Below are 922,746 nucleotides of genomic sequence, written 5' to 3'. Positions count from 1 at the left end.
CCAAACTTCTGTTCGCCAAGTGCAATGGCAGTTGAATCGTTTTCAATAAAAACCGGTAAGGCAATGGCCTGTTGAACATAATCAACCAACGACTGATCCTTGCATTCAAGGAAAGTATAATTTACCCCTCTGGCGGGATCAACGAAGCCTGGCATGGTAATGCCTACGCCTAATATTTTACTTTTATCTACACCAGAGCTAGCTATAAAATTATTGATTTCAGTTACCAGATACTCTGGTGTTAAATCATAGAGCTTAAGTTCATGTTGTACAATTTCGGCAACAAAGCAATTGTTCATATCCAGTATGCCGATTTGTATGTAAAACTGGCTCATAGCTACCGACACAATGTAATGAGTATCTGGTATTAATGAGTACTGTAAAGGTTTACGACCACCGCTTGAACTAGCATAGCCTTTTTCTATAACATAACCTTCTTTAATCAATTCATTAAGAACCTTAATGGCATGTGGAATGCTTTTACCTATATAGTTACTAATATCTGAGCTCGATAAAGTTTTATTGTAATACATACACTTAATTGCCTTCGCATTATTTAATAAAGCAGATACGTTCTGAGTAACCATTATTGTAGAAAAGATTAAAGATTTACATATTTAGTTTTTTTCCGATAAACAAACAAACTTTTTTAAAATTTTAAAAAGAGCTATATTGTTTATACTTACTTTAAGAATAGAGATCGCGTAAGCTCATCAGCTAATCTTTTTCACAGTAAATACCACCATAAATATACAAAGCTTTGGTGATCAGTGAGTAATTGCTTACCTAATTAAAAGATATGTCTTCTTAATAAGCTATTCCACCTCTCCTTTATTTCGTCGGTAATCCTGATAGAACCGGCATGCCTTGCCAAACTTCTTCGTTGTTATGTTGGTTTATATTCCCTTTTCCGCATTATGCAAGTGCTACATTAAAGAGCTTTTTGCATTTTCAAGTTGTTTATTATTTCCGCAACATCAGCAAGCCTCCTACAGCTTAAACTTTATACCACCGTTAACTACAAATCCGTCAAGAGGTGCGTAAATATCTCTAAATACAGGATTCGTGATGTTGCCTGTGTAAATGGTGTCAAATTTAATTTGACGGGTATCCGTTAGGTTTTCTAAGTTAATAAACAATGAAAAACGTTCCCATATCTTTTCTGCCATCAGCCCGGCTGTCCAATAGCTTTTACCTGTACTGCCATCGTTAAGCCGTTGCCGACTAAAATAATAGGCTTCAACACCAATTTTCCATTGATCTTCTATCTCATACATCAGCACATTATTAAGCCTATGGCGTGACACCAACGGATAAGTAGTCATTACATGATTGGTATGTTGCATTACATCGGCAAGGGTATAACCTAAAAAAAGCTTGAAGTCGCTATAAGTTAGCTTGATGTTAGTTTCCATACCTTTGGTGTTCAAATCACCGGAGGGTTGCTCATAAGCCAGATTACCATTAGCAAGCGACGTCAGGAGAATAGGTTTATCAATACGGGTATAGAAAAACAATTGGTTAATGCTTACGCCTAACGCATCATCAAACAGAGCCGTACGGTAGTTAACATCATAATTGGCACCGTATGATCGTTCGGCTTTAGTATTTGCCACATCAACAGGCAGTACATTCCGGAACTGAATACGTTCTGCATCCTCAGTGAACACGGTTGGTGCTTTATAACCCAAGCCGCCACCTAAGCGGGTAGAAAAATGTTCGTTAATTTTCCATAGTCCTGATATTCTAGGTAAAAAGAAAAAGCCATAATCATTATGATAGTCGCCCCGAATGCCGCTTTCCAGAGTAATCTTTTCACTTATGTTAAGGGTATTTTGTACAAAACCACCAATGGTATTGTAGGTGTAGCTGCGAAGGAGAAAACTGCTGTTTCGATCTTCACCAAAATGGTCGGTTAAAAAGTTAAGTCCTGCTATCCACTCAGCTTTTTCACCATTGCGGATATAGTTTGCTTCACTATAAGATGCTACCTGAACACCCGAAAAGCGGTAGTTGGGTAAAGTGATTGTACGATCAAAGTAACTGATACTGTTTTTAAACGTCAGCTTCTCTTTCTTATTCAGTTCATGAGTAAGTTGTGCCTGACTACTATACCGGCCTGTTTTGTTACCTTCAAAATAGGAATGTTCCGCATTGCCCCTTCCTTTGATATAATCCAGATCGCCACCGATGCGGTTTTCGGCAGTTAGATTAACACCCACGTTCAAGGTGGTACGTGGGTTAAAGTAAACCCACAATTTAGGATTCAGCGTAAAACGGTTAAACTTTGGTATGGCTGTTAAATCAATGTTTGACGGATCATAAGGTGAACCATGATTATAAGCTGCATAGATGGTGGTACCCACTTTTTGAAACTTTTGCGCGTAAAACACGCTGGCGTCCAACCCTTTTGCCGATGTACCATTTAGTAAAACGTTAAACTGACGTTCATCAGTTGAAGTTTTAGATACCAAGTTTACCAAGCCTGCAATTGCGCCACCGCCGTATAACGTAGAGGAAGATCCTTTAATAACTTCTACCTGCTTTAAATCCAGCGGTGCAATTTGCAGCAGCCCTAAGCCGCCCGAAAAGCCTGAATATAGCGGAAAGCCATCCCTGATAATTTGCGTGTATTTACCATCTAATCCTTGTATGCGGATGCTGGAGTTACCGCTGGTGGCCGATGTTTGCTGCGTTTGTATACCAGTGCTTTCGGCTAGTAACATGCGGATATCACCCGGCTTCATGTTACCTTTTTCCTCTAGCTCTTCACCTGATATTACTTCAACCCGGGTAGGAATATTGGCAATTGTACGGCTGCTGCGCATAGCTGATATGGTCACTCCCGTAAGCTCCTCCCCTTCACCTTTACCAGTTGCTTGCAGTTGGATCAGTAAAGGTTCAGCATTGTCTAGTGGAAAAGTTAGCGTATCTCGTTTATTTTCGTAACCCATGTACCGGAACTCAATAATTTGTACGCCATCAGGAATGTTTGTCAAAAGAATGCAACCAGCTGTATCGGCAGCAGCGCCATTCGTTGTACCTTGTAAAAGCGCCGTAGCCCCCATCAAGGTTTCGCCTGTTTTACCATCTTTAATAATGGATTTTAATGTATTTTGAGAAAAGCCTATAGCAGTATAAAGCAGTGCTGCAATGAGCACAGAAAATCGTTTCATTAAATTATAAGATTAAGTTAATACCAGAATTTTAGCCTGTGAAAAAGCTTTAAGATGATGTATTAACTTAGTTGAGGAGGTTGCCAAATAGCCAAGGTAATTTCTTTGAGGTCAGGCTGGCGATAAGGCGTGTACGTAGGCACCAGTTTTTCAGCAACAAGCGCTATGGTGTAACTACCAGGTTTAGCTACAATAAAGCCAACACATGAGCCACAGGTAAAGAAGGGTGAACAATCTTGACACTCTTTTTCTTTCCCGTTACGGCTTTTAGTCAGCTCTTTTTTAGCGCCATATGAGGCCTCACATTCCTGATCTGCACAGCATGGTTTTGCCGAAAAAATCAGCACCAGCATAGATAATATCAGGCAAATCAGTTTCACTTTGCAAAAGTAGGTAATTCATCCGAGTATTGGAAAGATGTTATACGTATTGCCTTGTGTACGCTTCGCCTAATATTTTTAGAAAACGCTGCCACATTTTTAATTAAATTTCCTATTAAAAAGGAGCTGGTTGATTTCTTTTAAAACGAACAACCGTCCGGTTAATGTAAGGGAATAAGGCGATGATAAGCAAAGTAAAAATGAGTAGCCAGGTAATTAGTACGAAGTAGTCCATTGCCGAGCTTAACTGCGCATGGATGGTAAGCTGTTTGGTTAATAAACGGTTAGCAGCTCCAGCAGCTTGTCTTTTTAAAACCCCATGAGCAATCAAATTTTTGCTCTGTTTAATAATGGTTTGCTTTACAAAAGGATTTACGGCGGTTATCTGCTCTTTTAGCGCATTCATGTGCATTCCTTTATTTAACAAATCAAAATAGTTAATAAAGGCAATGCTGGCGTAAAAGCCAAAGCATCTCACAAACAAACAAATACCCGCAGCAGTATCAACCATTTGTACCGGAACGGCAGAAACCATAAATATGATAGTTGGCGATATTAATAACCCAACACCGAGCCCATGCAGAAATAATGGAATAAAGTAAGTTGATGGCTCGCCCTGCATACCGAAAAGAAAATACATCCAGGTGTGGAATATCAACAGACTGACAAAACCATAAATCCAGATTAGCCTGATAGGTCGTTGCTGAAGCAGCATGGAACACGAAATAATTACTCCGAAAATTATACCTGCAATATTAAACAGGTTCATGTAAGATACATGCGCCGGATCAAACCCCAATGGACCGGAAAAGAAAGCGTTAGTAAAATTTAAGGTAAACCGGCAGAGATAGAGTACGAAAAGGATTCCCCACCTAAAATAAAATTGCGGTATCTGAAAACTTGCAGTTTGAAATAAGGCCGTTTTAACGCGTTTTGCCTGACAAGAAAAATCAATAACAAAAAGGCAGCAAGTATTACGGCATACAGTATATACTTATCTTCGAGCCAGTAACGTTCTTGCCCGTAAACTAAAATGTAGCCTAGCAAGCACAAAAACCATCCAAAACAAATAAAGCTTGACCAATCGAGCAGATACAAGGGAAACTTAATATTTAAGCGCACATTGTTCATTGTTGCACCCAGCAGAATGAGACCTGGTAGGTAAGAAAAAATTGCTCCTTTATAAATCACATTGAAATTGAATGCATCAATTAAATCGGCTGTGATAAAATTATTAAAGGGAATCATGCAAACCAGCATCCCAAAATAAACTGAATAGCTTATTGCCCTGCCACGTTCACTGCTTAGGCGGTTAAAGATAATAGACATGCCCAAGTTGGCCGTGCTTGTTAACCCCATTCCCTGAATAAAGCGAAGAATAAGAAGAATAAGTAAACCATGTGTATAGTAACAGGCAAAAGATGTTACTACTTGTAAAATCGTGAATATGAAAAAGTACTCTTTAGTAGCCAGATACCTAAAAAAACGCTTTTCTAATATAAAAAAGCTGGTATAGCCAGCGTAATAAACCAGAACAGAATACTGTACGTCGGCCGGTTCAATACCGTAATAACCAGCCGCCGCATTGATATTGGAAAGAGGAAGGAAGAATAATACTAAACTGGGCAGAATAACAATAAACATGGTAACCCTGATGAGCCACATAGGCACCCAAGATTTAAATAACGGTATTACTTCTTTCAACGCTCAACTTTTTTGATACTCACGTTTACATTCATACCGGCTGCTAAACCCTCAATTTTAGTTTTGCTATCGGTTAGTTTAATGCGTACAGGTATTCGTTGTACAATTTTTACGTAATTGCCAGTTGCATTATCGGGAGGACTTAAGGAAAAGCTTGAACCAGTTGCTGGCGATAAAGAGATGATTTTACCATTAAACTTTTTACCGGGAAAAGCATCAGCCTCAATTTCGGCTACTTCTCCGATATACATATGCGCAACCTGAGTTTCTTTATAATTGGCTATCACCCATTTATCAGATTCTTTATCTATAATGTAAGTTAATATTTGCCCGGCATCAATCATCTGCCCTTTCTCAATGGTTCTGCGGCCTACCCGGCAAGTGTAAGGGGCTGTTACAACCGTGTAGCTCACATCCAGCTTACTTCTTTCTACGGAGGCTTCCAGCCTTTGAATATCTGCTTTCGTAACTTCTTGTTGGGTTTTCACATCCTCAACTTTTGATATCGAAGCATTATAATTATTTTGTGCAGACTGGTAATCAGCCAAAGCAATATCAAGATTGGCTTTATTACTTTCCAACTGCTGTTTTGTGGCCGATTCAGCCTCGAAAAGTTTTGTTGAACGGTTGTAATCCTGCTGTTGCTTAACCAAACGTGCTTTAGCAGCTGCGATAGACGAATGCCCAGCCAGAGCAACCTGACTTAAAGTACGAACATTACTTTGGAGAACCTTTAATTGTGCTTGTGCATTCAGCAATGCTGCTGCGGTTTGCTGTTGCTGTATTTTAGACTCGCGACTGTCAATAACCAGAAGTGTGTCGCCCTTTTTTACTTCCTGGTTTTCTTCAAAACTGATTTTAACAATAAACCCACCTGCACGGGCTATTACAGGGTTGATATATTCTTGAACTTGAGCATCGTTTGTTTCTTCAAAATGATAATAATCCCACAAAGAAACAATGCCCCAAATAAAAAGAGCAACAGTAATCACGCCGGCTATCCAGGCAGTAACTTTGGTGATTATCTGATCGGTTACGGTATATTTATTATTTTTATTGGTCATAAGTTACCTAATACATTTTGGAGTTGATAATATTGTAGCTGGGCTGCAACCTCGGCGCCAACCAGATCAAAATTGGTTTGTAAGAGTTGCACATCAGCATCTAAAAGGTCGGTAATTAGCGATGCTTGATTGAAATAAGTGTTTCTGACAATTCTGTAATTCTCAGTTGCCTGGGCAACATTAACCTTAGCAACGTCCACCTTAGTCAGCGATTCTTTAAAACGTAGATAAGCCTCATTCAACCGCTGACGTACCTTATCCTGAACATCAGATGCAATTATTTGCTGTTTTTGAACCTCAATAGCAGCTACCTTTTGCTTATGTGTATTCAAATAAAATCCGGATATAGGAAATGATACCCTAACTCCGGCCACGCCCAATGAATAGATACTGGCATAATAGGGATAAAGAAAGTTTTCCGGATAAGCATATTGAAAGTTACTATACAGTCCTACTTTGAGCGAAACATTAGATTTGATGTTTTTTAAGCGAATTTCACTGAGTGATGTTTCTCGGCTTGCTAGCCTAGCATCATAGGCATGCGCCGTTAACAACGCTAAATACTCATCATATGATTTAAGGTCAAATTTGCCGGTTTGCAAATCATCAACCGGTATAATCACTTGGTTGTCCGGTTGCCCTATTAGAATGTTTAACTTCTGATTACCAATGAGTATATCATTCTCTATCTGTAAGAGCGACACGCGTTGATGCGATACTTTAAGTTCTGCACGCAACAAATCACTTTTTAAAATAGCACCTTGTTGCAGAAACACCTTGATTTTAGCCAGTTGCTTTTCCTGATCTTCAATATTCTTGATAACTAAAGATTTGAATATGTAGCTCTTTTTTAAATCCAAGTAATAAGCAGCAGCCAGCAACCGAACATCTGCCGCAGTAGATTGCTGACGAATTATTTCAAGATCTTTCAGTACATTCTGCTCTGCTATTTTCAGGTTTGTTTTGCTACCGTTGTAAATGTTCAAATAACCATCTACGCCTATTTTGTAGCGGGTATGAACTATAGCATGCTGAATGGGTGAATTAAATATACCATTGTTATATATAGGAAGATTAGATGCCTCCTCAAAATTGCCAGATGTTGTGATTTCCGGTAATCTTTCAGCTTTCGAATCCAGAATACTTTCTTTAACCTGATCTACCTGTAACTTTTTTACCTGGTTGGTTTTGTTGTACCTATCAGCCATTTGCCACACCGTTGGCAATGACAAATGAAGTGCAGAATCTGCAGGTTGCTTTTGCTGGCAGTAAGCCTGAGTACAAACCCAACTACACATTGCAAAAAGGACGAATTTCTTACTTGTACACATTTTTAATCAATGCGAAATTATAGCTCTTCTCAGGATGAAATTCTTCTTAATAAGCCATATATTTGATGATTCGGGCCAAGCTGTGATCTGCTGAATTAGGCTCATCAATATGGTTTTAAACAGCCTTTGCTTTGGTACTATAATAAAGGCTTTAGATATTTTTTATGGGGTTAATAGCATCACTGCCTAGTATTGACGAGTGGCCGCAATCTGCTTATGTATTACACGAAAAGCTGGAAAGATACATCCCTGTTCATCAGCATAAAAAAGGACAGTTATCATACGTAGAAGGAGGAATTGCCTACGTACACATTGAAAACAAAACTTTTGTTATACCCGCCCGCCATTACTTTTGGATACCGCAAGGTTTAGAACATATTTTAAAGGTTAGTCATTCTGCCACAGTTTTGCGGTCTATTTTCTTTTATGCTTTTGATGATGATAAAAACCCATTTTACAACCAGGTAGGCATCTATCCTATTAATGATTTGTTGTTACAGATGATTAAATACACCGATAAGTGGGAAGGCCCCATAGGGCCGAAAGATAGCCGCTATCAATTTTTAACCACGATTAAAAATATATTACCTGAAATCAGCACCCGTGTACTTCCAATTGCCCTGCCCACTACTGATAATGAACGGATGCGCGTAATTATGAGTTATATTGATATTCATATCTCCGACCCTCATACCATCCAAAGTATTGGCGATCGCTTTGGCCTAAGCAGGCGTTCACTTTCCCGTTTGTTTCAAGCTACGTTAGGCATATCGTTCTTGCAATATTTGAAGCTATTGAGAATGGTTAAAGCTTTTGAAATGATATTACAAACTAATATGTCTATGAGTGAAATAGCCTATGCCATTGGTTACCAAAGCTTGTCTTCATTCAGTAACACTTTTTATCAGTTCACCAACCTGCGGCCATCAACCGTTAATAATGTTCAATAATAAGCTATTATAAAATCATCTCTGTTGAAGTACTCTGAAATGTATTGAGAAACATTGGAACTGACTGGTAAAGCTACCCAAACTCAACAAATCGGATCTGAACTCAATTTGAGGAATTGCAGCTAGACATAGGGCAATTTACAAATAGCTTTAAAGTTTGTAATCTTGATTATGATAGTAAACAGTATTAGGAAAGCGCCACAGTAACTAATTACCTAACTATAATCCACATAACTATCTATCGCCAAACAACCAGGATTTAACTTTTAAATTTTCATCACTTTTGCTATTGCATGTTAAACTATCGTCAGCTATTATAGTCCTGCCTTTATTGCTCATTTAAACATTCCGGCAAGTTGTTTTGTTAATAGGGCGGTTTAGATGATTACGTTAAAGATTCGATTATGAAAAAATATTTCAGTAAAGAAGCATTCAAGAATGGAATAACCGTATTAAAAGCTGCTTTTAATGGGTTTATGGATGACCGTGCGTTAAAGTACAGTGCATCCTTAGCTTATTACACCATTTTCTCGTTAGCTCCACTCCTTTTGTTGATGATTTCGCTGGCTGGTATTTTCTTGGGGAAAGAAGCTATTCAGGGAAAAATCTTTTCTGAAATCAACGGATTGGTTGGCAATGAGGCTGCCAAGCAAATTCAAGATATGATTAAAAATCTGGAATTATCCGGTAAATCAACTTTATCAGTAATTATCGGGATTGTTACTTTGTTAATAGGTGCCACTTCCGTGTTCGGTGAAATACAAGACTCTATAAATATTATCTGGAAAGTTAAAGCGAAACCTAAACGGGGCTGGGTGAAATTGCTTAAAGACCGGTTGTTATCTTCTTCACTAATTATCACTTTAGGCTTTTTGTTGCTGGTATCCTTAGTGGTTAATGGCGCTTTACTGGCAGCAAGTGATGTATTAAAAAATTTCCTTCCAGATATTACTGTCATCATCTTTAACATCATTAATGTGGTTATTAGCTTTATCGTTATCACTATACTCTTCGGTGTAATTTTTAAAGTATTGCCCGACGTAAAAATTGGGTGGAAAGATGTTCGTTCAGGTGCAATATTTACGGCGGTGCTCTTTATGATCGGAAGATTCATTATCGGGATTTATATTGAAAAATCGGGTACCAGTTCAACTTATGGTGCAGCCGGCTCCCTGATTGTTATTTTACTATGGGTTTATTATACGGCTGCCATATTGTACTTTGGTGCAGAATTTACCAGAGCTTACGCCGATTTCTCGGGTGCCAAAATTGAACCGGCAGACTACGCCGTTCATGTGGAAGAGAAAGAAGCAGAGAAAGATGTAGATGTATTGCCACCACAACACAACATTGGAAAAAGCAGTTAAGAATAAAGGCTTTTGAGCAGTGCTCAAAAGCCTTTATTCTTATATAGGTGTAAAAACTAATTTGAACCGTCGTTAAAAGTTCTGTTCCCCGGCAAGCCACTCGGCTTGTTTAAACCAACTACTTGATAGCAAAATAGCTAGCGGTCGGTTTGCTTGCAATTTGTTAAGATAGCTTAATAATTTCTTTCACAAGAGGCTATGCACATAACACTAAGCCTCCAGGGTGTAAACCTTTAAACTCCCGCAACAGCCTGTTATATAAAGTTTGATTTGTTACAGCTACTTATAAATATGTAAACACTTCAATGACAATCTAAACCAACTGCAATCTCGTACAAGGGTCTAGCAATTAGCTGTTTAATGACAGCGAGTTACTGACCATTTCGACCTATATGATACTCTTTTGGAATAAATTGATTGGTGATAAAGCCAAATTTACTATTGAAGCCCGCATATTTCATTCCGTATGCCTGTTGGTGTTAATCGCTCTTGTAGTTAATGTACCTTACAACTACCTAATGGGTACGCGTAATTTAGCTATCGTGATGTTAGGCATTGTGTTAGGCGTTGTAGCCATTTATTATTCATCCAGAATTAAACTGTTGTACAATGCTTCTGTTATTGCGTTTCAGATATACAATAACCTGCTGCTTATTGCCATATACTATTATAACTCTGGCATTCACGGTCCATGTTATGGTATGTACATTGTGTCTTTCTTTATAGGAGTGATTATTGTACCCAAGAAGCAGTATTGGCTCTGGCTTCCACTTAATGTTCTTACTATTTTTGGTTTACTGTACTATGAAGCCACTCATCCTGGTTGGATTATAAACAGCTACCCAAATCCATCTGCCCGTTTTTTTGATTATGGTTTTACCTACATTTTTATTGCAGGAACCATTATGCTGGTGGCAGCATACATCAGGGAGGCACTCCATCAAGAACACACCCAAGTACAAGAGAAGGCTCAAACCTTGGAAGAAACCAATCGCACTAAAGACAAGCTTTTATCCGTATTAGCCCATGATCTTAAAGAACCATTAGCTTCTATACAGGGTTTTCTGGAACTACTTGCAAGTTACAAATTAGAAGAATCAGAACGTATTGACATTGAGCGGCAGCTGCTAAGTCGTACCAAGGACACTTCTTACCTGCTATCTAATGTATTAGCCTGGACTAAAGGACAAATGGCTGCTGTAGAAGTCAAATTATCATCTTTACACTTACAAAAAACATTAAGTAATACTCTCAAACTGGTTAAAGGTATAGCCGAAGAAAAACATTTGGAGTTTGAATACCACCTGAGCGATCGTATCTGCATTGTAGGCGACAAAGATTTAATGCAATTGATTATCCGCAACTTAGTAACCAATGCTATCAAATTCACATACTCTGGGGGTAAGATTGTAGTTAACACAGAAATTAAAGAAAACAAGTGCTTAATTATGGTAACCGATACAGGTTCTGGTATTCCTGTAAGCAAACAATCCAGCATTTTTTCGTTAGCTGCTCGCTCTACTTTCGGCACGCAAAAAGAAAAAGGTGCAGGTTTGGGCTTAGTTCTGTGTAAAGAGTTTACCGAACTGCAAGGCGGCCAAATAGGGTTCATCAGTAAAGAAAATATAGGCAGCACATTTTATGTGAGTATGCCGCTATGTCAAAACTTTGTAGCTGCACAGTTAGAAGACCGAGTTGAGTGTTAATGCCAAGTAGTTTAGTTAGCGCTTCTCTTTACGCTATAACTCTTGATACTTACACCTGGAGCAAAATCATCCTTTGTCGCCAGTCTGCTATACTAGGCTCTTTCCTTAGATGGGCAACCGTTCAGATAGAAACACGTATACATCACTTGACAATTAGAAGAAACCTTATTTATGTTACCTGCTTATTTTAAAAATACTTCTATATCGAAAAAGTTATACTTCTCTGTTGGCATTATGGCTTTCCTGATTATTGTAGAGCTATGTGCGCTCAGCTTTGCCTTGAGTACTCTTTCGGCCATAAGGGCTTTTGTGGGTGGTGAAGGTCTTTGGTCAAAAGCACAAAAAGATGCTACGCAGCATTTACGTCTTTATGCTTATTCAGGCAACGAAGATGATTACTATAGTTTTCAGCACTACCTTAAAGTGCCTTTGGGCGATGGTAAGGCCAGAGTGGCACTGGAAAAACCCGAACCAGATATTAGTTCTGCACGGCAGGGCTTACTGGAAGGCCGGAACCATCCTAATGATATAGATGGTATGATTAAGCTCATGCTTAGGTTTCATGACAATGCTTATTTGGCCCAAACTATCCATTATTGGACCCTAGCAGAAAATTCATTAAAAAAACTGATCCCACTAGCTAATCAACTTCACCAGGCTACCCGTGCTGGTACCTTAACTGAAGCGCAAAAAAACATATTCCGAAACAAGATAAATCAGATCAATGATGAGATTACGCCTATGGAAGATGGATTTTCTTTTACGCTGGGTGAAGGCTCGCGCTGGTTAGAAAACTGGGTACTCCGAATACTTGTGTCTCTCGCTTTAACCGTAGAAGTTACCGGCATTCTCATTGCTGTATCCGTAAGTCGCAGTATACAAAAAGGGCTTAGTGCCGTTGTTTCTGTTGCTGAAAGAATGGCAAAAGGCTTACTCGACCGCAGGGTTCAAGTATATTCAAGTGATGAGATCGGGCGGTTGGCTACAGCCTTCAATACGATGGCTGGTCATCTGGATGGCACTGTTTCCCAATTACAAGATTCGGAAACTAGGCTTCGTTCCTTTTTTGAAAGTTCAAGAGCTTGCCATGTTTTATTAGATAAAGAACTTAACATCAGCGCCTTCAATAAACCGGCTGTTGAATTTGCACGAAAGCATTGCAATCTTGAATTAAAACAGGGAATACCAGCTCATCAATGGGTGCAAACCGACCGGCTGTTAAGTTTTATGACCCATTGCGAAATGGCGATGGAAGGACAATTAGTTGAAATTGAGACAAAAATCATATACAGCAATGGCGAAAATATTTGGTGGTCGTTAATATTTGAGGGCGCTTGTAACACAGCCGGAGAAGTTATTGGTGTTTCTTATCATGCAACTGATATAACCCGTCGTGTGCAGCAGGAGCAAGAAATCAAAGCTCAGAATGAAACCCTAAAGCAAATTGCTTTTATACAGTCGCATGAAATGCGCAGGCCAGTTGCCTCCATATTAGGCTTGATAAACATTTTTGAAGTAGAAGATTACGTAGTAACGAAGGATGAATTGCTCCTGTTGAAAAAAGCTACAGAAGAATTAGACGCACAAATTCACAAAATTGTTGATGATATTAATTTTAAAACTGTTTAAAAGCATAAACGTACCAGCATCTGTAAACTAGAACAATTGCCCTTGCTCCATACCTGTACCCGATTGCACCTGCTGAAAAGTACGGATCATGCCGATAAGTTCTGCACCATACAGTGTAGCCTTTTGGGTTCCCACTCCTTTCATGCTGCCTAAAGCTTTTAGTGTAGCTGGTAATCGTTCAGCGATAACCTTCAGCGTTTTTTCGGTTAATACCATGTTCGGCATTACTTTTTCCATAACTGCCCGCTTTTCCCGCCATTCTATAAATTGCAAAAACAACTTTTCGTTTACAGGTGCACTTAATGCTATCAGGAAAGAACGCTCGTGGGTTTTTAGACTGCTTTGAACAAGAGTTAAATAAGTATTGGTACTAAACGGTTGTATAGAAAAAGCTTCCATTAAACGAACACGATTCATCAGCCAAACCATCAACCGGTCGGCCTTGGCGGCGATATCTTTTGACGTTCCGATCAGTTCGGGCAACTGGCGGTATAAATCTTCTATAGCTAGCCGTAACTTTTCCAGAAAATAGGATGCGGCTTGCTGGCTGCGCTCGGATTTCAATTGCCGTACAAATTTTTCGGCAACTTCTGTAACTTCTTTTTGTAAATCGGGCAACAAGCCTTCAAAGCTTTGTAGCAGAGTTTTCAATTCGCTAAGATTAAACAGTTCGGTTAACAAAAATAACTGATAACGTTCTCTGTCATGATTTAACCTGCTTTGATCGGGCTGCAAAGCTTTTGCCTGTTCATTAAATCGGGCAACAGCTGGATCTCCTATAATATTAGCTGCCATAATTGGATTGCGCAACACCATGCCACTTAAGCTTCGGCAACGGCTTAACGCTACATAAGCTTGCCCGTGTGTAAACGCCTCACTTACATCAATAATGGCCTGATCAAAGCTAAGTCCCTGGCTTTTATGAATAGTTATGGCCCAAGCCAACTTTAAAGGAACTTGTGCAAAGCTACCTGCCTTGGTTTCTGCGATGGCTTCACCCTCTAACTCGTATTTTACGTTGGTCCATTCTACAGCCTCAACAACAATTTCGTGGTCGTCCTCGCCGCACTGTACAAAAACAGTACTGCCGGCAATGTTGGTTACCTTTCCGATCTTTCCATTGTAATAACGCTTTTCGGCCGAACCATCATTTTTGACGAACATAACCTGCGAGCCAATTTTGAGCTTTAAACCCGTATCTGTTGGATAGGCATCTTTAGGAAACTCTCCACTAATGGTGGCGCTAAATTCATACTCCTGTCCAGCTAAAGCTTCCAAAAGTTCCTGATTTATTTTTTGTGCTATACCGTTATGGGTAGTTAGTGTGATATAGTTATCTACTGTAGTCGGGCGAAAATCCGGGATGTATCTGGCATTCAGCAGAGATAGGTTTTCGGCACTCACCTGCTGATTGCGAACTTCATTTAAAATATCAACAAACGCCTGTTCCTTTTGACGATATACATGCTCCAGTTCAATGCGCACGTAAGGCGTTTTTTGCAGAACCAGTGAACTGAAAAAGTAGGGCGTTGTATAGTAAGGCCGCAAAATACTCCATTCTTCCTCTCGGATCACGGGGCTAAGCTGTGAAAGATCACCAATAAGCAATAGTTGCACACCACCAAAAGGATAAGCTGAACCTTTAATATTTCTTAAAATTAAATCTATATGGTCTAATACATCTGGCCGCACCATACTGATTTCATCCACTATTAACAGCTCCAGACTAGCCAGCAATCCCTTCTTTTCTACATTGTAGTGCAGTTCAGGCTGTTCAATGCCGCCAGGCACTAATGGGCCAAATGGTAATTGAAACAACGAGTGAATGGTCATGCCGCCGGCATTAATGGCAGCTACACCTGTGGGTGCCACAACCGCCAGCTTTTTAGGCAGCTGCTTTCTAATTTGTTGTAAAAAAGTAGTTTTACCAGTACCCGCTTTACCCGTTAAGAAAACCACCGTGTTGGTAGATTCCAGGTAATCATATGCCAACTGCATTGTAGGATTAAACTCACTCATCTCAGTTGCAATGTTACTATAATCTCTAAGATTTAACGATACTAAAACGTATAAGCTGCATTATCAAAATAGAGGAAACAAAAAAGCCCCACATGTATGCTTGATTGAGATTGGCTGATTTGCAAATCTGAGATATAGTAAAAAAACTTAAATTACTCAAGTTAGAATTACTAACTGCTATTCAGTAATGTTAGGAATTGAATTGTATATTCGGTAATTATGACAGATTGGGAGCCTATATCGTTACATGAACTTCTTGATAAAATTCAAAAGACAGAAATAGATTTAAAAGATGAACTGTGGAACTTTTGGCAATTAATCAAAGTTTATCCAACCAAATGGATAGAAAAAGAATATGGTGGCAAAGGCGGTGGATTTTGGATTGTTGCAATCTGTGGAACAAAAGTTATCTGGTATAATGATATTGAAGAAGGCTTTAACATTTCAGAATATAAAACCTTCGGCGAAATAAAACAATATGTTTCCAATCAGGATAAGCTAAGCTGGCCTGTAATTCAGTTATTTAACTTAGTTAAGTTTAGCAGCAATGATACCAGTCAAGCAGAACCATAAAAAAAGTTAATATAACAAAAAAGCCTCTCATTTTCATGAAAGGCTTTTGGGTAAATGATGGGGCTCGAACCCACGACCCTCAGAACCACAATCTGATGCTCTAACCAACTGAGCTACATCTACCGTTTGGAGAGTGCAAAAGTATAAATATCCTTACTATTTGCAAGCTATTTTTTTAAAAAAATTATCGCTAGTGCCCGACACTAAATTCCTATCATTGCAGCTGAAATTATGATGATTGAAATTTTTACTGATGGGGCATCAAGCGGCAATCCGGGTCCGGGTGGCTATGGCGTAGTGTTACGTGCCGGTCAGCATTACAAAGAGTTGGCCGAGGGTTTTCGTAAAACTACCAATAACCGTATGGAACTGTTGGCGGTAATTAAAGGTCTGGAAGCCTTGAAAAGTCTTAATCAAACGGTAACTATCTATTCTGATTCAAAGTATGTAGTAGATGCTATTGAAAAGCGGTGGGTACATGGCTGGTTGCAAAAAGGCTTTAAAGACAAAAAGAACAAAGATTTATGGCTGCGCTACCTGGAAGTAAGCAAACTTCACCAGATACGTTTTGTATGGGTAAAAGGCCATGCTGGTCATCCTGAAAATGAGCGTTGCGACCGCTTAGCGGTAGCAGCATCTCAACAAAGAGAGTTGCTCATTGATACGGTGTTTGAAGTAGAAAACAGCAAGCTGGGTTAGTTACCCTTTGTTCCTAATTCTATTACTTGCAAATCGTGTATTTTATCTGCGGTGATACTGAACTTCATCAAGGTTTTGACTTTATGCCAGCCCTGCTTACCGGCAGCACCAGGATTTAAATGCAGACAACTAATTTTCTTATCGTACATTACCTTTAAAATATGAGAGTGCCCGGTAATGAATAGCTGTGGTGGATTGGCGTAAATTTCAGCCCGAACTTCCGGATTATATTTACCTGGATAACCGCCAATGTGCGTGATCCAAACATCTACCTGTTCGCACATAAAACGTAGGTTTAAGGGGTAGATTTGCCGTATGTCTTGTCCGTCGATATTACCATATACGCCACGCAGGGGTTTGAAGGCAGCTAATTGGTCAGCCAGTTCAAGGGTGCCAAAATCGCCAGCGTGCCATATTTCATCACAATCAGCAAAATGCTTAAATACGGCGTCATCCAGGTAACCGTGCGTATCAGAAAGTAAACCAATGCGAATCATTTTAGAATATAGAATGAAGCTTACAGTACAAAAGGGTTAATTTAAAATATAGTAAAAAAGCTTTGCAGTAATTGTTTGTACTGGTTGCTGTATTGTTTAGGAGCATCGTAGATAATGAACCTAGTATTTAACAATTCAATTGCCTCTGCTCCTATTACTAATATTTCACGGTGAGCTGCCGAATGCGGATAAGAGCCTATATTAATTATTTGCTGCAAATGTAAACCGCATTGTTGAACTAAGTCTTTCACCAATGCCGAAGTTTGCAACGGCAGTATCAGCCATAAGGTACCTTTTGGCTTTAAATGCAAGCTGCATTGCTGTATTAACTGGTGGAAAAAACTATTACCGGCATGTTTAGCCAGGGTTTTGGCTTCGGCAGGCGAATGCAACGATTGTATATAAAACGGCGGATTAGAAACAATTAAGTCATACTGCTTATCTGGGAACTTGGTAAAGTATTCCTGAAAACTTACCGGAGCCAGCTGTAAACGATCAGTATAAGGCGAATGCCTGAGGTTAGTGGTGGCGGTTTGTGCAGCACTTTCATCCATTTCAACGCCAGTAATAGAAGCTTGGATAAATCGCTGAGCCAGCATTAAGGCGATGACACCAGTGCCGGTACCAATATCTAATATTTCAGCATTAGATATGGTTTCCGCCATAGCACCCAGCAGTACACCATCGGTATTAATTTTCATGGCGCAGCCGGTTTGGTCAACACTAAACTGCTTGAATTGGAATATTTCAGGCATTAGTTATCGCTGATAAATTTCCAGCGGCAAACCATCAGGGTCTTGAAAGAAGGTAAACTGTTTGCCGGTACACTCATCTATCCGGATAGGCTCAACAGCTACGCCCAAGTTGGTAAGATGTTGAACTGCCTCTGCTACATCATCAACTTCAAAAGCTAAGTGACGTAAGCCTGTGGCTTCGGGGCGTGAAGACCGTGCGGCAGGCTCAGGAAATGAAAAAAGCTCGATCTGGTATTGCGCGGCAACTTCCAGATCAAGCTTGTATGATTTTCTTTCGGCACGATAAACTTCCTGAACAATAGTTAAACCTAATACTTCCGTATAAAACTGTTTCGATTTGGCATAATCGGAACAGATAATAGCTACGTGATGTATGCGGTTTAACTTTAACATTATTCGCCTAAAGTTACATGCAGTACGTTATCGTAAACCAGTTTAATATCGGTGATGTTGCCAAACAAAGCTTCATCCACAAACAGATTGCCGTGGCTGGCTACGGTACCCAACAGAGTATAATCTGTATCACAAGTAGCCATCATTTCCACAAAGCGGTCTTGATCTTCAGGTGATACACTTACCACTACCCTGCCCTGTGCTTCGCCAAACAGGAAAGCATCTTTACGGATTTCACTATCTGTAGCAATGTCAAAACCTAAACCCAACGGCATAGAGGCTTCCAACAGGGCAATGTACAAACCACCATCCGCTATGTCATGAGCAGACTGGATAGCTTTATGTTTAATTAGTTCTTTTACCACCTGCTGCATGGCATATTCTTTTTCCAGATCGAAATATGGCGCTGGTGCAGCCTGAATTTTATGGTAAGATGCTAAATATTGCGATGATGCAATATCATTTTGTGATTCACCAATCAGATAAATAAAATCGCCCGGCTGTTTGAAATCAGCCGTCATGATATTATCAATATTATCCAGTACGCCCAGCATACCAATAGTTGGTGTCGGGAACACCGGACCTTCATCTGACGATTGGTTGTAAAAACTTACGTTACCGCCAGTAACCGGTGTATCAAACCTGCGACAGGCTTCGCCCATACCTTTAATAGCGCCTACAAACTGCCAGAATACTTCAGGCACATAAGGGTTGCCAAAGTTTAAGCAGTTGGTAATCGCTACCGGTTCGCCACCAGCGCAGGTAATGTTACGAGCAGCCTCGGCTACTGCAATAGCGCAACCTTTTTGCGGATCGGCGTTTACATAACGTGAGTTACAATCTACTGTCAGGGCAATAGCTTTATCAGTTCCTTTTACCGCCACTACAGCAGCATCACATGGTCGATTAGTAGTCATGGTAGCCGTACCCACCATAGAATCGTATTGGTCGGTTACCCAACGTTTAGAAGCTATATTCGGGTGTGCTATTAAATGCTCGGCCACGTCTTTTAAATCGTCGGGTACGGACACATCGTTAATGTTGAATTTCTGGTATTCTTGGTAGTAAGCCGGTTCGCGGTATTCGCGGTCATAAACCGGGGCACCACCACCCAGCACCAAATCTTCGGCAGGTACATCAGCAACCTGTTCACCGTTCATATAGTACACCAGGCGTTTCGTATCAGTTACCTCACCTATCTGTACGCAGTTCAAATCCCATTTATCGAATACGGCTTGTACGTCGGCTTCACGGCCTTTTTGTACCACAATCAGCATACGTTCTTGTGATTCAGAAAGCAGAATCTCGTAAGGCTTCATGTTTTCTTGGCGCATAGGTACTTTATCCAAGTCGATGCGCATACCATGTTCACCTTTAGCCGACATTTCAGAGTTTGAGCAGATAATACCTGCCGCACCCATATCCTGCATACCAATTACAGCACCAGTCTGGATAACTTCCAGCGTAGCTTCCAGCAATAGTTTTTCCTGGAATGGATCACCTACTTGTACAGCAGGTAAATCATTTACCGAATCTTCGGTAATATCTTTTGAGGCAAAAGCAGCACCATGAATACCATCTTTACCGGTAGATGAACCTACGATGTAAACCGGGTTACCTACGCCGTATGAGGTAGCTGAAACAGTTTCCCCTGCTTTAACAATACCGGCCGACATGGCATTTACCAGTGGGTTAACGTTATAGCATTCATCAAAAAACAATTCGCCACCTACGGTTGGTATACCGAAAGCATTACCGTAATCGCCAATGCCTTTTACTACACCTTTTACCAACCATTTGGTACGATCAAGGCTCAGGTCACCAAAACGCAATGAGTTTAGTTGCGCAATTGGTCGAGCTCCCATGGTGAAAATATCACGATTGATACCACCTACGCCGGTAGCAGCACCTTGGTAAGGCTCTAAGGCCGAAGGGTGATTGTGTGATTCTATTTTAAAGGCGCAGCCAATACCATCGCCCAGGTCAACCAAACCAGCGTTTTCTTCGCCTGCCTTGGCCAGCATACGTGAACCATCGCGGGGTAAGGTTTTTAGCCACTTGATGGAGTTTTTGTACGAGCAGTGCTCGCTCCACATAACGGAGAAGATGGATAATTCGGTAAAGTTAGGCGTACGTCCTAAAATTTCTTTGATACGTTCAAACTCTTCGGGTAATAATCCTAAATTTTTTGCCGTATCAACGGTAGTTAAATCGTTTTGCTCCACAATATGGGTGTTTTGATGGATGAAAGCCCAAAATTAGAAAAATGCTGTTAATGCCAGCAGGTAAATGTTCATTTTTCATTTGAACGTACGTCATCTGTCCATTTTAACTATGCCGTTTATACTACCTTGTTTCAAGTGTTCATCTTTTGAGCATGAATAGAATGAACACCATAAACCCTAATAACTGCGCAATGTAACTTTCTTCAAGCATACCTAAGATACTTACCGGTGTTACATGTTACAGAGTGTAACACCCTGTAACACTGCCAAACCATTGGCAGTGGTGGCAACGGTTTGTCAGTAAATGATATAGTTTGGTTATTTTAAGCTTAATGTACGCTTAAATAAGCCAGCCTTGAAGATTGAGTACTCTATTGAAATGACTGCGTAATATTCACTACTGAACAATGGTTTACCCTGCTAGGTTATCTTGATCCAACTCCTCTTTAGGCTCCCAAAGCTCAATCATATTACCTTCCGGGTCGAGTACATGAACGAATTTACCATAGTCATATTCCGCAATTTCATCAACAATGGTTACGTTAGCCTTTTTTAATTCATCTACCAGTGCAACGATATTTTCTACCCGGTAATTAATCATGAACGGCTTGGTTGAAGGATTAAAATATGGAGTATTCTGCGGGAATGTGCACCAGGTTGTAGATCCTTTTATGGAAGGATCATCGGCCTGCCGCCACTCGAACGTTGTTCCATATTCACTAGCAGCTATTCCCAAGTTTTTAGCATACCAATCGTTCATACTCTGCGGATTATCGCATTTAAAGAATATACCACCAAGGCCGGTTACTTTTTTCATTTTTTACAGGTTGTAAGGTTAAAGTTCGATATAATGAAACGGAGGCTAATACTGTACATCATTTTAGCAGTTCATACCTTATAAATGATTACAGATTAATCAAGTACTTATTTGTGTACCATCTCTGAAGCAATTTCTGTTAATTTTCAGAAATCACCAAACCTATTTTCTATTTAACTAGGGTTATTTCAAACAGTTGCAAGTATTCGTACCAACAACCTATAAGCATTTATGTAAAACCGTATTAACATACTTAAGGTACTATCATCAAACAACAAAAGCGCCTATGTGCGCTTCTGTTGTTTGATAATAAGGATTAGAAAATTATTGATTAAGTTGAAATACAATAGGTACTGTAAACTTAACCCTAACCGGACGGCCATTTTGCATACCGGGCTTCCAGGCAGGTGCTTTTTTCAACACCCGTAAAGCTTCAGCATCCAGTTCGGTAGCCACGCCTTTTAATATATTGATATCAGTTAAATGGCCATCTTTTTCTACCACAAAGCTTACCAACACGCGGCCTTGGTTTTCGGTGTCCGGATAGCGTAAGTTGCGTTGTAAAAATTTACTCCAGGCATCGCTGCCGCCAATGGGTTCTGGCAATACATCTACACCGTTTATCTCGTAAGGTGTGTTATCAGCTGTTTCTGTACCAGTACCTGTTGTGGTAGTGGTTACACCAGGCGTACCTGTGGTTGTGTTCTGTACTGTTGCTTTACCATCTCCGGCATTATCTACCTGCCCTATGACTTTATCTTTTAGTTCGCTGATAGTTGGCGGCTCATTAGTTACCGGATCATTAGTGACCAATGGCACTTTAAACGCCTTTACAGCAACATTAGGTGCTGCCTGTGCCGTAGCTGGTTTAATTATACTTTTTGGTGGATGTTCATGGTTGATAACTGCTTCTTTCGGCTTCTCCTTTTTAATTTCAGGCCGAGAAATGTAAGGTGTAATAGTTACCACGGTTTGAATATCCTTGTCTACTGTTTTATGCTTGAAAACAATACTCAACGAAACTGCTGCCACTGTAATACCGACCATTGTGGCGGCTAAAGCTTTCAGCATGTTGTCGCCATAGTGTACCCTTAGGTCATAAGCGCCGTAGTTTTTGTTTTTGTCGGCAAATACAAGATCGAGCCACTCGCGCTTGTATAAATCAAATTTTACAATATCCATAATATTAGAATTTAATTTTGTTTACAATACATATTTAAGAATTATATTCTAAATAATAGAATTTATCTAATTTTTGTTTTGCTATAACCTTGTAATATCAATCAAGTAGAAGCTTGACAAACATTTCACTTAGAATGTTAAGATTATATTAAGAAGTACCACTTGCAATTATTTTACATTAAACTTTTCTAATTCGCCCTGTATTTATGCACTTATTTATATTTTTGCTGCGAATTTTTCAATAAATCAGCTAAAAAGATGTCAAACATTCGTTTTCAAGCTTTACAATCTGTTTTAACGCGGATAATTCCTGAAGTTAAAACACCGGGAACCAAAATTTCCGATTATTATGCCGCCAACGTTTTCGACAAAAAGAAAATGCGGGAATATGTATCTAAAGAAGCTTACCAAAGTCTTATTAACTCGATTGATAACGGCGAGCCGATTGCACGTGACGTTGCCGAGCAGGTAGCTTCAGCGATGAAAGCTTGGGCTATGAGCAAAGGCGTTACTCACTATACACACTGGTTTCAACCACTTACCGGCACTACTGCCGAAAAGCATGATGCTTTTTTCGAGCCAACTGCTGATGGTGCTATTGAAAAATTTAGCGGCGATGCGTTGGCTCAGCAAGAGCCTGATGCTTCCAGCTTCCCGAATGGTGGTATTCGCAACACTTTTGAAGCCCGTGGTTATACCGCTTGGGATCCTTCATCACCAGCTTTCATCATGGGCCCTACGCTGTGTATCCCAACGGTATTTGTTTCTTATACCGGTGAAGCGCTCGATTACAAAGTGCCCCTGTTAAAAGCATTAAATGCTTTAGACAAAGCTGCGGTTGAAGTTTGCCATTACTTTGATAAAAGCATTGAAAAGGTAAATGCATCATTAGGTATTGAGCAGGAATACTTCCTGGTTGATTTGGCTTTATTTAATGCTCGCCCGGATATGTATTTAACCGGCCGTACTTTATTTGGTCACATGTCGGCTAAAAACCAGCAATTGGAAGACCACTACTTTGGTTCAATTCCAGGTCGCGTTTTTGCTTTCATGCAGGATTTTGAAACTGAAGCCTTATTATTAGGTATTCCGTTAAAAACCCGCCACAATGAGGTAGCCCCATCGCAATTTGAGTGTGCGCCAATTTATGAAGAAATCAACCTGGCTATTGACCATAACCAATTGCTGATGGATGTTATGGACCGTGTTGCCCGCAAGCATAATTTCAAAGTGTTGTTACACGAGAAGCCTTATGCCGGTGTAAATGGTTCTGGTAAACACAACAACTGGTCGATGATTACCAATACTGGTAAAAACTTGTTATCGCCAGGTAAAACGCCTAAGAACAACCTGATGTTCCTGACGTTTTTTGCTAATACCATTAAAGCGGTACATGAGCATGCCGATTTGCTACGCGCTTCTATTGCTTCTGTAAATAATGATCACCGTTTAGGTGCCAACGAAGCGCCGCCGGCCATTATCTCTATCTTCCTGGGTAGCCAATTGAACGAGGTACTGGATGAGATTGAAACTTCACGCATCAGCAAAAAATCAAAAGATGAAGCTTTGCTGTGGCAGAACATCCCTAAAATCCCGCAGATTTTAAAGGACAACACCGACCGTAACCGTACTTCACCTTTTGCCTTTACCGGTAACAAATTTGAGCTGCGCGCCGTAGGTTCATCCGCCAACTCTGCTTCACCCATGACTATCCTGAACCTGATTGTAGCCGATCAGTTAACCAAGTTTAAACTTGAGGTAGATAAGCTGATTAAAAAAGGTGAAAAGAAAGATGTGGCTTTATTAACCATCATCAAAAAATACATTAAAGAATCTAAAGCTATCCGCTTTGAAGGTAACGGTTACAGCAGCGAATGGGAAACTGAAGCCGCTAGCCGTGGTCTATCCAACATCAAAACTACACCTAAAGCGTTAGATGCGTTGGTAACTGAAAAAACCGAGAACTTATTTGAAGCTACTGTTGTATTCAGCAAACGTGAAGCTCATGCCCGTCATGAAGTTTTGTTAGAGGAATACTACAAAAAACTACAAATTGAAGCTCGTGTAATGGGTGAGCTGGTAAACAGTTTAATCATTCCGGCTGCGGTCACTTACCAAAGCAAATTGGTTGAAAATGCCAAAGGCTTGAAAGATTTAGGTTTGGACGAAAGCACTTACTCAGCGCAGTTAGACATTATCAAGAAAATTGCCGAGCACGTTAACTTCATCAAATCAAATGCCGACCAAATGGTAGAAGCAAGAAAATCTGCCAACGGTATTGAAGACGCCCGTGAAAAGTCGATTGCTTATGATGAAACCGTTAAATCGTTCTTTGACCCTATCCGCTACCATGTAGATAAATTGGAGCAATTGGTAGATGACTCGTTATGGCCTTTGCCAAAATTCAGAGAGTTGTTGTTTATTAAATAACACACCTTGCTTAACATAACAAAGCCTCTGCTAAGACAGCAGAGGCTTTCTTGTTTAAAATTAGCCGTTAGTTGCCTGTATATTCTGGTTAGTTAAACCCCTCCCAGCCATTGCGCTGTCCAGCCGCACCCCTCCCCAAGGAGGAATTTGTAAGTAAAACTTAATGCAAGCACAATAAGCTTGTAACAAAATTTTTCGGCAACCTAATGTTGGTATCTCTTTTTAGCAATTCAATTATTTTGCTTTCAATGCTTTTAAGCACATTCAACCTGGCATATTTAACATCAGCCTCGCTAAATCGTAAAAAACTTACACCAAAGCTTTCTAGTTTTTGGTGTAAGTTTCGTCTTTTATAAAAGCAATCTCATTGTGGTGTGACAATCCGTCAATTTCAATAGCTAACATTAAATCCTTGCAGTAAAAATCAACTATATAATTATCCAAGCAACGTTGTCTATCAAAATCAAAACCCAACATCTTATCTTATTTTAGTTCATTCCATAGCAACACCTCGCCATAAGTCATATCCTTACACAGTTTACGTGCTAGAGCCTTTAATTCGGGATTACAAGGAATGATCTTGACCGTAAACAATTATTGAGCATAAACAAAAACATCCCTCCCTAGGGAGAGGTGCGGTTGGATAACGCGATGGCTGGGAGGGGTTAATTAGCTATTAACTAAATATGATAATTACTAACCAGCTATCATCAGTAACTTACCGAGCAAAAATATCTGTTTGCTTGTGCTGCTGAATGAACACTTGCCGATATTGCGTAAGCAAGGCCGACTTTGAAATAAAACCTACAAACTGGCCGTTTTTCACAACCGGAAGCTGCCATACATCCAACGCATCAAAAGTATCCATTACACTATTTACCGGCTGGTTGTACTCAATTACAGCAGGTGGCAGTATCATCAAATCAGATATACAAGCATTGGCTTTCTGCGAATCAAATAACTGCTTCCGTATCAAATCCATTAATACTACACCCTCCAATTTACCACTACCATCTACTACCGCATAAATATTAGCGTTACCACCTGATAGTACTTTAATAAAATCAGGCAAGGCCATATCTTTATTTACAGTAGTGTACTGGGTATTAATCACATTATCCAGGCTAATGGCATTTAGCATGCTATAGTCCTGATCGGGGCTGATGTTCTTTTCATGAATCAGTGTGTGCCAGTACATGTTGTGCGGATTAAACGCTCTGGCTATGATATATGATATAGCCGACACAATCATGAGCGGAATGAAGAGTACATAGCCTCCGGTTATTTCAGCAATCAAAAATATAGCAGTAAGCGGAGCATGCAATACACCGCTCAAAGCACCGGCCATACCCACTGCTATAAAGTTACTGGTGTTTAAATGAATCAGCCCGGTTTGATTGATACCATAGGCCAAAAACAAACCTAAAAAAGCACCGGTAAACATAGTAGGCGCAAACGTACCGCCATTACCGCCCGAACCCAAGGTAATACCGGCTGCTACTACTTTAATTAATACCAAAGCCGCAATAAAGGCAATCATGAAAACTGGTTGTGATAGCCAATTGCCATATAAACACTCTTCTTTTAAAACCTCTATGTTGCCGTTTAAAACCTCCTGTAGGTAATGGTAGCCCTCGCCTAGCATGGGTGGAAATAACAAAATAATCAATCCCAGCAGTAAACCACCAGCTAATGCGCGTATGTAGCGGTTGTATTTAAGAAAGATACCTTTCTCTAACTTATCAGCTACTTTAGTAATATACACGGCAGTTAAACCACTTAATACTCCTAACATGGCATAAAAAGGTAAAGCTTGTATCAGCCAACCTTCTGTTATTAAATGAAACAACTGTCTTGAATGTAATGCCTTCCCTACCACTACCCCGGTAGCTGATGCAATTAGCAACGGAATAAACGTAGGTATCGTAATTTCACCAATCAGAATTTCCAATGAAAACAGCACACCGGCGATTGGACTGTTAAACACAGCTGCTATACCAGCAGCAGCGCCAGCAGCCAGCAATACCGTTTTCTCGTAAGCGCTCAGTTGAAAGAAACGGCCCACATTGGAACCAATAGCCGCTCCGGTACTTACAATTGGCGCTTCCAAACCCGACGAGCCTCCGAAGCCCACAGTTAGAGAACTGGTAATTAAATGAGAGTACACATTGTTAAAGCCAATATTAGCTTTATCTTTTTTTATGCTAAGCAAGATGTTGCCTATCCCTTTGGCTATACGGTCACGGTTAATCAGGTGCTGATAAACTACGGTAAACAATATACCCAATGCCGGCAGGAAAACATAAATGAAATGATATGGCAAGTTGAGGGCAATATTTCGGCTTACCTCTTCCATTACATGAACCAGATATTTAAGAGCAACGGCAGCCAAGCCGCCCATTAAGCCTACAAAAACACTGCAATAAATTAAGAAGTTCCGCTGGCTTTTTTGTTTGAGGCGCCAGTTGGTAATATATGGTAATGGATTCTTCATGGTAAATAAAGTACACTAAAGCAACAAGAACGCAAAGTAACGATTTTACTGCCTAAAGCTAATGCTAACACCTATATTTGACCATGATTTCACAGCAAAGATATGATCAGCGAGGCGTATCCGCTTCCAAAGATGATGTACATAACGCTATCCGGAATATTGACAAAGGACTATTTCCTAAAGCATTTTGCAAAATTGTGCCTGATATATTAAGCAACGATCCTGCGTACTGCAATATTATGCATGCTGATGGTGCGGGCACCAAATCATCTCTGGCTTATACGTACTGGAAACAAACACATGACCTTTCGGTTTGGCGCGGTATTGCTCAAGATGCAATTATTATGAATTTGGATGATTTGCTGTGTGTGGGTGCTACCAACAACATTCTGCTGTCATCAACCATAGGTCGTAATAAAAACCTGGTACCCGGCGAAGTGATTGCAGCTATCATTAACGGTACAGAAGAAATTCTAGAAGAACTACGCAGCTCTGGTATTGGTATTTATTCAACTGGCGGCGAAACAGCCGATGTGGGCGATTTAGTACGCACCATTATTGTGGATTCTACCGTAACCTGCCGCATGAAACGCGATGAGGTCATATCAAACGACCGTATTCAGGCTGGCGATGTAGTGGTAGGCTTAGCCTCTTACGGGCAGGCTAACTATGAGCATGAATATAATGGCGGCATGGGTTCTAACGGTTTAACTTCAGCCCGTCATGATGTATTCAATAAAACTATAGCCAATCAGTTTCCGGAAAGCTTCGACCCGGCGGTACCCGAAGATCTGGTATTTTCAGGGAGCAAGCAGCTAACCGATTTAGTTGATATTGGCAATGGTCAAACTATAACTGCTGGCAAACTCGTGCTCTCACCTACCCGCACCTACGCGCCGGTAATTAAAGCGATACTTGATTCTTACCGCAGCCAGATACATGGTATGGTACATTGTAGCGGTGGCGCGCAAACCAAGGTGCTTCACTTTATTGAAGGGCTGCATGTGGTTAAAAACAACTTATTCCCGGTACCTCCATTATTCAAATTGATACAGCAAGAATCGGGTACTGATTGGCAGGAAATGTACAAGGTGTTTAACATGGGCCACCGTATGGAGCTGTATGTGCCTGAAAGCATTGCCGCCGAACTGATTCAGATTTCGAAAAGCTTTGGCATTGATGCGCAAGTTATTGGCCATGTTGAAGCTGCCGAAAAGAAGCAGGTAACTGTACAATCAGAATTTGGCGAGTTTATTTATTAGTAACTATTGAAATCAATCTACTTTCTAAAGATTTCTTCTTAAATAAAAAAGCCCGGCTTGTTAAACAAGCCGGGCTTTTTTTATGGCAGCAGTTACGTTTAGAAGCTGTAACGTGCACTGATTTGACCTCTCCAACGAGAAGCAAAATCATTAATGTTGTATGGTCTTAAAGTACCATTAATAGTTTGGAACTTAGTTTTGTCAAAAGTAAAAGTTGGATTAACAGTTTGTGATACTACGTTGAATAAGCTTACATATTGGTTGCTTAAGTAGTATGCATTACCCCATTTTTTATTTAACAGGTTAGTTACGTTCAAGATATCAGCTGTAACTGATAAAGCATGATTTTTGTAAACTTTAAACTCTTGGCTAAGCTTTAAATCAAAGTGATTTTCCCAAGGCATACGGTCAGCGTTACGCAATGAGTTAGTACCTAGGTGTTCTCTCAAATATTTGTTAGAACCAGCGAAAGCTAAGAAATCTGCCCATTGTTGTGCTGGAGTAACAGTAGCACCATTAACAGTAAGGTTAACAAATTGAGCTTGGCTTAAAGAAGATGGAATGTAAGCTAAGTTAGCAGCACTTGAGCTGGTAGTAGCATCATCACCAGTTACGTTTTTGCTATACAGGTATGAGAAAACCTGACCAGACTGACCAGTATAAACCAAACCTACAGTAGTTGCTAAATGGTTGTGAGCATAAGTAAACCTTTTAGAGATATAACCAATAACTCTTGATCCTGGATCATAGTTCGATCTTGCTAAATCTAGGTTATTCAAACCATTTACGTTATAAGCAAAACGCCAGTTGCTAATCGCTGTTGAGCTGGTACCATCGTTCAATGAAGTTGAACGACCGAAAGTATAAGCCAACATACCAGACCATCCATGGCTCATTGGCTTCTGGATTTGCGCAGTTAGGTTATATGCATAACCTTTGCTGGTGTTAGTTAAATAAATAACATCCGTATAGCTGTTATTGATACGGGTAAAATTGTAGAACGGACGAGTTGTACCACCAATGTTAACTTTGGTTGGAGTAGCATTCACGTTTAAGTTCTGATAAGAAATATCGTTAATCTTTTTAGTGTATAAACCTTCCAAAGTACCAATCAAGCCCCAGAAACCTAATTTCTGATCAACCGCGATGTTACCACGAACAGTTTGAGTAAACTTAAAGTTTTTGTCAGTCAAGTCAATTTCGCTGGCAGCATTGCTGGCACCTAACTGAGCACCCAAGTGCGGATCGCTAGGATTGTAGTTGAAAGAAACAGTTGATAATTTAGGGTTGGTAGCTGCACCTGCAGAAAACTTAGTGATCGTAACACCAGTACCACCATATTGATTAGAAACCCATACAAACGGAACACGACCGGTAAACAAGCCAATACCACCACGTACTTGAGTGCTGGCATCACCGTTTACATCCCAGTTAAAGCCTACACGTGGTGCAAACAACGGGGTAGATTTAGGCGCCTGATTAGTTTTCACACCATATTGCTGTGCAATAGCAGTAGCATTAAATGCAGTGTTTTCAGCAGGATCATTCAAAAATACAGGTAAGTCAACACGTACGCCGTAAGTCAACTTGAACTTGTCGCTCATGCTCCATACATCTTGTGCGTATGCGCTTAACTGTGTTGCTTTCAAAACCTGGTTGGCATTATCGTTACCGCCAGCATTTGAGTAGTAAGCACTGTAGCTTGTAGGTGCTAAGTTTGATTCAAATTGAGCTATAGAGTTGTAGCGGTATGAACCATAGTAGTACTGAATAAATACATTGTTTGATTTATACAATAAGTTATCAGTACCGAAGGTAAAGGTATGATGGTTTTTGTATAAAGTAAAGTTATCAGTTAAAGTCCAGGTATCCTGGTTCAGGCTGTTTCTAACTGATGAACCGTCACCACCAAAATAGTAGCTTAGGTTATTATCCAAAATGTACACTGCAGGAAAATCAGAAGTAGATCTTTTATCGCGGGTTGCAGTGTAAGTTAAACGCAATACGTTTGATGCACTATTGCTGAAAGATGAATTTAACTCAGCTACTGAAGTGTTGGTTTTGGTTTTGAAAGTATAAGCGTTGCTGCCAAAAGTAATAGATGATGCACTACGGCTAATTACATCATTAGTACCATCAGTATAGCTGTGGCGCAAAGTTAATTTGTGCTTATCGCTGATGTTCCAGTCGATACGACCAAACCCGTAGTGTGAACCTTGAGTTTTGTTAACATTACCGTAGCTATCGCCAATATCAAAATTGTATTTGTTCAATACAAAATCATGCAGTTGTTGCAGCGTTGTTGTGCTAAAGTTTGAACCTGAACCACTTTGAGCAGGGTCAAAATTCAATGGAGTGCTGTTGTCGATTCTTTCATAGTTACCAAAGAAGAACAATTTGTTTTTGATGATTGGGCCACCAAAGCTTGCACCATAAGTTTTATTTCTGAAAGTTTGGTATTTTAAACCAGTAGTTACGCTTTTACCAATAAAATTTTGGTTTTGCAGGTAACCATACAAGGAACCATGAAATTGGTTAGTACCACTCTTGGTAACCGCATTCATACCACCACCAGTAAAACCACCTTGAGTAACGTCATAAGGAGCAAGTACTACCTGTAACTCTTGAATAGACTCCAAAGGAATAGGGTTTGCACCAGCCTGACCACCGTTGGTACCAGAACCAGCCAAACCAAATACGTCATTGCTTGTAGCACCATCTATCGTAAACTGATTGTACTTATTGCTTTGACCGGCAAACTCCATACCTACCGCAGAACCGTCAGATGAACTGGTTCTTGAAATACTTTGAGGAGTTAAACGGGCAAAATCCTGAATGTTACGGTTAACAGTTGGTAAACTTTGTAATTGCTGCAAAGACACGTTGGTTGACGGACCGGTTCTTTCCGCACTAATTACACTACCTTTTTTGGTAGCTTTTACATTTACTTCAGCCAGTGATTTACCTTCCTCAGCTAAAACGGCATCAATTTTTACCGGCGTACCTAAAGTAACATACAGGTTGTCAAATCTACGTGCAGTAAAACCTACGAAAGTTACTGTTACTGTAAACGGACCGCCTGGCTTAACGTTAGGAATAACAAACTGGCCATTGGCCCGGCTCACTGTACTGTACTTTGTACCAGTTGGTACATCCAGCGCTACAATGGTAGCACCGGGCAGTGTTTCGCCTTTTGCATCCCTAACTACACCCGTTAACTGACCTGTGGTAATCTGTGCAAAAGCACCCACAGCTGTAAACAGGATAAGAAATAAGAGAAGTAAATTTTTTCTCATGCTTGTTTTGTGTTTAATGAAACGTTTAAATTGTTTTAAAATTCAACGCAAATATAGATAATGTGTTGATTTTGAATGTTAAGTTATTGTTAACAATTGCCAATATTTTTTAACAATCACCTATTTTAATGTTAACATTTCCAAAATGCTTACTCAAAATTACAATGCTGTTAATTTTCGGGTACTTACTACCATATTTTGTGTGGTTTTTTCCCCAACTCATGTAAAATGACTTTATAGTGTTAGTTGCACTTACAAGCAGCAGGCTATATTTTTTATTGTTTCAGGCTTTTTATTTAGCTTTGGCGTCGAACGAAAGAAATACAAAAAATAATGAACTACGATGTAATTGTTATCGGGTCTGGTCCTGGCGGTTATGTAGCTGCTATCCGGGCCTCACAACTCGGCTTTAAAACAGCTATCGTTGAAAAAGAGCTGCTGGGCGGTATTTGCCTTAACTGGGGCTGTATTCCAACCAAAGCCTTAATTAAAAGTGCACAGGTTTTTGAATATATCAATCATGCTGCCGACTACGGTATTAAAGTAGAAGGTAAAGGTGAGCCCGATTTTGAGGCCATTGTTAAGCGTAGCCGTGGCGTAGCCGATGGCATGAGCAAAGGCGTTCAGTTTTTAATGAAGAAAAACAAAATTGACGTTATTATGGGCTTCGGTAAACTGAAGGGCCAAGGTAAAGTTGAGGTTAAAAGCGCTGATGGTGCAGTAAGTGAACATTCAGCCAAACACATTATATTAGCCACAGGTGGTCGTTCACGCGAGTTGCCTAACCTGCCTCAGGATGGCAAAAAAGTAATCGGTTACCGCCAGGCTATGACGTTGCCTACACAACCCAAATCAATGGTGGTAGTAGGTTCAGGTGCTATCGGTATTGAGTTCGCTTATGTTTATAATGCTATTGGTACCAAAGTTACCGTAGTAGAGTTTTTAGACAACATCGTTCCATTGGAAGATGAAGAAGTATCAAAAGCACTGGCCCGCTCATTGAAAAAACAAGGCATCAACATCATGACTTCTTCTACTGTAGAGTCGGTAGATACCAGTGGCGAAGTGTGCAAAGTAAATGTTAAAACCGCCAAAGGTGTTGAAGTACTGGAAGCTGATATCGTATTATCAGCCGTAGGTATTGCTACCAACCTGGAAGGTATTGGTCTGGAAGAAGCTGGTGTTAAATTTGACCGTGGTAAAGTACTGGTTGATGATTACTACCGCACCAATGTAGAAGGCGTTTATGCTATTGGCGATATTGTAAAAGGTCAAGCTCTGGCCCACGTAGCTTCTGCCGAAGCGATTACCTGCGTTGAAAAAATTGCTGGTTTACATGTAGAACCTATCAATTACGGCAACATACCGGGGTGTACTTACTGCTCTCCTGAAGTAGCTTCGGTAGGTTATACTGAAAAAGCTGCTCGCGAAGCCGGTTACGAAATTAAAGTTGGTAAGTTCCCATTCTCAGCATCAGGTAAAGCTAGTGCAGCCGGTGCTAAAGATGGCTTTGTGAAAGTAATTTTTGATGCTAAATATGGCGAGTTTTTAGGCGCGCACATGCTGGGCAGCAACGTTACCGAAATGATTGCCGAAGTAGTTGCCGCACGCAAACTGGAAACTACCGGACATGAAATTATTAAAACTATTCACCCGCACCCTACCATGAGCGAAGCGCTAATGGAAGCTACTGCGGAAGCTTATGGTGAAGTAATACACTTATAATCTTTTAAGAGAAAAGGTTCGTAAGTCGAAAGAGTCCGTAAGATGGCAGATTATATTAATTTGTCTTCTTACGGACTTTCTTTTTTATATTCTTTAAATTACGAACATCTTCTCCCCTACAAACCTTACCATGAAGCTGTACACTATTGATACTGGATTATTCAAACTGGATGGCGGCGCCATGTTTGGTGTGGTACCTAAAACCATCTGGCAAAAAACACATCCTGCTGATGAAAATAACCTGGTTGAGCTGGCCATGCGCTGCTTACTGGTTGAGGATGATAACCGGTTGATACTGATAGATACCGGTATAGGTAACAAACAAAGCGAAAAGTTTTTGAGCTATTACCACCTGCATGGTGATGATACGCTAGATCAATCATTAGCCAAACACGGCTTTAGCCGTAGCGATATTACCGACGTTTTTTTAACTCATCTGCACCTAGATCATGTAGGTGGTGCTGTAAACCGCGATGGCGAACAATTAGTTCCGGCCTTTCCTAAGGCTACCTACTGGAGTAATGAGCAACATTGGGATTGGGCAACCCATAATCCTAATGCTCGCGAAAAAGCGTCATTTTTACCAGAAAATATTTTACCGTTACAACAAAGCGGCAGACTAAAATTTATTCCCATACAAAACAATACCCAATTTACTACGCACATGCACATCCGTTTTGTATCGGGCCATACTGAAAGTATGATGCTGCCAGTATTGCAGTACAAGGGCAAAACTATTTTGTATGCGGCCGATTTATTTCCGACTACCGGCCATATCCCGATTGCGTATGTAGCTGCGTATGACATGTTTCCGTTGCAGGCCATACAGGAGAAAACTGCTTATTTGGAGGAAGCTATACAGAATGATTTTGTATTTTACTTTGAACATGATGCCGCTACTGAATGCTGTACGCTGCAAACTACTGAGAAAGGTATTCGGGTGAAAGATGTGTTTAAACTGACAGACATTTAAACCTACAACCTTAAGTTGGTACGAATTGTGTGGTAAATACGTGACGTTCAAAGCATAAATAATTATTAACAGTATTGCAAATATCATGTAACTGACTATAATTATTAATAACAAATGTGTACTTTTGCGCGTTCAATTCTAAAACAAGAATCGAGGTAATAAATTAGATGAGACAACTCAAAATAACCCAATCCATTACCAACCGTGAATCGCAGTCACTGGATAAGTACCTGCACGAGATTGGTAAGGTTGACCTGATAACTGCCGAAGAAGAAGTAATATTAGCTCAAAAGATTCGTGAAGGTGACCAGGCTGCACTGGAACGCTTAACCAAAACTAACTTGCGTTTCGTGGTATCTGTAGCTAAACAGTACCAAAACCAGGGTCTTACTTTGGGCGATTTAATTAACGAGGGTAACTTGGGCTTGATTAAAGCTGCCAAGCGTTTTGATGAAACCAAAGGGTTTAAATTTATATCATACGCTGTTTGGTGGATTCGTCAATCCATATTACAGGCTATTGCCGAGCAATCACGTATTGTACGTTTGCCTTTGAACCAGGTAGGTTCGTTAAGCAAAATCAGCAAAGCTTTTTCTAAATTGGAGCAGGAATACGAACGTGAGCCCTCACCTGAAGAACTGGCCGATATTCTGGAAACTACGGTTGACAAAATATCAGACACACTAAGCAACTCAGGCCGCCACGTATCTATGGATGCGCCATTCGTGCAAGGTGAAGAAAATACTTTATTAGACGTACTGGAAAACCAGGAGCCTAATACCGACTCTATATTAATTAACGAGTCATTATCTGAAGAAATCAAGCGTTCACTATCTACTTTAACTGAACGTGAGCGTGAAATTATCGTCTTGTTCTTCGGCTTAGGCACTAATCATCCGCTATCGCTGGAAGAAATTGGCGAGAAGTTCAATTTAACACGCGAGCGTGTACGTCAAATTAAAGACAAAGCTTTACAACGCTTACGCCATACTTCACGGAGTAAAATTTTAAAATCATATTTAGGTTAACCCTGATTTACGAAGGCCCCCGGTAAACAACCGGGGGCTTTTTTGTTTTATACTATATATGATGGAACCAGCCCAATATGAACAGCTCACTGCCGAGCAAGCCATAACCTACCAGCAGGAACTTCGGCATCAAATTAAACTTGAGCCGTTAAACAAGCCTGTTCGTATTATTGCAGGTTCTGATATATCTTTCAATAAATACTCGGAAGTTGTTTATGCCGGCATTGTGTTGTTGAAATACCCTGAAATGGAAATCATCGGCCATGCCACGGCTATTAGTCGCACTACATTTCCGTACATATCCGGGTTGCTGGCTTTCCGAGAGGTACCTGCCCTATTGGAAGCCTGGAACAAACTAGAAATTAAACCTGATGTACTGGTGCTAGACGGGCAAGGTATTGCCCATCGCCGCCGTATGGGTATTGCCTCGCATTTTGGTGTTATTACCAATACGCCTACCATTGGCAGCGCTAAAAGCAGGCTGTTTGGCCGCTATGAAGAGCCAGCTAATGAACCCGGTTCCCAAAGCCCCATGTATGATCGTGATGAGGTAATCGGCATAGCCTTGCGTAGCAAAAAAAACTGTAATCCTATCTTTATTTCGCCAGGCCATAAAGTAACTCTGGAGCAGAGTGTAGAAGTGATTAAAAATTGCTTAAAAAGCTATCGCATACCCGAACCAACCCGGCAAGCGCATATTTTAGTTAACAAAGTACGCGTTGAAAATAGCTCGAACAACTCCGGCATACAACAATTTGATTTATTTAGCTAATTAGCTGTAACATAAAGTAACTTAACGCCGACTAATAGGAACACATTCACTCCATGTTAAAAGGCGGCCAATTGGCTTTATGTATCATCACACTACTGCTTAGTTTAACGGCAGCCGCCAAGCCTTGTCTTATAATCAAAAATGGTTCGGTACAAACTTTTACCGACTCGGTTGAAACGGATGATTTCAAAACCTTTACTATCCCAATTAAGCGAGCCGGTAACCTGATTATTGTAGAAGCCCAGGTAGATTCAATTGCGGGTAACTTCGTGCTGGATACGGGTGCGCCTTATTTGGTTCTGAATGCCACTTACTTCAGAGATATGCCTCATTTTGGCGATCGCGAATCGGCAGGAGTTAACGGTAACTCGGCTGGTACGTTCCGAACTGAAGTGCATAACTTCTCCTTAGGCTTTGATTTACATTACAATAAATTGATGGCCGATGTTGCTGACCTATCAGCTATTGAAAACAGCAAGAAAATAAAAATACTAGGCCTACTAGGCACTCAGGTTTTTGAAAAGCTAGCCATTACAATTGATTTGTTCCATAATGTGCTGTACCTGCATAAAACTGATGCCAGTGGTAATATCTTGCCCGAAGAACGCGTATTTGCCCAACCTCAAATCAGTACTCCTTTCAAGTACATGAACGATGTGATTTTTATTAAAGGCACTATCAATGAAAAAACATTGTGGCTCGCTTTTGATACTGGGGCTGAAAGTAATTTATTGAGTTTTGATGTCCCCGGTAAAGTGATGAAGTACATGCAAATCATCAACAAAGCAAAGCTGGTCGGTATAGGCGGCTGCAAATACGACATTTTCTACGCGCAGTTTGATCACTTCACTATCGGTAATTATTTGTTTACTAATAATCGTATTTTAATTACAGACTTAAATCAATTGGGTAAAGCCTACGGCAATTCTGTAGATGGCATATTAGGTTACGACTTTTTCTCGCGTGGTATATTCACGCTCAACTTCGTAAAAAAAGAATTTGAAATGTACATTTACAAGCACTAACGATAACATGAACCGGCTGAAACGTTTTATATGGGTATTCATTACGCTGTGCAGTTTACAAGTTGCCGTGGCTCAGCACCATAATCAAATACGCATTGCACATAACCGTTTAGTCTTGGAACTTGATATGCGTTCGAACAAGGCTGAAATTGACAGCCTGTTGAAAGCCGCTGGCGCTAAAAATTTAACAGCCAACATGATTTTAAGCGGCAAAGTTACCCCCAGTAACACTAAAGGCTGGAAAATAAATAAGCTTAAAAAATTTACTATTCAGCTGGAAAGGCCGCTTTATAAATCTGACACGCAATTGCAGGTTAATCCTTATGTAATTACCAGTAGCATTATTAACAACATTTCAGCTCCAGGTTATCCTGGTGAGGTTTTGTACGGCATAAACAACTTTTTAAAAGCTACCATACATGAATTACCATCGGGTTTAACCCGCTTCTTTTTACCAGGGTACACTAACGCACGCCGCGTACAAGTATCGGGCAATTTTAACAGCTGGACCACGCTGAAAGGATTAATGACCAGAACCGATAGTGGTTGGATTACTGACATCCGGCTGGAACCGGGCGTATATGCTTATAAATACATTATTAATGGCCATTGGATAAAAGATGCCAGCAACAGCCTGACAGAGCCCGATGGTTATGGCGAATACAACTCTATTTACTACCGATATAATTACACATTTAAACTAGCTGGGTATAACAATGCCAGCCGCATTTCAGTAGCAGGCAACTTCAATAAATGGAACGCTAACGAACTAGTGATGATGCACAAAGGCAATGCTTGGGAAAAGCAGCTTTACCTGCACGAAGGTGTTTACCTGTATCGTTTTATGGTAAACGGGCAATGGATAAAAGATCCGGCTAATAAAGATACGCAGATACAAAACAATACATTAACCTCAGTTTTAAAATTGGGCGAAAGCCTAGTCTTCAGGCTTAACGCATATCCGGAAGCTCGTAATGTATTTCTGGCTGGTGATTTCAACAACTGGAACCCAAGTATGCTCAAGTTACAAAAAACAGCTTTAGGATGGCTACTACCCTACACCTTACCCGCTGGTAATTATAATTACAAGTTTATTGTAGATGGTCGATGGATAACCGATCCGCAAAACCCACACACTTCCATATTGAATGATAATCAAAATTCATTTTTAACAGTAAGGCCCAATCATACTTTTGTTTTAAAAGGCTATGCTTCGGCCAAAATGGTGCGTTTAGCTGGCGACTTTAACGATTGGAACCCGCAAGGCTACACGCTTGAACATGCAGGCAACGAATGGCACATCAGTATGCGTTTACGACCCGGAAAATACCGCTATAAATTTATTGTTGATGGGCAGTGGATATTAGACCCAGGCAACCGCCAGTGGGAACAAAATGAATACAATAATGGTAACTCCGTATTGTGGATAGAACAATAAATTATCCAACTCACTATTTAACACAATAACCATCTCCGGCTATCGTTCAACTTCCAATACCAGTTTAGTTTTTCAACCTTAATCTAATATCAGTAACTGCACATGCGCAACTTCCGTATTCTGCTGTTCCAGTTTTATAAGCCTCTATTTTTTTGGAATTTGTTGTTTAGTGTAGCAGGTATTGCAGATTTATGGATCAATGGTTTCGGACAATTGGTGGGTAGTTTCATTGTCAAATTTGTAGGCTATGCGGCTTCCGTTGGCTTTCAATACTACTTTTCACCGCAGGTATATTACTACTATCATAATGCAGGTTATCGTTTAAAAAACCTTTATGCCGGTGCATTCGCGCTCGACTTTTTCATGTATCTGTTATATGTCTTTCTTTTTTATATTATCAGTTTCATTGGATGTTAAAAGTTGATAGTGTACAATTAGCCTACCATGGCCGCAAAATTTTGCAAGACGTTTACCTGGACTGTAAACCCGGTGAAGTAACCGGTTTATTGGGCCGTAATGGCTGCGGTAAATCAAGCTTGTTAAAAATCATTTTCGGTACACTTACACCTGATTTCAAACACATCAGCATTGATGATCAAGTAACCCCAAAAGGCTACATACAAAGTAAAATAGCCTACTTACCACAACATAACTACCTGCCCCGTTATATTATGATACAACAGGCTGCCCAAATGCTGGTTGACCCAAAAGCCTGGAATGAGTTTGCTGCACATAAGATTTACCAACAGTATAGCCGAAAACTATCCAGAGAGTTATCAGGCGGTGAGTTGCGCAAGTTGGAAACACTCTTGATATTATACAGCAAAGCTGATTACATTTTGCTGGATGAGCCTTTTACACATATATCGCCGGTTCAAGCCGAAGAGATTAAGCAAATCATCCGTAGTCGCGCTGCTTACAAAGGCATTATTGTAACCGACCATCAGTACTACAATATTCTGGAGGTAAGTCATAAAATCATTTTGCTTGATAATGGCTGTACAAAATTGATTAAACACCCTGATGAACTAATAACTTACGGCTATCTTAGCGGCAAGTAATATCATTGAATTATGACTATACCTATGTACCAGGCTGATGCCTTTACCAGTCAGCTTTTTGGTGGCAACCCGGCAGCGGTATGTCCGCTTACCGAATGGTTGCCTAATGAAACCATGCAGAAGATAGCAGCCGAAAACAACTTGGCTGAAACTGCTTTTTTTGTAAAAACAGATACCGGTTACCACTTACGTTGGTTCACACCAGAATTAGAAATAGACCTATGCGGCCATGCCACCCTCGCCAGTGCGCACATCATTTTTACCGAGCTAGGACATCATGATAGTGTAATCCGGTTCACAACCGAGAAAGCCGGCGAGCTGATTGTTACTAAAATTGATGGACGATACACCCTGGATTTTCCATCACGCCCACCCTTCCCGGCCGAAATGCCGGATGGTCTATTAGAGGGCATTGGCAATAAAGTACCTAAAGCCATATTACGCTCGCGCGATTACTTTTTGGTTTATGAGGATGAACAGGATATTGCCGATATGGTGCCTAACCATTCGCTGCTGGCCCACATTGATGCCATTGGCATTATAGTTACGGCTCCCGGCCGAGAAGTGGACTTTGTATCACGCTTTTTTGCACCCGCATGCGGCGTACCTGAAGATCCGGTAACTGGTTCGGCTCATTGTAACCTGATCCCGTATTGGGCCGAAAAGCTGGGCAAAACGGAATTACATGCCTACCAGATATCCGCCCGCAAAGGCGAGCTTTGGTGCGAACTGAAAGGCGACCGCGTGTTGATGAGCGGCCATGCCGTTACTTACCTGAAAGGTGAAATCTACGTATAAACTTACAGGCTAAATACTGTTTGCTACCTAGCTAAAAACGCTATTACTATACATGGTAATAGCGTTTTTAGTTATAATCTTAAACCCAGCAAGTTGGTTATCTTTTGGTAAGTCATTCGTCTTACCACCAACACCCTGATGTCCTATACTGGATATTGTTTTCTAAATGTTATAAAAGCACTATTAGCTATATAAAACTAATTTTTTTAGTTAATTTAGTGCTTTAAAACTATTGATAGGTACGGGTGCATATCCATGCAGTTAACGAAATTAGAAGTTAAAGGCTTTAAAAGCTTTGGTGATAAAATTACAATAAACTTTAACGAGGGAGTTACCGCCGTAGTAGGTCCGAATGGCTGCGGCAAATCCAACGTGGTAGATTCTATCCGTTGGGTATTGGGTGAGCAAAGCACACGTATGTTGCGTTCTGAAAAAATGGAGAACGTAATATTTAACGGCACCAAATCGCGCAAGCCTGCTAACCTGGCCGAAGTATCTTTGACCTTCGATAATACCCGAAACGTACTTCCTACTGATTTTTCGCAGGTCACTATTACCCGAAAGCTGTATCGTACGGGCGAGAGCGAGTACCGTTTGAACGACGTACAATGCCGTCTGAAAGATATTACTGACCTGTTTCTGGATACTGGTATTGGTCCCGATTCCTACTCTATCATTGAGCTGAAGATGATTGATGAGATCATCACCAATAAAGAAGGTTCGCGCCGCAACTTATTTGAAGAGGCCTCAGGCATATCCAAATACAAACTGCGCAAAAAGCAAACGTTCAATAAACTAAAAGATACCGAAGCCGATTTAGCCCGGGTAGAAGATTTGCTTTTCGAGATTGAAAAGAACCTAAAAACGCTGGAAAACCAAGCCAAAAAAACGGAGCGTTATTATCGTTTAAAGGAGCAGTATAAAACGCTGAGCATTATGCTGGCTTCGTTCCGGCTGGCGGCTTTTAGTGATGCCTTGATTCGTATTGACGAACAGGAACAAAAACACCGAGCTGATAAAACAGCTATTGTTTCGCACATTGATACTATTGAGGCTGGTTTGCAACAGCAAAAGCTGGACAACCTAACCAAGGAAAAAAACTTATCGGTACAGCAAAAAGCCACGAATGATCTGATTACTAAAATCAGGACTTACGAGAGTGAGAAGAAAATCAAGAATGAGCAGCTGAAATTTCAGCGTGATAAAGAAACTCGTTTGACTGATGAACTGGAACGAGATCGAGAACAGTTAAACCAGGTTATATCCAGCATTAAGCGCCTGAATGAGGAAAAACTTCAGGAAGAGGAAACTTTAGAAGCCTTAAGCAATAAGGTAGATGATTTGCAGGAAGCGGTTGATGATTTGCGCCATGAACAAACTGATACCCGGCAGGAGCTGAACGAGATTACCAGCATTAACAACCGCCTGCAAAATCAGATTTACAAAGCCGAAAAAGACTTAGACATATTACGCATACAGCAGCAAGCTCTGGAACAAGAAAGCCAACGCAATACCGAAGATGCGGCTAGTCGGGAAGTGGAACTTTCGCATTTCAACCAGCTGGTAGCCGAACTGGAATATCGGACCGAAACCGTAAAGGGCGAGCATGAAGCCGCTATAGCCTACGAGCAACAGTTGCAGGAACAAATTAAAGCAACCGAAGGCAGCATTACAGCTATCAAAGAAAACACGGTGCAGCATAACCGACAGCTGGATGCCAAACGCAATGAATATAACCTGACTAAAAGTTTGGTGGATAACCTGGAAGGTTTTCCGGAATCTATCCGCTTTCTGAAAAAGCAAACGGATTGGGCCAAGCATGTTACTTTATTTAGTGATATTCTTTTTTGCCGTGAAGAATACCGGGTAGCTATTGAAAACTACCTTGACCCGTTGATGAATTATTTTGTGGTGGAAGATTACGATAATGCCATACAGGCTATCAATCGACTCCGTAAAGCATCACGAGGTAGGGCACAGTTTTTCATCCTGAACAATTATAAAGCATTGCCAGCCCCAACTACACCTTCGCACCCCGCTGAATGGCTGCCCGCGTTGAGTGTTGTTGAAGTTGACCCTGTTTATCAGCCTTTATGCAACTATCTGCTGCGCAACGTCTATCTGGTTGATGATGCCGGCGAAAACGACCTGAACAACTCACCCGTACAAGCCGGTGTGGTATTGCTGGGTAAAAGCGGAAAGTTCAGCAAATCGGTATTTAGTATGGCGGGCGGCTCGGTAGGCTTGTTTGAAGGTAAACGTATTGGTCGGGCTAAAAATTTGGAGAACTTGGCTAAAGAGATCAGCCATACAGAAAGCCAGATTGCTACCTTGAAAAGTGAACAGGAAACTTTGCAAAGCAAGCTGGTTGCCTTGAAAGCCTCTGGCAGAACTACCGAAATTCAGCAAAGGCAACAGGAACTTAACCGCTTGCACACCGAAATGGTTACGGTGACTACCCGGCGCGAACAGTACCAAACGTTTATCACCAACAGCCGCAACCGTAAAGAAGATATTACCCGCAAAATAAACAGCATGCAGGAAGAAGAACAAAAGCTGCAACCTGAACTGATGGAGCTGAAAGCCCAACAGCAGATACAAAGTGATTTGTTGCTGGATAAGCAAGAAGCTTTAAATGAGCTGAACGAGTATCTATCAGTACAATCAAGCGCTTACAACCAGGAAAACATTCGTTTTCATCAGCAGCAAAATAAAGTTTCGGGCCTGAACAAAGATTTAGAGTACCGCGAAACCCAGCAGGATGGTTTAGAAGTTCGTATCAGCAACAGCAGTACGGAGTTAAAAAAAGTACAGGCTACCTTGCTGGAGCTAGCCAATCAAACTGATTTTTCGGATGATGATTTGCTGGAGATGTATAGTGAACGAGACTTGCTGGAAGAAGCCACGCGGCAAGCCGAACAAGATTACTATTCTTCGCGCGGGCAGATTACCGACATGGAAAACCAGCTAACCCAATTGCGCCGTAATAAAGACCAAGCGGATGTAATTGAAAACGAGTTGAAAGACCGTCGTACGCAATTACAACTGGAACTAAGTGCCTTAAAAGAACGCCTTTCTGTTGAGTTTAACTTAGACATTCAGGAGCTGATGGAAAGTGAACCGCCAGCCGATGAAAACGAGCAGGAACTACGCGAAAAAACTGAAAAGCTGAAAAAACAGTTGGATGATTTTGGCGCTATTAACCCAATGGCGTTAGAGGCTTTTAAAGAAATGAACGACAGATACGAGTTCATTCAAGCCCAAAAGAAGGATTTGATGGAAGCTAAAGCCTCGCTCCTTTCTACCATTCAGGAAATTGATGATACCGCTAAAGAAAAGTTTATGTCGGCCTTTATTATGGTGCGCGAAAGCTTTATTAAAGTGTTCCGATCATTATTTAATGAAGAGGACTCCTGCGATTTGATTCTGACTGATCCTGACCATCCGTTAGAGTCGGACATTGACATTATTGCCAAACCCAAAGGTAAACGTCCGCTATCTATCAATCAGCTATCGGGCGGGGAAAAAACATTAACGGCTACCGCTATTCTGTTCTCCTTATACCTGCTTAAGCCGGCGCCTTTCTGTATTTTTGATGAGGTTGATGCTCCGTTGGATGATACTAATATTGATAAGTTCAATAACATCATCCGCAAGTTCTCCTCCAACTCTCAATTTATCGTAGTATCGCACAATAAAAAAACCATAGCTAGCACCGATGTGGTTTATGGTGTAACTATGGTTGAACAAGGTATATCGCGCGTAGTGCCGGTTGATTTACGACAACTAGCGGACTAATCTTTCTTAGTTTTTACGGTGTTGAGGCTGATTGATCACCATTCCTTTAAATGGATCAGGACTCATTTTCTCGTTCATAGCTCTTACAGCCTCATCTGATAAAGTAGAGTTCGTATTCGTACTTAACACCTTGTTGTTAGTTAAAGAGTAACTACTTTTATCCATATAATTTAAGGCATGTGCCAGCATGCTTTCATTCGGGTCGCCAAAGTCTTTAGTGATATCATCACCTGTTTTATACCCTGGAAAAGTAGCACTTCCCGGAACCATACCTTGGTAATAATCTGCCTGCCCGGCAGCATTGCGGTTTTCAATTTCAACCAGGTATAAATCATAGCTACCTACTGGTATCGCAAAAAACGCTGTTGGTTTACCGTAAGTAGTTTGCCCAATAATTTGCACATTCATTACAGGTTTCAAATTATTAATCAGCAGCTCACTGGCTGAAGCTGTATTGCCGGTTACCAGAAAGAAAACCCGACTTAAGTTCAGGTTACCAACTTTTGCAAACTTTTGTGTGTTATTGGCTGTGCTAAACTCTCCTTTATTAATCTGGTACTTTTTAGCTAAAAAAGGATAATCATCGTTCTGCAAACGCTTGTTGAAATACTCGGTAAACATAGTAGTGCCATTTTGGGCAGTAGGCACTATCCAGTTGGTTAAATAAGCTGAAGTTTGCACGCTACCACCACCATTGTAACGCAAATCCACTACCAGTTCAGTAATGCCTTTGGTGGAAAAGTAGTTAAAGGCTTCATCAATTTTGGCCTTAGCATTGGAGGATAAATCAGTAAACTGGTTGAAAGCAAAATAACCTACTGTTTTGCCGCCAGCTGTAGTAAGCGTTGTATATTTCAACACCGGATTAATGGTGTAGCTTGCGCGATTCACTACTGCGTTAAAAGTACTACCATCTGGCTTTTGCAACGTTAAAGTAATGCTATTGCCCGATAACGCATTTACTACATACAGCAAGTTTGCATCCTTACTCGGGGTTGAACTATTAGGATCATAGTAAATATTGGTACTGTTATTTACCGCTGTAATTTTGTACCCGCGAACTAATCCTGCATTGCCGGCAGGCGAACCAGCATAAACGTATTTTATCCGTAAATCATTGTAAGCCTGGTAAAACACTGAAAAACCAAAATCGCCACCTGTACCGCCTATTACTGTAGCCGCCTGACCTTGATCTATATAAGAATACTTGGCTGTACCCGGGTAGCTGGGATCATACTCATAAGCCGAATTGGTTGTGGTATTAATTTTCAACTGCGATAAGGCATCAACCTCGGCCTGCAAGGCAGCCAAATCAGTACTGCCGGTATATTGCCTTGGGTTAAAAGTGTTGTAAGCCGGCATGGCATCGTACCATAAGTATTCCTCTTGCGCATAGGCGTAAACAGAATCTTTTAGTAAATCAAGCGCGCTAGCCTTAGTAGTGGTGTTAGAATTGGTAGTAACTTTATCTTTTTTACAAGAAGAAAATACAACCAGTAAAAGTAACAAGAAGTAAAAATTTCTGTGCATATTGTAAAACCTTAAATTTTACTAATATACAAACATTTAAACTTTTAAATAACTAATTCCACAAGCTTCAGCACATAATTGATCGGTTTCGTTTGTACCGATCATCACTAAATCACGACGCTCTAAATGATGATCGGTAAGTAACAGATGTATAATATCCGGTTCGGGCTTGGGAGCCACTTCGTCGGCAAAATAACAAACCAGGTATTTTTCTAAACCTTGCCAATCAGTTTGCTTGATCTTGTTCAGTTGCTGCTGCGGATTACCGTTGGTCACAATAAATATCTTTTTACGATCAACCACGATTTCCTGTAGCAAGGTTAGCATATCTTCAAACAACAAAAGCTTAAGCGGCAGCTGGGCAGCCGTTTTCAGATGCTCAAAGTTAAAGCGGTATTTTTCGTCCAGTTTAAAGCGTTGCTGCACCCGGTCAAAAACCGCATTAGGCCCTTCCTGATCGTAGGTTTGCACCATTAGTTTTACTAACACCTGGGCATCTAGCATTTCAGTATATTCCAGAAAACCGGCGAACAAATAATATACCTGATACCAATAATCTTTTTGCGGATAAAGCACATCATCCAGCTCAAAAATAAAAGCCTTTGTACGCGGGTCAATATCCTTGTAACTAATCATAACGCTGTAATTAATTCGATGCCATATTCGGTAAACAACTGGTGGGCCGGGGCTAAAGCCTGTGCTTCTTCTGGCCGAAGTAAGTACACGGTTTCAATTTGATGATCCAGGCAGAAAGCCAGCATCTGGTGCGGATAGGTATCCTGCTGCGGATTGGGCAGATTTAGCATTTTGCCTGATTTTAGCATTAGCTCCGGCAGATCCGCATAATCACCTAACAATACCGATGCTGAATTTATATTCTTTTTAAGCTGGTAAGCTTCGGCCCTACTAGCCGCTGTAATTAGTGTGTACACGTTTAATCCTGATTTGGAACAATCAACCCGTCTTTCATCATCACCTTACGGTCAGATAGGCCAGCTAGCTCATCATTGTGCGTTACAATAATAAAAGTTTGATTAAACTGGTTGCGCAGGTTTACAAACAACTCATGCAAATCACGCGCATTGGCCGAATCCAGATTACCCGACGGTTCATCCGCTAAAATAAGGGAAGGCTTGTTAATCAGCGCACGTGCTACAGCTACCCGCTGCTGCTCGCCACCCGAAAGCTGGGCTGGTTTATGGTGAAGACGATCGCTTAAGCCCAGCATATCCAGCAATTGTGCAGCACGTTTTTCGGCATCTGCCCTGCCTGTACCCGCAATAAACGCCGGGATGCATACATTCTCAATGGCATTAAATTCGGCTAGCAAATGGTGAAACTGAAAAATAAAACCCAGGTTACGGTTCCGAAAATGGCTTAGCTGTTTATTATTTAAACGACTGATATCTACATCATCCATAAAAATCTGTCCGGAGTCAGCCTGATCAAGCGTACCAATGATGTTTAACAACGAGCTTTTACCAGCGCCCGAGGCCCCGGTAATGGTTACAATTTCACCTTGCTGTACTTCCAGGTTAACCCCTTTAAGTATTTGCAACTTCCCGTACGATTTTTGAATGGACTGCGCTTTAAGCATGGTGCAAAAATAAAAATAGCTACAGCAAATTATCACAGCAGCCGCATTTATATATAGAAATTGACACTTAGGTTTTTTTAATACAACTGAAATTGTAGCTTTACCGCAAATTCTTCAAATAAGACATGAATATTCACGAATATCAGGGTAAAGCCATTCTGAAAAGTTTTGGCGTTAGGGTACAGGAAGGCATAGTGGCCGATACTGTTGAACAGGCTGTAGAAGCTGCCCAAAAAATGAAAGAAGATTTCGGCTCAGACTGGGTAGTGGTAAAAGCCCAGATACATGCCGGCGGCCGCGGTAAAGGCGGTGGTGTTAAATTGGCTAAAAACCTGGATGAGGTTAAAGAAAAAGCCGGTGCTATTTTAGGTATGCAACTGGTTACTCCACAAACTGGCCCAGAAGGCAAAAAGGTACACAAAGTACTGATTGCTCAGGACGTTTATTATCCTGGAGCGAGTGAAACTAAAGAGTATTACATGAGCGTATTGCTTGACCGTGCTAAAGGTCGTAATATCATCATGTACTCAACCGAGGGTGGTATGGATATTGAAGAAGTAGCACACTCTACCCCTCACCTGATTCATAAAGAAGAAATCGATCCAACTGTTGGCTTACAAGGTTTTCAGGCTCGTAAAATTGCCTTTAACCTAGGCTTATCAGGCGATGCCTTTAAAGATATGGTAAAATTCATTACTGCTTTATACAAAGCGTATGATGCTACCGATTCATCACAGTTCGAGATTAACCCGGTACTGAAAACATCAGACAATAAAATTTTGGCGGTTGATGCTAAAGTAAACCTGGATGATAACGCTTTATACCGTCACCCGGATTTTGCGGCCATGCGTGATACCAACGAGGAAGACCCTATGGAGGTTGAAGCTAGCCAATCAAACCTGAACTACGTAAAACTGGATGGTAACGTAGGTTGCATGGTTAATGGTGCCGGCTTAGCTATGGCTACCATGGATATTATTAAAATTGCCGGTGGCGAGCCTGCTAACTTCCTGGACGTAGGTGGTACTGCTAATGCACAAACTGTAAAGGCAGCTTTCAATATCATTTTGAAAGACCCGAACGTAAAAGCTATTCTGATTAACATTTTTGGTGGTATTGTTCGTTGCGACCGTGTTGCACAAGGGGTAATTGATGCTTACCAAGAAATTGGCAACATTCCGGTGCCTATCATTGTACGTTTGCAAGGTACTAATGCTAAAGAAGCTAAAGAACTGATTGACAATGCAGGCTTAGAAGTATTCTCAGCTATTTTATTGAAAGAAGCTGCAGAACGCGTTAAAGAAGTTTTAGCTTAATTATTTTGCTTAACACATATAAAAAGGGAACACAAAATGTTCCCTTTTTTTGTTACTTAATTTATTGACACGGCAATTACATGTTTAAACATATAATTTTAGATATTTGATTCATCATAATTTAACAATCATAAAGCTATGGCAACTACAAAATGGGTAATGGACCCGCTACACTCTGAAGTTCAGTTTAAAGTTAAACACTTGGTTATTTCTACCGTAACTGGCTCTTTTCGCAAATTTGAAGGTGAAGTAGTAACCGAAAGTGACGATTTCCAAGATTCGGAAATTGATTTTTCGTTAGACATAGACAGTATTGATACCACACAGGAAGCCCGTGACCAGCATTTAAAAGGAGCTGACTTTTTTGATGCAGAACAGTTCCCAAAAATCACTTTTAAATCTACCTCATTAAAAAAAGTAGATGGCAGTGATTATAAATTGAATGGTAACTTAACCATTAAAGGGGTAACTAAACCTGTTACCTTGAATGTAGAGTTTGGTGGATCAGCCGATGATTTTTATGGCCAAACTAAAGCTGGCTTTGAAATTACAGGCAAAATTAGCCGTAAAGAATTTGGCTTGACCTGGGATCCTATCACCGAAGCTGGCTCAGTTGTGGTGGGTGATGAAATCAAATTAATTATCAACGCCCAGTTTACTAAACAAGCCTAAACTTTAAGTATTATTTATAGATTTGGAGAAAGCTGCTTTGTGTAAACAAGCAGCTTTCTTTTTTAACTATCTACTCGATCAACATAGGCTTTGCTAATTACCTCATTGGTAATGTGATGCACAACCTGATCCAGATCTTGTGCGCATTGTTGCACCAGCTGAATCACTTCTTCCTTCTCCTCCACTGTTTGTACTTCATTAATTAAGTTCGATAAGCCTAAAATGGAAGCTACCGGCTTTCGTATTTCATGCGAACTTAACCAGGCAATTTCCTGCAACATTTTATTCTGCTGTTTAATACGCTCTTCTTTTTCTTTACGCTCGGTAATATTTTTATGTACTGCTATGTAGCCCGTATGCATACCACAGTTGTTAAACAATGGTGTGTATTCAATATTTACCCATTGCGTAGTGCCTGTTTTAAGGTGATGCATAATGTCTAAAGTAAAGGTTTCCAGTTTTTTCCTTCGCTCAACAATATACTCAATGGTTTTAGCAGGTATCTTATCCCCTCCTAAAAACAGCTTGGGCTCATGCCCTACCACTTGCTCAAACTTATATCCGGTATAATCTTCAAAAGCTTTATTCACCCAGGTAATACGTTGGTTAGTATCGGTAACCACAATCATGTTATTCACCTTGGTAATAATTTCAGCTAAGCGCCTATTCTCTTCATTGGCACGTTTTATAGCATCAATATCTTTTACCGCGCCAATCAGCTTTACGGGTTTGCCGTCTTCATTATACATGAAGTAGCCTTGGTCAAAAATGTACTTATAAGTACCCTCGCCACAGTTGATGCGATACTCACAGCCCCAATTAGTATCACCCTGCTGAATAATCTGTTTTTGGGTTTGTACTACGGCTTGTACATCTTCCGGATGAATCAGTGAACGCCAATCTTCTATATTATTACCTATTCCGCCGGTTGTATCTTGAATGAGGTGGGCTAAACTGGTATTATAACATACCGTACCCTGCTCTACATCGTACTCGTAAATAACATCTTGCGTGGCTTTAGCTACAATATTATATCTCTCGAGGGCATGCTTAAGCTGTAAATCGCGTTCTTTACGTTCTGAAATATCATTGTAATACACAACTATGCCATCTTCGGTAGGATAAGCGGCCACGTCATGCCATTTATTGATGTACTGCCAGTATGCTTCAAATTTTACCGGAACTCTTTCCCGTAATACTTTCTCATACTGTTCATAAGTGATTCGCTCCTCAATACCCGGAAACGCGGTTTTCAACTCTTTACCTACAATGTAAATGTTAGACATACCCGTTTCTAACTCAAATTTCTTATTGACCTTCGTGAATACCAAATCTTTGTTCAGCGCATAAAAACCTTCATTAATACTGCTTAACGTATCTTCCAGGCTCACCAAATATTTGTTCTTTTCTAGCTCCAGTAGCTTAAGCTCAGTAATATCCTGCATGGAGCCTATTACGCGGCACGGAGTTCCCGATTTATGCTCTAGTTTAGCTAACTGCCGTACATACCTTAACCGGCCATCAGGTAAGTTATAACGATGCACAAAGTCCATCGGCTCACCTGTTGATAACAGTAACTCCAAAGCATTAATTGCCAATGCATGATCATCCGGGTGTAAGTGATTAAAATACAGCTCATACAAGTTTACATCCGTATCAGGTTGGGTCATGGTAATAGCATATACCTCATCAGACCAAAACAACTGTTTATTTTCAGGATAAAATTCCCAACCACCTATTTTTGCTATTTTTTGTGTTTCGCTCAGCTTGGCTTTTTCTTCAGCCAGGTCATTATTCAAGCTTTGTAGTTTCTGCTCATAAATTACTTTCTCCGTTACATCCTGAGCGGTTACCATAACGTGAGATTTATTTTCAAAACTAATCGCCTGCGAACTGATAGCAACCATGATTTGTGTTCCGTCTGCCTTGATATGAACCCAAACTCCTGATTGACGTACCTTTATAGTAGCTTTTCTAGTATCATCAATCATTCTTTCTATATCTTCAACCGGTCGAATATCCAACAAAGTCATTTTTGAAAATTCTTCTTTAGAGTACCCATATTTTTGGATGGCAGCATTATTAACCGAGATAAATTTTAAGGTTACCTGATCATAAATCCACATCGGCATAACATTGTCTTCAAATAACAGGCGATACTGTTTTTCGCTGGAAATCAGTTCCTTATCGTTCAGGCTAATCAACTTGATAATTGATACACCGGCAACTATAATGGATAAAACATCTTTAATGCTGTTTAAAAACAAATAAACAGAAGAACTTAAATGCTCTTGAAAAATGAATAATAACTGATCACTTATGATGATCCATAAAATGCTTATAGTTAAATAAATGACAGCTATTCGAAAAGCGCCAGATTTCATCAGTAATAATTAATAGTTTTCTAGAGGTTTGTGTGCAAATTGTATTTCTTGAAAAAGCCTTTACAATTAGATAAGCTGTCTGATTATGAAGGTTTAGTAAGATTAGGCTCTTATACGAGAACTATTAATTCTGGTTTACCCAAATGTTATCTAATGCGCTAAACTTTACAGATAAAAACAATTTTTGCTGCTTTTTATTTAGAACTATGACTCACGAGTAATATCCGAAGTAATATGTTGATTAAAATATATCCTGAAAATCCAAATCCGAAAGCTATTGAACAGGTAGCAGCAGTATTACGCAAAGGTGGCCTGATCATCTACCCTACCGATACTGTTTATGGCTTAGGGTGTGATATCACCAACCCTAAGGCTATCGAAGCTATTGCACGCATCAGGCAGATTAAGCCTGAAAAAGCTAACTTTTCATTTATATGTTATGATTTGAGTAACATATCAGCTTATACCAAGCCTATTGATAATGTAGCGTTTCGGGTGTTGAAAAAAGCTTTACCCGGCCCTTTTACCTTTATTTTTAACGCCAGTAATAATGTACCTAAGCTGCTTAGTTCTAATAAGAAAACAGTAGGTATTCGTGTGCCTGATAATAATATTGCACGCGAGATTGTAAAAGCACTGGGCAACCCTATTGTATCATCCTCTATTCGGGATGAAGATGATATTATTGAGTACTCTACCGATCCGGAGCTGATTCATGAGAAGTATGAAAATCTGGTTGATTTGGTGATAGATGGCGGTTACGGCGGCAATATTGCCTCCACAGTGGTGGATTGTACCAGCGGTGACTTCGAGGTTATACGTGAAGGTAAAGGCGATTTGGAGATGTATTTGTAGCTACAAACTTCTAAACAGGTAAAAAGAAATTATAGATAAAAGAAAAGCGATGTTTAATAACATCGCTTTTCTTTTATCTGGTTTAAAGGTTGTTTAACATTATACAACCGGAGACTTAATAGATTTTACAAATTCAGGTATTTTTTCCAGATAGTTTTCGGTAGCCAAAAACTTCACAAAGGCGCTGCCTACAATGGCACCATTGGCATAAGCAGTAGCTTTCTGGTAAGCAGCATGATCGGCAATACCGAAACCAATTACAGTAGGGTTTTTCAACTGCATATCTTTAATGCGTTGAAAGTAACTCTCTACTGTATCTGAAACCTGTAAACTACGCCCTGTAATAGAAGCTGATGAAAGCAGGTAAATAAAGCTATTACTCAACTCATCTATCTTTCGGATCCGGCTTTCAGCCGTTTGTGGCGTTACCAGAAAAATGTTGCTGAGGTTGTGTTTGGCAAAGATGTTTTTATACAATTGCTCATACTCGTACATAGGCAGGTCGGGTACAATTACGCCATCTACGCCCACTTCAGCTGCTTTGGCACAAAAACGCTCAACCCCATACTGCACCATAGGGTTGGCATATCCCATCAGCAATACCGGAATGTTTACCCGCTGGCGTAAATCTTTTAATTGTTCAAACAGTACGTTCAAGTTCATCCCTTTATCCAGTGCTTGCTGCGAACTGTGCTGAATAGTAGGTCCGTCAGCTACCGGATCAGAATAGGGAAAACCAATTTCCAGAAAATCAACACCTGCTTTTTCCAATCCTTCGGCTATATCTAACGTGGTATTCAGTTCAGGATATCCGGCAGTAAAGTAAACGGATAGCAGATTATTCTTCTTTACGTCGAACATGTGGTTCAACCGGTTGGCAAGTACAGTTTCCATATTACTAAAAGCCGAAATGTTTAATATAAGTATTCAAATCTTTATCGCCTCTGCCCGATAAGCAAATTATTACGTTGTCTTCTTTCTGGAACTGCATTTTTTCCAGGTAAGCAAATGCGTGAGCCGATTCAATAGCAGGAATAATACCTTCTAATTGCGACAGTAATAAGCCGGCATCTAAAGCTTCATCATCGGTAATGCTTACGTATTGTGCACGCTGTACTTTATGCAGGTGTGCATGCTGCGGACCAATACCCGGATAATCCAACCCCGCTGAAATAGAATAAGGCTCGACCACCTGGCCATCTTCCGTTTGCATTAAAATGGTACGACTGCCATGTAAAATACCCTCACGACCTAAAACCGAGGTAGCGGCCGAATGGCCCGTATCAATACCCTTACCGGCCGCTTCAACGGCAATTAGCTTTACACTTTCATCATCCAGAAAATGGTAAAACATGCCCATCGCATTACTGCCGCCACCTACACAAGCCAGCACATACTCAGGCAAAAACTTGCCGGTATGCTCCAGCAATTGTTTTTTGGCTTCTAACGAAATAATAGATTGAAAACGCGCCACCATTTCCGGGTAAGGATATGGACCTACTACCGAACCAATGATGTAATGCGTATCCAGTGGGTTGTTAATCCAATCACGCATGGCTTCATTGGTAGCATCTTTCAGCGTTTTGCTGCCTGAGGTAGCCGGTATTACTTTAGCCCCCAGCATTTTCATACGGGCAACGTTTGGAGCTTGACGCTCCATATCTACCTCGCCCATATACACTACACACTCAATACCTTTTAAAGCACAAACGGTAGCGGTAGCCACGCCATGCTGCCCGGCACCTGTTTCGGCGATGATTCGCTTTTTACCTAAGCGCTCGGCCAACAGTATCTGCCCGATAGCATTGTTAATTTTGTGCGAACCGGTATGATTTAAATCTTCCCGCTTCAGGAAAATATTGGCTCCGTACTTTTCAGACAACCGTTTAGCCAGGTACAACGGTGAAGGCCGACCTACATAATCTTTCAGCAATGATTCGAACTCGCTTCTGAAACTAGTATCGTTGGTTATGGCTTGGTATTGCTGCCTTAATTCTTCTATATTCGGGTATAGCATTTCCGGAATGTAGGCTCCGCCAAAATCTCCATAATACCCCTGTTCGTTAACCGTATATTTCATGTTAGTTTGCTCTTAATAAAGTAAATGCCTCACGTAACTGCTGGGTGTTTTTCATACCCGGTTCGGTTTCAAAGCGGCTATTCAGGTCAACACCGTAAAATGCAGGGTGTTTAATTTCCTTCACCTTTTCTATATTTTCCAGGCTTAATCCGCCACAAATAAAGAAAGGCACCTCCCCATGGTAGTTATTCAGTATATCCCAGTTAAAAGTTTTACCCGAACCACCATGCCCCTCGGTTTTGGTATCAAACATAAAGTAATCTACATAACCCATGTAGGCATCCAGTTGGCTGAAATCAAATTGGTCATCTACCCCAAAAGCCTTAAATACCGTTACCTGATCGCGCAAAGCGTTGCAAAACTCCGGACTTTCATTGCCGTGCAGTTGTACGGCATTAAAGCCAAACTGTTGTATCAGCAAACGAATTTTATCAACCGATTCATTCACAAACACAGCGGTTTTGTAAATAGATTCCGGTAAAGCTTCCAATACATCAGATGGCAATGCTGCAATAAAGCGAGGCGAAAGGTCGTAGCAAATAAAGCCCATATAATCAGGCGTTAATGAAGCTACCTCCTTAATATTGTCGGGGCTTTTCATCCCGCATACTTTAATTTTCATTTCAGCTTTGCAGTAATTGTTTAAAGCTGTTTAATGCCTTGTGACTTAATAAAACTTTTTCGGCTTCATAAAAGCTATCGGCAAAAGTTTGTGTTGGTTTTATGGTTCTGATTGCTAAAGCTGCGTTACAAAGCACTACAGTATTTTGTGCTGTTGTGGCCTCCCCATTTAAAACTTTCATAAAAATATCAGCCGATTCAGCTACAGTATGGCCGCCTGTAATTTCAGCAGGATTCAGTTTATCAAATCCTAATGCTTCCAGACTGTTAATCTTTTCGCCATCTGCCGAAAAGGTTTTAAAGTCGCCGGTTAACGATACCTCATCATACCCATCCAATGCATTAACAATGGTATAGTTGGTATTCGATTTCTGGTACAGATAGGCATACAAACGAGCCAGTTCCAGATTATAAACACCTACCATCTGGTGGTTAGGCCGTGCTGGATTTACCATAGGGCCCAACATGTTAAAAAAGGTTTTTACCCCTAGCTCGCGCCGGATGGGTGCTACCGTTTTCATAGCCGGATGAAACAACGGCGCATGTAAAAAACAGATGCCAGCTTTATCTAAGCTGCTGTTCAGCTTGCTTTGATCATTCGTAAACTGATAGCCTAAATATTCCATCACGTTAGATGAGCCGCAACCTGAAGATACGCCGTAATTGCCGTGCTTGGCTACCTTATAACCTGCCCCGGCTACTACAAATGAAGCCAGGGTAGAAATATTAAAAGTATCTTTTCCATCACCGCCGGTACCACATAAGTCAATTAACTTGTCGGCTTCTAAATGAACCGGCAGACAAAGCTCCAACATGGCATCCCGAAAACCTTCCAGTTCATCAACCGTAATGCTGCGCATGCAGTAGGCGGTCATGAAAGCCGCCATTTGCGATGTGTTGTACTGCCCTTGTGCTATGCTGGTCAAAATTTCTTTCGACTGCTCACGGCTAAATGTTTTATGCTCAAATAAATGATTTAATATCGCTTTCATATCCTCGCCTCCCTAACAGAGGCCCTAAATATTATTTTTATTGTTTCCTGATTTTGGTTTTAACGTTTTGCTCCACACTCAGGAAAACTTGGAGACAAAAACAAAGGGTTGCCTTACGGGCAACCCTTATCCTTATATCATTTTAACAAACAGGAGATTGCCTTACGATTACTCGTTTAGCCACCACCAATTGTTATTTTTCACTTGCATATCTTTATGTGGCAAATATGATTATTGTTTTTTCGAAAAGCAAATCCATAATAATATTTTTACCCTCAAATATTGCACTCCGGTAATTACTTTCACTACAGCATGTCTATTAAGAAACAAGCGGTTAACCCGCAAGACGACTTAGGATTCGGTACCCAAGCCGTGAGTCAGCGTGTAATTAACCGCGATGGCAGCATTAACGTTAACCGTCGCGGACTGCCTCTTTTCAGCACCATTGATAATTACAATACGTTGATTACCATGAGCTGGAAAAAATTCTGGCTGATAGTAATCGGCTCTTACCTGAGTACCAACCTCATTTTTGCATGTTTCTATCTTATTTTAGGCGTTGAAAACCTGAACGGAGCCGATGGAAACTCTCCTGTTACACACTTTTTTGATGCATTCTTCTTTTCGGCACAAACTATATCTACGGTAGGCTACGGCCACATCAGCCCTAAAGGTTTTGCCACTAATTTGGTAGCTGCGCTGGAGTCTATGATGGGATTACTGGTATTTGCCTTAGCTACCGGTTTACTGTACGGGCGCTTTTCCCGACCTTCGGCTAAAATGGCTTACAGCGATGTTATGCTGGTGGCGCCGTATTTGAATGATAGCCGCGGGCTGATGGTACGGGTAGCCAACCGCCGCCGTAACATGCTGGTTGATTTAAGTGCCGAAATCATCTTCTCTTATAACGAAATGGTGAATGGTAAACCAGTACGCCGGTTTTACAACCTGAACTTAGAACGTAGGCAGGTTAGCATCATGACCCTAAGCTGGACATTGGTGCACCCGCTGGATGAGAGCAGTCCTCTTTACCAGATGACGCATGAAGATTTGGCCAACGGTCAGGCCAACTTTGCGGTGCTAATTAAAGCGTTTGATGATACCTTTTCGCAAACGGTACATTCACGAACTTCTTACCAATACAATGAAGTGGTTTGGGATGCTAAGTTTGCACCAGCATTTTATACAGAACCCGATGGTAGGGTTACATTAGACCTAACTAAAATCAGCAACCATCAGATGATACAACTACCATAAAGAAACTGATTTAACTTTTAAGAAACCTCTGTTTCAGTTAGTGGTTACTCTACAAACGACAACAACAATGGAACAGAAACCCACACAACTACCCGGAGAAACTCAAGAGCATCAACCCGGCATAGAGGCTGAAATGAGCCTGAAGCCTGAATATATTAACCCGGATTATAAAGCTGCTGATAAATTGCAAGGTAAAGTAGCTTTGATTACTGGCGGTGATAGCGGCATTGGCCGTGCCGTAAGTGTACACTATGCTAAAGAAGGAGCCGATGTAGCTATTGTATATTTGGATGAAGACCAGGATGCGGAAGAAACCAAACAATTGGTAGAACAAGAAGGCCGCCGTTGCTTGCTGATTAAAGGCGATATACGTGAAAGCAGCTTTTGCAAAAGTGCTGTTGAAAAAACCGTAGCTGAGTTAGGTAAGCTAAATATATTGGTCAATAACGCAGCCGTACAATTTCCGCAGCAGGAGTTGGAAGCCATTAGTGAGGAACAACTGGAAAACACTTTCAGAACTAATATTTTCCCGCACTTTCATTTTGCATCGGCTGCTCTGGAGCATTTACAGGAAGGTGATAGCATAATCAATACCACTTCAGTAACTGCTTACCGTTCATCACCTAACCTGATTGATTATTCATCCACCAAAGGTGCGATATTAACATTCACCCGTTCGTTGGCTACCAATTTGGCTAAAAAGAAAATCAGGGTAAATGGCGTAGCCCCAGGTCCGGTTTGGACACCACTGATTGTATCCAGCTTTCCGAAAGAAAAGATTGAGAACTTTGGTAAAGAAACTCCTATGGAACGTGCAGGTCAACCGTCAGAAATTGCGCCGGCTTATGTTTTCTTAGCTTCAGAAGATGCTTCGTACATCACCGGCCAGGTTATCCATATCAATGGCGGCGAAGTAGTGAATGGCTAGAAGTAAATAGGTAACTAAAACCTATTCAGATCATTACGAACGTTAGTGAAACAATGTCTATAAAGTTTATGCTATTTTTTAGCTATCCATACAGACATTGTTTCACTAACGTTTGTAGTGACTTTTTTTATTTCAGTAAAGGATCTTTTTCCTTGGCGAATACATTGTAAACCAGCTTATCTAACCAAGCTGGAAATAGCTTGCTGAGTGTTACGGTAAGTTTACCTTGCCCGGTCATAATTAAAGTGCGGGCACGAGTTTCAATGCCATCCACAATAATTTTAGCTACTTCTTCAGCCGTCATCATTTTTTCTTCTTCCAGGCTACTTTCCCCCTGCTGCTGAGCATTCTTATTTAAAGCGGTATTGCGAATGTTAGATGCTGTAAAACCCGGGCAGGCTGTAAGTACATGCACACCGGTTTTCAGGTTTTCTACCCGCAAGCTATCCAGAAAACCATTCATAGCAAATTTAGATGCTGAATAGCCAGTGCGCCCAGGTAAACCTTTATAACCCGCAATAGAAGATACCCCTACAATGCTGCCTTGAGTTTTTATAATTTCTGGTAAAGCATACTTGGTGCAATATACCGTTCCCCAAAAGTTCACATCCATTAGGGTTTTCAGCACCTTCAAGTCCAGATCTTTAAATAAAGCACGCATAGACATACCAGCATTATTCACCAGCACATCTATTTTACCAAAAGTAAGTACAGCTTGCTTTATTAGGTGGGCACAATCCTCTTCCACGCTTACATCACATTGTACAGCTAAGGCCTTTACGCCAAACTGCTTTTCAATATCCTGAGTAATCTGGCAAAGGGTAACGAACTGCCGGGCACCCAGCACTAAATTAGCACCGCGGCGGGCAGCTTCATAAGCCAGTGCCTTACCAATACCTGATGAAGCGCCGGTTATAATAACGATTTTAGATTTTAAACTCATATAATGCAGCAGACCCGCGACCTAAACCTTTTAGGCGTAACTCCGGCATCTTGAATAAATATTTAGTCGCAAAAATAAGCATTGCACCATAAAAGTATTTGATATGCTGCCAACTATATTTATTTGTTTGCCGGGCTTGCTGCCAGATAATGAAAGTTTTGGCAAAGTAGTAGTTTTTAAACCCGGCTAAACGTATGCGGTATGATAAATCAATATCTTGCCCGTAAACCGGAAAACGTTCATCAAACACTCCGATTTGCGCAATTACAGATTTACGCAGCAACATATAGGTATTGCAAATTACATCCACCTCGGTGCTTTCAAAAGCTTCAACCCAGCCGCCCTGGTAGTAGTTGCTAAACAAACGGGTTTTCGGGAACAGTCTGGATAAGCCGGTGTATTTAAAAAAATGTATCCATGCCTCAGGCATACCGTTTTGAGCATCCATAATATGGTTACCTTCGGCATCCAGCATACGAACTGTTAAACCACCCGTATCGGCATGGGCATCCATAAAATCCAGCATCTTATGCAAAGCATCGGCATTGCTAATGGTATCTGGGTTGGCCAGCAACAGGTACTCGCCTTGTGCTGCCGCCATAGCTTGGTTGGCTGTTTTGGTAAACCCCTGGTGTTTATCGCTACGGAGCAATGTTACCTGCGGAAACTCATTTTTCACCATTTCTGCAGATGAATCATCCGAGGCATCATCTGCCACTATGATTTCACTATCGATAGTTTGCAAAGCCAGCTGCAACTCATTCAGCGAGTGCCGTAACGGCTTGCATAAGTTATGGTTAACGATAATGACAGACAGTTTCATATGTTATCGGGCAAGTGAGTTCTCGTAAGGTACGCGGGTTGTAATTGACCGGCCTAAGGTAATTTCATCCACGTACTCTAACTCACCTCCAAAGGCTATGCCACGGGCAATGGTAGAAAGGTTAATGTTAAAATCTTTTAGTTTTTTATGTAAATAGAAGACGGTAGTATCCCCTTCCATTGTTGCACTTAGGGCAAATATCACTTCTTTCACTTCTCCGTCTCTAATTCGTTCAATTAATGAATCCACCTGAAGATCAGTTGGGCCTACACCATCCATGGGCGAAATAAGGCCGCCTAGTACATGGTACACTCCACTGTACTGATTTGTATTCTCTATAGCCATCACATCACGTGTATCTTCCACCACGCAAATGGTTCCTCTATCTCGCCGGTGTGAAGAGCAAACCTCACAAACGGTATAATCAGATATGTTATGGCAAACCCGGCAATGCTGTATTTCATTGCGCAGCTTGGTCATGGAACGGCTAAAACGGTCAACATCTTCTCGGTCTTGATCCAGCAGGTGCAACACCAAACGCAAGGCCGTTTTTTGTCCGATACCTGGTAATTTAGTAAACTCTCCTACTGCATTCTCTAACAACTTCGACGAAAAATTCATACATCAAATATAATAAAAATGGGCTGCATTCTCAGTCAGTACAAGGTCAACAAGCCCCCTACCTAGCTGTTTACTCACCTGTAAAATGCTCACAAATTGTATTACCGTATAGCAGCTTTAATAGTTTTATATTAGCTTGCATAAGTTAAACTTTTACCTCATTTTTTTGCATGGCGCCCGGAACACTGCTCTTATTTATAGCCGGATATTTTCTGGTTCTGATTTTAATTTCTTATTTCACGTCCCGCAACACGTCGGATAATGATACCTTCTTTGTGGCCAATCGTAACTCCAAATGGTATTTGGTAGCTTTTGGTATGATTGGTACTGCCTTAAGCGGCGTTACATTTATATCGGTGCCCGGCAAAGTAGGTGCCCCTACCGGCGATCAGTTTGCATACTTTCAGTTCGTGTTAGGCAATGCCGCAGGCTTTCTGATTATAGCCGGCGTTTTACTGCCGCTATATTACCGCATGCAGCTTACCTCTATTTACAGCTATATCGAAAGCGCATTAGGGCGCTGGAGCTATAAAACCGCGGCTACTATATTTTTAATCAGCCGCACTATCGGATCCTCCTTTCGGCTGTACCTGGTAGTGATTGTATTACAGAAGTTTATTTTTGACAGCTACGGTATCCCGTTCTGGGCTACGGTACTAATTTGCTTGCTGCTGATCTGGTCGTACACGTTTAAAGGCGGACTCAAAACCATCATCATTACTGATAGTTTACAGACGCTGTTCCTGGTATCATCAGTTTTTTTGTCGATCTATTTCATTTGCCGCAGTATGCACTTTAATGTAGCAGAGGCTACCGAGGCAATCAAAAACAGCAGCTATTCCAAAATATTCTTTTTCAACAATTTTGTAAGCAACAAGCTACATTTCAGCAAGCAGTTTATAGGAGGCTTGTTCATTACGGTTGCTATGACTGGGCTGGATCAGGATTTAATGCAGAAAAACCTGAGCTGTAAAAACATCGGCGAAGCACAAAAAAACATGCTCAGCTTTACGGCAGTATTCGTGATTATCAATATATTCTTTTTGAGTGTTGGCGCTTTGTTGTACTTATACGCAGCACAAAAAGGTATTCAGGTTGAAAAAACCGATTACTTGTATCCCACTATTGCTTTAAAGTATTTAGGCCTGCTGCCAGCTATCGTTTTTATGCTGGGCCTCACCGCTGCTACTTTCGCCACTACCGATTCGGCCTTAACCGCTTTAACCACTTCTTTCTGTGTTGATTTTTTAAACTTCAACAAACAGCAAGACATTAACAGCCGTACAATGGTCAGAACCCGGCACTATGTGCACATTTCGTTTTCGGGATTGATGTTTCTGACTATTCTGTTTTTTAATAGCGTAAACAATGATGCCGTAGTAAGTGCAATTTTTACGATGGCCTCCTTTACTTATGGGCCATTGTTAGGTTTGTACGGGTTTGGTTTATTGATGAGTAACCGGCAGGTAAGTGATAAGTTAGTACCCTTTATTTGCATACTATCGCCGGCTATATGCTACTATCTGAAACTAAACTCAGCTGAGCTTTTTAACGGATATGTTTTTGATAATGAGCTTATCTTAATCAATGGTTTTATTACCTTTGCAGGTTTGCTACTTACCTCAAAAGCTAAAAGCCGGGTAGTAGCCTTGTAACTTACTTGATGAAAAATAAGATATGACAGGTGAAGAAAAAATAAGAAAAGCGTTCCAGAACCAAGACTGGCACGAAATAAAAGTAACCGACTCTTGGCAGATTTTCAAAATCATGGCCGAGTTTGTAGATGGCTTCGAGAAACTGGCGAAAATTGGGCCTTGTGTTTCCATCTTCGGTTCGGCACGTACCCATAATGATAACCCTTACTATAAGTTGGCAGAAGATTGCGCCCGCCTGCTTACCGACCGTGGCTATGGCGTAATATCAGGCGGTGGCCCTGGTATTATGGAAGCAGCTAACAAAGGCGCTTACGAAGCCGGTGGTAAATCGGTAGGGTTGAATATTGAGTTACCGTTTGAGCAATTTCATAACAAATACATTGACCGGGATAAACTACTGGAGTTTGATTACTTCTTTATCCGTAAGGTAATGTTCATGAAATACTCGCAAGGCTTTATCATTCTACCAGGCGGTTTCGGCACCATGGATGAATCATTCGAGGCAATTACGCTGATACAAACCGGTAAAATTGCCCGCTTCCCCATTGTATTTGTTGGGGTAGATTACTGGAAAGGTTTATTCGACTGGGTAGAAGAAAAAATGCTAAACACTGAGCATAACGTTAGCCCGGATGATTTAAACTTGTACAGGGTTGTGGATACAGCAGATGAAGCTGTAGAACACATCTTCCGCTTCTACGAAAAGTATGTACTAAAACCAAACTTCTAATTAGCAGAAGTTTACTCCTTTCCTTTAAAAAACATTGTTATACCAGGCCATAGTGAAATAACAACGTTGCTTAGAATTGTCCAGCAGCGTTCAAACAAAACTTTCACTATGGGCTGGCACTGACAATAATATTTCTCTTCTCTTCCCTCCCTTCTTCCAGTCATTTTAAAATCATATAAATTCAATTTGATTAACCCTATCAAACTTTCTGTAGCTTTGTACTGTAATAAAAAATATTACAGATGAACGGCAGATTTCAGATAGCAATACACATCATGACTTTACTAAGCTTAAGTGAAGGGGAATGTCTATCGTCTGATTATATTGCCGGAAGCATCAATATCAATCCGGTACTGGTTAGAAAAGAGCTAAGTAATTTACGCCAGCATGGTTTGGTAACCAGTAAAGAAGGCAACAGTGGCGGCTATAGTATAGCCAAGTCAGCGCAGCTAATCAGTATGGCCGATATCTATCAAACAGTAAAGCAAAACACACTGCTGGGTCAAGCCCGTAATCAGCCTAATCCGAAATGTCCGGTGGGTAAACAGATTAACCAGCACCTAAACAGCTTATATACCGATGTTGATACGGCTGTTTTGCATAAACTAAGCCAGCAAACCTTGGCAGACTTCAATCAGCAATTTCATTAGCATTTTAACATAAACTACAACAAACAAAAATTACAATTAACATGAAAGTAGCAATTATTGGCGCTACCGGCTTTGTCGGTAAAAATGTAATAAACGAAGCATTAAACCGGGATTACACCGTAACAGCTATTGCCCGTCACCCTGAAAAGCTGGAAACAGAACACGCACAACTAACCAAAGTAGCAGGCGATGTTTTTGCTGTTGATGCTTTAGCGCAAATATTAAAAGGACACGATGTGGTTATCAGCACCTTTAACCCAGGGTGGACTGATGCCGATTTGTATAACAACTTTATAAAAGGTTCAGAAGCTATTCAGCAAGCCGCTAAGCAGGCTGGTGTTGAACGCCTGTTGGTAGTAGGTGGAGCCGGAAGTTTGTTTATTAACGGAGAGCAACTGGTAGATTCGCCACAGTTTCCGGCTGATTGGAAAACCGGTGCAACTGCAGCACGCGATTACCTGAACAACTTACGCCAGGAACAAGAATTAAATTGGACGTTTTTAAGCCCTGCTATAGAGCTTTATCCAGGTCAGCGTACCGGTCAGTTCCGTATAGGCACCGAAGAGCCGGTATTTGACGAAGCTGGCAAATGCGCCATTACTGCGGAAGACTTAGCCGTAGCTTTAATTGATGAAGTAGAAAATAAACAGTTTATCAAGCAACGCTTTACAGTAGGCTACTAAAATAAAGAAGGCCATTGCTACTATAACAATGGCCTTCTTTATTTTTATGCTTTTACAAATTTAGCAGCTACCCACTCTTTACTCTTTTTATGGCTGATATAATGCATTTGGTGCTGTGCAGCAGCCTCTTTGATAATCTCCAAATCAGGCGATTCGTAAAAACCACTAAAATAAATTTCGCCCTGAGGTTTTAGCACTTCGCCATAACGTTGCATCTGATCGAGCAGGATATTGCGGTTGATGTTAGCCAGAACTATATCATACTGTTCATCAGGAATTACTTCCTTCGAACCACATATGATATTTACCCCTTCCACCTGGTTGAGTGCTGTATTTTCTTGCGTACTGTTGTAGCACAATATATCATAATCGATAGCGGTTAAATCAGTAGCACCTAGCTTGGCGGCCAGTATGGCTAATATGCCGGTACCACAACCCATATCTAACACCTTTTTCCCTTTAAAATTAGTTTCCAGCATACTCGCCATCATCAAACTGGTAGTTTCATGATGGCCGGTACCAAAAGCCATTTTAGGGTCGATAGTGATTTCGTATGGAAAATCTGGTTTCGATTCATGAAACGTTGCCCTGACCCGTACTTGATCGGCAATTTCAATAGGCTGAAAATTGCTTTCCCATACCTCATTCCAGTTTTTAGCAGGCAGTAAATTTACATCATACGAAAAGGTAATTAAGCTATGGTAAGGTTCCAATGCTTCATCTACAGCTGCTTTACTAAACGCCGGCGATTGTATATAAGCCTTAAACCCAAAATCAGCTTCTTCAAAAGTAGCAAAGCCAATTTCAGCCAGTGCGTTAATCATTAAATCCTGATAATAATCTTCAGGGGTAATGAGAGTAAAAAGCAGTTCGTAGTAATTCATGATGTGTTGCGAGTGATCTGTTGCGGGTTGCCGGATGAAAAGTTGCGAGTAAAAATACGGGCAGTCTATAAGAAGTTGCAACAATCTACAACCTGTTACCAACTGCCCGCAACTTGATTAATTAAATACCTTAACGATATCCAGGAAATCGCGTGATTTCAAAGAAGCACCGCCAATAAGGCCACCATCAATATCAAGTTGTGCAAAAAGCTCAGGCGCATTTTTAGGATTACAGCTGCCACCATACAAAATAGTAGTTTGATCGGCCACTTCCTGATTATAGTTATCAGCAATTTCGTTGCGGATAAAAGCATGAATTTCTTGTGCTTGTTCGGCAGTAGCGGTTTTACCAGTGCCAATGGCCCAAATGGGTTCGTAAGCAATAATCACTTGGCTAAACTGCTCGGTTGATAAACCGAATACGCCTTCTTTCAGCTGTGTTTTAATCACATCAAAATATTGTTCAGCTTCGCGCTCATCTAAAGTCTCGCCGATACAAAAAATTGGTTTTAAACCATTGCTTAATGCCACTTCTGCTTTTACAGAAAGCAATTGATTATCTTCATTAAAATACTGACGACGTTCAGAGTGCCCTAAAATTACGTAAGCTGCACCGGTTGACTTTACCATTTTAGCTGATACTTCACCAGTGTAAGCACCCGATTCTTTCTGATGAGCATTTTGTGCACCAACAGCAACCTTATCAGTGCCTTTAGCCAGTTGTACCAGGCTATGTAAATGAATAAAAGGCGGGCAAACCACTACTTGCTGCTGTCCGGTTATTTCATCTTTTACCATGTTTACGATTTCAGAAAACAGGCTTAAACCTTCGTTATAATCCAGGTTCATTTTCCAGTTCCCGGCAACTATTTTTTTTCTTGTCATATTAAAAATTTCTATAGGGTTGTGTTAAATTGAATATGTCTTGCAGCAGCTGTTTCTCCACATCATCCAGTTGCTTATTACGTCGGGTGTAAACCCGTTCAATGGTTTCGAATACTTTATCCATCCGGTACACCTCGTACCCGTGGGCACCGCCCCAGGCAAAATCAGGCACGTAGTTACGCGGGTAACCAGCACCAAAAACATTGGCGCTTACCCCTACTACCGTACCGGTATTAAACATAGTGTTGATACCGCATTTGGCATGATCGGCCATAACCAGGCCACAAAACTGCAAGCCGGTTTTACGGAAGTGTTGTGTGGTATAATCCCACAGTTTTACTTCTGCATAATTATTTTTCAGGTTGGAGTTATTGGAATCGGCTCCGATGTTGCACCATTCGCCCAATACCGAGTTACCTAAATACCCCTCATGGCCCTTAGAGGAATTTCCCCAAAGCACGGCATTATTGATTTCGCCTCCAACCCTGCATCTCGGACCAATGGTGGTAGCACCATAAATCTTTGCTCCCATCTTGATCTGCGAGTTATTACATAAAGCCAGGCCGCCGCGTACATGAGTGCCTTCCCAAACCTCCGTTTGTTTACCCAAATAGATAGGCCCATTGTTGGTATTAAAAGTAGAACACTCTGCTACAGCATCTTCTTCCGCAAAAAAATGATTACCAATAATGGTATTGGTATTACTGATTACAGCACTGGTGCGGCCTTGTGTTAGCAGTGCAAAATCGCGCCGAAGTTCAGTGTCATTCTTTCTGAAAATATCTTCCGGGTAACGGATGCTGACAACGGCCGCGCTGTAATCAATTTTCCGGTCAAAAGCTTGTTCAGAGTTAAACTCGCGAGCATCATTTTCTGATAACCTTACAGCCAGCAATTGGTTATTATGGTACAGTGCTTCACCGTTCTGCAGCTTATCTATAGCTTCCAGCAAGTGTTCGTCGGGGCAAACCGCACCATTAATAAACAAGTTTTGTGCTTCTACCTGGATCGGGAATTTAGCTTTAAGGTAAGCTGGCGTATGGTATGAAAAACTAGTGTTCAGGTACTTGGCCCACTTTTCGGCTATGGTTAATATACCGATGCGCAGATTGGCTACCGGACGCGTAAAAGTAAGCGGCCGTAAGGTGTAATGTGCGTTATCGTCGAACAGGATAATAGCCATGATGAGCAAAAATAAAAAAAGTCCCGGCGGTTAAGGCCGGGACTTTTAAATATTGTAGTACAGAAATTACTTTTTGTTGTAACGGCTGCGGAATTTATCAATACGTCCTGCAGTGTCAACCAGTTTCATTTTACCGGTATAGAACGGATGCGAGGTGTGAGAAATTTCTAATTTAACCAATGGATACTCATTGCCGTCTTCCCATTGTACGGTTTCACGGGTATCGATGCATGATTTAGTGATAAAAGAGTAATCGTTAGACATATCTTTAAAAACCACTAATCTATAGTTTGATGGATGCAGGTCTTTTTTCATGTATTTACTTTCCTTTCAAAAGAGGCGCAAATATAGTTAATGTTATGATATTATAAAATAGTTGATTACAAATATTTGTATAGTTTTCAACAATGCTCTAAAAAACTAAAAATTGAACCTAAAAGTTTGCAAAATTAGTAAAGATGAATCCACTACTGACAAAACAATGCCACCTCTGCCAATGGTTTGTCAGTGTTACAGGGTGTTACACACTGAAACATGTAACACCTGTAACACTGACAAGATCGCGTCAGTAGGTGTTTATTAGATATTGATTATCATCTGTATTACATGTTTGACTTTATCTACCTCTTCCAGCGGTAAAGGAAAGTTTAAAACCTCATCTTTGCGCCTGCTATAATTAGCATCGAAATTCAACACGAACTTATTGCATGACTCAAAAACGCTACTACTTTTTAATACTGCTGCTGGGTACCCTTTCTACGTTGGGGCCCTTTTCTATCGATATGTATTTGCCGGGCTTCCCGGCTATTGCTAAGTACTTACATACTTCGGTTGCTGAAGTTTCTCTGTCTTTATCCAGCTTTTTTGTCGGCATATCGGCCGGTCAGTTGCTGTACGGTCCTTTGCTTGATCGTTTCGGTCGTAAAAAGCCTTTACTGATTGGCTTGGTACTTTACATTATTGCATCAGTAGGATGTATATCGGCCAAAACCATCGAAATGCTGATTGCTTTACGCTTTTTACAAGCCATTGGCAGTTGTGCAGCAGCGGTGGCTTCGGTAGCTATGGTTCGTGACTTATTCCCGGTTAAGGATAACGCCAAAGTTTTCGCCTTGCTAATGCTGGTAGTGGGCGCCTCTCCCATGATTGCCCCTACTGTGGGCGGCTACGTAACAGCCGCTTTTGGCTGGCAATGGGTGTTCATCATTCTGGCAGTAATTGCCGTACTGATCCTGGTTTCTGTGGTAGTAAGCTTGCCTGATAGCTATCAACCCGATCCTACCTTTTCACTTAAACCCGGCCCCATCCTCAAAAACTTTCAATCGGTTATTATCGAACCTCAGTTCTACACTTATGCTATTGCCGGAGCTATGGCCTTTTCGGGATTATTTGCCTATGTATCGGGGTCACCATTAGTATTTATGGATGTATTTCGGGTAAATGGCAAAGTGTACGGTTGGATATTCGCTTTGCTATCAGTAGGCTTTATTGGTTCTAGCCAGGTAAATAACCTACTGCTGAAAAAATATGACAGTGAGCGCATTTTACCTGTGGCTTTTTTGATGCAGATGATTGTTTCTGCTATATTTTTTGCAGGTGCGAGTTTAGGCTGGTTCGGTTTGTACGGAACTATTGTGATGCTGTTTCTATTTTTAAGTTGCCTGGGCATTATCAACCCAAATGCTTCGGCACTTTCTATTGCGCCGTTTTCAAAAAACGCTGGTACAGCCTCCTCATTAATGGGCGCTATGCAGTTAGGTTTAGGCGCATTAGCTTCGGCAGGTGTAAGCTTGTTTAACACACGTTCGGCTATGCCAATGGCAGCCATTATAGCCGGCACATCCCTTATCGGTGTACTGGCTTTATTTATCGGACGCAAAAATATTAAGGAACACTTCAAACCTGATCCGGCAGAAGAAGCCATTATGGTACATTGATTCTGTCTCTATGAAAAACAGCTACTCACCAGTAACTACCCACCATTCACCATAATATTTATACCCTTTCTAAATATAACAAAAGCATGACTGTTGATAGCTAAATATGGCGGCATATAGCTAACTTTAAGCTAAAACTTTACTTACCTTTGTGATGTTAATTTGATGAGTATGAATCTTCCGATATATTTAGATAACAACGCCACCACACCTATGGACCCACGGGTGCTGGAAGCTATGCTGCCATATTTTACCCAAAAGTTTGGTAATGCAGCCAGCCGTAATCACCATTTTGGCTGGGTAGCCGAAGAGGGCGTAGATTATGCACGCGAGCAGGTAGCTAAACTGATTGGCGCCAGCGAAAAGGAAATTATTTTCACCTCGGGCGCTACCGAGTCAGACAACCTGGCTATCAAAGGCGTATTCGAGATGTACAAAGATAAAGGTAACCACATTATTACTGCGGTTACTGAACATAAAGCTGTTTTAGATGCGTGCAAACACGTTGAAAAATTAGGCGGTAAAGTAACTTACCTGCAGGTACAAAAAGATGGGTTAGTTGACCTGGAAGCTTTAGAAGCAGCCATGACTCCTGAAACCATTTTGGTTTCAATCATGTACGGCAATAACGAGATTGGTGTTGTTCAGCCGGTAAGAGAAATTGCTGACATTGCCCACAAACACGGTGCCCTGTTCATGACCGATGCTACACAAGCAGTAGGTAAAATTCCGGTTGATGTCAATAAAGACGGTATTGATTTACTGGCTTTATCAGCTCATAAAATGTATGGACCTAAAGGTGTAGGCGCTTTATACGTTCGTCGTAAAGGACCAAGAGTGAAAGTTACCGCTCAAATGGACGGCGGCGGCCACGAGCGCGGTATGCGTTCAGGTACCTTAAATGTTCCGGGTATTGTAGGTTTAGGTAAAGCTTGCGAACTGGCATACAACGAAATGGAGAGCGAAGCTGCACGTTTATCAGCCCTGCGAGATAAATTGCAAGCTTCTTTAACAGAGCTGGAAGAAAGCTATGTAAACGGAAACGTTGCACACCGTTTACCACACGTAGCAAATGTTTCTTTCAAGTATGTAGAAGGCGAAGGCTTAATGATGGCGATGAAAGATTTAGCGGTATCATCAGGTTCAGCTTGTACTTCAGCTTCATTAGAACCATCTTATGTATTAAAGAGCTTAGGTTTATCAGACGATTTAGCACACTCTTCTATCCGTTTTGGTTTAGGCCGTTTCACTACCGAAGAAGAAGTAGATTATGCTATCGAGGTAACTAAAAAAGCAGTTACTCACCTTCGCGAACTTTCACCATTGTGGGAAATGTTTAAAGAAGGCATCGACCTGAACTCTATTGAGTGGGCAGAACATTAATTTTAGTTTCAGATTTCGGATGTATAGTTCGAGTTTGGAATGTAAATTGAGATATAATTTTTAACTGATGTTGTAAACTATCAAACAAAGTAATTTACAACATCAGACAACATTAAACTTAAATTTTAAAGCTATGGCTTATTCAGATAAAGTAATTGACCATTACACTAACCCTCGTAACGTGGGTACTTTAGATAAAAGCAGTACCCAGGTAGGTACTGGCTTAGTAGGTGCTCCTGAATGTGGCGACGTAATGCGTTTGCAAATTCAGGTAGATGAAAACAATGTAATTACCGATGCTAAATTCAAAACCTTTGGTTGCGGTTCGGCTATCGCTTCTTCATCATTAGCTACCGAATGGCTAAAAGGTAAAAGCATTGACGAGGCTATTACTATCGACAATATGGACATTGTAGAAGAGTTGGCTTTACCTCCGGTAAAAATCCACTGCTCTGTATTAGCTGAAGATGCCATCAAAGCTGCCATTAACGATTACCGCGTTAAAAACGGCTTAGCCCCTATCGAGCTGGAAAAATCACACCATTAATTATGGTTACGAGTTTCGGGATGTCGGTTGCGAGTTTTAATACGCAACTTTATTTAGTTTAATATTTTACCCGTAACTCGCAACTTCTTAACACGCAATTACTATGGTTACTGTAACAGATAAAGCGAAAGATAAAATTGAACACCTGATGCAGGATGCAGAGCTGGATAGCTCGTATTTTTTACGGGTATCAGTTCAGGGCGGCGGCTGTTCAGGCTTATCCTACAATATGGATTTTGATAATGAATCCCGTAAAGGCGATCAGTTTTTTGAGGATAAAGGCGTCCGTATAGCACTGGATATGAAGTCATTTTTATATTTGGCCGGTACAGAGCTTGACTTTTCAGATGGTCTGAATGGTAAAGGTTTTAACTTCCATAATCCTAATGCCAGCCGTACTTGCGGATGTGGCGAAAGCTTTTCGGTATAAATTTATATTACACTCCGATATTAAAAGGGCATCCATAGATGCCCTTTTTTGTTTTTGTTACTAAATACTCTAAGTTTGTTAATTATAAGCCAAAAATTTAAACTTTGATGAACCCGGTTAAAAGACCAACCACTGTTCCGCAGTTGATACGGAATGTAGTAGCAAATATTCATCCCGACACCCATCCATTCTTAACGCACAAAGTAAACGATAGCTGGATTGATATATCTTATCGTGAAGCCTTGGAAAAGATTGATGCCATTTCGGCTTGGTTTTTAGAGATGGGCATTCAAAAAGGTGACCGCTTAGGATTAGTAATAGAAAACGGTCCTGAGTATATTTACTACGATCAGGCCCTGCAACAAATTGGTGCTATTAACGCTTCCATATACCCTACCCTTACCGAAGCCGAAACTGAATACATCATTAATGATTCGGGTATGAAAGCGTTGCTGATTGGCAACCCATTTTTGTTGCGTAAGGTATTGAAAGTAGCTAACAACTGCCCATCGCTGCTGCGCATTATCCCAGTTTTTGATGATTACGAAAAATATACAGAAAAGGTAAGCCTGAATGCCGGCGTAATCAGCTTTAATGAAATGCTGGAAGAAGGCCGCGCTATAGTAAGCCAATACCATCAAGCAATTGATATTGCACGTGAGGCCATTTTACCGTCTGATCTTTCTTGTCTGATTTATACTTCAGGCACCACAGGTACGCCCAAGGGAGTTATGCTGATGCACAGCAACTTTGTGGAAACGGTGTGGTCGGGTTTGTTCCAGATTTCAAATGTGGATAAAGATGATACCTTCCTATCATTCCTGCCCTTATCGCATGTGTTTGAACGGGCAGCTACCTACTATATGTGTTTGGGTGCAGGCAGCCGTATTGCTTTTGCGCAAAGCCTAGAGCTACTGGCCAAAAATATGGTAGAGGTACAGCCTACCATCATGAACTGCGTACCTCGTTTGCTGGAGCGTATTCACGATCGTGCCATGAAAAACGGCAGCACTGCCGGAGGTATCAAAACTAAAATATTCAACTGGTCGTTTGATGTGGGCCGTAAGTACCGCGAAGCATTGGAAAGCGGTAAGAAGCCAAACTTCCTGTTACGTAAGCAACGGGAGTATGCTGAAAAATTGGTATTCAGCAAGATTAAAGAAAAAACCGGTGGCCACTTAAAGTTCCTGATTTCGGGCGGTGGTGCATTGCCTAAAAATGTAGGCGAGTTTTTCGGCAACATTGGTATTCCGGTACTGGAAGGTTATGGTTTAACAGAAACCACGGGTCCGGTATGTGTAACTGAATTTGACCGCCAGGTGTATGGTACCGCAGGACGTATTTTACCGGGTACTGAAATGGCAATTCAGAATATTGAAACCGGCAAAATCTACACCATTCAAACACATGATTCATTAGACCCGAACTTGATATCTGAAGAAGGTGAAATCATCATGAAAGGTGTTGCGGTGATGAAGGGATACTGGAACAAGCCGGAAGAAACCAAAGCTGCTATTGACCCGGAAGGCTGGTTTCACAGTGGTGATATTGGCCGTTTTTACAAAGGCTATCTGCAAATTACTGACCGTTTAAAAAACATGCTGGTAAATGCTTATGGTAAAAACATCTATCCTACACCAGTAGAAAACGCTTACCTGAAAAGCCCTAAAATTGAACAGATATTTTTGATTGGCGACCGTCGTGAATACGTAACTGCTATTATCGTTCCGCCTAAAGAATCATTACAGGAAACCTTTGGTTTCGATGAAGCTTGGTTTGAACAACCCGATGCCTTTGTGCATGATAAACAGGTAACGGATTGGTTGAACCAGGATATTCGTAAACTAAGTAACGGTCTGGCTAAGTTTGAACGTATTAAAAATTTCAAAGTGAAACGCAATTCTTTCAGTATGGAAGAAGGCGAAATGACCGTAACCTTAAAAGCCAAACGTAAAGTGATTGAAAAAAAATACGCGCAAGTAATTGATGAGATGTATATGCAAGAAGTGGATGCGGATTAGCTAGAATAAACAATATAAAACACGTCATTACGAGCGATAGCGTGGTAATCTCTGCGAAAACATAGTATTGTACTGAAACCTTCTCAGAGATTGCTTCGTTCCACGTAATGACGTGTTTTTGTTTTTATAGCTCACCAACCATGCTCAGTTCCGACGACATCAAATTTTATCTCAGCATCTTCCAAGGCCTTAGTTTGTCGGATTTAACAGAACTGTTTAACCTAGCACATACACGCCATATTCCGGCAGGAGGAATTTATATTGATGAAGGCTCAACTGCTAAAAAGTTAGGGTTGATACGCCAAGGATTAATACGGGCTTACTGCATCAAACCTAATGGCGATGATATTACCTTGCTTATACGCTGGGAAAACCAGTTTGTAGCATCACATGATAACATCATTCTGAACCAGCCTTCCCGTTTTATTTACCAGGCACTGGAAGATACTGTTTTGATGGAACTGGATTATACCCGAATGGAAAGCATTCTGGATCATAACCCCAAATTATCTTCGCACCGCAACTTCTTTTTACTACGCATGTTAGCCGAATCGTTGGAAAGAACAGAAGCATTTGTGCTGCTCACGTCCGAAGAAAGGTACCTGCAACTTATTCAAGAAAAACCGGATATTTATAACCGTGTACCTAACAAATACCTGGCTACCCTGCTGGGCATTACACCGGTATCTTTAAGCCGTATTCGCAAAAGAATCACGCATCAGCCTAAGCATTAATTAACCTTTGTTAATTTTTCAACGTATTAAGCATGCTTAACTTTGCATAAGTAATCAAAGAGAAGTTATGCAACAGATGCTTAGAATATTAATTGAACTTTTCACTATGTCGGCTATCCGGTATTTTGTGATTGCCGGACTACCATTTATCGCTTTCTATAAAGTACTCACCACTTGGTTTGCCAAATCAAAAATCCAGAAACGAGATGCAGATATTAAAGATTTCAAGCGTGAAATTTTCCATTCGGTACAAACCTCAGCAATATTAGGTATTATAGGCTTTATTGTTTTATTCAGCCCTTTAAAAAACCATACGCTTGTTTACACCGATATAAACGCCTACCCGCTATGGTGGATTGGAGTTAGCCTAGGCTTAAGCCTTGTTGTGCATGATACCTATTTCTACTGGATGCACCGTATAATGCACCACAAAAAGCTATTTAAATTAACGCACCTGGTGCATCACCAATCTACCAACCCTTCGCCTTGGGCATCGTATTCTTTCCAGTTTATCGAGGCTTGGGTAGAAGGTGCTGTGCTGTTTGTTATTGCCTTTTTATTTCCTATACATCCTTTAACCATACTGTTGTTTACAGTACTGGGTTTTGTAATTAATGTTTACGGGCATTTAGGTTATGAAGTAATGCCACGTTGGTTAAGACATTCTTTTTTGTTTGAAATCATAAACACGTCGGTATATCATAACCTACACCATAGTAAATTTAAAGGCAATTACGGCCTGTATTTTCGTGTTTGGGACCGCCTATTAGGTACCGAACACCCCGACTATGTAAAAGAATATGACCGCATACAGGAAAATCGCTTTGGCGCTGAACTCAGTAAACAAGCTTTAAATAAATAATTTTCTTACCTGAATTTATAAGTTAAAGGGTACATTGAACAATCTTGATCAATGTACCCTTTTTTATGAAAACAGAAAAAGAAAAGATGTTAGCTGGCGAGCCTTACCTAGCTAACGACCCTATACTGGTAGCTGAACGCAAAGCTGCTAAAACTTTGCTGCATCGTTTAAATGTTACCGAATACGTGTTTAACGACAATGCCAAAATCATCTTACGCGAACTACTCCCCAATGCACCAGAGGATTTATACATAGAGCCGCCCTTTCATTGCGATTATGGTTATAACATGTATTGCGGCACCAACGTCTATTTCAATGTGAATTGCGTGGTGTTGGATGTAATGAAAGTGACCATCGGCAATAATGTGTTCTTTGGCCCGGGCGTACAAGTTTATACAGCCACTCATCCGTTGGATGCACTGGAACGCCGTTCAACCGAGTTTGCTAAGCCAATTACCATAGGTAATGATTGCTGGATTGGTGGTGGAACTGTTATTTGTCCGGGAGTAACTATTGGTGACGCTTGTGTGATTGGCGCTGGCTCGGTAGTTACCAAAGATATTCCCGATCACTCTCTAGCTGTAGGCAACCCAGCGAAAGTAATCCGAAAAATATAATTCAAACAGCTAAGCTCATTCTTTTGCCTAATACATATTGTTGGTTGCGTAAACCATTAGTATAAACTATATTATTACTTTTGCCTTTTTAAAGCAAAGTTTATAATTTATGAGTATTGCAGCCTTATCGGAACAGGAAATTATACGCCGGGAGTCGTTACAGCAACTACGCGGATTGGGCATTAACCCCTATCCAGCCGAAGCTTACCCGGTAAATGCCTGGGCGCAGGATATCGTTAATCATTTTAATACTGAACCTGATAAATATAAAAACGTAACCCTGGCAGGCCGCATCATGTCTCGCCGTATTATGGGCAACGCCTCTTTCGCCGAGTTGCAGGATTCAACCGGCCGGATACAAGTTTATATCAAGCGCGATGAAATTTGCCCCGGTGAGGATAAAACGCTGTACAATACCGTATTTAAAAAGCTGCTGGACATTGGCGATTATGTAGGCGTTAAAGGCTACGTATTTTTAACTCAAACCGGTGAAATTTCTATTCACGTACATGAGCTTACCATTTTATCTAAATCATTGAAGCCGCTTCCGGTGGTTAAGCGTGATGATAACGGTAATGTATACGACGGACTAACTGATCCGGAAACTCGTTACCGTCAGCGTTATGTGGACTTAACCGTTAATCCTGAATACAAGCAGATTTTTGTTAACCGGTCTAAAGTCATCAACACTATGCGCAACTACTTCAACGGCCAGGGCTGGATGGAAGTAGAAACGCCTATTTTACAAGCGGTACATGGTGGTGCAGCGGCTCGTCCGTTCAATACGCACCACAACACATTGGATATGCCACTTTATTTGCGCATAGCTAATGAATTGTATCTAAAACGATTGATTGTAGCCGGCTTTGATGGTGTTTATGAGTTTGGCAAAATGTTCCGCAACGAGGGCATGGACCGCACCCATAACCCTGAATTTACGGCCATGGAAATTTATGTAGCTTATAAAGACTATATCTGGATGATGGCCATGGTGGAAGAATGTTTGGAGCAAGTAGCCATAGCTGTACATGGTTCACCATCGGTGAAAGTAGGCGAACAGGAAATCAACTTTGCCGGTCCTTATGAAAAGCTGTCGATGTATGACTCTATTTTGAAATACACCGGCATTAATGTATCGCAAATGGATGAAGCACAACTACGCCAAACCTGCCGCGATTTAGCTATTGAGGTAGATAGTACCATGGGCAAAGGCAAGCTGATTGACGAAATTTTCAGTGCTAAAGTTGAAGCTAATCTGGTACAGCCAACCTACATTACCGACTACCCTATTGAGATGACGCCACTGGCTAAAAAGCACCGTACAGAAGACGGCTTGGTGGAGCGTTTCGAATTATTTGTGAACGGCAAAGAGATAGCCAATGCATACAGCGAACTGAACGACCCATTAGACCAGCGCGAACGCTTTGAAGAGCAGCTATTACTAGCTGGCCGTGGTGATGAGGAAGCTATGGCGATGGATGAAGACTTTTTACGTGCACTGGAATATGGTATGCCGCCAACATCAGGCTTGGGTATTGGTATTGACCGTTTGGTAATGCTAATGACTAATCAAAGCACTATTCAGGAAGTATTGTTCTTCCCGCAAATGCGTCCGGAAAAGAAAGCTAAAGTAGTGACCATTGATGATTTTGTGAACATCGGCGTTCCGGCTGAGTGGGTTCCGGTTATCAATAAAATGGGCTTTAACACAGTTGAAGAATTGAAAGCAGCCAATCCTAACAAAGTATTTAATGATTTAGGTGGTATGCGCAAAAAGCTTAAACTGGAGTTAGCTATACCTTCAAAAGAGAGTGTGATGGCTTGGTTCGCTTAATTAAAGCAAACCACCATACTATATAATCTGCCCATTGTGGCCGTGTATATTCTTGATCGATTTCTGTTTGCTGTTGGGTATGAACGAAAACTAAACAGCTGGCAGCTTCCAATTAAGTTTAACGGCCACAATGCGGATTGTACAAATAACGATAACCGCTATTGTTTGCGCCAGGCGTTCGTCAAGCCATACTAAGCTAAGCCAGTAAATAACGCCGCCAATTATACAAGCGGTTGCATAAATCTCTTTCCTCCGAAATATCATCGGAATTTGATTCAATAAAATATCCCTGATTACCCCACCGAAGCAACCGGTGATAGTTCCGAGTGCCACACAAATAACAGGGTGCAAGTTTTTAGCTACGCCTTTCTGCATTCCAATTACGGTAAACAATCCCAGTCCTAAAGCATCAAAGAAAAAGAGTGTTACTTTCAGGTTCTTAACTGTTTTCTTAAATAAAACAGTAATTATCCCTGTAGTAATAATTACGCCTAACGTAGTTAAATCCAGCATCCAGCTAACGGGTGTTACTCCAATCAGCACATCACGAATGGTACCGCCACCAATTGCGGTAACAAAGCCCATAATGAGTACGCCAAATAAATCAAGTCGTTTCTGCATAGCTGCAAAAACACCTGAAATTGTGAAAGCAATAGTTCCTAACAGTTCAATGATAGAAGTAAAGCTGTTGTAAGGCATATAAACGCGTATTTATTTAGGGTGGAAGAATAAGATGCAATATTTAACTAAAATTTAAAACACACCTAACCTTCACTTTATCAACTCCTGTTAGTTTTACGAAAAACAGGAATAAATATATGAACTCTACACTGGAAATTACTGATAGCGAATTTTTGATTAAGCTGGACCGTAAAAAGTTCAACGTGAACTTTATTCGCACGCTGCTTAAAATTGTGGAAGTAGCCAGTCCATCATCTTACGATGAGTTTACCCAATCTGAAAGATTTATAGCAACTACCAGTAGCTATAACCATGCTGAACCTGATTACTTCAGTAGTTTAGACGAGAAATAAATAAGGCTTAAATGTGTATCATTTAAGCCTTATTTATTGTTTTTTAAAAGTTTCGGAAGCCGCCTCGTTGTACCTGCTGCTTGTCCATTTGTGCCATCTGACCTTTCATCATTTTAATCTGCTCGGCCAGTAGTTTATTCTTATCATCCTTAGCAGCTTCCTGCAAGTACTGCTGCGCTTCGCGTTTATTACGCTTTGCCATAGATATACCTGCCAGGCTTAGTTTAGCCAGTGCGGTATTGTGCGACATGGTCATGCCTAATGATAAAGCTTTTTTAAAGTATTTTTCTGATTTTAACGGAGCTTTACGTGATTCTATTAAGCCTACTAGCAGGTTATAATAACCATGCTGACCTTTGTATAATTGCTTTTCGTAATCAGTAATCTTTAAAAGCCATTTTTCGGCTTCATCTGTATTTTCTTTGCGCAGAAAATATTGCGCAACAATCATGTTTTCGTTAAAAAAGTAGCTTAATAATATCAAACCACCTATTAAAAATAACGGTATTCCCCATCCCCAATGTCCAAACACACATAACGCTACAGCCGCGCCCATCACCACACAGGCAATTATTAACCGAACAATATTAGATATCATTTGTAATTTTGTTATTGAGCGCAAATATCCGTTTAATAATACTTTTAAACAATTACCTGTACAAAAATTTATGGCGATAGAATTAGAATCATCCTGGCTTGAAGTTTTACACGATGAATTTGAAAAAGATTACATGCTAAAACTAAAAGCTTTTTTAAAAGAAGAGAAAGAAGCTGGGCAAAAAGTATATCCTAAGGGCGTCGATATTTTCAATGCTTTCAATCATACACCATTTACCAACGTTAAGGCAGTTATTCTGGGGCAAGATCCTTATCATGGCCCAAACCAGGCACATGGCTTATCATTTTCAGTGCAAAAAGGGGTTACAGTGCCGCCTTCGTTACGTAATATTTATAAAGAATTACAGGATGATATACCCGGTTTTCAAATCCCGAATCATGGTAATCTAACTGAGTGGGCCGATCAAGGCGTTATGTTGCTGAACGCCACGCTAACGGTACGTGCAGGTAAACCGGGCTCCCATCAAAAAAAAGGTTGGGAAATATTTACCGATACGGTTATCCGCAAAATATCTGATTTGAAGGAAGGCGTTGTATTCTTACTGTGGGGCAAGTTCGCGCAGGCTAAAGCAGAACTGATTGATACCCATAAACATCATATCCTCACTGCGGCTCACCCATCTCCCTATTCAGCCGATAATGGCTTTTTTGGTTGCCACCATTTTTCCAAAACGAACGCCATTCTGCAACAGGAAGGAAAGCAGCCGATTGATTGGCAAATACATTAAAAGCTTACTCCAATGTTCAATTTGAATTTGTGAAAGATTTTAAATTGAACTTTTACAGTTTTATAAATTCAAAAGTGGTAAGTTCTACTCTGTTTATTTAATTGGGCATTCGAAACTTGAATTAAAGATTAGTATTCCAGTGGTACAATAGGTTCCTTTTTGCTGGTGGACATAATCATCATTGTTTGGAAAGTTTTAACCACCGGAATCCGGCTAATTTTTTCCATAATGAGCTGTTCATACTGTTTAATATCATGTACATATACCTTAAGTAAGAAATCACACTGTCCAGTTACGTGGTGACACTCGGTTACTTCTTTAATTTTTTGAATTTCATTCAAAAAAATTTCAATTGTATTGCTTTTATGAAAATCAAGCGATACCTGAATGAAAGTTTTAATACCCAGCCCAAGTTTTTCTTCATCAACCAGCGCGTGATAACTTTTAATGTATTCTGCATTTTCCAGCTTACGTACCCTTTCTAACGTTGGTGCGGGTGATAAACCTATTTCGTTAGAAAGTTGGAGATTGGTAATGCGGCCGTTCTCCTGTAATATTTTCAATATTTGCAGATCAATTTTGTCTAATTCAGCAGCCATGTTTGCAAATATAATCGTGTAATTATCAAAATAAAATTTTTCATCTAACTAGTTAAACAAAAACATATTCTTATAGTTTTTATATTTTAGACGAGCCTAAATATTATATTAGAAACATATAAATGCACACGTTTACCGAAGAAAACTATTTGAAAGCCATCTATCATTTGCAATGCGAAACACATAGCGCCAGTACAAATGATATTGCGGCAGCTTTACATACCAAAGCCGCTTCAGTTACGGATATGTTAAAAAAGCTGGCTGATAAGAAGCTGATTAACTATGCCAAATACCAGGGTGTAAGCTTAACCGACGCTGGCCGGAAGGTAGCTTTACAAATTATCAGGAAACACCGATTATGGGAATACTTTTTGGTAGAAAAGCTAAAGTTTAAATGGGATGAAGTACACGAAATGGCTGAAGAACTGGAACATATATCATCAACCGAGCTGATTAACCGTTTGGATGAGTTTATGGATTGCCCAAGGTTTGATCCACACGGTGACCCGATACCTGATAGCAGCGGAGAAATTACCGCACAGCCATTTACCAGTGTGTTGCATTTGCCGGTGCATCAAAGCGGTATCATAGCTGGCGTGTCCGACCATTCTGTTAGCTTTTTACAATACCTGGAAAAACAACAGCTTACCATTGGCCGGAAGATCAAAATTACTGAAGCTACAGATTATGATGTATGCATACAGCTTACAGACGAAAATAAAGAACTAAACATCAGCCGTGAGGTGGCTAAAAAATTATTGATTGCTATATGAGTACAATATCTACTTCTACAGATCGCGAATCGCTTGGTAATGTACATAACTCCGTAGATACGGAAACCAAGACCGGCTGGCGCAAGTTTTTGGCCTTTATAGGGCCGGCTTACCTGATCTGTGTTGGTTACATGGATCCGGGCAACTGGGCTACCGATTTACAGGCAGGTAGCCAATTTGGTTATCGCCTTATATGGGTATTGTTGTTATCTAACCTTATTGCGCTTCTGTTGCAATCGTTAAGTGCACGTTTAGGTATTGTGCGAGGGGTAGATATTGCACAGGCTTCCAAAAGCACTTACAACCGTTTTATAAACTTTTGCTTGTACGTGCTGGCTCAAATTGCCATTATAGCTTGCGATTTGGCTGAAATTATTGGTATGGCTATTGGCTTGCAACTGCTCTTTAACCTACCGCTAATTTGGGGCGTGATGGTAACCATGTCAGACACCATTTTACTGTTGTTGCTACTTAACAAAGGCATGCGCAAGCTGGAAAGCTTTATTGTTTCGCTCATTTTTATAGTGGGCTTATCTTTCCTGGTGGAAATGATTATCGTAAAGCCTGATATGCCTGAGTTAATGGCAGGTTTTGTACCGCATGAGCTTAACCATGATGGCTTGTATATCGCAATTGGTATTATTGGTGCTACCGTAATGCCGCACAACTTGTACCTACACTCTTCACTCGTACAAACTCGTAAAATTGACCGAACCGATGAGGGCATACGCAGTGCTATCAAATTTAACTTGTGGGACACTACCATTGCTTTAAACCTGGCTTTCTTTGTGAATGCCGCAATTTTGGTACTGGCTGCCAGCGCTTTTTTTAGGAATGGTTATCATCAGGTTGCTGAAATACAAGACGCACATAAACTACTGGATCATATTTTCGGTTCATGGGCACCAAAATTATTTGCTATAGCTTTAATTGCTTCTGGTCAAAGCTCAACCGTAACTGGTACACTGGCCGGGCAAATTATTATGGAAGGGCACTTAAACCTGCGCATTGCTCCTTGGCTCAGGCGCTTACTTACCCGGTTGTTAGCTATTATTCCTACCTTCTTTACCCTGCTATATGCCGGTGTTGATGGCTTAGGCAAGTTATTGGTACTAAGCCAGGTAGTATTAAGCTTACAGTTGGGCTTTGCCGTAATACCTCTCATCCATTTTACATCAGACAAGCAGCTGATGGGCAAATTTGCCCTGAAAACGTTAACTAAAATAGCAGCATGGGTATGTGCTGCACTTATAGTAGTTTTAAATGCACGTTTAGTTGTAGAAGAAATTGGCAAGTGGGCAGCAGCCAATCCATCATCAGCCAACCTGGTACATTTTGTGATTGCACCTATTGCTGTTGCCGTTGGTGTGTTGCTATTGTATGTGTTTATTAAGCCATTTGTTAGTAAAACCGCTATTAAGCCAGTATCAAGCTTACCACATGGCTTAGCTATAGCCATCCAAGACCTACAGACACACCATTACCAGCACATTGGTATTACTATAGACTTTTCAAAGAATGACCAAGACACCATCTCACATGCCCTCATGCAGGGTGGCAAAAAGGCTGATTATACCCTGATGCATGTGGTTGAAACTGCCGGTGCACGTTATCATGGCAAACAGGTGATGGATTACGAAACACAAAGTGACTTTAACAATCTGGAACAGTATGTAACCGCTTTGAAAGAATTAGGCTATAATGCCCATTCCTGCATTGATTATGGTAGCCGGGCTAATGCCATAGCCAAGATGGTTAAAGCTCAGAAAGTTGATTTTCTGGTTATGGGGTCGCACGGGCATAAGGCCGTTAAAGATTTAATATATGGCACAACTGTTGATACGGTACGCCACCTGGTAAATGTGCCGGTATTGATTGTAAAACCACAGAAAAAATAATTCGCATATTTGCAGCCAACCATGAGTGAACAACTATATATAAAAAATAAGAAAGCCTACTTTGAATACCATATACTGGATGAATACACAGCCGGCATTAAGTTGCTCGGTACTGAAATAAAATCCATCCGGGAAGGTAAGGCAAACCTGAATGACGCTTTCTGTACATTTATCAGCGAGCAGCTTTATGTGCGTAACCTGCACATTTCCGAATATTCACATGGTTCATTCTATAATCATGAAGCTAAGCGCGACCGGGTATTGCTACTTACCAAAAAAGAATTGAAAAAGCTGCAAACCCGTGGCGAAGAAAAGGGCCTTACCATTGTGCCCTTAGCCATGTTTATCAGCGAGCGTGGCTTCGCCAAATTGAAAATAGCTCTGGCTCAAGGTAAAAAGACTTTCGACAAACGCGAAACCATGAAAGAGCGTGATGTAAAAGTAGAAATGGATAGAGCCATGAAACGCTAAGTGCACTTTGGGTTGCGAGTGAGTATTTGCAGGTAGTCATATTACTTTACTAAAAAAAGTGATACTCACCTTTATTTCCAAATATTATAACACAACGCTCGCAGCCCCAAATTACCATGCCTTATCACCCACTAAAGGCACAAACCGAAAAGTATCCAGCACTACCTTTTCGTAGTCATTTTCACCAACTTTCAGGATAGTTACCATTTTTTGTTCCTGTTCATTACCTACAGGTATTACCAGCAGACCGCCTACTTTAAGCTGTTTCAGCAAAACTTCAGGTACGGTTGGTGCACCGGCAGTTACAATAATTTTATCATAAGGTGCATGGGTTTCTATTCCTCTGGAACCATCACCCAAATAAAAATGTGGCTTATACCCCATGTAAGGCAGCACCTGTATAGTGCGCTCATATATTTTTTCTTGCCGCTCAATGGTATAAACGTCAGCACCCAGTTCCAACAAAACACAAGTTTGATAACCCGAACCTGTACCTATTTCCAGCACCTTATCGCCGCGTTTTACATGTAGTAATTCAGATTGGTAAGCTACTGTATAAGGCTGTGAAATGGTTTGCCCCTCACCTATCGGGAATGCAATATCTTTATAAGCCTGGTTCCAGAACGTTTCATCAAAAAAGTAGTGACGAGGCACTTTACCTATGGCATATAATACGTGTTCATCCTCTATACCTTTCTTCATCAAGAGTTCAACCAAGCGTTTGCGCGCACCTTTTTCGCGGTATTTGTCAATAAACTTATAAGCCATTTGTAAAGCAAATTTAGGCAAATTGTGCAGGCATCTGCTATGCTAAATGGCATTAACCCCATTATAAAAGGTAATCACTTGAGCGTTAGCCTGATTTTTTTCTTCACTTGTAGCATTAACTACACAATGCCCATAATGGTAAACAAATACCTTTTACAATGAAGAACCTCAATCTTAATGGCTTATTTATCAGCCCAATACTAGTAGCATTACTAACTATTCTAGGCTGCAAAAAAACCAGTAATGTGATAGAAGCAGACGGTGCAATTAAAGATACAGGCAGTGTGGCTGCCGATGGCTGTGGCTGGATAATCGTTATTAACTCCATTTATTATCACCCTGATAATTTGATGGGCAACTATGAAGTTAATAACCTGAATGTTCATGTAAAATACACCTTGGATAACTCAACTAAATTTGGCTGTGGAATTAATGCGAATACTTTACCGGTAATTCACATTAAAAGTATTGAGAAACGCTGAACTAATACGGATCCACATCCGGCTGTACAATGCAGCCTTTGCTGAGCTTAGTAGTTTGAAATTGCAGAATCACCTCACGAATAAGTAGCTTTACCTTGGCAATAGATACACTATCTTTTTCAAACTTAAGCATGATAGATTTGATGTACATATTCCGTATTCGGCTAATAAGCGGAAACTCCGGACCAATTACACGCTCACCAAAATGCTTACGTAATTCATTAGCCAGGTATTCTGATTGATGATAAAGCTGCTCGGCATCTTTATGCTTTACATACAACTGAATTATGCGATAAAATGGCGGGTACTTAAAATTACGGCGCTCGTCAATTTCGGTCAGGTATAAATCTTTATAATCATTGGCAATTACCTGCTCTATTACCCTATGGTGCGGGTTATACGTTTGTATCACTACCTTACCGGTTTTACCACGCCTACCAGCTCGCCCGCTTACCTGAGCCAGCATCTGGAAACTGCGCTCATTAGCCCGGTAATCAGGGTATTTAAGCAGGCTATCGGCATTAATAATAGCTACTACGGTAACGTCCGAAAAATCCAGCCCCTTAGCTACCATTTGGGTACCTACCAGAATGTCAATCCGTTTTTCTTCCAGATCGTTTAACAAAGTTTGGTAAGCATTGCGGGCACGAGTGGTATCGAGGTCCATACGGGCTATACGTGCTTCGGGCAACAATATGCTCAACTCATCCTCTATCTTCTCAGTACCAAAACCTTTATACTCCAAATGGGTAGAACCACAAGCCGGGCATACCGTCATGGATTCTTCCTTGTAGCCGCAGTAATGACAATGCAAATGGCTACTGCTTTTATGATAAGTTAAGCTAACATCGCAATTAATACAACGAGGGGTAAAAGCACACACCCGACAAATTAATACAGGTGCATAACCTCGCCTGTTTTGAAACAGAATCACCTGTTCTTTATTGTTCAGCGCCTGCTGCATATCTTGCATCAATACGCTGGTAAAATGTGATTGCATGGTTTTGCGCTTAGTTTCTTCGGTAATACTCACTACCTCAATTTGAGGCATGCTTACACCACCAAAACGCTCCGTTAATTCGGCAAAGCCATACTTGTGGTTACGGGCATTAAAATATGTTTCGAATGCTGGCGTGGCCGACCCTAACAATACCTTAGCCTGGTAACGGCTGGCCAGGTAAATAGCAGCATCACGGGCATTATAACGTGGTGCAGGGTCAAATTGCTTGTAAGAGGTTTCGTGTTCCTCATCAATGATAATCAACCCTAAATTATCAAAAGGCAAAAATACCGACGAGCGTGCGCCTAGTATTACTTTGTACTGGTGGTTAAGTACTCTGTGCCAAACCTCAACCCGCTCATTATCATTAAACCGGGAGTGGTACACCCCAATATCATTACCGAAATACTTACGCAAACGTTCAATAACGTGCGTAGTTAATGCAATTTCAGGCAACAGATACAATACCTGTTTACCAGCCTGAATAGCTTCTTCCACCAGCCGGATGTAAATTTGAGTTTTGCCCGATGAAGTTACGCCATGCAGCAATACTACATCTTTTTCCTGAAATTGCTGCCGTATACTATCCAATGCCCCTTGCTGCGCTTCATTCAGCTGAAAAGTAGCCGCTTCTTCAAAGTTTTCGTAATATAAGCGGCTAACGTTTTTTTCTTCGGCAATCAGAATCTGCTTATCCGTTAATGTTTTTACCACAGCAGCATTGGCGCCACTGGCTTCCATTAAATCGTTTTTAGATACCAGCTCCTGCTCGCGCGATAACTTGATAAAAGCCAACACGGCATCAGCCTGCTTAGGCGCCCGGCGTTCCAATTGCGTAAACAAAGCACGCAACATATCCGGATCACTGTAAATCGGATTTAACTTAATATAGGTGCGTTTGCGGGGCTTATACTTTTCATTAACTGCTTCTGAAATATGAATGATGTTCTTCTCGAACATCGTTTTTAACACCGGCATAACAATTTTTTGCCCCAGTAGCTTTACAATATCACTAATGGTAAGCTCGGGTTGTAAATCCAATGCATCTACAATCAGAAACTCTTTATCATGCAACGTAGATCGGTCAACACTTTCGTCCGGATTGAGCATGATACGGGTTTCACTAGCCAGCTTAAAGGCGGCAGGCAGGGCAGCATTCATGACCTCGCCCGTATAGCACAAGTAGTAATCAGCCAGCCATTGCCAAAATTGTAATTGCTGTTCAGTAACGATGGGGCTATCATCCAGCACATCCATCAAATACTTGGCTTCGTATCTTTCGGGAGCTCGTTCGGTTAAACTATGAATAACAGCGGTGTACAATTTGCTTTTACCAAACTGCACCACTACCCTTTTCCCTACCGCTACAGCATCGTTTAACTCGAACGGCACACGGTAGGTGTAATTTTTAGCAATAGCCAAAGGCAATACCACCTCGGCAAACCAAGTTTTGCGGCTGGATGTATTGTGAGTATCGGCTAGTTCAAGCATATCATTATTATCGGTAACGGATGGCGGCCAATGCCAAAGTAATCCAGCCGGCTATAAACAGCAAGCCGCCTACCGGGGTAATCGGACCTAAAACATGCAGCCAACTCCATTGTAAAATACTGCTGCAAGACAGCAAATACAACGATCCGGAAAAAAACAAAATACCTAAGCTAAATAAACAGTAACTGGCAAAAATGAGATTGTTTTTAAACCGACCAAAGGTTGACAAAAACAATAACGCAAAAACATGATAAAACTGATATTGCACACCGGTATTCCAAATTTGAATTTGCTGCGGTGGCAAGGCTGCTTTAAGAGCATGGGCGCCAAAGGCGCCGAGTATAACAGCCAGCATACCAAACACAGCCGCTGTTAAAATGATTTGTTTGTTCATATGGGGTTAGCTGGCAGCTAAATTAACCAAACCCAACAATTACTTTATAGCCACAAAGTAAAAAATCTACCTTTGTAAGATAAGCTTACTTTTTGTATGAAACGATTAATTATTACCACACTGATACTTTTGATTGTTACGGTAATGATTACAGTTACCTACTTTAAAAGCCTGAATGTACCAGGCAGGCTCAATCATCAAGTAATTAATACTATTCCGAGTACGGCTGCACTGATATTGAAGTTCAACAATGATCAAGGCTTTCACGACATCTACGATAGCAGTACCATATGGCAGACTGTTATAGGCGAACAGAATATACACGAGTTGAAAGCTTTGCAGCAGTATGTAACCCACAACTCATTGCTTAAATCCGTACTTGCTAACCAGAACATTTATCTTTCATTGCACCCGCAACAAGGTGACACCACCGATTTCCTGATCACTTTACCAGCTGGAAAACAGCAAAGTGCAAATGGTTTCAAGCAATTTTTACACCCAGGTACCACTAATAAAACCAGCGGCCTGGTTGTGGTTAATGGCACAACCAAGCCCACCATATACAGCTTGTATTTGGATAGTGTAAAAAGAAACTTTTACTTTGTTGAGAAAGCAAACGCTGTTATTTCAGGTAGCTTTTCGTTAAGCTTGGTTACTGAGAGTGCCCAGTATTCGTCTAAAAAAGCTACAACCATATTTACTTTATTGCCTGAAGAGCAAACCTCCAATTCGCTGGCTAATTTGTACGTTAATTACCAGCAGCTTAAACCATTGCTCAACCAGTGGTATAGAAACCATGACGATCCGGATTTAGTTAAGCCTTTGCAATTGCTACCTGCTACCGCAGCGCTAAGCTTGAACTACAAGAGCGATGCCTTGATGTTTAATGGTTTTACTACACTGAAAGATCAACAAGCAGTAAGCTACCTTAATTTGTTTCAATCGCTAAAGCCGGTGGTGAACGAACTGAAAAACATTTTTCCGGCTACTACGGCGTATAGCAGCAGCTTTGCAGCAGAAGATGTTACCCATTTTGAACAATTGCTAAGTGACTGGCAAAACAAGGCCGGTCTGCGTAACAGCAAACTGGCTTTATACAAAAAAATCAAATCAGAAACAGGTGTTAGTTTTGAAAAAGAATTTAACTCCTTACTGGGGCATGAATTTGCCGTGGTTACTACGCGCTTTCAGGAGCGGCTAGCCATTATTGCGTTGAAGAATGGTTCAAACTTACGCCCGGTAATTACCAACATTAGCAGCATGGCAGATGATGGACTGACCGGACAGTTAAATTATGACCGACTGCCTTTCTACCTGCTTGGCGATGCTTTTGCTTTTTTAAGAAGGCCCTATTTCATGATTGTGGATAATTACCTTATTCTGGCTAATACGCCTATAGAGTTAAAAAATTACAACGACAATTACTTAAACGGACGTTTTCTAAGCAAAATAGATGAGTATAATTCTTTCGATGATTTATTAGCGGAACGTTGTAACATCTCCTTCTTTATTCATTTTAAAAATGCCGATTATGTGTTAAAAAACACCTTAAAAAAAGCTTTTTACAAGAATTATCAGCAGCATAACGGCGGATTTAAGAATTTTTATGCTGCTTCCTATCAGCTTACCTCTTCAGACCAACAATTTTATACTGCCTTTTGTGCAAAACTAAATCAAGCCGGTACTGTTCAATCTACAATTAAATAATTTAACCCTATATGTGCAAAAGTATAACGTTAAGCAATACGCTATAAACGTAAATGCTACGTTACTATACTTTGCTCATACGATTAAATTGTGATAATGAGAAAGACTTTACTACTACTACTTCCCTTCTTGTTTTTTTATTTAGTGGGCTTTGCACAACGTTTTCAACAGTATAACAGTGGCACTTTGTACGGCTCGTTTGAAAATCCATCGCAAGCAGCATTCATACCCGATTCCAGCAGGCAATTTGCCTCCAACTTCTTTGTTCCCAACTTTTATATTAATAGTTACCTGAAAGGTAATGCACAGGCAACATTGAAATCAAGAGCTTTTCTGGGTTATTACAACAATAAAAATTTAGAAATTGGGCAAGGTCGTTTGAACCCGACGCATGCAGATTTAAACGTTTATGTGTTTATGTTTAAAGCCTACACCAGTTCAAACGGCAAACAAGAAATCGGCGTGTCATACCAAGTACGGGCTGATGGTCGGGCGAATGTAACTGATGAAACTATTGCATTGTTTAATGGAAGTCCAAGCTTTACTCAACCTAACTATACTAATGTTTTTAACAGCAATGGCTCCTACGAAGCTTACCATCAGTTTAGTGCTACCTACCGCGAGCAGGTAACCAAAAACTTTTCGGTAGGTGTAAAATTAAGCGCCTTGTTGGGTGTAGCTTATAACAAGATCGATATTACAGGTTCATCTATTCAATTTAGTCGTGAACCTGGCAACACAAACGGATACTACAACAATGCAGAGTGGGGATTGGCAGGTTCATTCCGGAGTAACTTTTTACCAGGAGAATTTAATGTACATAAAAAAATTGAATCGTTCCAGAACCCCGGTGCAGCTATTAGCATAGGCATGACCTATGTAGCTCCAGGCGGTATTATACTACAAGGTAATTTACGAGATTTGGGCTTTATACGCTGGCGAGCCAGAGGTGGAACTTTTATTGATAATTTTGATAACAGAACCACACCAGCACACATTATAGGTTTAACTACTCCAAATCGTGAGAGCAATGTAGTGAATAGTTTAGGTGATATGGTTAATGCGGCTCCTGTTTACACCAGCTTTAATGCTCCTATTACTGGATATGCTGACTTCTCGGCCGCTAAAAAGTTTATGTTTGGTGACGATTTAACTTATACGCCTACCTTAATAGTTTCTAAACAAACCTTTAGCCAAAACTTAGGCGGCGCTTGGGTGAATAATGTGAAATACAAAAGCGTAGGTGCTACCGTCAGTGGTATTTACAATTACAAAACATTTGATTTAGGTTTGCAATTAGCCTACCAGACCCCTAATGCTGAGTTCTTTATTGGTAGCGAGCAATTAACCCGATCATTAAACTTTTTAAATGCTAGTAGCGGTAATAATCTATCAGCCGTCAACAACTCGGCTGCCTATTCAGGTGCAGGCGTTTACCTGGGCTTTTCGTTAAAGTTTGGCCGCCTGATTGAACGCTGGCGCAATGAAACTTACAGTCCTACAGGTGGCGAGCAAGGTCCGTTAGGTAAAGCATGGACACGTATATTCCATACTAACTAAGACAATCAAGCAAGAAGAAAATATTTAGGCTTTTTTGCCGGCAACGAAATCTTTCAAGTAAAAAGGCTCGAAATAAGCCAGATCCTCAAACTGTGCTGTTGTAAAGCGATGAGCTGCAGGCGAGGTTAAATGCCGGGCAGAGTTTATGAAATTATCGTCAAACAAGGCATTAGGCTGTTGTGACAATACTGTTTTGCACTTAGCTGCACCATCGCCAAAAAACAATACTTTTTGATGATGCAGTAATTCAGCAAAACTATTTTCATCAATGATTTCGGCCGAGGTTGATTTTACCCGATCACCTTGTATATCAAAGATTGCGGTATAAACTTCCATACGCCGGGCATCAATCATGGGGCAAAGCAGTACGTCCGTATCGTTTATGGAAGAGCTTATGCCTGCGGCCATAGCCTGTAAAGTTTCTATAGCAATAAGAGGTTTATCTAAAGCAAAACATAAGCCTTTAGCTGTAGATACCCCAATACGCAAGCCCGTATATGAACCTGGGCCACTGCTTACGGCTATACCATCTAGCTCAGATAGTTGTTTACCGCTTGTTGTCATTACCTCTTCAATAAAAAGAGTAATGACTTCGGCATGAATGTTACGCTCATTTAATTCTTTAACAACTAAAAGGTTTCCATTTTGCGCTAAGGCAACAGAGCAGGCGGTAGTAGCTGTTTCAATTTGCAGTAGTAAAGCCATAGTAGTTTAAGGTACCGGATCATGCCCGTGGCCACCCCAAGGGTTGCAACGTACAATCCGCTTTAAAGTTAGCCATCCGCCTTTAAAAGGTCCATATTTTCTTATAGCTTCTAACCCGTACTGTGAACAGGTAGGCGTGTAACGGCAGGAAGCACCTAATATTGGCGAAATCAAGAACTGATAGCCTCTGATTAGGGCAATAAACAAGGCACCCAAAGCTGCTTTAATGGGTTTCAGCAAACTTTGCATGGATTTGTTCAGTAAGTTGAGCCAGCAGTTTCAGCATCTTTTTTTCCATAAACACAGAATCAGTAATTTCCTTACCAATATAAGAAACAGATAAGATAATCTGCTGCTCTGACTGAGGTAGGCCAGCATACAAGTTTTGTTGTTTATGCAAACGGTATGCTTCACGCATACGGCGTTTAATCAAGTTACGGTCAACAGCGCGTTTATAGCGCTTTTTGGCTACAGCAAACAATACTTGCACCGGTACAGACTGATGCGGAACGGCCATCCATGAAATACGGTATGGATAGCACAAAAAGGAAGAGCCGCTATGAAAAAGCCCACTAATAAGCTTTTTATTACATAACCGCTCTTCCTTTTTAAAAGTGTACATGATTGCTTTACATTACTAACCGGAACAAACTAAAATATTGGTTCCGGCCTCCGATGATGCGGAGAAAGCAACCCTAAATTATGCTTTATGACGACGCTCGTCAGAAACAGATAATCTTTTTCTGCCTTTAGCTCTTCTTGAAGCTAATACTCGTCTGCCGTTGGCAGTTGCCATGCGCTCACGGAAACCGTGTTTATTTCTTCTTTTACGTTGAGACGGCTGAAACGTTCTTTTCATGATTGTAAAATTGTATTCGTTATTGCTTAAAAAACGGAGCGCAAATGTAGTATTTTTATTTTTATGTTCAAATATAAATGTTACTATTTGTGTTTGTTACCAATAGCTAAAACCTTCCTTATTTTAACACCTTTGCTATTTATGAAAATACTTACTGCAATCCTGCTCTCCTTATACTTATTGCCTTGCATGGCACAGCCATCTTACAAAATTTACAGTACAGCCCGCCAAAAAACAATTACTGTAGATGACCTGATTAATGACATGGGCAAAGCCGATGTACTATTCTACGGTGAAGAACATAACGATTCTATTGGCCATATTGTAGAGTTAGCCATATGGACTAAACTTGCTGCGAAGTACCCCAAGCAAGCTGCCTTATCCATGGAGATGTTTGAAACCGATTGCCAGCCTGTTTTAAACGAATACCTGAACGGACTAATACGCGAAAAAAACATGCTGACTGATGCCCGTGCCTGGCCTAATTATAATGACTATCGTCCTTTAATAGAGTTAGCTAAAGAAAAACACTTGTCGGTGATAGCAGCTAATGCACCTGCACGTTATACCAACCGCGTTAATCGTTTGGGCTTGGCCAGCCTGCAACAACTGGATGCTACAGGTAAAAGCTGGCTTCCTCCCCTGCCAATTGATACTGCTACGGGTGCTTACTACAATAAATTCAGCAACATTATGGGTGGACATGGCAGTATGGGCGGTATGCAGCTTTACCAAGCACAAAATTTATGGGATGCTACCATGGGCTGGTCAATAGCCCGGTATTATCAGACACATCCGGGTAGTAAAATATTGCAGATAAACGGCGGCTTCCATAGCGAAGAAAAACTGGGTGCCGCAGCTCAGGTAAAGCATTATGCACCTCAGCTACGTGTACTCAATGTTGCCGCTTATGCCAGCGAAAACTTTAACCAACCCGACTGGAGCAAATTAAGCAAAATGGCTGATTATATTATACTCACACCACCACAGCTTAACAAACAGGAAAACTAAACCTATTGCTTTTTAGCCAGCAAGTCTCGTATTTCGGTAAGCAGTATTTCTTCTTTAGATGGTGCCGGAGTTACTGTTGGAGCCACAGCCTCTTTTTTCTGAAAACGGTTTATGGCTTGAATAACAACAAACAATGCCAGGGAAATAATAAAGAAAGAAATTACCTGTGATAAGAAGTTGCCATATTTAATAGCAGTGCCCGGTACTACTAATTGGCTCAGGTTAGAAAGGTTGGCAGCTTTAAGCGCTGGTGTAAGTATAGCTGGGGTAATAATATCTTCTACCAATGAACTTACAATTTTACCAAAAGCACCACCTATTACTACGGCTACAGCCAAATCCAACACGTTGCCTTTAATGGCAAATTCTTTAAAATCTTTAATAAACGACATAGCTAATCTATTGGGTTTTGCATCAATATTTGAACCTAAAACTACTAGAATAATTTGAGGAATACCAAACAAATAAATAGCTTTAACCTTTTACCCAATAAGCCAATCCAAATTTATTTATTGCTATATACAAGCTATTGGTGTATTTTTGGCCAGTCAACTTATGTTAAAGCAAAATCTTCAACAAAAACTATTACAAAAACTTTCTCCACAGCAAATTCAATTCATCAAGCTGTTACAGGTACCTACTGTATCGTTGGATACTCGTATAAAAGAAGAATTGGAAGATAACCCAGCGCTGGAAGATTTAAGTTTAACAAACATGAACGAACCGGAAGAGCAATATCCGGATCGTGACCCCGATGATGACTACAGCAGCCAAGACGAGAGTAGTGAATACGACGAGTTTAATATTGACGATTACCTGCAAGAAGATAACGTAAACGAATATGGCTCGCGCTACGACCAAAATGGTGATGATGAGGAAGATCGTAAAGAAATGCCCATTGCCATACAGAGTTCCTTTTTTGAAAACCTGCAAAACCAGTTAGATCTGGTACCTATGGATGACCGCCACTTCGTGATTGGGCAACAAATTATAGGTAGTTTAGATGATGACGGCTATTTGCGCCGCCCCATTATGTCGTTAACTGACGACTTGGCTTTTTCACAAAATGTAATGGCCGAAGATGAGGAAGTGGAGGAAATGCTGAAGATAATTCAAAGCTTTGATCCGCCGGGTGTAGGTGCCCGCAGCTTACAAGAATGCTTGCTGATTCAATTACGGCGCAAAGATGTTAATGATCCTATTATCAAAAAAGCAATTCTGGTAGTAGAACACTACCTGGAAGAGTTTACCCGTAAACATTACGATAAGCTGGAAAAAGCATTAAACATGAACTCGCTTGAACTGCGGGGCGTAGTTAATGAAATTTTGAAGCTGAACCCTAAGCCAGGCGACTCTAACGAAGTAAATACCAAGCAACAGCAAGTAATTCCAGATTTTCATATTTCGAATAACGATGGTGTGCTGGTATTAACCCTGAATGCCAAAAATGCTCCCGAACTTCGTGTAAGTCGTTCTTATCAGGAGATGTTTGAACATTACGATAAAGCTTCACAACGCGATAAAAAGATGAAAGAAGCTGTCCAGTTTGTAAAACAAAAGCTGGATTCGGCCAAGTGGTTTATTGATGCAATCAAACAACGTCAGCAAACTTTGCTGAAAACCATGAATGCCATTATGCAGTACCAATATGAGTTCTTTTTAACTGGTGATGAAAAGAACTTACGGCCCATGATATTGAAAGATATTGCCGACCGTATCGGTATGGATATTTCAACTGTATCACGTGTGGCCAACTCTAAATATGTGCAAACTGAACATGGTACGTATTTGCTTAAATCTTTCTTCTCAGAAGCTATCCAAACCGAAAGTGGTGAGGAGGTATCTAACAAGGAAGTGAAAAAAATATTGGAAGAACATATAGGCCGGGAAGATAAACGCCATCCGCTGGCTGATGAAAAGTTAACCGAAATTTTGAAAGATGCTGGTTACAACATAGCCCGGCGTACGGTAGCCAAATACCGTGAACAAATGAACATTCCGGTTGCACGACTGCGTAAAGAGTTATAAAAGTTATACATAAAAAAGACCGACTCTAGAAAAGTCGGTCTTTTTATTTATTGTGCAGTTTGCCCTTGTATAGCCGCTCCTATTCTTTCTACCAACTCATCATCTAACGTTCCTTCCTGCTGTTCCCAACACTCTATTTCTTTACAGGTATGTACCAGCGTACACAGATGTTCGTTGTTAGATACTACTATATAAGCATCATTGCAGGGAATAACCAGCATGCTGCTAAAATCGCCGGTATCATAAAAATCAACTTCAATATGAAATGACTGCTCTGACTGCTTCTGGTCAAAGTCTAAGTCGTCTAAATTATCTTCGCTCATAGTAAGTTTACAATTGATTATAGGTATAGTTTTAACAAGGCTTTGTCAACGTATCTGTAAATACTATGTTTAATCTACTGCCTTACTCAAGCTTTCCAAAGAAAGGTGCAAATGAACGTGCAGAAAACAGCTGCTTTTATGCGGTAAAAAGCGATCATTAATCCAAAAATGGGTTAGCATCAAAATATTTTCCATCATCACACTCGTGAATGTGCTATTGAATATCAGTTGATTAGATCAAATAATTTGCTTAAACATCTTTATTCATCCGCCTACATAGCCGTATTCATTAAATTTTTCAACCAAACTCCATTTTTTTTCTATATTTGCGGTGGGTAAGTCTTCTACGACCAGCTCCTCTTGAACTCCCCCAGGGTGGGAACGCAGCAAGGGTAGAGAGTTGAGCGGTGCGATAGAAGTAGCTTACCCATTTTTATTTTCTTACCTTTAGGTTGATGCAGTTCCTGCTAGCTATCAATAAACATTATTTATCATTTCAGCATCATTCTGCTCATGCAGCTAATCATTTTATATAATTCGGTGTTAAACTAATAGCAAAATATAGCACTGATGAATATTGAACTGGAAACCGATGCCAACGAAGGCTGCTTTTATATTGACGATCAAGGCAATCGTTTAGGCGAAATGCGCATGCCTTAATGGATGACCATACTATGGACATTTACCATACAGAAGTAGCAGACCAGTTACGTGGACAAAATATGGGCAAAAAGCTGGTAGAAGCCGGTGTAAATTATGCCCGTGAAAATCATTTGAAAATAGCACCATCGTGTACCTTTGCGAAAACAGTTTTTGCCCGGAATAAAGATTACCGGGATGTACTCGCCTGATTGATTATTACTCATGTTAGATTTAATTATTATTGGTGGCGGCCCTATTGGCTTAGCCTGCGGACTAGAAGCTGAAAAAGCAGGTCTGAAGTTTTTGATACTGGAAAAAGGGACGTTGGTTAATTCATTGTATAACTACCCTGCAACCATGACCTTCTTTTCGACTTCAGAACGGTTGGAAATAGGCGGACTGCCTTTTGTAACTACGCACCCTAAACCCAACCGCGGTGATGCGCTGGAGTACTATAGACGTTTGGCTTTATCGCGCCAGCTACCTTTACACTTATTTGAAGAAGTTACGTCGGTACAGCCTGCTGGTGAGGGTTACACCATTACCACCAAGAAAGCTCAATACCAAAGCCGTTACGTAATTGTAGCTACCGGCTTTTATGATATATCAGTTAATTTGGACATACCCGGTGAAAACCTGCCTAAAGTGAAGCACTACTATCAGGATCCGCATTATTACACATTACAAAAAGTAGTGGTGGTAGGTGCCAGTAACTCGTCGGTTGATGTAGCGTTAGAAACTTACCGCAAAGGTGCCGAAGTAACCATGGTGATTCGAGGTAACGAAATTGGTAGTAGAGTAAAATACTGGGTTCGGCCCGATATTATTAACCGAATTAAAGAAGGCAGCATACAAGCTTATTTTAATTCAAGGCTGAAAGAGATTCGAGAGAACGAAGTTGACATAGAAACACCGGATGGTGTGGTTACCATTGCTAATGATTTTGTAATGGCCATGACGGGTTATAAACCCAATTTCGATTTTTTAGGTGCTGTAGGAATTAACCTTTCTGATGATGGTAAATACATTCCGCAGTATAACCCTGATACAATGGAAACCAATATGGCTAACATTTACCTGGCTGGTGTAGTGGTGGGTGGTATGGATACGCACCTGTGGTTCATTGAAAACTCACGTATTCATGCTGAAATGATTATGAACGATATTGTGCGTAAACGAAACATAAACGCTTAAAAAACAAAATGGTGAATAGTACCTAAATATTCACCATTTTACTTATACAGTAATTTACTTATTTACTGCTCACTACTACGGGCTTGCTATAACGGGTAGCTCCCCAACGGCCTTTAATCAGCTCAAAGCCGCCGAACAATACCGCACCGAAAGCAGCATCAGCCAACAACATATTACGTTCGAAAGGCAACGCCATAAATAATGATTCGCCGTAGCCCGATAATCCTTTAGCATACAAATTGCCATGCAACCATGGGTCAATATCCGTAAGCAGCCAATGTACCGCTACGCTAGCTAACGAAGCTAACAACACATTAGTAATGTTCACTTTTTTAATCAAGCTACCAATTAATATCATAATCATGAAGCTTGCATACAGCCACAATGAACTGGTATTAAACCATACTATTTTTGAAGTGTACAGATAATTGATAAAAATATCGGTAATAAACAAAGTAGCAATTAGCACCAAAGCAGCCTTAAACTTGTTATTAAAATAAGCTCCGGTAAATAAAGCCATAGCACCCAGCGGTGTAAAATTACTAAACGCCCAAAAGTTAAAACTTACCAGGCGCATAGCTCCAGTTGAAATTATAAAAGCCAATATAACCAGCAGCAATGCACCAATACTCAAGTTTACTCTTTGTAACGACATATTAAGAATTTTATAGCGCAAATTTATTATAAATACGCCATTTAACGCTTATAAAGACATTCGTTTTTTGCGGTTTTATGCTGATGCATATTAACCATAACTAGAATATATTTTCATTAAAGGAAAACTATACTCTCTTTACCAGTGTTTACCCTTTACCTATAAAAACATAATATGGCAACTACAGCATTAGAAGAAACCACCTTTTTTAAAGGTCCGAGTGAAGAAGAAAAAGGTCCGATTAACCTGGAATGGCCTGAACGCTATATATCCATTGCAGCTGGTGTAAAATTAGCTTTCTCCGGCTTAACGCATATCTTTTCCAGTCCGTTTACCAGTATTTTAAAAGTGGGTGCCGGCGGTTATTTGTTAAACCGGGGTGTTACCGGCCATTGCGAGTTATACTCACGTATGGGTAAAGTAAATACCAACCCTGTTAATGTAAATATTCGCACCTCATTCACCGTAAACAAACCACGTCAGGAAGTTTATGATTTTTGGCGTAAACTGGATAACTTGCCTAAGTTCATGAAACACTTACAAACGGTAGAATTGATTGATGAGAAACGCTCACATTGGGTATTAAAGTTACCAACTAACGTAGCTAAAGTAAGCTGGGATGCTGAAATTGTAAATGATGAACCAGGCAATGCTATCGGTTGGAGTTCGTTACCAGGCTCAACCATTAACAATGCCGGCAAAGTACGTTTTGAAGACGCAACTGAAAGCGAAGGCACCGTAGTAGATGTGGTAATCTCTTATACTCCTCCTGCTGGTGGTGTAGGTACTGCACTGGGTCATGTTTTGAATCCATTATTCAAGAAAATGGTGGATGAGGATGTACGTAACTTCAAACAATATTTGGATGTTGAAGGCACACACTATACGTTAAATGATACCCATGCTGATGAGGCTCATAACCACAATAGCGCTGTATTATAAACTGTTACAAGTTTAATTATAATAACAAAGCCCACCATAATTATGGTGGGCTTTGTTATTATAGCATATACTAAATTATGAAACCGGATTCTATTAACTTATTTTAATACAAAGGCCGTGTATCAGGCTGCAAGTAAAAATTTAATAAGATTGAATCACCAGCATGGGTTTGTAGATGTTTTACATATCGTGACCAGTAACCTATAGCTACTCCCCTCACCTTTAACTTTCCGACCTCAATGTTACTGTTATAATAGTTGGCTCGGGTTCTTATCAGTTTTGATTGAACAATTTTGCCAGCTTGTACTTGGTAAATCACCTGAAAAGCTGCACTCATTAAAGGTTCATGAATCTTATTTGCCTCAAAAAAACTACTGCTTATTACTGCACTATCACTTACACGAGTTCTTTTAAAATAATGCAATGTGTAATGTCCTCTTTTTTTGCTGTTACAGGAGTTTATAATAACGACTAAGAACATTAAAACTACTATCAGGCGATATTTAGACTTCATGTACTACTAAAATAATAAAGCCGCTTTGCATAAGCAAAGCGGCTTTATTATTAAACTATCTAGTAATAATTACTTTACAGCATCAATCACAGCTTGGAAAGCTTCTGGGTGATTCATAGCTAAATCAGCTAATACTTTACGGTTTAATCCGATTTCACTAGCGTTTAATTTACCCATTAACTGAGAGTAAGAAATACCATGCTGACGAGCACCAGCGTTGATACGCTGAATCCATAAAGCGCGGAACTCTCTTTTTTTAGTTTTACGGTCGCGGTAAGCGTACTGTAAACCTTTTTCAACTGTGTTTTTAGCAATGGTGTAAACCTTGCTGCGTGAACCATAATAACCTTTGGCAAGGTTCATGATTTTTTTCCGGCGTCTTCTCGACGCAACTGCGTTAACTGAACGTGGCATTTTGTTGCTTTTTTGGTAGTGAGTGTCCGAAACTTAACGGAGCTTAGTTACTCGAATACCTGGTTAAAAATTTAAATGAATTACTTTCCGATACAAAGCATACGTTTTACGTTACCTAAATCAGCGTCAGCAACTAAGCTGGTCTGACCTAAAGCACGCTTACGTTTAGTTGACATCTTGGTTAAGATGTGGCTTTTGTATGCGTTTTTTCTTGCAATTTTACCGGTTCCAGTAAGCTTAAAACGCTTTTTAGCACTGGAATTGGTTTTCATTTTTGGCATAACACTTATTTATTTAATGTCTACGCTTCCACAGCGTATTATCTTTACATAGACCCCGGTTAAGAGGCTATCATTAATGTCACTACTTTTTAGCTGATTTAGGGCCAACAATCAAGAACATCCGTTTACCTTCCAACTTAGGTAATTGTTCAACTTTACCTACTTCTTCCAATGCTTGAGCAAACTTCAAAAGCAAAATTTCACCTTGCTCTTTGTAAACAATAGCACGGCCTTTAAAGTGTACGTAAGCTCTTACTTTTTCTCCGGCTTCCAAAAAGCTAATGGCATGCTTTAGTTTGAAATTAAAGTCATGATCATCAGTATTCGGGCCGAAACGGATTTCTTTAATAACGGTTTGCTTGGCGTTACTCTTGATCTCTTTCAGCTTCTTCTTTTGCTCGTAAATGAATTTATTATAGTCAATTACACGGCAAACCGGCGGAACTGCATTTGGAGATATTTCAACCAGATCCAGCTCCTGTTCCTGTGCTATAGCCAGCGCTTCGCGGGTAGGATATACCCCCTGCTCCACGTTATCGCCCACCAAACGAACTTCCGGAGCTTTGATAAAATTATTAATGTTATGCTCAGCTTCCTTTTTCTTAAAAGGAGGCCGTGGACCTCTGCTGAAATTTGGTTTGTTTAATGCCAAGTGTTATACTGTTATTTCTTTAATTAATTGTTGTTTAAAATCTTCTATACTAATGCTGCCCAAATCTCCTACGCCGTGCTTACGAACAGAAATCGTGCCATCGGCTGCTTCTTTCTCGCCTACAATCAGCATGTACGGAACTTTCTTGACTTCAGCATCCCGGATTTTCCGGCCTATTTTTTCATCTCTGAAATCAATTAGCCCGCGAATATCGGAAGTTCTTAGCTCATTTGAAAGTTTTTTTGCATAATCTTCATATTTTTCCGAAATAGGCAAAATCACATACTGTTCGGGCGATAACCACAGCGGGAAGTTACCTGCACAGTGCTCAATAAGCACAGCCACAAAGCGTTCTAATGAGCCAAATGGCGCACGGTGAATCATTACCGGGCGATGTTTCAGGTTATCACTACCGGTATATTCCAGTTCAAAACGTTCCGGCAAGTTATAGTCAACCTGTATAGTACCTAACTGCCATTTACGGCCCAATGCATCCTTCACCATAAAGTCCAATTTAGGACCGTAAAATGCAGCTTCACCTAACTCTACTACAGTAGGCAAACCTTTTTCGGCAGCGGCTTCCATAATAGCCGTTTCAGCCAAGTGCCAGTTCTCGTCGGTACCAATATATTTTGCTTTATTTTCAGGATCGCGCAGGGATACCTGTGCAGTGTAATCTTCAAAACCTAAAGCCGAAAACACATACAAAACTAAATCAATCACCTTCTTGAATTCCTCCTTCACCTGGTCAGGGCGGCAGAATAAGTGAGCATCATCTTGTGTAAAGCCGCGTACACGGGTTAAGCCGTGCAACTCACCACTTTGCTCGTACCGGTAAACGGTACCGAACTCAGCAAAACGTACCGGCAAATCTTTATACGAACGCGGTTTAGTTTTATAAATTTCACAATGGTGCGGGCAGTTCATCGGTTTTAAAAAGAACTCCTCACCTTCTTGCGGGGTTTGTATAGGCTGGAAACTATCCTTACCATATTTTTCATAGTGGCCAGAAGTTACATACAAACTTTTATGGCCAATATGTGGGGTAATTACCTGCTCGTACCCGGCGGCTACTTGTGCGCGTTGCATAAAGTTAACCAAACGTTCGCGCAAGGCGGTTCCTTTAGGCAACCATAGCGGCAAGCCCATGCCTACCTTTTCAGAAAAGGCAAACAATTCTAATTCTTTACCCAACTTACGATGGTCGCGTTTTTTGGCCTCTTCCAGTACACGCAAGTATTCAGTTAATTCGCTTTGCTTAGGGTAAGTTACGGCGTAAATACGGGTAAGCTGCTTGCGGGTTTCATCACCACGCCAGTAAGCTCCGGCTACGTTCATCAGCTTTATAGCTTTTACAAACCCGGTATTAGGAATATGCGGGCCGCGGCATAAATCGGTAAAGTTACCCTGGGTGTAAAACGTAATAGAACCATCGGGTAAATCTTTAATCAAATCCAGCTTGTACTCGTCGCCTTTTTCGGTAAAGTATTCAACCGCTTCGGCTTTACTTACCGGTTTGCGGATATAATCTTGTTTGGCTTTCGCCAGTTCCAGCATTTTGTCTTCAACCGCTTTAAAATCCTCTTGCGAAAAAATACGCTCGCCAAAATCTACATCATAATAAAAGCCGGTTTCAATAGCCGGACCAATACCGAATTTAGTACCCGGATACAAAGCTTCAAGCGCTTCGGCCATTAAGTGAGCGGATGAATGCCAAAAGGTAGATTTACCTTGTTCATCATTCCAGGTGAGTAGCTTTATATTAGCATCATTTTCAATAGGTCGGCTGGCATCCCAAACCTGGCCATTTACTTCAGCTGCTAAAACGTTACGGGCTAAACCTTCGGAAATGGATTGTGCAATCTGCATGGAAGTGATTCCTTTGTCGTACTGACGTACGGAACCATCAGGAAGTGTAATGTTAATCATCTACAACTATGATTTTTAATTTATTAAATAAATATACTAAAAATATATCACTTACGAAAGTGATTTATATGGTGTGGCAAAAATAGAATTATTGTTGAGATTTTGAACAGGAGAGTTTTTCAATATTGCTTGCTTTTGGTTTCCTCACGTCTATCTATTATATATTTCCCCAACCATTAGCCAGTACATCAGCAATATGCATGGTTTTGATAGGTAAGTTATTTTTATTAATATACGTTTGCAGATGCATCAAGCAGGAATGATCTGTTGAGATAATATAGTCAGCTTGAGCAGCTAAAGCATTTTCTACTTTTTGCTGTGCTAATGCGCTTGATATAGCATCAAACTTTACCGAAAAGGTACCACCAAAGCCACAACACGTTTCGCTATTTTTCAGTTCCACAACCTCCAAGCCATACACCTTGGATAAAAGCTGACGAGGTTCATCCTTAATTTTACATTGGCGCAAAGCGCTGCAACTATCATGATAAACGGCCCGGCCTTCCAGTTCGGCGCCGAAATAATCATATTGTAAGATGTTAACCAGAAAGTCGGACAGCTCATAAATGTTACCCTGCACAGTGCGGCACTTATTGTGTGCAATGGTATTGGTAAACAAATCGGTATAGCTATTGCGAACCATACCGGTGCAGGCTGCTGAAGGTGAAACAATAATGTCTTCTTCGGTAAAGTCGTTTAAAAATTTACTGCCTAGCGCTTTGGCATCGTCCCAAAAGCCGGTATCAAAAGCTGGCCTTCCACAACAGGTTCGTGCCGCCTTATAATGCACATCACAGCCAGCCTTTTCCAATAACTTAACAGTATTGAACCCTGTATCCGGAAAAAACTGATCAACGTAGCAGGGTATAAACAATTCAACCTTCATCCTTATCTTACCAAATTATTCAGCGTTCAATATTACATATTCCTTTTGCTTTTTTTGCACACCCAGCAAGGATAACAATAAAACCAGGCCTGCTAAAAAGAAAACACTTAACGTTAACGCCGAATTACGCATGCTGTGCGTAAGTGATTCAATAAAGCCGAAAGTAAATAAGCCAATTACGATAGCCAGTTTTTCGGTAACATCATAAAAGCTAAAATAAGAAGCAGTGTCGGTAATATTTTGCGGCAGGTATTTAGAATATGTTGAACGCGAAAGGGACTGGATCCCCCCCATTACCATACCTACTACTACCGCCAGTATATAAAATTGGGTAGCGTTAGCTGTAAAGTAAGCTGCTACACACACACCGATCCAGATGATAACTACACCTATCAGCACCTTAACGTTACCATATCGGTCTGATAGTTTTGACATCAGGTATGCACCACCTATAGCTACTAATTGTATTATTAACACAACACCAATTAAACTTGCATCCGGTAATTTCAACTCTTTAGCACCAAAGTTGGCAGCTACCAGCATGATGGTTTGCACGCCCATAGAGTAAAAAAAGAAAGCTGTTAAATAACGTATCAGCACGGGCATATTCTTGATTTTTTGCCACACTTTGCCCAGCTCTTTAAAGCCGCCACTTATTACATTATAGTTTTGACTTCCAGTATTTGGCTCACCTTTAGGTAAACGATTAAAAGGTATTTGTGCAAAGCCCAGCCACCAAATACCTACCAGCAAAAACGACAAGCGTGCTGGCAATGTACCATCGGTAATATGAAACCACTCTGGTTTTAAAACGAACACGAAACATATAATTTGCAACAGTACACTGCCTATATAACCATACGTAAACCCTTTGGCACTAACACCATCTTGTTGATCTATACTGGCTATTTGAGGCAAATAAGAATTGTAAAACACGGCTCCACTACAATAACCAATAGCAGCCAAAGCAAAAAACAGCATACTTATTTCGAGTGTATCCAGTTTAAAAAAGAATAAGCCACAGCAAGCCACCCCTCCTATCCAGGTAAAGAGTTGCATGTAGTTTTTTTTATTACCCCGATAATCGGCAATGGAGGTTAAGATGGGCAATATTAACACTACTAAAAAGTAAGCTGCAGCCAGCACGTAGTTAGATAAGGCTGTATTCACAAACGGATGACCGAAAAACATAACTGTATCACCATGTTCTTTAGTGGTGGTTATAGCGGTATAATAAGCTGGAAATATAGTAGAAGTTATAACCAGATTGTAAGCCGAATTAGCCCAATCGAACATCGCCCAGGCACGAATGGTTTTCGGGTTGTTTTTGATTTCCATGTGTGATGGCTAAGTTATAGAAATTGTTGGGCATAAAAAAAGCCTTGTTGTGTACAAGGCTTTTAATAACTGTGCGGAAGAAGGGACTCGAACCCCCACGCCTCGCGGCGCCAGATCCTAAGTCTGGTGCGGCTACCAATTACGCCACTTCCGCAGTTAGGATTTGTGCTGGCAAAGATAGTGTTAAATACCAGATTGTAAAACTAATTTGCATTTTTTGCTTGAACAGCAAATCTTTCCGTGTATAATATTGACAATCAACGTAGTATTAAAAATAAGATTTAAAAAGCGTTCTTATCACCCTTTACCGTACCCCAAAACGTCAGGAAAATAATTTTTAAATCCAGTAAAAACGACCAGTTTTCCAAATACCATACATCGGCTTCTACCCTTTGCAGCATATCAGCAGTGGTTTTAGTTTCACCCCTTAAACCGTTTACTTGTGCCCAACCAGTGATACCCGGCTTTAAAAAATGCCGAACCATAAACTTGTCAATCAGTTTAGAATATTCTTCAGTATGTTTCAGCATGTGAGGGCGTGGGCCAACCACCGTCATGTTGCCCAATAATACGTTGACAAACTGCGGCAGCTCATCCAAGTTTGTACGGCGCATAAAGGCACCTATTTTCGTAATACGAGCATCACCACGGGTAGCTTGTTTGTTATCTGAATCGGTATTTACCTGCATGCTCCTGAACTTGTAACAATTAAATGCCAAATTATCACGACCAGAACGTTTTTGAACGAAAAACACAGGTCCGGGCGAGCTCAGCTTAATCAATATGGCCATAATTGGAAACAACCAGCTAAAAACAAACAGGATAATAAATAGAGAAAACGCCATATCAAACAGTCGTTTAAAAAAGCGGTTTAGCATATTCTCCAGCGGCTCAGGCCTGATAGAGATCACCGGTATGTGGCCAAAGTTTTGCACGAATGTTGGCCGGTGGGTATAATAAAATTCGGGCACCAACTTAAAGCGAATTAAATTCTGGTCGGCCGCCATCATCAGCTGCTCTATTTTATCTGATTGGCTATTCGGTAGCGTACAAAATATCTCATCAATGTTATGGCTCTTTACATATTGTATGCATTCATCCGTATGGCCGAGGTACAAGCTGACATTTGCAATAGGGGTATTATCATCAAAAAAGCCTACAATTTTATAACCTCTTTCGGGGTTGTAATTAATGAAGTTATATAAATCGGTACCTATGCGGCCGGCACCAATAATTACGGCCTTCCTGAAATCTGTCAACAATGCCCGGTCGCTTTTACGTATAGCTAGAAAAATCAACTTCCATAAGCCCAGCAATATTGCAAACAGGGCTAATGAGTAAAACAGATACTGACGAGTAATATAGTAAGCTTTTGTACCAATAATGATTAGTACGGTAAAACAGATTAAGCTGAGAAATAATAAATAGGTTTTAAACACGCCCCGGTAGGTATGTATAGAATCTTTTGTAAGTACCTGTTCATAAAACCGGGTAATATTGGCAGACAATAGCCAAATTAGGTTGAACACCAAAACTATGGGCAAATAGTTTTTGTTATTGATCCAGATGATATATGATTTATCAACAATTAGATAAGCCAGTATCATGCTTACATTCAAAACGACATAATCAATAGAAAGATTTATAGCCTTGATGAAGGTAGCGTATCTGTGACTCATGTTAAATTAATTTGGTACGATCAATAGTTTGATAGGAAAGGCTTTCTAAAGTTTAAAATCTATTTTCAGATAAAGCGTCAAATTTAAGATAGCTGGAGCTTTATATTACTGCTAAAGTAAACTTCTGGCATATAAACCCCTGCTTTTGTGTAGGCATCGTAATCAACTTGTTCATTAATTGTGATAATCAAAATTTAGAATTGTTCTATAAAAGTATCAACTATTATCATATTTAAAGAATAATTAAAATCTATTTATTGTATAGGAAACCAACTTGCTAAAACATAATTACTGCGCAAATTTCTTTATACCTATTCGGTACTTTTCTATTTGAAAACACACCTGTTTTTAAAGTCATGCAGCATTAATATTTGTTGTTATATTTGCCTGCATTTACTATGAAAAAATACCTGCCCTACAGTAAAACAGCACGTTTATATATTGTACTTCTCCTATTGCTTACCGGAAGCTCCGCTTCCTTTGCTCAGGTACAATATCAACCTTACAGTTATCAGTTCTATCAGAAGTTAAATGATTCTGTTTACTCTATTCACACCCGCTTTCATAGTTCCTTAAAACCCTACCTGATTACTGACAGTACCTTATATCAGCGATATAATGACTTGATCAACTATGGAACTGATACGGTAAACCACCATAGCTGGTTACACCGAAAACTGTTTAATGAACATTTAATCGACATCCGTAAATCTGACTACACCTTCTTTGCCGACTTCTTGCCGGATTTAACCATAGGGCGCGATTTTTCAAACTCGCGCACCACCTGGCTTAACACCAGGGGATATCAAGTAGGTGGAACTATTGGTAAAAAATTCTACTTTTATAGCAGCGGCTTTGAAAACCAAGGTGTTTTCGCCAATTACTTAACCAATTATATTGATCAGCTAAATATTGTACCTGGCCAGGCTTATGATCGTAATCAGGGTAAACGCACCAAAGATTGGTCGTACGTTACGGCGTTGATTTCTTACACCCCTAATAAGTACCTGAACATTACAGCCGGACAGGATAAAAACTTTATTGGCGATGGCTATCGTTCTTTATTATTATCAGATAATAGTTCACCTTATCCCTTTTTTAAATTAACCGGTAATTTAGGTAATGTGACCTACATGGTCATGTGGAGCTACATGCAAGACCCGATGGCTAGCAAATTGAGCTTTGATGTGGGCTACCGTAAAAAATGGGGCGTATTCCATTACTTGGATTGGAACGCAACCAATCGACTATCCTTAGGCTTTTTTGATGCTGTAATTTGGGCTGATGCAGATGATGCAGGCCATAAGCGTGGATTTGATTTTTCTTACGGCAACCCTATCATCTTTTTACGCCCTTTGGAAGCCAGCAACGGATCGCCGGATAATGCATTTTTAGGCTTTAACGGCAAATACAAGATATCAGATCAAATAACTGCTTACGGGCAGTTTGCACTAGACGAGTTTGAAGCCAAAAACTTTTTTTCGGGTAAAGGCAGCTCACGCAACAAGTATGGTTTGCAGGTAGGGGTACGTGGGGCAAATGTATTTGGCATCAAAAACTTGAATTATTTGGCTGAGTTTAACGAGGCTTCACCTTATACTTATAGTCAAACCAGTTCCATCATCAATTATGCTCAGCAAAATGAACCACTGGCTCATCCTTGGGGAGCTAATTTTAAGGAAGCTGTTGGCCTGCTAAATTATAGCTATAAGCGTTTCGATTTTTCCGGAGAGTTTGATTACGGGTATTACGGTCTTGATGTAAACAACATGAACTACGGTAAAGATGTATTCTTAGATTATCGTACACAAGCCCGCTACACTGGCCCGTTCGACCCTACCCTGTTTAACAATGCTTATGCTACCAACGGCAACTATATTGGCCAGGGCTTAACTACGCATATGTATTATGCAGAAGGTAAAGTAGCCTACCTGCTTAACCCCAAATACAATTTGCGAATTGAGCTTGGTGCTTTATACCGCCGCGAAACCAATACCAGTTTCACCGATAATACACGAATGCTGACCATTGGGGTACGAAGTTCATTCCGCAATTTATATCAGGATTTGGCTAGTTACCGGACGCATTAATATGCCTAAGCCAGTTGCCTTAATTCTGTTAAACTGGAATACAGCAGCCTACACAGCCGATTGTATTTCTTCATTACAGCAATATTGTAATCCAGAGCTATTTGATATTATAGTTGCTGATAATGGCTCAACCGATAATTCTTTGTCGGTATTACAATCCCAATTTCCTGATCTCATTTTTATAGATAATCAACAAAATTTGGGCTTCGCTAAAGGCAATAACCGAGCTTTAGCCTATAGCCTTCAACATGATTACACCTATTCATTATTATTGAATACAGATACCCTGGTTGATGAAGATATTGTTTATAAGCTAAGCAAGCACTTAAATCAGCATCCGGAGGTAGGTGCCGTACAACCAGCCATTTACTGGATGCATGAAAAAAGTAAGATTTGGAATGGTAAAGGCCGGTTTAATAAAATATTAGGTTTAACCATATCTGACACCCAAAAGCCTCAACTTACTCAAGCAGACGCCTACGAGATTGCCGAATGGGTAACCGGCTGTTGTATGCTGATCCGGAATGAGGCTTTAAATAAAAGCGGGTTATTTGCACCAGCATTCTTCTTGTACTTTGAGGATGTAGACTTATCATTCCGGTTGCGTGAGGCAGGATACGAATTGCATTATTTGCCTTCTTGCAAAATGTACCATGAAGCCGGAGTGTCGGCTAAGAAAGGCGCACCTAAAAAAGAAGGCTTTCTAAGTCCGATTATTCATTACTATATCAGCCGTAACCATATCTGGATTTTGCGCCGTTATGGTAACCCAGTTTTTTATTTAGTTTACCTGCTTTATAATGGAAGTTACTATTCAGCATTATGGGTATATTTTAAGCTGCGAAGTCGTAATGAAAAGGCTTCTAGTTTGATTAAAGGCTTAAAAGATGGGCTTTTTACACCAAAAGCTTTAATTTGGCCCAAAAATTAATCCAATACAGCAACCCTGATGTTTTTGTTTACGCTGGTTTTTATTACCTCTTTTGTTGTAGCTGTCAAGGAAATTTATGGTGGAAACCGACAAGGTATATTTGTATTTCTAATATTTGGCTTATCTATTTACACTACCGCTATGTCGGTTGCCTACTTGTTAGGGTTAAAAAGTATCATTCCATTTTTTCAGTTTTTTAAAGAAATACTCGTACTCATTGTACTGGCTTTAAATATTGTTAATCTAAAAACACGCCCCCGATTTCATTTGCTGGATTATGCTTTATTGGCTTTTTTGGCTTATACCTGCCTGTACGCCATTTTACCTATTGGCGAACAAAGCTTTGTAAACAGATTAATAGCGTTAAAAAGCACATCGTTCTTTGTGGTGGTTTATTTTACAGGCCGCTTATTTGATGTTCGTACCATTTACATTAGTAAATACTTTAACTACGTCATTTTACTCACTATTGCAGCAGGTGCTATTTTGGTAATGGAGGTAGTTACCGATCGGCAATTGCAAACCCAAACTGGCTATGCCGATTACACCTACTACTTTTTCAATTTTGAACCTAGCGGTAATTATGGTTTAAGCTGGACTTTTGAATCAGAAGGTGGTTACAAGCGTTTTGCCAGCTTTTTTGCTAACCCACTTGAGCATGCGGCAGCTACCCTGCTGGCTTTATCGGTAATAGGTGGGTTATATACCCGTGATGATAATAAACTAAGCATCAATACCATGGGCATTCTGGCTTTAGGAGCCTCTTTCCTTTCTATCTTGTTTGCCCTATCACGTGCTCCCTTAGCCAGCTATTTTTTAATTATTTACGCCTGGGCTTTAATTACCAAACGTAAATACATTACTAAAACTATCCATTTAGGCGCCGGCTTGGCTGGAGTTTATTTAATTTATCTATTCACCAGATTCGAAAGTAATAATACGGGATTAGTTGAAGTATTAATGAACACCGTTGATTTCAGTAATCCATCCAGCGTAGGTCACCTGGTAGAATGGGTACAGGGCATTTTAGCCATGATTGAGAAACCTTTGGGTCTGGGCTTAGGTTCATCCGGTCGTGTAGGTGGCAGTTTGGGTGAAAATATAGGAGGCGAAAACCAATTTATCATTATCGGTGTACAGGCTGGTGTGTTAGCTTTATTACTGTACATGTACATTTATGTTGTATTTATCAAAACCGGTTTAAAATGGCTACCTAAACTAAAGGGTAAAGAAAGAAAGCTGTGCATGACGGTAGTACTGCTAAAAATTGGATTATCTATCCCACTGTTTACCTCCGAGGTTGAATCTTCTTCTTATATTTCATACATGAACTGGTTTTTGTCTGGTTTACTTATCAGCGTGATTATGCAACCCCAATTACCTCAACTCTATACGGAACATGATAATTGAAAAGCTGATTAGAAAACTAAAAGGGAAGCAGGATTATAAGTGGGAAAGCTCTTACGCAGCCCGCGACCTTTTCAGCATTACCAGCGTAAGGCTTATGCAAGTGGTAAGAGGATTGTTTTTAAAGCCTTTCCTTAAGAAATCATCCGGTTTGTTGTTTGTAGGGCATCGTGTAAAAGTAAGGCATGGTTACCAATTAACAGCCGGCAAAAACTTGATATTGGAAGATAACGTCAGCATTAATGCCTTGTCAGAAAATGGTATTCAGTTGGGTAATCAGGTATCTATTGCTCGGGACTCTATCCTGTTTTGCACGGGTATTATTGCACAGAAAGGAACAGGTATTACTATTGGCGACCGAACAGGTATTAATGCAAGGGCTTACTTTGGCGGCCAGGGAGGAATTACTATAGGTAATGATGTAATCATGGGACCTAACGTACAGATATTTTCAGAAAACCATAATTTTTTAGATTTAGTAATTCCGATTAAAGATCAAGGTGTTGCCAGGCAATCTGTTATTATTGGTAACAACTGCTGGATAGGTGCTGGGGCCACCATACTGGCTGGAGTTACCATTGGTGATGGTTGCGTGATTGCAGCCGGCAGTGTAGTTAATAAATCTGTACCTCCAAATTCCATAGTAGCGGGTGTACCAGCTAAAGTGATTAAACAGCGGGAGGATCTGTAGCATATGCCCAAACCTCTAATTATTGGCATAGATATACGTGACCTGCATGTGGCTAAAACAGGTACCCAAACCTACCTGGCCGAACTATGTGCTGCGTTTAAAGCGCTACAGAGCTCAGAAGTTCAATTTAAATTTTTGGATAGTAATTTTCCGGTTTATACCGGCAAAAACAAAGCTTTGAAGTGGATTGAGCACTTCAAGTATCAACTATGGAAACAAGTTCTTTTACCACTAAAAGCTTGGATGAACAGCTGTGATATTGTTTTCTGTACAGATAATTTTGTGCCTATCATGCATCTGGGATACCAAACCATTCCGGTTTTCCATGATGCCTTCTTTTTTGAATCGCCGGAACAATATGGTAAATTATGGTTATGGTTGTACAAAAAAACAGCTCTTCCTGCAGCCAGAAGGTCACCATTTATAATTACCCCCAGTGCACACGCCCAAAAGCAGATCCATCATTTTACCCAAATATCCAACCAGCAACTAATTGTTGTACCAGAAGGCCCTAAAACATTATCGCATCCACCCACTAGTACAGGACATGAGCAGGTATTAAACCAATATGCTCTAAGTCCGGGCAACTATCTTTTACACGTGGGTTCCATGTTTAAGCGGAAAAATATTCCGGCATTAATCCAAGCCTTCGGAATATTGAAAGAGCAAGGCTATCCTGATCTAAAGTTGGCACTGGCAGGTCCGCTAACATCCAGCAATACAGAGAATGATTATCAGCTCATTTTAGATGCTATTGAAAGCTCGGTTTTTAAGCAAGACATTATAGTTACCGGGTACTTATCGAATGATGAACTAAGTCAGCTTTATCGAAGTGCCTTATTGTATGTATTTCCCTCTGTAAATGAAGGCTTTGGCATACCTGTGTTAGAGGCATTCAATTTTAACCTGCCTGTATTAGTAGCTAACAACACCAGCCTTCCGGAAGTTGGCGGTAATGCTGTTTTAACCTTCAGCCCCTTTGATGTAAATGATATAGCTATGCAGATACAAAGAGTTTTGGAGGATGCTGATTTACGTAAAACAATGATTGTGAAAGGTCAGGAACGCTTAAAAGAATTTTCCTGGCAAAAAACAGCTTTGCAGTTGATTGAGGTGTTCAAGAAAGCAGCATACCTGCAATAATATGCTAGATGCAGAACTTGGGGCTTGAGGAATTAACAATACATCAACTGTTTTGAAATACCTGTACGTGCTGATCAGCAACCTTTTCCCAATTGAATACGCTTAACGCCCGTTGTTGAGCTTTTTCTGCCAAACTAAGCATTTCAGGGTAATGACTTTCACAGAAGTTTATTTCCTTCGTAAGCGATTCAATATTACCTTGCTTGAATTTACGGGCCGTATCTAAAACAGCATACTCATTTTCTTCAATATCACTCACAATAAGTGGAACCTTCAGCCCCATTACGGTTAAAACTACAGGAGAAAGCCCTTCCACATCCGACGGTTGGATATAACAATAAGCATTTACCATTAGCGTATTGGTATCATCCCCATACACATAACCCGGAAATATAATTTGACTATCAGCCATATTGTGCAAATCGCTTTCGTATGGCGAAGGGTTGGGCGAACCGCCAATTAAAACCAGCTTCTTCGTTGAGTCCGACTTTTTAAACGCGGGTATCAAATAATGCAACCCCTTATCGGGTATAAAACGGCCAACAAACAAGTAGTACTCGCCTTTAGTCAAATCTAATTTCTGTAAAATGTCGGTATTAGCCTTACTGGTATCTACTTCGCTGCCAAAGGGGATAAACTCATATTGTTTTTTGAAGCGCTCTTCAAAAAGCCGCTTGGCAATTACATTATCAAAAATAACCTCGTTCGGTAAGTGAGCTGTTAGAAAAGCGGATAACTTCAGATACATTTTACCATACCAAGGCCACTTATCACGTTTCCAATCTACCCCATCCTGACTAATGAATACCTTTTTTCCAAACAGCCTTAATGGCAGCGCCCAAATACTATTACCTCCATTTTGAATATGCACAATATCGGCTGTATTGTGCCAGATAATATCAAATGTGCACCGGAAAGAATGCCATAATGTGTCAAAACCTTTCTTAGGTATAGTTTTGATCGTTTTTATTTTTACACCCTGGTACTCTTTAACATCCACAAATACATCAGGGTACCTTCTGTTGTAGGCAACAACACTGTGTCCTCTTTTTACTAATCTTGGGAAAAGTTCAATAGCAAATTTATCAGCACCAGCGGCACCTTTTGCCGGCGGCATAGAACGAAAACCAAAAGCAGCAATACGCATATCTGATATATGCCTAGTGTTGAATAAGAGTACCCTCTTTTTCAGAAGAAATATTCTCTTTTAGGTAATCGGCGAAGTAATCTTGCACATATTCGCGTAACGCTATTTTCCATTCGCGCATAATGTTCATATTTCTGAGCTGCAGCTTTTTATTAATAAGCCTTTCTGAGGGTGGTCGGGGTGCAAAATAGGTATCTTCAAAATAGCCGGAAGGCACTTCATGAAAAGCTACCTCATTTTCCATACCTAATATTTTAACCAGTTCCTGCGCCACTTCAAGTCTGCTGGTTTCACCATTACAAACCATGTTATACAAGCCCCAGTACTCGTTTTCAATCAATAACTTTACATTTTTAGCAAAATCAACAGTAAAGGTAGGTGTACCATCTTTATCGTTTACAATATGCAGGCTACGGTTGCCGCTAATAAGTTGTTTAATTATTTTATTAATAAACTTTTTATCTTTTTTTGGTCCTCCCCCCATCATCCAGCCAGCGCGGCATACCACATACCGTTTTGCATTTTCACGAACATAACGTTCACCCATGTATTTGGAACGAGCGTAATGGCCAAGTGGATTAGGTTCATCCCAATCGTCGTAAAAATCTTTTTTACCGTCAAATATGCCTGCCGTACTAATATAAAGTAGTGGTATGTTTAACTTATTAGCTATAAAAACAGCATTTTCTACCGATGTGGTGTTGGTTAAATATGTATCATCCGGATTAAGTTCGCAAAACTCCAGATCCGTATAAGCGCCTAAATGAAACAGATAATCGGGGTTGAAAGCTTCTACATCACTTTTATACTTTTCAAAATCTCGAAAATCTAAAAAGTTAAGCCATTTTTCATTTACATCTTTATCAGTACATTTAAGTTCATAATCATTATTAAATATGCGATAAAAGGCTTCCCCAAGCATTCCACCTGCACCCGCGATGTAAATTCGTTTTTTCATGTAAAATGTAAAGCTACTACAACACTTTGGTTTAGTGTTCTACAAGCAGCAGAATATGTTTTTATATAAATAGTGCTAACCCCAAAAATAAGCTTTTTTTACTGACAGCAAGAATGTTTTTTTAAACACAACTTTAACCACCATGCAATATATGCCGCTTTTATGCTGGCACATGCCAGTATCAATAACGCTCAAACCATTCATTTTATGTTTATTACTGACTGAAAAATGTGGTATTTTGAGCTACTTATTTATATAAGAAGGCTTAACATTACATTATACATAAATAATAAGCTTTTTGTTTATTAAGCATCCCTCCATATAATCATTTTATTTTATTCATCTTTACCTTCGCTATTGAATTTCTTGTTGTAAATGAATATTCTTGTTGTAAACTGGACCTGGTATCCAAGTGGTGGTGATTGGACATATGTTGAAAATGTATGTAAATTATATGAGCAGAAAGGACACCATGTAATTCCGTTTTCAATGAAAGATGAAAGGAACTACCCTTCTGCTTATAGTAACTACTTTATTGAAAACATTGACTATAAAAAAGTAAATAAGCGAAGCTTAACAGCCGGATTAAAAGTAGTTAGTAAAAGTATTTATTCTTTTGAAGCACAAAAGAACTTAGAAAAGCTATTAACAGATGTACATATAGATTTTGTACATATCAATGTTATTCATCACTACATCACCCCTACTATCTTAAAAATTATCAAAAAAAGGAACATTCCGATTATCTGGACTTTTCACGAATATACACCTCTATGTCCTGATAGTACCTTTATAAGCCACGGGCAAGTATGTGAAAAATGTTTTGGTGGAAAGTTTTACCAGTGCATTACCCATACTTGTAAAAAAGGTTCCCTTTTAGCCAGCACCGTAGCTGCTCTTGAAAATTACGTTCATAAATACCTTAACTACTATGCCTATGTAGATTATTATGTATGCCCCTCTGTGTTTTTATACGAGAAGTTTAAAGCTTTTAACTTTTTCACCGATAAACTGGTGCAGCTTTATCATGGATACGATTATGCTGAAATTGAAACTGCGAAAGCTACTACACCTGCCAGCAAAGAAAAATATATTGTCTTTGTAGGTCGCCTCGAAAAAATAAAAGGAGCAAATACATTATTGGTAGCTATGCAGTATTGCCCAGGAGTACAACTCAAAATACTGGGTACAGGTACGCAGGAAGAAGAACTTAAAGCATTTGCCTCTACTCATCAGTTAACGCAGGTTAACTTTTTGGGTAAACAAAGTAGGCAACAAACTTTGCAGATTATTAATAATTCTCAGTTTTTGGTTTGTGCGTCAGAGTGGTATGAAGTTTTAGGCTTTACAATAGTTGAAGCTATGGCTTTAAGTAAGCCGGTCATCGGATCGGCTATTGGAGCTATACCTGAAATGGTGATTGACAATTATACAGGACTGTTATACGAGCCCGGCAATGCTATAGAGCTGGCTGATAAAATCAAACTTCTTAATGCTAATCCTGATCTGGTAGCAAAATTGGGTGAAAATGCTTACAAACATATCACTCAACTTATCAACACGGAAAAACACTTTGCGGGTTTACAACAATTAATACCATCCTTATAATCAACTGCTAATTTCCTCTACCACATTCAGGTTCATTTTAAACAAGCTGAGCTTACACTATAATTTAACTACCAACGTTCAAGATTCGATAATTTTGTTGTGACTTCATCAAGTAAAAAATCTTTTTTAATCTTAGTTATCTTCCACATACAACAGACTTGGCACTATAGTCTTGTAGCTACAGACTAATTTAATATTTTATATTTGCACCTATCAATTTAATGTAGTTTTTACATGCGCATTCAACATCTACTTATTATACTCTTTTTCCTGCTGATTCAATTTCCTCAACATCTCGCTGCTCAAGGTATGTCTATGGCTGATATACCAAACTTGAAAGTAAGTCAGCTTAATGATGAACAAATTACACAAGCCTGGAAAAAACTTCAAGCTTCTGGAATTTCTGAACAAGATGCCTATAAATTGCTAATTCAAAAAGGTGCTCCTGCTACTGAAGTGGAAGCTTTGAAAGAACGAGTGACACTGTTAGGTTTAAACAAGCCTATTGCCGCTAAACCCGCCGCTACTGATAACAAAAATATTGATTATTCAAGAGGCACTAATGACTCTGTTATCGTACCTAAGCCGGTTAAACCTGAACCAGCTCCACCAGCTCCGCCTATACTTAACATTTATGGAACCGACTTTTTTAACCAGACTACTATTAAGTTTGAACCTAATTTTTCTTTGGCTACACCCAAAGGCTATGTACTAGGTCCTGGTGATGAAGTTATTGTACTTTTAACCGGCCTTAACGAAAGCACAGTTCGTACCAAAGTTACACCAGAAGGAAATCTTCAAATTCCGTATGCCGGTATTGTTTACGTAAATGGCTTTACTATTGAACAAGCTACTAGCCTAATCAGGAGCAAAATGGTTAAAGTTTACCCGGCATTAAATTCCGGGCAAACCCATTTGGCCGTAAACTTGGGTAATACTCGAACTATCAAGATTACTATAGTTGGGGAGGCTAAAACGCCAGGTTCGTACACCTTATCCTCTCTATCTACCTTATTCAATGCCTTGTACACTTCTGGTGGCCCTACTCCAAATGGTTCATTACGATACATTGAGCTCATTAGAAACAACAGGGTTTATAAAACAGTTGATTTCTATGCTTTCTTACAAAAAGGTTTATTAGATGGCAACATCCGCTTAGAAGATCAGGATGTGATTCACATTCCTGTTTATCGTAAAAGAGCAGGAATCAGTGGCGAGGTAAAAAGGCCCGCTTTATATGAGTTGAAGGATAATGAAACTTTAGAAGATTTAATTAGCTACGCTGGTGGTTATACTGATGTTGCTTATAAAGGCATTGCCAAAATAGATCAGGTGGCTGCTAAGGAAAGAGAAGTAAAAGATGTACCAGCTAATCTTTTTTCTAACTATGTTCCGCGTAATGGCGATATGGTAAAGATTGGTGCAATTACCAACCGGTACACAAACCGTATAGTGCTGGAAGGCGCTGTTTACCGCCCTGGAATATATGAGCTTACCGCTGGTTTAACGCTGTCGCAACTCCTCAAGACTGCCGAAGGTTTAAAACCAGAAGCTTACATGGAGCGTGGCTACATCAAACGGACCTTACCTAACCTGGAAAAAGATTTCATTTCTTTTAAACCAGGAGATATATCAAATGGATTGAACGATGTTGCTTTATTGCGCGAAGATTCGGTAGTTATATTGAATCGTGACGTATTTGTTAATAACCAGAAAGTAACCGTAAATGGATTTGTTAAAAAACCTTCTATTTTCACTTATCGAAAAGGATTAAAACTGGCTGATGCAATTGCTATGGCAGGTGGTTTTAGCAATGAAGCAGCTGATCATCATATTGAAATCTCCCGCATTATTAAAAACGAATCGGATAGTGTGGCTAACCAGCTAGTGAATACGTTTGTTGTAGACATAGATGATGTTACCGCCCATAATCAAGATATAGAGCTACAGCCAATGGACTACATTTACGTTCCAAGATTGGTTAATTACCGTTCATTAGGAAACGTGAGCGTAAAAGGTGAAGTGGTATTTCCAGGCGACTATGCTGTACAGAAAAGAGATGAAACAGCACTTGACTTTTTGAAGAGAGCTGGTGGCATTACCCCATATGGTTCCGTTGAAAATGCACAGGTATTTCGTAGAGGCACTCGTGTTAACCTAGATTTGACGGCTAAAAACGGTAACATTAAAAACAACAAGGATATGATTTTACTCCCTGGCGATAGTATTTACATTCCAAGAGTAATATCGTATGTTGAAGTATCAGGGGCTGTTAATAATCCACAGTACATCAGCTATCACGGACGCAGATTTAAATATTATATTAACGCAGCTGCCGGTGTAACACAAAATGCACGCTTAAAAGGCTCATATATCAAGTATGCTGACGGTTTAAACAAACCGGTGAGACACTTTTTATTTTTCCGAAACTACCCTTCTGTAAAACCTGGAAGTAAGATTGTGGTTCCGGAAAAAACTCCAGACAGCAGGTTCAAAATCAATTTTGGCGATTTAGGTGGTGTGGCCGCAATACTTACCGCCATAGTAAGTTTAGTAGCTATTATACATAAATAAGCACATGATTCAGGAAAATATTCCCTACCCCTACGAACCAGAGTTTTCATTTAAAAAACTATTTAATGATCGATTAAACGACATTAAATATGTTCTACAATTTAGAAAAACATTGGTAGCTGTATTAATTGTAGGTGCTGCCTTAGGTGCTTTAACTGCGTGGCTCTGGAAACCTACCTATACTGCCCGCCTCACATTTGTAGTTGATGATTCGAAATCATCAGGAGGTAGTAGCGGGTTAGCTGCTCTAGCTGGGCAGTTTGGTTTAAATATGGATTTACTAGGTGGAACTAACGGCGTTTTAGCTGGCGATAATGTGCAGGAACTTATAAAAAGCCATAAACTAATTAAAGCTACTTTACTTACAGCTTATGATAATAGCCAAACTCTAGCTGACCGCTATGCTGCGGTAAATAAACTCAATAAAAAGTGGCTTAAATATAGCCCGAATGGGAAAATTGTTCGTTTTCCATTAAACGGTGATCACAACAGTCGCTTACAAGATAGCTTATTGCATGAAATGACCACACTGATTTTAGGTGGTGAATTTGGCATTACAAAAACAGATAAGAAATTAGGCTTTTTCGAAATCAACACTACCATGAAGGATGAAAAATTGGCTCAGCTTTTCTGCATCCGAATGATTAAACAAGCAACTGATTTCTTTATCAGCACTAAGACTAAACGTGTTCGTAATAATATTGCTCGCTTGCAACACCGTGCAGATAGTATCGGTATGATACTGAACCGAAGAACGTATAATGTATCCTCAGCCAATCAGAACTTACTTAATCTAAACCCAGCCTATACTAGTGTAAATGCTAATATAGAGGTTAGGGAACGTGATAAAATTGTGTTAAGTACCATCTTCTCAGAAACAGTTAAAAACCTGGAAGCCAGCAAAGCTACGTTAGCACAGGAAACCCCAACAGTACAGATTGTGGATGAGCCAGAGTTACCATTAAAGAAGAACAGGTTAAAATACTCTTTAGCGATACCAGCTGGAATGCTGCTGGCTGCACTATTGTTAAGCTTCTATCTGCTACTTACTCGTAAGCAACCAGTAACAACTGAGTAAATTTTATTTATCATCATCGGTTAAGCTCTATTTGGAAATATTCAATACTAAAATCATCTGCATACAAAAAGAGCAAAAATGAGTAACATTTTTGCTCTTTTTGTATATTGACAATCTGGTACAGATGACTAAAATTTGCCTCTGTAAATCATGTAATAAATAGAATTACATTCCACTAAAGGTTTATTGAAATCTTATAAGTTCATGTATTCTTTTTCAGTGGTAGAAATATGGTGATTCAATTTAAGTGGTTTAACGTTATCTAAAATATCCTCTTCTACTGTAATAACTGTTTCCTCCTCATTAGGCAGATACTTCTTGATGCTAAATGTATAAATGCTTAAAGCTAAATTCAGGCTAATTACAGCAATTTCAATTGTAGCTACTAATTGGTTATTACCAATGCCCTGGCAGAAAATAGCGATCAGCATAGCAATGAGTGTTGTAGTAACCAGCGTTAGTGTAGCTTTGGTATGATTCATACCAACAAATAATAAGCGATGATGTATATGATTGCGGTCAGCTTTAAACGGCGATTCATTACGCATAATACGGATGGTAAAGATACGAAGTGTATCAAATACAGGCACAATAGTTACTGCGAATGGAATAGCTATAGGTGCAGATATAAACAGACTATTAACGTAAACTTGATTAGCTGTAGCAATATTCAAAAACTTAATACTTAAAACGGCTGACAAAAAACCAAGCATAAGAGACCCTGAATCTCCCATAAAAATCTTTGCAGGAGAAAAGTTGTAGATGAGAAAGCCTATTAATGATCCGGCTAAAGAAAGACATATGTAAACCCAGCCAAGTTCATTACATGAATAAAACAAATAGGCATATAGTAAAGAACCAACTACACCCAATGATCCGGCCAAACCATCAATGCCATCTATTAAATTGTAGGCATTAGTTACACCAACAATTAAAAATACACTTAAACCGATACTGAAAGGATAAGACAAATGATGAATTTCTAAAAATCCTCCCAAGTCCATGATGCGTACATCCCCCAAAATCACAATCACGAAAGCTGCTAAAAATTGGGCCAGGAACTTTTTCAAAGGATCAACTCCTATGATATCGTCCTTTATACCAATAATAAATATGATTACCCCTCCCGCTAACAGATAATTGCACTCCTTTAAAGTTTCCGGTTTTACAAAAAGAGCAAGTGCTATCAGGAAGCCCGTAAAAATGCCCAAGCCACCTAAGTTAGGCGTAATAGATTTATGAATTTTGCGCTTTTCGTGAGGAGCATCAAACAAGTTCTTTTCATGAGCAATTTTTATTATAGAAGGAATTGAAAATGCAACAAGAACAAGGCTGGTGATAAAGGTAAATAATAATGTCATTGACGGTCTAGATTATGCATGTAAAATTAAGAACTATTTTATAATAAGGACAAATAATTGTATTAATAATAAATCTTAATACATTGTATTACTTCATTAACAATAATCAATGCACTATTTTAATCTCAATTATTATGCGTACATAACAAAAATTAATATAATTGATTTACCAGCTATCAATAGCTATTTTTATGAAAAGACATTTTGGTACTATCAGGTTTATCATAAGCTATTCTCTAGAAATTAGTGTTTTAAAACCGATAAAGAATATGAATTTTGCTCCCTTAAACAATCAAACATACTGCCACTATAGTATCAATACCTATATAAATTAAACTTATACCACAGTAATAAATTAACTACAACAACAAAGTTAAACTATGAATTACAATATGCGCATTTTATTTTCATTTATAGCATTATACGCTATTAGTTATAATTATGTAACAGCTCAAGAAAAAAATTTTGAGCAATGGTCATCAAAGGCTCGAGAACAAACGCAAAGTGTACCAGTTGCTGGCGCGCTTACGGTAGAAGCTTTTGGAGCAATAGGTAACGGCAACGCTGACGATACTCAAGCTTTCAGAACTGCCTTTACTTATGCACGAGATCATGATTTATCCGTCATCAACTTATCTAGCGGTAAAAAGTATAAAATCAGTAATAATATTGATGTAGATTATCGAGGTCAAGGTCAGCTAGAACGTCGCGGATTACAGCTTAATGGAAATGGTGCTTCTATATTCCTTTCTGTTAAAAATGGCAATAATGGGTACTTTGCTTTTAATATTCTGACTGATGATCGACCACAGCAGAACACTAAGTTTAACATTAACAATGTTTGGTTTTACACAGATAATGTTAATCGCCCTAATGGAATTTATAACAGCCATGCTTGTTTCACCACAATCAACAACTGTGTATTTTACCAGTTAGGTACAGCTATTAACTTCCAGTATGCCGGCATGTGCCGGTTTGACAATTGTTACTTTTGGGGATGCGTTGATGGCATAAAAACTTACCGCTGTAAAGACTCTTATATTGATGGCTGCCATGCTTTCGCCTGTGATAAGGCTTTTACAATTGAAGGTGTAAACAATGCTGGCTCAGACGGTAACATATGTGTGGTAAATAGCGTGGCTAATTCCAGTACTCAATACAACTTACGAATGAAAGGCTTATACACTCCAATGATAGCTAATTGCGTATTGGAACAATCTCCCATGAACTTGTTTGTGGAATCATGCCAGTTTGGCAAGTTAAGCAATGTATTTTCCGGACCAGGGAATATTGCTTTTGTATCTACCGGAAGTGATTTAACGAATGATTATTGGAACATTGCTAATTTGGATGCTCAAGGTAAAATAGAACTTGGCGGTTTAAAATTCAGTAATGTTACCGGCTTTAAAGTACATGGTGTAGGCTCTGCTAATAACGAGGCTAATGCAGCCATACAACTAAGTAACTGTGACGAAGTTAATTTTACGGCCTTAACTATTCGTGATAGTCGTGACCAGTTAGCTTGGTCTATGGCCTTTGCTCCAAATTGTTCATCCATTACCATCTCTAACTTAAATGCAGATAGAAGCATATTGATGAAAGGCTCCTCCTCTCAACGCCCTGGACGCTTCTTTCTGACAGGTTCAATTATCAATGGCATTGTTATTACTGAAGATAAACAATACAAAGCAAGTGAGATATTTGAATACATTGATTCAGGTAGTAACACCTTCCACAGCAACAAACCAAATAATCATTAATTCTTTATTCATAATGTGCTATAGCTTATGGAAGTTATTGTATAAGCTATAGCACATTGTATAATCATCTGACCGATTAGTTACAATAGTCTACTATGTATAACTGCATTGTTTATAAGCAAAGAGATGCAAATAAAATACTTCCTTAATGATTTAAACATCTCTCCAATCACTAATAGCCTGATAATACAAAATTGCTAAATCAGATTTTTGGCGATTACCTTAGATTTTAGTTATCCCGCTGACTACTGTATTTGCCAATAAAAAAGCTATTCCTTTTTGGGAATAGCTTTTTTATAATTTAATAACATTAGCTTTTAAGTTTAAAAGCAACCTTAAAGCTGTCTGTATCTTTATTACTTTCCTTTACACTGTATCATGACCTTAACAGTTTTCACAATAATACTCAAATCAGAATTTAAGTTGATATTCTTCATATATTGCATGTCATAATGAATACGGTCGCACATTTGTTCAACGTTTTCAGCATAACCATAATGAACTTGACCCATTGAAGTTAAACCTGGTTTCAAATACAACAACTTTTTATAATCAGGCACCTTTTCAACAATCTTTTCAATGAAGTGCTGACGTTCAGGACGAGGACCTACAACGGACATATCACCTTTCAAAACATTCCAGAATTGAGGCAATTCATCTAGTCTTGTTTTTCTAATAACCCTTCCCCACTTTGTAATACGTGGATCATTATCCTTAGATAATTGAGGCCCTGCTAACTCCGCATTAATATACATACTACGGAATTTGTAGATGTAAAAAGGTCTTCCATTACGACCTATTCTCTCTTGTCTATAAAAAGCCGGACCTCTAGAACTAGCCTTGGTAATTAGGTATAACATGATAAACACAGGAATACCACTTAGCATAACTAATGATGCAAACCCAACGTCAAAGCCACGTTTCAATAATTTAACCCTTAATCCTACTTCCGATTTAGATGAAATTTGCAAAACCGGCACGTTGTGATAATTTACTAACTTAGCGTAGTTGTTATCGAGTATTAAATCTGATACTACTTTGATACTGATAAAATTAGTTTCACCAAAGTAAATCAGCTTATTTAATAAGTCATTATCAATTTTTTTGTAACAGATAAAAACTTCGTCGGGAGCTTTTGATAATAAGTTATTGTACAACTCACTTTCTGACATATCCATCATCTTCTGTTCTGAAATGATGTCCAAAAGGTTGTAACCATATTCAGGGTGATCAGAAAACGACATTAATAATCTTTGTGCAATATCCTCATCACCAATGATTATAACTTGTCTATTATTGTAACCCTTTTTACGAATATAGTCCAGAAAAAAGAACAGTGATGACCTAAATACTAGAATAAGCACTAAAAAGAACACATAGCTTGTAAATAAAAATACTTGCGATACAGCATTCAATTTTAGTATGTAAATAATAGCAAACACAATAGATAAGTGATAAGCCAACGTTATTAAAAACTTATTTAGGTTATCTCTTAAAATCAAAGGTCTTCTAACGTAGTAACTCTTTGATAATGCGGAAGTAGCAACCCATATTGAGTTTGCCAACACTATAAATATTGATTCAGTATTTGTTAAAATAACTGAACCAGTTAGCAATAACTGAGCTGCATACAGTGCAATATTTAACAATATTAAATCAAATGTAAATACAAAACCGGGGAGATACTTGGAATAACGTATTGACATGAGTTTTAAATTAAATTATATTATTAATCATATTTGCAAATGTCTCATCAATATACATACCAAGTTATAAATTTTGCAATCAAGTATTCTTTATAGTATTAATGTTCTCAAGAAACGAGCTAAACTGTTGTTTGAACCTTGCTGTTGAAAACTGAGCTGCATGTTCAGCAATAACTTTAGGATCAAATATTTTATCATTATTATCAAAATATTTTACAGCTTTTTGTATTGATTCTACATTGGGTTCTTTAAAAAAAATACCCGTTACGTTTTCAACAACTGTCTCTAAAGCTCCACCTTTTCCATAAGCTATTACCGGAGTACCGCAGGCTTGTGCCTCAACTGGCAATATGCCAAAATCCTCCTCTGCTGCAAATACAAAGGCTTTTGCTTTTGATAAATATTGTTTCAATTCATTAAAAGGCTTGTAACCTAACAGTATAGTATTAGGTGCTGCCAGCTTTTTAACCCGATTGAAGTCTGGCCCATCCCCTATTACAAAAAGCTTTTTATCGGGCATGCCGGCAAAAGCTTGTACTATGAGATCAATGTTCTTATAAGGCACAAACCTTGAACAGGTAAAGTAATAATCATCTTTATCTGTAACCATTCCAAAATCTTCGGTAGCTACATTAGGATATATTACTTCGCTTTCACGGTTGTATAGCTTTTTTATACGCTTGCCAATGTATTTAGAATTAGCTATAAAGTAATCGACACGGTTTACACTGATAATATCCCAGGTACGTATGCGATGAAGTATGAGTTTAGCCAGCATACCTTTAACCCCCGTTTGCAAGCCGGCTGCTTTCAAATATTGATGATGCAAATCCCAGGCATAACGGATTGGCGAATGGCAGTAACAAACATGCACTTGCCCTGAATGTGTTAGTACTCCTTTAGCTACCGCGTGTGAAGAAGAAATAATCAGATCATAGGATGCCAGATCGAACTGTTCTACAGCTAAAGGAAATAAGGGTAGATATGTCCTATACCTGGTTTTGGCAAAGGGTAATGATTGTATAAATGAAGTGGTAACACGATGATTTTGTAAACCCAGCTTTTGAATAGTTTCTGGTTGTGCAACCAAGGTATAGATATCAGCATCAGGAAATAATGAGGCTATCTCTTTAAAAACATTTTCCGAGCCACCAATAATGGTTAGCCATTCATGTACTAATGCTACTTTCAATTTTAATTAATTTATAGTTAAAAATCGGGTTACTTAAAGCTATCATGATAGAAGCTCGTTGAAAATACTGATATGTTGCTTAATAGCTTGTTGCCAGGTAAATTCAGCCACATGCTTTTTGCCTGCAGCTACCAATTCATTTTTCAATTGATCATCCGTTAAAATACGAGTTATTGAATCAGCTATATTTTGAGCATTTAGCGGATCAAAGTATACAGCAGCATTACCACATACTTCAGGAAGGCAGCTTGCGTTAGATACTGCTACCGGGCAATTGTTAACCATAGCCTCTAGTGATGGCAGACCAAAGCCTTCATATATAGAAGGGAATACAAAGACAGAAGCATAGTGATATAAGCTATTCATGTCTTCATCAGCTACAAATCCAGTAAAAATAATTTTGTTTGCTAAACCAGGTTGTTCTTCTATCCAGTTAAATAAAGCAGTATCTCCTGTTATAAAGCCGTCCTTTTTGCCCACAATCACCACCTTATATTGCTCTTGCAGGGCTTTATCTAGTAATAAATATGCCTCTAGAAGCTTTCTTAAATTTTTATGCGGCTTTACATTACCCACATATAACAAGTACTGCTTGGGTAACTTATACTTGAATTGGAGTTCATTTATATTACCAATTTTAGCATCACTATTTACTCCATTATGAACAACATTTATTTTTGTTGCAGGTACCGCAGTATATTTTATAAGTTCGTTTTTTGAAAAGTTAGAAACAGTTATAATGCGCTTGCTTAACTTGACTGCTGCACTAATTACCAGCTTGGCATATACTCGTTGAGGCAAGCTTAACTGACTACTAAATGCTAAATGATATACATCATGAATTGTAACAACCCTCTTTTTTCCTTTTATAGGTAGTAATGGAACATTATAATGTGGCGACCAAAACAAATCGCAACTTGGAATTAGTTTTCTTAATCCTAATTGCTCTTTAATAGAGTATATAGGTTCATAAAAGGGAATTATACTTACTTGGCGTTGAAATTGAGTAAGCTTCGCTGGATCACCTAGTAAAGTAATTTGACAAGTACCTATTAAACCACCCAAAATATTTTTTAGATAAACGCCGATACCAGAAGCATCGATCATACGAGCATCAACAACCAAATGCATAACAGAGTAATAATTTGATGTCCATCATCTTTTCAGATTAAATAGCAACTGTATTATAGTTTATAGCTACTTTTTACTATTAAATTACAGCTCCGCTACTTTCAGTATTCAAAGCTAAAGTTGGCTTTTCAGAAGTTTGTTTAGCATGTTTTAAAGCTAGATTAAACAGAAATAGAACTCCAAAAATTATGAAGTTTAAGTAAAATCCAAAAAATCCAGCGGTTATAGGTAGCGAGCCAATAAATCCACCTGCGGTGAAAGCAACAAAAACAGCCATATTATTTCCTGTAACAGCAGCAGTTTTGATTTTTTTATCAATATACCGCATAGAGTAGCCCATTAATATACCCAATATGATTACACCTATAATACCAAAATTTAAGTATACCTCACCAAAGGTACCAGGCCTTATGCCAGGGTGTTCAGTTATGCTATAGCCTGCCATTGTAGCGGTTACTTTTCCAATTGACCATCTGGTACGGTAAGCAGATAAACTACTCGGTATGAAAGACATGAATGCAGCTAGGTAAGTTTTTCCATAAAAATAATTACCATCCCATAAGGACAATACCCAAGATAGGTCCCTTACATCAGAAAACGAGTTACCATAAAATATTTCAGCCAAAATACCAGCACCACCACTACCCGACCGGAAAAAACTTAAAAGTGTTATTAATGATAACGCGCCAACCCCAGCTATGGCTAAGGTGATCAACTTAATCCGACCATGTTTTCTAAAGTAAATCCAATTAGTGAAATATCCCAATAAAGGCCCAACAGCACCGCCCCTTGAACCAATAAAAAGCGTTGCTGCAATAAAAACGGCAAATAAGACTTTATCATATCGTTTATTAAACACAAATATTCGCGCCAGAATCAAACCACTTGCTATGCCTCCGATAGAATTGGTTAAATTGAAAACAGGTCTTAATCCTTCATTCAATAAAAAATACCCTCTAGGATTGTTAATCATTCCTGCCCGAAAAGCCAACAGGAGTACAAATGTTAGTAATGCTATGTAAATAGCAATTAACACAGATGGAATGATTTTACTTTTTATTATCGATTCAGTCATATAGCCTATGCTGAGCTTTAAAGGCATCATCAAAAACCAGTTAATCGGATGCTTATAAGAATATATTCTAAAGATAGTTCCCCCTACAAAAATGCTTAAAAATCCGGTTAATGTAATGAAGAATGAGGCATCGATACTTCTTTGTGCCAAAGCTAAATTACGTTCGCCTATGGTAAGTACATTAGGAATAGCTGATGCAAACGGATACATAAGCAGGAAGGTAAAAAAGTAACTCATGAACAACGAAAAATGCCAGAAGTCAATTAACCAACCTGTTCTTTTATAAGAAAAATACCAAGAAACAAAAAAAGCTATAATTAGAACAATATCAACAGTCATTAGCACGGGGCTAATTCTGATTATACCATAAAAGAAATCATAATTTTCCATGAACAGACCACTATCCCAAGCTTTCCAAAGTACCAATTAACAATGATAACTGATCAGTGTTATTTAATGTATTTTGGTTAATTATATTACCTGATTCAATTACGTGCACAATACAATCCTCAAATTCTTTGCTGTTTTCCGGATTAATATAAGCTCCTTTCTCAAATGTAGCTTCTCTCAATTCAGGAATATCAGTTACTACGACATTTGTACCACATAGCATAGCTTCACGTGCGGGCATTCCAAATCCTTCGTAGCTTGATGGGAAAACAAAGAGCTTTGCACCGTTGTAAAGATAAGGCATTAATTCGTCAGATACATAACCTAAGCTCATTACCTCTCCCGGATATGACTGAATCATGCTTTGGATATGTTCAGCCTTCCATCCTTTTGAACCCACTAATAAAAGCTTATAGGGTTTAAGTTGCTCCCTAACTTTTAAGTTGATAAAAGCTTTGATGGTTTTATCCATATTTTTACGTGGCTCTTGAGTAGATACCGTTAAAAGATAAGGATAGTTAATATTTAACGATTTCAGCTTTTCCTGAACAAGACCATCTTCTATCACCTTGTATGGCTTATCCATAATAGGATGTACAACCAACGTAGTATCAATATGGTGATACTGCTTCAGTTTATCCGCTGTTCCGTAAGAATTAGTAATAATAACAGAGGCTTTTTTGATATCCTTTTCAAAAAATAGTTTATCTGTAACTAACCTCAACCGGCTCATAGTTTCGGGTGCTATAATTGCATTTAAATCATGCACTACCGAAACTATCTTTTGGGCTTTGATAAACAGTGGCACAAAAGCATCTCCCGCAAAAAAAATATCGGGTTTATCTTGATTGATTAGCCTGAAGGATAATAATTTTGACCATACCATGGGTTTTATTTTACCCATGCGCGCATTATCCTGGTAAACAGTTATTTTATCTGCTCTTAAGCTACACTCCAAAGGCTTATTGGTGTATATGCTAAATATTATGCTTTCAGTATTGTCACATATGTAATTTAGCAAGTTTAACACATACTTTCCTACACCAGTAAGTTTGCCTTGTAACAGACGGCCATCAACGCCAATTTTTATCATATGATTAAATTGCTAGTTCTTTTTCAACAGCATTCAACGCTTCTGAAAAAAACTCCCCTTTAATTAGCTTCTGTTGTATGCTAATACAATTGTTCTTTAATATCACATACTCTTCGGCCGGAACGTTCAATGTATTCAAATCTTTTAGTGTATCGATCAGAATACCAATTTTATTTTTTTGAAGCAGCTGGCCTATTGCTGATGACCGGGGTGCAATTACCGGCAAGCCAGCAGCTAAATACAAAGAAACTTTATGCGGATTATTAAATTTTAAGTAATTACCTAATATCGCATCTAGTTCATTAATATCATCTCCATCCCAAATCAAACCAAAATCACCTTTTAAATGCTGAACAATTTCATCGGGTGGATAAACACCACACCACTGGGTGTTACTTCCTAGTGTATTTTCTTTTATCAGGTTAGGTCCGTATACATTAAATTTACAGTTTTGAATATCGCCTAAGTGATAAATGAAATTGCTTTTGTTTAAATTACCTGCAAATGCAACAGTATTCAACTTGGTTGATGTTCCTTGTTGTAAGGGAGCCTGCTTTGCTAAATAGTCAAATATACCTAGAGAAACCATTTTAGAGGTAACACCTTTACTCTTGAGCCACTGCAACATAAGCGGGTTATGTACAACTAAAGCATCATAATAATTTAAATTATTAACCTCTTTGGCAACTAAGGCCTCATCAGTACCTCCCAAACGTAATGATTCCACATCATGAATTATGCAGAAGAATTTAATGCCTTTTAAATTTGCAGCTTTAATAAAGTATTTAAACACATTATTCAGCATAGGATATTGTATGCCAATTAATGATCCTTTTTCAACCTTAACTAGAAATTTGCATATAGCAACAAAAGCATTCAAATAAAATTTAGCTTTTCTGCCAGCTTCGTTATTTACCGTTAAAGTATAATCCTGGTAACCAGCAGCAGTGAAAATTTTATTACAGTCAGCTACCGCTTTAGTTGACGCTGAATTATTTATTTTATCACTATACTCAAATATAGTGAACTGATATTTGTGTTTAAACATGGAAAGGTGTATGGCCGAAGAAAATTAGTCTTGAAAAACATCTTTCACTTTTTTCAAAGCCGAACCAATAATCTGGTGCATATCATAATACTTGTATTCGGCTAAACGCCCCCCAAAAATAACTTTGCTTTCCTGATCGGCCAAATCCTTGTAATTTTTGTAGATATCATTATTCCTGGTATCATTTATTGGATAGTAAGGCTCTTTCTCGGCTGTCCACTCCTGCGGATATTCTTTGGTAATAACTGTTTTTGGCTGTGTACCAAATTCGAAATGCTTATGCTCAATAACACGGGTATAGGGTACTTCACGCTCGTTGTAATTCACCACCGCATTACCTTGGTAATTATCCGTTTCTAAAGTTTGGTGTTCAAAATTTAAACTGCGATACTGTAACTGGCCAAATTGATAATTATAATATTGGTCGATGTTGCCGGTAAATACCACTGTATCAGCTTGGCTCTCCCACTCTTCACGGTTTTTGAAAAAATCTACATTCAGTTTTATTTCAACGCCTTCAGTTAAAGCCTCGGTCAGTTTATTATATCCCCCAATAGGAATACCCTGATATTTATCGTTAAAGTAGTTGTTATCGTAAGTAAAACGTACTGGTAAACGCTTAATAATAAACGCTGGCAACTCAGTAGCTGGGCGGCCCCATTGCTTTTCAGTATAGCCTTTAATTAACTTCTCGTAAATATCGGTTCCAACAAGTGATAGAGCTTGCTCTTCTAAATTAGCCGGTTCTTTAATATTTAATTGATCAATTTGCGATTGAATTTTAGCTTTAGCTTCTTCAGGTGTACGTACTTTCCATAATTGATAGAAAGTATTCATATTAAAAGGTAAGTTATAAAGCTCATCTTTATATACTGCTACAGGGCTGTTCGTATAACGGTTAAATTCTACAAATGAATTTACGTATTCCCAAATATGCTTATCATTAGTATGGAAAATATGCGCACCATATTTATGTACATTAATTCCTTCTACATTTTCACAATACACATTGCCGCCTGCATGTGACCGCTTGTCGATAATCAAACACTTTTTGCCACGCTGTTTAGCTTCATGTGCAAATACTGACCCAAATAAGCCAGCGCCTACTATTAGATAATCATAGGTTTTGGTAGTTTCCATTCAATTGTTTTTATAAGTGATGATATTAAAATGTATCCGGACGCATTAAGTTTACACGTGCCCTACTGACAACAAAGCTAACTAAATCCGCGATATTAAAAATTGAGTTAAATGTTTTAAGTCCCAATTTGAATGCCGGTCCTGATGGCTTAGCTTTTCTTACTACGTATAACAAGTAAGACAAAACCACCATGTTAAAAAATTTCTTATCGAAGTATCCTGATTGATTGTTAGCTAAAACAAGCTTTTTTAACCATTGTAGATATTCATTTAGTTGGTTTAAATTTAAAGCTTCTACTTCAACCAGGCCCAACTTTCTGTGCATAAGTAATTCATGCTCTGTATAAGATAGTATACCTAGCTTTTTTAAGAAATATTGATACATATTATAGTGTATCTCATCTAATACAGCCCTATTACTTGCTTTGATAACAGAAACGTTAAAACTATGAACACGATATTTTAACAATATCTCCGGGACATTAGCAAACTTGATGTGATCTATTGCTTTCACCCACATGCCATAATCTTCTGCATTAGTAAAATGTTCATCATATCTTAACCCATGCTTTTCAAAACTTTCCCGCCTGAACATTACTACCGGGTGAAATATAGGATTTAGGAAAAATAGCCGTACTTTGATATGTTCATGTTCGGTAGCGGCACGCATGATATTACTTTCTGAACCAAACGTTTGCACCCAGCTGCCTACAAAATCAACATCAGGGTGTTGTTCTAAAAACTGAATTTGTTTTTCAAATCGTTGCGGATGAGATATATCATCCGCATCCATGCGTGCTATATATTCTCCCTGAGCCAAGTCAAGCCCTTTGTTTAATGTTTTAACTACCTTTAAGTTTTGCTCGTTGGTAATAACTTTTAATCGGGTATCTTGATATTGTTGTAGTATTCCAAGCGTCCCGTCAGTTGAAGCATCATTTAGAACTATAAGTTCAAAATCTTTATAGGTTTGATTTAATATACTATCAACAGCTTCTTTAATATATTTTTCTGTATTGTAAACAGGGAGAATTACGCTTAATTTAGGCATTTATTTTCGTGAACGTTTTTTAAACAAAAATTTATTGAAGATGTTTTAATAGATGTAAATTTTACAACAATAATCACGAGAGAATAAAATTTCAGCAATCATCTTGCTTAACTATATTGTTCTGACTAGTAAAATTTATATCATCTTCGCTGTACAAAACTTTATATCACTTACTCTTACATCTATTATTTATATAATGAGAATTGCAATATTAATGTTAGCTCACAAAAACATTGAACAATTGGATAGGTTACTCAACAGATTAACCCAAGATTTTGATGTTTACCTGCATTTAGACCAGAAGTGGCAAATTAACGAAAAACACTTTGATAAATATACCAATGTATTTCTAACAAAACGATATACTATCAATTGGGGCAGTTACCAACAAGTACAAGCTGATGCTGAATTATTTACTCAAGCTTTTAAGAAAAATTATGATTACTATCTACTTATTAGTGGTCAGGACATTCCAATCAAATCAAATAAACAGATTATTACATTTTTAGAAGAAAACAAAAATGTAAGTTTTGTTGATCATGAAGCCTTTCCTAAAAAGGCATGGGCCAATGCTTTTGATGGTGGTTATACCAGGGTTATATATTATTATGGTTTCGATTTTAAAAAGAATTTTACTGGCCTTGTACTTAAAAAAGCGCTTGCATTAGTTAGGCATATTCAGAAGTTAACAGGTATTAAGCGCAAATTACAACCTTTAAAGTATTATGGTGGCTGGAACTGGGTTAACTTGAACCGATCAGCCATGACACATATTGTAACTTACCTGGAAAAACATCCAGAGTTTTTAGAATCATTTAAGTACACACTATGTGGTGATGAAGTTTGGATACAAACTGTATTGATGAATTCTGATAATAAAGTTATCAATAAAGAACTACGCTATACAGAATGGATACCTGGTGCTGAAAACCCCAAAACAATCACTATGCAGTCTTTTGATAATATTAAAACATCTGAAGCGTTGTTTGCCAGAAAATTTGAGCCAGATGTTGATGCAGCTATCATTGACAAAGTTTATGAACTAACAGCATAGTAACATTAAAAGGCCGTATCTATATACGGCCTTTTAATGTTACATTACGGATATTACGCCAACGCAACGATATGGTATCGTACAAATGCACGTATGATGGTACAGTTACTTTATCATAACCATAACTTAGCTCAACAGCCTGCTTTGCAAAAGAACCAATAGGTAAATTCTTATTTGCTTTCAGGAAGCGGGAAACATGATAATCAAAAAGCTTTCTATCAGTTACACGCTTGAAGTAATGAACAATATAATCTTCAGAATCAATTATCTGTGTATAGTTTTGTAACACATAGGATAAAGCATATTGTTCAATATGAAAAATCTTCCCCTTCTTATAAAGTTGATCAATTAAGTCTAACACATCATTAATCAGGTAAGCATTATCCTTACTGATACCGGTAAAACCAGAATTCCACATACGGGCAGTAAGTGGTATTTTGATTTCTTGCCCATTTAATACAAATGTGTTACTCCTAACTACTTTGCGTAATTCCAGCCAGAAGCTGTTTTCATGCTCATCTCCCCCCTCAATCAAGTCATATTCATCAATATTCATCACACTAACATCCTTGGTTATTTTGTTAAACAAAGGCCAAGGGTTTTTAGTAAAAAAGGTATCACCATCTAAAAAAACCATATCCGCAGGATATTTATCCATGCAGTGTTTCATTACACAAGTTTTCACCCGATGTACGTAACCATCTGGCTTGCGGTACTCAGTAATTTGACTTGATGTGAGTACTTCAATATGAACAGGAAAATCTTTTAAATATTTTTTAAATAACGAATCATCATCAGTATAAATAACAATCTGCAACCCACTAAAATCACCGTTTATATGATGATATAATGTATAAAGACAAAAAATAACCTCATAGTGCAGATTCTTACTTCCATGAGATAAAAAGACAATATTTTTGCTTACAGGCGATCCTTGAGGAGAAGTAGTCATATTGTTAACAGTAGGTAAATATCTAGTTTATATAGTTAAGATGCTGTGATAACCAGTTAGTCAGGTTTGCTGCATGCTTCAAAAGTGCAAATATAACGTTGTAAATATAAATGTGTTATGCACAAATACACAGACTATAATAGTATTATTGCACAGTTAAATCATTCTTATGATTAGTTTTTGCAATATTTTTTAGAGCGTTGTTTAATTTATTCCTTAAAATAACTCTCCGTAAATAATATAAATTAACCTTTTCAAACGGCGTCCTTTTGAAATGACGCCAGATATATTTTAATTGAATTAGCGGATTATAATCTGTATCAATAAGAATAGCTATTAAATCTTTTAGATTTAAAGTTTCGGCTTTATCTTCTTGTTCTTGTGAAACTTTCGGTGCCAATAAAGGAAGTTTATCTTTCCACTTTTCTGTTATTATACGCTGTGTATCAACCCATCCTTTATTGAAAGATCCGAATGAGAAATGTTCTAACAAAAGATTATAGGTGACTACTACTTTCCCTAAAACAAAGTTTTTTATTGAAAAATCAATATCGTATCCATGAAAACCATGTAAATAATCTTCTGAAAACTTAGTTTCTGCCCAAGCAGATTTAGTTGCTGCAATAAACATTCCATCTAAAGTACATACTTCGGCTAAGGTTTCTTTATAAGGATTTTCATAAACTAAAGATACGCTGTTATCACGTTGACGCTGTAAATGATTTTGCCTGTTTAAGCCTGAATTTGCCAAATGTACACTACTAGGATTATTAACTTTTGCAGCGCAACCTAATACACCTATCAACCTGGCACCTGAAGATAAAAAATCATTAATGAGCACTTTTCCCCATGCTTGGGTATGAAATTTTATATCTTCATGGCTAAAGCATAAATATGGATATTTAGCTTTCTGAGCGCCTATGTTATAGGCCTTAGCAATAGGATACTTGTAAACCTCATTTTCAATGATGATTACTTCATGTTCTACACCTATAGTTTCATTTATATTAATTAATATTTGCTCTCTTAAGCTTTTGCTTACAGAACATATAATTACTGAAATCATATATTATTTAAATTTTAACTATAAGAACTGTTAAATAAGCATATTAAATATTACTGAACAAATATGCAAAATCAATTATACTTTTTAACTAAGTTGAATGCTCAGCTTAGATTTCCACTTATACCAATTGTTTTTTAATCCAACATCCCAAATTTTTATTGCTCTATAACACTTCTGCTATTAGCTTGTCGAACAGGTATTTAAAGCCTCATAAGTTTGTATAAGATCAGGAAACATTTTCAACTTATACAACCGGTTATAATTTGTAATAATGACATAACTACTAATAGATTACTATTCGGGAGCTTCTATTTTCTTTAACTTAAGTTTGATTAAAAAGCTCTGATATAATTGTTCAACGAGATGATCTTTAAACACCAACCATTGCACTAACAAATAAGTTGCACCACAACCAATTATTGACAGAGCTGTAATAATCGGCATGCTAATATTTAATTTACGGACCGCTATAACTATAGGTATAAATAACAAAGATGTTAATGTAGCCTTATAAGCTGTATCCCATTTAAATTTGAAAGAGTAACTCTTTTTAACAAAGTATATGTACAACAATGTTACAACCAATTCAGTAACTACATTGGCGATAGATGCGCCAACATCACGAAATTTCGGCACTAATAAAAAGTTCAGACTAATAGCTACTATCATGCCGCCAACAACCGAGTACACCATTTCTTTATCTCGCCCGGCAGGTATTAGTATTTGTAACCCCCAGAAATAACCTAAACCAATAAGCACGGGCAATAATGCTAAAATTTGCATACTTAAGGTACCTGCCATAAACTGTTTACCTGAAAATAAGGTAATGAATTCTGGCGCTAGCAGAGCCAACCCTACAAATGAGGGTATTGAAAAGAACAAAATGAAGTGTAAAGATTTATCAAGCAGGCCTTGTAGCTCGTTATAATTTTTTGTTGCAAACTGATGAGCCATTTTTGGCAATGTAACAGCACCTACCGAGGTAACAAAGGGTATAGCTATTTTAGAAAGCTTAACAGCTGCAGAGTATAAACCGACTGCCTGAGGATCGGCTAAAAACCCTAATAACACCACATCCAGCAATGTGTACATACTAGTAGCTACATACAAGCCAAATATTAATAACAATGGCTTTATATGCTGTACCAAATTTAACGATTTGAAGGTAATTTTAACTTTAGATTGTACAGTAACCATGTTGTATGCATTGTTAGCTACAGATGAAAAGATGCCGATGTATAAATAAATAATTACATCAGTACTATCTTTAACAAAAACATACAACAAAATCAAAGAGATAAGCTTAACAGCTACAGAGCGTATAGCAATCATTCTGAACTCTTCTAAACCAGTATAAAGCCAATCGATGGTAGTAAAACCTAAAAAAACACTGACTGCTGCCGTTAAATATAGTTGTCGGTCTGCTTGAAAATAGGTTAAAAACCCAATGACACTAACATATATTACAGTTAGCGCCATGCTCATAATAAATGCTATGGTAATTAGCTCAGAGAAAACTTTTGATTGTTTTTCAATATTCCCTTTGTACTTGGCAATTTCCCTTGTGCCATATGTAGGTATGCCCAAGTTCGAGACCAATATGAAATACTGAGCAAATGAAGTTATAAATTGGAATTTACCAATTCCTGTTGGACCTAAAATACGTGAGGCATATGGAAAACTTAAAATCGGGAATAATATATTAAATACTGTTAGCAGTAGATTATATATGTAATTTTTTTTCATTGTAGGTTTGTAATGAATCTAGTTGTTAAACTACAGCCTTTATTCATATTACTTTAATACTGAAAACTTTTAAACATGTGATGCTTAAGTTAACAATACTAAAAACTTAAGTTAAATTGTGATGAACACAATTAATAGCCATTAATATTATAAGGAAAACTGAAAGGCTTGGTTGCAGGTAGTACAATATACATCGGTAATGTATATTGTACTTGAAGTTTGCAAGAGTTTTATAATAGTCTAGCTAAGATAGAAGCCCTTGCAAAGACTTTCTTACAATCATTATTAAAGTAATTAAAAACAATCCTAAAACACCACCAATCACACCACCTTTAATTTTACCAACGCTGGTACTTGGCAGAGGATATATAGGCCCATCAATTACCTGTATTATTGGGCGTTCTTTTCTTAAACCAATTTTTGCGAGTTCTAAATTATTTACTGCTTCCAAATAAAGGGATTGTGTTGATTGTACATCAACCTGCTTTCTTTGTGAAGGTAAGCGTAAGCTCTGCAAAGATGGGTTTGGATTTGGATTAGCATCGCCTGCTGATGCTACATTACTCATAGAGCTAGTGAGCATTCTACGTAAACTATCAACCTGCTTTCTAAGAATATTTATATTGTCAAGTGAACGCTGCGTTTTGGTTTGCACATAAAATGAATTCACATTAGCTACTACTTTATCTGCAAACTCCTTAGCAAAATACTGATCTTTTGATTTAACACTTACCTTTACAATATTCAACTTTACATCAGGCCGTGCTATGGTTAAATAACTACCATTGATATCTCCCACAATACCTGCCAATACACTGTCGTGAGCTAATGTAAACTGAGTAGGAGTTATTGAAAAATCAATATTCTTGATTTTAGGATTAGTTTTAGCCCAGGCTGAACGCAAGTTGTTGATTTTGATATATCTATTTACAAGCAAGTCTTTCTTTCCTGCAAATACAGCTGGTGTAAGTAATGTTTTTTCTATCATTAACCTGGATTTGTACAGCTCAATAATATTGTCTCCTTCAAACAATCCACTACTGGCACTTACATCTAATCCCATTAGTGATGCCACACCAGAATATGCCCCACCACCTCCAGCTTTATTATCTCCGATATCCAATACAAAATTACAATCAGCTGTATAAACTGGTTTCTTGAAAGTTGCATAGGTTACGCCTAATACAATGCCAACAATAGTTATTAAAGCAATTAGCTTCCATCTTGCCGAAAGATAAATAGTAAGACGCTTGAATTTACCAGCTAATTCCTTTAAGGTTATTTCGTCTTGATCTACCGGTATTGTCTGCTCCTGCATTATCTTGTTATGCTAATTAAACCTAAAACTACAGCCACCAATGAAGTTAAGCTTCCGCCAATACCTACAACTTCACCTAACGAAATTCCTCTTCTTTCAGATCTTTTAGGAACAAAAATCTCACTTCCTGGTTTCACACGTGGTCGGCTATTAAAAACAAAGAATTTACGGGTGCCTTTTACTGTACCATTAGGATATACCACGTAAGCACCTCTTCTTAACGCTGAAGATGAAAAACCACCTGCATTTACAATGTAATCTTTAAACGATTTTGAACCATTGTAAACAATAACGCTTGGATATAATACCTCGCCGTTTACACGAACAACTTGTTGCTTTTTGGGTACTCTGATTACATCACCATCCTCAACCAATAAATCAGTTTTTGACCCTGGCTTTTTGATAATAGTTTCTAAGTCAATACCTACGTAATCATTCCTTAATTGATCATCGCTGATAGCTGATGAGCCATTCACATTTTGTTGTAATGTTCTTAAACGCTGCACACGTTCACGTTCCAGCGCTACTGTATCTACTTTAAATTTATCCACACCAAGTATAGCAGCGTTTGTTCTCTTCAACGTTCCACCTGAAGGATCGGCTGAGGCGATCAATCCGCCGGCACGATTTACTATATCAGATATTTTTTCATCTTTCTGCATAATAGTATAAGGCCCCGGATATAACACCTCTCCTTCAATCTTTACAGTTCTTTGTTTTTCAAAGCCAGGTTGAGTAAACACCGACACTACATCATAAGGTTGCAGTACAAAGTTGGCGCTTGATAAACTTAAAGGATTAGATACATCTACAGTAAACACCTTTGATACAGGCGAGTTAAGCTGCATTGGATCTCCGGTGGTAATACGCCGAGCAACTTCAATTCGCTTGGTACTAGCTCCTTCAGCAAAGCCTCCAGCCTGTTCAATTAAGCTTTCTACAGTTAAACCTTCAGCATATGAAAAGTCACCTGGCCTTCTCACCTCACCTTTGATACTTACAGTAAAGCGGTCACGCAAATCAAATAGTGATGGGATTGTAATTACATCTTCTCGTTTCAGAGCAATGTCTGGAGTTGTTTGTGCTAATATTCCTTGTAAATCAAAAGAAATTGATTCTGTGGTATTATCAGGCTTTAATCGCGTAATGTATCCTCTTTGTAAGTATGCATCTTCTTTTAATCCAGATGCCTTAGTAATTAACTGTGATAAAGTTAATCCAGGATTTAGCTCATACTCACCCGGTCTGAAAACAGCACCATTAATAGTAACGCGATTTTGAAAACGATTTAATATGGCATCAACCGTGTAGCGGTCTCCACGTAATGGAATGTAATTGCTGTAATCATCTTCAAAAATATCTGATATTCTGCGCTCTTGATTACTTACCTGTATCACTTTTATTTTAGCAGTATATGCTGTATCAGTAAAGCCACCAGCAAAACCAATTACATTTTGCAAAGTTTCACCTGGTAATACTTCAAAAATAGCAGGTCTTTTAACTTGCCCAGCCATTTGAACACGTACGCGGTAAGTAGGTACCCGTATAATATCCTGATCGCGAAGTGAAATATTATCTTTTTGATCCGCTTTTAATAAAAAGTCATACACATCCAGTCTTCTAACGATTCTGTTATTTCTGATAATCTCAATTTGACGAAAAGAACCATTTTGGTTAGGACCTCCCGATTGATAAAGTGCATTAAATGCGGTAGCCAAAGAAGGCAAAGTATAAGTACCAGGTCTGTTTACCTCACCCGTAACAATAACCTTTATACTACGGATATTGCCTAAGGTAACATTTACAGTAGTACCACTGCCTATAGCATAATGACTGGCTATCATTCTCCTTTTTATTAAAGTTGTAGCTTCCTCAACAGTTTTGCCAGCAACATTCACGTCGCCTACGCCAGGAATATTAATACTTCCCTCGGGAGATACTGTTAAATGCCAGTTAACTAATGATTTTCCATATACGTTGATATTAACCTGATCATCTGGGCCTAAAACGTAGTTAACAGGCGTAGCAATACGCAAGTTTGGTTCAAAACTCAAATTTCTCCCGCTAAATAAATCTGTACCGAAAACTTTAAGGCCTTGGTTTGAAGCCGGTTTTGCAACTTCAGAAGTATCAGGCAAATAATTTAACTTCCGCCCCGATGATGTATCTGGTACTAGAGTTGATGACGAACCATTTAGTTGTTTAATGCGAGATTGAAAACTATTAATTTGAGTTTGTGAAGCACCTTTAGCCTGCAAGTACTGCACTACATCTTGACCAGCGCTGCTAGCCTGAGCTAAAATTTGCTTGATTTGTACATCAGATAAGTTTTCGACATTGATTGCAGAAAGGTTTTGTGGAAGATTTTGTGCAATAAGGGAAGTTGATAAACTCAGACACAAAAAAGTAAAAATAATGGTAAATAACCTTAGAGAAGACTTCATGAAATTTAATAACCCTGTTTTACCTAGTAGATAATGTTTGAACCTAAACAATTTTTCGTCAATAAATTTTTATAGTATTATTAGAGAAAATTGCTTTTATACCGAAATAATTTATTTCAAGCCATAAAGATAGATATTTTATTTCTGACTTGCGAAAGCGTAAAAAGTTAATACTTAATTGAAAATATTTTAACCATTAGTATAACTATAGATTTTATGAATACACAACTTATTGTTCTTTCTTAGAAAACTTTGCCTAAAATCATTATAGCTATAATTACTATTTTGTATATATCTCATCTTATATATGCTGCTAAGTATTCCTGAGATTTACAAGTTGTTTAGAAGTTGTAGGCCAACCAATCCACCTAAAAACTTTGTATTTAGAACCTGTAAGTTATACCCAATTCTGCATGTAAATTAAACACATCATTGTGTGGTATATAATACTTTTCAGGGGTATAATCCTTCAAAATCCATTGGTAGTTTAACGATTTTATTTCCTGCAGTTTGGCATTAAAAAGTAAATTTTTGTAAGTCCATTCTCCTTGTAGAGCAAACGCATAGTCTACCCATTTTCTGCTGTTGCTATTAATATTAGGGAAATAAAATCTATAAAAATCTACATCATGCTCGTATCTTTCAAAGGATACCCCAAGCTTTTTCAATCCCATAACCCAGCTTACATCCATTGATTGCAGGTTACCACCTGAACCCGTACCCGCTCCTAAGATTTGTCCTTCATTAGTTTGCCCAGCTTTAACCTGCGAATGTATATACCACCCTCCCGCATCTCTTATTAGATAATCAGGTGTTTGTGACAACTGAGTAATTTCTGTACTGACTAAAATACCTTGCTGCCCTTGCGTTGAAGCCAATGGTATTAATTTACGTAAACCAAAAACATACGCTCTTGAATGTCCCGGCGAGCCAATAAAGTCGTGATAATTATAAGCATTATCGTTTAAGCCAAAATCAAAATATACTTCTGCTTTTGCCTTGGTAAATAACCAGCGAGTGTAGAAAGAAAGCTGCTGATCGCGGTCGAATGGGTCTCCGTCGTTAGTATCCTTCTTTTGAAATGGCGTAAAAAACGGAAAGTAAGCGTTAAATTTCTCTACATCTGTATGGTATGCATTAAATGTTCTTATCATACCAAAAAACAATCCAGGTACCCACTTAGGCTGATAACTAATGTTATAACCAGTATAGTAGCGCCATTCATCTCTTTTAGGTACATACAAGTTTGTGCCTGTAGAGGTAGAAGTTACATCAAGCGGAGAGCGATTAGTACCTTCTAACCTACCAGCTATCAATTGGCCTTCAAACGACCCTATAAAAGTATGTATTGGCCGAACTGTGTTTAAAACTAAGTGCTTAAAACCAGGCGCATTGTTACTCATAATCAATGCGTTCCTCAATCCTGGTCCCCACCATAAATTTTCGTTTGATAATCCGAAAGATACAGGTCCGAAGGTTAAACGGATACTACTTTGACCCCATGATGCTTTGGTATACTGCCCATCAGCTAACTTTTCAGGCTGATCAATAAGGTTATGATAACTATAATAGCCAGCTATATCCTGATCACTGTGCCCAGAAGCAAAACCTGCAAAATTTGAATTTTGAGCATACACATACTCCGGCCTTAACTGAATGCTTAATGGCCCTAGTTTAACAAAGAAACCACCGCTTACCATCGTTTGATACCCTCTTGCAGGTATCATTAAGCCATCATTCCAACCATAAGGATGATTAGAGTTATATTGCTGTTGCCAGGTTAAAGGAAGTATTTGAAAGGTGCCGTACCCTTTTGCAAATGAAACCGGACCTATTGAACCAGGCCAATTACCGTTGTGTACAGTACTATCCGGATCATAAATATCATGTACTTTCAATGCTTTACTCTGAAAAATTGGCCGAGATGTAAATGATAAAGTTGAATCAACTTTTCCGACCAACTGCTGCCTGCGATAATAATCATCCAGTACTGGAGTACCAACAGGCAATGATTGTGCTCTTACTTTAGCTGCACCAAAGCAACACAGTGTGGCTATGCTTATGGTAACAAATTTTTTTTTCATGCCTCTTGTTAAAATCTATAAGTTAAACCAGCCTGCACTTGTAAATTATAGGCTATTTTACCATCTACCCAGTATGGATCTTCCGGATGTTGTATCAAATACCATTGGTAATTAATAGATTGAACGCCTAATATTTTAGCATTAAAAATAAAGTTTTTGTAGTTCCATTCGCCCGTAGCTCCAATACTTAGGTCAACCCAATGCCGCCTGGTATCACCACTATCATAATAGGCATAATAGTAAAAATCATCATTATGCAGATACCGTTCAAATTGCAACCCAATTTTTTTCAGGCCTTTAAACCAACTAATATCCAAAGTTTGTAAATTAGCTCCTGGTCCGATGCCAGCACCTAATGATTCTCCCCTGTTCGTGTAACCTTGCCGAACGTATGAATTCACATACCATTCATTACCTGCTACTATCTTATCTACTGAAGTTTCCGCCATTTGCGTAGCTTCTACGCTAATCATGATGTTTTCATTCCGACTACGGTTAAATGGCAATATTTTTCTTAGACCAAAAATGTAAGCACGTGCATCTTGCGGATTAAGAAAGGTATTACGCAACGTATTCGTGTTATTATTTGTACCATATTCAAAGTACACTTCGGCCTGCTCTTGTTTCCACACCCAACGGGTAAATATTGAGCTACGTTCATCCCGCTTGTTAATTGGATCTTCGGCTGAAACTTTGCGGTAAGGTGCAAAAAAAGGCAGGTAACTACTCAATCCACTCAAATCTTTGCTATAGGTTTGTGCACTACGTGTCAAACCAAAAAACAACCCCGGAACCCATTTAGGTTGCCAAGTTATTACTAAGCCTGATAGATAACGCCAGTCGGTAGGTTTAGGCACATACAACGGGTTACCAAAAAACGTTCGGCCTGGTGCTAACGGATCATACCCTGAATTTTCTAATCTCCCCGCTATGAACTGGCCTTCAAAAGATCCGATTGGAGTTTGAATAGGTTTGGTAGTATTTAATGTTAAATGTTTAAAACCTGGCGCACTATTACTCATGAGTAATGAATTACGAAGACCTGGCCCCCACCATAAGTTTTCGGTAGATAGACCGAATGACAAACTTTTGTAGTTTAAACGGATACTACTTTGGCCCCAATAAACACGAGCATACGGATTCAGACCAAAACGTACAGGCAAGTCGATGTTATTGTAGATATCATAATAACGTGCAGCTATAACTTCGTAATGATTAGTGTTAAATGCATCAAAATCGCTATTAGCAGCTAACACTATTTCTGGCCTGAACTGAACAGTTAATATACCATACTTGGCAAAAAAGCCAGCACTACCCATAGTTTGTAATCCTCTAGCAGGTATCATGGCGCCGTCATTCCAGCCATAAGGATGATCGGAATTTATCTGCGTCTGTAATTGCAGGGGCAAAAGCATGATGCTAAATTTACCATTTACAGACTGGTAGGTTGTAGCCGGATCTAACTTGTTAAAGTTTTTTTCAGTATTATCAGGGTAAAAAACATTCCTATTCCTTGTATCAGGAAAAAATGGCCGCGCTGTGAAAGACGTTAATGAGTCTGTTCCATTGAGTAACTGCTGCCTTCGGTAATAATCATCCAAAGCTGTTGAGCCTACCGGGATGGATTGAGCATGCGCAGCCAATTGTGCACATGCAAGCATAATGCATGCCCATACACTCTTTTTTAATATCATAACGCGATTGCTTTTATTTGAATGTTATCAACAGACCAGCTTTCATCACATTTCGGATCAGACGCATTCTTTTGTATTAAATGATCCAAGCATTGCAACTGTACAGTTGAACTACTATGACTAATCACTTTATCTATCTTGTACAATGTTGTACCATAGGAGGTCGCATTACAGGCTGGTGGTAAACCAGTTTGATAAGAACCTATTTTAGGATTGTGATTGTTGTTTGGATAGTTGTTTGGATAAGATTGTGGCGGACAGAATACGCCAGGGTTGCAATATAAGTTTGAAAAGGTCGTATTAAAATAAATATTGCCATCTACTAGCATTTGCCAAATATCGGGTCCATCCACACCATCAATGCCTAAGGTGTTGCCATCCCAGTTATCATGTATGTACAAGTCAAAAGATATTTCAACCATATCATGCTTGGGCAAATTAGGAACAGATAACGTAAATTGACCATTATTATAACGGCCTAAAACTTTTGTACCATTGTAAGTTTCGGTTACGCCTCCGTTAATGTTATTTAAATTACCTGATTCAAAATTGTTGGTATATACTACTGTTTCACTTTTAGTATCCTTTTTACAGGAATATAAACAAACAGCTACCAATAAGCTTAGAAAAATTGTAAAGCAAGCAACTCTTCGTATATTTTTTATCATAGGTAGTACTAGTTAATAGATTTTGTGCGTTATAACAGAGTTTAATGTGCGTTTAGTAAACAAGTACTAAAATCATTAAGTTTCTAATAAGGCATTCTGGTAATTAAATGTAGTGTTGGTGTTTACGCAATATGAAGTTCCCTTGTTGCTTGTTAGCCTGTATATGCCAAAGTTGATGTTTTTTTTGAAAGGCACCAAATCTTTGAAGTTTCAAAAAGAAGTTTACTCTGTAGAATGTTAATAATTATTTTACATTAAAACTAAAGATATAATATTTAATTTAGGTATTTACAACTCACATTCTTATATAACATATTTCTTTTTTTGTTTAAAAGTTATCAACCTACTATATAATTTAAGTTGTAAATAGTTCCAGCAAATTCTAATTCCATAAAGCTTCTTCAATGTTTGTAATAATTCCCAATAAATAATAGGATTTACTTTAGCTCTACTAGTTAAATACAATACATAGCTGAGCACATAGTTGCGTAATGAGTCGGAATTAAAATATTTACTGTTATTATTAGCCTGTACAATTCGAGCTAACCAGTTTAAATACCTTCTGTAATCGTTTTTTGTTAATTGCACAACACTTCTAAAACCTAAGTTGATATGCATTTCCAGATCATTATCTGTGTAGCGCAACTGCATCCTATCCAGTAAAATTTTGTATAGTCCTAAATTTATTTTATGAAGTATAGGCCAATTAGATGCTTTTTTTATAGAAATATTAGTATCATGTATTCTGTATTTAAATAAAATTTCCGGTATTGCACCAAATTTTAATTTATCCATTACGGCAACCCACAAGCCATAATCTTCGGCATTAGCATAGGCTTCATCATAACAAACATTAAACTGTATAATGCTTTTTCTTCTAAACATGATAGATGGATGAATAAGCAGGTTCAAAAAAAGCAAACCAGCTTTAATACTTTCATGATCTTCATAGGGTCGCAAAATGTAATTCTGAGTTCCGAATACCTGTACATACGATGAGCAAATATCCACTTCGGAATGTTCAAGCAAGTAAGATAGCTGACGTTTGAATCTTTGCGGTAATGATATATCATCAGCATCCATGCGAGCAATAAATTCTCCTTGTGCTAAACTCAAACCTAAATTTAAACATTTTACCACTTTTAAATTTTCAGCGTTATGAATTAGCCTAATTCTTTTATCAGTAAATGTTTCAAGTATCTGTTTGGTGTTATCTGTTGATGCGTCATTGATAATGATTAATTCAAAATCTGTAAAAGTTTGATTTAAAACGCTTTCAATGGCAGCCTTAATATATTTTTCTGAATTATATACGGGCAGAACAACACTTATTTGTGGCATCTGAAAAATTCTAACTTTATAAATTACTTACCTAAACTGCTGTTTAGTTTTTAGCAAAATATCAAATATGGGTTTTACCAGTGTAGGAAATAAAAAGTTCAAAGCAAAAGGAATTGATTTTACATCAACACCTAATTCATTACAGTATTTTAATCTGTTTTTGAAAGATATCTTATTATCAAGCATCAAGAAATAATACCAACATACCCTATAGGGAGATGGATCTTCTGATTTTTTGTCAAAAAAGCCTTGATGATGTGGATTATTATGATAATTTATAGTTGTTGTAACCCATTCATCTGTAAATGTACCTTCCGAGAAGTGTTCCATCAAAACATCATACACTACACCTACTTTATATTTTTGCCCTACTCGTAAACAGAAATCAATATCATAAACGTGAAATCCTTTCAACTCCGACGAGAACTTAAATTTCTTCCATATATCTTTCTTTGTAACTAGAAAAACGCCGTCTAGGGTTTTCACAAAATCTATCTGAGCATTAATCTGCCTGGTATCATGAATTTTCTCTCCATTACGTTTATGCTGAATCATGTTAACTCTGATATGATCCAAATTTGGATGATACCAGCCTGTTGGTAGAGGTGTTTTTGAAGTAGCTCCAGCAATCCCTATCAAACCTAAGTCAGGAACTTCATTAAAATGGTTTAAGATGTTTTGCCCCCAATTAGTCGTTAAAAATTTTACGTCATCATGCACGAAGCAAAGTATATCATGCTTAGCCCTTGCACCTCCAATATTGTAGGCCTCAGTTATTCCGTAAATGCCAGGATTATCAATTTTTATAATTTCATGAGGCACACCGATTGTTTCAAGTATATTTTGCTCAACCTGTTTAAAACAAGCTTCTTTATAGGAAGAGATAACTATAGAAATCATAATTACTAGTTGAATTTTACAGAATTCAAGAATAATTGAAGATATAAATCAATCAGCATTTTGTGGAAAAAGCAGTTTTTTTATACCAGAAACTTTGGCGGCGTTTTTAGCTAGATTTCCCACAACTGGAAAAAGAAACTTTAATATCACAAATAATGAGTACTTATCTGCCCCTAAGTTATTTACATATAAAAACCTGTTTTTGAATGATATTTTCCTCTCCAATAAAAAGATGTAATAAGGACTTCTGTTTATTCCTTTAAAGCTATCTACTTTATCAAAAAGGTAATATTTATCTTTATTACGATGATATTTGATGGTTGCAATAATCCAATCATCACTAAAGTTACCTGGTGAAAAATGCTCTATTAAAACCTTATAAGTTACAGCAATTTGATATTCCTGCGCTATTCTTAACGAAAAATCAATATCATACAAATGATAGCCTTCAATGCTTTCATCAAATGGTATTTTTTTCCATACATCCTTTTTAGTAACTAAAAACACCCCATCTAAAACTTTTACAAAGTCTATATCTGAACCATTAAATGATGTATGAACTTTTTTGTTGCCTGCTTTATCACGTTGAATAATATGGATTTTATTTTTATCCAATTCATAATGGCCCCAGCCAGCAGGCAAAAGGGCTTTACTTTTTGCACCGGCAATACCAATTAAACCTAAACGAGGCTCTTTTTCAAAGCATTGTACAATATGTTCACCCCAATTTTCACTATGGAATTGAATATCCTCATGTATAAAGCAAAGTATATCGTACTGTGCTTTTGCAGCACCCATATTATACGCTTTAGTGATACTGTATAAACCGGGATTATCTATTTTCACAATTTCATAAGGCACTCCTACTGTATTGTTGATAGAACTTTTAACTTGTTCAAAATAGGCTTCTTTGTATGAAGAAATAATTATCGAAATCATGAATTAGTAGAGTAAAATAAGCTTATCAAACATAAAACAACGCTAATCAACTTTAACCAAGCTATCAATTATCGTTATGATTTGTTCACCAATAATGGCAATATCATATTTATTAATTATTTGTGACGCTTCACTTCCTTTTAGTATTCTTAAAATATAATCATCCGCAAGTTCTAATATACTTTTAGCCATTTCCAGAATGTCACCATAAGGCACCTTGATCCCACCATGATCATTAACTATAAGCTCAGGGATTCCACCAGATTGATCAAAGAAAACGATAGGTTTACTTAGCGCAGCGGCTTCTAAGGCCACTAATGGAAATGGGTCTTCTCTTGATGTTAAAGCGAAAACATCAAACACTTGAAAATAATTTTGTGGATCTTCTTTAGAACCTATAAACAATATTGAGTCAGTTACATTTAGCCGTTTAGCTTCATATTGATACTGACGATTAAACTCCGCACTAACATTTCCAAGCCAAAGTAACTTGATGAAATTTTTAGGTCTTAACTTATTTAGCCAGTAAGCTAATTGTACAAATAAATCAACACCTTTTCTCCAGTCTGTACTACCGGCTCCCCCAATTATAAAGTTATTGCTTATATTTAATTGCTCTAAAATAGCTTCTTTTGGTATGGAAGGCTTTTTAAATTCTTTCAATGCAACAGCTTCATATACTAAGCTTATTTTTGCTTCATTGATATCATAACTATCAACAAGATTCTTTTGAGTGCTTTTTGAAACTGCTATAAACTTATCCACCGCATTTACATGATGTTCTGGCAATCCATCATCAAATAGCATACTTAACGCATACTCATTTTCATGAACATGGCAAATAACTGGGCATTGAAAAGCAATTTTCAGATCATTTGCAATGGTTAACGCTACAGATGTATTTAAATATACTAAATCAAAATGTTGATTAATTAACTCAGAAGGGAATGGCGAGTCAGGAAGTACTGGCTCTCTTCTTTTAAAAATACTATTTAGCCCTTTTCTTGCAGGAGTAGTATTTACACCTTCCTGCTTATTCATCATATACGTTGGAGCTATCTCTTGAAAATCTTCGTGAAGTACTCCTCCATTTTGGAGTAATATGGTAATATCATACCGATCATGCTTTTTTATCCATTTTAGAAAACGAAGGAGAACAATGGGTGCCCCTGTTCGGGTAGCATCATGTGAAACAAAAAGCAACTTCTTTTTCATCAAGGTTCAACTCTAATGTGAAATTATTATTATCTAATAGCTACTAGGCTTTAATAGTATATTAAAGTAATTTCCATTCAGCGTTTTTTATATTGACCGAACCTACGTACTTCAGTTCAGGAACTTTTGAATTATCAACGTTTTTTGCTTGAAAATTAAACCGCAAACAATCTAAATAAGAATTGAAGTCATTGACCATATCTCCTAAAAAACAAGAAACCGAGTATTCACCACTTAATAAAGGCAAATCCGTTATTCGTAATGATACTTCACCCGATGAAGCTTTACCTCTGGTACCATAATTAGATGAATGCATCCGTGGATTAGTCGTAAAAACAGGTTGAGCTAGTGAATTGTTAATTAAAATTCCTATAACAGGAGGCTGTAAAGAAAATGGCGAATTAAATTTGAAGTTCATATAAAGATTTCCTTTCTCAAGTTCATCTTCATCTATCATCGCATACATAATTTCAGGTTTAGTAATTTCCTCCTTTTTGTTAACAAACCTTACACCTGCTCCTGAATCCAAGTAACGGCTTACTACACTGTTAATGTTTCCGGTATTAACCAAGCAACCATTTTTCATATAAATACCTTGGTTACACAATTCCAGAATACTAGGCATGTTATGACTTACAAACAAAACTGTACGGCCTTCACCTTTACTCACATCTCCCATTTTCCCTAAACACTTTTTTTGAAATTCGGCATCTCCTACGGCTAACACTTCATCTACTATTAAGATTTCCGATTCAAGATGTGCAGCTACAGCAAAGGCTAGCCTTACGTACATTCCACTACTATAGCGCTTTACGGGTGTATCTATATATCGTTCCACTCCCGAAAAATTGACTATTTCATCAAATTTTCGGTTTATTTCACTTTTGCGCATTCCTAAAATTGCGCCATTCAAATAAATATTTTCTCGTCCGGTAAGTTCAGGATGAAAACCTGTACCTACTTCCAATAAACTGGCTATTCGGCCGTGAGCTTTCATTGTACCTGTAGTGGGGGCGGTAACACGGCTTAATAATTTCAACAGTGTGCTTTTACCAGCACCGTTGCGGCCAATAATACCTACAGCATCTCCTTGCTCTATTTCAAAGTTAATGTCCTTTAAACTCCATACTACATCACTATTCCCCTTCTTGCTTCGATCATTAGCCTCACCAATTTTTAAGAATGGGTCCTCTTTGCCTCGTACATTATTCCACCAACGATGTAAGTCTTGTGATAATGTTCCGGTGCTTATTTCTCCAAGCCTATATGCCTTAGATATATTTTCTGCTCTTATTACCTTTGCCATAATTCTTTTATGTCAATAGTGACAATCCCGAAATACATTAAAATACATTAAACGGTATCAATAAATGTACGTTCAACCTTACTAAAAATAATTACGCCAATGAAGGTAATTATCAATGTAATCAACGCACTTAACCCTAATGATTCCCATGAGAATGAGCCTGCTCCAAAAAAACCATATCGAAAAGCTTCTAGTATTGGTGTTATAGGATTTATGCTGATTAACCATTTATATTGTTGTGGAGCAGCAGATAAAGGATACACTACGGTTGTTCCGTACATTAAGAGTTGTACACCAAAACCAACTAAAAATATTAAGTCGCGATATTTAGTTGTTAATGAAGATACAATCATACCTAGGCCCAGACCCTGTAAAGCCATTAACAGTACTAGTACCGGGAAGAGCAAGGCATAACTGTTCATGTGAAATGTTCCATCAGTTATAGCATACCACAGCATAAAGAAAAGCAACATTAAAATTTGTACAGCAAACTTTATCAGACTGCTACATACAATACTTAACGGCATAATCATTCTTGGAAAATACACTTTTCCGAAAACATGTGCATTCTCTCTGAACACGGATGCTGTCCGGTTTAGACATTCTGAAAAATAATTCCACCAAGTTATACCAGCAATGTAGAATAATGGACGTGGGATACCATCTGTAGCTATCCCCGCTAATGAGCCGAATATATAGGAGTAAATAAAAGTTGTAAAAAGCGGTTGTACAAAAAACCATAATGGTCCAAGAACAGTTTGCTTATAGAAGGAAACGAAATCTCTTCTTACTAATAGCCAAAATAAATCACGGTAATGCCAAACATCCAGCAGCTTTAAATCAAACATGCTGCCCAAAGGTTGTATATCTATATTCCAATAACCTTCAGCATCTTCAACAGGATCAATTGTATCTATCTTATTCATTTATATTGTGAGCACTCCTAAAATCCTGAAATTGATTACAATTCTGAATTTACTTTAGGACAATTAAGTATCAGCATAGAAACAGATTTGTTGTCCATGTAATTACAAAAAACCTGTTTTACATTACTCCCGGTTTAGGGTTTACAAATATACTATAAACATTAAACACATCAACATTTTTAGTTAATGGTTAATTAACACTGCATTAGTAAACATCCGATTTATACTTCCTCATACTTTATTATAAACTAGCTAGCATGCGTAATTATCTCTTCTATTGCAGCAATAGCAGATTTTAAATAAGTACCGCTTCTTAATTGGGGGCTTATCAGTGAAATATTCCTTTTGAACATCTGATACTGCATACCGGTAACTTGAATATTATTCAATTCTACAAGGCTGTCTATCAAAATGCCTAATTGATGCTTTTGTATAAACTGTCCAATTGCTGAATTCTTAGGAGCTATAACGGGCAAACCTGCAGCAATATAAAGTGATAACTTATGTGGGTTGTTATACATTAAATAACTACCATATACATCATCTAACTTATCTATGAACTCTCCATCCCATATCAAACCAAAATCCCCATCTAGTTTGGATATAATATCATTTGGACTATAAGCCCCTTTCCAAGATATGTTTTGATTGGTACAACCTTTCTCAGTCAAGAAATTAGGGCCATATAAATTAAACTGCTTATTAACTGCTTGTAAAGAATAGATGAAAGTACTCTTGGTTAGATTTCCCGCAAAAACTATTGTTATTGATTTTTGATTAAATAAATGCTCTGATGGTATTAATTCTTGATCTGATAGGTAATCAAAAATTTGTAGAGCCAGCATTGGTTTTATTACACCTTTTTCAGAAAGCCATTGCTGCATACTTGTATTATGTACAATGATGCCATCATAAAAATTTAAGTTTTGTACTTCAGCTTTAACTAACTTCACATTATCTTTATGATAACGTATGCCTTCTACATCATGTATTATGCAAAAGAACTTAACTTTTTTAAGGCGTAAAATTTTAATTATATGTTTGAAGTAGCTGTTGCCACTTAATAAGGGATATTGTATGGCTACAATTGATGATGGTTTTACGAAAAGCAATAATTTAAATACATTTTTAAACAAGCTGTATAAGTATCCTTTATTTGTTAATACAGCATTATGTATGTTATAATCCCGATAATCTAAGCCCTTTAAAATAGCATTACAATCCTGAATAGCCTTAGTTCCGGCAGTATATGCTGTTTCTTTTACATCAAACGATATATAAAACTGGTACCGGTTCATGATTTGATCTTAACTATTTAACCCTGTTCACTATAGATTTATATATGTTAATTTGCTCTTTAACATACAGATGCCTACCTAGCAAATCTCTACTTTTCAGCGCGTTCACCGATAAACGTTTTAGTAATGATCGATCATGATACAACTTTAAAATAGCTTTTTTAATTTCCTGAGCTGAAGCATTTTCTTGTAATACAATGCCGTTATCCTGATTTTTTATTAAATCATTGCATCCTCTTGAATTTAATGTTAGTACTGGCACTCCCATTGCCAATGCCTCCATAATACTTACCGGCATACCTTCTTTCTCGCTTGGAAAAACAAACAGGTCTGCAATAGCTAGATAACGATCTACATCAGCTGTGAAACCAATACAAGTAATTTGCTTATTATTCTTATAAAACTTATTTTGTTCATGAGTTAAGCCTGTATTATGAGCTGCATCTTCTCCTCCTACCAACAATAGCTTAATATCAGGATATGTTGATTCTGTTATAATACTTACCATAGCTTCTATAATCAAGTTAAAACCTTTAAAGGCTACAAATCTGCCGGTAAACATCAATACAAAATCTTCCTTATTTATTGACAAGTCAGCACGGATATCCAACTTTGCTTTATCTGTAAAATTTAATGCATTGAACTTTCGCAAATCACATCCCACACCATAAGAAACATGCTTAAATGCTTTGTTGGGGTAGATACTTTTTACTAAACAGTAATCAAAATCATTAATTACATAAACTTGATCAAGCCTACTAAAGCATAATCTTTCGACCACTTTAAAAATATTTCGCTTAATTCTTTCACGTATAACAGGATAGCCTATACCATGAATAGTACCGATGGTAAAGAATGGCGGCTTCCGCCACACAACTGTAGTAAAAATACCTGTAGTGAAATGGATATTGATTAAGTCTGGTTGAATCTCTGTAATTTTCCGGTTTATGTTTTTAGAAGCAGCTATTTGCTTAAATAAATTGAATGATCTTGGAAAATCCAGATAATGAAAAGCGATGCCCAAAGCAGTGTAGTTATATTTATCTGTATAATCTATAACTTTTACTGGCGAACAAATAACATGAACCTCATGTCCTTCTCGTATCAGTTGTACAGCAACTTCCGATAAAAAGTTGTTAAACCCACCATAATCAGTAATTATTAACAACAACTTCATGTGTTTATTAAAAGTTGATAAGGTTCAACATACCGCTTGTCTGATGATTTTGAAAAAAGCTGTAAAAGCAACATGACAAATAATAAATAAAAATTACACCTGTATCGTATTGCCGATCCTGGGTTTAAGAACCCAAACGGATACTGCATAAACAAAATACCTGCAAAAATGATAAAATAAGCTACAAACACGGTAGGGTTGAAACGGAAGGTATTTAAGTTATATGTTAATCGGGGTATTAGTAAAACTATAAAGCAAACAATCATTATTATACTTTCTATTCCGGAAAGCAAGTGTGTAGGTTTTGCGATCATTTCTGACAAAGTTGGTCCAAAAAAGGCGATAAACATACCATATGGCGCTGTTTTGAAAAAGCCATACGGTACCAGCCACGGCGCATCACTACGAGTTGATTTCGCCAAGTTAGGATCATTGTAGTTAAAATTAGCAGCCATTCCTTTTGCCAAAACATCAATAAAGTCGCGAAAGAAATACAAAACAACAATATTTAGAAAAAATATTATACAACCTAATACAAAAGGCAAATACCTTTTATCAGTTAACCTATTAACTAATTCTATAAAAATTAAAGCTTGTATTATGTATATTAAATATTGCGGCTTGAACATTGCGCATAAGTACAAAGCGAAATAATCTATAAACTTCAACTTATATTTGCCATTCAGTTTCTTTATAATCATCACAGCAATTACACCACTAAAAAAACATCCAATAGCTTCTTTCCCGTGAATACTAGTCCACACACCAAAATTGGGCATAGAAACCAACAAGATTATTATACCAGAAAGTTTATACAAGTTCAACCTGTCTACTACATAATATACTCCATAAAAGGACAGTAACATTAAAGGTATGCATGCCAATACATCAGCTTTGAAAACTGCTTTGAATAAAGCTCCCGTGAATAGCATTAAAGCTGTTGACGAATAAAATATTTTAGAACTGAATATTAGTGGAGAATTTAGATAAGCAAAAGTATCTCCGAGAGTTGTTAGGTGTGAGAAAACCAATACAGCAAAGATCATGTAAAAGATCTTTATAAAGAAATATAATACCCAAATTCGTTTGAAATACATTTTATTCTGTGTATAATTTTATCCATTTATTAACAACAGTAGGGATAGAAAAATTATTAATCACATAGGTGCGCGCTTTATCCAAGCGTTCATTAGTAGAAGGAATTTGACTAGTTTTTATCATCGCTTGGGCTAAAGCAGATATGTTATTTACATCTACTATAATACCTATATCTTTCAGTAATTCTTTGGTTCCACCGCAATCTGTAGCTACAATATTGGTTTTAGTTGCAATTGCTTCATTTATAACTAATGGAGCACCTTCATGTAAAGAACTTAAAACAAAACAGTCACATAAATTCATCAAAGCAGGAATATCATTTCTGCGACCAATAAACTTTACATGTTCTTCTATGCTTAACTCTTTACATAAGAAACGTAACTCTTTTTCTAACGGACCTTCTCCAGCAAGAAGCAATACAGCATAACATAGTTTATGCCGAACTATTGCAAATGCATTTAGCAGAGCAGCATGATTTTTTTGTACATGCAATCTCCCAGCCGAAAAAAAAACATAAGCATTCTCTTGTATATTAAATTCTTTACGGAGCCTCGTGGTATGTTTCTGATCTGGATAAAACTGATTAGTGTCAACAGCATTAGGTATAAAGACAGACTTTTGACGAAAAAAATATTTTTGCTTCACGTATTGGTCGAAAGCTTCTTGACTCACGTTTGTTGACCAATCAGGTATCAAACGGGTAAAGTAATAACCACTCATTAATAATTTGTTACCCTCCTTAATATTGTGAGCTGTTGATATCAATTTAGGAACACAATTAAACATGCTGTAAATTCTGGAAAACAAATTAGCATGAATCATGTGGGCATGTATTACATCAGGCGAATAATTTTGCACAATTGCTTTAAACCTGTAATAACCATTCCATATTGTAGCTACACCCGATATGCTCAACTCCTCAACCTGAATACTTTCACTTCTAAATTTTTCAGCCATTATACCACCTGACTCCATTGCCACTACCATTACATCATGGCCTAGTTTCCTGACATTTTTGGCTAGTAATAATAACTGTGTTTCAGCTCCTCCCAGCCGCAGACCTGTAATAAAGTATAATATCTTCACTTTAAAGCTTATTATGTTCTGCACGATGATCAGTGCAAATATAATGAAACAAGGCAAGCCATCTTTTAATCACAACATCTACCCTATAATTTGCCGAATCATTAAATGCCCTCTCTCCCATTTGCAATCTTTCATCTTCGTTATCCATCAAATATAATAGCGCGTTTGCTAAAGATTTTTCATCACCATCTTTTATTAAATATCCATTGTGGTTATGTTTAATTATTTCTACAGGGCCTATTTCACAATTGTAGCTTACTATAGGTAAACCAAAAGCTTCGGCTTCAATCAAAACCATACCAAAGCCTTCAAAGCGCGAAGTCATGCAATAAATAGCAGCATCTTGATAATGATCTTGGATAGTTGATGTTGCTGGAATGAGTTGAACTGAACTATTTAATTGTAAAGCATCAATTTTATTTTCTAATGCACTCTTTAATTCACCAGATCCAACAATGTGCAATTGCCAGTCGGCAGCAGTAGCATTTTGCTTTACTATATACCAAACATCTAACAAGCGGTCGAAACCTTTTTCTTGAGTTAAACGGCCGACTGATAACACAACTTTATTCTTGTTAGGATCATATATTTCATTATAAAAAGGTAGCGGATTTGGAATTGAAGTAATAGGTACTTTGCAATCCAAATTTTTCTCCCAAATGTTTTTATCCAGGCTTGTTAATGTTACAATAACATCCGCATGCTTAACGGCCAAGCGTCGAGCCCAAATTCTAACACTGGCACCTAGACTTACATTGAAGTTAAAGTGTTCCCATACAATATTTTTTATATTTAATCTTTTAGTTGATACGAATGAATAAGCAAACAGAGCAGAATCAACATTAATCAAAATATCAGGGTCGATTTTCTTTACTTTTTGCCTTAACTTTAAAATTACAAAAGGTAAAAACAGTTTAAAGTTGTATTTTTTACTATATAACTTTACAACTTTGATACTTGAATGCAATTCAAAATAAGGTTTGTCTCCATGAAAACTTAATATAGTAACTGTATAATCCAGCCTTGCAAGTGCATTAGCAATTTCAGTGCAAACCCTGCCTGTACCACCAAACAAGTTAATGGAGGAGATAAAGAAACATACTTTCTTCATTTTTTAATAAAAGATATGTTTGTTGTAGAAGTAGTTGCTTTTATAAATTTTTTATTATTAAAGCAGGTTATTACCATACTGCTTTATTACGCTACTTCCTGAACTATTTTTCTATATAGCAACAATACTGATAAAATAAGGATAGTTAACACACCAGCCAATACCCCCCATTTAGTGGCAGTGATAGCTCTGCTTAATCCTTCAATTCTTAAGGGATAAATCGGCTCATCAATAATTTGAATTAAAGGCGTTTCTTTACGCAGGGCTACCTTTGCCATCTCCAAGTTTCTAACTAGTTCACTCAATATAGCTTTGTTTGTTTCCGCATCTGTTTGCCTACCTTGAGATGGAACACGTAAAATTTGCCGTGATAAATTAGCATTAGGATTAGCATCTATCGAAGTAGCAATACCTGTTAAAGCCCGGTGCATAGCAGCACGGATTGAATCGGTTTGGTGTTGAAGAATAGCTAAGTTTTCTAAAGCTTTTTTAGTTTTAGTTTGAACATAAAAATCATTGACTGTACTTACTATTTGATCATTAAATTGCTTAGCAAATACTTCATTTTCACTTCTTACATTTACAGTAATTATCCCTGTTCTTCCGCGAAAAATTTCTAAATGCTTTGTATTGACTTTGTCAATCACGTTGAGTAAAACACTATCCTGCAAGCGAGTCAAACTTGTCACATGGCTAGGATCAAACTTAACCAACTTTAATTTAGAATAATCATCGTCCTCGTAATCAGCTTTATTAAGTACTATAAACCTATCGATTAATAAATCTTTCTTTTTACTAGAAGAGATGGGGCTTAACAAAGTTTTTTGCAACATCTTTCTGGATCGATATAATTCAAATAAGTTATCTCCTTGGAACATGCCGCCTCCACCACCTCCACCACCCAGATTTATGCCTACTAATGATGTTAAGCCAGCAAACTGGCCGCCTCCACTACCGCCTCCATTATCATCTTCTAATACAAAAGTGCAAGTAGCTACATATAATATCTTTTTATTACTAGCATAAAAGAATCCTGCTGTTGCACCCAAAATAACAGCCAACAATACAATTTTCCATTGCCGAAGAATATAGTTTTTCCAGGCTATAAACTTTTGAATAATATCCCGTACTGATATTTCCTCATAATCGCTTTTTTTGATTTGGTTGCTTACGGGATATGTACTATTGGATTTTTCTGGAACCATGATAATATTTATTTCAAAAGCTAAATGCTACACTCTGGTGTTTACTTGTTTAATAATGCTACCATAATAGCAGCTAATGAAGCTAAAGCTGTAGATATACCAATAAAATCTTGAATTCTAACCGGCTGTTTTGGAGCACGTTTAGGTACAAATATCTCGGCGCCGGGCTTAATAGATGGATGATTACGGAAAAACAGGAAATGCTTTGTTGACCGGATTGTACCGTTTGCATAAACTACATATGAACCTTTTCTGTTAGCATTATACGTAAACCCTCCAGATTCGCTGATGTATTTTGCCATGCCCTTACCTTGTTTGTAAACAATGTTTATTGGTTTTAGCACTTCGCCTGTCACTCTAACCGTTTGTAATTCTTTAGGCACTTCGATAATGTCGCCGTCTTCAACCAGCAAGTTAAATCTTGACGACGGGTCTTCTAAAATTTTCACCATGTTAATACCAACAAAATCACTGCGAATTACCGAATCTTGAATGCTGGCTGTATCAGTTACACCTTGTGAAAACTGCAGTCGTTTTAAATTTTGTAATCGTTGCCGCTGTTCTGCCGCATCAATACTATCAACTACGCTTTTAGCTTTTTTATCTTTTTTAATTACAGTTCCAGGGCGCTTTAATGATGCACCTTCAGGAAAAGCCATGGCAGTTAAGCCGCCGGCACGTTTAATAATATCTGCAATTTTTTCATCCTTACGCTGAATGGTGTAAGTACCCGGATATAATATTTCTCCTTGTATGCGTACTATCTTTTGCACTTGGTACCCCTCTGAATTACGTACCGAAACTATATCGAAAGGTTTTAAAATAAACGGTTCACCTACAAGCTTAAGATTTTGATCAACATCTATAGTAAATATCTGTGCTGTTATTGCTGCTTTCGAACTGGCATCACTATTCCTTACTCTTCTTGAAATTTCTATCCGGTTGGGAGTAGCTCCTTCTTTAAAACCACCAGCCATCTGTATTAATGCTTCTAAGCTGGTATTGTCAGCATATTTAAACATACCCGGATACCGAACCTCACCTTGTATTTCAACGCTATATTCATCGCGCAAATCAAAAATGGAACTAATAGTTACATTGTCTTCCCGTTGCAACGGAATATCTGCCTCTGTACCATTTAAAATTTTTTGTACATCAAATGACAATAAAGAAGGTGTATTATCCAGATTAAGTCTTGAAATATAACCACGATTCAAAAAAGCATCTTCCCTTAACCCATCAGCTTTAGCAATCAACCCTTTAATAGTTAATCCTTTTTCTAATTCGTATTTGCCCGGTCGGAACACAGCACCGTTTATTGCAACCCTATTTTCAAAACGGTTAAGTATAGTTTCCACAACGTACTTATCGCCGTTTATTGGTTTATAAGAAGCAAAATGACTGGCATCTACATCAACCAATTTGCGTTCACGACTGGTATTTTGTAATACCTTAATATTAGCAGTATAAGCTTGACTTGAAAAACCACCGGCAAAGTTAATCGCGTCTTGTAAAGTCTCAGTACTCAGCATCTCATATAAGGCTGGTCTTTTTACTTCACCACTCATTTCTATACGAGTTTGGTAAACCGGAATATTAATAATGTCTTGATCTTGCAATCGAATATTTTTTACAATTCCCTTTAACAAGAACTCATATACATCAATAGTATTAATTACATGATTATTTCTTATAACTTGAATGTTTCTAAAAGAACCATTCTTACTTGGCCCGCCTGATGCATACAATGCATTAAAAACAGTACCTAATGAAGATAAAGTATAAGTTCCGGGCCTGACCGCTTCACCAATAATAGTAACTTTAATACTTCTGATATTACCTAAGTTAATAGCTACGCTAGTACGCCCACTTCTTAACCCTGGGTAAGTACGAATCATACTAGCCTTTATTTTTGAAGTAGCTTGCTCAATAGTTAATCCGCCTACGGAGATTAAACCTACATACTGCAACCTGATAGTACCTTCAGGAGAGACTCTTAAAGTATAACTAGCCTCATTGTCACCAGTTAAATCAATAATCAAATCATCATCTGGTCCAATTACATAACCTTTAGGAGTAGCTAATCTTAAATTAGGTTCAAAACTAATTTTACTATTTTTGAATAAATCTTCACCAAATACTTTTGGAACTAAGTTTCCGTAAGCATCACGCATTTGCTGCCTACGATAAGCATATTGACTATTATAATTACTTGCAAATAAAGAAGTATCGGTTGTATCTGTATCCAAATCAGAAGCCGGAAAGTTATAAGTTCTACCCCCTAAACTTAACCCACCTTGCGTATTGATGCCTGTTTTACTGCCGTTCGTTTTATCTTGCTCTCTAAGCTTCTGAACTCTTACGGTTAATTTCTGTATTTCATTTGGATTCATACCTTGTGCAACAGCAAGTTGAGCTAGCTGGGCATCATCTGTGTAGCCCACCGCAGCAGCCTTTTGCATGAGCTGGCGTACTTGTGCATCGGTCAGGTCATCTACCCTAACGTTTGCTAAATTTTGGGCCAGAATAGGTAATGAAAATACAATGAGAACTAAAAACACAAACGTCTTAACGACTTTTTTCAGATTCATACACTAATAAAGTACTGTGATATAAATTATTGCATCCCCTATTATGAACATAGAGACTACAAATTATTATGTGATTTCTTTTTAATATTTTAAAGAAGTGCTTACCTAGTAAGAGCTAGGCTTTCATCAACTAATTCCATCCACTCCGTTTCCTTTGTAAGCATTATTGTCATTATAGGTTATATCAATATTAACTGTCAAAAGCAGTCAAAGATATAATTTTTTCAAAACACTTAGCTAAGTTATTGTGTATATGACACCGATATTTACATGAAATACGCTCCAGAAACTTAACCTATAGTTACTATAAGCGCCCGTTAACCAGATCAGTATTCAATACACCTTTAATATCGTAAACTATAGATTGTGCATTTCGCTTAAGCTTTTGGTAGTCTAACTCCAAAAACTCCCGATGTGCTACAGCCAGAACAATGGCATCATAATGTTGCTGCAAGGCCTGTTGCTGATTGTAAGTAATCAGCTGATATTCTTTCAATACTTCATCGGGTTGAGCCCAAGGGTCGTACACATCTACCGCAGCATCAAACTCCTGTAAGGTTTTTACAATATCAATTACCCGGGTGTTGCGCACGTCAGGACAGTTTTCTTTAAAGGTAAAGCCCAGCACCAGTATGTTAGCATGTTTAACCGGTAGGTTGTTTTTTACCATCAGCTTAATAACTTCCAGAGCCACATAGGTGCCCATACCATCATTAATACGCCGACCGGCTAAAATAATTTCCGGATGGTACCCTACCTCCTGCGCACGCTGTGCCAGATAGTAAGGATCAACCCCCGTACAGTGCCCGCCTACTAAGCCTGGCTTAAATTTTAAAAAATTCCATTTGGTACTGGCGGCTTCTAATACGGCTTGGCTATCCACACCTATCAGGTTAAATATTTTAGCTATTTCATTGACAAAGGCAATGTTAATATCACGTTGTGAGTTTTCAATTACCTTACAAGCTTCGGCTACCTTAATAGATGGCGCTTTATGTGTACCGGCAATAATAATGGATTGATACAGGCTATCTACAAAATCGGCCACCTCAGGCGTACTGCCTGATGTAACCTTTATAATATTAGTTAAAGTATGCACCTTATCGCCTGGATTGATACGTTCGGGCGAGTAACCAGCAAAAAAATCATGATTAAAACGCAATCCCGATACTTGTTCCAGCACAGGGACACAAACATCTTCCGTTACCCCAGGATATACAGTAGATTCATAGATGACTACATCGCCAACTTTTAAAACACGCCCAATGGTTTCGCTGGCTTTTGTTAGCAAACTTAAATCAGGGCGGTTATGACGGTCGGTAGGTGTTGGTACCGATACAATATACACATTACAATCTGCCAGTTGGCCGGCATCCGAGGTAAAGAGCAAACCTTTGTTAGCTGATGCTGTATCTACAACGGCCTTAATTTTTTCTGGTTCTACTTCCTGTGTACGATCAAAGCTTTGAGCTAATTCATCAATACGGTTTTGCTTAACATCAAAACCTACCACCGGGTACCGGGTTGCAAACTCAACCGCTAAAGGCAAACCTACATAGCCTAAACCAACTACAGCAATACGTATAAATTCAGGTTGCACAAAACAAACTTCGGGGTGGTTTAACGATAAATCAGACATTACAAAAATAAAGCGGACGGCTGCAAATATATTTATTTTAGCGCTAATCAGGCTTGAGTAATGCTGACAAGAACAATTACAAGCTAAAAATTAACATTAATTATAAGTATAATTCAAATAACTTACAATCGATTTAGGCAGCACATTAAACTTTTAAATAGACTTATTACCAGAAAATATTTTTTTAAGTATCGGGTAAATCATACTTTAGCCCCTAATAATTATTACACTTATGAAATTGATTGCTGACGGTGGCTCTACCAAAACAAATTGGTGTTTGGTTACCGATGAAGGTAAAAAAGTATTATTTAATACCGAAGGTTACAATCCATACTTTGTTAGCCCAGAATATATAATCCAATCACTGAAGAATAGTTTACCTGCCGATTTGCAAGTAGATAAATTAACTGACGTGTACTACTACGGCGCAGGTTGCTCAACTGATGATAAGAGAAAACTGGTTGAAGATGCCATGAAGCAAGTGTTTACTAATGCTAAAGTAAGTGTTGGCCACGATTTACTGGCTGCTGCTCGTGCTGTTTTAGGTCACAATGAAGGTTTTGCTGCTATTTTAGGTACAGGTACCAATACTTGCCTTTATGATGGCAAAAATATCCTTCAAAATATTGACTCGGGTGCTTATATTTTAGGAGATGAAGGCAGTGGTTGTTATATTGGCAAAAAGCTGCTGGTAGACTATTTACGCGGCTATATGCCTGAAGCAGTTCGTAAAAACTTCTGGAACACCTACCACCTGACACCAGATCAAGTAAACGATGCGGTTTACTCACAACCTCTGGCTAACCGCTTCTGCGCCAGCTTCAGCAAGTTTGTGTATGATAACAACGTGCATATTGAGTACACCCGTAACCTGGTTAAAACCTCTTTTGAAGATTTCTTCCGCAATTTGGTAACCCACTACCCTAACTATCAAAACTATACCTTTAACTGTATTGGTTCAGTAGGTTACAACTTCCGCAATGTACTGGAAGAGGTAGTTACTGAAAATGGTATGCGTATGGGTAATATCATTCGCTCTCCTATAGACAATCTGGTTAAATACCATTTAAATATGGAGCCCAGCCAACTGTAAAGGTTAGCTGTTCAAGCATAAAAAAAGCGATACCATCAAGTATCGCTTTTTTTATGCTAAATTTTCTATTTACTACTTTTCAGATGCACTTAATTCGCTCTGAAAAATTTTAGCATACTTACGTCGGTCAAATTTGTATAGCTTGGCTGCACGGAAAGAAACGTTCTTCTGCTTTTCATCCAGCTCCTTTAAAAACCCGTAACTCAGCATTTTCTTCCTAAAATTTCGCTTGTCCAGCTTTTTACATAAAATAGCCTCATACAACTGCTGCAATTGGGTAAGCGTAAACTTTTCGGGCAGCAGTTCAAAAGCAATAGGCTGATAGTTCAGCTTACGCTTTAACTGGTCAAACCCATACTTGAAAATTTCAGTATGGTCAAACGCTAGTTTAGGTAGATCATTTACCGAATGCCAAAAAGCTTTTTTAGCTAACTGTTCCTGGTTTACTGGCCGCAATTCATCCTGATGATTGATGCGGATTAACGCATAATAAGCAACAGTAATTACACGCCCACTGGGATGCCGGTTTACGTCGCCAAAGGTATGAAACTGCTCCATGTGCAAATCATGCAAGCCGGTTAGTTCGTGCAATATGCGCTCGGCAGCAGCTTCTATGCTTTCATCCTGCTTTACAATATTTCCGGGCAAAGCCCACCAATCAGTATAAGGTTCGGCGCTACGCTCAATCAGTGATATTTTTAGTTCGCCGGCCTCAAATCCAAAAATTACACAATCAATAGATATAGCCGACTCAAACTTTGGTAAATGTTCTTTCAATCGTTATAAGTTATATAATGAATTTTTTAAAGGTAGCGCATTTTTTCTAAATCGATTAAATTTAATACGCATTATTTACTTAGTGTAAAAAGAACACTTTTAATGCAAAAATCCTGAAAAATAATGCTTAAATTTGTAACACAATTGGGTTACAAACCAGTTTTAATATTGCTCCGGTACCTAAATACCAACATTGTTCATCAAGACGTTAAAGTTGTTATATTTGCGCGCCGTACAGCAATACAATAATATCTATGGTTGCAGTTATTTACAGCGGATCAAACTATGCAGACTGGCGGCTGGCCGACAAAGGAAAAACCATAGCCTCATTTAAAACCAGCAGCATCAATCCGTTTTTTTCTGACGAAAAGCATATACTGCACCTGCTGAACAAAAACATCAACCTGATACATCATGCCGAAGGAATAAAACGTATTTATTTTTTTGGTGCCGGTATTTTAAATGCAAACCTGAAAGCAGTAGTCAGTAACAGCTTGTCAGCCTTTTTTAAATACGCTAAAGTAGTAGTTGACCATGATATGAATGGCGCAGCAATAGCTTGCTGTAAAAATAAGCCCGGCATTGTATCTATTTGCGGCAGCGGTACCAATGCAGCCTGGTTTGATGGTAAAAAGATCAAACCCAACAACTATGGCTTAGGCTATATTCTGGCTGATGAAGGGTCGGGTAACTGGCTGGGCAAGCAATTGATTAAAGCTTACCTGAACGAAACCTTGCCTGAAAACCTGCGTAAAAAATTTGAAAAAAAATACGATACCGACCGTAAGGTGTTGTTGGAAAAAGTGTACCGGCAACGGCAACCAGCATTATATCTGAGCTCGATGGCTGACTTTTTTGTAGAACATCAGGAAGATAAGTATATCAAAAACGTTGTGCTAACCGGTTTCGATAAGTTGCTGCAAACCTATATTATACCGTTTAAAAAATTGTACCCTGAGGCACAAATTCATTTTGCAGGTACAGTAGCTTCTAGTCTAGGTAACTACCTAAATGAAGCTGCACAGACATTAAACTTAGAAATTGCTTACATTTTAAAAGAACCCATTAATAATTTATTAACGTACTATTCAAACAAAAATTAAAAAATGAAAATAGGAATCAACGGATTCGGCCGTATCGGTCGTTTGGCTTTCCGGGCTGCTATTCAACGCCCTGGTATTGAAGTAGTAGGTATCAATGACCTGGTTGAGCCTGACTACATGGCCTATATGCTAAAATATGACTCTACTCACGGTAAATTTGACGGTACTATCGAAGTTAAAGATGGCAACTTGGTAGTAAACGGCCAAACTATCCGTGTAACTGCTGAAAAAGATCCTGCTAACCTGAAATGGGATGAAGTTGGCGCTGAAGTAGTTATCGAATCAACTGGATTGTTTTTAACCCAGGAAGCTGCTCAAAAACACATTCAGGCTGGTGCTAAAAAAGTAGTTATGTCTGCTCCTGCTAAAGACGACACCCCTACTTTCGTAATGGGTGTTAACCACAAAGAATTAAAGCCAGAAAATACTATCGTATCTAACGCTTCATGTACTACCAACTGTTTAGCTCCGATTGCTAAAGTATTGAACGATAAATTTGGTATTGAAGAAGGTTTAATGAGCACCGTACACGCTGTTACTGCTACTCAAAAAACAGTTGACGGCCCATCGGCTAAAGACTGGAGAGGTGGCCGTGGTGCTTACCAAAACATTATCCCTTCATCAACTGGTGCTGCTAAAGCAGTATCATTAGTGATCCCGGCGTTAAAAGGTAAATTAACCGGTATGTCATTCCGCGTACCAGTACCTGACGTTTCTGTAGTTGACTTAACTGTACGTCTGAAAGAATCTGCTTCTTACGAAGACATCAAAAATGCTATGAAAGAGGCTTCAGAAGGTGATTTGAAAGGTATTTTAGGTTACACTGAAGACGAAGTAGTATCTGACGACTTTAAAGGTGATGCACGTACCTCAATTTTCGATGCTAAAGCTGGTATCGCATTGAACGAAAACTTCGTGAAAGTAGTGGCTTGGTATGATAACGAATGGGGCTACTCAAACAAACTGATTGATTTGGTTGAAGAAATTGGTAAACTGTAATCATTTATCAATCAAACTAAATAAAAAAGCCGGGCATGAAGCCCGGCTTTTTTGTTAAAAACATGTACACGCGTTACTCAGTAAGTTAATCAGCAGGTTTTAGCTAGCACTTAAAAGCTTACTAGTTCCTGACTACATCATTTCGTTATCTTTCTTTTCGTGGTACACTTTGTAAGCCAGGTAATACAAAATCAGCATGGCGATTAAATCATCCAGCAGCGTACCGAATTTTGTTGCAGTATGCGCAGTGAAAAGCTTATAAACCAGCAAGCCGAAGGCTATAGTACCACCTACCATGAACAAATAAAAAAATTTCGCGCTCATCACAATCTACATTGGTTCATATCAATCAACTGGCTTACTTCATATATGTTTCATTTTGCCAGATAGTGTATAGCAAACCTGCGTAACATTTTGTATATTGCCTGTTGACTAAAAGTATAAAAACATGCATAACTGGGAAGATACTTATCTGGAAGCCGAAGAAGCTATCCGTAATTCCAATTTTTTGCAAGCCAAGCAACTACTGGAAAATATTATATTTGAAGAGCCATCTACTGCACAGGCACATAACTCGTTAGGCTGGCTTTACCGTACTCAGTTTGATGATTATGCCCGGGCCGAAAACCATTACAAAGCAGCTATAAAAAGCAATCCGAATTATCCGCATGCTTATATTAACCTGATTGTATTGTACACTAATTTGGAACAATGGGATAAAGCACGCGCTTTGGCCGAAAAAGCACTGACCCGCCCGCTGGTTGATAAAGCTCTTGTAAATTATCGTTTAGGTATTATTGAAGAATACGCACAGAACTTTGACGAAGCTATTAATTACTACAAAAATGCAATTAAGCTTTGCTTAAACTTTGATTCAATTGAAGATTACAAACGGGCTATAGCCAATTGCGAGTACAAAATGACGCTGTAATTTTCTTGAGCCTTTTACAGGCACACAGTACTTAACTTGCTACAAAGCCAAAAAGCCGAAGATTATACTTCGGCTTTTTCGTTTTATAAGCTTTTAAAAGGCTAAAATTAGATTCGTTTAAACATTACAGCACCTAATGGTGGTAAAGTAACTTCGATAGAATTTTCGCGGCCATGCCAGCTGGTTGATTGGCTTTGATAAGGCAATGGATTGTTCACACCCGACCCCCAATAAGCTTTATCATCTGAGTTGAAAATTTCTTTCCATTCGCCAGCGGCCGGAACACCTACACGGTATTGGTAGTGTACATTAGGTGTCATGTTTAACACGACTACAACATCATTAGCAGCATCATGCCCTTTACGAAGGTAAACAAAAATAGAATCTTGGTCATTGCTACCGTCTATCCACTCAAACCCTTCCCAACTGAATGATTTTTCATAAAGGGCCGGCTCACTTGTATAAATATGATTTAATGCTTTTACTTCTTCCTGAACCCCCAAATGGCACTCATACTGCACTACCGCCCAGTCCAGCGACTGACCAAAGTCCCACTCGGCAGTTTGTGCAAACTCGCTGCCCATAAACATCAGTTTAGCGCCTGGGTGGGTAAACATATAACTGTACATTAAGCGTAAATTAGCAAAGCGCTGCCACTCGTCACCCGGCATTTTATTAATCATAGAACCTTTACCATACACTACTTCATCGTGCGAGAAAGGTAGCATAAAGTTTTCGGTAAAGGCATACATTAAGCTAAAAGTAAGCTGATTGTGGTGATGTGTGCGATATACAGGGTCTTTACTGAAATAGCCCAATGTATCATGCATCCAGCCCATCATCCATTTCATACCAAAGCCTAAGCCATCGGTGTAAACAGGGCGACTTACACCCGGAAACGAAGTTGATTCTTCGGCAATAGTCTGTACATCCGGGAAGGTGCTGTAAACAGCTACGTTGAAATCTTTCAAAAACTGAATAGCTTCCAGATTCTCATTACCGCCATGGTGGTTAGGCTCCCACTCACCATGCTTGCGCGAGTAATCCAAATATAACATTGAAGCTACACCATCAACGCGCAAACCATCGGCATGGTACCGGTCTAGCCAGAACAGGGCATTACTAATCAGGAACGCCTTTACTTCATTACGTCCGTAGTTAAAAATATAAGAGGTCCAGTCGGGGTGATAACCTTTGCGCACATCTTCATGCTCATATAAATGTGTACCATCAAATCGGTACAGCGCGTGTGCATCACCCGGAAAATGTGAAGGCACCCAATCCAATATTACACCTATACCCTCTTGGTGTAATTGTTCAATCAAGTTCATCAATTGTTGTGGAGTTCCGTAGCGCGAAGTTGCCGCAAAGTATCCGGTAATCTGATAACCCCAGCTCGGATAATAGGGGTGCTCCATTATCGGCATAAACTCCACATGCGTAAAGCCCATTTGCTTTACGTACGGTACCAGTCGATCAGCTATTTGATCGTATGTGAAAAAATCATTCGGGCTCTCGGTATTACGTGCCCATGAGCCTAAGTGCACTTCATACACTGAATAAGGTTTATCAAGTGCAGTATGCTGATAACGGTTGGCCATCCAGTCGTTATCTTTCCATTCATAATACGTGTCGGCAATAATTGATGCTGTACGAGGTGGTTCTTCCCAGCGCAAGGCGAATGGATCGCCTTTTTCCAGTTCTTCGCCGCTGTTAGAACGGATGTGATATTTATATACCTCGCCATTACCAATGTTAGGAATAAAACCTTCCCATATACCGGATCCATCCCAACGATGGTTAAGCTGATGCGAACCGGCATTCCAGCCATTAAAATTACCGATTACCGATACATACTGGGCATTAGGCGCCCACACGGCAAAATAAGTACCCACAACGTCTTTATGGGTAACTACATGCGAACCCAACTTATCGTATAACTTATAATGCGTACCTGCCTTAAACAGGTTAATATCATAATCTGAAAAGCGGCTGTAAGTTTCAACCTGAGCCAACTGTTCATTTGCAATAGGTTCGGTTGTTTCGGGTATTACTGGCAAAGAAGCAGGTGCAGTATTTTCGGCAGGTTTAGCCTTTGTAGCACGAGCCTTCTTGGCAGGTATCTCTGTAAGTAAAGTATGGATGGATATCTCACCAGCAGGTAACTCTGTTACGGGAGAAGCTTCTATCGGTGTAGTTTTATCTGTCTTAGTTTTTTTAGTTGTAGCTGGCTTTACTGCCTTTACAGGCTTTGATTCGGGAAAAGCACCATCACCATTTTCTGTAGGTTGCGGCTTTTTACGGGAAGATGGCTTTGGAGTTTTTACCGGTTCAGATTCCGGGAAAGGTGCTGCTTTCTCTTCGGCCAGTTCGGCTTGTACTTCATGTCCGGTAGTTGAAACAATGTCTGCTTCAGATTTAGGATCAGTTTTTTTGGTTCGCTTTGCCATAATAATTTTGCCGGTAGCGGCAGTTTTCATGTTAATCTTAGGTTGCCCATTAACACAAGCTAACAGGGTTTGCTACTGATTACGCAACACGTGTGATGAATGCTTGTTTTAATGGCTTACAATAGTAGTGATATTACGGAACATACTCATGCTTTTAAAACCACTTTACATTAGCTATTACCTGCATGCCCTCTATAAAATCAAAAGGGCCGGCCATGTTTACCATGACCAGCCCTCCTGCTGTTATCAATAACTTAGCCTATTTATCAGGCAATTTCAATCTGTTTAAAGTTCTTGGTTAATTTAAATTCCAGCACATTGCCTTCAGTGTAAATGAAATCAGTAACGGGTTTACCATCAGCAATAATTTTGGTAGGCTTAAACGGTAAACCAGCCACATGGAAACAGTAGTTTTCGTAACGTGGTGTATATAAGCCCTCCATAGTTTGCTGTAAGGTTAACAAGTTTTCTTTACCACTTACTACAAATTTCTTTTCTGAATAAATGTCTTGCTCGTAGGCAAAGGTTTCACCATAATCTTCAAAGAAGAAAGAATTAACCGGTGTATCACTGTAATATACATTCAGGCGCACTTCTTCAATTTCTTTTTCGCCTACATATTGCATTACTGGATATTCAGGAAGTACCGAACCCGCTTTTACAAACACGGGTATAGTTTCCAGCGGGGTAGCCACATCTATCTCGCAGCCGCCTTCCACCAAGGTGTTATCCCAATAGTAAAACCAGTTACCTTTAGGCAGATACACCCGACGACTTTGCTGACCCGGTTCCATTACTGGACATACCAATATCTTATCGCCATAAGTAAACTCATCTTGGCGGGCTTGGTTATTGATTTCATCCTGCTCTTGCATAACTACCGGTCGCAATATCGGGAAGCCATAGCGGTGGTGCTCCCAAAACGTAGAATACAAGTATGGCAGCAATTTATACCGCAGTTCTATAAACTTACGGTTAATGGCTGTGAACGGCTCGCCAAAGCTCCAGGGCTCACGCTCTTTAGTATCACCTGCCGAGTGTGCACGCATAAATGGAGAGAATGTTCCCATTTGTATCCAGCGGGTAAATAGCTCGCCATCCGGCTCGCCGCTAAAGCCACCAATATCAGTACCACAGAATGGAATGCCCGACATGGATAAACGCTGGCATTGCAGGTTACCCAAACGCAGGTGTTCCCATGAAGCTACGTTATCTCCTGTCCACACTGATGAATAACGCTGTACGCCTGAATAACCCGCACGGGTAATGGTAAAAGGACGCTTGTTTTTCATGAGCTTGCGCAAACCTTCGTAGGTAGCGCGTACCATTTGCATACCGTACACGTTATGTGCCTTACGGTGCGAACCGCGGAAACCATCATACTGGTGCCGCACATCATCCGGGAAGGTACCGGCACCAAACACGGCAGGTTCGTTCATATCGTTCCATACACCGGCAACGCCCATTTGTACCAGTTCATCAAACAAAGTACCCCACCAGGTGCGCACTTCAGGGTTGGTAAAGTCGGGAAACTGACAACGGCCTGGCCAAACGTGGCCTTCCATAAAGTAATCATCACTGCGGCGACAGAAGTAGCGGTTTTTTTTACCCTCTCTGAAAATCGCATAATTATCATCTACCCGAATACCAGGATCGATAATTACTACAGTTTTAAAACCTTGAGCCGCCAGCTCTTTAATCATCTTTTTAGGCTCCGGAAAATACTTACGGTTCCAGGTAAAGCAGCGGTAACCATCCATGTAGTCAATATCTAGGTAGATACCATCACAAGGAATTTTATTTTCGCGGAAACCGGTAGTTACCTTACGCACTTTAGATTCTGGATAATAGCTCCAGCGACATTGGTGATAACCCAGTGCCCACAGCGGCGGCATAGGGTGCGTACCGGTTAGCACATGGTAGCGTTTTACCACATCCATCATGTGCGGACCATGAATATAATAGTATTGCAGTTCGCCACCATCGGCCCAGAAGCTGGTTTTATCCCTGTCTTCGGCGCCAAAATCAAAATGGCTTTTAAATGTATTGTCGAAAAATATACCGTGTGCAATACCCTCGTTTAAACTAATGTAAAATGGAATACTGCGGTAAATTGGGTCTTGGTTCCAGCCAAATGAGTAAGCATCGGTATTCCAATTCACTAAACGTTTGCCCCGCAAGTTCAAATCGGTAGGTTTATCACCCAAGCCATAAAAAGCTTCTTCTGTGTGGCATACCTTAGTTCCATATACGTAATAACCACCAAACTGCACGTTTTCTTCCCAGTGCATAGGTACGGCATCGCTGCTGGTTACGTGATTTTGGCGGTCAGAAAAAGATATAAAGAAATCCTTTTTGCTGATATGGCAATTTACCGTATTTGTGGTAATGCGATATTCTTCAGGATCATCATACAGGTGAAAAACAGAAACTTTAGCTTCCAGCTTAGGCACTGCATAAGAGAACTCTTCCAAAAACACGCCATGCGGCGCCATACGGATGCGGATAATCTCATCGGTAACCACAATTACTTCAACCTTAGCTTCGCCATCGGTAAAATAAAAACGGTTGCCATGCTGCTCCACATGATTAGGAGCACCTAAATACTTTTTAACAATAGGCTTTAAACCAGCAACAGGGTTATTGACGTGGTGAAAAATCTCTTCTTCCTGTTCAATCAATTTACTGGTTGGAAGCTCAGGAGGCTGATTGTTGGGTGAAAGCTGCTCTGTTGTGGATAGTATATTATCTTCCATTTAGATTAATTAGTGGGTATGTAGCCGAATACGCGATAGATGCGTATAATGTTGTACTATAACTAAATTTAATTACTAATGATTGAGCCATTACCAAGCTAACTTTCAAGTGAATAGCTTAGGCCCAAACATTTGCCGAAAAGTATAAAGAAATTAACTATTAAACTAACTAAAATTCAGTTTTTTTATGGATATAAATGCTCAACATTTCTCAAAATTTCAACAAAACACCGCTAACTGGCGGCAACGCAAGCGGTATTCCCTGAGCTATATCGGCAATATTATGTTCTGTACCGCTCAGTAAATCAGTGCCTACAACCTGGCCGCTCAAGTTGAATTTAGTTAGCAAATCTGCTGGTAACTGAACATGAATATGGTGCTCAAAACGGTTAAAATTAACCACTACCAAAATGCGCTGCTCAGGAGTATATCGCATGTATAGGTACACCCGTTCGTTAAAACCTTCGCTGTGCTGGTTGGCCAGCATCAATTCATAAAACTCGCCTTGATTAATAGCCTCGTGCTGTGCCGTAATGTTTAACAGCTTGCAGTAGAAATTTCGTAGCTGCTTTTGTTCTGATGATAAACCACCACCATCAAATTGCCCGCCGTTAACCCACTTTTGATGTTCGGGTACGCCCCAATAATCAAAAATAGTAGTGCGCCCATCTGCCCCACTAAAGCCCTGGGCTCCTGAAGCGGGTTCGCCAACTTCCTGTCCAAAGTAAACCATAACTGGTCCGGTAGCCAGTGTAGTTGTTACTATCATGCCCGGTATGGCTAACCAGGCATTACCAGCAAAATCGTGCGAGGCAATGCGTTGCTCATCATGGTTTTCCATAAAGCGTAACATGCGTTCGTCAAAACCGCGGCAATCATAGTTCCATACCGCGTTAATATCCCAGGTAGTGGCATGGTCTTCATTACGGATAAGACGTTTAATTGCATCATACAAGCCTACCTTATCGTACAGATAATCAAATTGCCCGCTAAATAAGTAGTTAGCGTATTGCCCTTTTTGATAGGCCTCGCCAATAAACAGCAAACTCGGAAACTGCTGCTTCATTTGCGGAATCAGCCATGCCCAAAATTCAACCGGCACCATCTCAATCATATCACACCTAAAAGCATCTATTCCTTTGGCAGCCCAGAAGCGGAGAATATCCAGCAATTTATACCACAAAGGCGGTGGTGAACTGAAATGTGTTTGATGCCCGTTCAGGTAATCAACCCCATAGTTTAGTTTAACAGTTTCAAACCAGTTGTTGATAGAAGGATTAGCCGTAAAAGCATCATCGCCGGTAGCTTTTGCCGGGTTTTCATCAAACCGGCCATCTTTTAACGGGCTATCCAGCTCATCACCGCCTGGGTTATAACCTTGCGGTACCACGAAAGGCTGACCAGGCAAGTAATAAAAATCGTTTTTAGGGCTGAATGCCTGGTTGGTATCATCATCCTCCCCTATATCACGCGCACTACTTGGTTTCGCATCCGACTGGTAGGTACGGGCTATATGGTTGGGTATAAAATCTATTATCACCTTCAAGCCCTGTGCGTGGGTACGCTCAATCAAAGCTTCAAACTCAACCATACGGCTGGGTACATCTACAGCCAAATCCGGATCTACATCATAGTAATCTTTTACCGCATAAGGCGACCCTGCTCGGCCTTTCACCACATCCGGATCATCAGGCCGAATACCATGAGCCGAGTAGTCTGTCATGGTTGCATGTTCAATAATGCCGGTGTACCAAACGTGCGTGCACCCTAATTCTTTAATCCCTGCCAGTGCAGTTCCGGTAATATCGTTAAACTTACCGCAGCCGTTTTCGGCTATTGATCCGTAGAACTTGTTAGTGGTTTTGGTATTACTAAATAACCGGGGCAGAAGTTGATAGATGATGAGTTTGTGATTTGCAGATGTTGGCATGTTGGTATAACGCTAGGATGCAATATTAGATTTTTTGGCTTATGTTTTTAAAAAGATTTATGCTCTCTGTTACTTTGGTAAGTTCCTGCATGATGTGAAAGTTAGCCTGCTCCTTGCAGCTTTATTATGTCCTTTGTCTTGATACAAAGAACCAAAGATCAAGTCTCTTCCTAAGCTTCTTTGCCACACGTGGCCCGCGCTGCAAAGGCAGGCAGCACCACAGGCTGCTTAGCCTTTGCCCTGCTTACGCTACCCACTTACCCAGCTTCTGCAAAGTCTAAAAGGCCTCTTCCTGCCGCACAATCCCACCTGTGCTGCCTACCTTTCACCCGAAGCTGGAAGAAGACGGTTATTGGATAGTCAAGAATATAAAATCAGGAGTCAAGACATTATGAATAGTAGTGGCAGTAGCGAATAGAAACAGTAAGCATTAAAAGTATAAAACTATACGAAAGATGTAAAACAAACTTAACCATACGAAATTTGCCGAATTGATTTCGGTAACCATCAGCAAGGTGAACAACTAATTGGTAAATGGACTATCGACTTAGTCAATTTACTAGAATGTGGGGTACTGAAGCAAATTCAGCATAACGTTCTTTGTTGTTTCTTTCGTATAGTTATACCACAGAACCGAAAACAATCTTCTTTTCGCGGCATCAGGAATGTTGCGGGTAGCACAACATTAGCCACAGCACTGCCTTACAAAGCAACAGAACGTAGCCGCAAGTTTTCTTTTTGGTACCTTTTTTTTTGTATAAAAGAAAAAGTACATCCATTAGCAATAATAAAGCACTTTACCTGTGCTAACAGAGCGCAAATACAACATAAAAGCACCGAATAAGCATAAGTGCATCAATAACAAATATTGCATCAAAATCATTGTTAAACACAAACCTATCTTCATAATAACCATTATACTACCAATCGTTTTATCCGATTTGCCTATGCATCAAGCTTTATATAACTTGCCTTCGGCCACTGCTACTCCATTCATGAAAATCATTAAAGCTCTATTTACTGTTGCAATCACCTTGTTACTTATTTGGGCATTGCAAACTTCATTCAGTCCGCTGCCACCCTTGGGCAAATTTTTGAATCCGGCTACTGGTTTCTGGCAGAATGCAGAAAGTGCATCCACACCCAACCAGGTAAACTTAAAGTTGAATGGGTTGCACGATGAGGTAACTATCCGGTATGATGAACATCACATTCCACACATTTTTGCTAAAAACGAACATGATTTATATTATGCCCAAGGCTATGTAACCGCAACCGATCGCCTTTGGCAGATGGATATACAAACGCGTAATGCGTCGGGCCGTTTGGCTGAGGTTATTGGACCTAAAGCCTTGAATGTTGACCGTTATCACCGCCGTATGGGTATGGTGTATGGAGCCGAAAACACTTTACGCGGCATGATGAAAGACCCGCAAACTAACCTGGCTGTTAAGGCATATACCGAAGGCATTAACGCCTACATACATCAGTTAAAACCGGCCGACTATCCTATCGAGTTTAAACTGTTGAACTATGCACCTGAAGAATGGAAGCCGATCAACTGTGCTTTCCTGCTCAAACAAATGTCGGAAGTACTGGCGGGCGGCTCTGACGAAATGCAGCTAACCAGCGTGCTGAATAAGTTTGGAGCAGCAGTTACCCAAGATTTGTTTCCCGACCATAACTTTAAAGAAGAGCCCATCATACAGGCAGGTACAAAATGGAACTTTAAGCCTTTGCCTATACCCCAGCCATCCAAAAGCTTTACGGCGCAAATGTCTGGTAACCATAAGCCGGCCTCTAAAGTGGAAGGCATTGGCAGTAATAACTGGGCAGTAGCGGGCAGTAAAACCGCCAGTGGCTACCCCATTCTGGCTAACGACCCGCACCTGGATTTAACTTTCCCTTCCATTTGGTACCAGATACAATTATCTGCTCCCGGCGTAAACGTGTACGGGGTCTCACTGCCCGGTGCGCCGCATGTTATTATTGGTTACAACAATAAAATAAGCTGGGGTGTAACCAACGTAGATGCCGATGTGCTGGATTGGTACCAGATCAAGTTTAAAGATGCCAGTCGGCAAGAGTATTGGTATAATAACCAATGGAACAAAACCTCGCGCCGCACTGAAATCATTCAAGTACGCGGACAGCAACCCATAACAGAAACCGTGATTTATACTCATTACGGCCCTGTAGTGTATGAAGATGCGGCGCAAAAAGGCAAAAAAGGCTATGCCAATGTACCTGTAGGTACGGCACTGCGCTGGGTTGCACACGAGGAATCCAACGAGTTTAAAGCTTTTTATTTATTAAACAGAAGCCAGAACTATAATGATTACCGTCGGGCGCTTACTTATTATTCGGCTCCGGCACAGAACTTTATTTTTGCTGATGCACATGATATTGCCATTACTCCTAATGGCAAGTTTCCGTTGAAATTTCGGGACCAAGGCAAGTTTATACTGGATGGTACTGATGCTGGCAATGATTGGCATGGGTGGATACCAGCCAACCAAAACCCAACGGTGAAAAATCCGCCACGTGGCTTTGTTAGTTCGGCTAACCAAAGCTCGACAGATGCTACCTACCCCTATTACCTGAACTGGACATTTGGCCCCTACCAACGTGGTAAACGTATTAACGATCGTTTAGCAGCTATGCCCCAAATTACGGCAGATAGTATGCGCCTGCTACAAACTGATAATTATAGCATTGCAGCACAGGATGCTTTGCCGGTGCTGTTGAAATACATAGACCTTAGCAAACTGGATAATAACCAAAAACAGGCTTATGAACTGCTACAACACTGGAACAAACGTTATGATGCAGGCTCAACAGCTGCTGTTGTTTTCAGTAACTGGTGGAACAATGTAAATGTGATGACCTGGCAGGACGAGTTTGGTGATGATGGCTCTCTGGAACTGCCCTCGCGCGATCGTACCCTGAAGCTTTTGGTAAAAGAGCCTACTTCCAAATGGTTTGATAATATCAAAACCAGCAACCGTGAAACCTGTGCTGATATAGTGAGCTATGCCTTCAACAAAACTGTAGATGAACTGGTACATCAATATGGCAAACCGGGGCCTGATTGGCAATGGGGTAAGATACACCCAACAGAGATTAACCATATGGCTAATCTGGATGGTTTTGGTTCGGACACATTTGCGGCTGGCGGAACTGGTACTGCCATTAATGCCTTAACCGACGGACATGGCCCATCATGGCGTATGGTAGTGCAGTTAGGCCCACAGGTAAAGGGTTATGGCATTTTTCCAGGTGGCGAGTCTGGTAATCCAGGTAGCTTTTACTATACTGATATGCTGCAAACCTGGAAAGATGGCCGTTTGGATGAATTATTATTCTTGCAATCAGCCAGTGAAACCTCAGGCAGAATTAAATTCACACTAACGTTAAACAAGAAATAATCAATATGCTGTTTCTCGCTATATTCATTCTTACCCTTGCTGCTAGTTTGTTGTTGCCTTGGTGGGTAGTAGCCATCATAGCTTTTGCAGCTGCTTTATTTGCTGGAACCCGGCCTGCACAAGCCTTTTGGTCGGGCTTTGGAGCCGTTTTTATAGCTTGGGTAGTATTGGCTTTATTTAACAGCATTCCTAACCATAATATGCTGGCTGCACGTGTGGCTACCTTATTTCATTTACCACATTGGTCGCTGCTCCTGTTCATCACCGCACTACTTGGTGGTTTGGTGGGTGGCATGGCGGCGTTGTCGGGCTTGCTAGTGAAGCAGGTGTTCAAAGGTTAAGTAAATTCATTTAATGATTTCCATGTGAGATGCACCTGTAGCTTGAAACACATCACTCTACAAAGTTCAATCAGTTCAATCAAGTAAGTATTCATGTTAAGTTCAGGCTGAGCATAAATTTAGACGATAAACTTATCAACCCAAGCTTTTTGTAGAATTTAATTTAATCAAAATTTAAATTTTCAAACTACAAAAAAGTCAAAAGCAATACTGACAAAACAGGGCCACCACTGCCAATAGTTTGTCAGTGTTACAGGGTGTTACAAGTGTTACACACTGTAACATGTAACACTTAAGTTAATCATAGCGTAAGCTTTTAGCTCATTATTACTACCTCAACATTAACCATGCTATATTTGCCTTATGCAAAAGCCGCAACCGCAGCAAATATTTTCTATTCAAACCGAGCAACAGTTTACAGAAGCTGCCTTGCAGGTATTCCGGTATCAGGCACAAAATTGTACTATTTACCGCGAGTTTATCGGTGGTTTGCGGATTGACCCGGATGCGGTTAGCCAAGTAGCAGATATTCCTTTTCTGCCCATTGAGTTTTTCAAACAGCACGAAGTGGTAAGCAGTACGGCTAAGCCTGAGGTTATATTTAGCAGCTCAGGGACTACCGGCATGATTACCAGCCAGCATTTAGTTACTGAGGTAAGCTGGTACACCGAAAGCTTCCGCAAGGCTTTTCAGTTATTTTATGGCGGTGTTACGCAATATTGCATTCTGGCTTTACTGCCAGCTTATCTGGAGCGCCAAGGCTCGTCGCTGGTGTACATGGCTGATGATTTGATCCGCCAATCTCAACATCCTGACAGCGGCTTTTACCTGTATAACTACAATGATTTATACCAGCATCTGCAAAAACAGCAGCAGGCTGGTCAGCCTACCTTGCTTATTGGTGTTACCTTTGCCCTGCTTGATTTTGTAGAACAACATCCATTGAACTTTCCGGAACTAATTGTGATGGAAACCGGCGGCATGAAAGGCCGTCGTAAGGAAATGATACGCGAGGAACTACATGATATACTTTGCAGTGGCTTTGGTGTACCGGCTATACATTCTGAATATGGCATGACTGAGTTGCTTTCCCAAGCTTATTCCAAAGGTGATGGTATCTTCAATTGCCCACCCTGGATGCGTGTACTTACCCGCGATACCAACGACCCAATAACACCTGTTGGTGAAGGTAAAACCGGAGGCGTGAATATCATTGATCTGGCTAATATCAATTCCTGCTCTTTCCTGGCTACGCAAGATTTGGGAAGGATATATGCGGATGGCTCTTTTGAAATACTGGGCAGGTTTGATAACTCAGACATTCGCGGATGTAACTTACTGGTAGCTTAGTTGGTACGTTGTATAAAATATCCAAATATTGCTATTTTTGAGCCTGAATTATATTTCAATATCATGATGGATAAATTTCTGAGTGACCAGCAGGATCAAAAAGCTGTAGAAAAGGTTTACTCACGTTTAGTTGAACTGCTACCTCCCGGTGAAGAAACTTTATATATAGCCACCCAAAAAAAACCATTGGTAAACCTACTGCCCGATTGTGTAGTAGTGACCAACCGCCGTATATTATTTTTCACACCGGCTAACTTAGGTCTTTCCATCAAATTTATCGATTTTGTGTGGAAGGACATTGCTGATGTTAACGTAAAAGAAGAAATTATAGGTGCTGTATTTAGTGCCCGCACGGTAAAAGGAGCCGAAATGGGTGTAGATTATTTACCTAAGGTACAAGCTCGCAAATTGTACCAATATGCTCAAGAATGTAAAGAAAATGAGCGCCGCCGCGAACTGAAGCTTCGCGAAGAACAAACGAAACCACCGGTTTCTGCCCCCAAACCAACTACCGAACAGCCTGTTTTTCAGCACCAGACTGCACCGGTATTTACCCCACCGCCACCAGTGCAAACCGCATCTGCACCAGTGAAAGAAGAAAAACCAGACGAACTGACTGAAAAGCTTAAGAAGCTGAAAATGTTGTTTGATAATGGCTTGATTTCGCAAGAAGAATACAACCAAAAAAAGATGGAACTCCTAAGCGAGTTATAAATATCAGTTTTATTATTTAAAAGCCCTTTCCTACCGGAAAGGGCTTTTGTGCTTGTATAAGGTTGTATTTTTAAAAGTTAAAGGACACTTTGGCTGTAACAATGCGCCCTGGCAGGGCATAAGTGCTGCGGGTGAATAGGTTAGCCTGCAAATTAGCCGAGCTGTAAGTTTTGGTATTCAGCAGATTCAAGGCGTTCAGTTCCAGGTCAACCTTAGATTTGGTAAAACGGTAACGAGCCGAAAAATCAGCAAAAGCATAATTCAGGTTAGCTTGCAGGGTTTGGCTGGTAAAATAGTCATCGCCCGAAAGCTTCAGGAAAAGGTTGCTGGTTGGATTATAATTAATTGCAGCCTGATGCTGTAATTGGGTAAAGCTAGAACTGCCTGATGCCACCGCGGTGGATTTACTACTGGTTTGGGTAGCATACAACTTGTAGCTGATATTGATCTGATCGCTCAGCTTGGTTTCTGTGCCCACATTAGCCGTATTGGTGATGGTATTATAGGGCAGCATAATACCGTTTTGGTACTGGTTTAAACGAGTAATCTGCCTTGATGCGCCACCGCTAAATGTGGTATGCAGGGCATATACATATTTACTGATTCCACCCGACAGCGACCAAGTATCTACATGATTAGCATACGGCAGCACAATGCGCCGCGTAAAACTGTTACTCACCTGAGTAGAGCTGATATTACTGGCAGCAATATCGGTATAACTCAGGTTAATGTTCCAGAAGAACATCTTGATAGCTTTGCGATAATTATAACCCAGAGTAGCAAACTGCGTTTTGCGTTCACTAAGCAGCACGTTGTTGGCGTTCAGGGTACGATAGTTGGTCAAAATATCGCCATGATAGGCTTCGTTAATATCACCTATCAGATTTTTATAGTTGTACAACAAAGAAATATATTGTTCCGTAGCGGTTTGGTACCTTACGGTTGCCAATGGATCAAAATATAGCCGGGTTAATGATTCATCCAGCTTATAATTGCTATCAGAATAATGAATCTGCTGTACGTTAAGAGGCAATCTCACCGTTAGCTTCAACTTATCGCCAGGCACATCAAAACCAGCTTCTGCAAAAAACTTGGATTTGAACCAGTTCAAATCATTTACTGAACTGCTGGTAGCAGGAAGGTTATTACCGTTCAATTGAATGGTTGATAAATCAGAAGTCAGGTTTTGTGACTGCAAGGTAAAACCCGCCCGGTAGGATTGGGTGATTACGTTACCTGCATGTTTAAAAGATAAATAGTTATTGGTGAACCAGGTTGGTATATTAACCGTTTGCAGCAGCTGCGCATAAGGCTGATTTTGGTTAAAAATATCCTGGTTAATTCCTGGCTGTAATACCCGGTTTTCCGGGTTACTGATACGATTGATGTAGGAGTAAGCCTCCAAGATATTGTTTGATTTACCTATACGCATCAAATTAAATTCATTTGAAAAATCCAGCTTCCGGTTTTTTAAAGTCTGACTGAGCAGGTTGCCATTTGTACTCAGGTCTGAATAAGCAGCATTATGCTGAAAATCACTTTGCAATACATTGTTCAAGTAATAGTTCGATTTATTGATATTCAAGTTGAACTGTGCATGTACCCAATCAGGCTGGCGCTTGTTACTTTGAATTTCTGTATAATGAATGGTATCTCCCGGCTGGTAGATGTCGGTCAGTTTACTATAGTTTTGCCGTTGGTTATCATGCAGGTAAGAAATATTAGTTTTTAACTGCACCTCTTTTTGCAGGTTTACCAGGTTGTTTAAATTTAGTAATCCGGATTGATTAAACAGGTAACGGCTGGTGGGTAAGTTGGGGTTACCAGCTGCACCGAGTGATAGTAGATTGTCTGGCTTGTTGTTGTCTAGCCGTGATAAAGTGGCAGCGTTGTTATGGGCTATCAGGTCGTTTTGTAAATCAACGCCGGTATTATTGCCTCTCACGTAATTGATGGCTTTGTACTTATCCTTAAACATCATGGCATCGATGGTACCATCATACTTTTTGGGTACGCCAATACCTGCATTAGCCTGCCCTACTAATTGTAATTGGGCATCCTTTTTAAAGGTAAGATTCAGCGCGACATCGTCACTCACCACTTTATCTTTCAACATTTTAATCGGCTGATGATTTTCCATGATCTGTACTTTATCAACAACTCCGTTGGGTATAGTACTGGTAGCAATATTGTATTTATCATCCAGTAGGTTATCACCGCCTATGTACAAGTTTGATATATCTTTACCGTTGTACTTGATTTTGCCGTTAGCATCCACATCAACACCCGGCAGCTTTTTGATAACATCCCCTATTACCCTATCCTGCGGACTGGTAAAATCAGATACGTTATAATTCAGCGTATCGCCTTTTACCTTCAAGCGTGGAGCCTTGTTTTTAATTGTAACCGTTTGCAGCTGGTTAACCGCACTGCTGAGCCTGAAATTATAAGTGGCTGTAAAATCAGTAACTGCTTTACTTTGCTTTTTAAAGCCAACACAGCTTACCTCAACCCGAAGTTTATTTTTATCCGCATCAGCCGGAACTGCAATAGCATAGTTTCCTTTATTATCCGTTGCCGCAAAAGCAACAATTAAATTATTACCGGATAGCAGTTTCGCATTGGCATAAGGCACAGCCTTGCCGGCACTATCTGCAACAGAGCCTTTAATGGTTTGCGCTAAACTAGTTTTGGAAAACAACAAGAAACAAATGCAGATTACCGTAGTAACTACAAATGTTTTCATTTCTTTTCAGGTAACTCAATTGGGTTATTTACAACAGTCGTCTGCCTGCTGGGGCTGGTAACTACATTAATACTTTTAATATTAGGCCCGGAAGAAGCGCTGGCCGCACTAATGGATGTACCACCCGTAGATGATCGCATGGCCGCTACCTGTGATTGTATGAAAGCTTGTGGATCTTTACGCATAATTTCCTGCAAGCCGGCAAACTCCTTCCGGGTAGTTCGGATGCCATTAGTAGGCAAGGTGATGATTTTTGAATTTTTCTTATTATCCATACCGCTTATCATCAGGGTTCTGTCGGATGTTGATAAACCTGCATTGGTTTCGGCTGGTGTTGTCATAGCTGATGCATCAACTTTCTCCAAACCATCAAACTTGAAAACCACCTCCTTTTTGGTATCATAAGCTTCAATAATTAGTCCTGGCAAGCCGCTCAACTTCCATGGACCAGCACGATACGGTAAATCAGCACAGAACCAAGCGATGTAATCACGCCCTTTGAAATGCGTAGTAGCTTTCTGGCATTGTAAGCCATTGAAACTTGCGGTATCTGCTGTTATTTTCCATTGCATCTCCGGTACTGGCTCCTCTATCAAGTAATTGTTAAATAGATTCTCTTTAACCAGAAACTTCTTTTCCGTAAAAAACTGAAAGTACTCGGTATTGGATGCCCTAATGGTAGATTTGATATTGAAATTGGTGGTTCCTGAATTAATTTGTTCAGCCATGCTTTTACGCATTTGTTCATCTCGCAAAATTTTATCATAGCTCTTGTAAAGGCTGGCATTTCGGCCTATCAGCAACATCATGTTCTCGGTATAGGGCTGATCACGATGCGTTGTGTCTTGTAGGTGTGAAAATTTATAATGTACAATGGCTTGGGCAGTATCAGGCTTTTGTGCTTTAACAACTACACAGGCCAGCTGTAAAAAGATGATCAAATAGTTTCTGGTTTTCATGTGATTTAAGTTTTATGTTATTTTTAGGTGTATTGAGAATTAGCAACAAGCACCATCAAACATAACTAACAATTTAGTTATATTAACTAAACTGTTAGTTATTTAACAAATTTTAACACATGAACTACCCTCAGCGAAGTTTTATAGGTTTATACGATTTTCTTCTATTACAATACTGACAAAACAGTGCCACCACTGCCAATGGTTTGTCAGTGTTACAGGGTGTTACAAATGTTACACACTGAAACATGTAACACTTGTAAGCATCTTAGGTATCCTTAAGAAATTCGCAGTGTTATGTTCAGATTAACCGTTCATCAAAACTAAACATGTCCTGATGAAGAACTTTGACCTCAGTTGCTTGGTTGTGGGCTGGGTTAAGCAAATAATTGTACTCCTGCTTTACAATAGCTGAAGGCACTTTTAGCAGCAAGTGTTCGCGTTGTTTAATAAACTGATCGCCTAATGTTCTTAAAAAGGCTGGTTCGGGATATTGCTGCCAGTTAGGTGGTAACAGGGTTACATCAAGCTCATGTATATCATCAGGCACATCAACAGACAAGATGCAGTAGTTAGCCGGCACTAACATTGGAGGCAGATGTACCAATACTTCCAACAAGGCTAACGAACGTGATGAAGCCAGATAAAGCATGGCATTACCTACGCTGTTCCACCGTCCGCCATACAAGCGGGCACCGGTTCCGCTTAAATCATTAATGTAATTACACTTGGCAATACGGTACAGTACCATCAGGCAAATATACCGTGCTCAATGCGGCCTAGTTCTTTAAGCACCATATCAAAGCCTACCGAAGTATCTAATAAAGCAATGGGTGCTTCTCCTTTAAATACATGACCAGGTGTTTTCATCCAAAGCTTAAACTTATCTAATGAACCAAAAACCTCTTCGCCCCGAGTGTACAAACGAGCCAGTTCAACCGCCTTTTCAGCGTATTCTGTTTTGACTATGGCTTCTTCATCATAGCGCTGCAGTGTGCGTTCAGAAATGTGCATAATGCCCGCTAGCTCCTGTAGCGTTAAAGATATTTTTTGCGCCAAGGATAGCAACACTTTTTTAGACAAGCCCTGGCGGGTAAGTTCTACCACATCGTAATCAGAAACGTAGCCCGATGGCTTAGTACCCATAAGCAACATAAAAAAAGAGGTTAATGAATCTGTAGGTACATAAGCGACCACAGGTTCATTAACCCCACTCTTTATTGTATGTTTTTTGCTATACGACATTTATTCAAATCTATTGAACAAATGTCGTACTTGCAAGTTTTACTCAGCAATAATTAAAAAGTAGTTCTTTTTACCTTTTTGTACAACCAGAAACTTCTGGTTAATCAAATCACTGCTTTGGTATTGGGTTTCGGGCGTTGCTATTTTAACTTTGTTAATAGCGGCTCCCCCACCTTGTATCATTTTCTTGGCTTCACCTTTAGAGGCGAAAACAGCTGTTTTTACAGCCAACAAATCCTGAACATTTATACCTGCTGCGAATTCCTCTTTACTAATGGTGTAGTTAGGTACGCCTTCAAACACGCCCAAAATTTCACTTTCACTTAGTTCGTTTAAAAATTCTATACCTGTATTACCAAATAAAAATTCGGATGATTTAATGGCTTTATCATAAGCATCCTCACCGTGTACCCGAATGGTAATATCTTTAGCTAAAGCTTTTTGCAAAGCCCGCTGGTGTGGCGCAGCATTATGTTCAGCTTCCAAGCTTTCAATTACATCCCGATCAAACAAGGTAAATATGCGTATATAGCTCTTAGCATCCTCATCACCTGTATTAAGCCAAAATTGGTAAAATTTATACGGTGTTGTTTTAGCAGCATCCAGCCAGATGTTTCCCCCCTCCGATTTACCGAATTTAGTGCCGTCAGCTTTTTTAATTAACTGTGTGGTTAAAGCAAATGCTTCACCGGCATCCTTACGGCGTATCAGTTCGGTACCCGTTACAATGTTACCCCACTGGTCGGAACCGCCCATTTGTAGTGTACAGTTATGATGTTTCCACAAGTAGTAAAAATCATAACCTTGTACCAGTTGGTAGGTAAACTCAGTGAACGACATACCGCTATCACCATTCAACCGGTTTTTCACCGAATCTTTAGCCATCATGTAATTAACGGTAATATGCTTACCTACATCACGTATAAAGCTCAGGAAAGAAAACTCTTTAAACCAGTCATAGTTATTTACCATTTGAGCTTGGTTGTCGCCACTGCTAAAGTTTAGAAACTTTTCCAACTGCGCTTTTACACAAGCTAAATTGTGCTGTAAAGCTTCTTCAGATAATAGATTGCGCTCTTGTGATTTGCCTGATGGGTCGCCAACCATACCGGTTGCTCCACCTACTAAGGCAAAAGGTTTATGCCCCGCTCGTTGAAAATGAATCAACGTCATGATTTGGGTTAGGTGGCCCACATGTAAGGAATCAGCTGTTGGGTCAAAACCAATATAGCCTGAGGCCATACCTTGGTTAAGCATTTCTTCAGTTCCGGGCATGATATCATGCAACATGCCCCGCCAGCGTAATTCTTCAACAAAATTCATCTCTCAAAAAATTAATATAAGGTTGGCAAAGATATAAGATTACGGCATAATCATTTTAGTTTACCTGTTAACTGCTGCTACAAATATTTCTTTGCCCGAAAAAAAAGCCTTATTTTGCAAGTATCTACTATGAATTTCCTTTCGCACTATTACTTTGACCACACTACTACCAACTGTTATCATGTGTTAGGCACCGTACTGCCCGACCTGCTTAAAAACGCAGATAAGAACATTGTGTTACACCCTGAAAAGCATCAGCAAATTCAACGTGATATACAATCCATTACTTATGGTTGGGAGAAACATTTAGAAGTTGACCGATATTTTCATAGCTCTGAGTTTTTTAAAACCCATTCGCATCAGCTTAAACTGCTGCTGCGGCCAGCCATTGAAGGTTCTCCGGTAAAACCTTTCTTTTTAGGTCATGTTGCTCTGGAGCTTATTTTGGATAACTTGTTACTTACTACTGGCAAAGTAATAGCCGATGATTTTTATGCCCATTTAGGCTCTTGTGATGATGAAATTATACGTGCCTTTTTGTTTTCGAATGGTATGAAAAATCCGGAGGCTTTTATTCGTTTTTACGATGATTTTAAACGCAGCCGCTATTTACATAGTTATGCAGAAACCGAACAAGTAGCCTATGCTTTAAAACGTATTTGTATGCGTATCTGGACTAACCCGTTCACCCGCGATCAGGAAACGGCCATGAACATCATTATCAGGCATTACCGTCAACAACTGGAAGATAATTTTCTATCTATTTTTGATGAAATTGATTCGATGCTAAAAAACTAAAAGCTACTTTTAATATGCAGGAATTGGCTTTAACTAAGTTTTTATACAGTATTGTATAGCCACTAACTCAATTAATTATTCCTTTCCAGGTTTGCTACTGAAAATTTGTTACTACGCAAAATATTGTTTTTAGAGCCTTTAAACAAAAAGCCGAAGGCCACCGCAATAACAAAGCCTAATATACCTTCAATGCATAATACCCAACGAGGACCAATATTATGAGCAGCCAAACCCACTATGAAGCTACCTAATGGTTGCATGCCCATGAAAGCCATAACGTAATAACTAATTACTCGGCCGCGCATTTCATCGCTCACGTTAGTTTGTACAAAAGTATTGGTACCTGCTATTTGCATCATGGCACCCGCACCGGCAGGCAGTACAAAACATAGTGCCAGCCACAAATTGCCACACCAGGCAAATACGGCCAAACTAACACTAAACAAGGCACAAGCAAAAATTACAATACGTTTTAACCGGAGGGTACCTTTAAGACTGGCCATGTATATAGCCCCAGCTAATGACCCTAAACCAGAAATACTATTGAGCAAGCTGTAGGTAAAAGCATTACCATGAAAAACATCTTTAGCAAAGATGGGCATCAGGGTAGTATAAGGCATTACAACAAAACTAATGCAGGCCATCAACAAAATCATCAGCTTTACATCATGCGCATTTTTTATATATTCATATCCCTGCTGTAAACTGTGCCATACACTTTGGGTATTCTTCTTAATTTCCATAGGTGGCAGTTTCATAAGCAACAATGATATAATTACAGCTACAAAACTTAGGGCATTTAATAAAAAACAAATACCTGTACCTACGGTGGTCAGTAAAACACCCGCTATGGCCGGACCTAACAGCCTGGCTAAATTCACCATTGATGAGTTGAGTGCAATGGCATTCTGCAAATCTCGTTTATCCTCCACCAACCTAATCATTAATGATTGCCGTGAAGGCGTATCGAAAGCATTAATTACCCCCAGTATGATACTGAGTACAATAATGGCGATGATATTGTAATGATGCGTTAATACCAAAGTAGTCATTAAAGCAGCCTGTAGCATGGCTGATATCTGCGTAGTGAGCAATATCTTATAGCGATTATGCCGATCAGATATGGTGCCGCCATACGGCGATAGCAATAAGGTAGGTATCTGTCCGGCAAAGTTAACTACGCCCAGCATCAGAGCCGAGTGGGTTAAACTATAAACCAGCCAATTAACCGTTATACGCTCCATCCAGGTACCGATGAGTGAAATGGATTGGCCAACAAAGTAGAGCCTGAAGTTATGATATTTTAAAGACCGAAAGGTTTCGGAAAGAGCTGCCATAGTAGAGTTAAGACAATGCATAAACGGTTTAGTTCAGCACAATATTACATTCCGTGATCAATGGAAATCTAATCCTACGTATCTGGGTTTGCTTTTTTAATTACTTCTGAATATTTAAATATTCACAGCTACACTAATTAACCATTAACTACTCAAGCTTCAACAACTCACCGCATCACTAACCAATTTATAAACAAATACTACCGAGGCTGATTATTTTGCTAACTTTGCATCCCGTACACATACTATCGGTTCCGGTAAAAATCCGTAGTCGGTTTCAGCACAACACATGATGACTAAGTATATATTTGTTACGGGCGGCGTTACCTCGTCGTTAGGGAAAGGCATTATCTCAGCCTCTTTGGCTAAGCTTCTTCAATCGCGCGGATACCGCGTTACCATCCAAAAGTTTGATCCTTATATTAATGTTGATCCGGGTACGCTAAACCCTTATGAACATGGCGAATGCTATGTAACTGAAGATGGTGCTGAAACTGATTTGGACTTGGGTCATTACGAACGTTTTCTGAATACGCCAACTTCTCAGGCGAACAACATCACCACGGGCCGTATTTATCAAAATGTAATTAACCGAGAACGGGAAGGTGCTTTCTTAGGTAAAACGGTACAGGTAGTTCCGCATATTACTGATGAGATTAAGCGCAATTTCCAAATACTAGGCGAAAGTGGCAACTATGATATTGTAATTACTGAAATTGGTGGTACAGTAGGTGATATTGAATCCTTACCTTTTGTAGAAGCCGTTCGCCAGTTCAGGTGGGAAGTAGGCTCTAACAATTCATTAGTAATTCACTTAACGCTGGTGCCTTATTTGGCTGCTGCTGGTGAGCTTAAAACCAAACCAACCCAGCACTCGGTAAAAACCTTATTGGAATACGGTATTCAGCCTGATATGCTGGTTTGCCGCACCGAGCATCATTTAACAGCCGATATTCGCCGGAAAGTTGCTCAGTTCTGTAACGTAAACATTAACGCGGTAATTGAATCCATTGATGCTTCTACCATTTACGATGTACCTTTACTCATGCTTAAAGAGCAACTGGATAAAACGGTATTGGCTAAATTGAAATTGCCAACCAAGAACGATCCTGACTTGGAGAGCTGGAAGGATTTTTTAGGGCGTTTGAAAAACCCAACTGCCGAAGTGCGTATAGGTTTGGTAGGTAAATATGTAGAATTACCTGATGCTTACAAATCTATCACGGAGGCATTTATTCATGCGGGTGCTAAAAACGAATGTAAAGTTAAAGTAGAATACATTCATTCCGAATCTTTAACCCCCGAAAATGCGGTAGAACGCTTGCAGGGTCTTCAGGGTGTGCTCGTAGCTCCAGGGTTTGGCCAACGTGGGTTTGAGGGCAAAATTGAAGCAATACGGTATGTGCGCGAAAATAACATTCCATTTTTTGGTATTTGCTTGGGTATGCAGTGCGCTGTGGTTGAATATGGCCGCCATGTATTACATTTAGAAGCCGCCAATAGTGTTGAAATGGATGGTCATACTACTTACCCGGTAATTAGCATGATGGAAGGTCAGAAGAACATTACCGCCAAAGGTGGCACCATGAGGTTGGGCGCCTATCCTTGCGATTTAAAGAAGGGCAGTAAAGCCGCAGCCATTTACGGCAAGCAGCATATTTCTGAACGCCATCGCCATCGGTACGAGTTTAATAATGAGTACCTGCAACAGTACGAAGCATCGGGCCTTATACCTTCAGGCATCAACCCGGAAAACAATCTGGTAGAGATAGTTGAGCTAAAAAATCATCCTTTTTTCATCGGAGCGCAATTTCACCCCGAATTAAAATCTACGGTTGCTAATCCTCACCCACTTTTTGTTAACTTTGTAGCCGCTTCGCTGGCTTATGCCCGCAAGAACTAGTTACTCGCACGATACATAGATAATGGATAAAAACACGTTCACAGGGCTGTTCCTGATTATGATTATTCTGGCTGGCTCCTTCTATTTCATGAAGCCTTCTGCTGATGAAATAAAGAAAGAACAGCAAAAACAGCATCTGGATTCTCTGAAAAGAGCCGGTATTAAACCCGCTGTAGCTAAAACCGACACCACCCATCAGGCACCTGTTATTGACTCGGCTGCATTAAAAGGACCCTTTGGTGCAGCAACCATGGGTACTGAGCAACTGGTAACTTTAGAAAACAAAGATATTCGCCTTAAACTAAGCACACATGGTGGACGTATCTATTCAGTAGAATTAAAAGACTTTAAAACTTTTGATAAAAAACCACTGATTTTATTTGAAGGTGATGAAAACCAATTTGGTTTTGGTTTTAGCACTGGCAATAAAAGGTTTAACACCAACAGCCTGTATTTCAAACCCAGTGCACCTGCTGTAAACGTAACAGCCAGCCAACCGGGTATGGTTACCATGCGTTTAAGCTATAGCCCTACACAGTATGTTGATTATGTGTATACCTTACCGGCTACCGGCTATAAAGTAGGCTTTAATGTTAAGCTAACCGGGCTGGATAATGTAATTGGCAACAGTAATGCTTTGAACTTACATTGGGCTTCCAGCTTGCGCAAACAGGAAAAGGATTTAAAAACCGAACGTCAATATTCTACCGTGTACTACAAAAACATGGATAACGATGTTGATTACCTGAGCGAAGTAAAAGATGAGCAAAAACAGGTTGATGGTCAGAAAATACAGTGGGTATCTTTCAAGCAGCACTTCTTCTCGAACGTACTGATTGCCAAAAACGGTTTCAATGCCGTGAATTTATCAGTAAATACCGACATAAACTCGGCTGATATCAAGCAAATGCGTGCTGCTTTAACGCTACAACGTCAGGCTGATGGCACTTACCCAATGGAGTTTTACTTTGGCCCGAATAAATATACCTTCCTGCAAAAACAAGGTTATGACTTGGAAAAACAAGTTAATCTGGGTTGGGGTCCGTTAAAGCTGATTAACCGTTATGCAGTAATTCCGGTATTTAACTTTTTACAAAAGTTTGGCTGGAACATGGGCCTAATCATTTTGGTACTTACTGTATTATTGAAATTAGTGCTATCGCCGCTTACTTATAAATCATACTTGAGTATGGCTAAAATGAAAGTTTTAAAGCCGGAAATGGATGAGATTAAAGCTAAAGTAGGTGAAGAAAACCCTACCCTGCTGCAACAGGAGTACATGAAATTGTATCGTAAAGCCGGTGTAAACCCGCTAGGTGGCTGCTTACCTTTAGTGCTGCAAATGCCTATTATCTTCGCATTCCTGCGTTTTTTCCCAAGCTTGTTTGAGCTACGTGGTCAAAGCTTTTTGTGGATGCATGATTTATCGACTTACGATGATGTTATCAGGTTCTCACCTATTTTTGGTGTAAACCACATTAGCTTAATGTGTTTACTGATGACGGCATCTACTTTAATTTACACCTATTTCAACAATCAGGTATCAGGTGCTACAGGGCAGATGAAATACATTGGTTATATTACTCCGTTCATCTTCCTAACCTATCTGAACAGTTATCCATCAGGTTTGAATTATTATTACTTCCTGGCTAACATGCTTACTTTTGCTCAACAATTCCTGATCCGTCAGTTAGTTGATGACAAAAAGATCCATGCCCGTATGCAGGAGTATAAAAAGAAACCGGAAGATCCGAAAAAGAAGAAATCAGGCTTCCAGGCTAAGTTGGAAGAAATGATGCGTCAGCAACAACAACTTCAACAATCAAAGAAGAATAACCCGTAATAAGCCGAATTTATTTCTATAAACAGAAAAGCCATAGCTATAATAGCTATGGCTTTTTCATTGTCAACATATTATTGTGCTTAGTTTAGCTGCAAGGCATTACACAACTGTGCTACAGCTGCACCTGTTGCATCTACACTTTCGGCAGCGTTAGACAACAACACAACAGCTGTTTGCCTGGCCGGATTGAATACCATAAAACTGCTGCTGCCATAAGTGCCACCATTATGAAAATAGTATTCTACGCCATTAACTCTAATCAGGTGCCAACCTAAAGCTACTTTTTGCTGCTTATTAAAAGTTACCTCCTGAACTAGATGCAAAGCTTTTCCTAATTTAGTGTTTTGCAAATCCAGATTGGCTTTGGCATACAACAACATATCGCTCAAGCTTGATTTTAGGTTACCAGCAGCAGCCAGTGCATTCATATGCCAAGTGGGCGTTACGCCCCCCTCCTGATTATACACTGTAGCTAAATGACCATTCTGTTCCGGCCTTAAATTTAGCACCGTGTTTTGCATGTGCAATGGGTGGGTAATACAATCAATCACCATTCTTTCGTATGGCTTACCACTTACCCGTTCCAGAATGGTGCCTAACAAACCAGCACCCAGATTAGAATAATCATATACCTGCCCAGGTGATGTTTCCAGCTTGCAATTTTTAAGGTATGAGAAAAGTAAAGGTACCGTGTAATTTTCATAAGGATCAAGCTTATCAGTTTGACTGGTAAGTAAATTATCCGGCAAACGCGGTAAACCCGATGTATGATTAGCCAAATTAAGTAAGGTTATACCTCGTAATGCAGAATTAGACGATACTGAATCGGGCAGGTAATGAGTAATTGAATCGGTTAATTTTACCTTACCAGCATTCACATACCAAGCCAGTAACGTAGCAGTGAATGTTTTGGTGATCGAGCCAATTTCATACAAAGTGTTAGCATCTGGTAACTGGCCATTACCTTTGGCAGTTTCGCCATAGTGGTAAACGTGAGTTTCACCGCGCTGTAATACACCAATACTCAGTCCTACTGTATTTCCTTTTTGTATGTAACGCCGGGCAAGGGTATCTAGCTGTTTATCAAAATCAGTAACCAATGGGTTAGTACTAGCTACAGGCTGCAATTTTTGCGGTGATAACGCTTGATAAGGCTCAAACAAAAAAGTTTCAATTTTACTTGTCTCATCCAAGCTCATGAATAACTGCAAAGCTTCCTCATTGAAATCAAGGCGGTATTTGGCGGTACCATTTGTAAAGCTCATTAAGGCCCATGATTTAATTCGGCCTAATGGAATCAGCTCCTTCTCCACAAATTTGTGAAGTGCATCTTGCGTTATAGATTTACGTAGAGCCTGCCCTGTAAGGGTGTAAATGCCACCAGCATCTTTTTGGTCAATGCAGTTTTTAACCAGTGTAAATACAGAATCTACTTTTTGCTGTGGAGTTTGCGCTTTTATAGCAGCTGTAATGCTTATAATAAACCATAAAGCAAGAAAGCTACGATTTTGAAGGAGCTTCATCATATTTCAAATTTAGCTCCTATTTATTTACTTACAACTCCAATCAGGCTTGACCAGCTAATAAATACAACACTGCCATACGTACAGCTACGCCGTTTTCTACCTGATCGAGTATGATAGATTGCTTGCTGTCAGCTACATCACTAGTAATTTCCACCCCCCGGTTAATTGGGCCTGGGTGCATTATGGTAATTTCTTTATCCAGGTTATCCAGTATCTGCTTGTTCAATCCGAACAGCATGGTGTATTCACGTAACGACGGGAAGTATTTAATATCTTGACGCTCCAACTGGATACGCAACATATTAGCTACATCACACCAGTTTAAAGCTTTGATCAAGTTGTGTTCCACCTTTACACCTAATGAAGCAATGTATTTCGGGATAAGCGTTGTTGGTCCGCAAACCATTACTTCAGCCCCCAGCTGTTTCAAGCATAAAATATTAGAAAGCGCTACCCGTGAGTGCAAAATGTCGCCTACTATAACCACTTTTTTACCGGCAACATCACCATATTTTTCGCGAATAGAAAAAGCATCTAATAATGCTTGGGTTGGATGCTCATGCGCACCATCGCCAGCATTTACAATTTGAGCTTTTACATGTTTAGACAGAAAAACACCAGCACCGGCATAAGGGTGGCGCATTACCACCATATCCACCTTCATGGCCAGTATATTATTTACTGTATCTACCAACGTTTCGCCTTTACTTACGGAGGACGATGATGCAGCAAAATTCAACGTATCTGCCGATAGCCGACGCTCAGCCAATTCGAATGACAAACGTGTACGGGTTGAGTTTTCGAAAAATATATTAGCAATGGTTACATCACGTAGGGAAGGCACCTTTTTGATTGGCCGGTTAATTACAGATTTAAAAGTATCGGCTGTTTCAAAAATCAGCTCTATATCTTTACGATTGATGTCTTTGATGCCTAATAAATGCCTTGTGCTTAAACCGGCCATATGTTTTTCGGATTTTTTACTCGTTTAATTTCTATTTGGATAATGCTTATGGTTAAACTTCAAAATCCGAAATTAAAACTCCGGACTCCGAAATCAACTTCAGGCGTTTTCTGACAACAGTACTACCCTATCCTCTGCGTCTGTCTCTTTCCAACTTACTACTACTTTCTGCGAAGCGATGGAATCTACTTCGATACCTACATAGTCGGCAGTAACCGGTAAATGGCGTGAATAACGGCGATCAACCAGAGTAAGTAGCTCAACTTTGGCCGGACGACCAAAAGCCAGCACTGCATCCATAGCAGCGCGTATAGTACGGCCCGTCCACAAAACATCATCCATCAAGATGACTTTCTTGCCTTCTACAATAAAATCTATTCGGGTTTGGTTAGGAACCAGCGGCGTTTCACGACGGCGAAAATCATCACGGTAAAAAGTAATGTCCAAATCGCCTTGCATAACAGGTTTGCCTAAAATCTGGTTCAGCTCAGCAGCAATACGACGGCCTAAGTAAATACCGCGAGGCTGAATGCCGATAACTACAGAATCTGAAAAATCGTTGTGGTTCTCGATCAACTGTCGGCAAAGACGCTGTATGGTGATTTGAAATTTCTGACCATCCAGCAGCGTAAGTTTTTGCATCGTTTCAGTAAGTTTTGGCAAAGGTAAAAAAATGTTTGAGTTTCAGGCAATCCAAAATTATCTGCTTGGGATGTGAAATATTTACAGCGTTTCAAGATAGAAGGCACAGTAAACTTCTGCTTCAGTTTGTAAAAGTTGGTAACTAAAAAAGCCCTGTAGCTTTAAACTACAGGGCTTTAAAGGAAATTTATTTAATGGATTATTTTGAATCGTTGTTCTCTTTACGAGCCTTGTTTTCAGCGCCTTCCATTTGCTCTTTTAATTGAGCCAATACGCTTAAATCACCTAAAGTTGATTTTTCAACTGATTCTTTTACTTTTTTCACCGCGTTGTTAGCAGCTTTAGCTTCTTTTTTGCGGTTTTCAAAATCCTGTACTCTTGCTTCAGCACGTTGGTCTTCCCAAATGCGTGAGTGAGAGATAACGATACGTTTGTTTTCTTTGTTAAACTCGATGATTTTGAAATCAGCAGTTTCTTCAGCTTTCAAAGATTTGCCGTCTTCTGCTACCAAGTGTTTGGTTGGCGCAAAGCCTTCAACACCGTATGGTAAAGCAACTACAGCACCTTTGTCAGTAACTTTCAGAATAGTACCTTGGTGTATTGAATCTACAGTGAAGATAGTTTCAAAAGTATCCCAAGGGTTTTCTTCCAATTGTTTGTGACCTAAGCTTAGCTTGCGGTTTTCAATATCCAGTTCTAATACAACAACGTTCAGTTTTTCGCCTACTTTAGTAAACTCGTTAGGGTGGTTTACTTTTTTAGACCATGACAAATCAGAGATGTGGATTAAGCCGTCGATACCGTCTTCCAGTTCAACAAATACACCAAAGTTAGTCATGTTTTTAACGGTAGCTACGTGCTGAGTACCTACAGCATATTTAGTAGCAGCGTTTTGCCATGGATCAGGCGTTAATTGTTTAATGCCTAATGACATTTTACGCTCATCACGATCTAAAGTTAAAACTTGAGCTTCAACTTCGTCACCTACTTTCAAGAACTCTTGAGGGTTGCGCAGGTTTTGTGACCATGACATTTCTGATACGTGAATCAAACCTTCAACACCTGGAGTGATTTCCAAGAAGGCACCGTAATCAGCCACAGTAACAATTTTACCTTTAACTTTTGAACCAACTTGGATTGACTCATCCAGGTTTTGCCAAGGATGTGGAGTCAGTTGTTTCAAGCCTAAAGCGATACGTTTTTTCTCATCATCAAAGTCCAGAACAACCACGTTGATTTTCTGATCCAGTGATAATACTTCTTTCGGATGCTCAATACGGCCCCATGAAATATCAGTAATGTGCAGCAAGCCGTCAACACCACCCAAGTCGATGAATACACCGAAATCAGTAATGTTTTTAACAGTACCTTCCAGTACCTGACCTTTTTCAAGGCGAGCTACGATTTCAATTTTTTGGTTTTCTAAGTCGTCTTCAATCAACACTTTGTGTGATACCACTACGTTTTTAAACTCGTGGTTGATTTTAACAACTTTGAACTCCATAGTTTTGCCCACATATATATCATAGTCACGAATAGGCTTGATATCAATTTGTGAACCTGGTAAGAAGGCTTCAACGCCCATTATATCTACAATCAAACCACCTTTAGTTCTGCTCTTCACAAAACCGGTAATGATTTCATCGTTAGCTAAAGCATCATTAATGCGCTCCCATGATTTTTGTGTTTTAGCACGTTTACGAGACAATACTAATTGTCCGTTAACGTCTTCTTGTGATTCTACAAACACGTCAACCTCATCACCGATTTTCAGATCAGGTGTATCACGGAATTCAGACAAAGATACCATACCATCAGATTTGAAACCGATGTTTAATACCACGTCTTTGTTGTTGATGTTTACTACAGTACCGGTGATAATTTCGCCCTGATTAATAGAGCTAAATGTACCATCGTACATTTTTTCAAATTTTTCACGATCAGCATTGCTGTAGTTACCAAATTTTTTGTCGTCAGCGTCCCAGTCGAATTCGTCACGGCCACCTGCGATTTTAGATTTGATTTCATCAATAGAAATTGAATCAGCTTCTGACTCAATGTTTTCTCTTTCTTTTAAAGAAGCTACTGTACCCAGTTCTGCTTCTTTAGATTTTAATTCTTTTTCTGCTTCTTGTTTTTTTGCCATTAAATAAATTGTCTCCTTTTTCCAAATCAATTGGAAGTGCAAAAGTACGGATATTTTTCTTTTAAATAAACAAAATAAAATGTTAAATATTGATTGTGAATAGGATGTGATAACTTATTAGCTCATTTTGCCTATAAAAACTAGTATGTTCATAATCTTCTAATCAGCAAATCTCACTTAAGCTTAGTACCTAGATTAGGTTTTCAAATAAAACACCCCATATCAGGTTACTATATATTAGCCTGATATGGGGTGTTCCATGCTATACAGTATATATACTATATAACTGTTATTATTTTACAACCAACTGCACTTCTACATTGCCACGGGTGGCATTGGTTGTTCCTCTTGTAAAGAAAAGGCACGCTTTGATTCAGCGCAACTAGTACATTTTATGCTTTAAACTTTAGCTCTTCGCCTATGGTAATAACTATACCTATATAATAAGGTAAAATGCTATTCTCTAACAATACCTGCTTTTTCCAGTTCAACCTGCATCTGTTGCTGCAAGCTTAAGGCTTCAGCGCGGGCAGCCTCAGCAAAATCTTCACCGTTTGATGCATAAGCAATAGAACGCGATGCATTTACCAACAAACCACAATCGGCAGTTAAGCCATAGCGGCAAACTTCAGCCAAGCTTCCACCTTGTGCACCTACCCCAGGCACCAACAAAAAATTATCAGGCGCATGTTTACGAATATTAGCAAACTCCTGCCCCTGCGTAGCCCCTACTACATACATTATACGGTCTGCCCCTGCCAAACTATTAGCTTTCTGAATTACATTTTCATATAATAAACCGTTATCGGTTTTCAGGCACTGAAAGTCGCGGCTACCGTCATTTGAAGTAAGCGCCAGGATAATAATCCATTTACCTTCATAAGCTAGATAGGGTGTTAAACTATCATGTCCCATGTAGGGTGCTACAGTTAAAGCATCAAACCCCATACCACCAGCAGTCTCATCAAAAAAAGCGCGGGCATACTGGTCGGAAGTATTGCCAATATCGCCACGTTTAGCATCTATGATAGATAAACATTCTTTGGGCAGGTACTGATAGGTGTCAATTAAACTTTGCCATCCCTGCAAGCCACGGCTTTCATAAAAAGCCGCGTTAGGCTTATAAGCTACACATAAATCATGCGTAGCATCTATAATACGGCGATTGAATTCCAGCACCGGATCAGGATACGTATGTAAAAAGGCTGGAATTTTATTCAAATCAGTATCCAAACCAATACATAAGAAAGATTTTTTCTGTTTTATCTGCTCAATAAGCTGCTTTCGGCTAAGCATAATGGAAAAGTTAAAAAATTATTTGGGTCAAAAAAACTAAAAATCCTCCGGAGTGTTGCGCATATATAAATCTTTTTATGAAAGATTTTGAGTTCTAAAAATTATTAAGTACTATTGCAGCGTTTCCAAAATTTTTCTTGCGCTAAAGAAAGAGTTTATAAAATCCCACGTTGTTAATAAAACTTCATAATTTTTATAGTGCTGCACAGCTGCAAGACAATTTTCTTTTTTAAAAAATACAAATAATCTTTTTTGAATTCATATTCATCTCATGCCTGAAACACTCGAACTGAATGACAAGCTTGTGTCTGAGTTGCGCCAAATAGCCAAAGACTTAGGTGTTGCTGAAGCCGATGAGTTGCGTAAACCACAGTTAATTGTTCGTATTAAAGAACAAGAACAATTGATTGAAACAGCCCGCTCACAACAGTCTGCTTTAGATCAAAACTACGCTACTAACGATACCCCTACTGATATAGCGGAGGCCCCTGCCGATAATGCAGAAAAGCCCCGTAAAAGAACTCGTACTTTAAAAACTAAAACGCCTGCCCAGCCACAAGCGGAAGCTGAAGAAGCTGGTAGCGATTTATTTGCAGCACCAGAGCCTATTGTTCAGCCTGAAAGTCCGACAACGCCAATTGCACAGGAAGAAACTCCGGTAACTACTCCAGCGGCACCAGCACCAGAAGTGCCGGCTGCTAAACCTGCACAAGAGCCTCGTACACCTAAGTTTGAGCGCGAACGTAGGCCTAATAATTTTAAAGAAGGTAATAACAACAATAATAACGGCCAAAATCAGCAGCAACAAAAGCCGCAGGAACCACCTATAAATTTAGATTTTGACAATGTTATTGTTAATGAAGGCGTATTGGAAATTATGCCTGATGGTTACGGCTTTTTGCGCTCTTCTGATTATAATTACTTAACTTCTCCGGATGATATTTATGTATCACAATCGCAAATCAAATTATTTGGTTTAAAAACTGGTGATACAGTTAGAGGAAGCATACGCCCACCTAAAGAGGGTGAAAAGTATTTCCCGCTAGTACGTGTAGAAGCCATTAACGGCCGCATACCAGCTGAAGTGCGCGACCGTGTACCTTTCGATCACTTAACACCACTTTTCCCATCTGAAAGGTTAAACTTGTTTACCGATGGCGGCAACTACTCAACTCGCATTATGGATTTGTTCTCGCCTATTGGTAAAGGACAGCGTGGCTTGATTGTAGCCCAGCCAAAAACCGGTAAAACCATGTTGTTGAAAGACGTAGCCAATGCTATTGCTAAAAACCACCCGGAAGTTTACCTGATTATACTGCTGATTGATGAGCGCCCTGAAGAGGTAACTGATATGGCCCGCAGCGTACGTGCCGAAGTGGTATCATCAACTTTTGATGAACCTGCCGAACGCCACGTTAAAATTGCCAACATTGTGCTTGAAAAAGCCAAACGTATGGTAGAGTGTGGCCATGATGTGGTTATCTTACTCGATTCAATCACTCGTTTAGCACGTGCTTATAATACAGTAGCGCCAGCATCAGGTAAAATTTTATCAGGTGGTGTGGATGCTAATGCATTGCATAAACCTAAACGCTTTTTTGGTGCAGCCCGTAATATTGAAGATGGCGGCTCGCTCACCATTATTGCTACTGCCCTTACCGAAACCGGCTCTAAAATGGATGAGGTAATTTTTGAAGAGTTTAAAGGTACCGGTAATATGGAGTTGCAACTGGATCGTAAATTATCCAACAAACGTATATTCCCGGCTATTGATATTACTGCTTCCAGTACCCGCCGTGATGATTTACTGTTAGATCGCGAAACACTGCAACGTATCTGGATACTAAGAAATCACTTAGCTGATATGAACTCACAGGAAGCTATGGAGTTTTTATTGGGTCAAATTAAAGGCACTAAAACCAACGAAGAATTCCTGATTTCCATGAATTCTTAATTCTTTATATTTAGGGTTTCATGAATTTACCTGAATTGAAATCAGCTTAGATTTTAGTTAAAATAAGGGTAACTTCATGAAACCTTAACAATAATTGGCTATCTTCATCGCCAAAATGAAGAAACGCGTAAAAAAGCATGTCCCTAATGCCATTACCTGCGCCAACTTATTTAGTGGCTGCGTCGGAATTGTTTTTGTAACCTTACAAGATGATTTAAAGATTGCGGCTTATTGCATTTTTCTAGCTGCCATTTTTGATTTTTTTGATGGACTAGCTTCCCGCGTATTACAATCTTTTTCTATTATTGGTAAAGACTTGGATTCCTTAGCAGATATGGTAAGCTTTGGTGTATTACCAGCTTTTATACTATACCGCCTATTTTTAGAGGCACCGCAAATTGATCACGTAAGTACTTTTTTAAACTATATAGCCTTTTTGATTCCGGTATTTTCGGCATTACGGTTAGCTAAGTTTAACCAGGATACCCGCCAGGTAGAAAGCTTTATAGGTCTGCCCACACCTGCCAATGCAATTCTGATAGCGTCCTTTCCGCTGATTTTGAGAGAACACTACGAGTTTTTTGATAACTATATACTTAGCCCTTACTTTTTAGTAGCTTTTGTAATTGTGATGTGTACATTATTAGTGGCTGAGCTACCGCTTATGTCGTTAAAATTTAAACAGCACGATTTTCAACGTAATGCTTACCGGTATTTCTTGCTACTATTTTCGGCAATTTTGATACTAATTTTTAAATTTGCTGCTGTTCCGGCGATTATATTGATGTACATCGCCTTATCTATTATTCAATTAAGATTTGTTAAATAATGAAGTTTCAAGCTGAAATCGATGTAATGCCTAAAAAAGAAATACTTGACCCACAAGGAAAAGCCGTAACAGGCAGCATGAAAAACCTGGGTTTGGCCGAAATTCATAACGTACGCATTGGCAAACACATTTCGCTGGAAATTGAGGCAGAAAGCGAACAAGCTGCTCACGAAAAAACAGAGCAAGCCTGCAAAAGCCTGCTTGCTAATCTAATTATGGAAAGCTATACATTTAAAATACAAGCTGTTTAAACAGCTTGTACGCTTAATATTAAGCTTCTTTTTCAGCTCTAATTTGTACCAGCTTTTGTAGGTTGGCGTTCATGATACTATTTACAATAGTAAATTTTTCATTAATAGAGCTATCTGGAGCACCGCTTTTAGCTAAACCTTCTATTTGTTGCATAAGGCCTTGGCAGGTATGCATACCAAAAAAGCCGAGGTTAGCTTTCAGTTTATGAGCAGCAGCAGCAGCAATAGGCCAATTTTGTGATGTTATACCCTGCTCTATTTCTGACATTAGCTGAGGGGTTTGTTGTAAAAACATATCAATAGACTCAACAATGAACTCGTCACTACCGTCGGCTATTTCTTCCAAAAAAGTTAGGTCAAGGTCGGGGGTCGATAAAAGATCAGACATAGACAGGTTTAAAATATCCACAAAAATATTATATTTTTTTCACTTCCAATTCATCTTTAACCATACATTTTAGCTCATAATTAGTTTGCTTCAGAACCGGATGTTTAAAATCAGGCGCAATTTCGGCTAAAGGTTCTAGCGCAAACCGGCGTTCGTGCAATCGGGGATGTGGTATGATTAAATCTGGAGATTCTTCAAGAACCAAATCATTATAGTATAATATATCAATGTCCAGCGTACGGCTTCCCCAGCGCTCCAGTCGTTCACGCCCTAGTTCCTGTTCTATATCTAATGCCATTCGCAATACCTCATAGGGTGGTAGCGTGGTTTGCAAAGACAGTACTTGGTTCAAATAACTGGGTTCATCAGCTTTCCCCCAACTTGCAGTTTCGTAAACAGCAGATTGGCTGCTTATAGCACCTACCCTTTCTGTCAGTATTTTACGGGCCTGCTCCAAAAATAGTTGCCGGTTGCCTAAATTGCTTCCTAGCAGTAAATATACTGTATTCATTGTTGTAACAAATATTATAGTCAGCGCTCTAAACCTTATCAGTTGTGAAATGCTTAATTTTGCATAGATAAATATTTAGCAGCTTTAATGAAACAGTTTTTCAAGTTTGTACTAGCTACAGTAATTGGCTTCCTTATAGTAGGTGTAATTTTAGTGTTGTTGGTGGTAGGCATCGCTATATCGGCTGGTAGCCATAGCAGTACCGAAGTTAAATCTAACTCCATTCTTAATATATCTTTAAATTCTACCATTCCAGAACGCTCCCCCAATTCACCCTTATCCATTTTAAGCTTTTTAGGCATTGGTGAAGATAAATCAGTAGGTTTAAATGATATTTTGACCAGTATTCGTAAAGCTAAAACTGACGATCATATTAAAGGTATCTACCTCACTCCAGGTGAAAGCCCTTCGGGCTATGCTACTACGGAAGAAATCCGTAACGCATTGTTAGACTTTAAAAAGTCACACAAATTTATCATTGCTTATAGTGAAGTTTATTCACAAGGCTTTTATTATCTGGCCTCTGTAGCTGATAAGGTTTACATCAATCCCAAAGGTATATTTGAGTTCAGGGGCTTAAGTTCACAAATTACCTTTTACAAAGGTGCATTAGATAAGCTCGGCATTGAAGCGCAGGTGATCAAAGTAGGCACTTACAAAAGCGCTGTTGAACCTTATATACTGAACAAAATGAGCGATGCCAACCGTCTGCAGGTAACTGCTTACTTAGGTTCATTGTACAACCATTTTTTGAGTGGCGTTAGTAACAGCCGACAGTTGAATAAAGATAGCTTAGCAAGCGTAGCTGATCAGTTGAAGATACATTACCCGGAAGATGCCTTGAAATACAAGCTGGTTGATGGTTTGAAATATAATGATGAAGTGCTGGATGAGCTAAAAAAGCGTACAGGTACCAATCTGAAAAAAGATCTGAATGGCGTTAGTTTAAGTGATTATGCCAGCAATCTGAAAAACGACGATGACGATAGCGATACACAAGATGATGTTAAAAATCAGGTAGCTATTGTTTATGCCTCAGGAGAAATTAATGGTGGCAATGGTGATGATAACAGCATCGGGTCAGACCGTATATCAGCAACCTTACGAAAGTTAAGGTTGAATGATGATGTAAAAGCAGTAGTGCTTCGGGTGAATTCGCCGGGGGGTAGTTCGTTAGCTTCAGATGTAATCTGGCATGAGGTAAGCCTTACAAAAAAGGTAAAACCTGTTATTGTTTCTATGGGTGATTATGCCGCATCGGGTGGCTATTATATTTCGTGCGCAGCCGATTCAATTATTGCCGAGCCCAATACCATCACCGGCTCTATTGGCATATTTGCTATATTACCTAACCTGCAAAAGTTTTTCAACGATAAACTGGGTGTTACTTTTGATGGGGTAAAAACCGGTAAATACGCTGATTTAGGCGATGTAACTCGCCCCTTAAGTCCGGAAGAAAGAGCTATTTTACAGGATGAAGTGAATCATGGCTATGATGATTTTACCAAAGCTGTAGCTGCTGGCCGGCACAAAACCCAAGCATATATTAACAGCATCGGTCAAGGCCGTGTGTGGACTGGTGAACAAGCCATTAAAATTGGACTAGTTGACCGCTTAGGCAACATTAATGATGCCATTAAAAGCGCAGCCCGTATGGCTAAAGTTACCGATTACAACATTGTACCTTACCCTAAGCAAAAAGGCATTTTTAGCAAAAGCAGTAATGACTTAATGACTAAGGTAAAAATGAGCTGGATGCAATCTGAACTGGGCGATAACTTCCGTTACTATGAAGAACTAAAAAGCATTAAAAAAATAATGCGTGTGCCGCAAGCACGCTTACCTTTTATGGTAGAAGTGAAGTAACACGTACCCCATTTCTCCATTAAAATAAATAGTGCGGTGGCTATGTAATAAACACTCCATTTCTCAACAAAACATTCACAAAAGCTGTTCATTTGAATGGCTTTTGTATTTTTACACCCTTAGTGCCTGTTATGGAAAACAAAGTAATTGCCCGCCAGCTCAGACTTTTGTCGCAGCTGATGGAACTACACGAAGAAAATACTTTCAAGATACGCTCAATAGCTAATGCAGCTTTTAAAATTGATAAGCTGCCCTACCCGCTGGCTGGTAAAACACGTGAGGAGTGGGATAAGATTGAAGGTATTGGGAAAAGTATTGTTAGCTACATTCAGGAGTTGATGGATACAGGCACACTAGCCGATTTACAAGATTTAATTAAAGCTACGCCACCCGGCGTTATTGAAATGCTGGGCATTAAAGGTATTGGCCCGAAAAAAATAGCCACCATATGGCATCAACTGGATATTGAAAATATAGGCGAGTTGTACTATGCCTGCAACGAAAATCGCTTGGTTGAAGCCAAAGGTTTTGGAGCCAAAACACAGGAAGAAATAAAAAAAATTATTGAGTTCCGGATGGCAGGTAATGGTAAGTTTTTATATGCTCAGGTTGAACCTGAAGCCGTTGAACTGCTCACCTTGCTTAAAGATACTTTTCCAGGTGCACTAATTGAATTTGGAGGAGAATATCGCCGTTGTTGCGAGATCATTTCAGAACTGGTTATTGTATTAGGCTCACGCGATGCCGAATTGGTTCAACAAACTTTATCCACCACTACTTTGCTAAACAATGTCAGCATCAATGAATGTTTGATAAGCGGCGAAACCAATAACGGTTTACTGGTAAGTATTTATGTAGTAGAAAAACGCTTTTTCTACCGTGAGCTTTTTGTACAAACCGGTAATGAAGAACACGTAGCCGCAGTAAAAGCACGCATTAGCGATGATATTGACCAGCCGGAAAATGAAAACATGATTTATCACAAAGCAGGTTTAGCTTGGATGCCACCTGAATTACGGGAGGGCACCAATTTTATTGAAGAAGCTAAAGACAACAAGTTGCCCGACCTGATTGATGAGCATGATCTGAAAGGCACCTTGCATAATCACAGTACCTGGAGTGATGGCATACATAGCGTGGAAGAAATGGCACTGTACTGTCGTGACCAGCTTAATCTGGAATATCTTGGTATGTGCGATCATAGTAAAAGCGCCTTTTATGCTAAAGGCCTCAGTATTGAGCGGGTACTGCAACAGCAGGAAGAAGTTGACCACCTTAATAAAAAGCTAAACGGCTTTCACATTTTTAAAGGTATTGAATCGGATATCCTGAGTGATGGCGCCTTGGATTATCCGGACGAGATTTTAGAACGCTTTGATTTTGTGGTAGCCTCTGTGCATTCAAACTTAAAAATGGCAAAAGACAAAGCTACCGACCGACTAATCAAAGCCATTGAAAACCCTTATACCACTATATTGGGTCATCCTACCGGCCGCTTGTTGCTCAGCCGAAAAGGGTATGAAATTGACTATGAAAAAGTAATTGATGCTTGCGCAGCCAATCAGGTAATTATTGAAATAAATGCCAATCCATTAAGACTAGATCTGGATTGGCGCTGGTATCAGTATGCACTTAAAAAAGGTGTTTGGCTATCTATCAACCCTGATGCACACCGTAAAGAAGGCTTTCATGACATGCGTTACGGTGTATTGGTAGGCCGAAAAGGCGGATTAACTAAAGAGCAGTGTCTAAACGCCTTATCGTTACCACAAATTACTGAAGTATTCAACCATAAAAAAGCACAGGTTACCGAAAAGGCTAACCGTTAATATTTGAAACTTATTATTATACATGTTAATTGATAAAGTACGCTCCATTCAGCAATCACAAAAACAACCTAATGTTTTAGTCATAGGCGATTTGATGATTGATCATTATGTATGGGGCAACGCTACCCGCCTATCGCCCGAAGCACCAGTGCCGGTAGTTAATGTTAAAAGCGAATCTACTACTTTAGGAGGTGCGGCCAATGTGGCTCAAAACCTAATTACCCTGGGTGCGAAGGTAACTTTAACCGGAATAATAGGTGATGATGCAGCAGGCCGGCAGCTTATCTCTATTTTGGAGCAGGAAGGCATTGATACTTGCGCAATTATTCAAGATACAAACCGACCTACTACAATAAAAACCCGCATATTGGCAGGCAGCCATCAACTGGTGCGGGTTGATCGCGAGGTAACCGATCCGGTTCATGAAACTTTGGCAGATGAATTATTGAAGAAGCTAACCACTTGTATTGAGAAAGCTGATATTGTTTTATTTTCTGATTACAATAAAGGTCTTTTCTCTCCTGCTTTAACAGAGCGTTTAACTCAGGCGATTAATCAGCAACATAAAAAAGTGATTGTTGACCCTAAGGGGTTAAATTATAGCAAATACAAAGGTGCTTACCTGATTAAGCCTAACCGTAAAGAGCTGACAGAAGCTGCAAAAGCAGAAAAAATCAGTAACCTTACAGATTTACAAGAGGCGGCAAAAACCATATTTAAGCAAACTGAAGCCGAATACCTGGTGGTGACTTTATCAGAAGAAGGTATGGCTATTATGAGCGAACTTACTTATAAAGTGTTGCCCGTAAAAGCTACTGAAGTATTTGATGTGACAGGTGCCGGCGATACTGTATTGGCTGCTATGGCATACTTTATGGCTTCAGGTTTGGATATTGAAGAAGCTTGCGAACTGGCCAACCATGCGGCAGCCATTGTAATCAGGAGGGTTGGCAGCGCTACTACTACTATTAATGAGATTTTAGAAGATATGCGTAGAAATACTTAAATGATTTGCCAGCGTAAATGATTTTTAATTTTAGACAATCCTAAAAAATCACACTTATATTTATGATAACGCAACGTTCATATTCACGAAAAGAATTTTCATTAAATCTATGCGGCCCGATATTGAGCAACACCTTCTTTCTAAAATCAGTAACCTGCCTGAACTGAAAACTACCGTAAGTAATTGGCAGCAACAAGGCCTGAAAGTAGTATTCACGAATGGCTGTTTCGATTTGCTGCATACCGGTCATATTACCTACTTGGCCAAAGCAGCTGAAATGGGTGATAAGCTCATTCTCGGATTAAATGCTGACGCTTCCGTAAAACGTTTGAAAGGTGAGAGTAGGCCTGTTAACCCGCAAGATAGCAGAGCCTTGTTGCTGGCTGCCCTGTTTTTTATAGATGCTGTGGTGTTGTTTGAAGAAGATACACCCCATAATTTAATTACTATCCTACTGCCCGATCTGCTGGTAAAAGGTGGCGATTATACTATCGACAATATTGTAGGTGCTAGCGAAGTTATAGCTAATGGCGGTGAGGTAAAAACCATCAATTTTGTAGAAGGCTACTCCTCTACTTCCATTATACAAAAAATAAAAGGGCAGCTGGCCTAACCGATACACTAAGGGGTATGAAGATATTGGTAATTCGTTTCAGTTCTATGGGTGATATTATTTATACTACCCCGGTGGTACGTTGCCTTAAACAGCAACTACCTGATGCTGAAATTCATTTCCTAACTAAAGCTACATTCCGATACATATATGATGGTAACCCATATTTAGATAAACTTCTGCTATTACAACCTAAACTTTCAGATACGATACGCCAAATTCAAGCTGAAAACTATGACTGTATAGTTGATTTACACAGTAATTTACGAACCTCAATCATCAAACTACGTACGGGTATTAAGACCTTTACTTATAATAAGCAACGCATACGTAAGTGGCTGAGTTTAAAGTTCAACCTCAAGCTGGTTCCGCCGGTACACTTGGTTGACCGATACTTGAAAGCAGTGCAACCTTTAGGTATCGTAAATGATGGCTTACCTATTAACTATTACATTAAAAAAGATTACAGACTTGAAGCTCTGCTACCAGCATCGCACCTGCATGGATATGTAGCTTTTGTTATTGGCGCTACGCACTTTACCAAGCGTATGCCCAATGATAAAATCATCAGTATTTGCCGGCAAATTAATCAACCTGTAGTACTACTAGGCGGGCAGGATGTAAAAGCCAATGGTAACGAAATTGCTCAAGCCTTAGGTTCTGCAGTTTATAATGCTTGCGGCATAACAACCTTAGATGAATCGGTCTTTTTAGTATCTAAAGCACACCGGATACTGGGTTTTGATACAGGCTTAACCCACATTGCTGAAGCTTTTCAGGTACCTATTGCCTCTATTTGGGGCAGTACCGTTCCGGAGTTATTGGGTGTACAGCCTTACCAGGTAAAAAATGCTTTGGTTGCAGGTATAGAATTGCCCTGCCGCCCTTGCTCTAAATTCGGCTTGGAAAAATGCCCGTTAGGTCATTTCAAATGCATGAATGATATGCCTGAAGATATACTATCAGGCTTTGCCAATCAGCGTTGATCCTTTATATTTGGCTATATAGATATGCGTAAACTTTTGCTAATCGGTGGTTTGTTAACGATGTTGGGATTGGGACATGCATATGCCCAGCGTGATACTAGCATTACCCTCAATCCATACCGAAAGTCTTTCAACACTTTCTTAGCAGCCAATCCAGTATTGTTCGGCTTTCAAATAGGGGGAGGCATAGGCACTCAGCATTACTCGGCAGCTCAACAGGTATCTACACAATCAGTAGCTACGTTTAATGCAGCGGTTAAAGCTATATTGCCGCTTAACTATAAATATGCTGTTTACACCAGTTGTGGTATTACTAACAAAGGCGGTGTGTTATTTGAAGATGCATTAACCACTACTACTAAAATCACCTATCTGGATGTTCCGGTTAGCTTAGTACGTAAATTTACACTGCCCCTGTTGGGCAACTTATACGTAGGAGCAGGTGGTTACTTGTCGCGCGGTTTACGGGGCAAAACAAAGTTTGAAACACCTGATAGTGAATCATCAGACCAGTTGGTGTTTGGTAAAGGTAATGACCTACAACGTACAGATGCAGGCTTAAACTTTGTAGGAAGCCTTCAATTAAACAACAACTTAACTTTCAACGCTAGCTACGAACTGGGTTTAAGAAATATTGTTTCACAAATACAGCAGGATACCGGAACTTCGCATATTAACAACCGTTACCTTTCGGTAACTTTAGGTTATCTATTTAGTTTATAGTATGAAAAAACTGCTGCTTATCCGCCATGCTGAAGCTGTTGGCTATACTCCAAACGGCGATTTTCACCGCCCCTTATCTACTAAAGGTGAGCAACAACCAGCTGCTTTAGCACAGAATTTACAACAATCCGGATTCGTTCCACAGCATTTGGTTAGCAGCCCGGCACTGCGTACGCAAACTACTGTACAGATTATTGCCAATAGCTTACACCTTTCTACACCAGAATACAACGAAGCCATCTATGAAGCTAGTGAAGAAACTTTATTACAGGTAGTGAACCATTTTAACCCTCAATTAGACTTTGTAGGTTTAATAGGCCATAATCCAGGCATTAGCTATTTGTTATATAATCTCACCGGCGAGATACGAGATATACCGCCTTGTACAGCAGTAGTAATTAACTTTGAGGTAGATGATTGGGAATCTATAAGCCCAAATACAGGCACCTTAATTTACTATAACTCACCTGACAGTTTTTAACTAATTGCATACATTTTGCCCGGTAAGGATTGAATGTAACCCTGCATTTCCATATTCAGTAAGTTCATGGCCAACTGACTGGTAGGCATGTTGCTTTTAATACTTAAATCATCAATGGCAATGCCAACCTCTTGTTGTTGCAGAATTTCATAGATCCGCCTTTCTTCACTGCTTAAATCAATTGGCATCACAAATTGCTTAGGGGCAGTTTTAGCAGATTGCGCCTTATCCCACCCTAACAAAAAAGCTAAATCCTGCGCGCAGGTTAGTAAACCCGCTTTATGATTTCTGATCAGGAAGTTGCATCCCTCTGAAAATTCATCATTGATACGGCCAGGAAAAGCAAATACATCTTTATTATAAGAATTAGCAATTTCGGCAGTAATTAAAGCGCCACCTTTAATACCTGCCTCAATAACTACAGTAGCATCAGCCATACCAGCTACAATGCGGTTACGAGCCGGAAAGTTCTCCCGGTCAGGTTTTGTGCCCGATGGGTACTCACTTAGCCAACCGCCATTAAGCAGCATCTTATCAGCAACAGCTTTATTTTGATGCGGATAAATACGATCAAGCCCATGTCCAAGCACCCCTATTGTTGGTACCTCTAATCGTAAACTTTCTTTATGAGCAGCCACATCAATACCCAGTGCTAGGCCACTTACTACCAATACGTCATGCTGCTGTAAATCCTCAATCAATTGCTTACAAAGCAGTCGCCCATAGTCAGTAGCATTACGAGTACCCACTATACTTACCACGCGTTGACTGTTTAAATCAGCATTACCTTTACTATACAAAAGTATAGGTGCATCAGCACAACTCTTTAAACGCTTAGGGTAGTGGCTGTCGGTATAAAACAGCAAGTCAACATTGTTTTTTGTAACAAAGTCCAACTCTTGGTCAGCGCGTTGCAAAACGGATTCAAAGCTGAGTTGCTCAACCACATTGCGCCGCATACCTGGAACCTTCAGAAAACGGTTGGGCGATCCTGCAAATACTTCTTCAGCGTTGCCGAAGTAAGTTAGTAAAGCTTTTGATAGGGCTGGTCCTACACCTTTAATAAAGGTAAGAGCAATTTGGTGTTTTAATGACATAAGGTGGTGGCTAAAATTAAGGATTTTTCTGAAACAAACACCCTAAAACAATAGGTGTTGACAATCAGCGATTTATAGACAACATAAAATATAGTACTATAAAAATAGTTTATTAACTACATTTATAGTACTATATTTGGCAAACCAAACTATCAAAGTAGTTTATAAACTATCTAAATAGTTTAATTAAACTACAGAAATAGTTAGCGTTTTTAACTAGAAAATTGATGAAAGAATTAACCAAGGCAGAAGAACAGGTAATGCAAATTTTATGGCAATTGAAAGAAGGCATTGTAAAAGATGTTTTGGAGAAAATGCCCGACCCAAAACCAGCTTATAACACGGTATCAACTGTGGTTAGGGTACTGGAAGGTAAAGGTTTTATTAACCATAAAGCTTACGGAAATTCGCACGTGTATTTCCCAGTAGTAGGCGAAGAAGACTATAAAAAATTTGCGTTTGAAAAAGTGCTTAAAAGCTACTTTAATAACTCCTATAAATCACTGGTTTCTTACCTGGTAAAGGAGCAAAAACTAAATTTAACAGAGCTTGCCGAGCTGATATTGTTGGCCGAAAGGAGTAAAATAAAAGACAAATAAACGTCCAGTTGTGCTACATAACTGAGGTAATATTTACTTGATTGCTTTGCACGAGTTGTATTAGCTACTACTCCGTAAAGATACTTTTAATATAGCCATTTGGTTGTACTCCTCTATTGGGTATGCCAACATGTTGTAGCATTCTGCTTGTTCATACTGGCTGCTAATTACCGTCGGAGACTAAGCCTAAGTTCAACAGCTAGCAGGTAAATATTACGATTATTTAATCCAAACAGCTGCTGTTAAACTAAACACAAGCGATATAATGGCTTTAAATAAAGCCATTATAACTACTAATTTGATTGAGGCAATAGTATTTGATAGCCAACTTACATTAGTACCTTATAACGCTTTAAAAGCGGTATTTACATACATATAGTTTAAACAAAGCATTACACGCTAATTTACCAGACCAATATTCTTCTCTCCTACTCTACCCTGCATGATTTGTTTGTAAACTTAATGGAGGAGTTAAGGCTGGTTACTGCAGAACATGGCCTATTTACATTCGTCAAAAACAGGATTGTTATATTTTGCTGCTAAGCCTATCAGAACAACTTATTAGTTAATCGAGGTTATTTGTTCGATTTAGAACAATTTTAAAGCCCTATATGAGCTTATTGACGATTAGTTGAGGAAAGGTATAATGGAGTTAACGATGCTCGTGTATATAGCTTTAATGTACGTTTGTGTCAACTAGTCGGATAGATATTAGCAAACCTTCCTTCCAAAAAACCATAATGCACAAGTAAAGTATATTTTCCTATCACGATACATTGACCATACTTAATGTTTCTAAAATTTAAGTTAAGAGGCACTTTAGAGAAGTCCTAAATGAATAAGCTCCCAGTATCGGGAGTTTGGATCATTAATTAATACTTTAATTTAGGTATAGTAGTAAATTTAAAGACAATCAAGTAATTACGCTTTCACATAGATCACTTGCTTAGTTTCAAAAAACTCTTCTTCAAAATAGTTTTTCAATTCAAATTGCTGAACTACTAACCCCGATTCGGTAATCTCCTGTTTGAGGTCTCCACCTTTCAGATACAGTATGCCGTTGGCTAATTGATTATCTGATTTTTTAATGAACTTATCTTTTACCCAGGGATAAAAATCTTTCAACTGCGTTACTGCCCGCGATACTACAAAATTGAATTTACCCGGCACTTGCTCAGCACGGGTATGCGTTGCCTGAAGGTTTTGCAAGCCGATGGCTTTGGCTACTTCCTGCACTACTTTTATTTTTTTGCCAATAGAATCAACCAGATAAAACTTAGTTTCTGGGAACATAACAGCCAGAGGTATACCCGGAAAGCCACCACCTGTACCTACATCCAACACCTGTTCGCCAGGCATAAACTTCATTACTTTAGCTATTCCTAATGAATGCAGCACATGTCGCTCATAAAGCGCTTCAATGTCTTTACGTGATATTACATTAATTTGCTCATTCCAGTAGGTATATAATTCCTGCAACTGCGCATATTGCTGTAACTGCACTGGTGTTAGCTCAGGAAAGTATTTGGTTAGTAGCGTTGTACTCATCCTCTATCTAACCGGTTAATAATGTTGCCCAGCAAATACTTGGCCCGGAATAGCTGCGCCTTTACAGTACCTAGCGGCAAATCCAGCTGTGTTGAAATTTCTTCATACGATAGCTCATCAAAATACCTCAAGGTTAACAAATTGCGGTAACGAGGCGGCAAACTCTCAATCAGTAACTTCAGCTCTTGGCTTTGCTGCTTTTTGATAGACGTTTCTTCCGGATTTGGCTCATCGGCTTTAATTTGCAGCGGTCGGTCATCCTCTTCATCCATCATGTTGTTGATAGATACGGTATTCAGCTTCCGCTTTCTTAAAAAATCGATACAATTGTTGGTAGCCACCCTGAACAGCCAGGTACTAAAAGCAAAATCGGGCTGATACTTGTCTAGTTTTTCAAACGCTTTGGCGAAAGTTTCTACCGTTATGTCCATCGCATCTTCTTTATTGTTCACCATTTTAAGCGACATAAAGTAGATTGAATCTTTATAACGGTGCATTAAATCAGCATAGGCTTTTTGATTTCCCTCACGAGCTTTCAAGACTAACTGATAATCATTTTTAGCATTTTCCGTAAAATTTGCATTTACTTCCATCGGGTTGTTTTAATAAAAGTTCCTATCAATCCAAATACATTTAAATACACATAATAAATCAAGTCCCAAAAAGGCAGAAACCATAATAAGCTTGCATTACCTAACTTGTGTGCTGCCTTACGAAACACAATCCATTGCACTAATAGTTTTAAAACATATACGCTGCCTAAAACTAAAGGTTGCAATCGATAGTACAAACTAAGTACCAGTAAAATATAAAATAAAAATCCGCTTACCGCATCCAGGCTTAACAACCATTTGTGCCGAGCCTTATACAAGCCTCCAACGCCCATATGGCGTTTTTTTTGCCTAAAGTAACTGCTAAATGTACTTTTAGCTTCGCTATATGTAAATGCTCCGGGATGAATTTCAATTACTGTATTATCTGCAGTAGCGTTCTGATTAACAAACAAATCATCATCACCAGATAGGACATGTAGATGTGAAGCAAAACCTTTTCTTTTAAAAAACAAAGATTTTGTGTAGGCCAAATTACGGCCAATTCCCATATAAGCTTTACGCCCCAGCGCTGCCGATAAATAGTTAATAGCAGTACGCAATGTTTCAAACCGGATAAAAGCATTCAGAAAACCAGCCGTTTTACGGTAAGGCGAATAGCCCAGCACAATCTCAGTTGTTCCGGTAAAATTCTGGGCCATAAGGGTAATCCAGTTTTCAGAGGCCGGCTCACAATCTGCATCGGTAAACAGCAGGTGCTCATACCGGGCGGCTTTAATACCCATGGTTAAGGCAAACTTTTTACCGGTCTTAAATTTACGGTGCTCAGTTACAGTAACTAATTTTAAATGCGGGTACTTTTCACTGAAATGAAGCAGTACATTATGCGAATCATCTACCGAACAATCATTAACTACCACCACCTCAAAAGTTGGATACAGTTGTTCCAATATGGTAGGAAGGTAACGCTGCAAGTTTTCGGCTTCGTTACGTGCACTAATGATTACTGAAATGGGTAAACTATTGGGTTCAACTTCTGGTAGCCGGTAAGCTGCTATGCGGCGCTGTCGCAACAGTAGAAATCCCATCTGGATAATAAAGCAGAGCAGAAATAGCGCAAGAAGTACTACAGGTAAATAAACTTCCAAACCAATAAACGATAATAGTTTAAAGTGCAAAGTTGTTAAAATAAACCGAATTGCAAGATACTTAATTATTAACCTTCCCGTGTGTAAAGCTTATTTACTAATTTTGCCTACTTACAATGAAGTTTAATTTAACCGCACAAGATAAATTTTCAAAAGCCAGGGCTGGCGAAGTAACTACCGATCATGGTGTTATTCAAACTCCCATATTCATGCCCGTTGGCACCGCAGGTACTGTAAAAGCAGTACATCAGCGGGAATTGAAAGAAGATATTAAAGCCCAGATTATTCTGGGCAATACCTACCACTTATATCTGCGCCCTGGTTTACATACGCTGGAACAAGCCGGTGGCCTACATAAGTTTAATGGATGGGATAAACCTATACTAACCGATAGTGGTGGTTATCAGGTGTATTCACTTACTGATGTGCGAAAAATTAAAGAAGAAGGCGTAACTTTCCGGTCGCATATTGATGGTTCAAAGCATTTATTTACGCCAGAATCAGCCATGGATATTCAGCGCATTATCGGTGCGGATATTATCATGGCTTTTGATGAATGCACACCCTACCCTTGTGATTATCAATACGCCCGCAAATCAATTGAAATGACGCACCGCTGGTTAAAGCGCTGCTGCGACCGGTTTGATAGTACCGAGCCAAAGTACGGTTATAGCCAAACTTTGTTCCCGATTGTTCAGGGCTCGGTTTATAAAGATTTGCGTGAAAAATCAGCCGAAGTGATTGCTTCGTTTGATCGGGAAGGTAATGCCATAGGCGGCCTTTCGGTAGGAGAACCGGCTGAAGAAATGTATGCCATGACTGAGGTGGTATGCAACATACTCCCACAACAAAAGCCACGTTACTTGATGGGCGTAGGCACACCGGTAAACATACTGGAAAATATTGCTCTAGGCATTGATATGTTTGATTGTGTGATGCCCACCCGCAATGCACGCAACGGTATGCTATTTACTCGCAATGGTATTATCAACATCCGCAATGAAAAGTGGAAAAATGATTTTTCAGCAATTGATGCAGAAAGTGATTTATGGGTAGATACTGCACACACCAAAGCTTACTTACGCCATTTAATTACTTCGGGCGAAATATTAGGCGCACAAATTGCGAGCTTACATAACCTTCATTTTTACTTATGGCTGGTTAATCAGGCCCGTGAAAAGATAATATCGGGCGAGTTTTACAGTTGGAAAGAAAGTATGGTGAAACAATTAGCACAACGCCTGTAATGCAAACACTCCTGAACCGGTGGATTAAGGTAATTGACTGGTACATTATCCGTAAATACCTGGGCACCTTTAGTTTTACTTTGGGCTTGTTTTTGGTAATTATCGTAGTTTTTGATGTATCGGAACACTTGGATGATTTTTTGAAATATCACGCCCCCTTAAGTGCCGTGATATTTCAGTATTATGCCGGTTACCTGCCATTTTATGCCAACATCTTATTACCACTGATTAACTTTTTGGCGGTGATCTTCTTTACAGCTAAGATGGCTAACCAGACGGAAATTGTACCCATTCTGAGTGGCAAAATGAGTTTTAATCGTTTCTTGTGGCCTTATTTCTTATCCTCAAGCCTCATCTTTATTTGTTTTCTTTTTGCCAATATCTACCTTATTCCTTATACAAATAAGCTGGATATTGATTTTGAAAACACGTATTTTAACCGGGATGAAGACCCTACCAAGCGCGAATTACACATGCAATTGGACAAGCATACCTTCATCTATCTGCAATCGTACGACGAAACCATCAAGACGGGCTATAACTTCATTCTGGAAAAGTATAATGGCGACGAATTAAAAATGAAGCTGACCGCTCCGACCATTGTTTACGACTCGTTGAAGAAAAGCTGGTCAATCATGAACTACTCTACCCGCTATGTAAATGGCATGAAGGAAGGAATAAATAAGGGTATAAAAAAAGACACTACGTTGGATATGCGCCCGTCTGATTTCGAGGCCCATGTGAATATTTACAAAGCTATGTCAACCAGCGAGCTCAGTAAAAACATTGAAAAAGAAAAACTACGTGGCACAGGCACATTAACTATTATGTTGTTGGAAAAGTACCGGCGCTTTGTTTACCCGCTATCTGCTTACGTACTGGCCTTAATTGGCGTTTCTATCTCCTCTCGGAAGGTGAGGGGAGGGATAGGTTTACCGCTGGGTATTGGCATTTTCCTGTGTTTCACTTATATTGTAGTTGACCGCTTTGCCAACGTTTTTTCTTTAAATGCGGGTTTACCACCCATTATAGCCGTTTTTATACCCAACATATTGTTTGGATTACTCGGTTATTATTTACTTTATAAAGCGCCTAAATAATGCCTTCAGCCACTACCAATACTACATCAACAGGCTTAAGCAAGAACCTGTTGATTTTACATTTTACTGTATTTATATGGGGCTTTACTGGTATATTGGGCAAGCTGATTACCATTACTGCTGTAAACCTGGTATGGTACCGCGTACTGATTGCATTTTGCACCCTATTTTTATATTTCAAATTCAATAAAACCGATTTTAAACTCAACCGCCGCACCTTTCTGGAACTTTTTTTTACAGGTGCATTGGTAGGCGGACACTGGATCTTATTCTTTCAGGCTATTAAAGTTTCTACAGTATCTGTAACGTTGGTCTGCCTGTCTTCTCTTACTTTATTTACCGCCATTTTTGAACCGCTGATTAACAAAAAGCCTATTTCTAAACTGGAAATCTTATCCGGCATACTCATTATTACAGGTATCATATTAATCTTCAAGTTTGAAACGCAATATAAACTAGGCATTACTCTGGGGCTTTTAAGTGCTGCATGTGCCAGTTTATTCTCTATTATCAACTCTCGCCAAGTTAAGAACCTACAAGCTCCTGTAATTGCTTTTTATGAGCTTATGGGAGCCCTCTGCTGGATCACCTTATTTATCTTCTTTAATAATCATTTCAGCCAAATGGTATTGCCTAGCAGTACTGATATTGGCTATTTGCTTATCCTAGGCACCATTTGTACTTCTCTGGCTTATGTAGCCGGAGTATCCGTCATGCGTGAGCTTTCGGCCTTTAAAGTAGCTTTAATTACCAACCTCGAACCGGTGTATGGCATTATCATGGCATTTGTATTTTTCGGCGATATGCATACACTAAGCTTGGGGTTCTGGGCAGGAGCTATTATTATTCTTTCTACCATTTTTCTGTTCCCACTGGCCCAAAAACAAATCAGCAAGTTTAAAAACCGCTAAGTACATTTTACTCATTTCAGGGTTTCTATTATCTCTATTTTACTTGTAGTATATACAGGTATAACAGTTATGCTTTGTCCATGTTGTAAGCAGTAGCTCGCTCGTCTACAACGTTACTTATACAACTCCTAAACTCCATCAAGCTTCTCTTATAAGCTTGATGGAGTTTTTGATATAATACCAGAACAAGCCATTGTTAAAAACACCAGCCCTAAAACTGCTTAACTATTTCAAACGATTTTAAAGCCTTATAAGGCACTATATTTTCCAAAGAAGGTAGTTCATTAAAGCAGCAATGTCATGCTAACCTAAGCAACATGAAAATTTTGACTTAGTGTAATAATGCAAGAACAATTTTCAAGTTGACGTTGTGAAATATTAAGATATATCATCTATATTTCACCTTAATCAATAAACCATATGCATCACAAATGTTATTGATATACAATACATAATTCATACTACATAAAATTTTACTTAACACTTTGCAAACACTACAACCAAAATAAAACTAACATATTTAGCAAATCAATGATAAAAGTAATTTAATAGTAAGATATTTTGGTAATTTTCAGCGCTTTATCATTTTCAACATAAACCATTTTTAACAATAGAGATTAATTCGTAGCTACAATACATAGTGTATAATTTTCATGAAAATAAAGGTTAGCCATATAGGCTATTATTCGTCACCCTTATACTGCTATTAAACTTAATGTGCAGAGTTAAAATCAGGAAAATCTTATAGATTAAAATTGAATTTGCTCGGTGCTTCATTTAGGAAAAACACCCAAAAAGTATTAGTATTAACTTTTAAAAAGAAAAAGACAAAAGATGAGTTTCAAAACCATTATAGCCATAATTATTACCATAGCTCTTACCATAACCATTATGCAAAATCCCGAGCCGGCTACCTTTACTATTTTGTTTGTACCGGTTACTTTGCCTAAATTGATAATGCTGACCTCAGTATCAGTTGGTGGTTTTTTATTGGGGGTATTGGTAAGTCGGCCAAAGCGTAACAGGTACAGCAATCACCCCTACCCTAACGATGAAGATGAAGATAACGATGATGGATCATCCAGTACACTAAGTGACGAGGATAGAGAATATATAAGTTGAACAGAAACTAAACAGAAAGATACATCTGATGCTGCAGCTCTAAATGTTTTAAATTGGGGGTTTGCTTAAATAAGCCGAATACAGAAGCGCCGCTTCCACTCATGCTGGCATATAAAGCGCCTGCCTTATATAAAGCATTTTTTACGTTACTGATAATCGGGTGATGTTTGAAGATGTTGATCTCAAAATCATTTTTAATATGATGTCGCCACTCCGTTACTGGTAGTTGAATGAGCTCCTGTAGTGGACGACTAGCAGGTGCAGGTTTAATGCCGCCATAAGCTTCGGCGGTAGATACATGCACGGGCGGCATAATCAGTACTATAACGTACGCCGATAAATCTACCTGAACAGGCTCAAACCTGTCTCCTTTCTCAAAAGCAAACACGGGTTTGTTCTCGATGAAAAAAGCACAGTCAGCCCCTAGTTGCCGGGCATACTCCATCATGGCTTCATTACTGAGCGACAAATTAAAATGCTGGTTTACCAGCTTAACAAAAAAAGCAGCATCTGCAGATCCGCCACCTAGTCCTGCTCCTATAGGTATATGTTTATGCAAATGAATGCTGACTGGCGGTATATCATAATCTTTTTTTAGCAAGTGGTACGCCTTTAAACATAAATTACTTTCCGGATTACCAGGTATGGCAATACCTGATGATTGAAAGCTCAACATTTTACTCTCTACTATTTCCAAGGCATCTTTAATTTGCACCGGGTAAAAAACCGTTTCCAGATTATGATAGCCATCTTCACGGCGTTCAGTAATATTTAAACCTAAATTAATTTTAGCGTTCGGGAAAGTAATCATAGCAATGTTTGTCAGCTTACCCATGTTAATGGTAAGGATTGAAAAATAGTTTGATTTTCTTTCTGCAAGAATATGCATTTTTGCTGAGTAGGTCACCTACTCTATCTCCTCAAGTTTGTTATGAAGCAATATTTGGACTTAATGCGCCATGTTTTGGAAAACGGCGCACAGAAACACGATCGTACGGGTACTGGCACCATCAGTGTATTTGGTTACCAAATGCGCTTTAACCTGCAGGAAGGCTTCCCTCTAGTAACCACCAAGAAGCTTCACTTAAAATCAATCATCCATGAACTGATTTGGTTTTTGAGTGGTGATACGAACATTAAATATTTAAAGGATAATGGTGTGCGCATTTGGGACGAGTGGGCTGATGAACAAGGCAATTTAGGCCCGGTATATGGCTACCAATGGCGTTCATGGCCTACGCCAGATGGTCGGCATATTGACCAGATTAGTCAGGTGGTACATCAATTGAAACACAACCCAGATTCACGGCGTATTATGGTATCTGCCTGGAACGTGGCCGATGTAGATCAAATGGCTCTCCCACCCTGTCATAGCTTGTTCCAATTTTATGTAGCACCTGCTGATGCTGCTAAAGGTGAAACCAAAGGGAAGTTATCATGCCAGTTGTACCAACGCAGTGCTGATATATTCTTAGGCGTACCTTTCAACATAGCTTCTTATGCATTGCTTACCATGATGATGGCCCAAGTGTGCGATTTGGAATATGGCGATTTTATCCACACGTTTGGTGATGCTCATTTATACAATAACCATATTGAGCAAGCCAAATTGCAGCTTAGCCGTGAACCCCGACCTTTGCCTATTATGAAGATCAACCCGGAGGTAAAAAGCATATTTGATTTCAAGTACGAAGATTTTCAGCTGGAAAACTACGATCCGTGGCCACACATCAAAGGTGCAGTAGCGGTATAGTTAACGAAAAATAGGATTGTCATAAAGGTTTCACCAACATACATTCACCAAAAACGCTTGTATAACTACAGTAATTTTGCTAAATTCGTTGGCAATGAATGAGAATTTAGATCCTAACCGGGAACGATTAAGCGGCACCGAGCGCGACATTGAAAAAGTGTTGCGACCACAGGCTTTTGAAGATTTTACCGGTCAGCATAAAATATTAGCAAACTTAAAAGTATTTGTACAGGCTGCCCGTCAGCGTCGCGAATCATTAGACCATGTACTGCTGCATGGCCCACCAGGACTAGGTAAAACTACCCTGTCGCACATTATTGCCAATGAAATGGGGGTTGGCATTAAAATTACCTCAGGTCCGGTATTGGATAAGCCTGGCGACTTGGCCGGCCTATTAACTAATCTGGAACCCGGCGACATTTTATTTATTGACGAGATACATCGTTTAAGTCCGCTGGTGGAAGAATACTTGTATTCGGCAATGGAGGACTTCAAAATTGACATCATGCTGGAGAGCGGCCCCAATGCCCGTTCTGTACAGATTTCTTTAAATCCGTTCACCTTAGTAGGCGCTACTACACGTTCAGGCTTGTTAACAGCTCCGCTACGTGCCCGATTTGGCATTAATTCCCGATTAGAATATTATGATGCCAAGTTGCTTACCACTATTGTATTGCGCTCGGCATCCATCTTGAACACCCCTATTAATGATGAAGGAGCTTATGAGATTGCTCGTCGCAGCCGAGGCACCCCACGTATAGCTAATGCCCTACTGCGCCGTACACGTGATTTTGCTCAGATTAAAGGTAATGGCAGTATTGACCCAGCTATTGCCAAATACGCGCTGAACGCACTGAATGTGGACGAGCATGGCTTAGACGAGATGGATAACAAAATCCTGCTCACCATTATTGAAAAGTTTAAAGGCGGCCCAGTAGGCGTAAAAACAATTGCTACCGCCGTTGGTGAAGACGAAGGCACTATTGAAGAAGTTTATGAGCCATTCCTGATTCAGGAAGGTTACCTGATGCGTACCTCACGTGGCCGTGAAGCTACTGATAATGCCTACCGCCATTTAGGTATTATGCGTGCCAGTGCAGCGCCCAAATTATTTTAGTAATTAGCATAGCAATTAGCCATTGGAGTTTAATAATTCCGATGGCTAATCTGTAAAAAGATTTAGCGGTACTCTACTTGGATTTCGTCTTCTCTATTTTTTGCTTTTCTTTTTCTTCAAACGCCGACTATTCTTTAAGTTATACAGGCTGAATAACTTAGTCCTGATTTGCCAATTACAAATGCTGTATTCACCTCATTCTACAGTTTTCAACTTATAAAAATCTGGCATCATCAGCAAACAGATAGCCCTTTTCCGGTGTCATTAAAGCAATAAACTAACCATACTATGCCATCGGATATCGTAATCAAGTGCAGTCATGCACTCAAAGATCAAGATTTAACCATAGCTTTTGCTGAAAGTGTTACGGCTGGAAAATTTATTTCAGAATTTGCATTGATACCCAATTGCGGCAAAGTGCTTAAGGGTGGTATAGCCTGTTATGATGTAAGTGTAAAAGTTAACTTAATGGGCGTATCTCAGGAAACGCTTGATCAATTCACGCCTGAATCGGCCGAAGTAACAGAAGAGTTAGCCATTGGCCTTCGCAAGCTTATGCCTGCCGACGTGATTGTAGCGGTTACAGGCCTAGCTGCCCCTGGTGGTAGTGAAACAGAAGAAAAGCCGGTAGGTACAGTGTTTATACACGGCTTCATCAAAGATAAACCATGGAAACAACGCCTGTTTATTGATGACGAGCCTGAGCAGGTTATTTTGAAATCTATTGATACCGTAGCTGAATATTTGCTTCAACAGTTACCTCCACCAACCATACCACCCAACTGCTAAATTAATGCTCTGATTAGCACATTGCCCTTAATTTATACTATTTTCGTGCCGCTTAACTAGCTAAGTCATTTAAATACATGTTTAAACTATCTTCTCTATTCTTATCCGTATGCACGTTGGGCATGATGGGTTGCCATTCCGGTACAGCCAAGCAAGCCGCAAACAATTCAAATGCAACAAGCACAACTACAGTAATTACAGAAGAAACGACAACTGCTGTAGCTACCAAACCCAGTGGCAAAAAGGCTTCAAATGCTGAAATTATGCAACGCAAGCAGGTTCCGGTAATTTGCTATCACCAGATACGCGATTGGAGAGCTACTGACTCTAAAAGCGCGAAAGATTATATTGTACAGATTGCTGCCTTTAAAGAGCATATTAAAATGCTGGCCGATAGTGGCTACCATACCATTTTGCCCGATCAATTATACAATTATCTGGTTTACGGCACTTCATTGCCTAGCAAACCTATCATACTCACGTTTGATGATACTGACCTGGACCAATTTACCATAGCTCGGCCCGAATTGAAAAAGTATGGTTTTAAAGGCGTGTATTTTGTAATGACAGTATCGTTAGGCAGGCCACATTACATGAGCAGTGAGCAGGTGAAACAATTATCAGACGAGGGCAATGTGATTGGCAGCCATACCTGGGACCACCATAACTTTAAAAAGTTTCAGGGTAAAGATTGGGAAATACAGTTGGATAAACCGACTAAGAAGCTGGAAGATATTACAGGTAAAAAGATTGACTACTTTGCCTATCCATTTGGCTTGTGGAACGAACAGGGTTTACCTGAGTTGCATAAACGTGGTTTTAAGATTGCTTTCCAGCTAGCCGAAAAACGAGATGCAAACGATCCGTTAATGACTGTACGCCGCATTTTGGATAGCGGTTACTGGAGCGCCAAAACTTTAAGCAATAGCATTAAAAATAGCTTTTAACAGGGCTATTTAAATAACATACTTTATTGTCAACAAAATAGCCTTTCCAAATGGAAAGGCTATTTTGTTTTATAAGTTCTCGTTTGCTGGTCCTTGACCTTTATTAGAAGATTGATCCGTTGATGGTCCTGGATCTCCGCTATCGTTATCCGGAACTACGGTATCTACTCGTGTATTATCAGGTTTATTTTGTTCGGTAGGAGTTTCACCTTTTTTTGACAATTGGCTATCACCTGCGTTTTCACCTAAATTATCGTTGCTTACGCTAGGGTCATTGCCATTTTGCTTATTATCATTCGTTTCCATAGTATATAGATGTTAGTTTTTTTTAATTTATTATTCTGCAATCCATTTAACTGCTTCGTCCAGTTTATCCAAGCTAAACCCTTTAGAATGGCCTGGTAGTAAGTAGTTCACAATGTTCGATGCTGTCCACTCAATGCTATGCTGATCGGTTACAATAGCTACCTTTTTCCACTTGGTAAAATGTTTCAGGGCAAGTTTTAAATCCTGGAACCAGGTACCTAAAGCAAAGTTCTGTACATTGGTTTCCAGCACAATCAGGTAATTGATTTCGCCCTGGCGTTTGGCTAAATCTTCCAAGCGTGGCACCAGTACTTTATCATAATCCTCTTTAGTTACCTCACCAATGGCATGGATACCTACTACATGTTCGGGTAAATCATTTATGAATTGAAGCATAGTATAATTATCGTTATGGTTAATATTGATTATACAACACTAATCAGCGTAATGTGTTTGTGCCGAATGTTAACTCCCTGTTAAAATGACAGTTGATTAAATTACCGGTAAAAATGAATATCTATCTTTGCATAACTTGAAGCAGCATCTGTCAACATATAGCCAGCAAATTAAAGCTGAGGCCCAACGCCTTGGATTTATGTTTTGCGGTATAGCAAAAGCAGATTTTCTGGAAGAAGAAGCGCCGCGGCTGGAAAACTGGCTTAAACAGGGCCACCATGGCGAAATGCAGTACATGGAAAACTATTTTGACAAACGGCTTGACCCACGCCTGTTAGTTGATGATGCCAAATCTGTAATTTCATTAGCACTCAATTATTACACGGATAAACAACAAACAGACCCGCTGGCTCCCAAAATTTCCAAATATGCTTACGGGATGGATTATCACGATGTGATTAAAGACAAGCTAAAGCAACTGTTATATTTTATGCAGGAAACCATAGGCCAGGTAAACGGCCGGGCCTTTGTGGATTCAGCACCAGTGTTAGACCGGGCCTGGGCCAAACGTTCGGGGTTAGGCTGGATAGGTAAAAACAGTAACCTGATTAACAAAAAAAGCGGTTCTTTCTTTTTTTTGGCTGAATTGATTGTAGATGCCGAACTGGAATATGATGTAGCGCCTACTATTGATCATTGCGGTACATGTACCCGCTGCATAGATGCCTGCCCTACCGATGCTATTGTTGCACCTTACGTAGTAGATGGCAGTCGTTGCATATCTTACCTGACTATTGAACTAAAAAATAATTTACCAGAAGAGTTCAAAGGAAAAACAGACGATTGGATGTTTGGCTGCGATGTATGCCAAAATGTATGCCCTTGGAACCGTTTTTCTATAACTCACCAGGAACCAGCCTTTGAGCCACATCCGGAGTTATTAGACATGACACGCCGCGACTGGCAGGAAATTACACATGATACCTTTCAGCAAGTTTTCAAGAAATCAGCAGTGAAGCGCACGAAGTTTACGGGACTAAAACGCAATATTGAATTTTTAGGATAAACGTGCGGTTCGCAATATTGCTATTTGCCAAGCTGCGACTCTCGTTCTTCCAACACCTTTTGTATGGCTTTAATTAAGAGATTATTGGCATCTTTTAATTGTGGGTCTCCGTCGTAAGCGGCATCAAACAATACCTTTTTGGTTTTCTTTTTATAGGCAAACTCGATAAGATAGTGCGGCGACTTCTGCCCGGTAGATTTAAAAGCGCTATTTTCTTCCACTTCCGGGAAATTCCAAAAACCTAAATCAGCTGCTTTACGATGTAAATAAAGCATTTCATCACGGGTAATTTTCAGATTAGTTTTTACCAGCTTATCACGGCTATCCAGATATTGGTAATCGCCAGTTTTTGAATTGTACTTATTCACCAAACTATCCCCTTCGCCGTACTCAAGCCGTATGTACTGGAAATCAGAAAAACGATAAGGTGCATTTTTCACCATCATGCCATAATAATAGGCGCAATACAGCAGAATAGGAACAACGATACTAAACAGGAAGAATATTTTTTTGGAATGATCGGACATCTTTTATTGAATGATTGATTTGTTGAAGAGCGAATTACTAGAAAGAACCCGGTCAACTTCTGTGCAAAAATAGCAATTACTATGCTATATTATGAATCGTTCAAGCCTTATAGTCTTATTTCTTCAGCTCTCCTTCCCATTTACTCACTACCGCTGTAGCCATAGCATTACCCAGCACGTTAGTAGCCGAACGGCCCATATCCAGCAATGGGTCAATGCCAATCAGCAAAGCCAAACCTGCTTCCGGGATATTAAACATAGCAATAGTACCAGCAATAACCACCAGTGAAGCCCGAGGCACACCCGCTACACCTTTACTGGTTAGCATTAAAATTAATAGCATAGATAATTGCTGGCCAAACGCTAAGTGAATACCGTATGATTGCGCCAAAAACAACGAAGCAAAGGTCATGTACATCATGGAACCATCTAGATTGAACGAATAACCCAGTGGTAGCACGAAGCTCACAATCTTGTTATTACAGCCAAAACGTTCCAGTTCCATCAACACACGTGGGTAGGCTGCCTCGCTAGTTGAGGTACTAAATGCGATTAACATGGCATCTTTAATACGATTAACCAGGTTCAGGGCACGAGATCCCAGTACCATAAAGCCGGCTAGTACAATTACACCCCATAACACAATCAGCGAAAAATAAAACTCCCCAATAAAAACTGCATAGGTAGATAAAATACCTAACCCTTGCCGTGCTACTACTGCTGTAATAGCACCAAATACTGCCAGTGGGGCCAATTGCATTACATAGCCGGTAATTTTTAAAATTACGTGTGCTATGGCATCCATCGCTTTAATTACAATTTCACCTTGCTCGCCAATAGCAGCGGTGGCTACACCAAAAAACAAGGCAAAAATTACAATCTGCAATATTTCATTATTAGCCATGGCCTCAATAAAGCTTTTCGGGAACACATGGCTAACAAAATCGCGCAGGGATAAAGCAGTTGCTTTGATATCAGTACCCAAATGACTGTCAGGTAACGGAATGTGCATCCGCTCGCCCGGCCTAAAAAAATTAACCAGCACCATGCCCAGCAGTAAAGAAATCAGCGTAGCACTAATGAACCAAGTCATAGTTTTCCCGCCAATACGCCCTACTGATTGAATGTCGCCAACCTTAGCTACTCCTACCACCAAGGTAGTAAACACCAGCGGCGCTACAATCATTTTAATCAGACGTAAAAATATGTCGCTTAAAATACTGAAGCCTTCTAGTTTACTATCGCGAGTGCTGTCATTTTCTTTACGAGCTTTAACTACCGTAGTTCTAGAAGTTTTTAAATTTTGGTATTCAATTGCAGTGGTATCTTTCAGTTGAACCAATTTGGTGTCAATGGCTTTAAGCTGACTATCTGCTACGGCTATATTATCGTTGTAAACTTTAATTACTTTAATGTTGTAAACATATCCGGCCAGAATACCGGCAATTAAGGCAATAAAAATGTACAGCGTTAGTTTATTTTGTTTCATGAAACAGCTTTGGTGGACTAAACTACAACTAATTACTATTTTGCTAAAATTTAAGTGAAGCATGGGTATTACCACCTACAGTTTACAAACTATCAGAAAAGAGTTGCAACAGCTGGATAGCAGCCAGATATCGGCTTTGTGTTTACGATTAGCCAAGTATAAAAAAGAGAATAAAGAACTACTCTCCTATTTGCTTTTTGAGGCTGATAACGAGCCTCATTATATTGAAAGCGTAAAGCAGGAAATGGAACAATTGTTCAAAGAACTACCGTCAAGAAGCTTTCAGGCTGCAAAATCTTTGCGTAAAGTTTTAAGATTGATGAATAAGCATGTAAAATTTATGGCTTCAAAAGCGGCCGAAATTGAACTGCTGGTATTTTACGGTCAGCAGTACCTGCAATACATTGATCGCCATACCAGCTACAAACCAGTTCGTCAGTTACTCATTAAGCCATTAGAAAAAGCTGGCAAACTGGTAAATAGCTTGCATGAAGATTTACAGTATGACCATCTCCCTGCCTTTGAGCAATTGGTACAGGATGCCGATACCCGGATGAGTTGGATAAATAAGCATGATTTTCTGTAACAAACTATGTGGGTTACTATCTAACTTTTAAAACACACACTCCAGTGGCTGCTAAAGATGATGCCTTCAGGCATATTTTTGAAACGAACTCGAAAAAAATTTACCGCTTATGTTACGGTTACACCGGAGACGAAGATGCGGCTAATGATTTATTGCAGGAAACCTTTGTGAAGGTTTGGCAAAATTTAGACAAATTCAGGAACAATGCCATGATCTCGACTTGGATTTACCGTATTGCCGTAAATACCTGCCTTACTTACTTGCGTTCGGAAAAACGCCAGGCTAAAGAAGAACTAACACCTCAACTGGCCGAAACCCGCATGGAAGAGTTATCAGAAAAAAACGAGCAGGTGGCCTTACTTTATAAATGCATTGCCAAGCTGGAAGAATCAGAAAGAATAATTATTACTATGGTGCTGGACGAAATGCCTTATCCTGAAATTGCCGATATATCGGGCATATCAGAAGGCAATCTGCGGGTGAAAATTTATCGTATTAAACAAAAGCTAACCGATTTATACAACCACTATGAAAGAGTTTGAACACTTGATGTCGGTTTGGCAAACCCAGCCTAAACCCGACAGGCTTTCAGTAGATGATGTACTGAAACAGGTTAAAAAAGGTATTGGCAGCATTACCCGCAAATTATATTGGAACATTATTAGTACAGCCGTCACTGCTATTATCATATTCGTTGGGATGTTATTTGCGGCGGTTTCATACTGGACTACCTACGTTGGCATATTGATTATGCTTTTAGCTATGGTCATGTCAGTTTACGTCATGATTCATGACTATCGTTTATTGAACAAAAACGATATTACTATGAGTCCGGCAGATTACCTGCAAAGCCTGAAAGAATACCAGCGAAGCAGATCAAAAATGTATGGATGGTTGTATTATTTATATATGCTTCTTTTAAGTATTGGCCTATCTATGTATTTTATTGAAATACTTAGCGCCAAAACGCTTGCTGTTCGGTTAATTGCCAGTTCATTAACTATAGCTTGGCTACTGTTTGTTACTTTCTATTTGAAAGACCGCATTTTTAAAAGTGAACAAGAAAAGCTAAACTTGATGATTGATAGGTTAAAACGCCTGCAAAATCAGTTTGAATAATTTTATAGAATAACTATTTGACACCTGTAATCTCCATAAAAAAGCTCACCGCGGCTGATGCGCCACAATTGCTTACCATAAGTAAGCAAACTTTTTTTGATGCCTTTTTTTACCTGAACCAGCCGGAAGACATGGAGCTTTATGCGGCTCAGGCTTTTACGCTTAAACAGCTTTTACAGGAAATTACTACCCCTAGTTCTGCTTTTTATTGGGCTATACTCAACAATAAGCCTGTTGGCTTTATTAAATTGAACAGTGGTATGGCGCAGAATGAATTTCAAGATTATAATAGCTTGGAAATTGAACGCTTATATGTACTAGCCTCACACCAGCGCCTGCAAATAGGAAGCTTGTTAATGGAGTTTGCTATAGCCGAAGCCCGTAAAAACCGTAACCAATTTATATGGCTGGGCGTGTGGGAACACAATCATCAGGCCATTCGCTTTTACCAGCGCTGGGGCTTTGTTACATATGGCAGTCATACCTTTATGCTCGGTAACGATCAACAAACAGACTTACTAATGCGAAGAGATTTACCTGATGATGCTGTATAACGAATAAAGCTCAATTTATTTAAAGCACATGAGGTAATTATATGATGCAAATTTTATATTAGGCTCAACATAATTTACTGCATTGAAAAGAAAAGATTTCCTTTACCTTACAGGTTTGGGGCTGGGTGCAGCTATGCTGCCCGGCTTACCAGCTTTAGGTTCTCCTGTATCTATTGAAGACGCTTTACAGCCGGTAGATACAGCTTTAAAAAAACGCATGGCCGATGTGGCGCTAAATACTGCCAAATCTAAAGGTGCTACTTACGCTGATGTACGTATAGGTCGTTACCTAAATCAATCAGTCATTACCCGTGAAGACAGGGTAGAAAATATTGCCAATACGGAATCGTATGGTATGGGCATTCGAGTACTGGCCAATGGTTGCTGGGGTTTTGCCGCTACCGACCGACTAGATAATGATAACATTATGCGAACAGCCGAGCTGGCCGTTCGTATAGCTCATGATAACTCCAAATTATTAAAGGAACCCGTTCAATTAGCTCCGCAAAAGGGATATGGTGAAGTTAGCTGGAAAACGCCCATTGAAAAGAACGCTTTTGAGGTACCTGTAAAAGACAAGGTAGATTTACTACTGGCTGCCAACAATACAGCTCTGAAAGCAGGAGCTAATTTTATTAATAACTCACTGTTCATGATTAATGAACAGAAGTATTTTGCTTCTACTGAAGGTTCGTACATTGACCAGGACATTCATCGCATTTGGCCAACATTTACTATTACCAAAACGGATGCAAAAACGGGAGCTTTCGAAACCCGCAACTCATTAGGTGCTCCAATAGGTATGGGCTATGAATACCTGATACCTGATGAAAACGAAAAAATAAAAGGGGGCTTATTCCCGCTTTACAAGAAGCGGTACGATATGCTGGAAGATATTCGTATAGGCACTGCACAGCTGGATGAAAAATTAAAAGCAAAGCCAGTTGAACCCGGTAAGTATGATTTGATATTAGATCCTACTCAATTGTTCCTGACCATACATGAATCAGTAGGCCATCCAACCGAGCTAGACCGTGTACTAGGTTACGAGGCTAACTTTGCCGGCACCAGCTTCCTGACACTGGATAAATGGGAATCCAAGAAGTTTAATTTCGGTAGTCCGCTTGTGAACATTATAGGCGATAAAACATTACCTGGAGCTTTAGGTACCGTAGGCTATGATGACGAAGGTGTAAAATGTGGCAAATGGGACATTATTAAAAGTGGGACACTGGTTAATTATCAAACCATTCGTGACCAAGCTCATATTTTAGGCCTAGATGCCTCACAAGGATGTTGCTATGCCGATAATTGGAGTAGTGTGCAATTTCAGCGTATGCCGAACGTGAGTTTACAACCTGGCAAAACACTGCTTAAAGCTACCGATATGATCAAGAACGTAGAACGCGGCTTGTATATGTTTGGCCGCAATTCCTACTCTATCGATCAGCAACGATATAATTTCCAGTTTAGCAGTCAGCTGTGTTACGAAGTACGGAACGGGCAAATTGTGGGCATGGTTAAAGGTGCCGCTTACCAAGCCAACACGCAAGAGTTTTGGAATTCTTGTGCAGCCATCTGTGATGAATCTGATTTTCGCTTAGGCGGATCTTTCTTTGATGGCAAAGGTCAGCCGCAACAAGTTAGTGCTGTCTCACATGGTTGCTCTACCACACGCTTTAATAAAGTAAACGTGATTAATACTGGGCGAAGAATTTGATTTTCTATTTAGCAATCAAGAAGTGCAAGGTTAAGAACAACTTATAAAATCATTATTAGCAAACAGCACAAACAACTCAATTAGTTAACTATCTAACTTAAACTCACAATTACATTGAAACGAAAAGACTTTCTTTACTTGACCGGGATGGGGTTTGGTGGAGCTATGCTCAGCCGAATACCAGTTATAGGTTCACCTATAGCGCCCGAAGCTGCCCTGCAGGGGGTGGATGTTGCGCTTAAAAAGCGTATGGCCGATGTCGCACTAAATCAGGCAAGATCTAAAGGAGCTAGCTATGCCGATGTGCGTATAGGGCGTTACCTTAACCAGTATGTAGTAACCCGGGAAGAAAAGGTACAAAATGTGGTTAACACCGAATCTTACGGTATGGGTATTCGGGTACTTGCTAATGGCTGTTGGGGTTTTGCTGCTACTGATAAATTAGACACCGACAGTATTGCCCAAACTGCGGCGCAAGCGGTAGCTATTGCCAAAGAAAACGCCCGGTTACAAACCGAGCCTGTACAGCTATTGCCACAAAAAGGCTATGGCGAAGTAAGCTGGAAAACACCCTTGGAAAAGAACGGATTTGAAGTACCCGTAAAAGAAAAGGTGGACCTGCTATTATCAGTAAATGATGCTGCCATGAAAGGTGGCGCTAATTACGTAAGTTCTGTAATGTTTTTGGTGAACGAGCAAAAGTATTTCGCCTCAACAGATGGCTCGTACATCGATCAGGACATACACCGGATATGGCCAACGTTTGCTGTAACTAAAATTGATGCAAAAACAGGCAAGTTCGAAACCCGCCAGGCATTGAGTTCACCACGAGGTATGGGTTATGAATATTTGATCCCTCGCGAAAGTGACAAAATACATGGTGCCCCTACTACCCTATACCGCAACCGTTATGATATGGTGGAGGATGCGCGAGCTGCAGCCGCACAAGCAGAGCAAAAGTTGAAAGCTAAATCAGTACTGGCTGGTAAATATGATTTGATACTGGACCCAACTAACCTTTGGCTTACCATTCACGAATCAGTTGGTCACCCGTCGGAGTTAGACCGTGTATTAGGCTATGAGGCGAACTTTGCCGGTACCAGCTTCCTGACACTGGATAAATGGGAATCTAAGAAGTTTAATTTCGGTAGTAAAAACGTAAATATAGTAGCCGACAAACTGCAACCTGGCTCGTTAGGCGCGGTTGGCTATGATGATGAAGGCGTAGGCACCAAACAATGGGATATTATTAAAGATGGCGTATTGGTGAACTACCAAGCCATTCGCGATCAGGGTCACATTATCGGTTTAAAAGAGTCACAAGGCTGCTGCTATGCTGACAATTGGAGCAGTGTGCAATTTCAACGTATGCCGAACATCAGCTTACAAGCTGGCAAAACCCCTTTGAAACCTACCGACATGATTAAACATGTAGAGAAAGGCATTTACATTATTGGCGATAGTTCTTTCTCTATCGACCAACAACGGTACAACTTCCAATTCAGTGGTCAGTTATATTACGAAATTAAGAACGGACAAATTGTAGGTATGCTGAATGATGTAGCCTATCAATCCAATACCCAGGAGTTCTGGAACTCATGCACCGCCGTTTGCGATCAAAGTGATTACCGCCTAGGTGGTTCCTTCTTTGATGGCAAAGGCCAGCCCGAACAAGTTAGCGCAGTATCGCACGGTTCGGCTACGGCTCGCTTTAATGGCGTTAACATAATCAACACAGCACGAAAAATCTAAACCTAATTATATGGCTCTATTAACTCAAGAAGAAGCACGCGCTTTAATGCAAAAAGCGCTTAGCTTCTCTAAAGCCGACGAATGCGAAATTAACATCAACGGAGGTGATACTTCTAATATAAGGTACGCACGTAATGCGGTATCTACCAGCGGTTCAATAAATCGTACCAGCTTGGTAGTTTCTTCTGCTTTTGGTAAAAAGCTGGGGGTAGCTACCATTAACGAGTATGATGATGCTTCTTTGCGTAAAGTAGTAGAACGCTCAGAAGAGTTGGCTAAGCTAGCACCCGAAAACCCGGAATATGTACCTTTTCTAGGCCCACAAACTTATGCGCCACAAAGTAAAACCTTTGTACCCGAAACTGCTGCGTTGAACCCAAAGCTGCGAGCTGATATGGTACAGCAAAGTTTACAAGTTGCTAAAGATGATAACTTAACTGCTGCCGGATACTTAGAAAATAGCACGGGCTTTTCAGCCATGTTAAACTCGCATGGGTTGTTTGCTTACAATACAGCTACTGATATCAGCTTCTCCGTAACTATGCGTACGGCTGATGGTAAAGGTTCAGGGTATTCCACCAAAAGCTATAATGATGTCAGTAAAATGGATACGCTGGCACTTACTAAAACTGCGGCGCAAAAGGCCAGTCGATCAGCTACAGCTAAGGCTCTTGAACCTGGTAAATACACGGTAATTCTGGAGCCTGCCGCCGGCATCGTATTGCTGGAACAACTATATGGTAATCTGGATGCTCGTAGCGCTGATGAAGGCCGTAGCTTTTTAAGCAAGCCAGGGGGTAAAACGCGCTTGGGTGAAAAGCTGGTAGACGAACGTGTAAATATCTATTCCGACCCTTCCAACCCCGATTTACCTACCAACAGCTGGAATGGCGATGGACGTCCGCAAGGCAGAGTGAACTGGATTGAAAAGGGTGTGGTAAAAAACTTTTCTTATTCTCGCTACTGGGCACAAAAGAAAGGTGTACCTGCAATACCCGGCCCTGATGGCATTATTATGGAAGGCGGTACCCAATCGTTAGAAGACCTGATTAAAGGAACCGAAAAGGGAATATTAGTTACTCGTTTGTGGTACATCCGTGAGGTTGACCCACAAACCTTACTATATACCGGACTGACCCGTGATGGTACATTTTACATTGAAAATGGACAAATCAAATTTCCGGTTAAAAACTTCCGGTTTAATGAAAGCCCGGTAATTATGCTAAACAACCTGGAAGCATTAGGTAAAACAGAGCGCACAGTAAGTGGTGAATCGTTCCAAAGTGCACTAATACCACCCATGAAGATCAGAGACTTTACATTTAGTTCTCTTTCGGATGCGGTATAAATCAAAAAGGCTCTCCAACTAATTTGGAGAGCCTTTTTGATTGAACATCTTTACAGTTGTTGGCAATTAGTACCTGTTCACTCTAAATTCAGATACACCGCCATGTAAGTTAATGTAGATGCGATTTTGATTGTTACTGAAACCTGCAGTTGCATAGTGATTGTCGCCCACCTTATTAAAACCGACAAAGTTAGTAGAAGATAAACCAGATGCGGTTACAATATCGCAAGCAGCACTTTTAGGTACATTAATTTCGATTTCTGAAACACCTGCAGATACATTTACATTGGTTACCGGTAAGTTGTTTGCCAATTTTACGGTGTATGATGCCGCACCTCCATTTAAACGTACCGTACGTATTTTAAACTTGGTTAAATCAAAATTAAGCTTAGCGGCTCCTCCCCTTACATCAATTTCCCATTCAGGTTCACTGTTTAATTTGATATTGGCAGAATTAGAGTGATTGCTGTCCCAGGTAAAACCATTATGGTGTTTATTCATGTTAAAATCCAGCACCTGCACAGAATCATCTTGATGAGCTTCCAGATTGTAAGCGTTGTTATACTCACGGGTACTAGCTTTGAATAGGTCGGCAGTAGTGTCACTCAGTGTATAACTGGTAGCCCCACCAGTAATGTTTAAGCGAGCTAACTTCACAACATTACTATATGGCTGGCGGTAGGTATTGTTAGATAAATTGGCTGATACATTTTCTCTATCGCTGTCATCATCATTATCGTCGTCATCATCAGAATGAAAATGGTAACTATATACCGGAAAGTTAAAAAAGCGATAATGAAAATTACCAAACAAAATAACGCCCAAACCACATACTAATACCAGTACCCTAATTACTGAGGCCCATACGGTATGATAATTAGCTAACAACAAGTTAACACCGCCAATAATTAAAAACACAGGCCATAAATGAATCAGGTTACTCCAATGAAAATTAATATAACCAAAGTTGTTCAGTAAAAATGCGGCACCTATAGCTACCAGTATGATGCCGGAATAAATTCTATCGTTTTTCATGATTATACAATTGGAGGATTAGGATTAGAAGTATGATCAACAGGTTTATTTTTGCGGGAGGTAAAAATAAATACCAAACCCACCACAATCGGAATTATAGGCCACAAATGTTCAAAGTCTAGATCAGGAATAAAATCAAACTGATCTAACAGCAGGAACAAGCCCAACATAATCAGCACCATTCCACCAATCAGGCCTGCGTTTGATTTGTTCCGAACCGGCTTTACTTTGGTAAAAGGCTCAAATGATGCATCAGGTTGTGGAGGTACTGCATAATCAACGCCTGGGTTTATAAAACTGTAAGGCTTTTTAGGTAACACTATCAATAAAACAATGTAGAACAGTACACCTGTACCTTTCAGAATCAGTGCTAATAAAAATATAGCACGTACTATGGCTATATCTACGTCAAAATATTCGGCTAATCCGGCGCATACACCACCTATTACTTTGTGCTGCTCGTCCCGGTAAAGTTTTCTGTTCATGTTTTCTGGGTTTTAAAATGGTTAGTTTACAACTGGCCCAAAACAGGTTTAATCACGACCTCATCTACATTAGCGCCGCTGCTCATTTTGTAGCTACTTAAAACGGCCAGCGCCACATCGTCTGGAGATACAAATCTTTCAGGTGGTAAATCCGTTCCAGCCCATGACTCGGTTAATGTTGAACCGGGTAGTACGGCAGTTACTTTCACCTTATGTTCCTGCATTTCAAGCCTCATTACAGTGTTAAGACTATACAATGCTGCTTTTGTTACACCATAAGTTCCAGCTTTTGCAATGGGTTCAACAGAAGCTACAGAACAGATATTAAAAATATGCCCGCTTCGTTGATTCATCATAGCCTTACCAAAAAAACGATACAATTCGTAAGCCGGCATTACATTGGTATTTACCTGGTTTATAAAAGTATCTTCAGCATCATCCAATATATTAGAGGGTATAAATACACCTACATTATTGATTAATATCTTAATAAAACCTAGCTCCTGCTGTGCCAAAGCAGCAAATTTGCGTAGTTCCTGCTTTATGCTGCAGTCGATTACATGAGTTACTATTTGTATATCGGGGTTCAATGCCAACAGCTCTGCTTTAAATTCCTGTAAATCTTTTTTATTTCGTGAACAAATTGCCAGGTTTATTCCTTCTTTAGCAAATGCAAGCGCAATTGAGCGACCAATACCCTTGGTGGCTCCGGTTATCAGGGCGTTTTCCATATTCAAAGTAACGCTATAAGTATAAACCGCATGCATTATAATTAAAATGTATTTTTAACAAATTTTTACATTATACATGTTCTATCATTTAGGCCGATACATACTCTTGCTGCGTTTAGCATTCAGACGCCCCGAAAAATTTTCAGTTTACTGGGGCGAAGTGATGCACGAAATGGTTTCTGTGGGCATTGGTTCATTAGGCATCATCAGCATCATTTCTGTTTTTATTGGTGCTGCCACTACTATTCAAGTAGCATTCCAGCTGTCCAGTCCGTTGGTGCCCCGCAGTATAGCAGGTAGCATCGCGCGTGACTCAAACATTCTGGAGTTCAGCCCTACTATATCCTCATTGGTGTTAGCCGGACGGGTAGGTTCTAGTATTGCTTCACAAATAGGTACTATGCGGGTTACTGAGCAAATTGATGCATTGGAAATTATGGGTGTAAATGCACCAGGCTACTTAATTGCTCCTAAAATTATTGCCAATGTACTAATGGTACCCGTTTTGGTAATTTTAGCCATTGGCTTAGCTTTACTGGGTGGTTATATAGCATGTTTGTCTTCTGGTGATGTAAGCCCTGCCGATTACCTTTCAGGTGTACATGATGGCTTTATGCCAATTACTGTACAAGTAGCCTTAGTTAAAGCTACTGTGTTTGGCTTTTTAATTGCCTCTATTTGTGCTTACCAAGGCTTCTATACTTCTGGCGGTGCGTTGGAAGTTGGTCAATCAGCTACCAGCGGTGTAGTATACAGCTGCGTAATGATTTTATTTGCCGATTTAATGATTACCCGTATAATGCTATGATCGAGATTAAAAACATTCATAAAACCTTTGGCGAAAATAAAGTACTTCGCGGTATAAGCGCTAATTTTGAAGAAGGTAAAAATAACTTGATTATTGGAGGCTCCGGTTCGGGTAAAACTACTTTGCTAAAATGTATTGTAGGCTTACATGATGTTACCGAAGGTGAAGTATTGTTTGATGGTGAAAATTTCACCCATATGAATTTTGAAGAACGGGTACCAATCCGTAAAAAAATTGGTATGCTGTTCCAGAACTCCGCCCTGTTCGATTCCATGACAGTTGAGCAAAATATTATGTTTCCGCTCAACTTGTTTACCGATATGAGCCAGTCAGAAAAGCAGGACCGGGCTAACTTTTGCTTGGAGCGTGTAGCGTTGAAAGACAAAAACAAGCTTTTTCCGGCCGAGCTTTCCGGTGGTATGAAGAAACGGGTGGGTATTGCCCGCGCCATTGCCATGGAACCCAAGTATTTGTTCGTGGATGAACCTAACTCTGGTCTCGATCCTAAAACTTCTATCTTGATTGACGAGCTGATTAATGAGCTTACGCAAGAATATAAAATTACCACAGTTATTGTTACTCACGATATGAACTCGGTAATGGGCATTGGCGATCATATTTTATTTTTACACCAAGGCGAGAAATGGTGGGAAGGTTCTAACAAAGAAATTGCACATACCGACAACAAAGAACTGAACGATTTCGTGTTTGCCAGCAAGTTTACGCAAGCTGCGAAAGAGAAGCTTTAGTGTGTTGCGTGTTAAAGATTTCTGTACTGTTACAAGGGTTTTTATTTATTATTAACTTTGGCACAAAATCACTTTTAACACGTAACTCACTAATCAAAAATGATCCAGCTGCTTACCCCTTCACATTGGAAAGATTATGAACTAATTGATTGTGGTAACTTCGAAAAGCTGGAACGCTTTGGCCAAGTTATCCTCATCAGGCCCGAACCACAAGCAGTTTGGAGTAAGCAACTACCCGAATCGGAGTGGCAAAAGCTACATCATATCCGCTTTAAAGGCCGTTCGGCTACAGCGGGTGATTGGGTGAAGAAGAATCTTAAAACGCCCGATCGCTGGCATATCGAATATAAAAACAATGATGTAGCTATCAAGTTCAGGCTAGCACTTACCTCGTTTAAGCATTTGGGTATTTTTCCTGAGCAAGCGGTAAATTGGGATTACATATCAGAAAATGTAAAACGTTTTAAAACGCCTAAGCCGAAAGTACTTAACCTGTTTGCTTATACCGGCGGAGCTTCCTTAATAGCACAAGCAGCAGGTGCAGATACTACGCACGTGGATTCTATTAAACAAGTAGTAAGCTGGGCTAACGAAAACCAGGAGCTATCAGGTTTAAAAGATATTAGGTGGGTGGTTGAAGATGCGCTAAAATTTGTAAAACGTGAAATTAAGCGCGGCAAAAAATATAATGGTATTATTTTAGATCCACCTGCTTACGGCCATGGTCCTAACGGTGAAAAGTGGAAGTTGGAAGATCACATTAATGAGATGATTAATGATGTGGTACAATTACTTGACCCTACCGAGCATTTTCTGATTCTTAATACCTATTCATTAGGATTTTCATCCGTAATTGTTGAAAACCTGATACGCGGCGCTTACCCACTAGTGCAAAATCTGGAAATTGGCGAATTGTATTTACAGGCTACTGCTGGTTCTAAATTACCTTTAGGCGTGTTTGGAAAGTTTTATAAAATTTAATATCAAGTATTTAAAGCAATAGTTATATTTACAACGCTTTAACAAGCAAAATATTTCATTACTAGCATAATACTTTATTTACAATACCACGTTTTCGATGCCACAGCATCAAAACGTAAATCACTAACATGAAAATCAAACAGTTACTGTTTTCTTCTTCCATCCTATTATCATCTGTAGCTTTACTTTCTAATTGTACTGAAAACAGTAAGTCATCAGCCAAAACTACAACAACGACAACTAGTACCGTAACCACTGATACTGTAGTTACTACTAAAGCCGTGTACCCTGAACTGGATAAAGCCAAATACGATAGCTTGATGAAGCGTTTGGCACATGGGGATACAACAGGTCGATGGCCTGTAAAAAATGCACCTTATCCGGTAAACGGTGCTATACTACCCTTTAAGCGTGTAGTAGCTTTTTACGGTAACTTATTTTCGAAAAAAATGGGCATTTTAGGTGAACTCCCTCCTAACGAAATGCTGGCTAAGCTAAAAGGCGAAGCAAAAAACTGGGAGAAAGCGGATCCTCAAACACCTGTACAACCTGCTTTACATTACATTGCAGTAGTAGCCCAAGGAGCTCCAGGTAAAGATGGCAAATACCGTTATCGCATGCCATTCAAGCAAATTGATACCATTTTGGTAATGGCTAAAAAAGCGAACGCTATCGTGTTCTTAGATGTGCAAGTAGCATCAAGTACCATACAGGCTGAACTACCATTACTGGAAAAATATTTAGCTATGCCACAGGTACACTTTGGTATGGATCCAGAGTTTTCGATGAAAGATGGCCATAAACCAGGAACCAAAATTGGCACTTATGATGCGGCAGATGTGAACTATGTTTCTAACTATTTAGCTAACTTAGTAGATAAATATCACTTGCCGCCTAAAATTTTAATTGTACATCGTTTTACCCGAAAAATGGTGACTAACTACCAGAATATCAAGCTGCATAAACAAGTACAGCTGGTAATGAACATGGATGGCTGGGGAGAACCTGATTTAAAACTAGGCACTTACCGTAACTTTATTTTCCCTGAGCCCGTACAATTCACCGGTTTTAAGTTATTCTATAAAAACGATTTGAAAAAGGCACCGCATCACATGCTTACGCCTGAAGAAGTATTGAAATACAAACCGCAACCTATTTATATACAATACCAGTAATTCTAAACCAACAACATTGCTGGATGTTAAAACAAAGCCCAACTGTAAAGTCGGGCTTTTGTATTTTAGAGCTGTATCCTGCTGCTAATATGGCTTTGGTACAGCATTTGCAACATACAGGCATGAACATACAAAAAGCTACATTTGGCGGCGGCTGTTTTTGGTGCACTGAGGCCATTTTTCAAACTATACATGGGGTACAATCAGTAGTTTCGGGATATACCGGAGGCCAAACTGAAAACCCGACTTACATGGAAGTATGCAACGGTGATACCGGCCATGCTGAGGTAATTGAAATTGAGTACGATGCCGATCAGGTAAGCTTTGATGACTTGTTACTGGTATTCTTTAAAACACACAACCCTACTACCCTGAACCAGCAAGGTAATGATGTAGGCACCCAATACCGATCGGCTGTTTTTTACCACAATGAAGAGCAAAAGCAACAAGCTGAAGCTATGATTAAGCGTTTAACAGACGAACAGGTATTTGACAAACCCATTGTTACTCAAATTGTACCGGCCGAAGAGTTTTACAAGGCTGAGGATTATCATCAAAATTACTTTGTAGATAACCCTATGAAGCCCTACTGCGCTTTTGTTATACAACCCAAAATGAACAAATTTGCTAAGGAGTTCACCGAAAAAATTAAGACCGAGCTACTGTAAAAGATTTGAACATAACAAGGCTGCCATTATAATGGCAGCTTTTTTTACTTTTACTGATGAAAAAATTGACTACCCATATTCATCAGTAACTGCATGAAAAGAACCTTTTTATTGATATCCGGACTTGCATTATTAGCTGCATGCAGCACTGCCCGAAAAACTATCATTACGCCTACTAATGCCTCTATCGCTAACAGCGGCAAAGTTTGGGCTTCTTTGTGGCAGCAACGTTCAGCCGAGTACCATGCATTGTGCTTTCAGGCTTATAACATTGCTAAACTACGTTTAGATGAAATTATTAAGCAATCTCCGGGTAAGCCCTACGCTATAGTAACTGATATAGATGAAACTGTACTGGATAACAGCCCTTACGATGTTCAACGTGCTGTTCACAATCAGGATTATGATGCCGCTACCTGGAAGCAGTGGACTGCCCTAGCACAATGTGACACAGTAGCGGGTGCACCTTCATTTTTTAAATACGCAGCTTCTAAAGGTGTTACCGTTTTTTATATTACTAATCGTGATGAAGACGAGCGCACAGGTACCTTAAAGAATTTACAACGTTACCAAATGCCTTATGCTGATAATGAACATTTGCTATTAAAAACAGGTAGCTCCAGCAAGGAAAGCCGTAGACAGCAAGTATTAAAAAACTATACCATTGCCCTGCTATGCGGCGACAACTTGCCCGATTTTGATGCAGCTTACGACAGCCATCCGGCCGAACTAAATCGTCAAGCAGCTACGGTAAACTTATTGTCTAAATTTGGCAGCAGGTACATTATATTGCCTAATCCATCTTATGGTGATTTTGAAGGAGCTTTATTTCACTACAATTATAAGCTCTCCCCTATGCAAAAAGATTCAATAATAAAAGCTAATATCAAAACACCTAGCTTTTAAAATCATCTTTGTTCAAGCAACAGCTTAAGCAAACAAGTGCTTGAGCTGTTTGGTTATACAATCATTACTTCCTATATCTATCAGCATGACTACCATTGAAAATGAATACCTGAAAGTTATAATCAGTTCACAAGGTGCGCAACTTACTTCCATTTATAATAAAGCCGCTCAAATTGAGCACTTGTGGCAGGCTGATGCACAAGTATGGCCTTGGCATGCGCCTAATTTATTCCCTGTAGTAGGAGGTTTGGTAGATAATCAGTTACATGTTAACAGTAAACAATACGCATTAGCACGCCATGGTTTTGCTCGTCAATCAACATTCAGGTTAGTGGAGGCTATTAGTACTCGTGCTGATTTCTCATTATCTTACAGTGAAACCACGCTGGCAGCTTATCCTTATAAATTCATTTTTCATGTAATTTATGATTTGCTGGATAATGCATTGCGCATTACCTACAAAGTAATTAATTCAGATACACAAACTATTTACTTTTCCGTTGGCGGGCATCCGGCCTTCAATGTACCTATGGGCAACCAAGGCCAGTATGAAGATTATTATTTAGAATTTGAATTAACTGAAAAGCTAGAAAAGCATTTATTATCTGCTGAAGGATATTTTACGGGACAAACTTTACCTGTTGTTTTACAGGGAAACCAATTGCCTTTAACTCAAGGTTTATTTAAAGATGATGCTTTGGTCTTCAAGAACATCCAATCTAAACAAATTACTATAAAATCTAAATTGCATGAACATACCTTATCTGTTGAATACCCACATTATAAACATTTAGGTATATGGGCTAAGCCAGATGCCAATTTTGTTTGTATTGAACCTTGGTTAGGCTATGCAGATGACGCAACCCCTGCAACTGATATTAGCCAGAAGCCTGCTATACAAAAATTAGAACCAGGACATGTATTTGAAGCTCCTTATTACATTAGCATCTGACAATATTTTGACATTTTCTAAAACATTATAGTATTGTTAGAGTATTACTAATAATTACACTTAATCAATACCCACGTATGAAAAAGAAAATTTATTTATTAGCTGCAACCCTGATGTTAAGCCTGGGAGCTTTTACTTCACAAGCTTCAACTGTAATTGATGAAAATGGCAAAGTAAACAAAGAAGTTGTTGCCGCCATGACTACAGAGCAGAAACAAGCTCGCGTTGACGAGATTAAAGAGCGTGTTAACGAAATCAAAGCCATGGATAAATCAAGCCTGAACAAAGCTGAACGTAAAGAGCTGAAGTCAGAGCTGAAAAGCATGAAGAAAGAAGCCAATGCACTAGGTGGCGGTGGTGTTTACCTTTCAGTAGGTGCTATCATTATCATCATACTTGTGCTGATCCTGATTCTGTAATAATATCATATTTACTATAAAAAAAGCTCCTGTATAAACAGGAGCTTTTTTTGTTTAGCTTACATTCTCTAGAAAAGAATAGATATATTTAAGCATCCTAAATTATCATACTTATCATGAGAAAAATCGCATTAATTGTTTTACTGTTGTTAAGCTGCAATAGTATACTACATAGCCAAACTATAAAGTATTACAATAACATAAATACCGCTTTAGATGATGCTAAAATACATGCTAAACCAATTTTTGTATATATCGATATACAACATCCAATTCCTCCCAAACCAGGTATAGTTATAATAAAATCAGGTTTGGAAGACCATCAGGTAGCAGCATACTATAATAGAACTTTCATTAATGTAAAACTTAACTACTCTGATTCTACATTCGTATCTTTTAAAAAGATTTATCCTTTAGAGACAAAGGAGTTTCCTATTTATTTATTTTTTGATGCCGAAGGTGGGCTTGTATATAAAGGATTATCTCTTAACAACAGTTTAGGACAGTATTACTTAGATATGGCGCAACAAGCATTAAAGGTGCAAGCATCAGACAAAAACATAAGTAAATATGAAACACTACGCCGACAACATAAAATTGATGCTGCTACCCTGAAGGAGTATATTGCTTTAAAAGAAAAGTTTGGCTTATATAATAATGCTGATTTAGTTGACGAATATGTAGATAAGTTAACCATTGGTGCCTTTAACAACTACAATGAGGTACTATTTATTCTAAATGCAGGTCCTTTAGCGTACGGTAAGGCTTATAATTTATGTTTTAGTAATCGTAAAATTACTGACAGTATTTACAAAACTGAACCATTAGAGATACGTAAAGCTATAAACAACCATATTATAGTAAATACCCGTAATGAAGCAATAAGAACGCGTAACTTTAACTTGGCTATACAGTTATCAAACTTCGTACGAGGTACGTGGTCAAACGATTATGCTAGAGGCAATAAAGCAGCTACTGAAGAGACAATCTATTACTACAATGTTGTAAAAGACACGGCTAACTATTACAGGCAAGCTTCCTATTTTTATGATAACTATTATATGGGGATTAGTGCAGATTCAGCTAGAAGATTAAAAGTCAAAGCGTTAAATGAATTAAAACAAAATAGTACAACTCGGATAAAAACGCTAAATGCTGAGATAAAGAAGAGTAATACATCTATAAATAGTGCAGGCTCCACCAAGCATAAATTAGCATTAATTAGCAGCTCTAGTGTTGGTAATCCAATAAATGATGTAGCCGATATTTTAAACAATGCCGCTTATAATTTTTATAAATTGGATACACATAATCTTAATTACCTTAGCAAAGCATTAGTATGGAGTAAACGATCAATTGAACTTAGTCCCGATACTTGGGCCTATTATGACACTTTAGCTCACATTTTATATCGGCTAAGCTTTTATGAAGAAGCACTGGTTGAACAAAAAAAAGCCATTCAATTAGCTAAGCAAAATTCAATGGCTAAAAGTATGAATCAGGTAAACCCACTAATAACTGAACTCACCAAAATGCAGCAGCATACGCTTTGATTAAAACAACCCTAACTGTCCTTTACTTAAATCAATATCTTCAGGGTTAGTAATTTCCATTTCGATGATCTTAGCAGCTGTAGCCGGATCGGTATCAGCTGCTACTTTTTCTTCACCGTCTGGCTGAGTATCAGCTACTGAATCAGGAGCCGGATCGGGTACGTCAGTATCGTCATCGTGTTCGGCTATCAATTGCACGGTTTGCACCGGGTGTGCTGATAAACGATTGCCCATAGCCTTCATGCCCTTGATATCAATCAAATCAGTTAGGTTTAACTCTACTAATTCCAATATCTGTGTTTTGCCTTTTAACTGTTCTACCTTAACTACCGGCTGAGCTGCACCCGAAACAATAACCAGTTTAGAACCACTTTCTTCACTAATGAAGCTAGTTTGCTTACCAATAGCTGTATTCTCGAACACAAAGCGTTTTACCAAGTAATTTTTCGACTTACCATCATAATGTACTACCGAATATACCTTTTCAGCATCATACTTTTCTATTAAAAGCATTTGCTTATCATCAAAGTGGTTGTTCAAGTCGAAACTGGTTAACTCATAACTACCATTACCGTAAATGATAAGTATTTTATCTTCCCCATCAAACTCACCCAAATAACGGCCCCGGCTGTCGGCATTCAAACGTTTTAAAATATCATCATACCAAATTTTACGTCCAGCCAAAGTAGATACCCCCTTACTTTTGAATACCACCTTTTTAACAGGATATTTGGTTACCTGATTACCAATTGAATTACGGCCCTTAATACCAATTTCGGCAAAGTCCTCATCAAATTGCAGCTTTTTGAGCTTAGCATGTGGTTTCAGTTGTATCGTCACCACCTCAGCCTCGCCATTTGGATTAGCTGTAAAATACAGCACTTTGGTTCCTTTAGTCCCCTTGGTTAAATCATACTCTTTATCGCGAGTTACGCCCACTACCGAGAAACGTTTAATAAAAACAGTACCACTTTCTCCATCTTTGTATAATAGGTTATATACCGTACGCTCGTCGTTCTTTTTAAACACGGCTACATGTATAATATCCTTGCCTACAAAAACTTTGTCCTGCACTTTGGTGATTAAACATTTTCCATCTCCTCGGAAAACAATAATCTCGTCAATATCCGAGCAATCGCAAACGTACTCGTCTTTTTTCAAACCGGAACCCACAAAGCCATCTTCACGATTTACATAAAGCTTTATGTTAGCCAGAGCTACTTGTGCTGCCTCTACCCTATCAAAAGTGCGCAGCTCGGTTTTACGCTCCCGACCTTTACCATACTTTTCCTTCAATTTGGTGTACCAGGCAGTAGCATACTCGGTTAAGTGCTTTAGGTTATGATTTACTTCTTTAATTTCAGCCTCCAAAGCTTTCATTTGCTCATCCGCTTTTTTAACGTCAAAACGGGTTATGCTGCTCATAGGCTTATCAATCAGCTTCTTATAATCTTCAGGCAGAATAGTACGGTAAAACTTCGGGAAGAATGGGGTAAATAAGCGATCCAACACCTTAACCACTACCTCGAAATTACCCGAACTTTCATAATCCGGATGCTTGTACATCCCTTCTTGAATAAATATTTTAAGCAGCGAGCTAAAAAATATTTTTTCTTTTAATTCCTGTAAACGTATTTCCAGTTCCTGCTTCAGTAAGCTTTTGGTATGATTTACACTTTGTATGAGTATGTCATTCACACTCATAAAGTGTGGTTTATCATCCAATATGATACAAGTATTGGGCGATATAGATACCTCACAATCGGTAAAAGCATACAGCGCATCAATCGTTACGTCAGGTGATATACCTGGTGCTAAGTGCACTACAATTTCAACATCCTTGGCGGTATTATCTTCAATTTTTTTAATCTTGATTTTACCCTTATCGTTAGCCGCAATAACGCTGTCAATCAAACCACCGGTAGTAGTGGTGTACGGAACTTCCGTAATAACCAAAGTTTTTTTGTCGCGCTCTAAAATTTTAGCACGAACTCGCACTTTACCACCTCGTTGGCCTTCATTATAGTTAGAGCAATCAGCCAAACCACCCGTCGGAAAATCGGGTACCAAATTGGGTCTGTTGCCTTGCAATACTTCAATAGCAGCATCCAGCAGCTCAATAAAGTTATGAGGTAAAATTTTGGTAGCCAAACCTACTGCAATACCATCAGCACCCTGCGCCAGCAACAACGGGAACTTTACCGGTAAAGTAATAGGCTCACGATTACGGCCATCATAGCTAGCCTGCCATTCGGTAGTATCAGGGTTAAAAACTACATCTAAAGCAAACTTAGATAGACGAGCTTCAATATAACGTGGCGCAGCAGCTGAGTCACCAGTAATAGGGTCGCCCCAGTTACCTTGGCAATCAATCAGCAAGTTCTTTTGCCCTATTTGTACCATAGCATCACCAATAGAGGCATCACCATGCGGGTGATACTTCATGGTGTTACCAATTACGTTGGCAGCCTTATTGAAACGCCCATCATCCATTTCTTTTAAAGAATGCAGGATGCGGCGCTGAACAGGCTTCAAACCATCATAGATGTGTGGTACAGCACGATCAAGAATAACATAAGAGGCGTAATCCAGAAACCAATTCTCGTACAATCCGTCGAGCGGAATAACGTTATGTAGTTTCTCGTTTGAATCTAAAGTATCTGACATTGGATCAATATCTAAATAAAAATGGAATCAGCAAGGGCTAAATCAGCCATCCATTTTGCTAATTTTATTAGACAAATATAAGCAATTTATAGCTAAAGAACGGCTATTTTGCTGCAACTAACGCATGGTATTTTGCGCCTTGGCAGACCGAATCATTTGCCCATAATCCATCTTTTGAACCATAGCATTACAGGTCATAGCAATGCGTTTAGCCCGGGTAGGTTCAGTTTTGGCACTATCAATCCAATTCACAAAATAGCGCCGGTGTGATTCAAGCAAGCTATTGAAATAAGACCAAGCCTCGGGTTCATCAACCAAGCATTCTTGTAAATCATCAGGAACTACAAGCTTAAAATCGGCGTCAACTTCCAAACTTACCTGCAACATGGCACCTTCCCGCTTGCGGATACCCTTGCGTATAGCAGCATTCAATACCAAAATAAAGTTTCCTTCTCCCATTGGCATTAATGCTATTCCGCTGATAGGATATTGATCTAACCGCCCTTTTACCCGGAAAGATTTTTTGTTATCTGGCTTTAACTGGCCAGCTAAATCTGCCGGAATATCAATATAAGTCCACCCTGTTTTTTCGCCTTGCTGACCAAATTTTAAAATTATAGCGGTAAAGTTTATCATGCTGCAATAGTTTATTAAAGCTTTGTTAAAAAGAATAGCTATAAAAGTATCATATGTTAAAGAGTTGTTAAATCTTAATTTTTTATAAAAAATATTGTAACGAACTCAGTATTCACGACGTCATATGAGTATAAAAATAACAACTAATAATTTATAAAACCTTAAAAATCAATATCATGAAAACTTTAAAATCATTTTTACTAGGCTTAACTTTAATGGTAGTTGGCATTATAGCAAAAGCTGATGAACCAGAAGCTGCCAAGTTATCAAAAAACTATGCTATTGCTACTTACATTAACGCCATGGCTCAAGGTAAAACCGAAGGACTAGACAATGTGCTTGACCAAAGCGCCAAATTCAGTATGCTGCGCGGCAAGAAAGTACTTAGCTTTAGTAAAACAGATATGCTGAACTTTATGAACAGCAACGCCAACATAGCACAAAACTGTACTGTAAACACCTCTGTAGTTGAAAAAGAAAGCAACAACGATGTAAGTGTAATTAAAGTAGATATGCAGTATACAGACTTTGTACGCAGCAACTACGTAACAGTTACTAACACCGGTAATGGCTGGAAAATTACTAACGTTTACACAGTATTCAAATAAACCAGTTTGCTTGATCATAAAATAAAAAGGCTGCTCTGTTAAGGCAGCCTTTTTATTTTATTTTACATAAGGTTTTAACACCTTTTCCCATCGGTCATACCCAGTACTTTTCAGGTGTAACAAATCCAATTGAAACAAAGTTGAATCGGGTTCATGAGTTTGTGTGTTAAACAATATTGTGTTTACATCAATATAGTGCATATGGGGTTTACCAGCAATGAAATCAGCAATTTGCTTATCGGCTTGTTTTACTACATTATAAGTACCTGCCCGGCTAGGACTTTGCTTGATCGACATAAAATAAATTTCAGCTTTGGGTAACTGCTCGTGTATCATCGTCCATAAGGTTATAAAATCCTGTGTTACCGTTTGTGCCGATTTACCAGCAGCTATATCATTCTCTCCGGCATAAATAAAAATCTTTGACGGATGATAAGGGAACAACACGTATGGTGTAAAGTATTTTACCCACTGCGATAGTTCAGAACCACCTACCCCGCGCTTGATAACCGGATATCGGCTAAAGCGCTGTTCCAGATCTTCCCAGCGGCGTATAGATGAGCTACCAATGAACAATATGCCATCAGGCTTCGGAAAGCTTAAACTATCCTGATGTTGAAAGGTCTTGATTTCATTTTCAAAAGGAAATTTCTCCTGACCAAGTGCAGGTAAGGTCAGCAACAATGACCACAGCCACATGTACCATCTGTTTTTCATACCGGCAAAGCTAACCTTTCTTCAAAAAACATAAAGGGCAAAAAGCTTTCAATACCCTGAGCAACCCAGATAGCGCCGTTCTGGCAATACAGTATAATTTGAATAGGCCGGCCTTGTTTCTTTTCAAACTCAGCCATTACTTGCAGGCAGGAGCCGCAGGGGGTTATTGGCTTCGAAATTTCAAATTCATTGGTATGAGCCGTAATGGCTATGCTTTCTACTAAATCATCTGGGTAATTTGCACTCCAGTGGAATAATGCCACGCGCTCAGCACATAAACCTGAAGGATATGCTGCATTCTCTTGGTTACTACCATAAATAATTTTACCGCTTTGTAGGCGTAAGGCTGCACCCACTTTAAATCTGGAATATGGAGAATGAGAATTGTTTAACGCATTAACAGCCTCCAGGCAGAGGCTTTTATCAGCAGTACTAAGCTCTTCAAGCGAGTAATACTCCTGAAAAGCTATTTTAATTTCATGATTTGTCATTGAACGCCATTATACCCTTTTAGCAAGGGAAATCTTATTTATTGGTCTGCCTCGCTTTATGCTTTAAAAGCAGGGTGTACAAGATAAACAAGATCTTTTAAATAATTTTGTGTTTAACAAAAATAATACAGTTAGTTAAAGTTAATACATCATCAACACCTGTGCTATTGTTATTACTTTAACTTTTCAACCATAGCGTTAATGACTTGGGTACAATTAATAATATCTTCTTCCTGCAAGTTACTGGCAGCATGAGTGTACATTTCTGTAACCCAAGGAAATAAAGTATCTTTAAGATTTTGCGCATCTTCAGTCAGGTAAATTAGCTTATTGCGCCGGTCGCTCTCATCTTCTACACGGGTAACCAGATTACGTTTCACCAGGTTATCAATCAAATAGGTCATGCTTGATTTATCTTTCAACGACATATATGCAATCTCCTGCTGATTGATTCCGTTTTTTTTCCACAAACACGACAATACTTCCATCATCTCGAAGGTCAGATTGATATTATGTTCTCTCATCTTTACCTGAACATGCTGGCGTAACCGATGCCGCATTTCATTCATAGCCTTACCAAGTTCAACACACAGCTCGGCTTTTGTTGCAACTGTCATGGCTTCAAATTTACAGTTTTCTCATTGGTTAATGAGCGGCATCAGCCATGTTTACTTTGGCTTTTGAAGTTTTAATAAACAGTAACACCACAGGCACACACAACAAAAACATAACTCCTACCCATAAAAATACATCCATGTACGATAGCAGCGTGGCTTGTTTAGTAAGCGCACCATCCAGCATAGCATAAGCAGTTTGCCGGGCTCTGTTCATATCAGCGCCACGAGCCTGAATACTTGCTGCCATTTGTGCTACACGCTGTTGCACATTCAAACTATTATAATCTAGATGCAAGGCCAAATTGCTGCGATGCACTTGGGTTTGACGCGATACAAACGTAGAAATAATAGCCACGCCGAACGAACCGCCTAATTGCCGCATCATACCCGAAAAAGCAGCTCCCTGTCCAATCTCCTGACCTTTTAGTGTAGATAATGACATGGTACTTACCGGTACGGATAGCAGCCCTAACCCGAATCCACGCACAATAAGGGGCCAGAAAAAGTTACTGCTACTAGTATCAGGCGTAATAATTGTGTATGACCAATAACTATAAAAGAAAAACACCGTCATACCAATGGCAATTAAATACTTTTGCGGTACACCGCGTTGAATTAGCTGCGCCACAACCGGCATCATAACTGCCACAAACAATGTACTAGGCAGTTGTAACATACCCGATTGCTGCGCCGTCCACCCCAGTAAAGACTGTGTATATAATGGTATTACGAAGGTGGAACCAAATAAACCAAAGCCCATAATAAATGAAAGCAATACCCCGATGCGCAGGTTACCATTTTTTAGCACCCGTAGGTTTACAATCGGGTAAGCATATTTGAGTTCACGCCAGATAAAAGAAAATATGCCTAGCACCGCAGTTATGGTTAATACAGTAATCAACTTACTGCTATACCAATCTTCCTCCTGGCCTTTCTCCAGTACGTATTGTAATGATGATATACCAATGGTCAGCAAGGCTATACCCCACCAATCAACCTGGCTGATGGGTCTTTTAGCCTCATATTTTGGACTACGCACATATTGCAGGGTTAACAATGTGGCAATAATACCTACCGGAATGTTAATATAGAAAATGTAAGGCCATGCATAATTATCCACAATGTAACCACCTAATGGTGGGCCCAATGTAGGCCCAACAATAACCCCTAATGTATAGATGGCTTGCGCCATAGCACGCTTTTCGGCAGGCCAGCTTTCGGTAATAATAGTTTGTGAGGTTACCAGCAAGGCGCCGCCACCCATACCTTGTATAAATCGAAAAACAACCAGCTCCCATATATTATGAGCGTTGCCGCACAGAAATGAACATACCGTAAAGATGATTACCGAAGCTGCAAAGTAATTACGCCTGCCAAATTGCTGTGAAAGCCAGCTGGTCATGGGTACGATAATGACGTTGGCTAATGAGTAAGCGGTAATTACCCAACTGATTTCATTAAGTGTAGCGCCCAAGTTACCACGCATATCGTTCAGCGCTACGTTAACGATAGTAGTATCTATAATTTCTAACAAAGCGCAAAAAACGGCTGTAATCGTAACAATTACTCGCCGTGGGCCATATTCAACTAAAGATTGAGGTTGCATAACTTAGATTAACTACTTACACAAAGTTAAGTAGTTAATAGTTGATATACAAACTAATTATATATAAAAAAGCTATCTTGATAACCTCAATGTGATTATTAGATTATTTCCTGAAATATTTTTTGCTTGCTAACAACAATCCAAACTCCTCAGACGGCAACTTTCCTGTTGATTTATGATGAATTTTGTGTGCCCGACGAATGCCTAGCAAATAGTTATTAGTAGTTTTAAAAGATTTAAAACGATTGTGAATAAACCAATCGTGAAAGATAAAATAGATAGTACCGTACAGACTGATGCCAGTTCCTATCCAGAAGCGGTAATCTAAAGAAATATGTCCTTTCCACATCAGCCACAAGGCTAATGCCGCAAACCCTAAACTAAATACATCATTTAATTCAAACCAGCTATGTCGGGCTTGGTGGTGCGTTTTGTGAATAAACCACAAAGGACCATGAAACAGGTATTTATGGATAAACCACGACAAGGCTTCCATACCTGCAATGGTAAGCAATACAATAGCTATATTGATGATATAATTCATAGTTGATAATTCATGGTTCATAGAACAAATAACTCTATGAACCATGAACTAATAAATTAAATATGTATAGCTCTGTTTTCGGTAGCCGCTAAACAGGCTTCACGAATTGCTTCAGTATAGGTAGGGTGAGCATGGCTCATGCGCGATACATCTTCGGCACTGGCGCGATACTCCATAGCTACTACACCTTCAGCAATCATGTCCGCTGCACGCGGACCAATCATGTGCATACCTAAAATTTCGTCAGTCGCAGCGTCAGCTAAAACTTTTACAAAACCATCGGTATCCATGCTGGCACGGGCTCGGCCGCTAGCCTTGAATGGGAACGAACCTGATTTATATTTTACACCTTTTTCTTTTAACTGCTCTTCGGTGTAACCTACGCTGGCAACCTCTGGCCAGGTATATACTACACCCGGAATCAGGTTATAATTGATGTGTGGTTTCTGGCCAGCTATAATTTCAGCCACAAAGGTACCTTCATCTTCTGCTTTGTGAGCCAGCATAGCGCCACGAATTACATCACCAATAGCATACACCCCTTTAACAGTAGTTTCCAGATGCTCATCTACTGTGATTTTTTTACCGCGCTCTTCAACAGTAATACCAATATTTTCCAAGCCAAGACCATCAGTGTAAGCCACACGACCTACACCTACCATGCAATAATCGCCTTTCAGCTCCATCTTTTCACCTTTAGGGCTATCAAAAGTTACGGTTACCTCATTACCATCGCTGGTAGCGCCGGTAACTTTATGACCCAAGTAGAATTCCACACCTAGTTTTTGCAGTATTTTCTGCAATTCTTTGCTCAGGCTGCGATCCATAGTCGGGATAATGGCATCCATAAATTCAACTACTGATACTTTAACACCTAAACGGGCATAAACTGAACCTAATTCTAAACCAATAACGCCACCACCAATGATCACCAAGTGCTTAGGCAGTTCAGGTAGGTTTAATGCTTCAGTTGAAGTAATAATGCGTTGTTTATCTATTTTGATAAAAGGCAGGCTTGATGGTTTAGAACCTGTAGCGATAATTACGTTTTTGGTGGTCAGCGTTTCTTCGCTGCCGTCAGTTTTTTTAACAACAACAGTGTTTTTATTTTTAAACGAACCTACGCCCTGGTAAGAATCAATCTTGTTTTTCTTGAATAGGAAGGTGATACCACCAGTAGTTTGTGCTACTACTTCATTTTTGCGATTTACCATCTGTGCGAAATCAACCTGCAAATTTTCCAGATTGATACCGTGAGTTTTGAAGGTATGCGCGGCATTGTAATAATGTTCAGATGAATCCAGCAGTGCTTTAGAAGGAATACAGCCCACGTTTAAGCAGGTACCGCCAAAAGTGCTGTATTTTTCAATACAAGCTGTTTTTAAACCTAACTGGGCACAACGGATAGCAGCTACATAGCCGCCCGGACCCGAACCTATTACGATAACATCATATTGCATAACAGTAGTGTATTTTGTTGGTAGTCAAAGGTAATATTACATTGGATATTACCCGTAATTTTTTAGTAAAGTTTCGTCTAGGCATTGAACGGCGATAAATTAACTGGGTTTGGCGTGCAGTTCATTACACATGCCGGATAGTACAGGTAATAAGTTACACGCAGTATGCTACACCAGCAATGATGCATTAAAATATTTCTTTATTTTAGTCATCTAACCATGCCTGACCTATATGGAACAAACTTCACCTGTCATCATCCCGTGGACTACCACACAGACTTGGACCTTTCGTTTTTTATTCTTGTTCTTTATCTTACTTATTCTAACAGAACCTAACGCCGGTGCGCCGATGCTTCAACCTTTTTATCAGTATTACATACAACCTGTACATTGGGCAATAACCTGGCTGGCAGCAAATGTATTGCATCTGCCCGAACGTATCAACACCTTTACCAATGGAAGCGGCGATACTACTTATGATTATCTGGTGGTATTCTCGGTTGCAGTTCTGTCGTTAATCGGCACCATAATTTGGTCGGTGATCAAGCGCGGGCCCTGCAACTACTATAAACTTTATTATTGGCTCACAGTTATGCTGCGGTTTTATGTAGGCATTACTATGATTGCCTACGGAGGTGTTAAAATTATCAAGCTTCAATTTCCGGCTCCCGGATTATACCGTCTACTGGAGCCTTACGGAGACTCATCCCCCATGGGCTTAGCCTGGACGTTTATGGGCTACTCTAAAGGCTATAACTACTTCACCGGTTTAGCCGAGCTGAGTTGCGGCCTCTTGCTGCTGTTTCGTAAAACAACAACACTGGGCGCTGTAATCGCACTCACCGTAGCAGCTAACATCATGGCTATCAACTACTGCTTTGATGTACCGGTTAAAATTATCTCTACGATGCTAGTTGTAATGACCTTATTTATCCTGGGAAGGGATTTTAGTCGTTTCATCAACTTCTTTTTTTTAAACCAGACTGTCCAGCCAGCAGTGCTTACGCCTATGCGTTTTAAAAAGCGATGGAAAAACATAACGCTTATCACGCTCAAATACCTGCTTATCACTTATGTAATCGTTATCACTGCCTACGCTTGTATAAAGGGTATGACTTTGTACGGAGAAAGAGCGCCGAAGCCCCCTTTGTATGGCATCTATAATGCAGAAACCTTTATCCGAGGACACGACACCATTGCTCCATTAATTACAGATGGAACCCGTTGGCGTCGATTAGTAATCAGCGGGCAGAACTATGCCCAAGTGTACTTCATGAATGATAGTACTCTGAATTACATTTTCAAAATAGATACATCAGCAAAAAAAGTTTTTCTGTATAATTATTCAGATAGTGCTCAGAAATATGTGTTAAAATATATTAAATCGGACCCAGGTGTATTAAAACTTGAAGGTAAACTTCTTAGCGACACCGTGCAAATTACCTTACGCCGGTTTGATGAGAAAAAATTCAGGTTAAACAGCCGGGGTTTTCATTGGGTAAATGAATATCCGTTTAACCGCTAATTGTAACAGAATTATGTACAATCGGCAAAAGCCCGATATACTCATTATCTTAGGCTGCTGAACTCAATACTATTAATTAAATGAAGAAACTTTGCACTTTTTTTGTCGCGGCGTTGATGGGCTATGCCTACCAAGCTCAAGCGCAGGGCATGATGAATAATAGCTATGCCCGTGAGCATTACACCAAAAAAGATGTTTACATCACCATGCGCGATGGCATAAAGCTATTTACATCTATTTATACCCCTAATGATGCTTCGGCCAAGCACAAATATCCTATTGTAATGCAGCGTACGTGCTACAGCATAGCGCCTTATGGTGCCGATAAAATTCCACCCCGTTTAGGTCCGTCTGATATTATGATGCACGAAGGTTACATAGTAGTTTACCAAGATGTACGAGGACGTTATAAAAGTGAAGGTACCTGGACTAACATGACCCCAGTTGTACAACATAAAACCAAAAAAGATGTAGATGAAGGCACTGACACTTATGATACCGTTGATTGGTTAGTAAAGAACGTAGCTGGTAACAACGGCCGTGTAGGCCAGTGGGGCATCTCTTATCCGGGCTTCTACACCGCTGCAGGTATCTTGTCAAACCATCCGGCATTGAAAGCTTCATCACCGCAGGCACCTATTTCTGATTTTTGGTTTGATGATTTTCACCATAACGGTGCCTTGCTTGAATCGTATTTTTTCACCTACCCTGTTTTCGGTGTACAGAAAAAGGATACCACCAGCAAATCATGGTATGATGCACAAAATATTAAAACCGGTACTCGTGATGGTTACCAGTTCTTGCTGGATATGGGACCGCTTGCTAATGCCGATAAGTATTACAAAGACAATTTTTATTGGCAAGAAACTGTAAACCACCCTAACTATGATGAGTTTTGGCAAAAACGTAGTCTGCCCCGCCACTTTGGTAAAGTGATGCCTGCAGTAATGTTTGTAGGCGGTTGGTACGATGCCGAAGATTTGAGCGGCCCGCTGGATATGTTTAAACGCATTAACAAAACAGATGCATCAGCTTACAACACCATTGTAATGGGTCCGTTTGGACATGGCCGCTGGTCTCGCGAAACTGGGCATACCATGCACAGCAACGTTTACTTCGGTGATAGTATTGCCACTTTCTACCAACGCAACATTGAAGCTAAGTTTTTCAACCACTTTCTGAAAGGCTCAGGTGATAAAAATTCTGGTTTGCCTAAAGCTTACATGTATGATACTGGCAAAAAAGAATGGGAAGAATTCAACCAATGGCCAGCCACCAACGTATCGCATGAGAAATTGTATCTGAGTGCCGATGGCAAGTTAGATAGGAATCAACCATCAGGCAGTAACTCTATGCAGTTCATCAGCGACCCGATGAAACCAGTACCTTATACTGAGGATAATACCACAACTATGGGCTTTACACCGCACAACTATATGAGCGAAGATCAACGCTTTGCGGCCCGTCGGCCGGATGTACTGGTTTACCAAACCGATGTATTACAAAATGATGTTACGTTGGGTGGCGAAATTATGTCGCACCTGAAAGTGGCTACTACCGGTACTGATGCAGATTGGGTAGTGAAATTAATTGACGTTTATCCACCCGATGAGCCGAACAACCCATACATGCCAAACAAAAACATTATCCTGAGTAATTATCAACAAATGGTACGTTCGGAAATCATGCCGGGTCGGTTCCGTAAAAGCTTTGAAAAACCAGAACCTTTTACCCCTAATCAAAAAACGGATGTTCCGGTACGTTTACAGGATGTACTGCATACCTTTAAAAAAGGCCACCGTATCATGATTCAGGTACAAAGCACGGATTTCCCGCTATTTGCTCGCAATCCGCAAAAGTTTGTGGAAAACCCATATAAGGCTACACAAAGCGACTTTATCAAAGCTACTCATACCGTGTTTGAAGACAGCTATATTGATGTAGAGGTATTAAAATAACGTATAAAGTCAGGATTATAGAAGTAAAATGTTATTGCGAGGTGTTAGTACGCTTCACAATAATATTACCAAGAGACAGTAAAAATCATGAAACTAAAAACCATATTTTTCGGAGCAGCTACGGCTGCTCTTTTTTCGTTACAATCCAGTGCCCAATTGATGGTGCCTAAAGAAAAGTTTACCCGTGCCGATACACTGCGCGGTATGCTCACTCCATTGCGCATTTGCTATGATATTAACTATTACCACCTGGATGTTAAATTTAACATCGATCAGAAATTTATCAGCGGTAGCAATTTATTCAAGTTTACAGCAACTCAAAATTTCACTAAGTTACAATTTGATTTATTTGACAACCTTAAAGTAGAAAAAGTACTGTACAAAGGCCATGAGGTATCTTTTACCCGAGAGTTCAATGCTGTTTTTGTTACTTTTCCACAAACTATAAAAAAGGGTAGTCATGATGAGTTTACCGTGTACTATTCCGGCAACCCTACTGTTGCCAAACATGCTCCTTGGGATGGTGGCGTGATTTACACCACCGATTCATTAAGTCATGCTTGGGTAGCTACAGCTTGCCAAGGTATGGGTGCTAGCGTTTGGTGGCCTACTAAAGACCATCAGTCTGACGAAGTAGATAGTATGCTGATCAGCATCAGCGTACCAAAAGGACTTACTGATGTATCAAACGGACGTTTACGTAAAAAAACAGAATTACCTGATGGTTATACAAAATTTGACTGGTTTGTAAGTAACCCCATCAATAACTACGACGTTGCAGCTAATATTGCCGACTATACCCACTTTGGTGATACCTATGCTGGCGAAAAAGGCAAGCTAACTTTAGACTATTGGGTACTCAGCTACAACTTGGAGAAAGCGCGCAAGCAGTTTAATGAAAATGTACCACGCATGCTTAAAGCATTTGAATACTGGTTTGGCCCCTACCCTTGGTATGAGGATGGATATAAATTAGTAGAAACACCACACTTAGGTATGGAACACCAAAGCGCTGTTGCTTATGGTAATAAATACCATAATGGCTACCTGGGCCGTGATTTATCAGGTACAGGCATTGGTTTAAAGTGGGATTACATTATTGTGCACGAAAGCGGCCATGAATGGTTCGGTAACAACATCACCTCAAAAGATATTGCTGATATGTGGATACATGAGGGCTTTACTGATTATTCAGAATCGTTGTTTATTGAAACTTATTATGGTAAACAAGTTGGTCAAGAGTATACCTATGGGCTAAGAAAAGGTATCCGGAACACTGAGCCTATTATCGGCCCTTATAATGTAAATAAAGAAGGTTCGGGCGATATGTACAACAAAGGCAATAACCTGTTGAATACCGTACGCAGCATTATTAATAATGATGAAAAGTGGCGGCAGATACTACGTGGCTTGAGCAAAACCTTCTATCATCAAACTGTTACCACGCCACAAATCGTAAACTACATTAACCAGCAAGCAGGCATGAACCTAACGACTGTATTCGACCAATATTTGCGCTATCCTAAAATACCTACGCTTGAAGTTAAGTTTGAAAACGGCAAAGCTTACGCAAAATGGATAGCTGATGTAAATAGTTTTAATATGCCTGCTAAAGTACGTGTTAAAGGCGGCGAATATAAACTTATACACCCTACTACCACTTTTAGCACCATTGATTTAGCTGCCGCTAATAAAGATAATTTAGAGATAGATACTTTTGATTATTACATTGATGTAAAGATCGATTGAGTAGTAAGTAATAAACAACAAAGGCGCATCCGTACAGGTGCGCCTTTGTTGTTTAAAATGCTTTGGTCTATTATAAAATGTCTACGCAACTTTAGTGAATAAACTTTTGAAAAGAGAAGTCAGGATGACGCATCTCTATCTCGTTCTTGCTTGATTCAAGTTGTGCTTCTGTTGCATAAACAAACATTCGTTGCTCGTAATCTTTGATGGCATCCTGTATAGTTTCGTACTTTCCGCTGCTAAGGTTCTCAGCTAAAGTTAACGCATCCACCAGCCCGGTATTTACTCCTTGGCCTGCAAAAGGCGGCATTAAATGTGCAGCATCCCCAATAAGCGTTATGGGTAAAGAGCGATCATTTTTCCAAGGTTGATCTAATGGCAGCTTTCTGGTTGGCAATCCCCAAAAATAAGATGTGGCACGGAATAATTGCTGGTAACGTTCATCCCAACCAGAGAACCTGTTAGAAAGAAAGGCACGAATGCTGTTTGTATTTTGGAAGTATAATCCACTATCACTTGCCCAGTCTTCAGGCTTTCTAAAAATTACGCCATAAGTTAATACACCGTTGTTGTTGGGGTTTGCTACTAACAAATTACCTTGATGTGCGGTCATTAATCTGTAACCATCGCATAATTGATAAAATTCCGGGCATTGTATTTCAGGTTGAGGCACATCTCCTTGTATGATAAAAGTTCCGGTATCTTCAACTTCAGTATCCGTAATGTAACCTCTTATTGTAGACATGCCTCCATTGGCCCCGATAACAAAATCAGCAGTTGCATTAGGCTTATTTTCAAAATGCAACAACCATTTTCCATCGTACTCTTCAAGCTTTGTACATTTGCTATCCCAAACAACAGTATCGCAGGTTAAACTATCGAGCAACAGAGTTCTTAAAGTGTTCCTGTTTATCTCTGGATTATCAAACTGATTTTCTGGCGTAGTTTCTCTTGTGGACAATATTTTGCCTTGTTCGTCGGCCATGATTATTCCCATAGGTAAGGCCATGGCATAGTACTGTTCCAATAAACCGGCTTTTTCCATAGCTTTTTGCCCCGAACTTTTATGCAAGTCGAGTGTACCGCCCCAAATTCTGGCTTGTGCGTCTTTATCTCTTTCATAAACAGTTACCTCTATACCTTCTTGCTGTAACAGTCGGGCCATTGTCAGCCCTACTGGACCAGCACCAAGAATAGCTACTTTTTTATTTTTAAATAACATGATTTTGCATTGTTTAATAATCTATTAAGTACAAAACTCTGAAACGCTTATCTGCCAAGATTGTACAAATGCGACAAAATCATTATCAACAGCCCCTCTCACGAACTCAGCAAAGCATTGCAGTGTATTAAAAAGGTGTTGTTTGCAAATTTCTTTTCCGAATAGCCTCTTCGGTTCTGGGAATAAAAGATTTGTTTACATTCATTTGAGCAGTGGCTTGCACTTCCTCCACAAACGGACGTAAGTTTTTGTTATAATCCTGAAACGCTAGTTCAAAATTTTCACTGTGCTTTTCTAAAGCATCAGCTAAGGTTGCAGCACCAACCATTGCCAGTGATGCACCCATACCTGAAGCGGGTGAAGCACAATAACCAGCATCACCTATTAAAGCTACCCTGCCATTCGTCCACGATGGCATTTTTATTTGACACAGTTTATCAAAATAGAAATTTTCTGAATGCTTTACTTCTTCCAGCAACTCTGTGGTTCTCCAACTCTGCTTAGAAAACTGCTCCTCAATAAACTTTCTTTGTTGCCCGGCATCACGGTAATCGTATGAAATTTCTTGTTCTGAAAAGAAACAAAAAGTAATATCAGTCTTGCTGTTGTAAGCATTCAGCATAATTGCTTTATCAGGCACATTATACATTTGCATCGTATTATCTTTAATCAAGGTTTTATTCACGATGCTGATAGAAAAGTATATTCCCAAAAAATGGGTGTGTTCTGCTTCGTGACCAAACCAGATTTTCCTTACGCGCGAATGTGAACCATCGCAGCCTAATACCAGATCAAATGCACGCTTGGAGCCGTTTGTGAAAATGGCTTGTATATCATCTTTTGTTTCCTCTAACGCTGTTATACTAGTACCGAAGATAAACTCCACATTACTTTTTAAAGCATCAAACAAAATGGCTATCATTTTATCACGCTCAATTTCAAGATGCTCATCCTGACCGGCATGTTGTATATTCTCGCTTTTTAGCACTATTGATCCTTCGGTAACATCGTCTGAATTCTTGAATTCCACTGCTTCCAGATTTAGTTTGTTTGATTTAATTTGTTCAAACATTTGCATCCTTTTTGCAACATTTACCGCTGTTCCACAAACATCAACGGGCGTACCACTGGTTCGAGGTTCGTTTGCTATTTCAACAACAGTTACCTTGTAACCTAATTTATTCATCCAATAAGCGGTTGAAAGTCCAGCTATACTTGCCCCCTGAAACGAGTATTCTTTTGTTTTGTAACAATTCCATTTTTATACGAATTTATTCGTCAGTACCAGAATAATTGAAAGCACAAAATTCTTTACTATAACTATATCAGGCTTGTATAAACGCGACAAAATTTTTGCTTATAGCTTGTTTATCGCTCTTTACTTTTCGCGCGAAGGCTGCTGGCGTAGCACCGCTATAGCGCTTAAACTCCCGGCTTAGATGGGCTTGATCAGTATAGCCCAGTTCATGAGCCAAGCTAACCAGGTTTGAATCCGGATAAAACCATAAATGATTTCGTATTTGTTCAAAGCGCATAAGGCCAGATACATCTTTAACTGTATAGCCAGAAGATTGCTTGAACTTTCTTTCCAGCGTACGAATTGTTGCATGAGCCGCTGCTGCTACTTGGCTTACCGGCAGGGTACCATTTTTTTCTCGCATCGCAACTCCCGCTTTAAATAGCATACTGTTGGTAGCAATTTGTAACCGTTTGTTCAAGAAATAATTCTTTACATGAGCGAGCGCTTCATTAATCTCGCCAGCTTGAATGAACGTATTCAGCGTAGCTTCAAGCTCGGCGATGGGATGCGTAAAGATGCGTACTCCGCCTTTACCAGACGGCAGACCAAGCAAATCAAATACTGTCCAGGGAAAGCATTTGATGCCAACCACTTCTACCCTACTTTTCGCATGCAAAAGAACTGGCTGCCCTAGCAAACCCATCAAAAACGGTGATGGTAATAGTTGCAAGCCTTCATTAGTAGATATGCTACATGGGCTTCCAAAAAGGAAAACAATTTCTACATAGCCATCAGGTAATATCTCAAAACCTGATGGTAGTTCTTCAAAATCTATGCTGGTGTACCAAAAAGATTGTATAGTATCCCGCAGCTCTTCAGGAGATTCAATTTTTTGATATTGCATTGTTAACAGATAGAATAGTAAAAGTGTATCGGATGCATATACAAAATAAAGTAACGATCTGGTATTATAAACTAAATTCTAAAAACTATTATTTTACACATAAATACACTTAAGTGTAGTGTTTTGATGTAAGTAATAAAGTTTATACTTCTTTTTTTAAGGATTCAAGTATTGCCGCCCGCCAAGTGCTTCAACTTATAGTGATTGCTGCAAAAATATTTTATCTTTTACTGTAACGTATGGGTTTTAATGGTCGTCTTACTAAAACTTAAACAAGATAAACCATGAAATCACTTTCCTACTTTTTGTTAGCTGCATCTTTACTAACAGGCACCGGTCAAACTTTTGCTAAACCTATAAGTACAAGCAAAACTTACAGCTATGATACGCAAGACCGGCATTTAAGCGGTTTTCACGCCATTGAGGTAGCCGGATCGTACGATGTGTATATTGTGCAGAGCAATACTGAATCAGTAAAGGTAGAAGCTGATGCCGATGATATGGATCGTATGGTAACAGAAGTCAACAATGGTGTGTTAAAGATTTACACTAAAAATAATAAAGGTTGGAACTGGAGCTGGAACTCGGGCAGTCACAAACGTGTGGTTTATGTATCGGTTCGTAATATCACTGCTATTGCCTTAACTGGTTCTGGTGATGTATATTTTAAAGATGGCATTCGTACCAACAACTTGACCCTGAAACTAACTGGTTCTGGTGATTTATATGGCCGTTTAGATGTTACTAACCTGCAAAGCAGCATTGTAGGTTCTGGTGATATAAAAATATCCGGTCGTGCTGAAAACTCGGAAGTATCAGTAGTTGGCAGTGGTGATTTTACAGCCAGCAATTTAGCTACGGTCAATACCGTAGTAAAAGTACGTGGTTCGGGCGATGCAGTAGTAAATGCTAATCAGCAATTAGATGCCGCTGTATCTGGTTCAGGCGATATACGTTACTCCGGCAACGTTAAACAAGTAAGCTCTTCCAAATTCGGCAGTGGCAGCATTAGCCGAATGTAATTAAATAAACTAAACCCTATCTTTATAATACATCAAAGGCCCGGTAAACCGAGCCTTTGATTGTTAAAATCCTAAACGGGTGTATAAAGCCACCTGCAATATATGGTTCATGGTGTTTTGCTCTACTTGGTTGATAAATTGGTTCAAGTAACCAGCTTCCACATCAAACTGTTTGCTTACCCGATAACCTAAAGCTACATAGGCGCGATTTTGATCGAAGATGCTTCCATTTACCTTATCGCGATTCTGAACATTGGCAAACACTTCATTCTGCAAGCCTACAAAAGCACCTTTGTTAAAAGTAGATTCCTTTTTAAACGGCACCACGCCACGTACAAAGTACCGGAAACGCTGAGCAAAAAAAGCATCTTTTTCCTGTAATTGATCTACATAGCGTTGTTCTAACCTGAAACGATGTTGTACAGCTATGCTGGTATTTACTTTATGATTGTGTATAAATTGTTCAAAAGAACGGTGTTCACGCCTGAAGGTATTTCCCTCTGGTGCATGGTTATAGGTGCCGGTAAATAAATATCCTACCGAAGCTAACTGGTTAGGGTTGAAGTAATAACTTAAAGCCGGACGAATTAAGGGATGCTTCAAATACTTTATTTCATCTGCCGAGCGGAACTGAGCATCAAACAAGGCTCCCCAGTGTTTAGAAAACTTTTGGGTATGAAAATAAGCGCCCCATCCCGAAAACTCTTGGCGCTGCGCCTTCACGCGATTGCCATTCAACAACTGAACAATTATAAAAGCAGATAATAATATTTTCCTCATTATGAATAATATAAAAAGCGTTCGGCTAAAATTGTAATTACATTTACAACACTGAGGTACGGTTTCGCAGCAAATGATCGGCCAGTACTAAAGCGGCCATAGCCTCTACAATAGGCACAGCACGCGGTACTACACAAGGATCATGCCGGCCCTTACCTTGTATTTGGGCTGCATTACCTTCGGCATCAACTGTATTTTGGCTATGCATAATAGTAGCCACAGGTTTAAAAGCTACTTTAAATTCTATAGACATCCCGTTACTAATGCCTCCTTGTACTCCGCCCGAAAAGTTAGTTAAGGTTTTTACTTGTCCGGCATTGCCATGCACAAAAACATCGTTATGCTCTGAACCTAACATTTCGCTACCAGTAAAGCCTGAACCATATTCAAAACCATGTACCGCATTAATACTTAACATAGCTTTACCTAAGTCGGCATGCAGCTTATCAAACACTGGCTCGCCCAAACCTACGGGACAATTTAATATGGTACAGTTTACTTTACCGCCAATAGTATCTCCCTGCTTACGGATGCTGTCAATGCACGCTATCATTTCTTCGGCAGTAGCCGGATCAGCACAACGCACAATGTTGTTTTCACGTTGTGCTATAAATTCATCAGCTGTAGTAATATTGATATTAGGGGCATCTATTTTACCCACGCTGCTTACATGTGCCAGCACATCAATACCTTGAGTTTTCAACAACAGCTTAGCCACTGCACCAGCCGCTACACGAGCTGCTGTTTCACGCGCCGACGAACGGCCACCACCCCGATGGTCGCGTATGCCGTACTTGGTTTGGTAAGTATAATCGGCATGAGAAGGGCGAAACACATCCTGATTATGGCTATAATCTTTCGAGCGCTGATCTTCGTTCGGTATCAGCATAGCAATTGGTGTTCCCGTAGTTTTACCTTCAAAAATACCCGATAAAATTTTCACCGTATCACTTTCCTTACGCTGGGTAGTAATTTTGGATTGTCCCGGTTTACGCCGGTCCAGTTCCGTTTGTATAAATTCCAGATCAATAGGCAACTGAGCCGGACAACCATCAATAATAACCCCAATGGCTTCGCCGTGCGACTCGCCAAAGGTTGTGATACGAAAAACTTGTCCGAATGTATTACCTGCCATTTTTATATCTTTTTTAGCCAAGAATCAAGAACCAAAAGCCAAAAGTTGCAAATGGCGGTCACGATAGTTTCTGTTCAAGGCAATGTCCTTGTAGGCAAATATGGAAATTTTTGCTTAAAAACAAGAAAGCGGCTATATAGCCGCTTTACCTGATAACATTCTTGGTTCTTAATTTCTAGCTCCCTTTTATGCCGATATAGCGTTTATGATATCATATTGAGTGATGATCTCAATATTTCCTTGTTCATCCTCTACCAACACAGCGATGTTATCTTTATTAATCATGCTGGATATTTTATCAATCGAAGTATTCAAATCAATAAAAGGGAATGGCTTAGTAGTAATAGTTTGTACCGGTTGTGATTTTAATGCTGGGTTTTCCAGCAAGGCATCCAATATATCGCTTTCTGTAATTTTACCAATTACCATACCTTGTTGCGTAACTGGTATTTGCGAAATATTAAGCGTTTTAATAGTATTGATAGCTTCCAACACCGTTTTATCACTCGGGATGGTAATGATTTCAGAGCTTTCTTTTTTGCGGATAATTTCGCGGGCGGTTAACTTTTCGTCTTTCAAGAAACCTCGTTCGCGCAGCCAATCTTCATTGTACATTTTACCTAAGTAACGTGTACCGTGATCCGGGAAAATAATTACGACCATATCACCTTCCTTGAACCGATCTTTCATCTGTAAAGCGCCAGCCACAGCCGACCCAGTAGAGTTGCCAGCAAAAATGCCTTCTTTCAGCGCAATTTCGCGAGTCATTAAAGCGGCATCTTTATCGGTTACTTTTTCAAAATGGTCAATAACACTGAAATCTACGTTCTGCGGTAAAAAGTCTTCACCTATCCCTTCGGTTATATAAGGGTAAATTTCATTTTTATCAAAAATGCCAGTTTCCTTGTACTTCTTAAATACGGAACCATAGGTATCAATCCCTAACACTTGAATGTTGGGGTTTTTCTCTTTCAGAAAACGAGCTGTACCGGATATGGTACCACCTGTACCCACACCTACCACCAAGTGTGTAATTTTACCCTCGGTTTGTTCCCATATTTCAGGGCCAGTTTGCTCATAATTAGCCTGCGTGTTTGATAAGTTATCATACTGGTTAGGCTTCCAAGAATTAGGTACTTCTTTTTCTAGCCTTGATGATACTGAGTAATACGAACGTGGATCTTCTGGCTCCACATTGGTCGGGCACACAATTACCTCGGCGCCAAAGGCGCGCAAAGCATCAAACTTTTCTTTGGATTGCTTATCGGTACTGGTAAAAATACATTTGTAACCTTTGATAACAGCTGCAATAGCCAATCCCATACCCGTATTGCCTGATGTACCTTCAATGATGGTACCACCTGGTTTCAGACGGCCATCTTTCTCGGCATCCTCAATCATCTTAAGCGCCATACGGTCTTTAATAGAGTTACCAGGATTGGTAGTTTCAATTTTAGCCAGCACAGTTGCCTTAATATCTTTAGTTACCTTATTCAGCTTTACCATTGGCGTATTACCTATGGTTTCCAGTATATTGTTATGCCACATACAATTTAATTATAGTTGGTCTGCACATCATAAAATATGCTTTTTAACAGACTCTACAAAGATAAAGGTTCTGAGCTAAAAGGTTAATCACACGATTTTCATAATACAATTTACACGAGCATTTAAATACCAAATACACAACCATGATTTTGCCGGAACCCAGAAAAGCCAAACGTAGTTTGTATGTGTACAAATAGATTAATCTAGAGCTTCTAACTATAAGATTATCTTAACAAACACAGAGTTAAATTGTAGCTATTTTGTTATTAACTACTAAAATTCAAACTACCATGAAAAGCAAAATTATTTTTATACACGGCATGTTCGAAAACTCGAAAAGCTGGGAAAACTGGATTACCTACTTTAACAGCAAAGGTTATGAAAGTACGGCTGTTGACTGGCCTTTGCATGAAGGCGAACCTGCTACATTGCGTCAAAACCCACCATCTGGCTTAGGCGATTTGCGCTTAGCTACTATCATCTATAAATTCAGACAAATAGCTGCTGCTGAAACCGAGAAACCAATTATGATTGGTCATTCGGTAGGCGGATTGATTGTTCAGGTATTGGTTAATGAAGGCTTGGCTAAACTAGGGGTTGCGATTAGCCCAGTAGCTCCTAATGATATGATTTCATTTGATTGGGGCTTCTTTAAAAACAGTGCCTTAATTACTAACCCGCTTAAAGGAGATGATCCGTTTATGATGGATTTAGAAAGCTTCCATGAATCGTTTTGCAACACCTTAACTTTGGAGCAAACCAAACCGTACTTTGAAAAATATGCAACCAATGACAGCCGCAATGTACTGCGCGATTGTTTAGGCAGTGATGGCCGTATTGATTTAGATATGCCTCACGTACCTTTGTTATTCATCGGTGCAGAAGAAGATCAGATTATTCCGACGGATTTAGTGGAGAAAAATGCCAAAGCTTATACTGATGAGATCAGTTCAACTGAATACCGTAACTTTTCAGGTCGCGGACATTTTATTTGTGGCCAGCCTGGTTGGGAAGAAGTAGCTGGTAATATAGCTGACTGGCTGCAACGCAAAGAAGATGTACCGCCATTTCAAACCACTCCGGCCGATCGGATTAACTAAAGTTTTAAATTATAATCAATTATAACAAAGCCTGTTTGCTACCGAGCAAACAGACTTTGTTACTATATCCAGTTCCTGTAAAAACATAGCCTTCAATAAGCATTGATGTTGAGGTTTATACAAATATTTATATAAAACAGTTTTTTTGTGTTAAGCTGTAACCTTCACAAACCCACTGTAGTCATACCACTAAATATTTGTAGTTATGAAAACTTCTCGTTATTCCCTTCTTATTTTACTTACCATTAGTTTATTCTCCGTTACTTTAATGTCATGCCACAGACGGGGAGTTAAAGGCTCGGGACATTTTGTTACGCAAACCCATATGGTTGGTGACTTTCATGCCATCAAAATTTCGGGAGCCTACAAGGTTAATTTGAAACAAGATAGCTCGTTGAATATAACCATTACTGCCGACGACAACTTAATGAAATACATTAAAACCGAAGTAAACAACGGCGAACTACACCTTTACAATAATAAATCTATTAACAGCAGCAAAGACGTTGTTGTTACTATAGGCGTACGCCAGTTAACTGCTATTAAAACAGAAGGTGCCATTGAGTTACAATCAGCAGGATTGATTAATGCACAAGACCTAGAATTGCAATTTGCAGGAGCTAGTAATGTTAATTTAAATTTAAAAGCCAACAAGCTAAGTACACAAGGTAGTGGCGCTACTGAAATTTATTTAACCGGACAAGCTGCTTCACATGATGTACATTTTGCAGGTATGGTTAAACTACAAGCTTACGACTTAATAATTAATAGCTACAATCTTGAAACTTCAGGTGCTAGTGAATGTGAGCTTAATGTTGTAAAAAGTTTAATCGTAAACAGCAGTGGTGCCTCACAAATCAATTACAAAGGCAATCCTACAGCAGTTAATATTAACAAATCTGGAGCCGCATCTGTTAAAAAAATAAATTAACCGACTACTCAGGCGGATTGGGTGGCGGTGGATTTGGTATTGGATTTGGCCGTGTATTAGGTATAGGTGATGGCGCTAATTTGGGCGTAGGCGTCGTACCTGTTGAGTCGTTATTAGCAGTATTAATAGGTACCGGAGAGTTCTTGCTCACCTTAGTTGCGGTACCTGCTGCCTTGCGCGAGCTGCAACTAGTAGCTGTACCAATAGCCAACATGCCCATGAGTATATATGTAATTGGTTTCTTCATCGTAAATTTAATACTTATATAACACACAAAGGTTTTATAAGTTTATAACTTCCCGCTGTTAATATGCAACGAGGCCATTCCTCTACTCTTACTACAACTTATACCTTGATAAACAACTGATGATTAAGTAGCTGAAATAAAAAATTAATTAATTACCTTTGCGCCTCAAAAAACTGGCGTAATTTCCATAAATGAAACCGTCAGTTGATGAAAAGCACGATTATCAGGTATAAATTATGAATATCTCACAGGAAAAAACCGGTCAACTGAACGCGGTGATCACCATTAATATTGATGCCAACGATTACCAGGCACGCGTAGATAAAGCTATTAAAGATCAAGCAAAAAAAGCTAAACTGCCAGGATTTCGCCCAGGCATGGTTCCACCAGCCCACATTAAAAGAATGTACGGCAAAAGCATTCTGGTTGATGAGATTAACAACCTGTTATCCGATACACTGAACAATTATTTGAACGAACAGCAACTGGAGGTATTAGGTCAGCCTTTGCCTAAAGTTGATGATGAAAAAAATTATAACTGGGATTTTAACGACAACTTTGAATTTAACTACGAAGTTGGTTTAGCTCCTGAGTTTACCGTTAATGTATCAGCTGATGATAAACTTACTTACTACAAAATTAAAGTAGATGACGAAACGTTAGCTGAGCGCATCAAAAATCTGCGTCGCAGCTACGGAAAAATGACAAACCCTGACGTATCGGCAGAAGATGACGTACTATACGGGGTATTAGAGCAATTATCGGCTGATGGTTCTGTTTTTGAAGGTGGTATTAGCAACACTACATCTGTTCGTTTAGATCAGGTACAGGATGAAAGCATCAAAGCTTCTCTGGTTGGCTTGAAAAAAGATGATGTAGTAACTTTTGATATTCAAAAAGCTTACAACAATGATGCTGCACGTATTGCAGCCCTGTTGAAGATTGATGAAGCAGAAGCTGCTGATTTAAAATCAGATTTCCGTTTAACTGTTAAAAATGTTAATCGGTTAGAAGAAAGTGATTTAGATCAGGCGTTCTTTGACAAAATTTTCCCTGCTGGTACGGTAACTACTGAGGAAGAGTTCCGCACTAAAATTACTGAAGAACTAGAAAACATGATGGTACAAGATGCTGACAACAAATTGCAAAGCGACCTGTACAACCTTGTTTTAGACAAAGTTCAGTTTGAACTTCCTGATGAGTTTTTAAAACGCTGGTTAAAAGCAACCAACGAAAAACTGACCGACGAAGAATTAGAAGGTGGCTACCCGGAATTTGCTAAAAACTTGAAGTGGACTTTGATTGGTAACAAAATTGTTCGTGATAACAACCTTGAAATTCAGTACGAGGATGTATTGAGCTTGGCTAAACAACGTATTGATGCGCAGTTCCGCATGTATAGCCCGCAGCCGATCAGCGAAGAGCAATTAAACCAATATGCAGTTCAGTTTTTACAAGATAAAGAAAGTGCAAACCGTATTTTTGAAGAAGCCAAATCGTTAAAAGTATTTGAATACTTGAAAGGTATAGTTACCCTGAATGAACAGGAAATTACCTTTGGCGATTTCAGCAAATTAGCGCAAGCTTAATACTTTATTATTCTATAATATTGTCAAAAGCAACCTCATATCGGGGTTGCTTTTGTTTTATAAAAACTTAGTTGAAAAGAAACTGTTAAGTTTTGGATTTTAAAAGCATTTAAAACAAATAAGGCTATCATACACGTATGAATGGTTAATAGTTTTTTGCTTATTTAAACAACAGTGCGGGTAGCCAGACCAGCGTTTATGATAATCTAACAACTTACAGGCAAATGTAATTTAACTAATTTTTTCCGCTTGTAACTAAAATTGCATCTAAAAACTATATTTACCGCATGCGCCGGATGCGCAAAAATTTTATAATAAAAAACATCTTAACACAATGAATAGTAACATTGATAAAAACGAGTTTCGTAAATACGCGGTTAAACACCACCGCATCAACAGTCTGTTTGTTGATAAATTTATTTCGAGCGTTGAGCATAAAATCATGCCTACCGGCATTGCTACTCCTGTAGATATGACGCCTTACATCATTGAAGAACGCCAACTGAATGTAGCTCAGATGGACGTATTTTCACGCTTGATGATGGACCGGATCATCTTTTTAGGTGATGCCATTTATGAAAACATTGCTAACATTATTCAGGCGCAATTACTGTTCCTGCAATCAGCCGATGCTAAGCGTGATATTCAAATTTATATCAACTCACCTGGTGGTTCAGTATATGCTGGTTTAGGTATTTATGATACCATGCAGTTTGTAGCTAACGATGTAGCTACCATTTGTACCGGTATGGCTGCTTCAATGGCTGCTGTATTGTTGTGTGCTGGTGCCGATGGCAAACGTGCTGCTTTACCACACTCACGCGTAATGATTCACCAGCCGCTGGGTGGTGCACAAGGTCAGGCTTCTGATATTGAAATTACTGCTCGCGAGATTCAGAAATTGAAAAAAGAGCTTTACGAAATCATTTCTAAGCACAGCGGTACCCCTTACGAAAAAGTTTGGGAAGCTTCTGACCGTGACCACTGGATGATTGCTGAAGAAGCTAAAGAGTTTGGCATGGTTGATGAGGTACTGCGCAGTAATAGCGAAAAATAAGAAAGCCGATACAACTTATTGATACAGTTTGGCTTTTTTATACAAACTGTATCAATAATTAATTATTTTTGATTAAATCATACCCCCATGAACAAAAACAGCAAGGAAATCAGATGTTCGTTTTGTGGAGCCGGAAAACAGGATTCCCTGATGCTGATAGCTGGATTGGATGCTCACATTTGCGATAAGTGTGTTAATCAGGCCAATGAGATATTAGCTGAAGAACTTAAAGTTCGTAAGGTAAAAACTTCCTCTTCTGCGCCTACCATTCTTAAACCATTTGATATTAAAGCGCATCTTGACCAGTATGTGATTGGACAGGATGATGCCAAGAAAGTACTAGCTGTAGCTGTTTACAACCACTACAAACGCTTAAACCAGCGTGTTGAGAAAGATGAGGTTGAGATTGAAAAATCAAACATCATTATGGTGGGTGAAACTGGTACCGGTAAAACGCTGTTGGCTAAAACTATTGCTAAAATACTGAACGTTCCTTTTTGCATATCTGATGCTACTGTACTTACTGAAGCTGGTTATGTAGGGGAAGACGTAGAAAGCATTTTAACCCGTCTGCTGCAAGCTGCTGATTACGATGTAGCTGCTGCCGAAAAAGGCATTGTGTACATTGATGAGGTGGATAAAATTGCCCGCAAAAGCGATAATGCTTCCATCACTCGCGATGTATCAGGTGAAGGTGTACAACAGGCCTTGTTGAAAATCCTGGAAGGTACCATGGTGAACGTACCGCCGCAAGGTGGCCGCAAGCACCCTGATCAGAAAATGATTACGGTAAACACCAGCAATATTCTGTTTATATGTGGTGGTGCATTTGATGGTATTGATAAAAAAATTGCCAACCGCTTACGCACACAAACTGTAGGGTACAAACTAAAGCGTGATGAAAATGAGGTTGATTTAAAAAACTTGTACAAATACATTACGCCACAAGATTTGAAATCATTCGGGTTAATACCGGAGTTGATTGGCCGATTGCCGATATTAACGTACCTGAATCCACTGGATAGGGAAGCCTTGCAAAATATTTTAGTTGAGCCTAAAAACTCTCTGCTTAAACAGTACAAAAAGCTGTTTGACTATGAAGGAGTAAAACTGGAATTTGACCAAGATGTATTAGATTTTATTGTGGATAAAGCAATGGAATTTAAGTTAGGCGCTCGTGGTCTGCGTTCAATTTGTGAGGCTATCATGATTGATGCGATGTTCGAACTTCCATCTAAAAAAGATGTAAAACGCCTGAACATTACTTTAGATTATGCCCGCGAAAAGTTTGAGCAATCGGATTTAAAAAAGTTAAAGGTGGCTTAACACACCTAAGCAGTAAATTGCTTATATTTGTTATAACACACAGCCCTGGTGAAACGCCGGGGTTTGTTGTATAAAAAGGTTTCGTACAACCTAATACTACTCACCACGTACACAAAAAAGAGCCTCTTTCCCGAGAGGTATAGGAGATAAAATATGAACGAAGAAATTGAGATCAAAAAAGACCCTGCTATTGTGGAGCAGGCCAAAAAAGTAAAAGAAGTACAATCGCCGGTTAAGAGCGGGCTGAAAACTAAAGAAGCCATTGTAACTAACTGGTTGCCGCGTTATACAGGCCGGACATTAAGTGACTTTGGAGAGTACATTATCCTTACCAATTTTTCAAAATACCTGCAATTGTTTTCGCAATGGAACGATAATGTGCCTATTATGGGGTTGGATAAACCCATGCAAAGCGTAACAGCTGGTGGCATTACCATGATTAACTTTGGTATGGGCAGCCCGGTAGCTGCTACAGTGATGGACTTATTAACTGCCATCCACCCCAAGGCTGTTATATTTTTGGGTAAATGCGGCGGCTTAAAAAAGAAAAACTATGTGGGTGACTTGATATTGCCTATTGCAGCCATTCGCGGTGAAGGTACCTCTAATGATTACTTGCCACCCGAAGTACCAGCCCTACCCTCTTTTGCTCTTCAAAAAGCTATTTCCACTACTATACGTGATTTATCGCGCGATTATTGGACGGGCACCTGCTACACTACTAACAGACGCGTATGGGAGCACGACAAAGAGTTTAAGAAATATTTGAAAAGCCTACGTGCCATGGCGGTAGATATGGAAACCGCGACCATTTTTACCACAGGTTTTGCCAACAAAATACCTACAGGTGCATTGCTGCTGGTGTCTGACCAACCCATGATTCCTGAAGGTGTAAAAACTGCCGAAAGTGATTCGAAAGTAACCGAGCAGTATGTAGAAACTCACCTGAAAGTAGGTATCGAGTCATTGAAGCAGTTAATCAACAATGGATTAACCGTAAAGCACCTGCGATTCTAAAATTGCGCATTATCATAATAGCGAGAAGGAAGCTCTATTCTGCGCAGGCAAGAAGTTTTGCTTTGTCAGCTCAGAAACAGCTCCCTTATTGCTCATGATGATGAATTTAATGTTAACTTCCTAATTATATTAGCTTTCGTAGTACTAGAAATGCACCGAGTGCAACCCCGGCAACAGCTGCCACTTTTGAAGCTTTTTTAGTGCTTACTTTGGATGAATAACCGCCCGAAATTTGGTTGTGCGTTCGGGTAGGCTCGAATATGCTTCCATTGGTTACCGGTGCAGGCTCTGCCTGCTTAAAGTACAAGGTCATGAATTTAGCCAGGCTCCAGCGGGTTAGTTTAGGCGAAACCCACTGGCTAAAACGAGCCAAATAAGCAGAGCTACCTAAGGTAACAGAATCTTTAGGATTTTGCGCCAGCGATACTACTGTACAAGCCACTTTTGAGGTTGGTACCAAAGGCTTCATGGGCTTTAACAGTTTACCCGTATAATTAGCCGCATGGCTAGGGCCTGGGGTATCTACAAACGATGGAAATACATCACAAATATGAATACCAGGGCAACCGCTTAGCTCACCTCGTAATGCCTCTGAGTAACCACGTACTCCGAATTTACTGGCGGCATAAGATACAGAAAACGGTAAAGCTACCCAACCACCTACCGAGTTAAGGTTAATAAGCACCCCACGTTTTTGCTTTTTAAACTGTGTGATGGCAGCATAAGCGCCATGTATATAGCCTAAGAGATTAGTACGGATAATTTGATCGTGTACTTCGATCGGAATAGTTGTGAACTCACCTAAGGCACCAATGCCTGCTATGTTTACCCAGACATCAATACTACCACCAAATATGCAGGCATCTTTAGCCAGCTTTTGAACAGCTTCGGCATCGGTAACATCAGTTACTACGGCTATAGCTTTGCCTCCTAACCGGTCGCATAGGTTAACCATTTCATCCAGTACATCTTTTTGGCGGGCAGCTAACACTACTTTAGCGCCATAACGGGCAAACTCCAAAGCGGTAGCACGGCCAATGCCACTGGTAGCACCAGTAATTACTATTGTTTTTTTATTGAGAGGTGATGCGTAAAAGTTTTTGGTAGCAGTCATATCAATCAAATGCAGGTTTTCAGAATTATAGAACCCTGCATTTAATTAAAAGTTTAATTTTATGTTAAAATGGATATTTTCTTGGTTCCACCTGTACACTGATCCATTGCACAGTAGTCAACTCATCCACAATAAAGTCATTACCGAAACGCCCTACGCCTGAGTCTTTCTCCCCACCGAATGGTGTGTTCATTTCATCATTTACTGATTGATCGTTAATGTGAATCATGCCAGTTTCAATTTGCTTGGCTATAGTAAAACCACGTTGCAAATCGCGAGTATGCAGGGCGCCACTCAATCCATAATCAGTACCATTAGCCAGTTCAATAGCTTCTTCATCCGTTTTAAACCGAACTAATCCTACAGCCGGACCGAAGACCTCTTCCTGGAAAATAGCCATATCTTTAGTTACTTCCGATAATATAGTGGGTTGTACCACATTACCTTCTGCTTTACCACCTAACTCTAACTTAGCGCCAGCGGCAACTGTTTTTTCAATTAAGCCTAACACATGCTGTACTGCTTTATTATCAATCAACGGACCTACAATGGTTTTTGGATCAGCCGGATCGCCATAGGTTAACGTTTTGGCTTTGGCTACATATTTCTCCTTGAACTCTTCGTAAATACTATCATGCACCAGAATACGATTGGTTGACATACAAATTTGCCCTTGGTGCATAAACCGACCGAAAATGGCTGAATCTACCGCTCTATCCACATCGGCATCATCCAATATGATAAATGCATTATTGCCGCCTAACTCTAATGCCAGCTTTTTCAACGCTTCGCCACCAATACGGCCAATACCTTTACCCACTAGTGTTGAACCGGTAAAAGAAATTAGGCGTGAGCCTGGATGCCCGGTGAAATAATCCCCTATGTTGGCCGATTTACCTACAACACAATTGATGACTCCTTTTGGAATACCTGCTTCTTCAAAAAGCTTAGCTATGATAGTCCCTCCTGTTACCGGCGATTGTGATGCCGGCTTAATCACGATAGCATTACCTACGGCTATAGCAGGTGCTATGGTACGCATAGAAAGGTACAATGGAAAGTTCCATGGGCTAATCATGCTGACTACACCTAATGCTTTACGAAACACAAAGGTTTCTTTACCATCTGTAAATGATGGGATGGTAAGACCGTGCATACGGGTTGGATAACCTGATGCTTCAATCAACATATCATAACTTTGCTTAATCTCAACCTGGGCTTTCAAGGCCGTGCCACCTGCTTCTTTAATCAGCCACTCAGCAAGTTCATCTTTGCGCTTCATAATGATGTCGGCTGCACGTAACATCAAATCTCGTCTTACCAGCGGGTTAGTTTTGCTCCAGGTTTTTGAAGCCTCTTTAGCCGTGTCGTAAGCTTCATCTACATCTTGCTTACTGGCCGCTTTAAAAGTATTAATTATGGTATTATCGTAAGGATTCAAATTATCAATAGTATCGCTTTCACTGCCATCTCGCCAAACACCATTTATAAACTGCTGATTCAAATTACTGTACTGTTCCATTATAGTTATATTTTAGTAAGCATTACATTAATTAACTAATACTCAAACATTGCAACATCCAGACATCAAGGCAGTTTCCTTAAAATTGATATTAGCTCGTATCTGACAAAGGCATGATAAAAAGAAAAGGTCTTTAACGTTCCTGTTAAAGACCTTTCCCCAATCTCTATTAGCTGAACTTAATGATTCCAAGTGCCAAATTTGCCTTTACGATAATCATCATACGCCTGCATAATTTCCTCTTGCGTGTTCATCACAAATGGACCTTGTGCTACTACAGGCTCATTAAACGGCATAGCATGTCCTAACAGCAAAATACCATCTGTAGCTGAAGTAATATGCAGAGTATCGCCATCATGGTTAAACTCTGCCAGATGTAAAGCTTTCACCGCTGTACCATTCACGTTCAGTTCACTGGCAATTACGTAAAAGAAGACGTTGTGTGCTTCTGGTATGGTAATATCTAGCTCAGCTCCTGGTTTAAAATACACAGTGCTCAAAAATATACCCGTTGATGATTCAAAAGCCCCGTGAGTATTTCCCCAGTCGCCAGATATTACATTAGCAGTAACTTTTCCTTCATTCAGTACTAAGCTGGGTATTTCTTCTTTTTGCTTACCAATGTAATAAGGTTCAGCCATTTTTAACCGTGCAGGCAAATTTACCCACAGTTGTAAAATCTCCAGATCGCCACCTTGCTGCTTGAACTCATCTGATGAGATTTCGGCATGAATTAAACCACTACCTGCTCGCATCCATTGTACGCCACCACCTTTAATCACGCTTTCGTGTCCGCTGCTATCCTTGTGAGCAATATCACCTTCTAGAATAAATGTAACCGTTTCCATACCACGATGCGGATGCGGCCCAAAAGGTAAACCTTGATTATTGGACTGGTACACTTGCGGACCATGATGATTTAAAAATAAGAAAGGATCAACATACTCTACATATTGCGTAGGTAATGCCCGATAGGTAACCAAATCGGCAACAGGTGAATAAACTGCCGGATATATATTTTTAATGGTTCTCATAAAATCAAAGTATATTTATGTTTTTACCTATTACACATGCCGGACCAATTTGTGTTTAAACATCCTATTTTAGTAGTACCCTGCCATATAGACCAGAAAACCGTGGCAATGTCATGTACCGGCAAGTATTAAACTAATGTTTTAGCAGCTTTGGCTATTTCAAGTACTTTTACGGCATGGCAAACAACACCAATTCACTGGCATCTACAATATCAACCACGCCGTACCGATATTCAAAGGAGGTATTACGTGCAGCTGTAGGCGCTATTTTTTTTCTACCCGGATTGATTTTCGCCAGTTGGGCATCACGCATTGCTACTATTCAACAATCGTTAAACTTATCTGACACAGCTTTGGGTGCTATTCTATTTTCTATACCTGTAGGCTTAATGCTATCGCTGCCCTTTGCCGGCTGGATGATTAGTAAGGTAGGCAGCCGCAAGCTAGCTATTGCAGCCTTAATTTTGTATAGTGTAGCACTAATTGGCTTAGGTGCAGCACCTAATATTCCGCTGCTGATTGCCTGTATGGTGGCTTATGGCTTTGCCAGTAATTCGGCCAATATTGCCGTAAATACGCAGGCTGTTGCTACTGAGAAAATGTACAACCGCCCTATCCTAGCATCTTTTCACGGTTTGTGGAGTTTGGCAGGCTTTGCAGGAGCTGGTATTGGCACGTTCATGATAGCCAGCAACATTTTACCAGTACAACATTTTACCGTAATTGCCATACTGGTAATTATAGGTTTACTAATAAGTGTGCGCTACTTGCTGGATGACCACACACCTGCTGATGATAGCCCTATGTTTGTACTACCCGACCGATCTTTGATCAAATTGGGTATCATTGCCTTTTGCTCATTGATTTGCGAAGGGGCTATGTTCGACTGGAGCGTCATCTATTTTAAGAAAGTGGTACATGCACAAAATGCCTGGATGGCGGCTGGTTATACTTGCGCTATGGGCACTATGGCTTTAGGCCGTTTTGTGGCTGATGGCTTTGCCCACCGGTTTGGCGTTAAACGTACTTTACAGGTAAGTGGTATTTTAACAGCATCCGGCATTTTTATTGCTATTCTGTTTCCCTACCTGTTACCTGCTATGGTTGGCTTTTTACTGGTTGGTGCCGGTGTATCTTCTGTAGTACCTATGGTTTATAGTTTAGCCGGGCGCTCTACTACCATGTCGCCCGGCATGGCATTGGCAGCAGTTTCAACCATTGGGTTTGTAGGGTTTCTGGTAGGTCCTCCTGTTATCGGCTTTTTATCAGGCGCTTTTAATTTGCGTATTGCTTTGATATTGGTGATGGTAATGGGTTGCTCGGTAGCAGCTATTTCAACCAAAATCAAGTTTTAACTGCTTTAAACCCTTTTAGCGGTACTCAAATCCTCATCAGTAGGATTTAAAACGTAATCGTGCACTTCCTGACCGCTTTTCAAAACAAACTTCAAACGTTCTTTGGGTACAGTTATATCTAAAGATAAAGTAGCTACTACATCGGGTAGATTTTCTAGTACAGTTTTGGCCTGCGTACCTTGTGGTAGCGTAATGGCAATATCGTTGTCTTGAGGTTCAATTTTCCAATCTTTTATGTGAGCGTTACTCAAAACCTCTATCCATTTTTCCTGATATGCATTCATACCAGTTATAAAGTCGCTTTTCAATCAAAAGGTTTTATAGCTTTTTGTAATTGCATTAAGTTACAGGAAGACAGGCCATTTTTAATTATAAAGATTATTGATTGTATACAAACAGAACAATGCTGTAAGTTGATGGTTTTAACTTCAAATTAACTAACGATCCTGCCCCTTACTTATGAAAAGCACAAAATCAGACAATTCTGAAAACAACAACAAAAAGATTGACAATCTGGCGTCTCACACCGAAAGCGGAACAGGCGAGTTCATGACCACCAACACCGGCCTGTATATTAATGATGACAACAACACCTTAAAAGCCGGTGAAAGAGGCCCATCTCTTTTAGAAGATTTTCACTATCGGGAAAAAATGACTCATTTTGACCATGAGCGTATTCCGGAACGCGTGGTACATGCCCGCGGTGCTGCAGCACATGGTTATTTTGAGGCTTACGATAGTTCTTTTAGCAAATACACCAAAGCAAAATTTTTAACTGATCCTTCACGTAAAACCCCGGTATTTTTGCGTTTCTCTACGGTTGCCGGTTCACGTGGTTCAACCGATTTAGCTCGTGATGTGCGTGGCTTTGCCATTAAGTTTTACACCGAAGAAGGTAACTTTGACATGGTGGGTAACAACATACCTGTGTTTTTCATACAGGATGCGATCAAGTTTCCGGATTTGATACACGCAGTGAAACCAGAGCCACATAATGAAATCCCGCAAGCGGCTTCAGCACATGATACTTTTTGGGATTGGGTTTCTTTATCGCCAGAATCTATGCACATGATTATGTGGGTAATGAGCGATCGTGCCATTCCGCGCAGCTACCGCATGATGCAGGGCTTTGGTGTGCATACCTTCCGTTTTATTAACGAAGAAGGCAAAAGCACCTTTGTTAAATTTCACTTTAAACCCAAATTGGGTGTACACTCTGTAGCTTGGGATGAAGCACAAAAAATATCTGGTAAAGATCCTGATTTTCACCGTCGCGATTTGCATGAGGCTATTGAAGCCGGCGCTTTCCCTGAATGGGAATTTGGGGTACAGCTTATTCCGGAAGAAGACGAATTGAAGTACAACTTTGATTTACTGGATGCCACCAAAATCATACCGGAAGAATTAGTGCCTGTTCAGCCTATTGGCCGTTTGGTACTGAATCGAAATCCGGATAACTACTTCGCTGAAACTGAACAAGTAGCTTACCACTTGGGCCACGTAGTACCTGGTATTGATTTTAGTAACGATCCGCTGCTGCAAGGTCGCTTATTTTCATACACCGATACACAGTTAAAACGTTTAGGCAGTCCTAACTTCCAGGAAATACCAATTAACCGTCCTATCAATACCGTGCATAATAACCAGCGCGACGGACACATGCGCCAGCAAATTAATAAAGGTAAAGCAGCTTACCACCCGAATACTATGGGTGGTGGTTATCCTGAACAAGCTATGGCCTCAAACGGCGGTTATGTAAGCTATCCTGAACGTGTAGAAGGACCAAAAATTCGTAAACGTGCGAAAAGCTTTATGGATTTTTTCAGCCAGGCTACCCTATTCTACAATAGCCAGAGTGAAGCCGAAAAAACACACATCATGGATGCTTTACGTTTTGAATTGGGTAAAGTAGATATGATGGATATTCGTGAACGTGTATTAGTGCTACTGAATAAAGTAGATAAAACCCTAGCTAAAGGTGTAGCCGAAGGTTTAGGTATGGAAGTACCCGAACCTAAGTATCCACTAAACCACAGCTACGGTGCAGATGCCAACCCTGACGATTACCAACCAGATACCCGCAAGCCAATGGTAGATAAATCGGATGCATTAAGCATGGCGAATAGTCCAAAAGACAGTATTGAAACCCGCCAAATAGCATTTTTAGCAGCCGATGGTGTAGATGCTGACTCGATTAGTACTATGAAGAAAGCACTAGAAGATGAAAAAGCAGTAGTGCGGGTAATTGCTCCACATGCAGGCTTTATTAAAGATTCTAAAGGCAACCAGATTATGGTTGATAAATCTTTCCTGGCTTTCTCTTCTGTATTGGTGGATGCCGTGTACATTCCGGGTGGTGAAAAAAGTGTAGCTATGCTGAAGGATGAACCGGATGCTATTCACTTTATTAATGAAGCATACCGTCATTGCAAAGCCATTGCAGCCGATGCTGAAGGTACCGAGTTAGTAAAAGCCACTTACGTGAATGCTAAACTTAAAAATGGCAAACCTGAAACTGGTGCACCAGCTACAGCAGGTGTATTGTTCGGTGAAGATAAAGGAACCGACAAACTAGCTAAAGAATTTATTCATGCTATAGCTCAGCACCGTTTCTGGGAGCGCGAGAAAAAAGATAAAATTCCGGCTTAAGCACCGATAATAATTTTCAAAAGAGAAAGCCCAATTACTATTAAGTAATTGGGCTTTCTCTTTTCATGTATGTAGCTTATTGCAAATTATTTAGCAGAAAACTTATAAATAGTAGTGGTTTTGTACGTTTGTCCGGGTTTCAACTCGGTGGTTGGGAAATTAGGTTTGTTCGGTGAATCCGGAAAGTGCTGTGTTTCCAGCGCAAATGCTGTGCGGTAAGCATCTTTAACACCACCTTTAAATTTATAATCACCTTTCATAAAGTTGCCGGTATAAAATTGAATGCCTGGCTCTTCGGTAAATACTTCCATCATAATACCGGTTACATCACCTTGTACCTTGGCAATCGGAGTTTGCAGCGTATGTTTATTCAACACAAAGTTATGATCATAACCTTTACCAAATTTCAATTGCGTATCACCTTCACCAACGCGTGAACCAATTTCGGCAGGCTTACGGAAATCAAATGGCGAATTAGCAGTAGGTCTAATCTCGCCGGTAGGAATCAAAGTATTACTTACTGGTGTAAAGCCGTCAGCATTCAGTTCCAGACTATGTTTCAAAATACTGCCGCTGCCGTTACCGTTTAGATTCCAGTAGGTGTGGTTAGTTAAGTTTATTATGGTAGGTTTATCGGTAGTAGCTTCATAATGCACTTCAATAGCGTCATCATCATTCAGTACATAAGTAACTTTCACATTCAGGTTACCCGGAAAACTTTCTTCACCATCTTTCGAAAGATAAGTTAGTTCCAGCGTATGGTCATCTACCTGTTTGGCATCCCACACTTTTACATCGAAACCAGCCTTACCGCCATGCAGTGTATTTGGGCCATCATTATTGTTCAACTTGTAAGTTTTACCTTCCAGTTTAAACTCTGCATTACCAATACGGTTACCATAACGGCCAATCAAAGCCCCATAGTAATTGCCTTTAGCTTCTTCATAATCATCTGCCGAACCTGGGCCGGCTACTACATCAACCGTTTTACCTTTACCATCAGGTATCAATAAGCTCACTAGTCGGCCGCCGTAATTAGTGACTGCTGCCTGTATGCCTTTAGTATTTTTAAGTGTATAAAGCTTAACCGCTTTACCGTCTATTATTTTGTCGAAGCCCGAGGCGGCAGGTAGTTGCCCTTGGGTAGTACTGTCAGTCATAGATGTTTTTTGTTGGTTTGATGAATGGTTACATGCCGATACTGCCAGTATACCAGAGGCTAGCATGGCAGCATAAAAAGTTTTGTTTTTCAGGTTTATCATAATGGTTATATAGTTTTAGCGACTAAATGTTTTACAAAAGGTAAACGCCTACTATTACAATCACTTACCTGTGGTAAAACCTTGCAGGTGCCTAAAGTGCATAAAAATTCGGATGCCTGCAATAAAACAACATTATTGTGCGGTATTGGTGCGATGCTGCAAGGCATGTACCTATTGGTAAATATAAATTAGCATGTATTTACAGCCTGTAAATACATGCTATATACATGAATGACAGTTTTTACAAATCATTTACAAACAAGATCAATAACTTTTAGGTATTGTAGCAGTTAGTATAATAATATGCTGTAATTTTACCACCTCATTAATGGATACGCAAGACAGCACATCGACCACCTTGAATAAACCTTCTTCATCTATAAAAAGGCGTATTACCAACACCTTTTTAAGTGTGTATGATGTTTATAAATTCATGGTTCGCTTTTTTAAGGAAGCCTTTGTACCACCCTACGAGTTTCAGGAACTGATTAAGCAATGCTGGGAGGTGGGTGTACGCTCATTAGCTCTCATCACTTTAACCGGCTTTATTGTGGGGGTTATTTTCACTAAGCAATCACGTCCTTCCTTACTACAGTTCGGTGCAACTTCTTGGATACCTTCATTGGTATCTATTGCTATTATGCGGGCCTTGGCCCCCTTAGTTACGGCGCTTATCAGTGCTGGACGAGTAGGTTCAAGTATTGGTGCCGAGTTGGGTTCTATGCGCGTTACTGAGCAAATTGATGCTATGGAAGTTTCGGGCACCAAGCCTTTTAAATTCTTGGTATGTGTACGCGTGTTAGCCTGTACCATCAGCATTCCTATTTTAGCTATTTACGCTGGCTTTGTGGCTTTACTGGGTGGTTACTTGAATGTGATAGCTAACGAAGGTACCAGCTACAGTACTTATATGCAACAGGTTTTTCAACCCTTGGGCTTTATTGATTTTGAATCCTCTTTAATCAAATCTATCGTGTTTGGGTTTACCGTAGGTATGGTAGGCAGCTATAAAGGATGGAACTCCTCAAGTGGTACAGCCGGTGTGGGTAAAGCAGCTAACTCGGCAGTAGTAACAGCTATGTTCCTGGTATTTATAGAAGAAATCATCATTGTTCAGATTACCGGCTGGTTCCGTTAAGCAATTTTACTTATGGACAACGAAAAACACGTAATAGATTATAACAATGCCGTAGTCAGCATCCGGGGTTTGCAAAAATCGTTCGGCGACTATCACGTGCTGCGTGGCATCGATTTGGATTTGTACAAAGGTGAAAACCTGGTAGTATTGGGACGTTCGGGTACAGGGAAATCAGTACTTATCAAAGTCATTTCAGGCTTATTGCAAGCTGACAGTGGCAGCGTAAAGGTTTTAGGTAAGGATATAACCAACATCAGCAGCCTCGAATTACAGGAACTGCGAAAAAGCATCGGCTTTTCTTTTCAGAACAGTGCTTTGTATGATAGTATGACAGTACGTAAAAACCTGGAGTTTCCGCTGGTACGCAACCGTAAAAACCTACGCCGTAAAGAAATTAACGAATTAGTAGAGCGGGTGCTGGATGCTGTAGGCCTAAAGCAAACGATTAACCAAATGCCGGCCGAGCTATCGGGCGGACAGCGCAAGCGTATTGGTATTGCCCGTACTTTAATATTACGTCCCGAGATTATGCTGTATGATGAACCTACAGCAGGTTTGGATCCTATTACATCTATCGAGATTAATAACCTGATTAACCGTGTTCAGGAAAACTTTAATACATCGTCTATCATTATTACACATGACCTTACCTGCGCCAAATCTACTGGCAACCGTGTGGCTATGCTGCTCGACGGCCAATTTCAGCGCCAAGGTACTTTCGACGAGGTTTTTAATACCGATGATGAACGGGTTAAACAATTTTACAACTATAACTTCATACATTAAGAAATGGACGCAGCAGAAAATAAACGCGCAATTTGGGTGGGATCCTTTATTACCATCGGCCTGATTGTGTTTATTATAGGGATTTTCACTTTAGGCAATCAGCAAAAAACCTTTGTAAAGGGATTGCACCTTTATGCCCGCTTTACCAACGTTTCTGGCTTAATTAAAGGTAACAATGTTTGGTTTTCAGGTGTGAAGGTAGGTACTATTAAAAAGATTTCCTTTACCGGCATTAACCAGGTAGATGTAGAATTTAATGTAGATCAAAACGTTCAGCAGTTTATTCACAGCAATGCAGTTGCCTCTATAGGTTCAGAAGGCTTTATAGGTAATAAAACCATTAACATTGATGGTGGTAGCCCTGAAGCTCCGGTTATTAAAGATGGTGACCATCTGCGCACGCTGGGTATGTTATCAACCGATGACATCATGAAAACCTTGCAGAAAAATAATGAAAACCTACTATCCATTACTGGTGATTTTAAAACGTTAAGTCATAAAATTTTGGAAGGTAAAGGTACGGTAGGTGCTTTGATGGCCGATTCAAGCCTGGCTATGAAGTTCAGATCAGTAGTACAGAACATGGAAAATACTACGGCTAGCACTAACCGCATGGCTAATGAACTGGCTAAATTTGGCTATAAAATGAATACCAAAGGTGGTTTGGCCGATAAAGTACTAACAGATACGGCAGTGTTTGCTAAGCTGCAAAACTCGGTTAACCAGTTCCAGCAGGCCGCAGCTAAGGCTAATACGTTAACGGATAACTTAAACCAGGTTGGCACGAACTTAACGCAAGCTACTGGTAAGCTGAACAGCAACGACAATGCCATTGGCGTTTTACTGAACGATCAGCCAACGGCAAATCAGCTCAAAAGCACGCTTGATTACCTGAACCAAAGTTCTGTTAAATTGAATGATGATTTAGAAGCTGTACAACATAACTTTTTACTGAAGCACTATTTCAAAAAGAAAGCTCAAAACCAGGAAAAAATTCAAAGTCTTCGTTTAGATACTACCCGAACACCGGAAAAGATAAAAATTAAATACTAACAATTAAGAGTTGCCATTTCGAACCACAGTTTGAAATGGCAATTTACTTTTAAGCCCGTTTTACAATTATTTAATCGTTTAATCTTTATTTTTATAATTTGTATGCTGATTGATTTTACCGGCAAGAATGTACTCATAACCGGCGGATCACGAGGGATAGGTAAAGCCTGTGCCCAATTGTTTGCTTCGCTGAATGCCAACGTAATTATTACTTATAAAAGCAACCGAGAAGAAGCGGAACAAACTTTAGCCACCTTAAACCCCAGTCAGAAGCATAGCTTATTTCAATTAGACCAAAGCGATGCAGCGGCAATTGAAACCTTTTTCACGTTGGTTATGCAACAATATAGCCATGTAGATGTGCTGGTGAACAATGCCGGCATCTACCTGGAACATAAAGTTGCTGAGGTAAGTTATGCCGAATGGCAGCAAAGCTGGATCGAAACTCTAAATACTAACTTAACCGGCGTAGCCAACCTCTGCTACTTTGCTTCTCGGCAGATGATTCAGCAAGGTGGTGGCAAAGTCATTAACATATCCTCGCGCGGTGCTTTTCGGGGCGAGCCAGACCATCCAGCTTATGCCGCCAGTAAGGCTAAGTTGAATGCTATGAGCCAATCTTTAGCAGTAGCCTTAGCACCACACCATATTAGCGTTCATATTATTGCACCGGGCTTTGTAGAAACCAATATGGCTGCCAAAGTATTAAATAGTCCAGCTGGGCAAAGCATAAAGCAACAAAGCCCGTTTAATCGCGTAGCCCATCCTGAAGAGATAGCCCGTTTGGCTGCCATGTACGCATCACCAGGCTTCGAGTTTACTTCGGCTGGTATTGTTGATATTAACGGTGCATCATACCTGCGCAGTTAAAGGCCTGCCTAAAATTTATAACTTACGTCCAATATAAAATTCTAGCTTGCGGAAAACGGGTTTGTATCTCGTGCTCAAAAAAGCTCTTTAATAAGTTCATTTGCTCACGAGTATATACGTATTTGATGCCACCAAATTTGTTACGCTTAGTCGAACGGGTGGACTCTTCCATGTCCAAGCTGGTGTTCGGGTACCACTCCATTAATATATCTTTAGAGCCTAGTGTAAAGCGATGACTAATCAGCTCAAAAGTTAAATCACAATCAAAGTTCAGGTTTTGCTCTAGTTGATCGAACAGATTGGTATAAGCGTTTTCCCAATCTGGAATCGGCATAATAGGCGCTAACACCACACCTATTGGGTAACCTCCTCCACCCTTCTGCTTAGGTAAAGCCATTTTACGTAGCGCCTGTATACGGGCAGTAACTGTTGGTGTCCCACCTTCCAATCTACGGGCTACAGCATCGGCATTTAAGCTGCATCGGAAACGAGTATGCCCGCTATGCTCCAGATTCAACAAAGGCTCTACAGCATCAAACTTAGAAACAAAGCGTAAATGGCTTAACGGACGTTTACCAAAAAACTCAATAGTTTTAGCCAAACCTCCGGTAATATGTTCCAGGCTCAATGGATCGGTATAACAACTAGCCTCAAAGCTGGTAACCTGGTTCAAACGCTCATACTTTACGGTATTCTCCAATATGGTAGGCAGATTGGAAAACACCCGAATAGCAGGTGGTCCTTGCAAACTGCCCGCAAGATAACAATATTGACAGTGCGCCGGGCAACCCTCGGCTAGATGAAACTGCCAGTCGGCTGATGGCGGTATGGGCCGCAGGTTAAAGGCACTTTTTGGCGCATTTACAATAGCCAGTGTATTTTTGGCTATCTTATAAGTTTCACGCTCGGTAGCACCACGCAAACCAGTAATCCGATTATTTTTAAGTAGTTCTACATTCAAATTTAGCGCCTTGGCACGTTCATAAATTTGTTGCCCATAAGGTTCGTCTAAAGCGTGTGGTGTAAACACCACACGCTTGGGCATCCAGGCCTTAAAGCCTTTATAAGGCTGCGTTTGTATTACTTTTGCTTCTTTGTCAATCTGATCAAGTACCGTCAATAACTCCATACTAATATATGGCAAACAGCATTCCAATTCTTAACTAAAAAGAAAATTTAGACAGTATGGCAGGTGTTTATCAACTGGTTAACCATTTGTGTTTACTCTGACCATGAACATTCAAAAATCAACATTTTACTAATGGCAAAACTAGTATCGGTAATAATAATTAACAGCAATTCTAATATTTTAAGCTATCGATATGTGCCTATAAAACAACTATAAAAAAAAGCAAAGATCCGACTTTACGATCGGAGCTTTGCTTTTTTGTTCAAACATGATAATTATTTTTTAGCATCCAGTGCCAGTTTCTGTGGTGCTTGTGATACCAACCAACCGGTGGCATACATCCATCGCGACATTTTAGCCAGCTTGGCAATATTAATATATTGCGGCTCATCACGCGGGGTATGATAATCGGGGTGCAGTAAAGTAGTGAAGAAAATAGATGGAATACCTTCATCTGCATAAGGTAAATGATCGCTCCGGCGGTACCAGCCTTCCGGGTGGTCAGCAGCATCCCATGAAAAATCTACTTTAAAATGGGTTAAGTTAGTATTAGCTTTCATGGCCATATCTACCAACTGTTGTGAGTTGCGGTGTGCTGTAGAACCTAATAAAGCAGCTGTATCAATATTGTTCCGACCAATCATGTCACCATTCAGCACAGCTACGATATCTTCTTTAGGCACAGTTGGATGCACAGCATACCAGCGTGAGCCTAACAAACCCCGCTCTTCAGCGCCATGCCATACAAACAAAGCCGAACGTTTACCGGGCTTAGCCACCCAAGCACGTGCAATAGCCAGCATACCTACCGTAACTGATGCATTATCATCAGCACCGTTCCATATCGAGTCGCGGCCTTCCATGCCATAGCCTACCCCATCATGATCGTGGTGACCGCTAAACAGTACATACTCTTTACGCAACTGTGCATCGGTACCGCTAACTTTTGCCACTACATTTACTGATGGGTACAAGAAAGTATTCTCTCTAAAATCACCCCTAATGGTTCCGCCTTGTTGCAAGCTGCTACCTACCGATGCCCGAACCAATATAACCGGCACCATAGCTTGCGCATTGGTATTGAAGTTTGTGCGTGCTTGCGTGTTGGTACGCAGGCCTTCATTGGCGTAAGAGCCTTTTTGGAAGTTATTACCTATAAAGTCGATAGCTTTTTCAGCTACATCATTAGCTACCATAATTACGGCAACAACTCCTTTGCGCCTTAAAGCCATACTTTGCTGCCGGATAGCTGAAGCCGTGTAACGGTAGCCATACAAACTTACCCACGAAACAGGCATAGGCTTAGGATCAACAATTTTTACTACGGCCACTTTGCCTTGCAAATTCTGCGTAGTATCAGCCATTGAGTTCAACCAAACTATCGGTGCTTCAAAGCGGGCAGTTACTGGCGTTGTTGGCCAGAAGTCGCGCCATAAGGCGAGAGAACTACCGTTTAGCTGCATCGTGCTACGGCTATCAATTTGTACACGGCGCATATTAAAAAATTGGAAATAAGTACCATCATCCCCAGCTGGCTTTAAACCAATTTCTTGCGCTTTTTGGGCAGTCCAAACGGCGGCACGCATTTCATCCAGCGTACCGGCACGCCGCCCTCTGAAAGCATCACTAGCTAATTCAAAAATATCTTTTTTCAAGTCGGTCTCTTTGATAGCTGCTAGTGCTGGTGGCGCAATTGCAGGCGTTGTTTTAGATTGACTAAAGGCCGCAGGCAGCCCCATAGCCATTAACATCATCAGGGTAAATGTTTTCTTCATGCTTATGCTCTATATTAAAACTATTCTCCAAGATAAGGTTTTGTGCCATGCGCTGCAACGAACCGCACACCAATGTTACACAACTGCAATAAGCACCATGAATATACGTTTGTAGTTACTAAATTAATTTACCTTTGCGGCTTGCTGCTCGCGGTAAGCAGTTTACGGATATGAAAATTTTAGTTACCGGCACCGCCGGTTTTATTGGCTTTTATGTAGCCCAAAGACTAGCCCAGCTACAGCATGAAGTTGTAGGTGTTGATAACATAAACACCTACTATGACATAGCCCTGAAGCATGGCCGATTGCAAGTATCGGGTATCACTATGGATACCTTACAGGAAAATCAACCGCTCTATAGTACGCTTTATCCCAATTACTGTTTTATCAAACTGGATATATCAGACCGTACACAGATGGAACAGCTATTTAGCAATCATAAGTTTGATGCGGTTTGCCACCTGGCTGCACAAGCCGGGGTACGTTACTCTATTACCAATCCGTATGATTATGCACTGAGTAACTTATCTGGCTTTTTAAATATTCTGGAAGGTTGCCGCAATACGCCCAGTATTAGACATTTGGTGTATGCCAGTAGTTCGAGCGTATATGGTTTAAACAGCAATACGCCATTTTCGGTACATCATGGAGCTGATCATCCGGTTAGCTTATATGCAGCCAGCAAAAAAAGTAATGAAATGATGGCGCATAGCTACAGTCATCTTTACCAAATACCGACTACAGGTTTGCGCTTTTTTACAGTTTACGGCCCTTGGGGACGCCCTGATATGGCTTACTTTAAGTTTGCTGATGCGATCATCAATGGCCGCCCTATTGATGTGTACAATAACGGCGACATGCAACGAGATTTTACTTATGTAGATGATATTGTAGAAGGTATTATACGCGTACTGTTAGGTACACCTGCTACAGCTAACCCACAGTGGGATAGTCAGCACCCTGATCCGGCTACTTCCAGCGCACCTTACCGTTTGTATAATATCGGTAACTCTTCACCAGTAAAGTTGATGAAGTTTATTGAAGCTCTTGAAAATTCCATTGGTAAAAAAGCAATCATCAACATGCTGCCTATGCAGGCGGGTGATGTACTTTCTACCGATGCCGACATGACCGACCTGGAACAGCAGTTTCACTATCAGCCTAAAACCGATATTCAAACTGGCATCAACCGGTTTGTAGAGTGGTATAAGAAATTTTATGCAATTTAAAGTAGCTCATAAAAAAGGGAGCCAGCAAATCTGCATGACTCCCCTTTGTGAAAGGTTAAATTAGTACAACTCTTTATTTGCTTTTAGCATACAATTCATTAAACAAGAACCGGAACGTTCCATGCGATTGTGCACGGAAAGTAATTTCCGGACCAAAAACGTACAGTTTTCCTGAACCTACCGATGCCTCAAAGGCAGCTACGTTGTTTTTCAGGTATTTTTGCCCCCAGGCCCAGCCACTGCGTAGCGGCCTGTCTAGAGTGTAAGTAGCCAATGGTTTTACACCTTTGCTGGCAGCATCAGCATCCAATTTAAATACTGGGCTATTGTCAAACAGCACATCAGTTTGTGGCGCCATGCCCCAGGCTGCTGGTTCATTATTGGCAACTGATACTTGCAATACACTACCTGGAATATAAAACTTATCGCCAGATAGTGGTCGCGATGTACCATTATTACCAGCTTCTACTAATGCATTCTGCACCGGCAGATTTAATTGATAAGCCAAGTTAGCACTACTGCCCATAGTTACAATATTGCCGCCTGCCTCTAAAAATGCTTTTAGCTGTGGTATGGATTTTTCGGCAGTAATACGGCCAGTCCAGCTGCGGAACTCTTGTGGCAAATCAGCGCTAGCTATATTGCGGCTAGGGCCACCATTACCAAAACGGTTACCGGCATTGCTCATCGCCGGAATAGCGCCATTTACAAATAAAATCACATCGTATTTAGATTTCAAGTTGCCGGCATCAATTTCTTGCGGATAAATAACATGAAATGGAAAATGGTATTGCTCCATCATCCAGCGTATCCAGCCGGAGTTAATGGAACCGCCATAGGTGTCCCATAAAGCTATACGTGAGGCTGATAACTTAATACCACCTTTGGGTGCTTTAGTAGTTGAACCTACTTTAACACCCAGATGAGCATCCATAGCCAATGTTGATTTAGCTGCTGCTGAATATGGGATATAAAACGCACCAGGGCCACCATCTTCTACTCCTTTAACACCATTAGGCACACGATAAATAGGAGCACCAGCTTTCAGTAAATCGTTCACCAAAATAAAAGCATTGTTTACATCTGGTCCAAGCACATATCCACCTTTCGAAATAACAGGGACCAGCAACGCAGGCGGATTCTGTAATTCTCCATAAGGCAGCTTTTTAAAAGGACCATCAAAGCCATCCAGCACACGATCAAAACGTACACCCATCTGGTAAGCTAACGTCCAGCCGGCATTATCATACGGCCGTATGGGCGGGCCACCAGGATATAGAAAATCATTCGGGTGATCTTGCGGTTCAAACATATCCATTACATGAGGGCGAAAAGCCTGATCAGTTTTTACGATATATGAACCAGCCGGATAGCTTTTGCTATTTATTTTGAATGGTGAAGTGGCTATTTCAACGCGTACACCAGCACGTACCAGCGTATTAATAAATTTTACTGCGGTTGGAAAATCATGCTGATCGGCCGAAATAATGTACCCTCGCGCATCGCGTAGAGTTGGATCTTTTAAAACCTGTGTATAATATTTAACGGGTATGTTACCGCCACGTCCTCCAACAGTAACTGCACCATTGCCCCCACCATTCATTCCAGCTTCAGCATTACCTGCATCGGCCTTGTAAGCGTTATTGATAGAATCGACCATTTTAGGCGATAGAGTCCAGTTATCATGACTGCCACGCTCAATAGAATTTTCAGCCATGCGGTACATGTTGTACAACAGCAGATCACGCTGGCGCACCGCATAATTCAGTACAGCATAATTTAAAGACACCGAATAGTCGATTGATTGTTTAAAATGCCAAGGCTGCGGCGTAACCGGAAATGGCGTATTACTGCTAGGCAGCAAACGGTTGGGCACCAAAGGTATTTCTGAAGGTGTCGGGCTGCCAATAATTTCTGTAAGCAGACCAACCATATTGTGAAAGTAAGTTGTAGTACGCAGTCCACCATTCCACCAGGTGGAAAACTCGGTGCCGTTACGCTCAGTATAACCAGGTTTGCCTTCGGCGTTCAATCGGCTAATCATGGCAGCACCTACTCCATCCAAACTAGTGATCAACAAAGGGTCGTATACATAATTAAAAGGATCTCGATATGGCGGACCAGCTACTACCGAACCTGCCGGACCAGCCTGATGGTGATTATATACAATTTGCGGATACCACTCCAAAAACTGCTGGCGGGTAATATTCTGCGTTTCCTTCATGTTCATCATGTAGAAGTCGCGGTTATTATCATGGCCAATATATTTTTCCCACAAGCGAGGTACATTCATATTCCGCTTTTTAGGATCACTTTCTCGCATATACCAGTTTGATACTAACTCTTGACCGTCAGGGTTGGCATGCACCATTAAAATGATAGAATTATTCAGAATATTCATGGTTTCCGGGTCATTACGGCTTACCAGATCATACGCAGTTTGTATCAACTGATGCGCACCAACAGTTTCGCTGGCATGCAGGCCCCCATCTATCCAAACTACTGCTTTACCCTGTGCAGCTAAGTCATGTGCTTGCTGTTCGGTTAAACCTTCGGCTAAAGCCAACTTGCGTGATATGGCTTTATATTTATCCAGGTTTTTGATATTCTCGGGTGATGAAACGATTAGCATAAACTGGTGCCTACCTTCTTCAGTAAGACCAATATCTACCAGTTTAGTACGGTTAGAGGCTGACAGCTTTTTAAAATAAGCTTCGGTTTGGGAGTAATTGGCTAATTGATAATCGTCGCCAATGTCAAAGCCAAAATGCTCTTTAGGCGATGGAACTGTTTGTGCCTGAGCTGTAGCCAACAGCAAAAACGCAGCTACCGCCAGCGAACTGGTAAATTTTCGTTTCATCAGGGGAAAGTTTAGTTGATTATTAAAAGCCCAATTTAATAATTACCTGATGCCTAGGTTGTAACTTTTTTGTGAGACTATACTAAACCTTATTTTAAATGAATAAGGTTTAGTTTTTCAAAATAAATAAAATATCAGTTCTCGTGATAAGTTAAGGAGCTAAAAAGAAGAAATGCAATAAAAGCAAAAGGATTATGCAAGCTTGATGTATAACACAAGTTCACATAATCCTTATTATTAATTAACTTGACTTGCTGGATTTAAGCAGCCAATTGTCTCTTTATTTTATTCAGCAATATATTAATATCAAACGGTTTAGCAATGAAATCATCAGGAGCACAATCCTGTTTCAGTACATCGCATACATTATGACTAGCTGATATCATGATTACCGGAATATCATGTGTATCATTTTGCAATTTTACGTTCTTGCATAAATCACGACCATCTACACTGCCGAGCATAATGTCTAGTAAAATCAAATCGGGATTATTTTCTTTAATTTTATCAAATAACCGTTGCCCGTCAGATAAGGTATAAACTTCGTAGCCTGAATCTTCCAGAATAAACTGTAGTACTTCTAAAATATCATTATCGTCATCCACCGCTAATATCCTGCTCATAGTCTATGTATCGTTAATATCAAGTAATTGTGAAGGTTTTATTAAGCTCCTACCTATTATTGATACCCAATTTGCAATTTATAAGCCAAAAGGCGTTTTTAACGTGTAAGACACGTAAGCATTAAATTAAATGTTTAATTTACTTTCTACACCATTCGACTTAAAGATTGCTATTTTGTACAGTCAAAAGTCATTTTAAACAAAAAGTACTATTAAAATATTTGATTTTACTGCCTTATACATGATTTTTTTAACATAGCACAAGCTTATTAACAGAGCTTTAAACTTATCCACAAAATTTCAACTATTCAGCACATGTATTACAGCGTTAATTACATTCACAAAATAAGAGACGATAGCGAACTATATTTTAGACACTTTAAAGATGCTTTTGTCTTTTATTTGTACGCTCAAGAAAAGACAATACATTAAGTTGTGCCGATTAAAAGGCAGATAAGAGCTACAAAAGCATACTACGTTATACACTTTGATTAAACAAAAAAGCCCTGAGCGGGCCTATAATGTAGTTTTGTATTACAATAGATTACTCACGAGCATCCATCAACAATCAGAATATCCTCTATTGTTACCTATGCTAAAACCACCGTTATGATGGCCAGGGTTTTTATTATCATTAACGTTGTTACGGTTATCACTATAGTTTTAGCGAGAACTACTATTAATTTTTCTGGCCATTGTTACATGTGAAGCTGACTGAATTATTGGTTTTAGAATGTTCTTGTGCTTGGCTGACAGGAATTGTCTTGTTTTGAATGCTTTTTTGATCTAGGCTGCTGATGGCATTAGCAGCCTCATCATCATCGGGCGTTTATACAAAAGCGTAGCACTTGCTTAAACTGGTTTCACAATCCATAATTAAGTTTACAGCAGCTACATGACCATAAGGAGCAAATAGTGCAGCAATGTCTTCTTCCTATATAGGAGAATGGCAGCTTGGCAATGAAAAATCTTTATGGTGATTGTGCGTGTAGGTGATTTACGCAATCACAAGTTTAAATAAAACTAGAATAATCAAAAACCACAATTTGATAATTACAAAAGCTTAATACACTATAAATAAATTATTTACCAATAAACTTAAGAGTTACTTAAACTAGCTACAAGTAGCAAAAAAAAACAGCCATGTATTTATTTACATGGCTGTTTGTCACTCTGCACTTACTCACTCACACATTAGTGATAAAATATATACAAATGCTATGCCGAAATTTTAACTTTATAGAACTTTATTTAATTTTTTGTTAAATCGTTTTCATTTATGCTACATGGTAGCAAAACCCTTATTAGCTAATGGCAACTGCTATTTTACCGGTAAAGCCACCTTGCTCCTGCATTTCATGTGCTTGTTGCAGTTCGGCTAGGCTAAAGGTAGCAGTCACGTAAGGTTTTAATTTACCCTGATCTACCAATAATTGTAGCTTTTGCAGGTCGATGGTTTTAGGTACTACTTGTACAATTTTCATTTTGCTTTGCAGTAACACATCCACAGCACCAGTAATAGCGCCTTTCACGCCATCCATACCGCCCCGAGTAGAAACAAACATGCCCTCAGGTGCAATATTGCTTTTCACGTCAGATATGGTTAAACCACCATTAGCATCAAAAAATAAGTCATATTGCTCATTTTCTGGGATCTTTTCCTTTTTGTAGTCAATTACTACATCGCAGCCCAATGATTTGGCAAAGTCGGCGTTTTTACCATTACAAACACCCGTTATATGGCATTCAAAACTTTTGGCAATTTGCACAGCTGCCGTACCTACTCCACCAGTACATCCGTTAATTAATACACGAGCGCCTTGTTTCAGCTTACCATCTTCTACCATGGCTTGCCAAGCAGTACTAGCCGCTAAAGGCAATGAGGCTGCTTCTGTAAAGCTTAAACCGACAGGTTTTAGAGCTGCATTGTCTTCATCAACTGCTACTTGTTCGGCATAGGCATGACCTTTCAAAGCGTTTTTGAAACCATACACCTCATCACCTACTTTAAACTTTTTACTTTTTGAAGCTATCACCACGCCGCTAAAATCGCTGCCGATAATATGCTCGCCAAAAAGACCAGTCATCAATTTCAACTTACCTTTACGCACCAGTACATCCACTGGGTTAACTGACGAGGCTTTGTTGTTGATTAATATTTGACAATCCTCCAACTCTGGCGTTGGTACTTCTTTTAAAGTAAATTTGTCGGCTTCGCCATATCCTTCAATTATTGCTGCTTTCATAATTTTTCGTACTGTTGTGAAACTAACAAGCTATACTATAAATAGTTGCTGGGAACCAATTTTATTCAGGATAGCTTATCTACAACTAACACGACAATTCATCACCGAATACCCAGCTTATTTAATTCGTCATCAATGCGTTTGTTCCATCGCTCTTGCTCGGCTATGTTTAAGCCATGCTGAGTTTCACGATCATACTGCTGCTGTAGTTGCCCCATTTGGCTGAAAGCCTCCAGGTAGTCAGCATGTACAGCCCCGTCGTAATTAGTTACCGATTTAGGTTCAGTCTGTAAAGCTTGCTTAAAGTGTTCACAGGCCAGTTTGGTTATATCAAAATGCCGCTGTTCATGGTTCAGCGTGTAATCGTCTCGACTACCGTTTCTAACCCAGCAATCGGTTTTAGGCACGTAAACTTTTAGTTTTAAATTCACCTGAATAACACTTTTCGCCACGTCCACATCCTCATCAAAAGCCATACTCGGAAATACTTCCGCAGCGTACCGGCTGCTACCCTGTGGCCTGCCTTTAAAATCATCCCAGTTAAGCGGCCGTTTGGGGTTATAATAAATTGTGTCCGGATCAGTCTGGTCGGTGTAGTCTGATATTAGCCATTTCACTTGCTTAGCCAGCTTCAAGTTGCCTTCAGCCTGCGTACTCATCCAGGTATTCAGATAAGTTAGGGCATTTTCTAAGGTGCGTCTTAATGTAGGTTCTATTATTTCCATTTGTCTATCAGGGCGTATGTAATGTGCTGTACCCTGATAATCGGCCAGGTGCAGGTATGTTTCATCAACTTTGCGGTAGAAAGAAAAGGCTATATTAATTTTGCCATCAATACCTTTATTAGGCAAAACCGATTCTGTTATTTTCAATTCCTTGATACGAATAACTATAGCACGCAATACAGTATTGGCCGACATACCATGATTAATAAACTGGTGAATAGCAGATCCAGCTCCACCTTGTAAATCAATAGATTGCGTTGCGCCACTTGCTGCATCGGTTATAAGCCAGGCTACTGCACTATGGGTTTTACGTTCATCCACCACACTTTGTATGTAAAATTCCTTAGGCGAAAAACTTAAACGTTCATCTTGTAATACCAAAGCAGCAGGAGGTTTACTGCCTTTATTAAAAGCGCAACACAGTAAAATTAAAACACCTGAAAGCATAAAAGCACAGGTAGATTTTGATGGTGTAATATTTTTAATCATTAATTAATTTACCCTAAACGTTACTGAGTATGAATACAATATATCTTGCCAGTAGGGTTTACAACTGGCTGACATAAGCTTACTCCTGTAATAAGTTTTTGGGCATTATACCATCTAATAATTACCTTCGTTAAATTTATGCTTTCCGGTTTATTCACATTTCACATAAACGGGATTATTGTTTTTGCTTTTTTTGCAGTTTGTTTACACGGTATATGATTAAACTCAAACCTATTACTATAAGTGCTTTATTGCTGAGTACCCTTGCGGCCAAGGCACAGCAAAATGCCTCATTTCAGGTGTATCGCACATACCATACAGCTACCACGCTGCTTAATAACGGTCAGTACGTAGCTGCTGCCGAACAGTTCAGGCAGATTGAGGCTACCCGACTTAAAACTTTGCACCAGCCACAGTTCGAATCGGAGGTAACTTTATTACAGGAAAATTCAGCTTACTATGAGGCTCTTTGTGCCCTGGAATTAGGTAATGATGATGCCGAAAGCCTGTTTTTACGCTTTATCAAAGAACACCCAGAAAACCCTTTAACCAAGCTGGCCTATTTTCAAATTGGTAAATCCTACTCCAAGCAGGGAAAATATGAAGATGCTTTACGCTGGTTTAATAAAATTCAGGCTGGCGAACTGAGTGGTAAAGAATATACTGAATACAAATTCCGTAAAGGCTACGCTTATTTCATTCTTAACGATTATAAGAATGCCCAAATGCTTTTTAGCGAAGTAAAAGACCGCCAGTCGGCCTTTACTGAAGATGCCACCTACTACTATGCTTATATAGCTTACCTGAACAAAGATTACCACATTGCGCTGGTTAACTTTGAAAAGCTAAAGAACTCAAAAAAATACGAGAACAGCTACCCTTACTATATTACAGCGGTATATTTTCTGGACAAGCGCTATGATGATGTGCTTAACTACGCCATCCCGATTCTGAATAGTACGCATCAGCAGCATGAAACCGAGATGCTGCGTATTATAGGCGCTTCCTATTTTGCCAAATCTGATTATTCAAACGCAGTTAAATATTATAGCCGTTTTCAGGATGAGGATAATGGCAAAACGCAGAACACGCAAGATAGCTACCAAATTGGTTATGCTTATTATAAAACCGGCAACAAACAGCGTGCTACGCGCGAACTGGAAAAACTGGTTGACCGTAATGATGTGTATAGCCAAAATGGCAATTACACATTAGGAAAAATCTTTTTAACGCTTAACAACAAACAGGGTGCACGCAATGCTTTCTTTGTAGCTTCTAAACTGGATTTTGATAAGCAATTGCAAGAAGATGCTTTGTATGAATATGCCAAACTATCATACGAGCTGAACTACAACCCGCAGGCGCTGGAAGCTACCCGCACTTACTTGCGCAACTATCCGCGTTCAGGCCGTACCAATGAGGTAAAAACCTTGTTAGGTGAAGTGTTGCTTAATTCTAAAAATTATAAAGAAGCGGTTGAGATACTAGAGCCTATTGCATCCAGCTCAACCAATGCAGCCGAAGCTTATCAGAAAGTAACTTATTATCGTGGCCTAGAATTTTACAACGAACGGGCTTTTGAAAATGCCATTGGTATCTTCCTGCGTTCGTTACAGCATCCGCGCGATGAAAAGTTTGTCGCTTTAACTACTTACTGGCTGGCCGAAGCCATGTACGAAGTACGCAAGTACGGCGAATCAGTAGATAAGTTTGAAGAATTTTTAAGCATGCCTAAAGCTAAACAAAGCGGTTTGTACAATTACGCAAACTATGGCTTGGGCTATGCGGCTTTTGGTGCTGAACAATACAGAAAAGCAGCTACCTACTTTGAACACTTTTTAGATGGCGAACCTAAAGATAAAAACACCACCAATGATGCTATTGCCCGTTTAGGCGACAGCTATTTTGTGCTGAAAAATTATGGTTCAGCCTTGAACTACTATAACCGTATTATTTCCGGACAAAGCCAGGGACAAGATTATGCCCTGTTTCAACGTGGTATGATACAAGGTTTACAAGGCTCACCAAGTGCTAAAATAAGCACCTTGAATGATGTGTTAACCCGTTACCCTAATTCAGATTTTGCAGATGATGCAGCCTTCGAGATTGCTTATACTTACTTCCTGACCAACAACGATGCGCAAGGTAAAAGTGGCTTGCAGTCTATGGTACAAAAATACCCTCGTAGCAGCTACATTCCGCGGGCACTAGTTACCATTGGTTTGATTGATTACAACAACAACCAGGATGATGAAGCGGTTAACTCCTTCAAACAAGTAGTACAAAATTATCCATCAACTGATGAAGCTAAGCAAGCGTTAAAACAGATTGAAAAGATTTACACCGACAAGGGGGATGCTCAAACTTTCATCAGCTATGCTACTACTACGCCAATTGGCAACTATAGCGCAGCTGAGCAAGAAAGCATTATGGCTACTGCTGCCAACAACCTGTATTTGAAAGGTGATTGGAACGGAACCCTTGGTGCTGTAAATGCCTACTATGACAAAGCTGGCAGTAAAGCCATTTATGATAAACAAATGCGCTTTTTACGTGCTCAAAGTTTGGTAAACCTGAACCGTCCGGATGAAGCTGTACAAGATTACAATATAATTTTGAACGACTGGACCAGTGCTTATACCGAAAAATCGCTGATCAGCATGGCTAAGTTGTACATTACACAGAAAAAATATAACGAAGCCGTAGTATTCCTGAAACGCTTGGAAACCAACTCCGAGTACAAAGCCGATTACAACTTTGCCGTTAACAACCTGCTACTGTGCTACGCACAAATGGAAATGCCCGATGATGTTATACATTATGTGCAATTGATACGTGAAAACGAAAAAGCATCAGATGAAGATAAGTTTAAAACCGGGCTTTATGCCGGTTATGCTTACTTGCAAAAAGCCGATACCACCACAGCAGTAAAAGAGTTTAATTACACGGTAAACAGTACTAAAACTATCTCTGCTGCTGAGGCTAAATACAATATTGCCCGTATTGAGTATTTGAAAGGTAACTATGCAGCTTCACAGAAAACCTGTTTTGATTTGAAAAACAAACTTTCAAATTATGACTATTGGGTAGCTAAAACCTTTATACTGCTGGCTGATGATTATGTAGGTTTAAAAGATACTTTCCAGGCTAAAGCCACCCTGCAAAGTATAATTGATTACTACAAAGGTGATGATGATATTTTACCTACTGCCCGTGAAAAGCTGCAACGCTTAACAGGTAGCGGTACTACCAAAACCACCAGCAATGAACCTAATAAACAGGATAACTAAACCCGATACCGAATAAACTTAAGCAATGACAACCCGATATATATACCCCCTGCTTATTGCGGCCGCTTTTGCTGCTGTGCCAGCACAGGCACAAGTAAAAAAGCCGGCTCCTAAAAAAGCTGTGGTTAAACCTGCTCCTAAAAAGCCAGTTGCTAAACCTGCTGCCAAACCTACAACTACTAAATTGGGCGATGCTGCATCGCGCGTGAAAGTAGATACCACTAGAAAAGGCGGCAATGCACCGGCCGGTAATAACCAGGCGCAAAACAACGGTAGTTTATCTGAAGAAATTGTGGTAACTACTGTTTACAAGCCAGTTTTGGCCGATGCGGTAAAAATTCGCCGCAACCCCAATTTGGAAGAATCAGAACAATATAAGGCACCTTTAAAATACAACCCGATAGATAAAAAGCTGGAGCGTAATTCTGATATACGCCAATTGCAAGCTATGCCCATGCCTGCCGAGCGCGATTCAGCACTTTACAATAACTTTGTTAGGCTGGGTTTGGGTAGCTTAAAAACCACCTATGGCGAAGCTTATATAGATAACGGTCGTGACAATGCCCTGCAAGTAGGCGCTTACGCCAAACACTTTGCCCAGCAAGGTAGTGACTATCGCAAGCAAAATGAAAGCAAGGATGAAATTGGTGTATTTGGCAAAAGCATTGGTGCTACCAACACCCTAACTGGCCGCATTGATTATAATCGCCGTGGTAATTACTTTTATGGATACAACAACTTAGCTACAGCCACTAACCTTGATCCTGCTAAACAACATTTCAACACCATAGGTGCCGAAGGTGAATTAGCCAAAAACTACCAGGATACCGACCGCGCATTTACCTATGCTGTAAAACTGAAAGGTTATTTATTCAACAACGCTTATCAGGCTAAAGAAAACAACTTAGTACTATCCGGCTTTGTTAACCAAACCATTAACCAGTTTTATGCTGGCCTGAGTGGCTCCATTGATGTAGGTACACAAAAAGACAGCTTGTATAACATTAATAACAGCTTATTGCGCTTAAATCCTTACCTGAAATTTCAGGGTGATAATTACAAAATTGATGCGGGTGTAAACATTGTTAAGGAGTTTGGCGCATTTGATAAGTTTTACATCTTCCCGGCAGCCAAGCTGGAGTTACAGGTAATACCTAAATATGTACGCTTGTTTGCCGAAGCTAAAGGTGATGTAAACCGTACCTCATTGCGCGGTTTATCTGAAATCAATCCTTTTATCGGCCAAAATATTGCCATTCAGAACTCAGTTGATAAGCTTGATATTACCATCGGCTTAAAAGGTATGATTGCTCCGGGACTAGGCTTTAAAGCCGCTATTTTCCGCAACAGCGTTAAAGACCTGCCTTTATTTATCAGCAATGTCCTGACCTCGCCTGCCGGTAACAACCGCTTCAACGTAGTGTATGATAATGGCCGTACCCGCATTAGTGGTTTTGATGGCGAACTAGACTACAAAGCTTCTGATGATGTAGATATCTTTGGCCACGCTGAAGTTAAAGATTACAAAATGGCTAATCAGGCACAACCCTGGAACTTGCCTAAGTTTAAGCTAACCGCAGGTACTGTATTACACATTAACCACAAAATAGATATTAATGGTTCGTTACTGTTCCGCAGCAGTGTACAGGACATGATTATTACGCCGGGAACAACAACCAGCCAGGTAGTAACTCTAAAATCATTTGCTGATTTAAGCGGCGGCGTTACCTACAAAGCCACTAAACAAATCAGCGTGTTTTTACAGGCTAACAATATCCTGAACACCACTTACCAAACTTGGTTGTATTACCCGAACTACGGATTTAATATATTTGGCGGTGCAGGCTTTAGTTTTTAACTATATTTGCTTTGCTGTAATTTGAACGTTGACTGACTGGTATAAATGGATTTAGCTGTTTACATTGATGAACTTTTAAGCCTGCATGGCGAACTAAAAGTACCAGGTATTGGTACTTTTAAGCGCATTAGGATAAAAAGCTTCTACAATGTTGAAACTGATACCTTTTATCCGCCGCATTATCAGGCACATTTGGATACAACACCATCAGGTGATGATGATACTTTAATTAAATACATCAGTAACCGCAATGGGGTATCAACAGGTTCTGCCCGATACTTTGTGAATAAATACATCAGCGATTTACAAGAGCAATCATTAATAGCTGAAGTACCTGTAAAGCAGTTAGGCTGGTTATACCAGCAAGGCGGTCATTTAAAGTTCCGAAGCAACATTTCGGGTATGGCCAACCCAGTTCGGTACGGTTTTTCACCTATTCATCTGCATAACCGAACCGAACCAGAAGCTGTAATTACACAGAAAAAACCAGTTACTCAGGCGCCGTCGTCTCCAGAATTTAAGGCAACTAATGTACCTGTTAGTACAACGCCACTAGCACCTGCACCAACAGTTCACACACCAGTTACTGACGCTGCAGATGACTATAACGGTCCGGTTCCGAAAAGACATACGGGTAGAGCCGAGTTAAGGAACCAACCCGAAACACCAGCCATCCCCAGCCATATTCCTACCCCTGCCGAAGCTAATCAGGCTGTAGAAACGGCTTCCAAGCCAACCATGAGCAACTGGATAGTATCAGGCGTTTTACTGCTGATTATTGTACTGGGCGGTATCATTTGGTATGAAAACTCAGCTAACAAGCGTGCCACTGAAGAACATCAGCGCGCTGCCGAGCATGTACAGGGCTCACCAGGTGCAAGTATAGCCGATACGGTTATCATCAATCATGGTAACGCTACCGGCGTAGATACTACCGTACAGGTACGTACACAAGCGAATACAGATACTGCGATAACTCAGGCCCAGCCTGCTGGCATCACCGCATTGCAACATGCATCTGCCCCTGTTACTACTACATCAAGATATATTTTAATTGGAGGCAGTTTCGATGTGCAGGAGCAAGCTAATGCTGCTGTAAAGCGATACCAAGCACAGGGCATTCATGCACAGATTTACAAAAATAATCCTGGTCGTAAAATAACTATTAGCGTTGGCAGTTTTGATACTTATACTGCTGCCCAGGCCGAAAAGCGCCGATTGGTTAAAACTTACCAATTAACCAGCAGTAATTTATATGTGGAAGATACTAGCGAAAACCCAACTGCAACGGTATTCCAAACCGCTCAACCGTCAAGCAGTAACAACACAGCTATCGTTGGCGAACCCTCAAATACACAGCATTACAAGTTTGCATTAATGAGCGGTGCTTTCAGTACGTTGGAGCAAGCCAACCAAATTATAAAGCGCTATCATGAAAGAGGTATTAATGCAGGTTCGTACATTAATACTAAAACCAGTAAGCTGGTAAAAATAGTATTAGGCTATTATAGCACTTACAATGAAGGTATGGCAGCTAAACAAAAGCTGGTACAAGAAAAAAATCTGAGAAGTCGGGATATATACGTTGAAACTTTAAGAAACCAATAAAAAATGATGTTATTACTGCAGGTATCTACTGCTGCACAATCTGTTACTGATACAGTAAATCAGGCTGCACAAACCGCAGCTATTAAAGACCAAGACTTACGTTTTGGTGATTTGTTAATTAAAGGTGGTTGGGTAATGATCCCAATTGGCATACTAGCTGTACTAGGCCTAGTTATATTTTTTGAACGCTTCTTTACTATCCGCAAGGCTGCTAAAGATGAATCAAACTTAATGAGCCAAATTCGTAGCAGTATTACTTCAGGTAAATTAGATTCGGCTATCGCCGTAGCCCGCAACAGCAATTCGCCATTGGGCCGCATGCTCCAAAAAGGATTATTGCGTATTGGTCGCCCTATTAAAGACATTGAAGGCGCTATTGAAAACGTAGGTAAAATTGAAGTATCTAAGCTGGAAAGAAACATTGGCATTATTGGCATTGTAGCTGGTATTGCACCCATGTTCGGCTTTTTGGGTACTATTGCCGGGGTAATCAAGATATTTTATGACATCTCCAAAACCGATAACATCAGCATGGGTGTAATTTCGGGTGGTTTGTACGTTAAAATGGTAACTTCAGCTGCCGGCCTTTTTGTAGGTATCGTAGCTTATGTTTGTTATCATATTTTAAACATGATGGTAGATAAGGTAATCTTGAAATTAGAAACCGATGCCATTGAATTTATTGACCTGTTAGAAGAGCCTAGCAAATGAATTTAAGAAAAAGAAACAGCCGTGCCTCGGCCGAAGTGCATACCTCGGCCATGAACGATATAATGTTCTTTTTGCTGTTGTTTTTCCTGATTGCCTCAACAGTTACCAATCCGAATGTGATTAAACTGATGTTGCCAAAATCATCATCAGGCCAGTCGGTTTCTAAAAAAACCATCAATGTATCTATCACCAAAGATTTAAAGTACTACGTTGATAAGCAGGAAGTACAGCCTGATGGCTTGCAAGCAGCCTTAGGCACTTACAAAAACATGGCTACTGATTTAACTATTGTTCTGCATGTTGATCGTACTGTAGCTATACAAGATGTAGTGCAGGTGATGGATGTAGCTCAAAAAATGAATATTAAACTGGTTTTAGCAACCGAGCCTAAAGGATAAGCAATCATGAGCGTAAAATACCGTGAGGAAGAAAATAACTACCCTAAGGCATTTGCGGCTACGGGCATTATTTTGGCCTTACTGATTGCCTTTTGTTACCTGCTGGTTTTTCATATGCCGCCTAAACAGGAAGATGGTACCGGCGGCATACTGGTAAACTATGGTACCAGTGATGAAGGTATGGGTGATGATTACATGAGTACCGAGGAACCTTCAGTGGCAGAACATGCCAACCATGCTAAGCCTGATAAAGTTACGCCTACCCCACCCACCGAAAAACCTGCTCCGGTTGAAAACAGCACCAAGCAGGTAGTTACCCAAAACAACGAGGATGCGCCTGAGGTAAGCAGCAGCAAAAAACCTAGCCAAACGGTAAACACGCAACAGCAAGTTACCAAAACAGTAGCTAAGCCCACAGTTAATCAAAATGCACTATATACCGGCAAAACTAATAACGGTACCGGCGAGGGCGATGGTACCGGCAACAAACCTGGTAACCAGGGAAAAGTAACTGGTAGCAACTTAACCAACAACTACAATGGTACTGGTTCAGGTAATGGTGGCAATTTAACAGGTATGTTTAACCGCAGCTTTGTGAGTCGGCCATCCGTTAGTGATGATAGCCGCCGTGCCGGTAAAGTAGTGGTTGATATTCGGGTAGATAAAAATGGTAACGTTATATATGCCCGTGCCGGTGCTCGTGGTACTACCATTACCGACCCAGATTTGCTAGATAAGTGCGAAGACGCCGTTAAGCGGTCCAAGCTGAACTCGCTGGATACTGCTCCAGATATGCAACAGGGTACGGTAGTGTTTGTATTTAAAGTACAATAATCGGGTTACTGCTGTTCGTAACAGCATATAAGTTTTCATCCGGCAATTTTTCATTTAATTAATTAGTTAATAGCTTTGCCGCAATGATAACCAGCATGGGTTATCGTTGCGGCAATTTTGCATTTGGAGCTTAGCATCAATTGCAACTGCTTCAACTAAACAGTACGCTAAATGAATTACCCTGAAACACTCGACTACCTATATAACCAACTCCCTATGTTCACCCGCGTGGGAGCATCGGCTTTTAAAAAAGATCTGACCAATACATTAGCATTGTGCAAACTGCTAGGTAATCCGCAACATCAATTTAAAAGCGTACATATAGGTGGCACAAACGGCAAAGGTTCTACCTCACACATGCTGGCAGCAATATTACAAATAGCAGGTTACAAAACCGGTTTGTACACCTCGCCTCACTTGAAAGATTTCCGAGAGCGTATTTGTATTAATGGGAAAATGATTAGTGAGCAGGAAGTGGTAGCTTTTGTAGCGCAGCACCAAGTTAATTTCGAAAATATACAACCTTCATTTTTTGAAATGACCGTAGCTTTAGCTTTTGATGCTTTCGCCCGCCACAAAGTGGACATTGCCATTATTGAAGTAGGGTTAGGCGGCCGGTTAGATTCAACCAATGTAATTACTCCGCTATTGTCTGTCATCACCAACATAGGTTGGGATCATATGAATTTGCTGGGTAATACCTTACCAGAAATTGCAGGCGAAAAGGCAGGTATTATCAAGCCCCAAATTCCAATTATTGTCGGCGAATACCAGCCTGAGGTAGCTGGTGTATTTACGAAAACAGCGCAGGAGCAACAGTCTCCACTTACTTTTGCCTCTGAGCAATGGCAGGTTGAGGTAATTAGTAGCCAGCTTTCTGAAGATAAAGAGATGGAAATTGAGGAAGAGAAACAGCAATCATTACTTCAAAGCTACTCATCTAGCAAATTACTGAACATCAAAGTACACGGAAACCATGCTCCTGCAACGCAAAACCCGCAACCTGAAGCTCAACAACTACAATTAGATCTTACCGGTACCTATCAGCTCAAAAACGTAAAAACAGTTTTATCGGTTGTTGATGAATTAAGGCAGCAGGGTTTTAGCATTACGAACGAGCATGTATGTGTAGCCTTGGAACAAGTAAAAACCTTAACTGGTTTAAATGGCCGCTGGCAGATACTTAGCCAGAAACCACTTACTATTTGCGATACTGGCCATAACCCTGATGGTATTCAGGAAGTACTGAAAAATATACAAGCCGTGCCCTATCAACATCTGCATTGGGTATTAGGTATGGTGAACGATAAAGATGCCAGTAAAGTGTTAAGTATGCTTCCTCAACAAGCTACTTATTATTTCTGTAAACCGGATATCCCGCGCGGGCTGGAAGCTGAAACTTTGCAGCATCAAGCTAGTCAGTTCAACCTACAAGGTAGTAGCTACCCATCGGTAAAAAGCGCATTACAAGCAGCACAGCAACAGGCCGGTTCTGCCGACCTGGTTTTTGCCGGCGGCAGCACTTTTGTAGTGGCCGAAATAGTTTAAATTTCCTGAACAGCCATTTAGGGCAAAAGCCTACATTTACCGAGTAAACCATTTATCTCTGTAATTATGACGTACGTACCGGCTGAAAACCGTTATGAAAATATGCCTTATCGCCGTTGTGGCCGTAGCGGCATAAAGCTCCCGGCTATATCATTAGGCTTATGGCACAACTTCGGCGGAGTCGATGTATTTGAAAATTATCGTAAAATACTACACTTGGCTTTTAATAGCGGCATCACCCACTTCGACTTAGCGAACAATTACGGCCCACCCTATGGCTCGGCAGAAGAAAACTTTGGTCACATTCTGCAAAAAGATTTTAAGAACTATCGCGATGAACTAATTATTTCCAGCAAAGCAGGTTATGATATGTGGCCAGGCCCTTATGGTAATTGGGGTTCAAAAAAATATCTGGTAGCCAGTTTAGACCAAAGCTTAACACGTATGGGACTGGATTACGTAGATATTTTTTACCACCACCGTCCTGATCCTGAAACACCTTTAGAAGAAACCATGTCTGCCTTGGATTTAATCGTGCGCCAGGGTAAAGCTTTGTATGTAGGTATTTCTAACTATCAAGCAGAAGAAGCAGAGAAAGCGATTGCTATTTTAAAACAGCTAGGTACACCATGCTTAATTCATCAGCCTAAATATTCCATGTTTGAGCGTTGGGTAGAGGGTGGTTTACTGGATGTTTTAGAAAAAGATGGTGTAGGCTGTATTCCCTTTTCACCACTGGCACAAGGCATGTTAAGCAATAAATACCTGCATGGCATTCCGGAAGATTCAAGAGCAGCTAAAACCACAGGCGCTCTACAGCAAAATCAATTAACCACTGAACGATTGAATCAGATTCAGCAATTGAATGATCTGGCACAGCAACGCGGCCAAACCCTGGCGCAAATGGCTTTAGCCTGGTTATTAAAAGATCCGCGGGTAACTTCAGTGCTAGTGGGTGCCAGCAAACCGGAACAGTTAGCCGATTCGCTGAAATGTTTAGAAAACATCCAGTTCAGTAATGAAGAATTAAGCCGGATAGAAAACATCCTAAGCAATTACTAAGACCTTATATATGGACAATATTAACTGGGGTATTATTGGCTGTGGCGATGTTACTGAGAAAAAAAGTGGCCCGGCCTTTAATAAAGTATCCGGCAGTAAGCTGGCTGCCGTTATGCGACGCGATGCCGAAAAAGCTGCGGATTATGCCAGCCGCCATGGGGTAAGCAACTGGTACAATCAGGCTGAAGACTTACTGAACGATAGCGAGGTGAACGCCATTTACATTGCTACTCCCCCATCTTCACATTTGGAGTATGCCTTACAGGCTTTAGCTAAAGGTTTTCCGGTATATGTAGAAAAACCGGTAACTCTGAATGCTGCACAGGCTCAACAGATGGCTGATGCAGTAAAACAGCACAACGGTAAACTGGTAGTAGCTCATTACCGTCGCCGCTTACCTATGTTTTTAAAAGTAAAAGAACTATTGCAACAGCAGGTTATTGGTGAAGTACGCACTGTACAAATGCGCTTATGGCAAAGTCGTAAACCAGCTTTGGTCACCAAAAATGCACCGAACTGGCGTGTACAGCCCGAAATATCAGGTGGTGGCTATTTTCATGATTTAGCCCCGCATCAATTAGATTTGATGCTGTACTTTTTTGGCGAACCTGCCTTTTACCAGGGATTTGCCTTAAACCAAGCACAAGCCACTACTGCCGACGATCATGTATGTGGCCAAATCTTATTTAAAAATCAGGTAGTATTCAATGGTTCCTGGTGCTTTGATGTAGCCGAAAATCAAAACACTGACAGCTGCGATATTATTGGAACTAAAGGTAAAATCAGCTTTTCGGTATTTGGCAATACTATTACCGTTCAGAATGAAGCTAGCGAACAAACTTTAAACTTCACTCACCCCGAAAATATACAACATCCTATGATTACCAGCATAGTAGGCTATCTACGCGGCGAAGAAGCCAATCCGTGCAGCATTGAAGAAGCTGTTACGTTGATGCAGATTATGGATGCATTTACGCAACCTGTTAAATTGTAACTCACTAAAATTATACTTATAAAATTAAAATGAAAAAACTACTAAACGTGTCATTAATCTTAGGCTTTATGCTTACTGCTTTTACAGCCTCGGCACAAATGGATAAAAGCAAGCGAACTAGCCCACCCGATACCGTAAGGGGTACGATTAAAAACACCCAGGTTGAGGTAGCTTATAGCCAGCCTTCCGTTAAAGGCCGTACTATAGGTAAAGACATTGCCACATATGGTAAATGGTGGCGTACCGGTGCTAACGAGATTACAACGGTTGAATTTAGTCATGATGTTAAGGTGGAGGGAAAACCATTATCTGCGGGTAAATATGCCTTATACAGTATTCCTGGCGAAACGAGTTGGGTAATCATTTTCAGCAAAGGTGTTAAAAACTGGGGCACGGTTTACAAAGAAGATGAAGACGTATTGCGTGTTACCGTTAAAACCCAAAAAGCGACTGAATTTACTGAAAAGTTAAAGTTTATGATTGATCCATCAGGCAAAATCAGCTTTGTTTGGGGTGATAAATTAGTAGCTTTTAAAGTAAAATAATTTCAACTTATCTGTAACAAAAATCATTTTAGGCTATCTAAGGTATAGCTGTTAAATCGTTACGCATGCAAGTCCATATAGGCTTGCATTTTTTGTATATTCAACAATTAATTCAAACCCTCTAAAAAAACCATGTTAAAACCCAAACTATTTTGGTGTGCTTTGGCGGGCAGCCTGTTCTGCCAATCGCTAAAAGCGCAAAAAGTTGATTTTACCGAGTATGATCTGCCCAATGGCTTGCATGTTATCCTTCATCAGGATAAATCAGCTCCAGTGGTAGCCGTAAGTGTGATGTATCACGTAGGTTCTAAAAACGAAGTACCGGGACGTACCGGCTTTGCTCACTTTTTTGAGCACCTGCTATTTGAAGGTACTGACAACATTAAGCGCGGCGAGTTTATGAAAATTGTAGCTGCTAATGGTGGTCAGAACAATGCTAACACTACTTATGATCGGACTTTTTACTATGAAGTGTTTCCATCTAACCAGTTTAAACTGGGCTTGTGGCTGGAAAGTGAGCGTATGATGCACCCGGTGATTAACGAGATTGGCGTTAAAACCCAGAATGAAGTAGTAAAAGAAGAAAAGCGCCTGCGTATGGATAATACGCCTTATGGTAATTTAGTAAATAGCATTTTTAAAGATTTGTTTCCAAAACATCCTTATGGTGGCTCAGTAATTGGTTCCATGGCCGACTTGGATGCAGCTAAGCTAGATGAGTTTAAAGCATTCTTTAAAAAATATTATACACCAAACAATGCAGCACTTTCTATAGCTGGCGATATTGATGTGGCCCAAGCTAAAAAACTTATTAACGATTATTTTGCTGATATCCCGAAAGGAGCACCTGTGGTGTACACTAAAATTGAGGAAGCTCCTATCACCAAACAGATGGTGGATACTGCGTATGATGCTAACATACAGCTGCCGATGATTACCTCTACTTACCGCGTACCAGGTAACGATAGTAAAGATTCAAAAACGCTGGAGATGATTTCAGCTTATCTATCAAACGGTGGTAGCTCTAAGCTTTACAAAAAAATGGTAGATGATAAGAAAGAAGCTTTACAGGTAGGCTCTTTCAATTATGCACTGGAAGATTACGGCGCTTATATTACTTACGCGCTACCAAACAACAATACGCCGCTTAACACACTGCTTGCTGATGCTGATGCCGAGATTGTAAAGCTGCAAACCAACTTGATTAGCGAAGATGATTATCGCAAGCTGCAAAATCAGTTTGAGAACAATTATATCACCGCAAATTCCAAAGATTTGGGTGTGGCTGAAAACCTGGCTAACGGCTATGTTTTTCATCATAAAAACACCAACTATACCAACCAGGAACTGGAACGCATTCGCAGCATTAGCCGCGAAGATATCCGTGCAGCTGCCATTAAATACCTGCAGCCATCATCACGCTTGGTATTGTATTACCTGCCAGTTAAAAAAACAACCTGATAAACAACTATTGATTGGTTAAAAACAAAGCCTGCCATACGCAAGCCATTGAAACAGAACACATACATGAAAAAAATATTAGCTATTGCTGCAGGTGCTATTTTGCTGCAACAGGCCCAAGCCCAAACTATTGATCGCACGCATCAGCCGGCACCCGGCCCGGCTCCGGTTATTACTTTTAAAGATCCGGTTACCTACAAACTCTCTAACGGTATTACCGTATTAATTGTAGAAGACCACAAACTACCACACATAGATGCTAGCTTTTACGTTGATGCTGGTCCGCGTACAGAAGGCAACAAAGCGGGCGTACTAAACCTGATGGGCCAAATGCTGAATGAAGGCACTACCAATATGCCCAAAGCACAATTTGATGAGGCGGTAGATAAACTAGGCGCTTCTGTAAGCCTAACCAGCACCGGCGGTAGTGTAGATGCACTTACCCGTTACTTCCCGGAAGCTTTTACATTAATGAGCAAAGCTTTAGAAACTCCGGCCATGACCCAAGCTTCTTTTGATAAACTACAATCGCAGTACTTAACCGGCTTGAAAAGCAATGAGAAAAATGCAACGGCTATATCCGGTCGGGTAGTTAATGCTTTAGCATATGGCAAAAACAACCCTATGGGGGAGTTTGAAACGGAAACAACCGTTAAAAATTTAACCCTGGCTGATGTTAAATCAGCTTACATGCAATACATTACGCCATCACGTTCGTACTTAACTATTATTGGCGATATCAAATCGGATGCTGCCAAAGCTTTGGTGGAAAAAACATTTGGTAGCTGGAAAGGTGGTGCTTTAACCTTACCTACACTAGCTACTGTACCCAATCCGGCTGCTACAGAGATTGATGTGATTAACATGCCAACTGCGGTACAATCTAATATCACGGTAACTAACTTGGTATCGTTAGGCATCAATGAGCCCGATTACTTTGCGGTACAGTTAGCCAACATTATTTTAGGTGGCGGTTCTGACGCTTACCTGTTTAAAGCTCTACGTGAAAAACGTGGCTTTACTTATGGAGCTTACTCCAATATTGGTGGCGGCAAGTACCAAACTGCTTTTAAAGCCAGTGCTGCCGTACGTACAGCCAAAACAGATAGTGCAGTTACCGAATTTTTAACGCAGATTAATCGTATTCGCAGCGATAAGGTATCAGCCGAGGAATTGCAAAATGCGAAAGCATTGTACAATGGTTCGTTTGCTTTAAACATGGAAAACCCTTCAGCTACGGCCAGCTATGCACGTAACATTTTGATTAACGACCTGCCTAAAGATTACTACCGCACTTACCTGCAACGCATCAATGCCGTTACTGCAGAAGATGTGCAACGCGTAGCGCAAAAGTATTTTAATTATGGCAACACCCGTGTAGTTATTGTAGGTAATGCTTCGCAGTTTATGCCAGGTTTACAAAAACTGGGCTTCCCAGTTAAAACGTACGATACTTATGCCAACCCGGTTACGGCCCAACCAACAGCTGCTGTACCTGCCGGCCTGAAAGCAACTGATGTACTGAATAACTATATCAGTGCCGTGGGCGGTTCAGCTGAACTTAAAAAGGTAAAATCAGTTAGTTCTACCGGCACTATGCAAATGCAAGGCATGAACTTGGCTGTTCAAACCAAAAACATGGTGCCTAACAAAGAACTCATGACAGTTTCAATGGGCAGCAATACTTTGATGAAACGTGTATTTAATGGCACTACTGGCTACCAGCAGCAAATTAGCAATAAATTGCCCATGACTGCCGACGAGATCAAGGAAAAGAATGTAATTACTGGCTTGTTTGAACAACTGAATTACGTAAGCAATCCAGCATTTAAAACCGAGCTAAAAGGTGTTGAGAAGGTAAACAATGCCGATGCATACAAAGTTTCTATTACCTCACCTACCGGTAAAACTTGGAATGAATATTTTGATACCAACACCAAGTTACTGGTACGACAGGAAGAAACCCAAACTCAAAACAATGTAGTTATTACCACTACTGTTGATATGGGCGATTACAAGAAAGTTAATGGCGTGATGTATCCATTCAGTCAAACTATCACCAACAGTGCCAACAACCAGCAACAAGTATTGGATCTAAAAATCAATGATGTTAAAGTAAACGAAGGTGTTACTGCGGCTGATTTTCAATAAGTCCTTATGTGCCTCAAAACTTTATTTAATACAAGGCTATAATATAGCCCCTATTAACAAAGAAGCCCTGCAATGCAGGGCTTCTTTGTTAATATTTAACCGTTAACTATTTAGAAGACTTTTTAGGCACTTTAGCGCCTTCCTTCCTGGCTTCAGACAGGCCAATAGCTATAGCTTGTTTCGGATTGGTTACCTTCTTACCACTTTTGCCTATCTTCAGTTTGCCTTCTTTCATTTCGTGCAGTTCCTCATGCACTTTTTCCTGTGCTTTTTCTGAATACTTTGCCATAGTTTTAATGTTTTAAGCAGATGTATATCTATTAATAACTACAAGCCATTGGGTAAATGGTTTACTGTGAATCCACAGCAACCGCCTCTAACTTTTCTACATCAGTAGCGTTTATCAGCATCAAATGTTCGGTAATTTGAGCTACATTCCAGTTCCACCATGCTATACGTAGCAGCCGTTCAATGGTGTAATCGTCAAAACGTTTTCGAATAACGCGTGCTGGGTTACCGCCTACTATAGCATAATCAGGTACATTGTTAGTTACTACGCTTTGCGCAGCAATAATAGCACCGTTGCCAATTTTTATACCTGGCATCAGGGTAGCGCTATGCCCTATCCAAACATCATTACCAACTACGGTATTGCCTTTGTTAGGGTACTTTTCTGTTAAGTCAACACCTTCTGTAATCTTTTCCCAACCCTTACCAAATATGGCAAACGGGTAAGTAGATATTGGGGCTAATTCATGATTGGCGCCATTCATGATAAACTTTACGCCTGATGCTATGGCGCAAAACTTACCAATGATGAGCTTATCGCCAATAAAATCGAAGTGGTACAATACATTACGTTCAAAATTATAAGGATCATCTAAATCATCATAGTAGGTATAATCTCCCACTTCAATATGAGGTCGGGTAATTATATTTTTTAGGAAAACTAATTTGTTATAGTTGGGTAAAGGGTATAAAGTACCAGGATGCGGTCCGTAGGTGGTCATAAAGAAATAAATAAGTAAAAAGATTAGTTAAAACAGAAAGCCGTAGTTGTACTGACCTGTAATCTTTTCTGACCGTTTACTGAAAGATAATAAAGCTTAACGGAGCCGACAGGCCAAATTATATTACCATTGGAGTAGGTGTTTGTGCCTTATAAGGCAGCACAAAGATAGTAAAAAGCTAAATTTCACCTAATACAATTGTTTTACCTTTGCGATGATGAATTACATTTCAGAAACCGACCTGATTTTAAATGCTGATGGCAGCGCCTATCATATCAACCTGTTTCCGCATGAGGTAGCAGATACCATTATTACCGTAGGTGACCAAGATCGGGTAGCTGAAGTAAGCAAGCACTTTGACCACATTGAGATAAAAAAAGGTAAACGCGAGTTTGTAACTCATACCGGACGTATCGGGCAAAAGCGCATCACTGTAATATCTACCGGCATCGGCACCGACAATATTGATATTGTATTAAACGAGTTAGATGCTTTGGTAAATATCAACCTGGATACACGTACAGTAAACAGTCAGCTGAAAAGTTTAGACATCATCCGCATTGGCACATCGGGTGCTGTACAGGCCGATGTTGAATTAGATACCCTGCTGGTATCATCCGCAGCATTTGGATTGGATCCTTTAATGCATTACTATCAGCATAGTCTTTCGGCCCATGATGCCGCTTTACTGCAGGCTTTTAAAGAGGCTATTCCTGCCAGCTATCAACTTTGCCCCTACTATGCCTCAGCCGGGCAAGCACTACTGGACACTTTAGCAACTGATTTACCTCGAGGCATTACGATTACAGCACCTGGCTTTTATACACCACAAGGCCGGCAGGTGCGGGCTCAAACAGCAACGCCTCAGCTCCTGTCAGTTTTACAAAGCTTTAGTGCAGGTAACCAGCGTATCACTAACTTAGAAATGGAAACTGCCGGCATATATGGTTTGGCGACCAACTTGGGCCATCAGGCTATCTCTTTTAACGTAATACTGGCCAATCGTGTAACTCAACAATTCAGCAAACAACCCTTAGTAGTAATGGAGCAAAGCATTGTACAAGTACTCGAACGCATAACCAACAGCAAATAAGACAGCTACGTTACTTGTGTAGAAATTTGCAGCAAACATAAATTCAGGTACAATGTTACCACCTGAAACTTATTATACACCATAGCTGCATACCTATGATTATCAAAACATCTACTATACCTTTTTATGCCAAGCTTGCATTAGTACTCATTGGACTTATTACATTAGGCTTTCTGATTATTTTGGGTAAAGAAGTACTTGACCCACTAATGTTCGGCTTTTTGTTTGCCATTTTACTATTACCAGTAAGCAACTTTTTTGAGCGTAAACTTAAACTACCGCGCAGTATGGCCGGCTTTTTATCCATCCTGCTGCTGGTTAGCTTTGTAGGAGGTATAGGTTACCTGGTAGGCTCCCAAATATCAAATTTGGCTAATGACTGGCCTCAGTTGAAAGACCAAATCGGCAAAACGGCTGATGATGCGCAGGTATGGATTCAGCACTCTTTTCATATTAACGCAGAAAAGCAGAACGCTTATGTAAAAAATACTGCCACCAAAGTCATGTCATCAGGCGGTGCAGTGCTAGGTACCACTTTTGGTGCAGTATCAGGGCTGTTACTTTTCTATGCTTTCATCATGATTTTCACTTTCCTGATTTTGTTATACCGTCGTTTACTGTTCAAATTTGTATTGAAAGTTTTTGGTGAAGAAGAAGGACAAACCAGTGTTGTGTATGACATTGTTGAAAACATACAGCGTATTTTAAGACAATACATTTTAGGTTTATTATTGGAAATGGTTATTGTTTCAACAGTAGCTTGTATAGCTTTCCTGATTTTAGGGGTTAAATACGGCTTGTTGTTAGGTGTAATAACCGGCTTGTTCAACATCATCCCTTACATTGGTATTTTTTCAGCATTGCTATTAAGCAGCTTAATCACATTTGCTACTGGAGCTGTGGCTAAAGCATTAATTGTAGCTATTTGTGTTATTGTTATTCACCTGTTAGATGCCAATTTATTGTTGCCATTAGTAGTGGGTTCTAAAGTGCGCCTGAACGCTTTAATTACTTTCCTGGGCATTGTACTGGGTGAGATGCTTTGGGGCTTATCAGGTATGTTTTTATCTATCCCAACCATCGCCATCATGAAAATTATTTTTGACCATGTGGAAGGATTGAAACCTTGGGGATACCTGCTAGGTGGCGATTATGAATACAAAGAACAAGCGCAGGAAAAAATGAAAACCGAATAATTCGGTTTTAGTGCATCAACTGAGCAATACGCAGGCTTATGGCTACGCCATAGGCCATTAACGTAACGGTATTGATTACCAGCAGCCAGTTTAAATCAGCAACTCGGTATTTTTTCACCGTACATAAAATCAGTAAGGTTATAAAGCCGGCTATAAGTAGCACCGGGAAGATCATGCGCCATTGATATAAGTTGATATATCCCACGTGTTGCAGTTTACCCTGATTGATAATTACGGCGCTTAAAGCAGCGAGTAAAAATATCAGAAACGTTCTAACAGCGAGTTTAGCAATGAGGCGGCTTCGTTCCATAAGGCCACTAAGGTAAGTTTTCCTGACCACTATTATATACCGGCAAGTTGCACAAAGTAACACCTGATACTTAACTTTGCTGCCAGCATACATGGCTATGTAAAACTATTGTGCTTATTGTTCTATGCAAATTGCTAATTACAAAAAGATATTTTTAACGCTGGGTTTATTAAGTGGTTTATGTAGCTATGCACAAAGGCCGGTTTTCAGGGCCATACCATTAGGTGTAAAAGGTGGTATTGATGAAAGTAACCTATCAGCCTACTTGGTAGCTCCAGCAGGTTCTGATAACTTTATTTGCCTGGATGCGGGTACTTTACACTATGGTTTACAAATAGCAGTAAACAACCATGTTTTTGCAGGCCCACCCGAGCAGGTATTGAAAAACAACATTAAAGCTTATTTTATTTCCCATGCGCATTTAGATCATGTAAGCGGCTTGATTATCAACTCGCCCGATGATGGTAACAAAACCATTTACAGTAATACTGAATGCCTAAAAACTTTAAGTACCAAATATTTTACTTGGGATAGCTGGGCTAACTTCACTACCGATGGGGATAAACCCCGGCTAAATAAATATACCTTACAGCCCATAACAAGCGGTGAAACCGTAAACGTTGCCGGCACTGAAATGCAGGTACAAGCTTTTCCACTTAGCCATTCTAACTTGGAAAGCACTGCATTTCTGGTAAATAGCAGCGGTAATTATTTGCTTTACCTTGGTGATACAGGTGCCGATGAAGTTGAGAAAAGCCACAACCTGGACAAGTTATGGCAAGCTGTTGCGCCGCTTATTAAGGCTCAAAAGCTCAAAGCCATATTCATTGAAGTTTCATTTCCGAACGAACAACCGAGCACCAGCTTGTTTGGCCATTTAACGCCCGATTGGTTGATGACAGAAATGGAGAAACTAAGTACCCTATCTGGTGCTACTGCCTTAAAGAATGTGAGTGTAGTAATTACCCATGTTAAACCACCGGAAGCCAACATCAGCAAAATAAAACAGCAACTGCGTGCTGAAAACAAGCTACAATTAAAGCTGGTATTTCCAGAACAAGGCCATCCGCTATTATTTTAAAAGGTCTACTGTAGGCATAAATAAAAAGAAAAGCCCTGCTTTTATGAAAGCAGGGCTTTTCTTTTTATTTATCCTAACATCAATACGTCTTCATCATCCGTTAAGCTGAGCTGAATGTTTTCGCTACCGGCAATACCTTCAATAGAGCCTTTAATGTGAGCTGCACTAAGCAATACTTTTTCCAATTGCTTTTCACGCACCTTCCATAATTTTTCCATTTGCTCACGCTCCTTATGGATAGACATACGCATACTCGTAAAACCCTCGCGCAAAGCTTTCCACTGTTCTGAAAACTCATTACTCATCAGGTAATCATACAGCAGCTGCATTTTATCGCCCTTGTTTTCTTGAGCCCGCATAATGGCCGATGTTTTTATTACACCATCGCGCAGGATGTATGATACTGGCTTTACTTCTTCGAATGAGCAAATCCAAACACCATCCTTTTCGCCAAAACAATCCATATCTTTAGGGTAGCACTGGGTTACAATAACGGCAATATCAGCACCTACCTGGCGCATGTCTTTCTTAAGCTTCTCTACCCAATCGCCGCCAAATTCTTTAGTACGCTTGCTCTCATAAATAATTCGTCCACACTCCTGCCCATACGAGTTGCGCACGGTTTGAATACAATCGGCTCCGCGTATGCCTTTGCCTACTTCATTCACCATATCAAACGGGAAGTAACTACGCAGCAACTCTTCTAGAATCAGTTCCTGTACCTCGCCTTGCAACTGCATCGAACCCTGTTCGGCTTTACGCTTCATTTCCTCGGCTAGCTTTTTCTGATCGTCCAGTTGTTTTTCCAGTTCGCGTACTTTGAACTGGTACTCCGTATCGCGCATAGCAAACTTCTCGTTTTCCTGCTTGCGAATTTGATCGGTAAGTTCGTTACGCTGTTCCTGAAGCTTACGCTGAGTAATTAGTTCCAGTTCTTCCTCGCGATGTTTTAAGTTTTGCTCTTTTTGCAAAAACTCCAACTCCTTTGAACGGGCCTGCTGCAGTTTTTCTTTCGATTCATTGGCCGAGTTTTCCAGCATCCGCATCTTATTTTCCAAATCAGCCTCAATAGATTTGCGTAAAGCCTGTTCCATGCCCTGTTGCATTTGGCGCTTTTCTTCCGCTAAACGTAGTTCAAATTGTTCTGACTGCTGACGCTGCCTGGCGGCAAACTCTTCCTCTTTTTTCTTGAACTCTTCCTCCTTCTTGCTTTTATACTGCTGCACTTCCAAACGCAACTGCTTCTTATACTCTTCGGTCATTACTTCTTCAATCGGGAAGCCATGACTGCATTTTGGACACTTTACTTCTGTTGCCATACGGGTGTATTCAGGATTGAGTTTAACAGCTTTATGAGCTGTAAGCGAAGGTAAATGTATTTTGCTAAAATTTTAAGCAGTTGTTTTAAACATAATCTGCAATTTTATTAACAATTACTTAAATAGCGTACTTACGCAGCTAAGCACAGATATTATTAAAATTGGGTTTCAGCCTGAATTTTTTCTATCCATTGAGCCATACGTTCATAATGCGAACCTTTCCAGTAAACCCGTTGGCATTGTTCACATTGCCAGAATGCATTAAAGTGTAGCTGTGTTTTAGGTGGAAGTAAATTTAGCACCTCGTTTTTGCTAACCTGATGAAGCAAGCCGTTGCATACAGTACAGCGCTTGAAAGGTATGAGTTGCTTAATCATCTCATAACGGTTTAGCACTTCCATTACTTGTGCTTCGGTTGGTTGTGAACGTAACCAATAGCCCCAATGCACCTTAGCATGTTTAAGCAGGTGCAAGCTTCGAGTCAAGATAATTCGGTTGTGTTCGGCAGCAAGGTCAGCCAGTTGAGTTTCATTTAATTGCTGGTCATACCATACATCAAAGCCCAGCAAACGCAAACTTCGAACCATTGTACCCAGATGTACATCAGCGATAAAACCGTTATAAACAGGTGGCTTACCAGCAATGGAATGTTGGTTACTAAATATGCTTTGATGCGGATAAACATTCACATGATCGTAATGCTGCAAGATGTAACTAAAATCAACAAATTTATTATTTACCTGAATTACGTCTACTTCGGTATGCGGGACCCCCATAGCTTCTATAGCATCTTTTATTGCTGGGTTACCTGTAAAATGGTAAACGTAAGGAGTGGAAGCATTAGCTGGTAGCAAATCTTTCAAACTCCCTTCAGCATGAAAATAAGCTACGTTAAGCAACATGGATTTAATTTATATAGATGTGTGATGTATGATAAGGATATGAATCCTGATTTTCTGAATGCTACTGGAAAAGTCTTGCACCCGGTACCCCGCTACAATCATTTAAGCGGAAATGAAGGCGTATGATGATATTGTGTTTTAAACCTGTAACTAGCCGTGTAAACGCATTTACAAAAAGCAATTGTTATAGATTTAAGACTAACGCCCGCTACGTATTTTCAACTGTTGAACTTCTTGTTTAAGCTCCTGTACGTTTTGTTGTGCCTGGCGGTTTTCCAGATAAAAGTAGATGGCACAAGCTAAAAATATCTTACCCAGAATAAACACAGCAGCAAATACCCATTTCCATGTCTTATGTACCCGCATATGGCTACTTTGGGCTTCTACCTCCAGGTAATCAGGCTCTTTTTTATACGTGCGCTGCTGATAATCATGTTGATTTTGCCGGTAAGCTATAGGGCCGGGTTCAGGGGCTGGAATAACTTCTTTCAATTCCGCTTCTACACGACTCCATAAATCAGCAGGTGGTTGTATGGCCATGTGTTGCGCCATAGTTTCCAAATCATGTTCTATTTGGGTTAATGCTTGCTGTACAACCGAATAGTGCTGTTTCATGTGTAAAACTTCCTGCTCTTCAGCTTTTGTGGCTGCTCCCATTACGAAAGCTTCCAGTATACCGCTATCTATAAATTGCTGAATGTTGTTATCCATGTCGTATTATGGTAAAAGCTTCCTTCAAGATTCTTTTTACGTCTTCGTCACTTTTGTTCAGTTCACTAGCCAGCATGGCTGTAGGCTGCTGAAAGTAATAAATACCACAAAACACCAACTGCTGTTCGGTGGTCATGATGCTTATGTATCGATCAAGCTGTATACGTTCAGCCATATGCATATCTGCCTGCTTTTCAAACAGGCGTTTGCTACGGGCAAAACTGCTAAGCTTAATTCTGGCCAGTTGCTGAAGCTGCAACCAAGGGGTCATATCGGTTTTTGTGAAATCACTTAACCTTAAAGGCACTTCTTTGAATATTTCAACCAAATAATCTTCGGCCAGTTTGTAATCTTTGACTACTTCAACCAAATACCCCAGCAGCCAACTACTATAACGATAATATAATGCCCGAATTACTAAAACGTCATTCTGGCTTAAAGGACCGGAACTATCAATATTTAACTTCACAACATTGAAATTAATATTGCCTGCACAAAGATAACGACATTAACCGGCAATTACTATACATAGGCAAACGAGTTTAACCATTACTTAAGTCTATTCAAAAAAACCAATAATCGTTGTACCTATAGCCTACTTTATAAGTTACATCTTTTCAAAAAATATATTCATAAAACCTGTAACAAGCCATAGCGAACGGCATCTAACTATTGCTTATTTGGCCGAGGTACCACAACAATGCCATAAGCTACGTCCCGAGCCCGCACCTTAAGGGCCCTCTCAAACAAATATTTTTTTTTCAACTTAACATGGCTGATTTAATTTTTAAACTCTGGTGGGTGCTGCCTGTTGCTGTCGCCCTTATTATGTACAAATCTGTACTGCATGTATTTTTCGGTATGATTATCGTTCCTGACGATCGTATTGGCTTAGTGATTAAAAAATTCACCTTGTATGGTGATAAGCGCCTGCCCGATGGCCGTATTATAGCTACTAAAGGGGAAGCTGGTATGCAAGCACAACCTTTAGCACCGGGATTATACTGGCGCATGTGGCCTTGGCAATACGCTGTAATTATGGAACCTTTTACCATTATTGAGCAAAACAAACTTGGATTGGTAAAAGCCAGGGACGGCGCTCCTATGGATACTGGGCGTGTACTAGGTCGCCCTGTAGAGTGCGACAAATTTCAGGATGCTGAACGCTTTTTAGAAAACAGAGGACAGAAAGGCCCACAAGCGGCTTTTCTAACACCCGGTAGTTATCGTATCAACACGTTTTTATTTGATGTTGAAAAAGTACCAATTACGCAAGTACAGGAAAACAAAGTAGGTATTGTTACTACGTTGGATGGCGAACCACTAGATAAAGGCGAGATTGCTGGCGGCTCGGTAGTAGGGCACCGCAACTACCAGGACCCAATGGCTTTTATACATGCCGGTGGTAAAAAAGGCTTGCAGGAAGATGTGATACTGGCTGGTACCTACTACCTGAACCCTTGGTTTGTGTTGGTAGAGCAAGTGGATATGATGCACATTCCGATTGGTTATGTTGGCGTGGTAAACTCCTTTGTAGGTCCTGAAGGTACTGATACCAGTGGTGATAATTTTAAGCATGGTAACATTGTTAAGAAAGGCCAAAAAGGTGTATGGGATGAACCGCTTGATCCCGGTAAGCATCCGGTAAATATTTATACACATGGTGTAGAAGTGGTCCCGACCACTAACATTGTACTCAACTGGGCTAACAGCCGCATGGAGGCACACGAGCTGGATAAAAACTTGAGCACCATCAGTGTGCGATCATTTGATGGGTTCACTTTCAACCTGGATGTATCGCAGATCATCCACATTCCGCGTAATGAGGCGCCTAAAGTAATTGCTCGTTTTGGTAAGATGAAAAACCTAGTATCGCAAGTACTGGAGCCTACTATTGCCAACTACTTCCGTAATGCAGCACAAAAAAGCGATGTTATCGGCTTTCTGACCAACCGTTCGCAACGGCAGGATGATGCCAAAAGCCACATCAGCCAGGTATTGGCCGACTACAATGTGGTAGGCGTTGATACCTTGATTGGCGACATTGTGCCACCTGAAGCGCTGATGAAAACTATGACCGACCGTAAGCTGGCCGAAGAAGAGCGCCACACCTACGAAGTACAACGTAGCGCCCAACTGGAGCGTAAAGAATTTGAAAGCGCCAAAGCCGGTGCAGATATGCAACCCGAAATTGTAAAATCAACCCGTCAAGTTGAAATCAATACCCAGATGGCTGCTGCTAAAGTAGCTTCGGCAAAAGGTGATGCCGAATCGCGCACCATCAATGCAAGGGCTGATGCAGAAAACCGCACCATTAACGCCCATGCGGATGCAGAAGCTAAAACGATTATTGCCAAAGCAGATGCTACCGCTACTGAAATAAATGGTACTGCCGATGCCGGTAAAATTAAAGCCATAGGTTTGGCAGAAGCTGAAGTAACCAAACAAAAAACCGAAGCTATGGGTACCGAGCAGTATGCCATCGTTCGTGTAGCCGAAGCTTTAGCCAGCAACGGCATCAAGCTGGTACCCGAAATATTGGTTAGTGGCAAAGATGGTGGCAACAATGGATTAGTGGATGCATTAATTGGTACGGAAATGTTTAAAAAACTACAGAAAGAAAATGAAGAATAAGAACTAATAAACAATAAAGCACGATAATATCGTGCTTTATTGTTTATTAGTTACATACTATATTATTGTATTAGCTACTTTTAAAACCGTAATGCCCAATTTATACATTATAGCAGGTTGTAACGGCGCAGGAAAAACTACCGCCAGTTTTACTATTTTACCTGAAATTTTGAATTGTCGTGAATTTGTAAATGCAGATAATATTGCAGCTGGAATTTCACCATTTAATCCTGATAACGTAGCATTAGAAGCTGGCCGAGTTATGCTGCACCGTATTAGACAACTCGTGAATGAAAAGGTAGATTTGCTATTGCAACTACTCTATCTACACGTAGCTATGTTTCCTTCATTAAAGAGGCTCATAAAAATGATTATGAAGTTACACTGCTGTACTTTTGGCTAAGCTCTACTGAGTTGGCTAAGCAAAGAGTTGCTAAAAGAGTAAGTAACGGAGGTCATAACATACCAGATGATGTTATAGAAAGAAGATATTATAGAGGCATACAAAACCTAATTAATTTATATAATCCATTATGCGATAATTGGATAGTTATTAATAATACTTCTTTAAAGCCTGAGATTGTTATACAAGGCAAAACAGACGATATGAATACGATCTTTAATGCTTACATTTGGAATAAGATTTTACAACAAAGCACAAATCATGGCCAGTAAAATAGATATTAACGATTTATCTCGAAAAGTTATGTATGGTGTTGAAAAAGCTTTAAAAAAGCTTGTGAAAGAAAGTGCTGCTAATAACAAAGATTTGGTCATAGCAGATGAAAGCGGGAACATTAAAACTGTTCAAGCTAAAGAGTTACTCCAATCTGTTTATCAAAACAATACAGCTTTATAGAATTTGTTCTATTCTATAACTTTTTCCATTTAAGCTAAACCCATCTCCTACCCGGTGGCCTTTCATTTTTAAGCCGATGGGCGAGCCCGGTGATATGGCAAAATAAGTTTCGCCTTGTAATGTTAGAGTGCCGGCACTAATAGCCAAATAAAATTTCCCATTGTTGGTCATAACCACGCTACCTGCTTCCACCTGTTGCGAGTGACCATTAGTACTAATTTGATTAAGCGTAACCAACAGCTTATTGGCCTCATTCAGTTGCATCAAATTCCGGTTAGTTTCCTGCTGCATCATGGCTCGGCCAGTTTCATACTTATCACCTGCACTGCTTTTAGTATCTTCATTAGAGGCTTGCTGGGCAGCGTCAATACCTTGCTGGGCAGCTTGCATGCGTTGCTGTATGTAGTTGGAACATAATTGGTGCAGTTGTTTTTTCAATTCGATGGCTATCATGAGAATGGGTAAAAATAGAAGAAATCAGGTTGTCATTTTTAATTCTATAAATAGATTACGTAAAAACGTTTTTTACAAGCAAGCAAAAGGCTAACAATGTTCCGAAACAATTAACGTTACAACCAAACCATCACCTACCTGTTAATAGTTAATTATTCACACTCTTTTTTATCCATGAAGCTGCATCAATATTTTATTTATAGCTTTTTTGCTTTATTGCTTATTCTTAATGGCTGTTCGTGTAATCGGCAATCCTCAAGTAACCAAAACAATTCGTCCGCTTATAATTCAGCTCTCGCAGTATCGGAAGATTTTGAGGCTGGCAGCAAGAGCAGCTATGCTCCACAGCAAATCAATTTTAAAAGCGGCCTATGGTATTTAAAAGATGCTTTAATCGGTAACTCAGCTGCCGATGCTAAAAATGGCAACCAATCTATTCGCCTCCGAAATAACGGCGAGCTGCAGATGAATTTTGATGTTAACGGTGCAGGTAAAGTAACGATAGCTCATGCGGCTTATGGCAATAGCAACTCCACTTGGCAGCTTTTCATGTCGATTGATGGCGGTCGTACTTTTACACAGACCGGTGTTAACATCCTCAGCCAGCCACATGATTTACAAACCATAACTTTCGTTATTAACCATCAAGGCCCTATACGATTTGCTATTCGGAAGATATCCGGAGGCAAAAGCCGCATTAATATTGATGATTTCAAAATCTACAGTTTTAATGGTGGAAGTGAAGCACAAACCGCCACGGCTTCTGAACAAAGCGCTAGTGATACGGCACAAACCGGAGATAATTTATTACTGGGTAACCCAAGCAATGCTGTAGCTGATACGCACAATCCGGATAATTACCTGATTACGCTGCCTTACTATACCGAAAGCTACAACCGAAGCAAAAGCGAACCTAACTGGGTAAGCTGGTATGTAAGCACGGCATCATTAGGCAGTGTAAGCCGTATTAATAATTTTAGGCCCAATATCAGCCTGCCCAAAGGTTGGTACGAAGTACAACAATTTAGCTATTCGAGCAGCGGATTTGAACGTGGGCATAACTGTCCATCGGCTGATCGTACCAGCACAACGGATGCTAACTCAGCCACGTTTTTGATGACTAACATGATACCCCAGGCACCTAATAACAATGAGAAAACCTGGGGCAACCTAGAGAATTATGAACGGGAACTGGTACGTCAAAACAACAAGATTTATATAATCATGGGCAGCTACGGTACAGGCGGTACTGGAAGTAAGGGCTACCGTACAACTATTGATAGTGGCCGCGTTAATGTACCCAGCCGTATTTGGAAAGTGATAGTAGTATTGCCGGTAGGCAATAACGATTTACAACGTATTAACAACGACACCCGTGTAATTGCTGTAGATACGCCTAATGATAACAGTATTGTTCCAGACTGGACACAATACCTGTGCACTGTACGGGATATAGAGAAAGCAACTGGATACAATTTATTATCTAAGTTACCCAAAACGGTACAGGATGCTATAGAAACTCATAAAGATACTCAAAGTAACTCCAGCAATCGTTATAATGCACGGTTATAAATTAAAGTAACTATCAACCAAAAAGAGCCGCTTAATGCGGCCCTTTTTGGTTGATCAAGAATATTTAAAGAGATTATTCTTCAGCTTTTGCAGTTTCGCCTTTGCTAAATATTTCGGCTAGCTTAGCATCTAATTTGGCACCACGCAGGTTTTTGGCAATTACTTTACCATTAGGATCAAGCAAAAAGTTTTGTGGAATAGCTTGTACGCCATATAAGTGAGCTACTTCACTATCCCAGAATTTCAGATCAGATACCTGAGTCCAGGCTAAACCATCTTTGTGGATAGCGGCCAACCATTTGTCTTTAGCATTAGGACGATCTAACGATACGCCCAAAATAGTAAAGTTTTTGGTTTTATATTTATTGTAAGCTTCTACCACATGCGGGTTTTCTGCACGGCAAGGGCCACACCATGAAGCCCACAAGTCAACCAGCAGGTATTTACCACGGAAAGAAGACAATTTCACCATTTTACCACTGGTATCAGCCAAAGCAAAATCGGTAGCAGTAGCACCTAAAGCTACATTTTTCATGCCAGCTAGTTGTTCGCCAAACTTTTTACCGCTTTCAGAATTTTTTAAATCAGGTGAAAGTGAATTGTACAAAGGAGCTATAGCGTTATAGTCTTCACCGTAAGCCAAGTTTCTTAATTGGTTTAAGCTGATGATAGATTTTGGATGTGCTTTAATAAAGGCTAATCCTATCTTGTTAGATTGTTCATCGGCAGAAGCATCCATAGCTTCCATTTCAGCTTTAAAAGCAGCTGAATTCCTTTGCTCTGGAGTAGCGGCTTTTTGTTTAGCCTCCATAGCTGTGTAAATATCCTGAACAGGCTTATTAGCTTTAGAAAAAGCTTCATTGTCCATGTTGGTAGGCGTACCGGTTACTTCCGCATTTTTTAAAGAATCTTTGCTGGTGATGTTGATGGTACCATTCTCTAGATAAATAGATTGATAATCGCGCACTCTGGCCATACCATTACCAGCCTGATTCAGCAATACGTAAGCTTGCATAGGTGCAGTACTGGTTGCTCCGGTAAACTCGAATGTACCCTTATTTACTACTGCCGAATCCATGATGGTTTGTCCATCTTTACGGTATTGTAAATAAGCTTTAGCCGGTGCGGTAATGTTGCTACCCAATTTACCTTTAACAGTAAACTTGCCGGTTTGTGCAAAGGCTAGAGCCGGTACAGTGGCCAATGCGGTCAAAATCAGTTTTTTCATGGATTCGTGTTTTTGTTTTTCAATAAAGTTTAGTAGTATCTACCTGATACTTAAACACAAATATAACATTGCTAAGTGCAAATTCAACTCCGGCCAACTTTTTTACAGAATTATAAATTAGTATCCCTTTAACATTTACTCGATTGATAAAATAGCAACTCAACCTTTATAAAAACAACCAACCCTTGCTGCTTTATGGCAACAAGGGTTGGTTTAATCGAGTGTATTTGTATTATGTTATTGTCCTTTTACCTGTTGCAGCATTTCCTTAACTGCGGCTTCCAGTTGCTGGTCTTCACCGTTAAGTACTTGGTTGTAATTGTTCTGTACTTTAATATCTGGTTCCAACTGGTGATTTTCGGTAGCATGAGTTTCGCCCATACCCCATGAGGATACCATTGGGATACCAAACACAATAGTACGGTCAATTTGGTTTTCCCACCACACCGCAGTACCTGTACCTGCCACCGGCATACCAATCAGTTTACCTAAACCCAACTCTTTATAAGCATACGGGAACATAAAGGCATCTGAGTAGTTACCCTCGCTCATCAGTACGCAGCTCGGCTTATCCCATTTGTTTAAAGATTCGCCACCAATGGTTTTATGCCCTTGCGGACGCAGTTGGAAGTACAACTTACCACCTAAAAAGGTAGTTAGTTCATCATGCAGCCAGCCCCCGCCATTAAAACGAGTATCTACAATCAGCGCCTTTTTATCGTAATTCCTGCCCAGCACTTTATCAAAAGTAACCCGGAAGCTTGGGTCGTTCATGCTTTGCACATGCACATAGCCTATTTCACCATGCGATAAGCTATCCACCATTTTCTCCATCAGGTGCGTCCAGCGGTTATACATCAACACACTGCTTTCAAAACGTGGGCGTACGGGTTTCACATTTTCCTGGTATGGCGTACCTGTTTTAGGATCATGAAAACTGATCAAAGTATATTTATCCGCTTTGTGGTTTAACAGCTTGGCCCAATCAAAATCATCTGTAATGGCTACCCCATCAATTTTGTCAATTACGTAACCTTTTTTCATTTTGGTGCGCGCCACATCAAACGGACCGCCAGTAATAACATCCTCAACCACCAAGCCGTTGCCACCTTTGGTTTGATCGTACAGTAAGCCTAAGGCACCAGTTTCATCTGCATTCGGGAACACTGGCGAGTAACGTCCACCAGTGTGCGAACCGTTCAGCTCACCCAAAAATTCGCTCAGTAATACCTGAAAATCATAGTTATTATTGATGTGCGGCAAGAACTTAGCATAGGTAGTATGGTAGTAGTTCCAATCAGTACCTTGCAGGTTCGGGTCAAAAAACTTTTTAGGCACTTGTTTCCAGGTATGTTCAAAAATGTAAGCCCGCTCGCCTGCAGCATCCAAATCCATGGTACTATTGATATGCACCGGCGTTATTTTACCATCATCAGTATTTACTTTCATGATGTTACTGCCAGCCAATACAAACAAGGCTTTGCCATCATTGCTCAGCTCTAAGCCGCCACCTGGTGCATTCAAGTTAGCCAACACTTTCATTTCGTGCGTACGAGGCATTACTACCCACAAATCATAACCTTTGTCATATTTAGCCAGGTAGTACATTTTTTCACCGTCTTTAGACATTACATTATCGGCAATACTAGCTGCCCCCAAGGTGATGCGCACGGTACGGTTGTCTAAATTTTTCAGGTTAGGCTGAAATGCATAAGCAGGTACGCCGGCAGGTGTTTTGGCATTGGCTGGCGTAGTTAATGTTGCTGAACGACTCATCGAGTCGCGCTTTTCTTCCTGTTTGCGAATATCCAGATCTTCTTTGCTTAGTTGGAACCTGTCCCAGGCGGCCTGGTCAAAAAACATGGCGTAAATATCTGTTTGTGCACCCCGAGCCAGGTTTTTCATACCTTCTTTATCCGACATCCAATACATCATTTTACCATTCATGCCCCATTGCGGATGACGGTCGTTAAAACCACTTTCGGTTAGGTTGATGCGTTGACCATTACCGTCGGCTTTCATTAAAGCAACTTCGCTACGGCTGTAAGCGCCTTCGCTGGATTGTGCCAGTAAATAGTGGCTATCTGGCGACCAGGTAAAATACTGATCACCGTCAGCATAAGAATAGTTAATACCTTCCGGTATCACCGTTACTGCTTTCTTCGTGGCTAAGTCAATTACCTTAACAACATTACGCTCTTCCAGGTAAGCTACTTTTTTACCATCGGGCGAGTACATACCTTGAAACTCGTCTTTATTAGTAGCTACTACCGGCTCGGTGTTTAATGTAGTAGCCGCAAAGAAATACGGCTCATTACGGTTAGCAATGCTTGTTTTATAAATATCCCATGATTGCGCATTTTCTACCGAATACAACAAGCTGCGACCATCAGGACTAAACTGAATCATGCGCTCTTGGTATGGCGTATTAGTAATTCGCTTGGTTAAATTACCTTCGGCCGAGGTTACAAATATTTCGCCACGATATATAAAAGCTACTTCTTTACCATTAGGTGATACGGCAATTTCAGTAGCATCTCCCCTAACTGGCATGTTCTGTACTTGATCGCCGTTAAAATCAGCACTCAAGCCAATGTTTACTTTTTGTGGCTGCTGACCATCTTTCATGGTATATAACTCGCCACATTGGGTAAAAGCCAGCGTTCCATTATCTGAACGTGATAAGTTACGAACCGGATCTTTAGCGAAAGTAGTAAGCTGAGTAATGGCATTTACATCACTTAAAGAAGCACGATACAAGTTTTGGTTACCATTACGTTCGCTCAGGTAGTAAAAAGCATCACCTTCACCCCAAACCGGTTCACGGTCTTCCCCTACGTAGGTTGATAATTTAGTGTAGGTCTTTTTGGGCATATCATACACCCAGATATCGCGCGTAACAGCCGAGGTATGATGTTTACGCCAAGGGTCTTCATAACCTTTACGATCTTGATAAATAAACTTATCACCGGCTTTGTTAAAATGCACGTATTCGGTACCTGCCGAGTTAACCATAAAGCACCGACCGCCTTTTACTGGTACTACATACAGCTTATTAAAGTAAGCATTGCCCGGAAAACGTACCGAAGTGTAAATATCATGACGATCAGTACCGAAATATACTTTCTGATTATCTGCCGAAAAATCATAAGGGATGTCTTTATCTGAACTGTAAGTAAGGCGTGTTGCCGTACCACCATCAGCTGGCATGGTATATACATCAAAGTTGCCATAACGATCGGAAGCAAAGGCCAGCGTTTTGCTATCATGGCTCCATATTGGATAGCCATTGTAGGCGCTGTTAATGGTTAACGGCGTAGCTGTACCACCTGCAGAGGCCACTTTGAATATATTGCCTTTGTACTCAAAAGCAATCCATTTACCATCAGGTGATAATGCAGGCTGCTGCATCCATAACAAATGGTCCTGGGCCAACAGCCGAGCCGATGAACCTGCCAGCAACATTAAGCTTAGTAATAGTTTCTTCATGAAAAAAGGGTATAATTTTTACTATTCTAAAAATAGCGTAAAAATTATACCCTGCTTTATTTAACACCAGCATCGTGTAAATGTAACACGATATTTACTGTATTGTAAGCATGATTAAACCAGTTTTTGGTAGGTACGCCACCACAAGTCGGGCATTTCGCCTGATACTGCCGTAGTGTAATCTTCATACCGGCAAGGTACCAGGTGGTATCGCTCGTTCATGGAGCCGCCGGTTGGGTAAGGCACCTGCATCCACCAACGATCTGATTTTTTACTTTTCACGAATACAATTTCATGCTCATCGTGCTTTAAAGTGGTTTTATAAACCAGATATTGCGATTTAGGCTGTAGTGGAAAATCCTGTTTCCGGTTATAAAAACCATCTATGAAATACCATATCATTTCGGCTACCAGCATGGCGGTTTGTCCGTTACTATCATAAGCTGGGTTAAACTCATAAAAGCCGATAGAGCTTAGCTTATCATTAAAGCCCGCATAACGACAGATCTGACAGGCTTCTTCCCCATAAAAGCCATTGGGCGTAGCATTGGCATTCCCTGCTGCATCTGATGAACGGATAGCGCCAATATCAAAGCTCAGCATGCTAGCATTGCGGATTATAGGTTCCGTTACATTGATATGTCCGGTTAGTTCACCCAAACGGTGTACATCAAAAAACAAAGTATCCATTACCCGCAGGCTTTCCTGGCTCACAAAGTAAGTTTGGTAACCCAAGTTACTGAAGTTGAATAAGTAGTTAGGCTCGTACAGAAAGATTTTATTCAGATAAGATGCTGAAGTAGTGGCATCGGTTTCTTCCATGTCGGCTACTTCATCCAGGTCAAAGCGTGAATCTACCACCACCAAATCAACCCGTTGCTCCATGTCTTCATAGGCTAGGTACTGGGCGTAAGTTAAATCCTGCCCGCCGCCTATAATGACTGGTACAATATCCAGCTTAATTAAAGTAGATACTGCCGTTTTCAAGGCAAAGTAAGTATCACTTACCGAAGCACCCTGTCGTATGTTGCCCAAATCATAAATTTTGGTATCGTAACTACCCTGGTAAAGCCGGTATAACTTTTCGCGTATATAATCAGGGCCTAAGGCACAGCCCGTGTTACCCGTAGCGTTACGATCATCCTGCACACCGATAATGACCACATCGGGCTTTTGCTCTTCTAAGTCAGGAAACTCATAAACATACACCTCCAGTTTACTACCCATTTGGTTAGGGTTATAGCCTTGGCCGGGTATAATTCGGGTTACATCAACAGGGGTAAAAAAATCCGATAACGACATGGTTCGTATTTACAAAAATTCAAATATCCATTATTTTAAATTAAATTGCGCTGTTTTTATCAAACTCGTCTTTTTACATGATTCTGGTTACCGGTGCAACAGGCTTTTTAGGCATGATACTGGCCCGGCAACTAGCTGAGCAAAATCTGCATTTCCGTTGCATTAAACGAGCTACTTCTGTAATTCCGGATGAATTAAAACCTTATCAGCATCTCATAGAGTGGCGCGAAGCCGACATATTGGATGACAATGCGCTGGAAGATGCTTTTACTGGCATTACTCAAGTATATCATTGTGCGGCCTGGGTATCTTTTAAGCAGGCTGATAAAGAACCCATGATTAAAACCAATGTTGCAGGCACAGCCAATGTAGTGAACTTGTGTTTGCAATATGGTGCCCGCCTGGTGCACGTGAGCTCAATAGCTGCCATTGGCCGTGGCAAGCCTGATGAATTAATTAATGAAAAGCACCATCTGGAAGAAACGCCGGCCAATAACATTTATTCTATCTCAAAGCTGGAGAGCGAAATGGAAGTTTGGCGCGGCATTGCTGAAGGGTTGGATGCTGTCATTGTAAATCCGTCGGTAATTATTGGAGCCAGCGCGGGTGTGGATGGCAGCGGTAAAATATTTGAAACCGTACGTCAAGGCATGAATTTTTATACTACTGGCACTTGCGGTTTTGTAGATGTAGAGGATGTTGCCCGCGTAATGATTATGCTGATGGACAGCGATATTACAGCCGAACGCTTTATTGTCAATGCCGAAAACTGGAACTATAAAGATTTAATTACCACCGCAGCCAACTTTTTAAACGTGAAAGCCCCCACCCGGCAAGCCAAGCCCTGGATGATGGAGATTGCTTGGCGAACTGCTGCCACTTTAGCCGGTATTACTGGCAAAGATCCCGCTATTGACAAGATAGCTGCACAATCAGCTACCGAAACCCAAAACTACGATAATTCGAAATTGAAGACAGCGATTGGTTTTAACTACAAACCTATTTGGGAAACTGTGCGGGAAATATGTATTAGGCTGAATAAAGCCAGTTAATAGCAATCCACATTATTTATTTACTGAAGGATTTACTTGATGCCAGAACAGGTCATATTAATAAAATATTGGCCCTTGGTTCTAATCCATTATCTTTACCCCCCATCATGGGGCAATATTACATTATTGATTTTGATAGTACGTTTACGCAGGTAGAGGCGCTGGATGAACTGGCCCGTATCTCTCTGCAAGACCATCCCGACCGGGAACATATTTACCAGCAAATTGAAGCTTACACCAATGCCTCAATGGAAGGCCGCTTATCATTTGCTGACAGCTTGGAAAACCGTGTTAAGCTTTTGCAGGCCAACCGTGAGCATTTGCACCTGCTGGTAAAACATCTGCGCAAAAAAGTATCACCCTCTTTTTCACGAAATAACATCTTTTTTAAAGAACATACCGATGAGGTACTGATTGTTTCGGGCGGATTTAAGGAGTTTATTATTCCGGTGGTAACCGAATACCACATCAAAAAAGAAAATATTTATGCCAATACCTTTTTGTTTGATGAGCAGGGAAACATTATAGGCTATGACCGTAGCAATCCACTTTCGCAGGAAGGTGGCAAGGTAAAACTACTGAAGGAGCTTAATCTGCAAGGCGATATTTACGGCATTGGTGATGGCTACTCAGACTTTCAGTTGAAAGAATCTGGCCTGATTAAAAAGTTCTTTGCTTTCACGGAGAATATTGAGCGAAAATCAGTAGTCGAGAAAGCTGACTACGTAACACCCAGCTTAGATGAATTTCTTTACATCAACCGTTTGCCACGGGCTATCTCCTACCCTAAAAACCGCATCAAGTGTTTGGTGGTAGGCCAGGTTGAAGAAGATGCTTTGGCACAGATGCAAAAAGAGGGTTATAACATCAGGCATCATCAGGAAATTAAAGAAGAATACTTACAGGAGGCCGGTGTACTGCTGTGCGATGAAGAACATCAACCCACGCCCGAACAACTGGAAAACGCTGGCCGGCTTAAAGTAATTGGCTGTTTCGGAAAGGTAAGTAACCGCCGAGTTATAGAAACAGCTTGTGATATGGGCATTATCATTTTTGACGACCCTAAGCACAACCCGCATAATACTGATTTTATTCCAAAGCGGGTGATCGCGTTCATGAATGAGGGTAAAACACACACCAGCTGCAACTTTCCGGATTTGCAGCCACCACGTGTAAACAACGCACACCGCTTAATTCATATTCATAAAAACATACCGGGTATTTTGGCGCAAATTAATGAAGTATTTGCCAGGCACAACATGAATATAGTAGGTGAGTTTCTGGTTACTAATTCACAGATTGGTTATGTGATTACCGACGTAAATGCCGGTTATGATGAGCAGGTGCTCAACGAGCTGAAAGCCATTCCGAATACTATCAAGTTTAGGTTGCTGTACTAATAAGAATGGTTGAATAAAGCCAAATGAAATAACCGTGTTGGTTTATTCGGCTTTATTCAACCATTCTGCCTTACTCATTTATTAACTTTTATTTTCTTCGGGCAAAGGTACTACCAGCACCGGGATATCGGCATTGCGGATAATAGATTCTGCCACGCTGCCCATCAGCAAACGATCTAGTCCACTGCGGTGATGTGTACCTACTACTATCAGGCTCGCCCCAAACTGCGCAGCACAGCTCAAAATACCATCCGAACTGGAACCGTACTCATTAAAATAAGATACATTTAAACCTTGCCCGTATTTATCAACAGTACTTTTAACAATCGTAGAAGATGCTTCATTTTGTGCATCCATTATATCATTATATACTAAATTGGGCGTTCCTTCAAATGGCATCCCTAAGGTAGTATCGGTTGCCGGTGTAATAGTAGATGGTACAGGCTCAATAATGTTTACTAAACCCACTGCAGCACCAATTTTACGAGCCAGATCAAAGCCGTAAGCCGCAGCATGTTCAGCGTATTTACTATTATCAATGCCGATTATTATTTTTGAAATTTCCATTTTTTACCAGGTTTATTGCTGTATTAAATATAACAGCAGACATATAAATTGTTTTTTCTGACTGTTTACGTTATCTACTAACAACCTCCGGCGGCTATTATATTACGGCTAAATATCACCCGTGATCCGCGCAGTACAGTAAATACACCTTTAGCGGTGTAAGTGCGCCCGGTAGTATTGGTTTGAGAGGTAATGCGGATGCTGACAGTGTAGTTCTTGTTAAAAAAGCCATACTTTCTACGATCAGGGAATTTCAGTGATTTTAATTTTTCCTGATGCCCGTTTATCGTCAATACGCCTTTATCAAAATTATCAATCCAAATCATTTGCCCGCGGCTTTTACCCGCAGCAGATAAATAATAACGATTGTCGCATTCGCGCATATTGCCTGGAATATGGTTAAACGTAGTTGGACTTTGTGCTGAAACTTTAGTGCTTAAAAACAGGATCGGCAATAATACATAAAGTAGTGTTTTCATGGTTTTAACAGGTTTATACTATTGAATTTACGAGTTTACTTTAAAAAATATTAACTTGGCACAGTACACTATATTAAACTAATCGAGCCATGATTACTGAAACGCTTGACCTTAAAATAACCCGCACCGCACATTCACGTCTTGCTGAAACCGACTTTAACCAGTTACAGTTTGGCCATACATTTACAGACCACATGCTGGTAGCTGATTATGCCGACGGTGAATGGAAAAATTTCCAGATTTTACCTTATGGCGAACTCAGCTTATTGCCTTCTATTTCGGCCTTGCATTACGGACAGGCTTTTTTTGAAGGCTTAAAAGCGTATAAACAACAGGATGGCAGCGTTTCTGTTTTTCGGCCAGATAAAAATGCCGCCCGTTTCAACAAATCAGCCCAGCGCCTGAGCATGCCAGAGATGCCGGAAGATCTGTTCATTCAAAGCGTTGCAGCCTTAGTAGATGTAGAACGCGACTGGATTCCTACAGCTGATAACCATTCGTTGTATATCCGTCCGGTAATGTTTGCTACCGACCCATACCTGGGCGTAGTAGCTTCTAAAACCTATAAATTTGTGGTGCTTACCTGTCCGGTTGGCCCATATTTTACCAAGCCTTTGCGCGTAAAATTTGAAACTCAGTACACCCGTGCTGCCGAAGGTGGCTTTGGTTATGCCAAAGCAGCAGGCAACTATGCAGGCGCCATGCTGCCTACCCGTAAAGCTATTGAAGAAGGGTTTGACCAAATGATCTGGACCGACGCTAAAGAACACCTATATGCTGAAGAAATGGGCGCAGCTAACGTTATGTTCATGATTGATGGTAAACTGATCACTCCATCTACCCGCGATACGATTTTGGATGGTGTAACGCGCGATACAGTACTTGCACTAGCTCATGATATGGGAATACCCGTTGAGGAACGTCGTGTAGCCATCAGCGAATTAGTAGAAGGTGCTAAAAGCGGTAAACTAACGGATGCCTTTGGTGCCGGTACAGCAGCTACAATTGCGCCAATAGGTACTATCAATTACCAGGGTGAGGATTACAAGTTGAGCGATCCTGCCACACGTGAATTCTCCAACAAATTATTCCAAACTCTGAACGATATTCGTTACGGCCGTGTATCTGACACTCATGGCTGGAACTATAAAGTTTAAGTTTGAAGAACCTATAAAAAAGCGCTTTTATATACAAAAGCGCTTTTTTTTATAGGTTCTTTTTAGCATGATTTATAATTGATTTAGATCATAATATCAAACAAAAAGAGCCGCTTAGAGCGGCTCTTTTTGTTTGATACTTGAAAGGAAATATTACTTCTCTTCTGTTTTATTTTTTGAATCCTGAACTTCCAGGCGAATCGCTTGGGCTAAGTTTTTCAGGTCTTGCATACCTTTACGTACGCGGGTTCCGGCTGCACTATTGCCTTTGTTGTAAAATTTTTCGGCATCAGCTTCTAAAGATGCGATAAGGTTTTTTACCTGGGTAAATTTTTCCATTTTAAATTACTCCTAAAAAAAAGATTGAGGTATGAATATTTTAACTAAGCTAATCTAAAGCGTTTTTTGAATATAAAAAAATTTTGATCCTTATAAAATGCGTTTTCAGCACAATATAGGCACTTTTATACGCTCATACTTATACAGATGTGCATTATTAAAAAGCGATACGCAATGTACACTTACATAATAATTACGTTGCTATATAGCAGATAACTAAGTACATAGATATATTTCAGTACGAATATTTCGCATTAAGCTTCTTAACCAAAACATATGTGTATAAGCCAACCTACAGATATAGCTTAAAGGAGTGAATTTATTGCAGGTTTGTAACTTGAACTAGCATCTGCATGGCTAAGAATCAACCATAAGCCAAATAAAAAAGCCTTCCAGCAAAATGGAAGGCTTTGATTAAACAATGTAATATGTGTTAGGCAACAGCCATTTTATCTTCTTTGTAATAACCTGCTTTTAACTTTTCAGCTACTTCGCTATAAGCGTTAAGTGTGCGCTCCACATCTTCCATACTGTGTGTTGCTGTTGGTATTAAGCGCAGTATAATCAACCCTTTCGGAATAACTGGATAAACTACGATAGAACAGAAAATGCCATAGTTCTCACGCAAGTCACGTGTTAAACTGGTAGCTTCAAATAAGTCACCTTTTAAAAATACAGGGGTTACCATAGTGTTGGTTACACCAATATCAAAGCCACGCTCTTTTAACCCGTGTTGCAGTGCTGTAGCAACTTGCCAAAGCTTTTCACGTAATTCAGGTTTTGACTTAAGCAGTTCAAAGCGTTTACGCAGACCCATTACCATTGGCATAGGCAAAGCCTTAGCAAAAGTTTGCGACCGCATATTGTAGCGTAAATAGCTTACAATCTCTGTACTAGAAGCAACAAAAGCCCCTATACCAGCCATTGATTTGGCGAAGGTACCAAAGTACACATCTATACCTTCTACACAATCCTGCGCCTCATGTGTGCCTGCACCGGTTTTACCCATAGTGCCAAAACCATGTGCATCATCAACCAGCAACCGGAAGTTGTATTTTTCTTTAAGTGCAATAATTTCTTTCAGCTTGCCTTGTGCGCCCGACATACCAAAAACACCTTCAGTGATCAATAATATACCGCCACCGCTTTGTTCAGTTAACCTGGTAGCACGCTCAAGTTGTTTTTCGCAGCTGGCAATATCATTATGCTGGTAAACAAAGCGCTTACCCATGTGCAAGCGGACGCCATCAATAATACAAGCGTGCGACTCAGCATCGTACACAATAACATCATTACGATCAACCAGTGTATCAATGATTGATACCATACCCTGATAACCATAGTTCAGCAAAAAAGCATCCTGCATACCTACAAACTTGGCTAAGCCCTGTTCTAGTTCTTCATGGTATTTGGTATTACCAGACATCATGCGGGCACCCATTGGATATGCTAAGCCATAATCAGCAGCTGCTTGCGCATCAGCTTCACGAACTTCAGGATGATTAGCCAGACCCAGATAGTTATTTAAGCTCCAGATTACATGTTCTTTACCGTTAAATTCCATGTGTGGCCCAATTTCACCTTCCAGCTTAGGAAAAGAAAAGTAACCATGTGACCATTTCTGATGCTGACCTATTGGGCCACCAACGTTTTTCGATATTTTATCAAATAAATCCACTGCTATTGCTAAACTATTAATATCTATACAAATATAGCTGATTGTTATAGGCCAAACAACCGTTATAACTTTTTTTAATAGGGTATAACAAAAGGAGCCTTTGCATATAAATACAAAGGCTCCTTTTGTTATACTTCAAGTGTAATTAATCTACATTATCGTGTAGAAAAGAATTGTTACGGCGTATTTCTGTGTTGCCGTCATTTTCTGATAAAGAGAACTTAGAAATCTGGCTCTCGTTAGAAGCCGGAGTTTGCTGTAATGAAATCTCTTTACGACGGTAAGCAGGTACATTTTCCATCTCCTGAATATTACCGTTGCGTAATTTCATGCTTAAATCTTTCAGGCGCATAATACGCTCACGTGATTTACGCAGTTGCTCCTCAATAGACTCGTCAGTTTTATGGTCATCAGCGTTTGGTACAGGTTGAGGTTCTGGCTCTGGTTGTACCAACACTTCACGGGCTGGTTCAAAGTTCATAACCGAGTCAGCTACCTTATACACCAAATCACTTGGCTCCTCTTCGCTCATGGCTTGCGGCGCATCATCAATCAGGTTATGACGGATAATACCTGAATCGTCACCATGGGTAGCAGTATCAAACAAACCGCTTGTTTTTTGCTGTACTTCTTTAGGACGGCTTACTGGTACTTCTTCCTTACCAGGTTTTACAAACTCATTCACCGGTTTTACCAGTGGTGTATTTTCAGGCATCAACATAGATACCACTTTCTTGTTGCTCAGTTCCTTTTCACGCTCATCGTTAGTTTGGAAACCAGTAGCAATAATGGTAACTGAAATTTTTTCGCCCAAAGCTTCATCTATACAGTTACCCCAGATTAAATCGGCTGATAAACCAGCTTCTTCCTGTATGTAATCTGTAATGATGCTTACTTCATCCATGGTTACTTCTTTACTACCTGAACTGATGTTTAACAGGATGTAACGAGCACCTTCAATTTGGTTATCTTTTAACAATGGCGATGATAAAGCACCTTCTACAGCACGCAGGGCACGGCTATCACCTTCGGCAGAATAACTACCCATGATAGATACACCGCTATCCTTCATTACAGTGCGTACGTCTTTAAAGTCAACGTTGATGTAACCAGGATGAGTTATTATTTCAGCAATACCTTTAGCTGCTGTGGTTAATATATCGTCGGCTTGTGCAAATGCTGAACCTAATGTCAGGTTGCCAAATATCTGACGTAATCTGTCGTTCGAAATCACTAAAAAAGAATCTACATACTTCTTTAGTTCTTCCAAACCTTCTTCAGCCTGTAACTTACGGCGTTTACCTTCAAATGAAAAAGGTGTAGTTACAATACCTACGGTTAATATATCCAGTTCGCGAGCTGCCTTGGCAATAATAGGGCTTGCACCAGTACCAGTACCACCGCCCATACCAGCAGTAATAAATAGCATTTTGGTAGTGGTACCCAGCATACGTTTTACATCTTCAATGTTTTCAATAGCCGAGTTTTTACCTACTTCGGGTATTGAACCTGCTCCCATGCCTTCGGTTAAGCTAGAACCCAATTGTACCTTATTAGGTATAGGGCTTAGCTCAAGCGCCTGTGCATCTGTGTTGCAAATAATGAAGTCAACACCGGTAATACCTTGTTTGTACATGTGGTTTACTGCATTGCCGCCGCCGCCGCCAACACCAACTACTTTAATGATTGACGACTTTTCTTTTAACATCTCAAATTGCATGGTACTAGTTTTCAGGAATATATGTGTTGATGAATACAGGTGATTTAGTAAGTGTAATTATAAGAGTTTTTTGATTAATTTTTTTAGCTCTTTTATAATTTCTTAACAATTGTTTTTTACTCCTTATTTTAAAAAGTCTTCGTCTTTAATGTCATCTTTAATAAACTTTTTACCGGTTTCCAGTATCTTACCCAGTAAGCCAAATTTCCGATCGTCGGTATATTTTACTTTCTCGGTTTTAACTTCTGGCTGATTGTAATCGGCAACGTTATTATACTCCATTTTTTGAATGCCTTTAATTAATAAACCAATACCTGTAGCAAATGTTGGACTTTGCAGCTCTTCATAAATATTTTTTGGCAAATGCTCATTTTTAGCCAGGTGTTCATTAGGGTAACCTACACGGCAATCTAAACCGGTTACATACTCTACCAATTGTGGTAAATGTTTTAGTTGTGCGCCACCACCTGTAATTACAATACCTGCAATCAGTTTCTTTTCGTAACCTGATGATTTGATTTCGTAATATACATGCTCAATAATTTCTTCAATACGGGCCTGGATAATGTAAGCCAGGTTTTTTACTGAAATTTCTTTAGCATCACGGCCACGTAAGCCAGGCACGCACACAATTTCATTTTCTCGGTTTTCATCAGCCAAAGCAGAACCAAATCTCACTTTCAGTTGCTCAGCAATATTGCGCATTACCGAACAACCTTCGCGAATATCTTCAGTAATACTATTTCCCCCAAACGGAATTACTGCAGTGTGGCGAATAATACCTTCATGGAAGATAGCCACATCGGTAGTACCACCACCAATATCTACCAGCACTACGCCGGCTTCTTTTTCTTCTTCGCTTAATACCGATTCTGACGATGCCAAAGGCTCCAATATAAGCTCCTGGCTTTCTAAATGTGCTTTAGTTACACATTTTACAATATTCTTGATAGCTGTTACCTGCCCCGAAATGATATGGAAATTAGCCTCCAGCCGTACACCCGACATCCCAATCGGATCTTTAATTCCCGGCTCATTATCTACAGTAAATTCTTGCGGTAGTACATGTATAATCTCTTCCCCCGGTGGCATCACTAAGTTATACATATCCTCAATCAGCTTGTCAATATCCTTACGGCCGATTTCGGTATTCAAATCACGACGGGTAATTAACCCACGGTGCTGTAAACTTTTAATATGCTGACCGGCAATACCTACATTTACTACTCTGATCTCTACGTTTGATTGTGAGCCAGCTACTTCAACTGATTGGTTTATGCCTTGTACGGTTTTGTCTATGTTCGATACCATCCCACGGGTAACACCTGCCGACTCGGCTTTGCCAATGCCTAGTACTTCAATCTTTCCATTTTTGCTTCTACGGCCAACAATAGCGCAAATTTTGGTAGTACCAATATCTAACCCTACTACAATTGGCGAATTTTTCTCTTTCGGTGCACTTTTTTCCATAGTCTCTTAATTTGTTGGGGATGAATCTTTAACTGACTGCAATGTATCTTTTTTAACAGCGGCTATATGCTTTGCTGTATCTGTTTTCAAATTTTCGGTTTTAACACCTACTACCTGGTTTGCGTATTTGATGTTAATAATTTTGTACTTATCCCACCCGATTTGGGGTAAAGCTTGCTTGTAAAATATTTTTAAGTTGTGAAACTTACTTTCTAATGAATCGGCATTACCTACTAATATCTTCTGGTCTCCAATACGTGGAATAAGTTCTATCTCGCGGTTCTGATCTACATAAATCTGGGCAATCTGCGCATTCCAAAGTGTGTCTTTCCTGATAAACTCAGCAGTTTTAAACAAATCTTTAGCCAGTTTGGTGTGCAAAGTATCTATCCGGCCCGAAAAAATTTCATCAATATTACCATTAGCCACCAATACCGGTGCCGTAAAATTATCAGAAAGCGGAATTTTCAACCCGTGCTGATCCACGTAGAAGTCCTGATCGAAACGATTTAGAATACGCACGGCTGGCTGCCGCTGAGTTATTTCAGCATGGATTACGCCATCCATATCGGCATACATTTTAGCAAACTCAATAAAAGGATTAGCCTTCAACTTATTTTCCAGATCATGGATGTTGATATCTTCCATTTTGCGGCCAATTAAATTATGGCTACTTACCTGTAAAATTCTATCTACTTCATGCCGGTCAATAAACGATTGCGTGCCTGGTATATAAACATCTACCTTACGACATATAACGCCGGCTTTTTTACCTTCAATAAAGCTCATGAGTACCACTAAGCCAGTAATACTTACCAGCCAGCTTAAAGCTATCAACACCCGGTTCCACGCTATCTTACGCCACATAGGTCAATATTTGCTTTAATGGTTCAACAATCTGGTCAATATCGCCCGCTCCTACTGTAAGCAGCAACTCGGGTTTTTCCTGTTGTATGCGAGTTATAATCTCCTGCTTGCTGCACAGATATTTGGAGGCTAAGTGCATCCGATCTAAAATCATGGCAGCACTTACCCCTTCAATAGGTAGCTCACGTGCCGGATAAATATCCAACATTAGCAATTCATCGGCCATATCTAAAGCTTCGGCAAAACCATCAACAAAATCGCGAGTACGGGTGTACAGGTGCGGCTGAAAAATGGTAGTTAGCCGGTGATTAGGATATAGCTTTTTGATGGATGACAAACAAGCTTTTAACTCTTCAGGATGATGAGCATAATCATCAATATAAATATGCTGCTCGTTTTTTACTACATATTCAAAGCGACGCTTTACTCCGGTAAACGATGCTAAAGCTGATTTAATAGCTTCAGCTTTTACCCCTAAATACAAAGCCGCTTGTGCAGCAGCTACCGCATTTTCAATATTGTGCATACCGGGTATGCCTATAGCAATATCAGCAATGGTGAAATCGCTGTTCCTAAAATCAAAATAAAACTGCCCGTTTTCAATCCTGATATTATCAGCATAGGCATCTGCTGCTTCCGTACCTATAGTGTAGGTGGTAGCACTATGTGCCAGAGGCAAATCCTGTTTAGCTATCAGCTTTCCGCCAGCTTTAATTTGCGAGGCAAACATCCGAAAAGATTCGGTCAGATGAGTATGATCACCATAAATATCCAGATGGTCAGCATCCATCGAAGTTATAATAGCAATATCCGGGTGTAAAGTTAAGAATGAACGATCATATTCATCAGCCTCTACCACCATAATATTTGTATCGCCATACAAAACATTAGTTTGGTAGTTAGATGCTATCCCTCCTAAAAATGCGGTACAGCTAATACCAGAACTTTTTAAGATATGCGTAATCAGGCATGAAGTAGTTGTTTTACCATGTGTGCCCGCCACAGCGACGGTAAAACTGCTTTGGCTAATTAAGCCCAGCACCTGCGACCGCTTGTAAATATCGAATCCTAGATTTTTGAAATGATTCAGGATAAGCGAATCTTTCGGAATAGCAGGGGTGTAAATAATTAACGTTTGCTCATCAGGCGTATTGAATCCATCAGGAATCAGGCTTACATCATCTGTGAATACAACTTCTATTCCCTCTTGCTGTAAGGCTTCAGTTAATGGCGTTGCAGTTTTATCATACCCGCACACACGGCAGCCTAAATGATGGAAATACCGAGCCAATCCGCTCATGCCGATTCCGCCGATTCCGATCAGGTAAACTTGCTTTATAGTGCGTAACTCCATTGTTGATTAATCCTTCGTTTACTAGCTAAATAGAATAGTTTGTTTATTTCTTATTGTTAATAATATCAATTACCTGCCCGGCAATTACCTCATCAGCATTAGGCAAAGCCAGTTTGCTGATGTAATTACTTAATTGCTTCTGCTTATCTTTATCATTTAATAAAGACAAAGCTTTATCAATCAAATTAGCTTCAGCATCACGATCAGCCACAAAAACTGCCGCATGGTTTTGCACCAATGCTAAAGCATTTTTAGTTTGATGATCTTCGGCTACATTAGGCGAGGGTACCAGTATAATCGGTTTACCTACAATACATAGCTCTGCAATGGTACCGGCACCAGCACGTGATATAATCACATCGGCAGCGGCATAAGCCAAATCCATACGATTTAAAAACTCCATTACCCGAATATTGGGATGATAATTTTCACCTAATTGCTCAATGATGTTTTTATAATAAACCTTACCAGTTTGCCATACCAGCTGCACATCAGCTGCTATAATTTTATCCAACCCCGCCAGTACACTATTATTAAGCGTACGAGCCCCAAGGCTGCCACCAGTTACCAGTATGGTTTTCTTGTCGGGCGACAGTTTGAGCAATTCAAGCGCCGAAAAGCGTTTGCCGGCGATATTTACGGATTCCCTTCTTACAGGGTTACCTGTTTTGATAATTTTATTTACTGGAAAGAATTTATCCATTTCATCAAAAGCCACACAAATTTTTTGTGCTTTTTTACTCAGCCATTTATTAGTAATACCAGCATATGAGTTTTGCTCTTGTATCAGTGTGGGTATTCCCATTAACGAAGCCGCATACAGCAACGGACCGGAAGCATAGCCTCCTACGCCCACAGCCGCATCCGGGCGGAAATCTTTAATAATTTTGACAGCATGTCTGATGCTCCGGATCAGCTTTACCGGAAACATTACATTTTTCCAAACAGATTTACGCTGAATACCCTGAATATCTAAACCAACAATTTTGTAGCCGGCTGCGGGTACTTTTTCCATCTCCATACGCCCCAATGCGCCAACAAACAATATTTCAGTATCAGGATGCAGCTTTTTTAAAGCATTAGCAATGGCCACAGCCGGAAAAATATGCCCGCCAGTACCACCACCACTAATGATGATGCGCAAAGGCCTGCCCGAAACTGTTACGGGAAGCTTTTGGTTGGCAATATTTTGTTTTCCGTTTGGCATAAATGTTCGTTTTGTACTGCTTAATTCAACATCCGTTTTCTGGCAGCTATGCTACTTCTAAAATTTGTCCGACTACTACTTTTTTATTTTTCTGCTCGTTTTCATCAATGTGCCGGCTTACTGATAAAATAATGCCAAAAGCTACACTGGTAAATAGAATTGATGTACCACCCATACTTACCAACGGCAGTGGCACACCTGTTACGGGGCCTAAACCTACAGCTACAGCCATGTTGGCAAATGCCTGAATAGTTAAGCTAAAACTTAAACCAGCAGCCAGCAAAGCGCCAAAGGCCTTAGGTGCTTTAGTTACTATTTTAATACAGCGATAAAGCAGGAACAGGTAAATACCCATCAGGAATACGCCGCCTAATAAACCATACTCTTCAATGATGATCGCATAAATTTCGTCAGAGAAAGCTTCGGGCAAATAGTTACGCTCGGTACTGTTACCAGGACCTTTACCGAATATACCGCCAGAGGCAATAGCAATCTTTGCGTGATCGCCCTGAAACTTTTTATCGGAACTTACTGCTTCAGGATGCATAAACGTGTGTATACGCGTAATGTACAGGTGGCGGCGTGGGCCTAAAAACATCACCATCATAGTTAATAACCCACCAGCTAAACATACCACAGCAATTTGCTTTACACTGATACGACCAATAATTAACAGCAGAATGCTTACACCAAAAAGCATTAGCGCAGTTGACATATTGGCCCAGGCAATTAAAACAAACACAATACATACCGACCCCATGATAGGCACAAAAGATTGCTTTACATCTTTAATGTTCTCCTGCTTGCGTGATAACAAACGAGCCAGATAAGTAATCAGAGCCAGCTTGGCCATATCTGATGTTTGAAAGCTTAAACCGGTTCCGGGTATAGCTATCCACCTACTGGCATTATTGATATGCGCACCGAAAACCAGTGTGTACAACAGTAAAGGGATAGTAATAATCATGAGCATTTTGGATATGCCAGCGTAATACCGGTAATCTAGCTTATGCGAAATGTACATCAGCCCGATACCCCCTATCATCATAAACAGGTGCTTCATCAAAATAGCTTCAGTTGCCTTTCCCTGCTTATAAGCTAACGTTCCGGTTGAGCTGTACACCGCCAACAGTGATACTACTGATAGTAATATCACAATAAGCCATATCCAGCGGTCGCCCTTGGTTTTGCTTAAAATTCTTTCCATCCTTTTATCTGTCTGAACCCGAATTATTGAATTCCCTGAACTTCTGGCAGTAGCTTTCCGGTATGTGCGAAAAGTATTCTGCTACATCACATTTTTAAAAGCTTTGCTTAAAGCTCCATTACAGCTTTCTTGAACTGATCGCCACGCTCTTCGTAGTTTTTGAATAAATCAAAGCTGGCGCAAGCTGGTGATAACAATACGGTTTCTCCTTTTTTAGCCAGGTGGTAAGCAGCTTGTACAGCATCTTTTACTGAACGTGTATCTACAATAGTATCTATCTCATCGCTGAAAGCTTCATGAATGCGGCGGTTATCTTTACCCAGACACACAATCGCTTTTACCTTTTTAGATACTAAATCTCTTAATTCGTTATAGTCGTTACCTTTATCAACGCCGCCTAAGATAAGTACAACCTTACCAGGCATGCTTTCTAATGCATACCAGGTTGAATTTACGTTGGTAGCTTTTGAATCATTAATAAACTTGATACCTGATATTACAGCTACCTCTTCCAGGCGGTGAGCTATGTTTTTAAAATCACCCATACTTTCACGTACGGTATCGTTACGCAATTCCAGAATTTTGGCTGTGATGCCCGAAGCCATAGAATTGTAGATGTTGTGCTTGCCTTGCAAGGCTAATTTGTTGATAGTCATTTGGAGATGGTTTTTTGGTGTATTAATATTAATTTCTTCACCGTTCAGGTATGCACCCAACGGTAATTCTTTTTGAATAGAAAATGGTAATAGTTGAGCCTCAAAGGTGTGCTCAGTCATGTATTTTAATGTTTCCGCATCATCAGCACAGTAGATGAAGTAATCATCGGCTGTTTGATTTTGCGTAATGCGGAATTTAGAGGTCACATAGTTTTCCATCTGGTAATTGTACCGGTCCAGATGGTCGGGAGTAATATTTAGCAGGATAGCGATATGCATTTTAAACTGATACATATCATCCAGCATAAAGCTGCTTAGCTCCAGCACATAGTAATCAAAATGTTCGGTAGCTACCTGGTAGGCAAAGCTTTTACCAATATTACCTGCCAAACCTACGTTCAAGCCTGCATTTTTCAGGATGTGGTAAGTAAGACTGGTAGTAGTAGTTTTACCGTTAGAACCTGTTATACCAACAATTTTTGCATGAGTATACCGACCTGCAAACTCAATTTCAGAAATTACGGAGATACCTTTTTCACGTAATGCTTTTACAATAGGCGCTTTTTCAGGTATGCCCGGACTTTTAATCACTTCAGCAGCCTGAAATATTTCTGCCTCGGTATGCTGATTTTCTTCAAAGCGAATTTTCCAGCCTTGCAACTGTACTTTGTAGTGATCGGCAATTGGACCAAAATCTGAAACAAATACATCATACCCCTGCTGTTGGGCCAAGTAAGCTGCGCCTACGCCGCTTTCGCCAGCGCCCAGCACTACTAACCGCACCCCAGCCTTTTCCGAAAGGGAAAAAGAGGTAATGGATGATATAGTATTTGTTTCGCTCATGTATTTATTTCCTTATTAATATTTTTAAATGTTTTATCTCAACTTCAGGGTAATCACAGTTATGATGGCTAGCAGAATACCGATAATCCAAAAGCGGGTTACAATCTTGGCTTCGTGAAAACCTCTTTTCTGATAATGGTGATGCAAAGGAGCCATCAGGAATACTCTACGGCCTTCGCCAAAACGTTTTTTGGTGAATTTAAACCAACTTACCTGCATAATTACAGAGGCATTCTCAACCAGAAATATACCGCATAGTAAAGGCAGCAATAGTTCTTTACGGATTACAATAGCAAAAACGGCAATAATACCGCCCAGTGCCAAACTACCTGTATCACCCATAAATACCTGCGCCGGAAATGAATTATACCACAGAAAACCTACGCAAGCACCAACAAACGCACCTGCAAAAATTACCAGCTCGCCAGAATTAGGCAGGTACATGATATTCAGATAATCGGCAATGAATGTATTACCAGATACATAAGCTAATATGGCCAGCGTAACTCCTATAATAGCTGAGGTACCCGTAGCCAAGCCATCAATACCATCTGTAATGTTGGCGCCGTTTGATATAAAGGTGATAATGAAAATCACAAACAACAAAAACACCAACAAGGCATAATACTCATAGCCTGGACCAATAAATTTGAGCACTTTGGCATAATCAAACTCATTGTTTTTATAGAAAGGCATGGTAGTTTTGGTAGACTTGACATCCTGAGTATATACCGGCGTATTGTTCTTCATGTGGAAGTTTACCGGCGCATCATATTTTACTGGCAGTTTTACTTCCTGACGAATGATAACATCGCTATGGAAATACATAGTCCAACCTACAATGATGGATAAACCTACCTGACCTACTATTTTGAAGCGACCAGCTAGCCCTTCTTTATTTTTCTTGAATACTTTGATATAATCATCCAGAAAGCCGATTGCCCCTAACCAAACGGTAGTAACCAGCATCAGGATGATGTAAATATTATCTAGCTTGGCAAACAACAACGTAGGTATTAAAATACCTAGTAAAATGATGATACCGCCCATGGTAGGTGTACCCGCTTTTTGCATTTGCCCTTCCAAACCCAAATTACGCACAGTTTCGCCCACCTGTTTGTAGCGCAAATAATCAATTAAACGGCGGCCCCAAACGGTAGTAATAACCAGCGAAGTAATTACCGCTAAAGCCATACGAAACGTAATGTACTGAAACACTCCTGCACCAGGAATATTGTAGTTACGGTCCAAATAGCTAAATAGGTAGTAGAGCATGTGTTACTTATTATTGAGTTGTTAGTTAATTTATTAGTTAGTCAGTGTTTTAAAATTATTAATCAGTTCCTCTTTATCATCAAAGTGATTTTTTACGCCTTTGATATCCTGGTACTTTTCGTGCCCCTTGCCGGCTACTACGATAATATCACCAGGCTGGGCTAAATGAACAGCTGTTTTAATCGCTTCATGACGGTCGGTAATGCTGATGGTTTTACGTTTAGCAGCAATATCCACTCCGGCTTCCATATCCTTAATAATCTGTGTTGGCTCTTCCGAACGCGGATTATCAGAGGTTAGGATTACTTTATCACTCCAGTCGCAAGCTGTTTTAGCCATCACCGGGCGTTTAGCTTTATCCCGATCGCCACCGCAACCTATTACAGTAATTACTTGTTCGGTACCTTTACGAATATCATGCACGGTGCTCAATACATTTTGTACAGCATCGGGCGTATGGGCGTAATCAACAATGCCGATTACTTTGTTAGGCGCTATCACGTAATCAAAGCGACCTTCGGCACCAGTAAGATTACTCAGGCTGGTTAATACACTGGCTTTATCCTGACCTAACAGAATGGCTGTTGCATATACCGCCAACAAATTGTAAGCATTAAAACTGCCTACCATTTTAAACCATACTTCGTCGCCGTCCACATTCAGCAGCAAGCCGCCAAACTGGTTTTCCAATATTTTTACCTTAAAGTCGGCCATGTTTTTCAGGCCGTAGGTCTTTTTAGCAGCTTTAGTATTTTGCAGCATCACCAACCCGTTTTTATCATCCACATTGGTTAAAGCAAATGCTGTTTTAGGCAGATGATCAAAAAATGCCTTTTTAGCTTTCAAATAACCATCAAAGGTTTTATGATAATCTAAGTGATCGTGCGTCAGGTTGGAGAATATGCCGCCGGCAAAGGTTAAACCACCAATACGGTGCTGAGCAACCGCATGCGAACTAACCTCCATAAAGCAGTAGTCGCAACTTTTTGTTACCATGTCGTGCAACAGCTGGTTTAAAGCTATTGGATCAGGTGTGGTGTGGGTAGATGGAATAACCTGCCCGTTGATCTGGTTTTCCACAGTAGACAATAACCCACATTTATAACCCAAATCGCGAAATAGCTGATATAACAAGGTAGCCGTAGTGGTTTTACCGTTGGTACCAGTTACCCCTACCAGCTTTAACTTTTGTGAAGGGTTATCATAAAAGTTTGCTGATATAATACCTAAAGCTTCGGCCGAATTGGCAACCATTAAGAAATCCACTTCGCCGGTAACATGCGGAGGCAAATCTTCACATATTACAGCTATAGCCCCATCTTTAACAGCTTGTTCTATATAATCATGACCATCTACAGCAGTGCCGCGTACAGCCACAAACAGCGACCCAGCTACTACCTTGCGCGAATCAAAAACCACAGCCGTGATTTCCACATCCGCACTGCCTTGCAGTTCAGTAAAGGCCAAGCCTTCCAGTAGGTCGCTTAAATACTTCATTCCAGTTCAATTGTTATTTTACTTCCCTTAGGCATCAGGCTACCACCTGCTACAGATTGGCGCGCCACTACACCACTGCCACGTACCGTAGTTTTATAACCTGCATTACCTAACACGTATAAGGCATCACTGAGCCCCATACCCGTTACAGCGGGCACAGTACCTCGTTTATAAGTAATATCCTGCGGCGCTATACCATTGCTGGTATCAGGCACTTTAGCCATGGCGTTAGATGCATACAAGGCTTTTACGCCTAACTTATTATATACCTGCTGAACGGCTTTTACATTGCCGGTTTTCACTTTAGGCATTTCGGTATTGCCTACATAATGTGTTGGCAAATTCTGGTGCATTTCCAGATCGCTAGAGTAAACCTTGTCGGCTATTTCCCGGAAAACCGGACCAGCTACTAAAGCACCATAGTAGCCATTTTTGGGGTCATTAATAACCACTATCAATGAATACTTAGGCTTATCGGCCGGGAAGTAGCCACAAAAAGAAGCCTGATATTGCCGTTTAGCTTTGTAGCCCCTGTTACCGTCAGCTACCTGAGCTGTACCGGTTTTACCGGCAATTCTGTACAATGGGTTATAAATAATGTTTTTACCAGTACCCTCATCTACTACCCCTTCCAGCATAGCATGTAACTTACGCAGGGTTTCATCTGAGCATAATTTAGGATTTGCAACACGGGTTTCAAATTTCTCAACTGGTTGCCCCAATCTTCTAATTTCTCTAACAAAAACAGGAGTTACATACCGACCATTATTGGCTACTGCATTATAAAACGACAGCATTTTCAATGGGGTTAACTGCATTTCATAACCGTAAGCCATTTGCGGTAATGACATGGCATTACTCCAGCTGTGGCTGCTTGGGTTTTTAACCACAGGCTGCGCTTCACCGGGTATTTGCAATCCCATTTTTTCATTTAGCTTCCAATCGTACAAATGATCGGTAAATTTTTCCTGATCGTTATGGTAGCTTTTATTAACCAAATAAGCCACCGCAGCATTGGATGACTCTTCAAAAGCTTTTTTTACCGTAACTACGCCAATACTACCATGTGAATCTTTAATGGTATGATGAGGTATCTGATAATTACCAGTACCTACCATAGTAGTGGTATCTACCATTTTGTCTTCCAGCAAAGCCATATAAGAGGCCAGCTTAAACGTTGAACCCGGATCCTGATTACCTGCTATAGCATAATTGAACTTCTCTTCATATTGATCAGGCGCTACCTTGGTGTAATTGGCTACAGCACGTACTTCGCCGGTAGCTACTTCCATCAAAATCACGGTACCATGATCGGCTTGACTTTTAATTAGCTGCTTTTTCAAAGCCTCCTGAGCTACATCCTGGAAGTTTACATCGATGGTAGAAATGATATCAGCACCATCTTTAGGCGCAATTTCATCATCCTGATTAACCGGCATCCACACACCGCCAGCAATACGCTGAACCAAACGCTTGCCTGATTCACCATTGATATAATCCGCATAAGCACCTTCCAAGCCTACTGCATTTTTAACATTCTCATTTTTATAGCCGATGGTACGGGCTGCTAATGAGCGGAATGGCAATATGCGCTTGTTCTTTTGTATGATAATTAAACCGCCTTTGTATTTACCTAAGCAAAAAATAGGAAACTTGCGAATTTTCTTTAATTCCTGATAAGATACTTTACGGCGAATTAACTGATAACGTGAGCTATCACGACGAGCCTGACGCAGAATAGAAGCGTATTCACGAGATGACTTATCACCAAAAAATGCCGACAACTTATCAGCTAATGAATCTACTTTATTGTAGAATATTTTATCGTCGGCAATACCGCCAGCCAGCATATCCATATGCAGCTCATACTCAGGAACCGAGGTAGCCAGCAAACTTCCGTCAACTGCAAAAATATTACCACGAGCTGCCTCTACGTTTACATAACGTGTAGATAAGCTATCGGCCATAGCACGCCATTTTTTACCTTGCCCAAATTGTACATGGCATAATTGAAATAGCACCGCGAAGGCAAACACGACAATCAAGCCAAAAGCCAGATAAACCCTTAGTAATATATTAGTTCTGATACTCATTGCGCGTCGCCTCCTTCTGTATCTACTAATTTTTGCGGTGGCTCAATTGGCTCAATAATCCCCAATGTATCTACACGTTTAGCTACTTCGGTCAACGTACTTTTGTAAGCTAAATCAGCTTTGGTAGTTTTATAATCCCAGCTCAGCTCTTTTACTTCTTTGCTAAGCTTATCAATATCTCGCAAGTTATCTTCGGCCAAGTGACGGTTACCTATATAAATCATACCGAGCAGCGCCATAAAAAAGATAAACGGCAAAGCTTGGGTTACTCTCTCAGTCGAGATTAAACCCTTGCTCAGCAGTAACTGCAGAAAATTCTCCGGATTCTCACTAATCGGATTCTCTTCTACCAGCAGTTCTTTTTCTGCTTCTTCGTCCTGAATTTCTGTACGTAAACGGTTACTCATTTTTTGACAGCTATTCTTAGTTTAGCACTACGTGCCCGGTTATTCTGTTTAATTTCTTCGTCGGTTGCTGTTATTGCACCCCGGCTTACCGCTTCTAACGGCTTTTGATCGTTACCGTAAAAGTCTTTTTCCACTTCGCCGCTAAATTTTCCTTTAGCAATAAAGTTCTTCACTAACCGATCCTCCAGCGAATGATAGGACATTATTACCAAACGGCCACCAGATGCCAACACCTCGGCCGATTGAGTTAAAAACTCCTTCAAAGCTTCTAACTCCTGGTTAACTTCAATGCGAAGCGCTTGGAAAACCTGAGCCAAATACTTATTTTCTTTACCACGAGGAATTAAACCTGCAATGGTATTCTTTAAATCGGCAATGGTATTAATAGGGCCATTCAAACGGGCAACTGTGATTGTACGCGCTAATGATTTGGCATTTTGAATTTCGCCATAAACACCAAAAATGCGGTGCAAATCAGCTTCTGCATAGGTATTTACCACCTGCTTAGCTGTAAGTTCGGCCGATTGATTCATGCGCATATCCAGTTCAGCATCAAAGCGGATAGAAAAGCCACGCTCGGCCTGATCAAATTGATAAGACGACACGCCCAAATCAGCCAAAATACCATCAACCGGAACCGCATTATGCAGGCGGGTAAAGCTTTTCAGATAACGGAAATTTTGATCTACAAACGTAAAACGCTTGTCATCAATCAAATTTTGCTGCGCATCTGCATCCTGATCAAAAGATAACAGACGACCATCTTGATTCAAATGTTTTATAATCTCGCGTGAATGGCCTCCTCCACCGAAAGTAACATCCACATAAGTACCATCAGGACGAATATTCAGCGCCTCGATACACTCCTGCAACATCACCGGGTTATGATAATTACTCATCTACCCTCCTTCCGGCACCGCCCATTACTTCCTCAGCTAGGTCAGCAAAATTTTCAGGAGCATTATCCATCTGCTCATCATAAGCAGCTTGGTTCCAAACTTCAATTTTGTTGAACTGGCAAGCCAGCACTACATCAGTACTAATGCCGGCATATTCCAATAAATTTTTAGGTAAAAGCACGCGATTGGAAGAATCCAGCGTCAATTCGGTAGCACCGCGAGTAAAGTAACGGATGAATTCACGTGTTTTTTTCTCGTATTGGTTAAGCTTGCTTAGGTCGTCAACAATCTTATCCCATTCTTTTCGGGTGTAGATAACTAAATGCTTTTCAAAGCCACGGTTGATCACAAGGCCTTCCCTTTCAGCTTCTGGAAGCTGTTTCTTGAGGCCCGCAGGGATCATCATCCGCCCTTTGGCATCTAGTTTACAATCAAATTCACCTAAAAAGTGGGACATTCAGTCAAGTCGGGTATTATTCAAATGTAAAAGTAACACAGAAGTTCCACTTTCCTCCACTTTTTCCCACCAAAAAGTTATCCACACCCACCGTGAATAACTTTGTTTGTTTTTCACAAAAATAGCCCGAACAAATTCGGGCTATCCAAATACAGTAATTTGACTAAATACTGCTATTATGGAGGTAAAAATATCAATTAATAGGAGAATTTATCAATTAAATAAGTAATTGCTTTTATGCCAGACTAATTCTTGATGCAGCTAATGTTAAAAACACTGATGTTGATAATTTGATGTTGTGATTAATTATTAGGATAATATCCATACAGATATTTTTACTCCGTTAAATTACTAAAGCAGTTATGCTTAACCATGAATGAATTAAGCTGATATATTTATACTTGCACTTATAATGGAAAGCTTACCTAAATTAACCAACGAAGAGATACGTGTACTAGGCTCATTAATGGAAAAAAGCCGGACTACACCCGACTATTACCCCATGACTTTAAATGCCTTAGTGGCAGCCTGCAACCAGAAGTCGGCACGTAAGCCAGTGGTGCAATATGATGAAGATACCGTAATTAAGGCGCTGGATACTTTAAAAAAGAAAGGGTTGATTGCAACCGTTACTGGTGGCTCAAACCGGGCAGTAAAGTACAAACACAACTTTGCTATTGTTTTCCCGGTAATACCAGCCGAAGTAGCGATTATATGCTTGTTATTATTGAGAGGACCACAAACACCAGGTGAGCTAAATACCAATTCAGGCCGCTTGTATGAATTTGAATCGTTAGAAGATTTACAGCAAACCCTGGAAAAGCTCTCAGATGGAGAGTTGCCGTACATCACGCAGCTCCCCCGACGCACCGGCCAGAAAGAGGCGCGCTATACGCACCTACTGGGTGAAAGCTTGGATATACCTGAAGAGGAAGAAGCCGATACAGTAACTGCTTCGCAAACCAATATTACTGAACTGGAAGCACGAGTAGCTAAGCTGGAGAATGACTTGGCTATCTTACAAGAAGCGTTTGATAAGCTGATGAAAGAATTAAGTTGATGCTCCTAAGTTTGAAGCATCAACCTAAATGTATATTAATAATTAGCCAGTACAATTACGCGCTCGGCTAACGGCGTGATCTTCTCCTTACCTTTCAGAAAGCCCAAACCTACCACAAAGGTAAAACCAGCTACAATGCCTCCCATTTCTGTAATCAGTTCGCTGGCAGCAGTTACGGTACCGCCGGTAGCTAGTAAGTCGTCATGTATTAAGATGTGCTGACCGGGTTCAAAAGCATCGGTATGCAGTTCGATAGTGGCAGCACCATATTCCAGTTCGTAAACTTTTTGCTTTACTGTATAAGGTAATTTACCTGCTTTCCGCACCGGAATAAAAGGTACCCCTAACTTACCAGCCAGTTGCAACCCGAACAAAAACCCCCGGCTTTCAATACCTGCTATAGCATCAATACGCACACCTTGCAGCTGGAGTGCAAATGATTCAATAATATTTTGGCATAAAACCGGGTCTTTCAGTATAGGCGTTATATCTTTAAATACAATGCCGGGTTTTGGGAAATCGGGTATATCGCGTATTGCGGTTTTAATTTGTTGCGCTATCGTATCCATATTAAACAGGGTTCAAGTTTACGTAAAATTCAGGGCTTTACAGGTAATCTACAACCTCGTTGTGTCAGTTAAAAAGTTAAGTACGGCTTAATTTTGTGTAACGTACTTTCGTCCAGTATAGCTACGTTGCGCATTTCTTCAAATGTTTCATAGTTGCCGTGTTGTTTACGGTACTCTATAATGGCGTTCATCTGCTTATAGCTTAGGTATGGAAAACGCTTTAAATTATCAAAATCAATATTATTAATATTGATTTTTGTAATCTTTTTGGCATTAATAGTTAGCTGACTTTTGATAAACTGGTAACGATCTTCATCCATACCGAATATTTCTTTTAGCTGCTCTTTCCGGTAAAACCCGCCTAACCTTTCGCGATAATGAATGATGTGCATAGCAAAGGCTGGCCCTATTCCCTTAATTTGGGTTAGCTTGGCCGAATCAGCAGTATTAATTTCTATAATAGCCGTAGGCTTATCATAACCTAACTGATTAGAAGACTCTGGCAGATTAATGTAGGGCTCCAAACGGCTATAATCGGCATCAGTTAGCGTGTACATCTTTTTCACATCTGCCTTGGTACGAAACTGACCGCCTTTAGCTTCATAGTGCTTAATTCCAGCAATTTGCTTGTCACTTAAACCTAACTTTTGCCACTTCGCTACCGATAAATGATTGGGGTTGAAAGCAAACATAACCGAATGTGCTGTTTTAACATCACCCCTACTAGGTGCACCTTCATTTGCATCATCCGTATAAGCCGTATCGCCTGCTTGTGCAAGCCGTGCTGTTGCTAAGTTGAACGCTTTAAAGTTTATTGGCTTATCTTTGTGGAAATGGTCATAAATGTATGGAGCTGCCAGTACGGCTATAATTAGTAGAACTAATATGACGCAGGCGTTCCACTGAGTTTTAGTTATGGAAAGGTAATTTTTATGCGGCTGCTTCAAGAGAATAAACAATAGCGGGCTGAAAATACATAACTTTAAACACATTTATACCGGAAAGAAAACCGAAATGATGAAAATTATAACCACAGATGAGTTTGCCAAAGCCACAAAATTAGATAAGCTAAAAATGCCCGGTTTGGCGGCCTTACTGATGGAAATCATGAAGATTAATCAGGTTAATGATTTGTTTGCCCAGGCACAGCCAAAGCAAGGACCTGAGTTTGTAGATGCTATTTTAGCAGGTTGCGGTGTAACTATTGATTTTGATGAGAATGAATTAAAAAATCTGCCGGCTGATGGTAGCTTTATTGCTATTGCCAACCACCCTTATGGAGGCATAGAGGGTATGATTCTGCTCAAGATCTTATGCATGGCCCGGCCTGATGCTAAGCTGATGGCTAACTTTCTGCTGAAAAAAATTCCCAACCTCAGTGACTATTTTGTTGCGGTGAACCCATTTGAAAATGTAGAGCATTCATCCAGCATAAGTGGTATTAAAACCACGCTTGAGTTATTACGTAATGGAACCCCTCTTGGCATTTTTCCAGCGGGCGAAGTTTCTACGTACCAGTTAAACACCAAACAGATAACCGACCGTATGTGGCACCCGGTAGTGGGTAAAATCATAGCCAAAGCCAAAGTGCCGGTTGTGCCTATCTATTTTCATGGCAATAATGGTTTGCTGTTTAATTTGTTGAGCTTAATACATCCTACCTTGCGCACCGCTAAGCTCCCTTCCGAATTGTTTAACAAGCAGGGGCATACCATTAAGCTGCGCATTGGCAAGCCTATTAATTTTCAAGATATTCCAAACAATAACAACACCGTACAGATACTTAATTTTTTGCGGGCAAAAACTTATGCTTTAGGTGCTGGCCTGGAAGATGAGAAGAAGATTTTTAATCCAAGTAAATTATTTAAAATCCGTAAAAGTGCTCAGGAAATTGTTCCCCCCACCCAAGACCAGCTGCTGGAACAAGAATTAGTTCCGTTACGTGAAAACTATAAAGTTTGGACCGAAAAAAATTATGAGGTGTTCATTACCCCTACCGCACTTATTCCTAACATTATTCGTGAAATTGGCAGGTTGCGTGAAGTTACCTTTCGCGAAATTGGTGAAGGCACCAATAACAGCACCGATTTGGATGAATACGACATTTACTATCATCACCTATTCATCTGGGACACGAAGGCCAAAATGCTGGTAGGTGCTTATCGTATTGGCCTGGGTGATGAAATTTTTGAGAGCATGGGTAAACGTGGCTTTTATACAGCTCAACTGTTTAAAATTAAATCACAGTTCAGCGATATATTGAAAAATAGCCTGGAGCTAGGCCGTTCATGGATACGTAAAGAATATCAGCAAAAACCTTTGCCGCTGTTTTTATTATGGAAAGGTATTTTAAAATACTTGATTGATAATCCCCGGTACCGTTACTTGATTGGCCCTGTAAGCATCAGTAATGCTTTTTCTAAGTTTTCTAAATCATTAATTGTAGATTACATCACCAAACACCATTTCGATCATGAGATGGCGCAGTATGTAAAGCCACGTAAGCAATTCAAAGTTGATTTTGCCAGTATTGATGCTGATGCTTTAATGGCTGGTGAGGAAAACTTTAAAAAACTGGATAACCTGATTTCAGAAATCGAACGCCATAATATGAAAGTACCGGTACTCTTACGCCAGTACATCTCCTTAAATGCCAAGATCATCTGCTTCAACATTGACCCTAAATTTGCCGACTGTCTGGACGGTTTTTTGGTACTGGATCTACAAAAAGTGCCGCATGAGGTTTTAGACAAACTAGGTAGGAATATATAAGGTGAGAATCAAGCGTACAGTATCAGGAATGAAACTAAAGTAATAATGAACATTATAAACACAAAAGGTCCGGCTCACAAGCCGGACCTTTGCTTTTTAGACTAGGATATGCTTAGGTACTATTACCAGCTGTAACGTAAACCAAATTGCATTTGCCAACGTGAAGAAAAATAATCAACAGAGTATGGTAAACCAGGGTTGGTGAACGTGTATTTAGGATAGGCAGTTGCTGCATTAGCAAACGTAGGGGTTGTAGCTGCCTTTAAACCTATGCTTGATGTAGAGTTGTAGGTATTTGGCGAGAAATAGTAGTGGCCCCAATTCTTGTTTAGCAGGTTGGTTAAGTTCACAATATCGTAAGTGAAAGTAATTACCTGTTTGTGCTTGCCTGAACCAAATTTGAAATCCTGGCTAAAACGGAAGTCCAAGTCATTATTCCATGGTGTAAAGGCAGCATTACGCTCAGTAAATTTACCACGACGGCTGCTCAGGTATTTATCACCATTAATAAAGGAATCAAAAGCAGCAGCTTGCTGAGCAGCAGTTTGTCCACCAGCAATATCACTGAAGAAGTTAACCGTTTCGCCTGATTTTGGAATATAGGCTAAGCTAACCTGTTGGCCTGATGCCTGGATAGAGTTTGGATAGAAGCCATAAGTATATGGATTACCTGAAGCTGCGCTAAAGAAGAAGGTAAAATTAGCAGTGTAGTTTTTAGCAGCATCCCAGCTATGGTTATAGTTTAAGGTTGCTACGATACGATGACGGATATCAAAGTTAGAATTAGCCAAGCCTGGATTGTTTGGATTTAAAGCCTGGTTTAACTGCCAGTTAGATTCCATGGAGTTACGGATACCATTAGTTACGTCTTTAGAATGGCCGAAGGTATAGGCTACTGAAGCGTTTAGGCCAAAAGGCATAGTTTTAGCAACCTGACCAGTTAAGCTATAACGGTAACCTTGGCTGGTGTTTGATAACAAATAAGCATTGGTATATGAAGAGTTTACCGCTTTGTTAACAAATATAGGTTGCTGATGCTGAGTATCGTATGGATAGTACGTAACCTGATCAGTAGTATTTACCTGCTGGAATTTCAGGTCATGAATGGTTTTGGTATAAATACCTTCTGCTGTAAAGCGCCATTGATCCGGTGTGGTATAATCAACCGCTAAACTACTACGCCATACTTGCGGCATTTTAAAGTTGTTGTCAATCATATCCACCTGGGTAGAACCATTAGAGGTAGTATTAAAGCCTTGCTGATTAACAAAGTTTAAACCACCATTGCTGGATACCTGAACTGGGTTAGTACCAGCTACAATTGGTGAAGTAGTTGAAGGTTTTTTATCGTAAGCACCGTAAGTTACACCGTTGTTGTAGAAAGCATAACCGAACCATGCAAACGGAACACGACCGGTAAAGAAACCACTGCCACCACGTACAATAACGCTTTGGTCGCCGTTAACATCATAGTTAAATGACACGCGAGGGTTAAACTCTACATTGTTCAGATATTTATTTTTAATATCCTTAGGCAAGGTGTAAGTAAATGTAGTACCGTAATTAGGATCAACCGGCGCATTGGTTGTTTTAGCACTTAACGGTTGCTTATCAGGTAAGCCTGCATAATCTAAACGCAAAGCCGCAGTCAGCTTAAAGTTGTCGGTTACTTGAATTTCATCTTGACCATACAAGCTCAGCAGGTTAACTTTAAATTGTGCTGAAGGATTATCTAAAATGTAATCGCGAGTATTGTTCGTATAGTTAAAGTTAGCGCGAATACGTGAAGGATTATTGTTCAGAAAATCGTTGATACTGTTGTAAGCCACACGGCCGTTCCAGGCATTTACGAAGTTGTAAGTAATATTGTAAAACTCGTTGTGCGTACCGAAAGTAAAGTTATGCTTACCCTTAGTCCAGGTTAAGTTATCGGTGAACTCGGTAGTTTTTTGGTGCATATCAAAAATAGCAGCTTCACGGTCGGTACCTAAAAATATGGTAGTACCAGGTGCGTTACCGGTAATTTCGATTTGCGGTAATGAAGGATTAGAGTTCGGATCGCGATAATCGTGTACGTTAGAATAACCTACCAGCAAGCTATTGTTCAAGCTGTTTGAAAATCTAGATTTTAACTCGGCTACGGTTGAAGTAGAATTGTTATGAGAGGTATAGTCAATACCACTAAAACGGAAGTTAGATTGATCACGCTCCAGATTAGTAGCTGTTGAAGAGATCGTGTTATTACGCAACGTTAACTGGTTTTTGTCGTTAATGTTCCAGTCTAAACGGTTAAAGAACTTGTTAGAGTTAGAGAATATAGTCGTATTATCATAAGTACCAGCGCTTAGACCTGTGTATTGGTTAAACACTCTGGCAATATTCTGTGCATCAGTTAAGCTCAGAATTTTGGCTGAACCAGCAGTACCAGCACCTGAAATTACCGGATCTTGACGACGGTTGATCTCCTCGTTGGTAAAGAAGAACAATTTATTTTTAATAATAGGGAAACCTAAACGGGCACCTACTTGATAATCATGAAAGCTGCTTGGTTCTTTTGATTTATCACCGCCAGCTGCTGTAGGTGCGTTGTTCGGACCTACCAGGAAAGCGCCACGGCCATAGCTGTAAACTGAACCGGTAAAATCATTAGTACCACTACGGGTCACAGCGTTAATACTACCACCTAATACGTTACCGATTTTGATATCATAAGGTGCCACATAAACCTGAATATCCTGAATAGCATCCATAGATACTGGGTTGGTACGGGTACTGCTACCTACCTGGCCGGAAGTATTAGTTTGACCACCTAATGATGGGCTAAAGCCAATCGCATCATTATTAATGGCACCATCCAGCGTTACGTTATTGTAACGGAAGTTAGTACCTTGAAACGAGTTATTGCTGCTTTGCGGGGTAGTACGGGTTAAATCCTGAAGGTTACGGTTGATAGAAGGCAGTGTACGTATTTGGTTCTGGTTGATACGGGTGCTGGCACCTGTACGGGTACCGCCTGCTGTTGACCTAACAGTTACTTCTTTTAACGTGGTGCTTTGGTCAGTTAACACAAAATTATAAGTAGCATTGCCTAAGCTTAAAGTAAGACCAGGACGCTCTTCTGATTTAAAGCCTACAAACGAGGCTGTGATAGTATAAGGGCCACCCGGATTGATGTTAGGGATGGAGTAACGTCCGTCTGCATTGGTTTGTGCACCATAGCGGGTACCGGTGCTGGCATTCAACACCGATATGGTAACGCCCGGCAAGGTGATGCCTTTAGCATCAGTAACCTTACCGCTAATGAAAGCGCTGGTAATCTGCGCCCGGCTTTGCGTGACCGCGCCTAGCAGAAAAATGGATAATAGGATAAAGTAAAGTTTCTTCATTGTAGTCAACTATTTGACCACAAAGGTTCAGCTTACATGTTAAGCCTATATTAATATAAGATTATGATATTGTAGAATTCTTAACGTTAACTAAAGGTTAGATAATTATTGAATTTTGGCACAACTTATTTTGCAGAACTTAGTGTTGCGGTTAAATGATGGCGTTTATTGTAGAGCAAAGTTTTCTTTCTATATAATATAGGAATAATGGCTGCCCCCTTTTTAAGCAATTGATGAGATGATTTATCAAGTTTTACCTTCATATACCAAACCCAGCTTTTACTAAACAAATTAGAGTAACCTAGCTTCACCATCCATTTTCTTAATAGTTGAATAGCTACATCTTTATCAAAGTATCTGAAGGTTTGGTCGGCAATGCGGTAAATCAATTTAGCAAACTCAAATCTTACCTCTTCAGATTTCAATGGGAGTAGTTCAGCATATTTCTCAATTAAATAAAGTTTGGTTTTAAAGCTTTTACCGGCATATTCAGTACTGCTAATTGCTTTTTCACTGTTATCCTTACGGTAAAAAGAATCAACGGCTTCATTTGTGCTTTTGAGATAAGTCAGCTTTTTATTCAATAAAGCATTCACATGCAAATCCCAGTCCTGCCAGATAGATACCTTTTCATCCCATCCTTTAATTGCCTGTAAGACTTCCCTTTTCCATAGCACACCACTGGTATGCCAAGGCATGTCCTGCCTTAAAAACCGAATCAGGTCGTTGTCATTTGTATTTAGATAGTTCCACAGCTTATCAGTATCGTAAGGAACCTTTTTAAATACAGCAGTTGCGAAGCAGTAATAATTATAGCCAGGGTTCTGTTCTGCAAAGGCCAGTCGATTACTCAAACAATGGGAACCGAGCAAATCATCCGAATCCAGAAAGATTACGTATTTGCCTGTAGCTTTATCGATGCCGGTATTACGAGCCCCTTGCGCACCTTTACTCCGCTTGTTCAGGTAAAACTGAAAACGGCTATCACGTGCCACATAATCTGCGCAAATCTGAGCTGTAATATCAGTAGAATGATCGTCGATAATCAGGCATTCCCAATCGGTAAAATCCTGGTTCATTACCGAATCTAACGTTTCGGCAATTACATCGGCCCGGTTATAAGCAGGTACTACTATAGATACTTCTGGCATAGTTTTATCTCAATAATGTTCAGTTTAAACGTTTAACTAGTTGACTGAGCTGTTTACCAAATCTGTAATTTTTGCCAAGTGCTGATCAAGCGTGTAATTGTTCTGTATATTTTGTCGTCCTTTTTTACCCAAGCTTTCCGCTAAAGATGCATCATCCAATAAGCTAATCATGTGCTTAGTCATCGTATCCACATCTAGCTCGTCAAAAAGCAAACCGGTTTCATTCTCTATAACTACATCAGGTATGCCTGCATGCCGACTGGCAATAACCGGCAAACCAGCAGCGCTAGCTTCGATCACAGCTACCGGCGTACCTTCCGAATCACCATCACTTGCCCTAACAGAATGCTGTACAAAGCCTAATGCATCCTCAAACATCCTCATTACATCTGCCGGATTCATGATACCTTTAAAGTTTACATTCGCCTCAATATTCCACAGCTTAGCCAGGTTCATGCAGGTATTGAGTAGCGGCCCTGTTCCTCCTAAGTTTAATACCACATCAGGATGAACTTTAACCACTTCCTTCAAGGCAGCTAAGGTCAGGTAAGGCGCTTTTTTATCTACAAACCTACCCACCCCCACAAAGTGCGGCTTAGTATAAGTAGGCTTTAAAGCGAAAAAATCAGGATTAGTACCATAAGTAATTAAATGCAACTTATAGGTAGGGCAACCTAAAGCCTGTAAATCATTATACATGCGTTTTGATACCGCAATGATGGCCTTGGCGTAGGTAAATATTTCTGTGTATTTACCCCGGTATTTTTCTATAATATCGTACTTACTGGCATCATAACCATGAAAATGTACAATGAGTGGCAAGTTCAACCGTCTAATCACATTCAAGCTTTCGGCTGCTGTAGTTCCATATTCGGCCAACACACAGTTGATCTTATTTTCGAGTAATGATTTTTCCAGATTTCGCTCGCTGTAAGAGGTATTGGGTGGCAATGGCTTTAACTTGCTCACTACCCGATTAACCAGCGCATTGTTACTTAACTTCCCTTTACCCTCTAATGCCTTAGGTACGAAACCATCATAATAATACTTTACCTGAAAGGGTAGCTGCTTATGCGCCTGAATAAACGTTTCAGAATAAGCATTGGCATTGGGCGAGAATATGGCTAAGTTGATTGGACTAGACATGTTAAATAACCTAAACTAAAACACATTAATACGACTACAGAGCTTTATGCACTACCGGTATGCTTCCACCAAGTGGTCAACTTTGTTTTTAACTATGCAATTGGAGGGTACATCTTTATAAATAAGGCAACCAGCACCAATAACTACATTATCGCCAATGGTTACATTGTTGAGGATGGTTACGTTAGCACCCACCCAGCAGTTTTTGCCAATGGTAATGCTCCCAATCTTATAACCCTGATCCCATATTGGCCGATCGGATGCTCTGAACTGATGATTATGATCGTACAGCTTTACACCTTCGCCAAAAATACTGTTGTCGCCAATGGTGATGGTACCAAAACAATTGATAGAGGAGTACCGATTGAAAAACACATTTTCGCCCAAAGTAAGTTGAGCCTTATCACCGATGAGTATGCTACAGTACTCTCTAAAAACCACGTTTTTGGCAGCCACAAAAGCACCGTTTGCTTTTATGGTAAACTGACTTAAATGAAAATTAAACTTAAAGGAAGAAGCTACCTGAACATTATACCTTTTATCGTTAAATAGTTGTGCCCGTTTGAGGTTGTTTATCTTCTTGTAAAAGTATTCGTGCAGCTTCAATAACATAACTTTAGGTCTAGCTTTCTAATTGCCATACGTGATCTTCTACATAAGTAGCTGCATTCGGGTACCAGTAGTATTTTCTAAGCTCATGTACCTGTACCTCGAACGGACATATTCCCTCCAGCACCTCAAACTTTTTACCCGACCGGTGATCGGAAAAGTTGATGATTAATGAATAGTTATCCGGGTATAAGCGCAACTGCGGAAAGCTACAGCTAAATTTGTGCACACCAGTTTCGCGGCATAACGACATTTCATCATCTCTCACTAATACGTGCGCTACCTTTACCTGTGAAGAATTTAGAATTAAGAAGGAAAATATTGCTTCACCAATGGGGTAAGGCGTGTTAATCTCGAAATCTATTTTTAACGGCTTACCTTGCAAATGCAGGTTATTGGCTTCGGAAGTATTAACAGTTACTTTGGTAATCACTGGCGCATCAGAAGAAGGCTGATTGGTGTAAACTAACGATTGCTGACCTTTATACTCATAATACTTTTTTATACCGGTTTGTGTATTACCTTCAAAGGCGATAGAGCCATTGCTGAGCAGCAAAGTTTTGGTAGTTAACGCGGCTATAGATTGCATGCTATGGCTTACAAATAAAACTGTACGACCTTCGCCTTTATTTACGTCACCCATTTTCCCCAAGCATTTCTTCTGAAATTCAGCATCGCCTACAGCCAGCACCTCATCCACAATCAAGATTTCTGATTCGAGGTGTGCAGCTACTGCAAAGGCCAAACGCACGTACATACCGCTTGAGTAACGCTTTACTGGTGTATCGATGTAACGCTCCACCCCAGCAAAATCAACGATAGCATCAAAATGCTTTTTGATCTCGTGTTTGCGCATACCTAAAATAGCACCGTTCAGAAAGATGTTTTCGCGCCCGGTTAACTCCGGATGGAAACCAGTACCTACTTCCAGCAAACTGGCTACACGCCCTTTTATTTTGATAGAACCGGTACTTGGCGTAGTTACACGGCTTAATACTTTTAGTAACGTACTTTTACCTGCGCCGTTCCGTCCAATCACACCAACAGCATCGCCCTGATTAATTTCGAAGTTGATATCTTTTAAGCTCCATACAATGTCGCTAGCGCCTTTACTGGTACGATCGTTGGTTTCCCCTATTTTCAGGTAAGGGTCTTCTTTACCGCGCATTAAAGCAATGCGGCGCTGAATATCCCGGCTCAGTGTACCCGTGCTGAACTCGCCTAACTGGTAGGCTTTGCTTAAGTTTTCTGCTTTTATAGCAATCTTGCTCATTCCTGTACTTATACTAAATTATTAAACCGTATCAACGAAGTTCTTTTCAACCCGGTTAAACACAACCAAACCCAAGAAAAATATCACGATGCTGGCTACTACACTATAGGCAAATGCCCCCGGGTAGAACTGACCAGTACCTAAAAACCCATAGCGGATGGTTTCAATCAAACCGCTCAACGGGTTTAATGCGATTAAATCACGATATTTTTCAGGCGCGGTAGATAAAGGATAAATAACCGGTGTAGCATACATTAACAGTTGCACACCAAAAGTTACCAGGAACACCAAATCGCGGTATTTGGTAGTTAATGCTGTAATAATTAAGCCCAACCCTAAACCCATACCAGCCATTAGCACAATAATAAGCGGGAAAAGCAACATATACCAGTTAGGCTCAATGCGGTTACCCTGAAACAGGTAATACACCATTAATACCACAAACAAGGTTAGTTGCACACCAAACTTAACCAAGTTAGAAAATATGATACTCAGCGGCATAATTAACCTCGGAAAGTAAACCTTCCCGAAAATGTTCGCATTATCCCTGAATACCGTAGAGGTTTTATTTAAACAGTCAGCAAAATAGTTCCAGGATACAGTACCAGCCATGTAAAACAAGGGAGCAGGCGCGCCACTGGTACTGATTTTGGCCAGATTACCAAATATAATGGTGAAGGTTATGGTAGTAAATATGGGTTGGATAAAGAACCATATCGGGCCAAAAATGGTCTGCTTGTAAAAAGACACAAAGTCGCGCCGTACCAACAGCCATAAAAGATCGCGGTAGTTCCACACATCTTTTAAGTGCAAATTGAATACATTGTCTTGAGGTTTGAGTTCGATGTCCCAGTCTTCGGCAGTGGTACTCATGTTGTTGTTAATTAAGTGATTATTTATACGAATAATGATTAACTGTTTGTTGTGACTGATTTACATGCCAAATCAGTAAATGCGGATACTGAGCCAGATAAGCGCCTGCGTTTTTTTCTTCCAGCACCAACCAATTAACTTTTCGGCGTACCAACCCCTCTACCTTTTCCACTAAGCCGGCTATGTATTTTTCGTTAAGCTGATGTCCTACCAATAGCAAGTCCATCTGTTTGCTATCAATACCACGGGCAAAATCGCCAGTAATGTAAGCCGATTGCAGGTCTCCTATTCGGCGCAATACTTTTTCTATGATTTCATCAATACCTACAAACTTGATGAGCAGGTTATGAATGTCATTAAATACAGAATGATTTTTATTAGCTTGGTAAATCTTCTTGTTACCTTCAGCAAAAGAAACTAACAAACCAGCCTCTTCCAGGCGGTTTAACTCTACCCTTATAGCATTGGTTGATTCACCAAATTCGGCTTCCAGCTCCCGTAAATACGATCTGTTATTACTGTTCAGGAAGAACTTTAACAGTAATTTGATCCGGGTTTTTGATGTAATCAGGGTATCGAGCATTCGCCTTACAACAACTGACCTGTATAAAAACCGAGTAATAAAATTACTCATTCACTTACACAGGTATAAGTTAATTGAAACAACTACCTATTACTATTATCCATTTGATAACTAATAAGCAGTTATACTTATAATCTTTTAACCTAATACGGATTGGCAACCGAATTAGTTAAGGCGAAGAATGAAAAAGATAAAAGTTTAATATTTTATGTTGGCTTTCTTCAAGAGCAGATGAATTAACCATAACGGGCCAATTAGCAGCAGCTTCCAATTAAGCACCAGTACATGTTGCAGCTTTTCCTTTCTTTGCCCGATTATTAATCCGGCTACAGCTATAATCAATAAGGTAACACTGGTAAAAGCTAAAGCCGGCCCGCCTGTACCCTCCCATTGCTGCAGCTCGATAATGCCATATGAAAATGCGAACAATATCAATAACATGACATAAGACAACATCGGAGAAAGTTTCAGGTAATAATAGATTAGTACAGCAATTAGTATAGAAGCCCAGTTAATATAACCATTATATGTCCCTAAAAAGCCTAAATGCGGAAAAGGTATAGCCCATGCCAACCCAATTATACTGAACAGCAAAAGTGGCAGGCAAATACATTGTATAATCCGGTTGGTTTTATTTTGATGAGTTTGGTTGAAGGTTTGGAAATATTGGTCGATAGGACGTACTTCTGTAGGTTTCATAAACACAATACGAATTTGGTACAAAAAAAGCGGCAAGAATATAACTTGCCGCTTTAATATGAGTTTTAACTAAATTTTACTTAGCAAAGGCTACTGAACGTGTTTCACGAATTACAGTTACCTTAATTTGACCAGGATAAGTCATTTCGGTTTGGATACGGTTTGAAATATCAGCAGCTAATACTTCTGATTGTGCATCACTTACCTTTTCACTCTCTACTACTACACGTAGTTCGCGGCCAGCCTGTATAGCAAATGTTTTTTCCACACCTGGGTATGATAAAGCCAGCTCTTCCAGCTCTTTTAAACGTTTGATGTAGCTTTCCACCACCTCACGGCGAGCACCCGGACGGGCACCTGATATAGCATCGCAAGCCTGCACAATAGGCGAAATCATGGAAGTCATTTCAATTTCGTCATGGTGAGCACCGATGGCGTTACATACTTCCGGATGTTCTTTATACTTTTCAGCCAGTTGCATACCTAATATAGCGTGAGGCAATTCAGGATTATCATCAGGCACTTTGCCAATATCATGCAGTAAACCGGCACGTTTAGCTAGTTTAACATTCAAGCCCAACTCGGCAGCCATCGTAGCACAGAAGTTAGCTACCTCACGAGAGTGCTGCAACAGGTTTTGGCCGTAAGATGAACGATAGCGCATACGACCCACCATCCGGATCAATTCAGGATGTAAACCATGAATACCCAAGTCAATTACGGTACGCTCGCCTATCTCAACAATTTCTTCTTCAATCTGCTTGCGGGTTTTAGCTACTACCTCTTCAATACGAGCCGGGTGAATACGGCCATCAGTAACCAGACGGTGCATAGCTAACCGGGCAATTTCACGACGTACCGGGTCAAAGCCTGATAAAATGATAGCTTCCGGTGTATCATCCACAATAATCTCAATACCAGTTGCCGCTTCCAGCGCACGAATATTACGACCTTCACGACCTATAATACGGCCTTTAATTTCGTCATTTTCAATATTGAAAATTGATACGGTGTTTTCAATCGCGCTTTCAGTAGCGGTACGCTGTATGGTTTGTATAACTACTTTCTTGGCTTCTTTAGTAGCGGTCAGCTTAGCTTCATCCACAATATCTTTAATTTGTATCATGGCTTTGGTACGGGCTTCTTCACGCAGTGTATCTACCAACTGGTTTTTAGCTTCTTCGGCAGTAAGGCCCGCAATAGCTTCCAGTTGTTGTACATGCTGCTGTTTTAAATGCTCTACCTCTTCCTGTTTTTTATGTACCAAGTCGGTTTGTTTTTCCAGGTTCTTGCGTACATTATCCAGTTCATGATCTTTGCGGCTCGCGTTTTCCAGCTTAGAATTTAGTGATTGTTCTTTTTGCTTGATAGAGTTTTCGCGCTGGCTGATAGAGTTGTTTTTAGTGTTTACTTCCTGCTCATGTTCAGTTTTCAATTGTAAAAACTTCTCTTTAGCTTCCAGCAGCTTATTTTTCTTTAAAATTTCAGCATTATTTTCCGCGTCTTTCAATATTTTCTTGACTTTGGTTTGCGCTGCTATCTCCTGCTCCTTAAACAGTTTCCTGAGCAGGTAGCGGCCAATGAGGATGCCGATAATAGCACCTATCAATAGGCCAATGATGATATATAAAATGTTCATAATTTGGTATGTATATAAAAAAACCGCAACTAAATATTTAAGCGTCTGCGCTTTCGGGTCTTCGGCGTGCCAGTTAATTGCCTGCTCAACATCATGCAGACCTATAACTGTACTATAGCCAATGGCCTTTGCTTGCCAGTGAAACTTAAAAATTTAACTGCGGTTAAATTTCAATTGCTCTATTATTGTTAATTATATAAAGAACGCTTACTGTTTGCCGAAGAACTCATTGAGCATATGATCTAACTGATAAGCTTTTTCAGCAGCGGTAGTATCTTCTACCGTTACTTTGCGTTCTGCTTTTAATGATGCCGTTGCATAATGCAACACACACATGGAAAGCAAATCCTGCTTATCTTTTACCGCATAATTTTCCTGGTATTCTTTTATGCGGTCGTTAACCAACTTTGCTGCCCTTCTTATCAATTCTTCTTCCTCCATGCTTACTTTTAAAGGGTAAACACGGTCAGCAATATTTATTTTTATAGAGATTTCTCCCATTTGAGCTTGTTCACTTTAGTAGGGTTACTTCTTCAGTAACACAATACACTTATCAATTTCCCGCACAAATTCGTTAATTTTTTGCTTGATGTCAAGGCTTTTTTCATTTGTGTCAGCAAATGACTTGGCCAGCTTTACTGCCCGAAGCTTTTCCTGCAGCTCCGAATTCTTGCTTTTACTTACATCCAGCGCCGTACTTAACGATTGATTTTCCAGCTTCAGCAAGTCATTTTCTTCCTGCAAAGTCTGGCAAAGCGCAATCAAACGCTCTGTTTTTTCAACAACTGTAGTTAACTGTTCCGTTAATGAAGGCATCTTCTTTTTATTTCGGCTTTCGGATGTTCAGTTTCGGATTATTTTACAGATTTTAAACGCTAATGCCCTACTTTGCTTCTACAGCTTACCACTTTGCAGCATAAAGCATTTCAACCTTTAAAATTGCTCCGTTCAATTACTATTTTCTAACCTCCGCTCCGGCTTCTTTGCCAAAATTATGTATTAATTTTTGCATAATGGCATCAATAGCTTTATCGGTCAGTGTTTTTTCTTCATCCTGCAACACAAAGCTTAGCGCGTATGATTTTTTACCCGCCGGTAATTTATCCCCCTGGTAAACGTCAAACACATTTACATCTGTTAACAATTTACGCTCCGTTTTTTGGGCTATTTGTTTTAGTTGACCGAATGTAATGGCTTTATCTACCAGCATAGACAAATCACGCCGTACGGCCGGGAACTTAGAAATTTCTTTATTAACGATTTTATTTTTACGCACTAACGATAGCAGCACATCAAAGTTAAAATCGGCATAAAACACTTCTTTTTCTACACCCGTTAATTTCAAAGCATCAGGCAGCACCGCGCCAAATTTCACCAGGGTTTTGCTTCCTTTATAATTGTATTGCAAGCCATAAACCAGTTCCTGGCTAATTACTTCATCATTGGTAAAATCTTTAATATTTAAACGCTCCAGCAAACCATCAACTACCGCTTTTAAATGATAGAAGGAAGACGAATTGGCTTTTTGATTCCATTGCTCCTGCTGTTGGTTGCCGGTGATAAACAAAGCCAAGTGGTGATTTTCAGAAAACTTACCTTCTTCATAAAAGTAAGTTTTGCCAAACTCATAAAACTTTAAATCAGCATTACGGCGGTTCTGGTTATAAGCCACAGCTTCCAAACCCGAGTACAATAAGGTTTGGCGCATTATATCCAAATCGCTGCTTAACGGATTCAAGATTTTAACCGCGCTATCCAAACTACCCGCATAAGATGAACTGGTTAATGAGTTGGATAAAATTTCATTAAACCCATTTCCGGTTAGCAGCTCGGCAATCGCATTTTGCACGGTGTCTTTTTCAGGCCGTACGGAGTTGTTAAGAGATGCCCTAATCTGGGTTGGAATTTCAATATTGTTATAGCCGTAAATGCGCAATATTTCTTCAATCACATCTACTTCGCGGATAACATCTACACGGTAAGGCGGTACTTTCAAGGATAAACCTTCAGGCGACTCACGAATAATATCGATATCCAGTGCACGGATAATTTCCTTAATCGTATCCTGCCCGATAGATTTACCGATCAGTCGGTTTACATTGCGGTACGTAATTTCTACAGCAAAAGGATCAACAGGCGATGTATAGATATCGGAAATATTGGAAGATATCTGGCCGCCAGCTACCTCTTGTATCAGCAGCGCCGCACGTTTTAATGCAAACACAGTAATGTTCGGATCTACACCACGCTCAAAACGGAATGAGGCATCAGTTTTTAAGCCATGCCGTTTAGAAGTTTTACGAACTGATACCGGGTTAAAGTAAGCGCTTTCCAAAAACACTGCAGTAGTGGTTTCTTTCACGCCCGATTCGGCACCGCCAAATACACCGGCTATACACATCGGGGCTTCGGCATTGCCAATCATCAAATCATCAGCAGATAGTTTACGTTCTACCTCATCCAGCGTGGTGAAAGTAGTTCCTTCCGGATAGGTTTTTACTAAAACTTTATTACCCTGAATAGCATCCGCATCAAAGGCATGTAAAGGTTGGCCTAGCTCATGCAACACATAGTTGGTTACATCTACAATATTATTGATGGCCCGAACGCCAATAACGGCTAAACGCTCCTTTAACCACTTAGGTGATTCCTGAACAGTAACACCTGAAATAGTTAAACTGGCATATCGCGGACAAGCACTTTGTGCCTCTACCGTTACCGGAATGGTACGATCCTGATTATTTACCTGAAACGCTGAAATATCAGGTTTCTGAACTGCAATTCGTAAAAAGGCAGCAATATCACGTGCTGTACCCAAATGCGAAGTTGCATCAGCCCGGTTAGGGGTTAAGCCGATTTCAAACAAGTAATCATCATTCAGCTTAAAATATTCTTTAGCCAAGCTTCCCACCTGTGCATCTGCATCCAGTTCCATAATACCAGCATGAGATTCACCCAAACCGACTTCATCTTCCGAGCAGATCATGCCTTCCGATACTTCACCCCTTATTTTAGATTTATTGATTTTAAAAGGCTCGCCATGTGTAGGATGCACGGTAGTACCTACGGTTGCTACTACTACTTTTTGCCCGGCAGCTACGTTAGGCGCACCACAAACAATTTGCAACACCTCGGGGCCACCTACATCTACTTTGGTAACCCGCAATCGGTCGGCATTAGGATGTTGCTGAGCATCTTGTACATAACCTATAACCAAACCCTCCAATCCGCCGGGAATGGCTTGCACTTTTTCCAGACTTTCCACTTCCAGCCCAATGCCGGTCAGGATATGTGATATTTCTTCAGGCGTTTTATCGGTGCTGATAAATTCTTTCAGCCAGTTGTACGAAATCTTCATTATATAATGTAATCGGTCAAAGATAAGATTTTTTTATTTTGGGGTTGACGAGCTTAGGCTTTTTGCTGAGCTAGCATGGAGTGCGTCACCAGACGCATGTACTATATCTAATGCAAGTGGCACATTTAGCGCAGGCGACGCAGTTCGGCACAACTTGGCGCTCTTGTGCAGGGTAAAACTTGGTAATGCCTTAATTTGAATTTTCACGAAACTTAATCAAATCAAAAAATGCTTTTGCCCACTCAACGTCATCACGCTTCTTGACAGAAATAACGCACACAAGAATTTGATTTTTGGCCATCTTGCTTCCTTTCAATAGCCACCCATTGGCATCTTCAATTATTGTTGGATCACCAGCATAAGCTTCGGTTCCAAAAAGATTATTTCCAGAGATCTTGAGAACTGAAAAATAAATCACTTTACTGACATCTGCATTCGTATATTGTAGAGAATCATGATTGTAAATCTTTTTAAAACCATATATATCTCCAATATCCCAATTAGCTGAAATTAAATTTCTTTTATTTTTTTGGAACCAGTTAAACATACAATTAATTATAAAGAATAATATTTAAACCTCTACTTCTGCATCCAAAAGCCAAGGCATAAAAAAGCTTTCTTCCAGTAGCCCCAAACATAACCCACTTTTCTGCAAACCCGAGCTCTGTTAAATTGTGTACTAAATTATTAAATTAAAAATACGAAATCTGAAAATACCATCTCTGCCACGGCATCAGGAATGTTGCTGGTAGCACGATGTAGTCACAGCACTGCCTTACAAAGCAATATAACGTAGCCGCAAGTTTATTCACATGTTGCTTGTATGTTTAGGTGTTCATAAGGTCGCTAATGCTTGGTTTTTCTTTGGTACCTTTCTTTTTTGTATAAAAAAGAAAGGTACATCCACTAACAATGATAACTTACTTTACCAATACTAACCAAGCACTAAAGCGACACTAAACCACTCCATGAAGCTTATCAAGTTCCCATAAAACATAACAGCAACATAAACCACTTTTCAAATCATCCACTTACCCGTTACACATTTTCTCACCTCCATGTTGGCACATCCGTTAATCATCCGCATATTTGCAATTTGCATAACTGCACTACCGATACATGTTTTTTTCAATCATCATACCTTTATACAACCGTCCGCAGGAAATTAAAGAACTGCTGGAAAGCTTAACCCGGCAAACGTACCGGCAATTTGAGGTACTGGTGATTGAAGATGGATCGGTGAAAGATGCGCGTGAAAAAGTAGCTGCTTTTACCGGCCAATTGGATGTGCATTACTTTTATAAGCCCAACGAAGGTCAGGGCTTTAGCCGTAACTTTGGTTTTGAGCGTGCTAAAGGCAATTACTTTATCATTTTTGATTCTGACTGCCTCATTCCAGAAAACTATTTGGCCGTAGTAAACCACCGATTAACTACCGATTATCTGGATGCTTACGGTGGCCCCGATGATGCACACCCCTCTTTTACGCCACTGCAAAAAGCTATTAGCTATTCAATGACTTCGCCTTTTACTACCGGCGGCATACGCGGTAATAAAAAAGGAATCGGTCAGTTTCACCCACGCAGCTTTAACATGGGCGTATCTCGCCAAGTATGGCAAAAAGCTGGCGGTTTTATTATTACTCGTTTGGGTGAGGATATTGAATACAGCATCCGCATACACGAACTGGGTTTCAAAATCGGGCTGATTCCAGAAGCTAAGGTGTATCATAAGCGGCGCACCAGCTATTCGCAGTTTTATAAACAGTTACATTTTTTTGGTCGGTCGCGCATTAACATTGCTCATTTTTTCCCGAAAGAATTAAAGCTGGTGCACTTCTTTCCGACCGTATTTACCTTAGGTTTACTGTTTACCATCATCGCTAATTTACTGCGATGGCCTATTGCCGGCTTGTGCAATTTTGTACTACTGGTATATACGTTGTTATTATTTTTTCACTCCTGGTATAAAAACAAATCGTTAAAAGTTGCACTTTTGAGCGTAGGCGCAGCTTTCATACAACTTACGGCTTACGGACTCGGCTTTATGCAGGATTATTGGAAGCGTATCATCTTGAAAAAAAAGTAACTACCTATGTACCACCCTTTTTCTATCGGCGAAACTATCAGAACGGCATGGGATGTTATTAAAAAAAATTATATCTCGCTTATAGTTTATTCTATCATATCGCTAATCTGCTATGAAGTTATCAGCTTCATCAGCAATTTTATCATGGTGTATGATAATATGTACAGCAAAATAGCATTCATTTTATTTATGATGCTAATTCAATCATACCTGGCGCTCAGCTTTTATAAGCTCATACTTACTTTAATAGATCGTGAATATTACGAGTTTGAATTTCGGGATATTGTACCATCGTTCCGTATGGCTTTATCATGCGTTACTATTGGTATAGCTTATACCTTTTTTATTGGCAGCATTATCTTTATCAACTTCTTACTTCGCGACAGACCCGAAATAACCAACATTCTAGATAAAGTAGAAATTATAGGTGTTGGCTATTTGCTTATCCGTTCTATATTTTGTTTATGCTTTATTGTGGATGATGATTCGGCACCTTTTGAATCACTACGACAAAGCTTTGCTATTACCAGAAACAACTTTTTTAAAATTATTGCGCTCATATTAATCGTATTGGCTTTTGTAGCCTTACTGCTGCTCATCATCAATTTAATTATTACCCTGTTTTTTGACATGGATAGTGAAAGCAGCGGTTATGCTATAAAGGTAGCCGGTATTTTGTGGTTTGCCATCTCTTTCCCTACCGTACAAGTTATGATTATGGCTACTTACCGTAAGCTGGTTTACAGCTATAAAGATGAGGACGATAATGTATCAGAAGCTTTATAACGCATGGGGTTAAAAGCCGTTTTAAGTAAATGGTTTGCTGCTTGGGCAAACCGCGAATTGGAGCAAATACGCCACAACGCAGTTCAACTACAACAAGCCACTTTTCGGCAGTTAATTCAGCAGGCGGCAAACACCGCGTTTGGGCACGACCATGCTTTTACTCAGATTAAAATCTACGAAGATTTTAAGCAGCGGGTTCCCGTACGGGATTATGAAGACTTACGCCCGTATATTGATCGGGTAACACACGGCGAGGCCAACGTACTTTGGCCCGGCAAACCGGCTTACCTGGCTAAAACATCGGGCACTACATCGGGCGTTAAATACATCCCTATTTCGAAAGAAAGCATGCCTGAGCATATCAAAGCTGCACGCAATGCCTTGCTTAGCTATATTCATGAAACCGGCAAAGCTGATTTTGTAGATGGCCAAATGATATTTTTGCAAGGCAGTCCCATATTAAATGAAAAAGCTGGTATTGCAACTGGCAGGCTATCGGGTATTGTAGCGCACCATGTGCCGGCTTACCTGCAAAAAAATCGTTTACCTAGCTACGATGTTAATTGTATTGAAGATTGGGAGCAAAAGGTAGATGCGATTGTAGAAGAAACTTACCAAGCCGACATGCGTCTGATATCGGGCATACCGCCCTGGTGCCAGATGTACTTTGACCGGCTATCAGTCAAGGCAGGTGGCAAAAAGATCCAGGACATTTTCCCTAACTTCAAACTGTTTGTGTACGGTGGTGTTAATTACGAACCTTACCGCACACGTATTGAAGAAAGCATAGGCTTTGCAATTGACACGATTGAAACCTATCCGGCATCGGAAGGCTTTATAGCTTTTCAGGATACACAGCAGGATAAAAGTTTGCTTTTACTGGTTAACTCGGGCATATTCTATGAATTTATTCCAGCAGAAGAATATTTTAATGAGCATCCTACCCGCCTGAGTTTAGCCGAGGTAGAGCTGAATAAAAACTATGCATTGATACTCAATACGAATGCAGGCTTATGGGGCTATAGTATTGGTGATACCATTAAGTTTACCTCTGTTAACCCCTACAAAATTGTAGTAACCGGTCGTATTAAACATTACATATCGGCTTTTGGCGAACATGTGATTGGTGAGGAAGTGGAACAGTCGCTTATGGGTGTAGCCCGGCAGCAAGGCGTAGATGTGGTTGAATTTACGGTAGCACCGCAGGTAAACCCGCCACACGGTGGCTTGCCTTATCATGAATGGTTTATCGAGTTTGGTAAAGCGCCTAGTGATATAGATGCTTTCAGCCAGCAGGTAGATCAAGCTCTGCAACAAAAAAATATTTACTACACCGACCTGATTACCGGTAACATTTTGCGGCCTTTGGTTGTCAGAAGTATGAAGCCGGATAGCTTTATTAACATGATGCGCGCGAAAGGTAAACTAGGCGGGCAAAATAAAGTTCCACGGCTATCTAACGATCGCAAGCTGGCTGATGCGCTTGCAGATTATGTGATTTAATTATAAATTTAAAATTTATCATCAGTTTACTAGTCTGTTCATACGCAGATTACGTATAGCTAAGTATAAAACAACAGCATGCACCTTGTACAAGATACTGTAAAAAATATAGCCATTTTGGGTTCAACCGGTAGCATAGGAACCCAAACACTGGAAGTAATTGAAGAAAACCCTGATCGCTTCAGAGCCTACGTGCTTACCGCCCACCGGAATGCTGACTTGTTAATTGCACAATGCCAGAAATTTAAACCAGCTTACGCTGTAATTTGCGATACAAGTTTATACGAACAGGTAAAGCAGGGTTTAGAAGGCTTCCCTACGCAAGTATTAAGCGGCTATGATGAAGTAAAACATATAGTTACGCTATCCGAATTAGATGTTGTACTCACTGCCATGGTAGGCTTTGCCGGACTAGAACCCACCATAAGCGCCATTGAAGCCGGTAAAGATATTGCCTTAGCCAATAAGGAAACATTAGTAGTTGCCGGTGAGTTAATTACCCAATTAGCTCGCCAAAATCAGGTGAAGCTATTGCCGGTAGATTCTGAGCATTCAGCTATTTTTCAATGCCTGGTCGGTGAGGAGAAAAATCCAATAGAAAAAATCATCCTGACGGCTTCGGGCGGTCCTTTTCGGGGTAAGGACGTATCGTTTTTAGAAAACGTTACCCGTCATGAAGCACTAAAACATCCCAACTGGGTAATGGGCGCTAAAATCACTATTGATTCGGCTTCGCTCATGAACAAAGGTTTGGAGGTTATTGAAGCCAAATGGTTGTTCGATTTGAAACTGGAACAAATTGAGGTCATTGTACACCCGCAATCCATCATCCACTCCCTGGTGCAGTTTCAGGATGGATCAATCAAAGCCCAAATGGGTTTACCGGATATGAAACTGCCTATTCAGTACGCACTAGGTTATCCTGAACGAATTCAGAACAACTTTAAACGGTTTGACTTTGCGGCCTATCCTACCCTGAGTTTTGAAAAGCCCGACTTACATACCTTCCGTAACCTGGCACTGGCTTTTGAAGCTTTAAAGCAGGGCGGCAATGTACCTTGTATTATTAATGCAGCCAATGAAGTAGCTGTAGCAGGCTTTCTGGCTGATGAGGTTAGCTTTTTAGGAATGAGCCAAGTTATTGAGCAATGCATGACGCAAATTCCGTTTATTGCCAAGCCAACCTTAGCTGATTATTTGAATACTGATAAAGAAACACGCATCTTAGCACAAAATTTAATTACACAAATGCCGTTAAAGGCATTAACTGTTTGAAGCAAAATACAATATGGATGTATTGATTATGGCAGGCCAACTGATACTAGGCCTATCTATCTTAGTAATTTTACACGAATTCGGACACTTTATAGCGGCACGCGCTTTCGGCATAAAAGTAGAGAAGTTCTACCTGTTTTTTGATGCCTGGAACGTGAGCCTGTTTAAATTCAACTACCGTGGTGTTGAATACGGTATGGGCTGGCTGCCGCTAGGTGGCTATGTAAAGATTGCCGGCATGATTGATGAAAGCATGGATACTGAGCAAATGTCTGGTCCGCCGCAACCTTGGGAATTTCGCTCCAAACCGGCATGGCAACGTTTAATCGTAATGCTGGGCGGTGTAACCGTTAATATTATTCTGGGTATCCTGATTTTTTGGGTACTTACTATTAAATACGGCGAAAGCTATATCCCTAATGAAAGCCTGAAATATGGTATTGTACCGGGTGTAATTGGTCAGAAAATTGGTTTAAAAGCCGGCGACAAAATTACAGCCGTAAACGGGCAGAAAGTAGTACGCTTTGAAGATTTGGTAAGCTCTAAAGTACTGATGGGTAATAGCACCTTAACCGTGCTGCGCAATGGCCAAACCTTAAATGTAACCATTCCAGGAAACATCCTGAACGATGTATCAGATTTGGGTATTGAGGAGTTTATCAGCCGCATACCGCGTACCAAGTTTGCGGTAGATTCAGTTACGGCCAACAGCAACGCGCAAAAAGCAGGTTTGCAGCATGGCGATAGTATTGTAGCCGTAAACCACAAGCCGGTTGCCTTTTTAGATGAACTACACAGCCAGCTGGCTCAAAACAAGAACAAGCCCGTATTACTTGATGTGAAACGCAACGATGCGCTGCAAACTGTTAATGCAAAGGTAAACGCAGAAGGTCAATTAGGCTTCCGCTCAAAAACTGATTTACCTACCGAAAAAACATTAACTTTCGGCTTTTTTGGCTCATTACCTGTAGGTGCTTCACGTGCCTGGGGTACGTTTTCAGATAATGCCAAAGGTTTAGGCAAGGTATTTACCGGTCAGGTAAAAGCACAAAAAGCTTTATCAAGCCCTATCGGCATTGCTAAACTATTTGGCAACCATATAGATTGGCTGCGTTTTTGGAGCCTGGTAGGTTTACTATCTATGGCGTTGGCGCTCATGAATTTGCTGCCTATCCCGGCACTAGATGGCGGTCATGCCCTGTTCCTGATTATTGAAATGATTAAAGGCAAACCTTTAAGCGATAAGTTTTTAGAACGCGCCCAAATTGTAGGTTTTGTGGTACTTATCAGTATCATGGTATTTACCTTCGGAAGCGATATTATGAAAATTATGAAGAAGTAAGTATTTATTCCATTCATTATAAAAAGGCGGTACTGTGTTATACAGCACCGCCTTTTTAATTTAAGGTAAATATTACATCATCAATACTTTAGACAGCTTTTTAATGGAAAGCAGGCAGACAGCAAACATTCAGGTGCTTTGTTGATTATAGTAGTTATATTCATCACATACTATACCAATGCAAACCAAGCAGTATCCTTTTTACCTACAAAGTACCGTTGTTTTATTCGGCCTCATCCTTCTGTTTTATGTTTTTGACCAGCTAGCCGATATATTGATACCGCTGGCATTTGCTGCTTTTATTGCCGTGTTACTTAACCCGCTTTGCACACGGCTAGAACGATTAAAGATACCTAAAATAGTGGCCATCAGCATTACTTTGTTGATTGCTATACTGGTACTAGCCGGTCTCTTTTACTTTTTGTCTTCACAGATTATCTCCTTCGGTGCATCCCTGCCTACCTTAAAGGCTAAGTTTGCTGAAATCACTAATGATTTAAAGAACTGGGTGTTTATACACTTTGGCATTAATACGCAAAAGCAAGTTCAGTTTATAAACGAGGCTTTAAACAACAGCAAAGCCATGGTTGGCAAAACTATCGGTACAGTACTGGGAACGCTAAGTATTATCTTCCTGATTCCGGTATATATATTCTTAATGTTGTTGTACAAAACTTTAATCCTGAACTTTTTATTTGAAGTTTTTTCGGAAGAAAATGTAGCACAAGTAGCTGATATATTGAAAGAGACTAAAGCAGCCATACAAAGTTATATTGTAGGTTTATTAACTGAAACCTTGATTGTAGCTATCCTGAACTCAGCTGCCCTGATGATTTTGGGCGTACCTTATGCAATACTTTTAGGGGTGATAGGTGCTCTGTTAAATATGCTACCTTACATTGGCGGCATCATTGCTATTGCTCTTCCTGTGCTAATGGCCACGGTAACCAAAGATGGTTATTCTACCCAGCTAGGTATTGTAGTAGCGTATTCGGTTATCCAGTTTATTGATAACAACATTCTGGTGCCACGTATCGTATCTTCAAAAGTACAGATTAATGCGCTCATATCTATTGTCATTGTGTTGCTCGGCGGCGCATTATGGGGCATATCAGGCATGTTCCTGTCTATCCCATTCATTGCCGTATTGAAGATTATCTTTGATCGTATAGACGATCTGAAACCTTGGGGTAAGCTATTTGGTGACAACATTCCAACACGCCATATAGGGCAGATATGGCATTTACGTCGTGAGCGGCGATTAGCTAAAAGTGCAGGTAAAGCCGTTTAAATTAAGACTGCCTTACAACCAGCAGAACTGTCATTAAAATAAAAAAGGTTGTCTGATAGAAGCTAATTAGCTTCTATCAGACAACCTTTTTTGTTAAATCAATTTATGATTCAGGAGCTTACTGCACCCATTTTATTTTTTCTTCCAGCGGCACTTTACGTTTGCCTTCAGGCTGTTCATCAGCATAGCCTAAATAGAGTAAGCCCATCACTTGGTCGTCTGGGCCTAAGCCCAAATATTGCTTCATGATTGGTTTTAGAGTAGCACCACCGGTTCCCCAATAGCTGGCAATGTTTAAAGAACGTGCACCCAGCAGCAAGTTTTCAATTGCACATGCCGCAGCAGCAATCTCTTCCATCACTGGTATTTTTGATAACTCACCCCGGTGCATATAAGCTACGATAATATGTGAAGCTTTATCGCCCATGTGAGTTAAATTATTGTAAGTAGCCGGGTTAAAGCTATCTCCCTCGGCTTGCTCTTTATACAAATCAGCATGTTGTTGGCAAAAGGCTTGTGGGTTTTCATATACCACAAAACGCCATGGTTCGGTATGTGCATGTGTAGGTGCCCAATCGGCCAGCTCCAGTATGGCAGCAACATGCCCGTTAGGTATTTTCTGCCCGTTCATCATAGCCGGTTTAACAGTACGGCGCGTTTTGATGACATGAGCAATGTTATTAAAATCCTGATTATCCATAATTATATTTTTAGCGGTGCTAAGATAAATGTTATTGTATGAAAGCCCGACAAAGTTCATTAAGCTTTTCCAGCTTGGTAAACGCGGCTTATCTTGGTTGTGCTACGTTGTACCAAACTATCTGCCCCCTGTACATCAGAGCCCTGATTAGACTTTCTTTTAAACTTTTTGCGTTTACCCAACCACACCAGCAAACCAGTAACAGGCAAACTAGCCGATATCAAACTAGCTATAAAAGCCAGAATTTTACCGGGCAGACCCCATATTGCGCCTACATGAATATCATAATTCATAGTTAGTAGCTTTTCTCCGTTGTTTTTGTCTTTGAAGTTTTCGCGGTTCAATAGCTTACCGCTGTATTGGTCAAAACGCAATATATCCCAATCATAAAAATCTTCTTTACCACGATACCCATAAGCGTAAATTACATCCTTGGTAGTTGCTGCCGGCGTAATCATGATGCGTTTTGCATCCGGAAAACTTTGCCAGGCTGCTTTGAAAGCTACATTTAACGGTTGTGCTATTTGTTTAGCCGTACTATCGGAGGTAAACGTTTTAAACGCAGGTGGGATAATAGATTGTGAAGCTACTACGTAAACAGCTTTATTAAACCATTGCATAGCCATCACCATACCCGTAAGGGCCAAAACTAAAGCAACCAGGGTAGCATAGAAGCCCAGTACATTATGCAAATCATAATTTAAACGCTTAAAGCTGGCATTCCACTTTACTTTAAAGCTTTTATTAAAATTAGCACGCTTCAAGTTTTTTGGCCACCACAATATTAACCCAGTTATGAGTAAAACAACAAAAATGAGGGTGCTATAACCAACTATGGGTTGGCCATATCTAGTATTTAGCAGCAAGCTCCAGTGTATGTACTTCACTACCATAAAGAAATCAGTTTTATAATCGCGCATACCGGTAATTTGGCCGGTGTAGGGATTGATAAATACCGATTTATAAGCTTCCATAGTATCAAAAACCCAGAACGCTTTATCATTACCGGGCTTGTAGTACATACACTCCCATGCCATGCCCGGATCAGTATAAGCGGTAATGCTTACCGTTGGGCTATGCAGTGCGGCCTGCGCTGTTTGCTTAAGTTGGCTAATCGGCAAAGTAACACCATGTACTGGCGGATTAACTAACAACTGCTTCCGATAAATTACATCAGATATTTCTTTCTGAAAGCAGAAGATACATCCAGTGACACTCACTATAAACACCACAAGCCCGGATATAAATCCGAGCCAGCGATGTAAAAACAGCATGACCTTTTTAATACGCATATTTAAAAACGGTAGCCTATAGTGGCCCTTACATTAACAGGAGCTTCGGCCTGCCATGTGTATACAGTACTTGCATAATTAGTTAAGTAAGAGGAGTGTCCGCCTGAAAATAAATAGGCGTTCAAGATATTATTTACATTTACACCGAAATTGAACTTTTTATATTGGTAAGACATGGCACCGTCTAACCGGAAGTAATTAGGTAAATCGGAAGTTTCACCCTGACTAAAGTTCCACGGTAAACGCTTAAGTTGCCATTGGTACCCGGTTGAAAAACCTAATCCTTTCAACGTACCGCGCTGTAAGCGGTAAGTAAGCCAAGCATTGGTTACATGCTTGGCAAAGCCGGGCACTTGTGTACCTACATACCCTGCGCGTGTATCCTTAGTAATATGCGAGTTTGTATAGGCATAATTAACCATTAGGTTCAGGCCAGAGATGATTTCGCCACGGGCATCAAACTCAACGCCATTAGTTTTGGTTTGCCCTAACTGTACTACATAAAACTCATTAGCAGCATTTGATGGATCGGTTACAGTTTGATTATTTTTAATGATTTGGTATATAGATAAAGAGGTATTCCATTTACCATCAAACCAATCACGTTTTAAGCCGCCTTCAATGTTGTTTCCGGTAACTGGTTTTACTACATCTCCTGTACGCAACAAACCGGTTTGAGGCAGAAATGACTGATCATAAACACCGTAAACGGAAGTATTTCTATCAATAGAATAGCTAATGCCAGCACGGGGCGTAAATTGATGGTTGGTATTAGGCGTGCCGTACTGCTCAATATGGTCGGCAGTGTACCTGCCTGCTAAAGTAATGCGCAGTTTCTGATCAAAAAAGCCTAACTCATCTTGTGCATAAAAAGATTGATAATGTTCTAGTGTAACACTTCCAATACCACGCTGACTTAAGGGTGTAGAAGTACTGAATGTTGGTATAGTAACATTGCTGTAATCAGGATTATAAATATTAAAAGGCTTGTTTACATCCACAACACCTGACTGGTTAAAATCAGCAATGTAGTACTTATCACCAAAATCAACGCCGGCCAAGATGCGATGCTTAACGCTGCCGGTTTGTGCCTCACCGTTCACAAAGGCTTGAGCAAATTTGTTCCGGTTAATACCTTCCCAGAAATATAGCGCGCGTGTAATATCGCCGTTAGGTTTGATGAAAATAGTGTTAGTAGTATAATCAGGACCTTGTATCCAAGAGTCGGTACCACTCTGATGATAGTTAAAATAAGCTCCTTGTGCTGTAAATTTCCACTTATCACTAAACTTATGCTCATAGGTTAAAAAAGCACTATGGTCATGAATATTCATTGGTGGGTAATTGGGTGCAGCATTGGTAAAATCACGTGGTAAATCCTTGTATCCTTTTAAGGAAAACAAATAAGCAGAACCTAATGATGCCTGCCGTTGAAACTGATAAGTATATTCGGCGGTTACTGTATTCTTATCATCGAATTTGTAACGAAGAACAGGAGCAATGGCGTAACGATTGGTGAAATCGTAAGGCCGCCATGAATCAGACAACTGCCCCATTAAGTTTAAGCGGTATTGCAGTTTGCCGTTAGTAGTTATTTTACCATCAAAATCAGCAGTGGCACGATAGGTATTAAAACTACCAGCTGTAAAATCAAAAGACTGCCGGTTTGTACCAGTAGGCTTTTTAGTGATCACATTATAAAAACCCGAAGGATTACCATTGGCCAGCATAAAACCGGCAGGGCCCTTTACAAACTCAATACGATCAACAAATGACATATCCTCATTCAGAGGTCCCCAGGTAGCTTCAATGTTCATACCATTGCGGAATGGCGCAACCCTGTCACCACGGGCATTGATGCGAGCATAGTTTCCCCAATGCTCTTGCATAGTTATCCCGCTTACATTACGCGATACACCTTCCAGCATGTTAAATATTTGCTGATCTTTAATCTGATCGCTGGTAACTACCTGTATATTCTGCGGCACTTCTAACAAAGGCTCATTTAAACGCAGGGTGTTAGATGGTGCATCAACCTTGTAGCGCCTCCTGCTGCCCGATACAGCTACTTCTTTTAAAGTATTTGAGCTTTCACGCAATCTAAAATCCATTACTGTAACATCTCTGGTTACTGTAACTTCTTTTTCTTCAGTTACCAAGCCAACACCTGATAGCCGCAATGTGTAAGTTCCCGGCTTCACTCTGACTAATTGAAAACATCCTTTTTCGTCAGTAATGGTACCTATAGTTGTATTTTTTATACCTACAGATACAGCTTCGGCAGGCTGCCCATCAGATGTAAGAATAGTTCCTTTTATACCACCGGTACGTTGTGCATACAGTGATGAAAAAATAAATAAATTGAAGATAATTAGTAGGTTTTTATACATATTTATTTAGACTGATTATAAAGAATAGCGCAAAAGTAGAAATACTTTATAAAAGATCAAACGTTATTTTTAATTATTCTAAATAAAAGAGCTTGTAATTATGTGGAAATAGTAAATTATTTAAATCTAGAAGTAGTATCGCGAAAGGATTGTTCTTGACAAAGCATTTTTAATAAACTTGAGTCCTGTTTTGTTATGGACTACAATGAAGCATTTTACCTATATATCACTGACAAAACAATGCCACCACTGCCAATGCTTTGTCAGTGTTACAGGGCGTTACACTCTGAAACATGTAACACCTGTAACACTTTTCATTTATATTCCTGATTCTAAAAAGCTACATTTAAAACATTGCTGGATATTTATTGGGATTACTGTCGTGCATAATCGCATACGCAGCCTCAATAATATCATCAACAGAAGGTTTGCTGAAGTAATCGCCATCTGAACCATAAGGCGGACGATGTTCTTTAGCCGTTAATGTTCTTGGGGCAGCATCCAGATAATTATAACCGTGTTGCTCTTCCAAAACTTTTTGCAGTATATAGGCGGAAGCACCACCTGGTACATCTTCATCAACCACCAATAGCTTGCTGGTTTTTTGCAGGGAGTTTACACAGGCATTATCCAAATCAAACGGATACAAAGTTTGCGGGTCAATAATTTCAATATTGATCCCCATCTCTTTCAAATCATCCGCAGCTTCCTGTACAATGCGCAACGTTGAGCCATAAGATATTACCGTAATATCATTCCCTTGCAGCAACACTTCGGCTTTGCCTAATGGTACCGTAAACTCGCCGATATTAGCTGGTAAACGCTCTTTTAGTCGGTAACCGTTCAAACTTTCAATTACCATTGCCGGTTCATCACCACGTAACAAGGTATTATACATACCGGCGGCTTGCGTCATGTTACGCGGTACGCAGATGTGAAAACCACGCAACGTACTCAACAAAGCAGCCATGGGTGACCCAGAATGCCAGATACCTTCCAGCCTATGGCCTCGGGTACGTACAATTAGCGGTGCTTTCTGCCCACCTTTGGTACGATAGCTTAAGCTGGCAATATCATCACTTAAAACAGCTATGGCATAAATCCAGTAATCCAAATATTGGATTTCAGCAATAGGTCGCAAACCGCGCATAGCCAATCCCATCCCCTGCCCTATAATGCTTGATTCACGGATACCCGTATCTACAATACGTAAATCGCTGTATTTAGCCTGCAAACCTGCAAAGCCCTGGTTTACGTCGCCTATGGCACCTACATCTTCGCCAAAGGCTACAATGCTTTTATCGCGTTCAAAGTTAGCGTCAAAGCAGGCGTTTAATATTTCACGTCCATCCAGCAGTTTGGCACCGGCACTATATTGCGCAGAAACTGTCGGTACTTTTAACGGCGATAACGGGGTGTCTGTAAATAGATGAGAATTGAAACGTTCTTCATTGGCAGCATCTTGCGTCTTCAACCAATTTAACAAGGGCTGGCGCTTAGCAAGATCAGCTTTGGTAGTAAGTCGTAAAGCTTTACGTACCGAGCCTATTACATCCCGCCGGCCCGGATCAACGCAAGCCCGTAAACTATGAGCAATATGATTCAGCTGATTACTTTCTAATTGTTGCCCTAATTGCTCTATCAATGCAGCAGCTTCATCCAACTCATATTTTATTTCGGCCGAAAATTCGTTCCAGGCTTCACGCTGACTTTCACGTACCCGCTTTTTGGCAGCATCTTCTAAAGCATCCAGTTCTGCTTCAGTGATGATAGCGGTGTTAATCATCCAGCGGCGCATTTGTACTAAGCAATCATATTCAGCTTCCCAGCGTAAACGCTCAGCCGGCTTGTAACGCTCGTGCGAACCTGAGGTAGAATGCCCCTGAGGCTGGGTCATTTCAGTAACATGTATCAGAACAGGTACGTGTTCAGCACGGCACAAGTTGATAGCATAAGCATAAGTTTCACACAGGGCAACATAATCCCAACCGCGCACCTTGAATATTTCGAAACCATTGCTACCGTTTTCCCGCTGAAAACCTTTCAGCGCTTCTGATATATCCTCTTTGGTTGTTTGCAATTTGGCTGGTACAGAAATGGCATAAGCATCGTCCCAAACTGAAATAGCCATAGGTACCTGCAATACACCTGCCGCATTAAAGCTTTCCAGAAATAGTCCCTCTGATGTAGAACCATTGCCTATAGTACCAAATGCCACCTCGTTACCATTTACAGAAAACTGGTTTAAATAATTCAGCTCCTTATTTTGACGGTATAGCTTAGAGGCATAAGCCAATCCTAGCAAACGTGGTATAGGTCCGCTGGTGGTAGATATATCTGCCGAGCAGTTCATGGTTTCGGCCTGATTACCCCAACTCCCATCAGGGTTGGCAAAACGAGTAGCGTAATGACAGTTCATTTGCCGCCCCCCCGAAGCAGGGTCTTTCTCTATATCCGTATGTGCATACAACTGGGCAAAAAACTGCTTCAGTGTGCTCATACCTGTAGCAAACATAAAAGTTTGATCGCGGTAATAACCAGCACGCCAATCGCCAGGTTTAAAAGCTTTAGCCATAGCTAGCTGGGCCACTTCCTTACCATCGCCAAAAATGCCGAATTTTGCTTTACCGGTAAGCACTTCACGCCGACCGAGCAAGCTAGCCTGCCGGCTTTCGTAACCTATGCGGTAATCATTAATCACAATCTTTTTAAAATCCTCAAAGCTCAACTCAGGGGTTACAAAACCGCTGCCGGCCGGATCAATGCTTTCGGGCATATTCAAAATTATTTGGGCGTAAAATTAAAAAATTCTATACTGTTTATACGTGTAACCTATTAGTTAATTGCATCGTAAGCAGGTAAGTATTTTTATAACATATTTAAACTAATAAATTATATTTGTGTCAAAACCCCATAAATGAATATGAAAAAGCTAATTATACTTTGTGCAGCTATTATAGGCTTTGCCTTTACTGCATCAGCTCAAGACAATCAGAAAGCGGAATTTAAATTTAACGAAGAAAAGCACAGCTTTGGTAAAATTGCGCAAGGCAAACCCGTTACTACCGAATTTGAGTACACCAACGTAGGTGCTGAGCCTTTAATTTTAACCAACGTACAACCCACCTGTGGCTGTACCATTGCCGATTACACCAAATCGCCGGTAAAGCATGGCGACAAAGGCATTATTAAAATTACTTACAGCGCTGCAGCTATGGGCCCATTCTCCAAAGTAATTGTAGTAACTTCTAATGCAAAAACCCCAACCAAAAACTTGGTAATTGAGGGTGAAGTAACAGCCTCGCCTGCGGCCAGCAGTAAATAACTTTAAATTAGAAATAAATAACAACAAGGGATACCAGCAGTATCCCTTGTTTTGTTTTTAAGGGGTTACATCTTTTTGTTAAATTTGTACTATGCCAAAAATCTCGCACAAAGGGCAACATATGCCTGCCTCTCCTATACGCAAACTGAGCCCATTTGCTGAAAAAGCAAAACTGGAGGGTAAAAAAGTTTATCACTTAAATATTGGTCAGCCGGATATTGAAACCCCAGAAGGCATGTTAAATGCTGTTAAAAACATTGATTTTAAAGTATGGGCCTACACGGCTTCGGAAGGTACCTTACCCTACCGGAAAAAGTTAACCGAATATTACAACAAACTAAACTACAACATTAGCCCTGAAAATATTATTGTAACCACAGGCGGATCGGAAGCGATTACCATTGCCATGTCGGCCTGCCTTGATCCGGGTGATGAAGTAATCATTCCGGAACCTTTCTACGCCAACTACAATGGTTTTGCTTGCCAAAGCGATGTAGTAGTAAAACCTATTTTATCGTACATAGAAAATGGTTTTGCGCTGCCTCCTATCAGCGAGTTTGAAAAACTGATTACGGATAAAACAAAAGCTATTATTATTTGCAACCCTAATAACCCTACCGGTTATCTGTACTCGGCAGAAGAAATGCAAGCGTTAAAGGAACTGGTATTAAAACACGACTTGTACTTGTTTTCTGATGAAGCTTACCGTGAATTTTGCTATGATGGACGCACCTTTACATCGCCCATGCACCTAAGCGGGTTAGACGATAACGTGATTGTGATGGATACAGTAAGCAAACGCTATAGTGCTTGCGGTGCACGTTTAGGTTGTTTAATCACAAAAAACACAGAAGTATTAAAAGCTGCCCTAAAATTTGCACAAGCGCGCTTAAGTCCGGGCATGGTGGAACAAATTGCCGGTGAAGCTGCTGTAGATACACCGGATGCTTACTTCGAAATTGTAAATAAAGAATATACGCATCGCCGCGATGTACTGGTAAATGCCTTAAACCAAATGGAAGGTGTATATTGTCCTAATCCGGGTGGTGCATTTTACGTAGTGGCTCAGTTACCTATCGACAATGCTGATAAGTTTTGCCAATGGATGCTGGAAAGCTTTAGCTATGAAAACCAAACCGTTATGATGGCACCTGCAACTGGCTTTTATAGTACCGCAGGGGCTGGTTTAAACGAAGTTAGAATGGCTTATGTATTAAACACTAACGACTTACAAGCTGCCATGACTTGCCTGGAACAAGCCTTAAAAATATATCCAGGACGGGTAATCAATGGCCAGCCTATAATAGCTGGTGTGCAGAACTAAATAAAAAAAGGCTGACAAATTTGTCAGCCTTTTTTACTAGCAACAAATTTGGCTTAAAATTTGTACCTTTGTGATATCTGTTGTACTGTAAACGGGTAACTATCATAAAAAATGGGGTCGACCGGAATTGACAGGATGGAGATAAGTAAGTAAGCACGCAGCGCGTTGGGTGAATTAGCGCTTTAATCTGAACGCTCAAACTTACAAATGGCGAAAATAACTACGCCTTAGCTGCCTAATTTAGAATTAGCATAGCTTTTGTCCCGCCGGTGTTCTGTTTCATTGAACTGGCAACCGGGGCATCGACAAATGAAACTGGCCAACTTAGGGTGTGATAAGCAGGCGAGAACAAGCACCTAAGGAAGATGGTACAGGTGAGTAACTGACCTTCCCCTTCCCGACAAATTAACAGCACTAAGCATGTAGAAAGCTTACCTTATACCATGTTTGGACGAGGGTTCGAATCCCTCCGGCTCCACTAAGGCAGTATCAAAAAGCACTAAAACCCCTCATACGCTACGTATGAGGGGTTTTTTGTTTTAGTTTGGTGCCATTTGCTAACCGTTGAATGCCCATTCTGGTGAGCATTTCGGTTAGCAGAGGTTTTTCAAAAACCTGCTCACCAGAAACGCTACAACTATTTGATTGTCAACATGTTCAGCGAGTGAACATCTTGTTTGAATTATGCTGTAAAGGTAAATTTGTTTAACTTTTTAACAGCTTTTTATGATTAACAATGTGGCTATACTTTTTTATCTAAAAAAGAGAACGAATTCTCAAGAAGAAAAAATTCCGGTTTATGTTAGGATCACCTATGATGGACAGCGGACAGAACTGGCAACCGGTCAAAAAATTCAGCCAAAGTTCTGGAATCCAAGCGAAGAAAGAGCTAAAGGTAAATCCGATGCAGTCAATAAACTAAACGCCGAACTAAATGCAGTGGAGCTAAAGATCAATGACACCATCCGCTATTTGAAAGATTGTGGTGAGGAACTTACCATAGAAAAGATTAAAAACAGGTTCCAGGGAAAAACGGAAAAGCCCATCATGCTGGTTGACGTATTTAAAGAGCATAACCGCAAAGTGGCTGCCTTAGTAAACCAGGAATTCGCCCCTGCGACCGTTACCCGCTATGAAACGACCTTAAAGCACACGCAGGACTTCATGCTTTGGAAGTACAAGATCAATGATATACGCGTCAAGCAAATTGATCACCGCTTTATTAGCGAATTTGAATTTTACCTACGCTCCGTCAGAAAGTGCAATAACAATTCGGCTTTAAAGTACATCAAAAACTTTGGCAAGATCGTCCGCATTTGCCTGGCAAGTGGTTGGATAACGATTAATCCATTCCTCAATTATAAAATTAGAATAAAGAAAGTTGATCGCCCATTTCTTTCCAGAGAAGAATTAGAAACGATGGCTCAGAAAACTTTCGTCAGCAGCCGATTGGAACAAGTGAGGGACATCTTTCTGTTCAGCTGCTATACCGGGTTGGCTTATATCGACGTACAAAAGCTTAAACGCTCGGAGATTGTCTCAGGTCATGACGGTGAGCAATGGATCTTTACAAGTCGTCAAAAAACAGACACCCCATCGCGGATTCCACTCATGCCCTATGCGTTGGGTGTTATCGAAAAATATCGTGATCATCCGCAATGTGAAATGGAAGGAAGGCTGCTTCCTATTCTGACAAATCAGAAAATGAATGCTTACCTGAAAGAGATTGCTGATCTGTGCGGTATTGATAAGGATCTGACGTTTCACATTGCAAGACACACCTTTGCAACGACGGTTACGCTGCTGAATGGCGTACCAATAGAGAGCGTATCCAAAATGCTTGGACATACCAATATTAAGACCACACAGCATTATGCAAGAATTTTGGACTTAAAGGTTGGTGAAGATATGGGAGCTTTGAGAAAAAAGCTGCAAACCCCCTGAAATGGCAATGTGAACATTCAAACTTAGCGTTCCGATCTAAATCGTAAACGCTATATGAAAATAGAAGCTTTGAGGTCGCAATTTGCGACCTCATAAAATAAAAATTAAACGATGAAAGAGCTAAATACAAGCGACCAAAGCATAGTTGAAAAGATATATCTGATAAGAGGAATAAAAGTCATGCTAGACAAAGATTTAGCAGAAATGTATGGAACGATCCCAAAACGCTTACGGCAACAGGTCAAACGTAACACTGAGCGTTTTCCCGAACATTTTATGTTTCAACTTTCCGATAAAGAAGTAGATTCATTGGTATCACAAAATGTGATACCTTCACGACAATCACTAGGCGGCTCTTTGCCTTATGCGTTTAGTGAACACGGCATCTTAATGCTTGCCAACGTAATTAAAAGCCAGCAGGCTATAACAATGAGTATTAAAATCATTGAGGTGTTCGTCAAATTCAGAGAGATGCTAAGCTCTCAAAAAGATCTACTGCTTAAATTCGAACAGCTCGAAAGATTAATCGTTCAACATGATGATGACATCAACTCCATCTTCGCGGCATTAAAACAACTAATACAGCAAAAAGATGAACCACGGGAACCGATTGGTTTTAAATTGAAGACGTTAAAATAAATTCACAGGTTTGTATCATCTATAAGGGGTCACAACTTGTGACCCCTTATAGATTTGTCTGTTAAGAATTATTTGAAAGATTTCAAAGCGAAGGAAGTTTCTCGAAAATTCAAGCTTATTGAACAGTCAGTTCTCCGTTGCTCATGCCGTTGGGACATCATGATTACCAATAATAGTTGAAGTGAGCGTGCTTAAATTAATTTGTTTGAAGCGATGAGGGTACCACGCCGAATGCTTTTTTAAAAGCAATGGAAAAATGGGATAGCGATTCAAAACCCAGATCTAGGTAAATGTCAGATGGTCTCCGTCTTTCTTTCTCCAGCAGGACATAAGCTTCCTGCAAGCGCTTCTTGACTAACCATCGGCTCGGTGTTTCACCAAATACCGCCTTAAAATCCCGCTTGAATGCTGACAGGCTGCGCCCGGTGAGGTAAGCAAATTGTCCGAGGCTTACATTGAACCTAAAGTTCCGGTTCATATAGGCTTCCAAATTGATCTTTTGTGGTATGCCAAAGTCAAAGAATACGCCGGAAAGTTCAGGTTTGGTCTTCAGCAGAATGATCAGCAGCTCTTCGTATTTAAGATCTTCAAATGCTTCGTCCAGTTCCATAGCGCCCTTGTAATAAGGTTTTATTGACCGGATAAAACTGTCTATGAGGTCTGCCTGGTCAAGCTTGATGATCGCGCGGTCTGTCGCCATTTTTAACGGTTTGCTTTGGTGCTTTTGCTGAAATTGCCGCAGAAATTCTTCATCAAAACAAAACATGATCGGTTCAAATTCGCTGGTCTGGCTATTCAGGATGAATTTCACCAGATGATTTTTCCGCGCGATACAGCATTCACCGGCACGGTAAGTATAGCTTTTATTTCCATCAAAAAAGCTGACCTCTCCCTGAATGATGTACAGGAAAAGATGGTCCGGGATAAACTGCTCCTTTAAAACATTGGTCTTTACATCATTCGCTATGGCTCTCATTTTATCAGAATTGCGCTCCTGAACGGATGCCCCATATAGATCAACAGCAATGGCAGCAGTAAAAAGGGGATCTCGATCATCGCAAATTTATAATTACCTGCCTTTAATACCAAAGCCATCATCAACGCGATCTGTATCGCCCGGAGCGTATCCCCCCAGAAAAAAGTGTCAGGGAACAAAATCAGCAAAGCCGCTACGATCGCCCAGATTCCGAAAACGAACCGGACCGGATCAGGGATGCCCAGCGAGGACATCATTTCTGCATATGCCAGGGAAGGTTTGCTAAAGGCCCGGCTCCCGTGAACGATGCCAAAGTATAGGGATATCGCGATCAGTAACCCGCTTAAAATTTTCATGTTATCTATTTTTATACAAGAGTTTGTATTTTACTATACTATCCACTGCCGCCAGTAGCGTATCCTCTTGTGTGGCGATGGGCTTCCATTTCAATATGGTCTTTGCTTTCTGGTTACTTACATTGCGGTTCATCTTGATGAACATCAGACCTTCTTGTGCACGGGAACTGAATAATGAACCTAATCGAATGACCCAATCCGGCAATGTTTTGGCGGAAACCTGTTGTGAAACTTCCGGTCTTTTCTCCCGCAACAAGGCAGCTATTTGCGGTAAGGTGATCTGTCCGTCCGCCGAAGCGATAAACCGTTGTCCACTGGCGGCTGGGTTTGTCATTGCGCGGATATGCAGATCGGCAACATCTCTGACGTCCACGACGTTGAGCGGAATATTGGGTGCCATTTTCATAGAGCCATCTAATAGGTTTTGCAGCAGATGAAAGCTTCCGGAAACATGCGCATCCAGTGATGGTCCCCAGATGCCAACTGCGTTGATGGTTGCAAACTCCAGTTTTCCGCCTTGGGTGCTTATAAAATCCCATGCTGCTTTTTCCGCAAGTGTTTTGGATCTTTCATAAACCGACAACCCCTTGGTTTGGACATTTGTCCAGTCCGCTTCGGTGGTTTCCCTGTTTTTATCGGTTTGGGAGAATCCGACCGCCCCGAAATTAGAGGTCATGACCACGCGTTGTACGCCTTCTTTTTGTGCAAATCTCAAAATACGCAGGATGCCTTCGACAGCAGGGCGAATAGCCTCATCTTCCTGCCAGGGCTTGTTAAAGAATACCGGCGACGCGACGCTGAGCACATACCTGCAGCCTTTCATGGCTTCTGCCCAGTTATCATCCCTGGTCAATTCGGCTTCGATGAACGAAAGCTGAGCGAGATCGGTGACGCCATTTGCGGTTAATGCTGCTGTTAATTTGTCTTTGTTTTTTAAACTGCGGACGGTTGTTTTGACCTGATATCCCTTTTGTAAAAGCTGCAAAACGATCCGCATTCCTAAAAAGCCGTTCCCACCTGTGACTAATACCGTTTCTTTGTTTTCCATTTCTGATCTCTTTATAGACTGCAGCAAAGTTCGATGTATAACCGGTGATCCGTTTATTCCAAAAGTCCAGCTTGCTTTATTGAAAGGTCCAAAAGCAACTAGTAAAGTTTAGTTACCGGGTCAGTACCTTTTCACTTTGAGGAACCCAATTATACCCATACGCGAATCGTCCATAAAAAACCGTGAACCGTTAAAACGGCCAGGAGCTGATGAAGCGATCTTTGTCAGGAAGTAAATCAAAAGAAATGATAATGGATAGTGAAAATAGCGGATCAAAGGAGACGACCTCGGTAGTGATCATCGGCGGCGGGGTAACGGGCTTGGCACTGGCCACCTTTCTAAAAAAAGAGAATGTTGATTGTGTGGTACTGGAAAGACGCGACAGGCCATATATAGAAATGCGGCAGCGGGCCGGTGTGGTTGACGCGCGTGCGGTGAGGATGTTCGAACAGTGGGGACTGGCGGACAAGTTACTGGCCGGGCCGCTGGCTCAAACCATCGAATACCGTCTGAACGGTATGCCGCGTGTTTTTAAAGCAAGCATTGATGACGGGATCTCCAGCCGTTTTTGCACGCAGCAAATGCTCGTCAATAACCTGCTGCACGAACTGTTCGATGAGATGAGCGGTGACGTCCGCTTCAATATTACAGAGATCAATATTGAAAACGGAACAGGTGACCGGCCGCGAATTATATACAAGGATGACAAAGGCGTCCATGAGCTGATCTGTGATCACATCGCAGGATGTGATGCTGATCGCGGGATCAGCAGGGCATCGATACCACAGGATGCGTTGACTGCCTATAGCTACGATTTTGGCTATGCCTGGTTGGCGGCACTTGTGGAAGCGCCGGTCACCGGGCATCCGATCATGGCTATAAGTGACCACGGCTTTGTCGGGCAGCTGCCGCGGGGGCCGCAGCGCAGCCGGTATTACCTGCAATGCACGCTTGATGATGGCCCAGAGGACTGGCCGGAAGAAAGAATATGGGAAGAGATCAGGCTGCGTTCGGGTGATGATACGATCCGGAACGTTCAGGTTCACAATATTGAATTTGTGCCGTTCAGATCGGTGGTCTACGCACCGATGCAATACCGGAATTTGTATCTCGCGGGCGATGCCGCGCACCTCGTACCGCCGGTGAGCGCCAAAGGTATGAACCTTGGCCTTTTCGACGTCGATGTGCTTGGCCGGGCGTTATTGCTGGCTGTAAAGAACGGCGATAGAACCGGCTTAGATAATTACTCTGATACCGTGTTGCCGCATGTCTGGAACTATCAGGATTTTGCAGTTTGGATGGCTGACACCATGCATGACGCAGGAAATCCGGCATTGCATGGGAATTTCCGGCAAATGACGGCGCGGGCGCGTTTGAATAATTTGTTCGAGTCACCGACAGCCGCACAGTTACATACCGAGTATCAGCGCGGTACGAACTGATACACCGCATGGTTGATCCGACCGGACAGCAATAGATGAACCTCGTACTATGTTCATCTATTGCTGTATCTAAGGGTGCACGTTTGCTAACACCAGGGAGACCTTATATATTAATTGTATTTTTATAGCTCATGAACCCAAAAGACAAGATACCGGTCCACCGGATGGATGATTGGCATTACGGAATTTACCTGAAGTCTTTCGGCATGGTTTCATCTGCCCGGCCGGATTATGACCTGTCAAAAGCGCATCGTCATGATTTTTATTACGGCGTGCTGCTTGAAAAGGGCATGATGGCGCTTGAGGTAGATTTTCAGCCTTTCCATCTGGGTGAACACACGATTTTCTTTACCTATTCCGGGCAGGTCCACCGTATTGTCTCTGCCCGTCTGGAACAAGGCTGGTTCTTTCCTTTCGATCCGGCCATCATTGACCAGCAGCTTAAAAACATTTTGGATCAGAGTCTTTCGGAAGTCATGATCGCAACATTAGATCAGAACAAATCTGCTAAATTTTCAACTTCTTTACAGGAATTAAAGGCTGTTTACGATGAGCCGGGGCAGCGTTTCAGCCAGCCGGTGCTCCATGCACTGCTCACCGCTTTTTTATATCAAACCACAGGAGCCTGCTTTTCCCTGGAACGAAATACGCTGACCAGCTATCCTTTGCGGAGTATCGAGATCACCAAAAACTTCCGGCAGATCCTACGGCAAAATTTCAGGTCTATCAAGAGGCCTTCGGCATATGCAGCCCGGATGCATATTTCGACCAGCCATCTGAATGACACGGTAAGGTCTGTCACCGGTTTTCCGGTGACCTATTTTATCCAGCAGGAAGCTATGCGTGAAGCGCAGCGCCTGTTGTATTATTCCGCACTCTCCGTCAAAGAGATCGCGCTTTCGCTCGGTTTTGATGACGCACAATATTTCAGCAGGCTGTTCACCAAGGTTGTCGGCCTTTCTCCGCTAAAGTGGCGCACGCAGAACCGCAACTGAACAGCATCCCGGCTGCGGCTCAGTTCGACTGAAAGGACTGCCGGAATTCCAGCGGCGAAAGTCCCGTTTTCGTCTTGAACAATTTGCTGAACGACTGCGGGTGCTCGAAGCCCAGTTCATAGGCGATCTCGCTCACCGATGCTTCCGAGGTCGTGAGCTTCTCTTTTGCTTTATCCAACAGCTTTTCATGGATATGCTGCTGTGCCGTTTGGCCGGTAAGCACTTTTAGAACACTGCTCAGGTATTTTGGGGAGGCATTCAACGCTTCAGCAATATCCTGAACGGACGGCAGGCCTTTGCTGATCAATGCATCACTGTTAAAGTAGTCCGTTAGCTTTTCTTCCAGTCTATCCAGCAGCTGATGGTTAGCTTTCTTGCGCGTGAGGAACTGCCGGTTATAAAAGCGCTCCGAATAATTCAGCAAGGTCTCTATCTGGGATATGATGATGTTCTGGCTGTACTTGTCGATATTAGCATGATACTCCTGCCTGATATTTTCAATGATGCCTTTTAACGTGCCCTCTTCCTTTTGGGAAACAAATAAGGCCTCATGCGTGGTATAGCCGAAGTACTCGTACTGTTTAATGCTTTTGGCAAGCGTGGTATTCCAAAAGAAATCCGGATGGATCATCAGCATCCAGCCCGAACGCTCTCCCCGGGCATCCGCATCCCTCTCAATACTGAAAACCTGGCCCGGCGCAATAAAGAACATGATCCCCTCATCAAAGTCATATGCCTGTTGACCGTATCTGATCTTCCCGCCGATGTTTCTTTTCAGCGATATGGAGTAGAAGTCATATACCCAGCTGTTTCCCTGATGATCCTGCGTTAACCTCACATCTGCAAAATTGACCACACTGATCAGCGGATGCTCCGGTGGCGGCAGGCTCCTGGTGCGGTGAAATTCACTGATCGTTTTAATTCTTTGTATGGTCGTCATTGTTGCTATATCATCTTTACGGGTATGGTAAATTTGGTGAATAAAAAGGAATTGCTGGCATTTTCCCTTTTATTCACCGGTAATAAATCGCTTTTATTCTTCGTGCTGAAAAGCCGCCGCAAAATCACGGGCAAAATCAGTCAGTTTTACTTTACCTAATACCGGCTTGTGCTGGTAGTAATCCTCGTATAAGTGACCACTTCCCTGGCTGGCCTGCATTTCCACGAAGCCTTTGGCAATTTGCGGGTTGAAACCGATCTTTAAGTAAATATCTAACTGCTGTTCATCGGAGATCACCTTCCATCTTAGACCGGGCTGACCGATGGCCGCGCCTAACGCAGCGGCGACCTCGTTCGGTGAAACCTCATCACTCGCAATGTAGCGAACGGTCCGTCCGGCAAATGGTGTATTCATCTCTTCGGCGATCACGGCAGCAATATCCAAAGGTGATACCCATGGCTCTTTCCGGTCACCGCCATTGTTATTGGAAATGATCTCGCCTTTCGTTTTGATGGTATGGGAGAAGGCAAATAAATTGGTGTAAAAACCGACCGGGCGCATAAACTTGATGGCTACGCTTTCCGGCAATTGCCTCAATATGTTCTCTACGTTATGGTGAAAGATCAGGAAACCATTCCCTTTATCCGTATGCGCACCGATACTGCTCAGGTGAACCACTTGTTTAACGCCTGAGCGTTCAATGGCCGACCTGTAATTGTTCCCTATCTCGCTGATGCCGCCGATAAAATCAATATGGGGATCCATCATATCGCCGCCAACGGCATCCAACGTTTCCATCAGGTACACGATGTCGGCGCCGGTAAAAGTATCCGTCAAAAAACCGGTATCGAACATGGAGCCAACAACTCCGTTCGCGCCTAAGGCTTTGATGTCCATTAGTCGTTCTGTTTTACTGGTAATTACGGTAACGGCATGTCCCTGTTTAACCAATTCTGCGGTCAGCGGTTTGCCTACATTGCTTATAGAGCCTGTGAGTATGATCTTCATAATTCTTCTTTTTTGTTGATACAAAATTCATCAACAAAGCGTTGCCTAACTTAGCCGAATAGCCGATTGTTGTAGCCAAAATTCAAGTAAGCTTTGGCGGTCAGTATCCGCAAAGGCGTTATCGATGAGAGAATGGCGAGCGGAGATTATTTTAGTGTCGCCATGGAGCGTGAGATTTATCCAGCTTATCACGATCAAACGGTATGCAAAAGGTTTCCTGTAATATTCTTAAATTCGGTCGTTAACACGACTGGAACTAATGATCTTCAATTTTACCGCCACGCCGGAGTTTGATTTCATGACCTATTTTGCCCGGCACATCGGGGCAACGATAAATGATGGGCTATTGTTCATTCCTGCCGGTCTGGGCAACGGGTACATTCGTAAACTGTCCTTTGGCCCTGAATTCAAGATCACCCTGCATCATTATGTATTAAAGGAAGACCTGGTCATCAAACGCAATACGTCCGGCCAGGGTAACGAGCTGATCACCATCTTTTTTTACAGCAACGAACAAACGCTCGGCATAGCCTTCGACAATAATCCCAATGTTCAGTTTTCCGAACGCGATGAATCCGCTATCCAGGTTACCTCTAATGATCTGAACTCGACCATCCGTTTTCCGGCAGGTCACACGATACGTTATGCGGTGATCGCCATTATGCCGTATTATCTGAAAACCCTGCTGGCTCTTAATAAGCTGAATTCTACGATCGAAACGATAACCAGCCCGGGACATACATTTCTTTATTTTGAGAATATGACCGCTGAGACCAAACTGCTGCTTAAAAACTTGAGCGCGGTGGATATGAACGATGAACTGAGCCAATTCTACATGCAGATCAAAGTACAGGAACTGCTTTACCTGCTTTTTCAAAAGCTATCGAAACGTGAAAGCTTACCGCACCAGAACATTAACAGCGCGGATGCGGCCAGGCTTCTGCATATCCGTAACGAAGTTATCAGCGATCTGAGCGCACCGCCGGTATTGCCCGAACTGGCACAAATTGCCGCCATGAGCGAAACTAAACTCAAACAGCTCTTCAAGCAGGCCTTTGGTGATACTGTTTATAATTACTTTCAGCGCGCCCGCATGGAGGAAGCTGCCTTTTTGTTAAAACAGGGTAAGCGGTCGGTTGCGGAGGTTGGCTATGAACTGGGATTTACCAACCTCAGCCACTTTAGCAGGTTGTTTGAAAAACATTACGGTTTTACACCCAAGCGCTATTCTTCAAAAGCTTAAACGCTTCGTCGTATCGGACTGATTTTTCGCCTTTTCAGGCTATTATCAGCTTACTATTAGGCGCAACTTTGCTATATCAAATAAAAGATAAGCAAAATGAAAAAGTTATTCATGCCCTATAGCAAAGCCACACTTCAGTTGAAGAACCACGTCGTGATGGCACCGATGACCAGAAGCCGTGCCATCGGCAATGTGCCCAATGAGCTGATGGCCGCTTATTACAAACAGCGTTCCGGTGCCGGACTGATCATCACCGAAGGCACTTCGCCCAGCCCTGAGGGCTTAGGCTATCCGCGTATCCCGGGTATTTTTACGGAGGCCCAGATAGAAGGCTGGAAAAGGGTGACCAGTGCAGTTCATGAAGGCGGTTCCAAAATATTTCTACAGTTGATGCATACCGGCAGAATTGCCCACAGCTCCAACTTGCCGGAAGGCCATCAGGTAGTGGGTTTATCAGCCGTTAAAGCCGCAGGGGAAATTTACACCGATACCGGCATGTTCGAATATTCAGCACCAAGAGTATTGGATGAAGAAGGCATAGCCCGTATAATAGAAGACCATGTTAAGGCTGCTGAAAATGCCATTGCCGCAGGCTTCGACGGTGTCGAGTTACACGGAGCACATGGCTATTTGCTGGAGCAGTCTTTGAATCCGCACGTCAATAACCGTACGGACAACTATGGCGGATCCATAGCGAACCGCAGCCGTTTGACGCTGGAGATCGTACAAAAAATAGCAGCTTCCATCGGAGCAGGTAAGGTTGGCCTGCGCATTTCACCTTTTTTAGCATCCAACGATATGCCTTCGTATGAAGAAGCTGAAGTACATGAAACCTATGTTCAGCTGGCCCGGAAAGTGAACCAATTAGGCATCGCGTATCTGCACATTTCAAATAATCAGGGCATTCCCCAAAATACGCATCAGGACATTCGGGCGGCTTTCGCGAACACCATTATCTATTGCAACGGCTTTACGGCTGAGACCGCTGAAACCAAATTACAGGATGGGTCAGCGGATCTGGTCGCCTTTGGCAGAAGTTTTTTGGCCAACCCCGATTTTATGAAAAGAATAGAAAAAAATGCCCCCCTGAATGAGCCGGATTATAACACGCTTTATACCCCCGGCGAAGAGGGTTATACCGATTACCCTGAATTTAATTAATTATTAGCCCCCATTGAAAATATCATAATGAAACCGTCAGCTTAGCTGACAGCTTCATCACCTCTTAAAAACAATTATCAACATGAAAATTACAACTACAGGCTCATTAGGAAATGTAGCCAAACCATTAGTAAAAACGCTGATCGCAGCAGGACACGAAGTCACCGTGATCAGCACCAAAGATGATCGCACAAACGAAATTGAGGCTTTAGGTGCAAAGGCAGCGACCGGCTCTATCAGTGACGAAGCATTTTTAGCCAAGGCTTTCAACGGCGCAGATGCGGTATATGTCATGTTGCCGCCATCCATGGGGCCGGGTAACATGATACAGAATATTGCCGATGCGGGGCAAGCGTACGCAAATGCCATTAAAGCGGCAGGCGTATCGCGCGTAGTGATGCTGAGCAGCGTTGGCGCTGATGCGACTGAAGGTACAGGCCCGGTACAGGGTGTGCATCGTGTAGAGAAGATATTAAAAGGTTTAGCCGGCGTGAATGTAACCGTTTTGAGGTCAGGTTTTTTTTACATTAACTTTTTGAGAGATATCCCATTGATCAAAAGCAAAGGCATCTTCGGTAACAATTATAACGGTAGCGACCGCTTGGCCCTGACACATCCCGAAGATCTGTCGACAGCGCTTGCAGCAGAATTGCAAACTAAAGGAAACGGCTTTGAAGTGAAATATCTTGTAAGCGATATTTCAACCGGAGACGAGATAGCAGCGTTATTTGGCAAGGCGATTGGTAAGCCGGAGTTGGTTTGGACAAATATTCCTGATGAACAGTTGAAGCAAGGCATGCTTGCCGGAGGATTGCCACCAGAACTGGCCGGGCTGATCGTTGAAATGGGGCAAGGCGTGAGGGACGGCAAAATTACTAAGGACTTTTTTGCCAGTGGTGTCAAAGTAACTGGTCAAATCAAGTTGCAACAATTTGCTGAAGAGTTCAAAGCCGCTTATCTACACGCTTGAGACTTATCGTTCTGTAAATGATTCATAAGATTATGGAGGTAAATAACAATAAAATTGTTGGCGTTCTGTACATTCTGTACAGGGAAGTGACAATGCAAGAGCCCAATGATCTTTTCGCCTTAGCATAAGACGATTTTGTATAATAAATTACAAGTAGATAATCGAATATTTTCCGATTATCTACTTGTAATTTAACCAGTTGAGTTATCGACATAGCCGTGATCTGGCTTCTTGTAGTCCGGCCTATGGCTTATTCTGTTTTTTGAACAAAAGAGTCAAGATTCATCGGTGTTGGCAGATCCACATTGTCGGAAGCATCAGCTAACTCCATCTTTGTAATGAACAATTCTTTCGGTGTGCGTACCTTTTTCATGTTTACAAGCCAATCCTTTTCACTTTCTCTATAACCTAGTGGAAGTATGACTGTGCTTGTATAACCTGACTCTTTTAAATTCAATAATTCATCAAGTTTTTCCTGCAGGAAGCCTTCAATAGGTGTTGCATCAACTTTTTGTTCTGCGGCAGCAGCGATCGCAATCGCAAAGGATATATAACTCTGTTTGGCCGCATGATGAGCCTGCCATTCCTGGCCGGAGCGCTCATATAGATCAAGTATCACCTGTTTATAGTTATCCATCGTTTGATGAGGCAGACCGCGTTCATCCATCATGTAATTAAATACCTTAGAGATTCGTTCATCAGAATAGCCGTCCCATGCGGCGAAAACAAGTAAGTGCGAACAATCAGTGATCTGGCTTTGATCGTAAGCAACCAACCTGATCCGCTCTAACAATGCTTTATCTGAGATCACAATTACTTTATATTGTTGCAGTCCCGATGATGATGGAGCCAGGCGCGCGGCTTCTAAAATGTAATCCAGCTTTTCCTGCGGAATCTTTTCACCATTCATTTTCTTGGTAGCATAACGCCACTCCAGATCTTCTAATAAACTCATATCAATAATTTTTTTGACAAATGTAGGCCTACTTGGTGTCAATAAGTAACTTTGTTGCCAAAAGTAATGGTGACTATCAAGGCACCATTGTGACAAAAAGGTAACTTATGAATTTAGAAAATACAGACCCATCATTACCGACATTCGATGATTGTCTTAAGAAGATAAGAGCGATCGATGATACTATGGAGTTGCTGTCTGGGAAATGGAAGTTGTCCATTTTATCCAGGCTTTGCTATAAACCAATGCGTTATTCGGAGATATTGAATGACATTGAACCACTTTCCGGTAAAGTACTTAGCCGTGAGTTGAAAGATTTGGAAACTAACGGTCTGATTATCCGCTGCGTGAGCGGTACCAAGCCACCGTCCGTTACTTATAGCGTTTCAGATTATGGTATGTCCCTGAGGGATCTATCAGACAAGATAGCGGAATGGGGTTTGCAACACCGTGATCGGATCAGGAGTTCGTTCAAAAGAAGTGATTTATGAACAGAGTAGGTCTAAGCTTTCTACATTGAAAATCATGTTGTTTTTATTTAGTCATTCATTCACGCGCTGGGTTGGCCTCGAACCATTCGTGAATTGATTATAACTTCTATCGCTTATTTCGGCTGGCATATTCAAAATCTGTTGTTCTTACTGTGAAATAGTGTTTAATTTATGATGGTCTAACTTGATGTTCCATTAGGAACATCAAGTAGATAAGTGTGCGGCAGTGCAGATGTTCAAAGGTCAGAAACCGTGGAACATCCGGCTGTACACTGCGTTGTTCATTGCCCGGGACTGTTAAAAGTCTACTTAAGTTTAAGTTAATAATTCGCCCATACCGAAGATTTTGAGTCCTTCTCCAAACTGTTCAGCAACCGCCTGGTTAGCCGCTTCGATATATACTCCTGTGATCGGGTCAACAACAGTTCTCAAAGGTCTTTTACCTTGTTCTATACCGATCAGCTTGACGATGGCATCAGCGACATCCTGCGGGTTTGGGCTTTTGGTTTGGATCAGCCCGCCGAGCGCTGTGATCATTTTGTTCGGCATATCGGCGATGGCTCCATAACCTTCAAATACCGATTGATCAGATGCGTACTGGGTCTTCTGCTGCATTTCGGTAGGAAAGGCACCGGGCTCCAGAATAGCCACGTCAATACCTAAACGTTTAAGTTCGTAATGCAGACCCTCACTGATCCCTTCCAAACCAAACTTCGATCCGGCGTATATAGTAGCGAACGGAAAGGACACCCTGCCGAACCCGCTCGTCACATTGATGATCAGCCCATCGGCCTGCTTGCGCATAGCCGGTAATACCTGTTTGATGAATCTCCAGGGCGCGAATACGTTGATATCGAACATAGCCTGTACATCGGCCGTCGTAAAGCTTTCCGCCACACCATTCATGGAAACACCTGCGTTGTTGACCAGTACATCGATGATGCCTTCTTGGGCAATGATGGTGTCAACCGCCTGTTTAACGCTTTCGTCATTAGTTAGAGACACATCCAGCACGGTCACATTTTCTACGGCTGAAAGGGCATCGGCTTTTTCTGCATTCTTACCTTTAGTATCTCTCATGGTGGCATAAACCTGGTGACCTAAAGCGGCAACGCTATGGGCGGTCAGCCAGCCGAATCCGCTATTGGTTCCTGTTATTAAAACTACTTTTTTGCTCATGGTCTATTTATTTTAGATGATGATGCAAAGTTTCGGAACTTCCAGACAAAAGCATTTACCATTTGGTAAAAAGTGATCTTAACGAATATTTTTTCTGATCCTGCTCAACGATTGCTGGGTGATGCCGAGGTAGGATGCAATGTGAGACAGCGGGGCACGATTGATCAGGCCTGGAAAATATTCGATGAACGATAAATAACGCGTGGTCGCATTCTCCGAAACCAATGGACTTCGTCTTTCGATCGCTTTTAACAAACAACTTTTTATGATCAGGTGCTCGATAGCTTTCCAGCCAACAACCGTGTTCCCGATCTCATCCCAGTCTTTCTTGGAGAAAACCAGTAATTTACAAGGGCTTATAGCTTGTACATATTCTGATGCCACGACTTGTGCTTCGAACCTTTGCTGATCTGAAACGAAATTGTTCTCTTCAACAAAAGAATGCGTGATCTCTTCGCCCTTATTGTTATAGTAACAGAAACGAACCACACCTTCTAATAGAAATCCGACATACCTGGGGACCTTCCCGGCTTCAGAAAAGTAATCCTCCTTATTCAGTTCCAGCGTTTTCGCCTTGTTCATGATGAAGTCTGTTTGCTGCTGATTCAGATTACCGAATTGTAGTATGTAATTGACGAACGCTTCCATTGGGTAAATTTCGAATTTATTGCGCGCAGTTCATTTACCATTTGGTAAAAAATGATGTTGCGTAACGCCATAGCAGCCGGCTATCTATTATATTTCGAGGGTAAAATTAACAAAGTCACCATTGTGGATTGATTTAATAAAATGGATTAAAGTTTCGAAGGTGCAAGGCCAAATTTATTTTTAAATGCATAAGAAAAGTGCGACAGGTCTTCAAAGCCCAGATCAAGGTATATATCAGATGCCGACTGGCCTTTCTCTTTGATAAGATAATAAGCCTCCTGCAGGCGACGCTGCTGCAACCACTGACCCGGTGTTGTTTTAAATATTTTTTCAAAATCGCGCTTAAAAGTGGCCAGGCTACGCCCGGTCAAGTAAGCAAACCGTTTCATTTGCACGTTAAAATGAAAGTTTTTCTCCATGAAACCTTCGAGATCGATTTTACCAGGATCGCTAAAATCAAAAAGGACACCAGCCAAAGTCGGATATGTCTGTAGCAAGATCAAGATAGCTTCGTTGACCTTTAGCTGCTGCAATTCCTCGCTGATCAATAAGTCGTCCTGACGATACGGCTGCAGTGAATCCATATAACTTCGGTAAAGCGTATGCGGTTTTAATTTAATCACCGTTCCAGGTGAACTGATAACCGGCCTTTCAATAGCATGTTGTATACTGAAGTTTCTCAGACTCTGCTGGTCAAGATAAATGGATACTGACTTAAACTCACCGCCCGGGGCGGGCTCCTTAATATATTTGACCAGGTTGTTGCGTCTGATAAACCGGAAATCGCCCTCGTTGAAAATTTGGGTACGCCTGCTATTATCCGTCATGGTCAGCCTGCCGGATAGCTGGTAGCTGAATACATGCTCGGGAACAAACTGTTCGCCTTCTCTGCTTCGTGTAAAATAACAGGAATACCCGATCTTTGGTCTTTCGCTTTCAGCCATATTTCTTTTTAGTAACGTATCATTAATAGTAACGGCAAGGCCGGCGCAGCCTTGCCGTTAGTTAGCCTATTTTTTTAAATTCAGGAAGCGCTTTCCAGCCTCTGATTCCAAAAAGTTTTCCGCGTCATCACTATCAGTCGAAAGACTTACTTTTTCCCATTTTTCGAGTTCCCGCAATTTGGCAGCCTCTGAATGTTTGACGATAGCAACTGCTTCGCTGCCCAGCAGCAGATGCAAAGGCGGCTCGCGGTTATTCACGGTTTCCATAATCACCTGAGCAGCCTTATCCGGATCACCGATCGGTTTAAAGCCACCGCTTTTAAATAACGCGATACGTTTGTTAACTATATCGTAGCCTTCAATTTCCGCAGCGTACGTCATTGAGTCGCCGGCCCAATCGGTACGGAAGCCGCCCGGCTCAACGCAGGTAACCTTAATGCCAAGATCGGCTACTTCTATTGCAAGGCCCTCACTAAATCCGCTCAGTCCGAATTTGGCTGCCTGATAGATAGAAACGCCGCCACTACCAACCCGGCCGCCCATCGAACTGATCTGCAGAATATGCCCGGAGCGCTGTTTGCGCATATAGGGCAGTACGGCACGGGTAAGCTCAATAGGTGCGTATAAATTCGTTTCCAGCTGGCTGCGAACCTGTTCGTTGCTGAAAGCTTCCACGGCACCCGTAATTCCAAAGCCCGCATTATTGACCAATACATCAATCCGTCCAAAGTGTTCTACGGTTTCCGCGATGGCTTTGCGTACCTGATCTTTAGCATTAACATCCAATTCAATAGGATAAACAGCATCCTGATATTGAGTTACCAGATCTTTCAGACTGTCCATATTCCGTGCAGTCGCAGCCACCTTGTCACCTTTCGACAATACAGCTTCCGTAAGGCTTCGCCCTAATCCGCGCGAACTACCTGTTATAAACCAAATTTTTGCCATTGTTTCTTTTTTTATTTAAGGCAAAACTAACTTACAAAGTATCTTAGGATTTTGTTGTGAGGCTCAAGTTACTTTGCTTCAAAGCTCATTCATCATGTGCGCATATAACTGCTTAGAAAAGCGCCACCAGTCGTTTTCCGTCCGCTACCTCCATTTCCCAGATGCTTTCCATATCTGAAATCCCGATGGTTTCCACATCAACTTTGATCTTGCCCTCGGATGCGAGTTGAAGCATTGCAGGAAGAATCTCCGTCAAGAGCACGCTCATCTGCTCTTTGGTCCAGCTACCCAGTCCCGAACCGGTCAGGTGCAGGTCTACGCTTCTTAAGATTTCTGCCGATAGCTGTATTTTGTCGCCCGCCATCGAACCCACAGATACATATCTTGTCCGATGAGTGAAGTTACCTTCGCCCTTAAGTGCCTCCAGAATCATCTCCGTGGGATGTCCCCATATATAATCAACCACCACATCGATCGGCGTAGCCCGGTGGATGTTTTTTATCTGCTCGATAAAACTTTTATCATCCTGACGGATAGTGATGACCGCGTCTACGCCCAGTTCCAGCAGGTCTTTTAGCGATTGCTCGTTCCTGCCTGTAGCAATGATCTTCTTTGCACCATACAATCTGGCTACCTGAACGCCAATCCGGCCAGTGAAGCCTAGCACCATTGATCAGCACCGTATCTCCGGATTGCATGTCCGCCCTGTAGCGTAATGCCATAACAGAACCTGCCACAGCGTTGGGTAAAGCAGCGGCTATGGCAGGCGCGATACCTCCAGGCAAAACCACCATTCTTTTTTTATCGATCACCGCTTTTTCAGCCATTGTTCCGGTCACGCCCAGTGCGAAAACCCGGGTGCCATCTTCCAACAGGCCAACGCCGTCTCCACCAATGACTTTGGCTTTGGTTAGGTCACCTTCCGTAGTGTAGTGTTTACCGCTGGCCATGGATCTGTCCAGGTGTTTGATGGCAGCGGCCTGAACCGTCATCATCAGTTGGTCATCACCGGTTATTCCTGGCTCGGGGAAATTCGTTACATATTGCGGCGTTCCACCTTTTTGAAACATTACTATCGCTTTCATTTCTTTTGTTTATTTTTCAAAAGTAGATCAACCCGTCCCGGTAAAACGATAACATTTGTTATCAAATAGCTTATTTGCTTCTTGCGATCCTGTTTTTAATACGACTGAGATGTACCGACGAAATGCCCAGAAAAGAAGCAATATAATGCTGCGGAATACGCTGAACAATCTCAGGGCGGTCCTGCATCAATTTTTGATACCGCTGTTCAGGCGAATCGCGAATAGACGTGGAGAACTGTTTAATGTAATCAAATGTCCGTTCGAAGAGCGCATCGATCAGCATATCGCGTAGCCTCGGAACCTCCTTGATCTCTGCGATAAGCTTATCCAGATCGGCTTTATCGATCCACCAGATCACCGAGGGTTCCAAAGTTTCGATTGTGATCGGGCTAGGAATGCTTTTCTTCAAACTTTCAATAGAAGAAACGCTGCTGTTTTCAAAAAAGAACTGGCCGGTAATCTCTTTGCCGTCGTCATTGTGCCATGCCCTTATACATCCTTTTTCAATAAGAAATAATTTATGAGCCACATCACCTTCTGCTAACAGGATAGATTTAGCTGGGACCTCGATACGCTTAAAGTGCTGTTGGTAGGCTGTCCAGATCTCTATGGCAAGTGTGGATTTATTCGGAAGCTGTTCAAGCATAACAGGACGTCAAAATGATCATATCGTTGGCAACAAATATAAGGATTGATTAACCGATGAAGCACACGCAGAAAGTCGGGACATTCCCAGACTTTGCTAAAAGTCTTCATCTACCGTGTAAATGAAAAATGTATGTTCGTCCGGATAACCTTCCGGCCTGTAACCCCTCCTGAAAATCGGACTGCTTAGAGGACGAAAAGTCTTAACTTTAAATAGTCAAACGATGAAGAACTCGATCATTACCGAAGCACAGACCCCGCAAGGCCATCAAAGAGTATGAAGGTGGCCGTGAGCTAAACGACATATGCCGCGAACTGGGCGTGCACAAATCCACCTTTTACAACTGGCGTAAAAAGTATGCTGGTATGGACAGCCAGGAATTGAAGCGGCTGAAAGAGCTGGAGGAAGAGAACCGTAAACTGAAGCATATGTATGCAGAGCTGGCTTTAGATCATAGTTTACTAAAAGACGTACTCTCAAAAAAGTTCTGAAGCCCTGCCAGCGTAAAGACATGGCCCCGTTACTTGATGGAGTTCCGTCAGGTAAGTATTAGCAGGGCTTGCCGGGTAGTGAGGCTGCCCAAATCCATGTATTATTATAAGAACGTCAGAGATGATTCAGAGACCACCAGATAAGTTGCTGGAACTCTCCGAAAAGCACCCCACCGAGGGTCAGGATCTGTATTACAGCAGAATTCGGCAGCAGGGCTTGCTATGGAATTACAAGCGTGTAAGACGTGTTTACCTGCTGCTGGGCATGAATAGGCGCCGCAAGGTGCGCAGACGTGTACCGGCAAGGGTTAAAGTGCCGTTAGTAGTGCCTGAGCAGGCTGGAGATACCTGGTCTATGGATTTTATGTGCGATGTGCTGATGAACAAGAGAAGGTTCCGTACGCTCAACATTATCGATGATTACAATAGAGAGGTTATCGCGATTGAAGCTGCCCATACAATGCCAGCAACCAGGGTAACACAGATATTGGAGCGAAGCATTCATGAGCAAGGTAAACCCAGTTGCATCAGGGTAGATAATGGCCCTGAATTCATCAGTAAAGAGTTCAAAGACTGGTGTGCGAGTAAAGGCATTGAGGTACAATATACGCAGCCGGGCAAGCCTATGCAAAATGGATACATCGAACGCTTTAACCGAACCTTTCGGGAGAATATACTCGATGCTTACTTATTTGAAGACATCAACCAGGTACAGATTTTAGCCGATGAATGGATGGAAGATTACAATTACAGCAGGCCGCATGAAGCACTGGGAGGTATAACGCCAGACTTGTACAAGCGGCTAAACTGTGGAGATACCAGAAACTCTACCGAGTTTCCTGGGGCATCTCCACAGTTCAAACAACAATAATTATACTTTTGAATCAATAAGTCTATAAAATACCAGTCCGAACTAAGGGAGGGTTACAGAATCACTCCACACTTAAATATCTGGTATAAAGGCGTTGAATTTTTTAAAACGGCTCCCCTATCCGCTAATTTTAATACAGAATGATTAAATCCTGCCAATCAAATGTTGCAAGATTGTTTTTAAAATTCAATATCAAGTTAATCGCTTCTCAATTTATTAAGTGACTGTACAACGGGGAATGTAAAACAAAATTCCGCCGCATAAATTAAAGTTGTTATTTTCCAAACTGGCCGCAAACCACTAATTAAATACTAAGAAATTCTTTAAATCTTTTATCAAATGGTTCGAAATCAATCCTGTTAGGGTTAAAAGACCGGAAAAGGGGCTATTAACTGCATTTTTGTTGTAACTCGTTGTTAAGCATTGATATAGGATAAGCACTAACATTAACTCTTTGAATTCAATACACATTCCCGGTAAACACAGCTTTTCAGAGTATATCAAACTTATTTGAATTGTGTTTAAAATAGCTATTTATCATGGCTTACATAGTAAAGTAAGACACCAGTACCTTATTGCTCAAAAACCACAGCATGCAGTTAGGGTTACGGCTTAATACCGCACCGGGATGGCCGGTATATTCTTTCAAGCTTTTGGCCAGTTCATCTTTAACGGCTTTCGGTAACCATTTAAAGTCGAAATCCTTGCTGCTTTTGTCCGGGGCAGTATAGTTTATGCTATAGTATTTTTTCTTGAGTTTAGCAAAAGTAGCGGCATCATAATACAGTACAGCCTCAAGGGTATAGTCAGAAGGGCCGAGTCTGCCATCGCCAAGCCGTGTCAGGTGATATTCAACAGCTGTAGGCTTATAAGTTTTCAAATTCAGGAAACCAGCAATATTCTGCGGGTTGGTGCCGTGCATGGTTTGCGATTTGCTGCACGAGCATACTGCTATGAATGTAATAAAGAAGGCGATGTTTTTCATGGAGTTAAGATGGGTAAAACTCACGGAAAAATTATCTTAAATTTCGAAAGTGTCCTGCTGAACTTTATTACTTCCAAACTTTTGATCTTACAAACCAATATTGAACTCTGAAAGTAAAAAAGTAGCATTAAATATAAGAATTCGCTCAACTTTCATTATTATCAAACCTTTGTATTTCCAGGAATGTTCCAAAATTAATATTGTAGTCAATTACAGCCTAATAATATAAAGATTGGTAGCAACTGGTGAGCGCCGATTTGAAAAATTTATAAAACATTGAACATAAAAGCTGTATGATAAGGTACGCTTGTACCGTCCATTTTCTGCCAAATACATTCCCAAAGTGTACAAAACTCTTCAAATTTGGCTGTTTGTTTTTTTTATGTTTTGAATACTGGCAATCATCAAAATTTCAGGGTGTCCACTATGGCATCTTTTCCGATGAGGATTAAACACGCTGAAAAGTGTAAGCACAGTAAGTATCTATGAAAGAGTGAACGATCAGTTAGTTTCACCAATGCATGACAATTATTAACTTAAAAAATCAAAGTAATATGAATGAATAGTTTTACTACTATTCTAATAGCATGATTTAACAAACGGGAGCTTTTTACTTGATGCATCATAAGTATCTATGAGAGACCTATACTTTATATGAACTTCAATGGTTTAATCACGGACTTCTTTAAAGGCGATATTAGATGTATTTTATTAATATTGAGCTTTTCAATCCATAAATGAATAAACAATCAAACTTACTTGATATCAAATCCGCAAAACAGATGGTTGCCGGCTTAATACTGATGACCGTGTTCACACTTCTTTGGAATGGTATTGCTTATTACGGGTTGAGAAACTCTCCTTATAGATGGCTATTGAGCGTGTTTCTGATAGCCTGTATATTTTTTGTATACTATGCTTTTCAGCTTCACCAGGCAGCACAACGTTTACCCGTACCTGATACCTCATTTACTGATCAGCAAGAAGTGAAAAGAAGAGAGAAATTATTTATGATGATATGTACGGGCGAGGGTATCGGCGTATTTCTAGCCGTCAATATCGTAGCCAACCTTCATCATCCTGAACTGCAGGTGCCTGCCATTGCCCTGGCCGTTGGCTTACACTTTTTTCCGCTAGCTAAAGTATTTAAAAGGAAGATGGATATTTACATCGGCATCTGGAGTACACTTGTTGCTTTGTTAGCCATTATGCTTACCCTTAACCACACGATTAGCCAAATGCCGATGCTTGTCTTTACCGGTGTAGGCTTGGCCCTTTCAACTTCTTTTTATGGGATCTATATGATTCTCAAAGCTCGCCGGGCATCTGTTCATCAAAGCCAATCTTTATCAGTCGTGGATTAAAAACAACAATGTGTCGTGTTCTCCAGGTGCAATGCGCATTTATCTTTACTATATCAGTGCCCCTAAGTGTTTAACTTGCCAGGCAGGCAATATACAATTGTCATCAAGTACTTACTGTATTTGTCGTACCTATTTCAGCCTGACAACCGGAGAAAACAGGATGCGAATTAGCTATTAATGCTTGGATTTTAACCGGCTGAGTGTTTCAGGAGACATGTTCAGATAAGAGGCCACCACCTTATTGGGCAATCGTTTGATGATCTGCGGATTTATTCGAAGCAGCTCTTTGTAGCGTTCACCCGCATCTTTGGTGGCCCCCCTCTGAAAAATGTTCAAGTTGTTGGTATAAGCATATTCCAGGTAGTCCCGGTAAAACTTCTCCCATGCGGGTATCATCTCTAATAAGTAGTAAAAGTCTTTCCGGCTGATACGTAGCAAAACAGAATCCTCCATTACCTGCAAGGCTTCCTCTGAAGGCTTGCCCGTGATGAAACTGGCCAGCCCAGTGCCAAATTGCTGCTCAAAAACAATATGCCGGGTAACTTCCAGCCCGTCTTCTTTCAGAAAGTAAAACCTGACACAACCCTTTTCTACAAAGTTCATAAACTGGTTGACTTCACCGATATGGACTAGTAGTTGATTCTTTTTGAACGAGAATGGTTTGAAATGTTGCAGCACAAAAGTCATTTGCTCTTCTGTCAAATAAACGATCTTACTGATATATGCCGCTAAGTTTTTCTTACTCATGACTGCTCCTTCGCCTGTTCTGCAATTATAAACCTCGATGCTGCTCCTCTTCCTTTCCGGTAGGCCTGCAAAGCTAAACTTAATCCGATGACGGCTGCCACACTGCCCAATAAATAAATACGGTCATAATGTTCCCCTTTAGAAACCAAACCGGCAACCGGAGCGGTAAGCCCCATGCCCAGATCGAAAAACGCATTGTAGGCGGCCATGGCCATTCCCCGGTTTGCTGGAGATACGCCTTTGATAGCCATTTGGCCAAAAGACGGAAATACCAGTGACATGCCTGCCCCGGTGAGCAACGCACCGATTATGGCCATCTCTCCGTTTCGGGCTTGCCAGATTAATAGCTGGCCGATGACTTCAACAAACAGGGAAACAATCGCTACACTTGCGCCGCCAAATTTATCTGGAAAATGAGCAAAGAACAAGCGCGTAACCACATAACCGCACCCAAAGGCAGTTAGTGCCATTGAAGCATCTGCCCATCCTTGCCGGGCGAAGTATAAGGTGATAAAAGAGGCTATCCCACCAAACCCGATACTGGCCAGCGCAAGCCCTGCACCTGAGCGCCAGACTATTTTAACCGCTTTGTAAAAGGGCAGCCGCTTTTCAACCTGAATGAGTGGAAGCTTGGGTAATAGCCAGGTTGCAGTGTAACTAATTACCGGCATCAGGATAATAGCCACAAATGCAGCCTTTAATCCGAATTGTGTTTGCAGGTAGATACCTAAAGGCGCACCGCAGGCCATACCGCCGTACATGCCTAAACCGTTCCACACCATGACCTTGCCGGTGTTACTTGGCCCCACCAGTACGAATCCCCAGGCAAAAACACCAATGACGAGGTAACTCTCACCTATGCCCAGCAGCACACGACTGGTACCCAAAAGGATAAGGCTTGCTATAGGAAAACCGGTTATGATACTGCCGATCACACAACAGCATCCGGACAGAACAGACAGAATAAGACCGGTCAGGACGGTCGGCTTACCACCTTTGATATCGGCCGACTGGCCGGCCAAGTGCCGGGTCAGCAAGGTAGATAGATATTGCAGCCCGATAATCACACCCACTACGAAATTACTGAATTGTAGGGTGTTGTGAACGAAGCCGGGCAGAATGCCAAGGCAAACGCCCATGATCAGGAATTCTGTAAAAATGATCGTAAAGATAATCAGGAGAACTCTGGGGGCTTTGGAAGTCAATGGTGGTAAATGAAACGCCATATTTAAGTTTAATTGAATAATGCAGCAAAGGTATGGCGTCAATTATGGGCCGGCATTGATCCAAGTCAACAAATAGAACTTCCGAGCGTTTAACCAGTCAAAAGCATCAATATCCAATTGAAACATTCCCCAAAACGACCGTTTAAGGATATATGATCTTTATTCCTGGATGATTTCCCTACGAGTAATCTAAGGCTGATGGTAATCGCAGAACACACAACACTGGTAGCGCATAAATAATGACAAAAATGAATGATCAGGAACATGAAAAGCGCAGGAACAGAGGAAAGGATCCGCGTGACGAGGAGCTTTTTGGCTTAGATGCTCAACGTGATAAGCTTTCGTCGGCGTTAAATGACATGTATTATCTCCTGAGCAAAGACTATCCTCCGCGAGCTACGCTGGCATTAGTGGGCAATCGGTACCGGTTGCGGCAGCGGCAGATCCTCGCGCTGCAAGGTATGGCGTGCTCGGCAAACGATATCGAATGTCGTCGCGCTAAAGAGGTCTCAGCTGATCACCTGCAAGAGAAGACCATTTTTCTGGATGGGTTTAATATTGTAATTATACTAGAAACATTCTTATCAGGCGGTTATGTCTTTAAAGGCCTGGATGGCTGTTACCGTGACATTTCTTCTGTACATGGTTCGTACAAGCGGGTAAAGCAAACCGAAGAGGTGCTGATCTCGGCAGGCTTGGCATTACAGAAGCTTGGTGTTAAACAAACAACCTGGATATTTGACACGCCGGTATCTAACAGCGGCCGCCTGATGACCTTATGTTATGAAATCGCAGCAGAACATGGGTTCTCCTGGGAGATTCACCTGGATAATGCGCCCGATAAATATTTAATTACCGGAAGCCGGCTGATCGCTAGTTCAGATGCCTGGATACTAAATGGTTGCTATCAGTGGTTTAATTTTACCTCTTTTATGATTAACCACGTCTTCAATAGCAGCAAAGCCCTGAATATCATGGACCATACCACCAAATTATGACTTATACCTGAATTAACGCCCTGACTGTTTCGCTCTTCAAAACGCTTTATAGATAGTTTGCTCCGTAACAATGATATGATTCATCAAACAAGCAACAGCTACCAAAAAAGAGCGCTTTTACTTTTTGCCTCGGGCATGCTGAATTACACAACATCTGGCTTAAGAAGCATGCTTCTTTGCGTTGCTTATTACAAAACACCATGTGGCTCTCGCAGGCGGAACACTTCTTAATGGTTGTACCGACACAAACAAATCTTTATGTATGGCAAAACCCTGTTTCATACCTGTGTTTGAGCGTACTCTTGCGAAACGGGGCGACATGGTGGCGTTAACCTTAGCCGGCGTTCAGCAGGAAAAACTGAGCCGGGGCTTATACAACAGCTTTCGGGACCGTGCCTATGACGCCAAGGACATTGTTGTCCATATCTATGCCGACCACCGGGAGGTTGTTCCGATATATGCGACGACTGGTACTGTCGAAACGCTGAAAGTGATCCGCTGATGCCGACGCCGCAGCTGTATGTTGTTGCGGGGCCCAACGGTGCGGGAAAGAATATGCTGGCCGTTGTATTCGTGAGTTTGCGGATGAATAGCGAGGTTATGTCCCATGAGTTTTTAATTTTGGGGAGCGTGTTACTGCTCCCGATAAATGAAATAAAAAATTTGGGTTACAGGTGGTTAGAATGGCAAACCGTCATCATCCGAGGTCTATGCAACTGCAGCAAGCTTAGCTTTTCGGGCAGTTTCTGCATGTTCGGCTTTGACACCTGCGGAAAATAGTTTAAGAGAATCGACATGGCACACTAAGTGGGAATGTGTCATACCCTGACGGCCGTTCTAGGCTTCGGCTTCCATCAACCTGTATACTTCGACAAAGGCCCTTGACAAGGTAATCGGCCAAGTTGGGATTTATCCATTAGGTGCAGTTCACGAAGGTTGCCTTTCCACGCTTTTCGCCACCTTTGGTGGTAAAATGCTATTTGAGCACCACGGTGAAATGGGTTACTGTTTTGCCGCCTTTAGCGGTGGCAACTTCTGCCATGACGGTTAATCTTCCTGTGGATAACATAATTTTAAGATTTAAAGTGAATAGATCTTTTTCGCTTTTCTCTTTCGGGTTCTGCTTTGTTTTTCTTGTGATTCTTTCAAAAGAAAAGCCACAGGAAGTGCCGGCTGGTGTAGCAAAAGGAAACGGAATAAGTGCCAAAGGCCGCAAGCGAAGTGGCGCCGGCGTTATACCTGCAGCCTTCGCTATCCAACAGCTACTACCGGCAAGACCTTAACTGCCCTTTTTTACATTTTAATTATAAAGATCAGCCTATTACACACCAAATGCCTTATAAAAAACGTAAGAAATTGCAGCGTAAATCCCGGAATAACGCGAGGAGTTGCAGCAGATAGTTCAGGCTGCAAGCGACCTCAAAGAAAAATGAGATCATGGCTTGAAGAATCTGAACGATCAGACAGGCACGAGGTACAACTAGGTAAATGACGTTAGATTGTTAATACCATATTCTACATTACTGCTCGCACTGGCCTATAGTTAAGCTAATGGGCAACACTGAGGTTAGCGGAATTTGTTTAATGGTCTCGGTGAAGTGCGCCAGTAGTGTTTATCTTTACTGCCCATGATCAATGTCAATAACATTTCCGTTTCATTCGGCGGAACCACACTATTCAGCGACGTAACATTCTCCATCAATGAGAACGATAAAATAGCCCTGATGGGCAAGAATGGGGCGGGGGAAATCAACCATTCTCAAGATCATCGCCGGCGTAGCCAAGCCGACGACCGGGAATGTGACCGGCCCGAAAGAGGCGGTTATCGCTTATCTGCCGCAGCATTTGCTGACCGAAGATAAGGTTACCCTTTTTGAAGAGACCATGAAAGCTTTTGCCGAGGCAAACCAGATGCAAAAGGAACTGGATGAGTTAAACGAGCAGTTAACGATTCGTACCGATTATGACAGCGATGATTACATGAAGCTCATTGAAAGAGTATCGGAACTGAGCGAAAAAGTTTATAGTGTTGAAGATACCAACTATGATGCCGAAGCGGAAAAGGTGCTCAAAGGATTGGGGTTTGAACGCCAAGACTTTAACCGGCTAACTTCCGAGTTTTCGGGCGGTTGGCGCATGCGTATCGAACTGGCCAAAATTTTGTTGAAAAAACCCGACCTGATCCTGCTGGACGAACCGACCAATCACATGGATATCGAGAGTATCCAATGGCTCGAAGATTTCCTGGTCAATTCGGCCAAAGCGGTGATGGTTATCTCGCACGACCGGGCTTTTGTGGACAATATCACCAACCGGAACATTGAAGTGACCATGGGCCGGATCTATGATTACAAAGCCAAATACAGCCATTACCTCCAATTACGCACCGACCGCCGCCAGCACCAGTTAAAGGCTTGTGAAGAACAACAACGTTTTATTGCCGACAACCAGGAATTCATCGAGCGTTTTAAAGGCACCTACTCCAAAACCCTGCAGGTACAATCGCGGGTGAAGATGTTGGAAAAACTGGAAATCATTGAGATCGACGAAGTGGACACCTCAGCCTTACGCTTGAAGTTTCCGCCATCGCCACGCTCGGGGCAATATCCGGTCATGGTAGAAGACCTGAGTAAAAGCTACGGCGACCATGTCGTATTTAAAAATGCCTCTATGGTCATTGAACGCGGTGAAAAGGTGGCGTTTGTGGGTAAAAACGGGGAAGGTAAATCAACCATGATTAAAGCTTTAATGAATGAAATCGAAATTGATGGCAATTTAAAAATTGGTCACAATGCCAAAATCGGCTATTTTGCCCAAAATCAGGCTGCTCTGCTGGATGAAAACATAACCGTATTTGACACGATAGATCAGATTCCGCTGACTGATGGCACACTCAAGATAAGGGATCTGTTAGGCGCATTCATGTTTAGCGGCGATGATACTACGAAAAAGGTAAAAGTACTTTCCGGTGGTGAGAAAACCCGTCTGGCTATGATCAAACTACTGTTAGAACCGGTAAACCTGCTGATACTGGATGAGCCGACCAACCACCTGGACATGAAGACCAAAGACATCATTAAAGAGGCACTCAAAGATTTTGATGGCACGCTGATATTGGTTTTTCACGACCGGGATTTTCTGGACGGATTGGTTACTAAAGTATTCGAATTCGGTAAAAAAAGGGTTCGTGAGCACTTTGAAGACATTAAAGGCTTTTTAGCCTATAAAAAAATGAATAGCCTGAAACAGATTGAGCAAAGTTAATGGAATGAATGCCGGAACTGAGTGGCAAAATGGGTATTTTGGTTTTAAAGAGTTACTGAATGACTGTAAATGTTCAAAACCAATTCTGCAGGCGTTCTCGCTGACTGTTACAGCGCTGGTTTACATATTTTAACTTATTTTGGTGCTTTTAATACAATCTAAAATGGATAAATCCATCAAATCAAAAAAGTGAGCGCTGCTACGGAAGCAGATTTCGTTGCTTTTTTCAGCAAAGGTAATAAAGCTGCCGGTACACGAATACGGAACGCCATGCAGCAGCTGAAAACATTAACCCAGAAAGTAATAGAGCTTAAAAATAAGGCAGAATAAAGCATTAATGACTGGTTTAGGGAAAGCCATGCTGCAAACGGAGAGGCTTTTTATAGGCTATTCATCTGCACTCCAGGTAGCACAATCCTCTCGTTAGGTGCTGACCAGGGTACATGCTTCATTAGAAATGAAAGCCTCATATTTCCCCTTACTGTAGGCAAAACGGCTACTTATGGCGCTGCTTTGCTGACGCTGATATGCGCTTACCAGACAGGAACCAGCGGTAAAGCAGATCAGGCCAGTTTATTTTGAATAGCAACGACGGTTTCATGTAAAGTAAATTGTATCAAGATTAGCAACTGACAAGCGGAATCTACATCATCAGCCTATCTGCCTTCAGATAACTTATCAAATGCTTTAAAGTCACAATCTAGATAGCCTTCCTCGTCCAGTGAGATGATACCGGTTTCGTGGGCCTCGGCAATGACCTCGAACATGCTGGTCAGGGAACGGTAAGTATAATCCGGCTCCCGCCCGAAGGTGTTAGTCCAGTAGATCCGGCCATAGTTAAGGAATCCTTCGTTCAGGTCGACCCAGTAGCAGTTCCCCGCGCCATCTTCCAGAAAAGGAAAGAGCTGTTTACCCGGCGCAAAATCTTGCTCGTGGTTATAAAAACTATTCTCAAATTTCATACTTTGCCGGTAATAGGTGACAGCATCTTGTAGCGACAAGAAATTATGAATAGGGATCAGCCCGGTAAGGCCTGAAGGTGTCACCTGGTCAATATTACTTCCATCGGCAAACTGGTAAAGTTCTTTCAGTTCCTCATTGAAAGCCAGATGTAATGCTTCCTCCGTCTGTCCGATATCCTCCAATGTGGCCGGTGTTCTCACGATGTTGGGGAAGTGGTAGCCAAGTTCCCTTTGTTTACAAAGGATAGCCCTGAAGCTGGTGGTGATACTGTTCATGCGTCCGTGTGTCTGTTCTTAACTTATAAAGCACAACATATCCTCAAAAGAATTGTTGAATTAGGCGTTTAAGCTGTACGCGGCCAAATGCGGTTCAGCTATCTGTCCCTAGATTCTAACATGACCGTGTTTAATGCAAGCTTATGAAAACGAATACCCAAAAGATTTTATCACTTACTATTGCAGGTATTACACTATCAGGTGCCTGTACACCTGATAAGCACAAAAATAAACAGGCTGATGCAAAATCGGATACTACAATAAGATCTCCGGCTAAGTCCCCGTACGTAACGGTAAATACCTGGCTTGATGATTTTCGCAATTTTAGAACAGCCGTGTATCAGAATGATGTTCAAAAACTAAAAACTTACTTCAGCTTCCCAGTAAACGCAGATACAACACAAGTCTGTAATATCGTTTATGATAACGCAGACGATAGTAAACGTCCGGAAACTTATCCAGGTACTTTTACCGAAAGAGATTTTGAAAAACATCATAGAGCGGTGTTCACTCATGCATTTATTAAAAGCCTTCTTAAAGTAAAAAGTGAACAGCTCGCTCAAAAAGGTGAGTACACTACACCAAAGGTTAAAGAAAGCTATGTCATGATTGCGAATTATGACAAGGCAAACGCAACATTACAATTGTCGGTCTCTTATTCAGGTGACACCGATGAGAACGGCAATTATGTAAGTGAAAGTGAATATGCAGTGATTTACTTTTTTAAAGTTCAAAACAATAAATTTTTAAAATTTGACAAGATACTGTTCGCCGGGTAATGGAATACCATCTTTCAGCTTATCAAAATCGGGTAAGTTGCTAATACCATTTTTAACAGTTACAATCATGCTACCTATATTGTACTATGCTATTCTGATTCCTTTTGTTTTTTATGGCATTCCAGCTATCATCATCTACTTACTTACAGTTAGGTTCTATGTTAATAGGTTACCGGTATCACCTCGAAGAAATTTTTTGACTTCCAAGGTGGGAAGATTATTAGTCGGTATTGGTTCCTTGTTGGTTGTGTTACTGTTTTATATCATCTACACACTGCTAGTGAATCGTTAATGCATAGCGACTGCATTTTAATTGCCGCAGGCGGCCATACTTGAATTTTGTCTTAGAGCTGATGCCATAACTTCAAACACCGGTACGTTGTTATACAAAGACCGAAATACTTATTCCAGGTTGGAGATTTTAAGTGTACCTTTTTGCTCGGTCAAGGTCACGTAAATGGTGGTCGTTTGATGTGTGCTTTCAATATCAATATAAGACACTGCATAACGGTTGGACTTCTTTGAATCTTTTTAATGACTAGGGTTTTGGTATGCGCTTTGTAGCTATCCTGCGCCTGGATAATGGGATCGCCAATAGTGTCTTCAACCAGTTTCTGGAATTGTTTTAGGCAGGCTGGCGTGCAATATTTGCGCCTTAATGCTACTAGCTTTGCCTCACTAGCTTCCAGATCAGTAATTTCTCCCGACGACAATAAAATGTAAGCAGTGTAAAAACTTTTGAGCATAGCAACGCCCTTATCTACAGCAGGCGTTTGAGCGCCTAACACGAGGGCCAGCATAACGGATAAGGTGGTGAATGATAATTATTTCGTAGTTAAGTAAGGAAGATTAATTCATATAAATAGTTCAGGATACCGGGTTGTGGATATGCATTGCGCGCTTTGCGTGATCCTTTCGTCTTTGAAGGACTGCCACACCAATTGGTCAAATAGTTTTTCCAGTTTAAGGCAAGCATCAAAGTCGGCTTGCGAAACTTCGTACCGATTGCCATCTGCCAGGCCAGATACGGAGAATTGAATGATTTGCGGGGTAACCCAAACAAATACCGGGACTTCATCAATGACAACGTGTCCCGGTTGCTCAAGTTCAGGAAAATGAGAAATAGGTATTTTGAATTTGGCAAACTCCGTTCCCGGGTAGGACTTGCCCCATTCAGGCTGCGGGTCATCTGCAGTTATGCTTCTGAGCGTGAATCCTAGTTGAATCAGTTTATATTTGAGGACTTCTTTATCCGTATAAGAGATGCCCGCTGTAAACTCATCACCGTCATTAGCATGCCCGCCCCAGGCTCTGAAAAAATAGAAGTAGTGGAGCCGTGCTGCCCAGCCGGTCACCTGCTGCTGCGTGTGCCGCTCAAACAAATAGGTTTTGGATAATTTATCGTTCATCGTTTGTTCAAGGAGTTATCTTTGCGCCACTGACCAATCTTCATCAGTGATTCCTGTACTGGGCCAAGCTTTAGAAAATGCCCTACTATCGTGAGTACCTGCGCCTGGAACTCCACAGCATGTGGGCTTTGCTCAGATAAGAACGGCGAAGAGATAATGGTGCCTGTATCATTAGGCTGGTTTTTGGCGAACACACGATATTGGTAAGCGGCCCTCACATTCATGACCGGTACGATGGCCTGCACCTGATCAAACCTCAGTTTTCTGGTGGTGATCAACCCGAACAGCCTTTTATACACCAACTGTACAGACCTATCGAATATAATAGCTGTACGGGCAAATAGCCACAACAATACCACTATACTTAAAAAGATGAGATATAACGGCCAAAGGTCCAACGCATCTTGTAAAGTAAGTGTATCTTTCGATAGGTAGCCCAAAAAGATCAGCCAACAGCCCCAGGTTAAAGCGATCGTTACGCTGATCAGGTAGACCACGCCATAAGGATAGACGATCACCTGTTCGGGCGTCACCTTCCAGCGCGTTTGTACAATACTTTTAAAAGTCATTATGTAAAGGTTGATCTCGTAACAGTAAGGGTGTAACGTTCCGTAAACTGCCGTTGCAGTAAAGCAACTATACACTTCTTGTCTTTCGGGCTAATAAACAATTAAGTACTTCCCAGGTTTTTATGATGAGAATGCTGCATGCAATTATTTTGACCACAAACTGGTATATCAATAAGCAGGGTCAGTTTGCTTATGACCCTCTGGTACCGGTGATGGTTTTATATAATAACGAATGTGTGGCCAGCTTGACGTCTTATAGCGGTGGCGCTAGCAAGACCTACAATTGGGACGATTTTCGTATACCGGAGAGCGACAGTTTGGATACCGGTGCAGGGGAATTTTACGTGAGTGATAATACACCAAAAAACGGCTGGTAGAACTACATGAAAGCCAAACTGGCCAACGATGGTAAGCCAGAGAGCAAGAAAGCATTAGCCGAGGAGAAGTATCCATGGTGGAATGCCAAATAAACCCCGTCTGGCAGTTAGGCCCTCTAGCGACTAAATCTGAGTAATAGGCGATGATACCAGAAACGATAAATGACTTATTAGCATGGTTAAGCACAAATTGCTATGCCGATCGATATGCCATCGGTAAGATCCGGATTGATGAAGGATATGGACTGGACTTTAACGGCAACGCTTATGTTTGGTAGTATACCGAACGCGGACAACGGCAGGACTTGGAATATTTCACCATTGAAAAAGAGGCAGTGGCTCATGCATTCAGTATTATCAAGGCTGACTCTAATGCTAACAAGCATCTGATTGGCTTCGTCAAAACAGAAGATGATCTTCAGAACCTGAAGCAAGAACTGGAAAGCCGGGGTGTACCTTATGACTGTTATGTGCTTTTTTACAGTAAAGAGCCTCCACGGAACAGATTCTGCCTCTCTGTTTTTGGTTGTGATGTACAAAAAGTCAAAGACTTGGAAAACCGGTACGGGTACCACCGGAACCGGGCGTAATGAAGCCCTTTGAGCAAGTCGGCCTTTTACAGGCAATTACCGTAAGACTGACGGTGGCTTTAAACAAGTCAAATGATTGCCTGTTTAGGATAAACACCTATCCAATTATAGATATGAAGTTTACCTTGTTTATTGCTTTATGGTTATGCTATACGCTCGCAGCAACTGCTCAAACTTTACCAGTTCGGGTTGGCTCCCATTCTTTCACCATCCAGTGGATCGCCTTTAATAAAGCTAAACCCGGAACGGTAATGATCAAATCGCTAGGAAAAGATGAATACAGCATTGAAGGTGAGCAAAGAGACAAACTCAAAAATGATTATATAACCATAAAGGGTACTTTTTTGGCTAGGGGGCGTGAACTGAAGTTTAACGGCAAGATCGTATCGCGTATATCCTATATCAATGGCGGGCAACCTTGCGAAAGTACAGGGCTGGTCATCTTCAAGGCTTCCGGCAAACGTAAGTACTGGCGCCTACAGTCTATGTTAAACTGCGATGGTGAATCTACAGACTATATAGACATCTTCTTTTAAGCCATCTACTCAAATTACCAGATTCCACCATTAAGGCGATACAGGTTTGCTAGTCGGTAACCCATGCCGGCACGGCATACCTGTTGTCTTACCTGTTTTCCATTTACCATTCTTACGAGTTATTATTTGAAATTGGAGCTGCTATTTTGTTATTAGGTAGCATGCTAGATTATCTGGCCTCCAAAATGAAATAAACTCTCGATATCAAGAAAGCGGGATACAATGAGTATAGCAACTTTTCGCTTCTTTAAGATGCCCCAAATATGGTATAGTAATTAGAAAGACGATACTTGCAAGCCGGTTATTCTAATAACTTGCCAAATTACATTCTTAATATACTACTTCACTTCCGAATACCAACTAAAGGATTGAACATTTCCCAAAACGCCCCTTACTTGATAAAGTACTTAGAAAGTGAGGCCTTTACTTTAATAATTGATTTACGGCTAATTACTCCTATTTAGGCAATTATTGCAGTAATTGCATTTTGCTGGACTATCAGGCGAGTATTTATACCATTCTATCTACTATCGTTTATTTTAGGTAAGCGTTCCTGTGGGTACTGGCAATGTTCAATCATATATCGACGCCAATGTGTTTGGACGTTTGTTTCTTAGAAACTACAACATAACTACCAAAAGCTGCTATGGCTAAAACAGGAATGATCCAGAAGCTATATTCAGCTGCATTCGTCACCATACTGCTGATGATATTAGGTTCACCACTGATACGCTCTGTCATCCAGGCTAGGGCTGCGATAGCGGCCACTACAGATCCAATGATGCGTAAACCTGCATAGGCATTGTTTCTACTTAGTATGATTAACCAAGGTATGATAATAGCAATGATTAAAATTTGCATTAATTCAATACCTAAGTTAAAACCTAAGATACTGAGCATCATGCGCAGTCCATCCAGGTTCAGATTAATCAGCGATTCAGCAAAAGCCATACCGTGAATTAGCCCAAAGCCTCCTGCAATATAAAGCTCTTTGCCCGGAAAGATTGGTTTTAAGGCATGAACAGCGGAAACCAGTATGCTTAATGCAATCAAAACTTCAATGATTTGGCCCGGAAAATGCACGACACCTAAAGCACCGATGATGAGGGTAACAGAATGCCCAATGGTAAAGGCTGTAACAATTTTCAAAATGTTGGTTAAACTCCTTTTTGTACCGCCAAAGCCGTTCCAGCGCCTATTTTTAACCGTTAAAGTCGCTGGCAATAAAAGTGTCAAAAGAAAAAGCAGGTGGTCTGTTCCTTCCTTGATATGGTTCATGCCCAAGCTCACCATATTGGTAAACCCAGTCCAAAGCGCACCTTCCTGCACATTGATTTCTACAGGATAAAGTTTGTTATCCACCGTGTTCATGCGAATAGCTGCTACTTGGTAAGGGTGTCCTGCCGTTTGCGCATTATCCCAGTCCTGCCTTACTGAAACCAGCGCAAAATGAGTGACCACCTGATGGATGATGACATCATAGTTCAGCATGAAGTGACGAGGTGTCTCGTTCTCCGGCGGCAGCAGCATAAGCTGAACCGTCAGTTCATTGTAAGGGCCGCTCATACTTTGCTGTACAGGTTGTACCTGCATGCTGCTAATTTGTATTGTCCACTTCTTTCCATCCATACTTGCCGGATGCATATGTTGGAGTAAATAGGTATTCAGTTGCGGTCCTAAACGTTGCACTAGTCCTTCAGAATGCCGGTTAACATCGTGGCCAAAAGCCAACTCTAATTCATTTAAAGGCAATTGCAATTCGGCTTTGACGCTATGACCGCCAATATCCAACAACAGCACCGAGTTTGGCATAGGATGGGCTAAGCCTTGAAGAAAACCTAACACTACCATTAAAATGGTCAAGGAAAACAGCCGCCCTAAACGGAAGGGACGGCTGTTATCAAATTTATAAAATTTATGAAACACTGTTTTCAGCTTTAAAACGTGAAGTTATTGCCGTAGTCACGGGTATGATCGCGCCATACTGTATGGTAATGGATTTGGCTTGAATACACCACGCCACTCTGACAAACAAACTCAATCCACACACTTGGCCCGTCAATACGAACATAGTCAGTATTAGTAGTCAGGAAAGTAGTGGCTGAGCCTGCGGTTGCGCTACTATTACTGCCATAAGCAATATAGGTACTGCTCAGCTCTCCCTGATATGTAGCTAGAATAGAAGCTGCCGTAGTAGCATCCAAATCATCCGTCCACTCTTTAATGGCAGCTAATACATAAGCCTGTTGTGAAGAACTTAAGGTACTTACGGCAACACCAACTTTGGTAGAAGGGAATTTGCCATCAGTATTGGGTCCTAATACCACATCGCTGAAAGTTGTACTTTGCTTAGCGCTGGCCAGTTGTGTAGAACTTAAGGAACCCAACATATTCTGCATGGCGGTATGCTTATCATCCAGCGGTGCATAAGTAGAGCCATTAGAGGTCCAGGATTTCGGTTCCACACCGATAAAATAAGGCGTTGGGCCAGTTTCAGCTCCATTTGAAAAAGTACGATTAATCGCTAAGTGGTGACCGCCAAATTGCAGCTGCCAGGTACCGGTTGCGCTTGGCGTGCCCACGAATGCAATAAAATAGTTGCCAGAACTATAAGTCGTACCACCGGCAGTCGCTTTCAGCACGTCATCCGCCGCAATGATCTGCGTAGCTTCACTGTAACCCTGATTCGCATCTGTGCCAGATGCCGCAGCAACGATAGCCATAGCCGCAGCAAGCTGTGTAGAAGTAAGTGAGCTTAGTTCCAAACCTTCACGGCATTGTGAACCGCAAGGCAGGTTAGACCACTTAATCGCATTAGCGCTAGTGTAACTGAATTGTACGCCAGCCAACTGTGTAGTGGTCAGTGTGGCCTCAAACGTTTGAACGGCACATAGCACCTTTGCAGCTACAGTGTTGGATGTGCTGCATCCTGTTGTGGATGTTGCCGCACTTACCGTCATGGCAAAGCTGCAAGTCTGACCGCCAAAAGTGATTGCAAACGTTGCCGTTCCTGTTCCGGATGGCGTCCCTGCAATCGTGTAAGTTAAATTACCCGCACCACTGGCTAAGGTACCTGCTTGCAGCGTAGCTGTTAAGCCAGTCACGCCGGTAGAAGATATAGCTGCGCCTGCACTGTAGGTAGCACCATTACCCCCGGTATAAGGCACGGTAGCCGTACCTGTAAAGGCGGTTGAAGCATAAGCCGTTCCTGAAAATGCAGTACTGGAACAGGTCAGCGCCGTAATCGTGGCTGAACTGCTGGAACTGGTTGTGGTTTTATCCTTTTTACAGGATTGAAAAATAAGCACTGCGCAAGTCAGCACAACGCTTAGGAAGGTAAAAATCTGTTTTCTCATATCAATTAGCTTATCGAATGTTTTATCGTATCAACTACGTAAATATGAGTAACAGTATTTTTACAAGCATCGATGTGTCGATAAACAAGCCTATATAGCCGACGATCAGAAATTATTGCATTTTCAGTTACCTGTGGCATTTAGGAGGATTGAATCTTAGCAAGATTACTAGTACGCTTCAATTCAAAAAATTCTTTCAAGAGTATGGTTAACGGCTCTATAAATCCGCCATCTAGCCCTATTAAACACTGAACCAAGTACTTTAAAGTTAAACAAACGTTCCTTTGACAGTTTGAATCAAATGTTCAAGCTTTAACCTTTACTTGGTTATGAGATTCATCGCTAGTTTTTACACAGTTCGTGTTGGCTACCGTGATACGTTTAAAACAGCTAAATAATGGGGTAGAATATATAATTACCTTTAATCTACCTTCCATTGTACAATCGTATTTTCTCTGTTCTTGCGAGTAATTTTTGACATAGCTGACGTTCTAGATACAATGTTAGGTAGATTACAATAGAGGCGTGAGGACGGATTCGAACCGTCGTAAAAGGTTTTGCAGACCCCTGCCTAGCCACTCGGCCACTCCGCCAGCAAAGTATTTTTATTCAGAAGATGCAACGGTTTTAGCAGTTAAGCCATCAACTACCTTAACCATCTGATTAAACTCATTAACATCATACAAGCGTGTCATGAAAACTATTTTTCCGGTTTGATCAATCACTACGTTGCGGGTAACACCACTCTTTTTATCAGCAAACCGTCCAAAAATATCAGCTCCCGGATCCAGCGCTAAAGGATAAGTAATCTGCATATCCTGATGAAATTTCTGCACCTTTTCCAACGGTTCATCACGATCAACGCCAATCAACACTACATTTTTATTTTGATAAGCTTTCCAAATGTCACTTTCTAGATGCGGCATTTCTTTACGGCAAACACTGCACCAACTGGCGGTAAACTGTAGTACCACTACTTTTCCTCTTAATTGCTTAAGTGATGTTTTTTCACCATTCGTGAGTACCAGTTCAAAATCATTTGGTGCTTGATCACCTACTTTGACTACATACCCGCGTTCGTCGTTCTGCGTAATAGCTGGTGTATTTTGCGCTCTGCTAATTGAGGTTAGTGTAAGCACAAATAATAATGTATAAATCTGTTTTAAGTTATTCATTGTAATCGTGATTTGTTAGTTTTAGAATTTGGCTGTTTATTACGTTCAATTAAGCAGCTACAAGTGTATAAATGTGAGTTAATACATCGATAACCTGGTCGATCTCTGCTTTTGTATTGAGTTTGCTGAAAGAAAAGCGAATGTTCTCCCGGGTAATATCAGCATTCAATGCACTTAATACATGGGAAACTGAACCGCTTGAACAAGCACTACCGCCAGATACAGAAACCTGTTCTTGATCTAAACATCGCAACAAACCACGAACGCCATATAGTGCAGGGAAGCTTACATTCAGTACCGTGTACAAGCTTTTAACACTTTCTGCCGAGTTACCGTTAAATTTTACATCAGGTATGGCATCAACTAAGCGGTCAATCAGATGATATTTTAATTCTTGAATATATTGTTGATGTTCATCCAGATGTGCATAAGCCAGTTGTAAAGCTTTAGTTAAGCCGACAATACCATGAATATTTTCAGTACCGGCACGCAAGCTACCTTCCTGCCCTCCTCCATGAATAAGCTGACTTAACCGGGTACCCTTTCGGCAATACAAGAAACCTACACCTTTCGGCCCATGAAACTTATGTGCAGAAGCAGCCAGAAAGTGAATTTTTAACTTTTGTAAATCATGCTGGTAATGCCCTATAGTTTGTACCGTGTCGGTATGGAATAAGGCTCCATGCTTGTGGCATAACTCACCAATGTATTCAATATCATTCAGGTTGCCAATCTCATTATTAGCATGCATTACTGATACTAAACTATTGCGATGTTGTTGTAATAAGCTTTCTAAATGATCGAGGTTTAACTCGCCCTGGCTATTATACGATATGAATTTCACAGTAATAACACCTTTGCTTTCCAACGATTTCAATGTATGCAGCACAGCATGATGCTCAAAGCGGGTAGTAATAACATGTTGAACCTGATGGGCATGTACAGCCGACATGATAGCTGTATTATCGGCTTCAGTACCACCCGATGTAAAGATGATTTCTTCAGGTAACGCGTTGATCAGCCCGGCAATAGTTGCCCTGCAAGCTTCAATGGCCTGCCGCGCTTCCCTACCCTGCTCATGTTGCGAAGATGGGTTACCAAAGTGATGGAGCAAATAAGGAGTCATGGCATTAAACACTTCCTGATCTAGAGGAGTTGTAGCGGCATTGTCAAGGTAAATTCTCATGGTTAAATATTAAGTTAATTGTACTTGTAATTAACTTATACCAGAAAGAACTGAGACGAACAGTCGCAGTTATGAACAAGCGGTAAAACTTGTCATCTTATCTTTCTTCTGCAATAAGCAGAAGCAGGAGTTAGCACCTTTCACCTGCCAAAGCTGGTAGAGGTTGCTAAGACTTCACAGGGCCTTTCCCTCAGTCTTTCTGGATAAGTATAAAAAGAACTTTCAATAATCAAAGGCGAATATACAATCACTTTTCATATATCCTACAAATATCATAGACTTTATAGACTTTTATTTTAAATTGAAGAGTTATTACTTTAAGCTTATTATAAATTAGCTTTGTAACTACTTTTATTATATGCTGTCCAAAAAGACCAAGTATGCTATTAAAGCGCTTATCCTTTTAGGGAAAAACGCTAACCAACCGCCTATGCAAATTGCTCAAATTGCAGAGTTGGAGCGGATACCTAAAAAGTTTTTGGAAGCTATTTTACTTGAATTACGTAAAGCAGGCTTGCTTTACAGCAAAAAGGGCGCTGGCGGTGGATATATACTGAATAAAGATCCGAAAGATATTTTTTTAGTACAGGTGCTGCGCATTACTGACGGACCAATTGCCATGGTACCTTGTGCAAGCCTGAATTTTTATCACCGTTGCGATGAGTGCCACAATGAGTCAACCTGCGGTATACGTAATGCTTTTATAGAAATCAGAGACGCTACGCTTGAAATTCTCTCCCGCACCAGCATTGCTGACTTGATTGCCAAAGAAAATACCTTAGGTGCACCGCTAGTAAGTTAAATAGTGTTCATTTAAGATCTGCATATACCAATATGCATGTTACAGTTAAAAAGAATACTTGCTATAGAAGTTCATCCGTAAAAAAGCTTAGTCGCTATACTAGCGCTTGTTAACAGACTATTTTGTACTCTTTTGAGGGTATACTTTACTGTATATGGTATTATTGCGGCAATATCATATAATAATTAGCCAAAATGTGCAAGTTTCCTCAACACCATTCTTTTAATTTTGCTTATAGCAATTAAACCTGAGTAAAACAACAGCTACTTTTATTTCAAACTATCGGTTGTTAATCAGCATTTTACCTGATTACCATACCGCGGTTTTGTGCATTGGATAACTTTTAGTAAAACATTAAATTTCTACGATATATGAAATCAATCAAGACGTTAGGGCAGTTCATCATTGAAAAGCAGGCCGATCATCCGTATGCCAAAGGTGAGCTCTCGCGTTTGCTGCGTGACATCGGCATTGCCGCCAAGATCGTCAACCGCGAAGTGAATAAAGCAGGTCTGGCTAACATCCTGGGTGATGCCGGCTCCGTGAACATCCAGGGCGAAGGACAGAAGATGCTCGACATCTATGCCAATGAACAGTTCATCTCGGCCCTGACCTCCGGTGGCGAGTGCTGCATCGTAGTGAGCGAAGAGAACGAAGACTGCGTGTACATTGACAACGAAGTCTCACAAGATGCCAAGTACATCGTAGCCATTGATCCACTGGATGGCTCTTCTAACATCGACGTTAACGTTTCAGTAGGTACCATCTTTTCCATTTACCGCAGAAAGTCTACCGAAGGCAGAGCAACGTTAGAGGACGTGTTGCAGCGCGGCACCGATCAGATCGCAGCAGGTTACATCATCTACGGCTCTTCCACTATGCTGGTCTATACCACCGGCAAAGGGGTAAACGGCTTTACCCTAGACCCTTCTATTGGCGAGTTCTGCCTGTCGCACCCTCACATGCAAATGCCTAAAGAAGGCAATATTTACTCTATCAATGAAGGTTACTACGCGCATTTTCCGGATGGCGTCAAAAAGTACATCAAGTACTGCCAGGTAGAGGATGCCAAAACGCACCGCCCCTACACCTCACGTTACACCGGCTCGATGGTAGCCGACCTGCACCGCAGCTTGGTGAAAGGCGGCATTTACATGTACCCGATGACCGCACATGCACCTTTGGGTAAGCTGCGCCTGGTATATGAATGTAACCCGATGGCCTTTTTAGTAGAGCAAGCCGGTGGCAAAGCCTCGAACGGTTATGAGCGCATCTTGGAGCTGGAGGTCAAAGAGCCGCATCAGCGTTCAGCGATCTTTATTGGCTCAGAAAACATGGTGAACAAAGCTGAAGAGATGATTGCTTGCTTCTCCCCACAAGGCACCAAGCGCTCCTTTGAAGGTGTCGTCTCTATTCAATAAGAAAATGGTTATGATAACATTATTGATACATTGATTTTCTATTTACGCCCTTATCCCCTATAACTTATAAAGTTGTTTTATTTTCACCCTGCTTATACAAGCGGGGTGCTTTGTATATAGTAACTAACCAGTCTTTAAAATGTTAACCTACATGAATCTGAGTACCATTATTAAAAGTACACTTACATTAACTACAATTCTATTCTGTTCCTTGTGCATCAATGCTCAACCCAAACTAGCATCAATATTTACTGATGATATGGTGCTACAACAGCAAATGCAAGTACCGGTGTGGGGTTGGGATGTTGCAGGTAAAACAGTTAAAGTAACTACCTCTTGGAATGGTAAAAGTTACACGACTAAAGCCGATGGTACAGGCAAATGGAAAGTTAAAGTAGCTACGCCAAGTGCAGGGGGCCCGTATAATTTAACTATTAGCAATGGTAAAGCCATCAAATTGAATAATGTACTTATTGGTGAAGTATGGATATGCACTGGGCAATCTAACATGGAAATGCCCATGAAGGGTTTTAAGGGGCAGGCGCTTATCGGCACAAATGAAGCTATATTAAAATCTAAAAACAATAACATCCGCATATACACGGTTCCGCGTTCTTCAAAAACCGAACTGCAAGAAAACAGCAAACCATCACCCTGGCATGTGGCCGGTCCTGAATTTGTAAGCAATTTTAGTGCTACCGGTTACTATTTCGGTCGGTTACTGAATGAAATACTTAATGTACCCATTGGCTTAATTAATGATAGCTACAGTGGTTCATCTATTGAAGCCTGGATGGATCCGGATGTACTTAAAGCTTTTCCCGAAATTAAAATCCCGGCTAAAACAGATTCTATCAAAGCGGTAAGCCGCACTCCTACTACGTTGTACAAGGGTATGATATATCCGGTTATAGGCTATGGCATTAAGGGCTGTATCTGGTATCAGGGCGAATCTAATTACGACCGGCCTGACCAATACGAAAAACTATTTCCAGCTATGGTAGCCAAATGGAGAGATTTGTGGAATGAAGGCAATTTCCCGTTCTATTATGCACAAATTGCACCTTATGATTATGCCCAGCTACCACCTTATAATTCAGGCGGGAAATATAATTCAGCTTACTTACGTGATGCGCAACGCAAATCGGTTAAAGTGATTCCTAACAGTAACATGGCGGTGTTGATGGATATTGGCGAACAAGCTACCATTCACCCATCCCACAAAGAACCTGGCGGCACCCGGCTGGCTTATTTAGCCCTGGCACAAACTTACGGTATAAAAGGTTTTGATGCAATTAGTCCATCTTACGACGCTATGACCATTACGGGTAACATTGCCGTACTAAAGTTTGAAAATGCAGCTAATGGATTGACCTCCTACGGCAAAGAATTAAATACTTTTGAAATTGCTGGTAAAGACAAAGTTTTTCACCCAGCAAAAGCTGTTATTAATGGCAGTTCTGTCTCTGTATCAGCACCTGATGTAAAAGAACCTGTGGCTGTACGCTATGCTTTTCGCGATTTTGTTATAGGTGATTTATATAGCACTGGCGGATTACCAGTATCTTCGTTTCGAACTGATTCCTGGTAATATATCATGAAAACTGCATCTCTCCTATTTATCCTGCTTGCAAACCTGTTTGTGGGTAAAGCGTTAGCACAATCACCTGAGCTGAAGCAAGACAATATTATATGGAACAGCCAGAGCAAAAACGCTGGCGAGTCTATGCCTTGTGGCGGTGGCGATATCGGGTTAAATGTATGGGTAGAAAAAGGCGAGTTGCTGTTTTACTTATCCAAAAGCGGAACTTTCGATGAGAATAATACCTTTTTAAAGTTAGGTAGAATAAAAGTAAAGCTATCCCCTAACCCGTTTGAAGGTTCAGATTTTAAACAGGAGTTATCTTTACAAACCGGATCGGTAAATATTAGCGGTACACATGCAGGCGTTACCACTCAAGTTAAGTTGTGGGTGGATGTATTCAGACCAGTTGTCCATGTAGAAATAAATAGCAATAAGCCAGTAAAAGCCGAAACTAGCTATGAAAGCTGGCGTTATGCGGATCGGCCACTTAAAGGCAAGGAGAACAACCAGGATTCATGGAAATGGGCTAATAACCCAGCTATTAAAACCTATAAAGATCAAGTTAACTTTACAGGCAATGCCATTCAGTTTTATCATCACAATGCAGCAACTACTATTTTTGACACCACGGTTGTTCATGAGGGTTTAGGTTCGGTCAAAGCTCAATTATTTAATCCAATAAAAAATTTAACTTTTGGTGGCTCCCTGCAAGCAGAAGGTATGCAACCAGCGGGTACTTACTCTGGCCAATACTTAAGTACCGCTTATCAAGGCTGGAAATTGCAAAGTGTTAAAGCTACCCGTAAACAAGAAGTTAATATTTACTTACATACCGAACAAACACCAGAGGTTAACCAATGGATTACCGGGCTACACCAAGTCATTGCTGAAGCCGAACAACATCAAAAGCAAGCCGAAACCAATACGCAAATCTGGTGGAAAGAGTACTGGAACCGAAGCTTTGTATTTATTGATGATAATAATCACAACAGCGAGGCTTGGCAAACCGGACGTAATTATCAGTTGTTCCGGTATATGTTGGGTTGTAATGCTTATGGAAAGTACCCTACTAAGTTTAACGGTGGCCTGTTCACTTATGATCCGCAGTTGACGGATTCTACCGTTAAACTTACACCTGATTTTCGCAATTGGGGTGGCGGCCTTATGACAGCCCAAAATCAGCGTTTAGTCTATTGGCCCATGCTAAAAAATGGCGATTGGGAGATGATGAAACCCCAATTTGAGTTTTATCTGCGTAGCTTGCATAACGCCGAATTACGTTCGCAAGTGTACTGGAATCATAAAGGTGCTTGCTTTACCGAGCAGGTAGAAAATTTTGGGTTACCCAACATCGCCGAATATGGCTTAAAGCGTCCTGCCGATTTTGATAAAGGCGTAGAATATAATGCCTGGCTGGAATATGAATGGGACACCGTATTAGAGTTCTGTTTGATGATGTTAGACACAGAGCGGTACACTGGTAAAGACATTTCCATATACGTTCCTTTTATTGAAAGCTGCCTGACATTTTTTAACGAACACTACCAGTATTTAGCCCATTTACGTAGCAACAAAACGCTGGATGGGAATGGTCACCTTGTTTTGTACCCCGGTGCCGGTGGCGAAACTTACAAAATGGCTTATAATTCCAGTTCTACCATTGCTGCCTTACAAACCGTACTTACCCGTTTACTAGAGCTTTCTAATCAATACTTGAGTGCCGAGCATCGGAAGGAATGGGAAACTATGTTAAAGCGTATTCCCCCTATTCCATTCCGTAGTTTTGATGGGCATCAAACCATTGCACCTGCACAGGTTTGGGAACGGGTAAATAATGTGGAGACAATGCAGCTTTATCCTGTTTTTCCGTGGGGAGTTTACGGCTTGGGTAAGCCTAATTTAGACATAGCTTTAAACACTTGGAAATACGATACTTTGGCTATTAAATTTCGTAGTGGCTCGGGCTGGAAACAAGATAATATTTTTGCGGCCCGATTAGGATTTACTGATGAGGCTGCCCAACTAACTTCATTTAAATTAAAAGATTCAGGCCGGCGGTTTCCGGCATTTTGGGGACCAGGTTTCGATTGGACACCAGACCATAACTGGGGCGGCTCGGGCATGATTGGACTACAAGAAATGTTGCTGCAAACTGATGGCAAAAAGATTTATCTGCTGCCTTCCTGGCCAAAAGCATGGAATGTGCATTTCAAACTACATGCGCCTTACAACACTACCATCGAAGCAACTGTTAGAAACGGTAAGCTGGAAAACTTGCAAGTATGGCCTGAAGAACGCAAAAAGGATTTGATAAATATGCTGAAGTAATATCAGCATATTTATCAAATCCTTTAATATTCAAAATTAAAACGTTCTTGCTTTAATGATCCATAGGTATCCATGTTTCCATATCCACATGCCCACGGTTCCCCCACGCATAATATGGAACCAAACGGACTCCTACTTCACCTTCATGCGTTGATACTTCACGATAAAGTTGATTTTGCCAATTGTTCTCTTTTTTAACGTTAGCCTTTCCGGTTAAGCTCATGACAGGGCTATTATCAATCGTTATCATCTCTGGCTTTAAGTTATTCTTCACCGGTAAAGTAATATTAAACACTTTCTGATCTTTAGGCAAATCAACCGACTCCAGACAGTAAACTACCGGGCCACGCTTTACGGCTACCTGGTTCCGGGTTTCTTCTACCAGCGGGTTAGCTTCCATTAGTTTGACAGGCATAGGCAAGTCGAGTTCTACCTTGTCTCCAGCTTTCCAGTTACGGTTTACTTCGGCATAAGTACCTGAAGCGAGGGAAGTATTTACCACTTGCCCGTTTACTTTCAAACTTGCTCCAGAACACCAACCCGGAATACGGAAAAACATAGAAAAAGCTTTATCAGGTGCCTGGCTAACCTTGATTTGTATATTGCCATTCCAAGGGTATTCAGTTTCTTCGCTTAACTTCAGTGTTGAGCCATCTTTTAACTGCGTGTTTAAAGTATTACCACCATACAAGTTAAACCACAAGCCTTTATCGGATGTGCTGTAAGTATAATCACTTACCTCCGAAATAGTACGTACCACATTAGGCGGACAACAGTTGGATAGTGCAATATACCCTATCCTATCTTTTGACCATCGCTGACTGAATGGTAAATTATCTGAAAAGCTTAATGGGTTAGTATATAAAAAGTTTTTACCATTCAGGCTGATGCCCGATAGTACACTGTTATATAAGGCCAGTTCCATTACGTCAGCATACTGCGCTTTACCGGTAGCTTGCAACATACGCCAATTCCAAAGCACGTTGCCAATGTTAGCGCAGGTTTCATTGTGAGCAGTAAAGTTGGGCAGTTGATAATCACGCCCATAAGCCTGGTGTACCTGCTGCACGTTTTTCATCTCGTACTCAGTACCATCGGGTGATACCCCATCGTACAAGGCACCGCAACCGCCTGTTATATACATTTTACGGTTTACTACATCGTTCCACATGAGGTTAAGCGTATGCATCAGTGTAGTATCACCGCTCTCCATGTACACATCAGCAGCCCCAGCAAACAAGTAATTTGCTCTTACAGCATGCCCCATTGCCTGCGTTTGTTGCCGAAAAGGAATACGGTCCTGATTATCATCAGTACCTTCCGTCATCAAACCACGTATGTCGATCAACTTTTCAGATAGCTCTAAATACTTAGGGTTATGGGTAGTCCGATACATCTCTACCACACCCATGTAATGGGAAGGACAGATGGCATTACGCGCCAACTCCGGCGAAGCCGTTTTGTAGAACTTGTATAAGTAATCCGTTGCTTTGATAGCTATGTTTAATAACGTAGTTTTACCCGTAGTCCGGTAATGCACACAAGCCGCCGTCATGAGGTGACCTAAGTTATAGGTTTCAAAGTTCAGACGATCGGCAAAAGATTTTGCTTTATCAGGATGGTTACGCTGTTCAATCAGTGTTGGCGTAAATATATACCCATCAGGCCGCTGTGCTTTTGCAATCAGTGTAATGGTACGATCCATCAAAGCATTCAGCTTAGGATTGTGTGTAGTACTGTACATACGGGCCATTGCTTCCAGCAATTTATAAAAATCGCCGTCTTGAAACGGAGGGCCTTCATGATCCCCATCCTCTAAACCTGCCGCAATTTCAAAATTCTGGTAGGCATGCCCTATTTTAGGATCCGTATAAATCTTCCACAAATTAGGAATCATGGTATCCTTACATACCTGAAACCGGTCAGCCCAAAAGCCTTTGGTCCAGTTTACATCACCCATATTCAAACTACTCAGCTTAGCATACGGACTTGCAGCTGTATTTACTAAAGCCTTATTTTGAGCAGTTGCCTGATGAAAACTCCCGAGCAATAATCCAACACCCAACATCCAACCTATTCTTGCCATAATTTATAAATATACTGTTTTAAATAGATTATTAATAATTTACCTCTTCAAGCACTACCGGGCCTAGTAAACCTGCTGGCAGCAATGGTTTACCTTCTAAACGATAAGGTGCGTTAGTCCAGGTAATTTGCTGTTCAGCCGGTAAAGCATGATCGCCCATTAGCCGGTTAGCCCAGGTATTAGTCACTTCAATTTTAATCTGGTTAAGCCCTGTATGTAAAGCTTTACCTACATTGACCCGGTAAGGTGCCGTCCAGGCTACACCGCAGGGTACACCATTTACATATACTTCCGCCAAATTATTAACCGTACCCAAATTCAGCCACACATCATTCTGCTTTTTACCATTCCAGATAAAGCTTTGCTGGTAAGTTGCTGTGCCTGAATAATACTTAATGCCAGGTTCTGATCGGTGTGACCAGTCCTGCAAATTTGTAAAGGTTACCGGTGTTTTCGGGCCGCCCAACTGTGCATCAAAAGTTACTTGCCAATTTGGAGTTAATGTTTGCAGAGGCTTACTTACCATTTGATTATTACTAGCAGACTGGCTTTTATTCAGCGTAGCAGCTTTTCTAAAAACAACAAACAGGGAGCCATTCGGCGCCAAAGTTAACGGCAGCATAGTTCGTCCGTTTTGTATTTGCCAACTGGTTGCTGGCCTCGTTGTACCCGCTACAGGATCAAATAGTTCAGGCACACGACCTGCAACCCGCAGCGAGAGGTTGATTGTACGCTGTTCGTTCAATGAATTAGCTATAAAATAGATGTCGAACCCAGGCGATATACGATGCGTCCAGGCAATATCTTCAGCATTCAGATCCGATGAATTTTTAAAAACAACATCCCGGTCAACACCTGCACTTTTCAAATCTGCTTGTAAATAAGGGGCAGCAATAACGCGTCCTGATCCGGTTTGTTTAATGGGTATTTCAGGATTAACAATCAACGTAGCCCCTTGAGCTACTAACTCCTGTAAACGTTGCAAAGTTGCTGCCGACAAATGATTCCCGTTAGGGTCCATACGCCGGGAACCAGGTACAACCAGCACTTTATAGCTGGCTCCTCCAGGCAACTCGATACGGCCATGATTTACTTTTGATAAACTTACCAAAGCATCCAGGTTAAACGAATCATAAGCATATCCATGCAGTGGGTTAACCCATTGGTCAGGATCGGTCATGTTAGCGCCACTGGTTACGCCAATGGGCATAGTGCGTAAAGGTGTACCTTTGTTGGCTAACCGTAGCTTTTCACTTTCTACTCTGGCTGAACCAAATAAACCGGGTAGTACGGGTACTAATCTATCGGGCAGTATAGCTCTTCTAGGTGTTTCTTCGCCGGTAAATACGGCAATGTCTGTTACTGGACGGCCTAATTGCAAAAGCGATTGGCAGCGTTGTACATACTCTACCCAGGCATGGCCGGGTTTCCACCAGGTTTGGTCTCGTTGAAAAAACAGACCTATGCCATCCAAGGTCATACCGGGTTTTCGGGTCAGCCAAGGGTTATGAACATTTACGTGGAAAACATATCGGTTGATACCTGCTGCAAAGTTACGGTCGGCTAAGGCTTTAATCATCGCCGGGTGCTCATCCCACATGGTTCGCAACTCAGTAAAAGCTTCTGCCTGAATAATGTTTTTTCCATATATATGCCCACCTGAAATGGCATCGAGCAAATCGTTAGGCTTGTCGTGTGTTGGGCTACGCAACCAAAATTCCCCCATCGGAATATCTATCTGGCTGTAATGCAGCATACCATCACTAGTCATGGTTGGGGCTACACTTTCACCGCTAAAAGTGCAACCCTTTTCATGAGCCAGTTTACTCATTGTACCATAAAATTTATCAACTACCAACTCAGCAATGGTTTGCCGAACATCAGCCAGCACCTGTTCTGATTTTTGTGCGCTTTGTACTGGTATGCCAGCCATTACTGGTAAGTAAGGCATTAAATCATATCCTCTGCGTTGTTTAAATTCTTGCGCAAACTCTGCCGACCAATTTTGGCTACCGCACTCCCAACTATCCACATGGAATATCTTCAATACTCGTTTAGCTAATTCTGGCCCAGCTTGACGTATAGCTTCGCCAAACCAACGATCAAACTGTAGCTTGATGGCTTCCGTATTAAACTTATCACATTCTAAACCGCTGCCTTTCCCTCCGGTAGCATTAGTATGCCCTGTTGAGGTATGCCCTATACGCAGTATAGTCCAGTTACCGGCTGGCGCATTCCAGTGCAAGCGCCCTTGTGCATCAAGTTTGTCTGTAATATTGATAATCTTATTCTTAGGAATGCACAAATCATCAGGTACTTGCTGTGGCGTTGTACGTGTACTAATACGCCATACTTCACCGTTTTTACCTTCAAACTGATGAATGCGAGGCTCGGCTGAAAGTTCTATTCCTGATAGCTTTAAAGAAGGCTTCCACTTAGCAAAATCTAAATCTTCTGCGCCAGGTTCAGAACCTTCCTTGTTATAAACAAACCGAAAATACCGGGCTGTTGTGGGTAGTATTTCATGCGTAATATCAAAATCACCATCTTGCCAGCCATGCCGGGGCGGTTCAAGCCGTTGTACGGTACGGAAACTTCTACCATCATCACTTACCTGCAATAACAACCGTTCAGACTGGTAATTACTCGCGTTGGTATGTATAATCAACGAACGGCAAGTAAAAGGCTGATCAAAAGCTAATTGTATCCAGCAGGAATCGGCAGATGAAAAGTTTTTCTTATTACCGGGTTCCACTAAATACTGTACATCCTGCTCAGGTAAGCTGGTGGTTACTTTAGGAGTATTGTTTTGGGTTGAGATACCTGAACCTTGTGGTGATGGATAAGCAAATACAGCAATGTCACGATAGTAACCTTTATAGCTTTCAAGTTTAGCTAAAGTATCATTAAAAACCTGTCCTCCTTTTACCAAAGTTTTTGTCCATACCACTTTTTGCATAGATAACTCTGGCGTTATCCAGGGGCCACCAGCCAAAGCAAAACCATCACAATCATGCATAGCCAGCTTTAAGCCTAAACGGTCGGCTTCTTTAAAAGTATAACGAACCATGTGCCACCATTGTGGAGTTAATTGCTCTACAGGTGGCGTAAGGAATGGCGGATTAGCTACTCCTTTTATAGGCATTAAATACGCCCCACCAATACCAGCCTGCTTCATCGCTTCCAAATCGGCCGTGATGCCGGCTTCGGTTACGCTGGCTTGCATCCAGTACCAAAATACCCAAGGCTTAGCCTCTTCGGGCGGGTGGCTAAACACTGTTTCTAAATCATCTTTTTTAACAGTGCTTTTACGTACCTGTGCAAAGCTATCCGTAACAGTATGATTAATGCAGCAATAAGTTACTAGTATTAAAAGTTTCTTCTTCATATACCTTACTCGCTGCTTTTAATGGTTTTTGCTAGTTTACCGATAGCACCCGGCTGAACTTTACATGGCAATAAATAAAAACTGTAATGATACGGCTGTGGTGGTATCTGATACTCACTCAACGGCGCTGCCACTTCCGACCAGCTATCATTACCACCTAAACCCATTTGTACCAAATCCACGTTCAATGTTAGGTAGCCCGCATCAACCAGCTTGTTGGTGTGTTTAGCAGTTTGTATATTTTTTTCGGTATATGGCCAAGCACTCATGCTCAGCAAACTATCTGCAACAACCAATAAACCATCAGCATTTTTATCTGCCAGATACATCCAACGTACATCAGTACGGTTTCCGTTTTCTTGAGGCACTACATAAGGTTCCATAAACTGGTTAATAGGCAGGCTGTATATTCCGGCTTCAAAGCCAGTACGCCGGTCAATGTAGTTTTCCATTGGGCCACGACCATACCAGGTAATCTGATCATAACTACGTTTGATACCGGCCTGCATGCCTACTTTCGGCAGATCAGGTAATCCAGATTTGGGCAATAAACTATAATCTACTTTCACTACTCCATCGCCATTTACAGAATAGTTCACTTTAACAGTAACACTATCATGAATCAGAGTATAAGTACTGGTAATTACCACCATACCTCTTTGAGATTGAACAGCGTTGATATTCTGCAATTTTAAATCAGCATTATACCAAGGTTTAAGTTTTTTATTAGCTTTCCAGCCTCGCCGGTCATTATCGGTAAGTGGGCGGGTAAAATGAGGCAAGAACGGCGCTTTGATTTGCTCCTGATTGTTTTGAACGTAAGAAGTTAAAGCTCCATTAGTTTTGTTAATGGTTACTTTAAAGTTTTTTCCTGTCACAACATAGCCAACTTCATTATTCTGCAAAGTAGCAGCCGTAAAATTCTTAGCTGCATTTTTTGTTATTAGCAATCCGGTTAGCGCAAACTGATCGGCGGCAATTTCATATCCCTTTGGCGCCCATGGTTCATCTTGAGATAGCGAAAAGTGTATATCAGCTAAGTACTCGCTACCTGTTTTTTGTGCCGGCAGATAACCAGATATGTTTATTGTTGTATCATGACCGGCAGCTAGGTTTATACGTGGCAATTCTTTTTTCAATATAACTTTGCCATCCTCACGTACTTGCAACATTACGGTATATTGGTTTAAGTTCTCTACCGCATGCCAGTTCTTGATGTGGATTAATCCTTTACGAGCATCTACCAGGTTACAAACGGCTGGCTGAAATACGTGTTTGCATTCGTAAATCGCTGCTTTCGGACGGCCATCAGCAGCAACAATGCCTTTTATGGTAAAATCATCATAGTATTTTTCACCATAGTCACCCCCATAAGCATAAAACGGCGTACCTGATGAGTCTTTTTTCAATAAACCTTGATCTTTATATTCCCAGATAGCCCCGCCAATAATACGTGGCGTAGAACGCCATTGATCCCAAAACTCCTTCAGGTTACCATTCGAATTGCCCATAGCATGGGAATACTCTACAAAAAATATAGGCCGATGATCACCATTAGGCTGATTGGCCAACAATGGTGCTGTATATAAACCGGGATACATGCGGCTCACAATATCTACATAAGGCTGATCGATCGGATTTTGCAAACGATGCGAGTGATCGTTAGTTTTAGGATAACGTGGGTCTGTTGGATCAATATATCCCTCAGCTTGTGGTGTACCCTGAGCAGGCTCATAGTGTACAGGGCGGGTAATATCAAAATCATGTATCCACTCGGCCATAGCTGCATGGTTCGGGCCACGACCAGCTTCATTACCTAAACTCCAGATGATAACACTTGGATGGTTCTTGTCGCGCATCACCATACGAGTAGCGCGGGCTAAGTAGGCGCCTGTCCACATCGGGTCGTTACTTAATTTCGAGCCTAAACCGTGCGTTTCCAGGTTAGCTTCATCAATGACTAAAATGCCGTATTCATCACACAGGTCGTACAGGTAAGGATCCATTGGATAATGGCTGGTGCGAATACAGTTAAAGTTGAAACGCTTAATGGTACGTACATCATTCAAGATATCTTCACGCGACAAAGCTTTACCTTTCACCGGGTCATGATCGGGCCGGTTTACACCGTATAAATAGGTGACTTTACCATTAATAAGCAGCTTACTATCTGTTTTGGAAAACTCAATACTACGAAAACCCACGTGGCAGCTTTTTACCTCCAACACATGGCCGGTACTATCTTCTAGCGATAAGGTTAAAGTGTACAAGTTGGGAGCCTCATCGCTCCACTTGTCCGGATTTTTCACTTTAGCTTCTAATAAGCCAAATTTCACGTTGTCTAGCCTCGGGTAGATTTCATTAATAATGCTTTCTACACTGCGTTGTAAAGGTTTTTCGAATACAGCTTTATTATGTTTATCAAACAACTGCGCTTTAAGCTGATAGCCTGCTATAGGTTTGCCTGTCAGGTTTTCAATACGCGGGCGAATACTTAATACCGCATCTTGATATTGCTTGTCTAATTTAGTTTGATAAAAGAAATCCGCTATTCGCAATTTAGGTTCGGCCAGTAACATCACTTCCCGGTGTATACCGCTTAAACGCCACTGGTCCTGGTCTTCTAAAAAGTAGCCATCGCTCCAACGAATAACTTGTACCGAGAGTACATTTTCACCAGCTTGCAGGTAAGGCGTTATATTAAATTCTGATGGCAGAAAACTATCTTCTCCATAGCCCAAAAACTTACCATTGAGCCATACTTTAAAGCCAGAACTCACCCCGCCAAAATGCAGCGTGATGTTCATATCTTTCCAGCTTTCAGGCAAAGTAAACGTACGCTGAAAGCTACCTACTCCGTTATAATCTTGCGGTACATGCGGCGGATTAACAGGCCGGAACGGATAAACAGCACTTTTGTAAATAGGCTTACCGTAACCTTGCATTTCCATGCTGGATGGTACTGGTATTTTCTTCCAGCCGCTTACCTTATTTTTATAAAAATCAGTTGGTGCATCAGCCGGCTTTTCGGCGAACGCAAAATCCCATTCGCCATTTAGTGATAACATACGTCCTGATTTCTCACGATCGTTAACAGCAGCATCTTGTATGTTACGGTAAGAATAAGCTGTTGCTCGTGCCGCATCTCGATTAACTCCAAATATGGAAGGATCTTCCCAAGGATCGTTCTGGTAAATAGCTGGTGCATTGGGTACAGCAGCAGGTGTTTTATCTACCAACTGTGCAAACAAGCTGGTAGGTAAAAGTAAGGCTGCTATAAAGTAGGTTATTTGTTTCATCAATATCGTGTTCAATTAAGCAGCGGTGTAATTAACGGTATAGCTTTTACCTTTTTGTATGGTTAACTCGTAAAAACCATTAGCTGCTGATTTAATAGTTGCTTCGTTACAAACCGGTTGCGTTTTGCTTTTAAAGCGCAGGGTACCTGTACCACTATCGGCACTAACCTGAATTTGCCGGCCGCTGCAATGAACTTTGATATTACCGTTAGGTGTAGGCACTATACCTTCCATCCACTGCAAGCCACCTAATTGCGGTTCAATTGTATATTGCTGATAACCTGGCGCTGTAGGTTTTACGCCCAGGTAATACTTGCCTAATAAATAAATAGGGCTGGCTCCCCAAGCATGACATAAACTTTTACCAAATGGCCGGCCATACATGGCGTAAATATCAGTTCCTTTTACTGCCGGATTGTACTCTTCCCAGAAAGTGGTAGCGCCTAAATTCAACATACCGCCCCAATAATCTTTCATGCGCTGCAGTACATACGATTGCTCGTTCATGGCGCATAGGGCTTCCAGTTCGTAAAACTGCATGTAAGGCGTAGTAATTTTTTGTATGTTATCATTCAACAATACATATTTCTTTACCCCCTGCTTTTGTGCATCGGTTAGGTAATTGAAAAATATGGCGAACATATTGGCATAGCGCGTCACGTTAGCAGTAGGTTTGCCATTGATTCTACTGTGTACAAAGGCATGTTTTTGAGGGTTCCAGTAGTAAGAAAATAACTTTGCTTTTAAACTTTTGGCTAAGGTATTGTACATAGCCGCATTCTTGCCATCATGCATCAAATTGGCACATAAAGCCATGCTTTCCAAACTACGGCAGAACAATAGTTGCTCAAAGCTTACTTCACCCTTTTTACTCAAGCCATCTGCCCAGTCAATAAATACCCAGTCGCCGGGTAAACCCTCCATCAAACCATCTTTATCACGACGGCCTAAACAGTAATTCATCATCGTTTGCATACGTGGGTAAGTTTGCCTGATGAAAGCTTTGTCGCCTGTGTGTTGGTAATAATCATAAATACTAATGAACCAGTAAAAAGTATAATCCATGATAGTATTGGTATGACTGGTTACCGGATCTTTTCCCCGCAAAGCCGTAATAGTACGCTTAACGGTAGGCGAATCGAAATACAAATAGTAGTTCATCAGGTAGCTTTGCGCCGCATCACCCGACCATACCCAACGGTCGCGTTTAATACCATCAATAAAAAACTCGCGCGTATTCAGGTGCAAGGTATAGGCTGCAATATCCCATATCTTGTTAATCTGATCGTCAGAACACCGGAAACTGCCCCTTTGCTCAACCGGCGAATATTCATACAGCATAGACACATCATCTACACTTACATTATCATCATACTGTATATTCACATACCGGAAGGCCCGCGAGCCTTCCAGTGTTATATCTGCATTTTGCTGATTGCTCACTTCAATCCTGTCCAGCAGTTCACAGGTTTCTGTAGCTCTGGCCTCTTCTGGCGATTCGCCATAATACAGCGTAATATGGCCTTTACCTTTTACATCATGTAACTTCACATAGCCGAAGGTTTCTTTACCAAAATCAACCATAATTGAATGTGCTTTCTTCTCTTTGCTAACAGCCTTCATAGGCTCGGTGGGCAGATGGAAGGCTGAAGGCAGTACTGTAGATTCATTAAAGTTCCAGCTACCTGCAGGTACATATACCGTTGCTGATAAATCGGATGTTTTACCAGAGGCATCAATCCATTCCTTATCTTCAAAAGTGGCCTGCCAAGAGCTATCGGATACTACATGAGCACTTTTCACAAAAAGAGCAGGCACGTTACCTTGATTATAAATTTTGATATTGATACGGTGCTTGCCAGAAGGTAAGGTTACACTCTTCGGATAGCCGGATACAGCTTTACCATCTATCCGGACATTGTATTGCCCTTCAATAGCAATCAATGCTTCTTCCGGTGCTGCCAGTTCAAAATCTTTATGAAAATCTACCAGTACATAATGGCTGTCCAACTTCCATAAAGGTGGTAAAAACGAACCCCGGTCTGTGCGGCGGTTTTGCATTTTGTTACTCAGCCATATTTCATAATCACCAGGATACCATATCCAGGTGGCTTTGGTTTGCGCATGAGCAGACATAGAGAAAGAAGACAATAAAGTGCTTAATGTAATTACGATGCTAAAAAAACAGGAAAACCTGATAAGTGTATCAGGTAGTATTTTCTTTAATCGACTAGTACTTACATTAAGTTTTCTTTTGGGGATTATAGTAGTTTTCTTCATTATCAATGTCCATTAAAAATCAGGTATAAACCTATCATTACTATTGTTAACACTACCCATGCTACCTTCACCCGTAAGGTAGTTTTAGGCAAGCTAATTACTTGGTTATCTTGCGGCCGGTAAACTTCAGGCGAACTATCTAACAAGGAAATCATTACTGCGGCAATCAGCAGAAAAATAAAGATCAGGAAAGACAATATCAGGTAATGTGGCCAGAAACTATACCGATCAGATGGTAAAACCCACAAATACACGATGCCTGTACCTAAGCTCAATGCCGAACCTACCGATAAGACTAAGTTTACAGCCTTGCGAGTAGTACGTTTCCAAAACACAGTTAGTAAAAATACTACGGATAAAGGAGGAGCAATAAACCCTAGAACCGATTGAAAAACATCAAACAGGTTCAACCCTTTTATACTATCAATAGCCAACGCCATAATAACTGCTAAAAGGCAGCCTACGATAACCGTAATTCGTCCTACTCGTATAACATCCTGGTTAGTAGCATTGGGGTTTATCTTTTTAGCATAAACATCCATCGTAAACACGGTGCTCAGAGAGTTTAAAGAAGACCCTATAGTGCCTACCAGTACAGCTACTAATACGACAATTACTAACCCGTTCATACCGGAAGGGAAAAGGTTAGTAACCATAGTCATGTAAGCCTCAGCCGGATCTTTCAGATGAGGAAATAGAATATAGCACAAGATGCCAGTAAGAATAAATAAAGGCAATGAAAGTATTTTAAGCCAGCCGATAAAATTGATACCCAACTGCCCTTGTTCCAGATTTTTAGCACCTAAAACGGATTGCACCATCGATTGATCTGTACAAAAGAAAGCTACAGCGGCTACCGGATAGCCCAACAGGATGGCATACCACGGATATTTTTTATCGCTAGCCGGATGGATCAGGTTCCAATACTCATGCGGTACTTTGTGATAGACTGCTGATAATCCGCCTACTTTATTGATACCTAAAATCGTTAATGTTAAAGAAACAGCTATCAGCAATATCATTTGAAAAACATTCACCTTAGCTATAGTATTCAGGCCGCCAGAGTAGGCCAATATTCCACCGAATGAGACCAAAGCTATGACGGATTCCCACATCGGAATGCCCAATATTTGCCGTACCAAAAAGCCGCCAGCAAACAATCCTAGTGAAAGCCAAGATATCAAGATTTTTATGAGTGCATACCAAGCCAGTACATTGTGGGTAGAATCACCATAACGGTTGCCCATAAATTCTGGCATGGTAGTTACCTGAGCAACCAGGTAACGTGGCGCAAATACCATAGCCAGCAGCATCAGGAATACAAAGGCATACCAATCAAAATTAACAGCTACTACTCCTGTACTATACCCAATACTGGCAAAAGCCAACAGCATGGACGGCCCCACGTTGGTTCCCCACATGTTAAAGCCTATACTAGCCCACCCTAATGATTTGTGAGCCAGAAACAAGGTTTGATCGGCTTGGTTACGGTTAGATAAACTTGCCTTATACCCGATTATAGCTAATATAATTATATAAGCTGCAACGGTAGCATAATCTAAGAGGGTTAAACGCTCAATGATATTGTGCATAGATGTAGGTTGTAAATTAAGATTTAAGTTCGGTTGCCGACAGATTGTAAGCGGATAAGATATCAGCCACCTTAACCGGCAAACCGGTTTGCAATGTTTTATCCATAGCCATCAACAGGGCAACAGTGCCTACGCCTTCCTTTACATCAGGATAAGCGGTTTGATTACTTTCCAAACAATCTGCAAAGTACTCCAGATAATTCTGGTACTCGCCGGCGTGATGGCTTTGTCCTTCAAACCGGAAGTAATGTTTCATCACTTTATCTCCCCAGTAAACAATTTTTTCTTCACCTGTTTTGTCGGTAATAGCGTAACGCAATTCGTGGTAATCAGCTTGTGATGCGCCTTCAGTACCTCTGAGAATAACAGTCATGCCACTATCCCGCTGTGCCGGCTGTATGGGCCCGGTATAAGCGCCACTTACGCGAGCTATACGGCCATCAGCAGCTTTAAAAATAAAGTGCATGGTATCTTCGTTTTTTAAACCGGCATTTTTACCGTTACTGCTAATCATACCATAACCCATTACCTCTTCAACATCGGGCAGGTACCAACGTATAAAATCAACCGGGTGACTTAAGCCACCATATAACCATTTAAATGCAGACTCTAATGCCCAAGGTTTTTCCAGAAACCAGCGATGATCGGCATGGTAGTGCGCTTCAATTGTAATCAGTTCGCCAATTTGTCCAGCTTCAAAATCGGCATGTTGCCTTTTAGCAGGTTCAAAAAAGCGAGAGCTTTGGCCTACAAATATTTTTTTGCCCGTTTTTTCAGATAGGTTTATCAGTTCTTGAGCTTTGCTTAAATCATCAATAAACGGTTTGGTACAAATTACATGCTTGCCAGCTTCCAGTGCTTGCTTAACATGCTTGGCATGTAAATGATCGGGCGTATAGATAGCAATTACATCTATTTTAGTATCATCAAGTAAATCCTGATAATTAGTTGTGAAATGATGAAAATCAAACTCTTTGGCACGATGCTCACAAAGCTCTGTATTAAGATCGCAAGCTAGTTTTAACTCATACTTTGAGCTTTGCAACGCAGCCGACATGGTGCTACGCCCTTCACTCAAACCTAATATTCCTAATTTCAACATATGCTTTTCAAATAATTGTAGTAAACTTAACTTAATGGTTTAAAAAACACCCAAACTTCGCCTGGCTGTGTACCAGATATTCCTTCCTGATACTTTTTCATGATAGTATTCCATTTTACCATTTGCGGATTATGTTCGGTAGTTTTTAGGTTCAAATTATCCAAACTGGCACCTTTAGGAATGCTGATAACCAACATCAACTGCCGGCCATTCTTGAACACCTGAAGCTGCTGAAAACCGGCGTTACAAAAACCCTGTGCTACCATAGGCCATTTTTTGAATTGCGTAGCGTGATAGTTCAAATATTCTTGTTGCAACTTTGTATTCTTCACTAGGTTAGCAGTCAAAATGATATTATCCCATTGTTTAGCAACCGTTATACTGCTACAATGCTTCCGTTCAAAATTGTAAAATGGATGTTGGTAAGTTTTAACTGTAACACGCGGATATTGTGCTGCTAGCTGACGGCGTAATGCATTTACATTGCTTAGGCTACTGTAAATTACCCAATGATTCTTCCACTGGTAAATAGCACTGTTCAAGATATGGTATTTTTTGCATACTACTTCCAGCTTACCAGCATTTAAGGCTGATTGCTTTTCTTTCACCACTTCAATAATTGCGGGTGATGAGGTATTAGCATAACCAGGTATTACTCGCCCAAGCAGCAAGAACCATACAAGCATTGATGTTCTGACTGGTAAACCTATTTTTATATTATATATGTGATGTAATGAGCACTGCATACCATTTAGTTTTTGATTTCAGCTTGATTGATTAGCAAGTGTTCTGGATTAACCTGCTTGTAAGGCAACAAGTATTTATAATTAGCCTCCAACCCTGCTGTGTTTTTAATATCAGTGGCTACCATCGGGCCATTGTTTTCCCAAACGTTGTTGGGTCCGTTGGCGTTTCTCAAAAATTTCTCGGCAGGGCACCAATTATCTTTCACTGTAAAATAAGATGAGCCTTCATCGCAATACAAATAAAACCAATGATGAGGATCGTGCGCGTAAGGCACTTTATAGATATTATCTACATAATTTTGAGTGATGCTTGAACCAGGCTGAGCCGATAAAGTATAGATACCTGCTACATCATACATGTGTTTAGCATAATGGTGCACTTTATTAGCCGTAATATGATTATTACTCATAGCATTAATCAGCTTGGTCCACCCCCACCCCACACTGATGCCGGTGTAGGATACTTCACAAACCTCATTATGTTCAATATTGATATTCTTAACATATCCGGCACCAATACCCACACAGCCCCAGTCTTCATTAGTTACATCGGTAACTAAATTGTTTGTAATGTGCTCATTGGTACAAACCTCTCGCTGATCGGTAGGATTGTAAGGCAAATGCACTTCGAAAGATTCATCGGAAAACACGCCCACCAATAACCCTGTACCTCCTATATCTTCAAACAAATTACCCTGTACTTCATCATCATGCGTACCTCGTTGAAAGTCCAATCCGGTTGAAGCCAAGTGTTCAAAACAGCACCGTTCAAAATTGATATGATTAGCATAAGCCACTTCCACAGCTGCTGCCGGCCTACCTACCCAGGCTTGGTTCTCTAAGCCTTTCTTTTCGGGTGTACCCGGAACTTTTAACTTGTAGGCATCTAGCATATACATACCCGCTTGGTGTGGTACGTTTCCTTGTTGTGAGGGGCGCATCCAGGTGGCATATTGAAAGTTAACCCCTTTAAAGTAAACATAACTTACCGGTTTATCGACACTTCCGCATACTTGTACTAACTTTTCCAGTGCAGGCACCATCACTTTAGCGGTAGCTAGGTTTTCATTCTGCTTAGGCCAGTAATATAACTTATGGGTGTTGTAATCGGCATACCATTCGCCTGGCTTATTTAAAAACTCGATAGCATTGGTAAGATAAAATGCAGAATTGCCATTCATTTTGTGCTTATCATCAATCACCGCTGCCGGCCAAGGATGCTCAAACTGAATACGGCTTTCCGGCTGATGGAAGGTTAACTTTAACTTATTATCTTCAGGTGTTATAGTCTTTACTCTTAGGTTGGCAATAGCCCACATCTGGTGGATAACCATTTCCATCTGTCCTGCAGTAGCTGGTATTTTGGTGGATGGTTTAGGTATCCACATTTCCTGCTTTTGCTTATCTACTGCCAGTATGCGGCTCATGAGGGTATCATTATCCACTTCGCGCGCTCTTGTTGCCTTGATGTCGTTTACCCAAAGCTGTCTGAAGCGCAAAGGCCAGCCATTATAATCAGGAATGTCGGCTACCCAAACTTTGCTTTTCGCTTTTGCAGGCAAGCCATCAAGACGAGTGTTCAGCTTTTTCCAGTTGCTGATTTGTACACCTCCGCTAATTACCGGCTGCTGATTAGGCGCTGATTCAATATAGGTAGGTGATGCTGCAGTACCTGAATCTTCCGGGCGAATAAACACGGGCTCTGTTAGTGCATACAACCCACCAGTTAAAATAATATGAATACCATCTTTTATAGATGGATCATTTAGCCTACGTAATTCGCGGGCTTGGCGCAGGGCAGCAGCCAAAGTAGCTTTAGGTTGATTTGGCGTACCTGCATTACTGTCGGCACCTGTAGGCGATACCCATATCTCTGCTGCCAGCAAGTTTAAGGGTAAACAGCCCAATAGTATATATAACCATTTCACTAAAGCTCTCCTCATTTAAACTACTATTTTACGACTGAAAGATTGATTTTACGTAAGCTGTATTGGCGCTAAAGTTCCATTTTACATTTCGTGGGTCTTTGGCATCACGGGACCGTTCAATAACCAGCCAGCCGTTCCACTTCATTTTATCAAGTGTTTTCCTGACCTTTTTCATATCAATTTTCGGATCGTTCTGCAACCAAACACCATCTGTATCGGTGCAATGTATTTGACAGATACGTTTTTTACCTAACGTTTTCAGTTCTTCGCTCACATCCCGGCCATTATCAAGCGCGTTGGCAAAGTTGAAATAGCTTTGAATGGCGTGCGAACCCACTTCATCTAACAACTTCACCTCATCAGTCGCGCTTAGTGAAGTTTCAATACCGATAATTACACCTGCCTCTTCTGCCTTGGGAGCTACCGCTTTCAAACGTTCCACCACCGCAGGCCGCAGCTCCGGATTTTTACCGATGTCACTATTTACGCCTAAGGGTAAAAATAGCATTTTAACATTCATGGCTTTTGCCGTATCAATGGCATCTTGCATGGTTTGTTCAATTCCTTCACGCTTGGCAAATGATTGTGAGAAGAAACCAGTCAGGCCCAGTGAGCATATTTCCAGATTTAGTTCTTTGGCTTTATCCAAAAACTGTTGACGTACCTCTGGCTTAGCCAACTGGTTATCAAAAGTTGGTCGATTACCTAAGCCTCCCATGTCCACCTCTACGCCATCTGCACCTATATCTTTGGTTAGCTGCAAGGCGCCCAATTTCTGACGTTTCAGTATCATTAAATCTACCACGGCCACTTTGTACCGCTGCCCTTTTGCGGGTTTAGCAAATACCGATGCCCAGCTTTCTTTTCGAGGTAACAACAGACCAGCGGTAAGTACGGCTGTTGTACCTAAAAATGCTCTTCGGCTATAAGGATGTGATGAAGGTTTATCTGTTTTCATAATTAAATGCTTATTTGGTTTGACTTTGGGTGGCTTGTGCAAATACTTTTTGCAACTGCTCAAAACCATGTATAGCATTAGCAGGCAGGTTTTCACCTTGGGCGCCAAACACATACATAGCCGGAAATTTCTCGATAGTTACTTTTGATTCATCTACTTTACCATCAGCTCCTTTTACCGCATTGATGTTGAGACGAAAATATTTAGCCACGAAATCATACATAGCCAACCGTTTAGATTTGCCGTAATCATGCCCTTCTTTCGGGAAATGTGCATTAGCTACTAATTCTTGTTTACCATAGTAGCCATAAATCTTTTGCAAGTAAGGCAAATCGGTGTCGGGCACATTAGTGGACCAGTCGCCACCATCAGATATAACCAATTGTGGACGCGGTGCTGCCATAGCAGCGATTTCATCATTATTCGTACCACCGCCGCACAGGTGTACCGGCTGACCGCTTTCGCAAGGACAACCGCCAGAAAAGTAGCTGGACAACATAACTACTGGAACACTCAGTTTAATCCGATCATCTAAGGCAGTCATGAGCATAGTATGGCTGCCACCACCCGAAGCGCCGGTAATAGCTACCCGATTAGGGTCAGCCTCTTTTAAGCTCAGCAGGTAATCCAGTATGCGGAAGCTGTTTAAAGCTTGTATGGTCATGGCTAAACTACGCCGATGATCTTGTCCTTTAAATTGCAGTAAAGATTCGCCCCAGGCAAATAAATCATAACTGATAGCCATTGCGCCCATGCGGGCTAGTGTAGCGCAGCGGTACTGCTCATCAGCACGATAACGGCCATTGCCAAAATGCCCGTCCGGGCACAGAAAAACCGGTATTTTTCCTTTAAACTTTATAGGCTTGTACAACGACCCACTTACGTATAAACCAGGTAGCGTTTCAATGGCAATATTTTCAATACTATATCCATCCATTACCCGCTTGTTGGTGATAATAGGTTTTGAAACAGGTTTAGATGGCAAAGGCGATAATTGCAGCGCCTGTAGCATACAGGGTTTGAGTATAGCTTTGCGTTTTTCCCAACTGGCCTGATCATGGTAAAAGGAGGATAAATAAGCTAATTTCTCGCGTCCTTGTTCGGGTGTAAGGCGTGAATACTCATAGTATTTGAGTTTGTAAGTTTTTTCGCCTTCTGCATTGACTTTCATATCCAATGGTGCAAGTACGGTTGCCAAGGTTTCATCAACTGTTGGGCGTATGCGCCAGTCGGCATAAGTTACCCACCGGTCTTTCACCATATCTTCCGAATACTTGATTTTGACATGAAAGCGGCTTTCAATATCCGCCAGTACTTCTTTCAGTGGCTTCTTGTATTCATTATCTGAATTGTTTTGCTGAGCCTTTGCTGAGCCTATTAACAGCAGCAATCCTAAAAACAGTATTATCTTATCTACACGCACCCTCATCCTACTTACAAATCTTTAGTATCTCCTTTTACTTCCGGGAATTTATATCCATCTACCTCAGGCCACTTGCCATCTTTTATTTCTACCATTTTCAATTTGGCGGGGTTGACTACTACGTGTTTAATACGTTGTCTGCGCCAAGTGTAAACTACGTGTACCATACCATCGCTGGTTTGTATTACAGCCGGATAGGAATACTGGCTAATAGGCGAATCTTCCAGCACCAGTGAGGCATACCAGTGTATGCCATCTTTAGATACGGCTATATTAAGCGGCGTGCGTGCTCCTTTTGCCAACTTTCCGGGAGGCAAAACATGATTATATACCAGTAGTTGACGACCATCTTTTAAAGTTACAGCATCATCGCCCGAGTTGTTATTAGGCATGGAAGTTTTTTCGAGCGGCGACCAGGTTTTACCATTATCAGAGGACCATGTTTGTAGTATAGCTTGTACTTTACTGCGGCATAATGCCTGCAAACGACCGTCTTTATGCAATAAAACACTTGGCTGAATGGCGCTAAAACTTTTATCAGGTTCCGGTACGTTCACGATCTGCCAGGTTTTACCAAAATCCCGGCTTAGCTCAAAGTGAATATTGGTTCCGCCTTCACCTTCTGTGCTGCTTGGGCTAATCAAGGTACCATTGCTTAACAAGACTGGTTTATTTTTAACCGGACCTATAACTCCTTCAGGCAAAGCCTGCTGAGCCGACCAGGTTAGGCCGTTGTCTTTTGAAGTTTTATAGAATCCTTTCCATGCAGATGGCTTAGGTCCAATTTTATAAAATAAAATCAGTTCACCATGTGGTACTTGATACAAAACCGGATTCCAGCAGGGATAGCGTAAAGTATCATTCTGAATGCCATTAGCTACATTAACGCCTTCGGTCCATTTGCCGTTTACCTGACGGCTTACCCATATACATACATCCGGGTTACGTTCTTTCGTGCCCCCAAACCATGAGGCTACCAAGCCTTTCGGTGTTTGCACTACTGTTGAAGCATGGCATTCCCGGTAAGGCGCTTTTTCGTAAATAAACTCATCGGTAACTATACCCTGTCGCCACGGATTATTGGTTGTTTGCGCCCGACCAACACCCAGCATAGCAGCCCATAATAATACTACCGGAACTGCTTTTTGTATATATAAAGGCTTCTTTTTCATGGTTAATTACTTTTGAGAAGATTTCGCAGCTTTAGCATCAGCAGCTTTTTTAGCTTTTGCGGCATCTACATAAGCTTTGAACATTTCATGCCAGTTGCGGCCATGGGTATTCAGGTACTCTTCGTTTTTGGTTTTGTAGATTTCAAAAATGGCTGATATCTGCTTCATGTTCTTGAAATCTACTGCTTGTTCGCGAGCTTGCTTCAGATTAGTTAAAATAACAGACTCTTCTGTTGGGGTAAGGTTAGGTACAATAGATTTATAACCATTTAAGGTAAATTCCACTTTACCAATGGTGTATTTGTCCAATATTGCTTCCACCTGAGCATCCGTTAAGTTTTGGTGCAAACCATTCATCAGGTTTTCATGAATAGATTTTGGCATAGCTGAAACCGCTATAATCTGACGGTCTAACGTGCTTAAAGACTTTCCTGTAACCGGATTGATGCCGGCAGGCACCAAGGTATATGGATGCTCATTGTTGTAATTGCGAATAGCTTTTAGGTGTGTAGCAACAACTGATTTTACGGCTGCTTCCTTTTGAGCGTTATTTAAGTTTAATGAAGTTACCCACTCAGCTGCTTTCTGATCCACTTCCTGATCTGATTTAGCCTTAGCTTCTGCACTCATTACAGGTACATTTTCTGACGAAGCTGTTGTAGTTTGGCTATAACTTACAGATGATGTTGCTGCTAATCCGAACAGCAGAATTGATGTTTTTAAATATTTTCTCATAACGTTACAGTTATTTAGTTTCTAATCCTGTTAAATCTGATTTAAAATCATAGCTGCCAGAGCCAGCCTCAAACATAGCCATTTGACCATCCTGCTTGATAAACTTTAATCCGGTAGTAGCATTGGCCTTTTTACCACCTTCGCTAACTCCATCAGCAGATGTTGCCGGTATGGATACTAAGGCTGTACAATTGGCCGGAATAGTAATGTGCCAGTTGAATTGGTTAGACTTCTTTTCCCACTCACTTTTCACCAGCCCATATGGAGTCTGGTAAGATGCTTTAACAAAGTTGAGTCCGGCAGGTATTGTAGGCTTCATAATTACCTGTTTGAAGCCAGGTTTGTCAATGCCCACTTTTATGGCAGCTAAGTTTTGGTAGTACCAGGTAATTAAATCACCCAACAGCATGATATGGTTGCCTGAGTTCATGCTGGGGTTGGCCGTATCGCCGTTCCATAATTCCCAAATGGTAGTAGCGCCATGCTGGGCCATGTAACCCCAACTTGGGTAATCAGTATTGGTGGCTAGTTGGTAAGCCAAATCAGGCCGGCCGTATTCGGTAAGGCCTCGCATTAGCCATTGCGTACCAATAACGCCTGTGGCAATATGCCCCTGGTCGGTTGTAGTTTCACGTTTTACAATATTGTTGAATACTGCTTTACGGTCAGGCTCTGGTGTAATATCGAAATATAGCGGCAGCAAGTTGGCAGTTACGGTACCATTATCATATTGCTGTGTTTGCTTATTAAAAAACTTAGCATTAAATGCATCTCTGATTTTTGCTGATAGCGCGGTAAACTCTTTAGCATCATCCTGTTTGTTCAGCAGCTTGGCAAATCGTTTCATTAAAAACAACATGCGGTACCAGTAAGCCGTAGCTATGAGTTCGCCGTTAGTAGTACGATTACTATCTTTTGCATGTATCAATTCCAAAGACTCGGGTGGAACGCACCAATCGCCATACTTGTCTTTGGTCATAATGTAATTTTTGGCATACTTAGCCTGCATATAACTCAACCACTTTTTCATGGATGGATAATGCTCTTCTATAGGCTTCATATCGCCATACTGCTTGTACAACATATCGGCAATCAGCAGATATGTTCCTGGCCAAGTCATGTTATCGCTGTAGTAATTCCAGTAAGCTGGCGCAACATCCGGTATAGATCCTTCAGCAGTTTGTGCTTGTTCAATATCGTTCAGCCAACTGGCATACAGCTTTTCATTATCGAACACAAAGCTTTCTCCTAATGACCCAGTAGCACGATCGCCCAGCCAAGGCATTCGTTCATTACGTTGCGGACAATCAACCGGCATGCCTTTGTAGTTGCTTAAAATACCCCAATAAGCATTATGATATACCTGATTAATGATATCATTTGAAGTTTCAAAATGGCCAGTATTCGGCAAAGCATCATAAACCACTTGCCCCTCAAAATCATCTGTACCTGGTTTGCCTGGGTAACCTGTTATAGACACATATCGAAACCCGTGAAATACAAATATGGGATGCCATACTTCTGTACCTTGCCCCCTCACTGTATATACATCGGTAACTTTAGCATCACGCAGGTTGGCGATGTACAGGCTACCATCCTTCTGTAAAGTCTCGGCGTATTTTAAAGTAACTTTATTACCTCGTTTACCTTTTACCTTCATTTGCACCCAGCCAGAAAAGTTCTGGCCCATGTCCATAATGTAGGTACCTGGTTTAAGCTCGGTAATACTTTTAGGCTTTAAAGTTTGGTTAACTTTAATGTACTCGCTCATTTGTGCCACCAGTTCACCACCGGGTGCAGGCACAATTTCAGGTTTTAACCAGTTCCGATCATTATAGCCAACTTTATTCCAACCTGCCAACTCCTTGGTAGCATTATACTCTTCACCATCGTATTCATTATTGCTACGAATGGGTCCATCAGCAGTCATTTTCCAGCTAGCATCACTGGTGATAATTTGTTTAGTTCCGTTGGTATATTCCAACTCTAATTGCAACAGCAGCTTAGGGAAACCAAATTCTTTAACTTTTTTAGGCTTGTATTTAGGCCGCATGGTGAAGTACCGACCATTGCCTAAAACAGCAGCAATGGCATTATTCCCTTTTTTTACTTGAGCAGTAACATCAAACGTGTTGTACTGAACAGACTTGGTATAATCGGTAGGCATTTCGGCCAATACCTGATCGCCAATCTGGCTACCATTAACGTATAACTGATAATGGCCTAAACCTATAATGTAAGCTGTAGCCCGCTTGATGGTACTTCCTGATTGAAATTCTTTACGATAATACCGGGCTGATAAACGAGAAAACTTAGAAACACTATCCCATGCAAAACCATGCTCCGCCCCTATCCACTTGGCTTTCCAATCGGCAGAATGCAGTAGGCCCATGCTCCAGTAGGCTGGTTTACTCCAATCGCTTTCGCCGGTGGTAGTCCAAACTTTCACTTTCCAGTAACATGCTTTACGGCTAAGTAATGGTTGGCCAGCATAATCAATCATTATGGATTCGCCGGATTGAGTTTTGTGAGAGTCCCACAAATCCCCTTGACCAGCGGCTAATTTTTCTGGTGTAGACGAAACGATGATTTGATAAGCCGTTTGAAGAACATTACGCTCACTGCTCATAATTTGCCAGCTCAGGCGTGGATGTACCGCATCAATCCCTTGTGGGTTGTTCAGCATTTCGCAACGCAGATTTTGCAATTGTACCGGAGCTGCTGCCATACCTTGGCTTACTATTATCATACAAGCCAAGATCAGCATGATCATCCAACCTGTATATTTTGCTTTATCAAACTGCTTCATCTTATCTACCCGAAAAATCAAAAAACATGGTTAATATCTTAGCACGTTTTGGCTCTTTTTCATAATCATAAAAGATATTTTTCATACCCATGGGGCCAGTGGTTTCTGCTCTTTGTGTTTTGGTACCAATAGCTGAAATGGCTTGCATAAACGATATATCGCCAGATGGAAATATTAGCTGGTAATTATGCCACTGGTCATCTTTAAACGCAGGAGTAAACAACCGGAAAAAAGTATCTTCATCTTGCGCTACTACAGTAAACGGCTGCGTTTGTGTAATGAACCGGCACCAATACATATTGGCATGATAACCTTTAAACTCAGGATAGTTCCATGATTCGCCGGTTTCTGTATTATTATAATCTTTCTTCCAAACACCTAATTGCGTACCCTTCATGCGGTTTTTCCATACCCGGTATGGCCCACTTCCCATCCATTGCACGGCTTTCATCTGCTTTTCAGGAAACGAGAAGTTAACCCCATCAAAATTGGTCAGGTAATCGCCAGGAAAATATCTCACCTCCATTTTCACCCAGCCGGATGGATAGATTGTCCATTGCAAAGTATTGTAGCTATTCTTTTTGTCGAAAGCAGATTCGATAACCAGATTTTTGCCCTCAAACTTTTGGGTAAAGTTCTTGAAGTTATTTGCGCCTTCTTGCAAAACAGGGCCATTGTTGAAGGGGATAACACCTTTTGCATTCTCTACCCGACGCAGAATACCTGTATTTTTATTAATAGTCAGCTTAATACCGTTCGCTGTAATATTATAAAGCGAATCAGCTTCATGAATAGTAATTGTATTAGGATTAGCCTGCACCACTAATTTACGGGCTACCTTTTCGGGCTTCGTAATCGGCCAGCTCCAGGTAAACAACTCATGATTATGCGGGTCGGTTGCCGTTACATACAGAAAATCATAGTTTTTCCAATCGGCAGGTAAATTCAATTTCAAATCGCCTTTTTCGAATGGTCTTATAGCCGGAGAAGCTATACTAAAACTGGTTTCTGCATGGGTTACTTTGCCATAAGGGTCAGTAACCTTGGTTAGCTTACCTTTAAAGGTACACTGGTTCAGATTAGTAAAGTAATAACGGTTTTCCAGATGCAATACACCGTCAAATGCTGAAGTAATTTCCCGGTGCTCAATATGTACCGGCGACCATACTTCTTTAATCGTAAAAAAGCTTCCTTCTTTTTCCCGGTAAGGGCCAACAACGCCATCAGGGCCATGATCTTTATCGGTATCCAACGCCCCGTTTTTATCGGTACGTACCACCCCCTCATCTAAATAAGCCCACAAAAAGCCTCCGGCTGAAAGCGGATCATTCCACATGGCTTCCCAATAGTCTTCTAGTCCTGCACCATTACCTCCATCATATAAGCCATGCAAAAACTCAGTTGGCATTACAATATCATGCCCATGCATGTAGTTGCCAATACCATAGTTATAATCACGATAATGCTGTGTGTCAAAACCGCCGTAAGCTTCCCAGGCATGAATTAATGGGCGATGCTGCAAATCCCATTTGCGAAATAGCGGATCCAGTTCGTAATTATGGCCACCTTCGTTACCGTTAATCCACATTACAATAGAAGGATGATTTTCATCATGCACCATCATTTCTTTAAGCAACCGTGTTCCGGTAGGTGTATCATAATGGCCATGCCAGCCAGCCAGTTCATCCAACACGTATAATCCTAACGAGTCACATACATCCAGAAAGTGGTCATCTGGTGGATAGTGCGACATACGTACAGCATTCATGTTCATCTCCTTAATTAGGTTCACGTCCATTATGCTGACCCCTTTATTTAAAGCTCTGCCCGATGTTGGCCAGAAAGAATGCCGATTAGTACCTTTAAATTTCACCTTTACCCCATTCACATACACACCATCTCTGGAACGTACTTCAATAGTACGAAAGCCAAAACGTTTACTTACCGTGTGGATAGTTTTGCCATTCTGACTTAAAGTAAACTCGACTTTGTAAAGATTAGGAAACTCTGACGACCATAGCTTCGGAGCAGACAAGGTGCTCTGCAACTGAATTACTGTATCTGCTTTATTGATATTGGCACTAAATGCCGAACCTACTTTTTGCCCGTCAATAGTGTAAATCTGCGCAGAAAGAAAACCCGCGTCTTGAATGTTTTTCAAGTAAATTTGTGCCTGGAAGTTTCCGTTAGCCTGACCATCAACTGCTATGCGTGCTATGTGCTGTTGAGGTAAAGCTTCCAGGTAAACTGGCCGGAATATACCGCCGAATATCCAGAAATCGCCTTTGCGTTCAGCTGCATTTACAGAAGTATTGGCTGAATGTTTGGAAACCGTAGCTTCCAGCAGATTGCTACCGCTTGGGTTCAGGAGTGATGTGATATCGTATTTAAAAGCGTAGTAAGAACCTTGATGTATTGGTCCGGCAAGCTTGCCATTTACTTTAACTTCTACATCCGTCATTACCCCTTCAAAAACCAGTTGCACAACTTTGTTTTTAAACGAGGCGGGTACTTTAAACTTATATTTATATAAGCCTTGTTCTTTACCTTTTACGCTATCTTTATTGAAACCGTAATTGTATTTACCGAAGCCTTGCAGCTCCCAATTTGATGGAACGGGTATGGTAGTCCATTTACCTGAATTTTGGCCTGCCGTGCAGTAAAACTGCCAATTTACGGTATGATCGCTACCGATACCTGACAAATACATTTTTTGGGTTTCTTGCGCATGTACAAACCCAAAAGTTGCAAGTAACAGTATTGATAACCATATTTTATAAGCAGGAAATTTCATTCAGATTTTAATTCAGTAATTAGTGTTTGTAAGTATAATGTAGTGGGTTATCAGTACGGAACGGCACTGCGGGCAAGCCTTCTTTATTATAAAAGTTAGGCTGTGCAATCTCATTCCAGGCAAAGCGTACAGCAACCGGCTTAGTTATAGTAGCGTTTGAAACAATTACACTATTGTCCTGTATTGTAGCTTCAGCCGGCATAAACTTTCCATCTGCACCAGCAATCTCGAAATCACTTAAAGGTTTACCATTATGGCTAACAAGCCCGCTACCGGCACTACTAAAATCAAGTAGTATCTTGTTACCTTCCACTTTCATGTGCTGGTACATAGGGCCAGAATAAATGATGTTTTTATATCCGTAAGTTTTGGCTAAGGCCAACAAAGCCAGTCTTCTTCCTATTTCCCATTTAAAAGGTGGATGAATGTTTTTCACATCATCATTCAAATCGGTAGTTACAATAATTCCGGTGTTAGGTATGTGCGTAACCTCAACTTGGGCTTCACGAAACTCAGGTAAAGTTTGCGGGTTAAATTTGGGATCTTTAGTATTCAGGTAAGGAGCTAACTGTACAAAATAAAATGGCAGTTTTTCATTATGCCACAGCTTGCGCCAGCTATCTATTAGTACCTGCATTTTATAAATGTAACTGGTGGTTTCACCTACGTTACTTTCGCCTTGGTACCATAAAAAACCTTTAATAGCAAATGGCGCCAGCGGTTCAATCATGGGGTGATAAAATTTGCCAGGATCGCCCTCTATTTTAACCGATTTAAAATAAGGTTCTTCTGCAAAAGCCGTTTCATTAATCCAAGGTTCAATTCGGCTACCGCTTACGGCTGAACAGATAATGCCTACCGGCACTTTTAATTGAGCATATACATTTTTTGCAAAAAAATAACCTGCTGCCGAGAAGGCCCGCAAGGCAGAATCTTGCGCCACGCTCCAGCCCGAGTGGGTAGAATCAGGCTTTACCTGCTTTTTACGATCCACCGTAAAAATGCGGATAGCTGAGTTATGCGCCCTTTCCAACTCATCAACTGGCGAATTAGCAGTGCTGGTATCTGGCTTAGCTACCTTACTGTTTTTACGCATTTCATAAGCCATATTTGACTGGCCTGAACACAACCAAACTTCACCAACTAAAATATTGTGCAGTTGTATAATGTTAGTACCTTTTATGGTTAATGTTTGTGGCTGCGCCGAAGCTGGCATAGCTTTTAGCTTTACCATCCACTGACCACTACTATTTGCAGTTACTTTAACATTCTGTTTATTAAAACTTACGGTAACCACTTCACCAGGTGCAGCATTGCCCCAGATGGGCACAGGTTGGTTACGCTGCAAAACCATGTCATTGCCTAAAATTTTAGGAAGCGTAACGGTTGCATTTACCGCGCTAACTTTCAGTATAAACGCAGCAAGCCAAATTCCCGTTAATTTCATCGCTCTATACATCTGCTTAGTATTTTCCTGTTTTAAATGATTTAATATAGAACGCGGCTGGTTTAACAGGTTCACCCGGATTTTTCAAATCAAAGTCCTGATCGGTAGGGGTATCAGCATCAGGGAAATGTTTCATATCGCCGGTGCGGAACATCACACGTTTCAATGTGTTCACCGGTGCAAAAAATAAGTTATTTGTAGCTTTCCCATTTACCTCGATAGTGCAGAAACGTGTATCCGCATTCAACTTCAACTTGATCGTATAAGGCTGGTTGGCCTCATATTTTGCCAAAGTTTTGTAACGGTAACCTGCTTTAGTTTTTAATACACCTGTTGAATCAAATGTCAGGCGCACAGCAGGCTGCCCTTTCGGGTCCAGAAATTCAATATCCAATTGACCTGTGTTATTTTGACCCGGAATAATGGTAAACTCGGCAGATAATCTTTTAGCTTCCGGAAACACCCGCTCTGCTTTGGCGTAGTCAAAACGATCCCAGTCTTTTAACATTAAGGCTTTGCCACCATCAGGCGCTTTCTCCATAGTTACAGACGCCCATTGCAAACTATAGGTATTCCATTTATCCAGTTCTTTGCCAGCAGGCATCTTGCTAAAGTCCTCATCTGCATTTTCGGTGACTACATCAGTTACCGGTACAGGAATAGAAGATACCCAGATATCTTCCTTGTTCATACTGTAAGTAACCCATAACTTACCATCAGGAGGCGTACCATTGCCTTCAATAATTCCCCGTGTATATTGCGGACCATAAGATTTATAGTTACCACCATATCGCATGGATGATATTTCGCCATTAACCAGCAGGATATTGGTGTAATTCAATCCATCCTGGCTTACTGAAATACCTAGCGGCCAGCGGAACTCTGAAGGGTTATACACTGTAGCATAGCGACCATCAGGGGTACGCTGTCCCCAAATTTTGGCATTACTGTTTACAAAACGCGGAGCACGTACTGCATTGTCCGGCCAGGTTTTGCCATTGTCTTTACTGATAGCGGTTAAGGCATTCTTCCATAAACCTACCACTCTACCATCAGGCAGATGGTAAAAGTTAAAGGCTTTATAATCTTTATGCAAAGGGATTAACGGGTCTTTGCGATCTGTTTCCTCTACCCACTGCATCATCATGAGCGGATTAGCCATCAACTCGTCGCAAGCCTGTACAAAACCTTTGTCTTTACTGCGTTTATATAAGGGGTACGATGTATTGCTTTCGTTCCACTTTGGATTATAGTGGATAAAGTAAATGGGGCCGTATTTTCCATTAGGTAACACTTCCCGCACTACCCGGCCAATGCCTAAGCCATCGTTCGGATCATCATGTACATCTAAACAAATACCATAAAAACCCAGTATCAGCAAGCGGTTTGATTTTGAGCGATAAAAGCCCATACGCTGGTGCATTACTGAATATAAGTCTTTGGCTACGACTTTCTGTCCTTCCTTAGTGGTACCATCAGGAATTTTATATTGCGGGAAAACTACTACTGGCTTAGACCAGGTATTACCATCTTTGGAGGTCATAACCAGTGTTTGGCCAGGCGGAACGCTTTCCCCTATTTTATCGCTCAGGTATTCTAAATAAAATGAGTTATTCCAATACGCCAGCATAGGCGCATGATTGTAAGTAAAGCCAAACCCATCTGCCAGTTCAGGATGCTCCCGGTTAGCCCGAAATATTTGTTGACTATGCACTCCTACCGCCGGACTTAAACGCCCATCGTGATAATCTACATTCACTACGGTATTGCCGGTATAATGCACCGTATCTTGCGCCTGTACAGCAGTAGTATAAACACCACCTGTTAAGCTTAATAATACAATATAGTTTTTCAGTATAGACATAGTAATAAGTTAAGCCAGCATTTTAGTGCTGGCTAATTTCTTTTTTCAAGTAGTTCAGTTCCTTTTTAGATACTTTGAATATAGTACCATGCTTATGCCCTTCGGGTACGTTTACCTGGCCAGATACGTCGGTAAACGTTTTAAAATCGTTGGTAGCCATTGCCCCGTAACGCTTCAAACGATAAGAATCGTAATAGATTAACCACTGATTACCTGCTTTTATTGCAGTTGGCCCTTCCGAATACATTTCTGTAAAGCGTTTGGTATAATCATGATATGGCCCCAGCGGATTGCTGGCAAATGCTACTAAAATGTTCCGGTTAGGTCGGGTATTATCTTTCATGACCAATACATAATCATGAGTACCTCTTTTCAAGATCTCGGCATCAATCACGCTAAAGCCAGGATCAAGAAATAATTTGGTAGGTGTGAAAGTTTTGAAATCTGTAGTGGTGGTGTAATACAGTCGATGATTATTGTCTTCATCTTCCTGCCCTTTCGGAAAGCGGAAGGGTACAGTTGAAGCAAAAACAATAATAAACCGTTTAGCTTCGTCATCATAAAATAATTCAGGAGCCCAAGCATTAACGGCTGTTGGTTCATACCCCATTACGTTGATATGTTCCTGAGCCGACCAGTGAATCAAATCTTTTGAACTGGCATAGCCTATACCCTGATCTTTTTTCCACCCAGTAGTCCATACCAGATGAAAAACACCATCAGGCCCTTGAGCAATAGATGGATCACGCATTATTTTAGCATCACCTACTTCCGGTTTGATAAAAATATGGTTCAGGTCAGTCCAATGATAGGCATCGTAACTGTACAGCATTCGTAAACCTTCACTAGCCGGTTCATGAAAGGAGGTGAACAGATAAACATTCTTTTTTGATGCACATGATGCAAGCACTATGCAGCAACACAAATACCAACAATATTTTATTAAGCTTTTCCTCATGCAACATTATTACTTAAACTGCATCCAACACCAACACCCAATCATTACCATTTACTGGTTGCCCTGGCGGGTTAAAGTTCATTACTGATTTTTTAGGTAATATTACAGCTTTTGAAAAGCTCCCCTCACGAGGGTTATACCAGCAGAACTTAACTTTAGTACCAGGCAACTTAGCCGCATTAACAGCTATATTCCGACCTGTATAGGTATAAATGAAAGCATACTTTTCGCCACGGGTGGCCAGCAAATAATTGTATCGCGTACCTTGCTTACCAGCAATCAGGTTTTGGTCGGGCACACGTTCAAAATAAGGTCTGGATAGCATTAATTTTTTTAAATACACCATTTGCTTCGCTCCCGGATCATTAACTGAATTATACCAATATCCTTTCGATCCGTAAGCACTACCCTTATCCGTAGGTTTATGCATTTGCATTACATCATTATTACCGTAGGTATAACCGCAGGCACCTGCAAAAACCGACCAATAACCGTAACGTCTTACATCAGCTGCCGTCCAGCGGGGTAAAGTAACATCGTGTAAGCCGTAAGGAATTCGCTCATAAGATGGTTCAGCATCAATAGTTGGTTTAACAGGCGTTTTATGGTAATCTACATTTACATAACGCCAATTATCTTCCCCGTATTTTAAATCTTTAGCTGAGGTATCTTGAGCATAAGTACGGTGGCCTGATTGAAAGCAGTTGAAATCTAACCAATCTTCATTGTGAAACCAGGTAGATGATTGCGTACGTCCACGAGGATGATAGGTAATTAAATGATTCGGATCTTCATGACGCAAAGTTGCTCCGATAGTATTCCAAACATTAGTAAACTCACTCCCGGCAATATCGCCACCATTCATCCAGATGATGTTCGACTTTTTGCTATAGCGTTTAGCTAAAAACTCAGCATAGGTTTTAGCCTGCTCAGGTGTGTACTTACTTTCTTTAACTACCGAACCCCAAACTGGAACTAATGCTATATACAATCCTTTGTCGGCTGCACGATCGACAATCCAATCAATATGATCCCAATAATCATACTCTTCTGCATTGTTCGGATTGTTGCCAGATGTAGTTTTGGGTTGCGCTAAGTTTTTAGCCGTTAAAGCAGAATCGCCGTAAGCATTGGTTTCCTTACTAGAATGCACTACCATGACTTGTATTACATTAAAACCTTGCTTACTACGCACGTCCAAATACTTTTCAGCATCCTCACGGTTTAATTTAGAAAATAGCAGCCAACCCGTATCACCCAACCAGAAAAATGGTTTCTGATCTGCTGTAGTAAAAAACCTTTTATTGGCAGATATCTGCAACTCAGAAAGCGTTTTTACTGGAGTAAATGCATACACAGCAAATGCTACAACTATAATACAAAGAAGTCTTTTCAACATAACTAAAACGATTAAATACGCTGCAACCACAATATACTTGGGCCACCAGCCGGAGCATGCAGACTATTAATGCTATTTCCTTGAATTTGGCTGCTACTTTCCATAGATAATCCGGTTTTTGGATTAATCCAATGTACCATGTATTTGGCCGAAGCTTCAGGGGCTAAGTGGATATTATCGGTAGAATTACAATAAACGATATAGCCCTTTGCTGCATTACCTAAGGCCCACTGCCCGGTTGCATTAGGTACGTTTACAACCTTCATTTCTGTGGCATCAGTTAGTAGCTGTTTATCTAAATCTTTAGGCAAATTAGGTAATGAACCACCTGCCATAAATACGGCCCAACCATTACTATCCCAACCGCTAGCTGAGTACAGTACAGCTTTATCCGGGTATTTTTGACGGTACTCATGCACCGCACGGTACACCTGCTCAAACGAGGTTGCCTTAGGTTTAAATACCCGCTCTTGCTGGCGTGGTGCCAGGTTCTGACCACCAAGTGGCGCATATACTTCTCCGTTGGCCTGATAGTACCAATAACGAATATCAATTACATTAATAACTGAAGACAATGCCGGGTTTGCTAAAATGCCATCTTCTACATCTTTCGTAGCACTTAAGCCAATAATTTCTTTTTTCTTGTGAGTAGTTTCCCATTGTTTAATGGTTTCTACCCAAAACTGAGCAAAATGCAGCGGACCAGTGTATTCAGCACTGATAAACTGAATTACTCCATTATTGTCAGCGAAGTTATCCAGGCATTTGTTGATGTAAGCCACATTCAGTTTACGACGAACCGGCTGGGTTACATCATAAAATTGCTCGGCCATAAACTGGCGTTTATCACCTGCGTAGTTTACTGGTTCTGGGAAACCAGTATTGTTGATGTTATTGGCCGTTCTCCACGGAAAGTCGGTGTAATGTGCACCAGCCTCAATAATGTTGTGCTGAAAATAATTCTGATGTATTAATAATAAGCCTTTTTCATCTGCCAGATCAGCAAATTGCTTAAGTCGGTTCCAATACCACGTGTTATACTTAGTCAAGTCGTATTTGCTTAAACCATCAAAAGCAGTTTCGTTGCCACCGTACCGGGCAAAAGGCAGTTCATAAAACGGAGCCCAAACATCACCATCCATACGACGTATGCGTTCATGATCGTCGCGGCGGCGCTCATACCATAATCCGTAGTTATGCTCAAAAGCTACCATGTGGTTTTTCACCATCCAATTACTTACCGAATCTAAATCATCCGTTAAGCCTGTACCTGTACGGCCAGGTACCCAGCGTGAAATTGCAGGCTTAGCTGTTTTAGCCAGGTAAACTGGATCTACTGTACCGTTCCACCAAGGCGTTTCATAATGAAAGCCTTGTAAAATTGTATTCCCTCTTACCAGCCAGCCATTATTCAATCGCATTTTAGGTGCCATAGCTGGCATAACAGCTTGTTTGTACCCGATCTGATCAATAACTTTTGCACCAGACCCTTCTATATGAATTGGTGTGCGTTCGTAAGCTTTATCAATCCAGTTATCCATAGTAACTGCTGGCCTTCTGGCAGCAGCCAGCAAAGCAGCAGCCTGCTCGGGAGTAGGGCTACTGGAAGGTTCTGTTGTGATATATAAAATAGCAGCCTGTTTATCTACATTATGATTTAGCCGGTTGGCCAACTGTGCATAGTAAAAGCTCCGAGGCGAAATTGTTGCATTTGAGTTTTCCCAGTAACCATCACCTCCAAATTGCGCCCAGGTACCAAAAGCCCAGTTTTCAGCTGTTGGGGGTTGGTAGCAATCTACACGTGCTGCTGTACAGTTCCAAAACAAGCTATTGGCCGCGTTCCACCCTGCCCCTTGCTCATCCTGCTCCAAGTTTTTATAACTTAATGGTTGACCATCAATACTGGCTACATCAAACAATACGCCTGATGCCCAACTATCAATAGCACCACTATAGCTATGGGGATGCACAGCAGTACATTGCACAAATGCATTTGGCCCTGGTGCACAGAAGCCGGTTGAAAAATCATGATAGCCATCTTCTGAATATAGGCGTTGAAACAAAGTTTGTCCGCCCATGGTCCAGAAGGTATAACGACGCTGACCACCAATTTCAGATATAGGCGACAAAGATTTACAATCTTCTACCGTAATCCGATTTCCCGTTTCAAGCACAAAAACTGCCGAACCTGCAAAATGCTCAAAAGCTACCTGGCGCACCCATGAGTCGGTTACATTTTCCAGTGTAATGGCCATCCATCGATGTGCTTCATCTTTCTGATTTTTTGCATCAAAAGCTGATCTTAAGCACAGATTCTCTACTCCAGTTTGTGCAATACGGCCAGACCAATTGTATTTTGCTACTGTACCACCACCATAAGTACTATCAAGCGCAGTAGTAACAGGTGCATCAACAGTAACCTCATTGCCGTGAACAGCAACAACTTTCCGGTCCCAAAAAATATCACGCTCGCCGGGCTTCCACCCTAACGCACTTAAGCCACCACCAAAGGTTACGGTATGTAACTTTTCAATCCAAGCTTGTGTACTTGGGCGGCGTAACACAATATTATCTCCTGCCTGAATACCACTAGCTGAAGCAACGTGAAAGCTAAAAGCATTCACTGGTACATAGGCATCGGTAATTTTTACTTCTGCAGCTTTGTGTCGATCATTCTTGCCGGCAATTTTTATGAAAGTTGCCCGGTCGGTACCTGCGGCAAATAGCACAGTACCATTTATCCCCATACCGCTGCCTCTTAATACAACACCTGAGGCATTAATTTTAAGACTGCCGTTTAATACATAAGTTCCTTTGCTCAATAAAACAGCTCCACGTGTGCCATGTGCATCAGCAGGTAACGAAGCCACATAATCAATTGCCGATTGTATTCTTGTTGTGGCATCACCTGGTTTAAGTGGCACAACTACCTTAACTGGCACATCGGGTATTGAAGCTTCAGAAGCCATGTAGCCACAATATGAAAAATCGGGCACACGATCGCCATTGCTTTCAACTTTATAAGTCAGTTTCGCATCTTTACCTACAGATACCGGCGGTTGTGGTTTCACAATCACCTTTTTACCTTGACTAAAAGCAGGTGAACCTAAGGTTCCACCTGCTAGTAAACTTATTAATAGGAAAGAAGTACCTCGTAATTTATTACTTAGCATGTTTGCTGCCTCACTTAGTAGATCCTACTTTTGTCTCACCTTTCATGGCTACAGTATTTAAATACACTTCGATGTTGCTATAGCCACCGCCATTTTTTGCCAGAGCTGGCGAGTCGGCGGCATTGTGCGGGTTTAAACCATGAGCAGTTTCCCAGCTATCAGGCATTCCATCATTGTCGCTGTCTTTGTAAGGTGTACCTTTATAATCTGGATAGCCGCCCACTTGCCATATACCAGTAATGATACCTAGTTTGTAAGAGTCTTTAGGTAGTTTACGATGTTGAAACTGGAAAGCAGTATCCGTACGCATTTCTTTATACTCGATTTTACCAGTACGGACTTGTTTAATAATACGGATATCTACCGGATCGCGGTGAGGCAATGTAGCACCCGCATTTTCGGTATCAAAAGCAAAGGCCTCTTTAGCTGGTAATATTTTACGTATGTAAGGCATCGGGAATGGCGTATTGGTACGCATGGTATCACGATATGAACCTGCATCTGGTAACTCTTTGCCACCTACACCTTCCACCTGAATACCTCCAGCCCAGTTATCAGCAGTAATTTTTGGAAAGCCTTCCATAATGTTACCTGCGGCATACACTCTACCGAAAAAACGGTCTTTCAGTTTACTACGCCCTGATTCTGGTTTTAAAAAACGGTGACCTACTGGTTCGTCTTTAGGAGTTACAGGACCTGGTTTGTAATAATTATTGATAAGGTTAAAGTGTGATTGGTAATCGCCACCATCCATAGTACGGTGGTGCCAGTTAAATACAACGTTGTTTACGAAGTTATACACATCAGTCCAGCCCACAGAAGGATTACGACCTGTATTATCTGCCCAGATATTACGAATCAGCAAAGCATTTTCGCCACCTGTAGTACTACCAAAAGCATGATTCCAAGTATCTAGCGATTCAGAATAGATACAATTTTGGATGGTCACGTTAACGGTACCATATTTTTCGTCTTTCGAGCCATCACCAGGTGTATACATATGGCGATAGATAGACATGTTTTCATCTAAACCCCAGCTAGTGGAGCAATGATCAATAATCAAATTACCTACAGGATTACCACCTAGTGAATCATCACGTCGGCCTACATTGGTTTCACCACGACGGAAACGCATGTAACGAATTACCACATCATGCGTATTAATCCAGGTAGATTCGCCAGCAACGCAAATACCATCACCTGGCGCAGTTTGCCCTTCAATACTGATGTAAGGAGCACGAATGATAAGCGGCGTTTTTAACCGGATAATACCAGCTACATTGAAAACGATAATACGTGCACCACCTTGTTCACAAGCCCAGCGCAAGCTACCAGGTCCATTATCGGCTAATGTGGTTACTACATAAACTTTACCACCACGGCCACCAAAGCTGTACATACCACCACCTTCGGCACCCAGGAAAGCCGGAATTTTAGCCTGAGGCAAATCGGTTGGGCGGTGTGCCCAAGGCACAAAAGGTTTATCATGTGCTTGATCGTACTTGATAGCTGGTAACGCCTTCAACCAGGCAGAATCAGAATGAGCTTGAGCTGCATCCATCAGTGCTTTACTTTCTGCCTGTACTTTTTGCGGTATGTCTGGATATTGCGCAAAAGCCGACTTCCCAAGCATTAAAGCCGAACATAGAAATAGTGGAAAAAATTTCATCTTCAATTATAGGTTTATGATGTTCACACATAACCTGAAAATGCCTAATGTTTTGCCAAGATGCTAATCTTGCAAGCTGCATTACACAGGATTATTAATGTTCACAAGAATATTTAGGTAATATTCGGTTTAAAATTTACTTATCCAAATATGCAAGCCCCAACAGGGATATTTATGTACCATCTTTTCAAACTACTATGAAATATTGCCATGCAGGCCTTTTAGGCCGTTTATAGCAAATTTATTACAAAGAACAGCAATACATAATAAAATATTGATACACAACGGTTTAAGTAAAAATTTTATGATAGATGAATTTACGAGTTTATTTAAGATTATACAATAAAAAAGGGAAGCTGTTGGGCTTCCCTTTTTATTATTGATAATATTATTTATAGTAGTGGATTAAAACTTCCACCCCAACCTTGAGTTTGTTGTAAATTGGCATTGTTATTTAATGAAGCTGTAGGAATACCAAAGTAATAATAAGTAGTTTGATAATTGATATCGTAAGTATCTAAAACTTTAGTAGTTACTGTAAAGCTAGTTGAATACAGGTTGTCTATACTAGTATTAGCTGAGGCATCGCGTGTACCTGAAATATAATCGGTTTTCGTACCTGTTTGGTTTAATAATACAACAACTGCATTTCTTCTTTTACCATTCAGTGTAGCATCCAATAATTTTCTACGTCTTAAATCCCAATAGCGTTTACCTTCAAAAGCAAGTTCTATTTGTCGCTCATACATCACAGCATTTACCATTTGAGTAGAACTCATATTTGCTGTTAAGCCATACAACCCATCGGTGCCTGCTTCTATACCAGCTCTTTTCCTAAGAGCTGTTAAATTAGTATAAACGTCTGTTGATTTGCCTAATACAGCGGCTGATTCAGCCAAATTTAAAAGTACCTCAGCATAACGTATCTCAATCCAATCGGTTCCAGCATATGGCAAGGTAGCTAAAGTAAGACTTGGATCAATACCTTTGCGTAAGTAAAGGCCTGTATTACTAGCCGACGTTTCAGTAGATTTTGTAGAAGCAGTTGCACCTACAGCATTAGTGTAATAAAAATATGTCCATAATCTGTAATTTGCATTACCTAATAACGGCCAATTACAACCATTATATGCTATAGTTTGATTAAAACGTGGATCACGATTTTTATAGAATGTTTGTACATTATATGAATATTTACTAGAACTTCCAGGAGCCTTACCATCTAACATTGGGAAAGCTTGGGCCAATTCCCAGGTAGGCTGGTTGGATCCACCCGAAGCACCAGTAGATTTGGGCATAGTTTGGGTAGGATATGTATTATTATTTTGCCCATTAGCATCATTTGAAGTATTATACTCTGTTACCAACACAGCTTCAGGATTTTGTGGTGTGCTGCCTCCTGCACTACCTTCTAAAGTCCACATTGTATAATCCCAAGTTTTATACAAGCCAAATCCATTATTTGATAAAATGGATACTGCTTGGCTATTAGCATCATAAGCCGCTTGCCATCTGCTTTGATCACTATTTGGATTCCATTGCGGGCTTGCCCAAGTTACAAGTACCCTACCCAAGAATGCAGCTGCCGCACCTTTGGTTATACGACCATAATCAGCATTTTGTGGCCATTTAGCAGGTAAATATTTTACACAAGTATCTAAATCATTTATAATTTGCTGAAAGGTTTGTGTTGTAGTACTCCGAGGTAAGTTTGCTGCTGCTTTTGCATCTGCACCTACAGCATTCAATGGTACAGTTACTAATGGTACACCACCATATAGTTTTACTAACTCAAAATATCTATAAGCACGCCAAAATATAGCTTGAGCAGCAAATCTTTTTTTCACTGGTGTTTCTAAAGTACCCGCATTGATGTTTTGAATAAAAGTATTTAAACTTCTGATTTTTACGTAAGGTGTGCTAGTGACCGTAACTGATGATCCAATATCGCCAACATCATTCATAGTAACTGTGCCTTTTACTTGTGGATTATCTGAATATGATTCATCAGTTAAGCCGTTTCCGCTACCTATATAGCCGCCACTATTTCCAAACCAGCTAGGCTGATTTTGGGTATAAATATAATCGACATATAACTTAGCTACAGTGGAGTCATTAAATACCTGATCGGTATTGAAATTCCCCAAATCGTCTTTCATAACAACTTTTTTGCAACTAGTAAACATTAGTGATGTCAAACTTGCTGCTATTATAATGGTATGTAATCTTTTCATGTATTTGAATATTTAAAACCCAACATTTAAACCCAAAGAGAATGTTCTAAGACTAGGATAAGAATAGACGTCAGTTTGAAAATCTCTGTAATGGTTTGGAAAAGGATTAATAAATTGTACAGGATTAGTAGCTACTACATAGAACCGGGCACTAGCTATACCTACTTTACTAGTAATATTGGTAGGTAATGTATAACTTAGATTTGCGCTGGTAATATTTAATGTGGTAGCCCGTACTAGCCAAAAATCAGTTGCTACTTGATAATCGGAAGCATAATATGGATTAGGATATTTAGCGTTTACGTTAGTAGGAGTCCAATGGTCAGCCCAATATACAGGTCTGTTACCTTCTGTAACTGCATAGTTTGAACTGCCATTTTGAGCAGGCTTCAGGCCAGTAATTGTTGCCCAACCTCCCCATGACATACCTGCAATCACATTTAAATTTAATCCTCCATAGCCCACATTGAAGTTTAATCCTAGGCTGTTGTGATTACTAGATTTATGTGTTAGATATTTACGATCATTATCATCAATTACTCCATCACCATTTAAATCCACATAGTTTATCATCCCTGGTTTAATAACCTGACTATAGATTTTAACGTTATTTGCTCCACCAGCTGCTGCCTGTCTTTGAGCGATAATAGCATCTGCATCTGCCTGAGTTCGGATTATACCAGCAGATTGTAAGCCAAAAACACCTGCGTCACTTGATTTACCAGTTAAATCTTGTACAGTACCTACTAAGCCAGAAGATAGATCATAACGAATCAGTTTATTATCACTCCAGGTAAAGAATGGACTAAAACCATAGCTAAATTTTTTACCAAGGTGATCTCTCCAAGAAGCACTTATTTCATAACCAAAAGTATTTACAATACTGTAGTTTTCAGTAGGTGGAGATGTACCTATAGTTACAGGAACTGATCCGCTTAATGTAGTTAATAAATCGTAGCTATGATTCCAGAAGTAATCAGCACTTACAGATAGGCGATTTTTCAGGAATTGCATATCAACTCCATAGTTTGTTTTAAAACTATGATCCCACGTTACATTAACATTTGGTAATGCATTATTAGTTTGGATACCATTACCTCTCAGGCCTTCATTAAATACAGCGCCGCCACTACCACCTGTACCTACTTTATAAGAAGATTGATATTGGTAGTTTTTTGTATTATCGCTACCCGCTAAACCAAATGAAGCTCTAAATTTTAACAAGTCAACAAAAGGGAGTTTATTTTTTATGAACGGTTCTTCAGAAGCCACCCATCCTAATGAACCTTCTGGAAAGTAGCCATATTGATGTCCTTCTGCAAATCGAGAAGATCCGTCAACACGTAGTACAGCTTGGAATAAATACTTATTTGCATAATCGTAATTTAACCGATTTATATAAGATAAAAATCCAAATTGACTAATATTTGAAGCCTGATTAGACGTTTGTGTACCAGTGGTAAAGTTCTGGTTATCATAACCACCTAATATAACTCCAGATACTGCTGCAGCCACACCTTCATTGTAGGTTTCTCGTTGTTCATATAACGATATGAAGTTAATACTGTGCTTACCAAAAGTACGATTGTAAGTAATACCAGCATCTAACTGATAACTGCTAGCATAACTTGGTGTTAAACGTACAGTATTACCATTATCAATAGGATAAATGTTTAAAAGAGTACCACCAGGAATATGATTGTTATTACCAGTACCAGAATATTGATAGTAGTTGAATGTGGTACCGTATTGCTTATTCCAGGCATTGTTGATGTTTTTGTTCATCGTTACTGTAGCTGTTAAGCCTTTTATGCCTGGTATTTGATATGTAATTTTTCCTAACATGTTAGTTACTGTAGTATTACCACCAGTATAGTTGTTAGAATTTTGGATCAGGAAAAAGTTTACGTTATCAATTCCTCCATTATTTGCTGTTCCTAATAATACAGGGTTACCGTTGATAAAATATTTTTGCCATGGCTGAACAGATTCAAGAGTAGTGGCATCATTGTCTAAGCTTTCAGTTGTACTTTTTAACTTATACCAATAACTTCTGTTATAAGAATAATCATCACTGAGGGATAAGAATACAGTTAAGCCTTTAGCTGGTTTAGCTTCAACACTAGCTCTTAGCCCATATTTATAAGAATTTACACCTTTAAAGTTAGAATTCTGATTTACATAATTTCCACCAATAAAATAAGTTACTTTATCACTGCCGCCACTTATATTAATAGCTTCACGCAGAACATAAGCAGTTTTAAAAGCTTGCTTCATGTAGTCTGTATTGTTAGCTGGATTTGCTATATAAGCTAATTCATCAGGTGTGTACCAATTTGTATTTCTGGTAGTAGCCAATGAATTTGTAGAAGCTGTATAAAGGTATCCTTCAGGATTAATATAATTGCCAGCAGTTTGACCAGCTTGTGCTTGCAAATAATCATTGATAAAGGTAGCTAGTTGTGTACCATTCAACATTTTAGGCAATTGTGTAGCATTAGATGCACCTACTGAACTACTCAAGCTAATTCGAGGAGCACCAGGTCGGCCTCTTTTAGTACGCACGATTAGAACGCCGTTGGCACCTTGAACACCATAAATTGAAGCTTCAGCATCTTTCAATATAGATACACTTTCAATCTCATTCTGGTCCAGCAAATCAAAATCCGCTTGGGTTCTAATTACATCATCAATTACAAATAAAGGGTTAGTACCTTGACCATCTTTAGAATATGATACTGGATTACGAATAGTAATAGTAGTACCTTGTCCAGGACGAGCAGTACCGCCTGAAACACTTAAACCAGGTACTGTACCTCTTAAAGCAGCAGTTATACTTAGCGCTGGAATGTCTTCCACCTTTTTCAAATCAACAGTTGCTACCGAGCCTGTAAGTGAAACCTTTTTTGTTTCACCATAACCCACTACAACTACATCATTCAAACTAGTTTCAGTTGATGGATTTAATTTAATATTCAAATTGTTCTGGCCCGGCTTTAAAGTTTGTTCTTGCAAAGCATAGCCAATGTAAGTAATGGTTAAAGTTACATTTTGCAGGTTAGTAGCCTTCAATGTAAACTTGCCATTAACGTCTGTTTGCGTACCTATGGTACTGCCTTTAATTTTAACACTTACCCCTACTAAAGGCTCATTTTTGTCGGCACTGGTAATAATACCTTCAATAGTTCTGTTTTGTGCGAATGCCGAATACGCAAAAAGAGGCAGCAGTAAAATTAACAAGTAAAGTTTCTTCATCTCTTCATTTAATGTGGTTCATAAATTGGTTTTCTTTTTAAAATTGGTTTAGTGTTTTGTGGTTATTTTATCCATAGCTTCAATTATTAGGGTGTAAATTCTTTATGAAAGTTATTTGTGATAAGGTTTAAATTTATTATCTCTTAGCTATTTTTGGGTTTAAAGCCCCGTGCTTTCCATTCCGTTTCTTCTTTTTTCATATCATATCCTTCTTTAGATAGATAGTTGTTGATGCGGCCTTTGTACTTGCCAAACCAGGCATGTTTAGCGTTAGATGATTCGGCATCGATAGCATGCTCTCTGGCTTCTAACAGCCAATCCATAATCTGCTTTTTTTGCACGTCAGTTAGTTCAGACACTTCATTTAGGTAAGCGGTATAGGTAACGTGCAATACATCGTAAGTCATGCCATCTTTAATCTGATCTACCTGAGCGGGGGTTAAGCCAGCTTTTGCCAAGCTCTTCAAATATTTAGGATGCAGCTTGTCCACTTTAGTACTAACTTTTGCATCCAGCTCTTTCAGCTTAGCTGATGCTTGGTCTTTGTTATCACCCGCTTCTCTTTTAATAATTACTTTTTGCGTGTCTCTATCAGCATAAATGTCATTAAGATCACTGTATTGCTTAGCAATAATTTTGGTTACTTTTAATGCTTTTGCTGAATCCGTAAGGCCCAATTTAGATACAATTTTTGCTGAACGATCAAAAACCACCTTTTGGTAAGCTGCTTGTTTTTCGACTGCTGTTTGTTGAGCTTTTACAGGCGCAGTGTATCCTATCCATAGGGTAAAAATTGCAACTGTTAGTTGTATTGCTTTGCTAATATTTATTCGATTCATGCTTAGTTCCAGTTAATATCTCCGCAGAAATGTACAATTAAACCTAATTCGGCCATGGCAGCCGCCTTGGTGCGGCAAGCTTGATGTGCTTTGGCTTCATTATCGGCATATACTACCTGTATGTGGTTAGCTTTATGGCGTGCCATCATCTGGTTGCGCGTAACACCTTTAAGGGTAGCGCTCATTATTGGCCATTGCGGTGTAGTAAGTTCCCAACGGCGTTGTGTTTCTGCTTCAGGCAGCAGCACCGATTCACCAACGCCAATATCGCAATGCAGCTGATTATTCATTACATAAACACGGCTCCATACAATGTGCCCAGGTTTACTGATACCCTTTAAACTACCGCCGCCCAAACGGAAATACATAGGTGGCTGGCGTTCGCTTGAAGCTCCGGCATAACCATCAATAAAGTGAGCCGGTGGCGCAGCGCCCGAAATCAAAAACACCCATACAAAATCATTGATATTGCCACCAGTAAATTGTTCGCCCCAACGTAAATCATGCAACGTAGTTTCGCCTTGCATGCCTAGCTCTTTCCATAAATGATAAGTTACTAAGGCATCTAATCCGGCACATTCATCTACTTCATTAAAGTGCGGTAAAGCATCACCCGCATACAACTCTTCACCAGTTTCTGCAAAAACCGGCGGCCGGTCTTGATTATTCAAAAGCCCTTCGGTTAAATCACTGGCTGCTGTCAAATCTTTTAATCCTTGTTGATATTGAATACCGATAGTTGCACAACCAAACTCATCAGCAATGCGGGTAGCCGCTATGTACATTTTACATTGTTCCAGCGTTTGCTCTTTAGTCAGCTCGGTAGCAGCATCAATGCCCCAATTAAAGTGCATGCCTTTATTTTGAAGCCAAGTAAGTACAGCTTGAGCCTCCTCATCCTTTACCTTCTGCATAGCTGCGTATAAAGAAGATTGGCTTAAACGCTCTTTGAAAGTACCGGTAGCGTGTAGTAAATCATCAGGCACAATAGCGTTGTACATTCCCATACAACCTTCATCAAAAACGCCCATGATGGCTTTATTTGTTTTGTACCTGCGGGCAAACTCACGACCAAGAGCTTCATCAGCCTGCGGAATAGTTACAGATTCAAAACTTTGAACATGACTTTCATCATGTGTGATATTTCCGGTTTCAAACCATTCTTTAAGCTTTTGTGTAAAAAACTCATCTTCAAAATCTTCACTCCATAACGTGCTGTATTTTACATCAGCTTTAGTGAGTGAACCATTTAAATTCAGCATACCTACTAAGCCTGGCCATGTTCCGCTCCAATTGGCTAAGGTTAAAATAGATCCTTTATGTGTGGTTAAACCAGGCAGAACATGGTGCGTATATTGCCAAACACTTTCAGCCACAATAAGCGGCTGTTCTGGGTCAATGCCACGAAATACTTCGATGCCCATTTTTTGCGAGTCAATAAAACCATGCTCTTTTTCGTTATTGTAGGGATGTGCACGTTTTACAGTCCAGCCTTGTTTTTCAATAGCTGCAGTAAGCATAGCTTCCATTTCTTGCTGGGCAGGCCAACAGTTTTGATTGGCAGAAAGCCTTAAATCGCCACTAGCTACTAATAAAACTTGTTTTTTACTATTTTCCATCAACATATATTTAGGCTATTCTGACACAGATTGCTTATCTGAGAGATAAACTTTAACCTTTAGGCAGCTAAAACCTTTTACCCACTAAAAATCCAAATAAGCTGTTATGATTCAGCAATTTAAATACAGTACAAGATTATTGTTTATAATTTATCGTCTGACTTTTCAGACAGGTTAGTACTACAAATATCAAAAATGAGGTATCCTTTTTTTGATATTTTTTTATCCTCTTATTATAGGATATTAGCATCCTATACAAGCAATAGGAATACAATATACCTAACTTAAAACATAATTTTTCAATTTACCAGAACTCCTAATTTTTTTGAATGTAGTGTATTTTTGGTAATAAAGTATGTTGTACAATAATTTATTAAACTAATTTATACAACAGCTTCAACACCACATTCTTCTTGAAGGCGTGAATAGCTTTGGTACAATTGATCTATGTTTTGTTGAATTGATGTTGTAAAGTCACCAACTTTACGGCGTGTAAAGGTTGACATATTTAATCCACGTTTTTGCAGATAGTATTTAGCTGTTGTAGGATATACATGGTGCATCACATCCATATTATCAACCAAGAATTGTTGTACTTTATCTATTTCATTTGTTAGCGCCGGATTATTATAATTATCGCACAACCAAACTATCAACTCGGGAAAATAGTTGCCCTGAATACATGATAAACCTGCCGAACCTGCTTTTAAAGTTTCTACAGCGTGAGCCATATAAGCATCATACAATCCAAAGTTATAGCCTTGTGTTAAGGCCAGTTTATCTTTAATTTGATTGATATCTAAGCTGGTATCTTTATGATAGATTATTCTGCCTGTTTGTACAAAGTGCTGCAATTGCTCGGCCGAGAGTGCTCGTTTATAAGGATCCGGACATTCATAAAACCCAATAGGCACATCACCAGTTAATTGCAATAAGCGGTCGGCAGCGTTCATGAAAACTTCTGCTGTTTCATTTTGGCTTGCCAGTAAGCTGGTAATTGCTATTACGGCTTGCACACCGGTATCATATATTTGCTTTACAAAGTCGGCTTGTTGTTCAATTGGTCCGCCAAAAGTGCCGGTAGCAACTACTGGAACTGAACCACCAGCTACTTTAACTACATGCCTGGTTACCTGTAAACGTTCCTGTGCACTTAACTCGTACATCTCACTAGATAGACAGTTGGCAAATAAACCTGATGCCCCCGCTTTCAGGTAAAACTCAGTAAGCTCGGTTAGTGCATTATAATCTACTTTACCTTCATCAGTAAACGGTGTTAGCATTACGGGTATAAAGCCCTTTTTAGTATTTTGCATAGTGATTATGTAAGAAAATGCCTTTTATTTATTCAATGGTTATGATGATACTCTAACTGGAGCTTTACCCCTTACTTTGGTTAAAAGCACACCCGTTAAGAAGATGACCAGCGTACCAATTACGATCACCATATCTTGGTGTAATTGGTTGCGTAACATGCTATAATTATCCGGTATTAGGTTAGATAGAGATAGCCAAACAATGACTAATATACCCACCATAATAGCCACCTTAGCTTCATGATTATGTGTTTGCCGACTAATAATGCCCAACAAAAACAACCCTAGCATACCGCCGGCAAAAACACCTGATAATTGCCACCATATATCCAGCACACTCTTTACCCCTATCATAGCTATTCCAGATGCAATACCCGCAACACCAGCTACTACCGTAGCTACATGCAAAAGCCGCAATGTTTGCTTTTCGTTCATATTACGTTTGAAATAGCGTTGGTAAATATCTACCGAGAATACGGTAGCCGAGGCATTCATACCAGAACTGATGGTACTCATGGCTGCTGAAAGAATAGCCGAAATAATCAAGCCCACCAATCCGGTCGGAATTTTATTGACAATGAAATTTGGCATCACTTTGTCGCCATAATCTTCGGGCTTAAGCTGTGCAGCCATTTGGGCAATCTGGCTTGCCGATGCACCTGGCATTCTTTCCATGACCACCTGTTGCCGAATAGTTTCTGTTAATTCAGGATGCAGATTGTAATAAGCAAACAACCCAGAACCTATAATGCAAAACAATAATGAAGCCGGTACATAGATATAAACACAAAGCCAAATGGATTTGGCGGCTTGTTTGGCTGATGCTGCGGTATGATAACGCTGCACATAATTCTGGTCCATACCAAAATTATTCAGGTTGATAAAGAACCCATATAACAGTACCACCCAAAAAGTAGGCTCTTTGAGGTTGAGCGACATGCTCCCTAAACTAAACTTCTGGTTATCAACGCCGATCTTCACCAATTGTGGTACTCCACCTGGCATGTTAGTGATGATAATGTAGATAATAAGTAAGGCACCGAAGGTTTTGACTATACCTTGTACAACTTCGGTCCAAATTACTGCTTCAATCCCTCCCAGCACGGTATATATAATAATAACGATGCCCATACTCAGCATAATTAGTTTCATGCTAAAACCGGTAAGGGCTTGCAAACTGAGGGCTATACCAAAAAATATGGAGCCCATGCGGGCCAGTTGTGTCAATAGAAAGCAAACTACCGCATACGTACGCGCCCATGGGCCAAAACGGTGTTCAAAATGGCTATACGCCGATACCTCACCCGTACTACGATAAAATGGTACAAAGTATTTAGTAGCAAACCAGGCAGCCAGCGGCATTGATATACTAAATACAAAGGCATTCCAGTTACCGCCAAAGGTTTTACCCGGCACCCCCAAAAATGTATTACTACTTAAAAACGTAGCATAGATAGATATACCAATAGCCCAGCCGGGTATCAAGCCAGAAGCTTTAGTAAACTGTTCGGCATTCTTGTTACGACGCGAAAAGTAAAAGCCAACTAACAGCATAGCGCACATGTAAAGTGCAATTACACTCAAGTCTAGCGTGGGCAGGTTCTTCATTCAGTTTAACAGGTACAATAACTGGTTACAGCTCATGCAAACCTAATTGGTAAGATTTTACATGTATTAGCAAAGCTATTTTATAAAGGCTGTTTTATACTATAGCATTTTTGCCATGTATTGTATAATGTTATCCTGCTGTTTAAAAGGTTTATGCATGTTTCTATTTAACTTAGTTAATTATTAACAAACAAGCTCACTCCAATTATTCATTAAGTGAATAAGTGGAGTGAGCTTGTTTATAGAATTTTCGCTTTTTACTACCTAGCGCGAATAATAACCTTTGTTTTCGGCATGCCTTCCGCTTGTGCTGTAAGCGTGATGATACCGGCATTTTGTTTAGCTTGTACGATAGCCAAACATAAACCATGAAAAGCTTTGTGCTGGCTTGCTTTAAAAGGCTCCATACTTGTTGGCGAGCCATTATCTACACCAGCCATAACACCAGGACCTGTAATATTAAATTGTATCAGGTTATCAGCATTAGATACTACATGGCCGTTTTTATCTAACACAGATACGGTAATGTATGACAAATCTCGTCCGTCTGCTTTTATGGATGCACGATCAACATCCAGTTTAATTTGTGCCGGAGGCCCCGCTGTATAAATTTCTTCTGTTTTAATAATCCGGCCGCTTTTACGTGAAATTGCTTTTAGCGTACCTGGCTGGTATGGCACTTTCCAGCTCACATGCAAATCATCGTTCTGTTTTGCCCGTGTACCTAATGATTGTCCGTTCAAGAACAATTCTACTTCATCTGCCTGGCTATAGTAAGCCCACACATCTATAGTTTCACCCGGATTGTGGTTCCAATGTGGTAGTAAGTGCAATACAGGCTTATCTGTCCACTCGCTTTGGTACATGTAATATACATCTTTGGGGAAGCCTGCTAAATCCACGATACCGTAATAAGAACTACGTGCCGGCCAGGCGTAAGGAACAGGTTCGCCGATATAATCAAAACCGGTCCAAACAAACAAACCTGATAGGAAATCATATTTTTTGATAATCTTCCAGGTTTCTTCATGGGTTGTTCCCCAGTATGCAGCTACATTATCGTAAGCAGTAACGGCTACTTCCGGATTACCTTTTGCAAACTTTTCTTTGGAGCTATGAGGCCAGTGGCGGGTAGTGTCGGTAGGCGTATCATAAAACCCGCGCGTTTCCAGAGCCGACATAGTTTCGGTAGCAATAAACTTCTGGTTAGGATAGTTTTTAGGAAAGTTGGCATATACTTCCTGATGGTAGTTCAACCCTACCAAATCTAACGCGCCTGATTGATAGATAAAGTTCTTTTTAGGGTCTGATTCGCTCAAGGCAGAAGTTACCGGACGCGTATTGTCCAGTTTTTTTACAATACTTACCAATTCACGGGCAATGGTAATACCGGTGCTATCAAATTGTTCACGTATCTCGTTACCTATACTCCACAAGAAAACGCTCGGATGATTGCGATCACGTTTAACCTGATCTTCTAAATCGCGCTTATGCCACTTTTTAAAATCTTCATGATAGTCGTGCTTGTTTTTCTTTTTCTCCCACATATCAAAAGCTTCATCCATTACGATAAAGCCCATGCGATCACATAAATCTAAAAACTCCGGAGCTGGTGGGTTGTGCGAAGTACGAATAGCATTGCAACCCATATCCTTTAATATTTGTAGCTGCCGTTCCATAGCGCGGGTGTTTACAGCCGCACCTAGTGCACCTTCATCATGATGCAAGCATACGCCCTTTATTTTTACAGATTCACCGTTTAAGAAAAAGCCTCTCTGTACATCAAAATTAAAATAGCGTATGCCTAAAGTGTGTTGCTCATTATCTACCACCTGTTTACCGGATAATAATTGCAACACTACTTTGTACAGGTAAGGATGATCTATCGACCATAAGTTTGGATGACCGACAATGATATTTTGGCTTACGGTTGCTAAAGTATCGCCGTTGCCTACAGACGTAATAATACTATTCACCAACTCTCCTGATGCGGTGTAAATGGAAGCTTTCAATCGCAGGTTATCTTCATTAACCATCACCTGTGTTTGAAAGTTAATAATAGCTCTGTTACCACTAACGTCAGCCGTTTTAATAAAAGCGCCCCCTTCTGGAATGTAAGATTTGCCGGTACTTGTCATCCACACATGGCGGTAAATACCCGAACCTGAATACCAGCGTGAGTTGGGCTGACCAGAATTATCAACTTTTACCGCAATTACGTTTGAGCCACCAAATTGCAGATAAGGGGTTAAATTATACTGAAAAGAGATGTAACCATTGGGCCGCTTACCCAGATAGTGCCCATTAATCCATACCTCGCTATTGCGGTAAACCCCATCAAAGTTTATAAAGAAATTTTTGTCTTTTAAAGCGGCTGGAAGCGTGAATATTTTACGATACCAACCTATACCGGCAGGTAAGCCGCCTTCCGCCTGCGTTGTTGCGTTTTTCTCGTCAAAAGCACCTTCAATGCTCCAGTCATGCGGCAGGTTGAGTGAACGCCAAGACCCCGCATTATAGTTTACATTTCGGGCTAAGCTATCATCACCTAAGTAAAAAAGCCAGTCGTTATCAAAGCTTTTTATCGTGCGGGCACCCGGTTGAGCTAGGGCTGTTGTTAGACTTAATATCCAGACTAAAGTTATACTAAACCATTTTAGTTGCATGAAGCGCAGATTAAATTTTAAATTAAAAAAAGTTAAAGCAAACGACTAAAGTAAGCCATTTGCTTTAACTGATGTAGATTGTACAATAATTATCCAATCAGGCTTTTACACCTAATTTACTTTTTTCTTTTTGATGGTGGTGGCTCCACAAAGTTAACTGTACTGCGGCCCAAATCTTTAGATGTAGCTACGGCAATACCGCGTTGATCGGCCTTGTTAACGGCGCAATAGTAATGATAAATTACACCTTTGTATTTAATGACAAATGATTTATGAGCAAAAACCTCATCATAAGCGCCTGCCGTTTCCGTAGGTTTAATCAGACTTTCTCCCTGCCAGTCGGTCCAGTTTATTAGATCGTAAGAACAAGCAAAGCGATTGAAGGCACCTCCCCTATCTTTCCAGAAAGCCCCAAAGTAGAACATTACCCATACGTTGCCCATTCTTTGTAAATACGGATCGCCGGTGATACCTACATTATGGTTTAAAACCGGGTTAAGACCAAAACGTTCCCAGTGCAGCATGTCGTCAGATACCGCCATACCGATACGTTCGGCACCCCGTTTCTTATTCAGGCTGTCGCCGTTGGCATTGTAATACATCACAAACGGGTGACCAGTAGTTTTAGCCTTGTCCCAGATGATAGTTTCTTTGTACAACGTATGGTTATCCCACCAATGTACATTACTATCGGTAGCTGTTAACACCGGATGATTTAACCGTTGCCACTGGTGGATGGTGGATGGGTCTTGAGTGGTGTATGCAATACCAATAGAAAGCAATCCTTTTTCATAACCCCGATCATGCCCGCCAAAATAACTCATCCAATATTTACCATTATATTTTTGCAATTGGTAGGTGCCGCCCCATTTGGTATCTTCCAGAGCTACGTAGCCAGCTTTCTGATTATTATCCCAATCGGTAGTATCCGAAAATGAAAGAATACGGCCTTGCGTTTTCCAATGCAGCAAATCTTTACTATCAGCCATCCAGGTTTCGTAGCCACGACCATTGAAGATGATATACGTCATGTACCATTTATTACCTTTACGAAACACAGTAGGGCAATCAGCCTTTTGTGAATTGTCTGTTGGTGCGATTACCAAACCATATTTGTAAGGCGTTTTAACCTGCTCATAAACTTCCTGCATTACTTTTTCCGGAACTTTATTTTTTTCAGATTGCGCGCTACTCTCTGCTGCAAACAGTAGGCTGGCAATCCATAGCAGGCCAAATTTTATGAACTTAGATTGATGCATTATTGAATTGATTCTATTAATTGTCACTCTCGTTTTTACTTATAATGTATTTATTATTTAGCTATAAAATGATAATTGCCAGAACCCACTTGTACCACTACTTTACTTTCTTGATATTTTAAACCTTGAAGGGCTTGCCCGTTCATAGTTACCTTTGCATGCTGGCTTGCTGGTAAGTAAACGGTAGCTGTACTATTAGCCGGAACTTCAATATTCAGCTCAAACTGATCTGCTTTTTTCTGCCAGCTGCTTTTTACAGTCCCGTATGGGGTATGCGTGGCTGCTTTAACATAAGTGATGTCTCCTACAGGTTCAGGCCGAATTTCAATATGCCGGAAGCCAATATCACCCGGCGCTTGCCTTATACCAGCCAAACCGCTATAAAACCATTCCATAATATGCCCCAGCATTAAGTGGTTGTTTGATACCGATGCCAACCCCTGCCATGATTCGGTGAGTGCCGTGGCGCCATGAGCCAATTGATAACCATATCCCGGTACATCTGTACGGCTATTCATATCAAAAATAACATCCGAGCGGCCGGCATCATCCAGTACCCGAAGCAGGTAACGATAGCCAATATCACCTGCGGTAAGGGCATTGTTACGACCACGTATATCTTGCACAATATTGTTGACCACTGCGGCTTTATATTGTGGCTCTACCAAACCCATGTAAACCGCCATTGCATTAGCGGTTTGGCTACCTGTTCCGTATTGCTTAGTTTCAGCGTTAAAGAAAGTTTTATTAAATGCGTTTTTGACCTCAACAGCCAGTTTATTGTACCGAGTAGCATCGGCAGCTTTATTTAAAAGAGTAGCAACTTGTGCAGCAATTTCTAAATCATAGTAATAAATGGCTGTTGCGGTAATTCCTTTGGTAGTATTTTGTGAAAAGCCAGGATCTTTCGGCCCAATGTCATACCAATCACCTAAACCTTGTGTTAAGATATGGTTATTAGCTTTTGCAGCTAAATAATCCAGATAACGCCGCATCATTGAATAGCTATTGGCAAGCACTTGTTTATCGCCATACCACTGATAAAGGTACCAGGGCAAAATAATGCTGTTACTCCCCCACTCCGGCGAATCACGAAAAACATCGCCAAACTCGGTAAACTCGGGTGCTATTTCGGGTATTAAACCGTTAGTTGTTTGTGCTAGCTCCATATCGCTAATACACTTACGACTTAGATTAGCAATATCATAATTGTAGCGGAGGGAACTACCAACCAAATGTACTTCTTCCAGCCAGCCCAATTTTTCACGATGCGGACAGTCGGTAAATACGCTAGCCATATTGCTGCGGATAGCCCAATCAATCAAGTTGAAAGTTTTATTAAACAACTCATTGGAGCAGGTAAACTCCCCAACGGCTGGTGCTGCATTGTGCGTATGTAAGCTTTTTATGCCTACTACAACAGGTAACTGCTGATTATTGGCTTCACCTTGTGGTACAACATTTTCTACCTGTGCATACCGGAACCCGTAATAAGTAAACCGCGGCTGCCAGGTTTCTACCCCATTGCCTTTCAAAATATACTGGAAGTAATAAGGGTTACCCGAACCTTTTTGATTGATGGTACCCTCTGCATTGAGTAACTCGGCCGGATAGATGCGAACCGTGTCTCCTCTTTTACCTTTTACCTGAATTTGCACAATACCTGATAAGTTTTGGCCAAAATCATACACCACTCTGTTTTTTACTATAGGCTGAGTAATGGGCGCTTGTGTACCATCTTTGTTAATTTTAGGTTTGTACTGCCCTGTAAAACCAGAACCCAGTTGCTTTACACTTTGTGTCGAAAACTGTTGAAAAACTTTCAATGGTTCTTCCAATTGTGCATTGAGCATAGGTGAACCCTCTACCAAAATCACGTTTTTCCAACTGTTGTCTTTAAAATTAGCCGTATTCCAGCCGGGTTGCTCTTTGTTAGCATCATAATCTTCACCACCGTAAATGCTGGTAAAAATGATAGGGCTTTGCGCGGTTTTCCAGTTTGTGTCACTTACCACATTACTGGTTGAGCCATCCTGGTATTCAATAGCCAAACGGCATATCATTTTGGGATAGCCGTAAGCCCCAGTCAGTTTTCGGTAACGTTCATCACGTGGAATGTAGTAAAACCCGTTGCCCAGCATTACACCAATGGCATTGTTCCCCTGCTTCACTTGTTGGGTCACATCAAAAGGTACGTATAATGCTTGTTTATCATAAGCTGTCCATCCCGGATCCAGAAAATGATCGCCTACTTTATTCCCATTGATGTTTAACTCAAAATGACCTAAGCCACAAATGTATATGGTGGCTTTTTTAATTGGCTTATTTACATTGAATGTTTTACGTAATAAGGGCAATACATCATTAGCTGTGCCCATTTTTTTAGGGCCGCGTAAATGGATAAGCGGAGCATGGCGCTCCGAATCGGGTAGCTTATCATAAGCTATCCAGCGGGCAGATTTCCAATCGGCAACCGTAAGTAATCCCATTTGCCATTGAGCAGCATGGCTCCAGCCAGAATTATGATTTTGGTTATCCCAAATCATAACTTTCCAGTAATAGGTTTTGGCCGCTTGCAAGGCTTTGCCATGACACAACACCTGTATTGAGGCTGATGAACTAATTTTTTTTGAATCCCAGCAATTACCTATGTTTTTATCCAGATCAGCATTATTATCGGCTACTATAACACGATAGGCGGTTTGTAGAATGTTACGCCCATTACTTTGTAACGTCCAGCTTAGCTTGGGAGAAGTTGCTTCAATCCCTAACGGATTATTTTTGTATTCGCATTGTAAATCAACCACCTTGATGGCCTGTGCCCATAAGGTTAAAGGCGATAACAAAACCAATAGTATATACAGTCTCTTTTTCATTTTGATATATCAACAGCCGTTTCTTACTGCATTTCAACGCCTGATAAGTTTAATCCTTCAGCATCTGTGGCAGTAATGATGAGCCGGTAATTACCTGCATTAATGCTGGTACCGGTACTGGTTGCTATAGTACCTGACTTACCTTTTTTTACGGGTTTGAAAATCAAATCTTCTTGCTTCATTACCGTACCATCAGCCATTTGCAATTCCATTTTGCCGGTCAGCACTTTATCGGTCAAATTATAATATTTAATCCGTAAAGCGTAAGTATCGGCCACTCCTGGCGACAAGTTGAAAGTAGCCGTTCCATGAGCTGGCTGTGTAAAGCGGATAACCTTTTTATTATTCATGGTATCCTGTACAGCACCGGTGCTACTGGCCAAAGCGTTATCAGCTTTATAGTTAACGGTTGGGCGCAAATCGGTAGCAGGTTCTAAGGTAATGGCAGGTAGTACGGCAGCCAAATACATCAAACTACCTGAATTCTTCCCTAAGGTTATCTGCTCATTCTTTTTAAAGAACTTGCGATATAAGGGTAACTGCGTTCCATTCCCTTTATCAATGCTTACCGATAAACCAGTAACTTCATAACCTTGCAACCAATCAGGCCATTTATAAGCCGGTACATTACTAGCTACATATACACTACCATCTGCTCCCATGGTAAAATGTATTTCTCTATCCCTCTGACCTAAAGCATTGGAAGTTTGAATCCAATCAGCTCCATACAACACCGGTGGCAAATTATTAATGGTTGATGATTCATTAAGATATGGATGGTCGCCTAAATCTAACCAGTGACGTAGTGCAACAGAGGTGTTATTACTTAAATTTTGTACAATGCCATCATTGACTTGATGTACAGCCGGCACAGTTTTGTTAAGCGTACTTACAGTTATGGCCGAAATAATAGCTTCGCCAGCGGCAATATGTGGAAACGAAATTTCTAACTGCCCGCCGGTAATATGTGCAGTAACCGTTTTCTTTAAAGCATGGTTATAGCCGGATTCTTTCCAAATATCTAAGTTCCGGATAACTGTTTTTTTATTGACTGCTACATCAAACAACCGCCAGCCGGTGCAATCCAAACCTCCACCTGTACCATACCAAGGCTCGTTAAAGTAAAGTTCAATACGGTAATCACCATCCGGTACCGGGAAGCAATAACGCAATTTGTTCATGCCATACCGATAGGTTTGAAATAAATGGCTATCGCTGGTACCCTGTACCGGATCAAACGTGCGTTGCTGACTGGCAAAGAACGCAGGCATTCCCTCGTAATCATCCGTCCACGATTGCGAGCCCCAACTTTGCGCTCCGTTTTTATGCACATCCGCCATCCAGGTATTACCATTCTGGTCTTTATATTCTGGTCCGCCGCAATTAACCCTATATAGGTATTTATAATTTGGGGCAGGTAGTAGCATACTGTTATCGGCTTGATATAGTTGCTGTACATGTGGCGCGGCTGGTAAATGGTTCAGCACAACCACATCATTGGTTACGGCTTTACCATGCACATATCCTACCGCATACAACACGTTATATTGTACATTTACACCATCCCATTGAAAGTGCGTACCTATACCATTTCGTTTCCTTCTGCCCAATGATGTTGTTTTAACATCATTAAACAACTCCACTTCATCACAATTGGAGTAAACCGTAATGCTATCTTTTTTACCCGGTTTAAGCCAGCGGTTAGGCCAGGTGTGCGATACGATATAAACCATGGGCTCTTTACCGGCATTAGCATAATTAGCCCGGTACATATAAAAAGCATCCAAAGGCTGGCCCCAAGGGGTAAACAAACCTTTATAATTGATAGGTCCAACTCGGTCTAGTTCACGCAAGCCTTCCCCACCTTGTACACGTCCAGGGTTTTCATGCGAATACAACAACCACTGAAACTGACCAGCCACTCTGTCTTTTACAGATTCGGCCAATCGTACCTTAGTTTCCATCAGCTGCGTCATCCGGTCTTCGCTTAAGGGGCCATTTTGTGCAAATGGTCCTTCTGTATGCAAGTCCAAACTACGCCATGCACCGTACTCCCCTACCAGGATTTGCTTTTGTAAATCTTCACCATAAGTTAACGGGTTTCCACCGTAGGTACCGGTCCAGTTTTGCGGCACATCCCAATCCGTACCCGAACCACCATTGCAAGTGGTTACTTTACGTTGCGAAGATGCCGTAGGGTCCATTTTCCGTATAATGGCCGTACACTCCCGTGCAAAATCAGCAGGTAGTTTACTTTCATTTTCTAAGCCCCACAAAATAACCGACGGACTATTACGTCGTTCTTTAATCCAATCGCGCAGCAGCGCTTTGTAGTTTTCTTTAAATTCGGGGGTATCAAACCAAATATGTGCCGAATATTGAGGCCACCACAATAAGCCTAACTTGTCCCAATACTTTTGATACTCTAGGTTATGGGGTTGATGTGCGTCACGAAAAGCGTTAAAGCCTGCGGCTCTAACCTGCATAACTCTTGCTTTTATTTCCTGCGCACTAAAAGCCTGGCTTTGCCCCATCAAATGCTCGTATTCGGCAATGCCATTAATAAATATCGGCTTACCATTTAGATAGAACCTTCCATCACCATTGTTACGCCCGATAGGCCAGCTTACCCAGCGAATACCATAAGGTGTACGGGTTTCGTCAATTACTTTTCCGTTTTCGGTAATTTGGGTAAGTACTGTATAGAGATATGGATTTTCTAACGACCACAAATGCACATTTTTTAAACCAGCAAACTGTTGTGGTACGATAGTGCTTGCATTGGGTGTTAAAGATATTTGCACCTGCTGCGTGGCTACGTTTTTACCAGTTGCATCCAGTAGCTGATTAACAATAGTTACTTTTTTTGCCTGCTTACTGTAATTTTTAACTTCTGTTTCTAAATGCAAGGTAGCCTGCTCGGTCGTAACCGTCGTATCATTCCAAATGTGAACACCGAATGGTTCAATACATGTACCATTCGTCACCAGTAAATGTACTGGCCTGAAAATACCCATAGGCTGTGAACCTTCAGAGAAACCTCCCTCATCAGAACAACCGCCGCATACCCAAGGCAAATCTTTAATAAAAGCCGGATGGTCGGCACGTACGCATAACAAATTGGGCTGATTAAACCGGATGATGTTTGTTACATTCAGCGTAAATGTGGTACGCCCGCCGGCATGATAACCTACTTTCTGGCCATTAAGCCATACCGTAGCATAAGAACCTACTCCTTCAAAATACAAAAAGTATTCACGATTAGTTTGATCGGGTTTTACGGTAAATGTTTTCCGGTACCAGGCGTAGCCATGCAGGTTACCATGTTTCAAACGACGATAGCCACCGTAAGTATCCCAATTGTGCGGAACATCTACTACTGGCCAGGCTTTATCATTGAAATTTGCCTTTTCAAATCCTTGATGAGCATTTTGGTTATGCTCATCCTCTGTGGTGCTCCAGCCGGTATTTAACAATAAATCGCGCCGTAAAGGTTGCTGGGCAAAACTATTGAAGGTTATCAACATACCTGCAACAGCAACTGTTAGCCTAATGAAAAAAGCACGACAACGCTGATTAAAGTAAACTGCTGATAAACTAAACATGATGTGTAATAAAATTATAGTTGCTTTAAGCTGCCGTTAAACCGGTAAACTTTGCCGCGTTGTGTAGGGAAACTAATTTCTTTGCCTTGATACTTAATGGTACAGGGGCTACCCACATCTGACCTGACTTCTACCTGCTGTAAAGCACCTTTTTGCCAGCTTAGGTTCAGCGTAAAACCACCACGTGCACGAATACCTTTTACTTCTCCATTGGGTAAGGCTGATGGTAGAGCTGGAAGTAAATCTAAATACCCCATTTGGCTTTGTAAGAGCATTTCGCTTACGCCTGCTGCTCCTCCGAAATTACCATCAATCTGGAATGGTGCATGTGAATCAAACATGTTATGGTAAATACCACCTTTTTCATGATTAGGCACTGCATCTGCTGGTGATAATAGTTTAGTTAGCATCAGGTAAGCATGGTCACCTTCGTGCATGCGGGCCCAGATGTTTGTTTTCCAGGCAATGCTCCATCCTGTACCTTCATCACCTCTGAAAATCATGGATTGTTTAGCAGCTTTCATGAGTGCTGAAGTATTCCAGGTAATATCTGTACCTGGGTAAACACCCCACATATGTGACACATGCCGGTGGTCATCTTTAGGGTCGTCTTTATCTTCCATCCACTCCTGCAACTGGCCGTATTTGCCTATTTTATTAGGCGCTATCTGATTGTATTTGCCTTGCAACACCTTACCGAAGGCAGCATCGGTGCCTAATATTTTTTCAGCAGCTATACAGTTCTTCAATAAGTCGCGAATAATCTGATGATCCATAGTTGGACCGGCTACCAAGCCACCATGTTCAGGCGAGTTAGAAGGTACACTGATGAGATAACCTGTTTTTGGATCTTTGATTAAGAAATCTACAAAAAACTCGGCAGCGCTCTTCATCACCGGGTAGGCACGTGTGCGCAGAAACTCTTTATCGTGCGTAAATTCATAATGCTCCCACAACTGATGGCAAAGCCAGGCTGCCCCGGTTACCCATATCCCATGATTGGATGCGTTTACGGGTGCCGTACCCCGCCATAAATCGGTATTATGATGTAGCACCCAGCCATGAGCTCCATAATGTGCTTTAGCTGTAAGCTGCCCGGTTTGGGTCAGATCATCTATAAAATTAAATAACGGTTGACTACAAGCTGATAGGTTCAACACCTCGGCAGGCCAGTAATTCATTTCCAGGTTGATGTTGGTGGTGAATTTACTACCCCAAGGTGGCGTTAATAAATCGTTCCAGATACCTTGTAAATTAGCCGGCATGAAACCTGGGCGGGATGAGGATATCAGTAAATAACGTCCGTACTGCACATACAACGAAATTAATGAAGGGTCATCTACATTGTTAAAGTGTAATATACGTTCATCGGTCGGCATACCGGCATTCTTACCTTCTCCGAGATTGATACTGAATAAATTAAAATAATTTTGATAATCGCGAATGTGTGCCGCTTTAATGGCAGCATAGCTTTTATCTTTCAGCTTCTGTATAGTTTGCTTACAAGCAGCATCAGGATCACCCGACACATCATGATAGTTTTTAAAACTGGTAGCCGCAGCCAGATAGAATGTAGCCTCATTAGCCCCAACTATAGCAATGCCATCGTTGGTAACGTTTAATGTACCGCCACTGCTTTCCGCTTTTAAGTAAGTAACACCTTTAAGTACCCCATTACGTACCTTCAATGAGAGTTCCAGTGTATGGTCATCTATTTTTCGGATGGTAACTGCTTTATGTAAGCTTTTCAATACCGCATTCAACGTAATTTTGCCGGGTTGGCTAGCTGTTAAGTGCATAGCAATTACCTGATCGGGTGCGCTTGAAAAGTATTCGCGGGTGTAAGTAGTGCCGTTACTAGTATAAGTTACATGCGCTGTAGCATTGCTAATATCCAGATCACGTTTATAGCCAGTTACATCGCCATGTTTAGGGAATTGCAGATACACATCAGCAAAAGGCTGATAATCGGCATTATAGCGTGGAAAAGCAGGTACATTGTCATCCTGAATCCAGTACTTCCAGGTTCTGCTTAATGGAATTCCAGCTTCCGGGGTACTATCTTCAGGGTAAACCATTAACTCTTTGTATGCGCTGGTTAAACCACCTTTATCATAAAAATTGATGACCTGAACAGCAATTTGGTTAGTGCCCGTATGCCATACAGAGGCCGGTGTTTTGTAGCGGCGATAATTGGTTGTATCCGTGTTGCCTACCAATGTTCCGTTTACATAAGTATAATCAATATCCCGTATGCGGCCTAAACTTAAAACCAGCTTTTTACCGGCCCATTCGGCAGGAATGTTTACGGTACTCCGAAACCATACGGCACCATCTAATCCTTCAAAGCCAGGAGTAGTTTCCCATCCTTTTTCGGTTGGTAGGTTAATGTGCTTCCAACCCTGATCGTTATAATTGGTAGCAGCAGGGGCTGTATTGTTACGAACACTTTTATACCAGGCAGCTTTCAGGGTAGTATAATCATCTTCATTATCCTTTTTACCCATGAAGTGTTGCTCGGCTAAAGCTTCGGCTTCTTTTTGCTTACCTTCAAACAGTAACTTACGTATAGTAGGCAAATATTGTACGGCTCCTTCACGCTGGTAAGCACGTGGTCGGCCGGTCCATAAGGTTTGCTCATTGAACTGAACACGTTCTGTATCCACACCGCCGAATATCATCCCTCCCAATCTGCCATTACCAATAGGTAAAGCATCCGTCCACTTTTGTGAAGGTTTATTATACCAGAGTTTTAAGGCTTGCGTTTGTGCTGATAAATCATGATGACACCCCAACAAACAGATAATAAGAAAACTGCCTTTTACCAACTTACAACGGCGTAATCGCTTTACGTCTAAAAGGGATATGTTTATCATGATTAAACTTAAATATAATGTATTTACTCGCTGAAAAGCCAGCGCAAGTCTTTGATATTACCTGTAGTACTCAAGCCTGCATCATAAACCGGTACTGTTTGATTTTCGGGAACAAAGCCCAGCACCAAACATGCACCTTTAGCTAAAGTAAGCGTATTGGTACCTGCTTTAAAAGTATAAGTATGCACATTGACTGGTGGTAAGCCTGGTATGAGTACTGCATTGGCTAGTGTTACATCAGCCTGACCATAATCATTAGCACTAGCATCAGTTTCCAGCTCCGGAGGAGGTGAATAATTACTGCTTTTCTCGTTAAAAAAGCCGACCAGCACCTTAACAGGCTTGGTATTGCTAAATTGTATGCTGGTACCTTGTTTTACCTGTTGTGCTTTTGATAGTTTAATGCCTTTTAAGCCTTTCAATTCGGTAGCAAAATCCTGCAAGGTAGTTGCGGTGTCTGTAAATGGCTGTTCCCCTTTGCTAATGCTATAAAACCCGCCGGTTGCATTCAGTACGTTAACCTGCGCATTTTGCAGTTGTACTTTTTCGGCCTTTTTAGCTATAGCTGCCGGCGATTTTAATTGTGCAACGTGCTTTTTGAAATTAGTTAGCTCAGCTTCATAAACAGGTAACAGCTCCACCCATGTTTTCATGGTACCATCGTTACCTCTCATCGGTATTTTACGTTGCTTGGTTTGCATACTATTCGCATACAAATAGGCGTTTTCAGTATGTTTTACCAAGTCGCGGTAATAAGCCAAGCTGTGTTCCATTTCAGGTATTGCCTTTTCCAAATCAGCTACATCATCCGAGTATTTGTAGCGCAGGATATGAATAGCCGCATTAATTTTGGCTGAATAGCTATCTGCCATAGCCTGGTAACAATACATATCATTTTGTAAACGCTTAAACTCTGCGGTATTATGCTTTACGCCTGGCGCTGCCTGATTAATAGCCTCTACAGCTTTTTTACCATAAACCACAATATTGTTCATTACCTGCTCTGGTGTTTCGCCAATATGCGGCTGGTGTTTCCATTCCTTTTCGGCATACTCGCTTAATATTTCTCCTTCAGGTGCTTCTGAAGTATAAAGCAAGCTGAACAAACCATATTTTTCCGGATTGGTAAACTGGCTCATCAGCATACCTAAAGTCATGGTTTGCCGGTTACCATCTGTTATACCCACACGCCGTAAGATTTGCGGAGATATTTCACCAGCCTGTTCATAAGCTTCCAGAATATCTTTGCCTTGTTGCAGCGTACAGCCATAACGGGTAGCCAGCTGCGTACCCCAGTAAGTAATTTCTGCTTCGCGATTCCGATGACAGTTCCAGGCGTAACGCGCCCACTCTTTGTACCAGATCCAGTCACGCTCCAGTTCCAGCAAACGGGTGTCAGCTTTATCGGCGGTGTAAGGCCAGTCCCAATAAGAGGCTTGCGGATACAAATGCAAGCCGTTAGCTTCATACGTATTGTGCATAGCCAATACACATTTCTGTATAAAATCAGCCGAACCATACCGGAAAGGTTCCAGATTAGCCATAATATGAACATTCTCGATCTGTACGGTACCAATCCGGCTCAAGGTACGATGTAAATCAGCCCAGGAACCGTGCGGTGTGTACGTAGTTAATGCTTCACCATTATACTTAGCCATAGTATACAGATTCTTGTATAGTGGCAAAGCATATTTCATATCTGTTGGGGCATCTGTATCATGCGCACGTAGTACAATGGGCGGTTCATCTGTACGGTTTAAAGCTTTCAAGCCATCCTTTACGCCCGGAATTATGGTTTTGGTGAACCAATCAATATCATCTTGCCCTGTACCTTCCATAGCCTCACCCAGGGTAATCAGCAAACCTACATTCGGATATTTTTCTACAAAGGCAGCTATCGACTTGCGGGTATAATCAGCTATAATAGGTACGATATGCCTGTTACGATTTTGTGTTTCCAGATGATTATGCTCCGCAAAAGGTTTAGGTACAATAATGTTATAAAAACCCTGAATGATCCATATACCCCGCTTATTGGCTTCAGCAGTCAGGAAACGATACATTTCCTCATTCTTCTTGAAGGTGGCATCATCCACTTCTACTGCATAAGGATAATCTTTAACTTTTACCAGCGAAGCAAAAGGATGTCCGTTCCATAAATATAAAGAATTCATGCGGTTTTCGGCCAACGAATCCAAATAGCGTACCCATAAAGACTTATTGTAAAACCACGGAAAGTTTTCAGGCGTGTAAGGATACTCGTAAGTACCGCGCCCTGGTAGCAGTGTTGGCTTCTGTACCCCCACGCAAGCACCACGCAATACCATTTCGGGCTGATCGGTCAGGTTGATTTTTTCCGGAATTGCACCTTTAGCATTTACCTGATCGGCCAATTCCAAACAACCATACATAGCGCCTGAGCTGGCATGCCCGCTTATGGTTATTTTATGTGTAGCTGGATTGCTGCTAATTTTAAAACCTTCTTTCCAGGTAGATTCATGGGCTTTGTCAGCAAAACGTACCCGGGCAGAATCGGCCGATAGGCTTACCATAATGATAGCAGCCCGTTTATCAAGTGCCTTGGCTACTATTTTAGCTGTATATCCGTGCGCATTTAAGGCAGTAGCCAGCTTTTGAGCCCCGTAGTACAAACGTGGATGACTGCCGGCAGCAACCACAATATTAACAGGCTTTTTGATGACTACTTTTGCCTGTAGCAGACCTGTATACATTAAAAACAAGCCTAAGCAAAGGCAGAATAAGCCCTTATTTTGTTTAGCCATTATTACATTTTGCAGAAACAGTGCAGGCAATTATTTGATATTATCCAATTGCCAACACATCAGTGCAAATGGGCTTTCATCAACAGCTTTGCCGTTTACTATTCAGGTTTAAAAGTTCGTATTGGTTTATATTCAAGCCAAAACTAGTGCTAATGGCAACTTTATTTTTGTAAGATTTTTTCATGCTATTATAGCATCTTGTCATAACAAACCTATTTAAGAAGGTAATTTGGCTAATAACGGCTTCAAACTGCCGGATTGCATAATCTCTTTACCATCGGCATAGATATGGAACCCTTTACCTTTGTGGTAATGGCTACCTGTTTTATCCCACAAAATGGTAATCATGTGCCCATGATATAATACCTGATCCAAACAAAACCAGTTCCATTTACCCTCAGGTATTAATGGTTTTACTTGTAACCTATTATCTGTGCGCGGCCTTATACCTACTAAATCATTAATCACCAAATCGCAAAAGGTAGAATGATTATAGTAGCTACTGCGCGGGTTATCACCTTTTAGCCAGTAACCGGTTTTCTCATCTTGATATTCACCTAAGTAAGGCACCCCTCTTTTGATATGAGAAGCGGCATATTTATGCAATTCATTGTAGAATACCTCGGCCGACATGCCATCTTGATTTTTATAATCATTGAGCAGGTTCGCCAATCCGGTTAATGTTTGGCTGGTGGCATAAGGCCACAGCGCACCATCCCATTCACAGCCATGCCCGGTTCCATGTGTACGGAACAACGGATGGCGCCTCTCAGCAGTGGTGATGCCCCAAGGTGCATTAAATCCTTTTGGGTTAACTAACTGCTCCCATTGTTCTGCATATTTAGCTTTATCATCAGGTAAATCAAAATACCACGGAATATAACCTAACTCTTCGCGAGCATCCGAAAGTTTGCTGGTAGCGGCCAATTTTACTTTAAAAAACTGAGCAGTATCATCCCATAAGCTATCCTGAACTAATTTTTTCAGTTGTACAGCTTTAGCAGCATACTTTTTTTGCAGCGTATCATTACCAGCAATACTGGCCATTTTTGATAAAGCATTCGCATTACCATACATGTAACTACTGATAGTAGGCCGTATATTTTTTACCTTACGGCCACCGCTAATGGATTCTTCCATGGCATCACGCACATCAAACTGCCAGAATAAGCCGCTGGGGGTTTGTTTTTCAGTTTCCCATAATTTGTAATCAGCATCCAGTGCAGGCACTACCTGTTTTACAAAAGCTTGATTTAAATTGATAAGGTAATAATTGTACACCGCATCATCAAGCCAGCTACTGAAAGCATGAGCATGCGGCTTTTTAGTTTTCGGATCAACAAACAGCCAAAAGGAAATATAATCTTTCATGTATTGCTGATTGTGCAACCAGCGGCCTTCGCGTATTTGGTGCCCAACCGCACTACTTACCGTATTATAAACGCCTGCCCAGTTTACCGGTGTAATAAACTCATCAACCAGAAAGCCATCGGGTGTTTGCTTTAAATGCTTTCTGAAGGTCCACCAACGGTAATAATAAATTTTTTCGATCGTGGTATCCGGACATTCAAATAATGGAATATTCTGCTCCATCCATGCTGTAGCATGTGCATTATCTACATAGTTTTTGATAGTTTCAGTATCAATCTTATTAAAGTAGGTCACATAACTTTTAAGAGCCCGATTACTCACAAACTTCTTATTTTGCGCGTAACTGGCTGTAACGGCTACGCATAAAATGGCTGTAGTGAGTATCTTTTTGAATTTACTCATGGTTAATTCTTTATCCATTATTTTATTTGAACTACCCGCGTTAGCAGCAAACTTGTTTCATATTTGGTTTTCACACCCATCATACAGGGCGTATTTTATTTATAAACTACTGACGAAACAGTGCCACCACTGCCAATGGTTTGTCAGTGTTTCAGGGTGTTACACCCTGAAACATGTAACACCTGTAACACTTTGTAACGTGCTAAACAAGTTTATTCGTATAAATTATACCCAGCAGTTTAACGCTTACTCATCATCATGTTGCGAAATCATAGCTTTGATAACGCCATTAGCCGGATTGAGCCAGCTTTCAAAATGTTCGCCTACTTCATCAAATACTACCCGGTGGGTAATGTAGGTTTTCGGATCAACCAAGCCTTGCTTCATGCTGGCTATTACGTGTTCAAAATCTTGCCGGGTAGCGTTACGGCTACTCATTAAGGTAGATTCGCGCTTGTGAAATTCAGGATGACTAAAGCTGAATGCTTCTTTTTGCAGACCAATTAAAACATACCGGCCACCATGAGCCAGGTAATTGATGCCGCCTTCAATAGCTTTTAAGTTACCGGTAGCATCAATTACTACCGTAGCCATATCACCATTCGTGATTTGACGCAATGCCTCAACAGCATCCACTTCAGCAGGATTAATTGTATGTGCCACGTTAAGCTTTTCACGACAAAACTGCAAGCGGTCGGCACTTACATCCAGAGCAATTACCTGTGCTCCGGCAATACGGGCAAACTCCATTGTGCCTAAACCAATCGGCCCGGCTCCCATTACCAGTACAAACTCACCTGGCTGAACATCAGCCCTACGTATGCCATGTGCACCAATGGCTAAGGGTTCAACCAAAGCCAATTCATCGTAAGTTAAACCCTCACCATGTACCAGCAATCTGGAGGGTACCGAAAGGTACTCAACCATTCCCCCGTCAGCATGTACGCCACACACCTGTATATTTACGCAGCAGTTAGGCTTGCCACTACGACAAGCGATGCAAATACCGCAATTAAAATAAGGTATAAAGGTAACTGCTTCGCCTTTTACAAAGCCGGGCGCATTATCAAACTCTACCAATTCGCCCGATAGTTCATGCCCTAACACACGGGGGTAGCTAAAATAAGGTTGCGTACCTCTAAAAGCGTGCAAATCAGTCCCACAAACGCCAATACGTTTTATTTTGATGATTGCGTGATCGCTGGTTAACTCAGGCTTTACAGCTTCACCGTACGTAAAGGTACCTGGTTCGGTACAAACTAATGTTTTCATGACATTAAACTTCTAACTGATATATTTTTACCGCATTGTCGCCCCAAAATAAGGCTTGCTCATGTGCGGATAATTTCTTTACATAATTTTTAACCATCTTAATCATCTGGTTATAACCGCCCGCTACCATGCACACGGGCCAGTCTGACCCAAACATAACCCGGTTAGGGCCAAACGCTTCAAAAACAACATCCAGATAAGGTGTAAAATCGGCTTCCTTCCAATGGTGCCAGTCGGCTTCGGTAACCATGCCCGACACCTTGCAATTTACATTCGGATAGCTGGCTAACGCTTTCATACCCTCCTGCCAGCCATCAAGCTGATGGTTCCGAATGTCAGGCTTAGCCAAATGATCGATGATAAAAGCCTGGTCAGGAAATTGTGATACTAGTTTTTCTGTATATGATAGCTGGTCACACAAAATCAGCAAATCGTACGTGAAACCGTATTTATTTAACAAGTTTATACCATGCTTAAAGGCATCGTTCAACATCATATCACGCTGTGGCTCTCCTTGCAGAACATGCCGAAAGCCTTTGATCTTCTTGTATTGCCGATAATATCTTAATCGATCTTCCACATTTGGCGCCTGTAAATCTACCCAGCCTACAATACCTTTAATGAAAGGATTTTCCTGAGCCTGCTTTAACAAAAACTCATTATCAGCTTCTGACTGATCTGATTGTACGGCGATACACCCATGAATATGGTTATGCAACAGTAGCTGTAATAAATCAGCAGGTAAAAAATCCCGCTGGATGGCGTGCATATCATCGGTTATCCAGCTATCACGAACCGGATTATATTGCCAAAAATGTTGATGTGCATCAATTTTATACATAGTGATAAGATGATTTATTTAAAAGTTTATAGCAGGATCAATCAGCTTCTGCGTTTTCATTTCCTGCCAAAATTCTTCAGGAACTTGTACATGAGCCATATCAATATTACTTTTTACTCGATCAGGGTTGGTTGTACTTAAGGCTATGCTGGTTACCCCTGGTGCACGAAGTCCGAACTGAACACAAGCTTCCGCAGGCTTAATGTGATACTTGTTGCATAAAGCAAAGAAATCATCTCGCCATTGCAATAAGGCTTTTCCTTCCTCATCATCAGCAGTTACCAATTTATAATTGTAATAATCACCACCCGTCAGGAATCCGCCATTAAACACTGCCGAATTAATGATTTGTACGCCTTTATCCTTCAACTTTTGCATAAACTGCCATAAATTGGCTGGATGTTGTTTGATGGTCATGCTGTTAGCAATCATCACCCAATCCAGATTTACATCACCATCAATGCGTTCAATGATCTTCCAGTCTTTAGATCCTACACCAATAGCTTTTACCTTGCCTTGCGCCTTCAATTCAGCCAGTGCACGGTAAGAATCTAATATATCCTGATAACGTTGTTCAGCATCCGCTTCATCTTGGGCAGCTGCTAAATACTCATCTGGGTCATGTACTGAAACTAATTGTGGTATATAGCCATTTAATAATTGATTACCTTGTTCAAAGCAATCTAACATACCTTGGTAGCTAACTTTTTGTACAGCATCGTTCTTTAAATCACGCCATACACCGGGCTCAAAAGTAGGCTCGGGTGTTTTTAGTTCGGTTTGGTACCAAGCCATTTTGTTACTAATCACTACTTCATCGGGCTTTATGCCTAACTGCTTTAAACATTTGCCTAAAGCTTCTAACGCCAAACCCGCACCGTATTTGCCTGCCGAATCAAAGACTACCGGCTTAGGCGAATTTTCAAAAATGGCTTTTACAACCGCTAGCTTTACCTCATCGGATGGTACGGTATATAAATTACCTAAACTGCTTGTGCCAAATATTACGCGCGCAAGTTGCATAGTATAAACTGATAATGTTTGAAATACTTTATTAACTTCCCGAAACTAGTTTGAACTACCTTATTGTAAAATGGAGCTATTAGTTATTTAACTTAATAAATCCACCATCTATCGGGTAATCGCAACCTGTAATAAAACCTGCTTCATCAGAACATAAATACAAAGCTAATGCAGCAATTTCGCTTGGTTCGGCCATACGGCCAATAGGCTGACTTTTTGATAGCTTTTCGAATATCTCAGCCTCCTTACCAGGGTAGTTGCGACTAATAAAACCATCCACAAACGGAGTATGCACCCTAGCCGGCGATATACTATTGCAACGAATATGATGATCTATATAATCACGGGCTACGGATAACGACATGGCATAAATAGCTCCTTTGCTCATAGAGTACGCAAAACGATCGGTAATACCCACGTGCGAAGCAATAGAAGCAATGTTCAGGATTACGCCACCACCTTGTGCCTTCATTAAAGGTATTGCGGCAAACAAGCAATTGTAAGCACCTTTAACGTTTACGTTGTACACACGTTCAAAATCGGCTTCGGTTGTATTTTCTACATTACCTACATGGGCTATTCCGGCATTGTTAACTAAGATATCAATATGCCCAATCTGGTTAAATACATTGCTAACGGCTTGCTGATTGCTAACATCCGCAGCATGTACCTGACCTTTGCCACCACTGCTATTTGCCTCGGCAATTACCTGGTCTGCCGCTTCGGTATTCAGCTCTACTAAGTGAATGGTTGCCCCTTGCTGAGCAAAAAGCAGCGCAATAGCTTTACCAATGCCGCTACCCCCGCCTGTTATTACTGCTACCTTGTTCTTTAAACTAAACATATCATTAATTTAATAAAGGTGCTTGATGTAATACATCGCAGCACCTTTTACATTTTAATAGCTTTAAAATTTATTGAGGTGTTACCAACTTTGCGGGAACTACGCTGTTCAGGTACACCTCGATGTTACTGTAACCACCACCATTCTTGGCCATAGCTGGTGAATCGGCAGCATTGTGCGGGTTTAAGCCATGAGCCTTTTCCCAACTATCCGGAATGCCATCTTTATCACTATCCAGGTAAGGCGTGCCTTTATAATCAGGATACCCTCCTACTTGGTTTGGATCGGTGATGATACCTTGCATGTACGAATCATCAGGTAAACGATGCTTAATATACTTGATGCCATTATTATTAGACGTATTAGGCACATAGGATATTTTACCGGTACGAACATCCTCTACAATACGTTTATCTACTGCATCCCGCTTTGGCAAAATGTCGCCTGCGTTGGCTAAAACATAGCTATAAGCTTCTTGTGTGGGTACAATTTTAACCTTGTTTTTAATGGGGAAAGGTTTATCAGACTTGATACTATCCGTCCAGCGGCCAGCGTCTGGTAAGCTCTCAATCTGGATACCGCCGTCCCAGTTGTTTTTAGTTACCTTCTCGTTACCTTCCATAATGTTGCCACTAGCATACACTCTACCAAAGAAAGTACGTTTAGATTTATCGCGCCCCGACTCCGGTTTCAAAATACGATGCCCTACCGGTTCATTAAGTGGTGTAATGGGCCCTGGCTTGTAGTAGTTGTTGATGAAATTATACAAAGAAGTGTTATCACCACCATCAGCGCTACGGTTCCACCAATTAAATATTACGTTGTTGAAGAAAGTAAAATCTTCATTCATGCCTACCGATGGATTACGGGCAATGTTATTAGCCCACAAGTTCCGCATAAAGGTACTGTTGTGGCCACCTATAGTACTGCCAAAAGCATGATTATAAGTATCTAAAGCTTCTGAAAATATAGAGTTCTGAATAGTAACGTTTACCGTAGCCATTTTTTCCTGCTTGGCACCATTACGATCATACACATGGCGGTAGATGGACATGTTTTCATCCAATCCCCAGCTTGCAGAAACGTGATCAATAATAATATTACCTACCGGGTTGCCTCCTAATGCATCATCACGACGGGCTACATCAGTTGCACCTCTGCGGAAACGCATGAAACGAATTAACACATCATGCGTATTAATCCATACTGATTCGCCTGCTATACAAATACCATCACCAGGAGCAGTTTGACCTTCTATTGAGATGTATGGCGCCCGAATGATGATAGGGCTTTTTAATTTGATAATACCAGCAACATTAAACACGATAATACGTGCACCACCTTGCTCACAAGCATCGCGTAAGGTACCGGGACCACGATCAGCCAAACTGGTTACGACAAACACTTTACCACCACGGCCGCCAAACGAGTACATGCCGCCGCCTTCGGCACCCGGAAAGGCTGGTATTTTAGCCTGAGGCAAATCAGAAGATTTATTAGCCCAAGGAATGTATGGTTTTCCATTTTTTTCATCACGCTGGATGATAGGTAAAGCTTTCTCCCATGCAGCGTCAGAACGGCGTTGCTCTTCGGCCAGTGCAGAATCAGCTACAGCCTGTACGGCAGGTGGAATAGTAGGATATTGTGCCTTCACTGTTTTTATACCCGCCATAACAATAGCTAAAGTAGCAAAGCCAACAGTACGTTTTTTCATCTTGATGTATTAAATAATATCAGGTTTATTGGGGCATACACCCAAGCGGCTACAATAGCAAAGCTTTGAATTATTTTAAATGCACGAATGCAATTCAACTCAGCTTTTTGAATTGTTAGATCAATTGGTGTTGTTACCAAAAATGCGAGCTATTCCGAACAGTTTTATGCAGTATTTTGACTACTTTATGTACGATATTAGCTTACCTGTAATAAATTCAGCATACAATAAGATAGGCTAACAGCATGATATTACATATTAGGCTACGGAAGATGTGGTGTCAGTTACTTCTTGTTGTCCTTGTTTTCGGGCCAGGCGCCATCCGCTATATAATAGGTTAGGATCGAGTGTTGGTTTAGGGAAAAACAAGCTGGCTATATAACCTACCACAATGACTACTATATGGCTATAAACGCCCAACATTAATTTGTTCTGCGTAAAGTTATAGGAGCCCAAATCAAGCAATAAGCTTTTATGGCCGCTTAATTCAATTTGAGTAGAGGTTAAAAAGGCATATGCAGTAAACAAGATACATACGATAATGGCGATGTTAATACCTTGTCGGTTAGCCCGAGCAGAAAACAAGCCCAACAAGAATATACCTACAATACCGCCTGAGAAGATAGCATACAGAGTGAATACAATGCCTAAGATACCTTCATTGCCCAGCCCTATATACATGGTACCAATACCAATAGCAATCAGCCCGGATATTACGACCATCCATTTACCACTTTTTAAATATTCTTTATCAGACCGGTTAGGGCGAAACTTTTTATAATAATCTTCAACACCAACGGCAGCTAGGGAATTTAAATCGGCACTTAAGCTGCAAATGGCTGCCGAAATCATGGCGGCTAAAACAAAGCCCACCACGCCCGTAGGTAAATGCGTTGAAATAAAATAAGGGAAAACTGAATTAGCATTGGCCTGATCTAAACCGGGTGCAGGATGTTGTTTGTAATACACGAACAAGCAAGTACCAATAAACATAAACAGCATCCATACCGGAACAGTAAGCGATATACCCAACAATGAGGCTCGGATGGCATCTTTATCGGTTTTTGCGGTTAGGTAACGCTGCACAACGGTTTGATCCGTTCCGTATTTTTGTACGGCGTAAAACATACCATTGATAGCCATTACAATAAAGGTAAGCTTTGTGAAATTGAGATCATAAGGACCAAAACCTGTACGGCCATTGGCACTGGCCACTTTCCAAACTTCAGAAACGCCACCCTCTACGGAGAACAACAAGATCCCTAAACACAATATGCCACTGGCAAACAGCATAAAGCCTTGAAAAACATCCAGCCAGATTACAGCTTCAATACCACCAATTAAATTAACCGCAACTACGATTAAACCGACTACTATAATAATAGCTAAAGTATTACCTCCTGTAATGCTGCTTAAAGCAACAGCCAACAGGAAAAATACCGTACCCATACCCGAAAATTGCCTGAATACAAAAGCTATAGAACTATAATACCGGGCAAAAAGGCCAAAACGCTTTTCAAAATAATCATAAGCACTTAAGCCAATTACTTTCCTGAAAAGTGGTACCACAAACCAGATAATACCTAATAATACCACTGGTACCATTAACCCTTGCACTAACAACAGCCAGTTAGAAGAGAAACCCTCGCCAGGATAGCCTAAAAAAGTAACGCTGCTGATTAATGTAGCCAATAACGACATACCAATAGCCCAGGCAGGTACCCTGCCTTTAGCTGCAAAATATGATTGTGTAGTATTCTGATTACGAGCGTACCTTAAACCAAAATACAAGGTGGTTAATAATACAGCAACAATAATAAAGTAATCAAGTATTCCTAAAACAGGTTTAGTCATTATAACTTAGGTTAATCAATTGGTAAGTAATAGTTAAACCTCCCACAAGCCAGCAGGCCAGCGATAACTACCCGGCTTTAAAGTTATATTTAATTCCTGAGGGTAGTTTGCTTTATTTCTGATTATTCCGGGGCCTAGTTCGTCAAGCGGATATAATGTTGTTATTTCCAGATCATCTAAAATAGCTGCCGCAGTTGAGCCGCCTTCAATAAACAAGTCATCCACTTGGGTAAGCTGCAATATCTTTTTCACTACCAATGCAGTCAACTTGCGTAAACTCGTAGCGCTTAATGCACTAGAAGCAACATTGTCCTGATCGATGGCAATAATGGCTTTATGGTTCTGCTCCAGTAATAACGCTACATGCTCACACCAATTATCTATTAGCGATGTTTCCGCAGATGCTATTTGCCAAGCATTTACGGGTATATAGCTCACTGGACCGCCCTTTTGGTGAATGTTTTTGATTTGCTCAACATTCTCTTGGTAAGTCGTTCCGCTTACGTGCAACATAGTTCCAAACGCAAAACGTACTGGCGACTGAGTGCTTTTACTATATTCCTTATGCGAACTGAGTAGCGCAGTGAAAAAACCTGATGCACCAGCAAGCAACATGGTATAGTTTACCTGTTTAGCCCATGCTGTCAAATCAGCATTGCTTTCTACTTCGCCCACCATAATACCGGCATCCAATAGTGCTTCATGCGGCTTAAGTACCGTTATCTGTTCTTCTTCAGCCCTTAGCATCCGAACTACATCTGCATGAACTATCGGAAACTCCGGATCATGTTGAAAAGCGGTTTGATGTACGGGGATTTGGTTAACAAAATAAGTACGGTTTACCAAAGTACGATTCAGAGCAGGATTAGCCGGAACAATAAGCGCTGCGGGCAAAGCTAGTTCCATTAATTCAGCTGTAATTTCCGCTAAAACGTGCCCCCGCAGTATAGAATCAATTTTTTTGTAAATGAATGAGGGTCGCAACTTTTTGAGTTCGTGACATACAGCTTTTACTGTACTCACTGCTTCAGTCTCGCTTTTTGAACGGGCATCGGTATTGATAATCAGTAAATCAGCTTGAGTGTTCAAATTTACCGAAGTACTGATTTCTACCTTTAAATCATATTGTAAACCTATACCCCCTATTTCGGCTGCGCCCGTTAAATCGTCTGCTATAACAGCTATCATTCGTTACGCCAAAGCTTTGTTTTTAGCTAATTGCACGGCTGATTCAATGGCTAATACCATAGCATCGGGACTGGCAATACCTTTGCCGGCAATTTCAAAAGCAGTACCGTGGTCAACCGATGTTCTGATGATAGGCAAACCCATAGTAATATTTACCCCTTTAACACTATCCATCTGCTGCTTTTCAGGATTCCATTTAAAGCCGGATAGTTTGAAAGGAATGTGGCCCTGGTCGTGGTACATTGCCACTACCCCACCGTAATAGCCTGTAGCCGCTTTAGAAAACAAGGTATCAGGCGGCACTGGCCCTTCTACATCATATCCCAATTGGCGGGCTTGTTCTACAGCAGGTGCAATCTCCTGATCGTCTTCTGTACCAAACAAGCCTGAATCGCCAGCATGTGGGTTTAAGCCGGCAACACCAATTTTCAGGTTGGTTTCGCCTAAGCTAATCAGGCCATTGTGCAACAATTCAATAACCTCCACAATACGATCTTTTTTTACCAAATCGCAAGCTTGACGTAAAGAAACGTGTGTAGATACGTGGATAACTTTAAGGTTATCCTCTACCAGCAACATGGCATATTTCTTAGTTCCGGTGTATTGTGCGTAAATTTCGGTATGCCCGGCAAAATGATGCCCGGCCTCATTCATCGATTTTTTATTTAACGGCCCAGTTACGGTAGCATCAATCTCACCAGCCAAAGCCAGCTCAATAACTTTGGTTACCGATTCAAACGCTGCATTACCTGCCATAGGCGATACTACACCGAATTCCAATTTATCTATATCAACATTATGTAAATCCAGAACATCGATTGTACCTTGTTTATACTGAGCCTCCTGTACGGAACTAATGGTATTGATAGTAACCGGTAAATTCAGCTTTTGAACAATATGCCTGAAAACACCTGCATCACCTACCAATAAAGGTTGGCAAATGGCATATATTTCATCATTAAGCAGTGCTTTAACGGCAATTTCAGGACCAATACTTGCCGGATCGCCCATGGTAATACCTATAATAGGTTTTTCAGACATGATTATATTTGTTTAAAGTAATACCTTCTTGTTGTAATAGTGCATGAAAAGACTGCTTTATTTCAGCCGCTTCCTGGTCAGCTAATTTATGCAAAGGCGGCATCATATTAGGCTGACACAAACCCACCTCCTGCATTAATACTTTTAAAGCCCATAAAGATTCACCAAGCAATCGGCCAGATTGATATAAGGCTCCCAACTGATCTGAATATTGTTGATACTGATAGGCTTTATCAGCATCGCCGTTTTGAACGGCCTTCACCATTTCACAATATATTTCAGGAGTTACATTGCCGGTGCTCGGAATTAAACCATCACCGCCATTTAAAAGTGCATAAGCAGATTTAGCTGCCCAACCTAGTAAATAGCTAAAATCTGGACGATGGGCCCATAATTGTAATGACTCATCCAAACGTTTTTGGCTTCGTTCCGAATCTTTAACCGCTACTACATTTTCATGATGACTTAGTTCATCAATTAAATGCAGCGGTATAGACATGTGCGTGGTAGCTGGTATATTGTATATAATAAGCGGCCCTGAAACCTGATCGGCCAATTGAGTAAGATATTTTCTTATTTGATCTTCAGAAAGATTGTAATAAGCAGGCAAAGTTGCAGCCACAGCACTGGCACCTAAATCAAAACTACGTTTGGCCATCTGAACCGACTCATCAAAACTATTTGAAGAGATCCCTACATACAGCATAGCTCCAGCTGATTTTAAGCTGGCTGCCTTCCTTAAATAATCACTTTTTACCTGTGCCGAAAGAGAAGCAGCCTCACCAGTTGTACCTAAAATAAAAGGCATAGCCTCATTATTGGCCAAATGGGTGAATATCTTCTCAACAGCTTCTTCGTCTAAGCGGTAATCGGAAGTAAGCGGAGTTACCACCGGTACTACTGTACCCCCAAACCTTTTATGAATTCTCATTTAGAGTATGCGTTTTAAATAATTTAATTCTTTTAATCTTTAATAATCATCAGTAAGCAGCCTGGTAAATAGCCAAAGCATCATCAAAAGTTACTGGCCGAGGATTGTTGTTAAGCAAACGGGTAATTTTCATAGCATCTGTAGCCATTTCTGGTATAGCTGATTCAGGAATCCCTACATCTCTTAACCTGGCTGGCACATTACAATCTGCAATTATAGATTTGATTTTTGCTATACCAGCAGCTGCCATTTCCTGATCATCACCTTGCCTTTCGCAACCTAATGCAACGGCCACATTTGCATAACGCTGTGTAGCAGCTGGTGCATTAAACTCCATTACGTAAGGTAGCAACAAAGCATTTGATAACCCATGCGCTAAATGAAACATACTGCCTAACGGGTAAGCCAAAGCATGTACTGCAGCTGTATTAACCGGGCCCAAACAAAAACCACCTAATAAACTCCCCATAGCTACCTGTTCTCTAGCTTCAACATCTGCACCATTCTGAACCGCCTGCTTTATGTTGGCTGCAATTAAGCGCATACCTTCAAAGGCATATATATCAATAAAAGGTTTTGCAAATTTGTTTGTGTAAGCTTCCAGGCAGTGTGTTAGGGCATCCAGGCCCGTAGCTGCCGTAATTGATGGCGGTACACCAACCGTAAGTAACGGATCTACATAAACCACATCCGGAACCAGATAAGGGCTGATTACAGCTTTTTTCTGGTTATCAGCATCATCCACCAAAATAGCATTAGGTGATACTTCGCTGCCAGTACCCGAAGTGGTTGGTACACAGATAAGCCGGGTATTTCTTTGCTTTAACATACCGTTACCTATCATTTCTGTAAGAGTTTGGCTGTTGTTAATTTGAGCAGCTGCCAGTTTAGCTACATCCAGCACACTGCCTCCACCAATACCTAAAACCATATCTGGCTGGTTTGTACCTAAACTTTGCATCAGTATGCTAAAATCTGCAAATGTAGGCTCTTGTACTATAGCGGTATTAATGATAACGGAAATGTGGTTTTGCTCTAGTTGATCTATCAACTCTTGCAGTTGTGAAAGCAAAGGTGTAATCGTTACTATAAATACTTGCCGGCAATGATAGCGAGTAATTTCGTCAGCCAGTTGCTGTAGGCATCCATTACCAAAAACAAGCTTTCCAGGAAAATTTATAGTTAAATTTTGTATAACAGCCATTGAAAATGCATCTGAAACGTTTTAGATAGAGCGCCCCTTATTGAGTATGGCAGCATCTTTACAATCAGCTACCCTAATAGTAAAGGTACCGTCTATTATATTATCGTTTATAAAAAATAAGATTTGTTGCAGGTTTAATAATTACAAACATATTAAAGGACGCTAGCCGTTTTTTGTATGATTTTCTCAACAAATAATAGCATCTTATCATGAATAATAATTTAGATTTGTAAATAGACAAAACCATTTAAACTTAATTTCCCTTCTTAATTTTTGAAGGAAAACTTTTTATGTTAACATGAAGCCGCTGTACCGTAAGCTACCTGGACAAACCGAGAACTCATTTAATATATGGCATGACGTTAAGCCTAACTTTGGAAATGTTTGGCACTATCATCCGGAGTTGGAACTTCATTACACGATTAAAGGGGAAGGTGTGCGTTTTATAGGAGACAATATCAGTAACTTTTCATCTGGTGAATTGGTACTGCTCGGACAAAATTTGCCACATGCATGGCGCTGCCGTGAAGAGTATTATCAGCAAAACAGTAATCTGAATATTGAGGCCATTGTAATTCAGTTTTTACCTACTTGTTTGGGCCGTGATATTTTAATGCTCCCGGAAGCGTACTTACTGCCTAAGCTATTTGAAAAAGCTAAAAGTGGCATGATTATCCGTGGCGAAACCAAAGAAAAAGTTACTCAACTCATGCACGCCGCTCTGGAAGCTACCAATCTGGACAGGATTATCATTATGCTTTCCATCTTGAAACATTTAGCGGATGCGCCCGACTACAAGCCTATTGTTAATGACTTGAATGCCTTTCAGCATCCAAGCGAAATGGACGATTTGCGATTAAGCAACATTTACACACACACCTTATCTAATTACAAAAGAGATATTTCATTAAAAGAAATATCGTTAATAAGTAACCTGAGTATTACATCGTTTTGCCGGTATTTCAAGCTGATGACGAACAAAACTTATTATGATTTTTTAATTGAAATCAGAATCAGTCATGCCTGTCGCCTTCTGGTTGAAAATAAGCTAACTACTGAAGTTATCTGTTTCAACTGTGGCTTTAATAACGTCTCTAACTTTTATCGTCACTTTAAAAAAATAAAAGGTGTCACCCCAGCCGAGTACAAACGCAAGTACCTGAATACTTAATAGTCAAATACGTTATTGTAATACATTACACCCGATTAAAAGCGCGGTACCAATTATAGATTGATATTATACCTAACAAAGAAAAACTGCTACTATCGTTCTGCATAAACATGAATGTTAACTTCTTTATAAAACAAATCAAGGTTGCTTTTGGCAACCTTGATTTGTTTTTACCCTATTTATTACACTTATGCCTGCAATGTTGCTTGCAAACTAATTTCAAGATTATAAGCCTTACTTACCGGACATTCGGCCTTAGCACCTGCTGCAATCTGTTGAAACTGCTCTTCGCTGATGCCAGGCACCTTAGCTTTCAATACCAAATCAGAATTGGTTATAACGCCATTATCTAAAGTGATCGTAGCTGTTGTTTCCAGCATGTCAGGCGTAAAACCGGCGGTAGTTAAATCCAGGCTCAACTTCATGGTAAAACATCCGGCATGAGCAGCAGCCATCAGTTCTTCCGGGTTGGTTCCTACCCCTTCAGCAAAACGACTATTGAATGAATACTGCGTTTTGTTCAGTGTAGTGCTTTGTGTAGTGATATTACCGTTACCTTCTTTAATGTTACCGTTCCATACGGCAGTTGCATTACGTTTCATATAATTTTAAAGAAAAAAGTTTGTTACTATTTGTTATTCACATCAGGCTGAGCTAACTGCTTTGCCCTTTGTTTTGTATTACAAAGATAGCTTGCCTAACAAAGCTGCACCATGCACAGATGACGACAGCTATAGGACTTTTTTCCCTTTTTATACTATTACGCTTGCTGATATTGTAGCCGAAAGGCTTGTGGCGAGGTATTCACCTGCTTGGTAAAAAGACGGGTAAAGTAGGAAGTATCATCATAGCTTAATTTATACGCTATTTCTTTAATACTTAAATGAGTATGTACCAACAACCTTTTTGCTTCCAGTACAATGCGGTTTTTGATAATATCGTTGGGTGTGGTGTTACTGTACCGACTAATACGCTTATTTAAAGCTTTAGGAGTGATATGCAGCAATTCGGCGTATTCAGCAACGGTATGATGTTGCGTAAAATTCCATTCCACCAATTGGCTGAACTTTCTGGAAAACTCTACCTCCTGCCCTGCTTCTTCACTTTCAACTTGATGTTCACGTTTCCAGATGCGGGTAGATTTGATAATGATTTTTTTAAGCAATATCCGGAGCATCTCTTCCATGCTGCTTTCTTCCTGCTCCAGCTCTGCTTTTACATCTTGTATAATTTGCTGCATAGCTGCTGAAATATCAGCATCCATGTACACTACAGGTATTTCATAAACATTGTGAAACAGGATCCCATCGCAGGCTACTTCTTTATCATGAATTTCTACACAATAAAAATCCCGGTTATAATAAAGCAGTGTACCGATGCAGGTATCGCTAAATTTAAAATACTGATCGGCATTAATGAAGAACAGCGCATCCTGCTGTAATTGATACTCATTGAAATCAATTACAGCATAACCACCGGCTTTAACAAACACTACTTTAATAAAACTATTAAAGGCATGCTCTGATAATTGCTCTGGCAAATCTCCAGCGAAATCAAAATAACCAAACTTTTTAAATGCGAACTGCCTGAAATGTGCCATGCTCTTAGGAGAACGAAATAAATATGGTTTATAAACGCCCTTGATAGAGAGCTTACAAACCAAACTAAGTTAATGGTTTACTTTGTAAAATTTGATTCCAAAAAGGAAGATGACAACGTAGCAAACAATCGGCATATAGTAAGCGGTAGCTACATCATGATCGGCAATTTGCCCCATCAGAAGAGGAAAAAAGGCACCGCCTACCACCCCCATCGATATAAATGACGAAGCTTGCTGAGTTTGACTGCCCATGCTTTTTATACCCAAACTATAAATAGTAGGAAACATGATACTGAAAAAGAAATTAATCATGAGCAAAGCAACAAAAGATATTACTCCCCAGCTTTGTGCCACCACCAAACACATTATAATGTTACCTAAAGCAAATGCAGCCAATAACTTATTAGGGGCAATAAACCGCATTAAAGCTGTGCCAGCAAAGCGGCCTATCAACATTAAGCCCATAAAAACAATACCTAAATACATACCTGCCGTCTTATCAGTCATCCCCATCTTTTCATGGCAATAATTGATAAAGAATGCCCAGGTTCCGGATTGAGCGGCTACGTTAAATAGTTGCGCTATAGCGGCCCAAACAAAATGCCGGTGCTGAAATAGCTTTTTAGAAGGAACAGGCACCTCCTCAACATCAAAGCCTTGTGTAATAGGCGCATGTGGTTCAATTAAAGCTGGAACTTTAACAAAGGCAAAAGACAGTGCAACTAAAGCTACAATAGTGCCCAGCACCATATATAAAATCTTAACAGATGATAAACCATCGCTTACATTTTCTGAGCCGCTACCAAACACGAAAAATGAACCAATAAGCGGCCCAATCATGGTACCTAATGCATTAAATGCCTGAGCAAAATTAACCCGCTGATCGCTGGTTTCCTGGTGCCCTAAAGAGGCCACAAACGGATGGGCTACCGTCTCCAGTGTAGAAAGGCCACAACCTACAATAAATAATGCCAACCGGAAAAAACCAAACGATTGTGCATTAGCTGCTGGCACAAACAAAAATGCGCCTAAAGCAAATAAGCACAACCCTAACAGCACACCATTTTTGTAGCCAAAGCGCTTCATGAACAAGCCCGCAGGTATGCCCATAATAAAGTAAGCTCCATATATAGAAAACTGCACCAAGCCAGATTGTGCCTTTGAAACATGTAGCACTTGTTGGAAATGCCGGTTCAGTACATCAGCCAATGAAATGGCAATGCCCCAGAACATGAATAAAGAAGTAACAAATACAAGGGTAACCAAAAACCTCTTTTCGGTAAAGGCTGCTTTTTGTGTCATGTAAATTGTAACTATTAAAATGAATAATGTTTGTATGAATGGTATATCAAAAACATGGGTATTTGATAGAGGCTAATAGTGCTGGCAATATAATTATTCAGCAATAATTAACTATATCGCTACTCAAATCTGTTATTCGTTAAAGTTTCTAATATTGGTTAAACACAGCCCTAAAATCGGCTTGGTTCAATAGCAATAAAGGTAATAAAGTTTTTGACAAACCATTTAAATGCAGCAATTCACTTATATGGGGTAAAAGGAATTGGCTACTTAGTTTATCTACAATAAATGTTTTCTAAAGCCAGAAGAGAATATTCTGCAGATGTGAGTATGGCAGAATTAAAGGAGAGTTGGTTTAATTACAGCGTTACTAACACGCTGTAAAAACAAAAGCATCCATAAAAAAGAGTGTGACCAAATAAAAAGAACGTTATTAACTACTTACTTAACTGATATCATTGGCCATCACTCTTTTATGGATACTTAGCAAAATGGCTACTACCTTGTGCTCTATGTAAAATATAAGCACTAACCAAACCAAACAGATTTTATCTGTACAGATAAAATCTGTTTGGTTATTCTATTTATATTTACGGGCCAGTATAAACCAGTGTATCAACAGCAATTCTGGTTGATGGAGCAGTCCCCCAATCAAAACCTAAATAGAAGGTTTTAGTTGCCGGATCATAATGGTTATTATAACCAGTTGTATTCTTTAATGTAGCATTACCTGTAGCTTTAACAGTAACGTTGTTAGTAGCAGGATCAACGGTTAGATATAACCCATCAATACCAGCTACACCACTACCATCTCTCCAATACTGTGAAAAAGAGTTTGAATTAGCTGTCAAAGTTTTCAAAGATGTACTCAAACCTGACTTAAAAGTACCTCCTAATGTTAAATCAGGGCCAGAAGCTGAGTTACGGGTAATTTTACCTTTTAAAGAATAAGTACCATCGTAGATATTCTTTACTCCAATTAATAAAACCAACGTTCCAAAATTGCCGCTTACAGTAACACCAGATGCATCAGTAATTTTCAATGGTAACGCATAAGTAGCTGAAGGATCAATTAAAGTAGTAGTAAACTTAATGTGATACTCTACTTTGCGCTGACCTGCTGGTATTACAATAGTATTAGCTAATGAATAATCATTAGCTGGTAACAACGGATAAGTTGTTCCATTGGTTCTGTTAAACTTACCTAATGTAGCAGTATCTACTGCCAGCTTAACAGCTAAATCAGTAGAATTGGCATCAGGCGCAGCATAATTTACATAAATGTAGTAATCAGACGGTGTGCTTTGAATAGAGAAGCTTGTACTCATAGAGTTTCCGCCGCCATTACCAGCCAAACTAGCTACAGGTAGTTCAACTACAGGTGTAACCTGCGTAAAGTCCGGTTGCGGATACCTGTCTTTGCACGAAAACAAAGACATCAGCAACGCGGCCGGCACAAAGCCTTTTAATATATTTTTTATTGTCATGACTTTTTATTGTTTACCAATTATTTAACATCCCAAAATACTCTTGAAGTAAATTGGCTAATAGCACCTTCGGCAGCAACGTTTTGTGGATTGTAATTATATTCACTTTGCGGATAAGGCATTCTCACCGGAATTTTGCGGGTGGTAGCTGTTGGATTATTAGAGATAGGAATATCTGCGGGTAAACCTAATCTTCTGTAATCGCACCAAGATTCAATGTCATTAAACCCGTTTAATGAAGCCCATTTTTGTTTGATAATCAGAATTATCTTTTTATCATAGCTAGTTCCTTCAGCACTTGTGCCAGTTCCGGCATTTGAAGCATCACTCCAATCAGCTACTGCTTGTGTGCTCAAGTAGGTAGTGGCATCTGCCGCTGTTAAATCCAACGCGATAAATGATTGTGTTACGGCTGATTTGTACAGTGCTTCTGCACTTCCACTAATTAAACCACGCTGCGCAGCTTCGGCTTGTAAAAACAAACTTTCAAAATCTGTAATTAATGGTTGTGGCTTACTTGCATCACTAGGCCAACTAACCAAACCTGGACCTATAGCGGATATGAACTGCGGTTTTTCTGCATCAGTAGCTGTTGGCCCAAATGGGTGCCCCACATACGTGGTGCCAGCACCTTCATTTATAGTGGTGTAAAATCTACCCAAACGTGGGTCACCATTGTTTTGATAAAAATTCAATGAGTACTCAGCAGCTAAATAGTACTGATGCCCGCCTTGTAATGTCTTGGTTGAAGCTGCAGTATAGCCAAATGATGCATAAAATGGATTCAATTTACCATCACTATTCAAATAACCAGGCTGCACATTTGCTGTTTCATTAGCATTAATATAGCCTAAACCATTAGCGTTGATTTTAGCAATTTCTGATTTAATATAATCTGTTCTGCCTGCAATTTCACTTTGGCGCAGTAATAAACGAAGCTTAATAGTATTAGCTAGCTTTCCCCATTTTGCTAAATCACCGGCATATACAATATCAAAGCTGACATCTCCGCTGGCCACTTTGCCCAAATTAGCTTTACACAATGCAGCTGCGGTATCCAATTGTTTAGCTAATTCTTCATAAACAGCCAAATCTTTATCATACTTAGGGCGAATAACAGCTGTTGATTGCAACGCCTGAGTATAAGGTATATCACCATAAAAATCTACCAAATATTGGAAATCAAAAGCTTTCATGGTTTTGGCAAAAGCTACAAAGTAAGGTTTGTTAAGTGCCTTTCCTTGTTGTTCCAGATATTGGTAATCTTCCAGATTATCATATAAATTGGCCCAAGTATTAGTTGCTCCTGCATAATTAGAAGTAATATTATAACTACGTTCCTCTAAAAAGCCCGAAACTCCTCCACTAAAGTTCCAATAGCCAATCCATGGTGCAGCAAAACGATAAAACTCGTATGAACCCGTTGTATTTCTGGCTGTAGTATTTAATGCGTTCGTTAAAATCAAACCCGGAGTCGCACTGGTAGCGTTATTAGGGTTAGTATTAATATCAAAATACCCTTTTTTGCAGGCCCCAAATCCAAGGCTTAGTGCAAGAAGCGATAATGTATATATTTTTTTCATGATTACTGTTTAAATTAGAATCCAATACTTGCTGTGAAACCGTATAGTCTGGTTGGAGGCGTTTGGTTCAAGTTATTAACACCCTGTGCATTGTCTGTGTTAGCATTAATTTCAGGGTCAGTGTAGATGTTAGATTTAGGTCGGAACATAAACAAATTTCTACCGATTAAAGCAATATTCGCTTTTTTAACAAACTTGAAAGGTTTCAAATATCGGGTAGGTACATCATATCCTAACGACAGCTCTCTGATCTTAATAAAATCTGCACTGGTTACATAGTTTGACATTACGTTATCACGAATACCATCAGCCCAAAAACCGCCCCCGCCTGTGTTGGTAGTTACATTAGTATTTTTCACGTATACACCAGGGGATGTTTGAATAACTGAATTGGGATAAATAAAACGCTCGCGGCCAGTTTCAGCAGAAGTATAGCTAATGCCAGAAAAGTCTAGGGTGCTGGCAAATCCATTGTACACCACAGCACCTGCTCTAAGTTCAGCAGTACCAGCCAGTGTAAAATTCTTGAAGCTAAAGCTGGTAGTCATACCCAAAATATGTTTTGGGTTAACTTGTCCAAAATCAACCAAGGTATTGTTAACTGTCGGCAAACCGGTTACAGCATTTACTACCACATGACCTTGTGGATCTTTCACATAATCATTACCCAATAATTGCGGATAACCACGACCTACTACAATGTAGTTGTTATTGCCAATGCTTAATTGATCTAAGCCCTGGTACACAGAAATAGCTTTGTTCTCGTTGTAAGAGTAGTTAACACCGATGTTCCAGCGGAAACCATTACGCAAAGAAATAACAGGTGATGCATTTAAGGCAAGTTCAATACCTCGGGTTCTGCCCGCACCTGTATTAATAACAGCACTGGTAAAACCGGTTGCATTTGATATATTAACACCTGAATATATCTCTTGATCAGATGTCAGCTCAGTATAAGCTGAGGCTTCTAAAGTAATACGATTATGCAAGAATCCTAAATCCAAACCTATTTCTTTTGCAACAGTTTTTTCAGGCTTCAAATTTGGGTCATAAACAGTATTGCCTACACTAAAGCCAGCCACACTGCCATAAGGGAAACCTGAACCTGTACTAAACGTAGATTGCAATTGATAAGGAATTAACTGTACAGTGTACACTTTCGATATACTCGCACGTATTTTACCAGATGATAAAATCGGGTTATCTTTTAAGGCTTTAATGGCATCCGTAAATACAAATGATGCATCAACAGATGGATAGAAGAATGAGCGATTACCTTTACCTAAACGTGAATCTTTATCCTTACGGCCAGTAGCATGTAAAAACAAGTAATCTTTATAACCTAAAGTTACATCACCAAAAACCCCCACTGTTCTATAACGACTGGTACTTTCACTGGCTGATGGAATACCAGATACGTTACTTACGTTAAATAAGTTAGGAATAACCAATGTACCAGCACCTACACCGATGTTTTGCTGTGCCTGATCGGTTAACTGTGCACCGGCAATAACTTTCAAATTAAAGTCAGTTGACAGTTGTTTGTGAAAGGTTGCCAGGAAGTCTCCATTATAACGACTGTTAAATTGATCATAATCACTGGTTGATGATTGAATATCGTTCACCGCAATAGATTTACCACTAGCTTTAGCGAAATCAGAATAAGTAAATGCACCACGAGTATATTTACCCACAATGGTACTGGTACTCAGACCACCGCGAACAAATAAGTCTAACCAATCAGTAGCTTTGAAATTTAATGACAAATTACCTAGTAAAGCATCTTTACGTTCTTTTTGGCGGTTATTTGCTAAATCAAAGTATGGACTTGAGTAGTAATCGTTGAAGTAGTTATTCGGATCGCCATATAATGAGGTTAAATCTTTATAGCTGGTTAAAGGAATTTCAGCTGGCGTATTAATTACTGTATTGTAAACCTGCGCATATGATTTATCGTAGTTTCTTTGTGTATAATCAAAAGAGTAGTTGGCTGTCAAATTTTTGTACATCCGGGTACCATTAATACGAGCAGATGTCCTGTTTGCCTTATCACCAGGAGTAGTACCTTTACTATTTAAGTGCTGTATATTAATAAATACTGAACCACTTTTATCACCACCTGAGTAAGTTAAATCATTTTGTTCATCCAGACCAGTATTGAAAAACTTCTTTTTTTCATTTGGCAAATTTGCGTAAGGCACCATCTGGATACTACCATCAGGCAAAGTACGACCTATAGAGCGCAGGCTGCCATCAAAACGATCACCATAGTTTTGGTTCTCATATGGGGTATATTGCGGGAATCCAAAGGCATCTTGGCCTGTACCACCACCAAACTGTGATTGTAACTTAGGAAAATACGACAGTTGGTTTAGCATAGTAGTGTTGGTATAGGTAAATGCCCCCCCACCGTCACTCTGTCCTCTTTTAGTAGTTACGAGAATTACACCGTTAGATGCTTCTGAACCATATAAAGCAGCCGCGTTTGCACCTTTCAGCGTATTGATACTTTCTACATCATTCGGGTTTAAAGAATTCAAATAGCTTAAGGCTACCGTTACTCCATCTACAACCAATAATGCTTGGTTATTACCTACGAATGATCGGTTACCACGTAATACTACACGTATTTGGTCACCGGCATCAATCTGGTTGTTAGCCTGGGTAATTTGCAAACCAGCTATTTTACCGCTTAAACCTGTAGCCAGGTTGGTTGGCTTACTTAAAGTTAAATCTTTAGCTGAAATAGTTTGAGTTGCATAGCCCAGCTCCTTGGCTTTACGTTTAATACCTAATGCTGTAGTTACCGTAACTTCCTGTAATTGTCGGCTATCAGGAACCAAAGACACATTTAAGTTCACATTTGCTGCAGCAGTTGTATCTTTCCTTATATATCCTATAAAACTGAAAGATAATAGGCTGCTTTTAGCGGGCACATTGATAGTATAGGTACCGGTTCCATTTGTAATTACACCGGTAGTTGTGCCTCTAACTACTACCGAAACACCAGGCAAAGGTGAGCCGTCATCTTTGGCAACTACCCTACCAGTAACCTGAATTGTTTGAGCACTTGCACTTGCCGTTATAAGCCCCAAACCCCATAAACACTTTTGTAAAATTTTATTCATTATTGTTGAGTTTAGTTATTCATCACATGTTGTGTTTTAATTACTTTATATACCCATTATCCTCCTTCTTTTATGCAAAAGATAAATCGTTTTATCAATTTTTGCAGTCAATACTTCAAAAACTAAGTGTAAAATATTCTGATAGTTGATTTTGCCACACTATTATGGCTAAACGTAAATAGAATTACTAAAACGTTTTATCAAAAATAATTAAATAAAACGTTTTACCAAATTTCATTAAACTTTATTGAAAAAACTTAGCATTCTACAGGTCATCGTTAGAAATTTATGGCTTATAAAGCTATGTTTATAACCTAACTTTAATTTAAAAAAGAATTTCCTAAAAAGCTTTATTTGCTAAATACAGTAGTTATAAGTCAATTCGGCTTATTAACTACCCGCCCTACGTTCATTTTTGCTAACTGTTAACATTTATATTTAAATAAAAAATGCTGCAGCAATTCTGTAATAGGTACAAAATTGTTGCAGCATAGCAATAAATGATCAGCTTATAATTTTAATTATGCTTACCGCTCATATAAAAAGTTAGCTTACCACCTTGCATAATTTCACTGTGTGTAATGTACAACCGATTAAGTGGCTGCCCATTAAGCAACACTTTTTGCACATACACGTTTTTAGGTCCTTGATTTTTGGTTGTTATAGTTAACGTTTTACCGGCAGGTAACTGAATGGTAGCACCGTTTACTGCCGGACTGCCCAAGGCGTATTGTTCACTACCAGGTGCTACCGGGTAAAAACCTAATGAGCTGAAAATATACCAGGCACTCATCTGTCCGGTGTCATCATTTCCACCTAAACCATCAGGGGTTGGCTTGTACATTTTAGGTAAAATCATGCGAACGCGCTCCTGTGTTTTCCAGGGCTGATTGGTCCAGTTGTATAAATAAGCCACATGGTGCGAAGGTTCGTTACCATGCACATAGTTACCGATGATACCATCACGTGTAATATCTTCAGTTTCGGCGAAGAACTTATCAGGCAGGTGCATCGTAAATAAAGAATCCAGATAGCGAATAACACGTTGATTGCCGCCCATTAACTTTATTAATGATGCCGGATCTTGCGGAACAAATAAAGTATAATTCCATGAATTGCCTTCAATAAAGCCTTGGTTTATGGTAGTAAGCGGGTCAAAGCTTTTTCGGAAGGTACCGTCTGACAGCTTAGGCCGCATGAAACCAACATTAGGGTCATACACGTTCTTGTAGTTTTCTGAACGTTTGATGAATTCATTATAAATATCTGTACGCCCAAGTTTCTGAGCCATTTGCGCTATAGCCCAATCATCAAATGCGTATTCTAAAGTATTAGATACTGAAACACCACTTTTTTCATCAGGCACATAACCTTTATCCATATACAGACCAATACCTTCATAATCACGATGACGGGCGGTATTTACACAAGCTTCTAAGGCTTCGTTTACATCAAAATTAGCATTACCTTTTACTACGGCATCAGCAATTACAGCCACACTGTGGTAACCTGACATACACCAGTTCTCGTTTCCAGAATTCGACCACACTGGTAGCATATGCTCAGGGCTTTGCTCATAGTGCAGCAGCATGGATTTAATCATGTCCGTATTTCGCAACGGATCAACTATATTAAACAGTGGATGTAGCGCCCGATATGTATCCCACAATGAAAAAGTAGTATAGTTAGTAAAATGATCAGCTTGATGAACATTCTGATCTAACCCTTTGTACTGCCCATCAACATCCATATAGGTGGTAGGATTAATCAGGGCATGGTACATTGCGGTATAAAAGTTCTCTTTCTGTTCGCGGCTACCTGATTGAATAACTACTTTGTGCAGTTCACTCTCCCACTGTTGCTGACCGGCAGCTTTAACTTGATTAAAATTCCAGCCTGGTACTTCGGCCTGCATGTTGCGTAAGGCGCCATCCATACTCACCGGTGATAAAGCCATTTTCACTTTAATCTGCTCACCTTCGGTAGTGTTAAAATCAAACCAAGCTTTTATTTGTGGGCCTGCTATTTCAGGGAAGTTTTTGCTCTGGTTAAACTTACCCCAAAAGCCGCGATAGACTTCGCGTTTAGATTCATTACGGAAACCATGCATCATAAATGGTTTAGAAAACTTCAAAGCAAAGTACAATACACGGTTTTTAGCCCAGCCGTTGGTTTGCCGATAGCCGGTTACCAAAGTATCATTAATAACATGCAGATACGTCCACACATTTTTATCTGGATAGTTGTAGATACCCGACGTCATATCCAGAATGATATGTGCCTGGTCGGACTTGGGGAAGGTGTACTGGTGAAAGCCTACGCGGGTACTGGTAGTTAATTCTGCCTCAATATTGTAATCATCCAGCTTTACTTTATAATAGTTAGCTTCACTAACTTCGCGTTGGTGTGAAAAAGCAGAACGATAACCGCTGTGCGGCTGGTCAGCCTTACCAGGATTTAGCTTTAGGGTACCAACTGTCGGCATGATTAAAAAGTCGCCCAAATCAGAATGCCCCGTACCACTGAAGTGTGTGTGGCTAAAACCCACAATAGTATGATCGTCATACTGATAACCGGCACAGTATTTATATACATCCGGATTATACTTGCCGTTAAGCTCATACCCTACGGTATCGGTTTCTGGGCTAAGCTGCACCATACCAAAAGGCACGGTTGCTCCCGGGTAGGTATGCCCCATGCGCTGGGTACCTATGATGGGTTTTACATACGGAACTAATTTTTCGGTTGTACGGGTTTGCTGCCCCAAAGCAGTTAACCCTGATAATATAAAAAGTGCTGTAAATACTTGCTTCATGGCGTTAGCTCCATTCATTTATTTAGTTGCTGGTGATAAAGAGAATGGAAAATCTTTATCCTGAACACCGCGGTTTTTGTTAGGCTGAGCAGACATGTCGGCTTCAATAGTTGCACCTTGCATTAGTGCTTGATGGCTTAGCCAATTGAAATCATAAGGTTTGCCATTGTACTTTAAAACTGATATATAGCGGTTAATTTCGCTGTTTTGTGGCGCGGAAATAATTACCTTTTTGCCATTTTCAAGATTTAAAGTTACTTTTTTGAACAAAGGTGCGCCTAAAACATATTGATCACTAGCCGGGCAAACAGGATAGAAACCCATTGCCGAAAACAAGTACCAAGCTGATGTTTGCCCATTATCTTCATCACCGCAGTAGCCATCCGGTGTAGCTTTATATAAGCGGTTCATTGCTTCACGTGCCCAATATTGTGTTTTCCAGGGTTCGCCTGCATAATTGTACAGGTAAATCATGTGCTGTATAGGCTGGTTACCGTGTGCATATTGCCCCATACCGGCTATCTGCATTTCACGTATTTCATGAATTACACCGCCATAGTAGCTATCATCAAAAATAGGTGGCAAACTAAATACAGAATCTAATTTACTGGTAAATTGCTTTTTACCTCCCATCAGGTTAACCAAGCCCTGAATATCGTGGAACACACTCCAGCTGTAATGCCAGCTGTTTCCTTCAGTAAAGGCATCACCCCATTTAAACGGATTGAAAGGCGTTTCAAAAGAGCCATTTTTATTTTTACCGCGCATTAAGCCCGTTTGCGGATCAAATAAGTTACGATAGTTTTGACTACGTTTCCGGTATAACTCAACCTCTGCTTTCGGCTTGCCTAAGGCTTTGCCTAATTGATATATAGCAAAATCATCATAAGCATACTCCAGCGTACGGGCAGCATTTTCGTCAATTTTTACATCATAAGGTACATAACCTAACTCATTGTAGTACTTTACCCCATAACGACCTACAGCTGAAATAGGACCTTCATTGTTAGCATCATGCACTAAAGCTTCATACAACTTGTTAATGTCATAACCCCGTAGCCCTTTCAGGTAGGCTTCGGCTACGATAGAAGCTGAATTGTTGCCGACCATGATGTCAGCATAACCCGGGCTTGACCATTCGGGCAACCAGCCACCTTCTTTGTAGTCATTAATCAATCCTTCCTGCATTTCTTTGTTGATGGAAGGATACATTAAGTTCAGGAATGGATATAATGCCCGGAAGGTATCCCAAAAGCCCGTACCAGCAAACATATAGCCGGGCATAACTTTACCGTTGTAGGGGCTATAATGCACTATTTTGTTTTGAGCATCTAGTTCATATAACTTGTTCGGGAAGAACAAAGCACGGTACAAGCAAGAATAGAAAGTTCGGGTTTGGTCAAGGCTTCCTCCCTCAACTACCAAGCGACCTAAAGTTTTATTCCATACTGTTTTAGCTTTTTGGCAGGTTGCATCAAAATTATCGGCACCTAATTCTCGTTTTAAGTTAAGTTCAGCTTGTTCAAAACTAATTAATGAAGAAGCTACCTTTAAGTGTACCTGTTCACCTTTTTGTGTTTTAAAACCAATGATTGCGCCGCTATGATCGTTGGTTAACTCCAGTGAATCTTGGGCCAGCGTTTTGCCATGCCATGCTTTAGCTAAAGTAAACGGCTTATCCAGATAGATGACAAAGTAATTTTTGAAGTTGCTCATTTTACCCCGGCTGTAGCGGGTGCTGTAACCTATAATTTTCCGCTCAGCAGGCAATATCTTGATGTATGAGCCTTTGTTAAAAGCATCAACCACCACGAAGGAGCTATCTGACTTTGGGAAAGTAAACCGGAACTGTGCAGCCCTTTCAGTAGGTGTAATTTCGGTGGTTACATCAGCATCGGCCAGGTAAACTTTATAGTAATAAGGTTTACTGGTTTCAGCCTTGTGTGAAAACCAGCTGGCACGTGCATCCTGGTCAAAGCGCAAATGACCAGTAACCGGCATAATGGCAAACTGACCGTAATCATTCATCCAAGGGCTGGGCTGATGGGTTTGCTTAAAGCCTCTAATTTTGTCGGCATCATAAGTGTATTGCCAACCATTGCCCATGGTACCGGTTTGCGGCGTCCAGGTGTTCATTCCCCAAGGCAATGCAATAGCCGGATAAGTATTACCGTTTGATAGGTCTGGACGAGATTGTGACCCCATTAAGGGGTTTACATAATCAACCAGATTTGCCGTTGCTTTGGGTTGCTGTGCATAGGCCCCCGTACACAGGGTTGTTAATAATAGAAGAGTACGTAGTTTCATGAATAGCGTAATTAGCTGTATGGTTACAGAGCAGGATTAGCTGTGTAATCTGCCCAAAGTTCGTTTAAAGTTTTCCCGGTTACCTCTTTCCAGGTATTATCGGTAAAGGTATGATTACGCATTTGTTTATCGAATGCTTTTACAGCACCTGGTTTTATTTTAGCTTCTATCCATGCTAAAAAACGGGCGGTAATACGATAGCTATTTTCATAGCTTTGACCGGCTTTGTAGGCTGGCAAAGCCCATTTAGCACCTTCATTATTTACACCAAATTTGTAACGTGCATAATCGGCAATACCTTCAGTAAGCCAGCCTGGCCCGGTAGTTTCACCGTAATCTTGTACAATGTGCATAACTTCATGCGTTACTACATCAATATCTTGCGGATGAGTGCTCATATACTTCGCACTAAAAGCAACTCTACCGTTATCCGTTGCAGCTACTCCGCGGTAAGCGGTGTCAATTACGAAGGTTACCTTTTTAGAAGTTTTTGAATTGTACTCTTTTTCCAGTTCTGGATATACTTTCCAAAAGGTACTAATTAACTTCGCTTTCAGTTCGGGACTAAAGGTAGCATCTTGGTTAATAACAGTTAAGGTGTACCCCTTTTTTTTAAACACTTCTGTAGTTTGTGCATTACCTGAACGGTAAACTAACGACAATACTAAGCTTAGAAAAATTACTTTTTTCATGAAATTATATTGGGATTATATAGTTTATACAAAAATTTACTAATTGTGAGTACATAAAGCTGGCATATTTCGCTCGATTGCTCTTTGCGATATTAAAAATTGTTTCAAAAATTTATGCGATCAGTTTATGAACTTATGCGACGACTGTAAAAATAGTTTAGTAAAACGTTTTATCAAAATTTATTATAAAACAACAAACACGTAATAGCTTTATGTGTATAAACCTGACTCTGAGAAAGTATGATTTACTTTAAATGGTTATCCGTTTATTCCACACCTTTACAATTCACATTTATACATCATTGCTGATTGATAAATGTGATCAGCCTTTAAATCAAGTATTTTTAGGTGTGGTAGAACTACGTTCTATCAGTTTTGCAGGAATATGGAGCTTGGTATCTGACATATCTAAATTTTTGTCACTAAGCTGGGCCATTAAGATATCAATAGCTGACTTGGCTATTTCATGAACGGGCTGCTGAACGGCTGTTATGCCCGGTGGGTACAAACTAAACACCTCTGTATCATCAAAACTTACAACGGCTATGTCTTGTGGTATGCTCAAGTCAAGTTCTTTAATACACTCCAAACCCATGGTACCTAAATAATTGGCAGAGAAAAAAACAGCATCCATCTGTTTATACTGTTTCAAAAACCCTTTCATGGCCATTACTGATGTGGCCTTAGGCTGATCAAACGGTAGTTTAAAAATAAGTTTGTTATCTACTTTAATACCATGATCGATTAAAGCTTCTTTATAACCATTCATGCGATCATGCAACTGTACCAGATCCAGATCGGCCGTTACAAAACCTATTTTACGGTAACCTGCTTTAATTAGATAGTCAATAGCATTATAGACGCTGGTAGCGTTATCAACCAACACATGTGGAATATCTAATTTGGGGAAATAGCCATCAATTAAAACTACAGGCTTACCATTAGCTATAATGTTTTGGATATCCTTTTCTAACCCTTTCAAAGGTGTTATAATATAACCATCTACCGCCTGATGCGAAAGCATCTTTATGATATTTCTTCCCTTTTGAAGGCTATTGTTGGTACTGCAATAAATAATACTGTAACCTAACTTTTCAGCTTCTTCTTCAATTACCTTAGCTACTTCGCCAAAAAACGGACCACCAATATTTTCAACCAACAAACCTATAACTTTAGATACTCCGGTACGCAGGCCAACAGCCATACGGTTAGGCTCATACCCATTTTCATGGGCAGTATCTAATATCAGTTTAGCAACATCTTTACTGGTACGTCCTTTTCCATTTAATACAAATGATACCGTTGTAATGGAAGTATTGGTGAGTTTTGCAATATCTTTTATGGATATTTTCTTTTTTGTCATTTCAGGTCGGTTGAAAAACCTTTACAGGTATATAGAAGCTTTTATAACTCTTGTATCAAGTTATTTATTGTAGGTAAATTTATAATATTTAAAGCTTGGATAGTAAATAATCATATAGAATAATGTGTTAAGACCATTAAATTAATGTTGCGTTATTCAATTAAAGCATATATACTTACACTTGACTATAACTGATACCCATTATTGGGAATAATTGCTTTATCTGAATTATAATTCATGAGTATTTCGCCCAGGCTTAACCGGTTTGACTTATCAATGATTGTTATCAGCTTAGTTATCGGGATGGGTATTTTTGCCACCCCCGGGCAGGTAGCTCAATATTTAAGGCAACCCAGTTTATATTTTGCAGCTTGGCTAATTGGCGGCTTGGTAAGCTTTTGCGGTGCCCTTACCTTTGCCGAAATAGGTTCGGAGTATCCTACCACCGGCGGCTTTTATAAAGTTTTTTCCTACTGCTTCCATCCGGCATTTGCTTTCATGATTAACTGGATACTGGTATTAAGTAATGCAGCATCGGTAGCAGCAGTTGCTCTTATTGGAGCGCAGTATATAAACCCGATTATTATGCCTGCTGCATTGCAAAATGAACTAGGTATCAAGTTAACAACTATTACCTCGGTACTAATCCTCTATGTTGTAAACTTTTTGGGGGTAAAAACCAGCGCCCGGACACAAAGCGTACTCATCATATTTAAAATAAGCCTGATTTTACTGTTATGTACAGCTGTTTTTAAAAGCAATACAGTTCCAGATCATACCATACTCCATACCTCATCTTCTGTAAATAGTATTAGTGCTTTCGGACTAAGCTTGGTAGCTATTTTCTTTACCTATGGCGGCTATCAGCAAACTATCAATTTTGGTGGGGATATTATAAACGCCAGAACCAATATTCCAAAATCGATTTTTGCCGGTATGCTGGTGGTGATAACTTTGTATTTGCTCATCAACTTTGCTTACTATTCGGTATTAGGCATTAATGGGCTTCAACACCAACCCGCGCTGGCAGCCACATTGGCCGGAATTATTTTAGGCTCGGTGGGCTATAAAGTGGTTTCTGTATTAATGTTTGCTTCGGTGTTAGCTTATATTAACGTTAACATAATGGCCAACCCACGGGTTTACTATGCTATGGCCGAAGAAGGTATACTCCCCTCCTTGTTTAAGCGCGTTAACCCACGTACCCAGGTACAAGAATTTAGTCTGAGCTTTTTTGTTGCAGCCGTTCTCTTGATATTGTTTTTTGTAAACTCATTTCAAAATGTATTAAGCTATGTTATGTTTTTCGATACCATAGGCTTATCAATGGCGGCCCTTTGTATTTTTATTTTAAGAAAAAAACGTAGAAATACGGATGCTAGTAATGTTTATCGTATAAAATGGTACCCATGGATACCATTGCTTTTTATTATATGCTACTGGTTTGTAACGGTAGTTATTTTTATTGAACACCCATTTGCCGCATTAATTTGCCTATGTGCATTTATTATGGGTCTTATCATCTATTTTTTCACTAAGCTGCGTCAGAAACCTACACCTATCCGCAACCGGAAGGTAGATGATCTCTATTAATCAGACTAAAGCTGTGGTATAATTAACAATCTGGTTGATTTTACGATCAATGTCATTTACCGACTTCTTCATCAAACTCAATTCTGCAATTTGATCTACGTGACCATCCATTTCCAACAAATCCAGCAACCCTTTAATGGTAGCTACAGGCCGGCGTAACTCGTGAGATTGTATAAAAGCAATGCGGTTTAATGAGGCTTTGTGCGCTTGAGAAGCTTGTTCATTTTCAACACGCTCTGTAATATCCCTAGCGTTATAAGATACGCCTACAATTTCGCCATCTGAATTGCGGGCAGGCTCATAAGTAATTCTGCACCATATAGCGCGTTCTGCAATCTTGAGTAAGTGCTCGTGTCTGATTGTTCTACCAGCTAAGGCTACATTACAAAAACCAATAAAATCTGCAATGTAAGCTTCTTCTACAAATTGATGAACGCTTATGCCTACCTCAAGCTCTACATCATAAGCCTTCTTGATAAAATCTTTAAGTGCTTTGTTAAAAGTCAGCACACGATACTCCTTATCCAACAACAAGTGGCTGGAGGCCGAACTTTCAAAAAAAGCACGCATTTTCATCTCCATGCTTTTTGCCTGTTCAAACTGGTCTTTTAATACCTGAATACTGGCTTCAAACTCCAGCACTTGAATAGCTTGCTTAGAAAGAATTTTCAGCATTTGCTGCTGATCGATTGTCAAATCTCTGGGAACTTGATCTATTACACATAAACTCCCCAAATTGTACCCATCTTTTGTGCTTAAAGGAGCTCCGGCATAAAAGCGGATATTCGGATTACCTGTTACCAAAGGATTATTTTGAAAACGCTCGTCTTGGTACGCATCAGGTACCACCATAACAGCATCATGTTTGATTACATGATTACAAAACGCATCTTGCCGCGGCGTTGTATCAAAATCAAATGCTTGCTTAAAACGTATATACTGTGTATTTTCATCAATCAGCGTAATTAATGCTGTTGGTGTACCGCAAATCTCGGCAGCCAACTTAACTATCGATTGTAGTTCCTGCTCCTTACTTATTTGAAGTTTTAACAGGCGATTAACAGCCTCCTGGCGCTCAATTTCTTGTTGCAACATAAAAGTGTTTAGGTGTAACGATATACTTTATAATAACTAAGCAGTGTTTTCAGGTATGTTATCTGTAGCTTTTACGCTGTAGTAAGTATTTATAATTACTTAATAAGACATACTGACGTGGTGTAAAACACTTATTATGTACTGACTACCGAAAAATTCAGTATGCCGTTACTTTTGTCTTTTAACTCTTTTACTGTTCTTTCCAAAAGCATCAACTCCACAACTGTGTCAAAGCAATCTTGCTCTTTAATATTATCCATTAAATGGATGACTGAATTAATTGGCTCTCGCAATTCATTAGACTGGATATGATCAATTTGCCTGAGCGATTCATTTTGAGCATTTAGCTGCTTTTTTTGCTCTATTTGCTCGGTAATATCTGTTGCATTATAAGCAACGCCAATTGTTTCTCCTTGCTGATCACGGGCCGGCTCATAAGAAATACTCCAGCAACTACTACCTTGGGGAGACTCAATATAAGTATCAGAAAAAACTGATTCGCCGTTTAGCGCTTTGTGATAGTTTCTCAGAAACTCCTCAACAAAACCCGGATGTATGCAATCAGTTACGTTCATACCTACGCCAAATGGTATACCATAGGTATTCGACATGATATCAGATAGTGCTTTGTTAAAAGATATTACCCGCAATTGGGTATCCAGAAGCAAATGGCATGAACTGGAACTTTCAAAATACGAACGCAATTTGGTTTCTTCCAGGCGGGATTTAACAAACTGATCTTTGAGCAGCTGTAAACTTTCTTCAAATTCCAGAATATGAATTACCTGCTTAGACAGACTTTGTAAAATTTGCTCCTGAATAGGATCTAACTGTTTGGGGCTACCATCGTACACACACAAAGTACCCAGGTTAAACCCATCCTGTGTAGTTAATGGTGAACCGGCATAAAAGCGAACCTGTGGACCTTGAACAACATAAGGATTGCTTGCAAACCGCGTATCTTTAGTAGCATTAGGTACCACAAAAATCTTGTCTTGTTTAATAGTGTGCTGGCAAAAAGAAGTTTTAGTTTCCAGTTGCTCAATTTGCGTCCCTATTTTAAACTTTACGTATTGCGCTTCTTCATCCATAAAGGTAATCATGGCAATAGAAGCTCCGCATATTTGCGCTGCATGTTCTACAATTTCTTGCAGCTCCTTTTCTTTGCTGATTTCCAGTTTTAAAAATCGGTTAACGGTCCGAAGTCGCTCAAGTTCTCTTTGGGGCATAGTTTATTTCACCCGCAATCATTCCGATCAGGCAATTGTGGCGATATAACTTGGTTTTACGAACCTGCACCTAAAAACGTTATATCAAATAGTATAACTTAATTCACGATTAACGTTATTAAACAAAGCTTAAAACCTATAATAACTTGGATAATTCTTGTGAAAATTTATATATAGAAAAACCTACCAACACACCTTGCTTATGAAGCAGTTATATAAGCCGAATCCACCACAAAAAAATTTAACTACAACTAATATAACTTGCATCTTTTAAAGCTATTCTTTCGTAAACACCGGAGAATTGCAGAATAATCATCTACTTCAATTAACCTGATATAAGCAGAATTGCAGTTTAGTTAAGCTAATTTATAGCTTACAATAGCATTTTGATACTGTATATATTACGATAACCTATATCTTGCTGTGCCAGTAAATCCGATACCTGAAAACGAAAAAGAGCGACTAGTAGCTCTTAAAAAATACGACATATTAAATACGCTGAGTGAAGAAGAGTTTGATCGTATTACTGAATTAGCAGCGCTGATTTGTGATACCCCTATATCACTCATATCGCTTATTGATGAAAACCGGCTGTGGCTTAAATCTAAAGTTGGGCTTGATGTAGATGAAGTACCCAGAGAATTGGCTTTTTGCCAGTACACCATCATGGGCGATAGCCTGTTGGAAGTACCCAATGCTTCGGAAGATGAACGTTTTAAGAATAACGAACTGGTTACCGGCGACTCTAATCTGCAATTTTATGCAGGCTATCCTTTAATTGACCATCAGGGGTATACCTTAGGAACTTTATGTGTAATTGACCATAAGCCGCAAGAATTAAATCCTAAACAACGCAGATCACTTGCTTTGCTGGCTAAGGTAGTCATGGAGCTGATTATAGAACGCCAGCAAAAAGAAGAACTCCGAAACCTGGAAAAGCTTTTCAGTGTATCGGATGATTTGATTTGCATTGTGGGTAAAGATGGTTACTTCAGGAAAATCAATCCGGCTTTTGAAAAAGTTTTGGGATGGGATGAAGAATATAATTTGAGTCATCCTATTGCTCATCTGGTTCACCCTGATGATTTGGCTGCATCGCAACAAGGTCTAAATAACTTATATAATGGCCAGAATGGTGAAACCACTATTATTGGTGTACACCGTTCATTAGCCAAAAGCGGCGATTATAAAACAATACAATGGGCTACTACTATCGACCCGCTTACGGGCAATTTATTTTGCATAGGTCGTGACATTACAGAGCAAATATATAAAGAGCAGAAATTAGCGGATAGCGAAAATAAACTACGTGCCTATTTCGAGAATGTACAAGGGTTAATGTGCACCCACGATTTAGAAGGTAATTTATTGTCGTTTAATCAATTTGGGGCCTCTCTTTTAGGCTACACACCTGAAGAAATTCTTACCAAAAGCCTTTACGATTTGGTTTTACCCGAGCGGCATGAACAATTGAATGCTTATTTGAACCAAATTCGGGTTACGGGTAGTGCACAAGGGCAGTTGCCGAGTATTGGTAAAGATGGACACACCAAGATATGGATGTTCAACAATGTATTAGCTGTTAATCCGGATGGATATACTTATGTAATTGCTAACGCTACCAACATTACAGAAAGGGTTGAACTGGAAAACAACCTGAAACATACTACTGATATGCTGGAAAGAACCAACGAGGTTGCTCAAGTTGGCGGGTGGGAAGTAGATTTAGTTAAACAGACTGTGTATTGGACTTCTGTAACCAAGCAAATTCATGGTGTTCCATCTGATTTTCAACCGACTATGAACCTCGGATTGAAGTTCTATAAAGAAGGCGAAAGCAGTGATAAAATTATCACAATCATTAACGAAGCTATACAAGAAGGTAAATCCTGGAATCAAGACCTACAAATTGTGAACGCTCAAGGTCGGGAAATATGGGTACGCACTATTGGCAATTGTGTAATAGAAGATGGTGTTGTTAAAAAATTGTTTGGTACTTTTCAGGATATAGATGAGCAAAAGAAAGCACAACTGGAAATCAGTAAATCTCGTGCTATTCTAGCTGCTTTCGTAGAAAACACGCCAGCCTCAGTTGCCATGTTGGATAACAATATGCAATATATAGCAGTTAGTAACCGCTGGCTGGAAGAGTACTTTTTGAAAGGAAAGCCCGTAATTGGACATTCCTACTACGAGTTATTTCCCTTTGTTAACGATGAGGGTAAAGCCAGGCATCAACGTATATTAAACGGAGCTATAGAACGTAAAGAAGAAGACTGCATTTTATTGGAAGGTATGGCTCAGAACGCATACTTATCTTGGGAGATGCGCCCCTGGTACCAGTTTGACGGCAGCATTGGTGGCATCATGATCTTCACCCAAAATGTAACTGCCCATATTAAGCAACGAGATGAACTAAAAGCCGCCACAGTACAAGCTGAAGCAGCCAGCGTAGCCAAATCGGAGTTTCTGGCGAATATGAGCCATGAAATACGCACCCCGCTCAATGGTGTAATCGGGTTTACAGATCTGGTGCTTAAAACTCAGCTAACTGATACACAACAGCAGTACTTATCCATCGTAAACCAGTCGGCTAATGCCTTATTGAGTATAATTAATGACATTCTGGATTTCTCAAAAATTGAAGCCGGAAAACTGGAGTTGGATATTGAGCAATCTGATCTGTACGAAATGAGCGCGCAGGCTACAGACATTATCACTTATCAGGTTCAAAACAAAGGGTTGGAAATGCTGCTCAACCTGGCGCCTCAACTGCCACGCTTTATCTGGACGGATTCAGTTCGCTTAAAGCAGATCCTGATTAATTTATTAAGCAATGCAGCTAAGTTTACCGAACGGGGTGAGATTGAGTTAAAAATTGAAATACTCCGTAGTGTTGGTGATGAGTCGGTAATACGATTTGCTGTCAGAGATACGGGTATAGGCATACAACCGGCCAAGCAAAGTAAAATATTTGATGCCTTTTCGCAGGAAGATAGCTCAACAACCAAAAGATATGGAGGTACCGGCTTAGGATTAACCATTTCCAATAAGCTGCTGGGTTTAATGAACAGCAAGCTGCAACTACAAAGTACGCCTGGCGTTGGCAGTACCTTCTTTTTTGACATTCAGGTGCAAACCAAACAGGATGCTCCTATCGAGTGGATGGATACGGCTAATATAAAACAGGTTTTGATTGTTGATGATAACGATAACAATCGTGAAATTTTAAAGCAGATGCTACTGCTGAAAAACATTCAAAGCACACCTGCCAAGAACGGTTTTGAAGCCTTGCAGCTACTAGCCTCAGGCCAGCGTTATGATGTAATTTTGATGGATTATCACATGCCGTATATGAACGGTCTGGAAACGATAGCCAAAATCAGGGATAGCTTTTACGCAAATAAAGAAGAACAACCAATAATATTGTTGTCCAGCTCATCAGACGATGAAAGCGTTATCAAGAGCAGTGAAAAACTTCAGGTAAACCAGCGTATAACCAAGCCGGTTAAAATGCAGGATATTTATAATGCATTATCGCGCTTATACCAGAAAAATCATCAGGTTAAAGCCCCAGTCAACAATATTGATACAGTTACCACAACCGATGATAAAGTAACTATACTTATTGCTGAAGATAATCCGGTAAATATGTTGCTGGCTAAAACCATTCTGAAACGGATTGCCCCTAATGCCCAGCTTATTGAAGCTACTAACGGGTTGGAGGCTGTGAAGGTATGCGAAAATCAAAAAGCCGATTTGATTTTCATGGATGTACAAATGCCCGAAATGAACGGCTACGAAGCAACTAAAGCCATAAAAAAGCTGCCACAGCATAAAAACACACCGATTATTGCACTTACGGCTGGTAATGTAAAAAGCGAACGGGAAAACTGCATGGAAGCTGGAATGGACGATTTTGTAGTAAAGCCAGTTGTAGAAGATACCATAGCTATTACGTTAAATAAATGGCTTATGGTAGCTCATACCCCAGTTCCCAATCAAAACATTGACGACAACATTCCGGAAGCACATTTTGATATCAACACCCTTAAAAAATATGTGGGTGACGATGAGGAATTAATAAAAGAAGTTTTAGTGCTAACCCGTGAACAGCTTAAACAAACACAACAGCAAATTAAAACTTTGATTGCAAGTCATGACTTGCAAGGCATTAACCAGCTAGGACATAAGCTGTATGGCACAGCAACATCTGCCGGCTTGCAGGTAGTTGCCAAGTTAGCTGGCGACTTTGAGCATCTCGCCACTTTTGATGATACCTTTTTAGCCAATCACCTGCAACTTTTAAATCAGGAAACACAATTGGTATTAACTTTAACGGATCAATAATAATAATTATTGATCCGTTAAAACTTGTTGTTGCCTGCCCCATGCAGAACAACCTATTTGATTTTAATAGGCCGGTATATCAACCAGCATAAAAACCTTAATGACTGAATTTTGATGTATTTTCGAGCGAACCTGTATTTACATTAAAGCTCTCATATAAAGGTAAAGTGAAATAAAAAGTTGACCCTTGATTTTCCTGTGTAGAAAGACCAATAGTTCCTCCTTGTAACTTGATAAGCTCGGCAGCCAGATGCAAGCCTAAACCAGTACCAGGAATAGTAGTTTTTTTGATAGATTCGGTTCTGCCAAACCGCTGAAAAAGCCGACTTTGCTCTTGCTGCGGAATACCAATACCAAAATCTTGTACCCTAACAATTACTTCCGGCCCTGCTACTTTCACACTTACTATTACTTGGTTTGCCTTAGGTGAGTATTTTACCGCATTAGAGAGCAAATTGGTGACTACGCTTCCGGTACGTACCTTATCGGCAAATACCATAGCATCTTCTTCATTTACAATATCAATTTGATGCGATGTTTGGGTAAGGCCAAAACTTTCTACCTGCTCTTTCACTAAGCTGCACAAGTTAAATACTTCTTTCTCCATCACCAGTTTACCCGTGGTAATTTTTGAAGTATCCAGCAAAGCGGCAATCAGCGAACTCATAAAACCAATTTGCTCATTAATTTTTTTAACTGCTCGCTTTACAATCGGCTTACTTTCTTTCAGCTCCCGGTCAAGAATTTGCCCGTAAGCTTTAATTACCGATATAGGCGTACGTATTTCATGACTGGCAACTGATATAAACACATCTTTCTCTTCCATCACTGCCTTATTTTCAGTTAGATCTTCAAACTCCAGACTGAATAGTAGATTAGGTGGCTGGTAAATACGACGTGGTTTAACCATCAGGCTTCTGGCACCTCGTTGTGGGTGCAGAAAGCTTATTTCATAATTTTCATGAAAACGATGTTCTTTAATAGCTTTATCCAGTACCGTTCTGAGTTCTGCCAAGTTTAAGCCTCCATCTATGATCTGAAAGAAAGGCTTGCCCATAAGATTTACTTTATCCAAGCTAAAAAACTCAATAAACTGAGTTGTTGCGTTCACCACTTCCCAATTACTATTAAGTATAACCACGCTTTCCGGATAAGCGGCAACAAAAGTTTGCGCCAGCGCTCTTTCCTCTTTTAAGTTAGCTTCAGCCTGAACCTCATCAGAAATATTACGCATGATTTTAGAAAAACCTATATGAAGCCCTTCCTGATTAAATAAAGGAAATACCAGCCCACTACCCCAAAAGCGCTGTCCCCCTTTTTTTACATGAAAGCGTTCGTCCATACCTTTGCCTTCACGCAAGGCCGACCCCATTTCCAAAGCAGGTACCTGCTCTTGCAAGTCCTCAGGGGTGTACAAACACTCAGCACTTTGGCCAATAATCTCATCAGCTTTATACAACAGTACTTTTTCTGCACCAGTACTCCAACTGTTTACAATGCCTGCTGTATTTGTAGTAAAAACCGCGTATTCTGTAAAACTTTCAACTACTAACTTGTAAAAATCGGGGTATCCTGTTGGACGAAAGACACATTCATAACTACCTTACAAACCTATTAAAAACCATTCGGTTTACCTCGAACATCTCGGCTTAAATTTACAACTATAATGCGTTAAAGTTAAAGCATTCAGCTTACATGGGTTTCAAGTAACTAATAATTTACCAGCCGAAATTATTAATTAATACTGATAGTTTTGATGATTACCAAGCTGCTTATAGCTAAGCATGATGTTATTACGCTTTTGTTTGTTGGCATTGCAATAACATCATGATAAATTCAGATTGAGTCTTTAAGGAATCAGCTTTTCGGCACGTAGTTTTTCAAACAAATCGAAGAATGAATCGCGTGTATCCTGATAAACTGTAAAGCCCAGCTTACGACTTTTAGACATATCTGACATTACTTCAATAGGTCGTCCTAAATCTAAATCGGTGTGCCAGGCTGAAGCCATCCGGTTCAAATCAGGCTCTTTTAAGCTGTACTTAGCTGCAATCTCCGCCCAGACTGGGCCGTCGCCAGCTATTTCTGGCTCTAAGGGATGAATAGTACCATCAAAGCCCACTGGCTCAATACCAAACCAATTCGCCAATTGCTTCCACAGCCAGCTCCAGCGAAAAACGTCGCCATTGGCTACATTGAATGCCTGATTTCGGGCAGCTTCTGTAGTAGAAGCCCAGATGAGGTGCTCGGCCAGTAACCGGGCATCCGTCACATCCGATAGTCCATTCCATTGTGCACCTGAGCCGGGAAAATGAAACGCTCTGCCTGTCTCCTTGCAAATGGTAGCATAAACAGCCAATGTAGTACCTAAATTCATCATATTACCAACAGCCTTGCCGATCACGGTATGCGGGCGATGGATACTCCAGGTAAAATCATTGCGTTCAGCCGCAGCATATACTTCATCTTCCTGCGCGTAGTAGAAATTTTCAATGTTCAATCGCGGATGTTCTTCGCGTACCGGTGTTTCGGGCAAAGTACCTGCTTGAGCGTAAGCCTCAAAGGGGCCTAAATAGTGCTTAAGCCCGGTTACTAAAGCTACATGCTTTACCGACTTTTTAGGCGATAGTGCATTCAGCAGATTTCGCACCATCAAACTATTTACCCTAATGTTTTCTGCTTCTGTTTCATTGCGCATCCAACTGGTAATAAATACATGCGTTGGGTTAATGTTAGTTAATGAAATCTGCAAGCTTTCTATATCCAGTAAATTTGCCGCTACTGGTATTAAGCTATCTATAGCTTTTTGAGGATTACGGGCCAAACCGTAAGTAGTCCACCCGTTGGCAATGAGCTTTTCAGCCAGATTACTACCAGTGATGCCACTGGCCCCAACTACTAATGCTATCTTGTTCATGTTTAAAAAGCGTGTTGTTTGGGTTAGTGTTTTCTTCCTAACCAACACGCCATGCAATAGTCGGTTGTACAATTTTCCAGACAAAGGACTTATCGCACAAAAAAGAGGTGAGTTAGGTCACGCTAACTTGCAGAAAGCCGGCTTAGGGTTTCTCTGGAAACACCCAGATAAGAAGCGATTAAAGCTTTAGGCAACCGTTGTAATAGTAACGGATAAAATTGTATAAATTGCCGGTAACGCTCTTCGGCCGTTTGGCTCATGAGGGATAAGATACGACGCTGCAGTGCAATATAACCGGCTGTTGTTTTCTTCATAAAAAAGTATTCTATCTTTTTCATCTCGGCACAAAGCTTTTCCCGGTTATCAATTGATATAAACAATACTTGCGTATCTTCAATACAGTCAATATTTAACGTGGCAGCTAGCTTGTTATGATAAGCCTGAGGATCAGATATCCACCAGTCTTCCATAGCAAATTGCAAAATATGGCTCTTACCCGCATCATCCACGTAGAAAGATTTAAGCAGCCCTTTTACTACAAAGTGATCGTTGGGGGCAGCGTCGCCAGCCTGAACCACATACTGGTGCTTTCTGAAAGACCGTAATGTAAAATGAGATAGCACAAAGCTGAACTCTTCATCTGTTAACTTTACAATTTTTTCAATTTGCTGCCTAAGTATCTTTTCCATTATTTTTCCAAAGTGGAAAGCATCAAAGTAAATAAATATAATATGAAATAAATTTATTGACTACTATTTAACAGGGCAGTGTAATCAACTTTATCAAACTCGAATTCATCAGTGCGTTGCTCTTTACAATAGTTCACCACCATGTCAAAATTTCGGGCATTTTCTCGGGGTACATACAAATTATATCGATTAGCTATGGACGCTGATTGATCTTCCCAAACTGCTATTTTATTTTTAGCATCAATAATGTGTATAGTTAATTTTGCAGGTAGATTACTCGCACCTGAAGTATGAATTTTAAGGTAGTAGGTATTACTACTTAGCTTTCTTGCACCTAGCAGTGGCTCGGGGGATGGTCCATCCATAAACCAGTAAACCATAGTGCTATCAGTAATGGTTTTTCGTTCCAAACCGCCCCATTCAGATGGTGCATAAACATAGTATTTACCATGATAGCGGTACAGCGGCAACCACTCTTTAGGTAATCCTATCAATTTAAATTGTTGTGAAGGCACATTAGTAATCTGCCTTAACTTTTTACAGCATTCCTGATAGTATTTGCGTTCATCATCATTCGGCCTAAAATCCAGCAATCGCTTATAAACTTCAGATTGCCGGTTACGTTCTATATAAACCTTATGATAGTATTCAGGAGTAACTTCCCGGTACAAGAAAGTAGTATCACTAACTGCTTTACGTTGAATTGATGTCTGTATTACCTTAGCGGTATAACTTTCATTTTGCTTAGGATCAGTTGTACAGGACGCCAAAAGAAGCAGAACAAGTAAGTAGCGCATAATTCATAGTTAGGTTAAAAGCTAACCTACTTAAAACCATGCATATTAACAATGCTTTATAATATTATTTACGCCATAAAACACTAATAACTTACAAAAATGCCCCTCTACGCTGATGCAGCCAGCTTACTGCTTTTTTCCTGTAGCCAGAGCTTTACGTATTCACCTTTTGGGTCAAGCTCAGCAGCACTTTTAGGATTGAAATAGCGATTTTCACGCGGATCGTTACCCACACCGGCTATATAGGCCCAGTTACCCCAGTTGCTTGCCGGCGAATAATCGATTAGTTTTTCTTCAAACCACTGGGCACCACGTGTCCAATCTACTTTCAATTGCTTTACCAGATAGGTGGATACTACTTGCCGATTGGCATTGGCTATGTAGCCGGTGGCATTAAGTTCGTGCATGCTGGCATCTATAAAAGGCACACTGGTAGTACCAGTTTTCCAACGGTCAAATAGTTCATCCTGGTTGTCGGCCAAATCAGGAGCTGTATCTTTAAAACCTGCCGGACTAAAAAACTTACTACTATGCTTTTTGAACATAAATCGGAAATAATCGCGCCAAAGTAGTTCTAACGTGAGCGGATGGTTGTTTACCGCCATCTCATGTTTAACAACTTCCCAGTAAACCTGCCTTGGCGATACGCATCCAAAAGCCAACCAGGGTGATAACCTAGAAGATTGGTGACGGATGCCTTTTACCTGTTTATTTTGCATATGCTCTATAAAATATTGCTCTAATTGCTTCAAAGCAACCGCTTCACCACCGGTAAAATGATACTGAGCACGCCAGTCTTCAACGGGTTCAGTTAAACCTAGCTGCTCCAGAGTAGGTAGCTCACCAGGCTCGGTAATATCAGGGGTATGAATTTGATCGGGTGTTTGTACTACAGGGCGCACATCACTATCACGCTCCACCTTCTTTTTAAAAGTGTTAAAGCTATCCGGAATATCTTTAATAGGAAAAGGCAAATCTTCTTTATGATATAAAGTATGACCAATGAAGTGTTTTAGGTTCAGCTTCATTTTCCATAAAGCAGCCTCCACCTGTTCTGATATGGCTGTTTCTTCAAAAGCCACCTCCCGGTGATGGTATACTTCACTAATCTGATACTGATTAGCCAATTGCGGCAACAATTCAGCCGGGTTGCCATGAACAATCAGTAACTCGCTACCTAATGCGCGCAGGTTACGACGTAAATCGGCAACACTTTCCAGCAAAAAGCGGGCACGTATGTTTCCCGTTTTCAGGTTACCGGCAGTAGTTGTTTCAAAATAATGCGAATCAAAACAATATACCGGCAGCACCTTATCGGCTTTACGTGTAGCTTCTAACAGTATTTCGTTATCATGTACGCGCAAATCATTTCTGAACCAAACCAGTATTGTTTTCTCCGTCATAGTTTATAATCAATCCAAATTAACATACAAAAATCGTAATTATTTGCTTCTTCTGCATCTATCACTACAATATTTGACATCATCCCAACACTTTGCCCACTTTTTACGCCAGGTAAAAGGGCGTTGGCAAACAGCGCATATTTTTTGAGGAAGGTTCTCTTTCAGAATCTGTTTCGGAGCGGCTCGCATAAAGTTGAACAAAAATTGTAGGGTAATGTTGCCATCAGGAGCAATTTAGTTATAGTTGGCTTACGAGTTATCATGCCAACATCATTTTGCATTGCTGTACTGAATTTAAACTGTACATGCCTCTTTTTAAACAGGCATGACACTAGCCGGCCGATTTAAACGTATATTTATATAAATTCATTAATAACCGCAGCAACTTATGGCTACTATCGAAAGCATTCAAAACGCCTATATTGATTATGTACTTACCGAAGGTCATGAGCCTAAGTCGGTGTACTTATTTGCTAAAAACAATGAAATGACCGAAGATGAGTTTTACCGTTTCTTTGGTTCGTTTGAGGCTATTGAACAGAATATATGGACCGAACTGGGCCGTAAAACCATTACTGAAGTTAAAGCACAGGAAATATGGGCGCAGTATTCAGCACGAGAAAGAGCCTTATCTTTCTTTTACAGCTTTTTTGAATTGCTGAAAGGCAGCCGGAGTTTTGCAATTTACAGCCTGAAGAAACATAAACATGGCTTATCTACGCCACGCGTACTGGATAACTTAAAAACCCTATTTGAAAGCTTTGCTGATGAAATTTTGCGTGAAGGCATTGAAACGGGCGAGCTAACCGACCGTAAATTCTTTTCCAAACGCTATAAAGACGCCTTATGGCTGCAATTGGGCTTTATTCTAAACTTCTGGACTAAGGACAACTCGGCCGGCTTTGAGAAAACAGATGAAGCTATTGAAAAAGGCTTGAATGTTACCTTTGATTTATTCCAGCGTTCGCCGGTAGATAATTTACTGGACTATGGTAAGTTTCTAGCTAAGAACGGTGGATTTAAAGAGAAGATGGGATTCTGAAAGGATTAAAGGGAAACTTTCTTGAAAACCCGGTGTTTTTATCTATCTAAAAAATGCCTGTTAAAAGTTGTGCTGAACAAGTAGCGACTTGCAGGAAAATGCTATGACACAATTTGCTGCAATATTTGATATGGATGGTACTCTGGTTGACAATAATCCTTATCATTTTAAAACTTGGAAGGCGCTGTTTGAAAAGTATAACCGCGTTGAAGTAACTACCAAATTATATAACGAAAAGTTAAGCGGCGTACCCGGCATGGTCATTATGCGCGAGTTTTTTGGTGATGATTATGATGAAGATCAAATGAAAGAGATGTTTGATGAAAAAACACGCAACTACAAAGAACTTTATGCCCCTTACGTACAACCTATAAACGGGCTGGAACGCCTGTTAGCCGAACTGAAAAACGGTGGTGTAAAACTGGCGGTAGCTTCATCGGCTACGGAGGCTAACATTAACTTTGTGCTGGATAAGCTGCCTATCAAACCATACTTCGACACTATTGTTGATGGGCCGCGCATCAGTAAACCCAAACCCAACCCGCAGATATTTTTAAAAGCAGCAGAAGATTTAGGCGTAAAACCCGAACACTGCATTGTATTTGAAGATTCACTCTCAGGTGTGAAAGCAGGTAATGCTGCCGGCATGAAGGTAGTGGGTATTACCACCACCCACTCGGCAGATGAACTGCATCCGGTTAACTTAACCATTACAGATTATACCGGCCTTACCCTGAACAAGCTGGCTGCTTTATTTGATGAGGACTAAAATGATATGAGCGACGAGAAAGCAAAAGAGCAAAACAGCATACCCACCAGTAAAGTACAACGTTCGGCCAAGTTTGTAAAAACGGGTATTAAAGTTGGTGGCAACTATATTAAGCATTACTCCAAAAAGCTGTTTAATCCCGATTTGGACAAAACAGAATTGAATGAAGATAATGCAGCCGATATTTACGACTCATTAAGTGAGCTGAAAGGAAGCGCCTTAAAGGTAGCCCAGATGCTGAGCATGGATAAAAACATTCTGCCTAAAGCTTATACCGATAAATTTTCGCAGTCGCAGTACAACGCTCCTCCCCTATCCGGGCCGCTTATTGTACAAACATTTAAGAAATATTTTGGCAAGTCGCCTGAGCAGATTTATGATAAGTTTAACCTGCGTTCTACTAATGCCGCTTCTATCGGGCAGGTACACCAGGCAGAACTGAACGGGCAAAAGCTGGCAATAAAAATTCAATATCCGGGCGTAGGCGATTCTATTTCGTCTGACCTGAAACTGGTAAAGCCTTTTGCCTTCCGGTTATTGGGTATGAGCGAGAAAGAACTGGATGTGTATATGCGCGAGGTGGAAGAACGCTTGCTGGAGGAAACTGATTATGAACTGGAAGTACGCCGGTCGATAGAGTTTTCCAACGCTTGCTCAATACTCAACCATGTGGTTTTTCCTACTTACTACCCTGAGCTATCCAGCAAGCGCATTATCACCATGAGCTGGATTGAAGGGCAGCACTTAAAGGAGTTTTTACAAACTAACCCATCACAGGAGTTGCGTAACCAGATTGGACAGGCTTTGTGGGACTTTTACAACTTTCAGCAGCATGAGTTACGTGCTGTACATGCCGACCCGCATCCCGGCAACTTCATGATTACGCCTGAGGGAAATTTGGGTATTATTGATTTTGGCTGTATCAAAGAAATGCCGGAAGAGTTTTATTATCCGTTCTTCTCGCTAACCTCTACCAACCTGCTCGATAATAAAGAAGAAACCATTAAAGCTTTCCGCAAGCTGGAAATGATTTTGCCGAAGGATACGCCGCAGCAAATTGAGTTTTACTACCGCATGTATAAGCAAATGATTGGCCTATTTGCGCAGCCTTACATGAGCAGCAGTTTTGATTTTGGCGAAACCGCTTTTTTTGATGAGCTATATGGTTTTGGCGAACAGGTATCACGCATGCCTGAATTTAAACAAGCGCGAGGCGTGAAAGACTTTATCTATGTAAACCGTACTAATTTTGGGTTGTACAACATTCTGCATGAGCTGAAGGCGCAAATCAAAACTGATACCTACAAGCCACATGTAATGCTGGCGCAGTAGCATAAACGTCTTGAATAAATTGTGGTGTTACAGGTGTTACATGTTTCAGTGTGTAACACCTGTAACACCCTGTAACACTGACAAACCATTGGCAGTGGTGGCAGCGTTCTGTCAGTAAATACTTTCTAATAATTGGGAAACGCTAGCTATTCAACTCATTTTATTTGAGCATCAGCAAGCATCTTTTGCTTGATGTAAACCATCAAATCATAGTCAGAAGCTTTTACTACAAAATCATATGCAGGTCGGTATTTAAAGATAAAATCGCTTAGCCTTTCACCTTCAAATCCGGTAACACGACTAACCAGTGTTTTGGTAAACCGGCTATCTACCACATCATTCCTATAATCATTTACCAGTCTGCGTTGCATACGCCGGGCATCTTTACCCTATTTGCTTAATGCGCTGTAAATAGCATCTATACTCAACCCCACACCGGCTCCCGGTCCAGCTCTCAGACCATTGCCCATTATGCCGCTGCTAATCGTGACCATGTCACTGCTATTGCCTTTGCGATAAATATCATGATAGTCTTGCTGGTTTTTACGGAATTTTTCCAACGGACTCAGCTTCGTATCTTTAATAATGACCTCTCGCAGTACAGTTGAAGCCTTTTGCAGATTGATACTTAAATAAGGCTGATTACCTACAACTAAGGTATCCATTTTATAATTCAGCAAACTGGTAACTAACGTATCACCCTTTGCTGCCTGAATGGCAAACTGCCCATGAATATCACTTCTTATTTGCTCGTAGGATCGTTTATTTTGTACCAGGGCACCACTCACTACTTCATGCTGACTCATTACCCAACCTTGCTGCGTGGAAGCCGACGCTTGGTGCTCATTTGCACTGACTATCCTGGCCGAATGCTCTTGTGCACGCAAAAACAAGGGTACCATAATAGCAAAACCAACCAGCAAGCTCCTTTTCATAAAGGGATAATGAGCCAGAAAGATAATACTTTTACAGGAATGAATTATTTAGTAAATCCTGTTTACTAAGAAGTGCTGATAATATTTTAATAGATATGAATTGCTGCTATCATAAGATAAATTAAGCATCCATATTTACTTTAAACTATATTTTTGTTAGTGGCCTTGCTTGATAATGTAAGTACTACACCAATTAACGGTGTGAGCATTAACGAAAAAACCAATGAGAGTAGAAAACCTACTTTTCGCTTACGCCCCCAAACCCAAGCAATAGCAAAACAAACACCAACATAAACAATCCCTAAAATCAAAAGGGTCAGCGTAAAGTGCTGCGCCTCATTACCCGTAAAATCCATAATAATTATTATTTAGCCCACCTTTAAGGCAGCTGATTTATGATTGTAAAGTTGAAGTTGAAAGCGGGTTTCAAAAATGAGTTCGGTTGTAATAAAAGGTGACAGGCATCACCTATTTCACATTCATGTATAACATTAGTCCTAAGTATAATTAACAGCGCAACTTGCAAAAAATAGCTTTAAGGTTCCTTACAAATCTTTATTACAGAAACAATTTATGGTATGATATTCAAGTTGTGACATTCCACAAAGCCGTATGAAATGAATATTATACTATACTTATTTTCCAGTTTACGACTTGAACAAATATTGGACAGATACTCCTATTATCAATACCTGAACAATAAACTCGGATAATAACTTAATAACAACACTGCCTTTAGGCTTAGAGCTAATAGGCTTAGTATTGACTAGGTCGATTACTTGTTTGTTGTAGCATTCTGCCCCAATGTCCTTGTGGAAGCAGCTTTTCTGAACTGCAAGATAACAAGATCAGTTAATCCGGCGCATAGGGCTTACTTTCCTATGCGTTTATAGTTAAGGAAAACCTCTCTAAAAATAACAAGAGGCTACCCTTTTGAGGCAGCCTCTTGCTTTGAAATTCGTTAAAAATTTAGAATTGTGTTTTATTAACATAAATGTTTATTGGACTCACTCCATCAACAGAAACATCAGAAAGAACAATATCTCTTCTATCGGTAATCACATCACCTGACCATACACTGTCGTCTTGCCCATTAGCATTAGTAAAGGTAACTCCAGACTCATAAGTACCGCCTACACCACTAGTGTTTTGAATGATGATGGTATAAGTACCTGCAGCAGGTGAAACAGTATCGCCTATCCAGATTTCATCATTGTAACTGGTATTATTCCAGCTATGGTAAGCACCATTAGTATCAAAGGTGTAAAGAAGACCTCCATTCTGGTAAAATTGAACAGACCAATCATAAGTTTTGTACACGCTCTGCGTTGCACCAGATTCATGAAAAGTTACCAAATTGCTCAACAAACTGCTGACCAAATTTTTAGTCGAATGTTTGGCAATATACTCAAGTGAGTACGGTACGCCCAATTTGGATGATTGAACAACATTTGCTTTTTTTGCAGCAAAAGCTGTAGTAATTGACGCACAAACTAGTGCCACCAACCCCAGGATTAGTTTAGATTTTTTCATAATAAAAGGTATAATATTGGTTTATATTTAATCAAATCTAAGTGCCTGTTAACCAGTTTTATTGAAGAATATTATCCACTTATTGTAACATATTATCTAATAGTTAAAGATAATATATCATTTTAGTTAAACATGTAACTTCAATTTCTTAGCTTATGCATCTTGGCTGTATTTGCCAACCTGCTAAATCAATTATAATCACCATTATTTTTTACAAGCGCGAGAATAGATATGAACAGTCCAGTTTACCTTTAACAAAGATGAGCTTTTATCCTCCAAACTTTTTACTATTCAGGATTTCAGTCTTGCAGTAAATCCTGGTAATCATCAGGGGTATCTACATCCACACTTCCTTTCGGGAACGGAAATGCTTTTACCTGGTCCCGATACTTCATCAACAGCTTTTTAGCGCCTTCCTGCCATTGCAAGGCTAGTAGTTCCGGGAAGTAAGCTTTACTGAACAAAACGGGTGCACCTAAAGTATTTTGGTAAGCGCAGGCTACTATGGAAGCTTCGTTTACCATCTGCTGGTTAATTAACTGGTTTAATAATGCGCTATCTACAAAAGGCTGATCGCAAAGCATCAGCAGTATGCTATCAATCTGGTTGCATTTTTCCTGCAAATACCGAAGGCCGCTTTGTATAGATGATGCCATACCTTGTTCCCAATCGGCATTATGTATAATCTGGACTGGCTGCTCGGCAATATCAGGCTGTACTGCTTCATAATTAGCGCCCAGCACCACAATAACCGGCAATCCGTTTGATGCTAAGGCCGCAGCTACGGCACGCTGCAATAAAGTTTGCTGCTGGTAAACCAGTTTTTGCTTAGGCTGCCCCATACGTGATGAGGCTCCGGCTGCCAGAATGATAATGCCTGTGGTACTCATATTATCCAGCGCTATCTAACACGGCTTGCACTTCCGCTTTAGGTTGTTCATGAATAGCCGCTTTACGGTCGCGCAAGGCTTTACCTTCTTTTTGCTGTAATACGGCCTGTATTTCGGCCAGGATGGATAAAGCAATTTCTTCCGAAGCTTCGGCACCAATATCCAGCCCGGTTGGCCCATACACACTCTGCAACTGCTGCGGTGTAGGTATAAAGCCTTCTTCCTCTAGTTCATTCAGCATACGTTGTAGCTTTTTTTTAGGGCCCAGGCTACCTACGTAAGTAAGTTGCAGGGGTAATAACTGGCGCAGCATGGCTAAATCATAATTGTAGTTATGCGTTATCAACACCACTACGGTACGGGTATCTAGGTTAACTTGCGATTGTACCTGGTCGGGCTTAGCTAATAACACCCGCTTAGCCTGCGGAAAACGGGCAGGTACGGCATAGTTGGTACGGCCATCAATCACGGTAGTATGCCAGCCCAGCACAGCGGCCATTTGCACCAGCGGAATGGCATCATTGCCCGCACCAAAAACCAGTAGGGAAACCGCCGGCTTCAGCAGTTCTACAAAGCCCGTTAGTTCGCGGTCGGTATGATAAGTTTTGTTAACCGACTTGCCCGATTGCAGCACTTGCTGAGCATCCTGTATTAAAGTATCAATCAATACAGTGGTGTCACATTGATTGATTTGCTCTTCGTCGGTCAGATACAAACAAGTACCAGGCTGCGGTCCTTTACGGTCGGCTAATGAAAACAGCGTAATCACCACCGCATTGCGTCGCTTGCTCATGAACTTTTTGAACAAGTTAATAGGATGATTGGGACGCTCGGCAAAAAGAGGTTCAATCAAAATATGGATAATGCCATTGCAGCCTAAACCTACGCCCAATTTGGCATCATCATCATCAGTAGTATCATACGTTACCAGCATAGGCTGTTGCTGCGCCATTACCAACCGGGCTTTGCGCAGAGCATCACCCTCCAGGCAACCACCGCTTATAGCGCCGGTAAGCTGCCCATCTTCGGTAACCAGCATACGAGCACCTGCCCGCCGGTACGATGAGCCTTCTACCTGCACCACCGTAGCTAAAGCAGTTTGCTTTCCTTGTTGCTGCGCTTCATCAAAAGCCCGTACAATATCTTCCAGTTCTTTCATAAAATTCGTGTTATGCAGTAACACATCAGGTAAAGATAAGGTTTAACTACAAGTTTCTTAAATAGAACAAGCCTTATACTTACTAACTGGTTGCCTAATATTTCCCGGCTACAAATTTGAATTAAGTGCGTTTGAATGATTTTAAAGCGAGTCGCAATATTTTTTAACCTCCTCTGGTTTATAGCTGTTGGAAGTAAGTATAATATTATATTTCAAAAGTAATGGACAGTGATATGCAAATCTGATAGCTACCAGGCAATCATCAACTCTTAAGCAATTTATATAAATGTATTGAGCAGATGCTGATTTAACTTCAGTTTCGAATCTACTTTATCCCTTTACAATAGCGGATACAGTTTCTTTACCGCTACTTAAATACAAAGTAATGAGCAACGATAGTAGTAACAGCATACCTGTAAACTGGTGTATTACGGCGTAGTAAATAGCGTGCGGATACATACTATTCAGTAAAGCCATTATACCTAAAGTAACCTGCAATAGTACCAACAACAGAGGCACGCCTCTTAGCTGCCTTAACCATAGCCCTTTGCTTACCTTATTGGCTTTAAAATACCACACCACAATTAGTATGGCAATACCATAAGCCAGCGTACGGTGAATAAATTGAATGGCAATCGGATTATAACACAGGGTGTACCACAACGAATCATGTGTGTCCGATAAATTGCTGGGCCAGTAAGCGCCATTGACATCTGGCCAGGTAGGTGCATTCAATGCCGCATGTGAGCCGGCCATAAAAGCCCCATACATTAATTGGAAAAACAGTAGTACCAACAACAGCAGGTTAAACCTTTTGAGTTGTGGCTGCGCTGCCATCTGTTGGGTAGGTACACTTACTTTCAGGGTAAACCAAAGCAAATAGCCCAGCAAAAACAAGGCACATAAAAAGTGAATAGCCAGCCGGATATGGCTTACCCGCACGTCAGTATCATTCAAGCCGCTTTGTACCATAATCCAACCAATAGCTCCTTGTAATCCACCCAATACAAACAAGATGAGCATAGGCTTAATCATATCGCGACCTATCCTTTTTTGAAAAATAAAGATGACGAAAGGTATTATAAATACCACACCTAAAAGCCTGGCCCACTCTCGGTGAAACCACTCCCAAAAAAAGATGGCTTGATAATCGGCCAAGGTAAAGCTGCTGTTTACCTTTTTAAATTGGGCTATGTGCTGGTACTTTTCAAAACTTTGTTGCCAAGCGTGCTCGTTAAGTGGCGGCAAAGCACCCAATAGTGGCTTCCATTCAGTAATGGATAATCCGGAACCGGTTAAACGGGTAATGCCGCCCAGCAGGATCTGAACCATAATCATGCCTACGCCAATGGCTAGCCAGATGGCTACAGCTTTACTACCCTTCTTACTTACTCTTACCGCACTTTGGTCAGTTATCATTCCCTGCATAATACACCATTAAAAAAGGTGCAATTTCATTCGTTTATAGCTACAGAAAAATGATAAACATCACTTTTGTAATTAAACCATTAGCAGCGAACATAGTCAAACCTACTATTTACAAAACTCAGCAATATTAAAAGCAGCGGCACAATGCAACATTCATGTTACTTCTTGCTGCCATGAACTATTTATGCGGATTTTTGTATTAATACACGTATCATGAACAAGCTGAAAACTGCAAAACTCTTATTGGTTTTAGCTGCAATGTTTTTCATTGTAAAGCCTTTTTTAGGCTTTAGTGTATTGACGCAAAATATTGAATCGCGCCATGCTGATAATATTCTGGTTAAGGTTTTCAGCAAACGCAAGCCTGAGTTTTTAGATGATGCTCAGGAAAAGAAAACGGCCCTGGTTCAACAACTTGGCCAACCGCCGTTAAAATTACTATTCAGCATCAGAAAGCTGATTAACCTGCTCTTTCCGCTGGTACTTGTTACTTTTAGTTTCACCAACCGATTTCTTCAGCAGCTATTCCTGAAGCTACTACCCGATGAGCAAACCTATCTGCTTACCGGAAAACTTACTATTTAAGCCTTTCTTTCCGACCGTATAATTGCGGTACTTCTATCTGTTTGGCTACCCTATCGGGGAAACCTTTATACATTTCTTGTTTTATTATTTTTTGAACACATCCCATGTCAGGCTTAAAAAAAAGCTGGGCCATGTTGCTGTTCATATGCTGTGCAGTGGCACAAGTATATGCACAGCAAATAGCACCACCATCTATTACTTTACCCCAATTACTACAACAGGTAAATCAGAAAGCGCCATCGTTGCTTACTGACTCTGCCGCTATCCTCATCCGCAGGGCACAAGCTGTTGAAACCCGCAACAACTGGCTGCCCAATTTGCGCTTAAACTACCAGGCCGATATAGGCACCAACAACAATGTGGCCGGTCCATATTTTGGTTTTGGCATTATCCCATCCAACTCCCGTGGTGTACGCACTGAAAGCAACGCTACTACAGCCTCAGTAAACCTAGGCATTGCCGCGCTAGATTGGGAGGTGTATAACTTTGGTGCTTACGGCGCACAAAACAAAGTAGCCAACTCCGAAATTAACGTGGAACAAAACCAGTATGCCCAATCTAAGTATCAATTACAGGCTTACACCATCGGCAATTACCTGCAATTGGTCAGGCTACAAGATTACCTGGCTATTCAAACCAGAAACATTCGCCGCAATGAAGAAATCAAGCGTTCTATTATGTCGCTGGCTAAAAGCGGAGTTCGGCCCGGCGTAGATACCAGCATTGCCGAAGCCGAACTATCTAAAGCCCGGTTAAACTACATCGAACTTAACAACCAGTTCAAGCAAGTGCAATTGCAGTTAGCGGCTATCAGTGGCCTGGCTTACCCTAATATTGTACCTGACACCACCGCATCCAACCGGCTAATCAGCCAGGCACAGCAGTTACCTACCGAGCTGGATACTGCCAATCATCCTTTAATTAACTACTACAAATCCGTTTATCAAAACAGCCTGCAACGTGAAGGTTTGGTTAAAAAGCAGTATAACCCTAAAGTATTATTGGAGGCTGCTGCTTGGGGGCGAGGTTCTAGTATTGATGCTAATGACCATTTTGGCAGTGTAGCCAGTGGCTTTGATTTTGACCGGGGCAACTACCTGGTGGGTGTAGGTATATCCTACAACTTGTTTGATTTACGCAGAAGGCATTTGAAATTAAATACACAGAAAACAGTTACCGAATATGCCCGCAAACAGCTTGATGAACAAAAAACGGTATTAGCAGCCAACGCCAGCCAGGCCGATGTGGAGTTAACTACAGCCCAAGAACGCTTGCACGAAATACCCAATCAGCTGAGGGCGGCCAATGCCGGCTACCGGCAAAAGCTATCCTTATACCATAGCGGCCTTACGGACATTATTGAGTTAAATGCCGCACTCAATATTCTATACCGTGCCGAAACGGACTATGCACAAGCCAAATATGCTTATGCCAATGCGCTGTTCAAAAAGGCTGTTGCCGACAATCAAGTTAATACTGTTTTAAACCTCTTAAAATAAGAAAATATATGTCTATGGTCACCTCCGCACTCAAAAGACCTATTACTACCATAGTAATTACGCTAAGCCTTTTGATATTTGCCGTGCTCAGCGCTCTCAAAATACCCATTGATATATTCCCGCAGCTTAATCTGCCTACCATTTATGTTATCGAATCGTACGGTGGTATGTCGCCGCAACAAATGGAAGGCTTTTTCTCTACAGGGCTGCAAAACCAGTTTTTGTATATCAACGGCATTAAAAATATTACCAGTAAAAACATCCAAGGCTTAACGCTGATCAAGCTGGAGTTTTACGAAAGCACCAACATGGCCGAAGCTTCGGCCCAGGTAGCCTTACAGGTAAACCGGGCTACCAGCTTTTTCCCGCCAGGCGCTTTACCTCCGCAAGTTATTCGTTTTGATGCTTCTTCGCTGCCGGTGGGCCAGCTGGTATTTTCCAGCCCATCAAGAAGCTTGAAGGATATTTATGACCAGGCCGCTACCAAGATACGGCCTATGTTTGCTACCATTCCGGGCTTGTCGGCTCCGCCGCCATTTGGTGCCAACGCCCGCTCCATCACCATTAATGTAGATCCGGATAAGCTACGCAGCTACAATTTAACACCCGATGAGGTGGTAGATGCGCTATCCAAATTTAACGTCATGTCGCCTTCGGGTAACCTACGGTTGGATAACACCATCTACCTGACCACCATGAACTCGTTAATTAAAAGTGCCGACAACTTTGGTAACATCCCGGTGCTTACTAAAAATGGTTCGCCTATTTACATTAAAGATGTGGCTCGCGTAGCTGATGCAGCCGATATTACAGTTGATTATGCTTTGATAAACGGTAAGCGGTCGGTGTACATTCCGGTAGTAAAAACAGCCGATGCCTCCACCTGGACGGTAGTACAAGATTTGAAAAAAAAGCTTCCCGAAATGCAGTCTCTGTTACCTGATGATGTCAAGATCAGCTATGCGTTTGACCAATCCGTATTTGTGGTAAATGCTGTAGAAAGCTTGATGACCGAAGGTGGCTTAGGCGCCTTGCTTACCGGATTGATGGTGCTGCTGTTTTTACGAGATTGGCGAAGCAGTTTGATTGTGGTAATCACCATTCCGGTTTCTATCCTGATTGGCGTACTGCTTTTAAGTTTGTTCGGCCAAACCATCAACATCATGACCTTGAGCGGACTGGCACTGGCTATTGGGATATTGGTTGACCAGGCTACGGTAACCATCGAGAACATACACCAGCACCTGGAAATGGGTAAATCCAAACGCCGGGCTATTTATGATGCCTGCGAGGAGATTGCGTTTCCGTTGTTGCTGATTTTACTTTGTATCCTGGCCGTATTTGCCCCTTCCTTTATGATGAGCGGGGTACCTAAAGCCATGTTTTTGCCGCTTTCTATGTCTATCGGCTTAACCATGATTGTATCGTATGTACTGGCGCAAACTCTGGTACCTATCTTGAGTAACTGGATGATTAAGGCTGAGCAGTATCAACATGGGCATCACGGACAACTACATGCACATGCGGGTGAAGCGTTAGATCGTAATGAAGAAATAGAGGTGAACCAGCACGCTGCGGCAGAACAGGCCGAACCGGAGAAAAACGACTTTTTTGAAAAAGTCAAAGTTCGCTTTACTTGTATTTTGACCGGATGGATGCCCAACAAACGTATTATTGTACCCATTTATCTGGTTGCTATAATTGCTTTAGCGGGTGTGTGCTTTGTTGTTATCGGTAAAGACATGATGCCTAAAATTAACAATGGGCAGTTTCAAATACGCCTGAAAGAACCTGAAGGCACAAGGCTTGAACGTACCGAAGATAAATTTAAGCAAGTACTGCAAATTATTAATAAAACGGTAAACAACCATGTCGAAATCACTTCGGGGTACATCGGCTTGATACCCAGCAGTTATGGCAGTAGCAACCTGTACATCTTTAATACCGGTACGCACGAGGCTATTTTGCAGGTAAACCTGGATGAAAACTACCATGTAAACATGGATGAGCTAAAAGATGCCCTGCGCAAAAATATAGCTCACGAACTACCGGAGCTGCAAATCACCTTTGAGCCAATCGACATGACGGAGAAAATCATGAGTCAGGGTGCTTCAACCCCTATTGAGGTGCAGGTAGCGGGTAAAGACATGCAGCAAATTGAAGGGTATGCCAACAAAGTAGTTAACAAGCTTAAGCAAATCACCTACCTGCGTGATGTACAAATTGTGCAACCGCTTAAATTCCCGGTAATCAGCATTACGTTAGATCGACTGAAAGCCGCGCAATTGGGTTTAAATATCAAGGAAATTACCCGCTCGGTTACTGCTAGTACTTCATCAAGCCGTTTTACGGAAAAGAACCTGTGGCTGGATGAAAAAGGCGCTTATACCTACCAGGTACAGGTGCAGGTACCAGAATATGTAATGAACACCATGGACCAACTGAAAGAAGTGCCCTTGGTAAAAGGTCAAAGCAGCCCGGTACTGGGCGATATTGCCACCTTTAAAACCAACTATGTACCCGGTGAATATGACCGCAGCGGACCACGCCGCTTTCTGACGGTAAGTGCTAATATCTATAAAAAAGATTTAGGGCAGGCTACAGAAGATGTTAAAAAAGCGGTGAACTCGTTGGGCGCTCCACCTAAAGGCTTATTAGCGACCATCGGTGGTATGTCGGGCTTACTGGTTGATACCTTATCGAGCTTGCAGAATGGTTTGTTGTTTGCCATTCTGGTGATCTTCCTGCTGCTGGCCGCCAATTACCAGTCGTTTAAAGTTTCATTAACCGTATTATGTACCGTACCAGCAGTAATATTCGGTTCATTGATTATGCTGCTGATTACCGGTTCCACCTTAAACCTGCAATCGTACATGGGCATGATTATGTCGGTCGGGGTATCGGTAGCTAATGCTATCCTGATTGTAACCAATGCAGAAAGTTTGCGAATGGAGTACCGTAACGCTACTAAAGCGGCAATCACCAGCGCCTCTATCCGTTTACGGCCTATTTTGATGACCAGTATGGCCATGATAGCTGGTATGATACCTATGGCTTCAGGCATGGGCGAAGCCGGCGAACAATCGGCACCTCTGGGCCGTGCCGTAATTGGCGGTTTGCTGGCCTCCACCCTAGCTGCTTTATTTATACTGCCGCAGGTATTCGCCTGGGTGCAGGATAAAACTACCTATAACTCCCCTGCCCTAATGCCGGAAGATGAATTTGAAACCCATCACGAAACTGAAACCCTTAACGCATAACCCCATCATGAAATATAAATTTTTGTTATTCGCAGCAATCAGCTGCACCCTATATGCCTGCTCAGGCAACCAAAAGCCGGTTGATTTAACGGCTAATGAAGACGCCAAATCCACAACTAACAAAAGTGAGTTGGGCACCATAACGGAGAAAGGATTATCTACGTCCATCCGCTTACCCGGGCAGTTAAAGCCGTTTAATGAAGTAAACTTGTTCCCGAGAGTTAACGGCTTTGTGAAGAAGATGTATGTTGACCGCGGCTCCATAGTACGTAAGGGTCAGTTACTGGTTACGCTAGAAGCGCCCGAAATGCAATCACAATTGCAGGCAGCCAACTCCCGGTATTTACAAGCGCAGGAAACCGCTGTGGCCAGCCAAGAAAAATACCAACGTTTGAAACAAGCCGCTCAAGAACCCGGTTCGGTATCGCCGCTTGATCTGGACAATGCCCTGGCTAAAACAAAAGCCGATGCCGCTATTGCTGGCTCTGAGCGGTCTAACGTAGCTTCAGTACGTACCATGATTGGTTACCTGAACATTTACGCGCCGTTTGATGGCATGATTATTCAGCGTAATGTATCGCCAGGTGCACTGGTAGCACCCGGCAAGGCTACCGATCAGCCTATGTTGATTTTGCAAGATATTCGCAGACTGCGCCTGGAAGTAAACATACCGGAAGATTATGTGGATAAGGTAAACCTTTCACGTCCGGTACAATTTACGTTCAACGCCATGCCTGGTCAGCAGCATACGGCTAAAATCAGCCGTTCAGCTAACGCATTAGGTACCATGCGGCAGGAAGCTATAGAGGTGGATGTAATGAACATCTCCGGAAAGCTAAAACCGGGTATGTATGCGGAAGTTCAAATCCCGATGTTATCAGGCGCTAAATCATTGTTAGTACCTAATTCAGCCATTGTACGTTCAACCGAGCGGGAATATGTAGTGGCCGTACGTAGCGGCAAGGCTGCTCTTGTTGATGTAAAAGAAGGCTTAACCAGCCATGACTCTACCGAAGTTTTTGGCAACTTGAAAGCCAACGAACAAATTATGCTGCATGCCAGTGATGATATTAAAGAAGGTGATGCTGTGAAATAGGCTTATCTTACTAAAGAAAGCTTTATAGCTCCATAACTTATTGAAGGCATCAATAAGATATGGAGCTTTTGTTATAATACACCCTACAGTTCAATCTACACGGAATCTCCCTAAGGGAATCCTTAATCGCTAATCTATCCTGTTTGTTACAATACAGGATAGTACAGGACAGGAGTATTAACAGCAGATGATACTTTTGTTGTACGATGTTATAGTATTATTGTACTATATTTTCATTATTATTGATACTTAGTTGACACAATATCAACTACAATTATTAACCAATTTTAAATTAATTTCTTAACCAGCAAGTCATTGTAGCAATTACAAGGGTGTGGTATATAGCCTGCCTGGCACTATGAAAAATTCTTGCCTGCCACCTTCGGTACACTTCTTTTGAAGTGTATTAACGGCCAAGGTATGTCTTGAATTTATGGTGCTAAGGTTTAAAATAAACTGCATTTCTGTAGCCGTTTCTGCAATAACTTTTGAACTAAAGGAGGAATTTCGACAAGAGAATTATAGCCAGCAACTAACCAGCAGTATCTCTGCACACTCAACCAAGTATGTATCCCTAAATTAATAATTATGAGAGAGAACCTCTACTATTTATCATTACAAGCCGCCCCAAAGCACAAAATCAAAAATAAGATTCTGATTTTGTGCGCTGTAGCATCACTGTTTAATGCACTACCCCAAAACGCTACAGCACACACCCAAAATTATAATCCTGCTGATTATCGATTTGAGCAATTACCCCAAGTGCCGCCTAAAGTTACTGGTAAAGTTACTGACGAGAAGGGTTCGCCTCTAATAGGTGTAAGCATCAAGGTAAAAGGTACCACCAATGGAACTGTAAGTGACATTAACGGTAACTTTTCCGTTAACGTTCCCGACGGTACAGCAAACCCTACCCTGGTAGTTTCTTACATAGGCTATTTAACCCAAGAGTTAGCTGTTAACGACCGTGCACAAATTAACGTGCAACTTAAAGAAAGTGCAAATGCCCTTAGCGATGTAGTGGTAGTAGGTTACAATACGGTAAAAAGAACTGATGTAACCTCTTCAGTAGTAAGTGTGAGTGCTGAAGAAATACGATCAAGGCCGGTAGCTAACGCCTTACAAGCCATACAGGGTAAAGCAGCCGGCGTAGATGTTACTTCCAGCGAGCGCCCGGGCGAAATAGGAAGTATTCGTATTCGTGGTAACCGTTCACTTAATGCTACCAACAACCCGTTGTATGTAGTTGATGGTATTCCGCTATCATCAGGAGGTATTGAAAATATCAATCCTAATGATATTGAAGCTATTGACATTTTGAAAGATGCTTCTGCAACAGCCATCTATGGTTCGCGTGGTGCTAACGGTGTAGTGGTGGTAACCACCAAACGCGGAAAAGCCGGCCGTTTATCGCTTGAATATGTTGGAACTTCAACCATTGAAGGTATTAAAGATAGGTTACAATTGATGAACTCAGGTCAATACATTGAGTTCCGCAGGGATGCCTATCGTCGTTTAACTTATTTAAACAACTTTAATCCAACCCTATATAAATACACCAATGGCTACCCTAATGGAGCACCAACGTTAGCTGCTGATGCCGCCATCTTTCCGAATGATGCCGTTGCCTTCGCCAATATTCAGAAAGGCTATCAAAACGGCGCCTGGGATGGTAGCCTAGTACCAACAACCGACTGGACAGGTATGGTGAAAAGAACAGGTGTTACTCAAGACCACATTGTGAGTGCCAGCGGCGGTACCGATAAAGTTAAAGCCTATAGTTCATTCGGATTTTTGCACCAGGAAGGTACGCAACTTGGTCAAGATTATACCCGTTACAGCGCCAAAGTAAGTGTGGATGTAAACCCGGTAAAATGGTTTGCCATGGGCGGTACTATTGATGCAACCTTTAGTAAACAGAATTACGGGTTTTCAACTACCAATGCTACCGGCCCGGGCAGTCTTTATGCCGCGGCTCAAGGCATGTTGCCATATGCTGTACCTTTTGATGCCAATGGCAACCGTATTAACCTGCCAGGTGGCGATGTTAATATTCTGAACCCCATTGGTGAAGATCAGTACAATATTAACCTGAGGAAGGTAACCCGAACTTTGGGTTCATTTTATGCAGAAGTTACTTTCCTGAAAGGCTTAAAATATCGCGTTAACTTCGGCCCTGATTTTTACAATAACAACAATGGCCGGTGGATGGATCAAAATTCTATCAACCGGGGCGGTGGCGAGCCTGGCTCAACCAATTACGCCCAGCTCAATCAAACCAATAATCTTTCCTGGTCGTTAGATAACTTGATTTACTTCGATAAAATGATAGGTAAGCATTCTTTTGGTATTACTTTATTACAAAACTCTACCTCGTACCGTCAGGAAACCTCAAGCATGACGGCTACCAAGCTGCCTTATAATAGCCAATTATGGTATCAGCTCAATTCTGTTAGTGCATTGGATGCATTCAGTACCAATCTGGTACAATCATCATTGGTATCTTACCTGGCTCGCTTCAACTATAATTTTAACAGTAAATATATTCTGACTGCTTTCGGCCGCTGGGATGGTGCTTCGCAATTAGCTCCCGGCCACAAATGGGATTTCTTCCCATCTTTATCCTTAGCTTGGCGCTTGGATCAGGAAAACTTCATCAAGAAAATTTCTTGGATAGATGAGTTGAAGCTAAGGGCAGGTGTTGGTATTACCGGTAATGCTGCCATTGGCCCTTACAGTACAGAAGGTGTATTACAAACTTTATATTACACTTATGGCAGCTCAGTACAACCCGGCTATGTTTCTTCGGATGCCTCGCTAGCAAACCCTATTTCTTTCCCCAATCCTCAGCTAGGCTGGGAACATACCCGCCAATACAACTTAGGTATTGATTTCAATGTACTGAAAGGCCGTGTTAATGGTGCTTTGGATTTATACACCTCCAGAACAACAGACCTGTTGCTATTACGCAACATTCTGTCAATTAATGGTTATACCACTTCCTTAACCAACGTGGGCGAAACTGCTAATAAAGGTTTTGAGATTACATTAAATACGGTAAACATCAAGAGCCGTGATTTTAATTGGACATCAACCCTAAATTTTGGTGCTAATAAAGACCGAATTGTAAGTTTGGCTAACGGTAAAGTGAATGATATTAACAACCTATGGTTTATTGGTCAGCGCTTAAACGTGTATTATGATTATGTTAAAGACCGTATATGGCAAAACACACCTGAAGACCTGGCCGAAATGGCAAAGTATAAAGCCAATGGTCAAATTTTCAACCCTGGCGATATTAAGGTAGTTGATCAGAATGGAGACTATAAAATTGATGCTAATAATGATCGTGTTGTGCGTGGCAGCAGCAGCCCCAGCTGGACAGGAGGTATCACCAACACATTTACTTACAAGGGCATTGAATTGTCAGCCTTTATCTTCTCACGTTGGAACTATCTTATACAAACCGGCGCCGAATCATTGCAAGGCCGTTTTGCCCAAAGGGTAGTAAACTATTGGACGCCAACCAACCCTACTAATGATTACCCGTCACCTAACTATAACAGTGCTGCTGGCGATGCTTTCAAAAGCTCTATGAACTATCAGGATGGCTCGTTCATCAAAATACGAAACATTACTTTGGGCTACTTCATCCCTACCAAGTTGGTTAAAAAAGTTAAACTATCGAGGGTGAAAGTTTATGCACAGGCACTTAATCCAGGGCTCATTTACTCGAAGGTTAATTGGATTGATCCCGATCTGGGCACATCCAACTATAACAGGGGTGTTGTATTTGGGATAAATGTTGGGTTCTAATCTTTATAAGCAATTATTATGAAACAAATATCAAAACTTATATATAGTGCCGCTGCTGCAACTTGCCTGATGGTGGCACCTACCTCCTGCAAAAAAAGCTTTTTGGATGAGAACCAAATCACCAAACTAACTACGCAGAACTTTCAAACCGCCAGCGGACTGGATGGCTTATCCATCGGCATGTATCAAAGCTTGCGCTTCCACTTTAACTATGAGTGGGCTTATTCAACCACCAACTATGGCACAGATGAATTTGACGTTGGTGGCGACCGTACCGAGCAGATGTTTAACTCTTACGATGCCAACTTAACGTCACAAAACGGTGATGTATCATCAGTGTGGGATAACATGTATGAGAATATTAATTCTGCCAATATCATGATTCAGAACGTGCCACAGTATTATGGAGGCGGTGCTAATGCCAACACCCGTTTGGGTGAAGGTTACTTTATGCGGGCATTCGATTACTTTAAGCTGGTAAAGCAATTTGGTGGTGTACCTTTAAAACTAGTGCCTTCTACTAATATTGAAGAAGAGTTTACCCGTGCAACTGCACAAGCAACTTGTGACCAGATTGTACAGGACTTTACCCAGGCTTACAATTTATTACCCGCTACTGTATCTGAAACCGGGCGGCTGACTAAATGGGCGGCTGCTCACTTTTTGGCTAAAGTGTACTTATACCGAGCTAGTGAAATTAACAGCGATTGGAACAGCAAGACCATGACCGATGATTTACAAAACGCTATTAAATATGCCGATTTGGTAATTAATACAGGCGGCTTTTCGCTGGCAACAAACTTTAGCGATTTATGGAACTTCACGACTGTTGATGGTTCTAATGAAACCAATAAAGAAATCATTTTGGCTGCACAGTTTTCCAACAATACGGCAACGCAAGGGCGTTATGGCAACCAGGTACACTTGTATTATCCTTCCATATATCAAAACCTGCCTGGTATGCAGCGCGACATTCCAGGTGACCGTGAGTTTCAACGCTTGCGCACTACTGATTATGCAATAGATGTATATGACCGTGTGAATGACTCCCGGTTCTGGAAAAGCTTTAAAACCAGATACCTGTGCAACAAGCCCTCTTCTGCCCCAACCTGGACGGCTACAACTGCACCCAACGCCAGCTTAGTAGGCAAAGCTAAATTTGCTGGCGGCGAAGAATCTATTTTGTATATTGTTAATGGTGCTGGTGATAGCCGCTATACCTCATCGAACATTGCCCTGCGTGCACCTTCTATGTACGTACGTTACTTTGCCGGACAAGCCGAGAATATGTTAGGCGGACATGGCAACTATGGCACCAGCCAATATGTAGCGCTATCAAAATTCATGGATGGTTCGCGTAATGCGGTAGCTTCCCAGTTCGGTCAGCGCGATGGCATTCTGGCCCGTTTGGCTGAAACTTACCTAATTGCAGCTGAGGCTTATGGTCGCTTGGGCCAATACGGCAGTGCCATTCCATACCTGAACAAAGTTCGTGATCGCGCAGCATACAAAGCAGGCGAAGACCGCTCGGCTTACGTAGATGGTGGTATAGCTTACAAAAATAACACGGCTGCCAATACGGCTCAGTATGTATCTTACTCGGATAAGAATACTTATTTTGAATCGAACAACATACCGGTTACTACAACTAGTACCCTAAGCAGTATGCACCTGAACAGTGAAGCCGACATTTTTAATTCGAACACAGAATTTTATACTAAAGTTGGTGCTGCATCTCAGTCAGATAAGTTTATCGCTTTCATCTTAAATGAACGCTCCAGAGAACTGATGGGTGAACTAATGCGCTGGGAAGATTTATCGCGCACTAAAACGCTGTTAGCACGTGCTACAGCTTTTAATGATGAGGCTAAACCTATTATACCTAAACATTTACTACGCCCTATTCCGCAAACTTATTTGGACGGTGTTAAACAAAACGGCTCCATACTAACAGGAGCGCAAAAAACGGCAGTACAAAATCCTGGCTGGTAAAAAATTAACAAAAAAAGCTGTTCTCAGGAACAGCTTTTTTTATCATTAGAACTCTTTTAAAGAATCATCAACCTAAGCGAATTATTTGAAAAAGTAGCTAATATGCCCAACGGCAAAAAACTTGGTACCTGCGGTAAACGCAATACCATCAACCGCCTGCTGGTTTTTCAGGCGGGTTACGGTTTCAAACTGTGTTTCTTTCCATTTCACGTTGAACAGGTTATTAATGGTTAACCCGATTTCATACTTACGCTTGGTATAGTTCAGCACTAAATCGTTTACAAAATAGCCTTCTGCTTTCAAGCTGTAATCTTCATTAGCCGGTCTATCCCTTAGCCAGCGATAACGAAAACTTCCGTTAAAGCCATCTTTAAAAATGTACGTTATACCGCCGGTACTACTCCATACAGGCGCTAACGGGATGTAATTAGCCCCTTTCGGATCATCAATGGCTCTACCATGTGCATAATTTAAATCAGCATCAAAGTAAATGGTTTTCACCGGCTGGTAACGTGCTGAAAGGTCGAACCCAATACGGCGGGTACGGCCACTAAAATCTACCGTTCCACCATCACCTGCATACACGTATTCTTTTTGCAGATAGCTGTACCAAACCGCGGCATTTAGTAACAGATTATTTATGGGTTTTAATACGGTACCTAAATCAGTACCGTAAGCTGCGGGTAAAGTTTGTAAACCTTTTTCGGCCACCACAACACGAGTATCGTTCGAGTGAAAGCCTTTACCTAAAAACCAGTAAAACTGGGCCTTGTTACTGGCTTGATAGTTCAATTTCAGCTTAGGGCTGATGATATTATTGTTAGCCTTGTAAATTCCGGCACCGTTTAAAGTACTATCAGATGCCAGCTTGTTATTGTATTTATAATAAAACTGATCGAAACGCAAACCGGCGTTTACAGTAAAGCGATTGGTCAGCTGAAACGTTTCATTCAGGTAAGCACCAGCATTCAGTTCAGTTATATCGCCCAACTTGATTGGGTCAACCAGCGTATATCGGTTAACCGTATGTGAAAGTTCAGAATTCGTAGTAGCGTCTAATCGGGCATTTAGTCCAGCTTCGGTGGTTAGCTTATGATTGCCAATATAACTTTCATGCAGGTAGCTACCATTATAGCCATACAGGTTCCGAGCTTCGCGCTGGCGTATCTCATCGCCGTTTACGGTATCTACCAGGTAAAAAGTAAAATTGGTATGTAAATCAAACTTGTAACGTGAGTAGTATAGTTGGTTTTTAATTAAATCATGATTGGGCAGTGTGGTTATTAGTTGTGCATTCAGGTTAGTACGTGAGGTAATACCACCTTCATTGGGGTTTAATGCGCCGTAAAAACCTACGCTACCATCATTAACCGCACTTTCAGGTATCTGGCCCGATGCGTTCCACTTACTGTACAGGGTTGAGGCTGATAGAGTAAGCCAGTTGTTAGCATTAAGTTTGCCATGATATTTTGTAAAGAAGTTGAAGCGCTGAAAATGCTGCGGATTGTCAAAGTAACTATTGCTGTAGCGGTATTCAGAGGCGGCATACCAGGATTGGTTATTAGCCTTAGCTTTATCACTTAACAAGTTGACCATGCCTAACACACGGTAGGTATTGTACTGTCCTGCCTCTAACTTAATCATGTTGGTATTTAAGGCATCAGCAGTATGAAAATCTACAAAACCAGTTACGGCCAAGTCGCCTTTCTGGGCATTGTACATTCCTTTTTCGTAAACTGTATTTTCAATAGTTCCCGGAATGATGAAGTGGCTGTCGGCATAGCCTTGCCCGTGTGCTTGTGATACCATGTTGATAGGCATCCCATCTACACTCATGTTAATATCCGTACCATGATCGTTATCAAAGCCTCGTAAAAAAATCTGCTCAGCCTTCCCGCCACCTTGGTGCTGACCGATAAACAAACCGGGCACAATGCGTAAGACTTCCTGTGAATTTGAAACCCCACGCAACTTAATATCAGTTTCGCTAATGGCTTTGTAAGGGTTTGTATTGCCAGCTGCAATAATCACATCGGCCAGTTGGGTATTATGCTGTGCGAGGTAAATGGTTTGTCCGCTTTTAAATTCAGCCAGGCGAATAGATGCTTTTGAATAACCAACCGCCGAAAATGTAATTACACGTGCCGATGCCGGCAGGTTCCTGAACGAAAATCGTCCGCCTTCATCGGTGACATCGGTTCGATTGCCAGGGTCAACAATTACGGTAACCCCATGAATAGGGCTATGCGTTAAATTATCTGCTATAAAACCAGCAACCTGACTTTGTGAGAAACCTGCTTTAGTGATTAGCAGTAAAAGAAATAATGATAAAAGTTTATTCAACATCAATTAGGCTAATGAGCCGGTAAAACTAACCAATGTAGAGTAGAATTTGCAAAATGTATCGATTAGTGAGCCTAATACCAGGGTAAATACCGGCTTTTAACTCGAATATCACATAAATGTTCCCTACTAAAACCTTGGTGCATTTACCTAATTTCATTTAAGCTGACTAAGATAGTGGCAGCGTAAACCAGAAAGTACTGCCTTCACTTAATTGACTATCTACACCAATTTCTCCACCATGTTTCCGAATAATCTCGGCACAGATGTATAGTCCCAAGCCAAGCCCAGAGAATTGTATACCACTATAATCGGCACGGTAGTAGCGGTCAAACAAGTGCGGTATCGTATCCGGATCGATGCCCGGGCCTTTGTCTGCTACAGATACTTTAACCCTATTTTTTTCACGGCCAACAGTAATACATATCTCTTTAGAATCAGGAGCATACTTAACCGCATTGTTAACCAAATTAACTACAACTTGGTCAATCTGTTGCTCATCGGCATATATCTTCAAATTTAGGTCTCCCTGCAAAACAATTTCATGTTTACCAGCTGTACGAATATGATGACAACAGTCAGTAATCATATCAGCAATGGTAAATTCTACTTTACGCAGATGGAGTTGCCCCTCAGAAATGCGGGTGCTGTTAAGTAAATCTTTAATCAAGCTGTTCAGCTTCTTTAAACTTTTATTAGCCTGATTGATAAGTTTACTTATTACTGCCGGTTTAGGATTATCAATCATCCGCTCCATGAGTTGCATAGATGCCGTAAGGCTGGTTACCGGAGTTTTAAGTTCATGACTGGCTACCGAGATAAACTCATCTTTTTGTTGCATAACTCGGCGCCTGTTGGTTACATCCATAAAGGTTGCGATACCGCCGGTGATTTTTCCGGTGTTTTGATCAATAATTGGTGCCGCGTTAATAGATAGATAAAACACTTCACCTTCTTGAGGTTTTACGCCAATCTCGTAATCATAAACTGCCATACCCGTATTTAGCATAATGCTCATCGGATGATCTTCCTTAGGCAGAGGCGTACCGTCTAATCGTACATTTTGCCATTTAGCATCATAGTAGGTTCGTTTATTGATTTCGCTTTGCGACAAACCCAGTATACGTTGGGCCATAGCGTTCGAGTATGTTAAACAGCCATCCAGATCAATTATACCTACCCCTTCGGCCATGGTATCTAGTATATTTTGGAAGCGTTGTTCACTGGCAGCAAGTTTTTTGTACGATTCTGCAAGCTCATTATTAGCCCGAGCTTGTTTTTCTGCCTCTCGTAAATTGGTTAATCGCAATTCAATCTGCTCCATTACTACAGCCGCCATGCGCTTCAACACTTTTTCCTCTTGCGGGTTAAATAATCTTGGCTGCGTATCTATAACGCAAATAGTTCCAATAAAATAACCATCGTGTGTAATTAGCGGCGCTCCTGCATAAAAGCGCAAACCAAATGAACCATGCACCAAAGGGTTATGATCAAATAATGGATCTTGCAGCGCATTTTCAATTATCGTACACTCAGAATTTACTATAGCTAATGCACAAACACAATGGCCCCTGCTACCGCAGCGCACGTCTCCCATGCCTACTGTGGCTTTGTAAAATACCTGTTCGGCATCTACTAAAGATATGAGTGCCACCGGTACCTGAAATAGTTCGGCCGCTAGTTCTACAACTTTATCAAAAGCTCTTTCAGTAGGTGTATCCAGTATGCGATATCGTTGAAGTGCTGCTAAACGTTCTTGATCATTATCCGGAATGATATCCATTCCAAATGTGTTTTCCATTATATTATAATTGACCAGCAAAGCCCAGAAATTTTTAGGCTACGCGTTATTGGTACCTATAACGTAATTTAATAAAATCAGTTACTTAAGAGTTAATATTAAAGCTAGATCAACTTTACTCTCCAACTAAAATACAGCGTTTATAAGGTCAAACACTCATCAACTAAAATGTCATACATCAAATTATCTATCCAAGTCAATCAGCCCTGGTATTACCAGATGTTGTAGTTTCTTACTTACTTTCAATAACTATTTGGCCAGATAACATGCCGCTTTGTGCCTTAACCCGGATAGTTCCGGATGTGCCTGGTTTAGCCTTTATAATAACCAAAGCTAACCCGTTGAAAGCATCACGTTCTTTTGAACTGAAAGATACCAGATCTGCCGCATCGCCATTATCAGTCGCTATTATCTCAGCTAGTCCGGCAACATCAAACTTAATGTGATTATTAGCTTCGGGCACTAGTGTGCCTTTACTATCTAGTACTCGGAGCGTAATAAAGCATAAATCCTTTCCATCGGCAGTTATAACTTTTTTGCTTGCTGTTAGTTCAAGTGCAGCTGCTTTACCTGCTGTTTTTACCCTATCTGTTGCCCAAGGCTTGTGGTTCTTGTAAGTAATAACTTTTAGTTCTCCGGGCTCGTACATCACACTATCCCATCGGAAGCGGCATTCGTAAGGCAACCGGTTTTTTCGGCCTAACGATTTACCATTTAAAAACAACTCTGCTTCATTACCTGATGAGTAAACATGAACCGGCGTTATCTTACCTATACGGTCGGGCCAAGTCCAGTGCGGCAGAATATGCGCTACAGGAAAATCAGGCCGCCAGCGCGATTGGTAAAGGTAAAATCTGTCTTTTTTGAATCCTGCCAAATCAATAATACCGGAGTAAGAACTACGCGCAGTATAGTAAGGCGTAGGCTCGCCCAAGTAATCCCATCCCGACCAAACAAATTCGCCCGCTACATAAGGATACTTATCTTGTGTGGCAAATACTTTATCTGGAGAAGAACCGAAAGGTGCTGAATACAAATCATAGGCACTTACATATTTTCTTTTCTCATCTCCTCCATTCCCCTCTGCAACTGGGGCACTTGTACCTTCAAATACCGGGAACAGATAGGTGCCGCGGCTACTTAAGGCCGATGCCGTTTCACTGCTAAAAATCATTTTATCCGGAAACTGCTTTTGAAAAGTTGGATACAGAGGTGAGGTTTTAATGCCCTTTAAATACGCATAAGCGGGTGCATCACGGATGCCCTCCCCTTGGTAATTCAAACTTATTAAATCCATTACTTGCGGAAAAGTCATATCGGGCTTGGCGTAATTCATGGAAGCAGTGGCTGTTCGTGTTGCATCTTCTTCTTTTACGATATCATACAACTGTTTAGCCAGCGCAGCACCAGCTTCTGATGTGTACTGTTCTCCCACTTCATTCCCGAAGCTCCAGGCTATAACTGATGGATGATTCCGGTCTCTCCGGATAAATGCTCTCAAATCAGGCTCATGCCATTCTGGAAAAATCAGGTGAAAATCCAATGGCGTTTTTCCTCGCTCCCAGCAATCGAAAATCTCATCAATCACCAGAAACCCCATACGATCAGTAAGCTCCAATAACTCAGGTGCAGGCGGGTTATGTGCCAGGCGGATGGCATTACACCCCATGTCGCGCAGCATTTCTAATTGTCGTTGGGCTGCACTTACATTGAAGGCAGCGCCTAAGGCTCCCAAATCATGATGTTGGTTTACGCCTTGAATGCGTATAGGTTTACCATTTACCAATAACCCTTTAATGGAGTCAAACATGATTGAACGAATACCAAAGCGGGTTTCATATTCATCAACACAATGGCCATTTTGGTACAAGCGGGTAATTGCTATGTAGCGATGCGAGTTTTGTGAGGGAATAGGCTCCCATAATAAAGGATTTTTTATCGTTACTGATTGATTTATTTTCAGTTTAGTTTGTGCAGGCAGCACAGTAACGGCATCCGGAAAAACGGTTACCCTCTCTCCTGCTTTTTCAAGCTTGTCGTTTAAAACGTAAATTTCTGTAACTGTTTTAATGCGCTGAGCAGTACGAGATCTATTCTCCAAATCAACATCCAAATCAACCTTAGCTGATGAAGCAGAAACGTTGCTGGTACGAACGTAAGTGCCCCATTGCCTCACATGTACAGGTTGCACTTTGGTTAACCATACATTCCGGTAAATACCGGCACCTGGGTACCAGCGGGAAGAATTAGCCGGATTATCCAGCCTAATGGCTAATTGATTATCGGCTCCATACCTGAGATATGGGGTAAGATCGAGCCGGAAGGAATTGTAGCCATAAGGCCAGCCCCCAACCAGATTTCCATTCAACCAAACCATAGCGTATGACATGGCACCGTCAATGTCCAGGTATATAGATTTCCCTTTATCAGCCTTGGCAATATTCAGTTTTTTGCGGTACCACGCTACCCCTTGAACCGGCAAGCGCCCCATACCACCGCCTACAATAGCATTGGCTTCTTTGTAAAAAGGTTCATGAATAGCCCAATCATGCGGCAGATCGATTTTTCGCCATTGTGTGTCATTAAAGCTACTTTGTACGAAAGCAAAATCACTACCCGGATTACCTGCCGGACGAATATGCCGATTTGCCGGATTGTTAATGAAATCATTTGCACTAGGTAATATCCAAGCTTTTAACCCATGTCTTGACGCCGCAACTCCTCCGGTTTCAGAAGCTCTGGTATCAGCCACAATATCATCATTATGGTTATACGTTTTGGGGCGTTCATCATAAATCAGATGATCAGGCTCACCTGAGTAACGCATAAATCGCCAGCCTTTGTTGATGTTAATGCGCTCACGAGGTGAAGGTTTGATACTTGCTGTTTCAGCAAAAAGCCCGATTTGCATTGTACACATCAGAAAGAGAATAAATATAAATACCCGTTTATTGTGTATTGAACGAACGTTGAAGATGTTAAAATGAAGGTTCATGCAGGTAGGTTTAATACCACACTAAAGTTAACCATATCTCTGAAGTAGCTGCCAATAAAAAGAACTTCATCTCTGTTTAGGTGAAAAACTTCTCTAAAATACAATCGATTGTATTTTCTACTATGAAGTAACTTAATAATTAGCTAGTTTTAATACCTGTTTAAATCATTATTCATGCCTATTAAAAAACTTTCCTTTCTGCTGGTTATTATTTGGTGCTGCACTTTACCAACTTGGGCGCAATCTACCCGGTTGGTGAATCCTATACTGGCAGGTTTTTACCCGGACCCCAGCATTTTAAAAGTGGGGAAAGATTATTATCTTATTAACTCCACGTTTGCTTACTTTCCAGGCATTCCAATATTTCACAGTAAAGATTTGAAGAATTGGAAGCAGATTGGTAATGTGATTGACCGCCCTACACAAATGAACTTTATGGGAGACCGTATGACTCGTGGCCTCTTTGCACCTGCCATAAGCTATCATAACGGTATTTACTACATAACGTGCACGCTTATAGACCATAAAGGCAACTTCGTAGTCACTGCTAAAAACCCGACTGGCCCCTGGAGTGACCCAGTTTGGCTGCCAAGTGTTAGCGGCATTGATCCATCGTTGTTTTTTGATGATAACAAAGCTTATCTGGTTTATAACAGCGATGCTCCTGATAACAAGCCTTTGTACTCGGGCCATCGTACCATTAAAATTTACGAATTTGACCCTGTAAAAATGCAGATGATGGGCGAACCTCAAATTGTAGTAAACGGAGGCGTTGACATTAGCAAAAAACCGGTGTGGATAGAAGGGCCGCACATTATAAAAGCCAACAACTGGTACTATTTGTATGCAGCCGAAGGTGGCACTTCGGTTAACCACTCCGAAGTAGTGTTTCGCAGCCGTTCCGTTACCGGGCTGTATGTACCGTACGAACATAACCCTATTTTAACGCAACGCAGTTTGCCTCCCGAACGACCTAACCCGATTACTTCAGCAGGCCATGCCCAATTTGTGGAAGGGCCAGATGGCAAAACTTACGCCGTCTTTTTGGCGGTAAGGCCTTATGCTGATGATTACTATAATACGGGGCGGGAAACCTTTATTGCTCCGGTAAAGTGGACGAATGATTGGCCCATTATTAATGCTGATTTCAAAGAAGTACGGTACACCTACACAGCACCTTATCAAGAAGTAAAGCAGCAAAACACTCTTCCGCAAAGTGGAAATTTTAGCTATACGCTTAATTTTAAAAACGGGATAGATCCTTCACTTCTATTTCTAAGAACTTATGACTCCAGTTGGTTGAAAACAGATGCTCATGGCCTAACTATGAAATTAAAGCCAGAAACTTGCATGGATTTTGGCAATGCGGCTTTTGTAGGCAAGCGTCAGCAACACTTAATTTGTTCTGCCAGTACCGAACTAAACTTTGTAGCTGCTAATGACCATGAAAAAGCCGGTATGCTAATTTTTCAGGATGAAAAGCATTTTTACTACATCTGCAAATCAATTGCTGATGGTAAGCCGGTCATGCAGCTTTATCAAAGTAACAGCCAATCGGCAGGTAACATGAATTTACTTGCCCAGGCACCGCTCAAGGGTACCGGTGCAAAAGTGTATCTGCAAATTAAAGCTTCGGGAGCGCAATACAGCTTCTATTACAGCGAGCAGCCCAATAACTGGCAGTTGCTAAAAGATGGCATAGACGGCAAGTTTTTGAGCACGCATGAAGCTGGCGGATTTATTGGCTGTTTGTTTGCCTTGTATGCTACCTCATCCGGCATGGCCTCTACCAGCACAGCTAACTACCCTTGGCTACGTTATGAAGGGAATGATGTAGTTTATAAACAGTAAACTCAAGTAGTCCGCAATGCCCTATTTTGCTCAAATGTTTCAATTCATGTTTCTAAACTCAACAGGTGTTTTACCAGTTTTTTGCTTGAAGAGCTTATTAAAGTATTGCGGATATTCAAACCCTAATGAGTAGGCTATTTCACCAATCGATTTATTGGTGCTTAACAGGATGTTCTTCGCTTCTTCAATCAAATAAAAGTGTATGTGATCCTGAGTGTTTTTGCCGGTTTCTTTTTTGAGTAAATCGCTCAGGTAACTTGGTGATAGATGCACCTGGTCGGCCAAATATTTTACTGTTGGCAGGCTTTTCTCGCTGATGTAGTTCCCTTTAAAATATTCGTTCAAAGCTTTTTCAACTTGAACTACAACAGCGTGATTGGAACTTTTTCTGGTAATGAACTGCCTGCCATAAAACCGGGAGCAGTAATTTAAAAGCAGTTCAATGTTAGAAACCAGAATGGCTTGACTATGAATGTCGATATTCTCTTGTAATTCCGCTTCAATCTTGAGTACACAATCATATAAAATCTGTTTTTCCTTTTCTGACAGATGAAGTGCTTCTGCAATCTCGTAAGTAAAAAAGCTGTAATCCTTCATGCTATTATTTAAAGCCGTAGGTCTGATTAAATCCGGGTGAAAAAACAAACCCCATCCCAGCATATCTAATGATTCTTCAACATCATTATCCATTTCAATCACCTGGTTAGGCGCCATACACACCAGACTACCGTTTTGAAAATCTATCAGCTGACGTCCATACTTAATCTTGTTCTTGTGGTAATTTTTGAACAGGATACTATAAAAATCGGTTGTGAGTTTTACACCATCACTTATGCAGGTGTTTACTTTGCCAAAATCTACTACGGCAACTAAGGGATGTTGAACAGTGATTCCCTCATCAAATATTTTGCATAAATCGGGTATGCTATTTAATTGGATAAACTCGCTCATAGGTTAGGTCAACTTTTAGTATTGTTTGATCTCTGGTGTAAATATGCCTTTTTTTATAAAAAGTTATGGAAGTCATTAGTGTCATAATGCTTCCATAACTTTTACATTTTTTAGTTACAAACCAAATTGTGATTTTAAACCTTCCAGATAGGCCTCATCATCTAACTGTTTGCGAGTGATTAACATAGCCTTAGCATCCTCACCAGCAGCATATCTTAACTGTGAAGTGCCGTCGGTAGCTGCCTGGTAAATTACATCAGCAATGGTACTTGCGGGCGATGCATTCTGAAACATTTGCTGTGTGCCGGCTAGTACCTTTTGTATCAAGGGTTGATATTCTGTAAGCGTTTCATCAACATGAAGATCAAAAGAACGGCCAGTAAAATCAGTAGCAATAGCGCCGGGTTCTACAATTTTTACTTTACCGCCAAACTGCTCCACTTCAAAGCTTAAGGCTTCGGAGATACCTTCCACGGCAAATTTAGTTCCGTGGTACAAAGCGCCCAGCGGCATAGTAATTTTACCACCCATAGAGGAAACATTGATAATGATACCGTTTTTGTTTTGACGAAAATGAGGAAGCACTGCTTGTGTAACCGCTATTAACCCGATCACGTTGGTATTAAACTGCCGATGTACTTTTTCCAGTGGAAAAGATTCTAAAGGGCCATAAGCGCCATACCCTGCGTTGTTAACCAACACATCTATCTGACCAAACTTTTCAATACCTGCATTTACCGCGTTTTGGATAGATGTTGCCTCCAGCACATCCAACCGGGTAACGAACACGTTATTCAATATGGTTAACTCAGCTTCATTTTCAGGGTTGCGCATGGTGGCAATAACGTTCCAGCCTTTTTGTTGAAATAGTTTGGCAGTTTCTTTTCCCAAACCGCTACTTGCACCAGTAATTAAAATTGTCTTTTTCATATTCTTTTGTTTTTAATTATGGTGTAAAGGTCTTGTTAAAAGCATAGGTGCAGATAACACGAATGCAGGGTTGTTGTATACTTTTTACGGATTCTAAAGATTAAGCCTACAATAAAGCTTTTAGAACGTCTTTTATTTGATTCCTTTGGTGAATATTAATACGGATACAAAAACATTTTAAAAGCTACATGCAATAGTGTTAGCGGCTCTCAGGCTGGCTTCTCATACTCTTCTTAATCTTTTCCCGGTGCTGCTCACCCCACAAACTTAATTCACGCAACACATTTTTTAAGGTCCGGCTATGTTCAGTTGCTTCATAAATGATGGTAACGGGTGTGGTTGCATATACATGGCGCTTAACAAATTCATTTAGCTCTAAATCTTTTAACTCTTTAGCCAATATTTTTGGAGAGATGCCTTTAACTTCATGCTGAATTTCGTTAAATCGTTTTGGCGATTGTACCAAACTCAATATTAATGGTAATCGCCACTTGCCGCCAAGTACATACAATGCGTCAAGCACGTTGCCAAGCGAACTGGCACACTCTTCCTTGTCGGGAATGGTGTCCAAATCATGAATCATCATTGTCATACTCAAAGCTACGCACTTTCCTGAAAGTAAGCGCTTTCCTTTAGGTAAGTACTATCTTTTCAATAGTTAGCACAAATACCTTTGCCTGTATGAATTGCGAGAGCGAACAGGCTGTTTAGGTTGAGCTTTAAACATTATATCTACCCTAAACACCCGCTGCAAAACATGCATCAATGCTCCCGCCATCTCAAAAGCTAATCACATTTAATTAAAACTTTTATGAAACGTATTCTTCATTTAATTTCCAGCATTCAGGGAAATGAGTCTTACAGTCTTAAACTTAGCAAAGCCATTATTGAAAAGGTGATCGAAAAATATCCGGGCAGCACCGTTGAAGAAGTAAACTTGAACCAGCTAGATATTCCGCATTTGAACCCCACCATTCTACAATCCATGTTTACGCCCGGCGACCAATTGTCTACCGAAGCTAAGGAGTCCATACGCTACTCGAATGAGGCAGTAAAACAATTGATGGATTCAGAAATTTTGGTTATCGGTGCCCCCTTTTATAACTTTACTATCCCTACTACACTGAAAGCCTGGATTGACCATATCACCAGAGCCGGAATTACCTTTGGCTATAACGAGAATGGTCCGATTGGGATGGTTACCGGTAAGAAAGTGTATGTGGCTATGGCTTCCGGCGGCATCTATTCAAAAGGACCTGCACAAGGTAACGACTTTGTAGCGCCTTACCTGAAAGCCTACCTCGGTTTTTTAGGCATGACCGACCTGACTATTTTTCGTGCAGAAGGTGTTAAAGTTGCGGGGGTGAAAGAGCATGCACTTGAAAAAGGCATCGCAAGCATACATATTGATTAGTTATACATTACTTAAACTGTCCATTCAACTATCCTTTTTGTATTAAGGTCAACTACGTTGTCTGGTTGATAAAACATAAACCGCCTACAATGTTATTGTAGGCGGTTTTACTATTTCATACACTTAACCATGCACCTTACAAACTACTTTATAAAAGTTTTCAGGTAATTAACGATACCTGCAGCATCGTACGTGGCCGTTAGCTCAACTTTGTACCAGTTGAACGTTGTGGATAGCATAATTAAAGCAAAGAAATTATATAAACGATTGCGCTATCGCGAATTGTAGCAGGTATTGCAACTAAAAAGTTTGTCTTTGCAAATATTTGTTATTGCTTTGCCAAGCATTAGCGCTATTGTACAAATAGCTTAATTTGTTACGTAAGCATTGCCTGCTTAGGGAAAAGTTCATTATCAATTTTTTAATTGATTTAACTATTCAAGATCATTATCAATAAATATGTTTCACACGGCCATCACTCAAAAATTACTATCAAAAGCTGCATTCGTTTTATTTCTATTTATTCAGCTATCTATTACCGTTTTAGCTCAAATTGGCGTACAGCCCAAAGCAAACCCTAAAGCAGTAATACAAGAAGGACATGTTCGTTTCACAATACTTACGCCTCGCCTTATCCGTATGGAATGGACGAATAGCGGAACGTTTATAGACAACTCTACTTTTATTGTTGTTAACCGAAACTTGCCTGTACCCCATTTTACATCCACCACACGTAACGGGCTGCTGATCATAAAAACCGATGAACTTGAACTTCAATATAAGCAAGGTTCTGGAAAATTTACAGATCAAAACCTTTCCGTGAAAGCTTTGGATGCTCGGCATTCTTTCACCTGGACACCCGGATTAAAGCAAAAAGGAAATCTTAAAGGCACCTACAGAACCTTGGATAATTATGATGGCGACGAACAAATTTATAGTAAGAAGAAGATTGAGTTGGAAGATGGCTTACTTTCAACCGATGGCTGGAGTTTAATTGATGATTCTAAAAGCCTGCTTTTTGACCATAGTGACTGGCCTTGGGTAGAGCAACGACCGGCAAGCGACTACCAAGATTTTTACTTTTTAGGTTACGGACGGCAATACAAAAAAGCATTATTTGATTACATGCAAATTGCAGGTAAAGTTCCACTGCCACCCCGCTATGCTTTTGGCTATTGGTGGTCAAGATACTGGAGCTATTCTGATAATGAAGTACGCGGTGTAGTTGGCAACTTTGAGCAGCATAAATTACCGCTGGATGTGTTCGTTGTGGATATGGACTGGCACTATACGGATAGCCTAAGAGCGAAAGACGATGTATTTGGACAACCCAAAGGTTGGACAGGCTGGACATGGAATAAGAGACTGTTTCCAGATCCTGACCAGTTTTTACATTGGATGAAAGAAAAAGAATTGAAAGTAACCCTTAACCTTCATCCGGCTTCAGGTATTGCGCACTTTGAAGAACCTTACCAAAGAGCAGCTAAATACTTAAATTTTGATACGACCAGTAAAGCTAACATTCCATTTGCAGGGTCTGACAAGAAGTTTATGCAAGCTTTGTTTAACACCGTGTTGCACCCAATGCAGAAAAAAGGCATTAGCTTTTGGTGGCTGGACTGGCAACAATGGCCTTATGACAAGCAGATAAAAAACTTAAACAATACCTGGTGGCTGAACTATGCTTTTTTTACAGACATGGAACGTAATTCATCTGCACGCCCTATGTTATACCATCGCTGGGGTGGTTTAGGGAATCACCGGTACCAAATTGGCTTTTCCGGAGATGCAGTTATTTCCTGGAAATCATTAGCGTTTCAACCTTATTTCACCAGTAGTGCTTCAAACGTATTATATGGTTACTGGAGCCATGATATTGGTGGGCATCAGTTCGGCCCCGGCTCAGACAGAACGCTTAACCCTGAATTATATGTACGCTGGATGCAGTTTGGTGCTTTAAGCCCTATATTCAGAACCCATTCATCAAAAAATGCAGCACTGAACAAAGAGGCCTGGAACTTTCAAGGCGAGTATTACGATGCCTTAAGTAGTGCTATTCATTTACGATATCAATTGGCGCCTTATGTTTATACCATGGCCAGAAAAACTTATGACACAGGTATATCGCTTTGCAGGCCCTTATATTACGACTATCCAGAAACTAAAGATGCTTATGAGAATCCATCAGAATACATGTTTGGTGACGATTTGCTGATAGCTCCTATTGTAAGCCCCATGGAAAACGGCATAGCTAAAAAGAAAGTTTGGCTCCCAGCAGGAAATGATTGGTTTGAGTGGCATACAGGCACGTTGCTCAAAGGTGGTCAGTACGCTGACCGGGCGTTTGGTTTAGAAGAGTACCCCATTTTTGTAAAAGCAGGTACGGTAATGCCAACCTACCCTTCTGTTAAAAACCTTAGCCATGATCCGGAACAATGTATTATTGACATATTCCCGGGTGCAGATGGCTCGACGGAAATTTATGAAGATGGTGGAGATAGCAAGGATTACGCAAATGCCTATGCTTTTACCAAAGTAACTTCCAAGCACCTACCCGGGCGCGTGCACAAAGTGGTAATCATGCCCCGCAAAGGCAAGTACACCAATATGCCACTAAGCAGAACTTATACTGTGCGCTTGTATGGTGCAGAAATGCCAGAATACATAACCGTAAATGGTACCAAGCTTAATTACGCTAGTGAACCCAATGAGAAAGCATGGAATTATAATGGCAAAGAACTATCGGTAAATATTCCATTAGCTAAAGCCAACTGCGCACAGATGCAAGAAGTTGCTGTTTATTACAGCAAAACATATAGCGTTAACGTAAATACCGGATTGGTAAGAAAGTTTAGGCAGCTCACCAAAGGAATAACCGCATTGAAGTTTAAGGATGCCGATATTATTTTACCCGAGGTTGTTGGTAAGTGCGAAGAAACCAACCTTCGACTACAGTATTATCCATCTCAATTTTACAAGACTTTAAATTATTTCAATCAGAATTACACTGATATTCCTAATGCTGTTGAGAAAGCAACAAATGAAAATAATGCAAATTGGTTTCGGGATTATTTCAAAACAAATATGGCAGAGAAACAATAGGCTCCACAACATTATATTCAGGAACTGAATGAAGTTATTAAAATAACATCTTCGGTTTACAAGGATTTGATAGACTAAGAAGGGCAAGAACTGGTAAACCAGGCTTGCCCTTTTTAATGCATTTAACTTAAGCAGCTTTAGAACCTTTTTGTGAAATATACAATTTATTAGCAGGATTAAGTGAATAACAATTTATAGAATTGCATTATGCTTACTGTAAACGTTCCTGACTCTTTACATACCTGCAGCCAAATCAATAACGAAGATATTTCATTCGTACATTATCGGGAAGCATCCCCTGCAGGGAGAAACTTGATCTCTTTTGAAAGCTGCGCTATCAGTTTTATCCTTAGTGGGCAAAAAGAGTTTTTTCGGGAATCGGCAAGTACGCTGGTGCAGGCAGGTGAAGGAATCATCATTCCGCAAGGAAATGCTATCATCTCTGAACGCAGGCTACAGGCAACTGAATACACCAGCTTGGTTATATTTTTCCCCCTTAAAATTGCTAAAGACTTTATATGGTCATCTCCGGTTAAATTATCTGGTACAACCGGCTGCTCTTCCGCACTTAAAGCAAACAACGGCTTTTTGCCTTTTAAGGTAACGTCTTATCTAAGCTTATACATTAAAAACATTATTACTCTTATAGAACAAAAAGCTGAACTTACTTATCCGGTAATGTTACATAAACTACAGGAACTATTTCTTGTACTTGCGGAAATGCACCCGGACACTTTTTTCGACCTGTGGAATGTAGCGCAGGATGCATCGGAAATACATTTACGTAGAGTTGTTGAAAGTAATATATCTAAGGGGTTTACACTTACAGAGCTGGCTTTTCTGACCAATCGTAGCCTGGCCACTTTTAAGCGGGACTTTGAAAAAGCATATGGTACTTCGCCTGGAAAATACCTGTTAAAACGAAAAATGGAAATAGCCAGCCATGCTTTACATAGTGGCAAAAGCCCTGCTGAAACCGCAATGGAAACTGGGTACGAAAACATTTCCAACTTTACTGCGGCGTTTAAAAAACACACTGGCTATACGCCTAAAGAATACCAAAGCATCAACTTTCAAACTGAGCCGTTAGCAATATAAAATGAGCTGAAAGCAGTCGTTCTTTGAAGCAGGTATTGACCAGTTTTGCCGTATGAAAACTGCAAGATTTTTACTACTGCTGTGCTGGGTAATTGGTTTATCTTCAACATTGCAAGCACAAACATTTACACTTCAAAGCCCGGATATACAGGGGCAATTCACAACAGGTTATTTGTCTAATACATTTGGTTGTCAGGGCGGCAATACCTCACCCGCCTTAAAGTGGAGTACACCGCCTGCAAAAACCCTAAGCTATGCCTTAACTATGTTTGATCCGGATGCGCCTACAGGTAGCGGATGGTGGCATTGGGTAGTATTTGACATCCCTGCTTCAGCAACAGGCTTACCCAAAAATGCGGGTAACGTGTCCCATCACTTATTACCGGAAGGCAGTGTGCAAAGTATTACAGACTTTGGTATTCCGGGTTATGGTGGTCTGTGCCCACCTGAAGGAGACCGGCCACATGGTTATATTATTACCCTTTATGCCCTTGATACAATCAAGTTAGGCTTAGATTCAAAAGCAACACCGGCACTGGTAGGCTTTATGCTCAACAAGCATGTGGTAGCCAAAACTTCATTAATAGTTTATAGTAAAAGATAATTATGACCAATTCACTAAAAGAACAATTCGATCAGGTTTCTAAAAAATACGATGCCCAGCGGCCTCAGCTGATTCCTTGCTTTAATGATTTCTATACAATTTGCCTGCCCCTCATTGAGGAGCTACCTTCTCTAAAAACTGTTTTAGACATTGGCGCAGGTACCGGATTATTTACACAATTTATTTATCAGAAACGGCCTGATCTGCACTTTACACTTATTGATATATCTGGAGAGATGCTGGCTGTTGCCAAAGAACGCTTTGCAGGTGCTAATAATGTATCGTTCCATGAACTTGATTTTTCCAAAGGAACTATTGAACAAAAATATGATTTGATTATATCTTCACTGGCCATTCATCACTTAGAGGATAGCTTGAAAGAAGCTCTGTATCAAAATATTTATAACGACTTAAATCCAGGTGGAATTTTCATCAATGCTGACCAAGTGAAAGGAAGAACATCCTGGTTTGATAATTACTATAAAATGCAATGGCAGGAAACTATTTCAAAATCAGGTTTAGACGAAACGGCAATCAACAGCGCACTAGAACGTATTAAGCTTGACAAATTTGGGTACTTAGATTTGCAATTAAGTATGTTGGATAAGATAGGCTTTCTGGAAGTAGACTGTATTTATAAGCACAATAACTTTGTAGTTTTCGCAGGATTAAAGTAATGAAAAACGTAAATTCTGATTAGAATCAATACCTTTTTGGGTTAACCATTAGCTTAGCATTTCAAAGTTAAATTCCATTTCTTTTTTATCAATATACAAAAAATTACTCTAAAAAAGAAAAGCCTCCTAACACTCGCTGTCGGGAGGCTTTCAACCTAAACCTTATCACAATAACAGACCGGTAGGTCTGTATGCTGCGAATCTACATCGTTATATTGGTTTGTACAAATCACTAATATTAATGCCCTATAACTGACGTTGATATGATAAGTAGTAATAATAGCTATCATCCACCTTTTCAACTAATTAAAGTTAGCGGTAAACCAATAAAATTTTAAATAGCACATAATCTATTAACAACGATAAGCAAAGCTGATTTAACGTTTAAGTTGATATTGTTCAGGCTTGTAGCATTCACGACAACGACACAGGCTATGCTGCTTGCATCACTCCGATCATTATTCCGTTCGATAATACCACAATATAGCTATGCAATGTTCATCATTCTGCTATGATCTTACCGCGCATACTACCATAATGCCCCGGAAAGGTGCAGATGAAATCATAATAGCCTTTATTTTTTATAACAAAGGTAATTTGAGTACTTTCTCCAGGCCCAATCAATGCTGTATGGGCGATAACTGAACCTTTAAAAGCCGGAGAAACATAGTCCTGGTCGCGATACTTCATTCCTTCAATAGCAAACTTGGTAATATCCGTACCCGTTTTGAGTAAAGTGAAATTATGCCCCATAGAGTTCTTAGGCATTTTACCAATATTAGTTAGCTTTAAGCTCACTTTTTCGCCGGCTCTAACCTTAAACAAAGTGTCGCTGTACTGCATGCGGTCATTTGCAGTCAGTTCAATCTGATTGTTCACGGGTTCCGACTCAATAGCTGGGTTACTCTGGCTTGCAGCAGCACTAGTTTTGCTACTCGCCTTAGCCAGCCTGCCAGTATCAGCCGTAGATCCCAAGGTGCTTTTGTCTCCACCACCACAAGCAATTAAAAACATGCTACAGCCAAATAAAATTGATAAATATTTCATGTAATTGTTTTCCACAAAATTGCGGTGTAGATATCGGTACAAATATGACCAACATCAGGCACAAACATGATATAAAGACGTTTTTACTATGGTTGATCTGACGACCTTTGCTTTTTGTTTTAAAGATCGTGTGTAATCCTGTTCATTGATTAATAGCAGTAAATGAGTAAAATGGAGAAAGCCGTTACTAGAATGAGCTTTATATAAAAGCTCACTAGCATCAACATACCATTATTCATGTACCCTTGTGAACAACATCTTGTCAAATTGTAGCAATTTGTTGCTTTAAACTTTAAAAAATAAATTACTGTGCCAGCCAAAAAGCTCAGCAAATGATGTGTACAACTTTATCTATCTAGTAAAACCTGGCAGGAGAGAATTTCCGTATAGGTGCAATGAATGGAGTTTATCGATGGATATCTTAAATATTATCTCAAAGGATGGATTTCCTACGCTTAAGCGTCATATAGAAAACTCAGTTATACTGCAAGTATTCAATCTGGAAAATGATATTTGTTTGTAGTTAAAACTAAAGAAATGCCCATTTGTTGAAATATTGAAATCTAAACATTAATAAAACATATTCCAATGTTACCATCTTTTAAAGGCAAAGACAATGGTGCTGATAGCAGCGACCTGACCACAAAAATCATGAATGCCATGGAGCCTGCAATAAAAGAACACTGGCCCAAGATTGAACCTTATGCCAACCAAGCGTTAGCCGCTGCTCAAAATGACGAAACAATTGAAATGCTGGCCCGCAAAATTTATCCCTGGCTCCCTATGGTGGTGCGTTTAGCAATAAAAGAAGATAAATTTGTTGCTTTTACCTTGGAACACAAAGGTCCAATTCTGGCAAAGCTAGCAGAAATAAAAAACAGGTAAATTATTTAGTTCTATTTATCTTTCAGGACTGGTAAAATGGCTTCAGCAAGCTGTACCCATCTGTTACTAATCAGTTTTTGCTGATATACCGAAAGGTATGCTCGTAAGGAGTGCTTTAAAGAAGTTTTTCGTTGCAAAGCTTTACACTTCATCCCTGACAAAGGACAACGCAGTCCTACATCACAGCTGTCTATCTCGATAGTTGTTAGGCCTAATTTAATTCAAATGAATAATCTGCAACTATGCTTTTAGGAACAACAGCTCATCATGGCACTTCTTCAGAAGTAGAATCATTGATTATACAGCTGCTCTTGCAACAGCGTTATGCAGAAGCGTATGAACTGTTAATCAATCAACAACCTGTTCAGACAGCTGCGCTATATAATACGGCCCTTTGCCTGCACTGGAGCGGTAATTATCAGGAAGCCTTAAGCCGGCTGGAAAGAATTCAGCTTACTCAGCAGGTGAGCAACGGAAATCAACTTCAGGCAGATAGTGGTTACAAGGCAATCAAAAACAAGCAGAATCAAACCAATGATTATTTGCATGGGATAAGCGAAGTGTACATCAAAAGCTTTCCTGTGTTAGTCCATGATAATATTGTCCGGCTCAAAACAGACTGCTGGCTGCAATTGGGCAATTATGCAAAAGTGATTGCTATAGCCACACCAATTGCTCACAAAAGATATAAAGATGTTACTGATGCTCTAAAATTAGCTAATACAGCCCATGACAAAGGAATTTAATGAACTAAAAGACACTTATCAGCGCAATATGTTTGCAGCGGAGGGTGATAAGGTTGATATGTTAACCTTGTACAAGCAGTTGCCCGATATCAGCATTACTAGTGACTATAGAGAAAACTTGTATCACCTGGCGGCTCGTTTTACTGATGTGGAAGCTATTCGATTTTTGAAAGAGGCCGGTCTAAAACCGACTGCAGATGAGTACGGCAACACGGCTTTGCATGCGCTTACTAACACCCGGTTTGATTTCAACGATCCGAAATTGGAAGAAAAGGCCCTGCTGGTTTATCATACTACTCAGGCGTTGCTAGAGGCGGGCGTCAACCCTAAAAAGAAAAGTGATTCGGGGAAGCTGGCCTATTTTGAAGCAGGCTTATTATATATATGGCCCTTTTTACAAGCTATGGGTGAAGCCGGCGTTAAGATGGATGCTGCCGAATCCGGAGGCATGAACTTACTGCATGTCATCTGTGAGAAACTGGGTAACCGGAAAGATATTCCTGGCGCTGTAAATGCAGCTACCAAAACGGTGCGTGTGCTACTGGAAAAAGGCGGCATTGACATTGAAGACAAAGATGTTTTTGGCACTACCCCACTTACCTATGCCCAGCGCAGCGGCGTAAAAGGGATAGCAGCCCTACTTTCGGGCGATGAAAATGACGTGGCTACTGGCGGCATGACCCTGCATGAAGCCGTATTGAACCGGGATGCCGAAGCGGTGCAGGCGCTATTACAGCGTGGCACAGACTTGAACGAGGTAGCAGACCAGTACCGCCGCACACCGCTCATGCTAGCCTGCGAATACGCTTCTGCCCCTTTGGTAGAGTTGCTGGCTAAAGGCGGGGCTGATGTTAACTTCAGAGCAGGTAGCGGCGAAACGGCAGTGTATTACTTGCTTACCAAGGCTGTATTTAATTTAGGCCGGGGCATGAGCCAAGTTAATAAAGACATTGTAAAGATGTTGCAAGTTCTGCTGGCCAATCGGCTGGATACAGATGCGGCTATTGATAATGAGGGTAATACTGCCCTCAATCTGTTGTGCCAGGCCGGCTACCTGGCTGACCTGAATACCACACTGGCTGAAGAATTGATTGATGCCGGAGCCGATGTGAACAAGCCCAGCCAATCAGGCAAAACGCCTTTAATGTCATTTGCACAGCGAGGCAACGAAATGAAACATAGTATTGCTGAATTGTTGCTGGATAATAATGCTGATGTCAGCTATGTAGACCAATCAGGAAATACAGCCTTAATTTATGCCGCTGGAAATTCTGATCAAATGTCGGGTAAGCGGATAGTATCTTTGATACTGGAGAAGGACAGATCAAGCTTGGAACGGGTAAATAATGCCGGGCAAACGGCAATGGATGTCGCTATTCAGCAGAACAACGAAGCTGTAGTTAAACAACTTATGAACTAAACAGAGAAGTAAGGCATTATGGATAACATGTTTTTAAACGCGTGTAAAAATGCGCAAAAAGGAATTGTACAAGCTTTTCTGAAAAAGGGAGACATCAATGTAAATAAGCGCGATAGTTTAGGCAATACACCACTGTATTATATTTGCGTTAAAGGCGCCAAAGATATTGCTAAAATGCTCATTGATGCCAGCGCCGATGTGAACCTAGCCAATAACATCAGCGAAACACCGCTGCACATTGCCGCACGTACCGGCAGCAAAGAACTTATTAAACTACTTACAGATGCCGGTGCTGATGTGAACGCAGGTAACAACAGTGGGCAAACACCCTTATTTTATGCGGTGTTGGCTTACAAAACCGAAACTGCCTTATATTTGATTAGCCTTGGGGCCGATACTTCAGTTAAAGATAACGCCGGTTTTAATGTGCTGGATCACGCAACGGCCAATGGTTTGCGCGATTTAATTGCGGCTATCTCAAACGAAGGTGTAGCACAAAAAGATGATCATGGTAATACTCCGTTGCACCAGGCGGTATTCAATAATCGCAGCGAGACGGTACAAGCTTTGTTGAAAGCAGATGCTTCCAACGTGAATGAACTAAACAATGATGGGGTCACGGCGCTAGTGCTGGCCGTAAACAACTCCAACATTCATCTAGCCGAACTACTGATTAAAAGTGGAGCCGATGTAAACCTGCACCTCTTAAACGGAAATTCCGCATTGCATTACGCAGCCGGTATAGGCAATCATCATATAGGAAAATTACTGCTAGGTGCCAAGGCCGACATCAATTCACGCAACAGTTTCAGCGAAACGCCGTTGCTTGTAGCTGCACAATGCGGGTTCAACGATTTCACAGCCCTATTAATTGAAAAGGGAGCAGATGTGAACGCTGTAAATAACGAAAGCTGCAGCGCCATGGACTTTGCCAGTGAACGTGGTTACACCGAAATATTAGAACAATTATTAATGGCAGGCGCGGATGGAAAATAATTTCAGAGCTTAGCCATAGACGGAAACTTAATGATCGTGGCTTTTCAACCATTGGTAATGAATTATTTTGCTAATGGTTCCTTAACGATGAAAATTAAAGCAGATAACAGCAACAGTAATTAAGCCGTTCCTTACACCTAAGGAAAATGGTAATTTTTAGTGGCAACTGAACATTCCAGTAAACTTGACCACTAAATTTTACTACGCCGTGAGGCGTTAGCTTGTACTGAATTTAAAAAGAATCCGGGATGATTTTCTATAATTTAAGATAATCCAAATGTCTCGGAACTGCTTGCTGACTTATCCAGAATACGTTAGTTGACGGCTCTAGGATATCCACAGTAGTCTTACTATGCGCTTTAGAAGAATTCCACAAGGGTTACTTTAAAGTGGTTTAGGGTATTAATATCAAAACAAGCCTATGTTTGCCTTTTTGCTGAGCTTCATATTAATGTGCATTGCGCCGCTACTGCATATCATTTCGTGTACTCTTCGGTTCAAAAAACGCGTGCGCATATCTATTGCTGCTATCACCTTAGTTTGCTTAGTTGTTGGAGTTGTATTCCCCATATTAGCCAGTTATATTGATATTATAAATCTACCCTCTAATACAAGATGCGCAACTGGCTCGGTAGGCTTTGCCATTTTAGGCTTGTCGATAACCATTACGGCAATACCAATATCCACGATTATATTTTTTATCATTGCTGATGATAGGCGCAGAAAAGCAGCACTTAATACCTAATCGTATTATTACTCGGATATATACTACCTGCTGCTTGCAGATAAAAACAGCCGTAACCTTTACATGAATAAACTAATTACTTGTTATATCACTGTCATTGTTCTACTGTTACTATCCTCCTGCCATAAAGCACGGGTTGTTAACACCGCATTCTATTATTGGAAAACAGTTTACGTCCTTAATTCCACAGAAAAGCAGTACTTTAACAAGCTGCATAGCCATAAGCTATACCTGCGGATGATGGATGTAGACAATGGTGACAATGGTCCGGTACCTGTATCGCCCGTTACGTTTAAGGCCACGTTCGCAGATTCGGTACAAGTTATTCCGGTGGTATTTATTGTAAATGATATACTCAAAAATCAAACACAACAACAACTGGATAACCTAGCTGCAAAAATTGTTTATTATGTAAATGGTAAAATGGTACAGGCAGGAAAAACATCTTTTAACGAGTTACAAATTGATTGCGACTGGACGCGAACCACACGCGATAATTATTTTTTTCTATTGAAGCGTATTAAAGCTAACACAAACTTTAAAAACAAGCAGCTATCGGCTACGCTGCGCCTGCATCAGCTCAAAAATCAAAAAAGCAATGGTGTGCCGCCGGTTAACCGGGTAATGTTGATGTGTTATAATATGGGCAACCTGCGCCAATATGGCTCTCAAAACTCTATTTTGAACCAGAGTGAACTGGAAAAATATGTGGGCGATAATTTAAACAATTACCAGCTGCCAGTTGATATTGGCCTGCCGCTTTTTAGTTGGGCAGTGGTATTCAGGCAAAAACAATATGCCGGAATAGCTAAACGGTTAAACCAGCAAAGCTTTACCGATAGCCTTACCTTCAAACTAACCAACAACAACTTGTATATTTTACAAAAAGATTTGCCCGAATTAGGTTTGATACATGGCGACGAAATCAGGTGGGAAACTATCCCTGCCGATAAACTCAGCGAAGCCGCAAAATATATTGAAAAACACTTAGCATCAGACACTGTAAACATCATCTACTTTCACCTTAACGAACCTACACTTAAACACTACAACTATGAAACTTTGGAAAAAACTGCTGCTTTATTTCGTTAGTATTACAGGCTGCTTATTGCTAGGCATAGCCGTTCTTGTAGCCTGTTCGGACGAGCCCGACCCTTATGATTATTATACTTCGTTTTTCAACCCCAACATTCAAAGCAAAAAAGATTTCGGCGCATTTTATTTTACCGATTACCGGTTTACTTATACTGACGATGAACCGGAAAGCGAAGCCACAATCAACTCGGCAGAGTGGGCTCGTTATTTAGAGCAACCGGTAACAGCAGGCGATGTAAAAAAAGTAATGTATGAGTTGGATAGTGCAGCCAAGCAGAATTTAATTCAAGATTTGGATCAGGAATTACCTATGACAGGTAAGTTAGCAAACAATACCTTTTTACAAAGTTTAAAGCAGCCGGCACATCAGGCAGCGTTGCAGTACTTTAAATTTGCCCTTGAAGTTGAACCACTGGCTAATACAACCTATGATGAATGGAATCCGGCACCAATTGATACAGCAGCAATAGCCAACGCAGCCCAGAAAGCATTAGCAGCCGCAGGTACGGTAAACGATGGCTTTATTAAGCTCAGATATTACTATCAGGCTCAGCGTTTGTTTCATTACGGCCGGTATTATGAACAGGCAAACATAATTTACGAACAGCATATTGCCGCCTTACCTTCTAAAAGCCATATTAAAGGTTGGGCTCTATCTTACCAAGCCGGTGAAAAGCGACGATTGGGCGACACTACGCAAGCTGCTTACTTGTTCTCTAAAGTTTTTGCCAATTATCCGGAACGCCGGGTACAAGCTTACCGAAATTACTACTACATTAACGCACCATTTACAGAAGTATTAAAGCTTGCCCATACAGCAGAAGAAAAAGCACACTTATACGCAATTAAAGGTTTTTCCAATCCGGAAATTGAAATTGAGAACTTGGAGCAGGTATATCATAATATGCCATCATCGCCAATGGTTGGCACTCTGCTGGTGAGGGAGATTAATAAACTTGAAGAATATTATTTAACACCGGCGCTAAGCAATAACACTGATCAGTTTTACAGTGAACAGTCAATTAAAAAATCCTATCTTCAACCACATTCGAGCACAAAAAAATGGCTTCTATGGACCGGCATATTTGTTTTGTTTGCAGGGTTGGTTACACTCATTATTTCTTTTAAAAAACAGTCTAAACAATCAAGCATAAAAATAGCCGGAGGCTTTCTAGCACTTGCTGGTGCAGCTTGCTTGATATGGTTTGCCGTAAGTCGCCCCAGAACTGAGTTTGAAACACAAAAACTATCACAAGGCAGCTTTTTCGTGACTATGCCCGATAGCGTTAAAACCAAATACAACGATCATATTGAAAAATTAAGAAGCTTTTGTACCAAGTTAACCAGTGACGCGCAGTATCCGGAACCGCAGATAGGTGCATTAGCAGATGCTTACTTATATTTTATGCAAAACCGACCCGACGATGGATTATCTGCCTTAAACAAATTAGAAGGGCAAAACTTGACTGGTAAACTGGTTGATCAGAAACAAGTTTTAAACTTGCTTTTGTCTGCTCAACGCATGAAGCAGGTTAAGTCGGTTGATGAAGCTTCACTTCTCCCTTCTTTACAGTGGTTGCGCGGCAAAGCAGCCAGCGGCGAAAAAGCCAAAGCTGATGTTTATCCTGAAAATACTAATAACTACAACCATTTTGCTGTTACCGAGCGCAACTTTTACACTTATGTGCTGGCGCCAGCCTACCTGCGTCAGGGTGATACTACCAAAGCTGCGCTGGCCATGCTCAATAGTAACAATGGTAACGTGGCAAATTATAATTGGTATATAACCAGGAATATGCCTGATTTCTGGTTTCATTACCTTCACTCCTACCATTTAAATCAACTTATTAGCTGGAAAATGAAACGACCTGCCGAACGCTACTTATCTTTTTTAAGCAACGGGCTAAAGCGGGTTGATGCGGATAACCTTTATGAGCTTTTAGGTACAATTGCATTACGCGAACACCACTATCCGGAAGCAACCACAGCGTTTCAACACGTTAAAAACGGAAAATTGATGAGTGCCTCATACAATGGACAGGATTATTATAGCGATGGAGAAAGCTATCAGGGTGATCCGTTTTATGTGGAGATTAATGATTATCCAAAATACTTTGCCGGCAAGCGCTACACCAAACTAACCTTTGCCCAAAGAATGACAGCGCTGGAAAGTCAATTGAAAGCAGAGCCTAAAGCAGATACTTATTATTTAATAGCAAACGGTTTATACAATACATCAACCTACGGCAACTCATGGGGCCTTATTGCTTACCAATGGTCGGCTTATGATTTTGGTCGGGAACCGCTTTATTATTATGATGAAGATTATATTAATACCTCACGGGCGTTGCAATACTATTTAAAAGCGAGAGCGTTAAGCAATGATCCGGAAATGAAGGCCAGATGCACTTTTATGGCCGCCAAGTGTGCACAAAAAGAACACAAAGCACCATCATTTATGGATAACTATGACACTTACGACAAACGCTCAAAAGAGTACATGACGCAGTTGAAGAAAAACAGTTATTTTAAAGAAATGCAGCAGTATAAAACCACTGCATTCTATAGAAAAGCTGCAAATGAGTGTAGTTACCTAAGCGATTTTATACGCAGTAATCCCTAATAAAAAGCTTTTCAGATAGCCGGGGCATCGGGTGCATCAGCTCCCAGCCTTGGCTACTAATATTTTTTTAAAAATTTCGATTCAAAAAGAAGCTAACAACTTATTCCAGATGCGCGATTTTGAGTGCACCGCTTTGCTCAATTAATGTCACATAAATAGTGGTCTTTTCATGCGTGCCTTGTAGGTCAATGTAAGAAACCGCGTAACGATTAGGCTTCTTTAAATCCTTTTTAATTACTAAAGTCTTAATGAGCTCTTTGTAACTATCCTGCGCTTTGATAATGGGATCACCATCAGTTTCTTCAACCAAAATTTTAAATTGCTTTAAACATGCTGGGGTACAATACTTACGCCTGAGGGCAAGCAGCTTTGCCTCACTTGCTTCCAAATCAGCATTTTCTCCTGACGACAAAGATATGTAAGCCGTATAAAATGTTTTAAGCATAGCAGCACCCTTGTCTGCTGTAAGGTTTTGTGCTGGTGATAAAAAAGGCAGTGTCAAAAGCAGTAATAAGCCGATACTTTTTTTCATTAATGTATATTAAATAGTTTTTGTTTAAGCTGTATTTACTAGCGCTCATCAGCCGGTGTTGATTGACGCCATTGACTTAGGGAGACAAGGCTATCTTGAACCACGTCATAATAACGGATACTATGCGTTTTGCTATCGACAGCAAATGTGTAATAAGCTACATAGCTACCTCCATTATCTTCAGCTATTTTTACCCAATAATTGGGATCTTTAATAGTAGGTGCTGTTTCTACGTAACCTGATAGATGCCTTTTACCTTTGCTTTCTTTTTCTACTTCTGCGCTTTTACGTTTCACTTCTTCCAGATTCATTACCAAATCTACAACTTGATCTTCGGGGTTCGATGCAGCTGGTTTAACCGCTGCTGCCTGGCTAATTTGCTGGGCGTTTTTCTTTTTCTGCGGCTGACACGAAGCTATTACTGAACCTGTCAGGCAAAGCAATAAGCCTATGTAGAAATACTGTATTTTCATCGGTTTTAATTTACAATTTATCGAGCCATTGTCTCTTTTTCGCCTCAAACTCTTCAACAGTTAGTATGCCCTGATCAAGCAATATTTTAAGCTTTTGCAATTGAGCTACCGCATCGGGCTGCGTTTCGGTAGATGATAATTTTGTTTCATTAGCGCTATTACCCAAGTAGTTCCCTAAATTGAACTGCAAACCAGCACCGGCAATACCGCTATCATTACGAGCGGCATCGCGCAGGGCTTGAAGCTTTTCCATTTCGGTGTAGCTTAATCCAGCTTGTTCGGCGGCGAGATTACCAGCCTGGGCATTGGCAATTTGATTGAGCTGTTGCTGCGTTTGCTGATCGAATGATGCGCCCTGTATGCGCATATTGGTCAGTTCAAAACCCAGTTCTGTAAAACTAACGTTCATCTGTGCTTTCAGCTCCGCTGACAACTCATTCAACTTACTATCAATTTGTAAAATAGAGTATGCCGCCGTAGCCAATGTAACAGTAAGCTGTTGTTCAATACGCGATTGTATGAGCATTTGCGCTTGCGTAGTAGTATATACGTCTGACAATCCTACTATTTCTGTCAAAAACAATTTGGCATCGGTGAGTTTGAAGGAGTAATTTCCGTAAGCACCTAAACTAACCGGAAAATGGTAAACCGGCTCCTCGTACTTCACCCTGCTTGATGTACCCCAGCCTTGGTTAACCACTTCGGACTTACGGTAAAAATAAATTTTTAATTTATGTTCGCTTTCAAAACCTTGCATTAGTTTAAACAGCGAGGTAATAAAAGGATCATTGTCGGTTTGCATGGTATAAATACCCTCTGTATCCAACACACCGGTTACCTTGCCTTCATAAACCAGCAGGCATCCCTGCCCGGGCCCAATAATGAGCTTACTGGCATTTTTGATTTCGTCGCTCTTGAAAGGAAACTTAAAGAACAATACCTGTTGCGGTTGGTTAGCCCATTCAATAATGGTAGCAAATTGCCCTTTAAAAAAATCGGTAAATCCCATTGCGTTTAAGTTGTGATTGTTAATTTTATTATTATTCCGTACGGCCCAACTGATAATTATGAATGAGCTTGCCAGTGTTGGATATCACCAGTACACCGTGTGCATAATCTGCTTCTTCATCCTTACGATATTCAATGGCAAAGCCTTGTTTGCATTTGATTGTAGAATATAGATAGTACTGGTCGGGTGGTAAAACCCAATTAATTTTCCCGGTGGTCACATCAATATTTTGAATACTTATTGGCGCATTAGAGGCCGCTGTGGTATGAACAGTAATCAACAGATTTTTACCATCTTGATAAATAATTTTCGGGTCGAAGTACCTCCTACCCGGAGTTAAGTTGCGTTGCAGTAACTGGCCGGTTACATGAGAGTATTTGTTTTCAATTAGCTGGTTGTATTTATGTTCATCAAAATAACTGCCTAAATAACCAAATTCGAAAAAATGCCGATCAAATTGCTTTTGCCAAATTTGTTCGGCCTGCTCATTGCTGCTCACCAATTTTTTAAGCGTTGGAAAGTAATGGTAGCTGTCGCCTTCGTTATTCATTACATTGATCATGTCTTTATCATAATCAAACTCCAGCCTGGCTACACCCGAGCTTAACTGCGGATATGTCTTAAAAATACTTTGTGTAATATCAATCAAATTATTATTCCGGGTATCCAGCTGGAACAAGGTTGCATTACAACCTATGGCGTACGTCAGGTCGGTCTGGTAAGTTTTCACTTTAAGATCACACCGCAAATCACCTTTATACGGCTCATCTATCACCCGGTCAACAATTACTTTACCCGTAATTGGGTCATTGAATTGTGCGTGCATCTCCATTTCGGTTTTGTTGTTGCCCTTATCAATCTGATCTGCACCGGTTCGTAAATAAACCGGATTACCCGTAGCCGTGTTCATGTAAACTATGCTGCCGTATTGCATACGAGGCGTTTTGTAAGTACTATAGCTGTTATAAGTGCTCGTGCTTTTAGGTTGAAAAAGCATAGTCACAAAGTACATAATTACAATAAACGCAACCGCACCTATCAGTATATAAACCGGTAGCTTAGTATTAACCTGTGCCGAACTTTGCACAGGAGTAACCGGTTGATGATGGTGGTAGATGTGCACATCATCGCTGTCGATGAAATATTCAGTACCGCAGTTTTGGCAACGGTAAAAATCAGGCTTGGTTTCGGTTTTATAAATACTGCCGCAATGCGGGCACTTTACTGCTTTAATATCTTTAGCCATGCTGGCTGGTAAACATTTAAAGTGCATTTCATGTTTTACTTCCATGAAATCACTTCCTACAGTCAGCTTACGCCCAACGTTTTATCATATTTCTGAGTTCATGTTTAAAAAGTTAATGCGCAAGCCTATTGTACTTTTTTGTATGATGCTTGTTGAAGCCATCACCTGCGCAGCGCAAGGCAAGGTTGCCGATTACTACGCCCAGGCTGGCAAGGCTAATTTAGCCAGTTTGTGGCATGCACCTAAAATATACTTTGTTGGAGCTCCGAACCCATGGGATACTTTTCCAGAGCCAATAGGTTTTATAGGAAGTAATTATCAGCGGTTTTATATTCACTATACTTCGGTAGTGAAAGATGTCAAAAACTCTTACCAGTATAATGTGCAGGGTAAAACGAGAGTAAAAAACAATATTTGCAGCTTTAGTGGCACCATTACGGTTAAACAGGCAAAAAGAAACTTAGAGCCTAATATGGAATATCCGCAGTACAAATATGGGTACTTGATATGCGAGGTTAATATTAAAGAAAACCCTAAGCAGGCCGGAAGCGGAACAATCAAGGGTAAAATGACCACAAACTGGTATATCAACAAACAAGGGCAGCTTGCATATGATACTTTAATACCGGAAGATGGTTTTAGTAATAACGAATGTGCGGCCCGCTGGACGCCCTACAACGGCGGTGCAAGCAAAACCTGCAATTGGGGCGATTTTCGCATTCCAGAAAGCGGCAGTTTAGACACAGGTGCCGGTGAATTTTATGTGAACGAAAAATACATTAACAACGGATGGCAAAACTATATGGAGGCTAAATTGGCTGATGTTGGTAAGCCGAAAGGCAAAAAAGCTTTAGCCGAAGAAAAACGCCCTTGGTGGCAATAATTAAAAATTAGATATTATGAAAAGAATACTTTGTATAAAAGTCGCTTGGTTTATCGTTGCGTTTATTACAATGACTTCGTGGGCATATGCACAATCGCAAGGCACCATGAACATGGAAGCCGGTAATGGCTTTGTTAAAGCTGACCGCGAATTAAACATCGTTTATCAAAAAATTTTAAAGAGTTACGCTACCCAGCCCCTGTTTATTAAAAAGTTTAAAGCCGCACAACGGTTATGGATTCAGCTTCGCGATGCTGAGCTAGAGGCTCGATATCCTGATACTGGCATCAACAACGGATCGGCTGAACCGATGTGTAAATCTATATACCTGGAAAAGCTGACCAGAGAACGCATTAAATTTTTAAGAGTTTGGCTGACTGGAATACCTGAAGGTGATGTGTGTACCGGCTCAGTAAAGATGACACGGTAACATGGCCTCGTGACTTCAACCGCAACCTAATATCCCGCATATTGTTCAAATGAAATCCCTGTTAGTCATTGCCCTTTTATTAGCCGTTATAAAACCTGCGTTTGCACAGCAAACCGATAATTGGTTTAGTTATTACAATGTTAAAAAGGATTTATACGGCTTTAAGGATAAGCAAGGCACTATCAAAATTGCGCCCCGCTTCAATACTTTGCTTAGAGCCAATGTATTCAGGAACATTATTGCCGTTACTGATGAGCACAGGCTTAAATCATACTATCTGCTAAAAAACGGTAAACAGGTTGGTAATGATAGCCTGTATGTGTGGGACATGACGTACGATTGTGAACAGGAAGGCAAAATCAGATTTCGCGACCCTAAAACGGATAAGGTAGGCTTTTTTGGAGCGAACGGCGAAGTGGTTATACCAGCTATGTTCAGCGATGCCGAACCCTTTTATAATGGATTGGCAGTAGTGCTATATAATGGAAAGCGTGTATGCTCAGATGGGAAGCCTATAGATGATAGCAGCAATCCTTGCGAGCACTGGTACTGGAATGGCATAACGGCACTCATTAACTCCAAAGGCAACATCATAGCCGATAGCCTGGATATAACGCGTTTGGAAAACTTAAATTGGTATTCCCTGCAAATCAGTAATCAACCTGCCGATACCACATTACAGGTTTCATTGAAAACGAAAGATGGCCATTACTATTCTTTCATCAATTATGAAAAAGAGTTTAGGCAATGGTTTTACCAACATTACCTTACCTATGCAAAATCTGGTAAAACCATTGATAATTTTGAACTTATTTGTGTAGAAGGCTTATTCAAGCAACAGCTTCGTAAATTTTATTCCCGAAAGGCATTTCAAAATACTTACCACAATCTGTTATTAAAAAAACTACAACCCATAAAGGCTAAATGGGCAGATGTGCAAATTGGCATCGAGCAGCTTAATCCCCTTACCTATACACAAAAAGCATTTAGCGCTTACTATACTGACTGCGGTGAAGCCAATGAGGATAAATATCCATCATTCGATGTAATTGTACCTTACTACGACCAGAACCGACAACTTAACTACCAGGAACATTATTCGTTTTTGCGAACCGCAAGTGGGTATAAATTAATTGCCGTATTTTGGAAGAACAGCAAGTAACTTACTTAATGACCTCCAGGGCATACTTATTCCATAGCTGACGGGCGTATGGTTTAAAAGCAGTAGGTCCTTTAATAAAATCGTTACTACTAATTTCACCACCATCAGTCTGAAGAACGTTATTTACTTTCAGCTTTCCAACACCTCTCATAGCATACTTTGTGGTACCCTCGTGCATAATAAGTTTTAAATCGCTCGGGCTTATATCACCACGGCAACTCAGCCGGTAGCCCACCCACACTTCGGCTTTACCATTTTTGTCGAGGTCAGTAACAGTAATTGAGCTTGGTACAAATTCGGCTTCCAAGTCTAATATACAATCACTCACCAAATCGTGTAATTGCCATAACAATGTAGGCGCGGCATTGTCATTCAGTTGGTATACATAAGCATACAAGTGCGCTTGCCTGGCTCCTTCTTCACCTTTTTGCGGCTGTTCGCCTGTCTGTGTAGTAAGCGCAAAGTAAGTACCTGTTTGATCCTGATATTGCACAGCCTGCACAGGCTTACCCTGATAGCGGAGGCTTTTAGGAACTGAAGTTTTGGCTACTACTTGTGTTTTAAGTTGTGCATTTGCCCAAACGCTGAAGAATAAGCAAGAGATGAAAAGTATAATGCGCATATTTAAGTAAGATTAAGCTTTAAAGTTTGCAAACAGTCTCTGTGATTAATGCATGCAACCAAACCAAATATAAGTACGCTTAGCATAAGCATCAGGATATAATTTATTTATAGCAGCCAACTTGAGTTTCAGGGCCGCTGAATTTACGTCGGTTATAGCCGCAACCACTATATAATAGCCTTTAGCAAAACCTTTATAAGCATTTGAATACTCTATAGAAATGTAATCATCATTCGCTGCGGCACCATCGCCCCGAGCGATGTAGCACGGGTAACCCAATTCATCACAATCAACCTTGCTCATGCTCAGGCCTATTTTTGCTTTAGGTTTAAGCCCTCGCAAGTCTAGCTTCTTATGTAAGGTTGAAGCGGCCTGTTTAGCCGCAGTTAAAGCAGCCTGGTAATCGTTTGTGCTTCTTAAAATAATAATATCCTTGGGCACTTCTGTATTGTAATGGTCCTGTGCACTAACACCAACGCTACCGAATAATAGTATAAGGGTACCTATGATTTGCCCGATAAAACATGTTTTTAAACGCATAGTTATTTAGATTCTGTTAAGGTTTATTTGAGGTAATCTTACCATCAGATTGAATAGAGAAGCTTTTTTTATCTTCCAAGTGACGCAATGGTTCACCGTTGCGGGTACTGTCTGCATATTCATCAACATCAGTCATCATATTCACCTGAGTTGGTGTTACGATGCTAAACGTAGTGTTATCAACATGTTCAGCATCCATGCTGCCGCTTGCAATGACCTGTCTGCCTTTAATCTTTCCATCAGCATTAAAAACCAGCAACTCTACAAATGGGTAGTAAATTATAGATGAACTTCCTTTCTGAAAAGTATAGGCTACTGCGGTGAGTTTATTATCTATCGTGTATTTGAATAAAGGATAAGCTACCGCTCCCTGGTACGCACCGGGCAACTGTGCATAGGTAGCATCCGGATCCGGCTCATAGTATTGCCCTTGATCTGCCTTCAGCTTAGATAGTTCCAGCCTGGGTAATTTATCAGCAGTCAGAATGTTTTTATAAGTAAAGCGGTAAGGCAAAGTTGCTTCGGGTATAGTGGCCACATAACCATTGAATCCTGTACCGGAGGTTTTAGGTTGACTACGTGCGGTATCTGCCTGGTTGGCATCCTGTTTTTTCGTTCCGCCTGAATTGCAGGCGTAAAGCAAGCCGCATGTAGCAGCGGCAATCAGGTAAAGTTTGGCGTGCATATACTTCATTTTTTATTTCCACCATTGGCGTTTTTCCTCAGCTATGGCTGCTTTACTGGCCGGGCGCAAATCGCTACCGATAGCTGCATTAAACGTTTGCCAGCCATACTTTTCATATTCCTGCGGGATGTTCATACCCGCCTCGTCAACTATGGGGGTACCCATTAAGCTGTAATCACCCCATCTTAAAGTTTGCGCGGTAGCGCTGCTGGGCTTTTTGATGGTACCTAAAAACTGATTATTTTCATAACCGTCTATACCAAAATCAAGCGTGTCATACAGCAGTTGATTTTGAGCGTTGATGCAGAAATTAGTAGTCAGCTTACCGCTAATCGTGCCACCGTCCTGACTATCTTCTTTAAAGTCCACCTTAGCAATCAGTTGCCCGCGCTTGTAGCCCCTGTAGCTCTCCGGCGAATAAGCATTATCTGGTTTGAATATGCCGGCTTGGGTTATGGTAATGGTTCCGGCGAACGGGCGTATCTGGTTGCCTATACGGGTTTTACCTTGTACCAAGTAACGGTAAGGGTTAGCCGCATCCTGAGTTACTGAAAGGTAATGGATATAAAACCGCTGGTAGTTTTTGCCAACTGCACCAAAGGGTTTAGGGAAAGGTTCTACTTGCTTCAGACTTAATAGCCGCAAGCGGTCTGCCCGCCACAAAGAGGCTAAGTTATAAGCTTTAATGTTGGTATAAAAATTGGTGGTACCGGCAGGTTGTGCATGGATAGTACTGCTCAGCAGTAAGGTAGCGCATAGTACAAAAATCCATGTCCCCACCAGGCGTAGGTTAGCTTTCATCATACGAAGATTATTATTTGTCTTTATAAATATCAAAACGTTCAAAAGGCACTTTGCCAAAGTCTTTAACCGTCTTTATCTCAGTCTTTCCTTGTTCATGCGAGATGGCATGGAACCGTTCGCCACCATCCTTAAACAGATACCAGCTTTTCTCAGCAGTATTATACTTAAAGGTTACGATGCGCGTCCAGCGCCAGCCGCTACCACCATAATGTTCCACAGAAAAATAACCGTTTTTAATGGTAATGCCTGTAAAAGGGTCGCCCATTTGCCCGCCGCAGTCTACACAATAAACCGCGTTGTTACTGCGGGCAGCTAGCTGGTAGGTTTTATTGGCTTGACCCACGAGTACCAGCAGCGGTCGCTTTTCGGGATGACTAATTACATTGGAGGACTTTTCTTCGCCTACTTTGTAGAGCACCAAAACAGCATCGGGATAAGCATCTCGGTTTAAATTGCCTTGAGTTAAATCAAGCGCTTCGTAGCCTTTGGGAATAAAGCTTTTTAAGTTAGCAGGAACAGCAACTGCTTCTTTAGGCGGTTGTCCTAAACTCTGCAAACTCATACCAACAAGTAATGTAGATAGCAAATAAGATAAACGTATCATCAAAAGTGAATAGGTAGTTGTTAGCGTAACAGCAAAAAAACAGATGTGTTTTTGAATACCAATTTCAATAATTGCAAACCCATACAGCCAGATGCTGTTATTATGTCGCAACTTAACTTTATTTACTATGTCATTAAAGACCCTTTCCCAAACGCGTTGGAAGGTGGAAGCCGACCGCGTTACTTTGTTTCCATATGGTGTATTCTATGTGCTCAGCGCTGCAATGGCCATAATTTTTGCTGGCATTTTATTCGTTTACATGAAATATGAAAACGCTGGAATCATGGAGTCCTTACCTTTTGTGCTCTTCCTGTTGCTCCTGGTTATTTTGTTTTGGGGGTACGCCAATACGTCAATTGAATTTAACAACAGGCAAGGCATAATGCGCAAAAAATTGATGGGTTTTATCCCGGTTGTTAATCTTCCTTTCAACCAGTTGGCAGGCATTAATGTTATTTCGAACACGATGGGTGGGTACAATTATCGGGTATTTAAAAAAGCTGACAAATACGGAAAAGGCGTTGCTGTTTCATCTGGCTACAGCCGGAATGACGACCCGAATGCCATCGCTTTTGTTGATGGCGTGGTTCCACTTATTCATGATTACCTGAACCAGCACGATGCGCTTGCACCAGCCTCGGTTGCTCCCATTACTAATTACAAATACTTTAAGAAAGAGAATGGACGCTATATCATCAAAAAAAATAAAGTGGCAGCAGTAATATTCGGTTTGCTGATGCTCGCTTTTGGCATACATGAGTTTACACCTGCTGCCTGGATAGATGACTTAAATTTGCTGGGTAATATCTGTTTTTTTATTTTCTTTGTGCTGGGTGGTCCGCTTATTATTATTGCTGGCTTTACCACTGTAGCATTCGACCAGTCAGCACGAACCATTGAGCGCAAAAGCCCCATTGGTTTAGGCAATCGAACCTGGAATTTTGCCGACTTTACGGGCATACAAACCCTACGCCGTTCTATTAATTTTATTTACTCAGGTACTGATGTGCAGATGCATTTCCAGCATCCGGACAAGCCGAAGCCTGAAGTTATAGTGGTACACAGCTTCCGAAGAAGTCGCAATATTGAGCGTTTCGTACAGGAGCTCTACCAGATTATGGATCAACCAGAAGTTGGCTAACAAGTACCTGATCCCCTTAATTCTTGTTATAAAATTGACTTTCTAACATTGCCGCATGATATACCTCTTCCTGTAAATGAACTTATACAATGCCGCTTACTAGCGTTACTGTATAATTTCTTATGGGGAGATAATCCAAGGTTGAAAACAACAAAAATACAGCTACCATCAGAGCAAATTGCTTATTTAACCACAAGCTTTCCTGCTGTGGTATCTTACGACTCTTGGTGAAGAGGGGGAACCGCCAAGCTCAACAGCATTCAAGAGCAGTCACCAGTAACATGCGTGTCAGCCAATCCTCGCTCACGTAAGTATTGCTAGAACCGGAAGTCAGTTCTACAGCCGACCATGTACAGATTAGCGTAATGAACACTTGAAAGGTGAACGCCTTATGGCGTTAAATAACTATTCAAACAAGCCACCAACAGGAGGTAACTGACAAAATATAATATAAGTTAATGTAAAATCACATAGGACCATAACTCATGCTAAATTCAAGGGCATAGCGTTGGTCTGCCAGCCGAGTAACACGATCAATAATGAGAAATTGACTGAAATCCTCGCCGCCAAAGTCGATTTGTTCACCTAATTTAAGCTTATTTTGCGGGTTGACCTGATCTTCCTTTATACGGGCTGAAACGTTCTTAAACATTTTTTCCATATCAAACGGAGTCTCCACCAACCCTTTATCCAGCTTATGCAACAAAGAAAACGCGGCATTACTCCAATAAGGTATATCCGTGGTATCGGCTGCAAAACGTGACGTTTCCAACCGGAAACTCAACGTATAGTATTCACACCCTGATTCTTTAATACTAACCTGATCCCCGTCAGCCAGGTTAAAAGTTTCCAGTCCCGTTTTGTGATCTGCCAGCAGCGTAAACTGAGCATCAGGAAAAACATTTCTTTTAATGAATGGCTCCGCCGCAGCTCTTGGGCAATCGTCCGTTGTTGTATCAGAAGCTGTTGTTGAGTCTGTCACAAGCGGTTTAAATGTACTTACGCTTTTAATTACCGTGTCTTTTTTATTATTGGATGTTTTGACAGATTGCTTGCAGGCATAAAAAATTAAAATCGATAATAGGAAAAAATACAATATGGATCCCTTCATAAGTGCTTTAGATATGTCATGCCTGAACAAAAAGGATATCTATTCTGTTTGGAAGGAAATCTTTGCTTTGATAAGAATTAATTTTCCTATATCGGCATAAGAGGATCTGCAGCTTTATAATGAAACAAATCCTTGACCATTTAATCTCCATAGCTAAATCTTTTTTCACTCTGATTTCCCAGATCTGAAAGTATAATTTATAAAGTCCTTGTAGCGGATGGCCTACTATCCATAACCACGCTACAAGTCATACCATTCATGCGGCCACTCATAACTGCGACACAAAAAATAATTTGACAATAAATTGCGAACAGCACTTTCTAACAGTGCCCTCATTGCGTGAAAATGTGGGATGCCGCAAAAAATTGCGGCTTAAAAAACAACCTCTACGCTATTGTAAAGGCCATTTTTGCTTTTTTTGGGTGCACCCAACTGGGTGCTTCTCGAACCATTTTGCAGCTGATTTGAGACTATTAACAGCATTGATGTTCTAGTAAATTATGTGCTTGGAGGATAGCCTTAAAATGTTGGAATGTGTCTAAAGGCTGCGTAGTATTGTAGCTATATTCTAAACAAGATATTTCTCATAGCGTCTTGTCAGCTTTAATCAATCGTTTGAAATATGTAAGCGTTGGTAGTAGCACAAACAATACGAAATATCGCTCGTTAGCTTCATTTATTAATCATTTCAAACCGAGTCAAATATAAACTTCAGTGTCATCTAACGCCTACGTTCTAATTTTTGCCTTTAGATGTGTTTTTTACTATTAAACACTTAACAAAAACTTCTATAAGTGAGCCGCAAATTTTTACTACCTTAACACCTATAATAACCACTGGAGCTATTTGTAGTAAGTTTTATGTTGAACTAATCTATGGTCTAATACTGCTGTTATGAGAAAGCTTTTTGTGTTCTTTACGCTGATCACCTTTCTGGTTCATAGTAAAGCAAAATGCGATAACGTTGTCGTCAAAGGGGATACTCTAAGAACTATATTTTTCTCGCCTTTTGACAAGTATCCCAGTATTGTGAAACTACGTGAGAAACTTAAAGATTACAGCACCAACTGCACTGAAGATAATTGCTCTTTCTTATCAACATGGAAGATTGTAGATAATCGCCTAATGCTCACTAACATCAAAAATTGTGAGTGTAATCAGAAAAAACAATCTGCAAATTTAAGCGACCTGTTCGGAGACCGTCTCCAAAAAGGTATGCTCTGCGCCGACTGGTATACGGGAGAAATTTGGGTGACCAAAGACCAGCCGAATAGTTGGGGTGGAATGTTTGCCGCATCCTTTCCCAGGGAAACCCGGCTGATTATAAAAAAGGGCATTGTAATTTCGGTTAAAAAATTTGTGTACCCTAAACCAGTGAAGAATAGCTATTATAATAACACTGATTCGCTTCACAAATTTATTTATACTCATATAAACTGGAATAAGTTCCCTAATCTGCCGGAGCATAGTAGATGGGAATATTTTAGTTTTGATCAAGATGCTAAGGGGTATTTAATCAACCTCAAACAAATGGAAAATGCCCGTTCTTATGAAATCTATGACAAAGACCAGATGGAAGAAATCAAACGTGTTGCAGGATTACTTCAATGGCCGTTATATTATCTTCACGGTCAGCCGGTCAGGAGTTATATAGCATTCTCGATTAGTTTAAGCAAAGAAATGAAAGACAAGTTTGCTAGACCAGATTAAAACTCTCATTCATTTCACTTAAAGACAAAGCAATGTTTTCCTTTTGCTGATTACAAGAGTTCTGCCGGTTAAGGATATGGAATTGCCGTCGATAGCTGTAAATGTAAATTGCATATTGTTTGCAAGTCAAATGACGACAATACAGATAATACATTAAGAAATAATCGTGTTATATAAATAATTAGAAACGAATCTTCTTATCTGCCTTCAACTTATTGGCTTTCGAAACATCATATCAATTCGTTGAAAAATTTGAGTAATTGCAAACTGTAACTTTAAATAGTTCGATTCTCTTAAGGGTCACCTTAATTCCGGACCCAGAGTAGCCATTTTTCGAACTATTTCATGGAAGATTTAAAGAAATTGGCGTTATGAATAGCTATTGGTTCGAGTCCTGTTGGGATACAAATGAAGCCTTTTATGAAAATAAGGGGCTTTTTTATAGTTATTCTAAATATGGCTCACCTATACTTTTGAAATTTGGATTCCGGTAAATATTGGTTGATTTTGGATCCGAGTTCTATTTCGTTCGGTCTGATAAAATGTAAAATTAATGTTGTTTAAATGAAGGCTGCGCATTACGATCTGGCGGTACTGGTAAAAGAGGTTGAGAATGGTATATTGCCAGAAATTACCTCGCATAAAGTTCTCTTTGCACCGGTGAAGAAACTTGGGTCAATGTTGATAAAGACAAGATTGAACAGGTTATCAATATTTTATCAGTAATGCTATTAAGTATTCACCACCTTATACCACCATTGAAATAGCTTGTGTTACAGGGAGTAACAATGCTCATGTAACGGTGAAAGACGAAGGAATGGGAATCAGACTTCAAGATCAGGCGAAGTTTTTTGACCGGTTCTACCAAGTAGAGGGACAGGAAACCAGTCCATAGCGGATTTTGGTGTCGGTCTGTATATCCGTAAGGAGATTATTGATAGGCATGATGGAAAGATTGGAGTAGGCAGTCAAACCGGTAACGGCAGTACCTTTTGGTTTACCTTACCTTTAAATTAGTAGCATCAGATTGAAGTTTAGCCGGCAGAGACAAAAGTAAACAGTTTAAACATGCCTAAATCTTCGGGATTGACAGCCTATCCCACTTCTGAATCTCTTTGCACGTGAGGCAAGGTAAACCAGAAAGCAGACCCTTCGCCGACCTTGCTATCAACGCCTATATCGCCGCCATGACCTTTAATAATTTGCGCAGAAATGTATAAACCCAGCCCTAAACCCCGGCTTTGGCTGTTACCCTTCCTGACCTGGTAGTAACGGTCAAAAAGATGAGGAAGATCTTTTGCCGGAATACCCTCACCTTTATCAGTGACCGAAATTTTTGTGCAGTTTTCCAACTGCTCTACTTTAATGGATATTTCTTCGGATTGTGGCGCATATTTCAGCGCGTTGTTTACGAAATTTACGATAATCTGGTCTATCTTATGTCTGTCTGCATATACTACCGTGGAAAGATCACCGCTATGCGTAACAAAGTGCCTGCGGTCCAATTGTACATGATTGCAGCAACCTTCGATAACATCTGATAAGGGGAACCAGCGTTTGTTGATGGACAGTTTGCCCTGTTCAAGCTTCGATGTGTTTAAAAAATCTTCTACCAGATGAGTAAGCTTCGATGTATAAAGTTGTGATTCAAAGGCAAGCTTTGCTATCTTTTCTGGAATGGCAGCTTCATTTTTGATCATGCGGTTCATTAGTTGTAAAGCCGCCTTCAGGCTGGTGATCGGCGTTTTGAGTTCATGTGTCGCAATCCCTATAAACTCATCCTTTTGTAGCTGGAGTTCGTGGTTTTCAGTAATATCTTCTATAATGGTGTAGCCCATTTGCTGACCCTGATCAGGGAACAATATAGAGGTCACCCGGCACCAGATTAAGGAACCATCTTTTTTGATTAGCACAGTTTCCAGGCTGAAGGATGGAGTAGACTTTTTCCATAATCTTTCCTGAAGCATTCTCCAGTGCTTATGATTTTCTTTGGGAGAATAGTCCAGAATTCGTGTCCCTATAATTTCCTCTTTTTTTGCATAACCCAATAGGTTAACCATCGCAGAATTGACCTGCAGAATCTTCAAGTCCGCTGCAATCACTTTATTTCCCAGCTTTGAATATTCAAATATGGTACTAAAGCGGGTTTGACTATTATCGAACTCCTTTTTGCCTTCGGCGGAACACGCAGAACGCAGATGATCAACTTCTTTCTTCAACCGTTCAATCTCACTTTTAAGGGAAATTATGATCTCCTCATGCTCATTTGAACGCGTTTCTCCGGTCGACATTATTCAAGATTTGCAATAAAGATATCTGCTTTGTATCAATAATTAAAATATATTAACTTACAGTAAATAGTGTAGTAGGCAAATTATTTTGTGCTGGATGAGAACTTGATATTTTATACTTGTAATGCAGTGAAACTATTGTTACACCGGCAGGTTGTAACTTAAAGCGATATGCCCATTTTACTCCTTGCCTATTTCCTGACTAATCTTTTTACAATTGTATTTATCTGGCTGGAGGTATATCTCTGGCGCCAGTGGTACTTGTATAAAGACCTATTAACAGAGCATGATCATGATTATGCACAGCGGTGCCTCATTGGAGCCATTGCAATACTGGTTTACCTGTTAATTGGCAAAAGCATCATTCGCCTGCTTTTAAGCAAAACCCGCAAGGGTGAGGATGAGCCAAAAGCTGAACGGCTGGAAGAGCAGCAGCAACTGCAACGGCCTGATGGCAGCATTATTAATGTAGAGCACGGCGGTGTGAAAGGAAAACAAACTATTGTGTTTATCCATGGCTGGAACTCCAACAGCATGCAGTGGTACTACCAGAAGAAATATTTTGGGAAAAACTATCACCTGGTACTGATGGACCATCCCGGGCTGGGTAAATCAAAACGCCCCGATAATAAAGATTACAGCCTGGAAAAACTGGCAGCCGACCTGGATGCGGTTATAGAGCAATCGGGTGCTAAAGATCCTATTCTGTGGGGGCACAGCATGGGTGGTTTTACTATACTGACGTATTGCAAGGAGTACCCCAAAAAGCTGGCAAAGATCAAAGGCCTTATTTTAGAACATACAACCTACACCAATCCTGTCAAAACTTCGATCTTAAGTGGATTATTAACGGCTATTCAAAACCCGGTACTTAAACCCATTTGCTGGCTGATGATTGCGCTTTCGCCGGTGCTTTGGTTAAGCCGCTGGATGAGTTACCTAAACGGCAATATGCTCATCATGACACGCTTTATGACTTTTGCTGGCACGCAGACTGGAAAGCAGCTGGATTTCACAAGTTTACTATCGGCCATGGCGCCACCGGCAATTACCGCACGTGGCGTACTGGGTATGTTTAATTATGATGCTACTCCTGTATTAAATCGTATACCAATACCTACGCTGGTTGTGGGTGCTGATACCGACCGGTTGACTAAGCTGGAAGCCAGCATATTTATGAATAAAAGCATACCGGGGTCACGGCTGGTTACTTTAGCACCTGCAGGCCATATGGGTTTTGTAGAGCGGCATGCAGAGGTAAATGAGGCTGTAGCTGGATTTTTAGCGGAACTCCCGGCTTGAAACTTCCTTATCTAGTAAGGAATGAGTGAAGGTTGCAGATACGTGCGATTGCATTCACATCCAATTAACTAATATTTGAAGGTCCATAAGAAAAGGGCTTCTTCTACACGCATAAATCAACACCTGATAATGAAAAACGGCTTAATGATTGACATGGATGGCGTTATTTATGCGGGTGAAACGCTGATTGAAGGCGCTGATATTTTTATAAAACAGCTTTTGGATGAGCAGATACCCTTCACTTTTCTTTCTAACAGCAGTCAAAAAACAAGACGAGAATCAGTAGAAAAGCTGGAGAATTTGGGCATCAGTGTTACAGAGCAACATATTTATAACAGTGCTATGGCTACGGGAACATTCCTTAAGGATCAGTATCCGGGTTGTACTGCTTTTGTTTTAGGAGTAGGCGGTTTACTAGGCAGTTTGGAACAAAATGGGATTAAAATAGTAAATTCAGAACCGGATTTTGTAATACTCGGAGAAGGGCACGAATTTACCCTGCCCATGGTACTTACGGCTGTAGATATGATACTGGCTGGCGCCCGGTTCATAGCCACCAACAGAGACCCATCACCCCGCAAGGCCGGATGGAATAATTTAGGCATAGCAGCAACAGCAGCGATGATTGAAGAAGCCACCGGAATAGAGGCTTTCGTAATCGGTAAGCCAAGCCCTGTAATGATGCGCTCAGCCAGCCGGTATATGGAACTCGAACCGTCGCAAACCACTATTATAGGCGACACTATGGAAACGGATATTAAAGGAGGCATTTATATGGGTTTTAATACGATCCTGGTTCTATCTGGCATGGCAGATAAAGAAAACATGAAGCGTTATGCTTACAAGCCCAATCTGGTAGTAAGTTCTGTCGATGAAATAAAATTCCCTCTAAAATGGTGGTAAATGATCGTTGTTAATTAGCGCTGAACAAAGAAAATAGGATGAGTAACTTTCTATACTAAGGTAGCAAACCTATTATCCGAAACATAATCTCCTGCAGACCCTCTATGATATTAATCAAAAGTTAATAAAATTATCACAAAAAGAGTGTAGCGCTGTTAAACACTGGTATGAGAACAGTACCTACTTACTAAATGCCATGGACAATGGGAAATCAATCTTCGACTTTATAGATGGTAAGCAACTATTGCGTACAACATCACTTGATGGTTCCATGAGTGGCATCATTATTACCAACTATCAGCACCCGGACAATCCTATTATCTATTGCAACAAAGCATTTGAGGAGCTAACCGGCTACAGCTATGAGGAGGTTATAGGAAAAAACTGTCGCTTTTTGCAACGGGATGACCGTGCACAATCCTCATGTTACAAGCTAAGGGCAGCTTTAGAAAAAGGGGAAGAATGTCATGTAGAGCTGGTAAACTATCGTAAAGATGGAAGCTTATTCTGGAATGAACTCTATATTGCGCCTGTTCAGGATGGAGAAGGTAGAATTACTCATTACATTGGCATTCAGAATGACATATCTGAACGAAAATTAAAAGGCCTTTCACTAAAGTTTAAGAAACTTCAAGACAGTGAACTGGAGCAGTTGAAGCAAGATTTCATCACCACAGCCAGTCATGAATTAAAGACGCCGTTAACCAGTTTAAAGGCTTCCTTGCAGCTGTTGAACCGGCTAATGGACAACGATCTGACTGATACCAAACAGCAATTATTACTTAATAAAGCCAATACCAATCTCAATAAATTGGCATCACTGATTGAAGACTTACTGAGTGTTTCCCGTCAGGAATCAGCCCGCTTATTACATGTCTATTCTTTTTTCAACTTAAATGAATTGATTGAGAAAACTATCATTGAATTTGAGCTTAGTGCCAGGATGTCCATTAATATTGATGGCGACAAGCACGTGCAGGTTATGGCCGATCAGGATAGGATTCAGCAGGTACTCGTTAATTTGTTGAACAATGCTATCAAGTATGCCCCGGGCTCAAAGGGTGTTCTGATTAATCTTAGAGATCAAGGCAAGGAAGTGCAGGTTAGTGTTCAAGACTCAGGCAGTGGCATACCGCCACAAAACCTGCCGCTTATTTTCAACCGCTATCATCGCGGAGAGCACCACGACCTGCAAGTATCGGGATTAGGACTGGGGCTTTTTGTGGCAAAAGAGATTGTGGAAAGCCATGGCGGAGTGATGGGGGTAGACAGTGAGGTAGGAAAAGGTAGCACTTTTTGGTTTACGTTACCGGTGGAAGTAACGCTTGATAATAGGTAAGCCGTTAACTTCTTTAATAGAAAAAGGCCATTGAATTACCAATGGCCTTCTTCTATTACTGTTGGCTAATATCTATATAGCATCCCTTTTAACCTTAGCAGCAGTGCTTCTTCCAGGCAAGTAAATCTGCAGCCCAAAATTAAGGTTCAGTTTACTTTGGTAACCGGCATCTCCAAAGCCGCTTACCCCATTGTATTTCAGTAAAGTTTCCAGGCCGATGTTGGGCGTTATGAAGTAGGCAAAGCCGGGACCGAAGCCGAAATCCAAGCCATTGGTATGGCCGCCTCCATCGCTTACGTTAACGCCACCAATACCTAAATTAGCTTCACCAAAAAAGCGGCCATGGCGTAGCACTTGTACATCTGTACCGGTATAATACCGGCCTAAGCCACCCACGCCATAATTTACTGTGGTACTTGAGTTATGTGCTGTAGATATTCCCAAATTAAGATAACCACCCAAAGCCACATTATCCTGAATAAACCATGCGGCCTTTGGGGTAATGTTAAAGCTAACCACTTTAGAATCATCAAGCCCCAGGCTCAGGTCGGCAAAGTTTGCACCAACCAGTACGTTACCTTTTTGGATTTGCGCACTTGCTGAAAGGCTCGTTGCAAAAAGTGCCATACCCATTATTATATATTTTTTCATGTTTTTTGATTTTTAAATTAAAGGACTAAAATATGCTGAATTCAACTCTGCGGTTTTGTTGGCGGCCTGCTGCCGTTTTGTTAGAAGCAATAGGCTGATTTGGGCCGTATCCGGTTGCTTCGATGCGAGACGGATTAGCGCCCTGAGATACTAAGTAAGCTTTAATAGCTTCTGCCCTGTCTTTAGATAACCTTAAATTCAGCGCCATTGATCCGCTGTTATCAGTGTGTCCGGCCAGTTTTAGGCTAAAGTTTTTCTCCACCAGTAATGCAGCAACACGGTTTAGCGTTGCGTATGACCGCTCACGGATGGTAGCTTTCCCTAAATCAAACTCCAGGTTTTTGATAGCTTCATTAACCACCTGACGGTCGGCTTCCGTTACAATAACCCGTTCGTTAACAACAGGGGCCGGAACTTTGAGCGGGCAACCAGCACCATCCACGGTAGTATTTGGTTGTGTACCTTGGCACTTATCAAACTTATTGGCTACACCATCTGCGTCATCATCTCCCAGATCTCGCTGATATTGCTGCTCATCGGCCAGGCGCCTTTGCTCTGCCGTAGACAATGCACTTCGCAGGCTGGCGCTTTCTGCTGCGCTCTCCTCGCGTATAGCTGCAATAGCGCTGTAATTTTGTAATTGAGAAGATTTGCGTCTGCCTAAGGCAAATTCAAAGCCACCATGTGCGTAAGAGAACCGGTCATTTTGCCCGCTGGCTACGCCATCAAACCGGTTGGTTTTCATAAAGGCCACGGTATAACCAAAATCGAGGTTCACTCCTTTGGAAAGGCCTAGCTTAAAACCTGCACCAACCGGTACAAACCAATTACGCTGAAAGCCATTATTTGCGCCAGATGGCGTGTTAAAGGTTTCGGCGTTATATGACATATAACCTGCGCCTGCGGTAAAGTAGGGCGAAAGAAAGTTACGCTTCTGGTTCAGGCTTAAATTAGCCACTGTAAAATTGGCGCTTAACGAGCCTGACCATTCAATGTGTGTTTTAAAGCTACTGGCGTCCTGCGCTGCTGTTGGTGAGGGCAAATCATTGGACCTAAAACCTTTAAGTTTACCGGCCAAAAAATCGGCTTGAATACCAAACCCCGGAAGGATTTGCTTTTTGATGTAACCGCCATACCCCATCGTTCTTGCGGTGTTTTAAAATCGCCGTTGGTGCTGCCGTTAAAAGGCGTGTAGTGTGTCAGCATGCCGCCGTTAATGCCAATAGACCAAGTACGGAAGGACCTTTTATCAAACCTGTTAGTAGTATCTGACAAGGTTTGTTGTGCAACAGCCCATGTTGACAGGCCGGTTAAGCATAGTGTAACTATTGCTTTTGTAAATTTCATTTTCATATGCTTTTAATTAAGCGGCATTTAATGATCATTGATAAATGCCGCTGGTGATAGATGATAGACTATGTTAGCCGTTTGTCAGGAACGGGATTGACCTGAGCTAAGTGATGGGTGTGATAATCATGTGGTACTTTAGAATCTCTGCCTAATTTTGCACCGAATGCTGCCGCGCCTGTACCTAGTAATACGCCGATAAAAGAATACAAAGCAGCTTTTCCGGCAGCCGAAGCTGCGTCGTCTGCCACTTGACGGGCTGTTTGTTCTACATCATCCTTATTGGCAGCAACCTGTTCGCTGATGTTCGCACTATCTGTAGATAACTGCTGTTTCCCAGCTTCGCTTCCCGGCTGGTAACGCTCTTGGGCGGCCTGTTTTAAAGAAGGCGTTGCGCTGGACACTGCTTTTCCAACAACGTTGCCAGCTCCGCCTACGATACTGCCGATAGCATTAGATAGCAGGTAAAACGTAAGGATAAATAGCAGACCGGCTACCAGTATGCCATGAATCATGCTTTCCGAAGTATGCTTGTCTTTAGCCAAACGACCGGCAACCCAGCCACCCGCAAATAAAGAAATGATGATACTTAAAGCTGACCATATACCCGAGCCAATAGCCAGCCCCGTACCCGGGGTATCATGGTTTACGGCGTCTACCGTGCTCATGCCTATTGCAACGCCCAATAGCGTAAGCGATAATTGTGTTAAAACTGCTACAATGAAGCCTGCAAAAACAGCAGCCCAGCTAATGCGCTGATGCCAGGTTGGCGAATGTGGTGTATGTGTAGAAATTTGTCCGGGCGTGCGCATAGCATCATCCGGATGACGAACTTGTGTTTCCATGGATTAAAGTGGATTAGTTAAAAAGTGAGTGGAGAAAAAACGTCAGCCATAACGTGACGTTCCTTTTATACAACCTGCAGGGGTTGCTTTTGTTTAACTTATTAATTATTAATTAATTAAGCGATTGGTTTATTGTGTATATACGGAGATGATTGTAGGAGGGCAGTTGCCATAAGTGAAATATTATATTGTGGTAGCTTAATGCTAAACTGCGGCATTAGGGACTGTACGTTTGAGATTAGGCTTGTAATATTGCTCGTAAAAGCGCTTTTTATCATCGCGGTAAGAGCGTACAGCACCAATCACACTCATAAATTTGATGTAGTACCAAGCCAGATCAAACAGCATGGGTTTGAAGCCGCTTCTGGCGCTTTTGGGGTATAGGTGATGGTTGTTATGCCATTCACCGGCTACCAATCCGGGCCAAAGCTGATTGATGGATTTGTCTTTTGCATGATAGTCGATACCCTTGCGCTGCTTGTCTTTACCTTTGGCATGCCCTTCATAGTTAAAAGTTCGAACGCCCACAGCCCAAAAGCCAGCTGCACCGAATAAGCTGCAAGCCAATGCATGTCCGCCAATAAGAAAAAATATTAGGTACCAGAATGACCAGTTGCCTATCCATGACAGTACCTCACGATAAGGATTAGCATATGACCCCCAACGGCGGTATTCTGCATAAGTATTAGGTTTAATACCGGTATGTTTCATTAAAAGCATAACACGGTTGTAGTCGCTTTCCGTCAGGTTTTTAGCTATAGGCTGGTGGTTAACATCTGCCAAAAAGCAGTATAAAAAGCCGGCCTGTGCATTATATGGGTCCCCGGGCTGATCTGATTTAGCATGATGAACATGGTGAGAGATAACATAAATTTCTTCTGGTATGGCGCTGATAGTTAAGTTTTTGGTGAAAAAGCGCCAGAAGTTGTTTCGGAATTTATAAGCCCCATGCGTGCAGTAGCGGTGATGCCAGATGGTGCCATGCGTGCCCATAATAATCATACTGTAAACAAAGGCTGCAGTAATCGTCCACCAGTGTAAATAGTGTGTGAGGAAAATGAAGAAGAAAGGCAACAAGCAAAGCACTTTTAACCAGGCTAAAAAAGGCAGCCAGTTCCGGCGATCATTGTATACATTCAGCCGACTGAAAAATTCTGAAAAAATTTGATGAGCACTGGGCTTAATCAAGGCACCTTGTTCATCCTTCCACCCGTAAGATGGTTGTTGCAATACATAATCCAAAAACGGCATAAGATCGGCTGTTATAATAAACTTTTTTACTTTTTTTTAGGTGGCGGTGTCAAGGCATCCTTAGATACCGTTTTCTTTCCTGCCTGGTAATCCGAGACCGACTTTTGATTATCCGTGTTCGGCGCCTTTTTTAAGTTTTTACTTCCTTTATCTTTACTCATGTGGTTATACGTATTAATTTAAATAAGCTTTTCTGAGCCTGATGATGTGTAAATAATGCATAAGCTTCATCACCGGATATACCGGGTCTATCTCGAACCATTTTTTGCCGAAGTTGGCACTGTTAGGAAACCGGTGATGGTTGTTCTGAAACAGCTCGCCCAGCATCAAAAAGTCGAAAGGAGAAGTGTTTTTAGATTTATCCTGATTGTTAAAGTTGGTATACCCATACTTATGCCCGCACCAGTTTACAATGGCACCTTGAATGGGGCCCATTAAATAGTGAACGGGTAACAGCAAAAACATCCACCAGTGGGTAGCAAACACAAAATAAAAAAGGGTGTACGCCACGCCAAATAACAATCTTGATAACAGGGAAGAACCCATCCTGTCAATTACGGGCCATTCCGGAAAATAGCCTTTAAAACGCGCTTCCGGGTCAATGGCTTTCATGCGATGGTCTTTAAAAGTTTTTAACGTGGCTTTCAGCATCTGAAAAACATCGGTAAAAAAGTGCGGCGAATGGGGATCTTTCTCCGTATCGCTATAGGCATGATGTTCACGGTGCATCAGCGCATAGGCGCGAGGGTGCAAAAAAGATGCACCTTCAAAAAAATACGCCATCAGGTAAAACACGCGTTCCCAACCCTTGCTGGTGGTAAACATCCGGTGCGAGGCATAACGATGCTGGAAAAAGGTTTGAAAGAACAAGGACAAAAACCAATGTCCGATAAAAAAAATAACTATAATCATAATGTTGTATTTAATCAGACTGTAAGCAATGCGAATGAAAACACATAACTACAAATCCGGTAAAAGCAGTAGCAATTCGTTAATCGCTGTTTAAACGCTAGTGCGCTTATTGTTAATGCGTTTTTAAACAACTGGTAAGTGATGTTGTATTTCGCAGTTTGCAATTGTGCCAGTAAGTACAGCGGCTAATTTGTTGGTGATGTTTTTACAAAGTAAAGGTCTGATTAAATGCCCGACAACGATGCGTATTATTACGTGAGACCAGGAAAGATTATTACGCTATTTTCTTTGTAGTTAAATTTAACGCGACGGAAATTAATGGATAATTCCATTCAAGGCGGCATATTTAATTAATGCAACGGTGTTTCGCATGCCGGTTTTATCAAGCATAGCTTGTCGTTGTCCTTCTATTGTACGTTTACTGGTGAAGAGTTTATCGGCAATTTCCTGGTTGGTATAGCCATCAGCTATCAGCTCTAAAACTTCCAGTTCCCGTTCAGAAAAATCAACCTCGCGTACCTCATGCTCGCGCTGTTGCAATATAGGCGTCTTCATTAAGCGGTCAAGCATGCGCAGGGCAAGGTGCATACTCAAGTAACGGCTGTTTGCATAAACATACCGAACAGCATAAATCATCTCCTGAGCGGGCGCATTTTTAATCAGATAACCATCAACTCCTGCCTTAAACGCCTGCACAATAAACCTTTCATGGTCAAGCATGGTAACCATAATAATTTTCACTGCCAAATTTTGCCTTTTAATGGCTTCAGCTAATTCTATACCACCCATAAGCGGCATGTTCAAATCGGTGATGATAATATCTACCATCTGCCCACTCCCCAGCAATTGTATAATGCCCTGTCCGTCTTCGGCTTCACCTACAACCTCAATATCATCCGCCAAAGCAAATAAGGCTTTGATGCCATCCCGAAATAGTTGATGATCGTCGGCTATGAGGACTTTAATCATAGAAGTGCAGAATTATTTAGTAGCTGGGTTTTTTGTAGTAAGAGAAGTAAATGTCTGTTAATAATAACATCAATTGTAAGTAATAGGTTTCTCTTTTATTTAACCGGCTGCGTCGAATATTTAAATCCATCTCAAATACACCACATAACTCTATCATCTTTTAGGCGGATATTTGAACGTTAAGTAACGCTTTTGATAATTAACAAAACAACTGGCCGAGATAATCATTATATCTGTAAATCTCCACAAAAAGAAATAGCCGAATACTATATACTTATACTATCTTAGCAATACTTACCCCAAAAGTGGAAGCTGGCAATCTTTAAGTTTCTGCTGCTGTATTTTATAGCATCGCTTATGCAAAAAAACAACCCAGAGTATATTATTGCCATAGGCGCTTCAGCCGGCGGGATGGAAGAAATTAATGCCTTTTTTGACCATACTCCGCTGGACAGCGTGTCTTATGTAATCATACAGCACCTGTCACCCGATTTCAAAAGCCGTATGGTAGAACTATTAAGCCGCCATAGTAAGTTGCTGGTATTGGAAGCAGAAGAAGGTTTGGAGGTACAAAGTAACACGGTATACCTGATTCCTAACAACCAATACATGACTATTGAAGGTAACCGGCTAAGGCTAACTCCTAAAGAAAACAGCCGGAGACCACATTTAACGGTCAATACTTTCTTAAAATCCTTGGCCATCAATAGCGGCAAACATGCCATTGCAGTAATACTCTCTGGCCTGGGTACAGATGGAACGGAAGGTACTAAAGCCATCAAGAAAGCAGGCGGCATGGTTATAGCCCGCAACCCGGAAGAAACGGAATTTTCCAGTATGCCCTCAAATGCTATTGCCACAGGTTTAGTAGATTTTGTTTTGGAACCCGAACAGATGCCTGTGGCTATACAAGACTTTATTACACATGCCGATAAACTGATGGCCGACATTAAGGAAGATGAGCAGTATATTTTACCGATTGTTGAGGTAATTAAGGACCAGCTACCGCTTGATTTTACCGAATATAAACAAACCACCATTCTGCGCCGGATTAAAAGAAGAGCGGCACACAGCAATTTTACGACACTTAAAGGCTACCTCGAATTTTTAAATACCGCACCAGAAGAGGTAGAGTTACTGGCTAAAGACTTTTTGATTAGCGTAACCACCTTTTTTCGGGACAGCGATGCCTTTGAGAATATTGCAGGTGCCGTTTTGCCGGCCATATTGAAAGATCATCACCCCGAAGATGAATTAAAGCTGTGGATTGCCGGCTGCGCCACCGGTGAAGAGGCTTACTCGGTTGCTATACTACTGTGCGAGCAGCTAACTGGTGCCTTACAAAACACTGCCGTTAAAATATTTGCCACCGATATTGATGCCGAGGCGTTGGCTATAGGCAGTAAAGGTATTTACCATGCCTCCCTCACTAAAAATATATCGCCCGAGCGGCTGGAGAAATATTTTATACCTGAGGGCGACTGCTACAGGGTAAGCCCTGCTATACGTAAAATGGTCATTTTTGCACAGCATGATTTGGTCAAAAATCCGCCTTACTGTAACATGAGCTTTATCAGTTGCCGCAATGTATTGATTTACATGACCCCTGCTTTGCAAAAAAAGATTTACGCCATGTTACTGTTTGGATTGAAGGCAAACGGGTACCTGTTTTTGGGCTCCAGCGAAAATCCGTTACCTATTTTACAGAACCTGGAAGTTACAGATCCGAAATCAAAAATATATAAAAGTCTGAATGGAAAGCGCCTGATTAAGTTTGATGCTTTCTCGATACCTGAGCTGCAGGAAATAAAGCGCCTCCCTGCCAGTGCAACCAAGGCAGAAACAAACACAGGAAATGACGAATTATTAGCGGAAACTTTACAAGCCACTCTGGCCAAAGAGATGGGCTACCTGGTAGTGTGTGTAAATGAGCATCATCAAGTAATTAAATCATACGGAGATACCAGCAGGTTTCTGCATCAAAAGCTGTTTAATAACAACATTATGGAACTGTTGCCCAAACCATTGGCAATCGCCTTTAATACGGTTAGCAGGCAGGCGCTGCAAGCCAATGAAAAAGTAACGGCACCAGGTATTCAGATTAATCAGGGCGGGAAAGGTGTTTTTGTAAACCTGTCCGTGGTTCCCCTACACATTAAAAGGAATGCCCCCCCTTTGTTGATGGCCATTTTTACGGAAGACACCACTACGCCTAAAAGTGAACTTCAGGAAAACACGTATAACGAAGATGCCTATTTAAATGACTATACCTTTCATCTAGAAGAAGAACTGCAGGAAACCAAGCTCCAATTGCGTGCTGCGTATGAAAAGCTGGATGCACTGAATGAAAACATGCATTCGTTTAATGAAGAGTTGCTTTCGGCCAATGAGGAAATGCAGAGCACCAACGAGGAAATGCAGTCGGTTAATGAGGAGCTGCATACTATCAATACCGATTATCACCTTAAAAACAAAGAGCTGCAGGAATTGAATGATGATTTAAACAACTACTTTAAAAGTAATGTAAACGGGCAGCTTTTTGTAGACAGCGAACTGCGGCTGCTCAAATTTTCGCCGGCCGCAGTTAAACTGATCAACTTAATGGAAGGAGACGTTGGCCGCCCGCTAAGCAACATCTCAACGAATATTAGATTTGATACCATCATTCAGGATATTCAATCGGTATTATCTAAAGGAGTGGTATTATCTAAAGACATTGAAAGTAATGATGGCCAGTGGTACCAACTAATGACCATGCCCTACTTAACGCAAGCCGACAATCGGATTACAGGCGCCATCCTGACGTTTACGGATATCACTAAGCTTAAAAGAATTCAGGCTTCGCTCGACAGAAAAAACAAAAGCCTCAACCGTATCAACGAAGATCTTGAGCATTTTGTGTTTGCAGCCTCGCATGATTTACTGGCACCGCTAGGCAACATACAAACCAGCATTGAAATTATGAACCGGATTCCTATAGGCGATGAAAAGCTAACGGAATTTTTAGGCGTAATTAATTACTCGGTAAAAAAATTCAGTCAGCTCATCAAAGATATTGCTGTGATTGCCGAAGTGGAAAGTGATGTGAATGCCCATGAACGGGTAGATATTAACGAACTGATTGACAATATAGAATGGAGCCTGGAAAATAAAATAAAGGCTGCCGGTGCTACCATCAAAAGAAACATATTGACGCCCTACTTGCCATTCTCTAAGAAGAACCTCCGTAGCATCGTCTTTAACCTGGTGTCAAACGGCATCAAATTTAGGCGCGAGGAGCCACCTGAAATTTATATTGCGTGCTGGAAGGAAGAAGATCAGCTTATCCTTTGTGTTCAGGATAATGGAAAAGGTATTCCGGAAAGCAGTATCAAAAAAATATTTGAGATGTATGGCAGGTTGCATCAAAACATTGAAGGCAGTGGCATTGGTCTATATTTAGCTAAGAAAATTGTGAATGCTGCCGGAGGTAACATGGTGGTGGAAAGCGAGGTTGGCAAAGGAAGTAAATTCATTATCTATCTGAGTGCATACATTGATGATGAAAACTTATAATTTAAACCTGACAACTTTATTAAGGATTTGACACAATAGTGTGAAGCCGAGCTTATTCTATGCTTTTCTGAGCACGCAGACATTATTAAAATAACCGGCTTGTGCCCTTTTGACGATGGAGTATTTTATACACATAATAGCAAAAACAAATGACGGCAACAACAAAGTGAGATTTATAAATATAAATTGGTGGGTAATGATTAAAACGCCTCTATGCTAATAAAGTAGTTCTACTGAAGATAAGCTTCAGAGACCTGTGTCAATAGTTTTATCATAGTACTGACCAGGTAAAGCAATTTTTTCGATGCTTTCGATCCTGAACTGAACTTCGTTAAAATCCGACAAAAAGTTCGACTTTTGTCCGCTTCCTTCTCGCCAAGGCAAAGTAAATTTGGATTGAGAATAGATAATGCCTGTAATTAAAGGGCCTATCCTAAGTTTGTAAAGTAGCATTTTTAAGAAATTGACAATGTGTCCCGACTGATGTCTTTCAAAATTTCGTCATCTATTTCGATTTCTGGATAATACCAATCGACCTTCATTTTTGCCCAATCCATTCAATTTGGCCTATCGTTGAAAATAAATGGATTCGCTTTAGTTTCAGTGGAAGCAAGGTACTTTCGAAGTATCTGGGCTTGATTCCATCGGTTTGCAGGAGTCAATAAAAGCTTAGAACCCTCCAGCTCCTTTTCTTTCTGCTTTCTTACATATTCCTTTGCTTCCTGTGCGTCTCTAACCGTTGAGTTCACCTCCCGTTTTGGGGCCGTTTGCTTATTCAATTAGGCTAGGAATTGGAATTTGCCTAAAATCTTGACCAACTGGTCTTATAGCGGTTCCTTATCGTCTTTCTCATTCTGCGCTTTCAAAGCCGTCTATTTGAAACGCAACAATCCCCGAAGGTTCGTAAGTATACTGAGCGTACTTGTCTTTTGTAGCCACAAGTTTAGTCTTTTCATGGGATACGACTCTAAGTCGCTATCGCCAATTACAGCTCGGGTCTGGCCTTGTCCGATGATTAGCTTGTGAACACGTATTTGCAACGCTCTTATGAAAACGTTAAAGAAACGGTAAGTTCTTTTTGCTGCCAAACTTGAAATGATTTTAATATCTTGATTGTATTCACCGGCAGTGTACATCATCAGATAGCTACTTTAATAGTTATAAAACTTTTAGAGTCTAATGCTGCTTTTGCCTGCGCTACCAGAGGATGCAGCTCTTTGATCTTTTTCAGTCAGATAAATTAAGCTCTTTATCTTGCGCTACCACCTTTCGAAATTCATCAAACTGTGATTGGTAGGATAATTTCTTTGGCTCACCCTTATTCAAAAAGCCTTGAGAAGATTATCGAGGCAACCAAATAAATGATGACGTATTTAGAATTAAACTTGGAGAAGATGTAGAGTATTTTATCGACGAATTACCTCCCAAACTAGTTCACGAGAGAATTCTAGCTGAAGTCGAATATCAAGGATCGGGGTAAAAAGCGAAAGTTTAAGCTCATAGCACCGTTTGACAAAATCAACAATGCTTTAAAGATGAGTAATGGTAGCTTCGATGCGTTTATTAATAAAATGAAAGATTCTAACTAAGAGCCATTGATGTGTTAAGCAACGAAGATTAAAGGTAGAATATAGTAAGGCTGATGTAACAAATCTGTCGCCGAATCTGTCATCTGTACAAAATTTCAGCAATCATCGCCTCAAACGCTGGTACATTAGATCCAAGAACATTGTCATTACTCGTAGCGGAATCAATGAATAATACACCATTGAGATCTATCACTTTATCGTTGAAATTGTTGCCGATAGGAAATAACGAAAATAGAAAGTCTTAAAGAGGATTCGATTAACAGATAAGAGAAAGGTACATTGTTAAACATTCCATATTGTAAAAGCGAAATAAAATAAACCTACCTGAACAAATAGTTAAAGCGAAGCAAGCCATGTTTTGGTCGGACCAAAACGCTTGCCGGGACACCCGGACCCGTTATGCTTTCACTTCGTTCTGCATAAAAATTTTGGATGGCAAGCCATAAATAAATATATTTGATTATTGCGTAAACGCACAGCCGCTTTCCGGCTGATAAACGCAGGCCGGACCTGCGGGCCCTAACGGGTTTCCGATATTGCTCATTGCCTTGAGCAATCCTTACACACACTTTTTAAGCGTACTTATGGCAAGGCCAAAAGTTCCACTATCAGAAAAGCGGTCGATCAAGATCACGTTCCGCGTAACGGAAAAACAACGGCAACGTTTGTTGAACCTGGCGGAAGCTTGCGGTACTACTCCGGGCGATCTGGTCAGGAGTAAATTATTCAAGGGGCATTTCCCGGCTATTCCTTTGGCTAAGATGGACGAGGACACCTACACCGAATTAAAGAAGATCGGCATTAATCTGAACCAATTAGCAAGGCAGGCCAACTCAGGCAGGTTTCCCTATGGCATCGATAAAACCCTGACCGCACTGCTGCGGCAGGAAGAAAAAATCATCAGGCTTTTACTTTAGGATGTTAGCGGATCAAAAGATAGGTAAAAGCTTTATGGGAGCCTTAGGCTATAACCTTAAAAAGCTTACCCTGGAAGACAGCAGCCTGAGAGCGGAGCTACTGGAAACCAACTTTGCTTCCCTAGACCTGGATATGATCAAAATGGAAATTGACGCCGTCAGGCGCAAGCGCCCCAAGCTCGGCAATTATGTTTACCACACCAGCCTTAACTTTTCGCAGGAAGAGACCGGGAAGTTAACCAATGCCAAGTTGCTTGCCATTGCCAGGGATTACCTGGAAGGGATGGGCTTTACCGAAAACCATTATATGATCTTTCGTCACCATGATGCCGGACATCCGCATATACATCTGCTGGCGAACCGGATAAAGTTTGGTGGCGGCCTGGTATCGGACAGCAAGAACTTTGAAGAAAGTGAGGCACTGCTGCGTAAATTGGAGTTGCTGCACGACCTCAAACCCCTTACTAAAAGCAAGTTTTTAGCGGTGCAGGAACCAGGAAAGGAAGTAAAGATGCTGCGCAAAGGCAGCACCGGCAAGCGTGCGCCGACGAAGAATGAAATTGAGATGGTTACCCGTACCGGGCAGGCATCCCATAAAATGGCGGTTCAGGAAAAGTTATCGCGCATTTTGAACCAGCCGGGGCAAAGCATGCAGGATTTCATCCGGCATTGCGAGGCTCAGGGCGTGCATTTGCTGTTTAACCAGGCAACGACCGGGCATATCAGCGGGATCACATTTTTTTACGAAGATTTTAAGGCGAAGGGGCAGGCTTTGGGTGGCCGCTTCAAATGGATGGAGATCAAAAAACAGTTAGATTATGAACAAGACAGAGATGGCCAAAGCATTAGCGAGGCTAACGGCAGAACAAGGGCAAAATACGGAGACCTCACACCATTCGGAACCGGAACTACCCAAAACGGAGGAAGAAGAAACGATGCTGCAATTGCTTTTCCTGATGGCAAAAAACTCATCGAGTTCAGCGAAGAACATCACCCAGATATGGGAGCGGCTGAGCGAGATGAAGCAACGCCTGGACAAGATAGAAAAGACGACATACAGGCTAACAATACACCTGGCACGACTTCAAGTGCTGCTGATAGCGATATTCCTGTTGCTGCTGATTGGAGGTCTGCGGGTTATAGCATTGAAATAAGCGATGATATTGACGACGAGGCTATTTTAGGCAGGAACCGCAGGCGGCAGAAGCAAGCAAGGACCAACCGGCGGTAAACAGATAACAACACCTTAACAGGTGTAATTGCCGCACAAATTGCGTATTTTTGAGTTATAACAATACAGGGAGGATATTTGGATGGAAGTCGTACTGGACCAGCAGCAAAAGCCGCAAGGCGTTTTCTTACCGCTATCAGAGTGGGAACAGTTGCGCCATGGAATCAATAAGGCCAGCGAGCTGTACAAACTCATGGACGAGCTGAGCGAAAAGGATATTTTTGCGATGGACGACCAGGAATTCAAAAGCCTTCTCGCGCCGGTGATCCGCGAGGCGGTACAATCCTCCCTAGACCAGGGATTATACTTTTCGTATTCCGCTGGTATTAAAGATGACCCGGCCCTGTTCATCCATGAATATAAGGATGGAAAGCGGGTGCTCATCAGGGTTGATGCAGCAACCGGCAGGGAACATTTTGTCAAAGACCTTTAACAAATGCTTCAGTACACGGTCATTGCCGGACCTAACGGCGCAGGTAAAAGCACTTTATCTGCCCGGATGTCCAGGCGTGATGCCATTATCTTTGATCCTGACAAGGAAAAGGCGATCATTGAGAAAAGCTACCCGGATATCTCTGCGGAAGCCATAGAAAGCGCTGTAACCCGCAAATATGACCAGTGCGAACTCCGGGCACTGGTCTCAAAAAAATCTTTCACGGTCGAAACCAATCTACGGAACGAGTTCCTGGCTGAGCGGGCAGGACGGTTCCGCGAAAGCGGCTACGATACCCGCCTGGTGTTTATGATGCTGCCGGACGTCGAAAGCTCGATGGACAGGGTAAACCTGCGGGTCAGGCAAAAGGGGCATTTCGTGGATCATGAAAGCATCCGTTACAAATTTGAAGCCAGCCAGGAAAACCTGCTGAAGGTAGCCTCCCGCTTTGACCAGGTGATGCTGGTATGTGCCGCCAGTGCGTTCGGCATCATTGCCGCACCTGAGCGTTTACTGGTCACCAAAGGGGCAGAGGTAATGGACATCAACCCTGCTGCCCCGGCATGGGCGCACGCGCTGATGCAGGAGGTGATCGACATTATAGGTGGGCAAAATCCCGGCAAGGACCAAAGCTTTAAAATTAGGCGATAGGTTTGGAGGTGAATACGTATTTAAACAGAAAATAACACTCATCGGGTCAGCAGTCTAGAAAGGCCGAAAGTCGCACAAGACTATGTGCGCCAGCCGCTCATCCCGCCTGAAAGCGCTCCGTCTTCAGCAGCCTTTGGCCTTGATACGGGCGCAGCCGTGAAACTCACTACGCTCGTAACACCGCCGCTTGTTGGGGCTTCTGGTATTTAGTCGTTGGGTGCCTTTTAAAGCGGCCTACGGGGACGTTTAGTGCGAACAGGCTCGGAAGTAGAACCTGGATCGGTTTTGTAGGGTGACATATTTTGGGGTCTAGACTGAAACCTTTGCGGCATTGCCGGTTTGACAGGCTGCTCTACGCTAATTTTTACGGTCAGTTCCCTGCCTTGCATTTCCAATCCATACAGGGCTGCGCTGACCCGCACGGCACCCTCTTCGCTCAGCATCTCAACAAAGGCATAACCCTTACACTTGCGGGTCTTCTTGTCACGAACGATCTTGAGTGTGGCAATATCACCGTGCGGGGCAATCAGCATAGCCAGTTCTATCTCCGAAATTTCAAGAGGAAAGCCGCTGACAAATAGTTTGACCATTGTATGTTGAGACGCAGAGTATAAAAGTTATGGTGCCGATATATCAGTTTGTAATAAGATATAGATTTGTTTTTTGAATCGCCAAGTGTTAACTTGATACTTTGCATTTTAACACTGTATCCACAATGGCGACGATAAAAAGTCTCATCCCAAACGATTTTAGCTATCACATTAGCAAATTATACAACGGAACGTATACGGAATACCCGTTGATAGAATTTAATCTTGAATCAGTTCAGAATGCCTGTGCTACTTTAAAAACTGAGATTGATAATCAATATGGATTATCATCACTTACTGGAGCTTCCATTGTTTTTGATAAAATCGACTATGTTCTCAAGAAACTCGAACATTGGATAAAGACTAAAACAATAGTCGGGAATTTAGATGCAGGAGTATTTTTGGACGCATTCAAAGGTTACTTTGACGAATTGAAGCAAATGATTGATGAGATGGACTCAGGGCAGGTACAAAAGCGTTAACAAAAAAGCCCGGAATTGCAATGCCCCAAATAGTGTCTAACTATTTGAGGGCATTTTTAGTTACGTTGGCGTTGTAAAAAAATTAAATTTTAATTTCCCTTAAATTTATTTGTTTTACTACAATTTTCAATTCCTTAAGGCCAAGTTCCGGTTTTAGATGTATAACGGTGTTAAATATTGCTTCGCTTGTTTTGGTAAAATCAAGTCCACCGGGAATCTCAATTTCTATCTTAGAAGAAGTTATTGATTTTATTTCATAACTTTTGCCTTTAAATTCCTTCTTTATTAAATCAGTCGCAGACATAATATTATTGTATTCGTTTATAATTATTCATAACTGGTACAATTATTATTATGTTTTCTTCATTCACACATTATAAATTACTTCTATAAGCTACCAAATCATTTGTGATAGATTGTTCGTCGGAAATATGACCACTCCCGGATGCTCCGCTCAACCCTTTTCTTCTAACTCCATAATACGCCCGGCCCAAAGTCAAAGGTATTGTGATGAAATGAGTTTCCGGTATAACACCAAGGATTTGAATGATTGCAAGAGGTTTGATTTGGCAATAAGAACAACTAATCGTGCAAGAATTAGATATAAAGAATTGATTGGTCTAAGTCGAAAAGTTGCATAAACTATAATATTTATGATTAAGTATATATATTGCACCAATCATAAAGTTTAAAGATGAACGCTACTCAACAACAAAGAATAAAGTCAGTATTACATACATTAACAGAGTTAGTTTACTCATTGAAAAAAGATAAAGCGTCTACTCCTGAAGAATTAGAGCTACTTGAAGGGTACGAACAAAGCTTGCTTAATTTAATAGACATTAATCTATTTGATGAATAATAGACGTCTTCTTTCCAACATTCAATGTTCCACAAACAATCTCTTTACAAGCATCATCAAAATCTTTAGCACTCATAGCTCTTTTATTGATTGTTTTAAACTTACTTCTCCAAATATTTATAAAATATTTCATTTTAAAGTTTTATTGTAAATATCCGACAAAATGAAAAACACACATGTAGCAAGTAATTTTCTCAATAACTGGATGTCGCGGGTTCGCGTTGATTATATAAATTAGAGTTATGAGTTTTCCTGTAGCTGATTGGGAAATCATCCCTTTGGAAATCTATAAGCCCTTGTTAAGCGAAGTTAAAGAGCGTTTTAATGTAGTTGCACAGGAAACGGAGAGTATCACTGATAAATCGATAAAGTGTTTATTAGGTTTTATTACGTATTACTTTGGAGTTGGGGTTTTCCTAATAAGTAATCATTATTCAATAAATTGGCTCATTTACGTCACCATTACCTTTGCTGCTACAATTGTAGTTTACAAAGGATATAGACTGATTACATTAAGGCCAAGTCATACAGTTGGACTATTACCTGAGAACGTTCTGACTCAAGATTTTGAACAAAATACAGGTTTTGACGATGTAGAAAAAGAAAGACTTTTCTACTACAATGCTATAAAGTGCTATGTGCTGAAAATTCAAGAAGGAACAGACGACACAAGCAAACGAGCTTTAGTATATGATAAATTTCTACGTCTTACTTTGTTGCTTGTGTTTGTTATAACAGTATTTTTAATCTTTACTATTTCGTAAATCCCCGAGTTTGTAAAGTTTTAACTGGCGGAACTGCTGCGGTCGTTGTTTTTGCCATCAATATTATCTTTTGTCACCTTTAGTACTTGTAGTTCTAACAGGGGCTTGTGTTTGAGTTGTTTGCTTTGCCATTATTTTGTATCTCTTGTTGTTTCCTCAGTTGTAACAACGATTTTTACTGGTGGAACCGTGTCTGTTATTTGCTTAGCCATATTTACACGTCATTATTCAACGTAAATATAAGAACACCTATTGATTCTTTAAACTTAAAATTTATTATTTAAGATGATTGAGTTCTTAAAATTTTTACACTTAAAGTTTGGCATAAGCAACGATGCTGCCTCTGCTGTTATAATAACAATACTCACATTTTTATCTGGAATTTTAATAACTGAATTTCTAAATGGTATCAAAGCCTATAACAAGAGAAGTAATTACAGAGAGTTGTTAAGAATTAATGCTTTGAGTTTAATGAGAGGACTAAATAAGCAAGCAGTCGCTTACATTAATTTGCATGAACAAATCACTATTGAATACACCGGAACTTTCGAATTTCAACCTAAATCAATTTCTTCAGTAGGAGTTTTTCAACAAATTGGTTATGAAAATCTTTATGATGCTTGCTTTGGCGGATTAGAAAATATATTTCCAATAGATAAACGCAATAAGTCTTTAGCATTTAGTAACCTTTGGGCCGCTCTTGAATTCATCAATAAATTTCATGAACAGTCATTTTCTGACGTACAAAAGTTTATTGAAATGAATAGTCTTTATAACGGTTTAAGAAATGAATCTCTTGGAAAAGTTGGTGAATTGGTTGAAGAAATCCGTATTGAATTACATGGTAAGGTAATACCATATTATTTAGGTCAGTATTTCAATGAAATAGAAGAGATAATAGTTAATCTTAGAAATCAGGATAACTATTTATCTCCCAAAATCATGAATGATTTTTATATTCAAAAACTTCTTGCTTTAAACCGTAACAGGGATAATATACAAGCGCTTCAAGATTTCAAACACATTCTACATCCAGTTGAATTAAATTCAGCTTTACTGGAAACATCCCTTAGGTATACAAATCAGTCCAACGTAATTGAAGCATATCATGTTAATTTCAAAGAATTAGCCAACTCTTTCTTTAAAACATCAGTTAGTGTCAAAAATGCTTATCGAGTCTTATGTATGCATAAAGAGGAAGTAAGGCGTAGAAAATAATTTTTAGGTTATTACTGAAAAACAAATTTAGATTTTACTGCAAACTGATATATCGACACCAAAGTTATTACTTGTTTCTAAGCAATTCGTTCTTTTCACGCTCGCTGGCTAACAGGCGTTCCAATAATTCAACCTTTTCATTGTAGAGTCTTTTATTTTCCTCAATTACTTCTAACCATTTATCTATGGGATTGAAGTTACAGCTAAAAGCATTATAGGCGCCATTAGTGAAACTGTTATCATTAAAAGTGTTGAAATAGTTAATAACTGCTTCCTCGTTGAAGTTTTTTATTGCCTCAGGAGCCACACCTAAAGCCTTAGCAATCTTATTTAAGACCTCATCTTCGATTTTTTCACTTTTTTCAAAGTTGGAAACAGTTTGTTGGGAAATATTGAGGTCAATTGCCAGAGCTTCCTGCTTAATTCCCTTCAGCTCCCGTATCCTTGCGATCTTACGTCCGATGTGTAATGTCTCTGCCATAGCTCAAATGTATTGCTTATGGTAAAGGTACGAAACAAGCACCGCTTTGTAAAGCACAAGTGCATTTGGTACGGTACAATGTAGCCGTCCTTCAACTTTGAGTACTCAAAGTTGAATCATTATGCAAACACATGCCATCACCCTCCCCGCCAGCCACTACAGGACGCTGGAAAAAGTCGTTACCGCCCTGGTAGAAAAGTTCGACACGCAGTATATCATCTGTTTCGGCTGCGCAGAGCAGCGCAAGGTCATGACCAGCTGCTTTATTCCCCCGAGCGATCAAAGCTACGCCCGGTATTACCTGCTGATGATCACCACGCAGACCCAGCGCATGGAACACCAGGTACAGGACTTTGCGGACAGCCATTTCCCGGATTGCCATCTTACCCTTGCCGTGCATGGGCTGGAGTCCGTCACCAAGGCGGTTAACCAGGGCAGCCGGTTTTTCGCCACCGCCTGCCAGTACGGAATGCAGTTGTATTCCCGCTCAGGACTGCGCCTTGATCTGTCTTACCACCACATCAACCCATTGACCACCCTTGCAAGGGCGGAAACCAAGTATCATCACCATTACGGTTTGGCTTTGGGCTTCCGGGAAGCTGCCGCTTGCAGCTTCGAGTCGCAGCATTACGGCATTTGCGTCTTTATGCTGCATCAGGCCGTGGAACATGCCTGCAACGCGCTGATCCGGGTGTTTACCGGCTACCGCACGGAGATGCATAACCTCAGCCGCCTAATGGATCACTGCCTGATTTTCTCAGACCAGCCGGATTACGCCCTGCCAAGAAAGACAAAGGAGGACCTGCGGCTGTTTAAGCTCTTGAGGGATAGCTACAGCGATGCGCGGTATGACGATAAGTATGTAGTCAGTGCCGCCGATGTGGAGATCCTGCTTAACCGTGTCAGAGAACTGCTGGAAGTCACTGAAGAATTGAGCCTGCAACGCCTCGTACTGTACGGTAAGGAGGCCGAAGAAGCTGAGACTGCTATTAACTTGACAACTCAACTTAACACCCCAATGCCCCATGCCGGTTAAAAAGAAAAAACTTCCTGTTACCCTGCCTTCGGATACATTCTTTTACCTGATTCCGCTGGAACCGGGTCACCTTAAACTAAGGCGGTCCATGCTGGCGGCACATTACACCGCCCCAAAGGGTCGAAAGCTTTACTATGGCAACCAGGTAGACTACGTGGGTTACGCCCATGGCATCGTCACCGTAGGCGTTCAGTTAAATAGCGGGGTAAAGGCAACGCTGCACCTGCATGCGGAACCGGATGCGCTGCACGTGGCCTGCACCTGCGGGATGCCGGGAGAAAAGCTGTGCCTGCATGCCTACATCGGTTTGTACAATCTCACCTGGAGCCATATTTTGGACCTGTCTCCCTGGTACTGGCCGGGGTACGATATCAATGATCAGGTGCAACATCGATATTTAGCTATACAGGTAGCTAAGAACTATATAGCTGCAAAGCCAAAGCATCCATTCGGGCACCTGTTCAGGCCGGTCAAAGAATTGAACAGCTTCCCGCTGGTACATCAGCAACCCGGTACGCCCTTACAGGACCCGCACCCCATGCGGGGTAACCGTACCGTGTTGGTCTTTTGCATCGGTTATGGCAGGACACCTGCCGGCTCGGGGCAGCTGCCGGTACTGTTTGCCTGCCGTGCACAAACCACGGTAGATAACCTGTCCCTGCAATCCTATGCGGAAATCACTGATTCGGGAGAAGATAATGATCTACCTGAGATCAGCGCTAACCAGCTCTGCCTGCTGGACATAGCCGCCGAGATGCGGTGGTTGGTATCTCAATGCGCAAGCAGTCCCGATGCCATAAAAGGTGTGATGTTGCTGTTATGGGAAAAGGCTTTGCCCATGCTAATGGTTGAGCCTTATACCTGCGTGTTTAACCCTTATAGGATAATTTACAAAAAGGGCAGGATCGATGCATTAAACAAAAGCTTTCTCTCACCGTGCCGGTTTTCGGCACACCGTCCGGTGCTGCACTTCGTGTTAAAAGTTCAAAGGGCCCATCTTAGCCTTAGCGCGGCGCTGAGCATTAACGGCAGGGAGACCAAATTTAACCATAAGCCGGAACTGTTTACGGTAGACCTGGAAACCGGATGCCATTACCTGATGCAATCAACAGAGGCGGATGACTGGCTGAACTGGATGTATGCCCGGCATAATCGGCTAACGGTATTAAAGACACATTTTGCACAATTTCATGGAATGTTCCTTGATGACTTAGCCGGTCGATTCCCGGTCTACGTCCTCAACGGCAGCGCGGGTACAGGTAAATTAAGTCTCTACCATTACAACGAGGTCAGCCGGTACCTCACTAGCTGAACGCTGGGTTAAACAAGGCAGGCCGCTGCATTGCATCACGCGTTGCCGCGCTATATTTCATTACGCGACCAGCCTTGTTTAACCGCGATGTGCAGCCCTGAAACTCGCTGCGCTCTTAACAGAGCTGCTTCCCTTAGGTTGAATCCGGGTAACGACCCTTAAATTTGAGATATGGGTATGCTGGAATGGATCATGGTGACCGTCTTCGTCATAAGCGGTATTCGGACCTACCGGCGGCAGGAATACCCGCTGGATAGGTGGATCGCCCGAATGTTCAGACGCATCCGCTACTGGTTGTGGCGTAAGTGACATTTTCTATAACCACCGGTTTTATTTTAGTGTGCTTTATAATAGGTTTTGTCCTTGAGCAAAATTTTCCCTTAAACAGCCAAAGCGTATTGGGTGACATTTCCTATAACCACCGCTTATATTTTACACGCATAGGTAATAGCAATTCAGGACAACTATAACTACTCTTGCCTTTCAGCGCAGGCACGAAGTTAGCACCGCAGCGCAGGAGTAAAGGGCAAGTGAATAGTGCACTGCGTTTGTTTTTTTGGCCGCACCACCCTTGACACCTCCGCTGCTTCGGGCTACTTGGTTGTTTAAGCGCTAAAATGGCATCGCTGTTCGGCAGTTCCCGAACGCAGCGCAGTGAAGCCCGCTTATTCGCCGGTATGCCCTTTTGAAGTGGTTACGAAAGAGCAGCGCTTACCGGTCAGACTTTACCTTCCAGCACCGAAGCTCATGAAGGTCGGACCATCCGAAAAAAGGAGTGTCACTCCACAGCAAGCTATTGAACTACTCGAAAAACATGGCTGCCAAGTTACTAAAGAAGAAGCCGAAAAACTTTTGGATTTTTTATATTTTTTAGGTAAATTAACTGTAGATCAGTTACTTAAGGATAGCGAAGCATTGAATCTTAGCATTCAGAAAAATCACAGCAAACCAACAAAGACACGAATTAAATCATCAAAACATGAAAACTGCGGATTTATATATAAGAGTAAGTACTGATGAACAAGCAGATAAAGGGTATTCACAGCGCAATCAGGAAGAAATTTTGCGCAGGTACTGTGAAATCAGCAAGATTACCATCCGCAGGGTTATCTTTGAAGACCACTCAGCAAAAACTTTTCAGCGTCCGCGGTGGCAGGAACTCCTGACAGATCTAAAAAAGACCAAAGGTAGGCACACAAACCTTGTTCTTTTTACCAAATGGGACAGGTTCAGCAGAAACGCAGGGGATGCGTATCAAATGATGAACGTACTTAATCTCTTGGGCGTAGAACCGCAGGCTATCGAACAGCCTCTTGATCTCAGTATTCCTGAGAACAAAATGATGCTGGCGATTTATTTGGCGGCTCCCGAGGTGGAAAATGACCGCAGGGCACTAAACGTTTTCCATGGTATGCGTCGTGCTAGAAAGGAAGGTCGCTGGATGGCCTCCGCACCGGTTGGATATGTGAACAAAACGGCAGAGAACGGACGAAAATACATTGCTTTGAAAGAACCGGAATGTACTATCCTAAAATGGTGTTTTGAAAAGCTGGCTACCGGTGAATTCTCGACTGAGCAAATTTGGAAGGTTGCCAGGCAAAAAGGACTAAAATGTGGTAAGAATAACTTCCTGATTGCCATTCGTAACCCCGTGTATTATGGGATGATAACGATTCCTAAGTATAAAAATGAGGAAAGCTACTTGGTAAAGGGACAACATGAGCCAATAATATCCCAAAGTCTTTATGATGATGTACAGGACGCTTTAGAAGGACGGAAAAGAAAGACGGGTACTAAGATCATGTCACTGGACGATCTCCCATTAAGGGGCTTCATACTATGTTCCCGATGCTCAAGGGCGCTGACCGGGAGTGCCTCGAAGGGAAGGAATCAGTACTACTATTACTATCATTGCTCGAGCCAGTGCGGTTGTAGGTATAAAGCGGACGAAGTAAACGAAGCATTTATAAAAGAACTGGATAAATATGTGCTTGCGCCTGAATTAAGCGAACTGTGTACAAAAGTGATGCTGGATTTGTTAAACCAGGCGACCAGCGGCACTAAAAATGAAAGAAAGAGTATCCTTGATCAAATTGATGAACAGAATGGCAGGTTACGTAAGGCAAGGGAATTGATGCTTTCTTCAAAAATCGATCCTGAAGATTATGCCTTAATCAAAAAGGAAACCGAGGTTATCTTAAACAGATTAGAGGCAAAACTCACTGAATACGCTGAGAACCCTGTTAAAATAGATGAGCTTATTCCGAAGGCTGTAGCTGTAATTTCAAATATCCGTATTTTATATCAAAATGCTGATAGTGAGACTAAAAGGGCTATTGTTGGTTCGATGTACCCGGAAAAACTGCATTTTGACGGGCACCAACATCGAACCACGAGAATAAACGAGATTGCAGAGTTTACCTATATGATTTCCAGTAGGTTAAGGGATAAAAAAAGATGGGCAAGAACTGAGGATTCAGCCTTGCCCATCTGGGTGCGCCCACCTGGGCTCGAACCAGGGACCAAAAGATTATGAGTCTTCTACTCTAACCGACTGAGCTATAGGCGCGGTTTTCATGACTCCTTGTACACTTACCAAAATTTATTCTCTTTCAAAATAATTACAGCGGTGTCAGGATTATGCTGCAAAAGTAAAAAAAATTTACTAACTGAAAAATGTAATTATAAATAATAAAAAAGACTTTTACCCTTGGCTGTTTATGGTATTCCATAATTATACCATTCAAATTTGCCTTAATTTGTGAGATACTTTTGGGTTAGCTTTTCAAGCGATTCAACATTGGCTTTGCTTTCAGACAATGTTCCCAGCAGATAAACTTTCGGGATCCCTATAGCTTTGGCCATTTTGTTCAATATTCTCACATGTGTAACATCAATAGCATTTACCAATTGTAGATAGTTTAATATAGTTAACTCTTTTTCAAACTGCACGCCCGATTGCTTAATGATAGCAAATAAAGCTTCCATCGTCATAGACTTCATACCAGCAGCGACGGTTTCATTGGGATGTTCATTCAAGAATGTAAATAATTCTTCCAGCTGCTTGATTTTTTTGTTCAATGCTACTCTATAACTTTCAATAACCTCTTGCAGTTCCTCTAATTGAGCTTTATGCTGAATCTGTAATAAAAAGGCTGCTATGTGTATTTTACAAAAGTAAGCTGTGTTCAAATGCCGCAGTAAAACATGCTTTACCATTAAACTACGTTTGCTTTCTAATTTTACAGGTTCTATGTCATCCGCTTTCATTATAAAATAAGATTGAAAAATGTATTTAAAAATGATAGGGTAACGAAACGAATAGCTTTATCTTTTTTTTAACTATAAATATAATTATAAATTCAATATTTGTTGTTTATTGCTATAATAAATTAACTCTCTACAACAACTGCACAAACGCTATGGTACAACTTTACGGAACAAAACAAACAGGATATTACAACTTTTTGATATGTAATATAAGAACAAACAGGTGAAGCTTATGTTACAATTTGGTATAAAAAAAGTATACTATACTGAAAGTTATCTTAGCTATTTCATTACACACTACTATAATAAATCTTCCTCGTTATTCTTGTGTTTAACTACCCAATCTACCCATGGAAAATCAGCCACTCCCTCCAAGCACTCACTCTACTGAGCGCCCTATACTATCTAAAACAGAGATAAATGCACTATTTGTAAGTAGCTTATCAGACGTATATAACATGAAGACTCATTTAGTACGTCTTATTCCAGAACTGGTAAAAAGAGCATCTTATCAAGGTTTGAAGCAAGCTATTTTAAGCACAGGCTTACACTTAGATGCACAGTTGCTGCGAATAGATTTTATTTTTAAATACCTAAAATATGAAAGCAATTTCAGACCAAAGCCTTTGCTGGGTTCGCTCAACGTTAGGGATTATTTATTTAGCAATGTTGGTGAATTAAACACCTATCAATTAGATTACATAATAATTAACCATCTATTAACCATTGAGCAACTTGAAATAGCTCAATTTAAGGTTTTACTTACACTAGCTAAGGGCGTTTATCATAAACAAATTTATAGCATGATTAAATTGTGCTTGCAAGATGCCATTAAGGAAAAAAGAACTTTCGAATTACTAAGCAAAACGTATTCCTTATAAGTAAATCAGAAATTTGATGAATAAAACCTTACTTAACAGAACGCTGTAATTTTTCATGCTTCTTGCTGTATTTTACATATTTGCAGTTATATGTTGAACATTAAAAATATTATTTTCGATTACGGTAACGTAATCTTTAGCATTGATTTTGCTCGTGTGCAGCAATCCTTGGAGGCATTGGGCATTCCGGATGTGGAAACTTTTTATGGACACCGGCAACAAGATGCTATTTTCGATGCTTTTGACCGCGGACAAATCACAGCTGCTGAATTCCGTAGTCGCATACGCGAAAAAGCTGGCAATCCGCATTTAACCGATGAACAGATTGATGCTGCTTGGAACAGTATTTTAGTAGGTATAGCTGAAGGCAACCATGAGTTACTTCTAAAACTTAAAGACAAATACCGCACTTTCCTGTTAAGTAATATCAATGAGATTCATTACAATTTCATTATGCAGTATCTGAAAGAAAAATTCAATTTCGAAAGCAACAACCACTTGTTTGAGAAAGTGTATTATTCTCATTTCACTGGCAAACGCAAGCCCGAAAAAGGAATTTTTGAATTAGTTTTAAACGAGAACAACCTTAACTCAGTTGAAACTTTGTTTATTGATGATAGCCCACAACACTTGGCTACGGCTAAGGAACTGGGCCTTCAAACTTTTTTGATGACTGCCCCTGATACCATTCAGGCTTTTGCTGAACGCGAACACTTGATATAAAAACGGGATGTTGCGCCATCTACTTTTAACCATGTAGGTGGTGCAACATCCCGAGCTGTTAATTATTTAGTATTAATTAGATTTTTCTGCGCTTTTTCTCTTTCAGAATTAAACTTAATTCGCGGCTCATCTGACCAGCAATAGCTGTATTTTCTTGTGCACGGCGGAAAAGATATGGCAATACGGCTTTCACTGGTCCGTAAGGCACATACTTAACCACATTGTAACCTGCATTAGCCAGGTTAAAGCTCAAATTATCGCTCATCCCTAACAATTGTGAAAAATAGATGTGCGGATGATTGTGTGGTATATTCAACTGGTTAAGTAAATCGGCCAGCAACCGGCAACTGGCTTCATTGTGTGTGCCAGCTACCAAAGCGATACGATCGATATGTGCTACGCAAAAGCGCAAACTCTCATTATAATCACGATCACTTGATAGTTTATCAGGTTGTATAGGCGATGGGTAACCTTGGTTGGCAGCCCGGCGACGTTCTTTTTCCATGTAGGCGCCACGTACCAGCTTTGCTCCCAGTAAGAATCCACCGCTTTGCGCTACTTCAAAATCAGATTTTAAAGAAGTCAGTTTATCATGACGGTAAATCTGGTAAGTGTTATATACAATTGCTTTTTCGCGGTTAAAGCGTTGCATCATATCCAATGCCAGCGTATCTAAAGTATCCTGAACCCAGCTTTCTTCAGCATCAATCATAACCGGAATGCCAGCTTTATAGGCTTTTTCGCAAATAGCTAATACACGGTCTTGTACTTTTTGCCATTCTTGTTGCTCAGCAGCAGTTAAAGTGGTTCCGGCATCCAGTTTTTCCAGTAAGCCGAACCGACCTACACCAGTCACTTTAAATACCGTAATGGGTATGGCAGGATCACCAGTTGCGCGTTCAATCGTACGTATAATTTCATCACGAGTGAAGTCAAATACCTGCTCATCGTCCTCCCCTTCTACTGAATAATCTAGAATGGTACCTACGCCACCCGAATGCAGGTTTTTGATAGTCGCATCACATTCAGCAATAGTTTCGCCACCGCAAAACTGTTTAAATATGGTAGCCTTAATTAAACCTTTAATAGGTAAGCCTAGTCTCATAGCAAAATTGGTTATACCAGGACCAATTTTTACTAAGAAGTTATTATTAATTACTTTAAAAAGCCAATAAGCGCGTTTTAAATCAATGTTGGAGGCATGGCGGAATGCTATTTCAGTATCTTCAAAAGATAAATTTGCTTTGACAGGTGCAGAAGCGTTTCTTTCATTTACGGGCATGTAGCAAAATTAGAAAATGATAAGCATATAACTCAGTTATAAACGGAATAGTTTAATTTTGCGGGCAACCATGATTAAATTTGAAGTAAACGGCGATTATATTTTATTAATACAGCTACTTAAAGCTACCGGGCTGGTACAAACAGGCGGCGAAGCTCAAATAGCAGTAATCGAAGGAAAGGTTAAATACAACAACCAAATTGATTATCGCAAACGTTTAAAGGTTAAAAAGGGCGACACGGTAGAATACCAGTCCAAAAAAATTGTGGTTATTTAAGATATGAATACAATTAACAGCATAGATTACCCTGTATATTTTACTGACACGTTAAATCAACTTGTTAATTTTGTAGAAAAAGGCAATTACTCCCGCTTTTTTATTTTGACAGACGAGCACACCGAGAAACACTGCTTGCCTTTGCTGCAAGATAAGCTTGTACACTTAAACCATCAGTATGATATTATTGAGGTAAATGCCGGTGAAGAAAGCAAAACCATTGATTTTTGTGCCGGTATATGGAAAATGCTGATTGATTTTGGTGCCGACCGCCATAGCTTATTAATTAATTTGGGTGGTGGTGTAATTGGTGATATGGGCGGATTTGCAGCTTCTACCTTTAAACGTGGAATTGATTTTGTGCAAGTACCTACTACCCTACTCTCGCAGGTTGATGCTTCTGTTGGCGGCAAAACCGGGATTGATTTTGATAATTTAAAAAATATCATCGGCACATTCACTTCGCCCAAAGCGGTGTTTATTGAGCATAGCTTTTTACATACGCTACCTATCCGCCAAATTCTTTCTGGTTATGCCGAAATGTTGAAGCATGGCCTGATAGCCGATGCCAGCTACTGGAACGAACTGAAAGGCAAAGGCGACGACTTAGGCTTACCAGAAGCCAAGCTGATTTATCAATCTGTTGCTATTAAAAACAACGTAGTTGTAACTGATCCTTTAGAGAAAGGTTATCGTAAATGCCTGAACTTTGGCCATACTATAGGTCATGCGATTGAAACTTACTCCTTAAATAATGACGAACAGTATTTAACGCACGGCGAAGCTGTAGTAATTGGCATGGTATGCGAAGCTTGGTTATCACATCAAAAAGCCGGTTTAAGTAAAGGTGAATTAGATGAAATTACTGCGGTACTAACCAATTTATACCCCAAATACCCGTTGGAAGAATCATGCCATGCCGTACTGCATGATTTAATGAAGACCGATAAAAAGAACGAAGCAGGAAAAATAAACTGCACCTTGCTTAGTAAAATAGGCGAATGCAGCATTGACCATATTTGTACTGAAGAAGAGCTGTGCGACAGCTTGAATTATTATGCCAGGCTATAAGTACCATGTTAAGATAACTTAAACTTCTCATTTGTTTAAATGACTCAGCTGATATCAAAACTACAGTACAAGAACTTTGAGAAAGGTGAGTTTTGTGAAGAAAAATCGCGCTATCTTGAAGAAACCATGCAACTCATTCGTGATTTCCCTTGGGACCAGCAAAGATCATTAACTGACATACAAGCCACCGGCCCCTCTGTTACTGTTAAAAATCAGACTGGCGAATACTTGAAAGTAGGCCTATTCTTTAACAATAAATTTTGCTTGTATTTACTTAACCAGTATCATCAGGTTTTTGAATATCATGCCCCAAATTTACAAAGCGCTTGCGATATAGTAAGTAAATTTTATACTGGTGCTAACTTGGAAACACTCTTTGAAAAACACCTAGTAAGTATTGGCGAAAGCAGTCATTTTGTTACACAATATTTTCGGTACTATTTTAGCACACGTACTTTCTTGTTACAATGGGGCTTAATTCTAGTGTTTATTATTTATGTACTGGTAATATCAAAGCTTGCATTACAGTTCTCTGCTTACGCGATCATATTACTTGTACCAATCATTTATCTTGCTTTTAAGTTTTGCCAGAATATTGTAAATCACTATTTAAAATCGAAAAATGTTTGCTTACAGCTATCACGAGGAAAAAACGAATTTAAATATGGGATTGCATATAACATGGTTACTTATCTGAAATCTGACATTGTAAATATTGAAGTACACAGTATGGGTGGTAGTAATTCAGCCAACAAAACCACCCGGACTACATCTGTATATCATATAATTTTCAAGAATAACATAGTTATAAAGCTTTCTGCAATGGTTATTGACATCTATAGCTTAATTAATAAGTTCCCGGGAGTAGAAATCACTTATAAAAAAGAATATTTCCCACTACTTTAAATAATTTTAACTTTTCTCTTGACAAAACACTTTTAACTCGTAGATTTACCGCCAGCGATTTAACAATGAAATTTAACAGCGCATACGGTTTTGGTTTCTATTACTTTTACTTTAGCAGTAAGAGCCGGGACTGATATGCCATAACAAAGACATATAAAACACGAAAAAGTCCCGGCCCAATAGCCGGGACTTTTTTCGTTTAACAGCACTATGGAAACAGCAAAGCCCAGGGTGGCCATACAAGGCATCCGCGCCTCTTTTCATGAAGAGGCGGCGTTCAAGTATTTTGGTTCTGACATTCAGACTATAGAATGTAACTCGTTTAAGCAAACCTTTGAGGCCCTGAAAAACAAGCAGGCTGATTATGTAGTAATGGCTATTGAAAACAACATTGCCGGTAGCATATTGCCTAATTACTCCCTGCTTATGAGCTATAACTTCCCTATTGTTGGCGAAGTTTATCTACCCATTCAACTGCACTTTTTAACGCTTCCGGGAGTAAAGTTTGAAGACATTAAATTCGTAATATCGCATCCTATTGCTTTGCGCCAATGCGTTGACTTTATTGACGAATATCCACAGTTGAAAGTAGTGGAGAGTAATGACACCGCAGCCTGCGCCAAACGTGTGCACGACGAACAATTAACCGATACTGCCGCTATTGCCAATGCGCTGGCTGCCAAACTTTACAATCTGGAAGTTAAAGAGCGACGCATTGAATCCAACAAAAAGAACTTTACTCGTTTCCTGGTGCTTACCAGCCATGAAAATGCCCGTCAGGTGAAGGCTAACAAAGCTTCATTATGCTTTCAGGTGAGTAATGAAGTTGGCTCCCTGGCTCAAGTACTCAATATACTGGCTGAGCAGGAAATTAATATGAGCAAAATACAATCTATGCCAGTATTGGGCCGCCGCAACGAATACAACTTTTATGTAGATGTAGAATGGCAACAACCTCAACAATATGACCGGGCTATCCGCCAAATATTAAAATACACTCAAAACTTCAACATACTAGGCGAATATGAACGGTATGTGGAAGAAATAGTAAATCCATAACTCCATTAGCTATAAAGGATAAAAAATCAATGCAAAACAACCATTAATCAGATATTAAACACTTATAAATTAATTTTCCCCCCAACACCTCCAAATTAAAATAACGATATGAAACTTGACCTGAAAATACAGCCCCTAAGCTCTTGGATAACTACTAAAAAAGAGCCTTTGTTAATTGCCGGTCCTTGCAGTGCCGAAACTGAAGAACAGTTAGTAGCTACGGCTCACCTGCTGGCTAAAACCGGCCGCGTAACAGCCCTGCGTGCTGGCATCTGGAAACCCCGCACTCGTCCCGGCGAATTTGAAGGTATTGGCAGTATTGGCCTGGAATGGTTAAAACGTGCTAAAGCAGAAACTGGTTTACCTACTGCTGTTGAAGTAGCTACTGGTAAACACGTCGAAGAAGCGCTGAAAGCTGGTGTGGATATTTTTTGGGTAGGTGCCCGCTCAACCGTTAACCCATTTACCGTTCAGGAAATTGCTGATGCTTTAAAAGGTGTAGATATTCCGGTAATGGTTAAAAACCCGGTAAATCCTGATTTATCTTTATGGATTGGAGCACTGGAACGTATTAACAATGCAGGTATTACCAAGCTGGCTGCTATTCACCGTGGTTTTTCTTCATTCGAAAAAACGGCTTTCCGTAACGAACCTATGTGGGATTTAGCTATCAACCTGAAAACCCATGCACCTGAGTTGCCTATTATTAATGACCCAAGCCATATTTCAGGTAATCGTGACCTGATTTCATACGTAGCTCAAAAAGCTTTGGATTTGGATATGCAAGGCTTAATGATTGAATCGCACATTGACCCATCAGTAGCTTGGACCGATGCCAAACAACAGGTAACTCCATCTGCATTAAACGACCTGATGGAACGTTTAACCTTGCGCAAGCCTGAAGTTGCTAACACCGAAATAAAAGATAAATTAGCCGAACTGCGTAGCAAGATTGACAAAATTGATGACTTGGTTATCCAGAAAATGGCTGAGCGTATGCAGATTGTAGAACAGATTGGTAACTACAAAAAAGAAAATGGCATTACCATTTTACAGGTAAACCGTTGGGACGAAATTTTGCAAAACCGTACCAACTATGCCAAAGCTTTAGGTTTAGGTACTGACTTTACCGAGAAGTTGTTGGAACTGATCCATGCAGAATCTATCCGCAAGCAAACTGAAATTATGAATAAAAGTCAAGGTGGTGCTCCAGTTAAAGAAAGCTTAACTCACGCTTAGTACTTTTCACTACGTTGTTGCAAAACACAAGAACCATTTTAGATAAATAACCTTAAACTTAGGTTTGATACGGGCATAATTGTGTAATTAGCTATAGCAACATCAATCTTAAACATCCTTTGTTCGGAGTATTTCAAACACGAACAAAGGATGTTTAAACTCCTTATATTTTACAGAACATTATTATTGTTTGTATCAATAACTCATGTCAAAAAACATTACGGTTAGCCGTCCGAATAAAACGGTAAAAGCTACCATTCAACTTACCGGCTCCAAAAGCGAATGTAACCGGGCATTGGTTATTGAAGCCCTAAGCCAAGGCAAAGTTAAAGTAGATAACATTTCGGATGCAGCTGATGCCGTAACACTGGCCGGTATATTAAGAAGCCAGCTTGTAAATGAGAATCAAGAGTCAAAAATCAAGAATCAAGAACCTGTAAACAATGCGTTAGCTTTATCCACAATAACTCAAAATACGCAACAAGCAACCGAAGTAAACATTGGTCCGGCGGGTACGGCTATGCGTTTTTTAACAGCTTACTTTGCTTTGCAACCGGGAGAAGTTCTTCTCACCGGCACTGAGCGAATGAAACAACGCCCCATAGGTATTTTGGTAGATGCTTTACGACAATTAGGTGCTGATATTACCTATGCTGAGAAAGAAGGCTATCCTCCCTTACACATCAAAGGTGGTTTTACACAGCAAACTAATCAAATTACCATTAAAGGCGACATTAGTAGCCAATATATAACAGCCCTATTGTTGGTTGCCAGCCGTTTGGCCAATGGCTTGCAACTGCATATTGATGGGGAGCTTACTTCACGCCCCTATATAGAAATGACGCTTAGCATGTTACAGCAAGCAGGCATACAACATACCTGGACAGATAACATCATTAGTATAGCACCTCAAGATTTTCGTGAAACCAGTATTTGGGTAGAACCTGATTGGAGCGCAGCTTCCTATTGGTATGCCGTAGCAGCACTGGCCGATGAAGCAGAATTGTTTTTACCAGGTCTTACCTCCTACAGTTTGCAGGGCGATAGCGTAATTACTGAACTAATGGCCAACTTTGGCATTACTTCACAGTTCAAAGATGGTGGCGTGTACCTGAAAAAAGAGCCTAAACCAATAGTTCGCAAAATATTTGATTTGAAGTCATGCCCTGATTTGGCTCAAACACTTATTGTTGTATGTGCCGCCTTAGGTCATGAAGCTACGTTTACCGGGTTGGAAACCTTAAAGATTAAAGAAACTGACCGCATTAAAGCTTTACAAAATGAGTTGGCTAAAATGGGGGTAGAACTGGTTGAAAAAGGCCAGGTTTATAAACTAAACTGCAGTCAGAAATTTATTCCAGACCATATTACCATTCAAACTTACGAAGACCACCGAATGGCTATGGCTTTTGCCCCGCTGGCGTTGGTAATTCCACAAGTGGAGATTGAAGATGCTCAGGTAGTAGAGAAATCCTACCCTGCTTTCTGGCAGGATTTTAAAAAAGCCGGATTTACAATTGACACACACGTCTAATTCGCAAAAGGATATTGGTATGACGACAGCAGAAAAGGAACATTTGATTCAAAGTTATATCAATGCCTATAATAGCTTTGATGTAGATGGTATGCTAAAAGATTTGAATGACAAGGTTCAGTTTAAAAACATAGCCGGTAACGAAGTTAATATGGTTCTTGATGGTCGTACCGCATTTGAAGCACAAGCTAAGCAGGCTATGCAGTTGTTTCAAAGCAGGCAACAAACTGTTACTACCTTTCAGCACGAAGGTGATCAAACTACTTGTTCAATTAGTTACAATGGCATTTTAGCTGTCGACTTACCCGCTGGCCTACAAAAGGGAACGGATTTGCAGCTAAATGGAAAATCCATTTTTACCTTTTCCCACAACAAGATTACTGTTATTACTGACATTGGTTAGTTACTTGCTGAATTTTATAATTTTAAAGCCCGTAATTTCTTATCAAATTACGGGCTTCTTTATTACTTAAACATCTAAGGCATTTTTAAAAATGATTAATTATCACTCAAAACGTCCAAACAACTTTTACTTAACTGTTTTAAACGGGTATCTAGCGTAGTTAAAGGGGTGGTGTTTTTAGTTTTCAAGTAAAGCGATTTAATTAGGATCAGCGTTTCGTCGCTGGGGTCGCAGGCTTGTGCCTTTTCTAAATGAGGCAAAGCTTTTTCTACCCACTGTTTATACGCCGGGAAATTACCGAAAGCCACATCTGCTTTGCGCACATACAAATAACCTAAAGCGCGATGTGCTACATAATAGTCAGGTACAGCAACGGCCACTTTCTCGTACAAAGGCAAAGCTTTGTCAAACTGGTCGTCATCCTCATATAACTTAGCCAAACTGTTGTAAAAAGCTATACGGCTTTTGTCAGGTAAATCTTCGGTATGGCCATTAATGTCGGCAGCCAGTTTAAAAGCATCTTTAGTGCGACCTTCAAAGCGGGCCAAGTTAAAATCCACGTATTTATCATAAACTCCTTCGGCCGATTGTGCAAAAGTGCCGCAAGCACTCAGCAGGAGCAGTATAGTTATTATCTGATGTTTCCAGTTGAACGACATAATAAGTAGTTGTGCAAGCAATTTACTACTTCAACGCAGCAATCTCAAATCTCATATCCTACATCTCGTATCTAAATCCTATCTTTGCCCATGCCAGAAAAAATCCTTATTCTTGATTTCGGCTCACAGTTTACTCAACTTATAGCCCGCCGCGTCAGAGAATTAAATATTTATTGCGAAATTCATCCCTATAATCATTTTCCTGAAGTAGATAGCACGGTTAAAGGCATCATCCTTTCCGGTAGCCCCTACTCTGTTCGTCAGGAAGATGCACCGCAGTTTGATTTTAAGCCTTACCACAAGCAACTGCCTATTTTAGGTGTTTGCTACGGTGCGCAGTACTTAGCCCAACATAACGGTGGCGAAGTACAGCCTTCCAGCACACGCGAATATGGCCGGGCTAACCTGCAATACATTAACGAAGCTAGTCCGCTGTTTAAAGAGGTACCTTCTTCATCACAAGTATGGATGTCTCATGGGGACACGATTACCAATATTACTGATAATTTTGAAATTATTGCCAGCACCGATACGGTAAAAGTGGCCGCTTATCAAATTAAAGGTTCACAAACTTACGGCATACAGTTCCACCCTGAGGTAACCCACAGTTTAGATGGCAAACAGTTGCTACAAAACTTCTTGGTTGATATTTGTGGCTGCCATCAGGAATGGACTTCCGAATCATTTATTGAAACTACCATTGCTGGGCTGAAAGAAAAATTGGGCGACGATAAAGTAGTATTGGGTCTTTCAGGTGGTGTAGATTCATCGGTAGCTGCAGTGTTACTGCATCAAGCTATTGGCAAAAACCTATACTGCATTTTTGTAGATAACGGTTTACTACGTAAAGATGAGTTTGAATCCGTACTGGACTCTTACAAGCACATGGGCCTTAATGTACGAGGCATTGATGCTAAACAACGTTTTTATGATGCACTGGCTGGTTTAACTGACCCAGAGAAAAAACGCAAAGCTATAGGTCGCGTATTTATTGAGGTATTTGATGATGCTGCACATGAAGTTCAGGATGTAAAATGGCTGGGCCAGGGTACTATTTACCCTGATGTGATTGAATCGGTATCAGTTAAAGGACCGTCGGCTACCATCAAATCGCACCATAATGTAGGCGGCTTGCCTGATTTTATGAAGCTGAAAGTGGTAGAGCCGCTAAATACTTTATTTAAAGATGAAGTACGCCGTGTAGGTAGAACCTTAGGCATTGACGATAATATTTTAGGTCGCCATCCTTTCCCTGGTCCTGGCTTAGCTATCAGGATTTTAGGTGAGGTTACGCCAGAAAAGGTGGCTATTCTGCAACAGGCTGATGCTATTTACATCAACAATTTGCGGCAAGGCGGTGTTTACGATAAAGTTTGGCAGGCCGGCGCCATTTATTTGCCGGTACAATCGGTAGGTGTGATGGGTGACGAACGTACATACGAAAACGTAGTTTGCCTACGCGCTGTAGAGTCCCTGGATGGCATGACTGCCGACTGGTGCCACCTACCTTATGAGCTGCTGGCTAAAATATCGAATGAAATTATCAACAACGTTAAAGGCATTAACCGGGTTGTATATGACATCAGCTCCAAACCACCGGCTACCATTGAGTGGGAGTAAAAAGTTGTTGTGGCTGCTGGCGCTTACGGTAGTAGGCGCCTGCTCACCCAAAGTACGTTCGGTTGGCACCAACAGGCCAATGCCGCAACCTCATACTGTACCACCAGCTCCAACCCAAAAGCAGCCTGATGTTCCAACTACAGCCAATAAGCCTGCTCCTAAGCCTGCTAATGGTAAAACATCAAGCATTGCTCTACTCATGCCCTTTGACTTGGACAAGCTAAATTCGGCACGTGGCTACAGTAAGGCAGAACTACGCGAGGCCAATATCGCCATTGATTATTATCAAGGTTTTCGTTTGGCGCTAGATTCATTGACCAGCCAGGGCTACAATTATCGTTTACAGGTGTTTGACACTAAAGACAATCCGGCAGCTGCGCATAGCTTATCAGTAAATCCGGCTATACGCAACAGCAACCTGATTGTAGGTCCGGTATTTCCTGAAAGCATTAAAGCATTTGAGGGCAATCCATTAGCTATACGTAAAACTATTGTATCGCCCTTGGCCCCCACTTCGCCTGCCGAGTTCAATAATCCTAATCTGGTTACTATTACGCCACCGCTAGAATACCATGCGGCACATACAGCACAATACATCAGCAATCGCGTTCGACCTAAAAAGGTATTTATCTTAAAGTCCGGTTTTAGTGAAGATAACAAGTACACCGTACCTTTTCAGCATAGCTTAGATAGCCTGAGCAGGTACAAAATTAAAGTGGTTAGCTTTAACGTAACCCGCGGCAATTTAAGTGCATTGGTACCGCAGCTGGATAAAGCTAATGATAATATTTTTATTGTACCGGCCGTAAATCAGGGTTTCCTAGTGGTTACCTTACGCTCGTTAGATACCTTGTCTAAACATTATCCGGTTAGTGTATTCGGCCATCCTAATTGGGAAAAGTTTACCTTTTTACGTGCAGAGGTATTACAGCGTATAAAAGCACACATTACAGTGGCCGACCGGGTAAATTACCATAGTTCAGCTACCGTAAACTTTATTAAAGCTTATCGTAAAAACTTCAACAGCGAACCTACCGCTTATGCCTATAAAGGTTTTGACGAAGGCTTATATTTTGGCGAACTACTGGCACAGGAGACGAATGAACTTTCACGACTGGACCGGCACGATTACAAAGCGTTGCACAACAACTTCCACTTTGTGAAAAAACCAGGACAAGGCTGGGTAAACACCCATGTAAACTTGCTGAAATATGTTAACTTCGAGTTAAAACAGGTAGAATGAAAGCCCTTAACCAGCTTAAAACTTTTCAACGCATATTACAGGAGTATCCGGCCAATACGCCCTTGAGTAAGTTTTTACCTGGCTTTTACCGCCAGAATAAGCAAATGGGTTCTACCGACCGGAAGGTAGCCAGCCGCTTGATTTATAATTATTTCAGGCTGGGTAAAGCCTTATTAGAAATACCTGATGAGGAACGGCTCATTGTTGCTGAGTTTTTGTGCAGCACGCAGGTAAACTCCTTTTTGCAGCACTTTAAACCGGAATGGGCTGCCTGTATAGGCTTTGATCTGAATGATAAGTTGGCAATGGTTAAAGGAGCCTATCCTGCTTTTGAGTTAGCCGACGTTTTCCCGTGGCTGGATCAGCTTTCAACAGGTATTGATCAGGATACTTTCTTAAAGTCTTTCTTTGTACAACCCGACTTATTCATACGTGTGCGCAAAGGGCAGGAACAACTGGTAAAAGCTCAACTAAACCAAGCTAAAGTGCCTTTTAAAGATGAAGGCAATAACTGCCTCTGTTTACCTAACGGTACTAAACTGGAAAGCTTATTACCCAATCAGCACAGCTACGAGGTGCAGGATTATTCTTCACAGCAAACAGCACAGTATTTTAAGCCCCAGCAGTGGGAAAGCTGGTGGGATGCCTGCGCAGCTTCGGGTGGCAAATCATTGTTATTACACGAGCTACAACCCGATTTGAAGCTGGTAGTATCCGACATCCGGGAATCTATACTGGCCAACCTGGATGAACGGTTCCGACAGGCAGGCTTAAACCGTTATCAAAAGAAGATTCTGGATCTTACTCAAAATCCTGATTTTATTATGCATGATTATGCCTTTGATGGCATAATCCTGGATGCACCCTGCACAGGTTCGGGTACTTGGGGACGTACACCAGAGTTGATTACGCAATTCAATGATCATCGAATTGAGTTTTTTCAGCGCTTGCAGCAGAGCATTGCTCGTAACGTAGTTAAATACCTAAAACCAGGTAAGCCACTCATCTATATAACTTGCTCCTGCTTTAAAGCAGAGAATGAAGAGGCAGTTGACTTTCTTGTCAATGAATTAGGCTTAGAATTGGAAGATACGCAAGTGCTCAAAGGTTATGAACGAAGGGCTGATACCATGTTTGTAGCAAGGTTGATTCGCAAATAAAGAATAGAATTAAACAGTTCTCCTTGTCAATAAATAGTAGCCTGATCTATTTGTGTTCTTAATTAACTTACAAGTGCGTATTACTTCTGAACAACTTAATAGCAATAGCCAGCAGAATAATTCCAAAAGCTTTGCGCAGCACGTTAATACCAGTTTTGCCAAATAAACGTTCCAGCCTGCCTACATTCTTGAGTACAATATAAACGAAGGTTGTATTCAGTACAATACCCACAATGATGTTGGCGGTTGCATATTGTGATTTGAGAGACAATAACGTAGTCATGGTACCAGCACCGGCTATCAGTGGAAAGGCCAATGGCACAATAGATACCGTTTGTGGTATATCATCTTCCTTAAAAAACTTAATACCCAAAATCATTTCCATGGCAATGATGAAAATCACTAACGAGCCAGCAATGGCGAAGGAGGCAATATCCAGTCCAATAATCTTTAACAATTCATCTCCCACAAACAAAAATACTACCATGAGCACCAATACAGTTATGGAGGCTTTTTCCGACTCAATATGACCGGCACGCTGCCGCAATTCAATAACAACGGGAATAGCCCCCAATATATCAATGATAGCAAACAAAATCATGGTGACAGATATGATTTGCCGGAACTCGAATAATTGCATCATGGGTTTTTAGGAGTTTGCCTTTTCTTTTGATTTCAACCGAAAAGTAAACAAAAAACCTATCAAAATGAAAAAAGCCGACAAGAAGAACACGGCATGTACCGAAATTACAGTAATTAAACCCGCTGCTACCGGCCCTAAAACTTGCCCTACTGATGCGTAAGATTGGTTAACTCCCAATATTTCACCTTGCTTGTTTTCATCATTATGGTCGGCTATAATGGCGTTTAACATAGGGGTTCGTAAGCCATTAAAGAGGCCGTAAACGTAAATAAATGCAATGAACGGTATAAGCACCTTAAACATACCTGCCAAGGCCATAGCTCCTATACAAATTGCTGTTGATAAGAGTAAAATGGTAGATTTTGAAGATATAACTTTGTTTATATAAGGCACAGCCAATTGCATCAGAATACCCGTAATACCAAAGCCTGCATACCAAAGCCCTATTTGGGTGGTACTGATTTTTAATACATCAACCGAAAAGGTCTGGAAACCGATAATCATGGTAAACTGCGCCATGGTAAGCAAAAAACCAATAAATACAGCAGTACCAATAACTGGTATTTTTAAAGCCGTAATAAGCGATGCAAAGTTAAACTTACGCCCAGTAGCCGACTTTTCCTTATTGGCACCTTTGTTATTACCAGCACTTTTTGAATCGTCCTGCCTTACATCCTGTTTTTGGGCATTTGCTTCTTTATTTGTGTTATCCGCTTTTCCTGGCAAGGTTTCTTTTAAAAAGAATATTGTACATAAAACGCCAATCAATGCTATGCCTGCGGCGAAGTAAAAGGGTGCCTGCAAACCCAGTTTACTTAACAAGCCGCCTAATGCCGGCCCTACTACAAATCCAAACCCAAAAGCTGAACTTAATATACCAAACCTTTTAGCCCTATCTTCTGGGCTAGAAGTATCGGATATCATGGCTTGTGCAACCGATATATTGCCTCCGGTTATCCCATCTAGTATGCGGGCTGCAAATAAAATGATTAAACTTTTAGCTGATGCAAACAACAAAAAGGAAGCACAGGTACCAGCCAGACTGATAGCCATTAAAGGCTTACGGCCCCATTTATCAGATAAAGCGCCTAACAAAGGCGTAGCAAAAAATTGTGCTATGGAGAAAGAAGCTGTTAGTACACCTATGGTTTGCTCATTTAAACCAAACTTTTTTCCGTACGAATATAGTAAAGGAACAATAATGCCAAACCCCATGGAATTGATAATACACACAAACACCAGCACCCATAAATTTCTATCAATTTTCATTTATCCGCGTCCTAATTGGTATGGTTAACAAAGGATTAATAACAAAAAAGGTTCTGCTTTTTGTGCAGAACCTTTTAAAAGATATCAAAGTAGTTTATTCAACATATTTAGGATTAGGCGGATCATTAGGTGCTTCAGTAATACCCATTCTTACTTTAGAATGTTTGATGCTGTAGCCAAAGTAAACCACAAAGCCAATGATTAACCATACAATCAAACGAGCCCAGTTTTCCCAACCTTCACTGGCAATCATAAACAAACATACAACAGCGCCCAGTGGGCAAACCAACCAGTATAAAGGTGTTTTAAACGGCCTTTCAATATTCGGATCAGTTTTGCGCAGAATGAATATACCCAAACAAACCAGCACGAAGGCGAACAGTGTACCAATACTTACCATATCACCTACAATACTATCAGGCACAAAACCGGCAAAAACAGATACGAAGATGAAGAATAACCACTGTGATTTATATGGAGTACGGTGTTTTGGATGCAGCTTTGCAAAAACGCCTGGTACTAACCCATCGGTGCTCATGGTATAAAACACACGGGTTTGGCCCATTAACATCACTAAAATTACAGAAGAGAAACCAGCCAAAATAGCTACAGTTACCAGCTTAGCTAACCAGCCATAGCCCGGCATGTGGTTACGAATAGCGTATGATACTGAAGCCTCGCTGCCTTGGGTTAAAAATTCTTTATAGGAAGCTACACCAGTTAATACGTGTGAAAACAGAATGTATAAGGCAGTACAGATTACTAATGATACCAGAATACCCATAGGCATATCTTTTTGCGGGTTTTTAGCTTCCTGAGCTGCTGTAGATACCGCATCAAAACCGATGAAGGCAAAGAATACGATACTAGCACCACGCAATACCCCAAACCAGCCGTGATTACCTGAGTCAGCATAGTTATGGATTACACCGGTATTCAATTTAATGCTGCCGGCATCAGCAGGAATCATGTATGGCGTATGGTTAGCCGGGTTGATAAACTGCCAGCCAAAACCTATAATTAGCAACACAATAGCAACTTTAACCATTACTATGATATTGTTAACCACAGCAGACTCAGCAGTACCGCGGATAAGCAACATAGTAAGCAGGAAAATAATTAAGATAGCCGGAAGGTTAACAATACCATGTACCCCAGCATCTGAAATCTGGAACGGTGAGTGGCTCCACTCGTAAGGAATGCTGAAGCCAAAAAACGTTCGCAGCAAATCATTCAGGTACTGCGACCAGCCAATAGCTACCGTTGCTGCACCTAAAGCATACTCAAGCACCAAATCCCAGCCTATAATCCAGGCAATAAGCTCACCCATGGTGGCATAAGAATAAGTGTAGGCACTACCTGCAATAGGTATCATACTGGCAAACTCGGCGTAGCACAAACCAGCCAATGCACAACCCACAGCAGCAATAATAAATGATATAGTTACCGCTGGACCAGCATTTCCGCCGGCAGCAGCTGCTGTACGTACAAACAATCCGGCTCCAATAATAGCACCTATACCTAAGGCAATTAAAGCTGTAACACCCAACGTCCGCTTTAAACTCTTATCCGTTTCGGCAGAAGCGGCAAGTAACGACTTGATGGACTTTTTAATAAATAAATTCATTGTTCCTTATCAGTTGTAAAAATTAAATCATCGTCCTCCAAACGTACTTATTTTTATTGAAAAGATAAAATCCGCCCTTATACAATAATCAACAGCAGCTTTTTCACCGAAAATATTACAAAGTGTATCAGAATTTTACAGTTTTACCTATTAAAATTTAAATCCACCAAAAAATTAAATAGCTTAGGCCGTTAAACCCCAAAACCTAAATGGAAACTACCGATAAACAACCACATCTGAAACATGAATTGGGCCTACTGGATGGCACTATGCTGGTAGCAGGCTCCATGATCGGCTCCGGTATTTTTATTGTTAGTGCTGATATTATTCGTAATGTAGGCTCAGCAGGCTGGCTCATTGCCGTATGGCTTATTACCGGTTTCATGACCTTAACCGCCGCAGTAAGCTACGGCGAATTGAGTGCCATGTTCCCGAAAGCCGGTGGGCAATATGTATATCTGAAAGAAGCTTATAATAAACTGATTGCCTTTTTATATGGCTGGAGCTTTTTTGCTGTAATACAAACTGGCACCATCGCCGCTGTAGGTGTAGCTTTCTCGAAATTTGCTGCTTACCTGATTCCGGCAGTGAGTGAAGATAACATTTTGTTCAGCTTTCCAATAGGCTCTTATCTATTCAACTTTAGTGCGGCCCAGCTGGTATCCATTATATTAATCATCTTGCTTACCTACATCAATACCCGTGGTGTAAAAGGCGGCAAGCTTATACAAACTACCTTTACCCTAACGAAACTGCTCAGCTTATTCGGGCTGATTGTGTTTGGCTTTATTGCCTTGAAAGGTAATGTATGGCATGCTAACTGGAGCCAGGCCTGGAGTATGCACAGCTTGGGGAAAGATGGGAATGTTACAGCGGCTACCTATACCACCGCCGCAGCGCTGGGCGCTATAGCAGCCTCCATGGTGGGTTCCATTTTCAGCAGTGATGCCTGGAACAACGTTACTTTTATTGCCGGCGAAATGAAGAACCCGCAACGTAACATTGGACTAAGCTTGTTTTTAGGAACCATGATTGTAACGCTCATCTATGTATTGGCCAATGTTATGTACACCGCGGTGCTACCCTTACATGATATTGCGTCGGCCGAAAAAGACCGTGTGGCAGTATCGGCTTCTCATATCATTTTTGGTGATATCGGCACCATTATTATTGCGCTGATGATTATGGTATCTACTTTCGGCTGTAACAATGGGTTGATTTTGGCAGGTGCGCGGGTTTACTATACTATGGCCAAAGATGGATTGTTTTTCAAGAAAACCGGCACGCTCAATGAAAATGCCGTACCTGAGTTTGGCTTGTGGATACAATGTTTAGTAGCCAGCTTGCTATGCCTAAGCGGCAAGTATGGCGATTTGTTGGATATGATCTCTTTTGTGGTTGTCATATTTTACGTGCTTACCATTTTGGGCATCTACATTCTACGCGTTAAACGCCCTAACGCACCACGACCTTACAAAGCTTTTGGTTACCCGGTATTACCTGCTATTTATATTTTAATGGGTATTGCTTTTTGCATTTTATTAATCATTTACAAACCGCAATACACCTGGCCCGGCCTGATTATTGTTCTGATTGGCATCCCGATTTATTTTATATCACAACGTAACGTAAAACATGAGGATACGGCCATTACTAATTATTAGCTTTTTACTTTTTAACGTTTATACGCAGGCACAAACCCTGCAACAAAATTTACAAGCTGCTTTTACCCGCTTACAACAGGATAGCCAGTGCCGCTATGCTTCCATATCGCTTACGGTACTGGATGCACAAACTGGCGAAACTGTGTTTATCGCTAACCCTGATATGGGTTTAGCTCCAGCATCTACTTTAAAAACCGTTACTTCTATTACGACTTTTAACTTGTTAGGACCTGAATTTCAGTTTCAGACCCACATTGGCTACAGTGGCAGTATTGATGCTACTGGCACGCTCAACGGCGACCTGATTATAAAAGGCGGCGGCGACCCTACCCTGGGTAGCTGGCGATGGGCAGATACCAAAGAAAACGTAATTTTAGCCAAAATGGTAAATGCTTTGCAAAAAGCAGGTATCAAACAAATTAATGGCCGTATTATTGGCGATGATTCTGCTTTTGATACGCAAGCTATTCCGGATGGCTGGATATGGCAAGATGCCGGTAATTATTATGGCGCAGGCACTTCAGCCTTGTGCTGGCGCGAAAACACGTTTGATATCAAACTGCAAACCGGCAGTGTAGGCAGCTTGGCTACCGTTCTGAGAACAGTGCCAGCCATGCCTTATTTTACTTTCAACAGTGAAATTGCCAATGCACCAGCAGGTATGGGCGATAAATCGTACGCCTATTTGCCGGTGGGTAACAAATCCATGTACCTGCGCGGCAGTTATGCAGTTGACCAAAGCAAAAGAAGTATTTCTGTAGCCCTGCCCGACCCTGCTTATGATGCAGCCTGGCGCCTTACCGACACTTTAAAACGCTTGGGCCTGATGGTTTCAGGCGAACCAGAATCAACCATCACCTTAACAGGTAAAAAGGAACAAGCACCAGCAATTACTCAAACCTTAACCACTATACCATCACCTTACTTAAAGCAAATGGTTTATTGGTTGAACCAGAAGAGCATTAACCTGTATGCCGAGCAGTTTTTAAAATACCTGGCTGTAAAAGCCGGTAAGCCAGTTTCAACCCATACAGGTGTGGAAACCCTACAAAACTTCTGGAAAGCACGCGGCATTGATGTACATACGCTGAATATATATGATGGCAGTGGTCTTTCACCCGGTGATCGGGTAACTACCCGTTCCGTAGCTCGCATCCTGCAATCGGCAGTAGGTCAGCCTTGGTATGATGCTTTTTTTGAGAGCCTCCCCATTTACAACAACATGAAAATGAAAAGTGGTACCATTGCTGATGTGGTAGCCTACGCCGGTTATCAAACCCATGATGGTCGCCGTTTATGCTTTTCAGCTATCATTAACAATTATAATGGTACTACTAGTATAATGCGACAGAAGCTGTTTAGAGTGTTAGATGAGTTAAAGTAGAATATTACAAATACGGTTCAAAAAACGAGTAATCTACTTCATAAATAGTCACTGGTTTAACACCTAGTTCTGTTTTCTGAAATAAATCAACTAATTTCTCACCATCAACTAATTCGATATGTCCTGCGCCGTCCCGTGATGCTTCACGTTTTGCATCTTCTGAAAACCTGCTTGTAGTAATTATAATTCCTTTTTCTGCTCTCCCACTCATAGCTCCTCTAAAATCTCTAATTTGACTGGCACTAACAGCAGTTGATGCATATCTTTTACATTGAAACAAAACACGATTACTTACAAAAGGATTAAGTGCTAATATTCCAATTCCATCTATACCTCCATCATTAGACCGACCTGTAATAGTAACTTGCTCAAAGCCAGATTTACGTAGAAGTAGACCACATATTTGTTCAAAACCTTGCGGTGTTAGTTTTTTTAAGATTTCTAATAATGATGGCGTATAATCCTGTTCAACCAACTCTGGTTCAACTTCATTAATATCACTTACAACATCTTCATTAGCTTTAGATTTTCGTCTTTCTTGGTAAATCTTAACCCATTTCTGAAAAATAGCTCTCGCTTCTTTTTCAGTAACAGTTGCATTCCACCCTTTTGGCGTTAATACCCAAGTCCCTCTTTGTGAATCATCTAACAACCTTTCCCAAACTAAATATTGACGGGCCCATGCAACTTGATTATGGAATTTAGATTCACCAGATTTTATAGTTTGCTCTAGTACCTCATCTGATAACATCTTTGTTGTTGCAATTTTATCAGATACCTCTCTAGGCTTACCAGATCCACCTAGTTCTCTTAAAGCATCAAGTAAGGGGCCAAACCATTTTAGAAAATCAGCTTGTTTTCTCTTATCAGTCATGGTTTAAATATATAAATTACATAGATTTTAACATAACAATAAAAGAAACAGATTCAACTATTCATAGATTTTCTTCGGCTGTAGCTCTCTCCCTCATAATCTGAAACACTCACCATAAACAATCTTATTGCTACCTCTATCTTTGCACTAACAAAACAATGATATGAGCAATTTAAAAGATAAAGTAATCCTGATTACTGGTGCATCAAGAGGTATTGGTGCCGATATGGCCATTTCACTGGCAGCACAAGGTGCTAAAGTGATCATCAACTACTCTAATAGCGGTGATGAAGCTGAAAAAGTATCAGCTCAAATTGAAACCAATGGCGGTACCGCTGTACCTATCAAAGCCAATGTAAGCAAAGAAGATGAAGTAGAAAACCTGTTTGACCAGAGCATTCAGCAATTTGGTAGAATAGACGTACTGATTAACAATGCCGGCGTAATGACTACCAAACTGTTGAAAGATCATACCGAAGCAGACTTTGATAAACATTTTGATATTAATGTAAAAGGCACCTTCTTTACTTTAAAACAAGCTGCTACAAAACTAGCTGATAACGGCATTATCATCAACTTTTCGTCAAGTACTACCCGAACCATGTTTCCTGGTTATGCTATCTACTCGGCAACTAAAGCAGCTGTTGAGCAGATGACCAAAGTATTCGCTAAAGAAATAGGCAGAAACATATCGGTAAATGCCATAGCACCTGGTCCTACAAAAACTGAACTTTTCCTGAATGGGAAATCTGAAGAAGTTTTGGCCAGGCTTGCCGCGTCAAACGCCTTCAACCGCATTGCCGAACCCCAGGATATTACCAAAATCATCCTGTTTTTAGCTTCAGATGATTCAAAATGGTTATCAGGGCAAGTAATAGCCGCAAATGGCGCTATGGTTTAAGCTAGACTTTAGCTTTCGTAGTTATTGTTGTTTGTAGTTTAGGGTTACAAACAACAGTAACTACGAAGTAAACCATTTCTAATAATATCTCTTGATTCTGCCTGCTAAATCACTCCATGTAGACTTCCGCCCTTTTCGCCCATTTTATCGATTAGCTTTTCGACGGTCGGATCTTTTTCCAGCACGGGCGCATGATGTGGTTTAATACGGGCGTTAATAATCAGCGGACCACGACAGCCCCAATGTTTATGCTCCGTGAAGCTGTTAATGCCGTACATATCATGCGATGGATTACTGCGGGTAAAGGTTACCCAAACCAAGTTGTTAATGTTTTGCGCCGTAAAACCAGCATCATCACACAGCACTAGTAACGGTAATCCGTTCAAATCTTCATCACGCAGGTAGCTATCCAGTATACCGATAGCTTCGGGTATGTCTTCTTCATGAATGTGTTTGGGCACCTCAATAGCTAATACACCGGGCATAGCCATTTTAAACACATTGAACGGCCGAGGCAAGCTAAAATTAGTAGGTAGCTCAGTCCATAATTGGCGTTTAATATCTCCGGCAACGGTCACTGCTACTTTACTGCCACTGTTCAGGCCGTTACCACTGTAATCCAGTGTATCAATGGTAGTTTTGGTATAGAAGTGCAGGTCGCGAGTTAAATCAACCCGTTCCAGAACATGTTTCATGAACCCAGCAATATCATTTACATTTAGAGAAGGGCTATCTTCTTTAGCGGCAATAAACAGGTATTTAGCCAAGCTTAACTGGTTTTTACCTAGTATATGGTTGGCAATCGTTAATATTTCTTGCGGATGGCGTTCTTTCAGGTAAGGTGTGTAGCGTTCGCTGCCGATCGCAAACAACAACGGATGTACTCCAGCAGCATCTACCGCGTTAACGGCATGTAATCCCGGAACTTCCGAAGGCAAGGCCGAACCTGTAATTTCGTGTATGAGTGCGCCAAAACTGGTATCCTCCTGTGGTGGGCGCCCTACTACCGTGAACGACCATATTGCATTTTTCCGATGATACACGTTATGCACCTTCATGAGCGGAAATGGATGCGTTAAGCTGTAATAGCCCAAGTGGTCGCCAAATGGCCCTTCAGGTTTATTTTCGTGTGGCATTACCGTACCTGTAATTACAAAATCCGCATCAGCAGAAATGCAAAACCCTTCAGCATCATAAAAGTATTGAAAACGGCGATTACCTAAAGCACCGGCAAAGGTCATTTCCGATAAGCCTTCAGGCAATGGCATTACCGCTGCCACTGGGTGCGAGGGTGGTCCTCCTACAAAAATGCTTACCTTCAATGGCTGCCCTTTAGCGTTAGCCTTAGTTTGATGCACGCCTATGCCCCTATGCAACTGGTAATGCAAGCCTATCTCCTGGTTTTGCACATACTCGTTACCTGCCAATTGAATGCGGTACATACCCAAGTTGGCATTCATGATGCCGGGTTTGTCGGCATCTTCCGTGTACACCTGTGGCATGGTTACAAAAGGGCCGCCATCCATTGGCCAATTTACTACTTGTGGCAACTGACTGATTTGCGTACGGCCAAAGTTGATCGGCGCGCTTTTACCCACTTTCATGGGCAGGGCTGATAAGGCTGTAAGAGCCACATTAGCGTAACTGAACGGCCGTTTAATAGCTTTTATTGGATCAGTTTTCAAATCTACCAGGGTTTTAATCTTATCCAGGGTATCCCGAAAAATAAACCTCGACCGATCTAATGTACCAAACAGGTTAGATACTGCCGGGAACGGGCTACCTTTTACCTTTTCAAATAAAATAGCCGGTCCTTGGTGCTCAAATACCCGCAGGTGGATAGCTGCCATTTGCAGGTATGGGTCAACTTCTTCCTGAATGCGGATTAAATGACCATTCTTTTCCAAATCGGTGATGCAGGCTTGTAAACTCGGATATCCCATGCGGTAGTAGTACTATCAGGGTTCAAAAATACTCAAAAGAACTTACTTGAAACCGGCTTACTACATTATGTCATTTGCATGAAGTTTATCATTCAAGCCATCACACAACTATCAGGTTTGACCTTTTTAAAACTATTCATTCATTTATACGTGGTTATTACTGATACATTTAACTTTATGGAAAACAACGAATTGAAACTTGGTGCGGAAAAAGATTTTGCTGTTCCGGTAGAAAAGTTATACCAAGCATGGATAACACCTGAAGATTTGAAACAATGGTGGAAACCATCAGAAAACCATTTAACTACAGTTAATCTGGATGTTCGTGAAGGTGGTAAATTCAAATATGAATTTGAAGGCAAAGATCATCAAATTGCACTTGCTATTACTGGTGACTACAAAGAAGTAAAACCTAATGAAAAATTAATGTATAGTTGGAACTGGGATATACCAACAGATACCATTAAACCCAGCGACCATGAATTAACTATTGAGTTTGTAGCTAATGGTGATGGCAGTAAAATTAAGGTAACCCAAAAGAACTTTCAAGATGATGAATCTATTACGCCACATCAGGAAGGTTGGGATAAAGCCTTAAATGATTTACAGGCTTACCTGAACCAGAAATAAGCTTATAATTTAAAATAAAAACAATATTTTGGGCAGTGTATAAACTACACTGCCTTTTTTTATGTCAACTGTAAAAAATTCTTTATGGCTAGGCGCATTACTGGCCTGCATGGCCTTTACTGCTTCTGCCCAAAATAACCAAGAGGGTTTATCTTCTTTTAGCACGACCAGCTATGGCAATTATGTAAAAGCTATATCTGCCGATGCATTTGAAGGTCGCTTGCCTTTTACCAGCGGCGAAACCAAAATTATTAACTACCTGCAACAGCAGTTTAAAGCATTGGGACTTGAGCCTGGCAATAAAGGCAGCTACTTTCAGGAGGTGCCTATGGTATCTATCTCTACTACCCCGAAAGCTACCATGACCATTAATACGCCAAACAGCAGCTTTGATTTACAGGGCTTACAGGATTATGTGTTATGGACACGCCGCGCTACACCATCTATCGACCTTAACAAAGAGCAACTGGTATTTGCAGGTTTTGGTATATCTGCCCCGGAGTTTAAGCATGATGATTATGCCGGCTTAGATGTAAAAGATAAAATTGTAGTGGTGTTGGTGAACGATCCGGGCTATTATGATGCACAGCAGTTTAAAGGCAAAACCATGACCTACTACGGCCGTTGGACTTACAAATTTGACGAAGCTGCTCGCCATGGGGCTAAAGGTTGCTTAATTATTCATGATACTGGTCCGGCCGCTTACGGGTTTGGCGTAGTGGCGAATAGCTGGAAAGCTACCAAACTATACCTGGATAGCCGCGGTCATGAAACTTATAAGTGTGCCATTGAGGGCTGGCTTACCCTGCCAGCTACCGAAAAAGTATTGCAAGCTGCTAGTACTGACTACAAAACTTTGTTGAATAAAGCTTTACAACCCGGCTTTAAGGCCGAAGCGTTACCGTTAACTGCAAGCACTTCGTTAACAGTTAAAGCTCAGTATAAGCAATCGCACAACGTGGTGGCTAAAATAAGCGGCAGTAAAAAGCCGGATGAATGCATTATTTACTCAGCGCATTGGGACCACTTGGGCATTGGCAAGCCAGATGCAAAAGGCGACAGTATTTACAACGGTGCAGGTGATAATGCCAGTGGTACAGCTGCCTTGCTTGAACTGGCTAAGGCTTTTAAAAGCGTAAAAACTAAACCTGAGCGCAGCATTCTCTTTTTAGCGGTAACCGCTGAAGAACAAGGACTTTGGGGATCTGCTTATTATGCTGAGAATCCTATATTTCCGAAAAACAAAACTGTAGCCGATATAAACATGGATATGCTGTTTGCTTTTGGCAAAACCAAAGATATTTCCCTGATTGGCGCAGGGCAGTCGGATTTGGAAGATTACTTAGCAGAAGCAGCCAAGCAACAAGGCCGCTATGTAGCACCTGAACCTGATCCGTCACAAGGCTTATACTTCCGGTCAGATCATTTTAACTTTGCAAAAGTAGGCATACCGGCATTATACACGGAAACAGGTATTGACCTGGTAAATAAAGGCAAAGAGTACGGCCGTAAACTGCACGAAGATTTTACCGCCACTACATACCACAAACCATCTGACGAGTACAACCCAGCCACCTGGGATATGAGCGGCACTATGCAAGACCTGCAATTACTATTTACCGTAGGCAAAAAACTAGCTTATTCCACTACTTTGTGGCCTAAATGGAAACCCAATTCAGAATTTAGGGCTGTAAGGGAAAATTACATGAAGTAAGGCCGAAGGGAAAGCTTTATGCACGCTTGTGCTTTAATTAGAAAGGCCTCTGCTTATTGTTGCAGAGGCTTTTTTGTTTGAGTAGATTAGATAAACTTTTTGACTTGATACAAAAGATTAAAATCGAATACCTTCTGAATACATTGAACGCACGAGCATAAAAAAGCAGACCATATTATAACTTTGCTCCTTAAATAGAAAATGCTACTACTGCCAATAATTTATTAATGTTCAAACTTCCAAAAAATGAACACCTGAGTTAATAAGAATTGAATTACAGGTTCAGAAAATATCCATATAATTCCCTATGTTTAAACAGTCATGTCCAACTTTTATAAATACCTGTTTAAGAAAATGATACCGGCGGCAGCCTGTTTAAGCATTACCTTAGTTTGCTGCAAAAAAGACGGTTCTGGCCCTACTGAAAGCGATAAAGGCAGCGAAGCATTCAATGCCTATACTAATCATTTTTTAGAAGCTTTGTGGAAAGAGCAACCTGATTGGGGCACGCAAGTAGGCTATCATAAATACGACAGTTTGCTGGTACTACCCACCGAAGCCAACAGACAGCACCTCTTAAAATTTACTCGTGTAGAAACCGATTCATTGCTGCGCTACAATTTAGGTAGCTTGCCAGAGGCCAGCCGGATTGATTACCAGATTATTCAAAACAAGTTGCAGGAAATGCAATGGGGCCTGCAAACTTTGAAAGATTATGAATGGGACCCGGGGTATTATAATGAGATAGGTACGTTTGCTTACATGTTGAACGAGCATTATGCTCCGTTAGATAAACGGCTACGTAACTTTTATGAAAAAATGGCTAACCTGCCGATTTACTACAAAGAAGCGCAAAAGCAAGTTAAAAATCCGGCACCTGAATTAACCAGTTTAGCTGTTGACCAGATGAATGGCGGGCTTAGTGTATTCGAAAAAGATTTTGCTGATTCGCTCAAAAAAACCAAAATACCGGAAGCTACCCAGAAGCTAATGCTGGATCGGGCTAAACAATCCGTTGAGGCTATTAAAGGGTTTACCAGCTGGCTAACTAACCTGAAAAGCACTAAGCCGCGTAGTTTCAGATTAGGACGTGATTTGTATCAAGATAAGTTTAAGTACCAGATACAATCCAACTACACCCCTCAGCAGTTGTACAATGCGGCAGTTGAACGAAAGAAATACCTGCATCATGAAATGGGCAAATTGAGTGTGCAGCTGTGGCCTAAGTACTTTGGGAAAGCAGCTATGCCTAAAGATACATTGGATTTGATAGCCCGCATGATAGATACCTTATCAGCCAAACACGTAAAACCGGAAGATTTCCAATCGGCCATTGAAAAACAGATTCCTAAGCTGACGGCCTTTGTCAAAGAAAAAGATTTACTGACCCTCGATCCATCCAAACCTTTAGTTGTACGTAAGGAGCCCGCTTACATGGCTGGCGTAGCTGGAGCGTCGGTAAGTGCACCCGGACCTTATGACAAAAACGGTAACACTTACTTTAATGTGGGCAGCTTGGCTGGCTGGAGCCCAGAACGGGCCGAAAGCTATCTGCGCGAATATAACCAGTACATCATGCAGATTTTCTGTATGCATGAAGCCATACCGGGTCATTATACGCAGTTAGTGTATGCTAACAAATCGCCTAGTTTAATCAAAGCTGTATTTGGCAATGGTGCTATGATAGAAGGTTGGGCCGTATATACCGAACAAATGATGCTGGATGCGGGCTATGGCAACAATGAACCCGAATTACGCCTAATGTGGTATAAATGGCACCTGCGCTCGGTATGTAATGCCATCCTTGATTATAGTGTGCATACCAGTGGCATGACTAAAGATCAAGCAATTAAATTGTTAACCCATGAAGCTTTTCAGCAACAGGCCGAAGCGGACAACAAGTGGAAACGGGTAAGTGTAAGCAGCGTACAGTTAACCAGCTACTTTACCGGCTACCAGGAAATTATGGACTTACGCAATGCTTATCAGAAAAAACTAGCCGACAAGTATAAACTGAAAGACTTCAATGAGAAATTTTTAAGTTATGGCAGTGCACCAGTAAAAAGCATTAAAGAAAGCATAATGGGAAATAAGCAAGGTGCGAAAGATTAAACCCATTGTTAATAACAAGCCTGAACTAGCTGATTTATAATTTTGATGCCCAACTTTCAACTTTGCTATTTGCACAAAGGGGAGTTGTGCATTTTGTTAAGTATCGCAGGTTTTTTTTGTTCCGTACAAAGTCTCTCTTAAAAGAAGAGACTTGGTATAAACAGGGAAATTGTGCATTAATACAATCTATGGCATTTATATAATGGAAAATGGCTCCTTCTTAAAACAGTTCTCCAATATTAATAAACACACCTTTTGAATCTTCACGGCCAAAGCCATAATCAACCGAGATATTGGTTTTTGAGATTTTATTAAGCTTTAAACGTAACCCCGGACCAAACCCAGGTTGCATAGCTTGTAAATGGCTGCCTGGTGCTGCCGAAAAGGATTGCCCGTTCAAGAAGACTACGCCACCTAATAACCCATTAGCAGTAATGCCAAACCGGTATTCAGTTTCCAGGTACACCATTTGCGCCCCGCGAAAACGCCCTTGTATATACCCCCGACCTGTACTGCTGTATGCATCCCACGAAGTAGAAGGTAAATCCAGATAAGGTGGTTTGCCGCTAAGCACCAGCCAATCGTAATTCCAGAAAGCAATTACATTACGCGATGATACCGGAAAATGGTAATATTTACGCACATCTACAATTAGCGAGTTCCAGTTACGAGTACTCCCTAAAAAGCCATAACTGGTACGATATTGCAAAGCCGTATAAAAGCCTTTTGATGGGTTAATAGAATTATCCCGGCTATCCATCAAAGCATTCAAAGTAAAGCCGGAAGAAACAGTGTGCGATTGTGCACCATACTGCCGGTAGTCATTAGGTCCACCATTTTTAGTACCTATATCGCTGATGTTCCAGTGTTCGTCAATAATGTAGCCCGCACCTGCATACAAGTTGCCGGTTACTTGCCGAAGCACAGTTTCATAAAAGCGAAAAAAGGTATAATCCATCGGGTCTTCATTACCGATGTACGATTGCGAACCCAAACCGAATGTGCTTTGCGGATATTTATAAAAACGAATATCGCCGATGAAATCCCAATGGTTATGTTTAGTCCAGATATTGGATTCGATAGGCATAGTAAACTGCTTGTTTTGCGTATAGGCAGCACTAGCTGTAATGGTAGATACTTTAGCCATTGGAGATAACCTGAACGCTGCATTACCTGATAAGGTAAGTGCAAACCGGGATTGCAAGGTGTAACCTACAGCTGGTACCCCGGTAAATACCGGCTTGCTGGTAATCGAATCGCTTTTACCCGGATGAGGCTTTTTGTGAAATAACTTTTTTACTTCATCATATAAATCTTTTTGCGGCACACCATTTACCATCATAGTAGTATCTACCATAACGTTATCCACACTATCAGTATGCCGATGGGTAAGGCGCGATGTTTTTCTTTCCTGCGCGGTTAGGCACATCGGTAAAGTGAAAAACAGCAGTATATAAGTTAGTTTTAACCTCATATGATGCTTAATTAACAATACTGCTTACCAATAGTTTATGGAGGGATTAAGGATATTTAGTTTAGCTGATTAAAATATATTCCACATTGTTGGGCTTGTGCTTTGATGAGTGCTAGTCTGGTCATAGCCGCAGAGGCCTAGTTACTTTTGTCTTAGTCACAAAAGTAACCCAAAAGACAAGGCAGAAAAAAGCTTCTGCGCTCATGCCCTACGCTGGCCCGCTTTTCTGCCAACCCCACGCTCTTGTTTTTTAAAATACAGAATTAATAGAGTACCTGTATCTCCTAATTCTACAACTTATCATTGTTACTTAAAATTCTTACTTCCTGATTCTATACTCTTGGTTCTAAAAACGTCTTCCTCCAGCTTAAGGTGAAAAGCTGGCCTATGTGCGGCGAAAAAGCATAAACAAAGACTTGATTTTGGTTCTTTGTACCAAGACAAAAAACATCATATATCTACTAAGACAAAGGAAATAGCCTCTTCGGCCATAAGCAGACTAGCATTCAATTTTTAGTAAAACTAACCCATTTACACCTTGTTGATTATATAAACTAGACTATTATGCCTGATAATCATCAAACCGTTGTTGACGAAACTATAAAGTTTTTACAGGGTGGCTCTGCCCATGCTCACCTAGACGATGCCCTAGCAGACTTACCAGCTGAACAACGCGGACAAAAACCGTATGGATTGCCTTATAGCATTTGGCAACTGGTGGAACATATACGCATAGCTTTATGGGATATGCTGGAATTTAGCAAGGATGCCAGTCATCAATCGCCTAAGTGGCCGGATGAATACTGGCCCAAAGAAAATGAACCAGCTGACGAAGTTGCCTGGACAAAATCAATACAACAAATTAAAAGCGACTCACAAAGCTTAATTGAACTGGTAAAAACCCGAGATATTTACACGCCTATCCCACACGGCGATGGGCAAACCATTTTGCGCGAAACGCTGCAAGCCGCCGATCATACGGCTTATCACGTAGCAGAAATTATTATTATCCGCCGTTTGCTGGGTAGCTGGAAATCTTCGTAAAATTTGCAATTTAAAAAAGGCTTTTGCTTTTCGAACAGGTCGGGGTTGCTGAAATTTATCAGTAGTTCCGGCCTGTTGGCTTATTAAATCTCTTGAACCATCATGATGAAAAACTTGCAAGAGAATTTGTATTCTCCAATCTTTATTTCTACAATTGTAGAACAAAATCTATTCTTGTAGAAAATGAAATTAACAACAGCCGAAGAACAATTAATGGAAATGATATGGAGCCAGGATAAATTGTTTATGAAAGATATTGTAGACAGCTATCCGGAACCAAAACCAGCCTTAACAACCATTGCCACCTTGCTGAAACGAATGCAGGATAAAAACTTTGTGGCTTATCACCTGATGGGTAATTCAAGGCAATATTACGCACTGGTAAAAAAGGAAGACTATTTCTCGAATCACATTGGTGGCCTGATTAGAAACTTTTTTGGCAACTCGGCTTTACAGTTTGCTTCATTTTTCACCAAAGAAACCGACCTGACCGCTGACGAACTGGAGAGTCTGAAGAAAATCATTGACGAACAAATTAATCAGAAGAACCAATGATAACCTACTTGCTTAATTATATGCTTTGTAGCGGTGTACTGCTACTAGCTTATCACTTGCTGCTAAAAAACAAAGCCATATATGCATTTAATCGGTTTTACTTGCTTTTTAGCTTGGTTTTCCCGTTGGTTGTTCCGCTGATTGTTGTTCCTCAGCACAATGCACTTGTTAATACGATACCACCTATCCAACATCAACCTGCTACTTATTTTGTACTGATACCCGAACCTATCAGCTCACCACAACCATCAAAGGTAAGCGAATCCACCGTAAACTATTCTGCTTATGTTGGTTTTACAATTTATGCGCTGGTAGCTGGTTTACTGCTGTTCCGCTTCATCAGGAATCTATATGCAATTGGCTTATCTGTAAGGCAAAATGAAAAAATACTTTATCAGCAGGCACAACTGGTTTTGATGGCTAAACCTTTAATGCCTCACAGTTTTTTCCATTACATCTTCTTAAATCAGCATGACTATCACAGCAACCAAATTGAGCCTGCTATATTGCAGCACGAACTAGCCCATGTTCAGCAATATCACTCTGCCGATATTATCTTATTAGAACTGATTCAGCTTGCTTGTTGGTTTAACCCAATTTTATGGCTATACCGAAATGCCATACAGCTAAATCATGAGTTTATAGCTGACGCAACCGTACTTAGTTATAATTACAACACAGTTGCTTATCAGCACCTGCTGCTTAATAAAGCTTATCAAACCCCAAGCTTAAACCTCACCAGTCAATTCAATTATTCTATAACTAAACAACGATTAATTATGATGACTAAAAAAACTTCTGCCACTCAGGCCTGGCTGACCAGAGTGGCCATGGTACCTGTAATTGCTACAGCTACACTGTTATTTTGCATTAAAACTGAAGCTATGCAACAGCTCCCAACCGGCAAAAAGCAACAGGCAACCAAACACTACAGTACATTAAGTAATGTAACCCTGCAAACAACCGAGCCTATTAACGAAAAGCTTTTAAAAGGTTACCCTTGTACTCAAAAAGGTGTATCAAATGTGTTATTGGAAGAATACACCAAACTTGCAAAGCAATATCAATCGGTGTATAAAAAAGGACAAATGAATCACAGCCAAGATCAGCAACCTTCAGCTGCCCGCAACCGAATGGAACAAATATTTAAGCAGATGAGCCGTACTCAGCAGCGGAATCAAGAAATAGGCTTTATATTACCTCCACCTAAAGCACCTCGAATCGCCCCTACTCAAAAGCAACTAAACGCATGGCTTGATGCACATACTTATGGTTTGTGGATTGATGACAAGCATGTAGATAATACCGAACTGAACCGCTATAAACCTGAAGATTTTGGCCAAGTATTCATAAGCCCTTTGACAAAAAATGCTATCAATTATAAAAATTATAAGTATCAGGTAGGTTTGATGACCCTAAACTACTACAAACAGTATAAGAACAGAAAAACTATAGGCAGTATCATGTACCACCATATGCCAGCTGCCAGTAAAAGTACCAGTTCACAAATTGTAAGCGAGGCCGTTCCTCTTCATGCTTTTCAAGCTCCTGATAGTACAAGTGAGCGCAAGTATTCATCCAAATGGAAAAAGAATGCTCAGGCTACTGATCGTTATATTTTTTCAGACAAAGGCATACCTGCAAATCGTTATGACTAAGCACTAATTTGAAAACTAAGAGGGTTATTGCTTGCTGCAATGACCCTCTTAGTTTTTTATTTCTTAACCTTACCTTCTACTTCAAACTGTTTACAAAATCCACTATCGTTGTTATCAGTTCAGGTTTAAGTGGTAGCCCGGGCTGATTATAGGTAGCTATATTGCGCTCAGTTTCCGTCGGTGCATCACGAAGTACGTAATTCATGCCAGTTATAGTCACTAACTTAGCTTCCGATTTTGCTTTTTTCAGCTTTTCGCCGTTAGCAGTGCTCACCTGCAAATCATTAGTACCTTGTATTAGCAAAATAGGCTGCTTCATGCGCTTGATTACTTTTATCGGATCAATATACATCCACGACATTAAGTAAGGCTGTATGCTGGTACGGGCAATGCTGTAAATGCTGGGATCTACAACCTCATTTACTTTGCCTTTGCGCATAGTATCAATTACTGCTTTTAAATTATTACGAATAAACTCGGGCTGTGCTTTTGCTTCTTCCATCAAAATTTTATCGCCCGATTCGCTTTCTCCCTCAACAGATATAAAACCATTAACCGGTTGGCCATCACAGGTTAGCATACCCACCAACGAGCCCTCACTATGCCCCAGCACCACTACTTTAGAAAATCTTGGATCATCATGCAGCTGCGTAACCAGTGTTACAGCATCATCTACCAAATCGCTAAAGTGCATGTTCTTTTCTTTAGCTGCTGTTAGCGTTGGGTCAACCTGGCGTTTATCATATCGTAATGAAGCAATACCATTTTGGGCTAAATTTGTGGCCAGCAATTTATAAGTATCCGGCATCAGGTTCAACTTAGGTTTGTTCCCATCGCGATCTGTAGCTCCTGAAGCAGCAACAATCAGCACTACAGGTACTTTGCCCGTAGCCTGTTTCGGCAAGGCTAATGTACCATTAATTGTACCGGCCAACGTTTTTACAGACAGCGGCATTTCGTTAGCGCCCAAGCTGGCAGCTGCTGGTACATTTGTTTTTGCCGACTGATAATTATCAAAAAACAACCCACTAATCTTACCATCATTAGCCAGACTTATTTTCATAGTCAGAGTTGATTTTTGAAAATCGGCTTTGTACGTTGCTACATTTTGCGCCATACCCGCAAAAGTAGCCTGCTGCAAACCACCTATCTGAGCCTGCAACTGTGTTAGTACCTGCCGGTTCTTTTCTACAGGCATAGTAGCCTTAGCTTCAGGACCGAACATAGCAAATACGCTATCAGCCTGGTTGCGGTTATAATACAGCATAAACCGGTTTACTACGCTACGGTAAGCTGTGGGCTCGGTTTGTGCAAAGGCGCTGGCTGTACAGGCAACCAGGCATACTATCCATAAAAGCTTTTTAATCATAAAGAATCCAAAAATAACAATTTCAAACGGATGAGCAGCTTGTTATTAGCCACCATGCCCGGTTAAAGCACTGATAATAATAATAGCCAGTACCAGCAAGGTGATACCTACGTACAAATAATCTTTCTCGAGCAGAAAACCAAAAGCAGAAAAAAGAATACGCAGTACTGGTGTAGCCACCAATAACAAAATGCCAGCTTGAATAATAGCCTGCCCATGCCCGGTTAAAATACCATGCCATATACCAGCTGGCGTATGTACAAAATTAGGTACCCCTTTAAACTCGTGGTAATTGGCTATACTATACCCATGACGATAAATGTACAAGCAACCACCAATAAAAACTACCGACATGGAAATAATAACCCCCAAACGCAATATCCAACCTATGGCTAATTGGATATCGGTATCTTTAAACTGTTTAACGTTAGACATGTAGTTAAATTTTGTGATTTATTCCGTTATAAATCATTTGTATGGCCAAAAAAGTTACTACAATGGCAAACGTCCATCGTAGCCAGCCCGACTTTTGGGTATGTACCAGTATTTTAGACCCGGTTAAAGCTCCCAGCAACACACCGATTACCACTGGCATTGATAAGCCAGGATCAATATATCCACGCTGCAAATAAACCACGGCACTGGCCGCCGCAGTTACACCAATCATGAAGTTACTGGTGGTAGTTGATACTTTGAATGGAATACGCATAATACCATCCATAGCCACTACTTTTAAGGAGCCCGAACCGATGCCTAACAACCCTGATATAACCCCGGCAAACAGCATCATTAAAAAACCGCCGCCTACATGGCGTACGCCATATTGTACGGTTTGGCCATTGGCTGGGTAGCTGCCGTTCAGCTTCAGTTTATCTGACAGCCAGCTTTTTTCCTGACTTACAAATTCTTCTTTTTTACGTAACGACATGACCGCCGTAAAAATCAGTATGACGCCAAATATAACGGCAATAAAGCTGGTTTGCAGGTGCAGGGCCAACATAGCTCCCAGCATTGCCCCTGTAGTGGTGGCAATTTCCAGAAACATACCAATGCGCATATTAGTAATCCCTTCACGCACATAAGCCACAGCCGAACCTGAAGAGGTAGCAATAACCGACACCAGCGAAGCGCCAATAGCATAGTGAATATTTACGTCCAAAACCAATGATAATAGAGGTATGATGACTACGCCCCCACCCAATCCGGTTAATGAGCCTAACAAACCGGCCATGTAGGCCCCAACCAGAATAATTAACGTAAACAGAATGACGGACATAGTACAGGTTTTAATGCGCTAAAGTATTCAATATCTTTTGAGCGTGATAGTTTTTTAAAACAGAATAAAATTATTGGCAACATAGAAACTAAGTAAGAACAGTTACTGATTAATGCTATACAGCCAGACTATTGTTCAACTTGCACTCAAAAATATTATGATTAATCATTTTTAAACTGTTTTTAAGATTAAAGCTAGATTTTGCATATTTTTGGAACTATTTATAAGCTGATAAATTTTAGAACTTCCTTATTACATGCATATTAATACTTTGTCAATTATTATTCCAGCCTACAATGAAGGTAAAACTATTCACCTGATTCTTGATAAGATAAAAAATGTTAAACTTATTAATGATATTCAAAAAGAAGTAATCATTGTAAACGATTGTTCAAAGGACGATACAGATGATGCAGTGAAACTGTATCAGCAGCAAAATGCTAACTTAAATATTGTTTACTATAAACATGAAGTAAATCAAGGCAAAGGTGCAGCCCTACATACTGGTATTGCTCAAGCTACAGGAGACTATGTAATTATACAAGATGCTGACCTAGAGTATGACCCTGAAGAGTACAACTACATGCTTAAACCTATCATTAACGGTTTTGCTGATGTTGTTTATGGGTCGCGGTTTATGGGTAGTCATCCTCACCGTATATTGTTTTTCTGGCATACAATAGGGAATAAATGGTTAACTTTCTTATCCAACATGTTTTCGAATATGAACCTTACAGATATGGAAACATGTTACAAGATGTTTGATCGAAAGTTGATACAATCAATTATTTTAACAGAAAAGCGTTTTGGCTTTGAGCCGGAAATAACTATAAAGCTATCGCGTGTGAAAAACTTACGTTTATATGAGGTTGGAATATCTTATTACGGCCGTACCTATGAAGAAGGTAAGAAAATTGGTTGGAAAGATGGCTTTCGCGCTATATATTGTATTCTTAAATATGGCTTATTTAAAGCTAAATAAGCCATATTTACAATCAAGCTATAAATAATATCGATGAATTAATACATTAACCAAGTTTAATATAGTAATTATTGGAAAACTTACAATTAAGATCAAGAACACGCTTTTGTAAGGACTTATCTTATCTATTTTCTTATAACCTGAAACACCAAGTGCCACAAACGGAAATATAGGATATAAATACCTGCCTTGCATACCACTAAACACAGGTGAATCTAATGCAGTCCATGTTACATATTGGGCTGTCATTACTGCTATTAAGGTGATTGTTGCAAAAAATAATAAGCCAACCTTAACTTTAAAATGTGAATCTTTCCGGGTAAACTCAAAGCAAGTTACTAAACCCAAGAAAAAAACCATGAATGCCATTTTATAGTAAAGTCTAGGAAAATACGTATCAAGCCAACCTAGTATCCCGACAAACATTTTTGCATTCTGGTTGATAGCCATCCATTCAGGTTTAAAAAACATTTTTATAAATCTAAAGGGATGGTGAAGTATATGTGAAACTTGTAATTTGGCATTTATATGCATTTCAACAGGTGCAAATGGTATTGCTAGATTGTAGTGATCAATATAAAACCAAATCATCAATATAAATAAAGGTATGCTAAACAATAATACTCTAGTACGTAGAGGGATACTCAAAAGCAGAAATATAAATACTAAAGGAGTGTAGGGTGGTTTAGCAATAATTATTAAAGTCATTAACAGAACCATACCCAAAAAATGCCATTTCGAATATTGAGGAGTACTATTAAATTCGGCATGATCTATAATGGCAACTAGTAAAAAAGAAAAACAAATTAGTGAAGCATCTTGACTAACAGATGCAAATAGGGAAACGCACATTGGAAATAGCAGTGCTATAAAGAAAAGTATACGACTACGCTTTGCTAAAAACAGAGCTAAAAAACCTATCATTACTGCTGTAACACAGTTAAAAATTCTCGACAAAGTATAGGTTTGTATAATATTAAGTTGAAGGCATTTACCAATAAATATACCTATGGATGGTATAATGTAAGCAGTAGGTGGATAAATAGCTGTATTACCAAAATTTAATCGAGTAAAGCCACTACCCCATTTATACTGCTTAGCTTCAATAAACATGCTTGAGTCTACTCGATTTATTAAACAACAAGATAATCTAGTAAATGGATGCTGTGCTTGCTGTACTCCTTTATCAACCTTGTATCCACCAGGTGCAGAAAATACTAATGTTGAGTCTGTATGCTGTGGAATCTTGTATTGACTGTCATATACAAAAGAGGGTACTAACTCCAATCTTGAAACTTCTTCGGCTCTGTAAAAATGAGCAGGTTCGTCTGGATTTTGAAAAGGAGGTACCAGAATGGTTGATAGCCCAGTAAGTATGATTGCAAATAATAGATATATGAAATTTAAGTATTTATTAATAAAAAGGTAATAATTTTCAAACATGGCTTTAAGCTTCAAACGATCGTTATAATTTATATATTAAAATAAGTTTATTGATTGCAGATTATAATACAAGGCTATATTTTGCCCGGTTAAAAATAATTTTTTTCCTTGATAATCTAATTTTTTTAACCGCTACATTAAACTAATACTACTTATTAGAATGCAAATAACCATAAAAGGCTAAAAAATTAAACTTCAAACATTTGTCTTTTCAAAGTCAAACTACAGCTTAGGCCAGTCAACTTGTACTGCCAAGCAAAAAACAATCAAGTTGTAAGCCTGTTATGTTTTAAAATTTCTTTGACTTCTCAAAACTCCATATCATATGGCCTTTCAACACATTCTTGACTTATTGGGTAACCGCGCCGACGATTTACTACAGCATGAAAGCAAAACTTTCGACAAAAGTTTATTACACCTACCATCACCTGATTTTATTGACCAGGTGTTTTTGGAAACCAACCGTAATCCACAAGTTTTGCGCAGCTTGGCAGCCATGCGTAATCACGGCCGTTTAGCTGGTACGGGGTATTTATCTATCCTGCCTATTGATCAGGGTATTGAACATACTGCTGGTGCATCTTTCGCCAAAAACCCGATGTATTTTGACCCAGAAAACATTGTAAAGTTGGCTCTAGAAGGTGGCTCGAATGCCGTAGCCACCACTTTTGGTAATTTGGCTATGGTGTCGCGCAAGTACGCCCACAAAATTCCGCTGATAGTTAAAATTAACCATAACGAGTTGCTGACCTACCCTACCAAATACAATCAGATTATGTTTGGTTCGGTTGAAGATGCCTGGAACTTAGGTGCAACTGCAGTAGGTGCTACTATTTATTTCGGCTCGGAAGAATCCAGCCGCCAGATTATTGAAGTATCACAAGCTTTTGAACGTGCCCATGAGTTAGGCATGGCTACTATTTTGTGGTGCTATACTCGTAACAATGATTTTAAGAAAGATAGTATAAACTACGAAGCTGCTACTGATATCACCGGACAGGCTAACCACATAGGGGTAACCATACAAGCCGACATCATCAAGCAGAAAATGCCTGATGTAAACGGTGGTTTTACCAAAATCAATTTTTCTAAAAATGATCCGCTGATGTATAGTCAGCTAACATCCGAGCACCCAATTGATATGTGCCGTTACCAATTAGCAAATTGCTATATGGGTCGTGCCGGCTTAATTAACTCAGGTGGAGAGTCTAAAGGCCCGGGCGATTTGGCTGATTCAGTAGCTAACGCAGTTATTAACAAACGGGCAGGTGGTACCGGCTTAATCTTAGGTCGTCGTGCTTTCCAACGGCCGTTTGCCGAGGGTGTTGAATTTTTACATAGTATCCAAGATGTATATTTAGCCCCTGAAGTTACTATTGCGTAAATGAAGCATATTATCACATTAACCTTAAGCCCTGTGGTAGATAAAAGTACCACGGTAGATAAAATAGAACCCGATCAGAAACTCAGTTGCGACCAGCCCCGGTTTGAACCAGGTGGTGGCGGTATCAATGTATCTCGCGGATTAAAGCGGCTGAATGTAAATTCGGTCGCGGTTTTCCCATCAGGCGGCTTAACCGGACAGCTTTTGCAGGATTTGCTGAAGGCAGAACGCATCAACCAGTTACCGGTACTTACCGAAAACATGACGCGTGAAAATTTCATCGTCATGAACCGCTCTATCCATGAAGAGTACCGCTTTGGTATGCCGGCGGTAGAACTGTTGCCTAAAGAAGAACGCGAAATACTGAATGTCATTAAAAACCTGTCGCCTAAACCCAAATTTATTGTGGTAAGCGGCAGTATGCCTCCCGGAGCCAGCGATGACTTTTTAGCTAAGATAGCCCGTATTGCACGGCAGGATGAAGCCCGGTTGATTGTAGATACTTCTGGCGAAGCCCTGAAACATGCGGTAGAAGAAGGCGTATTTATGCTCAAGCCTAATCAAGCCGAACTTAGTAAATTAACAGGTATCGACATTAAAGATATTGCTTCGGTTGAAGAAGCAACCCGGCAAATTATTGATAAGGGTAAATGCCAGGTAGTTGTGGTATCATTAGGTAGCGATGGTGCCTACATAGCCAGCAAAGATTTTTCAGAACATATTGCTGCTCCACCTATTGAAAAGCAAAGCACTGTAGGCGCTGGCGATAGTATGGTAGCGGGTATGGTTTATGGCTGTGAAAAGGGTTTTGATTTACGCCAGATGGTACGCATGGGCATAGCCTGTGGCAGTGCCGCTACCATGAACCGAGGTCCTGAATTATTTCAAAAAGCAGATGTGGAAAAACTCTATCAGCAGTTAATTAGCCAGATTAAGTAGCATTTTGTAACATTTATTTACAGATAAACTTTTTTTAATTTTTAAGCAACTTTATTATTTACAGCACGTATCAAACTATATTTAAAGGTTAATGCGTTTGTGAGAATAAAGTAAGGTTTAGAGAGTTCTATTTAGTTGTGAGGCCCATCAACATAAGTTGATGGGCTTTTTTATTATTCTCTCTTAGTTTACCGTTTACACTATACGCCAGCCTACGCAAACATTCATCGGGTAAAAGCTATTTACCTATTTATTATATACTAATCAATTAATTATACCCGCCAGATGAATAAGAACCGGCTGGAAGCATTTTCGGATGGCGTGTTTGCCATTGCCATTACCCTGCTAATTTTGAATGTGAAAATACCGCAGGCCAATTACGTAAGCGGCCAGCAACTGTATAAAGTATTACATCAGGCTATACCCAAGCTGCTTACTTTTGCTTTTACTTTTTTGGTGATTGGTGTTTTTTGGATAGCTCACCACCGCATATTTGCCTTTGCCAAGGTAACTGACAGCATTTTGATGTGGATTAACATTGTTTACTTGATGTTTATCGCCCTCATTCCGTACCCGGCGGCTTTACTGGCAGAAAACCCTTATCTGCCTATCACTATCATCATCTACTCGTCAACCCTGTTTGTAATTGCCGTCATGCACCTGATTTTGCTGGAATATATTATTCGAAATAATCATACCCGACATGAAATTTTGACGGATGAAGTTTATCGTTCGGCACAAAAAACGGCGTTGGTAGGTCCTGTTTGTTATGTATTGGCTGCAGCAGGTAGCTACATTCATTTTTACATCAGCTTTTTCTTCATTTTAAGCGCTATGGTTTATTACATCTTTTTTGCTGGTCACGCTAAAATGAGCCAAGAACTGGTTAAAATTGGAGAAACCACGAAAGAGGAAGAAGGTAAGTGATACAATAACAGTTTACTACCACTTACCTCTTCCTCAAGCGTACTCCTAACCTGCTACTCGCTTTCATTAATTATCTCATGATTTATCATTGCACCAGCCAGATTACCAGCAGCCACAGCGGCAGCCACTGACCGGAAAGGCGTTGTGTTATCTCCCGCAGCATAAATACCGGCAACACTTGTCTTTTTAAATTCATCTACCTGAATATAGCCTTGTTCTGTCATGGTGCATCCTAAGTGTTCTGGAATGCTACAATGCTGCTCAAAGGGCTGGCGACCATATAGTGCATCCAGCAAATGCACCGTACCATCTGTAAAATTAATGGATTTCAAATGCCCGTTTTCATGTTGCAGACTACTAATTGTTTTTTCTACAATCTGTATATTGCGCTTTAAAGTTTGCTCCTGCTGCTCTGGCGTTAGTTTAGCTTTGCCATTGGTAAATAGTGTGAGGTCAGGTGTCCAGTTTCTGATGAACTTGGCAAAATCGGCAGCTAGCTCACTGTTCATGAGTATGCCGGTTTTCTTTCCTCTGTACTCATACCCGTGGCAGTATGGGCAATGTATTACTGATATGCCCCAGCAATCCGCAAAGCCAGGTATATTAGGCATAATATCCTTTACACCGGTTGCAAACAACATTTTTTTGGCAATATATTGAATAGATTGGTTAGCTACAGTAACTTTAAAGTTTCCGTTGTTATCAGTAACTTCTGTTACCAAGCCGGGCGAGAACATTACGGTATCATAAGCCAACAATTCGTTTTTGGCTACTTCCATGATTTCGCTAGGTTTCCAGCCATCATGCGTAATAAAGTTATGCGAATGGGGCGTTTGCCGGTTACAAGGTAAACCACTGTCAATGATAAGTACTTTTTTCAAAGCACGTCCTAAAGCCATTCCAGCAGATAGCCCTGCACTGCTGCCTCCAATAATGATCGCATCAAAGTTGGTTTGATTTTCCATGATTGTAATTATTAAGCCAAAAGCTGGCTGATTAGTAGTTGAATGAAATATTTCAGAAAAGCTTCTTTTACAAAGCACTTATTGAAAATAAAATGAGTTTTTCACAGTTTATTCTTTAACACCGATACTCTTGCTAAAAGAAAACCAGGCAAACTTTTTAATATCATTGCGGGCTATATCGCCCGACTGTAATGCATTAATAGTCGTAGTAACCATGCTACTGAAAAGTGCATAAATCCAGGCTGGTGTTAGCTGATTGGTAATTAAATCTCGCTTTTGCAACAGAGCAACTACGTTAAACCACTTTGCCTTAATTTCGTTTAGTGTCTCGCTACTTTCATCCGGAGCTGGTTGTTGAATACCTTCGCGTTGATACAGTTTATCTAAAAAAACATATTTACTTCCGCAATCTATTCCGGCATAAAGCACGGCTTCTAACTGCTTTAAAGGATCACTGCTACTCGCATAAGCTGCCATAATCTTTATTTTACATTGAGCCTGCATTTCACTCCGGCAAGCATTCATCAATTGCAAACGATCCTTAAAATATCGATGAAGCGTTCTGCGGGTAACTCCTGCATTTTCAGCAACAGTTTCCAAGTTGGCAGATATATCTTCATTAAAAATGCGAATTGCAGTATCCACAATCTTTTGTTCAGTAGCTTCCATATCTCAAACATAGGTTTAATTTCCCACTTTTGAGACATTAATTATCTATTCGGTTTATTGTGGTTTTATTATGACAGTAGGGGCTTTTTGTCTGTAGCTCATAAATTTAGCAAGACTTGCATTTCAATAAATGCTAACAAGCCATTACCTTTAAAAATGACTACTTGTAAGGTAACTAACTTCGGTCGATTAGCTATCTTCGCTGCATGTTGCCAAACGAAGCAAAAAACCGTATAGATGCTTTATCAGCTGAACTAAGACAGCACAATTATAACTATTATGTGCTGGCCCAGCCTACCATATCAGACTTTGATTTTGACCAAAAATTACGTGAGCTGGCCGATCTGGAAAAGCAGTTTCCTGAATATATAGATCTTGAATCGCCCACTCAAAAAGTAGGTGGCGAGGTTACCAAAGAATTCCAGACCGTAAGGCACCGCTGGCCCATGCTCTCGCTAGGTAATACCTACAACGAGCAGGAACTGCATGATTTTGATCAACGCATTCGCAAAGCCATTGGCGATAATTTTGAATACGTATGTGAGCTGAAGTTTGATGGCCTCTCCATGAGTATGACTTATGAGCAGGGTAAACTAGCCCGCGCTGTAACCCGTGGTAACGGTGTAGAAGGTGACGATGTAACGACTAATGTACGTACCATCCACAGCGTACCCAAAAAGCTGACTTCTGGCAATTACCCCAACTTTTTTGAAATACGCGGCGAAGTGCTGATGCACCGTAAAGCTTTTGAACGTCTTAATAACGAACGTATTGAAAGTGGTGAAATAGCTTATGCTAACCCACGGAACTTTGCCTCAGGCACTATGAAGCTGCAAGATTCGGCCGAGGTGGCCAAACGGCCGCTAGATTGCTTTTTATACTTTCTATACACCGATAAACCGTTGTTTAAAACCCATTGGGAAAGTATACAGGCAGTAAAAAGCTGGGGCTTTCATGTTAGTGAACATACCCGACTGTGCCATAGCTTAAAAGAAGTGCTTGATTTTATTGCCGAATGGGAGCTGAAGCGTTTTGACCTGAGCTTTGATATTGATGGTATTGTACTGAAAGTAAATAACTATGCTCAACAACAGGAATTGGGATTTACAGCCAAAGTACCTCGTTGGGCTATATCTTACAAGTATAAAGCCGAACAGGTAGAAACTATACTAGAGGATGTAGAATACAATGTAGGCCGCACTGGTGCTGTAACCCCAGTAGCCCACTTGAAACCTGTACTCCTAGCCGGCACTACGGTAAAACGTGCCACCCTTCATAACGCCAATGAAATTTTACGACTGGATTTACACGAAGGTGATTCTGTTTATGTAGAAAAGGGAGGCGAGATTATTCCGAAAATTATTAGTGTTAACCCAGCTAAACGTCGGCCTGATGCACCGCCTGTTAGTTACCGGACTACCTGCCCGGCTTGCGGCACACCACTGGAACGTAAGGAAGGTGAGGCTGCTTTTTACTGCCCCAATGATGAAGCTTGCCCGCCACAAATTGTAAGCCGTATGCAGCACTTTGTGAGCCGAAAAGCTATGAATATTGATGGTTTGGGCGATGAGACTATTGAAACCCTGTATAATAGAAATTTCATCCGCCATATCAGTGATATTTATGAGCTGCATAATCGTAAACCAGAGTTGCAGCAGATGGACCGTTTTGGCGAAAAATCAATTCTGAACATGCTGGCTGGTATTGAAAAATCCAAACAGATGCCTTTTGAAAAGGTATTGTTTGGCTTAGGCATCCGTTACATAGGTGAAACGGTGGCACGCAAACTGGTAGCTCATTTTAAAACTTTAGAACGCCTGAAAGCAGCCAGTTTAGAAGAACTAACTGCAGTTGATGAAATTGGCGAACGCATAGCACAAAGCCTGGTAGAATACTTCAGCGATCCTGCACACCAAGAGGAATTACAAAAATTGCAAAGCCAGGGCTTACAGTTTATATCGGAAGCTAAAGAGGTAACCTTGCACAGCGATAAGCTATCAGGCAAAACCTTTGTGATTTCGGGCGTATTTGAAACCCGCTCTCGGGATGAACTAAAAGAACTCATTGAACAAAATGGCGGCAAAATGCTGAGCAGCATATCGGCCAAACTGAACTACCTGGTAGCAGGCGACAATATGGGCCCGTCCAAGTTGGAAAAGGCTAATAAATTAAACATTCCGATAATTAGTGACGAAGAATTATTGAGGATGATTCAATAAGTAAGAGTTACATTTAATATTCAGGGTGACTTTGTTTGTGATGATTAAAATATCTGCATAAACAAAGTCAGCTTTTTTATTGCTGTTTGATTATTGATCAAAAGCTTTGTAAAAGTATTCAGCTCCTATTATCTATTTTCATTACAAGTATCACAACAATTAACGTTTTCAAATGTCAGCTAAATGTCATGCAAATTTCCCATCTTGGGTGCGGGTACATTTAATTTATGAAAGTTACATTATTAGCCTTTTGCTTTATTTTTATAACAGCCATTACGTGGGCACAAACTACTACTCTTAGTGGCACTATTAAAGATGACGGCGGACATCCTGTAGCTTTTGCCACTGTGCTGGTTAATCATTCCACTTTAGGCACTTCAGCCAACAGTGAAGGTGAGTACACGCTTAACCTGGCTTCAGGCAGCTATGAAATATTGTTTAAAGCCATAGGTTACCGGCAAGAGAGCCGAAAAATAACAGTTACCAATAGTAAGCAAACGCTTAACATCACCCTCAGCTTGGCAGCTTATGAACTACGAAACGTTGTAGTAAAAGCTGGCGGTGAAGACCCGGCTTATGCTATTATCCGTAAAGCCATTCGTAAACGCAAAACCTATTTACACGAAGTAAAAACTTATACCTGTGAGGCTTATGTAAAAGGATTACAAAAATTGTTGGCTGCTCCTAAAAAGTTTATGGGTCGGGATATTAACCAGCTAGGTAAACAACTTGGGTTGGACTCTAACCGACGAGGCATTATTTACCTTTCAGAATCCGAATCAAAAATCAGCTTTATGGAGCCTGATCGAACTCATGAAGAAGTTATCTCCTCCAAAGTATCAGGCAGCAACCGGGCTTTTACATTTAACCGTGCTGCGGAGATGACGGTGAATTTTTACCAGAACCTGCAAAACTGGCAAGGCTTGAGTAACCGTCCGCTGGTATCGCCAATTGCCGATAATGCGTTGTCCTTTTACCATTACAAGTGGATAGGCCAAACTACCGAGAATGGACAAATCATCAACAAAATACAGGTTATTCCTAAGCACTTGTATGAACCTACTTTCTCCGGTTACATTTATATTATGGAAGATAGCTGGCGCATACATAGCGTTGATTTATCGCTCACCAAGTCGGCCGGGATTAACTTTGTAGATACCTTAAAAATTAAAGAACAGTATATTCCTGTAGCACATAATGCCTGGCTACCGGCTTCGGCCAAGTTTGAGTTTACGGCTGGCTTGTTTGGTTTTAAACTGGGCGGCTATTTTATTGCGCTCTACAAAAACTACGAGGTTGACCCTAAATTGGATAAAAAGCAGTTTGCCGAACTGGTACGCATTACCCGCGAGGTGAACAAACAAGATACTACTTATTGGCAACAGGTCCGCCCTATCCCGCTTACAGAAGAAGAAAAAACAGATTACGTAAAGAAAGAAACGTTAGCTCGCCGGCGCGAATCTAAAGCCTACCAGGATTCGATAGATCGAATTTTTAACAAAGTAACGCCTATGGGCTTATTGGTATCGGGTATTGGCATCCGCAACCGATACAAAAATGAATACTACTATATTGATCCGCTTGCCTCTTCGTTGTTGTATAATACGGTAGAAGGTTTTGCCATTAATTATGGCATGTCATACAGTAAACGTATTGATAGCATTACTAATAAATACGTGCGGTTGGGCGGGCATATCCGGTACGGCTTTTCTAATCATATGCTGCATGGCAATATTAATGGTGCTTTTCCGGTAAACGATTACACTATTGCTTTTAGTGGCGGAACGGATGTGGTAGATATGAACAATATGCAGCCTATTACCACGCTAACTAATACTACTTCCAGCTTGTTTTTCAGAAAGAATTATGAAAAACTGTATGATAAGCATTTTGCTCAAGTTTCCGTATCACGTCGTATTATAGGTGGCTGGCTAGCTAGTGTAAGTGCTGAGGCTGCCGACAGGCGCTGGCTCAATAATACCTCTTATTACAGCTTTTACTACCACGACCGACGTTACACTTCTAACAATCCTTTTGCCCCTACTCAGGAAGATGTGCAGATATTTGACCGCAATCAGGCTTTTACTATTAACGTGCGTACCAGTTATAACTTCAGCAACAAATATGTAACCTATCCTACCGGCCGTTATTACCTGCCTTCACCCTACCCGCGCCTGGAAGTTAATTATACCAAAGGGATTAAAAATGTATTTGGCTCAGATGTAGATTATGATTTACTTTCAGCCAACGTCAGCAAAGAAAATGTAAGTTTAGGTTTATATGGCAACTTATCATTCTATGTAGGTGCAGGCAAGTTTCTGAATAAAAACAAGCTGTACTATCTGGATTATAAGCACTTTTTAGGTAATCAGATTATCCTTTACAAACAATCTCTTAATAATTTTCTGTTGCTTAACTATTACAACTACAGTACCGACAACCAGTATCTGGAAGGCCATTTGGAACAAAATTTTGATGGGTTGCTGTTAAGTAAAGTCCCAGTGCTGCGCAGGCTTAAATTGCAGGAACTGGTTGAATATAATTACCTGACCACACCTACTTTCAAAAACTATCATGAAATAGGTTTAGGTATCAAATATTTAAATTTCCGGATATTGTATGCTCATGCTTATCAGGACAATAACAATAAACGTTCGGCTTTGCGCATTGATATAGGATTTTAATAAGTTGGCATCTATATGCTGATTTTATCACAGTCAAAATCTTATCTTAGCAGCCTTTTTAGTATCACAACATGAATATGTTTCACGGAACGGGCGTAGCCATAGTAACGCCGTTTGATGGCAGCGGACAAGTAGATTATGACGGCCTCAAAAAACTAATCAACTACCTGATTGATGGTGGTGTAGAGTACCTGGTATCTTTAGGTACCACTGGTGAAAGTGCAACCCTGAATAAGGAAGAGAAAAAGAAGATTTGGGAATTTACTGCCGAAACAGTAAACAAGCGCGTACACCTGGTAGCTGGTATTGGTGGCAATAATACCTATGAGGTAGTTGAGCAAGTGAAGCAGTTTAACACGAACGGCTATGATGCAATACTTTCGGCTAGCCCGTATTATAATAAGCCTATTCAGGAAGGTATTTACCAACACTACAAATCTATTGCTGAGGCATCAACTTTGCCTATCATTTTATATAACGTACCCGGCCGTACCGGCAGTAACATCAGTGCCGAAACTACGGTAAGACTTGCTCGTGATTTTAAAAACATCATTGCTATAAAAGAAGCCTCAGGCAACTTTGAGCAGTTTAACCAGATTATGCGCGATAAGCCTGAAGAGTTTATGCTCATATCGGGCGATGATCCGGTTACTTTACCGATGATCGCTTTGGGTGCAGTTGGCGTTATCTCCGTGGTAGGTAATGCGGTGCCACGTCAGTTTTCAGATATGGTACGTACTTGCTTGACAGGTGATTTTACAGCTGCTCAAAAAGCACACTACTCACTTATTGAGTTTACCCGGTTAATGTTTGCTGAAGGTAGCCCCGGCGGTATTAAAACTGCACTGAAACAGTTAGCTATTTGTGGCGATACGCTTCGCCTGCCGCTAGTACAGGTAAGTGCTAAAACAGCCGATACCATTGCAGCAGAATTACAAAAGATAAATGCATAATTAAAGCTATTGTATTAAACAAGAAAGGCACTGTTCATTCAACAGTGCCTTTCTTGTTTGAAGTTAATCATCTATTCTTATTTTACATCAGCTACGCCAGCCAGTACCTGATCCAGCATTTTAGATACCCATAAGCTATACATGGTTGGTGATGGGTGCAAGCCATCGGCAGCAATTAAGCCAGGGTCGGTAGTAGCCATGCGCGATATAGGAGTAATATCGGTATAATTTACACCTGCCTGCAAGCTTTGCTCTTTATTGATTGCATTGTACTGGTCTATTTCGGTAGCAATTTGCGCTATATCACGTCCTGATGCAGCGGCATAAGGGGTTACACTCCAATCGGGGATAGAGAGTACAAATACATGCTTTTTATTACCGCCTGCAAAATTGATAGCCGTATTCAACAACTGGGCAAATTGCGTACGGTACAAAGCGATATCCTGATACTGATATTGGTTATTCACACCAATTAGCAAAGTAACTATACCATATGTTTTATTCAGGGTAATGCGGTTAATTGCACTAATTAAATCGGCAGTAGTCCAGCCGGTACGAGCTACAATGGTAGGCGTACCGGTACTATACTTAGCATGCAATCGTGCCGACAACTCATACGGAAAAGAAACCTCCGGCGCTACCGATTCACCAATAGTATAAGAATCACCCAGAGCCAAGTAAGTTAATGGCGCACTACTGTCCCCAGATTGCGTTGTAGTTGTTGATGCAGTCGTAATTACCTCATCCATCTTCTTGTTGGTACAGCTTAATAAGGTTAAAGCTAATATGATGGTTTTTATTCCTTTTTTCATCCCACTATCTCCATACCAAACTGTACGGAAATATGATGTTTCAGGATTTCTTTTACTTCATTTAAATCAATCAGGCGGCCTAGTTCGCGTTGCATACTGGTTACATCTTTGTCATCAATGCCACAGGGCACAATGTTTTGAAAATAATCAAGGCTGGCATTTACATTAAACGCTAGTCCGTGCATGGTTACCCACCGGCTACAACGTACGCCCATAGCGCAAATTTTACGGGCCCGCTCGTTATCAGCATCCAACCAAACGCCCGTATATCCCGGATAGCGACTCGCAGTAATGCCATAATCAGCCAAAGTGTTGATAACGGCTTCTTCCAGCATGCGCAGGTACATATGTATATCAGTAAAAAAATTATCCAAATCCAGAATTGGATAAGCTACCAACTGCCCAGGCCCGTGGTAAGTAATATCGCCACCACGGTTAATGGGATAGTAAACAGCGCGCTTTTCCTTTAAACCTTCTTCATCCAATAACAAGTGTTCCGGTTTACCACTTTTGCCCAAAGTATATACGTGCGGGTGCTCACAAAACACCAGGTAATTAGGGGTAATTATTTCATCAGCAGCTTCTTCACCAACAGCTACTGCCTGGCGGTTACGTATTTCGGTTTTTAGCTTTACCGTTTCGGCAAATAAAGCTTCCTGCTTGTCCCAAGCTTCTTTATAATCTATTAAGCCCCAATCCTGAAAAATAACCTGTTTGTTTTTCATGTACTATCCTTTCACGTAACCAATCATGTAATCTTCATACTGCAGGTAATCTACCTGATAGTTCAAGCTTACCTCATCTTTTTGCAAATGTGCTTTTAAACTGCCTTCTGTCTGATAGTTAAACGGCTTCAAAGCGATATTATCCAGAAAAGAAACCTCTTTCCGCCCGTAGCATTTATATACCGCCTCTTTAGCACACCAGCATACATACAAGTGCTGTATTTTGGCTTGCTCATCCATAAAGGCCAGTTCCTGCAGCTTCATAAACTTCGGGGCAATGCGTTCTACCTTCTCTTTAATCTGCTCAATATCAATACCTACAGGCCGGCTCTTGCTAATCATCACGGCAGCATAATCAAACGAATGGCTCAACGATATTTGATAAGGCATATTCACCAGGTAAGGCTTGCCATGCTCATCTATACGGCAATCAATGTAACTATCGGTATTTAGCATAGTACGCAGCAAAACACGTGTACTTAGCCAGTGCAAGTTACGTTTGCCGTTGGCTAATTGCTCTACATAGGCTTTCTCCTGATCGTTCAGCTGTAGTTGCCGATACAACGTATCTGCATCCTCCTCAATTTTCCATAAAGCAAATTCAGTATCACCATCAACCTGCCTTTTGTATGCTATAGCCATAAAGTTAAAAATACAGAAACGGACAGCAAAATTAGCTTAAATTATTCTAATTTAGTCGGCCAACCTTCCCCACCAGTATGATTTTATCTGACAAGCGAATTTTAGAAGAAATAGAAAAGGGCAACATTATTATTGAACCTTTTAAAAGGGAATGCCTGGGTACTAACTCGTACGATGTGCATTTGGGAAAGTACCTGGCTACCTATCGTAACCGTGTGCTGGATGCCCGTGTGCACAATGAAATTGATTCGTTTGAAATACCCAAAGAAGGCTTTGTACTACAGCCCGGCACCTTGTACCTGGGTGTAACTATAGAATATACGGAAACCCACCGGCATGTACCTTTTCTGGAAGGCAAATCAAGTACCGGGCGCTTGGGTATTGATATTCATGCCACAGCAGGTAAAGGAGATGTAGGCTTTTGCAATACCTGGACGCTTGAAATATCGGTTGCCCAACCTGTACGGGTATATGCTGGTATGCCAATTGGCCAACTCATTTATTTTGTGGTGGAAGGCGACATTGAAACCTTTTACAATACTAAAGGCAACGCCAAATACACCAACCCTACCACCCGCCCGGTGGAAAGTATGATGTGGAAAAACAAATTTTAATTTCTACGTTAATATACTAAAAGTCAGTTGCTTTCTGGCAACACTTTCTATTGAGCAGGCTTTACTTTTAGTTTGCTCTTCACAGCTATGTATTTAAAAAATATTTTAAAACGCGTTAGTGTTACTTTGGCTGCACTGCTGTTTTTGGCGTTAGCCGGTTTTACCCTGCAGGATGATGATCCGGTTATTACCAAAATAACTACTCAACTTGGCAAATGGCTGGACACGTATCAGCCTGAAAAAGTTTACCTACAACTAGACAAACCTTATTATGCTATTGGCGATGATATATGGTTTAAAGCGTATGTAACCGTAGGCAGTCAGCACCAGTTGTCAGCTTTGAGTGGTTCCTTAAATGTGGAACTTATTAATGAGCAGGACTCGGTAAAACAATGGATTAAGCTACCGCTAACCAGCGGCGTATGCTGGGGTGATTTTGCTTTACCCGATACGTTACGTGAAGGCAATTACCGCATTAGAGCTTATACTAACTGGATGCGCAATGCCGGTCCGGATTATTACTTTGATAAAGTGATTAAAATTGGCAATGTAGCAGCAAATGCGGTTTTAGCTAAAACTAGCTTTACCTATGCTACGGTAAGCAACGGTCAGCAAATAACGGCTAACATCAATTATACAACCCTGGATGGTACGCCTTATGCTGGCAAGGAAGTAGATTACCGGGTATTACTAAATGATAAGCAAGTAGCTAAAGGTAAAGGAACCACAAACCCACAGGGAACCCTGACCATTAATTTTGTGAATACCACGCCCGCTTTAATGAACGCCGGACGTATAATTACATCAGTAAAGGTGGATGACAAAAAAGCAATTAGTAAAACTATAGCTATAAAAGCTACATCGGGTAAGGTTGATGTACAATTTTTTCCGGAAAGCGGAAGCTTAGTTAATGGCATACGCTCTAAAGTAGCATTTAAAGCCGTAGGACCTGATGGTTTAGGTCTGGATATTAATGGTAGCATAACTGATAATAACAACCAGGAAGTGGTTCAATTTACCACCCGGCATTTAGGTATGGGTATATTTTCGTTCACTCCTGAAGCGGGTAAAACCTATAAAGCCCAAATTACTTATCAAGACGGATCACACAATACGGTTGACTTGCCGCTCGCTCTAAACCGTGGTTACGTATTAAGCATTAATCATCCTGATTCGGCTAATATCAGTGTGCGGGTTATGGGTAGTAGCAATCTGGCCGACGCTGGTCAGGTTTATATTCTTGCCCAAACGGGTGGAGATGTGCGATATGTGGCTAAAAGTAAAGCAGGTTCAGCAGCATTTGGTACAACAATACCGACTAGTAAATTCCCGTCGGGCATTACGCAGTTTACCCTCTTTTCGGCCACAGGTGAACCTTTGAATGAACGCATCGTGTTTATTCAACATCCTGATGATTTGTTGCAGCTGAATGTCAATTCGGGCAAAAGCGTTACTGCGCCGCGCGAGAAAGTACAAATCAGCCTGAATGCTCAAAACAGCAGCGGCAAGCCGGTTATTGGCAGCTTTTCGGCTTCAGTAATTGATGAAAGCAAAGTTCCGGTAGAGGAAGATGCTGAAACTACCATTTTATCGCATCTGTTGCTGACATCAGATTTGCGGGGATATGTAGAGCAACCTAACTATTACTTCAACAAAAGCAATGATCAAACACGTTCTGATCTGGATGTTTTGATGCTTACACAAGGTTATCGTCGTTTTGAATGGAAACCTGTATTAGCCGGCAACATTGTACCACCTGCCTATCAGCCCGAAAAGCTGATCCAGATCTCAGGTACGATACGCTCGGGCAGCAAACCCGCTCCAGGAGCCAAGATAACTTTGTTTACCACTGCTGGTGGTGCCTTCCTGATTGATACCGTAGCGGATAGCCAAGGGCGATTTGCTTTCAAAAATTTGATTGTGAAAGATAGTATCCGTTTTGTGTTGCAGGCCCGTACTGCTAAAGGTAAAAAGGATGTCGATATCATATTGGATAACAACGCCAAGCCTGAAACCATTGTCAAGAACAGATACTTATCGGCAGCAGAGGTGAATAACAGCAGTCGTTTTACCACTTACCTGCAATATGCCCGCAAACAAGCCGATGAAGAACGCAAGTATGGTTTAGGTAACCATACCATTGTGCTAAAAGAAGTTACCATACGCGAAAAAAAACAGGCTGCGCTGCAAAATTCATCTAACCTGAATGGCCCTGGTAATGCCGACCAGGTTATTATGAGTGATGTTTTTGACAAGATGGCCTGCCCTAATATTGCCGACTGCTTACAAGGCAGATTGGTAGGTGTTGTTTTTCGTGGAGGTGTACCCTACTCTACCCGCAGCCTCAGTGGCCCTATGCAAATTATTGTAGATGGTGTATATGTTGACAGCGATTATCTAAGTATTATTTCGCAGTATGATATAGCCAGTATCGAGGTATTGCGTTCGGGCGGTAATACAGCCATTTACGGTTCACGAGGTGGCAATGGCGTAATAATTATCAATACCAAGCGTGGTAATGATCTGACTTATAATTCATCGCAAATTTATTCTCCTGGTGTAATAACTTATACCCCTAAAGGTTTTTACCGAGCCCGCCAGTTTTACTCGCCACAATACGATGACCCGAAAACAAACAAGACTGTAGCCGACCTGCGTACCACTATTTATTGGAACCCGAACTTAATAACCGATAAAGATGGGCATACCAGTTTAAGCTACTTCAACGCCGGTACGCCGGGCACTTACCGCGTAGTTATTGAAGGCATGGATACTGACGGCAACTTAGGGCATCAAGTGTACCGGTATAAAGTACAGTAAATAAATGTGTCACTATTACCAATTTTATCCTGTTTCACAGGTGTTACATGTTACAGGGTGTAACACCCTGTAACACTGACAAACCATTGGCAGTGGTGGCACTGTTTTGTCAGTACTTTTTGCAAATAGCTTTGCTTTTTACAATCAAGTATAAATTATCAGGATTTAGCCAAATAATCTACACCTACATAACTATTTGATAAACTTTTCAAACCGATGAAAGCGCAAAAAGCTATCATGGCTGTTGCAAGAAGATTGCTCAAAGTGGTTTACAAAACGCTGGAAACAATGACCATGTATAAAGAAAAAGGAATTGCACACTTTGTTGATTTACAGGCTAAAGCAGCTTTGTATCATAAGGCACAACACTCCTGGTTTCAAAACCAGTAAGATTTAAGATATTAAAAGGACGTAAAAGATAATAGCACAAATAGGCTGAAACCTAAGCTGCCAAAACTATAGATAGCACCCAGGCTTGTTCCTTGAGAACGCAGAGGAAACTTATTTCCTAAAATGAAGCCTTTTACAATAGTAGCAGTACTTGTTTCGCCGAAAAGGTCTATATTTATTTTGCCAAATACTTAATCACAAGCAATGACGCGAACGCGTATAATCGGCATTTGTCTAATATTGTTAGGAATAGCAATGTTTTTCTTTGGGGTATCCATATTTACTTACCAAGGAAACTATTTAAATCCTTTAGTAAGTAAAGCAGGAATGTACTCGTTTTTTCTATAGTTACCCACCATCATTGTAGGTGTGTTTTTCTTAATTGTTGGTGGCCGTAGAAGGTAGATTTTTAGAGGAAACCTTTTGATGCACCGGTAATGTACCATACTTTGCTGTCATCATTATAAATTTTATAATGCAAAAGTGCATGTTTGCCCTATGTTGCAGCTTGTACCAGTCAAACCAATACTTGTAAAATTCAAACAATTAAGCATTGTGTAAATACGTTTATAAGCCAATACCATAACGACAGTAAACAAAAAAGCCTTTCCAACCGAAGTTGAAAAGGCTTTTAATATTTTTAGTAGTAAATACTTATACGCGTTTTGATTTGATACGAGCAGCTTTACCGGTAAGTTCGCGCAGGTAGAACAATTTAGCACGACGTACTTTACCGTAGCTATTCACTTCAATTTTATCAATATTTGGAGAATTGATAGGGAAAATACGCTCAACACCTATACCGTTAGACATTTTACGAACGGTAAAGGTTTCAGTGTTACCAGCGCTGTTACGCTGAATAACTACACCTTGGTAAACCTGAACACGTTCTTTGTTACCTTCTCTGATTTTATAATGTACGCTTACAGTATCACCTGCTTTAAATGCAGGAACTTCCTTTTTTTGTACTGACTGCTCTTCAACAAATTTTACTAAATCCATGATTTTTAGCTCTTAAGACGATTTTTAGCCCGTAAAAATCGGAATGCAATATTAGGAATATTTTTTTATTATTAAAAGTGTGTTTTAAAAAAAGTGATTTTATTTATACATCAGCATTAATGAAGCCAAAATGATTAGCTTAATGCTGACAAATTTAAAGCAGTATATTTGAATATGAAGCTTTAAACACCAGTTCTTAAGCTTAGTAAAGCTATTATTTAACCTTCAATCTTCTCCAAATACCTAAAAGCTTATTCCGACCGTAAACTTTTTACCGGATTCAGCACAGCCGCTTTCACCGCTTGGAAACCAATGGTGCCTAAAGCAATTACCATAGCTATTAAGCCCGATAAAGCAAACATCCACCAACTTATAGAAGTACGGTAGGCAAATGATTGCAGCCACTGGCTCATGCACCACCAGGCTACTGGTATGGCAATCAGCAAAGCTACCAATACCAGTTTCAAAAAATCAACCGACAGAAGTTGAACTATACCAGCTATGCTAGCACCTAATACCTTGCGGATGCCAATTTCTTTATTGCGTTGCTCAGCACTAAAAGCAGCCAGTCCAAACAGCCCTAAGCAGGAAATCAGGATAGCCATAATGGTAAAACAATTGATAATTCTCGATAACGTTACTTCTGTTTCGTATTGCTTTTGCACTTCATCATTCAAAAACGTATACTCGAAAGGTACACCAGGCAAATCCTTATGCCACAAAGCAGCTATTTTTTCCAGTAAGGCTTGATATTTGTTACTTTGTGTAGCCACAATCAGATTTAGCAAATAGTTAGCTTTGGGGTTGTAGATAAGCATAAATGGCTTTACCTCGGTATGAAGGGAATTGTAATTAAAATCTTTAATTACACCAGCTATCTCCACGTACGTTAACGGATCAGGCAGGTATTGTGTATACAAGCGGGTACCTATGGCGGTTTCAGGCTTTAATCTTAATCGCTTAAGTAGGGTTTCATTAATTAACACCTTGCCGGAATCGCTTAGCCTGAAATTATGACCATTGAGTAGCTTTACCCCTACTGCTTTCAAGAAGTTTTCATCCGTAGTCATGTTTTGTACATCAACAGCAGTGGCCATATTACCGCCGGATAGAAAAACTTGATGATCGCGCATAATGGGTTGGCTAGGATAATTATCTGCTTTTGCTACGGCTTTCACCTCGGTAAGCTGCCGCAAATCATTCGCAATAATTTGCATTTGGCTTTGTGCGCTTTGAGTATAAAAGTTAAAAACCAGTTTTTGGGCTTTATCAAAACCTAAGTCTTTACTTTTTATATAATTCAGCTGTGTGTAGATGACGATAATACCGGTAATCAGTACAATAGACAACACAAACTGAAATATCACTAACGAGCGCCGTAAACTAGCAGCTGATACATGATTGGTGAAATTCCCTTTCATTACCTTAATAGCCCGAAAAGCTGCCAAATAGAAAGCCGGATAACTGCCCGCTACTAATCCGGTAATTGCAATAAGGCCAATCAGTGCCAACCATAAGCTATAACTGTGTAGCAAAGATAAAGTGATAGTGGAATGTGTAATCTGGTTCAGGTAAGGCAAAGCCAGCATCAGCAAAGGCAAAGCAATCAACACTCCGATAAATGACAGCAATAATGATTCGCCTAAAAACTGTTTAATCAAGTCTGATTTGCGTGCACCAATAACTTTCCGCACCCCAACCTCTCTGGCCCGGTTAGAAGCACGTGCGGTTGATAGGTTCATGAAATTGATGCAGGCAATTACCTGTATGAGTATGGCAATTAGCGTAAGGGTGTACAAAAATGAGGCACCTACTGTCTCACTCGGTTCAGTACTGTAGCCAGTTGTGGTATGAATATTCGCAATAGGCTGCAAATGCAATTGCTTTTTCATACCTAATTCTTTAATTTGCTGGGCACCATGTCGGTTTAAAAAGGCGGGTAACCTTTTTTCAAATGAAGCTACGTTAGTACCTGGCTTTAGTTTGATATAGCTCAGCAAAAAATTATTACCTGCCCAAGAGTTGCTTTGTAGGATATAATCGCCAAGGCTGCCACTGCGCATGGTTACAAATAGGCTGGCTTTAAGGTGAGTTTTACCCAAGCTTTCATCTACCACTCCGGCTACTTTAAAATCATGTTTACTATCAGCATTGTTGATGGTAATTACTTTACCAACCGGGTCTGCGCTACCAAAGAGTTTATCGGCTACCGGTTTTAATAATACTACCGAGTAAGGCTCGGCAAGTACCTTAGTGGCATTACCGTTTACAAAATGGTAGGTAAACACATTAAAGAAAGTAGAATCTACATAAAATACGTTGCTTTCGTAGAATGACTTATCTTGATAACGAAGCTCGCTTTTGGCGATGCCTAACGTGGGCGACACACGTGTGTACTGTTCTACCTCCGGAAAATCTTGCTTAAGGGCTGGTGCAATGGGTGGTGATGAGGTGGCGCTTTTATGCTTATCGCCGGTAATGACCAAATCGGTAGTAACGCGGTAAATACTGCCTGCTTGCTGATGGTGTTTATCATAGCTATACTGATCGTGTACATAAAACAGAATGTACAGGCAACATAAGGTGCCTACCGACAAACCAATAATGTTGATAAAGCTGAACGTTTTGTTTTTCAACAAAAAACGCAAAGATGTTTTCAGGTAACTTTTGAACATAGCTTGGTAATTAGTTAGCAGCTTATTAGCTAATGTATGCTAACACATATTCAGCACCAAGCCAGTGCCAGACACATAATTAATTCATTTACAACGAACTATATATAAAACACCCGAATACTTGTTCGGTTATGATACATACAGCGTACGCTTATGTGTTAAGCTTTCACTCTCCTATATTGGCTATTTTGATAGTAGCCTTCGCTATTCCAGCAAATCAGGCCGGCGGGTTTTAGTGCGTTGCAGGGCTTGTTCAAAACGCCATTTTTCAATTTCAGGCGTATTGCCGCTTAGTAGAATATCAGGCACTTTATGCCCTTTCCAATCGGCCGGTCGGGTATATACAGGCGCATCCAACAATTCACCTTGAAAGGAATCGGATAAGGCTGAGGTCTCGTCAGATAGTACACCGGGTATTAGTCGCACTATGGCATCAACCAATACAGCAGCTGGCAATTCGCCGCCCGATAGTACATAATCTCCAATAGAAATTTCGCGGGTTACATACAAATCACGTACACGCTGATCAATACCTTTGTAATGCCCACATAGAATAATTATGTTTTGCTGGGTGGATAACTGATTAGCGATAGCCTGGTTCAGCGTTTCCCCATCGGGCGACATAAAGATGATCTCATCATAAGTACGCTCGCTTTGCAGCTTTTCAATACACGCAGCAAAAGGCTCAATCATCATCACCATACCACTACCACCACCATAGGGGTAATCATCTATACTCTTGTGCTTGTTGGAAGAGTAATCGCGCAGGTTATGCACATATATTTCGGCTATACCTTTTTTTTGTGCCCGTTGCAATATGGAATGTGTAAAGGGACTTTCAAGCAGGCCAGGCAATACAGAAATGATATCAAAGCGCATGTAATGAAACTATAAAATTTAAAATGAGATGAAAATAGTAGTCTGTCGGAACACAGACGAAGGTAACTGATGCATGTATCACGTATTTTCAATACATGATAGCTTACCCTTTACTCCAGGTATACGTCCAGCAAACCTTCAGGTAAATCCAGGTACAACTCACCTCCTTCCATATCAATACCTTTAATGAAAGCTGCATTGAGAGGAAAAAGAACTTCACGATTCTGGAAACGCACGCTGGCAATGGTTTGCTGCGGGTATTCTACCACATCGATGATCTCGCCTAGCTCACCATGCGTTTCGTCAATGGCAATAAAACCTTCCAAGTCTGCCAAGGTAAAATCATCTTCGCTTTTAGCAGGTTTTAATTTGTTAGGTAAATACACCTCTTTTTTAACCAGCTTGGCAGCTTTATCTATATGATCTACATCTTCCAAATATAAATAAGCCGTGTTAGCCTGCGGATATTTGATAGAACTTACAAAATAAGGTACCAATTTGCCAGCTATTTCCAAAAACAAGGCGTTAAACTGAATGTCCTCTAACCCATCAAAGTCAGTATAAACCTGTAACTCACCTTTCAGTCCGCGGGTTTTTAAAATAGTACCTACTCTGAAATAGTCTTCTCTATTCATCTTGCGCTACAAACGTCATTAAATAACAATAGCGAAGCCCTGGTTACAGATGCTTCGCTATTTAAAATCTTAGTTCTGAAATTATTCAGCTGATTCAGTTTCAGCTTCAGTAGCTGGAGCTTCTTCAGCTGGTGGCGTGTTTTTGGCAGCAATAGCCGCAGCACGATCTTCTTTTTTCTTGGCTTCAGCAGCTAAAGCAGCTTTGCGAACTTCATCTTTAGCGTTAGTTAAGCTGGTTTTCTTGCCAGTAATTTTGCCTTCTTTCTGATCAATCCAAGCAGTAAATTTCTCATCAGCTTGCTCTTGAGTTAAAGCGCCTTTTTTAACACCACCTTGCAGGTGTTTTTTGTATAAAACGCCTTTGTATGACAGGATAGCACGGCAGGTATCAGTTGGCTGTGCGCCATTGTTTACCCATTCGAAAGTTTTATCGAAGTTGATGTCGATAGTAGCTGGGTTAGTATTAGGGTTGTATGAACCTAAACGCTCAATAAAACGACCATCACGTGGTGCACGAGCATCTGCTACTACGATGTAGTAAAAAGGTTTACCTTTTTTACCGTGTCTTTGCAATCTGATTTTAGTTGCCATTTCTTTTTATTCTGATTATGTATTCAACATTCCCCCGGAGTTTCTTCTGCGGGGACGCAAAGATAAGTTTTTTGATAATAAAAACAAAACACCATTGCGAAGTACATTATTGACTATGTGTTAGCATCTTAATACACTAACATAAATCACAAGGTACTTAGCAATGGTGCTAAATTTTACAAGTCCTATAACGACAAAATATCTACAATTCTTAATAAATTGCTATCTACCTCAGTAGTGTGTTTGATAGCGTTTTCAAAAGGTGTATAAGATATTTCATTGTTAACAATGCCGATCATTTCATGGCTGTGGCCGTGCAGCAAAGCTTCAACAGCAGCTACACCTACACGGCTGGCTAAAACGCGGTCCATACAAGTAGGATGACCACCACGTTGCATGTGGCCCAATACAGATACACGAGTATCGTAGTTCGGATATTTTTCTTTTACCAAACGGCCAATTTCAAATGCACCTCCGGCTTCATCACCTTCGGCCACAATTAAAATTTTTGATGATTTATCACGACGGCCCTGCTCTAAACGGTGATACAAAGCATCCAAATTATTTTTGGTTTCTGGAATTAATATCGCTTCAGCACCGGAAGCAATACCGGTACGTAAAGCAATCAAACCTGAATCACGCCCCATCACCTCAACAATAAACAAACGGTCATGTGATTCGGCAGTATCTCTGATTTTATCTACAGCTTCTACAACCGTGTTAATTGCGGTATCATAACCAATAGTAAAGTCAGTACCCTGCAAATCATTATCAATAGTACCAGGCAGGCCAACAATAGGAATACCGAATTCATTACTGAATATTTTGGCACCAGTAAAAGTACCATCGCCGCCAACACCAACCAGGGCATCTACGCCATAACGTTTCAGTTGGCGGTAAGCAATCTGGCGACCTTCCGGCGTACGGAACTGCTCGCTACGGGCTGTTTTCAGGATAGTACCACCACGTTGTACAATATTGGCTACTGATTTACGATCCATCGGAAACAGGTCGCCGGTAATCATACCTTCGTACCCCCGGCGTATACCAGTTACTTCTAAATTATAATATAATGCTGTACGTACCACTGCACGTATAGCTGCATTCATGCCGGGCGAATCGCCGCCCGAAGTATAAACTCCTATATTTTTAATCTCGGCCATTATTTTGTTCGTAAGCGGCTTTTCCGCTGTCTAAATATTTAATATAATTTTCTACACTGTAATTAGCACCCTGAGGCGGCACCAGCACATCCCCTTTGGTATTTACGATTACGTAATACGGCTGCGAATTTACATTAAATTTCGAAGCTTCGTAATCGCTGTTTTTTTTACCGATAGATGTAATCTGTTTTCCGCTAAACTTAGAGGTGTATTGCTCATTAGTCGGCAATTCTGTTTTTTCATCCACGTACAATTCCAGTAATACAAAATCATTCTGCATACGTTGGCGTACCCCCGCATCCGACCATACCTCCTGCTCCATTTTGCGGCAGTTAGCGCAATTCCAGCCGGTAAAGTCAATCAATATAGGTTTCTTGAGTTCTTTTGATACTTGCAAAGCTTGTTCGTAATCATACCACTCATTTAAGCCTTCGTGCTTACCGCGAACAAAAATATCTTCATACTTTTTATTGGTGATAGATACATTTTGCTGTGGCGCAGCTGCAATACCGCTGGTTAGGTTATTCAAGTTAAAATCCTGAGTAGCTGGTGGTGGCAAAAAGCCACTGATTACTTTCAACGGTGCACCCCATAAACCAGGAATCATGTAAACCACAAAAGACAGCACCACCAAGGCTACAAACGTGCGCAGTACTGACAAATATGGCAAATCACTATCATGCGAAAACTTGATTTTACCTAACAGGTATAATACAGCCAGCAAACCTATAGCTATCCATAAAGACAGGAACACTTCCCGATCCAGCCAGTTCCAATGGTAAGCCAAATCAACGTTAGAAAGAAACTTAAGCGAGAAAGCCAATTCCAGAAATCCTAGCACTACTTTCACGCTGTTCAGCCAACCGCCTGATTTTGGCAAGCTTTTCAGTGCCGATGGGAACAAAGCAAATAAGGTAAACGGAACAGCCAATGCTAATGAGAAGCCGAACATACCAATAGCTGGTGCTAAACGTTCACCTTTGGCAGCTGCCTCTACCAGCAAGGTACCAATGATAGGCCCTGTACAAGAAAACGAAACAACTACCAGCGTAGCCGCCATAAAGAAAATACCGGTTAAACCACCTTTATCTGAATTCTCATCTAGCTTGTTGGCCAACGAGCTGGGCAAGGTAAGTTCAAAGGCGCCCAAAAACGATATACCAAATACAACCAGCAGTAAAAAGAAAAAGATGTTGAATATACCATTGGTAGCTAAAGCATTTAATGCATCAGACCCAAACAATAAGGTAATAATCAATCCCAGCGATACATAAATTATAATAATAGATACACCGTAAATAATGGAGTGGAAAATACCTTTGCTACGAGTACCAGCCCTTTTGGTAAAAAAGCTTACTGTTAAAGGTAGTAGCGGGTAAATGCAGGGCATTACCAATGCTGCAAAACCACCCAGCAAACCAGCAATAAATATTTGCCACAATGTTTTAGGTTTTTCGGTGCTTTTGGTAGCTGTAGCGCCAGCCGCTTTAATTTCAGTAAGTTGGCTTTTCTGATTAACAGTGGTATCAGGCTTGGCCGCTTGCACGTCAGTAAATTGCAAATCGGTTGTAGAAATAGTATCAGCTTTGGTTTGCTGCACTGCAAAAACAGGCTGAACAAAACCAAACACTATTAAACTAAAAAAAGCAATCCCAAAATAGAATAAAAAGGAGCGTTTATGTCGTACGTTCATTGGGATTGAGCTTATTTACCTACCGGGATACTAAATTCTACATCATCTGGTGGCAAACATTTATGATCGTTGCAGGTCATGTACTCTACTTTACCTTTTACCACAGTAGCACCGGCAGTTTTCAACTTGATACGTTGTTGGAACACCACTGAATTTTCAAAATAACTCACATCCATTTTAAAAGTCGGCTCGAACTTGGTAACAGGCTTAGGCTCATTGGTAGTTCCTACCAATGTATAGCTTTTAGAAGCCGGAAAAGTAAACTCGGTAGCTACTGGGCCGCCATCTTTAACATGCTGTGAATAAATATGCCAGCCTGCATCAATATTAGCTCTGATGGCTACCACAGCTTCAGTTGCGCTGATACGCTTTGCAGCGTATGACCATTTAACCGGAGTTTCAATCTGTGCCGAAACCGACAATGTAAAAAACAGCCCTACGGCTATCAGGATTAACTTTTTCATAAGTTTTATGGGTTGTTCAAAAATTCTATTTCTTTTAAATTGTAGCGCTGCACCCCATCTGGTTGCTGCACTTCCAACAATCCGCTATCGGTTACACCAACAATACGGCCTTCAATCACCTCATGGTTCCGTTTGTAGAAGTGTTCCTCATTAAACCGGTACAACGCCTGCAGATACTGTTGTCTGATCAGACTCGTTTCACCTGCCTGAAGTTTAATGTACCATTTCCCGATAGCCTCACAAATCTCCAATAATAAAGCTTTTAAATCATAATCTGTATGTAAGATTTGCTTTAGCGATATGGCATTGGGCACCCAATCCGGAAACTGACTGGTATTTATATTCAACCCAACACCTACAATAGCACTCTTGAGGGTGCTGCCCTGCACCTGGTTTTCGATCAGTATGCCCCCTAGCTTACGCTGGTTTACATAAACATCATTGGGCCATTTAACTTTTAGCTGATTGCCTGTTAATGGCTGCAAGGCATCATGCACACCCAGGCTCACAATGCGTGTTAAATCAAATTGCTGATTTATGGGTAAAAAGGCAGGTTTAAGCAGCAGGCTAAAAGCTAAGCTTTTTCCCGGTTCAGCAAACCATTTATTTTGCTGCTGACCGCGGCCTGCATACTGGCTTTCTGCCATTATGACCGTTCCTTCGGGTACTGGCTCAGAATTTGCCAATATATTTTTTAGGTATGTATTTGTAGAGTCAACTTCTTTTAGCGTAACTAAATTTTGTGCAACAAATGCTCCCGAAAAAATGTTATTTTGCAAAGTGTACTAAAGATTAGATTAAAATCGTTCAAAATTAAAAGTTTTTAATGGTAAAAAACAAAGCGTTAAGTGAATCTGCCTTTATTTCTGAACGTGCTATACATGGCATTCAGGAAAAAAAAGGAAATGATATTATTCGGTTAGACCTCCGTAACATTCTAAGCTCTGTATCCGACTACTTTGTGATCTGTCATGCTGATTCGAGCACCCAGGTAAGAGCTATAGCCAACAGTGTTGAAGAAGAAATTTTCAAAGCCACTCAAATGGAACCCTGGCGTAAAGAAGGGTTACAGAATGCTGAGTGGATATTGCTGGATTATGTAGATGTAATAGTTCATATTTTCAGAACCGACAAACGAGAGTTTTACGGGGTTGAAGAATTATGGGGAGATGCTGAACTTCAGCATTACCAAAGTGCCTAACACCTCAACATCCGAATACGATAGGCCGGTTGTTGAATGTTAAATTAAAGATTGTATGTTTGAGCTTGTAAAAAAGAAATGAAAGATAATAAAGCTGATAAACCCAAATCCTTTCGAAGAATTCCGAATAGAAGGATAACACCCCGGCCTCCCCGCTTTAATTTTATGTGGTTGTATGCCATTATAATTTTAGCGTTGCTGGTGGTGCCTCAGTTATTGAGCAGCAGTGGCGGCAAAGCCATTGATTTCAATCCGCGTATTGCCAACATGCTGCGCGCGGGTGATGTAGAACGCATTGTAGCTTACAAAGATGGCGACCGTGAAGTAGCTGATGTATATATCAAGAAAGATAGTTTGCGTAAATCTGCGTATGCTGATGTACGTGACAACCGTTCGTTCGGCATTTCTACAGCCAATCCTCAATACTCGTTTACTGATGCTTCGCCTGAAAGCCTGAAGCAAACTGTTAACAATGCAATGAAAGATTTGCCTGAGGCTGCCAAAACACCACTTGAATTTGCACAACAGCATGAAAGCTGGATGTCAAACTGGCTGGTACAATGCATTATCATGGTTGTGCTGGTAGCTGGTTTCTGGTTATTCATTATGCGCCGCATGTCTGGCGGTGCTGGTGGCGGTCCTGGTGGCCAAATCTTTAACATCGGTAAATCAAAAGCTACCCTGTTTGATAAAGAAGCACAAATTAATGTGACCTTTAACGATGTAGCCGGTTTGCAGGAAGCGAAAGAGGAAGTAATGGAAATTGTTGATTTCCTGAAAAACCCTAAAAAATACACCAACCTGGGTGGTAAAATACCTAAAGGTGCTTTGCTGGTAGGTTCGCCAGGTACAGGTAAAACCCTGATGGCAAAAGCAGTAGCTGGTGAAGCCCAAGTTCCTTTCTTCTCCTTGTCAGGTTCTGACTTCGTAGAAATGTTTGTGGGTGTAGGTGCATCACGTGTACGTGATTTGTTCCGTCAGGCTAAAGATAAAGCTCCTTGTATTATTTTTATTGACGAGATTGACGCTATTGGTCGTGCCCGTGGTAAAAATAATATTGTAGGTGGTAACGATGAGCGTGAAAATACCTTGAACCAGTTGCTGGTAGAAATGGATGGTTTCGGTACTGATTCTGGTATCATCATCATGGCTGCTACCAACCGTCCGGATGTATTAGACTCTGCTTTGTTACGTCCAGGCCGTTTTGACCGGCAAATTTCTATTGACAAACCCGACTTGGTGGGTCGTGAGCAAATTTTCAAAGTGCACTTAGGCCCATTAAAACTGGCTGAAGGTGTAGATGCGAAAAAACTGTCAGCACAAACTCCAGGCTTTGCCGGTGCCGAAATTGCTAACGTATGTAATGAGGCTGCCCTGATTGCTGCCCGCCGTGATAAACAAGCGGTAGATATGCAAGACTTCCAGGATGCTATTGACCGTGTGATTGGTGGTTTAGAAAAGAAAAACAAAATTATATCACCAGAAGAAAAACGCATTGTGGCTTACCACGAAGCTGGTCATGCTATTGCAGGCTGGTTCCTGGAACATGCTGATCCACTGGTTAAGGTATCTATTGTGCCACGTGGCGTTGCCGCTTTAGGTTACGCACAGTATCTTCCTCGTGAGCAGTTCTTACATACTACCGAGCAGTTGAAAGATGAAATGGTAGTATCTATGGGTGGCCGTGTGGCTGAAGATATTGTTTTCGGTAAAATATCAACCGGTGCATTGAGCGATTTGGAGCGTATTACCAAGCTAGCTTATGCCATGGTAAAAATTTATGGTATGAACAGCAGAGTAGGTAATGTTTCTTTCTACGATCCGCAAGGCGAGTATCAGTTTAACAAACCTTATTCTGACACTACAGCCGAACTGATTGACGAGGAAGTACGTACCCTAATTGATAACGTTTACCAACGCACCAAAGACCTGTTAAACGAAAAACGTGAAGGTCTAGAAAAACTGGCTGCCAAACTGCTGGAAAAAGAAGTATTGTTCCAGTCTGATTTGGAAGAGCTGTTGGGAAAACGCCCGTTCGATAATCGTACCGCTTATGATAAATTTGTGAACGGTGAAGCCGCTTTGAACCCGGATGTAGATAACAACGCTATACCTGAAAGCGTAACCAATCCTGAAACTGCCCGCATTGAAGGACAGCAACCACAAGGATAATATAAAATTTATTTACCTTTAAAGCCACTGCCCGCGCAGTGGCTTTTTTTGTTTATGAAAGACAATACTACGCCTAAAGAACGATTGCTGAAGAAGGTACGCAAGGCTTTGCTGGAACGACGGGATAACCCCTACCCCAACTTAGAAGATATGCCTTTATATGCGGCACTTACGCCTAATGATATACCGGAAGTAATGTTTGCAGAAGGACTACTGGCGGCTGGTGGTCAATTTGTATTTTGTGAGGATGATATTCAGTTTATCGAATCGTTACTGAATTTGGCCGAAGAACGTAAATGGCATAAAATATATTGCTGGGAACCCTTGTTGCAGCAATTATTGGATGAGTTTGGCTACCCTTATTACACTAGCGATAAAGATTTTGATAAAGCTGAGGTTGGTTTCACCTTGTGTGAAGCCCTGATTGCCCGTAATGGCAGCATTCTGTTATCAAATGCGGGTATGGCTGGGCGTAGGCTTACCATTTATCCGCCAGTACATATTGTACTAGCTTTCAGCTCGCAAATTGTGATGGATTTAAAAGATGGTTTTGCTTTATTGAAAGATAAGTATAACGCCCGTTTGCCCAGCATGATCACCACCGTAACAGGCCCTAGCCATACCGCAGATATTAATCATCACCCTGTTTCTGGTGCACATGGCCCTAAAGAAGTTTTCGTGTTCTTGTTGGAAGGATGATTTATCTAAATACTGTAAATATCTAAGATAAAAAGATACTTAATTTCTTACTAAGATAATAATAAGCATACCTTTGTGCCACCCCTAATTTAATGGCAATGAAAGTGATGTTGATTGAAGACAATCAGGATATCTTGGATATTCTGGAGTATGCTTTAACGGATAACGGCTATGAGGTAGTTTCCTCAACTAATGCTGATATCCTAACCCGATTAAACCTGATTAAACCCGATATTATCTTAATAGATGAATGTCTTTGTGATGTAGATACAGGTAGTATCCACTGCCAAAGACTTAAAAGCCAAAAGGCTACTGAAAACATTCCGGTAATGTTGTTATCAGCCTACCCGCATATAGAAGAATTGGCAGTTACTGCCAAAGCCGACGGTTATATTAAAAAGCCCTTTGATATTCATGAATTGAGCCCTGCTATTCAATTTACTTTGAACCAAAATAAATCAGTGTCATATTCACCTGTACACTAAAACTAAAGCTTGGTATTCCTGTTAAATCCTTCAAAATATCATGAGTAAGCGCATTTTGATTGTTGAAGATAACGAGGATTTAACAGAGGCTATTGAAATGGTTTTGCATAAAGCTGGCTATGAACCATTAATATGCAGAACTTACAATAATATTTTTTCTTGCCTATTCAGAAATAATGTTGATTTGGTTATTCTGGATGGGTACTTAAATGGTTATGATGGCAGGCAAATACTGCAACAACTTAAACAACATAGTTCATTCAAAGATTTGCCTGTAATTTTCGCCTCGGTCATGACCGATGAAGACTTGACCGGATACAAGCCAGATGCAACACTACCTAAAGTATATGGTATGAATGAATTGCTTAAAAAAATTCACGATTTGTTACCTGCTTAAAATAACTTAAGATTAAGGTATAATCTTTTATTCTTAATTATTCCAAGTTCTTTTCTAAATATCGCACGAACAAAGGGCGATTCTGCATTTACAGATTACTAATCTACTTATTCTTTCCGTACTAAAGTTGTACTCACCTCAATTTCGTTAAGCAAACCGGGTGTGCTTTTGGAGGTATTTGCATAACCGGCATCAGTTTTGGTTTGACTAATTTTGGTAATGTCGGCATCTATCTGGTTCAGTTGTTTAACCAAGCTGTTAATTTCTGATAAATGTGCATTAAACATACGTGCACGGTTGTTATATGCCTCAACCTGATCGTTTTTACCAGCAGGTGCTGCTTTGGCGGTATCTAAAGCTTGATAATTATAAGGCGTTAAATTAGCTACAGTAGTTAACACCGGAATTAATGATGATGAATCGCGTTTAGAAAGTTTCGCTAAACTTAACCCTTGCGAGTTAGGATTATAGCTAATCAAGTTTTCGTACTCACCCAAAATAGCAGACTGTACCTGCCTCTGGCGCATGTAAGTATCAGTTACAATTCTGGCTTTTATATCGTTTTTAAAGCCCTTAAACAACAGTGAGGTAAAATCATAAGCCTTCGTACGCAATACAGCGTTTTGCACTGAATAATAATTGCTTAGTGTGCGGTTTTTGGCATACATCAGCCCTACATTAGAACTCACTAACTGAAATCCAGGATTGCTGCTTATAGACAAATCTGTCTGATTGCCGAAATTGTAAAACTTGCGACCATATACCTCCAGATTATCTACCCGTTCATACGAGGTCAAGAAATATAAGCGATAGCGTTGATATTGCTGATCGGGGTTATCAATTTGCGCATAACAGTTTTGAATAAAAGCCTTCACGGCATTATCATTAAATATCTGGTAAATATTAGCATTAGGACTAGGCCGCCATCTAATTAGAGATAATTTCCCTTTAAAGTCCAGTTCTACACAGTTGTTGTTATTAAACGAATTGCTTAATCTGCCCAAAAAATAGGCAATCTGTGCATCGGCCTGTACCTGGTGTTGGGTAGTTACTAAAGCATACAAGCTATCCTGAATGGTTAAATAATTCTCGCTATTGTTCCAGTACGAAGGTTCAAGTGGAGGCAACAACAACCGATTGGTTTTCGTATCTACAAAAATAAAGGTCCCTAATGGGTACACATTCTGAAAGTTGTTTTCCAGTAATGAAAAGCTGCTAACCGTACTGGAATCCAGCTTGAGCAAAAAGTTCAGCACCTTATTGTGTTCCAGTTGCAGGCTTAAGTTCTGCAACGATTCAAAACTGGCATTCTCTTTTTCAGGAATAACAATCGGTATGTAAAAGACCTGATTTTTATGGGCATTCAAATAGGTGTAATCCTTTTTTATTAAAGCAGAGGTCACGTCTTCCTGGTTCTGCCCATAAAAAGAAATGGTATCTCCTTTACTTACTTCAACTTCTTTAATACGCTCTTCATCCGGCTTTAGCTTCATCAATGATTTCACCTTGAAAGCGCCCGATTTTTTCGATATTTTATAAAAAACAAGTAAGCTACTTTTGGATTCATTTTTAAGTTTAAACTTAAAGTCTTCTGCCCTACTTGAAGCTGCTCCAAAAACTAAAGCTAAGAGTAGCAGAACCAGTTGGTTTAGCTTAAATGATGTAACTGTTGTTATAGAAGCTATTTTCTTCGAAGGCATATCAATAGATCGTATTTCTAAGTTAAAAACACCGCAGCATGTATATTGTGTGAATGTGTGATGCTGTGGTAGTTACCTCCTTCTTAACACCTATTTAGGTATTTTAGTATACCGATCATGATATTTGAAATCAGGGTTACATTTTTAACATTTTTGTAGCCTAATTAAACAGGCTAACTGCTATCTTTGCAGTAAGGAAATGGTGTCTTCCGGTTGCTTTGCAACGAACCGCATATTGCTGATGGCGCCTGCAAATAACTAACTGCATATTTTATGGTATGCGGTACTATGCATTTGTAGGTGAAAAATTTTAAATCTTCTTCCGCTTTCTACAACCATCCTGTTATTCAAACTTTAAAATACGGCTTACGTTGGACGGTGCTTATCTTGCCTGTTGCCATAATTATTGGTAGCGTAGTCGCTTTGTTTTTATGGCTGCTCAGCTGGGCCATTCATTTCAGATTTAGTCATACTTGGTTGCTGTTTTTATTACCATTGGCAGGTATTGCTATTCACTTTATTTACCAGTCGGTAGGTAAATCATCCGAAAAGGGCAACAACCTGATTATGGACGAAATTAATAAGCCCGGTGGTGGGATACCTCCACAAATGGCACCTATTATTTTACTTACTACGGTAATCACCCACCTGTTTGGCGGCTCGGCCGGGCGCGAGGGTACCGCTGTACAAATAGGCGGCAGCATTGCAGGTATGTTCGGTAAATGGTTTAAGTTAAACGAGGCCGATATGCACTTGGTACTCACGGCTGGCGTAGCTGCCGGCTTTGGCGCTGTATTCGGTACGCCGCTTACCGGCGCTATTTTTGCCTTAGAGGTATTAAGTATTGGCCGCATCAAATATGATGCTATCCTGCCAGCTCTTATTGCCGCCATTGTGGGTGATGTTACCGTATCAGCCTGGGGTGTTCATCATACCGCTTATCATATTGATGTACTGGCAAAAACGTCTTATATGCTGTCGGCCTACCTGCCATTTAATTGGGTATTGCTGGCTAAGGTAGTTCTTGCTTCTGTTGCCTTTGGTTTAGCAAGCTGGTTGTTTTCCTTAATGGTGAATGAAATTAAAGCAACTTTCATTGCTTTGTTCACCCACAAATGGCTAATACCTTTAACCGGCGGTTTGCTTATTATAGGGCTTACCTACATTATAGGTAAACCCGATTATTTAAGTTTAGGGGTTGATGCGCAGTACCCAGGTGCAGTAACTATCCCTTCCAGCTTTCATGCGGGTGGCGCTGATACCTGGAGCTGGCTATGGAAAACCTTATATACCACTTTAACTTTAGGCAGCGGCTTTAAAGGCGGCGAGGTAACGCCTTTATTTTATATAGGCGCTACACTTGGCAACACACTTTCCGGACTATTGGATGCACCTGTAAGTTTATTTGCAGCTTTAGGCTTTATAGCGGTATTTGCCGGAGCTACCAACACTCCATTAGCCTGCACATTTATGGGTATTGAACTATTTGGCGGTGAACATGCCTTACTGTTTGCCGTAGCCTGCTTTACGGCTTATCTGTTTAGCGGACATACCGGCATTTACAGTTCGCAACGCATTGCCATACCTAAGCTGTTTGATGCTAATTTACAGGATGAAACAACCTTAGCTGATTTAAACAAACAACGCGGTTATCTTCACCAAAAACTGGCTAAGTATAAATTTAGGTTTAAAAAATAAAGCAGTGTACCTTTAACTGTAAGGGTGAAGTTACCAGCCAAACAGCAGGTGGTATTTGACATCCGTATGGCTGAACACGATTAATTATCTCGATACACATTGCTATCATTGTTGTAAATTTTCAAACCTGCTATGTTATCCGAATCTACCTATTTACCTGCACGTATTATTGCACCGGCTATTGAGGCGCATTTTGCAACCCACCTAGCCTTAGCTGATGATTTGGGTGAAGGTAATTTGGCTTCTCCTACACATAGCAGTATCATTGAAGCCGTTATTGATGTAGCTTTTTGGGCAAGCCTGAGGCGCGAAGAAGGTCATTCGCCTACTATATCTTTAGCGCTGCTACACCCCGATCAGGCAGAACAGCCGCTTATATTTGGCCGGCAACTGCGGCTAACTCCACAAAACCTGATTAAACTGGCCCCTGCGGTTGCACAGCCCGGCATTCATTTGGGGGTATGGCAACAGGCTGATGGGCTTTACGTTTGGGGCACCACTCACTATATACCTAAAATATGCTTTGTGCTGGAAGTTATTGAACCTGGCCTGCTGGTAGTTAAGCACCGACGTATTGGTGGATTTGGGAAGTTTGTTAACGTTGCGGTTTTGCATGGCGACCAGATTAAAATTCTGGATGAACAATCTATGGGCATATCGAATTGTCCGGCATTATTATCTTCCCTGATGCGTATGCCACTCCCTGCTTTTATGGGCGAGTCGTTTAACATTTTAGTACAACTGGCAGCTTCTATGCGGTTACACCGTCGAGGCGGCTTAGTACTCATAGTTCCGCAAGGTTTTGACGATTGGCACCGATCTGTAGTGCATCCAATCAATTATCCGGTTACGCCCAGCTATTGTGCTATCAGCAACTTACTCCAATACCGTGAACCTGAAAAAGACAAGCTGGAATGGCAGGAAGCATTGTTACAAGCTATCGATATCATAGGAGGGTTTACGGCTGTAGATGGTGCCACAATAATTAATGAACAATATGATTTATTGGCTTTTGGCGCTAAAGTGGCCCGTGCAGCAAACAGCACCCCGGTTGAACAAATCATTTTGACCGAACCTGTAGCTGGTGTAAAAGCTACCAAAGTGCATCCGGCACAGCATGGGGGTACCCGGCATTTAGCTGCCGCACAGTTTGTATTCGATCAGCATAATGCAGTTGCCCTGGTAGCTTCACAAGATGGGCAGTTTACTGTTTTTGCCTGGTCAGACCAATTGCAGATTGTGCATGCCCATCGCATTGATGTATTGCTTTACTAAAAATACAGACGCTTTTATTTGACAATTAGCTCGCTTTATCACAATATAAGCTGCCTTCCCTTGCTTTTAAAACTTCAGAGAATGACATTTTTAACACCATTTAATATAAACCCTGTTAAATAGCTATTCGTATAAACCTAAAAGATAGCTGTCAGCTTACCAACTGCAGCAGCTTGGCTAACCATTTTATTGCTTATTCCATTTACCCATGAAGTCATTGTGCGACCTTAAAGCTCTGGCAGTAGCTGCTAATATCAGAAAAATTAGAGAAGATAAGAATTATACACAGGAATACCTGGCAGCCAAGCTGAAAATTTCACAAAATGCCTACAGTAAAATAGAATTAGGGCGTAACAATATTACCTTAAACCGCCTGCTTTGTATTGCGGAAATATTAGAAATTGATGCAGTAACCTTGCTACAGATGAATAGTGTAGAACAACACTAAATTTTTAATAAATAAAGATTTAAGTAACCACCTAGAAATCAAGTAAACTCAAAACTGCTTTAACTGCGCAGATGATGCTGTAATACTACCCTATAATAAGTGGTTACCATCTTAGGTTCAACTTCGCATTAGTCGCCTAATCATATCGGCACTGTGTTTCTGCCCTTCCTCTAACCTATCTTTAAAGAAAGCCTGAACCTGGTTAAAATGCTTTTTATAGCCTTCCATATCACCATAATTGATAATAGATGACCATTCGCGTACGGCAGAGTGAAATTCTAAATCATCGCCGCGGATAGACTTGTCATACAAAGCGGTTTGAATAGATTCTTCCAGCAAATCTTCATTCTTGAACAAGTACTCGGCAATACCTAACCGTAACCGAAAAGGAGGCGTTTGCCCTACCAAATTATCATAAGGATTGATACCCAAATGATACCAGGCATCTACCATACTTAGTATACTCAGGTGCGAATTAGGTTTACGCTCGGTACTGCTGCCATGAAAAGTAAACTCATCCATCACGGCATCGTTCAGCATAATGGGGCGACGGCTTTCATGAAAAACGAAGTCGCGGGCGCGGTACAACCGATCACGAAAGGCATCTTCCTCCTCCTGAATCATCAGCTTAAACAATTCTGATTCTGACTGGGCATAACGCCTTACTTGCTGCCGGGCATAAGGATTCAGAATAGCCAAACCGGCATACACGTGAGCTTTATAGCTAAATATACGGAGGGTTATTAAAATTTTAACATTATCAATGCCGCCTAAGTAAGAAGCATTTTCCCATGGAAAGAAACCAGCAGAGGCCCAGGCTGTACCCATGCTTTCAAAGCCTACATGCGTTACAGCTTGGGTATCGGCCACAATCTTGTCATGTTCATGATAATCGTCCAATTCAACTAAGTCTGATCCAATAGCTGTAAACAAATCCAGCATACGCTGATAAGTTGTATCATCAGCCCGGTATCGCATCAAAATTAGTTTTTGACCCGCAGGCTCAAAGCCACCACCATGCATGGCATGAAAAGTAACAATCTGCGCATCAGCTGGTAAATACTTCTCGAATATGGCAATTTCGGGGTGCTTAACGGATGTTTGTCCGGCTACAATGGCCCCGTATTTAGTAGAACCGCTGCACTCCGCCACTACCTGCTCCATACGGTCAGCTTCAACCGAGTAAATCAGTAAATCACTGATACGAGCTACTTGCTTTCCATCATCCAGCAACTGAATACCTAAGGGTTGCAGCTCATTTTCCAGTGCTTCCCGATTCTGGGGCAAATCGCAGCCACAAACTGTATAACCAGCTTTTGCAAACGCTTTAGCATATACCCGGCCCATATCGCCCAAGCCTATCATTCCGATGTTCATGCTGCTAATATAAATATGGTTTGGTTAAATTGGGTTGGATATCCTATATTCGTTATTTTAGGCATGTTTGGTAGCTTTTACTATTTATAGCTTATTTACAGGTATTTATTTAAACAAAAAAGCTATTAAACTATTTACTGTACTGTTCATCAAACTTTCAACTATGAAAAAAAGGTTCTGCATTAATACTTTAACCCTGCTTTTGTCCATATCCAGCCTTACTGTTGCACAAGCGCAGGATTCTGTTCATGTAAAACCCAAAACAACTACAACACCTGCTAAACCAGCGTTTAACAAACCTGGAATTGTGCGGCCCGGTGCAGCTAAACCAATTACACCTGGAGCTTACCAGCCAGCAGCTGCACACCCCGGTACTGCTACTCCCACTTACCGAACCCAACCTGCTACACGCCCTAACCCTTATGCACAGCAAGTTCCTGCAGCTGGCGCACCTGTTAATACTGATAAAAGCTTGAGCGGACAATATCAGTACCTAAGCACTAAGGTATATGGCTACCAACGCCCTCAACTTGCTGCATTTTATAAAAATATAATGGATACCATACGTGCCGAACGCCAAAAACTGCGCACGGCACAAAGTAAATTAGCTACCCAAGGTAAAGCCGTTCAGGATTTACAGTCGGATGTAAGCGAGAAAGAGCAAAGCTTGAATGAATCCAACTCCAAGCGTGATGCCATAAGCTTGGCTGGCATTCTGGTATCTAAAGGCACCTATAACTTAATTATGTGGGGCTTGGTAATCCTGTTTGGTGCAGTAGCTGCTGTTGTTATTGCACAATCGGGCAGTGCACGCCGGGAAGCTAAATACCGTATTAAGTTATATGATGAGCTGGATGAAGAATATAAAGGCTACAAAATAAAAGCTAACGAGAAAGAAAAGAAAATGGCCCGTGAACTCCAAACCGTACGCAATAAGCTGGAAGAAATTACCGGCAACCCAGGCTATTAACTTATCTTTATTTTCAATACAAGAAAAGCGGCACTATAATAATGGTGCCGCTTTTTTTATATAAATGAGTTTGACGTTTAAACCATTTCAAAATCTGAACATTATCATCACACTTATTTTGCAAAACGGTTATAACATCCACCTAAGCAGCTTTTTATTTTCGTACTTACTCTCATACTTACTCTGTTCTTAAACTTCGAACCGGGTTAGCGATGGCAGCCCTAATAGCCTGATAACTCACGGTAAGTAGGGTTATGCCTAAAGCCAATAACCCGGCAACTGCAAATATCCACCAGGAAATTTGCGTGCGATACTCATACGCTTGCAACCAATTACTAAGGAAATACCATGCTATGGGTATAGCAATAACACATGATATAATTACCAGTATTATGAAATCTTCACAAAGCATTTGCCAGAGGTTGTAAACCGAAGCACCTAAAATTTTTCGCACGCCTATTTCTTTGGTACGCTGTTCGGCCACGAAGGATGCTAAGCCAAACAATCCTAATGATGAGATAAAAATGGCAAGTATGGCAAAAAAAGTAGCCAGATTTCCGATACGCTCCTCATTGGCAAACTTAGTTGCATAGTCTTGATCCACGAATTTATAATCAAAAGGACTACTAGGATCAAACTTCTTAAATACTGGCTCTATCTTGGCCAAAGCCTCACGCACCGGCATACCGGGCTTTAATTTTATAGTAATTACATTAGCCCAATCATAACTAATCATAAATATAGTTGGCTGCACCGGAATGTAGGGAGATTCCATTACCATATTTTTAATGACCCCTACTATGGTGAGCGGTTTACCGTTATACTTCACAATTTTGCCTATCGGATTTTTAAAGCCCATTATTTTTGCTGAAGCCTCATTGATGATGGCGGCAGAACTATCTGTCAGGAAGTTGCGTGAAAAATCACGTCCTTGTTTTACTTGCCAGTTAATAGTGTGGCCAAAATCATGCGTAGCTCCAATAGTGCCCAAAAGCGGATGACTACCCGGTTCCATACCTTCCCATTCAAACCCAATCTGGTTACTTTTTACCGATGTTGATGGACTTGAAGATTCAGCCATATTTTCGATAGAACCAGTTTTCAGCAAATCGCTCCGGATAGCATCATAATGGCCACGTAAATCAGGCGTATTAATATCAACTGTAATCAGCCCTTCGCGATTATAGCCCACTGGTCTGTTTTTAGCATGCTGTATTTGCCTGAAAACAATTACAGTACCGATAATAAGAGTTATAGATACTGTAAACTGCACTACAACCAGCACCTTACGGGGTAGCGCTGCATAAGGCCCTGCTTTAAACGTGCCTTTTAACACTTTAACCGGATTAAACGCTGATAAGTAAAATGCTGGATAGCTACCCGACACCAAACCTGTTATAATAGTAAACAACAATGATACTAACCAAAAAACAGGATTTTTCCAAGGTAGTTGAATTTGTTTATCTGACAAATAGTTGAAAAAAGGCAGGCAAAGAAGCACCAGTATAACACACAGTGCAAATGCCAGTAGTGCCATTACTACCGATTCGCTTAAGAACTGTCCAATCAATTGCTGGCGCATAGATCCGATAGCTTTGCGAATGCCCACCTCTTTAGCGCGTTTTTCACTACGAGCAGTGCTCAGGTTCATGAAGTTGATGCAAGCCAGTAATAACACAAATACTCCTATAATACCAAACAGCCAGACAAACTTAATACGACCACCTGTTGATTTACCGTTCACAAAATCGCTGTACAAATGCCACCTGGACATTGGGTGAAGTTGCATCTTGGCATCGCCTTCTTTAAAATGTGGCTTTTCCAGATCTCTTATTTTAGCATTGATTTTTTCTATATCAGCGTGCTTATCCACTTGTGCAAATAACTGCCAGCTGTGATTTCCCCAGTTATCTATAGAGTTTTTCACCCAATTAAACGTAATATACTTGCCCCAGGGTAAAAGAATTTGAATATCGTTAAACGATGTATTATAAGGTAGGTCTTTGTATACACCGGCAACTTTCACATCCGCCATATTGTTAACTCGGACCGTTTGGGACATCGGATCCGCATCACCAAATAACGCTTTGGCTAATGATTGGCTAATGATAGCGGATGATGGATCGGTCAAAACACCACGACTTCCTTTAATCATATTTAAGGTGAGCATCTCGGGAAAATCAGGCTGAACCCACATCCCCTTACCAGACATCTTTTTTTCGCCTGCACCAAGTATATACGGCTCATTCCATGTTGCTAATGCCAGACGTTTAAAATCCTGAGAAAACTTCGTTTTAATGTCTTTAGCCAAGGGTAAAGCTATTGCCTCATTAGTACCTACATGACCGTTAAAAGTCTGCGTATTCATTACCTGCATAATGGTGGAGTAGTTTTCATGATAAGTATTATAAGCCACTTCATCATATATCCACAAACCAATTAACATCGATAAGGCCATGCCCAATGCTAATCCACAAATATTAATTAATGAATAAACTTTATTTTTAAGCAAACTGCGCCAAGCGATAATGAAGTAATTCTTCAGCATAAGTGATAACAGGTTAATATAATACTGTAAATATAATCTTACACAATTGCACTAAAACAATACCTTAAATTAAACAATTGATTACCAAATAATTACTATAAATCACCATTAAATAAATGTTCGCTTCCGATACAGCATCTTGTTCAATACCGAACGCCCTAACAACACAAAAGGCCACCTTTTGTAAGGTGGCCTTTTGTGTTTGTATCTTCCGGTACTATCACACTTTGATTTCTACTTCAACGCCGCTTGGCAATTCAAGTTTCATCAACGCATCAACAGTTTTAGAGTTAGAGCTGTAAATATCCAACAGACGTTTGTAGCTGCACAATTGGAACTGCTCACGTGCTTTTTTGTTAACGTGTGGTGAACGCAGTACTGTAAAGGTTTTCTTTTCAGTTGGTAAAGGAAGCGGTCCGCTTACTACAGCGCCGGTTGGCTTTACTGTTTTTACGATTTTCTCAGCTGATTTGTCAACCAGGTTGTAATCGTAAGATTTCAGTTTAATTCTGATTCTTTGGCTCATTGTTATTTATTTGTTAGTAACCGCTTGTAAGAGCTATTTATTACAAAGTGGTTGGTTATTTCTAATTTAAGTTATCGGGTTATTGAGTTAAACAGCTTTTGATTCCAGATCAAACTTCTTAATAACTCAATAACCCATAACTAAACTTATACAGAAGCTTTTACTTTACCTTTTGATTTAGCTACCACTTCTTCTTGTACGTTACGTGGTGCTTCTTCATAGTGGTCAAACTCCATAGTGGAGGTAGCACGGCCTGAAGTAATTGTACGTAATTGAGTTACGTAACCAAACATTTCAGAAAGTGGAACCATTGCTTTAATTACCTGTGCACCGTTACGGCTGTCCATACCTTGCAGCTGGCCACGACGACGGTTCATGTCACCGATTACATCACCCATGTTTTCTTCAGGAGTCAAGATCTCGATTTTCATGATTGGCTCCAGCAATACCGGACGGCATTTTGGCAATGCTTCGCGGTAAGCAGACTTAGCAGCAATTTCGAATGAAAGTGCGTCTGAATCGACTGCGTGGAATGAGCCATCAATCAATCTTACTTTCAAGTTGGTTAAAGGATAACCAGCCAGTACACCATTAGCCATTGAAGCAGCAAAGCCTTTTTCAACAGATGGGATGAACTCACGAGGAATAGCACCACCGGTAATTTCATTCACAAACTGTAAACCTTCTTTACCTTCATCGGCAGGAGAAAGAATAACTTGGATGTCGGCAAATTTACCACGACCACCAGTTTGTTTCTTGTAAGTTTCGCGGTGTTGTGTTTGACCAGTGATTGACTCTTTGTAAGCAACCTGAGGAGCACCTTGGTTTACTTCCACTTTAAACTCACGTTTTAAGCGGTCCATGATGATATCCAGGTGCAACTCGCCCATACCAGAAATAACGGTTTGACCAGTTTCTTCGTCAGAGTTTACACGGAAGGTTGGATCCTCTTCTGCCAGTTTACCTAAAGCTAAACCTAATTTATCAACGTCGGCCTGAGTTTTAGGCTCAATAGCCAAACCGATAACCGGCTCAGGGAACACCATTGACTCCAGAACTACAGGGTTCTTTTCATCACATAACGTATCACCTGTTTTGATATCTTTAAAGCCCACTACCGCAGCAATATCACCTGCACCTACGTTAGGAATAGGGTTTTGCTTGTTAGCGTGCATCTGGAATATACGAGAAATACGCTCTTTATTGTCTGAACGCATGTTATGTACATACGAACCAGCTTCTAAGTTACCTGAGTAAACACGAATAAAGCATAAACGGCCTACAAACGGGTCGGTAGCAATTTTGAATGCTAAAGCAGCAAATGGCTCTTTAACATCTGGCTTAATCATGATCTCTTCGCCAGTGTTAGGGTTAGTACCCACTACACCTTTTGAATCAACTGGTGAAGGCAATAACTCCATAACGTAATCCAGCATGGTTTGCACACCTTTGTTTTTGAAAGATGAACCGCAAGTCATCGGAACGATTTTACCAGCTAAAGTAGCCTGACGTAAAGCGTCTAATACTTCACGCTCAGTGATAGTAGTTGGATCATCAAAGAATTTCTCCATTAATGTATCATCGTACTCAGCTACTGCTTCCAGCAACTTTTCGCGCCACTCAGTAGCTTCATCCAGCAAATCATCAGGAATTGGCACTTCAGTAAAGGTCATACCTTTATCGTGCTCATTCCAAACTACACCACGGAAGTTGATTAAGTCAACCACACCTTTAAAGTTATCTTCAGCACCAATCGGAATTTGCAGTGGCACAGCGTGGCTGCCCAGCATATCGCGTACTTGTTTAACAACTTTCAGGAAGTCGGCACCTGAACGGTCCATTTTGTTAACGAAACCGATACGAGGAACGTTGTAATTGTTAGCCAAACGCCAGTTAGTTTCTGACTGAGGCTCTACACCATCAACAGCCGAGAACAGGAAAACCAAGCCATCCAGTACACGCAATGAACGGTTTACCTCTACGGTAAAGTCCACGTGTCCCGGAGTGTCAATTACGTTTACCTGGTATTTGTCACCACGGTAGTTCCAGAATACGGTGGTAGCAGCTGAAGTAATGGTGATACCACGCTCCTGCTCCTGCGCCATCCAGTCCATGGTAGCTGCACCTTCGTGTACCTCGCCTATTTTGTGGCTCACACCCGCATAGTACAGGATACGCTCGGTAGTAGTGGTTTTACCGGCATCAATGTGAGCGGCAATACCAATGTTTCTAGTATATTTAAGATCTCTTGACATGTCTTATTGAGTTTATTGAGTTGATTAAGTTGAGTAGTTGATCAGTTCAATAAACCACTCAACTACTTAACCACTCAACCGCTTTATTAGAAACGGAAATGTGAGAACGCTTTGTTGGCTTCAGCCATTTTGTGCGTATCTTCTTTTTTCTTCACAGCAGCACCTTCACCTTTAGAAGCTGAAATGATTTCGCCTGCCAGTTTCTCCATCATGGTTTTTTCACCACGACGACGAGCATAGCTAATTAACCATTTCATACCTAAAGCGATTTTACGCTCCGGACGAACTTCAGTTGGCACCTGGAAGTTAGCACCACCCACACGACGAGATTTAACCTCAACAGCTGGCATTACGTTGTTCAACGCTTTTTTCCAAGTATCTAAGCCGTTTTCGCTGGTTTTTTTCTCTACAATTTCAACAGCATTGTAGAATATGCCGTATGCGGTAGATTTTTTACCATCATACATCATGTTATTTACAAACCTGGTTACCAAAACATCATTGAATTTTGGATCAGGCAGAAGGATTCTCTTTTTTGGTTTTGACTTTCTCATTGTTTACTATCCTCCTTTAATTATTTCTTTTTACCGCCTTTTGCAGGTGCACCTTTAGCTGCAGCAGCTGGTTGACCTGGTTTAGGACGTTTAGTACCATATTTAGAACGACGTTGGTTACGGCCGTTTACACCTGAAGTATCCAGTGCACCACGAATGATGTGGTAACGAACACCTGGTAAATCTTTCACCCTGCCGCCACGGATTAACACGATAGAGTGCTCCTGTAAGTTGTGACCTTCACCCGGAATGTAGGCATTCACCTCTTTACCGTTGGTTAGGCGCACACGGGCCACTTTACGCATTGCTGAGTTTGGTTTCTTAGGGGTAGTGGTGTACACACGGGTGCACACGCCTCTTCGCTGTGGACAGCTGTCCAACGCTGGGGATTTACTCTTATCCTCCAGAGCTACTCTACCTTTTCTAACTAATTGTTGAATAGTAGGCATTTCTTCCTTTTGATTTTACTTTTTTTAACCCGCATTTCGGGTCTGCAAAAGTACGAACATATTTTTTGATATTCAAGCAGTTGAATAAAGATTTTTTCAGGACTTCGTCTTGATATAACAAGTACTGCAATATTAAATGCTGAAGCTTATAGATGAGTGACTTAGAAGCCAGGAAGAGCTAACAAAAAATTAACGTGGTGTACAGTTTATTCATATAGGCAATGCTGCCTCAAATTGCTGCAAACGCAATACATTAAAGCCTGATTATTATAAATGCTTATGTGTCTGCTTAAACATTTTCATGCGTGGTATAGATGATGTTTTTTATAACATCATCCAAATCCTGAACGGATATTCTCAGGTACTCCATTACCTCTGCCTCTGGCTTTTCTTCTTTATTTTGCATGATTAAATCAACCAAGGCTATAACGCGGCACAAAGGGGCTCGCACAATGTGCGATTGCATGTAGGCAATCTCCTGCAACTTTAGGTTTTGCTTTTCAATAGCTTGTACGTGTGCTATATGCGCTGATATATCTTGAGCTATTACCAACCTGGCTTCTTTGCCTTTGAACGGAATATGGCTACATCGTACCTCTGCATGAAACTCAGTTCCGGTTTTGCTCCGGTGAATGGCTGTATTTACAACAGGCTCCAAGCTTATACGCAATTTTTGTAGCACATCCAGCAGATCATCAATATTATGGCCTGATCTGATATCCTTCAACGTCATGTTAACAAATTCATCATGCGTATACCCGTACTTACTGATTGCAGCCTCATTCACCTGTAAAAAACGCAGGGTATCGTCATCAAAAATCCACATGGGCGAAGGGTTGGCATGAAACAAACTTTTATAGTGCCCTTCCGATTCTGCTAATTGTTCATTCCTTTTTATACGTTCCTCTATCTCTAACTGTAAATCTTGCCGCAAGCCAGCTTCTTGTAAAAGGCTTTTTTCCAATCCATCAGTAATGTGCCGTATTTGTACAACAACAACTACATTCAGATACAGAAAGTTAACAGAATAAATCAGCCAGAAACTTAATGTATAATGCGTAATAAGCGGCGATTCAAAAAGCTTGAAATAAATAATAAAACCACACCCTGTGTAAATGGCAACATTAGCTGCAATTGACCAATAAATAGCGCTAGCATCATAAAGCAAGGCTATAAATACACTAATAGCCATCAGGTAAATACTGCCAATACCGAATGATCCTAAAAAAGGCATTAAAACAGTAGCCAACAAATAGAACATGCTCACAATTACCATTTTCCGGGTACTACTTGAGCTGCGCTTATTTAATATAAAAAATGTAAGTATCGTTAATACAACAACATCAAGGGCGGGTATAAAAAGCTGACCTTCTTTAAGTAAAACAACAATACTGAGAATGCAAGTAAAAAAGCCAAATGGTATAGAATATAAAACACAATTAGTTAACAGGCTTTCACGCCAGTATTCAATATCTTTTACTTTATAAGGTTCATTTTGGCGAACGGCACCTTCAACAAAACTCTTGTATTTATCCCATATTGTTGCCGGAAATTGCCTCGTTATCTTCATATCTTATACCACTACAATTCCTTACAGCTTACATATAAGCAATTATAATTTTAAGTTTTAACAGATGTATAGTGTCATACGATATTCTAGCCCGCAGGTTGCATTAATTTTATGCTACCTAACTTTTTAAAAAGAAAAGAGCATAATTTATAAAGTACCCGGGTATAGTTCCGCGTCAATACCAACACACCTCTTTTAGCCTAGCAGCAACAAAATGCATTAACTACACAGTAATAAACACTGCAACTGCCCACAAAAACACAAAGCAATACTTTGTTTGTAAATTCAGTTAAGTACTATTGAAGTATTTGCCTTACGAATAAACAGAAATGACAAACGCTGATATGCCTCTATTTTACGCTGGTACCAGCAATGTAGTACTGCCAGTACCCAATAAACAAGCTTTCCCAACCGAGTACCAGAATAAAAGCCGACTGTGTTATTATGGTTCGTTGTTCAACAGTGTAGAAATTAACAGTACCTTTTACAAGCTACCTCTGGGTGCAACGGTAGCCAAATGGGCTGTTGAGGTACCCGGCAATTTCCGTTTCACGTTTAAGCTATGGCAGGAAATCACCCATCAAAAAGGATTGAACTTTGACCCTGATTTGGTACACCGCTTTTTAAACGTAATTAATTTTGCAGGCGATAAAAAAGGCTGCTTGCTGATACAGTTCCCACCCAGTACTACCATTGATTTGCACCAACTACATAGTTTGCTGCTGGAAATCAGGCAGGCCGATCCTGGATCATTATGGAAAATAGCGGTAGAATTTCGAAACCGTTCCTGGTACGAGGATAATGTTTACGAAATACTGGATGAACATCAGGCCGGCATGGTACTGCATGATTTACCCGCTTCTGCCGCTCCAATGCAAACTGGTAATGTAGATTTTGTTTACTTGCGTTTTCACGGCCCCAACGGTGGTTATCGCGGCAGCTATGATGACAACTTTCTGTATGAATATGCTCAATACATCCATGAATGGATGCAGGATGGCAAAACCGTATATGCTTATTTTAACAACACCATGGGCCAAGCCGTACAAAACCTGATTACTTTGAACCGCTTTGTGCACGAACTTTAGCTGGCTATTCGCCTTCTATTTTTTGCAATACGGTGTAAAAAGCATGGTATAATATCCTTAAATCTGCCGGATCGGTAACGCCTATGTCTATGTTCAGCTCCAGAAAAGGTAACTGGTTACTGCTATTTTCCACATGATGGGTATGAATGCCAAAATCAAAATCATCCAACCCGCTAAACACCTCGCGTACTTCGGCATCTGCAAAAAGCTGCCGGGCTAATTCTTCATTGTTGGTTTTTACGATTACATGTTTATCCAGATCCGGGTATCCCAACAAGGCATCCTGCATACCAAAAAACTTACCTATCTCGTCCGTAAAGCCTTCATCGTGTATGGCAAACCGGAAATCAGGCCGGGTAGTTAATACCGCTCTAAACTGCGTGGTTTCCGATCCACTTTCAAAGCCGCCACCTGGGTCAATGTCAATATACAGCTCAATCTCTTTATTGCCTTGCTTGATTATTACATCATATTCATAAATATCTTCGCCGGTTAGGTCAGCTTCTAGCTGTTGCCAAACCTCAGCTTCTGTAGCACCGGATATTACATTTTCATTTTCCATAACATACAGCTTATTTGCATTAGGCAACATCACTGCAAGCATTATGTTTAACTAACCTGTTACCGCTTTAGTCTTATTTGTCACATCATACACCTAAAACAGGTACTTCCAAAATGCTTTTGTACCCTAGTTTATTATCCCAAAATCATAAACTAAATTTTTGATAATAACCATCTACTCCTATTTTCTATAAACGATTTTTATTTTCCTTAAACCATATTTTATACCTCTAGTTATTTCCTGTAATTAGATAAGTGCAAGATGTCAGCTATTTTTTTTACAGTAGAAAACAACCTATCGCTCATGGTCATACCGGATACCATTGCTCATCTGGATGGGCATGCTGTTATTACTTACACCTATAGTGTTTTCAGAGATTCAGGACAGTATAATACCGATCAGGAAGAAGGCAAGGAAAGCACTTTACATTTGGATAAACATACAGACCCAAACTACATGGGCTATATCACCTTTGAAAAGCCCAACCAACTATTTACTTATACTGCCGATGGTTCCGAAGAGCTATCATCCAATCAGGTAGAAGAAGTTATTGAACAAATAACTTATTACCGTGATAACTCCGACATGTGGCGGCATTTGTACAATTAAGCAGATAGATTACCTGGCAGACTACATCAAAGCTAATTAAGCAATGCACATTAGTAGATAGTCTGCCTGGTAATACAAGGTAAGTGGCTGAACTTGTAACCCGCATTTTTAAAGTATTTATATGTAATTTATGCCGGCAAACATTAACACATGAAAAAGCTACTTTACTTATTACTTACCATTACTACACCTGCCTGGGCACAGGTTTACAAAGCTACCGAACCACTGGCGCATACCTTTTCCATCATAGCACGCGATCCGGCTACGGGGCAAATGGCAGCGGCGGTGCAGAGCCATTGGTTTAGTGTAGGCACTTCGGTTATTTGGGGTAAATCGGGTGTGGGCGTAGTGGCTACACAATCATTCACTAATAAATCATACGGTGCTTTTGGGCTACAGTTGATGCAAAACGGCGTAGTACCACAACAGGCTTTAAACCAATTATTGGCTAAAGATGCTGGCCGCGAAGTACGGCAGGTAGCTTTTCTGAACACGAAAGGACAATCTGCCGTTTATACCGGCAAACAATGTATTGCCTATGCTACCGACCGGCATGGCGCTAACTACTCGGTACAATCAAATATGATGCTGACCGATAAGGTATGCGCAGCTATGGAGCAGGCTTTTTTGAAAAGTACTGGTCAGCCTTTGGCCGAACGTGTAGTAGCCTCGCTTAAAGCCGCCCAGGCTGCAGGCGGTGATATACGCGGGCGACAAAGTGCTGCCTTAATTGTAGTATCGGGCACGCCGGTAAAAGAAAGCTGGAACGATAAACTAATTGACCTGCGGGTAGATGATAACCCCAACCCGATTGTTGAACTGGACCGCTTACTAAAACTGCAGCGCGCCTATGAACACATGAACAACGGCGATCTGAATGTAGAAAAACACAACATGCCTAAAGCGATGGCCGAATATACCGCGGCCGAACGCATGTTTCCTGCCAACCTAGAGATGCAGTACTGGCATGCTATTACACTGGCTAACAACCATCGGGCTAGAGAAGCTTCGGTAATGCTGAAACATATTTACGCTAAAGATGCCAACTGGCGCGAACTGACCCGCCGTTTGCCTAAAGTAGGCCAGCTTACCGTTACGCCTGCCGAATTGCAGCTGTTACTGCAATAAAGCTTTAAAACATTTTACTTGAGCTGATGCTTTTTAAGTTATGAGCACCACTACCACTACTGCCCTACTGATTATGGATTATCAGGTGGGCATTGCCGATAAATTGCCAACTATTGATGATTTGGCTAAACAGGCAAATGAAGCCGCAGAAGCAGCCCGCAAAGCTGGCCTTAAAGTAATTTATACCAAAGTAGGTTTTCAGGAAGGTCACCCGGAGATCAGCGTAAATAGTATGCCTTTCTTTCAGCAGGTAAAAGAAAATAACCTGTTTACCGGCGAACAAAGTAAACTGATACCACAAATACAAGTACAACTTGGCGACACAGTAATTGATAAAAAACGTTTTGGGTCCTTTGCCGGTAGCAACCTGCAACTCATTTTGCAAGCTAATGGTATAACACAATTGGTACTGGCAGGCATACGCACTGCTGGTGTAGTACTATCAACCCTGCGTTTTGCAGCAGACATCGACTATAAAGTAACGATTCTCAGTAATTGCTGTGCCGATCCTGATCCAGAGATACATAAAGTATTAATGGAGAAAGTATTCCCCTTACAGGCTGAGGTAGTAAGCAGCAAAGATTGGGCAGCCAAGCTGTAACTATAGCTTACTGTTATAAACTAAAAAGGCAATTAAGAATATTCTTAATTGCCTTTTTAGTTTATATTAATTATACAAGCTGCTTCTTTTTACAAGAGCAGTTTAGCTTATTTTTTTGAGATTCGTTGCATTTCTACATCTACCTCTTTCTGGTATTTCGCCTCCCAATTCTTACCATATTTAGTAACCAGTACCTGGCGTACTTGGTTATTGTGCTCACGTACACGCTTTATCAGTTCGGGAGTAAGCACACAGCCGGCAACGGCCCGGTAAGTAAATCCCCAGCGGGTAGATACGGTATGTTCCGCCTTTACTTTATCACCCAGGTAAGGCATACCATAAGTCCATATTTCCAGCCTCTTTACTACATGGCTATTTTCGGCTATATACTTGGGTTCAGCTTTGCTATGTAAGCCCAATAGGCTTATAAACATCATTACTACCAGTGTTTTCATAATACTTAAACTAGCGCGAACACGCAAGGTTTAATCATTACCAGTTCTTCTGGCATTTACTACACTTCATTTTCATAATTATACCTCAAAGCAACTTCTAAATAAAACTGAATTATATGAAAATTCCGCAGGGTTCATCATCTATTCATGAACCTTGCGGAATTTTAATTGAATAAGTTATAACGTTACTGGCTGGTTAAGCGCGGCATCGTACGTTTATCTGGTGGTAAAGCCTGATATTTTTTGTAACTGTCGTTAATGTACACCGCTAATGATTCACCATTATTACTGTGCAAAAAGGCATAACTTGGGCGGTACATAGTCATGAAATCTTCCAACTGCTGCCCCTTGAGTGGCACTATACTACTTACATAAGCGCGGGTGAAGATAGAATCCACATGTCGCTCTTCTACCTCGCGGGCAAAATAATGTTTAAGCCGGCGTGCATCTTTAGCATCTTTACCAAACCAGGTTGTGGGCGATAGTACATAAACTTTACTACGCTGATAGATTTCAGGATAATCACGACGTGGGTCAAACCGGGTTGAACGGATGCTTACCTCACGCAGGGCAATACTTTGCGGCGTTAATTTGATGGTGCGAGTTACTAAATCAACCAGATACAGCGTATCAGACACATAGCCAGGTGAAGAAAAAATAAGGATGTGCCCTACTGCGGTAGGTATTTGAAAATTACCTTTCACATCGGTAAGCGTCATTTGCTTACTGTTCATGTCATGCACAAAGGCTTCCGGCAATTTAGTATTAGTACCACTTTCAACTACCGATCCCTTCAGGGTATTTTGCGCTTCTACCCGACCTATAGTCAACAACAGAAGTATCGGTATAATATAGTTGAGTTTCATAATCTTTAATGTTCGCTGTTACTGGTTAAACCGCTTTCCATGCACATAGTTTTATATGTAGTACTAAAGTTGTGCCAATAAAAAACCCGGACTAGCCGGGTTTTCTCAATTATTTACTGGTCCAAACATTATTGTCCGGGTTGTAGTCCGGCAGTACCTTGTCTGGGTCGTAAGTTACTGATTGAATTTCTGAAGTTGATGGATACTTGAAGGTCCAGTATGCATTACGCTCCCAAATTTCAACCGGCAGGTTGATGCGGTCGGTTTTGCCGTCTTTGGTTTTAATTTCCAGAATCACCGGCATAGCCATTTTTTCCAGATTATCCAACGTAATCAGGGCACCTTTGCTTGGGTCGTTATCTACGTATTTCACATCACGTACCCCTACATCCAAACGCCAATTGTTCATAAACCAGCCGCGCCAGAACCATTGTAAGCTTTCGCCACCTGCATTTTCCATAGTTCTGAAAAAATCATCAGGTGTAGGGTGCTTGTAAGCCCAGCGCTCAATATAAGTTCTGAAAGCAAAATCAAACCGCTCAGGGCCTAATATCTGCTCACGCAGCATCACCAAACCAGCGCTTGGTTTAGAATACAACAGCGTACCATTATTACGCTCTTTAATACCGGCTGCTGCATTCATGATACTTTCCATATCAGGACGAGTAAAGAAAGCGCCAGTACGGTGCATATCTACCGGGCGATTAGGTTTATACTCGCCATTGTTAAAGTTTTCGGTAGATAGGGTGTTGATGAACGTATTAAAACCTTCATCCATCCAGCCATACAAACGCTCGTTAGAACCTACTACCATCGGGAACCAGTTGTGACCAAATTCATGATCGTTAACACTGTACAAGCTGGCACCACGGCTGCGGTATCCACAAAATACAATACCCGGATATTCCATACCGCCTACAATACCGGCTACGGTTGTAGCATTAGGGTACGGGAACTCAAACCATTTTTTGGAATTATATTCAATTGATTTTTTGGTATATTCAGTTGAACGGCCCCAGGCATTAACACCATCACTTTCTACTGGGTAGGCAGAAATAGACATCGATTTACGACCACTTGGCAAATCCATTTTAGCGGCATCTACAATAAACGCAGCTGATGAAGCCCAGGAAGCATCGCGTGAGTTTTTCACTCTAAAATGCCAGGTTAGCTCCTTTTTACCCGCCGGGCGTGAAGCAGCATCAATCACCTCATTTGCTGAACGAATCATTACAGTTTGCTCGCTTTGTGCTGCCTTAGCCCACCGCTTTTGCTGCTCAGATGTATATACCTCCTGCGGGTTCAGCAACTCGCCCGAACCAAACACGATATGGTTGGCCGGTGCGGTAATGGTATAATCAAAATCACCATATTCCAGGTAGAACTCGCCCGGGCCAGTATAAGGCACAACGTTCCAACCGGTTATATCATCATACACGCACATACGTGGGTACCATTGGGCAATGGTGAATATTTTACCGTTTTTGGTAGATAGTACACCCGTACGGTCTGAACCATAATTAGGCGGAGTAAAAGAATACTCAACCTGTAATTTTAACTGTGCACCACCTGCGGCTAAGCTGCTCGGTAAAAATACCTGCATGCGGGTATCGTTTATTAAAAACTTAACCGGTACAAACGTGCCTTTAGCACCCAATTGTGCCTTTACCGATTTAATTTTAAAACCCGCATCAAATACTTGGCCCCCGCCGCCATTACGGCTGCCGGTTGGCGGTACAATAGCAGTACCTCTTGACTCTTGCTTAAATAAGTTTTGCTCCAAGCTCATCCACAAAAAGCCTAATTTCTGCGGACTGTTGTTGGTATAAGTTAAAACCTCACTACCTGTAATTTCATTCGTCTGATCGTTCAGGTGAGCATTTAACTGGTAGTCGGCCCGGTTTTGCCAATAATGCGGACCAGGTTCGCCACTGGCTGCCCTAAACTCATTACCGTTTTTAGTGTAAAACAGCGGTCCGAAAGTTTCATGATAGTTATAATTGCTGGCAGGCGCGTTAGGATCTGGTCCTGGCAACTGAGGCCGTTGCGCCTGGCTCAGACTTGCCGTTGCCATAAAAGCCAGGGTTAAGCTGGCCATCAGGTTTAATTTCATCTTCAGTTTATAGTTTGCTTAATCAAAAAGCAAGTATAACATAAAAATGCCCGAGGTACGGGCTGGTAAAATGATTGTTACCTTAACATTAACCTTTTGAGCCGAAACGTTGCTGATAAGCTTCTTCATTAAAGCCAAAGTACAAGTTACCATCAGCTTCAATAACCGGGCGCTTAATCATGCTGGTTTTTTGCTGCATCAACTGCAAGGCATCAGCCGGCGTTTTAATACTTTCTTTAGTAGCGGCATCCAGTTGTTTCCAAGTTAAACCCTGTTTATTTAAAAAGCTTTCATAACCTGCTTTTTGCTGCCATTCTTCCAGCTTATCAGCACCAATGCCTAGCTTTTTAAAATCATGAAACTCATAAGCTACCTGGTGCTGTTTCAACCAGTCAAGCGCTTTTTTTACTGTATTACAATTAGGAATACCATATACTTTAATCATGCCCCAAAAGTACAAGTTTTCCTTATTTCAAGGCAGCTAATGCAGGTTAATGGCTATTGCCGCCGCCGCTTACATCATCATTCTGTATACTTTTTTCATTGCGTTTGATATTGCCATTCAGCTTGCCAAACTTGTAAGTGAAATTCACGCTGATATTGCGATAGTAGTTGTAGTTTTTGGAAGTAGTATAAAAATCATTAGTTCGGGTAATGTAGTCATTCTTGTTATACTTCTTGAAAGGGTTACCTACCGCCAGGTTAATAGTTGCTTTGTTTTTCCAGAAATCTTTTGAAGCGCTGGCCCCTGTTGAAAAATAATAATTATCTACCCCTTGCAGCAAAACAAACCGGCTGTAATAACCGGTATTAATGTTAAGGCGATAACCATTACTAAACTTGTAGCTGGCATAAGCAGAACCATATCCCTGATAACCGTGGTTGGCTACAAAGTCACCGTTGTAGGTTCCTCTAATCCATACCCGCAATGCTTCAACATTGGCATTTACACTCAGCTTTTGAGTTATTGGATAATTAAAGCTTACATCAAGCCCCCAGGCGCGCCTTGAACCGGCATTCAGGTACGTGGTGGTGGTTACGGTATCAATCGGGTTAAATGTAGTTACACTCTGTGCCGAATTTTTAGAGAACGAATAGTTGGTACTGATATTTAACGAACCTTTAGCAAAGTTACTATAGCCCAATTCAAAGTTATTGGTGGTGGCTGGTCGTAAATTTGGATTACCCTGATTTAAATATTTAGGATTTGAACGGTCAACAAAAGGATTCAACTGCCATATACCCGGCCGCTGGATACGCTGACTAAAGCCAAAAGTAAAGCTGCTGGTTTTAAAGCTTCGTTGCACTGATAAGGAAGGCACCAGGTTATTATAGTTTTGATTGATCTTAGTAGCCGTTGAGGTAAAATCGGCATCAGTATAAGTATGCTCTAAACGTAAACCACCTTTAAAAGCCCACTTTTCCAGCTTTAATTGGTAAGTATTATACACGCTGATCACATCCTGAATATACTTAAAATCGTTAGTTTGTGTAGGATCAGTGATATAGGTTTGTGCATTGTTGCTGTAAACATCATTATAGAAGCTACTGAAGTTATTACGTAAAATAGCTTTGCCACCTGCCTCAATGCTCAACTTTTTCACCGGATGTGCATAATCTAATTGCAACGTATGCTCCCGGTTACCGGAGTTATTATGTTGCTGATAGTTAGACTGATTATAATTGTTTCGATCATCAAACATGACATCAGTAAACTGCTTATTTTTTGAGTTGCTGTACTTGTAAGAGAAAGTAAGCAACTGCTGTTTACTGCGCTTAAAACCTAATTGATAATTAATACTGGCATCAAGCCCGCTGTAATCATTATCTCCATTATTATTTTGCATGTAAGATTGATTAACCAGGTTGTTACCAGTCAGCAATAGGGTTTGCTGGCTCATATCTTGCGTATAATTGCCATAATAGTTACTGAATGATCCCGTAAGCAGGTTTAAGCTATCAATCTCGTAACTTAATTCGGCAGTACCATACGTATTGTTGCCGCCGTTAGCACGGGTACCATTTTGTAACAATGATGAGGCTGGCGAGTTAAATACACTACTATTTTCAAAGCCGGTTGATAATGTATTGCGCCTGTTGTAACCAATGTAACCATTAACACCAAACTTGCCTTGTTTGGCTGTTGCATTCAGGTTAATGCCCGGCCCGTAAACCGAATTGTAACGAGCACTAATGTTGCCATTGTAACCTTGGTCGCCGTTCTTCTTGGTGATGATGTTGATGATACCGGCTAGCCCCTCGGCATCATACCGTGCGGGTGGCGTGGTAATTACTTCAATTCGCTCAATGTTGGTAGCGGGCATGGCTTTCAGAATATCCGACGGGCTTCTGGCCATTAAAGCCGATTCTTTTCCATTCACCAAAATTTTGTAGCTATCGTTGCCCCGCAGCTTAATGTTGTTGTTACCATCTACCGAAAGCAGCGGTACTTTGCGCATCATATCCAAGGCAGTTAATGATTTGGCTTCCGGATCGGCCTGCACATCATAGCTCATGCGGTCAACCTCCTGCTTCATGAGCGGTTTAGTTGCAGTTACGGCTACTTCTTTTAAAGCGTGGGTTGCGCCTGATAGCAATAGCTTGCCTAAATCAATAACGGCGCTAGTGGTATCTGTAAGGGTAATGGTTTTGGTTTGATAACCTACCGAGATTAAAGCCAGTTGCAAAGATTGCGATTTGATATTAGCCAGTTCGAAAGTACCATCGGCTTGGGTAAGCACGCTTTTTACCGGCAAACCGGTTTTAGCATTTTTTAAAGCCACGGTACCATAGCTTAAGGGTTCATTTTTAGCCGAATCAATAACTACCCCTTTAATTTTCAGGGTAGTTTGTGCGTGTACGAAGCTACTCAGGCCTAAAAACAGCAATACTGCCCAAAGCAAATTTTTCATAATTGTGATAAGTGGTTGAATGTAGTAATCGTGCAGAAGTCGCTTATGCTTACAAACTACAAGACGCTAACTTTTTCAAAACGTTACAGCAATCCGCAACATTATTTATCACAATTATAAAAAAACTATTAAACCGTTTTTACGGGTTTAACATAATTTAACCAAGTGTGCAGTTATTTGTTGAATTTTGTCATGGTGAGTTCAGTACCAATGGCGGCAAAACTCTTAATCATCTCAATTGAACGATCAATCAGCGCAGGTAATTCAGGTTTTTCATCCTCATCAAAGCCGCTTAGCACGTAATCAACCTGCCGCCCTTTCGGATAGTTATCACTGATGCCGAAACGTAATCGTGGGTAATTGTTGTTCCCCAGCACCGCTTCTATATTCTTTAAACCATTATGCCCAGCCGAGCTGCCTTTAGGCTTGAGGCGAAGTGTACCTAGCGGTAGCGCCAGGTCATCTACCAAAACCAACACATTTTCTACCGGTATTTTCAACTGGTTCATCCAGTAGCTCACGGCTTTACCGCTCAGGTTCATGTAGGTAGTAGGCTTAATCAGGTACAAATTGCGGCTTTTATGGCTTACTTCGGTATAATAGGCCAATCGCATATTGTAAAACTTGGCGCCTTCCTGTTTGGCCATTTCATCCAATATCATAAAACCGATGTTGTGCCGGGTATCTGCATATTCGGGACCGATGTTGCCTAAGCCAACAATTAAGTATTTCATAAATTAACTTTTAACGACCTTCAAGCAAAGTCTTGTAAAATAGTGCCCATAAAAAAAGGCAGTACAAAAATATAAGTACTGCCTTTTTTAAAAGAATTAAATAAGTTCTTACTTCTTGCCTGAAGCAGCTTCCTGCTCAGCCTGACGTAAAGCACGTGAAGTAGTTACAGATACAATGGTATCTTCACCAGCATTAGTAATAATCAGATTCGGGATGCTGATATCGCGAACGCGAACAGATTTACCTACTTCTAAACCTTCAATGCTTACTTCAATAGCATCCTGGTGATTACCTGGAAGTGCTTTAACACGCAGTTTGCGTAATTTCTGTACCAGTTTACCACCCATTTTAACACCTGGAGAAGTACCGGTTAAACGGATTGGAATTTCGATAGCTACAGGTTTCTCGTTATCCAATTGTAAAAAGTCGATGTGCAACATCTCGTCAGTTAACGGATGAAACTGCATATCTTTAATGATAGCCTGAGTGGTAGTACCACCAATTTCCAAGTCGATGAATTGAACTTCGGGTGTATAAACAACCGTTTTCATATCAGCTGCGGACACTGAAAAGTGGGTTTGTGTTGCCCCACCATAAAGTACTGCAGGCACTAAGCCTTGGTAACGCAGTTCTTTAGCGTCGCGTTTCCCTACGTTCTCTCTCTGAGAACCGCTAATAGCAATTGATTTCATTTTGTTTATTTATTAAAATTGTTTTGTATGCTGGTTTATGGATGATGATTCATAGCTCATGGCAAAACTACAAACCACCTCATTAAACCAATATATTATTATTCATGGTTGAAAGCTATACTTGCCCGCAAAACCACGAATTTTGTTTAATCTATTTTAAATAGCTGACTGATCGAACCATGCTCATTTACATTCGCAATGGCTTTGGCAAACAAATCGGCTGTTGATAATACTCTTATTTTGCTACTTTCTTGTTTCAGCGGTATGGTATCGGTAACAATCAGCTCAGTTAAAGCCGAGTTTTCGATAGTTTCATACGCCTTGCCTGACAGTACCGGATGGGTACATACGGCACGTACGCTACGGGCACCACGCTCCATAATCAGTGCAGCGGCTTTAGCCAGTGTACCGGCCGTATCGCAAATGTCATCAATCAATACAATATCCTGATCGGTCACATCACCAATAATGGTCATGGATTCAATTTCATTGGCCCGTTTACGACGCTTATCGCAAATAACGACTTCGGCGTTAAAAAACTTGGCAAAGGTACGTGCGCGGTACGAGCCTCCCATATCTGGCGAAGCTATAGTCAGGTTAGGCAGTGCCAAACTTTTAATATACGGTACAAAAATGATGGAAGCATCCAGATGATCTACCGGAATATCAAAAAATGCTTGTATCTGGGCGGCGTGCAAATCCATCGTCATTACCCGGTTGGCGCCTGCTGCGGTAAGCAGGTTGGCAGACAACTTAGCGCCTATAGCCACTCGGGGTTTATCTTTTCGATCCTGACGGGCCAAGCCGAAGTAAGGGATAACGGCAGTTACGTAATGAGCTGATGCACGGCGAGCGGCATCAATCATCATCAACAGTTCCATTAAATTATCGGTAGGCGGGTTGGTGGATTGGATAAAGAAAACATCGCAGCCACGAACTGATTCATTGATGTATGGCTGAAATTCGCCATCACTAAAACGGGCAATGGTAAGATCACCCAATTCACGACCATAAGCTTTTGCAATTTTATCAGCCAGTTCCGGTGAGCCCGAGCCTGAAAATAACTTAACTGAATTGAATTGTAGTGGCATTTCTTTGTTAGCAATGACTAATTTACTGAGCAACTAATTTAAGCTTTACAGCTTCGGGCATTTACCCATGTCAGTAAACCCTGACTCAGATTAAATAAAAAATTCGAACCTCAATGTTATTGAAATTCGAATTTTTTTTGTTGTCCGACCAGGATTCGAACCTAGACAAACGGTACCAAAAACCGTCGTACTACCTTTATACTATCGGACAATCCTCTTTCGTTGTGGCTAACCGTTTCCGAAATCGAATGCAAATGTAAGAGCTGAATTTAAATCTGCAAAATAAATTTTCATTTTTTTCTTACGCTCACTCATTATCAATGGGTTCGACCGTTAAAATTTGTTAAACCCTAACTATTTACATGATGGTACTGATACTTTTATTAATTTCGTCTGCTAAAATTTGACGGATATTCTTAAACCCCGACATGAATAATTACAACAAGATTAATAACCTGTTCGGCTGGCTTGCCTTTATTATTGCCTCAGCCACGTACATCCTCACGCTCGAACCCTCGGCCAGTTTCTGGGATTGCGGCGAGTTCATTGCCTGTATTCACCGCTTGCAAGTGGCCCACCAACCAGGTGCACCATTGTTCACCATGATTGGCAAAGCATTTTCGCTGCTTTCATTCGGTAACAATGCTAAAGTAGCGTACTGGACCAACGTAAGTTCGGCATTAGCCAGCGGCGCCACTATTCTGTTCCTGTTCTGGAGCATTACAGCTCTAGCCCGCAAAATATTAATTAAGCGCACAGAAGACTTAACGCAAACCAACCTGATCCTGATTATGGGTGCTGGCCTGGTAGGTGCACTGGCTTATACTTTTTCAGATACCTTCTGGTTTTCGGCTGTTGAGTCGGAAGTATATGCCCAATCATCATTGTGTACAGCTATCGTTTTCTGGGCTATCCTGAAGTTTGATGCACATGCTGATGAACCTTATGCCGACCGCTGGTTGGTTTTTATTGCTTACATCATGGGCCTTTCTATCGGTGTGCACTTGCTTAACTTATTAGTTATGCCTGCTATTGCCCTGGTTATTTATTTCAGAAGAACCAAAACGATAACTACGAGTGGTGTAATTGGTTCTTTTATGCTGGGCGTAGTAGTGTTGGGCCTTATTTTATGGGGCATTATCCAGTACACAGTTAAGGGTGCAGCTTATTCTGACTTGTTGTTTGTAAACACCTTAAACTTTGGTTTTGGCAGCGGTGCTACCCTATTTTACCTGCTGATTGTAGCTACCCTGGTAGCCGGCATTTATTATTCGGTTACTACTTCAAAAGCTGGTTTAATTGTAGCAGTATCTTGTTTTATAGTGGCTTTAACTATTAGCGGCGGCTTTGTAGGCTTAATTGCAGGTGCCGTAGTAGTGGCTTTGCTGGAGTATATTTTAAAAGTGCGCCAGCACCGTTATGCACTTAACATGGTACTCATTTGTACCTTGTTCATCCTGTTCGGCTATAGCTCGTTTGTGATGATTGTAATTCGGGCTAAAGCAGGTACCAACTTAAATAACAGCGACCCTCAGGATGCTTTTGCCCTGAACAGCTACCTGAACCGCGACCAATACGGCGAAACCCCGTTAATGTATGGCCAGTATTTTGATGCCCAGCAAACCGATCAAACTGAAGGCTCGACCCTTTACCGCCGTGGCAAAACCAAATATGAAGTAGCTGGTAAGAAAGTAACTCCGGTTTATGACCGCAATACACTTTTCCCTCGTATTTTTGATTCGCACCCTAACCAGGCTGCGTTTTACCGCCAGTGGTTGCAACTGAGCCAAGATCAAAAACCTACGTTTACTGATAACATGAAGTTCTTTTTTAGCTGGCAGGTCTACCAAATGTATGCCCGCTACTTTTTATGGAACTTTGCCGGCCGAACCAACGAAATGGATGGTCAAAACAATAGTGCCGGTATCGATGGCAACTGGATTGGTCCGCGCGATTGGTTTAAGCATTACCCTTATGCAGTTACCGAAAGTAAATCATACAACCGCTTATACTTCCTGCCATTCATCATCGGCTTACTGGGTTTAATTTACCACTTTAAACGTGATAATAAAGATGCCAGCGTGGTAGCCTTACTGTTCTTCTTTACTGGTATGGCCATTGTACTTTACCTGAATCAAAACCCATTACAGCCACGTGAGCGTGATTATGCTTATGCAGGTTCGTTTTACGCATTCGCTATCTGGATTGGTTTAGGTGTATTGTTTATTGCCGAACAATTTAGCAAGCGAGTAAACCCTAAAATGGGTGCTGCTATTGCGACCGTTATTTGTTTACTGGCAGCACCGGTATTGATGGCCAGCCAGGAATGGAACGACCATGACCGCTCTACCAAGTTAACACCGCATGATATGGCTTACAATTACCTGAACTCATGCGAAAAGAATGCGATTCTGTTCACTTATGGTGATAATGATACTTACCCGCTGTGGTACATTCAGGAAGTAGAAGGTGTACGTCCTGACGTACGTATTGTTAACCTGAGCTTATTAGGTACTGATTGGTACATCCGCCAAATGAAACAGCAGATGAACGCATCAGCTCCGCTGCCTATTACTATGCCGAACGAGAAATTTGAGGCTGGTGTACGTGACGTTGTTTACTTCAGCGACATGGGCATAGCGGCTCCAACTCCGGTAAAAGAAATATTTGATTTCATTACCTCCGATTCGCCAAACGCCAAAAAGCAATCTGAGTACACCGGTAGTGTAGAAAACTATCTGCCTACCAAAAACTTCAAACTCAGCATCAATCCTGATGAGGTAGTGCAAACCGGCACCGTTCCGGCTGCACAAAAAGGCCAAATTGATAGCGCCATGATCTGGAAGTACAATTCTAATTATGTAACTAAAGATAACTTGGCGGTGTTAGATATTCTGGCTCACAACAACTGGAAACGCCCTGTATATTTTGCGATTACCGTGGGTAGCGAAAACATGATGGGTATGGATAAATATATGCATGATGAAGGTTTTGCTTACCATTTGCAACCGCTTAAAGCCGATACCAGCGTTGCTGCCGGCGAAGCCACCAATACTTTAACCATGTATAACAACATCATGAACAAGTTTAGATGGGGTAACATGAAAAATGCCCGCTATTTGGATCATGAATCGTTAACCATGTTCTACCCTATCATTATGCGCCAGTTCAGCACGTTGATGTCAAACCTGCTGCGGGAAGGACATGCTGACTTAGCACGTAACGTACTGAAAAAATACGATGAAGTAATGCCAGACATTATTCCGGAAAGCGAAGTTGCCGTACGTAAGTTTTACATGATTGAAAATGCTTACCAGTTAAGCCAGCCACAAATAGCGGCTAAATGGGTTACCAAACTAGATGATTACCTGGTTAATTCATTGGATTATAACTATTCGGCTATGAACTCGGAAGAGTTTAACCAACGTGATGTACAGGTAGGTATATCTATCCTGAACAGTTTGATGGGCTTAACTAAAGACAGCCACCAAACTGAGCTGAATACAAAAATCAGCAGTCAGCTTAAAGATTACGAATCTAAATTTGGCGCTATCATGAATGCCGCTCAAGGTCAGTAATTCTGTAATATTGTTCTACAAAAAGAGGCTGTCTCATAAGGGACAGTCTCTTGTTGTTTTAGGATATTTTTGGTATCTTAAAGGCATGGGAGGCAAGATAGTCTTTAAGGAATATGATCCAGACCAGTTAACGTTTTTACCGTACAAACTGGAGGAACTGGTACCGACAGGTCATCCGGTCCGTATCGTTAAACAGGTCGTGGACACGGTAGATGTCAAACCGATCAACCGGAAGTACAAAGGCGGCGGGGCGTCAAGTTTCCATCCCCGGCTGATGCTGAAGCTGCTGGTTTACGGCTATCTGACCAATACTTATTCCTCACGCAAACTGGAAGAACAGGCGGCACAGAACGTACACTTCATGTGGCTTTTAGGGATGAAAAAGCCCGACCACAACACCATCAACCGTTTTCGCAGCGAGAAGTTGTCAGGCGTCTTAAAGCAGATCTTCTCACAAATCGTGTTGCTGCTCGAGCAGGAAGGTATCGTATCCTTGAAAGAAGCCGTTTTTACTGATGGTACCAAGATCGAATCAGCGGCGAACAAGTACACCTTCGTATGGGGCAAAAACATCAAGGCGAATAAAGATAAGATGAAAGCCCAGCTTGATGAACTGTGGGGTTATGCGCAAAGCATTGCCGCCGAAGAACTAAAAGATACAGCGCCCTTGGAATATAGTGAGATCAACCCGGAGAAAGTAAAGGAAACCATCTCAAAGATCAATGCAGCCTTAGATGATAAAGAAGACGTAGACAAAAAAGTAAAGCAAAAGCTGAACTACGCAAAGAAGCACTGGCCGGAGAGCCTGGCACGGTATGACGAGCAGGAAAAGTTATTAGCCGGCCGTAACAGCATGTCAAAGACCGACCCGGATGCCACCTTCATGCGGATGAAGGAAGACCATATGCTGAACGGACAACTTAAGCCGGCCTATAACCTGCAGATATCCACCCAGGAGCAATTCATCCTTAATTATACCCTGCATCAAACCTCAACCGATTACCAAACCTTGTCTTCCCATATTGAACAATACCAAGCCTTATATAAAGACCTGCCCAAAGCCATTGTTGCCGACGCCGGCTACGGATCGGATGAGAACTACGGTGTGTTAGCGCGAAAAGGCATTGAGGCTTACATCAAATACAATACGTTCGATAAGGAACAAAAGGACGGTATCAAAGCGTTCAGTAACGACAGCCTGCATTATAACGAAGCGGAGAATTACCTTGTTTGTCCGATAGGTCAATGGATGGCGCATATCGGTAACGGTCAGCGAGTCACTTCATCTGGTTTTGTACAACTGATCAGCCGTTACCGTGCCCAGAACTGTGAAGGTTGCCCGATGCGTGGTGTTTGCCATACTACACAGGGTAACCGGGTCGTTGAGATCAACCACAGCCTAAGACAACATAAACAGGCAGCCAAAGAACGGTTGAATACAGAACAGGGTATCAACCTCAGGAAACGAAGGCCGGCCGATGTGGAACCGGTATTCGCCCAATTAAAGCATAACCATGGCTTCAGACGATTCCTGCTGAAAGGGATGTCCAAGGCCGAGGTCGAAATCGGCTTATTATCCATCGCACATAACCTAAGAAAATGGAAAACCTGAAAACAAGCTTTTTATAGACTTTTAGAACCTGTTAGAATCAATCCCCCGGTTCTTAAACGGCTGCTGACATCTTTCACTCAACCTTCCAACCAAAAATCATAACTAAATAAAAAACCGCCTCATATTTAACTTATGAGACGGCCTCTTTTTATTGCCCTTAAGTGCTCATTCTTTTATTATAAATTACTCGTAATATTAATTTGCTTAGGCTATGACTACGTCCTCACAGGCCAGTAAACAAGCCCATCAATCCAGGTTCCTTTATTTCTATCGTATGCTATTTGCATGCACATGAACAACGGTGGAAAGGAAAAAATACTGTCAAAACAGTGCCACCACTGCCAATGGTTTGACAGTGTTTCATGGTGTTACAGGTGTTACACACTGAAACATGTAACACCTGTAACACTTATAGTTCAACAAAAAAGCCGCTTTTCAGCGGCTTTTGTATTATTATTCGTTTACAGGTTCGTTAGTTACAGGCTCTTCTTCAACCACTACTCCCATCGAACAGAACTTATTTATACGTTCATTTACCACTTCATCAATATTACGCTCTTTGAAGTCACTTAAATCTTTAATTAACTGTTCTTTCAACGTAGTTGCCATCGCAATCGGGTCTTGATGAGCACCGCCTAGTGGTTCTTTGATAATGCCATCAATCAGCTTATTCTTGAACATTTCTGATGAAGTAAGTTTTAGCACTTCAGCAGCACGTTCTTTGTAATCCCAGCTGCGCCATAATATCGATGAGCAGGATTCTGGCGAGATTACAGAATACCAGGTATGCTCCAGCATGTACACCTTATCGCCAATACCAATACCAATAGCACCACCTGAAGCACCCTCGCCAATAATTACGCAAATTACAGGTACTTTCAGTACTGCCATTTCCATCAGGTTACGGGCAATAGCTTCACCTTGGCCACGTTCTTCAGCTTCCAGGCCCGGAAAAGCTCCCGGTGTATCGATCAGGGTAATAATAGGCTTGTTAAATTTCTCTGCCATTTTCATCAGGCGCAATGCCTTACGATAACCTTCAGGGTTAGCCATACCGAAATTACGATACTGGCGATCTTTGGTATTACGCCCTTTCTGGTGCCCGATAAACATAGCGGTTTGCCCGTTTACGGATCCCCAGCCACCAATAATGGCTTTATCATCACCGAAAGTACGATCGCCGTGCAATTCAATAAAATCATCGCACATTAACTCGATATACTGCAAAGTATAAGGGCGTTCCGGGTGACGGGAAATTTGCACCTTTTGCCAGCCTGTTAAGTTCGAGTACACCTGGTTTTTAGTATCGTCAAACTTTTGCTGCAATTCATTCAACGTAGCCGACATGTCCACCTTGGTCTTTTCCTCAACCTGCTTTATTTTATCAATCTGCTGCTGCAAATCAGCCAGGGGTTTTTCAAAATCAAACGTAATCTTCATAATCCTTAAAGCGGCTGCTAATTTAGTGAAATACAATGGCAAATTATCAATTATGGTTTTTTAAGCCTCTTAACGTAGAAAGCTGCACAGGCGTTAGCACTTTATACGTGTTGTAACAAGCCGATAAAACAGCAGTACGATACTCACCTTGGTATGAGCCAGATTGTGTGGCAAAAAATATAATGTTACCATCATCAACCTTATGCGTACTAAACAAGCGGTCTAATGCTTTTTCATTCCGGATGATGGATTGGCCTATTTCAGTTTTTTTAAGTTGCAAGTAGCTGTTAATACCTTTCACCTTATCTACCTGCGCAGCAGTTAATTTGAGTTCCCGCTGTAATTTCAACACCCTGTCGGGCATAGGGTAATCATTCATGGTGGCTGGCAAAGCCAGAGCACTTAAATCTGGCCCGTTTAAATAAGTATTGTACTGTTTCAACGTAAGTGTTTTAACAGGTGATGCGGCTGTTGTGCTATCCATACCAGTTTGCGCGTAGGCTACAGCACTCAAAATCAGCAAGCTAAATAAACCCAATATTTTATGATTCATACTTTTTTGATGGTCTCTAAAAATGAACAATTAATTAATTGCCTGTTTACATTTTTTCGGAAAAGTTTAAAATACCAGTAAAAAATCAGTCCTACTAATCTGTAAAAACACTATAGTAATACGGCAGAATCATACATATATCCTACTTGATAATCTCAGTATTTTCTTTATAATTAATATTATTTACCTATATAAAAGTTAAGACACTCGTAATAAAATTTAAGACATTTTTCACATGCATTGTTACAAACAAATTACCATTCTGCAAAGTTTATCTAACAAAGTCTAACAATTTGATAATCAGCAGCACCTTTCAAGGCCCTCCTGACCCCAATTTAAGGCAATGGCATCACATTTGATTTAATCGTAAAAACAACAATTATGCAGCTAACCCCTAACTCTCCAAAATCTATTAATAATAGTACTTCAACCACCATTGCAGATAATACATTACCTGAAAACATTATTTGTTTTTCTCATTTACGTTGGGATTTTGTTTTTCAGCGCCCTCAACATTTGCTGACGCGCCTGTCAAATACCTTTAACGTATACTTTATTGAAGAGCCTATTTTTGATGCTACAGACCAGGAGTATTATACCTTTACCAAGCGTGATAAAAACCTGTGGGTAATGGTTCCGCATTTAGTGGGTGGTTTAAGTCATGAAGAAAACGTAGCTACTTTAAAATCAATGTTTGGCCGTTATATGGATAATAAACAGCTGAGCAATTATATTTTCTGGTACTACACTCCTATGGCTTTAAATTTCAGCAATGGTTATGATCCTGCTTTAATTATTTATGATTGCATGGATGAACTATCAGCATTTAAATTTGCCCCGGCTGAGTTGAAAGGTTACGAAAAAGAATTAATGGATAAAGCTGACCTAGTATTTACTGGCGGCCAATCATTATACGAAGCTAAAAAACATCAGCACAACAATATTCATGCTTTTCCGAGCAGCATTGACCGTAAGCACTTTTTAAAAGCACGCTCTTATAACGAATGCCCGGCTGATCAGATTGATACCGATAAACTTAAATTGGGTTTTTATGGTGTACTGGATGAGCGCTTTGATATTAATTTAATTAAAGAAATTGCTGATGCACGTCCAGATTGGCAAATCATCCTGATTGGCCCGGTAGTGAAAATTGACCCAGCAAGCTTACCTCAAAACAGCAATATTCATTACTTAGGTGCCAAAAATTATCAGGAACTGCCTGAATATATGGCTACTTGGGATATGGCCTTGATTCCATTTATGCTGAATGAATCAACCCGATTCATTAGCCCAACCAAAACACCGGAATATTTAGCAGCTGGCTTGCCTGTTATATCTACCCCAATACGGGATGTAGTAAACCCTTACGGTACCAAAAACCTGGTACACATAGCTGCTACCGGTGCAGAATTTGTTGCAGCCATTGAAAAAGAACTGCAAACTACAGCTAAAGAAACCTGGAGAAAGAAAGTAGATACTTTCTTATCAACTAACTCATGGGATATTACCTGTAACAACATGCTCAATCTCATGAAAAAAGCGGCATACAAGAATTTATATATGCCGATAGCTCAATAAAAAAACCTATAACTAAATAAGCGCTTAAGGGCGCTTATTTAGTTATTACGGTATTCCTAACATTAACTACCATTTATGAATAACAACCACTCAATAACCCCTGTTGAAATTTGGGGAGGCATAGAGTGTACCTATAACCGTGTAGGCAACGATTACTTTGATCAGTTGCAATATGCGGGGCATTATGATCGTGAAAGCGACTTAGAACAAATAGCCGCTCTCGGTATCACCAAAATGCGCTATCCTGTTTTATGGGAAAAACACCAACCTAACGAACAAACAGCAGTTGACTGGCAACCTACCGCATCTAAATTAAACCAAATGAAGCAGCAGGGCATTGAACCTATTGCTGGTTTAGTACATCATGGCAGCGGCCCGGCTTACATTAACATGGCCAGTGAAGATTTTGCTGAAGGTTTAGGCCGCTATGCTGCACTGGTTGCTCAACAGTTCCCGTGGATTAACTATTACACACCAGTTAACGAGCCGCTTACCACAGCACGTTTTTGTGGTTTATATGGTATATGGCACCCTCACTTAAAAGATAGCTATCATTTTGCTAAAATACTGCTCAATGAGTGTAAAGGCACCGTGCTAGCTATGCAGGCCATCCGCAAGGTAAACCCAGATGCTAAACTGGTGCAAACTGACGATTTGGGAAAAACTCACAGTACGCCATTGCTACAGTATCAGGCTGAATTTGAAAACCACCGGCGCTGGCTTACCTTTGATTTACTTTGTGCTAAAGTTGAACCAGACCATCCTATGTGGCAATATTTGACCTGGATTGGTATTACAGAGCAGGAACTACAGTTCTTTCTGGATAACCCTTGCCCACCCGATGTTATCGGCATCAACCATTACCTTACTTCTGAGCGTTATTTGGATGAAAAGATAGAAAACTACCCACCACATACTTACGGGCACAACGGTCAGCACCATTATGCTGACGTAGAGGCTGTGCGTGTAGCGCATGTTTACCCGGCAGGGCCTTATGAACTACTGAAAGAAACTTGTGAGCGTTACCCAGGCATACCTGTGGCAGTTACGGAAGTACACTTGCATTGTACCCGTGAGGAACAGATGCGCTGGCTACATGAAGTATGGACTGCGGCTAACCGTCTGCAAACCGAAGGCTACCCGGTAATTGCTATTACCGCCTGGGCTATATTAGGTTCACATGGTTGGAACAAACTACTTACCCAACCCAATGGCACTTATGAACCTGGCATATTTGATGTACGTACTGGTCAGCTACGTTCAACCGCTTTAGGACACATGCTGCAAGCTTACAGCGAAAAACAGCATTTTGAACATCCTGTACTGAAAAATAATGGCTGGTGGAAACGAGTTGACCGTATTATTTACCGGCCCGAAGATCATACATCCAGTGCCGATATTATAGCACACAATAGCAGACCTATTTTAATTTTGGGCAAAACCACTACGCTAAGTAAAGCCTATGCCCGTGTATTGAGCGAACGCGGCATTATTTATGAACAGCTTGGCCGCCAGGAACTGGACATTACCAACCTGATTGCTATTGAAAAAACAATTATTGATAAGAACCCCTGGGCCGTTATCAATACTACCGATTTCAGTAAAATAGATGCCGCTGAAGGTGACCGCCGCAACTGCTTTCTGGTAAATACTTATGGGGCACAAAATTTAGCTTTACTATGTAAAAGGTATGGTGTTAAACTACTTACCTTTTCAACCGACTTGGTATTTAACGGCAGCAAAAATCAGCCTTATACCGAAAGTGATAAGCAGGCACCTTTAAATACTTATGGTGAAAGCAAAACTATGGCTGAAAAAGGCATCTTAAAAAGTAATTCAGATGCATTAATTATCAGAACTGGCGCGTTTTTTGGTCCTTGGGACGAGCAAAACTTTATACAGCTTACTTTAAGATCATTACAGCGTGGACAGCAGTTCGTGACCGTTTCAGATGTATCGATATCACCAACTTATTTGCCGGATATGATTCATGTAAGTTTGGATTTGATGCTGGATGATGAGAAAGGCATATGGCACTTAACCAACAGAGGCGAAGTAACCTGGGCTAATTTGGCCTACGCCGTAGCTGAACATGAGGGTTATAGTACGGGATTAATTATTCCAAAATCTATAAACCACATGGGATTAAAAGCTAAACGTCCTACTTACAGTGCGCTGCAAAGTGAAAAAGGTATAGTAATGCCGATGCTGCATGATGCTATAAACCGCTATTTTTATGAAAGAGCTTGCTAAATAAGGCTAATCGAAAGCAGGAAATATAATGTACAATAATTTTAATGGCATGGTGATTGTCTGAAATAGGTATCGTTAAAGAATAATCAATAAGTATTAAAGTAGAGATTAAACCTTTAGCGATATAAATTATCATACTTATATATCAAAATTTTAATTTACCATGAAAAAGCACATTTTAGCCATAACCCTTATAGGTTCTATCGTAGGTTCTTTATTTACCAGCTGTGTAGTACGTGATGGGCATCGTCATCATGGTGGCGGCCGAGATCATCGCGGTGATCATCATTACTATCGCGGATATTAATCTGATAGTTAATCAAAATACAAAGCGGCTTCAACTATTTGAAGCCGCTTTGTATTTATAGATAAAAACCTTTAATGCGGTCGCCTAACTGAGCTATAATAGCAGCCTCCATATCGGTTCCGCAACTGCTGCAAACATGCTGCTCATCTAATTGAACTTCACCTAGTAATTGTTCCTGGTCGTACACTTTAAACTTCTGATCGGCTTGAGGTACAACTTTAACTTCTTTTTCGCCTTCAGGAAAGTTTATAGTTACCTGAAAAGGTTCTGTTTGTGCGTTTTGAATAATCTTGCTCATAACTACACAACAGCCAGAAGGTATGCGCTGTTTGCAAGCTTACACCTCGTTAGTAGCAATGGGCAAATCCCGGCGCGACCACTCGCTCCATGACCCTACATATAGTTTAGCTCCTTGCAATCCGGCTTGTTCTAAAGCCAGCAGGGTGTGGCAAGCGGTTACGCCCGAACCACAATGCACTACTACATCAGCAGGTAATTTACCACCAAAAGCCTGCTCATACTTGTTACGCAGCTCTTCTGCCGACAAATATTTACCACTGGCATCTAAGTTAGAAGCATAAAATATGTTTACCGCTCCCGGTATATGTCCGGCAATCAAATCTAAAGGTTCAGTTTGCCCCAAATAGCGGGCCTCCTCACGCACATCAATCAGCATACGATCAGAACTTTGTGCAGCTTTGCCAGCTTCATCAATAGTAACTGTACCGGCAAATTCAGCAGGCGTTGGGTAAGCAGTGGTAGCTTGGGGTTGAGGCACATCTTGGGTTAACGGCCATTGTGCATCAATAGCCGCCTGTAATCCGCCATTGAGTACCTGAACTTTTTCATGGCCAATAGCTTTCATCATCCACCAAAAGCGGGCTGCACTATTAGCGCCTGCTTTGTCATCATATACGACCACATGCGTTTGCGGCGTAATACCTAAACGGCCTAACAGAGCAGCAAACTGCTGCGGTTCAGGTAAGGGATGCCGGCCACCATAAGCAGGGTTATCTGGTTTAGCTGCCAAATCTTTATCCAGATCAACAAATAGGGCACCTATTAAATGACCTTGCAAATAACGTTCATAACTATCAGGTCCTCCCCTAGCATCAATAATAACCTTGCTGGCTTCGGGTAATTGCTGCAACTCGATAATTTCAATAAGTGGTAACATAAAATGAATTGAAGTATGAGGTAAAACAGAATGACATAGGTAGTAAAAATTTCAATTGTTTAATAATTACATGCACGCTAAAATCACTTTTGCTACCTCATAAAACTATAAAAGGCATCAGTTCGTGATGCCTTTTATAGTTTATATAAATCATTTACCTACTGAAACCAGGTATATCCATATTGAATATTAATCGTGACGTCCCTAGTATTACTTAATAAATGCAGTACTCACATGTAACTGTGCAGCCTATTCTCAGCAATTGCAGTATTTTATAACTGCGCCGCTTTGTTAAGCTGCGTTTTTACCATTTGTTCCAGAGCATCTACCCATAGTGGCGAATCGTTCAGGCTTTCTACCAGTTGTACCTTTTCGCCACCTAAGTGCTTAAATTCAATATCGTATTCTTCGGCTATTTCGTAAACCGTTTCCAAGCAATCGGCCACAAAGGCAGGGCAGAATACTAATATTTTTTTAGCACCTTTTTTAGCCAGATCGGCGATTACTTCGCTGGTATAAGGTTTACGCCAAGGGTCACGCCCTAAACGAGACTGGAAGCAAATGGTATAGTTTTCTTTCGGAATATTAAGCTTGGCAGCAATTAGCCTTGCAGTGGCATGACTTTGTGCACTGTAACAAAACTTATTAGTTTCATTAATGCTTCCGCAGCAATCGTTAGCTTGCAAGCAGTAGCTATGTGTTTCGTCTGCTTTTTTCAATTGCCGTTCGGGCAAACCATGAAAGCTGAATAAAATATGATCGTAAGAAGCTGGATTGTATTTGGCACCATTTTGCGCAAAAGCTTCAATCATCAAATCATTATCGTAAAAAGAATTAACAAAGCTAATTTCGGGTATGGTTTGCCAGATACTCACCAACTCCATTACCTTTTGGTGTACCGAACCTGTAGTAGCCGATGCATACTGCGGAAACAAGGAAATGACCTGAATAGAATCTACCTTAGCAGCTTTCAACTTATCTAAAGCAGTTTGTATTGACGGATTTTGGTAACGCATGGCTAATTCTACCTGATAATCGCTGCCTAAGCGTTCCTGCAACATTTTAGCCGATTTCACGCTATAAACCAGCAAAGGCGAGCCCTCGGGTGTCCATATTTTTTGATATGACTTGGCAGACTGAGGACCACGGAAAGGTACAATAATACCCTTTACCAAGAAGGTACGGCCCACAGCATTGATATCAATTACCCGTTCGTCCATCAAAAACTCATCCAGGTACCGACGCACATCTGCCGTTTGCGGGCTATCGGGCGTACCCAAATTAACTAATAAAATTCCTTTCATAAACACGGCCTGTTTGTACCCTATAGTAAGAACTAAAAGGGTAGGCAAATATCAGATTTATTTTGTCAAAAGGGTGTAATACTCATAAGCAGTGGTGAATGAGTTAGCAATAACTTTACAACTTATTGTTCCACCTGAATACCTGCACCTTCATCCAGGTGCTATTTCTGGCATTTATTTCATTTTCCACAACTTCCACCATGGGGTACCCGGCGAGGCATGATGTTCGTAATGATAACCAAAAAAGTAGCAGGATAAGAAAGCCCACACATGGTTTTTGCTTTGCGTACGCGATTGATGTTGATTATCATGCTCACCTTTATGCGGCTGATAGGTACCAAAGTAGAATAGTTGTAAAGTGCTTAGTAACGACGGTACTACCCAAAACAAAATTAAATTAGGCTGGGGGATCCAAATCTTCAATACATTAAATAAAGCCGCCATAAATACTACTTGCCAAATAGAAAGGTAATTACGAATAAACGTAAAGTACCAAGCTATAAAATTACCATGATGATAGTCGGGATCATCAGTAGTATGCACATGGCTATGGTGCTTGTGGTGCTGTGTATATAGTTTAGGATATAGGAAAGCAGCATACAAAAAGGTAGTGATATAACCTACCACAGTATTTATTGTTGAGTTGGGCGACACTGTACCATGCATGGCATCATGCGCGGTTATGAACAAACCAGTGTATAGGTGCATTTGTACCAGAATAAAAATATACAATAGCGGATTAGTAAAGCTAACATGCCATTGCATGAGTAAAATGGTAGAGGTAAGCCAACCACCAATAACCAATAAAGCCACTATTACTCCTGCTTGTGAAGGCTTTATACGTGGCCTATTTACCGGGCTAGTTCCAGATGGAATTATGGTTTCGTTCATCATACTGATTTATTAATCAGTATTTTTCCAATTCTGTTTTAATTTCTTCCATTAGCCACATGGGAGTTGATGTTGCTCCACTGATACCCACGGTATCGCCAGGAGAAAACATATCCGGACTCAATTCATTAGCGGCTGAAATGAAGTAGGTGTTAGGGTTATGCTTGCGGCATACCTCAAATAACACTTTGCCATTAGATGATTTTTTGCCCGATACAAACACAATTTTATCAAATTGCCTGGCAAACTCAGGCAAGTCCTTATCTCGGTTAGATACTTGACGGCAGATAGTATCATTCGCTTTTACCTCGTAGCCGCGAGCTATCAGCTCGTCTTTAATGTGGTAAAATTTATCGGTGCTTTTGGTAGTTTGACTGTACAGGGTAATTTGCGCTGGCAGATCTACCTGGTCCAGCTCGGCAATATCCTGAAACACCACAGCGTTGCCGTTGGTTTGGCCCTGTAAACCTATTACTTCCGCATGGCCATGTTTACCAAAAATCAGGATATTCTCTTTGTTATCGTACGAGGTTTTAATTCGGTTCTGTAATTTTAATACTACCGGGCAAGAGGCATCAATCAGCGTAATGTTATTTTCGAGGGCTAAACGGTACGTTTCTGGTGCTTCGCCATGTGCCCGTATCAGCACCTTTTCATCATGCAAATTAACTAGCTGCAGGTGATCAATAATGCGCAGACCCTGCGCTTTTAGGCGCTCTACTTCTTCATCGTTATGCACAATGTCGCCCAGGCAGTATAAGTAACCATCTTCGGCCAAAATTTCTTCGGCCATATCAATAGCATAGACTACCCCAAAGCAAAACCCCGAATCCTGATCAATCTGAACCTGTAACTGATATGCTCCCATAGTTATACAAAATTACAGTAAAATTTACATATATAATGTCAACTTACACCAAGTGCAGCAAACCGAAAAAAATGAATTGTGTAATCAACAACGTTGGTGCTACGGCACTCTGCCGTTTAAATTTAAATGCTTCAAATACGCCTAAAAACACAGCACTCACGATGAACCAACCTATATAATTTTTTAGTGGCACACTACCACCGACCCAATTCCAGTAATCAAACCGCATGGCAATAGGCTCAATCAGCCAATCAAGTGCCACCAATATTATAGTACCGACCAGTATACGTATCCATACATTTTTTAAGCGGCTTCGTTGCAGCAATACGCCTGCACCATACACCAGCAAAAACCAGTTGATACCTATAGTAAGCGGAATAGCCCAGAGTTTTGGCCCCAGCGTGCGCCCATAATGGTAATGCCCAAATAGAAGTTGCGTATGCACGCCTATCCACTCGCCGGCAAAACCTAACACATACACCATTAAGGCAAATATCACAAACTTAAAATCAGGTTTTTGATGATTGATGAGGACTACCAGCAACATCAGTTCCAGATGGAACGGAACAATGCGTAAAAATAACGGGCGGAATGAATGCAAATAAAAGCCGGCTAAGCCTACCACATGAAATAGAATGATAACGATGATACCGGTTTGTGTTTTACTCAACTTCATACCCGTCGGCCTTTCCACATGGTATTTCTGGTAAAATGATTTTGAATGGCATAGTAACCAATTACAGCCAGGCTCAACATTTGCAACGGGTGCAGCACCACATTGTACCAGGCGTTTTGCCCTGATGATAATGAAATCATGATGCGGGTAAGAATAATTAATCCGCACATCATGACAATTAAAGGAACATTTAAGGTGGCGAAAACTAACAACGGACCGCCAATAAGTAGTAACATATAAAATATAAATCCGGGTATGCTGTAGTTGAAGGCGGCCAGAAAGTTTTTGCTGAAACCATTAATAGCATCGCGGTAGCCGGTGTACATGCGGCAGGCTATTAAACCATTAGCCAGCAAACCCTCGCCGCTGTATCCTTCGGCTTTAACCAGCTTCATGATTTCCACATCTTCCACCACCCGGTTTCTCGATTGCTGGTGCCATTGCTGCTGGCGGTATATGGTGGCATCAAACAGCATGAATTGTCCGCTGGCTGCCGCTACTGCATAATTTTTAGCGATGTATATTAAGCGTACAGGCAACAAGTTTAACAATACATAATGCATTAAAGGCACTACCATTCTTTCGCCAATGGTACGCATAACCTGGTTGGTGAATAAGCTAAGCAATGCCAAGCGTTGTACCTGCATGCGGTGCACAGCACTATTCAGCAAACCTTTATACACCTTTTCGTCGGCATCTAAAAACAAAAAATAACGGCCTCTGGCCTGCCTGGCTAGTTGGTAACAAGCATAATTCTTACCTAACCAGTCATCCTTTAAAGGCTCTCCTTTTATTACTTGAAAACGGCTGCGGCCTGCCATAAAGGCTTCACATATAGCATAAGTTTGATCTGATGAATCATCATCCAGCACAATAACTTCGTAATCCTGATAATCTTGTGTCTCAATAGATTGCAGTAAGGTTAGAATATTGCTTTCTTCATTCCGCGCCGGGATTAAAACAGATACTAGTTCGTGATGCTGACGAGCTACTTTGTGCAGCTTCGGATTAGATATGAAGTTAAACAGCGTAACAACAAAGCGCAGTATCAAAAAGAAGAAAACGATAAACAATACAATAATCACGTTTACAGAACAATTTGAGTTTGAAGCAGTTTTGCCGAATGATAATGTTGCTGATACAGTGCCTGTAATTCGTCTATATGCACAGGATTTTGCACATCACTTTTCACATAAACGTTAATAGTGGGCTTTTTATGCTGATGATACTCAATAAAAGTAGCGGCAAACACATACTGGAATCGTCCGGCGGCTTGCTTTACTACCCGCAACAATCCTTTTTCAAATTTCACATCATCTACAAAGTTGGAGTATAGTTGTCCTTGTGGAAAAATGAGCACTAGGTTTTGTGGATCTTGCAACAATTCGCCGGCATAAGCCAATGATTCCATCATTTGCCTGGAATGCTTGGTAATAGAGAATGCCCCCATGTATTTGAGGAAGAATACCTCACGTACGGTGTCTTCCAGTATCATGATGTGGAACTTTTTTTTGAACAGTTTATAATTGAGCCAGTACAGCAAAAAACCATCCCACCAGCCAAAATGATTGGCTATAAGCAGAATAGACTTTTCGGGATTGACTTCAGCCTGATTAAAGTTAAACTTCTGGAAATTTCGCTTCAGTATAAAGCGGATATAATGATGGAAAAACCAGTGTATGAGTTTATTTTCTTTAGGCCGGATCATGATGCCCCGGCAAGATAGAAAATATGAACAAACTTTGTATGAACGTTATGATTCAGCCTGCTTTTTTAAAGCCTCCTGATGAAAGCGGTTCACCTTTTCAGCCAATTCACTAAACGGAATTTCACCCACCACCCCACAATCAAATAAATGGATATAGGCCGAAGGTTTAAGGCTTTCAAAATAATCAATCAGTACGCAGGAATACACAATTTGGCAAGGGCCTTTAACGTACTTAATTAACCGCTCCAAACCTTTCTCGATATTCAATTCAGGAACATGGTTGGAAAACAGCGTACCCTGAGGATAAATCATCACCAGGTTTTCAGAGTTATCTAATAGGTCGGCAGCGTACTGCAATGATTTCAGCATATTGCGTGACCCCTTCTCGATAGAGAACCCGCCGAACCAAGTAAATATTTTACGCTTGGCCAACTGGTCTTCCTGAATCATGATATACAGCTTACGTTTCAGGTGCCAGTAAGCTACATAGTTGGCAAAAAAGCCATCCCACCAGCTAAAATGATTACCTAACAGCAATACCGAATGCCCTTCACGTGGCTCAAATGGCGTAACCACAATGCGTTTAAATGCCTTATTCATGCGATAACGCATGTACTTAGCAAACCAGTTACTGAACAAGTTATGGCGGCGGGCAGTTATCATACCAGGCAATTTACTAAATAATCATCTAATTGAGGTGTAACCAACCAATGTCCCATAGGCAGCTCATGCACTTCAGGATTATTTAGCAAGTTGATAAAAGACATAGCTCCTGTTTTGGGGAAAAGCATATCATGTTTTCCAAAAACAAAAGTACATTGAATATGATGCTGGTTTATTACTCCGGCAATGTTGGCTGGTTCTACCTTTAACAGCTTGAGCATGTGCAATGTATAATACACATTATGGCGGTTTGTTGAGGTATCCATCTCATGATAAGCTATTTTATACAAGCTTTCATCAATAAACCTTACCTTTTTCAACGTTTTTAATATGCCTGGTGCCAGCCAATTACTTTTAACGGCAGTTTTAAACAAGTACTTTCCAAAAGGTTTATGGACTAAAAAGTTAAAGCCTTTATATACAGATAAACCATCAGGAGCAATTAGTACCAATTGGTCAATCAGATCAGGAAATTGCTCAACCAGTACTAGCGCTAGCTTAGCACCCATGGAATAGCCCATCAAGCTAATGCGTTGCTGTCCAAATTTTTCAAACCAAGCTTCCAGATATTGGCGCATCAGTGGTTTAGACATACCTGCTAAGATGCGAGCTTCATCCCACCCCTGTAATTCGGTTTCACCATGAAAAAAATGGTCAAAGCTATATACCTTATATTGCGTGAGTATTGATTTCTCCAGTACTTTAAACTGCTCTCCGGTCATGCCATAGCCATGAAATGCCAATAGCGGCTTTGTGCCTGTACCATACTCATAATATCTAACCCGCCCTAAACCCGGTAGCTGTAGAAAACTCATAAGCCGGCAATATTAATAAAAATTTAGTTAGTCGGTTAGTCGGTTAGTCGGTTAGTCGGTTAGTCGGTTAGTCGGTTAGTCGGTTAGTCGGTTAGTCGGTTAGTCGGTTAGTCGGTTAGTCGGTTAGTCGGTTAGTCGGTTAGTCTAAATACAGGCTGCCGAACTTTGGTTTGAACTTTCTACACAAACTTACCACCCCACGAACTTACCGACTTTCGGACTTCCCTACCCATTCACTTACAATTTTGGCTGATAACAAGGCCAACGGAATACCGCCGCCAGGGTGTACGCTGCCACCACAAAAATATAAATTTTTGATTTTGGCCGATCGGTTAGCATGGCGTAAAAAGGCGGCAAACTGGTTATTGGAACTGGTACCATACAAAGAACCTTGGTAAGATGAAGTGCGGCTTTCAATACTACGCGGATCCAGAATGCTTTCATTGATAATAAATAGTTCAACATTTTCGCCCAGCATGGCTGATAACTTGCCTATAATATTTTGCCGGGCTTGCTGAATCAATTGCTCCCAGTTTTGCCCGGTGTTGGCGGGAACATTAATCATCACAAACCAGTTTTCACATCCTGGTGGCGCATCATCAGCTTGATATTTGGAACTGATGTTGAGATAAACCGTTGGGTCATGATAAATAGTTTTCTGTTGCCAAATGGCGTTAAACTCCGCTTCATAATCGGCACTAAAAAATATATTGTGCAGGTCTAGTTCCGGAAACTGTTTTTGTATACCCCAGTAAAATATCAGGGCAGAGCTGCTGCGTTCCTGGTTCAATATTTTTTCGGGGAACAGCTTAGTGTACCGATTTAACAGCTTACGATAGGTAAACCATACATCCATATTAGATATTATAGTATCACCCAATATCACTTTGCCGTTTACCTGAACACCAATGGCTTTCTGCTGTTCCAATACAATTTCTTCCACAGCCGCTTGATAATGAAACTGTACCCCTAACTCTTGCGCCAGTTTCACCAAACTACCGGTAATACTATACATACCCCCTTCAGGAAAATAAGCACCGAAGTGCTGTTCCAGATGTGGAATGACGTTAAGCGTAGCTGGTGCCTGGTAAGGGTTGGAACCATTATAAGTAGCATATCGATTAAAAAACTGCACCATTCGCTCATCTTTAAAAAAGCTTTGATTAGCCCGGTGCATGGTACGCAGTGCATCAATCTGAAATAAACGTAAAATAGATTGCAGGGTACGGTTGCTCAAATACGTTTGCAACCGGTGCAGCGATTGCTCCAGAAATACATGATTGGTTATATCATAAATACGGCTACTGTTGCGGCTATACTGTTGGATAGCCTTTACTGACTCACCTGTTTTTTGATGAACTTCATCAGCAAAACGATCAACATCAGCGTAAGCTTTCAACCGACTACCATCCGGATAAAAGTAATTACAGACTACATCCAGCTCTTTATAACTAAAATAGTCAGACGGATTTTTACCGGCCAGCTTGAACAACTCATCTACATACTGTGGCATGGTAAACAAGCTGGGGCCTGCATCAAAGCGATAACCCTCCTGCTCAAATTCTGACAATTTGCCGCCCGGATAATTGTTAGCTTCAAACACCTCAACTGCATAGCCCTTTACTGCTAAACGAATAGCTATAGCAATACCGGCAATACCAGCACCAATAATAAGAGCCTTAGGCTTCGACATGTATTAAAATGTATTTTGTAACCATACCACTGCTAAGGTAAGGCAGTTCTGCGTTCACACAAAAAAAGCAGGACATTTGCTATGCCCTGCTTTTTAACTTTTTAAGTTCAGTTAATTAGTTGTTAGCCGTATCGTGTACGCCTTCGCCAATTTCTTCAATTGTTTTCTTGTTGAAGGCTTCCAGATCGGCCGGGGTACGGCTGGTTACCAAACCATTGTCGGTTACTACTTCCTGATCTACCCATTCGGCACCAGCATTTTTCAAATCGGTTTGCAATGACGGGTAAGAAGTTAACTGACGACCTTCCAACAATCCGGTTTCAATTAGCATTTGCGGACCGTGGCATATAGCTGCCAATGGTTTACCCTCTTCCAAAAACGATTTTACAAATGATACCGCATCTTTATTTTGGCGCAGTTTATCAGGGTTTAATACACCACCCGGCAGCACCAAAGCGTCATAATCAGACGGGTTAACATCGGTTAATACCTTATCTACCTCTACTTCAATACCCCAGTGGTCTTGATCCCACGCTTTTATTTTTCCGCTTTGCGGCGATACAATATGTACAGTTGCCCCGGCAGCCTGTAAGGCTTCTTTAGGGCTGGTTAATTCTACCTGCTCAAATCCCTCTTCAGTAAGGATGGCTACTTTACGGTTATTTAAATTTGCCATAATCTTATCTATTCAGTTTACTAAAAACGCCAGTTAGTTGGCATTCGCTAGTAACTACAAAACCCAATCACTTAGGTTTTAAACAATTTGTTTTTGTAAGGTATGCTGCAGGGCATAGTTCATGAAATCGCTAGTCAAGCCATAATCTTCCGTACCCTTACGCCGAATAAAATAGAAGTTACGGGTAATTTTTAAGCCCTCAACCGGCACTTCCACCAAATCGCCTTCGTCTAACTCGCGCACGATGGATGGGCGCGGCATAAAGCCCAGGCATTGGTCGGCCAGTAAAAAGTTCTTTAAAGCTTCAGTTCCACCCAGTCTGATCTTCACCGATAAATCAGCAGGCTTGATATGGTGTGAGGCCAAAGCTTTCAGCAAAGCCGTTAAAGTACCCGACCCGCGCTCACGCAAAGCCATTGGTGTTTTAAGTAGTTGCTTTAAGGTAAGCGATTTGCCGGCCAATGCGCTTTTAGCCGAACAAACCGGCACCACTTCATCACTCATAAAAGGCTTATAAGATACAGTAGTCAGCTTGTTATCCGCTTCGATAATGCCAATATCTACTTCGTGGTTCAATAAAGCATTTAAAATATACTCAGAGTTGCGGTTAACCAGCTGTACGCCCACATTGGCATATTGCCGCTGGAAGCCCGACAAAATAGGCGGTAATATATACAGGGCAATGGTAGTACTGGCTCCTAACCGCAAATGTCCTGCAGCATAAGATTGATTGCTGAGCACCGATAAATCATATTCTACTTTGCGTTCAATTTCGGTTGCCTGCAGCAAATATTCGTTCAGTTTTTTACCGGCTTCGGTCAGGATAATACTGTTACCCCTACGCTCAAACAAAGGCAGCTTGTACTGATCTTCCAGCGCTTTAATGTGCTTGCTGATGGCAGGTTGCGTAATAAACAATACCTGTGCAGCTTTTGAAAAGCTCAGGTTTGCCGCCACCTCCATAAAAACACGGTGAGAAAATGAAATCATAGCATCTTAAAAACTTGTTCTCAGCAACATCTAGTTAGTGTTTCTGGAGATCAGCTAACCAAAAGTAACTTTTTTATGCAATTCCGGTCAACAATAATATTGCACTGTATGAAATATCTACTTTTGCCGCCCGTTTGTTACACATACAACTGTTCATGCGTTATCGTAAGTACTATCTGCCTTTATTGCTCCTTGTAGCATCTGTTCTTTTTGCGTTCGTTTCTTACCAGCGTGGCATGCATGCTGATCTTAAAGGCGACTATTATATTTACTGGCAAGCCGGTAAAAACTTCTTAGCAGGGCAAACGATATATACCCCCGGTTTGGTGGACGGTGGCTTTACCTACCCGCCATTTGCGGCTTTGCTGTTCAGTACATTTTCCTGGATGCCTTTCCATACCTCGGCTTTCCTTTATACCTTTTTAATCAATTACGGCTTATGGGTGGTTTCGCTGGTACTGATTAGGCAGATTTTCCAAAAGTTATATCCTGCCGAAAACTTGAATTTACCTTTCATACTAGCTATCGCACTTTCGGCCGGTTTTTACTGGCACAACTACATTTGGATGAATGCCAACCTTCCGGTGCTTTGTTTCACGTTGTTGGGCATCCGCTGTTACTTGGATAAAAAATTCAACTTGAGCTATCTGTTCTTTTTAGCAGGTACATTTTTCAAGGTCACTCCTGCCTTGTTCTTGATTTTCGCGGCCATTAAACGCGGACCTAAAGACTGGCCTAAAATAGCGTTGTTGGCTTTACCATTTATATTTATCCCTATGCTGTTCAGAGGGTGGCATACCGGGTTGCAAGATTGGGCCGACTATTATCAGGCCTTTGTGGCTCCTTTTTCTAAAGGCAAGGTAGATGAAAATATTATTAGCCTCGGCATACCCGCACTATTGGAAAAGCTGAATACTGGCAACGCGGCATTAGGCTACTCTCCGCTGTTGCATTTAACGGCCACTGGCTTAAAAAGACTTACTCTTTTGATTCAAGTACTTATTGTAGGCTCAATTACAGCTAAGTTTGTTTACGATCGCTATATACACCAGCAGGAAGAATTTTCGGTAGCCGATTTTTGTATGATTTTTCTGATTACTTTACTGGTGCCGGGCCGGGTTTGGGGGCACCATCATGTTTGTACCAGCTTTATCTATACCTATCTGTTCATCCTGGTGCGCAATCACAAACCGCTTTTAATATTCACTATATTGCTTTGCCTCCTGACGGAATTTACAATTAAAGACGTAATCGGGCAAACCCTATGCGATTTGCTTCGCGAGTATTGCTATATTACTCTAGTAATGATTTATACCAGTTCCATAATTGTATGGCAGAGTTATTTATCTAAAACACCAAAGCCGGTAAAAGGCTATAGTGTTTAGCTATGCTTTTTACCGGCTTTGGTATATAATGATAATGCTTTTTTGTAAGCTTAGGCTTCTACAGGCTGACCTACCAGGTTTTTAGCCACCAAGTATTCCGCAATTTGTACCGCATTAGTAGCAGCACCTTTGCGCAGGTTGTCAGACACAATCCAGCAGTTTAAGGTATTAGGCTGGGTTTCATCACGACGGATGCGACCTACAAACACTTCGTCTTTTTCATGAGCTTCCAGTGGCATGGGGTATTTTAGGTTGGCCACATCATCTACCACAATTATGCCTGGTGCTTTGCTTAATAGATCGCGCACTTCATTCAAGTCGAAATCATTAGCAAACTCAATATTTACCGACTCAGAGTGGCCGCCCATTACCGGAATGCGCACGGTAGTAGCCGTAACGCGGATACTGTCATCACCCATAATCTTTTTGGTTTCCAGTATCATCTTCATTTCCTCTTTGGTATAGCCGTTATCCTGAAAAACATCAATATGAGGTAACACATTCAGGTCAATCTGGTAAGGATAAGCTTTCGGGCCTTCAATGCCTTTACGCTCATCCATCAACTGGTTAACCGCTTTAACACCTGTTCCGGTTACCGATTGATAGGTAGATACCACTACACGTTTAATTTGGTATTTATCATGCAAAGGTTTTAAAGCCACTACCATTTGTATAGTTGAACAGTTTGGGTTAGCTATAATTTTATCTTCGGCAGTCAGCGCATCGGCATTTACTTCGGGTACTACCAGTTTTTTGGTAGGGTCCATACGCCAGGCTGATGAATTATCAATTACGGTAATACCTGCTTCGGCAAACATAGGCGCTTGCTCCAATGCAGTATTGCCACCGGCCGAAAACAAGGCCAGATCGGGCTTTTGCTTAATCGCATCCTCGGCAGAAACCACCTTATAAGGCTTACCCTTAAAAGTAACTTCTTTACCAACACTCTTGGCTGAAGCTACCGGGATTAATTCTGTTACGGGAAAGTTGCGTTCTTCCAGAACCTGCAACATTTTAGTGCCTACCAAACCGGTAGCACCTACTACTGCGACTTTCATAGCTTTTTAAAAAATATGTTTATTATATGTTGAATATCAAAGCTACAAATTTTTAACAGATTACCTACCATAACCTAAACCATTTGGTTTAAACCAACACGTACAGTAAACCGTAAAAGTTTAAACGGCATATAACTCATTTTTTTACCTTTGCCTGTTATCAACTTAAAGCTGCATGAGCGAAAAAATTTTAATAATTGGTGCTAACGGCCAGATAGGTACAGAACTGGTAACGGCATTACGCCGCATACATGGCGCCGAACAGGTAATCGCTTCAGATATTAACAACCCGGCTTATGCCATCCGTAACAGTGGCCCGTTCGAGTTTGCCAACGTACTGGATAAAGAAACGCTTCATCATTTATTTCAAAAACATCAGCCTACCCAGGTTTACCTGCTGGCGGCCATCCTGTCGGCTACCGGCGAGCAAAAGCCTAAAATGGCTTGGGATTTAAACATGAACGGCCTGATTCATGTACTGGATTTAGCCTTAGAATTTAAAACAGCTAAAGTTTTCTGGCCAAGCTCTATCGCCGTTTTCGGTCCTAATTCGCCTAAGCAAAATACGCCGCAGTACTGCGTAATGGACCCGAATACCGTTTACGGATTTAGTAAACTGGCCGGTGAGCGCTGGTGCGAATATTACCACGCTAAACATGGCTTGGATGTACGAAGCATTCGTTACCCTGGCATTATCAGTTGGAAAGCAGCACCCGGCGGCGGCACTACTGATTATGCTATTCATATTTTTCATGAAGCATTGAAAACCGGCACATACCAAAGCTTTTTATCGACTAGCACTATGCTACCGATGATGTATATGGAGGATGCTATACGGGCGACCATCAGCTTGATGGATGCACCTATCGAAAACCTGACTATCCGTTCCAGCTATAACCTGGCCGGTATGAGTTTTACACCCGAACAACTAACACAGAAAATACAGCAGCATCTTCCTGATTTCACCATCAGCTATGCCGATAACGATCCACGCCAGGCCATTGCTGATAGCTGGCCGCAAACTATAGATGATAGCCAAGCACGGCAAGACTGGAACTGGCAACCGGAATATGACTTGGAAAGGCTAACCGCAGATATGATGGAAAACCTGAAGAATAGTTTAAATTTGTAGCGTAAAGCCATTATTTTAAACGCTAACAAGAAATGTCTTGTATCAACCTAAATAAGCTATTAAGCTCTATGGCTGATGTTTGCAATGGCTTAACAAATTATTTAATAACCATTAACTACTCCATATAAAATGGGAAGAGCATTTGAGTTCCGTAAAGAAAGAAAATTTAAACGCTGGGCCAAAATGGCTGTGCAGTTTACCCGCTTAGGTAAAGAAATTGTAATGGCCGTAAAAGATGCCGGCCCAAATCCAGATACTAACTCACGCCTGCGCACAGCTATGCAAAATGCCAAAGCGGTAAACATGCCTAAAGACCGTGTTGAAGCTGCTATTAAACGGGCATCCAGCAAAGACGAAAAAGATTATGAAGAGCTGGTGTATGAAGGTTATGCACCACACGGTGTAGCGGTATTGGTAGAAACGGCTACCGACAATACCAACCGCACTGTAGCCAACGTACGCAGCTACTTTACTAAAGTAGGTGGTACGCTGGGTAAAACTGGTTCGTTAGATTTTGTATTCAGTCGTAAATCAGTTTTCCGCTTTGAACCAGGCGAACGCGATTTGGAAGAACTGGAATTTGAATTAATTGATGCCGGATTGGAAGATTTGTTTGTAGAAACTGATGAGGAAGGTAACGATGTAGCCGTTATTCATGCAGCTTATGAGGATTTTGGCAAAATGCAAAAGACCTTAGAAGCTATGGGTATGGAATTAAAATCAGCCAAATTGGAACGTATTCCTTTATCTACTACCGAAATCAGCGAAACTGATGCAGCGGACGTTATTAAACTGATTGACCGTCTGGAAGAAGATGACGACGTACAGGCCGTGTATCACAATATGGCAGAGTAAGCTGTAAAGTCGAAGTCAAGAATATAGATTTAAGACAAGCTTGCTTACTACAAGCTGATAGGTTATTGCGAAGTACGGCATAGCTATACTTCGCAATAATCTCAATAAACATCCGAAACTGAACGATTTAAGTTTACCTATGCAGTTCGAAGAGTTTTTTAAAAAGAAGAAAATTAGTTTGGATGCCTTACAACAAGGCGACCCAACACTGTTTTCGGAATTTAAAATGCATTACGAACAAATGGGTGAAAAAAGCTTCGATCATACCAAGAAATATTGGTTTAATAAGTTGCGTCACCAATACCCGTTGCCACCTGAAGTAAAAGTTGAAAAGTTGACGATGGAAAACAGGGTAGCCGAGCAAACCGTAGCTGATACGTTAACTGAGGAAACACCGGTAGAACAAAATGCTAAACTAGGGTTTAAACCGAAGTTTAGAGCTGCTGCCGTACCTAAGCCAGCAACGCCTACTGCTGAACAATCAGAAGAAAAAGCGTTACCTCCAACCTCAGAACCAAAACCGGCCATTGAAGCGTCAGAGTCTGCTTCTGAAGAACAACCTGCCCCTGAGACACCCAAACCGATTACAGCTAAACCAGCTTACAAACCACGGTTTCAAGCTAAAACTGTAGCAACGGCCAAACCTGCTGCCGAAAGCCCGGATACGGAACAACCAGTAGCAAGCACACCATCGCAGCCAGCACCTATTTCCGAAACTAAGCTGGAACCACCTGTTGATACAACTGCTTCAATAACTGCTGTGCCAGCTCCTAAATTAGGTTTTAAGCCGCGGTTTAAAACAACTGAACCTGCGCCAGTTCCGGCTCCTGAAGTTGAGTCTAAAATTACAGAAAGCCCAAAGGAAGAAAAGCCAGCACCTGCAGAACACCCCTTACCCGCTACTGAACTACCCACAACTCCAGTGGAAGAAAAACCGGAAGCCCCAAAACCTGCTTACAAGCCGCGTTTTAACCCCAACATGGTAAAGCCCAAACCACCTGAAGAAGGTGAAGGTGCCTAGTAACTTGTTTTAAGCTTAACAAACTTCGTTTAAAATAGAAAGAACACATCATGGTGAAAAAGTATATCACCGCAACATGTTCTTACTGCTTATGCTTATAAAAATATAAAACCAGTTTTACTTTTCTTCGCCTGGATGATAGGTTACTTCAGCGTGTTTTAATACATCATCTTTGTAAAATAACACATCTTTAAATTTACCATCCAGGTACATCTGCGCCTGATCGGTAAAATGTTTGGATTGCGGATTAAAGGATTGTCCGCCGGTAATGAGTGATTTTGCTTTGATACGCGGTCCAAACTCGATAGCGGCCATAAAGCTATTACCGGAATAACCATAGCGTTTTTTCGTACCTTCCATCGTGCGGCTTACAAACGAAGGCAGCTCGCCAAAAGTTGAAGCCACCGAAGCTGCCGGTAAACTTGGCTGGTTATCATCAAACGTTACGCCATCAGCCGGGCGTTGGTAGCGGTTGATATCGCCCCATTGTACCTGCCAGGTTCCATAACGTGATTGCAGATTTTTAATCGTCTCGCTTAGGTATGCCAAAGCTTGTGCTGGTGGTAAAGTTTTCAGTATTTTCTCCACACGCGCTGTTTGGTACGTACCCTCTTCAGCTGATGCAGGTCGTGGTAAAGCGGCCAGCATACGGGTACCCCACTCTACTCCCAGCGTAGTAGCTACAGAGTTAATGGCCGAACGCCTATTCCAGTTCCGTAAAATCTGTACTGGTTGAGCCAAGCTACTTTTTAATGAATCAGGAGCTTGCTGATAAGCCTGGAATAGCACCGGCAATAGCACATCAAAAGCGGCTAGGTAGCGGTCATAACCTTTGGCTATCATGCCATCTAAGGTAAGCTTCTCGGTATTATCCAGTAACTTGACCGCATTTACACCACGATAATTCTGCCCATCGGGTGCCATGTAAGCCGGGTAGTTCTTCGGATTAGGGCTATTTTTACCCGATACAGCATAAGGCGTGGCATTACAATTTTGTATCCAACCACCGGCAGGGTTATGCACCTGCACAATTTCATTTAGCTTATGTACGCCGCTCCAATCGGTAGCCGAGGTGCTGCCATCAACTGGCTGGGTCCAATCCAGCTTCGGGTCACGCTTAGGCACATAGTTACCATACCAAAATGCCGTATTGCCCTGATCGTCGGCATAAACGGTGTTGTTGGTAGCATTAGATACCAAATCCATTGCCTTGACATACTGCGCATAGGTATTAGCTTTAGTAATGAGCCACGATTCTAATAAGGCATCATACGAGCGATTGTTCGCTTTTAAGCTTAACCATTTACCATCACGACTACCCAGCACCGGACCATGATGCGTGTAAAAACCATTGATAGTAATTGGTTCTACTTTATTACCCTGCTTACAATTGATGACCAACTTACGTGAGGTAAGTGGTTTGAGATGACCATTGTATTCGTAGTACAAAGCATTATCTTTTTTAACCACTTTTTCGGAATAAGCATCAGCTACATCGGCATTGCTGCTGGTATGCATCCAGCCGCAATGCGGGTTGAAGCCTTGATAAATGAAGAATTGCCCCCAGGTAACTGCCCCGTAGGCATTCAGTCCCTCATCACTTACCAGTTGCACTTCCGAGCGAAAATAAAAAGGCACGTGCGGATTGATATACAACATAGCATGGCCAGAGGCTGATTTTTTTGGTGAGATAGCAAATCCATTCGAACCAATTTCCCGATCGAAAATCCGATCCTCTAAAGTTTCTGCCGGTTTGCTAATAGTACCATACTTTGCATCAGAGGAACTTGAATAAAACTGACGGGTTTCATTTAAGCTGATGCCGCCGGTTACCGTAGCTGATACACTACCATCGGTAAACATCAGGGCATACCAGGGTTCAAAATGGTGCAATACCAAAGGTTTCGTTTCCGGATGTTTGTACAAATAATAATTAACCCCATCGGCAAAAGCATCCATCAGCTTTTTAAACCACAGCGGACTGGCTTTATACTCTTTAATAGCGTCGGCACTATCGGCAATGAGTTGCAGTTGCACATCGGTGTATAGGCTATTTTCGCCATCCACTTCGGCCTGCTTACCCAGTTGGTACAGGTAATTACGCTCTACACCTTTAAAGTTTTCCTCACATTCTGAATACAATAAGCCAAATACCGCATCAGCATCGGTTTTACCATAAATATGCGGTACACCCCAATTGTCGCGAATAATGGTAACCTGTTTAGCTTGTGCTTGGTAACGGGCTATTTCAGTTGGGGTAAACTTTTGGGCAAAAGTTAAAAGTGGCAATGAGCATAAAATAGTGAGTAGTTGTTTTTTCATGCAGTGTATTCAAGAGAAATGTTTACCCCAGAAAATTAAGCATTTTTACAGGCTTTCAAAGCTATAGGCTGCATACGCCCTGTTATTGTTACAAACAAATTCACCATCTTTAGCTTCCAAAGTACATTATGCTGCGCCTCATTTTACTTATTCTTTTGCTCCTTGTTTCGCTACTTACCATATTTAAAGCACCTACTTACCATTTGTGGCTGGTGGCCATTATGGCCGGCGAATACAGTCTTATTTTTATAGGTGCAACGCTCTTGTTACTGTCAGCAGGCTGGTGGTCAGCTCATTACCAAACTATCGGAACAATAGTGGGTGTACTGGCTTTGCTATTGTTTATTTATCCTATTATTAATGCTTATATTATTGGCAAACAACTGGCAGCTAACATGAATAAGGCATTGAGTTCACCTATTCAAGCAACTCATTTTGCACCGTTCAGCTTCACTAAGCTTTTTACAAACGTATCTTTACAGTCTTATAAAACGTTCACCTACGTGAGCTATCCGGATACTACCTTAACGCTCGATTACTATAAAACCGCCACTACAGGCAAACGCCCGTGTGTGGTGGTTATACATGGCGGCTCGTGGAGTAGTGGTGACAGCAAGCAACTACCGCAACTCAACAGCCGGTTAGTACAAGCCGGTTATCAGGTAGCCAGTGTTAATTACCGGCTGGCGCCTAAATGGCAAAGCCCTGCTCCCGTGCAGGATGTAACTGCTGCGTTGCATTATCTACGCCAGCATGCCGATGAATTACAGATTGACACTACACAATTTGTATTACTAGGTCGTTCGGCAGGTGCGCAAATTGCTTTGCTGGCGGCCTACACTTTAAAACAGGCAGGCATTAAAGGCATAGTCGATTTTTACGGACCAGCCGACATGGTTTGGGGTTATTCCATTCCGGCACCTAAATTAGTGATGGATTCTAGGCGGGTAATGGCTAATTACCTAGGCGGGTTTTATCCTGCTGTGCCGCAAAACTATCAGGCCAGTTCGCCTATCGAGTTTGTAAACTCACAAACCGTACCTACTCTGATTATTCATGGCGCTAACGATGTGTTGGTGGCTTACGAACATAGCCGCCGACTGGATGTCAAGCTACAACAAAACAACATACCGCATTACTGGCTCAAACTGCCCTGGGCTACACATGGGTTTGACTATCACTTGAACGGACCGGGCGGGCAGCTATCTACCTACGCGGTTGAGCATTTTTTACAATCAGTTACCCATTAAACTTACCAGCGATGTTTTCACAACGGTTAAAACATTTTGGCGGCCTATTGTTTAATTAGCTATCAACTAACACAGTAATCCAGCATTATGAAATACGCATTCGTTTTTGGGACAAACGTTTATTTAAGCGATACCCGCACCGTAAGCTATGCAAATACCGAAACCCGTATAGAGTTTTTAAAAGTATTATCCTCTTATCACCATCGCGATAGCAAAGATGATCATACTCTGGCTATTGATGCCACTATCAGTTCCAGTAATGATGAGGGAATCAGAATAGAAAACAACCGCTTGCAAGCTAACAGCAACCTTACGTTAGAAGCTTTGCCTTACCGCGTACGTGTTTTCCATACCGGCCATGCCGAGCCCATTTTAGATGTGTATCAACTACCTGAAGACCAATATGATGCTTTAGACAGTCATATCACTAATGAAATTGAGGTTTTACAGCCTGAAGCCGTATTTACCATAAAAGGTGATTTTAAAGTAGATGGTCATCGCATTTTAATTGACAACGAAAAGTTGTTTGTGGATGGCGATAGCTATGCCACTGGCAAAACCAATGCACATCAAGGCGTTATGTTAACTCCTTATGGCGTGCTTTCTTAAGCGCTAATATTACATCAATTTTTTAAAGCCTGATTACAGCCCGTAATCAGGCTTTGTTGTGTAAACATGTGGTAAAAATTATCATTTAAAGTAATATTTTCACAAATCAACGTTTAGTTTCTATCTTTATAGAGTCTGTTTTTAAAATACATAATAAATGCTGATAGCAAAAAAGAAGAGCTTCCGTTGGTCTGATGAGAGTGAACCGCACAAGCACCGTACTAAAACAATTATTAAACAACATCCCGAAATTAGGCAGTTAATTGGCCGCAATCCTTACACCATTTTTATTATTGCCTTTTGCGTAGGCTTACAAATTGTAATGGCTTGGGCTTTAAAAGATGTAGCCTGGTGGTGGATTGCTTTAGCTGCTTATGGTATTGGCGCTTTTGCCTGCCACACTTTGTTTGTGTGTATTCATGAATGTTCACACAATTTGTTATTCAAAAATAAAACTTTGAATACCTGGTCAGGCATGTTGGCAAACCTGCCATTAATGGTGCCTAGTTCAGTATCTTTCCAAAAATATCACCTAAAACATCACGCATATCAAGGGGTGGAAGCTTTAGATGCTGATATGCCGTTCCATTGGGAGGCCCGTTTAATTAACAACTCTAGCTTTGGTAAAGCCATGTGGCTGTTGTTTTATCCGGTATTTCAGGCTTTGCGCCCGTTCCGGTTAAAAGAAATTAAACTATTTGACGCCTGGACTTTGGTAAACTGGGCGGTACAATTAAGCTTTGTGGGCTTGGTGGTGTACTTTTTAGGTGCTAAAGCCATTCTGTATTTAACCTTAAGCTTCTTCTTTTCGGTAGGCTTGCACCCGCTGGGCGCCCGCTGGATTCAGGAACACTTTTTAACACATGGCGAACAGGAAACCAAGAGCTACTATGGCCGCCTGAATGCGTTTAACCTGAACGTAGGCTACCACAACGAGCACCATGATTTTCCATCTATCCCTTGGAACAATCTGCCGAAAATTAAAGCATTAGCCGATAATCATTATGAAACTTTAGGTTATCACACATCTTATACGCGGTTATTGTTTGAATTCTTATTCAACCGTGAATTGTCTGTTTTTTCGCGTACGGCACGTTCCAACCGCGGCAAAATAGCACCACCTAAAGCGGTTGAGCTGCAAAACATAAAACCTAACGTAAGCGTGGAAGCCTAATTTGGCATAGACTTACTAGCAAAAAGAAAAGCGATGTACCTGTGGGTACATCGCTTTTCTTTTGTATAAATGTTGCAACTATAAGTTTGTCATTCTAAATCAAATCAAAACCAATATCTTTCCGGAAGTATTTGCCATCGTAATAAATGCGGCTGGCATCCAGCGTGGCTTGTTGCAAGGCAGTAAACATATCGTTCTGTAAACAAGTAACGGCCAACACACGGCCACCTGTGGTAATTACCTCATCCCCCTGCATGCCTGTACCTGCATGGAAAGCTACAGAACCGCGTACATTATCTAACCCACTGATTACTTTATTTTTGAGGTACTCGCCAGGGTAACCACCAGCTACACAAACTACGGTAGCCGCAATTTTATCAGAAATTTTCAATTCCTTCTCCTGTAAATTACCTTCAGCCACGCCCATCAACAAATCCAGCAGGTCGCTTTCAATACGTGGTAGCACACTTTCCGTTTCCGGGTCGCCCATGCGGCAGTTGTATTCAATTACATAAGGTTCACCATCACAGTTCATCAGTCCAATAAAAATGAACCCTTGGTAAGGTATAGCTTCCTGTTTCAAACCTTCTACCGTCGGAATTACAATGCGTTGCTCTACTTTCTGCATGAATTCTGCATCAGCAAACGGTACTGGTGAAACCGAGCCCATACCACCAGTATTTAAACCGGTATCGCCCTCGCCTATCCGTTTATAATCTTTAGCCTCTGGTAATATTTTATAAGTATTGCCATCAGTCAGCACGAATACCGATAACTCAATGCCTTGTAAAAACTGCTCTACCACTACTTTCGAGCTCGCTTCACCAAATTTAGCCTCGGTGAGCATAGCAATTAACTCTTGTTGAGCTTCTTGCAAACTCAGGCAAATCAATACACCTTTACCTGCGGCTAAACCGTCGGCCTTTAATACTACCGGCAAACCGGCGGTTGCCAGATAATCAAACCCTTCCTGCAAAGTATCACGTGTAAAGGTGCGTGAAGCTGCGGTTGGAACGTTATGCCGCTGCATAAATTGTTTTGAAAAATCTTTGCTGCCTTCCAGTTGTGCGGCTTGTTGTTGCGGACCAATTACAGGAATGCTTTTTAATTGCTCATCGGCCAAAAAGAAATCATGAATACCTTTTACCAAAGGTTCTTCGGGCCCTACTACCACCAGGTTAATGCCGTTTGCCAACACGAAGGCTTTGATGCCTTCAAAGTCGGTAACCTTTAAATTTACATTCGTGCCGTACGCGCCTGTACCAGCATTACCGGGTGCAATAAAAAGCTGACTGCACCGTGGGCTTTGAGATAGTTTCCAGGCAAAAGCGCTTTCGCGCCCGCCCGAACCAATAAGCAGGATATTCATGCCGGTAAAGATAGTGCTTTAGAATCAAGAGCCAAGAATCAAGTTTTTGTGGCATGATGGGTACCCGTGTTTTCAATAAAGTATGGGTTCTTAACCCCTGATTCTTGTCTCTGTCTTTTAAAAAACGTACCTTTACCTGTCATAATGGCTTTTGTTTGCCATTGGCGTAATTGTTGGGATAGCAAGATTATATCAGATTAAACATGTTAGGATTTATCAGTAAGCTTTTTGGAAGCAAATCAGATCGGGATGTAAAAGCCATCCAACCCCTGATAGAAAAAATAAAAAGCGAATTTGCCAAGCTCGAAGGTATCAGCAATGATGAACTGCGGGAGAAAACCATAAATTTTAAAGAAAGAATACAGCAAGGCTTAGCCGCTATTGATGAGCAGATTACTGCCATTAAAAACAATGTGGAAAGCCAACCTGATATGGATGTTAACGAAAAAGTTGAGTTATACAGCCGTATTGATAAACTGGAAAAAGACCGCAACAAAGAGCTGGAAGTTATCTTATTAGATATACTGCCTGAAGCTTTTGCTGTAGTTAAAGAAACATCTCGCCGTTTTGCCAACAACCCAGCTATTGAAGTAACTGCTAGCGAGTTTGACCGCCAGTTAGCTGCTTTTAAAGGTAACGTAACTATTAAAGGCGATAAAGCTTTGCATAGCAACACCTGGAAAGCTGCCGGTAATCAGGTTACCTGGAACATGGTGCATTATGATGTACAGCTGATAGGTGGGACTGTATTGCACAGCGGTAAAATTGCTGAGATGGCTACAGGTGAAGGTAAAACCCTGGTAGCGACCCTACCTGCTTACCTGAACGCGCTAGCCGGACAAGGCGTACACATTGTAACTGTGAACGACTACCTGGCCCGACGTGACTCGGAATGGATGGGACCACTGTATGAGTTTCATGGTTTATCGGTAGATTGTATTGATAAACACGAGCCTAACTCGCCGGAGCGCCGTAATGCTTACTTGGCTGATATTACCTTTGGTACCAATAACGAATTTGGTTTTGACTACCTGCGTGACAATATGACACGCTCGCCGGAAGAACTGGTACAGCGCAAATTGCATTTTGCTATGGTGGATGAGGTTGACTCCGTTTTAATTGACGATGCCCGTACACCTTTAATTATATCAGGCCCTATACCACGTGGTGATGAGCATGAGTTTTACATGCTGAAACCACGCATTGAGCGTTTGGTGAATGCCCAGAAGACTTATATTAACACGGCCTTGAACGAAGCTAAAAAACAAATTGCTGAAGGCAAAACCGGCAGCGATCAAGGTGGTTTAGCTTTATTACGTGCACACCGCGGTTTGCCAAAAAGCAAAGCTTTAATTAAGTACTTAAGCGAAGGCGCCAATAAAACCGTTTTACAAAAAACAGAGAACTACTATCTGCAAGACCAAGGCAAAGAAATGCCGAAGGTTGATACCGAACTGTTCTTTGTGATTGACGAAAAAAACAACTCCGTTGAATTAACGGAAAAAGGTATTGAGTTGATTACCGCTTCAGGTGAAGATCCGCACTTCTTTGTGATGCCTGATGTGGGTACTGAAATCGCCAATATTGAAAAATCAAGCTTAAGCAGCGAAGAAAAAATTGCTCATAAAGATGAGCTGATGCGCGATTTCTCGATCAAGTCAGAGCGTATTCACTCTGTTAACCAGTTACTGAAAGCTTATACCCTGTTCGAGAAAGATACTGAGTATATTCTGGATGAAGGCAAGGTAAAGATTGTGGACGAGCAAACCGGCCGTGTGCTGGATGGTCGCCGCTATTCTGATGGCTTACACCAGGCTATTGAAGCAAAAGAGAACGTGAAGGTAGAAGATGCTACCCAAACTTTTGCCACCATTACCCTGCAAAATTACTTCCGGATGTACCACAAACTTTGTGGCATGACGGGTACTGCCGTTACAGAAGCGGGTGAGTTCTGGGAAATTTACAAGCTGGACGTGGTTGAAATACCAACCAATACACCTATACACCGTGATGACCGCCAGGATTTGGTGTACCGCACCATGCGTGAAAAATACAATGCCGTAGCCGACGAGATTGTGAAACTAACACAAGCTGGCCGCCCGGTACTGGTAGGTACTACTTCGGTTGAAATATCAGAATTATTGAGCCGTATGCTGAAACTGCGCGGCATCAAACATAACGTACTGAATGCTAAGATGCACCAGAAAGAGGCCGACATTGTGGCTGAAGCTGGTAAAACAGGAACTGTAACCATTGCTACCAACATGGCTGGTCGTGGTACCGATATTAAATTAGGCCCAGGCGTTAAGGAAGCCGGCGGTTTAGCCATTGTAGGTACCGAGCGCCATGAATCGCGCCGCGTTGACCGCCAGTTGCGTGGTCGTGCCGGTCGTCAAGGTGACCCGGGTTCTTCTCAGTTCTTCGTATCGTTGGAAGATAACTTGATGCGTTTATTTGGTTCAGAGCGTATATCTAGCCTGATGGTGCGTATGGGTATTGAGGAAGGCGAGGTTATTCAGCACTCCATGATTACCAAATCTATCGAGCGAGCACAGAAGAAGGTAGAAGAAAACAACTTTGGTATTCGTAAACGCTTGCTGGAGTATGATGATGTCATGAACTCACAACGTACAGTAGTTTATGCTAAACGTCGTAACGCGCTGTTCGGTGAACGCTTGGATGTGGATCTGAACAACACTGTTTATGATGTGGTAGAAGACGTAGTTACGGAGTACAAAGAATCTAACAACTACGAAGGTTTCCAAATGGAAATGATTCGTTTGTTCTCGGTTGATCCGGAAATTTCTCAAGAAGAATTTGCCGGCGCTAACCTAGCCAAACTGGTAGAAGCTGCCTTCCATGCGGTTAGTGATTTCTATCACCGCAAAACCGAAGCAATTGCCGAACAGGCTTACCCGGTATTGCGTGATGTATTTGATACCCGCGGCGAATATGTAGAAAATATCATCGTGCCGTTTACTGATGGCGTACATGGCATACAAGTAGCTGTTCCGTTGAAAAAAGCGGTAGACAATCATGGTCTGGAAGTGTTCAAATCGTTTGAAAAGAACGTTGCCTTGTACCTGATTGACGATGCTTGGAAAGAGCACCTGCGTGAAATGGACGAATTGAAGCAATCGGTACAAAATGCAGTTTACGAGCAGAAAGATCCATTGCTGGTTTATAAGTTCGAAGCTTTTGAACTGTTCCGCCAAATGCTGGCTCAAGTGAATAAAGAGCTGGTAAGCTTCTTGTTTAGAGGTGGCATTCCGATTCAGCAAGCGCCGGAAGAAGTGCGCGAAGCACGGCCTGAGCCTAAAACAGATATGCGCAAAATGCGTGTTTCTAAACCTGAAATGGTAACTGAAAGCAACGGCGTACCGGTAGAAGATTTGCAGGAACTGCAAAAACAAAGCCCGGTAAAAGCAGAGCAGAAAGCTGGTCGTAATGATCCTTGTCCATGCGGTAGCGGCAAAAAATTCAAAAATTGCCACGGCGCATAAAAGGTTAACAACATAATTCATAAACCTCATTGCGAGGTACGAAGCAATTGCTATGCAGGCTGATTAAGCTTACCTAGTTCAACAATGGCTTTGTATCTCGCAATGGTGTTATTATACAAAATGAAATTAACAGAACCCGTTTCAACTTTGCTTCAACAATTTAAGGGTTACAACAAGGTGAGTAAAGTTGTTATAACTTCCTTGTTTTTATTAGTTGGCTTATCAACAGCCCGTGCCCAAAGCCGGGGCCACTTGGAAATCATTAAAGATTCACGTGTTGATACCTTGATTGCACATCGGTATAGCAGGAACCGGGCAGGCAGCAAAACAGGCGGGTTAATGTCGGCTTATGGCTACCGGATACAATTTTTTTCAGGTTCCAGCCGTAAAGATGCATTTAATGCTCAAAATAAATTTCAGCAAGAACATCCGGATATTCGTACGTATATTAGCTATCGTGAACCGAATTTCAAAGTAAAAGCCGGTGATTTCCGCACCCGGCTGGAAGCTGTTAAACTAATGCAAAGTATGCAAGGCAAATTCATTAGTTTATTTGTGATATCAGAAAAAATAAATCCACCTAATTTGGATACCTCAACGCCCCAGTGATGAAAGAAAAAATACAAGAGCTATCGCAAAATATTTTCAATGAGGTAGTGGCCAACCGTCGGCATTTACATAGTCACCCGGAATTATCTTTCCATGAAACAGCCACCTCTGTTTATGTTGCAACCCGTTTGGATGAACTAAATATTCCTTACATCCGGATGGCCGATAACGGCATTGTAGGCTTACTGAAAGGAACCAAGCCCTCCGAACAAGTAGTTGCCCTACGTGCCGATATGGATGCGCTGCCCATTACGGAAGCAAATGATGTGCCTTATAAATCACAGAACCCCGGCGTAATGCACGCCTGCGGGCATGATGCACATACGGCCTCTTTGCTGGGCACAGCTACTATACTCAGCCAGTTAAAAGATGATTTTGCCGGAACTATCAAATTCATCTTTCAACCTGCAGAAGAAAAGCTGCCTGGTGGTGCCAGCCTGATGATTAAAGAAGGCGTATTGGAAAACCCCAAACCGCAAGCGGTAATTGGTCAGCATGTAATGCCGTTAATTGATGCCGGCCAGGTAGGTTTCCGAGCTGGTAAATACATGGCCTCTACCGACGAAATTTATGTTACTGTAAAAGGCAAAGGCGGCCACGGTGCGCAGCCACAGCAAAATATTGACCCGGTTATTATTACGGCACACATCTTAACTGCTTTACAACAAGTAGTAAGCCGCTTTGCCGACCCCAAAAGTCCGTCCGTTCTATCCTTCGGTAAAGTAATTGCCAATGGGGCTACCAACGTTATCCCAAATGAGGTGTACCTGGAAGGCACTTTCCGTACCATGGATGAAAAATGGCGTGATGAAGCACACCGTCGCATGAAGAAAATGGCCGAAGGTATAGCCGAAAGCATGGGCGGTAGCTGCGATTTTAACATCATGCGCGGCTACCCTTTCCTGATTAATGAAGAAAAACTAACCGCTTCTGTACGGGGTTATGCCGAAGATTACTTAGGTAAAGAAAACGTGTTGGATCTAGATATCTGGATGGCAGCCGAAGATTTTGCTTATTACTCACAAGTGGCTGATAGCTGTTTTTACCGTCTAGGTACCCGTAACGAAAGTCGGGGCATTACTTCTTCGGTACACACCCCTACTTTTGATGTAGAAGAAAGTGCTTTAGGCATCAGTACTGGTTTAATGGCCTATATGGCTATTAAACAGTTAGGTAATTAAAGTAGCATTACTATCCATAAAAAGAAGAAGCCCTACTTACTACAATAAGCAGGGCTTCTTCTTTTTTTAAAATACCTTCTTGGGAAATCTATATTTTACCAAATAGCTCGGCTAGTTTAGCCTCTAAATCTTCACCGCGCAAGTTTTTGGCAATGATTTTTCCGCTGGGATCAATTAAAAAGTTTTGCGGGATAGATTGCACCTTGTAAAGAGCAGCAGCTTCATTTTGCCAGTACTTCAGGTCTGATACCTGAGTCCAGGTTAAGCCATCGCTTTTAACGGCCTGCTGCCAGGCTTCTTTAGCGCCGGGCCGATCAAGCGATACACCCAAAATCGTAAAGTTCTTGGTTTTGTATTTGTTAAACACGCGTACCACATTCGGGTTCTCCTGACGGCAAGGCGGGCACCAGGAAGCCCAAAAATCAATCAGCACATATTTACCCTTAAAGGAAGATAATGATACTGGCTTACCATTCACATCAGGCTGCGTAAAATCAGGAGCCTGGGTACCAATAGCAGTAGCCTTTAAACCAGCAAGTGACTGATGTAATAGCTTACCGGCTTCTGTATCTTTCAGGTTTTGGCTCAAACCTTCATACAAGGGTTCTAAACCGCTCACATCAGCATTGGGGTTACCTAACGAGCTTAGCGCCATCAAGCTTAAATAACTGTTTTTATGAGTGGCTACAAAGTTCTTTAACACATCTTCCTGCTGCTTTTGCAGAACCTTCAGGTTAGCCTGTAATTGGTTCTGGTAAGCAACGGACTGCTGCTGTGCTGCCGGAGCTGCTTGTGCATCGGCATACAATTTTTTAGCACGGGCATTGATCAGGCCCAAGCTGGCTTGCAGCTGTGCATTTTCATCATTAATAGGCGAACCCGCTATTTTAGCTTTGGCTAGCGAGTCGGTTCCGGAAAGCACAATGTTACCTTTTTCCAAGTAAAAACTTAAAATATCGTCTCTCCCGTTCAAATGTGAAAAGCCCACACCTTTATGATCGAGTGCCATAACCGCATTTACCGGGTTTAATACCTGTCCTGAAAACTGAAAGCTGCCATTCACTAAGGTAGCCGAATCAATAACGTTGGTAGCCCCATATTGGTAAACCATATAAGCTTTAAGCGGCTGAGTTATGTTGCTTAGCTTACCACTTAAAGTAAAATTTTCAGGAGTTTGAGCCGCTACAGCCAAAGGCAAGAAGGCTGCGGCCAAAAGAGATATTTTTTTAAACATGCTATTATTAAAATAAGCTACAGGCATTAACGCTGAAAACTTGAAGGTATTGTTATTAGCCTGAAAGCTATGCTACTACAAATATAAGATTTACAGCTTGGCAAGCAGCTTTTACTTTGCTTCAACACAAAATTTTAACCGCGAATGCGTATCTTTGCGGCTCATTTAACGCTGTTTGCAGCAGTATTAATGTTTTATGGCAAAATATCAAACCCTACTGTATTATTGTTATTCAACAATAGCTGATGCGGAGCAATTTGCTGCCGATCATTTAAAATTTTGTAAAAGCTTAGGTTTAACCGGTCGTATTATTGTGGCTGAGGAAGGCTTGAACGGAACAGTATCCGGAACGCCGGAAGCTTGTAAAACGTACATGGATACGGTACACGCCGACGAGCGCTTTGCACATACTGAGTTTAAGATTGACGATGTGGATGAGCCTTCGTTTGTAAAAATGCATGTGCGCTACAAGGAAGAGATTGTACACTCCGGCCTGCGTAACCCTAACCTCATTAACCCGCAAAAGCAAACCGGCAAACACCTAGAACCCGCTGAGTTTTTGGCGATGAAAGACCTAGACGATGTAGTTGTTCTTGATGTACGCTCGAACTACGAACACTCGTTAGGTAAATTTAAAAACGCGGTAACGCTGGATATTGAAAACTTCCGTGACTTTCCGGCTAAAATAAACGAGCTGGCTCAGTTTAAGGATAAGAAAATTTTAACCTACTGTACCGGTGGCATCAAATGCGAAAAAGCATCGGCCTTACTGTTGCACGAAGGCTTCGAGAATGTGTACCAGTTGCATGGCGGCATCATCAAATACGGCAAAGAAGTAGGCGGCGAAGATTTTGAAGGCAAGTGCTACGTGTTTGACAACCGCTTGGCTGTTGATGTAAATTCGGTAAATCCGGTGGTATTATCAAAATGCTACAACTGCGGCAAGCCTACCGAAAAGATGATTAACTGTGCCAATCCGGAATGTAATGAACACTTTACGCAGTGTGATAAATGTGGCACGCAATTAGAAGGGTGCTGCTCAACTACCTGCCAAAGTCATCCGCGCAAGCGTGTTTATGATGGTACCGGCTATTATGTAAAAGTGCCTCAGCCTATCAATAACGATAAGAAAAAGAAGCTACAACCTGCTGAATAAATCAATCAGCATAGCTGGTTCTATACAAATAATAAAGCCCGGTTTGCTAGCAAACCGGGCTTTATTATGGAATGCAAATGCTTGCTATATCGTGTTTAATGCTACTGGTAAAATCTTTCCGTTAAAAAATTTGTGCCCGTTCAAAGCAAAGTCGGCTATGTATTTGCCCATTTCAAAAGCCATCACTGGCGATTCATAATCTGGAAAAGCTTTTTCCAGCATTTCGGTTTGTACCGAGCCTAGTGCTAAGCAGTTTACACTGATCTGCTGTGGGACTAACTCTTGAGACAGACTTTCAGTAAGGGTGTGCAAGGCAGCTTTACTTGCTGCATAGGCCGATAGACCGCCCATTTTAACGCTTCCTTGAAAACTGGCCATACTGCCTATATTCACAATATGACTGCCTTGCGTCATCATAGGCAATACGCTTTGTATTAAACGTACATGGCCTAGAAAGTTGCTTTGCAGCATTTCTACAAAGTCTTGTTCATCAGTTTGTGCAAAGGGCTTGTTAATTAGTGCGCCGGCATTGTTAATCAATATATCTATCCTACCCTCGAAATGTGTTTGAATAAACTGCTGCAAGCCGGCATAATCATCATGTACAATATCAAACGCTACTGGCAGCAAAGTACAATCAGGGTTCAACCCTTTACCAATTTCCAGTAAACGGGTCAGCTTATCTTGTGAGCGGGCCAGTGCTAAAACCCGATGATGATTTTGTAAAATCAATTCCAACACGGCTTCAAAGCCCACGCCACTGCTGGCTCCGGTAACTACGATGTTCATATATGCTTATTTAAAAAACTAATTGCCCTGTTACGCCACACGCTTGTTCACGTAAATGGGTAACAGAGCAACAAAAAACAGAATGAGCAGTTTTACTCGGCTAGTTCTGATACATCTTCACTTTCTTCAATAGATGGTAAGCCCTCTTCTAAACGGCTTGGGCGTAATACATAGTAAATGCCCAGTAATGATACTACCAGTGAAATTAAATAGAAAGAAACACTCAGAAATACAGCCAGCCCCACATTCATGTGAAACGGACCCGAAAGTGTAGTGAATATAGCTTCACGTGCACCAGCGCCACCTATAGATACTGGCACTACCGCAGCGAGTGATGAAATTAAAAAGGATAATAAATAAGGCGCAAACTTTCCAGCAAATCCCTGACCCAACAATACCAGCAATATGGTAATTACCTGTAATGATTGTACTAATACAGCCCGGAAATGACCTTGAAAAAAATGACGGGTATATTCTTTGAAAAACATACGAGCTACACCGTAGTAAATGGCAGTACCCACCAAGAATATACTGGCCGGTATAGCAATATGCAGTTCTATTTGCGGCACAAATAAAATCAGCGCTACAATGATAAGACCGATAGCCCAAAGCCCACTTAAACGATCAAACAAAATAGCCCAGAAAACTTTTTTAGCCGGTAGCTTATAATTTTTGTTCAGCAGGTAAATTTTGTAACCATCGCCACCAATACCGCCGGGCAGCAAAAAGTTATAAAACATACCCAGTAAATACAGGCGCAGGTTGAATTTATAATCCAGGTTTAAATCAATCGATTTAAAAAAGCTCAACAAACGCCAGGAAGAAACAATAGTAGATAAAAAAAAGCAGGCTACACCAGCCAGCATCCAACCATAGTTGGCATGAAGCAATCTAAACTTAACATCATTAAAAGGTACTTTGCTAAAAACATAGTACAATAGCAGCGAGGTAACGGCTAATTTCAGCAGTAATTTAACGGCGCTCCACAAGGTATCTTTCCAAGTTTTCTCCAATGAAAGAGTTTCTGTATTCGTCATAAAAGTACAAAAATACTAAAAATCAGTAAAAACGCTTTTGGTAACTAAAAGCTTACACAGCAATGAAAGAATGTAGAAGCTTGTAAGTACGTCATTATATGCGCTTTTCAGGCCCGATTAGCTAGTAGTAAATAGGTGTTCACGGATATTCATTAATGTTCATATGTTCAAAAATGGACAACTCCCTATATTGCCTATTAAGTAGTATACATTGGGGATTACCCGATTTTCCAAACACAATACGCTACCCGGCAACAAACCTTTAGCAAAAAAGAATGTAACTGTCTATATTGCTTGCTTTATCATAAGTTTGTCTAAATTATACCATGACTACCGTTTGCCTGATTGAGGATGAAGAAAAAGTAGCGGCCTTTATATCCAAAGGGCTGCAGGAAGATGCTTATGAAGTAAGTATTGCCCCAACAGGTACTGCCGGCCTGAAACTGGTAAACAGCAAAACTTTTGATATTATTATTCTGGATGTAATGCTGCCCGACATGACAGGCATTGACATTTGCCGCCATTTACGGGCTGAAAAAAAACAGGTGCCAATTTTAATGCTTACCGCTTTAGATAGTATTGAAGACAAAGTATCGGGCTTACAGGCCGGTGCCGACGATTACCTGGTAAAACCCTTTCACTTTAGTGAACTGGTAGCTCGTATTGAAGCTTTGCTTCGCCGTAACCGCACCGCTCAACACGATGACCGTTTGCTTACTTTCAGCAATTTGAAACTGGATACTTGGAGCAAATCTGCCGAGCGTGCAGGTGTACCTATTTCACTCACGGCTAAAGAATACACACTGCTTGAGCTGTTTATGCGTAATCCTGAAAAGGCCCTCTCACGCGAGTACATAGCTGAAAAAGTATGGGGTATTGAATTTGATACCGGCACTAACTTTATTGATGTTTATGTAAATTACCTGCGCAAAAAAATTGAAAAAGGCTTTGGTAGTAAACTTATTCATACCGTAATTGGCCGGGGTTATATGCTGAAAGAAGAAAAAACAGCATGAAAATAAAAAACCGTTTAGCACTCAATTTCACCCTCATCAGTTCAGGAGCTATGCTGCTGATGCTGGTGGGCTTATACCTGAGTTTCTATTCGTTTGTTAAACTGGATTTTTACGACCGCTTGAGTGACCGGGCTAAAACCGCTGCTCAACTCTACCTGAAAGCCGACGAAATTTCCAGCGATTCGCTCGACCGCTTGCAAGAGCGTTATTTGCAACGCTTACCACAAGAAGTAATCCGTATTTATGATGAGCGCAATGCGGCCAAGTTCATTAAAGACAATCAGCAGTATTGGAGCAGCAGCACCATCAACCAAGTCCGTAAAAACAAGTACATACAGTTTACTGACGGGCAGGAACAGGTGGTGGGCATGTATTATCATGATGATAAAGGCAAATTCGTTATCCTGGCTTCAGCTTACGATGCAGAAGGCGCTTATCGTATGAGCCGACTTACCATTACTATGATGCTTACTTTTCTGTTTACCAATATCATCCTTTTTGTAACAGGCAGGTGGTTTGCCCAACGCTCACTGGCACCCGTAAATGATGTGGTGAAGCAGATGCAGCTAATAACTGCCAGCAACCTGCATTTGCGGGTCAATGAAGGCAACAGTAAAGATGAAATAAGCCAGTTAGCACGAAATTTTAACCGTTTGCTTGAACACTTGCAAAATGCTTTTGAATTGCAGCAAACCTTTGTAGCCAATGCTTCGCACGAGTTACGCACGCCAGTAACCAGCATTACGGGCGAGGTAGAAATTGCCTTAAACAAGCCCCGGTCTACCGAAGAATATCAGCAAACCCTAAAGTCAGTATTGGCCGATTCCGTACGCCTTACAGAAACCATTAGCGGCCTGCTGGAACTAGCTAAGGCCGACATGCAATACACCCAGGCCCAACTAAGCCCAGTAGCCATTGATGACCTGATTTGGGAACTGAGCGATTACTGGAGCCACCGCTTAGGCAAAGGTTTACTGAGTGTACAAATCATACATTTACCTGAAGACCAGAATAAGCTCTTGCTGCCTGCCAACAAAGCATTACTCACCATTGCCCTAAACAACATTATTGGCAATGCCTTCAAATTTTCTAACAATCAGCCGGTAGTTTGCAGCCTGTATGCAGATGATAAACAGATAAAAATTGATATTCAGGATAAAGGTATTGGTATACCTGATGAAGATATAAGAAAGGTTTTCACCTCCTTTTACCGTAGCCCCAACGGACGTGGTTTTCAGGGCAGCGGCATAGGGCTGTATGTAACACAAAAAATCATTCAGCTATTTAGCGGAACCATTGATATTCATTCTGTTCCATATTCTGGAACCACTTTTCATATTAGATTCTCTCATTGAAATCTAATTGCATTCTAATGAATCTTTAATCCCTCACGGTCGTAGTAGTTGTAAATTTGTATACTTAATTTATAACTATGCCCATGAAATTTTTGCGTGCCTTGGTATGCATACAATTGTGGTTTGCAGCAGCAGGCAGCATGCTATATGCCCAAAGCCCTGCCAATGATACCCTAAAAATCAGCATCAGCCAGGCCGAAGATCAATTTTTAAAAAACAATCTTCAGTTAATCGCCCAACGCTATAACATTGATATAGCCAGTGCACAAATTATTACAGCCCGCCTGTTCAACAATCCGAATTTTTCGTTTTCAAATGGTATTTACGCTTCAGAGGTACCTAATGCTTACCATGAGCAAACCTTTGGCTTGGCGCAGCTTTTTACAACAGCTGGCAAGCGTAATAAAAATATACAGCTGGCTAAAATAAACGTACAACAAGCTCAATACCAATTCTTTGATTTGTTGCGCACCTTACGCTATACCCTGCGTAGCGATTTTTATAACATCTACTACCAGGAGCAATCAGCCCAAGTGTACACACAGGCTATTCAATCTTTAACCAAAACGCTGGGCGCTTTTAAAGAGCAGTTTGCAAAAGGCAACATTGCCGAAAAAGAAGTACTGCGTATCCAGTCTGAATTATACAGCCTGGAAAATGAGTACAACGATTTGCAAACCGGCATTGATACGACACAGCGTGAATTTAAAATGCTGATTCGTGCCACACCTACTGCATATGTGGTTCCGCAGTACAATGGTGATTTAACCGGCACTCAGCTGGTAACAGCTGTGCCTTACCAACGTTTGCTGGATTCGGCTTATGCCAACCGTTATGACTTGAAATCAGCCCGTACTCAGGTAGATTATGATAACCTGAATTTAAGGTTGCAAAAAGCCAATGCAGTGCCCGATCTTACTTTTAACGTAGGTTATGACCGTTTAGCAGCTTACGGTAACAACTTCCTGGGTGCAGGAGTAAGTTTTGATTTGCCTTTCTTTAACCGCAACCAAGGCAATATCCGTCAGGCCCGCGTTAACATAGACCAAAGCAAAACACAGTTGCAATTGCAACAAAATCAGGTTGAAAATGATGTAGCTACCCAGTACAAAACTGCACTGCGCCTGGAGCAACTGGCTAATAGCTTCGATCCTAAGTTCCGTCAGGATTTTACGCGTCTTATTCAGGGTGTTTACAGAAACTATCAGATGCGCAACATCAGTTTGCTGGAGTTTTTAGATTTTTATGATTCGTATAAAACCAACATACTGCAATCTAACAACCTGCAATACAGCCGCCTGAATTCATTAGAACAATTAAACTACGTAACCGGAACCCAATTCTTCAATCAACAATAAAATCAGTCATGTTAAACAACACATATAGAATATTTACGGCAGCGGCGGCTTTAGCCGTAGCCAGCTTAAGCCTGCAAAGCTGCCACCATGCAGAAGTTGCGGAGCAAAAAGATGATAAATTTCAGGTAACCGACAGCTTGCTGAACAGCCTGCTGATTGATACGGTGAAAGAAGCCAGCGCATTATCTGAAATCACGCTAACCGGTAGCATTGCACCTGATGAAAATAAGATGGCCAAAATATTTCCGTTGGTGAGCGGCGTGGCTAGTAATGTTCATATTCAACTGGGTGATGTGGTAAGCAAAGGTCAAACATTGGCTACACTTAAAAGTGCCGAAGTAGCTGGCTTTGCCCGCGATTACGCAAGTGCTGAAGCTGATATTCGCAGCACCAAACGTAATTTACAATCTACACAAGATTTGTATAAAAGCGGTTTGGCTTCACAAAAAGATGTAGAACAAGCACAAGCCGATTACCAGAAAGCCGTGGCTGAAGGTACTCGTGCCGGTACTGTAGTTGGTATTAACCGCAGCAACGGACAGGGCTATGAGCTTAAAGCGCCTATTAGCGGTTACGTGGTAGATAAAAACCTGACTAATAACATGCAGGTACGTACTGATGATAACCAACCACTGTTTACCATTGCTGACCTTTCGGATGTATATGTATTGGTTAACATCTATGAGTCTGATATATCAAGCGTACAGGTTGGCGATCCGGTATCAATTACTACCCTGTCTTATCCTGATAAGGTATTTACCGGTAAGATTGACAAGATTTATGACATGCTGGACCCTGATAATAAAGTAATGCGCGCACGGGTTAAAATTGCCAACCCTGGTAATATGCTGAAGCCCGAAATGTTTGCCAATGTAAAAATCAAGGCTAAATCGGGCACTAACCTGCCAGCCATTAATACACGTTCTATTGTTTTTGATAATGATAAAAACTATGTAGTAGTGGTAGATGGCAAAGCCAAAGTACACATTCAACCTATTGAGGTAGCTAAGAAAGTGGAAGATGTGGCTTACATCAGCAAAGGTTTACAACCAGGTCAGCGTGTAGTTGCATCACGCCAGGTTTACTTATACGAGTCGTTGAAAGATTAATTAAGAAGCTGGTGAGTTTTTGCAGCTAAAGCATTTCAGCTTACGCCCGATAATCTCACCACTTACTATTCACCACTCACAAAATAAATTACTTAGATGAATAAGTTCATAAAAGGAGTGCTAACCTTTGCACTCAAAAATAGAGTTTTTGTGTTTTTTGTTACCTTGTTGCTGGCTGTAGCTGGTTACATTAGTTTCAAAAACATTGCTATTGATGCTTTTCCTGACGTAACCAACACTTCAGTAACTATTATTACCCAATGGCCTGGCCGTAGTGCCGAGGAGGTGGAAAAGTTTGTAACCCGCCCTATTGAGCTGGCTATGAACCCTGCTGAGAAGAAAACCAGCGTACGCTCTTCTTCCCTGTTTGGCTTATCGGTAATTAAGGTAACTTTTGACGATGATGTGGATTATCCATTTGCCCGTTTGCAAATCAACAACCACATTGATGAAGCTAACCTGCCCGATGGTGTAAACCCAGAAATTGAGCCACCTTACGGCCCTACCGGCGAGATCTACCGTTTTACCTTAACCAGTAACAAACGTTCGGTACGTGAGCTAAAAACCATTCAGGACTGGGTAGTAAGCCGTGAAATACGTGCTGTACCTGGTGTGGCCGACGTAAACAGCTTTGGTGGCGAAGTAAAAGCTTACCAGATTACTGTTGACCCAGAAAAAGCTTTACAGTATGATATTACCCCACTGCAATTATACGATGCTGTATCCAAAAGCAATGTAAACGTAGGTGGTGACGTCATTCAGCAAAGCGGACAAGCCTACGTAGTACGTGGTATAGGTTTGCTGAACAACATTAGTGAAATTAAAAACATTGTGGTAAACAACGTAAAGGGTACCCCTATTTACGTGAAAACCATTGCCGAAGTAACCGAAGGTGCCCTGCCACGCTTAGGCCAGGTAGGTCGTGATCGCGACCCGGATGTTGTAGAAGGTATTGTGGTAATGCGTAAAGGTGAAAACCCAAGTGTGGTTATTGCCGGCTTGAAAGAAAAACTACAGGCTTTAAACACCAGCATATTGCCCGAAGATGTAAAAATTAGCACGTTTTATGACCGTGAAACACTGGTTGATTTTGCAACCCACACCGTGTTGCACAACATGGCCGAAGGTATCGTATTCGTAACCGTTATTGTATTCGTCTTCATGGCCGATTGGCGTACTACCGTTATTGTGGCGGTTATTATTCCATTGGCGTTGTTGTTTGCCTTCATGTGTTTGAAATTGAAAGGCATGTCGGCCAACTTGCTGTCTATGGGTGCTATCGACTTTGGTATCATCATTGACGGTGCCGTGGTAATGGTGGAAGGTATCTTTGTGGTACTCGACCATAAGGCCCACGAGGTAGGCATGGAGCAGTTTAACAAATTAAGTAAGCTGAGCATGATACGCCGAGCCTGTTCGGTGAACGGTAAAGGTATTTTCTTTGCCAAAGCTATTATCATCACCGGCTTGCTGCCCATCTTCAGCTTCCAGAAAGTAGAAGGTAAAATGTTCTCGCCTTTGGCCTGGACACTGAGCTTTGCCCTGTTAGGCGCGTTGTTGCTAACCTTCACTTTTGTACCGGCTTTAGCCAGCATTTTGCTGAAAAAGAACGTACGTGAAAAACACAACGTGTTTGTTGAGTTTATTACTAAAAATGCCCTACGCTTTTACAGCCTGTGCTTTAAACGCCGCAAAATTGTATTCCCAATAGCTTTAGTTGCTTTAGTAATCAGTTTAGGTTGCTTCACCCTGTTAGGTACCGAGTTCTTGCCAGAGTTGAACGAAGGATCGATCTATGTACGTGCTACCGGCCCGTTAAGTACTTCACTGGATGAATCAGTAAAGCTGGCTAATGAAATGCGTAAGATTTTCCTGAGCTTTGATGAAGTAAAACAGGTTATCTCACAAACTGGCCGTCCTAATGATGGTACCGATGCAACTGGTTTCTACAACATCGAGTTCCACGTTGACATCTATCCGCAAGATGAATGGAAACGTAAAGAAACCAAAGAAGAGTTGATTCAGCGTATGCAGGATAAGCTGAAGTTTTATCCCGGTATCGACCTGAACTTCTCACAACCTATTTCCGATAACGTGGAAGAAGCCGTATCGGGTGTAAAAGGCTCTATTGTGGTTAAAATGTTTGGTGATAATTACCCATACATTGAAAGCCAGGAAGAGCGCATATTCAACATACTAAAAGGCGTTCAGGGTATTACCGACTTAGGTATTCTGCGTAACATGGGTCAGCCAGAGTTGCAGATCAACCTGAACCAGGAAAAAATGGCCCAATATGGTGTTACTGCAGCCGACGCAAACTCGGTAATTGAAACTGCAATTGGCGGCCGTGCAGCTACCCAGATATACGAAGGTGAACGTAAGTTTGACCTGCGTATCCGTTATCCGGAAAGCTTCCGTAACAGTGTAACTTCTATAGGTGATTTGCGCGTACCTTCATTAAGTGGTGGCCGCGTGCCTTTACGTGAAATTGCAGACGTGAAAAAGAATACAGGTGTTAGTATCATTTTCCGTGATAAAAACTCACGTTACGGTGCTATTAAGTTCTCTATTCGTGGCCGCGATATGGGTAGCGTAATACAAGAAGCACAAGGGAAAGTAAACGCCCAAATTAAGTTGCCTAAAGATTACCATTTGGAATGGGCCGGTGATTTTGAAAACCAGCAACGGGCTACTAAACGCTTATCTCAAGCTGTACCAGTTAGTTTGCTGATCATCTTCTTTATCCTGTTCATACTGTTTGGTAACTTCCGCGATTCATTACTGGTGTTGAACAACGTACCATTTGCTATCATGGGTGGTATTCTGGCTTTGCTGATTACCGGCGTCAACTTTAATATATCGGCAGGTATTGGTTTTATTGCATTGTTCGGTATATGCGTGCAGAACGGGGTAATTCTAATTACACAGTTTAAAGCAAATATCAGGGCCTTACGTGAAGATGTTTATCCAACCTTTGCCGTTGCGGTTAGAGCCGGGGTTGCTGACCGTATGCGCCCGGTAATCATGACGGCAATGATGGCTGCTATTGGTTTGTTACCAGCCGCATTATCACACGGTATTGGTTCTGAAGCTTCTAAACCGTTAGCTATTGTGGTAATTGGTGGTTTAATTACCAACACCATGTTTAACCTGTTTGTATTTCCGATTGTATTCTACTGGACCTACAACAAGAGAGTAGCCAGCGGTAATACCGGCAGATTGTAAGTAAGCACTATTAACTGATCATATATAATGCTAAGCCGGCTGTGATGATAAATCCAGCCGGCTTTTACATTTTTCAAATTATTGCTTTTTTAGGCGTAAACCAGCACCAACTTACTCAGATTGCTGTGAGGCAAAAGATGGATGCCTTACTACTTGTGCAGCAATGCTTAAAAGCTCATCGCCCATAAAATAACCGGCACCATCAAAATCAAAATCGCGCTCGCTGCGAATGGTGATTGTACCTAACAAACCATCAGGTGGTAAATCCACTGAGCGTTGCTGTTCACGGTCAACCCAATCCTGGTAAGGGTCGGCAGCATAAATTTTATAAGTACCATGGGTAGCTTGCGGTTCAATTTTCAATAGGCGCTGGCTGGGGCCAACAGGTATTTCAAAGGTTTCCATAGTTAAGCGTTTGTTGTTTTAACAGACGTTTTACAAACCGAAAAGTTTTCCAGAACCGGCCTGCTTCCCCTACTCCATTGCCGATACGCCTATTTGCGCCCATTCTTCCTGTGAGGGACCATATAGGCCAGGAACCGGTAAATCCAGCATACGCATCACGACAGTCATTTGGCTACGATGATGAGCTTCATGACCAATCAGCACTGATAAGATGGTAGCCTTTGTCCATTCTTCACCATACATATTTACGGTTTCATTAAGGTGATTGTCCGTCCAACGGCTTTTTACAGCCTCAGCTAGCAAAGCATTATATTTTTGGTGAGCGACAATAATATCCGCAAACAACAACGGTGCAGTTTCATGCTCCAGTTCGTCATGATCAAACAAACCCGCACGTGTACCCATTTCGGTAATGCTTTGTACCAGATGCCAGGCTAAACGCTCGAGTGTACGCACTTTAGGGTTAATTTTTACAGCCTTAGTATCTTCTGTAATGTTTGAGAAAATTTTGTGGGTTCTGCCGGCTTCCAGCTCCCAGTCAGTTAAAAAATCGTTAATGTGATAATACATAGCTTGAAAAATTTTAGGCTATAAACCTACTAAACTATTTAGCAATCCAATAATAAAATCCATATCTCACCAGTTCTATATGGATACTTCGGGTTTGAAAAATATTTAATTTAATATTAATTATTCTCTCAAAATCCGGTTACTTTGTATTCCGCATGGCTTTATTTATCACCTCGCTTAACTCGGGCAGTAACGGCAATTGTTATTATGTTGGCAACCATCAGGAAGCTGTTTTGGTAGATGCCGGTATATCCTGCCGTGAAATTGAGCGCCGTATGCTGCGCTTAGGCCTTTCTATGCGTAAGATAAAAGCCTTGTTTGTATCGCACGAACATTCTGACCACATACGTGGTATTACTGTGCTGGCTAAAAAATACCAGTTGCCGGTTTATATTACCCCGGCTACGTTGCGATATGGCCGGTTAGAACTGGAAGCGCATCTGGTAAAAACCTTTTGTGGTTATGAACCGGTAGTTATAGGCGATATTACTGTTACGGCCTTTCCGAAATTTCATGATGCGGCCGAACCGCATAGCTTTGTGGTATCATGTCAGGAAGTGAAGGTAGGTGTGTTTACCGATATAGGCGCTCCCTGCGAACATCTAATTAAACATTTCAAACAGTGCCATGCTGCCTTTCTAGAAGCCAACTATGATGAACAAATGCTGGCACAAGGCAACTACCCTTATCATCTGAAAAGGCGCATCAGCGGTGGTCATGGCCACTTGAGCAACCTGCAGGCGCTGGAGCTTTTTGTGACACACCGCCCATTGTTCATGAGCCATTTGCTGCTCTCTCATTTATCGCGCGATAATAATGACCCAGCTGTAGCACATGAGTTATTTAGCCGGCATGCCGGTGGTACAGAAATTATTGTAGCCTCCCGCTATGAAGAAACGCCAGTATATCATATCCGTAACCTGGTATCAGCAAATCGCGCTACGCCTGCAACGTTGTTTACTGCACCCACTACACAGTTCTCCTTGTTTTAATCAAGATAAATTTAATTTAAAACCTTATAGCTAAGTTGCGCCTTATTGATAGGTAGGCTTTGATAGTTGCTATACTTTTTTTGCAACTATAAGCCTGTTAAGTAGCTGTAATTTTATTGATGATTCTTGAATATGGAAAAAGTACTGGATAATGATGCTGCAGCCTTTCGTATTTTAATTGAAGAATCACTTACCCCCATTGCATTGTATGCTGGCAGAGAAATGCACATACAAATAGCCAATAAAGCCATGATTTATGACACCTGGGGTAAAGATACTTCGGTAATTGGTAAAACGCTGCAACAAGCATTACCGGAATTAGATAACCAACCTTTCCATCAGTTACTGGATGATGTATTTACTACTGGCCAGGCTTACCATGCCACTGAAGATTTGGTAAAAATGGAAATTGATGGTCAGCTACAAAATTTCTATTACAACTTCACTTATCAGCCTTTATTAAACGCCGAGAGCGAAGTATGGGGCATATTAAACACAGCCACCAACGTTACTGATTTGGTATTAGCCCGCCGGCGGGCTGATGAAGCTGAAGAAAACCTGAATTTTGCTTTAACTGCAGCAGGTGTTGGCACTTGGAATCTGGATATTCAGCAGCAACTGATTAGCTGGGATGCCAATACCAGAAGCTATCATGGCTTTCAGCAGAAAGCAAATATTTCTTATAGCGCGGTACTAAAAAGCATTCACCCCGATGATCAGCTTAATGTGAATGCCGCTATCAACCAAGCCTTACAACCTTCATCAAGCGGGCAGTATGATACAAAATTTCGTACGGTAGATGCTGAAGGTAAACTACTACATTGGCTGCACTGTAAGGGCAAAGCTTACTTTGACAAATCAGGTACACCTTACCGCTTTTCGGGCATCACGCAAAACATTAGCCAACAGGTACAAGCTGATGAAAAAATGCGTTCCACCGAGCAATTGGCTCAACTGGCTTTAGATAATATAAATGCCGGCACCTTTTTGTTGGATATGGCTACCAACCAGGTTTCCTATACGCCGGTTTTTGCCCGGGTACTTACAGGCCGGGAAGATATAGGCTTAACACATCAAGATTTTATCAACCACGTACATCCTGACGATCATCACATTCGTGATGAGGCTTACAATAAAGCCAAGCAAACCGGTAGGCTTACTTATGAAGCCCGCTTTATTTGGCATGACCAAAGCGTGCATTGGATCAGAACCGTTGGTAATTACATATTTGATGAGCATAAGCAACCTTTGCGGTTTGCCGGAATAGCTTATGATTTTACGGCTGAAGCAGAAGCCAGCCATGAGCAGCAAAAGTTATTATGGCTGATTGATAACAGCAATGATTTTATCAGTCTATCGGATTGGAACGGCACATTAACCTTCCTGAATAAGGCAGGTTTGCAAATGATGGGGCTGGACAGCCTGGAAGATGCCCGGCGCGCTCAAAAGGAGTATGTAATGCCCAACGAGATTGAAAAGCTACGCACCATCATCAACCCAACTTTACTGGAACATGGCCGTTGGGCAGGCCGGATTAATTACCGGAATTTTAAAACCGGTGAAACCATACCTGCCTATGCTACATCTCTGTTGCTTAAAAATGCTGCCGGTCAGCCACTGGGTCGTGCTTCCATTGTACGCGATTTACGCCCCGAACTGAAAGCCGAAGAAGAACAGATGAAGCTTGTTTCGGTAGTAGATAATAACTTTGATGGTATAGCTGTGGTTAATATTGAGGGTGCAGTTACCTACCTGAATACAAAAGGCCGGGAAATTATTGGCTATCCTACCGAACCAAATGTAGTGCCTAATGCCCATGAATACTTTTTTCAGGAAGATGTTCCACATAATCTTCAAATCAGCGAAGCTATTAACACGCATGGTTATTTTGCCGGCAAGCAACGGTACCGGCATTTAAATACCGGAGCTGAAGTGCACACTTTTGCTTATGCTACCCGCCTGAATGATCCGGTAACCGGAGATATGACGGGCTTTTCGATAGTTATACGAGACCTTGGCCCTGAGATAGCAGCACAACAAGCCCTGCAAGCCAGTGAAGCTTTGTTCAGGGGTATTACTACAGCTTCACCAACCGCTTTGTGGATGTCGAATGCACAAGGCCATATTACTTACGTAAATCAAATTTGGGTTAACTGGACCGGCATTCCGCTGGAATTACACCTGGGTAGCGGCTGGCTTAGTGCTGTTTCTAATGAGGATGCAGAACAAGCTATAAATAAGTTTACGCATGATTTTCTGCAACAGAAATATCATGAAAGCCAGTTCCGGATAGAGCATCAGGATGGTACCCAACGTTGGATAAGCTGCACCGGAAACCCGCAATACGATACCGCAGGCCATTTTACCGGTTACATTGGTGCCTGTGTGGATATTACCGAGCAAAAGCAATTACAACAGCAAAAAGATGAGTTTATCGGTGTGGCCAGCCACGAGCTAAAAACGCCCGTAACCAGCATTAAGGCTTATGCGCAGATACTGGAAGCAACATTCAGGAAAGAAAGCGACGTTAAAAAGACGAACATGCTGGCTAAAATGAATAACCAGATTGACCGCCTGACTACCCTGATTACTGACCTGCTGGATGTCACCAAAATACAATCCGGCCGCTTACAGCTTAACAATGATTACTTCAGTTTAAACCAACTGGTTACCGACCTGACTGAAGATTTGCAGCGCACTACTCACCACCATCAGCTGGTTACCGAGCTACAATCTGCAAGTGAGGTTTATGCTGATAAAGATCGCATTAGCCAGGTAATTACTAATTTGGTAACTAACGCTATTAAATACTCCCCCCAAGCTGAAAAGATTATTATTCGTACTTATACTGATAACAACGCTTTATACTTAAGTGTACAAGATTTCGGCATAGGCATTAGTGCCGATAAAAAAGATCGTGTATTTGAGCAGTTCTACCGGGTAAGCGGCGATAAGCAACACACTTTTCCAGGTCTCGGCTTAGGACTCTATATTTCAGCAGAGATCATAAAGCGCGCCGGAGGGAAGATCGGCGTACATTCAAAAGAAGGAGAAGGGTCAACTTTTTACTTTGCGCTACCGCTGAAACACGAGTAACTTTTCATTCTGCTTTTTCGTAAATAAGATGCAGAAAGAGATTACACTACACTTTGACAGGAACTCCAATTTTTTAGTTTTTTTTCATTGAAAAAACTAACATTTTTTTATGTTTGTGATTGCCTATAGTTAACATGCCGAAACGAATATTAATAGCAGACGACGATCCAGGAATTGTAGATGCTGTAGAGATGATGCTGGATTTTTATGGTTATAACGTATCCTCAACTTATAACGGTGCTGAAGTTTTAACTTTGCAAGACAACTATCCTGACGTATTATTACTCGACATTTGGATGTCAGGTTGTGACGGCCGTGACATTTGTAAAGAGCTTAAAGCTAAATCCAATACACAAAGCATTCCGGTATTGATGATTTCTGCCAGTAAAGACATACGTCAATCAGCTATGGAAGCAGGCGCTGATGATTTTCTGGCAAAACCTTTTGACATGCAGGAATTGCTTAATAAAATTGAACGTTTGCTAAACTAGCTACCCTTTTATACCAACTAGGTTAATTTTACTTTGTATTAGGGATTTTTCGCTTGCAAAGAAGCTATTCCTCCTAACATTAACGGGGGTATCAAGAAGTATGGCACACCAAAATGTTAACCATACCATGCAATACAATGCACTTGGGTTTCGTTATATTTGCGAGTAATCTAAGTTAAAAGGCAAAAGCTAATTTACCATTTAAGTGTAGTTTAAAGTAAATTGCATCTTAATTGTATTAGTTTGCGTATAACTTATTTTATCTTTTCAAGATACGTAATTTTTCAACCCTCATGCTTAAACGAATTCTGGTATTAGACGACAACATGGATATACTGGAAGTAGTGCATGAGATACTGACGTACGAGAACTTTGAAGTTAAAAGTACCTCTGACAGTAAAAGCATTATTGATATAGCCGAGAACTATAATCCAGATCTGATTATACTCGATTACCGTTTACTGGATGATAATGGCGGCGAGATCTGCCGTAACTTCAAATCGCATAAAATCATGCACCGTGTTCCGGTAATTATCTTTTCTGCTTACTTAAACAAAAACGTTGATTTTATGAGCTTTGGCTGTGACGCTGTTATTGCCAAACCCTTCAGTATTGACGAATTGGTAGATACTGTCAACCAATGCCTGCGGCTTAATTAGATAAAACATACAGCCAACCTTCGCGGTTGCAAAAGCCGGCTGTATATCTATGTTAATTTCCTAAAAGCGGTACCCGAGGTTAATATACACGATATGCCCTTCGTTAGATTTTCCTAAAGTAGCCTGTAATAAAACCAAATCAGCAGGTTCTACATAAATACCGCCACCGTAACCATCATGCCATTTGGATGATGATTCTCCCGGCGTAAATACCCTACCCACATCATTAAAGCCGATAATACCTATACTGCCCGGAAACAGGTAAGAGTTAATATCCAATACTTTCAAACGCATTTCCAGGTTGTTGAACAACATGCTACGACCTGTAAAGCGCCAGGTACGAAAACCCCTTAAATTATCTGAACCGCCTAATTTAAGCTGCTGAAAGTAATCGGCATGCCCTAGGGTGGTACCAGCACCAAAACGCGCTGCAATAATTAATATAGAATCCCGGTCAGGGTTGGCATAAAAGCTAAACTGTGATACCAATTGACTGTACCGACTATGATCCTGGTTTAACTGTTGCAGGCCACTGATGGTCGTATTCCAGTAAACACCTTTTGTAGTACGCAAGGTATTGTTACGGGTATCCAGCAATGCACCGGCTACCAAGCCAGCATAGCTTTTATTAGAGAACACCTGCTCATCAGGATGTTGCTGATTATAGGCTCCTAAAAACCGGGGCTCATTATTTTCAGAAGTACTATGGTAAAACTGACCGGTAAGGCCCCCGCTAACTTTCCAATCGCCATACGTATGCCTTAACCGTACATCACCATACAGGTAATCGTATCGGTTACGGAAATACCGGATATTGTTCTTTTGATCCACAAACTCGGTATTGTTACCTATACCGAAAAAGTTGCTGTAGTTATGTGGACCGCGTGAGGTAAAGTTTATCAAAAAGTCGTTGTTGCCAATTAGCTTGGTATATTCTGCATTGTAATGTATCAAAAAAGCTTTACGGCCTGATAGATAACTTATCTCAAGCTGATGGCGGTAAGCAAAAGGTAACTTACGGAAACCTTCCTTGGTGTAAGCAAAACCCAGAGTTGGGGTTATACCATAATCGGTATTGTAGCTTACAGCAATAAGAGGCTGGAAACGGTTATACAAAAAGTTTTTCCGATCGTAAGCTATTACATCAGTATCAGCTTCGGTATGTATTTTAGCTTGTGAGCGCTCGGGTAATACATTTTTTTCATCCGAACGATCATAGATGTACAGGTTCTTTTTATTATCCACCTGTTTATCTACATAAAAGCTATCAGCTTTCTCTCCTCCTATTAAACGTACTTTAATAGGCGACTTACCGCTGCCTGCTACCGAAAAAGCATCATGCCCACCCATACCATACACACGTACTTCTTTGGTATCTTTCGGATCGAACACACGCTGATAAGTGATCTGGGCCAGTGAACTATCTTTTTTTACTTTATGAATAACCAGATTTACTTTACCATCAGCTTGCTCAGTTACATCAACACGTTCATGCTTTTCAGAAGTGGGTACATCCACATAGCGCGACAGGAAACTGTAAAACTGCAAGCCTTGCCAAGCAATGTTACTGCGCCTTGCTTTGATGGTTTGAATAATTTGCGGACCAGATAAAGCGAAAATAGCAGGTGGCATTTTATGGATAGCCCGATTAATTACTTCATCAGTTAAATGCGCCTGAACGTAAGCAATTTGCTCTTTCCAGTCAGCTTCGCTCATTTCATTTAAAAACAAGCGGTCAAAATACCGGGCATTATAGTTCCAGCTATTAATATCACGTATTTCATCACGATAAGGCTGAAATTTGGCTTTAAGCCACTGGTGTGATACAAACCAAGGGAAAACGCCTGATGTTTTGTAATAAACCTGGTCACGATCGCGTGGGATAGGCGTATAAGTAATAGCTTTATCATCTTTATACTTGTCCCAACGCCATTGATCATCATGACGGTCCCAGTCGCCAATAATCATATCCAGCAAACGGGCACGTAACACAATTTTCTGATCAACTTTTACATCATTATCCTCAAACAGCTTTTTTTGTACCTTGTGCGTATTGTCGGTTTTTTCTGACTCTTCCGGCTCACGTTCTTCAAACAAGTAAATACTGTTTTTGTATTTTTCACGGTATTTGCCCAAGCCGGCATCATCGCCTACATACACAATTTCGGGATTTGCATGAGGAATGTCTAAAGCTTCAGCTAACGGTGGTACTGTTAAAGCCCCAAAAGGATTGGAAGTAGATATCTGATCCTGCAGGATGGCTTTAGCTATAGTAGGGCGCAGCTTAGGCGGCAATGCCCGTTCTGGATATTTTTGTACCGAACGCAATACCCACTCCTGCCCTGATGGATCACGCAGGCGGAGCGACTGTGTTTGTAGCCCGCCACCTTTTTCTAAAACAGTAAGGCCACCTTTTTCCTGCTGCAAGTGCATAACTCGCATTTTAACCGGAACAGCCCACAGTTTCCGGTAGTTTTCGCCAAAAAGCTTGCGATGCACTGCACCTACTTTGTTATAATCAGCATCTATGGCTAAAGTAACTGAGTCTTTGTGGGTTTGGCTTTGTGCAGTAGCAGTATAAAGTGAAAACAGGCCGGTAATTAATACAAAGGTTTTTGTAAGGTATCGGTTTAATATCATATAGTTTAATAAAATAATCACGCTTTCTGTTGCTTCCTTACAGCATTTTTCCAAATCGAGATTGCCAGTTATAACACCTAACTGCCCAAATTGTGCTTGCTTGTATTATAAATATCACACAACTCAAACGAATTGTCAAAATATTACCATTAATAATATATTGTTAACCAAAAGTTAATTTACCCGTATAATAGGCTGGTTTAATTGCTATATTCGTAATGATTAAACCCAGCCGCCTTTTCATTATTGGTTAGTATCAGTACACACTGTAGTATAGCGTTGTAACCTAATTGATATAAATGAGATTTAAACTATTTCTTTTACAGCTGTTGCTGTGCCTAACTTTTGTAGCCCGATCACAGAACATTGATGTGAAGATGCTAAACTTCATTAATCCTAACTCTAACAATGAAAACAAAGGTTGGGCATTTTTATCTAATCATGCTATTATAGTTTCGGCAGCTACACCGCTGGCCATGCTAGCGGCTGGTTTTATAACTAAAGATGATTTATTAAAACGAAATGCCATTACTGCAACTGCCGCTTTACTAACCAATACTTTAGTAACAGACCGTATTAAAGATTACGTGCAGCGGCAACGTCCTTATTTAACCTGGAACAATAAAATTTATCTGGAAGGCCACACTTCAGGTTATTCATTCCCTTCGGGGCATACTTCTACTACTTTTAATGTTGCCACTTCGTTAAGCCTGAGCTTCCCGAAGTGGTATGTGATTGCGCCGGCTTATACTTTTGCTGCGGCTACGGCCTACTCACGTATGTATCGTGGTGCTCACTACCCTAGTGATGTGTTAGGTGGCATGATTGTAGGTGCCGGAACATCATTTTTAAGCTATAAACTACAAAAGATGTTTTATCGCCATCGGTACAATCATACTGTTCATACAGGCTTCTAAAAAAACCTCATTTATGTAAACGGGAGCTGTTTTAAACCCAAAAGGTTTTAAAACAGCTCTCGTTATAATTTAATAAATACTTTTTAAAACCCGATTGTAGCCGATTAATTCTCAAAATTGATACTTACGCGTAAAGCTTTCAGGCCAATCACACCTTGCAGTTCCTCCAGTTCCAAATGTTCAACTTCCGGTAATAGTTTGTTCTGTTTTTGTAGCTGCTCAATGTAGCCTATGTGCTCATGGGCTTCAATTTCAGTAAAGTACACCAGCGCAATTTTTCCGGGCTGAGTAAGGCGTTCGCCCGTATCTCGCACCAGCACCTTATCAATCCGCTTTTTAATAACTTCATAACGGATGTTGTAAGCGCCCTCTACATCAAAGCGGCGCTCATCATTACGGAAGCTGATATCAATAGGCGCACTATGAATAAAAATAAGCTGCGTAGTTTGCAAAGCAGCTGGCATATGCTCCAGCAAGGTATGGGTAAGGCATGATACTTCAATCATTGAAGTTAATTGCCACATACGTATCTGCTTCAAGTAATCAGCACTAAAAGGCTTTTTGGGAGCGATAGCCTGGCCCACATAAATATCATACTCTACACCATCAGTCCTGATTTTTTCAAAGTAACAAGGGTATAGTGATTGTAATTGTTCCTGCGCTTTTTCAAAATAGCCATTAACTGCGCTATTAATCATCTGCATGGATACTTCCAGCCGGTTACGTTGCGTAAAAGCCGGACCTTCGCAATCTTGCGCTATCATGTTCAGGAACCTGCTTACCAGAGCTGCCGATTCTGGATGTTCTTGCCGGAAGGTGCTTAATGCCTTTCCAGCTTCGTTTTCCAGAAACTCATTAATCAGCATTTCATCACTACTGTTTACAAAATTATCAACTATCTGCAACCACTCGTTCGCCTTTTGAAACAACGTTTGCCATAGCAAATTAGGGTATTGTTCATCCAGTGTAAGCAGCACTTTCAACAGTAGCTTGATTACGGTTCTTAGATCTTGCTGTAAAGCCTGGTTGCGCTCAACGGTTGAATTACGAATATCAATAGCGCCATAAAGCGGATATACATCATTAAAAACGATATTGCTGATTTTGATTTTACTACCGTCGTTATGGGGTATGCGCAACCACTCCCAAGCTGTTTCATTAAATTTCCACTGTACTGCAGGTTGCAAGGAGGTAAACTTGTCTTTAATTACTTCATCAATGCGGGCATTAAAGTGTTCAATACTGTTTTGTAGCAGTTGAGCAATCAGCGGAATAGCAAACTCCAACCTGGAGAGCATGTTTTCATAAAACACCAGTTCGCGTTCGGCATACACCTCCATAATACCCGCAATGTGTTTATTATAAAACACCGGGATTACTGCGTATGATTGAATACCCGTTTGCTTCAGCACTTTCAGGAAAGGATATTTTTGCTGTTTACCTTCAGATATGGAATTAAAAAATACCACTTTGGGCTTAGCTTCATACTGCTTCACAATTTGATGAAAAACACTTTCGGCCATACCCAGCTTTTTGGCTGATTGGATCAGGATGCTTTGCGAACAAGAAGTATAATCAAATACCGGCTCACCATTAAGCTTCAGAAAAGGCAACAAGCCAAACTGTACATCATTGCTTTCAGCCAGAATGTTTAACGAATGGATAGCTTGTTTGTAAAGCTCCCGTTCATCCTCATGCGGGCTGGAAATGGCTTCACGTATATCTTCTATAGCATGCCGTTCGGTTACGTCTTCCAGGGTAATTACTGAGAAACCTTCAAATTTAAACCAGCTAAGCGGCAAAATTTCAGTGATGGCATCCAGGCTATCATCACCATGTAGTAGGTTTTCAACCATTTCAAAAGTGAGCTCGGGCAGTTCCTGTTTAACCTCAACCTTAATGAAATCGGTATTAACGTGTATGTTATAATAGCGACTTAAACCTGTTTCGCCATCGGTATAAATGTAATAAACCGGATCATGCAATACGGGTGCAAAATCGTAAAGGTGTTTTAATATAAAGCGGTAAATGTAGGCTAATTGCTGTTTTTTAAACTGCTCATTGCTAGTTAACACTACCGATTCTACTTCAATTTCCTTTTTACGGTTCACAAAGTTGTAAAAAGCACTGGTACTGTAAAAAACCTTGTTCGGAACTGGTGTACTTAGCGCCCACAAATAGTTATTTTCATCGCATACTACTGGCGATAGGGTACCAAAAATCAAATCTAAAGCTACCTGATCGCACTCTACATTGCTATCCGTTTCACAAGCCATAGGTGAGTTAATGTACGGCTGAAAATGGGTAAGCACATACTGGTAAAAGCGTGCTTTAATGCCCGTAGCATTTTCCTGCAACTTTTGCAAATGGCTGATGAACGGCTTGAAAGACAAAGTCGTTTCAACCGGTTCTGAATGAGCTAAAGTAGAATTAATGTAGAATGGCGTTGTTTGCATAAATTGCGCATCACGGATGTAGCGTGCGGTATTGTTCAGATCCGTTAAATACAGTTACAAACTTAACATAAACTTAAGCTATTTGGATGCAGTATAAGCAAACTTCAGGATATTGCCGCTGCCTAGTTCATCCCCCTCATTAGATATATACAGATTTCCATTTTTATCAAACGTAATACCTTCAGGTTGCCTAAATACCGTAGGATCAAGCGCATAAGTAGCTGTAATCTGCCAGTTGGAATTAGCTACTACCAGTAACTTATTTACCGCCGATAAGATATACCACTGATGTGTAATCGGATTTTTACTCAACGCTGATGGGCGAAACTTCATCTGGCTTTCGCCGGCATGCCGGTCAATTTCTTTTACGCGCACTTTAAAGCTGCCGGCAGTTTGCAGCTGGCCATTATCGGCAATATTAAAAATAAAGCCACTGCTGGTTTTAGTAGTTTTTTCATCGGCACAATTTTTACAGATGGTGTACAATTTATGTTCCTCAGGGTCGGCGTACAAGCTTTCAAATTCGCCTTCGGGCAGTAGGTTGCCCAGTTCCTGTACATGAGCCACCTGCGGCTGCCTTACCTCACTGAGTGGAAAAGTATAAAGCTTGCCTTTACTTTTCAGCATAAATACCTGGTCTTTATAGATAGCAATATCTTCAAAGTCGCCGTGCTTGCCGAACATGGTATGTTTAAATGATTTTTCGCCCAATTTGCTGTAATACACTTTGCCTTCTTCATCCTGCTCGGCATAAACCGTATCGGCATTACCGTTATGAAAAGCAATGCCTGAAATTTCATGCAAATCATCGGGCATAATATATTTCACCGGTTGGTTCAGGTTATATCCCGTTGGGCTTTTATAGCTTGTTTTACGGTTTTGTGCGCACGAAAAGCTAAGCAGGCAGCCGGCAACCAGCATAGGTATGAGCAAAATGTTTTTCATCATTGTAGTTTGTTATCAGACTTATAACCACTAAGGTTACTGTTTTGTTAACTGCTGATAAATTTCTTGTTGTGAACGTATAGGAAGACCGTCGGTTTTTACAGGTATGTTGTTCAAGTGTTCATCAATGCGTACGGCCTGTACATTATCATGAAGCTGTATATCCATCAGCTGTAACATTTGCTGCCGAATGTGTTCATCATACACCGGAAAACAAACCTCAATGCGATGGTAAATATTACGGTTCATCCAATCGGCCGAACCCAGATATACTTTTGGGTTACCTTGGTTACCAAAAACAAATACCCGGCCATGCTCCAGGTAGCGGTCAACTATTCGGGTAACGGTAATATTCTCGCTCATCCCGGGTATGCCCGGCACCAACCGACAAATGCTTCGCACAATCATGCGGATTCGTACCCCAGCTTGTGAAGCTTCATACAATTTATTAATCAGCCGTTCTTCTTCCAGGTTGTTAAGTTTGATATGAATATAAGCTGGCTGCCCTTGTTGAGCCGAGGCAATTTCCTGGTCAATTAAAGCGATGAACTGTTGCTGCAAATTAAACTGTGCTACCAGCAAGTGCTGAAATGGAATTAAATCGGGTGTTTCAGGTTTTCGCTTTTTAGCAAGGAAGAGGAATAGCAGTTCCATTTCGCGCAGCAAACTTTCATTGGCTGTAAGCAGAATATGGTCGGTGTAAAAACGGGCTGTATTTTCATTGAAATTACCTGTAGCTAATAAGCCCCGGTAATGTGTACGGTTACCTTGCTTTATTTTTACCAGCGCTGTTTTAGCATGTACTTTAAGCGCTGTGGCACTATAAATCATTTTAGCGCCGGCTGCCTTCAGCTTTTTAGCCCATTTTAGGTTATTGGCTTCATCAAAACGGGCTTTTAGCTCTACTACTACATTTACCTGCTTACCACTTTTGGCCGCGCTCATTAAAGCATTTACAATTTTCGAATCGCTGGCAACGCGGTACAGGGTTACGTTAATTTCTACTACATCTGGCCGCAAAGCAGCTTCGTTAAAAAAACGCAGAATCTGATTGTAGGAATTGTAGGGCGTATGCAGAATAAAATCCTGTTTATCTAGAGTATCGAGCAACGATGCCTCCCTAGCCAGTGCATCTATACGGATAGGCGACCACTTGGGGTACGATAATGCTTTATTCTCTATCGGAAGCGAAGCTAAATCTCGCAAATTATGATAACGGCCACCCGCTACCGCGCTGTTGCTTTGCAAATTCAAAAACTCGCTCAAGCGGTATAATGCCCGTAAAGGCAAGCTAGGTTCATACAAAAATCGGGTAGCCAAACCTAAGTCACGTTTCTTTATTTGCTGCTCCAACCGGTCGGCCAAGTTATCGGTATATTCATCTTTAAAATCCAGTTCGGCATCGCGGTTTACTTTGAAGCTGTAACTACCTCTTACCTCATGCTGCGGAAATATTTTATCCAGGTGGCAACGTACCAAATCATCCAGAAAAATAAGGTATTGCTGCTCTTCTATAGTTACACTAAAAAAACGTGGTAACTCATCTGACGGTATGTTTACCACGGCATACTGCTCCTGCCCTGCATTGTCCTGTAACAGTGTCAGCAAGTACAGTTTGTTGTTTTCAGGAAAGAATGAACTAGTAGCTGATAAAAAAACAGGCTGCAAAAAGGCCATTACCTGACTGTAAAAGTAATCGGCTGCGAGTTGCTGTACAGCTTCTGGTAACGGAACGTTGTACAACAGCTGAACATGATTTTGCTGTAATAATGGCAGCAGTTCAGTAGTCAGGATGCGACCATATTCGTTTAGTTGCTGCTGTATGAGTTGCTGGGCTTGTTCCAGTTCGTTTTGCCGGGCAGCAGCCTCCTGCTGATCATTATCTTTATCATGCAAATTTTGTAAGGCTTGTAATACCGGCATACGTACCCGATAAAACTCATCCAGATTGGAAGAGTAAATAGACAGGAAGTTAATCCGCTCCAACACAGGCACAGTGTTGCGCGCTGCTTCTTGCAAAATGCGGCCGTTAAAACTAAGCCAGCTTAAATCGCGATTAAAGTAATAGGGCTGCATAGGTTTTTGTTATTAATGCTTCCCGCTTCCGTTAATCATGGCGGCTATAATAAAGGCCAGCACCGAAATAATTAACCCAAACATGAACACATTATAAGCAATGCGTAGTAAACGATATTTTTTACCCAATACTACGCCTTGCGAGTACACGTCGATAATTAAGCTGCCATACAAGTACTCTCGATCGGCCATTACGCTTTGCATCCCTTTGATGTAGTCTTGCAGATTCATGCGGTAAAAATTACCGAAGAACAGCAGGTTAACTTTCTTCTGATCTACATCCTGCTGGGTGAACGTTCCGCCAGGTATAGATGGACGGGTAGAAAGGATGGAAAATACCATAGCCGTTAAACTCACCGCCAGAATGATAATGGTAGGTATAATCAGATAACTATAATCTTCCAACCGGCGCAGCAACAAACTGATAATGGCTGATAGTATAATGGAGTTAACTGTAATCATGATGTGGGCCTTATTATCGGCCATATCACTCAGTCGCTGGTGGTTGCTGGAACTTACCCGGAACATGGTTTCAATACCTTTGTCGGGCCGTTCTTTTTTCTTTGACTTTTTTTCTTCGAAAGGCTGCTCGGGCATACGCTGTACATCCGTTTTCGCCAAATCAGCGGTTTTATGAGGTGATACGCTCGGATGTGAACTACCTACCGACGGTAAAGGCTGAACATTGTCTGATGTATTTGAGCTATCGGTTGCTGGTTCCTGATCGTTACTATTTTCTTGATCCCACTCGGCTATTTTAGTTTTCATGGCTTCCAGGTTTTTTTGCTTCCCGTCATTCAGCAGCAACTGGCAATAGTCGGTATGATAGTGATGGCTTTCCAGAAAGCGTACTGTTTTTTGGCGCCATTCCTGTTTACTAACATCACAACCAATAATGGTATTGATCTCCTTACGCAGTTCCTTGGTTGTTTCAGCAAAATCATCAGTACCCAAATGGAATAAATCGGCATCACAAATAATTTGCTGCAACAATCCGGATGGTTGCTGAGGCATACGCGTAGCCAGTATGCACTGCTTTACTCCATCAATAATACCAGCCTCTACATTTTCAGTTTTCAGGTAAGCCTCAGCTAATTGGGCACTTTGCTCCTCATGGTTGTTCATGCTTTCCTGATAGCCCATATCATGAAACCAGGCAGCCGCCGTGACTATAAAAAAGTCACGGTCATTAAGCTGGTAATGATTACCTATTTGCATAACTGCATGAACCACATCTTCGGTATGGTTACGGTTATGATAGGTTAGCTGTTCGTTGTTATGTTTCTTGTAAAAAGCTAAAACGTGCTGTTTTACCTGTTCAAGCAATCGTTGATAATCCATGGTAGAATGCAAATACATCTGTAAATTTCCATGATATACCAGTAAGTACCGGCAATACTGAAAACTAGGCGAATATGGTTATAAATAAAATTTAGCCCGATTAGTTTTACCCGACTGCAAAATCAATTACTACAGGCATTATCGTTCAACTTTCTATCCTATCTTATAAGCAACTACTGTTTCACAAGTGTTACATGTTTCAGTGTGTAACACCCTGTAACACTGACAAACCATTGGCAGTGGTGGCACTGTTTTGTCAGTGCTTTTTGCAAGTAGTTTCCACTTGCACCTGCCTATTTTCACTATACTACTGCAAAATTTTATTCTGCTGGCTTAAATCTCTATTTTTACCCCGCTATGAGTAAAAGTACCGACGAACTGTTTAAAAACGTGATTGCCCATGCCAAAGAGTATGGTTTTGTGTTTCCATCAAGCGAAATTTATGACGGCCTGAGTGCTGTGTATGATTACGGCCAGTATGGCGCCGAGCTGAAAAACAACCTGAAAGCCTACTGGTGGAAAAGCATGGTGCAACTGAATGAAAACATTGTAGGTATTGATTCGGCCATTTTTATGCACCCTAAAATTTGGGAAGCCAGTGGCCATGTGGGTGGTTTTAACGACCCCATGATTGACAACAAAGACTCAAAAAAACGCTACCGCGCCGACCAGTTGATTGAGGAGAAAATCGAACAACTTTTAAACGAAGCTATATCCAAGGAAAGTATATTCTTAAATAAGATGTATACGGATTTTACAATTGAAGAGCTTGTTGATATACGACATGTAAGAGATTACTTTAAAAATCAAGATACTGTTAAGCGGCCGAATTATGATGCTCTTACTGACAAAGCAAAAGATTCATTCGATTTCATTGAAACTAATAACGATTATCAAAAAGCGGTATCTATACGTGAAGACTTTACCAATGCATTACTAACGGATGACTTAAGTAAGCTAAGAGATATCATAATCAGGGAAAACATTACTTGCCCTATTAGCGGTACCCACAACTGGACCGAGGTACGCCAGTTTAACCTGATGTTCAGTACCCAGATGGGCGCTGTGGCTGAGGATGCGGATGCAATATACCTGCGCCCAGAAACTGCTCAGGGTATTTTTGTAAACTACCTGAATGTGCAGAAATCAGGCCGGATGAAAATCCCGTTTGGTATTGCCCAAATTGGTAAGGCTTTCCGTAATGAGGTGATTGCCCGCCAGTTCATTATCCGTATGCGCGAGTTTGAGCAAATGGAGATGCAATTCTTTGTACGCCCTGGCACCGAAATGCAATGGTATGAGCATTGGAAACGCTTACGCCTGCAATGGCATTTGGCGCTGGGTACTGCTCCTGAAAAATACCGTTACCACGACCATACCAAGCTGGCCCACTATGCCAATGCTGCGGTAGATATTGAATTTGAGTTTCCGTTCGGCTTTAAAGAAGTGGAAGGCATACACAGCCGTACCGACTTTGACCTGAGCCAGCACCAAAAATTTTCAGGCAAAAAAATGCAGTATTTTGACCCAGAACTGGGTGAAGATGGCAAGCCTTATGGTAACTACATCCCGTACGTAATTGAAACTTCTATTGGTTTAGACCGTCTGTTTTTACTAACGTTGATTAACGCTTACGAAGAAGAAGACCTAAGCACGGAGGAGAAACAAGACAGCCGTACCGTGTTGCGCCTGCATCCTTGCCTGGCACCGGTAAAAGCAGCCATCTTCCCGCTTACTAAGAAAGATGGTTTGCCGGAAAAAGCTCGTGAGATTATGAGCAAATTGAAAGTAGATTTTAATTTGCAGTATGAAGAAAAAGATGCTATTGGTAAGCGTTACCGCCGCCAGGATGCTATTGGTACACCTTTCTGTATTACAGTTGACCATCAGACACTGGAAGACAATACCGTAACCATCCGTCACCGCGATACCATGGCCCAAGAACGTGTACCTGCCGACCAGTTAGACCGCATCATCGGCGACTTGGTGAGCTGGCGCAACGTGTTGAAATAAGATGACAATGTATCAATTCATAAAAAAGGATGCTGAACTTGGTTCAGCATCCTTTTTTCTTTACACAGTGCTAGTTACTAGCTATCCCTTCTTTAAAACCAAATATTGGTAAGGCTGTAAAGTAAGTTGCCGTGTTAATGTAACACCACTATGTGTTAAACCATCTTCCCACTGGGTATTCTGCAAAACTGGTGGTACGGTATAACTAACCGCATTATTCCTGACATTGACCAGAACCAACACATCATCATTCCCGGCTCTTTTTTCAAAAGCTACCACATCAGGGTGGTTGTAGGTAGTTAATTTTCCGGTTTTAATAGCTTCGTTAGCCTTTCTGAAGCTGATTATATTTTTGTAAGCTGCAGCTATGTCCTGGTTCGTATTGTAATCTACAGACCCGTTTACATAACCTACTTCCTGGCTACTGTAGATCAAGGGTACGCCACCCATGTAGGTAGCCAATACAAAAGCGGCTAAGGCTCCCTGCTGATTATGAAAGATGGTTAAAGTGCTACCATCAGATGCGGCATTGTCATGGTTGGTGGTATAATGTAGCTTTAAAGCACGTGAGGATATGGTGGCTATCTCATTTTGATTAGAGGTAAACAAATCATCAGTGCTTTTGGTACCGGCAAACACTCCTTTAAGCGTACCGTAATAATCAAACCCGTAACTCAGCTGAAAGCCTGCTTTAGTTTCAGCACCTGTGGTACCTTCGGCCAGGTAAATGAGCTGGTGAGTTTTAATGGTATTTAATGTATCTAGTGCCTGTTTCCAGAAATTGGCCGGCACGTTATCAGCAAAATCACAACGATAACCATCAATATTAGCGGTATAAATCCAGTATTTCATGGCGCTAATCATAGCCTGCCGCATCGCTTTGTTTTGGTAGTTCAAAGCAGCTACATCGGTGTAATTTGTTTTAGGCGGATGAACGATATTCCCGGCAGCATCCTGCAAATACCAATCTTTATGAACAGCAGTCCAGCCATTCTCCCAAGCGGTATGGTTAGCTACCCAGTCCATAATTACGGCCATACCACGTTGGTGCGCTTCGGCTACCAGCATACGCAAATCATCCAACGTTCCTAAATCCGGGTTTACACCATAATAATCCTGAACTGAATACGGCGAACCAAAACCTTTTAAATGGCCTACCGGATAAGTGGGCATCAGCCAAATTACATTCACGCCTAAATTCCGTATGGCATCCAGTCGGGCTTGTACCCCTTTAAAGGTAGCCGGTGTAAACGTACGAAAGTTTACTTCGTACATCACGATATCCTTGGTAGCTGGCACACCCTTAAATGGCGTACCATACTGTGGCGGGTCGATCGGGTTGATTACTGAATTTGCTTTAACAACAGTCTTTGCCGGTATAGCAGTAGATTTAGGATGATTAACTATTTGGCCAAAAGTTAGTATAAACAGGATGATGAGATTATGCATGAGCATCAGGCAACAAGATTCATGCCTTAGCTCTTGATAATTCAACCAGTACCATTTCCCTCTGTACTCTTTTACCTGTTTATATCTCCTATAAAATCTTTTCGGCCAAATATATCACGCAAGGCCCTGCGCGCGGCCCAATACCCACACATGCCGTGTACGCCCCCACCCGGCGGCGTGGATGAGGAACACAGGTATAATCCTTTAGCTGAAGTTCGGTAAGGCGACCAGCGTAAAGCCGGGCGGGTAAACAACTGACTCAAAGTTAGCGCTCCGCCGTTGATATCGCCGCCAATGTAGTTGGGGTTATAAGCTTCCATCTGCTCAGTGTTCATCGTATGCCGTGCCAGAATACGATCACGGAAGCCGGGGGCAAAGCGTTCTACCTGTTGCTCAATAATGTCAGTCATATCTTTGGTTGAGCCATAAGGCACATGGCAATAAGCCCAAGCGGTATGCTGCCCCTGTGGCGCACGGGTACTATCTATGATGCTTTGCTGAGCTAATAATACAAAAGGCCGGTCAGGATGTTGATTGTGCCATATCTGGCGCTCACCATCGGCAATCTCGGCCAGCGTACCACCCAAGTGTACCGTACCCGCTTGGCGGCATTCGGGTGCAGTAAAAGGTATGGGACCATCCAGTGCCCAATCTACTTTGAACACGCCCATACCATACCGATAACGTTGTAACTGCCGCCTATACAAATTTGAAAACTGGTGCCCGGCAATTTTTAATAGTTGTTTGGGCGTAACATCAAACAATACCGCATGAGCCGACGGCAGTTGCTGTAAAGACTGCACGTAAAATCCGGTTTGCAGCGTACCGCCTAGCGCCTTAAAGTAATCCGCCATAGCATTGGCTATTTGCTGCGAACCACCTTTAGGTACCGGCCAACCGCCTAAATGTCCGTTAGCCAGTAACACCAGCGCCACAGCCGAAGTAGCCAGGTTACTTAATGGCTGTATAGCATGTGCTGCCATACCAGCCCACAAGCCTTTGGCTTTTTCGGTGGTAAAGCGCTTAGCCATGAGCGTAGCCGGAGGCAAAGCACGTAGCCCAAACTGGGCCATAGCCAAAGGGTGCTTAGGCAGGCGTAATGGCCCCAGCACATCCGGTGCTATTAGCGGCCAGCTTTTCACTAGGGGTTGCAGTAGGTTTTGGTAAGCTTGGGCATCCCTACCTAAACCGGCAGCAGTTTGCGCAACCGTACCTTGCAGGTAGGCTGTCGTACCATCATCAAAAGGGTGTGCGGCGGCTATTTCTGGGTAAAGGTACTCCAACCCGTAATTCGCCAGCGGTAAGTTTTTTAAATAAGGCGATGCTACTGCTAATGGGTGCACAGCCGAGCAAATATCATGCACAAAGCCAGGCAGTGTTAGTTCGGCAGAGCGCATACCACCACCAATGGTATCCTTGCCTTCCAGTAACAGTACCGATAAGCCATTTTGCTGCAACAGTATAGCTGCCGCCAGCCCATTCGGTCCAGATCCTACCACAATAGCATCATAATCTCGCTTTTCTAAAAACATGCTGTATTTTATTAGTACTTACCCGCTAAGTAATAGCAATCACTTCTATAAACTAGCTATAGGTTCTACACATTATCAAACAATTTCAATGCTAATTGATTAGAATGACTATCCAGATTAACAACAAGCTTTTAAAAACTTTTTGTAATCAAAAATATTGATAAATGTAATATGAACATTGATAATTATCCAGGCCATCCTTATCCACTAGGCGCCACATGTGACAATAAAGGCGTTAATTTTTCTATCTATGCGCCCAATGCTACCAAAGTTGAACTTTGCTTATTTAAAACTCCGGAAGATGAAGTTGAATATGTTAAAATAAACATACATGAACATAGCAACCAGATATGGCACATTTACCTACCCCATGTAAAACCCGGTCAGTTATACGGATACCGAATACATGGGCCGTATGATCCAGAAAACGGACAGCGCTTTAATGCCAACAAACTCCTGATAGATCCTTATGCCAAGGCTATATCAGGTACTATCGATTGGCATGACTCTTTATTCGGCTATGATATTTTCAGCGAGGCCAAAGATTTGAGCTTTAATGAAAGAGATAGTGCTGCGTTTATTCCTAAAAGTGTAGTAATTAATCCTTCCTTTAACTGGGAAGATGATTGTTCACCTAAATACACTTATCAAGAAACAATTATCTACGAGGCACACGTTAAGGGCTTCACCAAGTTACACCCGGATATTCCGGAAGAAATACGGGGTAGCTATGCTGCATTAGGCCACCCGGTTACTATTGCGTATTTAAAAAAGCTAGGTATTACGGCTATTGAATTAATGCCTGTACACCACTTTGTAACGGATTGGGGCTTGAAAGAAAAAGGGCTTACCAACTACTGGGGTTACAACACCATCGGCTTTTTTGCGCCCGATGTACGCTACAGTAGCAGCGGTACCTGTGGCGAACAGGTAACCGAATTCAAGCAGATGGTAAAAGAGTTGCACAAAGCAGGCATCGAAGTTATTTTGGATGTGGTATATAATCACACTGCCGAAGGCAATCAGCTAGGCCCTACCCTATCTTTCAAAGGTATTGATAATGAAGGCTACTACCGTTTAACAGATGATAACAGAAGGTATTACATGGATTATACCGGCACCGGTAATACGCTGAACGCGAACCTGCCTAATGTACTGCGTTTAATTATGGATAGCCTGCGCTACTGGATTACCGAAATGCACGTAGATGGTTTCCGGTTTGATTTGGCTGCTACCCTGGCTCGTGAACTTCACTCTGTAAACCGTTTAAGTGCCTTTTTTGACATTATTCACCAAGATCCGGTTATATCACAAGTAAAATTGATTGCCGAACCTTGGGATATAGGTGAAGGCGGTTATCAGGTAGGTAAATTTCCGGGCGGCTGGGCCGAATGGAACGGTAAATACCGCGACTGCGTACGCGATTACTGGCGTGGCGAAAACAGTACTCTGGCCGAATTTGCACAGCGTTTTACCGGCAGTGCCGACTTATATCAGGAAGATGCCCGTAACCCTACAGCTAGTATCAATTTTATTACCGCGCATGATGGTTTTACATTGAATGACCTGGTAAGTTATAATGAAAAGCACAACGAGGCCAACGGTGAAGATAATAACGACGGCGAGAGCCACAACCGTTCTTACAACTATGGTGCTGAAGGCCCAACCGATGATGAGGCTATTAATACCATACGCAAACGTCAAAAGCGTAATTTCTTAACCACCATGTTTCTATCACAAGGGGTACCGATGCTGGTAGCCGGTGATGAAGTGAGCCGTACGCAGCAGGGTAACAATAACGCCTACTGCCAGGATAATGAAATATCATGGCTGAACTGGGCCGAAGCTGATCAGGATTTATTGGATTTTACCAGCAAACTAATTCATTTACGTCGCCAGCATCCGGCATTTTGCCGTCGCCGTTGGTTTAGAGGTGCACCTATCAGAGGGGTAGAAGATATTGCCTGGTTTTTACCTGAAGGCATCCAGCTATCTGAAGAGCACTGGAATCATGATTATGCTAAATCATTAGCTGTATTTTTAAATGGCAGGGGCTTACGTACACGCAACAAACTGGGCGAAAGCATTATTGATGATGGTTTTTATGTCATCTTCAACTCTCATTACGAATCCGTTGAGTACAAGTTACCTGATGCCATCTATGGTAAAATCTGGACCAAGATTATCGATACCAGCAAAGATGAAGTAGCAGATACAGAAACTTACAATGCCGATGACACCCTAACCGTTGATGGCCGTTCCATTATTGTATTACATAACCCGGTAATTTATCACCAACAAAGTAATGAAACCAGTCAGTCTTAATCAACGTCCGGGTGTTACGGTACAGGCCGATGGCGCATCGGTATTGCTTTGGGCACCTAAAGCCAAACAAGCGGCCATCAAGCTAGGTGACACTAATAAAGAAATACCCCTGCAACAACAGGAATACGGTTATTGGACCTTACATACCGACCAACTGAAAGCGGGTAGCTTATACCAGTTTATTCTGGATGGGCAAGATCCACTCCCTGACCCAGCATCATTAAGCCAGCCGGAAGGGGTACATACCGCATCAGCAGTGGTTGATCTGGCTGCTTTTAGCTGGACTGATAACGGCTGGAAAAACCCGAAACTGGAAGATTATATCTTGTACGAATTGCATGCCGGCACCTTTACTTCCGAAAGTAATTTTGCTGGTATTGAAACTAAGCTGGATTACCTGAAAAGCTTAGGTATTAACGCTATTGAAATTATGCCGATTGCCCAGTTTCCAGGCAACCGCAACTGGGGGTATGATGGCGTTTTTCCATACGCTGTACAAAACTCGTACGGTGGCGCAGAAGCCTTGCAGCACTTGGTTGATGCCTGCCATAGCAAAGGCTTAGCTGTAGTGCTGGATGTGGTATATAACCACATGGGCCCCGAAGGTAATTACTTCGGTCAGTTTGGGCATTACTTCACCGATAAGTACCATACGCCTTGGGGCAATGCCGTAAACTTTGATGATGCCGGTTGCGATGCCGTACGGCAGTATTTTATTCAAAACGTACTGATGTGGTTCCGCGATTTTCATATCGATGCTTTGCGGATGGACGCCGTACACGCCATTAAAGATTTCAGTCCGGTACATATCCTAAGCGATATCAAATCGGCCCTGAATGATTTAATGCAGCAAACCGGCAAACAACATTACCTGATTGTGGAGTGTGATTTGAATGACACTCGCTTTATTAACTCGCAAAATCAGGGTGGTTTTGGTATGGATGCACAGTGGATTGATGAGTTTCATCATGCCTTACGTATTGCTGCCGGTGGCGATAAAACGGGTTACTATAGCGACTTTAACGGCTTAGCCGATCTGGCCAAATCTTACAATGATGCTTATGTGTACGATGGGCAGTACTCGCCTCACCGTGATAAGCTGTTTGGTGTCAAAGCCGAAAATAATCCGGGGCAACAGTTTGTAGTTTTCTCCCAAAATCATGACCAGGTAGGAAACCGTATGCTAGGCGAGCGCAGCAGTGAGCTATTTAGTTTTGAAATGCAAAAACTAATGGCTGGTGCCGTATTAACCGCTCCCTTCTTGCCTATGCTGTTTATGGGCGAAGAGTATAGCGAGCCACACCGCTTTATGTATTTTGTAAGCCACACCGATCCGGAACTGGCCGAGGCCGTACGCAAAGGCCGTAAGGCTGAGTTTGCTGCCTTTCATGCACAAGGCGAAGCACCTGACCCAATGGCACAGGATACGTTTATCAACTCTCAGCTGCAATGGCAATTGCCGCAGCAGGAGCCACACCAAACGATGCTGGCCTTTTACAAAGAATTGATAACCCTGCGTAAAACGCTGCCGGCCTTACGAAACCTTAACCGTCAGGGGACGCAAGCTATAGCTGATGAAGCTACGCAAACACTAATTTTACAACGCGGTTCAGGCAGCGAGCAGGTTATCGTATTGATGAACTTTTCTAAAAACCCACAAACGGTAACTTTACCTGAAGCCCAATCTAATTGGAAATTGGTGTTAAATTCGGCTTCGGCACGCTGGAAGGGGCCGCAAGCAGAAGCAGATACCTTGCCTGTTTCCGGAACCGTTAGCCTTCAACCCGAATCATTTTTGATTTATTCTGCCTCATGATGAATAACCCTGTTGCTACCTATCGAATACAATTCCATTCGGCATTTACCTTTGCCGATTTTGAGCGCATTATAACTTACCTTCAAAAATTGGGCGTTAGCACCATATATGCTTCGCCGGTTTTTGAAGCTACACCGGGCAGTACGCACGGGTATGACGGTGTAAATCCACACCGTATTAATCCTGAAGTGGGTACGGAAAAACAATTAAAAGCTATCAGCAAAAAGCTGAAAGAAAATAACATTAGCTGGTTACAGGATATTGTACCCAACCACATGGGCTACCATCAAAATAATCCATGGCTGATGGACTTGATGGAAAAAGGCAAACTATCCCTGTATGCCAGTTTCTTTGATGCCGTTTGGACGAGTGCACTGTTTAAAGATGAACCCTTGATGGTGCCATTCCTGGGCAGTTCATTGGATGAAGTTATAGATAATAACGAACTTAAAACAGGTTACCGACCGGAACAAGGTTTGGTGTTGGAGTATTATGATAACTACTATCCGCTGCATCCGGAAACCTACTTAACTATATTGCAGGCACTACCTGCCGAGGCACCGGAAGCTTTACAGACACTCATCAGTAAACTACCAGCCCCTAACCCATCGCACGAGGCGGGTAAGTATGCGGTACAATGGACAGGCTGGAAGCAAAAGTTGATTAAAGCTTTAAAAGAACCTGAGGCTTCACAAGCACTAACCGCAGCCTTATCAACTGTTAATGCTGATAAAGCTTTACTGAAGCAAATTGTAGGCAACCAAGCCTATCGTTTGTGCAGCTGGCAGGAAACCGATCATGACATTAATTTCCGTCGTTTCTTTACCGTAAACAGTTTGATTTGCCTGAATATTCAGGATGAAGCAGTGTTCAGCCACTTTCATCAGCTAATTAAAAACCTGACCGAAACTGGCGTATTTCAAGGACTACGTATCGACCATATTGATGGATTGCACAATCCGGCACAATACCTGGAACGCCTGCGCGAACTGGCTGGTGATGATACCTACATTGTAGCCGAGAAAATTCTGGAAAACGGCGAAGAGCTACCTGAACACTGGCCTTTACAAGGTACCAGCGGCTATGATTATTTAGCTCAGGTTAATAACCTGCTTACCAACAAAGCCGCCGAAAAGCGCTTTACCCGCTTTTATGAAGAAGAAATAGCCAACAATACCAAGCCGGTACAAAAGCAAATATGGGAAAAGAAAGCCCACATTTTGTACGCTAACATGAACGGCGAATTGAGTAACTTATTCCATTTCTTTACTACCCTGCAATTGGTAGATGGTGAAGTAACAGGTGGCGCTCAGGCTGAAGATATTCAGAAAGCCATCGGTGAGCTGCTGATTCACTGTCCGGTGTACCGGTATTATGGCAACCAGTTACCGCTGGAACAGGCAGAGTATAATGCAGTGAAAGAACTTTTCACGCTTACTAAAAAGGAAAAGCCTGAGCTAAAATCGGCATTAAACCTGTTGGAAGTCATTTTACTGGAAAGACCAAAATTAGGCAATGTCGACTACAACGACCGTGCACTGCAGTTTTACCAACGACTAATGCAGTTTTCGGGTCCACTGATGGCTAAAGGGGTTGAGGATACATTGATGTACACCTACAACCGTTTTATTGGCCATAATGAAGTAGGTGATGCACCGGATGCTTTTGGTATAACCACCAAGCAATATCATAAGCTGATGAAGCAGCGGCAAAAACAATGGCCGCTTGCTATTAACGGCAGCTCTACCCATGATACCAAACGTGGTGAAGATGTACGAGCCCGCTTAAACGCCTTAACTGACTTATCAAAAACCTGGCTTAAAACGGTAAAGCAATGGCAGCAGCTAAACGCTGGCTTAAAACAGAACCAGGCACCTGATGCTAATGGTGAATACTTTATTTATCAAACCTTAGCAGGCGCTTACCCAATGCCTGGCCAGCCGGAAGATAATTTTCCACAACGCTTACAGGAGTACCTGACCAAAGCCCTGCGCGAAGCCAAGGTACATACCCAATATACCGAACCCAACGAGGCATACGAAAAAGCTACGTTAAATTTTGCTGCCCGGCTACTGGATAATAAAAGTGAATTTTGGCAATCATTCCAGAGCTTTCAGCAAAAAATGGCCGATTATGGCATTGCCAACTCGCTGGCGCAAGTACTGCTGAAATTTACCAGTCCTGGCATACCTGATGTTTATCAGGGTTGTGAACTATGGGATTTAAGCCTGGTTGACCCTGATAACCGCCGCCCGGTTGATTATGAACTGCGCAGCCGTTTGCTGGATGAGTTTGATACGCCAACCAAAGCTGATGATTTGATACCTCAATTATGGCAAAACCGCTATGATGCGCAAATTAAGCTTTGGCTTACCCATAAACTGTTTCAATTACGCAAACAGGAGGCCCAACTATTTGCTGAAGGTTTGTATGTACCTTTGCAGGTTAAAGGTGCTTATAAAGATTATGTAATAGCTTATGCACGCCGTTACCAGCAAAAATGGATTATAACAGTAGCACCTATACATCTGGGTGAACTGGCCCGCGATCAGGACCGGTCGGTTACAAGCTTGAAGTGGAAAAGTACCCGTATTATTTTACCGCCTGAAGCTCCGGCAGAGTGGAGTAATCTGCTTACCGGCACATCCGGCAAGGCTGAAGAAAATGTACTTAAAGTAAAAGATCTGTTTACCCATTTACCATTAGCGGTGCTAAAAGCCGAACATCCAGCTAATAATCGGGGTGCGGGTATTTTAATGCATATTACCTCTTTACCTTCCCCCTTCGGCGTAGGTGATTTAGGAACCGGGGCTAAACAGTTTGCCGATTTTTTAAGCAGCAGCGGCCAAAAGTATTGGCAGCTACTACCGCTAAACCCCACAGGCGAACAGCAAAACTATTCGCCTTACAGTGCTATTAGCAGCATGGCGGGTAATACCTTGCTGATTAGCCCGGAAGCCTTAGCCGAAGATGGCTTGCTGGATGCTGGACAACTAAAAAAGTACTATCTGCCTGTTGACGATAAAGCTAACTATACAGAAGCTAAAAAACTTAAAGATAAACTATTTGAAGAGGCTTACGCTAACTTTAATAGTGGTCACTTTACCTCTTTACAGCAGCAGTTTGATACTTTTTGCCAACAGGAGGCTTCCTGGCTGGATAACTTTGCCTTATACCTGGCCTTAAAGGCTCACCATAATGAGCAGCCCTGGTACGAGTGGCATGCGCCCTATCGTCAGAAGAAAGCAGCTGCCGTGAACCGCTTTGCTGAACAGAACCAGGAAGAATTACGTAAGGCCAAGTGGCTGCAATTTATGTTTGACAGGCAGTGGACGGACTTAAAACAATATTGCCATCAGCTAAACATCCAATTATTTGGCGATATGCCTTTTTATGTCAGCTATGATTCGGCTGATGTATGGGCGAACCCGGATAACTTTGCCATAGATAAAGAGGGTAACATGACTGGCGTAGCTGGTGTACCGCCCGATTACTTTAGTGCTGACGGACAGTTATGGGGAATGCCTGTATATAAGTGGGACGTAATGAAAAACCAGCAATACCGCTGGTGGATTGAACGTCTTCGCAAAAACTTGGATTACTTTGATCTGGTTCGGCTGGATCACTTTCGCGCTTTTTCAGATTACTGGGAGGTACCGGCTGGCGAAAAAACTGCCCGCAACGGCGTATGGAAACCAGGGCCAGGTAGCGATTTCTTTAAAGCGGTGCAGGAGGCGTTAGGTAAAACCCCGTTTGTTGCTGAAGATTTGGGCGATATTGATGAACCCGTATTTAAGCTGCGTGATGAATTTAACCTACCCGGCATGAAAGTGCTGCAATTTGCCTTTGGCGATGAGATGGCCGGCTCCATATATATTCCGCATAACTACCAAGAAAACTATCTGGTTTATACCGGTACGCACGATAATAATACTACAGTAGGCTGGTATCATCAGGATACTACCAAAGCAATACACAAACAGTTGGAATTGTACACAGGGCAAAGCGTAAAAGCCCGTAATATACACCAGGTACTGGCACGTGTAGCATATGCCTCAACGGCTAAATTGGCTATGTTGCCTGTACAGGATGTAATCGGATTAGATGAAAACGCCCGCATGAACAACCCTGCCTCTGCCGAAGGCAACTGGCTGTGGCGCCTGCAAACTGATGCGCTGACTCCCGAGACAGCAGAACAGCTGCTAAGCTGGATACAGCTTTATAACAGGCTATAACCTTAAAAAAGAGGCGGATTAATAATCTTTATTATCCGTCTCCTTTTTTATATAAAGCTATGAATTGATAGCTTAATCTCTTTTGGTTTTCACTTCATTTTTACCTTTACTCTGCCTGATTACTAAAACTAAAGCAATCACGATAAAAGCAATAATGGCGACGAATGCAATTGGTAGTAACATAATTTAATCCCTTTCTTTTTAAATTGAACAGGCAATTTGTAGTAATTGTTTAACTAAAAGCTAAATCGGGAATCCGTTGCAATTGGGTTCTAACAAAAAAACAGGCTCGTGGCCTGTTTTTTTATTTAATGTTGCTCGGTTACAATTAACGTTTCTTTAGTAAGAACGGTAGTCTTTTCTTTAGCTAAACTTTTAGCCTGCTTATGTGGCTCATGATACTTTTCTAAAAACTGCTTTTTCGAATCATGATATTCGGTTACACCACCAATCAAATTCAAAAATTTAATATAGTACCAGGCTGTATCTACCTGATGAGGTAAAAAGCCAGAACGTGCACTCTTTGGATACAGGTGATGGTTGTTATGCCACTCGCCAGCTACAATACCCGGCCAAGCCTGATTGATCGACATATCTTCACGATTATAATCAGAACCTTCGCGGCGTTTATCTTCACCTTTACCGTGGCCTTCATAGTTAAAGGTACGAACCCCTACCGCCCAAAAGCCAGCAGCGCCGAATAAAGTGCAGGCCAGGGCATGTCCGCCAATCAGGTAAAATGCCAAATACCAAAAGCCCCAGTTCAGCAAAATACCGCCTATAGTTCGCAAAGGGTTAGCCAGCGTGCCCCATTTTTGGTATTGTGCATAAGTGTTAGATATTTGGCCGGTATGTTTCATCAATTTCACACAACGACCATAATCTTTTTCATTCAGGTTATGAGCTATAGGCTGATGGTTTACATCGGCCAGAAAGCAATATAAAAATCCACCTTGCGCATTGTAAGGATCGCCAGGCTGGTCTGACTTCGCATGATGCACATGGTGCGAAATCACATAAATTTCTTCAGGAATAATTTTCAGCGTAATGTTTTGTGTAATAAACCGCCAGATGTTATTACGAAATTTAAAAGCCCGGTGCGTACAATAACGATGATACCAAACAGTACCGTGCGAACCCATAACCACCATGCTGTACACAAAAGCTACAATAAGCAATTTAAAGCTAAAGTACTTGAAAATGAACAGCATTAAGAAAGGCACAAAACACACAATCATCATCCAGCTGGTGAATGAAAGCCAGTTCTTTTTATTTTTAAAGATATTAAGCCGGGAAAAAAACTCTTTAAAAATGGCTAATACGCTAGGCTTTGACAAGTTACCACACTCATCCTTCCAGCCATACGAGGGCTGTCTTAAAACAGTATCTAAAAAGGGCATTCAGCAGGGATTTAATTAATTAGAGGTTTTATTGAGTGAAAGGTACTTATATTAACTCATATTATAAGTATTTATTTTATCTTACACTCATTTATTTCACAACTAAGCGATGCATTTGCTGTTACTGCTTATTATGGAAGATTTTGGAATTACTCTAGCTGTTAACAGCCGGCAGATACCAGCCACGGTACACACCCGTGTTGTTGATGATACTACCTATTATGATATTGTAAGTGATGACTTTAGCATCAGCATTTTTAAAGATACGATGTACACTTGGAAAGCCGAAGATAGTGGCGGTTTCAGTGCTGATGAAATTAACTCAATTGGTGAGCAGATCAATAACGGATAAATAATACCATGGTATAAACATGCAGGTAACATTCCTGCATGTTTATACTCGGTTATGCATTATAATTTGCTTGCAATTGGCAGCGTTCGCCTTGCAACATTTCTTGGGCATGCTCGTCATTTACCGGCGCTTTTATTTTTCGGGACTCCTGCCGATAAGCCTGCTTAATTTCTTTACGGCGCTTGGCTTCCACAAAGCGCCTTACCTGTTCTTCATTTTCCAGCAAAAGGCCGGGCACCTGTACTGGTTTATTCTGCTCATCTTTAGCTATCATGGTAAAATAGCTGGTATTGGTATGCCGCACTTCTCCGGTTTTTATATTTTGCGATATAACCCGAATCCCTACCACCATTGAGCTTTTGCCCACATAATTAACAGCAGCCATTAGCGAAACCAAGTCACCAACTTCAACCGGGTGCAAAAAATCAACCGTATCAATTGAGGCGGTAACAGAGTAATTGCCGGCATGTTTAGCGGCACACACATAAGCTACCTTATCCATCAGCGACAAAATAATGCCTCCGTGAATTTTACCACCAAAATTGGCGTACGAAGGTATCATCAGCTCTGTAATTACTGTTTCTGAAAAACTCACCGATTTAAAATCAGTAGCCTGTGTTTCGTCAAGCATGTAACAAGTATTTAGGAAGTGAATCTAAATAAAGTAGCTGAAAGTTTTAGCTTAAGGTTAATTTTAACATTAACTTTCATAAATTTACTTTTACCATGTCAACCATAAAAACCTATCCCTCCAAAATAGATAACTGGTTTATTATTGTAGTTTTGGGTACGTTTACGGCATCCTTGGTTAGCGTGTTCTTTAAGCCCGATTGGATTGCTGTAATGATTATATTGTCTATAGTAAGCCTGGTACTTTTACCTATAGTGTTCAATACCAACTACCGTATTAAAGGGCAATTGTTAAAAGTACAATCTGGTATTATTCTAAACTTAAGTATTGATATTAGTACCATTAACAGAATTACAGCTACCCGCAGCATATTAAGTGCCCCGGCCTTGTCGTTAGATCGGTTGGAAGTGTTTTATAACAAGTATGATTCAGTAGTCATTTCACCCAGAAACAAAGCAGATTTTATAGCACAGCTTAAACAAATTAATCCTAACATAAGTATAGATTTGTAAGTGCCGTAATTGGCTAACCAAATCCGTTCTGCGTGAAAAATTTATTCTTTTTACTTATTATACTTTTATCAGGGCCGGTTTTTGCCCAGGATGTTGTACAACATGAATCAAAGCTGACGCCTATTATTAAAGAAACCTACAACGTACTCAAGAGCGACAATAAAACTTTACAGGGACAGTATGCGGCTTATTACAAAAAGCAACTGGTAGCTGCAGGTAAGTATGACAAAAACGCACGAATAGGCTACTGGACGTTTTTTGACATTCATGGGAAATTGATGCAACGGTACAACTACAACGACCGTACCCTGAATTACGAAGCACCTGAAGATACTACATCCAGTTTCAGGTATATGATTGACCAAAATATTGATACTACTACCAGAGCTACCAAACCGGTTCGTTTAGGAGGCCGGTACTTTGGCTATTTACGGTACCTGAACTTATTTAAGTTACCTGGCGAACTTGTCGGGTTAAACGACAACTTATATGCGATTACCATAGAACTGCTGGTTAGTCCGGGTGGTCGTTTAGCCGATTACAAGGTTCATATTCAATCCAGAATGGACAAAGATGAAAACCAAACTTTTAATATGAACATCAATTTGCTTAAGGACGAGGATAAGATGTTTCTACCAGCCACGTACAACCATGTACCCGTATCGGCCACGATTTTTATACGTTGCCACCTATCGGGCAAAGACCGGATTGAGATAGATTAAGCAAAGGATATTTAAAATTAAAGCGCAAACTTTATAAAGCGAAAGTTAACATTGGTTTACCTTCTACCCTAAGAGTTTGCGCTTTAATTTTTATTTCTGTACAGATACAGGATTAATGATCGTGATGACCATCAGCACCATGTGCATGACCATGTGATAACTCTTCAGGGTTAGCCGGACGCACATTGATGATATTACCTTTAAAATGCAATTCCTGACCAGCCATTGGGTGGTTCAAATCTACAATAACAGCATCTTCTACTACCGATACTACCTGGCCCTGAAAACGGTGACCTTGATTATCCTGTAAAGGCAAAATAGCGCCTACTTCAGGAAGATCAGTGCCGGCAAACATTTCCGTAGGCAAGTTAGCTACAGCTTCTTCATCATATTCGCCATAAGCATCAGTAGCACTTAGTTTAAAATCAAAATTATCGCCGGTTGACAGGGTGCTTAGTTCTTCTTCAAACTTAGGCAGCATTTGGCCTACGCCATACAAAAAGGTAAGCGGTTGTTCTTCAGTAGCGCTTTCAACTAAGGCTTCGGTGCCGTCTTCCTGTTTAACATACAAATCGTAAGTTAAAGATACGACGTGTTGTGATTCAATTTTCATGGATGGTAATTTAATGTAAAAGTTACGAAAGCTCAATTTGTTTTAAAGCATCGGCAATACTCAGAGAGGGCAAGCCGCAAGTTTTATCTTTACACACAAAAATTCGCGTTTCATTACTTATTCGGTTCTGTAGCAAAGGTAAGTTTTCTTCAGTACCGCCCAACACTATTTTATTGGGCACATAATGCTGCTCCAACTCACGGCGTACCTGCCAGGCATTAGGTCCGGTTATGGCTATTTCATAAATGCCAAACACCTCCTCCAGCAGCAGCAAAGCCCAGTTAGAGTATGATGAACCATACTTAGCCATGTAAGGCATTACGTTACGTAACAATTGCGCACTGATCTGCTCATACTGCGTATTACCCAGCAGCAAGCTTAACTTTTTAAGGTTACGCCCCATTACTGAATTGGATGAAGGAATTACCCCATCCATAATTTCAGCCTTGCGGGCAATGAGCTGCTCGGCATCTGCCGCGGTATAAAAAAACATACCTTCAGCTTCATCATAGTACTGAGCGATAGCGGTATCGGTAAGCTGCGCGGCCAGTTGCAGCCATTGTTGGTCGAAGGTTACTTCGTACAAGGCAATCAAGCCGTCGGTGATATTGGCATAATCATCCAGAAAAGCCACTTCGGCAACCCCATCAGTCATTTGGTTATTTTTATAGATGCGTACCAGTCGGCCCCCTTCTTTTACTAAATGCTGCTGAATGAATTCAGCATTATGCAAAGCCAGCTGCAAATAGCTTTCCTCATTAAACGTGCGGTAAGCTTCGCAAATACCTTTCAGCATTAGCCCGTTCCAGGAGGCCAATATTTTATTATCCAACCCTGGCCGTACACGATGGCTGCGAGCTTCCAGTACTTTCTTTTTAGCCGCATTGATTTTAGCCAGCAACTCTTCGGTGCTCAAACCCAATTGCTGGGCCAGCAGTTCATCCTGCTCTTTGCGGAACAATACATTGGTATGCTCTTCTTCCCAGTTACCTTCATCAGTGATATGGTAATAAATGCAGAACAGGTCGGCATCGTTACCTAATATCTGTTCAATATCAGCTTTGGTAAAGGTGTAAAACTTGCCTTCCACGCCTTCGCTATCTGCATCTAGAGCTGAATAGAAGCCAAAGTCGGCAGAAGTCAATTCATTTTTCACAAAGGTGATGGTTTCCTTAGCTGTTGCTGCGTATAATGGGTCGGGGTTCCAGGCGTAGGCTTCGGCATACAGACTAATCAGCTGGCCATTATCATACAACATTTTTTCAAAGTGTGGCACATGCCAGCGGCCATCAACCGAGTAACGGGCAAAGCCGCCGCCTACATGATCGTAAATACCACCAAAAGCCATTTTGTGCAGGGTAAGCTTTACCTGCTGGGCTATGCTTTCGTTTTGCATCAGGTGTGCATACCGCATCAAAAACAACCAGTTGTTTGGCATCGGAAACTTAGGTGCTTTACCCATGCCGCCTTCCACCTTATCCAAGTAGCGTTTCCAGTTATTTACAATAGCTTCTAAATCAGTACGGGTGTATTCAGACTGTTCGGTAATTAAATCTACCGATTCATATTGCGTGATGCCTTCTGTTAGCCGCACGGCATACTCTTCCGCCTCTTCGGGCTTGCGCTCGTAAAAATCGGCCAAGCTCATCAGTACGTTCATCCAATCTACTTTGGGGTAATAGGTACCGCCATAAATAGGACGCTGGTCAGGCAGACAAATACAGTTGAGGGGCCAACCACCACGGCCGGTCATAAGTTGTACGGCGCTCATATAAATCTGATCTACATCAGGGCGTTCTTCACGATCTACCTTAATGCACACAAAATGTTCGTTCATTAAGGCGGCTACCTGCTCATCTTCAAAGCTTTCATGCTCCATTACATGGCACCAGTGGCAAGCCGAATAGCCAATACTTACCAATATGAGTTTATTTTCCTCTTTGGCTTTTTGTAAGGCTTCGGCACCCCAAGGGTACCAATCAACAGGGTTGTTGGCGTGTTGCAGTAAATAGGGTGATGCCGATTGAGCTAAACGATTCATGTTTTTACGGTTAACGTTTATTTAGGTAAGCGGCAAGTATGCGTATTGTTTGCATCTATACCTAAATCATGCCTTTCAGGATATAGAAAGGGTTACAAACAAATTTTGTACTTTTGCCTGCTGCAAGGATAGGGATTACAACCTGCATCCTTACACTTACGGATGGATATTTCAGTTGTTATACCTTTATTTAACGAAGTAGAATCACTGCCCGAGCTTACCTCGTGGATTAGTCAGGTGATGTACACCCACCAGTTTAGTTATGAAATTATATTGGTGGATGATGGCAGTACTGATGGCTCGTGGGAGATGATTTGCCAACTGAGAGAAGCCAACGAAGCTATCAGGGGTATTAAATTCAGACGTAACTACGGTAAATCGGCCGCGCTGAATACCGGCTTTGAAGCTGCTCAAGGTAATGTAATTATTACTATGGATGCCGATTTGCAAGACAGCCCCGATGAAATACCCGAATTGTACCGCCGCATTATTGAAGAGAAGTACGATTTGGTATCGGGCTGGAAAGCTAAACGGTATGATCCGCTTAGCAAAACCCTCCCTACCCGATTGTTTAATGCCGCTACCCGCAAAATGTCGGGCATACATAACCTGCATGATTTTAACTGCGGATTGAAAGCTTACCGCAAGGCCGTAGTAAAAAACATTGAGGTGTATGGCGAAATGCACCGCTACATTCCGGTAATTGCCAAATGGGCAGGCTTCACCAAAATTGGCGAGCAAGTGGTTGAACACCGCGCCCGCAAGTATGGTACCACCAAATTTGGCATGAGTCGCTTTATTAACGGCTTTTTGGATTTACTATCTATTTTCTTTGTAGGTAAGTTTGGGAAACGGCCGATGCATTTTTTTGGTACGATGGGCGTAATCAGTTTTCTGTTGGGTATGGTAATGGCCATCTGGATTATTACCGAAAAGCTGATTCATATTGCACATAACGAACACTACCGCGATGCTACCGACCAACCTTTATTTTATTTGGCTTTGGTAGCTATTATTTTAGGTTCGCAGTTATTTTTAACCGGCTTTGTGGCCGAACTGGTAGCCCGCAGCTCGCACGATCGGAACAAGTACCAAATTGAGGCAACGGTTTAAGTGCATAACGGATAGCTTAAAAGCAGGTGTTCATTTTTGAGCGTGTGAATGTTGACACGGTATTGTTAGTTAATCTTATAGATTACAGATTATATTTCTCGCGCAATTGAGCGCCAATTTGGTAAGCTTCCTGAACAATAGAGGACGGATAGCCCGCACCTTCCAGAACAGCAATGCCATTCTTATTTTTGAGCAAGCCTTCTTTAATCTGGTAATCAAATATCAACCGATTATCCCCTATTTGTTCTTCAAACGAGTAAACGGCATAATTCGGTCCTAGTAGTTCGGCTAGTTCCAAATCATGGGTAGATACGAATACAAAGTTTCGATTAGCTACCAGGTAAGACAGTACCGCTTTGGCAGCAGCAATACGCTCAATAGTATTGGTACCTCTAAAAATTTCATCAATAATTACCAAACTTTTCGTGGAAGCCTGCGGCTCACATTGTTTGATAATATCTAGCACGGCTAATGCCTCTGCCTGAAAATAACTTTTATGTTCGTGCAAATCATCACTCATCTGTATGCTGGTATGAATATGCAACATTGGCACTTGGTACATCTGGGCACAACAGGTATGCAATGTTTGCGCCAGCAGCGCATTTATAGCCACTGCCCTGATAAACGTAGTTTTACCCGACATATTTGACCCGGTAATCAGTACACCCTGGCTGGCCCTACTTTGTATGCTGTTAGGCACACAATTTTCCACTAATGGATGGTATATCTTCGTCATTACCAACTGCTCTGCGCTAGCTGTAAAATCGGGCTGGCAGTAATAGGATAACCCATCCCTGAACGATTGTATGGAAATCGCCATATCCACCTCGGCTACGCTTTCAAACAGCAGGCGTATATCGGTCAGATATTTATTTACACGGCTAATAGAAAATATAAATACCAGTGGTTCAATCAGCAAGAATATTTTCAGCCATTCGGTCAACAGATAAAACATGTCTGTTGGATCGGCTGCAATCAAGTTCTGCACATTGATAAAACTAATGGAGCGCTTGAGTTTATTTACTTTCACTAAACTTTGCTTTACCTCATTGCCTGAATTTAAATAGTTGTGCTGATACAGCCATTGCCCTACTTGGTTCAGTATAAGCAACTCTGGCAATGAAACCGTAAAAGGCATTATTTTAAACCGGTTACGATAATGAATAATCGTATTAGCTATCAGCAAAGCTACCAGTACCAACAAATATACCTGCTGTTGTAAAAGCAACAATAAAATCAGCATAGTTATCACGCTAATGCCTGCTATACTTACATATACCTGTCCAAATTTGCCAAATAGCTGCTTATGCTTTTGGTTGAATAATTCGGGGAGAAAATAAGCATTATCACTTTTCAGCTCCGATAATTTCAACTCTATTTGCTCATGTACATCCGCATGGCTGGTCAGCTGAGCTATTCGCTGTTCCAGATTGTGAAAATACGTTAAGTTAGTTTCTTGTTCGTGCAGCTTTTTATACAAGTATTGTTGTCCGGGTTTAGAACGGGTACGATCTATATATTCAAACAGCCTTTCCAAATCTAAATCGGCAGCAGTTGCAGGCGAAATTTGTTTTTCCGTAGGGTAAGCAGCGGCATACTGACCAATCAGTTTAAAGCTGCGGTAAACCTCTCTTGGCTTGCCCCACTCCTCCTTGATTTGTGCTATTTTCCGTTTACTAGAGAACTGTTTTTTATACCATTTCTTTATTAAGAAAAATAGGATAACTAAGCTCACACATATCATAAAAGGAATAAGGCGGTGCATCATGTTTTAAATGTAAGGTTTATTAAGCATTGGACATATTTACAGCTTTTCATTAGCATAGGTAAAGTGTTTTATTCACGTTAGTGGATGTTACTTTTCTTTTATACAAAAGAAAAGATAACCAAAAGAAAACTTGCGGCTACGCTATGTTGCTTTATATGTGAGTGCAATGGCTAACTGCTACTACCCGCAACATTCCTGATGCCGCGAAAAAAAGTTATTGGTGGTTCTGTGGTTAGGTAGTTTGAATAAGTTACCTCCTTACGCGTCATTGCGAGGTACGAAGCAATCTCTGTACTAATGCACTAATAGGTGTACGTAATAAGTCTTGATTCCTGACTCTATACTCTTGATTCTTCCCCCTCCGTCCTCTTCCAGCTTCGGGCGAAAGGCAGGATTGGACCTAGTGCGGCAAAGAAGCGTAGGAAGAGACTTGATTTTTGGTTTTTAGTATTAAGGCAAAGAACACCATATAGCTGCTAAGACAAAAGAAATAGCCGCTGCGGCCATGAGCAGACGAACAATCACTACAGCACAAAATTAACAACGAAAAGAGAAACTAAAACGTCAGCACTTTAATTAAGAAAATCTACTAAATTTGTTAGTATGAAACGTTCGGGCAATGCCGATTTACCTTTGCATCATGGTTATGTACCTACCTGGCTGGCTGAGCGTATGGCCAAGTTGGGCTTAGCCGTAGTTGAAACAATGGTAATGGAGTATGACAGTTCGGCTGTGTTATCACGCCTGAGCAATCCGTTTTGGTTTCAGAGTTTAGGAGCCGTAATGGGGATGGACTGGCACTCGTCGGGTATTACTACTTCTGTACTGGGTGCTTTAAAGCGAGCAGTGAACCCGCATGCTAAGCAGCTAGGCATTTACATCTGCGGCGGCAAAGGGAAACATTCCATGCAAACGCCTGCCGAATTGCTGAAAGTAAGCGAACAAATTGGTTTAAACGGCAACTACCTGGTGCAATGCAGTAAGTTAAGCGCCAAGGTAGATAACACGGCAGTGCAAGATGGTTTTCAATTATACATGCACAACTTTGTGGTGAATAACCAAGGGCAGTGGACGGTGATACAACAAGGTATGAACGCTCATACTAAAGTGGCCCGCCGTTATCATTGGCATTCTGAAACGCTGACCTCCTTTGTTGACGACCCGCATACTGCCATTTGCGGACGACCATCAGGCTATATCCTAAACATGGCCGACTCGCGTGCGGCTGATGCCCGTACCGCCATCATGAACTTAACAGCAGAACACCCGGACCGGATGCTGAAAGAAATTGACCATCTGGTAATGCCTGCCCATCATGATGTAAAGGCGAAAGATGTAGATTTAAAACGCCTGGGTGCGGTATTGTGGCTGGCACATGAACAGCAGGTTAGCAATTTTGAAGAATTGCTGCTACTGAAAGGCTTAGGTCCGCGTACGTTACAATCATTAGCACTGGTGAGCGAGGTCATACACGGTACGCCTACCCGTTTCAGCGACCCTGCCCGCTATTCATTTGCACATGGCGGTAAAGACGGGCATCCTTTCCCGGTTCCGGTTAAGGTATATGATGAAACTATAAACGTGCTGCAAAAATCTATAGATCAAGCCAAGCTAGGTAACAGTGAAAAGGTTGAAGCTATTAAACGCCTGAGCCATATTGCCCAGCAAGCCGAGCAGAACTTTACCCCCAATGCTGATTTTGATAAAGTAATTGAGCAGGAACGCAGTAACTCGTGGCGTTATGGTGGCCGCACTATATTTGGTGAAACGCAAAAACCAACAGCAAATAAACAGTTGAAACTATTTTAACAGTATAGCGCTAGAAGGTAGGATAACAAATTATTATTGCGAAAATGGCCTGGAAAGCCAGTTTTCACATTAGTCAATGCAAGGAAGTAGCTTAATTTTTAGCCTAACCTCCTCACATTGACCTTGTATTCTTATTTTACCAATCCTGATTGCAGAACCTGGTTTACTTTATCATTCAACTGGTCCAGATCAAAAGGTTTGGCTATATAATCGGTAGCACCCGCATTAGCCGCAATAGTAGGCCCATCTGTACTGGCCGACATCACCACAACCGGCAATGATTGCGTTTGTAGATTACTCCGCAAGCTTCTCAAAACCTGATCGCCCGATAATACCGGCATCCATAAATCCAGCAACAACAAGTCGGGCTTTTCCTGTTCAATCAGGCTGTATAAGTTCAAGCTGTTTTGCTCGGGTATAATTAAGTACTCATCACTTTCAAGGGCTAAAACCAGCATATCCAGTATCCCCTCATCATCGTCACAAATAACTATCTTTTTTTGCATCATGCGTCAGCCCTTTCCTTTAAAGGTAAGGTAAAACTAAAGGTAGATCCTTTGTCCTTTTCACTTTCTATCCACAAGCTGCCACCATGCCGCTGCACAATCTGATCACATACATACAAGCCAATACCCATACCTGGAAAACGTTGTTGAATATCACCTACCCGATAAAAGCGTTCAAATACTTTCTTCTGATCTTCGGAACTGATCCCCATACCATAATCTGTAACCGACACTTTTAAATAATCGCTTACTAAAGATAGGTAAACCAAAATTTCGTTAGCATTAGGAGAGTATTTAATAGCATTAGCCAGCAAGTTATTAATCACCTGCACCAATTGCGTTTCATCTCCCAAATAACTGTCGGTAGCTTTACCTTTAATAGTAATATGATGTGTTTTGGTACCAGCCTGTATGCCTTCTACGGCATCATATACCATCTTATTAAAATCAAAGTTTTCTTTATGTAACTCGATGTATCCTGTTTGTATTTTGGAAACATCCAGCAACTCTGTAATTAAGTTATTTAGCCGGTTAACATAACTTTCTGTTTTACCTACCAAATCTTTAAACCTCAGATTTGAATTTTCCGGCATCAGCTTGTTCATCATCTGCACATAACCTTTTATCGTAGTTAAAGGCGTTTTAAGCTCATGACTGGCGATAGACAGGAAATCATCTTTACGCTTTTCGATAGAACGGCGCTCGGTGATATCTTCAATGGCAATCAAAATACGATCTTTATACTCACCTTCCAGTTCAATACGGTGTGCATTAAGCAGCATAAGCTTTTTACCGATATGTGGAAAATCATACTCTACCTCAAAATCTTCAACCGGATTATTGGTCGGCAATATTTTTTCCAGCAACTCACGTAACTGCGGAATATTCCATTGGCCATCTCCTAACTCAAACAACAGTCTATCTTCCGTTTCGGCCCGTGTTACTTTGAAAGTACGTAAAAAATGTTCATTTACACTCAATACATGACTATCCGGATCAAGCACAATCAGGCTTTCCCGTACCGTTTGTACAATGCTGGAGAGGTACTCTTCATTTATTTTAAGGGTACGGGTACGCTCTTGCACCTGCCGCTCCATTTGGTCTTTCTGCTGGCGTAATTCTAACTCAGCTTTCTTGCGTCGGCTTATATCGTTTTGTACACCAATGAAGTAAATAGTTTTACCCTCATTATCTTTGATAGCAGACAGGTACAACTCATTCCAGAACAGCGTACCGTTCTTTCTGTAGTTCCTGATTTCCACATAGCAATTTTCATTTTTCTGAAGCGCTTTGCGAATAATTTCCCGCTCGGGCTGATTACGGTCTTCTTGCTGCAGAAACCGGCAATTACGACCAATTATTTCACGACGTACGTAGCCTGAAATACGCTCAAACGCATCATTGCAATAAATAATAGGATTGTCCGGCTGCTGATTATCTGTAATAACGATGCCCGACATACTGGCGTCCAGTGCTTTGGTTAACAGCTCAAAATCCCGCTGTATAGTTTCATGCGAGAAAGAAAATTCACCATCATTTAAACTTTCCAACGGCGTAAAATTTTTGTAAGTAAATAGCTAAAATGTTTATTCATACGTCTATGTGCCAACTGCGCAAACCGGCAAAAGTTAACTGCATAATATTACAGCAAATACACTGCAAAGTTTGCGAATATAGGCTGTATTATTTACAGTAATTATCACAACATTCCTTCATCTGCAAAGCTGTAGTAACCACCATCAGTAATAATAAGGTGGTCCAGCACGCCAATATCCAGAATGCGGCCAGCTTGATGTATTTTTTTAGTCAGGTCAATATCCTGCTGGCTGGGCTTGAGGTTGCCCGACGGATGATTATGCGCCAGGATAATACTGGATGCCTGGTGCTGTAATGCAATATGAAAAATAATTTTAGGATCGGCCACAGTGCCCGACAATCCGCCTTTGCTAATCAGTTCTTTGCTAATAATTTTACAACTGCGGCTCAATAGCAATATCCAGAACTCTTCATGATTTAAATCTACCAAGTGGCGGCGCATTACTTGGTAAACACTGTTGCTGCCAGTAATAGTTTCCGGTATTTTAACCTCGGTATCACCACGCCTGCGGCCCAACTCCAGTGCTGCAATAATAGATATGGCTTTAGCTTCGCCTATCCCTTTAAAACGCGAAAGCTCATTTACCGAAACCTTACCCAACTTTTGCAAATCGTTATCATAATGGTGCAAAATACGTTTGCTCAGCTCCACAGCCGATTCGGTACGACTGCCCGATCCTATCAGTATAGCAATCAGTTCGGCATCACTTAGTGCACGTCGGCCCTGGCTGTTCAGCTTTTCACGCGGGCGATCTTCTTCAGCCCAGGCTTTTATGCTGATTTTGGTTTCGTAAGCTTCCACGTGGTTAAGCTATATAAAAAAACCAATAAAAACAAAAAGGCTGCACCAGCAGGTACAGCCTTTTAAAATAGCTTTATTTGTAATTATTGTAAGCCGTTAACAAATTTAGTCAGTTTTGACTTATTGTTAGAAGCTTTGTTTTTATGAATTACGTTTTTCTTAGCTAAACGGTCCAGCATTGAAATTACAGTATTCAGTAAAGGAGCAGCCTCAACTTTGCTTGTACTGCTTCTTAATTTCTTAATCGCATTTCTGGTAGTTTTAGCCTGGTATCTGTTGCGTAAACGTTTCGCAGCATTGGCTCTAATTCTTTTTATTGCTGATTTATGATTTGCCATTTTAGCTAAATATTCTTTCTTTAATTTTCGGACTGCAAATATATTTCAAATGTTTTTAATTAACAATAGCTTGTTTTAAAAAATTTATTAATAATTCACTAACCTTAAATCATTCAACAACAATTATTTATTTTGGAATATGCCAATAGTCAGGGCATTGGCCGACGAAGTGTTGCCTGCTACCCCTTTGGCATATAGCGTATATATTTTGCCGCTTTCCAGTGTTATAGCTGTGTTGGTTACTTTTGTTGAACCGCTAACAAGTACTGCAGCATAACTGCCTGCTTTAATTTCTGAATAGGCACTTCCTGATGTGTAGTTAACATTAGAAGCTATTATAGTAGAACCAAATGTTAAACTGGCACCTGAAGCATTAGAGGATGCATTTACAAAACGTACCTTAGCGTTGCCGGTTGAAGGTGCGGTCATATCGTCAGTAACTTGTATTAAGCTTAGTGCGCCGCTTTGGCCTGCCAAAAAGATGGTATAATTAGTATTGGCATCCAACTGAACGCTTGAGGTAGCTACCACAGTTTGATTGTTGCCTGCCTGAACAGTAGCTGTTTGCTGGCCTGCATAACACTTATTGTACCCTGATGCATTGCCATAAGCTACTGCGTTAGGTGTACGCTGAACGTCATCAATAAAAAGGCTAGCAGAGCCTGCATCAGAGCTAGCGTTAATGAAGTTTACTTGTGCATAGTACGTGCCATCAAAGTCATAGGGGTCGTCTTTCTTGCACGAGACTAACATAGTAAAAGCCAGTAAAACGGCACCGGCACGGGTTAAAGCTTGTTTTGAAAAGGTAGATGTAAATACTTTCATTTGCAATTCAGTTAATAGTAACACAAATTTACAGGTCCGTAAAATACAGGCACTGTTGTTATATATTACGCCAAAAAACGAAATTTATGGTATGACATTGGTAATTTTTTATCACCAAAACAGCTGCTATTACTTACAAGTATTTACAAATCAAAACATTACCCTACCGATATGCAACGCATTTTTTTACTCTGGCTAAGCATCATTCTTTTATTATGTTGCTCTTCATGGGGGTTTTATGCACATTACCGGCTCAATAGGCTGGCTATATTTACGCTCCCGAAAGGTATGGCTGGCTTTTATGAGGCTAACCGGGAGTATCTTACAGCTGAGGCCATCAGTCCTGACCGCCGCCGCTATGTAGATTCAACAGAAGCGGCCCACCATTTTTTCAATGCCGACCATTATGGCCGCGACCCGTTTCATACTGTGCCGCAAAAATGGAACGACGCTGCTAAAAAATACACAGCCGATACACTGAATAAATATGGTACCCTACCCTGGGCCATACAGTACCAATACTACAAGCTGGTAGCTGCTTTCAAAGCACATGACACCAGTGCTATTCTGCATCATTCGGTTTACCTGGGCCATTATGTGGCCGATGCCTGCGTACCGTTGCACCTTACACAAAACTACGATGGGCAGCTTACCCACCAAGCCGGCGTTCATGCCCTTTGGGAAAGCCGCCTGCCTGAGCAGTTTGGTAATCAATACAACTGGTATGCAGGTAAAGCTCATTACCTGGAAAATCCACTCTGGCAGGCATTCATTATTTGCAGAGGTTCATTTAAATGCGCCGACACCGTTTTACGTACGGAACATAAGCTTCATCTTACCTTTCCTGATAGCCTGAAGTATGCCCTTATGCAACGTGGTAACCGCAAGGTGAAAGATTACTCGGTAGCTTACTGTAAAGCTTACAACCAGGCCTTGCATGGCATGGTGCAACGTCGGTTACGGACAGCCATTCTAAACATTGGCAGCTACTGGTTTTCGGCTTGGGTAGATGCCGGGCAACCCAACTTAAATAAACTGATAGTCAGCCCACCATCTGCTGCCGATCGTGCTGCTATCATTCGGGAAGAAAACCTTTATAAGGCCGGAAAAATTGCTCCCTTACCCGATTATGGCTTGATAAACAAAACGCTGGAAGGAAAAGGTACACTGCGTGAAAACTAGCAAATATATAGCAGCTTTGATTAATTTACCTTTACTCAGTAAAACTTAGCAAGCATTTACAATTTTGTGCTTTACAGTAAATGTTAAATGATGTTAAAGCTTTAATACTCACCTGCTACTTATTATGAATATGCTTTATTTAGCGCCTATGCAGCGTAAAGCTATTCACCTTATCATTTTAGCCATATGGTTTACGGGGCAAGTTTCTGCCCAGCAAACACATCCTAAAAATTCGCCTAAAGATTTTGGCTTTACCGTTTTCAGCATTAAGGGTAGGTTAGACAGCATCCATTTTATTGTGAGCGATACCGTCTTTAAACAAAAAAAGCCTATATTCCTATTCAGTCAGGGCTCATTACCTACTGCTTTATTCTGGAAGGAAGATGCTACACATACCTGGCAGCAGTTTTTGCCTTTCTTATACAAACCCTATTTAAAAGATTATCGCTTTGTCATTATCAGCAAACCAGCCATCCCGGTTTTTACCTACTCGGCCGACCCCAACTATTTGTACCTTGATCCGGTAACCCATAAAACACCACAAGCATATTTTGACAGAAGCTACTTGGATTATTACGTAAGCCAAGCCAATGAAGTGATTAATTATTTAGCTAAACAAAAATGGGTAGATGCTACTAAAATCGTAATCTGCGGTCATTCGCAGGGCAGTAAGGTAGTGGCTAAAGTAGGCGCCATTAATCCACACGTAACGCAAGTGGTTTATTTATCGGGTAATCCCTTGGGAAGGTACGACCAGAATATACGGCAACTACGCAAAGATGCCCTTTGGGGTAAAATAAGCAACCAGGAGGCGCAGCAACAAATAGATACTTTATACACCCAATGGGCTACCATCAACCAGAAGCCTAATGATACACATAGTGCAGGCGGTGACACGAATAAAGCATGGATCAGCTTTTCTAAACCATCCTTAAATTATCTACTTAAAATTAAAGTTCCGTTATTTATTGGCTATGGCACGGCTGATAATACCGCCGATTATTGCGACTTACTGCCCCTAGATTTTATACGACTAGGTAAACATAACTATACATTGAAACCTTACCTTGGGTACGACCACAACTTTTTTCAAGCCACTTACGATGAAGAAGGTCGTAGAATTTCGAATCGGGAACATTGGGATGATGTAGCCAAGGATGTATTTGATTGGCTGAAAACCCAGCCTACTGTTAAACGCCGTTAATGCAGATAACTTTGACTGCAGATTACAATTTAGCATTACCTGTAACACAATAACTGGTAATACTTCAAATCCGAAATAAAACCTACCTTTGGCCAAAACGCTAATACAAAGCTTATGAAAGTTGCCCTGTTTCCGGGTTCGTTTGATCCGGTTACCAAAGCCCACGTGGATATTGTAAAACGCTCAGTAAGTTTGTTCGATAAGTTATACATCGGCATTGGGGTAAACAGCAACAAGCAAGGTTTTTTAACCATCAGTCAGCGTGAGCAAATGCTGCGTGCCGTATTTGAGCATGAACCCAAAATTCATGTTATTGCTTATGAAGGCTTAACGGTAGATTTTTGCAAAAGTATTAGTGCCGGTTACATGATTAGAGGTATCCGTACTGTATCAGACTTTGAATATGAAAAAGCCATCGCCCAGATGAATCACGCACTGGCACCCGATATTGAAAGTATCTTTATTGTAAGCAAACCCGGCTATTCTTCCATCAGTTCCACCATCGTGCGCGAAATTTTACGCCATCAAGGCGATGTAAGTCAGTTTATTCCAACAGAGGCGTTGGAATATCTATAAGCAAATCACGCTTCCATAATACATCAATAATAGATGGAAATGTATTACTGGTAACGGTGGCAATATCGTTTTTGCTTAGCCACTTCACATCAGTAATCCCTTCTTCGGTTTGCGGCACTAGTTTGGCTTTGCCTTTATATTTCATTTTATACCAGTAGGTCTTTTTCAGTACCACCTCCCCCTTCATAGTGTACACATGGTAGGTATTGATGATTTTATCCCCACATTTGCCGATAGCAATACCACATTCTTCCTCTACCTCGCGTACGGCGCTTTGTTTAGGTTTCTCACCTTTCTCCAGTTTGCCCTTAGGTATATCCCATTTGCCGTTTCTGAAAATAAATAAATAGTCACCTTTCTGATTTTTAACCAAACCACCGGCAGCCTCAATTACAGTTACGCTCTTTTTAATTTTTCGTAAAAAAGCTTTAGCATCTTTACACAGCACAAAATAGTACAGCTGCTGATGGCTATTATTCAGTTGCGCATATATTTTTTTCAAGTCAAAGGTTTGCGCATCAAGCTGTTCATAATTTTCCGAATGAGCCGGAGCCCCTTCTGTTAATAGAATCACTTTCTGGTTGATATAAATTCTGTACTTTTGAGCCATGTTTAATAAAAATGAGATTGAACAGCAAGTGGCTGAATTTCTGCTGCAAATTAAAGCAATTAAATTACAACCCAACAATCCTTTTACCTGGGCATCGGGTTGGAAATCGCCTATTTACTGCGACAATCGGGTAACCCTATCCTACCCTGCTATCCGTACTTACATCCGTCAAAAACTGAGCCTAATGGTACAGGAAGAATTTGGTTCGGTAGGTTGCATTGCCGGTGTAGCTACCGCAGGCATTCCGCAAGGAGCCTTAGTAGCACAAGAACTAGGCTTGCCGTTTGTTTATGTTCGCTCAAAACCTAAAGATCATGGTACCGGCAACTTAATTGAAGGTGAAGTAATGCCGGGTAAGCGCGTTGCGGTGATTGAAGATTTAATATCAACCGGGAAAAGCAGTTTGCAAGCAATAGATGCACTACGTGATGCAGGTTACGAAGTAGCAGGGTTGGCTGCCATTTTCAGCTATGGTTTTGATGTGGCTGACGAGAACTTCAAAAAAGCCAAATGCCGGTTTGTAACTTTATCTAACTACCAGGCACTGCTTAAATTTGCTGAAGAAAAGCAATACATTCACCCAGATAGCATTGCATTGCTTAACGAATGGCGGGTTAACCCATCAGAATGGGGCAAATAACCATTAAAAATAATATTTCTTATATAAATAGGGCTTGCAGTACAAAAATGCAAGCCTTTTTACTTTGAAAGTATTTAATATTTTACAGTTATGTATTTAAAATTTCTTTTATATACGGATTAATACAATTTTCTGCTTTCGGAATTATTGTAAGCTACTATTGCATTTACAATTACCAGACCGGCTATTAGAATGATCATCATACTGCTCGAATTTATATAATAAATAACGCAATTTATGTTCCTTCAGTTTATTAACCAGCTGTTACCCTGCATTTTTAAAAACATGAATAACAAACGCCATAGTTTGTCATTAAGCTATTAAGAAAGCGCCGATATCTTTAACAAACACCTAACTAAAAAATCACCTCAAAGGCATCAATCCAAAGTAAAAAAGCATACGCAATGTGGATTTATGTACACAATCACCCTCAATTGTGGCATAATAACCGTATTTTTGTATAAAACTTTCGGGGTCAGCATGATTAATGTTTCTAATCTATCATTACGCTATGGCAAGCGTACTTTATTTGAGGATGTAAACCTTAAATTTACTCAAGGCAATTGTTACGGTATCATTGGCGCTAATGGTGCCGGTAAATCTACCTTCTTAAAAATATTATCGGGTGAAATTGACCCGACTACCGGCTCGGTAAGCTTTACCCCCGGCGAACGCATGGCGGTACTGAAACAGAACCACTATGAGTTTGATGAATTTCCGGTAATTGAAACTGTACTGATGGGGCATAAAGATTTATATGCTACCATGAAGGAAAAAGATGCTATTTACCTGAAAGAGGATTTTACAGATGCTGACGGTGAACGCGCCGGCGAACTAGAAAACCTGTTTGCCGAAATGGACGGCTGGAATGCGGAAAGTAATGCCGCTACCCTATTGAGCAACTTGGGCATTAAAGAGGATTTGCATTTTAAGCTATTGAAAGAGCTGGACGGTACTCAAAAAGTAAGAGTATTATTAGCCCAAGCCCTTTTTGGCAAGCCCGATATTTTACTGCTGGATGAGCCTACCAACGATTTGGATATACATACCATTAGCTGGTTGGAAGACTTTCTGGCAGGTTATGAAGCCATTGTACTGGTGGTATCGCACGATAGGCACTTTCTGGATACTGTGTGTACGCACGTGGTAGATATTGATTTTGGCAAAATGACCATTTATACGGGTAACTATAGCTTCTGGTATCAATCAAGTCAGCTGGCCTTAAAACAGCGTTCAGATCAGAATAAGAAACTAGAAGATAAAGTTAAAGAATTACAAGAGTTCATCAGTCGCTTTAGCGCCAACGCTTCAAAATCTAAACAAGCTACCAGCCGTAAAAAAGCGTTGGATAAAATTAATCTGGAAGAGATTAAACCATCAAACCGCAAGTACCCAGCTATTATGTTTAACCAACAGGCCCGTGAAGCTGGTGACCAAATTTTACAAATTCAAAGTTTGGGCAAAACGCTGAGCGGTGAAGTACTTTTTAACGATATTAACCTGATGGTAAATAAAGGCGATAAGGTTGCTGTACTCTCACAAAATAGCTTGGCTACCTCTGCCTTTTATGATATTCTTACCGGCAGAGATACAGATTTTACTGGTAGCTTCAAGTGGGGCGTTACCATCAACTCCGCAGATATTCCGATTGATAATGCCGACTATTTTAAAGGCAAAGACCTGAACCTGGTAGATTGGCTGCGTGAATATGCTCCTGGCGAAAAAGACGAGCAATTTATTCGTGGCTTTTTAGGCAGAATGCTGTTTTCGGGCGAAGAAGTGCTGAAGAAAAATACAGTGCTATCAGGTGGTGAAAAAATGCGTTGTATGTTTAGCCGCATGATGCTGCAACAACCTAATGTGCTGTTGTTTGATGAGCCAACCAACCACCTGGATTTGGAATCTATCACCGCACTGAATAACGGTATGCGCGATTTTAAAGGCACTGTCCTGTTTACCTCGCGAGATCATGAGCTTACCCAAACCGTAGCCAACCGAATTATTGAGCTTACCCCAGGCGGTATGATCGATAAAATGATGAGCTATGACGATTACGTAAACAGCGAGGCTGTACAAAAGCAACGCGAAGAAATGTACGCTATGGCATAAGTGTTTCAAGTTTTGAGTAGCTGGTTTAAACACGTCGTATCAACACCTTATAAATCAGCCACTCAAAACTTGATGATAAAACTATAAACAAACATCTATTTTTCGTTTCTTTGTAAACCAATCGCCCGACTTGGTAGCTCAGTTGGTAGAGCAACTGACTCTTAATCAGTGGGTCGAGAGTTCGAGCCTCTCCCAGGTCACCCGAAACGCCGTTTTCTTACAAGAAAATGGCGTTTTTTGTTAAATGGGTAAAGCTATAGGTATAATTCGGGATGAACCTTTGTGAACTCAGTTAGACACTTTTAAACTACAGAACAATCCTGTTAGCTAATTGCTAACAACTAGGCCTTAGTAACTAAGTTAAATAAAAATTACCCAACTCTTGAAAAAATTTGAGTAGAGCGCATTTGTCTCACCTTTAGGAAAGTTACGTTTATCATAAACTGCCTATAAATAGCCGTTAAGGATTTATGTAGAAGTAACAAGAGAGAAAGTTAACTAATAGGACCAGTTGCATTATCATGAGGCTAAAGCCACAACGTAATAAATAAAAAACCCAGCTCAATGGTTGAGCTTGATTTTAATTACATGCAACTGTTACACAAGCGGGACGCTTACGAGAGCAAGGGTGATATATTTATATAAACTGAATATTGACAGCATGAGTGTCGGAAAAAACAATATTATTATTACAACAACCTTGTACATAATTAGTTAATTTATTTACTTCCAAATCCTAATTTGTATTCTGCTTCGATACTAAAATATACTGCCAGGTTTACGCCTATATCAATCCCACCAAACCAATTGATGAGATTTCCGTTTGTGTCAAATGAAACAGAGCCCCCAAAAAACCAAGTGCTCCTAAGGAAGTATCAATTTGCTCTGGATTGATGTTATTATAAGTATATTTTATACCACCGCTGATACCATACGTAGCTGCAAGCTCATGGGTATATTTTTTTCGCTGTGCTAAATCGAGGAATCAGTTTTCGATTATTCAAGCTTCCTTCCAGCATAACAGTGGAACCGGCGTTTAAAGTAACATCAAGACCTTTTTTTAATCCAATTGACAGTTGATTTCCTCGTGATAATTGAAAGCTTCCTTCAGTATAATAATGATCTTTTATCCAATTCCAAGCATCCAACTCCCAAATCCCCTCTGATTGGCACGCTTTTACCCCTATAAATAACAAAGCCCGGCAGGCTTACGCCCATTAATAAAAAACAAGTTGCGTAGTTTTTTCATCCCATGCCGCAGGGCGGCTATGGGCAAGTAAGTTTTTGTGACACAAAAACACAACTTGCAGCATAAAAAACAAACGCAATAACAGATATACCGATAGTTATATATACAACTATACCAATAGCTTTTTCTTAAAGCAAAAGCCCGGCTGGTGTGGCCGGGCTTGATGTTATTATGTCGTATTATAAGGACTTTTTTGATGCTTTCTTTTTAGTATATAATTCTAATTTCGAAATAATTTCATCATCAAAACGCTTCTCTATTCTTTCTTTGTCTTTTGACTTTAAATCGTCGGCAGCAAGCCACCATTTTCCAGTTATATTTTTTTCATTAAAGACTGCCCGTATGCCAATGGCTATTTTAGAGGTATCTGCTAATGCAACAGAATCACCAATAAACGTTATATAATACATTTCCTCGGGATCAGATTTAAAGTAAAAAATTCTGCTCTCAAGAAAGTCATATCCCGCTTTAGACCAATCATTATACTTATTCCATTTGGCGGGGATTTTATATTCTGGATGATTTGAATATAAGCTATCTATTGCTATTTCAAGTTTCTTCTTAGATGTAGAAAAGTATATTCCATCACCTATTGCTCCCAACGTACCGCAGCCCGCAATTAAACCACAAGCTATAAATTGTGTGATGGATATAAGCCATCTGGCTCTTTTTTTAAAAATCATAATATAATTTTAATTTTTTTAATGACTCGGTATAAATGCTGGCGTAATATTTCCGTATCCTATTGGAGTTTGTGCAGGTGAACTTTGAAAATATTGATTAATGGCATTATATATTTATTTGGGAATTATGGAAATTCCGATTACCTTCTCCTACAGCTAAACCCTCCATTCGCTCTGTAAAGGTAGCCCCATTGTTTGGGTTAGAGAATAGGCCATATTCATATTTTACCAACTGTTCGTCATGAGGAAGGGCACTTATATTAAAAAACACACCACTTGCGCCAGTTATTCCCAATTTATCATATCCTTTATCATGTCTAAGCACCCCTAAATCAGCTCGGTTAATAGGAGCAGCTTGATAATTCCAATCTCCATTATACGAAACAGGATTCCAAGGCCCTATGTATTTAGAATAAAAAATATTATGACCCAGCGATAAAGGATTGACGGATGTCGGATCAGGCCCCCCTGATTGGCATTCTTACTTCTTTTGGTCGGCTTAGGCTTTCCATCTTGAGGATCGATAATAGTAGCATCAGGCCCACTCTCTCGGTTGCTCTGCTCAATAGTGTACTGCAACGCCATCTGCTCGGACAACTCTGCTTGTTGGACCTTAGCATCCGGCCAGTAGAATATCTTAATAACTCTTTGATATCTTAATTTGACATAATAGTTCATCTAAGGTTCTTGTATCAGAATTTCTAAAAAAATATATAGAAAATAATTTACCTTTAGACTCAAAGGACACTTCAATTAGCCTTCTTTCTTCCTTAACTGAAAAATCATAAATAAATTTCACCTTTAAAATCTCAAAAACCGAGACAGATTGGGATCTATCCCCAAAATAACTTTTTAATAGTAGGCTATTTCCATCATAATACACTTTCCTGCAACGAGAACATCGAACCCACTGAATTAATGTAAAAACAACTAATATCACATAAGATATATTTACAACCCTATCTGGAAAATTATTTTTCAAAAAAAATCCAATAAATACAGCTATAAGTATCGGGCCAACAATTAGACCTATTAAGGATTTATAATATAGGATATCAGACGATAACTTTTTCATGTTATTATTAATGTTAATTTAACAGATGCGTTTGTATAAAAATGCTCCCTAATCCAAAACATCCGATAAGTAACTATTTTTAAACAATGTGCCTAATCACTTAAAAGAAAGACATACAGATTAAATCCGTAAGTTATAGACAAGCTTGATATCAGTGATTAAACAATCGATAATACTTCCTGACCAAGAAACTAACTGATCCATTTGTTGCTGCCAGCAATTTTTAAAGCTTCAGCTTTACTGTTGACTGCTAATTTTTGGTATATGTGTTTGATATGGCTCCGAACAGTTTCTTTACTGATAAACAGATCGAGGGCAATCTTGGAGTAGCTCTTACCTTCGGCAATCCCCCGCAAAACATCTTTTTCACGCTCAGACAGTGGCGAATCTTGCGGCCGGTTGAAAGATTGTACCACCATTTTAGCAATATTCAAACTCATGGGCGCACCTCCTGAAAAAGCCTCGTCTATATTCCTGACAATACTATCTATGTCTGAATTTTTAACAATATAGCCACCCGCACCTGCACATAATGACCGGAATACCTTGTCACTATCTTCCAGCACTGTAATAATTAATACGATACAAGCCGGATAATACTTCTTTATCTGAATAGTGCCTTCAATGCCGTTCATACCAGGCAGATCAATGTCCATCAGTACCAGATCAGGCACATCAATATTCAGCCTCTTCAAAGCATATTCGCAAGTACTGTATTGGCCCGAAACCTCGTAGGCCGCTGTGCTATTAATTACTGCGACAAACCCTTCCCTGATTTTATCGTTGTCTTCAATTATAATAATTCGCTTCTTCATCTATAAATTGTTGAGGCTATAAACAGGAACATTGATCTCGATTCTGGTACGGGTTGGTTGTTTAGATAGGGTAAATCCAAAAGCATTCTTTTTACAGCGCCGCTCCATATTAGTCAGTCCGTAATGCTCTCTTTCGTTATCTGCATCTTTCCAGGATCCGTTATCTTCGAGAATATAGGTGATGTGCTGAATTTGGCAAGTCATGAATAATTTTACTTCACTAGCACCTGAATGCTTGATGACGTTAGTCATGGCTTCTTTAAAAATAAAGATGACGTTTAAGGCGGCTGATGGTGCAAACTGCTTTAAGCGGGATTCATCACCTTTTGAAGAAAAAGCAACATCAAACTGATTATAGTACAATTGGCCATAAGCGGTCAGGTAATCAAACAGCTCCTGCGGGTCATCGCTGTTATGATTCAGGTGCCACAAGAAATCTTTACTACTGGCATATAAACGGTTACTGTTCTTGATAATACTATCTACTATGGGCAGAACCTTATTTTCGGAACTAAGCTTTAGCTTCAGCAATGAGGCCTGCCGTGTAATGGCTGATAGCATATTACCCGTTTCATCATGAAAATCAGTAGCCATGCTCTCTCGCATGGTATTGAGTTGTTCGGTACGCTTTTTTACGGCTTCATCCAGCAATGTAATTTTCTGGTCCTGCAAAGTTTTGATCTTAACACGGTCACGCTCCTGATCCAATTGCAAATAGGCCAGAAAACCGCCAAAGAAAACAGTAATTAAACAATTAACAATGAGAGGATATAATGGACCGCCTAATGCAGGGTGAACAGTGAATTCAAAATTGGTATGTAAAGTTTGATAATATATAAAAGCAAACATGAAGAGGTTGGTAAAGATAGACCACCAACCATATTTTTTATCAGACCAAATGGCCGCCAACAAATACATATGCAAAATACTACTGTTAACGGAGTAGATAAGGCCCGAATCTTTAATCCAATCGTAAATAATGAAATAAGTTACAAATGCAGTTATGGACATCGGAATACGGTAATGCCCCCACAGCTTAACGGAAAACAAAGTAATAATCAGCATACCTTCATTGATAAGATATCCTGCAACCGGTTTGTGTAAGAAAAAGATAAGGATCGGAAATAACAGCATTAGTGGCGCACCAACAATTACTGAGCTTACCACGATTCGCAATTCATTATACTGCGGATGTATGTTGTTGTGACGAATACCAGCAGGTAAAAAATAGTCAACAACCTTATCAAAGTGCATAGTGTAAGAGTGGCAGGCATTTAGCTGCTCCAGATAAAAGTACAGCATTCAGCCGAACACGTCAATAATTGGCTCAAAAATCCCCCAAATTGGGTGATTGGTTATTACTAGCTGACAGTACTTACTGAACTTTTATAAATCTTTTTATCTTTAGTTTTGGCTTTGATCTGATGAATTTCAATGCTTAGTTCTTGGCCAATCCTTATCCATTAACGGCAACTTTAGAACGATACTCTACCATGATAGACACCTTATTGCATAGCATACAACATATTATACCGCTAAGTACAAAAGAGAAAGATATTGTAACCTCTTTATTCAAAGAAAAAACTTACAAGAAGGGTGACTTCTTTCTGGCAGACGGACAAGTTTGTAAGCATGCAGGTTTTATAGTAAAGGGACTGATACGCTATTATATCAATCACGATGGCGAGGAAAAGACCTACGAGTTTGGGCAGGAGAACAATTTTGTATGCAACTACGAAAGCTTTCTGCCACAAACACCCTCGACAAAAATTATACAGGCTTTAGAGGATTGTGAAATGCTGCAGATCTCCTATACCGACTTACAGCTATTTTACCAATCGGTTGACGGAGCGGAGCGGTTTGGCAGGCTAGTTATTGAACAGGTATTTGTAGGGCTGTTACAAGCTCTCGGTTCGTTATACACAGACTCCCCTGAAAATCGTTATAAAAGGTTGTTGAAGGAACATCCCAACTTGCTGCAAAGAGTATCCCAATATCATATTGCATCGTACGTGGGCGTAAAGCCGCAATCACTTAGCCGTATCCGCAAAAGAATTTTCGCTTAAAAATGATTTGTTAACCCAGGTGCATGAATCCTGAATACGGGATATGGAATTTTGAGTCATCATTTAAAACAAAAAATCATGACACAAAAAATCTGTATTGCAATCGCGTTCCTGACTGGGTTGGGAATGATCTTCATCGGGACCAGATTTCTGCTGGCACCCGAAACAGCAGAAGCTGGTTACGGCATACACTTTAACAACCAAGGCGACTACTCTTTTCATTACATTAAAGGTATTCGTGACGTGTTTTCGGGTTTACTGATTTGCATCTTCGTACTCACCAAGCAAACCAAAGCATTGGGTATAACGCTGGCTGTAGGAACCATTATTCCAGTCACCGATATGTTGATTGTTTTAAGCAAAGATTACAATGGCATCGTACAAGCTATCCCTCATATCTCTGCAATTATTGTTTGCGCTGCCGTAGGAACTATTTTATTAATGCCTAAAACCATCAGCAAGGCTTTATGAAAACGCAAGGATACATCAAACTGATTAGTTCAGCAGATACACACAAAGAAAGTGTTATGGAGTTTAGTATTATCCCAGACGAAAAGACACCATGGCATTACCATACTCTTTTTTCAGAGACTTTTAAATTGCTAAAAGGCACGTTAGAAGTTGGACTGAACAACCAAGTTCGCTGGTTGAAAAAAGGCGATAAGGTAACCATCAAGCCGAACGAGAAACATTACTTTCATAACATTTCAGATGAAGAATGTTTAATCCAAGTGACTGTAAGTCCAAGTAATAAAAATTTTGAAAATGCGCTGCTCATATCCAAAGGACTGGCAAAAGATGGCTTGGCTAGTGCAGCAGGAACACCCAAAAAGTTAGCTGACCTTGCTTTGTTCGTTTATTTAAACAACTCTAAAATGGTTGGGCTACAAAAAATTGCAACACCACTTTTTAACTATCTTGCCACAAGGGCCATTAAAAAAGGACGTTTAAAAGAATTAGAACTTAAATATGGCGCACAATAATAGAACAAGTGCTGCCACTAATTCTCCTATTGTAGAAGAATGTTATTCGGTAAGGCAACAGAGCTAGAACTACAAAGACTGCTTATATTATAATAATGTATGAATTAGAAGAATAAAGAAATAGTTGAAATCAATAAAAAAGAGGCTGTCTCATAAGGGACAGTCTCTTGTTGTTTTAGGATATTTTTGGTATCTTAAAGGCATGGGAGGCAAGATAGTCTTTAAGGAATATGATCCAGACCAGTTAACGTTTTTACCGTACAAACTGGAGGAACTGGTACCGACAGGTCATCCGGTCCGTATCGTTAAACAGGTCGTGGACACGGTAGATGTCAAACCGATCAACCGGAAGTACAAAGGCGGCGGGGCGTCAAGTTTCCATCCCCGGCTGATGCTGAAGCTGCTGGTTTACGGCTATCTGACCAATACTTATTCCTCACGCAAACTGGAAGAACAGGCGGCACAGAACGTACACTTCATGTGGCTTTTAGGGATGAAAAAGCCCGACCACAACACCATCAACCGTTTTCGCAGCGAGAAGTTGTCAGGCGTCTTAAAGCAGATCTTCTCACAAATCGTGTTGCTGCTCGAGCAGGAAGGTATCGTATCCTTGAAAGAAGCCGTTTTTACTGATGGTACCAAGATCGAATCAGCGGCGAACAAGTACACCTTCGTATGGGGCAAAAACATCAAGGCGAATAAAGATAAGATGAAAGCCCAGCTTGATGAACTGTGGGGTTATGCGCAAAGCATTGCCGCCGAAGAACTAAAAGATACAGCGCCCTTGGAATATAGTGAGATCAACCCGGAGAAAGTAAAGGAAACCATCTCAAAGATCAATGCAGCCTTAGATGATAAAGAAGACGTAGACAAAAAAGTAAAGCAAAAGCTGAACTACGCAAAGAAGCACTGGCCGGAGAGCCTGGCACGGTATGACGAGCAGGAAAAGTTATTAGCCGGCCGTAACAGCATGTCAAAGACCGACCCGGATGCCACCTTCATGCGGATGAAGGAAGACCATATGCTGAACGGACAACTTAAGCCGGCCTATAACCTGCAGATATCCACCCAGGAGCAATTCATCCTTAATTATACCCTGCATCAAACCTCAACCGATTACCAAACCTTGTCTTCCCATATTGAACAATACCAAGCCTTATATAAAGACCTGCCCAAAGCCATTGTTGCCGACACCGGCTACGGATCGGATGAGAACTACGGTGTGTTAGCGCGAAAAGGCATTGAGGCTTACATCAAATACAATACGTTCGATAAGGAACAAAAGGACGGTATCAAAGCGTTCAGTAACGACAGCCTGCATTATAACGAAGCGGAGAATTACCTTGTTTGTCCGATAGGTCAATGGATGGCGCATATCGGTAACGGTCAGCGAGTCACTTCATCTGGTTTTGTACAACTGATCAGCCGTTACCGTGCCCAGAACTGTGAAGGTTGCCCGATGCGTGGTGTTTGCCATACTACACAGGGTAACCGGGTCGTTGAGATCAACCACAGCCTAAGACAACATAAACAGGCAGCCAAAGAACGGTTGAATACAGAACAGGGTATCAACCTCAGGAAACGAAGGCCGGCCGATGTGGAACCGGTATTCGCCCAATTAAAGCATAACCATGGCTTCAGACGATTCCTGCTGAAAGGGATGTCCAAGGCCGAGGTCGAAATCGGCTTATTATCCATCGCACATAACCTAAGAAAATGGAAAACCTGAAAACAAGCTTTTTATAGACTTTTAGAACCTGTTAGAATCAATCCCCCGGTTCTTAAACGGCTGCTGACATCTTTCACTCAACCTTCCAACCAAAAATCATAACTAAATAAAAAACCGCCTCATATTTAACTTATGAGACGGCCTCTTCGATAATCCCACTAAAACTTGAACAGTTTAAATATCTCGTTGAAACATTAGTCGTTTTAAGCAAATTAACCACTATTGCTAGCTAGGTAACAAATCTTGGATATTTTCGGTTATTAGTTTAATTGCCGTTTATGGCTTCCCCTAATGCTACTCCTGAAACATCTGTTTTTAAATCTAAATCATCAGCATTCAGAACACTTTTAACGCGATCATTACCCTTAAATGCAGTTTGGAAATCTTTTTTGGTAGAACCTACTTTTTTGAAGGTGTCATCAACGGTTACAAAATAGGTACTACTAGGCACATAACTTTTCGTTACCTTTTTAGTGTAAAAGTCTTCTTGCGATGCAATTTTCACACTGTTTAATTTATACAAACTAACCTTATCCGCATAAACAAGTTCTAAAAATCCCGGTGTTTTTAAATCCTGATTTTTTACCTTAATAAACTTACCTGTGTGATTTTCCATTCCGCTAAGTATATCAAATTTACTTACGGAATCTGTAATATCATATAAGTTATTATCCATATTACATTCAACGCGCTGGTTGAGCATATCATAGCGCACTTGTAAGTTTTTAAGCTGTTTACCACTGGTTGTAGTTACTGTAGCCGTTTGAAAATCGTTATTCAAATAGGCAGACCCTGACATATTAACGCCTTTTTGCGTTCTTAAAGGTTTACCCAAACTCATAAACAAAGGCGACGGTTGTTGAGCAAATGCTACTGGCAAGTACAAGAAACTGGTTAACAGGAGTAAAAAGGTCTTTTTCATAACAGTGATAAATTTGGTAAATGTATTTTTTAAATGTAAAAACGTTTTACCACATTTTAGCCTTTTTTTTAAAAAACCTATTTTATAAAAACTCAAGAAGAGAATAGCAGCTTAAGTGTAAACACAAATACACAATATACTTCATAAAACGCCTGTATTATTATACTGCCTAGTTTAGCAGCCTTGCTGCTGTTTCTTGCTCTGCTGTATTTTAGCAAGCGCAATAACTTCAAGCGATAAACCTAAGCCGGTCATAAATCCTTTAACCATATCAGGGGCCGGATAATAGCGGTTAATGATTGGGTTAAAGGTTGTTAACAGCAAACCTATAATCAGGCAGGCTAAAGCGGAGTTTGGGATAGAACGACGTTTCATATTTATTTGAGTTGATTTAATAACTTTTCTATCCGTTGCCGGGTAGCTTCCAGCTTTTCTTGATCTTTCTTGAAAGTACGCGGACTTACCACAAACCACATAATAGCAAGGTAAGTCAGGATAATAGAATAAATGCTGTAAAACCACACAGGGAGCTTGTAAATAGGTTCATACATATACAATGCCCAACCTACCGTGCAAAGCGAAGCAAAAATGGCCATCGTTTTTTTATAGTAGCGAATTTGATTCAACCGAGTTTGCTCAATAAACGCCAGGAAATCCACATTGCTGTAATCATCCAACTGATAGAAGCGTTTGAGCGATTTGACATTATCTACGGCCAGCATACCACAACCTGCCATAATCATTGCTCCACCCAAGTAAGTGGTGAAAAGTTTAAAATGTGAAATGCAAAGTACTCCCCCAATCAACAAAGCAATCAGAGTGGTTAATAAAATCATCAGCCATTTATTTCGCAGCTTTTCGTTACGAAACTTACGAATCAATTGCACCATTTCTTTCGAACTGGGAAGATTGTCCGTTTTTGCAGTATGCCATATGGCTTTCAGATCATCTAAATTGTCCATGCGCTTTAAATTTTTGAGCCAACTTTTCTTTTATCCGATGAACTTTCACTCTCACATTTACATTACTTAGCCCTACAATAGTGGCAATTTCAGCCTGCGGCAAATCTTCTAGTACCAGCGAAATAATAATACGCTCGGTTTCCTCCAGTTCGGCAATGCATTGATACAAGAAATTTAACTTTTCTTCTGGTGATTCTTCCCGAACCTCGGCTAAATTAAAAGGTAATTCTGCCGATGGCATACGCTTGGCAACCTCCATAGCACGCAGACAGTTGTTGGTAGCTATCCGGAATATCCAGGTACTAATTTGCGATTGGTTACGGAAGTTAGAAAGATTTTTCCAGACCGATATAAACGTTTCCTGCACCAAATCTTTAGCTTGTTCAGCATCATTGGTATAGCCCATGCACACCCTAAATATTTGCGGAGCATAACGGTTATATATTTCGTCAAAACTTATCATGTCACCTAAGGCGGCGGGTATGAGCTTTCTTTGTGCCGGGTTAGATACGGCCATTTCGCAAATGTTACACTTAATGCAATATCACTTCAACAATAACTAAAACTGAGAAAAATACAAAGGCATTAAATTATTTGAATTTTGCAAATAGCTGATTGATTGTTCCAAACGCCCACTCTCCTATTCTCGGCATCTTTGCTTAACTAAATTTAATGCAAGATGGAACACAAAAGTAAAATAGCACTAGTTACCGGTGGCAGCCGGGGTTTAGGTAAAGATATGGCACTACGTATTGCCGAAAAAGGAATTGATGTAGTACTTACTTATAATAGCAAAGCACAGGAAGCTGAAGAAGTAGTAAAACAAATTGAAAGTACCGGTCAAAAAGCTGCGGCCATTCAATTGAATACAGCCGAAGTTCAAAGCTTCGACACGTTTGTTGATCGCCTGAAGGATACATTAGCTACTCAATTTAACATCAATCAGTTTGATTTTCTGGTTAACAATGCGGGCTTTGCCGGCTATTCTCCGATAGCTGATGTAACAGAAGGAATGTTTGACGGATTAATAAATGTTCATTTTAAAGGCGTTTATTTCTTAACGCAAAAGCTATTACCTGTTTTATATGATGGTGGTGGCATTATCAACATTTCCAGTGCCTTACCTCGTATTGCCGTACCGGGTTCGTCGGTTTATGCCAGTGTGAAAGGTGCAGTTGAGGTATTTACACGTTACTTGGCTAAAGAACTGGGTAGCCGTAAAATTAAAGCCAATACGGTTGCACCAGGCGCCATGATGACTGATTTTGGCGGCGGACACCTACGAGGCAGTGAACAACTACAGCAATTTGTAAGTAGCAGCACACCACTGGGCCGACCAGGTGTAGCCGAAGATGTAGGCGGTGTAGTAGCCTTTTTATGTACCGAAGATGCTCGCTGGGTTAATGGTCAGCGTATTGAAGTTTCAGGCGGTATGTTCGTGTAAGTAACTTGGCATAATCCACTGTAAAGTAGCACTGCACTATTTTACGGTGGATCATACTTAAAGCACTAGGCAGTACTGACTAGTGGAATGCTATATTTGAACTTTGCAAAACAACATGATTCCTAATTCTTCATTAGATGATTTTTACCAACGTAACGGAGCTTCATTGCCAGAAGGTATAGCGCGCGAAATTGGCCATTTCAATGTTTTTGAAAGCGAAAAGCTTTTTGATAAGGAAACCGGCAACCGCATCATGCCGTACAGCAGGCGGACTTATTATAAAATAGGCTGGCTAAGAGGTAATAGCAGAGCAGAGTATGCTGATAAGGTGATCGATATTCAGGAAAATGCTTTGTTGTTTGCAACACCCAAAATTCCGTACCACTGGTTACCTGAGGATAGTAATCAAACCGGCATGTTTTGCATTTTCACACCAGATTTTCTCTCGCCTGCTAAAACCGGCGTAGTGCTGGATGAACTGCCTATTTTTCAGCCAGGGCAGCTACCCATATTCCAGCTTTCGGCAGCTGAAGTTCAGGAGATTGAATACATCTTCCGCAAAATGCACAAAGAGTTGAACGCTGATTACAAATACAAGTATGATCTGCTACGTAACCTGGTGCTTGAACTTATTCACTATGGGCAAAAACTGCAACCCTTATCAGCACTCAGTGCTACCCAGAATGCTTCTGAACGTATATCTTCCTTATTCATCGAACTGCTGGAACGACAGTTTCCGTTAGAGTCCTCTCACCAAAGACTAAGCTTGCGTACGCCTAAAGATTATGCCGACCGTTTAGCTGTACACGTTAATCACCTCAACAAAGTACTTAAAGAAATAACCGGCAGTACCACAACAGAACTCATTAGCAACAGAATTATACAGGAAGCCAAAACGCTGCTTAAACAAACGCACTGGAGCGTGGCCGACATTGCTTATACCTTAGGCTTTGATGATTTGGCGCATTTTTCTAATTACTTTAAAAAACAAACTGCTTTTACCCCTTTAGCCTTTCGCACCTAAGGTAATAATTACTTATCAGTAAAAATTACCATAACTACCCTGAATGTTGCCATTATATCTGGTACCATCAGGCGTACCTTTGTTACATGATAAAGGAAAAGTTCCCGGTATATGATATTTGTAAATTATCTGATTTTAAACAGGAAGATATTTTAGTAAGCCGGTTTGCTCCTTATTTGATAGCACACAAAAACTTACATCTGCCGCATAAGCATACCTTTTATCATCTGGTTCTGTTTACCGAAGGTTCTGGGCATCATGCTATTGATTTCCGGAACTTTCCGGTAAAGCCTTACCAGATTTACTTTATGGTTCCGGGCCAGGTACATAGCTGGAGCTTTGAAGGACAGGTTGATGGTTACGTAATTAACTTTTCAGTTCCTTTCTTTCAATCCTTTTTGCACCGAGCCGACTACCTGGAACAGTTTCCTTTTTTTAACGGAACCATTCAGGATGAGGTGATTGACATTCCATCCAATTTACAGCAAGGGGTTCAGCACCTATTTGAACGCATTTTGCTAGAAACTGAAGATAACAAACGCTTGGGTGAAGATATGGTACGGTTGTTAATGCTAGAAATGTTTATCCAGCTTGGCAGACTAAGCTTTTCCAGTCAGCAGGCCACCGAAAAATCATCATACAACTACACCTTGCTTAAAAGCTTTCAAAAGCTGGTGGATAAAAATTTCACCACGCTGCGCTTACCTAAAGAGTATGCTGAACTGCTTTACATTACGCCAAACCACCTGAATGCTTTATGTAATGATGTGCTATGTATTTCGGCAGGTGAAGTAATTCGAAATCGTGTGATACTCGAAGCCAAGCGGCTGTTGGTTAACTTAAACATCAGCATCAGTGAAATTTCCGGTCAGCTTAACTTTCAAGACAACTCTTACTTTACCAAGTTCTTCAAAAAGCAAGAAGGCATTACCCCCGAACAATTTAGAAAAGAAATCAAATTACAAAGCATATGAACACCCTGACATTAGACGTTAATAAAATGCAACCAAAAGAAGCAACACCAAATCCAGCCCCTTATACACATTCTGCCGTTAAAGCAGCTTTACATTGTAAATGCCCTAAATGTCGTACCGGTAACATGTTTACTGCTGGTTCGCTAGGTCTATTCAATCAAGAAATGAACAAGAATTGTTCACACTGTGGTTTTCAGTTCGAGATTGAACCCGGCTATTTTTATGTAGCCATGTTTATTAGCTATGCCATGAATGTGGCCATACTGGTAACTTGTGCCGTAGCTACTTATATTTTAACCGGTAGTGAAAACCCTTGGTTATATTTAGTAACTATACTGCTACCATCTTTATTGTTATCACCTTTTACCTATCGCTATTCCAGAGTAGTATTACTGTTCTGGCTCACCCCAGGTGTACACTTTGAACCGGAAAGAGCAAAGCCAGACTACCATAACCCGTTTGCTTCAGAATAATAAATCAACTGTGCTGATCCAGAAATATAAAAGCCATTCAGGTTGTACTGAATGGCTTTTGTATTTCTGGATTTAGAAGGGCTATCAAAGATTTATGTTTCATATAAATGTCATAAAAGATTGACCCTTTATACAAACTTACCAACTCGGAAAACACAATGACAAAAAAACTATTATTGTCATTATGTTATTGGATAATAAAGAAGATGTAAATAGAACTGCCATTATTGAAGCAGCCACGCTGCTCTTTAAGAAATACGGCTATACTAAATTAGTAATGGATGATATTGCCAAAGCCGTACATAAAGGTAGAAGTACACTATATATTTATTTCAAAAATAAAGAAGAGCTCTTTAATACGATACTGCAAAAAGAGACAGATACTTATTTCAACGAGCTGGAAGCTCAGCTTCCTCATCATGCCTCCGCTACCGACAAGCTACTGGTTTACTGTCGTACTAAATTCCAGTTTATACATGCTAAAACTAACGAGTACCTCATATTAACCAAAGATTTACTGGAGCATCCAGAAATTCTATTTAAGGTACGCAGGTTATGTGAACCTCGCGAAACGCAGCTAATTAGCAGCATTATACAGCAGGGTGTTGAAAACAAAGAATTTCAACCCTTGCAGTCCCAGCAAATGGAGCTACTGGCCTCTGTACTCATCAGCGCTTTCCGGGGTGTTATTGACGATTTCTGTTTAAGTGAGCGTACCTGTGATATTGAACCGGTGCAGGAACTGGTTGAAATGTTACTCTTGAAAGCACTAACCCATAATTAACTTCTGGCACCAATTGAATCATGAAAAAGCATTACTTATTATACTTAAATCTGGTAATTATCCTCAGCAGTTGCAGCCACAAAAAAGAAGACGACCGTTCGGATGCCGAAGCTTCGGCACGTGCCCCGGTTGAAGTTCTTAAAATCACCACTACAGAAGATAAACAGGTTTTAAATTTAAGCGGTACTATTCAGTCCGAAAAAACAGCCCAAGTAGCCTTTTCCGTGCAGGGCCGGGTGGCTTCTGTATTAACCGATGAAGGACAATCAGTTCAAAAGGGCCAATTACTGGCTACGCTTGATCCGCGCGATTACCAGTACCAACTGGAACAAGCCAACGCTAATTTACTACAAGCTAAAGATACCTACGAGCGCTACAAGCAACTGTACGAAAAAGGCAGCCTTACCCCTAAAGATTACGTAACTGCCCAATCGCAATACCTGATGGCGCAGGCTAATAAGCAAACTGCTGCAAAGCGGGTAAGTGATACCAGGTTGTATGCGCCTATATCGGGCACTATAACTGGTAAAATGACCGAAGTTGGCAACCAGGCTTCGCCGAATGCACAGGCATTTACTATTGAGCAGATGGATCATGTAAACGCTACCATGACTATTCCCGAAAGCGAAATAGGCAACGTAATGCGCAATAACAACGCAAAAGTTACCGTACCTACGTTAAATCAAACTTTTACAGGTAAAGTAACCAGCGTTAATCCGCAAGGTGCCAGAAACAGTAACACCTATCGTACTAAAATACTGCTGAACAATACCAGCCACCAGCTTTTACCCGGCATGATTGCTGAAATCAATCTGCAAACCAACCATAAGGCGCAATATATCACCGTTCCTCCTAAAGCCGTAGTGCACGATCAGGATGGCCTATCTTATGTCTTTCTGGTTGATTCTGGCGCACAAACCCGTGCCATTCGCCGGCGCATAACGGTAGGGCAGGCTGTGGGCGATGCTATTTCGGTAGTAGATGGTCTGCGCAGTGGCGACCTGCTGATTGTTGAAGGCCAGTACCGACTGAAAGACGGGCAATCGGTTCAGGTTAAATAATTCATACTATTTAAAAGCTAACATCATTACTTATGGCTGAAAGAAAAAAAGGCTTCAATCTAATTGAGCTTTCCATGCGTTACCGTACGGTATCGTTTACCATAGCGGCTATGCTGGTTCTGGTAGGCGTATTCTCTTTGCTTACAATGTCGCGTAGTGAAAACCCTGAATTTACTATCCGTCAAGCTTTGGTTTATGCCTCTTATCCTGGTGCCAGCGAGCAGCAGGTAGAAAATGAGGTTACCAAACCGATGGAGCAATACCTGTTTTCGTTTAAGGAAGTACGTAAAGAAAAAACTTACTCTACCACCAAAGAAGGTATTGTGTACATCAACCTGGAACTGAACGAGTGGGTAAAAGATGCCGACCGGGTTTGGGCTACTATACAACACGGCCTGAATAGCTTTAAGGCGCAAAACCTACCGCAAAATGTACAAGGACCTTTAGTAAACAGCAACTTTGGCGAAACAGTAGCCTTGCTGGTTTCCATCTCTTCGCCTAAACGCAGCTACGCTGAGTTAGATAAGCTAATGGATAAGATTGAGGATAATGTTAAAGTTAACAAAAAGGTATCACGCATTACCCGTGTTGGCGGTTTACCCGAGCAGGTAGTAGTAAAGGTTGATGATGCCAAACTCAGCCAGTACGGTATTGACTTTAACCGCGTAGCCGATGTGCTGAAAAATCAAAACCAAACCAACGGCGGCGGCGAAGTAAAACTCGATCGTAACAATGTACCCGTATTTGGCAACAATGCTTTTAAAAGCATTAATGATATAGGCGACCAGATTGTTTATACCGATTCATCAGCCAATATTGTGCGCCTGCGCGATGTAGCTACTGTTAGTCGTAGCTACCAGGATACTACGCAAATGATTGAAATGAACCATTTGCCGGTGATGATGCTGAGTGTAGAAATGCAGAAAGGCAACAACATGACGGAGTTTGGTAAAGAGATTGACAAACAACTCGACATTGCCAAAAAGCAGTTGCCGCCGGATGTTAAAGTGCAAACTATAGTTAATCAGCCGGAGGTAGTGGCGGAAAGTATTAAGCACTTTTTGGTAGAGTTTGCCATTGCTATTATTTCGGTAATTATTGTGGTAATTATTTTGCTGCCTTTCCGTATAGCTTTAATTTCAGCTATATCCTGCCCCCTATCCATCATGGTTACTTTTGCCATCAGCAACATGGTGGGTTTGCAATTGCACCAGGTTACCTTAGCCGGACTTATTATTGTATTGGGGATGGTGGTAGACGATGCCATAGTGGTGGTAGATAACTATGTAGAACGGTTGGATCACGGTACCAAGCCCTGGGAAGCTGCCTGGAAAAGTGCTACCCAATTATTTATTCCGGTGCTTACCGCTACCATTTCTATCATCTTTGCTTTCGCTCCGCTGGCTATGTTTTTACCGGGTCAGCAAAGAGAATTTGCAGGCTCGCTACCGATTATTGTAGGCATAGCATTAAGCACTTCATTTATTGTTTCTATGCTGATTGTACCGGCTATTGCTTTCCTCTCTATCAAGAAAGGGTTGAAAGAAGATCATGAAAAAGCAGAAAAGGAACATAAAAAATCTATCCTAGACCGGGTACAAGAAAAGTACGACAAAGCTGTAGAGTGGGCTTTTGAACACAGTACAGCCATTGTATGGGTAGCGGTATTCTCAGTAGCCTTAGGTGTATTTTTGATGACCAAGGTAAAACAACAGTTTTTATCCAATGCCGAACGCGATCAGTTCAACTTGGAAATATGGCTCCCCCCCGGCACACCTTACAAAGAAACCGAAGCCGCTGTTAAAAAGGTAGAAAACGCAATTAAAGGCGACAAGCGTATTACCCGTGTGGCTAGTTTTATTGGTACCAGTTCGCCACGGTTCTATGTAACCTACGCGCCCGAAAACCCACGTGAAAATTACGCACAGATTTTCATTAATACTACCGACAATGATGCTACCGACGAACTATCAACCGAGTACATCAGCAAATTCCATAACTTTTTGCCGGAGGGTTTTGTACGCGTACACCGCCTATCATTCCTGAATGCCAAAGCTCCATTGGAGATCCGCGTAATTAGTGAAAACTTTGAGGACCTGCGCAAAGTGGGTGATACCATCAAAACGATGGTAAGCCACTTAAAAGGCACTAACTGGGTACGTGATGATTTTGAAGAGGATTATGTAGCTATAGGCGGCCACGTACAAGAAGATAAACTGCGTCGGTTAGGATTGACCAACAGTCAGGTTACCCAAACTATTGGTGGTGGCTTACAGGGCGTACCCGTGGCTACTTTATATGAAGGCAAAACGCCACTATCGGTTATACTGCGTTATGACGATAAATACCGCCATAATTTTGACCGACTGCGCACGGTACACATCAGCAACCAGCAAGGACAAAAAATTCAGTTGAAAGATGTAGCCGACTTTACGCCCGAGTGGCACATGGGCAACATTATGCACCGTAATGGCTTACGTATGCTTACCGTTATGTCGGAAGCGCAGAATGGCGTAGTAGCAGCCGATATGCTGAAACAAATTAAACCTCAAATTGAAAAATTAAAGCTCCCCTACGGTGTACGCATCCAATACGGCGGCGATCAGGAAGCTACGGAAGAAAATGTACCTGGCTTAGGCAAGGCACTGTTATGCAGTATTATTCTCATTTTCTTAACCATGCTTATTCAATTCCGTAGTTTGAAGAAAACCTTTATTATTCTGTGCACCTTTCCGCTTAGTTTATTGGGTGCCTCTATCGGTTTGCTGGTTACTGGCAATGCGTTCAGCTTTACAGCCTTTATGGGCATCATCAGTTTAATTGGTATTGTGGTACGTAACGGTATTATCCTGGTTGATTTTGCCGATGAGATGGGCCGCGATGAAGGACTGGACATTCGCGAGTCGGCCATACATGCGGCCAAGCGCCGGATGCGCCCTATCTTCTTAACTACAGCAGCCGCGGCTGTGGGTGTAACGCCTATGGTGGTAGGCGGTTCGCCTTTGTGGGGGCCATTGGGCAGTGTACTAGCTTTTGGTTTAGTCGTATCCATGTTCTTCACGCTATTTGTCATTCCAATTCTGTACTTCAAATGGATTAAGCCAGAACAGGAGAAACCCGAAGAGCAAGACGACGAGCAAGAAGCAGAACTTAACCACCACGATCTTACTCAATCCTAATATTATATTTATGCTTGCACCATCATTATATAAAATTTTCGCGTCTTGTTGCCTAGGTTTAGCACTGATGCTAACTGCCCAAGCTACCTTCGCCCAAAAACTACTTACCTTGGAGCAAAGCCGGCAAATGGCCTTGCAACAAAACAATCAAATCCGTATTCAGAATGATTCGATATCAGTTGCCAAACTCGGTGTTGAACGGGTTAAAACGAATGCCTTACCTTCTGTAGATGCATCGGCAACAGCATTGTATCTGGGCAGACCATTAAGCAAGTATTTGCCCGAACGTACAGTATCCACCAGTGGTACAGTAACCGAACTAATTTATAATGGCGGCAAAGTACGCAATGGTGTAAAAGCGGCACAGGTCAATGTAGATGTACAACAATTACAGCAAGTAAAAAGCCGCGCGGATGTCATTGTAAAAACAGACAGTGCTTACTGGCAGATTGTATCATTAAAGGAACAGATTACCACTTTAAAGAAATCTCGCCAGTATCTAACTAATGCTTTAACCGATGTAAACAACGCCTACCAAGCTGGTTTAAAGTACAAAAACGATGTATTACAGGTACAAGTTCAATACAACCAAAATGAACTTCAGCTTTTCAAGGCTGAAAATGGGTTAAAGCTGGCCAAGCTGAATTTATTACAGGTAACCGGCCTAGGACTGAAAGAGCAATTTGATGTATTAGATACCGTTCCTTTTACCCCGGTAGCCTTACCGCCCGATTCAACTTATGATGTGAATATTGATAAAAGACCTGAGGTACAATTGCTGAACAAATCGGTAGAGTTTGGCGAACTGCAAACCCGGTTAGCTGTAGCGAACATGCTGCCGCAAATTGCGGCTGTAGGTTACGGCGTTTATGCCAACTCCAGTACGCCAGGCGCTGTAAACCTGTTAGGTTCATTTCTGGGCGATGGTGCGGCACCAATCAGTGTAGGTTCCAACTCAACCAGTTGGCTGGCTATGCTAAGCGTACGGGTGCCCGTATTTCACTGGGGTAATTACCGCAAGGCTGTACGGCAGCAGGAAATCAGAACTCATGCCAAACGCTACCAGTTGAATGATGGGCGTGAAAAAATCGCTTTAGATATCCGTCGTAACTACAATAACGTAACGGAAGCCGAGAGAAATGTTTCGTTATCCAATTTATCCGTACAGCAAGCTACCGAAAACCTCCGTTTGGCTACCGACCGCCTCAAGGCTGGCACTATCACCACTACCGATTGGTTACAGGCACAAACCCTATGGCAGCAAAGTTATACTCAAGCCATTACAGCCCGGGTAGATTATAATTTATACACTACCTTATTCAAAAAGGCTATAGGTGAGTTAGAGTAAATTTACTAAGTAACTATTTTGTAAATATGTAAACGTTCGTGAGCATTATGTATAGCAGCATAATTCTATATCAAATAAGCAACATTAAAGTACTATATAGATAATTATTATAATTATTCATTAAAACTATAGAGTCTTTGTTTTTTTTCTGTTCTGCAATAAACATTAGACTTTTCAATGGCAATCTTGCCAATCCTACTATTGATATTTGCACCGCATAAACAAACAGCAAGCCTGTTTAAACAATAAAATATAACGTACATGACATCAGTAAAAGCCTATGCTGCACAAAGTGCAGAACAACCATTGGCCCCTTTCAGCATTGACCGGCGCGAACCTGGACCGGATGATGTAGAGATCAAAATTTTGTATTGTGGTGTTTGCCACTCCGATATTCACACTGCCCGTAATGAATGGGGCGGTACGGTTTACCCAGCTATTCCAGGCCACGAAATTGTGGGTAAAGTAACGCGCGTAGGCGAAAATGTAACCCGCTTTAAAGAAGGCGATACCGTAGGTGTAGGCTGCTTTGTTGATTCCTGCATGCATTGCTCCAACTGTGAAGCCGATTTGGAACAATATTGCGAAAATGGCCATACACAAACCTACAATTCTCCAAGCCAGGATAAGCAAACCATTACTTATGGCGGTTATTCCAGCCATATCGTGGTAACACAACACTTCGTATTATCGGTATCAGACAAATTGCCACTAGAAAAAGTAGCGCCTTTGCTGTGTGCTGGTATTACCACCTACTCACCTTTACGCCACTGGAACGTTAAAGCTGGTGATAAGGTTGCGGTAGTAGGTTTGGGCGGTTTGGGCCACATGGCTGTAAAGCTAGCTGCTTCTATGGGTGCCGAAGTAACTATGTTGAGCCGTTCACCTAGCAAAGCAAAAGATGCTGCCGAACTGGGCGCACATTACTTTAAACTTACTACAGATAAAGATACCATGAGCCAACTGGCCAACAGTTTCAACGTGATTATTGATACGGTATCTGCTCAGCATGACTATAATGAATATTTAAACTTGCTGAAAACTGATGGTGTCATGGTACTATTAGGCGCTCCGCCAGCAGGTACACCAGTAGGTGCATTCCCGCTAATTTTAGGTCGCCGTAGTTTGGTAGGTTCATTAGTAGGCGGTATTAAAGAAACTCAAGAAATGCTAGACTACTGTGCCGAGCATGGTATTACCTCGGATGTAGAAGTAATTAACATTAACCAGATCAATGAAGCTTACGAGCGTACATTGGCTGGTGATGTACATTATCGCTTCGTAATTGATATGGCTACACTGTAAGCAGTATCAATTATGTCTGTCAATAAAAAAAGCCTATCCGCAAAACGGATAGGCTTTTTTATTGATTAACCTTTAGTTGGTTTGTTATTTATTTAATAGCATAGTTCAGCGTAGCTGGTTTTAAGCCTTGTGCTGCTGCCATTATTTTAACCGTAGTAGGTTTACTGCCGGCTTTTATCAATGCTGTAGCAATACCAGCTTCGGCAGTTACGGATGAGTTACCTACCAACTGCGCACCGTTACTTACGGTAAATTCAATCAGGTTATTGGCATTGGGGATAGGCGTTCCTTGTTTGTCGGTTACATAAGCATAAAAAAACAAGGCATCGTTGGTGTTTGCCTTCCAGTCTTTACCGCTACGGTCGGCTTCTACCACAATTTTGTAAGGCTTACCCGGCGTTTTACGCGATTCAGTAATTGCTACTTTACCGTTAATGTAACCAACTGCTTTTAGCTCACCAGCCTCATAACTGTTCAGGTTAAATGTAAATGGCGGATGAATCAGGTTGTTCGCCATAGCATCCTGATCTGGCTTTTGCTTACCCACTGAATGGCCATTCACCAACAATTCTACTTGCTGGCAATTGCTGTATATTTTCACGGTTTTCTGCTTGCTATCATTCCAGTAATTGGCAATAAATAGCATAGGCTTGCCCATACCATTGGCATCAGGCACCGGTCCATATTGGCTTTGGTAAAAGTAAAAGCTAAATTTAGGCAGGCGGTAAATATCCATAATCCCTGATGATTCAATATCAGGCGCATAGCCACGTTTGTAATCAAACATCAGCCAATTGGCATCCCCTACAGCCGGGCCATACAAATCATCATTATGCGCTTCCTGAAAGTTAAGTGCCTGCTGTAACAACCTTTGCTGCCCATCAGTGCGTAACTGCCGGGAATTGCGCTCTTCTTTTTGCAAGCCTTCATAAGCTTTTTGGTTAAATCCGGCATTTTGGGCGTAGTACTCCCAATCGCCATATTCAGCAATCAGCAAAGGTTTAGGGTGATCATATTTCTTCCAGTAATCAGGCGCTTTGGCATGCTGGCGGGCGGGGTTCACTACATCATAAGCATAATCTATCCATCCTGAACTGTAAGTATCGGCAAATGGCAGTTCCTGATGAGTTAGTTTATGCGCCTTGTCCATATACTCTTTGCTCATTCCGGTTTCATTCAGTGAAGATTCCCACAAAACGATGGAAGGATGATTGCGATCACGATGTATCATATCCTGAATGTTCTGCAAGCTGTTCACCTGGAATGCTGGTCCGCCAAAAAACTGCCAGCCCGGAATAGCATCCATCACCAGGATACCTAACTCATCACAAGCATCTAAAAACGCAGGCGAAGGTGGATAATGTGAGCATCTGACAAAGTTAAAACCTGCATTTTTAATTTTCCAGGCATCGCGATACTGCGCGTTATCTGACAGAGCGTAACCAATATAAGGATATTCCTGATGCCGGTTAGTGCCCGAAATAGTTACTTTTTCATTGTTCAGGTAAAAGCCGCCCGGTACAAATTTAATGCTGCGGATACCGGTTTTAACCGTTTGCACATCGGTTACTTTGCCGCCTTGCAGTACCTGCACAGTAAGCCGGTACAGGTAAGGTTTAGTAACCGACCAAAGCTTTGGCGCCTGCACCTTTAAGCTTTGACTAAAAGTACCCATATGCCCCTGCCCTATAGTTTGTTGCCCGGTACTTGCGGTGGCTACGGTTTGCCCGGCTACATCTTTCAAAATTAACACGATGCTGGCTTGTTGTGCGGTAGCATATTGGTTTCTGACTTCTACTTTAACACCCAAGCTGGCGCTTTCTTTACTCACATTGTCATCATGTATCAGGATACCACCGCCGGCCTCCCTGTTTTCTTGTACGGCATCGCTGATGTATAACTTATTGCGGGTAATTAACCAAGCATTGCGGTACAAACCACCATAGTAGTTAAAATCTAAATCTTTAATGGGCTTACCCGGTGGGATGTCTGCATTATCCTGATTGTTCAATTTTACCAGCAAATAGTTGGGCTGATTGAACTTTACGGCATCAGAAACATCTACCACAAACGGCAGATAGCCGCCCAAATGCTTAAACAGGTGCTTGCCATTTAGGTAAACATCAGCTTCATGCATGGCAGCGTCAAATTGTATGACCATACGCCTGCCTTTGTTAGCAGTGGGCACCGTAAAGGTTTTACGGTAATAGCAGGTGCCCTGCCATTGTTCTTTCACTTTTTGTATGGGTTCCAACTGGGGCGTATGAGGTAACGCAACATTTTGCCAGCTTATTTTTATCGATGTAGCTGTGCTTAATCTTTGCGCAGCCTGACTGGTATCGAGATCTTTAACAAACTGCCAATTCTGGTTAAAGTTGGTAACCGATGGCGGCGTATATTGCGCCCGAGCACTGAAAGCGGTACCTAAAATTCCTAAAAAGCAAGCTATATAATTCTTCATTCAATATTTAAGATAAAACAGATTTACTGCACATGGTATTTGCGGGCAATTGCCGGATAAACATTTAGGTAGGCATTGGCTTTACCGTCTTTATCAAAAAAGGCTTCCCAGGTATTCAGGGGTTCCCAGATGAATGTGCCTAATGCTTTGTTACCAGGTGCTGTGAAGGCTATATCATTTACCTCCTGTTTGCGTTGCGAATATTCAGCAACCATTACATATTTGTTGTAACATTGGGTTAAATCGGTCATGGTATGGCTTAAATCATCGGGCGTACCATGCCATTTGGGGTAATAAGATAGCCCGATGACATCAAACGGCACTCGCCGTTTTAACATGTTATCTACAAAAAATCGGGATTCTTCATCCTGCCCACCTAAGGCTACGTGCAACATAATTATAGCCGACGGACTTACCGCCTTTACACCCTTTATACCGGCATAAACCAATTTTGATAAACTATCCAAATTGTTAACTGCACCATCCGGCCAAAGCATACCGTGGTTAATCTCATTACCAACCTGTACCATATCTGGCTCGGTACCCTGATTTTTTAATGCCTGCATAACGTGGCGGGTATAAGTTTGTACCGAATCCTGCAAAGTAGCAAAGTTTAACTGTGCCCAGGCTGCAGGCTTATCCTGCCGTTGTGGATCGGCCCAGGTGTCGGAATAATGGAAATCAAGCAGGAAGTGCAAACCGGCCGCTTTTATGCGTTTGGCCATAGCCAGCGTATGCGGCAAATCGCAAAAGCCTTTTCCGGACGAATAGCCCTTAACAGCATCTGGATGATCAAAAATACGTAAACGGATATAGTTAAAGCCTTTGCTTTTGAGTATGCTCAACACATCGGATTGTTGTCCGTTAGTATCATAAAACTTCATGCCCCGGCTTTCCAATTGTGGCAGAAAGGAAATATCAGCCCCTAAAATTTTGTTGGTTATTTTAGCAGTTCCGGCTATAGGTGCAGCCGTAGTAACCGGGTGCGGCGTTCCAGGCTGAATGGTATGAATTTCGGTAGAACCCGTAATTAGTCCATTGCTTTTAGCCTCAAACTTTACAATATTCCTATTTTTGCCGGCTTGCAAGGTTAACCATACTTCCCCGTTTTGTAAACCAACCTCGGTAATATTTGCAGCAACTTGTGGAGCTTCATTACCGTGGCGAGTACCAATTACTTTTGCATCTCCTGTAATAACAAAATGTACCACCTTATTGCTTTGGGTAACCTCTTGCCCCTGTTTATCAATTACGGTTATTTTGATTTGGGCAACATCCCGACCATCAGCTATCATGGTAGTTTTGTAAGGTGTTACCACAATTTCTGACGGTTGACTTTTGTCACTATCAGCTATTTGCGCTAACGCGGTACCGAGTTGACAACCAATGGCGATCAACAGAGTAAAAAATGCTCTTCTCATATCTATTTTAAACCAAGCGCTAAACTTTCAGGTTTATTGTAAGCTTAATTGGATTAAGCATTTATTGTTTCAGGAAAACCGATTCCACCTGAATACCTAATGGTTGGTTAAAGTGACCAGCGGCTACATCATTACCTGCGGTTACTTCCAGTTTATCGACCTTTATCAAGTTCAAACCACTAAAGTGACTCGCTTTAAACCAAAGTGGCATAAAGCCGGGATATGGCCGTGGCAACAACAAACTAGAATCAGGTTTAAAAGCTGCTAATGGAATTTCAATATATTTGAAATCATCACTTAAATCTATATAAGTGGCATAAGTTGAAGCATCAGCTAAGGTTAATGCTATCCGCAACTTAGCCGGTAAGCTGCTTTGCGCACGTGCTCTCACTACTATTTTACCGAATGCAGGTAAGTCGGTTAATCGTCCCTTCAGTTTATTACCTACATACAACTGAAAGCCTATTACCTCGTTTTTACGCATTGTGGGAGATAATAATTGCAAAGCCAATTGCCCGGTGGTGGTACCGCTCACATATTGCACGCCACCTTCACGGCTGTAATCAGGATAGTAAGTATTGGTTTTATCTTTATCGGTTGTGGCATTAAATAATGTAATACTGCTGTGTGGCGCTGCTACAAAAGTTTGCCAGCTATCCTGGTTCGTATAGTTCCAGGCGTAAGGATTACCTTGGTGACCACTTGGAAATGCCCAATAGGTGTTACTGCTGCGCTGAATAATAATGTGATAACTTAACACTCCTGTAGTTACCTGATTATCGGGTATCACGGCACTATAATAATAAGGCGTAACCCGATTCATAGACATAAAAACCCACGGACCGAAACCACGATTGACTACCAGCGTGACCTTATCGGCAGAATCAATATTGATAATTTTTGCGTTAATAGTTATAGCCTTGCCTGTGCTTACTTCCGTTAAGGGTGTATGAGTTACGTAAGGGTCCGCGCTCCGGGATTTAGGAGCCACAAATTCATCTAATCGGATATAGCCTACACGTTTGTCGCTTGTCCACTTATTGGCGTTTTTTCCTCTTTTAGTCAACAGGTAGGTTCCAGGCTGAATATCAAAATGCCCGTCTTGTGCTGTAGTTTGATAGCTATCTTCAGCGTTGATGCCTTTTACTGCAAAGTTGGCGCCCAAGTCAGACAACGTTAGTTGCATAGGCTGTGTACTCCATTGAATATGAACTGCCTCCCGGTCAGGAGAAGGCCGCTCAAATGGGTCACGCACGGTAATAGCATCGGGCATCACCTCTAAACGCCAAACACCATTTTCCAGCTTATCTATAAAATAAGCGCCATAACCAGCGTATTTAACTATTGGCGAACTACCTATACCGGCAACATGCTCCAGCTTGCTTACAGCAATTGGCTGCGTTGATGTAGCACCTGAATAATAAAACTCCTTTGCCGTATTCATCTCGCTCATGTTCTGGCTATAGCTTACATGATAAGCATCAAAAACACTATCAGCCGGATAGCTGCCGTAAGCTTTATTACGTGGCAGTTGATGAAACACCCGATTGGCAATCAACAGACTAATAGCTTTACCTGGCGTGTAGGCCAGGTTTAAAAAATGGGTTTGATACTCGGTATTACCATAAGCCGTAGCCATTGGGTCGTAAGCGAATTGCGTTACCCACTGGAAACCAGCGGCCTTAAAGCTGCGGGCAACTGCCGGATATATACATGATTGCAATATATCGGCAGCATCAAACTCATACACCATCCGGGCTTTGTTTTTAAACTGTGGTATGGTATCATACGGAATGGTATAACGATCAACGTTGGGCAAGAAGTTTCCTTTTTGTTCATGCCCGGCCACCAAGCCAATCGGGTACCATTGGAAACTAAACCCGTTAACGTTAGATTTAGCTACCGCATCAGCATACGCAGGCGATTCGCTGATGTTGTAAAACACCGGCTTATTCCAGCCAGTAGATTTAATGGCCGCCATCATACGATTAATATACTGCGTGGCACGCTCTTTAGATCCGCTAGGATGCGGCTCATTGTTAATTTCGGTAGCAATGATAAAATCGTCGTCCGTGTAGGTTTTATGAGTATAGGGGTTCATGTGGCTAAAAAGCTGCTTTAAATAACGTTCTTGCGCCACGAAAGCTTGCTCGTTTACCAAAGACCCATTTTTACCATACTTGTCACTAAAGCTGCCGGTATGTTCATCCTGCTCCGGATAGCCATTCCCCCAAAAGGCAATAGGGGTAATAATCGCACGAATACCACGAGCTTCTAGTTTGGAAAGCAAGTAATCGAACAGTCGCAAATGTTCGTTATTTTTCAGATTACCTAACGAATCACTGATTTCTGTATCCCAAACGTGTACCCGGAAGGCATCAACACCCATACGGGCTAAATGATAAACATCCTGGTCTATCTCTTTCTCTACATTGATATTCAGTGCCTTTATCGACCGATAGCCATAGGCAAAAGGAGCCGTATAGTTGACACCAAACAAATAGACAGGCGATTTATCCTTCGTCCACCGGAAAATGCCTTGCGCATCCACATAGGTGGGCGGCTTATGCGTTTGGGCTACCCCTATCACCATAGTTAACAACCACCAAAAAGCTGAAAGCAATAATTTAAAAGACGAGCGCATGATCAATACAGATAAAATGAGTAAATACCTTTGCGGCAAGGTATCTGATAGCATGAATTATAGAAGTTAACCTATCACTCTTATGAACTAAAAGCTGGATGCTGATTAAACACCAGTATAGAACAACCATACTACCTATTTTTGCGCATTGGTAATTCAAAGTTACCATCTAATTTGTTAAACCGTTACTGATATGAACAATGATATAAAAGATACAGGCACTCCGTACCGGTTTATGCTGCCGCTGGTACTGAGTACCATGATGAATCCGCTTAACTCCACTATGCTGGCTACGGCGTTGTTAAGCCTTTGCAACTCTTTTAAAGTCACGGTTGGTCAGGGTGCCATACTCATTACCTGCTTGTATGTAACTGCCACCGTTGCCCAGCCGCTCATGGGTAGATTGGCTGATACTTTTAGTGCAAAGAAAATAAATACGGTGGGTTTTGTACTGGTGCTAATAGCAGCCTGCATTGGTGCTTTTGCACCGGCATTTGGCTGGCTCATTGTATCGCGCATATTACTAGGACTAGGTACATCAGCGGCTTACCCTTCCGCTATAGCACTCATTAACCGAAAATATGCAGAAGTTAACCAACCTGTACCGGGGCAAGTGTTAGGCTTAGTGGCTATATCCAGCCAGGTAAGTATGGTACTGGGGCCAGTATTGGGTGGACTGCTTACCCAGTGGTTGGGTTGGAAAGGTATTTTTTTAATTAACATCCCGTGGGTACTTACCGGCTTGTACCTCTCCAGAGCACTTCCGGATTTTCCAACCGCATCTACACGTGAACAAATGGGCCTATTCAAAAAGCTGGATGTGATAGGCATTTTACTCTTTAGCAGCTTTTTGCTTTCGTTAATGACTGCACTTATTCAAAAACCATTTTCCTGGTGGTTGCTGTTGCCGTCAGCAGCGTTACTAGGTGGCTTGATTGGTTGGGAACGCAAGCAGCCTGCCCCTTTTATTGATGTAAAGCTATTGCATGATAAGCCAGCCTTGCTCCTCACCTACCTGCGTACACTGGCTACCAACTATATTTTGTACCAGATGATGTATGCTTTGCCGCCGTGGATAGAATCTGTTAAACATATTAGCCCGGGTCATACCGGATTAATGGTGCTACCCGAATCAGCTATGGCCATTATAATGGGCTTATTAGTTTCGAAAAGCAGCCGATTATTTCAGCAAAACTTATTGGGCGTTATCACTATGCTAATAGCTTGCTTAAGCTGGCTTGTTTTAAATCAGCAATCGGGCGTTGTGTTAATTATTGGCGTAGCACTGATTATTGGTATTGCCGATGGCATTAACATGATTGCCAACCAAGCTTTGCTGAACCAGGAAGCGCCACTGGCACAAAAAGGCATCTCGTTTGGCTTGTTCCGAACTTCAGGTTACATAGGGGCCATCATTTCCAGCACACACCTGAAAACATTATTCCACCATGGTGTAACCGACCATAACTTTCACCAAATGGGCATACTAATGCTATTCGCCAGCGGTGTATTGGTTTTATTGCTGATTCCGCTATGGCAACGTAAGCAGGTGCTTGATGCGCCTAAGTCAGCTTAATGATTTATATAAATTTCAACTTTAAATGTTTTAAACATCCTGTAGTGCTCTATACTGAATGTACCCTCCTTACGACTACTCCTTTCCATTTTGAAAAAACGCTTACCATTTTGAAAATTCACCTATCTAACCGAATCATAACTTACTCAATCAATTTATTAACGGTCAACCACTTAACTCATCCATAACAATTTCGGTATTAAATTAGCTAGGCGTGATTGTATATTAGTTGAATTACCTGTTGCCCATGAAAGCCTGCATATTAATTATAGATGATGAAAAAAAATTAAGCCAGCTACTGACCCGCATACTGCAACTAGAAGGCTATACGGTATTGCAGGCAGCCACCGCCAAAGAAGGGCTGAAAGTACTAATGCAGGAAGATGTTTGGGTAATTATCAGTGATGTAAAACTGCCGGATGCCAGCGGTGTTGAACTGGTAAAAACCATTAAAGAAAAGAAACCTTACACTGAGGTAATTTGCCTGACGGCTTACGGCACCATTGCCGATGGGGTAACCGCCATGAAAAACGGCGCTTTTGATTACATTACCAAAGGTGATGATAACGACCGTATTTTGCCGCTGGTGAGTAAAGCTGCTGAGAAAGCAGAATTACAGTTGAAACTTTTTCAGCTAGAAAACAAACTGATTAAGCGGCATAGTTTCGATACTATTATTGGGCGTTCCAAACCTATCAAACAGGCTATTGATTTAGCCAAGCGTGTATCAGTAACCGACACTACCGTACTGCTGCTTGGCGAAACTGGTACGGGTAAAGAAGTATTTGCACAAGCCATCCACTACAACAGCAACCGCAAACAGCAAAACTTTGTGGCTCTTAATTGCAGTGCTTTTAGTGCCGAACTGCTGGAAAGCGAGCTATTTGGTTATAAGGCCGGGGCTTTTACCAGCGCTATTAAAGATAAAAAAGGCTTGATAGAAGAAGCCGATGGCGGCACCTTGTTTTTAGATGAGATAGGCGAAATGAATATTGACCTGCAAGCTAAATTATTGCGGGTTCTGGAAGCTGGAGAATTTATTAAGCTGGGGCAAACCAAAACCCAGAAAGTCAGCATTCGGATAATTGCAGCTACCAACCGGAATTTGGAAGAAGAAGTGGGGAAAGGACATTTCAGACGCGATTTATTTTACCGACTTTCCATTTTCACCATTCTGCTGCCTTCATTAAATGAGCGTATCGAAGACATTCCGCTGCTGGCTGAACATTACTTGAAAGAATTTTCGGCTAAGGTGGGACAACAGGTTAAAAGCATGGAGGAAGGTTTTATCAGGCAGCTGAGCAATCACCTTTGGAAAGGCAATATACGTGAGCTGAAAAACATGATAGAACGCGCCGTGATTATATCGGACGGAAAAACCTTAACTGTTGATTTGCTGCCTATGAATTTCAGCAACAGCCAGCCTATTGCAGCTGATGTATTCGACCTAAGTTTAGTTGAAAAGCATCACATTCAGCATGTACTTCGGTACACCAAAGGTAACAAAACAGAAGCAGCCCGCTTGCTGAATATCGGCTTGACTACCTTATACCGTAAAATTGATGAGTACCAATTGGTGGTTTAAACGAAAAGCATACCTTTTCAAAATGAAAAAATTCCCTTTCAAAATGAAAAGGTACTCAAATAAGCTTAATAGCAAAACCTGCGTTTAAAGCTTGAAAACGCAGGTTTTTTCATAATGGCATGGTGGTTGCCACCGTCCCAAAGCAAACAGAACAGTGTTGTTTTTGGTAAATTTATGAATACTCCTCATTTCAAAAAGCTATCAGCCGCCGGCTTGCTTATCACGCTTGGTATCATCTTTGGCGATATCGGCACCTCGCCCCTCTATACCTTTCAAACTTTATTAAAAGAAGGTGGTCGCTCAGATTCATTTTTAGTGCTAGGCGCTATTTCATGTGTATTCTGGACGCTTACGCTGCAAACCACTTTTAAGTATATCATTATCACCCTGCAAGCCGATAACCGCGGTGAGGGTGGTATATTTTCTTTATACGCTTTAATACGCCGGTATGGTAAAGCTCTGGCTATACCAGCCATCATTGGCGCTGGTACGCTGCTAGCCGATGGTATCATCACGCCACCTATTTCAGTCACTTCAGCTATTGAAGGTTTGGGCTTAGTGCCGGCCTTAAAGCAAAGCTTTGTACCGGGTAACCACTTAATTTTAGGTATCGTAATTGGTATATTAGTACTGCTGTTTTTCTTTCAGCAGTTTGGTACTAACGTGGTGGGTTCAGCTTTTGGTCCTATCATGCTTATCTGGTTTTTAATGCTGGGCACTTTGGGTACAATCCAGGTAGCTCATTATCCGGAAATCATTAAGGCGCTTAATCCGGCTTATGGCTGGCATTTGCTTACCGAACATCCGCGCGGGTTCTGGCTATTGGGTGCTGTATTTTTGTGCACCACCGGTGCCGAAGCATTATATTCTGATTTGGGGCATTGTGGTCGTAAAAACATTCAGGCAAGCTGGATATTTGTAAAAACCTGTTTAGTGCTTAACTACCTGGGGCAAGGTGCTTGGGTACTTACCCAAACCAAGTACCACAACTTTGAAGGGGTTAATCCTTTTTTTGAAATTGTACCACATCAGTTTTTATTACCCGCAATTGGTATTGCTACTATGGCTACCATTATTGCCAGCCAAGCCCTGATTAGCGGTTCCTTTACGCTGATTAGTGAAGCCGTAAGCATGAACTTCTGGCCACGCATTACAGTAAAATATCCTTCCAATATTCGGGGGCAAATTTATATTCCAAGCATCAACTGGCTTTTATGTTTTGGCTGTATTGCGGTAACGCTATACTTCCGCACTTCCGAATCCATGACGGCGGCTTATGGCTTTTCCATCACAGTAGCCATGCTCATGACTACCTTCCTGATGTACTACTTTATGCGTTATAAAAAGCATTGGCCGGTATGGCTGGTAGTGCTAATCATCTGCGTATTTGTTTCGGTAGAGTTCTCATTTTTTGTGGCTAATGCCGTTAAGCTACTTAAACGATTATTCTTCCTGGTATTTGAAGTAGGGCTGATTTTCACCATGTATATCTGGTATCGTGCCCGCAAAATCAACAACCGGTTTTTACATTTTGTGGATCTGAAAGATTATATCCCGATGCTGCACGCCATGAGCAACGACCAGGGTATTCCGAAATTTGCTACGCATTTGATTTACTTAACTAAAGCCAACAACAGCAAGCAAATTGAACAAAAGGTAATCTACTCCATTTTAAGTCGTAAGCCTAAGCGGGCCGATGTGTACTGGTTCGTACACTTGGAGCGTACAGACGAACCCTATACTATGGAGTACACGGTAGAAGAACTGGAAAACGATAAAGTAATACGCCTGGAGTTCCGCATAGGGTTCCGTATACAGCCGCGCGTAAATGTATTATTCCGCAAAGCGGTTGAGGAGATGATTGCCCGCGGCGAACTGGATATTACCAGTCGTTATGAATCATTAGGCAGCTACAACCTGCCGGCCGATTTTCAGTTTGTACTGATCGAGAAATTTTTGTCGTACAACAATACTTTTAGCTTAACTGAAGGCTTTATCTTGAACAGCTATTTCGCTATCAAGCACCTGGCGCAGGGCGATGCTAAAGCTTTCGGTTTAGATACCAGTGAAACACGGGTAGAGATGATACCATTGGTAGTAAACCCATTATCCAACATCAAACTAAAACGTGTAGAGGTAACACACTAAAACTGGTTAATAAACTACAAGCAGCATACCCTTCCATTTTGGAGGGGTATGCTGCTTTATATAGCTTATCATTTTAAAACTTATTGCTAATTCCTACCCGTATCAGTTACACACTGTTAATTATGGCTTATCTTTAAAGATTATTTTAGGCCAGATCAGCTGACATTATAATAGCCGACTTAGTTATTTTACAATGAAAATTAGACATAAGCTTCGTTTAGGATTTGGCTTTTTATTTCTGGCCGTTCTACTTTTCGGAGCCACCTCACTCTACTACATTCAGGAGATAGCAGCCAGCGCCAAAACTATCTTGAAAAACAATTATGAAACGTTGGGCTACACCAAAGCTATGCGTACCATTTTGGATGAGAATTCAGTACCGCTAAATATTAAAGCAATCACTGATTTCAAGAACCAACTTGCCCAGCAAGAGCATAATATTACTGAAAATGGCGAGGCTGCTGCTACGGAACAGTTGCAGCAAAAGTTTGCACAATTCATATCACCATCTGCCAAGGTTCGCAACTTGCAGGAAACCGAACGCCAGATACGCCAGCAACTCAGAACCATTGAAACCCTGAACATGCAGGCTATTGTGAAAAAAAATGACCGGGCACGTGCTGCCGTTAACCATGCTATAGTACTCTTGGGCTTGGTAGGTACTTTTACCTTTCTGGTACTGTTCAGTTTCAGTGTTAACTTTCCGGATATTGTGGCTGGTCCGTTGCGGGCTTTACTGGAAGGCATACAGGAAATCAGCCACAAAAATTATCGCCAGCACCTCAACTTTAACCGTAATGATGAGTTTGGCGAACTGGCCACTGCGTTTAACAGCATGGCTGTCCGGCTCAACGAATGGGAAAACAGCAACCTGGCTACCGTAATGTCGGAAAAGCGGCGTATTGAAACCATTATTGAACAAATGCAGGATGCCATTATTGGTATTAGCGAAAAGCAAGAAGTACTATTTATTAACGATGCCGCCCGCAATTTGCTGCACCTAAATCACAGCAAAGTAGTTGGGCAAAATGTGCAGGAACTGATGCAGGGCAATGATTTGTTTCATCATGTACTATCAGGCCAACCCGAATTGAAACCGTTGAAAATTGTAGTGAATGGCAAGGAAACTTACTTTCAACTGGAAAGCAGGGAAATTACGGTGCCCAACCTGAGCAACGAACCTTCGGATGTTATACGTATTGCTGGTAAATCGGCCGGTATGGTGTATGTGCTCCGAAATGTAACCGAGTTTAAGGAGCGAGACGAAGCCAAAACTAATTTTATTGCTACTATATCGCATGAGCTAAAAACGCCTATTGCTTCTATTAAAATGAGCCTGAAACTACTGAAAGATGAGCGCATAGGCCAAACCAATACCGAGCAGCAGCAGCTACTTGAAAATATACAGGAAGATAATGACCGACTGCTTAAAATTACTAGCGAACTACTGGATTTAGCACAAGTAGAAACCGGCAATATTCAGCTGAACTTTGTTCCGGTAAAGCCTATGCAGATTGTTGATTATGCGCTGAATTCGGTTCGATTTCAAGCCGAACAAAAAGGCGTTCAAATAAACTTTGTACGTAATGAACGCCTGCCTGATGTACTGGCCGATGTAGAAAAGACCGCTTGGGTGCTGGTTAACTTTCTATCAAACGCTTTACGCTACAGTCCGGAAAAATCAAAAGTGATTATTCAAACTATTGCCCGTAAAAACCAAGTAGAGTTTTCTGTGCGCGACAGTGGCAAAGGCATTGATGAGCAATACCAGAAACGCTTGTTCGACCGCTATTTCCAAGTACCTACCGATGGGCAAAACAAATCAGGTTCCGGATTAGGGTTGGCTATTTCGCGTGATTTTATTGAAGCACAAAACGGCAGAATATGGGTACAAAGCGCCATTGGCGAAGGCAGTACCTTTAGCTTTTCGCTCCCGACTTCACATACCTAAACCACAGATGGCTAATTACATTTTACTGTGCTGTGAAACTGTATATGATAGTAGCAGAATAAGTACCGGCAGGTTTGTTGAGCAGCTTTTGTGCATCAGCAGCACTAATGGCATAACGTACACCGATGTTTTTGTTAATATCAGGTCCGCCGCCGGTAATGATAGCCTGATAAGCTGTAGATAGTTTAATAGTGTGTGGTGCACCTGGTATGGCACTGCTATTTACAATAGGCTGTATGCTGATCAGGTTACTTAAACTAATATTGGTGCCATTGCCTTGCAGGTAAGCACCTCCTGCCTTTACGTAAATATCATAAGGGCTGTTTTTATCCACATGTAAGTGATTAGTTAAATCGGTATGAATACCATTGCGATAATCATCGGCTGTTAAAAAGCTTAAATCAACCGGACCATTAATGCCCAGCTGCGCTATAGGCGATACATCAATGTATAAATTGGTATTAATGCTTTGTGTTTGCCCCACACTGTTACTCATGGTAAACACCACAGGCGTATTGTAAGTACCGGCATTTAAATAAGCACTGGTATATTGCGCCGACATACTGTACATCGTGCTTTCTGTAATTTGCAAAGCGCTATTGCCCGTAAGCACAATATTGTCCGTAGTAGCTAGTGCTGATATAGCAGTTACGTGCCCGCCCGATGATCCTGCTTGTGTTTTAATGTGAGAAACCAGCATACCCGGCTGGTTTATACCATTCTGATCAGCAAAGGTAGAATACCCTGTTTTTAATTTAACCGTGTACGGAATCGTACTCGTTACATTGAACGAATGCTGCACCGGTACAGATTGCGGACCATTGATATAATCGGCCGCTTGAGTAAATTTCAATCTGGGCACATCCGCTAAACCATTTATAATCGTGAAGGCTGAAACTTGTATAGTCAGTGAAACATTTGCCGTACTATTAACTCCACCTAAAGCCCCATAACTAGTATAAACCAATGGTAAAGTATAAGTACCTGCCGCCTTTAAAAGCTGCGATATTCCGACGGTGGAAATGCTATACTGAACAGTTACAGGCCGGTCAGTCCCAAACAGATTAAGGGAGACACTGGCCAAGCCATCAAAAATTGATTGTTCACTAGTAGTGGGCACAATGGGGTGGCTGGCAGATAATATACTGCTTAATAAGCCGGTAACTTTATCGCTTCCACTCACATCAGTAATAGCGGCGGTTACTACATTGGCCAAAACCGTGTTAGTTGTAGTACTGGGTAAGCCACTAGCGGGTGTGTAAGTAAAGCTGGTTTGTGAAGCCTTTAAAGTAACTTTAGGCAAAGCTCCGGTTCCTGTTAGCCCTAATGTTCCTCGGGTAAATGCAAAGCTGGCAGCAGACACATTACTACCGCTTGCTGCGGCAGTGCTATAATTCGTATTATCAAAACTAAAGGAACTGCTGACAGTATTTGGTTTTATTGAAAGAGATAGAGATAAAGATACTTGTGCATATATTCGGCATGGTTGCCAAAGTATAAAGATAAGCACTAGTTTAAGTGCATTATTTAACATAGTCAAAAGCCTTTTCGGCCACTTTCAGGTCAGAGGTTATGCCACTATCCAACATGGCTACGGCTACCAGCTTGCGCCCGGCCAGCTTAGCCGGAATATCAATATACACCACCTGCCTGGCTCCAGGCAACATAGCAATTGGTTTATCCGGAAACTTAAACTCTTCTCCCGAGCCGGCATCCGTTACTTCTAAATGCACACGTGCATCGGCATTAACCTCACCAGTATTTTTTACAACCAGAGCTAGACGCTTAAAAGTACCTTCTTGGTTTTCAACATGGCCACGATCTTCAAAAGCGACTACATTTAACTCCTTTTTTGTTAATGCAGGTGGGGTGTAATAAATATGTATGCCTACTTCGAACCTGATGCTGATGGCTAATTGTTTTTGCCCTTGGCGTGTAGCCTCCTTTTGCTCATTAATCTGAGTAAAAAAAAGCATGCAGTTTTTTACGCTGGCTTGGTCGGCACCTTGTGGGATAGTCATGTTAACAGCAACATCCCGTTCCTGGCCGGGTTGGAGTTCAATAATTTCAGGACTAAACTTTAGCCAAGCTGCATTGGAGTGATTGAGCTTGCCTGCAGGGTAATATACTTTAGCGCCTACACTATCGCGTTCCCAATCCTGCAAGGAGGCTTTCACAATAATGGGCGATTTACCTGAATTAGATAACCGCACAGTTTGCATCACGGTTTGCCCGGCTGCACTACTAAAAAATAGTCTGGCAGGTGATGCTGCCAGACTGCCTTGTGCAAAGCTTGTAAAAGGTACCATGCTAAATCCTACCCAAAACATCAACCCAATCAGGCATCCTTTTAAAAGCTTCATGTACATTTAATTAATTAGCGGTAAGGGTATAAGTAATTTTAGTAGTGTAAGTATCAGGAGTAACACCTACAAAACGAGCATCATTGGGTTCTGTAAAATATTTTACATCCAATGCAGTTTTGGTAGTTGCCGGAGCGCTGGTAATAAATCGGCTATCCGTTTGCGACAAGTTCAAACCAGTAGTATTGCCAGCAATGCCGCTTCCACTGGTTGATAGCAATTGTACCTTAATAGCGCTGGCATCAATAGTATTACTGTTGGTACCAGTTAAGCCTTTTAACGCAGCATCTTGTGTTTTTACATCAACGGTATAATTGCCGGTTGAAGTAATAACTAAGTGGCCGTTTTTAGTGGCGCTTACTCCATTTACATAATCATCAGGTGTATTAAAATACAGGTTGATGTCACCGCCGCCAACATTACCCGAACCATCGCCAAAATCAATCTTGATTTGCTCTGAAATGTGCACGTTCAAGTTAGAGGTAGCAGTGCTGGTTGTTTGCGCTTTAGCAGCACTGAACAAGGCCATTAATGAAACTGTCAAAGTAGTAGTTAATAAAAATTTCTTCATTTGCTTTTAGCTTAATTGTTTGTTTATAAATTAATTACCCCCGAAGATAAATAGTCTTTTTTGAACCACTTGCATCCTCAGATTGAATGACCAAAGTGATTTCCTGAACAGGATAATGCATAAAATGAACGCATGATTTAAGCTGATTACTCAGTAGTTTTAATCTCCTAAATAAACTATTAGTTAACCTGTTTCTATTTTGATATGATACAAACTTTTACTTCCCTTTTCACCTGTCCGCTATACGCCAATCATACCAGCGGCGCTACATTATAATATTATAGTAAGGTATTCCTAATTGAACAAACAGCATTTGAACTCATCATTGCACCCGTTCATATATAATTTGTACATGCGCCTTTTTTATGCTCCTGCAAGCCTTGTAAAAAGACACCATAGCTGGCTATGTACTTTTTTTATGTTGCTATGTTTAAGCAGCCGTGCACAGGTAATACCTAAGGTGAATTGCTCTTTTGAAAAAGATACAGTTGATATAGCTTATGCCAGTACGTTTACCAACAAGCTGCATGTTCGTAACAGTGGCCATACGGTAATACATTTAACCAAGCAAACCACAAGTAACCTTGGCGCACTAATCACCACACCAGATACCATTATTTTACAGCCGCTAGCCGAACGTACCTTTCCAGTAAAATACTTCTCATCGAAAGAAAGTATTAACAGTAAGCTGCAACCTTTTACTGTACGCTATGTTAGTAGCGAACTAAACGCCAAACCTGTACAAGCCACTTTTTACAGCCGACTTACCGAGCCTGAGCAATTGTTTATGCAGGCTACCGACCCGATAATTTATATAGATCCCGAAACTCAGCAAGTAGCCTTTCATGTCAAAGTAATCAACCGGGGGTATACGGCATCGGCAGTAAAAATCAGCATTCAATCAGCGTCTGAGGCTTTGTGGTTTAATGAACCCGTACAAAAAGTTGAGGTAGAACCCGAAACGGAACATCTGGTTACGTTCAAAGCCAGTTTGCTGGCTAAAAAAATAAGCCATGCTGATTTACAGGTAAACATTAACATGGAAAACCAAGCTGGCAAATCTATAGGTTCGCGGCAGATAAATGTTGTGCTACTGAGTAGTAATAAAAGCTTAGCTGGTCATACTAATGAACTTACGCCGGATAACACTATAGGCCTCACCTCAGTATCGGGCGATAATGCCCGGCAGTACATGCTACGGGGCAATGGCAATCTTAAACTCTCCGCCGATTCAAAGCTGAATTACAATCTGAACGCTAATTATTATAATACCGAATCAGCTTTTGATTTACGGGATACCTATATAGGTTTTGAAAATAAAAATCTGGCTCTAAAAGCCGGCACTATTGCCGAAAACCTGGAAATGCCACTGTATGGCCGGGGCTTTAAAGCCTCGGGCACTGTTGATAAAAGTACCGTAAACCTGTATTATGTAAATAATGCTTATTTACTGTATTCGAACGTTACCACCAACCAGCTAACCCACGCACCTAACACTTGGGCGGGCAGCTATGAATACCGGTATAATAAAGATTCGTTTTTTGAAGCCACCTACATTCATCAGGATGATGATTTACACCAGCTAAAAACTGATTTAACTAGTGTAAACGGGCATATTCAGCTTAATAAAACACAAGCACTTAATGTCACCGCCGGCTATAGCACTGAAAGCAACACGGCCACTTTACAAAATAAAATGGGCTATGCTGCCGGCTTTAATTACAGCGGCAGTTTTAACAAATTCGATTTGGTTTCAGATAACTTTATCAGTAGTGCTTATTATAGTGGTTTAAGGCGTGGTACCTTGCAGCTTAACGAGCAGCTCAGCTATCCGCTCTCGGCAACCATTAGACTGGTAGCTCGTTATACCAAGCTTGAAAATAATCCATCGTACCTAGGCACCAATGTTTTTGCCGCCGCATACAATAACCTGAACACTTATGAAATGGCAGCTTCCATCAGGGCTGGCAATCATTTCTTCATCAGTTTGCGCCCATACCTGCAACAACAAAGCGTGAAAAGCATTCAGTTTAGTTTACCATCTTTGGGCGAAGTATCAGCGCTAGCCCATCGCTTGGCAATGGATTTACGTTATACATTTCCGGATAACAGCACCTTATCCATGAATACTGATTATGGTATGATGTACAACCAGCAATTGCATACTAAGCAGCCTTCATTACGAGTAACGTTAAATTACTATGCTGGTTTATTCGGCTTGAACGCCTTTGCTTTAACCGGACCTTATTACCTGCTCGATCAGTATTACTTATTATACAACCAGTACAATACGAACTACTCGGTTGCACCTTATGTTAACTTTTCGTTTTTCAAGCATAGGCTTAACCTGAACTTGTCTAACAGCTTTAACTACAGCAAATCGTACGTAGGTACATTTACCAACGGATTTTCAGGTTTAACCAAGGTTAATCTGCCTGGTAATTGGGCATTATCGGCACAGGTTTATTACAACCAATACAGCGGCTATAACCGGTATCAAAGTCAATTAGGCGTTTTAAAGAGCTTTGCCGTTACCGGCAATGCCGATAAACATAAGCTAGAGCTTTGCTTTTTTGAAGACGATAACGGCAATGGCATACAAGATGAGCATGAAAGCATTAAGCCGGGTGTTTTAGTAAGTGTTGATAATAATATGGCACAAAGCAACGAGCATGGTAAAGTAGTGTACACCGATATTGCATCAGGCCTGCACCATGTACAGCTGGTAGATGCCAAAGGCTGGAGCTGTAGTACTTTGAATGATATTTTATTACATAAAAATATAAAATACCCAGTAGCACTTACCCGCAATGTAGTACTTACCGGACGCATACAGTTGGTAAAACAAAAATACCAGCAAAGTGCCGTGGTACTTGAAGGCATTCGTATTACCGCTCGCGATATGGAAAACCGCACCTATTTTACTCTGACTGATGAACAAGGTCAATTTTCACTTTCGCTGCCGGTAAACCAATACACCATCAGCACCAATGCCAGCGGACAAAATTATACCATTACCAACCCCAGCCAAACTATTACACTTACCAAAGACAAAGCTGATCCGGTTACCTTTACACTGATAGATCATAGCCAGAAAGTAGAAGTCCGCAGATTTTAACAATACTCTTATAGGCAATTAGAATTTTTACATCGAAACCCGAATTGGTTACTCATGAAAAAGCCCCTACAAGTTTTAGCTTGCAGGGGCCACACTACCAAATTATCCCATTAACTATATGGCTGCTAACAGGATATTTTGCTGTAATGTTATTTCAGTTCAAGAATCCAAAATAACAGTTGTGTTATCAACCGGAACTCTCTTAGTTTGCTTGTTATGGTTTTGATAAATAGTAACTTTAACAGACACTTCTCAAAACTTTAAAGCAACTACACAGTCCTACGCTCAATGTGCCAATAAGTTACAATTACTTGATCTTTTCTTGAGCAAACATTTATGTACCTTAAAATCGCAGCCTCATCCTGTTTTTTTAGGCTTTTAATGTTTTGCTTTGTAATAGTTTATTCCGTTTTAAGCACGGTAAACTCAGTCCGTCTGTTCAACTGCCGGCCTTCCGGATTATCTTTTCCGTTGGGTAACGAATTGGGCGCAATTGGCCGCGTTTCTCCATACCCGCGAGCAAATATTCGTTCCGCTGCTATACCTTCAGAAATAATATAATCCACACAGGCTTGTGCCCGTTTTTGTGAAAGGCTCTGGTTATACCCGTTACTACCAACAGAATCGGTATGTGCACTTAATTCTATTTTAAGCTTCGGGTTATCATTCAAAATGGTTACTACACCATCCAGTACCTTTTTTGATTCGGGGCGCAAGGTTGCCATATTATAATCATACAAAACATTCTGAATTACGATAGGCTTACCTACTTCAAAAGGTTGCAGGCAAATATCTGGGTTGAACAGGGTATCTGTACTGGTTTTACCACCACCTTCTACTGGTAATACTTTGGTAAAATAACCTGCTTTTTCAAACAGTAAATGGTAGGGGCGCCTGTTGGTAATTTTAAAAGTGTAGGGCGCATTCTTAGCCAGGGTAACTTTGGCAATGGTTTGCTTAGTGATAGAATCAATCAGGCTTACAGTAGCACCGTCTAAAACCTTGTGTGTTTCACAATCCATCAAATGCCCACTCAGAACATAACGACGATCGGTTATCTCAAACAAATCTAGGCAGCAATCTGATTCCCGGTCAGAGCTGATGAAGTATTTATTAGCATGATTACGGTCAGGATAAAAGTACAGATCATCTTTAGCCGAATTCATGGGGTACCCCATGTTACGTGGTTTGCTCCAGTTACCCGCATCACCTACACTTATAAAAAAATCGAAACCGCCCAAGCCGGTAAATCCTTTCGAACTGTAAATCAGCCTGTGAGTATCTTCATTATAATAAGGTGCCTGCTCATCCATCGGCGTATTAATTTGTGGCCCTAAGTTTACAGAGTTTACCGGATTGCCTTCATCATCCAGATTACTCATCCACAAATCATCGCCACCCTGGCCGCCGGGTTTATTGGAAACAAAAAACATCCGTTTACCATCGGCAGTAACAAAAGGCTGAATGGCATTAAAACCTTCTACATTTACATTAGCATTCAACCTGGATGGCCTCGACCAATTTTCGCTTTGGCGCACGCTGCAGTAAATGGCGTGTACAGTTCGGCTGCCTTCTTTATACCAACGTGTAAAGTACATGCGTTTACCAGCCGGATCAAGCGATGGGGTACCATACTCCACTTCCTTAGCTACCTCATCATCTTTAAAGCTAATTAACTCCGGCTCTTCGGGGTTGTTGGATGCCAAGTGATAAATGCGGTTCAGGTGCTTCTTATCATTTTTCATCATCCGGGATGAAGTAAACCAAAAGTTGTTATCCCGGTCGATAGCCGCATAATTTGAGCCATCAGAATTCCATTTGCCTTTCAGTTGCTTTACATCAATCAAAACCGGATAAGCATATTGTTCTTTAGCAAAACGGCAGTTATTGATTTCTTTATCAGCCAGCATAATAGATTTCTCATCTGCTTTATAGGCTTTTTTAAACTGTTCCAGTTGTTTAATAGATTCATCAAACCGCTGATTAGCCCGCAAGCACACTCCATACCATAACCTGGCCAGCGGATACTGTGCCTGCTGGTTATCATTCAGCACCTGATAGTACCAAGGTTCAGCCTCCAGATAGTTTTCATACAATCGGTATGATTCAGCCAACTGGTAGCTGATATAAACTTTATCAGCAGGCTTTTCATCCTTCGGGGCCTTTACAGCATTACCCTGATAGGGTACCTGTATAGTTTTGGTCAGTTTCAGGCCTTCGGCAGCTTTTTGATAATAGTAAGCGGCTTCATAATAGTTCTTGTTATGAAAAGCCTTGTCGGCTTCAGTTCTATAATTGCTAACATATTGTGCCCAGGCGTTAAATGAAGTTAGTAGCAGTATTAGAAGTAGTAGTTTTTTCATAAGGTTTATAATCTGGGGCAAACAGGTTCGGGCAGTTGCAGGTGTTTGCTGAATACATAGCTAATAGAAAGTTCAATACCTCCCTGCCCGCTGGTAGCCCGGTTTAATGATGAGGTATTAAAATCGTAACTGGCACCAATAAGTAAGCTATTAATATGATAGCCCACATTGGCTACGGCGGCATCATTCCACCGGAACATGCCGCCCAACATCAGGCCTTGTGAATCGGACACTTTAAGTTCGGAGTAAACACCTAAAGCTTCAATCTGAGAATTTTGCTGCTTGATGTATAAAGCATGAGGCGTAATATCGAAGTAATCGGATGCATGAATGCGAATACCACCATGCACATCATAACGCAAAGGTATTTTGGCCTTATTATCGGCAGAAAATCCATCTTTAGGTCGTGACAAGTGGCCTACACTTACCCCACCAAAGGCATTCATGGTTTTGTTCGGATTACCATCGTAGTAAAAAATACCGGCATTGGCATCAAATACGGTAGTATGCGTATTGCTGAAGTTTTCATAGCTGGGCAGTGAAGGATCGAATCCAACACCTGGATTGTACTGATCACCAAATTGCAGCTTGCTCATATCAAAGCTGCGGTTAATTAAGCCTGCCTGCAAGCCAAAGCTCAGGCGCTGGCTGCCATCATTAGAGATGGCAATGCCATAACCCAATGAGCCATACGCATCAAAATAGTTAAAACTACGCCCGCCTGCTGATTGGTCCAGAACCGTAAAGCCTAAACTTAACTTATCAGAAGTTTTAAAATCTCCTGATGCAGCGGTAGTTTGGTAAGCTTGGTTAACTGTTGCCCATTGATTTTTATAATTAGCACTAAAACGTGATTGTCCATTAAATACCCCGGTAAGGGCAGGATTAAGCCACAATGGGTAAGCATAATATTGTGAAAAATGCGGATCTACTTGTGCCTGTAAACGTCCTGTCGTCCCTATTACCAGGAGCAGTATAAGTATCTGTGTTATTTTTTTCATCGTAATAGATTGATCGTTCCTTTTTTCTTCACTACTTGTCCATCGTTCATATTGGCTTCCAGAATGTACACGTACACCCCAACTGGCAGTTGTTTACCTTTGTAGGTACCATCCCAACCGGTACTTTGGTTAATACTTCTGAATACCATTTCGCCCCACTGGTCATACACCCATAAAGTCATGGTTTTAATATTGGTACCGTACACCAGGAACTGGTCATTGTTGCCATCACCATTCGGGCTAAAGGCATTGGGTATAAACATGCCATCCCCCATCGGATTCTCGGTAACGGCAGCTAAGGCGGTTGATAAAGCGCTAACCTGACAGTCTGATTCGCCGCTTACTTTCACGATAATGCTTACGTTTTGGTTAGGTTGCAAGCCAGTTACGGTATGGGTTAACCCTGTGCTGCCTGAACTGGCTTTGGTGAAGGTTTTACCATTATCCAAACTGATTTCGTACCCTTTAGCTCCCGGTACAGCTTTCCAGCGGAAAGTAACGCTGTTTGAGGTAGCAGCATCTACACTTACCTGTGGTGCATCTAATGGCGGCGGTACCTGAACGGTAACCGGCATACGCACCCCACTACTACAGCCACCAGCATTGGTAACTTCTGCATAATAAGTTTTGGTACCACCAATAGGCGGTGTTTTGAAATGCATACCTGTAAATAGGGCATCGCCGCCACTTGGCACTTCATACCATTTTACGGTTAAGCTTGAATCAGCAACAGTAGCGTTCAGTGTAGTTGAGCTACCGGCACAAACGCTAAGCCCTGCGGTGCCGATTTGTGGTGCAGATGGCGGTGGTGCCAAGGTTACATTAACTGCTGTACGGGTGGCTGATGCACAACCGGTATTGTTTTCGGCCTCTACATACCAGGTAGTATTGTCGTTCACCTGCGGCGTAGTAAACTTAACACCAGTGTACAATACGGAACCTCCTGTAGCCGAACTATACCACCGATAGGTAAAGCCAGCTTGCGGATTAGCAACAGCTAACACAGCCTGTGTACCCGGGCATACTACTACATTGTTGCTTACTACTAAAGGTGCAATTGGTGGTTGTGCAATATTTACCTGCACGCTTGCCAATGCCGAGCTGTTACATGAGCCATTAGAAGCATTTACATAAAAAGTTGTTCTGGTTGTAATTGGGTCAGTAGTGTACGAGGCTCCGGTAAACAACAAATGGTTTTGTGAAGCCGAGTCATACCAGTTATAAGTAATGCCTTGCTGTGGCGATACAATGCTCAATGTTGCTGCGCTACCTGCACATACTGTTACGTTGTTAGCCGCCAGTACAGGTGTAGCCGGCTGTGGCACTACTACCACATTTACAGGTACCCGTACGGATGGACTACAGCTTTTTGTACTTACAGCTTCTACATAGTAAATGGTATTGGCTGATAAAGCTGGCGTGCGGAACGCCGTACCGGTATAAACTGCATTGGTTGCAGTAGCAGTAGTGTACCAGTTATAAGTAGTTGCAGCATCTGGATTAGTAATATGCAGGATAGCTACGCTATTTTGGCAAACGGTTAAATCGGCCGTATTTATCTGCGGAGCTGTAGCTTGAGCAGTATTTATTAATACCTTAACAGGCGTACGGGTGGTTGAAGTACAACCACCCGCATTGCTTACCGTTTCTACATAATAGGTTGTATTAGCAGTTAATACAGGCGTAGTAAAGGTAGCACCAGTAAACACTGGTGTACCTCCTGTAGCCTGTGTGTACCAGTTAAAAGTTACATTAGCGGTTGTACTGGTAGCATTTAGTGTTGCTGTACTGCCAGAGCAAATGGATGGGCTAGCAGCTCCACCCTGCCCGTTAACAGTTGGCACCGCAGGTATTGCATTTACATGAACATTTACTGCTGTTCTAGTGGCTGATGCACAACCTGTGCTGTTTACCGCCTCTACATAATAAGTTACATCGCTGCTTAAGCTGCCGGTTGTAAAGCTGGTACCGGTAGCTATCGGCGTGCCGCCGGTAGCTTGAGTGTACCAGTTGTAAGTAAAGCCAGTTTGCGGATTAGTAATGCTTAAATTAACCTGGGTGCCCGTACAGGTTTGCACATTGTTACCGTTGGCTATTATGAGTGCACCTGGAGCCTGTTGTACAATTACCTGTGCAGCAGTTGAGTTCGGGCTGCTACAACCCGATGCGTTTACAGCGGCCACATAGTAAGTCGTGTTAGCTGTAATTGGGCCGGTTACAAAGGTGGTACCTTCAAATACCTTATTGGTACGCGCCGGTGAGTCAAACCATTGGTAAGTCATGCCAGCTTGAGGCGAGCTTATGGTCAACGTAGCTGTACTGCCTGAGCAAACAATTACATTAGCATTCGTTAATGTAGGACTAGCTGGCAGATTACTTACGGTAACTGTTACTGCTGCACGGCTAACTGATACACATCCTGTGGTATTATCAACAGTTTCCACATAATAGGTAACGTTAGCTGTTAAGGCCGGTGTAGTAAAATTGGCACCAGTAAATACAGGCGTACCTCCTGTTGGTGTATTGTACCAATTAAAGGTTACGTTAGCTGCTGTACTAGTAGCTGTTAAAGTAGTACTGCTACCCACACAAGCCGATGGACTAGCCGTACCCCCCTGTCCGGTAACTACCGGAACAGCTGGCAATGGATTGACTGAAATATTGACTGTGGTACGGTTGGCTGATATACAGCCGGTAGTATTCACCGCTTCCACGTAGTAGGTAATATTACCGGGCAAGGTTGGCGTAGTGAAGGCTGTACCTGTAAACACCGGGGTACCGCCTGTAGCTTGGCTGTACCAGTTATAGGTAAAGCTTGCTTCTGGGTTAGCTATGTTTAAAGTAACCCGGGTACCACTGCAAGTTTGTACGCTGTTACCGTTGGCTATAACTGGTGCAGATGGAGCCTGCTGAATGCTTACTTGTGCAGTAGTTAAATTAGCACTGTTGCAACCACCTGTATTTACTGCACTTACATAGAAGGTTGTATTAGCCGTAAGCGGACCGGTTACAAAAGTGGTGCCTTCAAACACTTTACGGGTACGGGCAGGCGAATCAAACCACTGGTAGGTTACGCCAGTTTGAGGTGAGGCTATTTTGAACGTAGCTGTACTACCTGCGCAAATATTAACATTGGCTGAGGTTAAAACTGCGTCCGCTGGCAGATTAGTAACCGTGATGGTTACTGCCGTACGAGCAGATGGATTACAATTGCCAGCCTCAGCAGCTTCTACGTAATAGGTAGTATTAACAGTTAATGCAGGCGTAGTGAATTGCGTGCCGGTGTATAACAGCGTACCGCCAGTAGCTGCATCAAACCAACGATAAGTCAGATTAGCTTGCGGATTAGTAATGCTTAAACTGGTTGTGCTACCTGCGCAGATAGTTAAACTGCCACCTGATGCTTGTACCTGTGGCTGTACAGGTGCAGATTTTACAGTAATGCTGGTTGATGTACGTGCCGCACTCACACAACCCTTGCTGCTTACGGCTTCTACGTAGTAGGTAGCATTAGCCGTCAGGTTATTCAGCGGGAAGGTCGTACCGGTAAATACCGCATTACCGCCGGTTGCCGTAGTGTACCAATTATATTGCAAACCAGCAACCGGATTAACGACGCTTATAGCTGTGCTTCCTCCAATACAAACCTGTGTTTGCGTAGCGCTTAAAGTTGGAGCACCTATTTGTTCACTTACTGTTATAGTAGCTTGTGTGCGCCCGCCATTGTTGATACAACCGCTGGTTGCATTAGTAGCCTGTACATAGTAGGTTGTATTTTGAGTAAGCGCAGGCGTGGTAAAGCTAGCTCCAGTAAATACGGGCGTGCCACCTGTGGCCGCAGTAAACCATTCGTAATTCACACCAGTTTCCGGATTGAGCACCTGTAAAGTGGCGCTACTGCCTGCACATACTTCAGTGTTGGCAGTTAGCAAACCAGGAGCTGCCGGGCGAGGATTCACGGTAACTGTAGCTTGCGTTCTGGCCGGACTTGTACAAGTACCATTAGTTAGTTCAGCATAGTAACTGATGGTAGCAACAGGCGATGTTTGGAAATCAGCACCGGTAAATACCAGGTTTCCGCCAGTTGGTGCATCATACCAGTTTACCGTTGCACCGTTTGCATTAGTTATTGATATGGTAACCGGGCTACCCGCACAAGCCTGTACGTTGCTTTGTGCCAGTACGGCATTAACCGGTGTAGGTGTTACATTCACCGTAGCGGTTACCCGGTTAGGGTTAGGGCAGCTATTAACCGAACGGGCACTCTCTACATAATAGGTAGTAGTAGCCGTTAAAGCAGGCGTAGTAAAGGTAGGTCCGGTAAATACTGGTTTGCCACCTATAGCTTGAGTGTACCAGTTGTAAATTACGCCGGTGCGCGCATTATTCACCTTAAAGGTAGCCATACTACCTGAACAGATATTGGCAGTAGTAGCAGTTAATTGCGGTGCTTCTACCTGCTTACTGGCGTAAAATACATCTACGCTGTTAAGTAAGCCAGCCAAAGCACTGTTTAGCCGGATTTCTACCCGGTCAAATGTTGATTGGGGTGCAAAACGAACTAAAGCAGTTTGGCCGCCAGGTAGTAATTGTACCCTTACAGTATTGCTGTTTAGTAATACGCCATCATTATTGTAAGTACCGCCGTTGTAAGAAGCTATACGTACCCGATCCAGCACGCCTACTGAAGCAATGTTGGCAGGAAAACGCAACAGCACACTTACGGTATCCCCTACACTACCTGCTTCGCTAAACTTTAAATTTTGTGCTACATAGGAGCCCGCAACCCCTGCACCAATATTCAAGCGACTAAAGTTTGTGGTATCTACATCTACAGCATTGTCGGGGGTAGTTATGGTACAGTTTATGCAAGTTAATCCACCATTTACATCCGTAGTTTGTGTTGATGCAAAATCACATAGGGTTGAAAATACTGGGTTCACAGTAACAGTTACCGGGGTACGGGTAGCGCTCACACAACCGGTTGCCGGCGAGGTACTTTCTACATAATATGTAGTGGTTGAAGTGAGTACCGGTGTGGTAAAGCTATTGCCCGTGAACACCGGCGTACCGCCAGTAGCAGTAGTGTACCAGTTGAAGGTCGCACCAGAGGTGGTTGAAGAAGCTGTTAACGTAGCGGTTTGTCCCGATGTTATTTGTCCGCCGCTTGGATTAGAAGCTACGGTTGGAGCTGCAGGCACCGGATTAACCATCACATCAGCCCGAACCCGGTTGGCACTCACACAACTGCCGGATGCCGCTTCTACATAATACGTTGTATTGGCTGTTAAAGCCGGTGTAGTAAACTGCGCGCCGGTAAATACAGGTGTGCCGCCGGTAGCACTGGTGTACCAGTTAAAGGTTACACCAGCCTGTGCAGAGCTAGCAGTTAGTATAGTTGATGAACCGGAACATACCTGCGCTTGTGTTTGTGCCACAGTTGGATCAGTAACTGCATCATTTACATTGGCTGTTACCTGGGTACGGGTAGCACTACTGCATTGCCCGTTAACCGTAGCTTCGGCATAGTAAGAGGTAGTAGTGGTAAGCGGCCCTGTGGTAAAGGTAGTTCCGGTAAATACTGGGGTACCTCCTGTTGGCGTGTTGTACCAGTTAATAGTTGTTCCGTTAGTAGCTTGTGCAGTAAACGAAGCTGGTTGACCAGAGCATACAGTTACATTAGCAGTATTTACTTGCGGAGCTGACGGCACAGGGGTTACAGTTACAGTAGCTGGTGTACGTACCACTTGCGGGCAATTGGTAGCAGCTCTGCTGGCTTCAGCATAATACATAGTAGTGGCATCAAGCGCCGGTGTAGTAAAGGTTGTACCTGTAGCTACAGGGGCACCGCCAGTGGCTGAAGTGTACCACCTTACGGTAACCCCATCCGGAACGGTGGCCGTAAGCGTAGCTTGCGAACCTTGGCAAGCAGTTGTATTTTGGGTAGTAATAACCGGAGCCGCTACTTCTTGTGCAGCATCATAAATATTTAATGCAGTTAATGCACCGGCAGCAGCCGAGTTTAACCGTACTTCTACTCTGTCAAAATCATGCTGAGCCACAAAGGCTATCCGGAAACGGCTTTGTCCGTTCAGAAGCGTAACATTTAACAAAGAACCATTTACCGAGAAGCGGTCATTATTGTAAGTATTGCCATTATAAGTAGCTAAGGCAATGCGTGATAACAGATTCACATCAGCCAGTGAGCCTGGCATGCCTAATTCTACCACAACACTGTCACCGGCATGACCGGTTCCTGCAAAACGCAGGGTTTGCAGAGCATAAGCATTTACTAACCCTACAGGCACCTGCAGTTGCGAGAAGGTATTGCGATCATTATCAACAGAACCACCGGTGTTTGCTACGGTACAACCTAGGCATACTACACCGTTGATATCTGTAGTCTGATTCATAGCAGCATCGCAGGCTACCGGGTTTGCAGCATTTGGGTTAATGGTAACACTAGCCGTAGCCCGTGTAGATGATACAGCACCGGTAGATGGTACTACCGCCTCTACGTAAAAAGTGGTATTTGCAAATTCGGCTGGCGTGGTAAAGGTAGCGCCAGTAAATATTGGCGTACCACCGGTTGCAGCAGTGTACCAATTAAACTTTACGCCCGGCGTAGTTGACGAAGCAGTGAAAGTAGCCGTTTGCCCTGGATTAACCGCTTGTGTTGGCGGATTCACAGCCACATCAGGTATGACTACCGGATTAACGGTTACATTTACCGGCGTACGGGTGGCAGACACACAACTACCCGATGCAGCTTCGGCATAGTACGTTGTATTAGCTGTTAAGGCTGGTGTAGTAAAGGTATTGCCAGTAGCTACCGGAGTACCACCAGTAGCACTGGTGTACCATTTGATAGTAGCATTGGCTGGTGGCGTTGCAGTTAAAGTAGCAGTTTGTCCGCTGGTAATGGTTACGTTGTTGGATGCTACTGTTGGCGCGGCAGGTACATCATCTACCAAAACCTGAACCGGGTAACGTACCGGACTTACACAGCTATTGCGTGCATATTCGATGTAATAAGTAGTCTTGGCATTTAAAGCCGGTGTGGTAAAGTTGGTGCCGGTATATACTGGTGTGCCGCCGGTTGGTGTAGTGTACCAACTAAATGTACCGTTACTAGGCGCTGTAATATTGAGTTGCGCTGTACTGCCTTTACAAATTTCGGGATTAGCCGGATTGATAACCGGACGGGTAAACTGCTGTGCAGCATAATACACTTGCAGAGAGGTTAACAAACCTGCTAAACCAGAATTCAATCTGATGGTTAAGCGGTCATAACTGCCAGTAGCCGGAATGTAAACCACATAACGATTACCACTGCCTAATGCCCTCACCTGTATCAAAGCATTGTTTAATGCGTAACGTGATACCTGATTAGTACCGTTGTATAAGGCCACTTCAATCTGGCTTAACACATTAGCATCGGCCAGGCCTACCGGCGTTTGCAGCACCAGCTTAATCGTGTCGCCTGCAAAACCTGCCTGTTGAAAGCGCAACTCCTGCTCGGCATAACCACCGGTTAAACCTGCAGATATGCGGATGGTTGAAGCCGTGGTTGTATCGGCATCAACAGCCAGGGCCCTGTTATCTATATCACATCCGATACAAACCCCGTTAATTGTACTGGTTTGCTGGTTAGCAAAGCTACAAGGTGTATTATTGTTAATGTTTACCTGAATAGTTACCGGTGTTCTGTTCACTGATGTACAGCCGGCACTACTTACTGCATTTACATAATAAGTAGTATTGGCATATAATGCCGGTGTTTGGTAAATAACCCCGGTGTACACTGGTGTTGCTGCAGTAGCCGAAGTGTACCAGTTGTAGGTATTACCAGTTTCCGCATTGCTCACATTGATAGTGGCCGACTGACCAGCACTAATGGTACTACTATTGGCTACCAACACCGGATCGGCCGGTTTAGATTGTACATTAACCGAAACTAGAGCCCGCTGGCTGCTGCTGCAACCTGTGCTGTTTATCGCTTCTATATAATAATTAGTGCTGGTGTTTAAAGCCGGAGTAGTAAACCGGGACCCACTGTATAAAGCCGTACCACCAGTAGCTGTACTATACCAGTTATACTGTATATCACTTTGCGGATTAGTAACCGACAAGGTAGCCACCTCACCCTCACATATAGTTACCGTAGCGGGGTCAGAAACCGGATTGGCTGGCGCTGCAGTAACGGTAGCTGTAACCTGGGTGCGGGTAGGGCTTACACATTGCCCGCCGCTAACAGCTTCGGCATAAAAGCTGGTAGTTTGAGTTAAAGGTCCGGTGGTAAAGCTATTACCTTTAAACACAGGCGTACCGCCTGTAGGGGCGGTGTACCAACTTACCATTACGCCGCCTTCAACAACATTAGCTGCAAACGTTGCAGTTTGGCCCGAACAAATAGCCACATTGGCATTGGCAAATACAGGTGCGACGGGTGTCTGGCTAACCGTTATGGCTACGGGCGTACGTTCAGAAGCATCCGTACAGCCGTTTCTGACCGCCTCGGCGTAGTAAGTGGTAGTAGTACTTAAAGCCGGAGTTGTAAAGGTAGGTCCGGTAAATACTGGCGTGCCACCCGTGGCTTGGGTGTACCAATTAAACGTAGTGTTAGGTACTGGTGCTGCGGTAAGCGTAGCCGAATTACCCGCACACAGTTGAACAGCGTTGGTTATTGCACCATTGTAACTTACCATCGGACGAGGGATAAGTCGCTGTATTTCATACAAATCTAAAGTAGATAATACATTGGCAATACCACCGCCTAATCGTAGCTGTACCCGATCAAACACAGCACTAGGTGCATAGGTAACCGTAACTTTACGCCGGCTATTGGCTAAATCGAGCAGTCGTACATTTAATAAGGCCGAGTTTAATAAAGCCTCATCGTTGTTTGGTGTATTACCATTATACGTAGCAACGGAGATATTGGAAAGCACTCCGGCATCAATCAGTCCCTGAGGTATAGAAAGAGTCAACCGAACTGAATCGCCAATGGTTGAAGTATTGTTAAATACAGCAGTTTGCTGTGCAAAAGCCCCAACTAACCCTACTCCTGCATTCAAGGTAGAAGCGGTTGTCAAATTACCATCTATAGCATTTTGCGGGTTAATCACGCCGCCCACATCCAAGCCCAAGCCAAGTAAACCAGCCGATATACCATGCAACTCATCAAAAGCGGTATTACAAGCAACAGTACCGTTGCTTTTGTAAAAAGCATCATATAAATAAATATTGCTTAAAGCACCGGCAATTCCCCCATCCAATGTTACCCGTACACGATCGTAAGTACTTGCAGGAGTTAGGCTTAATTCAACCTGATTATTGTTGCTTAATGCAGTTAATAATGTATTAGCTGCAATGGCACCACCTACTGGTGTAGAACCGTTGTAGGGTCTTAGTGAAATTGCGCCTAGTGCCTGTAAGCTTAACAAACTGTTGCCGCTTCCCAGTTTTATGGTTACCGGCGTTCCGCCAGGCACTTTGCTTGTATTCGTAAAAATTAATTCTTGCCAGGTTTGAGCAAGTAATCCTACCGATACATTAAGAACCGAATAAGTTTGCAGGTTTCCATCTGCTGCATTAACGCCACCAGTAACCACACAGTTGGCACAAAGTAACCCCGACCGGCCCGATTGCTGATTACCCGCAAACGTACGCTGGGCAGTCGCATAAAATGTAGTAAACAGCGTTATAACTATTACTAACAAGATATATTTAAAGCACGAAGTAAAAATTTTCATAAGCATTACACTAGTATGACCGTGGCGATATCTACGTTAAAAGTGTAATGCATGGCTAAAAATTACCCCTGACAGTTTGTGCAGTTTACAGCCTCAGCTGTTCAGTTTGTTCATGCTTTTATGCACTTGAATATTTTGTGCATTTTCGGTGAACAGCCCAGTATTTACCTTGTAATTTCCTGGAAAGTATAAGGTTGGAACCTTAAACGACAGAAATAAGAAAAGCCTGCGGGTGCAGGCTGTTTATTGATAATACCAGTAACTTTAATTAATAGCGTTCAATACTGTGCTATCTGCAGCAGGCATAAAGCTTTTCATGTTCAGGCCTCCGGTTCTGATCAGTTTTACAAATCGGTAATAAATACTCTTGTAAGATTCGGACGAAGTATCATGAAAAGGCATAGACAAGTAAGCACCTATAATATAAGCTTCAATGTAGTAAAACTTCTGCTTTGCAGATACCTGTGATACTTTACTTACCATTAACTCTGCTTCATCTTCCTGGCCTTGCAGGGCCATTACCCGTGCAGTTACCAAATCAAGACACACTTTCATATAGGGGGTATAAGTATGCTTATGCTGATTGAAGTTTTTTATCAGTTCAGCATGAATAACTATAGCATCTTCTACCTGCCCCAAAGTTAATAAGGCATCAGCCTTGGTAACATCTAAAAAGAATCGCAACGACTCATGAGCTACATCAGTTGCCGCTAATTTCTTATCCAGCACCTTGATAAATCTTAACACTTTGTTTTTATTATTACTAATACTTAAAGCACTAACTGCCAACAGGTACAAAACCTGATCGAGGCAAAAAGTACGGGCAAACTCATCATCAGCAGGTGGATTAAAACAAAAGCGAGTGATTTGAATTAAAGCTTCTTTTTTAATGGTGCCGTATTTCAGGTAAGTGTACAAGGTTTCAATACAATGTAACGGATTAATCTGGAATGACTGAAATACTTGCTCCGGAAGCTGGCGCAATGCAGTTATGCTTTGCTCAACCCCTACACTGTTTAGCTGTATAATACCAATACAGGCCAAGCTGGTGTACACCCATACTTTACTGGTATCTTCCAAATTTAAGATAAGCAGTTGATGCAATACTTCTTCATATTCGGGTGAGATAAATTCAACTCCAAAGAAATACTTGAACAAAGTTTGGTGTTCGTTACAAAAACGATATTCAATTAGCTCAGTACTTTTTACCGGAAGGTATCTATGCTGAATAAGATTGATCAGAAACTTTAGTACATAAATTTTATCAGCCGCATATAAGGGTACGCCTGTCAGATATTTAAAAAAGTCAAACTGCTGTATTTTAATGGCATTAAAAATATTCCACTCCAGTACCGGCAACCAGTAGGTTTTATCAATAACACGAATCAGGCTGTTTACCAATTCAGCATTATATACGTTCTGGTTATCCTGCGCCAGCTTTTTGGCCAGGCAATAGGCTAATAGCCTATCGTGTGTGAATTCAATATGTTTATAGTAAGCGCCTTCATTGGTCCGGTTTACTTCTTTTAAAAAGCCTATACTTATCAATTCATTATAGGCTTCCCATAATTCTTTTAATTGTTCATAAACCACCAGCTTATCTGTAACAAACCGGCCATCCATTGCTTTGCCATACTTAATCAGCAATCTAAGCACCAGTACCTTTTCGGTTGATAAGCGGGTATTATAAATCTTATCGTTAAAGTAAGAGGCTACTACCTCATAAATACCAAAGTAATCAAGGTGTGTTAGGCTGAAACGTGCTGTATTTTTTTGATAGTAGTACTGAAAAAACAGCGGGTATGAAAATAGAGAAATAATTTCCGGATCAATAATTTTTGAATGAGCCTGCAACGGATTAATGCGGTAACACAAATCCCTAATTTCTTCTGAGCTAAATGGCAGCATATTTGTTTCCAGGCTGCTATCCTGCATGAATCCTAAAAACCACTGCTTCAATGAATTCTCAATGAGCAATCGATTGCGAATACTTATCCAACTAGCAGAACGCATAGTTAAAACTACCTTAAAGTTTGGGTAAACCCGGTACAAAGCAATTACATCAAACAGCAAATCTGTTAATAGCTCGAAATCACCGGGCTTGAACTTCTCCTGGTCAAAACCATCAATAACCAGAAAAAATTTCCGATCTTGAAATTGTTGGTCATCCAGCAAAGCCGATAAACCACTTTCGGGCGTGTTAATACCCATTAAGGCTTTTAGCCAACCATCCAAGTTTCCGGCTTGCGGATGTGCTGAAAGTACCTTACTGCTCAAGAACAGCAAAATATCATTACTGCCCTTGGTAATTTCACTTAGCTTTTCTTCTACCCAGTGGCAAAGTGAAATGGTTTTACCATAACCAGCCGGCGCAGTAAGTAGTGTTGCTACCTGATCGGTATGCATGAACAACTCAAACTGATCTTTAACAAACTCTCTCTTTACCGTTAAATTAAAGGGAACTGCCGAACGGTTGGTTAGCGCCTGCAAGGTTTTCTGAGAAATTTTCAGAGCCTGATTGGCTACTGATGTATTTTCAGGAGCCGGTTGAGGTACTGTGTTCTGGTTGGCCGCTGTTTTATGCTGCTGGCAAAACTCTTCCCACCCCGAACATTGGCAGTATTGGGCTAAAATATTCAGCGTATATAAAGATGGCAGAAACTTACTAAAGGTAAAGCCATAAATACGCTTAAGTGTAGTATCACTAATTTGCTTATGCGTTCTGTCAGAAATATGTACCGACAGAAACTTGCAATCGCCGGGAGTGATGGCTTTAATTCCAGCTTGATTTAATACTTGTTGCTTAAGTTCTTCAAATAAAAAAGGTAAAATTATCCTCATACGTTCTACGCTACTCAACCTCTTTCTGATGTCAGATACATTCTAAGATAAGGTTCTAAATTTTTATAAATTATATATTATATATACTGTACTGCTACTATCCACTTACCCACCGCTACTTACCTATAGTCTACTAAAAATCAGGCTTTTATTATAATTGGATTACACTGGTTATATTAGGTTCTCTGCAGAGAACCTAAGTTCCAACCTTACGTGTATTATAGCAAAATAGTTATATATTATAACTAAAAAGAATACACCTTTTAAGAGTAGCAACCTTATGGTAATAGAAAGCTGATTTTATAATCAAATTATTCATTTTATTCACTTTGTTCATTTTGCAAAATAATTGACACAGTTTGTTAAAATACTGTTCTTTACAGGGTTAGCAAAATATTATTTCACACCGACTAAATTATTTAACGGTACTGATCATACTATTCAGCAAACAGGGAAGGATAAAACAATTAGGAGATGCGCACCATTTTGCAACACGAATTAGAACTGCTAAAAAAAACTATTTTAGCCACAGCCAATATTACAGTTATTACGCCTGCTGTATTTAAAGATTTATCTATTGAGGTTTCAAAAGCTACTAAAAAGCAGGTCAGTAGTTCTACCCTGAAAAGAATTTTCGGTTTTGCAGCATACAACTTTCAGCCCTCGTTATACACGTTAAACGTACTTGCCGAATATTGCGGCTATGAAAGCTGGAATGCATTTGCTTTAAAAAACAGCCATACGCCAACTCACAATTCGGTTACCCCTTACATGGCCGAAAGCAATTTGCAAAACAAGGCTCATGAAATATCATTACGCACACTGCATGCACTTAAAAATAAATCGGGCATACCGTTTTCGTTAACTATTACCCGTGATATTTTAGATGAACACCTAGAAATTTTCACCAGTACAGATTATGCTGCTACAGTTTTAACAGCACCCGCGGGCTATGGTAAAACCATTGCACTTTGCCATTGGGTAGAAGAACAACTAAACTATTACAAACAGTACGATAATCAGGATATTTTACTTTTTTTAAGCAGCAAAACACTCAACCGCAGTAACCAGCAAGATGATTTATACCAGTGGCTGCTCTCCTTATCGGGCCTGACTACCGAACCGGCTTTTGCTGAGGAAGCCTTACGCAAGCACTTACAACAGCATCGCTTTTATTTGGTTATTGATGCTTTGGATAGTACCTCATTACCACCTGAGCAGTTAGATATTGTATTAAATATGCTGCTGGATATGATATCCATTTATCAGGATACCCGCAATTTTAAAGTTATTCTAACAATGCGGTCATCAAACTGGGCCAACCTTTACAAGCAGCTTACCCTGGAAAACAAAATAAACCAGTGGTTTTTAGGATTTACCGTTGATGATAATGATGAAAAGAACTTTCCGCTGTTTACGCCGCATGAGATACAATTGCTCAGCAACAAAATAAAGCCGGGTTCTAACTTAACCTATGAGTTGCATGATGAGGTTTTTGCTTTATTCAGCTACCCTCCCTTTTTTCAGTATTACTATCAAAAAAATAAGACCTTTTTACTGAGCGATCTGGATATTTTCGGCACGTACGATGTTATTTATAATTACATACTGGATAAAGTTTATACCGGCAGGCACTGTACAGAAAAAGTGCTGCTGATGCATGCCCTTGTAGAAAAAGGACGTATTAAAAACGGCGGATTCTGTATAGATAAGCTAAAACTTTATGATGACATCAAGACGTTCAATAATGCTTATCAGGATTTACTCAGCATAAGCATTATACGTGAATCTAACTTTAGCAATCAAGCCGGCTATACCGAATGCATTGAATTTGTACACGAACGCATATTAACTTACTGCATAGCAGCAAAATTAGTTTACGATAGTAATTATGCTTTTGATGAAAAGCTTATTAATCGCATCAACTGCACTTATAGCGATAACTTAAGAATATTGGTACTTAAATGGCTGGTTTTTATATCGCTAAAAAATAAGCAAACTGCCATTTTTGATTACCTGCCACGTATTCAACTAGTTGCTGCCGAAAAAGCCAAACTCATTGTATTTTTAAGTAAGTTAATTGAACAAGGCTTTTTAAGCCAAGAAGGCGGTACAGACGATTTACTGTTTGATATTACCCGGCCTGATTTGTTTAACTACTTTTTTGGAATTGAGTTTATATCGGCAGAATATGAGCAGGCTTTAAAAGGACTATTGAAATTACAACTGCAGGATACCAGTAAAATATGGCTTCATACCTGCCTAACCATCATCTACCTGGTTTCACTAAACACTGTAGGTGCTGAAGATCATATAGCAGCATTAAGAAAGTTCCCGGCAGAAGCTTTCTTGAATTTCCAAATTAACCCGCTCAACTGCCTGGAAACCATTTATTATTATTTAAAATTTAATGTAATTAAAAAAGATGCCCTTACCGACATTACCCGGTTTATATTTCATCCTATCACAAAAAGGCGGCAGCTAAATAAGCTAAGTTCCAACCACGTGTTGTACATATTGGCTTTAAGCACATTAACTATTGCTGGTAATCATAAAAAGTTACTGCGTTTTGTTAAAGTTCTGCACCATATTCATCATACTAATGATGAGTTTTTACCGGAGTTTCATTTCTTTTTGCTGCTTACTAAAGCTCATGCCTCTTTAAGCATGGGCAACATACAGGATGCCGTAACCATATTTAAACTCGTTATAGCTGATTACCAAGATAATAAGCAAAACTTTACGCCGTATATGAAAGCATACCTGGACTTACTGGCAGCCCGCTTGGTACCTTATACATCTAACCACAGCTATATTGAGGCAACTATTAAGCAAACTGTTGATGCGGCCGAAAACAGCACCAATAAATTGTTACAGGTAAACACCCTATCTTATTATCTAAAAACCAATAATAGTGATCGCTTTTCGCCCGAATACAGGATATTGTACTTTAAGTTTGTAAAACTCATGCGTTCTACAGGCTTTAACCCTAAATGCTTTGTGTTTAACTATTATCAAATTCATTCTAAAAATGATAATGACAATTTGTTCACCATTTTTGGACCGAAATAAGATTACCCTCAATTCAATTACATCTAAATCAATAAATTACTTACTGTACCTAACATACAAAAGAGGCCGTCTCATAAGTCAAATATGAGGCGGTTTTTTATTTAGTTATGATTTTTGGTTGGAAGGTTGAGTGAAAGATGTCAGCAGCCGTTTAAGAACCGGGGGATTGATTCTAACAGGTTCTAAAAGTCTATAAAAAGCTTGTTTTCAGGTTTTCCATTTTCTTAGGTTATGTGCGATGGATAATAAGCCGATTTCGACCTCGGCCTTGGACATCCCTTTCAGCAGGAATCGTCTGAAGCCATGGTTATGCTTTAATTGGGCGAATACCGGTTCCACATCGGCCGGCCTTCGTTTCCTGAGGTTGATACCCTGTTCTGTATTCAACCGTTCTTTGGCTGCCTGTTTATGTTGTCTTAGGCTGTGGTTGATCTCAACGACCCGGTTACCCTGTGTAGTATGGCAAACACCACGCATCGGGCAACCTTCACAGTTCTGGGCACGGTAACGGCTGATCAGTTGTACAAAACCAGATGAAGTGACTCGCTGACCGTTACCGATATGCGCCATCCATTGACCTATCGGACAAACAAGGTAATTCTCCGCTTCGTTATAATGCAGGCTGTCGTTACTGAACGCTTTGATACCGTCCTTTTGTTCCTTATCGAACGTATTGTATTTGATGTAAGCCTCAATGCCTTTTCGCGCTAACACACCGTAGTTCTCATCCGATCCGTAGCCGGTGTCGGCAACAATGGCTTTGGGCAGGTCTTTATATAAGGCTTGGTATTGTTCAATATGGGAAGACAAGGTTTGGTAATCGGTTGAGGTTTGATGCAGGGTATAATTAAGGATGAATTGCTCCTGGGTGGATATCTGCAGGTTATAGGCCGGCTTAAGTTGTCCGTTCAGCATATGGTCTTCCTTCATCCGCATGAAGGTGGCATCCGGGTCGGTCTTTGACATGCTGTTACGGCCGGCTAATAACTTTTCCTGCTCGTCATACCGTGCCAGGCTCTCCGGCCAGTGCTTCTTTGCGTAGTTCAGCTTTTGCTTTACTTTTTTGTCTACGTCTTCTTTATCATCTAAGGCTGCATTGATCTTTGAGATGGTTTCCTTTACTTTCTCCGGGTTGATCTCACTATATTCCAAGGGCGCTGTATCTTTTAGTTCTTCGGCGGCAATGCTTTGCGCATAACCCCACAGTTCATCAAGCTGGGCTTTCATCTTATCTTTATTCGCCTTGATGTTTTTGCCCCATACGAAGGTGTACTTGTTCGCCGCTGATTCGATCTTGGTACCATCAGTAAAAACGGCTTCTTTCAAGGATACGATACCTTCCTGCTCGAGCAGCAACACGATTTGTGAGAAGATCTGCTTTAAGACGCCTGACAACTTCTCGCTGCGAAAACGGTTGATGGTGTTGTGGTCGGGCTTTTTCATCCCTAAAAGCCACATGAAGTGTACGTTCTGCGCGGCCTGTTCTTCCAGTTTGCGTGAGGAATAAGTATTGGTCAGATAGCCGTAAACCAGCAGCTTCAGCATCAGCCGGGGATGGAAACTTGACGCCCCGCCGCCTTTGTACTTCCGGTTGATCGGTTTGACATCTACCGTGTCCACGACCTGTTTAACGATACGGACCGGATGACCTGTCGGTACCAGTTCCTCCAGTTTGTACGGTAAAAACGTTAACTGGTCTGGATCATATTCCTTAAAGACTATCTTGCCTCCCATGCCTTTAAGATACCAAAAATATCCTAAAACAACAAGAGACTGTCCCTTATGAGACAGCCTCCTTTCTGTATTAAAACAACACTCAACAGTTACAAAACAACCTTCCTGAGTGCTTAGAAAATGTTGAGTAAAGGAATTAAATATGCTCCAGGTTGGTACAGAAAAGACGTTTAACCAACCCCATCATATTGACAGATGGGCGACCCATTTGAGCTTGATATTCGGGCAAATGCAGCTTCATGCTCTTAACAATAGCTAAAGCGTTACTTACATGCGTTACAAAATCCTCATTTATATCGTCAGCATACCGGAGATTTTCCAGCATCTCTATTTCGTTTTCAATTTCACACAAAAGGTCTAAACGCCATTGTTTATTTTTAAGCATATACTTATTATCCAGCAAACGCTTAAGATTAACCACTATCAACTGTAGTGCACTATAGTTATTAAAAGAATATTGATGAAACGACATCAATTTCTTTTCGTAACGATTTAGCTGCGCTATGACTGACATTATTTTGATACTGGTGCCCAACATGATCTTCACAATCTGTCTTCTCCTATATTTTACAACTCATGTATATTTTACGAGTTGTGTAAACCGTACTTTTATTAATTATCTCTCTTATATTTTATTCACCATTTAGTGAGTAAATGATTGAAGCTTTTGTTCAACAGCTTTATAGACCTAATGTTTGTTGATGCTGTTGTGACTGGCTGTTATTGCATTTTGCGCCTGTTTTTTCATGTAAAGATTGTTTTTCATAAATGCTCTTTTACTCGGTAGATATTTGCTCACTCCAACTATAACTCAGCAACTTCTAATCGCCGGTTTTATATTGGTGATGTAAATTTTGGAAATGAAACTTACTTTTTAAGAATACATTTTGTGCATTTTCAAAAAAGCCAGATACAGAGAATGAACAAAGTGATTCAAACACGTTAAAGCTTAATAAATTCAGCAGGCGATAACTATCCAAAAATCTTCCTTTTAACGCAACCAGCAGCTAGTTCTCCAGTTTTTGAAGTGCCATTCTCTCCCAAAATAGAGCTATGAATAAGATATACTTCTATACGACTTATCATATTATCGCTTATTGATTGAAATGATACCATATTTAAATCATCATATTTTAATTTATAAAACTTGCTTGCTAAAAGCTTTGATTAAGCTTACCTTTATTTGTGTAGAATAATATTTAAAATCTATATTTAAATATTACTTTATTATTAGCCTATTCCGTAAACAGACCACTATTCTCGGTTCCTGCTTATCTTTCATAGTAATAGCAGGCACTTTAATCTGTTGTTATATGCAACCTAATCCGTTAATTTCTTTTCGTGAAACTAGTAATTGCCAGTCCACAATTTTTAGTGTAGTTAACCAAATACACAACAATAAACTTAGCATTGAAGAAATTGGCAATTCTATTCCGAGCAGCATTATAGTGCAGGGTTTGAATTGGCTAACCAACACCTATATGAACCAAACAGGCTGTGTTTATTTAAGGCACAGCCGCGAAGAGCCAGAAGCTTTAGACCCCAATTACTACAAACAATATTTTCCACCCGAAGAAATGGTTTTACTAAAAGCCGAGCTGTTTAAGTTTGTCAGGCAGAATGATTCATCAAAAATATATTCATTTTTCCAGCGTGTAAGGCCCAACGCTGATGCCGATTATAAGTGGTATCTCACCAGTACGCGCCTGTACCCGCAAATAACAGCCGACCAAAGCAGTTTAAAACTTTTGCACATAGCCATTGAGGTAGGTAATACTTACTATGCCGAAACAACTTATACGCAGTTGTAACTTCCCATTCTTACTTATGATAAGGTACAGAATACCAACTTTATGCTAAAACATTTACTATAGATAATAATTTTATATCAATACCAGTTGAAGCTTTAACTTCCCCATCCTGCTATTTACGCTATTGTAATAAGAAATTATTTGCTCTTACTCGTGCGCAAAAGAATGTACAAACAAAAGCGGTATGAAATCAGGAGACGTAAAGTAAAACATAGCCTGTTTGTTTACCATCCTGTACTTTAACAGCTACTACATTAAGCGCGCTACAACGTTTTTATACAGCCAGAAATGAAACCAAAAGATACGCATAGGTTGGATAAACAACCCTATAACACCAGCCATACAAGCCTAACCAACAGCAATTTTATAGCTACTATTACCACTCGTTTTGGAATACTATTTAATTTTTTCAGCGCGGTAACTACACCGGAAGCCATTCAACCTTTATGGGCCTTTGCGCAATCAGCTTATTTGGATAATCCACTACCCTCTTTATTTAAAGAACGGCTGTTTGTTCACCTTTCCCGCCTTTGCCCGGCACGCTACTGCATTGCACGTCATACCGGTTTTTTAATTGGCCAGGGGCTCCCGGCAGGCGATGCCCAAGCCCATACGCAAACCATTGAACAGGTAATGGATTTACTTAAACGCCCTGTACCTGATGCTGCCCGGCTCAACACCGTGCTTAACCGACTAGAAGCGTATGCTGAACCTGTTGATATTACAGCTATAGACTCAGCAATTGAAGCAGACTTATTCGATGCATTAACCCTCTTGTTCTTACAACCTAATCAATCTGCACGTGCCCGGCAGGCCATCAGCAAAGCCGTTGGCACAACAAACTTTGACAGGCTAAACATTTACCTGAGTTATATACATACTGCCCACCACTGGGCCGAAACTCACCCGGAAATAGTGTATGAGCCTGACATCGTCGACATGATGGCGCAGCATCCTGAATTAGCTCAGCTATTGCTTAGTACAACAAAAACAGTATCAATCCAGCAGGGCAACGCACAACCCCTCCCCCTTGCTGAATTTAATGAGGTTGAAAATGTAGAACTGCAGACTGAAGGATTACAGGACCCCAATCAAACATTATTTAATTCGATTGATGAAGGATTGGGCATTGCCAAGATTATTTTAGACAGCTCCGGCACTCCGATAGATTTTCAGTGGCTAGAAGTTAATGAGCAGTTTGAAACACTTATGGAGTTACCGGCTAAAAATATTTTAAGCGGTCAAGTTATACCAGGTTTGGAAGAAGCCTACAAATACTATGGACAAGTGGCGCTCACCGGCATCCCCGCCCGCTTCCAACTCCACTCTCCTGTATTACGCCGCTGGTTTAATGTATGTGCATTTCGCATTGGAGAGCCAAAGCTTAGACACATAGTAGTAACGTTTGAAGATATAACCCAACAAAAGCTAGCAGAAGAACAACTTCGTTTGTTTATTATCGGCAGTTCAGATATGTTGTACAGAATGAGTGCCGACTGGACACAGATGTACACGTTAAAAGGCGAAAGCCTTATACCAGCTACAGAGCACTCACAAAGTACCTGGATAGAAACTTACATTTCTGCTGAAGACCGGCCCGAAATACAAGCTACCCTCAACCAAGCCATTACTAACCGGAAAACTTTTAAAATGGAATACCGGACTATTAAACCCGACGGTAGTACAGACTGGATGCTATCAAAAGCAGTACCGGTATTAAGTAAACAAGGCAGAGTTACAGAGTGGTTGGTTTTAACTGTTAATATAGTCCAACGCAAAAAAGCCGAACAGGAACTTAAAGAAAGCAATGCGTTGCTGCAATCATTTTTTGACAATACCCCTATTGGCATGTCGGTATTGCAAGCTGTACGTAACGAAAACGGGGCTATTCAAGATTTCAGGATTCGTGTGGTAAGTAAAGAACTGGAACGGGAAACCAGCCGTACCGACCTGGTAGGTAAACTATATGCCCAAGAGTACCCGGGTATAAAAGTAACAGGTTTATTCGATATGATGCTGCGGGTAATGGAAAGCGGCAAACCTGAGGGTAAAGAATACTTTTACCCTTACGATGGCTTTGTGAAATGGTTCTCGTGCATGTTTGTTAAAACAGATGATGGATTAGTGGCTACCAACTTTGATATTACCGAACGCAAACTGGCCGAAGAAGAAAAACTTAAAAACTTAATACTATTACAGCATGCCGAAGAAATGGCCGGAATAGGAAGCTGGGTTTATGAAATTGCAACCGGCAGTTTCTCCTGGTCTGACGGTATGTACCAATTGTTTAACCTTAAAAAAGGCACTCCGGTTGTCCCCGAAATATACCTGGATTACATTAGCGAAAAAAGCCGCGCTGTGGCTGAGCGCATGGTAAAATACCTAAAAACCGGAGAAAGGGCTTTTGATAAAATATTGAACATTACGGTAAACGGTAAAAGCAAGATATTAAAAGTAAAAGGCACTGTAGTATATAACGATGAAGGCTTGCCAGTAAGGTTGTTAGGTGTAGATATGGATATTACCACCTCACGCCAGGCAGAACAGCAGATACTGGAAGATGCGGCCATGATTAAAGGTATTGCTGATGCCGCGCCCGATATGCTGTATGCCATTGATATACGTACCATGCAGCACGTATATGTGAACGATAAAATTGTACAGCTTTTTGGTAAATCGCCAGAGGAGATTAGAAACTTGGGCTCCATGCTATTTGAAGCTACCGTGTATGATGAAGACAAGCAAAAGTTTGAAGAAAACATTCAGGTTTTGCGGCAAACTGAAGATGGCGAGGTGCTGGAGCTAACTTACCGGCTGTTGGATGATAAAGGCCAGTTACACTGGATAAAAACCCGCCGGGCTGTGTACCAGCGCGATGAGCAAGGCTCCCCCACACACATTATCGGCATTTCACAAGATATTACAGAACAAATAGTATTACAGGAAAGAAACTCCCAATTACGCCAGGAACGTAAAGAACTGGAAGAACAGCAGCAACAGGCAATTTTTAGGGCAACCTTAGGCGCGCAGGAAGAAGAACGAAAACGCATATCTGAAAGCCTGCACAATGGTCTTGGTCAGATTTTGTATGGTGTTAAACTTAGCTTAGACCGGGTAAATTTTAATCAGGCCGATCGGTATAAAGAAAACATGGCTATTCTGGAACAATCCAAATCCTTACTAGCGGAGTCAATCAAAGAAAGCCGGCGTATATCGCATGAACTAATGCCTACCATACTGGAAGATTTCGGATTGAAAGCTGCTGTTGAAGATATTTGCGAACAGTTTAGAAGTGCGGTGGCTTTTAAATGCAGCTTTATCGGCTTTTTCCGCAAATTGGATAAGTATATTGAAATTGCCATTTACCGCATTGTACAAGAGCTGATGATTAATGTAATTAAGCACGCCCAAGCTACAACCGCAAGCGTTAAAATAGAGATCAGCAACAATAAAGTTAATATTGCGGTAGAAGATAACGGTAAGGGATTTGATGCTGCTCAAAAAAGTGATTGGGGCATTGGCCTGCAAACCATTCGGGGTAAAGTTAAATTACTGAACGGCAAACTTAACCTGGAATCAATAATCAATAGAGGTTCAGCCGTACACATCCGATTCCCTATTTAGCAGCAAAAACCTGATCAATATTTTGGGATTTAACTCTTGTAGAATACTGGTCAGGTTAAACTACCGGCAGTGAAAAGTAAAATACCGAGCCTTCGTTCTCTTTACTATCTGCCCATATTTTGCCTTTATGCCCTTTAATGATACGTGTAGTAATATACAGCCCCATACCCAAGCCTGATACTTTCTGAGCCACTTCTTCGGCCCGAAAAAACTTATCGAATACACGGCTCAAGTTTTCGGCCGATAAGCCAATACCCTGGTCGGTTACACTAATAATTACCTGTTCGTTGGCAGGTTCACCAAGGGCAACAGTAATTGGCTTATCATTGGGTGAGTACTTGGCAGCATTGCTAACTAAATTAACCAGTACCTGTTCTATTCTTAACTTATCAATATTGGCATATACCGGCCCATTAGCATGAAACATAACCGGATGCGTAGGGTGCGACAGGGCAACACTGGCCAACGTTTCTGACAGGAAGGCACTTAGCTCTACCTTTTCTATGCGATAATCAACCTTGTTGTTTTCAATTTTGGCTAAATCTAACAGTTGCTGAATCAGCACGTTCACTTTGGTAGCCTGCTGGTTGATTTTTTCCAGATACTCGGCCATCTTTTCCGGATTTTTATCTTTAAAAGATTTGCCGATTTGCGCATACGCTTTGATAATGGTTAATGGCGAACGTAGCTCGTGCGAAGCAATAGATAAAAATTCTGATTTTTTTTCATTCAGCAAGGTAGCCAACCGGAGCTGCTCATCTTTCTTTTCAGAGAGGGTATTGAGTTCTTGGTTACGTTGCTTAATCTCTTCGTAAGGTGATTCGGGAGGTGCTGTAGCTACATGGTTAGCCAGCCTGGATACCAAATCGCCGCTAATTTTAACAGAACGTGGCAGGTTTAACTGTAAAGTAATTACAGTGCCCTCGCCATTCGGCTGAACATCAATTACCGGTATTAAGCGTTTGGCATAAATAAGCTCCTGGCTACTGGCCGACAAGCGACAATCAGTAACTACGCGGGCTCTAATTAACCAGCGGCCATCTTCGCGCTTGGCCCGGAAAGACAGAACACTATGTAAAGTTTTATCAATTACGGCACGGCAAACTTCAGAAACCGCTGTAGCAAAAGCGGTTTGTGTAGCAACTGAAAGGCCCAAATACTTAGTAATACCCACCGCCTTTTTATGCGTAAGCGGCAAATCCATTTCGTTTTCCAGGTTGATACTTAATATTTCCAGCATATTATTTCAGTTTAACTATCACCACCGAAGTATCATCAGTGCCTCTTGAATAATCTTTATATATAGCGGCTGCCATCATCATTGAATCACAGCGGGCAATACCCTGATATTTGCTAACATCCCAGCGGGATTTTATTCCATCAGAACACAAGATCAGCAAACTATAATCGGTAAATGCCACCTGTTGGCTGTTCATCGTATTCGGAATGTTATGCCCTACGATACCGTTATAAGAAATATGGTTTTTAACAATACCGCCTAAGTGCATAAACTTGGCCGATATATTACCTATACCGGCAATTTGCACCTGTTTACTCTCTAAATCAAATACAGCTACAGTACTCACCATACCACGTGTTTTGCGAATATCCTGATGCAGAAAGCGTAAAATTTCAACAGGCGAATCATACGGGCAGCCTTTAAATGAGCTCACCGCTTCGTTAACCGCCAGATTGGCCTCTCTGCCATGTCCCAAGCCATCGGCTACCAAAAGCTTTAGGTATCTGCCTGAGGTTTTGTAATAAGTAGCATCGCCACTTACCTGTTCACCAGTTTTAGCGACTACTAAGGGTCTGATTTCAATAGCCGGCACTGGCTTTACCGTTGCAGCATCCTGCTCATTTTTGTAAATTCGGCTTAAAACAATAGTGCCCCAACCTTTAATTGAAAACAAGTCGAACTTATCTGAAAGGCGTTTGATACTGCCCAAGCCATGCCCCATGGTACTACCTGTTGAGTAACCATCCTGCATCATTTTGGCCGTATCGGCCATACCGGGGCCATTATCAATGGCAATAACTTCCAGGTATTCGCCTTTATGATCTTTGCCAAAGCCGATGAGTATTTCGCCATCGGTGGCATACTTATGTAAGTTAGAAGTAAGTTCAGCCAGTATAATATCAAGTGCGGCCAGCTTTTGAGAGATTAGGCCAGCCTCCTGCGCTTTATGATGAATATCTTTTTTTAGAATAGCGTAGTAGCTCCGGTCGGCAGCCGGATAGCTGGTGTGTGTTGCATCAACCATTAGCCCATTTAATTATGGTAACCGTAGTTCCCTTCCCCACCTCGCTTTTTAAATCAAACTCATTTACCAGCCTTTTAGTGCCGGGTAAACCCAAGCCCAAGCTTTTACCTGTTGAAAAACCATCAGCCATGGCTTTTTTAATGTCGGCAATACCGGGGCCTTTGTCTTTAAAGGATAGCCGAACGCCATTATCACGTCCTCTAGATATCACTTCAATAAGTACCTCTCCGCCCCCGCCGTATCTCAACATATTACGCACCAGTTCACTGGCTGCCGTAATCAATTTAGTTTGATTAACCAGCCCCATTTTTATTCTGACAGCATGTTCTTTCACCCGGTTCCGGAGTAAAACCACATCCTGCTCTTTGTAAACCTTAATAGTATCCTTAGCTAAGGGTAATATCGTCATCTTCTTCTAGCTCGACATCATCAGCAACAATCATTCCCTGCAACAGTTCCATACCTTTTTCAACATTCAAAGCCGTATGTACACCCGGTAACTCCAGGCCCAGTTCAACCAGCGTGATAGCCACAGCCGGTTGCATACCTACAACAACGGTTTCTGCATCCAATAGTTTAGACATGCTGGCAATATTGCCGATAATGCGACCCATAAAAGAGTCAACAATACTTACTGCCGATATATCAATCAGTACGCCTTTGGCGCCTGTTTTACTCACCATCTTAACCAGATCTGCTTCCAGATCCATAGCCAAGCGGTCATATAAATCTACTTGTATGGTCACTAACAGAAAGTGACCCATTTTTAAAATGGGAATACGATCCATTTACTTTTATTAAATCAATTTACAGCAGTGTTTGCACTTCTTTTTTTAACTTCCAGACGTAGGGCGCTAAATGCAAATTTTAGCGCGCTGGCTAATGTAGCTTTAGTTACAATGTTAGATAAATCAATACCCAGATGTACAATAGTTTGTGCAATTTCCGGACGGATACCGCTAATAATACATTCAGCCCCCATTAAGCGGGTAGCGCTTACGGCTTTCAACAAGTGCTGTGCTACTAATGAATCAACTGCCGGAACGCCTGATATATCTAATATAGCTATGCTACTGCCGGTTTCTACAATTTCCTGCAACAGACTTTCCATTACCACCTGCGTACGGGCGCTATCCAGTGTGCCAATAATAGGCAGCGCCAATATACCATCCCACACACGTATTACCGGGGTAGATATTTCAGCAATCTCATCAGTTTGGCGCAAAATCACTTCTTCACGTCCTTTAAGAAAAGTTTCAAAAGTAACAATGCTGAAACTATCAATTAAACGGTTAACTTTTAGTGTATCCTGATAAAGCTGCAACGGATCGCTTTTTGATTCTGTATCCAAAATTTCAATTAACGCTTCTTTCAGGCTTAAAATGAATACACCCGTTTCACGAGGGCTATATCCCTGGCGGGCACGGCTAATAGATATCCCGGCTAATATTTCAGTTACTTCATCAAAATCAGACGAAGAAGGATTGTTTATATTTTCGTCTGTCAGGTTATCTACCAGTACCTCAACCAGTTCTTCAGATTGCACGCGCAGATCCTCATTGCTCATCAGATCATCGCGCAAACCAGCATCAGCTAACTGGTTTTTCATCCATAACTCCAGAATACTATCTTTTTTACTTTTTAAAATTTGAGCAGCGTTTGCCATGAGGGTTGAAAATACTATTGTACAATTATGTCGCAAAATAACTGAATTGCAGCTTATATTGAAATATAATTATTTAATTATTAATTAATAAAACCAATTAATTCCTTATACGTCATAACTGCTGTTTATGGATGATAATTTGATAAATTTTCCTACACTTTTATAAATAAAAAGCCCTAACAGTAATAACTACCAAGGCTTTTACTCAAATAATACAAATTCTATTTTTTAGCGGATACCACAGGTTGTATATCTGCGCCCTGCAAGCTTACCTGACCGGCATCAATAGGGGTAACATTGCCGCCATAAATGTACAGCTTGTTCCCAATAACTCCCGAACTGGCAAAGCGGCGACCAATCAGGTTAGAGTTAATTTTGGTAAACTGGTTAGTTTCTACATCATAATACCCTGAAAAACCCGGATTGCTGTAATTACCGTTTACAAAAATGTATTTACCTAACTGGGCTAAACTGGTAGCTGATACATTTTCGGGCAGCTTACCTACCTGTTGCCAGGTGTTGCTTTGAATATTATACGCATTTACATCTTTGTACAGGTAATAACGAAAAGGTTCAAACCCGCCAAAAGTATAGAGTTTACCATTTACTATGGTGCCTGATATTTCACCCGTGTGAGGCATATCTTTTAACCGGGTAAACTTTTGCATGTGGATATCAAACTCATACAATTTGCTGGTTCCGTAATTACGTTCGCTGCCACCAAATACATAAATTTTATCGTTCCATACAGCCAAGCCACCGTTTAACTCAGGTAGTGGGTTGGATACATGTAGTTCATTTACCTCGCCGGTTTGGGTATCCAGCGTTTCCACATCATAAAACAAGCCGGTGCCACCTGCCTTTAAACCGCCCATAATGTATATTTTGTGTACCGACGGTATATATACGGCCGATGATTTGATTTTAGGAATCAGTTTATCTGTTAGTTTATCCCATCGGTTGGCGTCTGGATTGTACCGGTAAGCTTCGGATGAAATGCGTTTATTATAAAACTGACCATTAAGGCTGTACAGATGCTGCCCATCGTTAGCATAGGCCGAATAATTTACCCGTTGCGGAAGCGGCGCATAATCGACAAAATTGAGCAAATTGGCGGGCTGTGGAGCATTGGTTTGTGCGTATAGCTTGTTTTGCAGCAGCATAGCCACAGCTAAGCCAAACATGAGTTGAACTTTGATTTTCATAAATAAGGTTTTATATAAAGCTAACCTTATTTTATTGAGAAAGTTACACCTTACTTATGCAGAATAAATTTTTTACAAAACGGTAATACTTACTACCTCTTTTACCGTGTAATAACCTTTGGCTTGTGGCAAATAAACCTCTAGTTCGTGCCATTGAATAGCTATTTTTTTACCTGCGTAAGTAACTGGCAAGCCCATAAACTTTTCAGATCCGGCAAATTGCTGCAACCACAAGAAAGATTTTTCATTACCCTGCGCATCGGCAACGATAAAGTAATTGAAGCCTTTATTTTCAATACGCTTTAACGTACCTTGCGTGGTGCTTGTGGCTAAAGTTTTTTCTTCCGATTTGCTTTTACTCATCAATACAGACAACTTGATAAAGGAGCTGCAATTGTGCCGCATCAACTCTTTGCCAATTTCCAGCCCGATGGCTTGCATAGCGGCATCATCTTCCAAGCTGGCACTCTTTTCATCAGCAATTTGCATTAAAATATCGTAGTAATTGGAAAAGCAGTTCATAAAAGCTTCGTTAGCTTCTTCGCTGGTTTTAATTTTACTCATATCCAGGCGGCTTATGGCACTGCATAAACTGTCTACCATTCTACGTTCGGCAGGGCCAGGTGTTGCTTGGGTTTGCGCCTGTGCAGTGCAAGTTATTACCGATAGCAGCAGCAATAAGGTTGAAAACAATTTCATGATAAGGATCTGATTGAATAATTATAGCAAAAGTAGCTAAATACCCGCTATAAAATCAGTCTGATACCGCTTAATCACATTTTGGCCGGGTTCGCTTTAAAAAAGCATGCAAACACTTATAATCAACTACTTGCAAAAATGAATACTTATATCTACATTTGCACTCCCGTTTTTTGAGCGGGTTATTGTAATTAACAAAAGTATTAAAATGCAACAGTACGAAACCGTCATCATTCTTACCCCGTTGTTATCAGATGATGCTGCTAAAGAGGTAATTGCCAAATTCAGCAAAATTTTAACTGATAACGGAGCCGAGATTGTTCAAGAGGACAATTGGGGTTTGAGAAAATTAGCGTACCCTATCCAAAAGAAATCAACTGGGTACTACCACCTCACCGAATTCCGCGCTCCAGGTGAATTAATCAACAAACTGGAGATCGAGTACAAACGTGATGAGCGTGTAATGCGTTTCCTGACTATTGCTTTGGATAAACATGCCATAGCTTACAACGAGAAAAAACGCAGCGGCGCTTTCAACAAAAAACCTAAAACAGAGGAGGCAGCAGCTTAATTATGGCCAACGAACAAATTCAATACGTTACCGCTCCGAAAGTGGAGGATAACCGCAAAAAATACTGCCGTTTCAAAAAGAACGGTATCAAGTATATTGACTACAAAGACGCTAACTTTTTATTAAAGTTCGTAAACGACCAAGGTAAAGTATTACCTCGCCGCTTAACCGGTACTTCTTTAAAGTTTCAGCGTAAAGTGGCTCAGGCTGTTAAACGTGCCCGCCACATCGGTTTATTACCTTATGTTACTGACTCGTTAAAATAATATTGGAGGTTTAAAAGATGGACGTTATTTTAAAACAAGATGTAAAAAACCTCGGCGAGAAAGACGAAGTGGTTAAAGTAAAGCCAGGTTATGGCCGTAACTTTTTAATTCCTAAAGGTTATGCTATCGTTGCAACCGAATCAGCACGTAAAGTTTTAGCTGAAAACCTGAAACAGGCTCAGTTTAAACAAGACAAAATTCGTAAGGATGCTGATGAAGTAGCTGCCCGCTTAGAAGGTGTTAAATTAACTATCGGTGCTAAAGCTGGTGAAACTGGTAAAATTTTCGGTGCTATCAACACTATTCAAATAGCTGAAGCTCTGAAAAAACAAGGTTTCGATGTAGATCGTCGCCGTATTACTTTTGATCAGGAGCCTAAGTTTGTAGGTGAATACACCGCTAACTTAAACCTGCACAAAGAAGTAAAAGTTCAGGTACCTTTTGAAGTAGTAGCTGAGTAATAAGCTCTCCACTACCCTCTCCATCACGGAGAGGAAGGTTAAAGAAATATTTTTGCAAAGCCCTTTCTGTATGGAAAGGGCTTTGCTATTTTAGTGCCCTGTAAACAGATTGATCAAAGTGGCGTTCAGCAAGTCATCCTCTTCTTCCAAGAAAAAATCAAAGCAAAGCTCATCTTACGGCATTCTTAAACTGGTTTTATACTTTTTAAAGTTGTTTATCATCTTATTTGTATTGATTACCGTTTTATGGGTACTGCTGTATAAAGTAGTTAACCCACCCGTTACCCTATTGATGATTGAGCGCGGATTTGAGCGCAAGCACGATGGTAAAGATTGGAAGATTGATAAAGACTGGGTAAATTTTGATCAGATTGCCTATCCGATGAAACAGGCTGCTATAGCAGGGGAAGACCAAAAGTTTTTAGACCACTTCGGTTTTGACTTTAAAGCTATGGAGCGCGCTATTGACAAGAATGCCAATAGCCGTAAGCTGATTGGCGGCAGTACCATATCGCAACAAACCGCCAAAAATGTATTTTTATGGCCCGGTCGCTCCTATGTGCGTAAAGGTTTTGAAGCTTATTTTACGTTACTGATTGAAACCTTCTGGAGCAAAAAACGCATCATGGAAGTGTACTTGAATGAAATTGAAATGGGTGACGGTATTTATGGTGTTGAAGCCGCATCACAAACCTATTTCCACAAGCCAGCCTCGCAGCTTACCCGCCACCAAGCGGCCGCTATTGCTTCTATATTCCCTAGTCCATTAAAGTGGTCTGCCACTACTCCCAGCAACTACCTGCGGCATCGGCAATACCTTATTATGAAAAATATGAGAAGGTTGGGCCCGCTGGACTTTTAAGCTATTTGGTTAAAATGCAGCTATTGTATAAGAGATTAAGTCAGTAGTTAAATTAGCTGTTTACCTGCAGTCGTAACATCAAGAGGTAAAATCTTCTATCTGTTTCAGCACAGCCTAATCCTCGCTGTTTATAGGTTCCACTTGTGAACAACAATAGCTGAAATCCCCAAACTTCAACCATTCATTAAACCATTGTTTATCAAAACGCTACATTCTAAACAAACCCAAACCTACTGACAAAACAGTGCCACCACTGCCAATGGTTTGTCAGTGTTACAGGGTGTTACACTCTGTAACATGTAACACCTGTAACACCTGAATAATTATCAGTAACACGTTAAAGCCAGCATAATGCTTGTTTTTGAAAACACCAGCAACATTAGCGCATCGTTATACTGATAACCTTGAAAAATCAGCTTTAAGCGCCCGGTTTAAATTTTACTTCGTATTTTTGCATGTACAAGTGCAATTGTATAGTTGCCGTATTAACCTCCCATGAAACAATACCTGCAACACCCCATATTTGCCATAGTAGCTCAATTGGCAGCTCAGCAACAGGTGCAGGCCTATGCCATAGGCGGCTTTGTACGTGACTTATTCCTAAACCGTCCATCAAAAGATATAGACATTGTGGTGGTAGGCAACGGCATTGAATTTGCCGAACGGGTGGCGCAAAAGCTTCAAGTTAAAGTTTCTGTTTTTAAGAGCTTTGGTACGGC

At 40.9% G+C, this 922,746-nt stretch carries 763 protein-coding genes, 6 tRNA genes, 2 other RNA genes, 2 pseudogenes and 2 riboswitches (2 of these 775 running past the window's edge); of the genes and pseudogenes, 341 read left to right on the top strand and 432 right to left on the bottom strand.

Annotated elements, in window-relative coordinates; genetic code table 11:
- The 7 genes from HH214_RS18210 to HH214_RS18180 form a co-directional block, all read right to left on the bottom strand.
- Positions 1–533, bottom strand: the beginning of a protein-coding gene (locus tag HH214_RS18210) for an ROK family protein (protein ID WP_248282137.1). The gene continues 628 nt to the left of window position 1, outside the view; 533 of the gene's 1,161 nt are visible here — the first part of the coding sequence; its start codon is at positions 531–533; its stop codon lies off the left edge, out of view.
- Positions 534–989: 456 nt separating this feature from the next.
- Entirely contained in the window at positions 990–3,176 is a 2,187-nt protein-coding gene (locus tag HH214_RS18205) for a TonB-dependent receptor (protein ID WP_169610055.1), read from the bottom strand.
- A gap of 62 nt (positions 3,177–3,238) precedes the next feature.
- Complete coding sequence (locus HH214_RS18200) at positions 3,239–3,556, bottom strand: hypothetical protein (protein ID WP_169610053.1); 318 nt, start codon at positions 3,554–3,556, stop codon at positions 3,239–3,241.
- 115 nt (positions 3,557–3,671) lie between these two features.
- On the bottom strand, positions 3,672–4,325 hold the full coding sequence (locus HH214_RS18195; protein WP_169610051.1) for a hypothetical protein: 654 nt from the start codon (positions 4,323–4,325) through the stop codon (positions 3,672–3,674).
- Between the two features lie 59 nt (positions 4,326–4,384).
- On the bottom strand, positions 4,385–5,260 hold the full coding sequence (locus HH214_RS18190) for a hypothetical protein (RefSeq protein WP_169610050.1): 876 nt from the start codon (positions 5,258–5,260) through the stop codon (positions 4,385–4,387).
- Positions 5,257–6,324: an HlyD family secretion protein gene (locus HH214_RS18185; protein WP_169610048.1), complete on the bottom strand. Its 1,068-nt coding sequence runs from the start codon at positions 6,322–6,324 to the stop codon at positions 5,257–5,259. Before HH214_RS18185 ends, HH214_RS18190 begins: the two co-directional genes overlap by 4 nt.
- On the bottom strand, positions 6,321–7,532 hold the full coding sequence (locus HH214_RS18180; RefSeq protein WP_169610045.1) for a TolC family protein: 1,212 nt from the start codon (positions 7,530–7,532) through the stop codon (positions 6,321–6,323). Before HH214_RS18180 ends, HH214_RS18185 begins: the two co-directional genes overlap by 4 nt.
- Before the next feature lie 287 nt (positions 7,533–7,819).
- Here HH214_RS18180 and HH214_RS18175 point away from each other — a divergent pair, with 287 nt between their 5' ends.
- From HH214_RS18175 to HH214_RS18160, 4 genes are all read left to right on the top strand, one after another.
- Positions 7,820–8,605 (top strand): helix-turn-helix domain-containing protein, encoded by a 786-nt coding sequence (locus HH214_RS18175; protein WP_169610043.1) that lies wholly within the window; start codon positions 7,820–7,822, stop codon positions 8,603–8,605.
- Positions 8,606–9,009: 404 nt separating this feature from the next.
- Positions 9,010–9,972: a YihY/virulence factor BrkB family protein gene (locus HH214_RS18170; RefSeq protein WP_169610041.1), complete on the top strand. Its 963-nt coding sequence runs from the start codon at positions 9,010–9,012 to the stop codon at positions 9,970–9,972.
- 392 nt (positions 9,973–10,364) lie between these two features.
- Positions 10,365–11,678, top strand: a complete 1,314-nt coding sequence (locus tag HH214_RS18165) for a sensor histidine kinase (protein WP_169610039.1) — start codon at positions 10,365–10,367, stop codon at positions 11,676–11,678.
- 171 nt (positions 11,679–11,849) lie between these two features.
- Complete coding sequence (locus HH214_RS18160; protein ID WP_169610037.1) at positions 11,850–13,307, top strand: HAMP domain-containing protein; 1,458 nt, start codon at positions 11,850–11,852, stop codon at positions 13,305–13,307.
- Between the two features lie 27 nt (positions 13,308–13,334).
- Here the strand turns inward: HH214_RS18160 and HH214_RS18155 are convergent, their stop codons facing one another.
- The gene (locus HH214_RS18155; RefSeq protein WP_169610035.1) at positions 13,335–15,326 is read right to left on the bottom strand and encodes an HRDC domain-containing protein; all 1,992 of its coding nucleotides are present in this window, start codon (positions 15,324–15,326) and stop codon (positions 13,335–13,337) included.
- A gap of 219 nt (positions 15,327–15,545) precedes the next feature.
- Here HH214_RS18155 and HH214_RS18150 point away from each other — a divergent pair, with 219 nt between their 5' ends.
- Positions 15,546–15,899: a hypothetical protein gene (locus HH214_RS18150; protein WP_169610033.1), complete on the top strand. Its 354-nt coding sequence runs from the start codon at positions 15,546–15,548 to the stop codon at positions 15,897–15,899.
- 49 nt (positions 15,900–15,948) lie between these two features.
- Here the strand turns inward: HH214_RS18150 and HH214_RS18145 are convergent.
- Positions 15,949–16,022, bottom strand: a tRNA-His gene (locus HH214_RS18145).
- A gap of 111 nt (positions 16,023–16,133) precedes the next feature.
- Between HH214_RS18145 and rnhA the strand changes: the two genes are divergently transcribed.
- A complete protein-coding gene (gene rnhA, locus HH214_RS18140; protein WP_169611208.1) occupies positions 16,134–16,598 on the top strand; it encodes a ribonuclease HI in 465 nt (154 codons plus the stop codon).
- Here rnhA and HH214_RS18135 read toward each other — a convergent pair.
- From HH214_RS18135 to HH214_RS18110, 6 genes are all read right to left on the bottom strand, one after another.
- Complete coding sequence (locus HH214_RS18135) at positions 16,595–17,095, bottom strand: metallophosphoesterase family protein (protein WP_169610031.1); 501 nt, start codon at positions 17,093–17,095, stop codon at positions 16,595–16,597. The genes rnhA and HH214_RS18135 overlap by 4 nt on opposite strands.
- A gap of 41 nt (positions 17,096–17,136) precedes the next feature.
- Entirely contained in the window at positions 17,137–17,850 is a 714-nt protein-coding gene (locus tag HH214_RS18130; RefSeq protein ID WP_169610029.1) for a tRNA1(Val) (adenine(37)-N6)-methyltransferase, read from the bottom strand.
- Between the two features lie 3 nt (positions 17,851–17,853).
- Positions 17,854–18,243 carry an SMU1112c/YaeR family gloxylase I-like metalloprotein gene (gene gloA2 / locus HH214_RS18125; RefSeq protein ID WP_169610028.1) on the bottom strand — a complete coding sequence of 130 codons (390 nt, stop codon included), beginning with the start codon at positions 18,241–18,243 and terminating at the stop codon, positions 17,854–17,856.
- Positions 18,243–20,468, bottom strand: a complete 2,226-nt coding sequence (gene purL, locus HH214_RS18120) for a phosphoribosylformylglycinamidine synthase subunit PurL (protein WP_169610026.1) — start codon at positions 20,466–20,468, stop codon at positions 18,243–18,245. Before purL ends, gloA2 begins: the two co-directional genes overlap by 1 nt.
- A 412-nt stretch (positions 20,469–20,880) precedes the next feature.
- Positions 20,881–21,285: a VOC family protein gene (locus HH214_RS18115; protein ID WP_169610023.1), complete on the bottom strand. Its 405-nt coding sequence runs from the start codon at positions 21,283–21,285 to the stop codon at positions 20,881–20,883.
- Positions 21,286–21,609: 324 nt separating this feature from the next.
- On the bottom strand, positions 21,610–22,467 hold the full coding sequence (locus HH214_RS18110) for an energy transducer TonB (RefSeq protein ID WP_169610021.1): 858 nt from the start codon (positions 22,465–22,467) through the stop codon (positions 21,610–21,612).
- A 258-nt stretch (positions 22,468–22,725) separates the two neighbouring features.
- Between HH214_RS18110 and HH214_RS18105 the strand changes: the two genes are divergently transcribed.
- Positions 22,726–24,897 (top strand): glutamine synthetase III family protein, encoded by a 2,172-nt coding sequence (locus HH214_RS18105; protein WP_169610019.1) that lies wholly within the window; start codon positions 22,726–22,728, stop codon positions 24,895–24,897.
- A 324-nt stretch (positions 24,898–25,221) separates the two neighbouring features.
- Here the strand turns inward: HH214_RS18105 and HH214_RS22350 are convergent, their stop codons facing one another.
- Both HH214_RS22350 and HH214_RS18095 read right to left on the bottom strand, forming a co-directional pair.
- A complete protein-coding gene (locus tag HH214_RS22350) occupies positions 25,222–25,374 on the bottom strand; it encodes an endonuclease domain-containing protein (protein WP_211166248.1) in 153 nt (50 codons plus the stop codon).
- A gap of 241 nt (positions 25,375–25,615) precedes the next feature.
- Complete coding sequence (locus HH214_RS18095) at positions 25,616–27,391, bottom strand: chloride channel protein (RefSeq protein ID WP_169610017.1); 1,776 nt, start codon at positions 27,389–27,391, stop codon at positions 25,616–25,618.
- 83 nt (positions 27,392–27,474) lie between these two features.
- Between HH214_RS18095 and HH214_RS18090 the strand changes: the two genes are divergently transcribed.
- Positions 27,475–28,653, top strand: coding sequence for an AIR synthase related protein (locus HH214_RS18090; RefSeq protein WP_211166247.1), 1,179 nt, complete (start codon positions 27,475–27,477; stop codon positions 28,651–28,653).
- A gap of 98 nt (positions 28,654–28,751) precedes the next feature.
- Here the strand turns inward: HH214_RS18090 and HH214_RS18085 are convergent, their stop codons facing one another.
- Positions 28,752–31,949 (bottom strand): TonB-dependent receptor, encoded by a 3,198-nt coding sequence (locus HH214_RS18085; RefSeq protein ID WP_169610015.1) that lies wholly within the window; start codon positions 31,947–31,949, stop codon positions 28,752–28,754.
- A gap of 333 nt (positions 31,950–32,282) precedes the next feature.
- Here HH214_RS18085 and lpdA (HH214_RS18080) point away from each other — a divergent pair, with 333 nt between their 5' ends.
- The 10 genes from lpdA (HH214_RS18080) (at position 32,283) to smc (ending at position 44,567) form a co-directional block, all read left to right on the top strand.
- Positions 32,283–33,674 (top strand): dihydrolipoyl dehydrogenase, encoded by a 1,392-nt coding sequence (lpdA, locus tag HH214_RS18080; RefSeq protein ID WP_169610013.1) that lies wholly within the window; start codon positions 32,283–32,285, stop codon positions 33,672–33,674.
- A 130-nt stretch (positions 33,675–33,804) separates the two neighbouring features.
- Positions 33,805–34,647 (top strand): MBL fold metallo-hydrolase, encoded by an 843-nt coding sequence (locus tag HH214_RS18075; RefSeq protein ID WP_169610011.1) that lies wholly within the window; start codon positions 33,805–33,807, stop codon positions 34,645–34,647.
- A 167-nt stretch (positions 34,648–34,814) separates the two neighbouring features.
- The gene (locus HH214_RS18070; RefSeq protein ID WP_090466905.1) at positions 34,815–35,675 is read left to right on the top strand and encodes a sigma-70 family RNA polymerase sigma factor; all 861 of its coding nucleotides are present in this window, start codon (positions 34,815–34,817) and stop codon (positions 35,673–35,675) included.
- A gap of 58 nt (positions 35,676–35,733) precedes the next feature.
- Positions 35,734–36,447: a deoxyribonuclease V gene (gene nfi / locus HH214_RS18065; protein WP_248282136.1), complete on the top strand. Its 714-nt coding sequence runs from the start codon at positions 35,734–35,736 to the stop codon at positions 36,445–36,447.
- Between the two features lie 53 nt (positions 36,448–36,500).
- On the top strand, positions 36,501–37,472 hold the full coding sequence (locus HH214_RS18060; RefSeq protein WP_169610009.1) for an aspartyl protease family protein: 972 nt from the start codon (positions 36,501–36,503) through the stop codon (positions 37,470–37,472).
- A gap of 7 nt (positions 37,473–37,479) precedes the next feature.
- Complete coding sequence (locus HH214_RS18055) at positions 37,480–38,910, top strand: hypothetical protein (protein WP_169610007.1); 1,431 nt, start codon at positions 37,480–37,482, stop codon at positions 38,908–38,910.
- A gap of 102 nt (positions 38,911–39,012) precedes the next feature.
- Positions 39,013–39,327: a hypothetical protein gene (locus HH214_RS18050; protein WP_169610005.1), complete on the top strand. Its 315-nt coding sequence runs from the start codon at positions 39,013–39,015 to the stop codon at positions 39,325–39,327.
- On the top strand, positions 39,321–39,971 hold the full coding sequence (locus HH214_RS18045) for an ATP-binding cassette domain-containing protein (RefSeq protein WP_169610002.1): 651 nt from the start codon (positions 39,321–39,323) through the stop codon (positions 39,969–39,971). The genes HH214_RS18050 and HH214_RS18045 overlap by 7 nt, the downstream gene beginning before the upstream one ends.
- A 12-nt stretch (positions 39,972–39,983) precedes the next feature.
- Positions 39,984–40,769, top strand: a complete 786-nt coding sequence (locus HH214_RS18040; protein WP_169610000.1) for a PhzF family phenazine biosynthesis protein — start codon at positions 39,984–39,986, stop codon at positions 40,767–40,769.
- A 255-nt stretch (positions 40,770–41,024) separates the two neighbouring features.
- Positions 41,025–44,567, top strand: coding sequence for a chromosome segregation protein SMC (gene smc, locus HH214_RS18035; RefSeq protein ID WP_169609998.1), 3,543 nt, complete (start codon positions 41,025–41,027; stop codon positions 44,565–44,567).
- Positions 44,568–44,573: 6 nt separating this feature from the next.
- Here the strand turns inward: smc and HH214_RS18030 are convergent, their stop codons facing one another.
- The 4 genes from HH214_RS18030 to HH214_RS18015 are packed head-to-tail and all read right to left on the bottom strand — an operon-like array spanning position 44,574 to position 47,694.
- On the bottom strand, positions 44,574–46,097 hold the full coding sequence (locus HH214_RS18030) for a S41 family peptidase (RefSeq protein WP_169609996.1): 1,524 nt from the start codon (positions 46,095–46,097) through the stop codon (positions 44,574–44,576).
- A 36-nt stretch (positions 46,098–46,133) separates the two neighbouring features.
- On the bottom strand, positions 46,134–46,733 hold the full coding sequence (locus tag HH214_RS18025; RefSeq protein ID WP_169609994.1) for an HAD family hydrolase: 600 nt from the start codon (positions 46,731–46,733) through the stop codon (positions 46,134–46,136).
- On the bottom strand, positions 46,730–47,029 hold the full coding sequence (locus HH214_RS18020; RefSeq protein ID WP_169609992.1) for a hypothetical protein: 300 nt from the start codon (positions 47,027–47,029) through the stop codon (positions 46,730–46,732). The genes HH214_RS18025 and HH214_RS18020 overlap by 4 nt, the downstream gene beginning before the upstream one ends.
- Before the next feature lie 2 nt (positions 47,030–47,031).
- Complete coding sequence (locus HH214_RS18015) at positions 47,032–47,694, bottom strand: ABC transporter ATP-binding protein (RefSeq protein ID WP_169609990.1); 663 nt, start codon at positions 47,692–47,694, stop codon at positions 47,032–47,034.
- 125 nt (positions 47,695–47,819) lie between these two features.
- On the opposite strand from HH214_RS18015, the gene sucC reads away from it, so the two are divergent.
- Together sucC and HH214_RS18005 are read left to right on the top strand one after the other, a co-directional pair.
- Complete coding sequence (gene sucC / locus HH214_RS18010; RefSeq protein ID WP_169609989.1) at positions 47,820–49,010, top strand: ADP-forming succinate--CoA ligase subunit beta; 1,191 nt, start codon at positions 47,820–47,822, stop codon at positions 49,008–49,010.
- 138 nt (positions 49,011–49,148) lie between these two features.
- Positions 49,149–49,682 carry a YceI family protein gene (locus HH214_RS18005; RefSeq protein ID WP_169609987.1) on the top strand — a complete coding sequence of 178 codons (534 nt, stop codon included), beginning with the start codon at positions 49,149–49,151 and terminating at the stop codon, positions 49,680–49,682.
- Between the two features lie 62 nt (positions 49,683–49,744).
- Here HH214_RS18005 and HH214_RS18000 read toward each other — a convergent pair whose 3' ends face one another.
- A complete protein-coding gene (locus HH214_RS18000) occupies positions 49,745–52,066 on the bottom strand; it encodes a PAS domain S-box protein (RefSeq protein WP_169609985.1) in 2,322 nt (773 codons plus the stop codon).
- 234 nt (positions 52,067–52,300) lie between these two features.
- Between HH214_RS18000 and HH214_RS17995 the strand changes: the two genes are divergently transcribed.
- Positions 52,301–52,921 (top strand): L-threonylcarbamoyladenylate synthase, encoded by a 621-nt coding sequence (locus HH214_RS17995; protein ID WP_169609983.1) that lies wholly within the window; start codon positions 52,301–52,303, stop codon positions 52,919–52,921.
- Positions 52,922–53,020: 99 nt separating this feature from the next.
- Here the strand turns inward: HH214_RS17995 and trpA are convergent, their stop codons facing one another.
- Genes trpA through trpD form a run of 4 tightly spaced genes read right to left on the bottom strand, consistent with a single transcriptional unit; the run spans position 53,021 to position 56,614 of the window.
- Positions 53,021–53,815 carry a tryptophan synthase subunit alpha gene (gene trpA, locus HH214_RS17990; RefSeq protein WP_169609981.1) on the bottom strand — a complete coding sequence of 265 codons (795 nt, stop codon included), beginning with the start codon at positions 53,813–53,815 and terminating at the stop codon, positions 53,021–53,023.
- Between the two features lie 4 nt (positions 53,816–53,819).
- A complete protein-coding gene (gene trpB, locus HH214_RS17985) occupies positions 53,820–55,001 on the bottom strand; it encodes a tryptophan synthase subunit beta (protein ID WP_169609979.1) in 1,182 nt (393 codons plus the stop codon).
- Position 55,002: 1 nt separating this feature from the next.
- The gene (locus HH214_RS17980) at positions 55,003–55,623 is read right to left on the bottom strand and encodes a phosphoribosylanthranilate isomerase (RefSeq protein ID WP_169609977.1); all 621 of its coding nucleotides are present in this window, start codon (positions 55,621–55,623) and stop codon (positions 55,003–55,005) included.
- Between the two features lies 1 nt (position 55,624).
- Complete coding sequence (trpD, locus tag HH214_RS17975; protein WP_169609974.1) at positions 55,625–56,614, bottom strand: anthranilate phosphoribosyltransferase; 990 nt, start codon at positions 56,612–56,614, stop codon at positions 55,625–55,627.
- A 312-nt stretch (positions 56,615–56,926) separates the two neighbouring features.
- Between trpD and HH214_RS17970 the strand changes: the two genes are divergently transcribed.
- Both HH214_RS17970 and HH214_RS17965 read left to right on the top strand, forming a co-directional pair.
- Positions 56,927–57,871, top strand: a complete 945-nt coding sequence (locus HH214_RS17970; RefSeq protein WP_169609972.1) for an ion channel — start codon at positions 56,927–56,929, stop codon at positions 57,869–57,871.
- Positions 57,872–57,938: 67 nt separating this feature from the next.
- A complete protein-coding gene (locus HH214_RS17965; RefSeq protein ID WP_169609970.1) occupies positions 57,939–58,799 on the top strand; it encodes an SDR family oxidoreductase in 861 nt (286 codons plus the stop codon).
- A 127-nt stretch (positions 58,800–58,926) separates the two neighbouring features.
- On the opposite strand, the gene HH214_RS17960 is transcribed toward HH214_RS17965, so the two are convergent.
- From HH214_RS17960 to recR, 3 genes are read right to left on the bottom strand one after another with little or no spacing between them, the layout of a single operon-like run.
- Positions 58,927–59,742 (bottom strand): SDR family oxidoreductase, encoded by an 816-nt coding sequence (locus tag HH214_RS17960; protein ID WP_169609968.1) that lies wholly within the window; start codon positions 59,740–59,742, stop codon positions 58,927–58,929.
- Positions 59,726–60,565 carry a glycosyltransferase family 2 protein gene (locus tag HH214_RS17955; RefSeq protein WP_169609966.1) on the bottom strand — a complete coding sequence of 280 codons (840 nt, stop codon included), beginning with the start codon at positions 60,563–60,565 and terminating at the stop codon, positions 59,726–59,728. Before HH214_RS17955 ends, HH214_RS17960 begins: the two co-directional genes overlap by 17 nt.
- A gap of 3 nt (positions 60,566–60,568) precedes the next feature.
- Complete coding sequence (gene recR / locus HH214_RS17950; protein ID WP_169609964.1) at positions 60,569–61,186, bottom strand: recombination mediator RecR; 618 nt, start codon at positions 61,184–61,186, stop codon at positions 60,569–60,571.
- Between the two features lie 170 nt (positions 61,187–61,356).
- Between recR and HH214_RS17945 the strand changes: the two genes are divergently transcribed.
- The 4 genes from HH214_RS17945 (at position 61,357) to HH214_RS17930 (ending at position 64,904) form a co-directional block, all read left to right on the top strand.
- Positions 61,357–62,841, top strand: coding sequence for a sodium:solute symporter (locus HH214_RS17945; protein WP_169609961.1), 1,485 nt, complete (start codon positions 61,357–61,359; stop codon positions 62,839–62,841).
- A gap of 22 nt (positions 62,842–62,863) precedes the next feature.
- Positions 62,864–63,571, top strand: a complete 708-nt coding sequence (locus HH214_RS17940; RefSeq protein ID WP_169609959.1) for an LOG family protein — start codon at positions 62,864–62,866, stop codon at positions 63,569–63,571.
- Positions 63,572–63,813: 242 nt separating this feature from the next.
- The gene (locus tag HH214_RS17935; RefSeq protein ID WP_169609957.1) at positions 63,814–64,221 is read left to right on the top strand and encodes an Rrf2 family transcriptional regulator; all 408 of its coding nucleotides are present in this window, start codon (positions 63,814–63,816) and stop codon (positions 64,219–64,221) included.
- Between the two features lie 41 nt (positions 64,222–64,262).
- Positions 64,263–64,904: an NAD(P)-dependent oxidoreductase gene (locus tag HH214_RS17930; protein WP_169609955.1), complete on the top strand. Its 642-nt coding sequence runs from the start codon at positions 64,263–64,265 to the stop codon at positions 64,902–64,904.
- 44 nt (positions 64,905–64,948) lie between these two features.
- Here HH214_RS17930 and prmA read toward each other — a convergent pair whose 3' ends face one another.
- The 4 genes from prmA to HH214_RS17910 form a co-directional block, all read right to left on the bottom strand.
- The gene (gene prmA, locus HH214_RS17925) at positions 64,949–65,788 is read right to left on the bottom strand and encodes a 50S ribosomal protein L11 methyltransferase (protein ID WP_169609953.1); all 840 of its coding nucleotides are present in this window, start codon (positions 65,786–65,788) and stop codon (positions 64,949–64,951) included.
- A gap of 117 nt (positions 65,789–65,905) precedes the next feature.
- Positions 65,906–66,673: a triose-phosphate isomerase gene (gene tpiA / locus HH214_RS17920; RefSeq protein ID WP_169609951.1), complete on the bottom strand. Its 768-nt coding sequence runs from the start codon at positions 66,671–66,673 to the stop codon at positions 65,906–65,908.
- Between the two features lies 1 nt (position 66,674).
- On the bottom strand, positions 66,675–67,856 hold the full coding sequence (locus HH214_RS17915) for a GlmU family protein (protein ID WP_169609949.1): 1,182 nt from the start codon (positions 67,854–67,856) through the stop codon (positions 66,675–66,677).
- A gap of 66 nt (positions 67,857–67,922) precedes the next feature.
- On the bottom strand, positions 67,923–68,171 hold the full coding sequence (locus HH214_RS17910; protein ID WP_169609947.1) for a type B 50S ribosomal protein L31: 249 nt from the start codon (positions 68,169–68,171) through the stop codon (positions 67,923–67,925).
- Between the two features lie 392 nt (positions 68,172–68,563).
- Between HH214_RS17910 and HH214_RS17905 the strand changes: the two genes are divergently transcribed.
- The 9 genes from HH214_RS17905 to lysS all read left to right on the top strand — a co-directional run bounded on the left by HH214_RS17905 (position 68,564) and on the right by lysS (position 78,221).
- Positions 68,564–69,793: a multidrug effflux MFS transporter gene (locus tag HH214_RS17905; protein WP_169609945.1), complete on the top strand. Its 1,230-nt coding sequence runs from the start codon at positions 68,564–68,566 to the stop codon at positions 69,791–69,793.
- A 171-nt stretch (positions 69,794–69,964) separates the two neighbouring features.
- Positions 69,965–71,176 (top strand): IscS subfamily cysteine desulfurase, encoded by a 1,212-nt coding sequence (locus tag HH214_RS17900; protein ID WP_169609943.1) that lies wholly within the window; start codon positions 69,965–69,967, stop codon positions 71,174–71,176.
- 133 nt (positions 71,177–71,309) lie between these two features.
- On the top strand, positions 71,310–71,723 hold the full coding sequence (iscU, locus tag HH214_RS17895) for a Fe-S cluster assembly scaffold IscU (protein WP_169609941.1): 414 nt from the start codon (positions 71,310–71,312) through the stop codon (positions 71,721–71,723).
- Between the two features lie 103 nt (positions 71,724–71,826).
- A complete protein-coding gene (locus HH214_RS17890) occupies positions 71,827–72,153 on the top strand; it encodes a HesB/IscA family protein (protein ID WP_169609940.1) in 327 nt (108 codons plus the stop codon).
- A 107-nt stretch (positions 72,154–72,260) separates the two neighbouring features.
- Positions 72,261–74,174, top strand: a complete 1,914-nt coding sequence (locus tag HH214_RS17885; protein WP_169609938.1) for an AMP-dependent synthetase/ligase — start codon at positions 72,261–72,263, stop codon at positions 74,172–74,174.
- Positions 74,175–74,314: 140 nt separating this feature from the next.
- On the top strand, positions 74,315–74,908 hold the full coding sequence (locus tag HH214_RS17880; RefSeq protein WP_169609936.1) for a Crp/Fnr family transcriptional regulator: 594 nt from the start codon (positions 74,315–74,317) through the stop codon (positions 74,906–74,908).
- A gap of 76 nt (positions 74,909–74,984) precedes the next feature.
- Positions 74,985–75,770, top strand: a complete 786-nt coding sequence (locus HH214_RS17875) for a sterol desaturase family protein (RefSeq protein ID WP_248282135.1) — start codon at positions 74,985–74,987, stop codon at positions 75,768–75,770.
- A 65-nt stretch (positions 75,771–75,835) separates the two neighbouring features.
- Positions 75,836–76,387, top strand: coding sequence for a sugar O-acetyltransferase (locus HH214_RS17870; RefSeq protein WP_169609932.1), 552 nt, complete (start codon positions 75,836–75,838; stop codon positions 76,385–76,387).
- A gap of 109 nt (positions 76,388–76,496) precedes the next feature.
- Entirely contained in the window at positions 76,497–78,221 is a 1,725-nt protein-coding gene (gene lysS / locus HH214_RS17865) for a lysine--tRNA ligase (RefSeq protein WP_211166246.1), read from the top strand.
- Between the two features lie 90 nt (positions 78,222–78,311).
- Here lysS and HH214_RS17860 read toward each other — a convergent pair whose 3' ends face one another.
- Entirely contained in the window at positions 78,312–78,920 is a 609-nt protein-coding gene (locus HH214_RS17860) for a trimeric intracellular cation channel family protein (RefSeq protein ID WP_169609930.1), read from the bottom strand.
- Between the two features lie 119 nt (positions 78,921–79,039).
- On the opposite strand from HH214_RS17860, the gene HH214_RS17855 reads away from it, so the two are divergent.
- Complete coding sequence (locus HH214_RS17855; RefSeq protein WP_169609928.1) at positions 79,040–79,255, top strand: hypothetical protein; 216 nt, start codon at positions 79,040–79,042, stop codon at positions 79,253–79,255.
- A 43-nt stretch (positions 79,256–79,298) separates the two neighbouring features.
- On the opposite strand, the gene HH214_RS17850 is transcribed toward HH214_RS17855, so the two are convergent.
- Entirely contained in the window at positions 79,299–79,850 is a 552-nt protein-coding gene (locus HH214_RS17850) for a tetratricopeptide repeat protein (RefSeq protein WP_169611204.1), read from the bottom strand.
- Between the two features lie 73 nt (positions 79,851–79,923).
- Here HH214_RS17850 and ung point away from each other — a divergent pair, with 73 nt between their 5' ends.
- Positions 79,924–80,601 carry a uracil-DNA glycosylase gene (gene ung, locus HH214_RS17845; RefSeq protein ID WP_169609926.1) on the top strand — a complete coding sequence of 226 codons (678 nt, stop codon included), beginning with the start codon at positions 79,924–79,926 and terminating at the stop codon, positions 80,599–80,601.
- Between the two features lie 128 nt (positions 80,602–80,729).
- On the opposite strand, the gene HH214_RS17840 is transcribed toward ung, so the two are convergent.
- Entirely contained in the window at positions 80,730–81,200 is a 471-nt protein-coding gene (locus tag HH214_RS17840) for an Lrp/AsnC family transcriptional regulator (protein WP_169609924.1), read from the bottom strand.
- A gap of 122 nt (positions 81,201–81,322) precedes the next feature.
- Between HH214_RS17840 and HH214_RS17835 the strand changes: the two genes are divergently transcribed.
- From HH214_RS17835 to smpB, 3 genes are read left to right on the top strand one after another with little or no spacing between them, the layout of a single operon-like run.
- Positions 81,323–81,973, top strand: coding sequence for a metal-dependent transcriptional regulator (locus HH214_RS17835; protein ID WP_169609922.1), 651 nt, complete (start codon positions 81,323–81,325; stop codon positions 81,971–81,973).
- The gene (locus tag HH214_RS17830) at positions 81,970–83,871 is read left to right on the top strand and encodes an Nramp family divalent metal transporter (RefSeq protein WP_169609920.1); all 1,902 of its coding nucleotides are present in this window, start codon (positions 81,970–81,972) and stop codon (positions 83,869–83,871) included. Before HH214_RS17835 ends, HH214_RS17830 begins: the two co-directional genes overlap by 4 nt.
- A 21-nt stretch (positions 83,872–83,892) precedes the next feature.
- Positions 83,893–84,342, top strand: a complete 450-nt coding sequence (smpB, locus tag HH214_RS17825; protein WP_169609918.1) for an SsrA-binding protein SmpB — start codon at positions 83,893–83,895, stop codon at positions 84,340–84,342.
- Positions 84,343–84,453: 111 nt separating this feature from the next.
- On the opposite strand, the gene HH214_RS17820 is transcribed toward smpB, so the two are convergent.
- A complete protein-coding gene (locus HH214_RS17820) occupies positions 84,454–85,110 on the bottom strand; it encodes a protein-L-isoaspartate(D-aspartate) O-methyltransferase (protein ID WP_169609916.1) in 657 nt (218 codons plus the stop codon).
- Between the two features lie 158 nt (positions 85,111–85,268).
- Between HH214_RS17820 and HH214_RS17815 the strand changes: the two genes are divergently transcribed.
- Complete coding sequence (locus tag HH214_RS17815; protein ID WP_169609914.1) at positions 85,269–85,592, top strand: hypothetical protein; 324 nt, start codon at positions 85,269–85,271, stop codon at positions 85,590–85,592.
- A 1-nt stretch (position 85,593) separates the two neighbouring features.
- Here the strand turns inward: HH214_RS17815 and priA are convergent, their stop codons facing one another.
- Both priA and HH214_RS17805 read right to left on the bottom strand, forming a co-directional pair.
- Positions 85,594–88,083, bottom strand: a complete 2,490-nt coding sequence (gene priA / locus HH214_RS17810; protein WP_169609912.1) for a replication restart helicase PriA — start codon at positions 88,081–88,083, stop codon at positions 85,594–85,596.
- A gap of 7 nt (positions 88,084–88,090) precedes the next feature.
- Complete coding sequence (locus tag HH214_RS17805) at positions 88,091–88,477, bottom strand: DUF423 domain-containing protein (protein ID WP_169609910.1); 387 nt, start codon at positions 88,475–88,477, stop codon at positions 88,091–88,093.
- A 96-nt stretch (positions 88,478–88,573) separates the two neighbouring features.
- On the opposite strand from HH214_RS17805, the gene HH214_RS17800 reads away from it, so the two are divergent.
- Together HH214_RS17800 and HH214_RS17795 are read left to right on the top strand one after the other, a co-directional pair.
- Positions 88,574–90,184 (top strand): hypothetical protein, encoded by a 1,611-nt coding sequence (locus HH214_RS17800; RefSeq protein ID WP_169609908.1) that lies wholly within the window; start codon positions 88,574–88,576, stop codon positions 90,182–90,184.
- Between the two features lie 96 nt (positions 90,185–90,280).
- A complete protein-coding gene (locus HH214_RS17795; protein ID WP_169609906.1) occupies positions 90,281–91,744 on the top strand; it encodes a DUF5723 family protein in 1,464 nt (487 codons plus the stop codon).
- Positions 91,745–91,768: 24 nt separating this feature from the next.
- Here HH214_RS17795 and tsaB read toward each other — a convergent pair whose 3' ends face one another.
- The 4 genes from tsaB to rpmH all read right to left on the bottom strand — a co-directional run bounded on the left by tsaB (position 91,769) and on the right by rpmH (position 93,308).
- The gene (tsaB, locus tag HH214_RS17790; RefSeq protein ID WP_169609904.1) at positions 91,769–92,449 is read right to left on the bottom strand and encodes a tRNA (adenosine(37)-N6)-threonylcarbamoyltransferase complex dimerization subunit type 1 TsaB; all 681 of its coding nucleotides are present in this window, start codon (positions 92,447–92,449) and stop codon (positions 91,769–91,771) included.
- 6 nt (positions 92,450–92,455) lie between these two features.
- Positions 92,456–92,698, bottom strand: a complete 243-nt coding sequence (gene yidD, locus HH214_RS17785; RefSeq protein ID WP_169609901.1) for a membrane protein insertion efficiency factor YidD — start codon at positions 92,696–92,698, stop codon at positions 92,456–92,458.
- Positions 92,673–93,071, bottom strand: a complete 399-nt coding sequence (locus tag HH214_RS17780) for a ribonuclease P protein component (RefSeq protein WP_169609899.1) — start codon at positions 93,069–93,071, stop codon at positions 92,673–92,675. The genes yidD and HH214_RS17780 overlap by 26 nt, the downstream gene beginning before the upstream one ends.
- 78 nt (positions 93,072–93,149) lie before the next feature.
- Positions 93,150–93,308, bottom strand: a complete 159-nt coding sequence (rpmH, locus tag HH214_RS17775; RefSeq protein ID WP_055133745.1) for a 50S ribosomal protein L34 — start codon at positions 93,306–93,308, stop codon at positions 93,150–93,152.
- A 141-nt stretch (positions 93,309–93,449) separates the two neighbouring features.
- Here rpmH and HH214_RS17770 point away from each other — a divergent pair, with 141 nt between their 5' ends.
- Positions 93,450–94,319: a ChaN family lipoprotein gene (locus HH214_RS17770; protein WP_169609897.1), complete on the top strand. Its 870-nt coding sequence runs from the start codon at positions 93,450–93,452 to the stop codon at positions 94,317–94,319.
- 2 nt (positions 94,320–94,321) lie between these two features.
- On the opposite strand, the gene mscL is transcribed toward HH214_RS17770, so the two are convergent.
- Positions 94,322–94,711, bottom strand: a complete 390-nt coding sequence (gene mscL, locus HH214_RS17765) for a large-conductance mechanosensitive channel protein MscL (RefSeq protein ID WP_169609895.1) — start codon at positions 94,709–94,711, stop codon at positions 94,322–94,324.
- 163 nt (positions 94,712–94,874) lie between these two features.
- On the opposite strand from mscL, the gene rpoN reads away from it, so the two are divergent.
- Complete coding sequence (gene rpoN / locus HH214_RS17760) at positions 94,875–96,347, top strand: RNA polymerase factor sigma-54 (RefSeq protein WP_169609893.1); 1,473 nt, start codon at positions 94,875–94,877, stop codon at positions 96,345–96,347.
- Between the two features lie 47 nt (positions 96,348–96,394).
- Here rpoN and HH214_RS17755 read toward each other — a convergent pair whose 3' ends face one another.
- Positions 96,395–96,670 (bottom strand): hypothetical protein, encoded by a 276-nt coding sequence (locus tag HH214_RS17755; protein ID WP_169609891.1) that lies wholly within the window; start codon positions 96,668–96,670, stop codon positions 96,395–96,397.
- 333 nt (positions 96,671–97,003) lie between these two features.
- Between HH214_RS17755 and ffs the strand changes: the two genes are divergently transcribed.
- The 3 genes from ffs (at position 97,004) to HH214_RS17740 (ending at position 98,506) form a co-directional block, all read left to right on the top strand.
- Positions 97,004–97,102, top strand: an RNA gene (gene ffs, locus HH214_RS17750) — signal recognition particle sRNA small type.
- 227 nt (positions 97,103–97,329) lie between these two features.
- Positions 97,330–97,521 carry a GNAT family N-acetyltransferase gene (locus tag HH214_RS17745; RefSeq protein ID WP_169609889.1) on the top strand — a complete coding sequence of 64 codons (192 nt, stop codon included), beginning with the start codon at positions 97,330–97,332 and terminating at the stop codon, positions 97,519–97,521.
- A 13-nt stretch (positions 97,522–97,534) separates the two neighbouring features.
- The gene (locus tag HH214_RS17740; RefSeq protein WP_169609888.1) at positions 97,535–98,506 is read left to right on the top strand and encodes a YpdA family putative bacillithiol disulfide reductase; all 972 of its coding nucleotides are present in this window, start codon (positions 97,535–97,537) and stop codon (positions 98,504–98,506) included.
- A 58-nt stretch (positions 98,507–98,564) separates the two neighbouring features.
- On the opposite strand, the gene HH214_RS17735 is transcribed toward HH214_RS17740, so the two are convergent.
- The gene (locus HH214_RS17735) at positions 98,565–99,161 is read right to left on the bottom strand and encodes a DUF6580 family putative transport protein (RefSeq protein WP_169609886.1); all 597 of its coding nucleotides are present in this window, start codon (positions 99,159–99,161) and stop codon (positions 98,565–98,567) included.
- A gap of 174 nt (positions 99,162–99,335) precedes the next feature.
- Here HH214_RS17735 and HH214_RS17730 point away from each other — a divergent pair, with 174 nt between their 5' ends.
- Positions 99,336–100,103: an SRPBCC family protein gene (locus HH214_RS17730; RefSeq protein WP_169609884.1), complete on the top strand. Its 768-nt coding sequence runs from the start codon at positions 99,336–99,338 to the stop codon at positions 100,101–100,103.
- Between the two features lie 103 nt (positions 100,104–100,206).
- On the opposite strand, the gene HH214_RS17725 is transcribed toward HH214_RS17730, so the two are convergent.
- The 9 genes from HH214_RS17725 to HH214_RS17685 all read right to left on the bottom strand — a co-directional run bounded on the left by HH214_RS17725 (position 100,207) and on the right by HH214_RS17685 (position 107,796).
- On the bottom strand, positions 100,207–100,617 hold the full coding sequence (locus HH214_RS17725; protein ID WP_169609882.1) for a hypothetical protein: 411 nt from the start codon (positions 100,615–100,617) through the stop codon (positions 100,207–100,209).
- A 69-nt stretch (positions 100,618–100,686) separates the two neighbouring features.
- On the bottom strand, positions 100,687–101,031 hold the full coding sequence (rplT, locus tag HH214_RS17720; protein ID WP_169609880.1) for a 50S ribosomal protein L20: 345 nt from the start codon (positions 101,029–101,031) through the stop codon (positions 100,687–100,689).
- An 80-nt stretch (positions 101,032–101,111) separates the two neighbouring features.
- The gene (gene rpmI / locus HH214_RS17715) at positions 101,112–101,312 is read right to left on the bottom strand and encodes a 50S ribosomal protein L35 (RefSeq protein ID WP_169609878.1); all 201 of its coding nucleotides are present in this window, start codon (positions 101,310–101,312) and stop codon (positions 101,112–101,114) included.
- A gap of 82 nt (positions 101,313–101,394) precedes the next feature.
- Positions 101,395–101,964, bottom strand: a complete 570-nt coding sequence (gene infC, locus HH214_RS17710) for a translation initiation factor IF-3 (RefSeq protein WP_169609876.1) — start codon at positions 101,962–101,964, stop codon at positions 101,395–101,397.
- A 3-nt stretch (positions 101,965–101,967) separates the two neighbouring features.
- Positions 101,968–103,893, bottom strand: a complete 1,926-nt coding sequence (gene thrS / locus HH214_RS17705) for a threonine--tRNA ligase (protein WP_169609874.1) — start codon at positions 103,891–103,893, stop codon at positions 101,968–101,970.
- A 157-nt stretch (positions 103,894–104,050) separates the two neighbouring features.
- Positions 104,051–104,779 (bottom strand): (Fe-S)-binding protein, encoded by a 729-nt coding sequence (locus HH214_RS17700; RefSeq protein WP_169609873.1) that lies wholly within the window; start codon positions 104,777–104,779, stop codon positions 104,051–104,053.
- A gap of 15 nt (positions 104,780–104,794) precedes the next feature.
- Entirely contained in the window at positions 104,795–106,117 is a 1,323-nt protein-coding gene (locus HH214_RS17695; RefSeq protein ID WP_169609872.1) for an MFS transporter, read from the bottom strand.
- 72 nt (positions 106,118–106,189) lie between these two features.
- Positions 106,190–106,271, bottom strand: a tRNA-Leu gene (locus HH214_RS17690).
- Between the two features lie 127 nt (positions 106,272–106,398).
- On the bottom strand, positions 106,399–107,796 hold the full coding sequence (locus HH214_RS17685) for an undecaprenyl-phosphate glucose phosphotransferase (protein WP_169609871.1): 1,398 nt from the start codon (positions 107,794–107,796) through the stop codon (positions 106,399–106,401).
- A gap of 398 nt (positions 107,797–108,194) precedes the next feature.
- On the opposite strand from HH214_RS17685, the gene HH214_RS17680 reads away from it, so the two are divergent.
- The 5 genes from HH214_RS17680 to HH214_RS17660 are packed head-to-tail and all read left to right on the top strand — an operon-like array spanning position 108,195 to position 114,058.
- Positions 108,195–109,886 (top strand): gliding motility protein RemB, encoded by a 1,692-nt coding sequence (locus tag HH214_RS17680; RefSeq protein ID WP_169609870.1) that lies wholly within the window; start codon positions 108,195–108,197, stop codon positions 109,884–109,886.
- Position 109,887: 1 nt separating this feature from the next.
- On the top strand, positions 109,888–110,817 hold the full coding sequence (locus HH214_RS17675) for a glycosyltransferase family 2 protein (protein WP_169609869.1): 930 nt from the start codon (positions 109,888–109,890) through the stop codon (positions 110,815–110,817).
- An 18-nt stretch (positions 110,818–110,835) separates the two neighbouring features.
- Positions 110,836–112,227 (top strand): hypothetical protein, encoded by a 1,392-nt coding sequence (locus tag HH214_RS17670; protein WP_169609868.1) that lies wholly within the window; start codon positions 110,836–110,838, stop codon positions 112,225–112,227.
- Positions 112,217–112,915: an acyltransferase gene (locus tag HH214_RS17665; protein ID WP_169609867.1), complete on the top strand. Its 699-nt coding sequence runs from the start codon at positions 112,217–112,219 to the stop codon at positions 112,913–112,915. The genes HH214_RS17670 and HH214_RS17665 overlap by 11 nt, the downstream gene beginning before the upstream one ends.
- 3 nt (positions 112,916–112,918) lie before the next feature.
- Positions 112,919–114,058 (top strand): glycosyltransferase family 4 protein, encoded by a 1,140-nt coding sequence (locus tag HH214_RS17660; RefSeq protein ID WP_169609865.1) that lies wholly within the window; start codon positions 112,919–112,921, stop codon positions 114,056–114,058.
- Positions 114,059–114,101: 43 nt separating this feature from the next.
- Here the strand turns inward: HH214_RS17660 and HH214_RS17655 are convergent, their stop codons facing one another.
- Positions 114,102–115,205: a glycosyltransferase gene (locus tag HH214_RS17655; protein ID WP_169609863.1), complete on the bottom strand. Its 1,104-nt coding sequence runs from the start codon at positions 115,203–115,205 to the stop codon at positions 114,102–114,104.
- 13 nt (positions 115,206–115,218) lie between these two features.
- The gene (locus HH214_RS17650; protein ID WP_169609861.1) at positions 115,219–116,163 is read right to left on the bottom strand and encodes an SDR family oxidoreductase; all 945 of its coding nucleotides are present in this window, start codon (positions 116,161–116,163) and stop codon (positions 115,219–115,221) included.
- Positions 116,164–116,538: 375 nt separating this feature from the next.
- Here HH214_RS17650 and HH214_RS17645 point away from each other — a divergent pair, with 375 nt between their 5' ends.
- The 3 genes from HH214_RS17645 to HH214_RS17635 all read left to right on the top strand — a co-directional run bounded on the left by HH214_RS17645 (position 116,539) and on the right by HH214_RS17635 (position 121,423).
- Positions 116,539–117,771 (top strand): glycosyltransferase family 4 protein, encoded by a 1,233-nt coding sequence (locus HH214_RS17645; protein WP_169609858.1) that lies wholly within the window; start codon positions 116,539–116,541, stop codon positions 117,769–117,771.
- Positions 117,772–118,086: 315 nt separating this feature from the next.
- The gene (locus tag HH214_RS17640) at positions 118,087–120,345 is read left to right on the top strand and encodes an SLBB domain-containing protein (RefSeq protein WP_211166245.1); all 2,259 of its coding nucleotides are present in this window, start codon (positions 118,087–118,089) and stop codon (positions 120,343–120,345) included.
- 4 nt (positions 120,346–120,349) lie between these two features.
- On the top strand, positions 120,350–121,423 hold the full coding sequence (locus HH214_RS17635; RefSeq protein ID WP_169609854.1) for a hypothetical protein: 1,074 nt from the start codon (positions 120,350–120,352) through the stop codon (positions 121,421–121,423).
- A 194-nt stretch (positions 121,424–121,617) separates the two neighbouring features.
- Here the strand turns inward: HH214_RS17635 and HH214_RS17630 are convergent, their stop codons facing one another.
- The gene (locus HH214_RS17630) at positions 121,618–122,784 is read right to left on the bottom strand and encodes an MraY family glycosyltransferase (RefSeq protein WP_169609852.1); all 1,167 of its coding nucleotides are present in this window, start codon (positions 122,782–122,784) and stop codon (positions 121,618–121,620) included.
- Positions 122,785–123,176: 392 nt separating this feature from the next.
- Here HH214_RS17630 and HH214_RS17625 point away from each other — a divergent pair, with 392 nt between their 5' ends.
- Positions 123,177–124,544, top strand: coding sequence for a hypothetical protein (locus HH214_RS17625; protein WP_169609851.1), 1,368 nt, complete (start codon positions 123,177–123,179; stop codon positions 124,542–124,544).
- Between the two features lie 356 nt (positions 124,545–124,900).
- Here the strand turns inward: HH214_RS17625 and HH214_RS17620 are convergent, their stop codons facing one another.
- The 8 genes from HH214_RS17620 to HH214_RS17585 form a co-directional block, all read right to left on the bottom strand.
- Positions 124,901–126,250, bottom strand: coding sequence for a sugar transferase (locus tag HH214_RS17620; RefSeq protein ID WP_169609849.1), 1,350 nt, complete (start codon positions 126,248–126,250; stop codon positions 124,901–124,903).
- 79 nt (positions 126,251–126,329) lie between these two features.
- Positions 126,330–127,442, bottom strand: coding sequence for a glycosyltransferase family 4 protein (locus tag HH214_RS17615; RefSeq protein WP_169609847.1), 1,113 nt, complete (start codon positions 127,440–127,442; stop codon positions 126,330–126,332).
- Positions 127,443–127,484: 42 nt separating this feature from the next.
- On the bottom strand, positions 127,485–128,573 hold the full coding sequence (locus tag HH214_RS17610; protein ID WP_211166244.1) for a glycosyltransferase family 4 protein: 1,089 nt from the start codon (positions 128,571–128,573) through the stop codon (positions 127,485–127,487).
- 79 nt (positions 128,574–128,652) lie between these two features.
- Positions 128,653–130,038 carry an O-antigen polymerase gene (locus tag HH214_RS17605; RefSeq protein WP_169609845.1) on the bottom strand — a complete coding sequence of 462 codons (1,386 nt, stop codon included), beginning with the start codon at positions 130,036–130,038 and terminating at the stop codon, positions 128,653–128,655.
- A gap of 10 nt (positions 130,039–130,048) precedes the next feature.
- Positions 130,049–131,131 carry a glycosyltransferase family 4 protein gene (locus HH214_RS17600; protein WP_169609843.1) on the bottom strand — a complete coding sequence of 361 codons (1,083 nt, stop codon included), beginning with the start codon at positions 131,129–131,131 and terminating at the stop codon, positions 130,049–130,051.
- 4 nt (positions 131,132–131,135) lie between these two features.
- Positions 131,136–132,179: a hypothetical protein gene (locus HH214_RS17595; protein WP_169609841.1), complete on the bottom strand. Its 1,044-nt coding sequence runs from the start codon at positions 132,177–132,179 to the stop codon at positions 131,136–131,138.
- A gap of 24 nt (positions 132,180–132,203) precedes the next feature.
- On the bottom strand, positions 132,204–133,319 hold the full coding sequence (gene glf, locus HH214_RS17590; protein ID WP_169609839.1) for a UDP-galactopyranose mutase: 1,116 nt from the start codon (positions 133,317–133,319) through the stop codon (positions 132,204–132,206).
- 25 nt (positions 133,320–133,344) lie between these two features.
- Entirely contained in the window at positions 133,345–134,370 is a 1,026-nt protein-coding gene (locus tag HH214_RS17585) for a glycosyltransferase family 2 protein (protein ID WP_169609837.1), read from the bottom strand.
- A gap of 103 nt (positions 134,371–134,473) precedes the next feature.
- Between HH214_RS17585 and HH214_RS17580 the strand changes: the two genes are divergently transcribed.
- Complete coding sequence (locus tag HH214_RS17580; protein WP_169609835.1) at positions 134,474–135,424, top strand: beta-1,6-N-acetylglucosaminyltransferase; 951 nt, start codon at positions 134,474–134,476, stop codon at positions 135,422–135,424.
- A gap of 19 nt (positions 135,425–135,443) precedes the next feature.
- Here the strand turns inward: HH214_RS17580 and HH214_RS17575 are convergent, their stop codons facing one another.
- From HH214_RS17575 to HH214_RS17470, 22 genes are all read right to left on the bottom strand, one after another.
- Positions 135,444–136,376 (bottom strand): hypothetical protein, encoded by a 933-nt coding sequence (locus HH214_RS17575; RefSeq protein WP_169609833.1) that lies wholly within the window; start codon positions 136,374–136,376, stop codon positions 135,444–135,446.
- A 145-nt stretch (positions 136,377–136,521) separates the two neighbouring features.
- Positions 136,522–137,442, bottom strand: coding sequence for a glycosyltransferase (locus HH214_RS17570; RefSeq protein WP_169609831.1), 921 nt, complete (start codon positions 137,440–137,442; stop codon positions 136,522–136,524).
- A 294-nt stretch (positions 137,443–137,736) separates the two neighbouring features.
- On the bottom strand, positions 137,737–139,188 hold the full coding sequence (locus tag HH214_RS17565; protein ID WP_169609829.1) for a flippase: 1,452 nt from the start codon (positions 139,186–139,188) through the stop codon (positions 137,737–137,739).
- 244 nt (positions 139,189–139,432) lie between these two features.
- The gene (locus HH214_RS17560) at positions 139,433–140,506 is read right to left on the bottom strand and encodes a Wzz/FepE/Etk N-terminal domain-containing protein (RefSeq protein ID WP_169609827.1); all 1,074 of its coding nucleotides are present in this window, start codon (positions 140,504–140,506) and stop codon (positions 139,433–139,435) included.
- A complete protein-coding gene (locus tag HH214_RS17555; RefSeq protein ID WP_169609825.1) occupies positions 140,506–142,950 on the bottom strand; it encodes an SLBB domain-containing protein in 2,445 nt (814 codons plus the stop codon). Before HH214_RS17555 ends, HH214_RS17560 begins: the two co-directional genes overlap by 1 nt.
- A 383-nt stretch (positions 142,951–143,333) precedes the next feature.
- On the bottom strand, positions 143,334–145,034 hold the full coding sequence (locus tag HH214_RS17550) for a capsule assembly Wzi family protein (protein WP_169609823.1): 1,701 nt from the start codon (positions 145,032–145,034) through the stop codon (positions 143,334–143,336).
- Between the two features lie 8 nt (positions 145,035–145,042).
- Positions 145,043–146,728, bottom strand: coding sequence for a capsule assembly Wzi family protein (locus HH214_RS17545; protein ID WP_169609821.1), 1,686 nt, complete (start codon positions 146,726–146,728; stop codon positions 145,043–145,045).
- A complete protein-coding gene (locus HH214_RS17540) occupies positions 146,725–147,396 on the bottom strand; it encodes a hypothetical protein (RefSeq protein ID WP_169609819.1) in 672 nt (223 codons plus the stop codon). Before HH214_RS17540 ends, HH214_RS17545 begins: the two co-directional genes overlap by 4 nt.
- Before the next feature lie 303 nt (positions 147,397–147,699).
- A complete protein-coding gene (locus tag HH214_RS17535) occupies positions 147,700–148,737 on the bottom strand; it encodes a glycosyltransferase family 2 protein (RefSeq protein ID WP_169609817.1) in 1,038 nt (345 codons plus the stop codon).
- Positions 148,738–148,764: 27 nt separating this feature from the next.
- On the bottom strand, positions 148,765–149,637 hold the full coding sequence (locus tag HH214_RS17530; protein ID WP_169609815.1) for a glycosyltransferase: 873 nt from the start codon (positions 149,635–149,637) through the stop codon (positions 148,765–148,767).
- A gap of 48 nt (positions 149,638–149,685) precedes the next feature.
- Positions 149,686–150,576: a glycosyltransferase gene (locus tag HH214_RS17525; protein ID WP_169609813.1), complete on the bottom strand. Its 891-nt coding sequence runs from the start codon at positions 150,574–150,576 to the stop codon at positions 149,686–149,688.
- 42 nt (positions 150,577–150,618) lie between these two features.
- Positions 150,619–151,791 carry a glycosyltransferase family 4 protein gene (locus tag HH214_RS17520; RefSeq protein ID WP_169609811.1) on the bottom strand — a complete coding sequence of 391 codons (1,173 nt, stop codon included), beginning with the start codon at positions 151,789–151,791 and terminating at the stop codon, positions 150,619–150,621.
- Positions 151,792–151,852: 61 nt separating this feature from the next.
- Positions 151,853–153,097 (bottom strand): ABC transporter ATP-binding protein, encoded by a 1,245-nt coding sequence (locus HH214_RS17515; RefSeq protein ID WP_169609809.1) that lies wholly within the window; start codon positions 153,095–153,097, stop codon positions 151,853–151,855.
- Positions 153,098–153,144: 47 nt separating this feature from the next.
- Positions 153,145–154,023: an ABC transporter permease gene (locus HH214_RS17510; RefSeq protein ID WP_169609807.1), complete on the bottom strand. Its 879-nt coding sequence runs from the start codon at positions 154,021–154,023 to the stop codon at positions 153,145–153,147.
- 248 nt (positions 154,024–154,271) lie between these two features.
- On the bottom strand, positions 154,272–155,321 hold the full coding sequence (locus HH214_RS17505; protein WP_169609805.1) for a hypothetical protein: 1,050 nt from the start codon (positions 155,319–155,321) through the stop codon (positions 154,272–154,274).
- Between the two features lie 13 nt (positions 155,322–155,334).
- Positions 155,335–156,498: a glycosyltransferase gene (locus HH214_RS17500; protein ID WP_169609803.1), complete on the bottom strand. Its 1,164-nt coding sequence runs from the start codon at positions 156,496–156,498 to the stop codon at positions 155,335–155,337.
- Positions 156,495–157,544 (bottom strand): hypothetical protein, encoded by a 1,050-nt coding sequence (locus tag HH214_RS17495; protein WP_169609801.1) that lies wholly within the window; start codon positions 157,542–157,544, stop codon positions 156,495–156,497. Before HH214_RS17495 ends, HH214_RS17500 begins: the two co-directional genes overlap by 4 nt.
- A gap of 52 nt (positions 157,545–157,596) precedes the next feature.
- The gene (locus tag HH214_RS17490) at positions 157,597–158,706 is read right to left on the bottom strand and encodes a glycosyltransferase (protein WP_169609799.1); all 1,110 of its coding nucleotides are present in this window, start codon (positions 158,704–158,706) and stop codon (positions 157,597–157,599) included.
- On the bottom strand, positions 158,684–159,793 hold the full coding sequence (locus HH214_RS17485; protein WP_169609797.1) for a glycosyltransferase family 4 protein: 1,110 nt from the start codon (positions 159,791–159,793) through the stop codon (positions 158,684–158,686). The genes HH214_RS17490 and HH214_RS17485 overlap by 23 nt, the downstream gene beginning before the upstream one ends.
- An 86-nt stretch (positions 159,794–159,879) precedes the next feature.
- Complete coding sequence (locus HH214_RS17480) at positions 159,880–160,998, bottom strand: GumC domain-containing protein (protein WP_169609795.1); 1,119 nt, start codon at positions 160,996–160,998, stop codon at positions 159,880–159,882.
- A gap of 41 nt (positions 160,999–161,039) precedes the next feature.
- On the bottom strand, positions 161,040–163,589 hold the full coding sequence (locus HH214_RS17475; RefSeq protein WP_169609793.1) for an SLBB domain-containing protein: 2,550 nt from the start codon (positions 163,587–163,589) through the stop codon (positions 161,040–161,042).
- Between the two features lie 304 nt (positions 163,590–163,893).
- Positions 163,894–165,228 (bottom strand): nucleotide sugar dehydrogenase, encoded by a 1,335-nt coding sequence (locus tag HH214_RS17470; RefSeq protein WP_169609791.1) that lies wholly within the window; start codon positions 165,226–165,228, stop codon positions 163,894–163,896.
- A gap of 232 nt (positions 165,229–165,460) precedes the next feature.
- Between HH214_RS17470 and HH214_RS17465 the strand changes: the two genes are divergently transcribed.
- Positions 165,461–166,321, top strand: a complete 861-nt coding sequence (locus tag HH214_RS17465) for an N-acetylglucosamine kinase (protein WP_169609789.1) — start codon at positions 165,461–165,463, stop codon at positions 166,319–166,321.
- 72 nt (positions 166,322–166,393) lie between these two features.
- On the opposite strand, the gene HH214_RS17460 is transcribed toward HH214_RS17465, so the two are convergent.
- The gene (locus tag HH214_RS17460) at positions 166,394–167,098 is read right to left on the bottom strand and encodes an NUDIX hydrolase (RefSeq protein WP_169609787.1); all 705 of its coding nucleotides are present in this window, start codon (positions 167,096–167,098) and stop codon (positions 166,394–166,396) included.
- A gap of 254 nt (positions 167,099–167,352) precedes the next feature.
- On the opposite strand from HH214_RS17460, the gene HH214_RS17455 reads away from it, so the two are divergent.
- Together HH214_RS17455 and gap are read left to right on the top strand one after the other, a co-directional pair.
- Positions 167,353–168,201: a hypothetical protein gene (locus tag HH214_RS17455; RefSeq protein ID WP_169609785.1), complete on the top strand. Its 849-nt coding sequence runs from the start codon at positions 167,353–167,355 to the stop codon at positions 168,199–168,201.
- 3 nt (positions 168,202–168,204) lie between these two features.
- On the top strand, positions 168,205–169,200 hold the full coding sequence (gene gap, locus HH214_RS17450) for a type I glyceraldehyde-3-phosphate dehydrogenase (protein WP_169609783.1): 996 nt from the start codon (positions 168,205–168,207) through the stop codon (positions 169,198–169,200).
- Between the two features lie 132 nt (positions 169,201–169,332).
- On the opposite strand, the gene HH214_RS17445 is transcribed toward gap, so the two are convergent.
- Positions 169,333–169,524, bottom strand: coding sequence for a hypothetical protein (locus tag HH214_RS17445; RefSeq protein WP_169609781.1), 192 nt, complete (start codon positions 169,522–169,524; stop codon positions 169,333–169,335).
- A 124-nt stretch (positions 169,525–169,648) separates the two neighbouring features.
- Here HH214_RS17445 and HH214_RS17440 point away from each other — a divergent pair, with 124 nt between their 5' ends.
- Positions 169,649–170,131, top strand: a complete 483-nt coding sequence (locus tag HH214_RS17440; RefSeq protein WP_169609779.1) for a tetratricopeptide repeat protein — start codon at positions 169,649–169,651, stop codon at positions 170,129–170,131.
- Between the two features lie 107 nt (positions 170,132–170,238).
- Here HH214_RS17440 and glgB read toward each other — a convergent pair whose 3' ends face one another.
- The 3 genes from glgB to HH214_RS17425 form a co-directional block, all read right to left on the bottom strand.
- Positions 170,239–172,611 carry a 1,4-alpha-glucan branching protein GlgB gene (gene glgB, locus HH214_RS17435; RefSeq protein ID WP_248282134.1) on the bottom strand — a complete coding sequence of 791 codons (2,373 nt, stop codon included), beginning with the start codon at positions 172,609–172,611 and terminating at the stop codon, positions 170,239–170,241.
- A gap of 236 nt (positions 172,612–172,847) precedes the next feature.
- Positions 172,848–175,337: a glycoside hydrolase family 31 protein gene (locus HH214_RS17430; protein WP_169609777.1), complete on the bottom strand. Its 2,490-nt coding sequence runs from the start codon at positions 175,335–175,337 to the stop codon at positions 172,848–172,850.
- Between the two features lie 211 nt (positions 175,338–175,548).
- A complete protein-coding gene (locus tag HH214_RS17425; RefSeq protein ID WP_169609775.1) occupies positions 175,549–177,267 on the bottom strand; it encodes an alpha-amylase family glycosyl hydrolase in 1,719 nt (572 codons plus the stop codon).
- Positions 177,268–178,214: 947 nt separating this feature from the next.
- On the opposite strand from HH214_RS17425, the gene HH214_RS17420 reads away from it, so the two are divergent.
- The 4 genes from HH214_RS17420 to HH214_RS17405 all read left to right on the top strand — a co-directional run bounded on the left by HH214_RS17420 (position 178,215) and on the right by HH214_RS17405 (position 183,100).
- Positions 178,215–180,695: a penicillin acylase family protein gene (locus HH214_RS17420; RefSeq protein ID WP_248282133.1), complete on the top strand. Its 2,481-nt coding sequence runs from the start codon at positions 178,215–178,217 to the stop codon at positions 180,693–180,695.
- Between the two features lie 5 nt (positions 180,696–180,700).
- Positions 180,701–181,036 carry a hypothetical protein gene (locus tag HH214_RS17415; protein ID WP_169609773.1) on the top strand — a complete coding sequence of 112 codons (336 nt, stop codon included), beginning with the start codon at positions 180,701–180,703 and terminating at the stop codon, positions 181,034–181,036.
- 363 nt (positions 181,037–181,399) lie between these two features.
- The gene (locus HH214_RS17410; RefSeq protein WP_169609771.1) at positions 181,400–182,386 is read left to right on the top strand and encodes a LuxE/PaaK family acyltransferase; all 987 of its coding nucleotides are present in this window, start codon (positions 181,400–181,402) and stop codon (positions 182,384–182,386) included.
- Positions 182,387–182,449: 63 nt separating this feature from the next.
- Complete coding sequence (locus tag HH214_RS17405) at positions 182,450–183,100, top strand: PH domain-containing protein (protein ID WP_169609769.1); 651 nt, start codon at positions 182,450–182,452, stop codon at positions 183,098–183,100.
- Between the two features lie 70 nt (positions 183,101–183,170).
- On the opposite strand, the gene HH214_RS17400 is transcribed toward HH214_RS17405, so the two are convergent.
- The 5 genes from HH214_RS17400 to tyrS form a co-directional block, all read right to left on the bottom strand.
- Entirely contained in the window at positions 183,171–185,846 is a 2,676-nt protein-coding gene (locus HH214_RS17400) for a carboxypeptidase-like regulatory domain-containing protein (protein ID WP_169609767.1), read from the bottom strand.
- A complete protein-coding gene (locus tag HH214_RS17395) occupies positions 185,843–186,805 on the bottom strand; it encodes a GLPGLI family protein (RefSeq protein WP_169609765.1) in 963 nt (320 codons plus the stop codon). Before HH214_RS17395 ends, HH214_RS17400 begins: the two co-directional genes overlap by 4 nt.
- Before the next feature lie 301 nt (positions 186,806–187,106).
- Positions 187,107–187,556, bottom strand: a complete 450-nt coding sequence (locus HH214_RS17390) for an RES family NAD+ phosphorylase (RefSeq protein WP_169609763.1) — start codon at positions 187,554–187,556, stop codon at positions 187,107–187,109.
- Positions 187,556–188,050 (bottom strand): type II RES/Xre toxin-antitoxin system antitoxin, encoded by a 495-nt coding sequence (gene parS / locus HH214_RS17385; RefSeq protein WP_169609761.1) that lies wholly within the window; start codon positions 188,048–188,050, stop codon positions 187,556–187,558. The genes HH214_RS17390 and parS overlap by 1 nt, the downstream gene beginning before the upstream one ends.
- Positions 188,051–188,089: 39 nt before the next feature.
- Positions 188,090–189,373 carry a tyrosine--tRNA ligase gene (gene tyrS / locus HH214_RS17380; protein WP_169609759.1) on the bottom strand — a complete coding sequence of 428 codons (1,284 nt, stop codon included), beginning with the start codon at positions 189,371–189,373 and terminating at the stop codon, positions 188,090–188,092.
- Positions 189,374–189,502: 129 nt separating this feature from the next.
- Between tyrS and HH214_RS17375 the strand changes: the two genes are divergently transcribed.
- Positions 189,503–190,171, top strand: a complete 669-nt coding sequence (locus HH214_RS17375; RefSeq protein WP_169609757.1) for an ACP phosphodiesterase — start codon at positions 189,503–189,505, stop codon at positions 190,169–190,171.
- Positions 190,172–190,242: 71 nt separating this feature from the next.
- Here HH214_RS17375 and HH214_RS17370 read toward each other — a convergent pair whose 3' ends face one another.
- Positions 190,243–191,508, bottom strand: coding sequence for an MFS transporter (locus HH214_RS17370; protein ID WP_169609755.1), 1,266 nt, complete (start codon positions 191,506–191,508; stop codon positions 190,243–190,245).
- 292 nt (positions 191,509–191,800) lie between these two features.
- On the opposite strand from HH214_RS17370, the gene HH214_RS17365 reads away from it, so the two are divergent.
- Together HH214_RS17365 and yidC are read left to right on the top strand one after the other, a co-directional pair.
- Positions 191,801–193,411: a CTP synthase gene (locus tag HH214_RS17365; protein WP_169611200.1), complete on the top strand. Its 1,611-nt coding sequence runs from the start codon at positions 191,801–191,803 to the stop codon at positions 193,409–193,411.
- Positions 193,412–193,433: 22 nt separating this feature from the next.
- A complete protein-coding gene (gene yidC, locus HH214_RS17360) occupies positions 193,434–195,254 on the top strand; it encodes a membrane protein insertase YidC (protein WP_169609753.1) in 1,821 nt (606 codons plus the stop codon).
- Between the two features lie 80 nt (positions 195,255–195,334).
- Here the strand turns inward: yidC and HH214_RS17355 are convergent, their stop codons facing one another.
- The 5 genes from HH214_RS17355 to pyrF form a co-directional block, all read right to left on the bottom strand.
- The gene (locus tag HH214_RS17355) at positions 195,335–196,780 is read right to left on the bottom strand and encodes a serine hydrolase domain-containing protein (protein WP_169609751.1); all 1,446 of its coding nucleotides are present in this window, start codon (positions 196,778–196,780) and stop codon (positions 195,335–195,337) included.
- A 40-nt stretch (positions 196,781–196,820) separates the two neighbouring features.
- Positions 196,821–197,744, bottom strand: a complete 924-nt coding sequence (locus HH214_RS17350; protein ID WP_169609749.1) for an aspartate carbamoyltransferase catalytic subunit — start codon at positions 197,742–197,744, stop codon at positions 196,821–196,823.
- 99 nt (positions 197,745–197,843) lie between these two features.
- Positions 197,844–198,386, bottom strand: coding sequence for a bifunctional pyr operon transcriptional regulator/uracil phosphoribosyltransferase PyrR (pyrR, locus tag HH214_RS17345; protein ID WP_169609747.1), 543 nt, complete (start codon positions 198,384–198,386; stop codon positions 197,844–197,846).
- A gap of 199 nt (positions 198,387–198,585) precedes the next feature.
- Positions 198,586–200,532: a 30S ribosomal protein S1 gene (rpsA, locus tag HH214_RS17340; protein WP_169609745.1), complete on the bottom strand. Its 1,947-nt coding sequence runs from the start codon at positions 200,530–200,532 to the stop codon at positions 198,586–198,588.
- Between the two features lie 456 nt (positions 200,533–200,988).
- The gene (gene pyrF / locus HH214_RS17335; RefSeq protein WP_169609743.1) at positions 200,989–201,828 is read right to left on the bottom strand and encodes an orotidine-5'-phosphate decarboxylase; all 840 of its coding nucleotides are present in this window, start codon (positions 201,826–201,828) and stop codon (positions 200,989–200,991) included.
- Between the two features lie 271 nt (positions 201,829–202,099).
- Here pyrF and rho point away from each other — a divergent pair, with 271 nt between their 5' ends.
- From rho to purS, 3 genes are all read left to right on the top strand, one after another.
- Entirely contained in the window at positions 202,100–203,782 is a 1,683-nt protein-coding gene (rho, locus tag HH214_RS17330) for a transcription termination factor Rho (RefSeq protein ID WP_169609741.1), read from the top strand.
- Between the two features lie 115 nt (positions 203,783–203,897).
- Entirely contained in the window at positions 203,898–204,611 is a 714-nt protein-coding gene (locus tag HH214_RS17325) for a CDP-alcohol phosphatidyltransferase family protein (RefSeq protein ID WP_169609739.1), read from the top strand.
- Complete coding sequence (gene purS / locus HH214_RS17320) at positions 204,611–204,862, top strand: phosphoribosylformylglycinamidine synthase subunit PurS (RefSeq protein ID WP_169609737.1); 252 nt, start codon at positions 204,611–204,613, stop codon at positions 204,860–204,862. The genes HH214_RS17325 and purS overlap by 1 nt, the downstream gene beginning before the upstream one ends.
- Positions 204,863–204,881: 19 nt before the next feature.
- Here purS and HH214_RS17315 read toward each other — a convergent pair whose 3' ends face one another.
- Positions 204,882–205,250, bottom strand: coding sequence for an Hpt domain-containing protein (locus HH214_RS17315; RefSeq protein ID WP_169609735.1), 369 nt, complete (start codon positions 205,248–205,250; stop codon positions 204,882–204,884).
- 28 nt (positions 205,251–205,278) lie between these two features.
- Positions 205,279–205,761 carry a 2-amino-4-hydroxy-6-hydroxymethyldihydropteridine diphosphokinase gene (folK, locus tag HH214_RS17310; RefSeq protein WP_169609733.1) on the bottom strand — a complete coding sequence of 161 codons (483 nt, stop codon included), beginning with the start codon at positions 205,759–205,761 and terminating at the stop codon, positions 205,279–205,281.
- Between the two features lie 87 nt (positions 205,762–205,848).
- On the opposite strand from folK, the gene sppA reads away from it, so the two are divergent.
- The 7 genes from sppA to HH214_RS17275 all read left to right on the top strand — a co-directional run bounded on the left by sppA (position 205,849) and on the right by HH214_RS17275 (position 213,265).
- Positions 205,849–207,627 (top strand): signal peptide peptidase SppA, encoded by a 1,779-nt coding sequence (gene sppA / locus HH214_RS17305; protein ID WP_169609731.1) that lies wholly within the window; start codon positions 205,849–205,851, stop codon positions 207,625–207,627.
- Between the two features lie 131 nt (positions 207,628–207,758).
- Positions 207,759–209,456 carry a DNA polymerase/3'-5' exonuclease PolX gene (locus HH214_RS17300; RefSeq protein ID WP_169609729.1) on the top strand — a complete coding sequence of 566 codons (1,698 nt, stop codon included), beginning with the start codon at positions 207,759–207,761 and terminating at the stop codon, positions 209,454–209,456.
- A gap of 22 nt (positions 209,457–209,478) precedes the next feature.
- Positions 209,479–210,462: a D-glycero-beta-D-manno-heptose-7-phosphate kinase gene (gene rfaE1, locus HH214_RS17295; protein ID WP_169609728.1), complete on the top strand. Its 984-nt coding sequence runs from the start codon at positions 209,479–209,481 to the stop codon at positions 210,460–210,462.
- A 109-nt stretch (positions 210,463–210,571) separates the two neighbouring features.
- On the top strand, positions 210,572–211,075 hold the full coding sequence (rfaE2, locus tag HH214_RS17290; RefSeq protein ID WP_169609726.1) for a D-glycero-beta-D-manno-heptose 1-phosphate adenylyltransferase: 504 nt from the start codon (positions 210,572–210,574) through the stop codon (positions 211,073–211,075).
- A 17-nt stretch (positions 211,076–211,092) separates the two neighbouring features.
- The gene (locus tag HH214_RS17285; protein ID WP_169609724.1) at positions 211,093–212,061 is read left to right on the top strand and encodes a glycosyltransferase family 9 protein; all 969 of its coding nucleotides are present in this window, start codon (positions 211,093–211,095) and stop codon (positions 212,059–212,061) included.
- Between the two features lie 24 nt (positions 212,062–212,085).
- On the top strand, positions 212,086–212,784 hold the full coding sequence (locus HH214_RS17280) for an outer membrane beta-barrel protein (protein ID WP_169609722.1): 699 nt from the start codon (positions 212,086–212,088) through the stop codon (positions 212,782–212,784).
- Position 212,785: 1 nt separating this feature from the next.
- Positions 212,786–213,265 (top strand): SixA phosphatase family protein, encoded by a 480-nt coding sequence (locus HH214_RS17275; RefSeq protein ID WP_169609720.1) that lies wholly within the window; start codon positions 212,786–212,788, stop codon positions 213,263–213,265.
- Here HH214_RS17275 and dprA read toward each other — a convergent pair.
- The gene (dprA, locus tag HH214_RS17270) at positions 213,262–214,362 is read right to left on the bottom strand and encodes a DNA-processing protein DprA (protein WP_169609718.1); all 1,101 of its coding nucleotides are present in this window, start codon (positions 214,360–214,362) and stop codon (positions 213,262–213,264) included. The genes HH214_RS17275 and dprA overlap by 4 nt on opposite strands.
- 260 nt (positions 214,363–214,622) lie before the next feature.
- Here dprA and HH214_RS17265 point away from each other — a divergent pair, with 260 nt between their 5' ends.
- A complete protein-coding gene (locus tag HH214_RS17265; RefSeq protein ID WP_390622386.1) occupies positions 214,623–214,961 on the top strand; it encodes a BlaI/MecI/CopY family transcriptional regulator in 339 nt (112 codons plus the stop codon).
- Positions 214,962–215,882: 921 nt separating this feature from the next.
- On the opposite strand, the gene rsmG is transcribed toward HH214_RS17265, so the two are convergent.
- Genes rsmG through HH214_RS17250 form a run of 3 tightly spaced genes read right to left on the bottom strand, consistent with a single transcriptional unit; the run spans position 215,883 to position 218,148 of the window.
- Positions 215,883–216,509 carry a 16S rRNA (guanine(527)-N(7))-methyltransferase RsmG gene (gene rsmG, locus HH214_RS17260; RefSeq protein WP_169609715.1) on the bottom strand — a complete coding sequence of 209 codons (627 nt, stop codon included), beginning with the start codon at positions 216,507–216,509 and terminating at the stop codon, positions 215,883–215,885.
- On the bottom strand, positions 216,506–217,102 hold the full coding sequence (locus HH214_RS17255) for an RNA polymerase sigma factor (protein WP_169609713.1): 597 nt from the start codon (positions 217,100–217,102) through the stop codon (positions 216,506–216,508). Before HH214_RS17255 ends, rsmG begins: the two co-directional genes overlap by 4 nt.
- Positions 217,093–218,148: a glycosyltransferase gene (locus tag HH214_RS17250; protein WP_169609712.1), complete on the bottom strand. Its 1,056-nt coding sequence runs from the start codon at positions 218,146–218,148 to the stop codon at positions 217,093–217,095. The genes HH214_RS17255 and HH214_RS17250 overlap by 10 nt, the downstream gene beginning before the upstream one ends.
- Before the next feature lie 176 nt (positions 218,149–218,324).
- Here HH214_RS17250 and tgt point away from each other — a divergent pair, with 176 nt between their 5' ends.
- The 4 genes from tgt (at position 218,325) to HH214_RS17230 (ending at position 222,588) form a co-directional block, all read left to right on the top strand.
- The gene (tgt, locus tag HH214_RS17245) at positions 218,325–219,455 is read left to right on the top strand and encodes a tRNA guanosine(34) transglycosylase Tgt (RefSeq protein ID WP_169609710.1); all 1,131 of its coding nucleotides are present in this window, start codon (positions 218,325–218,327) and stop codon (positions 219,453–219,455) included.
- Complete coding sequence (locus HH214_RS17240; protein ID WP_211166243.1) at positions 219,455–220,555, top strand: LptF/LptG family permease; 1,101 nt, start codon at positions 219,455–219,457, stop codon at positions 220,553–220,555. The genes tgt and HH214_RS17240 overlap by 1 nt, the downstream gene beginning before the upstream one ends.
- Positions 220,555–221,466: a DMT family transporter gene (locus tag HH214_RS17235; protein WP_169609708.1), complete on the top strand. Its 912-nt coding sequence runs from the start codon at positions 220,555–220,557 to the stop codon at positions 221,464–221,466. The genes HH214_RS17240 and HH214_RS17235 overlap by 1 nt, the downstream gene beginning before the upstream one ends.
- Positions 221,467–222,300: 834 nt before the next feature.
- Complete coding sequence (locus HH214_RS17230) at positions 222,301–222,588, top strand: LapA family protein (RefSeq protein ID WP_169609706.1); 288 nt, start codon at positions 222,301–222,303, stop codon at positions 222,586–222,588.
- Positions 222,589–222,595: 7 nt separating this feature from the next.
- On the opposite strand, the gene ispE is transcribed toward HH214_RS17230, so the two are convergent.
- Positions 222,596–223,423: a 4-(cytidine 5'-diphospho)-2-C-methyl-D-erythritol kinase gene (ispE, locus tag HH214_RS17225; RefSeq protein WP_315853175.1), complete on the bottom strand. Its 828-nt coding sequence runs from the start codon at positions 223,421–223,423 to the stop codon at positions 222,596–222,598.
- 96 nt (positions 223,424–223,519) lie between these two features.
- Between ispE and HH214_RS17220 the strand changes: the two genes are divergently transcribed.
- From HH214_RS17220 to HH214_RS17205, 4 genes are all read left to right on the top strand, one after another.
- On the top strand, positions 223,520–224,341 hold the full coding sequence (locus HH214_RS17220; RefSeq protein WP_169609704.1) for a thymidylate synthase: 822 nt from the start codon (positions 223,520–223,522) through the stop codon (positions 224,339–224,341).
- Between the two features lie 94 nt (positions 224,342–224,435).
- On the top strand, positions 224,436–225,458 hold the full coding sequence (gene ruvB / locus HH214_RS17215) for a Holliday junction branch migration DNA helicase RuvB (protein WP_169609702.1): 1,023 nt from the start codon (positions 224,436–224,438) through the stop codon (positions 225,456–225,458).
- Positions 225,459–225,746: 288 nt separating this feature from the next.
- On the top strand, positions 225,747–226,247 hold the full coding sequence (locus HH214_RS17210) for a CinA family protein (RefSeq protein ID WP_169609700.1): 501 nt from the start codon (positions 225,747–225,749) through the stop codon (positions 226,245–226,247).
- A 77-nt stretch (positions 226,248–226,324) separates the two neighbouring features.
- Positions 226,325–227,194 (top strand): polysaccharide deacetylase family protein, encoded by an 870-nt coding sequence (locus HH214_RS17205; RefSeq protein WP_169609699.1) that lies wholly within the window; start codon positions 226,325–226,327, stop codon positions 227,192–227,194.
- Between the two features lie 69 nt (positions 227,195–227,263).
- On the opposite strand, the gene HH214_RS17200 is transcribed toward HH214_RS17205, so the two are convergent.
- Both HH214_RS17200 and HH214_RS17195 read right to left on the bottom strand, forming a co-directional pair.
- On the bottom strand, positions 227,264–227,500 hold the full coding sequence (locus HH214_RS17200; RefSeq protein WP_169609697.1) for a hypothetical protein: 237 nt from the start codon (positions 227,498–227,500) through the stop codon (positions 227,264–227,266).
- A gap of 30 nt (positions 227,501–227,530) precedes the next feature.
- On the bottom strand, positions 227,531–227,896 hold the full coding sequence (locus HH214_RS17195; RefSeq protein ID WP_169609695.1) for a SpoIIAA family protein: 366 nt from the start codon (positions 227,894–227,896) through the stop codon (positions 227,531–227,533).
- Positions 227,897–228,032: 136 nt separating this feature from the next.
- Between HH214_RS17195 and queG the strand changes: the two genes are divergently transcribed.
- On the top strand, positions 228,033–228,962 hold the full coding sequence (gene queG, locus HH214_RS17190; RefSeq protein WP_169609693.1) for a tRNA epoxyqueuosine(34) reductase QueG: 930 nt from the start codon (positions 228,033–228,035) through the stop codon (positions 228,960–228,962).
- A 20-nt stretch (positions 228,963–228,982) separates the two neighbouring features.
- Here queG and HH214_RS17185 read toward each other — a convergent pair whose 3' ends face one another.
- Positions 228,983–229,489, bottom strand: coding sequence for a hypothetical protein (locus HH214_RS17185; RefSeq protein ID WP_211166242.1), 507 nt, complete (start codon positions 229,487–229,489; stop codon positions 228,983–228,985).
- Between the two features lie 115 nt (positions 229,490–229,604).
- Entirely contained in the window at positions 229,605–230,978 is a 1,374-nt protein-coding gene (locus tag HH214_RS17180; RefSeq protein ID WP_169609691.1) for a dicarboxylate/amino acid:cation symporter, read from the bottom strand.
- Between the two features lie 61 nt (positions 230,979–231,039).
- On the opposite strand from HH214_RS17180, the gene HH214_RS17175 reads away from it, so the two are divergent.
- The 7 genes from HH214_RS17175 to HH214_RS17145 all read left to right on the top strand — a co-directional run bounded on the left by HH214_RS17175 (position 231,040) and on the right by HH214_RS17145 (position 238,057).
- On the top strand, positions 231,040–231,564 hold the full coding sequence (locus HH214_RS17175) for a hypothetical protein (protein ID WP_211166241.1): 525 nt from the start codon (positions 231,040–231,042) through the stop codon (positions 231,562–231,564).
- A 44-nt stretch (positions 231,565–231,608) separates the two neighbouring features.
- Positions 231,609–232,106, top strand: a complete 498-nt coding sequence (locus HH214_RS17170; protein WP_169609690.1) for an RNA polymerase sigma factor — start codon at positions 231,609–231,611, stop codon at positions 232,104–232,106.
- On the top strand, positions 232,093–232,683 hold the full coding sequence (locus HH214_RS17165) for a hypothetical protein (RefSeq protein WP_169609688.1): 591 nt from the start codon (positions 232,093–232,095) through the stop codon (positions 232,681–232,683). Before HH214_RS17170 ends, HH214_RS17165 begins: the two co-directional genes overlap by 14 nt.
- A gap of 17 nt (positions 232,684–232,700) precedes the next feature.
- A complete protein-coding gene (locus HH214_RS17160) occupies positions 232,701–233,237 on the top strand; it encodes a GNAT family N-acetyltransferase (RefSeq protein WP_169609686.1) in 537 nt (178 codons plus the stop codon).
- Positions 233,238–233,319: 82 nt separating this feature from the next.
- The gene (locus HH214_RS17155; RefSeq protein ID WP_169609684.1) at positions 233,320–234,957 is read left to right on the top strand and encodes a TldD/PmbA family protein; all 1,638 of its coding nucleotides are present in this window, start codon (positions 233,320–233,322) and stop codon (positions 234,955–234,957) included.
- Positions 234,958–235,071: 114 nt separating this feature from the next.
- Positions 235,072–236,709 (top strand): TldD/PmbA family protein, encoded by a 1,638-nt coding sequence (locus tag HH214_RS17150; RefSeq protein WP_169609682.1) that lies wholly within the window; start codon positions 235,072–235,074, stop codon positions 236,707–236,709.
- Positions 236,710–236,719: 10 nt separating this feature from the next.
- Positions 236,720–238,057: a TldD/PmbA family protein gene (locus HH214_RS17145; RefSeq protein ID WP_169609681.1), complete on the top strand. Its 1,338-nt coding sequence runs from the start codon at positions 236,720–236,722 to the stop codon at positions 238,055–238,057.
- A gap of 66 nt (positions 238,058–238,123) precedes the next feature.
- Here HH214_RS17145 and HH214_RS17140 read toward each other — a convergent pair whose 3' ends face one another.
- Genes HH214_RS17140 through HH214_RS17130 form a run of 3 tightly spaced genes read right to left on the bottom strand, consistent with a single transcriptional unit; the run spans position 238,124 to position 240,308 of the window.
- On the bottom strand, positions 238,124–239,092 hold the full coding sequence (locus tag HH214_RS17140) for a LiaI-LiaF-like domain-containing protein (protein ID WP_169609679.1): 969 nt from the start codon (positions 239,090–239,092) through the stop codon (positions 238,124–238,126).
- A 2-nt stretch (positions 239,093–239,094) separates the two neighbouring features.
- The gene (locus HH214_RS17135; RefSeq protein ID WP_169609677.1) at positions 239,095–239,577 is read right to left on the bottom strand and encodes a PspC domain-containing protein; all 483 of its coding nucleotides are present in this window, start codon (positions 239,575–239,577) and stop codon (positions 239,095–239,097) included.
- Between the two features lie 26 nt (positions 239,578–239,603).
- Positions 239,604–240,308: an SDR family oxidoreductase gene (locus tag HH214_RS17130; RefSeq protein WP_169609675.1), complete on the bottom strand. Its 705-nt coding sequence runs from the start codon at positions 240,306–240,308 to the stop codon at positions 239,604–239,606.
- Between the two features lie 76 nt (positions 240,309–240,384).
- On the opposite strand from HH214_RS17130, the gene HH214_RS17125 reads away from it, so the two are divergent.
- From HH214_RS17125 to HH214_RS17085, 9 genes are all read left to right on the top strand, one after another.
- The gene (locus HH214_RS17125; protein WP_169609673.1) at positions 240,385–241,116 is read left to right on the top strand and encodes an MlaE family ABC transporter permease; all 732 of its coding nucleotides are present in this window, start codon (positions 240,385–240,387) and stop codon (positions 241,114–241,116) included.
- Entirely contained in the window at positions 241,113–241,865 is a 753-nt protein-coding gene (locus tag HH214_RS17120; protein ID WP_169609671.1) for an ABC transporter ATP-binding protein, read from the top strand. Before HH214_RS17125 ends, HH214_RS17120 begins: the two co-directional genes overlap by 4 nt.
- 99 nt (positions 241,866–241,964) lie before the next feature.
- Entirely contained in the window at positions 241,965–242,846 is an 882-nt protein-coding gene (locus HH214_RS17115; RefSeq protein ID WP_169609669.1) for a class I SAM-dependent methyltransferase, read from the top strand.
- A gap of 128 nt (positions 242,847–242,974) precedes the next feature.
- Entirely contained in the window at positions 242,975–244,021 is a 1,047-nt protein-coding gene (locus tag HH214_RS17110) for a hypothetical protein (RefSeq protein WP_169609667.1), read from the top strand.
- A gap of 23 nt (positions 244,022–244,044) precedes the next feature.
- Complete coding sequence (gene msrA, locus HH214_RS17105) at positions 244,045–244,689, top strand: peptide-methionine (S)-S-oxide reductase MsrA (RefSeq protein WP_315853173.1); 645 nt, start codon at positions 244,045–244,047, stop codon at positions 244,687–244,689.
- Positions 244,690–244,782: 93 nt separating this feature from the next.
- Positions 244,783–245,595 carry a 5'-nucleotidase, lipoprotein e(P4) family gene (locus HH214_RS17100; RefSeq protein ID WP_169609665.1) on the top strand — a complete coding sequence of 271 codons (813 nt, stop codon included), beginning with the start codon at positions 244,783–244,785 and terminating at the stop codon, positions 245,593–245,595.
- Between the two features lie 85 nt (positions 245,596–245,680).
- Positions 245,681–246,547 (top strand): aldose 1-epimerase family protein, encoded by an 867-nt coding sequence (locus tag HH214_RS17095; protein WP_169609663.1) that lies wholly within the window; start codon positions 245,681–245,683, stop codon positions 246,545–246,547.
- A 77-nt stretch (positions 246,548–246,624) separates the two neighbouring features.
- Positions 246,625–246,966 carry a hypothetical protein gene (locus tag HH214_RS17090; protein ID WP_169609661.1) on the top strand — a complete coding sequence of 114 codons (342 nt, stop codon included), beginning with the start codon at positions 246,625–246,627 and terminating at the stop codon, positions 246,964–246,966.
- Between the two features lie 116 nt (positions 246,967–247,082).
- The gene (locus HH214_RS17085; RefSeq protein WP_169609660.1) at positions 247,083–248,519 is read left to right on the top strand and encodes a hypothetical protein; all 1,437 of its coding nucleotides are present in this window, start codon (positions 247,083–247,085) and stop codon (positions 248,517–248,519) included.
- Here HH214_RS17085 and HH214_RS17080 read toward each other — a convergent pair whose 3' ends face one another.
- Together HH214_RS17080 and HH214_RS17075 are read right to left on the bottom strand one after the other, a co-directional pair.
- Positions 248,520–251,186 (bottom strand): DNA gyrase/topoisomerase IV subunit A, encoded by a 2,667-nt coding sequence (locus HH214_RS17080; protein WP_169609658.1) that lies wholly within the window; start codon positions 251,184–251,186, stop codon positions 248,520–248,522.
- Positions 251,187–251,303: 117 nt separating this feature from the next.
- Complete coding sequence (locus HH214_RS17075; protein ID WP_169609656.1) at positions 251,304–251,822, bottom strand: YdeI/OmpD-associated family protein; 519 nt, start codon at positions 251,820–251,822, stop codon at positions 251,304–251,306.
- A 176-nt stretch (positions 251,823–251,998) separates the two neighbouring features.
- Between HH214_RS17075 and HH214_RS17070 the strand changes: the two genes are divergently transcribed.
- Complete coding sequence (locus HH214_RS17070; RefSeq protein ID WP_169609655.1) at positions 251,999–252,430, top strand: nuclear transport factor 2 family protein; 432 nt, start codon at positions 251,999–252,001, stop codon at positions 252,428–252,430.
- Between the two features lie 57 nt (positions 252,431–252,487).
- Here the strand turns inward: HH214_RS17070 and HH214_RS17065 are convergent, their stop codons facing one another.
- From HH214_RS17065 to lpdA (HH214_RS17040), 6 genes are all read right to left on the bottom strand, one after another.
- Positions 252,488–253,147: a GDSL-type esterase/lipase family protein gene (locus HH214_RS17065; RefSeq protein ID WP_169609653.1), complete on the bottom strand. Its 660-nt coding sequence runs from the start codon at positions 253,145–253,147 to the stop codon at positions 252,488–252,490.
- Positions 253,144–253,638, bottom strand: a complete 495-nt coding sequence (locus HH214_RS17060) for a cytidine deaminase (RefSeq protein WP_169609651.1) — start codon at positions 253,636–253,638, stop codon at positions 253,144–253,146. Before HH214_RS17060 ends, HH214_RS17065 begins: the two co-directional genes overlap by 4 nt.
- 173 nt (positions 253,639–253,811) lie before the next feature.
- Entirely contained in the window at positions 253,812–254,255 is a 444-nt protein-coding gene (locus tag HH214_RS17055) for a MarR family winged helix-turn-helix transcriptional regulator (protein ID WP_169609649.1), read from the bottom strand.
- Positions 254,256–254,283: 28 nt separating this feature from the next.
- The gene (locus HH214_RS17050) at positions 254,284–255,861 is read right to left on the bottom strand and encodes a DHA2 family efflux MFS transporter permease subunit (RefSeq protein ID WP_169609647.1); all 1,578 of its coding nucleotides are present in this window, start codon (positions 255,859–255,861) and stop codon (positions 254,284–254,286) included.
- A gap of 103 nt (positions 255,862–255,964) precedes the next feature.
- A complete protein-coding gene (locus HH214_RS17045; RefSeq protein ID WP_169609645.1) occupies positions 255,965–256,405 on the bottom strand; it encodes a sterol desaturase family protein in 441 nt (146 codons plus the stop codon).
- Positions 256,406–256,461: 56 nt separating this feature from the next.
- The gene (gene lpdA, locus HH214_RS17040) at positions 256,462–257,865 is read right to left on the bottom strand and encodes a dihydrolipoyl dehydrogenase (RefSeq protein ID WP_169609643.1); all 1,404 of its coding nucleotides are present in this window, start codon (positions 257,863–257,865) and stop codon (positions 256,462–256,464) included.
- Positions 257,866–258,097: 232 nt separating this feature from the next.
- Between lpdA (HH214_RS17040) and HH214_RS17035 the strand changes: the two genes are divergently transcribed.
- From HH214_RS17035 to HH214_RS17025, 3 genes are all read left to right on the top strand, one after another.
- Complete coding sequence (locus tag HH214_RS17035) at positions 258,098–259,390, top strand: hypothetical protein (RefSeq protein ID WP_169609641.1); 1,293 nt, start codon at positions 258,098–258,100, stop codon at positions 259,388–259,390.
- Between the two features lie 80 nt (positions 259,391–259,470).
- Positions 259,471–261,348, top strand: a complete 1,878-nt coding sequence (locus HH214_RS17030) for a CocE/NonD family hydrolase (RefSeq protein WP_169609638.1) — start codon at positions 259,471–259,473, stop codon at positions 261,346–261,348.
- Positions 261,349–261,435: 87 nt separating this feature from the next.
- Positions 261,436–263,097 (top strand): M1 family metallopeptidase, encoded by a 1,662-nt coding sequence (locus HH214_RS17025; protein ID WP_169609636.1) that lies wholly within the window; start codon positions 261,436–261,438, stop codon positions 263,095–263,097.
- Positions 263,098–263,188: 91 nt separating this feature from the next.
- On the opposite strand, the gene HH214_RS17020 is transcribed toward HH214_RS17025, so the two are convergent.
- From HH214_RS17020 to HH214_RS17010, 3 genes are all read right to left on the bottom strand, one after another.
- Positions 263,189–264,319, bottom strand: a complete 1,131-nt coding sequence (locus HH214_RS17020) for an FAD-dependent oxidoreductase (protein WP_169609634.1) — start codon at positions 264,317–264,319, stop codon at positions 263,189–263,191.
- A gap of 127 nt (positions 264,320–264,446) precedes the next feature.
- Positions 264,447–265,505, bottom strand: a complete 1,059-nt coding sequence (locus HH214_RS17015; RefSeq protein WP_169609632.1) for an FAD-dependent monooxygenase — start codon at positions 265,503–265,505, stop codon at positions 264,447–264,449.
- Positions 265,506–265,644: 139 nt separating this feature from the next.
- Positions 265,645–266,463, bottom strand: a complete 819-nt coding sequence (locus HH214_RS17010; RefSeq protein WP_169609631.1) for an AraC family transcriptional regulator — start codon at positions 266,461–266,463, stop codon at positions 265,645–265,647.
- 284 nt (positions 266,464–266,747) lie between these two features.
- Between HH214_RS17010 and HH214_RS17005 the strand changes: the two genes are divergently transcribed.
- Complete coding sequence (locus tag HH214_RS17005) at positions 266,748–267,485, top strand: head GIN domain-containing protein (protein WP_169609629.1); 738 nt, start codon at positions 266,748–266,750, stop codon at positions 267,483–267,485.
- 63 nt (positions 267,486–267,548) lie between these two features.
- On the opposite strand, the gene HH214_RS17000 is transcribed toward HH214_RS17005, so the two are convergent.
- From HH214_RS17000 to HH214_RS16990, 3 genes are all read right to left on the bottom strand, one after another.
- Positions 267,549–268,265 (bottom strand): DUF2490 domain-containing protein, encoded by a 717-nt coding sequence (locus HH214_RS17000; RefSeq protein WP_169609627.1) that lies wholly within the window; start codon positions 268,263–268,265, stop codon positions 267,549–267,551.
- Between the two features lie 43 nt (positions 268,266–268,308).
- Positions 268,309–269,400, bottom strand: coding sequence for a chorismate synthase (aroC, locus tag HH214_RS16995; protein WP_169609625.1), 1,092 nt, complete (start codon positions 269,398–269,400; stop codon positions 268,309–268,311).
- Positions 269,401–269,586: 186 nt separating this feature from the next.
- Positions 269,587–270,948: a pyridoxal-phosphate dependent enzyme gene (locus HH214_RS16990; RefSeq protein ID WP_169609623.1), complete on the bottom strand. Its 1,362-nt coding sequence runs from the start codon at positions 270,946–270,948 to the stop codon at positions 269,587–269,589.
- A gap of 290 nt (positions 270,949–271,238) precedes the next feature.
- Between HH214_RS16990 and HH214_RS16985 the strand changes: the two genes are divergently transcribed.
- From HH214_RS16985 to HH214_RS16955, 7 genes are all read left to right on the top strand, one after another.
- Positions 271,239–272,048, top strand: a complete 810-nt coding sequence (locus HH214_RS16985; protein ID WP_169609621.1) for an alpha/beta hydrolase — start codon at positions 271,239–271,241, stop codon at positions 272,046–272,048.
- A 205-nt stretch (positions 272,049–272,253) separates the two neighbouring features.
- Positions 272,254–272,979: a head GIN domain-containing protein gene (locus tag HH214_RS16980; RefSeq protein WP_169609619.1), complete on the top strand. Its 726-nt coding sequence runs from the start codon at positions 272,254–272,256 to the stop codon at positions 272,977–272,979.
- 17 nt (positions 272,980–272,996) lie between these two features.
- Entirely contained in the window at positions 272,997–273,248 is a 252-nt protein-coding gene (locus HH214_RS16975) for a hypothetical protein (RefSeq protein ID WP_169609617.1), read from the top strand.
- Between the two features lie 214 nt (positions 273,249–273,462).
- Positions 273,463–274,815 carry a trigger factor gene (gene tig, locus HH214_RS16970; protein ID WP_169609615.1) on the top strand — a complete coding sequence of 451 codons (1,353 nt, stop codon included), beginning with the start codon at positions 273,463–273,465 and terminating at the stop codon, positions 274,813–274,815.
- A gap of 334 nt (positions 274,816–275,149) precedes the next feature.
- A complete protein-coding gene (gene clpP / locus HH214_RS16965; protein ID WP_169609613.1) occupies positions 275,150–275,872 on the top strand; it encodes an ATP-dependent Clp endopeptidase proteolytic subunit ClpP in 723 nt (240 codons plus the stop codon).
- 87 nt (positions 275,873–275,959) lie between these two features.
- Positions 275,960–277,198, top strand: a complete 1,239-nt coding sequence (gene clpX / locus HH214_RS16960; protein WP_169609611.1) for an ATP-dependent Clp protease ATP-binding subunit ClpX — start codon at positions 275,960–275,962, stop codon at positions 277,196–277,198.
- A gap of 153 nt (positions 277,199–277,351) precedes the next feature.
- Positions 277,352–278,215, top strand: a complete 864-nt coding sequence (locus HH214_RS16955) for an AMP nucleosidase (protein WP_169609610.1) — start codon at positions 277,352–277,354, stop codon at positions 278,213–278,215.
- 124 nt (positions 278,216–278,339) lie between these two features.
- Here the strand turns inward: HH214_RS16955 and HH214_RS16950 are convergent, their stop codons facing one another.
- The 3 genes from HH214_RS16950 to HH214_RS16940 all read right to left on the bottom strand — a co-directional run bounded on the left by HH214_RS16950 (position 278,340) and on the right by HH214_RS16940 (position 281,885).
- Positions 278,340–279,329 carry an SDR family oxidoreductase gene (locus HH214_RS16950; RefSeq protein ID WP_169609608.1) on the bottom strand — a complete coding sequence of 330 codons (990 nt, stop codon included), beginning with the start codon at positions 279,327–279,329 and terminating at the stop codon, positions 278,340–278,342.
- 64 nt (positions 279,330–279,393) lie between these two features.
- The gene (locus HH214_RS16945; protein ID WP_169609606.1) at positions 279,394–280,851 is read right to left on the bottom strand and encodes an aldehyde dehydrogenase family protein; all 1,458 of its coding nucleotides are present in this window, start codon (positions 280,849–280,851) and stop codon (positions 279,394–279,396) included.
- A 179-nt stretch (positions 280,852–281,030) separates the two neighbouring features.
- Positions 281,031–281,885, bottom strand: coding sequence for a pirin family protein (locus HH214_RS16940; protein ID WP_169609604.1), 855 nt, complete (start codon positions 281,883–281,885; stop codon positions 281,031–281,033).
- A gap of 176 nt (positions 281,886–282,061) precedes the next feature.
- On the opposite strand from HH214_RS16940, the gene HH214_RS16935 reads away from it, so the two are divergent.
- Entirely contained in the window at positions 282,062–283,240 is a 1,179-nt protein-coding gene (locus HH214_RS16935) for an MFS transporter (RefSeq protein ID WP_169609601.1), read from the top strand.
- Between the two features lie 5 nt (positions 283,241–283,245).
- Here the strand turns inward: HH214_RS16935 and HH214_RS16930 are convergent, their stop codons facing one another.
- Positions 283,246–283,524 (bottom strand): hypothetical protein, encoded by a 279-nt coding sequence (locus tag HH214_RS16930; protein WP_169609599.1) that lies wholly within the window; start codon positions 283,522–283,524, stop codon positions 283,246–283,248.
- Between the two features lie 175 nt (positions 283,525–283,699).
- On the opposite strand from HH214_RS16930, the gene HH214_RS16925 reads away from it, so the two are divergent.
- The gene (locus tag HH214_RS16925; RefSeq protein WP_169609597.1) at positions 283,700–285,889 is read left to right on the top strand and encodes a catalase; all 2,190 of its coding nucleotides are present in this window, start codon (positions 283,700–283,702) and stop codon (positions 285,887–285,889) included.
- 86 nt (positions 285,890–285,975) lie between these two features.
- Here the strand turns inward: HH214_RS16925 and HH214_RS16920 are convergent, their stop codons facing one another.
- A complete protein-coding gene (locus HH214_RS16920) occupies positions 285,976–287,151 on the bottom strand; it encodes an aldose epimerase family protein (protein ID WP_169609595.1) in 1,176 nt (391 codons plus the stop codon).
- A 328-nt stretch (positions 287,152–287,479) separates the two neighbouring features.
- Here HH214_RS16920 and HH214_RS16915 point away from each other — a divergent pair, with 328 nt between their 5' ends.
- The 4 genes from HH214_RS16915 to HH214_RS16900 all read left to right on the top strand — a co-directional run bounded on the left by HH214_RS16915 (position 287,480) and on the right by HH214_RS16900 (position 290,998).
- On the top strand, positions 287,480–288,289 hold the full coding sequence (locus HH214_RS16915; protein WP_169609593.1) for an MlaE family ABC transporter permease: 810 nt from the start codon (positions 287,480–287,482) through the stop codon (positions 288,287–288,289).
- Between the two features lie 12 nt (positions 288,290–288,301).
- Complete coding sequence (locus tag HH214_RS16910; RefSeq protein ID WP_169609591.1) at positions 288,302–289,075, top strand: ABC transporter ATP-binding protein; 774 nt, start codon at positions 288,302–288,304, stop codon at positions 289,073–289,075.
- Between the two features lie 3 nt (positions 289,076–289,078).
- Entirely contained in the window at positions 289,079–290,128 is a 1,050-nt protein-coding gene (locus tag HH214_RS16905) for an MlaD family protein (protein WP_169609589.1), read from the top strand.
- Positions 290,129–290,230: 102 nt separating this feature from the next.
- Positions 290,231–290,998 carry an SDR family NAD(P)-dependent oxidoreductase gene (locus HH214_RS16900; RefSeq protein ID WP_169609587.1) on the top strand — a complete coding sequence of 256 codons (768 nt, stop codon included), beginning with the start codon at positions 290,231–290,233 and terminating at the stop codon, positions 290,996–290,998.
- A 22-nt stretch (positions 290,999–291,020) separates the two neighbouring features.
- Here the strand turns inward: HH214_RS16900 and HH214_RS16895 are convergent, their stop codons facing one another.
- Together HH214_RS16895 and HH214_RS16890 are read right to left on the bottom strand one after the other, a co-directional pair.
- Positions 291,021–292,127: a spore photoproduct lyase family protein gene (locus HH214_RS16895; RefSeq protein WP_211166240.1), complete on the bottom strand. Its 1,107-nt coding sequence runs from the start codon at positions 292,125–292,127 to the stop codon at positions 291,021–291,023.
- 275 nt (positions 292,128–292,402) lie between these two features.
- On the bottom strand, positions 292,403–293,902 hold the full coding sequence (locus HH214_RS16890; protein WP_169609585.1) for a M28 family metallopeptidase: 1,500 nt from the start codon (positions 293,900–293,902) through the stop codon (positions 292,403–292,405).
- 170 nt (positions 293,903–294,072) lie between these two features.
- On the opposite strand from HH214_RS16890, the gene HH214_RS16885 reads away from it, so the two are divergent.
- Positions 294,073–295,131 carry an NAD-dependent epimerase gene (locus HH214_RS16885; protein WP_169609583.1) on the top strand — a complete coding sequence of 353 codons (1,059 nt, stop codon included), beginning with the start codon at positions 294,073–294,075 and terminating at the stop codon, positions 295,129–295,131.
- 73 nt (positions 295,132–295,204) lie between these two features.
- Here HH214_RS16885 and HH214_RS16880 read toward each other — a convergent pair whose 3' ends face one another.
- The 5 genes from HH214_RS16880 to HH214_RS16860 form a co-directional block, all read right to left on the bottom strand.
- The gene (locus tag HH214_RS16880; RefSeq protein ID WP_169609581.1) at positions 295,205–297,991 is read right to left on the bottom strand and encodes a M14 family metallopeptidase; all 2,787 of its coding nucleotides are present in this window, start codon (positions 297,989–297,991) and stop codon (positions 295,205–295,207) included.
- Positions 297,992–298,251: 260 nt separating this feature from the next.
- Positions 298,252–298,614: a response regulator transcription factor gene (locus HH214_RS16875; RefSeq protein WP_169609579.1), complete on the bottom strand. Its 363-nt coding sequence runs from the start codon at positions 298,612–298,614 to the stop codon at positions 298,252–298,254.
- Positions 298,615–299,443: 829 nt separating this feature from the next.
- The gene (locus tag HH214_RS22345) at positions 299,444–299,539 is read right to left on the bottom strand and encodes an RNA-binding protein (RefSeq protein ID WP_169611194.1); all 96 of its coding nucleotides are present in this window, start codon (positions 299,537–299,539) and stop codon (positions 299,444–299,446) included.
- A gap of 379 nt (positions 299,540–299,918) precedes the next feature.
- Positions 299,919–300,860, bottom strand: coding sequence for an NAD(P)-dependent alcohol dehydrogenase (locus HH214_RS16865; protein WP_169609577.1), 942 nt, complete (start codon positions 300,858–300,860; stop codon positions 299,919–299,921).
- Positions 300,861–300,961: 101 nt separating this feature from the next.
- Complete coding sequence (locus HH214_RS16860; RefSeq protein ID WP_169609576.1) at positions 300,962–302,074, bottom strand: DUF922 domain-containing protein; 1,113 nt, start codon at positions 302,072–302,074, stop codon at positions 300,962–300,964.
- 215 nt (positions 302,075–302,289) lie between these two features.
- Here HH214_RS16860 and HH214_RS16855 point away from each other — a divergent pair, with 215 nt between their 5' ends.
- From HH214_RS16855 to HH214_RS16800, 12 genes are all read left to right on the top strand, one after another.
- Complete coding sequence (locus HH214_RS16855) at positions 302,290–305,364, top strand: tetratricopeptide repeat protein (protein WP_169609575.1); 3,075 nt, start codon at positions 302,290–302,292, stop codon at positions 305,362–305,364.
- 25 nt (positions 305,365–305,389) lie between these two features.
- Positions 305,390–307,222, top strand: a complete 1,833-nt coding sequence (locus HH214_RS16850) for a porin family protein (RefSeq protein ID WP_169609574.1) — start codon at positions 305,390–305,392, stop codon at positions 307,220–307,222.
- 45 nt (positions 307,223–307,267) lie between these two features.
- On the top strand, positions 307,268–308,830 hold the full coding sequence (locus HH214_RS16845) for an SPOR domain-containing protein (RefSeq protein WP_169609573.1): 1,563 nt from the start codon (positions 307,268–307,270) through the stop codon (positions 308,828–308,830).
- A 3-nt stretch (positions 308,831–308,833) separates the two neighbouring features.
- Positions 308,834–309,541, top strand: coding sequence for a MotA/TolQ/ExbB proton channel family protein (locus tag HH214_RS16840; RefSeq protein WP_169609572.1), 708 nt, complete (start codon positions 308,834–308,836; stop codon positions 309,539–309,541).
- Positions 309,538–309,939 (top strand): ExbD/TolR family protein, encoded by a 402-nt coding sequence (locus HH214_RS16835; protein ID WP_169609571.1) that lies wholly within the window; start codon positions 309,538–309,540, stop codon positions 309,937–309,939. The genes HH214_RS16840 and HH214_RS16835 overlap by 4 nt, the downstream gene beginning before the upstream one ends.
- A 6-nt stretch (positions 309,940–309,945) precedes the next feature.
- Positions 309,946–310,773 (top strand): energy transducer TonB, encoded by an 828-nt coding sequence (locus HH214_RS16830; RefSeq protein ID WP_169609569.1) that lies wholly within the window; start codon positions 309,946–309,948, stop codon positions 310,771–310,773.
- A gap of 171 nt (positions 310,774–310,944) precedes the next feature.
- Positions 310,945–312,321: a bifunctional folylpolyglutamate synthase/dihydrofolate synthase gene (locus HH214_RS16825; protein WP_169609567.1), complete on the top strand. Its 1,377-nt coding sequence runs from the start codon at positions 310,945–310,947 to the stop codon at positions 312,319–312,321.
- 66 nt (positions 312,322–312,387) lie between these two features.
- Positions 312,388–313,383, top strand: coding sequence for an L-glyceraldehyde 3-phosphate reductase (gene mgrA, locus HH214_RS16820; protein WP_169609565.1), 996 nt, complete (start codon positions 312,388–312,390; stop codon positions 313,381–313,383).
- A 10-nt stretch (positions 313,384–313,393) separates the two neighbouring features.
- The gene (locus HH214_RS16815; protein ID WP_169609563.1) at positions 313,394–314,377 is read left to right on the top strand and encodes a Gfo/Idh/MocA family protein; all 984 of its coding nucleotides are present in this window, start codon (positions 313,394–313,396) and stop codon (positions 314,375–314,377) included.
- Positions 314,378–314,406: 29 nt separating this feature from the next.
- Complete coding sequence (locus HH214_RS16810; protein ID WP_169609561.1) at positions 314,407–314,922, top strand: DUF2911 domain-containing protein; 516 nt, start codon at positions 314,407–314,409, stop codon at positions 314,920–314,922.
- 132 nt (positions 314,923–315,054) lie between these two features.
- Complete coding sequence (locus tag HH214_RS16805; protein WP_169609559.1) at positions 315,055–316,383, top strand: M16 family metallopeptidase; 1,329 nt, start codon at positions 315,055–315,057, stop codon at positions 316,381–316,383.
- A gap of 66 nt (positions 316,384–316,449) precedes the next feature.
- Complete coding sequence (locus HH214_RS16800) at positions 316,450–318,534, top strand: M16 family metallopeptidase (RefSeq protein ID WP_169609557.1); 2,085 nt, start codon at positions 316,450–316,452, stop codon at positions 318,532–318,534.
- 106 nt (positions 318,535–318,640) lie between these two features.
- Here HH214_RS16800 and HH214_RS16795 read toward each other — a convergent pair whose 3' ends face one another.
- The gene (locus HH214_RS16795) at positions 318,641–318,823 is read right to left on the bottom strand and encodes a DUF6496 domain-containing protein (RefSeq protein ID WP_169609555.1); all 183 of its coding nucleotides are present in this window, start codon (positions 318,821–318,823) and stop codon (positions 318,641–318,643) included.
- Between the two features lie 61 nt (positions 318,824–318,884).
- Positions 318,885–319,544 carry a CatB-related O-acetyltransferase gene (locus HH214_RS16790; protein WP_169609553.1) on the bottom strand — a complete coding sequence of 220 codons (660 nt, stop codon included), beginning with the start codon at positions 319,542–319,544 and terminating at the stop codon, positions 318,885–318,887.
- 214 nt (positions 319,545–319,758) lie between these two features.
- On the opposite strand from HH214_RS16790, the gene HH214_RS16785 reads away from it, so the two are divergent.
- Both HH214_RS16785 and HH214_RS16780 read left to right on the top strand, forming a co-directional pair.
- Positions 319,759–320,637: a nucleoside phosphorylase gene (locus tag HH214_RS16785; RefSeq protein ID WP_169609551.1), complete on the top strand. Its 879-nt coding sequence runs from the start codon at positions 319,759–319,761 to the stop codon at positions 320,635–320,637.
- Positions 320,638–320,732: 95 nt separating this feature from the next.
- Positions 320,733–321,833, top strand: coding sequence for an AI-2E family transporter (locus HH214_RS16780; protein WP_169609550.1), 1,101 nt, complete (start codon positions 320,733–320,735; stop codon positions 321,831–321,833).
- A gap of 7 nt (positions 321,834–321,840) precedes the next feature.
- On the opposite strand, the gene HH214_RS16775 is transcribed toward HH214_RS16780, so the two are convergent.
- Positions 321,841–322,143 (bottom strand): hypothetical protein, encoded by a 303-nt coding sequence (locus tag HH214_RS16775; protein WP_169609549.1) that lies wholly within the window; start codon positions 322,141–322,143, stop codon positions 321,841–321,843.
- A gap of 124 nt (positions 322,144–322,267) precedes the next feature.
- On the opposite strand from HH214_RS16775, the gene HH214_RS16770 reads away from it, so the two are divergent.
- The gene (locus tag HH214_RS16770) at positions 322,268–323,224 is read left to right on the top strand and encodes an MBL fold metallo-hydrolase (RefSeq protein WP_169609548.1); all 957 of its coding nucleotides are present in this window, start codon (positions 322,268–322,270) and stop codon (positions 323,222–323,224) included.
- 68 nt (positions 323,225–323,292) lie between these two features.
- Here HH214_RS16770 and HH214_RS16765 read toward each other — a convergent pair whose 3' ends face one another.
- The 4 genes from HH214_RS16765 to HH214_RS16750 all read right to left on the bottom strand — a co-directional run bounded on the left by HH214_RS16765 (position 323,293) and on the right by HH214_RS16750 (position 326,625).
- The gene (locus HH214_RS16765; RefSeq protein WP_169609547.1) at positions 323,293–324,543 is read right to left on the bottom strand and encodes a DUF2130 domain-containing protein; all 1,251 of its coding nucleotides are present in this window, start codon (positions 324,541–324,543) and stop codon (positions 323,293–323,295) included.
- Positions 324,544–324,698: 155 nt separating this feature from the next.
- On the bottom strand, positions 324,699–325,445 hold the full coding sequence (locus HH214_RS16760) for a Mut7-C RNAse domain-containing protein (protein ID WP_169609546.1): 747 nt from the start codon (positions 325,443–325,445) through the stop codon (positions 324,699–324,701).
- A 198-nt stretch (positions 325,446–325,643) separates the two neighbouring features.
- On the bottom strand, positions 325,644–326,156 hold the full coding sequence (locus HH214_RS16755; protein WP_169609545.1) for a hypothetical protein: 513 nt from the start codon (positions 326,154–326,156) through the stop codon (positions 325,644–325,646).
- Positions 326,149–326,625 (bottom strand): sigma-70 family RNA polymerase sigma factor, encoded by a 477-nt coding sequence (locus HH214_RS16750; RefSeq protein WP_169609543.1) that lies wholly within the window; start codon positions 326,623–326,625, stop codon positions 326,149–326,151. Before HH214_RS16750 ends, HH214_RS16755 begins: the two co-directional genes overlap by 8 nt.
- A 302-nt stretch (positions 326,626–326,927) precedes the next feature.
- Between HH214_RS16750 and HH214_RS16745 the strand changes: the two genes are divergently transcribed.
- The 4 genes from HH214_RS16745 (at position 326,928) to HH214_RS16735 (ending at position 329,649) form a co-directional block, all read left to right on the top strand.
- Complete coding sequence (locus HH214_RS16745) at positions 326,928–328,790, top strand: SPFH domain-containing protein (protein WP_169609541.1); 1,863 nt, start codon at positions 326,928–326,930, stop codon at positions 328,788–328,790.
- 91 nt (positions 328,791–328,881) lie between these two features.
- Entirely contained in the window at positions 328,882–329,193 is a 312-nt protein-coding gene (locus HH214_RS22165) for a hypothetical protein (RefSeq protein ID WP_248282132.1), read from the top strand.
- Positions 329,194–329,204: 11 nt separating this feature from the next.
- Entirely contained in the window at positions 329,205–329,465 is a 261-nt protein-coding gene (locus HH214_RS22160; protein ID WP_248282131.1) for a hypothetical protein, read from the top strand.
- A complete protein-coding gene (locus HH214_RS16735) occupies positions 329,455–329,649 on the top strand; it encodes a hypothetical protein (protein WP_169609540.1) in 195 nt (64 codons plus the stop codon). The genes HH214_RS22160 and HH214_RS16735 overlap by 11 nt, the downstream gene beginning before the upstream one ends.
- On the opposite strand, the gene HH214_RS16730 is transcribed toward HH214_RS16735, so the two are convergent.
- Positions 329,644–330,102, bottom strand: coding sequence for a 3-oxoacyl-ACP synthase (locus HH214_RS16730; protein WP_169609538.1), 459 nt, complete (start codon positions 330,100–330,102; stop codon positions 329,644–329,646). The two genes, HH214_RS16735 and HH214_RS16730, sit on opposite strands and share 6 nt — an antisense overlap.
- A gap of 174 nt (positions 330,103–330,276) precedes the next feature.
- Here HH214_RS16730 and HH214_RS16725 point away from each other — a divergent pair, with 174 nt between their 5' ends.
- Positions 330,277–331,674 carry a DNA/RNA non-specific endonuclease gene (locus tag HH214_RS16725; RefSeq protein ID WP_169609537.1) on the top strand — a complete coding sequence of 466 codons (1,398 nt, stop codon included), beginning with the start codon at positions 330,277–330,279 and terminating at the stop codon, positions 331,672–331,674.
- Between the two features lie 73 nt (positions 331,675–331,747).
- On the opposite strand, the gene HH214_RS16720 is transcribed toward HH214_RS16725, so the two are convergent.
- The 3 genes from HH214_RS16720 to HH214_RS16710 form a co-directional block, all read right to left on the bottom strand.
- Positions 331,748–332,902 carry a TlpA disulfide reductase family protein gene (locus HH214_RS16720; protein WP_169609535.1) on the bottom strand — a complete coding sequence of 385 codons (1,155 nt, stop codon included), beginning with the start codon at positions 332,900–332,902 and terminating at the stop codon, positions 331,748–331,750.
- A gap of 237 nt (positions 332,903–333,139) precedes the next feature.
- Positions 333,140–336,391, bottom strand: a complete 3,252-nt coding sequence (locus tag HH214_RS16715) for a S41 family peptidase (RefSeq protein WP_169609533.1) — start codon at positions 336,389–336,391, stop codon at positions 333,140–333,142.
- Between the two features lie 114 nt (positions 336,392–336,505).
- Positions 336,506–337,693: a formimidoylglutamase gene (locus HH214_RS16710; protein ID WP_169609531.1), complete on the bottom strand. Its 1,188-nt coding sequence runs from the start codon at positions 337,691–337,693 to the stop codon at positions 336,506–336,508.
- A gap of 77 nt (positions 337,694–337,770) precedes the next feature.
- Between HH214_RS16710 and HH214_RS16705 the strand changes: the two genes are divergently transcribed.
- Together HH214_RS16705 and HH214_RS16700 are read left to right on the top strand one after the other, a co-directional pair.
- Positions 337,771–338,745 (top strand): NAD-dependent epimerase/dehydratase family protein, encoded by a 975-nt coding sequence (locus HH214_RS16705; protein WP_169609529.1) that lies wholly within the window; start codon positions 337,771–337,773, stop codon positions 338,743–338,745.
- Between the two features lie 107 nt (positions 338,746–338,852).
- A complete protein-coding gene (locus HH214_RS16700; protein WP_169609527.1) occupies positions 338,853–340,145 on the top strand; it encodes an HAD-IB family phosphatase in 1,293 nt (430 codons plus the stop codon).
- Between the two features lie 81 nt (positions 340,146–340,226).
- On the opposite strand, the gene HH214_RS16695 is transcribed toward HH214_RS16700, so the two are convergent.
- A complete protein-coding gene (locus HH214_RS16695) occupies positions 340,227–340,712 on the bottom strand; it encodes a universal stress protein (protein WP_169609525.1) in 486 nt (161 codons plus the stop codon).
- 77 nt (positions 340,713–340,789) lie between these two features.
- The gene (locus HH214_RS16690) at positions 340,790–341,191 is read right to left on the bottom strand and encodes a hypothetical protein (RefSeq protein WP_169609523.1); all 402 of its coding nucleotides are present in this window, start codon (positions 341,189–341,191) and stop codon (positions 340,790–340,792) included.
- Between the two features lie 92 nt (positions 341,192–341,283).
- Between HH214_RS16690 and HH214_RS16685 the strand changes: the two genes are divergently transcribed.
- The gene (locus HH214_RS16685; RefSeq protein WP_211166403.1) at positions 341,284–342,348 is read left to right on the top strand and encodes a branched-chain amino acid aminotransferase; all 1,065 of its coding nucleotides are present in this window, start codon (positions 341,284–341,286) and stop codon (positions 342,346–342,348) included.
- Positions 342,349–342,501: 153 nt separating this feature from the next.
- On the opposite strand, the gene HH214_RS16680 is transcribed toward HH214_RS16685, so the two are convergent.
- From HH214_RS16680 to mraZ, 15 genes are all read right to left on the bottom strand, one after another.
- Positions 342,502–342,687: a histone H1 gene (locus tag HH214_RS16680; protein WP_169609519.1), complete on the bottom strand. Its 186-nt coding sequence runs from the start codon at positions 342,685–342,687 to the stop codon at positions 342,502–342,504.
- Between the two features lie 433 nt (positions 342,688–343,120).
- Positions 343,121–344,365 carry an aminotransferase class I/II-fold pyridoxal phosphate-dependent enzyme gene (locus HH214_RS16675; protein WP_169609517.1) on the bottom strand — a complete coding sequence of 415 codons (1,245 nt, stop codon included), beginning with the start codon at positions 344,363–344,365 and terminating at the stop codon, positions 343,121–343,123.
- A gap of 145 nt (positions 344,366–344,510) precedes the next feature.
- Positions 344,511–346,085, bottom strand: coding sequence for a cell division protein FtsZ (gene ftsZ / locus HH214_RS16670; RefSeq protein ID WP_169609516.1), 1,575 nt, complete (start codon positions 346,083–346,085; stop codon positions 344,511–344,513).
- 123 nt (positions 346,086–346,208) lie between these two features.
- Positions 346,209–347,555 (bottom strand): cell division protein FtsA, encoded by a 1,347-nt coding sequence (ftsA, locus tag HH214_RS16665; protein WP_169609514.1) that lies wholly within the window; start codon positions 347,553–347,555, stop codon positions 346,209–346,211.
- Positions 347,556–347,561: 6 nt separating this feature from the next.
- Positions 347,562–348,422 carry a cell division protein FtsQ/DivIB gene (locus HH214_RS16660; RefSeq protein WP_169609512.1) on the bottom strand — a complete coding sequence of 287 codons (861 nt, stop codon included), beginning with the start codon at positions 348,420–348,422 and terminating at the stop codon, positions 347,562–347,564.
- Entirely contained in the window at positions 348,412–349,776 is a 1,365-nt protein-coding gene (gene murC, locus HH214_RS16655) for a UDP-N-acetylmuramate--L-alanine ligase (protein WP_169609510.1), read from the bottom strand. The genes HH214_RS16660 and murC overlap by 11 nt, the downstream gene beginning before the upstream one ends.
- 43 nt (positions 349,777–349,819) lie before the next feature.
- The gene (murG, locus tag HH214_RS16650) at positions 349,820–350,983 is read right to left on the bottom strand and encodes an undecaprenyldiphospho-muramoylpentapeptide beta-N-acetylglucosaminyltransferase (protein ID WP_169609508.1); all 1,164 of its coding nucleotides are present in this window, start codon (positions 350,981–350,983) and stop codon (positions 349,820–349,822) included.
- Positions 350,984–351,029: 46 nt separating this feature from the next.
- Positions 351,030–352,190 (bottom strand): FtsW/RodA/SpoVE family cell cycle protein, encoded by a 1,161-nt coding sequence (locus HH214_RS16645; protein ID WP_169609506.1) that lies wholly within the window; start codon positions 352,188–352,190, stop codon positions 351,030–351,032.
- 107 nt (positions 352,191–352,297) lie between these two features.
- Positions 352,298–353,689, bottom strand: coding sequence for a UDP-N-acetylmuramoyl-L-alanine--D-glutamate ligase (gene murD, locus HH214_RS16640; protein ID WP_169609505.1), 1,392 nt, complete (start codon positions 353,687–353,689; stop codon positions 352,298–352,300).
- Positions 353,690–353,722: 33 nt separating this feature from the next.
- On the bottom strand, positions 353,723–354,964 hold the full coding sequence (gene mraY / locus HH214_RS16635) for a phospho-N-acetylmuramoyl-pentapeptide-transferase (RefSeq protein WP_169609503.1): 1,242 nt from the start codon (positions 354,962–354,964) through the stop codon (positions 353,723–353,725).
- Between the two features lie 33 nt (positions 354,965–354,997).
- Positions 354,998–356,461, bottom strand: coding sequence for a UDP-N-acetylmuramoyl-L-alanyl-D-glutamate--2,6-diaminopimelate ligase (locus tag HH214_RS16630; protein WP_169609501.1), 1,464 nt, complete (start codon positions 356,459–356,461; stop codon positions 354,998–355,000).
- Positions 356,458–358,554, bottom strand: a complete 2,097-nt coding sequence (locus HH214_RS16625; protein WP_169609499.1) for a penicillin-binding protein — start codon at positions 358,552–358,554, stop codon at positions 356,458–356,460. Before HH214_RS16625 ends, HH214_RS16630 begins: the two co-directional genes overlap by 4 nt.
- Complete coding sequence (locus HH214_RS16620; RefSeq protein WP_169609497.1) at positions 358,551–358,961, bottom strand: FtsL-like putative cell division protein; 411 nt, start codon at positions 358,959–358,961, stop codon at positions 358,551–358,553. Before HH214_RS16620 ends, HH214_RS16625 begins: the two co-directional genes overlap by 4 nt.
- Entirely contained in the window at positions 358,958–359,860 is a 903-nt protein-coding gene (rsmH, locus tag HH214_RS16615; RefSeq protein ID WP_169609495.1) for a 16S rRNA (cytosine(1402)-N(4))-methyltransferase RsmH, read from the bottom strand. The genes HH214_RS16620 and rsmH overlap by 4 nt, the downstream gene beginning before the upstream one ends.
- Complete coding sequence (gene mraZ, locus HH214_RS16610; protein WP_169609493.1) at positions 359,853–360,317, bottom strand: division/cell wall cluster transcriptional repressor MraZ; 465 nt, start codon at positions 360,315–360,317, stop codon at positions 359,853–359,855. The genes rsmH and mraZ overlap by 8 nt, the downstream gene beginning before the upstream one ends.
- Positions 360,318–360,729: 412 nt before the next feature.
- Between mraZ and HH214_RS16605 the strand changes: the two genes are divergently transcribed.
- On the top strand, positions 360,730–361,377 hold the full coding sequence (locus tag HH214_RS16605; protein WP_169609491.1) for a YceH family protein: 648 nt from the start codon (positions 360,730–360,732) through the stop codon (positions 361,375–361,377).
- A gap of 35 nt (positions 361,378–361,412) precedes the next feature.
- Here HH214_RS16605 and HH214_RS16600 read toward each other — a convergent pair whose 3' ends face one another.
- Together HH214_RS16600 and HH214_RS16595 are read right to left on the bottom strand one after the other, a co-directional pair.
- The gene (locus HH214_RS16600) at positions 361,413–361,946 is read right to left on the bottom strand and encodes an adenine phosphoribosyltransferase (protein WP_169609490.1); all 534 of its coding nucleotides are present in this window, start codon (positions 361,944–361,946) and stop codon (positions 361,413–361,415) included.
- A gap of 68 nt (positions 361,947–362,014) precedes the next feature.
- Positions 362,015–362,893 (bottom strand): helix-hairpin-helix domain-containing protein, encoded by an 879-nt coding sequence (locus HH214_RS16595; protein WP_169609488.1) that lies wholly within the window; start codon positions 362,891–362,893, stop codon positions 362,015–362,017.
- A 70-nt stretch (positions 362,894–362,963) separates the two neighbouring features.
- On the opposite strand from HH214_RS16595, the gene HH214_RS16590 reads away from it, so the two are divergent.
- Positions 362,964–364,718: a lysophospholipid acyltransferase family protein gene (locus tag HH214_RS16590; protein WP_169611193.1), complete on the top strand. Its 1,755-nt coding sequence runs from the start codon at positions 362,964–362,966 to the stop codon at positions 364,716–364,718.
- A gap of 122 nt (positions 364,719–364,840) precedes the next feature.
- On the opposite strand, the gene HH214_RS16585 is transcribed toward HH214_RS16590, so the two are convergent.
- The 13 genes from HH214_RS16585 to HH214_RS16525 all read right to left on the bottom strand — a co-directional run bounded on the left by HH214_RS16585 (position 364,841) and on the right by HH214_RS16525 (position 379,982).
- Positions 364,841–368,104, bottom strand: coding sequence for a TonB-dependent receptor (locus HH214_RS16585; protein WP_169609486.1), 3,264 nt, complete (start codon positions 368,102–368,104; stop codon positions 364,841–364,843).
- A gap of 125 nt (positions 368,105–368,229) precedes the next feature.
- Positions 368,230–369,255 (bottom strand): glycosyltransferase family 2 protein, encoded by a 1,026-nt coding sequence (locus HH214_RS16580; RefSeq protein ID WP_169609484.1) that lies wholly within the window; start codon positions 369,253–369,255, stop codon positions 368,230–368,232.
- A 36-nt stretch (positions 369,256–369,291) separates the two neighbouring features.
- Positions 369,292–370,401, bottom strand: coding sequence for a glycosyltransferase (locus HH214_RS16575; protein WP_169609482.1), 1,110 nt, complete (start codon positions 370,399–370,401; stop codon positions 369,292–369,294).
- Positions 370,402–370,452: 51 nt separating this feature from the next.
- Positions 370,453–371,013, bottom strand: a complete 561-nt coding sequence (locus HH214_RS16570) for an acyltransferase (RefSeq protein WP_169609480.1) — start codon at positions 371,011–371,013, stop codon at positions 370,453–370,455.
- A 10-nt stretch (positions 371,014–371,023) separates the two neighbouring features.
- Positions 371,024–372,283, bottom strand: a complete 1,260-nt coding sequence (locus HH214_RS22155; protein WP_169609478.1) for an ABC transporter ATP-binding protein — start codon at positions 372,281–372,283, stop codon at positions 371,024–371,026.
- 21 nt (positions 372,284–372,304) lie between these two features.
- Positions 372,305–373,156 (bottom strand): ABC transporter permease, encoded by an 852-nt coding sequence (locus HH214_RS16560; protein WP_169609476.1) that lies wholly within the window; start codon positions 373,154–373,156, stop codon positions 372,305–372,307.
- Between the two features lie 19 nt (positions 373,157–373,175).
- Positions 373,176–373,739 (bottom strand): winged helix-turn-helix domain-containing protein, encoded by a 564-nt coding sequence (locus tag HH214_RS16555; RefSeq protein WP_169609474.1) that lies wholly within the window; start codon positions 373,737–373,739, stop codon positions 373,176–373,178.
- Between the two features lie 198 nt (positions 373,740–373,937).
- On the bottom strand, positions 373,938–374,438 hold the full coding sequence (locus HH214_RS16550) for an Mpo1 family 2-hydroxy fatty acid dioxygenase (RefSeq protein WP_169609472.1): 501 nt from the start codon (positions 374,436–374,438) through the stop codon (positions 373,938–373,940).
- A gap of 76 nt (positions 374,439–374,514) precedes the next feature.
- Complete coding sequence (rny, locus tag HH214_RS16545; protein WP_169609470.1) at positions 374,515–376,077, bottom strand: ribonuclease Y; 1,563 nt, start codon at positions 376,075–376,077, stop codon at positions 374,515–374,517.
- Positions 376,078–376,284: 207 nt separating this feature from the next.
- Positions 376,285–376,578 carry a cell division protein ZapA gene (locus HH214_RS16540; protein WP_169609468.1) on the bottom strand — a complete coding sequence of 98 codons (294 nt, stop codon included), beginning with the start codon at positions 376,576–376,578 and terminating at the stop codon, positions 376,285–376,287.
- A 24-nt stretch (positions 376,579–376,602) separates the two neighbouring features.
- Positions 376,603–376,893, bottom strand: a complete 291-nt coding sequence (locus HH214_RS16535) for a hypothetical protein (protein WP_169609466.1) — start codon at positions 376,891–376,893, stop codon at positions 376,603–376,605.
- A gap of 139 nt (positions 376,894–377,032) precedes the next feature.
- Positions 377,033–379,435: a phenylalanine--tRNA ligase subunit beta gene (gene pheT / locus HH214_RS16530; RefSeq protein WP_169609464.1), complete on the bottom strand. Its 2,403-nt coding sequence runs from the start codon at positions 379,433–379,435 to the stop codon at positions 377,033–377,035.
- A 190-nt stretch (positions 379,436–379,625) separates the two neighbouring features.
- A complete protein-coding gene (locus tag HH214_RS16525) occupies positions 379,626–379,982 on the bottom strand; it encodes a hypothetical protein (RefSeq protein WP_169609462.1) in 357 nt (118 codons plus the stop codon).
- Positions 379,983–380,554: 572 nt separating this feature from the next.
- Between HH214_RS16525 and HH214_RS16520 the strand changes: the two genes are divergently transcribed.
- The 6 genes from HH214_RS16520 to HH214_RS16495 all read left to right on the top strand — a co-directional run bounded on the left by HH214_RS16520 (position 380,555) and on the right by HH214_RS16495 (position 387,720).
- Positions 380,555–381,523, top strand: a complete 969-nt coding sequence (locus HH214_RS16520) for a glycosyltransferase (RefSeq protein WP_169609460.1) — start codon at positions 380,555–380,557, stop codon at positions 381,521–381,523.
- Between the two features lie 6 nt (positions 381,524–381,529).
- Positions 381,530–382,309, top strand: a complete 780-nt coding sequence (locus tag HH214_RS16515; protein WP_169609458.1) for a glycerophosphoryl diester phosphodiesterase membrane domain-containing protein — start codon at positions 381,530–381,532, stop codon at positions 382,307–382,309.
- 3 nt (positions 382,310–382,312) lie between these two features.
- Positions 382,313–383,812: a GH3 auxin-responsive promoter family protein gene (locus tag HH214_RS16510; protein WP_169609456.1), complete on the top strand. Its 1,500-nt coding sequence runs from the start codon at positions 382,313–382,315 to the stop codon at positions 383,810–383,812.
- Positions 383,813–383,890: 78 nt separating this feature from the next.
- Positions 383,891–385,087 (top strand): 1-deoxy-D-xylulose-5-phosphate reductoisomerase, encoded by a 1,197-nt coding sequence (locus HH214_RS16505; RefSeq protein ID WP_169609454.1) that lies wholly within the window; start codon positions 383,891–383,893, stop codon positions 385,085–385,087.
- 13 nt (positions 385,088–385,100) lie between these two features.
- Positions 385,101–386,429: an RIP metalloprotease RseP gene (gene rseP / locus HH214_RS16500; protein ID WP_169609452.1), complete on the top strand. Its 1,329-nt coding sequence runs from the start codon at positions 385,101–385,103 to the stop codon at positions 386,427–386,429.
- 178 nt (positions 386,430–386,607) lie between these two features.
- Positions 386,608–387,720 carry an AI-2E family transporter gene (locus tag HH214_RS16495; protein ID WP_169609450.1) on the top strand — a complete coding sequence of 371 codons (1,113 nt, stop codon included), beginning with the start codon at positions 386,608–386,610 and terminating at the stop codon, positions 387,718–387,720.
- Between the two features lie 118 nt (positions 387,721–387,838).
- Here HH214_RS16495 and HH214_RS16490 read toward each other — a convergent pair whose 3' ends face one another.
- The 4 genes from HH214_RS16490 to HH214_RS16475 form a co-directional block, all read right to left on the bottom strand.
- Complete coding sequence (locus HH214_RS16490) at positions 387,839–388,420, bottom strand: nitroreductase family protein (protein WP_169609448.1); 582 nt, start codon at positions 388,418–388,420, stop codon at positions 387,839–387,841.
- A gap of 59 nt (positions 388,421–388,479) precedes the next feature.
- Entirely contained in the window at positions 388,480–389,712 is a 1,233-nt protein-coding gene (locus tag HH214_RS16485) for a PepSY-associated TM helix domain-containing protein (RefSeq protein ID WP_169609446.1), read from the bottom strand.
- Between the two features lie 2 nt (positions 389,713–389,714).
- Positions 389,715–392,102: a TonB-dependent receptor gene (locus HH214_RS16480; RefSeq protein WP_169609444.1), complete on the bottom strand. Its 2,388-nt coding sequence runs from the start codon at positions 392,100–392,102 to the stop codon at positions 389,715–389,717.
- Between the two features lie 346 nt (positions 392,103–392,448).
- Entirely contained in the window at positions 392,449–394,878 is a 2,430-nt protein-coding gene (locus HH214_RS16475) for an alpha-ketoacid dehydrogenase subunit alpha/beta (protein WP_169609443.1), read from the bottom strand.
- 147 nt (positions 394,879–395,025) lie between these two features.
- Here HH214_RS16475 and HH214_RS16470 point away from each other — a divergent pair, with 147 nt between their 5' ends.
- The 5 genes from HH214_RS16470 to HH214_RS16450 all read left to right on the top strand — a co-directional run bounded on the left by HH214_RS16470 (position 395,026) and on the right by HH214_RS16450 (position 399,334).
- Positions 395,026–395,427, top strand: coding sequence for a DUF1573 domain-containing protein (locus tag HH214_RS16470; RefSeq protein ID WP_169609441.1), 402 nt, complete (start codon positions 395,026–395,028; stop codon positions 395,425–395,427).
- A 91-nt stretch (positions 395,428–395,518) separates the two neighbouring features.
- Positions 395,519–396,751: a pyridoxal phosphate-dependent aminotransferase gene (locus HH214_RS16465; protein ID WP_169609439.1), complete on the top strand. Its 1,233-nt coding sequence runs from the start codon at positions 395,519–395,521 to the stop codon at positions 396,749–396,751.
- Between the two features lie 113 nt (positions 396,752–396,864).
- Positions 396,865–397,232: a transfer-messenger RNA gene (gene ssrA / locus HH214_RS16460) on the top strand.
- Positions 397,233–397,477: 245 nt separating this feature from the next.
- Entirely contained in the window at positions 397,478–398,695 is a 1,218-nt protein-coding gene (locus HH214_RS16455; protein ID WP_169609437.1) for a site-specific integrase, read from the top strand.
- Between the two features lie 111 nt (positions 398,696–398,806).
- A complete protein-coding gene (locus HH214_RS16450) occupies positions 398,807–399,334 on the top strand; it encodes an ORF6N domain-containing protein (protein WP_169609435.1) in 528 nt (175 codons plus the stop codon).
- Positions 399,335–399,530: 196 nt separating this feature from the next.
- Here HH214_RS16450 and HH214_RS16445 read toward each other — a convergent pair whose 3' ends face one another.
- Genes HH214_RS16445 through HH214_RS16435 form a run of 3 tightly spaced genes read right to left on the bottom strand, consistent with a single transcriptional unit; the run spans position 399,531 to position 401,714 of the window.
- Positions 399,531–400,310: a helix-turn-helix domain-containing protein gene (locus HH214_RS16445; RefSeq protein ID WP_169609434.1), complete on the bottom strand. Its 780-nt coding sequence runs from the start codon at positions 400,308–400,310 to the stop codon at positions 399,531–399,533.
- Positions 400,307–400,666 (bottom strand): hypothetical protein, encoded by a 360-nt coding sequence (locus HH214_RS16440; RefSeq protein WP_169609432.1) that lies wholly within the window; start codon positions 400,664–400,666, stop codon positions 400,307–400,309. Before HH214_RS16440 ends, HH214_RS16445 begins: the two co-directional genes overlap by 4 nt.
- Before the next feature lies 1 nt (position 400,667).
- Positions 400,668–401,714 (bottom strand): SDR family oxidoreductase, encoded by a 1,047-nt coding sequence (locus HH214_RS16435; RefSeq protein WP_169609430.1) that lies wholly within the window; start codon positions 401,712–401,714, stop codon positions 400,668–400,670.
- Positions 401,715–401,923: 209 nt separating this feature from the next.
- On the opposite strand from HH214_RS16435, the gene HH214_RS16430 reads away from it, so the two are divergent.
- The gene (locus tag HH214_RS16430; RefSeq protein ID WP_248282130.1) at positions 401,924–403,156 is read left to right on the top strand and encodes a 4-hydroxybenzoate 3-monooxygenase; all 1,233 of its coding nucleotides are present in this window, start codon (positions 401,924–401,926) and stop codon (positions 403,154–403,156) included.
- A gap of 131 nt (positions 403,157–403,287) precedes the next feature.
- On the top strand, positions 403,288–404,151 hold the full coding sequence (locus tag HH214_RS16425; protein WP_169609429.1) for a helix-turn-helix domain-containing protein: 864 nt from the start codon (positions 403,288–403,290) through the stop codon (positions 404,149–404,151).
- Between the two features lie 19 nt (positions 404,152–404,170).
- On the opposite strand, the gene HH214_RS16420 is transcribed toward HH214_RS16425, so the two are convergent.
- Positions 404,171–405,091: a helix-turn-helix domain-containing protein gene (locus HH214_RS16420; protein ID WP_169609427.1), complete on the bottom strand. Its 921-nt coding sequence runs from the start codon at positions 405,089–405,091 to the stop codon at positions 404,171–404,173.
- A gap of 93 nt (positions 405,092–405,184) precedes the next feature.
- Positions 405,185–406,099 carry an SDR family oxidoreductase gene (locus HH214_RS16415; RefSeq protein WP_169609425.1) on the bottom strand — a complete coding sequence of 305 codons (915 nt, stop codon included), beginning with the start codon at positions 406,097–406,099 and terminating at the stop codon, positions 405,185–405,187.
- Positions 406,100–406,358: 259 nt separating this feature from the next.
- Between HH214_RS16415 and HH214_RS16410 the strand changes: the two genes are divergently transcribed.
- The 3 genes from HH214_RS16410 (at position 406,359) to HH214_RS16400 (ending at position 409,473) form a co-directional block, all read left to right on the top strand.
- Positions 406,359–407,342 carry a helix-turn-helix domain-containing protein gene (locus HH214_RS16410; RefSeq protein WP_169609423.1) on the top strand — a complete coding sequence of 328 codons (984 nt, stop codon included), beginning with the start codon at positions 406,359–406,361 and terminating at the stop codon, positions 407,340–407,342.
- 96 nt (positions 407,343–407,438) lie between these two features.
- On the top strand, positions 407,439–408,503 hold the full coding sequence (locus tag HH214_RS16405; RefSeq protein WP_169609421.1) for an alkene reductase: 1,065 nt from the start codon (positions 407,439–407,441) through the stop codon (positions 408,501–408,503).
- A gap of 82 nt (positions 408,504–408,585) precedes the next feature.
- Positions 408,586–409,473 (top strand): NmrA family NAD(P)-binding protein, encoded by an 888-nt coding sequence (locus tag HH214_RS16400; protein ID WP_169609420.1) that lies wholly within the window; start codon positions 408,586–408,588, stop codon positions 409,471–409,473.
- 250 nt (positions 409,474–409,723) lie between these two features.
- Here the strand turns inward: HH214_RS16400 and HH214_RS16395 are convergent, their stop codons facing one another.
- Positions 409,724–410,428 (bottom strand): nitroreductase family protein, encoded by a 705-nt coding sequence (locus tag HH214_RS16395; RefSeq protein ID WP_169609418.1) that lies wholly within the window; start codon positions 410,426–410,428, stop codon positions 409,724–409,726.
- A 107-nt stretch (positions 410,429–410,535) separates the two neighbouring features.
- Here HH214_RS16395 and HH214_RS22150 point away from each other — a divergent pair, with 107 nt between their 5' ends.
- On the top strand, positions 410,536–410,919 hold the full coding sequence (locus HH214_RS22150; protein ID WP_169609416.1) for a winged helix-turn-helix transcriptional regulator: 384 nt from the start codon (positions 410,536–410,538) through the stop codon (positions 410,917–410,919).
- A gap of 315 nt (positions 410,920–411,234) precedes the next feature.
- On the opposite strand, the gene HH214_RS16385 is transcribed toward HH214_RS22150, so the two are convergent.
- The 7 genes from HH214_RS16385 to HH214_RS16360 all read right to left on the bottom strand — a co-directional run bounded on the left by HH214_RS16385 (position 411,235) and on the right by HH214_RS16360 (position 416,369).
- Positions 411,235–412,098, bottom strand: a complete 864-nt coding sequence (locus HH214_RS16385) for an SDR family oxidoreductase (protein WP_169609414.1) — start codon at positions 412,096–412,098, stop codon at positions 411,235–411,237.
- Between the two features lie 78 nt (positions 412,099–412,176).
- Positions 412,177–412,746: a Crp/Fnr family transcriptional regulator gene (locus tag HH214_RS16380; protein WP_169609412.1), complete on the bottom strand. Its 570-nt coding sequence runs from the start codon at positions 412,744–412,746 to the stop codon at positions 412,177–412,179.
- Positions 412,747–412,892: 146 nt separating this feature from the next.
- Positions 412,893–413,690 (bottom strand): helix-turn-helix domain-containing protein, encoded by a 798-nt coding sequence (locus HH214_RS16375; protein WP_169609411.1) that lies wholly within the window; start codon positions 413,688–413,690, stop codon positions 412,893–412,895.
- Between the two features lie 66 nt (positions 413,691–413,756).
- Positions 413,757–414,638 carry an oxidoreductase gene (locus HH214_RS16370; protein ID WP_169609410.1) on the bottom strand — a complete coding sequence of 294 codons (882 nt, stop codon included), beginning with the start codon at positions 414,636–414,638 and terminating at the stop codon, positions 413,757–413,759.
- A gap of 112 nt (positions 414,639–414,750) precedes the next feature.
- Positions 414,751–415,263, bottom strand: a complete 513-nt coding sequence (locus tag HH214_RS22145; RefSeq protein WP_248282128.1) for a zinc-binding dehydrogenase — start codon at positions 415,261–415,263, stop codon at positions 414,751–414,753.
- Positions 415,160–415,723 (bottom strand): MDR/zinc-dependent alcohol dehydrogenase-like family protein, encoded by a 564-nt coding sequence (locus tag HH214_RS22140; protein ID WP_248282127.1) that lies wholly within the window; start codon positions 415,721–415,723, stop codon positions 415,160–415,162. The genes HH214_RS22145 and HH214_RS22140 overlap by 104 nt, the downstream gene beginning before the upstream one ends.
- A 70-nt stretch (positions 415,724–415,793) precedes the next feature.
- Positions 415,794–416,369, bottom strand: a complete 576-nt coding sequence (locus HH214_RS16360; protein WP_169609408.1) for a Crp/Fnr family transcriptional regulator — start codon at positions 416,367–416,369, stop codon at positions 415,794–415,796.
- A gap of 266 nt (positions 416,370–416,635) precedes the next feature.
- On the opposite strand from HH214_RS16360, the gene HH214_RS16355 reads away from it, so the two are divergent.
- Both HH214_RS16355 and HH214_RS16350 read left to right on the top strand, forming a co-directional pair.
- Positions 416,636–416,860: a transposase gene (locus HH214_RS16355; RefSeq protein WP_169611132.1), complete on the top strand. Its 225-nt coding sequence runs from the start codon at positions 416,636–416,638 to the stop codon at positions 416,858–416,860.
- 121 nt (positions 416,861–416,981) lie between these two features.
- Positions 416,982–417,731 (top strand): IS3 family transposase, encoded by a 750-nt coding sequence (locus HH214_RS16350; protein WP_169609406.1) that lies wholly within the window; start codon positions 416,982–416,984, stop codon positions 417,729–417,731.
- 544 nt (positions 417,732–418,275) lie between these two features.
- Here HH214_RS16350 and HH214_RS16345 read toward each other — a convergent pair.
- Positions 418,276–418,716, bottom strand: coding sequence for a hypothetical protein (locus HH214_RS16345; protein WP_169609404.1), 441 nt, complete (start codon positions 418,714–418,716; stop codon positions 418,276–418,278).
- Between the two features lie 737 nt (positions 418,717–419,453).
- Between HH214_RS16345 and HH214_RS16340 the strand changes: the two genes are divergently transcribed.
- The gene (locus HH214_RS16340) at positions 419,454–420,080 is read left to right on the top strand and encodes a hypothetical protein (protein ID WP_169609401.1); all 627 of its coding nucleotides are present in this window, start codon (positions 419,454–419,456) and stop codon (positions 420,078–420,080) included.
- 174 nt (positions 420,081–420,254) lie between these two features.
- Here the strand turns inward: HH214_RS16340 and HH214_RS16335 are convergent, their stop codons facing one another.
- Both HH214_RS16335 and HH214_RS16330 read right to left on the bottom strand, forming a co-directional pair.
- Positions 420,255–420,827 (bottom strand): Crp/Fnr family transcriptional regulator, encoded by a 573-nt coding sequence (locus HH214_RS16335; RefSeq protein ID WP_169609398.1) that lies wholly within the window; start codon positions 420,825–420,827, stop codon positions 420,255–420,257.
- Complete coding sequence (locus HH214_RS16330) at positions 420,824–422,053, bottom strand: MFS transporter (protein ID WP_169609396.1); 1,230 nt, start codon at positions 422,051–422,053, stop codon at positions 420,824–420,826. Before HH214_RS16330 ends, HH214_RS16335 begins: the two co-directional genes overlap by 4 nt.
- A gap of 248 nt (positions 422,054–422,301) precedes the next feature.
- Here HH214_RS16330 and HH214_RS16325 point away from each other — a divergent pair, with 248 nt between their 5' ends.
- Together HH214_RS16325 and HH214_RS16320 are read left to right on the top strand one after the other, a co-directional pair.
- Positions 422,302–423,051, top strand: coding sequence for a DUF434 domain-containing protein (locus tag HH214_RS16325; protein WP_169609394.1), 750 nt, complete (start codon positions 422,302–422,304; stop codon positions 423,049–423,051).
- Positions 423,052–423,313: 262 nt separating this feature from the next.
- On the top strand, positions 423,314–423,553 hold the full coding sequence (locus tag HH214_RS16320) for a hypothetical protein (protein ID WP_169609392.1): 240 nt from the start codon (positions 423,314–423,316) through the stop codon (positions 423,551–423,553).
- A 474-nt stretch (positions 423,554–424,027) separates the two neighbouring features.
- On the opposite strand, the gene HH214_RS16315 is transcribed toward HH214_RS16320, so the two are convergent.
- Positions 424,028–424,258 carry a hypothetical protein gene (locus HH214_RS16315; RefSeq protein WP_169609389.1) on the bottom strand — a complete coding sequence of 77 codons (231 nt, stop codon included), beginning with the start codon at positions 424,256–424,258 and terminating at the stop codon, positions 424,028–424,030.
- Positions 424,259–424,679: 421 nt separating this feature from the next.
- Here HH214_RS16315 and HH214_RS16310 point away from each other — a divergent pair.
- Together HH214_RS16310 and HH214_RS16305 are read left to right on the top strand one after the other, a co-directional pair.
- A pseudogene (locus tag HH214_RS16310) lies at positions 424,680–426,315 on the top strand (ABC-F family ATP-binding cassette domain-containing protein).
- A 171-nt stretch (positions 426,316–426,486) separates the two neighbouring features.
- Entirely contained in the window at positions 426,487–426,645 is a 159-nt protein-coding gene (locus HH214_RS16305; protein WP_169611191.1) for a histone H1, read from the top strand.
- 326 nt (positions 426,646–426,971) lie between these two features.
- Here the strand turns inward: HH214_RS16305 and HH214_RS16300 are convergent, their stop codons facing one another.
- Positions 426,972–427,553, bottom strand: a complete 582-nt coding sequence (locus HH214_RS16300) for an SMI1/KNR4 family protein (RefSeq protein ID WP_169609388.1) — start codon at positions 427,551–427,553, stop codon at positions 426,972–426,974.
- A 143-nt stretch (positions 427,554–427,696) separates the two neighbouring features.
- Here HH214_RS16300 and HH214_RS16295 point away from each other — a divergent pair, with 143 nt between their 5' ends.
- Positions 427,697–428,332 carry a hypothetical protein gene (locus HH214_RS16295; RefSeq protein ID WP_169609386.1) on the top strand — a complete coding sequence of 212 codons (636 nt, stop codon included), beginning with the start codon at positions 427,697–427,699 and terminating at the stop codon, positions 428,330–428,332.
- A 449-nt stretch (positions 428,333–428,781) separates the two neighbouring features.
- Here HH214_RS16295 and HH214_RS16290 read toward each other — a convergent pair whose 3' ends face one another.
- The 3 genes from HH214_RS16290 to HH214_RS16280 are packed head-to-tail and all read right to left on the bottom strand — an operon-like array spanning position 428,782 to position 430,310.
- Positions 428,782–429,132: a hypothetical protein gene (locus tag HH214_RS16290; RefSeq protein WP_169609384.1), complete on the bottom strand. Its 351-nt coding sequence runs from the start codon at positions 429,130–429,132 to the stop codon at positions 428,782–428,784.
- A gap of 54 nt (positions 429,133–429,186) precedes the next feature.
- Positions 429,187–429,741, bottom strand: a complete 555-nt coding sequence (locus tag HH214_RS16285) for a hypothetical protein (protein ID WP_169609382.1) — start codon at positions 429,739–429,741, stop codon at positions 429,187–429,189.
- Positions 429,738–430,310 (bottom strand): hypothetical protein, encoded by a 573-nt coding sequence (locus tag HH214_RS16280; protein WP_169609380.1) that lies wholly within the window; start codon positions 430,308–430,310, stop codon positions 429,738–429,740. Before HH214_RS16280 ends, HH214_RS16285 begins: the two co-directional genes overlap by 4 nt.
- Before the next feature lie 149 nt (positions 430,311–430,459).
- Here HH214_RS16280 and HH214_RS16275 point away from each other — a divergent pair, with 149 nt between their 5' ends.
- The 3 genes from HH214_RS16275 (at position 430,460) to HH214_RS16265 (ending at position 431,813) form a co-directional block, all read left to right on the top strand.
- Positions 430,460–430,687 (top strand): hypothetical protein, encoded by a 228-nt coding sequence (locus HH214_RS16275; RefSeq protein ID WP_169609378.1) that lies wholly within the window; start codon positions 430,460–430,462, stop codon positions 430,685–430,687.
- Between the two features lie 305 nt (positions 430,688–430,992).
- On the top strand, positions 430,993–431,277 hold the full coding sequence (locus tag HH214_RS16270; RefSeq protein WP_169609376.1) for a hypothetical protein: 285 nt from the start codon (positions 430,993–430,995) through the stop codon (positions 431,275–431,277).
- Between the two features lie 113 nt (positions 431,278–431,390).
- Positions 431,391–431,813: a hypothetical protein gene (locus tag HH214_RS16265; protein ID WP_169609374.1), complete on the top strand. Its 423-nt coding sequence runs from the start codon at positions 431,391–431,393 to the stop codon at positions 431,811–431,813.
- Positions 431,814–432,389: 576 nt separating this feature from the next.
- On the opposite strand, the gene HH214_RS16260 is transcribed toward HH214_RS16265, so the two are convergent.
- From HH214_RS16260 to HH214_RS16240, 5 genes are all read right to left on the bottom strand, one after another.
- On the bottom strand, positions 432,390–433,739 hold the full coding sequence (locus HH214_RS16260; protein WP_211166239.1) for a HupE/UreJ family protein: 1,350 nt from the start codon (positions 433,737–433,739) through the stop codon (positions 432,390–432,392).
- Between the two features lie 11 nt (positions 433,740–433,750).
- Positions 433,751–435,169, bottom strand: coding sequence for a DUF3500 domain-containing protein (locus tag HH214_RS16255; protein WP_169609372.1), 1,419 nt, complete (start codon positions 435,167–435,169; stop codon positions 433,751–433,753).
- A 521-nt stretch (positions 435,170–435,690) separates the two neighbouring features.
- Positions 435,691–435,762 (bottom strand) — tRNA-Cys (locus tag HH214_RS16250).
- 12 nt (positions 435,763–435,774) lie between these two features.
- Positions 435,775–436,344 carry a peroxiredoxin family protein gene (locus tag HH214_RS16245; protein WP_169609370.1) on the bottom strand — a complete coding sequence of 190 codons (570 nt, stop codon included), beginning with the start codon at positions 436,342–436,344 and terminating at the stop codon, positions 435,775–435,777.
- A gap of 49 nt (positions 436,345–436,393) precedes the next feature.
- Positions 436,394–437,530 (bottom strand): cysteine desulfurase family protein, encoded by a 1,137-nt coding sequence (locus HH214_RS16240; protein WP_169609368.1) that lies wholly within the window; start codon positions 437,528–437,530, stop codon positions 436,394–436,396.
- A gap of 94 nt (positions 437,531–437,624) precedes the next feature.
- A riboswitch (SAM riboswitch) is annotated at positions 437,625–437,740 on the bottom strand.
- A 148-nt stretch (positions 437,741–437,888) separates the two neighbouring features.
- On the opposite strand from HH214_RS16240, the gene HH214_RS16235 reads away from it, so the two are divergent.
- The 4 genes from HH214_RS16235 (at position 437,889) to HH214_RS16220 (ending at position 443,666) form a co-directional block, all read left to right on the top strand.
- The gene (locus HH214_RS16235; RefSeq protein WP_169609366.1) at positions 437,889–438,332 is read left to right on the top strand and encodes an RrF2 family transcriptional regulator; all 444 of its coding nucleotides are present in this window, start codon (positions 437,889–437,891) and stop codon (positions 438,330–438,332) included.
- 371 nt (positions 438,333–438,703) lie between these two features.
- A complete protein-coding gene (gene fbp / locus HH214_RS16230; RefSeq protein ID WP_169605622.1) occupies positions 438,704–439,753 on the top strand; it encodes a class 1 fructose-bisphosphatase in 1,050 nt (349 codons plus the stop codon).
- Positions 439,754–439,904: 151 nt separating this feature from the next.
- Positions 439,905–441,344: a sialate O-acetylesterase gene (locus tag HH214_RS16225; protein ID WP_169609364.1), complete on the top strand. Its 1,440-nt coding sequence runs from the start codon at positions 439,905–439,907 to the stop codon at positions 441,342–441,344.
- A gap of 6 nt (positions 441,345–441,350) precedes the next feature.
- Positions 441,351–443,666 carry a DUF5703 domain-containing protein gene (locus tag HH214_RS16220; RefSeq protein WP_169609362.1) on the top strand — a complete coding sequence of 772 codons (2,316 nt, stop codon included), beginning with the start codon at positions 441,351–441,353 and terminating at the stop codon, positions 443,664–443,666.
- A 52-nt stretch (positions 443,667–443,718) separates the two neighbouring features.
- Here HH214_RS16220 and HH214_RS16215 read toward each other — a convergent pair whose 3' ends face one another.
- The 43 genes from HH214_RS16215 to HH214_RS16005 form a co-directional block, all read right to left on the bottom strand.
- Positions 443,719–445,752: an aceric acid hydrolase gene (locus tag HH214_RS16215; RefSeq protein ID WP_169609361.1), complete on the bottom strand. Its 2,034-nt coding sequence runs from the start codon at positions 445,750–445,752 to the stop codon at positions 443,719–443,721.
- Positions 445,753–445,783: 31 nt separating this feature from the next.
- Positions 445,784–449,140 (bottom strand): glycosyl hydrolase, encoded by a 3,357-nt coding sequence (locus HH214_RS16210; RefSeq protein WP_169609360.1) that lies wholly within the window; start codon positions 449,138–449,140, stop codon positions 445,784–445,786.
- A 5-nt stretch (positions 449,141–449,145) separates the two neighbouring features.
- Positions 449,146–452,439: a glycoside hydrolase family 2 TIM barrel-domain containing protein gene (locus HH214_RS16205; RefSeq protein ID WP_169609359.1), complete on the bottom strand. Its 3,294-nt coding sequence runs from the start codon at positions 452,437–452,439 to the stop codon at positions 449,146–449,148.
- Between the two features lie 15 nt (positions 452,440–452,454).
- Positions 452,455–454,575: an alpha-L-rhamnosidase-related protein gene (locus tag HH214_RS16200; protein WP_169609358.1), complete on the bottom strand. Its 2,121-nt coding sequence runs from the start codon at positions 454,573–454,575 to the stop codon at positions 452,455–452,457.
- Between the two features lie 146 nt (positions 454,576–454,721).
- The gene (locus HH214_RS16195) at positions 454,722–456,311 is read right to left on the bottom strand and encodes a sodium:solute symporter family transporter (protein WP_169609357.1); all 1,590 of its coding nucleotides are present in this window, start codon (positions 456,309–456,311) and stop codon (positions 454,722–454,724) included.
- A gap of 16 nt (positions 456,312–456,327) precedes the next feature.
- A complete protein-coding gene (locus HH214_RS16190; protein WP_169609356.1) occupies positions 456,328–457,413 on the bottom strand; it encodes a Gfo/Idh/MocA family protein in 1,086 nt (361 codons plus the stop codon).
- A gap of 26 nt (positions 457,414–457,439) precedes the next feature.
- The gene (locus HH214_RS16185; RefSeq protein ID WP_248282125.1) at positions 457,440–458,099 is read right to left on the bottom strand and encodes an L-rhamnose mutarotase; all 660 of its coding nucleotides are present in this window, start codon (positions 458,097–458,099) and stop codon (positions 457,440–457,442) included.
- A 65-nt stretch (positions 458,100–458,164) separates the two neighbouring features.
- Complete coding sequence (locus tag HH214_RS16180; protein WP_169609353.1) at positions 458,165–460,102, bottom strand: right-handed parallel beta-helix repeat-containing protein; 1,938 nt, start codon at positions 460,100–460,102, stop codon at positions 458,165–458,167.
- 13 nt (positions 460,103–460,115) lie between these two features.
- A complete protein-coding gene (locus HH214_RS16175; protein ID WP_169609351.1) occupies positions 460,116–461,045 on the bottom strand; it encodes a sugar phosphate isomerase/epimerase family protein in 930 nt (309 codons plus the stop codon).
- Positions 461,046–461,055: 10 nt separating this feature from the next.
- Positions 461,056–462,474 carry an alpha/beta hydrolase family protein gene (locus HH214_RS16170; protein WP_169609349.1) on the bottom strand — a complete coding sequence of 473 codons (1,419 nt, stop codon included), beginning with the start codon at positions 462,472–462,474 and terminating at the stop codon, positions 461,056–461,058.
- Between the two features lie 5 nt (positions 462,475–462,479).
- Positions 462,480–463,640: a sialidase family protein gene (locus tag HH214_RS16165; protein ID WP_169609347.1), complete on the bottom strand. Its 1,161-nt coding sequence runs from the start codon at positions 463,638–463,640 to the stop codon at positions 462,480–462,482.
- Between the two features lie 6 nt (positions 463,641–463,646).
- Complete coding sequence (locus HH214_RS16160; RefSeq protein WP_169609345.1) at positions 463,647–464,375, bottom strand: DUF3826 domain-containing protein; 729 nt, start codon at positions 464,373–464,375, stop codon at positions 463,647–463,649.
- A 10-nt stretch (positions 464,376–464,385) separates the two neighbouring features.
- The gene (locus HH214_RS16155) at positions 464,386–467,184 is read right to left on the bottom strand and encodes an alpha-L-rhamnosidase (RefSeq protein WP_248282124.1); all 2,799 of its coding nucleotides are present in this window, start codon (positions 467,182–467,184) and stop codon (positions 464,386–464,388) included.
- Position 467,185: 1 nt separating this feature from the next.
- On the bottom strand, positions 467,186–469,978 hold the full coding sequence (locus HH214_RS16150) for a glycoside hydrolase family 2 protein (protein ID WP_169609343.1): 2,793 nt from the start codon (positions 469,976–469,978) through the stop codon (positions 467,186–467,188).
- A gap of 19 nt (positions 469,979–469,997) precedes the next feature.
- A complete protein-coding gene (locus tag HH214_RS16145) occupies positions 469,998–471,425 on the bottom strand; it encodes a sialate O-acetylesterase (protein ID WP_248282123.1) in 1,428 nt (475 codons plus the stop codon).
- Positions 471,426–471,441: 16 nt separating this feature from the next.
- Positions 471,442–473,289: an exo-alpha-sialidase gene (locus tag HH214_RS16140; RefSeq protein ID WP_169609341.1), complete on the bottom strand. Its 1,848-nt coding sequence runs from the start codon at positions 473,287–473,289 to the stop codon at positions 471,442–471,444.
- 22 nt (positions 473,290–473,311) lie between these two features.
- A complete protein-coding gene (locus HH214_RS16135) occupies positions 473,312–474,199 on the bottom strand; it encodes a glycoside hydrolase family 43 protein (RefSeq protein WP_248282122.1) in 888 nt (295 codons plus the stop codon).
- Between the two features lie 61 nt (positions 474,200–474,260).
- Entirely contained in the window at positions 474,261–475,646 is a 1,386-nt protein-coding gene (locus HH214_RS16130; protein WP_169609337.1) for a glycoside hydrolase family 140 protein, read from the bottom strand.
- 11 nt (positions 475,647–475,657) lie between these two features.
- A complete protein-coding gene (locus tag HH214_RS16125; protein WP_248282121.1) occupies positions 475,658–478,819 on the bottom strand; it encodes a DUF6298 domain-containing protein in 3,162 nt (1,053 codons plus the stop codon).
- A 10-nt stretch (positions 478,820–478,829) separates the two neighbouring features.
- Complete coding sequence (locus HH214_RS16120; RefSeq protein WP_169609336.1) at positions 478,830–480,488, bottom strand: polysaccharide lyase; 1,659 nt, start codon at positions 480,486–480,488, stop codon at positions 478,830–478,832.
- Between the two features lie 392 nt (positions 480,489–480,880).
- Entirely contained in the window at positions 480,881–482,722 is a 1,842-nt protein-coding gene (locus HH214_RS16115) for a RagB/SusD family nutrient uptake outer membrane protein (RefSeq protein WP_169609334.1), read from the bottom strand.
- 12 nt (positions 482,723–482,734) lie between these two features.
- The gene (locus HH214_RS16110; protein WP_169609332.1) at positions 482,735–485,977 is read right to left on the bottom strand and encodes a SusC/RagA family TonB-linked outer membrane protein; all 3,243 of its coding nucleotides are present in this window, start codon (positions 485,975–485,977) and stop codon (positions 482,735–482,737) included.
- 143 nt (positions 485,978–486,120) lie between these two features.
- Positions 486,121–486,816 carry a DUF3826 domain-containing protein gene (locus HH214_RS16105; RefSeq protein ID WP_169609330.1) on the bottom strand — a complete coding sequence of 232 codons (696 nt, stop codon included), beginning with the start codon at positions 486,814–486,816 and terminating at the stop codon, positions 486,121–486,123.
- Between the two features lie 2 nt (positions 486,817–486,818).
- A complete protein-coding gene (locus HH214_RS16100) occupies positions 486,819–488,435 on the bottom strand; it encodes a fucose isomerase (protein WP_169609328.1) in 1,617 nt (538 codons plus the stop codon).
- 383 nt (positions 488,436–488,818) lie between these two features.
- Positions 488,819–489,751 carry a dihydrodipicolinate synthase family protein gene (locus tag HH214_RS16095; protein ID WP_169609327.1) on the bottom strand — a complete coding sequence of 311 codons (933 nt, stop codon included), beginning with the start codon at positions 489,749–489,751 and terminating at the stop codon, positions 488,819–488,821.
- A 39-nt stretch (positions 489,752–489,790) separates the two neighbouring features.
- A complete protein-coding gene (locus HH214_RS16090; protein WP_169609324.1) occupies positions 489,791–491,359 on the bottom strand; it encodes a sodium:solute symporter in 1,569 nt (522 codons plus the stop codon).
- A 260-nt stretch (positions 491,360–491,619) separates the two neighbouring features.
- On the bottom strand, positions 491,620–494,025 hold the full coding sequence (locus HH214_RS16085; RefSeq protein ID WP_169609323.1) for a glycoside hydrolase family 2 TIM barrel-domain containing protein: 2,406 nt from the start codon (positions 494,023–494,025) through the stop codon (positions 491,620–491,622).
- Between the two features lie 116 nt (positions 494,026–494,141).
- On the bottom strand, positions 494,142–495,284 hold the full coding sequence (locus tag HH214_RS16080) for a glycoside hydrolase family protein (protein ID WP_169609321.1): 1,143 nt from the start codon (positions 495,282–495,284) through the stop codon (positions 494,142–494,144).
- A 53-nt stretch (positions 495,285–495,337) separates the two neighbouring features.
- The gene (locus HH214_RS16075; protein ID WP_169609319.1) at positions 495,338–498,160 is read right to left on the bottom strand and encodes a family 78 glycoside hydrolase catalytic domain; all 2,823 of its coding nucleotides are present in this window, start codon (positions 498,158–498,160) and stop codon (positions 495,338–495,340) included.
- Between the two features lie 23 nt (positions 498,161–498,183).
- Positions 498,184–501,765 (bottom strand): malectin domain-containing carbohydrate-binding protein, encoded by a 3,582-nt coding sequence (locus tag HH214_RS16070; RefSeq protein WP_169609317.1) that lies wholly within the window; start codon positions 501,763–501,765, stop codon positions 498,184–498,186.
- Positions 501,766–501,779: 14 nt separating this feature from the next.
- Complete coding sequence (locus HH214_RS16065) at positions 501,780–504,641, bottom strand: glycoside hydrolase family 95 protein (RefSeq protein ID WP_169609315.1); 2,862 nt, start codon at positions 504,639–504,641, stop codon at positions 501,780–501,782.
- 23 nt (positions 504,642–504,664) lie between these two features.
- The gene (locus HH214_RS16060) at positions 504,665–507,424 is read right to left on the bottom strand and encodes an alpha-d-galacturonidase (RefSeq protein ID WP_169609313.1); all 2,760 of its coding nucleotides are present in this window, start codon (positions 507,422–507,424) and stop codon (positions 504,665–504,667) included.
- A 216-nt stretch (positions 507,425–507,640) separates the two neighbouring features.
- On the bottom strand, positions 507,641–509,215 hold the full coding sequence (locus HH214_RS16055) for an MGH1-like glycoside hydrolase domain-containing protein (RefSeq protein WP_248282120.1): 1,575 nt from the start codon (positions 509,213–509,215) through the stop codon (positions 507,641–507,643).
- A gap of 228 nt (positions 509,216–509,443) precedes the next feature.
- Positions 509,444–510,469: a zinc-binding alcohol dehydrogenase family protein gene (locus HH214_RS16050; protein ID WP_169609311.1), complete on the bottom strand. Its 1,026-nt coding sequence runs from the start codon at positions 510,467–510,469 to the stop codon at positions 509,444–509,446.
- Between the two features lie 4 nt (positions 510,470–510,473).
- Positions 510,474–511,310: an amidohydrolase family protein gene (locus HH214_RS16045; protein ID WP_169609309.1), complete on the bottom strand. Its 837-nt coding sequence runs from the start codon at positions 511,308–511,310 to the stop codon at positions 510,474–510,476.
- Between the two features lie 18 nt (positions 511,311–511,328).
- On the bottom strand, positions 511,329–512,333 hold the full coding sequence (locus tag HH214_RS16040) for an aldo/keto reductase (protein WP_169609306.1): 1,005 nt from the start codon (positions 512,331–512,333) through the stop codon (positions 511,329–511,331).
- 79 nt (positions 512,334–512,412) lie between these two features.
- Positions 512,413–513,177 (bottom strand): SDR family NAD(P)-dependent oxidoreductase, encoded by a 765-nt coding sequence (locus tag HH214_RS16035; protein WP_169609304.1) that lies wholly within the window; start codon positions 513,175–513,177, stop codon positions 512,413–512,415.
- A 70-nt stretch (positions 513,178–513,247) separates the two neighbouring features.
- Positions 513,248–514,891, bottom strand: a complete 1,644-nt coding sequence (locus HH214_RS16030) for a polysaccharide lyase domain-containing protein (RefSeq protein WP_248282119.1) — start codon at positions 514,889–514,891, stop codon at positions 513,248–513,250.
- A gap of 258 nt (positions 514,892–515,149) precedes the next feature.
- Positions 515,150–516,745 carry a sodium:solute symporter gene (locus HH214_RS16025; RefSeq protein ID WP_169609302.1) on the bottom strand — a complete coding sequence of 532 codons (1,596 nt, stop codon included), beginning with the start codon at positions 516,743–516,745 and terminating at the stop codon, positions 515,150–515,152.
- A 33-nt stretch (positions 516,746–516,778) separates the two neighbouring features.
- Complete coding sequence (locus tag HH214_RS16020) at positions 516,779–517,933, bottom strand: four-carbon acid sugar kinase family protein (protein WP_169609300.1); 1,155 nt, start codon at positions 517,931–517,933, stop codon at positions 516,779–516,781.
- Positions 517,934–517,936: 3 nt separating this feature from the next.
- Positions 517,937–518,974, bottom strand: coding sequence for a 4-hydroxythreonine-4-phosphate dehydrogenase PdxA (gene pdxA / locus HH214_RS16015; protein ID WP_169609299.1), 1,038 nt, complete (start codon positions 518,972–518,974; stop codon positions 517,937–517,939).
- Complete coding sequence (locus HH214_RS16010; protein WP_169609297.1) at positions 518,967–519,905, bottom strand: dihydrodipicolinate synthase family protein; 939 nt, start codon at positions 519,903–519,905, stop codon at positions 518,967–518,969. Before HH214_RS16010 ends, pdxA begins: the two co-directional genes overlap by 8 nt.
- Before the next feature lie 49 nt (positions 519,906–519,954).
- Positions 519,955–521,109, bottom strand: coding sequence for an iron-containing alcohol dehydrogenase (locus HH214_RS16005; protein ID WP_169609295.1), 1,155 nt, complete (start codon positions 521,107–521,109; stop codon positions 519,955–519,957).
- 298 nt (positions 521,110–521,407) lie between these two features.
- Between HH214_RS16005 and HH214_RS16000 the strand changes: the two genes are divergently transcribed.
- Positions 521,408–522,280, top strand: coding sequence for an AraC family transcriptional regulator (locus tag HH214_RS16000; protein ID WP_169609293.1), 873 nt, complete (start codon positions 521,408–521,410; stop codon positions 522,278–522,280).
- A gap of 188 nt (positions 522,281–522,468) precedes the next feature.
- Here HH214_RS16000 and HH214_RS15995 read toward each other — a convergent pair whose 3' ends face one another.
- The 10 genes from HH214_RS15995 to HH214_RS15950 form a co-directional block, all read right to left on the bottom strand.
- Complete coding sequence (locus HH214_RS15995) at positions 522,469–522,882, bottom strand: OsmC family protein (RefSeq protein ID WP_169609291.1); 414 nt, start codon at positions 522,880–522,882, stop codon at positions 522,469–522,471.
- Positions 522,883–523,040: 158 nt separating this feature from the next.
- Entirely contained in the window at positions 523,041–523,880 is an 840-nt protein-coding gene (locus HH214_RS15990) for a helix-turn-helix domain-containing protein (RefSeq protein WP_169609289.1), read from the bottom strand.
- Between the two features lie 69 nt (positions 523,881–523,949).
- The gene (fucP, locus tag HH214_RS15985; RefSeq protein ID WP_169609287.1) at positions 523,950–525,182 is read right to left on the bottom strand and encodes an L-fucose:H+ symporter permease; all 1,233 of its coding nucleotides are present in this window, start codon (positions 525,180–525,182) and stop codon (positions 523,950–523,952) included.
- Positions 525,183–525,772: 590 nt separating this feature from the next.
- The gene (locus tag HH214_RS15980) at positions 525,773–526,669 is read right to left on the bottom strand and encodes a DUF1735 domain-containing protein (RefSeq protein ID WP_169609285.1); all 897 of its coding nucleotides are present in this window, start codon (positions 526,667–526,669) and stop codon (positions 525,773–525,775) included.
- Between the two features lie 20 nt (positions 526,670–526,689).
- On the bottom strand, positions 526,690–528,252 hold the full coding sequence (locus HH214_RS15975) for a SusD/RagB family nutrient-binding outer membrane lipoprotein (protein WP_169609283.1): 1,563 nt from the start codon (positions 528,250–528,252) through the stop codon (positions 526,690–526,692).
- 14 nt (positions 528,253–528,266) lie between these two features.
- Positions 528,267–531,380 (bottom strand): SusC/RagA family TonB-linked outer membrane protein, encoded by a 3,114-nt coding sequence (locus HH214_RS15970; protein WP_169609281.1) that lies wholly within the window; start codon positions 531,378–531,380, stop codon positions 528,267–528,269.
- A 517-nt stretch (positions 531,381–531,897) separates the two neighbouring features.
- Positions 531,898–534,213 carry a GH92 family glycosyl hydrolase gene (locus HH214_RS15965; protein ID WP_248282118.1) on the bottom strand — a complete coding sequence of 772 codons (2,316 nt, stop codon included), beginning with the start codon at positions 534,211–534,213 and terminating at the stop codon, positions 531,898–531,900.
- The gene (locus HH214_RS15960) at positions 534,214–536,502 is read right to left on the bottom strand and encodes a GH92 family glycosyl hydrolase (protein WP_169609279.1); all 2,289 of its coding nucleotides are present in this window, start codon (positions 536,500–536,502) and stop codon (positions 534,214–534,216) included.
- Between the two features lie 23 nt (positions 536,503–536,525).
- Positions 536,526–537,194 (bottom strand): basic secretory protein-like protein, encoded by a 669-nt coding sequence (locus tag HH214_RS15955; RefSeq protein WP_169609277.1) that lies wholly within the window; start codon positions 537,192–537,194, stop codon positions 536,526–536,528.
- 334 nt (positions 537,195–537,528) lie between these two features.
- Positions 537,529–538,557, bottom strand: a complete 1,029-nt coding sequence (locus tag HH214_RS15950) for a LacI family DNA-binding transcriptional regulator (RefSeq protein ID WP_169609275.1) — start codon at positions 538,555–538,557, stop codon at positions 537,529–537,531.
- Between the two features lie 237 nt (positions 538,558–538,794).
- Between HH214_RS15950 and HH214_RS15945 the strand changes: the two genes are divergently transcribed.
- Positions 538,795–540,150 carry an APC family permease gene (locus HH214_RS15945; RefSeq protein WP_169609273.1) on the top strand — a complete coding sequence of 452 codons (1,356 nt, stop codon included), beginning with the start codon at positions 538,795–538,797 and terminating at the stop codon, positions 540,148–540,150.
- Here the strand turns inward: HH214_RS15945 and HH214_RS15940 are convergent, their stop codons facing one another.
- Together HH214_RS15940 and HH214_RS15935 are read right to left on the bottom strand one after the other, a co-directional pair.
- Positions 540,151–541,245, bottom strand: a complete 1,095-nt coding sequence (locus tag HH214_RS15940) for a GAF domain-containing protein (protein WP_169609271.1) — start codon at positions 541,243–541,245, stop codon at positions 540,151–540,153.
- 134 nt (positions 541,246–541,379) lie between these two features.
- Positions 541,380–542,474 (bottom strand): GAF domain-containing protein, encoded by a 1,095-nt coding sequence (locus HH214_RS15935; RefSeq protein WP_169609269.1) that lies wholly within the window; start codon positions 542,472–542,474, stop codon positions 541,380–541,382.
- Between the two features lie 423 nt (positions 542,475–542,897).
- Here HH214_RS15935 and HH214_RS15930 point away from each other — a divergent pair, with 423 nt between their 5' ends.
- A complete protein-coding gene (locus tag HH214_RS15930; protein WP_169609267.1) occupies positions 542,898–546,824 on the top strand; it encodes a response regulator in 3,927 nt (1,308 codons plus the stop codon).
- A gap of 97 nt (positions 546,825–546,921) precedes the next feature.
- Here the strand turns inward: HH214_RS15930 and HH214_RS22135 are convergent, their stop codons facing one another.
- From HH214_RS22135 to HH214_RS15900, 7 genes and pseudogenes are all read right to left on the bottom strand, one after another.
- The gene (locus HH214_RS22135) at positions 546,922–547,431 is read right to left on the bottom strand and encodes a sensor histidine kinase (RefSeq protein WP_390622385.1); all 510 of its coding nucleotides are present in this window, start codon (positions 547,429–547,431) and stop codon (positions 546,922–546,924) included.
- A gap of 21 nt (positions 547,432–547,452) precedes the next feature.
- Positions 547,453–548,373 (bottom strand): annotated as a pseudogene (locus tag HH214_RS22130) (PAS domain S-box protein); the annotation flags it as partial.
- A 300-nt stretch (positions 548,374–548,673) separates the two neighbouring features.
- Positions 548,674–549,741, bottom strand: a complete 1,068-nt coding sequence (locus HH214_RS15920) for an SDR family oxidoreductase (protein WP_169609263.1) — start codon at positions 549,739–549,741, stop codon at positions 548,674–548,676.
- Positions 549,742–549,863: 122 nt separating this feature from the next.
- A complete protein-coding gene (locus tag HH214_RS15915) occupies positions 549,864–550,430 on the bottom strand; it encodes a Crp/Fnr family transcriptional regulator (RefSeq protein ID WP_169609261.1) in 567 nt (188 codons plus the stop codon).
- A 53-nt stretch (positions 550,431–550,483) separates the two neighbouring features.
- The gene (locus HH214_RS15910; RefSeq protein WP_169609259.1) at positions 550,484–551,227 is read right to left on the bottom strand and encodes a hypothetical protein; all 744 of its coding nucleotides are present in this window, start codon (positions 551,225–551,227) and stop codon (positions 550,484–550,486) included.
- Between the two features lie 107 nt (positions 551,228–551,334).
- Positions 551,335–552,630 (bottom strand): DASH family cryptochrome, encoded by a 1,296-nt coding sequence (locus HH214_RS15905; protein WP_169609257.1) that lies wholly within the window; start codon positions 552,628–552,630, stop codon positions 551,335–551,337.
- Between the two features lie 39 nt (positions 552,631–552,669).
- Positions 552,670–552,819: a DUF2256 domain-containing protein gene (locus HH214_RS15900; protein WP_169609255.1), complete on the bottom strand. Its 150-nt coding sequence runs from the start codon at positions 552,817–552,819 to the stop codon at positions 552,670–552,672.
- A 199-nt stretch (positions 552,820–553,018) separates the two neighbouring features.
- Here HH214_RS15900 and HH214_RS15895 point away from each other — a divergent pair, with 199 nt between their 5' ends.
- From HH214_RS15895 to HH214_RS15885, 3 genes are all read left to right on the top strand, one after another.
- A complete protein-coding gene (locus HH214_RS15895; RefSeq protein ID WP_169609253.1) occupies positions 553,019–553,672 on the top strand; it encodes a TetR family transcriptional regulator C-terminal domain-containing protein in 654 nt (217 codons plus the stop codon).
- Positions 553,673–553,775: 103 nt separating this feature from the next.
- Positions 553,776–554,441, top strand: a complete 666-nt coding sequence (locus tag HH214_RS15890) for an HAD family hydrolase (protein WP_169609251.1) — start codon at positions 553,776–553,778, stop codon at positions 554,439–554,441.
- Positions 554,442–554,447: 6 nt separating this feature from the next.
- Entirely contained in the window at positions 554,448–555,773 is a 1,326-nt protein-coding gene (locus tag HH214_RS15885; RefSeq protein WP_169609249.1) for an ABC1 kinase family protein, read from the top strand.
- A 155-nt stretch (positions 555,774–555,928) separates the two neighbouring features.
- On the opposite strand, the gene HH214_RS15880 is transcribed toward HH214_RS15885, so the two are convergent.
- From HH214_RS15880 to HH214_RS15850, 7 genes are all read right to left on the bottom strand, one after another.
- A complete protein-coding gene (locus HH214_RS15880; protein WP_169609247.1) occupies positions 555,929–556,144 on the bottom strand; it encodes a hypothetical protein in 216 nt (71 codons plus the stop codon).
- An 18-nt stretch (positions 556,145–556,162) separates the two neighbouring features.
- A complete protein-coding gene (locus HH214_RS15875) occupies positions 556,163–556,708 on the bottom strand; it encodes a hypothetical protein (RefSeq protein WP_169609245.1) in 546 nt (181 codons plus the stop codon).
- A gap of 140 nt (positions 556,709–556,848) precedes the next feature.
- Complete coding sequence (locus HH214_RS15870; RefSeq protein WP_169609244.1) at positions 556,849–557,064, bottom strand: hypothetical protein; 216 nt, start codon at positions 557,062–557,064, stop codon at positions 556,849–556,851.
- 613 nt (positions 557,065–557,677) lie between these two features.
- Positions 557,678–558,241: a hypothetical protein gene (locus HH214_RS15865; RefSeq protein WP_169609242.1), complete on the bottom strand. Its 564-nt coding sequence runs from the start codon at positions 558,239–558,241 to the stop codon at positions 557,678–557,680.
- A gap of 299 nt (positions 558,242–558,540) precedes the next feature.
- Positions 558,541–559,131, bottom strand: coding sequence for a nucleotidyltransferase family protein (locus tag HH214_RS15860; RefSeq protein WP_169609240.1), 591 nt, complete (start codon positions 559,129–559,131; stop codon positions 558,541–558,543).
- 1 nt (position 559,132) lies between these two features.
- Positions 559,133–560,290, bottom strand: a complete 1,158-nt coding sequence (locus HH214_RS15855; RefSeq protein WP_169609238.1) for an XdhC family protein — start codon at positions 560,288–560,290, stop codon at positions 559,133–559,135.
- Positions 560,291–560,620: 330 nt separating this feature from the next.
- Positions 560,621–561,718 (bottom strand): COX15/CtaA family protein, encoded by a 1,098-nt coding sequence (locus HH214_RS15850; RefSeq protein WP_211166238.1) that lies wholly within the window; start codon positions 561,716–561,718, stop codon positions 560,621–560,623.
- 213 nt (positions 561,719–561,931) lie between these two features.
- Here HH214_RS15850 and HH214_RS15845 point away from each other — a divergent pair, with 213 nt between their 5' ends.
- The 6 genes from HH214_RS15845 to HH214_RS15820 all read left to right on the top strand — a co-directional run bounded on the left by HH214_RS15845 (position 561,932) and on the right by HH214_RS15820 (position 573,966).
- The gene (locus HH214_RS15845) at positions 561,932–562,303 is read left to right on the top strand and encodes a hypothetical protein (RefSeq protein WP_169609236.1); all 372 of its coding nucleotides are present in this window, start codon (positions 561,932–561,934) and stop codon (positions 562,301–562,303) included.
- Between the two features lie 104 nt (positions 562,304–562,407).
- Positions 562,408–563,802 carry a TolC family protein gene (locus HH214_RS15840; RefSeq protein ID WP_169609234.1) on the top strand — a complete coding sequence of 465 codons (1,395 nt, stop codon included), beginning with the start codon at positions 562,408–562,410 and terminating at the stop codon, positions 563,800–563,802.
- An 8-nt stretch (positions 563,803–563,810) separates the two neighbouring features.
- On the top strand, positions 563,811–567,062 hold the full coding sequence (locus HH214_RS15835) for an efflux RND transporter permease subunit (protein WP_169609232.1): 3,252 nt from the start codon (positions 563,811–563,813) through the stop codon (positions 567,060–567,062).
- 7 nt (positions 567,063–567,069) lie between these two features.
- Positions 567,070–568,158, top strand: a complete 1,089-nt coding sequence (locus HH214_RS15830) for an efflux RND transporter periplasmic adaptor subunit (protein WP_169609230.1) — start codon at positions 567,070–567,072, stop codon at positions 568,156–568,158.
- Between the two features lie 588 nt (positions 568,159–568,746).
- Positions 568,747–571,974 carry a SusC/RagA family TonB-linked outer membrane protein gene (locus HH214_RS15825; protein WP_169609228.1) on the top strand — a complete coding sequence of 1,076 codons (3,228 nt, stop codon included), beginning with the start codon at positions 568,747–568,749 and terminating at the stop codon, positions 571,972–571,974.
- A gap of 18 nt (positions 571,975–571,992) precedes the next feature.
- Positions 571,993–573,966 carry a RagB/SusD family nutrient uptake outer membrane protein gene (locus tag HH214_RS15820; RefSeq protein WP_169609226.1) on the top strand — a complete coding sequence of 658 codons (1,974 nt, stop codon included), beginning with the start codon at positions 571,993–571,995 and terminating at the stop codon, positions 573,964–573,966.
- A gap of 81 nt (positions 573,967–574,047) precedes the next feature.
- Here HH214_RS15820 and HH214_RS15815 read toward each other — a convergent pair whose 3' ends face one another.
- The 3 genes from HH214_RS15815 to galB all read right to left on the bottom strand — a co-directional run bounded on the left by HH214_RS15815 (position 574,048) and on the right by galB (position 581,021).
- A complete protein-coding gene (locus tag HH214_RS15815; protein WP_211166237.1) occupies positions 574,048–576,312 on the bottom strand; it encodes a TonB-dependent receptor in 2,265 nt (754 codons plus the stop codon).
- A 166-nt stretch (positions 576,313–576,478) separates the two neighbouring features.
- A complete protein-coding gene (locus HH214_RS15810) occupies positions 576,479–578,110 on the bottom strand; it encodes an ATP-binding protein (RefSeq protein WP_169609224.1) in 1,632 nt (543 codons plus the stop codon).
- Between the two features lie 232 nt (positions 578,111–578,342).
- Entirely contained in the window at positions 578,343–581,021 is a 2,679-nt protein-coding gene (galB, locus tag HH214_RS15805; RefSeq protein WP_248282117.1) for a beta-galactosidase GalB, read from the bottom strand.
- Positions 581,022–581,279: 258 nt separating this feature from the next.
- Here galB and HH214_RS15800 point away from each other — a divergent pair, with 258 nt between their 5' ends.
- Entirely contained in the window at positions 581,280–582,956 is a 1,677-nt protein-coding gene (locus tag HH214_RS15800; RefSeq protein WP_169609222.1) for a glycoside hydrolase family 43 protein, read from the top strand.
- 39 nt (positions 582,957–582,995) lie between these two features.
- On the opposite strand, the gene HH214_RS15795 is transcribed toward HH214_RS15800, so the two are convergent.
- From HH214_RS15795 to HH214_RS15785, 3 genes are all read right to left on the bottom strand, one after another.
- A complete protein-coding gene (locus HH214_RS15795) occupies positions 582,996–583,907 on the bottom strand; it encodes a helix-turn-helix domain-containing protein (protein WP_169609220.1) in 912 nt (303 codons plus the stop codon).
- Positions 583,908–584,021: 114 nt separating this feature from the next.
- On the bottom strand, positions 584,022–584,837 hold the full coding sequence (locus HH214_RS15790; RefSeq protein WP_169609218.1) for an SDR family oxidoreductase: 816 nt from the start codon (positions 584,835–584,837) through the stop codon (positions 584,022–584,024).
- Positions 584,838–585,036: 199 nt separating this feature from the next.
- On the bottom strand, positions 585,037–585,423 hold the full coding sequence (locus HH214_RS15785) for a winged helix-turn-helix transcriptional regulator (protein ID WP_248282116.1): 387 nt from the start codon (positions 585,421–585,423) through the stop codon (positions 585,037–585,039).
- A gap of 225 nt (positions 585,424–585,648) precedes the next feature.
- Here HH214_RS15785 and HH214_RS15780 point away from each other — a divergent pair, with 225 nt between their 5' ends.
- The 5 genes from HH214_RS15780 to HH214_RS15760 all read left to right on the top strand — a co-directional run bounded on the left by HH214_RS15780 (position 585,649) and on the right by HH214_RS15760 (position 591,732).
- A complete protein-coding gene (locus tag HH214_RS15780; RefSeq protein WP_169609214.1) occupies positions 585,649–586,251 on the top strand; it encodes an FMN-dependent NADH-azoreductase in 603 nt (200 codons plus the stop codon).
- Between the two features lie 459 nt (positions 586,252–586,710).
- Positions 586,711–589,353: a glycoside hydrolase family 31 protein gene (locus HH214_RS15775; RefSeq protein ID WP_169609212.1), complete on the top strand. Its 2,643-nt coding sequence runs from the start codon at positions 586,711–586,713 to the stop codon at positions 589,351–589,353.
- A 207-nt stretch (positions 589,354–589,560) separates the two neighbouring features.
- The gene (locus HH214_RS15770) at positions 589,561–590,451 is read left to right on the top strand and encodes a helix-turn-helix domain-containing protein (RefSeq protein WP_169609210.1); all 891 of its coding nucleotides are present in this window, start codon (positions 589,561–589,563) and stop codon (positions 590,449–590,451) included.
- 52 nt (positions 590,452–590,503) lie between these two features.
- The gene (locus HH214_RS15765) at positions 590,504–591,055 is read left to right on the top strand and encodes a YbhB/YbcL family Raf kinase inhibitor-like protein (protein ID WP_169609208.1); all 552 of its coding nucleotides are present in this window, start codon (positions 590,504–590,506) and stop codon (positions 591,053–591,055) included.
- 2 nt (positions 591,056–591,057) lie between these two features.
- Entirely contained in the window at positions 591,058–591,732 is a 675-nt protein-coding gene (locus HH214_RS15760; protein WP_169609207.1) for a class I SAM-dependent methyltransferase, read from the top strand.
- Between the two features lie 501 nt (positions 591,733–592,233).
- Here HH214_RS15760 and HH214_RS15755 read toward each other — a convergent pair.
- Entirely contained in the window at positions 592,234–592,779 is a 546-nt protein-coding gene (locus HH214_RS15755; protein WP_169609205.1) for a plastocyanin/azurin family copper-binding protein, read from the bottom strand.
- Between the two features lie 588 nt (positions 592,780–593,367).
- Between HH214_RS15755 and HH214_RS15750 the strand changes: the two genes are divergently transcribed.
- From HH214_RS15750 to HH214_RS15725, 6 genes are all read left to right on the top strand, one after another.
- The gene (locus tag HH214_RS15750) at positions 593,368–593,664 is read left to right on the top strand and encodes a hypothetical protein (RefSeq protein ID WP_169609203.1); all 297 of its coding nucleotides are present in this window, start codon (positions 593,368–593,370) and stop codon (positions 593,662–593,664) included.
- A 242-nt stretch (positions 593,665–593,906) separates the two neighbouring features.
- A complete protein-coding gene (locus HH214_RS15745) occupies positions 593,907–594,410 on the top strand; it encodes a hypothetical protein (protein ID WP_169609202.1) in 504 nt (167 codons plus the stop codon).
- Positions 594,394–595,830: an ankyrin repeat domain-containing protein gene (locus tag HH214_RS15740; protein WP_169609201.1), complete on the top strand. Its 1,437-nt coding sequence runs from the start codon at positions 594,394–594,396 to the stop codon at positions 595,828–595,830. Before HH214_RS15745 ends, HH214_RS15740 begins: the two co-directional genes overlap by 17 nt.
- An 18-nt stretch (positions 595,831–595,848) precedes the next feature.
- Positions 595,849–596,826: an ankyrin repeat domain-containing protein gene (locus tag HH214_RS15735; protein ID WP_169609199.1), complete on the top strand. Its 978-nt coding sequence runs from the start codon at positions 595,849–595,851 to the stop codon at positions 596,824–596,826.
- An 808-nt stretch (positions 596,827–597,634) separates the two neighbouring features.
- Entirely contained in the window at positions 597,635–598,663 is a 1,029-nt protein-coding gene (locus tag HH214_RS15730) for a hypothetical protein (RefSeq protein ID WP_169609197.1), read from the top strand.
- Complete coding sequence (locus HH214_RS15725) at positions 598,626–601,289, top strand: hypothetical protein (RefSeq protein WP_169609196.1); 2,664 nt, start codon at positions 598,626–598,628, stop codon at positions 601,287–601,289. The genes HH214_RS15730 and HH214_RS15725 overlap by 38 nt, the downstream gene beginning before the upstream one ends.
- A 100-nt stretch (positions 601,290–601,389) precedes the next feature.
- Here the strand turns inward: HH214_RS15725 and HH214_RS15720 are convergent, their stop codons facing one another.
- From HH214_RS15720 to HH214_RS15705, 4 genes are read right to left on the bottom strand one after another with little or no spacing between them, the layout of a single operon-like run.
- A complete protein-coding gene (locus HH214_RS15720) occupies positions 601,390–601,821 on the bottom strand; it encodes a hypothetical protein (RefSeq protein ID WP_169609194.1) in 432 nt (143 codons plus the stop codon).
- Positions 601,822–601,859: 38 nt separating this feature from the next.
- Positions 601,860–602,294, bottom strand: a complete 435-nt coding sequence (locus HH214_RS15715) for a hypothetical protein (RefSeq protein WP_169609192.1) — start codon at positions 602,292–602,294, stop codon at positions 601,860–601,862.
- Between the two features lie 10 nt (positions 602,295–602,304).
- Positions 602,305–603,303, bottom strand: coding sequence for an SPFH domain-containing protein (locus HH214_RS15710; RefSeq protein ID WP_169609190.1), 999 nt, complete (start codon positions 603,301–603,303; stop codon positions 602,305–602,307).
- Positions 603,304–603,334: 31 nt separating this feature from the next.
- Entirely contained in the window at positions 603,335–604,594 is a 1,260-nt protein-coding gene (locus HH214_RS15705) for a hypothetical protein (protein ID WP_248282115.1), read from the bottom strand.
- Here HH214_RS15705 and HH214_RS15700 point away from each other — a divergent pair.
- From HH214_RS15700 to HH214_RS15690, 3 genes are read left to right on the top strand one after another with little or no spacing between them, the layout of a single operon-like run.
- The gene (locus tag HH214_RS15700) at positions 604,593–605,432 is read left to right on the top strand and encodes a hypothetical protein (RefSeq protein ID WP_169609188.1); all 840 of its coding nucleotides are present in this window, start codon (positions 604,593–604,595) and stop codon (positions 605,430–605,432) included. The genes HH214_RS15705 and HH214_RS15700 overlap by 2 nt on opposite strands.
- A gap of 16 nt (positions 605,433–605,448) precedes the next feature.
- Entirely contained in the window at positions 605,449–605,862 is a 414-nt protein-coding gene (locus tag HH214_RS15695; RefSeq protein ID WP_211166235.1) for a lysozyme inhibitor LprI family protein, read from the top strand.
- 49 nt (positions 605,863–605,911) lie between these two features.
- Complete coding sequence (locus tag HH214_RS15690) at positions 605,912–607,024, top strand: WG repeat-containing protein (RefSeq protein WP_169609186.1); 1,113 nt, start codon at positions 605,912–605,914, stop codon at positions 607,022–607,024.
- A gap of 1 nt (position 607,025) precedes the next feature.
- On the opposite strand, the gene HH214_RS15685 is transcribed toward HH214_RS15690, so the two are convergent.
- From HH214_RS15685 to HH214_RS15665, 5 genes are read right to left on the bottom strand one after another with little or no spacing between them, the layout of a single operon-like run.
- Positions 607,026–607,646, bottom strand: coding sequence for a M949_RS01915 family surface polysaccharide biosynthesis protein (locus HH214_RS15685; protein WP_169609184.1), 621 nt, complete (start codon positions 607,644–607,646; stop codon positions 607,026–607,028).
- Positions 607,647–607,691: 45 nt separating this feature from the next.
- A complete protein-coding gene (locus HH214_RS15680) occupies positions 607,692–608,186 on the bottom strand; it encodes a hypothetical protein (RefSeq protein ID WP_169609182.1) in 495 nt (164 codons plus the stop codon).
- A gap of 16 nt (positions 608,187–608,202) precedes the next feature.
- Complete coding sequence (locus tag HH214_RS15675) at positions 608,203–608,871, bottom strand: hypothetical protein (RefSeq protein WP_169609180.1); 669 nt, start codon at positions 608,869–608,871, stop codon at positions 608,203–608,205.
- Positions 608,872–608,883: 12 nt separating this feature from the next.
- Positions 608,884–609,675 carry a hypothetical protein gene (locus tag HH214_RS15670; protein ID WP_169609178.1) on the bottom strand — a complete coding sequence of 264 codons (792 nt, stop codon included), beginning with the start codon at positions 609,673–609,675 and terminating at the stop codon, positions 608,884–608,886.
- Positions 609,676–609,685: 10 nt separating this feature from the next.
- Positions 609,686–610,237 carry a hypothetical protein gene (locus HH214_RS15665; RefSeq protein ID WP_211166234.1) on the bottom strand — a complete coding sequence of 184 codons (552 nt, stop codon included), beginning with the start codon at positions 610,235–610,237 and terminating at the stop codon, positions 609,686–609,688.
- A gap of 169 nt (positions 610,238–610,406) precedes the next feature.
- On the opposite strand from HH214_RS15665, the gene HH214_RS15660 reads away from it, so the two are divergent.
- Complete coding sequence (locus HH214_RS15660) at positions 610,407–611,420, top strand: hypothetical protein (protein WP_169609175.1); 1,014 nt, start codon at positions 610,407–610,409, stop codon at positions 611,418–611,420.
- 466 nt (positions 611,421–611,886) lie between these two features.
- On the opposite strand, the gene HH214_RS15655 is transcribed toward HH214_RS15660, so the two are convergent.
- Positions 611,887–612,402 (bottom strand): hypothetical protein, encoded by a 516-nt coding sequence (locus tag HH214_RS15655; protein WP_211166233.1) that lies wholly within the window; start codon positions 612,400–612,402, stop codon positions 611,887–611,889.
- A 1,023-nt stretch (positions 612,403–613,425) separates the two neighbouring features.
- Here HH214_RS15655 and HH214_RS15650 point away from each other — a divergent pair.
- The 3 genes from HH214_RS15650 (at position 613,426) to HH214_RS22335 (ending at position 615,258) form a co-directional block, all read left to right on the top strand.
- A complete protein-coding gene (locus HH214_RS15650) occupies positions 613,426–614,241 on the top strand; it encodes a hypothetical protein (protein WP_169609171.1) in 816 nt (271 codons plus the stop codon).
- Between the two features lie 718 nt (positions 614,242–614,959).
- A complete protein-coding gene (locus HH214_RS22340) occupies positions 614,960–615,136 on the top strand; it encodes an ATP-binding protein (RefSeq protein ID WP_169611178.1) in 177 nt (58 codons plus the stop codon).
- Positions 615,133–615,258, top strand: a complete 126-nt coding sequence (locus HH214_RS22335; RefSeq protein WP_169611177.1) for an ATP-binding protein — start codon at positions 615,133–615,135, stop codon at positions 615,256–615,258. The genes HH214_RS22340 and HH214_RS22335 overlap by 4 nt, the downstream gene beginning before the upstream one ends.
- A 77-nt stretch (positions 615,259–615,335) precedes the next feature.
- Here HH214_RS22335 and HH214_RS15635 read toward each other — a convergent pair whose 3' ends face one another.
- Complete coding sequence (locus HH214_RS15635; RefSeq protein WP_169609169.1) at positions 615,336–616,532, bottom strand: ATP-binding protein; 1,197 nt, start codon at positions 616,530–616,532, stop codon at positions 615,336–615,338.
- Between the two features lie 171 nt (positions 616,533–616,703).
- Here HH214_RS15635 and HH214_RS15630 point away from each other — a divergent pair, with 171 nt between their 5' ends.
- From HH214_RS15630 to HH214_RS15620, 3 genes are all read left to right on the top strand, one after another.
- The gene (locus HH214_RS15630) at positions 616,704–617,834 is read left to right on the top strand and encodes an alpha/beta fold hydrolase (RefSeq protein WP_169609167.1); all 1,131 of its coding nucleotides are present in this window, start codon (positions 616,704–616,706) and stop codon (positions 617,832–617,834) included.
- Positions 617,835–617,963: 129 nt separating this feature from the next.
- Positions 617,964–618,737, top strand: a complete 774-nt coding sequence (locus HH214_RS15625) for an HAD-IIA family hydrolase (protein ID WP_169609165.1) — start codon at positions 617,964–617,966, stop codon at positions 618,735–618,737.
- A 196-nt stretch (positions 618,738–618,933) separates the two neighbouring features.
- Positions 618,934–620,076, top strand: a complete 1,143-nt coding sequence (locus tag HH214_RS15620; RefSeq protein WP_169609163.1) for a sensor histidine kinase — start codon at positions 618,934–618,936, stop codon at positions 620,074–620,076.
- A 72-nt stretch (positions 620,077–620,148) separates the two neighbouring features.
- Here the strand turns inward: HH214_RS15620 and HH214_RS15615 are convergent, their stop codons facing one another.
- The 8 genes from HH214_RS15615 to HH214_RS15590 form a co-directional block, all read right to left on the bottom strand.
- Positions 620,149–620,727 carry a hypothetical protein gene (locus HH214_RS15615; RefSeq protein ID WP_169609161.1) on the bottom strand — a complete coding sequence of 193 codons (579 nt, stop codon included), beginning with the start codon at positions 620,725–620,727 and terminating at the stop codon, positions 620,149–620,151.
- 25 nt (positions 620,728–620,752) lie between these two features.
- A complete protein-coding gene (locus HH214_RS15610) occupies positions 620,753–621,769 on the bottom strand; it encodes an OmpA family protein (RefSeq protein WP_248282114.1) in 1,017 nt (338 codons plus the stop codon).
- Positions 621,700–622,074, bottom strand: coding sequence for a hypothetical protein (locus tag HH214_RS22125; protein ID WP_248282113.1), 375 nt, complete (start codon positions 622,072–622,074; stop codon positions 621,700–621,702). Before HH214_RS22125 ends, HH214_RS15610 begins: the two co-directional genes overlap by 70 nt.
- Before the next feature lie 68 nt (positions 622,075–622,142).
- Positions 622,143–622,919, bottom strand: coding sequence for a TIGR04086 family membrane protein (locus HH214_RS15605; protein WP_169609159.1), 777 nt, complete (start codon positions 622,917–622,919; stop codon positions 622,143–622,145).
- A 204-nt stretch (positions 622,920–623,123) separates the two neighbouring features.
- Positions 623,124–624,170 (bottom strand): fatty acid desaturase, encoded by a 1,047-nt coding sequence (locus tag HH214_RS15600; protein ID WP_169609157.1) that lies wholly within the window; start codon positions 624,168–624,170, stop codon positions 623,124–623,126.
- 26 nt (positions 624,171–624,196) lie between these two features.
- Complete coding sequence (locus HH214_RS22240; protein WP_256367666.1) at positions 624,197–624,331, bottom strand: hypothetical protein; 135 nt, start codon at positions 624,329–624,331, stop codon at positions 624,197–624,199.
- A 13-nt stretch (positions 624,332–624,344) separates the two neighbouring features.
- Positions 624,345–625,082, bottom strand: a complete 738-nt coding sequence (locus HH214_RS15595) for an acyl-CoA desaturase (protein ID WP_169609155.1) — start codon at positions 625,080–625,082, stop codon at positions 624,345–624,347.
- 315 nt (positions 625,083–625,397) lie between these two features.
- Positions 625,398–626,051, bottom strand: coding sequence for a response regulator transcription factor (locus tag HH214_RS15590; RefSeq protein ID WP_169609152.1), 654 nt, complete (start codon positions 626,049–626,051; stop codon positions 625,398–625,400).
- 357 nt (positions 626,052–626,408) lie between these two features.
- Here HH214_RS15590 and HH214_RS15585 point away from each other — a divergent pair, with 357 nt between their 5' ends.
- Complete coding sequence (locus HH214_RS15585) at positions 626,409–629,606, top strand: chemotaxis protein CheB (RefSeq protein ID WP_169609150.1); 3,198 nt, start codon at positions 626,409–626,411, stop codon at positions 629,604–629,606.
- A 246-nt stretch (positions 629,607–629,852) separates the two neighbouring features.
- Here HH214_RS15585 and HH214_RS15580 read toward each other — a convergent pair whose 3' ends face one another.
- Positions 629,853–630,059 carry a hypothetical protein gene (locus HH214_RS15580; protein ID WP_169609148.1) on the bottom strand — a complete coding sequence of 69 codons (207 nt, stop codon included), beginning with the start codon at positions 630,057–630,059 and terminating at the stop codon, positions 629,853–629,855.
- Positions 630,060–631,779: 1,720 nt separating this feature from the next.
- Between HH214_RS15580 and HH214_RS15575 the strand changes: the two genes are divergently transcribed.
- The 4 genes from HH214_RS15575 to HH214_RS15560 all read left to right on the top strand — a co-directional run bounded on the left by HH214_RS15575 (position 631,780) and on the right by HH214_RS15560 (position 634,427).
- A complete protein-coding gene (locus HH214_RS15575) occupies positions 631,780–632,112 on the top strand; it encodes a plasmid mobilization protein (protein WP_169609146.1) in 333 nt (110 codons plus the stop codon).
- 1 nt (position 632,113) lies between these two features.
- Positions 632,114–633,343 carry a relaxase/mobilization nuclease domain-containing protein gene (locus HH214_RS15570; RefSeq protein WP_169609144.1) on the top strand — a complete coding sequence of 410 codons (1,230 nt, stop codon included), beginning with the start codon at positions 632,114–632,116 and terminating at the stop codon, positions 633,341–633,343.
- Between the two features lie 82 nt (positions 633,344–633,425).
- Positions 633,426–633,776, top strand: coding sequence for a hypothetical protein (locus HH214_RS15565; protein ID WP_169609142.1), 351 nt, complete (start codon positions 633,426–633,428; stop codon positions 633,774–633,776).
- Positions 633,777–633,779: 3 nt separating this feature from the next.
- On the top strand, positions 633,780–634,427 hold the full coding sequence (locus tag HH214_RS15560) for a zeta toxin family protein (protein WP_169609141.1): 648 nt from the start codon (positions 633,780–633,782) through the stop codon (positions 634,425–634,427).
- A 224-nt stretch (positions 634,428–634,651) separates the two neighbouring features.
- Here HH214_RS15560 and HH214_RS15555 read toward each other — a convergent pair whose 3' ends face one another.
- Positions 634,652–635,017, bottom strand: coding sequence for an RNA recognition motif domain-containing protein (locus HH214_RS15555; RefSeq protein WP_169609138.1), 366 nt, complete (start codon positions 635,015–635,017; stop codon positions 634,652–634,654).
- Positions 635,018–635,142: 125 nt separating this feature from the next.
- On the opposite strand from HH214_RS15555, the gene HH214_RS15550 reads away from it, so the two are divergent.
- Positions 635,143–635,499, top strand: coding sequence for a hypothetical protein (locus tag HH214_RS15550; protein ID WP_169609136.1), 357 nt, complete (start codon positions 635,143–635,145; stop codon positions 635,497–635,499).
- A gap of 82 nt (positions 635,500–635,581) precedes the next feature.
- Here the strand turns inward: HH214_RS15550 and HH214_RS15545 are convergent, their stop codons facing one another.
- Positions 635,582–635,803, bottom strand: a complete 222-nt coding sequence (locus HH214_RS15545; RefSeq protein ID WP_169609135.1) for a hypothetical protein — start codon at positions 635,801–635,803, stop codon at positions 635,582–635,584.
- A 390-nt stretch (positions 635,804–636,193) separates the two neighbouring features.
- Here HH214_RS15545 and HH214_RS15540 point away from each other — a divergent pair, with 390 nt between their 5' ends.
- The 3 genes from HH214_RS15540 to HH214_RS15530 all read left to right on the top strand — a co-directional run bounded on the left by HH214_RS15540 (position 636,194) and on the right by HH214_RS15530 (position 638,343).
- Positions 636,194–636,361 carry a hypothetical protein gene (locus HH214_RS15540; protein WP_169609133.1) on the top strand — a complete coding sequence of 56 codons (168 nt, stop codon included), beginning with the start codon at positions 636,194–636,196 and terminating at the stop codon, positions 636,359–636,361.
- 242 nt (positions 636,362–636,603) lie between these two features.
- Positions 636,604–637,125 (top strand): hypothetical protein, encoded by a 522-nt coding sequence (locus HH214_RS15535; protein WP_169609131.1) that lies wholly within the window; start codon positions 636,604–636,606, stop codon positions 637,123–637,125.
- A gap of 285 nt (positions 637,126–637,410) precedes the next feature.
- The gene (locus tag HH214_RS15530; RefSeq protein ID WP_169609129.1) at positions 637,411–638,343 is read left to right on the top strand and encodes a hypothetical protein; all 933 of its coding nucleotides are present in this window, start codon (positions 637,411–637,413) and stop codon (positions 638,341–638,343) included.
- 67 nt (positions 638,344–638,410) lie between these two features.
- Here HH214_RS15530 and HH214_RS15525 read toward each other — a convergent pair whose 3' ends face one another.
- On the bottom strand, positions 638,411–638,824 hold the full coding sequence (locus tag HH214_RS15525) for a helix-turn-helix domain-containing protein (protein WP_169609127.1): 414 nt from the start codon (positions 638,822–638,824) through the stop codon (positions 638,411–638,413).
- Positions 638,825–638,945: 121 nt separating this feature from the next.
- On the opposite strand from HH214_RS15525, the gene HH214_RS15520 reads away from it, so the two are divergent.
- On the top strand, positions 638,946–639,860 hold the full coding sequence (locus HH214_RS15520) for a HEPN domain-containing protein (protein ID WP_169609125.1): 915 nt from the start codon (positions 638,946–638,948) through the stop codon (positions 639,858–639,860).
- 193 nt (positions 639,861–640,053) lie between these two features.
- Here the strand turns inward: HH214_RS15520 and HH214_RS15515 are convergent, their stop codons facing one another.
- Positions 640,054–640,191, bottom strand: coding sequence for a hypothetical protein (locus HH214_RS15515; protein WP_169609123.1), 138 nt, complete (start codon positions 640,189–640,191; stop codon positions 640,054–640,056).
- A gap of 3 nt (positions 640,192–640,194) precedes the next feature.
- On the opposite strand from HH214_RS15515, the gene HH214_RS15510 reads away from it, so the two are divergent.
- Positions 640,195–641,172 carry a hypothetical protein gene (locus tag HH214_RS15510; protein ID WP_169609121.1) on the top strand — a complete coding sequence of 326 codons (978 nt, stop codon included), beginning with the start codon at positions 640,195–640,197 and terminating at the stop codon, positions 641,170–641,172.
- Positions 641,173–641,250: 78 nt separating this feature from the next.
- On the opposite strand, the gene HH214_RS15505 is transcribed toward HH214_RS15510, so the two are convergent.
- Complete coding sequence (locus HH214_RS15505; protein WP_169609119.1) at positions 641,251–641,484, bottom strand: hypothetical protein; 234 nt, start codon at positions 641,482–641,484, stop codon at positions 641,251–641,253.
- 342 nt (positions 641,485–641,826) lie between these two features.
- On the opposite strand from HH214_RS15505, the gene HH214_RS15500 reads away from it, so the two are divergent.
- Positions 641,827–642,189: a hypothetical protein gene (locus HH214_RS15500; RefSeq protein WP_169605382.1), complete on the top strand. Its 363-nt coding sequence runs from the start codon at positions 641,827–641,829 to the stop codon at positions 642,187–642,189.
- On the top strand, positions 642,152–643,708 hold the full coding sequence (locus HH214_RS15495; RefSeq protein ID WP_169611176.1) for a recombinase family protein: 1,557 nt from the start codon (positions 642,152–642,154) through the stop codon (positions 643,706–643,708). The genes HH214_RS15500 and HH214_RS15495 overlap by 38 nt, the downstream gene beginning before the upstream one ends.
- Here HH214_RS15495 and HH214_RS15490 read toward each other — a convergent pair.
- Together HH214_RS15490 and HH214_RS15485 are read right to left on the bottom strand one after the other, a co-directional pair.
- A tRNA-Ile gene (locus tag HH214_RS15490) sits at positions 643,668–643,741 on the bottom strand. The genes HH214_RS15495 and HH214_RS15490 overlap by 41 nt on opposite strands.
- 185 nt (positions 643,742–643,926) lie before the next feature.
- Positions 643,927–644,442, bottom strand: a complete 516-nt coding sequence (locus HH214_RS15485; RefSeq protein WP_169609118.1) for a DUF892 family protein — start codon at positions 644,440–644,442, stop codon at positions 643,927–643,929.
- Between the two features lie 350 nt (positions 644,443–644,792).
- Between HH214_RS15485 and HH214_RS15480 the strand changes: the two genes are divergently transcribed.
- Complete coding sequence (locus tag HH214_RS15480) at positions 644,793–645,323, top strand: DUF892 family protein (protein ID WP_169609116.1); 531 nt, start codon at positions 644,793–644,795, stop codon at positions 645,321–645,323.
- A 90-nt stretch (positions 645,324–645,413) separates the two neighbouring features.
- Positions 645,414–646,046 (top strand): HAD family hydrolase, encoded by a 633-nt coding sequence (locus HH214_RS15475; protein WP_169609114.1) that lies wholly within the window; start codon positions 645,414–645,416, stop codon positions 646,044–646,046.
- Between the two features lie 76 nt (positions 646,047–646,122).
- Here HH214_RS15475 and HH214_RS15470 read toward each other — a convergent pair whose 3' ends face one another.
- Complete coding sequence (locus tag HH214_RS15470; protein WP_169609112.1) at positions 646,123–647,328, bottom strand: proline dehydrogenase family protein; 1,206 nt, start codon at positions 647,326–647,328, stop codon at positions 646,123–646,125.
- Positions 647,329–647,398: 70 nt separating this feature from the next.
- Between HH214_RS15470 and HH214_RS15465 the strand changes: the two genes are divergently transcribed.
- From HH214_RS15465 to HH214_RS15435, 7 genes are all read left to right on the top strand, one after another.
- On the top strand, positions 647,399–647,605 hold the full coding sequence (locus HH214_RS15465; protein WP_169609110.1) for an RNA-binding S4 domain-containing protein: 207 nt from the start codon (positions 647,399–647,401) through the stop codon (positions 647,603–647,605).
- A gap of 3 nt (positions 647,606–647,608) precedes the next feature.
- Positions 647,609–648,676 (top strand): 3-dehydroquinate synthase, encoded by a 1,068-nt coding sequence (gene aroB, locus HH214_RS15460; RefSeq protein WP_169609108.1) that lies wholly within the window; start codon positions 647,609–647,611, stop codon positions 648,674–648,676.
- Between the two features lie 39 nt (positions 648,677–648,715).
- On the top strand, positions 648,716–649,582 hold the full coding sequence (locus tag HH214_RS15455) for a hypothetical protein (protein WP_169609106.1): 867 nt from the start codon (positions 648,716–648,718) through the stop codon (positions 649,580–649,582).
- 210 nt (positions 649,583–649,792) lie between these two features.
- Entirely contained in the window at positions 649,793–650,641 is an 849-nt protein-coding gene (locus HH214_RS15450) for a prephenate dehydratase (protein WP_169609104.1), read from the top strand.
- Positions 650,642–650,749: 108 nt separating this feature from the next.
- Positions 650,750–651,880 carry a chorismate mutase gene (locus tag HH214_RS15445; RefSeq protein WP_169609102.1) on the top strand — a complete coding sequence of 377 codons (1,131 nt, stop codon included), beginning with the start codon at positions 650,750–650,752 and terminating at the stop codon, positions 651,878–651,880.
- A gap of 205 nt (positions 651,881–652,085) precedes the next feature.
- Entirely contained in the window at positions 652,086–653,414 is a 1,329-nt protein-coding gene (gene aroA / locus HH214_RS15440) for a 3-phosphoshikimate 1-carboxyvinyltransferase (protein WP_169609100.1), read from the top strand.
- Between the two features lie 19 nt (positions 653,415–653,433).
- Positions 653,434–653,817 (top strand): nuclear transport factor 2 family protein, encoded by a 384-nt coding sequence (locus tag HH214_RS15435; RefSeq protein ID WP_169609099.1) that lies wholly within the window; start codon positions 653,434–653,436, stop codon positions 653,815–653,817.
- Positions 653,818–653,912: 95 nt separating this feature from the next.
- On the opposite strand, the gene HH214_RS15430 is transcribed toward HH214_RS15435, so the two are convergent.
- A complete protein-coding gene (locus HH214_RS15430) occupies positions 653,913–654,476 on the bottom strand; it encodes a tetratricopeptide repeat protein (protein WP_169609097.1) in 564 nt (187 codons plus the stop codon).
- Between the two features lie 90 nt (positions 654,477–654,566).
- Here HH214_RS15430 and guaA point away from each other — a divergent pair, with 90 nt between their 5' ends.
- Genes guaA through HH214_RS15415 form a run of 3 tightly spaced genes read left to right on the top strand, consistent with a single transcriptional unit; the run spans position 654,567 to position 658,499 of the window.
- Positions 654,567–656,096, top strand: a complete 1,530-nt coding sequence (gene guaA, locus HH214_RS15425; RefSeq protein WP_169609095.1) for a glutamine-hydrolyzing GMP synthase — start codon at positions 654,567–654,569, stop codon at positions 656,094–656,096.
- Positions 656,053–657,339: an ABC transporter substrate-binding protein gene (locus HH214_RS15420; protein ID WP_169609093.1), complete on the top strand. Its 1,287-nt coding sequence runs from the start codon at positions 656,053–656,055 to the stop codon at positions 657,337–657,339. The genes guaA and HH214_RS15420 overlap by 44 nt, the downstream gene beginning before the upstream one ends.
- Positions 657,336–658,499 (top strand): RsmB/NOP family class I SAM-dependent RNA methyltransferase, encoded by a 1,164-nt coding sequence (locus tag HH214_RS15415; RefSeq protein ID WP_169609091.1) that lies wholly within the window; start codon positions 657,336–657,338, stop codon positions 658,497–658,499. Before HH214_RS15420 ends, HH214_RS15415 begins: the two co-directional genes overlap by 4 nt.
- A gap of 67 nt (positions 658,500–658,566) precedes the next feature.
- Here the strand turns inward: HH214_RS15415 and HH214_RS15410 are convergent, their stop codons facing one another.
- The 3 genes from HH214_RS15410 to HH214_RS15400 form a co-directional block, all read right to left on the bottom strand.
- Positions 658,567–659,142, bottom strand: coding sequence for a MarC family protein (locus HH214_RS15410; protein WP_169609089.1), 576 nt, complete (start codon positions 659,140–659,142; stop codon positions 658,567–658,569).
- A gap of 6 nt (positions 659,143–659,148) precedes the next feature.
- On the bottom strand, positions 659,149–660,411 hold the full coding sequence (locus tag HH214_RS15405; protein WP_169609088.1) for an MFS transporter: 1,263 nt from the start codon (positions 660,409–660,411) through the stop codon (positions 659,149–659,151).
- A 94-nt stretch (positions 660,412–660,505) separates the two neighbouring features.
- Positions 660,506–662,038 carry an amino acid permease gene (locus tag HH214_RS15400; RefSeq protein WP_169609086.1) on the bottom strand — a complete coding sequence of 511 codons (1,533 nt, stop codon included), beginning with the start codon at positions 662,036–662,038 and terminating at the stop codon, positions 660,506–660,508.
- Between the two features lie 209 nt (positions 662,039–662,247).
- On the opposite strand from HH214_RS15400, the gene HH214_RS15395 reads away from it, so the two are divergent.
- Both HH214_RS15395 and dacB read left to right on the top strand, forming a co-directional pair.
- Positions 662,248–663,702, top strand: coding sequence for an APC family permease (locus tag HH214_RS15395; protein WP_169609084.1), 1,455 nt, complete (start codon positions 662,248–662,250; stop codon positions 663,700–663,702).
- Positions 663,674–665,086, top strand: a complete 1,413-nt coding sequence (gene dacB, locus HH214_RS15390) for a D-alanyl-D-alanine carboxypeptidase/D-alanyl-D-alanine endopeptidase (protein ID WP_169609082.1) — start codon at positions 663,674–663,676, stop codon at positions 665,084–665,086. Before HH214_RS15395 ends, dacB begins: the two co-directional genes overlap by 29 nt.
- Positions 665,087–665,090: 4 nt before the next feature.
- On the opposite strand, the gene HH214_RS15385 is transcribed toward dacB, so the two are convergent.
- Complete coding sequence (locus HH214_RS15385) at positions 665,091–665,960, bottom strand: restriction endonuclease (protein ID WP_169609080.1); 870 nt, start codon at positions 665,958–665,960, stop codon at positions 665,091–665,093.
- A gap of 163 nt (positions 665,961–666,123) precedes the next feature.
- Here HH214_RS15385 and HH214_RS15380 point away from each other — a divergent pair, with 163 nt between their 5' ends.
- Positions 666,124–666,861, top strand: coding sequence for a glucose 1-dehydrogenase (locus tag HH214_RS15380; RefSeq protein WP_169609078.1), 738 nt, complete (start codon positions 666,124–666,126; stop codon positions 666,859–666,861).
- Between the two features lie 104 nt (positions 666,862–666,965).
- Here HH214_RS15380 and HH214_RS15375 read toward each other — a convergent pair whose 3' ends face one another.
- Complete coding sequence (locus HH214_RS15375) at positions 666,966–668,804, bottom strand: UbiD family decarboxylase (protein WP_169609076.1); 1,839 nt, start codon at positions 668,802–668,804, stop codon at positions 666,966–666,968.
- 78 nt (positions 668,805–668,882) lie between these two features.
- On the opposite strand from HH214_RS15375, the gene HH214_RS15370 reads away from it, so the two are divergent.
- From HH214_RS15370 to HH214_RS15360, 3 genes are all read left to right on the top strand, one after another.
- On the top strand, positions 668,883–669,434 hold the full coding sequence (locus HH214_RS15370; protein ID WP_169609074.1) for an SRPBCC family protein: 552 nt from the start codon (positions 668,883–668,885) through the stop codon (positions 669,432–669,434).
- A 61-nt stretch (positions 669,435–669,495) separates the two neighbouring features.
- Positions 669,496–671,148 carry a M28 family metallopeptidase gene (locus tag HH214_RS15365; protein ID WP_169609072.1) on the top strand — a complete coding sequence of 551 codons (1,653 nt, stop codon included), beginning with the start codon at positions 669,496–669,498 and terminating at the stop codon, positions 671,146–671,148.
- A gap of 321 nt (positions 671,149–671,469) precedes the next feature.
- Positions 671,470–673,260 carry a DUF885 domain-containing protein gene (locus tag HH214_RS15360; RefSeq protein ID WP_248282112.1) on the top strand — a complete coding sequence of 597 codons (1,791 nt, stop codon included), beginning with the start codon at positions 671,470–671,472 and terminating at the stop codon, positions 673,258–673,260.
- A 220-nt stretch (positions 673,261–673,480) separates the two neighbouring features.
- On the opposite strand, the gene HH214_RS15355 is transcribed toward HH214_RS15360, so the two are convergent.
- Positions 673,481–674,734, bottom strand: coding sequence for a BamA/TamA family outer membrane protein (locus tag HH214_RS15355; RefSeq protein WP_169609070.1), 1,254 nt, complete (start codon positions 674,732–674,734; stop codon positions 673,481–673,483).
- A gap of 564 nt (positions 674,735–675,298) precedes the next feature.
- On the opposite strand from HH214_RS15355, the gene HH214_RS15350 reads away from it, so the two are divergent.
- The 3 genes from HH214_RS15350 (at position 675,299) to HH214_RS15340 (ending at position 677,991) form a co-directional block, all read left to right on the top strand.
- Positions 675,299–675,778, top strand: a complete 480-nt coding sequence (locus tag HH214_RS15350) for a DinB family protein (protein WP_169609067.1) — start codon at positions 675,299–675,301, stop codon at positions 675,776–675,778.
- A gap of 183 nt (positions 675,779–675,961) precedes the next feature.
- Positions 675,962–676,333: a BlaI/MecI/CopY family transcriptional regulator gene (locus HH214_RS15345; protein WP_169609065.1), complete on the top strand. Its 372-nt coding sequence runs from the start codon at positions 675,962–675,964 to the stop codon at positions 676,331–676,333.
- The gene (locus tag HH214_RS15340; RefSeq protein WP_169609063.1) at positions 676,330–677,991 is read left to right on the top strand and encodes a M56 family metallopeptidase; all 1,662 of its coding nucleotides are present in this window, start codon (positions 676,330–676,332) and stop codon (positions 677,989–677,991) included. The genes HH214_RS15345 and HH214_RS15340 overlap by 4 nt, the downstream gene beginning before the upstream one ends.
- A gap of 76 nt (positions 677,992–678,067) precedes the next feature.
- Here the strand turns inward: HH214_RS15340 and HH214_RS15335 are convergent, their stop codons facing one another.
- Genes HH214_RS15335 through HH214_RS15325 form a run of 3 tightly spaced genes read right to left on the bottom strand, consistent with a single transcriptional unit; the run spans position 678,068 to position 680,636 of the window.
- Positions 678,068–679,360 (bottom strand): DUF3887 domain-containing protein, encoded by a 1,293-nt coding sequence (locus HH214_RS15335; protein ID WP_169609061.1) that lies wholly within the window; start codon positions 679,358–679,360, stop codon positions 678,068–678,070.
- A 45-nt stretch (positions 679,361–679,405) separates the two neighbouring features.
- Complete coding sequence (locus HH214_RS15330) at positions 679,406–679,795, bottom strand: DUF1634 domain-containing protein (RefSeq protein WP_169609059.1); 390 nt, start codon at positions 679,793–679,795, stop codon at positions 679,406–679,408.
- A 4-nt stretch (positions 679,796–679,799) separates the two neighbouring features.
- On the bottom strand, positions 679,800–680,636 hold the full coding sequence (locus tag HH214_RS15325) for a sulfite exporter TauE/SafE family protein (protein WP_169609057.1): 837 nt from the start codon (positions 680,634–680,636) through the stop codon (positions 679,800–679,802).
- Between the two features lie 256 nt (positions 680,637–680,892).
- Between HH214_RS15325 and HH214_RS15320 the strand changes: the two genes are divergently transcribed.
- Entirely contained in the window at positions 680,893–681,618 is a 726-nt protein-coding gene (locus HH214_RS15320; RefSeq protein WP_169609055.1) for a glycosyltransferase family 2 protein, read from the top strand.
- Between the two features lie 18 nt (positions 681,619–681,636).
- Here the strand turns inward: HH214_RS15320 and HH214_RS15315 are convergent, their stop codons facing one another.
- The gene (locus HH214_RS15315; protein WP_169609053.1) at positions 681,637–683,061 is read right to left on the bottom strand and encodes a DUF2142 domain-containing protein; all 1,425 of its coding nucleotides are present in this window, start codon (positions 683,059–683,061) and stop codon (positions 681,637–681,639) included.
- A gap of 325 nt (positions 683,062–683,386) precedes the next feature.
- On the opposite strand from HH214_RS15315, the gene HH214_RS15310 reads away from it, so the two are divergent.
- The 3 genes from HH214_RS15310 (at position 683,387) to HH214_RS15300 (ending at position 686,311) form a co-directional block, all read left to right on the top strand.
- Positions 683,387–684,445: a class I fructose-bisphosphate aldolase gene (locus HH214_RS15310; RefSeq protein ID WP_169609051.1), complete on the top strand. Its 1,059-nt coding sequence runs from the start codon at positions 683,387–683,389 to the stop codon at positions 684,443–684,445.
- Positions 684,446–685,384, top strand: coding sequence for a 1-phosphofructokinase family hexose kinase (locus HH214_RS15305; RefSeq protein WP_169609049.1), 939 nt, complete (start codon positions 684,446–684,448; stop codon positions 685,382–685,384).
- Between the two features lie 285 nt (positions 685,385–685,669).
- The gene (locus HH214_RS15300) at positions 685,670–686,311 is read left to right on the top strand and encodes a TMEM175 family protein (RefSeq protein ID WP_169609047.1); all 642 of its coding nucleotides are present in this window, start codon (positions 685,670–685,672) and stop codon (positions 686,309–686,311) included.
- A gap of 53 nt (positions 686,312–686,364) precedes the next feature.
- Here the strand turns inward: HH214_RS15300 and HH214_RS15295 are convergent, their stop codons facing one another.
- The gene (locus tag HH214_RS15295; RefSeq protein WP_169609045.1) at positions 686,365–687,276 is read right to left on the bottom strand and encodes an NAD(P)/FAD-dependent oxidoreductase; all 912 of its coding nucleotides are present in this window, start codon (positions 687,274–687,276) and stop codon (positions 686,365–686,367) included.
- Positions 687,277–687,384: 108 nt separating this feature from the next.
- A complete protein-coding gene (locus tag HH214_RS15290) occupies positions 687,385–687,945 on the bottom strand; it encodes a TetR/AcrR family transcriptional regulator (RefSeq protein WP_169609042.1) in 561 nt (186 codons plus the stop codon).
- 206 nt (positions 687,946–688,151) lie between these two features.
- Here HH214_RS15290 and ligA point away from each other — a divergent pair, with 206 nt between their 5' ends.
- The 3 genes from ligA (at position 688,152) to dapA (ending at position 693,801) form a co-directional block, all read left to right on the top strand.
- A complete protein-coding gene (gene ligA, locus HH214_RS15285) occupies positions 688,152–690,164 on the top strand; it encodes an NAD-dependent DNA ligase LigA (protein ID WP_169609040.1) in 2,013 nt (670 codons plus the stop codon).
- Positions 690,165–690,391: 227 nt separating this feature from the next.
- Complete coding sequence (locus HH214_RS15280; protein WP_169609038.1) at positions 690,392–692,848, top strand: DUF5686 and carboxypeptidase regulatory-like domain-containing protein; 2,457 nt, start codon at positions 690,392–690,394, stop codon at positions 692,846–692,848.
- Positions 692,849–692,919: 71 nt separating this feature from the next.
- Positions 692,920–693,801 carry a 4-hydroxy-tetrahydrodipicolinate synthase gene (dapA, locus tag HH214_RS15275; protein WP_169609037.1) on the top strand — a complete coding sequence of 294 codons (882 nt, stop codon included), beginning with the start codon at positions 692,920–692,922 and terminating at the stop codon, positions 693,799–693,801.
- A 77-nt stretch (positions 693,802–693,878) separates the two neighbouring features.
- On the opposite strand, the gene HH214_RS15270 is transcribed toward dapA, so the two are convergent.
- The 3 genes from HH214_RS15270 to HH214_RS15260 are packed head-to-tail and all read right to left on the bottom strand — an operon-like array spanning position 693,879 to position 695,980.
- On the bottom strand, positions 693,879–694,613 hold the full coding sequence (locus tag HH214_RS15270) for an SGNH/GDSL hydrolase family protein (protein WP_169609036.1): 735 nt from the start codon (positions 694,611–694,613) through the stop codon (positions 693,879–693,881).
- On the bottom strand, positions 694,610–695,338 hold the full coding sequence (gene lipB / locus HH214_RS15265; RefSeq protein WP_169609035.1) for a lipoyl(octanoyl) transferase LipB: 729 nt from the start codon (positions 695,336–695,338) through the stop codon (positions 694,610–694,612). The genes HH214_RS15270 and lipB overlap by 4 nt, the downstream gene beginning before the upstream one ends.
- 3 nt (positions 695,339–695,341) lie before the next feature.
- Complete coding sequence (locus HH214_RS15260; RefSeq protein WP_169609034.1) at positions 695,342–695,980, bottom strand: 4'-phosphopantetheinyl transferase family protein; 639 nt, start codon at positions 695,978–695,980, stop codon at positions 695,342–695,344.
- Between the two features lie 77 nt (positions 695,981–696,057).
- Here HH214_RS15260 and dcd point away from each other — a divergent pair, with 77 nt between their 5' ends.
- From dcd to HH214_RS15245, 3 genes are all read left to right on the top strand, one after another.
- A complete protein-coding gene (dcd, locus tag HH214_RS15255) occupies positions 696,058–696,594 on the top strand; it encodes a dCTP deaminase (RefSeq protein ID WP_169609033.1) in 537 nt (178 codons plus the stop codon).
- An 87-nt stretch (positions 696,595–696,681) separates the two neighbouring features.
- Positions 696,682–699,414 carry a carboxypeptidase-like regulatory domain-containing protein gene (locus HH214_RS15250; RefSeq protein ID WP_169609032.1) on the top strand — a complete coding sequence of 911 codons (2,733 nt, stop codon included), beginning with the start codon at positions 696,682–696,684 and terminating at the stop codon, positions 699,412–699,414.
- Positions 699,415–699,630: 216 nt separating this feature from the next.
- Positions 699,631–699,804 (top strand): hypothetical protein, encoded by a 174-nt coding sequence (locus tag HH214_RS15245; protein WP_169609031.1) that lies wholly within the window; start codon positions 699,631–699,633, stop codon positions 699,802–699,804.
- Positions 699,805–700,458: 654 nt separating this feature from the next.
- On the opposite strand, the gene rplS is transcribed toward HH214_RS15245, so the two are convergent.
- The 9 genes from rplS to HH214_RS15200 form a co-directional block, all read right to left on the bottom strand.
- A complete protein-coding gene (gene rplS / locus HH214_RS15240) occupies positions 700,459–700,806 on the bottom strand; it encodes a 50S ribosomal protein L19 (RefSeq protein ID WP_169609030.1) in 348 nt (115 codons plus the stop codon).
- Between the two features lie 251 nt (positions 700,807–701,057).
- Positions 701,058–703,481, bottom strand: a complete 2,424-nt coding sequence (locus HH214_RS15235; protein WP_169609029.1) for an ABC transporter permease — start codon at positions 703,479–703,481, stop codon at positions 701,058–701,060.
- A gap of 204 nt (positions 703,482–703,685) precedes the next feature.
- Positions 703,686–704,360 carry a tRNA (guanosine(37)-N1)-methyltransferase TrmD gene (gene trmD, locus HH214_RS15230; protein ID WP_169609027.1) on the bottom strand — a complete coding sequence of 225 codons (675 nt, stop codon included), beginning with the start codon at positions 704,358–704,360 and terminating at the stop codon, positions 703,686–703,688.
- A 110-nt stretch (positions 704,361–704,470) separates the two neighbouring features.
- Positions 704,471–704,995, bottom strand: coding sequence for a ribosome maturation factor RimM (gene rimM / locus HH214_RS15225; protein WP_169609025.1), 525 nt, complete (start codon positions 704,993–704,995; stop codon positions 704,471–704,473).
- An 81-nt stretch (positions 704,996–705,076) separates the two neighbouring features.
- On the bottom strand, positions 705,077–705,586 hold the full coding sequence (locus tag HH214_RS15220) for a 30S ribosomal protein S16 (RefSeq protein ID WP_169609023.1): 510 nt from the start codon (positions 705,584–705,586) through the stop codon (positions 705,077–705,079).
- A gap of 185 nt (positions 705,587–705,771) precedes the next feature.
- Positions 705,772–706,749: a 6-phosphofructokinase gene (gene pfkA, locus HH214_RS15215; protein WP_169609021.1), complete on the bottom strand. Its 978-nt coding sequence runs from the start codon at positions 706,747–706,749 to the stop codon at positions 705,772–705,774.
- Positions 706,736–708,442, bottom strand: coding sequence for a protein-disulfide reductase DsbD family protein (locus HH214_RS15210; protein WP_169609019.1), 1,707 nt, complete (start codon positions 708,440–708,442; stop codon positions 706,736–706,738). The genes pfkA and HH214_RS15210 overlap by 14 nt, the downstream gene beginning before the upstream one ends.
- An 11-nt stretch (positions 708,443–708,453) precedes the next feature.
- A complete protein-coding gene (locus HH214_RS15205; protein WP_169609017.1) occupies positions 708,454–708,906 on the bottom strand; it encodes a protein-disulfide reductase DsbD N-terminal domain-containing protein in 453 nt (150 codons plus the stop codon).
- A gap of 5 nt (positions 708,907–708,911) precedes the next feature.
- Positions 708,912–709,685: a biotin--[acetyl-CoA-carboxylase] ligase gene (locus HH214_RS15200; protein ID WP_169609016.1), complete on the bottom strand. Its 774-nt coding sequence runs from the start codon at positions 709,683–709,685 to the stop codon at positions 708,912–708,914.
- A gap of 47 nt (positions 709,686–709,732) precedes the next feature.
- Here HH214_RS15200 and rsfS point away from each other — a divergent pair, with 47 nt between their 5' ends.
- From rsfS to HH214_RS15175, 5 genes are all read left to right on the top strand, one after another.
- Complete coding sequence (rsfS, locus tag HH214_RS15195; RefSeq protein ID WP_169609014.1) at positions 709,733–710,107, top strand: ribosome silencing factor; 375 nt, start codon at positions 709,733–709,735, stop codon at positions 710,105–710,107.
- A 78-nt stretch (positions 710,108–710,185) separates the two neighbouring features.
- Positions 710,186–712,279 carry an ATP-dependent zinc metalloprotease FtsH gene (gene ftsH / locus HH214_RS15190; RefSeq protein WP_169609012.1) on the top strand — a complete coding sequence of 698 codons (2,094 nt, stop codon included), beginning with the start codon at positions 710,186–710,188 and terminating at the stop codon, positions 712,277–712,279.
- A gap of 54 nt (positions 712,280–712,333) precedes the next feature.
- A complete protein-coding gene (locus HH214_RS15185) occupies positions 712,334–712,978 on the top strand; it encodes a LutC/YkgG family protein (RefSeq protein ID WP_169609010.1) in 645 nt (214 codons plus the stop codon).
- A 92-nt stretch (positions 712,979–713,070) separates the two neighbouring features.
- Positions 713,071–713,463 (top strand): response regulator transcription factor, encoded by a 393-nt coding sequence (locus HH214_RS15180; RefSeq protein ID WP_169609008.1) that lies wholly within the window; start codon positions 713,071–713,073, stop codon positions 713,461–713,463.
- Between the two features lie 40 nt (positions 713,464–713,503).
- Positions 713,504–713,860 carry a response regulator gene (locus tag HH214_RS15175; protein ID WP_169609006.1) on the top strand — a complete coding sequence of 119 codons (357 nt, stop codon included), beginning with the start codon at positions 713,504–713,506 and terminating at the stop codon, positions 713,858–713,860.
- Positions 713,861–713,967: 107 nt separating this feature from the next.
- On the opposite strand, the gene HH214_RS15170 is transcribed toward HH214_RS15175, so the two are convergent.
- The gene (locus HH214_RS15170) at positions 713,968–715,560 is read right to left on the bottom strand and encodes a hypothetical protein (RefSeq protein WP_169609004.1); all 1,593 of its coding nucleotides are present in this window, start codon (positions 715,558–715,560) and stop codon (positions 713,968–713,970) included.
- Between the two features lie 186 nt (positions 715,561–715,746).
- Positions 715,747–715,818, top strand: a riboswitch (Fluoride riboswitch).
- Positions 715,819–715,860: 42 nt separating this feature from the next.
- On the opposite strand from HH214_RS15170, the gene HH214_RS15165 reads away from it, so the two are divergent.
- The 3 genes from HH214_RS15165 to HH214_RS15155 all read left to right on the top strand — a co-directional run bounded on the left by HH214_RS15165 (position 715,861) and on the right by HH214_RS15155 (position 718,981).
- A complete protein-coding gene (locus HH214_RS15165) occupies positions 715,861–717,258 on the top strand; it encodes a voltage-gated chloride channel family protein (RefSeq protein ID WP_248282110.1) in 1,398 nt (465 codons plus the stop codon).
- A gap of 132 nt (positions 717,259–717,390) precedes the next feature.
- A complete protein-coding gene (locus HH214_RS15160) occupies positions 717,391–718,533 on the top strand; it encodes a putative sensor domain DACNV-containing protein (RefSeq protein ID WP_169609002.1) in 1,143 nt (380 codons plus the stop codon).
- Between the two features lie 208 nt (positions 718,534–718,741).
- Entirely contained in the window at positions 718,742–718,981 is a 240-nt protein-coding gene (locus HH214_RS15155; protein WP_169609000.1) for a helix-turn-helix domain-containing protein, read from the top strand.
- Between the two features lie 117 nt (positions 718,982–719,098).
- Here HH214_RS15155 and HH214_RS15150 read toward each other — a convergent pair whose 3' ends face one another.
- Positions 719,099–720,358, bottom strand: coding sequence for a prephenate dehydrogenase (locus HH214_RS15150; RefSeq protein WP_169608998.1), 1,260 nt, complete (start codon positions 720,356–720,358; stop codon positions 719,099–719,101).
- Between the two features lie 163 nt (positions 720,359–720,521).
- Here HH214_RS15150 and HH214_RS15145 point away from each other — a divergent pair, with 163 nt between their 5' ends.
- Positions 720,522–721,328, top strand: coding sequence for a hypothetical protein (locus tag HH214_RS15145; protein ID WP_169608996.1), 807 nt, complete (start codon positions 720,522–720,524; stop codon positions 721,326–721,328).
- A 178-nt stretch (positions 721,329–721,506) separates the two neighbouring features.
- On the opposite strand, the gene HH214_RS15140 is transcribed toward HH214_RS15145, so the two are convergent.
- The 6 genes from HH214_RS15140 to HH214_RS15115 form a co-directional block, all read right to left on the bottom strand.
- Positions 721,507–723,876 carry an ABC transporter permease gene (locus HH214_RS15140; protein WP_169608994.1) on the bottom strand — a complete coding sequence of 790 codons (2,370 nt, stop codon included), beginning with the start codon at positions 723,874–723,876 and terminating at the stop codon, positions 721,507–721,509.
- A gap of 220 nt (positions 723,877–724,096) precedes the next feature.
- Positions 724,097–724,402, bottom strand: coding sequence for a 30S ribosomal protein S10 (gene rpsJ, locus HH214_RS15135; protein WP_158825059.1), 306 nt, complete (start codon positions 724,400–724,402; stop codon positions 724,097–724,099).
- Between the two features lie 146 nt (positions 724,403–724,548).
- On the bottom strand, positions 724,549–726,657 hold the full coding sequence (gene fusA / locus HH214_RS15130; RefSeq protein WP_169608993.1) for an elongation factor G: 2,109 nt from the start codon (positions 726,655–726,657) through the stop codon (positions 724,549–724,551).
- 86 nt (positions 726,658–726,743) lie between these two features.
- Positions 726,744–727,211, bottom strand: a complete 468-nt coding sequence (gene rpsG, locus HH214_RS15125; RefSeq protein ID WP_169608991.1) for a 30S ribosomal protein S7 — start codon at positions 727,209–727,211, stop codon at positions 726,744–726,746.
- A 20-nt stretch (positions 727,212–727,231) separates the two neighbouring features.
- Complete coding sequence (rpsL, locus tag HH214_RS15120; protein ID WP_169608988.1) at positions 727,232–727,660, bottom strand: 30S ribosomal protein S12; 429 nt, start codon at positions 727,658–727,660, stop codon at positions 727,232–727,234.
- A 289-nt stretch (positions 727,661–727,949) separates the two neighbouring features.
- Complete coding sequence (locus HH214_RS15115) at positions 727,950–729,230, bottom strand: PAS domain S-box protein (RefSeq protein WP_169608986.1); 1,281 nt, start codon at positions 729,228–729,230, stop codon at positions 727,950–727,952.
- A 329-nt stretch (positions 729,231–729,559) separates the two neighbouring features.
- Between HH214_RS15115 and HH214_RS15110 the strand changes: the two genes are divergently transcribed.
- On the top strand, positions 729,560–730,318 hold the full coding sequence (locus tag HH214_RS15110; RefSeq protein WP_248282109.1) for a DUF72 domain-containing protein: 759 nt from the start codon (positions 729,560–729,562) through the stop codon (positions 730,316–730,318).
- 4 nt (positions 730,319–730,322) lie between these two features.
- On the opposite strand, the gene HH214_RS15105 is transcribed toward HH214_RS15110, so the two are convergent.
- Positions 730,323–730,880, bottom strand: a complete 558-nt coding sequence (locus tag HH214_RS15105) for a hypothetical protein (RefSeq protein WP_169608984.1) — start codon at positions 730,878–730,880, stop codon at positions 730,323–730,325.
- Between the two features lie 261 nt (positions 730,881–731,141).
- On the opposite strand from HH214_RS15105, the gene HH214_RS15100 reads away from it, so the two are divergent.
- The 3 genes from HH214_RS15100 (at position 731,142) to HH214_RS15090 (ending at position 733,218) form a co-directional block, all read left to right on the top strand.
- Positions 731,142–731,489, top strand: a complete 348-nt coding sequence (locus HH214_RS15100; protein WP_169608983.1) for a hypothetical protein — start codon at positions 731,142–731,144, stop codon at positions 731,487–731,489.
- A gap of 150 nt (positions 731,490–731,639) precedes the next feature.
- Positions 731,640–732,617 (top strand): DUF1028 domain-containing protein, encoded by a 978-nt coding sequence (locus HH214_RS15095; protein WP_169608981.1) that lies wholly within the window; start codon positions 731,640–731,642, stop codon positions 732,615–732,617.
- 40 nt (positions 732,618–732,657) lie between these two features.
- The gene (locus HH214_RS15090) at positions 732,658–733,218 is read left to right on the top strand and encodes a cysteine hydrolase family protein (protein ID WP_169608979.1); all 561 of its coding nucleotides are present in this window, start codon (positions 732,658–732,660) and stop codon (positions 733,216–733,218) included.
- 107 nt (positions 733,219–733,325) lie between these two features.
- Here the strand turns inward: HH214_RS15090 and HH214_RS15085 are convergent, their stop codons facing one another.
- The 9 genes from HH214_RS15085 to HH214_RS15045 form a co-directional block, all read right to left on the bottom strand.
- A complete protein-coding gene (locus tag HH214_RS15085; RefSeq protein WP_169608977.1) occupies positions 733,326–733,673 on the bottom strand; it encodes an FEKKY domain-containing protein in 348 nt (115 codons plus the stop codon).
- A gap of 185 nt (positions 733,674–733,858) precedes the next feature.
- A complete protein-coding gene (locus HH214_RS15080) occupies positions 733,859–734,539 on the bottom strand; it encodes a carboxypeptidase-like regulatory domain-containing protein (protein ID WP_169608975.1) in 681 nt (226 codons plus the stop codon).
- Positions 734,540–734,648: 109 nt separating this feature from the next.
- The gene (locus tag HH214_RS15075) at positions 734,649–736,652 is read right to left on the bottom strand and encodes a M1 family metallopeptidase (RefSeq protein ID WP_169608974.1); all 2,004 of its coding nucleotides are present in this window, start codon (positions 736,650–736,652) and stop codon (positions 734,649–734,651) included.
- Positions 736,653–736,740: 88 nt separating this feature from the next.
- Positions 736,741–737,097 carry a Spx/MgsR family RNA polymerase-binding regulatory protein gene (locus HH214_RS15070; protein ID WP_315853172.1) on the bottom strand — a complete coding sequence of 119 codons (357 nt, stop codon included), beginning with the start codon at positions 737,095–737,097 and terminating at the stop codon, positions 736,741–736,743.
- A 46-nt stretch (positions 737,098–737,143) separates the two neighbouring features.
- Positions 737,144–739,564 carry an outer membrane beta-barrel family protein gene (locus tag HH214_RS15065; RefSeq protein ID WP_169608973.1) on the bottom strand — a complete coding sequence of 807 codons (2,421 nt, stop codon included), beginning with the start codon at positions 739,562–739,564 and terminating at the stop codon, positions 737,144–737,146.
- Between the two features lie 173 nt (positions 739,565–739,737).
- Entirely contained in the window at positions 739,738–740,298 is a 561-nt protein-coding gene (gene pth / locus HH214_RS15060) for an aminoacyl-tRNA hydrolase (protein WP_169608972.1), read from the bottom strand.
- Positions 740,299–740,406: 108 nt separating this feature from the next.
- Positions 740,407–740,991 carry a 50S ribosomal protein L25/general stress protein Ctc gene (locus tag HH214_RS15055; RefSeq protein WP_169608971.1) on the bottom strand — a complete coding sequence of 195 codons (585 nt, stop codon included), beginning with the start codon at positions 740,989–740,991 and terminating at the stop codon, positions 740,407–740,409.
- A 146-nt stretch (positions 740,992–741,137) separates the two neighbouring features.
- Positions 741,138–742,082, bottom strand: coding sequence for a ribose-phosphate pyrophosphokinase (locus tag HH214_RS15050; protein ID WP_169608970.1), 945 nt, complete (start codon positions 742,080–742,082; stop codon positions 741,138–741,140).
- A gap of 140 nt (positions 742,083–742,222) precedes the next feature.
- A tRNA-Gln gene (locus tag HH214_RS15045) sits at positions 742,223–742,293 on the bottom strand.
- A gap of 217 nt (positions 742,294–742,510) precedes the next feature.
- Here HH214_RS15045 and HH214_RS15040 point away from each other — a divergent pair.
- Positions 742,511–745,660 carry a glycosyltransferase family 117 protein gene (locus tag HH214_RS15040; RefSeq protein WP_169608969.1) on the top strand — a complete coding sequence of 1,050 codons (3,150 nt, stop codon included), beginning with the start codon at positions 742,511–742,513 and terminating at the stop codon, positions 745,658–745,660.
- Positions 745,661–745,745: 85 nt separating this feature from the next.
- A complete protein-coding gene (locus HH214_RS15035; protein WP_169606389.1) occupies positions 745,746–747,272 on the top strand; it encodes an IS1182 family transposase in 1,527 nt (508 codons plus the stop codon).
- 453 nt (positions 747,273–747,725) lie between these two features.
- Here HH214_RS15035 and HH214_RS15030 read toward each other — a convergent pair whose 3' ends face one another.
- Both HH214_RS15030 and HH214_RS15025 read right to left on the bottom strand, forming a co-directional pair.
- Positions 747,726–748,712: an acetyl-CoA carboxylase carboxyltransferase subunit alpha gene (locus tag HH214_RS15030; protein WP_169608968.1), complete on the bottom strand. Its 987-nt coding sequence runs from the start codon at positions 748,710–748,712 to the stop codon at positions 747,726–747,728.
- Positions 748,713–748,758: 46 nt separating this feature from the next.
- Complete coding sequence (locus tag HH214_RS15025) at positions 748,759–749,265, bottom strand: hypothetical protein (RefSeq protein ID WP_169608966.1); 507 nt, start codon at positions 749,263–749,265, stop codon at positions 748,759–748,761.
- Between the two features lie 381 nt (positions 749,266–749,646).
- Between HH214_RS15025 and HH214_RS15020 the strand changes: the two genes are divergently transcribed.
- From HH214_RS15020 to HH214_RS15010, 3 genes are all read left to right on the top strand, one after another.
- Positions 749,647–750,843 carry a glycosyltransferase family 1 protein gene (locus HH214_RS15020; RefSeq protein WP_169608964.1) on the top strand — a complete coding sequence of 399 codons (1,197 nt, stop codon included), beginning with the start codon at positions 749,647–749,649 and terminating at the stop codon, positions 750,841–750,843.
- A gap of 75 nt (positions 750,844–750,918) precedes the next feature.
- Positions 750,919–753,096, top strand: a complete 2,178-nt coding sequence (locus HH214_RS15015) for a family 1 glycosylhydrolase (protein WP_169608962.1) — start codon at positions 750,919–750,921, stop codon at positions 753,094–753,096.
- A 163-nt stretch (positions 753,097–753,259) separates the two neighbouring features.
- Entirely contained in the window at positions 753,260–753,403 is a 144-nt protein-coding gene (locus HH214_RS15010; protein WP_169608960.1) for a hypothetical protein, read from the top strand.
- A gap of 55 nt (positions 753,404–753,458) precedes the next feature.
- On the opposite strand, the gene HH214_RS15005 is transcribed toward HH214_RS15010, so the two are convergent.
- The 13 genes from HH214_RS15005 to HH214_RS14945 form a co-directional block, all read right to left on the bottom strand.
- Entirely contained in the window at positions 753,459–753,701 is a 243-nt protein-coding gene (locus HH214_RS15005) for a hypothetical protein (protein ID WP_169608958.1), read from the bottom strand.
- Between the two features lie 39 nt (positions 753,702–753,740).
- Complete coding sequence (locus HH214_RS15000; protein ID WP_169608956.1) at positions 753,741–754,580, bottom strand: sulfurtransferase; 840 nt, start codon at positions 754,578–754,580, stop codon at positions 753,741–753,743.
- Between the two features lie 272 nt (positions 754,581–754,852).
- Entirely contained in the window at positions 754,853–755,884 is a 1,032-nt protein-coding gene (gene hemH / locus HH214_RS14995; RefSeq protein WP_390622365.1) for a ferrochelatase, read from the bottom strand.
- 174 nt (positions 755,885–756,058) lie between these two features.
- Entirely contained in the window at positions 756,059–756,778 is a 720-nt protein-coding gene (locus tag HH214_RS14990) for a fatty acid desaturase (protein ID WP_248282108.1), read from the bottom strand.
- 13 nt (positions 756,779–756,791) lie between these two features.
- Positions 756,792–757,643, bottom strand: a complete 852-nt coding sequence (locus tag HH214_RS14985) for a 4-hydroxy-3-methylbut-2-enyl diphosphate reductase (RefSeq protein WP_169608954.1) — start codon at positions 757,641–757,643, stop codon at positions 756,792–756,794.
- A 43-nt stretch (positions 757,644–757,686) separates the two neighbouring features.
- Complete coding sequence (locus HH214_RS14980) at positions 757,687–758,319, bottom strand: carotenoid biosynthesis protein (protein WP_169608952.1); 633 nt, start codon at positions 758,317–758,319, stop codon at positions 757,687–757,689.
- Positions 758,316–759,404 (bottom strand): glycosyltransferase, encoded by a 1,089-nt coding sequence (locus HH214_RS14975; protein ID WP_169608950.1) that lies wholly within the window; start codon positions 759,402–759,404, stop codon positions 758,316–758,318. Before HH214_RS14975 ends, HH214_RS14980 begins: the two co-directional genes overlap by 4 nt.
- 2 nt (positions 759,405–759,406) lie before the next feature.
- Positions 759,407–760,027, bottom strand: a complete 621-nt coding sequence (locus HH214_RS14970; RefSeq protein WP_169608948.1) for a lysophospholipid acyltransferase family protein — start codon at positions 760,025–760,027, stop codon at positions 759,407–759,409.
- Positions 760,028–760,072: 45 nt separating this feature from the next.
- Entirely contained in the window at positions 760,073–760,690 is a 618-nt protein-coding gene (locus HH214_RS14965; protein ID WP_169608946.1) for a lysophospholipid acyltransferase family protein, read from the bottom strand.
- Positions 760,687–761,505, bottom strand: a complete 819-nt coding sequence (locus HH214_RS14960; protein WP_169608944.1) for an alpha/beta fold hydrolase — start codon at positions 761,503–761,505, stop codon at positions 760,687–760,689. Before HH214_RS14960 ends, HH214_RS14965 begins: the two co-directional genes overlap by 4 nt.
- A gap of 205 nt (positions 761,506–761,710) precedes the next feature.
- Positions 761,711–763,198: a 1-hydroxycarotenoid 3,4-desaturase CrtD gene (gene crtD, locus HH214_RS14955; protein ID WP_169608942.1), complete on the bottom strand. Its 1,488-nt coding sequence runs from the start codon at positions 763,196–763,198 to the stop codon at positions 761,711–761,713.
- Between the two features lie 115 nt (positions 763,199–763,313).
- Positions 763,314–763,874, bottom strand: a complete 561-nt coding sequence (locus HH214_RS14950; RefSeq protein WP_169608940.1) for a type 1 glutamine amidotransferase domain-containing protein — start codon at positions 763,872–763,874, stop codon at positions 763,314–763,316.
- 78 nt (positions 763,875–763,952) lie between these two features.
- Complete coding sequence (locus HH214_RS14945) at positions 763,953–764,864, bottom strand: LysR substrate-binding domain-containing protein (protein WP_169608938.1); 912 nt, start codon at positions 764,862–764,864, stop codon at positions 763,953–763,955.
- Positions 764,865–765,019: 155 nt separating this feature from the next.
- Between HH214_RS14945 and HH214_RS14940 the strand changes: the two genes are divergently transcribed.
- Positions 765,020–766,249: a glycosyltransferase 87 family protein gene (locus HH214_RS14940; RefSeq protein WP_169608936.1), complete on the top strand. Its 1,230-nt coding sequence runs from the start codon at positions 765,020–765,022 to the stop codon at positions 766,247–766,249.
- 50 nt (positions 766,250–766,299) lie between these two features.
- Here HH214_RS14940 and HH214_RS14935 read toward each other — a convergent pair whose 3' ends face one another.
- Positions 766,300–767,307, bottom strand: coding sequence for an aspartate-semialdehyde dehydrogenase (locus HH214_RS14935; RefSeq protein ID WP_169608934.1), 1,008 nt, complete (start codon positions 767,305–767,307; stop codon positions 766,300–766,302).
- A gap of 175 nt (positions 767,308–767,482) precedes the next feature.
- Here HH214_RS14935 and HH214_RS14930 point away from each other — a divergent pair, with 175 nt between their 5' ends.
- The 3 genes from HH214_RS14930 to HH214_RS14920 all read left to right on the top strand — a co-directional run bounded on the left by HH214_RS14930 (position 767,483) and on the right by HH214_RS14920 (position 770,315).
- On the top strand, positions 767,483–768,439 hold the full coding sequence (locus tag HH214_RS14930) for an NAD-dependent epimerase/dehydratase family protein (protein ID WP_169608932.1): 957 nt from the start codon (positions 767,483–767,485) through the stop codon (positions 768,437–768,439).
- Between the two features lie 129 nt (positions 768,440–768,568).
- Positions 768,569–769,294 carry a YebC/PmpR family DNA-binding transcriptional regulator gene (locus HH214_RS14925; RefSeq protein ID WP_169608930.1) on the top strand — a complete coding sequence of 242 codons (726 nt, stop codon included), beginning with the start codon at positions 768,569–768,571 and terminating at the stop codon, positions 769,292–769,294.
- A gap of 139 nt (positions 769,295–769,433) precedes the next feature.
- Positions 769,434–770,315, top strand: coding sequence for a hypothetical protein (locus HH214_RS14920; protein WP_169608928.1), 882 nt, complete (start codon positions 769,434–769,436; stop codon positions 770,313–770,315).
- 117 nt (positions 770,316–770,432) lie between these two features.
- Here the strand turns inward: HH214_RS14920 and HH214_RS14915 are convergent, their stop codons facing one another.
- Positions 770,433–772,637: a penicillin acylase family protein gene (locus tag HH214_RS14915; RefSeq protein WP_169608926.1), complete on the bottom strand. Its 2,205-nt coding sequence runs from the start codon at positions 772,635–772,637 to the stop codon at positions 770,433–770,435.
- Positions 772,638–772,765: 128 nt separating this feature from the next.
- On the opposite strand from HH214_RS14915, the gene HH214_RS14910 reads away from it, so the two are divergent.
- From HH214_RS14910 to HH214_RS14900, 3 genes are all read left to right on the top strand, one after another.
- The gene (locus HH214_RS14910; protein WP_169608924.1) at positions 772,766–773,887 is read left to right on the top strand and encodes an alpha/beta hydrolase; all 1,122 of its coding nucleotides are present in this window, start codon (positions 772,766–772,768) and stop codon (positions 773,885–773,887) included.
- 87 nt (positions 773,888–773,974) lie between these two features.
- The gene (locus tag HH214_RS14905) at positions 773,975–774,496 is read left to right on the top strand and encodes a hypothetical protein (RefSeq protein WP_169608922.1); all 522 of its coding nucleotides are present in this window, start codon (positions 773,975–773,977) and stop codon (positions 774,494–774,496) included.
- 157 nt (positions 774,497–774,653) lie between these two features.
- Positions 774,654–775,670 (top strand): fatty acid desaturase, encoded by a 1,017-nt coding sequence (locus tag HH214_RS14900; protein ID WP_248282107.1) that lies wholly within the window; start codon positions 774,654–774,656, stop codon positions 775,668–775,670.
- A gap of 94 nt (positions 775,671–775,764) precedes the next feature.
- On the opposite strand, the gene purD is transcribed toward HH214_RS14900, so the two are convergent.
- Positions 775,765–777,039: a phosphoribosylamine--glycine ligase gene (gene purD, locus HH214_RS14895; RefSeq protein WP_169608920.1), complete on the bottom strand. Its 1,275-nt coding sequence runs from the start codon at positions 777,037–777,039 to the stop codon at positions 775,765–775,767.
- 203 nt (positions 777,040–777,242) lie between these two features.
- On the opposite strand from purD, the gene secA reads away from it, so the two are divergent.
- The 3 genes from secA (at position 777,243) to HH214_RS14880 (ending at position 782,332) form a co-directional block, all read left to right on the top strand.
- Positions 777,243–780,542: a preprotein translocase subunit SecA gene (secA, locus tag HH214_RS14890; protein WP_169608918.1), complete on the top strand. Its 3,300-nt coding sequence runs from the start codon at positions 777,243–777,245 to the stop codon at positions 780,540–780,542.
- Positions 780,543–780,719: 177 nt separating this feature from the next.
- The gene (locus HH214_RS14885; RefSeq protein WP_169608916.1) at positions 780,720–781,151 is read left to right on the top strand and encodes an SPOR domain-containing protein; all 432 of its coding nucleotides are present in this window, start codon (positions 780,720–780,722) and stop codon (positions 781,149–781,151) included.
- The gene (locus HH214_RS14880; protein WP_169608914.1) at positions 781,148–782,332 is read left to right on the top strand and encodes a M20 metallopeptidase family protein; all 1,185 of its coding nucleotides are present in this window, start codon (positions 781,148–781,150) and stop codon (positions 782,330–782,332) included. Before HH214_RS14885 ends, HH214_RS14880 begins: the two co-directional genes overlap by 4 nt.
- Positions 782,333–782,420: 88 nt before the next feature.
- Here the strand turns inward: HH214_RS14880 and HH214_RS14875 are convergent, their stop codons facing one another.
- A complete protein-coding gene (locus HH214_RS14875) occupies positions 782,421–783,566 on the bottom strand; it encodes a TlpA disulfide reductase family protein (protein ID WP_169608912.1) in 1,146 nt (381 codons plus the stop codon).
- A 196-nt stretch (positions 783,567–783,762) separates the two neighbouring features.
- Here HH214_RS14875 and trhO point away from each other — a divergent pair, with 196 nt between their 5' ends.
- Positions 783,763–784,722 carry an oxygen-dependent tRNA uridine(34) hydroxylase TrhO gene (gene trhO / locus HH214_RS14870; protein WP_169608910.1) on the top strand — a complete coding sequence of 320 codons (960 nt, stop codon included), beginning with the start codon at positions 783,763–783,765 and terminating at the stop codon, positions 784,720–784,722.
- A gap of 84 nt (positions 784,723–784,806) precedes the next feature.
- Here the strand turns inward: trhO and HH214_RS14865 are convergent, their stop codons facing one another.
- Complete coding sequence (locus tag HH214_RS14865) at positions 784,807–785,511, bottom strand: SDR family NAD(P)-dependent oxidoreductase (protein WP_169608908.1); 705 nt, start codon at positions 785,509–785,511, stop codon at positions 784,807–784,809.
- Between the two features lie 92 nt (positions 785,512–785,603).
- Positions 785,604–786,548, bottom strand: coding sequence for a lysylphosphatidylglycerol synthase transmembrane domain-containing protein (locus HH214_RS14860; protein ID WP_169608906.1), 945 nt, complete (start codon positions 786,546–786,548; stop codon positions 785,604–785,606).
- Positions 786,549–786,874: 326 nt separating this feature from the next.
- On the opposite strand from HH214_RS14860, the gene HH214_RS14855 reads away from it, so the two are divergent.
- The 5 genes from HH214_RS14855 to HH214_RS14835 all read left to right on the top strand — a co-directional run bounded on the left by HH214_RS14855 (position 786,875) and on the right by HH214_RS14835 (position 794,611).
- A complete protein-coding gene (locus HH214_RS14855; protein ID WP_169608904.1) occupies positions 786,875–787,564 on the top strand; it encodes a response regulator transcription factor in 690 nt (229 codons plus the stop codon).
- Complete coding sequence (locus HH214_RS14850) at positions 787,561–788,919, top strand: sensor histidine kinase (RefSeq protein ID WP_169608902.1); 1,359 nt, start codon at positions 787,561–787,563, stop codon at positions 788,917–788,919. The genes HH214_RS14855 and HH214_RS14850 overlap by 4 nt, the downstream gene beginning before the upstream one ends.
- Before the next feature lie 77 nt (positions 788,920–788,996).
- Positions 788,997–790,277 (top strand): TolC family protein, encoded by a 1,281-nt coding sequence (locus HH214_RS14845; RefSeq protein ID WP_169608900.1) that lies wholly within the window; start codon positions 788,997–788,999, stop codon positions 790,275–790,277.
- An 8-nt stretch (positions 790,278–790,285) separates the two neighbouring features.
- Positions 790,286–791,386, top strand: a complete 1,101-nt coding sequence (locus tag HH214_RS14840) for an efflux RND transporter periplasmic adaptor subunit (protein ID WP_169608898.1) — start codon at positions 790,286–790,288, stop codon at positions 791,384–791,386.
- A 96-nt stretch (positions 791,387–791,482) separates the two neighbouring features.
- Positions 791,483–794,611: an efflux RND transporter permease subunit gene (locus tag HH214_RS14835; protein ID WP_169608896.1), complete on the top strand. Its 3,129-nt coding sequence runs from the start codon at positions 791,483–791,485 to the stop codon at positions 794,609–794,611.
- Between the two features lie 111 nt (positions 794,612–794,722).
- Here the strand turns inward: HH214_RS14835 and HH214_RS14830 are convergent, their stop codons facing one another.
- On the bottom strand, positions 794,723–795,016 hold the full coding sequence (locus tag HH214_RS14830) for a hypothetical protein (protein ID WP_169608895.1): 294 nt from the start codon (positions 795,014–795,016) through the stop codon (positions 794,723–794,725).
- A gap of 69 nt (positions 795,017–795,085) precedes the next feature.
- The gene (locus HH214_RS14825) at positions 795,086–795,586 is read right to left on the bottom strand and encodes a DinB family protein (RefSeq protein WP_169608893.1); all 501 of its coding nucleotides are present in this window, start codon (positions 795,584–795,586) and stop codon (positions 795,086–795,088) included.
- 155 nt (positions 795,587–795,741) lie between these two features.
- Here HH214_RS14825 and HH214_RS14820 point away from each other — a divergent pair, with 155 nt between their 5' ends.
- The 4 genes from HH214_RS14820 to HH214_RS14805 all read left to right on the top strand — a co-directional run bounded on the left by HH214_RS14820 (position 795,742) and on the right by HH214_RS14805 (position 800,824).
- Positions 795,742–796,578 carry an MBL fold metallo-hydrolase gene (locus HH214_RS14820; protein ID WP_169608891.1) on the top strand — a complete coding sequence of 279 codons (837 nt, stop codon included), beginning with the start codon at positions 795,742–795,744 and terminating at the stop codon, positions 796,576–796,578.
- Positions 796,579–796,710: 132 nt separating this feature from the next.
- Entirely contained in the window at positions 796,711–799,674 is a 2,964-nt protein-coding gene (locus HH214_RS14815; protein ID WP_169608889.1) for a PAS domain-containing sensor histidine kinase, read from the top strand.
- 134 nt (positions 799,675–799,808) lie between these two features.
- Positions 799,809–800,165, top strand: coding sequence for a response regulator transcription factor (locus tag HH214_RS14810; protein ID WP_169608888.1), 357 nt, complete (start codon positions 799,809–799,811; stop codon positions 800,163–800,165).
- A gap of 293 nt (positions 800,166–800,458) precedes the next feature.
- The gene (locus tag HH214_RS14805) at positions 800,459–800,824 is read left to right on the top strand and encodes a response regulator transcription factor (RefSeq protein WP_169608886.1); all 366 of its coding nucleotides are present in this window, start codon (positions 800,459–800,461) and stop codon (positions 800,822–800,824) included.
- Between the two features lie 60 nt (positions 800,825–800,884).
- Here the strand turns inward: HH214_RS14805 and HH214_RS14800 are convergent, their stop codons facing one another.
- Positions 800,885–803,464, bottom strand: a complete 2,580-nt coding sequence (locus HH214_RS14800) for a BamA/TamA family outer membrane protein (protein WP_169608884.1) — start codon at positions 803,462–803,464, stop codon at positions 800,885–800,887.
- Between the two features lie 299 nt (positions 803,465–803,763).
- On the opposite strand from HH214_RS14800, the gene HH214_RS14795 reads away from it, so the two are divergent.
- Positions 803,764–804,381 carry a phosphatase PAP2 family protein gene (locus tag HH214_RS14795; protein WP_169608882.1) on the top strand — a complete coding sequence of 206 codons (618 nt, stop codon included), beginning with the start codon at positions 803,764–803,766 and terminating at the stop codon, positions 804,379–804,381.
- Positions 804,382–804,485: 104 nt separating this feature from the next.
- Here HH214_RS14795 and HH214_RS14790 read toward each other — a convergent pair whose 3' ends face one another.
- The 4 genes from HH214_RS14790 to HH214_RS14775 all read right to left on the bottom strand — a co-directional run bounded on the left by HH214_RS14790 (position 804,486) and on the right by HH214_RS14775 (position 811,199).
- On the bottom strand, positions 804,486–806,837 hold the full coding sequence (locus HH214_RS14790) for a GAF domain-containing protein (protein ID WP_169608880.1): 2,352 nt from the start codon (positions 806,835–806,837) through the stop codon (positions 804,486–804,488).
- 78 nt (positions 806,838–806,915) lie between these two features.
- Entirely contained in the window at positions 806,916–807,785 is an 870-nt protein-coding gene (locus HH214_RS14785) for an SdiA-regulated domain-containing protein (RefSeq protein WP_248282106.1), read from the bottom strand.
- A gap of 33 nt (positions 807,786–807,818) precedes the next feature.
- Positions 807,819–809,858, bottom strand: coding sequence for a polyphosphate kinase 1 (gene ppk1 / locus HH214_RS14780; protein ID WP_169608878.1), 2,040 nt, complete (start codon positions 809,856–809,858; stop codon positions 807,819–807,821).
- 12 nt (positions 809,859–809,870) lie between these two features.
- A complete protein-coding gene (locus tag HH214_RS14775; protein ID WP_169608876.1) occupies positions 809,871–811,199 on the bottom strand; it encodes a Pycsar system effector family protein in 1,329 nt (442 codons plus the stop codon).
- Positions 811,200–811,556: 357 nt separating this feature from the next.
- Between HH214_RS14775 and HH214_RS14770 the strand changes: the two genes are divergently transcribed.
- Positions 811,557–813,212, top strand: coding sequence for a glycine--tRNA ligase (locus HH214_RS14770; RefSeq protein WP_169608874.1), 1,656 nt, complete (start codon positions 811,557–811,559; stop codon positions 813,210–813,212).
- An 81-nt stretch (positions 813,213–813,293) separates the two neighbouring features.
- On the opposite strand, the gene HH214_RS14765 is transcribed toward HH214_RS14770, so the two are convergent.
- Together HH214_RS14765 and HH214_RS14760 are read right to left on the bottom strand one after the other, a co-directional pair.
- The gene (locus HH214_RS14765) at positions 813,294–814,661 is read right to left on the bottom strand and encodes an alpha-amylase family glycosyl hydrolase (protein WP_169608872.1); all 1,368 of its coding nucleotides are present in this window, start codon (positions 814,659–814,661) and stop codon (positions 813,294–813,296) included.
- Positions 814,662–814,732: 71 nt separating this feature from the next.
- Positions 814,733–816,193: a phytoene desaturase family protein gene (locus tag HH214_RS14760; RefSeq protein ID WP_169608870.1), complete on the bottom strand. Its 1,461-nt coding sequence runs from the start codon at positions 816,191–816,193 to the stop codon at positions 814,733–814,735.
- A gap of 171 nt (positions 816,194–816,364) precedes the next feature.
- On the opposite strand from HH214_RS14760, the gene glgX reads away from it, so the two are divergent.
- Genes glgX through treY form a run of 3 tightly spaced genes read left to right on the top strand, consistent with a single transcriptional unit; the run spans position 816,365 to position 824,569 of the window.
- Positions 816,365–818,518, top strand: coding sequence for a glycogen debranching protein GlgX (gene glgX / locus HH214_RS14755; RefSeq protein ID WP_169608868.1), 2,154 nt, complete (start codon positions 816,365–816,367; stop codon positions 818,516–818,518).
- Positions 818,499–820,334, top strand: a complete 1,836-nt coding sequence (gene treZ, locus HH214_RS14750; RefSeq protein WP_169608866.1) for a malto-oligosyltrehalose trehalohydrolase — start codon at positions 818,499–818,501, stop codon at positions 820,332–820,334. The genes glgX and treZ overlap by 20 nt, the downstream gene beginning before the upstream one ends.
- Positions 820,331–824,569: a malto-oligosyltrehalose synthase gene (gene treY, locus HH214_RS14745; protein ID WP_248282105.1), complete on the top strand. Its 4,239-nt coding sequence runs from the start codon at positions 820,331–820,333 to the stop codon at positions 824,567–824,569. Before treZ ends, treY begins: the two co-directional genes overlap by 4 nt.
- A 308-nt stretch (positions 824,570–824,877) precedes the next feature.
- On the opposite strand, the gene HH214_RS14740 is transcribed toward treY, so the two are convergent.
- Positions 824,878–825,969 (bottom strand): fatty acid desaturase, encoded by a 1,092-nt coding sequence (locus HH214_RS14740; protein ID WP_169608864.1) that lies wholly within the window; start codon positions 825,967–825,969, stop codon positions 824,878–824,880.
- A gap of 133 nt (positions 825,970–826,102) precedes the next feature.
- Here HH214_RS14740 and HH214_RS14735 point away from each other — a divergent pair, with 133 nt between their 5' ends.
- On the top strand, positions 826,103–826,321 hold the full coding sequence (locus tag HH214_RS14735; RefSeq protein ID WP_169608862.1) for a hypothetical protein: 219 nt from the start codon (positions 826,103–826,105) through the stop codon (positions 826,319–826,321).
- A 52-nt stretch (positions 826,322–826,373) separates the two neighbouring features.
- On the opposite strand, the gene HH214_RS14730 is transcribed toward HH214_RS14735, so the two are convergent.
- Complete coding sequence (locus HH214_RS14730; protein ID WP_169608860.1) at positions 826,374–826,952, bottom strand: acyl-CoA thioesterase; 579 nt, start codon at positions 826,950–826,952, stop codon at positions 826,374–826,376.
- Positions 826,953–827,047: 95 nt separating this feature from the next.
- Between HH214_RS14730 and HH214_RS14725 the strand changes: the two genes are divergently transcribed.
- On the top strand, positions 827,048–827,464 hold the full coding sequence (locus HH214_RS14725) for a PH domain-containing protein (RefSeq protein ID WP_169608858.1): 417 nt from the start codon (positions 827,048–827,050) through the stop codon (positions 827,462–827,464).
- 32 nt (positions 827,465–827,496) lie between these two features.
- Positions 827,497–828,186, top strand: a complete 690-nt coding sequence (locus HH214_RS14720) for a hypothetical protein (RefSeq protein WP_169608856.1) — start codon at positions 827,497–827,499, stop codon at positions 828,184–828,186.
- Positions 828,187–828,298: 112 nt separating this feature from the next.
- On the opposite strand, the gene HH214_RS14715 is transcribed toward HH214_RS14720, so the two are convergent.
- A complete protein-coding gene (locus HH214_RS14715; RefSeq protein WP_169608855.1) occupies positions 828,299–828,799 on the bottom strand; it encodes an FKBP-type peptidyl-prolyl cis-trans isomerase in 501 nt (166 codons plus the stop codon).
- Between the two features lie 22 nt (positions 828,800–828,821).
- Entirely contained in the window at positions 828,822–830,840 is a 2,019-nt protein-coding gene (locus HH214_RS14710) for a thioredoxin domain-containing protein (RefSeq protein WP_169608853.1), read from the bottom strand.
- Positions 830,841–831,002: 162 nt separating this feature from the next.
- Between HH214_RS14710 and HH214_RS14705 the strand changes: the two genes are divergently transcribed.
- The gene (locus HH214_RS14705) at positions 831,003–831,953 is read left to right on the top strand and encodes a glycosyltransferase family 2 protein (RefSeq protein WP_169608851.1); all 951 of its coding nucleotides are present in this window, start codon (positions 831,003–831,005) and stop codon (positions 831,951–831,953) included.
- Positions 831,954–832,035: 82 nt separating this feature from the next.
- Here the strand turns inward: HH214_RS14705 and HH214_RS14700 are convergent, their stop codons facing one another.
- On the bottom strand, positions 832,036–833,721 hold the full coding sequence (locus HH214_RS14700; RefSeq protein WP_169608849.1) for a MutS-related protein: 1,686 nt from the start codon (positions 833,719–833,721) through the stop codon (positions 832,036–832,038).
- A 603-nt stretch (positions 833,722–834,324) separates the two neighbouring features.
- On the opposite strand from HH214_RS14700, the gene HH214_RS14695 reads away from it, so the two are divergent.
- Positions 834,325–835,530, top strand: coding sequence for a DUF763 domain-containing protein (locus tag HH214_RS14695; protein ID WP_169608847.1), 1,206 nt, complete (start codon positions 834,325–834,327; stop codon positions 835,528–835,530).
- Positions 835,531–835,661: 131 nt separating this feature from the next.
- Here HH214_RS14695 and HH214_RS14690 read toward each other — a convergent pair whose 3' ends face one another.
- From HH214_RS14690 to HH214_RS14670, 5 genes are all read right to left on the bottom strand, one after another.
- A complete protein-coding gene (locus tag HH214_RS14690) occupies positions 835,662–836,039 on the bottom strand; it encodes a response regulator (RefSeq protein ID WP_248282104.1) in 378 nt (125 codons plus the stop codon).
- Positions 836,036–837,586, bottom strand: a complete 1,551-nt coding sequence (locus tag HH214_RS14685) for a PAS domain-containing sensor histidine kinase (RefSeq protein ID WP_248282103.1) — start codon at positions 837,584–837,586, stop codon at positions 836,036–836,038. The genes HH214_RS14690 and HH214_RS14685 overlap by 4 nt, the downstream gene beginning before the upstream one ends.
- 149 nt (positions 837,587–837,735) lie before the next feature.
- Positions 837,736–838,434 carry a RadC family protein gene (gene radC / locus HH214_RS14680; protein WP_169608845.1) on the bottom strand — a complete coding sequence of 233 codons (699 nt, stop codon included), beginning with the start codon at positions 838,432–838,434 and terminating at the stop codon, positions 837,736–837,738.
- A gap of 83 nt (positions 838,435–838,517) precedes the next feature.
- Positions 838,518–838,772, bottom strand: coding sequence for a 30S ribosomal protein S20 (gene rpsT, locus HH214_RS14675; protein WP_169608843.1), 255 nt, complete (start codon positions 838,770–838,772; stop codon positions 838,518–838,520).
- 123 nt (positions 838,773–838,895) lie between these two features.
- Positions 838,896–839,597 carry a DUF4397 domain-containing protein gene (locus HH214_RS14670; RefSeq protein WP_169608841.1) on the bottom strand — a complete coding sequence of 234 codons (702 nt, stop codon included), beginning with the start codon at positions 839,595–839,597 and terminating at the stop codon, positions 838,896–838,898.
- Positions 839,598–839,768: 171 nt separating this feature from the next.
- Between HH214_RS14670 and HH214_RS14665 the strand changes: the two genes are divergently transcribed.
- The 3 genes from HH214_RS14665 (at position 839,769) to coaD (ending at position 842,559) form a co-directional block, all read left to right on the top strand.
- Positions 839,769–840,779: a zinc dependent phospholipase C family protein gene (locus HH214_RS14665; protein ID WP_169608840.1), complete on the top strand. Its 1,011-nt coding sequence runs from the start codon at positions 839,769–839,771 to the stop codon at positions 840,777–840,779.
- A 124-nt stretch (positions 840,780–840,903) separates the two neighbouring features.
- Positions 840,904–841,983 (top strand): alpha/beta hydrolase family protein, encoded by a 1,080-nt coding sequence (locus tag HH214_RS14660; protein WP_169608839.1) that lies wholly within the window; start codon positions 840,904–840,906, stop codon positions 841,981–841,983.
- 114 nt (positions 841,984–842,097) lie between these two features.
- Entirely contained in the window at positions 842,098–842,559 is a 462-nt protein-coding gene (coaD, locus tag HH214_RS14655; RefSeq protein ID WP_169608838.1) for a pantetheine-phosphate adenylyltransferase, read from the top strand.
- Here coaD and HH214_RS14650 read toward each other — a convergent pair.
- On the bottom strand, positions 842,528–843,169 hold the full coding sequence (locus tag HH214_RS14650) for an NUDIX hydrolase (protein ID WP_169608837.1): 642 nt from the start codon (positions 843,167–843,169) through the stop codon (positions 842,528–842,530). The genes coaD and HH214_RS14650 overlap by 32 nt on opposite strands.
- On the opposite strand from HH214_RS14650, the gene pyrE reads away from it, so the two are divergent.
- The 3 genes from pyrE (at position 843,168) to HH214_RS14635 (ending at position 846,118) form a co-directional block, all read left to right on the top strand.
- Complete coding sequence (gene pyrE, locus HH214_RS14645) at positions 843,168–843,809, top strand: orotate phosphoribosyltransferase (RefSeq protein ID WP_169608836.1); 642 nt, start codon at positions 843,168–843,170, stop codon at positions 843,807–843,809. The genes HH214_RS14650 and pyrE overlap by 2 nt on opposite strands.
- 480 nt (positions 843,810–844,289) lie before the next feature.
- Positions 844,290–845,918, top strand: coding sequence for an ABC-F family ATP-binding cassette domain-containing protein (locus HH214_RS14640; RefSeq protein WP_169608835.1), 1,629 nt, complete (start codon positions 844,290–844,292; stop codon positions 845,916–845,918).
- A gap of 127 nt (positions 845,919–846,045) precedes the next feature.
- Positions 846,046–846,118, top strand: a tRNA-Lys gene (locus HH214_RS14635).
- Between the two features lie 1,228 nt (positions 846,119–847,346).
- Here the strand turns inward: HH214_RS14635 and HH214_RS14630 are convergent.
- The 3 genes from HH214_RS14630 to HH214_RS14620 all read right to left on the bottom strand — a co-directional run bounded on the left by HH214_RS14630 (position 847,347) and on the right by HH214_RS14620 (position 851,042).
- Entirely contained in the window at positions 847,347–847,850 is a 504-nt protein-coding gene (locus HH214_RS14630; protein ID WP_169608833.1) for a hypothetical protein, read from the bottom strand.
- 1,266 nt (positions 847,851–849,116) lie between these two features.
- Positions 849,117–849,740, bottom strand: coding sequence for a response regulator transcription factor (locus HH214_RS14625; RefSeq protein ID WP_169608832.1), 624 nt, complete (start codon positions 849,738–849,740; stop codon positions 849,117–849,119).
- Positions 849,741–851,042 carry a sensor histidine kinase gene (locus HH214_RS14620; RefSeq protein ID WP_169608830.1) on the bottom strand — a complete coding sequence of 434 codons (1,302 nt, stop codon included), beginning with the start codon at positions 851,040–851,042 and terminating at the stop codon, positions 849,741–849,743. It abuts the gene before it with no gap.
- Positions 851,043–851,233: 191 nt separating this feature from the next.
- Between HH214_RS14620 and HH214_RS14615 the strand changes: the two genes are divergently transcribed.
- From HH214_RS14615 to HH214_RS14600, 4 genes are all read left to right on the top strand, one after another.
- Positions 851,234–851,806, top strand: a complete 573-nt coding sequence (locus HH214_RS14615; protein ID WP_169608828.1) for a Crp/Fnr family transcriptional regulator — start codon at positions 851,234–851,236, stop codon at positions 851,804–851,806.
- A 78-nt stretch (positions 851,807–851,884) separates the two neighbouring features.
- Complete coding sequence (locus HH214_RS14610; RefSeq protein ID WP_169608826.1) at positions 851,885–852,277, top strand: DUF4267 domain-containing protein; 393 nt, start codon at positions 851,885–851,887, stop codon at positions 852,275–852,277.
- Positions 852,274–852,789: a cupin domain-containing protein gene (locus HH214_RS14605; protein ID WP_169608824.1), complete on the top strand. Its 516-nt coding sequence runs from the start codon at positions 852,274–852,276 to the stop codon at positions 852,787–852,789. Before HH214_RS14610 ends, HH214_RS14605 begins: the two co-directional genes overlap by 4 nt.
- A gap of 202 nt (positions 852,790–852,991) precedes the next feature.
- Positions 852,992–854,518, top strand: a complete 1,527-nt coding sequence (locus tag HH214_RS14600) for an IS1182 family transposase (RefSeq protein WP_169605910.1) — start codon at positions 852,992–852,994, stop codon at positions 854,516–854,518.
- A 265-nt stretch (positions 854,519–854,783) separates the two neighbouring features.
- Here HH214_RS14600 and HH214_RS14595 read toward each other — a convergent pair whose 3' ends face one another.
- From HH214_RS14595 to HH214_RS14580, 4 genes are all read right to left on the bottom strand, one after another.
- Complete coding sequence (locus tag HH214_RS14595) at positions 854,784–855,536, bottom strand: hypothetical protein (RefSeq protein WP_169608823.1); 753 nt, start codon at positions 855,534–855,536, stop codon at positions 854,784–854,786.
- A 78-nt stretch (positions 855,537–855,614) separates the two neighbouring features.
- The gene (locus HH214_RS14590; RefSeq protein ID WP_169608821.1) at positions 855,615–855,815 is read right to left on the bottom strand and encodes a hypothetical protein; all 201 of its coding nucleotides are present in this window, start codon (positions 855,813–855,815) and stop codon (positions 855,615–855,617) included.
- 2 nt (positions 855,816–855,817) lie between these two features.
- Positions 855,818–856,402 carry a hypothetical protein gene (locus tag HH214_RS14585; protein ID WP_169608819.1) on the bottom strand — a complete coding sequence of 195 codons (585 nt, stop codon included), beginning with the start codon at positions 856,400–856,402 and terminating at the stop codon, positions 855,818–855,820.
- The gene (locus tag HH214_RS14580) at positions 856,386–856,919 is read right to left on the bottom strand and encodes an RNA polymerase sigma factor (protein WP_248282102.1); all 534 of its coding nucleotides are present in this window, start codon (positions 856,917–856,919) and stop codon (positions 856,386–856,388) included. The genes HH214_RS14585 and HH214_RS14580 overlap by 17 nt, the downstream gene beginning before the upstream one ends.
- Before the next feature lie 162 nt (positions 856,920–857,081).
- On the opposite strand from HH214_RS14580, the gene HH214_RS14575 reads away from it, so the two are divergent.
- The 9 genes from HH214_RS14575 (at position 857,082) to HH214_RS14535 (ending at position 867,994) form a co-directional block, all read left to right on the top strand.
- Positions 857,082–857,846 carry an SDR family NAD(P)-dependent oxidoreductase gene (locus HH214_RS14575; RefSeq protein ID WP_169608817.1) on the top strand — a complete coding sequence of 255 codons (765 nt, stop codon included), beginning with the start codon at positions 857,082–857,084 and terminating at the stop codon, positions 857,844–857,846.
- A gap of 115 nt (positions 857,847–857,961) precedes the next feature.
- The gene (locus tag HH214_RS14570) at positions 857,962–858,870 is read left to right on the top strand and encodes a helix-turn-helix domain-containing protein (RefSeq protein ID WP_169608815.1); all 909 of its coding nucleotides are present in this window, start codon (positions 857,962–857,964) and stop codon (positions 858,868–858,870) included.
- An 86-nt stretch (positions 858,871–858,956) separates the two neighbouring features.
- Complete coding sequence (locus HH214_RS14565; RefSeq protein WP_248282101.1) at positions 858,957–859,844, top strand: helix-turn-helix domain-containing protein; 888 nt, start codon at positions 858,957–858,959, stop codon at positions 859,842–859,844.
- A complete protein-coding gene (locus HH214_RS14560; RefSeq protein ID WP_315853171.1) occupies positions 859,841–860,317 on the top strand; it encodes a DUF983 domain-containing protein in 477 nt (158 codons plus the stop codon). Before HH214_RS14565 ends, HH214_RS14560 begins: the two co-directional genes overlap by 4 nt.
- A gap of 184 nt (positions 860,318–860,501) precedes the next feature.
- Positions 860,502–861,101, top strand: a complete 600-nt coding sequence (locus HH214_RS14555) for a TetR/AcrR family transcriptional regulator (RefSeq protein WP_169608813.1) — start codon at positions 860,502–860,504, stop codon at positions 861,099–861,101.
- A gap of 20 nt (positions 861,102–861,121) precedes the next feature.
- The gene (locus HH214_RS14550; protein WP_169608811.1) at positions 861,122–862,162 is read left to right on the top strand and encodes an efflux RND transporter periplasmic adaptor subunit; all 1,041 of its coding nucleotides are present in this window, start codon (positions 861,122–861,124) and stop codon (positions 862,160–862,162) included.
- Positions 862,163–862,194: 32 nt separating this feature from the next.
- Positions 862,195–865,341, top strand: coding sequence for an efflux RND transporter permease subunit (locus tag HH214_RS14545; protein ID WP_169608809.1), 3,147 nt, complete (start codon positions 862,195–862,197; stop codon positions 865,339–865,341).
- A 67-nt stretch (positions 865,342–865,408) separates the two neighbouring features.
- A complete protein-coding gene (locus HH214_RS14540; protein ID WP_211166232.1) occupies positions 865,409–866,689 on the top strand; it encodes a TolC family protein in 1,281 nt (426 codons plus the stop codon).
- A gap of 261 nt (positions 866,690–866,950) precedes the next feature.
- The gene (locus tag HH214_RS14535; RefSeq protein ID WP_169608806.1) at positions 866,951–867,994 is read left to right on the top strand and encodes an NAD(P)-dependent alcohol dehydrogenase; all 1,044 of its coding nucleotides are present in this window, start codon (positions 866,951–866,953) and stop codon (positions 867,992–867,994) included.
- 88 nt (positions 867,995–868,082) lie between these two features.
- On the opposite strand, the gene HH214_RS14530 is transcribed toward HH214_RS14535, so the two are convergent.
- The 3 genes from HH214_RS14530 to HH214_RS14520 all read right to left on the bottom strand — a co-directional run bounded on the left by HH214_RS14530 (position 868,083) and on the right by HH214_RS14520 (position 874,520).
- Entirely contained in the window at positions 868,083–870,455 is a 2,373-nt protein-coding gene (locus tag HH214_RS14530) for a glycoside hydrolase family 2 protein (protein WP_169608804.1), read from the bottom strand.
- A 23-nt stretch (positions 870,456–870,478) separates the two neighbouring features.
- A complete protein-coding gene (locus HH214_RS14525) occupies positions 870,479–871,876 on the bottom strand; it encodes a glycosyl hydrolase 53 family protein (RefSeq protein WP_169608802.1) in 1,398 nt (465 codons plus the stop codon).
- 61 nt (positions 871,877–871,937) lie between these two features.
- Positions 871,938–874,520, bottom strand: a complete 2,583-nt coding sequence (locus HH214_RS14520) for a cellulase family glycosylhydrolase (protein WP_169608801.1) — start codon at positions 874,518–874,520, stop codon at positions 871,938–871,940.
- 193 nt (positions 874,521–874,713) lie between these two features.
- Here HH214_RS14520 and HH214_RS14515 point away from each other — a divergent pair, with 193 nt between their 5' ends.
- The 4 genes from HH214_RS14515 to HH214_RS14500 all read left to right on the top strand — a co-directional run bounded on the left by HH214_RS14515 (position 874,714) and on the right by HH214_RS14500 (position 881,780).
- Positions 874,714–876,096: an MFS transporter gene (locus HH214_RS14515; RefSeq protein WP_169608799.1), complete on the top strand. Its 1,383-nt coding sequence runs from the start codon at positions 874,714–874,716 to the stop codon at positions 876,094–876,096.
- 247 nt (positions 876,097–876,343) lie between these two features.
- Entirely contained in the window at positions 876,344–877,681 is a 1,338-nt protein-coding gene (locus tag HH214_RS14510) for a sigma-54-dependent transcriptional regulator (protein WP_169608797.1), read from the top strand.
- 174 nt (positions 877,682–877,855) lie between these two features.
- Entirely contained in the window at positions 877,856–879,829 is a 1,974-nt protein-coding gene (locus tag HH214_RS14505) for a KUP/HAK/KT family potassium transporter (RefSeq protein ID WP_169608795.1), read from the top strand.
- Positions 879,830–880,022: 193 nt separating this feature from the next.
- Positions 880,023–881,780, top strand: coding sequence for a HAMP domain-containing sensor histidine kinase (locus HH214_RS14500; RefSeq protein ID WP_169608793.1), 1,758 nt, complete (start codon positions 880,023–880,025; stop codon positions 881,778–881,780).
- A gap of 22 nt (positions 881,781–881,802) precedes the next feature.
- Here the strand turns inward: HH214_RS14500 and HH214_RS14495 are convergent, their stop codons facing one another.
- From HH214_RS14495 to HH214_RS14485, 3 genes are all read right to left on the bottom strand, one after another.
- On the bottom strand, positions 881,803–883,143 hold the full coding sequence (locus HH214_RS14495) for a hypothetical protein (RefSeq protein ID WP_169608791.1): 1,341 nt from the start codon (positions 883,141–883,143) through the stop codon (positions 881,803–881,805).
- A 160-nt stretch (positions 883,144–883,303) separates the two neighbouring features.
- Entirely contained in the window at positions 883,304–884,143 is an 840-nt protein-coding gene (locus HH214_RS14490; RefSeq protein WP_169608789.1) for a fimbrial biogenesis chaperone, read from the bottom strand.
- A gap of 10 nt (positions 884,144–884,153) precedes the next feature.
- On the bottom strand, positions 884,154–884,714 hold the full coding sequence (locus HH214_RS14485; RefSeq protein ID WP_169608787.1) for a hypothetical protein: 561 nt from the start codon (positions 884,712–884,714) through the stop codon (positions 884,154–884,156).
- Between the two features lie 418 nt (positions 884,715–885,132).
- On the opposite strand from HH214_RS14485, the gene HH214_RS14480 reads away from it, so the two are divergent.
- The gene (locus HH214_RS14480) at positions 885,133–887,832 is read left to right on the top strand and encodes an MSCRAMM family protein (protein WP_169608785.1); all 2,700 of its coding nucleotides are present in this window, start codon (positions 885,133–885,135) and stop codon (positions 887,830–887,832) included.
- Positions 887,833–888,233: 401 nt separating this feature from the next.
- Here the strand turns inward: HH214_RS14480 and HH214_RS14475 are convergent, their stop codons facing one another.
- The 4 genes from HH214_RS14475 to HH214_RS14460 all read right to left on the bottom strand — a co-directional run bounded on the left by HH214_RS14475 (position 888,234) and on the right by HH214_RS14460 (position 903,792).
- The gene (locus tag HH214_RS14475) at positions 888,234–890,195 is read right to left on the bottom strand and encodes an OmpA family protein (protein ID WP_169608783.1); all 1,962 of its coding nucleotides are present in this window, start codon (positions 890,193–890,195) and stop codon (positions 888,234–888,236) included.
- A gap of 5 nt (positions 890,196–890,200) precedes the next feature.
- The gene (locus HH214_RS14470; RefSeq protein WP_169608781.1) at positions 890,201–891,196 is read right to left on the bottom strand and encodes a PorP/SprF family type IX secretion system membrane protein; all 996 of its coding nucleotides are present in this window, start codon (positions 891,194–891,196) and stop codon (positions 890,201–890,203) included.
- The gene (locus HH214_RS14465) at positions 891,193–900,951 is read right to left on the bottom strand and encodes a gliding motility-associated C-terminal domain-containing protein (RefSeq protein ID WP_169608779.1); all 9,759 of its coding nucleotides are present in this window, start codon (positions 900,949–900,951) and stop codon (positions 891,193–891,195) included. Before HH214_RS14465 ends, HH214_RS14470 begins: the two co-directional genes overlap by 4 nt.
- A 264-nt stretch (positions 900,952–901,215) precedes the next feature.
- Entirely contained in the window at positions 901,216–903,792 is a 2,577-nt protein-coding gene (locus tag HH214_RS14460; RefSeq protein WP_169608777.1) for an NACHT domain-containing protein, read from the bottom strand.
- Between the two features lie 474 nt (positions 903,793–904,266).
- Here HH214_RS14460 and HH214_RS14455 point away from each other — a divergent pair, with 474 nt between their 5' ends.
- Positions 904,267–906,864: an NACHT domain-containing protein gene (locus HH214_RS14455; RefSeq protein WP_169608775.1), complete on the top strand. Its 2,598-nt coding sequence runs from the start codon at positions 904,267–904,269 to the stop codon at positions 906,862–906,864.
- 207 nt (positions 906,865–907,071) lie between these two features.
- On the opposite strand, the gene HH214_RS14450 is transcribed toward HH214_RS14455, so the two are convergent.
- The gene (locus HH214_RS14450) at positions 907,072–908,598 is read right to left on the bottom strand and encodes an IS1182 family transposase (protein ID WP_169605910.1); all 1,527 of its coding nucleotides are present in this window, start codon (positions 908,596–908,598) and stop codon (positions 907,072–907,074) included.
- A gap of 136 nt (positions 908,599–908,734) precedes the next feature.
- Positions 908,735–909,112, bottom strand: coding sequence for a hypothetical protein (locus tag HH214_RS14445; protein WP_169608773.1), 378 nt, complete (start codon positions 909,110–909,112; stop codon positions 908,735–908,737).
- Positions 909,113–909,911: 799 nt separating this feature from the next.
- Between HH214_RS14445 and HH214_RS14440 the strand changes: the two genes are divergently transcribed.
- The gene (locus tag HH214_RS14440; protein WP_169608772.1) at positions 909,912–910,409 is read left to right on the top strand and encodes a hypothetical protein; all 498 of its coding nucleotides are present in this window, start codon (positions 909,912–909,914) and stop codon (positions 910,407–910,409) included.
- 288 nt (positions 910,410–910,697) lie between these two features.
- Entirely contained in the window at positions 910,698–914,033 is a 3,336-nt protein-coding gene (locus HH214_RS14435) for a PAS domain-containing sensor histidine kinase (RefSeq protein WP_169608770.1), read from the top strand.
- A gap of 55 nt (positions 914,034–914,088) precedes the next feature.
- On the opposite strand, the gene HH214_RS14430 is transcribed toward HH214_RS14435, so the two are convergent.
- The 7 genes from HH214_RS14430 to HH214_RS14400 form a co-directional block, all read right to left on the bottom strand.
- The gene (locus HH214_RS14430) at positions 914,089–915,273 is read right to left on the bottom strand and encodes a sensor histidine kinase (protein ID WP_169608768.1); all 1,185 of its coding nucleotides are present in this window, start codon (positions 915,271–915,273) and stop codon (positions 914,089–914,091) included.
- A gap of 1 nt (position 915,274) precedes the next feature.
- The gene (locus HH214_RS14425; RefSeq protein WP_169608766.1) at positions 915,275–916,297 is read right to left on the bottom strand and encodes a SpoIIE family protein phosphatase; all 1,023 of its coding nucleotides are present in this window, start codon (positions 916,295–916,297) and stop codon (positions 915,275–915,277) included.
- Positions 916,290–916,706 carry an anti-sigma regulatory factor gene (locus HH214_RS14420; RefSeq protein WP_169608764.1) on the bottom strand — a complete coding sequence of 139 codons (417 nt, stop codon included), beginning with the start codon at positions 916,704–916,706 and terminating at the stop codon, positions 916,290–916,292. The genes HH214_RS14425 and HH214_RS14420 overlap by 8 nt, the downstream gene beginning before the upstream one ends.
- The gene (locus tag HH214_RS14415) at positions 916,684–917,085 is read right to left on the bottom strand and encodes an STAS domain-containing protein (protein WP_169608762.1); all 402 of its coding nucleotides are present in this window, start codon (positions 917,083–917,085) and stop codon (positions 916,684–916,686) included. Before HH214_RS14415 ends, HH214_RS14420 begins: the two co-directional genes overlap by 23 nt.
- 14 nt (positions 917,086–917,099) lie before the next feature.
- Complete coding sequence (locus HH214_RS14410; RefSeq protein ID WP_169608760.1) at positions 917,100–917,963, bottom strand: STAS domain-containing protein; 864 nt, start codon at positions 917,961–917,963, stop codon at positions 917,100–917,102.
- A 221-nt stretch (positions 917,964–918,184) separates the two neighbouring features.
- Positions 918,185–919,168 carry a Kelch repeat-containing protein gene (locus HH214_RS14405; protein WP_169608758.1) on the bottom strand — a complete coding sequence of 328 codons (984 nt, stop codon included), beginning with the start codon at positions 919,166–919,168 and terminating at the stop codon, positions 918,185–918,187.
- A gap of 72 nt (positions 919,169–919,240) precedes the next feature.
- The gene (locus HH214_RS14400; protein WP_169608756.1) at positions 919,241–919,867 is read right to left on the bottom strand and encodes a hypothetical protein; all 627 of its coding nucleotides are present in this window, start codon (positions 919,865–919,867) and stop codon (positions 919,241–919,243) included.
- A 208-nt stretch (positions 919,868–920,075) separates the two neighbouring features.
- On the opposite strand from HH214_RS14400, the gene rpsF reads away from it, so the two are divergent.
- From rpsF to HH214_RS14375, 5 genes are all read left to right on the top strand, one after another.
- Positions 920,076–920,438 carry a 30S ribosomal protein S6 gene (rpsF, locus tag HH214_RS14395; RefSeq protein ID WP_169608754.1) on the top strand — a complete coding sequence of 121 codons (363 nt, stop codon included), beginning with the start codon at positions 920,076–920,078 and terminating at the stop codon, positions 920,436–920,438.
- Between the two features lie 2 nt (positions 920,439–920,440).
- Positions 920,441–920,704, top strand: a complete 264-nt coding sequence (rpsR, locus tag HH214_RS14390) for a 30S ribosomal protein S18 (RefSeq protein WP_079716629.1) — start codon at positions 920,441–920,443, stop codon at positions 920,702–920,704.
- Between the two features lie 17 nt (positions 920,705–920,721).
- The gene (gene rplI / locus HH214_RS14385) at positions 920,722–921,165 is read left to right on the top strand and encodes a 50S ribosomal protein L9 (RefSeq protein ID WP_169608752.1); all 444 of its coding nucleotides are present in this window, start codon (positions 920,722–920,724) and stop codon (positions 921,163–921,165) included.
- A 181-nt stretch (positions 921,166–921,346) separates the two neighbouring features.
- Positions 921,347–922,027, top strand: coding sequence for a monofunctional biosynthetic peptidoglycan transglycosylase (gene mtgA / locus HH214_RS14380; RefSeq protein ID WP_169611161.1), 681 nt, complete (start codon positions 921,347–921,349; stop codon positions 922,025–922,027).
- 495 nt (positions 922,028–922,522) lie between these two features.
- On the top strand, positions 922,523–922,746 hold the start of the coding sequence (locus HH214_RS14375; protein WP_169608750.1) for a CCA tRNA nucleotidyltransferase. Its footprint extends 1,189 nt past the window's final position; only the first 224 of its 1,413 coding nucleotides appear in the window; its start codon is at positions 922,523–922,525; its stop codon lies off the right edge, out of view.

The organism is Mucilaginibacter robiniae (assembly GCF_012849215.1).
In the GTDB taxonomy this organism is placed as follows: Bacteria; Bacteroidota; Bacteroidia; order Sphingobacteriales; family Sphingobacteriaceae; genus Mucilaginibacter; species Mucilaginibacter robiniae.
The sequence above is the reverse complement of the archived record's forward strand: the minus strand, read 5'-3'. Positions and strand labels throughout refer to the sequence as shown.

Bases quoted from the DNA above. Each gene is read 5' to 3' on its own strand.
- HH214_RS14425 (WP_169608766.1), bottom strand. From the start codon at position 916,297: ATGGTTGATGCAACACACACCAGCTATCCGGCTGCCGACCGGAGCTAC.
- HH214_RS15540 (WP_169609133.1), top strand. From the start codon at position 636,194: ATGAACGCTACTCAACAACAAAGAATAAAGTCAGTATTACATACATTA.
- HH214_RS15725 (WP_169609196.1), top strand. From the start codon at position 598,626: ATGAAACTTTGGAAAAAACTGCTGCTTTATTTCGTTAGTATTACAGGC.
- HH214_RS17770 (WP_169609897.1), top strand. From the start codon at position 93,450: ATGAAAATACTTACTGCAATCCTGCTCTCCTTATACTTATTGCCTTGC.
- HH214_RS15565 (WP_169609142.1), top strand. From the start codon at position 633,426: ATGGAAGTCGTACTGGACCAGCAGCAAAAGCCGCAAGGCGTTTTCTTA.
- HH214_RS17185 (WP_211166242.1), bottom strand. From the start codon at position 229,489: ATGTCCGATCATTCCAAAAAAATATTCTTCCTGTTTAGTATCGTTGTT.
- HH214_RS15885 (WP_169609249.1), top strand. From the start codon at position 554,448: ATGAGCGACGAGAAAGCAAAAGAGCAAAACAGCATACCCACCAGTAAA.
- pfkA (WP_169609021.1), bottom strand. From the start codon at position 706,749: ATGGCCGAGATTAAAAATATAGGAGTTTATACTTCGGGCGGCGATTCG.
- HH214_RS22350 (WP_211166248.1), bottom strand. From the start codon at position 25,374: ATGTTGGGTTTTGATTTTGATAGACAACGTTGCTTGGATAATTATATA.
- HH214_RS14825 (WP_169608893.1), bottom strand. From the start codon at position 795,586: ATGTATTATCACATTAACGATTTTTTAACTGACTGGGAGCTGGAAGCC.
- HH214_RS17945 (WP_169609961.1), top strand. From the start codon at position 61,357: ATGGCGCCCGGAACACTGCTCTTATTTATAGCCGGATATTTTCTGGTT.
- HH214_RS15740 (WP_169609201.1), top strand. From the start codon at position 594,394: ATGACAAAGGAATTTAATGAACTAAAAGACACTTATCAGCGCAATATG.
- HH214_RS16680 (WP_169609519.1), bottom strand. From the start codon at position 342,687: ATGGAAAAATTTACCCAGGTAAAAAACCTTATCGCATCTTTAGAAGCT.
- HH214_RS16200 (WP_169609358.1), bottom strand. From the start codon at position 454,575: ATGTCTGCTCATGCGCAAACCAAAGCCACCTGGATATGGTATCCTGGT.
- HH214_RS16510 (WP_169609456.1), top strand. From the start codon at position 382,313: ATGGGGTTAAAAGCCGTTTTAAGTAAATGGTTTGCTGCTTGGGCAAAC.
- HH214_RS16325 (WP_169609394.1), top strand. From the start codon at position 422,302: ATGAATGATCAGGAACATGAAAAGCGCAGGAACAGAGGAAAGGATCCG.
- HH214_RS22140 (WP_248282127.1), bottom strand. From the start codon at position 415,723: ATGAAAGCGATAGTAATGTTTCAAAAAGGTGGAACGCCGCAATATGTA.
- HH214_RS17955 (WP_169609966.1), bottom strand. From the start codon at position 60,565: ATGAAACTGTCTGTCATTATCGTTAACCATAACTTATGCAAGCCGTTA.
- HH214_RS17800 (WP_169609908.1), top strand. From the start codon at position 88,574: ATGAAACGATTAATTATTACCACACTGATACTTTTGATTGTTACGGTA.
- rseP (WP_169609452.1), top strand. From the start codon at position 385,101: ATGGATGTATTGATTATGGCAGGCCAACTGATACTAGGCCTATCTATC.
- HH214_RS16735 (WP_169609540.1), top strand. From the start codon at position 329,455: ATGGCCAGTAAAATAGATATTAACGATTTATCTCGAAAAGTTATGTAT.
- HH214_RS16535 (WP_169609466.1), bottom strand. From the start codon at position 376,893: ATGCCTTCATTAACGGAACAGTTAACTACAGTTGTTGAAAAAACAGAG.
- HH214_RS17555 (WP_169609825.1), bottom strand. From the start codon at position 142,950: ATGAAGTCTTCTCTAAGGTTATTTACCATTATTTTTACTTTTTTGTGT.
- HH214_RS16805 (WP_169609559.1), top strand. From the start codon at position 315,055: ATGTTAAAACCCAAACTATTTTGGTGTGCTTTGGCGGGCAGCCTGTTC.
- HH214_RS14710 (WP_169608853.1), bottom strand. From the start codon at position 830,840: ATGAATCGTTTAGCTCAATCGGCATCACCCTATTTACTGCAACACGCC.
- HH214_RS15355 (WP_169609070.1), bottom strand. From the start codon at position 674,734: ATGAGGTTAAAACTAACTTATATACTGCTGTTTTTCACTTTACCGATG.
- ispE (WP_315853175.1), bottom strand. From the start codon at position 223,423: ATGGGTAAGCTGACAAACATTGCTATGATTACTTTCCCGAACGCTAAA.
- HH214_RS17505 (WP_169609805.1), bottom strand. From the start codon at position 155,321: ATGAACCGGTACCAGTTTTATATATCGTTTGATGTAAAAGAAACAGCA.
- trpB (WP_169609979.1), bottom strand. From the start codon at position 55,001: ATGAAATATACGGTTAACGAACAGGGGTATTATGGAGATTTTGGCGGA.
- HH214_RS14790 (WP_169608880.1), bottom strand. From the start codon at position 806,837: ATGCAAACAACGCCATTCTACATTAATTCTACTTTAGCTCATTCAGAA.
- HH214_RS14925 (WP_169608930.1), top strand. From the start codon at position 768,569: ATGGGAAGAGCATTTGAGTTCCGTAAAGAAAGAAAATTTAAACGCTGG.
- HH214_RS17065 (WP_169609653.1), bottom strand. From the start codon at position 253,147: ATGAAAAACAGATGGTACATGTGGCTGTGGTCATTGTTGCTGACCTTA.
- HH214_RS17740 (WP_169609888.1), top strand. From the start codon at position 97,535: ATGTTAGATTTAATTATTATTGGTGGCGGCCCTATTGGCTTAGCCTGC.
- HH214_RS14835 (WP_169608896.1), top strand. From the start codon at position 791,483: ATGAATAAGTTCATAAAAGGAGTGCTAACCTTTGCACTCAAAAATAGA.
- HH214_RS16920 (WP_169609595.1), bottom strand. From the start codon at position 287,151: ATGATAAACCTGAAAAACAAAACTTTTTATGCTGCCATGCTAGCCTCT.
- HH214_RS16400 (WP_169609420.1), top strand. From the start codon at position 408,586: ATGAAAATTACAACTACAGGCTCATTAGGAAATGTAGCCAAACCATTA.
- HH214_RS17935 (WP_169609957.1), top strand. From the start codon at position 63,814: ATGAACGGCAGATTTCAGATAGCAATACACATCATGACTTTACTAAGC.
- HH214_RS16505 (WP_169609454.1), top strand. From the start codon at position 383,891: ATGCACCTTGTACAAGATACTGTAAAAAATATAGCCATTTTGGGTTCA.
- sucC (WP_169609989.1), top strand. From the start codon at position 47,820: ATGAATATTCACGAATATCAGGGTAAAGCCATTCTGAAAAGTTTTGGC.
- HH214_RS17905 (WP_169609945.1), top strand. From the start codon at position 68,564: ATGACTCAAAAACGCTACTACTTTTTAATACTGCTGCTGGGTACCCTT.
- HH214_RS17230 (WP_169609706.1), top strand. From the start codon at position 222,301: ATGAGTTTCAAAACCATTATAGCCATAATTATTACCATAGCTCTTACC.
- HH214_RS18115 (WP_169610023.1), bottom strand. From the start codon at position 21,285: ATGAAAAAAGTAACCGGCCTTGGTGGTATATTCTTTAAATGCGATAAT.
- HH214_RS16095 (WP_169609327.1), bottom strand. From the start codon at position 489,751: ATGCAAAATACTAAAAAGGGCTTTATACCCGTAATGCTAACACCGTTT.
- HH214_RS17175 (WP_211166241.1), top strand. From the start codon at position 231,040: ATGGGTATTACCACCTACAGTTTACAAACTATCAGAAAAGAGTTGCAA.
- HH214_RS16710 (WP_169609531.1), bottom strand. From the start codon at position 337,693: ATGTCGTTATCGGATTTTTTTACCCCTGTTGATGTAACCCGAATTATA.
- HH214_RS16180 (WP_169609353.1), bottom strand. From the start codon at position 460,102: ATGAGGAGAGCTTTAGTGAAATGGTTATATATACTATTGGGCTGTTTA.
- rsfS (WP_169609014.1), top strand. From the start codon at position 709,733: ATGGTAAAAAACAAAGCGTTAAGTGAATCTGCCTTTATTTCTGAACGT.
- guaA (WP_169609095.1), top strand. From the start codon at position 654,567: ATGCCAGAAAAAATCCTTATTCTTGATTTCGGCTCACAGTTTACTCAA.
- HH214_RS17070 (WP_169609655.1), top strand. From the start codon at position 251,999: ATGAAAACTTTAAAATCATTTTTACTAGGCTTAACTTTAATGGTAGTT.
- trhO (WP_169608910.1), top strand. From the start codon at position 783,763: ATGGCAAAATATCAAACCCTACTGTATTATTGTTATTCAACAATAGCT.
- HH214_RS15715 (WP_169609192.1), bottom strand. From the start codon at position 602,294: ATGAAAATACAGTATTTCTACATAGGCTTATTGCTTTGCCTGACAGGT.
- HH214_RS16010 (WP_169609297.1), bottom strand. From the start codon at position 519,905: ATGAGAATTCATAAAAGGTTTGGGGGTACAGTAGTACCGGTGGTAACT.
- HH214_RS16550 (WP_169609472.1), bottom strand. From the start codon at position 374,438: ATGAAACCTACAGAAGTACGTCCTATCGACCAATATTTCCAAACCTTC.
- HH214_RS17430 (WP_169609777.1), bottom strand. From the start codon at position 175,337: ATGGAAGATAATATACTATCCACAACAGAGCAGCTTTCACCCAACAAT.
- HH214_RS14705 (WP_169608851.1), top strand. From the start codon at position 831,003: ATGGATATTTCAGTTGTTATACCTTTATTTAACGAAGTAGAATCACTG.
- HH214_RS15105 (WP_169608984.1), bottom strand. From the start codon at position 730,880: ATGGAAAATGAAAATGTAATATCCGGTGCTACAGAAGCTGAGGTTTGG.
- HH214_RS17480 (WP_169609795.1), bottom strand. From the start codon at position 160,998: ATGGTTCCAGAAAAATCCAATAGTACATATCCCGTAAGCAACCAAATC.
- HH214_RS17575 (WP_169609833.1), bottom strand. From the start codon at position 136,376: ATGACTACTTCTCCTCAAGGATCGCCTGTAAGCAAAAATATTGTCTTT.
- HH214_RS15205 (WP_169609017.1), bottom strand. From the start codon at position 708,906: ATGAAAAAGTTAATCCTGATAGCCGTAGGGCTGTTTTTTACATTGTCG.
- HH214_RS16020 (WP_169609300.1), bottom strand. From the start codon at position 517,933: ATGATAGCTGTTATAGCAGACGATTTAACGGGCGCAGCCGAAATAGGG.
- HH214_RS15965 (WP_248282118.1), bottom strand. From the start codon at position 534,213: ATGAATGGAGCTAACGCCATGAAGCAAGTATTTACAGCACTTTTTATA.
- HH214_RS16220 (WP_169609362.1), top strand. From the start codon at position 441,351: ATGAAAACTGCATCTCTCCTATTTATCCTGCTTGCAAACCTGTTTGTG.
- HH214_RS15115 (WP_169608986.1), bottom strand. From the start codon at position 729,230: ATGAAGATAACGAGGCAATTTCCGGCAACAATATGGGATAAATACAAG.
- HH214_RS22135 (WP_390622385.1), bottom strand. From the start codon at position 547,431: ATGGAGAAAGAAGTATTTAACTTGTGCAGCTTAGTGAAAGAGCAGGTA.
- HH214_RS16745 (WP_169609541.1), top strand. From the start codon at position 326,928: ATGGCTGATTTAATTTTTAAACTCTGGTGGGTGCTGCCTGTTGCTGTC.
- HH214_RS15450 (WP_169609104.1), top strand. From the start codon at position 649,793: ATGGAAACAGCAAAGCCCAGGGTGGCCATACAAGGCATCCGCGCCTCT.
- HH214_RS16770 (WP_169609548.1), top strand. From the start codon at position 322,268: ATGCAAATTGCTAATTACAAAAAGATATTTTTAACGCTGGGTTTATTA.
- HH214_RS15085 (WP_169608977.1), bottom strand. From the start codon at position 733,673: ATGAAAACACTGGTAGTAATGATGTTTATAAGCCTATTGGGCTTACAT.
- HH214_RS16790 (WP_169609553.1), bottom strand. From the start codon at position 319,544: ATGACCACCTACGGACCGCATCCTGGTACTTTATACCCTTTACCCAAC.
- HH214_RS16025 (WP_169609302.1), bottom strand. From the start codon at position 516,745: ATGACTAAACCTGTTTTAGGAATACTTGATTACTTTATTATTGTTGCT.
- HH214_RS18135 (WP_169610031.1), bottom strand. From the start codon at position 17,095: ATGATTCGCATTGGTTTACTTTCTGATACGCACGGTTACCTGGATGAC.
- HH214_RS15840 (WP_169609234.1), top strand. From the start codon at position 562,408: ATGTCAGGCTTAAAAAAAAGCTGGGCCATGTTGCTGTTCATATGCTGT.
- HH214_RS15905 (WP_169609257.1), bottom strand. From the start codon at position 552,630: ATGACGGAGAAAACAATACTGGTTTGGTTCAGAAATGATTTGCGCGTA.
- aroB (WP_169609108.1), top strand. From the start codon at position 647,609: ATGAATACAATTAACAGCATAGATTACCCTGTATATTTTACTGACACG.
- HH214_RS15405 (WP_169609088.1), bottom strand. From the start codon at position 660,411: ATGAAAATTGATAGAAATTTATGGGTGCTGGTGTTTGTGTGTATTATC.
- HH214_RS17085 (WP_169609660.1), top strand. From the start codon at position 247,083: ATGAGAAAAATCGCATTAATTGTTTTACTGTTGTTAAGCTGCAATAGT.
- HH214_RS17610 (WP_211166244.1), bottom strand. From the start codon at position 128,573: ATGCATTTGGTTGTTGATGCTCGTATGATCGATGCTTCTGGTATCGGC.
- HH214_RS17090 (WP_169609661.1), top strand. From the start codon at position 246,625: ATGAAAAAGAAAATTTATTTATTAGCTGCAACCCTGATGTTAAGCCTG.
- HH214_RS17400 (WP_169609767.1), bottom strand. From the start codon at position 185,846: ATGAAAACATTTGTAGTTACTACGGTAATCTGCATTTGTTTCTTGTTG.
- HH214_RS17235 (WP_169609708.1), top strand. From the start codon at position 220,555: ATGCCTTCAGCCACTACCAATACTACATCAACAGGCTTAAGCAAGAAC.
- secA (WP_169608918.1), top strand. From the start codon at position 777,243: ATGTTAGGATTTATCAGTAAGCTTTTTGGAAGCAAATCAGATCGGGAT.
- prmA (WP_169609953.1), bottom strand. From the start codon at position 65,788: ATGAATTACTACGAACTGCTTTTTACTCTCATTACCCCTGAAGATTAT.
- HH214_RS16570 (WP_169609480.1), bottom strand. From the start codon at position 371,013: ATGTTATTGAAGCTGCACGAATACTTTTACAAGAAGATAAACAACCTC.
- fusA (WP_169608993.1), bottom strand. From the start codon at position 726,657: ATGTCAAGAGATCTTAAATATACTAGAAACATTGGTATTGCCGCTCAC.
- HH214_RS17520 (WP_169609811.1), bottom strand. From the start codon at position 151,791: ATGAAAAAGAAGTTGCTTTTTGTTTCACATGATGCTACCCGAACAGGG.
- HH214_RS15870 (WP_169609244.1), bottom strand. From the start codon at position 557,064: ATGGATTTTACGGGTAATGAGGCGCAGCACTTTACGCTGACCCTTTTG.
- HH214_RS17560 (WP_169609827.1), bottom strand. From the start codon at position 140,506: ATGCAGGAGCAGACAATACCGGTAGATCAAGACGAAATAACCTTAAAG.
- HH214_RS15110 (WP_248282109.1), top strand. From the start codon at position 729,560: ATGACAAACGCTGATATGCCTCTATTTTACGCTGGTACCAGCAATGTA.
- HH214_RS16050 (WP_169609311.1), bottom strand. From the start codon at position 510,469: ATGAAAACATTAGTTTGTACCGAACCAGGTACCTTTACGTACGGTGAA.
- HH214_RS16605 (WP_169609491.1), top strand. From the start codon at position 360,730: ATGGAAAGCTTACCTAAATTAACCAACGAAGAGATACGTGTACTAGGC.
- HH214_RS16835 (WP_169609571.1), top strand. From the start codon at position 309,538: ATGAATTTAAGAAAAAGAAACAGCCGTGCCTCGGCCGAAGTGCATACC.
- HH214_RS17025 (WP_169609636.1), top strand. From the start codon at position 261,436: ATGAAACTAAAAACCATATTTTTCGGAGCAGCTACGGCTGCTCTTTTT.
- HH214_RS16700 (WP_169609527.1), top strand. From the start codon at position 338,853: ATGGGGCAATATTACATTATTGATTTTGATAGTACGTTTACGCAGGTA.
- HH214_RS17495 (WP_169609801.1), bottom strand. From the start codon at position 157,544: ATGATCTTTGCTGTATTGGTTTTCTCACACCTAACAACTCTCGGAGAT.
- HH214_RS15400 (WP_169609086.1), bottom strand. From the start codon at position 662,038: ATGAATTTATTTATTAAAAAGTCCATCAAGTCGTTACTTGCCGCTTCT.
- rpsR (WP_079716629.1), top strand. From the start codon at position 920,441: ATGGCCAACGAACAAATTCAATACGTTACCGCTCCGAAAGTGGAGGAT.
- HH214_RS17725 (WP_169609882.1), bottom strand. From the start codon at position 100,617: ATGAAGTCTAAATATCGCCTGATAGTAGTTTTAATGTTCTTAGTCGTT.
- HH214_RS15310 (WP_169609051.1), top strand. From the start codon at position 683,387: ATGGCCTTTCAACACATTCTTGACTTATTGGGTAACCGCGCCGACGAT.
- aroA (WP_169609100.1), top strand. From the start codon at position 652,086: ATGTCAAAAAACATTACGGTTAGCCGTCCGAATAAAACGGTAAAAGCT.
- HH214_RS17445 (WP_169609781.1), bottom strand. From the start codon at position 169,524: ATGAGCGCGAAATTTTTTTATTTGTTCATGGTAGGTGGTACTATAGCC.
- HH214_RS14465 (WP_169608779.1), bottom strand. From the start codon at position 900,951: ATGAAAATTTTTACTTCGTGCTTTAAATATATCTTGTTAGTAATAGTT.
- HH214_RS14725 (WP_169608858.1), top strand. From the start codon at position 827,048: ATGTCAACCATAAAAACCTATCCCTCCAAAATAGATAACTGGTTTATT.
- rplI (WP_169608752.1), top strand. From the start codon at position 920,722: ATGGACGTTATTTTAAAACAAGATGTAAAAAACCTCGGCGAGAAAGAC.
- HH214_RS16765 (WP_169609547.1), bottom strand. From the start codon at position 324,543: ATGGCAACAGAAGTAAAGTGTCCAAAATGCAGTCATGGCTTCCCGATT.
- lpdA (WP_169609643.1), bottom strand. From the start codon at position 257,865: ATGCAATATGATGTTATCGTAATAGGTTCGGGTCCGGGCGGCTATGTA.
- HH214_RS16865 (WP_169609577.1), bottom strand. From the start codon at position 300,860: ATGAAAGCAGCAATAATTGAAGGATATGGCGAAGCCGACAAATTTACT.
- HH214_RS15855 (WP_169609238.1), bottom strand. From the start codon at position 560,290: ATGAAAGAACTGGAAGATATTGTACGGGCTTTTGATGAAGCGCAGCAA.
- HH214_RS18175 (WP_169610043.1), top strand. From the start codon at position 7,820: ATGGGGTTAATAGCATCACTGCCTAGTATTGACGAGTGGCCGCAATCT.
- trpA (WP_169609981.1), bottom strand. From the start codon at position 53,815: ATGGAAACTGTACTTGCCAACCGGTTGAACCACATGTTCGACGTAAAG.
- rsmG (WP_169609715.1), bottom strand. From the start codon at position 216,509: ATGAGTACAACGCTACTAACCAAATACTTTCCTGAGCTAACACCAGTG.
- HH214_RS18110 (WP_169610021.1), bottom strand. From the start codon at position 22,467: ATGGATATTGTAAAATTTGATTTATACAAGCGCGAGTGGCTCGATCTT.
- HH214_RS14735 (WP_169608862.1), top strand. From the start codon at position 826,103: ATGGAAGATTTTGGAATTACTCTAGCTGTTAACAGCCGGCAGATACCA.
- HH214_RS16455 (WP_169609437.1), top strand. From the start codon at position 397,478: ATGATTAACAATGTGGCTATACTTTTTTATCTAAAAAAGAGAACGAAT.
- HH214_RS17455 (WP_169609785.1), top strand. From the start codon at position 167,353: ATGGTTGCAGTTATTTACAGCGGATCAAACTATGCAGACTGGCGGCTG.
- HH214_RS15365 (WP_169609072.1), top strand. From the start codon at position 669,496: ATGTCAACTGTAAAAAATTCTTTATGGCTAGGCGCATTACTGGCCTGC.
- HH214_RS14670 (WP_169608841.1), bottom strand. From the start codon at position 839,597: ATGAAAGTATTTACATCTACCTTTTCAAAACAAGCTTTAACCCGTGCC.
- HH214_RS17080 (WP_169609658.1), bottom strand. From the start codon at position 251,186: ATGTCAGATACTTTAGATTCAAACGAGAAACTACATAACGTTATTCCG.
- HH214_RS15785 (WP_248282116.1), bottom strand. From the start codon at position 585,423: ATGATGATTCATGATTTGGACACCATTCCCGACAAGGAAGAGTGTGCC.
- HH214_RS14950 (WP_169608940.1), bottom strand. From the start codon at position 763,874: ATGGCAAATTTAAATAACCGTAAAGTAGCCATCCTTACTGAAGAGGGA.
- HH214_RS18055 (WP_169610007.1), top strand. From the start codon at position 37,480: ATGAACCGGCTGAAACGTTTTATATGGGTATTCATTACGCTGTGCAGT.
- HH214_RS15330 (WP_169609059.1), bottom strand. From the start codon at position 679,795: ATGTCTAACGTTAAACAGTTTAAAGATACCGATATCCAATTAGCCATA.
- HH214_RS17665 (WP_169609867.1), top strand. From the start codon at position 112,217: ATGATAATTGAAAAGCTGATTAGAAAACTAAAAGGGAAGCAGGATTAT.
- HH214_RS17100 (WP_169609665.1), top strand. From the start codon at position 244,783: ATGAAAAGAACCTTTTTATTGATATCCGGACTTGCATTATTAGCTGCA.
- HH214_RS16435 (WP_169609430.1), bottom strand. From the start codon at position 401,714: ATGGAAAACAAAGAAACGGTATTAGTCACAGGTGGGAACGGCTTTTTA.
- HH214_RS15815 (WP_211166237.1), bottom strand. From the start codon at position 576,312: ATGTTGAATAAACTTTTATCATTATTTCTTTTACTGCTAATCACTAAA.
- HH214_RS15915 (WP_169609261.1), bottom strand. From the start codon at position 550,430: ATGGAAAAGATACTTAGGCAGCAAATTGAAAAAATTGTAAAGTTAACA.
- HH214_RS14525 (WP_169608802.1), bottom strand. From the start codon at position 871,876: ATGAGAAGAGCATTTTTTACTCTGTTGATCGCCATTGGTTGTCAACTC.
- fbp (WP_169605622.1), top strand. From the start codon at position 438,704: ATGAAATCAATCAAGACGTTAGGGCAGTTCATCATTGAAAAGCAGGCC.
- murC (WP_169609510.1), bottom strand. From the start codon at position 349,776: ATGGAGTTACGCACTATAAAGCAAGTTTACCTGATCGGAATCGGCGGA.
- HH214_RS18185 (WP_169610048.1), bottom strand. From the start codon at position 6,324: ATGACCAATAAAAATAATAAATATACCGTAACCGATCAGATAATCACC.
- HH214_RS16625 (WP_169609499.1), bottom strand. From the start codon at position 358,554: ATGAGTATCAGAACTAATATATTACTAAGGGTTTATCTGGCTTTTGGC.
- HH214_RS17695 (WP_169609872.1), bottom strand. From the start codon at position 106,117: ATGGAAATCAAAAACAACCCGAAAACCATTCGTGCCTGGGCGATGTTC.
- HH214_RS17465 (WP_169609789.1), top strand. From the start codon at position 165,461: ATGAAATTGATTGCTGACGGTGGCTCTACCAAAACAAATTGGTGTTTG.
- HH214_RS17055 (WP_169609649.1), bottom strand. From the start codon at position 254,255: ATGACAGTTGCAACAAAAGCCGAGCTGTGTGTTGAACTTGGTAAGGCT.
- HH214_RS14640 (WP_169608835.1), top strand. From the start codon at position 844,290: ATGATTAATGTTTCTAATCTATCATTACGCTATGGCAAGCGTACTTTA.
- HH214_RS16720 (WP_169609535.1), bottom strand. From the start codon at position 332,902: ATGAAAAAACTGATTTTGACCGCATTGGCCACTGTACCGGCTCTAGCC.
- msrA (WP_315853173.1), top strand. From the start codon at position 244,045: ATGTTAAAACAAAGCCCAACTGTAAAGTCGGGCTTTTGTATTTTAGAG.
- mraZ (WP_169609493.1), bottom strand. From the start codon at position 360,317: ATGTCCCACTTTTTAGGTGAATTTGATTGTAAACTAGATGCCAAAGGG.
- HH214_RS17625 (WP_169609851.1), top strand. From the start codon at position 123,177: ATGCGCATTTTATTTTCATTTATAGCATTATACGCTATTAGTTATAAT.
- HH214_RS14565 (WP_248282101.1), top strand. From the start codon at position 858,957: ATGATAAAGGAAAAGTTCCCGGTATATGATATTTGTAAATTATCTGAT.
- HH214_RS15710 (WP_169609190.1), bottom strand. From the start codon at position 603,303: ATGGGATTTACCGATTTTTTTAAAGGGCAATTTGCTACCATTATTGAA.
- rfaE1 (WP_169609728.1), top strand. From the start codon at position 209,479: ATGTTAATTGATAAAGTACGCTCCATTCAGCAATCACAAAAACAACCT.
- HH214_RS15630 (WP_169609167.1), top strand. From the start codon at position 616,704: ATGCCCATTTTACTCCTTGCCTATTTCCTGACTAATCTTTTTACAATT.
- HH214_RS16185 (WP_248282125.1), bottom strand. From the start codon at position 458,099: ATGCTTGTATGGTTCTTGCTGCTTGGGCGAGTAATACCTGGTTATGCT.
- HH214_RS16775 (WP_169609549.1), bottom strand. From the start codon at position 322,143: ATGGAACGAAGCCGCCTCATTGCTAAACTCGCTGTTAGAACGTTTCTG.
- HH214_RS15680 (WP_169609182.1), bottom strand. From the start codon at position 608,186: ATGCGTTTAAAAACATGTTTTATCGGGCAAATCATAGGTACCCTTATA.
- HH214_RS17005 (WP_169609629.1), top strand. From the start codon at position 266,748: ATGAAATCACTTTCCTACTTTTTGTTAGCTGCATCTTTACTAACAGGC.
- HH214_RS14960 (WP_169608944.1), bottom strand. From the start codon at position 761,505: ATGAGTTTTCTACAGCTACCGGGTTTAGGGCGGGTTAGATATTATGAG.
- HH214_RS16320 (WP_169609392.1), top strand. From the start codon at position 423,314: ATGGCAAAACCCTGTTTCATACCTGTGTTTGAGCGTACTCTTGCGAAA.
- HH214_RS17255 (WP_169609713.1), bottom strand. From the start codon at position 217,102: ATGGAAGTAAATGCAAATTTTACGGAAAATGCTAAAAATGATTATCAG.
- HH214_RS18155 (WP_169610035.1), bottom strand. From the start codon at position 15,326: ATGAGTGAGTTTAATCCTACAATGCAGTTGGCATATGATTACCTGGAA.
- HH214_RS14490 (WP_169608789.1), bottom strand. From the start codon at position 884,143: ATGAAGCTTTTAAAAGGATGCCTGATTGGGTTGATGTTTTGGGTAGGA.
- rfaE2 (WP_169609726.1), top strand. From the start codon at position 210,572: ATGCGGCCCGATATTGAGCAACACCTTCTTTCTAAAATCAGTAACCTG.
- HH214_RS15650 (WP_169609171.1), top strand. From the start codon at position 613,426: ATGAGAAAGCTTTTTGTGTTCTTTACGCTGATCACCTTTCTGGTTCAT.
- HH214_RS16810 (WP_169609561.1), top strand. From the start codon at position 314,407: ATGAAAAAACTACTAAACGTGTCATTAATCTTAGGCTTTATGCTTACT.
- ftsZ (WP_169609516.1), bottom strand. From the start codon at position 346,085: ATGCAATTTGAGATGTTAAAAGAAAAGTCGTCAATCATTAAAGTAGTT.
- HH214_RS17355 (WP_169609751.1), bottom strand. From the start codon at position 196,780: ATGATGAAGCTCCTTCAAAATCGTAGCTTTCTTGCTTTATGGTTTATT.
- HH214_RS14660 (WP_169608839.1), top strand. From the start codon at position 840,904: ATGAATATGCTTTATTTAGCGCCTATGCAGCGTAAAGCTATTCACCTT.
- HH214_RS15010 (WP_169608960.1), top strand. From the start codon at position 753,260: ATGAAAAAGCACATTTTAGCCATAACCCTTATAGGTTCTATCGTAGGT.
- HH214_RS17780 (WP_169609899.1), bottom strand. From the start codon at position 93,071: ATGTACACTTTTAAAAAGGAAGAGCGGTTATGTAATAAAAAGCTTATT.
- HH214_RS17620 (WP_169609849.1), bottom strand. From the start codon at position 126,250: ATGTCAATACGTTATTCCAAGTATCTCCCCGGTTTTGTATTTACATTT.
- HH214_RS16645 (WP_169609506.1), bottom strand. From the start codon at position 352,190: ATGGAAAGAATTTTAAGCAAAACCAAGGGCGACCGCTGGATATGGCTT.
- ppk1 (WP_169608878.1), bottom strand. From the start codon at position 809,858: ATGCAGCCCTATTACTTTAATCGCGATTTAAGCTGGCTTAGTTTTAAC.
- HH214_RS17660 (WP_169609865.1), top strand. From the start codon at position 112,919: ATGCCCAAACCTCTAATTATTGGCATAGATATACGTGACCTGCATGTG.
- HH214_RS15410 (WP_169609089.1), bottom strand. From the start codon at position 659,142: ATGATGCAATTATTCGAGTTCCGGCAAATCATATCTGTCACCATGATT.
- rimM (WP_169609025.1), bottom strand. From the start codon at position 704,995: ATGAATAGAGAAGACTATTTCAGAGTAGGTACTATTTTAAAAACCCGC.
- HH214_RS16480 (WP_169609444.1), bottom strand. From the start codon at position 392,102: ATGTATAAAAACCTACTAATTATCTTCAATTTATTTATTTTTTCATCA.
- HH214_RS15395 (WP_169609084.1), top strand. From the start codon at position 662,248: ATGGAAACTACCGATAAACAACCACATCTGAAACATGAATTGGGCCTA.
- HH214_RS15705 (WP_248282115.1), bottom strand. From the start codon at position 604,594: ATGGAAGTAAAACATGAAATGCACTTTAAATGTTTACCAGCCAGCATG.
- HH214_RS16165 (WP_169609347.1), bottom strand. From the start codon at position 463,640: ATGAAAAAGAAGCCTTTATATATACAAAAAGCAGTTCCGGTAGTATTA.
- hemH (WP_390622365.1), bottom strand. From the start codon at position 755,884: ATGAAAGGAATTTTATTAGTTAATTTGGGTACGCCCGATAGCCCGCAA.
- HH214_RS15810 (WP_169609224.1), bottom strand. From the start codon at position 578,110: ATGGAAAACACATTTGGAATGGATATCATTCCGGATAATGATCAAGAA.
- HH214_RS16415 (WP_169609425.1), bottom strand. From the start codon at position 406,099: ATGAAGATCATACTCACAGGCTCTATAAGCAATGTAGGCAAACCGCTG.
- HH214_RS17115 (WP_169609669.1), top strand. From the start codon at position 241,965: ATGATCCAGCTGCTTACCCCTTCACATTGGAAAGATTATGAACTAATT.
- HH214_RS16980 (WP_169609619.1), top strand. From the start codon at position 272,254: ATGAAAACTTCTCGTTATTCCCTTCTTATTTTACTTACCATTAGTTTA.
- HH214_RS14590 (WP_169608821.1), bottom strand. From the start codon at position 855,815: ATGAAACGTCGTTCTATCCCAAACTCCGCTTTAGCCTGCCTGATTATA.
- HH214_RS17535 (WP_169609817.1), bottom strand. From the start codon at position 148,737: ATGCCACAAATAAGTGTTGTTCTGCCCGTATATAATTCAGAAAAATAT.
- HH214_RS16335 (WP_169609398.1), bottom strand. From the start codon at position 420,827: ATGAGTAAGAAAAACTTAGCGGCATATATCAGTAAGATCGTTTATTTG.
- HH214_RS15775 (WP_169609212.1), top strand. From the start codon at position 586,711: ATGTTTCACACGGCCATCACTCAAAAATTACTATCAAAAGCTGCATTC.
- HH214_RS17655 (WP_169609863.1), bottom strand. From the start codon at position 115,205: ATGCGTATTGCTGCTTTTGGTTTTCGTTCTATGCCGCCGGCAAAAGGT.
- tgt (WP_169609710.1), top strand. From the start codon at position 218,325: ATGAAGTTTAATTTAACCGCACAAGATAAATTTTCAAAAGCCAGGGCT.
- HH214_RS16525 (WP_169609462.1), bottom strand. From the start codon at position 379,982: ATGTTTAACTGGTTCCAAAAAAATAAAAGAAATTTAATTTCAGCTAAT.
- HH214_RS14600 (WP_169605910.1), top strand. From the start codon at position 852,992: ATGGGAGGCAAGATAGTCTTTAAGGAATATGATCCAGACCAGTTAACG.
- HH214_RS16495 (WP_169609450.1), top strand. From the start codon at position 386,608: ATGCAAACCAAGCAGTATCCTTTTTACCTACAAAGTACCGTTGTTTTA.
- HH214_RS15420 (WP_169609093.1), top strand. From the start codon at position 656,053: ATGACATCAGCTCCAAACCACCGGCTACCATTGAGTGGGAGTAAAAAG.
- lysS (WP_211166246.1), top strand. From the start codon at position 76,497: ATGAGTATTGCAGCCTTATCGGAACAGGAAATTATACGCCGGGAGTCG.
- HH214_RS17365 (WP_169611200.1), top strand. From the start codon at position 191,801: ATGACTAAGTATATATTTGTTACGGGCGGCGTTACCTCGTCGTTAGGG.
- HH214_RS17680 (WP_169609870.1), top strand. From the start codon at position 108,195: ATGAAAAAATACCTGCCCTACAGTAAAACAGCACGTTTATATATTGTA.
- HH214_RS14840 (WP_169608898.1), top strand. From the start codon at position 790,286: ATGTTAAACAACACATATAGAATATTTACGGCAGCGGCGGCTTTAGCC.
- HH214_RS16130 (WP_169609337.1), bottom strand. From the start codon at position 475,646: ATGTTGAAAAGACTTCTTTGTATTATAGTTGTAGCATTTGCTGTGTAT.
- HH214_RS15860 (WP_169609240.1), bottom strand. From the start codon at position 559,131: ATGAGTACCACAGGCATTATCATTCTGGCAGCCGGAGCCTCATCACGT.
- rpmI (WP_169609878.1), bottom strand. From the start codon at position 101,312: ATGCCAAAAATGAAAACCAATTCCAGTGCTAAAAAGCGTTTTAAGCTT.
- HH214_RS16690 (WP_169609523.1), bottom strand. From the start codon at position 341,191: ATGAAAACACTACTTTATGTATTATTGCCGATCCTGTTTTTAAGCACT.
- HH214_RS17805 (WP_169609910.1), bottom strand. From the start codon at position 88,477: ATGAACAAACAAATCATTTTAACAGCGGCTGTGTTTGGTATGCTGGCT.
- HH214_RS17125 (WP_169609673.1), top strand. From the start codon at position 240,385: ATGTTCTATCATTTAGGCCGATACATACTCTTGCTGCGTTTAGCATTC.
- HH214_RS14570 (WP_169608815.1), top strand. From the start codon at position 857,962: ATGATTCCTAATTCTTCATTAGATGATTTTTACCAACGTAACGGAGCT.
- HH214_RS16855 (WP_169609575.1), top strand. From the start codon at position 302,290: ATGATTAAACTCAAACCTATTACTATAAGTGCTTTATTGCTGAGTACC.
- HH214_RS18045 (WP_169610002.1), top strand. From the start codon at position 39,321: ATGTTAAAAGTTGATAGTGTACAATTAGCCTACCATGGCCGCAAAATT.
- HH214_RS16760 (WP_169609546.1), bottom strand. From the start codon at position 325,445: ATGTTGCTTAACGTAGCTTATTTTCATGCTGAAGGGAGTTTGAAAGAT.
- HH214_RS16265 (WP_169609374.1), top strand. From the start codon at position 431,391: ATGAAGTTTACCTTGTTTATTGCTTTATGGTTATGCTATACGCTCGCA.
- HH214_RS15515 (WP_169609123.1), bottom strand. From the start codon at position 640,191: ATGGCTCCAGGTGAGATTGTACAAACCGATGTAGGCATGCAGGCACAG.
- HH214_RS17900 (WP_169609943.1), top strand. From the start codon at position 69,965: ATGAATCTTCCGATATATTTAGATAACAACGCCACCACACCTATGGAC.
- HH214_RS18005 (WP_169609987.1), top strand. From the start codon at position 49,149: ATGGCAACTACAAAATGGGTAATGGACCCGCTACACTCTGAAGTTCAG.
- ung (WP_169609926.1), top strand. From the start codon at position 79,924: ATGGCGATAGAATTAGAATCATCCTGGCTTGAAGTTTTACACGATGAA.
- HH214_RS16420 (WP_169609427.1), bottom strand. From the start codon at position 405,091: ATGACGACCATACAAAGAATTAAAACGATCAGTGAATTTCACCGCACC.
- HH214_RS16940 (WP_169609604.1), bottom strand. From the start codon at position 281,885: ATGAGAACCATTAAAAATATATATCCGGCAGTTTATTCACCTGTTGCC.
- HH214_RS16695 (WP_169609525.1), bottom strand. From the start codon at position 340,712: ATGGAAATTTCAAAAATAATAATCGGCATTGATAATAGTAAATACGCT.
- HH214_RS15340 (WP_169609063.1), top strand. From the start codon at position 676,330: ATGATAACCTACTTGCTTAATTATATGCTTTGTAGCGGTGTACTGCTA.
- rnhA (WP_169611208.1), top strand. From the start codon at position 16,134: ATGATTGAAATTTTTACTGATGGGGCATCAAGCGGCAATCCGGGTCCG.
- HH214_RS17315 (WP_169609735.1), bottom strand. From the start codon at position 205,250: ATGTCTGATCTTTTATCGACCCCCGACCTTGACCTAACTTTTTTGGAA.
- yidD (WP_169609901.1), bottom strand. From the start codon at position 92,698: ATGCAAAGTTTGCTGAAACCCATTAAAGCAGCTTTGGGTGCCTTGTTT.
- HH214_RS16465 (WP_169609439.1), top strand. From the start codon at position 395,519: ATGCCAAAAATCTCGCACAAAGGGCAACATATGCCTGCCTCTCCTATA.
- HH214_RS17110 (WP_169609667.1), top strand. From the start codon at position 242,975: ATGAAAATCAAACAGTTACTGTTTTCTTCTTCCATCCTATTATCATCT.
- HH214_RS14985 (WP_169608954.1), bottom strand. From the start codon at position 757,643: ATGGGAGCATATCAGTTACAGGTTCAGATTGATCAGGATTCGGGGTTT.
- HH214_RS15670 (WP_169609178.1), bottom strand. From the start codon at position 609,675: ATGATGAAAGCTAACCTACGCCTGGTGGGGACATGGATTTTTGTACTA.
- HH214_RS14815 (WP_169608889.1), top strand. From the start codon at position 796,711: ATGGAAAAAGTACTGGATAATGATGCTGCAGCCTTTCGTATTTTAATT.
- HH214_RS15535 (WP_169609131.1), top strand. From the start codon at position 636,604: ATGAGTTTTCCTGTAGCTGATTGGGAAATCATCCCTTTGGAAATCTAT.
- HH214_RS16915 (WP_169609593.1), top strand. From the start codon at position 287,480: ATGGATACGCAAGACAGCACATCGACCACCTTGAATAAACCTTCTTCA.
- HH214_RS16575 (WP_169609482.1), bottom strand. From the start codon at position 370,401: ATGTCTAGTCCAATCAACTTAGCCATATTCTCGCCCAATGCCAATGCT.
- dapA (WP_169609037.1), top strand. From the start codon at position 692,920: ATGAATATGTTTCACGGAACGGGCGTAGCCATAGTAACGCCGTTTGAT.
- HH214_RS14770 (WP_169608874.1), top strand. From the start codon at position 811,557: ATGAGTAAAAGTACCGACGAACTGTTTAAAAACGTGATTGCCCATGCC.
- HH214_RS17250 (WP_169609712.1), bottom strand. From the start codon at position 218,148: ATGGGATTTCTACTGTTGCGACAGCGCCGCATAGCAGCTTACCGGCTA.
- HH214_RS14970 (WP_169608948.1), bottom strand. From the start codon at position 760,027: ATGATCCGGCCTAAAGAAAATAAACTCATACACTGGTTTTTCCATCAT.
- HH214_RS16070 (WP_169609317.1), bottom strand. From the start codon at position 501,765: ATGTTTAGTTTATCAGCAGTTTACTTTAATCAGCGTTGTCGTGCTTTT.
- HH214_RS15935 (WP_169609269.1), bottom strand. From the start codon at position 542,474: ATGCCCCAAAGAGAACTTGAGCGACTTCGGACCGTTAACCGATTTTTA.
- HH214_RS15920 (WP_169609263.1), bottom strand. From the start codon at position 549,741: ATGAACAAGATAGCATTAGTAGTTGGGGCCAGTGGCATCACTGGTAGT.
- HH214_RS17870 (WP_169609932.1), top strand. From the start codon at position 75,836: ATGAAAACAGAAAAAGAAAAGATGTTAGCTGGCGAGCCTTACCTAGCT.
- HH214_RS15370 (WP_169609074.1), top strand. From the start codon at position 668,883: ATGAAGTTTATCATTCAAGCCATCACACAACTATCAGGTTTGACCTTT.
- HH214_RS18090 (WP_211166247.1), top strand. From the start codon at position 27,475: ATGATTTCACAGCAAAGATATGATCAGCGAGGCGTATCCGCTTCCAAA.
- HH214_RS17350 (WP_169609749.1), bottom strand. From the start codon at position 197,744: ATGGCCGGTTTAAGCACAAGGCATTTATTAGGCATCAAAGACATCAAT.
- HH214_RS16425 (WP_169609429.1), top strand. From the start codon at position 403,288: ATGAACCCAAAAGACAAGATACCGGTCCACCGGATGGATGATTGGCAT.
- HH214_RS15065 (WP_169608973.1), bottom strand. From the start codon at position 739,564: ATGAAAAATTTGCTTTGGGCAGTATTGCTGTTTTTAGGCCTGAGTAGC.
- HH214_RS15845 (WP_169609236.1), top strand. From the start codon at position 561,932: ATGAACAAGCTGAAAACTGCAAAACTCTTATTGGTTTTAGCTGCAATG.
- HH214_RS17670 (WP_169609868.1), top strand. From the start codon at position 110,836: ATGTTTTTGTTTACGCTGGTTTTTATTACCTCTTTTGTTGTAGCTGTC.
- HH214_RS14665 (WP_169608840.1), top strand. From the start codon at position 839,769: ATGCAACGCATTTTTTTACTCTGGCTAAGCATCATTCTTTTATTATGT.
- HH214_RS16395 (WP_169609418.1), bottom strand. From the start codon at position 410,428: ATGAGTTTATTAGAAGATCTGGAGTGGCGTTATGCTACCAAGAAAATG.
- HH214_RS17910 (WP_169609947.1), bottom strand. From the start codon at position 68,171: ATGAAAAAAGACCTGCATCCATCAAACTATAGATTAGTGGTTTTTAAA.
- HH214_RS17915 (WP_169609949.1), bottom strand. From the start codon at position 67,856: ATGGCTATTATCCTGTTCGACGATAACGCACATTACACCTTACGGCCG.
- HH214_RS17550 (WP_169609823.1), bottom strand. From the start codon at position 145,034: ATGAAAAAAAAATTTGTTACCATAAGCATAGCCACACTGTGTTGCTTT.
- HH214_RS17135 (WP_169609677.1), bottom strand. From the start codon at position 239,577: ATGAACAGAAAACTTTACCGGGACGAGCAGCACAAAGTAATAGGTGGT.
- HH214_RS17000 (WP_169609627.1), bottom strand. From the start codon at position 268,265: ATGAGGAAAATATTATTATCTGCTTTTATAATTGTTCAGTTGTTGAAT.
- HH214_RS17995 (WP_169609983.1), top strand. From the start codon at position 52,301: ATGTTGATTAAAATATATCCTGAAAATCCAAATCCGAAAGCTATTGAA.
- iscU (WP_169609941.1), top strand. From the start codon at position 71,310: ATGGCTTATTCAGATAAAGTAATTGACCATTACACTAACCCTCGTAAC.
- HH214_RS15780 (WP_169609214.1), top strand. From the start codon at position 585,649: ATGAAACGTATTCTTCATTTAATTTCCAGCATTCAGGGAAATGAGTCT.
- HH214_RS17860 (WP_169609930.1), bottom strand. From the start codon at position 78,920: ATGCCTTACAACAGCTTTACTTCTATCATTGAACTGTTAGGAACTATT.
- HH214_RS15005 (WP_169608958.1), bottom strand. From the start codon at position 753,701: ATGAGCAAGATTATTCAAAACGCACAAACAGAACCTTTTCAGGTAACT.
- HH214_RS15025 (WP_169608966.1), bottom strand. From the start codon at position 749,265: ATGAATCATAAAATATTGGGTTTATTTAGCTTGCTGATTTTGAGTGCT.
- HH214_RS15570 (WP_169609144.1), top strand. From the start codon at position 632,114: ATGTTAGCGGATCAAAAGATAGGTAAAAGCTTTATGGGAGCCTTAGGC.
- HH214_RS17540 (WP_169609819.1), bottom strand. From the start codon at position 147,396: ATGATAAAAAATATACGAAGAGTTGCTTGCTTTACAATTTTTCTAAGC.
- HH214_RS17875 (WP_248282135.1), top strand. From the start codon at position 74,985: ATGCTTAGAATATTAATTGAACTTTTCACTATGTCGGCTATCCGGTAT.
- HH214_RS17685 (WP_169609871.1), bottom strand. From the start codon at position 107,796: ATGAGTCACAGATACGCTACCTTCATCAAGGCTATAAATCTTTCTATT.
- yidC (WP_169609753.1), top strand. From the start codon at position 193,434: ATGGATAAAAACACGTTCACAGGGCTGTTCCTGATTATGATTATTCTG.
- HH214_RS16660 (WP_169609512.1), bottom strand. From the start codon at position 348,422: ATGTGGCGTAAGATAGCGTGGAACCGGGTGTTGATAGCTTTAAGCTGG.
- HH214_RS14860 (WP_169608906.1), bottom strand. From the start codon at position 786,548: ATGACGAATACAGAAACTCTTTCATTGGAGAAAACTTGGAAAGATACC.
- HH214_RS15070 (WP_315853172.1), bottom strand. From the start codon at position 737,097: ATGATTAAAGTATATGGTATTCCTAATTGTAATACAGTAAAAAAAGCG.
- HH214_RS17390 (WP_169609763.1), bottom strand. From the start codon at position 187,556: ATGGTACTGTACCGTATTGCCAAGTGTAATTACATTAATGATTTAAGC.
- HH214_RS22240 (WP_256367666.1), bottom strand. From the start codon at position 624,331: ATGAGTAAAGATAAAGGAAGTAAAAACTTAAAAAAGGCGCCGAACACG.
- HH214_RS15665 (WP_211166234.1), bottom strand. From the start codon at position 610,237: ATGAGTTTGCAGAGTTTAGGACAACCGCCTAAAGAAGCAGTTGCTGTT.
- HH214_RS18165 (WP_169610039.1), top strand. From the start codon at position 10,365: ATGATACTCTTTTGGAATAAATTGATTGGTGATAAAGCCAAATTTACT.
- HH214_RS17645 (WP_169609858.1), top strand. From the start codon at position 116,539: ATGAATATTCTTGTTGTAAACTGGACCTGGTATCCAAGTGGTGGTGAT.
- HH214_RS17130 (WP_169609675.1), bottom strand. From the start codon at position 240,308: ATGGAAAACGCCCTGATAACCGGAGCCACCAAGGGTATTGGTCGCTCA.
- HH214_RS16145 (WP_248282123.1), bottom strand. From the start codon at position 471,425: ATGAAATTAACGGGAATTTGGCTTGCTGCGTTTATACTGAAAGTTAGC.
- HH214_RS14865 (WP_169608908.1), bottom strand. From the start codon at position 785,511: ATGAACATCGTAGTTACCGGAGCCAGCAGTGGCGTGGGCTTTGAAGCC.
- HH214_RS16045 (WP_169609309.1), bottom strand. From the start codon at position 511,310: ATGTATAAAATTGATGCACATCAACATTTTTGGCAATATAATCCGGTT.
- HH214_RS17165 (WP_169609688.1), top strand. From the start codon at position 232,093: ATGAAAGAGTTTGAACACTTGATGTCGGTTTGGCAAACCCAGCCTAAA.
- HH214_RS16755 (WP_169609545.1), bottom strand. From the start codon at position 326,156: ATGGATAACAACATTCAGCAATTTATAGATAGCGGTATACTGGAAGCT.
- HH214_RS14820 (WP_169608891.1), top strand. From the start codon at position 795,742: ATGGCTTTATTTATCACCTCGCTTAACTCGGGCAGTAACGGCAATTGT.
- HH214_RS22125 (WP_248282113.1), bottom strand. From the start codon at position 622,074: ATGAAATTTACAAAAGCAATAGTTACACTATGCTTAACCGGCCTGTCA.
- HH214_RS15435 (WP_169609099.1), top strand. From the start codon at position 653,434: ATGACGACAGCAGAAAAGGAACATTTGATTCAAAGTTATATCAATGCC.
- HH214_RS16405 (WP_169609421.1), top strand. From the start codon at position 407,439: ATGAAAAAGTTATTCATGCCCTATAGCAAAGCCACACTTCAGTTGAAG.
- HH214_RS16110 (WP_169609332.1), bottom strand. From the start codon at position 485,977: ATGAAGAAACTTTACTTGTTAATTTTACTGCTGCCTCTTTTTGCGTAT.
- HH214_RS15160 (WP_169609002.1), top strand. From the start codon at position 717,391: ATGTTATCCGAATCTACCTATTTACCTGCACGTATTATTGCACCGGCT.
- HH214_RS14505 (WP_169608795.1), top strand. From the start codon at position 877,856: ATGAATACTCCTCATTTCAAAAAGCTATCAGCCGCCGGCTTGCTTATC.
- HH214_RS17630 (WP_169609852.1), bottom strand. From the start codon at position 122,784: ATGACATTATTATTTACCTTTATCACCAGCCTTGTTCTTGTTGCATTT.
- HH214_RS14940 (WP_169608936.1), top strand. From the start codon at position 765,020: ATGCGTTATCGTAAGTACTATCTGCCTTTATTGCTCCTTGTAGCATCT.
- HH214_RS14605 (WP_169608824.1), top strand. From the start codon at position 852,274: ATGAAAACGCAAGGATACATCAAACTGATTAGTTCAGCAGATACACAC.
- thrS (WP_169609874.1), bottom strand. From the start codon at position 103,893: ATGATTAACATTACACTTCCTGATGGTTCCGTACGTCAGTACGACAAA.
- HH214_RS15555 (WP_169609138.1), bottom strand. From the start codon at position 635,017: ATGGTCAAACTATTTGTCAGCGGCTTTCCTCTTGAAATTTCGGAGATA.
- HH214_RS18180 (WP_169610045.1), bottom strand. From the start codon at position 7,532: ATGGCTGATAGGTACAACAAAACCAACCAGGTAAAAAAGTTACAGGTA.
- HH214_RS14990 (WP_248282108.1), bottom strand. From the start codon at position 756,778: ATGATGAACGAAACCATAATTCCATCTGGAACTAGCCCGGTAAATAGG.
- HH214_RS15580 (WP_169609148.1), bottom strand. From the start codon at position 630,059: ATGCTACTTTACAAACTTAGGATAGGCCCTTTAATTACAGGCATTATC.
- HH214_RS16725 (WP_169609537.1), top strand. From the start codon at position 330,277: ATGAAGCTGCATCAATATTTTATTTATAGCTTTTTTGCTTTATTGCTT.
- HH214_RS17050 (WP_169609647.1), bottom strand. From the start codon at position 255,861: ATGCAACCTCAATCTTTAGTTGAATATGGCCCACGGCGAGTAATTGTT.
- HH214_RS17410 (WP_169609771.1), top strand. From the start codon at position 181,400: ATGCAAAAGCCGCAACCGCAGCAAATATTTTCTATTCAAACCGAGCAA.
- HH214_RS22165 (WP_248282132.1), top strand. From the start codon at position 328,882: ATGCCCAATTTATACATTATAGCAGGTTGTAACGGCGCAGGAAAAACT.
- HH214_RS15185 (WP_169609010.1), top strand. From the start codon at position 712,334: ATGAAAGACAATACTACGCCTAAAGAACGATTGCTGAAGAAGGTACGC.
- HH214_RS15800 (WP_169609222.1), top strand. From the start codon at position 581,280: ATGCCTATTAAAAAACTTTCCTTTCTGCTGGTTATTATTTGGTGCTGC.
- HH214_RS15995 (WP_169609291.1), bottom strand. From the start codon at position 522,882: ATGAAACGTAATGCAACTGCCGTATGGAACGGTAACATTAAAGAAGGT.
- HH214_RS16630 (WP_169609501.1), bottom strand. From the start codon at position 356,461: ATGAAGTATTTAAGCGACCTACTGGAAGGCTTGGCCTTTACTGAACTG.
- HH214_RS18160 (WP_169610037.1), top strand. From the start codon at position 11,850: ATGTTACCTGCTTATTTTAAAAATACTTCTATATCGAAAAAGTTATAC.
- HH214_RS14545 (WP_169608809.1), top strand. From the start codon at position 862,195: ATGGCTGAAAGAAAAAAAGGCTTCAATCTAATTGAGCTTTCCATGCGT.
- HH214_RS18195 (WP_169610051.1), bottom strand. From the start codon at position 4,325: ATGAACCTGTTTAATATTGCAGGTATAATTTTCGGAGTAATTATTTCG.
- HH214_RS14740 (WP_169608864.1), bottom strand. From the start codon at position 825,969: ATGCCCTTTTTAGATACTGTTTTAAGACAGCCCTCGTATGGCTGGAAG.
- HH214_RS15950 (WP_169609275.1), bottom strand. From the start codon at position 538,557: ATGACAAAAAAGAAAATATCCATAAAAGATATTGCAAAACTCACCAAT.
- HH214_RS17395 (WP_169609765.1), bottom strand. From the start codon at position 186,805: ATGAAAACCAGAAACTATTTGATCATCTTTTTACAGCTGGCCTGTGTA.
- HH214_RS17570 (WP_169609831.1), bottom strand. From the start codon at position 137,442: ATGATTTCAGTAATTATATGTTCTGTAAGCAAAAGCTTAAGAGAGCAA.
- HH214_RS16225 (WP_169609364.1), top strand. From the start codon at position 439,905: ATGAATCTGAGTACCATTATTAAAAGTACACTTACATTAACTACAATT.
- glf (WP_169609839.1), bottom strand. From the start codon at position 133,319: ATGGAAACTACCAAAACCTATGATTATCTAATAGTAGGCGCTGGCTTA.
- HH214_RS15595 (WP_169609155.1), bottom strand. From the start codon at position 625,082: ATGATTATAGTTATTTTTTTTATCGGACATTGGTTTTTGTCCTTGTTC.
- HH214_RS15825 (WP_169609228.1), top strand. From the start codon at position 568,747: ATGAGAGAGAACCTCTACTATTTATCATTACAAGCCGCCCCAAAGCAC.
- HH214_RS14610 (WP_169608826.1), top strand. From the start codon at position 851,885: ATGACACAAAAAATCTGTATTGCAATCGCGTTCCTGACTGGGTTGGGA.
- HH214_RS16345 (WP_169609404.1), bottom strand. From the start codon at position 418,716: ATGAAAAACATCGCCTTCTTTATTACATTCATAGCAGTATGCTCGTGC.
- HH214_RS16330 (WP_169609396.1), bottom strand. From the start codon at position 422,053: ATGGCGTTTCATTTACCACCATTGACTTCCAAAGCCCCCAGAGTTCTC.
- HH214_RS16090 (WP_169609324.1), bottom strand. From the start codon at position 491,359: ATGAAGAACCTGCCCACGCTAGACTTGAGTGTAATTGCACTTTACATG.
- ligA (WP_169609040.1), top strand. From the start codon at position 688,152: ATGTTGCCAAACGAAGCAAAAAACCGTATAGATGCTTTATCAGCTGAA.
- HH214_RS17930 (WP_169609955.1), top strand. From the start codon at position 64,263: ATGAAAGTAGCAATTATTGGCGCTACCGGCTTTGTCGGTAAAAATGTA.
- HH214_RS17095 (WP_169609663.1), top strand. From the start codon at position 245,681: ATGACTACCATTGAAAATGAATACCTGAAAGTTATAATCAGTTCACAA.
- pdxA (WP_169609299.1), bottom strand. From the start codon at position 518,974: ATGTCTGAAAAACCTATTATAGGTATTACCATGGGCGATCCGGCAAGT.
- HH214_RS17700 (WP_169609873.1), bottom strand. From the start codon at position 104,779: ATGAAGGTTGAATTGTTTATACCCTGCTACGTTGATCAGTTTTTTCCG.
- HH214_RS16370 (WP_169609410.1), bottom strand. From the start codon at position 414,638: ATGGCAAAAATTTGGTTTATAACAGGTAGTTCGCGCGGATTAGGGCGA.
- HH214_RS16195 (WP_169609357.1), bottom strand. From the start codon at position 456,311: ATGCACAATATCATTGAGCGTTTAACCCTCTTAGATTATGCTACCGTT.
- HH214_RS14900 (WP_248282107.1), top strand. From the start codon at position 774,654: ATGCTGATAGCAAAAAAGAAGAGCTTCCGTTGGTCTGATGAGAGTGAA.
- HH214_RS15940 (WP_169609271.1), bottom strand. From the start codon at position 541,245: ATGTTGCAACAAGAAATTGAGCGCCAGGAGGCTGTTAATCGCCTGTTA.
- dprA (WP_169609718.1), bottom strand. From the start codon at position 214,362: ATGTCATTAAAACACCAAATTGCTCTTACCTTTATTAAAGGTGTAGGA.
- HH214_RS16005 (WP_169609295.1), bottom strand. From the start codon at position 521,109: ATGGCTGTTATACAAAATTTAACTATAAATTTTCCTGGAAAGCTTGTT.
- HH214_RS15890 (WP_169609251.1), top strand. From the start codon at position 553,776: ATGACACAATTTGCTGCAATATTTGATATGGATGGTACTCTGGTTGAC.
- HH214_RS17515 (WP_169609809.1), bottom strand. From the start codon at position 153,097: ATGGCAAAGGTAATAAGAGCAGAAAATATATCTAAGGCATATAGGCTT.
- HH214_RS18150 (WP_169610033.1), top strand. From the start codon at position 15,546: ATGACAGATTGGGAGCCTATATCGTTACATGAACTTCTTGATAAAATT.
- HH214_RS17010 (WP_169609631.1), bottom strand. From the start codon at position 266,463: ATGCAATATCAAAAAATTGAATCTCCTGAAGAGCTGCGGGATACTATA.
- HH214_RS16085 (WP_169609323.1), bottom strand. From the start codon at position 494,025: ATGCAACTAAAATGGTTTAGTATAACTTTAGTCTGGATATTAAGTCTA.
- HH214_RS18025 (WP_169609994.1), bottom strand. From the start codon at position 46,733: ATGATTAGTTACAAGGATATTGACCCGCGTACAAAGGCTTTTATTTTT.
- HH214_RS16100 (WP_169609328.1), bottom strand. From the start codon at position 488,435: ATGGAAAATAGTAAAAAACAAGTTTTATTAGTAGCTAGTGGCGATTTA.
- HH214_RS15315 (WP_169609053.1), bottom strand. From the start codon at position 683,061: ATGTTTGAAAATTATTACCTTTTTATTAATAAATACTTAAATTTCATA.
- glgB (WP_248282134.1), bottom strand. From the start codon at position 172,611: ATGAAAACTGCCGCTACCGGCAAAATTATTATGGCAAAGCGAACCAAA.
- HH214_RS15250 (WP_169609032.1), top strand. From the start codon at position 696,682: ATGTATTTAAAAAATATTTTAAAACGCGTTAGTGTTACTTTGGCTGCA.
- HH214_RS16410 (WP_169609423.1), top strand. From the start codon at position 406,359: ATGATCTTCAATTTTACCGCCACGCCGGAGTTTGATTTCATGACCTAT.
- HH214_RS15520 (WP_169609125.1), top strand. From the start codon at position 638,946: ATGCAAACACATGCCATCACCCTCCCCGCCAGCCACTACAGGACGCTG.
- HH214_RS15730 (WP_169609197.1), top strand. From the start codon at position 597,635: ATGAATAAACTAATTACTTGTTATATCACTGTCATTGTTCTACTGTTA.
- HH214_RS16105 (WP_169609330.1), bottom strand. From the start codon at position 486,816: ATGAATCGAATAAATATTAGCAAAGCAATACAACTAACAGTTGCAATT.
- HH214_RS16235 (WP_169609366.1), top strand. From the start codon at position 437,889: ATGCTGTCCAAAAAGACCAAGTATGCTATTAAAGCGCTTATCCTTTTA.
- HH214_RS16955 (WP_169609610.1), top strand. From the start codon at position 277,352: ATGAACGAAGAAATTGAGATCAAAAAAGACCCTGCTATTGTGGAGCAG.
- HH214_RS16580 (WP_169609484.1), bottom strand. From the start codon at position 369,255: ATGCCAGAAGTATCTATAGTAGTACCTGCTTATAACCGGGCCGATGTA.
- HH214_RS17965 (WP_169609970.1), top strand. From the start codon at position 57,939: ATGGAACAGAAACCCACACAACTACCCGGAGAAACTCAAGAGCATCAA.
- HH214_RS17640 (WP_211166245.1), top strand. From the start codon at position 118,087: ATGGCTGATATACCAAACTTGAAAGTAAGTCAGCTTAATGATGAACAA.
- HH214_RS14485 (WP_169608787.1), bottom strand. From the start codon at position 884,714: ATGAAGAAATTTTTATTAACTACTACTTTGACAGTTTCATTAATGGCC.
- HH214_RS16885 (WP_169609583.1), top strand. From the start codon at position 294,073: ATGAAAATTTTAGTTACCGGCACCGCCGGTTTTATTGGCTTTTATGTA.
- mscL (WP_169609895.1), bottom strand. From the start codon at position 94,711: ATGTCGTTTATTAAAGATTTTAAAGAATTTGCCATTAAAGGCAACGTG.
- gloA2 (WP_169610028.1), bottom strand. From the start codon at position 18,243: ATGTTAAAGTTAAACCGCATACATCACGTAGCTATTATCTGTTCCGAT.
- HH214_RS15850 (WP_211166238.1), bottom strand. From the start codon at position 561,718: ATGCAGGGAATGATAACTGACCAAAGTGCGGTAAGAGTAAGTAAGAAG.
- HH214_RS17970 (WP_169609972.1), top strand. From the start codon at position 56,927: ATGTCTATTAAGAAACAAGCGGTTAACCCGCAAGACGACTTAGGATTC.
- rpsG (WP_169608991.1), bottom strand. From the start codon at position 727,211: ATGAGAAAGTCAAAACCAAAAAAGAGAATCCTTCTGCCTGATCCAAAA.
- HH214_RS17425 (WP_169609775.1), bottom strand. From the start codon at position 177,267: ATGCCAACATCTGCAAATCACAAACTCATCATCTATCAACTTCTGCCC.
- HH214_RS15015 (WP_169608962.1), top strand. From the start codon at position 750,919: ATGAATAACAACCACTCAATAACCCCTGTTGAAATTTGGGGAGGCATA.
- HH214_RS15075 (WP_169608974.1), bottom strand. From the start codon at position 736,652: ATGAAATTAAACCTGATGGCCAGCTTAACCCTGGCTTTTATGGCAACG.
- HH214_RS15020 (WP_169608964.1), top strand. From the start codon at position 749,647: ATGCAGCTAACCCCTAACTCTCCAAAATCTATTAATAATAGTACTTCA.
- HH214_RS16060 (WP_169609313.1), bottom strand. From the start codon at position 507,424: ATGGCTAAACAAAATAAGGGCTTATTCTGCCTTTGCTTAGGCTTGTTT.
- HH214_RS16825 (WP_169609567.1), top strand. From the start codon at position 310,945: ATGAATTACCCTGAAACACTCGACTACCTATATAACCAACTCCCTATG.
- HH214_RS16040 (WP_169609306.1), bottom strand. From the start codon at position 512,333: ATGCAACTTGCGCGCGTAATATTTGGCACAAGCAGTTTAGGTAATTTA.
- HH214_RS14510 (WP_169608797.1), top strand. From the start codon at position 876,344: ATGAAAGCCTGCATATTAATTATAGATGATGAAAAAAAATTAAGCCAG.
- HH214_RS15155 (WP_169609000.1), top strand. From the start codon at position 718,742: ATGAAGTCATTGTGCGACCTTAAAGCTCTGGCAGTAGCTGCTAATATC.
- HH214_RS17605 (WP_169609845.1), bottom strand. From the start codon at position 130,038: ATGGAAAATTATGATTTCTTTTATGGTATAATCAGAATTAGCCCCGTG.
- HH214_RS16600 (WP_169609490.1), bottom strand. From the start codon at position 361,946: ATGGATACGATAGCGCAACAAATTAAAACCGCAATACGCGATATACCC.
- HH214_RS14800 (WP_169608884.1), bottom strand. From the start codon at position 803,464: ATGATATTAAACCGATACCTTACAAAAACCTTTGTATTAATTACCGGC.
- HH214_RS15495 (WP_169611176.1), top strand. From the start codon at position 642,152: ATGAAAACTGCGGATTTATATATAAGAGTAAGTACTGATGAACAAGCA.
- coaD (WP_169608838.1), top strand. From the start codon at position 842,098: ATGAAAGTTGCCCTGTTTCCGGGTTCGTTTGATCCGGTTACCAAAGCC.
- nfi (WP_248282136.1), top strand. From the start codon at position 35,734: ATGATGGAACCAGCCCAATATGAACAGCTCACTGCCGAGCAAGCCATA.
- recR (WP_169609964.1), bottom strand. From the start codon at position 61,186: ATGAATTTTTCGTCGAAGTTGTTAGAGAATGCAGTAGGAGAGTTTACT.
- HH214_RS17530 (WP_169609815.1), bottom strand. From the start codon at position 149,637: ATGATTTCTATAGTTATCTCTTCCTATAAAGAAGCTTGTTTTAAACAG.
- HH214_RS17415 (WP_169609773.1), top strand. From the start codon at position 180,701: ATGCTGTTTCTCGCTATATTCATTCTTACCCTTGCTGCTAGTTTGTTG.
- rpoN (WP_169609893.1), top strand. From the start codon at position 94,875: ATGTTAAAGCAAAATCTTCAACAAAAACTATTACAAAAACTTTCTCCA.
- HH214_RS16300 (WP_169609388.1), bottom strand. From the start codon at position 427,553: ATGAACAGTATCACCACCAGCTTCAGGGCTATCCTTTGTAAACAAAGG.
- HH214_RS16715 (WP_169609533.1), bottom strand. From the start codon at position 336,391: ATGAAGAAACTATTACTAAGCTTAATGTTGCTGGCAGGTTCATCGGCT.
- HH214_RS16520 (WP_169609460.1), top strand. From the start codon at position 380,555: ATGTTTTTTTCAATCATCATACCTTTATACAACCGTCCGCAGGAAATT.
- trpD (WP_169609974.1), bottom strand. From the start codon at position 56,614: ATGAAAGCGATATTAAATCATTTATTTGAGCATAAAACATTTAGCCGT.
- HH214_RS14630 (WP_169608833.1), bottom strand. From the start codon at position 847,850: ATGATTTTTAAAAAAAGAGCCAGATGGCTTATATCCATCACACAATTT.
- HH214_RS16245 (WP_169609370.1), bottom strand. From the start codon at position 436,344: ATGAATAACTTAAAACAGATTTATACATTATTATTTGTGCTTACACTA.
- HH214_RS14830 (WP_169608895.1), bottom strand. From the start codon at position 795,016: ATGGAAACCTTTGAAATACCTGTTGGCCCCAGCCAGCGCCTATTGAAA.
- HH214_RS18030 (WP_169609996.1), bottom strand. From the start codon at position 46,097: ATGCACAGAAATTTTTACTTCTTGTTACTTTTACTGGTTGTATTTTCT.
- HH214_RS17545 (WP_169609821.1), bottom strand. From the start codon at position 146,728: ATGATATTAAAAAAGAGTGTATGGGCATGCATTATGCTTGCATGTGCA.
- pth (WP_169608972.1), bottom strand. From the start codon at position 740,298: ATGAAATACTTAATTGTTGGCTTAGGCAACATCGGTCCCGAATATGCA.
- HH214_RS15675 (WP_169609180.1), bottom strand. From the start codon at position 608,871: ATGCACGCCAAACTTTACCTGATTGCCGCTGCTACATGCGGCTTGCTT.
- HH214_RS15470 (WP_169609112.1), bottom strand. From the start codon at position 647,328: ATGCCCGTAAATGAAAGAAACGCTTCTGCACCTGTCAAAGCAAATTTA.
- HH214_RS14920 (WP_169608928.1), top strand. From the start codon at position 769,434: ATGCAGTTCGAAGAGTTTTTTAAAAAGAAGAAAATTAGTTTGGATGCC.
- HH214_RS14435 (WP_169608770.1), top strand. From the start codon at position 910,698: ATGAAACCAAAAGATACGCATAGGTTGGATAAACAACCCTATAACACC.
- HH214_RS17370 (WP_169609755.1), bottom strand. From the start codon at position 191,508: ATGGCAGCTCTTTCCGAAACCTTTCGGTCTTTAAAATATCATAACTTC.
- HH214_RS14470 (WP_169608781.1), bottom strand. From the start codon at position 891,196: ATGAAAAAAATAACACAGATACTTATACTGCTCCTGGTAATAGGGACG.
- HH214_RS15560 (WP_169609141.1), top strand. From the start codon at position 633,780: ATGCTTCAGTACACGGTCATTGCCGGACCTAACGGCGCAGGTAAAAGC.
- HH214_RS14910 (WP_169608924.1), top strand. From the start codon at position 772,766: ATGCTGCGCCTCATTTTACTTATTCTTTTGCTCCTTGTTTCGCTACTT.
- HH214_RS18205 (WP_169610055.1), bottom strand. From the start codon at position 3,176: ATGAAACGATTTTCTGTGCTCATTGCAGCACTGCTTTATACTGCTATA.
- glgX (WP_169608868.1), top strand. From the start codon at position 816,365: ATGAACATTGATAATTATCCAGGCCATCCTTATCCACTAGGCGCCACA.
- HH214_RS17820 (WP_169609916.1), bottom strand. From the start codon at position 85,110: ATGGCTTATAAGTTTATTGACAAATACCGCGAAAAAGGTGCGCGCAAA.
- HH214_RS16115 (WP_169609334.1), bottom strand. From the start codon at position 482,722: ATGAAAAGATTACATACCATTATAATAGCAGCAAGTTTGACATCACTA.
- HH214_RS17300 (WP_169609729.1), top strand. From the start codon at position 207,759: ATGGAAAACAAAGTAATTGCCCGCCAGCTCAGACTTTTGTCGCAGCTG.
- HH214_RS16990 (WP_169609623.1), bottom strand. From the start codon at position 270,948: ATGTGGCATAACAATATACTGGAAACCATAGGTAATACGCCAATGGTA.
- HH214_RS16080 (WP_169609321.1), bottom strand. From the start codon at position 495,284: ATGCATCAATCTAAGTTCATAAAATTTGGCCTGCTATGGATTGCCAGC.
- HH214_RS15475 (WP_169609114.1), top strand. From the start codon at position 645,414: ATGTTGAACATTAAAAATATTATTTTCGATTACGGTAACGTAATCTTT.
- HH214_RS15455 (WP_169609106.1), top strand. From the start codon at position 648,716: ATGACTCAGCTGATATCAAAACTACAGTACAAGAACTTTGAGAAAGGT.
- HH214_RS15615 (WP_169609161.1), bottom strand. From the start codon at position 620,727: ATGAAAAAATATATAATAATGGGTATGGCACTTTTTGCAACGAGCCTT.
- HH214_RS17585 (WP_169609837.1), bottom strand. From the start codon at position 134,370: ATGCCTAAATTAAGCGTAATTCTCCCTGTTTACAATACAGAAAAATAT.
- HH214_RS16590 (WP_169611193.1), top strand. From the start codon at position 362,964: ATGAAAATTATAACCACAGATGAGTTTGCCAAAGCCACAAAATTAGAT.
- smpB (WP_169609918.1), top strand. From the start codon at position 83,893: ATGAGTGAACAACTATATATAAAAAATAAGAAAGCCTACTTTGAATAC.
- HH214_RS15970 (WP_169609281.1), bottom strand. From the start codon at position 531,380: ATGAATAAAATTTTACAAAAGTGTTTATGGGGTTTGGGGCTTATAACG.
- HH214_RS14935 (WP_169608934.1), bottom strand. From the start codon at position 767,307: ATGAAAGTCGCAGTAGTAGGTGCTACCGGTTTGGTAGGCACTAAAATG.
- HH214_RS16380 (WP_169609412.1), bottom strand. From the start codon at position 412,746: ATGGAAGCGTTCGTCAATTACATACTACAATTCGGTAATCTGAATCAG.
- HH214_RS16055 (WP_248282120.1), bottom strand. From the start codon at position 509,215: ATGGATAAAGAATTAACCATGAGTAAATTCAAAAAGATACTCACTACA.
- HH214_RS15270 (WP_169609036.1), bottom strand. From the start codon at position 694,613: ATGAAAAAAGGAATAAAAACCATCATATTAGCTTTAACCTTATTAAGC.
- HH214_RS14445 (WP_169608773.1), bottom strand. From the start codon at position 909,112: ATGTCAGTCATAGCGCAGCTAAATCGTTACGAAAAGAAATTGATGTCG.
- HH214_RS15295 (WP_169609045.1), bottom strand. From the start codon at position 687,276: ATGGAAAATCAAACCAACTTTGATGCGATCATTATTGGAGGCAGCAGT.
- HH214_RS17980 (WP_169609977.1), bottom strand. From the start codon at position 55,623: ATGAAAATTAAAGTATGCGGGATGAAAAGCCCCGACAATATTAAGGAG.
- HH214_RS17200 (WP_169609697.1), bottom strand. From the start codon at position 227,500: ATGGAAACGAATGATAATAAGCAAAATGGCAATGACCCTAGCGTAAGC.
- HH214_RS14930 (WP_169608932.1), top strand. From the start codon at position 767,483: ATGAGCGAAAAAATTTTAATAATTGGTGCTAACGGCCAGATAGGTACA.
- HH214_RS18105 (WP_169610019.1), top strand. From the start codon at position 22,726: ATGTCAAACATTCGTTTTCAAGCTTTACAATCTGTTTTAACGCGGATA.
- HH214_RS16540 (WP_169609468.1), bottom strand. From the start codon at position 376,578: ATGGGAGAAATCTCTATAAAAATAAATATTGCTGACCGTGTTTACCCT.
- HH214_RS15360 (WP_248282112.1), top strand. From the start codon at position 671,470: ATGTCCAACTTTTATAAATACCTGTTTAAGAAAATGATACCGGCGGCA.
- HH214_RS16860 (WP_169609576.1), bottom strand. From the start codon at position 302,074: ATGATTAAAAATATTACACCATCAAAATCTACCTGTGCTTTTATGCTT.
- HH214_RS17755 (WP_169609891.1), bottom strand. From the start codon at position 96,670: ATGAGCGAAGATAATTTAGACGACTTAGACTTTGACCAGAAGCAGTCA.
- HH214_RS17375 (WP_169609757.1), top strand. From the start codon at position 189,503: ATGAATTTCCTTTCGCACTATTACTTTGACCACACTACTACCAACTGT.
- HH214_RS16285 (WP_169609382.1), bottom strand. From the start codon at position 429,741: ATGAACGATAAATTATCCAAAACCTATTTGTTTGAGCGGCACACGCAG.
- HH214_RS18000 (WP_169609985.1), bottom strand. From the start codon at position 52,066: ATGAAATCTGGCGCTTTTCGAATAGCTGTCATTTATTTAACTATAAGC.
- HH214_RS14805 (WP_169608886.1), top strand. From the start codon at position 800,459: ATGCTTAAACGAATTCTGGTATTAGACGACAACATGGATATACTGGAA.
- HH214_RS16255 (WP_169609372.1), bottom strand. From the start codon at position 435,169: ATGAGAAAACAGATTTTTACCTTCCTAAGCGTTGTGCTGACTTGCGCA.
- HH214_RS14535 (WP_169608806.1), top strand. From the start codon at position 866,951: ATGACATCAGTAAAAGCCTATGCTGCACAAAGTGCAGAACAACCATTG.
- HH214_RS14560 (WP_315853171.1), top strand. From the start codon at position 859,841: ATGAACACCCTGACATTAGACGTTAATAAAATGCAACCAAAAGAAGCA.
- HH214_RS16190 (WP_169609356.1), bottom strand. From the start codon at position 457,413: ATGTTGAAATTAGGAATATTAGGTTTGAGTGAAGGGCGTAGCACCATG.
- HH214_RS16880 (WP_169609581.1), bottom strand. From the start codon at position 297,991: ATGAAACGAAAATTTACCAGTTCGCTGGCGGTAGCTGCGTTTTTGCTG.
- HH214_RS17510 (WP_169609807.1), bottom strand. From the start codon at position 154,023: ATGAATAAGATAGATACAATTGATCCTGTTGAAGATGCTGAAGGTTAT.
- HH214_RS16215 (WP_169609361.1), bottom strand. From the start codon at position 445,752: ATGGCAAGAATAGGTTGGATGTTGGGTGTTGGATTATTGCTCGGGAGT.
- HH214_RS15720 (WP_169609194.1), bottom strand. From the start codon at position 601,821: ATGAAAAAAAGTATCGGCTTATTACTGCTTTTGACACTGCCTTTTTTA.
- rny (WP_169609470.1), bottom strand. From the start codon at position 376,077: ATGAACATTTTATATATCATCATTGGCCTATTGATAGGTGCTATTATC.
- HH214_RS16430 (WP_248282130.1), top strand. From the start codon at position 401,924: ATGAAGCGATCTTTGTCAGGAAGTAAATCAAAAGAAATGATAATGGAT.
- purD (WP_169608920.1), bottom strand. From the start codon at position 777,039: ATGAATATCCTGCTTATTGGTTCGGGCGGGCGCGAAAGCGCTTTTGCC.
- HH214_RS15835 (WP_169609232.1), top strand. From the start codon at position 563,811: ATGTCTATGGTCACCTCCGCACTCAAAAGACCTATTACTACCATAGTA.
- HH214_RS15830 (WP_169609230.1), top strand. From the start codon at position 567,070: ATGAAATATAAATTTTTGTTATTCGCAGCAATCAGCTGCACCCTATAT.
- HH214_RS14795 (WP_169608882.1), top strand. From the start codon at position 803,764: ATGAGATTTAAACTATTTCTTTTACAGCTGTTGCTGTGCCTAACTTTT.
- HH214_RS15000 (WP_169608956.1), bottom strand. From the start codon at position 754,580: ATGTTACCACTTATTGAAATTATCGAGTTGCAGCAATTACCCGAAGCC.
- HH214_RS15735 (WP_169609199.1), top strand. From the start codon at position 595,849: ATGGATAACATGTTTTTAAACGCGTGTAAAAATGCGCAAAAAGGAATT.
- HH214_RS16360 (WP_169609408.1), bottom strand. From the start codon at position 416,369: ATGCTTGAACAGCTTCCGAATAAATCCACACTTGCCATAGAGATCTGG.
- HH214_RS17855 (WP_169609928.1), top strand. From the start codon at position 79,040: ATGAACTCTACACTGGAAATTACTGATAGCGAATTTTTGATTAAGCTG.
- HH214_RS14650 (WP_169608837.1), bottom strand. From the start codon at position 843,169: ATGGCTCAAAAGTACAGAATTTATATCAACCAGAAAGTGATTCTATTA.
- HH214_RS16945 (WP_169609606.1), bottom strand. From the start codon at position 280,851: ATGGAACAGTACAGTAATTTGAATCAGCAGTTTATAAATGGTGTTTGG.
- HH214_RS15305 (WP_169609049.1), top strand. From the start codon at position 684,446: ATGAAGCATATTATCACATTAACCTTAAGCCCTGTGGTAGATAAAAGT.
- HH214_RS14460 (WP_169608777.1), bottom strand. From the start codon at position 903,792: ATGAGGATAATTTTACCTTTTTTATTTGAAGAACTTAAGCAACAAGTA.
- HH214_RS15945 (WP_169609273.1), top strand. From the start codon at position 538,795: ATGAGTATTTCGCCCAGGCTTAACCGGTTTGACTTATCAATGATTGTT.
- HH214_RS15480 (WP_169609116.1), top strand. From the start codon at position 644,793: ATGGAAAATCAGCCACTCCCTCCAAGCACTCACTCTACTGAGCGCCCT.
- HH214_RS16475 (WP_169609443.1), bottom strand. From the start codon at position 394,878: ATGCCCGAAAGCATTGATCCGGCCGGCAGCGGTTTTGTAACCCCTGAG.
- HH214_RS14475 (WP_169608783.1), bottom strand. From the start codon at position 890,195: ATGAAAAAACTACTACTTCTAATACTGCTACTAACTTCATTTAACGCC.
- HH214_RS17440 (WP_169609779.1), top strand. From the start codon at position 169,649: ATGCATAACTGGGAAGATACTTATCTGGAAGCCGAAGAAGCTATCCGT.
- HH214_RS18095 (WP_169610017.1), bottom strand. From the start codon at position 27,391: ATGAAGAATCCATTACCATATATTACCAACTGGCGCCTCAAACAAAAA.
- HH214_RS15685 (WP_169609184.1), bottom strand. From the start codon at position 607,646: ATGCGCATTATACTTTTCATCTCTTGCTTATTCTTCAGCGTTTGGGCA.
- HH214_RS16120 (WP_169609336.1), bottom strand. From the start codon at position 480,488: ATGAAATTTTTTCCACTATTTCTATGTTCGGCTTTAATGCTTGGGAAG.
- HH214_RS17960 (WP_169609968.1), bottom strand. From the start codon at position 59,742: ATGAGTTTAAAATCTAAAATCGTTATTATAACCGGCGCTTCATCAGGT.
- HH214_RS16620 (WP_169609497.1), bottom strand. From the start codon at position 358,961: ATGAGTAACCGTTTACGTACAGAAATTCAGGACGAAGAAGCAGAAAAA.
- HH214_RS15545 (WP_169609135.1), bottom strand. From the start codon at position 635,803: ATGTCTGCGACTGATTTAATAAAGAAGGAATTTAAAGGCAAAAGTTAT.
- HH214_RS16075 (WP_169609319.1), bottom strand. From the start codon at position 498,160: ATGAAAAAGAGACTGTATATACTATTGGTTTTGTTATCGCCTTTAACC.
- HH214_RS17525 (WP_169609813.1), bottom strand. From the start codon at position 150,576: ATGATTTCGATAATTATTTCTTCATACAAAGAAGCCTATTTTGAACAA.
- HH214_RS15700 (WP_169609188.1), top strand. From the start codon at position 604,593: ATGAAATCACTTCCTACAGTCAGCTTACGCCCAACGTTTTATCATATT.
- tyrS (WP_169609759.1), bottom strand. From the start codon at position 189,373: ATGAATTTTGTTGAAGAATTACGCTGGCGGGGCATGTTGCATGATATC.
- tpiA (WP_169609951.1), bottom strand. From the start codon at position 66,673: ATGACAAGAAAAAAAATAGTTGCCGGGAACTGGAAAATGAACCTGGAT.
- HH214_RS15095 (WP_169608981.1), top strand. From the start codon at position 731,640: ATGAAAAAGCTACTTTACTTATTACTTACCATTACTACACCTGCCTGG.
- HH214_RS16515 (WP_169609458.1), top strand. From the start codon at position 381,530: ATGTACCACCCTTTTTCTATCGGCGAAACTATCAGAACGGCATGGGAT.
- rpsJ (WP_158825059.1), bottom strand. From the start codon at position 724,402: ATGAGCCAAAGAATCAGAATTAAACTGAAATCTTACGATTACAACCTG.
- dacB (WP_169609082.1), top strand. From the start codon at position 663,674: ATGAGGATACGGCCATTACTAATTATTAGCTTTTTACTTTTTAACGTT.
- HH214_RS16490 (WP_169609448.1), bottom strand. From the start codon at position 388,420: ATGGATAATCAGGATTTTAATAACATTGCTCATGTCATCAAAACGCGC.
- HH214_RS14845 (WP_169608900.1), top strand. From the start codon at position 788,997: ATGCCCATGAAATTTTTGCGTGCCTTGGTATGCATACAATTGTGGTTT.
- HH214_RS15660 (WP_169609175.1), top strand. From the start codon at position 610,407: ATGTCATTAAAGACCCTTTCCCAAACGCGTTGGAAGGTGGAAGCCGAC.
- HH214_RS16895 (WP_211166240.1), bottom strand. From the start codon at position 292,127: ATGGAGTTATTGACGGTACTTGATCAGATTGACAAAGAAGCAAAAGTA.
- HH214_RS15790 (WP_169609218.1), bottom strand. From the start codon at position 584,837: ATGAAAAAGACAATTTTAATTACTGGTGCAAGTAGCGGTTTGGGAAAA.
- HH214_RS14415 (WP_169608762.1), bottom strand. From the start codon at position 917,085: ATGGATCGTATTCCCATTTTAAAAATGGGTCACTTTCTGTTAGTGACC.
- HH214_RS15150 (WP_169608998.1), bottom strand. From the start codon at position 720,358: ATGAACATCGGAATGATAGGCTTGGGCGATATGGGCCGGGTATATGCT.
- HH214_RS14480 (WP_169608785.1), top strand. From the start codon at position 885,133: ATGTTGCTATGTTTAAGCAGCCGTGCACAGGTAATACCTAAGGTGAAT.
- murG (WP_169609508.1), bottom strand. From the start codon at position 350,983: ATGCCAAACGGAAAACAAAATATTGCCAACCAAAAGCTTCCCGTAACA.
- HH214_RS15375 (WP_169609076.1), bottom strand. From the start codon at position 668,804: ATGGGATATCCGAGTTTACAAGCCTGCATCACCGATTTGGAAAAGAAT.
- HH214_RS16785 (WP_169609551.1), top strand. From the start codon at position 319,759: ATGATGAATTACATTTCAGAAACCGACCTGATTTTAAATGCTGATGGC.
- HH214_RS15575 (WP_169609146.1), top strand. From the start codon at position 631,780: ATGGCAAGGCCAAAAGTTCCACTATCAGAAAAGCGGTCGATCAAGATC.
- HH214_RS17890 (WP_169609940.1), top strand. From the start codon at position 71,827: ATGGTTACTGTAACAGATAAAGCGAAAGATAAAATTGAACACCTGATG.
- HH214_RS15260 (WP_169609034.1), bottom strand. From the start codon at position 695,980: ATGGCTATAGCATACAAAAGGCAGGTTGATGGTGATACTGAATTTGCT.
- HH214_RS16240 (WP_169609368.1), bottom strand. From the start codon at position 437,530: ATGAGAATTTACCTTGACAATGCCGCTACAACTCCTCTAGATCAGGAA.
- HH214_RS15765 (WP_169609208.1), top strand. From the start codon at position 590,504: ATGAAAACTGCAAGATTTTTACTACTGCTGTGCTGGGTAATTGGTTTA.
- HH214_RS17830 (WP_169609920.1), top strand. From the start codon at position 81,970: ATGAGTACAATATCTACTTCTACAGATCGCGAATCGCTTGGTAATGTA.
- HH214_RS17745 (WP_169609889.1), top strand. From the start codon at position 97,330: ATGGATGACCATACTATGGACATTTACCATACAGAAGTAGCAGACCAG.
- HH214_RS16065 (WP_169609315.1), bottom strand. From the start codon at position 504,641: ATGATAAACATATCCCTTTTAGACGTAAAGCGATTACGCCGTTGTAAG.
- HH214_RS15750 (WP_169609203.1), top strand. From the start codon at position 593,368: ATGTTACCATCTTTTAAAGGCAAAGACAATGGTGCTGATAGCAGCGAC.
- ruvB (WP_169609702.1), top strand. From the start codon at position 224,436: ATGAATGAGAATTTAGATCCTAACCGGGAACGATTAAGCGGCACCGAG.
- HH214_RS18075 (WP_169610011.1), top strand. From the start codon at position 33,805: ATGAAGCTGTACACTATTGATACTGGATTATTCAAACTGGATGGCGGC.
- HH214_RS17470 (WP_169609791.1), bottom strand. From the start codon at position 165,228: ATGTCTGATTTATCGTTAAACCACCCCGAAGTTTGTTTTGTGCAACCT.
- HH214_RS15820 (WP_169609226.1), top strand. From the start codon at position 571,993: ATGAAACAAATATCAAAACTTATATATAGTGCCGCTGCTGCAACTTGC.
- HH214_RS15975 (WP_169609283.1), bottom strand. From the start codon at position 528,252: ATGAAAAAAATATATACATTATCGCTTCTTGCACTAAGCCTTGGATTT.
- HH214_RS17420 (WP_248282133.1), top strand. From the start codon at position 178,215: ATGCATCAAGCTTTATATAACTTGCCTTCGGCCACTGCTACTCCATTC.
- HH214_RS15695 (WP_211166235.1), top strand. From the start codon at position 605,449: ATGAAAAGAATACTTTGTATAAAAGTCGCTTGGTTTATCGTTGCGTTT.
- sppA (WP_169609731.1), top strand. From the start codon at position 205,849: ATGAAACAGTTTTTCAAGTTTGTACTAGCTACAGTAATTGGCTTCCTT.
- HH214_RS16585 (WP_169609486.1), bottom strand. From the start codon at position 368,104: ATGAAGAAACTTTACTTTATCCTATTATCCATTTTTCTGCTAGGCGCG.
- HH214_RS16730 (WP_169609538.1), bottom strand. From the start codon at position 330,102: ATGATAGCCATCGAATTGAAAAAACAACTGCACCAATTATGTTCCAAC.
- HH214_RS17180 (WP_169609691.1), bottom strand. From the start codon at position 230,978: ATGAAACAAAATAAACTAACGCTGTACATTTTTATTGCCTTAATTGCC.
- HH214_RS15080 (WP_169608975.1), bottom strand. From the start codon at position 734,539: ATGAAACTCAACTATATTATACCGATACTTCTGTTGTTGACTATAGGT.
- HH214_RS14530 (WP_169608804.1), bottom strand. From the start codon at position 870,455: ATGAAGAATTATATAGCTTGCTTTTTAGGAATTTTAGGTACCGCTTTC.
- HH214_RS14455 (WP_169608775.1), top strand. From the start codon at position 904,267: ATGCGCACCATTTTGCAACACGAATTAGAACTGCTAAAAAAAACTATT.
- HH214_RS17600 (WP_169609843.1), bottom strand. From the start codon at position 131,131: ATGATAAAAATTGGCGTTGATGGCCGTCTGTTACAAGGCAAACTTACT.
- HH214_RS15235 (WP_169609029.1), bottom strand. From the start codon at position 703,481: ATGTTCAAAAGTTACCTGAAAACATCTTTGCGTTTTTTGTTGAAAAAC.
- HH214_RS18015 (WP_169609990.1), bottom strand. From the start codon at position 47,694: ATGCTTAAAGCGCAGTCCATTCAAAAATCGTACGGGAAGTTGCAAATA.
- HH214_RS16210 (WP_169609360.1), bottom strand. From the start codon at position 449,140: ATGAAGAAGAAACTTTTAATACTAGTAACTTATTGCTGCATTAATCAT.
- HH214_RS17015 (WP_169609632.1), bottom strand. From the start codon at position 265,505: ATGAATAAATTAGGTTACAAGGTAACTGTTGTTGAAATAGCAAACGAA.
- HH214_RS16935 (WP_169609601.1), top strand. From the start codon at position 282,062: ATGGCAAACAACACCAATTCACTGGCATCTACAATATCAACCACGCCG.
- HH214_RS14875 (WP_169608912.1), bottom strand. From the start codon at position 783,566: ATGTTTAAAAAAATATCTCTTTTGGCCGCAGCCTTCTTGCCTTTGGCT.
- HH214_RS16295 (WP_169609386.1), top strand. From the start codon at position 427,697: ATGAAAACGAATACCCAAAAGATTTTATCACTTACTATTGCAGGTATT.
- HH214_RS17485 (WP_169609797.1), bottom strand. From the start codon at position 159,793: ATGAAGAAAGTATGTTTCTTTATCTCCTCCATTAACTTGTTTGGTGGT.
- HH214_RS15625 (WP_169609165.1), top strand. From the start codon at position 617,964: ATGAAAAACGGCTTAATGATTGACATGGATGGCGTTATTTATGCGGGT.
- HH214_RS15415 (WP_169609091.1), top strand. From the start codon at position 657,336: ATGAAAGCCCTTAACCAGCTTAAAACTTTTCAACGCATATTACAGGAG.
- HH214_RS15770 (WP_169609210.1), top strand. From the start codon at position 589,561: ATGCTTACTGTAAACGTTCCTGACTCTTTACATACCTGCAGCCAAATC.
- HH214_RS14915 (WP_169608926.1), bottom strand. From the start codon at position 772,637: ATGAAAAAACAACTACTCACTATTTTATGCTCATTGCCACTTTTAACT.
- HH214_RS16845 (WP_169609573.1), top strand. From the start codon at position 307,268: ATGGATTTAGCTGTTTACATTGATGAACTTTTAAGCCTGCATGGCGAA.
- HH214_RS16485 (WP_169609446.1), bottom strand. From the start codon at position 389,712: ATGCGTATTAAAAAGGTCATGCTGTTTTTACATCGCTGGCTCGGATTT.
- HH214_RS14625 (WP_169608832.1), bottom strand. From the start codon at position 849,740: ATGAAGAAGCGAATTATTATAATTGAAGACAACGATAAAATCAGGGAA.
- rho (WP_169609741.1), top strand. From the start codon at position 202,100: ATGCCTGAAACACTCGAACTGAATGACAAGCTTGTGTCTGAGTTGCGC.
- HH214_RS15585 (WP_169609150.1), top strand. From the start codon at position 626,409: ATGCAAAAAAACAACCCAGAGTATATTATTGCCATAGGCGCTTCAGCC.
- HH214_RS15960 (WP_169609279.1), bottom strand. From the start codon at position 536,502: ATGAAACTACGTACTCTTCTATTATTAACAACCCTGTGTACGGGGGCC.
- HH214_RS16930 (WP_169609599.1), bottom strand. From the start codon at position 283,524: ATGAATGCATATCAGGAAAAATGGATAGAGGTTTTGAGTAACGCTCAC.
- HH214_RS15895 (WP_169609253.1), top strand. From the start codon at position 553,019: ATGGCTACTATCGAAAGCATTCAAAACGCCTATATTGATTATGTACTT.
- HH214_RS17835 (WP_169609922.1), top strand. From the start codon at position 81,323: ATGCACACGTTTACCGAAGAAAACTATTTGAAAGCCATCTATCATTTG.
- HH214_RS17205 (WP_169609699.1), top strand. From the start codon at position 226,325: ATGTTTAAACTATCTTCTCTATTCTTATCCGTATGCACGTTGGGCATG.
- HH214_RS14405 (WP_169608758.1), bottom strand. From the start codon at position 919,168: ATGAAAATCAAAGTTCAACTCATGTTTGGCTTAGCTGTGGCTATGCTG.
- HH214_RS16795 (WP_169609555.1), bottom strand. From the start codon at position 318,823: ATGGCAAAGTATTCAGAAAAAGCACAGGAAAAAGTGCATGAGGAACTG.
- HH214_RS15220 (WP_169609023.1), bottom strand. From the start codon at position 705,586: ATGGCAACTAAAATCAGATTGCAAAGACACGGTAAAAAAGGTAAACCT.
- HH214_RS14980 (WP_169608952.1), bottom strand. From the start codon at position 758,319: ATGAAGTTGAGTAAAACACAAACCGGTATCATCGTTATCATTCTATTT.
- HH214_RS15170 (WP_169609004.1), bottom strand. From the start codon at position 715,560: ATGCCTTCGAAGAAAATAGCTTCTATAACAACAGTTACATCATTTAAG.
- trmD (WP_169609027.1), bottom strand. From the start codon at position 704,360: ATGCGCTTTGATATCATTTCTGTATTGCCTGGCCTGCTTGAAAGTCCC.
- HH214_RS15055 (WP_169608971.1), bottom strand. From the start codon at position 740,991: ATGAAATCAATTGCTATTAGCGGTTCTCAGAGAGAGAACGTAGGGAAA.
- HH214_RS16030 (WP_248282119.1), bottom strand. From the start codon at position 514,891: ATGAAAAAACGTACTGTTGGCTTTGCTACTTTAGCTATTGTTATGGCG.
- HH214_RS15325 (WP_169609057.1), bottom strand. From the start codon at position 680,636: ATGTCCGTCATTCTGTTTACGTTAATTATTCTGGTTGGGGCCTACATG.
- HH214_RS17675 (WP_169609869.1), top strand. From the start codon at position 109,888: ATGCCTAAGCCAGTTGCCTTAATTCTGTTAAACTGGAATACAGCAGCC.
- HH214_RS15140 (WP_169608994.1), bottom strand. From the start codon at position 723,876: ATGCTGAAGAATTACTTCATTATCGCTTGGCGCAGTTTGCTTAAAAAT.
- HH214_RS16450 (WP_169609435.1), top strand. From the start codon at position 398,807: ATGAAAGAGCTAAATACAAGCGACCAAAGCATAGTTGAAAAGATATAT.
- clpP (WP_169609613.1), top strand. From the start codon at position 275,150: ATGAATAGTAACATTGATAAAAACGAGTTTCGTAAATACGCGGTTAAA.
- HH214_RS17475 (WP_169609793.1), bottom strand. From the start codon at position 163,589: ATGAATCTGAAAAAAGTCGTTAAGACGTTTGTGTTTTTAGTTCTCATT.
- HH214_RS17075 (WP_169609656.1), bottom strand. From the start codon at position 251,822: ATGATAAACTTTACCGCTATAATTTTAAAATTTGGTCAGCAAGGCGAA.
- HH214_RS14730 (WP_169608860.1), bottom strand. From the start codon at position 826,952: ATGCTTGACGAAACACAGGCTACTGATTTTAAATCGGTGAGTTTTTCA.
- HH214_RS16950 (WP_169609608.1), bottom strand. From the start codon at position 279,329: ATGACTGCTACCAAAAACTTTTACGCATCACCTCTCAATAAAAAAACA.
- HH214_RS15320 (WP_169609055.1), top strand. From the start codon at position 680,893: ATGCATATTAATACTTTGTCAATTATTATTCCAGCCTACAATGAAGGT.
- HH214_RS14440 (WP_169608772.1), top strand. From the start codon at position 909,912: ATGCAACCTAATCCGTTAATTTCTTTTCGTGAAACTAGTAATTGCCAG.
- HH214_RS14715 (WP_169608855.1), bottom strand. From the start codon at position 828,799: ATGAAAATTGAATCACAACACGTCGTATCTTTAACTTACGATTTGTAT.
- HH214_RS14515 (WP_169608799.1), top strand. From the start codon at position 874,714: ATGAACAATGATATAAAAGATACAGGCACTCCGTACCGGTTTATGCTG.
- HH214_RS16125 (WP_248282121.1), bottom strand. From the start codon at position 478,819: ATGCTAAGTAATAAATTACGAGGTACTTCTTTCCTATTAATAAGTTTA.
- HH214_RS16350 (WP_169609406.1), top strand. From the start codon at position 416,982: ATGATTCAGAGACCACCAGATAAGTTGCTGGAACTCTCCGAAAAGCAC.
- HH214_RS16445 (WP_169609434.1), bottom strand. From the start codon at position 400,310: ATGAGAGCCATAGCGAATGATGTAAAGACCAATGTTTTAAAGGAGCAG.
- HH214_RS15030 (WP_169608968.1), bottom strand. From the start codon at position 748,712: ATGAAGATTACGTTTGATTTTGAAAAACCCCTGGCTGATTTGCAGCAG.
- HH214_RS15180 (WP_169609008.1), top strand. From the start codon at position 713,071: ATGGCAATGAAAGTGATGTTGATTGAAGACAATCAGGATATCTTGGAT.
- HH214_RS15980 (WP_169609285.1), bottom strand. From the start codon at position 526,669: ATGACAATAAAAAATATATTAAAAGGCTTTGTGCCGGCCGCGTTGCTG.
- HH214_RS16815 (WP_169609563.1), top strand. From the start codon at position 313,394: ATGGACAATATTAACTGGGGTATTATTGGCTGTGGCGATGTTACTGAG.
- HH214_RS14855 (WP_169608904.1), top strand. From the start codon at position 786,875: ATGACTACCGTTTGCCTGATTGAGGATGAAGAAAAAGTAGCGGCCTTT.
- HH214_RS14785 (WP_248282106.1), bottom strand. From the start codon at position 807,785: ATGATGAAAAACATTTTGCTCATACCTATGCTGGTTGCCGGCTGCCTG.
- HH214_RS16170 (WP_169609349.1), bottom strand. From the start codon at position 462,474: ATGAGGGTGCGTGTAGATAAGATAATACTGTTTTTAGGATTGCTGCTG.
- mgrA (WP_169609565.1), top strand. From the start codon at position 312,388: ATGACGTACGTACCGGCTGAAAACCGTTATGAAAATATGCCTTATCGC.
- HH214_RS17880 (WP_169609936.1), top strand. From the start codon at position 74,315: ATGCTCAGTTCCGACGACATCAAATTTTATCTCAGCATCTTCCAAGGC.
- HH214_RS16000 (WP_169609293.1), top strand. From the start codon at position 521,408: ATGAAGCCGCTGTACCGTAAGCTACCTGGACAAACCGAGAACTCATTT.
- HH214_RS17030 (WP_169609638.1), top strand. From the start codon at position 259,471: ATGAAGAAACTTTGCACTTTTTTTGTCGCGGCGTTGATGGGCTATGCC.
- HH214_RS15350 (WP_169609067.1), top strand. From the start codon at position 675,299: ATGCCTGATAATCATCAAACCGTTGTTGACGAAACTATAAAGTTTTTA.
- HH214_RS14695 (WP_169608847.1), top strand. From the start codon at position 834,325: ATGAAACGTTCGGGCAATGCCGATTTACCTTTGCATCATGGTTATGTA.
- HH214_RS14905 (WP_169608922.1), top strand. From the start codon at position 773,975: ATGAAATACGCATTCGTTTTTGGGACAAACGTTTATTTAAGCGATACC.
- rpsF (WP_169608754.1), top strand. From the start codon at position 920,076: ATGCAACAGTACGAAACCGTCATCATTCTTACCCCGTTGTTATCAGAT.
- HH214_RS17730 (WP_169609884.1), top strand. From the start codon at position 99,336: ATGGCAACTACAGCATTAGAAGAAACCACCTTTTTTAAAGGTCCGAGT.
- HH214_RS15760 (WP_169609207.1), top strand. From the start codon at position 591,058: ATGACCAATTCACTAAAAGAACAATTCGATCAGGTTTCTAAAAAATAC.
- folK (WP_169609733.1), bottom strand. From the start codon at position 205,761: ATGAATACAGTATATTTACTGCTAGGAAGCAATTTAGGCAACCGGCAA.
- lipB (WP_169609035.1), bottom strand. From the start codon at position 695,338: ATGAAAAACAAACAGGTTATTTTTCAGGATTGGGGCTTAATAGATTAT.
- galB (WP_248282117.1), bottom strand. From the start codon at position 581,021: ATGCAAATCGGGCTTTTTGCTGAAACAGCAAGTATCAAACCTTCACCT.
- HH214_RS17325 (WP_169609739.1), top strand. From the start codon at position 203,898: ATGAAGAAACGCGTAAAAAAGCATGTCCCTAATGCCATTACCTGCGCC.
- HH214_RS17500 (WP_169609803.1), bottom strand. From the start codon at position 156,498: ATGAAGTTGTTGTTAATAATTACTGATTATGGTGGGTTTAACAACTTT.
- HH214_RS16705 (WP_169609529.1), top strand. From the start codon at position 337,771: ATGATTCTGGTTACCGGTGCAACAGGCTTTTTAGGCATGATACTGGCC.
- HH214_RS16910 (WP_169609591.1), top strand. From the start codon at position 288,302: ATGGACAACGAAAAACACGTAATAGATTATAACAATGCCGTAGTCAGC.
- HH214_RS15145 (WP_169608996.1), top strand. From the start codon at position 720,522: ATGAAAAAAAGGTTCTGCATTAATACTTTAACCCTGCTTTTGTCCATA.
- HH214_RS16470 (WP_169609441.1), top strand. From the start codon at position 395,026: ATGAAAAAGCTAATTATACTTTGTGCAGCTATTATAGGCTTTGCCTTT.
- HH214_RS22155 (WP_169609478.1), bottom strand. From the start codon at position 372,283: ATGAGCAAGATTGCTATAAAAGCAGAAAACTTAAGCAAAGCCTACCAG.
- HH214_RS16925 (WP_169609597.1), top strand. From the start codon at position 283,700: ATGAAAAGCACAAAATCAGACAATTCTGAAAACAACAACAAAAAGATT.
- HH214_RS18070 (WP_090466905.1), top strand. From the start codon at position 34,815: ATGAGACAACTCAAAATAACCCAATCCATTACCAACCGTGAATCGCAG.
- HH214_RS14760 (WP_169608870.1), bottom strand. From the start codon at position 816,193: ATGTTTTTAGAAAAGCGAGATTATGATGCTATTGTGGTAGGATCTGGA.
- HH214_RS16850 (WP_169609574.1), top strand. From the start codon at position 305,390: ATGACAACCCGATATATATACCCCCTGCTTATTGCGGCCGCTTTTGCT.
- HH214_RS17140 (WP_169609679.1), bottom strand. From the start codon at position 239,092: ATGAAAAACGATAGAATTTATTCCGGCATCATACTGGTAGCTATAGGT.
- HH214_RS14400 (WP_169608756.1), bottom strand. From the start codon at position 919,867: ATGAAATTGTTTTCAACCTTATTGCTGCTGCTATCGGTAATAACTTGC.
- mraY (WP_169609503.1), bottom strand. From the start codon at position 354,964: ATGCTCTACTACCTATTTAGCTATTTGGACCGTAACTACAATATTCCT.
- HH214_RS14850 (WP_169608902.1), top strand. From the start codon at position 787,561: ATGAAAATAAAAAACCGTTTAGCACTCAATTTCACCCTCATCAGTTCA.
- purS (WP_169609737.1), top strand. From the start codon at position 204,611: ATGAAGTTTCAAGCTGAAATCGATGTAATGCCTAAAAAAGAAATACTT.
- HH214_RS15550 (WP_169609136.1), top strand. From the start codon at position 635,143: ATGGCGACGATAAAAAGTCTCATCCCAAACGATTTTAGCTATCACATT.
- HH214_RS15605 (WP_169609159.1), bottom strand. From the start codon at position 622,919: ATGGAAACACAAGTTCGTCATCCGGATGATGCTATGCGCACGCCCGGA.
- HH214_RS15620 (WP_169609163.1), top strand. From the start codon at position 618,934: ATGGACAATGGGAAATCAATCTTCGACTTTATAGATGGTAAGCAACTA.
- HH214_RS17885 (WP_169609938.1), top strand. From the start codon at position 72,261: ATGAACCCGGTTAAAAGACCAACCACTGTTCCGCAGTTGATACGGAAT.
- HH214_RS15955 (WP_169609277.1), bottom strand. From the start codon at position 537,194: ATGAAAAAAGTAATTTTTCTAAGCTTAGTATTGTCGTTAGTTTACCGT.
- HH214_RS14690 (WP_248282104.1), bottom strand. From the start codon at position 836,039: ATGATGCAAAAAAAGATAGTTATTTGTGACGATGATGAGGGGATACTG.
- treY (WP_248282105.1), top strand. From the start codon at position 820,331: ATGATGAATAACCCTGTTGCTACCTATCGAATACAATTCCATTCGGCA.
- HH214_RS15090 (WP_169608979.1), top strand. From the start codon at position 732,658: ATGAGCACCACTACCACTACTGCCCTACTGATTATGGATTATCAGGTG.
- rpsA (WP_169609745.1), bottom strand. From the start codon at position 200,532: ATGGCAAAAAAACAAGAAGCAGAAAAAGAATTAAAATCTAAAGAAGCA.
- HH214_RS15900 (WP_169609255.1), bottom strand. From the start codon at position 552,819: ATGCGAGCCGCTCCGAAACAGATTCTGAAAGAGAACCTTCCTCAAAAA.
- HH214_RS16555 (WP_169609474.1), bottom strand. From the start codon at position 373,739: ATGCTCGATACCCTGATTACATCAAAAACCCGGATCAAATTACTGTTA.
- HH214_RS14945 (WP_169608938.1), bottom strand. From the start codon at position 764,864: ATGATTTCATTTTCTCACCGTGTTTTTATGGAGGTGGCGGCAAACCTG.
- crtD (WP_169608942.1), bottom strand. From the start codon at position 763,198: ATGTCGAAGCCTAAGGCTCTTATTATTGGTGCTGGTATTGCCGGTATT.
- pyrE (WP_169608836.1), top strand. From the start codon at position 843,168: ATGTTTAATAAAAATGAGATTGAACAGCAAGTGGCTGAATTTCTGCTG.
- HH214_RS17405 (WP_169609769.1), top strand. From the start codon at position 182,450: ATGATGGATAAATTTCTGAGTGACCAGCAGGATCAAAAAGCTGTAGAA.
- HH214_RS16890 (WP_169609585.1), bottom strand. From the start codon at position 293,902: ATGAAGAAAACATTTACCCTGATGATGTTAATGGCTATGGGGCTGCCT.
- HH214_RS14410 (WP_169608760.1), bottom strand. From the start codon at position 917,963: ATGGCAAACGCTGCTCAAATTTTAAAAAGTAAAAAAGATAGTATTCTG.
- HH214_RS14430 (WP_169608768.1), bottom strand. From the start codon at position 915,273: ATGCTGGAAATATTAAGTATCAACCTGGAAAACGAAATGGATTTGCCG.
- HH214_RS16830 (WP_169609569.1), top strand. From the start codon at position 309,946: ATGAGCGTAAAATACCGTGAGGAAGAAAATAACTACCCTAAGGCATTT.
- HH214_RS16160 (WP_169609345.1), bottom strand. From the start codon at position 464,375: ATGAGAAAATATTTAAAAACATCAATTCTGCTGTTCGGATTAGCAGCA.
- HH214_RS17635 (WP_169609854.1), top strand. From the start codon at position 120,350: ATGATTCAGGAAAATATTCCCTACCCCTACGAACCAGAGTTTTCATTT.
- HH214_RS14540 (WP_211166232.1), top strand. From the start codon at position 865,409: ATGCTAACTGCCCAAGCTACCTTCGCCCAAAAACTACTTACCTTGGAG.
- HH214_RS18050 (WP_169610005.1), top strand. From the start codon at position 39,013: ATGCGCAACTTCCGTATTCTGCTGTTCCAGTTTTATAAGCCTCTATTT.
- HH214_RS16290 (WP_169609384.1), bottom strand. From the start codon at position 429,132: ATGCTGGCCCTCGTGTTAGGCGCTCAAACGCCTGCTGTAGATAAGGGC.
- HH214_RS14810 (WP_169608888.1), top strand. From the start codon at position 799,809: ATGCCGAAACGAATATTAATAGCAGACGACGATCCAGGAATTGTAGAT.
- HH214_RS18085 (WP_169610015.1), bottom strand. From the start codon at position 31,949: ATGAGAAAAAATTTACTTCTCTTATTTCTTATCCTGTTTACAGCTGTG.
- HH214_RS15745 (WP_169609202.1), top strand. From the start codon at position 593,907: ATGCTTTTAGGAACAACAGCTCATCATGGCACTTCTTCAGAAGTAGAA.
- lpdA (WP_169610013.1), top strand. From the start codon at position 32,283: ATGAACTACGATGTAATTGTTATCGGGTCTGGTCCTGGCGGTTATGTA.
- HH214_RS17240 (WP_211166243.1), top strand. From the start codon at position 219,455: ATGCAAACACTCCTGAACCGGTGGATTAAGGTAATTGACTGGTACATT.
- HH214_RS17145 (WP_169609681.1), top strand. From the start codon at position 236,720: ATGGCTCTATTAACTCAAGAAGAAGCACGCGCTTTAATGCAAAAAGCG.
- HH214_RS14580 (WP_248282102.1), bottom strand. From the start codon at position 856,919: ATGGCCGTATCTAACCCGGCACAAAGAAAGCTCATACCCGCCGCCTTA.
- HH214_RS17795 (WP_169609906.1), top strand. From the start codon at position 90,281: ATGAGAAAGACTTTACTACTACTACTTCCCTTCTTGTTTTTTTATTTA.
- HH214_RS16035 (WP_169609304.1), bottom strand. From the start codon at position 513,177: ATGTTTAGTTTAAAGAACAAGGTAGCAGTAATAACAGGCGGGGGTAGC.
- HH214_RS16150 (WP_169609343.1), bottom strand. From the start codon at position 469,978: ATGAAATTTCCTGCTTATAAAATATGGTTATCAATACTGTTACTTGCA.
- HH214_RS15600 (WP_169609157.1), bottom strand. From the start codon at position 624,170: ATGCCGTTTTTGGATTATGTATTGCAACAACCATCTTACGGGTGGAAG.
- HH214_RS16800 (WP_169609557.1), top strand. From the start codon at position 316,450: ATGAAAAAAATATTAGCTATTGCTGCAGGTGCTATTTTGCTGCAACAG.
- HH214_RS16905 (WP_169609589.1), top strand. From the start codon at position 289,079: ATGGACGCAGCAGAAAATAAACGCGCAATTTGGGTGGGATCCTTTATT.
- HH214_RS14555 (WP_169608813.1), top strand. From the start codon at position 860,502: ATGTTATTGGATAATAAAGAAGATGTAAATAGAACTGCCATTATTGAA.
- HH214_RS17285 (WP_169609724.1), top strand. From the start codon at position 211,093: ATGAAGATATTGGTAATTCGTTTCAGTTCTATGGGTGATATTATTTAT.
- HH214_RS15590 (WP_169609152.1), bottom strand. From the start codon at position 626,051: ATGATTAAAGTCCTCATAGCCGACGATCATCAACTATTTCGGGATGGC.
- gap (WP_169609783.1), top strand. From the start codon at position 168,205: ATGAAAATAGGAATCAACGGATTCGGCCGTATCGGTCGTTTGGCTTTC.
- HH214_RS17035 (WP_169609641.1), top strand. From the start codon at position 258,098: ATGGAACAAACTTCACCTGTCATCATCCCGTGGACTACCACACAGACT.
- HH214_RS16205 (WP_169609359.1), bottom strand. From the start codon at position 452,439: ATGAAACAAATAACCTACTTTATAGCAGCCTTACTTTTACCTACCAGC.
- HH214_RS15635 (WP_169609169.1), bottom strand. From the start codon at position 616,532: ATGTCGACCGGAGAAACGCGTTCAAATGAGCATGAGGAGATCATAATT.
- HH214_RS16155 (WP_248282124.1), bottom strand. From the start codon at position 467,184: ATGAAGCAGTTTGATAAAGCAAAATATACAGGTTGGATGATCATGCTG.
- HH214_RS16175 (WP_169609351.1), bottom strand. From the start codon at position 461,045: ATGAAAACAGATAAACCTTCATCACATCCTTATAGCCGAAGAGCATTT.
- HH214_RS14420 (WP_169608764.1), bottom strand. From the start codon at position 916,706: ATGACGATATTACCCTTAGCTAAGGATACTATTAAGGTTTACAAAGAG.
- HH214_RS15290 (WP_169609042.1), bottom strand. From the start codon at position 687,945: ATGGAAGCTACTGAACAAAAGATTGTGGATACTGCAATTCGCATTTTT.
- treZ (WP_169608866.1), top strand. From the start codon at position 818,499: ATGAAACCAGTCAGTCTTAATCAACGTCCGGGTGTTACGGTACAGGCC.
- HH214_RS16985 (WP_169609621.1), top strand. From the start codon at position 271,239: ATGAAAAGCAAAATTATTTTTATACACGGCATGTTCGAAAACTCGAAA.
- HH214_RS14550 (WP_169608811.1), top strand. From the start codon at position 861,122: ATGAAAAAGCATTACTTATTATACTTAAATCTGGTAATTATCCTCAGC.
- HH214_RS15880 (WP_169609247.1), bottom strand. From the start codon at position 556,144: ATGCAACGCAGACTGGTAAATGATTATAGGAATGATGTGGTAGATAGC.
- HH214_RS15100 (WP_169608983.1), top strand. From the start codon at position 731,142: ATGTCAGCTATTTTTTTTACAGTAGAAAACAACCTATCGCTCATGGTC.
- HH214_RS14615 (WP_169608828.1), top strand. From the start codon at position 851,234: ATGATAGACACCTTATTGCATAGCATACAACATATTATACCGCTAAGT.
- HH214_RS15380 (WP_169609078.1), top strand. From the start codon at position 666,124: ATGAGCAATTTAAAAGATAAAGTAATCCTGATTACTGGTGCATCAAGA.
- HH214_RS14775 (WP_169608876.1), bottom strand. From the start codon at position 811,199: ATGGATTATCAACGATTGCTTGAACAGGTAAAACAGCACGTTTTAGCT.
- HH214_RS17815 (WP_169609914.1), top strand. From the start codon at position 85,269: ATGAAGAACCTCAATCTTAATGGCTTATTTATCAGCCCAATACTAGTA.
- HH214_RS14965 (WP_169608946.1), bottom strand. From the start codon at position 760,690: ATGATAACTGCCCGCCGCCATAACTTGTTCAGTAACTGGTTTGCTAAG.
- rplS (WP_169609030.1), bottom strand. From the start codon at position 700,806: ATGGATTTAGTAAAATTTGTTGAAGAGCAGTCAGTACAAAAAAAGGAA.
- HH214_RS16900 (WP_169609587.1), top strand. From the start codon at position 290,231: ATGCTGATTGATTTTACCGGCAAGAATGTACTCATAACCGGCGGATCA.
- HH214_RS15175 (WP_169609006.1), top strand. From the start codon at position 713,504: ATGAGTAAGCGCATTTTGATTGTTGAAGATAACGAGGATTTAACAGAG.
- HH214_RS16385 (WP_169609414.1), bottom strand. From the start codon at position 412,098: ATGAGCAAAAAAGTAGTTTTAATAACAGGAACCAATAGCGGATTCGGC.
- HH214_RS15345 (WP_169609065.1), top strand. From the start codon at position 675,962: ATGAAATTAACAACAGCCGAAGAACAATTAATGGAAATGATATGGAGC.
- priA (WP_169609912.1), bottom strand. From the start codon at position 88,083: ATGCTTGAACTAGCCGATACTCACAATACATCCAGCCGCAAAACTTGG.
- ftsH (WP_169609012.1), top strand. From the start codon at position 710,186: ATGAAAGATAATAAAGCTGATAAACCCAAATCCTTTCGAAGAATTCCG.
- HH214_RS15245 (WP_169609031.1), top strand. From the start codon at position 699,631: ATGAAAGCGCAAAAAGCTATCATGGCTGTTGCAAGAAGATTGCTCAAA.
- HH214_RS17195 (WP_169609695.1), bottom strand. From the start codon at position 227,896: ATGCTTCAATTCATAAATGATTTACCCGAACATGTAGTAGGTATCCAT.
- rpsT (WP_169608843.1), bottom strand. From the start codon at position 838,772: ATGGCAAATCATAAATCAGCAATAAAAAGAATTAGAGCCAATGCTGCG.
- rpsL (WP_169608988.1), bottom strand. From the start codon at position 727,660: ATGCCTACTATTCAACAATTAGTTAGAAAAGGTAGAGTAGCTCTGGAG.
- HH214_RS15875 (WP_169609245.1), bottom strand. From the start codon at position 556,708: ATGAAAAGGAGCTTGCTGGTTGGTTTTGCTATTATGGTACCCTTGTTT.
- HH214_RS16375 (WP_169609411.1), bottom strand. From the start codon at position 413,690: ATGGCTGAAAGCGAAAGACCAAAGATCGGGTATTCCTGTTATTTTACA.
- HH214_RS15035 (WP_169606389.1), top strand. From the start codon at position 745,746: ATGGGAGGCAAGATAGTCTTTAAGGAATATGATCCAGACCAGTTAACG.
- HH214_RS22150 (WP_169609416.1), top strand. From the start codon at position 410,536: ATGAATTTAGAAAATACAGACCCATCATTACCGACATTCGATGATTGT.
- HH214_RS16340 (WP_169609401.1), top strand. From the start codon at position 419,454: ATGAATAAACAATCAAACTTACTTGATATCAAATCCGCAAAACAGATG.
- dcd (WP_169609033.1), top strand. From the start codon at position 696,058: ATGATTTTATCTGACAAGCGAATTTTAGAAGAAATAGAAAAGGGCAAC.
- HH214_RS15445 (WP_169609102.1), top strand. From the start codon at position 650,750: ATGAAACTTGACCTGAAAATACAGCCCCTAAGCTCTTGGATAACTACT.
- HH214_RS17220 (WP_169609704.1), top strand. From the start codon at position 223,520: ATGAAGCAATATTTGGACTTAATGCGCCATGTTTTGGAAAACGGCGCA.
- HH214_RS17280 (WP_169609722.1), top strand. From the start codon at position 212,086: ATGCGTAAACTTTTGCTAATCGGTGGTTTGTTAACGATGTTGGGATTG.
- murD (WP_169609505.1), bottom strand. From the start codon at position 353,689: ATGAGCGAAACAAATACTATATCATCCATTACCTCTTTTTCCCTTTCG.
- HH214_RS16140 (WP_169609341.1), bottom strand. From the start codon at position 473,289: ATGTCTATACTGAAAAACTATATTGTATTATTAAGCTTAACAGGTGGT.
- HH214_RS16440 (WP_169609432.1), bottom strand. From the start codon at position 400,666: ATGAAAATTTTAAGCGGGTTACTGATCGCGATATCCCTATACTTTGGC.
- HH214_RS17265 (WP_390622386.1), top strand. From the start codon at position 214,623: ATGCAAATTTTATGGCAATTGAAAGAAGGCATTGTAAAAGATGTTTTG.
- rpmH (WP_055133745.1), bottom strand. From the start codon at position 93,308: ATGAAAAGAACGTTTCAGCCGTCTCAACGTAAAAGAAGAAATAAACAC.
- HH214_RS17940 (WP_169609959.1), top strand. From the start codon at position 62,864: ATGACAGGTGAAGAAAAAATAAGAAAAGCGTTCCAGAACCAAGACTGG.
- HH214_RS16780 (WP_169609550.1), top strand. From the start codon at position 320,733: ATGATTATCAAAACATCTACTATACCTTTTTATGCCAAGCTTGCATTA.
- HH214_RS14575 (WP_169608817.1), top strand. From the start codon at position 857,082: ATGGAACACAAAAGTAAAATAGCACTAGTTACCGGTGGCAGCCGGGGT.
- ftsA (WP_169609514.1), bottom strand. From the start codon at position 347,555: ATGGAAAAAAGTGCACCGAAAGAGAAAAATTCGCCAATTGTAGTAGGG.
- pyrR (WP_169609747.1), bottom strand. From the start codon at position 198,386: ATGCAAAAACTTACGCTGCTGGATGGTCAGAAATTTCAAATCACCATA.
- HH214_RS15040 (WP_169608969.1), top strand. From the start codon at position 742,511: ATGAATAATTACAACAAGATTAATAACCTGTTCGGCTGGCTTGCCTTT.
- HH214_RS17650 (WP_169609861.1), bottom strand. From the start codon at position 116,163: ATGAAAAAACGAATTTACATCGCGGGTGCAGGTGGAATGCTTGGGGAA.
- HH214_RS16560 (WP_169609476.1), bottom strand. From the start codon at position 373,156: ATGAGTACCACTGCCGAAGACTGGGACATCGAACTCAAACCTCAAGAC.
- HH214_RS18130 (WP_169610029.1), bottom strand. From the start codon at position 17,850: ATGCCTGAAATATTCCAATTCAAGCAGTTTAGTGTTGACCAAACCGGC.
- HH214_RS15525 (WP_169609127.1), bottom strand. From the start codon at position 638,824: ATGGCAGAGACATTACACATCGGACGTAAGATCGCAAGGATACGGGAG.
- HH214_RS14620 (WP_169608830.1), bottom strand. From the start codon at position 851,042: ATGCTGTACTTTTATCTGGAGCAGCTAAATGCCTGCCACTCTTACACT.
- tsaB (WP_169609904.1), bottom strand. From the start codon at position 92,449: ATGGCTTTACTACTGCAAATTGAAACAGCTACTACCGCCTGCTCTGTT.
- HH214_RS15910 (WP_169609259.1), bottom strand. From the start codon at position 551,227: ATGCGCTACTTACTTGTTCTGCTTCTTTTGGCGTCCTGTACAACTGAT.
- HH214_RS17020 (WP_169609634.1), bottom strand. From the start codon at position 264,319: ATGTTATTTAAAAATAAAAAAGTAGCTATTCTTGGTGCTGGTCCAGTA.
- HH214_RS15990 (WP_169609289.1), bottom strand. From the start codon at position 523,880: ATGGCACATTTCAGGCAGTTCGCATTTAAAAAGTTTGGTTATTTTGAT.
- HH214_RS15530 (WP_169609129.1), top strand. From the start codon at position 637,411: ATGATTGAGTTCTTAAAATTTTTACACTTAAAGTTTGGCATAAGCAAC.
- HH214_RS17045 (WP_169609645.1), bottom strand. From the start codon at position 256,405: ATGAATTATATCATCAATATAGCTATTGTATTGCTTACCATTGCAGGT.
- HH214_RS17840 (WP_169609924.1), bottom strand. From the start codon at position 81,200: ATGGCTGCTGAATTAGACAAAATTGATCTGCAAATATTGAAAATATTA.
- HH214_RS15335 (WP_169609061.1), bottom strand. From the start codon at position 679,360: ATGATTAAAAAGCTTTTATGGATAGTATGCCTGGTTGCCTGTACAGCC.
- rplT (WP_169609880.1), bottom strand. From the start codon at position 101,031: ATGCCACGTTCAGTTAACGCAGTTGCGTCGAGAAGACGCCGGAAAAAA.
- HH214_RS15210 (WP_169609019.1), bottom strand. From the start codon at position 708,442: ATGAACGTACGACATAAACGCTCCTTTTTATTCTATTTTGGGATTGCT.
- HH214_RS17735 (WP_169609886.1), bottom strand. From the start codon at position 99,161: ATGTCGTTACAAAGAGTAAACTTGAGTATTGGTGCATTGCTGCTGGTT.
- HH214_RS18060 (WP_169610009.1), top strand. From the start codon at position 36,501: ATGTTAAAAGGCGGCCAATTGGCTTTATGTATCATCACACTACTGCTT.
- tig (WP_169609615.1), top strand. From the start codon at position 273,463: ATGAATATCTCACAGGAAAAAACCGGTCAACTGAACGCGGTGATCACC.
- HH214_RS16875 (WP_169609579.1), bottom strand. From the start codon at position 298,614: ATGAGCAGGATATTAGCGGTGGATGACGATAATGATATTTTAGAAGTA.
- HH214_RS18170 (WP_169610041.1), top strand. From the start codon at position 9,010: ATGAAAAAATATTTCAGTAAAGAAGCATTCAAGAATGGAATAACCGTA.
- pyrF (WP_169609743.1), bottom strand. From the start codon at position 201,828: ATGCTTAGCCGAAAGCAGCTTATTGAGCAGATAAAACAGAAAAAATCT.
- HH214_RS18040 (WP_169610000.1), top strand. From the start codon at position 39,984: ATGACTATACCTATGTACCAGGCTGATGCCTTTACCAGTCAGCTTTTT.
- HH214_RS17565 (WP_169609829.1), bottom strand. From the start codon at position 139,188: ATGAAAAAAAATTACATATATAATCTACTGCTAACAGTATTTAATATA.
- HH214_RS14585 (WP_169608819.1), bottom strand. From the start codon at position 856,402: ATGGACAATTTAGATGATCTGAAAGCCATATGGCATACTGCAAAAACG.
- pheT (WP_169609464.1), bottom strand. From the start codon at position 379,435: ATGAAGATTTCGTACAACTGGCTGAAAGAATTTATCAGCACCGATAAA.
- HH214_RS15385 (WP_169609080.1), bottom strand. From the start codon at position 665,960: ATGACTGATAAGAGAAAACAAGCTGATTTTCTAAAATGGTTTGGCCCC.
- fucP (WP_169609287.1), bottom strand. From the start codon at position 525,182: ATGACACAAAAAGCAGCCTTTACCGAAAAGAGGTTTTTGGTTACCCTT.
- clpX (WP_169609611.1), top strand. From the start codon at position 275,960: ATGAACAAAAACAGCAAGGAAATCAGATGTTCGTTTTGTGGAGCCGGA.
- HH214_RS14520 (WP_169608801.1), bottom strand. From the start codon at position 874,520: ATGCGCTCGTCTTTTAAATTATTGCTTTCAGCTTTTTGGTGGTTGTTA.
- HH214_RS15485 (WP_169609118.1), bottom strand. From the start codon at position 644,442: ATGAAAGCGGATGACATAGAACCTGTAAAATTAGAAAGCAAACGTAGT.
- HH214_RS17210 (WP_169609700.1), top strand. From the start codon at position 225,747: ATGCCATCGGATATCGTAATCAAGTGCAGTCATGCACTCAAAGATCAA.
- HH214_RS15755 (WP_169609205.1), bottom strand. From the start codon at position 592,779: ATGAAATATTTATCAATTTTATTTGGCTGTAGCATGTTTTTAATTGCT.
- HH214_RS14700 (WP_169608849.1), bottom strand. From the start codon at position 833,721: ATGATGCACCGCCTTATTCCTTTTATGATATGTGTGAGCTTAGTTATC.
- HH214_RS14500 (WP_169608793.1), top strand. From the start codon at position 880,023: ATGAAAATTAGACATAAGCTTCGTTTAGGATTTGGCTTTTTATTTCTG.
- HH214_RS17060 (WP_169609651.1), bottom strand. From the start codon at position 253,638: ATGACAAATCATGAAATTAAAATAGCTTTTCAGGAGTATTACTCGCTT.
- HH214_RS15465 (WP_169609110.1), top strand. From the start codon at position 647,399: ATGATTAAATTTGAAGTAAACGGCGATTATATTTTATTAATACAGCTA.
- aroC (WP_169609625.1), bottom strand. From the start codon at position 269,400: ATGGCAGGTAATACATTCGGACAAGTTTTTCGTATCACAACCTTTGGC.
- HH214_RS17120 (WP_169609671.1), top strand. From the start codon at position 241,113: ATGATCGAGATTAAAAACATTCATAAAACCTTTGGCGAAAATAAAGTA.
- parS (WP_169609761.1), bottom strand. From the start codon at position 188,050: ATGTCGTATAGCAAAAAACATACAATAAAGAGTGGGGTTAATGAACCT.
- HH214_RS16840 (WP_169609572.1), top strand. From the start codon at position 308,834: ATGATGTTATTACTGCAGGTATCTACTGCTGCACAATCTGTTACTGAT.
- HH214_RS15865 (WP_169609242.1), bottom strand. From the start codon at position 558,241: ATGAAAAAATCTAAACTAATCCTGGGGTTGGTGGCACTAGTTTGTGCG.
- HH214_RS17275 (WP_169609720.1), top strand. From the start codon at position 212,786: ATGAAAAAACTGCTGCTTATCCGCCATGCTGAAGCTGTTGGCTATACT.
- HH214_RS14450 (WP_169605910.1), bottom strand. From the start codon at position 908,598: ATGGGAGGCAAGATAGTCTTTAAGGAATATGATCCAGACCAGTTAACG.
- HH214_RS17595 (WP_169609841.1), bottom strand. From the start codon at position 132,179: ATGTTTAAACACAAATATCAGTTCACTATATTTGAGTATAGTGATAAA.
- HH214_RS15050 (WP_169608970.1), bottom strand. From the start codon at position 742,082: ATGCCACTACAATTCAATTCAGTTAAGTTATTTTCAGGCTCGGGCTCA.
- HH214_RS14765 (WP_169608872.1), bottom strand. From the start codon at position 814,661: ATGCATAATCTCATCATCCTGTTTATACTAACTTTTGGCCAAATAGTT.
- HH214_RS16280 (WP_169609380.1), bottom strand. From the start codon at position 430,310: ATGACTTTTAAAAGTATTGTACAAACGCGCTGGAAGGTGACGCCCGAA.
- HH214_RS15300 (WP_169609047.1), top strand. From the start codon at position 685,670: ATGAATAAGAACCGGCTGGAAGCATTTTCGGATGGCGTGTTTGCCATT.
- smc (WP_169609998.1), top strand. From the start codon at position 41,025: ATGCAGTTAACGAAATTAGAAGTTAAAGGCTTTAAAAGCTTTGGTGAT.
- HH214_RS15690 (WP_169609186.1), top strand. From the start codon at position 605,912: ATGAAATCCCTGTTAGTCATTGCCCTTTTATTAGCCGTTATAAAACCT.
- HH214_RS15795 (WP_169609220.1), bottom strand. From the start codon at position 583,907: ATGAGCGAGTTTATCCAATTAAATAGCATACCCGATTTATGCAAAATA.
- HH214_RS15430 (WP_169609097.1), bottom strand. From the start codon at position 654,476: ATGTCGTTCAACTGGAAACATCAGATAATAACTATACTGCTCCTGCTG.
- HH214_RS15505 (WP_169609119.1), bottom strand. From the start codon at position 641,484: ATGTCACTTACGCCACAACCAGTAGCGGATGCGTCTGAACATTCGGGC.
- HH214_RS15280 (WP_169609038.1), top strand. From the start codon at position 690,392: ATGAAAGTTACATTATTAGCCTTTTGCTTTATTTTTATAACAGCCATT.
- rsmH (WP_169609495.1), bottom strand. From the start codon at position 359,860: ATGAGTAATTATCATAACCCGGTGATGTTGCAGGAGTGTATCGAGGCG.